Annotated in this window: 893 protein-coding genes, 13 tRNA genes, 2 other RNA genes, 10 pseudogenes, 1 riboswitch and 1 other annotated feature (1 of these 920 running past the window's edge); of the genes and pseudogenes, 391 read left to right on the top strand and 527 right to left on the bottom strand. The window is 63.4% G+C overall.

The features are described 5' to 3' along the window. Positions 1–617 carry the 5' portion of an ion channel gene (locus IC608_RS04575; RefSeq protein WP_191772998.1) on the bottom strand. Its footprint begins 199 nt before the window's first position, so 617 of the gene's 816 nt are visible here — the first part of the coding sequence; the start codon lies at positions 615–617; its stop codon lies beyond the left edge, outside the window. Positions 618–694: 77 nt separating this feature from the next. On the opposite strand from IC608_RS04575, the gene IC608_RS04570 reads away from it, so the two are divergent. Then, entirely contained in the window at positions 695–1,195 is a 501-nt protein-coding gene (locus IC608_RS04570; protein ID WP_191772996.1) for a DUF1993 domain-containing protein, read from the top strand. A gap of 105 nt (positions 1,196–1,300) precedes the next feature. Next, positions 1,301–2,044 carry a glycosyltransferase family 2 protein gene (locus IC608_RS04565; protein ID WP_191772994.1) on the top strand — a complete coding sequence of 248 codons (744 nt, stop codon included), beginning with the start codon at positions 1,301–1,303 and terminating at the stop codon, positions 2,042–2,044. A 305-nt stretch (positions 2,045–2,349) separates the two neighbouring features. Here IC608_RS04565 and IC608_RS04560 read toward each other — a convergent pair whose 3' ends face one another. Next, positions 2,350–2,901: a hypothetical protein gene (locus tag IC608_RS04560; protein WP_191772993.1), complete on the bottom strand. Its 552-nt coding sequence runs from the start codon at positions 2,899–2,901 to the stop codon at positions 2,350–2,352. Between the two features lie 121 nt (positions 2,902–3,022). On the opposite strand from IC608_RS04560, the gene fliK reads away from it, so the two are divergent. Together fliK and IC608_RS04550 are read left to right on the top strand one after the other, a co-directional pair. Further along, positions 3,023–3,898: a flagellar hook-length control protein FliK gene (fliK, locus tag IC608_RS04555; protein WP_191772992.1), complete on the top strand. Its 876-nt coding sequence runs from the start codon at positions 3,023–3,025 to the stop codon at positions 3,896–3,898. Further along, positions 3,895–4,173, top strand: coding sequence for an EscU/YscU/HrcU family type III secretion system export apparatus switch protein (locus IC608_RS04550; RefSeq protein WP_191772991.1), 279 nt, complete (start codon positions 3,895–3,897; stop codon positions 4,171–4,173). The genes fliK and IC608_RS04550 overlap by 4 nt, the downstream gene beginning before the upstream one ends. A 21-nt stretch (positions 4,174–4,194) precedes the next feature. On the opposite strand, the pseudogene IC608_RS04545 reads toward IC608_RS04550, so the two are convergent. Beyond that, positions 4,195–4,548, bottom strand: a pseudogene (locus IC608_RS04545) (cell wall hydrolase); the annotation flags it as partial. Between the two features lie 336 nt (positions 4,549–4,884). Between IC608_RS04545 and IC608_RS18295 the strand changes: the two are divergent. Together IC608_RS18295 and IC608_RS04540 are read left to right on the top strand one after the other, a co-directional pair. After that, a complete protein-coding gene (locus IC608_RS18295) occupies positions 4,885–5,007 on the top strand; it encodes a hypothetical protein (RefSeq protein ID WP_282567925.1) in 123 nt (40 codons plus the stop codon). Between the two features lie 171 nt (positions 5,008–5,178). Beyond that, positions 5,179–5,508, top strand: a complete 330-nt coding sequence (locus IC608_RS04540) for a hypothetical protein (protein ID WP_191772989.1) — start codon at positions 5,179–5,181, stop codon at positions 5,506–5,508. On the opposite strand, the gene IC608_RS04535 is transcribed toward IC608_RS04540, so the two are convergent. Beyond that, positions 5,505–6,089, bottom strand: a complete 585-nt coding sequence (locus IC608_RS04535) for a 5'-methylthioadenosine/S-adenosylhomocysteine nucleosidase (protein ID WP_191772988.1) — start codon at positions 6,087–6,089, stop codon at positions 5,505–5,507. The genes IC608_RS04540 and IC608_RS04535 overlap by 4 nt on opposite strands. A 155-nt stretch (positions 6,090–6,244) precedes the next feature. Between IC608_RS04535 and IC608_RS04530 the strand changes: the two genes are divergently transcribed. Further along, positions 6,245–6,487, top strand: coding sequence for a hypothetical protein (locus IC608_RS04530; RefSeq protein ID WP_191772987.1), 243 nt, complete (start codon positions 6,245–6,247; stop codon positions 6,485–6,487). Positions 6,488–6,493: 6 nt separating this feature from the next. Here the strand turns inward: IC608_RS04530 and IC608_RS04525 are convergent, their stop codons facing one another. The 3 genes from IC608_RS04525 to IC608_RS04515 all read right to left on the bottom strand — a co-directional run bounded on the left by IC608_RS04525 (position 6,494) and on the right by IC608_RS04515 (position 8,526). Then, positions 6,494–6,664, bottom strand: coding sequence for a DUF2934 domain-containing protein (locus tag IC608_RS04525; protein ID WP_191772986.1), 171 nt, complete (start codon positions 6,662–6,664; stop codon positions 6,494–6,496). Positions 6,665–6,761: 97 nt separating this feature from the next. After that, positions 6,762–7,991, bottom strand: a complete 1,230-nt coding sequence (locus IC608_RS04520) for an MFS transporter (RefSeq protein WP_191772984.1) — start codon at positions 7,989–7,991, stop codon at positions 6,762–6,764. A gap of 85 nt (positions 7,992–8,076) precedes the next feature. Continuing rightward, positions 8,077–8,526: a VOC family protein gene (locus IC608_RS04515; RefSeq protein WP_210316193.1), complete on the bottom strand. Its 450-nt coding sequence runs from the start codon at positions 8,524–8,526 to the stop codon at positions 8,077–8,079. A gap of 70 nt (positions 8,527–8,596) precedes the next feature. On the opposite strand from IC608_RS04515, the gene IC608_RS04510 reads away from it, so the two are divergent. Next, positions 8,597–9,190, top strand: coding sequence for an SOS response-associated peptidase (locus tag IC608_RS04510; protein WP_191772982.1), 594 nt, complete (start codon positions 8,597–8,599; stop codon positions 9,188–9,190). Beyond that, entirely contained in the window at positions 9,187–9,669 is a 483-nt protein-coding gene (gene greA / locus IC608_RS04505) for a transcription elongation factor GreA (protein ID WP_191772981.1), read from the top strand. The genes IC608_RS04510 and greA (IC608_RS04505) overlap by 4 nt, the downstream gene beginning before the upstream one ends. Before the next feature lie 804 nt (positions 9,670–10,473). On the opposite strand, the gene IC608_RS04500 is transcribed toward greA (IC608_RS04505), so the two are convergent. From IC608_RS04500 to IC608_RS04480, 5 genes are all read right to left on the bottom strand, one after another. Beyond that, complete coding sequence (locus IC608_RS04500) at positions 10,474–10,761, bottom strand: GIY-YIG nuclease family protein (protein ID WP_191772980.1); 288 nt, start codon at positions 10,759–10,761, stop codon at positions 10,474–10,476. 412 nt (positions 10,762–11,173) lie between these two features. Beyond that, on the bottom strand, positions 11,174–12,004 hold the full coding sequence (locus IC608_RS04495) for a hypothetical protein (RefSeq protein ID WP_210316192.1): 831 nt from the start codon (positions 12,002–12,004) through the stop codon (positions 11,174–11,176). Positions 12,005–12,099: 95 nt separating this feature from the next. Further along, on the bottom strand, positions 12,100–15,798 hold the full coding sequence (locus tag IC608_RS04490; RefSeq protein WP_191772979.1) for a vitamin B12-dependent ribonucleotide reductase: 3,699 nt from the start codon (positions 15,796–15,798) through the stop codon (positions 12,100–12,102). Positions 15,799–16,097: 299 nt separating this feature from the next. Next, positions 16,098–17,285, bottom strand: coding sequence for an MFS transporter (locus IC608_RS04485; RefSeq protein ID WP_191772978.1), 1,188 nt, complete (start codon positions 17,283–17,285; stop codon positions 16,098–16,100). Beyond that, on the bottom strand, positions 17,282–18,220 hold the full coding sequence (locus IC608_RS04480; RefSeq protein WP_191772977.1) for a phosphotransferase family protein: 939 nt from the start codon (positions 18,218–18,220) through the stop codon (positions 17,282–17,284). Before IC608_RS04480 ends, IC608_RS04485 begins: the two co-directional genes overlap by 4 nt. Before the next feature lie 114 nt (positions 18,221–18,334). Between IC608_RS04480 and IC608_RS04475 the strand changes: the two genes are divergently transcribed. The 4 genes from IC608_RS04475 (at position 18,335) to IC608_RS04460 (ending at position 20,413) form a co-directional block, all read left to right on the top strand. Next, positions 18,335–18,910, top strand: a complete 576-nt coding sequence (locus tag IC608_RS04475; RefSeq protein WP_191772975.1) for a TetR/AcrR family transcriptional regulator — start codon at positions 18,335–18,337, stop codon at positions 18,908–18,910. A gap of 100 nt (positions 18,911–19,010) precedes the next feature. Beyond that, the gene (locus tag IC608_RS04470; protein ID WP_191772974.1) at positions 19,011–19,409 is read left to right on the top strand and encodes an NADH:ubiquinone oxidoreductase subunit NDUFA12; all 399 of its coding nucleotides are present in this window, start codon (positions 19,011–19,013) and stop codon (positions 19,407–19,409) included. Then, positions 19,384–19,839, top strand: coding sequence for a DUF2155 domain-containing protein (locus tag IC608_RS04465; protein ID WP_191773784.1), 456 nt, complete (start codon positions 19,384–19,386; stop codon positions 19,837–19,839). The genes IC608_RS04470 and IC608_RS04465 overlap by 26 nt, the downstream gene beginning before the upstream one ends. A 76-nt stretch (positions 19,840–19,915) precedes the next feature. Further along, positions 19,916–20,413: a GyrI-like domain-containing protein gene (locus IC608_RS04460; RefSeq protein WP_191772972.1), complete on the top strand. Its 498-nt coding sequence runs from the start codon at positions 19,916–19,918 to the stop codon at positions 20,411–20,413. Positions 20,414–20,421: 8 nt separating this feature from the next. Here the strand turns inward: IC608_RS04460 and IC608_RS04455 are convergent, their stop codons facing one another. The 6 genes from IC608_RS04455 to IC608_RS04430 all read right to left on the bottom strand — a co-directional run bounded on the left by IC608_RS04455 (position 20,422) and on the right by IC608_RS04430 (position 25,194). Beyond that, positions 20,422–21,198, bottom strand: a complete 777-nt coding sequence (locus tag IC608_RS04455; RefSeq protein WP_191772970.1) for an APH(3') family aminoglycoside O-phosphotransferase — start codon at positions 21,196–21,198, stop codon at positions 20,422–20,424. Continuing rightward, positions 21,195–21,827 carry a leucyl/phenylalanyl-tRNA--protein transferase gene (gene aat / locus IC608_RS04450; RefSeq protein ID WP_191772969.1) on the bottom strand — a complete coding sequence of 211 codons (633 nt, stop codon included), beginning with the start codon at positions 21,825–21,827 and terminating at the stop codon, positions 21,195–21,197. Before aat ends, IC608_RS04455 begins: the two co-directional genes overlap by 4 nt. A 115-nt stretch (positions 21,828–21,942) precedes the next feature. Next, positions 21,943–23,289, bottom strand: a complete 1,347-nt coding sequence (gene accC / locus IC608_RS04445; protein ID WP_345890828.1) for an acetyl-CoA carboxylase biotin carboxylase subunit — start codon at positions 23,287–23,289, stop codon at positions 21,943–21,945. A 10-nt stretch (positions 23,290–23,299) separates the two neighbouring features. Continuing rightward, positions 23,300–23,797: an acetyl-CoA carboxylase biotin carboxyl carrier protein gene (gene accB, locus IC608_RS04440; RefSeq protein ID WP_191772965.1), complete on the bottom strand. Its 498-nt coding sequence runs from the start codon at positions 23,795–23,797 to the stop codon at positions 23,300–23,302. 33 nt (positions 23,798–23,830) lie between these two features. Further along, positions 23,831–24,268, bottom strand: coding sequence for a type II 3-dehydroquinate dehydratase (gene aroQ, locus IC608_RS04435; protein ID WP_191772963.1), 438 nt, complete (start codon positions 24,266–24,268; stop codon positions 23,831–23,833). 68 nt (positions 24,269–24,336) lie between these two features. Next, positions 24,337–25,194, bottom strand: a complete 858-nt coding sequence (locus IC608_RS04430) for a DsbA family protein (RefSeq protein ID WP_191772961.1) — start codon at positions 25,192–25,194, stop codon at positions 24,337–24,339. A 151-nt stretch (positions 25,195–25,345) separates the two neighbouring features. On the opposite strand from IC608_RS04430, the gene IC608_RS04425 reads away from it, so the two are divergent. Both IC608_RS04425 and IC608_RS04420 read left to right on the top strand, forming a co-directional pair. Next, the gene (locus IC608_RS04425) at positions 25,346–26,488 is read left to right on the top strand and encodes a pyridoxal phosphate-dependent aminotransferase (protein ID WP_248306163.1); all 1,143 of its coding nucleotides are present in this window, start codon (positions 25,346–25,348) and stop codon (positions 26,486–26,488) included. An 11-nt stretch (positions 26,489–26,499) separates the two neighbouring features. After that, positions 26,500–27,003, top strand: a complete 504-nt coding sequence (locus IC608_RS04420; protein WP_191772956.1) for a GNAT family N-acetyltransferase — start codon at positions 26,500–26,502, stop codon at positions 27,001–27,003. A 48-nt stretch (positions 27,004–27,051) separates the two neighbouring features. On the opposite strand, the gene IC608_RS04415 is transcribed toward IC608_RS04420, so the two are convergent. Next, entirely contained in the window at positions 27,052–29,730 is a 2,679-nt protein-coding gene (locus IC608_RS04415) for an Rne/Rng family ribonuclease (RefSeq protein WP_191772954.1), read from the bottom strand. 598 nt (positions 29,731–30,328) lie between these two features. Between IC608_RS04415 and IC608_RS04410 the strand changes: the two genes are divergently transcribed. The 3 genes from IC608_RS04410 to IC608_RS04400 all read left to right on the top strand — a co-directional run bounded on the left by IC608_RS04410 (position 30,329) and on the right by IC608_RS04400 (position 34,359). Next, positions 30,329–31,573 carry an N-acetylmuramoyl-L-alanine amidase gene (locus tag IC608_RS04410; protein ID WP_191772952.1) on the top strand — a complete coding sequence of 415 codons (1,245 nt, stop codon included), beginning with the start codon at positions 30,329–30,331 and terminating at the stop codon, positions 31,571–31,573. 107 nt (positions 31,574–31,680) lie between these two features. Further along, the gene (locus IC608_RS04405) at positions 31,681–34,197 is read left to right on the top strand and encodes a penicillin-binding protein 1A (RefSeq protein ID WP_191772951.1); all 2,517 of its coding nucleotides are present in this window, start codon (positions 31,681–31,683) and stop codon (positions 34,195–34,197) included. A gap of 78 nt (positions 34,198–34,275) precedes the next feature. Beyond that, positions 34,276–34,359: transfer RNA gene (locus IC608_RS04400), tRNA-Leu, on the top strand. 22 nt (positions 34,360–34,381) lie between these two features. On the opposite strand, the gene IC608_RS04395 is transcribed toward IC608_RS04400, so the two are convergent. Together IC608_RS04395 and IC608_RS04390 are read right to left on the bottom strand one after the other, a co-directional pair. Then, positions 34,382–34,690, bottom strand: coding sequence for an AzlD domain-containing protein (locus IC608_RS04395; RefSeq protein WP_191772949.1), 309 nt, complete (start codon positions 34,688–34,690; stop codon positions 34,382–34,384). Beyond that, entirely contained in the window at positions 34,674–35,399 is a 726-nt protein-coding gene (locus IC608_RS04390; RefSeq protein WP_191772947.1) for an AzlC family ABC transporter permease, read from the bottom strand. The genes IC608_RS04395 and IC608_RS04390 overlap by 17 nt, the downstream gene beginning before the upstream one ends. 223 nt (positions 35,400–35,622) lie before the next feature. Here IC608_RS04390 and IC608_RS04385 point away from each other — a divergent pair, with 223 nt between their 5' ends. Then, positions 35,623–36,978, top strand: a complete 1,356-nt coding sequence (locus IC608_RS04385) for an MATE family efflux transporter (protein ID WP_191772945.1) — start codon at positions 35,623–35,625, stop codon at positions 36,976–36,978. Positions 36,979–37,013: 35 nt separating this feature from the next. Here IC608_RS04385 and IC608_RS04380 read toward each other — a convergent pair whose 3' ends face one another. Continuing rightward, positions 37,014–37,286, bottom strand: a complete 273-nt coding sequence (locus tag IC608_RS04380) for a hypothetical protein (RefSeq protein ID WP_191772943.1) — start codon at positions 37,284–37,286, stop codon at positions 37,014–37,016. Between the two features lie 81 nt (positions 37,287–37,367). Then, entirely contained in the window at positions 37,368–38,900 is a 1,533-nt protein-coding gene (locus tag IC608_RS04375; RefSeq protein WP_191772941.1) for an SPOR domain-containing protein, read from the bottom strand. Between the two features lie 345 nt (positions 38,901–39,245). On the opposite strand from IC608_RS04375, the gene clpS reads away from it, so the two are divergent. The 4 genes and pseudogenes from clpS to IC608_RS04355 form a co-directional block, all read left to right on the top strand. Next, positions 39,246–39,650, top strand: a complete 405-nt coding sequence (clpS, locus tag IC608_RS04370) for an ATP-dependent Clp protease adapter ClpS (RefSeq protein ID WP_191773783.1) — start codon at positions 39,246–39,248, stop codon at positions 39,648–39,650. Between the two features lie 9 nt (positions 39,651–39,659). Next, entirely contained in the window at positions 39,660–42,002 is a 2,343-nt protein-coding gene (gene clpA / locus IC608_RS04365; protein ID WP_191772939.1) for an ATP-dependent Clp protease ATP-binding subunit ClpA, read from the top strand. 215 nt (positions 42,003–42,217) lie between these two features. Beyond that, positions 42,218–42,583 (top strand): YciI family protein, encoded by a 366-nt coding sequence (locus IC608_RS04360; RefSeq protein WP_191772937.1) that lies wholly within the window; start codon positions 42,218–42,220, stop codon positions 42,581–42,583. Between the two features lie 121 nt (positions 42,584–42,704). After that, positions 42,705–42,760: a sequence feature (sul1 is cis-regulatory element that is thought to sense ions involved in sulfur or methionine metabolism; They are found in Alphaproteobacteria), on the top strand. Positions 42,761–42,818: 58 nt separating this feature from the next. After that, positions 42,819–43,457, top strand: a pseudogene (locus tag IC608_RS04355) (SulP family inorganic anion transporter); the annotation flags it as partial. Between the two features lie 193 nt (positions 43,458–43,650). Here IC608_RS04355 and IC608_RS04350 read toward each other — a convergent pair. From IC608_RS04350 to IC608_RS04325, 6 genes are all read right to left on the bottom strand, one after another. Continuing rightward, positions 43,651–44,295, bottom strand: coding sequence for a YoaK family protein (locus tag IC608_RS04350; protein WP_191772933.1), 645 nt, complete (start codon positions 44,293–44,295; stop codon positions 43,651–43,653). A gap of 13 nt (positions 44,296–44,308) precedes the next feature. Then, positions 44,309–44,725, bottom strand: a complete 417-nt coding sequence (locus IC608_RS04345) for an HIT family protein (protein WP_191772931.1) — start codon at positions 44,723–44,725, stop codon at positions 44,309–44,311. Positions 44,726–44,798: 73 nt separating this feature from the next. Then, positions 44,799–45,974 (bottom strand): GNAT family N-acetyltransferase, encoded by a 1,176-nt coding sequence (locus IC608_RS04340; protein ID WP_191772929.1) that lies wholly within the window; start codon positions 45,972–45,974, stop codon positions 44,799–44,801. Positions 45,975–46,062: 88 nt separating this feature from the next. Further along, entirely contained in the window at positions 46,063–46,521 is a 459-nt protein-coding gene (locus IC608_RS04335; protein WP_191772927.1) for a RidA family protein, read from the bottom strand. Next, on the bottom strand, positions 46,518–47,852 hold the full coding sequence (locus tag IC608_RS04330; protein WP_191772925.1) for a DNA polymerase IV: 1,335 nt from the start codon (positions 47,850–47,852) through the stop codon (positions 46,518–46,520). Before IC608_RS04330 ends, IC608_RS04335 begins: the two co-directional genes overlap by 4 nt. After that, positions 47,853–48,131, bottom strand: coding sequence for a DUF3572 family protein (locus tag IC608_RS04325; protein ID WP_191772924.1), 279 nt, complete (start codon positions 48,129–48,131; stop codon positions 47,853–47,855). A gap of 132 nt (positions 48,132–48,263) precedes the next feature. Between IC608_RS04325 and IC608_RS04320 the strand changes: the two genes are divergently transcribed. Beyond that, complete coding sequence (locus IC608_RS04320) at positions 48,264–48,635, top strand: response regulator (RefSeq protein WP_191772923.1); 372 nt, start codon at positions 48,264–48,266, stop codon at positions 48,633–48,635. A 90-nt stretch (positions 48,636–48,725) separates the two neighbouring features. Further along, on the top strand, positions 48,726–50,096 hold the full coding sequence (locus IC608_RS04315; RefSeq protein WP_191772922.1) for a PleD family two-component system response regulator: 1,371 nt from the start codon (positions 48,726–48,728) through the stop codon (positions 50,094–50,096). 392 nt (positions 50,097–50,488) lie between these two features. Here the strand turns inward: IC608_RS04315 and rpmG are convergent, their stop codons facing one another. Then, a complete protein-coding gene (gene rpmG / locus IC608_RS04310; RefSeq protein ID WP_191772921.1) occupies positions 50,489–50,656 on the bottom strand; it encodes a 50S ribosomal protein L33 in 168 nt (55 codons plus the stop codon). Between the two features lie 115 nt (positions 50,657–50,771). On the opposite strand from rpmG, the gene IC608_RS04305 reads away from it, so the two are divergent. Next, a complete protein-coding gene (locus IC608_RS04305) occupies positions 50,772–51,167 on the top strand; it encodes a hypothetical protein (RefSeq protein ID WP_191772920.1) in 396 nt (131 codons plus the stop codon). A 14-nt stretch (positions 51,168–51,181) separates the two neighbouring features. On the opposite strand, the gene IC608_RS04300 is transcribed toward IC608_RS04305, so the two are convergent. Both IC608_RS04300 and rnr read right to left on the bottom strand, forming a co-directional pair. Further along, positions 51,182–51,577 (bottom strand): DUF983 domain-containing protein, encoded by a 396-nt coding sequence (locus tag IC608_RS04300; protein WP_191772919.1) that lies wholly within the window; start codon positions 51,575–51,577, stop codon positions 51,182–51,184. A 4-nt stretch (positions 51,578–51,581) separates the two neighbouring features. After that, positions 51,582–53,876, bottom strand: a complete 2,295-nt coding sequence (rnr, locus tag IC608_RS04295; RefSeq protein WP_191772918.1) for a ribonuclease R — start codon at positions 53,874–53,876, stop codon at positions 51,582–51,584. A 106-nt stretch (positions 53,877–53,982) separates the two neighbouring features. Between rnr and IC608_RS04290 the strand changes: the two genes are divergently transcribed. Further along, positions 53,983–55,026, top strand: a complete 1,044-nt coding sequence (locus IC608_RS04290) for a dipeptidase (RefSeq protein WP_191772916.1) — start codon at positions 53,983–53,985, stop codon at positions 55,024–55,026. Between the two features lie 60 nt (positions 55,027–55,086). Here the strand turns inward: IC608_RS04290 and topA are convergent, their stop codons facing one another. Beyond that, positions 55,087–57,720, bottom strand: coding sequence for a type I DNA topoisomerase (topA, locus tag IC608_RS04285; protein WP_191772915.1), 2,634 nt, complete (start codon positions 57,718–57,720; stop codon positions 55,087–55,089). Between the two features lie 255 nt (positions 57,721–57,975). On the opposite strand from topA, the gene IC608_RS04280 reads away from it, so the two are divergent. Beyond that, the gene (locus tag IC608_RS04280; RefSeq protein WP_191772913.1) at positions 57,976–59,007 is read left to right on the top strand and encodes an aldo/keto reductase; all 1,032 of its coding nucleotides are present in this window, start codon (positions 57,976–57,978) and stop codon (positions 59,005–59,007) included. 46 nt (positions 59,008–59,053) lie between these two features. Here the strand turns inward: IC608_RS04280 and dprA are convergent, their stop codons facing one another. The 5 genes from dprA to ruvX all read right to left on the bottom strand — a co-directional run bounded on the left by dprA (position 59,054) and on the right by ruvX (position 63,642). Beyond that, positions 59,054–60,178, bottom strand: coding sequence for a DNA-processing protein DprA (gene dprA / locus IC608_RS04275; protein WP_191772911.1), 1,125 nt, complete (start codon positions 60,176–60,178; stop codon positions 59,054–59,056). Then, on the bottom strand, positions 60,178–60,786 hold the full coding sequence (gene plsY / locus IC608_RS04270) for a glycerol-3-phosphate 1-O-acyltransferase PlsY (RefSeq protein ID WP_191772910.1): 609 nt from the start codon (positions 60,784–60,786) through the stop codon (positions 60,178–60,180). Before plsY ends, dprA begins: the two co-directional genes overlap by 1 nt. A gap of 73 nt (positions 60,787–60,859) precedes the next feature. After that, positions 60,860–62,152, bottom strand: a complete 1,293-nt coding sequence (gene pyrC, locus IC608_RS04265; protein WP_191772909.1) for a dihydroorotase — start codon at positions 62,150–62,152, stop codon at positions 60,860–60,862. After that, positions 62,149–63,120: an aspartate carbamoyltransferase catalytic subunit gene (locus tag IC608_RS04260; protein WP_191772908.1), complete on the bottom strand. Its 972-nt coding sequence runs from the start codon at positions 63,118–63,120 to the stop codon at positions 62,149–62,151. The genes pyrC and IC608_RS04260 overlap by 4 nt, the downstream gene beginning before the upstream one ends. Before the next feature lie 66 nt (positions 63,121–63,186). Continuing rightward, positions 63,187–63,642 (bottom strand): Holliday junction resolvase RuvX, encoded by a 456-nt coding sequence (ruvX, locus tag IC608_RS04255; protein WP_191772907.1) that lies wholly within the window; start codon positions 63,640–63,642, stop codon positions 63,187–63,189. A 72-nt stretch (positions 63,643–63,714) separates the two neighbouring features. On the opposite strand from ruvX, the gene IC608_RS04250 reads away from it, so the two are divergent. The 7 genes from IC608_RS04250 (at position 63,715) to IC608_RS04220 (ending at position 68,032) form a co-directional block, all read left to right on the top strand. Further along, positions 63,715–64,236, top strand: coding sequence for a hypothetical protein (locus IC608_RS04250; protein WP_191772906.1), 522 nt, complete (start codon positions 63,715–63,717; stop codon positions 64,234–64,236). An 85-nt stretch (positions 64,237–64,321) separates the two neighbouring features. After that, positions 64,322–64,609, top strand: coding sequence for an Asp-tRNA(Asn)/Glu-tRNA(Gln) amidotransferase subunit GatC (gene gatC, locus IC608_RS04245; protein WP_191772905.1), 288 nt, complete (start codon positions 64,322–64,324; stop codon positions 64,607–64,609). A 1-nt stretch (position 64,610) separates the two neighbouring features. Continuing rightward, positions 64,611–65,093, top strand: a complete 483-nt coding sequence (locus IC608_RS04240) for a GNAT family N-acetyltransferase (RefSeq protein WP_191772904.1) — start codon at positions 64,611–64,613, stop codon at positions 65,091–65,093. Further along, entirely contained in the window at positions 65,090–65,548 is a 459-nt protein-coding gene (locus IC608_RS04235; protein WP_191772902.1) for a hypothetical protein, read from the top strand. Before IC608_RS04240 ends, IC608_RS04235 begins: the two co-directional genes overlap by 4 nt. Beyond that, positions 65,541–67,025 (top strand): Asp-tRNA(Asn)/Glu-tRNA(Gln) amidotransferase subunit GatA, encoded by a 1,485-nt coding sequence (gene gatA, locus IC608_RS04230; protein WP_191772901.1) that lies wholly within the window; start codon positions 65,541–65,543, stop codon positions 67,023–67,025. The genes IC608_RS04235 and gatA overlap by 8 nt, the downstream gene beginning before the upstream one ends. Positions 67,026–67,103: 78 nt before the next feature. Continuing rightward, positions 67,104–67,571 carry a GyrI-like domain-containing protein gene (locus IC608_RS04225; protein WP_191772899.1) on the top strand — a complete coding sequence of 156 codons (468 nt, stop codon included), beginning with the start codon at positions 67,104–67,106 and terminating at the stop codon, positions 67,569–67,571. A gap of 143 nt (positions 67,572–67,714) precedes the next feature. After that, positions 67,715–68,032 carry a hypothetical protein gene (locus IC608_RS04220; protein ID WP_191772897.1) on the top strand — a complete coding sequence of 106 codons (318 nt, stop codon included), beginning with the start codon at positions 67,715–67,717 and terminating at the stop codon, positions 68,030–68,032. Positions 68,033–68,114: 82 nt separating this feature from the next. Here the strand turns inward: IC608_RS04220 and IC608_RS04215 are convergent, their stop codons facing one another. After that, positions 68,115–68,372, bottom strand: a complete 258-nt coding sequence (locus IC608_RS04215) for a YjhX family toxin (protein WP_191772895.1) — start codon at positions 68,370–68,372, stop codon at positions 68,115–68,117. A gap of 217 nt (positions 68,373–68,589) precedes the next feature. On the opposite strand from IC608_RS04215, the gene IC608_RS04210 reads away from it, so the two are divergent. From IC608_RS04210 to IC608_RS04195, 4 genes are all read left to right on the top strand, one after another. After that, positions 68,590–68,943 (top strand): chorismate mutase, encoded by a 354-nt coding sequence (locus IC608_RS04210; protein ID WP_345890827.1) that lies wholly within the window; start codon positions 68,590–68,592, stop codon positions 68,941–68,943. 35 nt (positions 68,944–68,978) lie between these two features. Next, positions 68,979–69,488, top strand: a complete 510-nt coding sequence (locus tag IC608_RS04205; protein WP_191772893.1) for a GNAT family N-acetyltransferase — start codon at positions 68,979–68,981, stop codon at positions 69,486–69,488. A gap of 80 nt (positions 69,489–69,568) precedes the next feature. Further along, entirely contained in the window at positions 69,569–71,068 is a 1,500-nt protein-coding gene (gene gatB, locus IC608_RS04200) for an Asp-tRNA(Asn)/Glu-tRNA(Gln) amidotransferase subunit GatB (protein ID WP_191772892.1), read from the top strand. An 8-nt stretch (positions 71,069–71,076) separates the two neighbouring features. Beyond that, on the top strand, positions 71,077–71,475 hold the full coding sequence (locus IC608_RS04195; protein WP_191772890.1) for an OsmC family protein: 399 nt from the start codon (positions 71,077–71,079) through the stop codon (positions 71,473–71,475). Here the strand turns inward: IC608_RS04195 and IC608_RS04190 are convergent. From IC608_RS04190 to purM, 4 genes are all read right to left on the bottom strand, one after another. Continuing rightward, positions 71,472–71,660, bottom strand: coding sequence for a hypothetical protein (locus IC608_RS04190; RefSeq protein ID WP_191772888.1), 189 nt, complete (start codon positions 71,658–71,660; stop codon positions 71,472–71,474). The genes IC608_RS04195 and IC608_RS04190 overlap by 4 nt on opposite strands. 251 nt (positions 71,661–71,911) lie before the next feature. Then, a complete protein-coding gene (locus IC608_RS04185) occupies positions 71,912–72,805 on the bottom strand; it encodes a DMT family transporter (RefSeq protein WP_191772886.1) in 894 nt (297 codons plus the stop codon). Between the two features lie 160 nt (positions 72,806–72,965). Continuing rightward, entirely contained in the window at positions 72,966–73,553 is a 588-nt protein-coding gene (gene purN / locus IC608_RS04180) for a phosphoribosylglycinamide formyltransferase (protein WP_191772884.1), read from the bottom strand. Continuing rightward, complete coding sequence (gene purM / locus IC608_RS04175; protein ID WP_191772882.1) at positions 73,550–74,626, bottom strand: phosphoribosylformylglycinamidine cyclo-ligase; 1,077 nt, start codon at positions 74,624–74,626, stop codon at positions 73,550–73,552. The genes purN and purM overlap by 4 nt, the downstream gene beginning before the upstream one ends. A gap of 152 nt (positions 74,627–74,778) precedes the next feature. Between purM and IC608_RS04170 the strand changes: the two genes are divergently transcribed. From IC608_RS04170 to IC608_RS04155, 4 genes are read left to right on the top strand one after another with little or no spacing between them, the layout of a single operon-like run. Next, the gene (locus tag IC608_RS04170) at positions 74,779–75,855 is read left to right on the top strand and encodes an AI-2E family transporter (RefSeq protein ID WP_210316189.1); all 1,077 of its coding nucleotides are present in this window, start codon (positions 74,779–74,781) and stop codon (positions 75,853–75,855) included. Continuing rightward, on the top strand, positions 75,839–76,567 hold the full coding sequence (locus IC608_RS04165) for a P-loop NTPase family protein (protein ID WP_191772878.1): 729 nt from the start codon (positions 75,839–75,841) through the stop codon (positions 76,565–76,567). The genes IC608_RS04170 and IC608_RS04165 overlap by 17 nt, the downstream gene beginning before the upstream one ends. Continuing rightward, positions 76,560–78,725 carry an RNA degradosome polyphosphate kinase gene (locus IC608_RS04160; protein WP_191772876.1) on the top strand — a complete coding sequence of 722 codons (2,166 nt, stop codon included), beginning with the start codon at positions 76,560–76,562 and terminating at the stop codon, positions 78,723–78,725. Before IC608_RS04165 ends, IC608_RS04160 begins: the two co-directional genes overlap by 8 nt. A gap of 2 nt (positions 78,726–78,727) precedes the next feature. Beyond that, a complete protein-coding gene (locus tag IC608_RS04155; RefSeq protein WP_191772873.1) occupies positions 78,728–80,263 on the top strand; it encodes a Ppx/GppA phosphatase family protein in 1,536 nt (511 codons plus the stop codon). 1 nt (position 80,264) lies between these two features. On the opposite strand, the gene rnd is transcribed toward IC608_RS04155, so the two are convergent. Then, entirely contained in the window at positions 80,265–81,434 is a 1,170-nt protein-coding gene (rnd, locus tag IC608_RS04150; RefSeq protein ID WP_191772871.1) for a ribonuclease D, read from the bottom strand. Between the two features lie 172 nt (positions 81,435–81,606). On the opposite strand from rnd, the gene aspS reads away from it, so the two are divergent. From aspS to IC608_RS04080, 14 genes are all read left to right on the top strand, one after another. Further along, positions 81,607–83,397 carry an aspartate--tRNA ligase gene (aspS, locus tag IC608_RS04145; protein ID WP_191772870.1) on the top strand — a complete coding sequence of 597 codons (1,791 nt, stop codon included), beginning with the start codon at positions 81,607–81,609 and terminating at the stop codon, positions 83,395–83,397. A 169-nt stretch (positions 83,398–83,566) separates the two neighbouring features. Continuing rightward, the gene (locus IC608_RS04140; protein ID WP_191772868.1) at positions 83,567–85,138 is read left to right on the top strand and encodes an EAL domain-containing protein; all 1,572 of its coding nucleotides are present in this window, start codon (positions 83,567–83,569) and stop codon (positions 85,136–85,138) included. A 90-nt stretch (positions 85,139–85,228) separates the two neighbouring features. After that, a complete protein-coding gene (locus IC608_RS04135) occupies positions 85,229–87,514 on the top strand; it encodes an NADP-dependent malic enzyme (RefSeq protein ID WP_191772866.1) in 2,286 nt (761 codons plus the stop codon). Positions 87,515–87,605: 91 nt separating this feature from the next. Then, the gene (locus IC608_RS04130) at positions 87,606–88,004 is read left to right on the top strand and encodes an FtsB family cell division protein (RefSeq protein ID WP_191772864.1); all 399 of its coding nucleotides are present in this window, start codon (positions 87,606–87,608) and stop codon (positions 88,002–88,004) included. Between the two features lie 109 nt (positions 88,005–88,113). Then, the gene (pdhA, locus tag IC608_RS04125) at positions 88,114–89,133 is read left to right on the top strand and encodes a pyruvate dehydrogenase (acetyl-transferring) E1 component subunit alpha (protein ID WP_191772862.1); all 1,020 of its coding nucleotides are present in this window, start codon (positions 88,114–88,116) and stop codon (positions 89,131–89,133) included. Between the two features lie 5 nt (positions 89,134–89,138). Next, entirely contained in the window at positions 89,139–89,543 is a 405-nt protein-coding gene (locus IC608_RS04120) for a hypothetical protein (RefSeq protein ID WP_191772860.1), read from the top strand. 1 nt (position 89,544) lies between these two features. Continuing rightward, positions 89,545–90,942, top strand: a complete 1,398-nt coding sequence (locus tag IC608_RS04115) for a pyruvate dehydrogenase complex E1 component subunit beta (RefSeq protein WP_191772858.1) — start codon at positions 89,545–89,547, stop codon at positions 90,940–90,942. Positions 90,943–90,953: 11 nt separating this feature from the next. Continuing rightward, a complete protein-coding gene (locus IC608_RS04110; RefSeq protein WP_191772856.1) occupies positions 90,954–92,369 on the top strand; it encodes a pyruvate dehydrogenase complex dihydrolipoamide acetyltransferase in 1,416 nt (471 codons plus the stop codon). Between the two features lie 10 nt (positions 92,370–92,379). Next, positions 92,380–93,021 (top strand): SGNH/GDSL hydrolase family protein, encoded by a 642-nt coding sequence (locus IC608_RS04105; RefSeq protein WP_191772854.1) that lies wholly within the window; start codon positions 92,380–92,382, stop codon positions 93,019–93,021. A 30-nt stretch (positions 93,022–93,051) separates the two neighbouring features. Further along, positions 93,052–94,491, top strand: coding sequence for a dihydrolipoyl dehydrogenase (gene lpdA / locus IC608_RS04100; protein WP_191772852.1), 1,440 nt, complete (start codon positions 93,052–93,054; stop codon positions 94,489–94,491). 112 nt (positions 94,492–94,603) lie between these two features. Beyond that, complete coding sequence (locus IC608_RS04095; protein WP_191772850.1) at positions 94,604–95,644, top strand: Gfo/Idh/MocA family protein; 1,041 nt, start codon at positions 94,604–94,606, stop codon at positions 95,642–95,644. 120 nt (positions 95,645–95,764) lie between these two features. After that, positions 95,765–96,715, top strand: a complete 951-nt coding sequence (gene lipA, locus IC608_RS04090; protein WP_191772848.1) for a lipoyl synthase — start codon at positions 95,765–95,767, stop codon at positions 96,713–96,715. Further along, positions 96,715–97,158 (top strand): type II toxin-antitoxin system RatA family toxin, encoded by a 444-nt coding sequence (locus tag IC608_RS04085; RefSeq protein ID WP_191772846.1) that lies wholly within the window; start codon positions 96,715–96,717, stop codon positions 97,156–97,158. Before lipA ends, IC608_RS04085 begins: the two co-directional genes overlap by 1 nt. Before the next feature lie 2 nt (positions 97,159–97,160). Continuing rightward, entirely contained in the window at positions 97,161–97,451 is a 291-nt protein-coding gene (locus tag IC608_RS04080) for a putative quinol monooxygenase (protein WP_191772844.1), read from the top strand. Here IC608_RS04080 and IC608_RS04075 read toward each other — a convergent pair. Both IC608_RS04075 and IC608_RS04070 read right to left on the bottom strand, forming a co-directional pair. Next, entirely contained in the window at positions 97,429–97,932 is a 504-nt protein-coding gene (locus IC608_RS04075) for a CinA family protein (RefSeq protein WP_191772843.1), read from the bottom strand. The genes IC608_RS04080 and IC608_RS04075 overlap by 23 nt on opposite strands. Position 97,933: 1 nt before the next feature. Then, a complete protein-coding gene (locus IC608_RS04070) occupies positions 97,934–99,127 on the bottom strand; it encodes a bifunctional 2-C-methyl-D-erythritol 4-phosphate cytidylyltransferase/2-C-methyl-D-erythritol 2,4-cyclodiphosphate synthase (RefSeq protein ID WP_191772842.1) in 1,194 nt (397 codons plus the stop codon). A 149-nt stretch (positions 99,128–99,276) separates the two neighbouring features. On the opposite strand from IC608_RS04070, the gene dusB reads away from it, so the two are divergent. The 7 genes from dusB (at position 99,277) to hflX (ending at position 108,574) form a co-directional block, all read left to right on the top strand. Further along, the gene (dusB, locus tag IC608_RS04065; RefSeq protein WP_345890825.1) at positions 99,277–100,305 is read left to right on the top strand and encodes a tRNA dihydrouridine synthase DusB; all 1,029 of its coding nucleotides are present in this window, start codon (positions 99,277–99,279) and stop codon (positions 100,303–100,305) included. Then, a complete protein-coding gene (locus IC608_RS04060) occupies positions 100,302–101,444 on the top strand; it encodes a two-component system sensor histidine kinase NtrB (protein WP_345890824.1) in 1,143 nt (380 codons plus the stop codon). The genes dusB and IC608_RS04060 overlap by 4 nt, the downstream gene beginning before the upstream one ends. Next, positions 101,441–102,889: a nitrogen regulation protein NR(I) gene (gene ntrC, locus IC608_RS04055; protein WP_191773779.1), complete on the top strand. Its 1,449-nt coding sequence runs from the start codon at positions 101,441–101,443 to the stop codon at positions 102,887–102,889. Before IC608_RS04060 ends, ntrC begins: the two co-directional genes overlap by 4 nt. A gap of 172 nt (positions 102,890–103,061) precedes the next feature. After that, entirely contained in the window at positions 103,062–105,386 is a 2,325-nt protein-coding gene (locus IC608_RS04050) for a sensor histidine kinase NtrY-like (RefSeq protein WP_191772840.1), read from the top strand. After that, positions 105,387–106,769 (top strand): nitrogen assimilation response regulator NtrX, encoded by a 1,383-nt coding sequence (gene ntrX / locus IC608_RS04045; protein ID WP_191772839.1) that lies wholly within the window; start codon positions 105,387–105,389, stop codon positions 106,767–106,769. A gap of 180 nt (positions 106,770–106,949) precedes the next feature. Then, a complete protein-coding gene (gene hfq / locus IC608_RS04040) occupies positions 106,950–107,201 on the top strand; it encodes an RNA chaperone Hfq (protein WP_191772838.1) in 252 nt (83 codons plus the stop codon). Positions 107,202–107,209: 8 nt separating this feature from the next. Next, positions 107,210–108,574: a GTPase HflX gene (gene hflX / locus IC608_RS04035; protein ID WP_191772837.1), complete on the top strand. Its 1,365-nt coding sequence runs from the start codon at positions 107,210–107,212 to the stop codon at positions 108,572–108,574. On the opposite strand, the gene mazG is transcribed toward hflX, so the two are convergent. From mazG to IC608_RS18425, 8 genes are all read right to left on the bottom strand, one after another. Then, positions 108,571–109,389, bottom strand: coding sequence for a nucleoside triphosphate pyrophosphohydrolase (gene mazG / locus IC608_RS04030; RefSeq protein ID WP_191772835.1), 819 nt, complete (start codon positions 109,387–109,389; stop codon positions 108,571–108,573). The two genes, hflX and mazG, sit on opposite strands and share 4 nt — an antisense overlap. A gap of 214 nt (positions 109,390–109,603) precedes the next feature. Further along, entirely contained in the window at positions 109,604–110,440 is an 837-nt protein-coding gene (locus IC608_RS04025; RefSeq protein ID WP_191772834.1) for an MBL fold metallo-hydrolase, read from the bottom strand. 2 nt (positions 110,441–110,442) lie between these two features. Beyond that, positions 110,443–111,222 carry a TatD family hydrolase gene (locus tag IC608_RS04020; RefSeq protein ID WP_191772833.1) on the bottom strand — a complete coding sequence of 260 codons (780 nt, stop codon included), beginning with the start codon at positions 111,220–111,222 and terminating at the stop codon, positions 110,443–110,445. Between the two features lie 3 nt (positions 111,223–111,225). Then, positions 111,226–112,776, bottom strand: coding sequence for a methionine--tRNA ligase (metG, locus tag IC608_RS04015; protein ID WP_191772832.1), 1,551 nt, complete (start codon positions 112,774–112,776; stop codon positions 111,226–111,228). Continuing rightward, on the bottom strand, positions 112,773–113,795 hold the full coding sequence (locus tag IC608_RS04010; protein ID WP_191772831.1) for an AAA family ATPase: 1,023 nt from the start codon (positions 113,793–113,795) through the stop codon (positions 112,773–112,775). Before IC608_RS04010 ends, metG begins: the two co-directional genes overlap by 4 nt. Beyond that, complete coding sequence (gene tmk / locus IC608_RS04005) at positions 113,792–114,475, bottom strand: dTMP kinase (RefSeq protein ID WP_191772830.1); 684 nt, start codon at positions 114,473–114,475, stop codon at positions 113,792–113,794. Before tmk ends, IC608_RS04010 begins: the two co-directional genes overlap by 4 nt. A gap of 18 nt (positions 114,476–114,493) precedes the next feature. Next, complete coding sequence (locus IC608_RS04000; protein ID WP_345890823.1) at positions 114,494–115,636, bottom strand: D-alanyl-D-alanine carboxypeptidase family protein; 1,143 nt, start codon at positions 115,634–115,636, stop codon at positions 114,494–114,496. A 62-nt stretch (positions 115,637–115,698) separates the two neighbouring features. Continuing rightward, the gene (locus IC608_RS18425; RefSeq protein WP_345890822.1) at positions 115,699–116,505 is read right to left on the bottom strand and encodes a septal ring lytic transglycosylase RlpA family protein; all 807 of its coding nucleotides are present in this window, start codon (positions 116,503–116,505) and stop codon (positions 115,699–115,701) included. Between the two features lie 497 nt (positions 116,506–117,002). Here IC608_RS18425 and metH point away from each other — a divergent pair, with 497 nt between their 5' ends. The 3 genes from metH to IC608_RS03980 are packed head-to-tail and all read left to right on the top strand — an operon-like array spanning position 117,003 to position 122,088. Next, complete coding sequence (metH, locus tag IC608_RS03990; protein ID WP_191772826.1) at positions 117,003–120,770, top strand: methionine synthase; 3,768 nt, start codon at positions 117,003–117,005, stop codon at positions 120,768–120,770. Further along, positions 120,767–121,126, top strand: coding sequence for a hypothetical protein (locus tag IC608_RS03985; protein ID WP_191772824.1), 360 nt, complete (start codon positions 120,767–120,769; stop codon positions 121,124–121,126). The genes metH and IC608_RS03985 overlap by 4 nt, the downstream gene beginning before the upstream one ends. Positions 121,127–121,167: 41 nt before the next feature. Continuing rightward, positions 121,168–122,088, top strand: coding sequence for a patatin-like phospholipase family protein (locus IC608_RS03980; protein ID WP_191772822.1), 921 nt, complete (start codon positions 121,168–121,170; stop codon positions 122,086–122,088). On the opposite strand, the gene IC608_RS03975 is transcribed toward IC608_RS03980, so the two are convergent. Beyond that, the gene (locus IC608_RS03975; protein WP_191772820.1) at positions 122,085–122,633 is read right to left on the bottom strand and encodes a DUF1643 domain-containing protein; all 549 of its coding nucleotides are present in this window, start codon (positions 122,631–122,633) and stop codon (positions 122,085–122,087) included. The genes IC608_RS03980 and IC608_RS03975 overlap by 4 nt on opposite strands. Continuing rightward, positions 122,630–123,532 carry a bifunctional methylenetetrahydrofolate dehydrogenase/methenyltetrahydrofolate cyclohydrolase FolD gene (folD, locus tag IC608_RS03970; protein WP_191772818.1) on the bottom strand — a complete coding sequence of 301 codons (903 nt, stop codon included), beginning with the start codon at positions 123,530–123,532 and terminating at the stop codon, positions 122,630–122,632. Before folD ends, IC608_RS03975 begins: the two co-directional genes overlap by 4 nt. Before the next feature lie 74 nt (positions 123,533–123,606). Between folD and IC608_RS03965 the strand changes: the two genes are divergently transcribed. Together IC608_RS03965 and IC608_RS03960 are read left to right on the top strand one after the other, a co-directional pair. Beyond that, positions 123,607–124,221 carry a DUF1176 domain-containing protein gene (locus IC608_RS03965; RefSeq protein ID WP_191772817.1) on the top strand — a complete coding sequence of 205 codons (615 nt, stop codon included), beginning with the start codon at positions 123,607–123,609 and terminating at the stop codon, positions 124,219–124,221. A gap of 324 nt (positions 124,222–124,545) precedes the next feature. Continuing rightward, positions 124,546–126,021, top strand: coding sequence for an AMP nucleosidase (locus tag IC608_RS03960; protein ID WP_191772815.1), 1,476 nt, complete (start codon positions 124,546–124,548; stop codon positions 126,019–126,021). A gap of 29 nt (positions 126,022–126,050) precedes the next feature. Here the strand turns inward: IC608_RS03960 and IC608_RS03955 are convergent, their stop codons facing one another. The 3 genes from IC608_RS03955 to IC608_RS03945 form a co-directional block, all read right to left on the bottom strand. Continuing rightward, positions 126,051–127,004 carry an NAD(P)-dependent alcohol dehydrogenase gene (locus IC608_RS03955; RefSeq protein WP_191772813.1) on the bottom strand — a complete coding sequence of 318 codons (954 nt, stop codon included), beginning with the start codon at positions 127,002–127,004 and terminating at the stop codon, positions 126,051–126,053. Between the two features lie 5 nt (positions 127,005–127,009). Then, positions 127,010–128,287, bottom strand: coding sequence for a phosphopyruvate hydratase (eno, locus tag IC608_RS03950; RefSeq protein WP_191772811.1), 1,278 nt, complete (start codon positions 128,285–128,287; stop codon positions 127,010–127,012). Between the two features lie 109 nt (positions 128,288–128,396). Beyond that, the gene (locus tag IC608_RS03945) at positions 128,397–129,353 is read right to left on the bottom strand and encodes an NAD-dependent epimerase/dehydratase family protein (RefSeq protein ID WP_191772809.1); all 957 of its coding nucleotides are present in this window, start codon (positions 129,351–129,353) and stop codon (positions 128,397–128,399) included. A 101-nt stretch (positions 129,354–129,454) separates the two neighbouring features. On the opposite strand from IC608_RS03945, the gene IC608_RS03940 reads away from it, so the two are divergent. After that, entirely contained in the window at positions 129,455–129,883 is a 429-nt protein-coding gene (locus tag IC608_RS03940) for a VOC family protein (protein ID WP_191772807.1), read from the top strand. Positions 129,884–129,943: 60 nt separating this feature from the next. Next, positions 129,944–130,972, top strand: a complete 1,029-nt coding sequence (locus IC608_RS03935; RefSeq protein ID WP_191772805.1) for a serine hydrolase domain-containing protein — start codon at positions 129,944–129,946, stop codon at positions 130,970–130,972. A 9-nt stretch (positions 130,973–130,981) separates the two neighbouring features. On the opposite strand, the gene IC608_RS03930 is transcribed toward IC608_RS03935, so the two are convergent. The 4 genes from IC608_RS03930 to tpiA all read right to left on the bottom strand — a co-directional run bounded on the left by IC608_RS03930 (position 130,982) and on the right by tpiA (position 134,411). Beyond that, entirely contained in the window at positions 130,982–131,158 is a 177-nt protein-coding gene (locus IC608_RS03930) for a DUF4169 family protein (RefSeq protein WP_191772803.1), read from the bottom strand. Between the two features lie 3 nt (positions 131,159–131,161). Beyond that, positions 131,162–132,790, bottom strand: a complete 1,629-nt coding sequence (pyrG, locus tag IC608_RS03925; RefSeq protein WP_191772801.1) for a CTP synthase — start codon at positions 132,788–132,790, stop codon at positions 131,162–131,164. Between the two features lie 110 nt (positions 132,791–132,900). Beyond that, the gene (gene secG, locus IC608_RS03920) at positions 132,901–133,542 is read right to left on the bottom strand and encodes a preprotein translocase subunit SecG (protein ID WP_191772799.1); all 642 of its coding nucleotides are present in this window, start codon (positions 133,540–133,542) and stop codon (positions 132,901–132,903) included. Between the two features lie 113 nt (positions 133,543–133,655). Further along, on the bottom strand, positions 133,656–134,411 hold the full coding sequence (gene tpiA / locus IC608_RS03915) for a triose-phosphate isomerase (protein ID WP_282567924.1): 756 nt from the start codon (positions 134,409–134,411) through the stop codon (positions 133,656–133,658). 121 nt (positions 134,412–134,532) lie between these two features. On the opposite strand from tpiA, the gene IC608_RS03910 reads away from it, so the two are divergent. From IC608_RS03910 to lexA, 8 genes are all read left to right on the top strand, one after another. After that, positions 134,533–136,413, top strand: a complete 1,881-nt coding sequence (locus IC608_RS03910; protein ID WP_191772795.1) for a peptidylprolyl isomerase — start codon at positions 134,533–134,535, stop codon at positions 136,411–136,413. Positions 136,414–136,443: 30 nt separating this feature from the next. Beyond that, the gene (trpE, locus tag IC608_RS03905) at positions 136,444–137,952 is read left to right on the top strand and encodes an anthranilate synthase component I (RefSeq protein WP_191772793.1); all 1,509 of its coding nucleotides are present in this window, start codon (positions 136,444–136,446) and stop codon (positions 137,950–137,952) included. 221 nt (positions 137,953–138,173) lie between these two features. Then, positions 138,174–138,773 carry an anthranilate synthase component II gene (locus IC608_RS03900; protein ID WP_191772791.1) on the top strand — a complete coding sequence of 200 codons (600 nt, stop codon included), beginning with the start codon at positions 138,174–138,176 and terminating at the stop codon, positions 138,771–138,773. Beyond that, positions 138,770–139,789 (top strand): anthranilate phosphoribosyltransferase, encoded by a 1,020-nt coding sequence (gene trpD / locus IC608_RS03895; RefSeq protein WP_191772789.1) that lies wholly within the window; start codon positions 138,770–138,772, stop codon positions 139,787–139,789. The genes IC608_RS03900 and trpD overlap by 4 nt, the downstream gene beginning before the upstream one ends. Further along, the gene (gene trpC, locus IC608_RS03890; protein WP_191772787.1) at positions 139,786–140,601 is read left to right on the top strand and encodes an indole-3-glycerol phosphate synthase TrpC; all 816 of its coding nucleotides are present in this window, start codon (positions 139,786–139,788) and stop codon (positions 140,599–140,601) included. Before trpD ends, trpC begins: the two co-directional genes overlap by 4 nt. Continuing rightward, positions 140,601–141,080, top strand: a complete 480-nt coding sequence (moaC, locus tag IC608_RS03885; protein WP_191772785.1) for a cyclic pyranopterin monophosphate synthase MoaC — start codon at positions 140,601–140,603, stop codon at positions 141,078–141,080. The genes trpC and moaC overlap by 1 nt, the downstream gene beginning before the upstream one ends. Beyond that, complete coding sequence (locus IC608_RS03880; protein WP_191772783.1) at positions 141,077–142,279, top strand: molybdopterin molybdotransferase MoeA; 1,203 nt, start codon at positions 141,077–141,079, stop codon at positions 142,277–142,279. The genes moaC and IC608_RS03880 overlap by 4 nt, the downstream gene beginning before the upstream one ends. 100 nt (positions 142,280–142,379) lie before the next feature. Beyond that, positions 142,380–143,096 (top strand): transcriptional repressor LexA, encoded by a 717-nt coding sequence (gene lexA / locus IC608_RS03875; RefSeq protein WP_191772781.1) that lies wholly within the window; start codon positions 142,380–142,382, stop codon positions 143,094–143,096. 376 nt (positions 143,097–143,472) lie between these two features. Here the strand turns inward: lexA and IC608_RS03870 are convergent, their stop codons facing one another. Further along, positions 143,473–145,281, bottom strand: a complete 1,809-nt coding sequence (locus IC608_RS03870; RefSeq protein WP_191772779.1) for an IlvD/Edd family dehydratase — start codon at positions 145,279–145,281, stop codon at positions 143,473–143,475. Positions 145,282–145,549: 268 nt separating this feature from the next. Here IC608_RS03870 and IC608_RS03865 point away from each other — a divergent pair, with 268 nt between their 5' ends. From IC608_RS03865 to IC608_RS03850, 4 genes are read left to right on the top strand one after another with little or no spacing between them, the layout of a single operon-like run. Continuing rightward, complete coding sequence (locus IC608_RS03865; RefSeq protein WP_191772777.1) at positions 145,550–146,470, top strand: 2-dehydro-3-deoxygalactonokinase; 921 nt, start codon at positions 145,550–145,552, stop codon at positions 146,468–146,470. Positions 146,471–146,481: 11 nt separating this feature from the next. Further along, positions 146,482–147,093 carry a 2-dehydro-3-deoxy-6-phosphogalactonate aldolase gene (locus IC608_RS03860; protein WP_191772776.1) on the top strand — a complete coding sequence of 204 codons (612 nt, stop codon included), beginning with the start codon at positions 146,482–146,484 and terminating at the stop codon, positions 147,091–147,093. Continuing rightward, a complete protein-coding gene (locus IC608_RS03855) occupies positions 147,090–147,965 on the top strand; it encodes an SMP-30/gluconolactonase/LRE family protein (RefSeq protein ID WP_191772774.1) in 876 nt (291 codons plus the stop codon). The genes IC608_RS03860 and IC608_RS03855 overlap by 4 nt, the downstream gene beginning before the upstream one ends. Before the next feature lie 9 nt (positions 147,966–147,974). Next, entirely contained in the window at positions 147,975–149,930 is a 1,956-nt protein-coding gene (locus IC608_RS03850) for a beta-galactosidase (protein WP_191772772.1), read from the top strand. Here the strand turns inward: IC608_RS03850 and IC608_RS03845 are convergent. Continuing rightward, a complete protein-coding gene (locus tag IC608_RS03845) occupies positions 149,899–151,794 on the bottom strand; it encodes a ComEC/Rec2 family competence protein (RefSeq protein WP_345890849.1) in 1,896 nt (631 codons plus the stop codon). The two genes, IC608_RS03850 and IC608_RS03845, sit on opposite strands and share 32 nt — an antisense overlap. 319 nt (positions 151,795–152,113) lie before the next feature. Here IC608_RS03845 and gltX point away from each other — a divergent pair, with 319 nt between their 5' ends. Together gltX and gltA are read left to right on the top strand one after the other, a co-directional pair. Beyond that, a complete protein-coding gene (gltX, locus tag IC608_RS03840) occupies positions 152,114–153,529 on the top strand; it encodes a glutamate--tRNA ligase (protein WP_191772768.1) in 1,416 nt (471 codons plus the stop codon). 136 nt (positions 153,530–153,665) lie between these two features. Next, positions 153,666–154,955 (top strand): citrate synthase, encoded by a 1,290-nt coding sequence (gltA, locus tag IC608_RS03835; RefSeq protein WP_191772766.1) that lies wholly within the window; start codon positions 153,666–153,668, stop codon positions 154,953–154,955. A 39-nt stretch (positions 154,956–154,994) separates the two neighbouring features. Here the strand turns inward: gltA and IC608_RS03830 are convergent, their stop codons facing one another. The 16 genes from IC608_RS03830 to proS form a co-directional block, all read right to left on the bottom strand. Beyond that, the gene (locus IC608_RS03830; RefSeq protein ID WP_191772764.1) at positions 154,995–156,125 is read right to left on the bottom strand and encodes a lipid-A-disaccharide synthase; all 1,131 of its coding nucleotides are present in this window, start codon (positions 156,123–156,125) and stop codon (positions 154,995–154,997) included. A 9-nt stretch (positions 156,126–156,134) separates the two neighbouring features. Continuing rightward, entirely contained in the window at positions 156,135–156,944 is an 810-nt protein-coding gene (gene lpxA / locus IC608_RS03825) for an acyl-ACP--UDP-N-acetylglucosamine O-acyltransferase (protein WP_191772762.1), read from the bottom strand. Then, positions 156,941–157,378: a 3-hydroxyacyl-ACP dehydratase FabZ gene (gene fabZ / locus IC608_RS03820; protein WP_248306159.1), complete on the bottom strand. Its 438-nt coding sequence runs from the start codon at positions 157,376–157,378 to the stop codon at positions 156,941–156,943. The genes lpxA and fabZ overlap by 4 nt, the downstream gene beginning before the upstream one ends. 35 nt (positions 157,379–157,413) lie before the next feature. Beyond that, positions 157,414–158,442 (bottom strand): UDP-3-O-(3-hydroxymyristoyl)glucosamine N-acyltransferase, encoded by a 1,029-nt coding sequence (gene lpxD, locus IC608_RS03815; RefSeq protein ID WP_191772758.1) that lies wholly within the window; start codon positions 158,440–158,442, stop codon positions 157,414–157,416. 72 nt (positions 158,443–158,514) lie between these two features. Beyond that, the gene (gene bamA, locus IC608_RS03810; RefSeq protein ID WP_191772756.1) at positions 158,515–160,641 is read right to left on the bottom strand and encodes an outer membrane protein assembly factor BamA; all 2,127 of its coding nucleotides are present in this window, start codon (positions 160,639–160,641) and stop codon (positions 158,515–158,517) included. A gap of 183 nt (positions 160,642–160,824) precedes the next feature. After that, complete coding sequence (rseP, locus tag IC608_RS03805; RefSeq protein ID WP_191772754.1) at positions 160,825–161,940, bottom strand: RIP metalloprotease RseP; 1,116 nt, start codon at positions 161,938–161,940, stop codon at positions 160,825–160,827. A 33-nt stretch (positions 161,941–161,973) separates the two neighbouring features. Then, positions 161,974–162,759, bottom strand: a complete 786-nt coding sequence (locus tag IC608_RS03800) for a phosphatidate cytidylyltransferase (RefSeq protein WP_345890848.1) — start codon at positions 162,757–162,759, stop codon at positions 161,974–161,976. A gap of 68 nt (positions 162,760–162,827) precedes the next feature. Next, positions 162,828–163,589, bottom strand: coding sequence for an undecaprenyl pyrophosphate synthase (uppS, locus tag IC608_RS03795; protein ID WP_191772749.1), 762 nt, complete (start codon positions 163,587–163,589; stop codon positions 162,828–162,830). Between the two features lie 31 nt (positions 163,590–163,620). Then, positions 163,621–164,181 (bottom strand): ribosome recycling factor, encoded by a 561-nt coding sequence (frr, locus tag IC608_RS03790; RefSeq protein WP_191772747.1) that lies wholly within the window; start codon positions 164,179–164,181, stop codon positions 163,621–163,623. A gap of 80 nt (positions 164,182–164,261) precedes the next feature. Continuing rightward, a complete protein-coding gene (gene pyrH, locus IC608_RS03785) occupies positions 164,262–164,984 on the bottom strand; it encodes a UMP kinase (protein WP_191772745.1) in 723 nt (240 codons plus the stop codon). Positions 164,985–165,161: 177 nt separating this feature from the next. Next, entirely contained in the window at positions 165,162–166,088 is a 927-nt protein-coding gene (tsf, locus tag IC608_RS03780) for a translation elongation factor Ts (RefSeq protein ID WP_191772743.1), read from the bottom strand. Between the two features lie 127 nt (positions 166,089–166,215). Continuing rightward, positions 166,216–166,989 carry a 30S ribosomal protein S2 gene (rpsB, locus tag IC608_RS03775; protein WP_191772741.1) on the bottom strand — a complete coding sequence of 258 codons (774 nt, stop codon included), beginning with the start codon at positions 166,987–166,989 and terminating at the stop codon, positions 166,216–166,218. A 320-nt stretch (positions 166,990–167,309) separates the two neighbouring features. Then, positions 167,310–170,765 (bottom strand): DNA polymerase III subunit alpha, encoded by a 3,456-nt coding sequence (gene dnaE / locus IC608_RS03770; protein WP_191772740.1) that lies wholly within the window; start codon positions 170,763–170,765, stop codon positions 167,310–167,312. A 1,033-nt stretch (positions 170,766–171,798) separates the two neighbouring features. Continuing rightward, positions 171,799–172,485 carry an ABC transporter ATP-binding protein gene (locus IC608_RS03765; protein WP_191772739.1) on the bottom strand — a complete coding sequence of 229 codons (687 nt, stop codon included), beginning with the start codon at positions 172,483–172,485 and terminating at the stop codon, positions 171,799–171,801. Continuing rightward, positions 172,478–173,851 carry an ABC transporter permease gene (locus tag IC608_RS03760; protein WP_428054275.1) on the bottom strand — a complete coding sequence of 458 codons (1,374 nt, stop codon included), beginning with the start codon at positions 173,849–173,851 and terminating at the stop codon, positions 172,478–172,480. The genes IC608_RS03765 and IC608_RS03760 overlap by 8 nt, the downstream gene beginning before the upstream one ends. After that, positions 173,848–175,197: a proline--tRNA ligase gene (gene proS / locus IC608_RS03755; protein ID WP_191772738.1), complete on the bottom strand. Its 1,350-nt coding sequence runs from the start codon at positions 175,195–175,197 to the stop codon at positions 173,848–173,850. The genes IC608_RS03760 and proS overlap by 4 nt, the downstream gene beginning before the upstream one ends. A 295-nt stretch (positions 175,198–175,492) precedes the next feature. Here proS and IC608_RS03750 point away from each other — a divergent pair, with 295 nt between their 5' ends. Beyond that, the gene (locus tag IC608_RS03750; RefSeq protein WP_248306158.1) at positions 175,493–175,813 is read left to right on the top strand and encodes an MmcQ/YjbR family DNA-binding protein; all 321 of its coding nucleotides are present in this window, start codon (positions 175,493–175,495) and stop codon (positions 175,811–175,813) included. Between the two features lie 3 nt (positions 175,814–175,816). Here IC608_RS03750 and IC608_RS03745 read toward each other — a convergent pair whose 3' ends face one another. From IC608_RS03745 to msrA, 21 genes are all read right to left on the bottom strand, one after another. Further along, positions 175,817–176,068, bottom strand: coding sequence for a DUF1467 family protein (locus IC608_RS03745; protein ID WP_191772737.1), 252 nt, complete (start codon positions 176,066–176,068; stop codon positions 175,817–175,819). 65 nt (positions 176,069–176,133) lie between these two features. Next, on the bottom strand, positions 176,134–177,807 hold the full coding sequence (locus IC608_RS03740; RefSeq protein ID WP_191772736.1) for a ribonuclease J: 1,674 nt from the start codon (positions 177,805–177,807) through the stop codon (positions 176,134–176,136). 70 nt (positions 177,808–177,877) lie between these two features. Beyond that, positions 177,878–178,708: a biotin--[acetyl-CoA-carboxylase] ligase gene (locus IC608_RS03735; protein ID WP_191772734.1), complete on the bottom strand. Its 831-nt coding sequence runs from the start codon at positions 178,706–178,708 to the stop codon at positions 177,878–177,880. Further along, on the bottom strand, positions 178,709–180,154 hold the full coding sequence (gene nuoN / locus IC608_RS03730; RefSeq protein ID WP_191772732.1) for an NADH-quinone oxidoreductase subunit NuoN: 1,446 nt from the start codon (positions 180,152–180,154) through the stop codon (positions 178,709–178,711). A gap of 9 nt (positions 180,155–180,163) precedes the next feature. Continuing rightward, positions 180,164–181,747 carry an NADH-quinone oxidoreductase subunit M gene (locus IC608_RS03725; protein WP_191772730.1) on the bottom strand — a complete coding sequence of 528 codons (1,584 nt, stop codon included), beginning with the start codon at positions 181,745–181,747 and terminating at the stop codon, positions 180,164–180,166. Continuing rightward, entirely contained in the window at positions 181,747–183,852 is a 2,106-nt protein-coding gene (nuoL, locus tag IC608_RS03720; protein ID WP_210316186.1) for an NADH-quinone oxidoreductase subunit L, read from the bottom strand. Before nuoL ends, IC608_RS03725 begins: the two co-directional genes overlap by 1 nt. A 10-nt stretch (positions 183,853–183,862) precedes the next feature. Beyond that, positions 183,863–184,171, bottom strand: coding sequence for an NADH-quinone oxidoreductase subunit NuoK (nuoK, locus tag IC608_RS03715; protein WP_191773772.1), 309 nt, complete (start codon positions 184,169–184,171; stop codon positions 183,863–183,865). A 15-nt stretch (positions 184,172–184,186) separates the two neighbouring features. After that, entirely contained in the window at positions 184,187–184,795 is a 609-nt protein-coding gene (locus IC608_RS03710; protein WP_191772728.1) for an NADH-quinone oxidoreductase subunit J, read from the bottom strand. Between the two features lie 11 nt (positions 184,796–184,806). Continuing rightward, a complete protein-coding gene (nuoI, locus tag IC608_RS03705) occupies positions 184,807–185,295 on the bottom strand; it encodes an NADH-quinone oxidoreductase subunit NuoI (RefSeq protein ID WP_191772726.1) in 489 nt (162 codons plus the stop codon). Next, complete coding sequence (nuoH, locus tag IC608_RS03700; protein ID WP_191772724.1) at positions 185,295–186,392, bottom strand: NADH-quinone oxidoreductase subunit NuoH; 1,098 nt, start codon at positions 186,390–186,392, stop codon at positions 185,295–185,297. The genes nuoI and nuoH overlap by 1 nt, the downstream gene beginning before the upstream one ends. 9 nt (positions 186,393–186,401) lie before the next feature. Then, the gene (gene nuoG / locus IC608_RS03695; RefSeq protein WP_191772722.1) at positions 186,402–188,504 is read right to left on the bottom strand and encodes an NADH-quinone oxidoreductase subunit NuoG; all 2,103 of its coding nucleotides are present in this window, start codon (positions 188,502–188,504) and stop codon (positions 186,402–186,404) included. Between the two features lie 4 nt (positions 188,505–188,508). Further along, positions 188,509–189,822 (bottom strand): NADH-quinone oxidoreductase subunit NuoF, encoded by a 1,314-nt coding sequence (gene nuoF, locus IC608_RS03690; RefSeq protein ID WP_191772721.1) that lies wholly within the window; start codon positions 189,820–189,822, stop codon positions 188,509–188,511. Between the two features lie 55 nt (positions 189,823–189,877). Next, positions 189,878–191,200, bottom strand: coding sequence for an NADH-quinone oxidoreductase subunit NuoE (gene nuoE, locus IC608_RS03685; RefSeq protein WP_191772719.1), 1,323 nt, complete (start codon positions 191,198–191,200; stop codon positions 189,878–189,880). After that, positions 191,200–192,390 (bottom strand): NADH-quinone oxidoreductase subunit D, encoded by a 1,191-nt coding sequence (locus tag IC608_RS03680; protein ID WP_191772717.1) that lies wholly within the window; start codon positions 192,388–192,390, stop codon positions 191,200–191,202. Before IC608_RS03680 ends, nuoE begins: the two co-directional genes overlap by 1 nt. Continuing rightward, the gene (locus tag IC608_RS03675; protein WP_191772715.1) at positions 192,390–193,007 is read right to left on the bottom strand and encodes an NADH-quinone oxidoreductase subunit C; all 618 of its coding nucleotides are present in this window, start codon (positions 193,005–193,007) and stop codon (positions 192,390–192,392) included. Before IC608_RS03675 ends, IC608_RS03680 begins: the two co-directional genes overlap by 1 nt. Before the next feature lie 9 nt (positions 193,008–193,016). Next, positions 193,017–193,595 carry a NuoB/complex I 20 kDa subunit family protein gene (locus IC608_RS03670; RefSeq protein WP_191772712.1) on the bottom strand — a complete coding sequence of 193 codons (579 nt, stop codon included), beginning with the start codon at positions 193,593–193,595 and terminating at the stop codon, positions 193,017–193,019. Then, positions 193,586–193,951 carry an NADH-quinone oxidoreductase subunit A gene (locus IC608_RS03665; RefSeq protein WP_191772711.1) on the bottom strand — a complete coding sequence of 122 codons (366 nt, stop codon included), beginning with the start codon at positions 193,949–193,951 and terminating at the stop codon, positions 193,586–193,588. Before IC608_RS03665 ends, IC608_RS03670 begins: the two co-directional genes overlap by 10 nt. Before the next feature lie 369 nt (positions 193,952–194,320). Continuing rightward, a complete protein-coding gene (locus IC608_RS03660) occupies positions 194,321–194,896 on the bottom strand; it encodes an outer membrane protein (protein ID WP_191772709.1) in 576 nt (191 codons plus the stop codon). Between the two features lie 233 nt (positions 194,897–195,129). Next, a complete protein-coding gene (locus IC608_RS03655) occupies positions 195,130–195,705 on the bottom strand; it encodes an outer membrane protein (protein WP_191772707.1) in 576 nt (191 codons plus the stop codon). A gap of 292 nt (positions 195,706–195,997) precedes the next feature. Then, on the bottom strand, positions 195,998–196,543 hold the full coding sequence (locus tag IC608_RS03650; RefSeq protein ID WP_191772705.1) for an outer membrane protein: 546 nt from the start codon (positions 196,541–196,543) through the stop codon (positions 195,998–196,000). A 124-nt stretch (positions 196,544–196,667) separates the two neighbouring features. After that, a complete protein-coding gene (msrA, locus tag IC608_RS03645; protein ID WP_428054742.1) occupies positions 196,668–197,300 on the bottom strand; it encodes a peptide-methionine (S)-S-oxide reductase MsrA in 633 nt (210 codons plus the stop codon). Positions 197,301–197,576: 276 nt separating this feature from the next. On the opposite strand from msrA, the gene IC608_RS03640 reads away from it, so the two are divergent. Continuing rightward, positions 197,577–198,329, top strand: coding sequence for a Crp/Fnr family transcriptional regulator (locus tag IC608_RS03640; protein ID WP_191772700.1), 753 nt, complete (start codon positions 197,577–197,579; stop codon positions 198,327–198,329). Between the two features lie 76 nt (positions 198,330–198,405). On the opposite strand, the gene IC608_RS03635 is transcribed toward IC608_RS03640, so the two are convergent. The 11 genes from IC608_RS03635 to IC608_RS03585 all read right to left on the bottom strand — a co-directional run bounded on the left by IC608_RS03635 (position 198,406) and on the right by IC608_RS03585 (position 209,401). Beyond that, a complete protein-coding gene (locus IC608_RS03635; protein ID WP_210316185.1) occupies positions 198,406–198,612 on the bottom strand; it encodes a hypothetical protein in 207 nt (68 codons plus the stop codon). Between the two features lie 311 nt (positions 198,613–198,923). Next, positions 198,924–199,961: a Gfo/Idh/MocA family protein gene (locus tag IC608_RS03630; protein WP_345890821.1), complete on the bottom strand. Its 1,038-nt coding sequence runs from the start codon at positions 199,959–199,961 to the stop codon at positions 198,924–198,926. 14 nt (positions 199,962–199,975) lie between these two features. Continuing rightward, positions 199,976–201,055: an ABC transporter ATP-binding protein gene (locus IC608_RS03625; protein WP_191772696.1), complete on the bottom strand. Its 1,080-nt coding sequence runs from the start codon at positions 201,053–201,055 to the stop codon at positions 199,976–199,978. Then, on the bottom strand, positions 201,056–202,300 hold the full coding sequence (locus IC608_RS03620; protein WP_191772694.1) for an AGE family epimerase/isomerase: 1,245 nt from the start codon (positions 202,298–202,300) through the stop codon (positions 201,056–201,058). Continuing rightward, positions 202,297–203,163 (bottom strand): carbohydrate ABC transporter permease, encoded by an 867-nt coding sequence (locus IC608_RS03615; RefSeq protein WP_191772692.1) that lies wholly within the window; start codon positions 203,161–203,163, stop codon positions 202,297–202,299. The genes IC608_RS03620 and IC608_RS03615 overlap by 4 nt, the downstream gene beginning before the upstream one ends. Continuing rightward, on the bottom strand, positions 203,160–204,047 hold the full coding sequence (locus IC608_RS03610) for a carbohydrate ABC transporter permease (protein ID WP_191772690.1): 888 nt from the start codon (positions 204,045–204,047) through the stop codon (positions 203,160–203,162). The genes IC608_RS03615 and IC608_RS03610 overlap by 4 nt, the downstream gene beginning before the upstream one ends. 67 nt (positions 204,048–204,114) lie before the next feature. After that, positions 204,115–205,431 carry an ABC transporter substrate-binding protein gene (locus IC608_RS03605; RefSeq protein ID WP_191772689.1) on the bottom strand — a complete coding sequence of 439 codons (1,317 nt, stop codon included), beginning with the start codon at positions 205,429–205,431 and terminating at the stop codon, positions 204,115–204,117. A gap of 71 nt (positions 205,432–205,502) precedes the next feature. Next, complete coding sequence (locus IC608_RS03600; RefSeq protein WP_191772687.1) at positions 205,503–206,753, bottom strand: neutral/alkaline non-lysosomal ceramidase N-terminal domain-containing protein; 1,251 nt, start codon at positions 206,751–206,753, stop codon at positions 205,503–205,505. After that, the gene (locus IC608_RS03595; protein WP_191772685.1) at positions 206,750–207,901 is read right to left on the bottom strand and encodes an N-acetylglucosamine-6-phosphate deacetylase; all 1,152 of its coding nucleotides are present in this window, start codon (positions 207,899–207,901) and stop codon (positions 206,750–206,752) included. Before IC608_RS03595 ends, IC608_RS03600 begins: the two co-directional genes overlap by 4 nt. After that, positions 207,898–208,677, bottom strand: a complete 780-nt coding sequence (locus IC608_RS03590; protein WP_191772683.1) for a sugar isomerase domain-containing protein — start codon at positions 208,675–208,677, stop codon at positions 207,898–207,900. Before IC608_RS03590 ends, IC608_RS03595 begins: the two co-directional genes overlap by 4 nt. Then, the gene (locus IC608_RS03585) at positions 208,667–209,401 is read right to left on the bottom strand and encodes a glucosamine-6-phosphate deaminase (protein ID WP_248306157.1); all 735 of its coding nucleotides are present in this window, start codon (positions 209,399–209,401) and stop codon (positions 208,667–208,669) included. The genes IC608_RS03590 and IC608_RS03585 overlap by 11 nt, the downstream gene beginning before the upstream one ends. A 195-nt stretch (positions 209,402–209,596) precedes the next feature. Between IC608_RS03585 and IC608_RS03580 the strand changes: the two genes are divergently transcribed. Beyond that, positions 209,597–210,643: a LacI family DNA-binding transcriptional regulator gene (locus IC608_RS03580; protein ID WP_191772681.1), complete on the top strand. Its 1,047-nt coding sequence runs from the start codon at positions 209,597–209,599 to the stop codon at positions 210,641–210,643. Between the two features lie 313 nt (positions 210,644–210,956). Here the strand turns inward: IC608_RS03580 and IC608_RS03575 are convergent, their stop codons facing one another. Continuing rightward, entirely contained in the window at positions 210,957–211,748 is a 792-nt protein-coding gene (locus IC608_RS03575) for a glucosamine-6-phosphate deaminase (RefSeq protein WP_191772679.1), read from the bottom strand. 106 nt (positions 211,749–211,854) lie between these two features. On the opposite strand from IC608_RS03575, the gene IC608_RS03570 reads away from it, so the two are divergent. From IC608_RS03570 to IC608_RS03555, 4 genes are all read left to right on the top strand, one after another. Continuing rightward, a complete protein-coding gene (locus IC608_RS03570; RefSeq protein WP_191772678.1) occupies positions 211,855–212,820 on the top strand; it encodes an extracellular solute-binding protein in 966 nt (321 codons plus the stop codon). Between the two features lie 61 nt (positions 212,821–212,881). Beyond that, positions 212,882–213,889 carry a hypothetical protein gene (locus IC608_RS03565; RefSeq protein WP_191772676.1) on the top strand — a complete coding sequence of 336 codons (1,008 nt, stop codon included), beginning with the start codon at positions 212,882–212,884 and terminating at the stop codon, positions 213,887–213,889. After that, positions 213,889–215,025 carry an ABC transporter ATP-binding protein gene (locus tag IC608_RS03560; protein ID WP_191772674.1) on the top strand — a complete coding sequence of 379 codons (1,137 nt, stop codon included), beginning with the start codon at positions 213,889–213,891 and terminating at the stop codon, positions 215,023–215,025. The genes IC608_RS03565 and IC608_RS03560 overlap by 1 nt, the downstream gene beginning before the upstream one ends. After that, positions 215,022–216,725, top strand: a complete 1,704-nt coding sequence (locus IC608_RS03555; protein WP_210316184.1) for an ABC transporter permease — start codon at positions 215,022–215,024, stop codon at positions 216,723–216,725. The genes IC608_RS03560 and IC608_RS03555 overlap by 4 nt, the downstream gene beginning before the upstream one ends. A 458-nt stretch (positions 216,726–217,183) precedes the next feature. On the opposite strand, the gene IC608_RS03550 is transcribed toward IC608_RS03555, so the two are convergent. Beyond that, positions 217,184–217,260, bottom strand: a tRNA-Asp gene (locus tag IC608_RS03550). A 271-nt stretch (positions 217,261–217,531) separates the two neighbouring features. On the opposite strand from IC608_RS03550, the gene IC608_RS03545 reads away from it, so the two are divergent. After that, a complete protein-coding gene (locus tag IC608_RS03545; RefSeq protein ID WP_191772671.1) occupies positions 217,532–217,741 on the top strand; it encodes a DUF2188 domain-containing protein in 210 nt (69 codons plus the stop codon). Positions 217,742–217,835: 94 nt separating this feature from the next. Further along, positions 217,836–218,081 (top strand): DUF6894 family protein, encoded by a 246-nt coding sequence (locus IC608_RS03540; protein WP_191772669.1) that lies wholly within the window; start codon positions 217,836–217,838, stop codon positions 218,079–218,081. Between the two features lie 27 nt (positions 218,082–218,108). Here the strand turns inward: IC608_RS03540 and IC608_RS03535 are convergent. The 3 genes from IC608_RS03535 to IC608_RS03525 form a co-directional block, all read right to left on the bottom strand. After that, a tRNA-Val gene (locus tag IC608_RS03535) sits at positions 218,109–218,184 on the bottom strand. A gap of 124 nt (positions 218,185–218,308) precedes the next feature. Next, positions 218,309–218,581 carry an HU family DNA-binding protein gene (locus IC608_RS03530; RefSeq protein ID WP_191772667.1) on the bottom strand — a complete coding sequence of 91 codons (273 nt, stop codon included), beginning with the start codon at positions 218,579–218,581 and terminating at the stop codon, positions 218,309–218,311. Between the two features lie 242 nt (positions 218,582–218,823). Beyond that, positions 218,824–220,320, bottom strand: a complete 1,497-nt coding sequence (locus tag IC608_RS03525; protein WP_191772665.1) for an NAD(P)H-hydrate dehydratase — start codon at positions 220,318–220,320, stop codon at positions 218,824–218,826. Positions 220,321–220,495: 175 nt separating this feature from the next. On the opposite strand from IC608_RS03525, the gene IC608_RS18420 reads away from it, so the two are divergent. Continuing rightward, positions 220,496–221,143 (top strand): PilZ domain-containing protein, encoded by a 648-nt coding sequence (locus IC608_RS18420; RefSeq protein WP_191772663.1) that lies wholly within the window; start codon positions 220,496–220,498, stop codon positions 221,141–221,143. 112 nt (positions 221,144–221,255) lie between these two features. Next, a complete protein-coding gene (locus IC608_RS03515) occupies positions 221,256–221,942 on the top strand; it encodes a hypothetical protein (protein ID WP_191772661.1) in 687 nt (228 codons plus the stop codon). A gap of 69 nt (positions 221,943–222,011) precedes the next feature. Here the strand turns inward: IC608_RS03515 and glnA are convergent, their stop codons facing one another. Together glnA and IC608_RS03505 are read right to left on the bottom strand one after the other, a co-directional pair. Further along, positions 222,012–223,421, bottom strand: coding sequence for a type I glutamate--ammonia ligase (gene glnA, locus IC608_RS03510; protein ID WP_191772659.1), 1,410 nt, complete (start codon positions 223,419–223,421; stop codon positions 222,012–222,014). Positions 223,422–223,494: 73 nt separating this feature from the next. Further along, positions 223,495–223,833 (bottom strand): P-II family nitrogen regulator, encoded by a 339-nt coding sequence (locus IC608_RS03505; RefSeq protein WP_046105125.1) that lies wholly within the window; start codon positions 223,831–223,833, stop codon positions 223,495–223,497. A 314-nt stretch (positions 223,834–224,147) separates the two neighbouring features. On the opposite strand from IC608_RS03505, the gene IC608_RS03500 reads away from it, so the two are divergent. Beyond that, positions 224,148–224,232, top strand: a tRNA-Leu gene (locus IC608_RS03500). 45 nt (positions 224,233–224,277) lie between these two features. After that, positions 224,278–225,657, top strand: a complete 1,380-nt coding sequence (tig, locus tag IC608_RS03495; RefSeq protein ID WP_191772657.1) for a trigger factor — start codon at positions 224,278–224,280, stop codon at positions 225,655–225,657. A 167-nt stretch (positions 225,658–225,824) separates the two neighbouring features. Here tig and IC608_RS03490 read toward each other — a convergent pair whose 3' ends face one another. Next, entirely contained in the window at positions 225,825–227,339 is a 1,515-nt protein-coding gene (locus tag IC608_RS03490) for an ATP-binding cassette domain-containing protein (protein ID WP_191772655.1), read from the bottom strand. Positions 227,340–227,905: 566 nt separating this feature from the next. Further along, positions 227,906–228,235 carry a hypothetical protein gene (locus IC608_RS03485; protein ID WP_191772653.1) on the bottom strand — a complete coding sequence of 110 codons (330 nt, stop codon included), beginning with the start codon at positions 228,233–228,235 and terminating at the stop codon, positions 227,906–227,908. A gap of 210 nt (positions 228,236–228,445) precedes the next feature. Here IC608_RS03485 and parE point away from each other — a divergent pair, with 210 nt between their 5' ends. The 3 genes from parE (at position 228,446) to IC608_RS18415 (ending at position 233,424) form a co-directional block, all read left to right on the top strand. Continuing rightward, a complete protein-coding gene (gene parE, locus IC608_RS03480; RefSeq protein WP_191772651.1) occupies positions 228,446–230,479 on the top strand; it encodes a DNA topoisomerase IV subunit B in 2,034 nt (677 codons plus the stop codon). Between the two features lie 311 nt (positions 230,480–230,790). Beyond that, the gene (locus IC608_RS03475; RefSeq protein WP_248306156.1) at positions 230,791–232,224 is read left to right on the top strand and encodes a DEAD/DEAH box helicase; all 1,434 of its coding nucleotides are present in this window, start codon (positions 230,791–230,793) and stop codon (positions 232,222–232,224) included. Between the two features lie 135 nt (positions 232,225–232,359). Continuing rightward, positions 232,360–233,424 (top strand): diguanylate cyclase, encoded by a 1,065-nt coding sequence (locus IC608_RS18415; RefSeq protein ID WP_191772647.1) that lies wholly within the window; start codon positions 232,360–232,362, stop codon positions 233,422–233,424. Between the two features lies 1 nt (position 233,425). On the opposite strand, the gene aroA is transcribed toward IC608_RS18415, so the two are convergent. From aroA to IC608_RS03430, 8 genes are all read right to left on the bottom strand, one after another. Then, positions 233,426–234,703 (bottom strand): 3-phosphoshikimate 1-carboxyvinyltransferase, encoded by a 1,278-nt coding sequence (gene aroA / locus IC608_RS03465; protein WP_191772645.1) that lies wholly within the window; start codon positions 234,701–234,703, stop codon positions 233,426–233,428. A 105-nt stretch (positions 234,704–234,808) separates the two neighbouring features. Beyond that, positions 234,809–235,189: a HesB/IscA family protein gene (locus IC608_RS03460; RefSeq protein ID WP_191772643.1), complete on the bottom strand. Its 381-nt coding sequence runs from the start codon at positions 235,187–235,189 to the stop codon at positions 234,809–234,811. A 53-nt stretch (positions 235,190–235,242) separates the two neighbouring features. After that, positions 235,243–235,638, bottom strand: a complete 396-nt coding sequence (locus IC608_RS03455; protein WP_191772641.1) for an SUF system Fe-S cluster assembly protein — start codon at positions 235,636–235,638, stop codon at positions 235,243–235,245. Between the two features lie 12 nt (positions 235,639–235,650). Then, positions 235,651–236,871, bottom strand: coding sequence for a cysteine desulfurase (locus tag IC608_RS03450; protein ID WP_191772639.1), 1,221 nt, complete (start codon positions 236,869–236,871; stop codon positions 235,651–235,653). A gap of 134 nt (positions 236,872–237,005) precedes the next feature. Then, positions 237,006–238,217 (bottom strand): Fe-S cluster assembly protein SufD, encoded by a 1,212-nt coding sequence (gene sufD / locus IC608_RS03445; RefSeq protein WP_191772637.1) that lies wholly within the window; start codon positions 238,215–238,217, stop codon positions 237,006–237,008. A 3-nt stretch (positions 238,218–238,220) separates the two neighbouring features. After that, entirely contained in the window at positions 238,221–238,982 is a 762-nt protein-coding gene (gene sufC, locus IC608_RS03440; protein ID WP_191772635.1) for a Fe-S cluster assembly ATPase SufC, read from the bottom strand. A 184-nt stretch (positions 238,983–239,166) separates the two neighbouring features. After that, complete coding sequence (gene sufB / locus IC608_RS03435; RefSeq protein ID WP_191772634.1) at positions 239,167–240,696, bottom strand: Fe-S cluster assembly protein SufB; 1,530 nt, start codon at positions 240,694–240,696, stop codon at positions 239,167–239,169. Positions 240,697–240,757: 61 nt separating this feature from the next. Next, positions 240,758–241,903, bottom strand: coding sequence for a cysteine desulfurase family protein (locus IC608_RS03430; protein ID WP_191772632.1), 1,146 nt, complete (start codon positions 241,901–241,903; stop codon positions 240,758–240,760). Positions 241,904–242,185: 282 nt separating this feature from the next. On the opposite strand from IC608_RS03430, the gene IC608_RS03425 reads away from it, so the two are divergent. Together IC608_RS03425 and tyrS are read left to right on the top strand one after the other, a co-directional pair. Next, positions 242,186–242,848, top strand: a complete 663-nt coding sequence (locus IC608_RS03425) for an alpha/beta hydrolase (protein ID WP_191772631.1) — start codon at positions 242,186–242,188, stop codon at positions 242,846–242,848. 148 nt (positions 242,849–242,996) lie between these two features. Beyond that, on the top strand, positions 242,997–244,247 hold the full coding sequence (gene tyrS, locus IC608_RS03420) for a tyrosine--tRNA ligase (protein WP_191772629.1): 1,251 nt from the start codon (positions 242,997–242,999) through the stop codon (positions 244,245–244,247). Between the two features lie 74 nt (positions 244,248–244,321). Here the strand turns inward: tyrS and IC608_RS03415 are convergent, their stop codons facing one another. Continuing rightward, the gene (locus IC608_RS03415; RefSeq protein ID WP_191772627.1) at positions 244,322–247,732 is read right to left on the bottom strand and encodes an AsmA-like C-terminal domain-containing protein; all 3,411 of its coding nucleotides are present in this window, start codon (positions 247,730–247,732) and stop codon (positions 244,322–244,324) included. Positions 247,733–247,948: 216 nt separating this feature from the next. On the opposite strand from IC608_RS03415, the gene IC608_RS03410 reads away from it, so the two are divergent. Beyond that, positions 247,949–248,428, top strand: a complete 480-nt coding sequence (locus IC608_RS03410; RefSeq protein ID WP_191772625.1) for a redoxin domain-containing protein — start codon at positions 247,949–247,951, stop codon at positions 248,426–248,428. Between the two features lie 66 nt (positions 248,429–248,494). Continuing rightward, positions 248,495–249,631 carry a M23 family metallopeptidase gene (locus IC608_RS18410; protein ID WP_210316183.1) on the top strand — a complete coding sequence of 379 codons (1,137 nt, stop codon included), beginning with the start codon at positions 248,495–248,497 and terminating at the stop codon, positions 249,629–249,631. A gap of 43 nt (positions 249,632–249,674) precedes the next feature. Here the strand turns inward: IC608_RS18410 and prfB are convergent. After that, positions 249,675–250,800 (bottom strand): peptide chain release factor 2 gene (gene prfB / locus IC608_RS03400; RefSeq protein ID WP_191772623.1). Its coding sequence is split into 2 segments (ribosomal slippage): positions 249,675–250,730 and positions 250,732–250,800, totalling 1,125 coding nucleotides; the frame shifts between segments, so codons are not numbered across the junction. A 121-nt stretch (positions 250,801–250,921) separates the two neighbouring features. Between prfB and IC608_RS03395 the strand changes: the two genes are divergently transcribed. Beyond that, a tRNA-Arg gene (locus IC608_RS03395) sits at positions 250,922–250,998 on the top strand. A 268-nt stretch (positions 250,999–251,266) separates the two neighbouring features. Here IC608_RS03395 and IC608_RS03390 read toward each other — a convergent pair. The 5 genes from IC608_RS03390 to IC608_RS18405 all read right to left on the bottom strand — a co-directional run bounded on the left by IC608_RS03390 (position 251,267) and on the right by IC608_RS18405 (position 257,643). After that, a complete protein-coding gene (locus IC608_RS03390) occupies positions 251,267–252,094 on the bottom strand; it encodes a carbohydrate ABC transporter permease (protein WP_191773764.1) in 828 nt (275 codons plus the stop codon). A gap of 59 nt (positions 252,095–252,153) precedes the next feature. Further along, on the bottom strand, positions 252,154–253,032 hold the full coding sequence (locus IC608_RS03385; protein WP_191772621.1) for a carbohydrate ABC transporter permease: 879 nt from the start codon (positions 253,030–253,032) through the stop codon (positions 252,154–252,156). A 64-nt stretch (positions 253,033–253,096) separates the two neighbouring features. Next, positions 253,097–254,377 (bottom strand): extracellular solute-binding protein, encoded by a 1,281-nt coding sequence (locus IC608_RS03380; protein WP_191772619.1) that lies wholly within the window; start codon positions 254,375–254,377, stop codon positions 253,097–253,099. Positions 254,378–254,534: 157 nt separating this feature from the next. After that, a complete protein-coding gene (locus tag IC608_RS03375; protein WP_191772617.1) occupies positions 254,535–255,614 on the bottom strand; it encodes an ABC transporter ATP-binding protein in 1,080 nt (359 codons plus the stop codon). Positions 255,615–255,792: 178 nt separating this feature from the next. Then, entirely contained in the window at positions 255,793–257,643 is a 1,851-nt protein-coding gene (locus IC608_RS18405) for a sugar-binding domain-containing protein (RefSeq protein WP_191772615.1), read from the bottom strand. A gap of 159 nt (positions 257,644–257,802) precedes the next feature. On the opposite strand from IC608_RS18405, the gene IC608_RS03365 reads away from it, so the two are divergent. Both IC608_RS03365 and IC608_RS03360 read left to right on the top strand, forming a co-directional pair. Beyond that, entirely contained in the window at positions 257,803–258,798 is a 996-nt protein-coding gene (locus IC608_RS03365; protein WP_191772613.1) for a substrate-binding domain-containing protein, read from the top strand. 116 nt (positions 258,799–258,914) lie between these two features. Continuing rightward, positions 258,915–259,394: a GNAT family N-acetyltransferase gene (locus IC608_RS03360; protein ID WP_191772611.1), complete on the top strand. Its 480-nt coding sequence runs from the start codon at positions 258,915–258,917 to the stop codon at positions 259,392–259,394. Between the two features lie 17 nt (positions 259,395–259,411). Here IC608_RS03360 and IC608_RS03355 read toward each other — a convergent pair whose 3' ends face one another. Then, positions 259,412–262,018: a membrane-bound PQQ-dependent dehydrogenase, glucose/quinate/shikimate family gene (locus tag IC608_RS03355; RefSeq protein WP_191772609.1), complete on the bottom strand. Its 2,607-nt coding sequence runs from the start codon at positions 262,016–262,018 to the stop codon at positions 259,412–259,414. 169 nt (positions 262,019–262,187) lie between these two features. Here IC608_RS03355 and IC608_RS03350 point away from each other — a divergent pair, with 169 nt between their 5' ends. Further along, positions 262,188–263,138 carry a cation diffusion facilitator family transporter gene (locus tag IC608_RS03350; protein ID WP_191772606.1) on the top strand — a complete coding sequence of 317 codons (951 nt, stop codon included), beginning with the start codon at positions 262,188–262,190 and terminating at the stop codon, positions 263,136–263,138. A gap of 72 nt (positions 263,139–263,210) precedes the next feature. On the opposite strand, the gene IC608_RS03345 is transcribed toward IC608_RS03350, so the two are convergent. The 3 genes from IC608_RS03345 to IC608_RS18400 are packed head-to-tail and all read right to left on the bottom strand — an operon-like array spanning position 263,211 to position 266,791. Continuing rightward, positions 263,211–264,731 carry an alkaline phosphatase D family protein gene (locus tag IC608_RS03345; RefSeq protein WP_191772604.1) on the bottom strand — a complete coding sequence of 507 codons (1,521 nt, stop codon included), beginning with the start codon at positions 264,729–264,731 and terminating at the stop codon, positions 263,211–263,213. A gap of 51 nt (positions 264,732–264,782) precedes the next feature. Further along, on the bottom strand, positions 264,783–265,214 hold the full coding sequence (locus tag IC608_RS03340) for a DUF1810 domain-containing protein (protein WP_191772602.1): 432 nt from the start codon (positions 265,212–265,214) through the stop codon (positions 264,783–264,785). A gap of 8 nt (positions 265,215–265,222) precedes the next feature. Then, complete coding sequence (locus tag IC608_RS18400) at positions 265,223–266,791, bottom strand: histidine kinase dimerization/phosphoacceptor domain -containing protein (protein WP_191772600.1); 1,569 nt, start codon at positions 266,789–266,791, stop codon at positions 265,223–265,225. A gap of 185 nt (positions 266,792–266,976) precedes the next feature. Between IC608_RS18400 and IC608_RS03330 the strand changes: the two genes are divergently transcribed. Beyond that, the gene (locus IC608_RS03330) at positions 266,977–267,456 is read left to right on the top strand and encodes a CAP domain-containing protein (RefSeq protein ID WP_191772598.1); all 480 of its coding nucleotides are present in this window, start codon (positions 266,977–266,979) and stop codon (positions 267,454–267,456) included. Beyond that, on the top strand, positions 267,446–267,679 hold the full coding sequence (locus tag IC608_RS03325; protein WP_191772596.1) for a sulfurtransferase TusA family protein: 234 nt from the start codon (positions 267,446–267,448) through the stop codon (positions 267,677–267,679). Before IC608_RS03330 ends, IC608_RS03325 begins: the two co-directional genes overlap by 11 nt. Positions 267,680–267,703: 24 nt before the next feature. On the opposite strand, the gene IC608_RS03320 is transcribed toward IC608_RS03325, so the two are convergent. Beyond that, the gene (locus IC608_RS03320) at positions 267,704–268,873 is read right to left on the bottom strand and encodes a D-alanyl-D-alanine carboxypeptidase family protein (protein WP_191772594.1); all 1,170 of its coding nucleotides are present in this window, start codon (positions 268,871–268,873) and stop codon (positions 267,704–267,706) included. Positions 268,874–269,037: 164 nt separating this feature from the next. Here IC608_RS03320 and IC608_RS03315 point away from each other — a divergent pair, with 164 nt between their 5' ends. Together IC608_RS03315 and IC608_RS03310 are read left to right on the top strand one after the other, a co-directional pair. Then, positions 269,038–269,607: a DJ-1/PfpI family protein gene (locus IC608_RS03315; RefSeq protein WP_191772592.1), complete on the top strand. Its 570-nt coding sequence runs from the start codon at positions 269,038–269,040 to the stop codon at positions 269,605–269,607. Positions 269,608–269,688: 81 nt separating this feature from the next. Continuing rightward, positions 269,689–270,105, top strand: a complete 417-nt coding sequence (locus tag IC608_RS03310; protein ID WP_191772591.1) for a winged helix-turn-helix transcriptional regulator — start codon at positions 269,689–269,691, stop codon at positions 270,103–270,105. On the opposite strand, the gene IC608_RS03305 is transcribed toward IC608_RS03310, so the two are convergent. The 4 genes from IC608_RS03305 to mgtE form a co-directional block, all read right to left on the bottom strand. Next, positions 270,102–270,989 (bottom strand): division plane positioning ATPase MipZ, encoded by an 888-nt coding sequence (locus tag IC608_RS03305; RefSeq protein ID WP_191772590.1) that lies wholly within the window; start codon positions 270,987–270,989, stop codon positions 270,102–270,104. The two genes, IC608_RS03310 and IC608_RS03305, sit on opposite strands and share 4 nt — an antisense overlap. 102 nt (positions 270,990–271,091) lie before the next feature. Further along, positions 271,092–271,520 carry a DUF1489 family protein gene (locus tag IC608_RS03300; RefSeq protein ID WP_210316181.1) on the bottom strand — a complete coding sequence of 143 codons (429 nt, stop codon included), beginning with the start codon at positions 271,518–271,520 and terminating at the stop codon, positions 271,092–271,094. Continuing rightward, positions 271,517–272,194 (bottom strand): glutathione S-transferase family protein, encoded by a 678-nt coding sequence (locus tag IC608_RS03295; RefSeq protein WP_191772589.1) that lies wholly within the window; start codon positions 272,192–272,194, stop codon positions 271,517–271,519. Before IC608_RS03295 ends, IC608_RS03300 begins: the two co-directional genes overlap by 4 nt. A gap of 330 nt (positions 272,195–272,524) precedes the next feature. Continuing rightward, positions 272,525–273,940, bottom strand: a complete 1,416-nt coding sequence (mgtE, locus tag IC608_RS03290; RefSeq protein ID WP_191772588.1) for a magnesium transporter — start codon at positions 273,938–273,940, stop codon at positions 272,525–272,527. A 155-nt stretch (positions 273,941–274,095) separates the two neighbouring features. On the opposite strand from mgtE, the gene IC608_RS03285 reads away from it, so the two are divergent. Continuing rightward, positions 274,096–274,443: an MmcQ/YjbR family DNA-binding protein gene (locus tag IC608_RS03285; protein WP_191772587.1), complete on the top strand. Its 348-nt coding sequence runs from the start codon at positions 274,096–274,098 to the stop codon at positions 274,441–274,443. Between the two features lie 340 nt (positions 274,444–274,783). Here the strand turns inward: IC608_RS03285 and IC608_RS03280 are convergent. Both IC608_RS03280 and IC608_RS03275 read right to left on the bottom strand, forming a co-directional pair. After that, positions 274,784–274,868 (bottom strand) — tRNA-Leu (locus tag IC608_RS03280). Between the two features lie 144 nt (positions 274,869–275,012). Next, the gene (locus tag IC608_RS03275; protein WP_191772586.1) at positions 275,013–275,246 is read right to left on the bottom strand and encodes a FliM/FliN family flagellar motor switch protein; all 234 of its coding nucleotides are present in this window, start codon (positions 275,244–275,246) and stop codon (positions 275,013–275,015) included. A gap of 77 nt (positions 275,247–275,323) precedes the next feature. On the opposite strand from IC608_RS03275, the gene lipB reads away from it, so the two are divergent. Together lipB and IC608_RS03265 are read left to right on the top strand one after the other, a co-directional pair. Continuing rightward, on the top strand, positions 275,324–276,037 hold the full coding sequence (gene lipB / locus IC608_RS03270) for a lipoyl(octanoyl) transferase LipB (protein WP_191772585.1): 714 nt from the start codon (positions 275,324–275,326) through the stop codon (positions 276,035–276,037). 63 nt (positions 276,038–276,100) lie between these two features. Beyond that, complete coding sequence (locus IC608_RS03265; protein ID WP_191772584.1) at positions 276,101–276,640, top strand: DUF4282 domain-containing protein; 540 nt, start codon at positions 276,101–276,103, stop codon at positions 276,638–276,640. Between the two features lie 53 nt (positions 276,641–276,693). On the opposite strand, the gene IC608_RS03260 is transcribed toward IC608_RS03265, so the two are convergent. Then, entirely contained in the window at positions 276,694–277,071 is a 378-nt protein-coding gene (locus IC608_RS03260) for a DoxX family protein (RefSeq protein ID WP_191772583.1), read from the bottom strand. Positions 277,072–277,314: 243 nt separating this feature from the next. Here IC608_RS03260 and rimO point away from each other — a divergent pair, with 243 nt between their 5' ends. Continuing rightward, positions 277,315–278,634: a 30S ribosomal protein S12 methylthiotransferase RimO gene (rimO, locus tag IC608_RS03255; protein WP_191772582.1), complete on the top strand. Its 1,320-nt coding sequence runs from the start codon at positions 277,315–277,317 to the stop codon at positions 278,632–278,634. A gap of 88 nt (positions 278,635–278,722) precedes the next feature. Then, positions 278,723–278,965: a DUF6894 family protein gene (locus tag IC608_RS03250; protein ID WP_191772581.1), complete on the top strand. Its 243-nt coding sequence runs from the start codon at positions 278,723–278,725 to the stop codon at positions 278,963–278,965. On the opposite strand, the gene IC608_RS03245 is transcribed toward IC608_RS03250, so the two are convergent. After that, the gene (locus IC608_RS03245; protein ID WP_191772580.1) at positions 278,955–279,881 is read right to left on the bottom strand and encodes a phosphotriesterase family protein; all 927 of its coding nucleotides are present in this window, start codon (positions 279,879–279,881) and stop codon (positions 278,955–278,957) included. The genes IC608_RS03250 and IC608_RS03245 overlap by 11 nt on opposite strands. Positions 279,882–280,010: 129 nt before the next feature. On the opposite strand from IC608_RS03245, the gene IC608_RS03240 reads away from it, so the two are divergent. The 5 genes from IC608_RS03240 to folK all read left to right on the top strand — a co-directional run bounded on the left by IC608_RS03240 (position 280,011) and on the right by folK (position 283,946). Further along, positions 280,011–281,780 (top strand): SLC13 family permease, encoded by a 1,770-nt coding sequence (locus tag IC608_RS03240; protein WP_191772579.1) that lies wholly within the window; start codon positions 280,011–280,013, stop codon positions 281,778–281,780. 84 nt (positions 281,781–281,864) lie between these two features. Further along, positions 281,865–282,116, top strand: a complete 252-nt coding sequence (locus tag IC608_RS03235; RefSeq protein ID WP_191772578.1) for a GlsB/YeaQ/YmgE family stress response membrane protein — start codon at positions 281,865–281,867, stop codon at positions 282,114–282,116. A 109-nt stretch (positions 282,117–282,225) separates the two neighbouring features. Beyond that, complete coding sequence (gene folP, locus IC608_RS03230; protein WP_191772577.1) at positions 282,226–283,077, top strand: dihydropteroate synthase; 852 nt, start codon at positions 282,226–282,228, stop codon at positions 283,075–283,077. A 39-nt stretch (positions 283,078–283,116) separates the two neighbouring features. Next, entirely contained in the window at positions 283,117–283,497 is a 381-nt protein-coding gene (gene folB, locus IC608_RS03225; RefSeq protein ID WP_191772576.1) for a dihydroneopterin aldolase, read from the top strand. Further along, positions 283,497–283,946, top strand: a complete 450-nt coding sequence (gene folK / locus IC608_RS03220; RefSeq protein WP_191772575.1) for a 2-amino-4-hydroxy-6-hydroxymethyldihydropteridine diphosphokinase — start codon at positions 283,497–283,499, stop codon at positions 283,944–283,946. Before folB ends, folK begins: the two co-directional genes overlap by 1 nt. 22 nt (positions 283,947–283,968) lie before the next feature. Here the strand turns inward: folK and IC608_RS03215 are convergent, their stop codons facing one another. The 5 genes from IC608_RS03215 to IC608_RS03195 form a co-directional block, all read right to left on the bottom strand. Beyond that, positions 283,969–284,748, bottom strand: coding sequence for an ATP12 family chaperone protein (locus IC608_RS03215; RefSeq protein WP_191772574.1), 780 nt, complete (start codon positions 284,746–284,748; stop codon positions 283,969–283,971). Positions 284,749–284,750: 2 nt separating this feature from the next. After that, positions 284,751–285,416: an HAD-IA family hydrolase gene (locus IC608_RS03210; RefSeq protein ID WP_191772573.1), complete on the bottom strand. Its 666-nt coding sequence runs from the start codon at positions 285,414–285,416 to the stop codon at positions 284,751–284,753. Next, a complete protein-coding gene (locus tag IC608_RS03205) occupies positions 285,413–286,402 on the bottom strand; it encodes an RluA family pseudouridine synthase (RefSeq protein WP_191772572.1) in 990 nt (329 codons plus the stop codon). The genes IC608_RS03210 and IC608_RS03205 overlap by 4 nt, the downstream gene beginning before the upstream one ends. Positions 286,403–286,467: 65 nt before the next feature. Further along, positions 286,468–287,784 (bottom strand): replication-associated recombination protein A, encoded by a 1,317-nt coding sequence (locus IC608_RS03200; protein WP_191772571.1) that lies wholly within the window; start codon positions 287,782–287,784, stop codon positions 286,468–286,470. A gap of 35 nt (positions 287,785–287,819) precedes the next feature. Continuing rightward, entirely contained in the window at positions 287,820–289,241 is a 1,422-nt protein-coding gene (locus IC608_RS03195; protein ID WP_191772570.1) for a Do family serine endopeptidase, read from the bottom strand. 257 nt (positions 289,242–289,498) lie between these two features. On the opposite strand from IC608_RS03195, the gene IC608_RS03190 reads away from it, so the two are divergent. Both IC608_RS03190 and IC608_RS03185 read left to right on the top strand, forming a co-directional pair. Further along, positions 289,499–290,683, top strand: a complete 1,185-nt coding sequence (locus IC608_RS03190) for a type III PLP-dependent enzyme domain-containing protein (RefSeq protein WP_191772569.1) — start codon at positions 289,499–289,501, stop codon at positions 290,681–290,683. 69 nt (positions 290,684–290,752) lie between these two features. Then, a complete protein-coding gene (locus IC608_RS03185; protein ID WP_191772568.1) occupies positions 290,753–291,295 on the top strand; it encodes a P-loop NTPase family protein in 543 nt (180 codons plus the stop codon). A 360-nt stretch (positions 291,296–291,655) separates the two neighbouring features. Here the strand turns inward: IC608_RS03185 and rplQ are convergent, their stop codons facing one another. From rplQ to rpsL, 31 genes are all read right to left on the bottom strand, one after another. Next, a complete protein-coding gene (gene rplQ / locus IC608_RS03180; protein WP_191772567.1) occupies positions 291,656–292,078 on the bottom strand; it encodes a 50S ribosomal protein L17 in 423 nt (140 codons plus the stop codon). A gap of 31 nt (positions 292,079–292,109) precedes the next feature. Beyond that, positions 292,110–293,129, bottom strand: a complete 1,020-nt coding sequence (locus IC608_RS03175; protein WP_191772566.1) for a DNA-directed RNA polymerase subunit alpha — start codon at positions 293,127–293,129, stop codon at positions 292,110–292,112. Positions 293,130–293,230: 101 nt separating this feature from the next. Continuing rightward, entirely contained in the window at positions 293,231–293,623 is a 393-nt protein-coding gene (gene rpsK / locus IC608_RS03170; protein ID WP_086469598.1) for a 30S ribosomal protein S11, read from the bottom strand. A gap of 154 nt (positions 293,624–293,777) precedes the next feature. Beyond that, entirely contained in the window at positions 293,778–294,146 is a 369-nt protein-coding gene (rpsM, locus tag IC608_RS03165) for a 30S ribosomal protein S13 (protein ID WP_191772565.1), read from the bottom strand. Positions 294,147–294,318: 172 nt separating this feature from the next. Then, a complete protein-coding gene (locus IC608_RS03160; protein WP_191772564.1) occupies positions 294,319–294,888 on the bottom strand; it encodes an adenylate kinase in 570 nt (189 codons plus the stop codon). Continuing rightward, the gene (gene secY, locus IC608_RS03155; RefSeq protein ID WP_191772563.1) at positions 294,885–296,222 is read right to left on the bottom strand and encodes a preprotein translocase subunit SecY; all 1,338 of its coding nucleotides are present in this window, start codon (positions 296,220–296,222) and stop codon (positions 294,885–294,887) included. The genes IC608_RS03160 and secY overlap by 4 nt, the downstream gene beginning before the upstream one ends. Before the next feature lie 228 nt (positions 296,223–296,450). Continuing rightward, on the bottom strand, positions 296,451–296,954 hold the full coding sequence (gene rplO / locus IC608_RS03150) for a 50S ribosomal protein L15 (protein WP_191772562.1): 504 nt from the start codon (positions 296,952–296,954) through the stop codon (positions 296,451–296,453). 12 nt (positions 296,955–296,966) lie between these two features. Beyond that, a complete protein-coding gene (gene rpmD, locus IC608_RS03145; protein WP_191772561.1) occupies positions 296,967–297,155 on the bottom strand; it encodes a 50S ribosomal protein L30 in 189 nt (62 codons plus the stop codon). Between the two features lie 21 nt (positions 297,156–297,176). Then, positions 297,177–297,710 (bottom strand): 30S ribosomal protein S5, encoded by a 534-nt coding sequence (gene rpsE / locus IC608_RS03140; RefSeq protein ID WP_191772560.1) that lies wholly within the window; start codon positions 297,708–297,710, stop codon positions 297,177–297,179. A gap of 21 nt (positions 297,711–297,731) precedes the next feature. Beyond that, positions 297,732–298,094 (bottom strand): 50S ribosomal protein L18, encoded by a 363-nt coding sequence (gene rplR, locus IC608_RS03135; protein ID WP_191772559.1) that lies wholly within the window; start codon positions 298,092–298,094, stop codon positions 297,732–297,734. A gap of 12 nt (positions 298,095–298,106) precedes the next feature. Continuing rightward, positions 298,107–298,640 (bottom strand): 50S ribosomal protein L6, encoded by a 534-nt coding sequence (rplF, locus tag IC608_RS03130; RefSeq protein WP_191772558.1) that lies wholly within the window; start codon positions 298,638–298,640, stop codon positions 298,107–298,109. A 37-nt stretch (positions 298,641–298,677) separates the two neighbouring features. After that, on the bottom strand, positions 298,678–299,076 hold the full coding sequence (gene rpsH, locus IC608_RS03125; RefSeq protein ID WP_191772557.1) for a 30S ribosomal protein S8: 399 nt from the start codon (positions 299,074–299,076) through the stop codon (positions 298,678–298,680). Between the two features lie 13 nt (positions 299,077–299,089). Then, positions 299,090–299,395, bottom strand: coding sequence for a 30S ribosomal protein S14 (gene rpsN / locus IC608_RS03120; protein ID WP_191772556.1), 306 nt, complete (start codon positions 299,393–299,395; stop codon positions 299,090–299,092). 31 nt (positions 299,396–299,426) lie between these two features. Further along, the gene (gene rplE / locus IC608_RS03115) at positions 299,427–299,984 is read right to left on the bottom strand and encodes a 50S ribosomal protein L5 (protein ID WP_191772555.1); all 558 of its coding nucleotides are present in this window, start codon (positions 299,982–299,984) and stop codon (positions 299,427–299,429) included. Next, positions 299,977–300,288 (bottom strand): 50S ribosomal protein L24, encoded by a 312-nt coding sequence (gene rplX / locus IC608_RS03110; RefSeq protein WP_191772554.1) that lies wholly within the window; start codon positions 300,286–300,288, stop codon positions 299,977–299,979. The genes rplE and rplX overlap by 8 nt, the downstream gene beginning before the upstream one ends. Then, the gene (gene rplN, locus IC608_RS03105; protein ID WP_191772553.1) at positions 300,288–300,656 is read right to left on the bottom strand and encodes a 50S ribosomal protein L14; all 369 of its coding nucleotides are present in this window, start codon (positions 300,654–300,656) and stop codon (positions 300,288–300,290) included. The genes rplX and rplN overlap by 1 nt, the downstream gene beginning before the upstream one ends. A 64-nt stretch (positions 300,657–300,720) precedes the next feature. Beyond that, a complete protein-coding gene (gene rpsQ, locus IC608_RS03100; RefSeq protein ID WP_191772552.1) occupies positions 300,721–300,972 on the bottom strand; it encodes a 30S ribosomal protein S17 in 252 nt (83 codons plus the stop codon). 12 nt (positions 300,973–300,984) lie between these two features. After that, positions 300,985–301,179, bottom strand: coding sequence for a 50S ribosomal protein L29 (rpmC, locus tag IC608_RS03095; RefSeq protein WP_191772551.1), 195 nt, complete (start codon positions 301,177–301,179; stop codon positions 300,985–300,987). An 11-nt stretch (positions 301,180–301,190) separates the two neighbouring features. Beyond that, entirely contained in the window at positions 301,191–301,604 is a 414-nt protein-coding gene (rplP, locus tag IC608_RS03090) for a 50S ribosomal protein L16 (RefSeq protein ID WP_191772550.1), read from the bottom strand. 15 nt (positions 301,605–301,619) lie between these two features. After that, the gene (gene rpsC / locus IC608_RS03085) at positions 301,620–302,354 is read right to left on the bottom strand and encodes a 30S ribosomal protein S3 (RefSeq protein WP_191772549.1); all 735 of its coding nucleotides are present in this window, start codon (positions 302,352–302,354) and stop codon (positions 301,620–301,622) included. Next, on the bottom strand, positions 302,354–302,734 hold the full coding sequence (gene rplV, locus IC608_RS03080) for a 50S ribosomal protein L22 (protein WP_191772548.1): 381 nt from the start codon (positions 302,732–302,734) through the stop codon (positions 302,354–302,356). Before rplV ends, rpsC begins: the two co-directional genes overlap by 1 nt. Before the next feature lies 1 nt (position 302,735). Further along, positions 302,736–303,014, bottom strand: a complete 279-nt coding sequence (gene rpsS, locus IC608_RS03075; RefSeq protein WP_067453327.1) for a 30S ribosomal protein S19 — start codon at positions 303,012–303,014, stop codon at positions 302,736–302,738. A 4-nt stretch (positions 303,015–303,018) separates the two neighbouring features. After that, positions 303,019–303,858 (bottom strand): 50S ribosomal protein L2, encoded by an 840-nt coding sequence (rplB, locus tag IC608_RS03070; RefSeq protein ID WP_191772547.1) that lies wholly within the window; start codon positions 303,856–303,858, stop codon positions 303,019–303,021. Positions 303,859–303,876: 18 nt separating this feature from the next. Then, positions 303,877–304,170, bottom strand: coding sequence for a 50S ribosomal protein L23 (locus tag IC608_RS03065; protein ID WP_191772546.1), 294 nt, complete (start codon positions 304,168–304,170; stop codon positions 303,877–303,879). Next, positions 304,167–304,787: a 50S ribosomal protein L4 gene (gene rplD, locus IC608_RS03060; protein ID WP_191772545.1), complete on the bottom strand. Its 621-nt coding sequence runs from the start codon at positions 304,785–304,787 to the stop codon at positions 304,167–304,169. The genes IC608_RS03065 and rplD overlap by 4 nt, the downstream gene beginning before the upstream one ends. Further along, positions 304,788–305,483 carry a 50S ribosomal protein L3 gene (gene rplC, locus IC608_RS03055; protein WP_191772544.1) on the bottom strand — a complete coding sequence of 232 codons (696 nt, stop codon included), beginning with the start codon at positions 305,481–305,483 and terminating at the stop codon, positions 304,788–304,790. A gap of 82 nt (positions 305,484–305,565) precedes the next feature. After that, on the bottom strand, positions 305,566–305,874 hold the full coding sequence (gene rpsJ / locus IC608_RS03050) for a 30S ribosomal protein S10 (protein ID WP_191772543.1): 309 nt from the start codon (positions 305,872–305,874) through the stop codon (positions 305,566–305,568). A gap of 70 nt (positions 305,875–305,944) precedes the next feature. Continuing rightward, a complete protein-coding gene (tuf, locus tag IC608_RS03045) occupies positions 305,945–307,135 on the bottom strand; it encodes an elongation factor Tu (RefSeq protein WP_191772542.1) in 1,191 nt (396 codons plus the stop codon). 66 nt (positions 307,136–307,201) lie between these two features. Beyond that, on the bottom strand, positions 307,202–309,292 hold the full coding sequence (fusA, locus tag IC608_RS03040; RefSeq protein ID WP_191772541.1) for an elongation factor G: 2,091 nt from the start codon (positions 309,290–309,292) through the stop codon (positions 307,202–307,204). A gap of 12 nt (positions 309,293–309,304) precedes the next feature. Further along, positions 309,305–309,775, bottom strand: a complete 471-nt coding sequence (gene rpsG / locus IC608_RS03035) for a 30S ribosomal protein S7 (RefSeq protein ID WP_191772540.1) — start codon at positions 309,773–309,775, stop codon at positions 309,305–309,307. A gap of 14 nt (positions 309,776–309,789) precedes the next feature. Then, entirely contained in the window at positions 309,790–310,161 is a 372-nt protein-coding gene (gene rpsL / locus IC608_RS03030; RefSeq protein ID WP_191772539.1) for a 30S ribosomal protein S12, read from the bottom strand. Between the two features lie 473 nt (positions 310,162–310,634). On the opposite strand from rpsL, the pseudogene IC608_RS03025 reads away from it, so the two are divergent. Then, positions 310,635–311,476 (top strand): annotated as a pseudogene (locus IC608_RS03025) (aldo/keto reductase). 52 nt (positions 311,477–311,528) lie between these two features. Here the strand turns inward: IC608_RS03025 and rpoC are convergent. The 8 genes from rpoC to secE all read right to left on the bottom strand — a co-directional run bounded on the left by rpoC (position 311,529) and on the right by secE (position 323,783). After that, positions 311,529–315,713: a DNA-directed RNA polymerase subunit beta' gene (gene rpoC, locus IC608_RS03020; protein ID WP_191772538.1), complete on the bottom strand. Its 4,185-nt coding sequence runs from the start codon at positions 315,711–315,713 to the stop codon at positions 311,529–311,531. Between the two features lie 79 nt (positions 315,714–315,792). Continuing rightward, a complete protein-coding gene (gene rpoB / locus IC608_RS03015) occupies positions 315,793–319,935 on the bottom strand; it encodes a DNA-directed RNA polymerase subunit beta (RefSeq protein ID WP_191772537.1) in 4,143 nt (1,380 codons plus the stop codon). A gap of 406 nt (positions 319,936–320,341) precedes the next feature. After that, entirely contained in the window at positions 320,342–320,722 is a 381-nt protein-coding gene (gene rplL, locus IC608_RS03010) for a 50S ribosomal protein L7/L12 (protein ID WP_191772536.1), read from the bottom strand. A 57-nt stretch (positions 320,723–320,779) separates the two neighbouring features. Further along, positions 320,780–321,298, bottom strand: coding sequence for a 50S ribosomal protein L10 (gene rplJ / locus IC608_RS03005; protein ID WP_191772535.1), 519 nt, complete (start codon positions 321,296–321,298; stop codon positions 320,780–320,782). Between the two features lie 441 nt (positions 321,299–321,739). Beyond that, positions 321,740–322,432, bottom strand: a complete 693-nt coding sequence (rplA, locus tag IC608_RS03000; RefSeq protein ID WP_191772534.1) for a 50S ribosomal protein L1 — start codon at positions 322,430–322,432, stop codon at positions 321,740–321,742. 5 nt (positions 322,433–322,437) lie between these two features. Then, positions 322,438–322,866 (bottom strand): 50S ribosomal protein L11, encoded by a 429-nt coding sequence (gene rplK, locus IC608_RS02995; protein WP_191772533.1) that lies wholly within the window; start codon positions 322,864–322,866, stop codon positions 322,438–322,440. Positions 322,867–323,020: 154 nt separating this feature from the next. After that, positions 323,021–323,551 (bottom strand): transcription termination/antitermination protein NusG, encoded by a 531-nt coding sequence (gene nusG, locus IC608_RS02990; RefSeq protein WP_191772532.1) that lies wholly within the window; start codon positions 323,549–323,551, stop codon positions 323,021–323,023. A 37-nt stretch (positions 323,552–323,588) separates the two neighbouring features. Continuing rightward, positions 323,589–323,783: a preprotein translocase subunit SecE gene (secE, locus tag IC608_RS02985; protein ID WP_191772531.1), complete on the bottom strand. Its 195-nt coding sequence runs from the start codon at positions 323,781–323,783 to the stop codon at positions 323,589–323,591. Positions 323,784–324,039: 256 nt separating this feature from the next. Here secE and IC608_RS02980 point away from each other — a divergent pair, with 256 nt between their 5' ends. Beyond that, a complete protein-coding gene (locus IC608_RS02980) occupies positions 324,040–324,306 on the top strand; it encodes a hypothetical protein (protein ID WP_191772530.1) in 267 nt (88 codons plus the stop codon). Positions 324,307–324,501: 195 nt separating this feature from the next. Here IC608_RS02980 and IC608_RS02975 read toward each other — a convergent pair whose 3' ends face one another. The 3 genes from IC608_RS02975 to IC608_RS02965 form a co-directional block, all read right to left on the bottom strand. Then, a complete protein-coding gene (locus IC608_RS02975) occupies positions 324,502–324,798 on the bottom strand; it encodes a hypothetical protein (protein WP_191772529.1) in 297 nt (98 codons plus the stop codon). 73 nt (positions 324,799–324,871) lie between these two features. Continuing rightward, a tRNA-Trp gene (locus IC608_RS02970) sits at positions 324,872–324,947 on the bottom strand. An 81-nt stretch (positions 324,948–325,028) separates the two neighbouring features. Further along, positions 325,029–325,958 carry an aldo/keto reductase gene (locus IC608_RS02965; RefSeq protein WP_191772528.1) on the bottom strand — a complete coding sequence of 310 codons (930 nt, stop codon included), beginning with the start codon at positions 325,956–325,958 and terminating at the stop codon, positions 325,029–325,031. Positions 325,959–326,275: 317 nt separating this feature from the next. Between IC608_RS02965 and osmF the strand changes: the two genes are divergently transcribed. From osmF to IC608_RS02940, 5 genes are all read left to right on the top strand, one after another. Continuing rightward, positions 326,276–327,187 (top strand): glycine betaine ABC transporter substrate-binding protein OsmF, encoded by a 912-nt coding sequence (gene osmF, locus IC608_RS02960; protein ID WP_191772527.1) that lies wholly within the window; start codon positions 326,276–326,278, stop codon positions 327,185–327,187. Between the two features lie 84 nt (positions 327,188–327,271). Next, positions 327,272–328,465, top strand: a complete 1,194-nt coding sequence (locus IC608_RS02955; RefSeq protein ID WP_191772526.1) for an ABC transporter permease — start codon at positions 327,272–327,274, stop codon at positions 328,463–328,465. Continuing rightward, positions 328,462–329,397 carry an ABC transporter ATP-binding protein gene (locus IC608_RS02950; RefSeq protein WP_191772525.1) on the top strand — a complete coding sequence of 312 codons (936 nt, stop codon included), beginning with the start codon at positions 328,462–328,464 and terminating at the stop codon, positions 329,395–329,397. The genes IC608_RS02955 and IC608_RS02950 overlap by 4 nt, the downstream gene beginning before the upstream one ends. Next, positions 329,394–330,146: an ABC transporter permease gene (locus tag IC608_RS02945; RefSeq protein ID WP_191772524.1), complete on the top strand. Its 753-nt coding sequence runs from the start codon at positions 329,394–329,396 to the stop codon at positions 330,144–330,146. The genes IC608_RS02950 and IC608_RS02945 overlap by 4 nt, the downstream gene beginning before the upstream one ends. Positions 330,147–330,227: 81 nt before the next feature. After that, positions 330,228–330,761 carry a DUF4142 domain-containing protein gene (locus IC608_RS02940; RefSeq protein ID WP_191772523.1) on the top strand — a complete coding sequence of 178 codons (534 nt, stop codon included), beginning with the start codon at positions 330,228–330,230 and terminating at the stop codon, positions 330,759–330,761. A gap of 58 nt (positions 330,762–330,819) precedes the next feature. Here IC608_RS02940 and IC608_RS02935 read toward each other — a convergent pair. After that, positions 330,820–330,893, bottom strand: a tRNA-Gly gene (locus IC608_RS02935). A 183-nt stretch (positions 330,894–331,076) separates the two neighbouring features. Between IC608_RS02935 and IC608_RS02930 the strand changes: the two genes are divergently transcribed. The 4 genes and pseudogenes from IC608_RS02930 (at position 331,077) to IC608_RS02915 (ending at position 333,696) form a co-directional block, all read left to right on the top strand. Continuing rightward, positions 331,077–331,161 (top strand) — tRNA-Tyr (locus IC608_RS02930). A gap of 206 nt (positions 331,162–331,367) precedes the next feature. Next, a pseudogene (locus tag IC608_RS02925) lies at positions 331,368–332,025 on the top strand (ABC transporter ATP-binding protein). A 6-nt stretch (positions 332,026–332,031) separates the two neighbouring features. Then, complete coding sequence (locus tag IC608_RS02920) at positions 332,032–332,283, top strand: hypothetical protein (RefSeq protein WP_191772522.1); 252 nt, start codon at positions 332,032–332,034, stop codon at positions 332,281–332,283. A gap of 66 nt (positions 332,284–332,349) precedes the next feature. Then, positions 332,350–333,696, top strand: coding sequence for an FtsX-like permease family protein (locus tag IC608_RS02915; protein ID WP_191772521.1), 1,347 nt, complete (start codon positions 332,350–332,352; stop codon positions 333,694–333,696). A gap of 29 nt (positions 333,697–333,725) precedes the next feature. On the opposite strand, the gene IC608_RS02910 is transcribed toward IC608_RS02915, so the two are convergent. After that, the gene (locus IC608_RS02910) at positions 333,726–334,202 is read right to left on the bottom strand and encodes a pyridoxamine 5'-phosphate oxidase family protein (RefSeq protein WP_191772520.1); all 477 of its coding nucleotides are present in this window, start codon (positions 334,200–334,202) and stop codon (positions 333,726–333,728) included. A 224-nt stretch (positions 334,203–334,426) separates the two neighbouring features. On the opposite strand from IC608_RS02910, the gene IC608_RS02905 reads away from it, so the two are divergent. From IC608_RS02905 to IC608_RS02895, 3 genes are all read left to right on the top strand, one after another. Continuing rightward, on the top strand, positions 334,427–335,218 hold the full coding sequence (locus tag IC608_RS02905) for an ATP-dependent metallopeptidase FtsH/Yme1/Tma family protein (RefSeq protein ID WP_191772519.1): 792 nt from the start codon (positions 334,427–334,429) through the stop codon (positions 335,216–335,218). Between the two features lie 242 nt (positions 335,219–335,460). After that, the gene (locus tag IC608_RS02900) at positions 335,461–335,970 is read left to right on the top strand and encodes an SGNH/GDSL hydrolase family protein (protein WP_191772518.1); all 510 of its coding nucleotides are present in this window, start codon (positions 335,461–335,463) and stop codon (positions 335,968–335,970) included. Positions 335,971–336,010: 40 nt separating this feature from the next. Further along, a complete protein-coding gene (locus tag IC608_RS02895; protein ID WP_191772517.1) occupies positions 336,011–338,680 on the top strand; it encodes a bifunctional acetate--CoA ligase family protein/GNAT family N-acetyltransferase in 2,670 nt (889 codons plus the stop codon). 11 nt (positions 338,681–338,691) lie between these two features. Here the strand turns inward: IC608_RS02895 and IC608_RS02890 are convergent, their stop codons facing one another. The 7 genes from IC608_RS02890 to IC608_RS02860 form a co-directional block, all read right to left on the bottom strand. Beyond that, on the bottom strand, positions 338,692–338,949 hold the full coding sequence (locus IC608_RS02890) for a hypothetical protein (protein WP_191772516.1): 258 nt from the start codon (positions 338,947–338,949) through the stop codon (positions 338,692–338,694). Between the two features lie 134 nt (positions 338,950–339,083). Beyond that, positions 339,084–339,731, bottom strand: a complete 648-nt coding sequence (locus tag IC608_RS02885; RefSeq protein ID WP_191773762.1) for a BON domain-containing protein — start codon at positions 339,729–339,731, stop codon at positions 339,084–339,086. A gap of 88 nt (positions 339,732–339,819) precedes the next feature. Further along, a complete protein-coding gene (locus IC608_RS02880) occupies positions 339,820–340,464 on the bottom strand; it encodes a helix-turn-helix domain-containing protein (RefSeq protein ID WP_191772515.1) in 645 nt (214 codons plus the stop codon). Positions 340,465–340,546: 82 nt separating this feature from the next. Then, positions 340,547–341,188 carry a response regulator FixJ gene (gene fixJ / locus IC608_RS02875; RefSeq protein ID WP_191772514.1) on the bottom strand — a complete coding sequence of 214 codons (642 nt, stop codon included), beginning with the start codon at positions 341,186–341,188 and terminating at the stop codon, positions 340,547–340,549. After that, positions 341,178–342,485: a PAS domain-containing sensor histidine kinase gene (locus tag IC608_RS02870; protein WP_345890819.1), complete on the bottom strand. Its 1,308-nt coding sequence runs from the start codon at positions 342,483–342,485 to the stop codon at positions 341,178–341,180. The genes fixJ and IC608_RS02870 overlap by 11 nt, the downstream gene beginning before the upstream one ends. 93 nt (positions 342,486–342,578) lie before the next feature. After that, complete coding sequence (locus IC608_RS02865; RefSeq protein WP_248306203.1) at positions 342,579–343,403, bottom strand: universal stress protein; 825 nt, start codon at positions 343,401–343,403, stop codon at positions 342,579–342,581. Beyond that, the gene (locus IC608_RS02860; RefSeq protein WP_191772511.1) at positions 343,396–343,707 is read right to left on the bottom strand and encodes a DUF4342 domain-containing protein; all 312 of its coding nucleotides are present in this window, start codon (positions 343,705–343,707) and stop codon (positions 343,396–343,398) included. The genes IC608_RS02865 and IC608_RS02860 overlap by 8 nt, the downstream gene beginning before the upstream one ends. 120 nt (positions 343,708–343,827) lie before the next feature. On the opposite strand from IC608_RS02860, the gene IC608_RS02855 reads away from it, so the two are divergent. The 5 genes from IC608_RS02855 to IC608_RS02835 all read left to right on the top strand — a co-directional run bounded on the left by IC608_RS02855 (position 343,828) and on the right by IC608_RS02835 (position 348,824). Next, positions 343,828–344,352 (top strand): hypothetical protein, encoded by a 525-nt coding sequence (locus tag IC608_RS02855; RefSeq protein ID WP_191772510.1) that lies wholly within the window; start codon positions 343,828–343,830, stop codon positions 344,350–344,352. 71 nt (positions 344,353–344,423) lie between these two features. Beyond that, the gene (locus IC608_RS02850) at positions 344,424–344,870 is read left to right on the top strand and encodes an Hsp20/alpha crystallin family protein (RefSeq protein WP_191772509.1); all 447 of its coding nucleotides are present in this window, start codon (positions 344,424–344,426) and stop codon (positions 344,868–344,870) included. 129 nt (positions 344,871–344,999) lie between these two features. Continuing rightward, the gene (locus IC608_RS02845; protein WP_191772508.1) at positions 345,000–346,163 is read left to right on the top strand and encodes a bactofilin family protein; all 1,164 of its coding nucleotides are present in this window, start codon (positions 345,000–345,002) and stop codon (positions 346,161–346,163) included. A 274-nt stretch (positions 346,164–346,437) separates the two neighbouring features. Beyond that, on the top strand, positions 346,438–346,953 hold the full coding sequence (locus IC608_RS02840) for a GAF domain-containing protein (RefSeq protein WP_191772507.1): 516 nt from the start codon (positions 346,438–346,440) through the stop codon (positions 346,951–346,953). 509 nt (positions 346,954–347,462) lie between these two features. After that, complete coding sequence (locus tag IC608_RS02835; RefSeq protein WP_191772506.1) at positions 347,463–348,824, top strand: GNAT family N-acetyltransferase; 1,362 nt, start codon at positions 347,463–347,465, stop codon at positions 348,822–348,824. A 62-nt stretch (positions 348,825–348,886) separates the two neighbouring features. Here IC608_RS02835 and IC608_RS02830 read toward each other — a convergent pair whose 3' ends face one another. Continuing rightward, positions 348,887–349,642, bottom strand: coding sequence for an SDR family NAD(P)-dependent oxidoreductase (locus tag IC608_RS02830; protein ID WP_191772505.1), 756 nt, complete (start codon positions 349,640–349,642; stop codon positions 348,887–348,889). A 106-nt stretch (positions 349,643–349,748) separates the two neighbouring features. Further along, positions 349,749–351,623 (bottom strand): heavy metal translocating P-type ATPase, encoded by a 1,875-nt coding sequence (locus tag IC608_RS02825; RefSeq protein WP_191772504.1) that lies wholly within the window; start codon positions 351,621–351,623, stop codon positions 349,749–349,751. Positions 351,624–351,794: 171 nt separating this feature from the next. Between IC608_RS02825 and IC608_RS02820 the strand changes: the two genes are divergently transcribed. Genes IC608_RS02820 through IC608_RS02805 form a run of 4 tightly spaced genes read left to right on the top strand, consistent with a single transcriptional unit; the run spans position 351,795 to position 354,566 of the window. Further along, positions 351,795–352,580 carry an SDR family NAD(P)-dependent oxidoreductase gene (locus tag IC608_RS02820; protein WP_191772503.1) on the top strand — a complete coding sequence of 262 codons (786 nt, stop codon included), beginning with the start codon at positions 351,795–351,797 and terminating at the stop codon, positions 352,578–352,580. A gap of 22 nt (positions 352,581–352,602) precedes the next feature. After that, positions 352,603–353,376 (top strand): TIM barrel protein, encoded by a 774-nt coding sequence (locus tag IC608_RS02815; protein WP_191773761.1) that lies wholly within the window; start codon positions 352,603–352,605, stop codon positions 353,374–353,376. A gap of 48 nt (positions 353,377–353,424) precedes the next feature. Continuing rightward, positions 353,425–354,180, top strand: coding sequence for a 23S rRNA (guanosine(2251)-2'-O)-methyltransferase RlmB (gene rlmB, locus IC608_RS02810; protein WP_191772502.1), 756 nt, complete (start codon positions 353,425–353,427; stop codon positions 354,178–354,180). After that, the gene (locus IC608_RS02805) at positions 354,177–354,566 is read left to right on the top strand and encodes a hypothetical protein (RefSeq protein ID WP_191772501.1); all 390 of its coding nucleotides are present in this window, start codon (positions 354,177–354,179) and stop codon (positions 354,564–354,566) included. Before rlmB ends, IC608_RS02805 begins: the two co-directional genes overlap by 4 nt. 75 nt (positions 354,567–354,641) lie before the next feature. On the opposite strand, the gene IC608_RS02800 is transcribed toward IC608_RS02805, so the two are convergent. The 7 genes from IC608_RS02800 to xylF form a co-directional block, all read right to left on the bottom strand. Then, positions 354,642–355,562, bottom strand: coding sequence for a polysaccharide deacetylase family protein (locus IC608_RS02800; protein ID WP_248306153.1), 921 nt, complete (start codon positions 355,560–355,562; stop codon positions 354,642–354,644). An 85-nt stretch (positions 355,563–355,647) separates the two neighbouring features. Continuing rightward, the gene (locus tag IC608_RS02795) at positions 355,648–356,109 is read right to left on the bottom strand and encodes a YaiI/YqxD family protein (RefSeq protein WP_191772500.1); all 462 of its coding nucleotides are present in this window, start codon (positions 356,107–356,109) and stop codon (positions 355,648–355,650) included. A gap of 65 nt (positions 356,110–356,174) precedes the next feature. Continuing rightward, a complete protein-coding gene (locus IC608_RS02790; protein WP_191772499.1) occupies positions 356,175–357,302 on the bottom strand; it encodes an S-(hydroxymethyl)glutathione dehydrogenase/class III alcohol dehydrogenase in 1,128 nt (375 codons plus the stop codon). Between the two features lie 56 nt (positions 357,303–357,358). Further along, positions 357,359–358,060: a DUF1345 domain-containing protein gene (locus IC608_RS02785; RefSeq protein ID WP_191772498.1), complete on the bottom strand. Its 702-nt coding sequence runs from the start codon at positions 358,058–358,060 to the stop codon at positions 357,359–357,361. A gap of 47 nt (positions 358,061–358,107) precedes the next feature. Continuing rightward, complete coding sequence (locus tag IC608_RS02780) at positions 358,108–358,890, bottom strand: ATP-binding cassette domain-containing protein (RefSeq protein WP_191772497.1); 783 nt, start codon at positions 358,888–358,890, stop codon at positions 358,108–358,110. A 10-nt stretch (positions 358,891–358,900) separates the two neighbouring features. After that, positions 358,901–360,217: a sugar ABC transporter permease gene (locus tag IC608_RS02775; protein ID WP_191772496.1), complete on the bottom strand. Its 1,317-nt coding sequence runs from the start codon at positions 360,215–360,217 to the stop codon at positions 358,901–358,903. Between the two features lie 111 nt (positions 360,218–360,328). Next, positions 360,329–361,363, bottom strand: coding sequence for a D-xylose ABC transporter substrate-binding protein (gene xylF / locus IC608_RS02770; RefSeq protein WP_191772495.1), 1,035 nt, complete (start codon positions 361,361–361,363; stop codon positions 360,329–360,331). Positions 361,364–361,589: 226 nt separating this feature from the next. Here xylF and IC608_RS02765 point away from each other — a divergent pair, with 226 nt between their 5' ends. Beyond that, the gene (locus tag IC608_RS02765; RefSeq protein ID WP_191772494.1) at positions 361,590–362,828 is read left to right on the top strand and encodes an ROK family protein; all 1,239 of its coding nucleotides are present in this window, start codon (positions 361,590–361,592) and stop codon (positions 362,826–362,828) included. On the opposite strand, the gene cysN is transcribed toward IC608_RS02765, so the two are convergent. Both cysN and cysD read right to left on the bottom strand, forming a co-directional pair. After that, complete coding sequence (cysN, locus tag IC608_RS02760) at positions 362,825–364,711, bottom strand: sulfate adenylyltransferase subunit CysN (protein ID WP_191772493.1); 1,887 nt, start codon at positions 364,709–364,711, stop codon at positions 362,825–362,827. The genes IC608_RS02765 and cysN overlap by 4 nt on opposite strands. Positions 364,712–364,713: 2 nt before the next feature. After that, positions 364,714–365,625, bottom strand: coding sequence for a sulfate adenylyltransferase subunit CysD (gene cysD / locus IC608_RS02755; protein ID WP_191772492.1), 912 nt, complete (start codon positions 365,623–365,625; stop codon positions 364,714–364,716). Between the two features lie 288 nt (positions 365,626–365,913). Between cysD and IC608_RS02750 the strand changes: the two genes are divergently transcribed. Together IC608_RS02750 and IC608_RS02745 are read left to right on the top strand one after the other, a co-directional pair. Next, positions 365,914–365,989 (top strand) — tRNA-Thr (locus IC608_RS02750). Positions 365,990–366,068: 79 nt separating this feature from the next. Then, a complete protein-coding gene (locus tag IC608_RS02745; RefSeq protein WP_191772491.1) occupies positions 366,069–366,830 on the top strand; it encodes an NAD kinase in 762 nt (253 codons plus the stop codon). A gap of 3 nt (positions 366,831–366,833) precedes the next feature. On the opposite strand, the gene IC608_RS02740 is transcribed toward IC608_RS02745, so the two are convergent. The 4 genes from IC608_RS02740 to IC608_RS02725 all read right to left on the bottom strand — a co-directional run bounded on the left by IC608_RS02740 (position 366,834) and on the right by IC608_RS02725 (position 369,836). Continuing rightward, on the bottom strand, positions 366,834–368,036 hold the full coding sequence (locus tag IC608_RS02740; protein WP_191772490.1) for a DUF2336 domain-containing protein: 1,203 nt from the start codon (positions 368,034–368,036) through the stop codon (positions 366,834–366,836). Between the two features lie 104 nt (positions 368,037–368,140). Continuing rightward, positions 368,141–368,284: a hypothetical protein gene (locus tag IC608_RS02735; RefSeq protein ID WP_191772489.1), complete on the bottom strand. Its 144-nt coding sequence runs from the start codon at positions 368,282–368,284 to the stop codon at positions 368,141–368,143. Positions 368,285–368,378: 94 nt separating this feature from the next. After that, positions 368,379–369,182 (bottom strand): transglycosylase SLT domain-containing protein, encoded by an 804-nt coding sequence (locus tag IC608_RS02730; protein ID WP_191772488.1) that lies wholly within the window; start codon positions 369,180–369,182, stop codon positions 368,379–368,381. 63 nt (positions 369,183–369,245) lie between these two features. After that, the gene (locus tag IC608_RS02725; RefSeq protein WP_191772487.1) at positions 369,246–369,836 is read right to left on the bottom strand and encodes a nitroreductase family protein; all 591 of its coding nucleotides are present in this window, start codon (positions 369,834–369,836) and stop codon (positions 369,246–369,248) included. Between the two features lie 171 nt (positions 369,837–370,007). On the opposite strand from IC608_RS02725, the gene IC608_RS02720 reads away from it, so the two are divergent. Both IC608_RS02720 and IC608_RS02715 read left to right on the top strand, forming a co-directional pair. Next, complete coding sequence (locus IC608_RS02720) at positions 370,008–370,964, top strand: hypothetical protein (RefSeq protein ID WP_191772486.1); 957 nt, start codon at positions 370,008–370,010, stop codon at positions 370,962–370,964. A gap of 106 nt (positions 370,965–371,070) precedes the next feature. Next, on the top strand, positions 371,071–372,876 hold the full coding sequence (locus IC608_RS02715) for a hypothetical protein (protein ID WP_191772485.1): 1,806 nt from the start codon (positions 371,071–371,073) through the stop codon (positions 372,874–372,876). Positions 372,877–372,904: 28 nt separating this feature from the next. On the opposite strand, the gene arfB is transcribed toward IC608_RS02715, so the two are convergent. The 5 genes from arfB to IC608_RS02690 form a co-directional block, all read right to left on the bottom strand. Next, positions 372,905–373,336, bottom strand: a complete 432-nt coding sequence (gene arfB, locus IC608_RS02710; protein ID WP_191772484.1) for an alternative ribosome rescue aminoacyl-tRNA hydrolase ArfB — start codon at positions 373,334–373,336, stop codon at positions 372,905–372,907. Between the two features lie 14 nt (positions 373,337–373,350). Next, on the bottom strand, positions 373,351–373,575 hold the full coding sequence (locus IC608_RS02705) for a hypothetical protein (protein WP_191772483.1): 225 nt from the start codon (positions 373,573–373,575) through the stop codon (positions 373,351–373,353). Continuing rightward, positions 373,575–375,575 carry a threonine--tRNA ligase gene (gene thrS, locus IC608_RS02700; protein ID WP_191772482.1) on the bottom strand — a complete coding sequence of 667 codons (2,001 nt, stop codon included), beginning with the start codon at positions 375,573–375,575 and terminating at the stop codon, positions 373,575–373,577. The genes IC608_RS02705 and thrS overlap by 1 nt, the downstream gene beginning before the upstream one ends. A 160-nt stretch (positions 375,576–375,735) precedes the next feature. Next, positions 375,736–376,047: a membrane protein insertion efficiency factor YidD gene (gene yidD, locus IC608_RS02695; RefSeq protein ID WP_191772481.1), complete on the bottom strand. Its 312-nt coding sequence runs from the start codon at positions 376,045–376,047 to the stop codon at positions 375,736–375,738. Continuing rightward, complete coding sequence (locus IC608_RS02690) at positions 376,047–376,499, bottom strand: iron-sulfur cluster assembly scaffold protein (RefSeq protein WP_191772480.1); 453 nt, start codon at positions 376,497–376,499, stop codon at positions 376,047–376,049. The genes yidD and IC608_RS02690 overlap by 1 nt, the downstream gene beginning before the upstream one ends. A gap of 146 nt (positions 376,500–376,645) precedes the next feature. On the opposite strand from IC608_RS02690, the gene folE reads away from it, so the two are divergent. Together folE and hisI are read left to right on the top strand one after the other, a co-directional pair. Further along, positions 376,646–377,263: a GTP cyclohydrolase I FolE gene (gene folE / locus IC608_RS02685; protein ID WP_191772479.1), complete on the top strand. Its 618-nt coding sequence runs from the start codon at positions 376,646–376,648 to the stop codon at positions 377,261–377,263. A gap of 44 nt (positions 377,264–377,307) precedes the next feature. Further along, positions 377,308–377,760 (top strand): phosphoribosyl-AMP cyclohydrolase, encoded by a 453-nt coding sequence (hisI, locus tag IC608_RS02680; RefSeq protein WP_191772478.1) that lies wholly within the window; start codon positions 377,308–377,310, stop codon positions 377,758–377,760. Positions 377,761–377,795: 35 nt separating this feature from the next. Here hisI and IC608_RS02675 read toward each other — a convergent pair whose 3' ends face one another. Continuing rightward, the gene (locus IC608_RS02675) at positions 377,796–378,533 is read right to left on the bottom strand and encodes a rhomboid family intramembrane serine protease (protein ID WP_191772477.1); all 738 of its coding nucleotides are present in this window, start codon (positions 378,531–378,533) and stop codon (positions 377,796–377,798) included. Between the two features lie 183 nt (positions 378,534–378,716). Here IC608_RS02675 and IC608_RS02670 point away from each other — a divergent pair, with 183 nt between their 5' ends. The 3 genes from IC608_RS02670 (at position 378,717) to IC608_RS02660 (ending at position 380,883) form a co-directional block, all read left to right on the top strand. Then, entirely contained in the window at positions 378,717–379,370 is a 654-nt protein-coding gene (locus IC608_RS02670; protein WP_191772476.1) for a PAS domain-containing protein, read from the top strand. 104 nt (positions 379,371–379,474) lie between these two features. Further along, positions 379,475–380,107, top strand: coding sequence for a PilZ domain-containing protein (locus IC608_RS02665; protein WP_191772475.1), 633 nt, complete (start codon positions 379,475–379,477; stop codon positions 380,105–380,107). 155 nt (positions 380,108–380,262) lie between these two features. Further along, complete coding sequence (locus tag IC608_RS02660) at positions 380,263–380,883, top strand: transglutaminase-like cysteine peptidase (RefSeq protein WP_191772474.1); 621 nt, start codon at positions 380,263–380,265, stop codon at positions 380,881–380,883. A gap of 70 nt (positions 380,884–380,953) precedes the next feature. Here the strand turns inward: IC608_RS02660 and IC608_RS02655 are convergent, their stop codons facing one another. After that, positions 380,954–381,274: a DUF6949 family protein gene (locus tag IC608_RS02655; RefSeq protein WP_191772473.1), complete on the bottom strand. Its 321-nt coding sequence runs from the start codon at positions 381,272–381,274 to the stop codon at positions 380,954–380,956. A gap of 99 nt (positions 381,275–381,373) precedes the next feature. Between IC608_RS02655 and IC608_RS02650 the strand changes: the two genes are divergently transcribed. After that, positions 381,374–382,048, top strand: coding sequence for a hypothetical protein (locus tag IC608_RS02650; protein WP_210316179.1), 675 nt, complete (start codon positions 381,374–381,376; stop codon positions 382,046–382,048). 21 nt (positions 382,049–382,069) lie between these two features. On the opposite strand, the gene IC608_RS02645 is transcribed toward IC608_RS02650, so the two are convergent. From IC608_RS02645 to IC608_RS02635, 3 genes are all read right to left on the bottom strand, one after another. Then, entirely contained in the window at positions 382,070–382,288 is a 219-nt protein-coding gene (locus tag IC608_RS02645; protein WP_191772471.1) for a DUF3126 family protein, read from the bottom strand. A 118-nt stretch (positions 382,289–382,406) separates the two neighbouring features. Continuing rightward, positions 382,407–383,273: a serine O-acetyltransferase gene (cysE, locus tag IC608_RS02640; protein ID WP_191772470.1), complete on the bottom strand. Its 867-nt coding sequence runs from the start codon at positions 383,271–383,273 to the stop codon at positions 382,407–382,409. Positions 383,274–383,308: 35 nt separating this feature from the next. Then, complete coding sequence (locus tag IC608_RS02635; protein WP_191772469.1) at positions 383,309–384,079, bottom strand: alpha/beta fold hydrolase; 771 nt, start codon at positions 384,077–384,079, stop codon at positions 383,309–383,311. 141 nt (positions 384,080–384,220) lie between these two features. On the opposite strand from IC608_RS02635, the gene IC608_RS02630 reads away from it, so the two are divergent. The 4 genes from IC608_RS02630 (at position 384,221) to IC608_RS02615 (ending at position 387,544) form a co-directional block, all read left to right on the top strand. Then, positions 384,221–384,469, top strand: coding sequence for a zinc-finger domain-containing protein (locus IC608_RS02630; RefSeq protein WP_191772468.1), 249 nt, complete (start codon positions 384,221–384,223; stop codon positions 384,467–384,469). 8 nt (positions 384,470–384,477) lie between these two features. Further along, positions 384,478–385,653 carry an FAD-dependent oxidoreductase gene (locus IC608_RS02625; protein WP_191772467.1) on the top strand — a complete coding sequence of 392 codons (1,176 nt, stop codon included), beginning with the start codon at positions 384,478–384,480 and terminating at the stop codon, positions 385,651–385,653. Between the two features lie 96 nt (positions 385,654–385,749). Next, entirely contained in the window at positions 385,750–387,084 is a 1,335-nt protein-coding gene (locus tag IC608_RS02620; protein WP_191772466.1) for an MFS transporter, read from the top strand. After that, positions 387,062–387,544, top strand: coding sequence for a GNAT family N-acetyltransferase (locus IC608_RS02615; RefSeq protein ID WP_191772465.1), 483 nt, complete (start codon positions 387,062–387,064; stop codon positions 387,542–387,544). The genes IC608_RS02620 and IC608_RS02615 overlap by 23 nt, the downstream gene beginning before the upstream one ends. On the opposite strand, the gene IC608_RS02610 is transcribed toward IC608_RS02615, so the two are convergent. Further along, a complete protein-coding gene (locus tag IC608_RS02610) occupies positions 387,545–388,849 on the bottom strand; it encodes a chloride channel protein (RefSeq protein ID WP_191772464.1) in 1,305 nt (434 codons plus the stop codon). A gap of 129 nt (positions 388,850–388,978) precedes the next feature. Here IC608_RS02610 and IC608_RS18395 point away from each other — a divergent pair, with 129 nt between their 5' ends. Both IC608_RS18395 and IC608_RS18390 read left to right on the top strand, forming a co-directional pair. Continuing rightward, the gene (locus IC608_RS18395) at positions 388,979–389,371 is read left to right on the top strand and encodes a cryptochrome/photolyase family protein (RefSeq protein WP_345890818.1); all 393 of its coding nucleotides are present in this window, start codon (positions 388,979–388,981) and stop codon (positions 389,369–389,371) included. After that, complete coding sequence (locus tag IC608_RS18390) at positions 389,352–389,708, top strand: hypothetical protein (RefSeq protein ID WP_345890817.1); 357 nt, start codon at positions 389,352–389,354, stop codon at positions 389,706–389,708. The genes IC608_RS18395 and IC608_RS18390 overlap by 20 nt, the downstream gene beginning before the upstream one ends. A gap of 152 nt (positions 389,709–389,860) precedes the next feature. Here IC608_RS18390 and gndA read toward each other — a convergent pair whose 3' ends face one another. Next, positions 389,861–391,279, bottom strand: a complete 1,419-nt coding sequence (gndA, locus tag IC608_RS02600) for an NADP-dependent phosphogluconate dehydrogenase (protein ID WP_191772463.1) — start codon at positions 391,277–391,279, stop codon at positions 389,861–389,863. A gap of 210 nt (positions 391,280–391,489) precedes the next feature. Between gndA and IC608_RS02595 the strand changes: the two genes are divergently transcribed. Continuing rightward, positions 391,490–392,263 (top strand): glucose 1-dehydrogenase, encoded by a 774-nt coding sequence (locus tag IC608_RS02595; protein ID WP_191773759.1) that lies wholly within the window; start codon positions 391,490–391,492, stop codon positions 392,261–392,263. Continuing rightward, entirely contained in the window at positions 392,217–392,795 is a 579-nt protein-coding gene (locus tag IC608_RS02590; protein ID WP_248306152.1) for a gluconokinase, read from the top strand. Before IC608_RS02595 ends, IC608_RS02590 begins: the two co-directional genes overlap by 47 nt. Before the next feature lie 2 nt (positions 392,796–392,797). On the opposite strand, the gene IC608_RS02585 is transcribed toward IC608_RS02590, so the two are convergent. From IC608_RS02585 to IC608_RS02570, 4 genes are all read right to left on the bottom strand, one after another. Further along, entirely contained in the window at positions 392,798–393,268 is a 471-nt protein-coding gene (locus IC608_RS02585; protein ID WP_191772462.1) for a CYTH domain-containing protein, read from the bottom strand. Next, positions 393,258–394,163, bottom strand: coding sequence for a CHAD domain-containing protein (locus tag IC608_RS02580; protein ID WP_191772461.1), 906 nt, complete (start codon positions 394,161–394,163; stop codon positions 393,258–393,260). The genes IC608_RS02585 and IC608_RS02580 overlap by 11 nt, the downstream gene beginning before the upstream one ends. Beyond that, entirely contained in the window at positions 394,163–394,603 is a 441-nt protein-coding gene (locus tag IC608_RS02575) for a methylated-DNA--[protein]-cysteine S-methyltransferase (RefSeq protein WP_345890816.1), read from the bottom strand. Before IC608_RS02575 ends, IC608_RS02580 begins: the two co-directional genes overlap by 1 nt. A 189-nt stretch (positions 394,604–394,792) precedes the next feature. Further along, positions 394,793–394,975, bottom strand: coding sequence for a CsbD family protein (locus tag IC608_RS02570; protein ID WP_191772459.1), 183 nt, complete (start codon positions 394,973–394,975; stop codon positions 394,793–394,795). A 136-nt stretch (positions 394,976–395,111) separates the two neighbouring features. Here IC608_RS02570 and IC608_RS02565 point away from each other — a divergent pair, with 136 nt between their 5' ends. Then, the gene (locus IC608_RS02565; RefSeq protein WP_191772458.1) at positions 395,112–395,780 is read left to right on the top strand and encodes an RluA family pseudouridine synthase; all 669 of its coding nucleotides are present in this window, start codon (positions 395,112–395,114) and stop codon (positions 395,778–395,780) included. Positions 395,781–395,795: 15 nt separating this feature from the next. On the opposite strand, the gene IC608_RS02560 is transcribed toward IC608_RS02565, so the two are convergent. The 5 genes from IC608_RS02560 to IC608_RS02540 form a co-directional block, all read right to left on the bottom strand. Next, positions 395,796–396,086, bottom strand: coding sequence for a hypothetical protein (locus IC608_RS02560; protein WP_191772457.1), 291 nt, complete (start codon positions 396,084–396,086; stop codon positions 395,796–395,798). Further along, entirely contained in the window at positions 396,086–396,466 is a 381-nt protein-coding gene (locus IC608_RS02555) for a RidA family protein (protein WP_191772456.1), read from the bottom strand. The genes IC608_RS02560 and IC608_RS02555 overlap by 1 nt, the downstream gene beginning before the upstream one ends. Before the next feature lie 17 nt (positions 396,467–396,483). Next, positions 396,484–396,568, bottom strand: a tRNA-Leu gene (locus tag IC608_RS02550). A gap of 10 nt (positions 396,569–396,578) precedes the next feature. Continuing rightward, positions 396,579–397,076 carry a xanthine phosphoribosyltransferase gene (gene gpt / locus IC608_RS02545; RefSeq protein ID WP_191772455.1) on the bottom strand — a complete coding sequence of 166 codons (498 nt, stop codon included), beginning with the start codon at positions 397,074–397,076 and terminating at the stop codon, positions 396,579–396,581. A 74-nt stretch (positions 397,077–397,150) separates the two neighbouring features. Continuing rightward, positions 397,151–397,915 carry a competence/damage-inducible protein A gene (locus IC608_RS02540; protein ID WP_191772454.1) on the bottom strand — a complete coding sequence of 255 codons (765 nt, stop codon included), beginning with the start codon at positions 397,913–397,915 and terminating at the stop codon, positions 397,151–397,153. A gap of 118 nt (positions 397,916–398,033) precedes the next feature. On the opposite strand from IC608_RS02540, the gene map reads away from it, so the two are divergent. Together map and radC are read left to right on the top strand one after the other, a co-directional pair. Further along, positions 398,034–398,870 carry a type I methionyl aminopeptidase gene (map, locus tag IC608_RS02535; protein ID WP_191772453.1) on the top strand — a complete coding sequence of 279 codons (837 nt, stop codon included), beginning with the start codon at positions 398,034–398,036 and terminating at the stop codon, positions 398,868–398,870. Continuing rightward, positions 398,867–399,595, top strand: a complete 729-nt coding sequence (gene radC / locus IC608_RS02530; RefSeq protein ID WP_248306151.1) for a RadC family protein — start codon at positions 398,867–398,869, stop codon at positions 399,593–399,595. Before map ends, radC begins: the two co-directional genes overlap by 4 nt. Here the strand turns inward: radC and IC608_RS02525 are convergent. From IC608_RS02525 to rpsU, 3 genes are all read right to left on the bottom strand, one after another. Beyond that, positions 399,581–400,816 (bottom strand): GNAT family N-acetyltransferase, encoded by a 1,236-nt coding sequence (locus IC608_RS02525; protein ID WP_191772452.1) that lies wholly within the window; start codon positions 400,814–400,816, stop codon positions 399,581–399,583. The two genes, radC and IC608_RS02525, sit on opposite strands and share 15 nt — an antisense overlap. A 122-nt stretch (positions 400,817–400,938) precedes the next feature. Continuing rightward, the gene (locus IC608_RS02520; RefSeq protein ID WP_191772451.1) at positions 400,939–401,673 is read right to left on the bottom strand and encodes a cytochrome c biogenesis protein CcdA; all 735 of its coding nucleotides are present in this window, start codon (positions 401,671–401,673) and stop codon (positions 400,939–400,941) included. 146 nt (positions 401,674–401,819) lie between these two features. Beyond that, the gene (rpsU, locus tag IC608_RS02515) at positions 401,820–402,053 is read right to left on the bottom strand and encodes a 30S ribosomal protein S21 (RefSeq protein WP_191772450.1); all 234 of its coding nucleotides are present in this window, start codon (positions 402,051–402,053) and stop codon (positions 401,820–401,822) included. A gap of 250 nt (positions 402,054–402,303) precedes the next feature. Here rpsU and IC608_RS02510 point away from each other — a divergent pair, with 250 nt between their 5' ends. After that, positions 402,304–402,846, top strand: a complete 543-nt coding sequence (locus IC608_RS02510; RefSeq protein WP_191772449.1) for an SRPBCC family protein — start codon at positions 402,304–402,306, stop codon at positions 402,844–402,846. Then, positions 402,846–404,018 (top strand): zinc-dependent alcohol dehydrogenase, encoded by a 1,173-nt coding sequence (locus IC608_RS02505; RefSeq protein ID WP_191772448.1) that lies wholly within the window; start codon positions 402,846–402,848, stop codon positions 404,016–404,018. The genes IC608_RS02510 and IC608_RS02505 overlap by 1 nt, the downstream gene beginning before the upstream one ends. A gap of 38 nt (positions 404,019–404,056) precedes the next feature. On the opposite strand, the gene IC608_RS02500 is transcribed toward IC608_RS02505, so the two are convergent. Continuing rightward, positions 404,057–404,461 (bottom strand): SRPBCC family protein, encoded by a 405-nt coding sequence (locus IC608_RS02500; protein ID WP_191772447.1) that lies wholly within the window; start codon positions 404,459–404,461, stop codon positions 404,057–404,059. Positions 404,462–404,521: 60 nt separating this feature from the next. Between IC608_RS02500 and IC608_RS02495 the strand changes: the two genes are divergently transcribed. From IC608_RS02495 to IC608_RS02480, 4 genes are all read left to right on the top strand, one after another. Next, the gene (locus tag IC608_RS02495; RefSeq protein ID WP_191772446.1) at positions 404,522–405,247 is read left to right on the top strand and encodes an SDR family NAD(P)-dependent oxidoreductase; all 726 of its coding nucleotides are present in this window, start codon (positions 404,522–404,524) and stop codon (positions 405,245–405,247) included. Between the two features lie 80 nt (positions 405,248–405,327). Further along, entirely contained in the window at positions 405,328–406,011 is a 684-nt protein-coding gene (gene rpe / locus IC608_RS02490; protein ID WP_191772445.1) for a ribulose-phosphate 3-epimerase, read from the top strand. A 30-nt stretch (positions 406,012–406,041) separates the two neighbouring features. Further along, entirely contained in the window at positions 406,042–407,373 is a 1,332-nt protein-coding gene (gene purB / locus IC608_RS02485; RefSeq protein ID WP_191772444.1) for an adenylosuccinate lyase, read from the top strand. After that, complete coding sequence (locus tag IC608_RS02480; RefSeq protein ID WP_191772443.1) at positions 407,370–407,921, top strand: RBBP9/YdeN family alpha/beta hydrolase; 552 nt, start codon at positions 407,370–407,372, stop codon at positions 407,919–407,921. Before purB ends, IC608_RS02480 begins: the two co-directional genes overlap by 4 nt. A gap of 72 nt (positions 407,922–407,993) precedes the next feature. On the opposite strand, the gene IC608_RS02475 is transcribed toward IC608_RS02480, so the two are convergent. Beyond that, positions 407,994–408,317, bottom strand: coding sequence for a DUF1476 domain-containing protein (locus tag IC608_RS02475; RefSeq protein ID WP_191772442.1), 324 nt, complete (start codon positions 408,315–408,317; stop codon positions 407,994–407,996). 191 nt (positions 408,318–408,508) lie between these two features. Here IC608_RS02475 and purC point away from each other — a divergent pair, with 191 nt between their 5' ends. From purC to grxD, 9 genes are all read left to right on the top strand, one after another. Further along, complete coding sequence (gene purC, locus IC608_RS02470) at positions 408,509–409,273, top strand: phosphoribosylaminoimidazolesuccinocarboxamide synthase (RefSeq protein WP_191772441.1); 765 nt, start codon at positions 408,509–408,511, stop codon at positions 409,271–409,273. A 9-nt stretch (positions 409,274–409,282) separates the two neighbouring features. Next, entirely contained in the window at positions 409,283–409,525 is a 243-nt protein-coding gene (gene purS, locus IC608_RS02465) for a phosphoribosylformylglycinamidine synthase subunit PurS (protein WP_191772440.1), read from the top strand. A gap of 413 nt (positions 409,526–409,938) precedes the next feature. After that, positions 409,939–411,009 carry an acyltransferase family protein gene (locus IC608_RS02460; RefSeq protein ID WP_191772439.1) on the top strand — a complete coding sequence of 357 codons (1,071 nt, stop codon included), beginning with the start codon at positions 409,939–409,941 and terminating at the stop codon, positions 411,007–411,009. Positions 411,010–411,357: 348 nt separating this feature from the next. Beyond that, positions 411,358–412,026, top strand: coding sequence for a phosphoribosylformylglycinamidine synthase subunit PurQ (purQ, locus tag IC608_RS02455; RefSeq protein ID WP_191772438.1), 669 nt, complete (start codon positions 411,358–411,360; stop codon positions 412,024–412,026). Between the two features lie 70 nt (positions 412,027–412,096). Next, entirely contained in the window at positions 412,097–414,331 is a 2,235-nt protein-coding gene (gene purL, locus IC608_RS02450) for a phosphoribosylformylglycinamidine synthase subunit PurL (protein WP_191772437.1), read from the top strand. A 97-nt stretch (positions 414,332–414,428) separates the two neighbouring features. Continuing rightward, positions 414,429–414,662 carry a BolA family protein gene (locus IC608_RS02445; RefSeq protein ID WP_191772436.1) on the top strand — a complete coding sequence of 78 codons (234 nt, stop codon included), beginning with the start codon at positions 414,429–414,431 and terminating at the stop codon, positions 414,660–414,662. Between the two features lie 3 nt (positions 414,663–414,665). After that, positions 414,666–414,992 (top strand): DUF6665 family protein, encoded by a 327-nt coding sequence (locus IC608_RS02440; protein WP_248306150.1) that lies wholly within the window; start codon positions 414,666–414,668, stop codon positions 414,990–414,992. Next, positions 414,989–415,636, top strand: coding sequence for an HAD family hydrolase (locus tag IC608_RS17990; protein WP_191772435.1), 648 nt, complete (start codon positions 414,989–414,991; stop codon positions 415,634–415,636). Before IC608_RS02440 ends, IC608_RS17990 begins: the two co-directional genes overlap by 4 nt. A gap of 149 nt (positions 415,637–415,785) precedes the next feature. Next, entirely contained in the window at positions 415,786–416,121 is a 336-nt protein-coding gene (gene grxD / locus IC608_RS02430; protein ID WP_191772434.1) for a Grx4 family monothiol glutaredoxin, read from the top strand. Positions 416,122–416,151: 30 nt separating this feature from the next. Here the strand turns inward: grxD and IC608_RS02425 are convergent, their stop codons facing one another. Next, positions 416,152–416,463 carry a Dabb family protein gene (locus IC608_RS02425; protein ID WP_191772433.1) on the bottom strand — a complete coding sequence of 104 codons (312 nt, stop codon included), beginning with the start codon at positions 416,461–416,463 and terminating at the stop codon, positions 416,152–416,154. 146 nt (positions 416,464–416,609) lie between these two features. Here IC608_RS02425 and IC608_RS02420 point away from each other — a divergent pair, with 146 nt between their 5' ends. Beyond that, the gene (locus IC608_RS02420; RefSeq protein ID WP_191772432.1) at positions 416,610–417,827 is read left to right on the top strand and encodes an MFS transporter; all 1,218 of its coding nucleotides are present in this window, start codon (positions 416,610–416,612) and stop codon (positions 417,825–417,827) included. Positions 417,828–417,934: 107 nt separating this feature from the next. Beyond that, positions 417,935–419,188 carry a multidrug effflux MFS transporter gene (locus IC608_RS02415; RefSeq protein WP_191772431.1) on the top strand — a complete coding sequence of 418 codons (1,254 nt, stop codon included), beginning with the start codon at positions 417,935–417,937 and terminating at the stop codon, positions 419,186–419,188. A gap of 11 nt (positions 419,189–419,199) precedes the next feature. On the opposite strand, the gene IC608_RS02410 is transcribed toward IC608_RS02415, so the two are convergent. Genes IC608_RS02410 through IC608_RS02400 form a run of 3 tightly spaced genes read right to left on the bottom strand, consistent with a single transcriptional unit; the run spans position 419,200 to position 420,516 of the window. Beyond that, positions 419,200–419,820, bottom strand: coding sequence for an ATP-dependent Clp protease proteolytic subunit (locus IC608_RS02410; RefSeq protein ID WP_191772430.1), 621 nt, complete (start codon positions 419,818–419,820; stop codon positions 419,200–419,202). Between the two features lie 40 nt (positions 419,821–419,860). Continuing rightward, positions 419,861–420,205, bottom strand: coding sequence for an SRPBCC family protein (locus IC608_RS02405; protein ID WP_191772429.1), 345 nt, complete (start codon positions 420,203–420,205; stop codon positions 419,861–419,863). After that, positions 420,202–420,516: an ArsR/SmtB family transcription factor gene (locus IC608_RS02400; RefSeq protein ID WP_191772428.1), complete on the bottom strand. Its 315-nt coding sequence runs from the start codon at positions 420,514–420,516 to the stop codon at positions 420,202–420,204. Before IC608_RS02400 ends, IC608_RS02405 begins: the two co-directional genes overlap by 4 nt. Before the next feature lie 98 nt (positions 420,517–420,614). Between IC608_RS02400 and IC608_RS02395 the strand changes: the two genes are divergently transcribed. Beyond that, a complete protein-coding gene (locus IC608_RS02395) occupies positions 420,615–421,811 on the top strand; it encodes a pyridoxal-phosphate-dependent aminotransferase family protein (protein ID WP_191772427.1) in 1,197 nt (398 codons plus the stop codon). Here the strand turns inward: IC608_RS02395 and IC608_RS17985 are convergent. The 3 genes and pseudogenes from IC608_RS17985 to ttcA all read right to left on the bottom strand — a co-directional run. After that, a pseudogene (locus IC608_RS17985) lies at positions 421,795–421,971 on the bottom strand (DUF4287 domain-containing protein); the annotation flags it as partial. The gene IC608_RS02395 and the pseudogene IC608_RS17985 sit on opposite strands and share 17 nt — an antisense overlap. Positions 421,972–422,157: 186 nt before the next feature. Then, positions 422,158–422,970 carry an inositol monophosphatase family protein gene (locus tag IC608_RS02385; RefSeq protein WP_191772426.1) on the bottom strand — a complete coding sequence of 271 codons (813 nt, stop codon included), beginning with the start codon at positions 422,968–422,970 and terminating at the stop codon, positions 422,158–422,160. Continuing rightward, positions 422,967–423,839, bottom strand: coding sequence for a tRNA 2-thiocytidine(32) synthetase TtcA (gene ttcA / locus IC608_RS02380; protein ID WP_191772425.1), 873 nt, complete (start codon positions 423,837–423,839; stop codon positions 422,967–422,969). Before ttcA ends, IC608_RS02385 begins: the two co-directional genes overlap by 4 nt. Positions 423,840–424,006: 167 nt before the next feature. Here ttcA and IC608_RS02375 point away from each other — a divergent pair, with 167 nt between their 5' ends. Then, positions 424,007–425,401, top strand: coding sequence for an SbmA/BacA-like family transporter (locus IC608_RS02375; RefSeq protein WP_191772424.1), 1,395 nt, complete (start codon positions 424,007–424,009; stop codon positions 425,399–425,401). A 206-nt stretch (positions 425,402–425,607) separates the two neighbouring features. Here the strand turns inward: IC608_RS02375 and rpsD are convergent, their stop codons facing one another. The 6 genes from rpsD to IC608_RS02345 form a co-directional block, all read right to left on the bottom strand. Further along, entirely contained in the window at positions 425,608–426,225 is a 618-nt protein-coding gene (gene rpsD, locus IC608_RS02370) for a 30S ribosomal protein S4 (RefSeq protein ID WP_191772423.1), read from the bottom strand. 193 nt (positions 426,226–426,418) lie between these two features. Further along, positions 426,419–426,826 carry a c-type cytochrome gene (locus IC608_RS02365; protein ID WP_191772422.1) on the bottom strand — a complete coding sequence of 136 codons (408 nt, stop codon included), beginning with the start codon at positions 426,824–426,826 and terminating at the stop codon, positions 426,419–426,421. Between the two features lie 122 nt (positions 426,827–426,948). Continuing rightward, positions 426,949–428,187 carry an MFS transporter gene (locus tag IC608_RS02360; RefSeq protein ID WP_191772421.1) on the bottom strand — a complete coding sequence of 413 codons (1,239 nt, stop codon included), beginning with the start codon at positions 428,185–428,187 and terminating at the stop codon, positions 426,949–426,951. A gap of 70 nt (positions 428,188–428,257) precedes the next feature. Then, positions 428,258–429,070, bottom strand: a complete 813-nt coding sequence (locus IC608_RS02355) for an RNA methyltransferase (protein WP_191772420.1) — start codon at positions 429,068–429,070, stop codon at positions 428,258–428,260. Positions 429,071–429,126: 56 nt separating this feature from the next. Further along, positions 429,127–429,726, bottom strand: coding sequence for a GNAT family N-acetyltransferase (locus IC608_RS02350; RefSeq protein WP_191772419.1), 600 nt, complete (start codon positions 429,724–429,726; stop codon positions 429,127–429,129). Positions 429,727–429,846: 120 nt separating this feature from the next. Beyond that, positions 429,847–430,428, bottom strand: a complete 582-nt coding sequence (locus IC608_RS02345; protein ID WP_191772418.1) for a GNAT family N-acetyltransferase — start codon at positions 430,426–430,428, stop codon at positions 429,847–429,849. 94 nt (positions 430,429–430,522) lie between these two features. Between IC608_RS02345 and IC608_RS18545 the strand changes: the two genes are divergently transcribed. The 4 genes from IC608_RS18545 to IC608_RS02325 all read left to right on the top strand — a co-directional run bounded on the left by IC608_RS18545 (position 430,523) and on the right by IC608_RS02325 (position 433,675). Further along, positions 430,523–430,966 carry a GFA family protein gene (locus IC608_RS18545; protein WP_428054041.1) on the top strand — a complete coding sequence of 148 codons (444 nt, stop codon included), beginning with the start codon at positions 430,523–430,525 and terminating at the stop codon, positions 430,964–430,966. Further along, a complete protein-coding gene (locus IC608_RS02335) occupies positions 430,963–431,298 on the top strand; it encodes a TfoX/Sxy family protein (protein ID WP_248306149.1) in 336 nt (111 codons plus the stop codon). Before IC608_RS18545 ends, IC608_RS02335 begins: the two co-directional genes overlap by 4 nt. Before the next feature lie 131 nt (positions 431,299–431,429). After that, a complete protein-coding gene (locus tag IC608_RS02330) occupies positions 431,430–432,641 on the top strand; it encodes an NADP-dependent isocitrate dehydrogenase (protein WP_191772416.1) in 1,212 nt (403 codons plus the stop codon). A 149-nt stretch (positions 432,642–432,790) separates the two neighbouring features. Beyond that, positions 432,791–433,675 (top strand): DMT family transporter, encoded by an 885-nt coding sequence (locus IC608_RS02325; RefSeq protein WP_191772415.1) that lies wholly within the window; start codon positions 432,791–432,793, stop codon positions 433,673–433,675. Positions 433,676–433,738: 63 nt separating this feature from the next. Here IC608_RS02325 and alaS read toward each other — a convergent pair whose 3' ends face one another. After that, positions 433,739–436,381: an alanine--tRNA ligase gene (alaS, locus tag IC608_RS02320; protein WP_191772414.1), complete on the bottom strand. Its 2,643-nt coding sequence runs from the start codon at positions 436,379–436,381 to the stop codon at positions 433,739–433,741. Positions 436,382–436,798: 417 nt separating this feature from the next. Next, entirely contained in the window at positions 436,799–437,872 is a 1,074-nt protein-coding gene (gene recA, locus IC608_RS02315; protein ID WP_191772413.1) for a recombinase RecA, read from the bottom strand. 275 nt (positions 437,873–438,147) lie between these two features. Here recA and araD1 point away from each other — a divergent pair, with 275 nt between their 5' ends. Further along, positions 438,148–439,143: an AraD1 family protein gene (gene araD1 / locus IC608_RS02310; RefSeq protein ID WP_191772412.1), complete on the top strand. Its 996-nt coding sequence runs from the start codon at positions 438,148–438,150 to the stop codon at positions 439,141–439,143. A 49-nt stretch (positions 439,144–439,192) separates the two neighbouring features. Here araD1 and IC608_RS02305 read toward each other — a convergent pair whose 3' ends face one another. Continuing rightward, positions 439,193–440,161, bottom strand: a complete 969-nt coding sequence (locus IC608_RS02305) for an aldo/keto reductase (RefSeq protein ID WP_191772411.1) — start codon at positions 440,159–440,161, stop codon at positions 439,193–439,195. 115 nt (positions 440,162–440,276) lie between these two features. Between IC608_RS02305 and IC608_RS02300 the strand changes: the two genes are divergently transcribed. After that, the gene (locus tag IC608_RS02300; RefSeq protein ID WP_191772410.1) at positions 440,277–441,305 is read left to right on the top strand and encodes an aldo/keto reductase; all 1,029 of its coding nucleotides are present in this window, start codon (positions 440,277–440,279) and stop codon (positions 441,303–441,305) included. Here the strand turns inward: IC608_RS02300 and IC608_RS02295 are convergent. From IC608_RS02295 to flgB, 8 genes are all read right to left on the bottom strand, one after another. After that, the gene (locus tag IC608_RS02295) at positions 441,298–441,693 is read right to left on the bottom strand and encodes a DUF2237 family protein (RefSeq protein ID WP_191772409.1); all 396 of its coding nucleotides are present in this window, start codon (positions 441,691–441,693) and stop codon (positions 441,298–441,300) included. The two genes, IC608_RS02300 and IC608_RS02295, sit on opposite strands and share 8 nt — an antisense overlap. Positions 441,694–441,709: 16 nt before the next feature. Beyond that, complete coding sequence (gene cckA / locus IC608_RS02290) at positions 441,710–444,274, bottom strand: cell cycle histidine kinase CckA (RefSeq protein ID WP_191772408.1); 2,565 nt, start codon at positions 444,272–444,274, stop codon at positions 441,710–441,712. Positions 444,275–444,417: 143 nt separating this feature from the next. Next, a complete protein-coding gene (gene flhB / locus IC608_RS02285; RefSeq protein ID WP_191772407.1) occupies positions 444,418–445,509 on the bottom strand; it encodes a flagellar biosynthesis protein FlhB in 1,092 nt (363 codons plus the stop codon). A gap of 3 nt (positions 445,510–445,512) precedes the next feature. Then, positions 445,513–446,280 (bottom strand): flagellar biosynthetic protein FliR, encoded by a 768-nt coding sequence (gene fliR / locus IC608_RS02280; protein ID WP_191772406.1) that lies wholly within the window; start codon positions 446,278–446,280, stop codon positions 445,513–445,515. Between the two features lies 1 nt (position 446,281). Further along, positions 446,282–446,548, bottom strand: a complete 267-nt coding sequence (gene fliQ / locus IC608_RS02275) for a flagellar biosynthesis protein FliQ (protein WP_191772405.1) — start codon at positions 446,546–446,548, stop codon at positions 446,282–446,284. 96 nt (positions 446,549–446,644) lie between these two features. Continuing rightward, positions 446,645–446,974: a flagellar hook-basal body complex protein FliE gene (fliE, locus tag IC608_RS02270; RefSeq protein ID WP_191772404.1), complete on the bottom strand. Its 330-nt coding sequence runs from the start codon at positions 446,972–446,974 to the stop codon at positions 446,645–446,647. Positions 446,975–446,994: 20 nt separating this feature from the next. Then, a complete protein-coding gene (flgC, locus tag IC608_RS02265; RefSeq protein ID WP_191772403.1) occupies positions 446,995–447,405 on the bottom strand; it encodes a flagellar basal body rod protein FlgC in 411 nt (136 codons plus the stop codon). 12 nt (positions 447,406–447,417) lie between these two features. Then, entirely contained in the window at positions 447,418–447,825 is a 408-nt protein-coding gene (flgB, locus tag IC608_RS02260) for a flagellar basal body rod protein FlgB (protein ID WP_191772402.1), read from the bottom strand. A 172-nt stretch (positions 447,826–447,997) separates the two neighbouring features. On the opposite strand from flgB, the gene IC608_RS02255 reads away from it, so the two are divergent. Together IC608_RS02255 and fliP are read left to right on the top strand one after the other, a co-directional pair. Then, the gene (locus tag IC608_RS02255; RefSeq protein WP_191772401.1) at positions 447,998–448,564 is read left to right on the top strand and encodes a flagellar biosynthetic protein FliO; all 567 of its coding nucleotides are present in this window, start codon (positions 447,998–448,000) and stop codon (positions 448,562–448,564) included. 37 nt (positions 448,565–448,601) lie between these two features. Then, the gene (gene fliP, locus IC608_RS02250; protein WP_191773749.1) at positions 448,602–449,321 is read left to right on the top strand and encodes a flagellar type III secretion system pore protein FliP; all 720 of its coding nucleotides are present in this window, start codon (positions 448,602–448,604) and stop codon (positions 449,319–449,321) included. Between the two features lie 9 nt (positions 449,322–449,330). Here the strand turns inward: fliP and IC608_RS02245 are convergent, their stop codons facing one another. The 5 genes from IC608_RS02245 to IC608_RS02225 form a co-directional block, all read right to left on the bottom strand. Next, positions 449,331–452,669, bottom strand: a complete 3,339-nt coding sequence (locus IC608_RS02245; protein ID WP_191772400.1) for a tetratricopeptide repeat protein — start codon at positions 452,667–452,669, stop codon at positions 449,331–449,333. 146 nt (positions 452,670–452,815) lie between these two features. Next, the gene (locus IC608_RS02240) at positions 452,816–453,853 is read right to left on the bottom strand and encodes a hypothetical protein (RefSeq protein ID WP_191772399.1); all 1,038 of its coding nucleotides are present in this window, start codon (positions 453,851–453,853) and stop codon (positions 452,816–452,818) included. Then, positions 453,850–454,281, bottom strand: coding sequence for a DUF6468 domain-containing protein (locus IC608_RS02235; RefSeq protein WP_191772398.1), 432 nt, complete (start codon positions 454,279–454,281; stop codon positions 453,850–453,852). The genes IC608_RS02240 and IC608_RS02235 overlap by 4 nt, the downstream gene beginning before the upstream one ends. Beyond that, a complete protein-coding gene (gene fliM / locus IC608_RS02230) occupies positions 454,281–455,468 on the bottom strand; it encodes a flagellar motor switch protein FliM (protein ID WP_191772397.1) in 1,188 nt (395 codons plus the stop codon). Before fliM ends, IC608_RS02235 begins: the two co-directional genes overlap by 1 nt. Continuing rightward, on the bottom strand, positions 455,468–455,974 hold the full coding sequence (locus IC608_RS02225) for a flagellar basal body-associated FliL family protein (RefSeq protein ID WP_191772396.1): 507 nt from the start codon (positions 455,972–455,974) through the stop codon (positions 455,468–455,470). Before IC608_RS02225 ends, fliM begins: the two co-directional genes overlap by 1 nt. A gap of 280 nt (positions 455,975–456,254) precedes the next feature. On the opposite strand from IC608_RS02225, the gene flgF reads away from it, so the two are divergent. From flgF to IC608_RS02170, 11 genes are all read left to right on the top strand, one after another. Further along, positions 456,255–456,992 carry a flagellar basal-body rod protein FlgF gene (flgF, locus tag IC608_RS02220; protein ID WP_191773748.1) on the top strand — a complete coding sequence of 246 codons (738 nt, stop codon included), beginning with the start codon at positions 456,255–456,257 and terminating at the stop codon, positions 456,990–456,992. Positions 456,993–457,009: 17 nt separating this feature from the next. Next, the gene (flgG, locus tag IC608_RS02215) at positions 457,010–457,795 is read left to right on the top strand and encodes a flagellar basal-body rod protein FlgG (protein WP_191772395.1); all 786 of its coding nucleotides are present in this window, start codon (positions 457,010–457,012) and stop codon (positions 457,793–457,795) included. An 11-nt stretch (positions 457,796–457,806) separates the two neighbouring features. Then, the gene (flgA, locus tag IC608_RS02210) at positions 457,807–458,754 is read left to right on the top strand and encodes a flagellar basal body P-ring formation chaperone FlgA (RefSeq protein ID WP_191772394.1); all 948 of its coding nucleotides are present in this window, start codon (positions 457,807–457,809) and stop codon (positions 458,752–458,754) included. A gap of 13 nt (positions 458,755–458,767) precedes the next feature. Continuing rightward, positions 458,768–459,505, top strand: a complete 738-nt coding sequence (gene flgH / locus IC608_RS02205) for a flagellar basal body L-ring protein FlgH (protein ID WP_191772393.1) — start codon at positions 458,768–458,770, stop codon at positions 459,503–459,505. 219 nt (positions 459,506–459,724) lie between these two features. Further along, positions 459,725–459,874 (top strand): glycine zipper domain-containing protein, encoded by a 150-nt coding sequence (locus IC608_RS02200; RefSeq protein ID WP_191772392.1) that lies wholly within the window; start codon positions 459,725–459,727, stop codon positions 459,872–459,874. 61 nt (positions 459,875–459,935) lie between these two features. After that, a complete protein-coding gene (locus IC608_RS02195) occupies positions 459,936–461,432 on the top strand; it encodes a carboxypeptidase M32 (RefSeq protein ID WP_191772391.1) in 1,497 nt (498 codons plus the stop codon). 4 nt (positions 461,433–461,436) lie between these two features. Then, entirely contained in the window at positions 461,437–461,790 is a 354-nt protein-coding gene (locus tag IC608_RS02190) for a VOC family protein (protein ID WP_191772390.1), read from the top strand. Between the two features lie 99 nt (positions 461,791–461,889). Further along, a complete protein-coding gene (locus IC608_RS02185; RefSeq protein ID WP_191772389.1) occupies positions 461,890–462,324 on the top strand; it encodes a curlin in 435 nt (144 codons plus the stop codon). A gap of 51 nt (positions 462,325–462,375) precedes the next feature. Beyond that, entirely contained in the window at positions 462,376–462,753 is a 378-nt protein-coding gene (csgH, locus tag IC608_RS02180) for a curli-like amyloid fiber formation chaperone CsgH (RefSeq protein ID WP_191772388.1), read from the top strand. 144 nt (positions 462,754–462,897) lie between these two features. Beyond that, entirely contained in the window at positions 462,898–463,305 is a 408-nt protein-coding gene (locus tag IC608_RS02175) for a curlin (protein ID WP_191772387.1), read from the top strand. Positions 463,306–463,415: 110 nt separating this feature from the next. Further along, positions 463,416–463,838 carry a YciI family protein gene (locus tag IC608_RS02170; RefSeq protein ID WP_191772386.1) on the top strand — a complete coding sequence of 141 codons (423 nt, stop codon included), beginning with the start codon at positions 463,416–463,418 and terminating at the stop codon, positions 463,836–463,838. Positions 463,839–463,890: 52 nt separating this feature from the next. Here IC608_RS02170 and dksA read toward each other — a convergent pair whose 3' ends face one another. Further along, positions 463,891–464,307 (bottom strand): RNA polymerase-binding protein DksA, encoded by a 417-nt coding sequence (gene dksA / locus IC608_RS02165; RefSeq protein WP_191772385.1) that lies wholly within the window; start codon positions 464,305–464,307, stop codon positions 463,891–463,893. Positions 464,308–464,468: 161 nt separating this feature from the next. Continuing rightward, on the bottom strand, positions 464,469–464,888 hold the full coding sequence (locus IC608_RS02160; RefSeq protein WP_191772384.1) for a flagellar assembly protein FliX: 420 nt from the start codon (positions 464,886–464,888) through the stop codon (positions 464,469–464,471). A 246-nt stretch (positions 464,889–465,134) separates the two neighbouring features. Between IC608_RS02160 and IC608_RS02155 the strand changes: the two genes are divergently transcribed. From IC608_RS02155 to flaF, 8 genes are all read left to right on the top strand, one after another. After that, a complete protein-coding gene (locus IC608_RS02155) occupies positions 465,135–466,259 on the top strand; it encodes a flagellar basal body P-ring protein FlgI (RefSeq protein WP_191773746.1) in 1,125 nt (374 codons plus the stop codon). Then, on the top strand, positions 466,259–466,585 hold the full coding sequence (locus IC608_RS02150; RefSeq protein ID WP_191772383.1) for a rod-binding protein: 327 nt from the start codon (positions 466,259–466,261) through the stop codon (positions 466,583–466,585). Before IC608_RS02155 ends, IC608_RS02150 begins: the two co-directional genes overlap by 1 nt. Continuing rightward, on the top strand, positions 466,582–467,049 hold the full coding sequence (locus IC608_RS02145; protein ID WP_191772382.1) for a hypothetical protein: 468 nt from the start codon (positions 466,582–466,584) through the stop codon (positions 467,047–467,049). Before IC608_RS02150 ends, IC608_RS02145 begins: the two co-directional genes overlap by 4 nt. A gap of 104 nt (positions 467,050–467,153) precedes the next feature. Further along, on the top strand, positions 467,154–467,498 hold the full coding sequence (locus IC608_RS02140; protein WP_191772381.1) for a hypothetical protein: 345 nt from the start codon (positions 467,154–467,156) through the stop codon (positions 467,496–467,498). A 212-nt stretch (positions 467,499–467,710) separates the two neighbouring features. After that, positions 467,711–469,141: a flagellin N-terminal helical domain-containing protein gene (locus tag IC608_RS02135; protein WP_191772380.1), complete on the top strand. Its 1,431-nt coding sequence runs from the start codon at positions 467,711–467,713 to the stop codon at positions 469,139–469,141. Positions 469,142–469,313: 172 nt separating this feature from the next. Beyond that, complete coding sequence (locus IC608_RS02130) at positions 469,314–470,744, top strand: flagellin N-terminal helical domain-containing protein (RefSeq protein ID WP_191772379.1); 1,431 nt, start codon at positions 469,314–469,316, stop codon at positions 470,742–470,744. A 115-nt stretch (positions 470,745–470,859) separates the two neighbouring features. Further along, the gene (gene flbT / locus IC608_RS02125; RefSeq protein ID WP_191772378.1) at positions 470,860–471,285 is read left to right on the top strand and encodes a flagellar biosynthesis repressor FlbT; all 426 of its coding nucleotides are present in this window, start codon (positions 470,860–470,862) and stop codon (positions 471,283–471,285) included. After that, positions 471,236–471,610: a flagellar biosynthesis regulator FlaF gene (gene flaF / locus IC608_RS02120; RefSeq protein ID WP_191772377.1), complete on the top strand. Its 375-nt coding sequence runs from the start codon at positions 471,236–471,238 to the stop codon at positions 471,608–471,610. Before flbT ends, flaF begins: the two co-directional genes overlap by 50 nt. Before the next feature lie 70 nt (positions 471,611–471,680). On the opposite strand, the gene IC608_RS02115 is transcribed toward flaF, so the two are convergent. The 3 genes from IC608_RS02115 to IC608_RS02105 all read right to left on the bottom strand — a co-directional run bounded on the left by IC608_RS02115 (position 471,681) and on the right by IC608_RS02105 (position 477,340). Then, the gene (locus IC608_RS02115) at positions 471,681–473,654 is read right to left on the bottom strand and encodes a hypothetical protein (RefSeq protein WP_191772376.1); all 1,974 of its coding nucleotides are present in this window, start codon (positions 473,652–473,654) and stop codon (positions 471,681–471,683) included. A 14-nt stretch (positions 473,655–473,668) separates the two neighbouring features. Then, entirely contained in the window at positions 473,669–475,507 is a 1,839-nt protein-coding gene (gene flgK, locus IC608_RS02110; protein WP_191772375.1) for a flagellar hook-associated protein FlgK, read from the bottom strand. Positions 475,508–475,573: 66 nt separating this feature from the next. Beyond that, on the bottom strand, positions 475,574–477,340 hold the full coding sequence (locus IC608_RS02105; protein ID WP_191772374.1) for a flagellar hook protein FlgE: 1,767 nt from the start codon (positions 477,338–477,340) through the stop codon (positions 475,574–475,576). A 230-nt stretch (positions 477,341–477,570) separates the two neighbouring features. Here IC608_RS02105 and IC608_RS02100 point away from each other — a divergent pair, with 230 nt between their 5' ends. From IC608_RS02100 to IC608_RS02085, 4 genes are all read left to right on the top strand, one after another. Next, positions 477,571–478,437, top strand: a complete 867-nt coding sequence (locus IC608_RS02100; RefSeq protein WP_191772373.1) for an ATPase — start codon at positions 477,571–477,573, stop codon at positions 478,435–478,437. 71 nt (positions 478,438–478,508) lie between these two features. After that, complete coding sequence (locus IC608_RS02095) at positions 478,509–479,420, top strand: homoserine O-succinyltransferase (protein WP_191772372.1); 912 nt, start codon at positions 478,509–478,511, stop codon at positions 479,418–479,420. A 214-nt stretch (positions 479,421–479,634) separates the two neighbouring features. Further along, positions 479,635–481,086 (top strand): YcjX family GTP-binding protein, encoded by a 1,452-nt coding sequence (locus tag IC608_RS02090; protein ID WP_191772371.1) that lies wholly within the window; start codon positions 479,635–479,637, stop codon positions 481,084–481,086. Then, positions 481,083–482,090 carry a YcjF family protein gene (locus IC608_RS02085; protein WP_191772370.1) on the top strand — a complete coding sequence of 336 codons (1,008 nt, stop codon included), beginning with the start codon at positions 481,083–481,085 and terminating at the stop codon, positions 482,088–482,090. Before IC608_RS02090 ends, IC608_RS02085 begins: the two co-directional genes overlap by 4 nt. Here the strand turns inward: IC608_RS02085 and IC608_RS02080 are convergent, their stop codons facing one another. The 12 genes from IC608_RS02080 to IC608_RS02025 all read right to left on the bottom strand — a co-directional run bounded on the left by IC608_RS02080 (position 482,091) and on the right by IC608_RS02025 (position 493,731). Further along, on the bottom strand, positions 482,091–482,849 hold the full coding sequence (locus IC608_RS02080; RefSeq protein WP_191772369.1) for an EAL domain-containing protein: 759 nt from the start codon (positions 482,847–482,849) through the stop codon (positions 482,091–482,093). An 85-nt stretch (positions 482,850–482,934) separates the two neighbouring features. Further along, positions 482,935–483,255, bottom strand: coding sequence for a 2Fe-2S iron-sulfur cluster-binding protein (locus IC608_RS02075; RefSeq protein WP_191772368.1), 321 nt, complete (start codon positions 483,253–483,255; stop codon positions 482,935–482,937). 84 nt (positions 483,256–483,339) lie between these two features. After that, on the bottom strand, positions 483,340–484,365 hold the full coding sequence (locus IC608_RS02070; protein ID WP_191772367.1) for an NAD(P)/FAD-dependent oxidoreductase: 1,026 nt from the start codon (positions 484,363–484,365) through the stop codon (positions 483,340–483,342). A gap of 138 nt (positions 484,366–484,503) precedes the next feature. Then, positions 484,504–485,778 (bottom strand): phosphoadenylyl-sulfate reductase, encoded by a 1,275-nt coding sequence (locus IC608_RS02065; protein WP_191772366.1) that lies wholly within the window; start codon positions 485,776–485,778, stop codon positions 484,504–484,506. Further along, positions 485,765–487,423, bottom strand: a complete 1,659-nt coding sequence (locus tag IC608_RS02060) for a nitrite/sulfite reductase (protein ID WP_191772365.1) — start codon at positions 487,421–487,423, stop codon at positions 485,765–485,767. Before IC608_RS02060 ends, IC608_RS02065 begins: the two co-directional genes overlap by 14 nt. After that, positions 487,410–487,733 carry a DUF2849 domain-containing protein gene (locus IC608_RS02055; RefSeq protein ID WP_248306148.1) on the bottom strand — a complete coding sequence of 108 codons (324 nt, stop codon included), beginning with the start codon at positions 487,731–487,733 and terminating at the stop codon, positions 487,410–487,412. The genes IC608_RS02060 and IC608_RS02055 overlap by 14 nt, the downstream gene beginning before the upstream one ends. Positions 487,734–487,735: 2 nt before the next feature. Further along, positions 487,736–489,112 carry a siroheme synthase CysG gene (gene cysG / locus IC608_RS02050; protein WP_191772364.1) on the bottom strand — a complete coding sequence of 459 codons (1,377 nt, stop codon included), beginning with the start codon at positions 489,110–489,112 and terminating at the stop codon, positions 487,736–487,738. 174 nt (positions 489,113–489,286) lie between these two features. Next, positions 489,287–489,607, bottom strand: coding sequence for a 2Fe-2S iron-sulfur cluster-binding protein (locus IC608_RS02045; RefSeq protein ID WP_191772363.1), 321 nt, complete (start codon positions 489,605–489,607; stop codon positions 489,287–489,289). Between the two features lie 15 nt (positions 489,608–489,622). Continuing rightward, positions 489,623–490,789 carry a class I SAM-dependent methyltransferase gene (locus tag IC608_RS02040; RefSeq protein ID WP_191772362.1) on the bottom strand — a complete coding sequence of 389 codons (1,167 nt, stop codon included), beginning with the start codon at positions 490,787–490,789 and terminating at the stop codon, positions 489,623–489,625. After that, positions 490,786–492,387: a peptide chain release factor 3 gene (locus IC608_RS02035; protein WP_191772361.1), complete on the bottom strand. Its 1,602-nt coding sequence runs from the start codon at positions 492,385–492,387 to the stop codon at positions 490,786–490,788. The genes IC608_RS02040 and IC608_RS02035 overlap by 4 nt, the downstream gene beginning before the upstream one ends. Positions 492,388–492,492: 105 nt before the next feature. Then, the gene (locus IC608_RS02030) at positions 492,493–493,332 is read right to left on the bottom strand and encodes an EAL domain-containing protein (RefSeq protein ID WP_191772360.1); all 840 of its coding nucleotides are present in this window, start codon (positions 493,330–493,332) and stop codon (positions 492,493–492,495) included. Positions 493,333–493,335: 3 nt separating this feature from the next. Beyond that, positions 493,336–493,731 (bottom strand): Hpt domain-containing protein, encoded by a 396-nt coding sequence (locus IC608_RS02025; protein ID WP_191772359.1) that lies wholly within the window; start codon positions 493,729–493,731, stop codon positions 493,336–493,338. Between the two features lie 364 nt (positions 493,732–494,095). Here IC608_RS02025 and IC608_RS02020 point away from each other — a divergent pair, with 364 nt between their 5' ends. Continuing rightward, entirely contained in the window at positions 494,096–500,050 is a 5,955-nt protein-coding gene (locus IC608_RS02020) for an apolipoprotein A-IV repeat region-like domain-containing protein (protein WP_191772358.1), read from the top strand. Between the two features lie 265 nt (positions 500,051–500,315). Here the strand turns inward: IC608_RS02020 and IC608_RS02015 are convergent, their stop codons facing one another. The 4 genes from IC608_RS02015 to acs all read right to left on the bottom strand — a co-directional run bounded on the left by IC608_RS02015 (position 500,316) and on the right by acs (position 505,688). Beyond that, positions 500,316–501,506, bottom strand: coding sequence for an MFS transporter (locus tag IC608_RS02015; RefSeq protein ID WP_191772357.1), 1,191 nt, complete (start codon positions 501,504–501,506; stop codon positions 500,316–500,318). 94 nt (positions 501,507–501,600) lie between these two features. Further along, on the bottom strand, positions 501,601–502,404 hold the full coding sequence (locus tag IC608_RS02010) for a UDP-2,3-diacylglucosamine diphosphatase (protein ID WP_191772356.1): 804 nt from the start codon (positions 502,402–502,404) through the stop codon (positions 501,601–501,603). 89 nt (positions 502,405–502,493) lie between these two features. Continuing rightward, positions 502,494–503,576, bottom strand: coding sequence for a glycoside hydrolase family 3 protein (locus tag IC608_RS02005; RefSeq protein WP_191772355.1), 1,083 nt, complete (start codon positions 503,574–503,576; stop codon positions 502,494–502,496). A gap of 159 nt (positions 503,577–503,735) precedes the next feature. Further along, a complete protein-coding gene (gene acs, locus IC608_RS02000; protein WP_191772354.1) occupies positions 503,736–505,688 on the bottom strand; it encodes an acetate--CoA ligase in 1,953 nt (650 codons plus the stop codon). Between the two features lie 176 nt (positions 505,689–505,864). On the opposite strand from acs, the gene IC608_RS01995 reads away from it, so the two are divergent. Further along, on the top strand, positions 505,865–506,431 hold the full coding sequence (locus IC608_RS01995; protein WP_191772353.1) for a GNAT family N-acetyltransferase: 567 nt from the start codon (positions 505,865–505,867) through the stop codon (positions 506,429–506,431). A gap of 4 nt (positions 506,432–506,435) precedes the next feature. On the opposite strand, the gene IC608_RS01990 is transcribed toward IC608_RS01995, so the two are convergent. The 4 genes from IC608_RS01990 to IC608_RS01975 form a co-directional block, all read right to left on the bottom strand. Continuing rightward, positions 506,436–507,761, bottom strand: coding sequence for a lipopolysaccharide biosynthesis protein (locus IC608_RS01990; RefSeq protein ID WP_191772352.1), 1,326 nt, complete (start codon positions 507,759–507,761; stop codon positions 506,436–506,438). Continuing rightward, positions 507,758–508,936, bottom strand: a complete 1,179-nt coding sequence (locus tag IC608_RS01985) for a lipid II:glycine glycyltransferase FemX (RefSeq protein ID WP_191772351.1) — start codon at positions 508,934–508,936, stop codon at positions 507,758–507,760. Before IC608_RS01985 ends, IC608_RS01990 begins: the two co-directional genes overlap by 4 nt. Positions 508,937–509,045: 109 nt before the next feature. Continuing rightward, the gene (locus tag IC608_RS01980; protein WP_191772350.1) at positions 509,046–509,744 is read right to left on the bottom strand and encodes a TerC family protein; all 699 of its coding nucleotides are present in this window, start codon (positions 509,742–509,744) and stop codon (positions 509,046–509,048) included. Between the two features lie 198 nt (positions 509,745–509,942). After that, a tRNA-Lys gene (locus tag IC608_RS01975) sits at positions 509,943–510,018 on the bottom strand. Between the two features lie 147 nt (positions 510,019–510,165). Here IC608_RS01975 and IC608_RS01970 point away from each other — a divergent pair. Continuing rightward, the gene (locus tag IC608_RS01970; RefSeq protein ID WP_191772349.1) at positions 510,166–510,951 is read left to right on the top strand and encodes a mechanosensitive ion channel family protein; all 786 of its coding nucleotides are present in this window, start codon (positions 510,166–510,168) and stop codon (positions 510,949–510,951) included. Between the two features lie 37 nt (positions 510,952–510,988). Here IC608_RS01970 and IC608_RS01965 read toward each other — a convergent pair whose 3' ends face one another. Further along, positions 510,989–511,198, bottom strand: a complete 210-nt coding sequence (locus IC608_RS01965) for a hypothetical protein (RefSeq protein WP_191772348.1) — start codon at positions 511,196–511,198, stop codon at positions 510,989–510,991. Positions 511,199–511,474: 276 nt separating this feature from the next. On the opposite strand from IC608_RS01965, the gene IC608_RS01960 reads away from it, so the two are divergent. After that, a complete protein-coding gene (locus IC608_RS01960) occupies positions 511,475–512,590 on the top strand; it encodes a pyridoxal phosphate-dependent aminotransferase (RefSeq protein WP_191772347.1) in 1,116 nt (371 codons plus the stop codon). Here IC608_RS01960 and IC608_RS01955 read toward each other — a convergent pair. From IC608_RS01955 to IC608_RS01905, 12 genes are all read right to left on the bottom strand, one after another. Then, a complete protein-coding gene (locus tag IC608_RS01955) occupies positions 512,575–513,522 on the bottom strand; it encodes an endonuclease/exonuclease/phosphatase family protein (RefSeq protein WP_191772346.1) in 948 nt (315 codons plus the stop codon). The two genes, IC608_RS01960 and IC608_RS01955, sit on opposite strands and share 16 nt — an antisense overlap. Continuing rightward, positions 513,506–514,003 carry a GNAT family N-acetyltransferase gene (locus IC608_RS01950; protein WP_191772345.1) on the bottom strand — a complete coding sequence of 166 codons (498 nt, stop codon included), beginning with the start codon at positions 514,001–514,003 and terminating at the stop codon, positions 513,506–513,508. Before IC608_RS01950 ends, IC608_RS01955 begins: the two co-directional genes overlap by 17 nt. 49 nt (positions 514,004–514,052) lie before the next feature. Beyond that, positions 514,053–515,612: a 2-isopropylmalate synthase gene (locus IC608_RS01945; protein WP_191772344.1), complete on the bottom strand. Its 1,560-nt coding sequence runs from the start codon at positions 515,610–515,612 to the stop codon at positions 514,053–514,055. Positions 515,613–515,727: 115 nt separating this feature from the next. Further along, the gene (locus IC608_RS18280; protein WP_282567919.1) at positions 515,728–515,850 is read right to left on the bottom strand and encodes a hypothetical protein; all 123 of its coding nucleotides are present in this window, start codon (positions 515,848–515,850) and stop codon (positions 515,728–515,730) included. A 131-nt stretch (positions 515,851–515,981) separates the two neighbouring features. Beyond that, positions 515,982–516,410: a hypothetical protein gene (locus tag IC608_RS01940; RefSeq protein WP_191772343.1), complete on the bottom strand. Its 429-nt coding sequence runs from the start codon at positions 516,408–516,410 to the stop codon at positions 515,982–515,984. 136 nt (positions 516,411–516,546) lie between these two features. Further along, entirely contained in the window at positions 516,547–517,431 is an 885-nt protein-coding gene (locus tag IC608_RS01935) for a PhzF family phenazine biosynthesis isomerase (protein WP_191772342.1), read from the bottom strand. Beyond that, positions 517,428–517,925: a heme-degrading domain-containing protein gene (locus IC608_RS01930; RefSeq protein ID WP_191772341.1), complete on the bottom strand. Its 498-nt coding sequence runs from the start codon at positions 517,923–517,925 to the stop codon at positions 517,428–517,430. Before IC608_RS01930 ends, IC608_RS01935 begins: the two co-directional genes overlap by 4 nt. Continuing rightward, positions 517,922–518,392 (bottom strand): GFA family protein, encoded by a 471-nt coding sequence (locus IC608_RS01925; protein ID WP_191772340.1) that lies wholly within the window; start codon positions 518,390–518,392, stop codon positions 517,922–517,924. The genes IC608_RS01930 and IC608_RS01925 overlap by 4 nt, the downstream gene beginning before the upstream one ends. Before the next feature lie 65 nt (positions 518,393–518,457). Then, positions 518,458–520,224 carry a radical SAM protein gene (locus IC608_RS01920; protein ID WP_191772339.1) on the bottom strand — a complete coding sequence of 589 codons (1,767 nt, stop codon included), beginning with the start codon at positions 520,222–520,224 and terminating at the stop codon, positions 518,458–518,460. Positions 520,225–520,309: 85 nt separating this feature from the next. Then, positions 520,310–521,029: a hypothetical protein gene (locus IC608_RS01915; RefSeq protein ID WP_210316176.1), complete on the bottom strand. Its 720-nt coding sequence runs from the start codon at positions 521,027–521,029 to the stop codon at positions 520,310–520,312. 41 nt (positions 521,030–521,070) lie between these two features. Next, positions 521,071–522,090, bottom strand: coding sequence for a ketol-acid reductoisomerase (ilvC, locus tag IC608_RS01910; protein WP_191772337.1), 1,020 nt, complete (start codon positions 522,088–522,090; stop codon positions 521,071–521,073). 26 nt (positions 522,091–522,116) lie between these two features. Continuing rightward, positions 522,117–522,764 carry a TetR/AcrR family transcriptional regulator C-terminal domain-containing protein gene (locus IC608_RS01905; protein ID WP_191772336.1) on the bottom strand — a complete coding sequence of 216 codons (648 nt, stop codon included), beginning with the start codon at positions 522,762–522,764 and terminating at the stop codon, positions 522,117–522,119. Between the two features lie 265 nt (positions 522,765–523,029). Here IC608_RS01905 and IC608_RS01900 point away from each other — a divergent pair, with 265 nt between their 5' ends. The 5 genes from IC608_RS01900 (at position 523,030) to IC608_RS01880 (ending at position 528,664) form a co-directional block, all read left to right on the top strand. Then, a complete protein-coding gene (locus IC608_RS01900) occupies positions 523,030–523,380 on the top strand; it encodes a hypothetical protein (protein ID WP_191772335.1) in 351 nt (116 codons plus the stop codon). A 437-nt stretch (positions 523,381–523,817) separates the two neighbouring features. After that, positions 523,818–525,674: a pyrroloquinoline quinone-dependent dehydrogenase gene (locus tag IC608_RS01895; protein ID WP_345890815.1), complete on the top strand. Its 1,857-nt coding sequence runs from the start codon at positions 523,818–523,820 to the stop codon at positions 525,672–525,674. Between the two features lie 156 nt (positions 525,675–525,830). Next, positions 525,831–526,955 (top strand): NADH:flavin oxidoreductase/NADH oxidase, encoded by a 1,125-nt coding sequence (locus IC608_RS01890; RefSeq protein WP_191772334.1) that lies wholly within the window; start codon positions 525,831–525,833, stop codon positions 526,953–526,955. 78 nt (positions 526,956–527,033) lie between these two features. Then, a complete protein-coding gene (locus IC608_RS01885) occupies positions 527,034–528,140 on the top strand; it encodes a phosphatase PAP2 family protein (protein ID WP_191772333.1) in 1,107 nt (368 codons plus the stop codon). Positions 528,141–528,232: 92 nt separating this feature from the next. Continuing rightward, a complete protein-coding gene (locus tag IC608_RS01880) occupies positions 528,233–528,664 on the top strand; it encodes a hypothetical protein (RefSeq protein WP_191772332.1) in 432 nt (143 codons plus the stop codon). A 34-nt stretch (positions 528,665–528,698) separates the two neighbouring features. Here the strand turns inward: IC608_RS01880 and IC608_RS01875 are convergent, their stop codons facing one another. From IC608_RS01875 to IC608_RS01850, 6 genes are all read right to left on the bottom strand, one after another. Then, positions 528,699–530,630 carry a potassium transporter Kup gene (locus IC608_RS01875; protein WP_191772331.1) on the bottom strand — a complete coding sequence of 644 codons (1,932 nt, stop codon included), beginning with the start codon at positions 530,628–530,630 and terminating at the stop codon, positions 528,699–528,701. A gap of 160 nt (positions 530,631–530,790) precedes the next feature. After that, positions 530,791–531,402 (bottom strand): NADPH-dependent FMN reductase, encoded by a 612-nt coding sequence (locus IC608_RS01870; protein WP_191772330.1) that lies wholly within the window; start codon positions 531,400–531,402, stop codon positions 530,791–530,793. Positions 531,403–531,628: 226 nt separating this feature from the next. After that, on the bottom strand, positions 531,629–532,372 hold the full coding sequence (locus tag IC608_RS01865) for a pyridoxine 5'-phosphate synthase (protein WP_428053967.1): 744 nt from the start codon (positions 532,370–532,372) through the stop codon (positions 531,629–531,631). Between the two features lie 64 nt (positions 532,373–532,436). Then, positions 532,437–532,991: an acetolactate synthase small subunit gene (gene ilvN, locus IC608_RS01860; protein WP_191772328.1), complete on the bottom strand. Its 555-nt coding sequence runs from the start codon at positions 532,989–532,991 to the stop codon at positions 532,437–532,439. 4 nt (positions 532,992–532,995) lie between these two features. Further along, entirely contained in the window at positions 532,996–533,964 is a 969-nt protein-coding gene (locus IC608_RS01855) for a hypothetical protein (protein WP_191772327.1), read from the bottom strand. Further along, the gene (locus IC608_RS01850; RefSeq protein ID WP_191772326.1) at positions 533,957–535,726 is read right to left on the bottom strand and encodes an acetolactate synthase 3 large subunit; all 1,770 of its coding nucleotides are present in this window, start codon (positions 535,724–535,726) and stop codon (positions 533,957–533,959) included. Before IC608_RS01850 ends, IC608_RS01855 begins: the two co-directional genes overlap by 8 nt. Positions 535,727–536,078: 352 nt before the next feature. Between IC608_RS01850 and IC608_RS01845 the strand changes: the two genes are divergently transcribed. Continuing rightward, positions 536,079–537,578 carry an inorganic phosphate transporter gene (locus IC608_RS01845; protein ID WP_191772325.1) on the top strand — a complete coding sequence of 500 codons (1,500 nt, stop codon included), beginning with the start codon at positions 536,079–536,081 and terminating at the stop codon, positions 537,576–537,578. On the opposite strand, the gene IC608_RS01840 is transcribed toward IC608_RS01845, so the two are convergent. The 3 genes from IC608_RS01840 to IC608_RS01830 all read right to left on the bottom strand — a co-directional run bounded on the left by IC608_RS01840 (position 537,548) and on the right by IC608_RS01830 (position 538,979). Beyond that, positions 537,548–538,036, bottom strand: a complete 489-nt coding sequence (locus IC608_RS01840) for an NUDIX hydrolase (RefSeq protein ID WP_191772324.1) — start codon at positions 538,034–538,036, stop codon at positions 537,548–537,550. The two genes, IC608_RS01845 and IC608_RS01840, sit on opposite strands and share 31 nt — an antisense overlap. Before the next feature lie 228 nt (positions 538,037–538,264). Beyond that, the gene (locus tag IC608_RS01835; RefSeq protein ID WP_191772323.1) at positions 538,265–538,540 is read right to left on the bottom strand and encodes a hypothetical protein; all 276 of its coding nucleotides are present in this window, start codon (positions 538,538–538,540) and stop codon (positions 538,265–538,267) included. Between the two features lie 79 nt (positions 538,541–538,619). Beyond that, positions 538,620–538,979 (bottom strand): DUF423 domain-containing protein, encoded by a 360-nt coding sequence (locus IC608_RS01830; protein WP_248306146.1) that lies wholly within the window; start codon positions 538,977–538,979, stop codon positions 538,620–538,622. 75 nt (positions 538,980–539,054) lie between these two features. Here IC608_RS01830 and IC608_RS01825 point away from each other — a divergent pair, with 75 nt between their 5' ends. Continuing rightward, complete coding sequence (locus tag IC608_RS01825) at positions 539,055–540,470, top strand: MATE family efflux transporter (RefSeq protein WP_191772321.1); 1,416 nt, start codon at positions 539,055–539,057, stop codon at positions 540,468–540,470. On the opposite strand, the gene miaA is transcribed toward IC608_RS01825, so the two are convergent. Beyond that, a complete protein-coding gene (gene miaA / locus IC608_RS01820) occupies positions 540,462–541,343 on the bottom strand; it encodes a tRNA (adenosine(37)-N6)-dimethylallyltransferase MiaA (RefSeq protein ID WP_191772320.1) in 882 nt (293 codons plus the stop codon). The genes IC608_RS01825 and miaA overlap by 9 nt on opposite strands. Before the next feature lie 27 nt (positions 541,344–541,370). On the opposite strand from miaA, the gene serB reads away from it, so the two are divergent. Then, on the top strand, positions 541,371–542,243 hold the full coding sequence (gene serB, locus IC608_RS01815) for a phosphoserine phosphatase SerB (protein WP_191772319.1): 873 nt from the start codon (positions 541,371–541,373) through the stop codon (positions 542,241–542,243). A 331-nt stretch (positions 542,244–542,574) separates the two neighbouring features. On the opposite strand, the pseudogene hflC reads toward serB, so the two are convergent. The 4 genes and pseudogenes from hflC to IC608_RS01795 form a co-directional block, all read right to left on the bottom strand. Further along, a pseudogene (gene hflC / locus IC608_RS01810) lies at positions 542,575–543,513 on the bottom strand (protease modulator HflC); the annotation flags it as partial. Positions 543,514–543,515: 2 nt separating this feature from the next. Next, positions 543,516–544,661: an FtsH protease activity modulator HflK gene (gene hflK / locus IC608_RS01805; protein WP_191772317.1), complete on the bottom strand. Its 1,146-nt coding sequence runs from the start codon at positions 544,659–544,661 to the stop codon at positions 543,516–543,518. A 63-nt stretch (positions 544,662–544,724) separates the two neighbouring features. Continuing rightward, a complete protein-coding gene (locus IC608_RS01800; RefSeq protein WP_191772316.1) occupies positions 544,725–545,255 on the bottom strand; it encodes a dihydrofolate reductase in 531 nt (176 codons plus the stop codon). A 79-nt stretch (positions 545,256–545,334) separates the two neighbouring features. Then, positions 545,335–545,832, bottom strand: a complete 498-nt coding sequence (locus IC608_RS01795) for a GNAT family N-acetyltransferase (RefSeq protein ID WP_191772315.1) — start codon at positions 545,830–545,832, stop codon at positions 545,335–545,337. A gap of 152 nt (positions 545,833–545,984) precedes the next feature. Between IC608_RS01795 and IC608_RS01790 the strand changes: the two genes are divergently transcribed. Continuing rightward, the gene (locus tag IC608_RS01790; RefSeq protein ID WP_191772314.1) at positions 545,985–546,311 is read left to right on the top strand and encodes a hypothetical protein; all 327 of its coding nucleotides are present in this window, start codon (positions 545,985–545,987) and stop codon (positions 546,309–546,311) included. 49 nt (positions 546,312–546,360) lie between these two features. Here IC608_RS01790 and IC608_RS01785 read toward each other — a convergent pair whose 3' ends face one another. The 3 genes from IC608_RS01785 to IC608_RS01775 all read right to left on the bottom strand — a co-directional run bounded on the left by IC608_RS01785 (position 546,361) and on the right by IC608_RS01775 (position 548,869). Further along, positions 546,361–547,365 (bottom strand): DUF4424 domain-containing protein, encoded by a 1,005-nt coding sequence (locus IC608_RS01785; RefSeq protein WP_191772313.1) that lies wholly within the window; start codon positions 547,363–547,365, stop codon positions 546,361–546,363. A gap of 115 nt (positions 547,366–547,480) precedes the next feature. Continuing rightward, complete coding sequence (locus IC608_RS01780; protein ID WP_191772312.1) at positions 547,481–548,275, bottom strand: thymidylate synthase; 795 nt, start codon at positions 548,273–548,275, stop codon at positions 547,481–547,483. 9 nt (positions 548,276–548,284) lie between these two features. After that, on the bottom strand, positions 548,285–548,869 hold the full coding sequence (locus IC608_RS01775) for a DUF1003 domain-containing protein (RefSeq protein WP_191772311.1): 585 nt from the start codon (positions 548,867–548,869) through the stop codon (positions 548,285–548,287). 79 nt (positions 548,870–548,948) lie between these two features. On the opposite strand from IC608_RS01775, the gene IC608_RS01770 reads away from it, so the two are divergent. Beyond that, a complete protein-coding gene (locus IC608_RS01770) occupies positions 548,949–549,221 on the top strand; it encodes a YdeI/OmpD-associated family protein (protein WP_248306145.1) in 273 nt (90 codons plus the stop codon). 6 nt (positions 549,222–549,227) lie between these two features. On the opposite strand, the gene IC608_RS01765 is transcribed toward IC608_RS01770, so the two are convergent. Continuing rightward, positions 549,228–549,794, bottom strand: coding sequence for a thermonuclease family protein (locus IC608_RS01765; RefSeq protein ID WP_191772310.1), 567 nt, complete (start codon positions 549,792–549,794; stop codon positions 549,228–549,230). Positions 549,795–549,861: 67 nt separating this feature from the next. Between IC608_RS01765 and ssrA the strand changes: the two genes are divergently transcribed. The 3 genes from ssrA (at position 549,862) to IC608_RS01750 (ending at position 551,069) form a co-directional block, all read left to right on the top strand. Continuing rightward, positions 549,862–550,221, top strand: a transfer-messenger RNA (tmRNA) gene (gene ssrA / locus IC608_RS01760). 110 nt (positions 550,222–550,331) lie between these two features. Beyond that, positions 550,332–550,811 (top strand): SspB family protein, encoded by a 480-nt coding sequence (locus IC608_RS01755; protein WP_191772309.1) that lies wholly within the window; start codon positions 550,332–550,334, stop codon positions 550,809–550,811. 12 nt (positions 550,812–550,823) lie between these two features. Beyond that, positions 550,824–551,069, top strand: coding sequence for a ribbon-helix-helix domain-containing protein (locus IC608_RS01750; RefSeq protein WP_191772308.1), 246 nt, complete (start codon positions 550,824–550,826; stop codon positions 551,067–551,069). 12 nt (positions 551,070–551,081) lie between these two features. On the opposite strand, the gene IC608_RS01745 is transcribed toward IC608_RS01750, so the two are convergent. Beyond that, positions 551,082–554,744 carry an AsmA family protein gene (locus tag IC608_RS01745; protein WP_191772307.1) on the bottom strand — a complete coding sequence of 1,221 codons (3,663 nt, stop codon included), beginning with the start codon at positions 554,742–554,744 and terminating at the stop codon, positions 551,082–551,084. Between the two features lie 279 nt (positions 554,745–555,023). Here IC608_RS01745 and IC608_RS01740 point away from each other — a divergent pair, with 279 nt between their 5' ends. Both IC608_RS01740 and IC608_RS01735 read left to right on the top strand, forming a co-directional pair. Beyond that, positions 555,024–557,357: an ATP-dependent helicase gene (locus tag IC608_RS01740; RefSeq protein WP_191772306.1), complete on the top strand. Its 2,334-nt coding sequence runs from the start codon at positions 555,024–555,026 to the stop codon at positions 557,355–557,357. Between the two features lie 62 nt (positions 557,358–557,419). Further along, positions 557,420–557,737: a heavy metal-binding domain-containing protein gene (locus IC608_RS01735; protein ID WP_191772305.1), complete on the top strand. Its 318-nt coding sequence runs from the start codon at positions 557,420–557,422 to the stop codon at positions 557,735–557,737. Here IC608_RS01735 and IC608_RS01730 read toward each other — a convergent pair. Beyond that, positions 557,734–558,024, bottom strand: coding sequence for a putative quinol monooxygenase (locus IC608_RS01730; RefSeq protein ID WP_191772304.1), 291 nt, complete (start codon positions 558,022–558,024; stop codon positions 557,734–557,736). The two genes, IC608_RS01735 and IC608_RS01730, sit on opposite strands and share 4 nt — an antisense overlap. 114 nt (positions 558,025–558,138) lie before the next feature. On the opposite strand from IC608_RS01730, the gene IC608_RS01725 reads away from it, so the two are divergent. Beyond that, positions 558,139–559,008: a 50S ribosomal protein L11 methyltransferase gene (locus IC608_RS01725; protein ID WP_191772303.1), complete on the top strand. Its 870-nt coding sequence runs from the start codon at positions 558,139–558,141 to the stop codon at positions 559,006–559,008. A gap of 81 nt (positions 559,009–559,089) precedes the next feature. Here IC608_RS01725 and IC608_RS18275 read toward each other — a convergent pair whose 3' ends face one another. Then, the gene (locus IC608_RS18275) at positions 559,090–559,215 is read right to left on the bottom strand and encodes a hypothetical protein (protein ID WP_282567917.1); all 126 of its coding nucleotides are present in this window, start codon (positions 559,213–559,215) and stop codon (positions 559,090–559,092) included. Between the two features lie 117 nt (positions 559,216–559,332). Beyond that, positions 559,333–559,470, bottom strand: coding sequence for a hypothetical protein (locus IC608_RS01720; protein ID WP_191772302.1), 138 nt, complete (start codon positions 559,468–559,470; stop codon positions 559,333–559,335). Between the two features lie 113 nt (positions 559,471–559,583). On the opposite strand from IC608_RS01720, the gene IC608_RS01715 reads away from it, so the two are divergent. After that, positions 559,584–561,401 (top strand): aminopeptidase P family protein, encoded by a 1,818-nt coding sequence (locus IC608_RS01715; RefSeq protein WP_191772301.1) that lies wholly within the window; start codon positions 559,584–559,586, stop codon positions 561,399–561,401. Positions 561,402–561,445: 44 nt separating this feature from the next. Here IC608_RS01715 and IC608_RS01710 read toward each other — a convergent pair whose 3' ends face one another. The 19 genes from IC608_RS01710 to rsmH form a co-directional block, all read right to left on the bottom strand. Then, complete coding sequence (locus IC608_RS01710; protein WP_191772300.1) at positions 561,446–561,964, bottom strand: DUF3828 domain-containing protein; 519 nt, start codon at positions 561,962–561,964, stop codon at positions 561,446–561,448. Positions 561,965–561,977: 13 nt separating this feature from the next. Next, a complete protein-coding gene (ligA, locus tag IC608_RS01705; RefSeq protein WP_191772299.1) occupies positions 561,978–564,194 on the bottom strand; it encodes an NAD-dependent DNA ligase LigA in 2,217 nt (738 codons plus the stop codon). 169 nt (positions 564,195–564,363) lie between these two features. Next, positions 564,364–566,034 carry a DNA repair protein RecN gene (gene recN / locus IC608_RS01700; protein WP_191772298.1) on the bottom strand — a complete coding sequence of 557 codons (1,671 nt, stop codon included), beginning with the start codon at positions 566,032–566,034 and terminating at the stop codon, positions 564,364–564,366. A gap of 205 nt (positions 566,035–566,239) precedes the next feature. Further along, positions 566,240–567,085 carry an outer membrane protein assembly factor BamD gene (locus tag IC608_RS01695; RefSeq protein WP_191772297.1) on the bottom strand — a complete coding sequence of 282 codons (846 nt, stop codon included), beginning with the start codon at positions 567,083–567,085 and terminating at the stop codon, positions 566,240–566,242. Between the two features lie 90 nt (positions 567,086–567,175). Then, on the bottom strand, positions 567,176–568,132 hold the full coding sequence (gene lpxC / locus IC608_RS01690; RefSeq protein WP_191772296.1) for a UDP-3-O-acyl-N-acetylglucosamine deacetylase: 957 nt from the start codon (positions 568,130–568,132) through the stop codon (positions 567,176–567,178). Between the two features lie 111 nt (positions 568,133–568,243). Beyond that, positions 568,244–569,923 (bottom strand): cell division protein FtsZ, encoded by a 1,680-nt coding sequence (gene ftsZ / locus IC608_RS01685; protein ID WP_191772295.1) that lies wholly within the window; start codon positions 569,921–569,923, stop codon positions 568,244–568,246. A 172-nt stretch (positions 569,924–570,095) separates the two neighbouring features. Continuing rightward, a complete protein-coding gene (locus IC608_RS01680; RefSeq protein ID WP_191772294.1) occupies positions 570,096–570,575 on the bottom strand; it encodes a DUF4126 domain-containing protein in 480 nt (159 codons plus the stop codon). Positions 570,576–570,632: 57 nt separating this feature from the next. Next, positions 570,633–571,931, bottom strand: coding sequence for a cell division protein FtsA (gene ftsA, locus IC608_RS01675; protein ID WP_248306144.1), 1,299 nt, complete (start codon positions 571,929–571,931; stop codon positions 570,633–570,635). A gap of 11 nt (positions 571,932–571,942) precedes the next feature. Then, entirely contained in the window at positions 571,943–572,821 is an 879-nt protein-coding gene (locus tag IC608_RS01670; RefSeq protein ID WP_191772292.1) for a cell division protein FtsQ/DivIB, read from the bottom strand. Further along, positions 572,809–573,729: a D-alanine--D-alanine ligase gene (locus IC608_RS01665; protein ID WP_191772291.1), complete on the bottom strand. Its 921-nt coding sequence runs from the start codon at positions 573,727–573,729 to the stop codon at positions 572,809–572,811. Before IC608_RS01665 ends, IC608_RS01670 begins: the two co-directional genes overlap by 13 nt. Next, positions 573,726–575,144, bottom strand: coding sequence for a UDP-N-acetylmuramate--L-alanine ligase (gene murC, locus IC608_RS01660; RefSeq protein WP_191772290.1), 1,419 nt, complete (start codon positions 575,142–575,144; stop codon positions 573,726–573,728). The genes IC608_RS01665 and murC overlap by 4 nt, the downstream gene beginning before the upstream one ends. Beyond that, entirely contained in the window at positions 575,141–576,256 is a 1,116-nt protein-coding gene (gene murG / locus IC608_RS01655) for an undecaprenyldiphospho-muramoylpentapeptide beta-N-acetylglucosaminyltransferase (protein ID WP_191772289.1), read from the bottom strand. Before murG ends, murC begins: the two co-directional genes overlap by 4 nt. Beyond that, entirely contained in the window at positions 576,253–577,416 is a 1,164-nt protein-coding gene (locus tag IC608_RS01650) for an FtsW/RodA/SpoVE family cell cycle protein (RefSeq protein ID WP_191773740.1), read from the bottom strand. Before IC608_RS01650 ends, murG begins: the two co-directional genes overlap by 4 nt. Positions 577,417–577,509: 93 nt before the next feature. Beyond that, positions 577,510–578,595: a phospho-N-acetylmuramoyl-pentapeptide-transferase gene (gene mraY, locus IC608_RS01645; protein ID WP_191772288.1), complete on the bottom strand. Its 1,086-nt coding sequence runs from the start codon at positions 578,593–578,595 to the stop codon at positions 577,510–577,512. A gap of 25 nt (positions 578,596–578,620) precedes the next feature. Next, positions 578,621–580,015, bottom strand: a complete 1,395-nt coding sequence (locus tag IC608_RS01640; protein ID WP_191772287.1) for a UDP-N-acetylmuramoyl-tripeptide--D-alanyl-D-alanine ligase — start codon at positions 580,013–580,015, stop codon at positions 578,621–578,623. A 120-nt stretch (positions 580,016–580,135) separates the two neighbouring features. Beyond that, positions 580,136–581,572, bottom strand: coding sequence for a UDP-N-acetylmuramoyl-L-alanyl-D-glutamate--2,6-diaminopimelate ligase (locus IC608_RS01635; RefSeq protein ID WP_191773738.1), 1,437 nt, complete (start codon positions 581,570–581,572; stop codon positions 580,136–580,138). A 27-nt stretch (positions 581,573–581,599) separates the two neighbouring features. Beyond that, a complete protein-coding gene (locus tag IC608_RS01630) occupies positions 581,600–583,309 on the bottom strand; it encodes a peptidoglycan D,D-transpeptidase FtsI family protein (protein ID WP_191772286.1) in 1,710 nt (569 codons plus the stop codon). Continuing rightward, the gene (ftsL, locus tag IC608_RS01625; protein ID WP_191772285.1) at positions 583,309–583,692 is read right to left on the bottom strand and encodes a cell division protein FtsL; all 384 of its coding nucleotides are present in this window, start codon (positions 583,690–583,692) and stop codon (positions 583,309–583,311) included. Before ftsL ends, IC608_RS01630 begins: the two co-directional genes overlap by 1 nt. Beyond that, positions 583,689–584,690, bottom strand: coding sequence for a 16S rRNA (cytosine(1402)-N(4))-methyltransferase RsmH (gene rsmH, locus IC608_RS01620; protein ID WP_210316174.1), 1,002 nt, complete (start codon positions 584,688–584,690; stop codon positions 583,689–583,691). The genes ftsL and rsmH overlap by 4 nt, the downstream gene beginning before the upstream one ends. A 199-nt stretch (positions 584,691–584,889) precedes the next feature. Between rsmH and IC608_RS01615 the strand changes: the two genes are divergently transcribed. Genes IC608_RS01615 through IC608_RS01605 form a run of 3 tightly spaced genes read left to right on the top strand, consistent with a single transcriptional unit; the run spans position 584,890 to position 587,862 of the window. Beyond that, entirely contained in the window at positions 584,890–586,386 is a 1,497-nt protein-coding gene (locus tag IC608_RS01615; protein WP_191772284.1) for a sensor histidine kinase, read from the top strand. After that, entirely contained in the window at positions 586,383–586,826 is a 444-nt protein-coding gene (locus IC608_RS01610; RefSeq protein ID WP_248306143.1) for a response regulator, read from the top strand. Before IC608_RS01615 ends, IC608_RS01610 begins: the two co-directional genes overlap by 4 nt. 4 nt (positions 586,827–586,830) lie before the next feature. Next, entirely contained in the window at positions 586,831–587,862 is a 1,032-nt protein-coding gene (locus IC608_RS01605; protein ID WP_191772283.1) for a histidine kinase dimerization/phosphoacceptor domain -containing protein, read from the top strand. A 52-nt stretch (positions 587,863–587,914) separates the two neighbouring features. On the opposite strand, the gene IC608_RS01600 is transcribed toward IC608_RS01605, so the two are convergent. The 9 genes from IC608_RS01600 to IC608_RS01560 form a co-directional block, all read right to left on the bottom strand. Then, complete coding sequence (locus tag IC608_RS01600) at positions 587,915–589,204, bottom strand: saccharopine dehydrogenase family protein (RefSeq protein WP_191772282.1); 1,290 nt, start codon at positions 589,202–589,204, stop codon at positions 587,915–587,917. 45 nt (positions 589,205–589,249) lie between these two features. After that, positions 589,250–590,350, bottom strand: a complete 1,101-nt coding sequence (locus tag IC608_RS01595; protein WP_191772281.1) for a carboxynorspermidine decarboxylase — start codon at positions 590,348–590,350, stop codon at positions 589,250–589,252. A gap of 196 nt (positions 590,351–590,546) precedes the next feature. After that, positions 590,547–590,928: RNase P RNA component class A (rnpB, locus tag IC608_RS01590), an RNA gene on the bottom strand. A 32-nt stretch (positions 590,929–590,960) separates the two neighbouring features. Continuing rightward, positions 590,961–591,707: a J domain-containing protein gene (locus IC608_RS01585; RefSeq protein WP_191772280.1), complete on the bottom strand. Its 747-nt coding sequence runs from the start codon at positions 591,705–591,707 to the stop codon at positions 590,961–590,963. A gap of 94 nt (positions 591,708–591,801) precedes the next feature. Next, positions 591,802–592,629, bottom strand: coding sequence for a hypothetical protein (locus tag IC608_RS01580; protein WP_191772279.1), 828 nt, complete (start codon positions 592,627–592,629; stop codon positions 591,802–591,804). A gap of 138 nt (positions 592,630–592,767) precedes the next feature. Beyond that, positions 592,768–593,670 (bottom strand): methylenetetrahydrofolate reductase [NAD(P)H], encoded by a 903-nt coding sequence (gene metF, locus IC608_RS01575; RefSeq protein WP_191772278.1) that lies wholly within the window; start codon positions 593,668–593,670, stop codon positions 592,768–592,770. Further along, positions 593,663–594,634, bottom strand: a complete 972-nt coding sequence (locus IC608_RS01570; protein ID WP_191772277.1) for an ArsR/SmtB family transcription factor — start codon at positions 594,632–594,634, stop codon at positions 593,663–593,665. Before IC608_RS01570 ends, metF begins: the two co-directional genes overlap by 8 nt. A 66-nt stretch (positions 594,635–594,700) precedes the next feature. Beyond that, positions 594,701–595,555 carry a formate dehydrogenase accessory sulfurtransferase FdhD gene (gene fdhD, locus IC608_RS01565; RefSeq protein ID WP_210316173.1) on the bottom strand — a complete coding sequence of 285 codons (855 nt, stop codon included), beginning with the start codon at positions 595,553–595,555 and terminating at the stop codon, positions 594,701–594,703. Continuing rightward, positions 595,555–597,825 (bottom strand): FdhF/YdeP family oxidoreductase, encoded by a 2,271-nt coding sequence (locus IC608_RS01560; RefSeq protein WP_191772276.1) that lies wholly within the window; start codon positions 597,823–597,825, stop codon positions 595,555–595,557. Before IC608_RS01560 ends, fdhD begins: the two co-directional genes overlap by 1 nt. 206 nt (positions 597,826–598,031) lie before the next feature. On the opposite strand from IC608_RS01560, the gene IC608_RS01555 reads away from it, so the two are divergent. The 4 genes from IC608_RS01555 to IC608_RS01540 are packed head-to-tail and all read left to right on the top strand — an operon-like array spanning position 598,032 to position 602,746. Continuing rightward, positions 598,032–599,636 carry an OpgD/OpgG family glucan biosynthesis protein gene (locus IC608_RS01555; protein WP_191772275.1) on the top strand — a complete coding sequence of 535 codons (1,605 nt, stop codon included), beginning with the start codon at positions 598,032–598,034 and terminating at the stop codon, positions 599,634–599,636. Further along, positions 599,633–599,782 carry a hypothetical protein gene (locus tag IC608_RS01550; protein ID WP_191772274.1) on the top strand — a complete coding sequence of 50 codons (150 nt, stop codon included), beginning with the start codon at positions 599,633–599,635 and terminating at the stop codon, positions 599,780–599,782. The genes IC608_RS01555 and IC608_RS01550 overlap by 4 nt, the downstream gene beginning before the upstream one ends. After that, on the top strand, positions 599,779–601,536 hold the full coding sequence (gene mdoH, locus IC608_RS01545) for a glucans biosynthesis glucosyltransferase MdoH (RefSeq protein ID WP_191772273.1): 1,758 nt from the start codon (positions 599,779–599,781) through the stop codon (positions 601,534–601,536). The genes IC608_RS01550 and mdoH overlap by 4 nt, the downstream gene beginning before the upstream one ends. Beyond that, positions 601,523–602,746 (top strand): OpgC family protein, encoded by a 1,224-nt coding sequence (locus tag IC608_RS01540; protein WP_210316172.1) that lies wholly within the window; start codon positions 601,523–601,525, stop codon positions 602,744–602,746. The genes mdoH and IC608_RS01540 overlap by 14 nt, the downstream gene beginning before the upstream one ends. Here IC608_RS01540 and IC608_RS01535 read toward each other — a convergent pair. The 3 genes from IC608_RS01535 to katG form a co-directional block, all read right to left on the bottom strand. Next, positions 602,730–603,551, bottom strand: a complete 822-nt coding sequence (locus IC608_RS01535; RefSeq protein ID WP_191772272.1) for a glycosyltransferase family 32 protein — start codon at positions 603,549–603,551, stop codon at positions 602,730–602,732. The two genes, IC608_RS01540 and IC608_RS01535, sit on opposite strands and share 17 nt — an antisense overlap. A 61-nt stretch (positions 603,552–603,612) precedes the next feature. Continuing rightward, positions 603,613–604,740 carry a DUF2336 domain-containing protein gene (locus tag IC608_RS01530; RefSeq protein ID WP_191772271.1) on the bottom strand — a complete coding sequence of 376 codons (1,128 nt, stop codon included), beginning with the start codon at positions 604,738–604,740 and terminating at the stop codon, positions 603,613–603,615. 181 nt (positions 604,741–604,921) lie between these two features. Further along, entirely contained in the window at positions 604,922–607,123 is a 2,202-nt protein-coding gene (katG, locus tag IC608_RS01525; protein WP_191772270.1) for a catalase/peroxidase HPI, read from the bottom strand. Between the two features lie 94 nt (positions 607,124–607,217). Between katG and IC608_RS01520 the strand changes: the two genes are divergently transcribed. Further along, positions 607,218–608,117, top strand: coding sequence for a LysR substrate-binding domain-containing protein (locus IC608_RS01520; protein ID WP_191772269.1), 900 nt, complete (start codon positions 607,218–607,220; stop codon positions 608,115–608,117). Between the two features lie 9 nt (positions 608,118–608,126). Here the strand turns inward: IC608_RS01520 and rarD are convergent, their stop codons facing one another. Further along, complete coding sequence (gene rarD / locus IC608_RS01515; RefSeq protein WP_191772268.1) at positions 608,127–609,080, bottom strand: EamA family transporter RarD; 954 nt, start codon at positions 609,078–609,080, stop codon at positions 608,127–608,129. Positions 609,081–609,269: 189 nt separating this feature from the next. Here rarD and IC608_RS01510 point away from each other — a divergent pair, with 189 nt between their 5' ends. Continuing rightward, positions 609,270–609,719, top strand: a complete 450-nt coding sequence (locus IC608_RS01510) for a host attachment protein (RefSeq protein ID WP_191772267.1) — start codon at positions 609,270–609,272, stop codon at positions 609,717–609,719. A gap of 101 nt (positions 609,720–609,820) precedes the next feature. On the opposite strand, the gene IC608_RS01505 is transcribed toward IC608_RS01510, so the two are convergent. The 5 genes and pseudogenes from IC608_RS01505 to IC608_RS01485 all read right to left on the bottom strand — a co-directional run bounded on the left by IC608_RS01505 (position 609,821) and on the right by IC608_RS01485 (position 613,625). After that, entirely contained in the window at positions 609,821–610,666 is an 846-nt protein-coding gene (locus tag IC608_RS01505) for an alpha/beta fold hydrolase (protein WP_191772266.1), read from the bottom strand. After that, the gene (locus IC608_RS01500) at positions 610,663–611,001 is read right to left on the bottom strand and encodes a hypothetical protein (protein WP_191772265.1); all 339 of its coding nucleotides are present in this window, start codon (positions 610,999–611,001) and stop codon (positions 610,663–610,665) included. The genes IC608_RS01505 and IC608_RS01500 overlap by 4 nt, the downstream gene beginning before the upstream one ends. A 123-nt stretch (positions 611,002–611,124) precedes the next feature. Next, a complete protein-coding gene (locus IC608_RS01495; RefSeq protein ID WP_248306142.1) occupies positions 611,125–611,505 on the bottom strand; it encodes a response regulator in 381 nt (126 codons plus the stop codon). Beyond that, positions 611,498–612,940 (bottom strand): HWE histidine kinase domain-containing protein, encoded by a 1,443-nt coding sequence (locus IC608_RS01490; protein ID WP_191772263.1) that lies wholly within the window; start codon positions 612,938–612,940, stop codon positions 611,498–611,500. Before IC608_RS01490 ends, IC608_RS01495 begins: the two co-directional genes overlap by 8 nt. 89 nt (positions 612,941–613,029) lie before the next feature. Next, positions 613,030–613,625: pseudogene (locus tag IC608_RS01485) on the bottom strand (DUF6969 family protein). 75 nt (positions 613,626–613,700) lie between these two features. Here IC608_RS01485 and IC608_RS01480 point away from each other — a divergent pair. After that, positions 613,701–613,979: a hypothetical protein gene (locus IC608_RS01480; RefSeq protein WP_191772262.1), complete on the top strand. Its 279-nt coding sequence runs from the start codon at positions 613,701–613,703 to the stop codon at positions 613,977–613,979. Positions 613,980–614,037: 58 nt separating this feature from the next. Here the strand turns inward: IC608_RS01480 and IC608_RS01475 are convergent, their stop codons facing one another. The 3 genes from IC608_RS01475 to ettA all read right to left on the bottom strand — a co-directional run bounded on the left by IC608_RS01475 (position 614,038) and on the right by ettA (position 618,145). Then, entirely contained in the window at positions 614,038–615,252 is a 1,215-nt protein-coding gene (locus IC608_RS01475) for a YeeE/YedE family protein (RefSeq protein ID WP_191772261.1), read from the bottom strand. A gap of 128 nt (positions 615,253–615,380) precedes the next feature. Continuing rightward, positions 615,381–616,292 (bottom strand): sulfurtransferase, encoded by a 912-nt coding sequence (locus IC608_RS01470; protein WP_191772260.1) that lies wholly within the window; start codon positions 616,290–616,292, stop codon positions 615,381–615,383. 197 nt (positions 616,293–616,489) lie between these two features. After that, a complete protein-coding gene (gene ettA, locus IC608_RS01465; protein WP_191772259.1) occupies positions 616,490–618,145 on the bottom strand; it encodes an energy-dependent translational throttle protein EttA in 1,656 nt (551 codons plus the stop codon). A 167-nt stretch (positions 618,146–618,312) separates the two neighbouring features. On the opposite strand from ettA, the gene IC608_RS01460 reads away from it, so the two are divergent. Continuing rightward, positions 618,313–619,947 carry an alpha-amylase family protein gene (locus tag IC608_RS01460; protein ID WP_191772258.1) on the top strand — a complete coding sequence of 545 codons (1,635 nt, stop codon included), beginning with the start codon at positions 618,313–618,315 and terminating at the stop codon, positions 619,945–619,947. A 241-nt stretch (positions 619,948–620,188) separates the two neighbouring features. Here the strand turns inward: IC608_RS01460 and IC608_RS01455 are convergent, their stop codons facing one another. Beyond that, positions 620,189–620,755 carry a hypothetical protein gene (locus tag IC608_RS01455; RefSeq protein WP_191772257.1) on the bottom strand — a complete coding sequence of 189 codons (567 nt, stop codon included), beginning with the start codon at positions 620,753–620,755 and terminating at the stop codon, positions 620,189–620,191. A gap of 704 nt (positions 620,756–621,459) precedes the next feature. After that, a complete protein-coding gene (locus IC608_RS01450; RefSeq protein ID WP_191772256.1) occupies positions 621,460–621,921 on the bottom strand; it encodes a hypothetical protein in 462 nt (153 codons plus the stop codon). Between the two features lie 453 nt (positions 621,922–622,374). Here IC608_RS01450 and IC608_RS01445 point away from each other — a divergent pair, with 453 nt between their 5' ends. From IC608_RS01445 to IC608_RS01430, 4 genes are all read left to right on the top strand, one after another. Beyond that, positions 622,375–622,776 carry a hypothetical protein gene (locus IC608_RS01445; RefSeq protein WP_191772255.1) on the top strand — a complete coding sequence of 134 codons (402 nt, stop codon included), beginning with the start codon at positions 622,375–622,377 and terminating at the stop codon, positions 622,774–622,776. A 254-nt stretch (positions 622,777–623,030) separates the two neighbouring features. Further along, positions 623,031–623,471, top strand: a complete 441-nt coding sequence (locus IC608_RS01440; RefSeq protein WP_191772254.1) for an MliC family protein — start codon at positions 623,031–623,033, stop codon at positions 623,469–623,471. Positions 623,472–623,573: 102 nt separating this feature from the next. Next, the gene (locus IC608_RS01435) at positions 623,574–624,005 is read left to right on the top strand and encodes a DUF3995 domain-containing protein (protein WP_191772253.1); all 432 of its coding nucleotides are present in this window, start codon (positions 623,574–623,576) and stop codon (positions 624,003–624,005) included. Between the two features lie 73 nt (positions 624,006–624,078). After that, the gene (locus tag IC608_RS01430; RefSeq protein WP_191772252.1) at positions 624,079–624,591 is read left to right on the top strand and encodes a GNAT family N-acetyltransferase; all 513 of its coding nucleotides are present in this window, start codon (positions 624,079–624,081) and stop codon (positions 624,589–624,591) included. A 13-nt stretch (positions 624,592–624,604) separates the two neighbouring features. Here the strand turns inward: IC608_RS01430 and IC608_RS01425 are convergent, their stop codons facing one another. From IC608_RS01425 to IC608_RS01390, 8 genes are all read right to left on the bottom strand, one after another. Next, positions 624,605–624,976, bottom strand: coding sequence for a VOC family protein (locus IC608_RS01425; protein ID WP_191772251.1), 372 nt, complete (start codon positions 624,974–624,976; stop codon positions 624,605–624,607). A 42-nt stretch (positions 624,977–625,018) separates the two neighbouring features. Then, a complete protein-coding gene (gene glgX, locus IC608_RS01420; RefSeq protein ID WP_191772250.1) occupies positions 625,019–627,034 on the bottom strand; it encodes a glycogen debranching protein GlgX in 2,016 nt (671 codons plus the stop codon). Between the two features lie 12 nt (positions 627,035–627,046). Beyond that, positions 627,047–628,678 (bottom strand): alpha-D-glucose phosphate-specific phosphoglucomutase, encoded by a 1,632-nt coding sequence (locus tag IC608_RS01415; protein ID WP_191772249.1) that lies wholly within the window; start codon positions 628,676–628,678, stop codon positions 627,047–627,049. Then, on the bottom strand, positions 628,659–630,119 hold the full coding sequence (gene glgA, locus IC608_RS01410) for a glycogen synthase GlgA (RefSeq protein ID WP_191773733.1): 1,461 nt from the start codon (positions 630,117–630,119) through the stop codon (positions 628,659–628,661). The genes IC608_RS01415 and glgA overlap by 20 nt, the downstream gene beginning before the upstream one ends. Next, complete coding sequence (gene glgC, locus IC608_RS01405; RefSeq protein ID WP_191772248.1) at positions 630,119–631,390, bottom strand: glucose-1-phosphate adenylyltransferase; 1,272 nt, start codon at positions 631,388–631,390, stop codon at positions 630,119–630,121. The genes glgA and glgC overlap by 1 nt, the downstream gene beginning before the upstream one ends. Positions 631,391–631,449: 59 nt before the next feature. Next, positions 631,450–633,639: a 1,4-alpha-glucan branching protein GlgB gene (gene glgB, locus IC608_RS01400; RefSeq protein ID WP_191772247.1), complete on the bottom strand. Its 2,190-nt coding sequence runs from the start codon at positions 633,637–633,639 to the stop codon at positions 631,450–631,452. A gap of 93 nt (positions 633,640–633,732) precedes the next feature. Next, complete coding sequence (locus IC608_RS01395; protein ID WP_191772246.1) at positions 633,733–636,204, bottom strand: glycogen/starch/alpha-glucan phosphorylase; 2,472 nt, start codon at positions 636,202–636,204, stop codon at positions 633,733–633,735. 89 nt (positions 636,205–636,293) lie between these two features. Further along, complete coding sequence (locus IC608_RS01390) at positions 636,294–638,153, bottom strand: monovalent cation:proton antiporter-2 (CPA2) family protein (RefSeq protein ID WP_191772245.1); 1,860 nt, start codon at positions 638,151–638,153, stop codon at positions 636,294–636,296. Positions 638,154–638,380: 227 nt separating this feature from the next. On the opposite strand from IC608_RS01390, the gene IC608_RS01385 reads away from it, so the two are divergent. Beyond that, positions 638,381–639,322, top strand: a complete 942-nt coding sequence (locus IC608_RS01385; protein ID WP_191772244.1) for a nucleoside hydrolase — start codon at positions 638,381–638,383, stop codon at positions 639,320–639,322. A 3-nt stretch (positions 639,323–639,325) separates the two neighbouring features. On the opposite strand, the gene IC608_RS01380 is transcribed toward IC608_RS01385, so the two are convergent. Continuing rightward, positions 639,326–640,912: an ABC-F family ATP-binding cassette domain-containing protein gene (locus IC608_RS01380; RefSeq protein WP_191772243.1), complete on the bottom strand. Its 1,587-nt coding sequence runs from the start codon at positions 640,910–640,912 to the stop codon at positions 639,326–639,328. 177 nt (positions 640,913–641,089) lie between these two features. On the opposite strand from IC608_RS01380, the gene IC608_RS01375 reads away from it, so the two are divergent. The 3 genes from IC608_RS01375 (at position 641,090) to IC608_RS01365 (ending at position 643,959) form a co-directional block, all read left to right on the top strand. Then, entirely contained in the window at positions 641,090–641,701 is a 612-nt protein-coding gene (locus IC608_RS01375; protein ID WP_191772242.1) for a LysE family translocator, read from the top strand. Positions 641,702–641,747: 46 nt separating this feature from the next. Next, positions 641,748–641,957 carry a hypothetical protein gene (locus IC608_RS01370; protein WP_191772241.1) on the top strand — a complete coding sequence of 70 codons (210 nt, stop codon included), beginning with the start codon at positions 641,748–641,750 and terminating at the stop codon, positions 641,955–641,957. A gap of 97 nt (positions 641,958–642,054) precedes the next feature. Further along, positions 642,055–643,959: a diguanylate cyclase domain-containing protein gene (locus IC608_RS01365; protein ID WP_191772240.1), complete on the top strand. Its 1,905-nt coding sequence runs from the start codon at positions 642,055–642,057 to the stop codon at positions 643,957–643,959. Positions 643,960–643,965: 6 nt separating this feature from the next. Here the strand turns inward: IC608_RS01365 and IC608_RS01360 are convergent, their stop codons facing one another. Together IC608_RS01360 and IC608_RS01355 are read right to left on the bottom strand one after the other, a co-directional pair. Next, positions 643,966–645,195, bottom strand: coding sequence for an iron-containing alcohol dehydrogenase (locus IC608_RS01360; protein ID WP_191772239.1), 1,230 nt, complete (start codon positions 645,193–645,195; stop codon positions 643,966–643,968). A 24-nt stretch (positions 645,196–645,219) separates the two neighbouring features. Then, positions 645,220–646,170, bottom strand: a complete 951-nt coding sequence (locus IC608_RS01355; protein ID WP_191772238.1) for a nucleoside hydrolase — start codon at positions 646,168–646,170, stop codon at positions 645,220–645,222. Positions 646,171–646,323: 153 nt separating this feature from the next. Between IC608_RS01355 and IC608_RS01350 the strand changes: the two genes are divergently transcribed. The 5 genes from IC608_RS01350 (at position 646,324) to scpA (ending at position 653,606) form a co-directional block, all read left to right on the top strand. Beyond that, complete coding sequence (locus tag IC608_RS01350; protein WP_191772237.1) at positions 646,324–647,208, top strand: SMP-30/gluconolactonase/LRE family protein; 885 nt, start codon at positions 646,324–646,326, stop codon at positions 647,206–647,208. A 57-nt stretch (positions 647,209–647,265) separates the two neighbouring features. Beyond that, positions 647,266–648,798 (top strand): acyl-CoA carboxylase subunit beta, encoded by a 1,533-nt coding sequence (locus IC608_RS01345; RefSeq protein WP_191772236.1) that lies wholly within the window; start codon positions 647,266–647,268, stop codon positions 648,796–648,798. Positions 648,799–648,861: 63 nt separating this feature from the next. Then, positions 648,862–649,344, top strand: a complete 483-nt coding sequence (locus IC608_RS01340; RefSeq protein ID WP_191772235.1) for an endonuclease domain-containing protein — start codon at positions 648,862–648,864, stop codon at positions 649,342–649,344. Beyond that, positions 649,341–651,329 (top strand): acetyl-CoA carboxylase biotin carboxylase subunit, encoded by a 1,989-nt coding sequence (locus IC608_RS01335; protein ID WP_191772234.1) that lies wholly within the window; start codon positions 649,341–649,343, stop codon positions 651,327–651,329. Before IC608_RS01340 ends, IC608_RS01335 begins: the two co-directional genes overlap by 4 nt. Positions 651,330–651,476: 147 nt before the next feature. Continuing rightward, positions 651,477–653,606 (top strand): methylmalonyl-CoA mutase, encoded by a 2,130-nt coding sequence (gene scpA / locus IC608_RS01330; protein WP_428054736.1) that lies wholly within the window; start codon positions 651,477–651,479, stop codon positions 653,604–653,606. A 471-nt stretch (positions 653,607–654,077) separates the two neighbouring features. On the opposite strand, the gene IC608_RS01325 is transcribed toward scpA, so the two are convergent. The 12 genes from IC608_RS01325 to IC608_RS01270 form a co-directional block, all read right to left on the bottom strand. Then, positions 654,078–654,440 carry a helix-turn-helix domain-containing protein gene (locus IC608_RS01325; RefSeq protein ID WP_210316170.1) on the bottom strand — a complete coding sequence of 121 codons (363 nt, stop codon included), beginning with the start codon at positions 654,438–654,440 and terminating at the stop codon, positions 654,078–654,080. After that, entirely contained in the window at positions 654,440–654,877 is a 438-nt protein-coding gene (locus IC608_RS01320; protein WP_210316169.1) for a type II toxin-antitoxin system RelE/ParE family toxin, read from the bottom strand. The genes IC608_RS01325 and IC608_RS01320 overlap by 1 nt, the downstream gene beginning before the upstream one ends. 41 nt (positions 654,878–654,918) lie before the next feature. After that, positions 654,919–655,440: a hypothetical protein gene (locus IC608_RS01315; protein WP_191772230.1), complete on the bottom strand. Its 522-nt coding sequence runs from the start codon at positions 655,438–655,440 to the stop codon at positions 654,919–654,921. After that, entirely contained in the window at positions 655,437–657,383 is a 1,947-nt protein-coding gene (locus IC608_RS01310; RefSeq protein ID WP_191772229.1) for a hypothetical protein, read from the bottom strand. The genes IC608_RS01315 and IC608_RS01310 overlap by 4 nt, the downstream gene beginning before the upstream one ends. Next, positions 657,383–658,411: an AAA family ATPase gene (locus IC608_RS01305; RefSeq protein ID WP_191772228.1), complete on the bottom strand. Its 1,029-nt coding sequence runs from the start codon at positions 658,409–658,411 to the stop codon at positions 657,383–657,385. Before IC608_RS01305 ends, IC608_RS01310 begins: the two co-directional genes overlap by 1 nt. A gap of 5 nt (positions 658,412–658,416) precedes the next feature. Continuing rightward, positions 658,417–660,726, bottom strand: coding sequence for an integrase catalytic domain-containing protein (locus IC608_RS01300; RefSeq protein ID WP_191772227.1), 2,310 nt, complete (start codon positions 660,724–660,726; stop codon positions 658,417–658,419). Beyond that, positions 660,723–661,640, bottom strand: coding sequence for a hypothetical protein (locus IC608_RS01295; RefSeq protein ID WP_191772226.1), 918 nt, complete (start codon positions 661,638–661,640; stop codon positions 660,723–660,725). Before IC608_RS01295 ends, IC608_RS01300 begins: the two co-directional genes overlap by 4 nt. A gap of 699 nt (positions 661,641–662,339) precedes the next feature. Beyond that, on the bottom strand, positions 662,340–664,295 hold the full coding sequence (locus IC608_RS01290) for an AAA family ATPase (RefSeq protein ID WP_191772225.1): 1,956 nt from the start codon (positions 664,293–664,295) through the stop codon (positions 662,340–662,342). Then, the gene (locus tag IC608_RS01285) at positions 664,288–664,629 is read right to left on the bottom strand and encodes a DUF6634 family protein (protein ID WP_191772224.1); all 342 of its coding nucleotides are present in this window, start codon (positions 664,627–664,629) and stop codon (positions 664,288–664,290) included. Before IC608_RS01285 ends, IC608_RS01290 begins: the two co-directional genes overlap by 8 nt. Next, complete coding sequence (locus IC608_RS01280) at positions 664,626–665,234, bottom strand: hypothetical protein (RefSeq protein ID WP_191772223.1); 609 nt, start codon at positions 665,232–665,234, stop codon at positions 664,626–664,628. The genes IC608_RS01285 and IC608_RS01280 overlap by 4 nt, the downstream gene beginning before the upstream one ends. 57 nt (positions 665,235–665,291) lie before the next feature. Further along, positions 665,292–665,522 carry a hypothetical protein gene (locus IC608_RS01275; protein ID WP_191772222.1) on the bottom strand — a complete coding sequence of 77 codons (231 nt, stop codon included), beginning with the start codon at positions 665,520–665,522 and terminating at the stop codon, positions 665,292–665,294. A gap of 58 nt (positions 665,523–665,580) precedes the next feature. After that, entirely contained in the window at positions 665,581–666,099 is a 519-nt protein-coding gene (locus tag IC608_RS01270; protein WP_191772221.1) for a hypothetical protein, read from the bottom strand. Positions 666,100–666,338: 239 nt separating this feature from the next. Between IC608_RS01270 and IC608_RS01265 the strand changes: the two genes are divergently transcribed. Further along, on the top strand, positions 666,339–666,614 hold the full coding sequence (locus IC608_RS01265) for a helix-turn-helix domain-containing protein (RefSeq protein WP_191772220.1): 276 nt from the start codon (positions 666,339–666,341) through the stop codon (positions 666,612–666,614). A 14-nt stretch (positions 666,615–666,628) separates the two neighbouring features. Here the strand turns inward: IC608_RS01265 and IC608_RS01260 are convergent, their stop codons facing one another. From IC608_RS01260 to IC608_RS01250, 3 genes are read right to left on the bottom strand one after another with little or no spacing between them, the layout of a single operon-like run. Continuing rightward, positions 666,629–667,228, bottom strand: a complete 600-nt coding sequence (locus tag IC608_RS01260; RefSeq protein WP_035083871.1) for an SCO family protein — start codon at positions 667,226–667,228, stop codon at positions 666,629–666,631. Beyond that, positions 667,225–667,701, bottom strand: a complete 477-nt coding sequence (locus IC608_RS01255; RefSeq protein ID WP_191772219.1) for a copper chaperone PCu(A)C — start codon at positions 667,699–667,701, stop codon at positions 667,225–667,227. Before IC608_RS01255 ends, IC608_RS01260 begins: the two co-directional genes overlap by 4 nt. 41 nt (positions 667,702–667,742) lie before the next feature. Then, positions 667,743–669,956, bottom strand: coding sequence for a heavy metal translocating P-type ATPase (locus IC608_RS01250; RefSeq protein WP_191772218.1), 2,214 nt, complete (start codon positions 669,954–669,956; stop codon positions 667,743–667,745). Positions 669,957–670,023: 67 nt separating this feature from the next. On the opposite strand from IC608_RS01250, the gene IC608_RS01245 reads away from it, so the two are divergent. Both IC608_RS01245 and nadE read left to right on the top strand, forming a co-directional pair. After that, positions 670,024–670,455, top strand: a complete 432-nt coding sequence (locus IC608_RS01245; protein WP_191772217.1) for a MerR family transcriptional regulator — start codon at positions 670,024–670,026, stop codon at positions 670,453–670,455. A gap of 80 nt (positions 670,456–670,535) precedes the next feature. Next, positions 670,536–671,360, top strand: a complete 825-nt coding sequence (gene nadE, locus IC608_RS01240) for an ammonia-dependent NAD(+) synthetase (RefSeq protein ID WP_428053867.1) — start codon at positions 670,536–670,538, stop codon at positions 671,358–671,360. A 9-nt stretch (positions 671,361–671,369) separates the two neighbouring features. Here nadE and IC608_RS01235 read toward each other — a convergent pair whose 3' ends face one another. Next, positions 671,370–671,801, bottom strand: coding sequence for a c-type cytochrome (locus IC608_RS01235; RefSeq protein ID WP_191772216.1), 432 nt, complete (start codon positions 671,799–671,801; stop codon positions 671,370–671,372). Further along, on the bottom strand, positions 671,762–672,157 hold the full coding sequence (locus IC608_RS01230; RefSeq protein ID WP_191772215.1) for a MerR family transcriptional regulator: 396 nt from the start codon (positions 672,155–672,157) through the stop codon (positions 671,762–671,764). The genes IC608_RS01235 and IC608_RS01230 overlap by 40 nt, the downstream gene beginning before the upstream one ends. A gap of 71 nt (positions 672,158–672,228) precedes the next feature. Here IC608_RS01230 and IC608_RS01225 point away from each other — a divergent pair, with 71 nt between their 5' ends. After that, positions 672,229–673,107: a cation efflux transmembrane domain-containing protein gene (locus IC608_RS01225; RefSeq protein WP_248306140.1), complete on the top strand. Its 879-nt coding sequence runs from the start codon at positions 672,229–672,231 to the stop codon at positions 673,105–673,107. Continuing rightward, positions 673,104–673,595 (top strand): signal peptidase II, encoded by a 492-nt coding sequence (lspA, locus tag IC608_RS01220; protein ID WP_191772214.1) that lies wholly within the window; start codon positions 673,104–673,106, stop codon positions 673,593–673,595. The genes IC608_RS01225 and lspA overlap by 4 nt, the downstream gene beginning before the upstream one ends. A 4-nt stretch (positions 673,596–673,599) precedes the next feature. Here lspA and IC608_RS01215 read toward each other — a convergent pair whose 3' ends face one another. Together IC608_RS01215 and IC608_RS01210 are read right to left on the bottom strand one after the other, a co-directional pair. Next, the gene (locus IC608_RS01215; protein ID WP_248306139.1) at positions 673,600–674,376 is read right to left on the bottom strand and encodes a L,D-transpeptidase family protein; all 777 of its coding nucleotides are present in this window, start codon (positions 674,374–674,376) and stop codon (positions 673,600–673,602) included. 66 nt (positions 674,377–674,442) lie between these two features. Continuing rightward, positions 674,443–675,360 (bottom strand): cation diffusion facilitator family transporter, encoded by a 918-nt coding sequence (locus IC608_RS01210; RefSeq protein ID WP_191772213.1) that lies wholly within the window; start codon positions 675,358–675,360, stop codon positions 674,443–674,445. 118 nt (positions 675,361–675,478) lie between these two features. Between IC608_RS01210 and IC608_RS01205 the strand changes: the two genes are divergently transcribed. Beyond that, the gene (locus IC608_RS01205; RefSeq protein ID WP_191772212.1) at positions 675,479–675,913 is read left to right on the top strand and encodes a copper chaperone PCu(A)C; all 435 of its coding nucleotides are present in this window, start codon (positions 675,479–675,481) and stop codon (positions 675,911–675,913) included. On the opposite strand, the gene IC608_RS01200 is transcribed toward IC608_RS01205, so the two are convergent. Genes IC608_RS01200 through IC608_RS01190 form a run of 3 tightly spaced genes read right to left on the bottom strand, consistent with a single transcriptional unit; the run spans position 675,904 to position 677,992 of the window. After that, complete coding sequence (locus IC608_RS01200; RefSeq protein WP_191772211.1) at positions 675,904–676,923, bottom strand: flavin-containing monooxygenase; 1,020 nt, start codon at positions 676,921–676,923, stop codon at positions 675,904–675,906. The genes IC608_RS01205 and IC608_RS01200 overlap by 10 nt on opposite strands. Next, complete coding sequence (locus IC608_RS01195) at positions 676,920–677,573, bottom strand: DsbA family protein (protein ID WP_191772210.1); 654 nt, start codon at positions 677,571–677,573, stop codon at positions 676,920–676,922. Before IC608_RS01195 ends, IC608_RS01200 begins: the two co-directional genes overlap by 4 nt. Beyond that, on the bottom strand, positions 677,570–677,992 hold the full coding sequence (locus IC608_RS01190) for a disulfide bond formation protein B (protein WP_191772209.1): 423 nt from the start codon (positions 677,990–677,992) through the stop codon (positions 677,570–677,572). The genes IC608_RS01195 and IC608_RS01190 overlap by 4 nt, the downstream gene beginning before the upstream one ends. A gap of 269 nt (positions 677,993–678,261) precedes the next feature. Between IC608_RS01190 and IC608_RS01185 the strand changes: the two genes are divergently transcribed. From IC608_RS01185 to IC608_RS01175, 3 genes are all read left to right on the top strand, one after another. Next, positions 678,262–678,582 carry a hypothetical protein gene (locus IC608_RS01185; RefSeq protein ID WP_191772208.1) on the top strand — a complete coding sequence of 107 codons (321 nt, stop codon included), beginning with the start codon at positions 678,262–678,264 and terminating at the stop codon, positions 678,580–678,582. A gap of 93 nt (positions 678,583–678,675) precedes the next feature. Then, positions 678,676–679,890, top strand: coding sequence for a L,D-transpeptidase family protein (locus tag IC608_RS01180; protein ID WP_191772207.1), 1,215 nt, complete (start codon positions 678,676–678,678; stop codon positions 679,888–679,890). Continuing rightward, positions 679,883–680,173 (top strand): heavy-metal-associated domain-containing protein, encoded by a 291-nt coding sequence (locus IC608_RS01175; protein WP_191772206.1) that lies wholly within the window; start codon positions 679,883–679,885, stop codon positions 680,171–680,173. The genes IC608_RS01180 and IC608_RS01175 overlap by 8 nt, the downstream gene beginning before the upstream one ends. 61 nt (positions 680,174–680,234) lie before the next feature. On the opposite strand, the gene arsK is transcribed toward IC608_RS01175, so the two are convergent. The 9 genes from arsK to IC608_RS01130 all read right to left on the bottom strand — a co-directional run bounded on the left by arsK (position 680,235) and on the right by IC608_RS01130 (position 686,267). Then, positions 680,235–681,440 (bottom strand): arsenite efflux MFS transporter ArsK, encoded by a 1,206-nt coding sequence (arsK, locus tag IC608_RS01170; RefSeq protein WP_191772205.1) that lies wholly within the window; start codon positions 681,438–681,440, stop codon positions 680,235–680,237. Positions 681,441–681,446: 6 nt separating this feature from the next. Then, complete coding sequence (gene arsH, locus IC608_RS01165) at positions 681,447–682,172, bottom strand: arsenical resistance protein ArsH (protein WP_191772204.1); 726 nt, start codon at positions 682,170–682,172, stop codon at positions 681,447–681,449. Then, the gene (arsC, locus tag IC608_RS01160; RefSeq protein WP_191772203.1) at positions 682,147–682,569 is read right to left on the bottom strand and encodes an arsenate reductase (glutaredoxin); all 423 of its coding nucleotides are present in this window, start codon (positions 682,567–682,569) and stop codon (positions 682,147–682,149) included. The genes arsH and arsC overlap by 26 nt, the downstream gene beginning before the upstream one ends. Beyond that, a complete protein-coding gene (arsB, locus tag IC608_RS01155) occupies positions 682,566–683,627 on the bottom strand; it encodes an ACR3 family arsenite efflux transporter (protein ID WP_191772202.1) in 1,062 nt (353 codons plus the stop codon). Before arsB ends, arsC begins: the two co-directional genes overlap by 4 nt. 7 nt (positions 683,628–683,634) lie before the next feature. Next, positions 683,635–684,060 carry an arsenic resistance N-acetyltransferase ArsN2 gene (arsN2, locus tag IC608_RS01150; protein WP_191772201.1) on the bottom strand — a complete coding sequence of 142 codons (426 nt, stop codon included), beginning with the start codon at positions 684,058–684,060 and terminating at the stop codon, positions 683,635–683,637. Then, positions 684,057–684,584, bottom strand: coding sequence for an arsenate reductase ArsC (locus IC608_RS01145; RefSeq protein WP_191772200.1), 528 nt, complete (start codon positions 684,582–684,584; stop codon positions 684,057–684,059). The genes arsN2 and IC608_RS01145 overlap by 4 nt, the downstream gene beginning before the upstream one ends. Further along, positions 684,577–684,933 carry an ArsR/SmtB family transcription factor gene (locus IC608_RS01140; protein WP_191772199.1) on the bottom strand — a complete coding sequence of 119 codons (357 nt, stop codon included), beginning with the start codon at positions 684,931–684,933 and terminating at the stop codon, positions 684,577–684,579. The genes IC608_RS01145 and IC608_RS01140 overlap by 8 nt, the downstream gene beginning before the upstream one ends. A gap of 143 nt (positions 684,934–685,076) precedes the next feature. Continuing rightward, positions 685,077–685,406 carry a hypothetical protein gene (locus IC608_RS01135; protein ID WP_191772198.1) on the bottom strand — a complete coding sequence of 110 codons (330 nt, stop codon included), beginning with the start codon at positions 685,404–685,406 and terminating at the stop codon, positions 685,077–685,079. A 456-nt stretch (positions 685,407–685,862) separates the two neighbouring features. Beyond that, positions 685,863–686,267, bottom strand: a complete 405-nt coding sequence (locus IC608_RS01130; RefSeq protein WP_191772197.1) for a hypothetical protein — start codon at positions 686,265–686,267, stop codon at positions 685,863–685,865. 192 nt (positions 686,268–686,459) lie between these two features. Here IC608_RS01130 and IC608_RS01125 point away from each other — a divergent pair, with 192 nt between their 5' ends. From IC608_RS01125 to IC608_RS01110, 4 genes are all read left to right on the top strand, one after another. Next, entirely contained in the window at positions 686,460–687,032 is a 573-nt protein-coding gene (locus IC608_RS01125; RefSeq protein WP_191772196.1) for a hypothetical protein, read from the top strand. Then, entirely contained in the window at positions 687,029–687,523 is a 495-nt protein-coding gene (locus IC608_RS01120) for a hypothetical protein (RefSeq protein WP_191772195.1), read from the top strand. The genes IC608_RS01125 and IC608_RS01120 overlap by 4 nt, the downstream gene beginning before the upstream one ends. 188 nt (positions 687,524–687,711) lie before the next feature. Then, complete coding sequence (locus IC608_RS01115; protein ID WP_191772194.1) at positions 687,712–689,679, top strand: AAA family ATPase; 1,968 nt, start codon at positions 687,712–687,714, stop codon at positions 689,677–689,679. 116 nt (positions 689,680–689,795) lie between these two features. Continuing rightward, positions 689,796–691,169, top strand: a complete 1,374-nt coding sequence (locus IC608_RS01110) for a phospholipase effector Tle1 domain-containing protein (protein ID WP_191772193.1) — start codon at positions 689,796–689,798, stop codon at positions 691,167–691,169. Between the two features lie 299 nt (positions 691,170–691,468). Here IC608_RS01110 and IC608_RS01105 read toward each other — a convergent pair. Then, a tRNA-Ile gene (locus IC608_RS01105) sits at positions 691,469–691,544 on the bottom strand. Between the two features lie 124 nt (positions 691,545–691,668). On the opposite strand from IC608_RS01105, the gene IC608_RS01100 reads away from it, so the two are divergent. The 9 genes from IC608_RS01100 to IC608_RS01060 all read left to right on the top strand — a co-directional run bounded on the left by IC608_RS01100 (position 691,669) and on the right by IC608_RS01060 (position 702,086). Then, positions 691,669–692,424, top strand: coding sequence for an IclR family transcriptional regulator domain-containing protein (locus IC608_RS01100; RefSeq protein ID WP_191772192.1), 756 nt, complete (start codon positions 691,669–691,671; stop codon positions 692,422–692,424). Between the two features lie 243 nt (positions 692,425–692,667). Then, complete coding sequence (locus IC608_RS01095) at positions 692,668–693,675, top strand: substrate-binding domain-containing protein (protein WP_191772191.1); 1,008 nt, start codon at positions 692,668–692,670, stop codon at positions 693,673–693,675. Between the two features lie 64 nt (positions 693,676–693,739). Then, positions 693,740–695,116, top strand: coding sequence for a phosphate ABC transporter permease subunit PstC (gene pstC / locus IC608_RS01090; protein ID WP_191772190.1), 1,377 nt, complete (start codon positions 693,740–693,742; stop codon positions 695,114–695,116). Next, the gene (gene pstA / locus IC608_RS01085; protein WP_191772189.1) at positions 695,116–696,471 is read left to right on the top strand and encodes a phosphate ABC transporter permease PstA; all 1,356 of its coding nucleotides are present in this window, start codon (positions 695,116–695,118) and stop codon (positions 696,469–696,471) included. Before pstC ends, pstA begins: the two co-directional genes overlap by 1 nt. 84 nt (positions 696,472–696,555) lie before the next feature. Continuing rightward, entirely contained in the window at positions 696,556–697,338 is a 783-nt protein-coding gene (gene pstB / locus IC608_RS01080; RefSeq protein WP_248306189.1) for a phosphate ABC transporter ATP-binding protein PstB, read from the top strand. A 23-nt stretch (positions 697,339–697,361) separates the two neighbouring features. Continuing rightward, the gene (gene phoU, locus IC608_RS01075) at positions 697,362–698,072 is read left to right on the top strand and encodes a phosphate signaling complex protein PhoU (RefSeq protein WP_191772188.1); all 711 of its coding nucleotides are present in this window, start codon (positions 697,362–697,364) and stop codon (positions 698,070–698,072) included. Positions 698,073–698,225: 153 nt separating this feature from the next. Next, entirely contained in the window at positions 698,226–698,927 is a 702-nt protein-coding gene (phoB, locus tag IC608_RS01070; protein ID WP_191772187.1) for a phosphate regulon transcriptional regulator PhoB, read from the top strand. Between the two features lie 205 nt (positions 698,928–699,132). Next, positions 699,133–700,143 (top strand): LacI family DNA-binding transcriptional regulator, encoded by a 1,011-nt coding sequence (locus IC608_RS01065; protein WP_191772186.1) that lies wholly within the window; start codon positions 699,133–699,135, stop codon positions 700,141–700,143. Between the two features lie 29 nt (positions 700,144–700,172). After that, entirely contained in the window at positions 700,173–702,086 is a 1,914-nt protein-coding gene (locus IC608_RS01060) for a glycoside hydrolase family 127 protein (protein ID WP_191772185.1), read from the top strand. 57 nt (positions 702,087–702,143) lie between these two features. Here IC608_RS01060 and IC608_RS01055 read toward each other — a convergent pair whose 3' ends face one another. Together IC608_RS01055 and IC608_RS01050 are read right to left on the bottom strand one after the other, a co-directional pair. Continuing rightward, positions 702,144–703,583 carry an aldehyde dehydrogenase family protein gene (locus IC608_RS01055; RefSeq protein ID WP_191772184.1) on the bottom strand — a complete coding sequence of 480 codons (1,440 nt, stop codon included), beginning with the start codon at positions 703,581–703,583 and terminating at the stop codon, positions 702,144–702,146. Between the two features lie 54 nt (positions 703,584–703,637). Beyond that, positions 703,638–704,774 carry a fumarylacetoacetate hydrolase family protein gene (locus tag IC608_RS01050; protein WP_191772183.1) on the bottom strand — a complete coding sequence of 379 codons (1,137 nt, stop codon included), beginning with the start codon at positions 704,772–704,774 and terminating at the stop codon, positions 703,638–703,640. Positions 704,775–704,964: 190 nt separating this feature from the next. Here IC608_RS01050 and IC608_RS01045 point away from each other — a divergent pair, with 190 nt between their 5' ends. Next, positions 704,965–705,678, top strand: a complete 714-nt coding sequence (locus IC608_RS01045) for an SIMPL domain-containing protein (RefSeq protein ID WP_191772182.1) — start codon at positions 704,965–704,967, stop codon at positions 705,676–705,678. Positions 705,679–705,866: 188 nt separating this feature from the next. Here IC608_RS01045 and IC608_RS01040 read toward each other — a convergent pair whose 3' ends face one another. After that, positions 705,867–706,697 carry a sulfite exporter TauE/SafE family protein gene (locus tag IC608_RS01040; protein ID WP_191772181.1) on the bottom strand — a complete coding sequence of 277 codons (831 nt, stop codon included), beginning with the start codon at positions 706,695–706,697 and terminating at the stop codon, positions 705,867–705,869. Between the two features lies 1 nt (position 706,698). Next, positions 706,699–707,118 carry a secondary thiamine-phosphate synthase enzyme YjbQ gene (locus tag IC608_RS01035; RefSeq protein WP_191772180.1) on the bottom strand — a complete coding sequence of 140 codons (420 nt, stop codon included), beginning with the start codon at positions 707,116–707,118 and terminating at the stop codon, positions 706,699–706,701. Between the two features lie 256 nt (positions 707,119–707,374). Between IC608_RS01035 and IC608_RS01030 the strand changes: the two genes are divergently transcribed. The 4 genes from IC608_RS01030 to IC608_RS01015 all read left to right on the top strand — a co-directional run bounded on the left by IC608_RS01030 (position 707,375) and on the right by IC608_RS01015 (position 712,504). Next, complete coding sequence (locus tag IC608_RS01030; RefSeq protein ID WP_248306137.1) at positions 707,375–709,849, top strand: OmpA family protein; 2,475 nt, start codon at positions 707,375–707,377, stop codon at positions 709,847–709,849. A 250-nt stretch (positions 709,850–710,099) separates the two neighbouring features. Continuing rightward, on the top strand, positions 710,100–710,543 hold the full coding sequence (locus IC608_RS01025) for a hypothetical protein (RefSeq protein WP_191773844.1): 444 nt from the start codon (positions 710,100–710,102) through the stop codon (positions 710,541–710,543). A gap of 165 nt (positions 710,544–710,708) precedes the next feature. After that, positions 710,709–711,392, top strand: a complete 684-nt coding sequence (locus IC608_RS01020) for a tellurite resistance TerB family protein (RefSeq protein ID WP_191772179.1) — start codon at positions 710,709–710,711, stop codon at positions 711,390–711,392. Positions 711,393–711,466: 74 nt separating this feature from the next. After that, a complete protein-coding gene (locus IC608_RS01015) occupies positions 711,467–712,504 on the top strand; it encodes an LLM class flavin-dependent oxidoreductase (RefSeq protein WP_191772178.1) in 1,038 nt (345 codons plus the stop codon). A 21-nt stretch (positions 712,505–712,525) separates the two neighbouring features. Here the strand turns inward: IC608_RS01015 and queF are convergent, their stop codons facing one another. From queF to dnaG, 6 genes are all read right to left on the bottom strand, one after another. Then, entirely contained in the window at positions 712,526–712,978 is a 453-nt protein-coding gene (queF, locus tag IC608_RS01010; protein ID WP_191772177.1) for a preQ(1) synthase, read from the bottom strand. A gap of 4 nt (positions 712,979–712,982) precedes the next feature. Then, positions 712,983–713,204 carry a hypothetical protein gene (locus IC608_RS01005; protein WP_191772176.1) on the bottom strand — a complete coding sequence of 74 codons (222 nt, stop codon included), beginning with the start codon at positions 713,202–713,204 and terminating at the stop codon, positions 712,983–712,985. Positions 713,205–713,272: 68 nt separating this feature from the next. After that, the gene (locus IC608_RS01000; RefSeq protein WP_191772175.1) at positions 713,273–713,563 is read right to left on the bottom strand and encodes an HlyU family transcriptional regulator; all 291 of its coding nucleotides are present in this window, start codon (positions 713,561–713,563) and stop codon (positions 713,273–713,275) included. Positions 713,564–713,578: 15 nt separating this feature from the next. Further along, on the bottom strand, positions 713,579–713,866 hold the full coding sequence (locus IC608_RS00995; RefSeq protein ID WP_191772174.1) for a DUF2442 domain-containing protein: 288 nt from the start codon (positions 713,864–713,866) through the stop codon (positions 713,579–713,581). 12 nt (positions 713,867–713,878) lie between these two features. Further along, positions 713,879–715,936, bottom strand: coding sequence for an RNA polymerase sigma factor RpoD (gene rpoD / locus IC608_RS00990; RefSeq protein WP_191772173.1), 2,058 nt, complete (start codon positions 715,934–715,936; stop codon positions 713,879–713,881). A gap of 186 nt (positions 715,937–716,122) precedes the next feature. Then, entirely contained in the window at positions 716,123–718,057 is a 1,935-nt protein-coding gene (dnaG, locus tag IC608_RS00985) for a DNA primase (RefSeq protein WP_191772172.1), read from the bottom strand. Between the two features lie 58 nt (positions 718,058–718,115). On the opposite strand from dnaG, the gene IC608_RS00980 reads away from it, so the two are divergent. Then, positions 718,116–718,511: a hypothetical protein gene (locus IC608_RS00980; RefSeq protein WP_191772171.1), complete on the top strand. Its 396-nt coding sequence runs from the start codon at positions 718,116–718,118 to the stop codon at positions 718,509–718,511. Here the strand turns inward: IC608_RS00980 and IC608_RS00975 are convergent. Further along, positions 718,502–719,194: a DJ-1/PfpI family protein gene (locus IC608_RS00975; protein ID WP_191772170.1), complete on the bottom strand. Its 693-nt coding sequence runs from the start codon at positions 719,192–719,194 to the stop codon at positions 718,502–718,504. The two genes, IC608_RS00980 and IC608_RS00975, sit on opposite strands and share 10 nt — an antisense overlap. 17 nt (positions 719,195–719,211) lie before the next feature. Then, positions 719,212–719,291: riboswitch (ZMP/ZTP riboswitch) on the bottom strand. 35 nt (positions 719,292–719,326) lie between these two features. After that, positions 719,327–719,890: a DUF308 domain-containing protein gene (locus IC608_RS00970; RefSeq protein ID WP_191772169.1), complete on the bottom strand. Its 564-nt coding sequence runs from the start codon at positions 719,888–719,890 to the stop codon at positions 719,327–719,329. A gap of 178 nt (positions 719,891–720,068) precedes the next feature. On the opposite strand from IC608_RS00970, the gene IC608_RS00965 reads away from it, so the two are divergent. Continuing rightward, positions 720,069–721,262, top strand: coding sequence for an MFS transporter (locus IC608_RS00965; RefSeq protein ID WP_191772168.1), 1,194 nt, complete (start codon positions 720,069–720,071; stop codon positions 721,260–721,262). Between the two features lie 96 nt (positions 721,263–721,358). Next, positions 721,359–722,507 carry a GGDEF domain-containing protein gene (locus IC608_RS00960; RefSeq protein WP_191772167.1) on the top strand — a complete coding sequence of 383 codons (1,149 nt, stop codon included), beginning with the start codon at positions 721,359–721,361 and terminating at the stop codon, positions 722,505–722,507. A 3-nt stretch (positions 722,508–722,510) separates the two neighbouring features. On the opposite strand, the gene IC608_RS00955 is transcribed toward IC608_RS00960, so the two are convergent. After that, positions 722,511–722,963 carry a GatB/YqeY domain-containing protein gene (locus tag IC608_RS00955; protein ID WP_191772166.1) on the bottom strand — a complete coding sequence of 151 codons (453 nt, stop codon included), beginning with the start codon at positions 722,961–722,963 and terminating at the stop codon, positions 722,511–722,513. 189 nt (positions 722,964–723,152) lie between these two features. On the opposite strand from IC608_RS00955, the gene carA reads away from it, so the two are divergent. Beyond that, positions 723,153–724,367: a glutamine-hydrolyzing carbamoyl-phosphate synthase small subunit gene (gene carA, locus IC608_RS00950; protein ID WP_191772165.1), complete on the top strand. Its 1,215-nt coding sequence runs from the start codon at positions 723,153–723,155 to the stop codon at positions 724,365–724,367. 45 nt (positions 724,368–724,412) lie between these two features. On the opposite strand, the gene IC608_RS00945 is transcribed toward carA, so the two are convergent. The 5 genes from IC608_RS00945 to IC608_RS00925 all read right to left on the bottom strand — a co-directional run bounded on the left by IC608_RS00945 (position 724,413) and on the right by IC608_RS00925 (position 729,278). Then, a complete protein-coding gene (locus IC608_RS00945) occupies positions 724,413–724,595 on the bottom strand; it encodes a hypothetical protein (RefSeq protein ID WP_191772164.1) in 183 nt (60 codons plus the stop codon). Between the two features lie 74 nt (positions 724,596–724,669). Then, positions 724,670–726,187 (bottom strand): glycosyltransferase family 32 protein, encoded by a 1,518-nt coding sequence (locus IC608_RS00940; RefSeq protein ID WP_191772163.1) that lies wholly within the window; start codon positions 726,185–726,187, stop codon positions 724,670–724,672. 54 nt (positions 726,188–726,241) lie between these two features. Continuing rightward, entirely contained in the window at positions 726,242–726,748 is a 507-nt protein-coding gene (locus tag IC608_RS00935) for an AraC family ligand binding domain-containing protein (RefSeq protein ID WP_191772162.1), read from the bottom strand. A gap of 64 nt (positions 726,749–726,812) precedes the next feature. Beyond that, entirely contained in the window at positions 726,813–727,739 is a 927-nt protein-coding gene (gene ypfJ, locus IC608_RS00930; RefSeq protein ID WP_191772161.1) for a KPN_02809 family neutral zinc metallopeptidase, read from the bottom strand. A gap of 72 nt (positions 727,740–727,811) precedes the next feature. Then, a complete protein-coding gene (locus IC608_RS00925) occupies positions 727,812–729,278 on the bottom strand; it encodes a mannitol dehydrogenase family protein (RefSeq protein WP_191772160.1) in 1,467 nt (488 codons plus the stop codon). A 156-nt stretch (positions 729,279–729,434) separates the two neighbouring features. Between IC608_RS00925 and IC608_RS00920 the strand changes: the two genes are divergently transcribed. From IC608_RS00920 to IC608_RS00910, 3 genes are all read left to right on the top strand, one after another. Continuing rightward, on the top strand, positions 729,435–730,346 hold the full coding sequence (locus IC608_RS00920) for a sugar kinase (protein WP_345890813.1): 912 nt from the start codon (positions 729,435–729,437) through the stop codon (positions 730,344–730,346). Positions 730,347–730,545: 199 nt separating this feature from the next. Continuing rightward, positions 730,546–732,525, top strand: a complete 1,980-nt coding sequence (locus IC608_RS00915) for a bifunctional 2',3'-cyclic-nucleotide 2'-phosphodiesterase/3'-nucleotidase (RefSeq protein ID WP_191772158.1) — start codon at positions 730,546–730,548, stop codon at positions 732,523–732,525. A 152-nt stretch (positions 732,526–732,677) separates the two neighbouring features. Continuing rightward, positions 732,678–733,655, top strand: coding sequence for a ribonuclease T2 family protein (locus tag IC608_RS00910; protein ID WP_191772157.1), 978 nt, complete (start codon positions 732,678–732,680; stop codon positions 733,653–733,655). A gap of 6 nt (positions 733,656–733,661) precedes the next feature. On the opposite strand, the gene IC608_RS00905 is transcribed toward IC608_RS00910, so the two are convergent. Further along, a complete protein-coding gene (locus tag IC608_RS00905) occupies positions 733,662–734,108 on the bottom strand; it encodes a MarR family winged helix-turn-helix transcriptional regulator (RefSeq protein WP_191772156.1) in 447 nt (148 codons plus the stop codon). Positions 734,109–734,201: 93 nt separating this feature from the next. Between IC608_RS00905 and IC608_RS00900 the strand changes: the two genes are divergently transcribed. From IC608_RS00900 to IC608_RS00890, 3 genes are all read left to right on the top strand, one after another. Beyond that, positions 734,202–734,633, top strand: a complete 432-nt coding sequence (locus IC608_RS00900; RefSeq protein WP_191772155.1) for an organic hydroperoxide resistance protein — start codon at positions 734,202–734,204, stop codon at positions 734,631–734,633. Between the two features lie 94 nt (positions 734,634–734,727). Further along, the gene (locus tag IC608_RS00895) at positions 734,728–735,471 is read left to right on the top strand and encodes an ATP-binding cassette domain-containing protein (RefSeq protein WP_191772154.1); all 744 of its coding nucleotides are present in this window, start codon (positions 734,728–734,730) and stop codon (positions 735,469–735,471) included. Beyond that, complete coding sequence (locus IC608_RS00890) at positions 735,468–737,003, top strand: permease (RefSeq protein WP_191772153.1); 1,536 nt, start codon at positions 735,468–735,470, stop codon at positions 737,001–737,003. The genes IC608_RS00895 and IC608_RS00890 overlap by 4 nt, the downstream gene beginning before the upstream one ends. A 48-nt stretch (positions 737,004–737,051) precedes the next feature. Here the strand turns inward: IC608_RS00890 and IC608_RS00885 are convergent, their stop codons facing one another. The 3 genes from IC608_RS00885 to motA all read right to left on the bottom strand — a co-directional run bounded on the left by IC608_RS00885 (position 737,052) and on the right by motA (position 739,104). After that, positions 737,052–737,225 (bottom strand): DUF1328 family protein, encoded by a 174-nt coding sequence (locus IC608_RS00885; protein WP_191772152.1) that lies wholly within the window; start codon positions 737,223–737,225, stop codon positions 737,052–737,054. Between the two features lie 65 nt (positions 737,226–737,290). Next, entirely contained in the window at positions 737,291–738,211 is a 921-nt protein-coding gene (locus IC608_RS00880) for a flagellar motor protein MotB (RefSeq protein WP_191772151.1), read from the bottom strand. Between the two features lie 29 nt (positions 738,212–738,240). After that, on the bottom strand, positions 738,241–739,104 hold the full coding sequence (gene motA, locus IC608_RS00875) for a flagellar motor stator protein MotA (RefSeq protein ID WP_191772150.1): 864 nt from the start codon (positions 739,102–739,104) through the stop codon (positions 738,241–738,243). 181 nt (positions 739,105–739,285) lie between these two features. Here motA and IC608_RS00870 point away from each other — a divergent pair, with 181 nt between their 5' ends. Next, complete coding sequence (locus IC608_RS00870; RefSeq protein WP_191772149.1) at positions 739,286–739,720, top strand: hypothetical protein; 435 nt, start codon at positions 739,286–739,288, stop codon at positions 739,718–739,720. A gap of 20 nt (positions 739,721–739,740) precedes the next feature. On the opposite strand, the gene IC608_RS00865 is transcribed toward IC608_RS00870, so the two are convergent. Together IC608_RS00865 and yghU are read right to left on the bottom strand one after the other, a co-directional pair. Further along, entirely contained in the window at positions 739,741–740,133 is a 393-nt protein-coding gene (locus IC608_RS00865; protein WP_191772148.1) for a YciI family protein, read from the bottom strand. A 152-nt stretch (positions 740,134–740,285) separates the two neighbouring features. After that, positions 740,286–741,155 carry a glutathione-dependent disulfide-bond oxidoreductase gene (yghU, locus tag IC608_RS00860; protein WP_191772147.1) on the bottom strand — a complete coding sequence of 290 codons (870 nt, stop codon included), beginning with the start codon at positions 741,153–741,155 and terminating at the stop codon, positions 740,286–740,288. A gap of 118 nt (positions 741,156–741,273) precedes the next feature. Between yghU and IC608_RS00855 the strand changes: the two genes are divergently transcribed. After that, the gene (locus tag IC608_RS00855; protein ID WP_191772146.1) at positions 741,274–742,380 is read left to right on the top strand and encodes a THUMP domain-containing class I SAM-dependent RNA methyltransferase; all 1,107 of its coding nucleotides are present in this window, start codon (positions 741,274–741,276) and stop codon (positions 742,378–742,380) included. Here the strand turns inward: IC608_RS00855 and IC608_RS00850 are convergent. Further along, positions 742,377–743,750: an HD-GYP domain-containing protein gene (locus IC608_RS00850; RefSeq protein WP_191772145.1), complete on the bottom strand. Its 1,374-nt coding sequence runs from the start codon at positions 743,748–743,750 to the stop codon at positions 742,377–742,379. The genes IC608_RS00855 and IC608_RS00850 overlap by 4 nt on opposite strands. A gap of 184 nt (positions 743,751–743,934) precedes the next feature. On the opposite strand from IC608_RS00850, the gene IC608_RS00845 reads away from it, so the two are divergent. Continuing rightward, positions 743,935–744,303, top strand: coding sequence for a response regulator (locus IC608_RS00845; protein WP_191772144.1), 369 nt, complete (start codon positions 743,935–743,937; stop codon positions 744,301–744,303). 47 nt (positions 744,304–744,350) lie between these two features. Here IC608_RS00845 and IC608_RS00840 read toward each other — a convergent pair whose 3' ends face one another. The 3 genes from IC608_RS00840 to IC608_RS00830 all read right to left on the bottom strand — a co-directional run bounded on the left by IC608_RS00840 (position 744,351) and on the right by IC608_RS00830 (position 745,305). Then, a complete protein-coding gene (locus tag IC608_RS00840) occupies positions 744,351–744,602 on the bottom strand; it encodes a hypothetical protein (RefSeq protein WP_191772143.1) in 252 nt (83 codons plus the stop codon). Between the two features lie 188 nt (positions 744,603–744,790). After that, entirely contained in the window at positions 744,791–745,045 is a 255-nt protein-coding gene (locus IC608_RS00835; RefSeq protein ID WP_191772142.1) for a hypothetical protein, read from the bottom strand. Positions 745,046–745,098: 53 nt separating this feature from the next. Then, positions 745,099–745,305 carry a cold-shock protein gene (locus tag IC608_RS00830; protein ID WP_191772141.1) on the bottom strand — a complete coding sequence of 69 codons (207 nt, stop codon included), beginning with the start codon at positions 745,303–745,305 and terminating at the stop codon, positions 745,099–745,101. Between the two features lie 799 nt (positions 745,306–746,104). Here IC608_RS00830 and carB point away from each other — a divergent pair. After that, positions 746,105–749,416 carry a carbamoyl-phosphate synthase large subunit gene (gene carB / locus IC608_RS00825; protein WP_191772140.1) on the top strand — a complete coding sequence of 1,104 codons (3,312 nt, stop codon included), beginning with the start codon at positions 746,105–746,107 and terminating at the stop codon, positions 749,414–749,416. Next, a complete protein-coding gene (locus IC608_RS00820; RefSeq protein ID WP_191772139.1) occupies positions 749,413–750,282 on the top strand; it encodes a phosphotransferase in 870 nt (289 codons plus the stop codon). The genes carB and IC608_RS00820 overlap by 4 nt, the downstream gene beginning before the upstream one ends. A gap of 40 nt (positions 750,283–750,322) precedes the next feature. On the opposite strand, the gene IC608_RS00815 is transcribed toward IC608_RS00820, so the two are convergent. Then, positions 750,323–750,529: a hypothetical protein gene (locus IC608_RS00815; RefSeq protein WP_191772138.1), complete on the bottom strand. Its 207-nt coding sequence runs from the start codon at positions 750,527–750,529 to the stop codon at positions 750,323–750,325. Between the two features lie 274 nt (positions 750,530–750,803). Between IC608_RS00815 and catB the strand changes: the two genes are divergently transcribed. Next, positions 750,804–751,427: a type B chloramphenicol O-acetyltransferase gene (gene catB / locus IC608_RS00810; RefSeq protein WP_191772137.1), complete on the top strand. Its 624-nt coding sequence runs from the start codon at positions 750,804–750,806 to the stop codon at positions 751,425–751,427. A gap of 35 nt (positions 751,428–751,462) precedes the next feature. Here the strand turns inward: catB and ltaE are convergent, their stop codons facing one another. Together ltaE and IC608_RS00800 are read right to left on the bottom strand one after the other, a co-directional pair. Further along, positions 751,463–752,482 carry a low-specificity L-threonine aldolase gene (gene ltaE, locus IC608_RS00805; protein WP_191772136.1) on the bottom strand — a complete coding sequence of 340 codons (1,020 nt, stop codon included), beginning with the start codon at positions 752,480–752,482 and terminating at the stop codon, positions 751,463–751,465. A gap of 54 nt (positions 752,483–752,536) precedes the next feature. Continuing rightward, complete coding sequence (locus IC608_RS00800) at positions 752,537–753,514, bottom strand: class I SAM-dependent DNA methyltransferase (RefSeq protein ID WP_248306136.1); 978 nt, start codon at positions 753,512–753,514, stop codon at positions 752,537–752,539. A gap of 487 nt (positions 753,515–754,001) precedes the next feature. Between IC608_RS00800 and IC608_RS00795 the strand changes: the two genes are divergently transcribed. Continuing rightward, the gene (locus IC608_RS00795) at positions 754,002–754,211 is read left to right on the top strand and encodes a cold-shock protein (RefSeq protein ID WP_191772135.1); all 210 of its coding nucleotides are present in this window, start codon (positions 754,002–754,004) and stop codon (positions 754,209–754,211) included. A 75-nt stretch (positions 754,212–754,286) separates the two neighbouring features. Here the strand turns inward: IC608_RS00795 and IC608_RS00790 are convergent, their stop codons facing one another. Next, positions 754,287–755,432, bottom strand: coding sequence for a PQQ-dependent sugar dehydrogenase (locus IC608_RS00790; protein ID WP_191772134.1), 1,146 nt, complete (start codon positions 755,430–755,432; stop codon positions 754,287–754,289). A gap of 264 nt (positions 755,433–755,696) precedes the next feature. Here IC608_RS00790 and greA (IC608_RS00785) point away from each other — a divergent pair, with 264 nt between their 5' ends. From greA (IC608_RS00785) to IC608_RS00770, 4 genes are all read left to right on the top strand, one after another. Continuing rightward, a complete protein-coding gene (greA, locus tag IC608_RS00785) occupies positions 755,697–756,170 on the top strand; it encodes a transcription elongation factor GreA (RefSeq protein ID WP_191772133.1) in 474 nt (157 codons plus the stop codon). Positions 756,171–756,327: 157 nt separating this feature from the next. Further along, complete coding sequence (trxB, locus tag IC608_RS00780; protein ID WP_191772132.1) at positions 756,328–757,278, top strand: thioredoxin-disulfide reductase; 951 nt, start codon at positions 756,328–756,330, stop codon at positions 757,276–757,278. Positions 757,279–757,393: 115 nt separating this feature from the next. Next, positions 757,394–758,287 carry a LysR family transcriptional regulator gene (locus IC608_RS00775; RefSeq protein WP_191772131.1) on the top strand — a complete coding sequence of 298 codons (894 nt, stop codon included), beginning with the start codon at positions 757,394–757,396 and terminating at the stop codon, positions 758,285–758,287. Positions 758,288–758,369: 82 nt separating this feature from the next. Beyond that, positions 758,370–759,080: an HAD family hydrolase gene (locus tag IC608_RS00770; RefSeq protein ID WP_210316168.1), complete on the top strand. Its 711-nt coding sequence runs from the start codon at positions 758,370–758,372 to the stop codon at positions 759,078–759,080. A 998-nt stretch (positions 759,081–760,078) separates the two neighbouring features. On the opposite strand, the gene IC608_RS00765 is transcribed toward IC608_RS00770, so the two are convergent. Continuing rightward, positions 760,079–761,281 carry a pyridoxal phosphate-dependent aminotransferase gene (locus IC608_RS00765; RefSeq protein WP_191772129.1) on the bottom strand — a complete coding sequence of 401 codons (1,203 nt, stop codon included), beginning with the start codon at positions 761,279–761,281 and terminating at the stop codon, positions 760,079–760,081. 72 nt (positions 761,282–761,353) lie between these two features. After that, complete coding sequence (locus IC608_RS00760; protein ID WP_191772128.1) at positions 761,354–761,770, bottom strand: DUF4864 domain-containing protein; 417 nt, start codon at positions 761,768–761,770, stop codon at positions 761,354–761,356. 177 nt (positions 761,771–761,947) lie between these two features. Here IC608_RS00760 and IC608_RS00755 point away from each other — a divergent pair, with 177 nt between their 5' ends. Next, positions 761,948–762,199 (top strand): hypothetical protein, encoded by a 252-nt coding sequence (locus IC608_RS00755; RefSeq protein ID WP_191772127.1) that lies wholly within the window; start codon positions 761,948–761,950, stop codon positions 762,197–762,199. A gap of 55 nt (positions 762,200–762,254) precedes the next feature. On the opposite strand, the gene IC608_RS00750 is transcribed toward IC608_RS00755, so the two are convergent. Further along, positions 762,255–762,641, bottom strand: a complete 387-nt coding sequence (locus IC608_RS00750) for a GNAT family N-acetyltransferase (RefSeq protein WP_191772126.1) — start codon at positions 762,639–762,641, stop codon at positions 762,255–762,257. Positions 762,642–762,767: 126 nt separating this feature from the next. Between IC608_RS00750 and IC608_RS00745 the strand changes: the two genes are divergently transcribed. The 3 genes from IC608_RS00745 to IC608_RS00735 all read left to right on the top strand — a co-directional run bounded on the left by IC608_RS00745 (position 762,768) and on the right by IC608_RS00735 (position 765,908). Beyond that, positions 762,768–763,541: a Spy/CpxP family protein refolding chaperone gene (locus IC608_RS00745; protein ID WP_191772125.1), complete on the top strand. Its 774-nt coding sequence runs from the start codon at positions 762,768–762,770 to the stop codon at positions 763,539–763,541. A 156-nt stretch (positions 763,542–763,697) separates the two neighbouring features. Next, entirely contained in the window at positions 763,698–764,927 is a 1,230-nt protein-coding gene (locus IC608_RS00740) for an aminotransferase class V-fold PLP-dependent enzyme (RefSeq protein WP_191772124.1), read from the top strand. A gap of 72 nt (positions 764,928–764,999) precedes the next feature. Next, positions 765,000–765,908, top strand: coding sequence for a DMT family transporter (locus IC608_RS00735; RefSeq protein WP_191772123.1), 909 nt, complete (start codon positions 765,000–765,002; stop codon positions 765,906–765,908). Here the strand turns inward: IC608_RS00735 and IC608_RS00730 are convergent, their stop codons facing one another. Next, positions 765,909–766,310, bottom strand: a complete 402-nt coding sequence (locus tag IC608_RS00730) for a DUF2147 domain-containing protein (RefSeq protein WP_191772122.1) — start codon at positions 766,308–766,310, stop codon at positions 765,909–765,911. Positions 766,311–766,312: 2 nt separating this feature from the next. Beyond that, positions 766,313–766,702 (bottom strand): DUF2147 domain-containing protein, encoded by a 390-nt coding sequence (locus tag IC608_RS00725; RefSeq protein ID WP_191772121.1) that lies wholly within the window; start codon positions 766,700–766,702, stop codon positions 766,313–766,315. A gap of 365 nt (positions 766,703–767,067) precedes the next feature. Here IC608_RS00725 and IC608_RS00720 point away from each other — a divergent pair, with 365 nt between their 5' ends. The 5 genes from IC608_RS00720 to IC608_RS00700 all read left to right on the top strand — a co-directional run bounded on the left by IC608_RS00720 (position 767,068) and on the right by IC608_RS00700 (position 770,043). Beyond that, positions 767,068–767,661, top strand: coding sequence for a thymidine kinase (locus tag IC608_RS00720; protein ID WP_191772120.1), 594 nt, complete (start codon positions 767,068–767,070; stop codon positions 767,659–767,661). A gap of 1 nt (position 767,662) precedes the next feature. Continuing rightward, positions 767,663–768,055, top strand: a complete 393-nt coding sequence (locus IC608_RS00715) for an acyl-CoA thioesterase (RefSeq protein WP_191772119.1) — start codon at positions 767,663–767,665, stop codon at positions 768,053–768,055. 187 nt (positions 768,056–768,242) lie between these two features. Next, complete coding sequence (locus tag IC608_RS00710) at positions 768,243–768,884, top strand: SH3 domain-containing protein (protein WP_191772118.1); 642 nt, start codon at positions 768,243–768,245, stop codon at positions 768,882–768,884. 63 nt (positions 768,885–768,947) lie between these two features. Beyond that, positions 768,948–769,523: an SH3 domain-containing protein gene (locus tag IC608_RS00705; protein WP_191772117.1), complete on the top strand. Its 576-nt coding sequence runs from the start codon at positions 768,948–768,950 to the stop codon at positions 769,521–769,523. Between the two features lie 145 nt (positions 769,524–769,668). Further along, positions 769,669–770,043, top strand: a complete 375-nt coding sequence (locus IC608_RS00700; protein ID WP_191772116.1) for a hypothetical protein — start codon at positions 769,669–769,671, stop codon at positions 770,041–770,043. Positions 770,044–770,073: 30 nt separating this feature from the next. Here IC608_RS00700 and IC608_RS00695 read toward each other — a convergent pair whose 3' ends face one another. The 5 genes from IC608_RS00695 to IC608_RS00675 form a co-directional block, all read right to left on the bottom strand. After that, positions 770,074–770,445 carry a DoxX family protein gene (locus IC608_RS00695; protein ID WP_191772115.1) on the bottom strand — a complete coding sequence of 124 codons (372 nt, stop codon included), beginning with the start codon at positions 770,443–770,445 and terminating at the stop codon, positions 770,074–770,076. Positions 770,446–770,519: 74 nt separating this feature from the next. After that, positions 770,520–771,617 carry a YihY/virulence factor BrkB family protein gene (locus IC608_RS00690; RefSeq protein WP_191772114.1) on the bottom strand — a complete coding sequence of 366 codons (1,098 nt, stop codon included), beginning with the start codon at positions 771,615–771,617 and terminating at the stop codon, positions 770,520–770,522. Positions 771,618–771,673: 56 nt separating this feature from the next. Further along, a complete protein-coding gene (locus tag IC608_RS00685) occupies positions 771,674–772,798 on the bottom strand; it encodes a DUF3618 domain-containing protein (RefSeq protein ID WP_191772113.1) in 1,125 nt (374 codons plus the stop codon). Beyond that, complete coding sequence (locus tag IC608_RS00680) at positions 772,798–773,214, bottom strand: phage holin family protein (RefSeq protein WP_191772112.1); 417 nt, start codon at positions 773,212–773,214, stop codon at positions 772,798–772,800. Before IC608_RS00680 ends, IC608_RS00685 begins: the two co-directional genes overlap by 1 nt. Continuing rightward, positions 773,201–773,974, bottom strand: a complete 774-nt coding sequence (locus tag IC608_RS00675) for a hypothetical protein (protein WP_191772111.1) — start codon at positions 773,972–773,974, stop codon at positions 773,201–773,203. The genes IC608_RS00680 and IC608_RS00675 overlap by 14 nt, the downstream gene beginning before the upstream one ends. A gap of 761 nt (positions 773,975–774,735) precedes the next feature. Here IC608_RS00675 and uvrB point away from each other — a divergent pair. After that, positions 774,736–776,841 (top strand): annotated as a pseudogene (gene uvrB, locus IC608_RS00670) (excinuclease ABC subunit UvrB); the annotation flags it as partial. 917 nt (positions 776,842–777,758) lie between these two features. Here uvrB and IC608_RS17980 read toward each other — a convergent pair. Continuing rightward, positions 777,759–778,115: pseudogene (locus tag IC608_RS17980) on the bottom strand (endonuclease domain-containing protein). A gap of 199 nt (positions 778,116–778,314) precedes the next feature. Next, positions 778,315–778,812, bottom strand: coding sequence for a hypothetical protein (locus IC608_RS00655; RefSeq protein WP_191772108.1), 498 nt, complete (start codon positions 778,810–778,812; stop codon positions 778,315–778,317). A gap of 584 nt (positions 778,813–779,396) precedes the next feature. Here IC608_RS00655 and IC608_RS00650 point away from each other — a divergent pair. From IC608_RS00650 to IC608_RS00640, 3 genes are all read left to right on the top strand, one after another. Beyond that, on the top strand, positions 779,397–779,738 hold the full coding sequence (locus tag IC608_RS00650; RefSeq protein WP_191772107.1) for a hypothetical protein: 342 nt from the start codon (positions 779,397–779,399) through the stop codon (positions 779,736–779,738). 116 nt (positions 779,739–779,854) lie between these two features. Next, positions 779,855–780,361, top strand: a complete 507-nt coding sequence (locus IC608_RS00645; RefSeq protein WP_191772106.1) for a pyridoxamine 5'-phosphate oxidase family protein — start codon at positions 779,855–779,857, stop codon at positions 780,359–780,361. A gap of 73 nt (positions 780,362–780,434) precedes the next feature. Next, positions 780,435–780,791 carry an SH3 domain-containing protein gene (locus IC608_RS00640; protein WP_191772105.1) on the top strand — a complete coding sequence of 119 codons (357 nt, stop codon included), beginning with the start codon at positions 780,435–780,437 and terminating at the stop codon, positions 780,789–780,791. Here IC608_RS00640 and hemH read toward each other — a convergent pair whose 3' ends face one another. From hemH to IC608_RS00625, 3 genes are all read right to left on the bottom strand, one after another. Then, complete coding sequence (gene hemH / locus IC608_RS00635; protein WP_191772104.1) at positions 780,792–781,814, bottom strand: ferrochelatase; 1,023 nt, start codon at positions 781,812–781,814, stop codon at positions 780,792–780,794. 78 nt (positions 781,815–781,892) lie between these two features. Continuing rightward, the gene (locus tag IC608_RS00630; RefSeq protein ID WP_191772103.1) at positions 781,893–783,548 is read right to left on the bottom strand and encodes a HoxN/HupN/NixA family nickel/cobalt transporter; all 1,656 of its coding nucleotides are present in this window, start codon (positions 783,546–783,548) and stop codon (positions 781,893–781,895) included. Between the two features lie 9 nt (positions 783,549–783,557). After that, complete coding sequence (locus tag IC608_RS00625) at positions 783,558–784,457, bottom strand: LysR family transcriptional regulator (RefSeq protein ID WP_191772102.1); 900 nt, start codon at positions 784,455–784,457, stop codon at positions 783,558–783,560. 193 nt (positions 784,458–784,650) lie between these two features. On the opposite strand from IC608_RS00625, the gene IC608_RS00620 reads away from it, so the two are divergent. Together IC608_RS00620 and IC608_RS00615 are read left to right on the top strand one after the other, a co-directional pair. Further along, a complete protein-coding gene (locus IC608_RS00620; RefSeq protein WP_191772101.1) occupies positions 784,651–785,073 on the top strand; it encodes a MarR family winged helix-turn-helix transcriptional regulator in 423 nt (140 codons plus the stop codon). A 121-nt stretch (positions 785,074–785,194) separates the two neighbouring features. Next, the gene (locus tag IC608_RS00615) at positions 785,195–785,671 is read left to right on the top strand and encodes an SH3 domain-containing protein (RefSeq protein WP_191772100.1); all 477 of its coding nucleotides are present in this window, start codon (positions 785,195–785,197) and stop codon (positions 785,669–785,671) included. 32 nt (positions 785,672–785,703) lie between these two features. Here IC608_RS00615 and IC608_RS00610 read toward each other — a convergent pair whose 3' ends face one another. Then, positions 785,704–786,144 (bottom strand): hypothetical protein, encoded by a 441-nt coding sequence (locus IC608_RS00610; protein ID WP_191772099.1) that lies wholly within the window; start codon positions 786,142–786,144, stop codon positions 785,704–785,706. A 121-nt stretch (positions 786,145–786,265) separates the two neighbouring features. Between IC608_RS00610 and IC608_RS00605 the strand changes: the two genes are divergently transcribed. Then, positions 786,266–786,661 (top strand): DUF2177 family protein, encoded by a 396-nt coding sequence (locus IC608_RS00605; protein WP_191772098.1) that lies wholly within the window; start codon positions 786,266–786,268, stop codon positions 786,659–786,661. 3 nt (positions 786,662–786,664) lie between these two features. On the opposite strand, the gene IC608_RS00600 is transcribed toward IC608_RS00605, so the two are convergent. After that, entirely contained in the window at positions 786,665–787,588 is a 924-nt protein-coding gene (locus tag IC608_RS00600; protein WP_191772097.1) for a DMT family transporter, read from the bottom strand. 201 nt (positions 787,589–787,789) lie between these two features. Here IC608_RS00600 and IC608_RS00595 point away from each other — a divergent pair, with 201 nt between their 5' ends. The 11 genes from IC608_RS00595 to IC608_RS00545 all read left to right on the top strand — a co-directional run bounded on the left by IC608_RS00595 (position 787,790) and on the right by IC608_RS00545 (position 797,379). Continuing rightward, positions 787,790–788,575, top strand: coding sequence for an SDR family oxidoreductase (locus IC608_RS00595; protein ID WP_191772096.1), 786 nt, complete (start codon positions 787,790–787,792; stop codon positions 788,573–788,575). Continuing rightward, on the top strand, positions 788,572–790,452 hold the full coding sequence (gene uvrC, locus IC608_RS00590) for an excinuclease ABC subunit UvrC (RefSeq protein ID WP_191772095.1): 1,881 nt from the start codon (positions 788,572–788,574) through the stop codon (positions 790,450–790,452). The genes IC608_RS00595 and uvrC overlap by 4 nt, the downstream gene beginning before the upstream one ends. Positions 790,453–790,538: 86 nt before the next feature. Then, entirely contained in the window at positions 790,539–790,892 is a 354-nt protein-coding gene (locus IC608_RS00585) for a YciI family protein (protein ID WP_210316166.1), read from the top strand. A gap of 127 nt (positions 790,893–791,019) precedes the next feature. Further along, complete coding sequence (locus tag IC608_RS00580) at positions 791,020–792,024, top strand: ABC transporter ATP-binding protein (RefSeq protein WP_191772094.1); 1,005 nt, start codon at positions 791,020–791,022, stop codon at positions 792,022–792,024. Next, on the top strand, positions 792,021–792,818 hold the full coding sequence (locus IC608_RS00575; RefSeq protein ID WP_191772093.1) for an ABC transporter permease: 798 nt from the start codon (positions 792,021–792,023) through the stop codon (positions 792,816–792,818). Before IC608_RS00580 ends, IC608_RS00575 begins: the two co-directional genes overlap by 4 nt. A gap of 3 nt (positions 792,819–792,821) precedes the next feature. Further along, positions 792,822–793,622, top strand: coding sequence for an ABC transporter permease (locus tag IC608_RS00570; RefSeq protein WP_191772092.1), 801 nt, complete (start codon positions 792,822–792,824; stop codon positions 793,620–793,622). A 239-nt stretch (positions 793,623–793,861) separates the two neighbouring features. Further along, positions 793,862–794,935, top strand: a complete 1,074-nt coding sequence (locus IC608_RS00565; RefSeq protein ID WP_191772091.1) for a 3-deoxy-7-phosphoheptulonate synthase — start codon at positions 793,862–793,864, stop codon at positions 794,933–794,935. 163 nt (positions 794,936–795,098) lie between these two features. Further along, entirely contained in the window at positions 795,099–795,665 is a 567-nt protein-coding gene (gene pgsA, locus IC608_RS00560) for a CDP-diacylglycerol--glycerol-3-phosphate 3-phosphatidyltransferase (protein ID WP_191772090.1), read from the top strand. Continuing rightward, positions 795,662–795,913 (top strand): MoaD/ThiS family protein, encoded by a 252-nt coding sequence (locus IC608_RS00555; protein WP_191772089.1) that lies wholly within the window; start codon positions 795,662–795,664, stop codon positions 795,911–795,913. Before pgsA ends, IC608_RS00555 begins: the two co-directional genes overlap by 4 nt. 2 nt (positions 795,914–795,915) lie before the next feature. Further along, positions 795,916–796,359: a molybdenum cofactor biosynthesis protein MoaE gene (locus tag IC608_RS00550; RefSeq protein ID WP_191772088.1), complete on the top strand. Its 444-nt coding sequence runs from the start codon at positions 795,916–795,918 to the stop codon at positions 796,357–796,359. 90 nt (positions 796,360–796,449) lie between these two features. Beyond that, on the top strand, positions 796,450–797,379 hold the full coding sequence (locus IC608_RS00545; RefSeq protein WP_191772087.1) for a fatty acid desaturase family protein: 930 nt from the start codon (positions 796,450–796,452) through the stop codon (positions 797,377–797,379). Between the two features lie 61 nt (positions 797,380–797,440). Here the strand turns inward: IC608_RS00545 and IC608_RS00540 are convergent, their stop codons facing one another. Then, positions 797,441–798,334, bottom strand: a complete 894-nt coding sequence (locus IC608_RS00540) for a branched-chain amino acid aminotransferase (protein ID WP_191772086.1) — start codon at positions 798,332–798,334, stop codon at positions 797,441–797,443. 132 nt (positions 798,335–798,466) lie between these two features. Between IC608_RS00540 and IC608_RS00535 the strand changes: the two genes are divergently transcribed. After that, a complete protein-coding gene (locus IC608_RS00535; protein ID WP_428053755.1) occupies positions 798,467–798,985 on the top strand; it encodes a MarR family winged helix-turn-helix transcriptional regulator in 519 nt (172 codons plus the stop codon). 12 nt (positions 798,986–798,997) lie between these two features. Here the strand turns inward: IC608_RS00535 and proC are convergent, their stop codons facing one another. From proC to IC608_RS00520, 3 genes are all read right to left on the bottom strand, one after another. Beyond that, positions 798,998–799,819 carry a pyrroline-5-carboxylate reductase gene (proC, locus tag IC608_RS00530; RefSeq protein ID WP_191772085.1) on the bottom strand — a complete coding sequence of 274 codons (822 nt, stop codon included), beginning with the start codon at positions 799,817–799,819 and terminating at the stop codon, positions 798,998–799,000. Further along, positions 799,819–800,319 carry a type III secretion system chaperone family protein gene (locus IC608_RS00525; RefSeq protein WP_191772084.1) on the bottom strand — a complete coding sequence of 167 codons (501 nt, stop codon included), beginning with the start codon at positions 800,317–800,319 and terminating at the stop codon, positions 799,819–799,821. The genes proC and IC608_RS00525 overlap by 1 nt, the downstream gene beginning before the upstream one ends. A gap of 366 nt (positions 800,320–800,685) precedes the next feature. Beyond that, positions 800,686–800,940 carry an accessory factor UbiK family protein gene (locus tag IC608_RS00520; protein ID WP_191772083.1) on the bottom strand — a complete coding sequence of 85 codons (255 nt, stop codon included), beginning with the start codon at positions 800,938–800,940 and terminating at the stop codon, positions 800,686–800,688. 183 nt (positions 800,941–801,123) lie between these two features. Between IC608_RS00520 and lgt the strand changes: the two genes are divergently transcribed. From lgt to pth, 6 genes are all read left to right on the top strand, one after another. Beyond that, entirely contained in the window at positions 801,124–801,948 is an 825-nt protein-coding gene (gene lgt, locus IC608_RS00515; protein WP_191772082.1) for a prolipoprotein diacylglyceryl transferase, read from the top strand. Positions 801,949–801,963: 15 nt separating this feature from the next. Further along, positions 801,964–803,043 (top strand): class I SAM-dependent methyltransferase, encoded by a 1,080-nt coding sequence (locus IC608_RS00510; protein ID WP_191772081.1) that lies wholly within the window; start codon positions 801,964–801,966, stop codon positions 803,041–803,043. Next, positions 803,040–803,810, top strand: a complete 771-nt coding sequence (gene pgeF / locus IC608_RS00505; protein WP_345890812.1) for a peptidoglycan editing factor PgeF — start codon at positions 803,040–803,042, stop codon at positions 803,808–803,810. Before IC608_RS00510 ends, pgeF begins: the two co-directional genes overlap by 4 nt. Before the next feature lie 108 nt (positions 803,811–803,918). Next, on the top strand, positions 803,919–804,851 hold the full coding sequence (locus IC608_RS00500; RefSeq protein ID WP_191772080.1) for a ribose-phosphate pyrophosphokinase: 933 nt from the start codon (positions 803,919–803,921) through the stop codon (positions 804,849–804,851). Between the two features lie 151 nt (positions 804,852–805,002). Then, on the top strand, positions 805,003–805,638 hold the full coding sequence (locus tag IC608_RS00495) for a 50S ribosomal protein L25/general stress protein Ctc (protein ID WP_191772079.1): 636 nt from the start codon (positions 805,003–805,005) through the stop codon (positions 805,636–805,638). Positions 805,639–805,713: 75 nt separating this feature from the next. Further along, positions 805,714–806,436: an aminoacyl-tRNA hydrolase gene (gene pth, locus IC608_RS00490; protein ID WP_191772078.1), complete on the top strand. Its 723-nt coding sequence runs from the start codon at positions 805,714–805,716 to the stop codon at positions 806,434–806,436. Positions 806,437–806,838: 402 nt separating this feature from the next. On the opposite strand, the gene IC608_RS00485 is transcribed toward pth, so the two are convergent. The 6 genes from IC608_RS00485 to IC608_RS00460 all read right to left on the bottom strand — a co-directional run bounded on the left by IC608_RS00485 (position 806,839) and on the right by IC608_RS00460 (position 815,215). Next, positions 806,839–806,982, bottom strand: a complete 144-nt coding sequence (locus IC608_RS00485) for a lmo0937 family membrane protein (protein WP_191772077.1) — start codon at positions 806,980–806,982, stop codon at positions 806,839–806,841. A 471-nt stretch (positions 806,983–807,453) separates the two neighbouring features. Next, a complete protein-coding gene (melA, locus tag IC608_RS00480; RefSeq protein ID WP_191772076.1) occupies positions 807,454–808,821 on the bottom strand; it encodes an alpha-glucosidase/alpha-galactosidase in 1,368 nt (455 codons plus the stop codon). A 16-nt stretch (positions 808,822–808,837) separates the two neighbouring features. Further along, positions 808,838–810,502: an ABC transporter ATP-binding protein gene (locus IC608_RS00475; RefSeq protein ID WP_191772075.1), complete on the bottom strand. Its 1,665-nt coding sequence runs from the start codon at positions 810,500–810,502 to the stop codon at positions 808,838–808,840. A gap of 141 nt (positions 810,503–810,643) precedes the next feature. Beyond that, positions 810,644–811,831, bottom strand: a complete 1,188-nt coding sequence (locus tag IC608_RS00470; protein WP_191772074.1) for an ABC transporter permease — start codon at positions 811,829–811,831, stop codon at positions 810,644–810,646. Beyond that, a complete protein-coding gene (locus tag IC608_RS00465) occupies positions 811,828–812,838 on the bottom strand; it encodes an ABC transporter permease (protein WP_191772073.1) in 1,011 nt (336 codons plus the stop codon). Before IC608_RS00465 ends, IC608_RS00470 begins: the two co-directional genes overlap by 4 nt. Positions 812,839–813,190: 352 nt before the next feature. Then, on the bottom strand, positions 813,191–815,215 hold the full coding sequence (locus IC608_RS00460) for an ABC transporter substrate-binding protein (protein ID WP_191773714.1): 2,025 nt from the start codon (positions 815,213–815,215) through the stop codon (positions 813,191–813,193). A gap of 216 nt (positions 815,216–815,431) precedes the next feature. Between IC608_RS00460 and IC608_RS00455 the strand changes: the two genes are divergently transcribed. Both IC608_RS00455 and IC608_RS00450 read left to right on the top strand, forming a co-directional pair. Continuing rightward, positions 815,432–816,352, top strand: a complete 921-nt coding sequence (locus IC608_RS00455; protein ID WP_191772072.1) for a helix-turn-helix domain-containing protein — start codon at positions 815,432–815,434, stop codon at positions 816,350–816,352. Positions 816,353–816,423: 71 nt separating this feature from the next. Next, complete coding sequence (locus IC608_RS00450) at positions 816,424–817,233, top strand: phytanoyl-CoA dioxygenase family protein (protein WP_191772071.1); 810 nt, start codon at positions 816,424–816,426, stop codon at positions 817,231–817,233. 124 nt (positions 817,234–817,357) lie between these two features. Here the strand turns inward: IC608_RS00450 and ychF are convergent, their stop codons facing one another. From ychF to melA (IC608_RS00435), 3 genes are all read right to left on the bottom strand, one after another. Continuing rightward, positions 817,358–818,455 carry a redox-regulated ATPase YchF gene (gene ychF / locus IC608_RS00445; protein WP_191772070.1) on the bottom strand — a complete coding sequence of 366 codons (1,098 nt, stop codon included), beginning with the start codon at positions 818,453–818,455 and terminating at the stop codon, positions 817,358–817,360. A 69-nt stretch (positions 818,456–818,524) separates the two neighbouring features. Next, on the bottom strand, positions 818,525–820,066 hold the full coding sequence (locus IC608_RS00440; protein ID WP_191772069.1) for a tryptophan halogenase family protein: 1,542 nt from the start codon (positions 820,064–820,066) through the stop codon (positions 818,525–818,527). Between the two features lie 375 nt (positions 820,067–820,441). Beyond that, entirely contained in the window at positions 820,442–821,896 is a 1,455-nt protein-coding gene (gene melA / locus IC608_RS00435) for an alpha-glucosidase/alpha-galactosidase (RefSeq protein ID WP_191772068.1), read from the bottom strand. 101 nt (positions 821,897–821,997) lie between these two features. On the opposite strand from melA (IC608_RS00435), the gene IC608_RS00430 reads away from it, so the two are divergent. From IC608_RS00430 to IC608_RS00395, 8 genes are all read left to right on the top strand, one after another. Next, a complete protein-coding gene (locus tag IC608_RS00430) occupies positions 821,998–822,864 on the top strand; it encodes a helix-turn-helix domain-containing protein (protein WP_191772067.1) in 867 nt (288 codons plus the stop codon). A 57-nt stretch (positions 822,865–822,921) separates the two neighbouring features. Further along, positions 822,922–823,401 (top strand): MaoC family dehydratase, encoded by a 480-nt coding sequence (locus IC608_RS00425; RefSeq protein ID WP_191772066.1) that lies wholly within the window; start codon positions 822,922–822,924, stop codon positions 823,399–823,401. After that, a complete protein-coding gene (locus IC608_RS00420; protein WP_191772065.1) occupies positions 823,398–823,955 on the top strand; it encodes a MaoC family dehydratase in 558 nt (185 codons plus the stop codon). Before IC608_RS00425 ends, IC608_RS00420 begins: the two co-directional genes overlap by 4 nt. 31 nt (positions 823,956–823,986) lie before the next feature. Further along, positions 823,987–824,331: a hypothetical protein gene (locus IC608_RS00415; RefSeq protein WP_191772064.1), complete on the top strand. Its 345-nt coding sequence runs from the start codon at positions 823,987–823,989 to the stop codon at positions 824,329–824,331. 206 nt (positions 824,332–824,537) lie between these two features. Beyond that, complete coding sequence (locus IC608_RS00410) at positions 824,538–825,557, top strand: TerC family protein (protein WP_191772063.1); 1,020 nt, start codon at positions 824,538–824,540, stop codon at positions 825,555–825,557. 329 nt (positions 825,558–825,886) lie between these two features. Beyond that, entirely contained in the window at positions 825,887–826,066 is a 180-nt protein-coding gene (locus IC608_RS00405) for a hypothetical protein (RefSeq protein WP_191772062.1), read from the top strand. A 108-nt stretch (positions 826,067–826,174) separates the two neighbouring features. Continuing rightward, on the top strand, positions 826,175–826,576 hold the full coding sequence (locus IC608_RS00400; RefSeq protein WP_191772061.1) for a VOC family protein: 402 nt from the start codon (positions 826,175–826,177) through the stop codon (positions 826,574–826,576). A 69-nt stretch (positions 826,577–826,645) separates the two neighbouring features. Beyond that, entirely contained in the window at positions 826,646–827,044 is a 399-nt protein-coding gene (locus IC608_RS00395; protein WP_191772060.1) for a GFA family protein, read from the top strand. Between the two features lie 27 nt (positions 827,045–827,071). Here IC608_RS00395 and IC608_RS00390 read toward each other — a convergent pair whose 3' ends face one another. From IC608_RS00390 to petA, 5 genes are all read right to left on the bottom strand, one after another. After that, positions 827,072–827,605 (bottom strand): adenine phosphoribosyltransferase, encoded by a 534-nt coding sequence (locus IC608_RS00390; protein ID WP_191772059.1) that lies wholly within the window; start codon positions 827,603–827,605, stop codon positions 827,072–827,074. Positions 827,606–827,629: 24 nt separating this feature from the next. Further along, positions 827,630–827,827 (bottom strand): hypothetical protein, encoded by a 198-nt coding sequence (locus IC608_RS00385; protein WP_191772058.1) that lies wholly within the window; start codon positions 827,825–827,827, stop codon positions 827,630–827,632. A 247-nt stretch (positions 827,828–828,074) separates the two neighbouring features. Next, entirely contained in the window at positions 828,075–828,920 is an 846-nt protein-coding gene (locus tag IC608_RS00380) for a cytochrome c1 (RefSeq protein WP_191773712.1), read from the bottom strand. A gap of 17 nt (positions 828,921–828,937) precedes the next feature. Beyond that, positions 828,938–830,191, bottom strand: coding sequence for a cytochrome b (locus IC608_RS00375; RefSeq protein ID WP_191772057.1), 1,254 nt, complete (start codon positions 830,189–830,191; stop codon positions 828,938–828,940). A gap of 14 nt (positions 830,192–830,205) precedes the next feature. Continuing rightward, on the bottom strand, positions 830,206–830,733 hold the full coding sequence (petA, locus tag IC608_RS00370; protein WP_191772056.1) for a ubiquinol-cytochrome c reductase iron-sulfur subunit: 528 nt from the start codon (positions 830,731–830,733) through the stop codon (positions 830,206–830,208). Positions 830,734–830,951: 218 nt separating this feature from the next. Here petA and IC608_RS00365 point away from each other — a divergent pair, with 218 nt between their 5' ends. The 4 genes from IC608_RS00365 (at position 830,952) to IC608_RS00350 (ending at position 833,768) form a co-directional block, all read left to right on the top strand. Continuing rightward, complete coding sequence (locus IC608_RS00365; protein ID WP_191772055.1) at positions 830,952–831,443, top strand: tRNA (cytidine(34)-2'-O)-methyltransferase; 492 nt, start codon at positions 830,952–830,954, stop codon at positions 831,441–831,443. After that, on the top strand, positions 831,440–832,312 hold the full coding sequence (hemF, locus tag IC608_RS00360; protein ID WP_191772054.1) for an oxygen-dependent coproporphyrinogen oxidase: 873 nt from the start codon (positions 831,440–831,442) through the stop codon (positions 832,310–832,312). Before IC608_RS00365 ends, hemF begins: the two co-directional genes overlap by 4 nt. A 17-nt stretch (positions 832,313–832,329) precedes the next feature. Continuing rightward, on the top strand, positions 832,330–833,499 hold the full coding sequence (locus tag IC608_RS00355) for an AAA family ATPase (protein ID WP_191772053.1): 1,170 nt from the start codon (positions 832,330–832,332) through the stop codon (positions 833,497–833,499). Between the two features lie 74 nt (positions 833,500–833,573). Continuing rightward, on the top strand, positions 833,574–833,768 hold the full coding sequence (locus IC608_RS00350; protein ID WP_191772052.1) for a DUF1059 domain-containing protein: 195 nt from the start codon (positions 833,574–833,576) through the stop codon (positions 833,766–833,768). 47 nt (positions 833,769–833,815) lie between these two features. On the opposite strand, the gene IC608_RS00345 is transcribed toward IC608_RS00350, so the two are convergent. Genes IC608_RS00345 through IC608_RS00335 form a run of 3 tightly spaced genes read right to left on the bottom strand, consistent with a single transcriptional unit; the run spans position 833,816 to position 836,212 of the window. Continuing rightward, the gene (locus tag IC608_RS00345; RefSeq protein WP_191772051.1) at positions 833,816–834,994 is read right to left on the bottom strand and encodes a tRNA nucleotidyltransferase/poly(A) polymerase-related protein; all 1,179 of its coding nucleotides are present in this window, start codon (positions 834,992–834,994) and stop codon (positions 833,816–833,818) included. Next, complete coding sequence (locus IC608_RS00340; protein WP_191772050.1) at positions 834,991–835,644, bottom strand: CoA pyrophosphatase; 654 nt, start codon at positions 835,642–835,644, stop codon at positions 834,991–834,993. The genes IC608_RS00345 and IC608_RS00340 overlap by 4 nt, the downstream gene beginning before the upstream one ends. Before the next feature lie 22 nt (positions 835,645–835,666). Next, complete coding sequence (locus tag IC608_RS00335) at positions 835,667–836,212, bottom strand: GNAT family N-acetyltransferase (RefSeq protein WP_191772049.1); 546 nt, start codon at positions 836,210–836,212, stop codon at positions 835,667–835,669. A gap of 360 nt (positions 836,213–836,572) precedes the next feature. On the opposite strand from IC608_RS00335, the gene IC608_RS00330 reads away from it, so the two are divergent. Then, positions 836,573–837,532 carry a glutathione S-transferase family protein gene (locus tag IC608_RS00330; protein WP_191772048.1) on the top strand — a complete coding sequence of 320 codons (960 nt, stop codon included), beginning with the start codon at positions 836,573–836,575 and terminating at the stop codon, positions 837,530–837,532. A 21-nt stretch (positions 837,533–837,553) separates the two neighbouring features. Here IC608_RS00330 and IC608_RS00325 read toward each other — a convergent pair whose 3' ends face one another. Continuing rightward, complete coding sequence (locus IC608_RS00325) at positions 837,554–838,027, bottom strand: NUDIX domain-containing protein (RefSeq protein ID WP_248306134.1); 474 nt, start codon at positions 838,025–838,027, stop codon at positions 837,554–837,556. 116 nt (positions 838,028–838,143) lie between these two features. Here IC608_RS00325 and IC608_RS00320 point away from each other — a divergent pair, with 116 nt between their 5' ends. Beyond that, complete coding sequence (locus IC608_RS00320) at positions 838,144–839,034, top strand: metallophosphoesterase family protein (RefSeq protein WP_191772047.1); 891 nt, start codon at positions 838,144–838,146, stop codon at positions 839,032–839,034. Here IC608_RS00320 and IC608_RS00315 read toward each other — a convergent pair. Further along, a complete protein-coding gene (locus IC608_RS00315; protein WP_191772046.1) occupies positions 839,028–839,687 on the bottom strand; it encodes a glutathione S-transferase family protein in 660 nt (219 codons plus the stop codon). The genes IC608_RS00320 and IC608_RS00315 overlap by 7 nt on opposite strands. Positions 839,688–839,818: 131 nt before the next feature. Between IC608_RS00315 and IC608_RS00310 the strand changes: the two genes are divergently transcribed. After that, complete coding sequence (locus IC608_RS00310) at positions 839,819–841,147, top strand: MurL-like N-terminal domain-containing (protein ID WP_191772045.1); 1,329 nt, start codon at positions 839,819–839,821, stop codon at positions 841,145–841,147. After that, complete coding sequence (murD, locus tag IC608_RS00305; RefSeq protein WP_191772044.1) at positions 841,137–842,453, top strand: UDP-N-acetylmuramoyl-L-alanine--D-glutamate ligase; 1,317 nt, start codon at positions 841,137–841,139, stop codon at positions 842,451–842,453. Before IC608_RS00310 ends, murD begins: the two co-directional genes overlap by 11 nt. On the opposite strand, the gene IC608_RS00300 is transcribed toward murD, so the two are convergent. Next, complete coding sequence (locus tag IC608_RS00300; RefSeq protein ID WP_191772043.1) at positions 842,438–844,168, bottom strand: tetratricopeptide repeat protein; 1,731 nt, start codon at positions 844,166–844,168, stop codon at positions 842,438–842,440. The genes murD and IC608_RS00300 overlap by 16 nt on opposite strands. Positions 844,169–844,426: 258 nt before the next feature. Between IC608_RS00300 and IC608_RS00295 the strand changes: the two genes are divergently transcribed. Next, positions 844,427–844,873, top strand: coding sequence for an ANTAR domain-containing protein (locus IC608_RS00295; RefSeq protein WP_191772042.1), 447 nt, complete (start codon positions 844,427–844,429; stop codon positions 844,871–844,873). Positions 844,874–845,160: 287 nt separating this feature from the next. On the opposite strand, the gene IC608_RS00290 is transcribed toward IC608_RS00295, so the two are convergent. Together IC608_RS00290 and IC608_RS00285 are read right to left on the bottom strand one after the other, a co-directional pair. Beyond that, positions 845,161–845,661, bottom strand: a complete 501-nt coding sequence (locus IC608_RS00290; RefSeq protein ID WP_191772041.1) for an MgtC/SapB family protein — start codon at positions 845,659–845,661, stop codon at positions 845,161–845,163. Between the two features lie 72 nt (positions 845,662–845,733). Next, positions 845,734–846,783, bottom strand: a complete 1,050-nt coding sequence (locus IC608_RS00285) for an NAD(P)-dependent alcohol dehydrogenase (RefSeq protein WP_191772040.1) — start codon at positions 846,781–846,783, stop codon at positions 845,734–845,736. Positions 846,784–846,937: 154 nt separating this feature from the next. On the opposite strand from IC608_RS00285, the gene IC608_RS00280 reads away from it, so the two are divergent. After that, on the top strand, positions 846,938–849,160 hold the full coding sequence (locus tag IC608_RS00280) for a putative bifunctional diguanylate cyclase/phosphodiesterase (protein ID WP_191772039.1): 2,223 nt from the start codon (positions 846,938–846,940) through the stop codon (positions 849,158–849,160). A gap of 12 nt (positions 849,161–849,172) precedes the next feature. Here IC608_RS00280 and IC608_RS00275 read toward each other — a convergent pair whose 3' ends face one another. Beyond that, the gene (locus IC608_RS00275) at positions 849,173–849,334 is read right to left on the bottom strand and encodes a hypothetical protein (protein WP_191772038.1); all 162 of its coding nucleotides are present in this window, start codon (positions 849,332–849,334) and stop codon (positions 849,173–849,175) included. Between the two features lie 110 nt (positions 849,335–849,444). On the opposite strand from IC608_RS00275, the gene ade reads away from it, so the two are divergent. After that, positions 849,445–851,166, top strand: a complete 1,722-nt coding sequence (gene ade / locus IC608_RS00270; RefSeq protein ID WP_191772037.1) for an adenine deaminase — start codon at positions 849,445–849,447, stop codon at positions 851,164–851,166. Between the two features lie 35 nt (positions 851,167–851,201). Here the strand turns inward: ade and IC608_RS00265 are convergent, their stop codons facing one another. The 12 genes from IC608_RS00265 to uraH form a co-directional block, all read right to left on the bottom strand. Further along, positions 851,202–851,690, bottom strand: a complete 489-nt coding sequence (locus IC608_RS00265) for an SH3 domain-containing protein (protein ID WP_191772036.1) — start codon at positions 851,688–851,690, stop codon at positions 851,202–851,204. 140 nt (positions 851,691–851,830) lie between these two features. After that, positions 851,831–853,999, bottom strand: a complete 2,169-nt coding sequence (locus tag IC608_RS00260; RefSeq protein ID WP_191772035.1) for a malate synthase G — start codon at positions 853,997–853,999, stop codon at positions 851,831–851,833. A gap of 54 nt (positions 854,000–854,053) precedes the next feature. Next, entirely contained in the window at positions 854,054–855,355 is a 1,302-nt protein-coding gene (guaD, locus tag IC608_RS00255; RefSeq protein ID WP_191772034.1) for a guanine deaminase, read from the bottom strand. Beyond that, entirely contained in the window at positions 855,352–856,578 is a 1,227-nt protein-coding gene (locus IC608_RS00250) for a urate hydroxylase PuuD (protein WP_191772033.1), read from the bottom strand. The genes guaD and IC608_RS00250 overlap by 4 nt, the downstream gene beginning before the upstream one ends. Before the next feature lie 180 nt (positions 856,579–856,758). Continuing rightward, on the bottom strand, positions 856,759–857,844 hold the full coding sequence (locus IC608_RS00245; protein WP_191772032.1) for a BMP family ABC transporter substrate-binding protein: 1,086 nt from the start codon (positions 857,842–857,844) through the stop codon (positions 856,759–856,761). Between the two features lie 59 nt (positions 857,845–857,903). After that, on the bottom strand, positions 857,904–858,827 hold the full coding sequence (locus IC608_RS00240; RefSeq protein WP_191772031.1) for an ABC transporter permease: 924 nt from the start codon (positions 858,825–858,827) through the stop codon (positions 857,904–857,906). After that, positions 858,827–859,909, bottom strand: coding sequence for an ABC transporter permease (locus IC608_RS00235; RefSeq protein ID WP_191772030.1), 1,083 nt, complete (start codon positions 859,907–859,909; stop codon positions 858,827–858,829). The genes IC608_RS00240 and IC608_RS00235 overlap by 1 nt, the downstream gene beginning before the upstream one ends. After that, complete coding sequence (locus tag IC608_RS00230; RefSeq protein WP_191772029.1) at positions 859,893–861,425, bottom strand: ABC transporter ATP-binding protein; 1,533 nt, start codon at positions 861,423–861,425, stop codon at positions 859,893–859,895. The genes IC608_RS00235 and IC608_RS00230 overlap by 17 nt, the downstream gene beginning before the upstream one ends. 1 nt (position 861,426) lies before the next feature. After that, a complete protein-coding gene (gene xdhC / locus IC608_RS00225; protein ID WP_191772028.1) occupies positions 861,427–862,284 on the bottom strand; it encodes a xanthine dehydrogenase accessory protein XdhC in 858 nt (285 codons plus the stop codon). 136 nt (positions 862,285–862,420) lie between these two features. Further along, positions 862,421–864,748, bottom strand: a complete 2,328-nt coding sequence (gene xdhB, locus IC608_RS00220) for a xanthine dehydrogenase molybdopterin binding subunit (RefSeq protein WP_191772027.1) — start codon at positions 864,746–864,748, stop codon at positions 862,421–862,423. Further along, positions 864,748–866,214 carry a xanthine dehydrogenase small subunit gene (gene xdhA, locus IC608_RS00215; protein WP_191772026.1) on the bottom strand — a complete coding sequence of 489 codons (1,467 nt, stop codon included), beginning with the start codon at positions 866,212–866,214 and terminating at the stop codon, positions 864,748–864,750. Before xdhA ends, xdhB begins: the two co-directional genes overlap by 1 nt. Positions 866,215–866,217: 3 nt before the next feature. Continuing rightward, a complete protein-coding gene (gene uraH / locus IC608_RS00210) occupies positions 866,218–866,571 on the bottom strand; it encodes a hydroxyisourate hydrolase (RefSeq protein WP_191772025.1) in 354 nt (117 codons plus the stop codon). A gap of 195 nt (positions 866,572–866,766) precedes the next feature. On the opposite strand from uraH, the gene puuE reads away from it, so the two are divergent. Beyond that, positions 866,767–868,185, top strand: a complete 1,419-nt coding sequence (gene puuE / locus IC608_RS00205; protein ID WP_191772024.1) for an allantoinase PuuE — start codon at positions 866,767–866,769, stop codon at positions 868,183–868,185. Here puuE and IC608_RS00200 read toward each other — a convergent pair whose 3' ends face one another. Then, positions 868,186–868,668, bottom strand: coding sequence for an SRPBCC family protein (locus IC608_RS00200; protein ID WP_191773708.1), 483 nt, complete (start codon positions 868,666–868,668; stop codon positions 868,186–868,188). It lies immediately after the preceding gene. Positions 868,669–868,750: 82 nt separating this feature from the next. Between IC608_RS00200 and IC608_RS00195 the strand changes: the two genes are divergently transcribed. From IC608_RS00195 to IC608_RS00165, 7 genes are all read left to right on the top strand, one after another. Next, on the top strand, positions 868,751–869,074 hold the full coding sequence (locus IC608_RS00195; RefSeq protein ID WP_191772023.1) for an ArsR/SmtB family transcription factor: 324 nt from the start codon (positions 868,751–868,753) through the stop codon (positions 869,072–869,074). Positions 869,075–869,138: 64 nt separating this feature from the next. After that, complete coding sequence (locus IC608_RS00190; RefSeq protein ID WP_191772022.1) at positions 869,139–869,957, top strand: bifunctional allantoicase/(S)-ureidoglycine aminohydrolase; 819 nt, start codon at positions 869,139–869,141, stop codon at positions 869,955–869,957. Continuing rightward, positions 869,957–870,451 (top strand): ureidoglycolate lyase, encoded by a 495-nt coding sequence (locus IC608_RS00185; RefSeq protein ID WP_191772021.1) that lies wholly within the window; start codon positions 869,957–869,959, stop codon positions 870,449–870,451. Before IC608_RS00190 ends, IC608_RS00185 begins: the two co-directional genes overlap by 1 nt. Before the next feature lie 83 nt (positions 870,452–870,534). After that, on the top strand, positions 870,535–871,308 hold the full coding sequence (locus tag IC608_RS00180; RefSeq protein WP_191772020.1) for an META domain-containing protein: 774 nt from the start codon (positions 870,535–870,537) through the stop codon (positions 871,306–871,308). Then, positions 871,309–871,932 (top strand): cytidine/deoxycytidylate deaminase family protein, encoded by a 624-nt coding sequence (locus IC608_RS00175; protein WP_191772019.1) that lies wholly within the window; start codon positions 871,309–871,311, stop codon positions 871,930–871,932. Positions 871,933–872,027: 95 nt separating this feature from the next. Continuing rightward, the gene (gene otsB, locus IC608_RS00170; RefSeq protein ID WP_191772018.1) at positions 872,028–872,807 is read left to right on the top strand and encodes a trehalose-phosphatase; all 780 of its coding nucleotides are present in this window, start codon (positions 872,028–872,030) and stop codon (positions 872,805–872,807) included. A gap of 46 nt (positions 872,808–872,853) precedes the next feature. Further along, positions 872,854–874,272 (top strand): alpha,alpha-trehalose-phosphate synthase (UDP-forming), encoded by a 1,419-nt coding sequence (locus IC608_RS00165; protein WP_191772017.1) that lies wholly within the window; start codon positions 872,854–872,856, stop codon positions 874,270–874,272. 65 nt (positions 874,273–874,337) lie between these two features. On the opposite strand, the gene IC608_RS00160 is transcribed toward IC608_RS00165, so the two are convergent. Further along, complete coding sequence (locus IC608_RS00160; RefSeq protein WP_191772016.1) at positions 874,338–875,732, bottom strand: DEAD/DEAH box helicase; 1,395 nt, start codon at positions 875,730–875,732, stop codon at positions 874,338–874,340. Positions 875,733–876,073: 341 nt separating this feature from the next. Here IC608_RS00160 and IC608_RS00155 point away from each other — a divergent pair, with 341 nt between their 5' ends. Then, the gene (locus IC608_RS00155) at positions 876,074–876,586 is read left to right on the top strand and encodes a hypothetical protein (protein ID WP_191772015.1); all 513 of its coding nucleotides are present in this window, start codon (positions 876,074–876,076) and stop codon (positions 876,584–876,586) included. 50 nt (positions 876,587–876,636) lie between these two features. Here the strand turns inward: IC608_RS00155 and IC608_RS00150 are convergent, their stop codons facing one another. The 3 genes from IC608_RS00150 to IC608_RS00140 form a co-directional block, all read right to left on the bottom strand. Then, positions 876,637–877,428: a molybdopterin-dependent oxidoreductase gene (locus IC608_RS00150; RefSeq protein ID WP_191772014.1), complete on the bottom strand. Its 792-nt coding sequence runs from the start codon at positions 877,426–877,428 to the stop codon at positions 876,637–876,639. Then, complete coding sequence (locus tag IC608_RS00145) at positions 877,425–878,270, bottom strand: cytochrome b/b6 domain-containing protein (RefSeq protein WP_191772013.1); 846 nt, start codon at positions 878,268–878,270, stop codon at positions 877,425–877,427. Before IC608_RS00145 ends, IC608_RS00150 begins: the two co-directional genes overlap by 4 nt. 83 nt (positions 878,271–878,353) lie before the next feature. Beyond that, the gene (locus IC608_RS00140; protein ID WP_191772012.1) at positions 878,354–878,638 is read right to left on the bottom strand and encodes a hypothetical protein; all 285 of its coding nucleotides are present in this window, start codon (positions 878,636–878,638) and stop codon (positions 878,354–878,356) included. Positions 878,639–878,797: 159 nt separating this feature from the next. On the opposite strand from IC608_RS00140, the gene IC608_RS00135 reads away from it, so the two are divergent. Then, the gene (locus tag IC608_RS00135) at positions 878,798–879,349 is read left to right on the top strand and encodes a sigma-70 family RNA polymerase sigma factor (protein ID WP_282567916.1); all 552 of its coding nucleotides are present in this window, start codon (positions 878,798–878,800) and stop codon (positions 879,347–879,349) included. Then, the gene (locus IC608_RS00130) at positions 879,346–879,984 is read left to right on the top strand and encodes an NrsF family protein (protein WP_191772011.1); all 639 of its coding nucleotides are present in this window, start codon (positions 879,346–879,348) and stop codon (positions 879,982–879,984) included. The genes IC608_RS00135 and IC608_RS00130 overlap by 4 nt, the downstream gene beginning before the upstream one ends. Here IC608_RS00130 and IC608_RS00125 read toward each other — a convergent pair whose 3' ends face one another. Then, positions 879,985–880,635, bottom strand: coding sequence for a ThuA domain-containing protein (locus IC608_RS00125; protein WP_191772010.1), 651 nt, complete (start codon positions 880,633–880,635; stop codon positions 879,985–879,987). It lies immediately after the preceding gene. 236 nt (positions 880,636–880,871) lie between these two features. On the opposite strand from IC608_RS00125, the gene IC608_RS00120 reads away from it, so the two are divergent. Further along, the gene (locus IC608_RS00120; protein ID WP_191772009.1) at positions 880,872–882,482 is read left to right on the top strand and encodes a bifunctional metallophosphatase/5'-nucleotidase; all 1,611 of its coding nucleotides are present in this window, start codon (positions 880,872–880,874) and stop codon (positions 882,480–882,482) included. 65 nt (positions 882,483–882,547) lie between these two features. Here IC608_RS00120 and IC608_RS00115 read toward each other — a convergent pair whose 3' ends face one another. Next, a complete protein-coding gene (locus tag IC608_RS00115; protein WP_191772008.1) occupies positions 882,548–882,805 on the bottom strand; it encodes a GlsB/YeaQ/YmgE family stress response membrane protein in 258 nt (85 codons plus the stop codon). 164 nt (positions 882,806–882,969) lie between these two features. On the opposite strand from IC608_RS00115, the gene IC608_RS00110 reads away from it, so the two are divergent. Together IC608_RS00110 and IC608_RS00105 are read left to right on the top strand one after the other, a co-directional pair. After that, positions 882,970–883,485 carry a hypothetical protein gene (locus tag IC608_RS00110; protein ID WP_191772007.1) on the top strand — a complete coding sequence of 172 codons (516 nt, stop codon included), beginning with the start codon at positions 882,970–882,972 and terminating at the stop codon, positions 883,483–883,485. 187 nt (positions 883,486–883,672) lie between these two features. After that, complete coding sequence (locus tag IC608_RS00105; protein ID WP_191772006.1) at positions 883,673–884,260, top strand: hypothetical protein; 588 nt, start codon at positions 883,673–883,675, stop codon at positions 884,258–884,260. 71 nt (positions 884,261–884,331) lie between these two features. On the opposite strand, the gene IC608_RS00100 is transcribed toward IC608_RS00105, so the two are convergent. From IC608_RS00100 to IC608_RS00075, 6 genes are all read right to left on the bottom strand, one after another. Next, positions 884,332–885,375, bottom strand: a complete 1,044-nt coding sequence (locus IC608_RS00100) for a Gfo/Idh/MocA family protein (RefSeq protein WP_191772005.1) — start codon at positions 885,373–885,375, stop codon at positions 884,332–884,334. 221 nt (positions 885,376–885,596) lie between these two features. After that, complete coding sequence (locus IC608_RS00095) at positions 885,597–886,385, bottom strand: ThuA domain-containing protein (RefSeq protein WP_191772004.1); 789 nt, start codon at positions 886,383–886,385, stop codon at positions 885,597–885,599. A gap of 143 nt (positions 886,386–886,528) precedes the next feature. After that, positions 886,529–887,536 (bottom strand): ABC transporter ATP-binding protein, encoded by a 1,008-nt coding sequence (locus tag IC608_RS00090; RefSeq protein ID WP_191772003.1) that lies wholly within the window; start codon positions 887,534–887,536, stop codon positions 886,529–886,531. A 12-nt stretch (positions 887,537–887,548) separates the two neighbouring features. After that, positions 887,549–888,394, bottom strand: coding sequence for a carbohydrate ABC transporter permease (locus IC608_RS00085; protein WP_191772002.1), 846 nt, complete (start codon positions 888,392–888,394; stop codon positions 887,549–887,551). After that, a complete protein-coding gene (locus IC608_RS00080; protein ID WP_248306132.1) occupies positions 888,394–889,374 on the bottom strand; it encodes a carbohydrate ABC transporter permease in 981 nt (326 codons plus the stop codon). The genes IC608_RS00085 and IC608_RS00080 overlap by 1 nt, the downstream gene beginning before the upstream one ends. Before the next feature lie 94 nt (positions 889,375–889,468). Then, entirely contained in the window at positions 889,469–890,737 is a 1,269-nt protein-coding gene (locus IC608_RS00075) for an ABC transporter substrate-binding protein (protein ID WP_191772001.1), read from the bottom strand. Between the two features lie 461 nt (positions 890,738–891,198). Here IC608_RS00075 and IC608_RS00070 point away from each other — a divergent pair, with 461 nt between their 5' ends. The 5 genes from IC608_RS00070 (at position 891,199) to IC608_RS00050 (ending at position 898,360) form a co-directional block, all read left to right on the top strand. Then, positions 891,199–892,212 carry a substrate-binding domain-containing protein gene (locus tag IC608_RS00070; protein ID WP_191772000.1) on the top strand — a complete coding sequence of 338 codons (1,014 nt, stop codon included), beginning with the start codon at positions 891,199–891,201 and terminating at the stop codon, positions 892,210–892,212. A gap of 152 nt (positions 892,213–892,364) precedes the next feature. After that, a complete protein-coding gene (gene sseA / locus IC608_RS00065) occupies positions 892,365–893,198 on the top strand; it encodes a 3-mercaptopyruvate sulfurtransferase (protein WP_191771999.1) in 834 nt (277 codons plus the stop codon). Positions 893,199–893,290: 92 nt separating this feature from the next. Beyond that, positions 893,291–894,511, top strand: coding sequence for an efflux RND transporter periplasmic adaptor subunit (locus tag IC608_RS00060; RefSeq protein WP_191771998.1), 1,221 nt, complete (start codon positions 893,291–893,293; stop codon positions 894,509–894,511). Positions 894,512–894,523: 12 nt separating this feature from the next. Beyond that, complete coding sequence (locus IC608_RS00055) at positions 894,524–897,649, top strand: efflux RND transporter permease subunit (protein WP_191771997.1); 3,126 nt, start codon at positions 894,524–894,526, stop codon at positions 897,647–897,649. A 123-nt stretch (positions 897,650–897,772) separates the two neighbouring features. Then, a complete protein-coding gene (locus IC608_RS00050) occupies positions 897,773–898,360 on the top strand; it encodes a hypothetical protein (RefSeq protein WP_191771996.1) in 588 nt (195 codons plus the stop codon). Positions 898,361–898,378: 18 nt separating this feature from the next. Here IC608_RS00050 and IC608_RS00045 read toward each other — a convergent pair whose 3' ends face one another. The 5 genes from IC608_RS00045 to chvE form a co-directional block, all read right to left on the bottom strand. Further along, a complete protein-coding gene (locus IC608_RS00045; protein ID WP_191771995.1) occupies positions 898,379–899,056 on the bottom strand; it encodes a class I SAM-dependent methyltransferase in 678 nt (225 codons plus the stop codon). An 83-nt stretch (positions 899,057–899,139) separates the two neighbouring features. Continuing rightward, the gene (locus IC608_RS00040) at positions 899,140–900,183 is read right to left on the bottom strand and encodes a L,D-transpeptidase family protein (RefSeq protein WP_191771994.1); all 1,044 of its coding nucleotides are present in this window, start codon (positions 900,181–900,183) and stop codon (positions 899,140–899,142) included. Between the two features lie 172 nt (positions 900,184–900,355). After that, positions 900,356–901,630: a multiple monosaccharide ABC transporter permease gene (mmsB, locus tag IC608_RS00035; RefSeq protein WP_191771993.1), complete on the bottom strand. Its 1,275-nt coding sequence runs from the start codon at positions 901,628–901,630 to the stop codon at positions 900,356–900,358. Continuing rightward, positions 901,627–903,159: a multiple monosaccharide ABC transporter ATP-binding protein gene (gene mmsA / locus IC608_RS00030; RefSeq protein WP_191771992.1), complete on the bottom strand. Its 1,533-nt coding sequence runs from the start codon at positions 903,157–903,159 to the stop codon at positions 901,627–901,629. Before mmsA ends, mmsB begins: the two co-directional genes overlap by 4 nt. 188 nt (positions 903,160–903,347) lie before the next feature. Beyond that, entirely contained in the window at positions 903,348–904,415 is a 1,068-nt protein-coding gene (gene chvE, locus IC608_RS00025; protein WP_191773704.1) for a multiple monosaccharide ABC transporter substrate-binding protein, read from the bottom strand. Between the two features lie 466 nt (positions 904,416–904,881). On the opposite strand from chvE, the gene IC608_RS00020 reads away from it, so the two are divergent. The 4 genes and pseudogenes from IC608_RS00020 to IC608_RS00005 form a co-directional block, all read left to right on the top strand. After that, positions 904,882–905,661, top strand: a complete 780-nt coding sequence (locus IC608_RS00020; protein WP_191771991.1) for an FCD domain-containing protein — start codon at positions 904,882–904,884, stop codon at positions 905,659–905,661. A gap of 58 nt (positions 905,662–905,719) precedes the next feature. Further along, positions 905,720–906,673: a sugar-binding transcriptional regulator gene (locus IC608_RS00015; protein WP_191771990.1), complete on the top strand. Its 954-nt coding sequence runs from the start codon at positions 905,720–905,722 to the stop codon at positions 906,671–906,673. A 182-nt stretch (positions 906,674–906,855) separates the two neighbouring features. Then, positions 906,856–908,166 carry an ABC transporter substrate-binding protein gene (locus IC608_RS00010; RefSeq protein ID WP_191771989.1) on the top strand — a complete coding sequence of 437 codons (1,311 nt, stop codon included), beginning with the start codon at positions 906,856–906,858 and terminating at the stop codon, positions 908,164–908,166. A 179-nt stretch (positions 908,167–908,345) separates the two neighbouring features. Continuing rightward, positions 908,346–908,654, top strand: a pseudogene (locus tag IC608_RS00005) (sugar ABC transporter permease); the annotation flags it as partial.

Genomic DNA, 908,654 nt, shown 5'->3' with positions numbered 1-908,654 from the left:
CCGGGCAGGGTGATGTCGCCGAAACCCGTTGTCGTCATGGTGGCGACCGTAAAATAGAGGGCATCGACATAGCCTGAGATGTCGTCGCGCCCGACAAAGGCGGTGTAGACGAAGCCGGTAACGACGAAGACAAACACCAGCAGGTTGATCGCGGCCTGGATGGGTTCGCGATAGTGTCCCAGGTCGCGCTTTTCGAGAGGCCGCCAGACCAATGACGACCGCGTCAGCGTCCAAAGCCGCAGGATCCTCAGGAAGCCGAGGTTGAACAGCCAGGTCGGCGCCAGGAGTGTGACCAGAATGAAGATATCAACGATGACTGCCGGCTGCCGTAGCCACCGGCTGACATGAGTTGCAGCCATGCCTCTGGCGACGAGGTCCAGAGCCAGGAGCGCCGCAATGGAGTAGTCGAACCAGAGAAACCTGGGGTCTCCTCGAAGCAACGGCGAAGCGATGAAGAAGGCGATGATGGCGAGGTCAACGACGAGTATGGTGACCTGAAACCGGACCGCCGCGGGTGACTGGCTGTGATAAAGCAGACGGAGACGCGAGCGCAGGCCAGCCCAGCCTCTCGATCTGGTTGCATCGTCATCCGCCGATGATTTAGTACTGGCACCCACGACGCCGTCCTCTGAGATTTCCGCTCTGTCGGCGTCAAAAAAGGGCCAATTCGGCTGAAGTTACAAGGGAGCTCTCGATGAGCCTGTCGATGTACGACGTGACCGTGCCTGTGTTCAAACGCATGTTGACCAATCTGCTGGCCTTCCTCGACAAGGCCGAAGCCGATGCGGCCGCCAGGAAATACGGCACCGAAACCCTGGTGAACGACCGCCTCGCGCCGGACATGATCCCGTTCCGCGGCCAGGTGATGATCGCCACGGACCACGTCAAAGGCTGTGTCAGCCGCCTGGCCGGCGTGCCGGTTCCGAGCTGGCCCGATGAAGAAACCACGTTCGATGAACTCCGGCAGCGCGTGCGCAAGACCCTGGACCTGCTCGATGCTGTGACGCCCGAATCCCTCGCCGGCTCCGAAACCCGGGACGTGACGCTGAAGCTGGGAGGCAACGATGTCGTCATGAACGGGCTCGATTATGCCACGCAGCGCGCCTTGCCCAACTTCTTCTTCCACGTGACGACGGCTTACGCGATCCTCCGGCACAACGGTGTTCCGCTCGGAAAGCGCGACTTCATCGGCTGATCGTCGGATGACTGGCGCGACCCCTCGATCAGTCACGGTTGCTCCGTGCCGGTTGGCGGGCTATGTCGTGCCAGTCATCGCGCCGTGTGCGGCAGAAGGGGAATGATGAACCTCGCCTTTGTAATTCCGGCCTACAACGAAGAAGCGCTGATCGGGAAATGCCTGGAGTCGGTGCTCGCGGAGATCAAGAGGTCCGGCGTCGCGGCCGATGTCATCGTGGTGAACAACGCCTCGACCGACCGGACCGGCGAGATCGCGCGGAGTTTCCCCGGCGTGAAGGTCGTGGATGAGCCCAAGAAGGGCCTTGTGAACGCGCGTGATGCCGGTTTTACGGCCAGCGCCGGCTACGACCTGGTCGCCAATATCGATAGCGACACGATCGTCCCCGAAGGGTGGCTCGATGTCGTGATGCGCGAGTTCGGCAAGGATCCGAAGCTGGTTTGCCTCAGCGGCCCATACATCTACTACGACATGGCGCCGCACAATCGCTTTCTGATCAGCATGTTTTACGGGCTGACCTACCTCATCTATGTCATCAACCGATTTGTTCTGCGCGTCGGGTCGGTTGTGCAGGGCGGGAACTTCGTGTTCAAGCGCGACGCCTGGGCTGCAGTGGGTGGCTATGACCGGTCCATCGAGTTCTTTGGCGAAGATACCGATGTAGCCGTGCGCCTGTCGCGCGTCGGCGGCGTCAAATGGACATACGCGCTCAAGATGAAGACCTCTGGGCGCCGGCTTGAGAAGGAAGGCGTGTTCCGCACCGCCGGGACCTATACCCTCAACTTCTTCTGGGTGACGTTCCGCGGCAAGCCGATGACCAAGGATTACACTGACATTCGTCCTCAATAGCATTCCGAGTCGGCTTCCGTTCTGGTTCAAACGCGCTAAACTCATCGAAAGTCACGTCCGCGGAAGGACCGTGTGCCGATGAGCATGAACCCGCCGCCGTTGCAACCGGGACAGGCGTCTGCACTGCTGGCTGCCATGCAAAAGTCTGGTGGACAGGTGGTGGACGCAAAGGTCGTGGCACTGCTGCCGAGCGGCACCACGCAGGTGCGTATCAGTCAGCAGACGGTCAACCTGTCACTTCCGAGTTTGGCGCCCGAGGTCGGCGCGACGCTTTCCTTGTCCGTCCGGCAGGTGGAGGGCCAGCTTCAGCTCACGCTCTTGTCGGTAACCGCGCCAAAGGGCGGCGCGCCGGCAGCCGCCGGCGGTCCGAAGGTTCCGGCGCCAGCGGCCGGCGTTCCTTCTTCTGCTGCAGCGACGGTGGAGCTGTCTCCACTGGCGCGGACGGCGCAGCAACCGATGCTGGCAGCGGCGCCATCCATGTCTGCTGGGATGGCCTCTGGTTCCGCGCCTGTGACTCCGCAGGCTGGAGCCTCCAATGGCACCTTGCCCGCGGCCTCCGCGGCATCGGTGCTGAGCACCGCGGCGGAGGGCGGGCAGGGCCTTCCGAACCCGACGAGCACGGGAATTTCTCCGACGCAGATGGGGGCGCCGCAGGCCCCGGCGTCCACCATTGCGTCGGCTAGTGTAGGGACACGACCTTCAACTACCGCGCCGACCGCGCCGCCGGCCAACCCAACGACGGCGCTCGTGCCGAGGCCGGCAAGTGCTTCCGGCAGTCCGATCGCGCCCGCCTTGACGCCGACGGCTGCGGGGGGCGTCGCACCTGGTACCGCGCGAGCGCCCACCTCGTTCGCCACTCCCGCGGCCGCCTATACAGTGCGATCTGATGGGGTAGTCGCCACACGCCCCGTTGCGGCGCTGACCCAATCCTTGCCGGCAGCAGGCGCGCCACTGACGCCACAGGCAGCACTAAACCAGATGACGCAGGCGTCCCTGCCGATACAGAACAGCGTCGTGGCGCTTACCGCGGCGCTCAGCGCGGCGGTTGGTCAGGTGGCGCTGCCTGAGCCAGTGCTCAAAGCGGCACAGCAAGTGTTGGGACAGCGGCTCGTGCTGGACGGAGGCAAGCTTGATGGAACTTCCATTCGGGAGGCGGTGCGAACGTCGGGCGTGTTTCAGGAGAGCTTGATCGCCACCGGCCGGGTCTCGCTGGCCGCCGCGGATACCAAGACAGCACTGCTGGGCCTGCGGCAGGCCCTTGTGTCGTGGTTGGGAGCGCGCGCTCCGGTAGAGCCCGTGGCCCACGTTCCGCCACCAGTCCGCGGGCACACGCCAAGGGCACGCAATGGCGTGCGGCCAGGGCCTCTGCCTCTGGACCCAGTGGAAGCCGGCAAGCATCTGCTCGACCGCACGGAGCAGGCGCTGGCCCGCCTGCGCCTGCATCAACAGGCTTCGCTTCCAGAACAGTCGGTCAAGGCAGACGCGCAGTTCAGCCTCGACCTTCCGGTCATGGTGGCAGGACAGCAATCGCTTCTGCACATGCAGATCCATGGCGACCCCCAGCAGACAGAACAGGACAGTCCGGGACGAGGTTGGCAAGTCCGGTTCGCCCTTAACCTGAGCGGCATCGGCGAGGTGGGCGCACAGATTTCGATGCGCGGGCGCGCAGCGGGCCTGATGCTGTGGACGGAAAATGCGGAGGTGGCGAGCCTGCTTCAGGACGATGTGGCGGCACTGCGGGCGGAATTGAATGCAGTTGGCGTCGAGGTGGGCTCTATTGTCGTGCGCGGGGCTCCACCTCCGGCTGAACCCGCCAAGGGCGGCGCCGGAGTCAATTTGGATGCGGTCCGATGAACGACGATACCAAGCAAAGAGCTCTGGCCGTAGCACTTCACTACGAGAACGGATCGAGTGACGCGCCGCGCGTGGTCGCCAAAGGCAGGGGGCACCTTGCCGAGAGGATCGTCGCCATGGCTGCAGAGCACGGCGTGGTGATCGAAGCCAACCCCGTCCTGGCGGAAGCGCTAAGCGGCGTCGAACTGGACGAGACGATACCGCTCGAACTCTATGAGGCCATTGCCGTTGTCATCGGCTATGTGCTGCGGCAGACAGCACATCAACGCGGTTAAAGAAGGTTGGGCTGACTACCACTTCTCGTAGAACTCGTTGCCGCCGGCCTCGAGGACGTAATGCATGTTGTTGTAGGGGAAGCGCAGGCCAGCTGTGTGGAAATGCTGCGCGTCTCGCACTCCAGGATGGCGTGCACCGCTCAGAACAGCGTCGGCCATTTGCGAGGCCAGCACTGCGCCACTGTCGGTCATCTTCCTGTTCATCACGCCATCCGCGAACTGGTTCTTCTGCCCGACGACGCCGCAAACGGTCTTGGGATAGCGCGGATCATGCAGGCGGTTCATGACGACCGTTCCCACGGCCAGCATGCCGTCCGCGCTCGAGCGGTTGGACTCGAAATACATAGCCCGCATCATGCATTCCTTTTCGCTCATCTGGTTGAATCCCAGCGACAAACCAAGGAAGCTGCAGCCCCCAAGGGATGTTGCCAGAACACCGACTGCTGCGAGACGGAGGACGAAGCGGGCAGATGTGAACAAGAGGCATCTCCGGGCTGTGGCCAAACGGCCGCTCTGCCCGAAAATGCTCCTTCACACTTAAGGAACGCCTGACCGGAACGGTAAACGAATGGTTTAGCGGCGGCGGGAGAGGAAGCTCGCCAGGAGCGCCGCAGTTGCCAAGACCGCAAGGGTGGGTACGGGGTCCTGTCGAACAGCGCGGGCGCCACGTTGGGCCTGCCGCGCAAGCTCACCGGCGATCAGGGCTGACTGGTGAGCAGCATCTTGGCCGTACCGCTGGGCCAGATCGCCGAGATGCGATGCGGATCGACCGGCGTGGCCTGCCAGCGATCGCGACAGGTGAGCGATTTCGTGTTCGAGGTCCGCAATCTGTGATTGCAGAAGTTCAAGGCGGGTTTTCCGCCGAGGAAACAGGCCGAAAAGATCATCCAGGGACATGTGACGCTCCATGTTTGGCCACGAAACGATACGTCACCGCCGCCGGTTCCTCATTCGCCACTTGACGGTGCCGCAACCTGTGCCATCTAACGGCAGCAGGAGAATTCCATGAGAAAAAGCGCCAGACGGCTCAATCGCCTGTTCGATCGCCTGGAGCGCCGGATTCCGGGCGCGGCGGCGCAGTTGTTGCACCGCCTGCGCCGGCCGGGCGCCCGGCTGATCCGCATCCCGCTGGGCATCCTGCTGGTGCTGGGCGGCATCTTCAGCTTTCTTCCGGTCTTGGGCATCTGGATGCTGCCGCTTGGCCTGCTTTTGCTGGCTGTCGACCTCGTCTTTCTGCAAGGGCCTGTCAACTACGCCATCCTGCGCGGGGGACGGCGCTACACGAGCTGGCGCCGGGGCCGACGCGATCGAAATAAATCGCCCCCGCAACACTAGCGGTGGTGCTGCTCCACCACATCGACAGCTTGTGCAAGGCGCTCGTCGACCACGTGCAGATACTGCGTCCAATCTTCGAGCCGCCGCAGTTCTTCCTTGCCATCCGAGATGCCCCGAAGCGCCAGGAGCGGGACGCCGAACGACTGGCAGGCCCGTTGCACGGCATAAGTCTCCATGTCCACCATATCCTCGGCGATGCCGTCATAGCCGGCTCCGGACACGATGTTGCCTCCGGTGGATAAGCTGGCTGGCTTGAGCCCGGGAACGAGCGGATGAAGCGGTATGACTGGTGGCTGGTCGAGTAGGGGCGTCTGACCCTTCTCGAAGCCGAGCGGAGAGGCATCCATATCCCGGTAGCTGACGGAGACGGCTTGGTAGACGTCGCCCTGCGGCAGGGTGCGCGATCCAGCCGAGCCCAAGGAGACCACGAGGTCCGGCAGACGCCCGGATCGCTCAGCGAGCGTGCGCGTCACCGAGACGGCCGCTTCGACAGGGCCCACGCCGGTGAGCAACGGCTTGATGCGCTGCCGAAGATGCGCGCCGTATTCGCTGTCGAGCGCCATAATATAGAGGATGTTCATGATCTTGCCTGCACGGACCCCGCCACGGGAATTACCGATTCCGTAACCGATTTGTGACACTTTTACGAACTTGGGGCACAAGAGGTGCCCACAATGATCGTTGGTGTATCGTGCATCTGATGCTGGTTGGAAGCCGGGAGTGGACAGAAACGAGAGTGCAGGAGCGGGTCCCAGACTATCCCGTCACTGCAGCAGACGTTACTGCCGAGGCGCGCCGCCGCAAGATTGCCCTGAAGCTCGACGAGTGGGAAATGCGCGAATACGTGACCGGGCGTCCTGTACCGGAGCGAGTGCGGCACCTTGCGGTGCAGATCGATTTCGCGGCGCAGGCGATCTCCCGCCTTTCCCCGATACCCGCCGATTTCGCCGACGACATCTACTGGCCGCGGCTGTGGTAGCGGCGCTCAGGCCGCCTTCCTGGCGCGTGCTGCCCGCTTGCGCGGCGATTTGATGGACTTGGCTGCTTCCGCGGTAATCTCCGCGACGGCCTTGAACCAGTAGGTCTGATCCTGCCCCTGCGGACGTCCATCGGCCTCCCACAACGCGTAGGCGCGACGTTGAACGATTTCGTGCATCGCTAGTCTCCTTCAGTGGCTGCAGGGCCCAAACTGTGCCTGCAGGGTTAATGAAGGGTGAACCTTCAGAACTGTCGCGCCTCGCCAGCCCGACCGGTCAGGCAGGGATTGCTCCTAGGGGGGCCGCATCGCGTGGCTTGGGCGGCGGAAAGGCAAGGGCCATCACAGCCGCTGCCAGACCCACTGCGGCCGAGGCGATGTAGAGCCAGTGGTAGGTGCCGTAGGTATCGTAGAGCCACCCGCCGCCAACGGGTCCGAAGGCCATGCCGATGCTCGAGGTCATGGTAGCGGCGCCCAGCACAGTACCCATGACGTGCGGCCCAAAATAGTCCCGCGCCAGCACCGAATACAGCGGCATGACCCCGCCATAGGCCAAGCCGAGCACGAGGGCGAGCATGTAGAAGTGATTGAGCTGGGACACGTAGATATAGGTGTAGATGCCGGCGGCCTGCAGGGCGAGCCCGGCGATGATCACCTTCTTGACGCCCAGCCGGTCGGCGGCCACGCCGAAGATCAAGCGGCCGAACAGCCCGGCAACGCCCTCGACGCTGTAGATGCTGGCGGCCGCTAGAGGGGCCGCGCCGCACAGCATGGCGTAGCTCACGGTGTGGAAGATGGGCCCGGAGTGTGCTGCGCAGCAGAGGAAGAACGTCGCCGCCAGAACGATGAACTGGGGTGACCGAAGAGCGGCTATGGCGTCGGAGCGCTGTGAGGGCGCCGCCGGGGCCACGTCCGACGCCTGAAGCGGGGTTGCCGCGGCGGCCAAGGGCGCGCGCCGGACCAGGAGGCCTGCCGGCAGGATCAGCACCGTCGCGATGACTGCCGTGATGGCCATGGCGTTGCGCCAGCCCTGGGCTTCGATGAGCAGCGTGGCCAGCGGAGTGACGACCATCGGCGCCACGCCAGCGCCAAGCGAGACAAGCGACACGGCAAGGCTTCGGTGCTTGTCGAACCAGGCGACAGTGGTAGCCATGAGCGGCGCGAAGAACGCACCGCCCGAAGCACCCACGAGACCGCCATACGCCATCTGGAAGACGAAGAGGTCGGTCGCGCGGCTGGCGACGAAGAGGCCCGCGCCGAGCATGACCGCCGCAATCATGATGACGGGCCGGGCCCCGATCCGGTCGGTCAGCGTGCCCCAGAGGAAGCCCGCCACGCCCATGACGATGAATCCCACCGTCATGGCACCGGAAATGCCCGCACGCGTCCAGCCGGTCTCGTCGGCCATGGGTTGCAGATAGACGGGCAGGGCGAACATGGCGCCCATTGCCACGCAAGTGATCACGGCGCCGGCGGCGACGATGACCCAGCCATAGTGACGTTCCATTGGTGCGGCTCCCTCCGAGCATGCAGTTCACCGCCACGACGGTCGGGACCCGCGCATTTCGACAAGGCTGGTGTCTTTTTCAGTCTTACCCGCGCCGGTCGGAGATGTTGACCATCCACGGCACGCCGAACTTGTCTGTCAGGCTGCCGAACGTGTCGCCCCACGGCGCTCGCTTGAGCGGCATGGTGATCTGTGCGCCTTCGGCCAGGCCGCGCCAGTAGCCGCGCAAGACTGGTTCATCGTCGCCGCTGAGAGACATCGAAATCGCACTGCCTAGTGTGACGGCCATGGTTGAGGGTGAGTCCGATGCCATCAGGATGAGCACCTCACTCTCGAGCTGCCCATGCATGATCTTCTCGGCGTCGGCCGGATTCTGGGTCATCCCGCCCTGCGAGTAGGTCGTGATGTTGAGGTTGCCGCCGAAGATGGAATGGTAGAAGTCGAGCGCAGCGCGTGCGCTGTTGTCGAAGTGCAGATAGGGATTGAGACGCGCAACCATTGCTGTGTCCTCCATGGCAAACGCGGTAGCGATCATAGTACGCTGTCCCTTCGTTGCACAGCGGGACCCGATTGAACCGCCACCAGCGGCCGTGCATTGGTAAGTCATGTGCAACGACTACGAACAGCATGTGCAGGCCGCCGCCTACCGCAGGGCGCTCGAAGCGCTGGACCTGGCCGGATCAGGGGGTGACGAGGAGGCGCTTGGCTGGGCGGACGACGTGCGGATTGGGGACAAGGGACCGGTGTTGCGTGCGGCCGGCAACGGGGTGCAGCTCGTCTCCATGACGTTCGGGTTCCCGCCACCGCGCCCCAAGGCCGCTCCCGTGTTCAACTTCAAGAGTGACGGCCGCGACTTTTCCGAGAGCCGACGCTGCGTCATCGTCCTGTCGGGCTTTTACGAGTTCACCGGCAGCAGATATCCCAAGACCAAGCATCGCTTCGCCCTGACAGACGGGGCGGTGATGGGCATTGCCGGCCTCTGGAGCGAAGCAGACGATGGCGCGCAAAGTTTTACCATGCTCACCTGTCCGCCCGGACCCGACATTGCCCCGGTCCATGATCGACAGGTGTGCGTGTTGCGGCCAGAGGATTGGGCAGCCTGGCTGTTCCTGACAAGGCCCCAGGCGCAATTGCTGCGCCCGCTACCGGCGGGAACGTTGAGCGTGACGGTTGTCCGGCAAGGAAAGGACGAGCAGTGAGCGTTGCCTTCACCAAGGAAGAGAGTGCAGAGACCGCCGCGGAGACTTTGCTGCCGGAACGCCCGGTGCCCGAGGGGCCGAACCTGGTGACGGCGGCAGGGCTGAAGGCGCTCGAAGAGCACCTGGTCGCAGCGCGTGCGGCCTATGACACGGCCATGCGCGAACCCGATGTCAATGAGCGCCGGCGCCTGGCAGCCGCCCCCTTTCGAGACCTGCGCTACTTTGCCGAGCGCGTGCGCACGGCTCAAGTGGTGCCGCCACCGGAAGGGCGAGACGTCGTGGCCTTCGGCAGCACCGTCACCATCGAGCGTGATGATGGCCGGACGCAGACCTTCCGCATCGTCGGTGAGGACGAAGCTGACCCCAAGGCCGGCACGGTGTCGTTCACCTCGCCTGTGGCGCGCGCCCTTCTGGGTCGTGGCCTCGGCGAATTCGCGCAGGTTGGCTCGGGAGAAGTCGAGATCACCGATATTTCCTGAGCCTTCAGGGCCCGAGCGGCATAGGACGATGATGGGCGAGGTACTGTAAGCCGGCAGCCGGGCGTGATCGCGCGCCGCCAGGCCAGCTGGCCGCGCGGGTTCAGGTCCGGACCATGGGCGGCAGGTGCTGCGGCATGGGGCGAAGATCACTTCGGTGCCGGTCGTCCGGCGTTGAAAAAGGGTGAAGCAAGCTTCGCCCCATGCACCGGAGGCTCGTTCAGCACGCTTGGAAACGGCGGATATTACGCCCGGTTCCAATCCACGACGGACTGCTTCGTCTTCGCCCTGCTGGCGACGTGGCAGCTGCCAGTCCGGTGCAGCCGGAAAGGCTCCATCATGGGACCCTGCGGCGGTGCAGGGCTCCGCTCCTTGCGTGCCGACGGAAGAAGGCGACCCTTCTCCATCCGGCTCTCCCCACCGACCGTACGTCGCGACCGCGCAGCATGTGCGGAGACGGCCAAAGGGTAGGGCAGGTTCGAGGGGGCGTGGAGAAGCGGGAAAGAGGGTTGTGCGTAGCAGCCGCCGACCGGGATCCCGCACGCCCACCTGGCCGCTCCCTGGAGGGGGAGGAGGGTTTTGAGAGCGTGGGGAGAGCGCAGCTGCGCCCCCTTCAGGCTCGGGACGGTTCGAGGCTACGCTGCGCTTCGCGCCTCACCCTGCGGCCAGGGGGATTGGCGGGTACAGCGCGCCCGGAAGCCCTCATCCTGAGGTGCCGTGCAACAGCCTTGTGCAGCGTACCTCTACACCCTCGGGAGCCCTCATCCTGAGGCGCCGCGTAGCGGCCTCGAAGGGCGAGGGCGGCCATCATTGTTTTTTCCGGCTCGCCAGGTCCGGCAGGGCCGCGTAGTCATAGCGGATCAGCGCTTGCTTCTTGCGCCGCGTCCAGCCTTTGATCTGGCGTTCGCGCTCGATGGCATCGAGCAGGCGCTCGAACGTTTCGGTGAACACCAGCTCAACAGGACGCCGGCTTTTTGTGTAGCCATCGGTGACACCGGCATTGTGTTCACCCACGCGCGCCTCGACCGGCTTTTTGGTGAGGCCGACATAGTAGGAGCCATCGGCACACCGCAGCATGTAGACGGTGACAGTCATGACGCCTCCATAGCAGAGGGTGTGATGAATTCGGAGGCTTGGCAAGGGCGTCGACACGGCAAGCCGCCTCGTGGTTCGAGGCTGCGCTGCGCTTCGCACCTCACCATGAGGCTCGGGAGAGTTTTGCGCGCGGGGGCCACCCCTCTGCACTCTGGGGAGCCCTCATCCTGAGGCGCCGCGCAGCGGCCTCGAACGGCAAGGGCGGCTTGCTGGGATGGTGGGTTTGTTGGTTTATCTGCTGTGGCGGTATCGAGTGTGCTGCCTCGTGGTTCGAGGCTTCGCTGCGCCAAGCACCTCACCACGAGGCTTTGGGACAGCGCAGGCGGAGCTATCGAGAGCCCTCATCCTGAGGTGCTTCGTCGTGCCCTCAAAGAATCGGAACATTTACGTTGGGCCGCACCCCTGCCTGAAGCTATGAATTTTCAGTTATCTTTCTCAAGACCAGATGTATCGTAGCAAGATAGAAGTAAAACATCCAAGATAACCACAGCGCTGCATCGTATCCAGTCTTTTGACTTGGGTTGTGATGCCTTATTCCAAAATTATTCGCGATGTTGAATAAGTCATCTTCGTCCTTCCTGCCTATCGCAATTTTCAGATTAGGCCGAAGGTACTCAAGGATATCTGCCAACTCTCTTACGGCCACTCGACGTTCATCAACGGAGGAACCATGCCTACGATAGCGAGCAACTGCGCCAGATAATTTTGTTTGAATATCTGGATCGGAGGTAGGCGCGTTCGCCTCAAATAGCGACTGAAACCCTTCTTCCGCTGCACGTAGAACCTCTCCACTATCTGAAAGTTCGAACGGTTCGCAATATAGGCCGATTACTTCGTTGACTCGTTGAACATAAGTATTTTGACCCTTGGCTCGGTCGAAAATTTCCCAATGCATGCCGCAGTCGCTGAAATTGTGGTAACTTCCCGATACGGGCTCCGAAACGCAAGTATACAGATATTCAATTACATCGAAGAAGTCGTCTTCACTGTAACTCTCGTATTTCTCGTCAACTGGCCACAATCCGTCGGTTCGCACCTTGAGAAGAATATCTAGGCTGGGTTTGCGAATTTTTCCCTCTATTTCGCCCTGATCAACGCAGTACCAGCCCAGATACTCATCAAAGTATCCGTCACGCCTCATCTCATTGTACAAGTCGACGAAGAGCTTTTTGACAATGTCAAAGGGGAAGCCGGTGGTGTTCCGGTTTCTACCACTTCGGGTTGAATAGAACTGGCGCTTCATTGCGACCTACGTTCGATAATTAACGTGCATCGGCGAATGGGGCCCGTTGCCGGACCCCATTGTTTATTTTGTGATTATTATTTGTGGCTGTACCCTCAGCTACACCCCGTCGTCGTCCCACACGTGTCGCACTTCAAGCAGGTGCCGTTCCGGACCATGGTGAAGTTGTGACACTCGGTGCACTGGTCGCCGGTGTAGCCTTTCATCTGGGCTTCAGCGCGGAGGAGGCCGGTGTCCTTTGAGGGGGGCGGGGCTGGGATGGGGTTGAGTTCGGCGGTGTTGAGGGCCGTCGGAGTCGGGTCGATCTTGAGGGCCGTGGCGCTCCTGAGGGCGGTGACCGTTTGGCCGGCTGCGGCAAGGGCGGGGGTGTAGGCTTCCGCCTGGGCCCGGGGGACCAGCATGAGGGCGGAATTCTGCACCTTGCCGCGGGTCATGCCGCGGGAGACAAAGCGCTCGGCGGGCACCGGGGCCGGCGCAGGCGCGTTGCCGCGTGCGCCTTGCTCCTCGGCAACGCCCTTGCCGAGCGAAGTCGGGCTATCGGGGTTCACATGGGCCAGGTCGTTCCGATCGAGATAGGAGACGGCCAGTTCGCGGAACACATAGTCAAGGATCGAGGTGGCGTTCTTGATCCGGTCATTGCCCATGACCATGCCTGCGGGCTCGAAGCGGGTGAAGGTGAAGGCCTCCACATATTCGTCCAGCGGCACGCCATATTGCAGGCCCAGCGAGATCGCGATGGCGAAGTTGTTCATCATGGCCCGGAAGGCGGCGCCTTCCTTGTGCATGTCGATGAAGATTTCGCCGAGGCGCCCGTCATCGTATTCACCGGTGCGCACATAGACCTTGTGGCCACCGACCACGGCCTTCTGGGTGTAGCCCTTGCGACGATCCGGCATCTTTTCGCGTTCGCGCAGGCGCTCGACGATCCGCTCGACAATCACTTCCGTCTTGGCGGCGGCGGGCAGGGCGGCAATGGCCTCGACCTGATCCTCGTCATCCTCGTCGTCAGCGGCGGCGAGCACGGAGGAATTCAGCGGTTGGGAGAGCTTGGAGCCGTCGCGATAGAGCGCGTTAGCCTTGAGGGCCAGGCGCCAGCTCAGCATGTAGGCGTTCTTGGCGTCCTCGACAGTGGCGTCGTTGGGCATGTTGATGGTCTTGCTGATCGCGCCCGAGATGAAGGGCTGCGCGGCAGCCATCATCAGGATGTGCGACTCGACCGAAAGATAGCGCTTGCCGATCTTGCCGCACGGGGTGGCGCAATCGAAGACAGGCAGGTGCTCATCCTTGAGGAAGGGCGCACCCTCGAGGGTCATGGCGCCGCACACGTGGATATTGGCGGCCTCGATGTCCTTCTTCGAGAAGCCGAGGAACGGCAGGAGTTCGAAGGAGAAATCGTTGAGCTGTTCGTCGGTGACGCCCAGGGTTTTCAGGAAATCGGCGCCCAGCGTCCACTGGTTGAAGACGAACTTGATGTCGAAGGCCGACTTCATCGCGGCGTTGAGCGCCTCGATCTTGTCGTCAGTGAAGCCTTTGGTGCGGAGCGTGGCCGGATTGATGCCCGGGGCCTGGTTCATGTTGCCATGACCGACGGCATAGGCTTCCATTTCGGCGATCTGGTCCTCGGAGTAGCCGAGAGTGCGCAGGGCCGGGGGCACGGCGCGGTTGATGATCTTGAAGTAGCCGCCACCGGCGAGCTTCTTGAACTTGACCAGCGCGAAATCGGGCTCGATGCCGGTGGTGTCGCAATCCATGACGAGGCCGATCGTGCCGGTGGGCGCGATAACGGAAACCTGTGCGTTACGGAAGCCGTGCTTTTCGCCGAGCGCCAGCGCTTCGTCCCAGGCGGCCTTGGCGCGGGTGGCAAGGTTGTCGTCGCCGATATTGGCGTGGTCGAGCGCGACCGGGTTGATCGAGAGCGCTTCGTAGCCGTTCGCATTGCCATGAGCGGCGTTGCGATGGTTGCGGATGACGCGCAGCATGTGCTTGGCGTTGCGCTTGTAATCCTTGAAGGGGCCCAGCTCCTTGGCCATTTCGGCCGAGGTGGCGTAGGAGACGCCGGTCATCACCGCGGTGATGGCGCCGGCAATGGCGCGGCCTTGAGCCGAGTCGTACGGGATGCCTGAGGTCATCAGCAGGCCGCCGATATTGGCGTAGCCGATGCCCAGCGTGCGGTATTCGAAGGAGCGTTCGGCGATCGAGCGCGAGGGGAACTGCGCCATCATCACCGAGATTTCGAGCACGATGGTCCAGAGGCGCACGGCGTGTTCGAAGGCGGCGGTGTTGAAGCTCGAATCCGCGTTGCGGAAGGGCAGCAGGTTCACCGAGCAGAGATTGCAGGCCGTGTCATCGAGGAACATGTATTCCGAGCACGGATTGGACGCGACGATCGGGCCGGCCTCGGGCGAGGTGTGCCACTCGTTGATGGTGGTGTGGTACTGGATGCCGGGATCGGCAGAAGCCCAGGCGGCGTAACCGATCTGTTCCCAGAGATCTCGGGCCTTGAGGGTCTTGGTGACATTGCCCTTGATGCGGCCGATGAGGTTCCAGTCGCCATCGGTCTCGACGGCGTTGAGGAAGTCATCGGTGACGCGGACGGAATTGTTCGAGTTCTGACCCGAAACGGTCAGGTACGCCTCGCTATCCCAATCGGTGTCGTAGATGGGGAATTCGAGATCGGTGTAGCCCTGCTTGGCGAACTGGATGACGCGGAAGATGTAATTTTCCGGGACCAGGGCCTTCTTGGCGGCGCGGACTTCGCGCTTGAGGGCGGGGTTAAGCGCCACGTCGAAGCAATCGTCGCCATTGCCTTCGCAATTGACGGCCGCCTTCATGATGGCCTTCAAATGCTTGGAGACCACCTTGGAGCCGGTGACGAGGGCAGCAACCTTCTGCTCCTCCTTCACCTTCCAGTTGATGTACTGCTCGATATCGGGGTGGTCGATGTCGATCACCACCATCTTGGCGGCGCGGCGGGTGGTGCCGCCCGACTTGATGGCGCCGGCAGCGCGGTCGCCGATCTTGAGGAAGCTCATCAGGCCCGACGACTTGCCGCCACCCGAGAGCTTTTCTCCTTCGCCGCGGAGCTTGGAGAAGTTGGTGCCGGTGCCCGAGCCGTATTTGAACAGGCGCGCCTCGCGGACCCAGAGGTCCATAATGCCGTTTTCGTTGACAAGGTCATCGTCCACGGACTGGATGAAGCAGGCGTGCGGCTGCGGATGCTCGTAAGCCGACTTGGACTGGACGAGCTTTTGCGTGAACGGGTCCACGTAGAAGTGACCCTGGCCAGGGCCGTCAATGCCATAGGCCCAATGCAGGCCAGTGTTGAACCATTGCGGCGAGTTCGGCGCGACGCGCTGGGTAGCGAGCATGTAGGCCAGTTCGTCGAAGAAGGTGCGCGCGTCTTCCTCGCTGTCGAAATAGCCACCCTTCCAGCCCCAGTAAGTCCAGGTGCCGGCCAGGCGATCGAACACCTGGCGGGAGTCCATTTCCGAGCCGTAGCGCTCGTTCTCGGGCAGCTTGGCCAGCGCCTTCTCGTCGGGCACCGAGCGCCACAGCCAGGACGGAACGTCGTTTTCCTCGACCTTCTTGAGGACCTTGGCGACTCCGGCCTTGCGGAAGTACTTTTGCGCGATGATGTCGGTGGCGACTTGCGACCAGGTTGCGGGGACGGCGATGTCGTCCAGCTTAAAGACCACCGAACCGTCGGGATTGCGGATTTCGCTTGTGGCCGAGCGGAATTCGATAGAGCCGTAGCGGTCGGCGTTGGCGGACGTGAAACGACGTTCAATGCGCATGATGGTCCCGGAAGTCGTGGGTTAAAGTGTTGAGATCAGGACACTCCGATTCCGCGCCAGGCACAAGGGCTTGTGTTTGCACCCCGTGCCTGAGGCTACCTGTAGTAGATAAGCCTTTTGCCTGTGCAATCAAGTCCAAGCGCTTGGACGCAAATGCTTTTTGGCGGAATAACCATGTGGAAACCATAACGCGGGTTTTCGGCGCTGGACGGCACCGCCGGCGTGGAATCACCCACGAATCCTAGTCAACAGGATTTGTTGCGACTTCTTTGTGACGGCTCCGCCCTTATCCACAAGGGCTAGTCGGTTGCACGGACGCCGCGGCGCTGCCGGTAGAACACCCAGAGGCCGAACGGCACCATGCAGAGGCCGGCCCAGCCATAGGCCGGAAGGATGCCGAGGCGATCGGCAAGCACGCCGAAAAGGAGGGTGAGGAGAACACCGACCACATTTTCAGCCATGACGAGGCTGGAGGTGGTCGTCGCCCGGCTCCGCCCCTCCATGATCCGCTGGAACCGTGCCTCTGCCAGCACCGTCACGGGAGCCACGATGACGTAGGCAGCGCTGAGTGCCAGGACATACCACGGCGAACCGCCGATGGAGGCGATCACCAGCAAGGTGCCGCCCAGGAGGGGCAACAACCACGCCAGCCAGGGCCTGCCGGCGAGGCGATGAGCATGAAGGCTCGCCAAGGCGTAGACGCCCTCGATCCCAGCGGCAAGCACGCCCCATGCCCAGACGGGAACGGCAGTGGCTATGTAGTAGAGTTGGTCAAACTCCTCGAGCAGTTCGAAGACAACGAGGCCGCCGGCCATATAGATAGTGACGAAGCGCAGATCGGCGTGCCGCCGGAATTCGGCAACGGCATCGCGGAAATGCGATAGGTAGCCGCCGGCCGGTGGCTCTTCCGCCGCTTCTGCCGACCCCACGCGACGGACGTCTTTGAGCCAGACGGCCAGGACGGCCGCCAGCAGCAGTGGCGGTATGGACAGCCAGATCGCCCAATCGAAACTCAACCAGCCGACAAAACCGCCCAGAAGCGTGCCCGCGCCGATGCCAAGGCCCTCCGCGGCATTGTCGCGACCCAGGACTTTGTCGAAGTCGTCGGCGCGTCCAGCGTGGGCCATCCGCTCGTAAAGCAGCGCCTCGCGCGAGCCCGACTGCCACGCCTGGCCGAGGCTCCAGAAAAAGAAGCCGAGGCCGTAGAGCCAGAAATTGCCGCCAGCCAATCCCCAGCAGACGAAGGTCAAAGCCTTGGCAAGAGGCGCCAGGATCAGAAGGAGCCGGCGATCGAAGTGATCCGAGAGCGCTCCCGAGGGCACCTCGAGGACGATCGCGCTCAAGGACCAAAAGGCGAGCAGGGTCCCAATCTGGGTGGTCGAAAGGCCTTCGAGTTCGAAGAGGGCCGTATAGATGGCGTAAGCGAAGACAAAATCGAAGAGAAAGGCATAGGCATAGTAGATGCCCAGAAAGCGGCGGAGGTTCATGACAACGCTTCCAGAGCGGCCAAGAACTGGCCCTCGATACGGGCCCGTTCGACGGCGTCCGAAACGGGCTGGTTACCATTGAAGGCGGCGCCGTGCTCGGACATGAAATCGAGCAGGAAGAGCGGGGTGTAGAAGGCCGAGACGGTGTCCTCGCAAAGACCGGAGGCGGCGAGCCAAAAATCGGCATAGCGGAAGGGCTGCCCCAAAGAAATCAAAGCGGCCCGCGACAGCCCTATGACGTAGCGAGGATCGCCGTAGCAGAGATCATCGACGTCAACGATGCCGCTGAGGTGCCCCTGGGGCGCGATGATCACGTTCTTGGTCGTCGTATCGTGCAGGAAGGGCAGGGCGGGCAACCGCGCCATGGCCGGTCGCAGGTCGTCGAGCTTCGCCTGAAGCCGATCCGCGTGGTCGGGAGAAAAGACGGCGTGCTGCGCAAGGCGGCGCCGTGACCGGTCGAGGTTGGCGGCCACCACTTCATCCCACCGCGCGAAGGGTGCATCCCCGGGGCGCGCCGCGTATCCAAAGGAGCTGCCGGCACCCAGAGAGCCGACCCGATGCTGCGCCTCGGCCACTGCAGCAGCGATATGCCGCAACTGGCGATCGCCGAGGGTGTGGATGACGGCGCCGAGATCGACGCCCGGCAGCCGCTCGAGCACCGTGAACGGCAAAGGCTGGTCCGTGCCGTCGGCGAAGATCCGCGGCAGAGGGAGGTCGAGCGGCGCCAGACGCTGCCACAACTCCAGACCATCTTTGAGGACTGAGCGCTGCGCATCAATCCCCATGCGGACAACCGCCCGCTGCGTTCCGCAAACAACTTCGAAGACGAAGAACGATGTACCGGTCCCGAACCGACGGACACTGTCGACGCGCGGCCAGCCCAGCGCTTGACGGGCGGCGGTTCGGGCATGGCCTTCGTCCGGTTTGGCGTCCATTCGCTCTCCAGCCTTTCGAAATGGACTGGACACAGAGCCCAAATCATTTCAGAACGATAAGTGCATAACGTCGTGCCCGGCGCCCGTCAATGGTTTCAGAACGATCGGTTAGATATGGCTAGGCCGCGGGGATATGTGCGCGAAGACGTGGTGGATCGGGCCATGGAGCTGTTTTGGCGGCAGGGATACGAAGGGGCGCACCTTGCCGCTCTCGTGGATCACACGGGGCTCAACCGGTTCAGTCTCTACAAGGAGTTCGGCGGCAAGGCGGGACTCTACGAGGCAGCGCTCGAGCGGTTCCTCGGCTTCCTGCTGGCCGAATATCGGGACATCCTGACGCGCCAGCCGCTCGGACTCGACAACATCGAAACCGTGCTCAAGAGCCTGCAATATGGCAGCCAGTACTATGGCTGCTTCATGCTCAATACGTTGACGCAGAAGGACACCGTGCCTGAAGCAGCCTTCGAAAAGGCGGTGGCGGCGGCGGCCGAAATCGAAGCGCTCTACCAGGGCAACCTCGTGAGCGCGGCCGCGCGTGGTGAAATCGGAAAGACGGCAAACCTGGCCGGGCTGGGCAAGATGTTGCAGACGCTCGACCAGGGTCTGCACATTCAGGGGCTGGCGGGCACGAGCGATGCCCAGAAGGACCGCGTGATCTCCGCGGCAATGACGCTGCTGCGCGGTGAGTGAAGCCGCCCCGGCCAGCCTCAAATCGTCGAACAAGGTCTAGGCTCACCCAATAGCCCATGCTAAACCGCACCACGATCGCCAATCTTTGTGGAATCGACACGTGGCACAGTCCGGCTTCAAGCAACTCTTCACTGAAATCTTCTCCTGGTGGAGTGGTAACACCTGGGGCACGCGACTGTGGATCAAGCGCTTTGGCGAGTTCGTCGGCGAGGACGAGTTCGGCAATCGCTATTATCAGGACAAGAAGGCCAATCGCCGCTACGTGACCTATGCCGGCTATGCCGACGCCTCGACCATTCCTCCCGGCTGGCACGGCTGGATGCATCACCGCATCGACGTGCCGCCCAGCAAGGCCACCTATACGGCACGCGAGTGGCAGAAGCCGCATCAGCCGAATCTGACCGGCACTGCTGCAGCGTATCGTCCCGATGGCAGCCTGCTCAACAAGGGGCAGCGCCCGCGCGTGACGGGCGATTACCAGCCATGGTCGCCTGAATAACGGACCAGGCCTGTTGCGTTTCTCCTCCCCAGCGTGGCTGCTGCCACTGACGACGGCGGCTGCCTTCGCAATCGCGACGCCGGTTGCCGCGCAGACGCTGGCCAATCCTATTGCCACGTTTGCCGGTCTCGACAAGATCACCGGCCGTATCACCAAGTTCGACGTCTACATCGACGAGACCGTGCTGTTCGGCGCGCTCGAGATAACGCCCCGCGCCTGCTATAACCGGCCCGCCAGCGACACTTTGCAGCGGACCTCGGCTTTCCTCGAGGTGGACCAGTTGGATATGGACGGGTCGTCCAAGCGTATCTTCACCGGCTGGATGTTTGCTGACAGTCCTGCGCTCAATGCCGTCGATCACGCGATTTATGACGTGTGGCTGATTGAGTGCAAGACCAGCACCAGCGTACCGCCGCCGGACCAACGCTGATATTTCCGCCGTCCGTGTCGAACGGGTGGATGCGTCTTCGTCCTTGAGGCAGATTTGCAGCCAAGGGAGACGCTCCATGATGACATTGCCCAAGATTATCGACCGCCCGGCCATACCCTACGCCTACGTGCCGTTCACGGTCCGCATGGACCAGATGAAGACGCCGGCCGACGAGGGCTTCCCGGCTCTGTTCGCCTATCTCGACAAGCACGGGCTGGAGGCGGCGGGGGCGCCGTTCTACAACTACCGGCGCATCGACATGGCCGACACGCTCGACGTTGAGGCCGGCATTCCCCTGACCGGTGCAGGACCGGAGATGGGTCGTGTTCGGACCGGAACCTTGCCCGGCGGACGCTTCATGTCTCTCTCCTGGACGGGACACTACGATGCGCTCGAACAGGTGACGGGGATGCTGATTGGCTGGTCGCGCCTGACCCAGCAGCCTTTCGACATGGTGGAGAAGCCGGACGGCGATCATTTCGCCTGTCGTCTGGAAATCTACGAAACGGACCCGTCGACTGTGCCTGACCCGGATGACTGGCTGACCACGCTGGCCTTCAAGCTACAAGGCTGACGCTGGCGTCAGAACATTTCGTCGAGAGTGCAGTAGTAGCGGTATTTGGTCTCGTCCCATTCCGCGCCATAGGCAGCCAGGAAGGGCGCGACGTGCTGCTGCCCGACATTGTAGGCGATGCTGCGGCAGGCCAGCGCCAGGTCCTGCCAGGCATCGGCTACACCCAGGCGTCCGCAATCAACGATGCCGGAAAAGCGGCCATCGAGGGCAAGGAGGTTTGGGGCAGAGCTGTCGCCATGCGTAACCGTTGGTGCACCGGTTGGCGGCGGGTTGTCCGCCAGCCAGTCGAGGACCTGGACGCCGCTCCAGCCAATGTGGTCGGTATCGAAGTCGTCCTCGTCGACGAGGTTCGCCGCCAGACGCAGGCGCGCATCCTCGAGCCGCGCCGCGGTACCGTGGTCGAACGGGCAGTGCGTCGGATCGAGCGCGTGGAGGCGCTTGAGGCCCTGGGCGTAGGTCCGGACGACAAGTCCTGGGTCGGCGATGTGGTGGGTGAGATCGCGTCCCGGGACCGCGCTCATGAGCAACCAGGTCCGCTCTGCCGATTGTTCGGCGTCGATCACCCGGGGCGCCTTGAAGCCCATGCGGGTGAGCCAGTTGAGGCGCTCGATCTCGCCGGGAAGCTCGGCCAGCGGGTGGTTCGGCTCGGCCTTGACGAAGACGGAATTGCCGTCTCCCAGCGTGATGCGCCACACCTCGGCCGACGACCGGCCCAGCGTGATCGGCGTCCAGGCGAGATCGCGCAGGGGACTGAAGCTCTCCGGCAGATCGGCTGGAGGCGTCATGGCCGGCGGTCCCACGCCGTCCAGTTGGCCTTGACCTTGAGGGCCGCGGCCAGGCGATCCTCGTACTCGGCCCGGGGGATCTCGATGCCGCCGAGCGAGGCCAGGTGCGGCGTCAGGAACTGCGTGTCGAGCAGCCGGAAACCGCCCGCCACGAGGCGCTCGACGAGGTGCGCCGTGGCGATCTTGGAAGCGTCGGTGCGCCGGTGGAACATGGATTCGCCGAAAAAGGCGCCGTCAATGGCGAGGCCATAGAGCCCGCCTACGAGGTCATCGCCGTGCCAGACCTCCACAGTGTGCGCGACGCCCTGGTCGAACAGCTGACCATAAACGCGGCGGATGGTGCCGTTGATCCAGGTCGTGTCACGGTCTTCGCCGACGCTGGCGCAGGCCTCGATGACGGCAGGGAAGTCGGTGTCGACCCGAACGACCCAGCCGTTCCTGCGCATCGCCTTGCGCAGGCTGCGGCTGAGATGGAAGCCCTCGAGCGGCAGGATGCCCCGCTGTTCGGGGCTGACCCAGAACAGGTTTTCGTCCGCCGCATCCTCCGCCATGGGGAAGATGCCGGCCCGGTAGGCACGGACGATCAGCTCGGGCGTGATCTCGAGATCGAAGGGGTCGGGGCGGGTCATGACTGATACCCGAAGGTGGATTGCCCGGACACGCCGGGCAATGACGGTGTGATGTGGAACATGCACGGCATGATCCGGCCTCCGTGGTCGCCGGCCCCCGAACCGGCGCGTGCCGCTAGCTCTTGTTCTCGGCCAGGAACTTTTCCAGCCAGTGGATGTCGTAGTTGCCGGCCAGAATGTCGGGCTGCTTGATGAGGCGTTGGAAGAGCGGCAGGGTAGTCTTGACGCCATCCACCACGAACTCGTCGATGGCCCGGTTGAGGCGCTTGAGGCACTCCTCGCGCGTGCGGCCATAGACGATCAGCTTGCCGATGAGCGAGTCGTAGTAGGGCGGGATTTTGTAGCCTTGGTAGACGGCCGAATCGACCCGCACGCCCACGCCGCCGGCGGGGTGGTAGAAGGTGATGGTACCCGGCGAAGGCGCGAAGGTCTGCGGGTCCTCGGCGTTGATGCGCACTTCGATGGCATGGCCATAAAAGCTCACCTGATCCTGAGTCATGGAGAGCTTTTCTCCCGATGCGACACGGATCTGCTCGTAGACGATGTCGACGCCGGTGATGCGCTCGGTGACCGGGTGTTCCACCTGCAGGCGCGTGTTCATCTCGATGAAATAGAACTCGCCGTTCTCGTAGAGGAACTCGATGGTGCCGGCGCCCGAGTATTTGAGCTTGCGCATGGCGGCGGCGCAGATTTCGCCGATGCGGTCGCGCTCTTCGGGCTGGATGGTGGGACCGCCGGCTTCTTCCCAGACCTTCTGGTGGCGACGCTGCAAGGAGCAGTCGCGCACGCCCAGATGCACGGCGTTACCCTGGCCGTCGCCCAGCACCTGCACCTCGATGTGGCGCGGCTTGCCGAGGTATTTCTCCATATAGACGGAGTCATTGCCGAAAGCAGCCTTGGCTTCGGTGCGCGCTGTCGACCAGGCTTCGAGCAGGTCTTTTTCGGTCTTCGCCACCTTCATGCCACGGCCACCGCCGCCGGCGGTCGCCTTGATCAGCACCGGATAGCCGATCTCCTTGGCGGTCTTGAGAGCGACGTCATCGCTGTCGACTGCACCAGCCGAGCCGGGGACTACCGGAATGCCCAGTTCCACAGCCGTTTTCTTGGCCGTGATCTTGTCGCCCATGATCTCGATGTGATGCGCCGAAGGACCGATGAAGGTAACCTTGTGCTCTTCGAGAATCTTGGCGAAGCGGGCATTTTCCGACAGGAAGCCATAGCCGGGGTGCACGGCATCGGCGCCGGTGATCTCGCAGGCAGCCAGCAGGGACGGGATATTGAGATAACTGTCCTTGGCTGCGTTCGGGCCGATGCAGACGCTTTCGTCGGCCAACCGCACATGCATGGCGTTGGCGTCGGCGGTGGAGTGCACTGCAACGGTCTGGATGCCCAGTTCCTTGCAGGCGCGCAGGATGCGCAGGGCGATTTCGCCCCGATTGGCGATGAGGACCTTATGGAACACGTTCGCCCCCTTATTCGATGACGACGAGCGGCTCGCCATATTCGACGGGCTGGGAATCTTCGACCAGTATCCGCGTCACGGTGCCCGAGCGATGCGCCGGAATCTGGTTCATCGTCTTCATCGCTTCGATGATGAGAACGGTCTGCCCTTCGGACACTTTCGTACCAACCTCGACGAAGGGCGGTTTGCCAGGCTCGGAAGCGCGGTAGGCGGTGCCGACCATGGGCGAGGTCAGGGTGCCGGGGTTGGCGCTAAGGTCTTCAGCGGACAGGGGGGCAGCAGCGGGGACTGACGAAGCCGGGGCAGCGGGTGCCGCTGGCGCGGCGGCGTGTGGCGGCGCCATGTACTGCATCGGCGGCGCATAGACCGGCGCTTCGACCGGATAGGAGCGCGTTACGCGAACGCGGAAATCTTCCTGCTCGATTTCGATCTCGGCAAGATTTTCCTTGTTGAGCAGTTCTGCGATGGCGCGGATCAGATCCTGATCCACCTGCGATGACTTGGTCATTCTTTTCGGTCTCCCGGCTTCCGGACAGAAGCGTTATTTGAGTTTTTCGGCCAAAGCGTGAAGGGCCAGTCTATACCCCAGCGTGCCGAAGCCGCAAATGACGCCGAACGCCACCGCCGACACGTAGGAATGGTGCCGGTAGGGCTCACGCTGGTGGATATTGCTTATGTGAACCTCTGCCACAGGCAACCCGACCGCCTTCATGGCATCGGGAATGGCGATAGAGGTGTGGGAATAGGCGCCGGGGTTGATAAGGATGCCGTCAGCACTCTCGCGGGCGTCCTGTATCCAGGTCACCAACTCGCCCTCGTGATTGGACTGGCGGCAGTCCACCTGCAGGCCCAGATCGTGGCCGGCGCGGCGGCAAAGCTCCTCGACGTCGGCCAGCGTCTCGGCACCATAGATGCCGGGTTCCCGCGTGCCGAGCAGGTTGAGGTTCGGGCCGTTGAGGACGAGAACGCGTTTCGCCATGATCCTAGCCTTGTGCATTGGCCGCCTGGGCCGCTGCAAGGCCGGTTACACGAATTGCACCGAAAACACTAGCTGCACTGCGTCTCGCCGCATGCCCGCATATTGGCAATGCGGCTCTTGAGCTCATCGACGCCGATGGCGCCGGGAATGATCTCGTTGCCGATGATGTAGGTGGGCGTGCCGGTGATGCCGAGTGCCTGCGCGATAGTGTAGGAGGTCTGGATGGCCTGGGCGACTTTTTCCTCCCCCATCTGCAGCTCCAGTTGCACCGGGCTGAGGCCCAGATCAGAGGCCGCGGCGAGAGCGGCAGATTTGTCGACCTTGCCCCGGCTCGAGAAGAGCGCCTCGTGGAAGTTCCAGTAGTCGACGCCAGCGTCATTGACGAGCACGGCGACGCGGGCGGCATCGATCGATTCGTTCGAGAGGATCGGGAATTCCTTGAGGATCACCTTGAGGTTGGGATCCTCGGCCAGGAGCGTCGCCATGTCGGGGAGGGCGGCGCGGCAATAGCCGCAATTGTAATCGAAGAACTCGACCAGGGTGACGTCGCCATCGGGATTGCCCAGCACGACCTGTCCGGGGTCGTTGTAGATCTGCTCGTGCATGTCGGCGAGAGCGGTCTTGGCCTTCGCCGATTCTTCGGCTTGTAGGGTCGCGTCCAAGGCCACAGACATGCGCTGCAGGAGCTTGGGGTCGCTCATCAGGAATTGTTCGATCATCGGGTTGAGAACGTCCGGATCGATCTGGGCAACATCCTGCGCGGGTTGCTCGATCTCCGCAGCCGCCTTTTGGCTCAGCACGTCCTCGACAATGGCGCGAACGGCAACCTCGTCGGTCTGCGGCTGGGGACGATTGAGCGTCGCGTATCCCAAGGCACCGGCGAGAGCGCCGGCAATGACGGCGAGGACGAGGGCAAGGCGATTCATCGGGAGGCTCCGCTGGTCAAGTCGCGCGCTTTTAGCAGACGATGCGAAAAACTAGCACCTCTGAATGTGCGGACCGTTAGCGCCGGGATCAATTGTGGTTGAGACCGGCGGCGCATGCAGATAGTCCCGGTTGAGACCTATGGAGTGCAGCATGACCGAGACCACCGATGGCCTGATGCCGTTCTATGCGATGGACATTCTCAAACGGGCCAAGGCGCTGGAAGCACAGGGGCGGACTGTTTGTCATCTGGAGGTTGGGGAGCCGGGCCGGCCGCCGGCGCCGCGCGTCATCGAGGCCGTCCGGAAGGCGCTGCCGCAGCCCCAGGGCTACACGAACGCCAAAGGCATGACCGAACTGCGGGAGGGGCTTTCCGCCTATTATCAGGAGCAGCACGGCGTCACGGTAGACCCGGACCTGATCCTGGCGACGATGGGGTCATCCGCAGGCTTCATCCTGGCGTTTCACACGGCGTTCAAACCCGGGGCGCGCATCGCCATCACCCGGCCCGGCTACCCCGCCTACATCAACACGCTGCTCGGACTCGGGTTCGGCATCAGCGAGATCGCTGTTTCTCCAGACCAGGGGTGGCGCTTGACGGGCGCGGAGATAGAGGCCGCCTACAACCGGCAGCCTTTCGAGGGGCTGCTGTTCGCCAGCCCTGCCAACCCGACGGGCGCCGACGTCGATCGCCAAGGGCTGGCGGACATCATTGCCGCGTGCGAGCGACTCGGCGTCACCTTCATTTCGGACGAAATCTATCACGGGCTCGACTATCGCGGACCGTCAGTCAGTGCGCTCGAACTGACGCGCAACGCCATCGTCATCAACAGCTTCTCGAAATACTACTGCATGACCGGCTGGCGCATCGGCTGGATGGTCGTGCCAGAACACCTGGTCCGACGCGCGGAAATCCTGCAACAGAATCTGTTCATTTCGGCGCCGACGCTCAGCCAGATCGCGGCCACAGTGGCCTTGGGCGAGCGCGACTACGCCGAGGAGCAGAAAGCGGGCTACGCCACCAATCGGCAACTCTTGGCAAGTGGGTTGCGGGAACTCGGCTTCACCCTACCCGTTGCGGGGGATGGAGCCTTCTACGCCTATGCCGGAATCAGCAAATTTTCGAACAACGCCATGGGTTTCTGCGAGCAGATGCTGGAAGAAGTCGGTGTGGCCGCGACCCCCGGCATCGACTTCGACAGGACCGACGGCAACGGCTATGTGCGGTTCAGCTATGCCGGGACCGCGGCGACAATCACTGAAGCGCTTGAAAGGCTGCACCGCTTCCTGGCCTAAGGGGACCTCTCGTGGCTGACATTCCGACGCTCCTGACGGAGCGGCTCCTGCTGCGGCCGCCCAATCACAGCGACTTCGACGAATACGCCGCGCTGCTGATCTCCCCGCGGGCGATGTATATGGGCGGGCCGCTGGACCGACGCGTCTCCTGGGGCATGTTCTGCAGCGACATCGCCATGTGGCACCTCTACGGCCATGGCGCGCTGATGATCGAACTGCGCGAGAGCGGCCGCTGTATTGGGCAGGTCGGCATCAACCACGGGCCGTTTTACTCCGAAAAGGAACTGGGCTGGCTGCTCTATGAGGGGCAGGAGGGCAGGGGTTGCGCGACCGAGGCCGCGGCGTGTCTGCGCGATTGGGCCTTTGCGGAACTGGAGCTTGGCACGTTGGTCAGCTACATCGACCCGCTCAACGCCGCTTCGATCCGCGTGGCGGAACGGCTCGGGGGGATACACGACGAGAACGCGGTGCCGCAGGACCCCGGCGATGTTGTCTACCGGTACAACCCCGCCTGACGTCTCGCCGGGAAACAAGAAGGGCGGCCCTGGGGCCGCCCGATTGATCTAGCCAAGGCCAAGGCGGCGCTGCCACCAGCCGACCTTCTTTTTCTTCTCCGGCTCGCCTTCGGGTTCTTCCGCAGTCTCCGCCGTGGGGGCGCTGGAGGTCACAACCACGCCTTCGGGCGGCAGGTCCTTCTTTGCACGGCGCGGTCGTGCAGGGCTTTCCGGGGCAGCGTCCGCCGGCGGCTCGGAGGCGGCAGCACCCGCATCTGGGCCAGTCACGGCGGTTTCCGCAACAGCAGGAACCTCTGCCGAAGCGGCCTCGGTCGCTGCAGCTTCTGGCGCAGCCTTGGGCTTGCGTGTCCGCGGCTTGCGCTTGGGCTTGTCCTCTTCCGCAGGAGCATCCCCGGAAACAGAGGCAACCGGTGTGGTCTCGGCCGGTGCCGATTCCTCGGTTTCGGTAACCTTCTTGCGACGGGTGCGCTTGGGCTTGACCGGGGCCTCCTCGGCTACGGCGGAAGCATCGGCAGCAGGCGCCTCGGCCCCGGCAACCGGCTCGGCAGCGCCATCGGTGACATCAACGTGCTGCACGACGGCGTCCTCGGGAGCAGTGACCGCTGCTTCGACTGCATCCGGCGCGGTTTCGCCTTCCTGGTCGCGACGATTGCGACGACCGCCACGGCGACCACGACGGCGGCGCCGGCGGGGCTCGCCATCCTCTTCCGAACTGGGGCGTTCGGCGTTTTCCTCGCCCGCATCCTCGCCTTCTAAGTCGTCATCAGGCTCGGCCGTTCCGTCCTCGGCCTGCATTAGCTGGGTCGCCCGCTCGTCGCCGCGTTCACCGTTCCCTCCGCGGCGACGACGGCGGCGCCGGCGACGACCACTGCCGCCGCCTTCTCCGCCCGCTTCGCCTTCGCCTTCGGACGGGGCCCGATCCTCCGTGGCCTCGGCTTCCTCGGCTTCGTCTTCCTCGACGTCCTCGATGACGGCGCTGTCGACGCGCACATGCGCCGCGGCGCGCTGATCGGCGTAAGCCGAAACGCGAGGCTCGCCCTTCTCGATGGCGAACTGGTGGCCCGTCATCTTGCCATCGGCGGTAATGGTGATGGACAGGCTGTTGCGCACCTCGAGCTGCGTGAGCGTATCGCGCTTGAAGTTGAGAATGTAGAGCGCCACCTCGACCGGCACCCGCACGTTGATCGACTGGCCCTGCTTGCGCAGGACGTGATCCTCGATGTGGCGCATGATCATCAGCGCCAGCGACTCGGTGGAGCGCACGAGGCCGGTGCCTTCGCAGACCGGGCACTTGTGGGTGGAGCTTTCCACGACCCCAAAGCGGATGCGCTGGCGGCTCATTTCCATCAGGCCGAAATGGCTGATGCGGCCGACCTGGATGCGGGCGCGATCGTCCTTGAGGCAATCCTTGAGCTTGCGCTCGACGGCCCGGTTGGAGCGGTTCTCCATCATGTCGATAAAGTCGATGACGATCAGACCTGCCAGGTCGCGCAGGCGCAACTGGCGGGCCACTTCATCGGCCGCTTCCAGATTAGTCTGAAGCGCCGTGTCCTCGATGTTGTGCTCCTTGGTGGAGCGGCCCGAGTTGACGTCGATGGAGACCAGCGCCTCGGTCGGGTTGATCACCAGGTATCCGCCCGAGGGCAGCGTGACGACCGGCGAGAACATCTGATCGAGCTGGGCTTCGATGTTGTACTTGGAGAACAGGGGCTGCTCTTCGGCGTATGGCTTCACGTTCTTGGCGTGGGACGGCATGATCATCTTCATGAAGTCCTTGGCTTCGCGGTAGGCGTTGTCGCCCGCCACCAGAACTTCGTCGATGTCCTTGTTGTAGAGGTCCCGGATGGTCCGCTTGATCAGCGAGCCTTCCTCGTAGACGAGGCAGGGCGCCGAGCTCTGCAGCGTGAGCGTCCGCACACTCTCCCATAGGCGCATCAAATATTCGAAATCGCGCTTCACCTCGGCCTTGGTTCGCGAGGCACCCGCCGTGCGCAGGATGACGCCCATGCCCTGCGGCACCTCGAGATCGGAAGTGATCTCCTTGAGACGCTTGCGGTCAGCCGCATTGGTGATCTTGCGCGAAATGCCGCCACCACGAGCGGTGTTGGGCATCAGGACGGAATAGCGGCCGGCGAGCGAAAGATAGGTGGTGAGAGCTGCGCCCTTGTTGCCGCGCTCTTCCTTGACCACCTGGACCAGCATCACCTGCCGGCGCTTGATGACTTCCTGGATTTTGTACTGGTGCCGGCGCTGCTGACTGGACCGGCGCCGCTCGGGCACTTCCTCGAGGGCATCGGCGCCGCCGATCGATTCGACAGGTTCGCTGTTGGCGGGGGCCTGCTCGATGTGGCTTTCTTCACCGTCGCCGTGGTCGGCGTCCGCATCGGTGTCGCCCGATGTGTCGGAGAGCTGCTCGTCAACTTCGTCGTGATGATCGTCGTGCTCTTCATCGCGCAGCAAGGCTTCGCGGTCGGCCACGGGGATCTGGTAATAATCGGGATGGATTTCGCTGAACGCCAGGAAACCGTGGCGATTGCCGCCATATTCGACAAATGCGGCCTGCAGGCTCGGTTCGACCCGGGTGACCTTGGCAAGGTAGATGTTGCCCCGCAGCTGGCGGCGGGTCGCCGATTCGAAGTCGAACTCCTCGAGACGGTTACCTGAGGTAACGACAATCCGTGTTTCTTCCGGGTGGATGGCATCCACCAGCATTCTCTTGGTCGCCATATTGAACTCCACGCACCCGCGCGCCAACAGGTGAAGACCGGCGGACCGGCACCTTCTCCAGGGCACATCTCGGGGCGAACGGTTTGAGTGAAATTGGGCGCGAACCTCTCACGTTCAGCGCACCGGCATGATTGGTCCTGGCCAGGAAATGGAGCGAAGAAAGGCGGCAATCGCTAGTGTCGATCGCTTCGCGTTCCAGTCGCTTGCGGGCCATATGACCTCTTCCTATTGGGTAACGCATACGTCCGCGCCACCGTCCGGCTGCAAAGCCGAAATTCGTCGTCAAGGCGCCGAAATCGCCGCTTTCGCACCCGGGTTCGGCACCGCTAGTGCCGATCCGGGACGGTCACCCGGCGCCGCGTTCCTCTCCGAAAGAGCAGGACACGCAAATGGCCGGCCAACACACACGCCTTGGCTTAAGCGTGTAGGGATGTTGCATTAAATTGGCAACAGGAAACTCATTTGGGGCTGCCGCGCGCCAATGTGAAGGGCCGTTCCTTGGCCCCGGCCGCAAATCATCGCATAAGGCCCGAAGCGTCGGCAGAATCGGCTTTGTCCGATACAGTGACGCCGCAGTCCATTCCAAGACCGGCCGAGCATGATCCCACCTACACTCAAAGCCATTGCTGTAGCGGTCATCGCAGTGGCGTTGACATCGCCGGGCCTTCGCGCGCAGGAAGCGGCGGCAGCTCCCGCTCCACAAGTCGTGGCGCTGCCCAATGTGATGGACGTCCGTGTGTCATCGACGCCGGAGCGGGCTCGTCTGGTGGTCGACCTCGCAGGAAAGACGAATTTTGCCTTCGTGTCACTGATCGATCCCACCCGGCTGGCCATCGATGTGCGCGCCGGCACGTTCACCGTCCCCGAGCCGGCCGGCACGCCAGCGGGCGAGGGAATGGTCTCGGAATATATCGTCGAGCAGGCAGCGCCGGACCGGGTGCGGACTACGCTGACCCTGTCACAACCGGCCCAGGTGCAGCAGGCCTATGTGCTGGATGCCTTCGAGGACCAGCCGGCAAGGCTGGTGGTGGACATCATTCCTGCCACGGCCGAAGAGTTCGCTGCCAATGCCGAGAAGGACGCCGCCGCTTCGGCTAGTGTTGCGACCGCCGTAGAATCGACGCCAGCCGGCGGGTCGGAGCTCCCCATCGCAACGCGTCCCCTCGTGGTCATCGACCCAGGGCACGGCGGCATTGACAGCGGCGCCGAAGCGCCCGACGGAGTCAAGGAGAAAGATATTGTCCTCTCCTTTGCCCTCAAGCTGCAACAATTGCTGGTAGCATCGGGGCGTTTCGACGTTGCGCTGACGCGCGAGGACGATACGTATCTGCGGCTCGAGGAGCGGGTCGAGCTGGCGCGCGCCAACAAGGCCAATCTCTTTCTTTCCATTCATGCCGATAGCTTTCAGCAGCCCGAAATTCGGGGCGCCAGCGTCTACACGCGCGACGAGAACGCCACCGATGTGCTCGACAAGGTGCTGGCCGATAACGAGAACAAGTCGGATGTCATCGCGGGTTTTGCCATGCCGCAAATGGCGCCGGAAGTTGTCGATATTCTGGTCGACCTGATGCGCCGCGAGATGCGGGTGCAGTCATTCCTGGCGGCCCAGTCCATCGTGCAGCAGCTTGAGCCAAGCGTGGCCCTGCGGCGCTTCCCCGTGCGGCAGGCGGATTTCTTCGTGCTGCAGGCACCCGATGTTCCCTCGGCCTTGATCGAACTTGGATTCCTGTCCAACGCCAAGGACATGGCCAATCTCAAGGAGAACGATTGGCAGACGCGTACGGCGGAAGCGATCGCCCGGGGTATTTCGTCCTATTTCGATAGCCTGGAGAAAGAGCAGTGACTCTGGCCCGGCGATCATTTGTACAGCCCTTCGTGATCACGGTGTGGGGGCAGGTCTGCTATCTTCCGCGGCACACAGTCTCGTCGGCACTTCGAGGTTTTCACTGAATGTTTCGACTGCTCGGCTGGTTTTTCGGGTTCGGTATGTTCCTGGCGCTTGGTGGCGTCGCCGTTGGCGCCGTGTACCTGGCGACGGTAACGGCGCAATTGCCGGACTATACGGTGCTCAAGGACTATCAGCCGCCAGTCACGACCCGCGTTCATGCCGCGGACGGCACCCTACTGGCCGAATACGCTCGCGAACGCCGGCTATTCCAGCCGATCGAAACAGTGCCACCGCTGGTGATCGAGGCTTTCCTTTCGGCGGAAGACAAGGATTTCTTCCACCACAACGGCATAGCCGTGGACGGTGTTATCCGCGCTGTGCGCGACAATGTGCTGGCCCGGCTGGAGGGCAATTCGGCCATCCAAGGCGGCGGTTCCAGCATCACGCAGCAGGTCGCCAAGAACTTCCTCCTGACCTCCGAGCAAACCTGGGACCGGAAAATCCAGGAAGCGGTGCTGGCGCTGAGGATCGAGTCCACCTTTTCCAAGAACAAGATCCTCGAGCTGTACCTCAACGAGATCTTCCTTGGCCTGAACTCCTATGGAGTCGCGGCCGCGGCACTCAACTACTTCGACAAGGCGCTCTATGAACTCGACGTGGCCGAGGCCGCGTATCTGGCCGCACTACCGAAGGGGCCGAACAACTATCACCCGTTCCGGCGCACCCAGGCCGCTATCGAGCGCAGGAACTGGGTCATCGACCGCATGGTGGAGAACGGCTACGTCACGCCGGAGGACGGAGACAAAGCCAAAGAGGAGCCGCTCAACGTCATTCCTCGCGCCGCGGGCAGCCAGCTTTATTCGGCCGAGTATTTCACCGAGGAAGTGCGTCGCGAGCTCGCCAAGCTCTACGGGGAAGACCAGCTCTATGGCGGCGGTCTTTCTGTGCGCACGACCCTTGAGCCGCGCCTTCAGGAATATGCACGCCGTGCCCTGATGGACGGGTTGATCGAGTTCGATCACGGGCGGGGCTTTCGGGGGCCAGTGGCCAGCGTGGAAACCGCAGAAGATTGGGGCAAAGCCGTTTTCGACATCACGCCGCTTAGCGACGTGCCGGAATGGCAGCTCGCGGTCGTGCTGGAGATGGGGGACAACCAGGCGACCATAGGCCTCCGGCCCGAAGCCGATGTCGACGGAGCGATTTTGCCGAACCGCGTGACCGGAACGCTGGCCGGACCGGACATCAAGTGGGTGTCCAAGCCGTTGCAAAGCATCCTCAAGGTGGGCGACGTTGTCTATGTGTCCCCGGTCGGCGGAAAGCAGGGAGCCTACACCCTCGAACAGGTGCCGCAGATCGAAGGGTCGCTCGTTGCGATGGACCCTCGCACGGGACGAGTGCTCGCAATGGTGGGTGGGTTCTCGTTCGCGGAAAGTGAATTCAACCGCGCGACCCAGGCGCTGCGCCAGCCGGGCTCGGCCTTCAAACCGTTCGTCTATGCGGCGGCGCTCGACAATGGGTATACGCCCGCCTCCGTCATCCTCGATGCGCCGGTGGAAATCCGCAATGGCGACGGGTCAATCTGGCGGCCGGAGAACTACGCGCAGGAGTTCTATGGGCCGCAGACGCTGCGGCGCGGGATCGAGCGGAGCCGCAACGTCATGACCGTGCGCCTGGCCCGTGATATCGGTATGCCGCTAATTTCCGAGTATGCAAAGATGTTCGGCATCTACGACGAGATGCAGCCGGTGCTGGCCATGGCACTGGGGGCAGGAGAAACCACGAACCTGCGCCTGACCTCGGCCTACGCCACACTGGCAAACGGCGGTCGTCGGATCGTGCCGACGCTGATCGACCGTATCCAGGATCGCTACGGAAAGACCGTCTATCGCCACGACCAGCGGACCTGTGAGGGATGCGAGGCGACGGACTGGCACGGTCAGGCCGAGCCTCGGATCATCGACAACAGGCAGCAGGTGCTCGATCCGATGACCGATTACCAGATCACCTCCATGCTCGAAGGCGTGGTGCAGCGTGGGACCGGCACCGCGGCCCGGGCGCTGAATCGGCCAGTGGCGGGCAAGACCGGAACAACCAATGACTACAAGGATGCCTGGTTTGTTGGGTTCACCCCGGAGATGACGGTTGGCGTTTATCTCGGCTACGACAACCCCCGTTCGATGGGCTCAGCGGCAACGGGCGGCGGGCTTGCCGTGCCGATCTTCACGGACTTCATGGCCAAGGCCATGCAGGGTCGGCCAGCGACGCCCTTCAACGTTCCATCTGGAATGACTACGGCCTGGGTCAATCCGAGTACGGGAGCGAAAGCCTTCGAGGGTGAAGCCGCGATCGAAGAATCATTCAAGCCTGGCACGGGCCCCAACCCGATGACCTCCGTCATCGGCATGGACGTCAATGCCTACGATGCCATTCAGCGCGAACAGCAGATGCAGCAGGAATATGGTGGCGGGTTCGATACATTGCCGCCGCGAAGCGTGCAGCCTGTGCAGGACTACGCGCCACCTCCGGACAGAGGCGGCTATTTCCAGGAGGACGATTCCAGTTTGCGCGGCATGATGTAAGACGCCGGCGGTCACGATGGGATTAGCGACAATAGCCCTTGAGCGCCGGCGAGCCGAATGCTAGGCAGCCCATCGGATGCCCCTCTGGCGGAATGGTAGACGCAGAGGACTCAAAATCCTCCGCCGCGAGGCGTGCCGGTTCGAGTCCGGCGGGGGGCACCACTTTCCGCAAATCAATCTGATATCAGGCGCCAACCAGCATCCTGACCAGGAACACCGTGGCGACGCCTGCCGCCATGGCCAGGAAGAGATTGCGGAACAAGAGGAACGTGCCGCCGGTGACGAGCGCAGCGGCGACTTCCGCCAGGTTGCCCGTCGCCAGTGCCGGCGCCACCAGGGCGGCGAGCACGGCGCCCGGAATGTGACGCAGCCAAGCAGCCGCGAACCCCTGCCGCGGCAGGCGATCGGCCAGTAACAATCCACTGACCTTTATGGCGATGGTCGCCACGGCCATGCCCAAGATGGCCAATAGCGCTTCAGGACTGGTGTACACGCGAACGCCTCCACTCCAGGGTAGCGCCTGCCAGGCTGCCGACGATGCCGCCGACGAGGATGTGCCAACTCCCGCCGATCACCTTGGAGGTGAGGATGGCCGCCAAGCCAGCGACCAGCCACGGAACGATGTCCTGCCGCCCTTTCCACATGCCGAGCAGAAGCGCGAGGAAGGTTGCGGTGAAGGCAAAGTCTAGACCCCAGCGAGAGGGGTCGTCGATGGCGGAGCCGAGGCCGTAGCCCACCAGGTTTGTCAGCATCCACGAGCAGAAGGCGAGTGCGCCGCCGCCCATCAGGAAGGCGATGCTGCCCTCGCCGCGCGCCATCGCGGCCACTGTCATGGCCCAGTTCTCGTCGGTGACGAGGTACATGCTGAGGGAACGCCAGCCGAGGCGCCGTTCAGGAAACAGCGGTCTCAGTGTCGCGGTCAGCAGAAGATAGCGCAAGTTGACGATGAAGGCCGCCAGGATCAAAGGGCCGATGGGCAGCAGGGCCGGCACCTGGTTCCACTGGTCAAGCGCCACGAACTGGGCGGAGCCAGCAAAGACGAGGCCGCTCATCAGCACCACCTCAAGCGGGCTAAGCCCGGCGCCACGGGCAAGTACGCCCCAGACAAGCCCATAGGCGGCGACGGAGACGGCGACAGGCACACAGGCACGAGCGCCGGCGAAGAATTGATCCTGGGGGGAGGTGCGGAGCAAGGTGGACATGGCGGTTCCTTACCCGGCCACGGGCGTCGGCGCATCACCTAACGGACGTTGACGATCAAAATCGGCGAGCGTAAACGACCTGCCGCGGCCTTGCCTGCCTCCAGCGCCCGTCCAGCCAGCAGCGGCACCCATTATGCCGATGCGAAAAGGTCCCCGAATCTCATTCGTCCGGGGCGTGCCCAAGACCGCCATAGAAAATGCCATTCGCGCGCGGAGGAATCCCATGCAGCCGACCACCAGACCGCTCTGGCAGCGGTTCAGCCTGTTTCTCATTCCCCTCATGGCCTCGAATATCCTGCAGGCCCTATCGGGGACGTTCAATTCCATCTTTATCGGCCAGATGATCGGCGTGAATGCGCTGGCCTCGCTGGCGACATTCTTCCCCATCCTGTTCTTTCTCATCAGCTTTATCATCGGCCTCAGCGCGGGCTCCACAATCCTGATCGGGCAGGCGTGGGGCGCGCGGAACCTGGAGCGCGTGAAACAGGTGGCGGGCACCTCCATCACCACGGCCTTCGTGCTGGGATGCATCGTGGCGCTTATCGGCGGCATCTGGATCGAACAGATCATGGCGCTGCTCGGGGCGCCCGAAGACATCCGGCAGGCCGCGATCGGCTATGGACGCATCATGTTCATCGGTATGCCCGGCTTCTTCGTCTTCCTCATCGTCACGTCCTTCCTGCGCGGGGTGGGCGACACAATCACGCCGCTTCTGTCGCTGATCCTCTCCCTGGTGGTGGGTGTAATTCTCACGCCGGCGCTCATCCAGGGGTGGTGGGGACTGCCACAACTGGGCGTCAATGCCGCCGCCATTGCGTTCATCGCCGGCTTCGTCGTGGTGCTGATCTTCCTCTTCTTCTATATGCGGGCGCGCAAACTGCCATTGGCGCCCGATGCAACCCTCCTGCGCAAGCTCAAACCCGACTTCGCCCTCCTGGGGCTGATCCTCAAGCTCGGGGTCCCGGCGGGGCTGCAAATGGTGGTGGCTTCGGTTTCGGGCATCGTGGTTGTCGGCGTGGTCAACCGTTTCGGCTCGAACGCCACGGCGGCCTACGGCGCCCTCAACCAGGTGCTGAACTATGTGCAGTTTCCCGCCATGTCGATCGGCATCGCCGCCTCCATCTTCGGGGCGCAAGCCATCGGCGCCCGGCAGATGGACCAGCTTTCGCCCATCACGAAGACGGGACTGACGCTCAACCTCATCATCACCGGGACGCTGGTGGTTCTCGCTTACCTCTTCAGCCAGAACCTGGTGGCCCTTTTTATTACCGACCCAGAGGTCATAGATCTGACCGAGCACCTGTTGTTCGTCGTGCTCTGGAGCATCGTTCCCTTCGGCTGGGGCGTGGTGTTCTCAGGGATGATGCGCGCCAGCGGCATGGTCTACTGGCCCATGGCGATTTCGCTCGCCTGCATCCTGCTGGTGGAACTGCCGGGTGCCCTGTGGCTCAGCCAGACGGCGCTGGGCATCACCGGCATCTGGGTGGCCTATGCAACGAGCTTCACCGTTATGATGCTGTGCCAGGGGGCGCTTTATCTCTTTGTGTGGCGCCGGCGTGAGATCGTAGCGCTGGTATAGAAAAGCAAGCGGGGCCGAAAGGCCCCGTTGGGTTTTCAGCGGTCTCCGAAGGTGATCCGCAGGGCGCGTTTGCCACCAGGAGCAAATACGTCGATTTCGACGTGGACCGGATCCTGCACCATGCGCCGCGTCCGTGCCGAAAGGGTCATGACCACGGCGAGCAGATCCGAGACAGAGCGGCGCTGTCGCGGGAGCATCCGCTCGGTTACCCCACCCAACGCCTTGTTTCGGGCGCCCATATCGGGTGAGGCCAGGGGTGAGCGGCCGATAAACCCCGCCAGCTCGATAAGGGCATTCCGTTCGCTCATTGGGCTACTCCAAACACAGGCACCAATAGGGCTTCCCCAGGGTGGCCGGCGGTTGTTCCGCCGTGCCGATTTCAGATGTCGTCAACCTTCCATGGCCAGACACGCCAGATTGCTGTCCTTGAGCCGGCTGCACATGGCTGCCGCGGTATCGCGATCACCAAAGCCGATGAAGCGGGCACGATAAAAGGTCTGGCCGTTCTTTTCGAAGCGCTCGACATAGGAGCGGAAATCGCCGAGGCCGCCGACCTTGCTGGCCGCACTGGATAGCATGGCGCGCGCACTGTCTTCCGACGGGCCTGCGCCGACCTGCACGACCCAGCCGCCGACAGGGGTCGCTGACGGCGCACCGGAGGTGGTGACGGACTGCGTCGTGGTACCATCGATGGAAAGCGGTGCGGACGGCATGGTCTGCCCAAGCGCTGCCGGAGGGGCGCCGAGTTTGTAGGTGTCGCTCAGCCACGCACCGATGATATCCTGGCTCGGATAAACAGGTTGCGGTGCCTGCGTGGGTGCCGCAAGGGCCCCGGCTGCTTGTGCAGCGGACTGGGGCGCCGGTGCCGGCATTGGTGCGGGGGCAAGGCTGGCCACGGCGATCTCGGGCTGCGGCTGCGGGCGAGCTCCATTGCGGGCCGCCAGTTCCGCAAGGCGGAAACCGGGAAGGGGCATTGGCATGGCGAACACCGGTTGGGCCGGCTGCGCGACCGCGACGCGAACATTGCCCTGGCGGCCAGGCATGGGGACCATGGCAGTCTGCAGATAGTCGCCGCGACGGCCCTTCTCGAAGTAGGTGCGCACGAGCTGGCGGACCTTCTCATCGCGCGAGGCAGCCGAGTTGAACCCAAAGGCCACGACCACAATGTGGCGGTTGTTGCCGCGGGCTGCCGTCAACAGATTGGAGCCGGCGGCATTGATGTAGCCCGTCTTGATGCCGTCGACGATACCCATGTACCCCAGCACCCGGTTGTGGTTGCCGTAGGTGCGCCCGTTGTAGCTGAACGACTTGGTCTGGAAATACTCATAGTACTTCGGGAAGTGCTGGTAGATGGCGATGCCCAGGATGGCCTGGTCCCGGACCGTGGTGATCTGGCCGCCATCAGGCAGGCCCGAGGCGTTGCGATAGGTGGTGTTGCGCATGCCCATGGCCCGGGCCGTCGCGGTCATGCGCTCAGCAAACTTCTCTTCGCTGCCGGAGATATATTCGGCGATCACCCGCGCCATGTCGTTGGCGGAGAGGGTAACCAGCGACTTGATGGCGTTCTCGACTGAGATGGTCGAGCCCGCCTTGAGGCCGAGCTTGGTCGGGACGGCTGCCGCGGCATGTTTGGACACGGGCATCTTGGTGGAGAGGCTGATATTTCCTGCGCTCAGCTCCTGGAACAGGATGTAAAGCGTCATCACTTTCGTGACGGAAGCAGGATATCGGCGGGAGTCGCCGCTTTCCTCGTAAAGCACCTGGCCCGACTTCGCGTCGACCACAATACCCGCATATTTGCGGAGGTTCTCTATGGCGCTGGCGGGTGCAGCGGATTGAAGGCCGAAGGCCAGCACCACGAAAAGGGCGGCAACGGCGCGGAAAAAGGTGACGCGCCACGGGGTCTTCGCCGAGAAAATCACTCGGTACTCCAATTACTAAACATCGGGCCCGCCTCGAGCCCGTACGCAACTTATTGCCGTGGCGTGCTTCTGGTGCCGCAGCAGACTGACTGGGAAAGAGGTTAGCGATCCGCCGTTACGAATCCGTAAAATGCCGTCGATTTGTGGCGAGGCGTCACCCTTGGGCCGCAGATGACAAAAGTTGATGGCCATTGGGGATCGGAACGAATTGCCCGGGAAGAGGCGCTCACACTTTCGAGAACCGATTGCCCTTAACACCGGGCCGTTTTTGCCTACATAATGGGTCCGACCAAGCTGCTTCGTCTCTCCAGCGACAGTGCGACTGCCATGACCCAGACTCCCGAAATGCCCGCCCATAATCCCGCCATCGAGCTGCTATCAAGCGAACTGCTTCCACGCGTCCATGCGGGGCCGAACGATGACGGTGGCGGCCGCAAGGGCGGGGACGACGCCAATTTCGAAACCGGGACGGTGACCAAGACGCGTCCCAAAACAAAGCGGCCGAGCCTTTATCGGGTTCTTCTGCTCAACGACGACTACACGCCGATGGAGTTCGTCGTTCTGGTGCTGCAGGACGTCTTCAACAAGTCACGCGAAGACGCCATGCGCATCATGCTGCACGTGCACCAAAAGGGGGTGGGTGAGTGCGGCGTATATCCATACGAGGTCGCCGAAACGAAGGTGACGCGCGTTATGGATACGGCACGCAAGAACCAGCATCCGCTGCAATGCGTGATGGAAAAGCAATAGGAACATCATATGCCCTCATTTTCCCGCGGACTGGAAAAGGCTCTGCACCAGGCGATGAACCTGGCCCGTGAGCGCAACCACGAGTTCGCTACTCTTGAGCATCTGTTGCTGGCCCTGACCGACGACCGCGAAACGATCGCCGTGCTCACCGGCTGCGATGTCGACATCGACGCGCTCAAGAGCGATCTGGAAGATTTCATCAACGAGGAACTGGATAGCCTGATCGTCAGCGGCGGACAGGATGCCAGGCCGACGGCCGCCTTCCAGCGCGTAATCCAGCGCGCTGTGATTCACGTCCAGTCATCTGGCCGCGAAGAAGTGACCGGAGCCAATGTGCTGGTGGCCATTTTCGCCGAGCGCGAAAGCCATGCGGCATATTTCCTTGAACAGCAGGATATGAGCCGCCTCGACGCCGTGAATTTCATTTCGCACGGCATCACCAAGTCTGGCCCCAGCGAGGAGCGCAAGGTGCGGGGCGCGGAAGACGGCGAAGGCAGCAGCGAGGGGGGCTCGGAGGGCAAGAAGAGTTCGGCCCTGGCCGACTTCTGCGTCAACCTCAACGAGAAAGCCAGGCAGGGCAAGATCGACCCATTGATCGGCCGCGATGCCGAACTGCGCCGCACCATTCAGGTGCTGTGCCGCCGGTCCAAGAACAACCCGATCTACGTGGGTGACGCGGGCGTCGGCAAGACCGCGATCGCCGAGGGCCTTGCTCGCAAGATCGTCGAAAAGGAAGTCCCCGAGGTGCTCGAGGACGCGGTTATCTACGCACTCGATATGGGTTCGCTGCTGGCCGGCACCCGCTATCGCGGCGATTTTGAAGAGCGCCTGAAAGCGGTGATGAAGGAACTCGAGAAGATGCCGAATGCGGTGCTCTTCATCGATGAAATTCATACGATGATCGGTGCCGGCGCGACCTCGGGTGGCGCTCTGGACGCGTCGAACCTGCTCAAGCCGGCCCTGGCCAGCGGAGCGATCCGCTGCATCGGTTCGACGACCTACAAGGAGTACCGCCAGTTCTTCGAGAAGGACCGCGCTTTGGTGCGGCGCTTCCAGAAGATCGATGTCAACGAGCCTACGGTTCCCGATGCGATCGAGATCGTGAAAGGTTTGCGGCCCTATTTCGAAACTTTTCACAAGATCAAGTACACGGACGACGCCCTCAAGGCTGCCGTGGAATTGAGCGCGCGCTACATCAACGACCGCAAGCTGCCCGACAAGGCGATCGACGTGATCGACGAGACAGGCGCGAGCCAGATGTTGCTGCCCGAGGACCAGCGCAAGCAAACCATCGACGTCGAGGACATCGAGGCAACGATTGCCACGATTGCGCGCATCCCGCCGAAGTCTGTGTCGAAGTCGGATGCCGAACTGCTTTCGGGGCTCGAAAAGAGCCTCAAGACGGTGGTGTTCGGTCAGGACGATGCGATTACGGCGCTGTCCTCGGCCATCAAGTTGGCGCGTGCTGGCCTGCGCGAACCGGAGAAGCCGATCGGCTCCTACCTCTTCACCGGCCCAACCGGTGTGGGCAAGACGGAAGTGGCCAAGCAACTCGCCGATACGCTCGGCGTAGAACTGCTGCGGTTCGACATGTCCGAGTACATGGAACGCCACACGATCAGCCGTTTGATCGGCGCGCCTCCGGGCTATGTCGGGTTCGACCAGGGTGGTCTTCTCACCGATGGCGTTGACCAGCATCCCCACTGCGTCGTGCTGCTCGACGAAATCGAGAAGGCCCATCCGGACCTCTACAACATCCTGTTGCAGGTGATGGACCACGGCAAGCTGACCGATCACAATGGCAAGGCGGTCGATTTCCGCAATGTCATCCTGATCATGACGTCGAACGTGGGTGCCGCTGAACTGGCTCGCTCGCCGATCGGCTTTGGCCGCAAGCGCGAGCAGGGGGACGACGAGGATGCGATCAACCGCACCTTCTCGCCCGAGTTCCGCAACCGGCTCGACGCCATCATCTCGTTTGCGCCGCTGCCGCGGGAAGTTGTGCGCCGCGTCGTGGAAAAGTTCGTGCTGCAGCTCGAAGGCCAGTTGGCCGAACGCGGTGTCACGATCAACCTCACTCCGGAAGCTGCCGACTGGCTGGCCGAGCGAGGCTACGATGAGCGCATGGGCGCGCGTCCGCTGGGGCGTGTGATCCAGGAGCACATCAAGAAGCCCCTGGCTGATCAGGTGCTATTTGGTGAGCTGGTCAACGGCGGCTCTGTCACCGTCGCGGTGGTGGGCGAGGGGAGCGATGCCAAGCTCGAACTGGTCGCGGTGCCCCCGCGCCCGGCCAAACCAAAGGCGCTGCCAAAGCCGAAAAAGCCCAAGGCAACAGCGAATAAGGACAACTGATGCGAAAGGCCGGGAGCGATCCCGGCCTTTCTTCTGGACCGTTGGTCCTTGCCCTCGAGGGTGTCAGCGCAGGTTGCCGCCTGTCCCAAAACTCGGGATGGGCCGGGGTGGCGTTGCGGTGAGAAAAAATTGCGCTTCATGTCGATCTGCGCCCGGCTCGTTCGTCAGAAAAGCAGACGGCAGCAGAGGGCGCTGCCCAACCAAGGAGACATCCAATGCGTTACTTCATGTCCATCATTCCGCCGGCCGATCTCAAACCGGAGCAGGTGCCGCAGGGCCTGATGGATGCGATGGGTCCGTGGATGGAGAGGAACCTCAAGTCAGGAAGTCTGGTTTCTACGGGCGGGCTGCAGCCTGCCAAGGAGGGCAAGCGGCTGATGGGGCACAGCGGGGAAATCGTTGTCACCGACGGACCGTTCGCCGAGGCCAAGGAAGTCCTCGGTGGGTACGCCGTCTTCGAAGCGCCGGACCTAACCGCCGCGACCAAACTGGCTGGCGAGTTCATGCAGATGCACATCGACCACGGGCTGCCCAACGTCACTCTCGAACTGCGGCAGATCGGCGGGGGAGCAAATTACTGACGGCCGGACCCACTCGGTCGGCTGTGGACGCGCTCGATAGCGTCATCGGGATAGATCCCGATGACGCTGCCTTGTCGACGGCTTGAGTTCATGGCTGGAAACTGCGTATAAGCCGGTGATCGTCGGACCCGGCTTTCGCCCGGGTGGCTTCTCCGGGCGCCTATCCCCCGGTCACAAGAATTATCGCGCCTGTCTTTGCCGCACGAGAGTGCCGCCGGCGCCCTAGGTCTTGTTCATATTCAACTTTGCAAATTACCGCGCCGAATGGGTGCGGAATGTCCGCGGCGATGTGCTTTCCGGTCTCGTCGTCGCCATGGCTCTCGTACCCGAAGCCATCGCCTTTTCCATCATTGCGGGGGTCGATCCCAAGGTGGGGCTGTACGCCTCTGTGGTGATCGCCATTGTCATATCGATCTTCGGCGGCCGGCCCGCCATGATCTCGGCCGCGACGGCAGCCACGGCCGTGCTGATGGGGTCGCTCGTGCGCGAGCATGGCTTCGACTATCTGATTGCGGCGACTTTGCTCGCCGGCGTGGTGCAGATCGGCGCTGGATATCTCAAGCTCCACACCGTCATGCGCTTCGTCTCCAAATCGGTCATGACAGGTTTCGTCAACGCGCTGGCCATCCTCATCTTCCTTGCGCAACTGCCGGAACTGATCGGCGTGCCGTGGATGACTTATCCGCTGGTGGGGCTCGCACTCGCGATCATCTACCTCTTCCCGCGCCTTACGCGAGCGGTGCCGTCACCGCTGGTCGCCATCGTCGTGCTGGCGCTGATCGTCTATTTCGGCGGATTGGATGTCCATCTGGTGGGGGACATGGGTGAACTGCCCACTGCCTTGCCGAGCCTGTTTCTGCCCAACGTGCCGCTGACGCATTTCGAGCGTCGCCAGCATCGACAAGGCTGTGCTGAAGTTCCGCAAGAGTGGTCGTGAGGTGACGCTGTCTGGCATGAATAAGGCGAGCGCGACTATTGTCGACTCTCTCGGCGTGCACCAGCGCAAAGATGCGGATCTTCTGATCGCACACTGACCGCGACAGGCCCGGCGAAAAAAGCCGGGCCTTTCATTTGGTTTGGCTAGCAATCCAGCCATTGGCGGCAGCAAAGGCTGTGTAAATGATGAGCGGGATGAGCAATGCCCCGATCCCTGCGTGGCGGTAGACAAAGGCCCCGAGGGCGGCGCCGCCCATCAGTGACAGCCATACGCCAAGATGTTGCAGCCAACGAAAGGGAGGCGCCAAGCGGCGGAGGGCCAGTGCAAAATCCTGCCCGGCGGCGTAAAGAGTGCCTGTCACGAAAGTGGCACCGAGCCGTACTGCGCCATGCGCCGGTAGCACCGCATTCTGTGCGCCGGCCGTGAGGGCCAGGATCAACATTGTGCGGGGGATGGAGAGGCCGATGAGGCTCAAGCCAAGCGCAACCGTGACCCCGGCTGCGATGATGGCGCTCACCCGTGCAGCGCCCCACCGGGGGTTGGCGAGCACCACCAGAGTGCCAAGGGCGCTTCCGATGAAGAAAAGCACGACCAGCGAGGCCGAAAGAACCACTACGCCAAGCTCTCCGGCGGGCAGGGCCGCGCCAAGCTGGGTCGTGTTGCCGCTCATAAACGAAATGTAATACCCGCCCAGCGCGACGAACCCGATGGCGTCGAGGAAGCCGGCCGTCGCGGTGAGGATCATGCCAAGAGTGAGTGGCCGGGCCGGAGTCATGACAGCTTCCGCCTCAGAGACGCGCGGCCATTGCCTTGGCCAACGCGGCCAATTCAGCGTCATCGGCCCGGCCGCCGCCATGTGTTCCCAGGGGCACGCCTTCGAAGATCGGGATCACGTGGAAGTGGAGGTGGAACACGGTCTGGCCGGCCGGCGCCTCGTTGAACTGCATGACGCGAACGCCATCCGCCTCGGTGGCCACCATGGCTGCGCGTGCAACGCGTTGTACCAGCGGCATGACGGCCGAAAGCGTCGCCGGATCGGCATCAAGGAGGTTACGCGACGAGGCCTTGGGGATGATGAGCGTGTGGCCGCGTGACTGAGGGAAGATATCCATCATGACGAGCGCCGTCTCGTCCTCGTAGACCTTGTGGCAGGACATTTCGCCCTTGAGGATCTTCGCGAAGATGTTGTTTTGATCGTAGGTCATGAGGGACTCGGCCACAGGAATGGATCTACCTAAGGCATGACAAGCGACAGGCCGCCCGGTCAAGCCCGGGCCGTCAGCGCTCCTGACGCCCACCCTTGCGAAATGGGGTGAAGCTCTCGAGCACCGCCTGTTCGCGTTCTACGGCGGGGCGTTCGTCCTCCAGGTACTGCGCTACGGCCTGGCGGAGGCCGGGATGGGCAATCCAGTGAGCGGAGTGCATAGTGACGGGTGAATAGCCTCGGGCCAGCTTGTGCTCGCCCTGCGCGCCGGCCTCGACGACCTTGAGGCCATGGGCAATGGCATAGTCCATGGCCTGGTAGTAGCAGACCTCGAAATGGAGGAAGGGCACGTCGCGTACTGCCCCCCAGTTGCGGCCGTAGAGCCGGTCCTTGCCGCGGAAGTTGATGGCGCCCGCAATGGGCGTTTCTCCGTCATAGGCGAGCATGAGGACGACCCTGTCGGCCATGGTCTGGCCAAGGAGCGAAAAGAAGGTCCGGTTGAGGTACGGGCGGCCCCATTTGCGGGCACCCGTGTCCTCGTAGAAAGCGAAGAAGGCGTCCCAATGGGTTTCTGTGATGTCGCTGCCGGTCAGCCAGCGGACGCTGATGCCGTCGTCAAGGGCGTCGCGGCGCTCGCGGCGGATGGTCTTGCGCTTACGGGACGCCAGGGTTTCGAGGAAGTCCTCGAAGCTGGAAAAGCCTTCATTGTGCCAGTGGAACTGGGTGTCCGTTCGCCGCAGCCAGTCTGCAGCCCCGGCTATATCGGCCTGCTCCTCGGGAAGGAAGGTCAGGTGGACTGATGACGCCTTTCGCTGCCCGCAAAGTTGCTGGGCGGTCTGCAGCAGGGCGGCCTCGGCTTCGAGGCTGCCCGAGGGAACGAGAAGCTTGGGCGCCGTGGCGGGCGTAAAGGGCACAGAACCCTGTAGCTTGGGGTAGTAATGCCCGCCGGCGCGCTCGAGCGCATTGGCCCATCCATGGTCGAACACATATTCGCCCATGGAATGGTCCTTGAGGAACAGCGGCATCAGGCCGACGGGCTCGTCCTCTTCGTTGCGGAGCAGGATATGCTGCGGCTGCCACCCTGTGCGCGCAGTGGCGCAGCCTGACTCTTCAAGAGCCAGGAAAAAGGCGTGATCGAGGAAGGGGTTGTCAACGACGCCACCGGTCGATGGCGCAAGGGCATTCCACACTTCTGCCGAGATGGAGGAGGTGGAGGGGTGGATGGTGGCCGTGTAGCTGCTGGAGGGCACTGTGCCGGATTGCCTTGAGGAAGGTCGGTTTAATCTAGGCGCCGCGCGTCAGGGCTTCAACCACCTCAAGGCTCACCTTTTCCGGAAGCTAGACCTCGACGATTGCCTCGATCTCCACGGCTGCGCCCAAAGGCAGGGCCGCCACGCCGAAGGCCGCGCGGGCATGCTTGCCCTTGTCGCCGAGGATGCCGACGATCAAGTTGGAGGCGCCGTTGGCCACCAGATGCTGCTCGAAGAAATCCGGCGCGGAAGCGACGAGCACCGTGAGCTTCAAGACGCGCTTGATGTCGTGCAGAGAGACGCCTGCCATGTGGACGACCTGAGACAGAACGTTGATCGCGGCCAGTTCGGCGGCATTGCCGCCCTGGACAACGTTCATATTGTCGCCCAGGCGGCCCTGCACTACGCCTTGCTCGTTGCTCGAAATCTGCCCCGAGACATAGACGATATTGCCGCTGCGGGTCACAGGGACATAGCTGGCGACGGGCGCTTTGGGGGCGGGGAGTTCGTAGCCGTACTCGCGGAGCTTTTCGATCGGATCGGTCATCTGGTCTTGCTTTCGAGGTCTTCTGCTTCTTCTTCGGAAATCGGCGGCGACGGCGAGTCGGGCCGGAGCGTATAGAGCTTACCGCGCACTACGGCGGTGCGGCCAAACCGGGACCGGACACGGTCCATGGCTCGTTCGGCCGCTGCCTTGCGGGCCACCTGCGGTTCGAGCAGATCAACCGGATCTGCACCGCCGGCCGGTTCGAGTCCCGAGACACCGATGCCGATCAGCCGGAACGGCGTCCCATCGGCCTCAGGTCGCAACAGGCTCATGCCGGTCTCGTAGAGTACATTGGCAAGCTGTGTCGGCATCATCAGGTGTCGGGCGCGCGTGCGCAACCGAAATCCGGCGGTCTTGAGCTTCAGAGTCACCGTGTCGCCCACAACGTTCCTGGCCTTGAGCCGTTCAGACAGGCGCTCGCTGACCTTCAGGAGTTCGATGGAGAGCTGGTCCAGGGTTGCCATATCGGTGTTGAAGGTCGTCTCGGATGAGATGGTCTTCATTTCGCCGTCGCGCGCCACACGCCGAGCATCCAGCCCGCGCGAGAGCCGGGCCAACCGCGCTCCCGACTCACCATAGAGCCGCATCAAGCGCGCCGGGTCTTCCTCCTGGAGCTGACCGATGGTGACGTAGCCATCGCGCTTGAGCGCTTTAGAAAACACCTTGCCGACGCCGTAGATGAGGCTGATTGGACGCGGCGCCAGGAAAGCCAGGGTTTCGGCTGCGCCGATCACGGCAAAGCCGCGAGGCTTGTCGAGGTCGGACGCGACCTTGGCGAGGAACTTGTTGTGGCTCAGCCCCACCGAAACGGTAACGCCGATTTCCTTTTCGACCACCTTGGCAAATCGCGCCAGCACCACAGCAGGCGGTGCCTTGTGCAGCGCCTGGGTACCAGTCATGTCAAGGAATGCCTCATCGATTGAAATCGGCTCCACTAGGGGGGTGAGCGCGTCCATGAGCTTGCGGATCTGGCGGCTGACATCGACATACTTGGCCATGTTCGGCTTGATGATCACAGCGTCCGGGCATAGCTGGCGCGCCTTGAACATGGGCATGGCCGAGCGGACGCCAGACTGGCGGGCGATGTAGCAGCAAGTGGAGACCACACCGCGCACACCGCCACCGATGATCAAAGGCCTGTCACGGAGGGCAGGATCGTCCCGCTTCTCGACAGAGGCGTAGAAGGCGTCGCAATCGACGTGGGCGATGGACAGCGACAGAAGTTCATCGTGGCCCCGCACCCGCGGAGAACCGCATCGGGGGCAGCGGCGGGGTTCGCTGTCGGCCTTGCCGGTGGACAGACAATCGCGGCAGAGCCAATCCTGCGCCATTTACTCCACCCGGTTGATCCTGTGCCAGACACGCATGAACGCCTCCGGCGAGACCCCGGCGTTGGCACAAAGGGCTAGGAGAATAGCCTCGTGTGCGGCAAAATAATCCAGCAGGCCATGCTGCAACTTGGAGGAGCCGATGGAGGCCCGCAGCGACTGTGGATCGAATCCCGCCTGCTGCATGAATGCCAGCAATTCATCAGGATTTTCCGCCAGATATCCCAGACAGGCATCGGCCAATGTGGCAACGTCCAGCGTCGTGCGGGGTTGGACAGGCAAGGCGGCCTCATTTGGTGTTTTGTAACGGTTGCATGCTAGCCCAGATAGGCGTGCAAGCGAAGGGCTGCAAAAGGATTCGTCCCGCCCGCAGGACTGGGACCACGGGTCGGCGCGGCGCGCCAGCGAGGTAAGATGCCCAAGACAGTGATGATCGTGGAAGACAACGAGCTCAACATGAAGCTCTTCAACGATCTGCTCGAATCGCGCGGTTATCGGGTCATCCAGACGCGCAATGGCATGGAGGCGCTGGACTTGGCGCGCACGCACATGCCCGACCTGATCCTCATGGATATCCAGCTTCCCGAGGTGTCGGGACTTGTCGTCACCAAGTGGCTCAAGGATGATGAGCAACTCGCCCATATTCCCGTCATTGCCGTAACGGCCTTCGCCATGAAGGGCGACGAAGAGCGCATCCTGCAAGGCGGCTGCGAGGGCTATATTTCCAAGCCCATATCGGTGTCTCACTTTCTGGAAACCATTGCCCACTACATTGGACCTGCCTGACGGCGGCGGTTCTGGAGGACGGCGGCTCAGGCATGGCTCGACGCCGGCGGGGTACACGCCCGGCGGGCCAATGCACTCCGGGGTAAGGGCGTGACTGCGCGCATTCTGATCGTCGACGATATTCCCACTAATGTGCGCCTGCTCGAAGCCCGGCTGACGGCCGAATATTTCGAGGTGCTCACGGCAAATTCCGGCCCGGAAGCGCTCGACATCTGTGCGCGGCACGACATCGACATCGTGCTGCTCGACGTCATGATGCCCGGCATGGACGGGTTCGAAGTCTGCCGCCGCTTGAAGGCGGACATGCGGACCCACCACGTGCCGGTGCTGATGATTACCGCGCTCGATCAGCCCTCGGACCGGGTCAATGGCCTGGAAGCCGGCGCGGATGACTTCCTGACAAAGCCGGTCGATGACACCCAACTCATGGCGCGGGTCAAAAGTCTCGCGCGTCTAAAATCGCTGACGGACGAGTTGCGGGCCCGCGCCCTGACCGGACAGCAGATCGCCATCGAAGATGCGCTGCGGGCGATGGACAGCATCTCGGCGAGCGGCGGGTCGATCCTAATCATCGATACCGATGCGCGGCAGGCCGAGCGCATCAGGGGCTATCTAACACCTGAACATTCGGTCGACGTGCTGACAGAACCGGCCGATGCAGTGTTTCAGGTGACCGGCGCCAAGTACGAACTGGCCTTGGTCAGCATGAGCCTGGGCGATTTTGACCCGCTACGGGTGTGCTCGCAGATCAGGACGGTCGACCACACGCGCAACCTGCCGATCATCCTGGTGGCCGATGATGCCGACAAGCCACGGGTGGTTCGTGCGCTGGACCTCGGCGTCAACGACTTCATCAGCCGGCCCGTCGAGCGAAACGAACTGGCGGCGCGCGTCCGCACCCAGATCCGCCGACACCGCTACGCCATGGAACTGCGGGAGAGCGTCAATTCCACCATGGCCTTGGCCGTGACTGACGAACTGACGGGGCTCTACAATCGCCGCTATTTCGAGCGCCACCTCAACCTGATGCTGGGCAAGGCGCAGGCCCAGGAGCGGGATATGGCTCTGATGATCCTCGACATCGACTTCTTCAAGGCGGTCAACGACACGCATGGGCACGACGCGGGCGATGTGGTGTTGCGCGAGTTCTCTGCGCGGCTCAAGCGCAATATCCGTGGGGTGGACCTCGCGTGCCGTTTCGGCGGCGAAGAGTTCGTCGTCCTGATGCCCGATACAGACCCGGGCCAGGCGGAGGCGGTCGCCGAACGCGTGCGTCAGGCGGTCGCCGAGCGGCCGTTCGATATTTCGCTAGCGCGCCCCCTGACGATTACCATCTCGATCGGCGTTGCGCTGAATGAGACACTCTCGGACACCCCCGAAAGCCTGCTCAAGCGCGCCGACATCGCCTTATATCGGGCCAAGCGTGAAGGACGGAACCGCGTCATTTTCGACGCAGCCTGAGCCATTCCGTACAACTGTTGCTGTTAGGGTTAGCTGTTATAGCTAACAACCGGTTGCCGGCCGACAAAGGCCGGTTTTCCTTGCGCTTTTTGCACTTTGGAATAGTGTCTGTCTTACACGGCGAGCGCAGAAAAGCGTGGCCGTTCAGAGTCCCTACGGCTCATCTCAGGTCCGCCGCAACTCCTGAGTCCCGTAGGGCGGTTGGTCCGGATGCGGACAGAGTGGCCTCTTTGACATGCCGCTCCGGACCAGCCACTCCTTCCTCATTATAGCACTAATCCTCGAGTCGTCATCCCCGGCGCAGCCAAGGCCGTCCGGTGCCGCGGCTTGGAAAACAAAAAACCCCCGCAACAGGTTGCGAGGGTCCTCGATAGTTTAGGATGAAGATCAGATTATTTGATCTTGGCTTCCTTGAATTCAACGTGCTTGCGGACGACCGGATCGTACTTCTTGAACGACAGCTTGTCGGTTTGCGTACGAGCATTCTTCTTGGTCACATAGAAAAAGCCGGTGTCGGCCGTCGAGACGAGCTTGATCTTGATAGTGGCGGCCTTGGCCATGGCTGGTGTCCTTCACAAAGCGATAGGCGCCGCACTTGGTGCAGCGCCGGAATTTGGGCGCAACCTACGGATTTGCGGCCCGTTGTCAAGTCGATAGCAACAGCCGGAGCCTCCTATGACACCGCCCAGGGAACTCATGCGCAAGCTGCAACTCAAGTCCGGGGACCGGGTCTGGCTGATCAACGTGCCCCCCACGGTGGCCGAAGAACTGGCAGCAGGCGCAGAGGTCGAGATCGTTGGTCGGAGCGAGAGATGCAACGCTTTCCTTGGGTACTTCAATACGCCCCAGGAAGTTGCGACTGTGCTGCCGGAAATCTTGGCTGTGATGGAGCCGAGCGGATTATTCTGGACCGGGTTTCGCAAGGGCGCAGCAGGCAAAGAGGCGGGGCTGACCAGGGACAAGGGCTGGGATCCGATCGAAGACGCCGGGTGGACACCGGTGCGGTCGATCGCTCTGGATGACGAGTGGTCGGCGTTGCGGTGGCGTCGTGAGGAAGACGTCGGACGCTAAAGCACCACCCGTAACTAGTCGTGCTGCCCGGTGCCGAAGCCATACATGCGGTTGGCCCACTGCAGCCCCACGATCGCGCCCTTGATTGACGGCAGTATGGCCAAGGGCAGGAGGATCGCCAGCGGCACCATGGTCAGAACATAGGTGATGGGCTGGACGTGGTAGGTCATGTCCATGTGCAGCATCAGGAAGATGATGATGTGCCCAACGATGGTGATGGCGATGTAGGGTGGGAAGTCGTCAGCGCGATGGTGGTCCAGTTCCTCGCCGCAAACGTCACACTGGTCGGCGACCTTGAGATAGCGGCGGAACATCTTGCCCTGGCCGCAGTGCGGGCAGCGGCACAAGGCGCCGCGCCACATGGCTCTGCCCGTGTTGCGATCCTCGGCTACATTGAGTTCTGTCGTCATCGGGCTATCTCTTTCTGCGACCCTTGGGTCCGAAGCTTTTACGTGGTCCCTTGTGTGGACGCCGACCAGATGTCGGAATGCCGCGGCTGCCTTCCGAGAGCAGCTCAAAGCGCAATCCGCCGGCAACAGGAGTTGCCTCAAGCAGACGGACGGTAACGCGGTCACCCAAGGTGAAGGTTTCGCCACTACGCTCGCCGATCATGGCCTGCCGTTCCTCGACATAGCGATAGTAGTCCTGTCCAAGCGTGGACGCGGGGATGAAGCCATCCGCACCTGTTTCGAGGAGCCGCACGAACAGACCCGAACGGGTAACGCCGGAGATGCGGCCCTCGAAGCGGGCACCAATGCGATCGGCGAGGAACTGTGACAGCAGGCGATCGGAGGTCTCGCGCTCGGCCAGCATGGCGCGCCGCTCGGTTGCAGAGATGTGCTGAGCGATGCCGGGCAGTTTGCTCGCCTCCTGATCACTGAGGCCGTCATCACCCAAGTTGAGCGCCCGGATTAGCGCGCGGTGCACGATGAGGTCGGCATAGCGGCGGATGGGCGACGTGAAGTGGGCGTAGCGGTCGAGGTTAAGACCGAAATGGCCGTAGTTTTCGGCTGAGTACTCCGCCTGTGCCTGGCTACGGAGCACCATCTCACTAACCTGCTCGATGTTGCCCGCCTTGCGGGCCTGCCCAAGTATGCCATTGAAATCGGCGGCGCGGACGGCGTCGGTTTTCTTGACCGAGATGTCGAGGCTGCCGAGGAAGTCGCGGAGCGCCTGGAGCTTTTCCGACGACGGCTCGTCATGGACACGATAGAGAAGCTCGGTGCGCTTGTGTTCCAGCGTCTCGGCGGCGGCCACATTGGCCGCGATCATCATTTCCTCGATGAGGCGATGCGCCTCGAGGCGCTCGGGAATGCGGATGTCCACCACCATGCCATTGTCGTCGAGCACGATCTTGCGCTCGGGCAGGTCGAGATCGAGCGGACCACGCTGGTCGCGTGCCTTGGCCATGGCGGCATAGGCGGCCCAGAGCGGCTTGAGGATCGGCTCGAGAAGGGGACCAGTCTGATCGTCTGGATTGCCATCAATCGCGGTCTGGGCCTGTTGGTAACTCAGCTTGGCGGCCGACCGCATAAGGATGCGATGGAAGCTGTGGCTTTTCTTGCGGCCATCCGCGCCAAACACCATGCGCACGGCCAGTGCGGCGCGCGGCACACCTTCCTTGAGCGAACACAACTCGTTGGAGATGCGCTCCGGTAGCATGGGCACGACGCGATCGGGGAAATAGACCGAGTTCCCGCGCAGATACGCCTCGCGGTCGAGCGCGCTACCCGGCAGGACATAGGCCGCCACATCGGCAATCGCGACAGTGACGACGTAGCCGCCTTCATTGGCCGAATCATCGTCGAGCATGGCATGGACGGCGTCGTCGTGATCCTTGGCGTCCGGCGGATCGATGGTGATCAGCGGCAGCTCGCGCCAGTCTTCGCGGCCCTTGAGCGTGGCTTCCTTCGCGTCCTCGGCCTCACGCAGGACGCTCGGCGGGAACTTGTGCGGTATTTCAAGGCTGTGGATGGCGATGAGAGAGACCGCGCCTTCCGAATGCGGATTGCCGACCACATTGGTAACGCGAGCGCGCGGAATCATGAGGCGGCCAGAGAGCTTCACCTCGACCTCGACCAGATCACCGTCCCTGGCCTCTCCCAGATCGCCGAGGGGAATGCGCATTTCCTTCTGCTTGCGATCGACGGGGATCAGGCGAGCGCCCTCTTCGTCGCGACGCACGATGCCGATATGAGCCCGGCGGGGCTTGTCGAGCACCTTCATGGGCTTGGCTGTGTAGACCGGAACGGCGTCGTCGCCGGCGTCGATGCGCGCCAGGATGCGATCGCCCGGTGCGGGGACAACGCGGGACTTACTGTTGACGATCACGCGGACCCTGGGGGCGTCGCCTTCCTCGATATTCCACTGGGCTGGGAAGGCGTGGAGGTCATCCGGGTCGGCATCGCCGGGGATGTCGAGCACCGTTACCGGGGGCAGGGCGGCCGTGCGGCGCAACGCCTTGCGGGTGCGCGTGATGACGCCGTCGCCTTCGAGTTCGGCCAGCAACGCCTTGAATGGCTTGCGCAGGTCACCGCGGATACCGAACACCTTGGCGAGGTCCCGCTTGCCCTTGATGTTGTCTTCCTGGGCCAGCGCTTCGAGCACCTGATCCTTGGTTGGCAGCCGATCAGCTGCGGACAGGCGGGCGCGCTTTGGCCCTGAGGTATTCTTGGGCTTGGCCGGTTTTGTTTTGGTCGAATTGGCCATGAAGGTCCGATCTGAGGGAAAGTCCCGCCTTATGTAGGAGATCGGTCGCAGTTTGCCAAACTGGGGGCAGGGCGGTTGAATGCCGCCTCCCGGTAAAGGCGATTCCATGACGATTCCATTCTTTGACGGTCATAACGATACTCTGCTGCGCCTGTTGCAGGATGCACGCCCGGATAAGGCGCAACTCTTCACGCAGGGCACGAGCGAGGGCCATCTGGATTTGCCCCGAGCGCGCAAGGCGGGAATGGCGGGGGGATTTTTCGCCATGTTCTCGCCGCCCGTGAAAACGGCGCTGGCGCAGGTTGCGCAACCCAACCTGTCCAGCGGCGAACTGCCGCCGGAGTTGGATATCGCCGATGCCCTCACTTCAACCAATGGTATGGCGGCGCTGTTGCTGCGCCTCGAAGCTGAAGGCGCCCTCGCCATCTGCCGGAGCGCCGGCGAGGTGCGGGCGGCAATGGAAGCAGATCGTCTGGCAACGCTGTTTCACATCGAGGGCGCAGAGGCCATCGACACTGACTTCAATTCCTTTGAGGTTCTCTATGCAGCGGGGCTGCGCTCGATCGGGATCACATGGAGCCGGGCCAACGCGTTCGGTACCGGCGTTCCCTTCCGCCACAATGCCGATCCGGATATCGGCCCGGGCCTCAGCGAGGCCGGCAAGGAACTGGTCCGGTTGTGCGACCGACGTGGCGTGCTGATCGACCTCAGCCATCTCAACGCCGCCGGCTTCCGTGACGTCGCGGCACTATCGACCAAGCCGCTGGTGGCGACGCATTCCAATATGCACGCCATCTCGCCCTCGACCCGTAATCTCGTGGACTGGCAGCTGGCGGCAATCCGCGAAAGCGGAGGTCTGGTCGGCCTCAACTTTGCAGTGGTGTTCCTTCGCCCTGACGGCAAACCCGATGCCTCCACGGATATCGAGACGATGGTGCGCCACGTCGATGCGCTGGTGGAGGCGCTAGGCGAGGATGGCGTGGCTCTGGGGTCCGACTTCGACGGCGCGATGATCCCCTCGACCATCGGTGACGTGCAGGGCGTGCAGGTTCTGCTTCAGGCCCTGCTCGACAGGGGCTATGGCGAAACCCTCGTCCGCAAGATCGCACTCGACAACTGGATGAGCGTGATCGAGCGCACGATCGGGTAAGTGGGCCGGACCTCTTTGGTGAGGCGGCTCCGACCACGAGCTCTAAGAGGAGGTGTACTTTTAGAAGGGCACGTCTTCGTCTCTGGTGACGGACGTCTTCTTAGCGGCCGTTTTCTTCGCAGCAGGTTTTTTGGCAGCAGCCGTCTTGGTGCTGGCTTTCTTGGCCGTAGGCTTTTTCGCGGTAGCTTTCTTGGCAGGAGCCTTCTTCTTGCCGGTGGCTTCCGCGCGCGCCGCAAGGAGTTGGAGGGCCTGCTCCAGCGTCACATCCTCGGGCTTGCTGTCCTTGGGGATGGTGGCGTTGACCTTACCCTGGTTGACGTAGGGACCATACCGCCCGGAGCGAACGGTGATCGGGCCGTCGTCGTGCTCGAAGCTCTTGATGGCCGGCTGCGCCGCTGCGCCCCGCCGCCCACCGCCGGCCGCCTTTTGCGCCAGGAGATCGACGGCGCGGTTGAGGCCGACGGTGAAGACTTCCTCGACCTCGGGCAGGTTGGCGTACTTGCCGTTGTGAAGGATGAAGGGGCCATAGCGCCCAATGCCTGCCGTGATTGGCTCGCCATCTTCGGGGTGCTTGCCGACTTCGCGCGGAAGGGAAAGCAGCTTGAGCGCCTGCTCCAGGGTCAATGACGCTGCTTCCCAGCCTTTGGGAAGGGAAGAGCGCTTGGGCTCCTTGCCTTCGCCAAGCTGAACATAGGGTCCGAAACGGCCGGACTTGAGGTGAACTTCTTCACCGCTTTCCAGGTCGGTGCCCAGCACTCCATCACCCGCTGCGGCCTCCGAAGATTGGCCCGTCGCAGCGTCCGACAGCTGCATCGTGTAGCGGCATTCAGGGTAGTTCGAGCAGCCGATAAAGGCGCCGAACTTGCCTAGCTTGAGTGACAGCGTGCCGGTTTCGCAGTGCGGGCACTTGCGGGGGTCGCCGCCCTCGGGTTTTGGCGGGAAGATGTGGTCGGCGAGGAGGTCATTGAGCGCATCGAGAACCTCGGACACCCGCAGGTCCTTGATCTCTTCGACATTGCCAGTGAAGTCGCGCCAGAAATCGCGCAGCACCTGCTTGTAGTCGAGTTCCCCTGCCGAGATATGATCGAGCTGCTCCTCGAGATTGGCGGTGAAGTCGTACTCCACATAGCGCGAGAAGAAGCTTTCCAGGAAGGCGGTGACGATGCGGCCGCGGTCCTCGGGGTGCAGTGCCTTTCCCTCAAGCTTAACGTAGTCGCGGTCCTTGAGCGTGGTCAAAGTGGCAGCATAGGTGGAAGGCCGGCCGATACCGAGCTCTTCCATCTTCTTGATCAGGCTGGCCTCCGTGTAACGCGGCGGCGGCTGGGTGAAATGCTGCTCGATCTCCACCTTTTTCAGGCTCGGCTTGTCGCCCACCTGCAGAGGCGGAAGCTCGCGACCATCTTCGTCGTCCTCATCGCGCTCGCTGCTGGCTTCGACGCCGTAGAGCGTCAGGAAGCCGGGGAAGGTGACAACGGAGCCGACGGCACGCAGGGACACGGCACGACCGGGAACATTGACGGCAATGTCCACCGTGGTCCTGTCGATCTGGGCCGAAGCCATCTGGCTGGCGAGCGTGCGCTTCCAGATCAGGCTGTAGAGCTTCTTCTGGTCGGCATCGAGATTGAGATCGTCGGGCCGTTTAAACATGTCTGTGGGCCGGATGGCCTCGTGGGCCTCCTGGGCGTTCTTGGCCTTGCTTTGATAGAGACGCGGCTTTTCGGGTACGTATTCCTGCCCAAAGTACTTGCCGATGACCGATCGGGCCATCGACACGCCTTCGGGCGCCATCTGCACGGCGTCGGTACGCATGTAGGTGATGAGGCCATCCTCGTAGAGGCGCTGCGCGATCTGCATCGTGCGGTTAGGCGAAAGGCCCAAACGGGAGGACGCATCCTGCTGCATGGAGGACGTGGTGAAGGGCGCGTAGGGGTTGCGCTTGGTAGGCTTCTTTTCAACGTTAGAGACGTTGAACTGCCCGGCCTCGATCATCGTCTTGAGTGCTGCGGCATCGTCGCCGTTCTTTATGTCGAGCTTGTCCGTTTTCTTCCCGTCGACGGAAAAGAGGCGCGCGAGGAAGCTCTTGCCCGCCTGACTGAGCTGCGCCTCGACGGACCAATATTCCTCGGCCCTGAACTTTTCGATCTCGGCCTCGCGGTCCGAGACCAGCCGCAGGGCAACCGATTGCACGCGCCCGGCAGAGCGCGACCCGGGAAGCTTACGCCAGAGGATGGGCGAGAGCGTAAAGCCGACGAGGTAGTCGAGAGCGCGACGAGCGAGATAGGCATCCACCAGTGGCATATCGATTTCGCGCGGATTGGCCATCGCGGTGGTAACGGCGTCCTTGGTGATGGCGTTGAAAACCACGCGCTGGACCGGCGTGTCTTTCTTCAACGCCTTCTTTTGCCGCAACACGTCGAGCACGTGCCAGGAAATGGCCTCGCCTTCGCGATCCGGGTCGGTGGCCAGGATGAGCCCGTCGGCGCCTTTTAGCGCCGAAGCGATGTCAGAAATGCGCTTCCGCGATGCCGTATCCACTTCCCAGGACATGGCAAAATCTTCGTCGGGGCGCACCGAACCATCCTTGGCCGGCAGGTCGCGGACATGGCCGAAGCTGGCCAGGACTTCATAATCCTTGCCCAAATACTTGTTGATTGTCTTGGCCTTAGCCGGACTTTCAACGACGACGACCTTCATCCCAGGATCCGTTCCGCAACAGCACTACGAAGAGCGCGCAACATGGTGAAGGCAATTGCCGGTGTCAACGGGCGGGCTGATCGGGCGTGGAGCGTCGATGATCGGTGATTGCCGATGAGGGTTGCGCACCATCTTCCATACATGCACTGTAGGCGAGCGCGTTCGCGCCCATATCCCCAATCGACCATATCGCTGCGCCGAAACAGAACCGAACCGTTCCGGCTGTCGGTCGAGTGGACGAACAGGAGAACATCCATGCAGTATCGCAAGCTCGGCAACTCTGGTGCCGTCGTCACCAATCTCTGCCTTGGCACCATGACCTTCGGCGCCGAAGCCGACGAAACGACGTCCCACACACTCATCGACGACTACGTGGCGGCCGGCGGAAACTTCCTCGACACGGCGGACGTCTATTCCACTGGCACGTCGGAGGAGATCATCGGCCGCTGGCTCAAGGCCAACCCCGCCAAGCGCGACGGACTTGTGATCGCCACCAAGGGTCGCTTTCCCATGGGGCAGGGGCCTAACGACCTTGGCCTGTCGCGCAAGCATTTGGGGCTCGCGCTCGACAACTCCCTGAAGCGGCTCGGGATCGAGCAGATCGACCTTTATCAAATGCACGCCTGGGATGCGCTGACGCCGCTCGAGGAAACATTGCGCTTCCTCGACGACGCCATTCGCGCCGGCAAGATCGCCTATTACGGCTTTTCAAACTATCTCGGCTGGCAGATTTCAAAGGCCGTGTGGATGGCCAAGGCAGAGGGTTTCGCGGCTCCCGTGACCCTGCAGCCGCAATACAATCTTCTGGTTCGCGACATCGAACACGAAGTCATTCCGGCCTGCCAGGACGCTGGAATCGGATTGCTTCCCTGGTCTCCGCTTGGCGGCGGCTGGCTCTCGGGCAAGTACAAGCGCGACCAACAGCCCGAGGGCGCCACCCGGCTGGGCGAAAACCCGAAGCGCGGTATGGAGGCCTATGACAAGCGCAACGCGCAGGAGCGGACCTGGGACATCATCGGGGCAGTAGAGGACATCGCAAAAAGCCGTGGTGTTTCCATGGCCCAGGTGGCGCTCGCCTGGACGGCTGCGCAACCAGCGGTGACCTCTGTCATCCTCGGGGCGCGGACGCGGGAACAGTTGCAGGACAACCTCGGCGCCGGGTCGCTGGACCTCTCCGATGAAGAGTTGAAGCGGTTGGACAAGATCAGCAAGCCGCAAATGTCCGACTATCCCTATGGGACCGGCGGCATCAACCAGCGCAATCGCAAGATCGAGGGCGGTCGTTAAAAGCCCACTCGATCATCAGATCATCGCCCGCTTGTTCGGGCGGTGGTCAACGCAGTGCGACGAGTTGCCCGCTGGACCATTCGATCTGGCCAGCCAGATCCATTTCCAGGAGCAGCATCTGCATGGTGTGCGGCGCTATTCCGGTCTGTCCGATCAGTTCGTCCACCTCGATGGGCGTGGTGCTGAGCGCCGACAGCAACCGAGCATGATCCGATGGATCAGGTGCCGTGTCGGTCGCGCCGATGCTCAATTCGGGGCGCCATTCGGGGTCGAAGAGCGCGGATTGAGCGGGATCGGCGCTACCGATGGTCTCGATGATGTCTTCGGCCGATGTGACGAGCTTGGCACCCTGCTGGATGAGGTGATTGCCACCTTCGGCTCTCGGATCGAGCGGTGAGCCGGGGACAGCAAAGACATCGCGATTTTGCTCGAGCGCGAGGCGAGCCGTGATCAAAGAGCCGGACCGCTTGGCCGCCTCGACCACCACGATGCCCAAAGACAGCCCCGAAACGATGCGGTTGCGGCGGGGAAAGTCTCTCGCCCGCGGTTCCCAGCCGAGCGGCATTTCGGTCAACAGCGCGCCGCCATTGTCGAGAATGTCGTGCGCCAACGGGATGTTCTCCGAAGGATAGATCTGGTCGAAGCCACCGGCGAGGACGGCAATCGTTCCGGTGGACAGGCTGGCGCGATGGGCTGCCGTGTCGATGCCGCGGGCCAGGCCGGAAACGACGGTGTAGCCGCGCTCGCCAAGATCAGCGGCGAGGATGCGCGTCATCTTTGCGCCGGCGGCGGAGGCGTTGCGTGCGCCGACGATTCCCACCGTTCTCCGCCAGTCGAGACGGTTGCCGCCAGCCATAGTCAGGACAGGCGGCGCCCCCGAGATGTGCATCAGGTGCGGGGGGTAGTCAGAATCGTTTTGGATAATCAGCGTGGCGCCGTACCGCTGCAGCCCCGCCATTTCATCCTCTGCCTGCGTGGCGCTATAGATGCGCAAGGCGCGACCTGTCCTGCGGCTGAGGTCGGGCAGGGCCTCGAGAGCCGCCTCGGCCGAGCCAAAGCGGTTGAGCAACTGCCGGAAGGTGACGGGGCCGACATTGTCGCTGCGCACGAGGCGCAGCCAGGCCAGACGCTCGGCGGGCGAGATGACCGAGGCCACCGCGGAAGTGGCCATCAAGCCGTCTTCTTGCTGCCGCCGATTGGCGGTTCACTTCCGTCGAGCAGGCGGGCGATGTTCGTGCGGTGCTGGTAGAAGAGGATCAGTGCCAGAAGCAGCACTGTCAGCGCAAGCCATTGCGAGGCGAAGATATAGGCGAAGATCGGCGCCGTCGCTGCGGCGGTCAAAGCCGCCAGCGAACTAAGCTTGCGGGTAAAGGCAATCAGCAGCCACACGGCACAGAAAATCAGGCCGACCGGCCAGGCCAGAGCGAGTAGCGAGCCGATCATCACCGCGACGCCCTTGCCGCCCTTGAAGCGGAGCCAGACCGGGAAGCAATGTCCCAGGAAAGCGCCGACGGCGGCCAGCATAGCCGCCTCCTCGCCCCATAGCGCACGCGCCAGCAACACCGGGATTGCGGCTTTGAGCGCGTCGAGCACCAGCGTGAAAAAAGCCACCCAGCGATTGCCGGTGCGCAGGACATTGGTGGCGCCGATATTGCCGGAACCGATCTTCCGGATATCACCGAGGCCGGCAGCGCGGGTGAGGATGAGCCCGAATGGGATCGAGCCGGACAGGTAGCCCAACACCAGCGCAAGAATGAACGGCAGAACGTCGTTTGGCATGATCCCCCCTGGACGCGATCGAGTATGCCCAGCCTGATCCACCGCACAAGAGGGAAGAGGCGTCGGCCCTAGATCAGTCCGAGTGTTGGAAGACGGTTTCACCACCCACGATGGTCCGCATCACCTTGCCCTGCATGCGGGCGCCCTCGAAGCTGGTGTTGCGCGACTTGGAGCGGATGGCGGTTTCGGTGACCTGCCAGGGATAATCGACATCCGCCAGGATCAGATCTGCGGGCGCGCCGCGAGCAATGCGGCCCGTGGGCAGGCCGAGAATTTGAGCAGGCCGCTGCGTCATGGCACGGAGGATGGTCATCAGGTTCACGTCGCCCGAATGGACGAGGCGCAGCGCAGCGGCAAGAAGCGTCTCGAGGCCGATGGCGCCGTAAGACGCCTCGGCGAAGGGCTGACGCTTGACCTCGCTGTCCTGCGGGTCGTGATCGGAATGGATGGTGTCTATTACGCCTGTGCGAAGCCCATCGATCACGGCCTGCCGATCATCCTCGCTGCGCAGGGGCGGGTTGAGCTTGAAGAACGTGCGGTAGCGCCCGATGTCGTTCTCGTTGAGACAGAGGTTGTTGATCGAGACCCCGGCCGTAACGTTACGATTACCGGATTTGGCTGCCTTGACCAAATCGACCGAGCCGGCAGTGGAGATCTGCGCGGCGTGGTACCGGACGCCAGTGAGGGCAGCAAGCTGTAGATCGCGGGCGAGGGGGATGGTCTCGGCTTCGCGAGGAAAACCCTTGAGACCAAGTACAGTGGCAAACAGGCCCTCGTTCATCACGCCTTCGCCCACGAGCCCAGCGTCGGCCGCCTGATGTACGATGGTCATGCCGAAATTGGCTGCATAACTCATGGCGCTGCGGAGCAGAGCACTGGACTGGATGGAGTGACCGCCATCGGTGAGACAGACGGCGCCCGCCTCCTTGAGCAAGCCAAACTCGGTGATCTCCTTGCCCTCAAGACCTCGGGTAATTGCCGCCGCCGGCAGGATGCGTGCTGCGGACTGGGCTTCGGCGCGGCGAATCAGGAAATCGACGAGTGCTCCGTCATCCACGGTCGGTGTGGTATCGGGCATCATGACGAAGCTGGTCACGCCACCAGCGACAGCGGCGGCACCCGCGGACGCCAGCGTTTCACGATATTCTTTGCCCGGTTCGCCCACAAAGACGCGCATGTCGATCAGGCCGGGCGCCAGCATCTGCCCGCCCGCGTCGATGACCTCGGCGCCATCTGGCACCCCGACGGGCCCGCCGGCCGCGATATCACTGACTATACCGTTTTCTACCAGCACGCCGCCACGGTGATCCGTATCGGAGGCCGGATCGACGATGCGCGCGTTTTCAATGAGGACCGGCCGGGTCATGCGTCGTTCCTTGCAGGAAGCAGGGCGTCGAGAACGGCCATTCGGACGGCGACGCCCATTTCCACCTGATCGGTAATTACGGAGCGGTCGCCATCGGCGATCGCCGGATCGATTTCGACACCCCGGTTCATGGGCCCCGGATGCATCACGATGGCGTCCGGCTTGGCGTGTGCGAGCTTGGCTTCGTCTAGGCCATAGAACCGGTAGTATTCACGCACCGAAGGGATCATGCGGCCATTGGCGCGCTCGTGCTGCAGGCGCAGCATCATCACGACGTCCGCGCCCTTCAGGCCTTCCTCCATATCGGTGAATACCTCGGTGGCTAGATTCTCGATGCCGGCGGGGAGCAGGGTGCGTGGCGCGATGACCCGTGTGCGCACGTGGAGCGCCCCCAGCAGCAAAAGGTTGGAGCGCGCTACGCGGGAATTAAGGATGTCGCCGCAGATGGCCACCGTCAGTCCGGCAAGCGTGCCTTTGTGGTTACGGATGGTCAGGGCATCGAGCAGCGCCTGGGTCGGATGCTCGTGGGCGCCGTCCCCGGCATTGACGACAGAGCAGCCGACCTTCTGGCTCAGCAACTCCACCGCACCGGCAGCCGAATGCCGGACAACCAGCACGTCGGGCCGCATCGCATTGAGCGTGGTCGCGGTATCGACGAGCGTTTCGCCCTTGGAGACGGAACTGGTCTTGACCGACATGTTGACCACGAGCGCGCCCAGACGCTTGCCCGCGATCTCAAACGAGGATTGGGTGCGGGTAGAGGGCTCGAAAAACAGGTTGATCTGCGTCTTGCCGGACAGCGTGGGGAGCGACTTCCGCTCCTGCCGGCTGACCGCGATCATCTTCTCAGCGCGGTCCAACAGGTCCACAATCTCGTGCTGCTTGAGATCAGCGATGGAAATGAGGTGACGCTGCCTGAACGGGGGAAAGTCGCCTGACTGAGCGGCGTCAGAATACTGCTGCGGCATGTCGCATCCCTTGCGATTTGCAGCGGTCTAACCGAGGGGGCAAGGACGGACAAGCCCGCAGGCCCATTATCCCCGACGCAACCGGTCGAGCAGCCCCTGAAGAATGTAGCTGGCGGCAAGCTTGTCCACGATTTCCGCCCGGCGGTCGCGCCGCAGATCTGCTTCGATCATCATGCGCGTCACCGCTGAGGTGGAAAGCCGCTCGTCCCAGAAGACGATAGGCAGGTCGAGCTTCTTGGAGAGGTTTCGGGCAAAGGCGCGGGTAGATTGGACGCGCGGACCTTCGGAGCCATCCATGTTGAGGGGCAAGCCCAGCACGGTGGCCACGGCCTGATTCTGTGCCACAAGCTCGATCAGACGCTCGGCATCCTGCGTGAACTTGGTTCGTTTGATGGTTTCAAGCGGCGTCGCGGAATACCGCATGGCATCAGAGACCGCGACGCCGATGGTCTTCGTGCCGAGGTCGAGACCCAGGATTTTTCCGGATGCTGGGATGAGGACTAGAGGATCTTGATCGGTCACGGTGTGCTTTCGGCCAGGGATGAACAGACCTATAGAAAATCATGCCACGCAAGGCGACGGGAAATACGACAGATGAAGCTCACTTGGTTTGGAGGCAGTTGCTTTCGCGTGTATGCGGGGGGGCAGATCGTGGTGGTGGATGCGGAGGCGGCGCCGACCGGTGTGGACCCGATAGAGCTGGCAGGGGGCGCTGATCTCGTTGTTGCGATGGGAGCCGGTTTGCCGGCCGAAGCGGGGACCTGGCGGCCACGGGCGCCGCAGCGTTTGCTCGATGCCGAAGATGGGCCTCGGAGGGCCGAGGTCTGGGAACTGGGACCGGGCTCTGTGGTCATCGACACTGATGGGGACGCCCCCTTGCTGCTGCTCGGCGAGCCCCTTGCGGCCTTCGGGAAGTGGATCGACAAGGCGGTTGTCGTCTGTTTCGGAAGCGCCGCCGCCACATTGGCGGCAGGTCTCATTGCACATAGGTCACCCCGACTCATCGCCTTGGCCGCTCCAAACGAAGCGATCGACGCCGCATTCGCTGAGCTGTCCGATTCTCTCGACGGTACGGGTCTCATCGCCCTAGAGGCGGGGCTCGCAGTAGAGGTCTAGTCAGTGCACGGTGCCATTTTCGTTGTCATGGGGCGGTGCGCATTGGTAAGAACCCGTCACAAGCGATGACTTTCCGGAGATTGCCATGTCCGTCGATGCCACAACCGTCAAACGAATCGGACGCCTTGCGCGGATACGCATCGAAGAAGACGAGGTGACGGGCTACCAACAGGAACTCAACGCCATTCTGGGCTTCGTTGAGCAACTGAACGAGGTCAACGTCGAAGGGGTCGAGCCCATGACGTCGGTGACGCCGATGACGCTGCGCCGCCGGGAAGACATCGTGACCGACGGTGGCTACGCCGAAAAGATCGTGAAGAATGCTCCGCTGAGCGAAGACAACTTTTTTATGGTCCCGAAGGTGGTCGAGTAAAATGACCACAAGCATCGCCATCGAAACACCGTTGCAGGACGATGTTCGCGAGTTGGTGGCCCTGCTGAACGACCACCTGCTGCCACTGTCGCCGCTCGAATATCAGTTCAAGATGACCGTTGAACAGATGGCGGACACCGATACGACCCTCTTTGTGGCACGCGACGAAACCGGCCGCGCTGTCGGAATGGGTGCACTCAAGATGCACGGAGAAGGGCTTGGCGAGGTCAAGCGGATGTTCACTCGCCCAGAGGTCCGCGGGCAGCGCGTGGGCCGGCAACTGCTGGAAAGCATCGTCACCCTTGCGCAAGAGCGAAGGCTGGCCGCTCTGATGCTCGAGACGGGCACGGGAGAGGGTATGGCCGAGGCGCATCGGCTCTATACGCGCTACGGCTTTACGCCGCGCAGGGCCTTTCTCGACTATCCCGAGAGTCCATGGTCGGCCTTTTTCGAACTGCAGCTCGGCGTGGAGCGGGCCGCTTGAAACGCCTTCTGGCCATCGCGTTGCTGGCGACAGGTGCCCCTGCGTTGGCGCAGGAGGACCTGCGCATCGATCGCGACAAGATTTATGTGACTGACGCCGACGCCTGCTCGGCGCTCGAGACAGAAGGGCTGGCTGCCTGGCAGACGCACGATTTTCTCAGTCTCGACTTTAACGATGGCATCCGATCGATGGCGGTCCGGTGTGCCTTCTTCGACGTCAAGGGCCGTGAGGGCAGCAGGCATCTGCTCATCGACACGATCTGCGAGGCTCCTGGGTCCCTGTACCCGGACAGTCTCGCCGTGACCCCGGTGAGCGAAACGCAAATTCAGGTCGTCTCCGCGTTCGAGTTGGCACTCAGCACGCATGAGGCGGCCCAAACAAGCAGCGAGGTTGCGACCCCGGGCGCAACGCTCTACACACGCTGCGATAATCTGAGCGAGATCCCCGTTGACTGACCTGACCAAGCTGAGCCTCGCCGATGCCCGCAAGGGCCTGACGGACAAGAGCTTTACCGCCCTCGAACTGACCGATGCCTACATTGCGGCCATCGACAAGGCCAATGACGCCTTGAACGCGTATGTCGCCACCACGCCGGAGCAGGCCCGCGAGATGGCAAAGGCGAGCGATGCGAAGCTGGCGCAAGGGCAGGGCGGGCCGCTCGAAGGCATCCCGCTCGGGATCAAGGACCTGTTTGCGACGAAGGGCGTGCATACCCAGGCGGCCAGCCACATACTTGATGGCTTCAAGCCCGAGTACGAATCGACCGTTACCGCTAATCTGTGGCGCGATGGTGCCGTCATGTTGGGTAAGCTCAACATGGATGAATTCGCCATGGGGTCATCCAACGAAACCAGCTATTACGGCCCGGTCATAAGCCCGTTCCGCGCTGAAGGCAGCAACGCCAACCTCGTCCCGGGCGGCTCGTCGGGTGGATCCGCTGCAGCCGTGGCCGCCTGGCTTTGCGCGGGTGCGACCGCAACTGATACGGGCGGGTCGATTCGCCAGCCGGCGGCGTTCACCGGCACTGTCGGCATAAAGCCAACGTACGGTCGTTGCTCGCGCTGGGGCACCGTTGCCTTTGCCTCTTCGCTCGACCAGGCGGGGCCGATTGCCCGTACCGTGGAAGATGCGGCCATCCTGATGACGTCGATGTCTGGCTTCGATTCCAAGGATTCCACGAGCGTGGATCTGGCGGTGCCGGATTTCGCAGCGGCGGTGGAGCGGGGGGTCAAGGGACTGACCATTGGCGTGCCGCGCGAATACCGCATGGACGGGATGCCCGCAGAGATCGAAAAGCTCTGGCAGCAGGGCCTCGAATGGCTGAAGGCCGAGGGTGCGACGGTCAAGGACATTTCCCTGCCGCATACCAAGTACGCGCTGCCGGCCTACTATATCGTCGCGCCGGCGGAGGCATCGTCCAACCTCGCCCGATATGACGGCGTCAAGTACGGGTTGCGCGTGTCCGGCAAGGACATCACCGACATGTACGAACTGACGCGCGCCGCCGGTTTTGGCCGCGAGGTGAAGCGCCGCATCATGATCGGTACCTATGTGCTCTCCGCCGGCTATTTCGACGCCTACTATGTCAAGGCGCAGAAAGTTCGGTCACTGATCAAGAAGGACTTCGAGGACGCATTTGGTAGTGGTGTCGACGCCATTCTGACGCCGGCGACTCCCTCTGCAGCGTTCGGGATCGGTGATGAAGCTTTGGCTGCCGATCCGGTCGCCATGTACCTCAACGACATCTTCACCGTCACAGTGAACATGGCGGGTCTGCCGGGCATCGCGGTGCCAGCCGGCAAGGACGGCAAGGGGCTCCCGCTGGGCCTGCAACTGATCGGTAGGCCGTTTGACGAAGAGACGCTTTTTGCCGCTGCTCGTGTCATCGAGAAGAGCGCCGGCGGCGACTTTGCGCCCAAGCAGTGGTGGTAACTGGCGCGTTGACGGCCGTCAAAAAGGCGGCGGTGACGCTCGCTTAGCATCTTCGGACAACTGCCCGGAGTGCTTGCCATGCCAGATTTCAAGGTGATCAGGGTTTCGCAAACCCCATACCTCTACGTCACGAAGACCAGTTCGATGGCGCCTGAGGATATATCCAGCAAAATGGGCGAGGCCTTCCGAGAGGTCTGGTCCTTCATGGAATCACGGCACATCCGGCCTGCGGGCGGTGCGCTTTCGGTCTATTACGACTACAGCCCTTCCGAAATGACTTTCCGGGCCGGCTTCACCGTGAGTGCGGCCGACATGGGCAAGGCGCAAGGCCCGGTGAGCGGAGACATGACACCCGCTGGCGAAGTTCTCTATTTTCTGCACAAGGGATCCTATGCGTCGCTGCGCACGGACTACGACCTGATGATGCCGCATCTAGAGGCGATCGGGCGTAAAATGGGCGCACCGATGTGGGAGGTCTATCTGAACTCGCCCGACCAGGTGCCCGAAGAGCAGCTTCTGACCGACGTTTTCACGATGCTTGAATAGGCTCGGCGCGGGACCCGTGCCGATCAAGGACGTTCGCGGCGCTTGATTGCGCCGCCGTTCCGCACTATTTGCGGCCAATGTACAAGTTCAAATTGGTAGCGACGCGTTCCCCTTCTGCGTCCGGGCCGACAGGGATCTCGCCGATGGCCTCTGATATCTTCACCTCTCTCGACTGGTCCGAGCCGCCCAAGGACATGAGCAAGCCATTGCAGGCCCTGTGGTGGCTCAAGAAGGGCGAGCTGCGTGTCGGCCCCGAATGGGAGCGCGCCCACAACATCGTCCAGGCCATGGAAGGCGTGCAGGCTTTCGACTGGGTGCATGCGCTCATGCACTGGATCGAAGCCGATATGGGCAACGCCGACTACTGGTATCGCCGCGCCGGCAAGCGTCGCGCCACCGCCAGCGTCTCCCAGGAATGGGAGCACATCGCGGCGGCCCTGAGTGAAGTCACTCGTCACTAGGCCGCCGCCCCGGCGTCCCAGACTATCGATATTTCAGGATGTGCTGTTGTCCGGTGCAGATGCCCCGGACATCAGTGGCACGTCACCGATTGTCCAACTGGCTGCGCACCAATTCGAGGCCCCTTCGTGTAATTCGATAGGGTTGTCCACCCTGCGACCGGATGGCTTTTTTCGAGCGCAACTTGCCAAAGATCAGCGGTGTCAATCCGCCCACCAGCCAGCCATCGCGATTGTAGAATTCTAGGGCGGCGATCTTGCCGCGTTCATCCTTGATGGCAGCGATGCAGCCGTCCTGCGCAAGCGCGTGAAGCACCCGCTGTTCGTTCCGAGAGATGTCCATTGTAAGTCTGAAGCCTGAAGGGCGAGCGACCGCTCGCGAACAAGAGCATCCGCGCCGGACCATTAGGCACGGCGGCGATCCCATTCATTCATGCCCCGTCGCTGTTGGACGGGGCTTCAGGCGGATTCAGACTGACTAAACATGACCGTTGTTTAGCGCCAAATACGCTCCAACTCCAGATTTGCAGGGCCTGTCAGTTGAATTCGGTGCCCGGCCGGTGCAAACCAGCAACGTGACTGAAGCCAGGAAGAGCGCCGTGACTGCTGCAAAACTGCCCGCCGAATGTGCCACAAAAGACGATGTCCGCTTGGAGATCGACCGGATCGACCAGGCGTTGCTCGCATTGTTTGCAGAGCGGCATGGCTATGTCACACGGATGGCCGAGATCAAGACGGATCCGCACGAGGCCTACGACCCCAAGCGCATCGAGGCCGTGGTCGCCAAAGTGCGTGCCCGCAGTTTGGACCTTGATCTCGACGAAGATCAGGCCGAACTTATCTGGCGCACCCTGATCGACTGGAACGTCAATTACGAGAAGGGCATCATCGCGGCGCGTCGCCGCAGCAAATAGCGCCGGACCGTCGGCGCCAACCGCAGGGGACAGTCATGCCGGCCATCAAGATCCGCTCTGCTGAAGCCACCGACGCACCGCGCATGGCCGACATCGCCTTCCGGGCATGGAAAGGCAGCATTCTTCCCATCTTGAGTGATCGACCCGGACAGAAGGATGCGGAACGCCGGCGCCTGGCTCATGCGGTGGGTCATGGCTGGCAAAATGCCATCGTGGCCGTACTGGACGATATCGTCGTCGGCTGGTGCTCCCGTAGCCCGCGCCGAAACTACATCCCCTACCTCTTTGTCATGCCCGAGGTGCAGGATAATGGCATCGGCACCCTGTTGCTGCAGCGCATGGAAGCGGTGCTGGAATTGGCGGGTGCAACGCGCGTCTCTCTGGAAACACCGGCCGACCACGTGCGGGCCGTGCGGTTCTATGAGCGACAAGGGTATCGGATCATGGCCCTGGGGCAGGACGGACACGGCGGTTACGACCCGTTCGCCAGCGTTCACCTGGAAAAGCGCCTGCACCCTTACCTGGGCATGATCGACGAGGAATAGCGGCCGGTCTAAAGATTGCATCGGCTCGGTAACATCGCTAAGCACAGAGCCAGATTTGCCAAGCCGCCCAGGACTGCCAAGTGACCATCGTCGATACCCGCACCCCCGATAAGAAGCGCCTGATCTCCGGTTCCACCGGTGACTGGGAAGTCATCATCGGCATGGAAGTGCACGCCCAGGTGACGAGCGAGAGCAAGCTGTTTTCGGGCTCCTCGACGGCATTCGGCAATCCTCCCAATTCCAACGTCAGCTTCGTTGATGCCGCGATGCCCGGCATGCTGCCCACGATCAATGAAGAGTGCGTGCGCCAGGCGGTGCGGACCGGGCTGGGACTCAAGGCGAAGATCAACAAGCGCTCCGTGTTTGACCGGAAAAACTACTTCTATCCGGACCTGCCCCAGGGCTATCAGATATCCCAGTTCAAGGACCCGATCGTCGGGGAGGGCAAGGTCCTGCTCGATGTGGATGGCGAGCAGATCGAGATCGGCATCGAGCGCCTGCATCTCGAGCAGGATGCCGGCAAATCGATCCATGACCAGCACCCCAATATGAGCTTCGTCGATCTCAATCGCTCGGGCGTCGCCCTCATGGAGATCGTCTCCAAGCCGGACCTGCGTTCGGCCGAAGAAGCCAAGGCCTATCTCAGCAAGCTGCGCACCATTCTGCGCTACCTCGGTACCTGCGACGGCAATATGGAGCAGGGCTCCATGCGTGCCGACGTGAATGTTTCGGTGCGCCGTCCAGGCGAGGCTTTCGGCACGCGCTGCGAGATCAAGAACGTCAACTCGATTCGGTTTGCCGGCCAGGCGATCGAGTATGAAGCCCGCCGACAGATCGACATTCTCGAAGACGGTGGAGAGATCGACCAGGAAACGCGGCTGTTCGACCCCAAGAATGGCGAGACCCGCTCCATGCGCTCCAAGGAAGAGGCGCACGACTATCGCTACTTCCCGGATCCCGACCTGCTGCCCCTCGAGTTCGACGACGCGTTCATCACCGAGCTTTCACAGCAGCTCCCCGAACTGCCCGACGAGAAGCAGGCCCGGTTCATCAACGAGTATGGCGTGACGCCCTACGATGCCATGGTGCTGACGCTCGATCGCGAGACAGCCGACTACTACGAAGCGTGCGTAAAGCACAGCGGGACCAAGCGCGACGGCAAGGCAGTGGCCAATATCCTCAACGCCGACGTCGCGGCTTTCGCCAACAGCCAAGGCCTTGCCGTGTGGGAAACGCATCTGCAGCCGAGGCAGATCGCCGGTCTGGTCGACCTGATCGCAGCAGGCACGATCTCTTCGAAGGGCGGCAAGGACGTCCTGCAGATTCTTATCGCTGAGGAGCCGGAAGGAGAGCCGAGCGAGATCGTGGAGCGCCGCGGCCTCAAGCAGGTGACCGACCTTGGTGCGATCGAGAAGATCGTCGACGAGATCATTGCCGCCAATCCAGATCAGGTCGAGAAGGTCAAGGCCAAGCCGACAATGATCGGCTGGTTCGTGGGACAGGCCATGAAGGCCTCAGGTGGCAAGGCCAACCCGCAGGCGCTCAACGACCTGATGAAAAAGAAGCTTGGAATAGAGTAGCGCCCGCCATGACCACCATGAGTGTCTCTTTGCGCAGCATCCCAGACACTCAGGCTGCCATGGGATGGGCGGCGGGACATACAGTGGTGATCGACCGGCCGGAGGGACGGGCCGGAGGCATGGGACTGGGCTTCAACGGCGGCCAGATGATCGCCCTCGCCATCGGAGGGTGTTTCTGCAACGACCTGCGCTATCTCGCAGAAGCCCTTGGCGTAGAGATCGATAGAATCTCGGTAGACGTGGAAATCGACTTGGCCGGAACGCCGTCATTGGTCACAGCTGCCCGTCTTACCCCTCTTGTAACGGGGCGGGGCGATATCGCTGGCCTCATCGCCCGCGCTGCCAGCGAATCGACGGTGGCGAGCTCCGTTCAACGCGGCTTCCCGGTTACCGTGACGACCACCTAGGGGTTGATATCGTGTCCGGGCTCCGGCGGAAGGGCGGGGTCGGGACGCTCGGTGTCCTGATCATGCCGAAGCGGGGAGGTATGCGGATTGTCCGCATCGCCAGTGGGCAGGTGAACCGGCATCGGGGGCGCTGGCTCCGGATGATTGTGGGGTATCTTCGGGTCGTGCTTGTGCGGATCGGCCATCAGACTTTCCTCGGTTGTGGAACATCGCCTGGCGCAATTTCTGGTATCGGGGACGGGGCGGGTTCTTCCAGCGGTTGATCAGGCGTGGGAATCTCAAGCGGGCCCAGAGGCACCGGGTCGACCGGTTGCGGTTGCGGGGGCTCCGGCTGCGGCGTTACTTCCGGTGCGGGCGGATCAATGGGCGGATTCGGCATGGCGTTCTCCTCTGGCGGCGAACGTAACACCCTATGGAGAGTTCCCCTTGATTGCGGTCAAGCCGCAGCGCGCCGCCGCCAGAGGATTCGGATGCGCCCGTCGATGAACAGGAGGCCGGAAAAGATCACCAGCATCCCCACGATCTGCACCGGCGCGACCGCTTCTCCGAGAAGCAGCACCCCTAGCACCAGAGCCGAGATCGGTGCGACGAAGGTGGTGGTGGCGAAGTTCGTGGCGCCCACTCGCGGCAGGATGCGATACATGACCTGGAAGGTGAAGGCCGTGGACAACAGGCCGATAGCCAGCGCCGCGCCCCATGTCTCGCTACGAGCGACGTGCGGCACGCCTTCCACAATGAGCGCCACCGGCACGGAAACCACGGCGGCACCGGTGAGCGCAATCGCCGCAAACGCGGTCGGTTCGATATGCTTGAAGCTGCGGGTGATGTTAAGCGAGAGCGCATAGCACAAAGTGGCGCCAAGGCAGGCAAGCACTGCCCAGAGGTGAGATTCGCCACCGCTGGAAAGAGCGGGAGAGACAAGGATGGCAGCGCCCACAAAGCCGATTGCCACGCCAGTGAACTTGGTGCGGTCCGCACGTTCTCCGCCGATCCAGAAGTGAGAAATGATCGCCGTCGTCATCGGCGTCAACGCGTTGATGATCGCCGCCACGCCGCTCGCGAGGCTGGATTGTGCCAGTGGGAAAAGCGCGAATGGAATGGCATAGGCAACGATGCCGAGCCCGCCGAGCTTCAACCAAAGTCCGGGATCGCGGGGCACAGGCTTCCGGAGGACCACAAGCACGCCCCAGCACCCCAGCGCGCCGATTGAGACGCGTAGTGTAGTGACCCACAGCGGTCCCAGTTCGCGAATGAGAATGGCGTTGAAGATGAACGAGCAGCCCCAGATGGCGCCCAGCAAGATGATCCAGAACCAGTCGCGCAAATTCATGTTGGGCCCCTTCTAAAAAGGGCGCCAAGCTACGCCGTGTGGCACACGACGTCGAACCGATTTTGACGATGGCTGGCATCAACGCCGCTGATGGAGGGAAGGGAGCCTAGCCGGCTTGTGCCTATCAAACGGAACGTGCGCCGTTCATCGCCGCTAAGCCCTACGCCAAAGCCACTTGGCCTGAGGCAAGCAGGCGCAGCGCTTCGGGATAAAGCCGGTGCTCCTGTTCGAGAACGCGCGCCGAAAGGGATTCGGGGGTGTCCCCGGGCAAAACCGGAACACGCGCCTGCAGGATGGAGGGACCTTCGTCGAGACCCGGTGTGACGAAGTGCACTGTGCAGCCGTGTTCCGTCACGCCATCGGCCAAGGCGCGTTCATGGGTATGGAGCCCGCGATAGGCCGGCAACAGCGAGGGATGAATGTTGATCATTCGGCCGCGCCAACGGTTGACGAAGTCTTCGCCCAGGATGCGCATAAAGCCCGCAAGGCAGATGAAATCCACTTCCCAGCTTTCCAGAACCTTAGTCATGGTGTCTTCGAACATTTCCCGGGTTGGGAACCTGCTCTGCGCAAGGGATGCAGTGGCAATTCCGTGGGAGGCTGCAATATCGAGTCCGCCTGCCGCTGCCTTGTTGGACAGCACGCCGACGATTTCGGCCGGGTAATCCGCAGCCTTTGTCGCATCGAGCAAGGCGGCCATGTTGGAGCCACGGCCGGAAATGAGCACTGCGACCTTGGCGCGGCTCACAGGGACAGCGTGCCCCGGAACGTCACCTGTTCGCCTGTCCGCTCGACAAGAGTACCGACAATGCTGGCTTGTTCTCCCGCCTGATTGAGAAGGTCAACCAAGGCGTCCGCATCGTGCGGACCGACAGCGATCAGCATCCCTACGCCACAGTTGAATGTGCGCAGCATTTCGCGCTGATCCATGCCGCCGACTTTCGCGAGCCAGCCAAAGACGCCGGGCGTCTGCACGGCTGCCAGATCGATGTCGGCCGCCAGATGCTTGGGGAGGACACGCGGAATGTTGTCGATGAAACCGCCGCCGGTGATATGGGCCAGCGCCTTCACCGAGAGGCCGGCATCGAGCGCGGTGAGGATCGACTTCACGTAGATGCGGGTCGGCGTGAGCAGGGCCTCTGCGAGGGTCGAACCGAGCGCAAACGGGGCAGGGGCGTCCCACGGGAGGCCGGACAATTCGACGATCTTCCGGACCAGTGAATAGCCATTTGAGTGAATGCCCGAAGAGGCGAGGGCGACCAACATGTCGCCGGCGGCAATGTCCGGACGGGGCAGAAGCGCGTTCCGTTCCGCAGCGCCAACCGCAAACCCGGCGAGATCGTAGTCGCCATCCCGGTACATGCCTGGCATTTCGGCCGTTTCGCCGCCGATCAAGGCACAGCCGGCAAGGCGGCATCCGTGGGCGATGCCTTCGACAATGGCTTGGCCTTGTGCCACGTCAAGTTTGCCCGTGGCGAAGTAATCGAGAAAAAACAACGGCTCCGCGCCCTGGACGACCAGGTCGTTGACGCACATGGCCACCAGATCCTGGCCGATTGTGTCGTGGCGGCCCGTGTCGATCGCGATCTTGAGCTTGGTGCCGACGCCATCGTTTGCCGCGACGAGAACCGGATCGACGAAGCCCGCCGCCTTGAGATCGAAAAGCCCACCAAATCCACCGATTTCACCATCAGCTCCGGGCCGGCGCGTGGACCGAACCGCCGGCTTGATGGCCTCGACAAGCGCATTGCCGGCATCGATATCGACACCGGCCCGCTTGTAGGACAGGGCGTTTGATGGCAGGTTTTCCGCGTCGGACATGAGCCTTCTCGCCATGCTGGGGATTGCGTGCGCTAAGCGCTGATCGCGAACCGGTCTGGTTGAATTTTTCGGTGGCTGCCGTTAGACGGCCTGATAGCTTTTCAAGTACCCGTGCGCAAGGGCTGCCCGACGTCATGACGCTGAGAAACCAAGTGCTCGTCTGGATCGGCCTGCTGGTCGCGTTGATCCTAATTCTCTGGATATTCCGCGGGATCCTGCTGCCGTTCGTCGTCGGCATCGCGCTTGCCTATCTGCTCAATCCGCTCGTCAACCAACTTCAGAAGTGGCACTTCAGCCGCACATGGGCGACTGTCGTGGTTCTGATCTGCGTCCTCACGATCGTGATCAGCGTATTCTTCATGTTTGTTCCGTTGGTCGGGCAGCAGATCGTAGGGCTGATCCAGCGCCTGCCACGCTATGTGGCCGACCTGCAGAAGTTGGTGACCGAATGGTCGCCCGAGGTCAACGATTGGCTGGGGCCTGAGCGGGCGGCGCAGTTGCAGACGACGCTCAACGATCTCGCCCGGCAAGCTCTTGGGTTCATAGCAACATTGCCGGGTGAGCTCGTGAACATCGGGCTAACCGGCGCATCGGTGCTGGGCTTCACCTTGCTCGCCCCCGTGATCGCCTTCTACATGCTGGTCGATTGGGAGGGTATGGTCCGGGGCGTCGATAGCCTGCTGCCCAAGCGGCACAAGGGCGAGATCAAGACTATCCTTCAAGACATCGACAACTCCATGGCTGGCGTCATTCGCGGGCAGGGCAGCGTGCTGCTGCTCGATGCCGCCTTCTACGCCACCGCCCTGAGCCTGGTCGGTCTCAACTTCGGACTGGTCATCGGTCTACTCGCGGGGTTTCTGAGCTTCATCCCCTTTGTGGGAGCTGTATTCGGCTTCGGACTGTCGATGGGTATCGCGATCGTGCAATTCTGGCCCAACGGCTGGATGGTTGCGCTGGTGGCAGGCATCTTTCTCTTCTGGCAATTCATCGAGGGCAATATCCTCTATCCCAAGCTCGTGGGCTCTTCGATCAATATCAATCCGGTCTGGATGATGTTCGCGCTGCTCGCCCTCGGCGCCGTATTCGGATTCGTGGGGCTGTTGCTCGCCGTGCCCATGGCCGCCATCGCCTCGGTGCTCGTGCGCTATGGCGTGCGCAAGTACAAGGAGAGCCCGCTTTACCTTGGGACGGTGCGGAGTGGGCCCGATCGCGATGTGTCCCCCCGATAACCTGCCGCGGCAGTTGCCGCTGGACCTCGTTCACGAACCTTCGCATGCCGAGGATGACTTTTTGGTCGGCACCGGCAACGCCCTGGCCCACGCCCGGATTCTCGCCTGGCCGCACTGGCCGGACGGGGTGACGGTACTGCTTGGGCCGGCCGCTTCCGGCAAATCGCATCTTGCGCGGATTTTTGCTCTTCGTAGCCAAGCCGAAGTGGCAACCTCGCAGACACTTCGGGACATCGGTGGCTCCGAAGGACGTGGAGCTGTCGTGGTCGAAGACGTGGACCGGGCAGGATACGAGGAGCACGAGCTGTTCCATCTGCTCAACCAGGCCTTGCGCGGGCAGCGGACCCTGCTTTTTACGGCGCGCGACGAAGTGGCGAACTGGCCGATCAAGACGGCAGATGTTCGCTCGAGGTTCAGGCGTGCCCCGGTCTTCCGACTGGAGGTGACGGACGACATTGAACTGTCACAGATGTTCGTGAAACTCTTTGGCGATCGACAGGTGCAAGTCGATCCCAAGGTGATAGGCTATGTCGTGCCGCGGATGGAGCGCAGTCCGGAAGAAGTCGCTGCGCTTGTCGAGCTGATGGATCGGCTGGCGTTGGCACGTCGTACGGCCATCACGCGGGCCGTCGCTGCCGAGGCGCTGTCACAGCGCCGGGCGGCGTCGGGCGAGGAACTGCACCAGGATTGGGACATGCCGAGCGATGAATGACATGAGCGAAATTGCCGAAGCCGAGGCAACGGGCCCGGATGCCGAGGCGCTGCGCCAGAGTCCGGCCCGTTTTGTCAATCGGGAAGTCAGCTGGCTGCAGTTCAACATGCGGGTGCTCGAAGAGGCAGGCAATCCGAACCACCCGCTGCTTGAGCGACTACGGTTTGTATCCATTTCGGCCAACAACCTCGATGAGTTCTACATGGTGCGCGTGGCGGGGCTGAAAGGTCAGCTGCGTGCGGGACTGGCCAAGCAAAGCGCAGACGGGCTTTCCCCGACGGAACAGTTGCAGGAAATCGCCACGCTGGCGCAGCATCTGCAACTCGAGCAGCAGGACCACTGGCAGCACCTGCGTGAGGAGCTCTTTGCGCAGAATGTGGTGATACACGAGGCGGACGACCTGACAACGGATCAGGTGGCGTTCCTGCAAAAGCTGTTCCGCGAAGAGATATTTCCGGTTCTGACGCCCATCGCGGTTGATCCGGCGCATCCATTTCCCTTCATCCCCAATCTGGGGCTGGCGCTTGCTTTTGAACTGCGCCGGCCGGACAGCGACCAGCCGCTGACCGCGCTGGTCCGCATCCCCGGCAATCTGGATCGCTTCATCAACCTGCCCACGGGCCTGGTCTCGGAAGGGCGCACTGAAGTTGTGAGCATCGACACGTTGGTCAAGCTCTTCTTCCACAAGATGTTCCCGGGCCACGAAGTGGTCGGGTCAGGTGCTTTCCGCATCATCCGCGACAGCGAAATCGAAATCGACGACGAGGCCGCGGACCTTGTGGTGGAGTTCGAGTCGGCACTCCGCCAGCGGCGCCGCGGGCAGGTCATCCGGCTCGAATTCGAGCGGTCCATGCCGCGCGCCCTCAAGCGCCAGATCGGCGAGCAGCTCGGTATCAAGGAAGCCGACGTCTTTGAGGTACATGGCTTCCTGGGCCTGTCCGACGCGCGCAAGATCTGCGATGTCGATCGCCCGGACCTCAAGTTCCAACCCTACCACGCGCGCTTCCCCGAGCGTATCCGGGACTACAACGGTGATAGCTTCGCAGCCATTCGCGCCAAGGACATCCTGGTCCACCACCCCTTCGAGAGCTTCGACGTGGTTGCCCAGTTCCTCATGCAAGCGGCGCGCGACCCCGACGTGGTGGCCATCAAGCAGACACTGTACCGAACGTCGTCAGACAGCCCGATCGTCAAGGCGCTGATCATGGCGGCCGAGGCGGGCAAGTCCGTGACCTGCCTGGTGGAGCTCAAGGCTCGCTTTGACGAGGAAGCCAATATCCGCTGGGCCCGCGATCTCGAGCGGGCAGGGGCGCAGGTTGTGTTTGGGTTCATTGAACTCAAGACGCACGCCAAGCTGAGCCAGGTCGTTCGGCGGGAGAAGGGGAAGCTGGTGAGCTATTGCCATATCGGCACCGGCAACTACCACCCGATCACCGCCAAAATCTATACCGACCTCAGCTATTTCACCATTGACCCGGCTATCACGCGCGATGTGGCGCGCGTATTCAACTTCATCACCGGCTACGCCCGTCCCACGGAGCTGGAAACCATCGCCGTCTCCCCGGTCAATTTGCGCCAGACCCTCTTGGACAATATTGCCCGCGAAATGGAAATGGCGCGAAGCGGCCAGCCGGCGGCGATCCTTCTCAAGATGAATTCGCTGGTCGATCCCGAGGTCATCGACGCCCTTTATGACGCGAGCCAGGCGGGCGTGAAGGTGGACCTCATTGTGCGCGGAATCTGCTGCTTGCGGCCGGGCATCCCCGGATTCTCAGACAACATCCGCGTCAAATCGGTTGTCGGCCGCTTCCTCGAGCACAGCCGCATTTATTGCTTCGGCAATGGCGAGGCGATGCCATCCCCGCGCGCCAAAGTGTATATTTCCTCAGCCGACATCATGGGTCGAAACCTGGATGGCCGGGTGGAGGTTATGGTCCCGATCCTGAACAATACTGTCCATAAGCAGATCCTCGACCGGATCTTGGTTGCCTATCTCAAGGACAACCAGCAGAGTTGGGAAGTGCTGCCCGATGGCAGCTCACACCGCATCCGTCTTGAAGAAGGGCAGGAACCCTTCAACGCTCACGACTATTTCATGACCAACCCTTCTCTCTCAGGTCGCGGCAGCGCGGGCATGGGCGATAGCGACGAGGCTTGAGCTTGACACAATTCTGGGGCGTTGACGCCGACCCGACTGCACAGGGCCGCATCAAGGGTGCCCAGCCCGTGGCCGTACTCGACATTGGCTCCAATTCGGTGCGCCTCGTGGTGTACGAACGCCACGCGCGGGCCCTGACTCAGCTCTACAACGAGAAATCGGCGTGTGCGCTGGGGCGGGGGATCGCGCAAAGCGGCAAGCTCGCTGAGGCCAACGTCGCCAAGGCGCTCGACGCGATAAAGCGCTTCGCGCTTGTCGCGCGCATGATGCGCGTCGGCAAGGTGTATATCCTGGCCACCTCTGCGGTTCGCGACGCGTCCAATCGCGAGGAGTTCGTGGCGTCCGTCGAAAACCTCATGGAAGTCCCGGTTCACGTTCTCTCTGGAGAAGAGGAAGCCCATTTTGCGTCATTGGGCGTGGTCGCGGGTATTCCGGGTTTTGTCGGACTGGCAGGCGACCTGGGTGGCGGTAGCCTTGAACTCTCCCACGTCGACAGGGGCATCGACACGAGCGGCGTTTCGTTCGAACTCGGCGTGATCCGCCTGCAGGACGATGCCGATGGCGATCCGCGTCAGGCCGCCCAGATCGTCCGTAAGCGTCTGGCGGCCTCGCTTCTTCAGACTGTCGAACCGGGACAGACATTCGCAGCGATCGGTGGGACCTGGCGTTCCCTGGCCAAGTTGCACCAGGGTCTTGTCGACTACCCGCTGCACATGGTTCAGGACTATTCGGTCAAGGCCGGCACCATGATCGAAGTCTGTGACACAATCGTCGCTGCAGGATCGCTTAAGACCTATCCGGGTTCTGCAGGCGTCAGCAGTTCCCGGCGCGACCTGGTGCCGTTCGGCGCGGCTGTGCTGTCAGAAATCTTGAAGGCTGGCCGGTTCGAGGCTGTCATTTTCTCCGCTTTGGGCGTCCGTGAGGGCTACCTCTTCGGCATGCTCGACCCTGCAGAGATGAGCATCGATCCCCTTATCCAAGGGGCCGAAGAGCTTTCCATCCTCCGCTCCCGCTCCCCGGCGCATGGAAATGATCTGGTGGAATTCACCGGCAAGTACCTCTCAGCGGCCGGGATCACCGAGAGCAATGACGAAGCGCGGCTGCGTACCGTAGCCTGCCTCCTCGCCGATATTGGCTGGCGATCGCACCCTGACTATCGTGCGCCCCAAAGCGTTGACGCTGTCGCCTATGGCTCACTGACAGGAGTTGACCATCCGGGGCGAGCGTTTCTGGCCCACACCATCGCCATTCGATACGAGGGCCTAAAAACCAAGTCGGGCCGATCGCTGACACGTCTTTCGTCAAAGGCGCAGTCGGATCGGGCCAAGCTGCTTGGAACGCTTATGCGGGTGGCTTACCCGATAACAGCGGCCATGCCCGGCATACTGCCTCGGATCCATTTCGAGGTGCAGGATTCAACGCTCGTGCTGCATCTTCCCGCTGACTATGCGTTCCTGGACGCAGACCACCTGCGGAACAGGATGAGCCAGTTCGCCGATGTTGCGGGTCACAAGGGCGCAAAGGTCGTCGTCGGGTAATCTACTCAGCGGCCTCTGCCGGGTTCACCGCAAACTCGATGATGCCCTTGCGAGTGGCCACGAGGCCGATCCGCCCATGCTTTATGGCAAGCGCCTTGTCCCCGAAAAGCTTGCGCCGCCAGCCCTTGAGCGCGGGGACGTCGGCCTCGTCATCGAGCACTAGCGCATCGATCTCGTCCGAGGTGGCGATGATGCGTGCCGCAACACCATGTTGCTCCGCCACAGCCTTGAGCAGGACGCGGATCAGATCGCCGACCGCTCCCTTCGGAGACGGGCCTCGGTGACGGTCGGGCAGGGACGGGAGGGCGGCCTTGGGAAGCGCCTCTATGTCCTTCATCAGGGCGATGATTTCGCCTGCGGCAGCGCTTCGCCCAAAGCCTCTCGGCACCGTGCGCAATTTCTCGAAGGCTTCCGCCGACTGCGGACGCTGGACCGCGAGATCGGCAAGCACGTCATCCTTGAGGATGCGGCTGCGCGGCTGGTCGGTTTCCTGCGCCCGACGCTCCCTCCAGGCGGCCAAGACCTTGAGAGCCGCCAAATCTCTGGAACGGTTGAAGCGCATCTTGAGGCGCTGCCACGCCTGCTCCGGCTGAATCACGTAGGTGTCGATGCTGCGCAGCGTGGATAATTCGTCTTCCACCCATGCCGATCGCTTCGTCGCCTTCACCTGCTCGCGCAGTTCCCGATAGATGTCGCGCAGATAGGTGACATCGGCGAGCGCGTAGGTCCTCTGCTTTTCCGACAGAGGACGTGCGGACCAATCAGTGAAGCGAGAGGACTTGTCGAGTTCGACCTTGCAGATAGCACGGACGAGGTTGTCATAAGAGACGCTATCGCCGAAGCCGCAGACGCTCGCCGCGACTTGGGTGTCGAAGATGTTGGTTGGGACCGTGCCGGCAAGCTTGACGAAGATTTCGATGTCCTGCCGGGCCGCATGGAACACCTTCGTCACCTTCTCATCGGCGAGAAGCTCGAAGAAAGGGGTGAGCCGGATGTCTGGCGCCAGCGGATCGATGAGAACCGCCTCGTCGTCCGTCGCCACCTGGATCAGGCATAGACGGGGCCAATAGGTAGTCTCTCGAAGAAACTCGGTATCGACCGTAACGAACTCGTATTGGGCTGCGCGCGCGCAGAATTCGGCGAGCGCATTTGTGGAAACTATGACGTCCATCCGTCTACCGTCTCAATATCGTCGATATTCTTCCTAGCAGGAGACGTCGCCGTGCTCCACCGTCGATTTGCCAGTACCCGGGGCGGGCTTGGCCGACGCTTGACAACAGCGGAACGCCATGCGCTTTTCCCGCCCGAGAATCCGGCCTTTTCATAGCATTTCGAGTATCGACATGACCACACATCGCTACCGCACCCACACCTGTGGCGCCCTGACGGCGGCCGATGCTGGGAATACCGTACGCCTGAGCGGTTGGGTGCACCGTGTCCGCGATCACGGCGGGCTGCTCTTCATCGATCTGCGCGACCACTATGGCATGACCCAGTGCGTCGTGGACCCCGACTCTGCGGCCTTTGCTGCCGTAGAGAAGGTGCGCGCGGAATGGGTCGTGCGGATCGATGGCGAAGTCAAGCGTCGCGATCCGGCAGCAGTGAACCCGAACATCGCAACTGGCGAGATCGAGGTGTTCATTCGCGACATCGAGGTTCTGTCTGCCGCGCGCGAACTACCAATGCCGGTATTTGGTGATCAGGAATATCCGGAAGATGTCCGCCTGCGTTACCGCTTCCTCGACCTGCGCCGCGAGAAATTGCACGCCAACATCGTGAAGCGGACACAAATCATAGCCTCGATGCGCGCCGGCATGACCGAAGCTGGATTTACAGAATTCTCGACACCGATCCTGACGGCGTCGTCGCCGGAAGGCGCGCGGGACTTCCTCGTGCCCAGCCGCATCCACCCAGGCAAGTTTTTCGCCCTGCCGCAGGCGCCGCAACAGTACAAGCAACTCCTGATGGTGGCCGGTTTCGATCGCTACTTCCAGGTCGCCCCCTGCTTCCGCGACGAGGACCCCCGTGCCGACCGGCTTCCGGGCGAGTTCTACCAGCTCGATCTCGAGATGAGCTTCGTAACGCAAGAAGACGTCTGGAACACGGTGGAGCCAGTGATCACGGGCGTCTTTGAGAAGTTCGCCGGCAACAAGCGCGTTACCAAAGGCTGGCCGCGTATCCCCTACGACACGGCGATCCGCAAGTACGGCTCCGACAAGCCGGACCTGCGCAACCCGATCGAGATCGAGGGCGTGACGGATCATTTCCGTGGTTCCGGGTTCAAGGTCTTTGCGAACCAGATCGAAACCGACCCCAAGGTCGAAGTCTGGGCCATTCCAGCCAAGAACAAGGCTGGTGCTGAACCGATCGGTCGAGCGTTCTGCGATCGCATGAACGCTTGGGCCCAAGGCGAAGGGCAGCCCGGCCTCGGCTACATCTTCTTCAAGGAAGGGCAGGGCTCGGGTCCCATTGCCAAGAACATAGGCGAAGAGCGCACCGCCGCTATTCGCTCCCAGCTCGGGCTGGACGATGGCGATGCGGTCTTCTTCGTCGCTGGTCGGCCGGAGAAGTTTTACAAGTTTGCAGGCGAGGCGCGGACCAAGGTTGGCACTGACCTGGGCGTGGTCGATACCGAGCAGTTCGCCCTATGCTGGATCGTCGATTTTCCCTTCTATGAGTGGAGCGAGGAAGAGAAGCGCATCGATTTTGCCCACAATCCCTTCTCGATGCCGCAGGGCGGGCTTGAAGCGCTCAACTCGGACGATCCGCTGTCACTTAAGGCCTACCAGTACGACGCGGTGTGCAATGGCTTCGAGATCGCTTCTGGTTCGATCCGTAACCAGGAACCGGAGACGATGGTCAAAGCGTTCGAACTGACCGGGAAATCGCGTGCGGAAGTCGAAGAGCAGTTCGGCGGCCTCTATCGGGCGTTCCAGTATGGCGCGCCTCCGCATGGCGGCGCCGCCTTCGGGATAGACCGTATAGTGATGCTGCTGTGCGGCGTGCAGAACCTGCGCGAGATCACAGCCTTCCCGATGAATCAGCAGGCGGAAGATCTTCTGATGGGTGCCCCTAGTGCGGCCTCGCCCAAGCAGTTGCGCGAACTCAGCATCCGTCTCAACCCGCAGACCTGACTCTTTTCAACACGCTTCCAGATTTCTGAGGCGGCCTCTCCGGAGGCCGCCTTTTCGTTGGACCGGAAAGTCGGTTAATGCCGCTTTAAAGGCTGGCTTGGTATCCAAGTGGTCTATCCAGACCGCAGGCGAGTCTCCCGGCGTGAAGTCCAGCTTTTCCCATGTCCTCATGCTGATCGGCGCCATTCTGGCGTTCGCTCCGATCGTGGCCGTGGACTACGCGCTTGACGCCTATGTGCGCTACCGCGAAAAGGCGACGGCGCAGGAGTATGTGGACGCCATTGCCTCGACGATCGATGTTGGCGCGACGGGTGGCGTTGCGGCCCTTCGGAAAGTGATCGAAGCCAGCCCATCGCTCTGCACACCCACCTTTGTCACAAATGCGCAAGCGGCCATTGAATCAAGCCTCAGCCTCAAGCAATTCCTGGTTGAGAACAGCGAGGGCGTTCAATACTGCGATGCCTATGGGCGGACGGTCGCGCTCTCTCCGCTGGCGGCCGAACTGCCGGTTCCGGGGCTGACCGAAACGATCACACTCGCCAAGTTTTCTGACATGGCGATGCCTGCTCTCAAGATCACCCAGAAGTTCAGCGAGTCGCGGCGCCTTTCCGTGATCCTGCCTGTCTTGCAGCAGAGCCGAACTGCTATCGCAAAAACCCTGCCGGACGGAGCAGCCCTCAAGGTCGCACTGACCAACGGGTTATCCATTCTCGCCGCAGGGGATGTCGACGCTTTGGAAATTCGCCCGCACGGGGAAGATTTGATCAGCGCGCAAGGCTTCGCGGGGCAATTCCCGATCAAGGTGGAGTACGCAATCCCCTTCGCCGTGACCAGGGCCGGCTATGCCGATCTCGACGCGGTATTTACGGTCATTGCTTGCGTTGCCAGCGCTTCATTTTTGCTGTTCAGCTTGAGTTACGTGCGACGCTCGAGGGTGCCTGCGTTTGACCTCGAGAGGGCGATCGGGCGCAACGAGATAAAGCCGTATTATCAGCCAGTGATCAATCTGCGGACCGGCGAACTCATGGGGTGCGAGGTGCTCTGCCGCTGGGAAAAGCGCAATGGCACCGTTGTTCCACCTGGGGCATTCATCGATTACGCGGAAGCCACTGGCCTAGCCATTCCGATGACCCTCTCGCTAATGCAGCAGGTTCGCAACGATTTGGGCGAGCTCTGTCAATTGATGCCGGCGTTGAAGGTGTCGATCAACCTCTTCGAGGGCCACTTCAGGGACGGTGGTATCGTTGAGGACGTACAGGCCATATTCGGTAACGGACCGGTTGCCTATCGGCAACTTGTGTTCGAGATCACCGAGCGGCGCCCGCTCAACGCCATGGCGACCACCGGTGTTATTGCGGGCCTCCATGCGCTGGGTGCAAAATTGGCGATGGACGACGCCGGCACGGGCCACAGCAACCTGGCCTACATTGCCACCCTTGGCGTCGATATTATCAAGATCGACCGTATCTTCGTGGACATGATCAAACCCGGCGTAACGCAGGTGCCGGTGCTGGATGGGTTGATCGCAATGGCGAAAGACCTGGATTGTGAAATCGTGGCAGAAGGCGTCGAAACCGAGGACCAGGCAATCTACCTGCGGTCGCGCGGGGTCGTGCAGGCACAGGGTTATATCTTTGCCCCGGCGCTTCGTGCCGCTGCCTTCAAGGATCTCGCGCACGCCCTGCGTCTGGCAGCGTCGGGTCCGGCGCCGAGAGGCGAGAGGCTTGCTTCCGCAGCCTGAACGCTCAACTCGGCCTCCTCCTGAAGGCGTCGCCCCTTTTCAAGCGGTGCGATTGATGGCACCAACGCGACCAAGTTTGCTGCCGGGAGCATGAGTGTGTCCAACGATCCCAATGAACAGCGCCAGATCCTTCGCCAGGCGGCGCTGCATTTCCACGAGTTCCCGAAGCCCGGCAAGCTGGAAATTCAGCCGCTCAAGCCACTCGGCAACCAGCGCGACCTGGCGCTCGCCTATTCGCCCGGCGTAGCGGCACCCTGTGAGGAAATCGCAGAAACACCCGAGGCGGTGGCGCGGTACACATCCCGGCAAAACCTCGTGGCGGTGATCTCGAACGGCACCGCCGTCTTAGGGCTGGGCAACATCGGCGCACTAGCCTCCAAGCCTGTCATGGAAGGCAAGGCGGTTCTGTTCAAGAAGTTCGCCGGCATCGACGTCTTCGACCTCGAGATCGACGAGGTCGATCCGCGAAAATTCATCGAGTCGGTCGCGCCACTTTGGCCCACTTTCGGCGGCATCAACCTCGAAGACATTCGCGCCCCCGACTGCTTCGAGATCGAGGAAGCGCTGCGCGAGCGCATGCCGATACCGGTCTTCCATGACGACCAGCATGGCACTGCGATCATCGTTGGCGCCGCCGTGCTGAACGGCCTTGAACTGTCGGGCAAGAAGATCGACGAGGTGAAAATCTGCACGTCCGGGGCAGGGGCAGCGGCCATTGCCTGTCTCAACGTGCTTGTTGCCCTGGGCGCGCGGTACGAAAACATCTGGGTGGCCGATAAGGATGGTCTCGTCACTCACAAGCGGAACGACGTCAACGACAAGTGGCGCGGCCAATTCCGTCGCGAGAGCGAAGCGACAACGCTTGCCGAGGTCATCGATGGCGCCGACATTTTCCTCGGTCTGTCGGCAGCCGGGGCGCTTAAACCGGAGATGCTTGCAAAGATGGCGGCCAAGCCGCTGATCCTGGCGCTCGCCAATCCCAACCCCGAGATCATGCCGGAAGTGGCGAAGGAGGTGCGGCCGGACGCCATGGTTTGCACCGGCCGGTCGGACTACCCCAACCAGGTCAACAACGTCCTCTGCTTCCCCTTTATCTTCCGCGGCGCCCTTGACGTGCATGCCACGACGATCAACGAGGAAATGAAACTTGCCGCCGTGCGGGCTATCGCCAAACTGGCGCATGAACCGGGCCTGGAAGTGTCACCCTCGGGCGCGCCGGCTGTGTATGGCCCGGAACACATCATTCCCAATCCGTTCGACCAGCGGCTGATCCTGCGCATCGCTCCCGCAGTTGCTCGCGCCGCGATCGACTCGGGTGTGGCCAAGCGCCCGATCGAGGATTGGGACGCCTATTACGACACCCTCAACCGGTTCGTCTTCCGCTCCGGCCTCGTGATGAAGCCGATCATCGACAAGGCCCAGGGGCAGGGTAAGCGCATTGCCTTCGCAGATGGTGAGGATGAGCGGGTGCTGCGGGCGGCCCAGGTGCTGCTGGAAGAGCGAATCGCCAGGCCAATCCTGATTGGCCGGCCCGCCGTGATCGAGGCGCGGCTGGAGCGCTTCGGACTTAGCATCCGCCCGCACGTCGACTTCGAGGTCATCAACCCCGAGGACGACCCGCGCTATCGCGACTACGTGGCTCTGTTCCACTCCCTTGTCGGTCGCGACGGCGTGACGCCCGACACCGCACGGACCATCGTGCGCACCAATACGACAACGATCGCAGCACTGGCCGTGAAGCGTGGGGAAGCCGATGGTTTGATCTGTGGTCTCCAGGGCCGATATATCAAGCATGTGCGCGACATCCGGTCGGTCATCGGACTGCAGGACGGGGTTCAGGACGTTTCGGCAATGTCCATGCTGATCATGCCGCGCGGGGCGTTCTTCCTCGCGGATACCTATGTCAACATGAACCCGAGCGCCGACGAAATCGTAGGCATCGCCCTGCAGGCACGCAATCACCTGAAGCGTTTCAACATCGAGGCTCGCGTTGCCCTCTTGAGCTATTCGAACTTTGGTTCGCGCGACGGCGAGAGCGCCTTCAAGATGCGCGAGGCCTACACCAAGCTCAAGGCCATCGCGCCAGACCTGATCGTGGAGGGCGAGATGCAGGGTGACCTGGCGCTCAACGAAGGGTTACGCGAGCGTTACATCCCCGAAACGGTTCTAAAAGGGGAGGCGAATCTGCTGATTTTCCCCGATCTAGATGCCGCCAACCTCTCCATGACCCTGCTTAAGGAAATGAATAACGCTCTGGCCGTTGGCCCCATTCTCATGGGGACACAGGCGCCGGCACACATTCTGGCGCCGTCGGTCACCAGCCGCGGCATCGTGAACATGGCAGCCATTGCCGCCAACGAAGCCGTCGGCGGCTGAAGCGAGGGGGCGATGTCGACACGGCATCGCCCCTTCAACTCCCCATTAAGAGCTTGTCAGGCATAAGCGAGTGTCTACACACGGTTAGCTCATGCCCACTCGCCTCAAACGGCCACCCTTCTGGCGTCCACTGGCTCTCACGGCGTGCCTCCTCGCGTTCCAGGGGTACCTGGGCTACTCCGCCATCTCCGGTCAGTTCGGCATCGACAACCGCAAGGACATCGTTGCCGATATCCAGGTACTGAAGGACAAGTCCGCTGCGTTGCAGGCAGAGATCGATGCGTACCGACACCGGTCATCCCTGATGAACCCAAAGCACCTCGACCCTGACCTTGTAACCGAGCGGGCGCGTGCGATGCTCAACGTTGCGAACGCCGACGACATCCTCATCATGGTCGACCCTGCTTCTGGTGAACCGATTTCTGGTAAATTTCGAGAATTAATCGATGATGAGTTAAGGTCGATTATCATCCAGGATTCAACGCTCTAGACGCTTTTTGGCGTCCCCGCGCCAGCATTTTCCTGCAGCGACGCTTGCGCTATAGTTATCATCGTGGCCTGATCCGGCCATCGATTTCCTCACCCTTACGGAGCGAAGCATGGCGCGCAAGGCGACGGCCCTTAAGGCCACGGCACAGCCCAATGTCCCCCAGTTCACTGCAGAGCAGGAGATGGAAGCGTTCCGCGACATGCTGCTGGTGCGGCGCTTCGAGGAAAAGGCCGGGCAGATGTATGGCATGGGGCTGATCGGCGGCTTCTGCCACCTTTACATCGGGCAGGAAGCTGTCGTCACGGGCATCACGATGGCAAGTGAGAAGGGCAAGGACGCTCAGATCACCGGGTATCGCGACCACGGCCACATGCTGGTGATGGGCCTCGATCCGAAAGGGGTGATGGCGGAACTGACCGGGCGCCAGGGCGGGCTGTCCAAGGGCAAGGGCGGCTCGATGCACATGTTCTCGAACGAACACCGCTTCTATGGCGGCAATGGCATCGTCGGTGCCCAGGCTTCTCTTGGCACCGGTCTGGCTTTCGCGAGCAAGTACAAGGGCGACAATTCAGTCTCCATCACCTATTTCGGTGACGGTGCGGCCAACCAGGGCCAGGTGTACGAGAGCTTCAACATGGCCAAGCTCTGGAACCTGCCCGTCGTCTACATCATCGAAAACAACAAGTACGCCATGGGGACCTCGATCGAGCGCGCCGCGGCCACCACGGACTTCTCCAAGCGTGGTGCTTCGTTCGATATCCCGGGCGAGCAGGTCGATGGCATGGATGTGCGGATGGTGTTCGACGCCGCCAAGCGTGCCATAGAGTGGGCCCGTTCGGGCAAGGGGCCCTATATTCTCGAGATGCTGACCTACCGCTATCGTGGTCACTCCATGTCCGATCCGGCCAAGTATCGCACCAAGGACGAAGTGACGAAATACCGGCAGGAGCGGGACCCGATCGAGCAGGTCCGCAAGCGCCTGCTGGAGGGCGGGTCTGTAACCGAAGACGACCTCAAGAAGATCGAGACCGACATTCGCGCCGTCGTGACGGAGGCGGCCGATTTTGCCACCAACGATGCCGAGCCGGACGCCTCGGAGCTCTGGACCGACATCACGATCGAGGCCTGACACCAATGAGCATCCTGCTCGGGGTGATCGTCGTTTTTGCACTGCTCTCCGCGGCCGTCGCGCTGATGCAGGCCGCGGCCATCAACCGCATGGCACCAGCGGCCAGCCCGTCCTGGCGGGGCTGGCTGTTTGGATGGTGGCGCTTCAACAGCGTCGCGGCACGAGCGGGTCTGTCTGGAGAGACCGCCGCTGCCGTTTACAAGCGCGCCGTCATTGCTTGCGTCACCTTTGTCGTTCTCGGTCTTGTTCTGAGCAGTTGGGCCGTCAACGAGCGCCGGGCAGAGAGCACGACCGAACTTGACCCGGCACTGATCCCCGAATGGCAAATCATTCCCACCGCCAATTTCACTGACAATTCTGCGCCGCGCCCAGAGGCTATAGTGCCCGGCGCTGCCCTGCTGGAGAGCTGACATGCCTCAAATTCTCATGCCCGCCCTGTCTCCCACCATGGAAGAGGGCAAGCTCGCCAAATGGCTGGTGAAAGTCGGTGACAAAGTGTCTCCCGGTGACGTGCTGGCGGAAATCGAGACCGACAAGGCTACGATGGAAGTTGAGTCGGTGGACGAAGGCACCGTCAGCGAAATCATGATCGAGGAAGGCACCGAAGGGGTGAAGGTGAACACGCCGATCGCCATGGTGCTGGGCGAAGGCGAAGAGCCGGGCGAAGGAAACACGCCCGCTGCGCAGGCCTCTTCGTCTGATCCGGAAGGTGAGTCGGCCGTGCCCGAAACCGCTGCCGTTCCCGTCCAACCTAAGAGCGACGCAGGAGCAGAAGCGCCGAAGTTCGTGGCGCAGAATGATCCCGACATGCCGACCGACGTCGAGATGGTCGAGATGACGGTGCGTCAGGCGCTGAACGAGGCGATGGCCGAAGAGATGCGTCGCGACAAGGACGTCTTCATTATCGGCGAGGAGGTTGCCCAGTATCAGGGCGCCTACAAGATTACGCAGAATCTGCTGCAGGAGTTCGGCCCAGAACGCGTCGTCGATACGCCGATTACCGAACACGGGTTTGCGGGCCTTGCTGTCGGCGCGGCCTTTGCCGGCCTAAAGCCGATCGTGGAATTCATGACCTGGAACTTCGCCATGCAGGCGATCGACCAGATCATCAACTCAGCTGCCAAGCAGCTTTACATGTCCGGTGGGCAGGTGACCGCGCCCATGGTGTTTCGTGGCCCCAACGGTGCCGCAGCCCGCGTGGCCGCGCAGCACAGCCAGGATTACTCGGCCTGGTACAGTCACGTGCCCGGCCTGACCGTTATCGCCCCATACAGCGCCGCCGATGCCAAAGGGTTGCTGAAAGCCGCGATCCGCTCGCCCAATCCGGTGGTGTTCCTCGAGAACGAAATCCTTTACGGATCGACTGGACTGGTGCCCAAGGTGGACGACTACGTCCTCCCCATCGGGAAGGCCCGCGTCGCGCGCGAGGGCAAGGACGTGACCATCGCCTCCTTCTCCATGGGCATGCGCTACGCCACGCAGGCAACAGAGAAACTCGTCGCCGCTGGCGTCGATGTGGAACTCATCGACCTGCGGACCCTGCGCCCGATGGACAGCGACACCGTCATTGAATCGGTCAAGAAGACCGGCCGCCTGGTGACTGTCGAGGAAGGCTGGCCGCAGGGCGGCATCGGCGCCGAATTGGCGATGCGGGTGATGGAAGGCGCGTTCGACTATCTGGACGCACCAGTCATGCGTGTCACGGGCAAGGATGTCCCCATGCCTTATGCTGCCAATCTTGAGAAGCTGGCGCTGCCGAATGTGGACGAAGTCATCGCCGCGGTAAACGCCGTGACCTATCGCTCCTAAGGAGATCTGGGATGCCAATTGATATCACCATGCCGGCGCTCTCCCCGACGATGGAGGAGGGCAAGCTTGCCAAATGGCACGTCAAGGAAGGCGACAGTGTTTCCTCCGGTGACGTGATCGCCGAGATCGAGACCGACAAGGCCACCATGGAAGTGGAGGCCGTGGACGAGGGTCACATCGCCAAAATCCTCGTGGCCGAGGGCACGGACAATGTGAAGGTGAACGCCGTCATCGCCGTGCTGCTGCAGGAGGGCGAGGACGCCAGCGCCATGAGCTCTGGCGGCGACAAGCCTGCGGAGGCCCCCACGGCCGAAGCCAAGCCTGAAGCGCCCAAGGACGATGCCGGCAAGGATGCCGGAACCATCGAGCGCGCCGACGCCGCGACCCAGACGGCGCCGACGGCAAAGGCAGATGCAACGACCGCCGAGGCGCCCAAGCCTGCTGGCAACAGCAATACCGGCGCCAGCGCACCAACGAAAGCCGAAAGCGGCCGCGTGTTCGCCTCGCCTCTGGCCCGGCGCATCGCCAAGGATGCCGGGCTCGACGTCAGCACCATCGCCGGCAGCGGGCCAAAGGGCCGCGTGATCAAGGCGGACGTGGAAGCGGCGAAGTCGGGCAAGGGCACCAGCAAGCCTACGTCCGTACCATCCGGAGCACCGACCTCGGCTGCCGCGATGCCGACGGGCCTCAGCAAGAGTCAGGTTCTGGCTCAGTTCGAAGAAGGCACCTACGAGATCGTGCCCAATGACGGTATGCGCAAGGTGGTGGCGGCGCGCCTGACGGAAAGCAAGCAGACCGTTCCGCACTTCTACCTGACGCTCGACTGCCGCATCGACGCCCTCATGGCGGCGCGCGAGCAGATCAACGCATCAGCGCCAAAGAACAAGGAAGGCAAGCCGGCGTTCAAGCTCTCCGTCAACGACTTCGTCATGAAGGCCTGGGCGGTGGCGCTGCAGCGCGTGCCGGCGGCCAATGCGACTTGGGCAGGGGACTCCATCCTCTACCATAAGCGCTCCGACGTTGCCGTGGCCGTGTCGGTGCCTGGCGGGCTCTTCACGCCGGTGGTGAAAAGCTGCGACACCAAGAGCCTGCGCGAGATATCGGAAGAGGTGAAGGATCTGGCCACGCGCGCCAAGTCTAAAAAGCTGGCGCCGCATGAATATCAGGGTGGATCCTCCTCGGTGTCCAACCTGGGCATGTTCGGCATCAAGCACTTCGCGGCCGTCATCAACCCGCCACACGGCACAATCCTGGCGGTCGGCGCCGGCGAAGAGCGGGTCTACCCGGAAAACGGGCAGATCAAGATCGGCCAGTTCATGACTGTCACCCTCTCCTGCGATCACCGCGCCGTCGATGGCGCGCTCGGTGCAGAACTCCTGGGCGTCTTCAAGGACCTGATCGAAAACCCGATCATGATGCTGGCTTAGGGGCAGGGCGATGAAAACCATTCTCGCCTATGGCGATAGCCTGACTTTTGGTTCCAATCCTGAGCCGGGGGGGGCGCGCCACGCTTATGAGGATCGATGGCCTTCGGTCGTCGAAACTTCGCTGGCCGGCAAGGCCAGGGTTATTGCCGAGGGCCTTGGTGGCCGAACCACGGCCTTCGATGACTTTTCAGCACCAGCGGATCGTAATGGCGTCCGCGTGCTGCCAACACTGCTCGATAGCCATAAGCCGCTCGACCTCGTCATCATCATGCTCGGCACAAATGACCTGAAGGTCTATCTCAACGGAACCGCCTTCGGAGCCGCGATGGGGATGAAGCGCCTCGTGCAGATTATCAAGAGCCACCCTTACGACCCCGGCATGGTCGTCCCGCAGGTAATTATGGTGGCGCCGCCGCTGACGGTGGAAACCACCCATGCGGATTTGCACCCGATGTTTGCGCCACGGGCGGACGAAGCGAAGCTCTTCGACTTCTATTACAGCCGTATCGCCCGAGAACTGGACGTCGGCTATTTCAACGCGGCCAGCGTTGCCGTCGCCGATCCGCGCGACGGCGTACATCTCGATCCGGCCAACACACGGGCAATCGGCGAGGGCCTTGCCCCGCTCGTCAAACAAACGCTGGGTCTTTAACGACCCCACAAGACCAGGTGGAGGCCAAATATGGCTGACCAATACGATCTCCTCGTCATCGGCGCAGGCCCGGGCGGCTATGTCGCGGCAATTCGCGGCGCCCAGCTGGGCATGAAGGTGGCCATTGTCGAGCGGGAGCACATGGCAGGGATCTGCTCCAACTGGGGCTGCATTCCCACCAAGGCACTGCTTCGATCGGCAGAAATTTATGGTCACATGGGCCATGCCAAGGACTATGGCCTGACGGCTGAGAAGTTTGGCTTCGATCTTGACGGCATCGTCAAACGTTCGCGCGCCATCGCGGCGCAGATGAACAATGGCGTCCAGTTCCTGATGAAGAAAAACAAGATCGACATTATTTGGGGTGAAGCCACGATCACCAAGCCCGGTGAGGTAAAAGTTTCGCCGAGCAAAAAGCCGGTCGTGCAACCGCAAGGCCCGGTGCCCAAGAACCCGCTCGGCGAAGGCCTCTACAAGGCGAAGAACATCATCATCGCCACCGGTGCACGTCCGCGGGTGCTACCGGGGATTGAGCCCGATGGCGACAAAATCTGGACGTATTTTGAAGCGCTGAAACCGGCGGAAATGCCGAAGTCGCTGGTGGTCATGGGGTCGGGCGCCATCGGCATAGAGTTCGCGTCGTTTTATCGCTCTTTCGGCGCCGAAGTCACCGTCATTGAGCTGCTGCCCAACATCCTTCCGGTGGAGGACACAGAGATTTCGGGCCTGGCTCGCAAGCGCCTCGAGAAGCGGGGCATCAAGATCATGACTGAGGCCAAGGTCAGCAAGGTCGAAAAAACCAGAAGCGGCGTCATTGCCCATGTCGAGACCAAGGACGGCAAGACCCAGCAAATCAGCGGCGACAAGCTGATCTCGGCTGTCGGAGTGCAATGCAACATCGAAGAGCTTGGTCTGGAAACAGTCGGCGTCAAAACCGAGCGTGGCGCCATCGTTATCGACAACTACGGTAAGACCAGTGTCGACGGAATCTGGGCCATCGGCGACGTGGCCGGCCCTCCCATGTTGGCGCACAAGGCCGAGCATGAGGCTGTCATCACCGTCGAAAAGATCGCGGGTCTCAAGGTCCACGGCCTCGACAAGACCAAGGTGCCCGGCTGTACATACTGCGAGCCGCAGGTGGCAAGCGTCGGACTGACCGAGGCCAAAGCGAAGGAGCAAGGCCGCGAGATCAAGGTCGGCCGGTTCCCCTTCGTCGGGAATGGAAAGGCCATAGCCCTGGGAGAGCCGGATGGCTTAGTAAAGACCATTTTCGACGCCAAGACCGGGGAACTTCTCGGGGCCCACATGATAGGCGCGGAAGTGACGGAACTCATCCAGGGTTTCGTGGTCGCAATGAACCTCGAGACGACCGAGGAAGAGCTCATTCACAGCATCTTCCCCCATCCCACGCTCAGCGAAACGATGAAGGAAAGCGTGCTCGACGCTTATGGCCGCGCACTGAACATCTGACGACTGATCGGTTCTGGCCTCAGCTCGTCACCGCGGCCGGTGCTTGGCGTTTCACTAGCGCGGCCTCTGATGGGCAGGGCAACCGAAGCAACGAACAATAGGAGTTATCCACATGGTCAAGGCAATCCAGATCGGTCTGGGGCACTGGGGATTTAACTGGTCGCAAGACGTTATCCCCACAGTTCCCAATGTCGAGATGGTGGGCTATGTGGACACCAACCCCGACGCCACAGGGCGCGCCCAGGAGGCGTTGGGCATAGACGCCAAGCTTTGCTTCGGCAGTCTCGAAGATGCGGCCAAGCATACCGATGCAACCCTCGCTCTCTGCACGCTACGCACCGAGGCACATTATCCCGTGGTCAAGCGCTGTCTTGAGTTGGGGTACAATGTTCTCGTCGAGAAGCCTTTCGCTACCACGATCGCGCAGGCCAAGGAACTGGTGGCCCTGGCCAAGGCGCAAGGCAAGGTCTTGATGGTCAGCCAGAACTATCGGTTTCAGCCAGCCCCCATCGCGGCCGCAGACTTGATTGCAAAAGGTAAGTTCGGTCCGATGAACATGGTGTCGCTCGATTTCCGGCGGCACGGTCCCAGCCAAGGCTACCGCTACTGGGATATGCCGGACCCGCTGCTGGCTGACATGTCGATCCACCACTTCGATCTGATGCGCTACGTGCTCAATGACGAGCCGCTGCGCATTTCGTGTCGTACGTGGAATCCCGTCGGCAGCCCGTTCCAGTATCACCCGAGCGGGGTGGCCACGATCGAGTTCAAGAAAGGTACCATGGTCTCCTACCGGGCCAGTTGGATGAATACCGGGCCGGTCACTCCCTGGGCAGGAGAGTGGGTGATGGATGGGGCGGAAGGACAAATCTGCTGGAGCTCTCGCGATCACTTCCGTGACAAGGCGGGCCCCGACATGCTGACCCTGCGCCCACTCGATGAGAAGGTGCAGCACGTTGACCTCAAGCCGCTCAAGTTCGCGGACCGCAGCGGCACGCTCAACACGATCGCCACGGTCCTGGAAACGGGCGACGTGCCGCGCGGCTTCAGCTCGGGCGAAGACAATCTGGGTTCTCTCGCACTAGTGCAGGCCTCTATCCTGTCCGCCTCGCGCCGCGGCGACTGGGTGGAACTCGAGGAAGTCATGCGATAGCGGCTACCCAGCTGCCCAGGATCGTGCTGCCGGTTGAACCGGTTACGCAAGGGAGCGATATAGCGGGCAAGCCTCCTGCACCCCGGCCTCGCCGGGGTCAAAAGCCCAGTCAGGACTGACATGGTCACGCTCATCGATACAGCGGCACGCCCGCGCCACCCCGAAAAAGCCAGCCGGCCCGACAGCGTCGTGCTGCGAAAGCCCGACTGGATCCGGGTCAAGGCGCCGGGTTCGCCAGTCTACAAGGAGACGCAGCAGATCGTCCGAGAGAATGGTCTCGTCACAGTCTGTGAAGAGGCCGGCTGCCCGAACATTGGCGAGTGCTGGAGCAAGAAGCACGCGACCATGATGATCATGGGCGAAATCTGCACCCGCGCCTGCGCGTTCTGCAATGTGCGCACCGGCTTGCCGACTGCCCTCGATCCCAATGAGCCGGGCAATGTGGCGACTGCCGTCCAGAAACTCGGCCTCGAGCATGTCGTGATAACGTCAGTGGATCGGGACGATCTGCCTGATGGCGGGGCACAGCATTTCGCAGACGTTATCCTGGCCATCCGCGCGATCAATCCGCGCACAACCATCGAGATTCTGACGCCCGACTTTCTCCGCAAGGACGGGGCTCTCGAAATTGTCGTGGCGGCCAAGCCAGACGTCTTCAATCACAACCTAGAAACCGTTCCCTCGAAATATTTGAAGGTACGGCCGGGCGCTCGCTATTTCCATTCCATCCGCCTGCTGCAGCGGGTGAAGGAACTCGACCCCACGATCTTCACCAAGTCCGGCATCATGGTTGGACTGGGCGAAGAGCGCAATGAAGTGCTGCAGTTGATGGATGACCTCCGTTCAGCCGATGTCGATTTCCTCACGATCGGCCAATACCTGCAGCCGACCAAGAAGCATTACCCGCTCCAGCGCTTCGTGACCCCTGAGGAGTTCCGCTCATTCGCCACGGTGGCGACGGCCAAGGGCTTTCTGCTGGTCTCATCCAGCCCGCTGACCCGGTCTTCCCATCACGCAGGAGAGGATTTCGCGAAGCTGCGCGAGGCACGGATGGCAAGGCTGGGGCACTGATGAAGCGGTTCTACGAAAAGCACGTGCAGCATCTGCCGCAACGTATGTTCGACATCGTGTCGGATCTTCAGGATTACCCGAGGTTCATCCCGAACTGTCGTGCGATCGATGTCCGGCCAGATCCGGCAGCGAAAGGGCGCGACGTCCGCCTGGCACGCATGACGCTGTCATTCGGGCCGATCACTCAAGCTTACACAAGCCGGGTCACATTGGATGCCGAAGCGATGTCGATTGCGGCCAAGGCCGTCGATGGTCCGTTCGCGTATCTCGACAGCCTGTGGCGCTTCGAGAGCGAAGGGCAGGGGACCCGCGTGCGGTTCGAGATCGATTTCAAGATTTCCAACCCGCTGATTGCAGCGGTCGCCGAGCCCGCTTTTGCGGCCAAGCAGGAGGAAATCATGCAAGCCTTCTGCGACGAAGCAGACCGTCGGTTCGGGGCGTAGTCATGTCCGGTAAAGTGCGACTGACGGGAACCCTGATCTGCGGGACGGATGCCGAATGTGACGCGGTGCGCCAATATCTTCCCGAACACATCCGGCTGACGCGTCAGGAGCCCGGCTGCCTGTCCTTCGAAGTCGCGCAAAGCAGCGATCCACTAGTCTGGACCGTCAAAGAGCTGTTCCTCGATCGGGCGGCGTTCGATGCGCACCAGGTCCGCACCAAAGGGTCGGAATGGGCAAGCCAGACCGCCACGATCCGGCGTGACTACACGATTATTGCGGCGGATCGCTCGTAAGCACCTGCAAGACCAGGTCGAGCGCTGCCTCGACCGTGGCCTTCCGTATGGCGTCACGTCCAATGTCTCCAAAACGGTGTTCGATGACCACGGTGGCTAGATCGGACGAAACCGCTACATAGACCAGTCCAACGGGTTTTTTCTCCGACCCGCCATCGGGTCCCGCAATTCCTGTTGCGGAGACTGCGAAGTCTGCGTGGGCGGTGTTGCGGGCGCCATCGGCCATGGCACGCGCAACCTGATTGCTTACAGCCCCGTAATCGCGGATCAGTCGCGCCTGGACGTGGATCATCCGCGACTTGGCACTGTTGGCGTAGGTGACATACCCGCCGTAGAGCGCTGCTGACGACCCTGGCACATCGGTCAAGGCCGCTGCGATGAGTCCACCGGTACAGCTCTCCGCCGTCACTAGGCTCTGATTGCGGGATGCGAGGATCTCAATGATCTGCTTTGCTACGGACACCTTGACCTTAGCTGCCATCTCAGTCCGCCCTCGGCATTTCGATACTTGCACTCGCCATGGCCACGATGCCTTCCTCCCGCCCGATGAACCCGAGCTTTTCGTTGGTAGTCGCCTTGACCGCGACCCGGTTGGGCGAGATGCCCAAAGTCTCGCCGATCACCGCGCACATGGCCGGAGCGTGAGAGGCAATCCTCGGTGTTTCCGCCACGATTGTCACGTCCAGATTGACGATGCGCCCCCCCGCGGCCGAAACGAGCTTGCCGGCATGCTTAAGAAAGATGGTGGACGCAGCACCCTCCCATTGAAGATCGCTAGGGGGGAAATGGGTCCCGATGTCTCCCTCACCAATCGCCCCAAGAATCGCGTCGGTCAGTGCGTGAAGCGCAACGTCGGCATCCGAATGCCCCTTGAGCTTGGCAGAGTGCGGAATGCGGACGCCACCCAGCCAGACTGCATCGCCGGGCGCAAAGGGGTGAACATCGTAACCAGTCCCGATCCGGGTCTCCACTGCTTCACTCCCGCCAATGATCCGCTCGGCGACTGCGAAGTCCTCCGGATGCGTTATCTTGATGTTGTTGGTATCGCCGCTGACCATGGCGACCCTGAGTCCAGCCCATTCAGCGATTTCTGCGTCGTCAGTGAACTCGCGCCGCACGGCACTTGCGCGCATATGAGCCGAAAATATCTGCTCGAAGCGGAACCCCTGGGGTGTTTGCGCGGCTGCCAACTGTCGCCGGTCTTCTGTCGCGACAACATCCCGGCCATTCAGTGAACGCTTGATGGTGTCGGTGACCGGCAGGGCCGGAAGGGCGCCATCGTACTCATCAAGTGCTCCGAGCACATCCTCGATCAGTTGAGCGGATGCGAAAGGTCTTGCTGCATCCTGAATGAGAACCAGGTCCGGGCGATGCGGCGCCAACGTCTTGAGCCCCTCCAGCACAGAGGCCTGACGTGTGGCGCCCCCAAGGACCGGCGCCATGAGCCGCACATTTTTGGCGAGATCAAGGGCCGCATACCTGCCCACGTGATCGCCGTGGATGACGGGAAGGACAAGGGTAACGGCGGGATGCGAGAGAAACGCATCTATCGTCCGCGCCAGCACTGTCCGACCGGCCAACGAGCGATACTGCTTGGGATCGGTGTGTCCGCCACGTCCCGCGCGCTCCCCTTTGCCGGCGGCGACAACGATGACGGCTACAGACTTCGACTTCATTTATCTTCGGGTACCTTGTCGGCCGGTGGCGCCTGACGAGGGTCTAGCGGTCCGCCGGCCATGCGGCAAGGGCAGGGCTGCCCTCACGGCAGTGGGGTCGCTCTATCAGTTGCAGCCGACCTGAAATTGACTATTGTGCGGGCAATATCGTGCTTCTGAACAAATCCGGGGCAATTGTGTCGCTATCTGCCTGCGCCTTAAGCATTGGGCCGTACGAATTGCGGAACAACGCTCTGCTCGCTCCCATGGCCGGAATCACCGATCGTCCGTTCCGCGACTTGGCCGCCCGGTTCGGCGCAGGGATGGTGGTGTCGGAAATGGTGGCCAGTGCAGCCCTGAGCACGGGGCACCAGGACATGGTGCGCAAACTCACGTCTTCGGGTCAGCTTCCTCACATGGTCCAGTTGGCAGGGTGCGAGCCGCACTGGATGGCCGAAGGCGCCCGTATAGCGGAGGCTGCCGGGGCGAATATCATCGACATAAACTTTGGCTGTCCCGCCAAACGCGTCACAAGTGGCTATGCTGGCTCAGCCCTGATGCGCGTGCCTGATCAAGCGCTCGCCATTGTCGACGCGGTGGTCAAGGCCACCACCGTGCCGGTGACGGTCAAGATGCGGCTTGGATGGGACGACGACACCCTTAACGCGCCACAGATTGCCAGGCTCGCGGAGGGTGCCGGTGCACAGATGATCACAGTGCACGGGCGCACGCGACAGCAGTTTTACAAGGGTGAGGCCAATTGGGCGTTGGTTCGCCCGGTCGTGGACGCTGTTTCGGTACCAGTGGTGGTCAACGGCGACATCACCACGCCAGCAAGGGCGAAGGCGGCCTTGGAAGCATCGGGGGCTCGGGCTGTGATGATCGGGCGGGGCGCGCAGGGTCGGCCGTGGCGTGTCGGCCAGATCGGCGCGGCTCTTGCCGGCAGGGCGCCGGCCGATGCTCCCACCGGCTCTGAACTCACCGATCTCATCTGCTGGCACTATGAAGCGATGCTGATCGACTATGGACTGGAAGTGGGCCTGCGTGCGGCCCGCAAGCACCTGGCTTGGTACGCCGAAGCACAGGGGTTGGACCTCGATCGCGACACGAAACGGGCCCTGCTCGAGGGCGTCGAGCCCAAGTCGGTTCTAACGGTGATCAGAGAAGTGTTCAGGGGTGACTGGAGGGCTGCAGCGTGAGCCCCACGAGCGCCCATGAATTGGACGCCGTGCCGGCAACAGCAGTATTACAGGCCTTGCCGCAGCCTATACTCGTGCTGGACGATGACCGCCACATCCAGTTTGCCAACTACGCCGCCGAGGCTTTTTTCGGGGCGTCGCTGAGCATGCTGACGCGACAGAAGCTGGACGACTTGATCGCCTTTGGCTCGCCGATCATCTCGCTTGTGGAAACGGTGGTGCAGCGACGGGCACCGATGAACGAATACCGAGTGCGGATTGGCTCATCCCGCTTCGGAGACGAGCGCATCGCCGATGTGTTTGCCAGCCCCATTTCCGACACCGATGGGCGGACCACGCTTCTTATCCAGGAGCGGACCATGTCGGACAAGATTGACCGCCAGATGGTCTCTCGCGGCGCGGCACGCTCTGTCACTGGGCTTGCCGCAATGCTGGCGCATGAGATCAAGAACCCGCTCTCAGGCATTCGCGGCGCGGCGCAACTGCTTGAGCAGTCTGTTCCATCCGACGAAGTCCCCCTTGCGCGGCTTATTCGGGACGAAACCGACCGCATTGTTGGCCTGATCGACCGGGTCGAAGTGTTCGGAGACGAGCGGCCGGTGGAGCGGGAGCCTATCAACATCCATGTCATCCTCGATCGCGTGAAACTTCTGGCACGCAATGGCGTCGCTCGCGGCATCACCTTCTCGGAAGAATATGATCCGTCCCTGCCACCGGTTCTGGGCAACCGCGATCAGTTGATCCAGGTGTTCCTGAACCTGATCAAGAACGCCTCCGAAGCTCTTGAAAGAACGCACAAACCCGAGATCAAGCTTTACACGGCATTCCGCCCAGGCATTCGCATTAGTGTCGCGGGAGTAGCGGAACGCATTTCGCTGCCTCTGGAGATCGTCATCGAGGACAATGGGCCTGGCGTACCGCCCGACACCTTGCCGTTCCTGTTCGATCCGTTCGTCACCACCAAGACGAACGGATCGGGTCTCGGCCTTGCCCTGGTGGCCAAGATCATCGGCGACCACGGTGGCGTAATCGATTGCGAGAGCCGCCCCGGGCGCACGCGGTTCCGCATACTTCTTCCGGTGGCCAGCGAGGCCTTTCACACTCCCGCACAGACCATACGAGAGGGTTCGGCTCGATGAGTCACGTTGTTCTTCTGGCCGACGATGACGCGGCAATCCGCATGGTCCTCAATCAGGCGCTGACGCGGGCCGGCTATGAGGTCCGACCGACCGGCAATATGTCAACCATGTGGAATTGGGTAAGCCGGGGTGAGGGAGACATCCTGATCACGGACGTGACGATGCCGGATGGCAATGCCTTCGAGGTAATGCCCAAGATCAAGAAACTGCGCCCGGACCTGCCGATGGTGGTCATGAGTGCGCAGAATACGTTCATGACCGCCATCCGGGCGTCCGAGGTCGGGGCATACGAGTATCTCCCCAAGCCCTTCGACATAACCGAGGTGCTCTCCGTCGTGGCCCGCGCCTTGGCCGACGCGAAGAAGCCGTCCGCGCCTCAGCGATCTGTGGACGAGGCAGGCGAGACAATGCCGCTGGTGGGTCGCTCGGCGGCCATGCAGGATATCTACCGCGCCCTCGCTCGGCTGATGCAGACGGATCTGACGGTGATGATCACCGGCGAGAGCGGGACCGGCAAGGAACTCGTCGCCCGGGCGCTACACGATTTCGGGAAGCGTAGAAACGGCCCTTTTGTCGCGATCAACATGGCGGCTATTCCCCGCGACCTGATTGAGGCTGAACTATTTGGACATGAGAAAGGCGCCTTTACCGGCGCCAACACGCGATCATCCGGGCGTTTCGAGCAGGCGGAAGGCGGAACGCTCTTCCTCGATGAAATCGGCGATATGCCGATGGATGCGCAGACCCGCTTGCTGCGCGTGCTGCAGGAAGGCGAGTACACAATGGTCGGCGGTCGCAGCGCCATAAAGACCAACGTGCGCATTGTTGCAGCCACCCATCGCGATCTAGGACAGATGATCCGTCAGGGTCTATTCCGGGAAGACCTCTACTACCGCCTGAACGTGGTGCCGATCCGTCTGCCGCCCTTGCGCGAACGTGTCGACGACATTGCGGACCTGGCTCTGCATTTCCTCCGAGCAGCCCAGCGGGATGGAGAGCCGGTCAAGACCATCGCGCCCGAGGCCATCCGCATCATGCAGGACTATTCGTGGCCGGGTAACGTGCGCGAACTCGAAAACCTCGTGCGCCGCCTGTCAGCCCTTTATGCCGACGAGCAGATCTCGCCCGAAATCGTGCAGAACGAGCTGAACCTGACGGAGCGTTCAACCCCCAACGGTCCAACTGGACCCGTCGATGTGTCGACAGCGGTCGAGACGCATGTAAGCCAGGTCCTGCGGGAACATGAACCCAATCTGCCGCCTCCGGGGCTATATCAGCGGGTCATCGACCGCGTGGAGGCGCCACTGATCGCCATGGCCCTGAACGCTTGTGGCGGCAATCAGATCAAGGCTGCAGACCTGCTTGGGCTCAACAGAAATACGCTGCGGAAAAAAATCCGTACGCACAGCATTGAGATCATCAAACACAGCCGCCGAGGCAATTAGTGCTGTGGTCGTCTAGAGGCCCTATGCCCTAGTGTCACATTTCGGCAACATTTATCTTGAAGGGTGGCGCGAAATCGGTCAGGCTTTTTGCTTTACGCCCTGATTTCGAACGACAGAAGGGAGAGCCCCTCTGGCGCGGGGCTGATAGTCGCCTCGAAATGATAAGGACTGCATGACCGATCTGGCCGCCAAACCGACTGCACCACCAGAAAACGCGCCGGTGCCGCAGCGGCGCCGTTCGTGGGGTGTTCACGCCAACCGCTCGTTGCGCATCCTCGGTTTCGTGGTGGTGTTGGCGTCGGTTCTGATGTCGTCGATTTCGTTCCTGATACTAACCGGAACGACAAAGATCGAGCCATCGACGGGCGTTTGGACGATCATCTGGATTGTAACCGGCGTACTGGTGCTGCTGGTTTTTGCCCTTGTCGTCACGGAAGCCGTGCTCCTGATGCAGGCGAGGATGCGACGGCAGCCCGGTTCCGGCCTTCAACTACGAATGGTTGCCATGTTTGCCTTCGTGGCGGCCGTTCCTGCGGCCCTGGTCGCGGTCGTTGCCACAGTGGCGCTGAACCAGGGGCTGGATCAGTGGTTCTCTGAGCGAACCCGGGCCATGGTGGAAAGTTCCCGCCTTGTGGCGCGCTCATATATGCTCGAGCATGCTCAGGTCCTGAGAGATGATATCATCTGGGTAGCCACCGAGCTCGAGCAGGCGCACGATACTTATGTGAATGATCCCGACCGCTTCACCCGCGTGCTGACAGCGCTAGCGGTTACGCGATCGCTTCCCTTTACGTCGCTGATCGATCGTGACGGAAAGACGATCCTCAGAGCTCAGATCAACGTCGCCGGCGCCTATCCCAAACTTCCTGCAGGAATAACACAGGGCGTAGTTGAGGGCGTACCAACTGCAATCGCGCCTGGGAGTACCAACTTGGTCGGTTCCGTCGTTAAGCTGCGAGGCTACGACGACACTTTCCTGTTCGTTGCGCGACCTGTCGATGCTGAAGTACTTCAATACATGCAGCTAACTGACGACAACATCACCGAATATCGGCAATATGCTTCCAACCGGCTCGTGTTTCAGATCACGTTCACCATCATGTATGTTGGCCTCGCTGTGGTCTTATTGCTGGCCGCACTTTGGGTGGGCATCGCTTTGGCGAACCGCTTCGTTGACCCGATCCGCAATCTCATGATCGCCTCGCGACGTGTGAGCGCTGGAGATTTGGATGTACAGGTGCCGGTCCAGGAGGGCAGGGGCGATCTGCGCGATCTGTCCAATGGATTTAATCGGATGACGCAGCAGCTCAAGACCCAGCGGGAAGCTCTGTTGCAGGCCAACGCGATGAACGAGAAACGCCGCCAGTTTACCGAGGCGGTGGTGGAGGGTGTGTCCGCAGGCATCATCGGCCTCGATCCCTTCGAGGCGGTGACGCTTGTTAACGCGCGGGCGTGCGAAATGCTGGGGAAGACGGAAATCGAGCTGATGGGCGAGCGAATGGAGGATATCCTGCCGGAAATCGCCGCCACCATGGAGAAGGCCCGCTCAGCCCGCCGCGGCCAGGTGCGTGACCAGATCCAGCTCGGCAACGAAACCAATCGCCGCATCTACCAGGTGCAGTTGACCCGGGAGGGCACGATCACGGAGTCCAAGGGCTACGTCATCACGTTCGACGACATTACCGACCTTGAATCCGCGCAGCGCACCAGCGCCTGGGCCGACGTAGCGCGCCGTATCGCGCACGAAATCAAAAATCCTCTGACCCCGATCCAGCTCTCGGCTGAGCGGCTTCGTCGTCGCTATGGCAGCAAACTCGAGGATGATCGGGACGTTTTTGACAAGTGCATCAACACGATCGTCCGGCAGGTAGGGGATATCGGACGCATGGTGGACGAGTTCTCGGCGTTCGCCAGGATGCCGGAATCCGCACCCGAAATGGCGGATCTCAGCGACACCATCAGACAGGCGGTTTTTCTCGAGAGCGTTCGCCTGCCGGAAGTTGCTATTCAAACGGAATTGCCTGAAGAGGCGATTTGGGCGTGGTTCGACAGCCGCCTCGTGGCGCAGACGCTCACCAACCTCATCAAGAACGCCGTCGAGGCGTTCGAAGAGCTGGATACGAGCGGCGACTGGCACCCGGCCATCACCGTCCAGGGGCAGATAGAGGGTAACCATGCCCGGGTGGCGGTGTCCGACAATGGCAAGGGTTGGCCCAAGGACAACCGGCAGCGGCTCCTAGAGCCATACATGACGACGCGGGAGAAGGGGACGGGTTTGGGGCTTGCTATCGTTGCGCGCATTATCGAGCAACATGGCGGCATCGTCGAACTCGTGGACGCCGAACCTGATCCACAGGGGCGGGTAGGGGCCTGTGTGACCTTCACACTCCCCCTCTCATCGCCAACAAAGAACAAACCGGACGACTCCGACGGACCAGGGTCCGACGCAGCGTCACAACCGGAGGAGCCGCATCTAAATGCGGTTGTTCAGCACTAGATGGCACTAGACATACTGATCATCGACGACGAGGACGATATCCGGGACCTCGTTGCTGGAATTCTCGAAGACGAAGGGTATGAGACGCGGCAGGCGCATGACGCCGACAGCGGCCTCGCCGAAATTGCCCGCAGGCGGCCGAGCCTGGTGTTCCTTGATATCTGGATGCAGGGGTCACGTCTCGACGGTCTACAGCTGCTTGATGTGTTTCAAAGCCAGCACCCGGACATGCCCGTGGTGATGATCTCTGGCCATGGCAATGTGGAAACCGCGGTTTCGGCTATCCGGCGGGGCGCTTATGACTACATTGAAAAGCCGTTCAAAATCGACCGCCTGTTGCACATCACGCAGCGCGCGATGGAGGCGACGCGTCTGCGAACGGAAGTGGCCGAGCTTAAGGAGCGAACGGCCAGCAAGAGCGCAGAACTTGTCGGCACGTCACCTGCCCTCCACCAAGTTCGAAGTCTGATCGAGAAGTCGGCCCCCACCAATTCTCGCATTTTCATCTCCGGTCCATCGGGCGCCGGCAAGGGATTGGTGGCACGACAAATCCACCAGCGCAGTCCCCGCGCCAATGCCACTTTCGTCGAGATTAACGCGTCGCTTTACGCTCCAGACGAAGTGCCTGTGGTGCTGTTCGGCCGCGAGACGCGCGAGAAAACGGGCATGCTCAACATAGAAGTGGGTGCACTAGAGCGCGCCCATGGCGGCACGCTGTATCTGTCGGAAGTGACGACGTTGCCGGCGCAGGTGCAGGCATCGCTTCTGCGCACACTGGTGGAGAATCGCTTCACTCGAGTTGGCGGTACTCAGGCGGTTCCCATCGACGTGCGGGTGATCTCGTCCAGCTCTCAAAACGTGGCGGGTCAGGTGGATGCCGGCGAGTTCCGCTCTGATTTGTTCCATCGTCTGTCGATCGTGCCGCTACCGATTACTCCGCTACGAGAACGCCGGGAAGACGTGCCGCCGCTGGTCGGCCTGTTCATCGAGCAACTCTGCCGGATGCACAACCTGCAGCGCATGACGGTCGGCGACGATGCCATGGCTGTCCTGCAGGCCCAGGACTGGCCTGGGAACGCCAGGCAGCTTCGCAACTCCATCGAGCGTCTGCTCATCCTGATGAAGGATCAGCAACCAGATAACGGCATAATCACAGCGGCCATGTTGCCCTCCGACATCGGTGAAGTGCTGCCCACCGTCGGGGATACCGATGCCTCGGCTCATCTGATGAGCCTGCCTTTGCGCGAGGCCCGTGAGGTCTTTGAACGGCAGTATCTCCTCGCCCAGATCGAGCGTTTCGGAGGCAACATCTCGAAGACCGCGGAATTTGTCGGGATGGAGCGAAGCGCTCTTCACCGCAAGATCAAGTCCCTCGGGTTGTAATGAGGGCGCGGAATACGGAGCGTGCTCATGCACATGGCGCGGGTAGGCACATCATCGTGGATGTGCCATAGTTGAGCCAATGGTAGCGAGTTGGGTCGGAGACTGGGCGGCAGTCTCCACGCAAACCAATTCGGTGCGACCAGAACAGCGACAATCAATGCCGCGACCAAAGAGGCCTAAATGCCCAGCGAAAAACAACAAAACCTGCAGGATTCCTTTCTCAATCACGTGCGGAAGCAGAAGGTGCCGGTGACCATCTTCCTGGTGAACGGCGTGAAGCTTCAGGGTGTCATCACCTGGTTCGACAATTTCTGTCTGCTGTTGCGCCGTGACGCGCAGTCGCAACTGGTCTATAAGCACGCCATTTCCACCATCATGCCAGGCGCTCCGATCCAGTTGTTCGATCCCGAGCATGGCAACGACCACGACTGACCGCTTGAATGTCATCATCTGACGAGGACGAAGACCAGGGCGCAGGTCCGCAGCCATTTATCGACCGCCGCGAAAAGCCGACGCGCGCTGGTCTGGTGTGCCCGGATGTGCGCGGGGCTTTTTCCGCGCACTCAATCGAGTCGAGGCAGGCCGAATTCGAAGGGCTAGCGGCGGCAATCCGCCTGGACATCGTCTTCTCGGACGTCGTCCGGGTACGCGACGTTAAGCCGGCCACCTTCATCGGGGGCGGGCACGTCGAATCCCTGGCGCAGCGGGTCAAGGCAGAAGACATAGACCTCCTCCTCGTGGACGCTGCGCTGAGCCCCATTCAGCAACGTAACCTCGAGCGCGAGACGGGGACAAAAGTCCTCGACCGCACGGCGCTGATCCTTGAAATTTTCGGCGAACGAGCAGCTACCCGGGAAGGCGTGCTGCAGGTTGAGCTCGCCCATCTCAACTATCAGAAAAGCCGCCTTGTACGATCCTGGACCCACCTGGAGCGCCAACGAGGTAGCGGCGGCATGGGATTCATGGGTGGCCCCGGCGAAACACAGATCGAAAGCGATCGGCGCCAGATCACAGAGCGCATCGTTTTGCTCGAGGATCGTCTCGACAAGGTCAAGCGCACGCGCGCGCAGCAGCGTCGCAACCGTGAGAAGACGCCATTCCAGATTGTTGCTCTCGTCGGTTACACCAATGCTGGCAAATCGAGCCTCTTCAACGTTCTGACGGGGGCAGGGGTGTTTGCCGAAGACCTGCTCTTCGCTACGCTCGACACGACGGTGCGGCGCCTGGAGCTGCCGCATGGCCGGGAGGTCATGCTCAGCGACACCGTGGGATTTGTTGCAGACCTTCCGCACGATCTCGTGGCCGCGTTCCGCGCGACGCTGGAGGAAGTGCTCGAGGCCGACGTCATCCTGCATGCCCGCGATATCTCCAATCCTGATCACGCGGCGCAGGCACAGGACGTGCTCAAGGTTCTGGAAGAACTCGGGGTTTCAGCGGAAACGACGCCTGTCATCGAAGTTTGGAATAAAATTGACCGTCTGCCGGATGTCGACGCGGCGCTGGCCGGCGTCGCCCCCGCAGGGAAGGTTGCCGGCACAGTCGCTGTGTCAGCCAAGACAGGTCGGGGACTGGAGGAGCTCAAAGCGACCATCGAAGCGGCACTGGCTCAGAAAAGCCGTACCTATCATGTGCATGTGCCGCATAGCGCAGGCAGCGATATCGGGTGGCTTCACAGCCACGCCGAAGTCATCTCCCGCGATGAACCGAACGAGAAGGGCTCGAATTTCCTGGTTCGTGTTGATCCACGCCACAAAGACGCATTTCTCGAGCGGTTCAACGGCCGGATAGCCATCTCTGACCTCTAAAGGCCAAGGCCCTTATCTGCGGCGCGAATTTCGTTCCAGTAGCCGTCGAGCCGGTCGAGACCAGCGTCTGCCACGTCGATGTTGTCTGCGCGGCAACGATCCTCCACGTGGTGAAACCGGCGTGTGAACTTGCTGTTCGCGTCGCGCAACGCCGCTTCGGGATCGACGCCAGCCTTGCGAGCCAGATTGGCGACGGCAAAGAGTAGATCACCAATTTCCTCGTGCACCGCAGCGGCGTCCTTGGTGGCGGCCGCCTCAGTCACTTCCTCAAGCTCTTCCTCGACTTTGGCCTTGACGGCCTCCAGGTCAGGCCAGTCGAAGCCGACCTTGGCGGCTCGTTTCGTCAGCTTTTCCGCCCGCGCTAGCGCCGGTAGGACCTGGGGAACGTCATCGAGAAGGGACGGGGTATCGTCTCCCTTGCGCTCAGCCTTGGCCGCGCGTTCCGTGGCCTTGATCGCTTCCCAGCGATTCTGCGCTGCTGCAGCGCCTCGCTCGGTGATATCGCCAAACACGTGCGGGTGCCGGCGGATCAGTTTTTCGGTCACCGTATAGATGACGTCACCAATATCAAACTCACCGATCTCACTGGCCATCTGTGCATGGTAGATCGGTTGCAATAGCAGGTCGCCAAGTTCTTCGCGCAGATCGCTGAAATCCTCGCGCTCGATTGCGTCGGCCACCTCGTAAGCTTCTTCGATGGTGTAGTGACGGATGGAGCGGAAGTCCTGCTCAAGATCCCAGGGACAGCCGCCATTGGGATCTCGCAACCGAGCCATGATCTCGACAAGACGGGAGATGTCGCGGGAAGGCTGCATATGGTCTCAACTCATCTATTGGTAGTGGCGCCACCATATCCAGAATGGCGCCAAAGAACAGGGGGCCAGGTCGTGGAGCGGATACCACTTACTCGACAAGGCACCGCCGCACCCAGCGACATCCATATTTCGCATAATATATATTATGGAACTTTACTGTGTGTGCCAGCTGCGATGCGGCGATTGCGTGTGCCTTACTGTGACGAAGCATATCCTAGATATTCAGGATGCGGCCGGTTAGCACGTCGATCTGCATACCGTCGAATGCAGGCGTGACATTGGCCGGTGTCTCCCGGTCAAGCCGCTCGTAGTCCATGTCGATGTGCAGGTCCGTCAACACCGCCTGACGTGGCTTGAAGCGCTCTATGAGGTCCAGCGACTCCGGCAAGCTGAGATGGCTTGGATGCGGCGTCGGGCGAAGCGCATCCAGTACCCAAAGATCGAGACCCGAAATCGCGGCGTGCGACTGCTCGGGAAACCCTGACAGATCACAGCTGTAGGCGAAGTCCCTGAGGCGGAATCCCAATGAGTCTATATCGCCGTGGTGCTGGAGAAATGGCATCAGGGCGATAACACCGCCCGGTCCCTCAATCTCCAGCACTTGTCCTGGCTCGATGACGTGTGCGTTCAAAATCGGCGGATAGTTGCTGCCGGGCGGAGTCCGGAAACAATAGCCAAAGGCTTCGTGCAAGCGCTCGCTGCACTGCGCGCTCAGATAGACATCGACGCGTTGATGATTGCGCAGCGCCAGCACACGCAAATCATCGATCCCGTGCGTGTGATCGGCATGCTCGTGCGTAAAAAGAACCGCGTCCACCCGGTCTACGCCGGCGTCGAGCAGTTGCTCCCGGAGATCGGCCCCCGTATCGATCAAAGCACGTGTTGGCTGGTCAACACCATTACGCCAAGCCTCGATCAGCAACGAACAGCGACGACGCCGGTTGCGCGGCTCATCGGCGTCACATATGCCCCAGTCGTTGCCGATGCGCGGCACTCCGCCCGAAGATCCGCAACCCAATATGGTCGCAATGATGCGATCCGGCGCGGACATTTTCACACAAGACCGGTCTTGCTGAACAGCCGACCGAAGTTGGCGGTAGTTTCCCGGCCCAGTTGCTCGAGCGAAATACCACGCACCTCGGCCACTTTTTCCGCCGTGTGCCGGACGAAGCTCGGTTCGTTGGGCTGTCCGCGACGCGGTACAGGCGCGAGATAAGGCGCGTCTGTTTCAACCAGGTACCGATCTGCGGGCACCATCCGCGCGACGTCGCGAATTTCCTCAGCGTTCTTGAACGTGATGATGCCCGAAAAAGAGATGTAGCCGCCCAGCGCCAAAGCCCGGCGCGCGAGGTCCATGCCGGCGGTGAAACAGTGAAGCAGGAAAGGGAAGGCCCCCTGCCCGCTTTCCTCCTCTAGAATGGCGGCCATGTCCGAGTCCGCCTGCCGGCTGTGGATAACCAGTGGAAGACCTGTGATCCGCGCAGCTGCAATATGCCGCCTCAGTCCGGTCGCCTGGGCCTCCCGCGGGGCGTTGTCGTAGAAATAATCAAGACCGGCTTCGCCGATGGCAACGCAGCGCGGATGGGCACTGAGCCGCACCAAGTCTGCTGTCGTGACGTGAAGTTCCTTGTCCGCGTTGTGAGGATGCGTACCAACCGAGCACCAGATGTTCTCGTGTTGTTCCGCAAGCTCTGAATATGTGGAAAACTTCTCCACAAGTGTGGAAATCGTCACCATCCCCGCAACGCCCGCCTTGTGCGCCCGGTCGAGCACACCGTCGAGGTCAGCGGACAATTCAGGGAAGTCGAGATGGCAATGGCTGTCGATCAACATCGGTCAGTTGCTCTGGTCGGGCTCGACATACCGCGGAAACACACCCTCGGGAGCCGGCAGTGGACGACCCGCCACCGCACGTGCAGCATTGCCCAGCCGGTCGAACGAGCGATCCGATTCCGCAACGCCAAGAAGATCGAGGAGCCGCGCCGCCGATTCCGGCATGACCGGCTGACAGAGGATAGCGACCTGGCGCAGGGCCTCAACGGTAACATAGAGCACCGTCGCCATCCGCGCCGGGTCAGTTTTCCGCAGTGCCCAGGGCGCCTGTGCCGCAAAGTACCGGTTGGTGTCGGAAACGACCTGCCAAATGGACGAAAGCACGTTGTGCAACGCCTGAACCGACATCGCCTGCCGGGTCGTGGAAAGGAGACCATCTACCGCGTCAAGTACGGCCTGATCGTCCGCGGTGAAGGCGCCTGGGGTGGGCACTGCAGCACCGCAGTGCTTGTTGACCATCGAAAGCGACCGCTGCGCCAGATTGCCGAGATCGTTCGCAAGATCTGCGTTGATCCGGTTGACGATGGCCTCGTGGCTATAGGAGCCATCCTGCCCAAACGGCACCTCGCGCAGGAGGTAGTAGCGCAGAGCGTCACGACCGTATTTTTCGGTCAGCTCGAACGGATCAACGACGTTGCCGACCGATTTCGACATCTTCTCGCCCCTGTTAAACAGGAAGCCGTGCGCGAAGACCCGTTTGGGTAGTTCGAGACCCGCACTCATCAGGAACGCTGGCCAGTACACTGCGTGGAAGCGAATGATGTCCTTGCCGATCATGTGGACATCGGCAGGCCAGAATCGGCGTCGTGGGTTGTTCTCGTCCGGGAAACCCGTCGCGGTGATGTAATTGGTCAGCGCGTCGACCCAGACATACATGACGTGCTTGTCATTGCCCGGCACAGAAATGCCCCAGTCGAACGTAGCTCGTGAGACGGAGAGATCGCGCAGGCCGGACTTCACGAAGCTCATAACCTCGTTTCGACGCTCAGAGGGAGCAATGAAGTCGGGGTTAGCCTCATAGTGGGCCATGAGGCGATCGCCGAAGGCGGAGAGCCGAAAGAAGTAGCTCTCCTCCTCAACCCATTCTACCGGCGACCCCAATGGCTCACGGCGTACTCCATCGTCACCGAGCGTTGTCTCCTTCTCGTCGAAGAAGGCCTCCTGACGTACAGAATACCACCCGGCGTACTTGTCGAGGTAGATGTCGCCGGCGTCTGTCATTCGCTGCCAGATGGCTTCGCTGGCCCGGTGGTGCCGATCTTCCGTGGTCCGGATATAGTCATCATAGGAGATATTGAGCTTGGCCCAGAGCTCGCGGAACACATTGGAGTTGCGCGTGGCGAGTTCAAGCGGCGTCAGGCCCTCCTTGGCGGCGGTCTGCTGCATCTTCTGGCCGTGTTCGTCGGTACCAGTAAGAAACAGCACATCGCGTCCATCCAGCCTCTGGTACCGCGCGATCACGTCTGTCGCGATGGCGGTATAGGCGTGACCGATGTGCGGTACCCCATTGGGATAGAAGATCGGCGTCGTGATGAAGAACGGCTGGGCAGTCATAGGGGCTCGGGGACAGCGGACAGAGCGCAATGCGCGCGGATGGAGTCGAAGATGACGATCAGCGTCTGCTTCATGTCGAGGTTGACGCTGTCGGCCTCTTCGAAGAGGGCGTGCACTTTGTCCCATAGGTCCGTGGCAGAGGCAAGCCGCGCCCGCCCCCCCTGCTCTAGCGCAGCCTGTCGCATTTCGGCGGCGATCCAGTCACTCAGAAGCTCGCGGGCAAAAGACATGTCCGCGCTCTGCGGGTCCTTGCCCAATTGATCGGCCAAGGCGATTTCCGCCGCTATTGGATGCATACCCGGGTGCTTGAGCCATTCGATCAACACCCCAACTGGTGACTCTTCCCCGAGGGCCAGCATTTCAAACGCGCGGCGGGGCCGTCCCTTGGCGAGGTCCCCGGCGCGCTCAAGCAAAGCCGGCGAAACGTTGGGCGTCGTGACGGTGATCACCTCCGCAACCTGCCGAATAGAAATTGGCCTAAGGGCCAGCACGTGGCAACGCGACTTGATCGTCGGTAGAAGGCCACCCGGCCGGTGTGACACCAGAAAGAAGGTAGTGTCGCTCGGCGGTTCTTCGAGCGTCTTCAGCAAGGCGTTGGCCGACGGACCATTGCAGTCGTCGATGCTGTCTATGATGGCAATGCGATGCCCCACCCTGCCCCGCGTGCGGTGCAGGGACTCGCGCAACTCCCGCACGTCTTCGACGCGAATGGCTGAATAGAAGCTCTTGCTGTCCTTTGGCCGGCGGCGCAGCACGGCCAGGTTTGGATGCGACAAGGCAGCCACCTGCTCTTGCACCCGACCGGTGGCCTCGTCGCCCGTGGTCGTGAGGATGAGTGCCGCGAGTTCGAAAGCCAGAGTGGCCTTGCCGATCCCCTGCGGCCCATGAAGCATGATCGCTCCCGGGAGCCGGCCTGCCTGCAGTTGGGCGGCCACAGCGTCTCGAGCCTCTTCGTGGCCCAGACTTTCTTGTCGGACTTCGGGCGCCGGGATGCCCTCAAGCGAATCCGGATCGTTCACGCGGCGCGACCCTGCAACTCAGGAAAACGCGAACTGACAACGTCCCAGATCGCCTCCTCCAGCGCCTCTTCAGATTGCTCAGCCGAAATCACGACGCACCGATAGGCATTGGCGCTGGCGATATCGAGGAAGCCGTGCCGAAGCCGCCGATGCCACTCGATCTCTTCCTTCTCGAACCGGTCTCCGGTCACCTGAAGGCCGTCCTCAACCGCGCGTCGCTGGACCCGTTCGAAGGCAATGACGGGATCCATGTCAAGAACGATGGTTAGATCCGGACTGTGGCCATCCAGGGCCAACACCTCCAGCGCGTCGATAAGACGGTCCTCGACCCCGCCCGTCAGCCCTTGGTAGGCTCGCGTGGAATCGCAGAACCTGTCAGAGACGACCCAAGTGCCTTTTTCGAGGTTTGGCCCAATCAACTGGTTGACATGATCGAGCCGGGCGGCCGCAAAAAGCACGGCTTCGGCCCCCGCGCCCCATGCCTCCGATCGGCCTTGCAGAATGAATGATCGGATAGCCTCGGCCTTCGGTGTCCCGCCAGGTTCGCGGGTGCGGACTCCTTCGATCCCCTTGTTGGCGAGGCGGGTCAGCAACCTTCGAACCTGAGTTGATTTGCCAACCCCCTCGCCACCTTCGAACGTGATGAACCGGGCGGGCCGTCTTTGAGGCGTTTCAAGCATTTCCGAGTCGTCTTCCGCCTAGAGCCAGCCGAGAGCCAACTGCTTTAGCGCGTCGGTGGCACGACGCACCAGATCGCCCTGCCGCACCGTGCTCGCAGCATAGAGTGGCGCGGACTGAACCAGCTGGTCCTTGCAGAAGACGTTCAACTTGCCTACCTCGTCACCCGCCATAACCGGAGGTATCAAAGGAGATTGGTAATCTACCGTGGCGCTAAGGCAGTCTCGCGAGCCGCGCGGCAGATAGAGCGCAATTTCCCCTTTGCCCACCAAGCCGACACTGGAGTTTTCGCCGCCATAAACGTCAGCGTAGGCAACGACTGCACCATCCGCATAGGGCGTAAAGCGTTCAAAAGCGCGGGCTCCCCAGGTAAGCAGCTTGCGACCTTCCTCGGTACGTTCCCGCATCGAGCCCAATCCGTGCACCACCGCAATCAGGCGCCGGTCACCCTGCGCCGTGGACGTAACGGAACCGTATCCTGCTTCCTCGGTGTGACCCGTCTTGAGGCCATCCACGCCGATACCCATTTCGACCAAGGAGTTGCGATTGGCCTGTTTGATGCCGTTCCATTCCATCGAGGATTCGGAGAAATAGTGGTAGTACTCGGGAAATTCCGAGATCAGATATCGCGCCAGATTTGCCAAGTCCCGAGCCGAGGAGTGCATGTCGGGATCTGGAAGGCCCGTCGGGTTGGTGAAATGGGAATTGGTCAGCCCGATCTGCTTGGCCAGCTCGTTCATCATCGCGGCAAAGCTGCCCTCCGACCCCGCAATTCCTTCGGCCAATACAATGGCCGCGTCGTTCCCTGACTGGATGATGACCGAACGGATGAGGTCTTCCACCGGGATCTTGGAGTTTAGTTCCGCGAACATCGTCGAGCCGCCTGAACTGGCCCCACCGGTCCGCCATGCGTGTTCCGAGACGAAGAACTCGTCCTTGAGGCTGACACGCCCTGCCCGAATCTCGTTGAACACCACCGCAAGCGTCATGAGTTTGGCCATGCTCGCGGGCTCAAGCTCAACGTCCGCATCTTTCTGAAAGATGACGGTTCCAGACTCGTAGTCCATGAGGACAGCGAACTTCGCCTGTGTGTCGAAGTCCGCCTGCGCTGTCGCAGGGGCAGCGAACGCGAACAGCGCGGCGATGACGTAGAGCAGTTTCACGGACCAATCCTTGCATGGCGCGGGCATACCCCCGCCTTTACGAGGCGCCCGGACACTTCAAACTAATAAAGAACTATGTCCGAAAGGCCAAGTTGCCGCGCCAGATCCAAGGCGTCCTGCCGATCAACTCCTGGTTTGAGCCGTGTCAGCGTCAGCTGCGTGGCAGGGTGGCCATTGAAGCTGACGGTCTTCTCGTCCACCGCACCCAGGACGGCAAACTTTTCCGCGAGGATGATCGCGTTGTCTCTGTTCGAATAGACTCCCAGACCAAGCTGGATGCTGCGCCGATCCGCATCCACGCTCGCCGCCCACTGCTGAAGGGCATCCGAGCGTGATGCCATGGCGTTGGCCGCGGCATGGGCGGTGCCGATGCCGGCGTCTACCTGCTCGGGAGTTGTTTCGGCGTAGGAAAAGAGGCTGCTGAAGAAGTTGGTGGTCATGCCGACAAGGCTTCGACTGCTCTGGCCGGCACTGGCGACCCGCACGTTACCCGCATCATAGGCCGGACCATTATAGCTGGCGACAAGAGCGCGTGTATCGTCCCCGTTGAGCGGGGCCTTGCCGACATAGTCCACCTTGACGTTGGCCGAGCCTCCGTTGACGTAACCCAACATGGCGGCCGCGCGATAGCTGAGGTCGATTATTCGGCCGGAAACGTACGGTCCGCGGTCATTGACGCGGACAATCATCGACCGGCCGTTATCGGTATTCGTGACCCGCACATAGGACGGTAGCGGCAGGGTAGGATGGGCGGCGGTGATGGCATTGGCCGAGAAAATCTCGCCGTTTGCAGTCCGTCTTCCGTGGAAATCGGCGCCGTACCAAGACGCGCGTCCGATCCCTGAATAGCCGGGATCGTCCTTGGGCACGTAGACTTTTCCTCGCACCGTGTAGGGCTCACCCACTTGATAGCGACCACCGCCGCGCGGCGGGTTGGGATCTCGAGAAACGCGTGGAGAGACCGCAACCCCGTATTCGCTCGAGGTAAATGCACCGCGGCTCACGGTGGGGCCAAGGTTTCCCATGGTACATGCGGCCACGATAGTTGCCAGCACGGATGACAGGGCAATGGATCGGACGGCGGTACGCCAATAAGTCGTCACGGTACGCATTACTCAACTAGCCGGAGGTTCGCGCGACCATGATAGGCAGATCGCATTTTATACAAACCAGTTCGCACTCTTGTGGTTATGAGGGCGTTAAGGTGCGCAGAACCCCGAGGCGCATCGCGGCAATTCGGCACCTTACGGTTACCAAAGGACTACCCGATAATGATGCCCAAGGTTGTGGGTTGACTGATATAAAGATATCTTTATGTCTTGCGCCAAGCGCGTTTGCGCTCGTGAAGCAGAAAGAGAGGACGGCGATGAGCCCCTCCCCCCAGACGATCGACAGTCCCCTGCCCCAGACCGATTGGACCGACGTGCGAGCCGCCCTGGCCAAAGCGACGGCCGAACGCATCCTGATCCTGGATGGCGCCATGGGCACGATGATCCAGCGCCTGGGCCTGAGCGAGGACAACTTTCGCGGCGAGCGCTTCAAGGACTGGACGCTGCCGCTCAAGGGCAACAACGATCTGCTGGTGATCACCGAACCCAAGCGGATCGAAGACATTCACTTCGCATACTTCATGGCCGGCGCCGACATCGCCGAGACCAACACGTTCTCTGCAACCTCCGTGGCGCAGGCAGACTATGGCTGCGAGAGCGCGGTCTATGACATCAACTATCAGGGTGTGGTCGTGGCGCGTCGCGCGGCTCTGCGAGCCGAGGCCGAGGACGGAAGGCGGCGTTTTGTGGCGGGCGCTTTGGGGCCTACGAACAAGACGTCGTCAATGTCGACGGACGTCAACAATCCGGGTCACCGGGCCATTACCTTCGATGCGCTTGTTGAAGCGTATGGCGAGGCAATCCGAGGCCTGATAGACGCGGGCGCCGACCTGCTGCTGTTCGAGACCATCACCGATACGCTCAACACAAAGGCCGGCATCTTTGCGGCGCAGCGGCTGTTCGAAGAGCGCGGTATCGACGTACCGATCATGATTTCCGGGACGATCACCGACCTTTCGGGGCGAACGCTCTCTGGTCAGACGCCGACTGCCTTTTGGTATTCGGTGCGGCATGCCCAGCCCTTCACCATCGGGCTTAACTGCGCGCTGGGCGCCGATTTGATGCGCGACCATATTGCCGAATTGTCGGGAGTGGCCGACACTCTGATCTGCGCCTATCCGAATGCCGGGCTGCCCAACGAGATGGGCGCCTATGACCAGACGCCCGAGCAGATGGCTGGACAACTGCGGGCCTTTGCCAGCGACGGCTTGCTGAACATCGTTGGTGGATGCTGCGGCTCGACGCCAGACCATATAAGGGCGGTGGCGCAGATGGCGGCCCAGTACCAGCCGCGAAAGGTGCCGAAGGCGGACCGGTTGCTGCGGCTGGCGGGGCTCGAGCATTTCACGCTGACCAGCGACATCCCCTTCGTCAATATCGGCGAACGCACCAACGTTACTGGCTCCGCACGTTTCCGCAAACTCATCACAGCCGGCGACTACACTGCCGCGCTCGATGTGGCACGCGATCAGGTGGCGAATGGCGCGCAGGTCATCGACATCAACATGGATGAGGGCCTGATCGACAGCCAGCAAGTGATGGTTGATTTCCTCAACCTGCTTGCGGCCGAGCCAGACATCGCCAAGGTCCCGCTGATGATCGACAGCTCCAAGTGGGATGTCATCGAGGCAGGCCTCAAGTGCGTGCAGGGAAAGGCGCTGGTCAACTCCATCTCGCTCAAGGAAGGCGAAGAGACGTTCATTCGCCACGCCAAGTTGGTGAAGGCCTATGGCGCGGCCGTCGTGGTAATGGCGTTCGATGAAAAGGGACAGGCCGACACAAAGCAGCGCAAGGTCGAGATTTGCGCACGCGCATACAAGATCCTGACCGAAGTGGTGGGGATCTCCCCCGAAGACGTCATCTTCGACCCCAACGTTTTTGCCGTGGCGACGGGGATAGAGGAACACAACAACTACGGCGTCGACTTCATTGAGGCCACCAAGCAGATCACTGAGCGGCTGCCGCATGTGCATATCTCGGGCGGTATCTCGAACCTCAGCTTTTCGTTCCGCGGCAATGAGCCGGTGCGGGAGGCAATGCATTCGGTCTTCCTCTACCATGCCATCCAGAACGGCATGGACATGGGCATCGTCAATGCCGGCCAGTTGGCCGTGTATGAGAGCATCGAACCCGAATTGAGGGACGCCTGCGAGGACGTCATCCTCAACCGGCGCCCAGATTCCACCGATCGCTTGCTCGAGATCGCGGAGCGGTTCAAGGGTCAGGGCGGAGGCGCCGGCAAGGCCAAGGACATGAGCTGGCGCGAGCTGCCGGTCGGCGAAAGAATTTCGCATGCGCTGGTCAATGGCGTAACCGAGTTCATTGAAGCCGACACCGAGGAAGCGCGCCAAACCTATGACCGGCCCCTGCACGTCATAGAGGGACCGCTTATGGCGGGCATGAACGTGGTTGGCGATCTCTTCGGGTCGGGGAAGATGTTCCTGCCCCAGGTGGTGAAATCAGCCCGCGTGATGAAGCAGGCCGTGGCTTATCTCCTGCCCTTCATGGAAGAGGAAAAGGCCGCCAATGGCGACGTCGGCGGCCGCCAGAGCGCCGGCAAGGTGCTGATGGCGACCGTCAAGGGCGATGTGCACGACATCGGCAAGAACATCGTTGGCGTCGTCCTGGCCTGCAACAACTACGAGATCATCGACCTGGGCGTCATGGTTTCGAGTCAGAAAATCCTGGAGACGGCCCGGGCAGAGAATGTCGACATCATCGGCCTGTCGGGGCTCATTACGCCATCGCTCGACGAGATGGCGCACGTCGCTGCAGAGATGGAGCGCGAGGGGTTTGATATTCCGCTGCTGATCGGTGGCGCCACAACGAGCCGCGTTCATACGGCGGTAAAAATTCACCCGCGCTATGCGCGCGGACAGGCCGTGCATGTCAACGACGCCAGCCGTGCTGTGGGGGTGGTTTCGAATCTGTTGTCCGACGACACAAAGGTGACGTTCATCGAACAGGTGCGGGCAGAATACGCCAAGGCGGCAGCCGCGCACGAGCGGGCCGAGGCGGAGAAACGACGCCTGCCGCTGGCGGACGCGCGGAACAACGCCTTCAGGCCGGACTGGAGCGCCTATACACCACCCAAACCGACTTTCCTCGGGACCAGAACCTTTGGCGATTTCGACCTCAAGGAGTTGGCCGACTACATCGACTGGACGCCCTTCTTCCAGACCTGGGAACTCAAGGGCCGCTATCCGGCGATCCTTGAGGATGAGAAGCAGGGTGAGGCGGCGCGGGCGCTATGGGTTGATGCGCAGGCCATGCTGGCGGAAATCATCGAGCAGAGATGGTTTGCACCCAAGGCGGTGATTGGCTTCTGGCCGGCCAGTGCCGTCGGGGACGACGTAAGGCTGTTTACCGACGATCAGCGCGAGGACGAATTGGCGACGTTCTTTACGCTGCGCCAGCAGCTGAGCAAGCGCGACGGCAAACCCAATATGGCCCTGAGCGACTTCATTGCGCCGATCGAGAGCGGAAAGCCGGATTATCTGGGCGGGTTCGTCGTCACTGCGGGGATGGAAGAGGTGGCGATCGCCGAACGCTTCGAGCGCGCTAACGACGATTACTCATCGATTCTGGTGAAGGCCCTGGCGGATCGCTTCGCAGAGGCGCTTGCCGAATATATGCACATGAAGGTGCGCCGTGAGTTCTGGGGCTACGCCGCGGACGAGACGCTCACCAGCAGCGAGTTGATCGCCGAGACCTATCGCGGCATACGCCCGGCGGCCGGTTATCCGGCACAGCCTGACCACACGGAAAAGACGACCCTGTTTCGGCTGCTGGAAGCGGAACGCAATGTTGGAGTGAGGCTGACCGAAAGCTACGCAATGTGGCCCGGATCATCCGTCTCAGGCCTCTACTATGCCCACCCCGATGCGTATTACTTTGGCGTGGCCAAGGTGGAGCGCGATCAGGTAATTGATTATGCCCAGCGCAAGGGGATGGAAGTCCAGGAAGTCGAGCGCTGGCTGGGACCCATCCTCAACTACATTCCGAACAAGGTGGCGGCGGAGTGAGCACTCCCCGTCCGCAGCCAATTCCGGTGATCCTGGTGACCGCTCCGGGGCCGCTGCTGACGGACCTGGATGCCGGCACGGCGCTGCTGCGTCTCCCGGCCAACAGCGGGCACGGCCATGCCGATGGAGAAGTATGCGTTGCGTGCTCCAGTCAAACTGACGTGCGGACTCTACTGTTCAACCTGATCGAGGAACAGCGACGCGGAACGCGGCCGGCGTTCCAGCGCGTCGTAGTAGACGCTAGTGCGGTTCGCGACCGGCAGCGCGTTCTGGATGCCCTGAATGGCAAACTGCCGGCACAGGCACTGCGCGACCACGCGGTGGCTCGCTTGTTCTTTCTTGCTGACGCGCCTTAGTCTGGGTCCTGACATTGTCTGACCACTAGCTGGAGATTGGCATGACCGGGACCCGCGTTGCACTGGCTCTGGGCGGCGGCGCCGCGCGTGGTTGGGCCCATATCGGGGTGATCGAGGCGCTGATCGAAGCGGGTATCAAGCCAGACATTATTTGCGGAACTTCGATAGGGGCACTGGTCGGCGCCGTACATGCCAGTGGTCAATTGGACAAGCTGCGCGACTGGGCCATGGGCGCAGACTGGCGCGCGGTTGCCGCGATGGTCGACATCAACGTTCTTGCCGGCGGCCTGGTCGACGGCGCCCGTATCTTGGATTGGCTAGCCGGCATGGGTCTGCCGGAAAACATCGAGGACCTGGCCATCCCGTTTGGTGCGGTGGCTACCGATATCAGCAATGGGCGTGAGATCTGGCTTCGAGTTGGAGCCCTCGCTCCTGCCATTCGTGCCTCCATAGGCATGCCGGGGCTGTTCAGCCCGACGAGGATCGATGGCCGCTGGCTGTCCGATGGCGGATTGGTCAACCCGATCCCGGTTTCCCTGTGCCGCGCCATGGAGGCGGACTTCATCATTGCCGTCAGTCTCAATGGGGACCTGCTTGGACGGCCGCTGATAGCCGAACCCGAGCCGAACGACGAACCGCGCCCAAAACCGGAAGGCGTTGTGGACGTGATCCGCTCCATCCCTGAATCCGTGCAAAAGATGGCTTCGCTGAAATGGTTTGCCGGCCTCGGCGGACCTGGCTACTTCGATGTGCTCACCAATTCGATCGACATCATGCAGAACCACATCACGCGCTCCCGCCTGGCGGGCGAGCCACCGCACGCAATGATCGCACCGCGCGTCGCGAGTTTCGGTCTGCTGGAGTTTCACCGTGCCCCTGAGGCTATCGCGGAAGGTCGGGCAGCGGCGGAGCAGATGCTCCCCGTCATCGAACAAAAGCTTAGCGGCCGCTACCGTCTCTAGGCGATAAACGGCACAAGAGGAGTGTCGGACCGCAGATAGAGCGGGTGCTTTGGCGAGCCGTCGGCATTCGTGCCGAAGCACCAGAGTTCGACGCCTGCGGCCCGTAGCGCTTCGATCATTTCGCGACCAGCCGGAGCCAAGGCCTTGTTGAGCTTGCCATGACAGAGCACAACACGGGCGGCGCCTGCGGCGGCATCCAGCAGGTCGGGCAGGTTGGCAGGAGACACAGCCGACACCCCCGGCTGCAGCAGCGCCTTCGGGTCAGTTGCGCGGTAGTCGCCCACATTGCACTTGATCATGCCGAAAAAGCCCTCGCGACGAGCGAACGTCCACTCACGAGCACATGTGGGATCATCCACCAGCGCATCCGCTGTGGACGGATTCATGCCGACGAAGACAATGTAGCGATCCGGAAAATATTCACCGATCCAGCGGCGCATCCGCTGCCGGTAGCGGCCATCGGCGCTCATCTTGGCGTCGCCGTGGACGCCGGGGGCAAGGCGCAAGCGCACCTTGCCGCCGGGGTCATGGGAGTCGTCGCTCATGCCGTAAGATCGCTCGGCGGGATGAGGCCATTGATCAGTGAAGCCGTGGTGACGGTATTGGCGAGGAGACAGGCGATCGTCATCGGGCCGACGCCGCCGGGGACAGGCGTGATGGCGCCGGCCACTTCGGACGCTGCTGCTGTGTCGACGTCACCAACCAAGCGGGTCTTGCCCTCGCCCTTTTCCGGCGCGGCGATCCTGTTGATGCCGACATCGATAACCGCGGCCCCCGGCTTTATCCAATCTCCCTTTATCATCTGGGGCCGCCCGACGGCGGCGACGACGATGTCAGCCTGGCGAATGACATCGGGAAGGTTCTGAGTCCGCGAATGGGCCACGGTGACCGTGCAGTTGTCGCGCAGGAGCAATTGCGCCATCGGCTTGCCAACAAGGTTGGAACGGCCGACGATGACCGCGTGCTTCCCCTCCAGCGAGCCCAGTTCCGCGCGCAGGAGCATCAGGCAACCCAGCGGAGTGCAGGACACGGGGCCGGGCAGTCCGATCTGGACCTTGCCGACGTTGGCGGGCGTGAAGCAATCGACATCCTTCGCCGGATAGATGGCTTCGATGATCTTATTGGCGTCGATGTGCTTCGGTAAGGGCATCTGGACGAGGATGCCGTGGACCGCGGGATCGGCATTGAGCCGGTGCACCAGGGTAAGCAGGTCGGCCTCGGACGTATCAGCCGGCAATTCGTGTTTAAACGAAGCCATGCCCACTTCGGCGGTTTGCCTGGCCTTGTTGGCGACGTAGACCTGGCTGGCCGGGTCTTCCCCAACGATCACCACCGCAAGGCCCGGGGTGATGCCGTGCTCCGCCTTTAGGCGTGCCACATGTTCCGCAATGCGACCGCGCAGGTTCTCGGCAAACTGCTTTCCGTCGATGATTTTTGCGGTCATGGGGCCTCGCTGTGATTAATCTGGAGGCGCGGGCGCTGATGGCTCGCGCTTGGCCTCGACATAAGGGATACTCCATGATCCGTCCATCGCTTTGGCTGCCACTCGTGGCCCTTTGCCTGGGAACGCTGCCCAGTACCGCACAAGATGCCAACCTGGCGAAGCAGGCGCGCAAACTGCATTCTCTTGCCAGCGGCCCTATGTGTGAGCGTACCGACGGTGGCTATGTGCCTGAAGACGAGTTGCAAAGCTGGACGTTCAGTTATGTCCCCAGCTACGCCGACGATGCCGAGAAGGAAGAGGTCACCCTAATCCGTATCTTTTGCGGCGCGGGCGCCTACAACCTCCAGCACGCCTACTACTGGTACCGCGAGTATGACGGACTGCAGCCGCTCGCGTTTGCCGAGCCGACGTTCGAAACCAAATATGATGATGACGATCTGCTCGAGGGGAAACTCGAGAGTGTAACGGTCAGCGGAATGACCGCCGCCACCATCCTCGTCAATTCAGAGTTCGATCCAGAAACTTTGACGGTGACTTCCCATAGTCTGTGGCGGGGTATCGGAGACGCCAGTTCATCGGGCACATGGATGTTCCGTGACGGCCAGTTCGCGCTTGTCAGTTATGACGTCGACGCGAGCTATGACGGCGAGGTGAACCCGGAGACCCTCGTCGACTTTCAGGCACGCTAGAACAGCGAAGGCCGCCGCGGCATCGCTGCCGGGCGGCCTTTGGGGCAGGAGTCCACCGCGCTGTTGAGGGCTTGGGGGACAAGCGGCGAACCACCACCCGCTCACCGGATGCATGGGTCGCTTGCCGTGCCGATGAACTGCTTATGAAGATGAGCACTAATTGCGGCGAGAAAAGTGCGGCTCACCGAACTGTGAAGCCTGCTGTGACGGCGCCCGGCGCGTTGAGGAACTGTCATGCGGCCCCTATAGTGCACCATATGTATCAGCGCACGATTCCGATCAGCATGGCGCTCATGTCCGGGGGCGCCACCACAAGGGTCAACAATGACGACAATCAGCCCGCCCCGCCTCGAGAAGACGTCCTTCACCGATCCGCAGGCCGCCTGGGCCCATATCGCCGACATCTACCGCCGCAACTGCGAGTTCATCCGCAGCCACCTCGAGAACCTGAGCCGCGGTGTGCTGCCCGAAGGCCGAGTGCGGGCCTGCTACCCTCAGGTGGAAGTGCGCTCCACGAGCTATTCCAAGCACGAAAGCACACTGCCCTACGGCTACCTGCATAGCCCGGGCCTCTATCGGACCACCGTGACGGCGCCGGATCTGTTCAAGGGGTATCTGCAGGAACAGTTCGCGGTGATTCTCAGCAATCACGGTGGCACGATCGATGTCGGGGAATCGGATACGCCGATCCCGTTGCATTTCGCGCTGGGGCCGCGCGAACACCTCGACGGGAAAGCCCTCAACGCCATCGACGTGCCATTGCGCGATATCTTTGATGCACCGGACCTGACCAATACGGACGATGAAATCGCCAACGGCACCTACGTGCCGCCGCGCGGGGGGCCGTACCCGCTTTCAGCGTTTACGGGACCGCGCGTCGACTATTCGCTGTTCCGGCTCTCGCACTATACGGGCACCGACGCCGAGCATTTCCAGAACTTCGTGATCTTTACCAACTACCAGTTCTACATCGACGAATTCTGCCGCGTCGCTAAGGACTGGATGGCGGGCGGGCATGAGCATTACCAGCGCTTCATCGAGCCGGGGAACGTCTCGACCGACAACATGCTGGCCGGTGGCGGCGTGACCGGCGAGGCCCCGCCGCGCATGCCGCAGATGCCGGCCTATCACTTGGTCGGGGATCGCGGCCGCGGTATCACCATGGTCAATATCGGCGTCGGCCCGTCCAACGCCAAGACCATCACCGACCATATCGCCGTTCTTCGCCCGCATGCCTGGATCATGCTGGGCCACTGCGCCGGCCTCAGGAATTCGCAAGAGCTGGGGGACTTCGTGCTGGCGCACGCCTATCTGCGCGAAGACCATGTGCTGGACGCCGACCTGCCGCTGACGGTTCCCGTACCGGCGCTGGCCGAAGTGCAGGTGGCCCTGCAGCAGGCGGTGGCCGAGGTGACGCAGACCGAGGGCATCGAGACCAAGAAGATCATGCGCACCGGGACCGTCGCCACGTTCGACAACCGGAACTGGGAACTGCGCGACCAGACGGAAATCATCCGGCAGCTCAGCCAGTCGCGCGCCGTGGCGCTCGACATGGAAAGCGCCACGATCGCGGCGAACGGGTTCCGCTTCCGAGTGCCCTACGGCACCCTGCTCTGCGTGTCGGACAAACCTCTTCACGGCGAACTGAAGCTGCCGGGAATGGCCTCGGACTTCTACCGGACCCAGGTCAACCGGCACCTGCAAATCGGGCTGCGGGCCATGGAGATATTGCGGGACCAGCCGGCGGAGCGGCTGCATTCGCGCAAATTGCGCAGCTTTGCCGAGACGGCGTTCCAATGAAATGACGGGCCCGGGAAGGTTTCAGGGTCTCATTCGACCGTAATGACCACCTTGCCGACCGCTCGACCTCCGCCGAGTCGGCGGAGGGCCTTGGCACCGTCCTCGAGAGCGAAGGTGCTATCGACGACGGGGCGGACCGTGGCAGCGAGCGTCAGGTTGTCTGACGGCGAAATCCTGTACGGGAGGATGCTGAGTGTCTTGCCGCGGCTGAAGGGGGACGCGACGAGAATGCGGAGGAGGCTTGAAATGGTGCCGCCGATCACCACCAGACGGCCGCCGCGCCTGAGGCAGCGCCGATAGTGGCTGGCGGGGCGGTTGGCGACCACGTCAATGATGAGGTCGTAGCGCTCCGCGGTGGCGGTGAAATCCTCGGATTGGTAGTCGATGAAGCCATCTGCGCCAAGGGCCAGCAGGGCCTCGCGTTTTTCCGCCCGATCAACGGCAATGATCGTCGCGCCGGTGGCTTTGGCCAACTGGATACCAAAGGTGCCAACGCCGCCCCCGGCCCCGTTGAAGACGACGATATGGCCCGCACCCAATTGAGGGAACTTGCGCAGAGCCTGGAGGACGAGGCTACCGGCCTGGGGAACGGCCGCCGAGTCGACGAACGACAGGCTTGGCGGGATGAGCGCCAGGACGCTGGCGGGGGCGCAGACATAGTCGGCAAAACCGCCCCATTTCCCGCCGGAGAGGTCGCCAAAGACCCGGTCGCCCCGCTTCAGGCTGGTGACGCCCGGCCCCACGGTCTCGACGGTGCCGGCAACATCGGCGCCCAGGATTTTGAACGGCGGCTTGAAGGGGCCCGTAATGCGGCCCATGGGCGTACCGGTGACCGAGTCCCAATCCCAGGAATTGAGCGCGGTAGCGTGGACGCGAACCAGGACTTCGTCCTGCTTTGGCTGCGGCCGGGGCACCTGCTCCAGCCGCAAGACGTCTTCTGGCGGGCCGTATCGTTCGATGACGAGGGCCCGCATGGTGGTCATGGCGCCTAGCGACCCTTCACGACCGAGTAGCCAGCATATTTGGCCGAGGTGCCAAGCTGCTCTTCAATGCGGATCAACTGGTTGTACTTGGCTAGGCGGTCAGAGCGGCTGAGCGAACCGGTCTTGATTTGACCGCAGTTCAGCGCAACCGCCAAGTCTGCAATCGTGGAATCCTCGGTTTCGCCGGAGCGGTGCGACATCACGGAGGTGTAGCCGGCGCGGTGCGCGGTATCGACGGCGTTGAGGGTTTCGGACAACGAGCCGATCTGGTTGACCTTCACCAGAATCGAGTTCGCGACACCCATCTTGATGCCTGACACGAGGCGCTCGGTGTTGGTGACGAACAGGTCATCGCCCACGAGTTGCACCTTCTTGCCGATGGCGTCGGTGAGCGCCTTCCAGCCGTCCCAATCGTCTTCGGCCATGCCATCCTCGATGGAAATGATCGGGAAGCGGTTGGCGAGATCCTCGAGGAAGCGCACGTTCTCGTCGGACGAAAGCGACTTGCCCTCGCCCGCCATCTCGTACTTGCCGTTCTTGTAGTACTCGGTCGCAGCGCAATCGAGGCCGAGGAAAACGTCCTCGCCCGGCTTGTAGCCGGCTTTCTCGATCGAGCGCATGATGAACCCGAGCGCGTCGTCGGCCGACCCAAGGTTGGGGGCAAAGCCCCCCTCGTCACCGACATTGGTGTTGTGGCCCTCTGCCGACAGACCCTTTTTCAGCGTGTGGAAAATTTCCGAACCGATGCGGACGGCATCGGCAAGCGATTCCGCGCCGGCCGGCAGGATCATGAATTCCTGCATGTCGATAGGATTGTCGGCGTGCTGGCCGCCATTGATGATGTTCATCATCGGGACCGGCAGGATATGCGCGTTCGGTCCGCCGATATAGCGGTAGAACGGCAATTCGCTCGACTCGGCAGCAGCCTTGGCGACGGCGAGCGACACACCTAGAATGGCGTTGGCGCCGAGCTTGCCCTTGTTGGCGGAGCCGTCGAGCTCGATCATGACCTGGTCGACGGCCAACTGATCGAGGGCATCCATGCCCTGGATTTCGTCGGCAATGACGGTATTCACGTTGTCGATGGCCTGGGTCACGCCCTTGCCGCTGTAGAGCTTGCCACCGTCGCGCAGTTCCACGGCCTCGTGGGCACCAGTGGATGCACCTGAGGGCACAGCCGCGCGGCCAAAGCTGCCATCGTCCAGCACGACGTCGACCTCGACAGTCGGATTTCCGCGGCTGTCATATATCTGGCGGCCATTGACGTGGATGATAGAAGACATGCGTGCGTGCCCTTCCCGGTGCGTTTTGGGTGTGCCGATTGTCTAGACGCGCCGTGTGACGGAGGAAAGAGGGGCGACGCAAAAAAGCGGAACCCTGGTCCGGTGCGGTTCAGATGTCGAGGCGACCGTTGTCGCGGAGCCAGGCGACCGATTCCTGCACAGCGGCGAGCGATGAGTAGCGGGGTGCGTACCCCAGCAGACGACGCCCCTTTTCGATGGAGCAGTTGGGCGAGCGGGCGATGTGCTCCCAGGTCGCTGCTGCATTTTCGGGCTTCTGGCGCGCTTTCCACTCTGCCCAGGGCAGGAATGCCAGGTTCGGCTCCTGGCCAAACCAGTGCGCCATGGCTTCCGCATAGTGCCGGAGGGTTACCGCCCCGGGCGAGACCGCGTGGAACGCTTCGCCGGTCGCAGCGCGCCAGTGTGCCATGGCCAGCATCGCCAGAACGGCGATGTCGTCGGCGTGGATGTGGTGCACCGTTTCCATGCCCAAATTGGGTAGGGCCAGTTCCTCGCCCCGCGCCAGCGTCTGGAACGCAGTATTGTCGAAATGACCGGCCGGGTTCAGGGGCGACCACCCCTGCCCCACGATGTGTCCCGGGTGCAGGATGGTGACAGGAAATCCCTGCCGTCGCGCCAGATCGAGCAGATAGGCCTCGATGGCGGCTTTGTGCACGCCATAATCGCCGAACGGCCGCTTGGTGACATCTTCCGGCGTCGGCACCACTTCGGAGAAACCGTGCGTCCAGATGGTGCCGATGTGGATCATCTGCTGCACGCGCCCCATGAGGGCTTCGGCCAATTGCGTGGCGCTTTCGAGCGTGAAGCAGATGTTGTCGATGACGATCTCTGCGCGCAAGTCGGCGATGGTTCGGCCGAAATCGCCCTGCTTTTCCAGGGCCGCCCGATCGAGATTAACCGTTTCAGCTTCTGCCCATGCGGGGTGCGCAACATAGGGCTTTGCCGTGCCGCGGGAGACGGCGACGACCCGGTGACCGGCCTGCACCAGGCGCGGGATGAGGTAGGTGCCGATGTGTCCGGTGGCACCGATAACGACAACGCGAGCCATAGTTGTTCCTCCCTCCGCGGGCCGGGGCTGGCCAGAACGGTGCGCCCGTCCTAACATGTCAGGGCGGTCTGTCCATACTGCAGTTTCCGGAGGAATATCTTATGCCATCCCTGATCAAGCAGGTCGCACACACCTGCATTTTTGCCCGTGACCTGGACGCGGTCGAGAGTTTTTACCGCGACGTCTGTGGCGTGCCGCCCAAGTTCGACTTCAAGCGCGGCGATGATCGGATCGGCTTTTATCTTGATTTCGGCAACCGAACGTTTGTGGAGGTTTTCCTCAAGGGCGAGTCCCGGTTCGAGGACACCAACCAGATCAACCACATCTGCCTCGAGACGGAGGACATCGACGCCTTCATGGCCAATGCGAAGGCAAAGGGCGTGGCCGTGACCGACAAGAAGCTGGGTGTCGACCACACATGGCAATGCTGGCTGGCCGACCCGAGTGGCGTGAAGCTGGAAATCTTCCAGTACACCGACAAGTCCATGCAATTCGGAGCTGACGGCGCCATCTGCCAAGTGGACTGGTAACGCCCGAGGGCAAGTGGCGCCTCCTCATGATTTCGCCGCACCCCCTTGCAAGAAAGGGGCATGCTCAAGCTGTCCCTTTTTCTTGCCGCCAGTCTGCTGTTTCCCGCGGCGACCGTTGCCCAAGAGTCGCCAATCGATGCCGTCCTCGAGCGCGCCTCAGGGCTTGATCCGCTTGAAACGGTGATCGTGGCGGTGGACGGCGAGGTGGTCGCCGCAAAGGGCTATGCCGGCCATTCTCCCGATGAGCCCACCAACATCAAATCGGCATCCAAGAGCATCATCTCGGCGCTTGTCGGCATCGCCATCGACAAGGGCCTGCTGAGTGGCGTGGACCAGAAGGTGTCGAAGCTCTTGCCCGATGACCTGCCGGACGATCCGGACCCCCGGCTGGCCGAGGTGACGGTAGGTAACCTGTTGTCCATGCAGGCGGGGCTGGAGCCCACCTCGGGGCCCAACTATGGGCGATGGATCGCCAGCGACAACTGGGTGCGCGCGGCTCTGGGCCGGCCGTTCATCGATGATCCGGGCGGGCGGATGCTCTACTCGACTGGCTCGACGCACCTGCTCTCGGCCATCCTGACGAAGGTGGGCGGAAAATCGACGCTGGCGCTGGCGAAAGACTGGCTGGCGCCGCTGGAGGGCTTTGCCATCGCGGGCTGGGAGCAGGATTCGCAGGGCATCTATCTCGGTGGCAACGAGATGGCGATGAGCCCCATGTCGCTGCTCGCCTTCGGAGAGTTGTACCGCGCTGGCGGCCGGACGCCCGAGGGCATGCAACTGGTGTCGCCGGACTGGATCGAACAGTCATGGACGCGGCGAACGACCTCGCGCTTCAACAACGACGGCTATGGCTATGGCTGGTTCCTGCGCCGCATCGGCGGCGAGGAGGTGCGATACGCCTGGGGCTATGGCGGGCAGATGCTCTATATCGTGCCCAGCCTGGAGCTCTCGGTGGTGATGACGTCCGACGCGACGGCCCCATCGGCAGGCACGGGGCACCGCGATGCCTTGATGGCCCTGATGGGCGCGATCATCGACGTGGTGCGAGATGAGGCTGCGCCGGCACCCGCTGAAGCCGGAGGCGACTGAGCGGGACGATTATTCGTCCCGCTTGTGTCCATCAATGTGCTTTTCGGCGCGCTGCCGTTCGGCGGCCGTCTTGAGCTTTTCGGCCTTCATGCGACCGAACGCCAGCCGATTGGCATCAGCGGTCGCGGCCTTGTCGGCGCGCGCCTTCTGCTTGCGCGCCTGACGAAGATTGACGAGATCGCCCATCGCTTAGACCAGCCGGCTCTGCTCCATTGCTGCGGCAATGAAGCTGGTGAAGAGCGGATGCGGCTCGAAGGGCTTGGACTTGAGCTCGGGGTGGAACTGAACGCCGATGAACCAGGGGTGGTCGGTGCGCTCGACGATCTCGGGCAGCCGACCATCAGGCGAGACGCCGGAGAACAGCAGGCCGTTCTTTTCGAGCATCTTGCGGTAGTCCATGTTCACCTCGTAGCGGTGACGATGGCGCTCGGAAATGCGCGTGGTCCCATAGATATCGGCAACGCGCGAACCGCGCGTAAGCTGGGCAGGATAGGCACCAAGGCGAAGCGTGCCGCCGAGGTCCCCTTCGGACGCCCGCGTTTCCTTCTCGTTGTCCTTCACCCACTCGGTCATCATGCCCACGATCGGCTCCTTGGTGGGGCCGAATTCGGTCGAGGATGCCGACTTGATGCCCGCCGTGTTGCGCGCCGCCTCGATGCACGCCATCTGCATGCCGAAGCAGATGCCGAAATAGGGCACGTCCTTGGTGCGGGCAAAGCGCGCCGCCTCGATCTTGCCGGCAGAGCCGCGTTCCCCAAAACCGCCGGGCACCAGGATGCCGTGAACGTGTTCGAGATAGGGCGCGGGGTCATCGCGCTCAAAAACCTCGGAGTCGATCCAGTTGATGTTGACCTTCACCTTGTTGGCAATGCCGCCATGGGTGAGAGCCTCGGAGAGGGATTTGTAGGCGTCCTTGAGGCCGGTGTACTTGCCCACGATGGCGATGTTGACCTCGCCCTCCGGATTGTGGAGGCGCTGCGACACGTCCTGCCATGCGGTGAGATCGGGCGCGGGGGCATCGGTGATGCCGAATGCCGCGAGAACTTCGCGATCGAGCCCTTCCTTGTGGTAGGCCAGCGGCACATCATAGATCGAGCCCACGTCGAGGCCCTGGATGACGGCGCTTTCGCGGACGTTGCAGAAAAGCGAAAGCTTCTTCTTTTCGCCCTCGGGGATGGGGCGGTCGCAGCGGACCAGCAGCACGTCCGGCGCGATGCCTATAGAGCGCAGTTCCTTGACCGAATGCTGGGTCGGCTTGGTCTTGAGCTCGCCGGCCGAGGGGATGTAGGGCATCAGGGTCAGGTGCAGGTAGCACGCATGGCCCCGCGGCAGGTCGTTGCCGAGCTGGCGGATGGCCTCGAAGAACGGCAGGCCCTCGATATCGCCAACGGTACCGCCGATCTCGACGAGCACGAAATCGAAATCCTCGTTGCCGTCGAGGACGAAGGCCTTGATGGCGTCGGTGACGTGCGGGATGACCTGCACCGTGGCGCCCAGGAACTCGCCTTTTCGCTCCTTGGCCAGCAAATCGGAATAGATGCGGCCGGTGGTGATGTTGTCGCGCTTGTTGGCCGCGCGACCCGTGAAGCGCTCATAGTGACCGAGGTCGAGGTCGGTTTCCGCACCATCGTCAGTGACGAACACTTCGCCGTGCTGCGTCGGCGACATCGTGCCGGGGTCAATGTTGAGATAGGGATCCAGCTTGCGCAGGCGGACCTTGTAGCCGCGCGCCTGCAGCACTGCGCCGAGCGCCGCCGAAGCCAGACCTTTGCCAAGGGAGGAAACCACGCCTCCGGTGATGAATACGTACCGAGCCATGGGCGATCACCATAAGCACAAGAGTAATGATTCGCAGAGACGCCGAAGCGCTCTACACAAAAAGAAGAAGGGGATGTCGCCATCCCCTTTTTCGGTCTGCCTTGCGGCGGTCAGCTGCCGGTCGGAGCCGGCGCTTGTTCGGTGGTGGCAGCCGGGGCTGCGGGCTGTGACGTGGTCGCGCTGCCAGCGGCGGGAGCGGTGGACGTGTTTTCGACCGGGGGCGCCTCGGTGTCCGTCGCCAGCGGCGCATCACCACCTGCGGCGGGTGCGGTCGCTGCGGGTGCCTGGGCGGGAGCCGTGGTGCCCGTCGTTGCAGCCGGAACCGGCAGGTCGCTGGTGCCAGCGGCTGGCGCAGGTGTGGTGGTCGCGGGTGCGTTCGTCGTCGCCGGCGCATCAATTGCCGGGACCGGAAGTCCGTCGTTTGCGGTTTCGTCGCCCTGGAGTGCATTGAGCGCATCGAGCACGCTGCTGTTTTCCTGGCCGCCCTGCGTCGTGCTGGCCCGCTCCAGAATGCCGGACGTGCCGCGATCGAATTCGTTGAGCAGGGTCAGGCCGATGGCGCTGGCAAAAAACAGGGCCGCGAGAATAGCCGTGGTCCGCGTCAGCAGGTTGGCTGAGCCGCGCGCCGTCATGATACCGCCGCCACCGCCGCCGCCGATACCCAGCGCGCCGCCCTCGGAACGCTGGATCAGGATCACCGCTATCAGCGCGAGCACGATCAACAGATAGGCGACTAGCAGAACGTTGGCCATGGAACTCGTCTTTGGGTCGGTCTCTTCAAGGATGCGGGCTCATACACCCGCAATACGGCAAATACCAGTCGACTGCCGCGAAAATTGCCGCAGTCGACCGATGCCGTCAGTTCTTAGACCGCCGAGATAATGGTGTAGAAGTCGTTTGCCAAGAGGCTTGCGCCACCGACCAAGCCGCCGTTGACGTTGTCCACTCCAAGGATTTCGCGGGCATTGTGCGGCTTCATCGATCCGCCATAAAGAATGCGGATGGCTTCGCCCCGGCTGACGCCGAAACGATCCACAAGCCGATCCCGGATGGCCTTATGCATTGTGGCAATCTCTTCCAGCGATGGCGTGCGGCCGCTTCCGATGGCCCAGACCGGTTCATAAGCCACCTCCACCTGATGCGATCCCGCCGCATCGGGCACGGAGCGGGCTAACTGATCCGCAACGACGGCTTCCGCCTCTCCGGCGTCGCGCTGTGCCTCCGTTTCACCGACGCAGATGATGGGACTGAGACCCGCGCCGATCGCGGCCTCGGCCTTGGCGCGCACAACCTCGTCAGTTTCGCCATGATCGGCCCGGCGCTCGGAGTGCCCCACGATTACGAACTGCCCTCCCGCATCGGCGATCATCGCCGCTGCAATGTCACCGGTGTGCGGACCCTGAGCCGCGACATGGCAATCCTGCCCCCCGGCGAGAATGCCGCTCGATGCCCCCTGAGCAGCGACTGCGGCCAGCAAGGTGGCTGGGGGACAAACAACGACGACGGCGCGCGGTGCTTCGCCGGTCGTCAGGAGACGCGCTAACTCAGCCAACTCGCTGAGCGAGTGCGTGAGCCCGTTCATCTTCCAGTTTCCGGCGATCAGCGGTGAAACGGTCGTCAATCTTGCTACTCCTACCTCTTGCGCCGGACTGGGCTTTGCCCTAACCCCGGCTGTCGACTTCTCTTCTAGTCCCCGCCCGTGCCGACGGTAAAGGCTTGGACCCCAAACTGGAACGTTCGAAATGCTCGATGGTTTGCGCGACTTTGCAAAATCCTGGCCAGGCAAGATCCTGGGTGGATTCATGCTCGTGGGTATCGCAGGCTTCGGTATCAACAACGTGATTACCGATTTGGGCAGCAGCACTGTAGCGCGCGTCGGCAGCGAAGAGATCAACTCGCGCGAGTTCATGCGCGCCTACCAGAGCCTCGTGAACCGGGTCGCGCAGCAGACCGGCTCCGTGCCTACGGTTTCGGAAGCGGAGGCAATGGGCCTCCCGACGGCGGTGCTGCTCAACCTGTCGTCCAATGCTTCTCTCGACTTGCTGGCAGACCAGTTCAATCTTGGTGTCTCTGAAGACAAGTTGAGCCAGATGTTGCGCCAGGATCCCTCCTTCCAGGGCACCCTCGGCAACTTCGACCCCTCGATCTTCAGCCAGGTCCTTCAGCAGAGCGGCTGGACCGAGTCGGAGTACTTCCAGGCTCGCAGCAAAGAGGCCAAGCGACAGCAGTTGCAGGAGACGCTCCTGGCGGGGGCAGGATTGCCCAAAGTGGCTGACGAGCTGCTTAATGGCTATGTCGGCACCAAACGCACCATCAACTACATTACCTTGGGACCCCTCAACGTCGACACGCCTGCCGAGCCGACCGAAGAGGAAATGGCGGCCTATCTCCAGCAACATCAGGCCGAATATCGCACGGTAGAAACCCGGCGCGTCCAGATGGTGGAGCTTTCCGTTGCCACGCTGGCAAACACGCTGGTCGATGATTTTACGGATGCGGAGATCGAGGCCGAATACGAACGCACCAAGGCTTCGCTTTCGACGCCCGAACGCCGCACCATCGACCAGGTCGTGCTGAGCACGCCGGAGATTGAGCAGGCGTTCCAGGACGGCCTTGCCGCCGGTACCCCGTTTGACCAGCTCGTCAGCCAGACGAATGTCACCCCGACCGACCTCGGTACGCTGGCAAGATCGGAAGTGACCGACACGGCACTGGCCGACGCCGCCTTTGGTCTGGAGGCCGGAGCCTTCACGATCATCGACGGCGTCGGTGGCCGTCGCGCCGTGCGCGTGAGTGCGGTTCAACCGGCCCACCAGAGCACCCTGGCGGATGCGCGGGACGACATTGCGATGTCGCTGGCGACCGCCAAGGCGCGTAACGAGGTAAACGACGTGCTCGACCAGATCGAGGAACTCCGCGCGGCCTTCCGTCCACTGACGGAGATCGCCGAACGGTTCGGCCTCGATCTCTATGAAGCCGACGTGACCGCTGGCGGCTCGGAACTGAGCGTAGTGCCCTCGCTCACGCCGCAGGACCAGCAAACCATCAGCCAGGCCATCTTCAAGGCCGAAGAAGAGAAGCTGACGCCGGCGGTGCGGATTTCCAACAACGCCAATCTCTGGTTCGATCTTGTGGAAGTCCAGCCCGCGCGCGACCAGACGCTCGAGGAAGTGCGCCCAGCAATTCAGCAGGCCATGACAGACCAGCGCACGAGCCAGGCTCTCGAAGCCCTGAGCAAAGACCTGGTGAGCCGGCTCGACAAGGGTGAAACGATCGAAGAGATTGCGGCGTCCCTGAACGTGTTCCCGCAGATTAGCACGCCGTTCACGCGGTTTGGTTCGGAAGACGGAACGGTGGACCAAGTGGTGGCATCAGCGGTTTTCTCGGGTGGACCTCAGGCCAACGGATCGGTGGTCAATAGCACCGGCGATACCATTGTCTACTCGGTCGCTGAAACGACTCCGCCCAGCGATCCGCTCAACCAGCAGGCCCTCGACAGCATCGACGCCGAGGCCCGCCAGGGTGTCGCATCGGAATTCATCGGGGCGCTGCGCGACGATGCCCAGCTGCGCATCAACCAGCAGGCCCTCAACACCCTGCTCACCACAAACTTCGGCCAATAATCGGGCCCCAGCCGGACGGAACCAGACGACATGGGCGACGACTTCTCCCAGCGCTTCATCCAACAGTACGAAGCTGGCAAGTCGCAGATCGTCTGGCGTCGCGTCGTAGCCGATCTCGACACGCCCGTCGGCACCTATCTCAAGCTAGCGGAGGGTCGCACCCACTCCTTCCTGCTCGAGTCGGTGCAGGACGGCACCACACGCGGCCGCTATTCCATCATCGGGCTGCTGCCGGACCTGATCCTGAAGGTGGACGGCGCCGGGGCGGCCATCAATCGCAACCCGTTGCGAGACCCGGAAAGCTTCGACCTGGTCGACGCCAAGCCGCTCGACGCCCTTCGGTCTCTAGTCGCTGAAAGCCACATCGAGGTGCCGGAGGGGCTGCCGCCCCAATCTGCCGGCATCTATGGCTACCTGGGCTATGAGATGGTGCGCTACATGGAGGTGCTGCCCAACAGCAACCCCGACGACCTCGGGCTGCCAGAAGCCATCCTGATGCGGCCGTCGCTGCTGGCCATCTTCGATACGCTCAAGGATGAATTGTACCTCACCGCACCGGTCTACGTCCGCGAGGGCGTGTCGGGGCGCCAGGCACTGGAGGCGGCCGAAGGCCGTATCGACGAGGCCGTGAGCCGCCTCAATACCACGCTGCCTGCCACCCCTGCCCTGCCCCATCTCGAGGCCGTCGCCGTCACCAGCAACACATCGCGCGAGGAGTACGCAGCGATGGTGGCGCGCGCGAAGGAGTACATCTCGGCCGGCGACATCTTCCAGGTGGTGCTCAGCCAGCGCTTTTCGGCCGACTTCACCCTGCCGCCGACGGCGCTGTACCGCGCGCTGCGCCGGACCAATCCTTCGCCCTATATGTATTTCCTGGACTTCGGCAGCTTTGCCGTCGCTGGCTCGAGCCCGGAAATCCTGGTGCGCGTGCAGGATGGGAAGGTGACGATCCGCCCCATCGCGGGCACCCGCAAGCGCGGCGCAACGCCCACCCGGGACAAGGAACTGGCGGACGAACTGCTCAGCGACCCCAAGGAGCTGGCGGAGCACCTGATGCTGCTCGACCTTGGCCGCAACGACGTCGGACGTGTGGCCAAGACCGGGACCGTCAAGGTGACGGACAAATTCTTCCTCGAATACTATTCGCACGTCATGCACATTGTCTCCAATGTCGTGGGCGAGCTCGATCCGGTGCACGATTTCGTTGACGCGCTCTCTGCCGGCTTCCCGGCAGGCACTGTTTCGGGAGCGCCCAAGGTGCGGGCGATGGAAATCATCGATGAGCTCGAAACGTCGCGACGCGGCATCTATGGTGGCTGCGTGGGCTATTTCGGGGCCGACGGCACCATGGACACCTGCATTGTGCTGCGCACGGCCATCGTCAAGGATGGAAAGCTCTACGCGCAGGCCGGCGCCGGCATCGTCGCAGACAGCCAGCCCGAGCTTGAGCAGCTCGAATGCGAGAACAAGGCGCGGGCCCTTTTCAGCGCGGCCGAGGAAGCGCTACGCTACGCAGGTGAACCGAGGATGGGACAGTGAGCGGACTAGTCGGAGCGCACCGGGCCACCGTGGTCTCGTCATTGCCCGGCTTGTCCGGCCAATCCAACGGCTGCGGCCACGCCCTATGGACCACCGGGACGAGCCGGGTGATGACGATGAACATTGCCCGGCAGGGTCATCACCGATGGCGAGGTTGGTTCTGAAACAGGGGTTCCCGCTGGCACGGGAATGACCCGGATACCAACTTCAAGAGGAACCCCATGACCAAGACCCTCGTCATCGATAATTACGACAGCTTCACCTACAACCTCGTCCATTTCCTGGGCGAACTCGGCGCCGACATCACGGTGCGCCGCAACGACAAGATCACGCCCGACGAGATCGCCGCCATGGCGCTCGAGGCCATCGTGCTGTCCCCTGGCCCCTGTACGCCCAACGAGGCGGGAATCTGCCTTGCAGTGATCGATCGCTTCAAGACTACCATCCCGATGCTCGGCGTATGCCTCGGGCATCAGGCCATGGGACAGGCCTTGGGGGGCGAGGTGGTTCGGGCGCCGAGCCTCTTCCACGGCAAGACCAGCCGCATCAACCACACCGGCAAGGGCATCTTTCGCGGGCTCAATGCCGGCTTCGAGGCAACCCGCTATCACTCGCTGATCGTCAAGGCCGAAACCTTGCCAGACGTGTTGGAGGTGACGGCGACGACCGATGGCGGGCTAATCATGGGCATGCAGCACAAGACGCTGCCGCTGCATGGGGTGCAGTTCCATCCAGAAAGCATCGCCTCAGAAAACGGCCACGCGCTGCTGCAGAATTTCCTGAACCTTGCTCGTGACTTTCAGGGCCGGAGGGCGGCATGATGGACATCAAGCAGGCTTTGGCCAAGATCGCCGAGGGCAAAGACCTGACCGGCGAGGAGATGCGTAGCGTCATGCGCATCATCATGGGCGGCGAAGCGACGCCGGCGCAGACCGGCGCCTTTCTGATGGGCATGCGCATAAAGGGCGAGACGGTGGGCGAAATCGCTGCTGCGGTGTCCATCCTGCGCGAAAAAATGATTTCGGTCGAAGCGCCCGAGAACGCCATCGACATCGTGGGCACGGGTGGCGACGGCGTCGGCACGCTGAACATCTCGACGGCGGCGGCCATCGTCGTTGCGGCCACGGGCGTGCCCGTCGCCAAGCACGGCAACCGGGCGCTCTCGTCAAAGTCCGGCTCCGCCCAGGCGCTGGAGGCGCTTGGCATCAAGCTCGATCTCGATCCCGCGGGGATCGGCCGCTGCGTGCGCGAGGCGAATATCGGCTTCATGTTTGCGCCGTCCCATCACCCAGCCATGCGCCATGTGGGCCCCGCGCGGGCCGAAATGGGAGTGCGGACCATGTTCAATCTTCTGGGACCGCAGTCCAACCCGGCCAGCGTTCGCCGCTATGTCCTGGGAGTTTATGACCAGGAATGGGTGGAGCCGGTGGCCGCCGCGCTGTTGGCCAACCGCGCCATCAAGGCCTGGGTCGTGCATGGCTGCGATGGCCTTGATGAATTGACGGTGACGGGCAAGAGCTTCGTGGGGCAAATCGCCAACGGCGACCTCCGCAGCTTCGAGGTGTGGCCGGAACAGGCCGGACTTCGGCAACACGCGCTTGAGGACATCCTCGGTGGGACGCCGGAGGAGAACGCCGCGGCCATCCGCGCGCTGTTGGATGGTGCCGCTGGCGCCTATCGCGACATCGTGCTGCTCAACGCCGCTGCCGCGCTGATTGTCGCGGACGCCGTTTCCGAGCTCAAGGAAGGCGCCGAGATGGCCGCGTCGGCAATCGACAGCGGCAAGGCCCGAGAAACACTCGCGCGCCTCGTCGCGGTGTCCAACGGACAGATGTGATGACCGACATACTCAAGCAGATCGAAGCCTATAAGCGCGAGGAAATCGCCGCCGCCAAAACCATGCGGCCTTGGTCGGAAGTGGTGGCGCAGGCGCATGACCAGCCAGCCCCCCGAGGCTTTCTGCGTGCGATACGGGAAAAGCGAGCGGCAGGTCATTATGCACTGATCGCCGAGGTGAAGAAAGCAAGCCCGTCCAAGGGGCTGATCAGATCCGATTTTGACCCGGAGCAGATCGCGCGAGACTACGAAACCGCCGGCGCTTCCTGCCTCTCGGTCCTGACCGATCGCCCCAGCTTTCAGGGCGCCCCCGGATACCTGATCGACGCCCGCGCCGCGACGCGCCTGCCCGTGTTGCGCAAGGACTTCCTGTTCGAGACCTACCAGGTGGCCGAAGCTCGGTCCTGGGGCGCGGATTGTATCCTGATCATTCTTGCGGCCGTGGGCGACGATGTGGCGCGATACCTGCTCGACGCAGCGCAGGAATGGGGCATGGATGCGCTGGTGGAGGTGCACGACCAGATCGAGTTGGATCGCGCCCTGGCACTCGATGCCAAGTTCATCGGGATCAACAACCGAAACCTTCGCACCTTCGAGACAACACTTGAGACCACCATCCGTCTCGCGGCAGGCGTGCCTGACGACGTTCTGCTGGTCAGCGAGAGCGGCATCGTTACTTACGATCATGTCCGGATGCTCGACGAGCGGTGCGGCGTAGGCACGTTCCTCGTGGGCGAGAGCCTGATGCGCCAGAGCGACGTTGTGGCCGCCACCCGCGCCCTGCTGATGGGCGCGGCGGAACTGGTCCGCTGATGGGCGGCCATCTTACCCACCTCAACGCCCGTGGCGAAGCGGAGATGGTCGACATCGGTGACAAGGCGATCACCGACCGCCGCGCCGTTGCCCAATCCCGGCTCATTGCGAAGCCCGAGACCATTGCGACAATTCTGGGCGGTGAACTCAAAAAGGGCGACGCCTTGGCTGTGGCTCGGATCGCCGGCATCATGGCCTCCAAGAAAACTTCGGAGCTCATTCCCCTCTGTCACCCGATTGCGCTGAGCAAGGTCAGCGTCGACATAGAAGCCGACGGAGAGACCGCGATCCTGATTACTGCCACGGCGCAGACCTCGGGGCAGACCGGTGTCGAGATGGAAGCGCTCCTGGCCGCGTCGACAGCCGCGTTGACCCTTTACGACATGGCAAAGGCTATTGACCGAGACATGACGGTGACTGATATCGCGCTCGTGGAAAAGTCCGGCGGCAAGTCGGGCGATTATCGCCGTCAGCCATGAGTCTCCTCGCGGTTGAGAAGGCGCTGGAGACCATTCTGGCGCGTGTGCCGGCACCGACAAGCGAGACCGTTGCGCTGAACGAGGCCCTCGGTCGGGTGCTCGTATCTCCAGTAGTGGCGCGTCACGATCAGCCCCCTTTCAACGCAAGCGCGATGGATGGCTATGCCGTGCGCGCCGATGACGTTGCCGAAGGCATCTGGCTCACGATCGTCGGGACAGCGCAGGCAGGCGTAGGGATGGGTGCAGCCATCGGTCCTGGAGAGGCAGCCCGCATCTTCACGGGAGCGCCCCTTCCCGCGGGCGCCGATACGGTGATCATGCAAGAGGAGGCCGTGCGCGAGGCAGATCGGGTGCGCTTCACTGCAGACGCACGGCGTGGTCACAGCGTTCGGCAAAAAGGCAACGATTTCTCGTGTGGCCAGGCTTTGCTTCCGGTGGGAACGCGGCTCAACGCGCTGCACATCTCCGCCGCTGCGGCGGCCAATTGCGGGACGGTCAATGTCGCGCGGCGCCCGCACATCGATTTGGCAGCGACGGGCGACGAACTGGTGCCGCCGGGATCGCCACTCGGACCGGACCAGATCGTAGGCTCCAACAGCCTGGCGATCTCTGCGCTCCTGTCACCGCTGGTAGGAACTTGCGCCGACCACGGCATAATGGCCGATGACTTCACCTCCCTGCGTGCGGGGCTGGCCGGCATTTTCGCGACCGAACCTGACATTGTCATCACCACGGGGGGAGCCAGCGTTGGTGAGCACGACCTTGTCCAAGAGACGTTGAAAGAGCTGGGAGTGAGCCTTGATTTCTGGCGCATTAACATGCGCCCCGGCAAGCCTTTGATGTTTGGATCTCTGGGCAAAACGCTGGTCTTCGGGCTGCCGGGAAACCCGGTGTCCGCATTGGTTACCGCTATCGTTTTCGTCCTGCCCGCTGTCCGTCGCTGGCTAGGTATGGAGCAACCAACGCTTTGGCGCCTCCCCCTTGCGGCTCCCACCCCACCCAACACGGCACGCCGCCACTTCATGCGCGCGCGCCTTCAGGCGACCTCTTCCGGGCTCCAGGTCGAGCCCATTCTGCAGACCGACAGCGGCCACACTTCATCGCTGGCACAGGCTGATGCCCTGATCGTCCAGCCCGAATTCGACCAAGGCCAAGCCCCGGGAACACTCGTGGATGTCCTTCCAATCGGACAGTGCTGAAGTGAACGCTGCACTAGCCGCGTAGACACTGTATTGCAGAACATACATGGAACACATATAGTCGTTCCGTCTATGTTCCGATTCTGGGGTTCTGGGGCCAATGCTGACGCGCAAACAACACGAATTGCTCATGTTCATCCATGAACGGATGAAGGAGAGCGGCATACCCCCGTCCTTCGACGAGATGAAGGACGCTCTGGATCTGGCGTCTAAGTCGGGCATTCATCGGTTGATCACGGCGCTCGAGGAGCGCGGCTTCATCCGCCGGCTACCCAATCGGGCTCGAGCTTTGGAGGTGGTCAAGCTTCCTGACTCGATGAACCCGACCCTCGGCGGGCGCAAGGCGCGTTTCGAACCATCCGTGATTGAGGGGAATCTCGGCAAGGTCGCCTCGCCCCCCGCCCGGGGTGGCGTCACAGACGAAGACTACGTTCGACCGGTATCTGTTCCTGTGATGGGCAGAATCGCGGCCGGTACGCCTATCGAGGCCATACAGTCCCATTCGCACACCATAGCCGTTCCCCCCGAAATGCTTGGGGCCGGTGAACATTACGCCTTGGAAGTCCGAGGCGATTCCATGATTGAGGCCGGCATCTTCGACGGAGACACCGTGCTGATCAAGAAGCAGGACACGGCCTCTACTGGAGAGATTATCGTCGCTCTTGTGGACAACGAGGAAGCAACACTCAAGCGCCTGCGACGTAAGGGAAATACCGTCGCACTCGAGGCCGCAAACCCCGCCTATGAGACTCGCATCTTCCCGCCGGATCGCGTCAAAGTTCAAGGCCGGCTTGTGGGGCTGATGCGCCGATACTGAGATCGTTCCGGCTCAGCGCAGGATCGTGTGGATTGCTGGGCCGAGGTCATCGCTTCGACGATCTGAAGAACTGCGGCGGGGCCGCGGAAACATGACCGTGAAGCGGAAATAGTCAAGAAGGTGCCGGCTGGGCGGGCGTTTCAGACCTCATTGACCCATTGGAAATGCTCATTGATGCGGGGTACAGAAGGCTTGGGGTTTGATGATGCTGGAAGCAAAGTCGAACATCTTGCCTTGATCCGCCTTCGTCCCAGCTTGGTGCGCCACGCATCAGACGTCGCCAAACAATTTGACCTCCTCGCCACACAACAACTAGTGCTGGGTGGCGAGGAGGCCGCATTGGTAGTTCGCGAAGGCGTCTGGTTGCGCGGGTCGCTCAGTGGTTGTCGCGCGGCAGCCCGGCAGTCTGCGCAATGCGCTGGTATTTCACAGCAGGGGTAAGAACTGCGCCGTCCCCAAGCTGGTCTACAAGTCCGCGCTGGATTTCCTGCCAGGGCGTCTGGTGCTTGGGATACTTGTACCCACCTTCAGCGGCCAAGGCCTCGCGCCGCTTCGCAATTTCCTCATCGGAGATCAGAATGTCGGCTTCGCCCTTGTTGAGGTCGATGCGCACGCGATCGCCGGTCCGCAGAATAGCGAGGTTACCGCCTGCCGCCGCTTCCGGTGATGCGTTGAGAATTGAGGGGGAGCCGGAAGTGCCGGACTGGCGCCCGTCGCCAATGCAGGCGAGGGAGTGGATACCCTTCTTGATGAGATAGGCGGGTGGGCGCATGTTGACCACTTCGGCCGCACCCGGATAGCCGATGGGGCCAGCGCCACGCATAAACAGCAGCGTGTGTTCATCGATTTCCAGGGAAGGATCGTCGATCCGGTGATGATAGTCCTCGGGACCATCGAACACCACGGCCTTGCCTTCGAACATTCCCGGATGCTCTGGGTTCGCGAGGTAGCGCTCCGTGAACTCCGGCGAGACGACGCTGGTTTTCATGATGGCGCTGTCAAAGAGATTGCCGCGCAACACCAGGAAGCCGGCCTCTTTCTTGAGCGGGTTGTCGAAGTGCCGAATGACGCGGTCGTCCTCGATGGGCGTGTTGCGGCAGTTTTCTCCGATCGACCTGCCATTGACCGTCGGAGCGTTCTCGTGGATGAGGCCCTGCTTCATCAACTCATGGACCACCGCCGGCACGCCACCGGCATGATAGTAGTCCTCGCCCAAATATTCGCCGGCCGGCTGCAGGTTCACGAGCAGCGGCACCTTGTGCCCGTGCTGCTGCCACTCTTCGATCTTGAGGTCGACGCCGATGTGGCGGGCAATCGCGTTGATATGAATCGGCGCGTTGGTGGAGCCGCCGATCGCGGAGTTAACGACGATCGCGTTGAGGAAGTTTTCCTTGGTGAGGATGTCCGAGGGCTTGAGATCCTCGTGCACCATATCGACGATGCGCTTGCCGGTGCGATAGGCCATCTCCTGCCGATCGCGATACGGGGCGGGGATGGCGGCCGACCCTGGCAGTTGCATGCCCAGCGCCTCGGCCAACGAGTTCATCGTTGTTGCCGTGCCCATGGTGTTGCAATAACCGGTAGATGGCGCGGACGACGCGACCAGTTCGATGAACTTCGGGTAGTCGATCTCTCCCGCGGCGAGCATCTGCCGGGCTTTCCAGACGATGGTGCCTGAGCCGGTGCGCTCGCCCTTGTGCCAGCCGTTGAGCATAGGACCTACTGAAAGCGCGATGGCGGGTATGTTGACCGTGGCCGCGCCCATTAGCATGGCGGGCGTGGTCTTGTCGCATCCGACGGTCAGCACCACCCCATCGATGGGATAGCCGTAGAGCACTTCGACAAGGCCCAGATAGGCCAGATTGCGATCGAGCCCGGCTGTCGGGCGCTTGCCGGTTTCCTGGATAGGATGGACGGGGAATTCGATGGCAATGCCACCCGCCTCACGGATGCCTTCGCGAACCCGCTCGGCCAGCACGATGTGGTGACGATTGCAGGGGCTGAGATCAGAGCCAGTTTGCGCAATGCCGATGATCGGCTTGCCCGACTGCAATTCCTCTCGGGAGACACCATAGTTCATGTAGCGCTCGAGGTAGAGCGCCGTCATGTCTGGGTTCTCTGGATTATCGAACCATGCGCGCGAACGCAACTTGCGAGCGCCAGTGCCGCTGGTATCTGCCGTCATCTTGTAGTTCCTTGCTGATCCGCCGAAGCAGACGGGAGGGCCGTTTCGGTGATGTTCTAGCATGACCGGCGCGCAAGGAAATGGCGGCGGACGAAAAAATCATACAATTGAGCTGCAGAGATGCCGGGACGCTTGGCCAATCTTACTGCAGGAGCAGATTCCGTGCCCTGTGCAGGGCTATCGAAGGGGAGAATAATCGGCTGGCCAGGGGCTGCTACGCCGACTAGGTTCACGCCGCACGTGGATCATCTTGCGTTGGGGGTTACTGGTGTCGGATGCCATCGAATGGGTCGCTGTCGACTGGGGCACCTCAAATCTGCGCGCCTGGGGCATGAGCGTAGCGGGAGCCCCCATATCCAGCGCGACCTCGGACAAGGGAATGGGGAAACTCGAGCGCGGCCAGTACCCGCAGGCATTACAGGACGTGGTGCGAGAGCTTGGCGTCGAGGACGGCCGGCACCTCGATGTGCTTGTATGCGGTATGGCCGGTGCCCGTCAGGGCTGGATTGAGGCTCCCTATCTGGAGGCCCCCACCGACCTTCGGGGGCTGGCGCAGTCCTCCGTACGTCCGGACGTGCCGGGCTCCACCCTTTCCGTCTCCATCCTCCCAGGCGTGTGTCAGAAGCGCGGCGGCGAGAACGTTATGCGTGGCGAGGAAACGCAACTGCTCGGGCTTGCCAGCACCCAGCAAGGTTATGAGGGCTTGGTCTGCATGCCCGGGACCCACTCGAAGTGGGCGTATTTGCGCGACACACACATAGGCCAATTCTCGACGGCGATGACGGGAGAAGTTTTCGAAGTGCTGCGTACGCATTCGGTGCTTCGACATTCGCTCACGGGCGAAAATGATGGCGCCGCGCGCGACGCAGGATTTGGTACTGGGGCAAGTGACGGGCTGGCCCGCCCGCAGGATCTATTGGGGCAACTTTTCCGGGTACGGGCGGCGTCGCTGCTGTCGGGCCGCGATTCGAGCTGGTGCGCCGGTTATCTTTCAGGACTTTTGATAGGAACAGAGGTCGCTGCCCACCTCGACGACATCGGAGAGGCGGCTGTCCCATTGATCGGCTCGACCAGTCTATGCGCCCTTTATGCCACGGTTTTGTCGATGGCCGGCAAGGACGGTCGTCCGGTCGACGCGACCTCGGTCGCTATCGCCGGCCTCTCGGCCGCACGTCAGCAGCTTGCTTGAAAGGGAATGATATGACGCAACGGCACATCATCGCCATTTTGCGAGGCATCACGCCCGCCGAAGCTGGGCCGGTCTGCCATGCATTGGTGGATGCCGGGATCACCCTGATCGAGGTGCCGCTCAATTCCCCCGGCGCCCTGGATAGTATCGGGCAAGCTGCCAGATCGTTTTCAGATCGCGCTGAAATCGGTGCGGGTACAGTGTTGAGCACGGCCGACGTCGGCGCCGTCGCCGCAGCGGGCGGAACCTTCATCGTTTCTCCGGATACCAATGTGGCGGTGATCGAGGAGACGCATCGACTCGGGCTCAAATCATATCCTGGTGTTTTTTCTCCCACCGATGCCTTCACCGCAATCCGGTCCGGCGCCACCGGACTCAAGTTTTTCCCGGCGGAGGTCCTCGGGGCCAAGGGCATCAAGGCGATGAAGGCCGTCCTGCCGCCGATCGTGCCGGTTTATGCAGTCGGTGGGGCCAATCCGGATAACTTTGCGGATTTCTTCGCTGTCGGTTGCACCGGCTTCGGCCTCGGCACCTACCTCTACAAGCCCGGCATGTCAGCTGCCGATGTTGCAGAGCGCGCCTCAACGGCCGTTGCCGCTTATGACAGGGCACAACTTCAGTGAACGACACCGCTCAACTTCTGATCGACAGCCAGTGTGCCTTGGGTGAAGGTCCTTTCTGGCATCCGGACCGACAGCGCCTGTTTTGGTTCGATATCAACAACAAGAAGCTGTTTTCCGCTCACCAGACCGGAGAGAGTGACGGAGAGTGGAGCTTCGAGGAGTTCGTTGCTGCCGCGGCTATCATCGACAAAGATACTCTGGCGCTTGCGACAGAAACGGGCCTGAAGCGCTTCGATCTGCTGTCAGGCACCATAGATGTCATTGTTGATATCGAGAAAGACGTTCCTGCGAACCGTACCAACGACAGTCGGGTCCACCCCTCAGGCGCATTCTGGATCGGTACGATGCAGAAAAGCGAGGGCGAGGCGGCAGGCGCGGTCTATCACTATCGGGCGGGAAAGCTCACCAAGATCATTTCTTCATCCAAGATTGCCAACGCCACCTGCTTTTCGCCCGACGGCCGGATTGCGTATTGGGCCGACACGCCGACGAAGAAAATCCTGAAATGCGAGACAGATCCGGGAACGGGCCTGCGAACCGGTGAATGGGAGCTGTTCGCAGACGTCTCGGACCATCGCGGCTTCCCCGATGGCGCTGTGTGCGACAGCGAGGGTTTTGTCTGGAACGCCCGCTGGGGTGGCAGCTGTGTTGTCCGCCACGCGCCCGACGGATCAATCGACCGCATCGTGGAATTGCCGGTCAGTCAGGTCACCTGCCCGGCCTTCGGCGGCAGCGACCTCAAGCGCCTATTCATCACGACGGCCAACAAGAATCTCCCGGCCGAGCAACTGGCTCAAGAGCAGGCTGCCGGCGGCGTCTTTTTCATTGACGTAGACGTTGCAGGCCAGCCCGAAACCCCCATTGCACTTTAGAGCGGTGACATGAATCCAGTCCTTGGCGTCTGCTATTATCCGGAACACTGGCCTGAAGACCTCTGGGAACGCGATGCCGCCCGGATGAGCGAAGTTGGCATACGCTACGTTCGCATCGGCGAGTTCGCTTGGTCTCGGTTGGAGCCTACCCCAGACAACCTCCAGCTCGATTGGATGATCCGTGCCGTGGACGTTCTGGGCCGCCATGGGCTCAAGGTCATTATCGGAACGCCTACGGCGACGCCTCCGCGCTGGATGATCGACAAGCATCCGGATATGCTTCCCGTCGATGCCAACGGTCATGTAAAAGGCTTTGGTTCACGCCGGCATTACGATTTCTCGCATCTCGGCTATCGGGACGAAGCGGCTCGGATCACCCGGATACTCGCGGACGCCCTCGGAGACCACCCCGCCCTCGGCGGCTGGCAGACGGACAACGAATACGGCTGCCATGGCACAACCTATTCCTATTCCGACGCGGCCCGTCTTGGTTTTCAACACTGGCTGGAAGAAAAATACGGTTCGGTTGAGACCCTCAACAAGGCGTGGGGCAACGCCTTCTGGTCCATGGACTACAACCGGTTCGACCAGATCGGGCTCCCTAATCTGCTGGTTTGCGAGCCCAATCCAATCCATGCTCTCGACTTCCGCCGCTACTCCTCGGATCAGGTCGCTGCGTTCAACAAGGTGCAGTACGACATCCTCAAGGCGCGCATGCCCGATCTGCCGGTCATCCATAACTTCATGAGCCGGTATGCCGAGTTTGATCACTTCGATCTGGCCAAGAGCATCGACGTAGCCAGCTGGGACTCCTACCCGATAGGTCACCTTGCGGTCAGCGACGAGCCCGATGAAATAAAGCGCCTCTACATGCGCCAGGGAGATCCGGACAACGCCGCCTTCCACCACGATCTCTATCGTTCTGTGGGCCATGGCCGCTGGTGGATCATGGAACAGCAACCGGGTCCGGTGAATTGGGCGCAGTTCAACCCCGATCCCCTGCCCGGCATGGCCCGGGCCTGGGCTTGGGAAGCCTTTGCACACGGCGCTGAAGTCGTCTCATATTTCCGTTGGCGGCAGGCGCCCTTCGGCCAGGAGCAGATGCACTCGGGCCTGCTGCGGCCGGACAGCGAGCCAGCCCCGGGTTATCATGCCGCCGCGCAGGTTTCGGCAGAACTCCAGAAAGCAAACTTCGGCGGCGACATGGCCAGGGGGCGCGTCGCTGTCATATATGACTACCAGAGCGAGTGGGCCTGGGAAATCGAGCAGCAAGCCAGAGGTTTCTCTCACGGGGGCCATGTGCGGGCGATCTACAGCGCATTCCGCAAGCACGGTGTGGATATCGACGTGCTACCGTCGACGACCCCCAGCTTTGAAGGCTACGACATCGTGGCGATACCTGCGCTACTCGCCTGGACGGTTGCACTCAGAGATGCCGTCAACACGTTCGAGGGCCATCTTCTGGTCGGTCCGCGCACAGGCTCGAAGACGGAGAACTTCTCAATTCCCAAGGGTCTGGGTCCAGACCTTCCGCAGAACCTTCTCGATGCGAAGGTTACGCGGGTCGATACCATTCCGCCAGGCCTCGCCGTGACCGTGAAGGGCGGCGGCGCGAGCCAACTATGGCGGGAAAAGGTGGAGACACGTGCCAAGGTCGTGATGGAGGACAGCGAGGACGTTCCGGTGCTGATTGCCCAGGGCAAGCTGTTCTACATGACGTCCAGCGGTGACAGGGCCTTGGTCCAGCGGGTCGTGGACTATCTCATCGCTGAAGCCAACCTGCCGACGCTCAATCTCCCTGCTGGCGTGCGCTCCCGGGTGCGCGGCGACTTCCGTGTCTACGTCAACTACGGCTCGAGCCCAGCGACGCTGAATGCGGCCGCCGACGAGGCTGGATACGTTGTGGGTGGACCAGAGATGGAGCCGGCAGGCGTCACCGTGGCAAGACTCGCCACGGCCGATTGAGGTGATCGATGGCCGGGCGGACATCAAATCGCCCGGCATCCTGGTTCCAATGCAGCCACTGAACCCCGCCGCGTTCAAGCTCATCGGGTCCGATGACGAGGCCCTCACTCCGACACCATTGAGGCGGATCGATCCGCGTCACCAGCAGCTCGTGGGCTCCGCAATCTTCGGCGAAGGCGGCGGCATTGCGCACAACTGCCACCGAGAACTCTGGCAAGCTGACGATGCAACCGAGGCTATCGCATCGTTCGCTGCGGTGATCCTGTTCTATCGGCGTCTGATAGTGCTGGCCCCAAACTTCGGTCGCAAAACTGCCCGCGCGTCCGCTAACAAGGGAGAGCCCATCCCCGTCGCGCACCGCGACTGCCTGAGTTGTGTCGGCGATCAGCACGTCGGGGCGCGGCTCGAAGCCAAGCAGAACAATGAAGGGAATTGCCGCCGCAGGACCCAGCACGCGCCAGCGCGTATCCAGCAAGGCGAACCAAGCGAGGGCGAGCAGTCCCGCGAGGAGGGCCCAGGGCGCCAGGAGTGGATTTGACGAAAGGTCTCGGCTCCAACCCGCGACGAGCACCGCAATGTCCATCATGCGGTCGATCCCCCACCCAGTCAGCACGAGTGCCGGCGCATCGAGTGCGAGCGGCATGAGCAGAACGCTCAGAACCCCAAATGGCATGATGACAAGGCTTACGAACGGCAGAGCCAGCAGGTTTCCGAGGACCCCAAGTGGCGCGGTCTGCTGAAAATGATAGGCAGAAAATAGCAGTGTAGCCCCACCGGCAATGAAGCTGGTCCACGCTGTTGCCAGCAGGGTTGAAGTTATGCGCCCAACAGAACCCGTTCCGGCGCGCCGTGGCCAAGGCAGTTCGTACACTCCGATCAGCCCGACCACGGCGGCAAAGGAGAGTTGGAAGCTGGGCCGAAAAATGCTGGCGGGATCAAGGAGGATGATGACAATTGCCGCGATGGCGACGTTGCGCATGGTCAGGGCCTGCCTACCGGCCAGCACCGCTCCAAAAACTAGGGCTAACATCAAGGTAGATCGAAAAGCCGGAACGTTGTTAACCCCGCCCGCCAGCAAAAGATAAGCGAAGGCGACGAAAAGCCCCGCCATGGCCGCGATCTTCTTGATCGGCCAGGTCAATGTGAACGGCATTGATGCAAGCAGCAGACGCACCAGCCAATAGATGCCTCCAGCAACGATCGAGAGGTGAAGGCCGGAGATCGAGTAGATGTGGGCGAGCCCGGCCGCAGCCAGCACGTCGCGCGTCTCGTCTGTGATACCGCTCTGGTCACCGACGATCATGGCTTTGGCGATGGGAGCACTGGAGCCGTCGAGCGTATTTTCGATGCGCCGGGCAATCGTTGTACGCAGATCATGCACGGCGCGGGCAACACCGGAGCCAGCATTTGTCGCGATCACCTCGAGATGGCCGGTTGCGGATCCATAGGCGCCAATACCGGAGAAATAAGAGTGGAACTGCCCGTCATATCCACCCGGCAGTACTGGACCCGGAATGGGCGCAAGGCGCAGGGCCACCTGAATGCGGTCGCCGGGGGAAAGGACGGGTTCGGCAGGAAGGAAAAGCCGGGCCCGCCGGAGACGCAGCTCTCGCGCATCTTCCAGCGGGAGAAGCTGCGACACAACAACGCGTTGCGCCTGAGAATCTGCTGAAATGATCTCGTCGACCCGTGCCTCATATGTGCCGTAAGCGGGAAAAGCCAGCATCGGGGTTCCGAAGAGCGCTCCGTGGATAGGCAAGAGGCAGAAACCCAGCCACAGAGCCGAGAGCTGTACGGCGAGCCTCAGACCGGTAAGAGAGCACACTATAGCCGCAGTGAAACCCAAGACGGCCAGAAGCGCCACTCCTCCCCAAAGAACGACTGACGCGGGCTCCTCGGGCAGTGCTGCGTAACTGACCAGACCGCAGATGAGTGCGAAAGGGAGGAGCACGAACAGCCGACGCCGCTCCAGCGCCTGGGCGACAGCTTGAGCAAGGCCAGCGACCCATGACACAACAAAGCGCGGCCATGGCAGCGAACCAGCCAGGGGCGGTTTCACGACAATACCCAAACCACGCCAACTGCCTGGCGTCGGCCAATCCGGCACGCCTTGCCCCTACCCTTGCGCTCACCCCAGCCTATGGTACACACGACCCGCACTTCCATCAAACGTTCCGGATCGCATGTCTCAGGTCGTAACGCGCTTCGCTCCTTCTCCTACTGGCTACCTCCATATCGGCGGTGCCCGGACTGCCCTCTTCAGCTGGGCCTTCGCCAAGCATGAAGGTGGCAAGATGCTGCTTCGGATCGAGGACACTGACCGCGAACGCTCTACGGAAGCTGCCGTTATTGCCTTGATCGACGGGCTCAAGTGGCTCGGGCTCGACTGGGAGGGCGAGCCGATCAGCCAGTTTGCCCGGGCGGCTCGTCACGCCGAAGTTGCCCACGAACTCGTCCGGATGGGACACGCGTACTATTGCTACTGTACTCCGGCAGAACTCGACCAGATGCGTGAAGAGGCCCGCGCCGCCGGCAGGCCTCCACGCTACAACGGCTATTGGCGCGACCGTAACCCCGCCGAAGCGCCCAAGGACGTGCCGCCGGTCATCCGGATCAAAGCTCCGCTTTCGGGCGAGATCATCGTGCACGATCATGTGCAGGGTGACGTGGTGTTCAAGACGGAGAACCTGGACGACTTCATCATCTTGCGCTCTGACGGGACGCCCACCTATATGCACGCGGTCGTCGTCGACGACCACGATATGGGTGTGACGCACATCATCCGCGGCGACGATCACCTCACCAATGCGGCCCGCCAGATCGTGATTTATAATGCGATGGGTTGGACGGTGCCGGAGATGGCCCACATCCCGCTCATCCACGGACCGGACGGGGCCAAGCTCTCCAAGCGCCACGGCGCGCTCGGTGTGGAGGCATATCGTCAGATGGGCTACCTGCCCGCCGCGGTGCGCAATTACCTCGCCCGCCTCGGTTGGAGCCATGGCGACGACGAAATATTTTCGACTCAGCAGATGGTAGAGTGGTTCTCGCTCGAGGCCTTGAACAAGGGGGCCGCTCGCTTCGACTTCGTCAAGCTCGAGAACATCAACGGCCACTATATACGGGAATCGGAACCTCACTATCTTTACAAGGTGATGGTTGAGACTGCGGAAGAAGTTGGTCGAGCTGACGATGCGGCGGGGCTGAAGGCCAACAGCGACACGATTCTCGCCGCGTTGCCCGAACTCCAGCCGCGCGCCAAGACGGTCCTCGAGCTGATCGACCTCGCCCAGTTCATCTATGCGCAACGGCCGATCAAGCCCGACGGAGCAGCGTTGGCCCTCCTGACTGAGGAAAGCCGGCAGACATTGGCCAGCATTGCCGAAAAGTTAGGGGGGCTTGCCGATTGGTCAGTGCCTCAAATCGACGATGCCATGCGTAAACTGGCCGAAGCCAAGGGGCTCAAACTCGGCAAGCTTGCGCAACCACTTCGTGCGGCGCTTACCGGCCGGACGGTATCGCCGGGGATTTTCGAAGTCATGGTTCTGATCGGTCGAGAAGAGACCATGGCACGCCTGGGTGACCAGATCGGGGCGTGAGCTCCGGCTGCCGGTCATCAATCGGTTGCTTGCTTCTGCAAAAAGCTGATACCTCTGCGCCACCTTAAAAGCGCGCCAGATGCCCCTGCCCGGCACTTATTTCCTGCGGTTACGCGGGCACAGCGAGGAGAGCTTAATGACAGAAAAAGTCGCCAAACTCGTCATCGGAAACCAGACCCACGAATTCCCGATCCTGAGTGGTTCCGTGGGCCCCGATGTGATGGATATCCGCAGCCTCTACGCCAAGACGGGCCTGTTCACCTACGACCCCGGCTTTACCTCCACAGCCGCCTGCGACAGCGCGATCACCTATATCGATGGTGACAAGGGAGAGTTGCTCTATCGCGGCTACCCAATCGAGCAGCTTGCAGACAAGTCCAACTATCTCGAAGTGTGCTACTTGCTGCTCTACGGCGAACTGCCCGGCAAGCAGCAGATGAAAGAGTTCGAGCAACTCGTCACCAAGCACACCATGGTGCATGAGCAAATGCACTACTTCTATCGCGGCTTCCGCCGCGATGCGCACCCGATGGCGATCATGACTGGCGTCGTCGGCGCTATGGCGGCCTTCTATCACGACAGCACGGACATCAACGATCCGCAGCAGCGCGAGATTGCCTCGATCCGCATGATCGCGAAGATGCCGACAATCGCGGCGATGGCGTACAAGTACTCGGTGGGCCAGCCATTCGTGTATCCGCGCAACGACCTCGATTACGCGTCCAACTTCCTCTACATGTGCTTTTCCGTTCCGGCTGAAGAGTACAAGATCGATCCCGAGATCGCCCGGGCGATGGACCTGATTTTCACGCTCCACGCCGATCATGAGCAGAACGCCTCGACCTCGACCGTTCGCCTGTCGGGCTCGTCGGACGCCAATCCCTTCGCTTGTATTGCTGCGGGCGTAGCTTGCCTCTGGGGACCGGCACATGGCGGAGCGAACGAAGCGGCGCTGAACATGCTGCGCCAGATCGGAACTGTCGACCGCATTCCCGAGTTTATCGCTCGGGCGAAGGACAAGAACGATCCGTTCCGCCTTATGGGCTTCGGGCACCGCGTCTACAAGAACTACGACCCTCGCGCCAAGGTCATGCAGCAGACGGCCAATCGCGTTCTCGACATTCTCGGTGTCGAAAACAACCCGACGCTGCAAGTGGCCAAGGAACTGGAAAAGATTGCCCTCGAGGATCCGTACTTCGTCGAGCGCAAGCTTTACCCGAACGTCGACTTCTATTCCGGCGTGATCCTGGACGCGATTGGCTTCCCCACCTCCATGTTCACGGTGCTGTTCGCCGTCGCGCGGACAGTGGGGTGGATCAGCCAGTGGAAGGAAATGATCGGCGACCCGCAAAAGAAGATCGGTCGTCCACGCCAGCTTTACAATGGCGCTACTGAGCGCGATTACACTCCGATCGGCGACCGCTGAAACAACAAACAAGGGCCCCGCAAGAGCGGGGCCTTTTGCTTACCGCCGATTAATACTGGCTAGCACACGACTAGCAGGATCCACGCGCGGATCAGTTGGAGTTCCTGTCTCCATCACGGCCCTGATTTCAGCGAAGCCCTCCAACTGGCGCTCCATGTGCTCTGCTTGGTTCAGCAGAGCCTCCACGGCATCACCCAACGCCATGACATCGGGCGCAAGCTGCAGCACCTCTGGCACCAGAGGGCGATCCAGTATGGCGTTGGGGAGAGCCGCGAACTTGACCTTGTACTGGAACCACCGCTTGGCTTGGCCCCTGTCTGCGACGTATGTCGTCACCATTGGTATGCCAGCCAAGGCTAATTCGAGTGTCACGGTGCCAGTTACCGCTACGGCAGCGAGAGCGGAAGCGAAGGCATCGTTCTTCTCGGCTTGTCCGGAGATGACAGTCACCGGGAGAGGCCAGGAGTTCAGCTCGCTGCGCAGTTTATCCGCGAGATGGCGTGGCGTGGGCAGGACAAATTCGGTGACCCGAGGATGATCTGAAAATCGCGCTGCAATCGCCTTCATCAGCGGCAGGTGTCGTCGCAACTCACCATCTCGGCTACCCGGTAGCAGCAGCAATGGCCCGCGTTGCGGCGGTACCAGTCGCTGGATGAACTGTTCTGTCGCCGGATGGCCGATGTAGTGCGTCATGGGTCCGCCCGCATCGCGCATTACTGCGGGCTCGAAAGGCAAAACAGCAAGCACCTCTCGAAATCGTGGCTTAAGGCCTTGTGCCCGCTCCGGCTTCCACGCCCAAACGGCCGGTGCAACGCACAGAAGCACGGGTATGTCTGCCGCAGCCTTGTGGACCAGTCCGGCGACGACGCTCGAAAAAACCTGGGCATCTACCAAGACGACAACGTCAGGGCGAGTGTGGATGATCGTGCGGGCGACCTGACGCGCTCGCCAGAGCAGCCGGGGCAGTCGCGGCAGGACATCCGCCCACCCCATCACAGCCAGTTCGTGCATCGGAAAGAGCGACACGAGCCCTTCGGCTTCGAGGGCGTCGCCGCCCACACCCGACAGCTCGACAGGAGCATGTAAACGCAATCGCCGCACCAGATCGGCAGCAATGCGGTCCCCCGAAGATTCACCTGCTAGAAGAAAGATGTTAAGTGCCTGTCCCATCGGTGGAGACTACACATCGTCCTCGGCACTGCGCGGAAGGCAAAAGGCGCGGTCCCTGCCGTCACGCATGAAGGAAACAACGTCCTGAACCAGTGGATCATCGGCGAAGGCAGTAGCAGCCGCATCCACACGAGAACGAAGTGTCCCTTCACCGAAGAAGACTTTGCGGTAGGCGCCGCGAAGGACGTGGATAGCGTCCCGCTCGAAGCCGCGACGTTTCAGGCCCACGAGATTAAGACCGGAAAGCTTCGCCCGGTTGCCAACTGCCATTCCGTAAGGGATGACGTCAGCATCAACCATGCTGTGAGCTCCGATGAAGGCATACGAGCCAATCCGTACGAACTGGCGGACACCGCAAAGGCCACCAAAGCCGACATGGTCCCCGATGATGGTGTGTCCGGCCAAGCCCACATAATTGGCCAAGACCACATTGTTTCCAACCTGGCAGTCGTGCGCAACATGAGCGCAGGCCATCAGGAGGCAGTCGTTCCCAATGCGCGTGACCATGCCGCCACCCTCGGTGCCTGGATTAATGGTCACCGATTCGCGTATGGTGCACCGTTCGCCGACTTCAAGGCGCGACAACTCACCCCCATACTTCAGGTCCTGCGGTGGATTGCCTACGGACGCAAAGGGATAAATCTTGGTGTCCCGACCGATGGTCGTGCGGCCGTCCACGACCGCGTGAGATACCAGTTCCACGTTCTCACCGAGAACCACCTCGGGGCCAACGGTGCTGTAGGGGCCGATTTTGACCCCGGGCGACAGCAGGGCTCCCTCTGCCACGATAGCCGTAGGATGGACGAAGACGTCCGTCACGACTGCGCCTCAACGATCATTGCGGTGATTTCGGCTTCCGCAATGATGGTACCTTTCACTTTCGCCTCGGCACGGTAGCGGCCCACCGTCCGCCGCCGATGGACCTTCGAGATGTGATACTCGATCGTGTCGCCGGGCCCTGCCGGCTTACGGAAGCGCGCGTTATCAACACCGAGCAACATGACGATGCTTTTGCGCTCCGCGGTCGAGTCGTGTTTGATGACGATAGCGCCGGCTGTCTGCGCCATGCCCTCGATGATCAGCACGCCCGGGAAAATCGGATTGCCTGGAAAGTGACCCTGGAAGATTGGTTCGTTGAACGTCACGTTCTTGACGCCGATGGCACTCTCGTCCCCGTCGATTTCTATGATCCGGTCGATCATCAGCATCGGGTACCGGTGCGGCAAGGCTTGCAGGATGTCGGCGACGCTCATGGCATCGAGTTCTCTAACCTCGGATGTCGTCTCGTTCATCCCCGCTTGTCCCCCTTGGAGAGTTTCCGCATGGCCGCCATTTCGCGCCAAAAGTCCTTTATATCCTGAGCCGGAGCTCCGGCAAGTTTGGACCCGGGCGGCCAGTCCTTCGTCACAGCCGCACGGCCGAAGATGACCGTCCCGGAACCAATCTCAAGGTGTCCCGAGGTCCCGACCCCACCGCCCATCAGGACGCCGTCGCCGACGATAGTCGAGCCCGAAAGGCCACTCATGGCCGCAATCAAGCAGTTGCGCCCAATACGACAATTGTGCCCGATCTGCACGAGGTTATCGATCTTTGTGCCGTCACCGATCACCGTGTCGCCAAGTGCACCCCGATCGATCGTGCTGTTCGCCCCGATCTCGACGCGATCCTGAATGATGACACGGCCCAACTGCGGGATCTTGCGATTGCCCCGCCCGTGGTCGAGCCAACCGAAGCCCTCCGTGCCCACCCTCACCCCGGAGTGCAGCGTCACATCGTTGCCCAGATGAGCACAATCGATCGTACAGTTGGCGGCGATAGTGCAGTTCCGCCCAATGGTGACCCCGGGGCCTATGACCGTATTGGCGCCGACCACTGTGCCTCGACCGATTTCCACCCCCGCACCAATGACCACATTGGCGCCAAGACTGACGTCCCGCTCGTACACCGGGGCGCCTAGATCATCTCGATCGGCCGAAATGATCGACCGCGTACTTCCTGGATAGAGGATATCAAGGATATCCACGAAGAGTTCGTGCGGTCGGTCGGCAACCACAGCAATCGTTCCCGCAGGCACATCACCGGCGAGCTTTGCAGAGACAATGGCCACGCCGGCCTTTGTGTGCCGCAAATCTTGGGCATAGCTCGCTTGAGCGGCGAGAACCACGTCTCCCCGGACCGCCAGGCTTGGCTCGGCGACACCACTGACCGTGATATCTCTGCCATCCAGCGCTTCAACGAGGTCATCCCGCCCCACGCCATGCAACAACATGGCCAGCGGTAAGTCGCCGGCAAATCGGTGGAAGCGGGTATCGACCATTATTTCACTTGAAAAAACTGAGCCGCGGCGCTTACCGCCCCGCGGCTCATAAAATCTGACACGCTGCTTAGCTCAGAGCAAGGTGGAGATGGTGAACTGGAACACTTGCGTCCGGTCGTCGGTCGACTTGTTGAGCACCTGCGAGACATCGCCACGCAAGGGGCCGAACGGCGAGTCCCAGATGAGCGACGCACCCACAGACGTCCGCCACGGCTGATCATTGCTGCTGGGATCATAAGTGCTCGAACCGGTGTTCGGCAGATTCATATCCGAGACCCAGGCTGCATCAGCCCAGACGGCACCGCTCAGCCCATAGCTCTCTGGCAAACCGGGAATTGGAAACTCAATCTCACCCGAGATGCCAGCATACATTGTTGCGCCGAGTGCTTCCCCATTTGCCATCCGCGGACCGAAGCCACGGCTCTGAAAGCCCCGGATCAGAGACGAGCCAAGGTTGAACGCCTCCACCGCCTGAACATCACTGCCATCCATGCTATTGATGACACCGGCTTGGCCCTTCACACTCGCAACAATCCCACTGTCATCAAGCAGCGGCATGAAATAACGGGCACGGCCCTCGGTACGGAGAAGGTTGAAGTCCCATCCAATGTACTGCTGCGTGAAGGTCGCGTAGAGACCTTCGGTGGGGTTCTTGACATCGTCGACGTTGTTAAGCGTCAGCGTGTAACCGACAAAGGCCTTATTGAATTCCTGCCCATCAGAGACAACTGCTGACTTGTATGTCGGATTGTCTTCCGTGTCCGAGATCACCTTGTGCTCGTAACCACCGAACAGCGTCGCTGACAAAACACTCGTCACCGGAACGCCAAAACGGAGCTGGCCGCCTGTGGTCTGCATGCCATAGAAGCTGCTGGTGGTTTCGTCGTAGATGCGATGGTACGCGTCGACGCCGGCCGACACCTTGAGCCCCATGAACCGTGGCTCGGTGAACGAAAAGTCAAAGGTCCGGCCCGATTGCGACGCGCCAATGGACGCCCGCAGATACTGCCCCCGACCCAGGAAATTGCGCTCAGTCAGCGAGATTTCGCCCAGAATACCATCGGTCGTGGAATATCCCGCCGAAGCGCCGTACTCACCCGTGGAAGTTTCCGTCACATTGATATTGAGCACCACCTTGTCGGCAGAGGACCCAGGCGCCGTACTCACTTCGACTTTCGAGAAGTAGCCGAGGTCTTCGATCGCCTTGCGGCCGCGGACGACCATAGACCGGTTGAACGGGTCGCCTTCAGCAAACTGCAACTCACGCCGGATCACAAAATCGCGGGTCTTGGTGTTGCCGGTGATATTGACCCGCTCAACGTATACACGCGGACCTTCGTCAACGAGGTAGGTGACCTTGAAGGTGTTCGTCGCAACGTCGCGGTCAAGGCGAGCGCGCACATCAGCGAACGAATATCCCTGGCTGGTGGCCTCGTAGGACATATCCTCGATCGTGCGCTGCAGATCCGACACCGAATAGGTGGACCCCTCACCCGTCCGGACGGACGAGCGCAGCACATCAGTGTTCAGCCCATCTATGCTGGTCTCAATCCCGACATTGCCGAAATCGTAACGCTGACCCTCGTTGACGGTGAAATTGATGAAGTACGCGTTCCTGGCAGCATCAAACTCGGTAACCGAATTCACCTGCGCATCGGGATAGCCGTGATTGGCGTAGTAGAGGCGGATGCGCTCACGATCGACCGCAAGCTTCTGCTCATCGTAAGTGTCGTCACGCAGGAGCCAGCTCAGAATGCCGGTCTCCTTGGTCAGCATGGTACCCTTGAGGTTGCCCGCGCTGATCGAATTGTTGCCGGTGAAGTTGATCGCAGCGATGCCGGAGCGATCCCCTTCATTGACCTGAAACACCACTCGCACGCGCCCATCCGGGCCAGCCTCAGTCCGCGCGGTAACATCGACCGAGCGGAAGCCGTCACGAGCATAGGCTTGACGGATGCTCTCGACATCCGCGGCAACACGCTGCTGCGTGTAAACTCCGGATGACGAAACATCCACCATCGCGAGCAGCTGACTATCGGAGAAGCGCTTGTTGCCCTCGAACAGCACGGCGCTCACCAGTTGGTCCTGAGCCTGAACACTGGCAACGCCGATCACAGGCAACGCTGCAACAACAGGGGCAGCCCCCATAATGGCGATCGCCGAGACCGCGCCGCGCATCAGCTTGGTGGGTTGAATCATATTGTTATTGCCTTCTGCGACCGGCCGGGAGAATCGCCATGCACAACGCTCCCCCAAGCCAACTCCATTGAAGTGTTTTACTGTTTTTTTAACCAGGAACAAGGCGCAAGCCCAGACGCGGTTAGTAATTCATTGGCGCCCTTGCATTCCCGCAACACCTCGCAAACCAAGGTTAATCGGGGGTTACCGCAAGATACCAAAATGGGAAAACACGGTATCATTGAATAGGGTAAAGACCATGAGGGCCAAAACCAGTGCGAATCCGAACCGGAATCCGATTTCCTGAATCTTCAGGCTCAGAGGACGGCCGCGGATCGCTTCGATGACATAGTACAGCAGATGGCCGCCGTCGAGCATGGGAATGGGCAAAAGGTTGAATACCCCGATATTCAGCGACAGCAGCGCCATCAGGTTGACCAGGGCAATAAAGCCCAGCGTCGCCACCTCCCCCGAGACCTTGGCGACCTTGACCGGCCCGCCCAACTGCTCGACATCCCCACGCCCGACGAAGAAATCACCCAGGAACGCCGCGGTCCGTTCAACGATGAAACGGATTTCTTCAGCCGTCATCCCCACGGCTTCGACGGGATCGGGGCGGTAGAGCGTGACGTCCTCGGCCTCCACACTCCGGCTCACACCGATCCGGCCGATTCGTTGCGGGTTACCGAAGCGGTCTTCGATCGTTACCGCCTCCGGCACCAGCGTCAGGGCACGCTCGGCACCACCGCGCACAATTTCGACCACAACCTGCCTGGCCGGCGCCGTAGCGATGTACCTCTGAAAATCCTCGAAACCTCGAACCGGATATCCGTCGACGGATTTGATAGTGTCGCCCGGCTCGAAGCCAGCCTGCTGCGCAACCGACCCGCTGACCACCTCACCAATAACCGGAGTGATCGTCGAGCGTCCATATCCGAGCAGCAGGGCGTAGAGGATCAGAAAGGTCAGGAGGACGTTGGCTATCGGACCGGCAATCACCACGGCGATCCGTTGCCAGACCGACTTATTGATGAACAGCTTTGGCGCGAGCGCCGGATCCACAAGCGCGGCAGCGTCGGGATCGGGAACGCTGGCAGGGTTCATGTCGCCGACAAAACGAACGTAGCCGCCGAGCGGTATCGCCGAAAGTCGCCACCGGGTGCCGTGCCGATCGTTCCACCCGAACACTTCCGGACCGAAGCCGATGGAGAATGTGTGTATCGCCACACCATTCCACCGCGCTACCAGATAGTGGCCCATCTCATGCACGAAGACGATGAACGCGATGATCCAGATCGCGTTGAGCCACAAAAAGGACATGCCGTCAGAACTCCCGTTCAGCGAGCGGCCTCGCTACCAGTAGAGGAGGCCCCGCGCCACCGACCCGAAACCCGCATGAAGAGCGCCCACGATGAACACCAAAATGACGCCGAATGTAAGGCTATCCATGCGGTCCATCAGGCCGCCGTGTCCGGGAATAATGTCACCACTGTCCTTGATGCGGAAATGCCGTTTGAGCGCACTCTCGCCAAGATCCCCCGCTTGCCCCGCCAGGCTGATTGACATTGACAGCAAGAGACCGATCCACCACGGAGACTCAGTGACGATCAGCCAAACGACCAAGCCTACGACGGTGCCCATCGCGAGCCCCCCGACCGCACCCGACCAGGTCTTGGAGGGGGAGATAATAGGTGCGAGCTTTTCGCCGCCAATCTGCCGGCCGCTGAAGAACGCAGCGGAATCGGTGGTCCAGACCACCGTCCCGAGATAAATTCCTGCCATGATGCCGTCGGTTCCCGTCCCGCGCAACGTGATGACGGCCCCGATCAGGAGTCCAAAGAGAGCAAGGCCGCCGATCCGCCATGGTGCATACTCAAGGCCCATGAACAGCGACAGCACTATGGCCGGCCCAATTGTTGCGACTATGCCAGCCCAGCCCGCTAGCGGGAACGCCAGCCCTGAAAGCGCCACCAGGCCAATCAACATCATGCCGCCCGGTCCGAGCGCAGTTCGCGTCACCATGGTTTCCCACTCGCGGTATGCGCCGGCGTAAACAACACCGACGACCGCAGCGAAGAAATAGCTGCCCACGTAGAGGGAAATTGCTGTGATCGCGACCAGCACTGCGGCCGATATCACACGAGGGCCCACGTCGGTCCACTTGCGCCGTTGAGACGCCGCATCATGTGGCGATGGTGGACGCCCGCTCAACTTCCAACCGCCTCAATGCCACCAAAACGGCGATCCCGCGCCGAATAAGACTCAAGAACGCGAAGGAAGGAGTTCTCATCGAAGTCGGGCCAACACTCAGGAACGAACACAAACTCCGAATAGGCCGACTGCCACAGCAGGAAATTGGATATCCGCTGTTCGCCGCTGGTGCGAATGATCAGATCCGGGTCAGGTAAACCAGCGGTATAGAGCGCGTTCGCCAGCCGCTCTTCGGTGATGTCGTCGGGAGACAGGCGGCCGGCTGCCACCTCGCGCGCCAGATGCCGCGCCGCCTCGGCGATTTCGGCCTTGCCGCCATAGTTGAATGCGACCACCAACGTCAGGCCGCTGTTTGATTCGGTCTTGGCCTCCACATCCTCAATGAGCCGAACGAGCGAGGGTTCAAGCCCATCTCGTGTGCCGATGATTCGGACCTTCACGTTGTTGCGGATCAGCCTCTGCAAATCCGACGCAACAAATCGACGTAGCAGACTGAAGATGAAGGAAACTTCCTCCTTTGGCCGTGTCCAATTCTCGGAAGAGAAGCTGAACACCGTCAGGACGTCGACACCATAGGTGATGCAGAGCTCTACGAGGTTGCGCAAGGCACGCACTCCCTCCACATGACCCTCAGTGCGAAGCTTGCCACGCGCCTTGGCCCACCGGCCATTGCCATCCATGATTACGCCAATATGGGACGGAATCCGCAATCCCGACCCAGTCGCGAGCTTCGCATGTGCGGCGGGATCACCAGCCATCGACGCCCTCCCGGCGTAGATCAGCGGCCTACTAGACCTGCATGATCTCCTGTTCTTTCACGGCAACGATGCTGTCGATCTCGCTGACCGCGTCGTCTGTCGCCTTCTGCACCAGTTCGGACTGTTTCTTGGCGTCATCCTGGCTCATGTCGCCGTCTTTCTCGGCCTTTTTCAGAGCGTCCATGCCGTCGCGACGAATATGGCGCACCGCGACACGCGCCTGCTCGGCATAATTGTGCGCAACCTTGACCAGTTCCTTGCGGCGTTGCTCATTGAGCTCGGGCAACGGAACACGGATGACTTGACCCTCTCCCATCGGGTTGAGCCCCAAGCCGCTGTCGCGGATGGCCTTTTCCACGGCGTTAGCCATGCCGCGGTCCCAGACCTGGACCGACAGCATCCGCGGCTCGGGCACCGTCACCGTCGCCACCTGATTGAGCGGCATGCGCGAACCATAGGCCTCCACCGTAACGGGTTCGAGCAGGCTGGCGCTGGCGCGGCCGGTGCGCAGGCCGCCCAGTTCGTCCTTCAGCGAGACAATGGATTTCTGCATTCGGGACTTGAGTTCACTGAGATCGTAGCTGCTGGCCATCGCCGGCTCCTTCCAGTCCGCAGCGGGCCTGCTCGCCCGCCAGTTGAGTAGTTCGCCGGTTCGCCCAGCGGAGTGATTGATTAGCGGTGGCCGTCACCCACCCGCGTCGAGAGCCCCCTGCCCTCGAGCACGCCGGCAAGTCCTGCAGCATCGTCCAACGCATAGACGATTATCGGCATGGCATTGTCGCGGGCAAGGGCAAAGGCCGCGGTGTCCATGACCTTGAGGTTCTTGGCGATCACTTCGTCATAGCCGACCGTGGTGTATCGAGTGGCCGCGGGGTTTGTCTTGGGATCCTCAGAATACACGCCGTCCACCTTCGTACCCTTGAGCACGACGTCGCAATCGAGCTCGATGGCTCTCAGCGTCGCTGCGGTGTCGGTGGTAAAGAAGGGATTGCCGGTGCCGCCACCGAGCACCACGACAAACCCTTCCTCAAGCGCAAGTTTTGCGTCACGGGCGGTAAAGGTGTCGGCAACAGAGGGCATGGTGGCAGCGCTGAAGGGCTTCGACTTGACGCCATGACGGGTGATCGCGTTGGACAGCGCCAGGGCATTGATCATCGTGCCGAGCATGCCCATCAGGTCCGCCGTCACTCGGTCGGTACCATCGGCCGCGCCGGCCATGCCGCGGAAGATGTTGCCTCCACCCACCACGATGGCCACTTGAGTACCCATCTGGGCTACGTCGGCGATCTGCTGCGCAACGGCTTGCAGGAAGGGAGGTTCGATGCCGAAAGAATTATCACCTGCCAACGCCTCCCCCGACACCTTGAGCAGAATACGCTTGTAGGGTGACGGCATGGGAAAACCTCGTGATCGCAACTGACTGGCCGGCAACCGGCAAGCCGGGCAGACCCTAAGGCAAAACCGCCTCGGACTGAAGGCGACACATGCAGGAAATTAGAGCAGAAATAAAGCTCGATCCGCCCGGACAAGCGGAGAGCGTCAGGCGGGCCCGTGGGCCCGCCTGCGGAAGACTTACCTGACGCCGGCGGTAGCCGCGACTTCAGCTGCAAAGTCCGACTCGGCCCTCTCGATGCCCTCGCCCAGCGCATAGCGCACGAACTTGGTCAGCTTGATGGGGGCACCGGCATCCTTCTCGGCATTCTGGATCGCGTCGGCGACCTTGGTCTCGCCGTCGATGACGAAGGTCTGCGACAGCAGCGTCACTTCTTCGAAGTACTTGCGCATGCGGCCATCGACCATCTTCTCGGCGATGTCGGCCGGCTTGCCCGATTCCTTGACCTGTTCGAGAATGATGGCGCGCTCACGGGCCACCACATCCTGATCGAGCTCTTCAGGAGCGATGGCTTGCGGCTGTGCGGCAGCGATGTGCATCGCGAGCTGCTTGCCCAGAGTGGACAACACGGCCTTGTCGCCAGTCGATTCCAACGCCACGAGGATACCGATCTTGCCAAGACCAGGCTTAACCGCGTTATGAACATAGCTTTCCACGACGCCGTTCGAAACTTCGACGGTCTGCGTGCGGCGCAGGGTCATGTTCTCGCCGATCTTGGCGATAGCCTCTGTGAGCTCGGCCGAGACCGAATGGCCGGTGCCGGGAAACGGCATTTCACCGAGCCTTACCACGTCACCGTCGGCGTCGAGCGCCAGCTTGGCGACGTTGCCCACGATCCCCTGGAACTGTTCGTTCCGGGCGACGAAGTCGGTTTCGGAGTTCACCTCAACAACGGCTGCCTTGGTGCCGGAGGTCACAACGCCCACCAGACCTTCAGCCGCGACGCGGTCGGCCTTCTTGGCGGCCTTGGCGAGGCCGCGCGTGCGGAGCCAATCGACAGCCGCTTCCATGTCGCCGTTGGTTTCGGCCAGGGCCTTCTTGCAGTCCATCATGCCGACGCCGGTGGAGTCGCGGAGCTGCTTGACCATTGAAGCAGTGATTTCCATGGGTTCACCTCTTGGCGGCCCCTGTCGGGACCGTATTCAACTGTAGGGAAAGTGGCCCGCTGTCCGGACCGGGCGTGCTACGCAGGACGGCACGCCGCCCTGCATCATTTGCACGCTCACGCGAACATCAGTTGGCGGCAGCTGCGCTGTCGGCCGGGAGATCTTCAGCCGGAGCTTCCGCTGCGGCACCCAGATCGGCACCGAGCGAGCTGGACGAGCGGCCGATGCCGTCGATCGCAGCGCGCGACACGAGCGACACGTAGAGCTCGAGAGCGCGCGAAGCGTCGTCATTGCCCGGGATGGCGTAGTCCACGACATCGGGATCACAGTTCGTGTCGACGATTGCCACGACCGGGATGCCAAGGCGACGGGCTTCCTTGATCGCGTTGGCTTCCTTGTTCGTGTCGATGACGAACAGGAGGCTCGGCAGGTTACCCATGTCCTTGATGCCGCCCAGGTCGCGCTCAAGACGCTCCTGCTCGCGGGACATCATCAGGCGCTCCTTCTTGGTGCGCAGGGCGAGATCGGCTTCGCTCATCGATTCGAGCTCGCGCAGGCGGGCAATCGAGTTCGAAATGGTCTGCCAGTTGGTCAGCGTACCGCCGAGCCAGCGGGAGTTGACGTAGTACTGGGCGGACTGCTTGGCAGCATCGGCTACCAGCGGGGCAGCCTGGCGCTTGGTACCAACGAACAGCACGCGGCCGCCATCGGCCACGGTGTCAGAGACCAGTTGCAGCGCACGGCTGAGGGCCGGCACGGTTTGCGACAGGTCGAGGATGTGAATGTCGTTGCGGACGCCGAAAATGTAGCGTTCCATCTTCGGGTTCCAGCGATGCTTCTGGTGACCGAAGTGGACGCCAGCTTCCAGAAGCTGACGCATGGAGAAATCAGGCAGTGCCATGATGGGCTGCTCCTTTTACCGGTTATATCCTCCACGAAGCGTGCGACGGACGAACCGCCACCGGATGGTTTTCCCACGGGAAAGCCTGCCTCGTGTGTGAGATCACGCCGGCCGAACGCCGAACGCGTGCGCGATATAGGCCAATAAAAGGTGTTTCGCAAGCTGCCACGGCATTGGACCATACATCACGGCGGTGTCAGCGAACCAAACCCGGAGCAAGGCATTGACCAATCATAGACCCGCGCCAAGTTCGCGGGGACAAGGGTGAAAGCCCCTGAGCGGGGGAGGAAGGGCTGATGGCTCGCCTCTCCCGCGTTCTGTCAGGCAAAGCGGACGTCCGTCACCCCGTCGACGGCCTTGATGCCGCCTGCAATCTCCGCGGTGAGGTTATACTTGCCGGGCAGTTCGATCTCGTACTCCTTGGCGCCCCCATCCCGGATGACAACGAAACTGACGGTTCCGTTGCCGCCCCGCCTGAGTTGCGAGCCGATGGGCCCCAGGGCGCGAGCATCTTCGGTGAACACGGTGAGACGTCGGTCCACCCGGTCCGCCATTCCCTCGATGGGTTCAGCCGAGATGAGCCGCAGGCTGATGCCTTCCGCCCGCTCGTCGGCCCCGACCTGCAGGATCACGGAGACGCCCGGCTGCAGGATGGTACCGAACTCGTTGATCTGCTCCGAGAAGGCAATGCACTCGAAGGTCCCAGACTGATCCGACAAGGTCAGGATCATCATTGGCGTTCCCTTGCGCGTGCGGCGATCGTTGCGGGACGAGATGGTGCCGGCCAGGCGGCCAGCCGACGCGCCGTCCTTCACGGCACGCTCGAAATCGCTCCAGCGTTGCACCCGCAACTTCTCGAAGAGATCGGCATAGGCATCGAGCGGGTGGGCGGAAAGGTGGAAGCCAATCGCGGCCAGTTCGCGATCGGCCCGTTCCGTGGAATTCCAGGCGGGCACTCCAACCGGCAAGCGGAATGGTTCGGGCTCTCCGGAATCGAACATGTTCCATTGCCCGTCGTTGCGCTCATGGCTGATGGCCTGGGCCGTGCCGATGACCGCCTCCATGGCCGCGAACGCCACCTCGCGCCGCGGCACCAGACCATCGAATGCCCCAGCATTGACCAAGGTTTCCAGCGTCCGCTTGTTGAGGACCCGCGGATCGACACGACGGGCAAAGTCGCCCAGATCCTTGAACGGTTCCCTGCCCCGCACCTCGACGATGTGTTCGGCGACCGCCCGTCCGACGCCCTTCACCGCCGACAGGCCGTAATGGATGCGGTCTTGCTTGACCGAGAACACCACTTCTGAACGGTTGACGCAGGGGGCCACCACCTCGATGCCCTTCTTGCCCGCTTCGCGGCGGAAGTCGCTGAGCTTGTCGGTCTGCGCCATGTCGAGGGTCATGGACGCGGCGTAGAATTCGTGCGGGAAGTGCTGCTTGAGGTAAGCGGTCTGGTAGGACACCCAGGCGTAGGCAGCAGCGTGGCTCTTGTTGAAGCCGTAGTTGGCGAACTTGGCGAGAAGGTCGAAGATCTCGTCGGCCAGCGCTTCGGCGACTCCGTTCGGACCGGCACCCTCGCGGAAACGGATGCGCTGGTTGTCCATCTCCGCCTTGATCTTCTTGCCCATGGCGCGGCGCAGCATGTCGGCTTCGCCGAGCGAATAGCCGGAGAGAAGCTGGGCGATCTGCATCACCTGCTCCTGGTAGACGATGATTCCGTAGGTCTCGTCGAGAACCTCGGACAGCGCGGGATGCGGATAGACGACGTCCTCGGTGCCGTGCTTGCGGTTGATGAAGCTTGGAATGTTGTCCATCGGGCCCGGCCGATAGAGCGCATTCATGGCGATGAGGTCTTCGATACGGTCGGGCTTGAGTTCCATCAGCGCCCGACGCATGCCGGCCGATTCAAACTGGAAGATGCCGTAGGTGTCGCCGCGCGCGTAGAGGTCGTAGGTGTCCTTGTCCTCGATGGGGATGGCGTCGATGTCGATCTCGATGCCGCGGTTCTTCACCATGTCCACGGCATAGCGGATGGTCGTCAGGGTCTTGAGGCCCAGGAAGTCGAACTTGACGAGACCAGCTGGCTCAACCCATTTGAGGTTGTACTGGGTGACCGGCATGTCGGAGCGCGGATCGCGGTAGAGCGGCAGCAGTTCCTGCAGGGGCCGATCGCCGATCACGATGCCCGCGGCGTGAGTCGAGGCATGCCGGAACAAACCCTCGAGGACCTGAGCGATCTCGACCAATTGCCCGACGGTCTCGTCTTCGTCGGCCATGGCCTTGAACTGCGGCACCTCTTTCATGGTCCGCTCGATGGACCATGGGTCGGCGGGGTTTGCCGGGACCAGCTTGCAGATGCGATCGACCTGCCCATAAGGCATCTGCAGCACGCGACCGACGTCGCGCAGCACGGCGCGGGCCTGCAGCGTTCCGAAGGTGATGATCTGCGCCACCTGGCTGGCGCCATACTTGTCCTGAACGTAGTCGATCACCTCCTCGCGCCGGTCCTGGCAGAAGTCGATGTCGAAGTCGGGCATCGAGACGCGTTCGGGATTGAGGAAGCGCTCGAAGAGGAGATTGTAGCGGAGCGGATCGAGATCGGTGATGGTGGTCGCGTAGGCCACGAGCGAGCCGGCGCCGGAGCCACGGCCCGGGCCGACGGGGATGCCGTGGGCCTTCGACCACTGGATGAAGTCGGCCACGATGAGGAAGTAGCCGGGAAACTTCATCTTCTCGATGATGCCCAGCTCGAATTCGAGGCGGTCGCGGTATTCCTGCTCAGTCTTGCCAGGAGCGATGCCCACCACTTCGAGGCGCTTGTCGAGACCCTCGACCGCGATCTGCCGCAGCGCCGCGGCCTCCGCGGCAACCACGGCCTCCTCGGTATCGTGCGAGCCGGCCGCAAACTTGGGCAGGATGGGACCACGGGTGCGTGGACGGTACGCCACGCGCTGGGCGATCTCCACCGTGGAGTCGAGAGCTTCGGGGAGATCGGAGAAAAGCTCCATCATCTCCGCGCGGGTCTTGAAATAGTACTGGTCGTTGAGCTTGCGCCGCTCCGTCTGCGCCAGCACGGTGCCGCCGGCTATGGCCAGCAGGGCATCATGCGCCTCGTATTCCTTGGGCGACTTGAAGAAGGGCTCGTTGGTGGCGACGAGCGGAATGCCCTTGGCATAGGCATAGTCGATGAGGCGCGGCTCCACTGCAGCTTCCTGGGGACGGCCGTGGCGCTGCAACTCGATGTAAAAGCGGTCGCCGAACAGGTCGGCCAGGCGGTCGAGCCGGCGAAGGGCATTGGCGTCCTGGCCCTGGGCAAAGGCCATGTCTACGGCGCCTTCCGGACCACCGGAAAGACAGATCATGCCGGCCAGCGACTCGCGCGTGAGCCAGTCGAGCCGCGCCCGGGTCAGGCCGTTCTCGCCTTCCAGATAGGCGCGAGAGACAAGCCGAGAGAGATTGGCGAAGCCCTCCTCCGACTGAGCCATCAACACGACGCTGGATTTGCCGGACCAGGCGACGTGACCGCGCTCGCTGACACGCTCCTCGGCCGCGGCGAAATCGACCGCGAGTTCCACCCCGATCAAGGGCTGGATGCCCTTCTTCGTGGCCTTTTCCGAGAACTCCAGCGCCCCAAAAAGATTGTTGGTGTCGGCCAGCCCCAGCGCCGGCTGCGCATCATCGGCCGCCATCTTGAGGATCTTCTCGAGCTGCACTGCTCCTTCGAGAAGGGAAAAGGCAGAGTGGACGTGAAGGTGAATGAAACCGGGGCCGCGCATGAGCATCTCCTTGCCGAACTTGTGGCAGTCAGGCCCGCGCAGTCAAACCACGCTTGTGCGACAATCCACAGCCGATCATGCGAGGCGGCTCAGGATATCGAACCAGGTGAGCGAACCGATCGTGAAGGCACCGAGGGTAACGAAGGCGGCGAAATCCTTGATGAACGACAGCATCTGCATCTCCTTTGTTTCTGGTTTGTTCTTTTACGTTCCGCTTATGTTCACGTCCAGATGGGAACATCGGTGAAACCGGGGAGAGCGCGGGTGTGGTTAAGCAAACGTTAGGAAAGACCTCCTGCCGACGCCGGACGTGACGAGGCGTCCGCCGCCCAAAGGGGGCGCGGCCCAGGAGTGGATTGGGCACCGAGACGGCCTCCGCCTTGGATGATTTGAATTAGAAGACGAAAACCATCCCGGTGCGCAGGGATTTCTGGCAGGGGGTTTGTTAGGGCCGGCTCTCACCGGAATTTCCCATCCCCGGACCCAGGCTCCGTAACGATTCTGAACCCTCCCGACGGTTGCCGGGCGGTTGATCGTCGCAACCTCATCGCCGCTCGGCTGATGAAGGGAGTATGGGGCAAGACTTTGGGGGTGGGGATAAGGGGGATAAGTGGTAGAGATTTAGGAGTTCGACCAGCGGGGCTCCAGCCCCCCACCCAGCGGCGCTAGGCTCCTTTGTCGCCAAGCTTTGCTGCCCTCCCCGCAAGCGGGAGGGAGGAGGGCTGGTGGTGACCAAGGAGCATGGCACTGCATAGAGAGGGCTCCCCTTATTCCTCTCCCTCTCCGGGAGAGGTAGCCGGAGCGCAGCGGAGGTCGGTGAGGAGGAATTTGCGACCATGACCCGGCGTCGGCATCCCACCCAGTGTCGCCAGGTTCCTTTGCCCTTTGCTGCACTGGAGCAAACTTGCCCGAGGCACGGCTCGGGGCCCGCAAGGGGGGGAAGGTGAGCTGGTCTTGGGCCACCGCCTGATCGAGCAGGTTGCCCCCCTGTTCCCCTCCCCTCGGAAAGAGAAATAGGGGCCGGGACAAATGGCTAGAGCGTGTGCGGGACGACTAGGCCGCCGCGGATGGTGACGATGCGGTCGGCGCGCCTCGCGAGGTCGTAGTTGTGGGTGGCGATGAGCGCAGCAGCACCTTCGTTGCGGATGAGATCCTTGAGGGCGCCGAACACGATGTCGCTGGTTTCCGGATCGAGATTGCCCGTGGGTTCGTCCGCGAGAATCACCCGCGGGTGGTTGGCCGCCGCCCGCGCGATGGCGACGCGCTGCTGCTCGCCGCCCGAGAGTTCGGCCGGACGATGCGACGCCCGCGGGCCTACCCCCAACAGGGTCAGAAGTTCCATGGCCCTGGCTTCTGCCGCCTTCTGGTCCTTGCCGGCGATCAACTGCGGCATGACGACGTTCTCCAGCGCGGTGAACTCGGGAAGCAGATGGTGGAACTGATAGACGTAGCCCACCTTCGAGCGACGCAGCTGAGTACGTGCCCGGTCATTCATCTTGCTGGTCGGCTGCCCGACGATCTCGATTTCGCCCGATTGCGGGGATTCGAGGAGCCCGCACAGGTGCAGCAGGGTCGATTTGCCGGCGCCCGAGGGGGCCACTAGCGCCACCAGTTCCCCGCTCTCTACCGTCAGGTCGGCGGCCTCGAGCACATGCACCAGGCGCTCACCCTCGCCATAGTGGCGGTGCACGCCCGAAAGACGCAGATGCGGCTTACTCATAGCGCAGGGCCTCCACCGGATCGTACTGAGCCGCGCGCCAGGCGGGGTAGATGGTGGCGAGGAAGCTCAGCCCCAGCGCCATCAGGACAACCACCGTCACCTCCAGCGGATCGGTCCGGCTGGGGAGCGAGGTAAGGAAGAAGATTTCGGGCGGGAAGATGGTGACCCCGAGCAGGTTGGAGATGAAGGCGCGGATGGCCTCCGCGTTGGAGGCGACCAGCAGCCCCAGACCCAGCCCGACGGTGGTGCCGATGACGCCGATGGCGGTCCCGGTGATGGAGAAGATGCGCATGATCGAGCCGCGCGTCGCGCCCATGGTGCGCAGGACGGCGATGTCGGCGCCCTTGTCCTTCACCAGCATGATGAGGCTTGAGATGATATTGAACGCCGCCACCAGGATGATCATCGAGAGGATGGTGAACATCACCACCCGTTCCACCTGGAGGGCGGAGAAGAAGGTCTCGTTGCGTTGCTGCCAGTCGGTCAGGACCATGGGGCGCAGGTCGGGATCGGCCTGCAGGCGCGAGCGCATGAGGCCGACGGCGTCGGGATCATCGATGAAGATTTCCACGGCCGAGGCCTGGGGCACGCGCTGGTAGGCCGCGTCGATCTCCTCATCGGAGGCCATCACGTCGAGCGGTTCCTGTCCGGGCTTCAGCACGTCCTCAAAGAGCTTGAAATAGTCCTGGGCCGGCTCGAGCGGCATGTACATGAAGAAGCTGTCGAACTCGACCATGCCCAGGTTGAAGATTGCGGTGACGGGGTAGGAGCGAATCTGCGGCGTCGTGCCGAAGGGCGTCATCGCGCCATCGGGGTTGATGATCTGCACCTGATCGCCGATGCCGACGCCCAGGGTCTGCGCCAGCCGATAGCCGATGGCGATGCCGTTGCTGTCATCCCACTGGTCGAAGCCGCCCTGCTCCGCCGAGTTGTAGAGCAGGTTCAGCTTCTTGAGGTTCTCCTCGTCCATCCCGCGCACCGTGACGCCGGTGGAGGAGCCGCGGCCCGACGCCAGCACCTGGCCCTCGACGAAGTAGACGGCGAACTTGACGCCATCCACCTGTTCGATGCTCTCGACCGTTTCCTTGTAGTCGGTGAACTTGCTCTCGATGGGGTAGGCCGTGAAGTGGCCGTTGAGCCCGAGGATCTTGTCGAGCAGTTCGCCGCGAAACCCGTTCATGACCGACATGACGACGATGAGCGTCGCAACGCCGATGGCGACGCCGACCATGGTGAGGCTGGCGATGACGGAAATGAAGGCTTCCTTGCGGCGGGCGCGCAGATAGCGTCCAGCAATCATCCACTCGAACCGGGCGAAGGGTCGGGTTCCCCGGGTCGCCGGAGGCTGCTGCACGCTATCGGTCAAATGTCGTCCATCCGCTGTGGTTCGACGAGGGATCGGAGACGATCGACCCCACCGCTGAGAGGCAAGGTCTCGCGTTCACCGCTCTTGCGATGCTTGATCTCGACTTCGCCGGATTTGAGGCCACGCGGCCCGAGGATGATCTGGTAGGGAATTCCCACTAGGTCTGCAGTGGCAAACTTGGACCCCGCCGGCTGGTCACGGTCGTCATATAGCACGTCGATGCCGGCCGCCTGCAGTTCAGCGTAAACCTTCTCGCATGCCGCATCGGTATCTGCATCGCCCGCCTTGAGGTTGATCAGCACCGCTTCGAAGGGCGCGACGGATACCGGCCAGATGATGCCGTTCTCGTCGTGGCTGGCCTCGATGATGGCAGGAACCACGCGAGTCAGGCCGACCCCGTAGGATCCCATGTGAACAGGACTGTCCTTGCCGTCCGGACCGGTGACAGTGGCCTTCATTGGCGCGGAGTACTTGGTGCCGAAGTAAAAGATATGACCGACCTCGATACCGCGAGCGGAGACACGCTTGTCCTCCGGCACGGCAGACTCATAGGCGGCCTTGTCCACCATTTCTTCCGTTGCCGCATAAAGTGAGGTCCAGTCATCAACGATTGGCGAGAGGTCGCCTCTGAAGTCGGTGTCCTTGGGGGGGATGGGCTTCTCGATCAAATCGCGATGGCAGAACACAGCGCTCTCGCCCGTGTCGGCCAGAATAATGAACTCGTGGCTAAGGTCGCCCCCTATCGGGCCCGTGTCGGCCTGCATGGGAATGGCCGTGAGCCCCATTCGTGCATAGGTCCGCAAATAGGCCACGAACATCCGGTGGTAGGCCCTGACAGCGTCGTCCTTCGTGATGTCGAACGAATAGGCGTCCTTCATGAGGAATTCGCGGCTGCGCATGGTGCCGAAGCGCGGCCGGACCTCATCCCTGAACTTCCACTGGATGTGGTAGAGATTGAGTGGCAAGTCCTTGTAGGACTTCACATAGGCCCGGAAGATGTCCGTCACCATCTCCTCATTGGTCGGGCCGTAAAGAAACTCACGCTCGTGCCGGTCTTCGATGCGAAGCATTTCCTTGCCGTACGCTTCGTAGCGGCCAGACTCGCGCCAGAGGTCGGCTGATTGGATCGTGGGCATGAGAAGCTCAATCGCGCCGGAGCGATTCTGCTCCTCCTCGATGATCTTCTGCACCTTCATGAGCACCTTGTACCCAAGAGGCAGCCAGGAATAGAGGCCGGAAGCCTGCTGCCGGATCATTCCCGCGCGCAGCATGAGGCGATGCGAAACGATCTCGGCTTCCTTCGGTACATCGCGCAGCACCGGCAGGAAATAGCGGGAAAGGCGCATGGGAACTCCGACTAAAGGTGCTTCGACTCAAGACTTTCGATGACGTCCACTCAAATCCTAACCGTCCATTCGATGCAAGCATGCAAGCCATGCAGAATCCGCTTGGCAGACCCGAATTCTGTTGTTAGGGTCCGGGCCAATAAAACAAAGGCGGCCCAAACCGCCGGACGTCGACAACGTCAAGGGAGGAGCGTTGGCAGCCGCTTCAGAGCGCGCCTAAGACCAACGTATTGTCGAACAAACTCTATCAGCGGGGCCTCGTGCCCTGCTTTTTTGTTTGTGGAAAGACGCGGAAATGGTTGACCGGGAAACCTTCACAGCCATGGCCATGAGTCTGGCGGGCACGACAGCGGCACCGCATTTCGAACGCTTGGCCTTCAAGGTGAAGCGCACCTACGCTACCCTTGCCGCGGATGGCTTGAGCGCAAATCTCAAACTTGGGCCCGACGAGCAAGATTTCAAGTGCGCGGTTGCCCCTGACATCTTCGAGGCTATTCCCAACCGCTGGGGACGCCAGGGTTGGACCACCATAGATCTGAGCCGCGCCACTGTCGACGATGTGGCCGCTGCTCTCGCCATGGCTCATGCGCACGCCCTGCCCCGGCCGCGCGCCTAAGTATTAGCGGTTCCAGTAGTGCTGCAGGACGTCATTCGATACGCCCCAGAACAACAGCAGGGTGGCGATTGCGGCGACCACCGTTGCTAGGCCCAGCTTGTAGAGCAACCGTGGATTGATGGGAGCGCCCGGATCGTTGCCCGGAATCACCTGCGTGCCGGCCTCATGGTGGCTCTGCGTGCCCATCGGCAACACCGCCACGAAAGACAGCCACCAAACCACAAAATAGATCGCGATGATCGAACCGATTTGCATGAGCGAGCTATGCTCCCATTCGCGGCGGCGCGAAAGCTGTCACCATGTCGCGCCACGTACCGTGACTAGACCCGATGCACGAACACCGTGACGTTCGGCTTGCGTCCCCAGAAGGCGTTGACCTCGTTGCGAATGGCCTTGAAAAGGGCCGAGTTGAGCACCTCGGTGTCGCTGCGCCGCTTGGGCGGCATCGACTTGATGGTGTTTGCAACCGTGCCCTCGATCAGTTCCGCAAGCGACTCGTCTTCGGTTTCGGGGAGCCCCTCGATAACAAGGTCCGGACCCGACACCACCTGTCCGTTGCCGTTGACGCACAGGCTGGCCACGACCATGCCGCCGAACGAGAGGCGGCGCCGGCCGCGGACACCGCTTTCGTCAGGTGTGCAGAGCACAAGACCGTCGAGGTAGAGTTCGCCGGTTCGGACTTCAGCAGGAAAAGCCATCGGCTCGGGAAAGAGCCGAACAAGGTCACCGTTGCGGGCTTCGCACACGTTAGCGATGCCTTCATCGCGACCAAGCTTCGCATGAGCCTCCAGATGCATGGCTTCGCCGTGCACGGGGACCAGCACAGCGGGCTTCACAAGAGAGTAGAGCTTGCGCAACTCACCCCGTCGCGGATGCCCGGTGACATGGACGAGGGCGTCGTTCCGCGTGATCAGTTCCACGCCATTGTCGATGAGCAGGTTCTGGATGTCGTTAACTTCCCGCTCGTTGCCAGGAATGGCCCACGAGGAGAAGATCATTCGGTCGCCGGCGTTCAGGTCGATGACCGGGTGATCGCCTCGAGCAATCCGCGCAATGGCCGCTCGCGCCTCGCCTTGGCTACCGGTGCAGATGAGCACGCACTTGTCTCGAGGGATGGACCTGTAAACGTCCTGATCGTGCAGGGTTGGCAGGCCTTCGAGCATCCCGAGTTCCCTGGCGATGCCCATAATACGGTGCAGCGACCGTCCAGACAGGACGACCTGGCGACCTGCCTTGTGGGCGGCACGCACAATGGAAACCACCCGGCCCACATTGGAGGCAAAGGTGGTCACCGCGACCCGGTGCGGCGCCTCGGCGATAAGTCGCTCCAGGGTTTGGCCGATCTCGGTTTCGCTCGGGCTTTCGCCATCCTTCATGGCGTTGGTCGAGTCGCAGATCAGCGCCAATGGACTGGACGTGTCCTGGCCGATCTGTTCGAGGCGCGCCACATTGGTGGGCGCGTTGACGACCGGCGTCGGATCGAGCTTCCAGTCGCCGGTATGCAGGGCGCGGCCGATGGGGGTGGTGATCAGGAGGCTGTTCGACTCCGGGATCGAGTGCGCCACGTTGATGGCCTCGATGGTGAACGGGCCCACCTCGAAGGGCCTGCCGGGCTGCATGATGCGCACGTCGACGTTTTCGACGATACCGTCGCCGGCCCGCTTGGCGGCCAGCATCGCCGCCGTAAACGGCGTGGCATAGACCGGCTTGTCGAACACAGGCCAGAGATCGAGAACCGCCCCGTAGTGATCTTCATGGCTGTGCGTCAGGATCAGCGCGAGGACGTCGTCCGCTCGCTCTTCCAGAAACTCCGGATTGGCCATGATCAGCTCTATGCCCGGCAGATCCGGACCGCCGAAGCTGACGCCACAGTCGACGACGATCCACTTGCGATGCTTTTCCGGCCCAAAGCCGTAAGCGGCCATGTTCATGCCGATCTCGCCGACGCCGCCGAGCGGCACAAAGACGAGTTCATCCCTTTGGTTCTTCGCCATGGGTCTTCAATCCTTTACTGGCGCCACGCCGGGCGAACTCTGGTCGCCGGTCGCCGCGTCTTATCTATGGTCAGCTTCGGGCGCTGGCCGTTGCCCCAAAATGTACGTCGCCTGCCGTGATAACCGTGCGCGCGCCATCGTCGTCGCGAATGACCAGACGGCCGGAAGCGTCAATGGTTTCAAAGATGCCGCGACGGACCGATCCATCCTGCGACACGGCGACGGGTGCGCCGATCCCGGCCGCCGACTGGCGCCACTCGCGCAGCACCCGGTCCACGCAAGCACCGTCCTGCCAGAGCGCGAAGGTGTCTACCCACGCGTCCGATAACGCCTCGAACACGTCCTGTGCGGTTCGCTGGACGCCGAGTGCCCGAAGCGATGTGGCTGGATAGGGCACCCCCTGCGGCGCAGCCACCACATTGACGCCAATGCCGACGATGATGGCGGAAGCGCCCTCGGGTGTCTTCGCGGACTCGAGCAAGATTCCGGCCAGCTTGGCGCCATCTGCGAGCACGTCATTGGGCCATTTGAGGGCGATGCGCGACCGGCCGTCGGCCCCGTCGGCGCCGTCAATGCCGATCCGGACCATGCCCACCGGCAGGACCAGAGACAGCGCCCGATTGAGGGCCACGCCAGCGACGAAGCCAAGCGTCGCCACAAGTTCCGGCGTCGTTTCAGGGATGATGAGGAGGCTTGCTGCCAGGTTTCCCGGCGGGCTGAGCCACTCCCTGCCCCGCCGGCCGCGGCCGGCGGTCTGTTGCAGCGCGGCGAACCAGATGCCACCCGGATCACCCGTGGCGGCGGCCGCGAGCGCTTCGCTGTTGGTCGAGCCGATAGCATCATAACCCTTGAGCCGGTAGCCGGCCGCACGAGCTTTCGCGCCGAGGCCGAAGCTGGACACCTAGAACAAGCTTCCGGCCGCGGTGTGCGCGAGATTGGCCAGGGGGCTGCCAACGACGAAGTAGTAGGCGACCACCAGGAAGCCGGACACCGCCATGATGACATTGAGCTCCGCGGGTACGGCGGCGAACTCGTGCATCGGCTCGTCGAAGTACATCACCTTGATGATGCGCAAGTAATAGAAGGCGCTCACCGCGGAGGCCAGAACGCCGATCACCGAGAGCAGGTAGAGATGCGCCTCGATGGCGGCAACGAAGACGTGCCACTTGGCGAAGAATCCGGCAAGCGGGGGCAGGCCGATCAGTGAGAACATCACGATCGCCATGATCGCGGCGACGAAGGGCCGACGCTGGGCAGCGCCCGCGAGATCCTCGATGCTCTCGACGTAGCCGTTGGCGGTCCGAAGCGACAACAGGCAGGCGAAGAAGCCGACGGTCATGGTGACGTAGATCGCCATGTAGATCGCCACGCCTTCAACGCCCACCTGCGTGCCGGAAGACAGGCCCACCAGGGCAAAGCCGACATGGCCGATGGAGGAGTAGGCGATGAGGCGCTTGAGCGAGCGCTGGCCGATGGCTGCGAAAGCCGCAAGGACCATCGAAGCGATGGAGAGGAAGATGATGATCTGCTGCCAGTCGCGGGTGATCGGTGCAAAGCTGTCCATGGTCAGGCGGATCATCAGCGTCATCGCCGCCACCTTGGGGGCCATGGCAAAGAACGCCGTAACGGGCGTCGGAGCCCCTTCGTAAACGTCGGGCGTCCACATGTGGAACGGCACGGCCGAGATCTTGAAGGCGACGCCGGCGAGTAGAAAAACGACGCCGAAGATGAGGCCAATGGAGCGCCCCTCATTGCTGATGGCGACGACGATTTCTGCCAGGTTGGTGTGGCCGGTGAAGCCGTAGACCAGCGATGCCCCATAGAGCAGCATGCCCGACGACAGCGCACCAAGCACGAAGTACTTGAGGCCGGCCTCCGAAGCGCGGGAGTCGTCGCGCTTGATCGCCGCCATGACGTAGAGCGCGAGAGATTGCAACTCGAGGCCGACATAGAGGCTCATCAGGTCATGGGCCGAAACCATGATCATCATGCCCAGCGTGGCAAGCAACGCCAGCACCGAGTACTCGAACTTGTGCACGCCGTTCTCGACGGCGTTGGACATGCTGAGGATCAACGCAAGACCGGCACCGCCGATCACCAGCACCTTCATGTAGCGGGCGAAGGCATCGGAAATGAAGAGGCCGTTGAACAGCACGGCATCGGTCGGCTGCAGGATGACCACAAGGCCGACCACGGCCAGCAGCACGATCGCCAGCCACGAGACCAGCGCCGAGCGCTCCTTGTTGATCCCCACGCCGAGCATCAGCAGCACCACGGCGCCGATGGCCAGGATCATTTCCGGATAGGCAGGCGCCAGGCTCGCGAAATCGGTCACGTCTGAGTTCACGTCAGTCTCCTAGTGCGCTGCAGCGGGTTCGGCCGGGGCTTCGCCCGCCGCTTCACCCTCGCCCGAAGGCGCGGCATGGTCGAGTTGCACCTGGGCCTCGGCCCGCGCCACGGCCGGATCGACCCCTGTGGCGGTGGCGTACTGGGTGACCAGGTTGTTCACCGCCGCAGCGGTCGTATCGAGGATCGGCGCGGGGTAGAAGCCGAAGACAACCGTCAGCACGAGCAGCGGGTAGAGCACCAGCTTTTCGCGCAGGTTGAGGTCCAGAATGCCCCGGAGGCTGTCCTTGGTCAGCGCGCCAAAGATCACCCGGCGGTAGAGCCAGAGGGCGTAGCAGGCCGAAAAGATGACGCCGAAGGCCGCGAAGAACGCCACCCAGGTGTTGACCTGGAACACGCCGATCATGGTGAGGAATTCACCCACGAAGCCGGACGTGCCCGGCAGGCCGACATTGGCCATGGTGAAGACCATGAAGGCGAAGGCGTATTGCGGCATGCGCTCGACAAGACCGCCATAGGCAGAAATCTCGCGGGTGTGCATGCGATCGTAGATGACGCCGACGCAGAGGAAGAGCGCACCGGACACGATGCCGTGGCTGATCATCTGGAACATTGCGCCCTGTATGCCGAGCGCGTTGCCGGCAAAGATGCCCATGGTCACAAAGCCCATATGCGCCACCGACGAATAAGCGATCAACTTCTTGATGTCGGTCTGCACCAGCGCCACCATCGAGGTGATGATGATGGCTGCCACCGACAGCACAAACACGAAGTCCGCGAACATATCCGAGGCATCGGGGAACATCGGCAGGCTGAAGCGGAGGAAGCCGTAGCCGCCCAGCTTGAGCAGGATGGCGGCCAGGATCACCGAGCCGGCCGTCGGCGCCTGCACGTGCGCTTCGGGCAGCCAGCGGTGGAAGGGCCACATCGGCATCTTGACCGCGAGCGAAGCGAAGAACGCCAGCCACAGCCAGGTCTGCATGCCCGCCGGGAACTGATGGGTCAGGAGCCGGGTGATGTCGGTGGTGCCGGCATCCCAGTACATGGCCATCATCGCCAGAAGCATCAGCACCGAGCCGATGAAGGTGTAGAAGAAGAACTTGTAGCTCGCCTGTATGCGCGCCGAGCCACCCCAGATGCCGATGATCAGGAACATCGGCAGCAGCGTGCCTTCGAAGAACACGTAGAACATGGCGAGGTCGAGCGTGGTGAAAACGCCGATCATCAGCGTCTCGAGCACGAGGAACACAATCATGTATTCCTTGACGCGCGTCTCGACTTCCCAGCTGGCAATGACCGCGGCCGGCATCAGCAGCGCTGTCAGCACCACGAAGAGCACGGAGATGCCGTCGACGCCGACGCGATAGCCGATGCTGTCGCCGATCCAGGGCATGTTGACGACGAACTGGAAGCCCGGATTGGACGGATCGAAGCTCTGCCAGAGCGCCAGCGAGAGGACGAAGACGACCACCGTCACGATCAGCGCCATCCAGCGGATGGCGTTGACCGAGGTGCGCGGGGTGAACAGCAGGATCGCCGCGCCGACGACCGGCAGCCAGGTTATGATCGTCAGGATGGAGTTTTCGAAAGTCATCAGATGAGCCCCCCGGCCGCGATGGCCCAGGTCAGGAGCGCCGCAATGCCGATCAGCATGGCGAAGGCATAGTGGTAGAGATAGCCGGACTGCAGTTTGACCACCCAGCTGGTGACGTTCTGGACGCGGCGCCCAAGGCCCTCGGTTATCTTACCGTCCACCAGCCAGTCGTCGAAGCCCTTCCACACGGCGGTACCGATGTAGAGCACGGGCCGCACGAAGATCGTGTTGTAGAGCTCGTCGAAGTACCACTTGTTCAGCAGGAACCGGTAAAGCCCCGGATTGGTGGCGGCGAGGCGCGCCGGTGTTTCGGGGCGGCGGATATACATGTACCACGCGGCCACGAAGCCGATCAGCATGGCCACCGTCGCGCTGATCTTGACCCAGAACGGCACGTGGTGCGCGGCTTCGATCAACTCGTGATCGACCACCAGCGAACCGGCGAAGAAGTGTTCTATGTGCTCCACATCGTGGAAGAACATGCTGTAGAACACCACGCCCGAGAGGACCGCACCGGCAGCCAGCACATAGAGTGGCACCAGCATAACGTTGGGCGACTCGTGGGCGTGGTCGTAGGCGGACCCGTGATGGGCATGATCGCCGTGATCGTCGGCATTGCTGTCGTCGATCGGCTCGTCATGGCTCTCGAATGCGGCATGAGCCGGATCGGGATGAGCGGTATGCGCATGCTGCGCATCGCGCGGCGAGCCGTGGAAGGTCAGGTGCACCAGCCGCCACGAGTAGAAGCTAGTGAACAGCGCCGCGATGACCAGCATCCAGAAGGCGAAGATGCCGGCATTGCCGCCATAGGCGTAGGCACTCTCGATGATGGAATCCTTGGAGAAGAACCCGGCAAAGCCGATTTCGGTGAAGGGGATGCCGACGCCGGTCAGGGCCAGCGTGCCGATCATCATCATCCAGTAGGTGACAGGGATTTTCGTGCGCAGGCCGCCCATGTTCCGCATGTCCTGCTCATGGTGCATCGCATGGATCACCGAGCCGGCGCCGAGGAACAGCAAGGCCTTGAAGAAGGCGTGGGTGAAGAGGTGGAAAACACCGGCGGAATAGGCCCCTACCCCGAGCGCCACGAACATGTAGCCCAGTTGCGAGCAGGTGGAGTAGGCGATGACGCGCTTGATGTCGTTCTGAACGAGGCCGACGGTGGCCGCGAAGAAGGCCGTGATGGCACCGATGACGATGACGACCGTCAGCGCGGTCGGCGACGTCTCGAACAGCGGCGAAAGGCGCGCCACCATGAACACGCCGGCCGTCACCATCGTGGCGGCGTGGATCAGTGCCGACACGGGCGTCGGGCCTTCCATGGCGTCCGGGAGCCAAGTGTGCAGCAGGAACTGCGCCGACTTGCCCATGGCGCCCATGAACAGCAGGAGGCAGATCACCGTCATGGCATCGAGGTTCCATGACAGGAAGTGCATGACCGGTAGTCCGGTCTCGGAAAATCCTTCCGCAGCGGCAAAGGCACTGTCGAAATCGATATGACCGAGAACGAAGAAGGCGCCAAAGATACCGAGGGCAAAACCGAAGTCGCCGACGCGGTTGACGACGAACGCCTTCATCGCCGCGGCATTCGCGGCGGGACGCGTGTACCAGAAGCCGATCAGCAGATAGGACGCCAGGCCCACGCCTTCCCAGCCGAAGAACATCTGCAGGAAATTGTCGGCGGTCACCAGCATCAGCATGGCGAAGGTGAAGAGCGACAGGTAGGCGAAGAAGCGCGAGCGATGCGGATCTTCTTCCATGTAGCCGATGGAGTAGACGTGCACGAGCGCCGAGACGGTCGTGACGACGACCAGCATGATGGACGTGAGCGTATCGACCCGCAGGGTCCAGCGCAGGTCCATGCCGCCGACCTGGATCCAGCGCATCACCTCGATCTTGATCGCGGCAGCGTGACCATCGGCAGTGGCACCCACGAGGCCGTCGCCGAATGCAATGGGGATGAACACCACCCAGCTCAGGACGGCGGCAATCAGCAGCAGGCCAGTGGTAATAAACTCGCTGGGCCGATGGCCGATGCTGCGGCCGAGCAGGCCCGCGATCAGCGCCCCGACGAGGGGCAGGAAAACAATCGCCTGAATAATCATAGCGCCGCTCTTAGCCCTTCATCGTGTTGACGTCTTCAACCGCGATGGTGCCGCGATTGCGATAGAAGATGACGAGGATGGCCAGACCGATCGCCGCCTCGGCGGCCGCCACGGTCAGGATCATCAGCGCGAAGACCTGGCCCTGCAGGTCGTTGAGATGCGCGCTGAAGGCCACGAAATTGAGGTTCACCGCAAGCAGGATGAGTTCCACCGACATCAGGATGACGATGATGTTCTTGCGGTTGAGGAAAATGCCGAACACGCCCAGCGTGAACAGGATTGCTGCCACGGTCAGGTAATGACCGAGCCCGATGTCCAGACCCATGATAACCCCCTATAGCCCCTGACCGCTCTTGACCTTGACGACTTTCAGCGTCTCGCTGGCCCGACGCGCCACCTGCCGCACCGGGTCCTGCCGCTTGGCATTGCCCCGGTGGCGCAGCGTGAGGACGATGGCGCCGATCATGGCCACCAGCAGCACTGCGCCAGCGCTTTGGAACAGGAACACGTAGTGGGTGTACAGCACCTGGCCGAGCGCCCGCGTGTTGTCCATCGTGTTGTCGATCGGCAGGGCCGACGTCCCGGCCGCTTCCGGCGCAACTACCACGCTGGTGGCGGCCAGCAGCAACTCCAGCAAGAGGATGGCCCCCACGACCATGCCGATCGGGGCGTACTGCAGCAGACCCTTGCGCATCTGCGCGAGATCGACGTCCAGCATCATGACGACAAACAGGAACAGCACGGCAACCGCGCCGACATAGACCACGATCAGGATCAGCGCCAGGAACTCGGCGCCCGCCAGCATGAAGAGGCCGGCCGCATTCACGAAGGTGAGGATCAGGAACATCACCGAATGCACCGGATTGCGCGAGGCGATGACCATGAAGGCCGAGGCAACGGCAATCACCGAGAACAAATAGAAGAAAAACAGTGGAAGGCTCATGGTCTTCCCTCTCAGCGATACGGCGCGTCGGCAGCCAGATTGGCAGCGATCTCACGCTCCCACCGGTCGCCATTGCTGAGGAGCTTCTCCTTGGAGAAGTAGAGTTCCTCACGCGTTTCAGTTGCGAATTCGAAGTTAGGCCCCTCGACGATGGCGTCGACCGGGCAGGCCTCCTGGCAGAAGCCGCAATAGATGCACTTCACCATGTCGATGTCGTAGCGGACCGTGCGACGGGTGCCGTCGTTCTGACGGGGGCCCGCCTCGATGGTGATGGCCTGCGCCGGGCAGATGGCCTCGCACAGCTTGCAAGCGATGCAGCGCTCTTCCCCGTTGGGATAACGGCGCAGGACGTGTTCACCCCGGAAGCGCGGCGACACCGGGCCCTTTTCGAAGGGGTAGTTGACGGTGGGCTTCGGCGAAAAGAAATAGCGCATCGCCAGCCCGAAGGCGGACACGAATTCCTTGAGCAGAAGCGTGTTGAAGAACTGCGAAGCACGCATCAGGCAACTCCTCCGTGCCAACCCCAGCCGGTGAGCTGCAGGACGAAGGCGACGATGACGACCATCACCAGCGAGAGCGGCAGGAACACTTTCCAGCCGATCCGCATCAGCTGGTCGTAGCGGTAGCGGGGCACGATGGCCTTGGCCATCGCGAACATGAAGAATACCAGCGAAAGCTTGGCGAAGAACCAGATGAAGCCCGGGATCCAGGTGAAGGGCGGCAGGTCGATGGGCGATGTCCAGCCCCCGAGAAATAGGATGGTGGTCATCCCGCACATCAGGAGGATGGAGATGTACTCACCGAGCATGAACAGCATGTAGGGCGTGGCCGAATATTCGGTCATGAAGCCGGCGACCAGCTCGGACTCGCCTTCCGCCAGGTCGAATGGCGGACGGTTGGTTTCTGCCAGGGCCGAGATGTAGAAGACCACGAACATCGGGAACAGTGGCAGCCAGAACCAGTTGAGGAAGGTCAGCCACGGCACGCCAAGGGTCGTCGCCAGGCCCATATCCCTCTGCGCCACCACGATGTCGTTGAGGTTTAGGGACCCCACGCAGAGCAGGACGGTGATGATGACGAGGCCGATGGACACCTCGTAGGACACCATCTGCGCCGCTGCGCGGAGCGAACCGAAGAACGGATACTTCGAGTTTGACGCCCAGCCGCCGATGATGACGCCATAGACGCCTAGCGACGAAATGCCAAGCAGGTAGAGAATGCCAACATTGATGTTGGCCATGGCCCAGCCGTTATCGACCGGAACGACGGCCCAGCCGGCCAGGGCCAGCGTTGCCGTGATCAGCGGCGCCATCAGGAACAGGACCTTGTCGGCGCCGGCCGGGATCAGCGGCTCCTTGAGGGCGAACTTGATCAGGTCGGCAAACGACTGCAGCAGGCCGAACGGGCCGACCACGTTGGGACCGCGACGGATCTGCACCGCCGCCCAGATCTTGCGGTCGGCCAGGAGGATGAACGCCGTGAAGACGAGCAGGCTGACCAGCAACAGCAGCGCCTTGTAGACGAAGCCGATATGGGTTCCCCACCCCAGCACCGGTATGCCCAGAAGGTAATCGAGGGCGGCAAGAAGTGCGTCCATAATGCGTCCCTATTCCGCGGCCTGCTGGAGACCGGCGGCCATGGCCGCACACTCGCCCATGATGGCGGAGGCGCGAGCAATGGGGTTGGTCAAATAGAAGTCGGTGACCGAAGAGCGCAGCGGTGCCGACGTCGTCTTGACGGCGGCCTGCGCGAGCCGGCCCAGATCGGCAGCGTTGGCCGGCGCAATCTCGTCGATCCGCGCCAGGTGCGGGTATTGCGCATAGAGCGCGGCACGTAGCTGCGTCAGCGAGTTGTACGCCAGCGGCTGGCCGATGATCCCGGACAGGGCCCGAATGATGGCCCAGTCCTCCTTGGCGTCGCCGGGCGGGAACACGGCGCGGGTCGTCACCTGCACCCGGCCCTCGGTATTGACGTAGGTGGCGGACTTTTCGGTGTAGGTTGCTGCCGGCAGGATGACGTCGGCGCGATGGGCACCGGCGTCTCCATGCGTGCCGATATAAACGACAAACGCCTTGCCCATGGCGGACATGTCGTACTCGTCGGCGCCGAGCAGGAACAGAACGTCGAGTTCGCCCTTGCCGGCCAGCGCGATCTGGTCGGCCGAGCAGACGCCGCCATCATGCGGCACGAAACCGATGTCGAGGCCACCGACGCGGCTAGCCGCGTTGTGAAGCAGGGCAAAGCCGTTCCAGCCCTCGGCCACGTTGCCGCCCGAGGCGAGCCTTGCGGCAAGGGCAATCACGTCGCGACCGACCTGCTTGCCGAGCGCGGCGTGCGAGACGGCACCCTCCCCCACGATGACGATCGGGCGCTGCGCATTCTTGAGCGTCTGGGCAAAAGCACCATTGCCCGCGGCAAGATCGGCCAGCGTTTCGAGCCCCTCACCGAGATAGGTGTAGTCGTAGGTCAGGTCCGCCGCCTCGCCGATCACGGCAATCGGCAGACCCTTGGCGCGCCAGGTCTTGCGGATGCGGGCATTGAGCACCGACGCCTCGCGGCGCGGGTTCGAGCCGATGATGAGGATCGCGTCGGCCTCTTCAATCCCCGCGATGGTGGGATTGAAAAGATAGGCAGCGCGCGGCATGGACGGGTCGATCCCAGACATTGCCGGCCGAACATCGGTCATGCCGGAGCCCACGGCCGCAAGCAGCCCCTTGAGCGCGAACATTTCTTCCACAGCCGCCAGGTCGCCAGCGATGGCGCCGACCTTGTTGCCGGCCTTCTTCATGCGCGTGGCAACCGCGGCGAAGGCTTCTTCCCAGGTCGCGGCCTGCAGCTTGCCGTTCCTGCGGACGTATGGCCGGTCGAGCCGCTGGGACTTCAACCCGTCCCAGACGAAACGGGTCTTGTCCGAAATCCACTCTTCGTTGATCGCCTCGTTGATGCGCGGCAGGATGCGCATCACTTCGCGGCCGCGGCTATCGACGCGGATGCTCGAACCGACAGCGTCCATGACGTCGATGGTCTCAGTCTTGCTCAACTCCCACGGGCGAGCGTGAAAGGCGTAGGGCTTGGACGTCAGCGCGCCGACGGGGCAGAGATCGATGACATTGCCCTGCAATTCGCTGGTCAGCGCCTTTTCGAGGTAGGACGTGATCTCGGCGTCTTCGCCGCGACCGATCAGGCCCATCTCGGAGATGCCCGCGACCTCGGTGGTGAAGCGGACGCAGCGCGTGCAGTGGATGCAGCGGTTCATCGACGTCTTCACCAGCGGGCCGAGATACTTGTCCTCGACGGCGCGCTTATTCTCGGCAAAGCGGTTCTTGTCCACGCCATAGGCCATGGCCTGGTCCTGCAGATCGCATTCACCACCCTGATCGCAGATCGGGCAATCGAGCGGATGGTTGATCAGCAGGAATTCCATCACGCCTTCGCGGGCCTTCTTGACCATCGGCGTGTTGGTGAACATTTCGGGGGCCTCGCCATTGGGGCCCGGACGCAGATCGCGCACCGACATGGCGCAGGACGCCTGCGGTTTCGGCGGCCCGCCTTTGACTTCGACGAGGCACATGCGGCAGTTGCCGGCCACGGACAGGCGCTCGTGGTAGCAGAAGCGCGGGATTTCGGCGCCTGCGGCCTCGGCGGCCTGCATCAGCGTGTAATGATCGGGAACTTCGATCAGGATCCCGTCGACTTTGATGTTTGCCATCGGCTTACTCCGCGGCGATTGACGGCACGGCGCCGTCACTGGTCGAAGACCAGGTGTATTGGTCGATGCGATCCTCGATCTCCTTGCGGAAATTCCGGATCAGGCCCTGGACCGGCCAGGCGGCCGCATCACCCAGAGCACAGATGGTGTGACCCTCGATCTGCTTGGTCACCTCGAACAGCATGTCGATCTCGCGCTTCTGGGCGCGGCCCACGACCATGCGCTCCAACACGCGCATCATCCAGCCGGTCCCCTCGCGGCAGGGCGTGCACTGGCCGCAGCTTTCGTGCTTGAAGAAGGCCGAGATTCGCCAGATGGCCTTCACCACATCGGTGGACTTATCCATCACGATCATGCCGCCGGTGCCGAACGAGCTCTTCTTCTCGCGCAGCCCGTCAAAGTCCATCGTGGCGTCACGGATATCCTCGGCCTTGACGATGGGGCACGAGGCACCGCCGGGGATCACGGCAAGCAGGTTGTCCCAGCCGCCGCGAATGCCACCGCAATGCTTTTCGATGATGTCCTTGAACGACTCGCCAAGCGCTTCCTCGAACGTGCAGGGATTGTTCACGTGCCCCGAGGCCATGAAGAGCTTGGTGCCGGTGTTGTTGGGTCGACCGATGGAGGCGAACCAGGCCCCAGAGCGGCGAAGGATTTCCGGCACGACCGCGATCGATTCCACGTTGTTCACAGTCGTCGGATTGCCGTAGACGCCCATGGCGGCCGGGAACGGTGGCTTGAGGCGCGGCTGGCCCTTCTTGCCCTCGAGCGACTCCATCAGCGCGGTCTCTTCGCCACAGATATAGGCGCCGGCGCCGTGGTGAACGACGATGTCAAAATCCCAGCCGTGGACATTGTCCTTGCCGATCAGGCGGGCGTCATAAGCCTCCTGCACGGCCTCTTCGAAGCGCTGGCGCTCGCGGATGAACTCGCCACGAATATAGACATAGGCGATGTGCGCACCCATGGCGCGACCGGCGAGGAGACAGCCCTCGACCAGGTGGTGCGGGTCGTGCCTGAGGATTTCGCGGTCCTTGCAGGTTCCGGGTTCCGACTCGTCGGCGTTGACCAGAAGCTGGCAGGGGCGGCCGTCGCCGGCGCCTTCCTTGGGCATGAAGGTCCACTTGAGGGCGGTCGGGAAGCCGGCACCGCCTCGGCCGCGCAGCCCGGAGGTCTTGACTTCGTTCACGATCCAGTCGCGACCGCTGTCGATGAAATCCTTGGTCCCAACATAGGCGCCGCGCTCGCGCGCCCCCGCCAGACGCCAGTCATGGCGGCCATAGAGGTTGGTAAAGATGCGATCCTTGTCAGCGAGCATGTTCAGCCTTCCCGCTTCATCAGGCTAGAGGAGCCTGAAACCGTGCAGCGTATCATCAGCGCGGATCCTTTCCGAAGACCCGGCGGTATTCTTCGACACCGCCAGTGGCAAGAGCCTTGGCCTGGCGAACCCAGTCGTCCCGCTGCACCCGGCCGCGGAAATTGAGTGCCCGGTCCACTCGGCTGATGTCTTCGTCCGTGAAATTGGCGATCTGTTCGTAGCGGGTGATGCCGAGGGCGTTGAGACGGCCTTCCAGCACCGGCCCAACCCCGGTGATCAGCTTCAGATTGTCCTTGGGACCTTCAGGCGCATCAAACAGAGGACCGCCCGTCTCCCGTGTCGGACTGACTTCCCGTGGGTTGGCCGCAGGCGCCTTTGTCGCCGGCACTTCCCTGGCGATACCCGCAGAAGCGCCACCCTCGACGGGCTCGGTCGCCGTGGGCTTGCCCGGTGCCTTGCCGCCATCCACGGCCTCGCCCTTGGACTCGGCGCCAGTCGCGTCTTCCCGCATGGCCTTGTTCGGCTCGCCCGTAGCCTTGGCTTCCGCATCGGCCTGCTTGCGCTCGGCCTCCGCCTTGGCTTCGCTCACCTTGACAGCGTCATTCGGACCCTTGATGGCGGGCGCCGCTTCCTTGCTGACGTCCTTGGGGCGCGCCGCAGTCGTGGGGGCATCCTTGCCTGCCGCAGCAGGAGGGGCGGCAGGAGTAGCGGGCGCTGCGGCTTCAGCTGGCGGTGCCGGGGGCACGAATTTTTCGCGGACTGCAGTCGGTGTTTCTGTCAGTGTTGTGTCGCCGCTTGCCGCGGCGCCGAACTGGCGCGCGATCTGCGGCCCGGGCTGGATCGTGTCACCACGACCGGCGGCGAAGGCATCGATGATTTCCTCCATCCGCTCGGGGGTCAGGTCTTCATATGTGTCCTGGAAGATCGCCACCATGGGCGCATTCACGCACGCCCCGAGGCACTCCACCTCTTCCCAACTCATCGTGCCGTCCGCATTGAGATGATGCGGCTCGGGGTGGATCTTGTTCTGGCACACTTCGCGGATCGCCTCGGCGCCACGCAGCATGCATGGCGTCGTGCCGCAGACCTGGATGTGCGCGCGCGTACCCACCGGCTGCAACTGGAACTGCGTGTAGAACGTTGCCACTTCCAGCACGCGGATATAGGGCATGCCGAGCATCTCGGCGACCGTCTCGATCACCGGACGGCTGACCCAGCCCTCCTGGTCCTGAGCGCGCATGAGCAAAGGAATGACGGCCGACTGTTGCCGTCCCGCCGGATAAAGCGAGATCCGCTTTTCGGCCCAGTTCATATTTTCACTATTGAACGCAAAACTCGCCGGCTGCACCGACTCATCTGCAAGGCGTCGCGTAGTCATCAGCGATCAACCTCTCCGAACACGATATCGATGGAGCCAAGGATTGCCGTGACGTCGGGCAGCATGTGGCCGCGGCACAGATAATCCATCGAGCTCAGATGGGCGAAGCCGGGAGCCCGGATGTGGCAGCGATAGGGCTTGTTGGTCCCATCCGACACCAGATAGACGCCAAACTCGCCCTTCGGCGCCTCGACGCAGGCGTAGACCTCGCCTGCGGGCACCTTGAAGCCTTCGGTGTAGAGCTTGAAGTGGTGGATGAGCGCCTCCATGGACTGCTTCATCTCGCCCCGCTTGGGCGGCACCACCTTGCCGTCGGTGGACGACACCGGCCCCTGGCCGTCAGGCGCGTTCAGCTTTTCGACGCACTGCTTCATGATGCGGTTGGCCTGCCGCATCTCTTCCATGCGGATCAGGTAGCGGTCGTAGCAGTCGCCGTTCTTGCCGACGGGGATGTCGAAATCCATCTCGGCGTAGCATTCGTAGGGCTGCGACTTGCGCAAATCCCAAGCCGCGCCAGACCCGCGCACCATCACGCCAGAGAACCCGCGGCCCCACGCTTCTTCCAGCGGCACCACGCCAATGTCGACATTGCGCTGCTTGAAGATGCGATTCTCGGTGAGGAGAGTATCGATGTCGTCCAGCGCCTTGGGGAACTCCTCGCAGAACACACCGATGTCGTCGATCAGCGACTGCGGCAGGTCCTGGTGGACCCCGCCCGGCCGGAAATAGGCCGCATGCATGCGGGCGCCGGAAGCGCGCTCGTAGAACACCATCAGCTTCTCGCGCTGCTCAAAACCCCACAGCGGAGGGGTGAGCGCGCCGATATCCATGGCCTGCGTGGTTACGTTCATCAGGTGCGCGAGCAGCCGGCCGATCTCGGCATAGAGCACGCGGATCAACTGGCCACGGCGCGGCACCTCGAGCTCGAGCAGACGCTCGACCGCGAGAGCGAACGCATGCTCCTGGTTCATCGGCGCCACATAATCGAGGCGGTCGAAATACGGCAGAGCCTGCAGATACGTCTTGTACTCGATCAGCTTCTCGGTGCCGCGGTGCAGCAGCCCCACATGCGGATCGACGCGTTCCACGAGCTCACCGTCAAGCTCGAGAATCATGCGCAGCACACCGTGTGCGGACGGATGAACGGGACCGAAATTGATCGTGAAGTTACGAACGTCGACTTCAGACATCAGTTCTTCGCCTTCTCATCGCCGGGCAGCACGTAATCCGTACCCTCCCAAGGCGACAGGTAATCGAACGAGCGGAATTCCTGCATCAGCTTGACCGGCTCATAGACGACTCGCTTGCGCTCCTCGTCGTAGCGCACTTCGACAAAGCCGGTGAGCGGAAAGTCTTTCCGCAGCGGATGGCCGTCAAAGCCGTAGTCGGTGAGGATGCGGCGCAGGTCCGGGTGGCCGGAAAAGAGGACGCCGTAGAGGTCGTAGGTCTCACGCTCGAACCAGTCCGCGCCGGGAAAGACGTCGCAGATGGAGGGAACGGGCGTCGCGTCATCGGCTTCGAGCTTGATGCGGATGCGCTGGTTCAGGTGCGGGCTGAGGAAGTGGTAGAGCACGTCGAAGCGGCGCTCCCGCGCCGGATAGTCGGCGCCGCACACATCCACGAAGCTGATGAACCGGCACTTCGGGTCGTCGCGCAGAAAGCGGACGACGTCGACGATCGAGTCGCGTTCGACCGAAACCGAGAGTTCGCCAAACGCCACCTGATACCCAAGGACCGCAGAACCAAGGGAAGCGGCAATGTGTTCGCCCAGGCCCGCCAAGGGCTCCACTACGATGCTTTCGTCCATGGCCCTGCCCTATCGCTCGATGGTGCCGTCGCGGCGAATCTTCTTCTGCAGCAGCAAAATGCCGTACAGCAGTGCTTCCGCCGTGGGCGGGCAGCCGGGAACGTAGATGTCCACCGGAAGCACGCGGTCACAGCCGCGCACCACGGAATACGAGTAATGATAGTAGCCGCCACCATTGGCACAGGAGCCCATGGAAATGACATAGCGTGGCTCCGGCATCTGGTCGTAGACCTTGCGCAGCGCCGGCGCCATCTTGTTGGTCAGCGTGCCCGCCACGATCAGCACGTCGGACTGGCGCGGCGAGGCGCGCGGAGCCGTGCCGAAGCGCTCGACGTCATAGCGCGGCATCGACATCTGCATCATTTCGACGGCGCAGCAGGCGAGGCCCGTCTGCATCCACATGAGAGAACCCGTGCGGGCCCACGTGACCAGCTGCGACAGCGTCGTGGTCAGAAAGCCCTTGTCGGCGAGTTCATTGTTGACCCCGACAAAGAACGGATCGTCCGCCTGGGCTGGCATGCCCGTGGCCGGATCGACCGGGGCGGAACCTTGCGTCGCCTGAGGTGAATTGGCCTGGATCAATCCCATTCGAGGGCTCCCTTACGCCATTCGTAGATAAAGCCGATGGTCAGCACGCCCAGGAAGACCATGACGGACCAAAAGCCAAACCAGCCCACGTCCCGGAATGCCACCGCCCAGGGGAACAGGAAGGCGACTTCCAGATCGAAGATGATGAAGAGAATCGACACTAGGTAGAAGCGGACATCCACCTTCATGCGGGCGTCATCGAAAGCCTCGAAGCCGGCTTCGAACGCCGAGACCTTTTCCGGATCCGGCGCACGGAAGGAGACGATGAACGGCACCACCAGGAGTGCCAGGCCAATCACGGCCGACAGCCCAATGAACAACACAATGGGCAGGTAGTTGCTGAGCAGATCAGTCATGCGGCAGCCTAACATTCTATCCGACCGGCGGCCGGAACGCGCATGGGCTCGCGAGCAATTTGGGCAAGCAAGTCGACGCGCAGTTGATGGGCAACGGCTTAGACCTTCCCCCCTGACGTTTCAAGGGAAAGAAAATTTGACCGAAAACATCAGGATAAGATCGTGGCAGAGACCGCCAGGGTAGTCCTCCAAGGGCCATCGCAGACGGTGTTTCGGGACTGATTCTGGCCATTGGTCGCACAGTCAGCGCCGTTTTTAAGGGAACGATCTGATCGTGTGGCCATAAAGCAAAACGGCGAACCGGAGTACGGTTCGCCGAATTGGGCTTGCAAGTAAAGAACGCTGCCAAGGACCGGCAGCATCCGATTCTTAGAAGTGGTAGAAGACGCCGACGGTGGCCTTGGCCGACTCGAAGAACTCGTCGCCAGCCGTGTCAGAGAAGTCACCCTGGCCAACCACTTCACCGCGAACGGTGATCGCGTCGGTCACGGCGAATTCCACGCCACCACCAAGCTGGTAGACGCCTTCGCTGTCGAAGCCGTCACGGCTCGAAACGCCAACACCGGCGAGAGCGTAGATCAGCGCGCTGTCGGTCACGACAGCACCAGCGCGCAGGTTGGCGAAGAACTCGCCGGAGGAGTAGGTGTCGTTCCACAGCCAGTCGGCGGTCACTTCGGCGCCGAGCAGGATCGGGTCCATCGGGATGAAGTTCACGCCGACGGCAGCACCGATAACACCGTTGGTGGTGTCGGCAGTCTGGTCAGCATAACCGGTGCCGGTGAACTGGCCGCCGAGACGCACGCCAGCATACAGGCCTTCCCAGTCAAAACCAGCCGGAGCATAGATCGGCTCGGGTGTGGTCGGGATGATGAGGTCGGCGGCCTGAGCGCCACCAATGGAGAGAACGGCGACCGAAGCGCCAACAAGAAGAGTACGAATAATCAAGGGAGTTGCCTTCGAACTGAATTGTTCTTGGCGCAACCTGACTGCGCAGGTCCTTCAAATCAAACAAAAATGCCGCGCGCAAACGCTGATGAAGCACGAACACGAGGTTGCTGTCACCAATCGGCCACAGGGAATCGCAGGACTCCAAAAAGCCAAAACGGCGAACCGGGGGCCGGTTCGCCGAATTGGGTACTGCAAGAAAGATACTGCCGGTGACCGGCAGCATCTGATTCTTAGAAGTGGTAGAAGACGCCGACGGTGGCCTTGGCCGACTCGAAGAACTCGTCGCCAGCCGTGTCAGAGAAGTCACCCTGGCCAACCACTTCACCGCGAACGGTGATCGCGTCGGTCACGGCGAATTCCACGCCACCACCAAGCTGGTAGACGCCTTCGCTGTCGAAGCCGTCACGGCTCGAAACGCCAACACCGGCGAGAGCGTAGATCAGCGCGCTGTCGGTCACGACAGCACCAGCGCGCAGGTTGGCGAAGAACTCGCCGGAGGAGTAGGTGTCGTTCCACAGCCAGTCGCCGGTGACTTCAACGCCGAGCAGAACCGGGTCCATCGGAATGAAGTTCACGCCGACAGCGGCACCGATCACGCCATTGGTGGTGTCGGCAGTCTGGTCAGCATAGCCGGTGCCGGTGAACTGGCCGCCGAGACGCACGCCAGCATACAGGCCTTCCCAGTCAAAACCAGCCGGAGCATAGATCGGCTCGGGTGTGGTCGGGATGATGAGGTCGGCGGCCTGAGCGCCACCAGCCATAAGAGCCGCGGCAGCAACGCCGAGGGTCAGCGAACGTACAAACATATCTTGCACTCCCATAGAGTTAACCGTAGTCGACCGATAAATGCCTCACGTCTGTGAGACTCGCAAGCTGTTCAACGCGCGAAATAGCAATGCGGATAAGAATGGATGACCATTTGGGGGTGGGTGTTGCTCAAAATCCCCGCAATTGATCCACTTTGATACAAATGCGGCGCAACGCCCTCGATCGATGGCCGAACTACGACAGAAATGTGGCAGCTTCTACCTGCTGCTGTCAATGCAGCAACAGCTTTCCCTGTTGCGGCGGCTCCTGCGGAAAGGCGCCAGGGGTTTGTCAGAAATGGAAAGTGGCTCCGAGGGAGACCTGGTCTCGCGAGTCGGAGCCTTGGACAGGGAAACTGTGCAAGTACTGGCCACGCACGGAGACACTGTCTGAGATAGCGACCTCCAATCCCCCACCGAGAAGCACGTTCTGCTCCTCTGGGGAAGCGAGATCGATGCCATAGCCGCCTGCGGCGTAAACGAGCACGTCGTCTGTAGCGACGAGCCCGGCCCGACCCAGAATCTTGCCATAGGCGGTGTTGCCGACATCGCCCGTTAGACCTTCCACTGCCACCTCTGCACCGGCAAGATAGAAATCGAAGGTGGCATTGACCCCAGCCTGCACACCGATGCCATATTCCCCATCGCCCGTCAGGGTCCTACCCACAACTCCATAAACGCCGGTATAGAACCCGTCCCAGTTGAAGGCCTGCCCGTCATGAACCGGGAGTTCTCCAGCAGCCGAACTGGGTACAGTGATCAAATCCGCGCCCAGCACTCCCTGCGCACCGCATGTAGCGAGGCCGAGCGACAGTACTGTGAGACGCGCAAGCCGCATCATATTCCTCAGGTGTTGTGCACAAGACAACGTGGCCCCAGCTCGGCGGTTCCGACCGAAACGCCGGGGGCGTACTTGTATGTAGCGGTCCAAACAGGCAGAAATTTGCCCGGACGGTGGTCACTCAGAGCTGCCCTACCAAAACCGGTTCGGCCCGATATTGATCAGGAAACAGCCGCTCAAGCGCTGCTACCTTCGGCAGATCGTTGACCACGATATAGGGCCAATCCGGGTTCAGCGTCAGAAAGTCCTGATGATACTGCTCCGCCGGATAGAAGGCTTCCAATGGCTCCAGGGTGGTCACAATGGGGGCTGGGAATACCTTCGCAGCGTCGAGATCCCTGATGTACTCCTCGGCCGCCCTTTTCTGATCCTTCGAAGCGACGAAGATACTGGACCGGTACTGCGTGCCCCGATCAGGGCCCTGATAATTCAACTGCGTCGGGTTGTGGGCCACAGAGAAATAAATCTGGAGCAGCTTGCCGAAGCTGACGACTGTCGGGTCGTAGGTGATCTGCACCGACTCGGCATGCCCTGTCGTTCCCGTTGACGTCTCCTCGTAGTTCGCGGTTTCCGCGGTGCCGCCAGAGTACCCCGAAATCGCGCTCTCTACACCTTTCACATGCTGGAAGACGCCCTGCACGCCCCAGAAACAGCCGCCGGCCAGAACGAGTGTCGCGTGAGGTCCGGGTTCCGAGAAGTCTTGCGCAGGTGGTGGAATGACGACTGCTTCTTCCTGAGCCGCAGCAATCGGCATGAGAAAAGGTAGGCTAATCACGGCGAGCCCCGCCGCACCGAAAAGGACGCGGCGGCGGGTTGGACCTTTGCGTTCAGAAATCTCATCGAATGCAGACATGGCTGAAACCTCGTTGGATCGATTTACCCCTTCAGATACGTTGACCGTGGGCCGGGAGTTACACCCTGCCATCCAATTCACGGCGAAATGACCTGTCGCAGGCCCAGATATTGTCGGAGCTGCGACTCATTTCATCCCACACCGTTTTCCGGTGAAAGAGAGAGGAGAGTGAAGCCCATGAATTCCCCCATGGATGGCCTGGTCAGACGCATGCAGACGATTGGCGAGCTGTCGGAGTTGGGACGCGAGACACTCATGGCGCTGCCGTTTCAGTACCGCACTCTGCGCAAGGAAGAAGAGCTTGTCGCGGATGGTGATATCTCGGATCGCTGCTGCCTTGTCGTCAGCGGTTATCTCTATCGCTCCAAGACCGCACCGCAGGGTGCTCGTCAGATTTTCTCCCTGCACACACGCGGCGAAATGCCGGACCTGCATAGCCTCCACCTGCCTAGGATGGACCACAACCTGGCGGCCATGAGTCCGGCGGACGTGGCCACAATTCCGCATGTGGAGGTTCGCCGGGCGCTTGAAGCGTCACCCGAACTGAATGCCCTCTTCTGGCGTGCTGCGCTGATTGATGCGGCTGCCTTCCGCGCCTGGCTTCTTATGCTGGGCCAATTCGAGGCCGCCCCCAGAATGGCGCACCTGTTCTGCGAGCAGTTCATCAAGGCGGCGATGGCCGGTCTAACTGAGGGCGGTAGCTTTCGCTTCCCCCTGACGCAGAGCGACCTGGCGGACATGCTGGGAATTTCGCTCGTGCACGCCAACCGAACGCTGCAGGAACTGAGGGAGCGGGGGTTGCTGAGCTTCGAGCAGAACCGGGTTACGATACTGCGTTGGGAGGCACTGCGGACACTCGGGCACTTCGACCCTTCCTATCTGCACATCATCAAGCACGATGCGGACCTACAGAACCCCACCCGCGTGTGACGATGCTCCGCCCGGAAGCCGGGCGGGTCAGGTGCTGTCAGACAATCAAGAGCAAAAGGAAACTTGTGCAAACCCTTCACCACGCGGCGACGCGAGTCGCGCGATCAGGTGCGCGATCCGTAGTCGCCGGGCTAGTCGCTGCACTATCCATACTGAGCTCCGCGAACTGACTTTGGTCAAGGTCGGACATCACCACGATCCGCGGGTCGAGCATCTCGGCGCGTACAGCAGCGTTGAGGAGCCCGCCACGCAGCATCTGGTCGAGAATGCCAGGCTCCATCAAATCGTCTATTCTTTGAAGCCAACACCTAACGGCGTCCCCGGCTCGTGAAACACAGTGAAATCTTTTGTGCCTGCCGCTTCCATAAACTTGACGATCGCGGCGGCAGCAAAGAGGTGGGCGATCCTTTCGACTGGAGAGGGACCACTGTCCTCAGTGGACCCGTCATCGGAGCCCTCCAATTGGCATCGACCTGGCTGATGGTCGAGCAGGGCTCGTCCTAAAAACGATTTCGAGGCCGGTTTCCAACAGACGCTCGCCGACAGGCTGCAGTTGGTGCTGCGCGGGTCAAAGCAGCAAGGGCACTGATCACTTCAGACGCCCCTGCCCTTGCTGGGGCGGACGGGCGTGCCCCCGGACGCAAGGATCGCAGCAATCAGATAATGCACGGCAAGGATGTCGCGGCCCGTCACCGCGGGTGCGCGGCCGTTGGCCACGGCATCGGCAAAATCGGTCATCAGCGCCTGATGCGCCTGGCTCGAAAACCCCATGGGATCGGTGCCCGATCCGGAGCCGGTGTCACCGCCGTCGAACGCAATGACCGTACCATCGTGCAGCCAGGCCGTGAGCTGCGTCCCGTCGAGCAAGGCGCTACCCTTTGTCCCTATGAGTTCGATGACATCAGCTTTTCCGGGAAAGGCGCAGGTTGTTGCGGTAATGCTGCCCAAGGCTCCGTCGGCGAAGCGTAGGCTGGCCGTGGCCAGGTCCTCCCCTTCCATTGAGTGGACGGGGGTGGTGATCGCAAAGCCCGCGACCGTTTCGGGAATGCCGACCAGCCAGGTCATGAGATCGAGGTTATGGATGGCCTGCGTCAACAGGACCCCGCCACCGTCTCGTGCCAGCGTGCCGCGGCCAGGCTCGTCGTAATAGCTCTGGTCCCGCCAGTAACTGGTGCGCGCGCTGACATGCACCAGCCGACCCAGCAGACCTTCGCTCAACAAGCTCTTGAGCTTCTGGGCCGCCGGACGGAAGCGGTTCTGCAGGACGATGCCGAGGGCAATTCCGGCGGCCTCGGCAGCTTCCACCAGCCGCTCGGACCGCTCGATGCTGACGTCGAGCGGCTTTTCCAGCAGCACGTGCTTACCGGCTGCAGCGGCCATCTGCACCAATTCCAGATGCGTGTTCGGCGGCGTCAGAATGAGCACCGCGTCGATGCGCGGATCGTTGAAGATCGCCTCCACCCTCCCGGCAACCGGCAGGCCATGCTTGTCCGAGAAGGCAGCGCGTCGTGCCGCCGATGGGCTGAAGGCGTCGATGACATCGATGCGGTCACCGAGCGCCAGCAGCGCCCGTGCATGGGGCAAGGAGGCCATGCCGAGGCCGATGATGCCAACGCCGAACTTCTTCGTCACCGCCCGGCCTTGCCTCAGGAGCCGGTCAGTCGCTTGGTCGTGGCACTGTCGAAGAGATGCGTGGTGTCGAGCTGGGGCGCCAGCCACAACTCGTCGCCGACGCTGGCCGTCAACCTCTGCCGCAGCAGGGCTGAAATCCGGTCTTCGCCCAGTTGAAGCACCACGAACGTTTCCGACCCGGTGGGCTCGATGGTGACGATGCGCCCCGCCAGACCTTCACCCGCCCGGGAAAGCGAGAGGTGTTCGGGCCGAATGCCGAGCGTCGCCATCAGCCCGTCCGGCGCTGCCGCGGCTGCGTGAAGAGGGAGGCGGAAGCCGCTGCCGGTTTCGAAGACCTGCTGCCCGTTCACCTGACGCACCGCGCCCTTGAGGAAGTTCATGGCGGGCGAGCCGATGAAGCTGCCCACGAACATGTTCGCCGGATAGTCATAGAGGTCGAGTGGCGTGCCGATCTGCTCCACCACGCCATCGCGCATCACCACGATCAGGTCTGCCATGGTCATGGCCTCGATCTGGTCATGGGTCACGTAGATGGTGGTGGTCTTGAAGCGGGCGTGCATGTCCTTGAGTTCGCCGCGCATCTGCACGCGCAGCTTGGCGTCGAGGTTGGACAAGGGCTCATCGAACAGGAACACCTGCGGCTGGCGCACGATGGCCCGGCCCATGGCCACGCGCTGGCGCTGGCCACCGGAGAGTTGCTTGGGGTAGCGATGAAGGTATTCGCTCAGACCCAGGATGCGCGCCGCTTCCTGCACGCGCTCCTCGATTTCCTTCTTGGACTGCCTGGCCAGCCGCAGCGAAAACCCCATGTTCTCGGCGATGGTCATGTGCGGATAGAGCGCATAATTCTGGAACACCATGGCGATGTCCCGGTGCTTGGGCTCGACATCGTTGATCACGCGTCCACCGATCGATATCTCGCCCTTGTCGATGTCCTCGAGCCCGGCGATCATTCGCAGCAGCGTGGATTTCCCGCAGCCGGAGGGACCCACCAGAACGACGAACGCGCCGTCCGGCACCTCCACCGTGACGTTGCGAATGATGTCGGTGGGTCCGAAGGACTTGGCTACATTGCGTATTTCTACGGCCGCCATCTATGCACCTGTAGGTTTGGGGAGGGCAGTCGCGCCCATGCGTGTGGCAGCATCGATGGCCGCCAGCAGGCTGAGGCCCGTGTGGTAGCCCGGATCGAGATCCGGCGTGGCGGGCACGAAATCAACGGGCCCGTCGACTGTCATCGTTTGGTAGGCGATGGCGGGCTCACCCTGCCAGTAACGCGCGAAGAAGGCCTCATGCGCAGTGCGCCAGACGTCGAGGACATCTGTGTTTCCCGTCAGCTCGTAGCAGAGGGCCGCGCTTCGAATGGTTTCGGGAAGCGACCACCACGGGCAATATGGGCTGGTGGGTTCTCCCGTCGCCACAGACACCGCCAGCCGCACGCCCGGAAGATGGAAACCCGCCTTGAACGACGCCACTAGGATGGCCTGCAGCCGGTCGACCAGCGCCGGGTCGGCGTCCTGTGGCAAATAATCGAGCGCAAACCCCACGAACTCGATGCCATGTCCCACATTGCACGTGTCCGCTCCGGGGGTGTTGCGCAGCAGATGGGTGTGGGGGTCGAGATACCTCTCGAGGACATCGGCGATGAAGCGATCGGCAAACCGCGCGGCGTCGGGCTTGCCGATGCGATTGAGCATGCCGGCAGCGCCGAGCAGGATCATGCGGGGACCGAAATCGTCCGGCTGGTTCAGCGCGGCTGCAGGATCGAGCAGTTGCCGCTCGTCCATCTGGAAGCGGCCACCCTCGATGGCGTCGATGAGGGCGGGCAGGTGCGCCAGATAACCGTCGAGGCGCGACCGGTCAAAGCGGGCGGAAGCCGCAACAAGCCCCTTGAGGACGAAAATATCGGAATAGGTGTAGACGTCAGCCGGACGCTGCTGGGGCGAAACCTGTCCATTCGGCGCCGCGACGATCGGCTTCATCTCGGCATCATAGCAGAAATAGGCGTGTCCGTCCCGCGCCCACAGTTCGCTCAAAAGGTCGTACAGGGGCCGCGCCACCGCATCTAGGGATGCCGCAAGCTCGGGCTCGAACGGCGCGAAAAACGCTGCATGCGTCACCAGCGCCTCCAGCCCCCGCCCCTGGATCCACCCATAGGTGTACTGCGGAGCGCGCAAGCCGTCGTCCGCGCCATAATCGGCCAGGGTGATGCTGTTCTGCTTGCTGTTGAGGAAACCTCGCCCCAGCAGCGGCCGCGCCAGCAGCCAGCGCAGACTGGCGGCGTTGGCCTCCGTGTAGGTGGCCTGCGCGTCCTCGATGAACCTCAGAACTGCGTTCATTCCTTGAGCCCCGTGCTGGCCACGCCCTGCACGAAGTTGCGGCGCAGGATGACGAAGAGCGTGATCGACGGGATCAGCACGATCGCAGATGCGGCGCTCAATCGGCCAAGATCGACGGTGAAGCCCGTCTGGAAAAGCGCCAGACCCACCTCGATGGTATAGGCCTCACGATTGGTCGCCACGATCATCGGCCAGGCAAAGGCGGTCCAGGCCTGGAAGAAGGCCAACACGCCCAAGGCACCCAGCGCACCGCGCAGCAGCGGCAGCACGATCCGGAAGAAGATCCAGAGCTCGCCCGCGCCATCGATACGCGCGGCTTCAAGCAGCTCGTCAGGAATCGAGTGGATGACGTTCTGGCGGATAAGGAATATCCCGAAGCTCATGACCAGATAGCCGAGCAGAAGGCCCCAGATACTGTTGAGGATGCCCAGACTCTGCGCCTGGAAGTAGAGCGGGATCATGTAGACTTCGAACGGCACGATGGCCGTCGCCAGCACCAGCGCAAAAATCACGTTGAGCGAGCGATAGCGGAACTTGGCCAGGATGTACCCGGCGATTGAAGAGGTCGCCAAAATCGCCAGGGTGGACAACACCGCGAACACGACGCTGTTGAATATCCAGCGCAGCAGCGGCGTGTCCTGCAGCACCGCGGCGAAATTGTCGGTCGTGGGGTTGGCCGGAATGATGGTCGGCGGCCAGGCGAGCATTTCCTGCGGCGTCTTGAAGCCGTTCGACACCAGGAACACCAGCGGCAGCAGCATCAGCAGGCTGAAGACCATCAGCACGACGTCGATGCCGCGGTCCACCAGCACCCGGCGCATGCGGCGGCGGGTTGCCGCTCGGTTTGCCTCTCGATCGCTCATGCGCGGCCCCTTTCGCGCAGCAGGGAGAACTGGATCAGCGTCAGCACCAGGACGATGACAAGCAGCACCACGGCCTCGGACGCGGCGTAGCCGACGCGGTAGTTGCGGAAGCTGTTTTCCAGCATGTCGAGCACCAGCACCCGCACCTGCCGTCCGGGGGCTCCCTGTGCGTCGGACGCCAGGACGAACGCCTGGGCGTAGACGTTGAAGCCCGACACCAGCGTTACCACCGACACGTAGAGCGTGATGGGCTTGAGCATCGGGATGGACAGGAACCAGAACGACTGCGGTCCGGACGCACCATCAAGCTTGGCCGCTTCGAACAGCGACGCCGGCAGGCTCTTGAACCCCACCAGATAGATCAGCACCGCGTAGCCCAGCGCCTGCCAGGAACACAGGACGATGACGCTGATGACTGAAAGCGTCGGGTCGAACAGCCACGCCTGCGGCTCGAACCCCAGGAAGGTGAGCACGGCATTGAGCGGGCCCAGGCGCGCGTCGAATATCCACTTCCAGGCCATGGCCGCCGGCACCAGAGACACCACGTGCGGCAAGAAGACTGCCGTCTCGTAGAATCCCGACACCCTGGAGCGCGTGCGGTAGTGGATCAGCGCCGCCAGGACCATGGCTGTGGGTATGGTGATCAGCAGCACGCCGAAGGCGATGATGGTGGTGTTGAGGAGCGCCTCGTGAAACAGGCGGTCGCCCATGAGTTCCTGGAAGTTCGCCAGGCCGATGAACGGCTTATTGCGGGAGAGGATATCCCACTTGTGCAGGCTCAGCCGCAGCGTCTCGTAGATGGGAAACATGCGCAGCCAGGCGAAAAGCGCCAATGTCGGCAGGATGGCCAGTATCGCAAAGAGCCATCTCTTGCGCCGCAGCATTGCATTCTCCGCTGAAGACGCCTGGGAGGCCGAAGCTTCCCAGGCTTGTTGGCACCGAAGTGCTGGCCTATTCGGCCAGCAACCCTTCACGCTGAAGCAGGCCGTTGATCTCGTCCTGCATCGCAACGAGCACCGCGTCGATGGCTGCATCATCCGCGGCCAGGGCCGGGTTGGCAAACGCTTCCGTCAGGCGGGCTGCGCTCCGGGTCAGGATTTCTTCCACCGGGCCGATATTGGGCAGGGTGAAGAACTCGTAGGTGTCCGGGTACTCGACGAAGGCCGCCAGGGCCGGCTTGGCTTCGAGAATGGCATCATAGTCGAGGCCCAGGCGGTTCGGCAGCCAACCGACATTGTCGAGCAGCCAGAGCAGGTTTTCAGGCTCATTGGCGGCCTGGGCAAATGCCCACGCGGCATCGGCCTTCTCGCCCTCGCCGGTGATCCAGAGCGAAACCGGAGCCACGATCGACCCGCGCGGAAGTGTTGCCGTGGCGTATTTGAGGTCCGGGGCCTTGGCGGCGATGTCGCCGATCACCCAGGACTCGCGGATGAACATGGCCGTCTGTTCGCGCTCGAACGCTTCGGCGTCGGCCGGCATCTCGACCGTCACGGTCTTGAGCGTATGGACGTTTTCCAGGTACTGCTTGAGCGCCGCCCGGCCATTCTCGTTGGCGAAGTCGGCCTTCCATTTGCCGTCCGCGGTCTGCTCGACAAGGCTTTCGCCGTACTGGAACATGTTGATCCAGAACTTCTCGGCGATGCCCTGCCCGCCACCGGACAGGCGCAGGCTCCAGCCGGACACCGTCGGGGCGCCGTTGGCGTCGCGCTGCGTCAGTGCCTCGGCGTACTTGGTATAGTCTTCCATGGTGGCCGGAGGCTCGGTCAGGCCGGCAGCCTCGAACATCTCGGTATTGTAGTAGAGCGCGCTCTGGCCGCGGAACAGCGGCAGGCCGTAGACCTTGCCCTCGAAGCTGGCGGAATCGCGGAAGAAGTCGTTGAAGTTGGCCGGGTCCTGGACAAACGCGGTCACCTCATCGGGCGCGGCATTGAACAGGCCGTTCTCGAGATAGCGGGTCGCCGTGGAGGTGCCCAGTTCGATGACTTCGGCGGCCTCACCAGAGGTCAGGCCCAGCGCCAGCCGCTTCTCGTGCTCGCGCAGGGCGATGGCTTCAACCTTGACGCTGAGGTTGGGATAGTCCGCCTTCATGCCTTCGGCGACGTGTTCGTAGAATGGCGCCATCTCAGGATATCCGCTCCAGACGCGGATTTCCTGCGCGCTTACGGCCTGCGCCATGGCAATGGCCGCAAGGCCCATGGTCGAGCCGAGCAATGCGACACGCAATGCATTGGCCGGCACGGTGCGGCGCAGCTTCGATACAGAAATCATGGCAGTTCCCCTTGTTTCGCTCGTTCCCTACACAGGCGATAGGGGAGTGTGTTATGCAACCGGTTGCGCTGTCAAGTGGCGTCGCGGAGCAAGGCGCAGGCAGTGTCCGCGAGGGCTTCGGCAGAGCCCGGCGCAAAGGTGCCGGGCATGCCGATGAAGCGGTGCGCCTCTTCCACCTCATAGCCGCCGAACGCAAATTCGCTGCGGGGCGGGATATAGCCCGGCGTGCCTTCGGCGTAGGCCAACACGAACGCCGGACGACCCCCACAGGCATTGCGCACACTCAGGCCGGTCTCGCTGAAGATTTCGCCGGGCATGGCGACGATCGGCACGCCGGCCCAGTCCAGGAGGCTCACGCGGGCGCGCCAGGTTCCCGGCGCCACATGCTCGTTACGTTCCGCCCATTCGATCCAGTGGCCGAGCAACAGCGCCCGTACCGGCTCGGCCGTCTGCTGCTCCGTCCGCCAGCGCGCCGCGAGGTCCGCCAGCGGTGCCTCTTCCAACCGCGTCAAGGCAAGGTCGAGCTCACGGTGCGCCGCCCCCACAGCGCCCTCGACCATCGTGTCACTAGCCGCATTCGCGGCGACGCCGATGCGTTCGCCCAGTCGCTGCGCCGTGGCGAAGGTGCGCTCCGCATTGGCGGCAAGCGTCCACGATGCCTGGGCGGTGTGGCCGGTATTGGCGTCGCCGGCGCAACCGGTCAGAAACAGCGCCACCGCACCGGGGTGCTCTAACTCCAGCGACTTTCGGACAAAATGCGGGTAGTCCGCCGTCATCAGCAGGTTGTCGGCAGCCAGCACCACGGGGTGGCAGGCGTAGGAGGCCATCACGGCGATGAACTGACCGTCCTCGCCGCGAATGCGGATCATCGGTACCGAGCGATCGAGCGGACCATCGGCGTGGCGCCGGTTCCAGACGACGCCCGGATCGTCGCCCATCCCCGCGCTGATGGTGGCGGGCCGCCGGCTTTCCCCGGCGAGCCGCAGGGCCTCGACGGCACCATCTTCCATGCGCTGCAGGAAGGCTGCATCGGCTGCCTGTCCAAGCCGCCCCTGCATCGAGACCGGCGCACCGTGCGTGTGCGTCGCGGCGACGATTACGTTGTCATCCGGCAGCGGGCTGCGCTGACGGATGCGGGCTGCCATGTCCTCGTGCAGGCCGATGACATCGAGTACCACGATCGCGGTGTCCTCCACTGCGATCGCGCGCGCGCTCAACGGGTCATGGGTGCCGGTCGAAGGCAGGGTGCGCGCCGCAAAGCCTGCCAGGTGCAGGCCGGCTGGCGGCGTGATGTCCACAATTGCAGCCCCGGCCCTGATCATGCCGACATCCTCTCGCCACCCAGATAAACATCTTCGATCCTCAGTTCGCGGTCTCCCGAATCCCAGGAAAACAGCGTGATGTCCGCGCGCTTCCCTGGCGCCAGCACACCGCGTCCGCCCATGAACCGGCCCGGATTGCGGCTCGCCAGCGTCAATGCCTCGGCGAGCGAAATGCCCGCAGCCTCGATGGCAAAGGCGATATTCCGGTGCAGGAGATGTCCTGCCCCCGCCAGATAGGGCGTCCCCGCGACGCTGAGGCGTCCTTCGGCAGACACGTCGACTTCGCCGCCAATCGAGCTCCCGTAGCGTCCCGGCGGTTGTCCACCCAAGGCCGCCGCATCGGACACGAGGATAGCGTTGTCGAGCGTCTTGGCCCGCAGCATCGCCTTGAGCGTGGACGCGGGCAGGTGATGCCCGTCCGCGATGAAACTGGCGGTCAGACGATCGTCCGACAGTTGCGTCCAGATGAAGTTGGGGTGGCGGGGCAAGGTGCTGGCAGCGCCATTTCCCAGATGGGTCGAAAGCCTTGCACCAGCATCCACCGCAGCGGTGATCTGCTCGGGAGTGGCACCGGTGTGGCCGATCGACACCACTACGCCCTGGGCTGCCAGCGCCCGGATGTAGGCCGGTGCTCCCTCATAGTGTGGAGACAGGGTCACCAGCCCCACCAGCCCCTCGGCAGCCTCCTGCCACCGGGGGAACTCGTCGAGGCTTGGCGGCCGCACATGCTCCAGCGGGTGCGCCCCGCGCGGTCCGTCGGCCGGATCGAGCGAGGGACCTTCCACATGCACGAAGCCGATCATTTGCGCGAGCAGCGGACTCTGGCGCCGGGCCGCCGCTATGCTGGCCAAGGCTTTGCACAGCGAGCCCTCGCTGGCGGTAATCAGGGTGGGCGCGAAGCTCGTGACGCCCGCCTGCAGCAGGCGCCGGGCAAGATGCTCGATCGTCTCGCGGCTCGGCACGCCCGTATTCAGGTCGTGGCCCGCATAGCCGTTGACCTGAAGGTCCACGAAACCGGCGGAGATGTATGGCGCCGTTTCGTCTAGCGCCACGGGCTCGACCGAGACGATCGACCCATTGGCCCATTCGACGGCGAGCCCCTGCCCGCTTGCCGGATCACGTCCAACAACCTGGGCCGGTCGACTCATAGCCAGCGCACCCGATCGCGGAACCGAGCGAGGAACCGTCCGTTGGCCTCGTCGCCGCCCGGCGCATTGCCGCTGCGCCAGATGGGAGGCTCCACGCCCCGTTCCGTCAGCTTTGCCACCGTCCGGATCACCAGGCAATTGAGCGCAAAGGCGTTGGCAAAGGTGGATACTGCGGCGATGTTCTCGCTCACGCCGTCGACCGTGACCAGCGCATCGCCGATGGGAACCTTGGTGTCGATGGCGATATCCACGATGTCGTGCAGGTTCTGCCGTGTCGGGTGACGCGCCGGGTGGGTGGGCGCACTTTCGTTCGCGTGCGTGTGCGAATTGAAGCCGATGAGGAACGCGCCGCGTTGCCGCGCCGTGATCGCCGCGTCGATCAGGGCCGCGTTGATGCCGTAGGCGTTGGTGAGAATGAGCAGATCACCCTCGCCCAGGCGCTGGTCATCGATGACGATCTTGCCGTAACCCGGCGTCCGCTCCACCGCCATGGATCGCAGCGCGCCGTTCGACAGCAGCGTGCCTTCATCGAGAATGGCGCTGACATGCATCAGCCCGCCTGCACGAAAGAAGATCTCCTGCGCCGCAAGATTGGAATGGCCGCCCGGTCCGTAGACATAGACCAGCCGGTCCTGCGCCACCTGGTCGGCCACGCGCTCGGCGGCACGCTCGAGACTGTCGCGCTCGTCCACGAGGATGGATCGCATCAGTGCAGTGACATCGTCGAGATATCCCTCGCAGAGGGCGTCGGCGTCGATTTCTGATCTATTGGGCATCGGGGTCGGACTCCCTGTCGAGGTAAAGAGTGCAATCTGGGTGCTGGCGCAGGATGCTCGCCGGGCATTCGGTGCTGACCGGACCATGGAGCGTGGCCTGGACGGCATTCCGCTTGAACTGGCCCGGTACCACGCAGAACAGCCGCCCGGCGCGAAGCAGCCTTGGCACTGTCAGCGTGATAGCCTGTCGAGGAACATCTTCGAAGCTTGCGAAACAGTCATCGTCGACCTGCTGTTGCCGGCACTGCGCATCGAGCATCACCACCTTGACGTCCAGCGGGTCGGAGAAGTCTGCCACTGGAGGATCGTTGAACGCGATGTGTCCGTTGACGCCGATCCCGAGGCAGATGAAGTCGATCGGCGCCTCGGCCAGGAGTTGCGCATAGGATGCCGCCGCTGTGTCGGGATCAGCCCCGGGGACGATACGATGGACCTGGCCGAACGGGACGCGCTCGAAGAGGTTCTGGTCGAGCCAGTTGGCAAAGCGCTGCGGCGCCTCCGGCGGCAACCCAATATATTCGTCCATATGAAAGGCGGTGACGCGCCCCCAGTCGATGCCATCTGCAGCGCAAAGCGCTTCGAGCATCTGCGCCTGGCTTGGCGCGGCAGCAAAAACCATGCGGACGTTCGGCTGGCGCGACAAGGCAGCGCGTAACGCGTTGGCGATATCCTGCGCCGCGGCGGCGCCCATCAGTGCCCTCGTGGGAAACGACCGAACGCTCATGAGGTCGGCCTTCCGGATGGTGTCTCGGGGCAACGAAGGTTCAGGCATCACGGAACAGACCTCCCACACGCTCGGCGCGCGATACCAGCCCGCCAATAGCAACCATCAGATGCAACCGGTTGCATGTCAAGGGAGGTTGACTGTACTAACGGTACCGTTAGTACAATGACCTTCTGGACACAACCAGAGACTTCGATGACGCCACGCCAGAACAGACCGACGATCAACCAGGTCGCCGCCGCCGCAGGCGTTACCAAGTCCAGCGTATCTCGTGCCTTTACCCGCCCTGAGATGCTGAGCCCCGAAACGGTGCGCAAAATTTCCGCCGCCGCAGAGCGACTGGGCTATGTGCCCAACCATTCCGCGCGCGCACTCAGCACGGGACGCCACGGCAACATCGCTCTGATCGTGCCCGATGTGGCCAATCCGTTCTTCCCACCCCTGATCAGCGCCGCGCAGTCGGAAGCCGATCGCTTCGACTACTGCGTCTTTCTGGGCAATTCGAACGAAGACCCCGGCCAGGAAGACAAGCTCATCGGCCGCTTCGCCGGCCAGGTGGAAGGCTTCGTCCTGGTTTCGTCGCGACTAAGCGACGACCAAATCGTCGAGCACGCCGCGCGCCGACCCGTGGTGCTGATCAACCGCGACGTGAAGGGCATCCCCCGCATTCTCATCGACAGCGCCGCGGGCGTCGCCGAGGCCGTGTCGCATCTGGCCACGCTCGGGCACAGGAAGCTTGTCTATGTGGGAGGGCCGCACGGCTCCTGGTCGAACAAGCAACGTCGCATCGCGGTTAGACGCGCAGCCAAGGACCATGGCCTGGAGGTTGCCGTCATCTCCAACGAATTCGCGGCGTTCGAATCGGGCCGCAAGATAACTGCTGCCGCCCTGGCCACGGGCGCGACGGCCGCCATCGCCTTCGACGATCTGACCGCCCAGGGCATGCTCGCCGAACTCGCGGACATGGGCGTGGCCGTGCCGGCCGATTTCGCGGTGGTTGGCTGCGATGACGTGCTGGGCGCCGCCACCTACCCCCCGCTCACCACTGTGTCCAACCGCTCCGTCGAGGCCGGCAAGGCAGCCCTCAACTTGCTGATGGAAATCCTCCAGAACAACGCCATACGCGACGTGCGCTACGTTCTAGACACGAACCTCGTCATTCGGAAGACAACCGGGCAGGTGAAGGCAGGCAAGCGCTCAGAGGCGGCCTTGGGATCTGATGCGAACCGGGCAAGGAACTGACGCGCGCGCTTTGCCGCGTTCTCCAGCATGTCCGCAAGGCGGCGCTCGAGGTCCATAGCTCCCTCTTTCGGTTTTTAGGGAACCAGGAAGCCGAACTCGACTGCGCCGCTGCGAAAGCTCCAGGTCTCGCTTGGTGCGCCGTCGTGAGATGCCGGGAAATGGCCAGAGGACTTTCTGAGATTTCCGCAGCAGCCAGGACTGGCGTGACCCCGATGGGTATCCGTCGCACATCAGAAATTTTCGTGATGACCGCTCCGAGCGCACGGCTCGACGCCACCATCGCGGCTCCTGCGCCACCTTCAGTAGTCTGAGCTTATCCGCGGCCGAGGAGTGCCGCCGATGCCTGGTCCAGGTGCAGGGTGGTGTTGCGATGCTGCTGGAGGATCGAGGCCGGCACCTGTGGCGTGATCTCTCCTTCGCACGAGGCCCGCACGGCTTCGGCCTTTCGACTGTCCGGGACTGACAAAATGATGGTGCCACTCTTGAGGATTTGCTGCACGCTCATAGACACGGCGCGTAGCGGCACGTCCTCGAGGCTCGCGAACCAGCCTTCGCCCATCTGTTGGCGACGGCAGGCCTCGTCCAATTCGACGACCAGATAGGGTACGGTGGTTTCGAAGTTAGCCGGCGGGTCGTTGAAGGCGAGGTGGCCGTTCTCGCCAATCCCGGCGAAACAGACGTCGATGTCGATTTGAGCGATCCGTTGGCTGACGCGATCAACTTCCGCGCTCAGTTCGGCTGCGTCGCCGTCGATATAGATGATCTCCCCAAGATGCGGCAGCTTCTGTGCGAACCGCTCCCGCAGGTAGCGGCGGAAGCTTGCGGGATGGTCGCGTGAAATGCCCACATACTCATCGAGATGAAAGGCGGTGACCTTGGAGAAGTCGACGTCCGCCCTGACCAGGTGCTCAAGCATCTCGAACTGGCTGGCGCCGGTCGCTACGATGATGTTTGCGTGACCGCGCGCAGCGATCGCGGCATTGATCGCCTCGGCGCCCTGATGGGCAGCCGCCTGGCCAAGCGCATCCTTGGAGGTGTGGGTGATGATCTGCACGAGCCGGATGTCCTTCGGTCTGGCAGGCGTAAGCCCTGAAAACGTTTGCATACTCGCCACCAAGATTATCAACTTCGACCAGTTACGCAACCGGTTGCAAAAAAGCTTTGAGTGTAGAAGAGTGGACCATCGGCACTGCCGGAAGGAGGAGGAACCAATGAATCTGAAGTCACTTGCTCTCATCGCTACCGTCGGCACCCTGATGAGCCAGACCGCAATCGCCCAGGAGGGTGGGCTAGTCGTCTACAACCCCGCCGGGGACGCCGGTGAACTGATTATCGACGGGTTCCGGGAGAAGTACCCTGGGATCTCCATTTCGGCGATCAATGCTGGCGTGGGCGAATTGTTCACCCGTATGGCGGCCGAAAAGGACAACCCGCAGGGCGACGTCGTCCTGTGTGCGTCGAGCGAAGCCTTCCTGGCCAATCCGGACCTGTTCGAGCCCTATGAAAGCCCCGAGCTGCCCAATTTCGAGTCCGATGTCGTAGCAGCAGACCATTCCTTCTATGGCTGCTCCATGCCGCTGCAGGCGTTCATCGTGAACACCAACCTGATGAGCGAAGACCAGTACCCGCGGACCTGGGCCGACCTGGCTGCCCCGGAACTGGAAGGCAAGCTCGTGCTGGCCAACCCCTCGCTTTCGGGTTCCGCTTACGCGCAGTTGGCCCAGATTCTGCAGCTCTATGGCTGGGACGTGGCCGAGAAGGTCATGAAGAACGCGCGCTTCACCACCTCCTCGCAGAGCGTGTTCCAGGACGTCGGACGCGGCGAAACCGAGGTCGGAGTGACGGGCGAAGTCAACATCAAGACCATGATGGACGAAGGCTACCCGGTGACGGCGATCTATCCGGAAGATGGCACCGGCCTGCGCTTCGATGCCTCGGCGATCATCGCCGGCGGGCCGAACCCGGACAATGCCAAGTTGTTCCTCGATTACGCCAACTCCAAGGAAGCGCACGAACTGATAGTGTCCACCAACCGTCGCTCGGTGCGCAAGGACGTGGCGCCGCCGGAAGGCCTGATGCCGACCAGCGAGGTCCCGACCTTCCCGTATGACGACAACCTCGCGGCCTCGAACCGCGACGAGAACCTGGCCAAGTTCGACGAACTGTTCGCACAGTAACTGAACCAGAACGGTGAAGCGCGGAACTTCCGGGCTTCACCACCAACCGGGGGAGCGCCACTTGTACCATTTCCAAGGGTTCACCCAGGCCAAGAACCCTGACGCGCCTGAAACCAACGAAGACCGCGTCGTGGCCATTCCCAATCGCCTTTATGCGGTGATCGACGGCGCGACGGATATCAGCGGCCTGCGCTATGACGACCGGTTGGGGCGGGGCGCCACCGGCGGGTACCTTGCGGCTCAGGCCGTGGCCGAGGCGCTCGCCACCGCGGCTGCCGGCCCGCTGACCCGCCTCCCCGATCCGGCCGCGCTCGTCATCGATCTCAATACCGCTATCGCCGCCACCTATCAGCGGCTCAGGATCGCTGGGCCGGACATCCGGTCGGGACTGGCGCGCTTCCGCGCTGCCTTCTCGGCCGCTTTCACGGCCGGTGACATGGTTCGCCTCGTGGCGCTCGGCGACTGCACCATCCGCGTCAACGGCAAGGTAGTGCTCGACCATCATTTTCCCGGTGATACTGTGTTGTCCAAGGCGCGTGCAGTGGCCTGGGCCATGTTGCTGAAAAAGGGGCTGCGTGTTGCCGACGTCCGCCCTATTGCCCGGCAGCTCATCGTCCAGGGGCCGGCGTCCGGCACCCCGGCACCCCCGCCCCTCACCGCGGCCGACCTCGCAGCCATTGTTGCTGCGGTCCGGCGCGACGGCCCCGTGCTTGAAGCTTGCGGTAATGACCTCGCCGAGGTCGACGTGATCCTCGCGGCTGGCCTCGAAGGCATTCGTGCCGATCCAGACGCGTTCCATGCTGCCGCACTCGATGGGGTGAGCGACACCAGAAGTTCGGTCCGCGTGCTCGACCTGCCGCGGTCCGAGATCAAGACGCTGGAACTTGCCACCGACGGCTATCCGGCTCTTCCCGACGCTAGCGGTATTGCCGCGTGGGAAGCAGCGCTCGCCGAGGCCGACCGAATCGACCCGGACCGCATCGGTCCCCATGCAAGTACCAAGGGCCGGGTCGGCAAGAATTTCGGGGATGACCGCAGCATCCTTTTTATATCCGCAGGAATCAACTGATGGCCTCTTCTTCGCCGGCACCCGCCCGGCTTTCAGTCCGCGAGCTGACAAAGATCTTCAACACGCCCGAGGGGCCGGCGACGGCGGTCAAGGACGTCAGCTTCGACATTGCGCCGAACACGTTCTTCACCATGCTCGGGCCATCGGGCTGCGGGAAGACCACGACGCTGCGCATGATCGCGGGCCTCGAGACGATCACGAGCGGTCAAATCCTGTTCAATGGCGAGGACTTCCGCCGCAAGAGCGCCTTCGAGCGCAATATCGGCATGGTGTTCCAGTCCTACGCGCTGTTTCCGCACATGACCGTGTTCGAGAACGCAGCCTATGGGCTCAGGTTGCGCGGCGCCGACGAAGCCACGATAACGAAGCGGGTGCACGAAACCCTGGCCATGCTCCGCCTCGATGGACTGGCCCAGCGCTACCCGGCAGATTTGTCGGGCGGCCAGCAGCAGCGCGTCTCGATCGGTCGCGCCCTTGTCTATCATCCGGGCATGCTTCTGCTCGACGAACCGCTGGCCAATCTCGATGCCAAGCTGCGCGTCGAGATGCGTGACGAAATTCGTCGCCTGCAGAAGGCACTGAACGTGATGGCGCTCTATGTGACCCACGACCAGGAAGAAGCCATGGCAATCTCCGATGTGATCGGAGTGTTCTCCAAGGGGCGGCTGATGCAACTGGGCGCGCCCTATGACATCTATTCCGCGCCGATCTCGCTGTTTGTGGCTGACTTCATCGGCAAGGCCAACTTCTTCCCAGTCGATATTGAATCCCGCGACCACGGCCGCGCGGCCGTGGTCGCGCTTGGCGGCAGCCGCTTTGCCGGGGTCAAGACGGTGACGGCGGCAAGCGATGAGGGCGAGTGGTTCGTCAAGCCGCAGGCGGCGTTGATGATGAGCCGGCCTGAGCAGATGTGGCTCTCCTCGGCGGGCCAGCAGCTCGACAAGCCCGCCTTCACCGGACGCGCGCTACGCATTCAGTTCCTGGGCAGTTTTGTGCGTTATCTGGTCGAGACCGGCCAGGCACGCGGCGAGGTCATTGTCGATCTGCCGGCGTTCGCCGAAGGCGTGTCCGAGGGTGACGAGGTCCGGTTCGGATTGGTCGGACCAAGCCTCGTGTTCGAGGAGGGCAGCCGGTGAGCGAGCTTGCAGGAACACCGATGCCGCCAGCCACCCGGCGACGCTTGAACATCGCGCCCTATGTGGCTGGGGGCGTAACCATCTTCGTGCTGGTCGCGTTCCTGCTGTACCCCATCGGCACCACGATGCTGAACAGCTTCGCGCCTGCTGGCGAGGCGTTCAACGTGCTCAATGCGACGCTTGAGAACTTCTCACGCTTCTTCACCTCGTCCATGTACCAGCAGGCCCTGCTGAACACGATCTTCATCGGCGTGATGGTGACCGTGCTCGCAACGGCAGTGGCCGTGCCCGCCGCCTATTTCGTTGCGAGGGTGCAGATACCGTTCAAGCCCCTGATCCTGTCGTTGTCGATCATCCCACTGATCTCGCCGCCCTTCATCGGGGCTTATTCCTGGGTGGTGCTGTTCGGCCGCAGCGGCATCGTTTCGCAATACCTGAACCAGTGGTTCGGCATCCAGATGCCGCCAGTTTATGGGTATTTCGGCGTCATCCTGTCGATGGTGCTGTCGAATTTCACCTATGTTTTCCTGTTCGTGCAGGGGGCGTTGACGGCGGTCGATCCGCATCTGGAAGAGAGCGCTCGCGTCATGGGCGCGTCGCGCTGGCGCGTGCTGCGCACGGTGGTTCTGCCGCTGGCCATCCCGCCAATGCTGGCCGGCGCCATGATCGTTCTCATCGAGGCGCTCGGCGAGTTCGGCGCGCCGGCGGTGCTGGGCGGGGAGATGTATGTGCTCTCTACGCTGATGTATTTCCAGATACATGGCTTCTTCAATCTCAACGCGGCGTCGGCCATTGCACTGGTCAACGTGCTGATCACGCTCGGGGCCATCCTGTTCCTGATCCGGGTCAACAAGAAGCGCCGATTCGTGACCGTCGGCAGCACCACGCGCCGGGCGGCACTGCAGACCGGCCGCGGCATCCGCATAGTCGCCAACTGTTATGTTTGGGGATTGCTGGCACTGGCCCTGCTGCCGCAACTGGTGGTGGTGTTCACCTCGTTCGCCGAGAAGTGGCCGGGCACCCTGTGGCCCACCCAGTATGGCTGGGGCAACTATCAGTATGTGTTCAGCCGCGTCGTCGAACCGCTTCAGAACAGCCTGATCCTTGCGGCGGTGGCGACCGTGGCCTGCGTCATCTTCGGAACGCTCACCGGCTATGTCGCCGAGCGCAAGACGTTCTTCGGCAAGTGGGCGCTGGACCTCACCATCATGTTGCCGTTCATCCTGCCGGGCATCGTCACCGGGGTGGCGCTGCTGGTGACCTACAACAGCGGTCCGATCGCACTGACAGGCACCGCCCTGATCATCGTGATCGGCTATTTCGTGCGCCGGATCGCGTATATCTACCGCTCGGTAGTGGCGGCGGTGACCCAGATCGACCTCAAGATGGAGGAAGCCTCCACCGTCGCCGGTGCGACATGGGGCACTACGATGCGAAAAGTCACCATTCCCCTGATCGCCCCCGGGATCCTTGCCGGCGCAATCATCGTCTTCACCACGCTCATTTCGGAAATGAGCACCACGGTGATGCTCTACTCCGCGCGATGGAAGACCATCTCAATCGCTATCTATGAACGGCTGGAAACTCAGGAGATCTCGGCCGCCGCTGCCATCGGCTCGATCACCATCTTGGTCACGCTGATCCTGGTACTTACCGCTACCCGGGTAATCGGAAAGTCGATGTCTGAGCTTTTCTCTTAGTCGGTGGTCACGAGCAGCAACGCCAGTTGACATTGTCCGCGTGCTGGGTTCGCCCGGCGGGCTCAAGCGGGATGCTGGCGCTCCGGCTACTACTGGTCCATCGAGCCGTTGCAGAGGCCATAATTTTGCTCCAGCGATCGAGGCCATTCGACGCTCGGCGCGGGTGACCATCCGGCGGGGTGCGCGGTGGCCGCAGTTTCGCCCGATGATCATTGTATCCGGTCGGGGCGTCGGCCAGACCCACTTTGTATACCGGCTCGCTGAACTCAGCGGACTACGGCTGGACTGTCTCGGCTACATATTTGCTAGTCAACGCGGCAGAGGTCCGAACAACTGAGGAACCAAGGAGGAAAGGGCGCAAGCTTTTTGGACGAGGAACACCACGAGTTCGAAAAGTCCAAACTCGGCCTAGCCAATTTGACACTGCGTAGAGGTAAATGCGCAAACCCCTAAAAGGGTGGCGCGAGAGACGGGGCTCGAACCCGCGACCTCCGGCGTGACAGGCCGGCGCTCTAACCAACTGAGCTACTCCCGCAGCGCTTGCGAACAAGTCGTTCGCGCAACGTGGCGTCCATGTACTGGCCCCCTCTGGTGAAGTCAAGCGCCCTCCTCCGGGTTTTCTCGCCAAAACTTCTGACCTACGACATGCGCTGTGGATAACTTTGAGTGTTCAATGCAAAAGGCGAGATAGTTGACGCAAAGGGTCAAACAGTCGGACCGCCCAATCCTGTGCTCCGCTAGGCGGCGACCCCCACATCGCGCAACGCTGACCGGTCATCAGCGTTTAGATGGGGCGGGAGGACCCAATGAGCGAACGACACTTTATCGTCCATCAGAGCGACGCGGGCTGGCAGTATACTTTCATGGGTACCATAACCGGGCCGTTCAAATCGCGCCAAGATGCGATCGATGCCGCGATAGAGGCGGCCCGGGGCGAAGACAGCGACTGCGAGGTGGTGGTACAGGATTCGGATATGAGGCGGGAAACGGTGTGGCGGGCCGACCGTAAGGGATAGCGGGGCACACATCTGCCCGGATGTCGCGCGTTACGTTCAGCGACAGGGTGGCGCCTGAATGCATTGTGCCGCAGGTACAGGAAAGCATGCGAAAATGCCTACATTCTATTTCAGCATTCACCAGGCTGACGGCTCCATTTCAGACGACCTCATCGGATCGGATTTTGGCTCCGCCCAGCAGGCGCGCGACCAAGCAACCCAGGCGCTATCCGAAATGGCGATGGACATCCGGCCGGAGAGAGGCGTCACCCGAATAGAAATTCGCGTCAGAGACGCCACAGGCAGGGAGATTGCCCGCCGCTCCGCACAATTCGATGCAGAAGATTTCGAGGTTGAATAGAAGGTGCCCGCGCTGCCGAGCAGGGCTTGGTGGGCGATGACGGACTCGAACCGCCGACATCCTCGGTGTAAACGAGGCGCTCTACCAACTGAGCTAATCGCCCTTCGGCCTCGGGCCGGACGGCGTCTTGTTAGGGGCTGGTGCCCATTCCGTCAACTGGCAATCCGAAAAGCAAACGGCCCCGGCGACAGGCGACGGGGCCGTTGGACGTCTCGAGCCAGACGGTCTTAGTTGATCGCGTCCTTGAGGCCCTTGCCGGGCTTGAACTTGGCCTGGTTCGAAGCGGGAATTTGAATTTCGGCGCCAGTGGCCGGGTTCCGGCCGGTGGATGCCTTGCGCTGGGAAACAGCGAAAGTGCCGAAACCAACCAGACGAACTTCCTCGCCGCCCTTAAGGGAAGCGGTGATAGCTTCGAACACTGCGTCAACCGCTTCGGCGGCCTGTGCCTTGGTGATCGTAGCCTTGTCGGCAACGACGCCAACCAGATCGTTTTTGTTCATAGCGTTTCCTCACAGTGGATGCTCGCCATAGGTGGCGAACCAAACCCCCACTACCTTTTGCGATTCTGCTTCTCACGCAAGGAAATCCGGGAGTTTTCGGCTTCCTGGTGATGCAAAGCTGTTAATGGACCGGAAAACTGTGCCCGACAAGCCTCGATTCCATGGCCAGCCCCAATTTCTCACAGTTCCAGCGCGAAACTGCTCGACAGGCAAAGTCTGCGCGCTCGCGCCACTCTTGCCCGTCAGGTGAGCACTCCATGTTCCGAAAGCTCCAACTGATGCAGAACAGCTGGGAGCAGATCGGGCAAGTCTTCACTCAGCATGCCACTGCCGCCAAACGCCCGAGCAGCGGCCCCATGGATCCAGACACCCGCACAGGCTGCCTCGAAGGCCTCCATCCCTTGGCCCAGAAGCCCAGCCACGACGCCGGCCAGCACATCCCCTGCCCCGGCAGTGGCCAGCCAGTGTGGCGCGTTGCTGTTGATGGCCGCTCTTCCATCTGGAGCCGCGATCACTGTGTCGCTTCCTTTAAGAACAACGACCGCACCGGACAACTGCGCGGCGGCGCGCGCGCGGCTCAACTTATCGCCCTCCAATTGCCCGAACAGCCGCTTGAACTCCCCCTCATGCGGCGTCATGACGACGGGCGCCGATCGATCCCGGATGGCGCTGAACAGGATCGCCCGATGTTCGGCGAAGCTGGTCAGTGCATCGGCGTCCAAGACCGTCGCGGCCGCTGTCCTAAGAATCACCTGAACGCGCTCGGCAGTCTCGGGACCGGAGCCGGCTGCGGGCCCGATGACGACAGCATTCATGCGACTGTCTTGCAGCAGTTCCGCCAAGGCGCTGCTGGTTGCCGCCGGCTTGAGCATGATGGAGGTAACGTGGTTTGCGTGCACGGCCAACGCCTCTGGATGTCCCGTCAGCGAGACAACGCCTGCCCCGCTGCGGAACGCGCCGTAGGCGGCAAGCCGCGCTGCACCGCTTTGAAGCGGACCACCTGAAACGACGACCACGTGGCCACGGTCGAACTTGTGCCCCTCCGCTCCGGCTTGCGGAAGGCACCAAAGAGAAGGCGTGTTGTGCCAAGCGTCGATCTCAAGCTCCGGGAGCACACGGGAATCGATCCCGATGTCGGCCACGACCGTCTGGCCGCAATGCTCCCTGCCTGGGAGCAGGTAGTGGCCCAGCTTGGCGCGAAAGAAAGTCACGGTAAGCGTCGCTCGGATCGCGTGGCCGCGGATCACGCCGCTAGCCCCATCGATGCCACTGGGTACGTCGATGCTTACGATCGGCAACCCACACTCATTGGCACTCCTGATGGCTTTGGCAAAATCTCCTTCCACCGGGCGGTCCAGCCCAGCCCCCAGCAGCGCATCCACTATGAGCGCGGCGTCCCCGAAACCGACATCGGTCTCCCTCAGCACAGGCCCATCCCACATTCTGAAGGCCTCAAGAGCATCTCCCTGCAGCTTGCCGGCATCACCAAGCAGGCGCACGCTCACCCTCCAGCCGCGGGCCCGCAAAAGGGCGGCAGCAACGAACCCGTCGCCCCCATTGTTGCCGCCTCCGCAGAGCACATGAACGGCACCGGGAGCAAATCGCGCGGTAATTTCCCCCATCACCGCGGCACCCGCAGCAAGCATAAGGCGGAAACCGCTGATCCCGCCATCAATGGTCATGCGATCCGCTTGCGCCATCTGCGCGGGGGTCAAGAGTTCTTGGCCGTGATCAGTCATGATGCCTCCCGAAATCGCGGCAGTGTTGCGCGCCACCAACGCCACGGCAATACGATCGATCCCCCCGTTAAGACTGTCTTCATGACTCAGGACGCTTTGTCATGGCGTGGAGGCGCTGAGCGACGCCGCGCCCGCGCGACTGGCAGTGGCAAACATCACACTTGGGAGGGGACCCGTGGCGTTCACGGCAGATCTTGAGGTGCCGGGGCGGCAGTCTCAATACACCTGGCATGATGTCCGCTTCATCGGCGCCATGCCGGGACGCTATACCCTGCCCGAGCGCAGGAGCGGTCCGGACAGCAAGCTCGAAGTGTACGCCTGCCGCCTTTGCTCGATCTCGACGCGGATGTTCGTTGCAATGGCCCCAGTGATCGCCGCAGAAGGAGAGCAGGTGATCGCTCACTTCGACGAATTCGGCATGATCCGCGGCCGGGCCGCGCGCCGACTGCCCTCGGGAATCGTCGTGGCCTTGGACATCTCCCCAGACGAAAGGGACAAGCTGGGCGCCAAGATTTCCTGGCAGAAAAAGCATGTCCATTCGCAGGTGCCGGACAAGCGAGAGCACAGGCGCATCCTGCCCCGTGATCCACGCACGGTAGTCACGCTGGCGGATGGGAGTCGGGTAGATGGCTTCGTTATCGACATATCCCGCTCGGGTGTTGCGGTCTCGGCCCCGATCTGGCCCGACATCGGCACCCCGATGGCTGTTGGCCGGATCGTTGGACGCGTTGTCCGTTACCTCGAAGTAGGCTTCGCCCTTCAGTTCATCGAGCTTCAGCCCTTCGATGAACTTGAGCAGTTGCTACAGCTGCCCGTGGGCTGACGGAGACTGGTCAAGGCGCGGTTACGGTTCTCGATCAACTTGCACTATTGCGGTCAAGTCTCCCTTGAACGTCTGATCATATTCTCGCGTGGCTACAACCAGAAGGTGCAGCATGAGTGATTGCGTCCAGAGCCAGACTTCGCTTTTTGGCATAAGCACTGTCACCGGCCACTACGTCATTGGACGCGTGCCCATGCGGCCAGGCATCAACCTCTACGCCTGTCGACTGCGGTCCATCAGCACCACGCGTTACAATGTCGTGGCTCCGGTAATTCCCACCATCGGCGAGAGCGTCACCGCAAACCTGGGCCCGTTTGGCACGCTGTCCGGTAAGGTCGAGCAGAACACGGAGGATGGCTTCGTTGTGGCGATCTCGGCCGGAGCAACGCGGCAGGAGGCTCTTGCAAGCCAGATCAGCGAGTTCCGCAACCGCAGTTGGAGCGGTCTCCGCGAGCGCCGTGGCGACCGCCGTTTCCTGGCCCACGAGCCGCGTTCGATGATGGCCCGGCCCGACGGCTGGGCACAGCCGTGCCTCATCATCGACTATTCCGCATCGGGCGTCGCCATCTCGGCAGGCTATCAGCCGGAGGTCGGTGAGGTCGTCACCATCGGGAAGATCACGGGCAGCGTCGTGCGCATCTTCGACGCCGGATTTGCCGTCCACTTTTTCGAGCGCCAGGATGCCGCGTCTGTCGAATCGCTTCTGGGCGCTCCCCAAGAATGGCGCGAAGCCGCCCGACTGTCGGCCACGGGTCCCTACGATCCGGTGCAGCCTGTCCTGGTCGGCACGGAAACCTGATCACAGCTATCTCGAGAGAAAGAAAAAGGGGCCGCAACGGCCCCTTTCGCTTGCTTGTAGCTGTGCCTCTTAGGCCGAGTAGTACATCTCGTACTCGACCGGGTGCGGCGTGTGCTCGAACTTGATCACTTCCGTCATTTTGAGGTCGATGTAGGCGTTGATGAAATCGTCGTCCATCACGCCACCTTCCTTGAGGAAGTCGCGGTCCTTGTCGAGGCTTTCCAGCGCCTCGCGCAGCGAACCACAGACGGTCGGGATTTCCTTGAGCTCTTCCTTGGGAAGTTCGTAGAGATCCTTGTCCATTGGGTCGCCCGGGTGGATCTTGTTCCTGATGCCGTCCAGACCGGCCATCAGCAGCGCGGTGAACGCCAGATATGGATTCGCCAGCGGATCAGGGAAACGTACTTCGACGCGCTTGGCCTTGGGCGACTGGCCGAAAGGAATACGGCAGGAGGCCGAGCGGTTACGGGCCGAGTAGGCCAGCAGCACGGGGGCTTCGAAGCCGGGCACGAGGCGCTTGTAGCTGTTGGTGGTCGGGTTGGTAAAGGCATTGATCGCCTTGGCGTGCTTGATCACGCCGCCGATGTAGTAGAGGCACTCCATCGAGAGACCAGCATACTGGTCGCCTGCGAACAGAGGCTTGCCGTCCTTCCAGATCGACTGGTGGCAGTGCATCCCCGAGCCATTGTCGCCATAGACCGGCTTGGGCATGAAGGTTGCCGTCTTGCCGTAGGCGTTCGCGACCTGCTGGATCACGTATTTGTAGATGAGCACGCTGTCGGCCGACTGGATCATCGGCTGGAACTTGATGCCCAGTTCATGCTGTGCGGAGGCCACCTCGTGGTGATGCTTCTCGATAATGACGCCCATCGAGCCCATCGCCTCGAGCATTTCGCCGCGCATGTCCTGCGCGCTGTCCAGCGGCGGCACCGGGAAGTAGCCCTTCTTGATGCCGATGTGATGGCCGTTATTGCCCGACTCGTAGTCCGCGTCGTTGTTCGTGGGCAACTCGGAATGGTCGACGGAGAACCCGACCTTGTAGGTCGTGTTGGAATACTTCACGTCGTCGAACAGGAAGAATTCCGGCTCCGGGCCAAACACCACGGAATCGCCGATGCCGCTCGAGCTGACAAGGGCCTCGGCCTTCTTGGCGATGGAGCGCGGATCGCGGTTGTACGGCTGGTAGGTGGCGGGCTCGAGAATGTCGCAGTTCACGGCCATGGTGGCGGCCGAGAAGAAGGGATCGATATAGGCCGACGCCGGATCGGGCATCAGCACCATGTCGCTTTCGTTGATGGCCTTCCAGCCGGCGATCGAGGATCCGTCGAACATGACGCCCTCTTCGAACATGTCGGCGTCCACCACCGAAACGTCCATGGTGACGTGCTGCAGCTTGCCGCGCATGTCAGTGAAGCGCAGGTCGAGATACTTGATGTTCTCGTCCTTGATCTTCTTGATGATGTCGCTTCCGGTGGTCATTAGGTCTTCCCCTGTCAAAATCGGAATGCTTGTTGCGGTTTGTGGCGAGACGGCCAAGCGGGCAAAATGCCGCCTAGAGCGCGTCGTCGCCGAATTCCCCGGTGCGGATACGGATGGCCTGCTCGATCGAGTAGACGAAGATCTTGCCGTCGCCGATGCGGCCGGTTTGGGCCGCGGTGCGGATGGCTTCGATGGCTTTTTCGGCCAGGTCGTCGGGGCAAACCACTTCGACTTTCACCTTCGGCAGGAAGTCCACCACGTATTCCGCACCGCGATAGAGCTCGGTGTGGCCCTTCTGGCGGCCGAAACCTTTGGCCTCGGTCACGGTGATGCCCTGCAGGCCAACTTCCTGCAGTGCCTCTTTGACTTCGTCGAGCTTGAACGGCTTTACGATAGCCTCGATCTTTTTCAACTGTGCCTCCAATGGCCTTCTTGGGCGGTTGCGCTCTTCGTATGCACGGGCTGTGCCAGCGAAACGAGAACAGAATAATTCAGCAGATGCAGCATGTTAGTTTGGTATCGAAGAAGGCTCCAATCGTACGGTAGTGGTCAGCTGAACAAATTTTGAGCAGCACGCTCAAAGCATCAGCATCCTGTCCTGCCGTCCAGAGCTGCACGTGGCGCGGGAATAGGCGCAGCAGTCCCAACGATCAACCCGCACTAGGGCTTTGACTGGCAGGTGAAGTTAGGCTAGACCCTCGCGCAACCCGGCCGACGGGGACCCTTGCGGGTGTGGCGGAACTGGTAGACGCACTGGATTTAGGTTCCAGCGCCGCAAGGCGTGGAGGTTCGAGTCCTCTCACCCGCACCATCGTGGCCTCGGCCCAATGATCAATCAACTCGGGAATAACCCCCCATGCAGGTAACTGAAACCCTCAACGAAGGTCTGAAGCGCAAGCTCAGCGTCACAATTCCGGCAGCGGATCTCAATTCGCGCCTCGACGCCAAGCTCGAAGAGCTCAAGGGTCAGGCCAACATCAAGGGCTTCCGTCCCGGCAAGGTCCCCACTTCGCATCTCAAGAAGGTCTATGGCCGTTCCGCGATGTCGGAAGTCATGACCGATGCCATCAACTCGACCGTGGCTGAAACGCTGGACGAGCGCAAGGAACGCGCTGCGGCCCAGCCCAAGGTTGACCTGCCGCAGGATCAGACCGTCATCAATGACGTTCTTGATGGCAAGACCGACCTTGCCTTCGAAGTTGAATACGAAGTGCTGCCACCGGTCTCCCTGATGGAGCTCAAGGGCGTCAAGCTAACCAAGCCAGTCGTCGAAGTGACCGAGGAAGAAGTGGACGCCGAGGTCAACCGCGTTTTCGCACAGAACCGCGGCTATACCGACAAGGGTGATGGCGCCGTTGTCGAGAACGGCGATCGCCTCGGCCTCAGCTTCGTCGGCAAGATCGACGGTGAGGAATTCGAGGGCGGCTCGTCCGACCACGCTCATCTGACGGTGGGTTCGGGTGAGTTCATCCCGGGCTTTGAAGAGCAGCTCATCGGCGTCAAGAAGGGCGAGAGCAAGGAAGTCAAGGTCACCTTCCCGGCCGACTATGGCAACACGGAGCTTGCCGGCAAGGAAGCGACCTTCGACGTATCCGTGCTGCACGTTGACGGGCCGAACGCTGGCGAGCTCGACGATGACTTCGCAAAGCGCCTCGGCCTCGAAGACGTGGCCGCGCTGCGTAAGGCTGTTCGGGAGCAGATGGAAGCTGCACTGCAGTCCATGAGCCGCCAGCACATGAAGCGCCAGATCCTCGACGCGCTTGACGAAGGCCACAAGTTCGACGTGCCGGCACAGCTGGTGGACGCTGAATTCGACACCATCTGGCAGCGCGTCAAGCACGAGGTCGAGCATCATGGCCGGTCCTTCGAAGACGAAGGCACAACCGAAGAGGCTGCGCAGGAGCAGTACAAGCGCATTGCCGAGCGCCGCGTGCGCCTGGGCCTCGTGGTTGCCGAGATTGGCAACCAGAACGAAGTGCAGGTGAGCGATGAAGAGCACCAGCAGGCGCTGATCGCCGAAGTGCGTCGTTTCCCCGGCCAGGAGCAGCAGGTCTACGACTATTATCGCAAGAACCCGCAGGCGCTGGCCGGCCTTCGTGCGCCCATCTTCGAGAACAAGGTCGTCGACTTCATCGCCGACCAGGGCGAGATCACCGAGAAAAAGATGTCGCGCGAAGAGCTGGCAAAGCTCATTCAGGCGGATGAGGACGAGGTTCCCGAGGAACATCACCACTAAGCGCTTTGACGCTTTCGTAGATCGAAGGGCAGCCCTAAGGCTGCCCTTTTTTTCACCCGCGGTTGACCCGCATGTTCCGTCAGTCCCGCGACGCGCTGTATCGACCCAAGGCTCGGACAAGCATAGCGCTGCTGCGCGCCCTGCCCTCGTTCTGGTTCACCGTTTGATCAGCCCTTCTCCTGCTCATCGAGAAACGCCTCGGGTCCATCGACCTCGACGAGTCGTCTGCCTTTGATTTCGAAGTAGCGCGTGCCGATCGAGCGCAGGAACGTGCGATCGTGCGACACAAGGACCACGGTTGCGCCTTCTTCGACAATGTCGGCTTCGAGTTGCTCCTGCCCAGGGATGTCGAGATGGTTCGTCGGCTCGTCGAGCAGGTAGAAGTTGGGCCGGGCGAGCCTCAGCGCCAGGAGGGCCAGGCGAGCACGCTGTCCCAGCGAGAGTGTCGCGATCGGCCTTGTCTGCCGCTCCGGCGAAAATCCCGCTCCTGCGAGCAAGGCGATTATCCGGCGGTCGCCATCGCCTGAGCGCGCCGCAAGAAAATCAAATGGCGCCTCATCCAATGGTAGCCAGGCAAGGCCTTGGTCCATATAGCCAGCGGCCACCTGCGGACTGATCCGCAACCCTTCGACTTCGGCTCCGCCAAGTGCGGAAGTGAGAAGCGCCATCAGCCGCGATTTACCCGCGCCGTTCCGGCCCAGGACAACCATGCGCTCGCCCTGGAACAGACGGAGCCTATCGATGACGAACAGCATCCGACCATCCGGGGTCGCGACTTCTACTTTGGCGAACGAGAGCATTATCCGTGCGTCTGCGCCACTGTTGCCAAGCCGCACAACTCCAGTGCGATCCTTGTGCACCGACTGCACCTGGCCCTCGATGCGGTCCGCCCGCTCCCTCAACTGCCTGGATTTAACCGTCAGAAGGTCGCTGCCGGAATTGATGCCAATATTTGTGAGCGTGGCCGCCTGACGACGCAGTTGCGCCGCCTGCTTGAGGTCTCGCTCCCGGTGCGCCTCCGCAGCCTCGTCCAGCCGGTCCAGCTCGGATCGGGCCTTGGAAAACGGCAGCGGGAAAAAGGGCTGCTCGGAAGGACGCAGGAACAGCGTCCGGTTCGTCGTGGCGTCGAGAAAGGCCCTGTCGTGGCTGGCAATGACCACCGGCAGGTCCTTGGCTGCATAGGACAGCCAGCGTTCCACGAACCCGACCCGCCCGAGATCGAGGTGATTTGTCGGCTCGTCGAGCAACAGCGCATTGGGTTCACGGACCCAGCATCGTGCCAGCAGCGCCATCCGCTGCCAGCCGCCACTTAATTCTCCGAGCGGCCGGCTTCGCAGCGCGCTTGGTATCTCGAACTCCTCGAGAACCATCTCCGCCCGCCACGCTTCGGTTTCCCGCTGCTCGGGCCCCAGACCGTCGGCGACGAAGGTGTGCAGGTCGATGCCAAGGGCCGCCGGAGCGACGTCCTGCGGCACGTAGCCGACAAGGAGCCCGCGCGAGCGCGTCAGCTCCCCCTCGGAGAGCTCAAGCTGCCCTGCCATCGCCCGCAACAGAGTGGATTTTCCGCGGCCGTTCGGCGCAACGAGCCCCACATGATCGCCATCGGCGATAACGAGATTGAGGTCGGAAAAGAGAAGGTCGCCGGCGCGGTGCCCGGCATTGCGAAGACTGATCGTGCCCATCGGGAGGGTCTTTCCGAGATGGCGCCAAGACGCGCCTGTGCCTGGACAAGCGCTGATGACAAGACATCAGCGCGAGAAAGGGCAAACCGGAAGGAATGGATGCAAAAGAAGCGTCCGGACCAGCCTCGGTCAGCCCTGCAGCTCAAGCCGCAGGGCGAAGACGGGGCCACGGGTGCGATGCGTCTGAAAAACAGTCATGCAGCCCTCCCGCCTCGAATGGACACTGCGCCCCTCGTAGCGAGGCGCACGATCAAAGGCAATCGGATTCAGCAAAAATAGAAGACGGCCGTGGTCGCCATAACGGCCCCAAGACGGGAAGTGCGGACATTGGCCAGCCGGTACGCAATACTGAAGAACCCGGCAACAGGCCAATGGCCAGAGACACTTGAGGAACCATCCGCAGCTGGATACGCAGTACTGTGCGGCGGCCCTCGCATACGGCAACTCCAAACAAAAACCGTATGTCCACTGTTCTATCAGCGGCCGTTTAAGAAAGTGCTTTCAAGAAGCAAACGAGGTGTAAATGCCGAGCCCTGATCTGGGACGCCCCTTGCTTCACATTGCGATCAGCGGGCGGGCCGCAGGCGGGTGATGTCATCGATCCGATCACGGCAGTAGTCGAAATCGATGAGGTAAACCCAGTTTCCGCGCGTGGCGCGAACCTGGATCTGGCCCTCGTTTGCGACATTGAGGAAGATGTCGCTGAAGCCGCGGTCAGCTATGGCGTCCCTGATCTGCCGGTCCGTCAGGCAAATTGGTAGAGGCGGAAAGAAGTCATCCGGCTCATCGCCGAAATGAATGCCGAAGTTCATGCTCTGCGCGCTGGCGGCTTGCAGCGGAGCGAACGTTCCCAGCCCAATCAGCAGAACGGTAACCATCTTGTATATGGGTGCCATCGGGATTACCTCGTCGCTCGGAGCTTCACTCGGCGATGAAACGCCCCAGGCCCTGAACTGATCCACAAGCGGCTGTTCATATAGCGTTCATCTTGACGGCCCGATGCCGACCACACTTGTGGGAATTGCTCACCAGGCCAGACCCGCGGAAACGCTTGGGATATGCTGGGCGCTGGACCCGATTGATTCGGGCAAGGAATTGGAAAGTGCATGTCGCAACCTGACGACCTCTTCGCCACTGCGCATCCGGTTGACGAAGCGCCGCGGCAACCCGCCAGACCCGCCACCAAGGCCACGGGCAAGAGCGCCTCTGCGCCTCCGCCCGAAGCCTATGGCGCGGCCGACATCGAAATCCTCGAAGGCCTTGAGCCGGTTCGCCGCCGACCGGGCATGTATATCGGCGGGACCGACGCGAACGCCTACCACCATCTCTTCGCCGAGGTGATCGACAACTCGATGGACGAGGCCATTGCTGGCCATGCCACGCGCATCGAGGTTCACCTGGGGGCGGATGGTTACCTCACGGTTACGGATAACGGCCGGGGCATTCCTGTCGAGAAGCACCCCAAGTTTCCCAATCGCTCGACGCTCGAGATCGTTCATACCGTGCTGCACGCCGGCGGCAAGTTCGACTCCAAGGCCTACGAAACCTCCGGCGGGCTGCATGGCGTCGGCGTCTCGGTCGTCAACGCGCTTTCGGACGACATGGTCGTTGAGGTTGCACGTGAGCAGCAGCTGTATCGGATCCAGTTCAGCCGCGGGCATGTCGTCGAGGACGTCAAGCCCGTGGGGCGCGTCCAGAACCGCCGCGGCACCTCAACGCGTTTCCACCCTGACCCGGAAATCTTCGGGGCGACGGCGCATTTCTCACCGGGCCGCCTGTTCCGCATGACCCGAGCCAAGGCGTATCTCTTCGGCGGCGTCGAGCTGCGCTGGAGCTGCGATGAAAGCCTCGCCAGCGATGAGGTACCGGCAAAGGCCGTTTTCCACTACCCGGACGGCCTGAAGGACTTCATGGTCGCGCGGATCGAAGGGGAAACCCGGATCGCCGACGATATTTTCAGCGGCCGCACGGGGCGACCTGGCTCACACGGATCGGTGGAATGGGCGATTGCCTGGACGATCGGTGATGGCGGCGTCCAGTCCTACTGCAACACCGTCCCAACCCCCGATGGCGGTACGCATGAAGCGGGGCTGCGTATGGTTTTGCTGCGCGGCCTCAAGGCCTATGCAGAGCTCACCAAACACAAGGGCGCCAGCAGTTTGACGGCCGAAGACGTGCTGGCCAATTGTTCGGCCATGCTCTCGGTTTTCGTGCGCGAACCGGAATTCGTGGGCCAAACGAAGGACAAGCTGGCATCGGGCGAAGCGACGCGGATCGTCGACACGGCCCTGCGCGACGCCTTCGACCACTGGCTTGCGGCCTCGCCGCAGCAGGCAGGCAAGCTGCTCGATTGGGCCGTCGAGCGGGCCGAAGAACGCCTTCGCCGCCGCAAGGAAAAGGAGATCGACCGCGCCAGCGCCACGCGGAAGCTCCGCCTTCCGGGCAAGCTGGCCGATTGCACCCAGAACGCGGCACAGGGCGCCGAGCTGTTCATCGTCGAGGGCGACTCGGCCGGCGGCTCCGCCAAGCAGGCGCGCAACCGCGCCAACCAGGCGGTGCTGCCCCTGCGCGGCAAGATCCTCAACGTTGCCGGCGCCAGCCGCGACAAGCTGGCGGCCAACCAGCTGATTGCCGATCTGGTACAGGCGCTCGGCTGCGGCACACGGGACCGATATTCGGAAGAGGACCTGCGCTACGACAAGATCATCGTCATGACCGACGCTGACGTGGACGGAGCGCACATCGCCTCGCTGCTCATCACTTTCTTCTTCCAGGAAATGCCGCGCCTGATCGAGAACGGGCATCTCTATCTCGCGCTCCCCCCGCTCTACCGCATCTCGCAAGGGGGGAAGACGCTCTATGCCCGCGACGATGCTCACCGGGCGGAACTGCTGCACACGGAATTTACCGGCAAGGGGAAGATAGAAACCACCCGCTTCAAGGGCCTCGGCGAAATGCCGTTCGCCCACCTGCGCGAGACCACCATGTCTCCAAAAAGCCGGACGCTGCTGCAGGTCAAGGTGCTGGACGATCGGGACGCGACCCGCACCGCTGTCGACCGGTTGATGGGCAGCAAGCCGGAGGCCCGGTTCGAGTTCATCCAGGAGAACGCCGCGTTCGTCACCGACCTCGACATATGAAGGCCCTTAACTGCAAATGAGAGCAATTCCCCAAGGCCGTTGACAGTCAAGGGGTTTGCGCTATGGTCCCGCTCGCCGGGACAACTTGCAGGCGGTGCCGCGTTTATTGCTGCGCTGATCCGCACGGACCCCGGCGGGGCATTGGAGCGCGCAGCACTGTCTGAAGTCCAGCGCCCGAATGCGGACCAATTCATCCGCACGCCCAGCAAGGGCCGCACATGTACAAGAGCGGGCCTTGTCCAAATCAATCACCGCTGCGCTTACCCCCTGGGTCGCTGCTGGCGGCCAACTCCCTGAGTGGAAGCAACGACTTGACCGACAATTTCTCCGGACTTGGCCTTTCCAGCAAAGTCACTGATGCGGTTGCGGATGCCGGCTACACCAAGCCGACCGAAATTCAGGCGCAGGCGATCCCCCACCTGCTGCAGAAGAAGGACCTGATCGGCATTGCGCAGACAGGGACCGGCAAGACGGCGTCTTTCGTGCTGCCCATGCTGACGCTGCTCGAGAAAGGTCGCGCCCGCGCCCGGATGCCGCGCACGCTAATCCTCGAGCCGACGCGCGAACTGGCCGCGCAGGTTGCGGAGAACTTCGAGAAGTATGGCAAGAACCACAAGCTCACCATGGCGCTGATTATCGGCGGCGTGAGCTTCGAAGACCAGAACAAGAAGCTCGATCGTGGCGTCGACGTCCTGATCGCCACACCGGGCCGCCTGCTCGACCAGATCGAGCGCGGCAAGATCATGCTCAACGGCGTGGAAATCCTCGTCATCGACGAAGCCGACCGGATGCTCGACATGGGCTTCATCGATGACATCGAGAAGATCGTCGGCCGCCTGCCCCCGCGTCGGCAGACGATGCTGTTCTCCGCCACCATGGACCAGCAGATCGAGCGGCTGACCAAGAAATTCCTGCAGGACCCGGTACACGTCCAGGTCTCGCGCGCCGCCTCCACCGCGGAAACGATCGATCAGAAGCTGGTCAAGGTGTCCTCAAAGCCGGACCAGAAGCGGGCGGCGCTGCGCCAGCGCATCGACGCGGCCGAGGGACTGACCAACGCCATCATTTTCTGCAACCGCAAGCGCGACGTGGCGACTTTGGCACGGTCGCTGGAGCGCCATGGTTACAGCGCCGGGGCGCTGCACGGCGACATGGATCAGAAAAGCCGCATGGAAACGCTGGACGCATTCAAGACGGACAAGCTGACCTTGCTCGTGGCCAGTGACGTCGCCGCCCGCGGCCTCGATATCCCGGCGGTGAGCCACGTCTTCAACTTCGACGTGCCGGTGCACGCGGAGGACTACGTCCATCGCATCGGCCGCACCGGCCGGGCCGGTCGCTCCGGCGTTGCCTACACCCTGGTTGCCCCCTCCGACGACAAGCATCTGGCCGCCATTTTGCGACTGATCGAAAAGCCTGTCGACTGGCTTGACGCCGACGAGGCCGCGCCCGAAATGGCGACGGACGACGATGCGCCGGTTCGTGAGAAACCGACCCGCGGGCGCCGTGGGCGCTCTGGCGCCTCATCGAAAAAATCCAGTGCGACTGCCGTCGACACGAGTCAGAGCGAGGCGGCACCTGCAGAGACCAAGCCTGCCGAGGCCAAACCGGCTCCGAAACGGTCGCGGCCCTCGCGGACTCGCCCCCCTCAGGAAGAACCGCAGTCGGCGCAGGGCGGGTCGGCGTTCGGCGACGCTGGTCCAGTCCCGGCTTTTCTCCTGCGTCCGACCCGGATCAGCGAATGATCCGCTGAAATAGACCAAACGGTAGGGAAATCCTGCTGTAGTTGTTGTGGGGTAAAGTCCGCTCTCTCCTGGGAGGACTCCCCGACTCGTGGATGGTTTCATACAATCGGGACGCGGCAGCACGCGGGGTGGACGGTGTCGGATCAGGAATTCATGCGGGCGTTGGGATACGCCAATGCTGCATTCGACCTGCTGAAGCGCAGCGGCATACCGCCGTACCCGCAGTTCTATGAACTGCTCTACACCTACGCGACGGGCGTCAATCCGACTCTGAACAATCGCATCAACACGATCTTCCGCAATGGCGCTGCGCCCTCGCAGGATTTGGTGGAGACGCTCTACAACGAGTTTCTCAAGTCCGACGTCAATGACCGGATGAGCAGCGTCTCCGAGCGCATGCACGCCCGCATCGAGGCGGTACACGACGCCATCGACGCGGCCATGACGACGGCCAATGCCTATTCCGGCTCGCTGCAGTCCGCCACGGGTGATCTGGAGCATGAACTGTCGCCGGAGATGATCCGCCAGCTGGCCGGCCGGCTTCTGGCGGAAACGCGCCGGATGCAGGACACCAATAGCGAGCTCGAGCGGCAGCTGGAAAGCTCGCGCGACGATATCGCGGCCCTCCAGCGAGATCTGGACGACGTTCGCCGCGAGTCGATGCTCGACCCCCTGACCAAGATCGCCAACCGCAAGAGCCTCGACGAGGGCCTCGCAGAAGCCATCCGGGAGGCTGCCGAGACCGGCGCGCCGCTGTCGCTGATGCTGGTCGATATCGACCACTTCAAGACCTTCAACGACACCTATGGCCACCAGACAGGCGACCAGGTGTTGCGCCTGGTGGCGATGACTCTCAAGTCCAACATCAAGGGCAAGGACCTCGCGGCGCGCTATGGCGGCGAGGAGTTTGTGGCGGTGCTTCCCTCCACCGACATGGAAGGCGCGGTTATCGTCGCCGAGAACGTGCGCAAGGCCATCCAGGCCAAGGAACTGCTCAAGCGCTCGACCAACGAGAAGCTGGGCCGCATAACGGCGTCATTTGGCGTGGCGCGCTTCCACCCCACTGACAACGCCATGTCCCTGATCGAACGTGCCGACCGCTGCCTTTATGCCGCCAAGCACGCCGGCCGCAATCGGGTGGTGAGCGAAAGCGAGCTGGTGGAACTGGGCGGTGGCGGCTCCAGCGCCTCGGCCGCCTGACCTACTGGCCCGGTATCAGCTCGACGCCCAACCCCTGCAGCATGTCCCAGTAGTCGGGATAGGTCTTGCCTGTGCAGGCAGGGTCGAGAATGGTGATGCCGCCGATGCGCAACCCGGCCAAGGCAAAGCTCATGGCGATGCGGTGGTCGTGGTAGGTCTGGATACGGCTTGTGGCGGTGCGGCTGGCCGCTTTCATCAATTCCGGATCTGAATGAACGAGCAGGTCGTCGCCGTCTTCGACCGCCAGACCCGGCCGGATGCGGTTGAGTTCGTTGGCGACGGCGCGGATGCGGTCGGTTTCCTTGACGCGCAGATTGCCGATCCCGACGAAGCGCACCGGGCGATTGTTGAAGGCGGCCACGACCGCCATCGTCGGTACGGCGTCCTGCATCTGCGATCCGTCGATCACCTCAGGCATGTTCGGAAAGGCCGCGATCACCTGCTGCGCCGCAGCGTCGGGCTGCGTGAACGCCTCTGCGGCAACGCCGAGGTCGATCTTGCCGCCGGTCAGGGCCTCTATGCCCCAAAGGTACGTGGCCGCTGAGGCATCCGGCTCGATGTGGAAGTCGGTGGCCCCATAGCCCGTGGGCTGGACGAGCCAGGCGCCCTCGCCATTGTCCGCTACATCGGCCCCAAAGGCGCGCATGGCGGCCAGGGTGAGATCGACATAGCCACGGGCGCCGATGTCCTTGCCCGCAAGCGCGACCTCGATCGGCCCTTCGCCGAACGGCGCGGCCATCAGCAGGGCTGACACATACTGGCTCGAGAGCGAGGCATCGATCTCCACCCTGCCCTTGCCGAAGCGGCCGGTGCCGCGAACGGTCACCGGCGGGCAACCGGTGGGGCTGCTCGCGTCGATACCGAGCGCGTTGAGAGCATCAACAAGCGGCTTGATGGGGCGGAGGCGCATGTCCTCGTCGCCATCGACGATGACGGTGCCCTCGATCGTGGCGACGGCGGCGGTCAGGAAGCGCGTGGCTGTTCCCGCATTGCCCAGAAACAGGGGGCCTGCGGGGGCTCGCAGCCGGCCCGTGCTGGTCACGAGGAACGTGGTGTCGTCCGACTCTTCGACCGTCACACCCATCTGGCGCAGGGCCTGCGCCATCAGCGTCGTGTCCTTGCTCTTGAGCGCTCCGGTCAGGCGGCTGGTGCCGTTCGCCAGGGCCGCCAGAAGCAGGACACGGTTGGTGATCGACTTGCTGCCCGGGGGCGAGACGCGCCCGGAGAGCGGGCCGTTCGGAGGGACGATGGTGAAGGCGGGGGGAAGGGCGTGCGGCATGATCGGGATATGCCTCAGGCCAAAACTTTGTGCAATTAAGAAAGGCCCCCTCTCCTGCCGATGTCGCCGCCGATCTCTCCCCCCGAAGGAGAGGTGCTAGACCGGTCAGGCGCCGGCTCGGGCTTCGGCGATTGCCTTGAGATCGGCCGGAGCGAGCGTGACGCTCTCGCCACAGCCGCAGGCGCCGGTCTGGTTGGGGTTCTTGAAGGTGAAGCTCGAGCCCATCTTGCCCTGCTCGAAATCCATGACGGTCCCCAGGAGAAACATAGTCGCCTTGGGATCGACCCAGACGTTGACGCCGTGATCCTCGACGTGGTCGTCACCGGCCACCGGGGTCTCGACGTAGTCCATGGTGTAGGAAACACCGGCGCACCCCGCATTCTTGATGCCGACGCGCAGACCGATGACTGATTTTTCGCTGTCTTCGATGATCTCGGTGATGCGCTCGGCGGCGGCATCGGTGAGCGACATGATCTTGAACGGCATTTCAGCGTTCCAATCTTGATCGATTTAGGAAATATGGCACGAAACGTACCAATTTACCACCAGTTCAATGCCACTTGCGCCTCTTCGCTCATGCGCGAGGGATCCCAGGGCGGGTCGAACACCATGTTGACGGTGACGTCCTGGATGCCCTCGACGCCGCGCGCGGCATTCTCCACCCAACCCGGCATTTCCCCAGCCACGGGGCACCCCGGCGCCGTCAGCGTCATGTCGATGGTGAGGTTACGGTCATCATCAAGGTCAACGCGGTAGATGAGGCCGAGTTCGTAGATGTCGACGGGAATTTCCGGGTCATAGACCGTCTTGAGTGCTCCGATCAGGTCGGTGGTGATCCGCTCGACCTCCGCCTCGGGCAGATCGGCGGGCAGGTTGGGCGAAATGCGCGTATCGACTTGCGCTGCGCTCTCTTGGGTCTTGATGTCGTCTGTCATAGCCGCCTCGTTTCAGGCAAAAAACTTCTGCGCCCGCTCGATGCCATCCACCAGCGCATCCACGTCGTCCCGGCCGTTATATAGGGCGAAGGACGCGCGGCAGGTAGAGGTGACACCGAAGCGTGTGAGCAATGGTTGCGCGCAATGCGTGCCGGCGCGGACGGCAATTCCGTAGCGGTCGAGAATGGTCGCCACGTCGTGGGCATGGGCGCCGGCAATCTCGAACGAGAAGATGCCGCCCTTGCCGGGTGCCGTGCCGATGAGACGCAGCGAGTTGATCCGGCGCAGGCGTTCTTCGGCGTATTCGGCCACCGCATGTTCATGCGCCACGATGGCCTCGCGGCCAAGCTGCTGCATGTAGTCGAGCGCCGCTCCCAGCCCGATGGCCTGCACGATGGGTGGCGTGCCCGCCTCGAAGCGGTGCGGCGGCTCGTTGTAGGTAACCTCGTCGAGCGTCACGGTCTCGATCATCTCGCCGCCGCCCTGGTAGGGCTGCATCTGGGCGAGCAGATCGTATTTACCGTAGAGCACCCCGATGCCAGTGGGCCCATAGAGCTTGTGGCCCGTCATGACGTAGAAATCGGCATCGAGCGCCTGGACGTCCACGGCGGTGTGCACCGCGCCCTGGGAGCCATCGATCACCACCGGGATGCCGCGCGCATGGGCCATCTCGATGATCTGGTGCACGGGATTGACGGTGCCCAGCACGTTGGACATATGCGTAACCGAAACGATACGCGTGCGGTCGCTGAGCGCCGCCGCGAAGGACTCCATATCGAGGCTGCCATCATCCCTAACGCTAACCCACCGGATGACAGCGCCCTTGCGCTCGCGCTGGAAGTGCCAGGGAACGATGTTGGAGTGGTGCTCCATGACCGTGGTGACGATCTCGTCGCCCTCGCTGATGCGCGGCCCAACGAAGGACGAGGCAACCAGATTGATCGCTTCTGTCGCAGAGCGGGTGAAGATGATTTCTTCCGCCCGCGCGGCATTGAGGAACCGCTGGACGCTGCGCCGGCCGCCTTCGTAGGCGTCGGTGGCCCGGTTGGCGAGCGTGTGGAGGCCGCGATGCACGTTGGCATATTCGTGGCGGAAGGCGTGATCCATCCGGTCCAGCACCTGCACCGGCTTCTGCGCCGATGCGCCGCTGTCGAGATAGACTAGCCGATGCCCGTGAATCTGTTCGGACAGGATGGGGAAGTCGGCGCGAACTTTTTCGAGGTCGAAGGTCATTTCCATTCCTACCAGCCGCCCTCGTGGTTCGAGGGTCGCTTCGCTCCCACCTCACCATGAGGGCTACCTCGGGAGTTAGGGGGAAATCCTCATGGTGAGGCGCGCGTAGCGCCTCGAACCACGAGGATTTCATGTCACTTGCCGCCCAGCAGCCAGCCGTCGATGATACCTTGCAGGGCGCTGTTGAGGCCCTCATCGTCCACCGGGTCGAGCAGTTCGGCGATGAAGCCGCGGACCAGCATGGTCTCCGCCTCGGCCTTAGGGATACCGCGGCTGAGGAGGTAGAAGAGGCTGTCGTCGTCGAGCTGGCCGCAGGTGGACCCGTGCCCGCATACGACGTCGTCGGCGTAGATCTCGAGTTCCGGCTTGGAGAGGATCTCCGCCTCGTCCGACAGCATCAGGCCCTGGTGCATGAACTTGGCATCGGTCTTCTGGGCATCGCGCGCCACGACCAGCTTGCCCTGCACGATCGCCTTGGAGCGGCCACGAGCAATCGACTTGAAGAGCGGCTGCGACGAGGTGTGCGGCACCGCGTGATGCGTTTCCATGGTGATGTCGGCGTGCTGGCCATCGGATACGAGGTTGAGGCCCGTTACGTCGGCATGGGCATCCGCGCCCCCCATGTGCGGGAAGAGATGGGTGCGCGCCAGCCCTGCCCCCAGGTGGATGACCAGGGTGCGCAGACGGGCGCCATCGGCCAGATGATACTCGTTGGTGGCGAAGTGAGACGTGGCCCTGGCGCTGAGGTCGATGGTGACGTGCGTGACCACGGCGCCCTTGCCCAGCGCCATGTACATGGCATGATTGCCGACATGGGCGGCATCGGAGCCGCTGAAGGTCTCGACGATGGTTGCGGTGGCGCCGTCGGCGACGAAGACTTTGATGGCATCGGCCACGTGGGCTGCCTCGCCCTCGATCCGATGCGCGATCTGCACGATCTGGTCGAGCGTGCTGTCGAGCGACAGCGAAAGGGATTCGCGCACCAGCCCGCTGTTGATGTGCACGATGGCGTCGTCACGCGTGGTGAGGACCCCGCCATGGGCCGTGCCGACGATGACACCCTCGGGCGCCTCCCCCTGCTGCGAAGCGACGCCGTTGACGAGCGTGAGGTTGAACGCTCCCGGCAGAGACAAGGCCGGCACGTCCACCTGATTGGCCGGGGCCCCCAGCGGCGGCACGCTGCGCAGCAGCGTCTTGAGGTCGGTATAGTGATAGCTCTCGAAGCGCCGCGTCGGAAGGCCCGCAACGCTTAGGCGCTCCGCGGCCTGGTCGGCACCGGCCGCCTTGAGCTGATCGATGAGGGTTTGCTCGGCCGGGCCGAGACGAACAGGATAAGCTTGGCGCATGGGTCAGGCCGCCTCTCCGCCGTAGTTGGCATAGCCTTCGGCTTCCAGCTTCAGCGCCAGGTCCTTGTCGCCGCTTTCGACGATCCGGCCGTCGGCGAAGACGTGCACCACGTCCGGCACGATGTGGTTGAGGAGGCGCTGGTAGTGCGTGATCACGAGCATGGAGCGCTTCCCGTCGCGCAGGGCATTGACGCCTTTCGACACCACCTGCAGCGCGTCGATATCGAGGCCGGAATCGGTTTCGTCGAGCACGGCGAGCGAGGGCTTGAGCAGCGCCATCTGCATGATCTCGGCGCGCTTCTTCTCACCGCCCGAAAAGCCGACATTGAGCGGACGCTTGAGCATGTCGCTGTCGACCTTGAGCTGGGCGCCGGCTTCCTTGACCGCACGCATGAAATCGGGCGTCGACAACTCGCTCTCGCCGCGGGCCTTGCGCTGGGCGTTCATCGCCGCCTTGAGGAAGGTCATGGTGGAGACGCCGGGGATCTCGATGGGGTACTGGAAGGCCAGGAACAGCCCGGCCGCGGCGCGCTCATCGGGCTCCATCTCGAGGATGTTCTCGCCATTGAGCAGGATTTCGCCCTCGGTGACCTCGTAGTCTTCGCGGCCGGCCAAAACGTAGCTGAGCGTCGATTTGCCCGAGCCGTTGCGGCCCATGATGGCGTGCACTTCGCCCGGCGGGATGACGAGGTTGACGCCCTTGAGAATTTCGCGCTCCTCGATGCGAGCGTGGAGATTGCGGATTTCGAGAACAGGCGTGGTCATTTTCGGTCTCCATGGCGCCAATCAGTCGCCGATTTGCTGCAAGGCCCCCTCATCCGCCCTGCGGGCGACCTCTCCCCCGAAGGGAGAGGTGGGAGGGAGCCGCGATTTCTGTTCTTCTCCTCTCCCTATGGGGGAGAGGTCGGCGCGGCGCGCCGGGTGAGGGAGCTTCGCTCCCCTGCCCCAACTACCCCACGCTGCCTTCGAGGCTGATCGAGATCAGCTTCTGGGTTTCCACCATGAACTCCATGGGCAAGTGCTGCAGCACGTCGCGCACGAAGCCGTTGACGATCAGGGCGACGGCTTCTTCCTCGTTGAGGCCGCGGGCCTGACAATAGAACAGCTGGTCGTCCGAGATTTTCGAGGTGGTCGCCTCGTGCTCGAACACAGCCGTGCCGTTGCGGCTCTCGATGTAGGGCACCGTATGGGCGCCGCACTTGTCGCCGATCAGCAGCGAGTCGCACTGGGTGAAGTTGCGCGCGTTCTTGGCCCTAGCGTGGGCCGACACCTGGCCGCGATAGGTGTTGTCCGACAACCCGGCAGCAATGCCCTTGGAGATGATGCGGCTGGACGTGTTCTTGCCCAGGTGGATCATCTTGGTGCCGCTATCCACCTGCTGATAGCCGTTGGAAATGGCGATCGAATAGAACTCGCCGCGCGAGCCGTCGCCGCGCAGGATGCAGCTGGGATATTTCCAGGTGATGGCCGAGCCGGTTTCCACCTGCGTCCAGGAAATCTTGGAGTTGGTGCCCCGGCAGTCGCCGCGCTTGGTGACGAAGTTGTAGATGCCGCCCTTGCCGTCCTTGTCGCCCGGATACCAGTTCTGGACGGTGGAGTACTTGATCTCGGCATTGTCGAGCGCGACCAGTTCGACGACCGCAGCGTGCAACTGGTTTTCGTCGCGCGTCGGTGCGGTGCAGCCTTCAAGGTACGAGACGTAGGTATCGTCCTCGGCGATGATCAGCGTGCGCTCGAACTGGCCGGTGTTCTTCTCGTTGATCCGGAAATAGGTCGAGAGCTCCATCGGGCAGCGGACGCCCTTGGGGATGAAGACGAACGACCCGTCGGTGAAGACCGCGGAATTGAGCGTGGCGTAATAATTGTCGGTGACCGGCACGACCGAGCCCAGATACTGCTTCACCAGTTCGGGGTGCTCGCGGATGGCCTCGGAGATGGAGCAGAAGATGATGCCCTGCTTGGCCAGTTCCGCGCGGAACGTCGTCACCACCGAAACGGAGTCGAAGACGGCGTCGACCGCGACATTGCCGGAGAACGGCGTGCCGGTCGGCTCGCCCGCCCCTTCGACGCCGGCCAGGATCGCCTGCTCCTTGAGCGGGATGCCAAGCTTCGCGTAGGTCTTGAGCAACTCAGGATCGACCTCGTCGAGGCTCTTGGGGCCCTTGAACGCCTTGGGCGCCGCATAATAGCTGATCGCCTGGAAATCGATCTTGGGGTAGTGCACCTTGGCCCAGGTCGGCTCGTCCATGGTCTGCCAGCGGCGGAACGCCTCGAGGCGCCACTCCAGCATCCACTCGGGCTCGTCCTTCTTGGCCGAGATCAGGCGGACGATGTCCTCGTTGAGGCCCGGGGGTGCGACGTCGGATTCGATCAGCGTCTCGAAGCCGTACTTGTATTTGTCGACGTCGAGCGCAAGCACCTGATCGACGGTCTCGCGATCGATCTCTTCCTTGAGCGTCGGAATGTCGTAGTCCGCCATAAGGCTTCTCCTTCAATGTTCCTCGGCGGGTCAAGGCCGCCGCGAACAGATAGACCAGCGGCTAGGCCGCCTTTCCTCCCCGCGCGCGGCGGGAAAGCACAGTTTCAAATCCGGCGAGAAACGCCTCGGCATCCTCGATGGTCGAGGACCAGCCAAAGCTCACCCGCAAGGCACATTCGGCAAGCGCGCGGGGCACGCCCATGCCGGAAAGGACATGGCTCGGCCCCACCTTGCCCGACGAACAGGCCGACCCCGACGAGACCGACAGCCCCATCAGATCGAGGGCCATCATGGCGGTCGCGTTGCTGACGCCCGGCACGGCAAAGTTGACGACGTTACCGGTCCGCTCGGCTTCGGCGCCAAAGACAACCACATCAGGCGCCATGGTTTTCAGGCCGGCTTCGACGCGCTGGCTCAAATCCAGCATCGCCCGCCGGTCGTACTGCGTCGCCGCCGCGGCTGCGCCGAAGGCGGCGATCAGCGCCGCCGCTTCCGTGCCGCCGCGCCGCCCCTGCTCCTGGCCACCGCCGGGGATCAGGCGAACCCCATCGGCGTGACTCTTGAGGAGCAGAGCACCAACGCCGGCCGGGGCGCCGATCTTGTGGCCGCTGATAGCCAGCATATCGGGTGCCGAGGCGGCAAAATCCAGATCGAGCTTGCCCAGCGCCTGCACCGCATCGACCACAAGCGTGTGACGCGTGGGTCCGACGAGAGCATTGATCCGCGCCATCGGCTGGATCACACCGGTCTCGTTGTTGACCCAGTGAAGCGCCACCAGGAGGGAAACACCTTCGGCGTCGGCGCGCTGCAAAACCTGCGCAAGCTGATCGAGATCAATGCGCCCCTGCGCATCGAGCCCGACCGTCCAGACCGGCAGGCCGGTGGCCTCGGCGGCCTTGAGGACGGCGGCGTGCTCGCCGGCGCTCACAGCAATGGCCCTAACCGCAAATGCCCTGGCGCCGCCGACAATAGCCTGCGTCAGCGCTTCGGTGGCCGAGCCGGTGAACACGACCTGGCGCGGTTCGGCACCGGCAAGGCGCGCGACCTGCCGGCGGGCGGTATCGAGCAGATCGCGCAGCGCGCGCCCGTGCGCATGCACGGAGGATGGATTGCCGGTGAGGGTCAGGGCGTGCAGCAGCGTTTCCCGCGCCTCAGGACGAAGCGGGGCTGCGGCATTGTGATCGAGATAAACCGCCTGTCTCGTCATTGCGCCTTTCGGGCTGCTGCGTGCCCGTCATACCTGCCATGCCGGGATCGCGGCGCGCCTGCGCCCCGAATCCAAACACTTCTTGAAATTCGTCGCCCAACTTCTTTACAAGGGGCGCTCAACGCCGCCGGAAAAGCGGCAAAAACCTGTTTCGAATAATTCTAAACTGGTTTTCCGACACATGTTTTAGAAAGCGTCCAGGGCTTAGTCAAGCCGCGCTGGGGCGCTTCGGTGGCCGGACAGACCCGAGCGACAGAGCCCAAGAGGCCAGAAAAGAAACCCATGCCTGAAGTGATCTTCAACGGCCCGGAAGGGCGCCTGGAAGGCCGGTACCAACCGGGCAAGGAGCCCAATGCTCCCGTCGCCATCGTGCTGCACCCGCACCCGCAGTTCGGCGGCACGATGAACAACCAGATCGTCTACAATCTCTTCTACATGTTCGCCGAACGCGGCTTTTCCGTGCTGCGGTTCAACTCGCGCGGCGTCGGCCGGTCGCAGGGCCTGTTCGACCACGGCATCGGGGAACTCTCCGACGCCGCCGCGGCGCTCGACTGGCTGCAGATCATCAACCGCGAGTCGCGCGGCTGCTGGATTGCCGGCTTCTCCTTCGGGGCCTGGATCGGCATGCAGTTGCTGATGCGCCGCCCGGAGGTGGAAGGCTTCATCTCGGTATCGCCGCCGGAAAACCTTTACGACTTCTCCTTCCTGGCCCCCTGCCCGTCGTCCGGCCTCATCATCCATGGTGACAAGGATCGCGTGGCGCCGCCCTCTTCGGTGCAGAAGCTGGTGGACAAGCTCAAGACGCAGAAGGGCATCACCATCGAGCAGCAGATCGTGGAGGGGGCCAACCACTTCTACGAAGGCAAGATCGATGAACTGACGACGCGCTGCGCCGACTATCTCGACCGTCGCCGTCAGGAGATCGCGGACGGCGGCGGGCGCTGATTTCAAGGGCGCACACCTGCGATTGAAACCACCACGGTGTCATCCCCGCGAAAGCGGGGACTTCCGTTTCCCTTCCGGTGGTCCTTCAAACAGAGGGTCCCGCTTCGCGGGAATGACCCTGTGACAGGGACAGCCTTTGGATCGCATCATGACCAAGTTCAAATCCGATTTCCTCCGTGTGCTCGACGAGCGCGGCTTCATCCACCAGATTTCCGACCCCGAAGGGCTCGATGCGCTGGCCGCGACCAGCAAGATCACCGGCTATGTCGGTTATGACGCCACGGCGACCTCGATCCATATCGGCAATCTGATCACCGTCACCATGCTCTACTGGCTGCAGGAGACGGGCCACACTGCGATCAGCCTGATGGGCGGTGGCACCTCCATGGTGGGCGACCCGTCCTTCCGTGATGACCAGCGCAAGCTGCTGACGCAGGAGCAGATTGCGGCTAATATCGAAGGTATCAAGAAGGTTTACGGCAATATCCTCAACTATGAAGGCAGCAACCCGGCCATCATGGTGAACAATGCCGACTGGCTGCTTGAACTCAAATATGTCGAGTTCCTGCGCGACGTCGGCCGGCATTTTTCGGTCAACCGCATGCTGAGCTTCGACTCGGTGAAACTCCGGCTCGACCGCGAGCAGTCGCTGAGCTTCCTCGAATTCAACTACATGATCATGCAGGGCTACGACTTCGTCGAACTCAACCGGCGCTACGGCACCGTGTTGCAGATGGGCGGATCGGACCAGTGGGGCAACATCATCAACGGCGTGGACCTCAGCCATCGCATGGGCGGGCCGCAGCTCTACGCGCTGACGACGCCGCTGCTGACCAAGTCGTCCGGGGAAAAGATGGGCAAGTCGGCCTCCGGCGCGGTCTGGCTCAATGGCGATCTCTTCTCGCCCTATGATTTCTGGCAGTACTTCCGGAACACCGAGGACGCCGACGTCGGACGCTTCCTCAAGATCTTCACGCGCCTCCCCATCTCCGAAATCGACCGCCTCGCGGCGCTCGGCGGCAACGAGATCAACGAGGCCAAGAAGGTCCTGGCGACCGAGACCACGGCCATCGTCCATGGCCGCGACGCCGCCATTCAGGCAGCAGCGACCGCGCAGGCGACCTTCGAGGCTGGCGCGATCGATCTTTCCTTGCCGACGGCGGAGGTGACGCACGCCCAGCTCAACGAAGGCATCGGCGTCCTGCACGCGCTGGTGCTCGCGGGGCTTGCCGCGTCCAACGGCGAAGCGCGCCGGCACATCGCGTCCGGCGCCGTGCGCATCAACGATGCCTCCATCGACGACGACAAGCTGGCCCTGGGCGACAACGCCCTCTTGCCCGAGGGTGTCATCAAGCTCTCGGTCGGCAAGAAGCGCCACGCCCTGATCAAGCCGGTCTGAGCGCGTCAAAGACCCGATCCGGTGGAGTGTCCGGCCTGGCCGGGCACTCTTTTTTGTGGCCTGCAGGGACCCGGTCAACGCTGTTGAGGCAGTTCCTGCGACCGGAATTCGAAGAGTTCCCGGAACATGCCCGGCGCCAGGAGAGACAAGGGGTTGATGCGGAAGTCCGGATCCTCCAGGGGGCCACGGATGGCGAACGTCACCCCCACGAGGCCTTCGCCATCGCGCCCCCCCAGCAACGGCCCCAGCAGGGGAATCTTCTGGAAAGCGCTGTTGAGGCCGAACAGAGGGACGTAGGTGCCGGCCAGGTCGTAGACCTTTCTGTCTGTGTAGATCACGCCCCGCATGGTGCCGCCCACGGTGTTTCCGGTCAGCACGGCATTGGAGACTTCGACGCGGTCGCTCCTCCGCGTGAAGTCGACCTGCCCCGCGGTGAAATCGAGCCGGTTCTGTTGTGAGATGGCGGCTCGGGAATCGGAGTGATTACCCAGCACCTGCACAACCTTGTCTTCATCCACGAGGGAGAAGTTCCGCATGATGAGACGCCCGGCCTCGGCATCGAGCTCGCGATCGGTCGTCAGCACGAGACTGCCGCGCCCGCCGGCCAGTTGGGAGTAGATGCCGAGAAAGCGCAGGATCGTGCCGGCATCGTTGAAGGCCACGCTGAGTGTGCGCCCGCGCGGCGCCGGATTGGTGGTGATGGAGACGGCGTTCCCCTCGCTGAACTGCGAGGTGAGCGTCGCCCGTCGCAGAGTGCTGCCCCGCAGCAGCAGGTTGACGTCGAGGTTGAAGGCGGTCGTGGCGTAGTAGCCAAGGGCGCGATCCAGTTCGACATCGAGCGCGATGGATTGGTCGAACTGCGTCGCCTGCACGCCACCGGCGCCCTGGTTCAGGCTGAAGAAGCGGCTGAGCATGGGCTTGAGGTCCAGTTGCGTGCCGCGCACATTGACCGAGTACCCGCCCTCCATCGGCGCGAGGGTAACGCTGGCGCTATCCCCCTCGCCGAGCGCAAATTTCTCAAAGTCACCGCTGACGAGGCCCTTGGTAACGCTGAAGTCGAGTTCTCCTTCCAGCTTTACGGTCCCGAAGGCCAAGTCGATCCCGGTAAGATGGGTGATGTCGCCGTCGATCTCCGCCGTCGCGGCCAGGGTTCCTGGGGTTCCCACCGGCTTGGTGATGCCGATATCGCGGATGCTCACCCCGGCCTGGGTCAGATCGATGGCCACGGCGATGCGGCCATCAGCCATGGGCTGGGCCTGGAAATCCACCGTGCCGGAGAGGAAATCCGAGGCGTCAAAGCCCATCTTCGCAAGATCGGCAACGGGCACCGTGGCCCCCAGCGTCAGGGTAGGCTCGGTGGCCGGCGTCCCCTGCACCGCAATGCGGGCGTCGAGACCGTCGATTTCAGCGGTACCGCCGAGCTGGTAGCTGTTCTGCGAGGCCGAGAAGGTCAGTGCGCCGTCCGCGATGCGGTGGTTCTCGATGGGCTTGGCGCTGGCAAAATCGGCCACGGAGCCGTTGACGACGTAGTCGATGTCGATGGGCCGGCCGGTGGCGGGGTCGGCAAGGGCGATCGTCGTGACCAGGCCCATCTGGACCGATCCCGTCAACGCCTCGGGGTCAATGGGTAGGTCCAGGGCGTCCAATGCCTGCGGCTGCTGCTGACGCGCCAGCGCCAGGAGCGCGGGAATGGGCGCACTGACGTCCCCCGAAACCTCCACGACCCGGTTGCTGACATCGCTATTGTCCATGACGACAGCCGGATTGCTCACATCGATCCGGCCCTGCGGCGTCTCCAGCACGCCGCCCCCGCCCGCGACGGTGACCTTCGCATCATCGATAAGGAGGTGCGTATCGCCGGCGATGGCGACGGCATCCATGGTTGCAATGGGACGGACGGCCACGCCTTCGGCGACCACATCCACTGCCATGCCGCCCTCCGGAATCGGCTTGGACTCGCCTTCCTCTGCGAGGGTCCCAACGGGAAAATTGAACCGTAATTGTGCCGACTTGACCCGGCCTTCGGTGACGTTGCTGACAAACCAGTCCCGGCTTTCAGTGCCCAGGAAGTACGGCCAGAGGCGCTTGACGTCGTCGGCGGTGGCGCCCTGCCCGGCAATGTCGAGCTTCAGTCCCATGCCCTGACGCAGCATGTCGAAGCGTCCCGCAGCCTCCACGAGCGCCTCGCCCTTGCGCAGGACCAGGCGATCTATGCCCACGGCTCCGTACAGCGAGGCCGACCAGCCCGAGAATTCAACGCTCTCGATGGGTTCGGCCGGCGCCGGCAGGTCCGAGGGTTGCAGCCGGAGGTTCGCCGCCGTGAACGAGAGGCCGACGGTCGGTCCATAGGTCGAATCGAGGCCGAGGGCCAGAACGCCCGCGATCGTGGTTGAACTGTTCCCGATCTGCAAAGTGCTCTCGTCGACCCGGAACAACCCGTCCTGCGGCGACCAATGCACGTCGAGGATAGAGCTCACGATGGGGTAGAAGTCGTTCTTGATGCGCAGGTCGGATCCCGTCAGGTCGATCTTGAAGTCTCCGCCGGAGACTTTGCCGGCCTCGGAAAATTCCACATCGAGCGACAGGGCCCCGGCCCCTTGCAGGCCAGCCATGGTCTCGCGATCGTCGAGAAAGGGCAGCAGCGCAGAAAAGTCGAGATTAGTCGCGTCCACCCGGAGCCGTGAGCCGCCGGTTTCGGCCGTGCTCCGTCCGATGGTGCCGACGACGGATCGACCCGCAATGGTAGCCGAAAAATCCCCCGTGACCGCGCGCGCATCACGGGACGCCTTGAGATCGAGGGCAACGTCTTCGAAGCTGCGGTAGAGACCATAGACGGCGTCCGACATCTCGACCGTCCCGCCGCGCACCACCAGCCTCGAAAAGCGGCCCTGCTGCACCTGGGCCAGTAGATCAGCGATGGATTTGTCGAAGGCCTCGAGGTTGAAAATCAGCCAGTCATTGTCCGAGCGCAAGAAGGAGGCGTCACCGGCGCCGATCCCCTCGCTGGAGATGTCGACGGGCGGAAACGCCTGCTCGCCCTCCAACACGCGCAGGGTCGGTTCGCTCTGCCCATCCTCGCCCCGCACAAGCTCCAGGCTGGCCAGCCGCGGACCATGCAGGTCCTGCACCATCTGCAGGTGTGGGCCGACAATGGTGACGCTTGCGCCCGGCTGGCCGAACAGCGCGCGCACGGGGGAAAAACCCACCTCGAAGGCACGCATTTCGATCTTGGCGCCGGAGACGGCGTCGGTCATCTCCACGGGCGAAAACTGCACCACGGGCCAGATGCCGCTCTCGAGCGCCAGGGCCATGTCGCCCATCTCGATGGTCGTGCCCTTGGGCATCAGCGACTGGACGAAGCCCCGCACCGCAAGGCCGGCGAAGGGCAATTGCACGGGCGTGACCAGCAGCACCGCGTAGAGCACCAGCAGCAGGACGCAGGGCACGCCCAGCACCCACACTGCCACCCTGGCAAACCGGCGCATCGGGGCGCGAGCCGGCGGCGACACTGAAGATGAAGGCGGGTCCGCGGTAATGGCTCGTGCGCTCGCTTCAACTGCTCTGAGTGCCGGTGCAGACACTGCGCTAACACCCCAGAATCAACCGCCCTTTGCGGTCCTCTGTCGCATGATACCGGCTGGATTAAGGCGCCGACACCCTCTATTGGATGAACCCTGTTTGAGGCAGTGGAGCCACGACCCGTGACCACACTTTCCGTCGGCGACCCTGCACCACCCGTCACCCTTCATTTCGACGATGGCTCGAAAACCTTGCTGGCGGAGCTCAAGGGACGTCCGGTCGTGCTGTTCTTCTACCCCGAGGACGACTCCGGCGGCTGCACCGACGAGAACCAGGAATTCTCCGCCCTTGCCCCCGACTTTGCTGCCCGTGGCGCCCTTCTGTTCGGCGTCTCGCCCGATCCGGCCGAAAAACACCGCAAGTTCCGCGCCAAGTACGATCTGAAGGTGCCGCTGGTGGCCGACCCGGAGCGACAGGTCATCGAGGCGTTCGGGCTGTGGCAGATGAAAAAGCTCTATGGCCGCGAATTCATGGGGCTTATCCGCACCAGCGTCATCATCGGCGCAGACGGTCGCATCGCGCGGATCGTGCGCGCCACCCGCATCAAGGGGCATGCCGCCAAGATGCTGCAGGCGCTCGATGACGTGCTCGGCAAGGCCTGAGCTTTTTCGGCTTCTTAACCATCCCGGCTCATATTGGCTTTACCATAGTCGAGCGTGGGATGCGTCGTGTCAGTGTCAGCCAGTTTTGCCCCAGCCGATCGCTCGCGCCCCAGGCCTGCCCGCACCGGAATCCATCCGGGACTGTTCTACGGCATGTTTGCACTGCTGCTGGGCGCCAACGCCCTGACCGCGACGGGCATGCTGATGGCGCCCGACATCGCCCGGCTGGTCAACGGCCAGAACGAGCGGGTCATCGAGGCCTATGAGGGGCGCCTGACGCAGATGCGGCTCGAGATCGACCGCCTGCAGTCCCGCAACTATGCCCAGACCGGCGACATGAACCTGCAACTGCAGGAGCTTTCCCAGCAGCAGGAAATGCTGGTCGAGCAGCACCAGCTGGTCAAGGCACTGGTGGACAAGGCCGGACAACTGGGCATCACGCCGGTCGCGTCCCTTGGCACGCCGGCCCTGAGAACCGTGTCCACCCCCTCGGGCAACCCCGACCTCGCCGCCACCGCCGCGCAGATCGGGCAGATGATCAGCGACACGCAGGTGGCCATGAGCGGCATCGCCGATGCCGCGACCGCGCGCACCGACGGCATTGTGTCGGAGATGGCCCGCCTCGGCATAAAGGTGGACTTACCGGAAGGTGATCTCGAAGGCATCGGCGGGCCGCTCCTCGACGCAGTCGACGGTGTCGATGCCTCCCCCATGGTCGAGGACGCCAATGCGGTCATGGAGACCCTTATCCGCTACAAGGCGGCGCGGGAGGTGATGGAAGATGCGCCCGTGCACATGCCGATCGCCGGCACGTACCGCCAGAGCTCCATCTTCGGCAATCGCCGGGACCCCTTTACCGGCCGCCGCGCCTTCCACGCCGGTCTCGACTTCGCGGCATCGACGGGCACGACCGTGTCGAGCGCCGGCGACGGCGTTGTCAGCTACGTCGGCACCCGGTCCGGCTATGGCAAGGTGGTCGAGGTCAGGCACGCGAATGGACTCATGACGCGCTACGGGCATTTGAGCGCCCAGTTGGCGCATGTCGGGCAGGTGGTGCAGACCGGCACGCCGATTGCGCGTGTCGGCTCCACCGGCCGCTCTACCGGTCCGCACCTGCATTTCGAAATTCGCCGCAGCGACAGTGCCATCGACCCCAAGCCCTTCCTCGAAGCGGGAAAACGGCTCGTCGCGCTGCTCCAATAGATAAACCCCGGCCTGGGGCCGGGGCTGTGAGAGTTTTTCGCGCCTATTCTGCTTCGGCGGTGTCCGTTGCCACGCCGACCCGCTGCGCCAGTGCCGCTTCCATGAAGTCATCGAGGTCGCCATCCAGCACCACCGAGGGCTGGCCGCTCTCGACGCCCGTCCGCAGGTCCTTGACCATCTGGTAGGGCTGCAACACGTAGGACCGAATCTGGTGGCCCCAGCCGATGTCGCTCTTGTTGGCCTCCTGGGCCATCGCCGCCTCTTCGCGCTTCTGCAGCTCCTGTTCATAGAGCCGGGCCTTGAGCATGTTCATGGCCGTCGCCCGGTTCTTGTGCTGGCTGCGCTCCTGCTGGCAGGCCACCACGATACCGCTCGGCACGTGGGTGATGCGGATGGCCGAGTCCGTCGTGTTGACGTGCTGGCCGCCGGCGCCGGACGAGCGGTAGGTGTCGATCTTGAGGTCGGATTCGTTGATCTGGATGTCGATCGAATCGTCGACCACCGGATAGACCCAGACGCTCGAAAAGCTGGTGTGCCGCCGGGCCGCCGAGTCGTAGGGGCTGATGCGCACGAGCCGATGCACGCCGCTTTCGGTCTTCATCCAGCCATAGGCATTGTGGCCCTTGACCAAAATGGTCGCGGACTTGATGCCGGCCTCTTCGCCATCGTGCATCTCGATGGTGTCGACCTTCATCTTCCGCCGCTCGGCCCAGCGCGAATACATGCGCAAAAGCATGTTGGCCCAGTCCTGGCTCTCGGTGCCGCCGGCGCCGGAATGGATTTCGACATAGCAGTCGTTGCCGTCCACTTCCCCCGAGAGAAGCGTTTCGATCTGCGTGCGGCGGGCGGTGTTCTTGAGTTCGAGCAGCGCCTCTTCGGCCTCGCGCACGACGTCCGCATCGCCTTCGGCCTCGCCGAGTTCGATCAGCTCGCAGTTATCGCGAATGCCGGCCTCGAGCTCATGCACGGTCTTGACCGCAACATCGAGTTCATCGCGCTCGCGCATGATGACGCGGGCCTTTTCCGGATCGTTCCAGAAGTCAGGGGATTCGGTCTGCGCCGTCAGCGCATCGAGACGTAGTTGTGCCGTATCCCAGTCAAAGATGCCTCCTCAGCAGGCTCAGCACCTGCTCGATTTCGGCGACGGTCTTTTCGATTTCCGCTCGCATGTTGGGTCCTTTCGTTCGGGCTTCATGTAGCGGAGGGGTCGCCCGCGATCAACCGCCCGGGGCGCCGAGGCGCGCTGCAGCTTGATAATTTCCCCGCTCGCTGCTAGGTCCGACGCTGGCTGGTCCCGTAGCTCAGCAGGATAGAGCACAGGATTCCTAATCCTGGGGTCGTGGGTTCGAATCCCGCCGGGATCACCAGCTTTCCTCTTTTTGGACCGTCGTAGCCGCTGTCTCGAACGCCCCGGGCGCCCTGGCCACGGCTCGTCGGCTGGCCCGCTCATGGAAGAAGAGAAGCCGCCGGCGGGGGCGCGCCAGCGGCTCTCTGAAGTGGCTGCGCCGAACGGAGGGAGGGCTGGCGCAGCTGTGCCTTAACTGGCAGGCGACGCGATGGTTCCGAGCGAGTGCCTTGTTTCTCGAAACCGGTCCCGTTCGTGTCGCGCGCGAGCGCGGCACGAGGGGTTGCCGATCAGCCCTTGACGCCTGCCGAGAGCATGATGGCCTGCGTGACGCGCCGCTGGAAGATCAGGTAAAGGACCGCAACCAGAAGCGCGGCCAGGATCGCCGCGGCCAGTTCGCGCGCATATTGCACGCCGAACGCGTCATTGACCTGGGTAATGCCCACGGCGACGTTCATCATCTCCGGACGGGATACGGCCAGGAACGGCCAGAGGAAGTTGTTCCAGGCGCCGATGAACGTCACGATGGCGAGCGCGGTGGTCACGCCCCAGTTCATTGGCAGGTAGATGCGTGAAAAGATGCGCCACTCGCTGGCGGAATCCATCTTGGCCGCCTCGCGGAACTCCTTGGGCACGGAGTCGAAGAAGTTCTTGTAGACGATGATCACCACCGGGTGGATGAGCTGCGGGAAGACCACGCCGAGCCAGGTGTTGATGAGCCCGAACTGGGCCATCAGGATGAAGTGGTTGACGATCAGCGCGGCGATCGGAACCATGAAGCTGGCGAGGATCATGTACCAGATGAGGTTTCGCCCGGGGAAGCGGAGCTGCGACAGCGCATAGGCCGTCGTGGCGCTGATCATCAGCGTCAGGATTGTCACGGCCAGCGATGTGACGAGCGAGTTGAGATACCAGCGGCCGATCATGGTGTTGACCAGCACGTGCCAGTAGGCCTCGATGGTCCAGGTGCGCGGCAGGAATTCCACGGTCTTGGCGATGACCTGCGATTCTGGCTTGAGGGAGGTGATAATCCCCCAATAGAGCGGGAAGGCCCAGAGCAGCGCGAAGACGACGGTGACGAGGGTCAGGATCAGTCCGCCGACGTCCAGCGCCTTCATGGTGCGCTGGCGGGACGTGGCGGCCACGGCGGCTGTCGTCTGCTGGCTCTCAACGGCGCTCATTTTTCACCTCGGGAACGGAGCACTTGGAACTGCAGGACGGAGAAGGCGATGACGATGACGAACAGAGCCACCGCTATCGCGGCGGCATAGCCGCCCTGGTTCTTCTGGAACGCCTGGCTGTAGATGTACTGCACCATGACCATTGACGGGTCGGGACGACCGCCCTGCACGAACAGGTAGACCTGGTCGAAAATCTTGAGCTGAAGAATGAGCTGGATGGTGAGCACCAGCGCCGTTACGGGCCAGATCAGCGGCCAGGTGATGCGCCGGAAAATGGTCCAGCGATTGGCATTGTCGAGGGCCGCAGCTTCGTAGATGTCGGGCGATATCGAGCGCAGACCCGCAAGGAACAGCAGGATGTTGAAGCCACAGGTCCACCAGATGGTGACCAGGGCAACCGCCGGCATGAACATCCATTGCGTGCGGAAGACGTTGATCCGTTCGCCGGCAATGGCGCTGATCGGGTATTGCAGGATGCCGAACTGGACGTTGAACATCCAGTTCCAGATCCGGTAGACCACGGAAACTGGCAGGATATAGGGCAGGAAGAACAGCGCCAGGATGATGCTCTGCTGCCACCCCTTGAGACGCGACACCATCATGGCGATGGCCAGGCCGATCAAGGTGTTCGGCACCACCGTCAGCGCGACGAAATAGGCTGTGTTGCGGACCGCGGTCCAGAACCGCCGGTCGTCGAACATCTCGATGTAGTTTTCCAGACCAATCCACTCCCCGGGCCCGATCAGCGGGGCGTCAGTGAAGCTGATGTAGACCATCTGGATGGTCGGCCACAGGAACAGCACACCGTACGTCAACACGAAGGGCAGAATGAGGAGGTAAGCGACGGTTACCTCACGGCGGTGATTCCTGATCATGGTGCTCCGGCCTCATGGGATGATCCGGCGGCCATGGGCCGCCGGACCTGATTGGGGTCGAGTGTCAGTCAGCCTGGTCCTGCAGGTCGGCCTTCATCTCTTCGATGGCTTCCTGCGGTTCCAGTTCACCGTTGACGGCCGGGCTGATGTAGTTGGCGACGGCGTCATAGACAGGCGACGCCACGCCAGCCAGGGTCGAGCGCGGATCGAACACGGCCGTGTCGGCCAGGATCGAGTAGGTGGCGTTCGGCTCCATGGTCTTGAACTCTTCGCTCTCGCGGACGGGCGTATAGGCCGGGATATGGCCCGCGTCGGCCCAGGCCAGCGAGTTCTTGTTCATCCAGGAGATGACTTCGAGCACGGCGGCCTTCTTTTCGGGCGTCTGTTCCTTGCCGGCGTTGTTCGGGATGGCAAAGGAGTGGGAGTCAGCCCAGGTTGCGGGGTGATCAAAGAAGGTGGGCAGCATCACCGCACCCCACTCAAAACCCAGTTCGCCCTTGGCAGCCAGGTCGGTCATGGTGGGGACTTCCCACACGCCGTTGATGTGGAGAGCAGCCGCGCCCGACGTGAACAGGGCGACGGAGTTTTCGTACTCGGTCTGCGCCGGGGCGTAGCCCTGTTCGACCCAATTGGCCATGGTTTCCACGGCCTTCACGGCCTTCGGAATGCTGTCGTCCGGCAGGAACGTGCCATCGTCGCTCAGGAACACGCCATCCTGCTGGTTGAACAGGGAATAGAACACGCGCCACGGCGTGCCGTCGCCCGAGGTCTGCAGCGATACGGCATATTCGGAACCCGGCTTGAGCTTTTCGAGCGCGGCCGTGAAGTTGTCGACGCCGTCGAGGCCGATTGGCTTGCCGTCTTCGCCCAACAGTCCGGCTTCGGCCAGCTTGTCCTTGTTGTAGTAGAGAATGATGGAGTGGATATCGAACGGCACGGCATATTGCTTGCCATCGACCTGTGCGGCTTCCCAGTTGGACGTGGCAAACTTATCGGCGGTGAGGCCGACGCTGGCCAGGTCGTCGGGGTTGATTTCGGCCAGAGCACCCGATTCCACGCCGAGCGGGATGCGCGACAGGTGATAGGTCATCACGTCCGGGCCTTCGCCGACGGCGGCCGAAGTCTGCACCTTGGAATAGAACGGGGTACCCCATTCCAGCGTGGTGCCCTGGATTTCGATGGTATCGGCGTGTTCCGCATTGAAGCGCTCGATCAGCGCCTTCATGCGCACGCCGTCACCACCACCCAGGAAATCCCACCAGACCACGGTTTCCTTGGCCTGGGCTGCGCCGATGGCCAGCAACGCCACGCTCGACAGCATGGCAACAGATAGAAATTTCTTCACGTTCATCCTCCCTTGGGGGAAACCCCAGCGCCATTCCTCAGGCTTTGCGTCTCGCTGGCGAAGCTGACGCGCCTTGGTTCAGAATTCCGCCCGTGGCGGTCCTGAATTTCTCTCCGAGCTCGCGCCCAAAGCGGAACTCGCCCTGCCCACCACCCCGTCAGGCGGCGTGATAGGCCTTGCCGGCTTCGTCAAAGGCCATGGCAGCATGACCATCGAGCGCGATGCGCACAGTGTCTCCAGCCTGAACGCTGCTGATCCCCTTGTCCTCGGCGACCAGCGACGCGCCATCGGCCAGCCGGGTATAGACCAGCGTCCGCTCGCCAAGCCGCTCGACGACATCGACCGTCGCTTCGATACTGCCATTGGGATCGATGTGCGCGGCCTCGGCGCGGATGCCGAAGGTCAGGCCCGTCGACGGGAGACCGGCAAAGGGGACCGTCGTTGCAACGGGCTGCTGGCCGGCGAAGCTGAAGGCCGCCCGGCCCTCCCTGTCAGTGACCGACTCCACTGGAATGAAGTTCATGGCCGGCGAGCCAACGAAGGCCGCGACAAACCGGGTCGCTGGGCGGGAATAAACCTCCATCGGCGTTCCGATCTGTTCGATCTTCTTGTTGTTCATCACCACGATCCGCGTCGCCAGCGTCATCGCTTCGGTCTGGTCATGGGTCACGAAGATCATCGTGGCCTTGATGCGGTTGTGCAGCTGGGCCAGTTCGAGCCGGGTGCGGACGCGCAGACCAGCGTCGAGATTGGACAGCGGTTCGTCGAGCAGGAAGGCCTTCGGGTTGCGCACGATGGCGCGCCCGATGGCGACGCGCTGACGCTGACCGCCGGACAGCTGCGCCGGCTTGCGATCAAGCAGCTGCGAGATCTCCAGCATGCGCGCCGCATCCTCGACGCGGCGGGTGATCTCATCCTTGGGCGTCCGCACGTTCTGCAGGCCGAAGGACATGTTGTCCCGCACCGTCATATGCGGGTAGAGCGCATAGTTCTGGAACACCATGGCTACACCGCGCTCATTGGGCGGCAACTGATCGACGCGCTCCCCTGCCAGATAAATCTCGCCGGAGGTGACCTGTTCGAGGCCGGCGATCATCCGCAACAGGGTGGACTTCCCGCAGCCCGAGGGCCCGAGAAAGACGATGAATTCGCCTGAGGCGATATGCATCGACACCTTGTCCAGGACGCTCACGGCGCCAAAGGACTTGCTGACCTCCTTGAGGACAATATCGGACATCAATGCTCTCCCAAGGCGCATTTGGCACCGGCTGCCGCGCTGCTCCGAACATCGGATGCGCGATCATTTGTCATATTTTTCAGACGGAAAGCAGCCGCAGTCAATACGCCGAACCACAAAAGATCAGTGTATTTGATAAGCATCACTGTAGCGGAAGCATTCGCAGCGGCACGGCCGCTCACAAGGTGAGCGGCTCGGCGTCGTCAGCAGCCTTACGCGCCTTGCGCCGCGCATCATCGATCTGCTCATGGGGAATGGAAGCGGCCGCCATGGTCGTGATCTCACGCAGCGTCTCGAGAGGCAGCTTAGGCTCGCGCGCGGCTGTCAGCAAGCCGTTCGCCTCCTGCTCGGTATCGGTGACCTGGGTATAGCAGTATCCCGCCACATGCGGCATCGCGGCGATGGCCGAGAAGATGTCGCGCAGACGCTCCTCGAACTCTGCCGCGTTATTGACCGTCGAGTAGCCGTACCATTTCTGGCCCTGCTTTGGCAGGTAGCTGAGGCCACCGAATTCGGTGAGCATGACGGGTTTGTCGCCCAGCGGCAGATCGCCGAGCACGATCCGGCGGCGGGCCGGCCCCATCCCGCGCAGCATGGCCTCGATATCGGCCGGCTCGTGGAACCGGCTCTTGAGGCCGGCGCCGTCGGGGGCGTAGTCGTGGATCGACCAGATGTCGCTCTCCACCAGTTCCCAGCCATCATTGGAAATGGCCGGACGGCTCGGGTCGAGAGCCTTTGTCAGGTGATAGAGCGCACTGGCGTAGTGGGCCTGGTCGGGGCGATCGGCGATCTGGGAGACGCCCCAGCTTTCGTTGAGCGGAACCCAGGCGACAATGCACGGGTGGCTTTTGTCCCGGCGGATCGCAGCCATCCACTCCTTCGAGAGCCGCTCGATGGCCGAATGGGAGAAGGCATAGGCGCTGGGCATTTCTTCCCAGACGATGAGGCCAAGGACGTCGCACCAATAGAGAAAGCGCGGGTCCTCGATCTTCTGGTGGATGCGGACACCGTTGAAGCCCATGTCCTTGATGAGTTCGACCTCGCGCTTGAGCGCATCCGGGCCTGGCGCCGCCAGATGCGACTGCGGCCAGTAGTTCTGGCCCAGGACCATGCGGAGGTAATAAGGCAGGCCATTGAGGAGGAAGCGCTGCCCGCCGACACCGACGCTGCGCAGCCCCAGATAGGACTGCACACGGTCCGGCTTCGGTCCCTCCAGCGTCACCTCCACATCGATGAGGTTCGGCCGCTCCGGCGTCCACAGCAACGCCTCGCGATGCACACCGTTTTCGAGCTGCGGCACGGAGATATCGAAGCGCAGTTCGCTGTCGGCCAATGTCATGGTCTGCTGGGCGAGGAGCTTGCCCTGCGCCGTCAGCTTGACCGTCAGCGCGACGGGCTCGGCGGGAATGGCGTTGAGGCGGAAATCGCAGTGGACGCGATAATTGGCGACGTCCGGCACGAAATGAATGTCGGTGAGGTGCAACTCCGGCACGACGCTGAGCCAGACCGGCTGCCAGATGCCACTGGTGCGGTAGTACCAGATGGAATGGGGCGCCTCGAGCCAATCCTGCTTGCCACGGGGAATGCGGACGTCTTCGGGCTGGTCTTCGGCCCGCACCACCACGGTCTGCTCTCCATCCACCAGCGCGTGGGTGATGTCGAGGGAGAACGGCACATGGCCGCCTTCGTGGCTGCCGACGCAGTGACCGTTGACCCAGACCGTCGCCGCATAATCGACCGCGCCAAAGTTGAGCAGCAGCTTCTCACCCGCGCCGATCTGCGGACGGGCGAAGGTACGGTGGTACCAGATCACCGGGTGGAAGCCCGTCTCGCGCAGGCCCGACAACTCGCTCTCGGGAGGATAGGGCACGACGATCTCGCGATTGAACGCGTCGCGCCTGTTCCACCACCCTTGCTTCACGCCAACATTGGCATCGTCATGGGCGAAGCCCCAGGTGCCGCAGAGATCGACCCAGCCGTCACGGCGGAACTGCGGATTGGGGGCGAGAGCGGAAGCGGATGGGGTCACAATGATCCTCGTTGGCGGTGCGGCGCGCCTGGCGCCCTGACTCGACGGTCACCCCGGATGCTCTTGTGTCCTCGCATCCGGCACGTCTGCTAAACTTGTTTAGCAGATTGTGACAGGGTCCAAAGCTTGTCAAGAACAGACGCATCGGAGGTTGGGGCTGTGAAAAAACGCGTCAAGATGGTCGACATCGCGCGGGAGGCAAACGTCTCCCGCACGGCGGTATCGCTGATCCTCAATCAGGTGCCTGGGGTGCGGATTGCGGAGGCAACGCGGCAGCGCGTGTTGCAGGTCGCGCGCGACCTGGGCTACCGGCCGGGGCCGCTGCTGGATGAACTCGGCGACCGAAAGCGCCTCTATGGCGTGGTCATCAACGAAATTTCCTCGGCCTACCCGATCGATCTTGTCTACGGCCTGCAGAATCAGGCCGATGCGCAAGGGGTGCAGATCATCATCCAGGTCTCCGATGGCGTGCCCGGCAACGAGGTGGCGGCGCTGGAGAACTATGAGCGTTTCGGGGTGGCCGGCGTGGTGTATGCGAGCACCTTTTCGGCCGTGGTCGTGCCTCCGGCGGAGCTTGAACGGCAGCGCCACGTGCTGCTCAATTGCAGGCGCGAGGACAGCACGGGGCTGGCGATCCTGCCGGCCGAGCGGCACGGCGGAGCGCTCGCCGCCCAGCACTTCATCGAGATCGGCCGGCGGCGCATCGCCACCATCACCGGCGACCCTTGGCAGGTGGCCACCAAGGAAAGGCTGGCCGGCTACCATCGCACTCTCAACAGATCAGCACTCAACCCAGGAGCGGCGTATGAACGGAGCTGCGACTGGAGCCATGGGGGCGGCCATGCCGCGGCGTGCGAACTGCTGGCCCTGCCCCAGCCGCCCGACGCCATTTTCTGCCACAACGATATCATCGCCCGTGGCGCCATGCAGGCGGCACAGGAACGGGGCCTGCGGGTGCCCGAGGACCTGGCGATCATCGGCTATGACGACCGCGAATTTGCCAAGGACCTTGGCATCACCAGCATCACCCTGCCCTTCCTCGAAATGGCGGAACGGGCGCTGACGGAACTGATCGGTGACGCGCCGCTCGAGGACCGCACGCTCTCGGTTCGGGGACGGCTCATCCCACGCGCGACTACTGGCTTCATGAATTAGAACCCGACGGCCGGTTCGGGTGCTGCCCTGAAATCAGAAAACAGACCTTGATCGACCTGTCGGCAAGGCGGAGGGTGGCCACCTCGTGTGGGTGGTTCACGAGAAGGTAGAAGCTCATGGCAATTCACCTACGGCAGCTCGGGCTGGAGGACATGGATGACGCCGCTCGCGTTCACCGAAGGTCCTTCGATCACGCCCTGCCAGAGCTTGCTGGCCTACATACCCCCGAGGAAGACAGGGCCTATTTTCGCGGCTCGGTTTTTGAGGGTTGCGAAATATGGGGCGCCTTTGATGAGCGCCTTGTCGGCTTTGTGGCCTTTGGCAACGGATGGATCGAGCAGTTGTACGTTCTCCCGGACTGGCATGGTCAGGGAATCGGCAGAACTTTGCTCGATGTCGCGAAGGCAAAATGGCCTCGACTGACGCTCTGGACCTTTCAGCAGAATGGGCCGGCCAGGCTGTTTTATGAGCGCAATGGGTTCGTGCCTGTCGAGGAGACGGGCGGCCTTGGCAACGAGGCCAAGGCGCCCGATGTTCGCTACGAGTGGCACCGGGATGGACTCACGGAGCCGTCACTGCGCTCTCGCCTCCTCTAAAGGCTGCTAACCTCGCACTACTCCGGCAGTGCATAAGCCACCACCTCGTCGCCGACCGGCGTTTCCATGAAGTGGTGACCGCCCGGATAAATGACCACGAACTGCTTGCCGCCGGCTTCGTAGATCATGGGCGTAGCCTGGCCGCCCGCCGGCAGGTCGGTCGACCATAGCTCCTCGCCTGTCTCGGTGTTGAAGGCGCGGAGCTTGTTGTCCGACGTCGCCGCGACAAAGGTCAGTCCGCCTGCCGTCGTGACAGGGCCGCCGTTGTTGGGCGTGCCGATGGTGAAGGGCAGCATGGACGGGATGCCAAACGGCCCATTTCTTTCGGCCGAGCCAAAGGGGTGATCCCAAAGCGTCTTGCCTGTTGAAAGCTCAATCCCCCGAATCCAGCCATAGGGCGGTTGCTTGCACAACATGCCCGTGCCCGGGACCCGCCAGCCGGCGTTCACGTCAATGGCATACGGCACGCCCTCCATCGCCGACACGTCGCCATTGTCTTCGCCGAAGGCCTTGATGTCCTCTGACTCGGCAGCATCACGCGGGATCAACTGGGAGTAGTTGGGGACATCGTTGTAGTTGGCGATGAGAATGCCGCGTTCGGGATCAATGGCCACGCTCCCCCAGTCCGATCCGCCGTTGTAGCCGGGATATTCGATGAACGGCTTGTCGGCAGACGGCGGCGTGTACTGACCCGTGTAGTGTGCCAGGCGGAACTGGATCCGGCACCAGAGCTGGTCGATGGGGCTCATCCCCCACATCTGTTCTTCGGTGATGTCGGGCTTGGTGAGATTGGCGTAGCCCGAATAGGGCTGCGTGGCAGACATGTACTCGGTCTGAGCCCCGCCGGTCGTCGTGACTTCGCGCTCCTCGACCGGAAACAGGCTTTCTCCCGTCTGGCGGTTGAGGATGTAGATCTGTCCCTGCTTGGAGGAGAGGATCAGCGCTGGCACCGTTCCGTCGCCGGAGGGAAAATCGACCAGCGTGACCTGACTGCCGAGATCATAGTCCCAGACGTCGTGATGCACAGTCTGGAAGTGCCACGCTTCCTCGCCCGTCGTCGCATCGAGCGCCACTAATGACGAGGCGTACTCGTTCTCGGCTTCGCTCCGATCGGGACCCCAGTAGTCGGACGAAGAGTTCCCAAGCGGCAAATAGACGTAGCCAAGCTCCTGGTCGCCGGTGGCCGTCGTCCACATGTTCGGCGTGCCCCGCGTATAGGTTTCCCCTTCGGCGGGCTCGCCGACCGCGCCACCCTTGCCGAGGTCCCAGGCCCACATGAACTCTCCGGTGATCGCATCATAGCCGCGCACCACGCCGGAGGGCGCGTCATTGGCCTGGTTGTCGCTCACCTGTGCACCGGTGATCACGACGCCACGCACAATCACGGGGGCCGAGGTTACCGCGTACCAGCCGGGCACGGTGTGACCGAGACCCTCTTCGAGATTGACCTGCCCTCCACTCCCGAAATCGGGGCACAGTTGACCGGTAGCGGCATCGACGGCGATCAGGCGCGCATCGAGCGTCCCCATGATGAGGCGCGTGGCGCAAAGCTGGCCGGGGTCGAGATCAGGCTGGGCGTGGTAGGCGAGGCCCTTGCAGGTCGCGCCGTAGGGGATGGCGTCTGGCGACACTTTCGGATCGTAGCGCCAGGCCTCGAGGCCCGTGGCCGCGTCGAGCGCGATGATCTGGTTCATCGGCGAGCAGACGTAGAGCGTATCGCCAATCTTCAGCGGCGTGTTCTCGGGTGAGTATTTTCCCTCCGATTCATCGCTGGGAAGATCGCCGGTGTGGAAGGACCACACCTGCTCGAGCGAAGCGACGTTGTCGGTATTGATCTGGTCGAGCGGAGAATAGCGCTGCGCGGACTCAGAGCCTCCATAGGCCGGCCAGTCTTCCCCTACAGGGGGCAAGACGTCGGCCGGACGCTCCTTGTCCTCGGCGATCACAGGACTGACCGCAACGCCGTTGCTGTCGGTCGTGGCAGCATTGGGGGCGCTCCCTGCTTCCTCGTTGCCTGCGGCGGCAGGCGCCGCCGCTGGCGCGGCAATTGGCGGCAGAGTTTCAGTCGGAGCAGTGGAGGGCGTTGCGGGATCGGCCGCTGCACCGGTCGCGCCGGCCGGTTGATCAGTGGTCGGCCCGGCAGGAGCCACGCTGTCCTGCGCCTGCGCAGGCGGAGCGCTGGTCCACCCCGGAACCAGACCCAGGCCAAGCACCAGCAAGGCCGAGCGAGCGACAGCCTGGTGACGCCGCAGCCCAGGGAGCGCGATCAGCACCAGCACCAGGATGACAGTCGGCGCCACGATGCGCGGCACCAGCGCCCACCAATCCGATGCAGGTTGCCAGCCGTCCAGCGTGACTTCCCAGAATGCCCATATCAGGGTGCCCAGCCAGATGAGTCCATAGATCAGGGCCCCCATTCGACGGTTGAGCACCATCAGAACCCCAGCCCAGACGAGCAGCAGCCCAGTAATGGCATAGTACCAGGATCCGCCCAGAATAATGAGATACACGCCACCGGAAGCAAGGATGATGCCCACGAGGCCCACAACTATGCCGAGAATGGCTGCATACCAGCCGAAACCGCCCCGCGCGCGCCTGGAATGATCGAAAGTGGTGCTCGACATCAGTATCCTCCTCAGACTGGCCACAGATGCGAAGTGGTGAACTTCCGCGAAGGTTCCCCATTCTTCAGCATCGGCTGGTATCATTCGCGTGAGCTTTGGATGGCGGCGAGGCTCTGCCGGTCGCCGCACAGGCCCGTTACGTATCGTTCCGGATCGAAAGGCAGTTCTCGTGCCGCACGACCACAACCACACGCACCTGGATCCCGCGTCGGGGGATCGCCGCGTTTCGATAGCGATCTGGGCCAATGCCCTGCTCACCGTCGCCCAGATTGCCGGCGGCATCCTCTCGGGCAGTCTCGCCCTTGTCGCGGACGCCCTCCACAACTTCTCCGACATGGCATCGCTGGTGATCGCGTTCGGCGCCCGCAAGATTGCGCGGCGGCCCGCTGACGAGCGGATGACCTTCGGCTACGGCAGGATCGAGATCGTGGCCGCCCTCATCAACTACACGACGCTGATCGTCATCGGCCTTTACCTCATCTACGAGGGCGGGATGCGGATTTTCCAGCCGACCGCGGTCGAAGGCTGGACCGTCATCATCCTGGGCGGTGTGGCGCTGGCAGTGGATACCCTGACTGCCTTTCTGACCTACTCGATGCAGAAGGGCAGCGTGAATATCCGGGCCTTGTTCCTGCACAACCTGTCGGACGCGCTGGCCTCGCTCGCCGTTGTCGCCGGAGGGATGCTGATCCTTCTCTACGACCTGCGATGGGTGGACCCTGCCATCACCATCGGCATAGCGCTTTACATCCTCTACCTGGCGTTCACCGAAATCGGTAATCCGATCCGGACCCTGATGCTGGGCAGCCCGCCCGACATCGACAACGGCGCGGTGATCGAAGCGATCTGCAGCGTCGAGGGCGTCGATGACATCCACCAGGTGCACCTTTGGCAGATGCACGAGCACGAGGTCGCGCTCGATTGCCATGTTGTGCTGCAGGAAGGGAGCTGGAGCCGGATGGAGACTGTGAAGGCGGAGATCAAGAAGCGCTTGAAGGAAACCTTCAACATCGGTCACACCGCCCTCGAGTTCGAAGAACTCGGTAGCGAGCACAAGGACGCCAGCCTCTACGGCCATGCCAGCAGTTCGCACCACAGTGGCAGCCACGAGGCCCACTAACGTCTTCGGTGCAGCGGACGGAATGGCACTCAGATGCCATTCGGTCACCGCACTTGCCCGCAGGCGGCTGGGTCAGGCGCGCGTCACCCCGGGGACGCCGTCCAAGACCTCGAATTCCTCGAAGATCGAGGCGGTCGCTTCGGGGTCCTTACGATCCACCGCGACCAGTTCGACCCGGGCCTGCTCCGGCGCCAGGTGCAGGAGGGAATAGCCGTGGCGGCTGGCATCGCCGAAGCGAATGTGTGGGTTCTCGGCCATGACGGTGTCGAGGGCCTCGGCCGCAGGCGGGTCGGAGGTGATCGAGCCGGTGACGAACTCACTGGCCACGAGGTCCCCGTCGGCCGTGCGCACATCGGCCGCGTAGAAGGCGTGCAGGTCGCCGCCGATGACCAGCGGGTTGGAACGGTTGGCCGCGCGCACGCTCTCGAGGAGCCGTTCGCGACCGGAGCGATAATGGTCCCAGCCATCGTCGCTGTAGCGGGTGCCCGGCCCCAGCTCGAGGTCGCGCGCCGATAGAAGAGTGGTCTGGCCGATCAGCGACCAATGCGCCTTTTTCTCCCGCATGGTGCGGTCGAACCACGCCTCCTGCACCTTCCCCAGCATGGTGTAGCGGCTCAATTCGGCCGGCTGCGGCGCCTCAGGTGCCGGGTCACGATATTGCCGCGCATCCAGCAGGGTCAGATCCAGCAGCGTGCCGAAGCGATGGTTGCCGTAGATGCGGAAATCGCCGAAGTCGGGCGCCGCCAGCGGCGGAACGGGCATGTGTTCGTACCACGCCTGGTAGGCCGCGGCCCGGCGCTTGAGGAAACTTGCCGGCGTACGATCAGTAGGCGAGCCGTCACCGCCATAATTGTCGACGACCTCATGATCATCCCAGGTGAAGAGCCAGGGGAAACGGGCATGGGCCAGTTGCAAATCCGGATCGGACTTGTAGAGCGCATAGCGCTGGCGATATTCGAACAGCAGCGAGGGCGCGCCGGTGCCATGCTCGCGCACATGCTGGGCGCCATAGCTTTTTTCATAGATGTAGTCGCCCAGATGCACGACCAGGTCGAGGTCGCGCTCCGCCATGTCGCGATAGGCGCTGTACCAGCCCTGCTCGTATTGCTGGCAGGCGGCAAAGGCGAGGCTGAAACGGGCATTACCGGCGTCGTCGGCCGGGGCGGTGCGGGTGCGCCCCACCGGGCTCAGCGCATCGCCACAGCGGAAGCGGTAGAAATACCAGCGATCGGGCAAGAGCCCATCCACCGCGACATGCACCGAATGGGCGAGCGCCTCGCTTGCGGTCTCGATGCCGGACTGCACGATACGCGAGAAGCTCTCGTCCTCCGCGACCTCCCAGGCCACGTCCATGGGGGGATGCTGCGGCGCCGGCGCGAAGCTGAAGGAATCGGCCGGGGCCGGGTCGGCATCGGCAAAAAGCAGCCTTGTCCAGAGAACCACGCCTTGAGTCGTGGGCGAGCCCGAGGCGACACCGAGGGCGAACGGATCTGCGTCGAAGCGCGCGGCCCGTACTGAACCCAGCAGCGGCCACACCGCAGCCGCCGCGAGTCCGGATGAGAGAAATTGTCGACGAGTTTGCCGCTGCGTCATGATGGTCCTTCTGTCATCCGGTATCTCTTCCCGCTGGTCGCCAATCCGGAGCTAAGGCCGGGCCTCAAGAAGGGACAAGGTCTTCGTGTCGGGTTCGCCGCCGTAAAAGCTGGCGAGCGCCGTGCTGAAGAGAGCCTTATCGTCGCCTTGCGCGGCGCGGTTGAACAGCGTGAGGCAGGATCGAAACTTGAGATCGTCGGGCGAGCCGAAGATGGCGTGGGCTGTCCGGTGGGAAAGCTTGAGCACCAGGCCGACATGCTCGCGCAACCGCGGCCCCAATACCGGATGATCCAGGTAGGCCTGCGCCTCGGCCAGGCCGTCGAGTCCGTATAATCGCGCCATCTCCGAGTGCCCAAGGCCACGCAGCTGCGGGAAAATGAACCACATCCAGTGCGTCCGTTTGCGGCCGGCCCGCAGTTCCGCTTCCACATCGCCCAGAACGGGCGCCTGTGCGTCCAGGAAGCGCTGCAAATCAAAGGTCATCACCGCTCCTACTGCGCCGCCACAGGGTCCTGGTGCCCCGCCAGCGACAGAGCCAACTCGCCTTCGAAGATGGTCCCGTTGTCCACCGTGAACGCGTAGTGACCGGCCATTTGCGCGACGACGCCGCGGATCAACCGCATGCCCATGCTCTGCGGCGCGCCGGGAAGCGGTTCCGCCATGCCCACGCCGTTGTCGCTCACCCGCAGGAGACAGCGACCCTCACCTGCCGGTTCGAGGGAAATGGCGATGCGCCCCTCGCGATTATCCGGAAAGGCGTATTTGAGGGCATTGGTGACAAGTTCGGCGAGCAGCAGCGAGAGCGGCGTCAGGTGATCCCGGTCCACAGGGAGCGATGAGAGATCGTAGCTCACCTCGACATGGGAGCCGTAGGACCGCACGACGTCGTCAACGACCACCGGGATCAGTTCGCTGGCGTCGATTTCCTCGTAGCGGTCGTGACGGTAGATGTGCTCGTGCATGGCCACCATGGCAGTCAGACGGCTCTGCAGATCCACCTTCGCACTTGTGGGCATCTCCTGCATGCGCACCAGGGACTGCACGGACTGCAGGTTGTTCTTCACGCGGTGGTGGATTTCGCGGAACAACAGGGTGTTGGTTTCGAGGGCCTTCTGCAGATCTTCTCTCTGGCGCCTGTCCCGGCGCAGCAGTTGCAGGACCCAGAACCAGCCGCCCATAAGGCCAAGAACTATAGGGGCAACGATCAGAATGACCGTCCACACGGCTGTCCGGAACGCCGCCCAGCGCGGTTCGGTGGCTATGGATGCCAGCGCGAGAATACGGGTATCGGGGATCAGCCGGTAGCTGACGACGCGCGCCACGCCGTCGACGGGTGATGCCTTGGAAACGTAGGTGCCGACCGGGGCCTGCGGCAGGTACTGCGCAATCAGGACCGAGTCCGAAAGATCGACCGGTCCGTCCGGCTGCGGGTAACGGGCCATCAACTCTCCATCGATGCGGACCAAGCTGACGGTCGAGCCCGCGCCGAGGTCCAGCGAGGCCCAGAACTCCTGGAGGAGTTTGCTGTTGAACGACACCAGGACCGCGCCCCGGAAAGCGCCATTGCGCTCGATTCTCTTGACGAAGATGAAGATGTTTTCGCCGTGTAGACGGCTGATCATGAGACCCGACGTGTAGAAGGGCATGCCTTGCCGCACCTCGGCAAAATAGCGCCGGTCGGCGACATTGATGGTTCCCATGCCCGGCACCGTGGCAAATTTCGTGTCGCCGCTCTCGTCCACTACGTAGACGTTCACACCCGTTGGCAGGCTGCCGACGGCATTTTTCAACTGCTCGTTCTGCAGGTCCAAAAATGGCCCCAGAGATGCGTCCACCCGCAGAAGCGTCTGCCGGGCCAGTTGCGCCATCCAGCCGCCATTGGTTGCCACCACCTGTGCCGCCGCCTGCGACTCCGCCTCCAACTGCTGCCCGGTCTGCTCAACTCCCCTCAGGATGAAGAACGAGAAGAGGCCGCAAAACCCGAGGAGACAGAGGACAATCGTCACTGTGGCGACAGTTGTCGCACGGGCCTCAGTAAGTCGTCTCAGAGCGGCCTGCACTGCCGTGCTCCCCATTCCCGCCCTTTTTTGTAGGCTTAGGTGCTTTCGCTGTGTGCATTTGCAGCTATTCGCCTCTCTTAAGCAAGGCGCAAAAGGACCCACCCGATCGTGCCCGCCTTAAGTCTAAGGTAGGCACGGATCCGATAATGCTTGGCCAACGAAGCCTTGCCCCGGAAGGAACTGAATTGCTCTCTCGTCCCCTCAAACTGGCCGCTTTCGGTCTTCTCTCGCTCTCTGCAGTCACACTCGCTGCCTGTTCCATGGGTGGCCCTGCCAGCCCGGCCGGTTTGCATCCGGGTCTCAGCGCGCCCATGGACCAGCCGGGTGCGCGGCTCGATTCGGTTCAGGCCGTCGGTCTGATCAACGCCTATCGCGCCACCAACGGCGTAGCGCCCCTGCAGGTCGACGACGGCCTTAACGGCACGGCACAGGCCTTGGCAAACCAGTACGCCCAGACCGGCACCGCGCCCAGCAAGCCACAGGCTCTGAACCAGATGAAGCTCAGCGCCGGCTACCAGACCTTCGCCGAAACCTTCTCGGGCTGGCGCAACAACCCGGCCGACGCTGCCGGGCTCCTGGCGCAAGCCGGAAAGGCCGGCATTGCCGTCGCGTCCAACCCCAGTTCCGCCTATGGCGTCTATTGGGTCCTCGTGATTGGCAACTGATCGGCACATCGACGCCAGGGGGCTCAAATGCCCCCTGCCCGTCCTCAAGCTGGAAAAGGCGCTGACAAGCGCCGGGTCCGGCCAGGTCCTCACGCTTGTCGCCACGGACCCGATGGTAAAGGTCGACATCCCGCTCTACTGCCGCCAGCACGCACACACTTGCGAAGCGACCGAAGCAGACGGCGTTTTCACATTCACCATCGTGGTCGGAAACGGCCGCTAGGCTTACGCGCCCTTGCGCAGTTCCCTAGTTGAGGAAGCTCGGGCGTGGGACGGGAAACGGCACATCGCCTGCCTGGGCGGTCTCGGCAGCGATTCCGCCCCGCAAATCCCCCTCTACCTCGGCGCTCGCAACGGAAGGCCGCACGGGATTGATCGCAACGTGTTGCGGGCGCGGCCGGGGCAGCACGATCCCGTCGCGCAACCGGCCGAGATTGGTGGCCGTGTAGATGCGCTCCTCGATTTCGTCGGTGAGATAGCTTGGCTGCCCCTTGAGCCCCATGGGGAACGCCGCCTCCTGGGCATCGCGATAGGCCGCAGCCTCCTTGCCGCAAATGCTCGGGCGCATGTTCACCGGCTCTCTGTCGGTCAGGTTCGACAGGCCAAGCACTTTCTGCCCCGTAGGCTTGATCGACCCGGACAAGGCCTTGAGGATCAGTTCAGCGGCGCGCTCGTTCCGGTCGCGTCCGGACTGTCCCCCCAGCACCACGGCCATCAGCTTCCGCCCATTGCGGTCCACCGTCACCACGATGTTGAGCCCGGACTCGCAGATGAAACCCGTCTTCATGCCAGTGGTCCCGGCAAAATGGGCGAGCAGCTTGTTCTCCGATTCCAGTCGCGTTTTGCCCAGCTGCACCGCCCTTGTCCCGAAGATCGGCATGAATTGCGGGAAATTCTGCTCGATGTAGAGCGAGAGCACGGCAAGGTCCCGGGCGGTGGTCACCTGGCCCTCGTCGCTGAGCCCGTTCGGATCAACATAGTGAGTGGCCGTCAGTCCCATCCGGCGGGCGGCGTCGTTCATCATGGCGACGAATTTTTCCTCGCTGCCGCCAACGGTCTCGGCAATCGCCATCGCGACGTCATTGGCGGACTTCACCAGCATCACATAGAGCGCGTCCTTGAGCGTCAGCGCGCTGTCGACCTGGAGGCCCGACCGGCTGGGAGGCTCGTTGGCCGCCTTGCGCGAGATGATGACCTTGGTGTCCAGCGTCACCGTACCCGCGGCCAGCTGCTCGAACACGACGTAAGCCGTCATCAGCTTGGTCAGGGAGGCAGGATGCCAAGGCTGTCCTGCTTCCTGCGCATAGAGCACGTCCAGCGTGTCGCGGTCGACAACCAGCATCGGGTTGGCGAGCGCGGGCACAATACCGGCGATCAGCATGAAAAGGGTCAGGACGAGGCTGCGCAGCAAGGTCAAGAGACGACGACTCCGACAATGTCCGGGAGAAAACGCGCTTTCCTTAGCAGCCACTCCCGCCGATCTCAAGCAAGCGGCAGCCCGGGTGACACCCATGTGAACCTGCTGACACGGCCTGTCGGGACAACGGCCGACAGTTGAGCGGCATTACAGGAGAGGCGAAGATGAAAACGCTGGTCACCATTCTTACACCGGGTTTCGCCGATTGGGAGACGGCGCTGCTCAATGCCGCGGCGCGATCCTACTACCGGTTGACCACGCGGTTTGCCACGCCCGGTGGCACTCCGGTCACCTCCGCCGGAGGGCTATCTGTTACCCCGCACCTCGCCATCGAGGAGATCGAGAGCGGCGCTCTCGACGCCTTGATCGTCAATGGAGGGCCGATTTGGTCGACCCCGGACGCGCCCGATATTTCGCAAATGCTGCGGCGGGCGCATGTGGAGGGAAAGGTGGTTGCCGCCATCTGCGACGGCGTCCTGGCCCTTGGCCGCTCGGGTCTTCTCGATGAAACCCGTCACACCGCCAACGGGCCGGAAAGCCTTACCGACACCGGCTATGCCGGCAGCAGCTTCTATGTCGACCAGCCACGGGCGGTCCTCGACAACCGCATCGTCACGGCGCCGGGCACCGCTCCCGTCACTTTCATGGGCGCTGTGTTCGAGGCTCTTGGCCTGCGGACCGGCGACCTCGATTTCTATCTCGGTCTCTATGCTGCCGAGCACATCGACCGATAGGAGTGGCGGCGTAGTCTGGCACTGGTAACTTTAGGTAACTGGCACTATATTAGTGCCTGAGTTCCTTTTCCGGAGGCCATCATGTCCCTCACCGATACGTCCAAATCCACCAACTGCCTTGCCATGTCCGACGTGCTCAATCGCATCGGGGACAAGTGGAGCGTCATGGTCGTGGGGATGCTCGGCCGCAACGGGACGCTGCGGTTCAACGAGCTCAAGCGCATGATCAACGGCGTGTCCCAGCGCATGCTGACGCTGACCCTGCGCAATCTCGAGCGCGATGGACTCGTCAATCGCACCATCTACCCGGAGGTGCCGCCCCGCGTGGAGTATAGCCTGACCGAACTGGGCAAGACCCTGCAAGGGCCGATCAGCGCTCTCTGGGACTGGTCGGCGGAAAACCATCAGAGCATCGTGGAAGCCCGCGCCACCTATGATGCGCGGGAAACTGCCGTGGCAGCGGAAAACCATCAGCGCATCGCCTACGCGCGCGGCTAACCCTTCTCGCTAACGAAGTGCGCGGCCTGGCGGATGCCCTCGCCGCGCCCGGCGCCGACTGCTTCTCGTTCCCGCGTCGGCAGGTTCAGGGCGCTGACCAAGGCCTTGTACTCCTGACGCGCGCCGACGTGTGACGCCGAGGGCAGCCCTCCGAGCAGGTCCTCGTCCAGCGCGTCGAAGACGGTCATTCCCGTTGCGAACAGCGAGCGGAAGATGACGCGTTCGGCGATGCCGTCGGCGACACGGCAGCCCAGTCGTGTCGCGATGCGGTCGAGCATGGTCTGCACCTGCCGCATATTGCGCGAGGACAGCATGGAGATGCGGTTCCGGACCAGCACCCAGTCGATGGTGCGCCCATCGATGGTCAGGCGTTCGGACCGCGCCCGTTGCACCAGCCGCGCATAATGACTGAGTTCGCGCGGCTCACCGGTCACCGGATCCACCTGCGCCATCACGGCCAGATCGATAAGGCTGTCGTTGACCGGCGTCACCAGCGTATCGGCCAGGGAATGGGCCAGCCGCGTCAGATTGGTGTCGAAGCCAGGCGTGTCGATGACGATGAAATCGGCGCTTTGCTCGACCTCTCCGATCGCCTGCCGAAACAGATCGAACTCGAGCTTGTTGTTCTCCCGCATCGAATCGCCGCGGGCCAGAGGCAGGTGGAAATGCGTCGTGTGCGGCAGGCCGAGTCCGCGAGTGCGGGCCCAGTCGCGCCGGTTCCGCACATACTGGGTCAGCGTCTGCTGCCGGCTGTCCACATCGATGGAGGCCACCTTGTGGCCCTGATGCAAAAGAAAAATCGCCAGATGAAAGGCCGTCGTCGACTTTCCCGACCCGCCCTTCTCATTGCCCACGACGATGACATGCGCGCCTTGTCGCACCATCGAACTCCCCAAATCAGTCGTGCGGACTTTCTTGTGTTCGCCCCGGCCGCACAAGTGAAATTGTGGTTAATGGCATGCAAAGATGGCAGTGAGGCGCTGGCGCTACAGCAGGCCCAGACGGGCAAGCTCGGCTGCGATCTCCATCGAATTGCCGGCCGCCCCGGCGTCTCCAAGGTCTGGGGGCGCATCTTCGGGACGCAGATAGCGCCAGCCCTGGAACGGGCGCTTGGGGTAAGGCACGACGCGGGTCAACTCGCGCGACATGATGATGTCGCAGTAGTCCTTGCCCTCGGCATCGGTATAGGGCGCCAGCTGCAGGATCTGCTGGCGGCAGACGATGGAGCCGGCGATGACCCAGTAGATGGAGGATCGCCCCTCCATCTCTTCACGCCGCTTCGGCATCATGCGTGTCCGATGGACGTGTACGTCCTCGCCGTAGTTTGCGCCCCACCAGTGGGCCCGTTCGTCGCGGTAGCTTTCCAGCTCTTCGAAGCTGGAAACGCCGACGCAAAGTTTCACCATGTGAATCATACCAGCGTTCCGGGGGCCACCCGACCCTGGATCACGTCGATTTCGTCGTCGTCCACGATCCATGGCTCCTGCAGCGCCAGCGCCAGCCATTCCTGGAAGGCTGGCAAGGCGTAGATCGCCTCCACATAGGCGCCGGCAGTGTCCGATACGGGCAACTCATAGGTCCGCAACCGCGTCGCGAGCGGCGCAAACATCGCGTCGGCAGCGGTGAACTCGCCGAACAGGTATGGTCCGCCCGAGCGCGCCAGATGCTCGCCCCAGAGCGCTTCCACGCGCGCCAGGTCCCTGCGGACGGCGTCGAGGTCCACCTTGCCGGGGTGCGAGGCGCGCAGGTTCATCGGTGCATGGGTGCGCAGGGCGGAAAACCCGGCGTGCATCTCGGCCGCCGCAGCGCGCGCCAGGGCGCGCTCCCGGCGCCCGCGCGGCCAGATCGCCTTGTCCGGAAAGGAATCCGCCAGATACTCGATGATGGCGATGGTTTCCGGCACCGCCAGGGCCCCGTCCAGCAGCAGCGGGACTTTGCCGGTGGGTGACCGGGCTGCAATCGTTTCCCGCCACCCCGGACCCGAGAGTTGTAGCACCTCGTCCTCGAAGGGGATGTCGAAATGGCGCAGCACCAGCCAGGGTCGCAGCGACCAAGTGGAATAGTTCCTGTTACCGATCAATAGCTTCATGGCACATCTTCCGGATCAACATTAAGGGCGCCCCAGTGGCCGGGACGCCCTTTGCATAATCTTCTGAGTGAATAACTCCAGCGTCTTTTCTAGACGCCAGCTACTACGGAGAAAACCAACCCCATCGAGACCAGGCATACCAACGTCCACGACGCAGCGCGCCAGAAGTTCGTCTTCGGTTGACTTCGCATAGATCGCTCCTTGTCAGCCGTTCACTCCGGCCCCGTGAACAATCCCGGCGCCGGTAATGAATCGTTAGCCGTGCTGGAAATGGGATGCAAGCGACCAATCTGCAACACTCCACAGGCCGCGGTGGGGGATAGAATCGTCTCAGAAAAGCCCGAACCAGAGGCCGGCGATGCCCAAAAAAGCAAAGAATCCAACCACGTCGGTCACGGTCGTGACGAACACTGCCGAAGCGATGGCGGGGTCGGCCTTCAGCTTGTCGAGGGTCAGCGGAATAAGAATTCCCGCAGTGCCCGCGACGATCATGTTGATGATCATGGCGGCGGCAATGACCGCGCCAAGTTGAACGTCGCCATAGCGCAGGGCTGTCACGACCCCGATCAGGATAGCGAAAATGATGCCGTTGACGAAGCCCACCACCACTTCGCGACGGATCAGCCGCCGCAGGCGTCCACCATCCAGTTCCCGCATCGCCAACGCGCGCACCGTCACCGTCATGGTCTGCGCCCCAGCATTGCCGCCCATGGACGCTACGATCGGCATCAGCACCGCTAGCGCGACCATCTGCTCGATGGTGGCGTTGAACAGGCCGATCACCATGGAGGTCATCACCGCGGTGAACAGGTTGATCACGAGCCACGGCACGCGGCTGCGCACGGTATCGACGGTGGTATCGGACACGTCTTCGTCGCCGACACCGGCCAGCAGGCGGAAGTCTTCGTCGGCCTCCTCCTGGATGACGTCCACCATGTCATCCACCGTCAGAACGCCGACCATGCGGCCGTTCTCGTCCACCACCCCCACTTCCACGAGGTCGTAGCGCTCGAACTGGCGGGCCGCCTCCTCCTGGTCCTCGTTGGCATCGATGAGCACCAGCGTGGTGTTCATGATGCTCTCGATGGGGGTGCCGCGCAGCGAGCGCAGGATGCGGTCGAGCGGTACCGTCCCGAGCACCTTGTAGGCTGCGTCGACCACGTAAATCTGATAGAACTCATCGGGCAGGTCGCGCTCGCGGCGCATGTAGTCGATCGTGTGCCCGACGGTCCAGAACGGGGGGATGGCGATGAAATCGGTCTGCATCCGCCGGCCGGCGGAATCCTCGGGAAAGTCGAGGCTGCGCTTGAGGCTGAGGCGCTCGAAGGTGGGCAGCGCCGAGAGAACCTCGTTCCGGTCGTGGGGCTCGAGATCCTCCAGCAGCGAAACGGCGTCGTCGTTGTCGAGACCGGCCACACCGCGCGCAATCGCCGCGTTGGGCAGCTCCTCCATGATTTCGAGGCGGATGCTCTCATCGACTTCGGTCAGGGCCGAAAAATCGAATCGGTCTCCCATGAGACGGACCAGGGCGAGCCGCTCGTTGTGGTCGAGTTGCTCGAGCACATCGCCCGTATCGGAGTGATGCAGAGGCCCCACGACGGTGGTCACGTCGTCTGCGCGGCCCGCCTCCAGGAAGGCCCGCAGGCGCTCCATCCAGAGCGCGTTTATGCGGCCGTCATCGTCGCGGAACCCACCGCTGTCCAGCGCGGCCCCGGCGTCGGGCGCCCAATCGGTCTCTTCGCTCATCGGGAGCCCTTTGCGTTTCGTCCGGTTTCGGGGGCAAGCAAGCTGTAGCCAATCCGCCGCGCCTGCACCAGTCATGGCCGCCAGATTTGCCAAAGCCACGCGGCGCGTGGGAACCGCACCCACGTTCCCCGTCTTATCGCGTTAAGGAGGCCACCATGACCAGCGCATCACCGGAAAAGGGCTTTGATCGCATCTGCCGGCTGGCCGAGGCCCGGGGCCTTGCCGAAGTCGAGCGCGACACCAGCTACGGCACGCCCGCGCTAAAGGTCGCAGGTGCATCCTTCGTGCGGATGAAGGATGCCGACACCCTGGTGCTGCACTGCCCGCATGAGCAGAAGGTGCTGCTGATCGAGATTTCGCCAGAGATTTATTTCGAAACCGAGCACTACCGGGATTATCCGGTCGTCCTGATCAATCTGGGGGCCATCAACGATGAGGAGCTTTCGCTGCGCCTGCACGATGCGTGGATGTTCAAGGCGCCGGAGCGGCTGAAAAAGGCCTGAGCGCTCCGAAAAAAGCCAAGCAATCGCCGCGAAAGCGCCGAAACTTCGCTGCGTTGCCGCTGTTTATCACCTCTGTGTGAACTGAAAAGCGAACGGAGACACTATGTCGAAACTGCTTCTCATGCCTGCTGCCGCCCTGGTTGCCATCGCCCTAGCCGCATGCGGCGGTGATGCGCCCCCGCCCCCGGCTAACGATACCAGCGCCACTCCACCCGCCAACACGGCTCCGGCAACCGAACCCGCAACGCCTGCGGCCCCGGCCAATTGAGCCGACGGCAAAGCAAAAAACGAAAGGGCCGCCCCATCGGGACGGCCCTTTTCGTTTTGTCACCGGAGTGACTGGTGCGGTCGAGAAGACTCGAACTTCCACGCCTCGCGGCACAGCGACCTCAACGCTGCGCGTCTACCAATTCCGCCACGACCGCACATCAGTGGTAGAAGCCTCGACGCCGGGGCGCCGAAGCGAGTGGGGATGTAGCAAAGGTCTGCCTCAACCTCAAGCGCTTAAATCGACATTTCTGGCCAGGCTGTGGAGAGTGCAGTGGACGAGCCGGAATTAGAAGCCGGCCTCAGCCGAGGCGGAACACCTTTTCCGTCACGAAGACCCGCAGATGCCCTTCCTCGACATTGACCTCGCCTTTGGCGATCAGCGTGCTGTTGGCATAAATCTTCAGCGGATCGTGCTCGGTCGCATCCAATTCGATCACCGCGCCGCGCCCCATGCGCAGCAGATGGTGGATCGGCATGGTGGTTGCACCGAGTTCAACCGTGATATCGACTTCAATATTGTCCAGCGTGCTCATAGATATGGTGGGAAAGAGGAAGGGGCCTGCCTGCGGCAGGAGGATTCGAACACCCAGAGACTGGGTCAGGCGTGGTTATGGAACAGTTAACGGCGACGCCTGAGGCGTGCCAGATCAGATCGAAACTGCATCGGGCCGATGCTCGCCACGTCGAATGGCGCGTCGCGGATACGCCTGTGCCGTACGAAGACGCCCTGGTCGCCATGGAAGCGCGGGCCGCCGCCATCGCGGAGGGAGAGGCCAACGAGGCCGTCTGGCTGCTGGAACACCCGCCGCTCTACACCGCCGGAACCTCGGCGCGTCCCGACGACTTGCTCAACCCCCGCTTCCCGGTGCATCCGGCGGGGCGTGGAGGGCAATACACCTACCACGGACCCGGACAGCGGGTCGCCTATGTCATGCTCGACCTGACCCAGCGCGGCCGCGATATCCGCTGTCTTGTCCAGGGGCTGGAACAGTGGGTGATCGATACGCTGGAGGCCCACAACATCACGGGCGAGCGGCGTGAAGGCCGTGTCGGGGTGTGGGTGCGGCGGCCCGAGAAGGGCGTTGGCCGCGAGGACAAGATCGCCGCCATCGGAGTGCGCGTGCGCAAATGGGTGACCTTCCACGGCATCTCGCTCAATGTGGCGCCGGACCTGTCCCACTATGACGGCATCGTGCCGTGCGGCATCCTCGATCAGGGCGTCACAAGTTTCGAAGATCTGGGGCTGCTTGTGTCCATGCCCGAGGTTGATTCGGTATTGCGGGCGCGGTTCGAAGCGATGTTTGGCCCGACATCGAACGCCTGACCCCTTGCCTTGCGGCGCCGGGCCGACCACTTTGGGCGCCAATCCGGAATCGAGGAGCCGAGCATGACCCTGGATGACCTCAAACGCCTGTTCACGCGCCAGACCCTGTTCCGGCTCGACGCGATCCTGTCGCCACGCCTGGTGCCGATCTTCTATTTGCTGGGACTGGCCGCAATCCTGCTCTGGGCCATCGCCCATTTCTTCTTCCGCTTTTCGACCGGTTTCGGAGATGGCCTATGGGGCATCCTCGAGATCGTGGTCTTCGGCCTTCTCGCCTTTGTCGGGCTGCGCATTTTGTGTGAAGCGCTTCTCGTCTATTTCCGCGCCCACGAGATCGATGGCGAACCCGGACCGCGCTCGCGCTACTCCGCTTCGCTGCTCGACGAAGTGCGTGACGCGATCCGCGATCTGGCCGAACAGGGCGATGACGGAACTTATGGCGAGGCGGACGAATACGAAATCACCCCCGCCACCGACCCGGCGCCTTACCGCCCCTCTCCTGCCGAGGAGAGGACGCAGCGCGAGCCGGCCACCAGGCCGGGGGAAACCTTCAAGCCTCGCCGCACGGCCAAACGCACGCCGCCGGGCAGTTCGATCACCTGAAATGCAAAAGACCGCCCCTGTGGGCGGCCTTCGTGCTTGTGCCGTGGGGTGAGTTATTTCTTGTTGACGCTCCAGGCACCTGGGCCAGCGAAAACGATATAGAGAAACACGAAGCAGAACAGGATGGCGGCGTCGCCACCATTGTTCGTCGGGTAAAGACTACCGGGCGCATGCACCATCCAATAGGCGACGGCCATCTGGCCCGAAGCAACGAACGCTGCGGGGCGGGTGAAGAAACCGGCAAGGATCATCAGACCGGCGATAATCTCGATGATGCCCGCCAAACCGAACAGGCTGAACAGCGACGGCGACATCTCCGAGGGCGGGAAGCCGAAAATCTTCTGCGTGCCATGCAGGAGGAACAGCAGGGCGGCAACGATGCGCAGCACGGCGAGGGCCTGCGGCGCGTATGCGGAGAGACGGTCGAACATGGAAGCTCCAAGGGTTGCTGCGCACGTGGCGCGGGGTTGGGGTGATCGCTCCTAGCCGGTTCCATCGGAGCCGGCAAAGGCAACAATCACGGAAACACTGTTCGTGGATTGCGACTATATTCGATCCCGCCCTGCGCTCCCGTCAACCCTGCTCCACCGCCATGGCGTGCCGGTGACATTGCGTCAGCGACCGGATTTCTGTATGACGCGCCATCCATTCAATTTCCGGACGTATGCACGCGCATGACCCAGGCGCCAAAAATCGGCCTTGTCAGCCTCGGCTGCCCAAAGGCTCTCGTGGACAGCGAGCGCATCATGACGACGCTGCGCGCACAGGGCTATTCGTTCAGCCGCGATTACGCCGGTGCCGATGTCGTACTGGTCAACACCTGCGGCTTCCTCGACAGCGCCAAGCAGGAAAGCCTCGAGGCCATCGGCGAGGCGCTCAATGAAAATGGCCGCGTCATCGTCACGGGGTGCCTGGGCGTCGAGGAAAACCTGATCCGCGAGACGCACCCCAGCGTGCTCGCCATTACCGGCCCGCACCAGTACGAGAGTGTGGTCTCGGCAGTGCACGAGCACCTTCCGCCGGTACCCAACCGGTTCGTCGACCTCGTGCCCGAAAGCGGCATGAAGCTGACGCCGCGCCACTACGCCTATCTCAAGATTTCCGAGGGTTGCAACAATCGCTGCTCCTTCTGCATCATCCCGCAAATCCGGGGCGACCTTGCTTCCCGTCCGGCCGCCGGCATCCTCTCGGAGGCGGAAGGGCTGATCCGCTCCGGCGTCAAGGAACTGCTGGTCATCTCGCAGGACACCAGCGCCTATGGCCTGGATATCAAATATGCCACGTCGAAATATCGCGGGCGTGACGTGAAGGCCAAGTTCTATGATCTGGCCAAGGAGCTGGGCCAGCTCGGCGCGTGGGTTCGCCTGCACTATGTGTATCCCTACCCTCACGTCGACGCCGTGATGGAGCTGATGGCCGACGGCCTAGTGCTGCCCTATCTCGATATCCCCTTCCAGCATGCGTCGCCGCAGGTTCTCAAGGCGATGCGCCGCCCGGCGCATCAGGAGAAGACGTTGAATCGGATTCTCGACTGGAAGCGGCAAGTGCCTGATTTGACGGTGCGATCCAACTTCATCGTTGGCTTTCCGGGCGAGACCGACGACGACTTCGAGATGCTGCTCGACTTCATCGAGGAAGCCGAGATCGATCGGGCCGGCTGCTTCAAATATGAGCCCGTGACCGGCGCGCCGGCTAACGACCTTCCCGGCGTCGTGCCTGACGAGGTCAAGGAAGAGCGTTTCGCCCAGCTCATGGAAGTGGCGCAGAACGTTTCATTCCATCAGCTGCAGAAGAAGGTGGGACGCACCATCGACGTTATCGTGGACGATGTCCGCCCCGAGCAGAATCGGGCCATCGCGCGATCCAAATGGGACGCGCCGGAGATCGACGGTCAGGTCATTGTCGACAACGCCGACGGCATCAAGATCGGCGACATCGTAAAGGTGACGGTCACCGACAACGACGAATACGACCTGTTCGCCACACCCGCCTGACAAATCCTAACAAACTGTAAATGTGAACGGCGCCCGCGGAACATCGCGGGCGCCGTTGACGTTGGCGGCTTCATCTATGGAGGCCACAATGGAACGCTACTTCTTCAACCACCGCGATGCTGAAGGCGAACTGCAGATCGACATCGACGGCATCATCCTGCCCTCGCTCAATACGGCGCTCGAAGAAGCGAGTTTTGCAGCTCACGCGGCTGTCTCCATGGGTGAGGAAGCGACGCAAGGGTGCTTCGAGATCGAGGATTCCGGACGCCAATTGCTGGCGCGCATTCCTTACGCCATTCGAGAGGAAGACGACGCTTCCGTCACGAGCTGACCGGACGCGCGAACGCTTCAAACGGGTTGTCATGCGTCAGCCGCGTTATCGTTGGCTCGTCCACGCCAGCTTGCCGCAACGCCGGCAGGAACGAGGCCACCAGATGCGTGTAGGGCTGCGGCCGACCGCCACCGGGCTGTGCCGGGTCATACCAGCCCCGGTCGTGACTGAGGAGCAACCGTTCGCCCTGCCCTGCATCGAGCGCCCGTAGCACCAGCGCGACGACCTCTTCGTCCGGCACTCGGCCGATGTGGTCGAATTCGAGCCAGGCACCGCGCGCAAAGACTTCACGGTGCAACCCGAAGTCCTTCTCCTCCTGCGTATGGATGGAGATGAAGCGGCTCGAAGAACCACCTTCATTCTCGATGATCTCGAGCTGGTCGAGCACCACGCGGCCCTTGATGGTGTGCGACCCAATGATTGCGCCGGTCTGCGCGGCTGCCCGCGCCGCAGCACGCAGGATACGCGCTTCGAGGGGTGTGATGCCATCGTCCCCGGCGCTGATCTTGATCCAGCCGGCCTGTACGCCAGTGCCCTCGATTTCGCCCGTCAGTTCTTCAAGCATCCAGCGCTCCACCTGGCTCTCGCTCGCGTCGCGGACCCAATCAGGAATCCAGGGCTCGCGATAGTTTCCTGTCGGCACCACGATCGGCAGACCAGTGGCCTGGGACACAGCGAGGTCGGCATCGGCGCGCCGGCCAACGCCGCCGGTGGAGCACTCCACGAGCGCCGTGACGCCCTGCGCCTTTATCGCCTCGATCTGGGGCGCCATAAGCCGGACGACGTCATCGATGTCGGCCTCCGCATAGCCCGGCTGGTCCGGCGTCCGAAGGTCCACGAAGATATGCTCGTGAGGCAGGATAAGGCCCAGTTCTTCGCGCTTCAGCGGGCCGAGGGTGGTTATCAGCTGCTTCATTCGATTCTCCCTGTCGAGCGCTTTTCGCTGTCGGTTTTGCGCATCAAGTTGCGTCGCGCTGTTTTCTTCTCGGCGCGTGCGACTATTCTCCCCATCGTCGCGTTACCAAGGGCCACGACGGAGCACTTCATGACAACCCCTCAAATGCTCGCCTTCCTCGTTATCGCGGGCATGATGGTGGCGTTCATCATCGGCAAATGGCGCTACGATCTGATCGCCGCTGGGGCGCTCCTCATTGCGATGCTGGTCGGAATCGTGGCTCCGGAAGCCGCCTTCACCGGGTTTTCCAACGACATCGTCATCATTGTGGGGAGTGCGCTTGTCGTCAGCGCTGCGGTGGCCCGATCCGGGATCATGGAGCTGCTGATCCGGCGCTATGCCCCCAATATCAGCAGCCCGCGCGCCCAGTTGATCCTTCTCGTGGTCATCGTTACGGTGCTCTCGGCCTTCGTCAAGAACATCGGCGCCCTGGCCATCATGATGCCGATCGCGTTCCAGATGGCGCGCCGCTCGGGCGTCTCGCCCTCGATGTTCCTCATGCCCATGTCGTTCGGCTCGCTGCTCGGCGGGCTGATGACGCAGATCGGCACCTCGCCCAACATCATCGTATCCGGCGTCCGGCAGGAACTGACCGGCACCGCCTTCACCATGTTCGACTTCACCCCAGTCGGCGCCATCCTGGCCGTGGCGGGCGTGGCGTTCCTGTCCGTTGGATACCGTCTCCTGCCGGAGCGCCGGCGGGAGGAGCAGGGCATGGACAGGGCCATCGAAATCAAGAACTACACCACCGAAGCACATGTTCTGGCCGACTCCAACGCGGTCGGAAAGAAGATCGCCGACATCCACTCGGCTGCCGATGGCGCGGCCATGGTCACATCCATTGTTAGCGAGACGGGGCGGCGCCGCACCCCCTTCCCCGATGCCACCTTGCGGGCCGGCGACATCCTGCTCATCGAGGGCGAGCCGGAAGCGCTGGACAAGATGGTCAGCCAGACCGGCCTCTCGTTCGGGGAACGTCGCGGCGGCGCCTCGAGAGACACGGCCGAGATCGGCGTCATCGAGGCCATCATCGGGGAAAGCTCCGGCCTCATCGGCGCCAGCGCGCAGGAACTTACCTTGTTTGACCGGACCGGACTCAACCTGCTCGCCATTTCCCGGCGCGACCGTCGCTTCACCGAGCGCCTGGGACAGATCAAGTTCCAGAATGGCGACGTCATCCTGCTTCAGGGGCACCTCAAGCGCATTCCAGAACTGTTGCGCGAGTGGGACTGCCTGCCGCTGGTGGAACGCGGCCTGCGCCTCGGAAGTGTCCGCAATGGCCTCTTGCCACTCTCGATCCTGCTCGCGGCCATGGCAGCCACCGCTTTCGGGATCGTGCCTGTCGCGACGGCTTTTTTTGCCGCAGCCGCGCTCATGGTGCTGACGGGAGCCTTGCCGCTGCGGGACCTCTACAACCAGGTCGATGGACCCATCCTGGTCATGCTGGCCTGCCTCATCCCCGTCAGCGAAAGCCTGCAATCGACCGGCGGCACGGATCTCGTCGCCGGCTGGCTCGCCTCTGTCGCCAGCATTCTGCCCGGCTGGGGCGCGTTGGCGCTGATCATGGTGGCGTCGATGGCGGTGACCCCGTTCCTCAATAACGCGGCGACGGTGCTCGTCATGGCGCCGATCGCCGCCGTATTCGCCACCGGTCTCGGCTACCGCCCGGAGGCCTTTCTCATGGCGACGGCCATCGGCGCCGGCTGCGATTTCTTGACCCCCATCGGACACCAGTGCAACACGCTGGTCATGGTCCCGGGCGGCTATCGCTTCGGCGACTATTGGCGGTTGGGATTGCCACTCTCCGTCATGGTTGTGATCGTGGGCGTTCCAGCGCTGATGTTCTTCTGGCCGTTCTGAGCGGGCATCAGATTTTCTGGGGCACGACTGCAACTTAATCCGTTCCATCACATTGTCTACACAAGTCAGTGAGTGGAGGAAGCCATGGCTTTTGACGGAGTTGGTTGGATCGCAGCGATCATTATCGGCGGCCTCGCCGGGTGGCTGGCGAGCATGTTCATGAAGTCCGGCGGCGGAGTTCTGATGAACATCATTCTCGGCATTGTCGGCGCGATTCTGGCGAGCCTGATCTTCGGCCTCCTGGGAATCTCCTTTGGCGGCTGGCTTGGCTATCTCATTGCCGGCTTTATTGGCGCCTGCATCCTCATCGCCATTGGTCGCGCCGTGTCGCGGTAGCTTGCGATCCGCCAGCAGTAAATGAAGGGCCCGCAACGGGCCCTTTTTTTGTGCAAGCGGCATGACCCCTGCGAGCGGATGGGCTAAGCAGGTGGCAGCCGAGGCCACCATGCACACACGCCACACCATCCCGCTTCGCCACCGCCCGCCGCTCGTCCTGGGCCAGCGCGCCCTGGTGATGGGCATCCTCAACGTCACGCCCGATAGTTTCTCCGATGGGGGCGCGCATGTCAGTGTCGCAGACGCGGTGACTCATGCACGCCAGATGCTTGGCGAGGGCGCAGCGATCATCGACATCGGCGGAGAAAGCACGAGGCCCGGTGCCGAACCGGTGGGCGTCCAGGAAGAGCTCGATCGGGTCATACCGGTCATCGAAGCGCTCCGCGCCGAGGGCATCGACGCGCCTATTTCGATTGATACAATGAAGCCGCTGGTGGCGGACCAGGCGATCGAAGCTGGGGCCGATATCGTCAACGACGTCACCGGCCTACAGGGCGCCCCTCAGATGGCGGAGATCGCGCAATTGCACGGCGCGCCGGTCATCGCCATGCATTGGGACAGGTCGTGGAGCCCAGAGACGGACCCGATCCCCGCCATGATCGAGTGGCTGGCGCGTAGCGAGGCTATTGCCCGGGCGGCCGGCCTCCCGGAGAACCAGCTGATTCTGGACCCCGGCTTGGGGTTCGCCAAGGCGTTGATTCAAAACTACAGCATCCTGCGGCAATTGCCTGACCTGACTCGGGCTTACCCCAATCTTCCCTGGGTGGTCGGCGCCTCCCGCAAGTCCATGATCGGCAAACTACTGGACGTTCCGGCAGCCGAACGTCTCTACGGCACCATCGCCACGACCGTGCAGGCCTATGAGCGCGGTGCACATATCTTCCGTGTGCATGATGTCGGAGCCAACCGGGATGCCCTTCGCGTCGCGGAGGCGACACTGTATGGTCCGGCCGAACCGTGACACCCGGCGCGGCCTGACATCATGCGAACGGACAGCGATATGGCTCCCTTCACCGGCGACCGCATCATCCTCAACGATCTCGGCTTTTACGGCTACCACGGGCTCTTCAGCGAAGAAGAAAAGCTCGGGCAGCGATTTGTCATCGACCTGCAGTGCGGCGTCGATCTCTCGGCAGCGGGCAACACCGACACGATCGGCCACACCGTCTCCTACGCCGATATCTACGATGTGGTGCGCGAAACCTTTGAGGGCCGCCGTACCCGGCTGATCGAGGCACTGGCCCACAACATCGTCGCGGCGCTCTTCGAGGCCTTCAGTGATATCGAGTGGATCATCATCCGTGTCCGCAAGCCCGAGGCGCCGATTGCCATGGTGCGGGGAGAGGCCGCGATCGAGTTGCATCGGGCACGGCCGGCCTAATGGCAACCGCGTGGCTCAGCCTCGGCGCCAATATCGGCGATCCCCCGGCCCAACTGGCAGAAGCCGCCCGCCGTCTCGATGCCCATCCGGATATTCGCGTTTCGGCGCAGTCTTCGGTGATCCGTACCAAAGCCTGGGGCAAGACGGACCAGCCGGATTTCGCCAACATGGCCGCCACGGTGGAAACCACCCTGCCGCCCATCGATCTGCTCCATGCCTGCCTCGACATCGAGCGGGAGATGGGGCGCGTGCGCCATGAGGTCTGGGGGCCGCGCCTGATCGACATCGACATTGTCGCCTACGAGCGCCTCGAAATCGAGAGCGCCAAGCTCACGCTGCCCCACCGCTTCGCGCATGAACGGGATTTTGTGCTGTCCCCCTTGCGCGAAATCGCGCCCGAAACTGCCGACTGGCTGCTCGCGCGGCGCGGGAACCGCCTCCGGCAATAACGGCCGCCCCAAAGGAGACGGGTCAGGCGCGAAGCGCCTCCACGACTGCCACCGCGGTGTCGAACTCGACCCGCCGCTGCGCGCGCCGCTCCATCGCTTCCTCGTCGGCGCCCCAGAGCCTGATCTGGAAATCTTCGTCCAAATGCGCTGCGGTCCACGCCTCGTCGGCTGTGAGCAACTGGTGCAAGAGAGCAATGGCCAAGAGGCCCGAGCCGGTGAGACCGGTGATGGAGACCAGGGCGGTCAGGGCATGCAGCCCCTGCCCCTCCAGCGCCTCATCCAGCTTTGTCAGCGTGCTGGCCGGCTGCTCCTGATGGAGGATGCCGATCGTGGGCTGGAAGGCCACGTCGAACTGCCGCGCCAGCTTGACCAGCACCGCGTCCCACACCGCCTCCTGCTCAGCGACCAGTTCCTGTGGCTTATCGGCGCGATAGAGCAGCAGGTCGCCGGCGACGAACTTGCCGACCTCGGCGCGGAAGGCGGGGGCCGTACTTTCTCCGCTCTCCACTGCCGCATTGATCAGCCGCACCATCGGCATGGTCGCCGGGTTGATGTATTCGCCCTGCGCGGCCCACTCCTCCGCCATGGCCCGGGCGATCGAAAGTGCCTGGACGACGACAGGGATTTTCTGGGCCGGAGTCCGCACCTGCCGACCATCCAGCGTCACGACATAGCCGTCCTCGACCCGGGCAACGTCCACGCTCTTGTAGAAGCGCTTGGGCAGATCGACCTGATTGATGTGTTGCGCCCGGCCGTAGCCGTCCTGTGAATGCCGCAGGGCTTCTTCGAGCTCGTCCCGCATGGCTAATCTCCTAGAAGTTGCGCAATCGCGGCAGGAAGCTGGTCATACCGCTCGACCAACAGGTCGGCGCCGGCAGCCACCAGCTCATCGTTTTCGTGGTAGCCCCACGTCACGCCGATCGCCTTTGTTCCGGCCGCCTTGCCCATTTCGATGTCGAACGTGGTGTCGCCGATGATCACTGTGTCCGCCTTTTCCACCCCGATCTCCTCCATCGCGCGCAACATCATTCCCGGATGCGGCTTGGAGGGATTGTGATCCGGCGTCTGCAGCGTCGAGAACATGTGCTCGATGCGATGCAGGGCCGTCAGTCGGTGGACGCCATGCAGGGCCTTGCCGGTGGCAATACCGAGAACGACATCCGGCTGGGCATGCAGCGCGTCAAGCGCCTCTCGCGCCCCCGGGAACAGGGCCTCGCGCCCTTCCGCCGACACGAGCGAGGCGCGGTAATGCTCGCGATAGGTTTGCGCCAATCGCTCCGCGACCTCCGGGTCGTCCGTGCCCGCCAACCGCGCCATGGCCACCGGAAGGGAGAGCCCGATGACCCTGCGGGACTGGGCGGGGCTCGGCGCCTCCAGCCCTGCCGACAAAAACGTCCTTGCCATATGTTCCGCGATCAACGCCTGCGTGTCGATCAGCGTCCCGTCCATGTCGAACATGACGAGTTTCACGCGGCGTCCTCCGGATCGACAGCCTGGGCATCGTAGCGGTTGGCATCGAAGCCGAGCGCATCAAAGCTCTGTTTCATGTGGTGCGGCAAGGGCGCCGAGATATCGAGCCGCTTGCCGTTGCGCAGCGGCAGGGCCAGGCGGCGGGCGTGCAGATGCAGCCCGGAGCCCAACCCCGGGGCCGGCTGCCAGTTCTCGATGTTGAAATAGCGCGGGTCATCGATGATGGGAGTGCCCAGTTGCGCCATGTGGACGCGCAACTGGTGCGTGCGTCCGGTCACCGGCTTGAGCGTGACCCAGGCAAACCGGCGGCTGGCCGTATCGGTGGTGGAATAGTAGCTCAAGGAATGGACCGCGCCGGGGGCGCCGTTACGCACCACCACCATCTGCTCGCCATCGGTGGTCATCTGCTTGCTCAGGAAGCAGGAGATTTCCCCCTGACGCGGCGTCGGGTTACCGGCCACGACGGCCCAGTAGATCTTGCGGGCAGAGCGGGAGCGGAAGACGGAGCCAAAATGTTTGGCCGCCGCCGCCGTACGGGCGACGATGAGGCACCCGGACGTGTCCCGGTCGAGGCGATGCACGAGGCGCGGCGCTTCGCCCTGCTTGTTGGGCAGGTTCTTGAGTAGGGCGTCCATATGGCGCGTGGTGCCGCTGCCGCCCTGGACCGCCAGGCCATGGGGCTTGTTGAAGACGAAAATGTCGTCGTCTTCATAGAGAATGATGTCGCGCAAGAAGCGCACGTCGTCTTCGTTGACCTTGAAGGGCCGAACGGTGTCGGGATCGTCCACCGGCGGTACGCGGACGGTCTGTCCTTGGGCCAGGCGCGTGCTGGTCTGCGCGCGTGCCTTGTCGACCCGTACATCGCCATTGCGGATCAGCTTCTGAAGACGGCCAAAGCCGAGCTGGGGGAAGTGGCGCGAAAACCAGCGGTCCAGCCGCATGCCGTCTTCGTCTGCAGTGACTTCCCGATGTTGTACGCCGCTCATGCCGAACCTCTGTTAGCCTGCGCCCCAGATATAGGGCGCAGCCTCAAACCACAACAGAGGGGCAGCTATGCTCCGTCGGAACGTGCCTTTTCGGCTCGGAGGCGGGAGAAGTAGTCCATGCGTTTGCGCAGATCGCGTTCGAAGCCGCGCTCGACAGGCCGGTAAAAGCTCTGTCGGCCGATCTTCTCCGGGAAATACTCCTGTCCCGAGAACGCTTCGGGTGTGTCGTGGTCGTAGATGTAGCCCTCGCCATACCCTTCGCCCTTCATGAGCTTTGTGGGCGCGTTGAGGATCACCATCGGCGGCATCGGCGAGCCGGTTGATTTCGCAACGGAAACCGCGGCCTTGTAGGCGGTGTAGACGGCGTTGGATTTGGGCGCGAGCGCCAGGTAGACGACCACCTGGGCCAGCGACAGCTCGCCTTCGGGAGAGCCCAGCATCTGGTAGGCGTCGCGCGCCGCGACGGCCAGTTGCAGGGCTTGCGGATCGGCCAGCCCCACATCTTCGGAAGCCATGCGGATGAGGCGCCGGGCGAGGAACAGAGGGTCTTCGCCGGCGTCCAGCATGCGCGCGAAATAATAGAGGGCGGCGTCGGGATCCGATCCACGGATCGTCTTGTGCAGGGCCGAAATGAGGTTGTAGTGCCCGTCCTGCGCCTTGTCGTAGATCGGGGCGCGCCGCTGGACGACGGTCAGCAGAGCGTTGGCATCGAGCGTTTCACCCGAGGCCGAAGCGAGAATTTCCTCGACTAGTCCAAGCAGCGCCCGCCCATCCCCATCCGCAAGCCCGATGAGGGTTGTGCGTGCCTCTTCGGTGAGGGGGAGCTTCTCGCCCACCAAGGTCTCAGCGCGGCCAAGCAGCTTTTCGAGGTCATCGCGCCCCAGCGACTCGAACCGCAACACCTGGCTGCGCGAGAGAAGGGCGGCGTTAAGCTCGAAGGACGGATTTTCGGTGGTGGCGCCGACGAGCACCACCGTGCCGTCTTCCATCACCGGCAGGAAGCTATCCTGCTGCGCCCGGTTGAAGCGATGAATCTCGTCCACGAACAATAGCGTGCGGTGACCGGAGAGGCGCTCGAACCGCGCCTTCTCGAACACCTTCTTGAGGTCGGCGACACCGGAAAAGATCGCCGAAATCTGCTCGAAGCGGTAGCCGATCTGGTCCGCCAGCAGGCGGGCCACGGTGGTCTTGCCGGTGCCGGGTGGCCCCCAGAGGATCAAGGAGCCGAGGCGGCCGGAGGCCAGCATGCGCCTCAGCGTGCCGCCTTCCCCCAGAAGGTGCTGCTGACCGATGACCTCGTCGAGCGAGCGCGGCCGCAACTGATCGGCAAGCGGTCGCGCCTTGTCGGTTTCACTCGGGTCTGCTGCAAAGAGATCGGACATGCCGGTTCTCTAGCAGAACTGCCTGAGGGACGCACCTAGCCACTAACGATGGCGCGACTGATCCGTCCGTCTCTCTGAAGGATGATCTGCCAGGTGCGCACACGTTGCGCAGCAAGGTCCTTGAAGGTGCGGGCGGTGTCGATGGTGACGTCGTTGAGGGCCAGGATGATGTCGTCTACCTGCAGCCCCATGATTTCCGCGGGAGAGCCGGAGGAAACCTCGGTCACGATCACGCCGGAAGTATCGTAGGGAAGGCCCTTTTCTTCGGCCAGAGCAGGATCGACCTGGCGGACAGTGACGCCCGAGAAGCGGGAATTGCCGTCGATGGTTGCCAATGCGTCCGGTCCCGGCGCCGGCGCTGCGGCGACAGTGAAGTCTGTGGTCTGGGTGGTACCGGCTCGCAACCATTCCAACTTCGTGACCTCGCCCAGCGGGCGTGTCGCCAGCCGGAAGTTGAAGGCACTGGGGTCGTCGGTCTTGAACCCATCGACGGAGAGAATGACGTCGCCGGAGCGGAACCCGGCCTTGTCCGCCGGACCACCCGGCGCCACCTCAGTGATCAGCGCGCCATGCGGAGCGCTCATGCCGAGGCTCGCGGCTATGTCGGCGCTGACCGCCTGCATCTTGGCACCGAACCACGGCCGCACGATCTGACCGCCGGTCACCCCGGCTTCGGCCACGAGCTTGGCCATATTGGCGGGGATGGCGAAGCCGATACCCACCGAGCCGCCGGATTGGGAGTAGATGGCCGTGTTGATGCCCACCAGATGGCCATCCATGTCGACCAGCGCGCCGCCCGAATTTCCCGGGTTGATGGCCGCATCGGTCTGGATGAAGAACTCGTAGTTGGAGCTCTCGACGCCGGTGCGCGCGAGGGCCGAAACGATGCCGCTGGTGACCGTCTGCCCGACGCCAAACGGATTGCCGATGGCAAGGACCAGATCGCCCACCTCGAGCCCGTCGCTATCGGCAAAGGTGATGGCAGGGAACGTGGCGTCACCCGGGTCGCGCACCTTGAGGACTGCCAGATCGGTTTGGGCGTCCTGCACCACGACGTCGACGGCAAATTCTCGGCCGTCGCTGAGCGCAATGCGGACGTCGGTGGCGCCTTCGATGACGTGGCGGTTGGTCAGGATGAGGCCGCCGCCATCAACGATCACGCCGGAGCCCAACGCTTTGGATTCGCGCGGGCGGCTCTGGAAATACTGGTCGCCGAAAAAGCGCGAGAAGAACGGATCGTTGGCGAAGGGGGACGTCGCCTGCGCTTCCACGCGTGTCGCATAAACATTGACCACCGAAGGCGAGACCGCCTTCACCACCGGGGCAAAGCTCAGCTTCACCTGCTGGTCCGATTGCGGCACCACAGCGTCCTGCGCCAAAGCGGGAAAAATTAGTGGGAAAGCGAGTGGCAATGAAAGGGCAACAAGGCAAAAGGCGCGACGCAAACGCACAGTCATGGGAGCCTCCGAAGTGGAGCGTTGACGCTCTACCGCGGCCGGGACGACATCGTGGCAGACCGCTGGCTGGCGGCATCAAAAGACCGTCATTGCCGCTTGGTCAAGAACAGGGGAATAATCGTTTGCACAAGAGCACATCGAGCCCTATATGCAGCGCTCGTTCGGATCGCGTTTTCGCCAAGGCACACGGGGGTTTTCCAGCTCAGGCAAACGCATCGCCCTCCCGCCTCCTCGAGCCTTGAAAGGCCTGTTGTCCAATGACCGACGAGCCGAAGACCGTCTACGCCAATACCTCCGCCCTGATCGCGGCGGAAGCGCCGGACTATCCGTCCTTCCTCTTTTCGGAGCGGGAGTTTCATAAGGCGATCAAGGTTTTCCGGAAGGGCTTTGACGGCCTCTTGACCTATGCGGTCAAGTGCAACCCGTCGCCCCACATCATCAAGCAGCTGCACGATGAGGGCCTGACCGCGTTCGACGTCGCCTCCAACACCGAGATGGAGCTGGTGCGCGACTATGCCCCGGGTGCGGTCATGCACTACAACAACCCGATCAAGAACAAGCGCGAGATCGAACGGGCCTACGACGAATTCGGCGTGCGCAGCTTCACCATCGACCATCCGCAGCAGCTCGACCAGCTGGCGGCGGTGGTGTCGCCCAGCCGCGACGTCGAGGTGACGACGCGCTTTAAGGCCGGCAAGGCGCTTAAGTCATACGACTTTGGCATCAAGTTCGGCGTCATGGAACAGGGCGCGGCCGAGATCGTCACGGCCGTGGAAAAGATGGGCTATACGCCCAGCCTCTGCTTCCATGTCGGTTCGCAGTGCGAAGACGCCTATGCTTACGAGCGGCACATAGCGGCAGCGGCGCGAATCGTCGAAGAATCGGGCATCGAGCTCAAACGGCTCAATATCGGCGGTGGCTATCCGGCCCCCTACCCGACCAGCGAAGCGCCGCCGATGAGCCACTACTTCGAGACCATCTCGCAGGCGGTGGGCGACCATTTCGGCAACAAGAACCGGCCGGACCTCATCATCGAGCCGGGCCGCGCGCTCGTCACCTCCTCGACGTCGCTGCTGCTGCGCGTGAAGCACCAGCGCGGCGGCCAGTCGGTCTACGTGAACGATGGCGCCTATGGGGCCCTGATGGAAGTCAAGTTCATGCACTTCACCCCGCCGGTGCGCGTCTGGCGCGGTCCGCGCCTGCATGACAATGACGGCGAATTCAGCGACTTCACCATCTGGGGCCCGACCTGCGACAGCTACGACGTGTTGCCCCAGGTTTTCACCCTGCCCGCCGATATCGACGAGGACGACTGGATCGAATTCGGTCTCATGGGCGCCTACACGCAGGCTTCGCTGACCCCCTTCAACGGCTTTGACCGGCGCGACCAGTATTGGGTGGAAGAGGTCTATACCGGCAAGGACATGGCACCGGCCGAGTGACGGCACACGCTACCGCTATGGCCGTCCCGGTTCGCGCTGGGGCGGCTTTTTTCGTCTTTGGAGGAGAGCATGGAGAGGATACCGCCGCTCGAAGACCTTGGACGCCGGATCGTCATCTTCGGGGCGTCCAACTCCGGGAAGTCCACCCTGGCGGCAGCTATTGCGGCGCGCATCGGGGTACCGCCCGTTCATCTCGACCAGTTGTACCACCAACCCCGCACCAACTGGGTGCCTCGGCCGCGCGAAGAATTCCACGTGCTCCAGCGAGACGCCATGCGCGGCGATGCGTGGGTGATGGACGGAAACTACAGCGCGCTGGTCGAAGAGCGCCTGTCCCGCGCGACCGGCGCGATTGTGCTGGATGATGGGCACTGGCAGCGCACGGGGCGCTATATCGTCCGCACCCTGCTGCAGCGCCGACGTGTCGGCAATCTTGAAGGCAACAAGGACAGCCTGAAGTGGTCCATGTTCCATTGGGTTTTCGTGGCGTCACGGCACCATGGCGAACGGTACCGCGCGATTGTGGATACCACGACCCTGCCGCGCGTCTATTGCCAGTCCCTGCGGGAGGTCAAAGCGCTCTATACGGCGTGGGGCCTGCAAAGGCCGTGACGAGCCGATCTCACGCTTCACCTCGATGGAGTGGGAATGACGAGTGGGTGGGGACAGAGTGACCCTCACCTCTCGATGAAGCAGGGCACTCGCCAATGCGGCCAGCCGACCCCTCGGCGGCCGTCACCACCGGGCTTGTCCCGGTGGTCCATGGCTCCCCGAGATGGATTGCCGGAACACGTCCGGCAATGACGGGCGGGAGTGGCAGTTGACCCTCACCCCTCGATGAAGCGGGGAACTGCCTGTGCGGCCAACCGGCGCCTCCGGGACCGTCACCACCGGGCTTGTCCCGGTGGTCCATGGCTCCAAAACAAAAAAGGCGACCACTAGGGCCGCCTTTTTCCAGTCTATCGACCGATCTTACGCCGCTTCGGCTTCGTCGTCGGTGTACTGCACCGGACCCGAATCCTGGCCCTTCGCGTCGACGTCGCGATCAACGAATTCGATCACGGCCAGCGGCGCGTTGTCGCCATAGCGGAAGCCGGCCTTGAGAATGCGGATGTAGCCGCCCTGACGTTCGGCGTAGCGCGGGCCAAGCACGGCAAAAAGCTTGGCAACCTGGGCCTCGTCGCGGATCTGCGCGATAGCCTGGCGGCGGGCGTGCAGGTCGCCGCGCTTGCCCAGGGTGATGAGCTTCTCGACGATCGGACGCAGGTCCTTAGCCTTGGGAAGCGTGGTAACGATCTGTTCGTGCTTGATCAGCGCTGCAGACATGTTGGCGAACATGGCCTTGCGGTGGGAAGCGGTTCGGCTGAACTTGCGGCCGCGGGAAGCGTGGCGCATGGGTTATCTCCTAAATTCTGGCAGCGCCGGATCAGTAGTGATCTTCGTAGCGCTTGGCGAGGTCATCGATGTTCTCGGGCGGCCAGTTGTTGACGTCCATTCCGAGATGAAGCCCCATCTGTGCCAGGACTTCCTTGATTTCATTAAGCGACTTGCGGCCAAAGTTCGGCGTCCGCAGCATCTCGGCTTCCGTCTTCTGGATCAGGTCGCCAATGTAGACGATGTTGTCGTTCTTGAGGCAGTTTGCCGAACGCACCGAAAGCTCGAGTTCGTCGACCTTCTTGAGCAGCGCCGGGTTGAACGCCAGTTCCGGAACGGAATCCTGCGCCTTCTCCTTGGTGGGCTCTTCGAAGTTCACGAAGACCGACAGCTGATCCTGCAGGATACGCGCAGCATAGGCCACGGCATCTTCCGGCGAGATCGCGCCATTGGTTTCGACGCTAAGGGTCAGCTTGTCCTTGTCGAGGCTTTCGCCCGCACGGGTGGCATCGACCTTGTAGCTGACGCGACGGACCGGCGAGAACAGCGAGTCGACTGGAATGTAGCCGATCGGTGCGTCCTCGGGACGGTTCTTGTCGGCCGGCACATAGCCCTTGCCCGTGTTGACGGTGAACTCGATGTTGATCTCGGCACCATCGTCGAGATGGCAGATTACGAGATCGGGGTTGAGCACTTCGATGTCGCCGGAGACCTTGATGTCGCCAGCGGTCACCGCGGCCGGCCCTTGCTTGGAGAGTGTCAGACGCTTCGGGCCTTCGCCACCCATCTTGATGGCGATTTCCTTGACATTGAGCACGAGGTCGGTGATGTCTTCCCGCACGCCCGGGAGCGACGAGAATTCGTGCAGAATGCCGTCAATCTGGATTGCGGTCACTGCCGCGCCCTGAAGCGACGACAGCAGCACGCGACGCAGCGCATTGCCAAGGGTGAGGCCGTAGCCACGCTCGAGGGGCTCGGCAACCACCGAAGCCACGCGCGCATCATCGCTGCCCGAAACAATCTCCAGTTTGGTCGGCTTGATCAGTTCCTGCCAGTTCCTCTGGATCGTCACGGTATTGTCCTTTCAAAATCGCGGCCATCCACCAGGCCGCTCCGCCGCAAACACAAATGGACCCCCGGCCCCAAAAGGCCGGAGGGCTTCCAATCGTCCTGTTAGACGCGGCGCCGCTTGCGCGGACGGCAACCGTTGTGCGGGATCGACGTGACGTCACGGATGGAGGTGACGTTGAAGCCGGCGGCCTGCAGGGCGCGCAGCGCGGATTCGCGGCCCGAGCCAGGGCCACGCACTTCGACCTCGAGGGTCTTCATGCCGTGTTCCTGCGCCTTCTTGGCAGCGTCTTCCGCAGCCACCTGCGCAGCATAGGGGGTCGACTTACGCGATCCCTTGAACCCCATCACGCCCGAGGAGGACCACGAAATCGTGTTTCCCTGCATGTCGGCGATGGTGATCATGGTGTTGTTGAACGAGGCGTTCACATGGGCGACGCCCGATGTGATGTTCTTGCGCTCCTTGCGGCGGACGCGCGCTACTTCAGCTTTAGCCATTCAAGTCCTCTAGGGGTATCGGCGCTGCCGTAACACCAGCAGCTCCACCACGGACGAAGCGGTTCAAGTCTTTCCGGCAACTCCTCAGAGCCACCAAAAACTTGCCCCGCCACATCCACTTCACATGACCGGCCGCCCGAACGGCGGCACGGAATTACTTCTTCTTGCCGGCGATCGGCTTTGCCGGACCCTTGCGGGTACGGGCATTGGTGTGGGTGCGCTGACCGCGGACCGGCAGGCCGCGGCGGTGGCGCAGGCCACGGTAGTTGCCAAGATCCATCAGGCGCTTGATGTTCATCGCCACGTTGCGGCGCAGATCGCCTTCCACGACATAGTCGCGGTCGATCGCTTCGCGGATCTGGATGACTTCGGCGTCGGTCAGCTCGTTGACGCGGCGCTCGGCGGGAATTCCCACCTTCTCGGTAATGTCCTTGGCGAACTTCTCGCCGATCCCGTGAATATACTGCAGCGCGATAACCACGCGCTTGTTCGTCGGGATGTTGACGCCAGCAATACGAGCCACGTCTGCTCTCCTTCATTCAGCATGCGCCATCACGGCGGATGCCACTAAACAACAAGGGACCGAATTCGACCCCACTCGAGTGGAGAACCGAATCCAGCCCAATAATCCTGAGACTGGTGCGGTTCTTTAAGGATAAGACCCGGCGGAGTCAACAGTCCCCGCCTGATCCTGATTACTTGCCCAGGGCGCCCTTTATGGCCGTGGTCACTTCGCCAACCGGCGCCATGCCGTCGACCGGCTTGAGCATCCCCTTGCCGGCATAGTAGTCGACCAGCGGAGCGGTCTGCTGGGTGTAGACGTCGAGGCGCTTGCGCAGCACCTCCTCATTGTCATCAGCGCGCGCGCCACCGGATTCCTTGGCCCGGTTGACCACGCGCCTGACCAGTTCATCAGCATCGGCCTTGATCTCGATGACGGCATCAAGGGCCATGCCCTTTTCAGCGAGCATCCGGTCCAGAGCCTCGGCTTGAGCGATGGTGCGCGGAAAGCCATCGAGGATGAACCCCGGCTTGCAGTCCGCCTGGTCCAGGCGCTCGGAGACGATGCCGTTGACGATATCGTCGGAGACGAGATCGCCCCGGTCGACGATGGCCTTGGCTTCAAGGCCAAGCGGCGTCTTGGCGGCAATGGCGGCACGCAGGATGTCGCCGGTCGAGAGCTGGGGGATGCCATAGGCGTCCACCAGAATTTTGGCCTGTGTGCCCTTCCCCGCCCCCGGGGGTCCCAACAGGATCAGTCTCATCGACGCTTGCCTCCACCAAGACGGGATTTCTTGAGCAGCCCCTCATATTGCTGGGCCACGAGGTGGCTCTGAATCTGGCTGACCGTGTCCAGGGTCACGGTGACCATGATCAGGAGCGAGGTGCCGCCGAGGAAGTGGCTGATCGCGAGTTGGCTGAACATCACTTCCGGGATCAAGGCTACGACGGTGAGGTAAATGGCGCCAACCACGGTAATGCGGGTCAGCACGTAGTCGATGTACTGCGCGGTCCGCTCACCCGGGCGGATACCGGGGATGAACCCGCCAGAGCGCTTCAGGTTGTCTGCCGTCTCCTGCGGATTGAACACGATGGCCGTGTAGAAAAAGGAGAAGAAGATGATCAGCGCGGCAAACAGAACGAGGTAGAGCGGCTGCCCGCGGCCGAGCAGAGCCGTAACCGTTGTCAGCCAGCCCGGCGCATCGCCCTGCGCCGCAAACGAGGCGATGGTGGCCGGCAGCAGCAGCAGCGACGAGCCGAAGATCACCGGGATCACGCCCGAGGTATTAAGCTTGAGCGGCAGGTGCGAGCTGTCCCCCTGGAACATCTTGTTGCCGACCTGGCGCTTCGGATACTGAATCAGCAACCGGCGCTGCGCGCGTTCAAAGAACACGATGACCGCGATGGCAATCAACGCCATCAGCAGCATGCTTGCCGCAACAAAGCCCGAGATCGCACCCGTCCGGCTGAGCTCAAGTGTCTGTGCGATGGTGGACGGCAGGTTGGCCACGATGCCGGCAAAGATGATGAGCGAAATACCGTTTCCGACGCCACGCGAGGTGATCTGCTCGCCCAGCCACATCAGGAACATCGTGCCCCCCACAAGGGTGATGACGGTGGAGATGCGGAAGAACCAGCCTGGATTGAGGACAACGCCCTGGCTGCTTTCGAGCCCGACGGCAATGCCATAGGCCTGGATGGCGCAGAACACGACGGCCAGATAGCGCGTGTACTGGTTCATCTTCCGCCGGCCGGATTCGCCCTCCTTCTTGAGGGCCTCGAGGCGCGGAGACGCCGTCGCGATGACCTGCACCACGATGGATGCGGTAATGTAGGGAATAAGATTGAGCGCGAACACGGCCATGCGCGCCACGGCACCACCGGAGAACATGTTGAACATGCCGATGATGCCCTGCTGGCTCTGCTCGAACGTGGCGCGGAACGCGTCAGGATCGATGCCCGGAACAGGGATAAACGTCCCCAGACGATACACAAGCAGCGCTCCGAGGGTGAACCAGATGCGCTGCTGAAGGGCTTTCGCCTTGGAGAATGTCGAGAAACTGAGATTGCGAGCAAGCTGCTCGGCTGCGGACGCCATACTTCGCTCCCTAGAGCCGTGTGCGATTCGACGGGATCAAATCGGTGACCCTAAAACTTTGTTGTCGCAAGGCTCTCGCGGAAAACCGCTGCGCTATTTCCGCGCCCTGCCCTTGTGGCCGTAAGCCAGAGGCGCTCGGAGCGCCCAAGGAGCATATAGGACAGCAACCCCGGCGCAACAAACCAAAAAACGCTCCCGACCAGAAAGACCGGGAGCGCGAAGCCAAACTTACTTGCTGGCGTGAGGGGTCTTCTTCCAGGTCTCTTTGACCGGGATCAGATCAACCTTACCACCGGCGCCTTCGATGGCAGCGGCGGCACCCTTGGTCACATAGTCCACCTTGAAGGTGACCTTCTTGGCCGTGAAGCCTTCAGAACCGATCAGGCGGACGCCATCCTTGGGACGACGGATCACACCGGCAGCGACGAGCGCCGCGGCATCCACGACACCCTTGGCGTCCAGCTTGCCGCTATCGATGTAGGCCTGGATACGGTCGATGCGGACTTCGTTGAAATCCTTCGGATTCCAGGCGTTGAAGCCGCGCTTCGGCATACGCATGTGAAGGGGCATCTGGCCGCCTTCAAAGCCGTTGATGGCGACACCGGCGCGGGCTGTCTGGCCCTTGCCGCCGCGGCCACCGGTCTTGCCGACACCCGAACCGATACCACGGCCCACGCGAACGCGGGTCTTGGAGGAGCCGGGGTTGTCGCGGAGTTCGTTCAAACGGGTCATTGTATAACTCCCTTACTCGCCGACGACGCGGACGAGGTGCGGGACCTTGTTGATCATGCCACGGACTTCGGGCGTATCAACCAGCTCGCGCTGCTTGTTCATCTTGTTGAGCCCGAGCCCGATCAGGGTCGCGCGCTGGCTCTTTTCACGGCGGATCGGGGAGCCGATCTGCTGCACGACGATGGTCTTGTTCTTGGCCATTGTACTTCTCCGTGCCTGCTATCAGGCTTCGACAGCAGCCTCGCCGCGGCGAGCCTGCAGTTCGGAAACCTTGAGGCCGCGACGGGCAGCCACCGAACGGGGGCTGTCGACGCGCTTGAGAGCGTCGAAGGTGGCGCGAACCATGTTGTAGGGGTTTGCAGTGCCCTGCGACTTGGCAACGATGTCGTTGATGCCCAGCGTCTCGAACACGGCACGCATCGGACCACCGGCAATGATGCCGGTACCCGGCACGGCAGCGCGCAGGATTACCTTGCCGGCGCCGTGACGACCGGTCACGTCATGGTGCAGCGTGCGTGCGTCACGCAGCGGCACGCGGATCATCTGGCGCTTGGCCTGTTCGGTTGCCTTGCGGATCGCCTCGGGAACTTCACGGGCCTTGCCGTGACCGAAACCGACGCGGCCCTTCTGGTCGCCGACAACGACGAGCGCAGCAAAACCGAAGCGACGGCCGCCCTTGACCACCTTAGCCACACGGTTGATGTGGACCAGGCGATCGACGAATTCGCTTTCGCGTTCTTGAACGTCTCTGCTCATAATTCTTCTTCCTCGCCGTGGTTAGAACTGCAGGCCGCCCTCGCGGGCAGCGTCTGCAAGGGCCTTTACACGGCCGTGATAGAGATAGCTGCCGCGATCGAACACGACCTCGCCGACACCAGCCTTGGTGCCGCGCTCGGCGATCAGCTTGCCGACGGCCGATGCCGCTTCAGCCGTACCACCGTTCTTGAGCGAACCACGCAGGTCCTTCTCGAGGGTCGACGCTGCAGCCAGGGTGCGCCCGGTGCTGTCATCGATGATCTGGGCGTAGATATTCTTGTCCGAGCGGAAAACGCTGAGACGAGGGCGACCGAAGGCACGAGCCTTGAGCGCCTTGCGGACGCGCGCCTTGCGCCGATCCGCACCTTTTGCCGAAATAGCCATTGCCGGCGCTCCTTACTTCTTCTTGCCTTCTTTGCGATACACGGTCTCGTTCGCGTACCGCACACCCTTGCCCTTGTAGGGCTCGGGCGGACGCCAGCCGCGGATTTCCGCCGCAACCTGACCAACCTGCTGCTTGTCGATGCCAGTCACGACGATCTCCGTCGGAGCCGGAACCGCGAGGGTGATGCCCTCGGGAGCGGGATACACCACTTCGTGGCTGAAACCGAGCGAGAGCTTGACGTCCTTGCCCTGCATGGCGGCGCGGTAACCCACGCCCTGGATCGCCAGACGCTTCTCGAAACCGTTGCTCACCCCGGTGACCATGTTCTGGATCAGCGCGCGGGTGGTGCCCCAGGCTGCACGAGCCTCACGGGTGTCGTTGGCGGGGGTGACGACGATGCCGTCCGAACCCTGCTCGACGTTCACGATATCCATGAGGGGGAGGCTCAGCTCGCCCTTCGGGCCCTTAGCCGACACGGTACGACCATTGATCGCAACCGTGACGCCGTTCACCGGGGCCACCGGTTTCTTGCCAGTACGTGACATAATGTCTTCCTTGAGTAATCGTCTTGCCGTGTCGTCCTTAGAAGACGCGGCAGAGTACCTCGCCACCCACATTGGCGGCCTTGGCTTCGTGGTCGGCCATCACACCCTTGGGGGTGGACAGGATCGACACGCCGAGGCCGTTGGCAACCTGCGGGATATTCTTCACCGACGCATAGACGCGGCGGCCGGGACGGGAAACGCGCTCGATGGTGCGGATCACGCCTTCATTATCCGAGTACTTGAGTTCGATTTCGTACTCGGCAGCACCGTTCTCGAACTTGGTCTCCGAATAGCCGCGGATGAAACCCTCGGACTGGAGAACGTCCAGCACACGGCCGCGAAGGGTCGAGGCCGGGGTCGAGACGGTGTTCTTGCGACGCTGCTGGGCGTTGCGGATGCGGGTCAGCATATCGCCGATGGGATCGGAAAAGCTCATCTGATGTTTCTCCTTACCAGCTCGACTTCACCAGACCCGGGATCTGGCCCAGGTTGCCCAGCTGACGCAGGGCGATGCGGCTCATCTTGAGCTTGCGATAGTAACCACGCGGGCGGCCCGATACTTCGCAACGGTTGCGAATGCGAACCTTGGCCGAGTTGCGCGGCAGTTCAGCCAGCTTGAGGCTGGCCTTGAAACGCTCCTCGATGGGAGTGTCCTGGTTCTTGACAGTTGCCTTGAGCGCGGCGCGCTTGTCGGCATACTGCTTTGCCAGGGCGGTGCGCTTCTTGTTCTTTTCGATGGAGCTGGTCTTTGCCATGTCCTGATCCTTTATCCCTTCCCTGCGCCGCTTACTGGCGGAACGGGAAGTTGAAAGCCTTGAGAAGCGCGCGCGCCTCATCATCGGTCTTGGCCGTCGTGGCGATCACGATGTCCATGCCCCAGACCTGATCGATCTGATCGTAGTTGATCTCGGGGAAGATGATGTGTTCCTTGATGCCCATGGCATAGTTGCCACGGCCGTCAAAGGCGTTCGGGTTGAGGCCGCGGAAGTCGCGGACGCGCGGCAGGGCGATGTTCACGAGGCGATCAAGAAACTCGTACATGCGAGTCTTGCGCAGCGTGACCTTCACACCGAGCGGCATGTGCTCACGCACCTTGAAGCCGGCGATCGACTTGCGGGCGTGAGTGATCACAGGCTTCTGGCCGGCGATCAGCTCGAGCTGATCAGCAGCAGAACGCACCTTCTTGGTGTCATTCACGGCTTCGCCGACGCCCATGTTCAGGACGATCTTGTCGAGCCGCGGCAGCTCCATCACGTTCTTGTAGCCGAACTGCTCGCGCAGAGACGCCTTGATCTTGCTGTCGTATTCGGTGCGCAGGCGCGGGACGTAAGCGGTCTCAGCCATCGATCGCATCTCCGGTGGTCTTGGCGACGCGGGACTTCACGCCGTCCTTGATCTGGTAACCGACGCGGGTCGGCTTGCCGTTGGCGTCAGCGACCGCCAGGTTCGAAAGATGGATCGGCGCTTCCTTGGTGAAGATGCCGGCATCGTTCGAGGCGGTCTGCTTCTGGTGACGACGGACCAGGTTGATGCCCTGGACGATCGCGCGGGTTTCGGACGGAATGACCTGCAGGACCTGACCGGTCTTGCCCTTGTCCTTGCCGGCCAGGACGACGACTTTATCGCCCTTCTTGATCTTGGCGGCCATTACAGCACCTCTGGGGCGAGCGAGATGATCTTCATGTGGTTCCGGGCGCGGAGTTCGCGCGGGACCGGTCCGAAGATACGGGTGCCGACAGGTTCTTTGTTGTTGTTGATCAGAACTGCGGCGTTCTTGTCGAAGCGGATAACGGTGCCATCGGGACGGCGGATGTCGGTTGCGGTGCGAACCACCACGGCCTTCATCACCTGGCCCTTTTTGACGCGGCCACGCGGAATAGCGTCCTTGACCGAAACGACGATGATGTCGCCGACCGAGGCGTACTTGCGATGCGAACCGCCCAGCACCTTGATGCACATGACACGACGAGCGCCGGAATTGTCCGCGACGTCGAGATTGGACTGCATCTGGATCATGACTGGATGCCTTCTAAATTATCGGCAGCACCGTTATCCGGCGCGCCGACCTGAATTGTTTCTCTTACGCGGACGGCGAAGAAGCGGCGTCCTGGACTAGGGTCCAGCGCTTGTTCTTGCTGATCGGCGCGGTTTCCTCGATCCACACGGTCTGACCGACCTTCGCGACGTTGTTCTCGTCGTGAGCGTGATACTTCTTCGAACGACGCACGGTCTTCTTCAGAAGCGGATGGGTGAAACGGCGCTCGACACGGACCACGATGGTCTTGTCGTTGGCGTCGGAGACGACAGTCCCCTGCAAAACGCGCTTTGGCATGGGTGTGAATCCTTACTTAGCTGCGTTCTTCTGGCCGAGGATCGTCTTGATCCGCGCGATATCGCGACGGACTTCCCTGACCCGGGCCGGCTTTTCCAGCTGCTGGGTGGCACGCTGGAAACGCAGGTTGAACTGTTCTTTTTTCAGGTCGACGAGCTGATCTTTCAGTTCGTCTGCGGTTTTGCTCCGCACATCACTGGCTTTCATGCTCGTGTTCCTTAGTCGACAATGCGCGTAACGATGCGCGTGGTGATCGGCAGCTTCATTGCTCCGAGGCGAAGCGCCTCCTTTGCAACGTCTTCAGGCACACCGTCAATCTCAAAAACGATGCGGCCCGGCTTGACGCGAGCGGCCCAGTATTCGACGGAGCCCTTGCCCTTACCCATACGCACTTCGGTAGGCTTCTTGGAGACCGGCACGTCCGGGAAAATCCGGATCCACACGCGGCCCTGGCGCTTCATCTCGCGAGTGATCGCACGACGGGCAGCTTCGATCTGGCGGGCAGTAACGCGCTCCGGCTCGGTGGCCTTGAGGGCGTACTGGCCGAAGGCCAGCGTGGTGCCGCCCTTGGCTTCACCGTGGATGCGGCCCTTGTGGGCCTTGCGGAACTTGGTTCTCTTCGGTTGCAGCATAATGAACTAACCTTCTTATGCGCGATCGCGATCGCCACGGTCACCGCGGTCGCCGCGGGGAGCACGCTGGCCAGCACCGTCACCACCCTCAGTCGCGCGACGCTCATGCGCGGTGGGGTCGTGCTCGAGCACTTCGCCTTTGAAAATCCAGACCTTGATCCCGATGATGCCGTAAGTGGTCTCGGCCTCAGCGGTCCCGTAGTCGATGTCAGCGCGCAGGGTGTGCAGCGGCACGCGGCCCTCGCGGTACCATTCGGTACGCGCGATGTCGGCGCCACCGAGGCGGCCACCCACGTTCACGCGGATACCACCGGCACCCATGCGGATCGCAGTCTGCACGGCGCGCTTCATGGCACGACGGAAGGCCACGCGGCGTTCCAGCTGCTGGGCAATGCCCTGGGCAACCAGCGTCGCATCGGTCTCGGGCTTGCGCACTTCAACGATGTTGATGTGCACTTCGCTGTCGGTGAACTTCTTCACCTTGGCGCGGATCTTGTCGATGTCTGCGCCCTTCTTGCCGATCACGATGCCCGGACGAGCAGTGTGGATCGACACGCGGCACTTGCGGTGCGGACGCTCGATGACGATCTTGGAGACCGCAGCGGCCTTCAGATCCTTCATCAGCATGGTGCGGATCTTCAGGTCTTCCTGCAGCAGCGTACCGTACTCGCCGCCGTCGGCGTACCAACGGCTGTCCCAGGTGCGGTTGATGCCGAGGCGGAAGCCGATCGGATTGATTTTCTGGCCCATTATGCGGCCTCCTCAACTTGCCGGACGACGATCGTCAGATGCGAGAACGGCTTTTCGATCCGCGAGGACCGGCCGCGACCACGAGCGGTGAACCGCTTCATGACGAGCGAATTGCCCACGAAGGCTTCGGCAACGACGAGGGCGTCGGTGTCCAGGCCATGGTTGTTTTCGGCGTTGGCGATGGCACTCTCGAGCACCTTCTTGACCTGGCCGGAGATGCGCTTGTGGCTGAATTCGAGATCGGCGAGAGCCCGCTCGACCTTCTTGCCACGGATCAACTGCGCGACGAGGTTCAGCTTCTGAGGGCTGATGCGCAGCATGCGCAGCACAGCCTTGGCCTCGTTATCCTTGAGAGCGCGCTCAGTCTTTGGCTTGCCCATCTTACTTCCTCTTGGCCTTCTTGTCGGCCGCGTGACCGTAGTAGGTACGGGTCGGAGCGAATTCGCCGAACTTGTGGCCGATCATTTCCTCGGTAACCGAGACCGGGATGTGCTTTTGGCCGTTGTGGACGCCGAACGTGATGCCGACGAACTGCGGCAGGATGGTCGAGCGACGGGACCAGATCTTGACCACATCGTTGCGGCCAGAGGACTGGGCCTTCTCGGCCTTCTTGAGCAGATAGCCGTCGACGAACGGCCCCTTCCAAATCGAACGGGTCATGTTTTTACCTGCCCTTCTTCACGTGACGGCTGCGAACGATGAACTGGTCCGTAGCCTTGTTGCTGCGCGTACGCTTGCCCTTGGTCGGCTTGCCCCACGGCGACACCGGGTGACGGCCACCAGAGGTACGGCCTTCACCACCACCATGCGGGTGGTCGACCGGGTTCATGGTCACGCCGCGGTTGACCGGCTTGCGACCGAGCCAACGATTGCGACCGGCCTTGCCCATCGAGGTGTTGGAGTGGTCCTGGTTGGAAACCGCACCCACCGTGGCCAGACACGTTCCATGCACGCGGCGCTGCTCGCCGGAGTTAAGGCGAAGGATCGCCCAACCCTGGTCACGACCCACATACTGGGCATAGGCACCAGCCGAACGCGCAACCTGCGCGCCCTTGCGGGGCTTGAGCTCGATATTGTGCACGATCGTGCCGACCGGCATGCGCTCGAGCGGCATGGCGTTGCCCGGCTTCACGTCGACGGTGTCCATCGACGAGATCACCTTGTCGCCGGCAGCCAGACGCTGCGGAGCAATGATGTAGGCCTGCTCGCCGTCCTCGTAGTTGATCAGCGCGATCCAGGCGGTGCGGTTCGGATCATACTCGAGACGTTCGACCGTCCCGACCATGTCGAACTTCACGCGCTTGAAGTCGATCATGCGGTAGCTGCGCTTGTGCCCGCCGCCACGGTGGAATGCCGTGATGCGACCGGTGTTGTTGCGGCCACCCTTCTTGGTGAGGCCCTGGGTCAATGCCTTGACCGGAGCGCCCTTCCACAGTTCCGAGCGGTCGGTCGTGACCAGGGTGCGACGGCCTTCGGAGGTGGGATTATAAGTCTTTAGAGCCATTTGTCTGTCTCTCGTCCCTTAGAGGCCGGTCGAAATATCGATCGACTGACCATCAACCAGGGTGACGATCGCCTTCTTGACGTCGTTGCGGGTCCCCAGGCGGCCGCGGAAGCGCTTTTCCTTGCCCTTGCGGACGAGGGTGTTCACTGCCTTGACCTTGACCGAAAACAGCTGCTCGACGGCGGCCTTGATGTCGGTCTTGTTGGCGTCGATGGCGACGTCGAAGACGACTTGGTTGGCTTCCGAAGCCATGGTCGACTTTTCCGTCACGACGGGGTTACGGATGATGTCGTATGCGGCAAGCTTGTTCATGCGAACCTCGCTTCGAGCGCTTCGAGCGCTGCCTTGGTGAGGACGAGCTTGTCGCGCTTCAGGATCGACACAACGTTGATCCCCTGGATCGGCAGCACGTCGATGTTCGGGATGTTGCGGGCGGCCAGAGCGAAGTTCTGGTCCACGTTCGCTCCATCGATGATCAGCGCGTTAGCCCATTCGAGCTTGCCGAAGGTGGTGCGCAGGGCAGCCGTCTTGATTTCCTTCTGGGCGACGCTGTCGATGACGATGAGCGACCCGGCCTTGGCCTTGGAGGAAAGCGCATGCTTGAGCGCCAGGGCGCGGACCTTCTTGGGCAGGTCGATGGCATGGCTGCGCGGCGTCGGACCGAAAGCACGGCCACCGCCGCGGAACTGCGGAGCCTTGCGATCGCCGTGGCGAGCGCCGCCCGAACCCTTCTGCTTCACGAACTTCTTGCCCGTGCGCACGCCTTCCGACCGGTTCTTCACGTCATGCGTGCCGGCCATAGCCTTGAGCTGCTGGTAGCGAACCATGCGGTGCAGGATGTCGGGACGGACTTCGAGACCGAAGAGTTCGTCCTTGAGATCGACCGTACCGGCGGACTTACCGTCGAGTGTGGTTACCTTGAGTTCCATTTACTTCGCTTCTCCCGCAGCTGCGGCCTCGAACGAGCCCGGCAGGGCGACGTTCGCGGGAGCCGGCTTCTTGACGGCGTCCTTGATCATGATCCAGGCGCCCTTGGCACCCGGGACCGAACCCTGGATCATGATCAGGCCACGCTCCACGTCGGTCTTGACGACCTTGACGTTCTGCGTGGTGATGCGACGATCGCCCATATGGCCCGGCATCTTCTTGTTCTTGAAGGTCTTTCCCGGGTCCTGACGGCCACCGGTCGAACCGATCGAACGGTGCGACACGGACACACCGTGCGAGGCGCGCAGGCCACCGAAGTTCCAGCGCTTCATGCCGCCGGCAAAACCCTTACCGATGGAGGTTCCGGTCACGTCGACCAGCTGGCCTTCCACGAAGTGGTCCGCCTTCAGCGTCGCGCCAACCTCGATGAGGTTGTCAGCATCAACGCGGAATTCCACCACGTGACGCTTGGGCTCCACCTTGGCGACAGCATACTGGCCGCGCTCGGCCTTGCTGACGTTCTTCGGCTTCGCCTGGCCGGCGCCGAGCTGCAGGGCGACATAGCCGTCCCGCTCCACGCTACGCTGGCCCACCACCTGGCAGTTCTGCAGACTCAACACCGTCACCGGGACGTGCGAGCCGTCCTCGGCAAAGATGCGGGTCATGCCCAGCTTCTGTGCGATCAATCCAGAACGCATCGGTTCTTACCTTCTCATTTGGCGCTCTGCCGGGTCATGGCTTCAGAGGACCCTGTGTATGGCAGGCGCGGAAACTCTTGTTTTAGAGCTTGATTTCGACGTCGACACCGGCGGCGAGGTCAAGCTTCATCAGTGCATCGACCGTCTGGGGAGTCGGGTCCACAATGTCGAGCATGCGCTTGTGGGTCCGGATCTCGAACTGCTCACGCGCCTTTTTGTCGATATGGGGCGAGCGGTTGACGGTGAACTTGTCGATGCGGGTCGGCAGCGGGATCGGCCCGCGAACCTGGGCACCCGTGCGCTTGGCGGTGTTGACGATCTCGCGGGTCGAATTGTCGAGCACGCGATGGTCAAACGCCTTGAGGCGGATGCGGATATTCTGACCGTTCATCTTCACAAATCCTGACATAAAAGGATCGCGGCGCGCGTTCATCCGCGCGCCGCGAATGTCTTGAGGAGCCTTACTTCAGGATCTTCGCGACGACGCCGGCGCCGACGGTGCGGCCACCTTCACGGATAGCGAAGCGGAGCTTCTCTTCCATGGCGATCGGAACGATGAGCTGAACGTTCATGTTGATGTTGTCGCCCGGCATGACCATCTCGGTGCCTTCCGGCAGCGTCACGATGCCGGTCACGTCGGTGGTGCGGAAGTAGAACTGCGGACGATAGTTGCCGAAGAACGGAGTGTGACGGCCGCCTTCTTCCTTGGTGAGGATATAGGCCTCAGCAACGAAGTCGGTGTGGGGAGTCACGGAACCGGGCTTGCACAGGACCTGGCCGCGCTCGACCTGCGTGCGGTCGATACCACGGATCAGGGCACCAATGTTGTCGCCAGCCTCACCCGAATCGAGCAGCTTGCGGAACATTTCGACGCCGGTAACGGTCGTCTTCTGGGTCGCCTTGATGCCGACGATCTCGACTTCTTCACCGACCTTGATGATGCCGCGTTCGACACGACCGGTCACAACGGTACCACGACCCGAGATCGAGAACACGTCTTCGATCGGCATCAGGAACGGTTGGTCAATCGGGCGCTCGGGCTGCGGAATGTATTCGTCAACATTGCGCATCAGCTCGAGAACGGCGTCGTGGCCGAGCTTCGGATCGCCGTTTTCCAGAGCGACGAGGGCCGAACCCTTGACGATCGGGATATCGTCGCCGGGGAACTCGTACGAGCTCAGCAGCTCACGCACTTCGAGTTCGACGAGCTCGAGCAGTTCCGGATCGTCCACCATGTCGCACTTGTTCAGGAACACCACGAGAGCCGGCACACCGACCTGACGGGCGAGCAGGATGTGCTCGCGGGTCTGCGGCATCGGGCCGTCGGCAGCGGACACGACCAGGATCGCGCCGTCCATCTGGGCAGCGCCGGTGATCATGTTCTTCACATAGTCAGCGTGGCCGGGGCAATCGACGTGAGCGTAGTGACGGTTGGCCGTCTCGTACTCGACGTGCGCGGTGTTGATGGTGATGCCGCGGGCCTTCTCTTCGGGAGCCGCGTCGATCTGGTCGTACGCCTTGAAGGTGGCGCCGCCGGTCTCGGCCAGAACCTTCGTGATCGCAGCGGTCAGCGAGGTTTTGCCATGGTCAACGTGACCGATGGTGCCAATGTTGCAATGCGGCTTGGTGCGGGAAAACTTTTCCTTTGCCATCGCTTTTCTCCAAATTCGTCAGCGCAATCGCCGACTTACAGTTGAGTTTTTTAGCTTGCGCTGTTGTTAGGCGTACTTGGCCTGGACTTCGTCGGCGACTGCCTGCGGAACCTGTTCGTAGTGATCGAACACCATCGAGTACTGGGCGCGGCCCTGGGACATCGAGCGGAGCGAATTCACATAACCGAACATGTTTGCAAGCGGCACGAAGGCATTCACGACCTGGATCACACCACGGCTTTCGGTACCCTGGATCTGACCACGACGCGAATTCAGATCGCCGATGACGTCGCCCATGTACTCATCCGGCGTCGTAACTTCAACCTTCATGATCGGCTCGAGGATCTTCGGGCCGGCTTCACGCAGGGCTTCGCGGAAACCCGCACGACCCGCGATTTCGAAGGCCAGCACGGAAGAGTCCACATCGTGGTAGGCGCCATCGGTCAGCGTGACCTTCACGTCAACCACCGGGAAGCCGATCAGCGGGCCTGCGCCCATGACCGATTCCAGGCCCTTCTGCACGCCCGGGATGTATTCCTTCGGGATCGCGCCGCCAACGATGGAGTTGACGAACTGAAGGCCCTTGCCCACTTCACCCGGCTCGACCGTGAACTTGATGCGAGCGAACTGACCAGAACCACCCGACTGCTTCTTGTGGGTGTAGTCCTTGTCGGTCTTGCGCGTGATCGTCTCGCGGTAAGCCACCTGCGGCTGGCCGATATTGGCTTCCACCTTGAACTCGCGACGCATGCGGTCGACGAGAATATCGAGGTGAAGTTCACCCATGCCGGAAATGATCGTCTGGCCCGATTCTTCGTCCGTCTTGACGCGGAACGAGGGATCCTCGGCAGCCAGGCGGTTGAGCGCGAGGCCCATCTTTTCCTGGTCGGCCTTGGACTTGGGCTCGACGGAGATGTCGATCACCGGATCCGGGAAGATCATGCGCTCGAGGATCACCTGCGAGTTCGTCGGCGCCAGGGTATCACCCGTGGTGGTATCCTTGAGACCCACGATCGCCACGATGTCGCCGGCGAAGGCTTCCGTGATCTGCTCACGGCTGTTGGCGTGCATCTGGAACATGCGGCCAACGCGCTCGCGCTTGCCCTTCACGGTGTTTTCCAACTGCGCACCGGCCTCGAGGTGACCCGAATAGATGCGGCAGAAGGTCAGCGAACCCATGTGCGGGTCGTTGGCGATCTTGAAGGCCAGCATCGAGAGCGGCTCGTTGTCGTCGGCATGACGTTCGATCGGCTCTTCGGTCTTGGCGTCGATGCCCTGGATGGCGGGCACGTCGATCGGGGCGGGCAGGAAGTCCACCACGCCGTCGAGCAGGGGCTGCACGCCCTTGTTCTTGAAGGCCGAGCCAGCGAAGATCAAGAAGAACTTCGTGTCACACACGCCGCGACGCAGCAGGTGACGGATGGTCATGTTGTCCGGAACTTCGCCCTCGAGATACGACTCCATGGCGGCGTCGTCCATCTCGACCGCAGCCTCGATCATCGCTTCGCGATACTTCTCGGCCTGGGCACGCATGTCCTCGGGAATCTCGACGACGTCCCACTGGGCACCGAGCTCTTCGTTGCGCCAGATCAGGGCATTCATCTCGATCAGGTCGATGACGCCCTTGAAGTCGTTCTCGGCACCAATCGGCAGCTGCACGGGAACGGCCTTTGCGCCGAGGCGCGAGCCGATCATTTCGACGCAGCGGTAGAAGTCGGCACCGATCTTGTCCATCTTGTTGACGAAGATCAGACGCGGCACGTGGTACTTGTCGGCCTGGCGCCAGACGGTTTCCGTCTGCGGCTCAACACCGGCGTTGGCATCGAGCAGCGCAATGGCACCGTCGAGCACACGCAGCGAACGCTCGACTTCAATGGTGAAGTCCACGTGGCCGGGAGTGTCGATGATGTTGAAGCGGTGCATCGTGCCGTCGCGACCCTTCCAGAAGGTCGTGGTCGCAGCGGACGTGATCGTGATGCCGCGTTCCTGCTCCTGCTCCATCCAGTCCATGGTGGCGGCGCCGTCGTGGACTTCGCCGATCTTGTGGGACTTGCCGGTGTAGTAGAGGATGCGTTCGGTCGTGGTGGTCTTGCCGGCATCAATGTGGGCCATGATGCCGAAATTGCGGTATTTGCCGATCGGGTACTCGCGTGCCATCGGTATTCCTTCCTACCAGCGGTAGTGCGAGAAGGCACGGTTGGCGTCGGCCATACGGTGCGTGTCTTCGCGTTTCTTCACAGCCTGGCCGCGGCCATTCATGGCGTCCATGAGTTCGCCCGAGAGGCGCTCGCGCATGGTGTTCTCGCCGCGCTTGCGGGCGCTATCGATCAGCCAGCGAATGGCCAGGGCCTGCTGACGGTCCGTACGGACCTCGACCGGCACCTGGTAGGTGGCACCACCAACGCGGCGCGAACGCACTTCGACGGCCGGACGGATGTTGTCCAGAGCACCGTGGAACACGGTGATCGGATCCTGCTTCGTCTTGGCTTCGACGATATCGAACGCACCATAGACGATGGATTCGGCAGCAGACTTCTTGCCGTCCTTCATCAGGGAGTTCATGAACTTGGTAACGACCAGATCGCCGAACTTGGGATCAGGAATGACTTCACGCTTCTCGGCGCGGTGACGACGGGACATCTCTCAATATCTCCTTACTTCGGACGCTTCGCGCCATACTTCGAGCGGCGCTGCTTGCGATCCTTGACGCTCTGCGTGTCGAGCACGCCGCGCAGGATGTGGTAGCGCACGCCCGGCAGGTCGCGAACGCGGCCGCCACGGATGAGCACAACAGAGTGCTCCTGCAGATTGTGACCCTCACCCGGGATGTAGGAGATCACTTCGCGCTGGTTGGTCAGGCGAACCTTGGCCACCTTGCGCAGAGCCGAGTTCGGCTTCTTCGGGGTCGTCGTATACACACGGGAGCAGACGCCGCGCTTTTGCGGGTTGGCTTCCATGGCCGGAACCTTGTTCCGCTTTGGCTTGCTGGCGCGTGGCTTGCGGATCAGCTGATTAATGGTGGGCATTGCGCTCTTTCCATCGTCCAAAATTCTAGTTCGGTCTACACAAGCAAACCAAAGTGGCGCTTTCCCGCACCCACAAGGGAAACGGCAGCGCCTCAATTGCAGCGGACCACCCCCTTCAAAGGAAGGAGCAGTCATGCGCCAAGGATTTGCTTCGTCTAGCTACCCGACAGTGTGTTTGATTGTCCTGGATTCCCGCACAAGGTGGCAGGGACCCGGTGTGACAACCACGACCGACCGCTTAGGTAGGCGCTGTTTAGAACCCCTGACTCGCCCCGTCAAGGATTCTTTCGTGGAAAAAGCCGCGCAGGAGCTATGCAAAGCGGGGCTCTCGATCGTCCGGGCGGCACTCGCGCGGCTGGACGCTTTTTTCGTTTTCCGTTCGGCATCATGGTCCCCTGCCCTTTCGGATGACGATCAACGGAGCCACGCCTTGGTCATTGCGTTAGCTCCGGGAAACACAGCGAGAGGCACGCATGACACAGCCAACCACCATCACCCTCAACGATGGTCACACAATCCCTCAGCTCGGCTTCGGTGTCTGGCGCCTGCCCAATGAGGATACGCCCGCGATCATCAAGGCCGCCGTTGATGCGGGATACCGGCACATCGACACCGCGCAGGGCTATGACAACGAAGAGGGCGTTGGGACCGGCATCGGGCAACTGGACATTCCCCGCGACGAGCTCTTCATCACCTCCAAGGAGCGGACGGGCGACCAAGGGTATGAGAGCACGCTGAAGTCGTTCGATGGAACTATGAAGCGGCTCATGCTGGAGACGCTGGACCTCTTCCTGATCCATTGGCCCGCGCCGCGGCACGACCGGTATGTCGAAACCTGGAAAGCGTTCGTGGACCTGCAGAAGCAGGGCCGCGTCCGGTCGATCGGCGTCTCGAACTTCCTGCCGGAACACATCGAGCGCATCATCAAGGAGACCGGGGTAAGGCCCGCGGTCAACCAGATCGAGCTGCACCCCTATTACCAGCAGCGCGAGACGCGCGAATGGCTCAAGGCACATGACATCGCCGTAGAATGCTACAGTCCCATCGGTGGCGAGGGCGCCGCGCTGCTCAAGAATCCTGTTATCCAGGATATCGCAGGTCTCTCGACCGCACTGCTGCACAGGTGGTGATCCGCTGGCACCTGCAACTGGGGCTCATCCCCCTGCCCAAGACCAGCAAGCCCGAGCGTGCGGTCGAGAACTTCGATGTCTGGGACTTCACTCTTTCGGAGGATCAGATGAAGCGGATCGAGGGTCTCGATCGCCCGGACGGCAAGACGCTGACCCAACCCAACGACATGAACAACCTGTTCTGAAATGCAAAAGGGGCCCCCGCGGGGCCCCTTTCCTTTTCGCACTTCCACAGCCTTACTCGGCGGCAGGCGCCGCGATGGCAGCAGTTTCGGCGATACGGCGGCGTTCCTCGAGGATGAGGTCGTCGCGCTTGGACGCGATCAACTTGGCCTTGGACTGACCGGCACCGGTGCCCGCCGGGATGAGGCGGCCGACGATGACGTTTTCCTTGAGGCCTTCGAGAAGGTCGGCCTTGCCGGAAACAGCCGCTTCGGTGAGGACGCGGGTCGTTTCCTGGAACGAGGCAGCCGAGATGAACGAGCGGGTCTGCAGCGAAGCCTTGGTGATGCCCAGCAGCACCGGATTGGCCGTCGCCGGCTTCTTGCCGTCTGCAACCAGGGCATCATTGAGCTCGTCGAAGTCCAGCTTGTCGAGCTGCTCGTCCTTGAGCAGACCGGAGTCGCCGGGTTCGACGATCTCGACCTTCTGCAGCATCTGGCGAACGATCACCTCGATGTGCTTGTCGTTGATCAGCACGCCCTGCAGGCGATAGACCTCCTGGATCTCGTTGACGAGATAGCGTGCCAGTTCCTCGACGCCCTTGATGGCGAGGATGTCATGAGGAGCCGGGTTGCCGTCCAGAATGTATTCGCCCTTCTCGATGGCATCGCCTTCCTGGAGATGGAACGGCTTGCCCTTCGGAATCAGGTACTCGACCGGATCGGCACCCTCTTCGCTTGGCTCGATGATGACGCGACGCTTGTTCTTGTAGTCGCGACCGAAGCGGATCGTGCCATCGATCTCGGCGATGATGGCGTGGTCCTTCGGACGACGAGCCTCGAACAGTTCGGCCACACGCGGCAGACCGCCGGTGATGTCCTTGGTCTTGGCGCTCTCGAGCGGGATACGCGCAAGCACGTCACCCGGCGACACCTTCTGGCCCTGATCCACGGCAATGACCGCGTCAACGCTGAGCTGGTAACGGGCATCGTTGCCACGATCGGTCTTGGCGACCTGGCCACCGCGCACGATGGTGAGGGCCGGCTTGAGGCCTTCGCCACGCTGGCTGCCGCGCCAATCGATGATGACGCGCTTGGTGAAGCCGGTCGCCTCGTCGGTGGTTTCCGTCACGGAAGCACCGTCGAGAAGATCCTCGAAGTTCACCTCGCCGTCCACATCGGCCAGGATCGGACGAGTGTATGGATCCCATTCGGCCAGACGCTGGCCACGGCGAACGGCATCGCCCTCCTTGACCAGAAGCTTGGAGCCATAGGCGACCTTGTGGCTGACCCGCTCCTTGCCGTCCTTGTCGAGGATGGCGAGGGAGACGTTACGGGCCATGACGACCTGCTTGCCGCCCTCGACCTGCGCCAGGCTCGGATTGCGAACGGCAATCGTGCCCTCGGCACCGGCCTCGAGGAACGAGCTGTCGACCACCTGTGCCGTACCACCGATGTGGAACGTACGCATGGTGAGCTGGGTACCGGGTTCACCGATGGACTGAGCCGCGATGACACCAACGGCTTCACCCATGTTGACCGGCGTGCCACGGGCAAGGTCACGACCATAACAGGCCGCGCAGCACCCCTGGCGCATGTCGCAGGTCAGCGGAGAACGAATGCGGACCGACTGGATGCGGGCCTCTTCGATGACGTCGATATGCTTCTCTTCGAGCAAGGTGCCCTTGGGAGCAACCAACTCGCCGGTCAACGGATGGAACACGTCGTCCGCGGTCGTCCGGCCAAGGATACGCTGCCCCAGAGAGGCCACCACCTGACCGGCGTCGATGATCGACTCCATGGTCAGCCCACGATCGGTACCGCAATCCTCGGACACGATGATCGCATCCTGCGCCACGTCGACGAGACGCCGCGTCAGGTAACCCGAGTTGGCGGTCTTCAGAGCGGTATCGGCCAGACCCTTGCGGGCACCGTGCGAAGAGTTGAAGTACTCCAGCACGTTGAGGCCTTCCTTGAAGTTCGCGGTGATCGGCGTTTCGATGATCGAGCCGTCGGGCTTGGCCATGAGGCCGCGCATGCCGGCGAGCTGCTTCATCTGCGCCGGTGAACCACGAGCACCCGAGTGGCTCATCATGTAGACCGAGTTGATCGGCTTCTGACGCTTGGTTTCCTCGTCGTATTGGACGGAGGCGATACCCTTCATCATTTCCTCGGCGACCTTGTCACCGCACTTGGCCCAGGCGTCGACGACCTTGTTGTACTTTTCGCCCTGAGTGATCAGGCCGTCATTGTACTGCTGCTCGAATTCCTCGACCAGCTTCCGGGTCTCTTCCACGATAGTGTACTTCGAGGCAGGGATGACCATGTCGTCCTTGCCGAAGGAGATGCCGGCGTCACAGGCGTGCTTGAAGCCCAGCTGCATGACGCGGTCACAGAAGATGACCGTCTCCTTCTGGCCGCAGCCACGATAGACCGTGTCGATCATCTTGGAGATCATCTTCTTGGTCATCAGCTGGTTCGCGGTGGCGAACGGCACGGCCGGGTTCTGCGGCAGGATCTGGCCGATCAGCATGCGGCCCGGGGTCGTCTCGACGATCTCCGTGGTCTTGCTGCCGTCCTCGTTCCAGGCCGGGACACGGGCCTTGATCTTGGTGTGGAAGGTCACCACGCCATTGTCGAGCGCATGCTCGAGCTCTGCGTAGGAGCCGAACGCCATGCCCTCACCCGGCTCATTTTCGTTCATGAGCGAGAGGTAATAGAGACCAAGCACGATGTCCTGGCTCGGCACGATGATCGGCTGGCCGTTGGCCGGGTGCAGGATGTTGTTGGTCGACATCATCAGCACACGGGCTTCGAGCTGCGCTTCGAGCGACAGCGGCACGTGAACGGCCATCTGGTCGCCGTCGAAGTCCGCGTTGAACGCGGTACAGACGAGCGGGTGCAGACGGATCGCCTTGCCCTCGATCAATGTCGGCTCGAACGCCTGGATACCCAGGCGGTGGAGCGTCGGCGCACGGTTGAGCAGCACCGGGTGCTCGCGGATGACCTCATCGAGGATATCCCAAACTTCCGGCTTTTCCTTCTCGACCAGCTTCTTGGCCTGCTTCACCGTCGAGCTGAAGCCCTTGGCTTCAAGGCGCGAGTAGATGAACGGCTTGAACAGCTCGAGCGCCATCTTCTTGGGAAGACCGCACTGGTGCAGCTTGAGGTTCGGACCCACGGTGATCACCGAGCGGCCCGAATAGTCCACGCGCTTGCCGAGCAGGTTCTGGCGGAACCGGCCCTGCTTGCCCTTGAGCATGTCGGAGAGCGACTTCAGCGGACGCTTGTTGGCGCCGGTGATCGTGCGGCCACGGCGGCCGTTGTCGAACAGCGCGTCGACGGCCTCCTGCAGCATGCGCTTTTCGTTGCGGATGATGATGTCGGGCGCGCGCAGCTCGATCAGGCGCTTCAACCGGTTGTTGCGGTTGATCACGCGACGATAGAGGTCGTTGAGATCGGACGTGGCGAAACGGCCGCCATCGAGCGGGACGAGCGGACGCAGTTCCGGCGGGATCACCGGAATGACGGTCATGATCATCCATTCGGGCTTGTTGCCCGAGACGATGAACTGCTCGACGATCTTGAGGCGCTTGGCCAGCTTCTTGGGCTTGAGCTCCGTGGTCGCCTCGGCGATCTCCACGCGCAGGTCCGCCGCGATCTTTTCAAGATCGAGCGAGAGCAGGATTTCGCGGATGGCCTCGGCGCCGATCTTGGCAGTGAAGCTGTCGGCACCGTATTCGTCCTGCGCATCGAGGAACTGCTCTTCGGTCAGCAGCTCGTTCTGCGTGAACGGCGTCAGGCCCGGATCGAGAACGACGTAGTTCTCGAAATAGAGGATGCGCTCGATGTCCTTCAGCGTCATGTCGAGCAGCAGCGCGATGCGGCTCGGCAGCGACTTCAGGAACCAGATGTGGGCAACCGGGGCAGCCAGTTCGATGTGGCCCATGCGCTCACGACGCACGCGGCTCAGCGTGACTTCAACGCCGCACTTCTCACAGATGACGCCCTTGAACTTCATGCGCTTGTACTTGCCGCACAGGCACTCGTAGTCCTTCACTGGCCCGAAGATGCGGGCGCAGAACAGGCCGTCGCGCTCGGGCTTGAACGTGCGGTAGTTGATGGTCTCGGGCTTCTTGATCTCGCCGTAGGACCAGGAAAGGATCTTTTCCGGCGACGCGATCGAGATCTTCATCTGATCGAAAGTCTGCACGGGGACGGCCGGGTTGAACGGGTCCATGACGTGGGAATGATGGTTCATTAGGTCTCTCCTCTATCCGTCCAGGCTGCGGCTGCGCCGCGCACCGGGACGGAAGGTGATTGGAATGGGAAGTGCCGGATTATTCCGCCGCTTCCTGAGGAGGTTCGAGCTCGCCCTCGGCGTCGTTGGCCGGTGCCTCCAACTCGCGGTTCTCAAGTTCAACATTGAGACCGAGCGAACGGATTTCCTTGACCAGAACGTTGAAGCTTTCCGGGATACCCGCTTCGAACGTGTCGTCGCCCCGCACGATGGCCTCGTAGACCTTGGTACGGCCCGCCACGTCGTCCGACTTGATGGTGAGCATTTCCTGCAGCGTATAGGCGGCGCCATACGCTTCGAGAGCCCACACCTCCATCTCGCCGAAACGCTGTCCGCCGAACTGCGCCTTGCCGCCCAGCGGCTGCTGGGTGACCAGGGAGTACGGACCGATGGAGCGCGCGTGGATCTTGTTGTCCACCAGGTGGTCGAGCTTGAGCATGTAGATGTAGCCCACGGTCACCTGACGGTCGAACTGCTCGCCAGTACGGCCATCGAACACTGTCGACTGACCGGACGACTTCAGCCCTGCCCGCTCAAGCATCTCGACGATGTTGGCTTCCTTGGCGCCATCGAACACCGGCGTGGCGATCGGCACGCCCTTGGAAAGGTGCTCACCCAGACGCACAAGGCCGTCGTCATCGAGGTCGGACAGGGTGTTGTCGTTGGCAAAGAGCTCCTTCACTTCGGCCCGCAGGGGCTTCAGATCCCCATTGGCGTGGTAAGCCCGCACCATCTGATCGATCTTCTTGCCCATGCCGGCACAGGCCCAACCCAGGTGCGTCTCGAGGATCTGCCCGACGTTCATGCGCGAGGGCACGCCCAGCGGATTGAGCACGATGTCGACCGACGTCCCGTCTTCCAGGTACGGCATGTCTTCCACCGGCACGATGCGCGAAACCACACCCTTGTTGCCGTGGCGACCAGCCATCTTGTCGCCCGGCTGGATCTTGCGCTTGGTGGCGATGAAGACCTTGACCATCTTCATCACGCCCGGCGGCAGTTCGTCACCGCGCTGCAGCTTATCGACCTTGTCGATGAACCGCTGTTCGAGCAGGCGACGGCTTTCCTCGTACTGCGAGTGGAGCGCTTCCATCTCCGTCATGACCTTGTCGTCATCGACGGCGAACTGCCACCACTTGGACCGCGGCTGGCCTTCGAACACGGAGTCGTTGAGCTTGGTGCCCACGATATAGCCCTTCGGACCTGCCGTGGCGGCCTTGCCGAACAGCATTTCCTTGAGACGCGCATAGACGTTGCGGTCGAGGATCGACTGCTCGTCGTCACGGTCCTTGGCGAGACGCTCGATTTCCTCGCGCTCGATGGCCATGGCGCGCTCGTCCTTGTCGATGCCGTGGCGATTGAACACGCGCACTTCAACGACAGTACCAGCATCGCCCGGCGGCACGCGCAGGGAGGTATCGCGAACGTCCGAGGCCTTTTCGCCGAAGATGGCGCGGAGGAGCTTCTCCTCCGGCGTCATCGGCGATTCACCCTTGGGCGTGATCTTGCCGACGAGAATGTCGCCCGGCTGCACTTCTGCACCGATGTGAACGATACCGGCTTCGTCGAGGTTCTTCAGCGCTTCTTCCGAAACGTTCGGAATGTCACGCGTGATTTCCTCGGGGCCAAGCTTGGTGTCGCGGGCCATGACTTCATATTCCTCGATGTGGATCGAGGTGAAGACGTCCTGCATCGCGATCTTTTCGCTCAGCAGGATGGAGTCTTCGAAGTTGTAGCCGTTCCAGGGCATGAACGCGACGAGCACGTTGCGGCCCAGAGCCAGATCGCCCAGTTCGGTCGAGGGACCGTCGGCGATGATGTCGCCCTGGTTGATGTGGTCGCCGACAACGACCAGCGGACGCTGATTGATGCAGGTCGACTGGTTGGAGCGCTGGAACTTCATCAGGTTGTAGATGTCCACGCCCGAACGCGACGCATCGGTCTCTTCGGTAGCGCGGATGACGATACGGGTGGCGTCCACCTGGTCCACGATGCCGGTGCGCTTGGCCACGATGGCGGCGCCCGAGTCACGGGCCACGACGGGCTCCATACCGGTACCCACGAAGGGAGCCTCGGCACGCAGCAGCGGCACGGCCTGCTTCTGCATGTTCGAGCCCATCAGGGCGCGGTTGGCGTCGTCGTTCTCAAGGAACGGGATCAGCGAGGCAGCAACCGACACCATCTGCTTGGGGGAAACGTCCATCAGGTCGACGTTTTCCTTGGGCGTCAGACCGTTGTCGCCGGCGTGGCGGGCCACGACCAGATCATCGACCAGCTCGCCAGTTTCGGTGAACTGCGCATTGGCCTGGGCGACGTAGTGCTTGGCCTCTTCCATGGCGGAGAGATAGACCACGTCGTCGGTGAGCTTGCCGTCCACGATCTTGCGGTACGGGGTCTCGATGAAGCCGTACTTGTTGACGCGGGCATAGGTAGCCAGGTTGTTGATGAGGCCGATGTTCGGGCCTTCCGGCGTCTCGATCGGGCAGATGCGGCCATAGTGGGTCGGGTGCACGTCGCGCACTTCGAAGCCCGCACGCTCACGGGTAAGACCACCTGGTCCAAGCGCCGAAAGACGACGCTTGTGAGTGACTTCCGAGAGCGGGTTCGTCTGATCCATGAACTGGCTGAGCTGCGAAGACCCGAAGAACTCACGCACGGCGGCGGCGGCCGGCTTGGCGTTGATCAGGTCCTGCGGCATGACCGTGTCGATCTCGACCGAGCTCATGCGCTCCTTGATGGCGCGCTCCATGCGGAGCAGACCCAGGCGATAGGCGTTCTCCATGAGCTCGCCCACAGAACGCACGCGGCGATTGCCGAGATTGTCGATGTCGTCGACTTCGCCGCGGCCATCGCGCAGCTGAACCAGCGTGCGAACCACCTCGACGATGTCTTCCTTGCGCAGCACGCGCATCGTATCGGGCGCATCGAGCTCGAGACGCATGTTCATCTTGACGCGACCAACGGCCGACAGGTCGTAGCGCTCGGCGTCGAAGAACAGCGACTGGAACATCGCCTCGGCCGTTTCCACGGTCGGCGGCTCGCCCGGACGCATGACGCGATAGATGTCGAACAGCGCGTCTTCGCGGCTCTCGTTCTTGTCGACGGCCAGCGTGTTGCGCAGGTAAGCGCCCACGGTGACGTGGTCGATATCGAGGATCGGCAGCTCGTCAAAGCCGTTATCGACCAGCTTGGTCAGCAGCTTTTCGTCCAGTTCGTCACCGGCTTCGGCGTAGATCTCACCGGTCTTGAGGTTGACCAGGTCCTCGGCCACGTAAGTGCCGTACAGGTCGCCGTCGACCGCCAGCAGGTGCGTCAAGCCATTTTCGGCCAGTTTCTTGGCCTGTCGAGCGGAAAGTTTCTTGCCGCCTTCATGGACGACGTCGCCGGTCTTTGCGTCGATCAGGTCGTGGGTCGGCTTTGCGCCCTTCCACTTGTCCGGGTTGAACGGAACGCGCCAGCCCTTCTCGGTCTTTTCGTACTCGAGCTTGTCGTAATAGGTGTCGAGGATTTCCTCGGCATCCATCCCGAGCGCCTTGAGCAGCGAGGTGACCGGAATCTTGCGACGGCGGTCGATGCGCGCATAGACGATGTCCTTGGCGTCGAATTCGATATCGAGCCAGGAACCACGATAGGGAATGATGCGGCCGGCAAACAGCAGCTTGCCCGAGGAATGGGTCTTGCCCTTGTCGTGGTCGAAGAACACGCCCGGTGAACGGTGCATCTGCGAGACGATGACGCGCTCGGTGCCGTTGACGATGAAGGTGCCGTTCGACGTCATGAAGGGCATGTCGCCCATGTAGACGTCCTGCTCCTTGATGTCCTTGACCGAGCGGGCGCCGGTTTCCTCGTCCACCTCGAACACGATCAGGCGCAGCGTCACCTTGAGCGGGGCAGCGAAGGTGATATCGCGCGCACGGCACTCTTCGATGTCGTACTTGGGCTGCTCGAATTCGTAGCGGACAAACTCGAGCGAAGCTGTGTTGGAGAAATCCGTGATGGGGAAAACCGACCGGAAAACAGACTGCAGCCCCTCATCGGCACGACCGCCCTTGGGCTCATCGACCATCAGGAACTGGTCGTAGGAAGCCTTCTGGACTTCGATCAGGTTCGGCAACTCCGTGACTTCGCGGATGGTCCCGAAACTCTTGCGCACCTTGCGGCGGCCATTGAACGTGGTAGCCATGAAAGCTCCTGCTGTTGTCGCGCGCCCTCGCAGCAGCCGGAGCTGCCCGCGAAACCGCGGCATTTTTTGCTTGTCTCGGAGGCAGATATCCAAAGACCCGACTATCAGCCGTCGGCGCTCAGGATATATGCCTGGTCGTGTGGATCGCTGGATGCCCTAACCAACCCAGCCCGATCCGCGGCTGGGTCACAGACACGTGACTAAAGCCAAACGCCCCGCATGCGAGCGACTCGCAGCGAGGTCATCAGAGGCTTCAGAGTGCCCGAGACATCCAAAATCGTCATATATTTCCGCAATTGGGGCCCGAACCCATCCAATCGGTCCCGGCCAATCGTTCCTGTAGAAAAAGGAACAGCGGAATGGCACATATAGCGCCATTCCGCTTATTTCAAGGCAAAAGTCGAAATTACTTAAGTTCGACCTTGGCGCCAGCGCCTTCGAGCTTCTTCTGAATGTCTTCAGCTTCAGCCTTCGAAACGCCTTCCTTGACGGCCTTCGGAGCGCCTTCAACCAGGGCCTTGGCTTCGCCGAGACCCAGGCCGGTGATGGCACGGACTTCCTTGATGACGTTGATCTTGTTGTCGCCGAAGGAGGCGAGGATCACGTCGAATTCGGTCTTTTCTTCAGCGGCCGGGGCGGCAGCACCGCCACCAGCGGCAGCAGCGACGGCAACCGGAGCGGCGGCGGAAACGCCCCACTTCTCTTCGAGCATCTTGGACAGCTCGGAAGCTTCCAGGACGGTCAGGGCCGAAAGGTCGTCAACGAGTTTGGCGAGATCAGCAGCCATTTTCTACTCTTTCCAGATTGTGTTTCAGTTCGAACGTTGAGGTAGTTTGGAACGGCCTTAAGCCGCTTCGCTCTTTTCTGCGTGGGCCTTGAGGACGCGAGCAATGCCCGCACCCGGCTGCACGAGAATGGAAGCGATGTTCGTTGCCGGCTGCTTGACGAGACCTGCGAGCTTGGCCCGCAGTTCGTCCAGCGACGGCATGGTCGCCAACGCCTTGACGCCATCGGCGTCGAGAGCGGTCTGACCCATGGCGCCACCGAGAATGACGAACTTCTGGTTCTTCTCGGCGAAGGCTGCTGCGATCTTCGGCGCAGCAACAGGATCTTCCGCATAGGCGATGACGGTCGGGCCTGTGAACAGGTCCGATATGTCCGCGACATCGACTTCCTTCAGAGCGAGCTTGGCAAGGCGGTTCTTGGCGACCTTGACCTTGCCGCCAGCCTTCTTGACCTGCACGCGCAGGTCAGTGAAAGCGGCGACGGTCAGGCCGGTATTGTGCGCGACGACGATCGATCCAGCGCCCGTAAGGGCTTCCTGGAGCGAAGCGACGACTTCACGCTTTTCCGCTCTTTCCAAAGCTAGTCTCCACTAGTTGGCCCCACCCCGCACGAGGCGGCCTGGAGCCGTTGCCAATTGCTGCCCCCTGCCCTTGCGGACCGGGAAACAACGGTTAGTGCCTGCCAACCGAGCGCCCGCGAGGGGCAACTGGCTTAGGTTCGAACCTCAACTCGGGACGCAGGGTCCAGGAATTGGGTCTCACCCCGTCTATTGCTGGCTCCGGAACGGAATTAACGGCATGACGCCGGCCGGCAGTCTCGGACAGGACTTAACGCAGCTCCCTTGGGAGCGGCGAAACCGGGCGAACTTGCCGCCCGGAATTCTTGTGATGGGGCATATAGCCCAATCCAACCACCTCGTCACCACCCGGCTTGCCCGGGTGGTCCATGGAAGGTGCGGCCATCGCTGGATTGCCCGGACGGGCCGGGCAATGACGATGGACGGAGAGACTATGGCCTCTTAGAGCGCCGTGCCCGGCTCGACGCCGATGCCGGGGCCCATGGTGGAGCTCACGGCAACCTTCTTGACGTAGGTGCCCTTGGCGCCAGCCGGCTTGGACTTCACCACGGCGTCGGTGAACGCCTTGATGTTCTGCAGCAGGGCTTCTTCCGAGAACGACACCTTGCCGACGCCAGCGTGAATGATCCCGGCCTTCTCGACCCGGTATTCCACGGCACCGCCCTTGGCAGCGCCGACGGCACCCTTGACGTCCATGGTCACCGTGCCGACCTTGGGGTTCGGCATCAGGTTGCGCGGCCCGAGGATCTTACCCAGGCGACCGACCAGCGGCATCATGTCCGGCGTGGCAATGCAGCGATCGAAGTCGATCTTGCCGCCCTGGATGGTTTCGAGCAGGTCTTCCGCACCAACGATATCCGCACCGGCGGCAGTGGCTTCGTCGGCCTTGGCGCCACGGGCGAACACGGCGACGCGAACGGTCTTGCCGGTGCCATTGGGCAGGTTGACGACGCCACGGACCATTTGGTCTGCATGACGCGGGTCAACGCCGAGGTTCATCGCGATCTCGACGGTTTCGTCAAACTTGGCCGAGGCCTTCGACTTCACCAGCTTCACTGCGTCCTGCAGCGGGTAGAGCTTGTTGGGGTCGATGCCTTCACGGGCAGCGGCGACCTTCTTTGCGATCTTTGCCATATCTATCAGCCCTCGACCTGGATGCCCATGGACCGGGCGGAACCGGCGATCATGGTCATTGCGGTGTCAACGTCGTCCGCGTTGAGATCCTTCATCTTCTTTTCGGCGATGTCGCGCAGCTGAGCCTGCGTGATCGTGCCAGCGCTGTCCTTGCCCGGAGCCTTGGAGCCGGACTTGAGGTTGAGCGCCTTCTTGATGAAGTAGGTCACCGGCGGCTGCTTCATCTCGAAGGTGAAGCTCTTGTCGGCATAGGCGGTGATCACGGTCGGAATGGGCGAACCCTTTTCCAGCTCCTGCGTGGCCGCGTTGAAGGCCTTGCAGAATTCCATGATGTTGAGGCCGCGCTGACCCAGCGCAGGACCGATCGGCGGGGACGGCGTGGCAGAGCCAGCCGGCACCTGGAGCTTGATATAGCCCGTAATCTTCTTGGCCATTTTCTTTCCTTCTCTGTTGCCCTTGCGGGCAGGTGAAGCCGTGGTGCGGTTTCCTGGCGCTGGCTAAGCGCCATCCCCTTCCACGGATTTTGCCGGATCGCTCCGGCCACTCCGGCTCACGCCAGAATTCTGCTAGATCGCCTGAGCGACCCGATCAGACCTTTTCGACCTGACCGTATTCCAGCTCCACAGGCGTCGGACGACCGAAGATCGAAACCTCGACCTTGAGGCGCGAACGCTCCTCGTCCACTTCCTCAACGATGCCATTGAAGCTCGCGAACGGACCGTCGGACACCCGCACATTCTCGCCGACTTCGAAGCTGACGGACGGCTTGGGATGCTCCACGCCTTCCTGCACCTGCTGCAGGATGGACATGGCCTCCGCTTCCGAAATCGGCATCGGCTTGTTGTCCGCACCGAGGAAGCCGGTGACCTTGGGCGTGTTCTTGATGAGATGGAACGCCTCGTCGGTCATGTCCATCTTCACCAGAACATAGCCCGGGAAGAATTTGCGTTCCGCATCGACCTTGCGGCCACGACGGATCTCCACGACCTTCTCGGTCGGCACGATCACGTCTTCAAACAGGTGCTCCAGCTTCTTCTGCGCCACCTTGAGGCGAATATCTTCCGCCACCTTGCGCTCGAAGTTCGAGTAAGCCTGAACGATGTACCAGCGCTTCGCCATACCGCGTTGCCGCTCCCAGTCTAAAGTTGGACCCGCCTCAGCGGATCGACAGCATCAAAGTCACGAGCCAGGAAATCACCATGTCGGCGACCAGGAAGAAGACGCTGGCAAAAGCGACGAGCACGAGCACCATGATCGTGGAAATCACGACCTCGTTGCGGCCCGGCCAGGTCACCTTTCGGACTTCCGAGCGAACCTGCTGGAAGAATGTCACGGGATTGGTACGGGCCATACGACTCTAGCTCTAGCTAACTTGGTGCAAAACCAAAGGCCGCGCAGGAATCCCGCACGGCTGGAGTTTGGCTATCTAGAGAGTTTGGCCGCAGTTTGCAACAGGCGCCCAGAGAAGAATCACCCGCCCGGTACCGCCCACAGGCTGAACGGGCTGTAAAGGATAAATGTGCGATTCTGTGGATTCTGCTTGCCAACGGCGATTTGTTCGGCTTCGATCCAAATGCGGCCAAAACGTGGCACGTTGGGAGAGCGTGATGTCGTTCGAGGTCATATCCTGTCAACTGATGCACTATGGTCCCCACCGGACCATGCCTCAGCGCGTAGACGGTTCGGTTCGAGTTCGCGTGCGCGAAACGTTCATGGGCACCACCACCGAATATGTGCTGGATCTCAAGGTGAAGGCGGATTGCGGTCGTGCGCCGCATGAAGAGGTGCGCACGGCGCTCCTGACCCACGCTGCCCAGCAATTGAATAAGCTCAAGGCGCGCCATTCGGAAAAGCTACCGGTCGCTGCCGAGTAACAGCGGTCATAGGCGGAACGCTCTCCTGCCCCAAGGAATTACTTTGGGATTCTGGAGGAGAAAATGACGCTTATCATGATCATCGGCATGCTTGCTGTGCTCGCGGTCCTAACCACGCCCAGGATTACCTGAACGCTGCCCATCTGCCGGCTTAAACCGGCGGTCAGTCTATCTGACTATTCCGTAACTGCTGGGTTACGGGATTCGGATTGGCACGACCGGCTGGGTGACCATGTCGAGCTTTCGCTGCAGGATCAGATTGTCCAGCATCCGCCGGGTCTCTTCGATCTGCAGCTGCAGCTGGATGTTGCGCGACGCTTCGTAGAGTTCCCGCTGCTGACAGAGCAGGCGCGCGTGATTTTCAGCGGTCATCTGGGCGCTGTCGCCGGCCGCAGGAGCGGGGCACGCCGCCAGCACCGGCGAGGCGATCAGGAAAACCGCAATCGCCGCAACGCCACCAAACGTTTTCGAGACGTACTGAAGCTTGTTCATCGAGCGGAAACGCTCAACGCCGCCACCGGGTTCATCACGAAAAAGAGCGGCACAATGATGTTTTGGGAGGGCCTGGCAGGGGCTGGGGGACTCGAACCCACGACCCTCGGTTTTGGAGACCGATGCTCTACCAACTGAGCTAAACCCCTTCAGGCGAGGCCGTGTCTAATCGCAAAGCGGCGGCGATGCAAGAGTGTCCTGCACCGTCGCTCACGATCAGGCAGACAGCGTCACGGCACCTTGTGACCAGCGGCACGGAACAGCTTGTACCAGTCCTCGCGACCGAGCCGGATTGATGAACCTGCCGCAGCCTCGCGCACCCGCTCCGGCTGTGTGGTCCCCAGCACCACCTGGATATTGGCCGGATGCCGCGTGATCCATGCGACGGCGATGCCGGAGGGCGTCGCCCCATGCTGGCGGGCCAGAGCCTCCAGCAAGTCATTCAACTCGGCGTAGTTCTCGCGGTCCCCGATGAAGACGCCGTCGAAAAACTGCTTCTGGAAGGGGGACCACGCCTGCAGCATCATCCCCTTGAGACGGGAATAATCGAGAAGGCCGTTGTCGCGGTCTATGGACTGGTCGAGACCCGCCATGTTGGCGGCGACCCCCTGCGCGAAGAGGTTGGCGTGGGTGATGGACAACTGAACCTGGTTGAAGAGCAGAGGCTGGCGCACGGCGCTCTTAAGGAGTTCGATCTGTCCTGGGGTGTGGTTCGAAACCCCGAAATGTCGCACCTTTCCTGCGGCATGGAGCTTGTCGAAGGCAGAGGCCACCTCCTCGGGCTCCACCAGGGTATCTGGCCGGTGCAGCAGCAGCACGTCCAGATATTCCGTCCGCAGAGCAGCCAGAGATTCATCGACGGTGCGGAGGATGTGGTCCTCGGAAAAGTCGAACCAGCCACGCCGAATGCCGACCTTGCTCTGGATGAGCACCCTGCTGCGCTGCTCTGCCGACAGGCGCACCGCCTGCCCGAACCGCGCTTCACAGCGATGGCGCTCGCCGCCGTAGATGTCGGCGTGGTCGAACACGGTGACGCCGGCATCCATGGCCTCGCCGACGAGGCGCGCAATCGCTTCGTCCTCCATCTCCGCTATGCGCATCAGGCCCAGCACCACACTGGACACGGTGAGATCGCTGTTGGGAACGGTATAAGTCTTCATAAGAACGTCGCCTTGAGGTGAGCGAATTGAGGAGCGCCAGGGACATGAGCGGGCGGAAAGCAGTTGATTTCGCGGACCGCCCGCGGGCATGCTGACAAGATCGGACAGTATCGTTCCTTACCGATGGAGTTCAATCAAGCAGTCGGGCAGATTTTCTGCCCTGGTGCCCGCGAACCAAGTCGCCCTCTCACTCATTGGAGGTTCGGCAAGCGTCAGGTTCTTGGAGCACTTGTTATCCGATAGCACGAGCTTGGACCGCACCGGCCAGACCCTGGTCGGGAAAAACGGGGATGACCCCGGAGAACAAGGAGAAATACATGCGCCTGACATCCTTGCTGCTGAGCGCAGCCACGGCCCTTACATTCACCGCGGGCGCCGCTCAGGCGCAGGTCGTCGTTTCGTCGAAGATCGATACCGAGGGCGGGGTCCTGGGCAATATCATCATGCAGGTGCTTGAGGCTAATGATATCCCGGTTGAGAGCCGCATCCAGCTAGGGGCGACGCCGATCGTGCGCGAGGCCATCACCGCCGGCGAGATCGACATCTACCCCGAGTATACCGGCAACGCGGCCTTCTTCTTCGACCGGGCGGACGAGCCGATCTGGAACAATGCGGAAGAGGCCTATGCCGAAGCCGCCAAGCTCGACTACGAGGCCAACAAGATCGTCTGGCTGAGCCCGGCCCCGGCCAACAACACCTGGGCCGTCGCTGTTCGCAACGACGTCGCCGAAGCCAACAATCTCTCGACCTTTACCGAGTTCGGGCAATGGGTATCGGGCGGGGGTGAGGTGAAGCTGGCCGCCTCTTCCGAATTCGTCAATTCCCCGGCGGCCCTGCCCAAGTTCCAGGACGTCTATGGCTTCACGCTGACGCCTGATCAACTCGTCGTACTTTCGGGCGGCGACACCGCGGCGACAATCGCGGCCGCGGCCCAGCAGACAAACGGCGTTAACGCCGCCATGGTCTATGGCACCGATGGCGGCATCGCGCCGTCCGGGCTCAAGGTGCTCGAGGACGACAAGGGCGTGCAACCGGTCTACCAGCCCGCGCCGATCATCCGCGAAGAGGTGCTGAAGGAGTACCCGCAGATCGAAGAACTGCTCAAGCCCGTCTTCGCCGGCCTGACGCTGGAAGTGCTGCAGGATCTCAACGGCCGGGTCCAGGTGGGCGGCGAGCCGGCTGCCGCGGTGGCAACTGACTATCTCACCAAGAACGGCTTTCTGAACTGACATTGCCCGGGCGGAGGCTGCACCTCCGCCCGGCTTCCTCTGCGGCCGTCGCTATCTCACCTCGCCCTGGACGCAGGAGGCTCAATGAGCGTCACCTCCGCTTCGCCGTCGCATGATCGCCCCCACTGGCTGGCGCTGGACAGACTGGGGGTGCTCATCACCCTCATTCTCCTCAGTAGCTTCCTGCTGCCATTCGCGCTGTTCAGGGCCAATCGTATCCTCCTTGGCGATGGCTTGCCGCTGCTGGCTTCCATGCAGCCGGTGGCCGCCTCTGTCCTGCTTCTTGCTCTTGCGTTTGGCGTGGGCGCGGCGCTCCTGCGCCTGCCGGCCCTGATCAAGCTGGCCGCAGGTTTCGGCGTTCTGACGATATTGTTCATCGCCATGGGCCTTTCTGCCGAAACGCTCATGCCGGCGGACAACAACTATGCCCGCGTTTCTCCCGCTGCCGGCTTCTGGGTTCTCGTCTTTGGCCTTGCCCTGCTGGTGACCGACGCGCTGACGCGCCTGCGGCTCGGGCCATGGACCCGCATCGGGATCCTCCTCGGCGTCTGCGGGGCCTTCTGGGCGCTACTCTGGAGCGGCCTCTGGAACGAGTTGTCCATTCTCAAGGAATACGCCAACCGCGCCCCTGCCTTCTGGAATGAGGCCAGGACACACCTGCTGCTGGCCTTCGGATCGGTCGCCATAGCGGCCATTGTCGGCATTCCGCTTGGCATACTCTGTTACCGTGTGCGGCCAGTTCGGGCCGCGCTGCTCAACATCCTCAATATCGTCCAGACCATTCCCTCCATTGCCCTGTTCGGCCTCCTTATCGCGCCGCTGGCCTGGGTCGCTGCGAACGTGCCTGGGGCAAAGGCATCGGGCATCTCCGGCATCGGCGTTGCCCCGGCCGTTGTCGCGCTGTTCGCCTATTCGCTGCTGCCAATCGTCTCCAATACGGTCGTTGGCCTCCTTGGGGTCTCGGCACCGGCCGTAGATGCGGCGCGAGGCATGGGCATGACCTGGCTGCAGCGCCTCGTGCAGGTCGAACTGCCGCTGGCCTTCCCGGTCATTCTGACCGGCATCCGCATTGTGCTCGTGCAGAACATAGGCCTGACGACAATCGCGGCCCTGATCGGCGGCGGCGGTTTCGGCGTTTTCGTTTTCCAGGGCATTGGCCAAACGGCAATGGATTTGGTCCTGCTTGGCGCAGTCCCCACCGTGGTCCTCGCCTTCGCGGCGGCGGTGGTGCTCGATGCCTTTGTCGAACTCACCAGCCGCGGAGGACGACGCGCATGATCGAGATCGATTCCATCGTCAAAACGTATGAGGGCGTGCCCGTCGTCGACGCTGTCAGCATGACGATCCAGCCGCACACCATCTGCGCGGTGGTCGGGACATCCGGCTCGGGCAAGACGACGTTGCTGCGCATGATCAACAGGCTGGTCACGCCCACTTCGGGCACCATCCGGATCGATGGCGAGGATATCCGTGGCATTCGACCCTACGAACTGCGCCGCCGCATCGGCTACGCCATCCAGGGGCACGGCCTCTTTCCCCATTGGACCGTGGCGCAGAACATCGGCGCCGTCCCGCGTCTGCTCAAGTGGAGCAAGGCCGACATTTCGGCCCGGATCAACGAGTTGCTGGAGCTCTTTCAGCTCGACCCTTCGCAGTACCGGGACCGCTTTCCGAGCGAATTGTCCGGTGGACAACAGCAGCGGGTCGGCGTGGCGCGGGCGCTGGCGGCCAGACCCAATATCCTTCTCATGGACGAGCCCTTCGGCGCGCTCGACCCGGTGATCCGAGCCAAGGCCCAGGAAGACCTGGTCGCCATCCAGCAGCGGTTCGGCACAACCGTGGTGCTGGTGACGCACGACATGGAAGAGGCCATCTACCTGGGCCACAACATTGCGGTTATGGACGCCGGCAAGCTGCTGCAGTTCGCCCCGCCCAAGCAGGTCATCGGCCGGCCGGCCACCCCCTTCGTGCAGGAACTGATCGGCACGAGCGAGCGGCCATTCCGCCTCCTTTCCCTCTCCAAGATCGCGGATCACCTCGAAGACGGCGATGCGGACGGTGACCCCCTACCCGCAACCGCCACGTTACGGGACGCCTACTCCGAACTGCTCTGGTCGGGCCGATCTGCTGCGCCTGTCGAAAAAGACGGGCGGCTTGTCGGGCGGGTCAGCCTCGATGCTCTGGCCCGCCTGGCGGCGAGACCGCAATGAAGCCAGGCCTTCTCCTGCGTGTTTTCGCCCTTGCCCTGCTGATTGTGCTGCTGGTCGCGCCACAGGCGTTCCGCGACTTTTTTGCGCTCTTCGTGCGACCGACGCAGCCGCCCATCTACACCCAGGGCAACCTGCTCGACATCACACTGAGCCATCTGATGATCGTTGCGATTGCCATCGGGCTCTCCACCATGGTCGCCGTCAGCCTCGCCATCCTCGTCACGCGCCCATTCGGAGCCGAGTTCCTGCCGCTCTCCAGGGCCATCGCCAATGTGGGACAAACCTTTCCGCCCGTCGCCGTTCTCGCCCTGGCGGTCCCCATGCTGGGCTTCGGAACGGCCCCGACCCTAGTTGCCCTCTTCCTTTATGGCCTGCTGCCGATCTTCGAGAACACCTTGACCGGCCTCACCACGCTGCCCGAAGACGTCATGGAAGCCTCGCGCGGGGTCGGCATGACGGGCTGGCAACGGCTCACACAAGTTGAGCTGCCTCTCGCCTTGCCGATCATTCTCGCCGGCATTCGCCTCTCGACCGTCATCGCTCTGGCCACCGCAACGATCGGTTCGACGGTGGCCGCCCGGACGCTGGGCGAGGTGATCATCGCGGGCCTGACGACGGGGAATACGGCCTTCGTTCTTCAAGGTGGTCTTATCGTCGGTGTGCTCGCGGTCCTGATCTACGACTCGCTTTCGGCCCTCGAGAAGTGGCTGGCGCGCCGGACGGGCCGCCTCACCCGCGCCGACGCCTGAGGGACGTCCTCTGCAACTTGCGGCAAGTGCGGATCGAAAGCGGTTTGTTCTGGTTGAGAGACACCAACCAAGAGACCTACCATGAAAATCCGTGCACTCCTTTTAACCACGGCTCTGGCTTTTACCGTTCCAGCCATTGCCCAGGAAGCCGCAGCGCCGTCCAACGCCCAGGTCCAGCCGATGAACGTGACGGACCCGACGGAATTCGCCACCATGGCGGCGCCAAGCAACATGTTCGAAATCGAATCCAGCAAGCTGGCGCTTGAGCGCGCCACCAGCGAGGACGTCAAGACATTTGCCCAGCAGATGATCGACGACCACAGCAAGGCCGGCGAAGCCATGAAGGCTGCTGCCAGCCAGGACGGCGTCACGCCGCCGAGCGAACTCGACCAGAAGCATCAGGAGATGCTCGATCAGGTCAGCCGTGCAGAGGGCGACGCTTTCGACGCCGCCTACGTAGCCGCACAGGTGCAGGCCCATGACGAGGCCGTGGCGCTCTTCGAGGGCTTTGCCAACACTGGCGAAAACAGCGCCCTCAAGCAGTTCGCTGAGACGACCCTGCCCACCTTGCAACAGCATCGCGAGCATATCCGCACGCTTGCCGCAAACTACTGACGCAAGCTGCCGGGAGGGCCATGCACCCTTCCGGCGCCAGAACATGTCATGGGAGTGATGGAGCGGGTAGCGGGAATCGAACCCGCGTATTCAGCTTGGAAGGCTGCTGCTCTACCATTGAGCTATACCCGCACGCCGGACCGGCAGGACGTCGATTAGCGCGATCCTGCCCCGGCTTGCAAGAGTATGTGTGCACGCCCGCCGATTTCTTTCGTGAACAGCGCGCTGGGGTGTTGACACCTTTGCAGCAGCCAACCATAAACCGCCCCGACGACGCGCCATCGTATCGTTGTCCTGCCCGCGAGTGATCTTTGTGGAGGGGTGGGAGAGTGGTTAAATCCATCAGACTGTAAATCTGACGCCTTAGGCTACACTGGTTCGAATCCAGTCCCCTCCACCACCGCCTCTCAGACATAACCAAAACTTCCAGGAACACCGGGGCTGCGCGATCGCGTGTTATCCAGTTGTGGCCGCACCAGCGCCGTTTCGCGGTTTGTTGGAGAGGTTTGACGGCGATCAAAGATCGTCGCGCGAGTTTCGGGAACGACAGAGGTTGGTGCTGCGCCACCGCTGCTGCGAACCAAGGGGCTGACGAAAATCTACAGGATGGGCGAGGTTGAAGTCCTTGCCCTCGACAACGTCGATTTTTCCGCACGAGCAGGTGAGTTCGACGTCATCCTCGGGCCATCGGGCTCGGGCAAGTCGATCTTCCTCAACCTTGTCGACGGCCTCGACATCCCAACGTCGGGGGAAGCGTGGTTCCTTGACCACCGCTTGGCCTCGGTCAGCGAAAGCGCCCTCACCCGCTACCGGCGCGAACATGTCGGGGTTCGTCTTTCAGTTCTATAATCTGGTCCCGAGCCTGACCGCCCTCGAGAACGTCAAGCTGGTGACGGAAATCTCGAACCGGCCGATGCGCCCCGAGGAGGCGCTCGACCTCGTCGGTCTGTCCGGTCGCATGCACCACTTCCCGGCCCAACTCTCCGGCGGCGAGCAGCAACGCGTCGCCATTGCCAGGGCTGTGGCCAAGCGGCCCGACCTGCTGTTGTGCGTGCCCACGGGGGCGCTGGATTCGCGCACCGGCGTGGTCGTGCTCGAGGCCCTGGTGCAGGTCAACCAGGAGTTCGGGACAACCACGCTGGTCATCACGCACAACGTCGCCATCCGGGGCATTGCCCACCGCGTCATCAACTTCGCCAATGGGCGCATCGCGTCGATCGAAACGAACCAGACCCGCCTTCCCGCCTCCGCGATAAGTTGGTGAAGCGGAATGCGCGCCCTCCACCTCAAGCTTCTGCGCGAACTGGGTCGATTGTGGGCGCAGGTGGCGTCTATTGCTCTCGTCATTGCCGCCGGGGTGGCGGCCCTGATCATCGGCGTCGGGACGTACCAATCGCTGGACCGCACGCGCGTCGACTATTACACCAACAGCAACTTTGCCGACCTCTTCGTCGGCCTCGCCCGCGCCCCCAGATCCCTGCTCGGCGATATCGGGGCTACGGATGGTGTCCAAGCCGTCTAGGGACGCATCGTCAAGCTGGCTCCGGCCGACATCGAGGGGCTCGATGAGCCCGCCTCCGTCCTGCTTGTGTCGCTGCCGGACAGGCCGGAGGTCCTCAACCAGCTCTACCTGCGGAGCGGGCGCCTGCCTGAACTCGGTTCCGGCACGGAAGCGGTGGTCAGCGAAGTTTTTGCACAAGCCCGCGGCCTCTCGCCGGGATCACGCCTGGCGGTGGTGATGAACGGCAGGCTGCGCAATGTCACCGTTACCGGCATCGCCCTTTCGCCGGAATACATCTACGCCATGACGCCCGGCGACATCATGCCCAGCGAGGGCCGGTTCGGCATTCTATGGGTGCCAGAGGCGTTGCTCGCGGCCACGTATGACCTGCAGGGCGCATTCAACACGGTGTCGTTGAAGCTGGTGCCCGGGACGTCCGCCTCCAGTGTGATTGCTGCGGTCGACCGTCTCCTTGCGCCCTACGGTGGACAAGGGGCTTATGGTCGCGACCAGCAGACCTCGCACGTCTTTCTGGACGCGGAGCTTACGCAGTTGCGGGGTATGGCCGCGGTGCTACCACCGATATTCCTGCTGGTGGCCGCTTTCCTCGTCAACATGACGCTGACCCGTCTTATTGCTCTCGAGCGTGAACAGATCGGCCTCCTCAAGGCGCTGGGCTACAGTTCCTGGGCCATCGCCTGGCACTACATCGAGTTCGTGCTGCTGATCTCGATCCTCGGGATCGCGATAGGCTACGCCTTCGGCATCTGGGCGGGAAACGCGCTCACTGTGCTTTATGCGCGCTACTACAGTTTTCCGGTTCTGGTCTTCAGCCGGGCCCCGGTGCTCTACGTCATTGCGGCCGCCGTCACCATGGGTGCCTCCGTGATCGGGGCCATCCGGGCAGTCCGGCAAGCGGCGTGGCTGCCCCCCGCGGTCGCGATGGTACCGCCGGCACCCCCTGCCTACCGGCGTGTTTTCAAGGGCCTCAATCCGATCCGGATCCAACTCCCGCAGCGGTGGATCATCGTCACGAGGCATCTGCTGCACTGGCCGTGGCGGAGCGCAGGGAGCGTCATGGGAATGTCCCTGGCGACGGCAATTCTCGTGGGTTCGCTATGGTCGATCGGCGCGATGAACTTCATGGTCGACTACACGTTCAACCGCACCGAGCGGCAGGACGCGACCGTCACTTTCCTGGCTTCGCGGCCGGCCGCCGCGCTCTATGAGGTGTCCCGCCTTCCCGGGGTGATGGCCGCAGAGCCCTTCGCGAAAATCGGTGTCGAGGTCAGCCGCGGTCATCTCGGTCGGCGCATCGGCTTGGCGGCCTATGGGGCGGCGAGCGAACAGACCCGTCGTTCTGGCTTCTCAGTTCAGGGCATCCTGTGTTCTGGATGCCCTTTCTCTACGGCCGAAGTCACCGGTCCTTCGTAGACCAGGCGACGCCTTTAAGAATCTGCTCCTCAGGCAACCTGCCGCTCGGCCTCCCCGACTATGACCATGTCCGTGTGTCCGAAGCCCTGCGTGTAGTCGAGTACGGAAATCACTTCGGGCCGAAGTTCGAACACGGCGACGTCGGCAATGTCCACGTCTGTCATCATCGCCGTGTACTCAGGATATTTCTTGGGAAGCGCGGTAAAAAGCACGTTTCGGATTTGCGCTTCGTCGGTCACGGGAATGGCGCGAGCCGCCATCGATAGGCCCGCAATGGCCATGGGGTTCGCCGTGTCGCTGTCGATGGTGAGCGACACACGGTTGTCGAGCGCCAGGTTCCTGGACTTCTGCGTGTCCTTGCCCGTCATGAAATAGAGGGTCAGCCCCTCGCTGACATAACCAACCGTCGTTGCCTGCGGCCAGCCATCGGAGCGGAGCGTTGCCAGCGTCAAGATACGGTGTTTGTCCAGCAGATCGAGAATTTTGCTTTGCAGGGCGCTGTCCATCTGATGTCTCCTTGTTGAGTGCCCCCGATGGTGGGGGGACAAGAACCAAAGACTTTGACGCAGGGCAAAAAAGCGCTAGCTGGCGCCACCGCAGGTCCACGGTTAAAGTCGGGTCTGCCCCCCAAGCCTTATCGTCCGCGCCATGTCTGCGGATTGACCACCATCAAGTTGCAGGTTTTTTGGAGGTGCGACTGTGTTCCCTGGCGAGACGGCGAGGGAGCAGGATGGACAAGAGCCGGCAATACACCTTGTGGTACTGGGGGGCGGCACTTCTGCTGTTCATTGCGCTCCAGTTCTGGTTCACGGCACGGTCGGTGATGGACATCTCCTACTCCGACATGCTGGCCTATCTGGCGAAGGGCAGCATTGCGGAGGTCTCTATTACCGACACGATGGTCGAGGGCCGGTTCACCGATCCACAGGAGGGGCGCGATTACTTTGTGACCCGCCGGGCCGATCCTGCCCTTGTCGACCTCTTCACCAAGGCCGGCGTCAAGGTCAGCGGGGCCAGTGACCAGAACTGGCTGACGACGCTGATCTCATGGGTGGCGCCGGCAGCGATCTTCGTGGGCCTCTGGTGGTTCGTCATCCGCGGCATGGCCGAGCGCAGCTCCATCGGTGGGCTGACCGCTATCGGTAAATCGGGCGCCCGTGTCTATGTGGAAACGGATACCGGGGTCACCTTCGCGGATGTGGCGGGCATCGACGAGGGCAAAGCGGAACTCATGGAGATCGTGTCCTTTCTCGAGGACAAGGAGAAATATGGCCGGCTGGGTGCCCGAATTCCAAAGGGTGTCCTGCTCGTCGGCCCGCCCGGCACCGGCAAGACGTTGATGGCCCGGGCGGTAGCCGGCGAGGCCGGCGTGCCATTCTTTTCCATCACCGGTTCGGAATTCGTCGAGATGTTCGTGGGCGTGGGGGCGGCGCGTGTGCGCGATCTCTTCGAACAGGCGCGGCGGGCTGCGCCTTGCATCATCTTCATAGACGAACTCGATGCGCTGGGCGGGCCGTCTTGAGAATCTGAGCGGCAGGAGCATCCTCAACCTGGCGGTTCAGCGGGTCGGACCGGTCTATGCGGATGCCGTCTTGCAGGAGTTCCTGCGCCATCGAACTGCAGCGGCGCTGCTTTATGTCGTCGACTCCTTCGCCTTCCGCAGCGCGCAGTGGAACGAGGAGCGCCTGGTGGATACGGACTTGCTCGCGCGCACGCCCTTTACGGGGGGGCTCGGGCACGCTGGTTGCCGGCGGGCTGGGTGGCATGCTCTCGCCCGTCGGATCAGCCGCGTACCTCACCGGATTTCCCAAGGTCAACAACCCCGAACGTTTCATGCCGGACATCTGGGAAGCGGCGGCCAACTTCGACCGTCGGTACAGACCTTCCGCGGTAGCCGAAGCTGAGCGCATCGCCTATCTCTACCCGGCGGGGAGCGGCGGTGAGGAGACCCTGCGGCACTATCTTGAGAGCTTCATGGCGCTTGTCGACCGGGCGAGCGCGGCAGGAATGGCTGTGCACGTGGTGAAACTGCCGGTGCCGCCAAGGTTCTATGCGCAACTCCCGGGAGAGGCGGACTTCGACCGGTCGCTCGGAGACCAGCTCAAGCTGCGCGGCCTGGAGTTGGAGGATTATTCCGCCCTGCTGCCGGAGGCGCGCTATTATTTCGATAGCGATCATCTCGGACGCCAGGGCGTCGAGGCGCTGGCGGAGCAGGTTCTGGTGCCACTGATGAAAGAGCCGGTGGTTGTTCCAGGTCAAGGCACAGCGCGTTGAGGCGGCTACACCGGTCAGCAGACAGCACAGGAGCACGAACATGACCATCCGCAATCTCGACCGCGCGTTCGCTCCCAGATCGGTCGCGGTCATCGGCGCCTCCGATGTGCCCGGAAAGGTTGGGGCGCTGCTTTTCGCCAATGTGAGACGGAGTTTTCGGGGCCCCATCTATGCGGTCAACCCGAAGTATTCGTCCCTCTGGGGACTACCCTGCTACCCCGAGGTCCGGGCGCTTCCGGAGGTCCCCGATCTTTGCGTAATCGTGACGCCACCGGTCAGCGTGCCCGGGCTGATCGAGTCGATCGGCACTGCCGGCAGCCGCGCAGCGGTGGTGATTACAGCCGGCATCGATGCGCAGGGCAAGAAAGCAATGATGGAGGCCGCGGGTCGCCACGGCGTGCGCATAATCGGACCGAACTCGATTGGCTTTCTTGCCCCCAATCTCGGCCTCAACGCCAGTTTCACCCACATCGACGCGCGACCCGGATCGTTGGCACTGGTGTCGCAGTCGGGCGCCATCGTCTCCTCGATCATCGATTGGGCTGAAGCGGAAGGGATCGGCTTTTCGCAGATCGTGTCGGTAGGCGACATGCTCGATGTCGACATTGGTGATTGCCTGAATATGCTCGCTCAGGACAGCGCGACATCGGCAATTTTGCTCTACGTCGAAAGCATCAGCCAGGCGCGCAAGTTCATGTCAGCCGCCCGCGCCGCCTCGCGCATCAAGCCGGTCATCGCTGTCAAGCCGGGGCGGCATGCAGAGGCAGCGCAGGCTGCCCAGACGCACACCGGAGCCTTGGCGGGAGCCGATGGCGTTGTCGAGGCAGCCCTGCAGCGGGCGGGCGTCATTCGCGTCGGTGACCTGCACGATCTGTTCTCCGCAGCGGAAATCACCGCCCGCTTTGGAGCACTGACCAGCGGTCGGGTTGCAATCGTCACCAATGGTGGCGGCGCCGGCGTCCTGGCGGTCGATCATCTGCTCGACCGTGGCGCGGCCCTTGCCTCGCTCTGCCCCGAGACCCTTGCCAGCCTGAACGCCATTCTGCCGCCGACGTGGTCGCACGCGAACCCTATAGACATCATCGGCGATGCGCCTCCCAAGCGTTACGTGGGTGCCATCGAGGCGGCCGTCGCAGATCCGGGAGTGGACCTCGTCTGGGCGATGAATTGCCCCACGGCTCTGGCCGAGCCGGCCGCGGCGGCCAAAGCTGTCGCTGGCAAGTGCGAACAGGGGCGCATCGGCGGAAAGCCGGTCATGGCGACATGGCTGGGCCAGCACGCGGCGGCAGAAGCCAGGCGTACCCTCAACGCCGTCGGCATTGCCAGCCTCGATACGCCATCGGAGGCGGCGCAAGCGATCGGGGTTTTGCTCGACCGGCAGAGGCTGACCGATCAATTGCAGCGCGTCCCCGGCACGTTCGAGACCCTGCATGTCGACCGTGCTTCGGCAGCAGCGGTGATAAAGAAGGTAGCCGCGGCCAACCGCACCATGCTGACCGAGGTCGAAGCAAAGGCGGTGCTGGGCAGCTATGGCATTGCCGTGCCGGCGTCAGTGACCGTCGCATCGGCCGATGACGTGCACCAGGCAGCGGCCGGCCTTCTTCATGAGGGGGGCAAGCTTGTCGTGAAAATGGTGTCTGAGACCCTGACGCACAAATCGGATCTGGGGGGCGTGATCATAGGCGTTCCAACGGCCGATGCCGCCGCCGAAGCGGCACGCACCATCGCTGAACGCCTCCGCGCCAAGGGACTTCAGCATCAGCTCAACGGCTTCGTCGTTCAGCAGATGATCACGCGGCCAAACGCTCATGAGTTGCTGATCGGCGTGGCTGACGATCCGGTCTTCGGTCCCGTGCTGATGTTCGGAGCCGGCGGCACGGCCGTGGAAGTCATTGCCGACACCACGATGGAATTGTTGCCCGTCGATGACGTCCTGGCCCAGGCCATGATCGGCCGCACGCGCATCAGCCGGCTCCTGGCCGGCTATCGGGACCGTCCACGGGCCGACCATGGCAGCATCGTCAACGCACTCAAGGCGGTATCACAGTTGCTCATCGACTGCCCGCAGATCCGGGCCCTGGACATCAACCCGCTGCTTGTGGACGAGGCCGGAGCCATTGTTCTCGACGCACGGATCGAACTCGACCTTTCCCGCCCACCCGCTGGCGTGGCTAATCCGGCTCTCGCCATCCGACCCTATCCCGCCGCCTGGGCAAAGAGCGTGGACCTGGATGGAGAGCGCTACGACATCCGCGCCATTCGGCCCGTGGACGCAGCGCTTTATCCGGATTTCCTCGCGGGCATCAGTGCAGAGGACATGCGGCTGCGGTTCCTCGTGCCGACGAAAGACCTGCCGCGGGAAACACTGATCCGGCTGACCCAGCTCGATTACGATCGTGACATTGCATTCGTCGCGCTCGATCAGGGCGCCCTTGCGGGGATTGTGCGCTATGCAGCAGACCCCGATCGCAGCAAGGCTGAGTTTGGTCTGATGGTGCGCAGCGATCTGCAGGGCAAGGGGCTAGGCAAGAAACTGATGGAGCACCTTATCGCGTACGGCAGGGCAGAAAAGGTCGGCGAACTGTTCGGATCGATCATGCGGGAGAACCGGCGAATGCTCGACCTGGTTCAGGCGCTGGGATTCAGCGCCGAACCGGGCCAGACAAGAGACACCGTCATCGTCCGCCTTGAGCTCGCCGAGCGCTGTTAACCGCCGCGTGTTCAGGATGAGTGGAGCACCGGCAGCGACGGCGGGCGCCTGGGCACGGGGTGGTGCTGGCCGATGACGGCGGGCTGACCGATGCCGAAGCGGTGGGTGCGCCCCGGTGTGACGATCCCCAGCGCGTCGAGTTCGCGCAGGACGGTCTCCGGAATGGGCTGGCAGTCGCAGGCAGCCTCGTGCCTGAGATACCATCCCAGAAAGTGCGCTCGCGGATAGATGGGTTGTGGGTTGAGGCGATGCCACTCAGCATTGGACATTTCAGTCCCTCTCTGCGGCGGTCATCTCGAAAGCAATGACCGGCCCGTGCGGATCTCGAGGTTGATGTGAGGCAAGACTGTCATGCTGCCCCCCTTTGCGAGCGGGCTGGCGTGCCCGCTCGCTGCAACGCCTGTCAGGAAATTCTCAGGCGATCTTCGACCTGCTTGACACCGGGTGCTGCCCAGGCTGCGCGTTCGGCGATGCCACGCTCCGACCAGGTCTTGATCTGGCCCTCCAGGGTGACCTTCCCGTCGCTGACATTCACCTTGATCGCCTCGGACTCGAGCTCGGCATTGCGTTTCAACGCTTGTTCGATGCGCGATTTGACATCGCCTGCGGTAGGACGCGGCTTGATGTCGACGCGATTGTACACCCCCACGATCCCGTCCATGTCTGCAACGGCCCGATAGGCGCGCTCTTTCTGGTACTGCCACTCCACCGTACCCGTCAGCGTGACATAACCCTTCTGGACCTTCACTTTGATGGCGTCTTCCGGAACGAAGGCGTTCCACCGGATGAGATCCGCCGCCCGCTTGGCCAAGACGTCGTCGGCAGTGGAGTGCTGGCCAGGAAAACGAACTTCAATTTCCTCTGCGTAGCCGCGCACCCCTTTGATCTGGCCGATCACTTCCTCGATCTTGTTCTTCTGAGCATAGTTCGGCACGTGCCCCGACAGCGTCACGATGCCATTCTCCACGGCGACACCGATATCAGCAGCATCGATGCTGGGCTCGAACTCAAGCTCCTCATTGATCAGATTTTTCAGTGTTATGTCGTCCATTTCCTGCTCCTCGTGACTTGGCGGAAGCGCCGATGCGAGGGTAGCGTCGGCGGCGGAGCCACCCTTGACTTTGGTCAATTTGCAGTAGTCACGCGCTACAAAGGTTCTGCAGGCGCTGCCAATCGAGGATTTCCACTGAGTGGGTATCGGGCGTGCGTATGATGCCGCGGTCCTTGAACCGGCGCAGGATGCGCGAAACCGTTTCCAGGCTCACCCCCAGATAGTCGCCGATATCGCTGCGGGGCATCGGCAGTTGAACCAGGCTCTCGCCGTCCTGCCGTTCCGACAACTGACACAGAAAGGCAGCGAGGCGCTCGTCTACTCGTGTCCCGCGCAACACGATCAAATGCTGTTCGAAGCGCCGCAGGCTTTTGAGCATGAGGGGGAGGAGCTTGGCTGGCGCGTCGTTGGCACGACCGGGCCTAACCGCGCGGATGCCACTGATTTCGACAGCTTCAGCGAAAAAGTCGTGCACGACGTCACTTTCCCAGCCGAAGACGTCTCCGGCAAAGCAGAAACCGACAACGTAGCGGCGTCCGTCGGAAGTGAAACGGCCGACCCTGACACAGCCGAATTCGACGATGTACAGGGATCCGGCAGGCTCGCCCTGGCCATAAACTTCGGAGTTTGCTTGATATACAGAGAGGGCAACGTGTGTCAGTCCTGCGAGACTGGCCCCGGCGGGGGATGCGATGTTCACACCCATGCGATGGGTATCGACCTGAAACGTCATCTGCTGTCTCCACTGAGAGGTGAAGAACAGATTGCAGTTCGCCAGCCGGACCGAAATTCCGGTCGTTAACCTAGTATTAACCCTAGTGTGCCTCCGATGCCGCGCCGTCCCCGATCTCGACCCCGGCATTCATCGCCATGCGCACCAAACCCGGGAGCGTTCGGCAATGCATTTTCCCCATAACGTTTGCCCTGTACACTTCCACCGTGCGGGGACTGAGCTCACATTCCATGGCGATCGACTTGTTGCTCTTTCCAGCCACGATTCCCTCGAACACCTGGCGCTCACGCGGGCTGAGGCTGGAAAGCCTGTCAAGAACGTCCTGGTGATCGCGATCGCTGGCCGCCGCTGCGCGGGACTTTCCCGTCAACGCTTCGATCGCATCCTTGAGGAGCGTATCCTCGAAAGGCTTTTCGATGAAATCAACCGCACCTTCCTTCATGGCGGCAACGGCCATGCTGACATCTCCATGACCCGTAAGCACGATCGTGGGGAGCGGCGTCTCGTCTTTGCGCAGTTGCCGCAACAACTGCAGGCCGTCCATCTCCGGCATCTGCAGGTCCGTAATCAGACAGTGGCCGAGGGGGTAAGGCCGACCAGCAAGAAAGTCGGCGGCACTGCCATGAATGCGCACGGGGTAGCCAAACGTGGAGATCAGGAAGGCGAGCGACTTGCGGACGCTCTCCTCGTCATCGAGAATATGTACCACAATGTCATTGGACATCGCGCTCCTCCCTATCGACCAGCGCGGGCAATGAGAACCTGAACCGCGTGCCGCCACTGGCGTTGGCGCTCGCGCTGATCGTGCCCCCGTGGGCCTCGACAATCCGCTTCGAAATCGACAGCCCGACGCCCATGCCACCCGCTTTGCCGGACACGAAGGGCTTGAACAGGCTGCCGGCAATCTCGGGGGCGATACCAGTGCCGCTGTCGATGACATCGACGATCAGGTGGTCCGCCTCCTGCGATGTCCGCACGACGAGCGTCTTGCTCTGACTATCCTGCATGGCTTCGAGCGCGTTACGCATCAAATTGACCAGCACCTGTTGCACCTGGACGGGATTGGCCAGCACGGGTGCTGTTTCGGACAGTTCGAAGAAGGTGCGTATGCCCTGCGCCCGAGCACCTTGCAGGGCCAGAACACTGGCCTCCTCCACCAGTGTTTTGACGTCGCAGCGCTGCTTGTCGGCGTCGCCGCGCCGCACGAACTCACGAAGATGGCGGATGATGTTACCCGCGCGCAGGATCTGCTCGCCGGCCTCTCCCAGGGCAGAGTGAAGTTGCAGTAGCTTCGGGTCGCTCGTGCCATTGAGCAACCGGCGTGCGCCGTGGACATAGTTGGCGGCTACCGAAAGCGGCTGGTTGAGTTCATGAGCCAGCGTTGAGGCCATCTCACCCAGTTCCGTGTAGCGCGAGAGCCGGGCAAGCTCGTTCTGGGATTGTTGAAGTTCAGTCGCCGTCTCTTCCATTTCCGTCAGGTCTCGCACAAAACCGATGAAGTGCCGCTCACCGTTAAAGGCGAATTCCCCCACGGCAAGCCTGATGGGAAAGGTGGTTCCGTCCTTGCGAAGTCCGACCACCACACGGTCGTTGCCGATGATGTGTTTCTCACCGGTTCGAAGGTAGTGCTCCATGTAGCCCTTATGGTTGCTGCGGTAGGGCTCAGGCATGAGCATGGAAACATCTCTGCCGACGACCTCTTCGCTGGCGTAGCCAAATTGCCGCTCGGCAGCGGGATTCATGCTTCTGACCGTGCCGCTGACGTCGATGACGATTACGGCGTCGAGCACCGTCAGCAGCAACGCGCGCAGTTCCGCGTTGCGCGAAGCCAAGAACAATGCCGTATTCCGCTCTCGCTCGCGCGCAGCGGAAAGAGTTCGGCTGCTAAACGCTATGCCCAAGCCAATTATGCCCGACAGAACTAGTGCGGCGAGAACAATCCCGGGACCGATCCGAACATCAAAAAGCCTCTCCCCAAGCTTGAGCGCAAAGAAGGAGCCGGCGGCCAGGAACGGCGCCACCAGATAACTCCAGTATCGGCTCGCCCAGGACTGACCCATTGCTGCCTCGGTCACTGTCACTGACTGTACGCCGCTGCGGCATCGGCGACAAGCTTAGCGAGAGAGCAGCACAGGCAACTCGCATCGAGTTAGCAGGGTGCGCGTCACGCCGCCCATCACACGCTCTTGCAGGCGCGAATGCCCAAAGGCACCCGCGACAATGAGGTCCGCCCCCTGGTCTTTCGCTTCGGTGAGGATGGCCTCGTCTGCTGCCTCCCACCCCGCCATTTCGCGGACCTCGAGACTGATGCCGTGCCGGCTCAGGTAGCGGGCCACATCCGCTGCCGAAGAATTGTGTCTTTCCTCATCTGCCCGCTCCGTCGCGAACGCCACGACCACCTGGCGTGCTTGCAGCATGAACGGGATGGCATCTCGAGTTGCCCGAGCGCATTCGCGGGTGCTTTTCCAGGCCACGAGAACGGTCTGGGGTGGCATCGACGCACGATAGCCCGGCGGCAGAAGAAGGCACGGAGTCCCGGACCCGAACAGCACGCCCTCTTCGAGGAATTGCTCCTTGTTCGGATCGCCGTAGGGACGCGTACCCACGAACAGATCTGCAACATGGGCCTCTGCGGCCATTGCACCACCGATGGTGGATCGCCAGCCTTCGACGACGCGTAAATCGTTCGGCACTCCCATCTTATCGAATTGTATGGTGAGTGCCTTCCTCCGCCGCTCCGTTTTCTCGCGCTCCTCCTGGATGAGTTCCGGTCCGACACCGGCATAGGCCGCCTCCGGCATGACGGCGATTTCCGGATCCACATGCATCAGCAGCCCAGTCAAATGGGCGTTGAAAGCTGCCGCCAAGCCTTCGGCAGCTTCGAGACGCACCTCGTCTTCGTCGGAACCCGTGAGATGCACGACAATGTTCTTAATCATGGCTTCCACCGTTCTGAGGGTCGTCGTTCAACTCCGGGCCGTCATAGGTCACATCCAAATTGACCTTGGCCAGGACGCCTGCGAGGGCCGCCAGCAAGGCAAGCCATGGTGCCGTCAGTACAACCACCCCGCCGGCAATGGCGCTGGCCGCGAGCGGCAGTGAAAGGACGATGTCCCCACTCTCCGAGCGAATGGTCAGCGTGCTCACATTACCCTGCCTGAGAAGCTGTCTCACGGTATCGAGCAGCTGGCTGGCCTCGAGCTGGTGTCGAGCTGTGAACCGGAATTGCCTGCTTTCGGACATGACGCTTCTCCTTTGTTGAAGGGATAGCGCGGCTGCCAATGATCGAGTTTTGACGGGGGTCAAAATCCGTTTGACCCGCGGGTCGCATCTAGGACGTCCAACTGCTGAAAGGTTCTCGCCGTGCACACTCAGATGCAGACCAACCCCGTCAACATCGCCCTATCGACCCGGCCTGCTGCTGGCAGCGAGCGAAGAAGTTCTTCGCATTTGGTGCTGTCCGTGACGCGCTATGCGTCTCTGGACTCCGCTTGCCTCGACGCGGCCATCAAGAACGGCCTTGAGGAACTGCTGTCGTCTGCCCAGCCAGACGAGGGCGGAGCGAAAACGCTCTATGTCTACTACCGTCTGAGGCATGGCAGCGCGGTCACCGTGGATATCGGCATACCCATTGGCGACACGCTCGATCGGCAGCCCGTCACTGGCGCCATCAGGCGGCGGCAAAAGACGTCGCGCCTATCCTTGCCGCCGTCGGCAGCACCCGATGGTCTGGCATCGGCAATGGACGAAGCGGTGACCGAGCTGGGCCTTCGCCACAGAACAGAGGTACCTGAGTGCTGGCAGACCTTTGCCCTGCCCTTCACGGGGTATGACGCCACGGCAACGCTGTGCATCGGTCAACTGCGCCATCGTCGGGCAAAATATTGACGACCGTCAAACCGCAATTTTCGCGGCTCTGGTAGCCATCGGCCATAGTGGCCTTGCCCAGGAGATGACAGATGAATGAGATGACCACCCCGACCCTCGCTCCGTTCGCGGCCTTGCGAAGCCGGATGGACCGCTTGTTCGACGAGATGACCCGCGATTTCCCGTCACCCAGCCTACGCGCCACGGAGTTTCTTCCCGAGGCCGAGTTGAGCGAGGCGGATCAGGCATTCAACCTGAAGCTGGAATTGCCGGGCATCGACGAGAAGGACATCAAAATCACCACGGAAGACCGGACGATCACCATTTCGGGGGAGAAGCGAAAATCTCGGGAAGGCGGAAACGGTGGCCGCTTCGAAAGCGAATTCAGCTACGGCGCATTCTCCCGCAGCTTTACGGCCCCGTTCGCCATCGATCCCGAAAAGGTGGAAGCGCGCTTCCTCAACGGCGTTCTCACCATCACCATGACAAAGCCTGCCGACTATGTCGGCAAGCAGCGCCAGATTCAGATCCGGCATTAGCATCCGTGCATGGACCGGCGCCGCCCGCCCTCCTCCCGCCGGGCGGCGCCGACAACTGCACGCGCGCACTCCGTCAGTGGAAGCAACCATTGCCTGATGGGGGTACGGAGTTCACCCGAGGAGCCAGCCATGAAACCCGCTCTATTCGCATTGGCTCTCAGTCTATTACCACTGCTCGCTGCGTCGGCGGATGAAGAGCAGTTGACCTTCGCTGGCGATACCTACGTGGCGGGGCAAAACGTCGCCGTGGGAACACCAGTTGACCGCGATGCTTTCGTCGCCGGGTTCGATACGCGGCTGGGCGGTCCGGTGCAAGGGGACGCCCATATCGCCGGCTTCAACGTCAATGCCGACCAGCCGGTCGGAGGTGATCTTTATGCCGCCGGGTTTTCGGTGATCGTGGGCCAGTCGGTGGGCGGCGACCTGACCGCGGTGGGCAACACGGTTGTTGTCGACCCTGCTGCCGCCGTTTTGGGCAATGCTCGCCTGAGCGGCGCGAGCGTTTCGCTCGCCGCGCCGGTTACCGGCTCGGTGCTGGTAGCAGCCGAGAACGCCACGCTCGGCGGGACGATCGCGGGCGACCTCGAATTCTTCGGCAACAAACTCGAATTCGGACCCAGTGCGAAGATCTCGGGGATTGTCCGCGTGCACGCGCCCGAGCCAATCACGCTGCCAGCCGGGGTCGCCGATCCCGCCCGGGTGCAGTACGAGCAGCTGCGCTCCTCGGACTATACGGGACAAGCGGGAAAGACGGCCCAGAACGTGGTCATCGGCATCTGGCCTGCCATCTTCGCCACCGGAATCTGGTGGTTCTCCCTCGCGGTGCTGGGGGCTCTGGCGATCGCGCTCATGCCGCGGGCGACCGAGAATTTCGAGCGTCGGGCCGCCACCCACCCCTTGGCCACCCTCGGGCTCGGCGTCCTTGGCTTCTCTGCGACCGCTGGACTGTTGCCGGTGGCGGCCCTGTCAATCGTCGGCCTCATCCTTGTGCCATTCATCGGCATAGGCGCCATTGCGGCCTGCATTTTCGCCTACCTGGCTGGGGTGTATCTCATCGCGATGCGGGCGAGCAGGTCGTTCTTCACCATAAACACGGCACTAAAGCGCGTTGGCGTCATGCTGGTTGGCGTCGTGCTAGCCGGCCTCATCGGCACCCTGCCCTTCATCGGCTGGCTGATCTCGCTCGCTTTAATGAGCTTCGGATTTGGCATCTTCGTCAGGAGCCTTTTCGAGCGCTATACTGCAGCACCCACTGAACGGATCCAGCGAGGGATTTCTCCCGAGGTGGCGTAGGAACATCCGCCTCGTAATGTGCGGCCGGCAGCTGCACCACTAGCTTCAACAGACAAGCGATCGGATTGATGTGTTGAACACTCTTTAACGCTGCCGCAAATTCTACGGATTGCACTGCGGCGCAGGCAAGAATACCGTCATTGCGCGGATTTTTTCTGAAAACATCAGCGTGATAACGGTGTGGCGGTTCGTGTTGCGCCAAAACATACGGCGTTTCTTAGCGCTCCTCGAAGAGGACCTTCCTCCCCAGGAGAGGCAGCGCTATCAAACCTTAATGTCTGATTTCCAAGCAGAATTGCGCGAACTCGAGGCTCTTTCGGGCGCGACCATCAGAGAGGCGGACGAGGATTTTCATCGGCTTGCCGATGCAGCAATAGGACAAGCCCTGCACGACTGCGGAGCGCAGTTCGGGATCACGCAACATTACAATATATCTGCAGGCGCCCTTGTCATTGCCAGCCAGAGAAACTTCCGCATCCCCTTTCTCAAGCACTTCAGCACGTCTGTACCGGGAGATGGCACCGTCCACGGCCGCGCATTCGAGAGCCGCAGCCAGGTGGCGGTTGAAGACGTGCGATACGACCCTGACTATGCCCCACACCTGCCAGTCGCCGAAGAGGCCGGGTTTCGCGCCGTCCTATCGACGCCCGTACCCGGAGCTGACAACGCCATCCTGGGCGTTCTGTCTGTCTACTACGCCAAGCCGCATCATTTCACTCCGGAAGAACGTCAGGCCGCGCAGAAGGCGGCCTGCAATCTGGGTCGGCAGTGGACGGGTGTTTCGAGATAATGGGCGCGAGGACGACCGGTTGATCGGACTTGTACTGCTCGTGACCGGCCGCCGGTTTGCGCCCAGCCTCAGTCCTGTCAGCAAACCCTATAGCGTGGCGCCCAATGCACCCGGGCCTGTGGTGCTTGCCTTACTCACCTTCCGTTTCACCGGATGGCCGCTCAGGCTTTCCCACAGGCCCCTGTCACATTTCAACGATGTCCGACCCGGCCTTCCAATCAGTTCTTCGCTTGAAGAAGTTCTCTTCGGTCTAAATCGGCCTCTCCATATGACCCGTTCACTATGCACCAGCGATCCGCGGGGCGATTGACTGCCGTCAAATTTCGGGGCGTTCCCTCTCATCTGCTCCAAGGTTTCTCGTCCGGAAGTGTCAGGTCCAGGTTTCAAAGGGCGCATTGTCCACCTGTTCAACGAACAATCCGCAGGAAGTCACGACTTGATCGAGGTCAAGGCGCCCTGCTGCCACAGCCGCTATGAGTTGCTCACAGATTGAAGGTGAGGAGCCGATCATGAACGAGGTACCGGCGGGACAAGTGGAGCTCACAGCGCGTCATGGGTTCAAGTTTGTTGTTCGTCCGGCGCGCCGCGACGACGAAACCGCGCTCAAGGAGTTCTTTGGCAGGGTCACACCGGAAGATCTGCGTTTCCGGTTCCTCAGTGGTATCAAGCCCGGACCCGCACAACTTGCCGCCATGATCGATGTCGATCGACGGCGCGCGGAAAGCTTTCTGGCCTTCGATATCGGGCAGACGCAGGTCGTTGCTACGGCATTGCTTGCCTGTGACGCTGAGCTGGACGTCGGTGAAGTGGCCATCTCGGTCCGCGACAGTTTCCGGAACCGAGGGATCGGCTGGGCACTGTTGGGCCACGTGACCAAGCATGCCCAGGCCATGGGCGTGAAACGTCTCCAGTCTCTGGAAAGCCGAGCCAACGATGCCGCCATTCAGATCGAACGGGAGTATGGGTTCAAGACTATTCCCTATCCCGATGATCCGGGCGTCGTGTTGCTGCAGAAGACGCTGCGCGAGGCCAACGGTCCTCTCTTGAGCGACGTCTTTGTTCCCCTGTTCACCTATCCGGACGCCACATCGCTGGATTTCGCGCGCCGGCTGCCCGACTTCCTTGCGCGGTTCGCCTCGAATGTCACTTTCGCGCCTGTCGAAGTGGACGTACCCGACCTGGCCAACCGCTGGGGAGCGCAACTGATCTCGCTGCCGCAGATGATCGCCGAGGTGGAAGCCCGGAGCAGAGAGCTGGCCCGGCAGTTGACGGAGGCTACCCAAGGGCGGCCGGATGCGTTGATCTACAGCCACACCACGGTGCGTGCTCCCTATGGTGATGTAGCGGCAGCGTTGCTGCCTCATGCCAGAAGCCGGGACCTCTCCCTGGCGATCGTCTCACCGGGTTCCGACGAAAAATCCAGTATCGCAGAGGCGTTGATCTTCGGGACGGGACGGCCTGTGATGGTCGTTCCCGAGGTGGACCTGTCCGGCTTCGATCTCGGCAAGATCGCCATCGCCTGGGATGGCGGCCGTAGCGCAAGCCGGGCTGCATTCGATGCAATGCCGTTCCTGGTGAAGGCGAAGTCCGTCACGGTGCTGACGGCTTCACAAGACAGACCGGAAGCAGGCAAATCCGTTACGAGCCTGCTTCGCTATCTCGGCCGTCACGGCATCGCGGCCCAACAGAAGGAGCTGCACGACCTGCAGCCCGATCCGGGCAATATCCTGCAGCGAGGCGCCTCGGACGCGGGCGCAGGCCTCCTCGTGATGGGCGGCTATGGACACACAAGGTTCCGCGAATTTATTCTTGGCGGCGCGACGCGGGATGTCTTGCATACGCCTCTGATGCCGGTCCTGCTGGCCCACTAGGGGCCAGCAGAAGTCCCGTATCGGGGCCTCAGCACAGTATCAGGTTGTGACGATTAGCTCCTTCAGGCGGCACTCCAGCCCATATCAACCGGGAGGACTGCACCATTGAGATGGCGAGCCTCGTCCGAGGCCAGGAACAGCACGGCGTTGGCGATGTCCTCAGGCTCGAGCATGCCGGGGTTGCTGGCGTGGTAGGCACCCATTCGGCCAAGGGCTGCCTCGTCGAGCGCCCTGCCCTCCACGCTGTCCATGATGTTGGTGCTGACACCTCCCACGGCAAGCGCATTGCAGCGCAACCCCAGCTTTGCATACTGGTAAGCCGTGCTCCTGGTGAGGCCGATGAGCGCGTGCTTCGATGCAGTGTAGGCGGCTCCCGCTGCACCACCGCCCGTTGCGGCGACCGAAGCGATGTTGACGATTGCGCCGCTCCCCTGGGCCAGCATCAGCGGCACGGCCCGGCGCATGGCATACATGGGACCATCGACGTTGACGGCCATGCACCGGCGCCACGTCGCGTTGTCCACATCGGCCACGGATTGAAACAGGTCCATCACGCCGGCATTGTTGACGAGAATGTCGACGCGGCCGAACTCGGTGCGGGCCCGCTCGATCATGGCCACGCAGTCGACCTCTTTGGATACATCCCCGGTCATGCCGACAATCGAACCACCGATATCGGCGACGGCAGCGGAAATGGCGTTGGCGTGCCAATCCAGAGCAACGACCTTGGCCCCTTCAGCAACAAACCGGCGGGCAATGGCCAGGCCTATCCCAGAACCGGCTCCAGTAACGACCGCGACTTTGTCTTTTATCCGCATGTGCGACCTCCATTGTGCCGAGCATCCTACCCCTGCTCGGGATTTCCACGTTGATCCATATCAACCTCCGCCGGTGCAGCGCGTGGAACGGGCCGGTGACAATCCTTTATCTGGCGATTGAGTCATCGGATTGAGGCAGCGCCTGGGGCCGGATGCGCAGGGCACGGAGGGCGTTGAGGATGACGGCGACATCGATGGCCTCCTGGAGCAGCGCGCCCTGCACGGGCGTGAGATAGCCAAAGGCCGCAGCGAGCATTCCCGCGATCGAGAGGCCAATACCCACGACCACGCTCTGGAGCGCAATCCGTCGCGCGCCCTGCGCGATCTCTATTCCGGGCAGAAGCCGATCCAAATGATCGACCAGAAGAACGACATCGGCAGCTTCGGCGGACGCGGCGGCGCCGCGCGCGCCCATCGCCACCCCCACATCCGCTGCGGCCAAGGCTGGCGCATCGTTAACACCATCGCCCACCATCATTACCGGGGCATGGCTTTCCCTTTCCGTCAACACCAGTTGCACCTTCTGCTCCGGGGTCATCTCGGCGTGTACCGCGTCCAGCTCGAGGCCGGAGACTATGGCGTCGGCCACCGAGCGCCGATCGCCCGTCGCCAGCATGATCCGGCTCAGACCCAGACGCCGCAAGTCCTTGAGCAGGAGGGGCGTACCCGCCCGCAGCGTGTCTGCCATGACGATGTGTGCTGCCAGTTGGCCATCGACGGCGACCGCGACCAGCGCCGCATCTGCCTCAAGGATGGTACGCTCGGGGGTGGTGGCAGCAATGCGGCCGGCGACGAAGCTCGCCCCTCCGATGACCACACGGCGCCCGTCGACTGTTCCTTCGAGACCCTCGCCGGCTATTTCCACTACCTGCGTGGGAATATGCAGCGTCGTACCGCGCTCCCGGGCGGATGTCACAATGGCGCGCGCCATGGGGTGCTTGGAGGCCTGCTCAAGCGAGGCAGCTAGCAACAGCACCTCGTCCTGGCGAAGGCCCGACAGCGGCTCGATGGAGACGATCCGCGGCCGCCCATCGGTCAAGGTTCCCGTCTTGTCGAGGATCAACGTCCTGATCCCCGCCAAGGCTTCCAGCGGTCGCGCTCCCTTGATCAGGACGCCCAACTGTGCCGCCCGTGACAAGCCGGCCACCAGAGCCACCGGAACGGCGAGGATCAGCGGGCATGGCGTCGCCACGACCAGGACGGCAACGGCACGAATTGGGTCGCCGGTGAGCCACCAGGCCGATGATGCGAGGACAACGGTAACGAGCAGGAACATGAGGGAGTAGCGATCGGCCAGCCGCGACATGGGTGCTTTCGACGCCTGCGCGGCCTCTACCAGGCGCACGATACCGGCATAGGTGCTTTCCGCCGCCGGGCGCGTAACCCGAAGATCGAAGGCCTCCCCGGCATTTGTCGAGCCGCTCATAACCTCCTGGCCGCGGGCAAGCCGCACCGGCATGGATTCCCCCGTCAGCGCCGACTGATCAAGGATTGCCCGGTCGCCCTCCACCACCCCATCGGCCGGGGCCACATCCCCCTGGCGGATGAGGAGCAGGTCACCGGGGGCCACCTCGTTCAGCGGAACCTCGTCGAGCTTCCCATTGCGATGCCGCGTCGCTGTACGCGGCACGCGCGCGAGAAGATGGCGCATCTCGCGGCGCGCCCGGCCTTCGGCGAAGCTTTCGAGAAAGGTGCCGCCCGAGTACATGACGGCCACTACCGAAGCGGCCAGCGTCTCGCCAAAGAAAAGCGCGGCCGACATGGAGAGCGCGGCGACAATATCGAGGCCCACTTCTCCCTTGGCCAGACTGCGCACGATTTCGACCACCAGGGCGACGAGCACGGGAACGACGCCAGCAGTCCACGCGACCGCCGCCAATTGGCTCCTGCCGGCCAGCATCAACCCGAGCCCCGAAATCAGCCCGGCGAGCGCGACGATCAGCAGGATCACGTTGAGGCGGCTTTGCAGAGCGGCAGGCATTGGGTGTGCGGTCCTCAGAGTGGGTTCCCTCGCCGAGGGCGAGGTGAACTACCCATTCCACGCAGCGACCGCTTGGGGAAGATATTTCAGTTCACGAACTGCACCAGCCCATCGCGCGGCTCTTGTCCCTGCCGCCTGGCCAGCGGATGATGCCCTTCACAGGAGGGGTAGATGGATCTTGGACTGAGGAACAAGACGGCAATCATCACCGGGGGCACCGTTGGCATCGGCCTGGCTATAGCCGAAGGTCTTGCGGCCGAAGGCGCCAATGTCGTGTTGGCTGGCCGCGACGGAGCTCGCAGCGAAGGGGAGGCGGCGCGAATTGCACGCGAGCACGCCGTATCAGCGCTCGGTGTGCCCTGTGATGTCGCCACGGCCGATGGCTGCGCCCATCTCGTGGCCAGCGCGCTCGATCGTTTTGGAGGCATCGATATTCTCATCAACAATGCCGGCACGGGATCGAACGAGACCATAGCCGAGGCCGATGATGCCAAGTGGCAGTATTATTGGGACCTGCATGTCATGGCCGCGGTTCGACTGGCGCGAGGCGTCCTTCCGTCGATGCGGAGCCGCGGTGGCGGGGTCGTGCTCCACAATGCGTCCATCTGCGCCGTGCAACCGCTATGGTACGAGCCGATCTACAACACCACCAAGGCGGCTCTGGTGATGTTCTCCAAGACCCTGGCGAACGAGGTGGTCAAGGACAATATCCGGGTGAACACGATCAACCCAGGCCTCGTGCTCACGCCGGACTGGATAAAGACCGCCAAGCAGATCGCGGGGGAAGAAGGCTACGAGGCTCACCTGCAAGCAGTGGCCGACGAAGCCGGCGGGATGCGCCGCTTCGCAACGCCGGAAGAAGTTGCGAACTTCTTCGTGTTCCTATGTTCCGCCAAGGCCAGCTATTCGACCGGTTCAGCCTATTTTGTCGATGGCGGCTGGCTGAAGACGATCTAGCCGATCATGGGCCGGGGAGCCGATCATGCGTTTTTCTGCCTGTATTGAATGGCTGTTTGCCGATGAGGCGTCCGACCTGGCGGAGCGCATCGGGCTTGCCAAGAGGGCCGGCCTCGACGCGGTGGAATTCTGGCTGTGGTCCAACAAGAACATCGCTTCGATCGACGCTGCACTGAAAGCAGCAGACATTCCGCTCACCGGTTTCGTGGCGGAACCCATGATCGCCCTGACCGACCCGGCAAACCGGGAGGATTTTCTGGCCGGCCTGGAACAATCCGTTGCGGTCGCGCAGCGGCTGGGTGCCCGTGTGCTGATCGCTCAGGCCGGCAATGACCTTCCGGGCGTGCCAAGGCAGCACCAGCGGGCTACCTTGGTTGAAACGCTTGCGCGTGCGGCTGACCGTCTCAAGGGAACGAATGTGAAGCTCGGGCTTGAGCCGCTCAACACGTTGATCGATCACCCCGGCTATTTTCTCTCGTCCACACAGGACGCGCTCGATATCGTGGACGAGATAAGCCGCGAAGAAATCGGCATCGTCTACGACCTTTACCATTCGGCGGTGATGGGTGAGCGGATCGAGGATGTTCTCAAGAACCGTGTGGACCGGGTGGTGCACGCGCACGTCGCCGACCACCCTGGACGGAACGAACCCGGCGGCGGCACCATCGACCTGCGCTCGCGTCTCGCCTGGCTAGCATCCCACGGGTACGCTGGAGCGGTCGGACTCGAATACAAGCCCTTGGCGCGGACAAGCAGGGGCATTTCCCAGGTGCTCGAACACCTCCGGCCGAACTGAAGCGGGTGCCGCTTGCGACTGTCAGGCAAAACCGCTACCGCTGGCGCCATGAGCCGCAACAAGTTTCCGCCCAAGCCCAAATACGATCCAGACGCCGGCCCAGTGTATCTCTATGGGCTGCACACGGTGCGCGCTGCCCTCGACAACCCAAGGCGCCGCCGTATCGAATTGCTGGCCACGCCCAACGGGCTCAACCGGCTGCGCGAAGGTGGCGAGATCGGCAAGGTGCCGGTGCGCGAGACGACGCCGAAGGAACTCGACCGCCTCCTTGGCGGCGAGGCGGTGCACCAGGGCGTTGCGCTGGAGGTCGATCCTGTCGGCCGTTTCGGGCTCAACGACATCGACCCGCTGCGCCTGGTCGTCGTGCTCGACCAGATCACCGATCCCCACAATGTGGGCGCCATCCTGCGCACCGCATGCGCTTTCGGTGCGGACGCTGTGATCACCACCGCGCGGCACTCCCCCCGGGAAACGGGGGTCATGGCCAAGGCAGCATCGGGCGCGCTCGACATGGTGCCGATGATCGAAGTGCGCAATCTGGGCGACAGCATCCAACTCCTCAAGGACCGCGGCATGCTCGTCCTTGGCTTCGATTCTGAATCTGACGCGCCGCTGAAGCCGCGCACCGACGATCGCCCCATGGCCATTGTTCTCGGCGCCGAAGGCAAGGGCCTGCGGCAGCGGACGCGCGAACTGTGCGACGAGATGGTCCGGCTTGACATGCCAGGGCAGATCAAGTCGCTGAACGTCTCGAACGCGGCGGCCATCGCCTTGTTCGCGGCCACTGCCGGACGGGCGACATGAGCACATTTCAACCCTTCGCCATCGCGCTAAGGCTTTCCGGCGTCAGCGTTCCGCAAAACGATCTTGATGCGGCGCTGCGTCAGCTGACGGTCCGATACGAGCCAGAGGACGCGGACAACAGTTTCTACGCGCAGGTGGACGTTCCCGTCGACAACCCGGTTCGAGCCCTCCTGGAACTGGCCGACCGCTCCGGTCCGGCCATTGCCGCCATGCTGGAGGACCGGCGCATCGGCAAGGCGGTGCTCGACATTGCTTTCGACTACCCTGCCGAAGGTGAAGCGATGTCTGCGCGACTTCCTGCGCACGCAGTCGCGGCTATTGCGGCCCACGGCATCGATATCGAAGTTTCCGTATATCTCACCGACGTGGAAGACGACGAAGAGTAGCTCTGCAGGATGGCTCGAAGCACTGGCTGAGATAGCCGGCTCTTCAAAGCGCCTCACCCCGATCAAGCCGCTGGCTTAGAACGGCGCTGGCTGGCCCGTTTTCACTCCAGCAACACTCGCGGTCACTACGCTCCGGCCAAAGACGCCGGGAGTGCGTGGCTTGAGGGAGACCACCGTATAGCCGCGAGCGGCAATTTCATCGAGGAAGACCGGGAGAAGGTCGACCGTTCGCTGATGGATGTCGTGGAAGAGGATGATGCCACTGCCGCGGGCATCCAGGCGCTTCAGCGTCCGCTGAATGACGTCGTCCGCAGTCTCCGCATAGTAGTCTTTGCTGTCGATATCGACGTCGAGCACCACGACGTCGCCTTGCAGCATGCTGGTGCGCAGGAACCCTGTTTGCGCCAGATAAGGAAACCGGAAGAACGGCGACAGGCCGCCCCCTGCCCCGTCCAAGACGGTAGCGATCGCCGTCGCGCCCCTGGCAATGTCGTCCATGGCATCCTGCCGGCTCATTTTTGCGAGGTCGGCGTGATCGTAGGTGTGGTTGCCTACAGTGTTGCCGCGCAAGGCTACTTCGCGCGCCAATTCCGGATGCGCCTTGGCTTGTGAGCCAAGCATCAGGAACGTCGCCTTTACCCCGTGGGCCTCGAGCGTATCGAGAATGTGCTCCGTCTTGCCCGGACGCGGCCCATCGTCGAACGTCAGGATGACCTCGCCTGGTTTGAGCTGGATATCGGCCGCGCTGCCCACTTCCAGCGTGCGGCCGGCGAGACTGGTCCCGTGGAAGATGCGGCGAGGCATGGACTGTGTGTAGCTGGCGGAAACGCTGGACGCTATGCCGCCGGTCACAATCGTGTCTGGTGCACTGGCCGCGACCGCGTCCTGTGCTTTCACCGGGCCGGTGGCAAGGGCATTCTGACTGACCGGCTTGGCGCAGGCCCCAAGCGCAGTGGCCGTCAACGCCACCGCAAACACCGTACGCAACAACCGCAATTGAGACACCTGCACCCGGAAGAAAAGCAGGTCCTACAATTTGCGATTATGGTTAAAATTCTCCTCGCGAAAGCTTAAGCAATTCTTACCGTGCAGAGGTTTGGGCGCGGCGCCCGAGGGTGTCTAGGGCACTGAGGAAGGCCGATCTGTCCGCGGGTCGAAATCCGGGATTGTACCCCTTGATGTCACCCGTCTCACGCAGGTGCTGCTTGAGATCACGCATGGCCAAGGCCATGCCGATCGAGGCCGGCGTGAAAGGTTTGCCGGTGAAGCCGAGGACGTGACACCCCTTGTCGATGGCGCGGCTGGCCAGCGGGATGTCCGCCGTCAGAACGATGTCGTTGGCTTCGGCATGCTCGACAATCCAGTCGTCTGCAGCGTCTGCGCCGTTCGTCACGACCACCACGCGCACCATCGGGTCGCGCGATGGCCGCACGCCGCCATTGCTCACATAGACGATAACCAGACCCAGCCGCTCGGCGACCCGTCGGGCTTCTTCCTTGACCGGGCAGGCATCGGCATCAACGAAGATCGTGGGATGAGGCATGGTCGATGGCTTCCAACAAAGAGACTGTCCGGAAGGCACAGCCATTGCACGCGCTGGCCGGGGTCCTAGTAAACCACCACGCTGCGAATGCTTTCGCCCGCGTGCATCATCTCGAAGCCCTTGTTGATGTCTTCGAGCCGCAGCGTGTGGGTAATCATCGGATCGATCTCGATCTTGCCGTCGAGATACCAGTCCACGATCTTGGGGACGTCCGTCCGGCCACGGGCGCCGCCAAAGGCCGTTCCCATCCAAGTCCGGCCGGTGACCAGCTGGAACGGACGGGTGGAGATTTCCTGCCCTGCGCCGGCCACGCCGATGACGACGGACTTGCCCCAGCCGCGATGGCTGCACTCGAGCGCCTGCCGCATGACCTTGGTGTTGCCCGTGCAATCGAAGGTATAGTCGGCCCCGCCAATCGTGTCGCCGCGCCGCTTGGTAAGGTTGACGATATAGGGAACGATGTCCTCGCCGATTTCGGTGGGATTGACGAAGTGCGTCATGCCGAAGCGCTCGCCCCACGCCTTCTTGCCGTTGTTGACGTCGACGCCGATGATCATGTCGGCGCCTGCCAAGCGCAGTCCCTGGATGACGTTGAGGCCGATGCCGCCCAGACCGAAGACGACGGCGGTTGCGCCTTCTTCCACCTTGGCCGTATTGATCACGGCGCCCACACCCGTCGTCACGCCACAGCCGACGTAGCAAACCTTGTCGAAGGCCGCGGCCGGGTCGATCTTGGCCACGGCGATTTCGGGCAGCACGGTAAAATTCGAGAACGTCGAGCAGCCCATGTAGTGGAAGATCGGCTTGCCCTCGAACGAGAAGCGCGACGTGCCATCGGGCATCAGCCCCTGCCCCTGGGTGGCGCGAATGGCCGTGCAGAGATTGGTCTTGCGGCTGAGGCAGGAGGGACACTCGCGGCATTCGGGCGTATAGAGCGGGATGACGTGGTCGCCCTTCTTCACCGAGGTGACGCCGGCACCGACATCCACCACCACGCCGGCGCCTTCGTGGCCCAGAATGGAGGGAAACAGCCCTTCGGGATCGGCCCCGCTCAGCGTGAAATCATCGGTGTGGCAGATGCCCGTCGCCTTGATCTCGATAAGGACTTCCCCGGCCTTTGGTCCATCGAGGTCGACCTCGACGATCTCCAGCGGTTTTCCGGCGGCGAAGGCAACGGCGGCACGCGTCTTCATGGGATTCTCCTTGGTCGGCGCGGAAAATGGCACAGGCCGCCAAGTGAGCGCAATGCTTAGCCACCGCCCCCGCCGCCCAGGCTCATCAATACGTTGACCGCAAAGGCCAACAGGAACGTGTTGTAGAGGTGCGAGAACACGAGATGAACCATCACCCGACGACGCATGGTGTTGCTCTGGAGGCGTGTATCGGACGTCGCGACCGACGTGCCGATGGTGAACGAAAAATACATGAAGGCGACGCCGTTTGGCGGCTCATCGCCGGGAAAATCCAGGCCGCCTTCGACTTCGCTGTCTCCCCCACCCTGTTCGTCCGGGGCCTGATAGTACTCGTAGGCGTAGTGCAGCGCCCCTAGCGTCTGAACCGTGAACCAGCCTGTTAGAACCGATGTCACCCCGGATATGACCTGGAAGGGATCGGGCTTGGTTCCCGAAAAAAGCGCCAGCGTCAACGAGATGATCGACGCCGAGACCACGAACGCTACGATGAGGATGATGCCCAGCGCCGGAGTGTCTTCCTTGCGCGCGTTCTTCTTGAGGTAGTCTGCCGTCAGCAGCGGTGTCTTGAGCCAGGAAAGGGCACAGAAGACGATAAAAAACGCGTTGGCGCCGATCCCAATGGCGTATTGCGGCACGACCCAGACGCCACAGAAGAACGCCACCACGCCGACGCCCAAACCGGCATACAACGTCGCATTGCGCGGCATGAGCCGCAAGATCGTCAGAAACCGATGGCGATATTTGTACTTGTCGGACATGGACGCAGGACGCTGACGCCGGTCATCCCGGCATCAGGCTAACGCGGCTACTCGCGAATGGCTCCCGGACCTGGTGTCGCGCCGGGCGGCACCTTGCCCAGAATAATCATCCCCAGCACTTCGTCCTTGGTTACATCCGTCGTTTTGGCTTCACCCACCACCTGGCCGTTCTTCATGACCACCACACGGTCAGCCAGGTCGAACACGTCGTGAATGTCGTGGCTGATGAGGAAGATGCCGATGCCCTCGGACTTCAACTGCTTGATGAGATCGCCTACCTGCGCCGTCTCCTGTGGCCCAAGAGCGGCGGTCGGCTCGTCCATGATGAGGATGCGGGCGTTGAAAAGAATGGCCCGGGCGATAGCCACGGATTGACGCTGCCCACCCGAAAGTGCCTTCACCGGCTCCTTGAAGCGGCGGAAGTTGGGGTTGAGCCGCCCCATCACCTCACGCGCCTTGGACTCCATGGCGGCGTCGTCCAGCGTCCCGAGCGGAGTCACCATCTCGCGTCCAAGGAAGAGATTGGCCGCCGCGTCCACGTTATCCGCCACGGCCAGCTGCTGATAGATGGTCTCGATACCATAGCCTTTGGCATCGCGCGGGTTGTTTATCGTAGCCGGTGCACCATCGATCCGGATGTCGCCGGTATCGCGCTTGTAGGCGCCTGACAGGATCTTGATCAGGGTGGATTTCCCGGCGCCGTTGTGGCCGAGCAGTCCAACGACCTCACCCTTGTGGAGGGTGATGGAAGCCTGGTCCACCGCGCGAATGCCGCCGAACGAGATCGAGATATCGGTCATTTCGACCAGTGGCGTGCTGGTATCCAGCATGACGCAACTCCTAGTACTTGTTCCGGCGGTAAAGCGTGTCGAGCCACACCGCGAACACCAACACGATGCCGACGACGATGGATTGCAGCGGACTGTCGAGTCCCATCAGCACCATGCCCGATTGCAGCGACTGCATGACCACAGCCCCGAGCAGCGCGCCCGCAATCGTTCCGACGCCCCCGGCCAGCGACGTTCCGCCGATCACCGCCGCCGCAATGACATAAAGCTCGTCGAGCGTGCCAAGCGCGTTGGTGGCAGCATTGAGACGCGCGGTGGAAATGGCGGCGGCGATGGCGCAGAGCGCGCCCATCAGCATGAAAATCTTGACCGTCACCCAGCGCGTGTTGATGCCGGCCAACTCAGCCGCTTCGGGGTTGCCACCCATTGCATAAACATATCGGCCGAAGCGTGTGCGGGTGGCAAGGAAGGTCATGACCACGCCCACGCCGATTGCCATCAGCACCGGGATTGCGATGCCATGCGAGATGAAGAGCCCACCCTCTGGCACATCCAGGCCGTTCGCCTCGGCAAAGTTTGCGGCGATGCGCGTGGGCCAAGGGTAGGCATTGGCGATCAGAACGGCACCGATGGTCGCCCCGCAGCCCAAAACGCCCAACACCACCTCCGCCCACACGGGACGCTGCGGAAACTTGAATCGCTGGCGCTGGCGGCGCCCCAGGAGAAGGCCAACGACGATGGCTACGCAGGCGAGAATGCCGACCACCCAGCTCCAGAAAGCGCCTACCGAGCCACCGGGTCCGCCGCCCATGAGCTGGAAGGTGGAGTCCATCGGCGCAACGGTTCGGCCCGCGGTGACCCACCATGCGGCCCCGCGCCACACCAGATAGCCACCAAGGGTGACGATGAACGCCGGCACGCGCAGATAGGCGATGATGACGCCCTGCAACGCCCCGATCCCCGTACCCACCGCCAACCCCACCGCCAGCGACAACACCCAGATCAAGGGATGACCGAGCCCAAGGCCCAGTTGCACAGGGAAGAACGAGGTCTGCATCACGCCCATCACCATGCCGACCAGGCCCAGGATGGAGCCGACGGACAGGTCGATATTGCGCGTGACGATGACCAGCACCATGCCCGTCACCATCACGGCAACAGAGGCGGTCTGCACCGAAAGATTCCACAGATTGCGTGGCGTGAGGAACAGCCCGCCGGAAAAAATGTTGAAGCCGACCCAGATAATGGCCAAGGCGCCGATCATACCCAGCAGGCGCGTATCGACTTCAGTGGCACTCAGAAACCGCTGCAGGGCGTTCCGCGCGTGGCTGCTCGGGTGCACGGGGCTCGAGAGAGCATGCTCGGCCATTGGGGTCTCCCGTAGAATTCGTCCGTCCGGCAGAGCGGAACGAGCATCAATCATCGGCGTGCCGCAGCGCGAACGCCACGGCACGCCGGATCGGTCTAGTACAGATTGGACTTAGTCACACGCGGCAACGGTGCCAGCAGCGACGCCCTGACAAACAACGTCCTTGCTCACCCAACCCGCGTCGATAACGACGTTGAGGTTGTCCCGGGTGATCGGCACGGGAGGCAGCAGCACGGCGTTCATCTCGATCTTGTTCGGGCCGTCAGAGAACTTCACCGCATCCGTGACCTCGCCGAGAGCCTTGCCACCGGCCAGTTCGACCGCGATTTCCGCAGCCTTCTTGCCCAGTTCGCGCGCGTCCTTCCAGACCGACACGGTCTGCGTGCCGAGCGCGATGCGGTTGAGCGCGGCATGGTCGCCGTCCTGGCCCGAAACAGGCACCGAACCAGCAAGGCCCTGCGCTGCGAGCGCTGCAATAGCGCCACCGGCCGTGCCATCGTTCGAGGCAACCACAGCGTCAACCTCGTTGTTGTTGGCGGTCAGGAACTGTTCCATGTTCGCCTGGGCGACTTCGGGGTTCCAATTGTCGGTGTAGGCTTCGCCCACATTCTTGATCGCGCCAGAGTCGATGGCGTCCTGGAGGACTTCCATCTGGCCGGCAAACAGGAAGTCGGCGTTGGGATCGGCCGAGTTGCCCTTGATGAAGACGTAATTGCCTTCCGGCTGCACGTCGAACACGCCCTGGGCCTGCATGCGGCCCACTTCCTTGTTGTCGAAAGTCAGATAGAACGCGTCCGGGTTCTCGATCAGGCGGTCATAGCCGACCACCGGAATGCCTTCGGCCACCGCGGCGGCAACAGCAGGCCCGATCGCGTCGCTATCCTGGGCCAGAACGATCAGTGCGTCCGCACCCTGGCTGATGAGACTCTCGATATCGGTCAGTTGCTTGGATGCGGACGACTGGGCGTCAGCCGAGATGTACTCGGCCCCTGCCGCTTCGAGCGCGGACTTGATGGCTGCCTCGTCCGTTTTCCAGCGTTCTTCCTGGAAGTTGTTCCAACTCACGCCGACGGTGATCTTGTCCTGAGCAACGGCCGCGCCGGTAAGCACAGTCGTAGCCAGCAGAATGGCTGCAAACTTGTTCATAATGTCCTCCCTAATGGGGCCGAGCAACGACCCCCCTTGCAAAGTGGCAAGAAGCCCTGCACGCGGCTCCTCAACCCGTGCCAAAGAGCATTTTTTCAACGCTCGAAAAAAGAAGTGGCACGGCGGCAACAATGCTGTCAACGTCAATCTCGGCTGTCGCGGCGCGATGCGATCGTGGCATACAACAGCCTTGTTGGTGAGTGATGCGGAAACAGGGAGGGCATGGGTGACGCGCACAGTCAGCGACAGCGACAGCGTGCGACGCCAAAATCGCGGTCTGGTGCTGGGGGCGCTGCGTCTGCACGGATCACAATCGCGCACAGCCTTGGCCGCCCTGACAGGCCTCAGTCACGCCAGCATCACGGCCATCAGCCAAGACCTAGTGGCGCAGGGGCTGGTACAGGACCTTCCGGCCGAACGCCCGGACGGGCGCAGCCGGGGCCGTCCTGCAACGCTGGTGGGGTTTACACGCCGCGCCGCCCATGCGGCCCTGATTGAGATGGACGTCAACAGGCTGCGCCTGTCGCTGGTCGACTATGGTGGCGTGCTGGTGGACCGGCTGGAAAGCGAGATGCCGGTCGGGGTATTCGCCACCCTGCCGCCCGACCGATTCTTCGCGCAGCGAATCCAGACATTGCTGGAGCGCAGCCCGGAGGCCGCTCCCACCCTGCGCCGTGTGGCCATCTCCGTCCAGGGCATCCTCGATAGCGCCGGCCGTGGCCTCAAATGGTCGCCCGTTGCCGATCTGGCCGGCAAGCCTTTTGTTGAAGACCTTGCGCAACTGGCAGGCGCTACCGTCACCTTGCACAAGCGCGGCAGGCTTCTTGCCGAGGGCGCACGCTGGCTCGACCCGGACCTGTTCGACAAGAGCGTTGCGACTGTCTTCGTCGGCTCAACCGTGGCGATGGGCGTCAGTTTTCGCGGACAGGCGCTGGGTCGGGAAGACAGCGGCGGCACCGAGTTCGGCCATATGAACCATGCGCCGGAAGGAGCCCTGTGCCGCTGCGGCATGCGGGGCTGCATCGAAGCCTACGCTGCCGACTATGCGGTCTTGCGAACGGCGTACTCGGTTCGCGAAACGACGCCACCAGCGGCCACAGTGCCGCCGGAACAGTATCGCGCTCTGATTCAACGCGCACAGCTGGGCGACCGTAGTGCAATCCATGCCTTCAACACGGCTGGTTGCGCTCTCGGCTATGGGCTGAGCCGCATGCTGGCCATTTACGACCCGTCACACATCCTGATCGTTGGCCCAGGCTCTCACGCGCTCGAACTGATGCGCCCCGAGATCGACCGCGCCCTAGCCGCCTCGCTAGTGTGCCAGGTCAATGGCCTCCCCCAGGTCATCGCCCACCGCGACGAGAAGGAACCCATTTTCCGCGGCCTTCTGATGAAGACGCTTGCCGATATCGATCAGAACGACTTTGCCGGCCTGCCATCGGCGGCGCGGGCGGAAGCGAGCTAGATCTTGAGCCAGGCGTGCAGCCGATCCGCCAGCTCGCTTGGCGTCTCGTCCCCGCCATGCAGCACGATCTCAGGGTCTTCAGGCACTTCGAATGGCGAGTCGATGCCGGTGAAGTTCTTGATCTCCCCTGCCCGCGCGCGCTTGTAGAGACCTTTGGGGTCGCGCTGCTCGACTACCGAGAGCGGCGTATCGACGTAAACTTCGGTGAACCGGACCCCTCCTGCGATCTCGCGCGCCAACCGGCGTTCATTCTCGAAAGGCGAGATGAACGAAACAATGACGATGAGGCCGGCATCGGCCATGAGCCGGGCCACCTCGGCGACACGGCGGATGTTCTCAACCCGCGCCGCCTCGGTGAAGCCCAGATCCTTGTTGAGCCCGTGCCGCACATTGTCGCCGTCGAGAATGTAGCAATGCCGCCCCTCGGCCGTGAGCCGCTTTTCAAGGAGATTGGCGATGGTGGACTTCCCGGAGCCTGAAAGGCCGGTGAACCAGACAATCTGGGCGTCCTGCCCTTTCATCTGCGCGCGCACCTGCCGGTTCACGTCAAACGTCTGATAGGTCAGGTTCTGGGCACGGCGCAGCCCGTAGGAGACGGTGCCTGCGCCGACCGTGGCGTTGGACAACCGGTCGATCAGGATGAAACCGCCGCTCAGGGGATTGTTCGCATAGGGGTCGAAGGCAATCGCGCGGTCGGTGGCGATTGTGACCGTGCCGACCTCGTTAAGGTCGAGCTTGGTGGCCGCACCGTTTTCCAGCGTATTGACGTTGGTGCGGAATTTGAGGTCCGTGATCGTCGCTGGAACCACTTGCGCACCAAGCTTGAGGAGATAGGAGCGCCCTGGATAGGCCGGCTCCTCGTTCATCCAAATGAGGCGCGCCTGGAACTGGTTGGAAAACTCCGGCACCTTCCCCGGCCGCGCCAGCACGTCACCGCGGGAGACGTCGATCTCGCGGTCAAGCACCAGTGTCACCGCCTGCCCGGCGATGGCGGTATCGAGATCGCCATCCAAGGTGACAATGCGCGAAACGACGGCCAGCTTGCGAGAGGCAGCCACCAGCACCTCGTCGCCGACTGCAATCTCACCTGAGAGCACTGTTCCAGAAAATCCACGAAAATCGAGGTTTGGCCGGTTTACCCACTGCACCGAGAAGCGAAAATCGGCCGCAACGCGGTCCTCGGCGACCTCGATGCTTTCGAGATAGGGCACCAGGGCCGCGCCGTTGAACCAGGCGGTTCTCTCGCTCGACCTGAGGATGTTGTCGCCCCTCAATGCCGAGACAGGAACAGCCTGCAGGGTCTTGAACCCTAGAGGTTCGGCGAAGGCGCGATACTCGGCAACGATCCGGTGAAATACGTCCTGGTCGTAATCGACCAGGTCGATCTTGTTGACCACCAGCACCACGTGTTTCACGCCCACGAGGGAGAGGATAAAGCTGTGGCGCCGCGTCTGGGTCAGGATGCCCTTGCGCGCGTCGATCAGCACCAGGGCAAGATCGGCATTGGATGCGCCCGTGGCCATGTTGCGGGTGTACTGCTCGTGCCCCGGCGTGTCGGCAACGATGAACTTGCGCTTGTGGGTGGAGAAGAAGCGGTAGGCCACATCGATGGTGATGCCCTGCTCGCGTTCGGCGGAAAGCCCATCCACAAGCAGGGAGAAGTCGATGCCTTCTTCGCCCACCGATCGGTTGCGCGACTCGTTGCGCAGGCTCGCCAGCTGATCGTCCAGCACCAGTTGGCTGTCGTAGAGCAACCGGCCGATCAGCGTCGACTTGCCGTCGTCAACGCTGCCGCACGTCAGGAAGCGCAGCAGGGACTTTCCGGTCTGTTGCTCAAGCCACAGATCGAGGTCGGTATCGGGCGTCGCCATGGCCAGGGTCATGATTAGAAATACCCTTCCTGCTTTTTCTTTTCCATCGACCCAACCGAGTCGCTGTCGATCAGGCGGCCTTCGCGCTCGGACGTTCGGCTGGCCTGCATTTCCATGATGATCGAGGGAAGATCGGCGGCAGTTGAGCGGATGGCACCGGTCAACGGATAGCAGCCCAGTGTCCGGAACCGCACCGTTTCCATCCGCGGCGTTTCCCCAGGGGCCAGCGGCAGCCGCTCATCGTCCACCATGATCAGCGTGCCGGACCGCTCCACCACCGGCCGCGGCTTGGCGAAGTAGAGCGGCACGATGGGAATGTCCTCGGCGTAGATGTAGGTCCACACATCGAGTTCAGTCCAGTTCGAGATCGGGAAGACACGCATGCTCTCGCCCGGATGGAGCCGCGTGTTGAACACCCGCCACAGTTCGGGACGCTGGTTCTTCGGGTCCCAGGCATGGCTGGCATTGCGGTGTGAAAAGACGCGCTCCTTGGCCCGGCTTTTTTCCTCGTCCCGCCGCGCACCGCCAACGGCGGCATCGTACCGCCCCGCGTTGAGCGCCTGACGCAGCGCCTGGGTCTTCATGATGTCCGTGTAGCGCGAAGACCCGTGGTCGAAAGGGTTGATCCCGTCACGTAGCCCTTCGGGATTGGTATGCGAGATGAGTTCGAAGCCGTACTCCTCCGCTGTCCGATCGCGGAAAGCGATCATCTCCCTGAACTTGAAAGTGGTGTTCACGTGCAGCAGTGGAAACGGGATCTTGCCGGGGTAAAAGGCCTTCCGCGCGAGATGCAGCAGGACGCTCGAATCCTTGCCGATGGAGTACATCATCACCGGCCGCTCGAAGCTGGCGGCGACCTCGCGCAGGATTTCGATGCTCTCGGCCTCGAGGGCCTGAAGATGGCTCAAACGCTGCCCGTCCACCATGCGCCGTTCCTGTGCAAACTGTTCCCACCGATGGGGGTCTAAGTACCGCGCGACATTCCCTCATCACAAGCTTGAAACAGGTGGAAACCCTGACAGAACAAGGCGTTGCAGCAAGTTCATCCACGTCACTGGCAGCTCACGCCAAACCCCTCTCCCGCTGTCCCGACCGGCGCATTCCCAATGCGCAATCCCGAGCCGACGCGCAAAAAAAGTTTCGGCACTCGCCGCCCCGTCCGACGACAACAGCAGTTGTGTTGGGCCCTCACTCAATGATAAACGGCTCCCCATGCCGGTATAGCTCAGTTGGTAGAGCACCTGATTTGTAATCAGGGGGTCGCGGGTTCGAACCCTGCTGCCGGCACCATCCCCTCAAAACGCACCCGCCATCTGGCCTGTCTTATCCTGGCATGCTAGGTGAGCCCGGTTCGGGGGGCTGGTGTCGCATGCTCAAGGTCCATTTCGTCACCAACCAGACCGCCGGCGCCGAGGCCGCGGCCAGACGCCTCCACGAGCGCTATGGGCAAGCCCGGATCGAGGACGCTGATGTCGTCGTTGCGCTCGGCGGCGATGGGCTGATGCTGCAGACGCTGCACGCGGTGATGGAACTGGGCATACCAGTCTACGGCATGAACTTCGGCTCCGTGGGGTTCATGATGAACGGCTTTGCCGAGGACGACCTCCTGCAAAAGCTCGAGGCGGCGCAACGCACGCGCATCTTTCCGCTCTCCATGAGCGTCCGCGATGCATCCGGCGCCACGCGCACAGCCCTTGCCATCAATGAGGTGTCGCTCTTCCGCTCTACCCACCAGGCCGCAAAGATCCGGATTTCGGTGGATGGCGAAGTGCGCCTCGACGAACTGATCTGCGACGGCATCCTACTCTCCACCCCGGCGGGTTCAACGGCGTACAACCTGTCTGCACACGGCCCGATCCTGCCGATCGAAGCGCCGCTTCTGGCCCTGACACCGATCTCACCGTTCCGGCCGCGACGCTGGCGCGGCGCCATCTTGTCCAATCGCGCCGTGGTGACCTTTGCGATGCAGGAGCCGGACAAGCGTCCCGTCAGTGCGGTGGCTGACAACGTGGAATACCAGAACGTGCAGGAGGTGACGGTGCGCGAGGATAGATCGCACGGCGTCACGCTCATGTTCGACCCCGGCACCAGCCTTGAAGAACGGGTCCTGAGCGAGCAGTTCAAGTTTTAAGGGTCAGGCCGCCGGAAGATGCAGGCGCTCGTCTTCTTGACGGGGCAAGCTCAAGACCCCGACCGCCGTTTCGGCGAACGCTGCCATAACGCCGCGCGCTGCCTTGCGGGCCAGCGCAATGTTCTGCTCTCCGAGATAAGCGAAGGCTTCTTCCAGGTCTGTGGGAATATCCCCCTCGTACTCCGCGATGAGGTCTTCCGTCAGCGCCGTGACAACAAAATGCCGTGCCGCCACATCGTCGGCCAGGTCGGCCGAACGCGCGTGCATGATGAGCCGCACGAAAAGGCCACAGAGGGCGGCCGACAAGCCGCATCGGCCAAAGAGGGCTCGCAACGCAGGGCGGCTACCGCTTTCCAGAATGGAGTAGGTCTTCGTCTGCGAAACGCCCGCCAGTTCTGCGACGCACGCCGCAAAGAACATCACGTGTCCGGTTACCATGGCATGCAGCAGAAGCCGCGTGTTGAGTCGCTCCGCGCCAACCAACTGCTCCACGTAGCCTTGCGCCTTGCGACACACCTCGCCTTCGCCGATGGCGGAGATCGCGGTGTCATTGCCGTCGCGCAGGATGCTGTTGAGCCGTTCCGCGGCAAGCGCACCGCTGACCATGCGGCACCCCCTCAAGGCATCTGTCGCGTGCTTCACCAGAAGCAAGCGCGCATGTCCCCCTAGATCCTTTCGGGCCAACAGGGCCCCGCGGAAGGCGGCATCCTGTCCATGCCTGTTGGCGAGCGTATCCAACAGATCCGGGTCGATTTCGACGTCGCTGCGGCGAAGCAGGCCGAGACTGATGCCGTCCTCTGCCCGATCGATCAATGCCCGGGCCAGCCGCCTGCTGATCTTGTCGCGCTGAGCAATCGCAAATAGGGTCTCGACATCGGCCGTGTGCACCATGCCGACCAGGTCGGCATCCACCAGCACGGGTGAATACTGGAGCACTGCACGTGCGATGACGCCACTATCATGCATCAGCGCCAGCAGGATCGGCCGCGGCGCCCGTTCTGCATGCAGCAGCCCATAAGCCAGCGCCGCGCGAACCTTGACCGACGGATCGTCGAGGAACGACACCAGGGCTGCATAGAGTGCCGCGTGCTCATCGGCGGGGCCATCGAAGCCGAGATAGGCCAGAGCTGCCAGATGCGCAGCATGGCCACGCTCGTCGCTGTCGCTCGATTGGCTGAGCCGCGCAAACTCCTGATAGCCGATCATCCTACTCTCCGCACTCCAGCGGAGATCACTCTAGGGACCAGAGTTTAAGGAACGGTTCACCATAATGAAGGGCTTGGGGTCTCGCCCATAGGGCGCCCTTGGCGTTATCGAAGGATAGCGCTGAAGACGAGGTGGGTGACCTGCCAGAGGCTGGCCACGGCGATCCATGACGTGAGCGCCAGTCCGCCGATGATTAGCCCGCGCGGAAGCGCCGTGGCCCCATGTGACCGATAACCGAGATCGCGCATGATCATCCCTCCGGACGAGTACTGACGCCCGATTAGGCGCCCCAAATGTTAACGCACCTCAAAAAATCACGCAGACAATTGCAGTCAGTTCGAATCACTGTCCGTACAGCTGGGTAAAGAATGCCGCACTTCCAGGAGCCTCGTCAGCCGGCTTCTCTGGCTCGGTCTTGAAAAGGCCGGTAAAGGACATGTTTTCTTGCGAAAAGCGCGACGGAAGAGGCGGCTCGGCAGGTTTGGCAGGAGTGCCTCCCTGCCCCGCCATCTGCTGCGCCACGAATGCCGGACCGGTCTCCGATCCGTGCTTGGCCACAAGAACGCGGTACACCTCGCGAATGGTCCGCGCCCCCGTGTCGGAGTAGAAAATGGAAGGGTTCGCCTCGGCCTGCTTGGGGAATAGCGCGGCGGCAATCTGGTCGGGGTTCTGCAGACCGGCATTGAACAGACGCTCCGCGCCCTGCGGCCCCAGAAAGTGCGCGATATAGAGTTCGCCTGCGCTGGGCATCCTGCCGAACCTGGCTTTGAGGTAGTCTCCATTGGCCCTTGTGAAGGCAGCGGCCATGTCCGCGGCTATCTTGGGATCTTCACGCAGCGCCAGGATTTGGGCTCGTTTCGCCGGGTCCTGCACTACATAATCGCCGCTGCGGCTTCGCGTGATCTGACCGGCATAGTCCCCGTAGCCGAGAGCCGGCCCCTGCTCTTTGAGGGTCTGTAGCCAGGTGCCCTCGAGGAACTGGAAGAGGCCAACAGCCGATGACGTGCTGGCTTTGGCCGTGGGATTGAGGCTGCTTTCGCGCATCGCGGTCTGCAACAGGTAGGAAAAGTCCACACCATTCCGGTCGCCTGCCGATGACAGGACGTAGGCCAGGCTTTGCGGAATGGAGATGGGCTGAACACCCATTTGGCGACCACAGCGGCTGAATCAGATGCCTCTGGTTTTCACCCGCCAATGATTAAGACAGCGTTAACCATTTTCCGGCGGCGTCCACGTACTCACGACACTCTCCAGATCCGGACGGGGACGGTCGGGAATAATGGCGGTGGGCGTGCCGATGTGCACGAAGCCGACGAACTGCTCTTCCGGCCGGGCACCAAGCATGGCGGCGGCCTCGGTGTCGAAGGTGAACCAGCGCGTCACCCAATCCGCAGCGAAGCCGAGCGCATTGGCTGCATGAACGATGTTGAAGGCGACGTTACCGGCGGACAGGACCTGCTCGAACTCGGGGATCTTGGGATGCGGTCGTGCGGTGGAGATGACGCCGATGGTCAGGGGCGCCGGAAGAAACCGCTGCCGCTCCTGCTCAAGGCTCTGCTCGTCAATGGCAGGGTTGCGCTTACGCACGATCGCGGCCAGTCGATCCCCCACGTCCTGGCGCGCATCGCCCGCATAGATCACGAGCCGCCAGGGAGACAGTTTGCCGTGGTCCGGCACCCGTGTGGCAATGGTAAGCAGGGTGCGCAACTGCTCGGCATCGGGGCCCGGCTCCTTAAGAAAGGCGAGACCCACCGATCGGCGGGTCAGGAGATAGTCGCGCAAGGCGTCGTTAGCGAGCATTGTATTCTCCACGATGAGTTGCGGGTTTAGCCTGCACTGCCGCAAGGGGGAAGGCGCATGAGGAGAAAATCGAAGGCCAGCGGTTTTCATATTCCACGCAGTGTGACACAGCTTTTCCTAACTCGGCCCCTATCCCGACGGGAATCGAGTGACGTGCGGCGCGGAGTTGGAATGATACGCGGATCGGCAATGGCGCTTCTTGCGCTGATGGTGCTCGTTGTGGGCAATTTGGCACCTTTGCTGCCTTCATACTCGCAGGAAAGCAGCGAAATCCCGCCGCTGCCGCGCCCTCGGCCGGATCGCGACGCCGGCGCGACCTCCGGCGCCGGGACTGCGGCAACAGATGCAATCGATACCGCCACAAGCGCACCGCAACCCGTTACGCTCAAGGCGCGCATTACCCACGAGGGAGACCCGGTTACGGACGGATTGGTGTGGCGCGTTTTCGAGGCGACTCCCGACGCCAGCGGCGAGGTCGCCCTGGTCGCGAAATCCGAGGATGGAACGGGCAAGTTCCAGCTGCCACCCGGGCCCTACATGGTGCATGTCGCCTACGGACGCGCACAGGTCAGTCAGGAACTCAATGTCGTTCCGGGACCGAACGATGTGACGATTGACCTGGAGGCTGGCGCCCTGAGGCTGAATTCCATGGTGACGGGAGACATCCCGATCTCTCCCACCGAATTGCACTTCGACATCATGACCGCGGGGTCGGAATCCTCGCGCCAGATGGTCGCCGAGAACCTCGCACCCAACGAAATCGTAACCCTGACCGCTGGGACCTACCATATCATCTCTCGGTTCGGGGACGTGAACGCCTCGGTCAAGGCCGACCTGCGCGTCGAGCCAGGGGAGATCACGGACGCCACGCTCTATCAGCGCGCCAGCGAACTCTCGTTCAAACTGGTTTCCGAGGAAGGCGGCGAGGCGATCGCCGACGTGGAATGGACGGTCAAGACCGACGATGGCACGACCATCTTTACCGACCGGGGCGCCTTTCCGACGACCGTCCTGGCAGAAGGCGACTACCTCGTGCTGGCCAAGCTCGGAGACCGCGTCTACAACCGCGAAATTCAGGTTCAGCCCGGCAGCCCGCGCGAGGTCGAGGTCCTGACAACCGTCTATTAGCCGCCCCCAAATCCCATACTCACACCATTGTGTGTCGCCCTGCTTGGAGATAGCTTCTGCAGGCTCGGGAGGCCTCGCACTTGGCCCGAGACTGGGAGACCGATGAATGACGACGACGACCACCTTTGGCCGCCGCGGCCTCGCCGCCCTGGCCGCCGCATTTCTTGTCAGTGTGGCCTTGCCGGCCGATCCCGCTCTTGCTGCCAAGGTGAAGGATAAATCCGGCTCCCATGCAACGCAGCAGCAGGCCCCGGACGTGTCGGTGGAGGTGGCCATCCCGACAATCGATGCTGTCGATTCCAGCATGGACGAGGCGGCCCTTGCAGACATCTTGAAGGGCAACATCGCGGGTCACGCCGAGGCTCTGGCGGCCCTCGATGCCACCAGTATCACGGTCCCCAGCATCGTGCTCAGCGTGCGTGCGGTGACGGATGGAGAGGCCGAGGACACAACCGTCACCTTTTCCGATCTGGTCCTCAGCGATGTGGCGAACGGAGTAGCGGGCTCCTTCAGCCTCGGCGGCGTTGCGCTCGACAGCAAGGACGCGACGCTGAGCTACGGCACGCTGGCCGCATCCGATCTCAACATTGGCGGGCTCCTGGGCTTCTACGGCTTGGTGGCCGCCGCCGAACCAGGTGGTGGACTACAGACGATCTACACCGATTTCACTGCCGATGGCGGGACGGTCGAGGCGGAAGACGTCAGCTGCACGATCGGTGGAGTATCGGTAGGCGAATTCAAGGCGCGTCCGCTCAAGAACTCGCTTCTCGATATGATCGTGCTGGCGCAGACCCTGGAGGAAACGCAGGACACGCCGGATCCGGTGCTGGTCGGCAAGCTCCTGCGTATGTACGCGGATCTTTTTACGGCCTTCGAGAGCAGCGAGGCCAATTTCGATGGGTTCTCGTGTGACGGGACAGACGAGGAAGACCGTCCTATCGTCGTCGCCGTCGACAGCATGACCGTTAACGGCATGACGCCCGGCACCTATCCGGGCATCTCTGTGGACGGGGTCGACATCTCGGTGGGGGATGAGGACACGATTGCCCTCGACAATTTCACCTTCAAACCCATGGATCTGACGTCCGTGATCGCCACGCTGGAAGGCGCGCCGGATGCGGTGGATCAGGCCTGGCTGGACGCCAATGCGCGTGGCCTCATCCCCGGTATGGAAGGGCTTTCGCTCTCTGGCCTGAATATTGACGTGCCCGACCCCGAGGCCCCGGGCACGCGCATCAAGGCTAGTGTGGGCGCCTTCGACCTCACCCTTGGTGATTATCGCAACGGCATCCCTACCACGGTCGATACCTCCGCCGCCAACATCGTGGCCGACCTGCCGGCCGATACCGAGGACGAACAGCTCAAGCAGTTGATCGCGCTGGGCGTGACCAGCATTGACGCCGGCTTCCGGATCGCGGCCTCCTGGGACGAAGCCGCCCAGGCCATCGATCTCGAGGAAGTGTCCGTCACCGGCGCCGACCTCGCCACCGTCGTTCTCGCAGGCAAGATCACCAACGCCACCGAAGACCTCTTCGCCACCGATCCCGACACGGCGCTGATGGCCAGCATGGGCCTGGCGGTCAAGTCGCTCAACCTCGACGTCACCGACGAGGGTCTGTCCGACATCATCCTCAAGGCCGTCGCGGCCGAACAGGGCAGCGATCCCGCCGCCATGCGGCCCGTCTTCGCGGGCCTCGCCGAGGGCACCGTCGTCGGAATGATGGCGGGGGCTGCCGATGCCGCCAAGCTCGGCAAGGCCGTCAACAGCTTCGTCAGCGGCGCGGCCAGGACGCTCAACATCTCCATCGAGGCCAAGGAGGACCCCGGTATCGGCGTGGCCGATTTCATGGCGGCCGAAGAGGATCCGACCCTGCTCCTGGGCAAGGTCACCATCGACGCCACCGCCAAATAGGCAAAAGGGGCCGCTTCGGCGGCCCCTCCTAGTCTTCCCCGCCCGGCGTCGAGCGCATGCGCTTGATGCCGCTGCGGCGGACCTTGGCGTCAACCCGTCGCTTCTTGGAGGCGAGCGTTGGGCGCGTTGCCACGCGCGGCTTGGGCGCATAGGCCCCGTCGCGCAGCAGCGCAACCAGCCGCGCCAGCGCCTCGGTCCGGTTCAGCGGCTGGTCACGATGCGAATTGGCGGTGAGCACGATCACCCCATCCTTGGTCATCCGGCTGCCCGCCAGCGCCATCACCCGCCGCTTCATCGGCTCGGGAATATTGGGAGAGTTGAGCAGGTCGAACCGCAGCTGCACCGCGCTCGCTACCTTGTTGACGTTCTGCCCGCCCGGCCCCGAGGCGCGAACGAAGCTCTCCTCGATCTCGCTCGGATCGATTGAGACGGTACGGGTGATCACGATCGGCTCGGCCATGTCACCGCCTCTGCTTAGCGCTTGGAGCGGCCGGCGAACCACACTTCCTCGTCGTGGATCACCCGGCCCTTTTCGGTCGTGCGATATTTGCCCGGCCCGGCTTCTTCGATCCATTTCTTCCTGAGCATGCCGGCGAAGACTTTCTCGCCGACATCCTTGAAGTCATCCGGGCCAAGCTCATTGGCTTCGCCCAGATGATAAAGCGCCTTCATTTCGCGGTTGGACGGACGGAGCGGCATCAGGCGACCTTTTGCTGCGCCTTGTCCTTGAGGTCCGGCGGCGTCGCCTCGGCCATCAGGGACACCAGCGCGTCCATGAACGGCTGCACCTTCTGCCCCTCGGTTCCGAGCCGGCGCACCGACACGGTGCCCTCCTCGGCCTCGCGCTTGCCGACCACGAACATCAGCGGCACCTTCTGCACCGAGTGCTCGCGCACCTTGTAGTTGATCTTCTCGTTGCGTGCGTCAATCTCGGCGCGGATGCCCGCCTGGCGCAGCTGCCGCACCAGCTTCTCGGCATACTCGTCCGCTTCCGAAACGATGGTCGCCACCACCACCTGGGTCGGCGCCAGCCACATCGGCATCTTGCCCGCATAGTTCTCGATCAGGATGCCGATGAACCGCTCCAGCGAGCCGAGGATCGCCCGGTGCAACATCACCGCATATTTGCGGCTGCCATCCTCGGCGACATAGGTGGCATCGAGCCGCTCGGGCAGCACATAGTCGAGCTGCAGCGTTCCCACCTGCCAGGAGCGCCCGATGGCGTCGCGCAGATGGAACTCGAGCTTGGGGGCATAGAACGCGCCCTCGCCTTCGGCGATCTCGAAGTCATAGCCGGTTGCGCGCAAGGCATCGCCCAGCGCCTTCTCGGCCGCATCCCAACGCTCGATGGTGCCACCGAACTTCTCCGGCCGGGTCGCGAGCTTGATGACCACGTTCTCGAAGCCCATGTGCCCATAGACTGAATAGAGCAGATGCACGAAGTGCTCCGTTTCGCTCTGGATCTGGTCCTCGCGGCAGAAGATATGCGCGTCGTCCTGCGTCATCTGCCGCACGCGCATCAGCCCGTGCAGGGCCCCATGCGCTTCATTACGGTGGCAACAACCAAATTCCGCCATCCGAAGAGGCAGATCACGGTAACTCTTGATGCCCTGGTTGAAGATTTGCACGTGCGCAGGGCAGTTCATCGGCTTGAGCGCCAGGAGGTCACCGACCGCATCCACCTCGAAGATCGGCTGATCGTCTTCGGTGTTGGGCACCTGGTCGGGCACCACGAACATGTTCTCGCGATATTTGCCCCAGTGGCCCGACTGCTCCCAGAACTTGGCATGCATCAGTTGCGGGGTCTTCACCTCGACATAGCCCGATGCGTTGAGCCGCCGCCGGATATAGGCCTCCATCTGGTTGTAGATGACAAAGCCGCGCGGATGCCAGAACACCGAGCCCTGCGCCTCTTCCTGGAAATGGAACAGGTCGAGGTCGCGCCCAAGCTTGCGATGGTCGCGCTTTTCCGCCTCTTCGATCATCGTGAGGTAAGCGTCGAGCTGGTCCTTGCTTGGAAAAGCCGTGCCATAGATGCGTGACAACACCTGCCGGTTGCTGTCCCCACGCCAATAGGCGCCCGCCACCTTCGTCAGCTTGAACGCCTGCCCCACATCCTTGACGGTCCGCATGTGGGGACCGCGGCAGAGATCCTTCCACTGACCCTGGGCGTACATCTTGATCGACTGGTCCGCAGGGATGGCATCGACCAGCTCAACCTTGAACGCCTCGCCCTTGGTCTCGAACCAGTTCTTTGCCTGGTCGCGCGACCAGACCTCCTTGCTGAAGGCAGCCCCGCGGTCGATGATCTCGCTCATCTTCTTCTCGATCACCGGCAACTCTTCCTCGGTGAAGGGGCCGGCCGGGCGATAGAAATCGTAGTAGAAGCCGTTCTCGATCACCGGCCCGATGGTCACCTGCGTATCGGGCCACAGCTCCTGCACCGCTTCGGCAAGCACGTGCGCGGCATCATGGCGGATCAGATCGACAACATCCTTCGAGCCGCTGTCGCGCGTCACGAACTCGATCCTGCCGTCCGCATCAAGAGAGTCGGAGAGGTCGGAAAGCACGCCATTCCAGCGCATCGCGACTGTCTTCTTGGCCAGCGACTTGGAGATGCCTTCCACGATGTCGGTGCCGGTGGTGCCGCGCGGAAAATCGCGAGCAGCACCATCGGGGAACGTCACCTTGATCGACATTGGAAGTCTCCAGAAATTGGGTTGTACTTGCGGTGCCTCACCGCAAGGCGGCCTGAATAGCACGGTTTGATCGTCCTGCCAGCCCTTGAAGGCCTCGGCTTTTCAACGACGGACCGCGAAACTCCCAGCGCTTGTGGGTGCCAGCCTCTGACAAGCGAAACTATCGCCAGCGCCCATACCGCCACGGCGCAAACCACCTTCCCGCACCCGGCAAGACCTCAGGCACGGGGTCATATCCATGTGTCCCGCCCGGTCGGCAGCGCCAGAACCGCGCCAACCCCATCCAGCCGCCGGGCCAGAACCCGAACTTCCAGATCGCGCTCGTCGTGAACTCCGAGCAAGTGGGCAGATGTCGGCATGTCCGACCCACAAAGGCAGACAGCGTGTAGCGATAGACGGTGATGAGAAACACCGCCACGAGCTTGAACGGCAGGTCGACAACTTGCCAGATCGACGCGCTGATTCTTCGCATCAGTCCTGCGCCACAACCTTCTGATCAGAGTCAATCTTTTCCAGCGCCGCCGCAATGGCGTCGAACACCAGAAGGGTCGACGTGTGGCGCGCGGGATAATGCCGAACGGGCTCCAGGTATTTCAGGTCCTCCCACTTGCCCGTGGGCGGAGCCCCATCGCCTTTGAGCATGGCGTGCATTGTCTGCCGCACCGCGGCAAATTCTCTGACCGGGGTGCCGACGATCTCGCGGGCCACGACTGCCGCGGATGTCTGGCCAAGTGCACAGGCAGATACGGCGTGTCCGTACTGAGTAATCATGCCTTGTTCGACGACCAGATCGACCTCGATCACCGATCCGCAAATCCGCGACACTTTTCGCGCTGTTGCCGTCGGTGTGGCGAGCCGCGCCGGCTGGCGAGCATTGCCTGCCAGATCGAGGATTTTTTCAGAATAGAGATCGCTAAGCTCCATCGCCCGGGCAACTCTGTTTCTTGTTCCTGCCGTTTCGGCCTTCTATATAGGGCGTTGTCGCTCCATTGTCAGGGACGACGGGCGACCAAGATCCAAATCCCGCAGCGTTACGTTCAAGGGTCGGTCGCCACGCAAGGAGCTTTCCAATGGATGCCCAAGTCAAGTCGCTCGCCCAGATGAAGGCCGCCCGCCTGCCCGTTTCCCGACCAACTCGTGAGGAAGCAGAGGCTGCTGTGCGGACACTGATCGCCTGGGCTGGCGACGATCCAGCGAGAGAGGGGCTACTGGAAACCCCTGCCCGCGTGGCCAAGGCTTATGGCGAACTTTTTGCGGGCTACGATCAGGATGCGGCCGAAGTGCTGTCCAAGACCTTCAAGGAGGTGGGCGGCTATGACGATCTTGTCCTGGTCAAAGGCATTCCCTTTTACGCCCATTGCGAACATCACATGGTGCCCTTCTTTGGCCAGGCGCACATCGCTTACCTTCCGCACGATGGCGTCGTGGGGCTATCCAAGCTCGCCCGCCTCGTGGACGTCTTTGCCCGCCGCTTGCAGACCCAGGAAACGATGACGGCGCAGATCATCGATGCCATCAACGAGAACCTCGGACCGCGCGGCGCCGCGGTGATGCTCGAGGCCGAGCATATGTGCATGACCATGCGCGGCGTGAAGGCGCACGACGTCAAGACCGTCACCCACCGCTTCACCGGCGTCTTCGCCGAAGATCGCGTCGAGCAGGACCGCTTCTTTGCGATGGTTCGCTAGCCTGGACACTGGTGCGCGCTTGTGGAGCGGTATATGAACCGCCCATGAGGATGTCTTTCGCCGATCCCAAAACTCTTTCGCACCAAGAGCGTGACGAAGGCACTGTCTTTGCGCCACGCTTTAACGCCGACGGCCTTATCACCGTCGTTACTGTCGAGGCGGGCAGCAACGATGTGCTGATGGTGGCGCACATGAACATCGAGACGCTACGGCTGACGATGGAGACAGGCGTCGCCCATTACTGGTCGCGATCGCGCCAGGCCATCTGGAAAAAGGGCGAGACCTCTGGCGAACTGCAGGAGGTCGAGGAACTCCGGGTCGACTGCGACCAGGATTGCATCGTCATGAGCGTCCGGCAAACTGGCCGGGGGGCCGCCTGCCACACAGGGCGAAAGAGCTGCTTCTACCGGCGCATTGTCGTCGAAGATGGTCAGCCCGTGCTGCAGGACGTGGGCCTGCCCCGCCTGTTTGACCCAAAGGCCGTGTACGGCCACTAACGCTCTGCGGAAACCACGGCCGAGCAGCCTACCGGTCAGGCAAGACGCCGTTCGAACAAGGGCACGAGCAGGAATCCTGCAATAAAGCCGCCAAGGTGTGCTTGCCATGCCACCCCCAGTTGGGCGCCGATCACTGCCGGCATCAGCGGGACCGCCGCGTTGAGCACAAGCCAGACAATAGTGAAGTAGCGCGAACTCGGATTGGCGAAGACCTCCCTCAGGCTTGCCAGTCGCCGCCCCAGGACCAGCCGCTCGCCAGTTTCCGGATGGTGTGCCACCAACACCGGCTGAAAGATGAAGCGGATAGCTGCACCGGTAAGGCCGGCGATGCCTCCCGACGCTCCGACGAGGTACACCCCCTCCAACAAGGTCGTCGCCGCGAAAAACGCAGCGCCGGCCGCGGCCGACACCAAGAAAAGCGACAGCATGCCCACGGTGCCGTAGCGCCGTGCGACGGGCGTGGCGAAGATCACCAGCCAGGCAACGTTGATCAGCACGTGCTCCCAGCCACCATGGAGGAAGGCATGGGTGAACGGCGTCCAGAGGAGCGGCAATGCCAGGCTCGGATCCGTCAGCGAGGCAACGATGCGCAATGGCTGGAATGCAAACCAGTAGAGCAGCATGTTCTGCCCGTCCGGGTTAAGCACCATGGTTGATGCGAACTGAATCAGCACAAGGATGATCGCCAGCGCGGAAACCGAGCCCGGTAAAAGAAACACCGGCTCACGCGCCCTAGGGGCCGGTTCTCCGGGCGATAGCTCTTCTTCACGCATGCAATGTCCTCGAACGGGCGGTGGCCCGCGCTACTCCGTTAACTTTTCCACATCCGCCCGCGGACGTTAACCTTAACTATTCTTTAAGCGGGCGTTCGGGGCGGCATTTTGCGATGGTCGGGCGTGGTGGACGCGCTCTTGAGGGAGAGTGCCTCCCTTACGTGCAAGGAAACGGGTCGAACAATGCAGATGCCGAGCACAAAGACGCTCTATACCTACTGGAACACGATTCGGGGATCGCGTAGTGCGCCCGATCGCCGCGATATCGATCCCACCAGAATTCGTGAAGCGCTGGCCAACACCTTCATCCTTGAACTGGATGACAGCGACAAGTTTTCTTTCCGTCTCGCCGGCTCGCACCTCTGCACATCCTATTGCCGTGAACTCAAGGGGCGCACCTTCTCCGGTCTCTGGCATGATCGGGACAATGACGCCATGGAAACCCTCGTCCGCGCGGTAACCGAAGATCATGCCGTTGCCCTCGTGACGTTCCAGGGATCGACCGCCCTTCAGACCAAGACCACGTTCGAGACGATTCTGATGCCGCTGCGGCACAACGGCTCCACCCATACGCGCATCCTCGGCGCCATGACGGCCCTCGACGAGCCGTACTGGCTGGGCGTGCAGCCCATCATCGAGCAGCGCATCACCGGGCTCCGGCTGATCTGGCCCGACGAGGTCAGCGCAGAGGAAAGCGTGCGGGAGGTCGCGTCCAACGTCGTCAATGACGTTCGCTTCGGCGCCTCGTCCCCCTCTCTGGCCCTGCCGACTACCGTCCACGGCCGGACCGCTCGCCGCTATGCCCATCTTGCCGTGATTGACGGCGGACGAAACTAATCGGGAGCATTTGCTGCGACCTCCGGGACGCAGCGACACCATGCGTTAACCAAGACGGTCTAGGGTGCTTGTGGAAATTCCCAATCACTGGAACCGGTTGGCGCATGCTGAGCGACGACATCCCATCCGCCCACGTTACAGTCCCGTCCCGCCCCCGCCTGAGGGACGAGCGGTATCAACGTGTTGAGGTGTCGGTCCTTGGGCGCTACATGCTGGCGGACCGCCGCGAATTCCCATGCCAGGTGCTGCAGATGTCTCCGGGTGATGCCGTAGTCATCGCCCCGGTCGCCGGGATCGTGGGGGAACGCGTCATTGCCTATCTCGATCACATGGGGCGCGTGGAAGGCACAATCACCTCCCAAGTGGATGGCGGGTTCATCATTGACATCTCGGCATCGCCGCGAAAGCGGGACAAGATGGCCGCCCAACTTACCTGGCTCGCCAACAAGGACGTCCTCAACCTGCCCGAGGACCGCCGCCACGAACGCGTGGTGCCCGACATTCGCCATTCGAGCGTCGTGCTTGATGACGGCCGCCGCTACAATTGCAAGATCATCGACATCTCGCTTTCCGGTGCCGCCATCGAGCTTGATGTTCGGCCCGCAATGGGCACGCCCATTACGCTGGGCCGGATGCGGGCGCGCGTGGTGCGTCATTTCCAGAACGGCGTCGCGGTGGAATTTGCCTCCGCCCAGGAAATGCTCACCGTGGTGCAGCAGAACCTCCGGATGAACTAGCCGACCAGCCCGGTCATGCTGACGCTTCTGCCCCAGTGATCATGGTCAACGAGCCCCTAAAAGCATCGATAAAACACGCATAAAAACTGCGTGGCACTTTTCGGACCGGGGCAATTTGCCAAGCCTAGTTTGGTCTCCAACACGGAGACCGACCCATGGCAACCACCAGCAAGACCGGGCTTATCGCCGCACTGCTCGTCGCAATCGTCGCCTTTGCGACCCCGGCTGCTGCTCTGGACCTGACTAATGTCGCCTTCATCCAGACCTCCAGTCACACCACTTCCATCCCGGTGGGTGCCCTGCAGTTCTGCCAGTCCCACCAGGGCGAGTGCAGCCCCAACAAGACCATCGTGCCGGCCACGGTATTGACCGAACAGAACTGGCAGCAACTGGTTGAGGTCAATGCCTATTACAACCAGACCGTAGTGCCGGCGACCGACGAGCAGCTCTACCGCGTCGAGGAGTTCTGGACCTATCCCAATGGCTACGGCGACTGCGAAGATTTCGCCCTTGCCAAACGCCGAGACCTCATCGCCGCCGGCTGGGCCCCCAGCACGCTGATGATCGCCGTCGTCCGGCAGCCCAATGGCGATGGTCATGCCGTTCTTATCGCCCGGACAGATCGCGGCGACATGGTTCTCGACAACCAGGCAGGGACCATCAATCTGTGGAGCGACACGCCCTATCACTACATCAAGCGGCAGTCCCAGGCGAACCCGGCTGAATGGGTCGACATGATCGACGACCGCGTCCTGATGGTTGCTGCCAACAACTGAGCCCTACTCCAACAAACGAAGAAGGCCGGCCTGCATCACGCAGCCGGCCTGCTTCGTCTGGATGATTGGGTCAGTAACGCACGGCCACGTAGGCACTCATGAAAAGCAGGCCCGTAACAAAGGCCCAGCCGAAGGCCACGAGCGCGGACACCAGCACAGAGGTCATGGAGATCGCCTCCTTTTCCTCGTGCCGCCAGCCCGTCTGCAGCATGATGTAGGGCCCACAGACGAAACTCATCACCAGATTGCCCATCGAGGCCAGTGTGGTTTTCCCGTCGAAGCGAAGCATTGCGGGCTGCCGGGCAAGCGCCTGGTAGAGGTGCGTTGCCATCCCCGCCATGCAAAGGCCCACCCCCATGATGAATGCCGCCAGCACCAACTCTCGCGTCATCGTCCGTTCCTCGCCAATCGCGAACCTTAACTGTTTATTAAGCATATTAGGGACCCAATGGCCTGTCACGCCCCAGCGGCGAAACTGGTTAATTTGAACATGACCACTCCGCACGCCCGCGCGCAGGACAAGACGGGAGCCTCCGTCGGCTTCAATCTGGCCGGTATTGCAGCTCTGGTTCTGTTGCTGGCGGTCGGCGCGGCATATCTGGTGGATCATGCAGGGCGTGGAGCTAATGGCCCGCTACCGTCTCTGGACGATGGTGATCGCGTCGTCCAAACCCTTGGCGGCAGAGAACTGACCGTCCCTCGCAACTGGATTGTGGCGAACGGCAATCAGCGCTCGGGATTTGTAAGTGAAATCAATCTGACGACACGGCTGGATCTGGGCCTCGCCGAAGGGCCAGTATCGGTGGATGTCACCCTGCTGCCGCGCGGCCGTGTTCGATCCAGCGCGACGCTTCTCGACACGGTCTACCTGCACCAGTTTGCTGGCCCCACGCTGTCCGGCGCCGCTGGACTGGTCGGAAAGCCGCTTCAGGACGCCGACGGCTATTCAGGAGAGACTGTCTGGTATGATCCGCTGGCACCGGGGCCTTTTGTGGCCAAGTGCCAGACTCCGATTGAAAATGGTGCGCAGGATCGGTGCCTGCGGACGGTCCACCTGCCAAGCGGGCTAGCCGCCGTATTCAGCTTCAGCGCGACTGCACTGGCAGGATGGCGGAGCTTTGACACCGAAATGGCCCTTTGGCTGGACCAGATCGGCGCACTCTAGGAGCCGCCGTGGCGGCCCATCTTATTCGATGTCTTCCAGATCGATGTCGAGGATGGACATCGAGAACATGTACGACTTGTCGCCGTCCTCATCGTCGATGTGAATGAGGCCAATCGATTCTTCGCCAATGAAGACTTCCACCGAGTCGTTCAGCTTGGCGCGAGGGCGAACGTCAATATTGCGATTGTTGAATGTGCGCTGCAGGAACTTTTGCAGCTTGATGATCTCGGGATGGTTCACGGGACGCAATCCTGCTGGTTTCGATGAGCCGGCAATCTAGTGACTGACCCGGTGGTGACAACCCCCGCATCCAGCCTTTTTAGGGCAAACAAGTGGCCGCTGAGGGCTTGTCTCGTGCTCAACTTGCTTCGTGAACCAGCACCATCTGGTCCATGACCAAGGCCGGCTGAGCACAGCCTGCTTCGCCTATCACCTTTGCGGGCACGCCAGCCACGGTCACGCGCGGAGGTACTTCCTTGAGCACCACGGACCCTGCGCCAATGCGCGAACAATCGCCGACCTTGATATTGCCGAGCACCTTGGCACCGGCCCCGATTAACACACCGTTGCCGATTTTGGGATGTCGGTCCTGATCGGACTTGCCAGTGCCGCCCAAGGTAACGTTCTGCAACAAGGAGACGTTATCCCCCACGACCGCCGTCTCGCCAATGACCAGACCAGTGCCATGATCGAGCATGATGCCCCGGCCCATTGGCACGGCCGGATTGATGTCCACCTGAAAGACCTGGCTGGAGCGGCTCTGCAGATAGAGGGCAAAATCCCGCCTGCCCGACTTGTGCATCGCGTGCGCAAAGCGATGCGTCTGGATCGCCTGATATCCCTTGAAATACAGCAGTGGCTCGACGGCCCTGCTGCAGGCAGGATCGCGTTCAAGCGTAGCCGCCAAGTCCACGCGGGCCAACTGGCCGATCTCCGGATGGTCGCGCAGCGTCTCCGCAAAAGTCTGGCGTATGATGTCAGCCGATACGTCCTCATGGTCCAGCCGCGCAGCCAGGCGATGCACGAGAGCATCTTCGAAGCTATTGTGGTTGAGAACGTTGACGAGAACCATGTTGCCCAGAGCGGGATCGCTCTCGAGGATGCCCATCGCGCCGTCACGAACGGCATCCCAGACCGGGTCCACGCTCTGGATCTGCGCTGCTTTGCGGATGCTGGTCACGGCCGCGCCCTCTGCTTCATCGATGATCACCGATATAGGCGACATTGTTCTTCGATACAAAGCCCCGGCAGTCAATTGGTTCACGAATCCTGCCCGGCGGGAAATGTGCGTCCAAGAAACTCGAGAGCTGCGCTTTTGAAGGCCTTGTCCCCCGTGGCCCGCATGTGATCCCGGCGCGGTATCACGAAGGGTTGTCCGTGCTGCAGAAGTTCCGCCAATGGCTCCGGCCTTCCCGCCATCTCGTCGGCTTCACCGATGGCAACCAGCACGGGCACCTCGATGCGCCGAACGTCGGCGCGGGCCATGGGTTCGCGCGAGGTTTCCATGCACGCCGCCAGCGCCTCGCGGTCGGACCCGGTATGATCTGCAAAGATGCGAAACTGGCGCGCTGTGGGGTGTTTGAGATCCTCGATAGCGGGAGCGCGGAGCCCGGCAATGATGTCGTTACCGTCCGCCAGGCCGTTGATGAGATTGATCCCCATCCCTCCGAAAATAGCCGCCGCGACGCGGTCAGGGTGCGCGTAAGCAAGAAACGCCGCAATTCGCGCGCCCATGGAATAGCCCAGCACGGCCGCTCTGGGGAAATCCAGGTGCTCGAGCAATCCCACAGCGTCCTCGGCCATCAGCGCGGGATGGTATGCCTCCGGATCATGTGGCTTGGAAGACCGACCGTGCCCGCGGTTGTCAAAGGTAATGGCGGTATAACCGGCACCCACCAGGGTCTCCACCCAACCAGTGTCGACCCAGTTGACCTTGCCACTGGAGGCGAAACCGTGAATGCAGAGCACCGGCGGCCCCCTTCCGGCAATCTCGTAGGCGAAGTCGAGCCCATGCGATCTAAAAAACGACATAACAGTCTCCGAGCGTTGCTCTGGCTTTCAACGCTTGTTCCCAGAAAATCAAGTTGGCCTCGATAGGTCCTAACGCCCTTCCCTTGCCCAGGTGGTTTGGCTATGGTCCGGCCAAATCCCGCATGGCTCCCAAGGTTCACCATGGCTCACAGCTCCACACCGCATTTCCACAACACCGACGGCCTGCGCAGCATCGAAGTCGGCTCCAAGGAATTCCAGTGCGTGGGCGCCTTGCCGCCGTTCGACCATCCGCACATTTACCTGGACATGGGCAAGGACACGGAAATCGTCTGCCCGTATTGCTCAACGCTCTACATTTTCAATGGCGCCTTGGGTGAAGGTCAAGCCAATCCGGCCAGTGCGCTATTGGAAGGCATCGCTGCCGCCTGAGTCGCACCATGCCCGCCCAGGGCCAGAATTACATTATCGCGGGCGCCGGGATCACCGGCCTGACTTTGGCTCTGGCGCTGGCCAAGTTCGGCGCCAGCGTGACTGTTCTCGAGCGGAACGACGCAGTTCAGGAATTCGGCGCTGGGCTGCAGATCAGTCCGAACGCCCGGCATGTGCTGAATGATCTTGGGCTGGACGATGCGCTGAGCGCCGTGAGCTTCGAACCGAAGGCTCTCGACACTTATGCGGCCGGCGCAGGGCGGCCAATCGTCAGCCTGGAGCTCGGCGGCGTCATGCGGGATCGCTTTGATGCACCCTATGCCGTCATGCACCGCGCGGACCTGGCACAGGTTCTCTACAAGGCCACAAGGCGCTTCGCCAACATCGACATCATCTTCGGTGTACGGCGCTTTGGTGTCGTGTCCGACGCCCGAGGCATTGCCTGCACGTTCGAGGACAACACGGGCACGGAGCGGCAAGCGCGGGCGCGCGCATTCATCGGTGCCGACGGGGTTCACTCGCTGACGCGCCGAGAGCTTTTGGAGGGGCCAGAGGCGCAGTTTGGCGCGAGGGTGGCCTGGCGGGCGCTGGTGCCAATCGACGCCGTTCAAGGTGTTATTCCTCACGACCGCGTTTCGGTGTTCTTCGGCCGGGGCTGTCACCTCGTCTGCTACCCGCTGCCGCATCGGAACCAGGTCAACCTTGCTCTCTTCTTGCCTTCTTCAACGTCCGACGTGGAAGCCGGTCCCGCCGTCCCCCGGCCGGGGGGGCTGGCGCAGAGCGTCCTTGCGGTGGCGATGGGGCGCTGGACGGGATGGCCCCTCTTTACGGTCAACACGGATCGGTGGTTCAGGGGCAATGTTGGACTGGCGGGCGATGCGGCCCATGCCATGGTTCCTTTCCAGGCGCAAGGCGCTGCCATGGGCATCGAAGACGCTGGGGTTCTGGCGCCATTGCTGGTTGCAGCAGCGACGGCCGAAGAGGGTTTTGGGCAATACTCGCGGATGCGCCAGGAACGCGTGACCCGGGTCGCGGCGCTCTCGAGCACCAACGGGAAAATCTTCCACCTCTATGGCCCTGCAGCTCACGCCAGAAACGCGGTGATGCGTTTGCAGGGACCTCAAGCGCATCTCAAGCGTTTGGCTTGGATCTATGGGTACAAGGCAGTCGCCGGCGCATCCTAGGCACCGCTCAAAGGCGCCTTCGCGCTTGCCTTGACCCTCCTGCACGTGTCAATTGCGGCCAAGCCCAGCGCCCCAGGAAAAGGTTCGAACGACCGCATGCAAGCCGCTACGCGATCCCGACTGACCCTGGTGTGCATTCTCACCACCATCCTGATCGACATGGTCGGCGTCGGCATCATCGTCCCTGTCCTCCCAGAACTGCTTGAGGACCTGACGGGGGGCAGCGTCGCCAATGCGGCGGTCATCGGCGGCTATCTCGTCTTCGCTTACGCTTTCATGCAGTTCGTGTTTTCGCCGGTCCTGGGCAATTTGTCTGACCGCTACGGGCGCCGGCCGGTGCTTCTCCTGTCGCTGCTGGGGCTGACCTTCGACTACCTCATGATGTCGATCGCGCCATTCGTCTGGTACCTCTTCATCGGACGCGTCGTCGCGGGCATTGCCGGGGCCGCCCTCGCGACAGCGACGGCCTACATGGCCGACATCACGCCTCCTCACAAACGCACCCACCGCTTCGGCCTCATTGGCGCAGCGTTCGGGCTCGGCTTCATCGTGGGCCCCGTGATCGGTGGAGAGCTGGGTGAAATTGGTCCTCGCGTGCCCTTCCTTGCGGCCGCAGCCCTGGCCTTCACCAATTTTCTTTTCGGGCTCCTGGTGTTGCCCGAGAGCCTGCCAAAGAGCGCCCGCCGCAAATTCGACATCCGCCGCGCGAATCCCCTCGGCGCGGTACTGGCGCTCAAGAAATATCCTTCGGTGCTGTGGCTCCTAGGCGTGCTGTTCTTCTTCCAGCTCTCGGCACAATCGCTGCCCACGGTCTTCAGCTACTTTACGGTGGAGATGTTCCACTTCAGCTCATCGACCATCGGCCGCACCCTCGGCGCTTTCGGATTGGGCTTTGCCATCAGCCAGGCCGTGATCGCTGGTCCATTGTCTCGCGGCATAGGCGAGCCCGCCGTGGCGATGATCGGCCTTCTCGCCGCTGTCGCGGCATTTGCCGGCGTCGCGTTCTCGAACGAAGTCTACTACCTCTACCTCTTCATCATGGTGGGCACGATAAGCGGGCTCGCTCCCCCTGCCATTAACGGCGTGCTGTCGCGGCAGGTGCCGGACAACAGCCAGGGCGAACTCCAGGGCGCAGTGAACGCAGCCAGCTCTTTGGCGACCATTATCGGCCCGTTGGCCGCCACCCAGATCTTTTCTTACTACACCACCAGCCCCACCTCTTCCCACTATTTCCCGGGCGCCCCTTTCGTGGCTGCCAGCGCCAGCGTTGCCGCGGCCCTGATGGTGTTCGCCATTGCCGCCTGGCGCTATGAACTGGGACGGCGGCCAAGCGTTGCCGACCATCCGCATGCGCCTGAAATCCCGCCGCCGGGCCAGGTTCGCGTCGCACCAATAGAGGACGATCCCGATGATCATCCGCGCCGCCGCTGACGAAGACTGGCCACATATTTTTGCGATCGTTCAGCCGATTCTGGCGGCTGGCGAAACCTACGCCATTGACCGGGACCTGGAGCCTGAGGCCGTCAAGGCCTACTGGATGATGCCGGCGCACTCGGTCTTCGTTGCCGAAATCGACCACAGGATCGTCGGCACCTACTATCTGATGGCCAATCAGCGAGGAGGGGGAGCCCACGTCGCCAATTGCGGCTACATGGTCTCACCAGAGGCACGAGGCCAGGGAGTAGCTCGCTCCATGTGCCTGCATTCGCTCGACACCGCCCAGGACAGGGGGTTTCGCGCCATGCAGTTCAACCACGTGGTTTCGACCAACACCCGCGCCGTGGCTCTCTGGCACGCCCTAGGGTTCGAGGTTGTCGGAACGCTCCCCAAGGCGTTCAAACACCCTACCCACGGCTACGTAGACAGTTACGTGATGTTCCGGTCGCTCTAGCTACTGCGCTGCCTTGGTGCCCTGCTGCAGCATGCGGTGGGCCAGGGCATGGTAGACACCGTCTTTGCAAACCAGCCTGGACATGAACGTCGCAATCATACTGCCCAGCATGACCGGAAATATCAGCGCATGGTTGCCAGTCATTTCCGTGACGATCACGAAAGCGGTGATCGGCGCTTGAAGGACGGCAGCGAGGTAGGAGGCCATGCAGACGATCGTCAGCGCGGCGATCGGCACGGGCACGAGACTGGAGAAGAGATCCGCGATGCCGGCGCCGACAGCCAGCGACGGAGAAAATATCCCTCCCGGTATACCGCTGATGGAGGACAGCACAGTGGCAACGAACTTGAGCGGGCCGAACCCCGCTGGTGCCCCCTCGCCTGCCATGATGGCCTTTGCCTGGTCCGCGCTCGTGCCGAAGACGCTGCCATGGGCGAGAAACCCGCAGAGAGCGACGCCAAGGCCGCACAGAGCCGCGAACAGCACAGGGTTCTGCCGGATCCAGCCCCCGGCGCGGCCCGGCAACCCGTACGAGAATGCGATCAGCAGCCTGCTGAACAGGCCGCCCGCCAGGCCACAAAGTGCGGCAAGCGGCATGATCCAGAGCCACTGCGTTATGGCCGAGAGGTCAACAGACGAACGCCCGAAATAGGTGTAGTCCCCGACCACGGCGAGAGGAACCAGACCAGCGACGATAACCGTTCCAAGAACAAGACCGCTGGTGCGCAATTCGAAAGAACGGCTCATTTCCTCGATGCCGAACACGATGCCCGCCAACGGTGCGTTGAAAGCTGCGGCGACGCCAGCTGCGCCCCCCGCCAGAAGCAGGCCCGGCTGGCGATGCGGAGAAAAGCGTCCCAGCCAGAACATGATGCTGGCTCCTACCTGCACAGTTGGCCCTTCCCGCCCGGCCGAGGCACCCACGAAGAGGCCACCGGCCAAGAGTACCATCTTGGCAAGGGCCAGTTTCGGGGACACCAGCCTGCCCTTTCGCTCCAGGTTCTCGAGTTGTCGCGCCGCAATCACCTGCGGAATGCCGCTGCCCTGGGCGCCGTCGAAATAGCGCTTTGTCAGCCAGGCCAGACCCGCGAAGCCGGCGGGTGTGACCACCAAGGGCATTAAAGGCCAGCGCTGCTGCGCGTGAATGAACGTGTGCATGGCATAGTCAGCGATTTGGGCTATCGCGAGGGCAGCGAAACCGACAACGAGGCCGCCGACCACAAACAGCGAACGACGGCGCAAACGCGGCAACCAGATCCGATGCCACCTGAGGTGCATGGATTGGCGGAAGCTGCGCTCTGACATGGTGGCCTTCGTTGCTTGCTGATGTCGCCGTGGTCTTAACGGGCATCACTGCCAATGACCACCTTCGGCGTTACTTTCACCCGGTGCGCACAAGCTGAACCAGGGGAAAGTTCGCAGCGTAGGAAAGAAATGTCGACGCTGCGTTACATTCTTGGCGATCACCTTACGCGCAACGTCGCTGCGCTGCGAGATATTGACGTTCACAGGGACGTCGTTCTCATGACTGAGGTGGGCGGCGAATCCTCAGTGGTCGGCTTTCACAAGCAGAAGCTCGTGTTCATCTACGCGGCGATGCGGCACTTCGCTCAGAGCCTGCGGGACGAGGGCATAACTGTCGACTATGTCCGTCTCGACGACGAGGACAACACGCAGACCCTTGAGGGCGAGCTTGCGCGGGCGCTGACTCGTCACAGGGCCGATGGCGTGGTGGTGACCGAGCCGGGCGCCTGGCGCGTGCGCGACATGATGGATGGATGGGAGAGACGCCTAGGCGTTACACGGCATGGTGATGTTCGCCGATGATGGCCTATTGGCGTCCAAGCCCTATGCGGCGTCCGGGGCCTACATCAACCGCATGTCCGACTATTGCGGCGATTGCCGGTATAGCCCCAAGACCAAGGAGGGCGACAAAGCGTGCCCGTTCACCCTGCTCTACTGGAATTTTTTGATAGAGAACCGGCAGAAACTCGAGGGCAACCGGCGCATGGCCATGCCCTACCGCAACCTCGACCGCATGGACGCGGCGCAGCGTAAGGATATTCAGACGCGGGCCCACCGGTTCCTCGATGGGCTGTCGGCGACGGCGGATGTGGAGGTCGAGGAGCCTCAGTTGCGGTTGGAGTTTTTTAGCCGTCCCTGAGACCTCATGGTGAGCCTGTCGAACCACGAGGTCGGGCGCGCAATCCATGCCACGACCTCGTCCTCCGACAGGCCAGGATGAAGTCTGCCTGAGCAGTTACGCAAACAAAAAGGCCGGGACGGTGCCCGGCCTTTTGCGTTCGATTGGGATCTTTACTTGCCCAGCGTCGACGGCCAGGTGCCGTGCAGGTCAGAACCGCGGCCTTCGATTTCGAAGCCGTGGGCGCCGAAGAAGTCGCGCTGGCCCTGAATGAGGTTGGCGGTGCCCTGGGCCTGTCGGTAGCTGTCGAAATAGCTCAACGCTGCCGAAAGGCAGATCATCGGGAATTCGCCGATGGCGGCGGCTGCGACGACCTTCCGCAGGCTCGGATGGCTGTCCTTCATGATCTGGACGAAGTCCGGCACGACGAGAAGGTTGGTGTTGCCGCCCTTTTCGTAGGCCGACGACATCTGGTCGAGGAAGCGGGAGCGGATGATACAGCCTGCCCGCCAGATCTTGGCAATGGTGGCCAGCGGCAGGGCCCAGCCGTTCTCTTCCGAAGCCTTGGCGATGACGGCAAAGCCCTGCGCATAGGAGACGATCTTGCCGGCCAGCAGCGCTTTTTCGAGATCGTCCAGCGTCACATCGGTCTTGGCGCGGGTGGGCTTGCCGTATATGGCTTCCGCGGCAACGCGCTCATCCTTGCGGGCAGAAATGGACCGCGCAGCCACGGCCCCTTCGATGGCGGTAGCCGGCACACCCATCTGCTGGGCGACAATGGCGGACCACACGCCAGTCCCCTTCTGGCCGGCCTTGTCGAGGATCAACTCGACCAGCGGCTTGCCGGTCTGGTCATCGACGGCGTCAAGAACGTGGCCGGTGATTTCGATCAGATAGGAATTGAGCGGCCCTTGGTTCCACTTCTTGAAGACCTCGGCGCACTCCTTGGGGGTCATGCCGAGGCCATCGCGCATGACGCCATAGACTTCGGCGATCATCTGCATATCGCCATATTCGATGCCGTTGTGGATGGTCTTGACGAAGTGGCCGGCGCCGCCTTCGCCGAGATAGGCGCAGCAGCTCTCGCCGTTGAACTTGGCGGCGATAGCGGTAAGAACCGCCTCGGCGTTATGCCACTGCTCCTTGGAGCCGCCCACCATGATGGATGGGCCGTGGCGCGCGCCTTCTTCGCCGCCGGAAACGCCGACCCCGAGATAGCCGATGCCCTTAGGCTTCAAGTAGTCGAAGCGGCGCTGGGTATCGGTGAACAGCGAATTGCCGCACTCGATGATGGCGTCACCTTTTTCAAGGTGCGGCAGCAGCTGCTCGATCATGTCGTCGACGGGTTTGCCGGCCTTGACCATGATGATTATGGAGCGAGGCGCCTTGACCGCTTGCACGAACTCGCCGAGCTCATATTTCGGGATGGTCTTCCCATCCAGCCCTTGCTCCTTGGCTTCGGTAACGAACTCGTCGATCCGGCCGGGGGACCGGTTATGGACGGCGATAGTGTAGCCCTTCTCGGCAATGTTGAGGGCAAGGTTGGAGCCCATCACTGCAAGGCCGATCAGGCCGATATCCGCTGTCGACATACGAACAGTCCCTTCTTAGGTATCTCAGGCACACCCATGCGCTCAGCGCATGATATGCGGCGCGAAATGACCACAAACTGCGGCCCAACGGAAGGGCCGAGAGTGCACTTTCCGGCCATATCGCATAGCTTGTATGGAAGTTCAATCATGGTAGAGATTGGCTGTCGCCGGTGGTTGGCGGCAGGCGCACAGCTGGAGTATCCGCATACTATGGGCGCAGATCTTTCTGCATTCGACCTTACCGGCCGGCGCGCGCTCGTTACCGGCTCAAGCCGCGGACTCGGCCTCGCCATGGCAACAGCGCTTGCCCAAGCAGGTGCCGAGATCGTTCTGAACGGCCGCAACGCCGAGGCAGTTGGTGCGGCGGCCGCCGATTTGGCAGACGCGGGACACCGCGTGTCAGGGCTCGCTTTTGATGTATCGAGCGCCGACGGGATCGCCGAGGCCATAACTCACTGCGAAGAAAAGCTCGGGCCCCTCGATATCCTGGTGAACAACGCCGGGATTCAGATCAGGGGGCCGCTGGAAAGCTACCGGGAGGACGACTTCGACGCGATGATCGGCGTGCACGTCAAGTCGACGTTCCTGGTTTCCAAAGCCGTAACGCCCCGCATGCTGGCTCGCGGCAAGGGCAAGATCATCAACATCTGTTCAATTCTGACCGAAGTGGCACGGCCGACCGCCGCCGTCTACGGAGCCGCCAAGGCCGCAATCGCCAATCTGACACGAGGCATGGCAGCAGACTGGGCGCCGGGCGGGTTGAACGTCAACGCCATCGCGCCGGGCTATTTCAGGACCGATCTCAACACCGCCTTGATCGCGGACGCCAAGTTCAATAGCTGGGTGGAGCAACGCACCCCGATGAGACGTTGGGGTGAAGTTGAGGAACTGGGGCCAGCGGCTGTCTTCCTGGCCTCCGACGCCTCAAGCTTTGTGAATGGACACATTCTTTATGTCGATGGGGGCTTCACCGCAGTTGTCTGACGCTCCCCGCATCATCATCGTGATGGGCGTCAGTTCATCAGGAAAAAGTACGGTCGGCCAGGCCCTAGGCCGCGCGCTTCATGCTCCTTTCCTCGATGGCGATCAGTACCATCCTGCCGCCAATGTCGAAAAAATGCGTTCGGGAACGCCTCTGACTGATGAAGACCGCTGGCCTTGGCTCGAAGCGCTGAGCGTTGCGCTGAAACAGGCGGCGGACAAGAAAGGCGTTTCGGTCGGAGCCTGCTCGGCCCTGAGACGCACTTACCGCGATTTCATCACGCAAAAGGCTGGCGAGCCGGTCCTGTTCGTTTACCTGCAGGGCGATCGAGAGGTCATAGGGGACCGCATGGCAAGGCGCCGCCATGAATACATGCCGACGAGCCTGCTCGACAGCCAGTTCGCCACACTTGAACCGCCTGACCCTGCCTCAGAAAACGTCATGGTCGTTCCGGTAACTGATCGCGTCGACAAGATCGTGCGCACCGTGACAGGTGCCCTCGAACACCTGAAGTCGTTCAAGCGTTGGCAATAGGTTCAGCGGGCAGGCACACCCGGCATACGCGACAGGCTGGCGTTGGCGTAGCGATCGTCGTGGCTGACTTCTTCACCGATCCAATCGGGCAAGACGACAGCCTGATCGGCATGCTCCAGTTCGACTTCGGCGACCACGAGGCCCGCATGCGCACCTTCGAAGACGTCGACCTCCCATAGAAGCCCGGCAAACGGCACCGTATAGCGGCGCTTCTGGACGATGTGCGGCTCGGCAAGGGCCAGCATGTCCTGCGCATCGGCGAAGGGGATGTCGTATTCGAACTCGCGACGGGAAATCCCTTCCGTGGGTCCCTTTATGGTGATGACGGCCCGCTCGTCGTCATAGATGCGAACTCTCACGGTCGCCTTGGCATTGCTCGAAAGATAGCCCTGCACCACGTGCGTCCCTGCATCGGCAGATGACCGCCAGGCATTTGTACGAACCAAGAACTTGCGCTCGATTTCATCGGCCATCCCGCTCTCCCAGCAGCGTCCAGTACTGCCGGTACCGCCGACCCAGCGCTCCCGGCTTCTCGGCAGCCAGTTGGCTCAGGAGCGGCAGTGCCTCCTCAAGCAGGACCTGCTGTCGCATCTCGACCTTGTGGAGCAACGTATCGCGGAGCGTCTCATGGCCGATGGTGGCCGTTTCGAGCCACTCGCGCAGGACAGCAAGATTATGGTGATCGCCCAGTGCGTCACCCACCCGATCGAGCATGCTCGCATGTGCGCTCAGCAGGTCCGGCGCGGCTGGTTGCCAGAGACGCACATGATACCAGTGGTACTTTGCCGACTTCCGCAATTCGTGGAGGGTTTCCGCGCTCGGCTCGGCCCGCGCTCGCTCGAGCCCCCTGCGCAGCTTACGAAAGGACTGTTCCAGACCCGGCAGCAGGATGTGCACGCCCTTTTCGGTGAAGCTCCAGTCATTGATCCGCTGCTTTGCGTCCCTAAGCCGCTCGGCAGCGTTCGCGAGAAGCGTCTGCTGGTCGGTCTGCTCATGAACATGCATGGCACGGGCATCAAGGCGTATCCGCACCTCTTCCAAGGCCGGACGAACATCCTCCGAAGCATAAGGTGCGCCTGGGGGGAACAGGCCAGTGAACGTCTCGACCATGACGCTGCTGTCCCGACTGCTCGACAGCGACGCGGCGATACTTTTGAAAGCCTCATTCTCCTCGCGATACCGCTCGAAACACGGCCGAACCAGCCGCAGCATGCCCCGGGTCTGCTTGCAGGTCTTTCGGATTTGATGGACGGCCGCGGGAAAGCCGTCGCCAGCCTCAATCTGCTCCAGCGCCTTGTCTGCCTGCCCCAAGACAATTGAGCGGACCTGGCTGGCAACATTGTCGCTGTGTTTGAAGGCGAAACTCATCAGAAACCAAACCCAAGTTGACCAATCGGAGCTCCGGGCTGCACGCCTTCCAGCGCCAGCATGCGTAGCTTGGACGATGTTCCGCCGGGAGCCGAAAAGCCTCCGGGCTTACCGCTGCTTGCAAGCACACGATGGCAAGGGATGATCAACGGCACCGGATTGGCGCCCATCGCCTGGCCGATCGCGCGGGCAAGCCTGACATCACCCAGCTCTGCGGCCAGGTCGCCATAGGTTGTGGTCTTGCCCCACCCCAGTTCTCGCAGGCGCGCGTAAACCCGCTGATAAAACGGGGAAACGCCGGTTAGGTCCAGAGCGACATGCTGGAACTCCACCTTCTGTCCCTCGCAATACCTTCGCACCTCTTGGATCAGTTCGGAAACCGCTTCAGGCGGCACGGCAGCCGAGTACCCCAGCCCGACGAATCTTTCGGCGATGGACACGGCCGGTTCACCGGGCAGGTTTAACCGCGCAATCCCCTTGGATGACCATCCAAAGCCGAACTCGCCGAGGTCAGTAGAAGCTATGGCAAACCACATTTATCGAGTATGCAGCGCTTCGCCCGAAGGCTGAAGAGCAAAAGGAAAGGCCGCCCCAAGGGGCGGCCCTTACCTTGCGAGAAAAACGCCAACTCAGTGTTTGAGCGCTTTCCGAGCATCGTCTTTCAGCTCTCCGGCTTTCTGCTGGACCTTGCCTTCTGCCTTGTCCAACTTGCCTTCGGCTTGCATCTTGTCATCGCCAGTCAGCCCACCGACGGCGTCCTTCACAGCGCCCTTGGCCTGCTTGCCGGCACCCTTGGCTTCATCCTTGTGCATGGTCTGCTCCTTTTGCGAACTGTGTCTGACCAACGAAGACACTAGGGCCTAGTTCCGTGCCCCCGGCATCACATGTTAGGCACGTTGCCCGTCGCGCCTCTTGTGTGGAGAGGACTGCTGCTGATAGAGGGCAGCCATGCCAGCCATGCCCACTCTCAAAGACTACCATCCGCCGATGGAGCCCTATCTCGGGGTGCTTCACGTGGACGACGATATCCTTGTGGTGGATAAGCAGAGCGGGTTGCTCAGCGTGCCGGGCAAGGATCCCAGCCTTTGGGATTGCGTCGAATATCGTGCGCGGCAACGCTGGCCAACGGCGGGAATGTGCCACCGGCTGGACAAGGATACCTCGGGTGTCCTCGTGCTGGCCCTGAACAAGCGCGCCCACGGCTTCATCGGCAGTCAGTTCGAGCATCGCGAGACGACCAAGAGCTATATCGCCCGCGTCGCGGGAGTGGTGAGCGAGGATCGGGGCCTGGTGGATTTGCCCCTCGCAACCGATTGGCTGAACAAGCCGCGCCAGCGAGTGGACCATGACCATGGCCGTTCGGCCCAGACAGAGTGGACCGTCATCGAACGCGAGGAGCGGAGCACCCGGCTCCGTCTGGTGCCACTGACAGGACGCACCCACCAGCTCAGGGTTCACATGAAGGCCATCGGCCATGTGATTCTGGGTGATGCGTTTTATGCAGAGGGCGAAGACTTGGCAGCAGCCGACCGGCTCCAGCTTCACGCGGCGGAACTGGGCTTCACGCATCCCACGACAAAGGAGTTTACCACCTTTGTCGCGCCCACCCCCTTCTGAACGGCGACGAAACAGCTACTCCGCCGTCTCTCCGATAAAGCCGACCTCGATCCGCTGAAACAGAGCGCCGTCCTTCATGGTGTCGAGCCAGCGCCTGAAGGCGCTCACGTCGGCAAAGCCTGCGCGCTGCGCGTCTCGCTCCGAAACATCGTCCGGCGACATGTCTGTTACGGACTTGATGGCGAGCAGCCCGACCTTCGTCTTGAGCGTCCCACTCGCTTTCACCGTCGGCCGGTTCCACCGGCGGAAGATCACGTCCACACGCCCGGCCTTGATCTCCTCGAGCAATTCGCGCTTGAGCAGCATCAGTCCAGCACCGCGGTTGCAGTGATTTCAATCCGTAGCCCCTTGGCCAGCAGTTCCTTGACGACCACTGTTGCCCGCACCGGGTAGGGCTGTTGTGTAAAGACCTCCCGATAGACAGCGTTCATGCCCGCCGCGTCGGCGCCATCAATAAGGAATATCTGGACCATGACGAGGTTCAGGAGCGATCCGCCGGCGGCGCGTAGCGCTATCGAAAGGTTATCAAGGCATCGCCGCGTTTGCGCTTCGATGCCGCCCTGCACAATTTCCCCGGTGTCGGGGTCCTCCGCAATGGCGACCAGCCACAAGTGCTTTCCAGCCCGCACCGCATCGTTGATGGGAGCGGAAGATGGCGCAATGCCGGTCTCGATGCGTTCGATCATGAGGCTCTTTCAGCTCTTGGTGCGGGCGACGGGAATCGAACCCGTACGCCATGCGGCGAGGGATTTTAAGTCCCTTGTGTCTACCAGTTCCACCACGCCCGCGTGTTCAAGATCAGTCGGTTCCGCCCGAAATTGGGGCGACATAGGCAACGTCGAGATCCCAAGGGAAAAAGATCCAGGTGTCCTGACTGACCTCGGTGATGAACGTATCGACCATCTCCCGGCCCTTGGGCTTGGCATAGACAGTCGCAAAGTGAGCACCCGGAAGCATCTCGCGCACAACACGCGCGGTGTTGCCCGTGTCGACCAGGTCATCCACGATCAGCACCTTGCCGCCACCCTGCGCCACTTCCAGAACGGGGCGGCTGATTTCCTTGAGTACCTTGATCCCGCCCTGATTCTGATGATCGTAGCTCTTCACGGCCACGGTTTCGACGGTGCGGATATTCAGTTCGCGCGCCACAATAGCAGCCGGGACGAGACCGCCACGGGCAATTGCGACGACGGCATCGAAACTGCCGAGCCCCGCGAGGCGCCATGCGAGGGCTCGACTGTCGCGGTGGAACTGATCCCAGGTGACGGGAAAGGATTTCTGGCCGGGATTGCTCACACTGGTCTCCTTGCGGCAGCGTCCGTTGAACGCGTGAAGGGCACGTCCTTAGCAAAGCTTGGCGGCAACGCCAATCACTCTGCATCCGGCGGTGCAATACCAGCTTTGCGATGCGCCTGGGCGACGATGTCCCGCACGGCGTCAGCAGCCTCCGCTAGACGAGCCTCGTCCGCCGAGCGCAGGACCAACTCAGTTGTCCCTTTGCCCATCTGTGGGTAGGAGCCCATCTTCACGTCCGGAAAACGTGCCTGAAGCTCCGCTAATGGCCCACCGATGGCCCCTTCCCCGACGCCGGCGTCGATGGCCACGGAATGCACTTTGCGTCCGCCCTCGAGGGTCGGCGCTATGGCTTCGAGCATGGCGCGCATGATGACGGGCACGCCTGCCATGACGTGCACATTGCCGATCCGAAAACCGGGCGCAGCGCTGACCGAGTTGACGATAAGATCTGCGCCTTCGGGAATCCGCGCCATTCGCAGGCGTGCCGCATTGACCTCTGTGCCAGTCTGCGCCCACCGCGCTTCAAGAAGGGCGCGTGCTTCCACATTGATCGGCAGGGGCACGCCAAAGGCCTTGGCCACGGCATCGGCGGTGATGTCATCATGTGTCGGCCCAATACCGCCGGTGGTGAAGACGTAGGTATAACGCTCACGCAGCGCATTCAGTGCTTCCACAATGGCGCCCATATCGTCGCTGACTACCCGCACCTCGGTGAGGTCGATGCCGAGATCGGTGCAGAATTCGGCAACCGCGCCGATGTTCACGTCCTTGGTGCGCCCGGACAGGATTTCGTCGCCTATTACCAGAAGGCCGGCAGTGACGCGGGTTTCAGAGGACATGATGGAGTTCCTGGTTGGAGTGGCCAGACATGCCCGCCCCTCCGCAAAGCGTCAAGCGCGGACCTCTTTCAATCCCACCCTCAGTTGACTACCTTGGACCTGATAATCGGAGAGCCGCATGATCACCTATGTCGACGCCGCTGCCAAAGCCCGCCGCACGCCGGGGGTAATCCCCCTGCACGGGGAAGAAGGCTTTGCGGGCATGCGAAAGGCCGGCCAACTGACCGCTCAGGCACTCGACATTCTGACGGAATATGTGGAGCCGGGCGTACCGACGGCGACGCTGGACAAGGTGGCCTATGAGTTCGCGCGCGATCACGGCGCTGTTCCCGCTACGCTTTTCTACAAGGGCTATCGGCACTCGCTCTGCACCTCGCTCAACCATGTCGTCTGCCACGGAATCCCCGATGAGCGCCCGCTGCGTGAAGGGGACATTGTCAATATCGACCTCACACTGATTGTCGACGGGTGGCACGGCGATTCAAGCCGGATGTATCCGGTAGGAGAGCTTTCCCGGAAGGCCGAGCGCCTTATCGAAGTCACCTATGAGTGCCTCGAAGCGGGCATTGCAGCGGCCAGGCCAGGAAACCACACCGGCGATATCGGCGCGGCCATTCAGGCTCTGGCGGAAGGTGAGCGCATGAGCGTGGTGCGGGACTTCGTGGGCCATGGCCTTGGGCGTCTGTTCCACGACGAGCCGAACATTCTCCACTTCGGAACCCCAGGGACCGGTCCGGAGATCAAGCCCGGCATGATCTTCACGATCGAGCCGATGATCAATCTGGGCCGCCCGCACGTGAAGATCCTCTCGGATGGCTGGACTGCCGTTACCCGCGACCGAACGCTTTCGGCACAGTGCGAGCACTCCATCGGTATCACCGAAACCGGGTGCGAGATTTTCACCAGTTCCCCCGCCGGACTTTTCAATCCGCTTGCCGCACGAGCCGCGAATTGACGGACCAAGCCGGCGAAAAGCCGTCGGGCAAAGGTTTGGCCAAGGTGGCTCGCCCCCATTATCACGGGCACCGGGAACGTGCCCGGGAGCGGTTCAACGTGGTCGGCGGTGAAGCGCTGGCCGATTACGAACTCCTGGAACTCGTCCTGCATTTGCTCCTGCCGCAGCGCGATACAAAAGGCCTTGCCAAGGACTTGCTGGCGCGCTTCGGCTCCTTTTCCCAAGTGCTGGGCGCTCCCCCTGCCCGCCTGGTGGAGGTGAAGGGGCTTGGCAGCACTTCGATCACCTACCTCAAGATCATCCAGGCGGTGGCCCAGCGTTATGGCAGGGATCAGATCGACACCGAAAAGCCCATACTGTCTTCCTGGACGCAGTTGATCGACTACTGCCGCACGCAGATGGCGTATGAGACGATCGAGCAGTTTCGCATTCTCTTCCTCGACAAGAAGAATCGGCTGATTGCCGATGAGGTGCAGCAAACGGGGACGGTGGACCACACGCCCGTCTATCCGCGCGAGGTTATCAGGCGATCACTGGAACTATCGGCGACGGCACTGATCCTGGTGCACAATCACCCCTCGGGCGACCCTGCCCCCTCCTCTGCCGACATCCGGATGACCAAGGAGATCGCTGATATCGCCAAGCCGCTCGGTATCACGCTGCATGACCACATTATCGTGGGCAAATCCGGCCACACGTCGTTGCGCGGGCTAAAGCTGATCTGAATCAGTGACAGGCTGAGCAGACTTTCGATCGCGCCAGTGCGCAAAAGAGCGTACCGTCTTCTTCACCTGTGGGTTGGCCTTCGCCCAAGCCCGCACGTTCTGATACCGGCGGTGGGCGGCAGCAGCCGCGCGTCCCTTTAGGCTCAAACCGACATAGTGGTGGTTGAGCGGCAGCTGAACGTTGCACCAGTGCCGCTTCTCATCAGTGATGCCCGCGCCCATGTCGAACATCGTGTACCCGCTCTCGAAAACCGTCTGCATGACACGCAAGAGACACTGCTTGCCTGGCGAGCCGGACTGTATCGTCGGGTCGTCGCTCATCGATGAAATGAGACAGAACATGCGGTCCCCATCCACGATGTTGTAGCGCACGGCGACAATCTCGTTCTCCAGCCGCATCACGTGCAATCGCACATCGACCTGCGAAGCCGGCTCGGCCAGCTTGTGATAGAAATCGATCAGCCGATCCTCGACGAAGACGTCGCGGATGCCCTGCGCTTTGAAGCGAGCCGTGCGCTGCCGGAACATTACATCCAGGGCCAGATGGACGTCGGCCGGGTCGCCGACTTCCTCGAAATGCACGCTACCCAGCGCGGCGAGCTTGTCGCCTTGCTGCCGATCGTGTTTGCGCCGCGACCGGCTGCGCTGCTCGCGATCACATTCTTCCCAGCAGGAGAAGACCGACCGATAAAGAATGTCGGCAGGTTCACGCGTTCCCAGTTCGCCGAACAGTCCGCTCTGGCCGTCGCACTTTTCCGGGATGAAGGGCAGATAGAGCAGGTCTGCATCAAGTTCCGCGGTCATGCCCTTCCACAGTCGGCATCGATCCTGCGTCGGGAGAGATGCGAGGGCAGATTGGTCGACGATAGGCGCGTTGCAGCCCACCTGCGTGCCGGGAAACCAGGTGAACATCGACAGCCCGCGACGCGCCTGCCGATGCAAAGGCAGAAGGGCAATCGGATTCCCCTCGGCAAACCCGACGACGTAGCGCTGATCGTTCACCGGAATGGTTCTGTCGGCGATCCAGTGACGGATGAAACCGAAAGACTGCCCTGGCGACTCGATGCCGGACTGTGTGAGGTTGCTCCAGATGGGGGCGACAGCATCGATATCCGACGTGACGGTGACGGAAAGGGTGCTCTGCGATTTGACGGCCGCGCCCGCAGCCCGAGGGACCTCAGCGCCGATCAGCGGCACGCTCTCAGCATCAGAGATCATCATCTTCTTACCCCCAGACTTCGCGGCCACTTTGGCGGTCGAGGGTAAACCAGCGCTAAAAGCCTCGGCAGAGAAAGACCGCGGGTCTTCAAAAAGTCCGGCAGGGTTAAACGCGGCTTACCGCGTTAGCCAAATTGGGCGAGACCTGGGAACGTCTCGAGGAACCAGTAGGAGATGCGGGTAAAGTTGCCTGTGAGGAACAACACACCGGTGACGACCAGAAGCGCCCCCATGATCCGTTCCACGGTGTGCAGATGCCGCTTGAAGCCATTGAAGAACGCCAGAAAGGGCCCCACCGCGATGCCGGCGAGGAAGAACGGGACACCCAGGCCCAACGAATAGAGAGCCAGCAAGGACGCTCCCTCCCACGCCGTATCACGCCCCGCAGCAATGGACAGCACTGTGGCAAGGATGGGCCCGATGCAGGGTGTCCAACCGATGGCAAACGCCAACCCCAACAGAAATCCGCCCAGTGGCCCGGAAGCCACGCCCGGTCCCTGGTGACGGATTTGCCGATCCAGCAGGCCGATGCGGAAGACTCCAAGAAAGTGGAGCCCCATTGCAATGATCATAACGCCAGCGACAGGGGTCAGAAGTGGCAGGAGTTGGCGGAAGGCCTGACCGAATGCCGTAGCCGTCGCCCCTAGGGCGACGAACACAACGGTAAAGCCGAGAATGAAAAAGATAGACGTCACCGCCACCCGGCGCTGTAGCACGCCGGCCGAGCGCGACTCGGCTCGCAGCTGATCGAAGCTAGCGCCGCTCATATAGGTGAGGTAGGGCGGTACAAGCGGCAGGACACAGGGGCTGAGGAAACTCAGAATGCCTGCTCCGAAGACCACCGGGAGAGAGATTTCCACCGTTAGACGCTCCGTGTTCAGGCTCTGTCTAGCGCGGTGAACGGTGAATGCAATGAGCCTGCGTGACGCATCGCCGGCTTGTGAGACTGTAATCGCCGATGACGTCCCTCCCCGAAGGGAGGGATACGCCAGGACTCGACGCCGACTTAGCGGGCGGCACGCGGCTTGGGGCCAGCGATCAACCCTTCGCGGATAGCCTGCTTGCGTGCAGCCTTGCGCGTGCGACGCACAGCTTCCTGCTTCTCACGGTTCCGCATTTCCGAAGGCTTTTCGTAATATTTGCGCAGCCGCATCTCGCGGAACACGCCTTCTCGTTGCAGGCGCTTTTTCAGAACACGGAGGGCTTGGTCGACATTGTTGTCGCGTACTTGGACTTGCAAAAACTTTCCTAACTTCAGCTACACGCCTCGATGGTGCGAGACGGAAGCGCCCGGCGGGCGCCCGCGGATGGGTTAGCAAATTTTGCCGACAAAACCAAATCAGCAGTCGCCAGCGCAGCAAGCTGAACAATCGGACGCTTCGAGGAGGGAAAATCGCCCCTCGTAACCTGTGTCTAAGTGCGTTGAACGCTGGAACGAAGCCCTTCACTCACGCTTGCTCGACGGAGTCGACCGAAAAAAGGATGCGGCAATGATGCTCGAGCAAAGCGAGGATGACGCCCCGAAACGGGCAAGGCGTGACGACAGAGAGGGCGAGATGGCCGTCGTCGGACGGTCCGTGACCATCAATCGTCCCCGAGTGACGCTCTTTGCCTTCTGGCGGGATTTTCAGAACCTTCCCCGGTTCATGGAGGCGATCGAAAAAATAGAGCCCACGGGGCCGCAGCGATCGCGTTGGACCATACGCGCACCGGCGGGTCAAATGGTGACGTTCGAGGCCGAAGTTACCGATGTAAAGGACAATGAGCGGATCGCCTGGCGGGCCCTTCCGGGGTCGCAGATCATGACCGAAGGCACCGTGAGCTTCAGCGATGCTCCCGCCGGCCGTGGCACCATCGTCACCGCCAACATCAAGTATCAGCCGCCCGGCGGAGACCTCGGCCGGCTGGTCGCCAAGCTGTTCATGGCCGAGCCAAACATCCAGGCGCGGCACGAACTAAAGCGCTTCAAGATGCTCATGGAAGCAGGCGAAATCGCCACTGCAGACAATCGCAAATCGAAGGAAGACCGTTGATGCGCGCCCTCACCTGGCACGGCACGAATGACGTCCGCGTTGACACCCACCCCGACCCCGAGATCATCAATCCCCGCGACGCCATCCTGAAGGTCACCTCCACCGCCATCTGCGGTTCGGATTTGCACCTATACGACGGCGTGATTCCGGGAATGGCCTCGGGCGACATTCTCGGGCACGAGTTCATGGGCGAAGTGGTTGAGGTTGGCTCCAAGAGTAGCCTCAAAAAAGGGCAGCGCGTGGTAGTGCCCTTCACCATATCCTGCGGACAATGCTTTTTCTGTCAGAAGCAGCAGTATTCGGCCTGCGACAACTCCAATCCCGCCGCCAAACAGGACGCATCCGAAAAGCTTTATGGCCATGCCATGAGCGGCATCTTCGGCTACTCCCATCTCACGGGCGGATATCCGGGGGGCCAGGCCGAATACGTGCGGGTGCCGTTCTCCGACGTCGGGCCCATCGTCGTCCCGGAAGGCATGGACGACGATACGGTGCTGTTCCTCTCCGATATTTTGCCTACGGGATGGATGGCGGCCGAAAATGCGCAGATCGAGCGCGGTGACACCGTGGCCGTCTGGGGCGCAGGCCCTGTTGGCCTGTTCGCGGTGCAGTCGGCAATGTTGATGGGGGCTGAACAGGTGATCAGCATCGACCACCACCCCCACCGCCTGGACCTGGCCAAGAAATTCGGCGCCAAAACCATCAACTTCGGCGAGACGCATGTCCTGGAGGCCCTCATGGAAATGACGGGCGGTATAGGCCCCGACGCCGTCATCGACGCGGTCGGCATGGAAGCCCACGGATTTGCGGTTGATAACGTCCTCGACTTGGTGAAGCAGAAAATTTCGCCGGGTGCGGACCGAGGACATGCGCTGAGGCAAGCCTTGCTCGCCGTGCGAAAGGGGGGTCGAGTGTCAGTTCCTGGCGTGTACGGCGGTATGCTCGACAAGTGGCCGTTGGGCGCCATGATGGAGAAGGGCATTACGCTCAAGACCGGACAGACACACGTGCAGAAGTACACGCATGACCTGCTCCGGCGCATCCAGGAGGGTGAAATCGATACCACCTGGCTCATCAGTCACCACCTGCCCCTCGAACAGGCAGCAGAGGGGTACAAGCAATTCCACGACAACCAGAATGAGTGGACGAAGGTGGTCTTGACCGCCAATTGATGCAATAGCACCAGCCACGGCCCGCCGAGTGCGGGCCGTCACTTGTCGTTTTCGAGAATCGCCTTCAGCGTTTCCAGATCCTTCCGAACGGCCGCCGCATCGCGCCGAAATTGCTGATCGTCCATGCCCCGCTCCTGCAGCAGCAGGAACGCCACCTCGGAGCCATCCCCGTTCGGCATCACCCGCAGCGCGACATGCACCACCTCGCCACCCACATGCACATCGTGATCGAGTATGCCGAAGGCATTGGCCGGTGTGAACCGCACGTGGATGGGATTGCCTCCGGGGTCACTTGCGACCCAAAACTCTCCGTCCCGAACAAACGAATTGCCCAACCCGGCCGCCCATCTGGTCATGTTCGCCGGGTCGGCCGCGAACGCGTAGACCTCCTGCCAGGGGCGGAGAATCGTGATGGTGACCATGCGGCTGTTGTAGGTCTTCATGAATTACCCCGTGGCTGAACCGGTCGACCCTTCCCTGCGTAGCAGCAAAGGGAGGCAGAGATGAGCACTTTCCTGATCATCGGCGCGACCGGAGGCATTGGCAGAGCCCTCGCGCGGCGGCTGAGGACGACCGGGCACGACCTCCACCTGCTCGCTCGCGACGCAACACGCCTGGCAGAACTGGCCGAAGAGATCGGTGCAAGCCAGGAAGTCGTTGATGTCACCGACAGCGCCTCACTCACCGCTGCCATAACCGCTGCGCCGACGCCGTTGGCCGGGCTGGCCTACTGCGTGGGGACAATCACCTTGCGGCCGCTGGCCAAACTGACCCTCGAGGATTTTCGCGCCGATTTTCTGATCAATGCTGCCGCTGCAGCGATTTCGGTGCAAGCTGCCCTGCCCGCACTTCGAGCCACCGGCGACGGGGCCTCAGTAGTCCTCTTTTCCAGTGTCGCCGTGAGCCAAGGCTTCACTGGTCACGCTTCCATCGCCATGGCGAAGGGCGCAGTGGAAGGTCTTACGCGGTCACTGGCCGCAGAGCTTGCGCCCGTCATACGGGTCAATGCCGTAGCGCCCTCGCTGACCCGCACGCCCCTGACGCGGGCTATGACAGAGAACGAACCCATGGCGAAAGCGATCGCCGGTTTGCACGCTCTGAACAAGCTGGGCGAAGCCGAAGACATCGCGGCGGCGGCTCAATTTCTGCTTTCCCCGGAAGCTGCCTGGATCACCGGTCAGGTCATCGGCGTGGATGGCGGACGGTCGACGTTGCGAACGAAGGGATAGGAGCAGGAGCCGGTCTCAACCCTTGCCCCGCCTGCGCTGCCGCGCTAGATCAGCCGCAACGCCCACCGGCAGAGGTGCCAATGCCTGCCAACCGCCCACTCCGCATCGCTCCGTCGATCCTGTCCGCAGACTTTGCGCGCCTGGGTGATGAGGTCGCAGCAATCGTGGCGGCCGCGGCTGACTACATTCATGTGGATGTCATGGACGGCCATTTCGTCCCCAACATCAGCTTCGGCGCGCCTGTGATGAAGTCGATCCGGCTGCTCACGGACAAGCCCTTCGACGTTCACCTGATGATATCGCCCGTCGATCCCTATCTCGACACGTTCGCGAGCGCCGGCGCCGACATCATCACCGTTCATGCCGAGGCTGGCCCGCACCTGCATCGTACGCTGCAGGCGATCCGCGCGCTGGGTAAGAAGGCGGGGGTTGCCCTGAACCCGGCGACACCTGTTTCGACCATCCAGCACGTCATCGATGAGGTGGATCTGATCTTGATCATGAGCGTCAATCCCGGCTTTGGCGGTCAGACCTTCATTCCCGACAGTCTTGTGAAACTCCGGCAGGCGCGAGACCTCATCGGGAGCAGGTCCATCGATCTCGAGGTAGACGGCGGGATCGGGCCGGACAATGTTCGTGCCGTGGTAGAGGCCGGAGCCAATGTGATCGTCGCAGGCTCTTCGATCTACGGGGGCAACGATCCGGCCACGTACGCAGGCCGCATCCACGCGATCCGCGATGCGGCAACCACCCGCATCGCCTGATTCAGTTTCTCATCCCGCAAGGATAAGCCTATGATTCCGCGCTACTCCCGTCCAGAAATGGTGGCAAACTGGTCGGCAGAGAACCGCTTTGCCATATGGTTCGAGATCGAAGCGCACGCTACGACCAAGCTGGCCGAACTCGGCGTCGTCCCCAAGGATAGCGCAGACAAGATCTGGGACGTTATGAATGCGCGCAAAGCCGAGCATGGCGGCTATGGCTTCGACGTCGAGCGGATCGACGAGATCGAGCGGACGACCAAGCACGACGTCATCGCATTCCTCACGCACCTCGGTGAAATCGTCGGTCCCGATGCGCGCTTTGTGCACCAGGGCATGACGTCGTCGGACATTCTTGATACGACGCTTTCGGTTCAACTCAGAAATGCCGCCGACATTCTGCTGGCCGAGATCGATGCCCTGCTCTGCGCCCTCAAGAAGCGTGCGCTCGAACACAAGCACACCATCACCATCGGACGCAGTCACGGGATACACGCCGAACCCACCACTTTCGGCGTCAAGCTGGCGGAAGCGTATGCCGAATTTTCCCGTAACCGTGCGCGCCTGGCCGCAGCGCGGAAGGAGATCGCGACGGCGGCGATCTCTGGCGCCATCGGCACCTTTGCCAACATCGATCCACGCGTTGAGGAATATGTGGCGGAGAAGCTCGGTCTTGAGGTCGAGCCGGTCTCGACCCAGGTCATTCCGCGAGACCGTCACGCCATGTTCTTTGCCACCCTCGGGGTCATCGCCTCGTCCATCGAACGCGTTGCCGTCGAAATCCGGCATCTTCAGCGCACTGAAGTGCTTGAAGCGGAGGAGTATTTCTCGCCGGGGCAGAAGGGCTCCTCGGCGATGCCGCACAAGCGGAACCCGGTGCTGACCGAAAATCTGACAGGCCTGGCACGTCTGGTTCGTGGCATGGTCACACCCGCTCTCGAAAACGTCGCCCTGTGGCACGAGCGCGATATTTCCCATTCCTCTGTCGAACGCATGATCGGGCCTGACGCGACCATTACTCTGGACTTCGCGTTGGCGCGCCTGACTGGCGTGATCGAGAAGCTCGTCGTTTATCCTGAGAACATGCGCAAAAACCTTGACCTGCTTGGCGGGCTGCACAATTCGCAGCGCGTGCTCCTGGCGCTGACGCAGGCCGGATACAGTCGCGAAGACAGCTATGCCGCCGTGCAGCGGAATGCCATGAAGGTCTGGGAGCATCGTGGGGATCGAACCGGCCTGTTTGCCCGGTTTCTCAAGGAAGACCCCCAGGTGACGCTCAGCGACGCGCAGATCGAGGCCATGTTCGACGACGCGTACCATCTCAAGCACGTCGACACGATCTTCACCCGGGTGTTCGGCGCATGAGGATAGCCGATTGCGACATTCTAGTCCTGCCGGGGCTGGGCAGTTCAGGTCCGGGCCATTGGCAACAGCGGTGGACGGAGAAGATGCGCACCGCGGCGGTGGTAGAGCAGGCCGACTGGGACGATCCAGACCCGCAGGATTGGATCAACACGATGGTCACCGCAGTCGACCTTGCGACACGGCCGGTCGTCTTCGTTGCCCATTCGCTGGCGGTCATTGCTCTGGTCAAGGCGGCGCCAAGGTTCGCCGGAGGAAAAGTGAAAGGCGCTCTGCTGGTGTCCCCACCGGACATCGAGCTCAATCCAGCTGTTCCGGACGAAGCGCGCTCCTTTGCTCCCATCCCGCGCGAGCCCCTGCCTTTCCCCACTCTATTGGTCATTTCCTCGAATGACCCCTACTGTACCCTTGAGCGTGCAGCCGACCTGGCCGCAGCCTGGGGATCGGACTTCCACGAAGCGGGGGAAGCCGGGCACATCAATACAGCTTCGGGACACGGCCCTTGGCCCGAAGGCCTGCTGATGTTCACGCGGCTCATGCAGCGCCTGTAGCCAAACGCGATACTGGCAACAAAAAGGGGCGTCGGTGACACCGCGCCCCTTGGTGCTGAAGAGAGCGAGCGATCAGCCCTCGGCGGCAATCTGCTCACTGGCGACCGCGATCAGCGTGAGCATCTTCTCACGAATCACGGTGTCGGCAATCGACACGTTCTTCGCCTTGAGGTCCGACGACAACTTCCGGTACACGTCCTCGTCGCCGGCTTCCTCGAAATCTGCAGCGACCACCTCGGCGGCATAGGCCTTGGCTTCGTCTCCCGTCAGCCCCATCAACTCGGCCGCCCAGAGCCCGAGGAGCTTGTTACGGCGCGCTTCCGCCCTGAACCGCTTCTCCGCGTCGAAGGCATATTTGGCTTCCTCGCCCCGCTTGCGATCATCGAACCCACTCATGCTGTCTCCCATGTGGCTTTACCGGCGTCTCTTTGCAGATAAGCATTTGGTGATCGCAAAGCAACGGCGACACTCGCGATGCGACGCTCCGCCGCCACCCCGAACGGCGGTAAAAGCGCTTGCAATATCGCATCGTTCTGGCGCATGAAGCGACCCAATCCACCCCTCCCTTCCACCGCACTGGATCCGCGATGAACCGTCGACGCAAAATCTATGAGGGCAAGGCCAAGATTCTGTTCGAGGGCCCGGAGCCGGGTACGCTGATCCAGTACTTCAAGGACGATGCTACGGCCGGAAACGGCGCCAAGCATGAAGTGATAGACGGCAAGGGCGTCCTCAATAATCGCATCAGCGAGTTCGTGTTCACCAAGCTCAACGAGCTGGGTATTCCGACCCATTTCATCCGCCGTGTGAACATGCGCGAACAGCTGATCAAGGAAGTGGAGATCATTCCGCTCGAGATTATCGTGCGCAATGTCGCCGCTGGATCTCTGGCAAAGCGCCTCGGCCTCGAGCCCGGCACGCGCCTGCCTCGGTCCATCATCGAGTTTTCCTACAAGGATGATGCCCTTGGGGACCCGATGGTCTCCGAAGAGCATATCACTGCCTTCGGTTGGGCCACTCCGGCCGAACTGGACGACATCATGAGCCTGGCCGTGCGGGTGAATGACTTTCTTGCGGGTCTGTTCATGGGCGTCGGCATCCAGCTGGTCGATTTCAAGATCGAAGTGGGCCGCCTCTTTGAAGGCGATCTCATGCGCATCGTGCTCGCTGACGAGATCAGCCCGGACAACTGCCGCCTGTGGGACATCAAGACCCGCAACAAAATGGATAAGGACCGCTTCCGCGAGGATCTGGGCGGTCTTGTCGAGAGCTATCGGGAAGTCGCGCAGCGCTTGGGCATTCTGGTGGAAACCGACAACGCGCTGGCCACTGGTCCGCGGCTCGTTCAATAGAGGCAGATCATGAAGGCACGCGTCATCGTCACGCTCAAGAACGGGGTGCTCGACCCTCAGGGCCAAGCCATCGAGGGTGCGCTGGGAAGTCTAGGCTTCTCGGGTGTTGCAGGAGTGCGACAGGGGAAAGTGTTTGATCTGGAGGTGCCGGGAACCGACGCGGAATCCGCGCGTTCCCAAGTCGAAGCGATGTGCAACAAGCTCCTCGCCAACACCGTGATCGAAAACTACGCGATCGAAATCTACAATTAACGCCTTCTAGGCCATACTTCTTGTCGCGCTCGGGGTTGGGCGCAGGACGGTTATCTATGCGCAAAACTCTCGCTCTCTCCGTGATGTTCGTCGCCTCCCTCGGCTTGCTGTTCGCAGCTTACGCCTCAGTACCCGTCTGAAGGTTCTGAGGCTGGCCCCAACGGGCCGCCTCCCCCGCCGACATCGTCAATCGTCATCTTGACCGCGAGTCCATCGGCAGCGCGAATTGCCCGTTTCATGCGGGTTGTCTGGCAGCCGCAGGAGCGCCACTTGTGGCGACGGCTAGAAGTCGAGGAACCGTGTTAGGCTTCTCGTTACCTCTCCTGAACATTTAGCCGTTCAGCCTGCATCGCGGTGATAAAGCGCCAACCCTCCCATCTTAAGGTGGCTGCAAGTTGCAGTGGGAGGGTGTCATGCAGGTCGAGAAACACCGGCTGGAATGGGTGGACATGGCCAAGGGCCTGTCCATCTTCCTCGTCGTCATGATGTATTGCGCAGCAAGCGTGGGCGAGGACACCGGCCAGGTGGGCTTTCTCCACTGGACCATCGCCTTCGCCATGCCTTTCCGGATGCCGGAGTTCTTTCTGATTTCCGGGCTTTTTCTGAGCCGAGTGATAGACCGGCCTTGGCGCACGTATACCGACCGGCGCGCGGTGCACTACTGGTATTTCTACGCTCTCTGGGCCCTGATCCACATTGGCTTCAAGGTAGCTCTGGTGGCACGCGACCCTGGTGGTGCGCTGAGTTATGTCGCTTGGGCCTTGATTGAACCATACGGCGTGCTCTGGTTCATCTACATGCTTGCGGTCTTCGGCCTGGTGGCTAAGCTTCTGCATGACCTGCGTGCAGCGCGCTGGGCGGTTCTCGCCGTCGGCGCTGTTCTACAAATGGCTTCGATCCATACCGGCAGCTACCTCGTCGACCAGTTCGCCGCCTACTTCGTCTATTTCTACGCTGGTTTCGTCTTCGCGCCGTATATCTTCCGGATGGCCGCGTGGGCTGGCGACAACGTCTTGGCCGCGATCGCCATACTGGCCGCTTGGGCGGTGGTGAATGCAGTCATGGTGTTTTCGCCTGGTTTCCGGATGGATCCTGTTCACATCCAAATGGGCTGGGCTGCCCTGCCTGGTGTGCATTTGGTCATGGCTATGCTCGGCGCGGGCGCCATCTGCCTTGGAGCCTCCTTGCTTATCAAGATCCCATTCATGGACTGGCTCAGGTGGCTGGGCGCGAAATCGCTCGTGATCTACGTCGCCTTCGTGCTGCCGATGGGAATAGTGCGCACTCTTCTGCTCAAGCTGGGGGTGGAGGAACCGAACGTGGTCAGTCTGATCGCCATGGTCGCCGCGATCACTTGCCCGATCCTGCTATGGTGGCTCACTGAGATCACCGGATGGGGCAAATTCCTGTTCGAACGCCCGTCGTGGGCGCACCTGCCCGGCACCAGGCGCCGGCCGGCAGCGCACCCGGCACCGGCGGAATAGAGAAGGCCGGCTTTGCCGGCCCCTTCAGTGATGCTAGCAGATCAATCAGGCGTGCGGAACACGTTCGGCACTATCGGTCTGATCCGAACCCGGGCCGGTCGGCCTGTGGTTTTCTTCATGTCCGATGCCAAGGGGGCGCGGCCGTCTGAGCCGCGCACCGTAATGGGTTTGCTCGTTGAATTCTGGTTCTGCATGCGTGCCTCCCCTGGATGATGAAGTTAAAACGCCCCATTTTGGTCACGGTTCCTGTCAGTTCCTGACGTTAAGGCACCCAGGAACTATCTTGCCTTTTGCTGCAAGACCCACCAAAAGGGCCTCGAGCATCCCACCATTGCAGAGGATTGACCGATGAAGGCCGCTGTCATCGTGTTTCCCGGACTCAATCGCGACCGCGACATGATCGCGGCGCTGACCAAGATCGGTGGAGCGAAACCGGCCATCGTCTGGCATCAGGACACAGCTATCCCTGATGTCGACCTGATCGTCATCCCTGGCGGCTTCTCCTATGGCGACTACCTGCGCTGCGGCGCTATTGCGGCTCGATCCCCCATCATGGATATCGTGCGCCAGCGCGCTGAAGCGGGTGTGAGGGTGCTAGGGGTCTGCAATGGCTTCCAGATCCTGATCGAGGCCGGGCTGCTCCCGGGCGCCTTGATGCGCAACACATCGCTCAAATTCGTGTGCCGCGAGGTCAAGCTTGAGGTGGTCAATGCGGATACAGCGTTTACCCGGGGCTACAGGCATGGGCAGATCATTCGCTGTCCTGTTGCGCACCATGATGGCAACTACTTCGCCGACGCCGAAACGCTTGACCGCATCGAGGGCGAAGGCCAGGTGGCCTTCCGGTACGCACAAGGCACGAACCCAAACGGCTCGATCAACGACATCGCCGGCGTGCTCAATGCCGGAAAGAACGTGGTCGGGCTGATGCCGCACCCGGAAAACCTGATCGAGGCGGCCCACGGCGGCGACGACGGTCGCGCCCTTTTTGCCGCTGCGCTCCAGCAAGTCGCCTGATCATATCGCCAGCTGAGGCAAAGGTCGGCGGTGGCCGACCTGCTCTCCGAAAGCCGAACCCGGATAAAGCATGACCCTTCGCAACGACGTTGCCATCACGCCAGAGTTGGTTGCCAACCACGGCCTGAAGCCCGACGAGTACCAGAAGATCCTGGACCTGATCGGCCGGGAGCCGACCTATACCGAGCTCGGCATCTTCTCGGCGATGTGGAACGAGCACTGCTCCTACAAGAGTTCCAAGAAGTGGCTCCGCACCCTGCCCACGAGCGGTCCCCGCGTCATTCAGGGGCCGGGCGAGAATGCAGGTGTCGTTGATATCGGCGATGGCCAGGCAGTCGTCTTCAAGATGGAGTCGCACAACCACCCGAGCTACATCGAGCCTTACCAAGGGGCGGCCACAGGTGTGGGTGGCATCTTGCGGGACGTCTTCACCATGGGCGCCCGTCCCGTCGCCGCGATGAACGCGCTGCGGTTCGGTTCCCCTGACCACGAAAAGACCCGCCATCTGGTCGCCGGAGTGGTGGCTGGAGTCGGCGGCTATGGCAACAGCTTCGGCGTTCCGACGGTCGGTGGCGAAGTCGAGTTCGACGCACGCTACAACGGCAATATCCTCGTCAATGCATTCGCCGCCGGGCTCGCCGATACCGACAAGATCTTCTACTCCAAGGCCGAGGGCGTTGGTCTTCCAGTTGTCTATCTCGGCGCCAAGACCGGCCGCGATGGCGTGGGTGGCGCCACGATGGCGTCGGCAGAGTTCGGCGACGATATCGAGGAGAAGCGCCCCACAGTACAAGTCGGCGATCCGTTCACCGAAAAACGTCTTCTCGAGGCCTGTCTCGAGCTGATGGCGACCGGTGCCGTGATCGCCATTCAGGACATGGGGGCCGCAGGCCTCACATGCTCGGCTGTAGAGATGGGAGCCAAGGGCGATCTTGGCATCGAGCTTGACCTCGATAAGGTGCCGGTGCGCGAAGAGCGGATGACGGCTTACGAGATGATGCTCTCGGAGTCGCAGGAGCGCATGCTCATGGTCCTCCACCCCGAAAAGGAGCCACAGGCTCGTGCGGTTTTCGAGAAATGGGAGCTGGACTTCGCCACTGTTGGCAAGACGACGGATGATCTGCGTTTCCGTGTTCTTTGGCAGGGCGACGAAGTGGCCAACCTGCCGATCAAGGAACTGGGCGACGAGGCGCCTGAGTACGATCGCCCATGGACCGAACCGAAGCCGCCTGCCCCTGTGACCGACGTTCCGAAGATGGACGTGGCCGACGCCCTCCTCAAGCTGATTGGCGGGCATCAATGCGCCTCACGGCGTTGGGTCTACGAGCAGTACGACACACTCATCCAGGGCAACACCATTCAACGCCCCGGCGGCGATGCGGGTGTCGTCCGTGTTGAGGGCCACGCGAGCAAGGGCCTGGCGTTCAGCTCGGACGTCAACCCGCGCTATTGCGAGGCGAACCCCTTGGAAGGGGGCAAGCAGGCGGTCGCCGAATGCTGGCGCAACCTCACTGCAACAGGCGCCGAACCCCTGGCGGCAACCGACAACCTGAACTTCGGCAACCCGGAACGGCCCGAGATCATGGGGCAATTTGTCAAGGCAATCGAAGGCATTGGCGAGGCCTGCCGCGCGCTCGACTTTCCGATCGTCTCAGGCAACGTCTCTCTCTACAACGAAACCAACGGACGCGGCATCCTGCCCACGCCGACCATTGGTGGGGTGGGGCTACTGCCGGACTGGCAGAAGAGCACACGCATCGGCTTTACAGCACCTGACGAACCAATCCTTCTTATTGGCGGTCCAGCCACATGGGGCTCGCATATGGGCCAGTCAGTCTATCTGCGCGACCTCTTTGAGCGACGCGAAGGGGATGCCCCGCATGTGGACCTGGTTGCCGAACGAAAGACGGGCGACTTTGTGCGCAGGCTCATCCGCTCCGGCATCGTCACCGCCTGCCATGATCTCTCGGATGGCGGCCTCGCAATTGCGCTGGCAGAGATGGCCATCGCCGGTGGGATTGGCGCCACCATAGCTGAGTTGGAAGGACAGGACCCGATCGCTACCTTCTTCGGCGAAGATCAGGGACGCTACCTGATCACTCTCAATCTCGATCCGCAGGGTAACGAGATCGCAGCTCTTTGGGCGGAGGCCGAAAGTTTGGGTATCTTTGCGCCCTGGATCGGCAGCACCGGCGGACACGATCTGGTTCTCGGCTCCGCGCGGCCGGTCTCCGTCAAGGAATTGACGAACGCACATGAACGGTGGTTCCCCGACTACATGAAGGGTGACGGAAGCCTCAACTAGAAAACCAAGGGCATGGCCGTATTGATGCCGCCTACCCTGCATGCCATATCAGGCGGTAGGCAGAATAAGTGCGCTGCCGGCAGGCAAGGAGACAGCGATGGCCATGGACGCCCACGAGATCGAGCGCCGGATAAAGGCCGCTTTACCCGACGCCACAGTTGAAATTCGCGACCTCGCCGGCGACGGCGACCACTACGCAGCCAACGTGGTCTCTGAAGCGTTCCGCGGCAAATCCCGCGTGCAGCAGCACCAGTTGGTTTACGCTGCTCTTCAAGGTGACATGGGCGGCGCGCTTCATGCCCTCGCGCTGCAGACCTCTGTACCCGACTGAGTCATGACCTCTTCGCTCAGGGACTCGCTGGACCTCATCCGCGTGGTGCGTCCCGAAGCGGGCACCACGGCCCTTGAGCACGAGATTGCGGCCGAACGCGCGAGTTCCATCGGCGCTGCCGAACAAAAAGTGGTTCGGGCCCTGTCGGCTCTAAAAGACGCTTCTGGCGACGGCGGTGCCCAGCTTTCCGCCGCACGCGAAGCCGTCTGGGGCTACTTCGTCCAGCGGGAACTGATCGGCTTTCGGCGGCATGCTGACGTGATCCGTGATCTTGCGATCCCAGCCGAAGTTCTGGCGGGCCTTGGCGCAATCCCGAGCCGCAAATCGTGACCCGGACGTTGGTCTTCGACGTCGATGGCGTGCTGGTGCATGGCTATCACGCGCGGCCGGAACGCCAGCAGCGCTGGGACGAGACCCTTCTCGCGGATCTCGGGGTTGATCCAGACCGATTTCGCGATGAGTTCATCTTCGATATCTTCATCAAGAAAGTAGTGACCGGCGAAATGTCGCTGGTCGAAGCGCTCGACAAACGCCTGCCAAGCCTTGGCTACCGAGCTTCGTCCATGGCCTTTGCACACTACTGGCTGAGCCGCGACAGCCGGGTGAACGGCGAACTGCTCGATGCTTTGCGCCGCCTCAAGACCGAACAGGGCGTGCGGCTCTATATCGCCACCAACCAGGAGCATATGCGAGCTCAGTGGCTTTGGACAACGCTCGGGTTCGGCGAGGTTTTCGACGATATCTTCTATTCCGCCAGAATTGGGATGACCAAGTCCCACAAAGGTTTCTTCGATTTTGCGGACCAGAAGATGGGGCGGTTGGAAGAACCGCCCCTGTTTTTCGACGACACAGCCAAGGTCATCGACGCTGCCCGGCACGCGGGTTGGGACAGCGTGCTCTTCGACACCAATGACGACTTCTTCAATCATCCTTGGGTGGCTGCACGTGTCGAGCGCACCGACCTTGCGAAATGACCAGGATATCCACGGCCGTGCACCATGCAGCGCAACGCAGCGTGCCGCGGCTTGGTGATTAGCCGACCCTCGACAGGCGCAGGACGGTATCCTATCTAGAGACGAACTCAGCCGGCTCTTGACCCCGGACGTATCAGAAAGGCACTGCCATGACCGACATCAACGCCTTCATCGATGAGCAGGTGAAGAACAACGACGTGTTCCTTTTCATGAAGGGCACGCCTGATTTCCCGCAGTGCGGATTCTCGGGCCAGGTCGTTCAGATCCTCAATTATCTTGGCGTCGAATATGGCAGCGCCAACGTCCTGGAAAGCGAAGAGCTGCGTGACGGCATCAAGGCCTACACCAACTGGCCGACTATCCCGCAGCTTTACGTGAAGGGCGAATTTGTCGGTGGTGCAGACATCACCCGCGAGATGTTCCAGTCCGGTGAACTGCAGACGCACCTGCAGCAGGCCGGCATTCCGGTCAAGCAAAGCGCCTGATCGCTCCGACGATCCTTCTCAAGGCCCTGCCTATCCGGTGGGGCCTTTTGTGCTTACGGGCACGACAATATCCGCAGCAAAGCGAAGATCGCGGAGCGGGCGAACCCGCCGCGTAGCCTCTGCGTAGTTAGGATGAGCCTTGTACGCATCAAGGGCCGCCTGGTCCTCGAATTCCCCATACACCACCACGTCAATGTCGTTGCCGTAGAGATCAACCCGCGTGTTGCGGCTGACCTCGAAACACTGGCTATGAGGGATTTGCGCCAATAGCGACAGCCCTTCGCAGATGGCGTCGACCTTGTCCGGGGACTTAGCCGTAAAGAGGACGATGTGGCGGATCAAGTGCAGCTCCGTTTGCTGGCGCATCGTGTCCAACCAATTGACGCAAAGGTCAACCCATCAAGGCCTGTGATAGGTCCCATTTCGCTTTATCGTTTTGCGTGATGATGTCGCAGGCGTAGACTGCACTGCCTTCCGAGGATTCTCCCATGCGCGCCACCGCCATCCGCCCTCCTGTCCCTCTTCCACTGGTGATCGTCGCGGGCTGCATCATTGCTGCCATAGGCTTCGGTACGCGCGGCGCATTTGGTCTTTTCACCCTGCCGGTCACGTCGGACCTGGGCTTGTCGCGGGAAGAATGGGGGATGGCGATGGCCATCCAGAACCTCGTCTGGGGCATTGCCCAACCTTTCGCCGGCGGCATGGCTGACCGCTACGGCACCGGCAGGGTTCTGGCCATCGGCGGCCTCGTCTATGCGGCTGGCCTTGTCGGCATGGCATTTTCACCCGATGGGTTGACCATGACGCTGAGCGCTGGCGTCGTGACTGGCGTCGGCATCGCCATCGCCTCGTTCGGGGTAGTGATGGCCGCATTCGGCAGGGCCGTTCCGCCGGAAAAGCGCAGCTTCGTGTTCGGCATCGCCACCGCGGCGTCTTCGGCTGGCCAGTTCATTTTTGCGCCCTTGGGCCAAGGCTTTATTTCCGCCTTTGGATGGCAGACGGCGCTGATCTACATCGCCGCGCTTTTGCTGTTGATCGTCCCGCTCTCTACCGCGCTACGCGGCCGCAGTCAGTCGACGCCGGGCGAGGCCGACCTCCCGTTCATGCACGCGCTTTCGCGCGCCTGGGGCCACGGGTCGTACCGGCTTCTCGTTATCGGTTTCTTCGTGTGCGGTTTCCATCTCGCCTTCATCAACGTCCATATGCCGGCCTATCTGGTACAATGCGGTCTATCCCCCGAGGTCGGCAGTTGGACCATAGCGGTCATCGGCCTCTTCAACATCGTGGGGTCGCTGCTTTCCGGATGGCTCGGCAGCCGCCTGCCGAGGCAACTCCTCCTTGCCTCGATCTACTTCCTGCGCGCAATTGCCATTGCAGCCTTCTTGTTGATCCCGGTCAGCGAGGTGACGGCCTATGCCTTCGCCGCCATGATGGGCGTATTGTGGCTGTCGACCGTGCCGCTCACCGCGGGTTTGGTGTCGCTGTTCTTCGGGCCGCGCTACATGGGCATGCTCTATGGGTTGGCCTTCCTCAGCCACCAGGTTGGATCGTTCGTCGGCGTGTGGTTGGGCGGGTTTGCCTATGACCAGACCGGCTCATATGACCTCGTCTGGTACCTTGGCATCATCCTGGGATTGGCATCCGCCGCCATCCACATTCCGATCAATGACCGCACGGCGCCCAGTTTCATTCCGCGGATGGCATAGCCGCCATCCATCGTTTTTTACCGATAGTCGACTTGCCAAAGCAGGCTGATCAGTTCATGGTCCGCCCGTTTTCCTCGCCGCGTTCGCCGGCCAGACGAGATTTCATCATGTCCAGCCACTATACGCGGGTCCTTTCCCGCCCCGAATTCATTGCCCTTATCGCTGCTCTCATGGCGCTCAACGCGCTGGCGATCGACGTCATGCTGCCCGCCCTGCCCTACATGGGCGAGCATCTTGGCATCTCCGATGAAAACGAGCGGCAGTTCGTCATTTCCGCCTACATGATCGGGATGGGACTGGCACAGCTGGCCTTTGGCCCGCTGACGGACCGGTTTGGTCGCAGGGCCCCCCTTCTGGCCGGCATGGGCGTCTACATCATCGCCGTCATTGCGGCGGCGTTTGCACCGAGCTTCCTCACATTGCTGGTCCTGCGCTTCGTGCAGGGCCTGGGCGCCGCGAGCGTTCGGGTCATCGCCACGGCCGTGGTGCGAGACCGTTACTCCGGGCGGGAAATGGCCGAAGTGATGTCCCTGACCTTTATGGTGTTCATGGCCATTCCCATTATCGCTCCCGGCATCGGGCAGGTGCTGTTGCTGACAGGGCCGTGGCAATCGATCTTTATCTTCATGGGCGTTCTAGCGTCGATCTTCTGGCTCTGGACCTTCATGCGCCTGCCTGAGACGCTGCGGCCAGAGCACCGTCGCCCGCTTTCCTTCGGTGGCGTATTGCGCGGGTTTCAGTTGGTTTTCACCAACCGTGTCGCCATCTCGTATGGTCTTGCGGGCACATTTCTTTTTGGGGCGCTGTTCGGGTTCATCAGTTCCTCGCAGCAAATCTATGTCGACATATATGGTCTGGGCGTCTACTTCCCCGTCGCGTTTGCTGCTGTTGCGGCACTGATGTCGCTGTCTTCCTTCACCAATTCACGTGTGGTGCGTCGGTTCGGTATGCGTCGTCTGTCGCACGGAGCCATGCTCGTCTTCACGGCTACATCCGGCATCTGGCTGGTTTTCGCGCTGACGGGGAACCTGCCGCTTTGGCTGTTCTTTGGCCTCCTCTGCATCATCATGTTCTCGTTTGGGTGGGCCGCCTCGAACATGAATTCGCTGTCCATGGAGCCACTTGGCGCCGTGGCCGGGACCGCAGCTTCGGTGTTTGGCTTTATCCAGACGGTGGGCGGAGCCGTGATCGGCAGCTATACCGGGCAGTTGTTCAACGGCACCACCGTGCCGGTTGCCACCGGCTATTTCACCATGGGCATCCTCGCCCTGATCTGCATCCTCTTTGCGGAAAAGGGGCGGCTTTTCGGGGTCGGTGAGCAGTACGGGCGCGCTGCCGAACCCGTGACGGAAGCGCACTGAACGGCTGATTGTCAGGCGTTTTCTGCGGCCTGGAGCTGGGCGCGGTCGGTGTAGATGTGGTCGACGAGGCCCCAGTTCCTGGCTTCTTCGGGCGGCATGAAGCGGTCCCGCTCCAGCGCCGCCTCCACCTCCTCGTAGCTTCTGCCGCAGTGGCGGGCATAGATCGCGTTGGTCAGGCGCTTGAGACGCATGCTCTCCTCGGCGTGGATCATGATGTCCGTGACCTTGCCCTGATAGCCGCCTGACGGCTGGTGCAACATGATGGAAACATTGGGCAAACTGGCGCGCATGCCCGGCTCGCCGGCCGCCAGGATCAGGGTGGCGGCGGATGCCGCCATGCCCATGCACAAGGTCGCAACCGGGGCCCGGATAAACTGCATGGTGTCATACATCGAGAGCCCCGCGGTCACGACCCCGCCCGGCGAATTGATGTAGAGATATATGGGCTTAGCCGGATTTTCGGACTCAAGAAACAAGAGCTGGGCGGTGACCAGCGAGGCCATGGTGTCCTCGATCTCGCCGTTGAGAAAGATGATCCGCTCGCGCAGCAACCGGGAGTAGATGTCGAAGGATCGCTCCCCGCGGCTCGACTGTTCCACCACCATAGGGACGAGTTGCATCATGTCGCGCATCGGCGATCTCCTCGAATAATCATACAGTTAAGGCTGTTGGCTAGGCCGCGCGCAGCATGGTCGGCGACCTCGGCGCGTTGCCGTTTGCGGCCGCGGGGATAGAGAGCGGCGCATGCGTCAGGCGGAAACGGGTGCCGCCGTTTTCGTCCGGCGCAAGCTCGAATGTGACGAGGCTGACTTCGATCCCATCCCCCTGCCCCGGAGCACGCTCGGACCAGCGGAACGTTAGCAGACTGTTCACCTCGGCTGTCACCAAGTCGAGGGTTACGTCACGGGTTGGTTGTAGCCACCTGTCGCGGTACTCGGGGATGGACAGCGCACGCCAGACTTTCTCGGGCGACGCCTCGAGCGCAGTCTCGAAAACCAGGGTGTCGGTCTCGCTCATTGGTCCATCTCCTTGAGCAGCGTCTTGAGGTTGTCGATGCGGCTGGGCCAGAACTGGCGATAGCGTGCCAGCCAGTCGTGCAGCGGGGCAAAGCCATCCGGCTCCACCCGATAGTGCGCGTATCGACCTTCGCGCCGCTCGCTGACGAGTCCGGCGCCGCGCAGGACCGCCAGGTGTTGCGACATGGCCGGCTGGGTAATGGCGAAGCCTTCGCGCAGATCGGTTGCCGTCATCTCGTGCCCGGCAAGGCGTTCGAGAATGGCGCGGCGGGTGGGGTCGGCCAGGGCCTTGAAGATTTCCGTGTCGCTCATGCCCATCACATAAGCACACACTTATGAGTCGAGCAAGAGGCTTGCCTGAACCGATAGCGCGGATAGGCTGAGCGGCCTCACCTCTGGATTCTCCCGCCATGACCGGCCGTCCCTATCTTGCCATTCCGGGCCCCTCCCCGGTGCCCGACCGCGTGCTCAACGCCATGCATCGAGCCTCGCCCAATATCTATGAGGGGGAGATCGTCGAGATGACGCGGGGCGTGGTGGCCGACCTCAAGCGCGTGGCCTGCACCGACCAGCACGTCGCCATCTACATTGCCAACGGACATGGCGCCTGGGAGGCGGCGGCCGCGAACATGTTTTCGCGCGGAGACAAGGCCCTGGTGGTGGCAACGGGCCGCTTCGGAATCGGCTGGGGCGAAACGCTGCGCGCCCTTGGCGTCGAGGTGGCCCTGCTCGATTTCGGCAAGAGCGCACCCGCCGATCCGCAGAGGATCACGGACGCGTTGCGCAAGGACACGGCACACCAGATCAAGGCGGTGCTGGTCACCCATGTCGACACGGCATCCACCGCACGCAATGATCTCCGGGCCATCCGGGCCGCGATCGATGCGGCGGCGCATCCTGCCCTTTATGCCGTAGACGCCGTGGCCACGCTGGGGTGCGATCCGTTGCAGATGGATGACTGGGGCATCGACGTGGTGGTCGGCGCGAGCCAGAAAGGCCTCATGCTGCCACCGGGCCTCGCCTTCGTCTGGGTTTCGGACAAGGCCCTTGCCGCCTCGCAGTCGGCCGACCTCTCGACGCCCTACTGGAACTGGCGGCCGCGCGTGGTCGGCGCGCAGTTTTACCAATACTTCGGCGGGACGGCGCCGACCCACCACATCTTCGGGCTGCGCGAGGCGCTGACCATGCTGCTCGAAGAGGAAGGGCTGGACGCGGCCTGGCATCGGCATGGCAGGCTGGCCCGGTCGGTCTGGGCCGCCTTCGACGCCTGGGCCGGCGAACCCAGCGGCATCGGGCTCAACATCGTCGAGCCGGCGCATCGCGGTCACTCCGTGACGGCCGCACGGATCCCCCAGGGCGGCGCCACACGACTGCGGCGCTGGCTGGAGGCGGAAGCGGGCGTCACGCTCGGCATCGGCCTTGGCATGGCCCTGCCGGCGGAGCCCGCCTATGACGACTTTTTGCGGGTGGCGCATATGGGGCACGTCAATGCCCACATGACGCTGGGGGCCCTGGCGAGCATGGAAGCGGGCATGCAGGCGCTCGGCATTCCCCATGGCGCAGGCGGCGTCGACGCTGCGGCCCGCGCCTTCAGCGCGGCTTCGTAGCGGCGCCATCGAGCCAGAGGGAAGCGCTCTCGTCACGGTGCACGCCGTCGCTTCCCACATGCTTGCCGTCGATTGTGGCGCCCTTCCTAATGACGTGGACCAGCGCCATGCCGTGCCCGCGCCCAAGGCCATAGTCGGTCTTGAGCCACTCGAGAACCTGGCCGGCCTTGACGTTGGGATCGTCCTATCCCCTGGCCTTGGCCAGGGCGACCAGTTCACGCGGTGTCTTCCCCGCCTTGAGTTCGGCGGCATCGAGATAGGCCTGAAAGGACATCGTGCTCTCCCCGGACCGCTGATCGGCCCCGATACCGAACCGACGAACGAGCCGTGGCCGGATCGACCGGCCTCAGACGGTAAAGACGTTGTCCCGCAGCGCCTGCCAGCTGTCCTTGTTGGATGCGACAAGCAGGCCGCCGCCGCGATCGGTGTGGCGGTAGGGCGAACCGTCGAACCTGGCGACATGCGCCCCGGCCTCCTGCATGATCAGGGCGCCGGCAACGTGATCCCAGGGCATCAGCTTGTTGTACATGAGGAAGTGGACATTGCCGGCCGCAGCGAACCGGTATTCGTGCCCGGCGCAGCGATAATTGGCCCACATCTTCACGCGCGACAGATTGCCCATCACCGTGCCGCGAACGGCATCGGGCAGGTAGGAGCAAGACGCAAGGCCGCCCATTTCTTCCAAAGCCACCGGGTCGGCAAAGCTCTGGCGCACGGTCCGTCCATCGGGGAAGACCTGGAAGGCGCCGCAGCCGCGCTCGGCCATCAGCGTGTCGTCGCCCAGCGGATCATAAATGACCCCGGCGACCGTCTCGCCGTTCTGCACCACCGCCGCCATGACGGCAAAGAGCGGCAGGCCACCGGCAAAATTGGCAGTGCCATCAACAGGATCGACATAGATGACGACTCGATCCTCGAAGTCGGCGTCCAGCAGCTTCGGGTTGGCCGATACCGCTTCCTCGCCGATCACGATGGCATCGGGCGACCATTCGTTGATGGCCGCGGTGATGACCCGCTCGGCATTGGTGTCGGCCTCGGTGACCAGATCAAAGGCGTTGGTCTTGGTGCGGATGTCGCCGTCATCGAGCCGCCGGAAGCGCGGCATGATCTCGTCCTTGGCGGCCTGACGAAGAATGCCGGCCAGGCGATCGATATTCATGCAGTGTGGTCCTTGTGCTGGGTGGAAAGGCCCGCGAAGTCGAACAGGCGCGGGTCGAGCATGTGCGAGGGATTGATGTTGCCCAGGGCGCGGATCATCACGTCCTTGCGTCCGGGCATGCGCTTTTCCATGTCGGTCAGCATGTCCTTCATGACATTGCGCTGGAGGCCGTCCTGCGATCCACAGAGGTCGCAGGGGATGATCGGAAAGGCCATGGCGTCCGAAAAACGCTGCAGGTCTTCCTCGGCGCAGTAGATCAACGGGCGCAACACTTCGAGATCGCCCTCGTCGTTGACGAGCTTGGGCGGCATGGCCGCCAGCTTGCCGCCGTGGAACAGGTTCATGAAGAAGGTTTCGAGGCTGTCGTCGCGGTGGTGGCCGAGCACCAGCGCAGTGCAGCCCTCTTCGCGCGCGATGCGATAGAGATTGCCACGCCGCAGCCGGGAGCAGAGCGAGCAATAGGTGGCCCCCTGCGGCAGCTTGTCGGTGACGATGGAATAGGTGTCCTGGTATTCGATGCGGTGTGGCAGGCCGAGGCCTTCCAAGAACTCGGGCAGGATGTGCTTGGGAAAGTTCGGCTGTCCCTGATCGAGATTGCAGGCAAGCAGTTCCACCGGCAGCAGGCCGCGCCACTTGAGATCGAGCAGCAGGGCGAGAAGCCCATAGCTGTCCTTGCCTCCCGAAAGGGCAATCAGCCACTTCTCGCCGGGACGCACCATGGCGAATTTTTCCAGAGCTTCGCGGGTATTCCGGATGAGCCGCTTGCGCAGCTTGTTGAACTCGACCGAGCGGGGCGCGTGGGCAAAGATGGGGTGCGCACCGCTGTCGGCATCCTCGGGCGGGATCGGGGTTTCCATCACCGCTGTCATGGCGAAACTCTCGTTTGAAGGCGTGCGTAGCTGATACCGCTCATCGGCGCGGAGGGAAAGGGCGAGCGGGGACAAGTGAACCTTACCAAAGCTTAACTTCCCGTCCTTGTTTTCTGCCCAAACGCTCCGTTAGATGACCCATCCTTTCGACACCCTGGAGTCTCCCGGTGTTCCGATCCTTCTTTCCCGCTCCCAAACTCTTCTTTTCCTCGGCGGCGCTGTGGCTGCTGGCCACCGTGCTCATCTGGTTCACCGTCGGCGAACCGATCCGGGCCGCGATCGGCATCGACCGCTTCACCCACACAGCGGCCATTACCGCGGCGCCCGTGGCCGACCAGCCGACGACGGCCGACGACGGCGTGGCGGCAGCGCCGGCCGCGGGAGCGGAGCAGACCAACCCCAATGCCCCGGCCACCACCGAAAGCACCGCGAGCCCCTCGCAGCAGGCCGCCGCAGCGGGTGCGCAGGAGTCGTCGGTGGGCAACTTCCTCAACGCCGACCGCGTCTGGCTCTACCAGTATGTGCTGATGATCTCGGTGCTGTTCTGCGTGTTCTGGTATTTCTACAAGCGCAACGAATGGTACTGGTGGAGCGTCGTTGGCTCAACCGGCATCCTGCTCATCATCTATTTCCAGGTGCAGGTGGAGGCCTTCGTCAACGAGTGGTCGGGCGTGTTCTTCGACATGATCCAACTCGCGCTGACCCAGCCGCGCTCCGTCAGCCCGGAGCGATTCTATGGCGAGGTGTTCACGCTGCTCATCGTGCTGATGCCCACCATCCTGGTCTCGGTGATGCTGGCCTTCTTCACCTCGCACTACGTGTTCCGTTGGCGCAAGGCGATGAACTTCTACTACATGAGCTACTGGCCGGCGATCCGCCAAACCGAGGGTGCGGCGCAGCGTGTTCAAGAAGACACCATGCGCTTCGCCTCCATCGTGGAGGATTTGGGCACCGCCTTCTTCGGATCGCTCATCACGCTGGTCGTATTCCTGCCCCTGCTCTGGCAGTTGTCGAGCACGGTAACGCAGCTGCCGATCATTGGTGACGTCCCCGGCAGCCTCGTTTGGGTGGCACTGATTACCGCTATCGTTGGCACGATCCTCCTGGCCGTCGTCGGCATCAAACTGCCAGGGCTTAACTTTGCCAACCAGCGAGTAGAAGCGGCGTATCGCAAGGAGCTGGTATTCGGCGAGGACTATGCCGACCGGGCCAACCCTCCTACTGTCAGGGAATTGTTCGCCGGCGTGCAGCGCAACTATTTCCGCCTGTATTTTCACTACACCTACTTCAATCTGGCCCGGTATGGCTATCTAAATCTGGTGGGCTATGTTCCTCTCCTCACCATGGCGCCGACAATTCTTGCCGGCGCGTTGACCATGGGTGTCTACCAGCAGGTGCAGCTTGCTTTTGGTCAGGTTTCTTCTTCGTTCCAGTTCTTCGCGCGCGCCTGGACGACCATCGTGGAACTCCAGTCTGTTTACCTGCGCCTGAGGATTTTCGAGAGCTTTATTCCCAAGGACCAGGAACCGATCAATGTCAGCCTGAGCGAGGTGCGCGGCTGAGGCCATCGGCCTGGGCGGCCGCGCCCTACACTCGATCGCTACCCTAGAGGGGGCGCAGGCGACACGCCTTCGCCCCCTCTGTCTTCTGGCGGAGGCGGTGACCGGGATAAGGGTATAGGCTGAGAAATAACGTCACTGCCGGGTTCGCCGGCGCAAACAAAAAGGGCCGCTCCGAGGAGCGGCCCTTTGCACTGCTGTGTCGCGGATCAGCGCGAGTAGAATTCGACGACCAGGTTCGGTTCCATCTGGACCGGGTACGGCACGTCCGACAGGGCCGGAACGCGGACATAGGTCGCGGTCTGCTTGTTGTGGTCTACTTCGATGTAGTCCGGCACATCGCGCTCGGCCAGCTGGTTGGCTTCGAGGACGACGGTGAGCTGCTTGGAGCGCTCACGCACTTCGACCTTGTCGCCGACCTTGACCTGGTAGGACGGAATATTGACGCGCTTGCCGTTGACCATGATGTGGCCATGGGACACGAACTGGCGGGCAGCGAACACGGTCGGGACGAACTTGGCGCGGTAGACGATGGCGTCGAGACGCGACTCGAGCAGGCCGATCAGATTCTCGCCGGTGTCGCCCTTGACGCGGGCGGCTTCGGTGTAGAGGCGCTTGAAGGCCTTCTCGGTAACCGAACCATAGTAGCCCTTGAGCTTCTGCTTGGCGCGCAGCTGGATACCGTAGTCGCTCAGCTTGCCCTTGCGGCGCTGGCCATGCTGGCCGGGGCCGTAGGCGCGGCTGTTGAGCGGGGACTTCGGACGACCCCAGATATTTTCGCCAAGGCGGCGGTCGATCTTGTGCTTGACTGAATGACGCTTCGACATCGCGTATCCTTTTCATGAGTTGAACGGATCGCGCCCTCCTCTGCCCTGACTTTCACCAGGACCGACAGACTCCCAACAGAGAATCCCGGGTGCGCCTATGGGCCCGGAGGCCGGAATAGGTGGGCGCGTCATAGAGGGCACGCGCCGGCGAGTCAAGGACGAAGGGCACGCAAGGGCGCGCGCCCTTCGCGGATCACTGCTGGATCGACTCGATATAGTCCACCAGGGCTGTGGTCCTGGCACGCACAAGGAGTTCCGACCCGAAGGGTCCGGCAAAGTCCCCGACCTCCTGCTTGAACGTATTACCCCAGATCGGCATTGCAGAGGTACCGTGAGCGCGAATGCTCGTACGGCCATCCACGATCTGGAACACATCGAGATAAGGGAAAACGCCGTCGTTCTTGGCCTTCAGCATCGTCAGATCGGGTGGCTTTACCGTCAGGATATCAGCGAATTCGCCGCCACCTTTTCCGTTCGATCCGTGACAGACGGCGCAGGCGGCCGTGTACGCATCGGAACCGATCCCGGTGTCTTGGGCAATGGACGTGCTCGCCATCATTCCCAGCGCAACGCCAGCAATAGCCAGACGTGTTCGTCGCAATTTAGCCTCCTCGTCAACACGCACCGATCCAGGGACCTGCCCGGCCCCTGGTTGGCGATGCCCGACGAGCTTTGATGCGCCCAGGGCGTGCCGTCTTGGCGATAGTCAAGTTGATGACAAGTTCAGGCCATCTTCTTGTCCAGCCCGTCCTGCTGGCGCAGCTGCGGGAAGATGCGGCTCCAGAGGCCGGCGACAATCATCGCACCAGCGCCGCCGATCACCACCGCCCCCACGGGGCCGATGAAGTGGGCCACGGTGCCGGCGCGGAACTCGCCCAGTTCGTTGGACGCGCCGATGAACACCGAATTGACGGCGTTGACGCGGCCGCGCACCTCTTCGGGTGTCCACAGCTGCATGATGGTTTCGCGGATGGTGACACTGACCATGTCCGCCGCACCCACCAGCATCAGCGCGGCAATGGAGAGCCAGACACTGGTCGACACGCCGAAGACGACGGTGAACAGCCCGAACAGCGCAACGAACACGAACAGCGTCTTGCCCGCATGCTTGCGGATGGGAAAGCGCGTCAGGGTGACGGCCATGATGAGGGCACCAATGCCCGGAGCCGCGCGCAGGATGCCGAATTCCATCGGCCCGCCTTTGAGGATTTCCTCGGTGAAGGCGGGCAGCAGCGCCACGGCGCCGCCCATCAGCACGGCGAACATATCGAGCGAAATGGCGCCAAGCACCACCTTGTTGGAGAGGATATAGCGGAAGCCGCCGAAAATGGTCTGGAGGCTTGTCGCATGCGCCGAGCGGGTCTGCTGCGGCTTGGGGATCAGGAGCACGAAGACCGAGGCCAGCAGCAGCAGCACGGCGCCGGTGCCGAAGGCAGCGATAGGACTGATGGCATAGAGGACGCCGCCGGCGGAGGGCCCCATTATGGACGCGAACTGCCAGGCCGACGCATTGACCGTGATGGCATTGGAGAGGGCCTCCGGCGGCACCAAATTTGGAGCGAGCGACTGCGCAGCCGGGCTCCAGAAGGCCCGCGCCGTGCCCAGCACCACGAGGATGGCGAAGATCGGCCAGACCTGGTGCGCCTCGGCTTCGACTAGCGTCAGGAAGCCTAGGCAGCACAGCAACTCGACCACGAGGCAGATGGCCATGATGCCGCGCCGATTGAAACGGTCGGCCGCAAGACCCGTCACCAGCATCAGCAGCAGCGCCGGGGTGAACAGGCAGAGCCCGACGAGGCCGAGGAGGAAATAGTCGCCGGTGACCGCAAAAATCTGCCAGGCGATGGAGACGGACATGATCTGCACCGCAAACCCGACGAGCAGTGTCGTCAGCCAGAAGAAGCGAAAGCCGATATATTTGAAGGCGAGCCGTTGGGGCTCGGCGGAAGAGGCGGGTTGCATGATTAATCAGCGATGCCACGCGCCGCGCAAACCGTCAAAGGCGGATCGGCAGCAAACCGTCCGTTTTTCGCTAGTCTTTGCCGTCTGCCCCGTCGGCCGGCTTTTGCCGATTCGGGTTCGGACGCTCGTGACGACGATCGATCGAGGAGATGACCCCGCGCAACGTGCGGATCTCCTGGGCCGTGAAGCGTCCCCGCGTCAGAGCCGTGCGAAGGTTGTTGACCATACTGGGCCGCTTGTCGGGCGTGGTGAAAAACCCGGTATGATCCAGGACACCTTCAAGATGCTCGAAAAGGCCCACCAACTGCTCACGCGGCGCAGCCTCATCCAGCCCATCGGTAAAGGGGAGCGCCCTGCCCTCCTCGCGTGTTCGCCGCCATTCGTAGGACATCAGCAGAACGGCCTGTGCAATGTTGAGAGAGGCGAAGGCCGGCTCCACCGGCAAGGTGACAATCGCATCCGCGAGGGCCACTTCGTCATTGAGCAGACCCCAGCGTTCGCGTCCGAATAGCAGCCCCACGGACTTCTGGGCCGCAATGTGCGATGCCATGTTGGCCGACGCCTCCTCGGGCCCCAGAACTTCCTTCTGCATATCGCGGGACCGCGCCGTGGTGGCATAAACCAAGGTCAAGTCGGCGATCGCAGCCTCAAGCGACCCGAAAACCTTGACCCGCTCCAGCACATGGTCGGCGCGCGACGCGGCAGCCACGGCCTTCTCGTTGGGCCATCCATCCCGCGGACGCACCAGTCGCATGTCCGCCAGCCCGAAATTCGCCATGGCGCGGGCAGCCGCGCCAATGTTCTCACCAAGTTGTGGCTCGACGAGAATGATGGCCGGAGACGGTGCTAGCGAAAGAGGTTGGGAACTATCGGTGCCGGCCATGTCGCTTTTCCGTGGAATCCGGAGGCGACATAGCCCAATTGGCAGATCGGGGCAAATCAGGCGACGCGGTCGCGTCGCGGCATCTCGAGAACCTTGGTGCTTGGCCGCCATTCCCGGTCAAGCATCGCGAAATGCAGTTCCTCGTCCCATTCGCCCTGAAAGAGAGCATGCTCGCGATAGTGCGCCTCCAGGCGCAAACCGAGCTTCTGCAACAGCTTGATGGAATGGTGGCAGCGCCCATCGCACCGCACGAAGATGCGATGTAGTTGGAAATGGTCAAAGCCCAGGTTCAGCATGGCCGTAATGGCCTGGCTGAGGTAGCCCTTCCCCGAGTAGGCCGGATCAATGACGAAACGGACTTCACCTTGGCTCGCGGTCGCGTCAGCCCAGGTGAGCGTCACATGGCCCACCAATTGCTCATCGCCCTTGCGCACCATGGCCAGCGAAAGCGTGTCGCCAGGACGCTGAAGCGATACATGGCTGCGCATCAGTTCGACGGCCGCAGCGACATCGTCAGGATGGCGGGTGGAACGCTCCACATATCGTTGTACGTTGGGTAAGGTGTGGTAGTGGGAAACCCCATCGAGGTCACGCCTCTCGAAGGGCCTCAAGACGAGGTGGGCGGTATCCAAAGGCAACGCCAACGGTTTAGACATTTCTGGTGCGATCCCTCCGCAAGGTGGCTGGACCCACCTCCGCACCGACAACGTCGCCTGCTTACCGAAGTTCCTCTCGCAAAAGCGAAAATCTTGCCGCACTGCGGAGCATCTGTTCCATTATTGCGGCAGGATGGAATGACGCTGAGCCATCCATTCGCGGCGCAGGATGGCATAGTAGAATTCCTCATCCCAAGCGCCCTTGAACAGGCCATGCTCGCGGAAATGCGCTTCGCGGCGCATGCCCAACCGCTCCATCAGGCGCCAGGACGCTGCGTTCGCCGCATCGCATCGAGCGAATACACGGTGTAGGTCGGCTTGATCGAAAGCAATGTTGAGAAGCGCTGCTGCCGCCTCGGACGCAAAACCCTTACCTTGGAAATCAGGGTGGAAGATCCATCCCATCTCGCCCTGTCGTGCTTCCTCAGATCGCCATATCAGCGACACCTCGCCTGCCAGTTGCCCGGTAGCTCCGACGTCAACCGCCAAGATGAGACGATCCCCCTCAGCCTCAAGCGCCACCTGATTAATGCGCTGCTGAATCGCCATGGCACATTCATTTCGGCTCAGGGGCGGATCAAACAGATATCGTGCGACATCCTCCCGTCCCCGATAGGCGTAGACGGCGTCAACGTCGCCGCGCGTGAATGGCCTGAGCCGCAGCCGCGCGGTCAGCAGCGGATAGTGCGGAAAGACGGCCATTGGGGACCCTCGCGAGGAGCCGCAGTTTCAAGCCTTCCACGCGACTTGGCAAGGCCCGCTTGCCCTCCGTCCGGCGCCGTGCCAGCTTTCCCGGATGGGACCGAAAGACCACCGCTCGATTGATGTTGTGGCGACCTGCGAATGCGGGGCAGTGACGGTCGCGCTCAGGGGCCATGTCACGTCGATGTTTCAGTGCAGTTGTTTACATTGCCAGAAGACGTCCGGAGGCGGCCATAGTTCAGTCATACTGGTGCCCACGGAAGCTCTCCTAAGCACAGGAACCACTAAAAGCTATTCTCGACCAGCAGATTCGGGCGCAACCTTCACGCGCCACTTCTGTCCCGAGTGCAGCACGACGGTCTATGCTAAGTCCTCGAGAGCCCCCAGCTTGTGTATTGTTCCGGTCGGACTGCTGGCGGGACAAAACAACTGGTTTGATCCCAGCCAGTTGATCTTTGCTGTCACGCAACCCGCGTGGGACTTGGTTCACGAAGTATTGCCCCGGCACGACGCCTATCGCGTGGACGAAACGCGATGAACATGACCGTGGATGCCTTGGCGGCGCGCATCCGCTCTCTTCTTCCGCCCGGCGTGCACGGCACGGAAAAACGGATGTTCGGCGGCCTTGCCTTCATGACTGCAGGGAACATGCTCCTGGCACTGGCCAAGGATGGGTCTCTGCTGGTGCGGGTTGGCAAGGCGGGAATGGAAGACGCTCTCGCCGTCCCGGGTGCCTCCATCATGGATATGGGCGGGCGCAGCATGAGCGGCTTCGTCGTGCTGAGCGGTAACGCCATCGAGGACGACGACGATCTGCGGGCGTGGATTGCCCGAGCCTTGGCGTTTGTCGCGACTTTGCCCGCGAAATAGCGGGCGCCGGAACACGGCCAGGACGGGCATGGCCCCTTGCTCGCGCGCGACTTTGCGCTTTCGGGTGGCGATGCTATACGGGCCCCCGAACGGCAAACGGCCGAAATCCGCTCACCCAAGGGAGTTCATCGATGAGCAAAATCAAAGTCGCCAACCCGGTCGTCGACCTCGACGGCGATGAGATGACCCGCATCATCTGGCAGGCCATCAAGGACAAGCTCATCACGCCCTATCTCGACCTGCCGATCGAGTATTACGACCTCTCGGTGGAGAATCGCGACGCCACCAACGACCAGGTAACGGTGGATTCGGCCAACGCCATCAAGAAGTATGGTGTCGGCATCAAGTGCGCTACCATCACGCCTGACGAAGCGCGCGTCGAAGAGTTCGGCCTCAAGAAGATGTGGCGTTCGCCCAACGGCACCATCCGCAACATCCTCGGCGGCGTGATCTTCCGCGAACCCATCATCTGCAAGAACGTGCCCCGCCTGGTGCCCGGCTGGACGCAGCCCATCATCGTTGGCCGCCACGCCTTTGGCGACCAGTATCGCGCCACCGACTTCAAGTTCCCCGGCAAGGGCAAGCTGACCATGAAGTTCGTCGGCGAGGACGGCACCGTGATCGAGCACGACGTGTTCGACGCGCCGGGCGCCGGTGTCGCCATGGGCATGTACAACCTCGATGATTCCATCGCCGATTTTGCCCGCGCATCGCTCAACTATGCGCTCAACCGCGGCGTGCCGTGCTATCTCTCGACCAAGAACACGATCCTCAAGGTCTATGACGGTCGCTTCAAGGACATCTTCCAGGAGATCTACGAAGCCGAGTTCAAGGAAAAGTACGAAGCCAAGAAGATCTGGTACGAGCATCGCCTGATCGACGATATGGTCGCGGCGGCCCTGAAGTGGTCCGGCGGCTATGTCTGGGCGTGCAAGAACTATGACGGCGACGTGCAATCGGACACGGTGGCCCAGGGTTTTGGCTCGCTGGGCCTGATGACCTCGGTGCTGATGACGCCCGATGGGCAGACCGTGGAAGCCGAGGCCGCCCACGGCACCGTGACCCGGCATTACCGCCAGCACCAGCAGGGCAAGGAAACCTCGACCAACTCGACCGCCTCCATCTTCGCCTGGACCCGCGGCCTTGCCCACCGCGCCAAGCTCGATGGCAATGACGCGCTGGCCAAGTTCGCCGCGACGCTGGAAAAGGTCACGGTCGACACCATCGAAGAAGGCAAGATGACCAAGGACCTGGCCTTGCTGGTGGGTCCGGACCAGCCCTGGCTCACCACCATTGGCTTCCTCGACGCCATCGACCAGAACCTGCAGAAGGCCATGGCATAAGCCAGCGGGCCACGGACCCATCAAAGGGCCGGAGCAATGCTCCGGCCCTTTTTCCTGTAGGCGGGGCGAAATACCGATGACGACGCCCGCACGCGCTTGTATGGTAGCCTTCTCCCGGACGTAGTCCTCCCTTCATCGATGGTATTGCGATGCCCGTTGGCGTCATTCTGGCCTTTTTGGGCTATGCCGCCTTCTCGATCGGCGACGCCCTGATCAAGGCGACCGGCTCCTCCATGTCGGTTTTCGAGATCGCGTTCTTCACCACCAGCTTTTCCATCATCCCGACCATGCTCACTAAGCGCGATGAGCGCTGGCGCGACATGTACAAGCTGCAGCACCCCTGGCTGGTGCACCTGCGCTGTGTCACCGCCATCAGCAGTACGGCGCTCGTGATGTATGCCTTTACGCACGTGGCCTTTGCCGACGTCTATGCCATCGGATTTCTGACTCCGGTGATGGTGACCGCGCTCTCCGTCCTCGTGCTCAAGGAGCAGGTGGCGCTGCAGCGCTGGCTGCTGCTGCTGGTCAGCTTCCTCGGCGTGGTGCTGGTGATCCGGCCGGGGCTGCGCGCGGTGGAGCCGGGGCACGTCGCCATCATGATCAGCGTGTTCTTTGCCGCCATCACCACCATCATCCTGCGGCATGTTGCAGCGCGGGAACGGCGCGTGAGCCTCGTGGGGCTGCAGGTGATCTATTCAGCCGTCATCAATGGCGTGCTGATGCTGCCCGGCTTCGTCATGCCGACGCCCATGCAATTGCTGATCTTCCTCGCCATCGGGCTGACGGGCGGCGCGGGCGGATTGCTGATCATCGCCGCGGCCAAGCGCACCCCGGCCAACCTGATCGCGCCGGTGCAGTACAGCCAGCTGATCTGGGCCATCGTCTTCGGCGCCGCCTTTTTCGGCGAGTACCCGGATTGGATCGCCATAGTCGGCATGGCCGTGGTGGTGGGGTCAGGCCTGCTCAACGTGCTCTCGGAGCGCCGGCCCATCCGTTGGAAGCCGCGAGTGTTCTTCTTCCGCATCGGCGAATAGACGAATAAGCAGATCGCCCGGGTTGGACCCGGGCGATCGTTGTTCCTGATGCTGCCTGTGGCCTCAGATCAGCGCGCGGATCGCGGCCAGCGCGTCATCGGCCTTCGCCCCATCGGGGCCGCCGGCCTGCGCCATGTCGGGGCGGCCACCGCCGCCCTGCCCGCCCAGCGCGCTCGAGCCGACGCGCACGAGGTCGACGGCGGAGTACTTGCCCACCAGATCATCCGTCACGCCCACGGCCACGCCCGCCTTGCCGTCGTCGCTGCGGCCGATGATGACGGCGATACCCGAACCGATCTGCTTCTTGGCCTGATCGACGAGGCCGCGCAGGTCCTTGGGCTGCAGCCCATCGACGACGCGGCCGGCGAACGTGACGCCATTGATGGTTTCGGCCGCCGAGCCGCCCGAAGCCGCGCCGCCGCCCATGGCCAGCTTCTGCCGCGCCTCGGCCAGGGCCCGCTCGGACTTCTTGAGCTGGTCTTGCAGCGCCTCGATGCGGTCGAGCACATCGTGCGTGCCGGAACGCAGCAGGCCTGCGGCCGAGGACACGATGGCCGCGTTGGCATTGCCGCGATGGCGGGCCGCAGTGCCGGTCAGCGCCTCAATGCGGCGGACGCCGGCGGCCACGGCACTTTCGCCCACTACGGAGACGAGGCCGATATCGCCAGTGCGGCGCACATGGGTGCCGCCGCAGAGCTCGACCGACCAGCCAAGGCCATTGCCGGTGGGTTCGCCCATGGACACGACACGGACTTCGTCGCCGTATTTCTCGCCGAACAATGCGCGGGCCCCCGACTCCTTGGCTTCCTCGACGCCCATTAGCCGGGTTTCCACGGGGCTGTTCTGGAGCACGATAGTGTTGGCAATGTCTTCCACCTCGGCCAGCTCCTGCGACGTCATCGGCTTGGTATGCACGAAATCGAAGCGCAGGCGATCGGGCGAGACCATTGACCCTTTCTGAGCCACGTGGTCGCCCAGCACGATGCGCAGGGCCTCGTGCAGCAGATGGGTCGCGGAGTGATTGGAGCGGATGGCCGAGCGGCGCGCGTGGTCGACCAGCAGTTCCACCGCCTGCCCGCGCCGCAGCGTCCCCTCGGTCACGCGTATGCGATGGGCGAAGACGCCGTGGTTCTTCTGCGTGTCGAGGACTTCGGCCACAACGCCATCCCCGCGGATGGTGCCGGTATCGCCGACCTGGCCGCCGCTTTCGCCATAGAAGGGCGTCTGGTTGACGACGACGAAGCCTTCGTCGCCCGCCGCGATGGCGTCGGCACGCGCGCCCTCGACGACCAGCGCCTTGACCTCGCCTTCAGCCGATTCCGTTTCGTAGCCAAGGAATTCGGTGGGGCCGAGCTCGTCAGCGAGGCCGAACCACACGGTGTCGGTCGCGGCTTCCCCGGAACCAGCCCAGTTCTTGCGCGCCTCGGCCTTCTGCTGCGCCATGGCGGCATCGAAGCCGCCCTGGTCGACCGTGATGCCGCGTGCGCGCAGGGCGTCCTGGGTGAGATCGAGCGGGAAGCCATAGGTGTCGTAGAGCTTGAATGCGGTCTCGCCAGCGAGGGTGGCGCCCTCGCCCATCTCGGCCGTCTCGGCTTCGAGGATCTGCAGGCCCCGGCCGAGTGTCTTGAGGAAACGACCTTCCTCGAGGCGAACGGTTTCGGCGATCATTGCTTCGCCACGGCTGAGCTCGGGATAAGCCTGGCCCATCTCGCGTACCAGCGTGGGCACCAGCTTGTAGATGACGGGCTCGGACGTCCCCAGAAGGGTGGCGTGCCGCATGGCCCGGCGCATGATGCGGCGCAGCACGTAGCCGCGGCCTTCATTGGAGGGCAGCACGCCCTCGGCAATGAGGAAGCTCATGGAGCGCAGGTGATCGGCGATGACGCGCAGGCTGCGGTTGCCCGAACCGCTGACATCCACATTGGTGACGTTGGCAGCCGCGCCGATCAGCGCCTTGAAGAGGTCGATGTCGTAATTGTCGTGCACGCCCTGCATGACCGCGGCGATGCGCTCGAGCCCCATGCCGGTATCGATCGAGGGGCGCGGCAGACCGTCCCGCGAGCCATCGGCGTGCTGCTCGAACTGCATGAAGACGAGGTTCCAGATCTCGATCCAGCGATCTCCATCTTCCTCGGGCGAACCCGGAGGGCCGCCCCAGATCTTGTCGCCATGATCATAGAAGATTTCCGAGCATGGACCGCAGGGGCCGGTGTCGCCCATCTGCCAGAAGTTCGACTTGGCGCCGAGGCGCACGATGCGATCTTCCGAAAGGCCGGCAATCTTCTTCCAGAGCTCGAGCGCCTCGTCGTCGTCCTGGTAGACGGTGACCATGAGCTTGTCGCGCGGCAGGCCCCAATCCTTGGTGAGCAGGTTCCAGGCAAGCTCGATGGCGCGATCCTTGAAGTAATCGCCGAAGGAGAAATTGCCCAGCATCTCGAAGAAGGTGTGGTGCCGCGCGGTGAACCCGACATTGTCGAGGTCGTTGTGCTTGCCGCCCGCGCGCACGCACTTCTGCGCGGTGGTCGCCGTGGAATAGGGGCGCTTTTCAACGCCCGTGAAGACATTCTTGAACTGCACCATGCCGGCATTGGTGAACATCAGCGTGGGATCGTTGCGCGGCACCAGAGGACTGGACGGCACGGCTTCGTGGCCATTGCGGGCAAAGTAACCGACAAAGCTCGAGCGAAGATCGTTTACGCTGGTCATGCAGAGGCTTTCATGGCGGAGCGGGCGCGGACGCACCCTTGACGGAAAACGCGACTTTCTATCGTGCCAAGCGCCGGAATGTCCAGCATTTGCCGCGTCGTACCGCCGGACAAATCAATGCCGGCGGGCAAGCCCGCGCGCTCACCAATAATCGTCGCTTCCTAGGAGCCGGGGATGGTCGATCTACCAGCGAAGGCGGATCGAGGATCGGGCAGACTGGGCCTGTGATTTGCTGCAGGAAACGCGCCCCAAAGCCGCACGATCTATCGACGTGCCGAAGGCGCTCCGAGGCCCCAGACTAGTCAAGGCAGCGCCTGCCCGTGGCGGCGCCCTCTCCTGCATCCCGGGCGCGAAAACAGCCACAGCCATGAAAAAAACCCCGCCGAAGCGGGGGAAATTGCATGGGATCGGGAGGTCTTACTCGTCGCTGCTGCTGTCGTCGTCGCCGCCAGCGACCAGCAGCACTTCATCCAGCAGGCCGGCACTTTCCCGCACGCCCTGTTCGATGGTGGCGGCAATCTCCGGGTTGTCCTTGAGGAACTGGCGTGAATTTTCGCGCCCCTGCCCCAGCCGCTGGCTGTCCCAGGAGAACCAGGCGCCGGATTTTTCGACGATCCCCGCCTTGACGCCCAGGTCCAGCAACTCGCCGGTCTTAGAGATGCCTTCGCCATACATGATGTCGAATTCGACCTGGCGGAACGGAGGCGCCAGCTTGTTCTTGACGACCTTGACGCGCGTCTGGTTGCCCACGATCTCCTCGCGATCCTTCAACGCGCCGATACGGCGAATGTCGAGGCGTACGGAGGCGTAGAATTTCAGCGCGTTGCCGCCGGTGGTGGTCTCGGGCGAACCGTACATCACGCCGATCTTCATGCGGATCTGGTTGATGAAGATGACAAGACACTTGGACTTGGAAATCGAGGAGGTCAGCTTGCGCATGGCCTGGCTCATGAGGCGCGCCTGCAGACCAGGCAACGCATCGCCCATTTCGCCTTCGAGCTCCGCCCGCGGGGTCAGGGCCGCGACCGAATCGACCACCAGGACATCGATGGCACCGGACCGCACCAGGGTATCGGTGATTTCCAGCGCCTGCTCGCCCGCGTCGGGCTGGGAAATCAGCAGGTCATCGACATTGACGCCGAGCTTGCGGGCATAGACCGGATCAAGGGCGTGTTCGGCGTCGACAAAGGCGCAGATGCCGCCCTTGCGCTGTGCTTCGGCGATGACATGCAGGGCCAGCGTCGTCTTGCCCGAGCTTTCCGGCCCGAAGATTTCAACGATACGGCCCTTGGGCAGTCCGCCGATGCCCAGAGCAATATCCAGCCCCAACGAACCCGTGGAGATCGATTCGACCTCGATCGCGGAATTTTCGCCAAGGCGCATGATCGAGCCCTTGCCGAAATTGCGCTCGATCTGGCTCAGCGCCGCGGCGAGGGCCTTGTCCTTATCCATCGATCCACCCTCAACAACGCGAAGCGGCGTAGCAGCCATGATGGTCTCCTTATTTCACGCTCTCGGAACGGGTGCAACGAGAGGGGACGTGATCCTGATGTGCAATTTCTGTTCCTGTTTGTTCTCATTTTGTTTCCATCACGTCAAGGGACAAAATGAGAACGTCGCCAGTGAAGTCGCTAAGGGAACAACTTCAGATTCGGCACCGCAGGCGCGGCGATCTCAAAAGTATGATTTTTGTCTGGACAGGCTGCGTGCCGTTGCGTTTTATGCGCCAAACGCCCGCTTCAGGGCCACACAGCCAGGACAGCCTCATGAATCTCATCCAGTTCTATGACGACCAGGGCAATCGCGCCGTTGGCGTGACGCGCGATGGCGAGACCCGCATCGTGACCGGCGTGCGCTCGGTTTATGAACTGGCGCAGGAAGCAATGCAGGGGATCGGCGGTCTCTCCGGGGCGGTCGACGCCCATGGCCTTGGCGCCAGCGTCGACAAGCAGAAGCTGGCGGCCGAGGGACGGCTGCTGTCCCCTATCGACCATCCCGACCCGGCGCACCTGCTGGTGACCGGCACCGGCCTCACCCATCTCGGTTCGGCTGCCACGCGCGACGCCATGCACAAGGCCAACGGCGAAAAGAAAGCCGAAGAGCTCACGGACTCCATGAAGATGTTTCGCATGGGCCTCGAGAGCGGCAAGCCGGCGGCAGGGGAAAGGGGCGTGCAGCCGGAGTGGTTCTATAAGGGCAACGGCCACACCGTCGTGCGCCCCGGCCATGCCATCCCTTCCCCGGCCTTTGCGCTGGACGCGGGCGAGGAACCCGAGATCGCCGGCATCTACGTGATCGACAAGCACGGCCAGCCCCGGCGCCTGGGCTTTGCGCTGGCCAACGAGTTCTCCGACCACGTGACGGAGCGGATCAACTACCTCTACCTCGCACACTCCAAGCTGCGCGCCTGCTCCTTCGGGCCGGAGCTGCGGGTCGGCGACATGCCGGGCCATATCGAAGGCATGTCCCGCATCCGCAGGGATGGCGAGGTGCTGTGGGAAAAGCCCTTCCTCTCAGGGGAGGACAATATGAGCCACACCATCGCCAACCTCGAATACCACCACTTCAAATACGACCTGTTCTGCCAGCCGGGCGATGTGCATGTGCACATGTTCGGCACCGCCACGCTGAGCTTTGCCGATGGCATCTCCACGCGTCCGGACGACGTCTTCGAGATCGAGGAAAGCCAGTTCGGCCTGCCGCTGCGCAATCCGGTGCGGGTGGAGGAAGAGCGGCCGGTGATCGTCGGCGGACTGTACTGAGGCACGCACTGGCGGTGGCTGGAAACGCAGCCACCGCAGTTGCCCGGCTCTAGAATCCGGTGATCATGACAGGGACATAAGGCGCTTCGAGCCGGGCGCACTCGTCCTGGGTAAGGCGAAGATCGACGGAGGCGATGGCGTCTTCCAGGTGCTCGGGCTTGGTCATGCCGACGATGGGCGCCGTGACGCCCGGACGCGACAGCACCCAGGCGAGCGCCACCTGGGCCATTGGAACCCCGCGCTCTGCGGCAATGGCCTCGACGACGCCGACAATCTCACGATTGGACTGCCGGTCAAGGTTCGCGCTCTGCACCGCATCGGTTTCGGCGCGCCGGGTCTTCGTGCCCCACGGGCGGGTCAGCCGGCCGCGGGCCTGCGGGCTCCACGGAATGACGCCGACGCCCTTGTCGCGGCAGAGCGGCAGCATTTCGCGCTCCTCCTCGCGATAGAGCAGGCTCAGCTGATCCTGCATCGAGACGAACTGCGTCCAGCCATGCCGCTCGGCCGTGTGCTGCATCTTGGCGAACTGCCAGGCGAACATCGACGAGGCGCCGATGTAGCGCGCCTTGCCGGCCCGCACCACGTCATGCAGCGCCTCCATGGTCTCCTCGACCGGCACGTGGGGATCGAAGCGGTGGATCTGGTAGAGGTCGACATAGTCGGTGCCGAGGCGCTTGAGGCTGTTGTCGATCTCGGCCAGAATCGCCTTGCGCGACAGCCCCTGTCCGTTCGGCCCTGGATGCATGCGGCCGTTGACCTTGGTGGCCAAGACATAGGCGTCGCGCGGCGCCAGTTCGCGCAGCATCTCGCCGGTAATCTCCTCGCTGCTGCCGTGCGAATAGACGTTTGCGGTGTCGAAGAAATTGATCCCCGCCTCCCAGGCCCGGCGAAACAGCGGCCGCGCCGCTTCGGGCCCCAGCACCCAGGGTCGCTCCGCGTTCGGGGCGCCAAAGGACATGCAACCAAAACAGATGCGGCTGACTTCGAGGCCGGTGCGGCCGAGGCGGGTGATTTGCATGCTGGGTTCCCTGTCTGGAGAGCGGCCGACCGGGCGGTTGGCAACCGGCGACGGCAACCGCTTTACTCCATTAGACTAACATGTCAGTTAGTCGTCAACGCTTTGGGAGGGCCGCATGAGCAAGCGCAGCTTCGAGAAACGCCGTGTCGGGACGACCGGGCTCGAGGTCACGACGCTGGGCCTGGGCGGCGCCAGCCTGGCTGGCATCTTCAGCGCCGTGCCGGAAGACCAGGCCCGCGCCACCGTCCGGCACGCGCTCGAAAGCGGCATCACCTATGTCGATACCGCCCCGCAATACGGCCTAGGGCGCTCGGAGCACCTGGTGGGTGAAGTGGTGCGCGGGGCGCATCCGCGTCCGGTGATTTCCACCAAGGTGGGGAGGCTCCTCAGGCCCGTTTCGCCGGAGCGGCAGGACAAGGGCAACTGGATCGACCCCCTGCCCTTCGACCAGCACTACGACTACAGCTATGACGGCGTCATGCGCTCCTTCGAGGACAGCCTGCAGCGGCTCGGGCTGGAGCGGGTGGACATTTTATATGTGCACGACATCGGCGTCGCCACCCACGGGGTGGAGGGCAACCGGCCGCTGTGGAAGCAACTCGAAGGCGGCGGTTATCGCGCGCTTCGTGAACTGCGCGACGGCGGCGTCATCAAGGCGATCGGCCTCGGCGTCAACGAGTGGGAAGTGCTGATGGACGCCTTCGCCCTGGGCGACTGGGACGTGTTCCTGCTGGCCGGACGCTACACCCTGCTCGAGCAGACCGCGCTCGATCCGTTTCTCAGCACGTGCCTTGATCGGCGGGCGTCGGTGGTCATCGGCGGCCCGTTCAACTCCGGCATTCTGGTTGGCGGCGACACGTTCAATTACGCCAAGGCGTCGGAAGACGTGGTGCGCAAGGTCCGGGCCATCGAGGCGGTGTGCCGGGAGTTCGGCGTGGCGCTGCCGGCCGCGGCGCTGCAGTTCCCCCTGACGCACCCGGCGGTCTGCAACGTGCTGCCCGGCCCGCGCTCGCCGGAAGAGCTGGATGGCATCCTCGCCTGGTGGGACGCGCCTATCCCGCACGAGTTGTGGACGACGCTGGCCGAGCGTGGCCTCCTGGCGGAAGGCACGCCGCTGCCCCCAGCGTCCTCGACGATCAGTTGAGGTCGAGCGCGTAAGGCTTGAGCAGCGCCAGCGGAATGAGCTTGAGCACCTTCTGATTGGTGGAGCGAAGATAGACGCGCGGCGCTTTGCCGTCGCGATGTGCCTGCAGCCAGCGCCCGGCCACGAGGCACCATCGGTTGCCGGCCACGAGCCCGGGGAACACCATCTCGGGGCGCGGCGCCGACAGGTCGTTTCCGACGGACTTGGAATAGGCCAGGAAGGCGTCGCTCACCGCGATGCACACCAGATGCACCGCAGCGTCTTCCGGCCCCGCCGCACAATAGCCGCTGCGAAAAAAGCCGGTCAGCGGATCGGTGGAGCATGGCACCAGCGCTTCGCCCAGCACATTGCGCTCGTCCGAACCCGGCACTGGCGGCTGCGCAGTCATCGGCCGGGACACCCCATCAGCTTCGCTTGTCGATCCGGCCGAGCACTTCCTTCACCTTCGAATTGATCTGGTCGAGCGAATAAGGCTTGGGCAGGAAGTCGACGCTCTGGTCGTCCTCGATGTCGCGGCGCACGCTCTCTTCAGCATAGCCCGAAACGAAGATGATCTTGAGGTCGGTCATCTTCTCCCGGATCACCTTGAGCATGGTGGGACCATCCATCTCGGGCATCACCACATCGGAGATGATGAGGTCCACCTGGTAATCCAGCTCCTCCAACACCTCCAGAGCCTCCTCGCCACCATCGGCCTCGTAAACCTCATAGCCGGTCGCCTTGAGAGCGCGGGCGGAGAAGGCGCGAACGCTCTCCTCGTCCTCCACCAGCAGGATGCGCTCATGGCCAGTAAGATCACGCGCCGGTGCCGCGGCAGCGGCCTGCTTGGCCGCAACCTCTTCAGCAGTGGGGACGTAGCGCGGCAGGAAAATCTTGAACGTGGTGCCTACGCCGACCGTTGAGACGGGATAGATATAGCCCTCGGTCTGCTTGACGATGCCGTAGACCGTGGAGAGACCGAGGCCCGTGCCCTTGCCCAATTCCTTAGTGGTGAAGAACGGTTCGAAGATCTTCTCGAGGACCTCCGGGGTCATCCCGGTCCCAGTGTCCTCAACGTCGATCAGCACATAATCCGCCGGTACCATGCCCTCGAACTTCAGGGTCGACGCTTCCGCCTCAGAAAGGTTGCTGGTTCGGATGGTGATCGAGCCGCCGTTCGGCATGGCATCGCGCGCATTGACGACCAGGTTGATGATGACCTGCTCGAGTTGCACCACGTCGGCGCGCACGGGCCAGATGTTCCGGCCGTGCTCGACGGCAAGCTGGTTCTTCTCGCCGATCATGCGCTTGAGAAGCACGGTAAGGTCATCGACGATCAATGGCAGTTCAAGCACCTGCGGGCGCAGGGTTTGCCGGCGCGAGAACGCGAGCAGTTGGCGCGTCAGGCCCGCAGCCCGATTGGCGTTCTGCTTGATCTGCATCAGCTCGTTGAAGGACGGGTCCCCGGGCTTGTGCTTGAGCAGCAGGAGATCCGAAAAACCAATGATGGCCGTCAGCAGGTTGTTGAAATCGTGTGCCACGCCGCCGGCGAGCTGTCCCACGGCCTGCATCTTCTGGCTTTGGGCGAACTGTGCCTCGAGCTTGCGCTGGTCAGTCATGTCCAGCGCATAGACATTGACGTGTTCGGGCGAGCCGGCACTGACTTCAGAGGCCGAAATGTAGAGCCGTACCGCGTGATCGCCTTCGGCGCTGAGCACCGCATCCACTGGCTCCACTTCGGAGCGCTGGGCCGTGGCGTCGGCCAGGGCACGGGCCAGCTTCTCCCGGCTGCCTTCGCCGATCAGGTCGCTCAGCGGCTGCATTTCCAGCGTCTTGCTCTCGTCGGACCACCGGAAGATGCGCCCGAAGGGCGCATTGGTGCGCACGATACGGCCCTTTTGGTCGAGTGTGGCGATCGCGAAGGGCGTGTCGTTGAAAAAGCGCGAAAACCGGACTTCCGCGGCCCGCAGTTCCTCCTCGGTGTCCGGCGCATTGGACTTGTCCAGCACAAGCGTCCGCGTTTCGCCCAGTTCCCCGTCGGCCAGCCGGGCCGCACGGTGCAGCAGGCGCACCGGCAAGGACGTGCCGTTGCGGCGCACGAGGTCGATGTCGATGATTTCGGTGCGGATTTCGCCATCGCCCCGACCGCGCATCAGCAGCGTCGCGCCATCTTTGCGGACGATATCGGAGAGAGCCAACTGGCCCGCATTGAACTCGGCCAAGTCGTAACCGAGCCAGTCGGCAAGGGTCGAGTTAAGATACTGGATACGCCCATGCGCGTCTGCCGAGAGGAAGCCTGACGGAGCGTGGTCGAGATAGTCAATCGCCCGCTGCAGATCGCGGAAGGCGGTCTCATTGTTTTCGCGGTCCCGCGTGATGTCTTCCACGGCCCACGCGACCAGCGGCCGCCGCGCATCGGCGGTGTCCGGCAGGGGTCGAACGCTGACCCGATACCAGAAGGCCCTGTTGGCCTCTGCGTGCGAACCACCCAAGCCTCCCACAATCCGGATATCCTCGATGGCGCTGCGGCCATCCTTTGCTGCACGGGACAAGCGGTAGATGGCTTCGCTGGCATCGGCATGGCCGGCGAACAGCCTCGGCACCCCGACCGGCACCCCATTGTTGGTGGCCCCGGAGAAGCTTCCATACGCCTGGTTCACGTAGGAAATCTTGCCGTCGCGATCGGCCACTACAGTGCCGAAAGGCAGGCTGTCGACGACGGCACTTGATATCGTACGCCGATCTTCGGTAGCGGCGAAACGGAACAGCCCCGCTGCCAACCCGAAAAGAAAGAACACTCCTGCCACAGCGAGAAGGCCGATGAAAGTCATCACCAGCTCGGGCGGGATCTGCTCCCCAAACATGGAGAAGGCTACCGCCGCGGCCACCAATGCCATGGCCAGCACCAGCACACGCCATATGCCGCCCCCCCGCCCGCTCGAGGCGATAGGTTCGGGGTAGCTGTCCTCGCCGAGCGGCGTCGATGCCATGATGGGTTGCTCCAGCGCGAAGGGGTGGTCCCGAATCGGGACACCTCAAGAGGTCTAGCAAATGGTCCGCTCGCATGGGAGTGCGAAGGGGCTTATCAACAATGCATGTCGACCGCGAAGGCTGCCAGAGGTCGCGCCTGCCATCAGGCGCTCGGGCGCCACCCACCACTGGCGCCGGGGCGAAGGCGCAGAACGAAGCCGATAACCTCGGCCACGGCCTTGAAGTGTTCGCCGGGGATGGCCTCGTCCACTTCCACCGAAGCAAACAGAGCCCGTGCCAGAGGCGGGTTTTCCACGATAGGGACGCCGTTCTCATTGGCAACGGCACGAATACGCAACGCAACAGCGTCAGCCCCTTTTGCGACGCATTTCGGAGCAGCCATCGACTTGTCGTATTTTAGCGCGACGGCGAAGTGGGTCGGGTTGGTGATGACCACGGTTGCATCCGGCACCGCCGCCATCATGCGCTTGCGCGCCCTCTCCTGTCGCAGCTGGCGCACCCTGCCCTTCACGTGCGGGTCACCTTCCATCTGCTTATACTCTTCGCGCGTCTCCTGCAGCGTCATCATGTGCTGCTTCCACCATTTGTTGCGCACGTAGAAATAGTCCGCCCCCGCAATGGCCGTGACCACAACCAGCACCGAAATGAAAATCTTGGTGCCGATCTCCTGGAAGTCCATGAGGATCATCAGCGGGTCGGCCGTCATCATTGTGTCCAGACGGTCGCGCTCGGGCCAGGCCACCGCCACCGCGACCGCGCCCACGATCCCGATCTTGGCCAGCCCCTTGCCGAAATTCACCAGCGCTTCGCCTGAAAAAAGACGCTTGGCGCCCGACAGGGGTGACACCTTGGAGAATTTCGGGGTGACTGGGTCGAACGACCAGACCGGACGATGCTGCACGAGATTAGCGAGTATCCCGCAGGCGTAGAGCACCGCCAGCGGCGCAATGACCGTGCCCATGATCGCGAAGGCAAGACCATTGAAAAAACTCGAGAAACCCGCCCCGGTCACGTCGAAGCGGTCGGCATTCATGATGATCCGCTCAAGAGACTGTGAGATTTGGCTGCTGGTCCAGGGCGCCAGCATGGCGAAGACGATGGCGGATCCCAGCAGCATGAACCAGGTGGTGACCTCCTGGCTCTTGGCGACATCGCCCTTCTTGTGGGCGTCCTCGAGCTTTTTCCCGGAGGGGTCTTCTGTTTTGGATTCCTGATCGGGGGCTTCATCGGACACCGATCACCCCCTCCACATGGCAAGGTGATTTTCGAACGCCGTCAGGTACCACCCCATCATCATGGAGACGAGGATGGCGAACAGCAGGAGCCCGACGATGATGTTGGCGGGCATGAGCACGAAATAGACCTGCAACGCTGGCATCAGCCGGGCAAGAATACCGGCGCCAAGGTTGAACACGAGGCCGAAGACGATGAAGGGCGCGGACATCTGAACGCCGATACTGAAGGTATGCGAGACGGTGCGAATGACCAGTTGCGTGGCATCCTCGAACATAATCGGGTCGCTCGGCGCGAACACCATATAGCTGTCATAAATCGCCGCCAGCGCCATGTGGTGCAGGTCCGTCGCAAAGATCAGCGCCACCCCTAGGAACGACAGGAAGCTGCCGAAGATTGCGCCTTGCACACCCGCCTGCGTCGGGTCGGCCGCCAGAGCGCCGCTGAGGCCGGTCTGGAAGGCGACTATCGATCCAGCCACCTGCGTCGCCATGACAGTGAGGCGCACGACGGCGCCAAGGATCAGGCCGATAGCCAGTTCGTGGAACAGCAATCCCACCATCGCGGGCAGATTATCCGAGGTTGCCGGAATAGCGCTGGATAGCAGTGGGTACAGCACAAGCGTGAACAGCAGCGCGAAGCTGAGACGCATGCGGACGGGGATGGTCTGTTCGCCCAAAGCGGGCATCAGCATGAGGATCGCAGCCACGCGCGCGAAGAGGATGATGTAGCTGAAGGCCGTGGCGGGAAGCCAGTCGAGACCGAGGGTCACCTTAGCCCCCGACGATAATCATATCTATCACCCGCCGCATGAATGCAGCCATGGTAGCACCCAGAAACGGCAAGGTGAGCAGCATGGTCACGAAGATGGCAACGATCTTGGGGACGAAAACCAGCGTCATTTCCTGGATCTGCGTCAGCGCCTGAAAGAGCGCGATGACCACACCCACAACCAGACCCACCAGCATCATCGGCATCGAGACGATGATCAGCGTCCAGATCGCGTCCGTCGCTATGTCGAGTACTTCGGCGCCGGTCATGACTGGGCATCCAGGGAATCACTAACGCAACCTTAACACGAAGTCCGTCCGGCCCCATGACGCGCCGGCCGACGCAGGCCTCGGAGGGCTTCGCGATCAGATCGGCATGCGCATGATTTCTTCATAAGCCGAGATGACGCGGTCACGCACCGTCACCATGGTGTTGATGGACATCTCGGTCTGGGAAAGCGCGGTCACCATATCGACGACATTGGCCTTGCCGTTGACCATGTCCATGGCCATCTGATCCGAGACCTTGCCCTGGTCCACGACACCCTGCACCGTCTGGGACAGCATCTGAGCAAAACTGTTGCCGGTCGCAGAGGCCTCCGCCGTGAGGTCGGTCCTTGGCTTGGCAGCCTGCGAAATCAGGCGGCTGGCATTGCCATAGGCAGCTGCGGCGGCATTGAAGGGTGTGGTTGCCATTTAGTGGGCTCCGGGACCGGTCAGCTACGCAGGATGTCGAGCGTCCGCCCGAGCATCTGGCGCGACACCGTCACGACGTTGAGGTTGGCTTCGTAGGATCGCTGGGCCTGGCGCATGTCCATGGCCTCGATTAGCGGATTGACGTTCGGATACTTCACATAGCCGCTGGCGTCGGCGGCCGGATGGCCGGGCTCGTAGCGGGTGGTAAAATCAGTTTGGTCCAGCGCGAGCCTGCCCACCTCGACGATCTGGCCGCCAACTGCCTGGTCAAAATGCGATTCGAACGTAGGGATGCGTCGGCGGTACGGATCGGCACCCGGCGTCTTGCCGGCAGAATCGGCATTGGCGATGTTTTCCGCAATCACTCGCATGCGCGCAGTCTGCGCGTGCATGCCGGTTGCTGCGATGCGAAGCGAGGAGTTGAAGTCCATGCGTCAAACTCCTCAGGCCGATTTGCCAAGCGCGATTTTCAGGATGCCGACCGACTTCTGGTACATTGAGGTGGCGGCCTGGTAGTCCATCATGTTCGTGGTCACCTTCATCATTTCGTCTTCCAGGCTCACTCCGTTGCCTTCTGGCGTGATCTCGAAATTCGCCATACGCTGCGCGTCGAAACCGCTGCCATCGCCCGAAGAGACGGCAATGTGCATCGGTCGAGTCGTGCTCGTGGTGAGGGTGGCCGAGCTCATCGGGCCGGAGCGCGCCGCGAAGTCGTATTGTTTGAGATCACGGCCGCGATATCCTGGCGTCTCGGAATTGGCGACGTTTTCTGCCAGAAGACCCTGCCGAGCCTGATGCCAGCGCATCTTGTCCGTCAGCGCCGCGAACATCGGCATGTTCATCAGATCCATCAGCGTCTCGACTCCCCTGGTAGATAGGCAAATCTTGCCGTGGCATGGTTAATCCAATGTTAATTCAGTAGCCCCATTGCAGAAATGGCCTCGCATTTTGCACAATTGCGCGGCTTAGGTGGGCAGCAATTGCCGCGCGGATTCGGCCGACGATCAAAGGAGCCTTTTTGCAGTGAGTTTCATCTCCAGCCTGTTTGGCGGCGCCGAGGGAGACATCTTGCCCATGCTCTTTGCCTTGGGCGTCGTCATCGTGCTCATCGTGCTTGCGGTGTGGCTGCTCAAGTTCGTCTTTAACGTCTCGACAGGCGTTACGCGCGGCCGCAACAGGCGATTGGCTGTCGTCGACACGCTCGCGCTCGATACAAAGAGGCAACTGGTCATTGTTCGACGGGATAATGTCGAACACCTGATCCTGACCGGCGGCTCACACGACCTTGTCGTGGAGACAAACATTCCCGTGGACGAAGCCCCGAGCCAGACTGGTCGCAGGATTGTGCCCACTGCGCGCCCGCCCCGTCCGCTGCCCGTCAAACCGGCCCCCACCCCCGCCACCGAGAGCGGTCAGAAGTCACTCCGCCAAACCGCCCTCCTTCGCCCCATGCCCAAGGAAGAGCCGGGGCAAAACGCGGACATTTCCCCGGTCCCGGTCTTCGACTCAGCTAAAGAAGGACCTGCGGACGAAGCGAAGCGGGGCGATACGGTTGAGCAGCACCCTACCGGCGAGGTCACTCGAGGCTGACAGAGAGCCCAGCCAGCGCCATCGGCGCTGGTGGCCGCTGTTGCTGACAGCGGGGCTGTTTTTTGGCCTCGCGGGCGCTGCCTATGCGCAGAACCTTTCCATCGATTTCGGCGACGACACCACCCTGACCGAACGAGCGGTGCAGCTCATCGGGCTGATCACGTTGCTATCGCTCGCTCCCTCCATCCTCGTCATGGTCACAAGCTTCACCCGCATCGTGGTGGTGCTCTCGTTGCTGCGGACGGCTATCGGGCTGCAGACCGCGCCACCAAATTCGGTGATGGTGTCACTGGCATTGTTCCTGACGCTGTTCGTCATGCAGCCGACACTGCAGCAGAGCTACGATCAGGGGATCGCGCCATTGCTCGCGGGGCAGATAGAATTTGGGGAAGCGTTCGAACAGGCGGCCGCGCCTCTCCACACGTTCATGCGGGCCAATGTGCGAGAGCAGGACCTCTCCTTGTTCTATGACCTGACCGACGCACAGCCGCCTGACGATCCGGTCGCCATTCCCCTGCAACTGCTGATCCCCGCCTTCATGATCTCCGAATTGCGCAGAGCCTTCGAGATCGGGTTCCTGCTGTTCCTGCCCTTTGTCGTGATCGACATGGTCGTTGCGTCAGTGCTGATGAGCATGGGCATGATGATGCTGCCGCCGGTAGTCATCTCGCTGCCGTTCAAACTGATTTTCTTCGTGCTGGTAGACGGGTGGTACCTGGTGGCCGGATCGCTTGTGCGCAGTTTTACGAGCGGATAGCGAACGCTTTCAATTGGCCGAGGCCAGGCCAGCACTCGGTTGGCTTGGAGTAAGGGGTGTCAGCGCCCCATCGCCGGAATAGGCATGGCGATAGGACGCGAGGAATGCGTCAAGGCCGTCTACGGCAGCGACTTCGGCGGCGACTCTCTTGAACTCCAGGCTACTCGTCTGGATGGGGCCGGTGACATAGTCGAACATCGGCCACTCCGGCGAATTGACCATCTGCTCCCCGAACTTGGCGCGCAGGCGTGAGAGACCGAGCGTGTCGCTGCCCAGCACATACCCTACCCCAGCCTTGACGATCATCATCCGTGATGGCTGGTCGAGCGGCTTCCCGCCGGGTGCTGAGGCGTAGATCTGCTCGATCATCTGGCCGGCTTGGCTATAGCGGCGAGCCTTCCAGTGCGCATCGACGCGCATCAGTTCCACATCCTTGCCGCTCATGTCGCTCAGCATATCAAGAGCCAGCTGGTCCCGCCCGCCATCGATCATCGCCCGGGCTTCCAGAATCCGCCGTTGCCGGTCCAGCGCCGGGGAGATATTGGGCAGGCGCGTGTCATTGAGAACCCGGATCGCGTCCTGCGGCCTGCGGTCTGCGAGGTAGATGATGGCAAGGTCTGCGGCAATCTGTGTCCGCGCCACCCCGCGCAGTCGGCTGTCCAACTGATACTGTAGCAGTTCTGCAGCCTGTGGCAGCAGGTCTACCCGGACAAGGCGTCGCGCAAGGTTGCGGATCATTTCGTCGCCCTTCGTGCCAGGCGGCGTCAGGTGCCGGAAATCGTAATAAATCGCCAGCGCCTCAACCGGTCGGATGGAATCGGCAAGACCGTTGAGGAAGAGGTCGGTGAACATCGCCTGCGCCTGGTCCCGCAAGGCATTGACCTGCGGGCTCTCAGGATAGTTCGAGACGGCTGCCTTTACCGTCTCGAATCCGAGGCGATACTGCTGGTCGCGGAAATAGAGCTGGGCGAGCAGCGTCTGCATGTCCGCTTCCAGCGCGTCCCCGCGCCAGAGCAGCGTTTCCGCGGCCAGCGTCTGCGTAGCTTTGGGAACATCGAGCCGACCCTGCTTGTCGAGCAGTAGGAGCGTTCGGTACACGGCCTCGGCGCGGGTGGGGCGAACCTCGGAGGCGATAACCTGGCCATAGGCGTCGATGGCGTCCTGCTCGCGTCCCTGCTCCTCGTCCACTCGTGCCGAAAGCAGATGATAGAGTGAGGCATCCTCGACGCTAAGACTGGCGAAATCGATGTCCTCCAGCATCTTGTCGGCCATTACCGGATCATTGTCTTCTACCCCTGCCCGTGCGGCCGCGAGACGGAAGGCGTTGCGTGCCCAGATGGGGTAACTGTCCGCAATGGTTCGGGCTTCAATCGCATCGAGACGTGCGCCCTTGTAGTCATGATCCTCCACTCGCGCGATGGTGCGCCAGAAGATGGCATCCACTTCCTGGTTCAGAGCGGCCGCGTTAAGAGTAGCCATGGCATCGCGAGGACGGCCAGCCATGATGCTGGCGATGGCGTCCGTCATCCGCAGCCTGCGTGTCAGGTCTTCCGCCTTGAGGTCCGCCTCCATCACCTTGGTGATGCCGAGGGCCTCGTAAGAGAGCTGATTGGCGACATAATACTGCGCAAGGTCGAGCCGCGACACGTCGCGCTCCCGACCTTCTCTCTCGGCAGCGCGACGTTCCAGTTCGTCCACGTGCTCGGCAAACGCCGCCGGGTCCGGCTGCTGTAGGTTCGCCAGGTCGATATAGGACGCGCGTCCCGCCTCTTGTGCCTCGCTGCCGATGTTGCGCAAGGCGTCCAAGGCCGACACGGTCAATCCGGTGGTGCTGGTGACAACTGCAAGATCGGTGTCAATCGCGACGGATACATCCTGGGATTTCGGCTTAATGACGAGGCCGTGCACGCTGCGCAACGCCGTGAAGTCGACGTAGTCGAGAGTGCGCGTAATGCCGCGCGCAGGAGGATAAGCCGTGACAACCTTGAGGCGGTCTCCAACCTCCGGATCGGTGAAGTCATGGATGCGGCCGGGGCGCCGGATGTCCGCCGTCATCTCGAATGACCCCTCCAGATCACGACGGCGCGAAAGCGCCATCGGCTCCGTTGGGCTCAGCATGACATCGCCAAGCGAAAGGACCCACGCCATGCCCTCCGAACCGATCGTGGCCAGCCGGTTCTGCGCGAGGTCGATCCGGACGATCTGGGCATCGCTGGAAGAGACGACGTCAAAGCTGCGCGCTACGGATTTCAGCGGTTCGCTGTCCTGCGGCTTTTGAATGCCGCTCACCGTGTCGAAGACCATCCAGACCGTATCTCCCCGCCGAAACACCGCCGCCGGAGTGTCCTGTTCGAAGGGAAAGATCATGCGCACGGTGCTGCCCAGCACGTTGACATATGGCGTGATCGCCTCCGCAGCGGCCGGCATCAGTGCCTCGACGCTCGGTGGCTCCGGGGGGGCTTCCTCAGTGCCCTGGCCAATTTCGGCGACTGCGGCCAGTGCAGCGGCGTCCAGCGTGGGCAGCCCCTGCCCCGCAATGTCGACGTCCAGCACATATTGTGTGGGTGAAATCTTGTAGAAGCGAGGCGCCACCCCGTCTGCGAACTCTAAGCTGACGTGCGAACCATCGGCATCGGACTTGCTGCCGACCGAGACGATTTCAGAGGGCAGATCGCTGGCGAGCTCGCGCGTGTCTATCTCGACCGGCCACTCGAAACTGGCCATGCCTATAGTTCCCTCCTGCGCGAATTCTCCGGAGGTCGGCACAGTCCAATCGAACTGGATTCGCATGAACGTCGTATTGCGTCCGATGCGGATGGACGCTTCGGGGCGCAGTTCGGCCGCCATTCTTGCCTTGCGGTCCTGCTCTGCCTTGATTGCAGCGAGCCTGGCCCGCTCGGCAAGCGCATCGATGACGTCCTGCGGCAGGGGTGGCGGCATGCCTTGCCAGCCCGCTGGGAGCAGATCGATGAAGAGCTTTTCGCCGGCCTCGATGCGGTTGAAGTTGAAGCTCGACTTGAGGCCGAGGCGAAGACCGCGTCCATCGGGGTCCACGCGAGCCACCGAGAGATAGCTGGGCATCGTCGTTGCCACGTCGGGCAGGATAACGCTGACCGGATCGGTGAATTCGATGGAGAGCACACCGTTGTCGATGCGCATCGTGTATTTGGGCAGGGCATCTTCGCCTGGGAAGCTCAGGATCAGCCGACCGTAACCTTGCTCCTCAGTGGCGAACAACTGCCCCTCGTCGGCGCCGAACGCGGGCGCGACAAGACCGAGCACGGCCAGTGCGGTTGCGGCGATGACAATTCTTGTCCGCCGCCAGCCTGCCTTGATTGCGGTCTTCACCGGCTTCTGCCCGCCCGACGCACTGGAACGCGTTCACGGGCCAGACCCGATAAGGCCGGACATCCTCAGGAACGCGAGGGTTACACTACTTGTGCCAAGACCCTAGCGATCCGTGCTTAACACGCTCCTAAAGTGACCGTCGGCATTTACTGGCCGACGATCTGGGGCAGGTCCGCGAGATTGGCCGGCGTCATCTGTTCGATGGGTGCATCGGACAGTGCTGCCATGCGCACCGTCAACTCCTGGGCGCGCTGGGTATCCATCTCCGCCAGGATAGGTGCCATCTTGCGCGGACTCATCATCTTGGCGACGCGCAACAGCACCTCGATGTCGAGCGTGTTGAAGATGGCGGCAGCATCCTTGGGCTTCATCGTTTCGTACATCGCCACGATACCGGCGAACTGGCCTTCCTCCATCTGCTTGCGCTGGTCAACGAGAGCGGAGATCTGGCCTTCGATTTGCTGCAAGGTCTGGCTCCGTTCTTCGAGGCGCTTCTCGGCAGCATCGACGAGGGACGACCGGAGATTGAGATCCTGCTCGTAGGTCTCGAGTTCCTTCCGGCGCTCGGCGAGGCGCTGCAGAAGCGCCTGCTCGGTGAGCGTGCTGTCACCCCCACCCAGCAGCTGCGGACCATCTGGGGTCAGCAGTTGCGGCAGGGCGTCGATCAGAGGAGGACAATCGGCGGGAATGACAAGCAGTTGACCGCTGCCGCTGGTGTCGGCCTCGGATTCGGGCGCGGCCTGTCCCTCTGCCGCAACGGGCTGAGGATCACAGGCATTGGCAGCCGCGACGCTGTTGGCCGGGTCTTCGCCAGGATCACTCTCCGCACCGTCGGCGCTATCGGCAGGCTGGGCCTCCGATTCATGACCAGTCGCAGCGACTTCGGCGGGAGTATCATCGCCGCTGCTGGCTTGGTGCCCGCTGGCATCTGGCGTGGCGCCCACAGTGGGGTCCGAGTCGCCGATTGTCGGGGCTGTGTCTTCTATCGTGTGATCACCAGGAAGGGTCGCTTCGCCTGAAGCTCCTTCCGCCGGCGCGCCAGCGCCGCTGCCACCCCCCGCCGCCGAAGCGACCGTAACGCCGCCAAGCACATAGCCGCCATTGGTCACAAGACCGAGGGTCTTGAGCACAAGAAGTGCGGCAACGGCCAAGATGACGACGGGGAGAAGGCGAACCTTGTTCACGCAGCGACCCCGCGGCTGCGCACGCGTTCGGTCAACTGCTGCAGCGCGGACTGCACCTTGTTCGTCTCCGGCGCAGACTCGGTCGGCGCCTGGGCGAGGCGCGCAGCAGCGGTGATCTTGGCAATGCGATCCATCAGCGCCGTCCCGGCATTGATGTGATTTGCCAGCTCAACGCCAAACCGTTCGGCTTCATTGAGACGCGTGCTCATAGTCACGTCGGCATCAATGGCGGTTGCCTTCAGTTCCTTGATCGCTTGGTTGGCCAGATTGGTCGCGCTGACCAGGTCCGCCACCATCTGCTGGAGCGCACCGCGATCCTGATGCAGTCGCTTGAGGCGCTGGTTCAGCACGACGCAGTAACCGATGGTCAGCGCCAACAGAACGGCCACCGCGCTTTCCACGAAAAATCCCAGGGGCAGCCCGAACATCATCGTCCTTCCATCGTCTCGTCGATTGCCTCGAAGGCCGCCATGGTGACCTTGGGCGGGTTGAGCGGGCGCGTGACCCGCACGGAAACATGATTGCCGATATGGCCCATGATGGCCTCGGTGAGTTCGACGTCCCCGCATCGCAGGCGGATCGGATCACGCGGCGAACGCTCGAACATGATTGTATGACCGGGCTTCAGATTGAGCAGCCGCGCCAGTGGCAGTTCCTGCTCGTGCAACACCGCCTCGACCTGCACATCTGCCTGGTAGATCTCGCTGGCGAGATGGCCTTCCCAGATCGGGTCGCGGCCGAACTTTTCACCCATGAACATCTGCAAGAGCTGTTCGCGGATCGGCTCGATGGTCGCATAAGGCAACAGGATTTCGATCTTGCCGCCGCGGTCGTCCATCTCAATGCGCAGCTCGATCAGGATGGCGGCATTGCCCGGTCGCGAGATCGCGGCAAAGCGTGGATTGGTCTCCATGCGCTCGAGCTTGAAATTGATCTGCGTTACAGGCTCGAAGGCCCGGTGCGTGTCTTCAAGGATTACCTCGATCATGCGGCGGGCCAACGCCATCTCGATGGTGGTGTACGGCCGCCCCTCGACTCGAATATTGCCGCCCACGCGGCGCCCGCCCAGGAGCACGTCGATCATCGAGTAGATGAGGTTGGAATCGACGGTCAGGAGGCCGTAGTTCTCCCACTCCTCGGCTTTGATGACCGACAGAATGGCCGGGAGAGGAATGGAATTGAGATAGTCGCCGAAGCGCACGGATGAAATCGAATCCATCGTGACTTCCACGTTGTCGGACGTGAAATTGCGCAGTGACGTCGTGGCCAACCGGACCAGCCGATCAAACACGATCTCGAGCATTGGGAGGCGCTCGTAGCTGACGAGCGCTGAATTGATGAGTGCCTGGACGCCCGTCAGCTCGACGTTACTGGCTGCACTGGAATCAAAGCCCAGAAGGCTGTCGATCTCGTCCTGATTGAGGACTCGGTCGGCTCCACCCTCACCGTCGTTATCGCTGCCCTCAATCATGGCGGCCCATTCGGCCGCCGCAGCGGCAGCGCGCTCTTCCTCGGAAAGCTCTACGCCCAAGCTGTCATCGCCCACCGGAGCTGCATCGATGTCGTCGAGACCCCAGTCTTCCGACAGCTTGTCCTGATCGCTTGGGCCGGCCATCACTGCACCAGGATTTCCTTGAACAACACGCTTTCAACATGTGCGGGATAGATCGCCAGGTTCACCCGCCGCAGCAGTTCCTCCTTCAGCCGATATATGCCGGCAGATCCCTCGAGATCGCTCTTTCGCAGCTCACGCAGGTACACCTGGAAGGCGTCCACGACCTTGGCGAGACGTGGCTGGATCTGGGCCATCATCTCCTCGTCAGCGACTTCGAGCGCGATGGTCAGCTTCATGAACGACTGGTTCGAGCCGTCGCTGTTGAGGTTCACCATCATCGGCGGGAGGTTGAAGATGAACGTGTCGTGTGACGGCGCCCCAGCAGCGGCCGTCTCGCCATGCTCTTCGGCCGCAGCGTCCGGTGCGCCGGATGATGACATGACGAAGAATAGACCGGCGCCGCCCAGCAGCACGACGACGACCGCTGCTCCGATGAAGATGAAGAGCTTGGGAATGCCCTTCTTCTTCGCGGGTACTTCGGTTCCGACTTCCGCTTCCGCAGCCATGGTCTTCCAATCGAGATGCCAGCTTTTCCGGAGGATTCCGGCGTGGCTTCAGCTAAGGCGCGTTTGGTTAATGATTGGTTACAAACACCCCCGCCTCGGCAGATTTTGCCGGGCAGCTTTTGCCCGGCACACCGACCCTGCCGCGCCAACCCTACACCCAGTAAGAGAGCAAATATTTGATATGTAGCCATATTTTAGGTTGGCATGGTTGCTGCATTGCTAATGGCAAGGCGCCAGCTTGGGGAAGCAGGAACCTTGGGGACAGGACGGGAAGTCGATGATCGAGAATGCGCAACTTATCGGCCTGTCGCGGCAGATCGCGCTGCAGCGGCAGATGGACGTAGTGTCCAACAACATCGCGAATCTCAACACCACCGGCTTCAAGGCAGAGAACATCCTGTTCGAGGACTACCTGATGCCTGTGGCGCGGGATAACGACTTTCCCCGCCCCGACCAGCCACTGCATTACGTCCAGGACTGGGCGACAGTCCACGATCTGGGCGCTGGCGCCATGGTCCAGACCGGCAACGACCTCGACGTTGCCATCAATGGCAACGGTTTCTTGGCGGTGCAGACCGCAGCCGGCGAGCGCTACACCAAAGCCGGGTCGTTCCAGCTCGACAACTCGGGTACCCTTGTCGACCTCTCCGGCAATCCCGTGCTCAGCACCGGTGGCCCGATCACCTTCGGTCCAGAAGAAAAGAACATCACTATCGCGCCGGACGGAGCAATTTCGTCCAGCGCAGGCGCCAAGGGACAGCTCAAGCTGGTGGACTTCGCCAACCCGCAAAGCCTCAAGCGCGAAGGCGCGAACCTGTTCTCGGGCGCCAATCCCGTCGCCGCTTCCGGCAGCCGGATCATGCAAGGTTTCGTGGAGCGGTCCAACGTTTCGGGCGTCAGCGAGATGGCGGAAATGATCCGCGTCACCCGCGCCTACGAATCGCTCGCCAACCTCAGCCAGCAGCAGGATGACTTGCGTCGCAACGCCATCCAGCGCCTCGGCGACGCCAACGCCTGACCTCGGGGAGACCGGACATGAAAGCCCTCTACATCGCATCGACCGGCATGAGCGCGCAGGAACGCAACGTCGAAGTCATCTCCAACAATATCGCCAACATGCGCACCACCGGCTTCAAGCGCCAGCGCGCCGAGTTCCAGGATTTGCTGTACCAGCAAATCACTCGCGCCGGTTCGCAGACGTCGAGCCAGGGCACACTGGTGCCGGCGGGACTGGAGATCGGCTCGGGTGTCCGCACAGTGGCAACGCCGCGCATCATGAGCCAGGGCAGCGTGAACATGACGGAAGGCGAACTGGACGTCGCTATCCGCGGTGAAGGCTTCTTCCAAATCCAGCTCCCCGACGGACGCACGGCCTATACCCGCGACGGTTCGTTCGATCGCGACGCGAACGGCACTCTCGTCAATTCCTCCGGCTACTCCGTCGGCCCCGGCATCACCATTCCCGACAATGCCCGCGGCATCTCGATCTCTCCGGACGGAACAGTCGAGGCTTTCCTCGGCACGGATTCGACCGCGACGCAGCTTGGTCAACTTCAATTGGCGCGGTTCGTGAACAAGTCCGGCCTCGAGTCGATGGGCGACAATCTGTTCCTCGAAACCGCTGCGAGCGGGCCGGCTCAGGTAGGCATCCCGAACACCGACGGTACGGGCGATCTGCTGCAGAACTACCTGGAAATGAGCAACGTCAACTCCGTGACCGAGATCGCCGACCTCATCGCCGCCCAGCGGGCCTACGAGATGAATTCCCGTGTCATCTCCGGCGCCGACGAAATGATGCAGGCCACGAGCCAACTGCGCTGAGGAGGATGACGATGAAAGCCGCTTACACCTTCTCTGCAGCCTTGATCATCGCCCTCTCGACAAGCTGCGCGTTCGCCGCGCCCGTGCTGCGCGCCGATATCTCCGTCGTTTCACCCATCGTCACCGTGGGCGATATGTTCGACGACGCGGGTACCCTTGCAGAGCAGCCGATGTTCCGTGCCCCGCGCCCTGGCACCACCGGCACAGTCGACATCGACACCATTCGCGCCGCAGCTGCGCGCGCCGGCTTCAGCGAGTTTGCTTCCAATGGGCTGAGCGCCGTTCGCGTCTCGCGGAGCGCCGCTCTTGTCGATGAGACGCTACTTTCAAGCCTCATCTCCAACGATCTGCGTGCACGGGGGATCCTGAGCCACGGCATGCAGGCGCAGACAATGTTCGCGTCTCCCGTCGGCACCATCGAGGCAGCCGCGACTGATCAGCCCGCACGGCTCGACGGCCTCCGATACCTGCCTGGCAACAGCACGTTCACGGCCCGCTTCATCCTCGCCGGCGTTGATCAGCCGCTGACGGTTTCAGGAACGATCGACCTGATGGTCGACGTCCCGCAACTGGCCACGTCCCTTCCGGCCGGCGCCATCCTCAGCGAGGCCGATATCGTGATGCGGCCCGTTTCTGTTCGGCAGGCCGATGCGCAAGGCATCGCGCATCTCGATCAGCTGGTGGGCATGTCACTCAACCGGCAGAGCCGCGAAGGAATGACGCTGAGGATCGGCGACGTCAGCACTCCGCTGACGATCAACAAGAACGATCCTGTCACCATCTATTTCCGCCAGGGCCCGTTGACGCTCACCGTCAAAGGCCAGGCGATCACTGGGGCTTCAGAAGGCGCGCCGCTCCAGGTTCTCAACCTCATGTCCAAGCGGGTCATCAGTGCGACAGCCGTCGCCCCCGGAGCCGTGGAAGTTTCCACCTCCGGCCTGACCGTTGCAGGCCTCTAAAAGGACCCATCCGATGAAGCTCTTCAAGATCGCAACGCTTCTGACCCTCGCCGCCAGCCTCGGCGCCTGCAACACCATGGATCGCCTCGCGAATGTTGGTAACGCACCGGCGCTGACCGCCATTGAAGACCCCACCACCGTGGCCGGCTACCAGCCTGTACGCATGCCGATGCCGGAGCCTATCGCCGACACCTATCAGCCGAACTCGCTGTATCGGACATCCGCCAAGGGGTTCTTCAAGGACGAACGCGCCCATCGCGTCGGTGATATTCTCACCGTGCTCGTCACGATCAACGACCGCGCCAAGTTGAACAACCAGAGCCAGCGGGGCCGCAGTTCCACCAATTCGGCGGGCATGGGCGGCATTTTTGGTGCGGCCGTGGGGAACCTGGCCCAGGGTTCGTTCGATCCATCAGCCACCATAGACCTCACCTCCGGCCTCAAGGACACCGGCAACGGTTCGGTCAACCGTTCCGAAGCCGTAGAAACCTCGGTTGCGGCGGTGGTGACGCAGGTCTTGCCCAACGGCAACCTGGTCATTGAGGGGCGGCAGGAAGTGCGGGTGAATTTCGAGGTTCGCGACCTGCTCGTGGCCGGCATCGTTCGACCGTCGGACATCCAGAACAACAACACGATTCCCTCCACCAAAATCGCAGAAGCGCGCATCTCATACGGTGGCCGGGGCCAGATCACGGACGTTCAGCAGCCGCGGTATGGCCAACAGGTGATGGACGCCATTCTTCCCTTCTGATCCCCAGGCATCTCCACCGGTCCCCAAAGGCGGGCATGCCACTCGCCAAATCAGAAGATTTGGTTTCCCCTCCGACAGAAGGTCAACACAATTCCCCAAAGGCGCCGCTTCCCCAGCTGCGCCTTTCCCTTTTGCCGTCGGCAAGAATTTCTAGCGCCGCAGGGAACCTTCTGAAAGTTCACGTGGTTCCGCGCCTATCGGGACACTGGGGAGGCCACCATGAGCTCTGGTTTGGCGATCGCAATGGGCATCGCGATTGGTACCGCTTTCGGTGTCATTCTGAGCAATGTCGCAGTCGGTATCGCCCTCGGGGCGGCGCTTGGAGCCGGCGTCGGTGCAGCGCTGGGCCCGACGCGGGTGAACAAATAGCCCGGGCTCTTGCCGCAAGCGGGCCGGTATGAAAAACCTCGGGCACCACACGGAGCCCGACATGTCCTTCGAAAAACTTGATGCGCTCGCACGAAAGCTCGATGCGATTGAGCACGCCCTGTCCATCCTGGGCGCCGACGAGGCAACCCATATGGCCGTCGGTGGCGGCGAGAAACGTGCAGAGGCCATGTCGGAACTGGCCGGCATCTACCATGCCCAGGCAACGGCGCCTGAAATCGGCGATTGGATCGAAACCGCTAAAGCAGAACACCTGGACGAAGACCAGCGCCTGGCAGTTGGAGAGTTCGAACGGAACTACATCAACGCCACGTGCCTGCCGACAGAGTTCGTGCAACGCAAGACATCCGCGACCATGCGCTCCGAGCAATTGTGGCGCGATCTTAAAGCCAAGGGCGACTGGGACAGTTACCTACCGGCGCTCGAAGGTGTGGTGTCGCTGGTCCGTGAGGAAGCGCAGTTGCGCGCAGAGGCCCTCGATCTCGCGCCTTACGACGCACTGATGGATCAGTATGATCCGGGCAACAGGATGGCGGACATCGACCCCGTGTTCGCCGACCTCAAGAGTTTCCTCAAGGATTTTCTGCCCGAAGCGCTCGGGCGCCAGGAGCAGCGCCTGGCCACGCACCCGCGCAAGTCTCTCAATGGTCCCTACCCTATCGAGAAGCAGCGCGAGCTCGGGCTTGCTGCCATGCGGGCGGTAGGCTTCGATTTCACTCACGGCTCGCTGGCTGTTTCCCACCACCCGTTTTGTGGCGGCGTACCGACGGACGTGCGCATGACGACGCGCTATCGCACCGATGAGTTTCTCAGCTCGCTCATGGGCGTGCTGCACGAGACGGGCCACGCGCTTTATGAGCAGGGTCTACCGAAAGACTGGTCGCACTGGCCATTGGGCAAGGCGCGGGGCATGGGCATGCACGAAAGCCAGAGCCTCTTCGTCGAGATGCAGCTGGCCCGGGCTCCCGAGTTCTGGGATTTCATGCTGCCGCTGGTGCATCAGTACTTGGGAGAGGAAGCAATACCCGGCTGGGACGTGGCCGACGTTCTCAACGAGGTCAACTTCGTCGAGCGCGGCTATATCCGCGTGGATGCCGACGAGGTCACCTATCCCCTGCATGTCATCCTGCGCTACGAACTGGAACAGGAACTGGTCGCCGGCACGCTCGAGGCCGCGCAGATTCCCGAGGCCTGGGACGCCAAGATGACGGAATATCTCAACATCTCGACCCTCACCGATCCCAAGGATGGACCTATGCAGGACGTCCATTGGCCGGCCGGTTCGTTCGGATATTTTCCGAGCTACACGCTCGGCGCCATGATTGCCGCGCAGCTTGGCGCCAAAATGCGCGAGGACCTGCCTGACATGAGCGACCAGATTCGCTCGGGAGATTTCTCCGCCATCAATCGCTGGCGCCAGGACCGGGTGTGGTCGCAGGCTTCCCGTTACTCAACGCCGGACCTGATCACAAGGGCGACCGGAGAACCGCTGAACGCTGAGTTCTTCAAGGCGCATCTGCGCTCGCGCTACGGGGCCTGAGAGCATGTCCGGCGTCGTCCATGTTGAAATCACTGGCCAGAACGTCGCCGAAACCGCGAAGTTCTACGAGCAGGTCTTCGGTTTTACCGCCGAACCGTCACCTTTCGTCTCGAACTATACGCTGCTGAGCGGCCCGGACGGCCCGCTCGGCGCAGTAATGAGCCGCGCCTATCAGACACAGCCGGTGATCGTCTGGTTTTCGGTGGACGACATCGAAGGAGCCCTGGACGCTGTCCAGGCTGCAGGGGGAAGCCGGCGGGGAAGCATAAACAGCATTCCTGGCCAGGGCCGCGTCGCCTATGCGGCAGACATCAACGGCACGGTGTTTGGGATCAGAGAGCCGCAATCCTCTGCCTGAATGGCAGATGAACCCGGGCTTCAGCAGCAGTTCCGTTTTGCCAGTCTAGAACAGTCTCCATCAAACGCGGTCGGAGGGACCGCCACAAGGAGACGCCAAATGATCCGCAAGTTTATCCTGACCGCTGTTGCCGCCACTGTCCTCACGGCCTCTGCCGCCCCCAGCTTTGCCGGCGGCATCTCGATCGACCAGTTCGGCTTCGGCAACGAAGTGGGCGGCAAGCAGACCGGCTGGCACCATACGTTCGCCACCAAGCAGTACGGCTGGTGGAACAAGGCGACCAGCCGGCAGAAGGGCGGCCGTAACACCTCGGCCATCGGCCAGCAGGGCAATTACAACGCGACCGACATCTTTCAGGATGGCTGGGACAACCAGGCTGGCGTTGGGCAGTTCGGCGACAACCACAATGCCGTGGTGACCCAGGACGGCAACGGCAATATCGTGGCAGGCGTGCAGGTCGGGAACGGCTGCGATGCCAACGTCGTGCAGCATGGTTCGGGCAATGTCACCGCTTTCGTGCAGGCCTGCAACTGACTGGCAGGACCGGCCCAGCCGGTCCGCGTTCTTCCAGAAAGGAGAGAACCGATGCTTCCCTACAGCTTGCCTATCGCACTCGCCGGGCTTGGACTTGGTCTGGCCGGCTTCGCGGCCACTGCAAATGCCGCTCCGGATGGCCTCAGTTGTGGCGTGATGGCCCACACTGCCAACGGGATGGCCACCCTTGAGGGCGTTATCAAGACCGACAAGGCCGCCGCCGGCAGCTACAGCTTTGCGCTCAAGAGCAGTGGCGGCGGCAGCAACAACTCGGTGCGCCAGGGCGGCCAGTTTAGGGCCGAGCCCGGTATGGTGACGACGCTGGGCCAGGTATCGATCAACAGCGATGCCCGCACCAGTATCGAGTTCACCGTTACCATCGACGGCCGCAGCTATGATTGCTCGGCTCCGTGGACCACGCGCACCTAACTGGTCTGCACAACGAAGAGCCCCGGCATGGCCGGGGCTTTCTTTTGTCCGGTCCCGGCAGCTGAACGGCAACTGAACGTACGCTTCGCCGCAGGTTCAGCCGCCCCCTCCTAGAGTTCAATCATCGAACCGAGGGAGATCATCATGCGCCTAGCCAAATCCATTGCCACTTTTGTCACTGTTGCAGCCATCGGCCTTTCGGCCGTTCCGGCTCAGGCGGGCGGGCAGATCTCGTTCGGGTTCGCACCCTCGAACCCACAACAGGCTGAAGCGCTGAACCTGGGGCTGCAGGTCTTCTCGCTGGTGCAGGGACTCTCAAACGAGGGTGCCACGGTCTCCCAGAACGGGAGCGGCAACGCGGCCGGCATTGACCAGGGCGGGCGCAACAACCGCGGGCTGATCTATCAGGAAGGCAATGGCCATAGCGGCACGATCCGCCAGCGCGGCAACGGCAACAGCTGTGGCCTCTTCCAGTTCGGTTCCGCCACCAACGCCGAATGCATCCAGCGTGGCAGCAACCGTTCGGCCATAACCACCGTCTTCGGGTTCTGATAGGCTAATCGCCTGTCGAGCATCTGCCCTGACAGAAAATGTCGAAGCCGACCCTCCTGGCTCGTCGGCTGAACACAGGGCGATGTCGCCCCAGCCAGAGGAGACCGATCATGCGCGTCGTCGTATTCGTCAAAGCCACGGCCGATAGTGAACAGGGCGCCATGCCCACCACCGAAATGCTCGAAGCCATGGGCCGGTACAATGAGGAACTCATCAACGCCGGCATCATGCTGGGGGGCGATGGCCTCAAGGCCAGCAAATATGGCAAGCGGATCGCCTTCAGCGGCTCGGACCGCTCCGTCATCGATGGCCCATTCAGCGAAACCAAGGAACTGGTGGCCGGCTACTGGATCTGGGAAGTGCGCGACATGGACGAGGCCGTCGCGTGGGTCAAGCGCTGCCCCAACCCCATGCCAGGCCCAAGCGAAATTGAAATTCGCCCCGTCATTGAGATAAGCGAGTTTGCCGAGGTCATGACACCCGAAGTGCAGGATCTGCACGACAGAAACAGGGACCGCGTCGGCGACGCTTGAAAACGAAAAGCCCGCTCATGAGCGGGCTTTTTACATCCGACCAGAGATTAGCCTATTCGTCGCGATAGACCTTCTCGCGCCGCTCGTGCAATTCCTGGGCTTCAAGGCTCAGCGTGGCGGTGGGACGAGCATCGAGACGGGCGACGCCGATAGGATCGCCTGTCTCCTCACAATATCCGTAGGTACCATCATCGATGCGCTTGAGCGCGGCGTCGATCTTCGAAATCAGCTTGCGCTGCCGGTCGCGGGTGCGAAGTTCCAGGGATCGGTCGCTTTCCGAGCTCGCCCGGTCGGCCATGTCTGGATGGTTTTGGTTCTCTTCCTGCAGGTTTTCGAGAGTGACGCGGCTTTCGCGCAGGATCTCGTCCTTCCAGGTGAGGAGTTTGTTGCGGAAATATTCCCGCTGACGCGGGTTCATGAACGGCTCGTCCTCAGAAGGACGATAGTCCGTAACTTCGACCGAAGACATCAGCAGACTCAACTCCAATGCGCCCCATGGCGGCCTATATATTCGCCTGCACTCCAGCGAGCAAGCACGCACGGTGTACGTAATTAACCCGGCCAAGCCCCGGTGAGTGGGGTCTTTAGCCCAATGCTGACAACATTTTGATGAAGCCGGGGCGGAATAGGTCAGCTGGCGGGGAAGCGGCCGAACTTGGCAAGCTCAACCCGCACTCGCAGCTCGATGTCGTCGATGAGCGCATCCAGCCCCGCGTCTCCCCTCTCGCGCAGGCCCCCCAACTGCACGACAAGCGCATCCAAACGCTTCGGATTGACGGAGCCGATCAGGAGATCGGCCTTGATCTCCTCGAGCATGTCCAGAAGCGTTTGCCCCCTTCGCACTGCCCGTCGCCGCCCTTCAGTGGATGTTCCAACGCCTTGAAGGGCAAGGATGGCATCGAGTGCCGCCGCGGGCGCCGCTGGTGCAGCCGCGGCGGGGCGAGTTGGTCCATCCGTCCCGGCCGGCACAAAGGCGGGGCCGCTGCCGGCCTTGCCGACCGCGCCACGGCTGGAGATACCAGAACTGCGATTTGGCCCTTCGATACGCACAGCGCGTGACTCACCTTCCCCAAAGCGGCTTGCGGCAAAATCTGCCCACCACCGTTAACGCGGCGTTAACAGACCCGGCAAGAATTGCGCACCCACCGCCGCAATCGCTCCGACGCCACCAGACACGCACGCAATAATCCTTCCTTATCAGCCACTTGCGGGCGAACTGAAAACTGGCACGGTTCTCGCAACCCCCCTTGCGAAGGTCGCGACATGAGTGAAGCGATCGTCGCACTGGGGAGCACTATGCCCAACCGTATCGTTCGTTACGCCTTCTGCACCTTGCTCGGCTTGATAGTGTCCGCCGCCCCGCTGGCGCCGGCCATCGCCGCTCCGGCACGCATCAAGGACATCGTCGACATGGAGGGCATCCGCGAGAACCAGCTCGTCGGATATGGGCTGGTCGTTGGCCTCAATGGCACGGGCGACAGTCTCAACAATTCCCCCTTCACCAAGCAGTCGCTCCAGTCGATGCTGGAGCGCCTTGGGGTGAACACCGCCGGAGAAAATGTCCGCACGGCAAACGTTGCCGCCGTCATGGTCACCGCCAACCTTCCGCCCTTCGGCACGCAAGGGTCGCGGATCGACGTTTCGGTGGCCGCGCTGGGTGACTCGGACAGCCTACAGGGCGGCACCCTGCTTGTGACCCCGCTGCTCGGTGCTGATGGCGAAGTCTATGCCATCGCGCAAGGTCCGGTCCTCATCAATGGGTTCAAGGCCGAAGGCGATGCGGCCACGGTCATCTCCGGCGTTCCCACCACCGGACGCATCTCATCGGGCGCACTGATCGAGCGGGAGATCGAGTTTTCGCTCGGGGCGCAACACTCGCTGCGCCTTGCGCTGCGTAACCCCGACCTGACGACAGCCCGCCGTATAGCCATGGCAGTCAACGACTTCATCGGTGCTCCCACAGCAGTCCCTGAAGACCCGGCGACAGTGCGCCTGACGCTGCCGGCGAACTTCAACGGCAACATTGTCGATCTTCTCACCGACGTGGAACAGCTTGTCGTGCAGACGGATCAACCCGCCAAGATCGTCATCGACGAAAACTCTGGTATCATCGTCATGGGACAGGACGTGCGGGTGTCGAGCGTCGCCGTGGCGCAGTCGAACCTGACGGTGACCATTGCCGAAAACCCGCAAATCGTGCAGCCAGAGCCGCTTTCGGGGGGCCAGACGGCCGTCCAGCCGAGCACCAACCTCAACGTTAACCAGACCGATAGCGCGCTGCAGGTGCTCAACCAGTCGGTCACCTTGCAGCAGCTGGTGGACGGGCTGAACGCCCTCGGCATCTCGCCGCGTGACCTCATTGCCATTCTCCAGGCCATCAAGGCGACAGGCGCCCTGCAGGCCGAGATCGAGGTGCTGTGATGCAGGTCGCAACGACGAGTTCCATCACCCCGCAGCAGATGGCCCATCTGCGACAGCAGGCGGAGGATATGGAGGGCGTGTTTCTCAATACGCTCACAAAGGAAATGTTCGCCGGCATCAAATCGTCCGAGGACACGAATTTCGGCGGCGGCTTTGGCGAAGAGACATGGCGCTCCATGCAGTCCGAGCAACTGGCCAACACCATGGCGGAACACGGCGGGCTCGGCATTGCCGACCAGTTGATGGGCGAACTGGTCGCCCTCCAGGAAGCCGCAAACACCAGCAAGACACTTTTTATCCCCGGTACCGGAGTTTACGGGAAATGACCGCAGCAGCGCGCCTCGCCGCAATCGACTCTCTCCCCGCAACTGAATTGTGCGGACGCGCCGAGACCGCCCTCGCGGCCCTAGTCGACGTGATGAACCAGGAAACGGTGCTGCTGCGCGCCGGGCATCTGCGACAGGCGGGGCAATTGACCCCCGACAAGACGCGCCTGGCGCAGGACTACGTAACCTTGGCGCGCGCCATTCAGCGCCAGAACCAACGACTGGCACTCGAAGCGCCCGCGGCATTGGAGCACCTGCGCACCGGACACGACCGGCTCGCCACCCAGATGGCGGAGAACCTGCGCGTCCTGGCCACGGCCAAAACCGTGACGGAGGACGTGCTGACCGACGTGGCGAAGACAGTGGGGCAGCAGGACCGGGCCAAGACGTATGGAACGGCGGGCCGCGTAGCACAGGACCCGAACGCGGCCGCGCGAGGAATTGCGATCAATCGGGCGCTCTAGCCTGAACCGAACGGTTTTAATCAAAAGCGTTCGGTTGAAGTCACGAACGGGGAACACCCTCACGCTAGGCTACCAGCGGATTTGGTGTATCTTGGGAGTGCGCCATGGCGAGCTTTGTGGCCCTGGACCCGGTCTCACCCGGCACGACGAACCTCACTGACTATCGCTACCGCCCGCAGGCCGGCGAGCGTAGCCTGTTGTCCGACAGCACCAAGCGTGCGGCCGACACCGCCAACACGGGAAATCGTCAAAGGCAGAGCTCTGAGGATGAGCAAACTGCATCTGCACCGCCACCGCCTTCTCGCCGTGGCTCCTCCGATTTTGCCGCGGCGGTCATTGCCGGGGCTCTGCCCCCTACCCCGCAGTCGATGAACGAGCTCATCCGCCGGATCGGCGCGAGCGAAATTCCCGAAGAATCCCAGGCGCGCCTCAAGGACCTGATCGCCTAGTTAACGCACACTTAGCGCCCATATCCATGTGACGGCAGAGAGCCCCGCAGTTGCGGGGTTTTTTTGTTGGTTCTGATGGCGTGAATGGGTGCGACTTTGCCCAAAGTTTCACCACCCACTTAACCCTTCTTTATAGCCTGCCGGATGAGGATCGGCCTGCCTCAGGAAGAGGCGCTGTAGTTTGCGTAATCCTAGAAAAGGACCAAAGCCAAATGGCTGATATCTCCCTCTCCAAAGCCGTCCGTTCCAACCTGCTGTCCCTCAAAGGCACCGCAGACATGATGGCTTCCACCCAGAATCGTCTAGCCACCGGCAATAAGGTGAACTCGGCTCTGGACAATCCTTCCAGCTGGTTCACTGCCAAGGGCCTTACCAATCGCGCCAGCGACCTCGGTGCCCTGCTGGACTCCATGGCCAACGGCGTCAAGACGCTTGAAGCTGCGGACAATGGCCTCACCGCCATGACGAAGACGCTGGAATCGATGCAGTCGACCCTGCGCCAGGCTCGCCAGGACAAGTCGTTCCAGACCGCCTCGTACGAAATCGACAAATCGATCGCAGCATCGGCCGACATCACCATCTCCGGCGGCGCAGTCGCTGGCGATGTCGTCGTCAATGCCGACAAGACGGAAAAGACCGCGACGCCTGTTGGCCTTGTCGATGGCAAGGTGGTCCTTGCTGACAACGGCAAGCAGTTCACCGTGAGCGACGGCACGACCGCCACGACCGACATCACGCTGACGACCGGCGACACCCTCGAGATGATCGCCGCGAAGATCAATACCGCTACGGCAACCGCGGACAACGGCATCACCGCCGCCGTCAAGGACGGCAAATTGGTGCTGACCAGCCTGAACGCCGATGCGATCACAGTGGCCGGTGGCACGACGACGGGCGGTGACACAGTCATGGGCTTTGGTACCGACGCCCAGGTCGCCAAGACCGCCGACGAGATGGTGTCTTCGATCAACAGCAACGCCGCTCTCGAAGGCAAGGTTCGCGCCTCCAACGACAACGGCAAGCTGCGCCTGGAAAACCAGAGCACGCAGAAGCTGGAAGTCGAAGGCGCCGTGCAGGGCGGAAAGCTGACTGGCGGCTCAACCAATAAGGCCGAAATAGCGGGCAACTCCGTGCGCGCCGGCCTCGCCGATCAGTTCAACGAACTGCGCGATCAGCTCGACAAGCTTGCAGACGACGCCTCGTTCAATGGCATCAACCTGTTGCGCGGCGACAAGTTGGCGATCACCTTCAACGAAACCGGCACCTCCTCGATCGAGATACAGACAAAGGGTGGCGACACCATCAACTCGTCCAACTTGGGCGTTTCCACCACACTGGAAGCTTCCGACCTGGATAGCGACGATGCCATCGACGCCGAACTGACCAAGCTCAAGAGCGCGCTGAACGACGTCCGCTCGCAGGCGTCATCATTCGGTTCGAACCTCTCGATCGTTCAGAACCGTCAGTCTTTTACTGAATCGATGATCAACACCCTCGAAGCCGGCGCCGGCAACCTGACGCTGGCCGACATGAACACGGAAGCTGCGAATCTTTTGGCTCTCCAAACCCGTCAGTCCCTGTCGCAGAATTCGCTGTCGCTCGCTTCGCAGGCCGACCAGTCGATCCTGCAGCTCATCCGTTAAGCCGATCAGCAATTGAGAGTTGAGGGGCGGGTCGAAAGGCCTGCCCCTTTTTACTTGCCCGACAAAGAATGGTTTATGCCGTGTCAGCCCACATGGTTAACGGCCCTTTAAGGAAAGCCGGTTAATTCTTGCGACAAGGGGCCGGAACGGCCTGAGGCAAGGATTGTATTAAATGGCGGACATCTCTCTTTCAAAGGCCGTTCGGTCGAACCTCCTGTCGCTCAAGAGCACTGCCGACATGATGACCACGACGCAGAATCGTCTCGCCACCGGCAATAAGGTGAACTCGGCTCTGGACAATCCCTCCAATTGGTTCACTGCCAAGGGTCTCACCAACCGGTCTAGCGACCTCGCGTCGCTCATTGATTCGATGGCTAACGGCATCCAGACACTTGAAGCTGCGGACAATGGCCTCACCGCCATGACGAAGACGCTGGAATCGATGCAGTCGACCCTGCGCCAGGCTCGCCAGGACAAGTCGTTCCAGACCGCCTCGTACGAAATCGACAAATCGATCGCAGCATCGGCCGACATCACCATCTCCGGCGGCGCAGTCGCTGGCGATGTCGTCGTCAATGCCGACAAGACGGAAAAGACCGCGACGCCTGTTGGCCTTGTCGATGGCAAGGTGGTCCTTGCTGACAACGGCAAGCAGTTCACCGTGAGCGACGGCACGACCGCCACGACCGACATCACGCTGACGACCGGCGACACCCTCGAGATGATCGCCGCGAAGATCAATACCGCTACGGCAACCGCGGACAACGGCATCACCGCCGCCGTCAAGGACGGCAAATTGGTGCTGACCAGCCTGAACGCCGATGCGATCACAGTGGCCGGTGGCACGGCGACGGGCGGTGACACAGTCATGGGCTTTGGTACCGACGCCCAGGTCGCCAAGACCGCCGACGAGATGGTGTCTTCGATCAACAGCAACGCCGCTCTCGAAGGCAAGGTTCGCGCCTCCAACGACAACGGCAAGCTGCGCCTGGAAAACCAGAGCACGCAGAAGCTGGAAGTCGAAGGCGCCGTGCAGGGCGGAAAGCTGACTGGCGGCTCAACCAACAAGGCCGAAATAGCGGGCAACTCCGTGCGCGCCGGCCTCGCCGATCAGTTCAACGAACTGCGCGATCAGCTCGACAAGCTTGCAGACGACGCCTCGTTCAATGGCATCAACCTGTTGCGCGGCGACAAGCTGACCATCACCTTCAACGAAACCGGCACGTCATCTATCGATATACAAACCGAGAACGGCGACACCATCAACGCCTTCAATCTCGGTGTGCCTACCCAACTGGAAGAATCGCAGTTGGATAGCGACGTAACCATCGACGCGCTGCTTGCCGACATGAAAACGGCCCTGGACGACGTGCGCTCGCAGGCCTCGACCTTCGGCTCAAACCTGTCGATCGTCCAGAACCGCAAGTCCTTCACCGAGGCCATGATCAATACATTGGAGACCGGCGCAGGCAACCTGACCCTGGCCGACATGAATACGGAGGCCGCGAACCTCCTCGCGCTCCAGACGCGCCAGCAGCTGTCGCAGAACTCGCTGTCCCTGGCCAGCCAGGCCGATCAGTCGATCCTGCAGCTGCTGCGCTAAGAGGAAATCAACGACCACTTCTGATAAAGGCGGGCGAAGGCCCGCCTTTATTGTTTTCGCCGCAATGTGCGGCTAGAGAAATGCTCTCCATACCCCGCTCTCGGAGGCAGATCGAATGGCGCTCAAGGTGGAACTGAAGCCGGGCGAGAAGCTGCTGGTTGGCAACTGCATCATCACCAACTCCGACCAGCGCACGCGGCTCTTCATCGAAGGCAGCGCGCCGATCTTGCGCGAAAAGGATATCCTGACTTCGGAAACGGCGAACACACCCGCCAAGCGCATCTATCTGGCGGTGCAACTGATGTACATCGATGAGAATGTAGATCAGGCGAAAGACGCCTATATGCAGCTGGCCCAAGACTTTGCCCAGGCCGCACCATCTTCAATCAAACTTATTGACCAAATCAATAACGAGATATTAACCGGCTCTCTATACAAGGCTCTCAAAGCTGCTCAGAAGCTCATCGAGTACGAAGAGGACCTACTCCACAATGTATCGGCAGGGCGCCCAGGCATACCAGCAGACGACGAAGGTCGTTGAATCTCCCCGCGAGCGTGAGTCGGCCCTTCTGATGAAGGCTGCGGCCGGGCTCCAGAAGATCAAGGACGAGTGGGATACCAGCACCAGCCAGGAGCTGAATGCGGCGCTGAATTTCAACCGCAAGCTCTGGACCATCTTCATGTCGGCCGTGACGCAGGAGGACAGCCCTCTGCCCCGCGAGGTTCGCCAGAACATCGCCAATCTCGGCATGTTCGTGATGAACCAGACGCGCGAACTTCTCTATGAAGTCACGCCCGAGCCAAAGCACCTGGACGTCCTCGTGCAGCTCAACCGGCAGATCGCCGCCGGCCTGCGCGGCATGTAGCGACAGCCCGGTTACCAGATCAAAAAGCCCCGCTTCGGCGGGGCTTTTTCGTTGCTACTGGCACGGTGGTCTAGAGGAAGTTAACGAGACTGAGCTGGCTAACCATCGAGGTCACCTGGTAGCTCGCCGTCAGTCGCGTCTGCAGGGCCAGGATCTGCATGGCGACATCTTCCTTGTTCACGCTCTCGACGTCGCTGAGCAGGTTTTCGAGCTGAGCCGAATAGTCGGTGTGGCGTTGGCTTGCCGACTGCAGACCGGCGCGTGCCACGCCCAATTCCATGGTCACCAGCTCCAGCGAGCCCTTTTCGCTATTGTGCGACTCCGACAGCTCGAGCTGCTGCCGCCGCGCCATCGCGTCGAAACGCGCCTTGGCGGGGTTGAGGTCGATCGAGTTGGGATCTGCGGCGCTGCGGACTTCGGGATAGGTTTCAACGCTCATGGCTGCGAGCGAGCGCACAAGCCGCAGATATCCACTCTCGTTGGCCTGCATGCCGTAATTGACACGACCAGCGTCCTCTACGGCGGCGGAAACGGACTGGCGCGGGTTGCCCTCGGCGTCGGCGGCCGCCTCGGTCACGGAGCGAACCATCGCCTCTTGGAAGTTGGCCGCGGTTTGGGCAGCGTCGGCGCCGATCTTGAACTGCCCAGGACCCGCCGTGCCTGTTACCGCCGTGAGCGTCACCGGTCTGGTCTTGCCGCCCGGCTCGCTGAGCGTGAACGTGACGGTGTCATTGGCAGCCAATGCTGCGTTGTTGGCAATTTCGACGGTCATGGCGACCGGCGGGCCAGCGTTGCGCACGGCCGTAACGGCAGCAGTATTGGAGGAAACAGCATCGGCAATCTGGAAGCCATGCGCATTGGAGACCGGCATGTTCTGCGTCAGGGTGACAGTTCCGGCATCCCTCCCCGTCGTCAGCCGCCCCATGCCGATGGCGGACACCGCGGCGGTCTCGCCGCTGTACCACATTACCGTGTCGGTCGCGGTTGCGACACGCAGGCTTGTGGCGCTGTAGGGGTCGGCGGGTGAGCCCGCATCGACGCGCAGAACGGGTTCGCCGGCGGCATTGAAGAAATTCTCCGCGGCCACGAAACTGGAGGCGGCCTTCAGCTCACCCGCGGCGACCTGCTTCAGGCTACGCTCCATAGCCCCTATGAAGGCCTCGCTGGTCTCGGCCGCATTGGCGCCGATCTTGAATTCGTTCACAGCCGGCGGAGTGCTCTCCTCCGCCACGGCCTTCACAGAAACCGTCACCGACTCGCCATCTGGCATCCTGAGACGAACACTGACGGTCGCGCCGGGGCTGACGGTATCGGGCGGCGCGGGAAATGTGAACTCGAGCCGTGGCGGGCCGGCGTCGACATGTTTGTCGGCATTGATATTGCCGGACGCAGTCGCGTCCCCCGTGAGCTTGAAACCAAAACTGTGCATGGCGTCTTCTGACAGCGTGACAGTGACCGGCAGTGTCGGATCGACCGGGTCAACTGCGTCGCTGCTGAACTCGAGCCGCCCGATGCCGTCTGCCCCGAGGTCTGCCATCACCCGTTCCGACAGCACCGTCCTATATCCAACGCGGCTGCCCGACCCTTCCAGCAGCTCTGTGGTGGTGGGAAGCGGCGCGTCGTCGGTCCTTGCGCCGCCGAACAGGTAGCGTCCGCCAATGTCTGAATTGAGCAGCGTCACCATCTCGTCGAGCCTGGCCTTGGAAAGGCTCGAAACGGTGGCCATGTTTATATTGTTGGAACCGTACTGACCCTGCACTGCCGAATTGCGTGCCTCGCCTTCGATCTTGTCCATCCGGCTCAGGGCGTTGTCGTAAAAGCTCAGGCGCAGATCGACCTGCTCGATATTGGCCTTGTACCCCGCGATCGTGCTGAGGCGGGAGCGCGCCGAAAGCGAGACCGGCAGGTCGCGACCCATGTCGGAGAGGGTTTGCGCCTTCAGGCCAGTTCCCAGTTGCACCTGCAGGTTAGCGAACTGGTTCTGCATCTTGGAGATGACGGAAAAGCCCGTCTGCAATGGATACATCGACTTGTTGACGATCATCTAGCGGGTCTCCGTCAGGTCGATTGGAATAAGGTGTCGAGGAGCTCCTTAACCACCGAAACCACGCGGGCGTTGGCGGCATAGGCGCTTTGCAACTGGGTCAGACGAGCCATCTCCTCGTCCATGTTCACCCCGTACTCTTCGTCCATCTGGGTGTTGATGGTGTCGAGGGTGAGTTGGCGGTTGTCGGCGGCGGTGGCGGCCGCACCAATGGTCGTGCCCTGAAAATTGAGAACCTGACCGATGATTTGCTCCATCGTCCCATTGAGCTGGAACCGTCCCGCATTTTCTGCCGGCGACGCACCGGAGACGAAGTTCATCGACGTGAGTTGGGCGAGGATATATTCGGGGCGCGATGCATCGCCGAGCGTCTGACTAACTTCCGTCTGAACAAGCAGCCGGTTGTCCGAGAGCACCGCCGGATTGATGGATATTCGGGCAGCAAAGCCGACGATCTGGGGTGGATCAGTGTCGAGGTTGTCCGTGAATGTCGAGTTGCCCTGGTCCACGAACAGGGCCATCGCCTTGTCACCTGTCAGGGTGCCGGTGGCAGTGGCGCGTGATGTGAGGCCGGTGACGTCGCGGATGCCGCCGGCACCATCGTCCAGGACCCGCAGCAGACCGGGTCCCGGGCTATCGATCGCCAGCCCGGGTAGCTTCGCCTGAAGGGTCGCTGCCGCAGCGGTGGCGTCAGACAGATCGACGGATATGACCCTTTGCCCGGATGCGTCGAAGTAATCTTCGCCATTGGTGCTGTTGATGATGCGGACCTTCTGCGCCACTCCGTTTTGGGCATAAGACAACAGAACATCATTGCCGGGCTTCAATCGCGACAGATCCGCCGTTAGTCCGGTAGCGCCTGTCCCGTTGTCGCTCGGCATGCCGGGAACGGTAATGGTGGAGAACACGGCCGCCAATCCAGCAGCAATCTCATCCAGCTGGCTCTGGGTTTCCACCAAAACGGTGTCGCGCAGTTGAACGAGACCGGCCAGTTCGCCCCCCTGCAGCACGCTTTGCTGCACGAGGTCGATGGTGAGACCCGAAGGCGTGGTCAGCGTCAGCTTGCCAACCTGGCTCTTGTCGGGATTGACATCAGCCAGGGTAGTAGGGGAGAGAGCCCCCGCAGTGGTGAACTTGAAGGTGCTGATCCCGTTGTCGATCAGACCAACGCCCGAGCGCGTCATCAGAGCGACAGTACCATCCGGCCGGTAATTGGCCTGTACGTCGATCATCTCGGCAACTGAACCCACCAATCGGTCGCGCTGGTCGAGCAGCGAAGTGCGGGCGGTGTCCGTCATGCCCAGGTCGAGCATGCGGCTGTTCACCTCGTTGAGCGAAGCGAGCATGGCGTTGAGTTCGGAGACGTTGCTGGAAATGCGTGTCTCGGTCTCCTGCCGCATGTTCTGCACGTCGCCGGAGAGCTGGTTCAGGCGCCGGGCCATGCTCTGAACTTCAGAGACAACATTGGCTCTCGTTGGGTAGTCATCGGGGCTTGTAGCGAGCGCCTGCAGGGAATTCTTCAGGGAGCCAAACATGGTATCGAGCGAGCCGCTGTCTCCCGGCTTGCCCAGAAATCCCTGCAGCTTGTTGAGATAGGTGGCCACCACGTTGGCCGACGACGTATCGGCAACCTGGCGGTTGTAGTAGGCCTGCAGGCTCTGACTGAAGGCGCGCTGAACACCAGCGGAGCGGGCATAGGTCCCGTTCTGCGAGTTGTAGTCGATGACGTTTAGCGTCTGCCGATGGTATCCCGGCGTGCCCGAGTTTGAGACGTTCCGGCTCAGGATCGAGATGGAGTCCTGATTGACCCGGAGACCGGATACCGCGTTCGACAGTGAAGAAACCAGACCCATCAGTTCGGCTCCAGAACAAGGACCAGGCCGGGCTCAATGCCCGACCCAAGGAACAGGTATCGGCGCTTAGCGGATCATATTGAGGGCTTCCTGCAGCATCTCGTCAGCGGTCGAGACGATGCGGGTACCGGCGGAGTACGCCTGCTGCGTTATGATCAGCTTGGTGAACTCGTCCGAAATGTCCGTGTTCGAGGCCTCCAGCGCACCACCAATGATGCCAGACCCGGAGAGGTCAAAGATGGGCTCGCCTGATTCCGAAGTGGCCTCGTAGACACCACCATCGAGCCGCTTGAGTGCGTTGATCCCGTTGAACTGCGCCGTCACCACCTGCGCCATGTCGATGCGTTCGCCATTGGAGTAGGTCGCTACGACACGGCCCGAGTCGGTGATCGCCACCGAAAGGAATTCTCCCGCGCCATAGCCGTTCTGGTTCAGCGTTGACACGGTCGCCGTCCCGTTCACGTCGGCAAACTGCGAGATGCCGTTGGTATCGTGCTTGAGTTCAACGTCGCCGATCACGACGCCGTTGACGGTGAGGTTGCTGATGGTCGTGGTTGGCACACCCGGAGGAGCCAGCGAACCGTTGCTGGCAAAGTCGTAATCCTGGCCAATGTTCGTCCAGGCCGGAGCGTTACCGGCGGCCGTGCTGTCAGAGAGGTAGAAGAGTTGCCAGGTATCCTTGCCCCCAGAGGCGGCACTGTCCACCTTCGCCCATCGCATCTGGACGTTCACCGGCGCGCCGTTGTTGGCATAGACGGTAATGGCGCCGCCCGAGATAGAGCCGGCCACGAAGTCCGCGGACTGGCTAGCCGAGATGGTATTGAGCGTCGGGCGGAAGGGCGTGGAGGACGTGACGGGATAGGTTAGTCCGAGCTTTGCGGCCGTCGTGCCGGTGCCCGTGACTCGGAAGGTTGCGTGGTAATCAGAGCCCAACGTCACAGCGAATTGACCGGCCCCATCGAGAGCCACGGTGGCCGAGGCAGCCGCACCCCCACCGTAGTTGCGGAGGCCGGTCTCCATTGCGGCCAGGGCATCGTCGATGGTCTGGCCGGACTGGATGTCGATCCCGACACCGGTACCGGTGTAGTCGCCCAGGCTCTTGTCGTAGAACTCGAAGGTGACGGGAATGTCCTTCACCGTCACGGTCATCGTCTCGCCGGCATTGAAGACCGTGCTCGCGTCGTTGCCAGTGAGGTCGGCTGTTCCGGTCGTAGCGGCCGAAACAGATCCGGACTTGAAGTCGGCCGGCTCAAGCAGTTCGCTGTTATAAACCGTAGTGTTGTAGGCCGCAGTCTTGGGGAGCTGGGGCAGGTTTGCCTGATAGTTGATGATCTTCGTGGCATTGGCCGGCAGGAACGCGTTCGAGAGCTTGATCACTTCCGGCACGGAGCCGGAAATGTTGCCGGTGGACGGATCGATGGGCAAGCCCTTCAGGTAGTAGCCAGCGCCATTGGCAAGCAGGCCGTCCTTGTCGATTTCGAAGTCACCGCGGCGCGTGTAGAAGTTCGAGCCGGCAAATACCGAATTGCCGTCCGACTGCCCGACCTTCGGCTCCACCACGAAGAAGCCATTCGCATTGAGCGCAATGTAGGTTTCGTTGGCGCTGGTCTGGATGTCGCCCTGGAGGTTGTTGGTGGCGCGCGACTGCGCCAGCACCGCACCCGGCACCTGCGATTTCAACGGCGCATCCGGGATAAGGTCCAGGAAGCTGGTTTCCATCCGCTTGTAGCCGGTGGTCTGCGAATTGGCGATGTTGCCTGAAATGTTCTCCAGCGCATGCGACTGCGCCCGCAGGCCGGTCACCGCACTGGAAAGAGCCCCGTAGATGCCCATCTGTTACTCCATAAACCCCTGCGCCGCACGACGCGTTCGCACCAACCGATGCAAGGGAAGTGCCAGACTGGTATCCCATTGAAATGGTTGGGGGTTTCCCTGAGCAACGGCCGAAGTTTACTGGCAGGACGGCAGAAGAGTCCGAGCCAGCGGCAGAAATTGCCGATCGCTTGTGATCGGCGCACCCATGCTTTAAACGCTTGGCCCGGCTGCAACCGGGAATGCTCAGCATGCTGTTTTCGAGCGTCGATGAATTCGTCAAGGCGCCGCGCCGCGCGCTCACCGTGTTCGGCATGGCCGGCGTCGGCAAGACGCGCCTTTCGAACATGCTACGCGCCAACCACTGGTTTCACTATTCTGCCGATTATCGCATCGGCACGCGCTACATGGGCGAGTTCATCGTCGACAACTTCAAGCGCGAGGCCATGAAGAACCCATTCCTTTCGCAATTGCTGCGGACGGACTCGATCTACATCTCGTCCAACATCACATTCGACAATCTCGACCCGCTCTCGACCTACCTTGGCACCCCGGGCGACCCGAACAAGGGTGGGCTCCCGCTGGCCGAGTACCAGCGCCGGCAGGAACAGCACCGCGTGGCTGAAGTCGCCGCCCTCCAGGACGTGCCCTATTTCATTGAGCGCGCGCACGAGCTGTACGGATATACTGACTTCATCGCAGACACCGGCGGCTCGCTTATCGAAGTCATCGATCCGAACGACGCTGCCGACCCTGTGATCCGGGCCCTGACTGCACACACCGCCCTGCTCTACATTCGAGGCACAGACAAGGACGCCACCGACTTGGTGAAGCGGTTCAGGAAGTCTCCGAAGCCTATGTACTACCAGCCGCAGTTTCTCCTTGAGAAGTGGGCGGAGTATAAGCTGATCCAGGGCATCGAAAGCGACGATGACGTGGACCCCGCCGGGTTCGGCGCCTGGGGTTTCGAGGCCCTGTTGCACGACCGTCTGCCGCGCTATCAGACCTTGGCGGACAACTTTGGCTATGTGGTTGAGGCCTCAGACCTGGCGACGGTGCGGGATGGCGATGAGTTCGTGGACCTCGTCGCATCGGCGATCGGGAAGCGAATGCGTTAGCGCGCCCTGCCCCTGCGGCAAGGCGCGCCGGCTTGAATCACCTTCTCAACGCGCCCAGCTAAGAGGCTGCCATGCCGATACGAATTCCTGACAATCTGCCCGCCCGCAAGACCCTTGAAGAAGAAGGCGTCAACGTGATGGACTCGACGCGCGCCGCGCGTCAGGACATCCGCCCGCTCGAGATCGGTCTTCTCAACCTGATGCCCAATAAGGAACGGACCGAGACGCAGTTCTCCCGTCTCATCGGCGCCACGCCGCTGCAGGTCAACCTGAGCCTAGTGCGCGTCACGGACCACCAGTCCAAGAATACGCCCGAAGAATACCTCAAGACCTTCTATCAAACCTGGGAGGAGGTCCGAAGCCGCCGTTTCGATGGCTTTATCGTCACTGGCGCGCCCATCGCCAACATTCCATTTGAAGAGGTTCGCTACTGGCCTGAGATGCTGGAAATCATGGAATGGACGCGTACCAATGTGCACCACACCATGTTCATCTGCTGGGGCGCCCAGGCGGCATTGCACCATTTCCACGGCGTACGGCGCTATCGCATGGACAAGAAAGCCTTTGGTGTTTTCCGACACAAGATCGTCGGCCAACGGTCGCCGTTCCTTCGCGGCCTGTCCGACAGTCCGATGATCCCGGTATCGCGCTACAACGACATCGCGCGCGACAGCCTTGGCGGGGAGTTGGAGGTTCTGATCGACAACGAGGAGATCGGGCTCTGCATGCTGGGCGATCGGAGCGGTCGCGCCGTTTATTTCCTGAACCATCTCGAATACGACAACCGCTCGCTCGCCGATGAATACGAGCGGGACGTGAAAGCCGGGCTGGAAACGCCGCTACCAGCTAACCTGTTTCCCGATGGAGACACCAGCGCTGAGCCGGAGAACCGGTGGCGCAGCCATGCGCATCTGTTGTTCCAGAACTGGATCAACGAGATCTACCAGACCACTCCATACGATCTCGACAGCATTGGAAAATGAAAAGGGGCCGCGCGGCCCCTTTCCGTCGGTGGTCCTGTGGGGCAGCGAACTTTCCAATAGCGGATGCGCTCTTCAACCGCGGCCCCTGGATCCACGACAAATCCCGCCACGTTCCTGACGTTGCAACGAGAGTGCCCTGACACTGCAGCACTGCAACGCGGGCTTGCAAACCCGCGTCCAGCGCCTACGTTGCAGGGCGCAGAAGGATCCGGATTTGCCCCAGCCGCCCACCACCCTCACCGACGAACTGGGTATCGCCTTATCCAATATTGCCGACAATGCTGGAGGCCTGCTGACGCCTACGCTCAGGCTGGGCGTGACGGGCCTGTCGCGGGCCGGCAAGACGATCTTTATTACCGCGCTGGTTCATAACCTTCTGACGCAGGGTCGTCTCCCCGGCTTCGCCCCCATGGCCGAAGGGCGGTTCATCGCCGCGCGCCTGGCGGAATATCCTGACGCCACTATTCCGCGCTTCGCTTATGAGCAGCATCTGGCGACCCTGAGCGGAAAGCCGGCTGCGTGGCCAGAGGGTACGCGGCGCATATCGCAACTGCGGCTCGTCCTGAAGTTCCAGTCAGCCAAGTGGTGGACCGGTCTGCGCGGCCCCTCAACCCTCAACCTGGATATCGTCGACTACCCCGGCGAATGGCTGCTCGACCTGCCCCTCCTCGGCCTTTCCTTTGCCGAATGGAGCGCCGAGGCCCTGGCGCGGGCCCAACAGCCGGGCCATGCCGAAGAAGCCCAGCGCTTCCTCCACGAACTGGCAGCGACCGATGCTGGTGGTGAGGCCAAAGACGTTGATGCTGAACGGTTGGCGCAAAGTTTCACCGATTATCTTCGGCGGTCGCGCGAAGAAGGTGCTCTCTCGACCCTCCCCCCGGGGCGCTTCCTGCTGCCCGGAGACCTCGAGGGCTCGCCGGCGCTCACCTTCGCGCCCCTCCCCAGGCCGACCTCCACTGCCCGCCGCAACAGCCTCTATGCCATGCTGGAGGGACGCTATGAGGCCTACAAGGCTCAGGTCGTACGTCCGTTCTTCCGCGACCACTTCGCCCGTATTGATCGGCAGGTGGTCTTGGTGGACACCCTGCGAGCGCTCAATGCCGGACCGGCTGCGGTGGCCGACCTCGAAATCGCGCTGACCTCTGTTCTGGCCTGCTTCCGGCAGGGCGAGGCAAACCCACTGCTCAGACCGTTTTCGCGGCGGATTGACAAGATCCTGTTTGCCGCCACCAAGGCCGACCACGTTCATCACACCAGCCACGATCGGCTGGAAGCCATCCTGAACCGCCTCGTGGCTAGTGCATCCCGGCGTGCCCGATTTGCGGGCGCGCAAACGCGCTCGCTCGCCTTGGCAGGTATACGCGCGACCAGCGAAGGTACGATCCGCGAGAATGGCGAAACGCTGCCGACGCTGATCGGGACACCAGTCGCGGGTGAACGACTGGGTGGCGTACACTATGACGGCGAAACGGAAATCGCTCTGTTTCCCGGAGACTTGCCGGAACGGCCTGATGCTTTGTTCGAAAACGGCGAGCCTGTGTCGCTGAACTTCCTCCGATTCGCCCCGCCGCAAAAAATGGACCGCAACGGCTCGGGCGAACTCGTGCTTCCCCACATCCGGCTTGATCGGGCGCTCGACTATCTCATCGGAGACTGGATGGCATGAAGCAGCCCGTTGCACGTCCCACCACTCCGGAGACCTCGGCCACCCAGGTGATGCGTGCACCCAGGGCCTTTGCTGCTGAGCGCGCCGACGTTACCGAGTCCGAGTTTGACGAAGAAGCAAACCTCATCGGCCCGCCGCCACGCCGGATGGGATGGCTCGGCAGGTTGGCATGGAGCGCTGGCGGCGTTCTGCTTTCCGCCGCCATCGGCCTGGCCGCTGACCGGCTGATCCGCGATCTCTTTGCCGCCAATCCCTGGCTCGGCGGGGCGGCGCTGGGTGTTCTTGCGATCTTCATTCTCGCGCTTGCGGCGCTTGTCACACGGGAGATTGTTGCCGTCCGCCGCCTTCGTATGCTTGACGCGCTGCGAAGAGAGGCAACCACCGCCCTGGCGACGAATGATCGCAAGGCGGCCGGGGACGTGGCCGCCCAACTTCTTGGACTATACGCTGCGCGGCCCGACATGGCCTCTGGACGCCAGGCAGTCGAAACCCATCTGCCGGACCTCTTCGACGGCGGTGAGGTGGTGCAGTTGGTGGAGCGCAGCCTTGTCGCGGGCCTTGACGCACGCGCCCGCGCGCTTACGGCCGCTTCCGCACGCCGGGTGGCGCTCGTTACGGCCGTATCACCGCGAGCGCTGATCGATGTGGCCTACGTGATCTACGAGAGCGTACGCCTGGCAGGCGCCATCGCCGCTCTCTATGGAGCGCGGCCTGGCTTTTTGGGCTTCTGGCGCTTGACCGGGGCGGTCCTGAGCCATCTTGCCGTCACCGGCGGACTGGTCCTGACTGACGGCATCGTCGAACAGCTTATTGGGCAAGGACTGGCCGCCAAGGTGTCCGCTCGACTAGGTGAAGGCGTGGTCAACGGCCTCATGACCGTGCGGGTGGGCATAGCTGCGATGCGCGTCGTCCGTCCCCTACCCTTCGAAACGCAGCCACAGCCGGTCGTCCGCGACTTCATTCCAGATCTTGTCAAGGTGACGCGCGATGCAGCAAGGGGATAGTCAGGCCGCCAGCTTCAGCTCAGAGAGCGGCGCGAAAACCTCCAGCTGCGGCTTGGCGAAATAGTAGCCCTGGAAAAGCGTGATGCCGGCCGCGCGAAGCGTGGTCAGTTCCGCTTCCGTTTCAACACCTTCAGCGAGCACCTGGATATCGAGTTGGCGAGCCATGGTGATGATGGCCGCCACAATCGCCTGCCGTGGGGCGGAGGCATCCACACCGCGCAACAATTCCATGTCTATCTTGATCAGGTCGGGCTGGAATTTGGCAAGCAGTCCAAGACCTGCGTAACCAGCGCCAAAATCGTCAAGGGCCGTGATGAATCCCATCCGCCTGTATTCTGCAACGATGTTGGCAATGTGGGCGGCGTCGGTGATGTGCTCATTCTCGGTAAACTCGAACATCAGGCGCTGCGGGTTGAGCTGGGTCCGCGCCGCCGCTGCCAATGTCGCACGGATGCACGCTTTGGGTTCGTAGACCGCGTTGGGCATGAAGTTGATGGAGAGGCGAGCCGTGGATGATGGGGGCAGGTGTTGACCCGCCAGCTCGATCGCCTTCACCCGGCAGGCCTGGTCGAAAACATAGCGGTTAGCTTCTGTGACAGCTCCCAGAACGCCTGCTGCGCCCTGCCCGTCCAGCCCACGTACCAGCGCCTCGTAGCCCCAGACTTCCCGGGCTTTCACATCAACAATGGGATGAAACGCCATCGTGAAAGGTACCGGGAAATCTTCGCCACCACGGCAGCCCTGGCACGTCGCACCCATCATCACGTCCTATTGTATTAGAGGGAGAAGTATTCCTCCCATCTTGTCCTCAGGACATTAAAACTCTCCGAACGTCAGACCGTCCTCAATCCTTCGCCGCACTCGGTGCAAGTGTAACGGCAAGACCGTCCAGCGCTTCGCCACACAGGATTTGGCAGGACAAGCGCGAGTTGGACTTCACGTCGCCCACCGTGTCGAGCATGTCCTCCTCATCATCGTTCGGAGCGCCAACGGCATCGAGCCAGGTGGGGTCGACATAGACGTGGCAGGTTGCGCAGGAACAGGCACCACCACACTCGGCCTTGATATTGAGACCCCAATCCCGGATGACTTCCATCACCCGCCACCCATCGAGCCCCTCGAGCTCGTGCACGTCGCCTGCCTGGTCCGTTACGATAATCTTCATGAGGCGCTCCTCAGCAGCGCGATGGGGATAACGCCCACAGGAGGGGGCCGCAAGCAAACGATTAGGAGTTGAAGGGCTTTCGGCTCATGCCACGCCCAGCTTCTTCTGCAGCTTGGTGCTGGAGGTTGTGTACTGGAACACGACCCGTTCATCGGGCGAAATGATCTTCTTGGCGGCCTGGGCCATCAAGGCCGCCTCGTGAAAGCCCGACAGGATCAGCTTGAGCTTGCCCGGATAGGAGTTGATATCACCGATGGCGAAGATGCCTGGCACTGAGGTCTCGAACTTCTCAGTGTCCACAATGATTGTATTGTCGTTGAGCGCCAGTCCCCACTCAGACACCGGTCCAAGCTTCATCGTCAGGCCAAAGAACGGCAGGAGGCGCGTCGCGGGGATGGACAGGTCCCCCGCCTCCGTGGCCAGGTGCACATGATTGATTTGGCCGTTGTCGCCATCGAGCTTGGCGATCTGCCCAAGCTGGAAATTGATCTTCCCCTCGGCCACCAGCTCTTTCATCTTGTTGACCGAGGCCGGGGCAGCCTTGAAAGCGTCCCGGCGGTGAACGAGCGTTAGCGTGCGCACGATAGGCTCGAGGTTCAGCGTCCAGTCCAGCGCCGAGTCGCCGCCGCCGACGATAACAACGTCCTGGTCACGGAAATCCTCCATGCGCCGGACCGCATAGAAGACGGACTTGTTTTCATACTGCTCGATGCCATCCACCGGCGGCCGCTTGGGCTGGAAGGAGCCGCCACCTGCCGCGATCACGACAACCTTGCAATGAAACACTTCATCCGCATCGGTCTCGAGCCGGAACGAGCCATCTTCCTGCTTTTCGATGGAGTTGACCATGCGCGAAAAGTGGAACTGCGGAGAGAACGGCGCGATCTGCGCCATGAGGTTGTCGGTCAATTGCTGGCCCGTCACCACGGGAAAGCCGGGAATGTCGTAGATGGGCTTCTCAGGATAGAGCTCGGCGCACTGACCACCCGGACGGTCCAGAATGTCGATGAAGTGGCATTTGATATCGAGCAGCCCGAGTTCGAAGGCGGCGAAAAGCCCGCAGGGCCCCGCGCCAATGACGACGACATCGGTTGTGATCTCAGTGCTCATTCATCTTGTCCAAGCTGGACCGGGCGCCCTGACTGCCCGGCGTCATCCCCGCTCAATCGGGAACATCTGTTTAGGTTTGGCGGGCTCCAGGCGTCTGGACACCACAGCCGTCTCTGGCGATAGCCGTGCTCCAGTACCTCAGGAGACGCGGCGAAGGAAGGGTCGCGTCCCCAATGGCACCTCTCTCAGACCAACGGGCTGATAGAAAAGTGCCATCTCCGGAAGGTGGTTCTCGAGAAGCGCCCGGCGCGTTGGTTCGTGTGTGACCACCAGGGCATCGAAGCCACAGCGCTGCATGTGCGGGATCTGGTCCTGCAGCACGTCCCCCACGGCGCGAAGTTCGCCCTTGAAACCAAAGCGCTCCCGCAACAGCCGGGCGGTCGAGTAGCCACGCCCATCGGTGAAGGCGGGGAAAGACACGGCGATCGACGCGAAACGTCCGAGATTCTCTGCGACCGCTTCCACGGCATCGCCCGGAGCGACCAGAAGACCAAGCGGATGCGGGTTGGCCAGGAACGCCTCGCGGTACGCCAGGAAAACTGCAACCGGGACGTGCGTGTAGCGGGCGTCACCCGGGTCGGTTCCCTCGACCCAACCCTTGAAGGGGTCGACGATGAAGGCACCATCCTTCCACAGCGCGTGTTGCTTGGCAGCGCTCATCGGCGAAGCGATGGCTCCACTGAAGTCGTAATGGATGCCGCATTCCTTCTTGTTGAAGCCCCGCCAGCGGCCGGAACGGGGATCTTCCCCTTCGGCCACGATCGAGGTGCATGGGGCACACCCGATCGACTTGTAGCCTTTCCCGTAGAGCGGATGCTCGGGCAAATCGTGCGCCCGCCTGTAGGCCGCGACGTCCTCGTCTGAAAAATAGGCGAGCGGGTTGACCTTAATCCGATCGTCGCTGGTCAGCTCGAAATGCGGCAGAACGCCCCGCTCCCGTGTCTGGTAGCGCTTGCGACCCGTGACCCAGCCGCCATACTGCGCTGTGATCGGCTCAAGCGGATCGGTCTTACGGATGAAGCAGCACGAATCCGGATCGGTCTCCCACAGGTCACCATTGGGGTCGAACCGCGCCAGGTCTTTCGGGTCGGGGTGGACCGCATGGACATGCAGCAGGCCGAGATGGCTCTTGAGCCGCTCGACATAGGCCAGCGTCTCAGGGAAGTGCTTGCCGGTTTCAAGAAAATACACCGCCATCGACGGATCGACCTGCGCAACCATGTGCAACAGCACCGCAGAGTCCGCACCGAATGACGAGACGATGGCCAGATCGCCCGGCAACACATCGCTCACCGCGTAGCGAAGGACACCAAGGGCGTCCATCTCGTCGAACATGCCGTTGAGCGCCAGGATTCCCAATGCCTTGAGCTTCTCATGAGCCTGCTGCGCCGGGAGAGCGTTAGACCGTGCCATAGAGGGCCTCCTTGAAAGGAGCGTCGCCGAGCCTGCGGTAGGCAGCGACAAAAGTTTCTTCGGGCGAGAGGCGCTGTGCGATGTAGACATCCACCAGCTTCTCGATGGCCTGGGGTACGGCGTCAGCCTCAAAGCCGGGACCCAGAATTTTGCCCACAGAAGCGAATTCCGTCGCATCGCCACCCAAGGTGATCTGGTAGAGCTCGCCGCCCTTCTTTTCGACGCCGAGTATGCCGATGTGGCCCACATGGTGATGACCACAGGCGTTGATGCAGCCCGAGATCTTGATCTTGAGCTCTCCGATCTCCTTTTGTCGCTCGGGCGCGGCAAAAGCCTTGCTGATCTCCTGGGCGATGGGGATCGAGCGAGCGTTCGCCAGGGCACAGAAATCCAGCCCGGGGCAGCAGATCATGTCGGTGATGAGGTTGTTGTTCCCCTCCGCAAGACCTGCGGACACCAGTGCATCGTAGACTTCACGTAGTTCAGCCACGGCGACGTGGGGTAGCACGAGGTTCTGCTCGTGGGTCACGCGCAACTCGTCATAGGAGTAGCGTTCAGCAAGGTCTGCGACCGCCTCCATCTGTGCGTCCGTAGCATCCCCCGGTGCGCCACCGATGGGTTTGAGGGAGATCGTCACGGACGCGTAGCCGCGAACGCGGTGCGCATGGAGGTTGTTGTCGAGCCAGCGGCCGTACGCGGGATCGACAATGGACTGATAGGCCACGTCCACAGTGTCACCAGCGCGGTCCGCAAAAGCCGGCGGTGCAAAATACTCTGTGATCCGATGAAGTTCTTCCTGCGGCAGTGTCAGCACGCCGCCGCGCACCTCTGCGAACTCGGCCTCGACCTGCCCCTTGATGCTCTCCAGTCCCTCCTCATGCACGAGGATCTTGATGCGCGCCTTGAACTTGTTGTCCCGCCGCCCATAGCGGTTGTAGACCCGCATGATGCTTTCGAGATAGGCGAGCAAGTGCTCATTGGGCACGAAGCTATTGATCAGCTTGGCGATCATCGGCGTGCGCCCGAGGCCGCCACCAACCCACACTTCCCAGCCGATTTCACCGGCACCATTCACCGCCGCCTGCAGCCCAATGTCATGGAAGCGGATCGCCGCCCGGTCGTTCGGAGACCCCGTCATGCCGATCTTGAACTTGCGCGGAAGGTAAGAAAATTCTGGGTGCAGACTCGACCACTGACGGATGATTTCCGCCACCGGTCGAGGGTCGATGATCTCGTCGGCCGCTGCTCCGGCGAACTGGTCCGTCGTGACGTTCCGTATGCAGTTGCCCGAGGTCTGGATCGAGTGCATCTCGACGCTGCCCAACTCCTCCAGGATCACCGGCACATCCTTGAGCCGGGGCCAGTTGAACTGAATATTCTGCCGGGTCGTGAAGTGGCCGTAGCCACGATCATAGGTCCGCGCAATATGAGCGAGCTTGCGCAACTGGCGCGAGTTCATGGTGCCATAGGGCACCGCGATGCGCAGCATATAGGCGTGCAACTGCAGATAGAGCCCGTTCATCAGCCTGAGCGGTCGGAACTGGTCCTCGCTGAGCTCTCCCGAAAGCCGGCGACGCACCTGATCGGCAAATTGTGCGGTGCGGCCTGCAACGAAGGCCGCGTCGAACTCATCATATCGATACATGACCGTCTTCACCTAAAACCTGGCGTCCGTAGGCCGCGCCGTGGAGAGACAACGGCGCTGTAGGACCGGCCGAGCGGATGCGTTCACGCAGGCGCTTGGGCACGAGGCGCCCCTCGACCTGCTCGACATCTTCAATCTCGATGCTGACGATGCGGCCAGTCGCCTTGCTCGCGGCAATTGCTGCATCACGGGCCACCGCTTCGTCTTTGGAAAACACGCGGGCAGACTGCAACTCGGCCACCCACCGGCCCGTGGCATCGAGGTAGACGGCAGCGCCAGACGTAAGTTCATTGCCAGCTAGAATCTGCATGGTCAGGCCACCTCGGCATGAGAAGGGGTAAGATCGGCAGCAAGTGTCTCGGACCAATCGCCGTGGGACACAGCGCGGCCGACCAGAATAACAGCAGGCCCATCCGGGAACGACACCGACCCACGCGAAAGCCCGCCGAGCGTACCGGAAAAGCACCGCCTGTCCGGCCTGCCCGCATTGACGACGATGCCTAATGGGAGGTCTGGAGCAGCCCCATGCGCGATGAGGCGCGACGCGGTTTCCGCGGCTATGGACTTTGCCATGTAAAGGGCCAGCGTCAGGCCCGAACGGGCCAGTCCTGCCCAATGAGCCAGTTCGCCATCGTCGGCGCCGTGAGCGGTGGCCAGGACGAAGCCGCTGGAGACCTTCCGCAGGGTAACCGGGGTGGCGGTGTCCGCCGCCGCGGCCAGGGCAGCGCTAACGCCGGGGACAATCTCATAAGCCAGCCCCGCCTTGCGGAGTGCCGCGATCTCCTCGCCCGCACGCCCGAAGACCATGGGGTCACCCGCCTTGAGGCGCGCCACCTTCTTCCCCTCGGCCGCCAGCCGCACAATCAGCGTATTGATCTGCGCCTGGCTGAAAGAGTGGTGCCCTTTCGCCTTGCCCACGCAAATTTGCTCAGCGTCACGCCGGCCCATCTCAACGACCGCCACGGGGACCAGTTGATCATGCACGATGACATCGGCCTGCTGCAGCAGCCGCTGCGCCCGCAGGGTCAGGAGATCTTCCGCACCAGGGCCGGCACCGATAAGCCAGACCACGCCCTGCCCAGCCCCGCGCGCCACATGCTCCTCGAGAAGGTGCTCGGCCTCGCTCGTGTCCAGAGATGGACGTGTCACGAGGTCCTCATAGAAGCGCCGGCGGGCGGCGCCATCGTGAATCACGGTCTCAACTTTTTGCCGCAAGCTGCCAGCCAGACCCGCGATCTTTCCGAACGCAGGCGGCAGCATAGCCTCTATTCGAGCACGGACTAGGCGGGCGAGGACGGGCGCAGCCCCTTCGGTGGAAATGGCGACGGTCAGCGGCGCCCGGTCGACGATCGAGGGGGTGTAGAAATCGCACTCGGAAGGCACATCGACGACATTGAGCGGGATGCCGAGCCGCCGCGCCTCCGATTTGGCGAGTTTCGCGTCGGCACCCTCCTCCGCGACGAAGACCAGTGCCGCTCCGGCAATGTCACCGGCGGCCAAGGCGCGCTCATGCACGACCACCGGAAACGGGGAAAAGTCAGCTTCCACACGCCGGCTGATGATCTCGATCGAGGCAGTGGTCTTCGAAACGAGACGAGCCTTGTTCAGGGCTTCATCTGCGCCACCGACGATGATGACGCGCTTGCCTTGAACCTTGTAGCTCAACGGAAATGTGTTGAGGGAGCCCATTGGTCGCCTTTACCGAAGTTGGCGCAAAATAGGCCAATATCGAGCTTGGCAACAAGCTACTGAGATTCAATAGCTTTTTTATTTCCCTCCAGATGAGGGCCTTAGAACAGGCTGGCGCAGAGGGTCAGCGCTCAGCGAAAAGAATCTGCCTCGACAAGCGTACGAAAAACGCTCCTACCCTTGTCGCGTCGGCACATGAACCACGAGGCCATCCAACTCGTCCCGCACCTTGATCTGGCAGGACAGCCGGCTGTTGTCGCGGACCTCGAACGCGAAATCGAGCATGTCTTCCTCCATATTGGAGGGTCCGCCGACCGTCTCGCGCCAGGCATCGTCGACATAGACGTGACAGGTGGCACAGGTGCAGGCCCCGCCGCACTCTGCAACAATGCCCGGCACGCCGTTCATGATCGCCGTCTCCATGACGGTAGAGCCGTTTTCGCCCTCGGTCTCGATGCGTTCGCCATTCGGGGTGACATAGGTGATCTTGGTCATGAGGTTCTCTGGTCGCTAGCTGTCGAGCAGGTCTTCTAGGTAATGCCGGTCGATGCCGAACAGCGCTTTGGCGCTGGCGATGCGGTCGAGCACCTCGTTACGAGGAGCCGCCCGTCCCTTCTGGGCAACGATGAGGTTGTTCTTTGGCGTGTGCGCATCCGAGACGAATTCGAACACCTTTGTCCGATAGCCATTCGCCTCCAGCAAAAGGGCACGCAGGCCGTCCGTCACCATCTCCGCCTGCTTTTCCATGAACGTTCCGTGACGCACCAAAAAGTCGAGGCGTTGGTCGGCGCTGCCCGCCTCCATCTGCCGCCGCACCTGCTTGTGGCAGCATGGCGCCACGGCGATGAGGTCGGCCCCGGCCTTGATGCCAGTGTAAATGGCGTCATCCGTAGCCGTATCGCAGGCGTGAAGGGCAATGACAGCATCGGCTCGGGTGGCGTCATAAGACAGGATTGAGCCGGCGGCGAAAGACAAGCCATCAAAGCCGCTCTGCCTCGCCAGCGCATTGCCATCGGCCACCAGTTGCGGACGCAGTTCGACACCAACGATTTCCACTTCTTGGCCATTTGCCTGCAGGTGGTCGTAAAGCGCGAAGTCGAGATAGCCCTTGCCGGCTCCCATATCCAAGACCCGCGGCACCGGCGCCTTCAGCGCCTGAATCAGGGGCGCAAAGATTTCCACCATCTTGTTGATCTGGCGGAACTTGTCCTGACTGACGGCAAGAACCTTGCCGTCCGCACCAGTGATACCCAACGCCTTTAGCCATGGCGCCGAGGTCTCGTTCAAGGCGCGAGCCTTGGCCCGATCGTGCCCCGTTGTCGGTGCGGCGCGCATCGTCTCCGACCGCTTGAGGCGAACCGTGTCGTTCTGCCTCTCCAACTGCAGATCGAAACTCGTCGTTTCCAGCCGCGCGCTGCGGAAGTTCTGCGCAAGCTCTGTCCGGAACAGCGCGAAAGCCTCGTCCATGGTGATGTTCTTGGTGACATCCCGGGTACGGTATCGCCACACTAGGCTCAGCCGCTCGCCGGCCTTGATCGTGACCTTGCGGCCTTCAACAGACTTGAGCTCCGCCTCCGGGCCTGCATAGGCACCGCATTTGAGCCGCGTCAGAGTGCCGTCGATGAAGGCCGTCTGCACCGCGACCAGGAATTCCTCGATGCGGTCGAGCGCGCTCAATGGCGTTCCTTGGTGGTGAGGAAGCGGATTTTGGGCCAATCCTGCTTGGCCCGATCCGCCCACCAGCTGTTCTGGGCGAGAAAGACGGGCGCACCCGCCCGGTCTTCCGCCATATTGGTTTTCTGGGCGGCGATGAAGCGCTTGAGTTCCTCAGGGTCATCGCTCTCGACCCAGCGCGCCACCTCGAATCCCAAAGGTTCGAAGGCGATGGGGACGCCATATTCCTTGGCGACGCGGCTGGCCAAGACCTCGAGCTGCAATTGGCCGACCACGCCGACGATCCAGTCCGAGCCCATCATGCGCCGGAAGACCTGGGTCACCCCCTCTTCCGAGAGATCCGACAGTGCCTTGGCCATCTGCTTGGTCTTCATATGATCTGTGAGGCGCACGCGACGGATGATTTCCGGCGCGAAATTCGGAATGCCCGTGACGTTGATGTTGGCGCCCTCGGTCAGCGTGTCGCCCACCGACAAGGTCCCATGATTGGGGATGCCCACGATGTCTCCTGCGACGGCCTCTTCGGCCAGTTCGCGGTTGTTGCCGAAGAAGAACATCGGGTTGGAGACGGCCATGTCTTTGCCGGAGCGCACGTTCTTCAAGCGCATGCCGCGCGTGAAGGTTCCCGAGCAAAGCCGCACGAAGGCAATACGGTCGCGGTGGTTGGCGTCCATGTTGGCCTGCACCTTGAACACGAACCCGGAGACCTTCTTCTCGTCGGGCGCAATTGGGCTCGGTAGGGCGGGCTGCGGCCGCGGTTCCGGTCCCCAGTCCCCCAGGGCCCGCAGCAACTCGGCCACGCTGATGCCCTTGAGCGCCGAGCCAAACAGCACCGGGCTCAGATGGCCCTGCTGGAACGTCTCGAGGTCGAACTCCGGCAACATGGCCCGCGCCATTTCGAGCGTTTCCAGGGCCGTCAGAAAAGTGGGATTGTCCACCAGTTCCTGGACATCGAGCAGGTCGTCGAGAGCTTCGAACTCGGCGATTGGCTTGCCCAGCGGGTTGAGCACGCGCTTTTCCACAAGGTCGATGTAGCCGCCAAAATCGACGCCCTGCCCGATCGGCCAAAGCGCCGGTGTCAGGTCCAGCGCCAGCTTGTCCTGGATCTCGTCAATCAGGTCGAGCGGCGCCAGCCCTTCCCGATCGATCTTGTTGATGAAGGTGATGATGGGAATATCGCGCAGGCGACAGACCTCGAAGAGCTTGAGGGTCTGGCTCTCGATACCCTTGGCGGCGTCGATGACCATGATGGCGGCGTCCACCGCCGTCAGGGTTCGATACGTATCCTCGGAAAAGTCCGAGTGACCTGGGGTATCGAGCAGGTTCAGCGTCAGCCCGTCATATTCAAAAGTCATCACCGACGAGGTGATGGAGATGCCGCGCTGCTGCTCCATCTCCATCCAGTCGGAACGGGTCGAACGGGTCCCCGATTTTCCGCGCACCATGCCTGCCTGCTGGATAGCCCCGGCGGCCGCGAGCAGGCGCTCGGTCAGCGTGGTCTTGCCCGCGTCCGGGTGAGAGATGATTGCGAAGGTCCGACGCAGGCGGAACGGTTCGGCGGTCGGCCGAGGTAAACCCTCGGCGGCGGTGGTAAAGGTCATGGAACTGCTGAGCATCTGGGCCTGCGCCCATGGGCGCGTCTGTTGCTCGCTATATAGGGAGTGTGTGGGTGTCGGTCAAACCGGCGAACAAGCAGGCGCCTGCGGCTAGCCTGTACGGCTGGCCGATGCCTGGGAAGTATCCATCGAGACCGCGGCCGGTTTGGTCTCGAACTTGGCGGGAAGGAGCGCGGGCCGCCCAAGTCCATAACCTTGGAAATAATGCGCGCCGACATCCGTAGCGAGCGCCAGATGATCCCTCGTTTCGATGCCTTCCACCAGCACCGGCACACCATCGGCATGGAACGTGTCGACCATACGGCGCAACAGGCGCTGCCGCGCCGCATCGCCAGCCAGCTCCCTGAATAATGCCCCGTCCAGCTTCACCAGATTCGGGCGCAGTGCCCGGTAGCGCACGACGCCGGAATTCCCGGTCCCGTAGTCATCCAGAGCAATCATGCACCCGGCCTCCCGCAGCATGTCGCAGAGGCTCTTCAGCGTAGCTTCTCCCATGGCTCGGGTTTCAAGGACTTCGCAGACCAGGTGCGATGGCGTCAGACCATACTTGTCAAGAATGCTGAACATGAACCGGAATTCACGCTCAACCACCTCAATGGTCTCGTAGATGGCGGGGTTGACGTTGATGAACAGTTTGCGGTTGCGGGGCCTGCCCTGCCGGTAGTTTCGCAGATGCAGGGCCCGGCACATGCACTCGACGAACAGACGATCGCCGCTGTCGACTGCACTGAAGAAGTCCACCGGGGCAAGCGCTACACCCTCGCGAAATGGCCGCACCAGACCTTCGAAGCCGAAGAGGTCGAATTGCCCTGCGCTAAGCTCATAGACCGGCTGGTAGGCGCTTTGAAGGCGGAAGGGGCCATAGCTGCCAACATGAAGTCCGGCCGCGGAAGTCTCGATGGCATCGGAAACATATTGCGGCCGTTGCATGTCCTAGGGCTCGATTGGTTGCCGGGCCAGAAGCGTTGCGATGTAACCCCGCACCTCTTCCACTGCCATCCCCAGATCATCGATCCGCTCGGGCGCTATGGGCCGGTGAGCGAGCAACTCCGTTTCCAGGTCCTTGGCGAGATCGGCCACGGAAAAGGCGCCAACACCGGATGAGGCCCCTTTGATCGAGTGCAGGTTGAGCAGCAGGTCATCCACCGTCAGCGCCAGCCGCAGCCGCTCCAGATAAGTTGCCACGGTAGCGTCGTACATGCGCAGAATTTCGATCTCGAGGTTCTCGTCCCCCAGGCACTGTCCCGCCAGATGCACCAGGTCGATCGGCCGTACGTCCCGCTGCTCGGTCCCGGGGACAAACGCTTCGACGGCTGCGCGCTGCGCCATGATGATCAAACTCCTTAACGCTGCGGTACTCAGACGCTCATTCGGTCCATCCGCATGACCAGCCTAGAACCGCCACGTGAACAGGTGATTAAGCCACATCTTTGCCTTTCTTCCCTCGTTTCTGAGCTCCGGATTCCCGGTTGAAAAATTAACCTTTAGGTAAGAAACCGTTCGGTTTGCATAAAATTGAATGTAAGAGTGGGGTCTGAACCTGCGTTCGGCGGCGCCGGTTCGGGGGGAATGGTACGAGGCATTTGCATCGAATTGTTCCGGTTCAGCCATCGGCCCGGCAACGGGTCGACAGGCATATACTCCCCAGTTCCGCCTTGCCGCCCCTAGTGCCGATGCGAGAGTTGTAAAGAGTATGGCCCAGAACCCGACCCCCCAGAACGATCCGGCCGCCCTGGCCTTTTCTGCCGTCGAGGACGCTCTCAAGGATTCTGTGTTCAATCTCGACAAGCCTGCTCAGGAGACCGAGGCAAAGCCGGAGAAAAAGGCCAGCGATGCGGGCCGCTCCGAGCGCCTCCGCGCTGCGGACAAGATCGCCCAGCAGGCCGGCACTGTTGCTAACGACGACAAGATTTCCGCCTCGCGGCTCCTTTACAGTTTGCAGAGCCGGTCCTCGCGCGCCCCGATCTGGATCGCAGTAGCCCTCTCTGTCGTATGGCTTGCCGCTTCCGGCTCAGTTGCCTGGCTGCGGTTCGGTTCACAGGCCACCGATCTTGGCACCTTCCTGGGGTCGATCGAGTTTATCGCCGTACTCGCCATCATGGTGGTGCCGGTGATCGCATTCTTCGCCGCGGCCACGTTCTTCCGGCGTGCAGCAGAGCTGCGCAACGCCGCCTCCTCCATCACGCAGGCGGCCATCCGCCTTGCCGAACCCGAAGTCACCGCGGCCGACAAGGTCGCCTCGGTGGGCCAGGCCGTTCGGCGCGAGGTCAATGCATTGGGCGACGGGCTGGAACGCGCCCTGTCGCGCGCTGGCGAACTCGAGGTGATGATCCACAACGAGGTCAACGCACTCGAGCGGACCTACTCTGACAACGAATCGCGCATGCGGGCGCTGATTGCTGAGCTGGCCAGTCAGCGCGAAAGCGTCCTCACCAACACCGAGCGCGTGCGCGAGGCGATTACGGAGAGCCATACCGGGCTGATCTTCGATCTCGACATGATCAGCCAGCGCATCGCCGGCACCATCGTCGACAGCGGCGGCAACCTGACGCGCGCGCTGGAAACGGCCGGCAATACGCTCAACACGGGCTTCAACGAACGAGCCGAGAGTTTCGTCAGCCTGGTCGACAACCGGACCACCGACTTCATGTCGGCGTTGGACGAAAGCTCGCGCCGCCTCACACTGGGCTTTGATGACCAAACCGGCGCCATGACGCGCGCCCTGGATGAGCGCGCAGAAGCCCTCAATGCCGGCGTGGAGAACCGCATATCGGCCCTGACCGAGGCGCTTGACGCGCATGCGAGCTCAATCACCGGCGTCATTGATCAGCGTACGCAACAGATTTCCGACCGCACGCAGGCCCTTACCGGCTCGTTCGAAGAGCGCTCGCTCGACATCGCGACGCTCATCGAGTCCCGCACGCGGGAGCTGGCAACGGCGCTCGACGAGCGCACCGCCGGCTTTGCCAACCTTCTTACTGATGGCGGCTCATCTCTGCTCGACCAGTTGCGGCTGCGCGGAGACGAGGTGTCGACAAACCTGGAGGCCATCGGCAACCGTCTGTCGGCCGACTTCTCCGGCCGCGCCGGCGATGCTGAGGCCCTGCTTTCGGCGTTGAGCCGCCAGCTGGACGAAACCGTCTCCATTCAGATCAATTCGCTTGATAGCCGGCTGCAGTCAGCCATCATCGAGATCAACGGCGCCCTCGATGACACCTCCGAGCGCGCGCGCCTGACCTTGACGTCGGCTGGCCAGGAGTCCCTCACCCAGTTCGATTCGCGCATCAGCGAGATCGCCGGCGTTCTCGATGAAAAGCTGCGAGCCCTCGACGGGGTCGTTGGCGATCGGGGCGAGGCCCTCATCGCTCGTCTGGAAAATCAGGGCACCACATTTGCCGCCCGCGCCAACGTGCTCGAAATGGCCCTGAACGAGGAATCGGGCCGTTTCAACGATATCGTTGGAGAACGGACACGCGAAATGAGCGAAGTCCTGGGCGCCAAGACCAAGGCCGTTACAGAAGGTCTTGCCAACCGGACTCGCGAGATGTCGGATGCGCTGGACGGGCACGCGGAGGTCATTGCAGAGGCCCTCGACACCCGCGCCGGCCGCTTCAACGAAATCCTCACCCAGCGCATCAGCGAGCTCGACGAAAATCTCGGGCACCGCGCAGAGAACCTGGAGCAGACGCTGTCCGGGCGCGCGATCGAGATCATTCAGTCGCTGTCGAGCCGCAGCGGCCAGCTGGACCAAGCCCTCGCCAACCGCGTCAGCCAGCTCGATGCAACGATTTCCGGGCGCGGCAGCGAGATCGCAGAAGCCCTCGCCAATGGCACGGCGTCCCTGGAGCAGACCTTTGCCGGCCGCAGCGAAGAAATCGCCCGTTCGATCGCCTCCGGCACGGAAGCGCTCAATGGCGCCCTCTCGGGCCACACCGACGAGATCGCCCAGGCGCTGGCCGTAGGCAATCACGCTCTCGAACAGACCTTGTCTGGCCGCACCGCCGAGATTTCCCAGGCGTTGGCCGCAGGCAACTACGCCCTTGAGCAGACGCTTTCCGGTCGAAGCGAGGAAATCGGGCAAACGCTCGCGGTCAACACGCGTGCCATCGAAGACGCGCTTTCCGGTCGCAGCGAAGAGATCGCGCAGGCTCTGGCAACCGGCAACTTTGCTCTCGAGCAGACGCTTTCCGGTCGCAGCGAGGAAATCGCGCAGGCCCTGGCAACCGGAGCGGAAACGCTCAACCAGACATTGTCCGGCCGCGGCGCTGAACTGGTCGACGCCATTCGCGTCCAGTCCCAGGAACTGAGCGAAACGCTCAGCACCAGCACGCGCACCCTTGACCAGGCGCTCGCGGGCCGCACGCAGCGGCTTGCCGAAACGCTTTCCGAACGAAGCGCTGCCCTGGCAATGGACCTGGATGGTCGCACGGCCACTCTCGGCGAGCAGATCGATGCCCGAAGCTCCGCATTGGCTGAGCAGATCGACGCGCGAACAGCGGCCTTTGCCGACCAGATCGACTCGCGTACGGGCATGCTGGCAGACCGCATAGCGGCCAGTCAGGGCGAATTCACCGACGCGCTGGACGAGCGCACGCAACAATTGGCCGCCGCCGTCGGCTCGCGCACCCTCCAGCTCAACGAAGCGCTATCGGCGCGTACGACTGCGCTCTCCGACACCCTCGCCACGCACACCACGTCAATCGGCGAAACCATCAGCCTGCATACGGCCGAACTGGCCGAGACCATCGACCAGCACGGCCAAACGGCGCGGATTGGTCTCGAGAACTCGCTGCACATGCTCAGCGACACCATGGACAAGCGCCTGGGCGACATCACCCTGGCGGTCGACGGGAAGGTCGCGCAGGTCAACCAGAGCCTTGGCGAAGGTCTCGACATGGCCATGATCCGGTTCGACGACGCCGAGCGCAGCATGACGGCCCGCATCGAGGCCGCCAGCACCAGTGTGGGCGACAGCGCCCGCCAGGCGGCGGATTTGATCGAGAGCGGTGTCAACGCCGCCCGCACCGCCATCACCGACATGGTGGACAACCGCCTGGGGACGCTGCCGGAGGCCATCACCGCCCGCGCCGACATCGCCGCCGAACGCTTGGCTGCCCTCAACGCCACCATCAACACTTCGATCACCCAGTCCATGGCCGATCTGGAGGCCGGCGCGGATCGGATCGAGGAGACCCTTTCGACCCGGATCGCCTCGGCCAGTCACGCCATCGCCGACGACGTCGCCCAGACGGCGAACCACATGGACAGCGCCGTCCGCAGCGCCCTTGAGCAGATCCGTGCGGCCGCCGGCAGCATCGATCAACTCGTGTCGGTACAGGCCGTTGGCGCTGCCGACGCCATCGAGAGCCGCCTGCACGAAATCAATCGCTCGGTGGAGGAGCACACCTCAACCTTTGCCGAACTGGTCAACAGCAAGTCGGACCAGTTGCAGTCGGCCCTGCTCAGCCACGGCAATATCCTGCGTGATGCCTTGGCCGAAAATGCCCGCGAGGCCGAGGAGATCATGTCGGTGTCGACAGGACGTATCCTCACCGACGTCACGTCCGCGCTCAACAAGCTGAACGACTCAAACCTCCTCCTGCAGCGAGTGTTGGATGCGTCGACCTCCAATCTCGCCACCCTCGAGAACAGCGTCGCCGAACAGACGGCCAATTACTCGGCAACCATGCGCGAGGCTATGGGCCAGACCGAGCAGGCGGGCGCCATGGTTACTCAGCATGTGGGGGCGCTGCAGAACACCATCCGCGCCATGGTCCACGAGTTCGGCTCCATCCTCGGCAGCCTCGACGCCGAGGCGGCCGGCCTTCGACAGGTGTCGCAGACGCTGGAAACCAGCAGCGGCACCGCGCTCGAAACGCTCGACGAACGCCGCAATGCCATGGAAGCGTTGGCGCAGACCTTTGCGTCGCGCGCCGATGACATTGAAGGCCGGATGCGGATTTTCGCGCAGTCGATCGCCGATACGGTCAACGACACCGAACGCCGCCTGATCGGCGCCCGCCGGGCCATGGACGAGGCACTAGAAGCCACGTCCAGCTCGGTCACTGACACGCTGGCCCAGACCACGAACACGATCACGCAGGCACTGGAGTCCACAACCGGCGACGTCAACAACGCGCTCTACGCCACCAACGAACGCTTCACGCAGGCTCTGAGCAGCAATGCCGAGCAGATGGACAACGTGGTTCAGCGTGCCGCAGAAGCCGCGGCGGCCGCCCTGAACCGCACGTCGCTCTCCGTGCGGGCTGCGTTGCATGAGCAATCCGAACAGGTCAGCGGCGCTCTCGAGGACAATGCCGCCAAGGTCAGCGAAACACTCGCCTCCACCGCCGGCAGCGTCACAGATGTCCTGACCTCCACAACGAGCACCCTGTCCGACACAATCAGCGATTCAACGACGTCGGTTCGGAATGCCATCGCATCCAACTCGAGCTATCTGCGTCGTGCCCTCGACGACAGCACCGGGCAGGTCCGCCAGGCGCTGGAAGAGACGACAGGCGATGTCACGGGCCGTCTCGGTGAGTTCCACGAAGCTGCCGGCACGGAAGGACGCCGCGCCAGCCATGCGCTCCAGGAGGTTCAGCAGCGCATGGTCATCGAGATGCAGCGGGCGATCGAAGAGGCCACGCACCGCTTCGCAGAGACGGCTCGCGCCATGCGCGAAACCGCCCGCGAGGTCGGCACGGAGCTCGAAGCAACGCGGGCCGAACTGGCGCGCGGGGTCAACGAACTACCCGAGGAAACGCGCGCCAGCGCCGCCGCGATGCGTCGCGTGGTCGCCGAGCAGATCGAGGCACTTTCAGAGCTCAACGCGATTCTCCGCTCACAGCCCGCCAGCCACGACCTGACCGACCGCCGGGCTCTTCAGCGCCCGGCGCGGCAGGCGGAAGCTCCATCGTATCAGCCGGCACAACGGCAGCCGGAAGCACCGGCATACCAACCGCCGCGGCAAGCCGAGCAACGCCAGCCCGAGCAGGCCCGTCAGCCGGAGCCGGCACGTCAGCCCGAGCCGATGCGGCAGACCTATCGTGAGCCGCCGGCGCAGGGTCTTGTCGACCCGTTCCGGGCCCGCCCGGCAGCGCCAGTGGAACAGGCCGCGCAGCAGATCGTGGACATCCCCGCTCAGGCCACAGCGCCGGTCACCGCACCGGCCCCCACCCCCGCTCCTGCCGCCACCCCTGCCGCTGAAGCACCAGCCACCAAACCGGCTGAGGCACCGGTGGCAAACACAGGTGGCTGGCTGCGGGACGTTCTGCGCAACGCATCAGCCAAGCAGGCTGGCGCGCAGGCAACCGGACTTTCTGGTCTCACCGAGGAAATTGCGCGCGCCATCGACGATGCCGCGCTCGCGGAGGCCTGGAACAGGTATCAGGCTGGCGAGTCCAACGTGTTTTCGCGCCGGATTTACTCGCTGACCGGTCAGGGCACCTATGACGAAGTCCGCAAGCGTCTGCAACGCGATCCAGACTTCGCGCGCACGGCACAGGCCTACATGAGCGAGTTCGAGCAATTGCTCAAGCGCGCTGCGGCAGGGGCGCGACCGGCAGCGGAGACGCGAGAGCATCTCCTGTCCGACAGGGGAAAGGTGTATACAACCCTCGCCCACGCCAGCGGCCGCCTCGGCTGACCAGCATCGAAGAAGACAAGGCCCCGGTTGTTCCGGGGCCTTTTTCTTGCGCCTTTGGCGTTAGTTGACTTCTGCTTGACGGACGAGGGCCGACACCTCACCAACCGGCCTATTGTCCGACCGAGACCCAGGTGCAGCAGTGCGGAGCCAGTCCACATTGCGACATGTCCGCCACAGGCACCAGATACCTCGCTGAACATCTGCGGGTCGAGCAGAGGACACTCACCTCTGCACACAGCGGCAGAGTGCTCTCAACCAGCGCCTGTTAGCGCAGCGTATCCTTGGGTGGCCGCAACTTGAGCGACAGCAGCACACACCCAATCGCCAGGATCGAGGTGAGCGTCGAGTAGAAGAAGGCATAGGGTCCGAAGAATTCGACGAGCACGCCGAACACGATGAGAGCCAGCATGGCTGCGCCCTGATTGAGCATGTTGGCGAAGCCCTGGGCCTCAGCCGCATTGGCCTCGTTCGTCCAATTGGCGATGAAGTGGACGACGCCGAAATAGCCCATGCCGAAGCTGAAGGCGTGCAGCGTCTGGATCACGAACAGTACCTGGACAGGCGGATTGAAGGCCATCGCGGTGAAGCGGACAAGACCCGCAAGGGTCGCAACGAGAATCATGTTTCGCGCAGTTACCCTCCTGCCAAAGCGCCGCCAGACAAACATGAGTATCGCCTCGCCCACGGCGGCGATGCCGAGCAGTGGCCCAAGAAAGTATCCGGGTATCCCGTTCTCGTGCCACAGGAGGGCGCCGAAGCCGCCGATGAGGGCGTTGCTCGAATTGACCAACGCGAAGGCCAGGAGCGGCAGCACGAACCACAGCTGCAGCGAGTCCTTCAGCCTGCTTCGTTCGGCCGGCATGACTTCGGCGAGTGTCACCTTCGGGGCCGGCGCCCTGAAGCGCGGCAGCAGATAGCTCAAGGCCGCCCTCAGCACGGTCATCAGCAGGTAGAGCGTGACAAATGCCGCTGATCCCCAGACGGCCAGCAAGGCGCCGATGCCGGCCGCGCCAAACACGTAGCCCACCGTCGCCCAGGCCCGCACGGCGCCGAAGTCAGTACCATTACGTCGCGTCATCCGCACCGTCGCCGCATCGATGACCGGCGCGACGAGCCCATTGCTGGTGGCGCACAGTGCCCACACCAGCAGCACGCCCCAGAATTCGGACACGAAGTAGAGGCCCAGCGGCGCAACCGCCGATGCCATCGAGATAAAGATCAGGGCGGTCCGCCAATCATCGGCGCGGTCAGCAACGCGCCCGACGATGATGTTGAGAAGCAGCAGGCCCAGCGTCGGCAAGGCATTGATAATGCCGATCTGGTCCGCCGGCACGCCGTGCTCGCTGAGCCAAATTCCCAGAAATACGGAAGCCACCGCGCCGGGGAGATAAACAGTGAACTGAAAAATGGAAGCGCGCAGCTCGGGCGAATCCCGGCGCGAAAGTGGCGGTGCCATGGAAACTAGACTCCGGGCACGAAACGGCGGCCCGGGCCTCTTGGTGCATCCGATGCGCCAGCAAAGCAAGTCTCAATTGCAGGGCGAATTCGGGCTATTGCGACGTTGCAGCTTTCTTCGGCCGCAGCCGTCTCACCTCCCCCGTCACCATTTCGGTCCACTTGATCAGCTCGAAGCTGCCGTCGAAATTCTCGACAATGGCGGTGCAGCTTTCGACCCAATCGCCGGTATTGATATAGTGGATACCCGTCCGGTCGTGCATGTCGGCAAAGTGGATGTGCCCGCAGATGACGCCATCGACGCCCGACTGCTTGGCCTCGTACACCAGCGCCTCTTCGAACCGGCCGATAACGGAAACTGCGTTCTTGACCTTCTGTTTCGCCCAGGCGCTGAGCGACCAGTACTGCAGGCCAAGCCGGCGCCGAACCCAATTGATGGCGATATTGACGCGCAGCGCGAAATTGTAGGCCCAATCTCCCACATGGGCGAGCCATTTTGCGTTCATCACCACCACGTCGAACTGGTCCCCGTGGATGACCAGGTATGTCTTCCCGGTGGCTGTGACGTGGACCGTGCGGTCGACCAGCTCTATCTCGCCGAAATACGTGCCGAGGTACTCCCGCAGGAACTCGTCGTGGTTCCCCGGCAAATAGATCATCCTCGCGCCGGCTGTTGCCTTGTCCAACAGCAACTGCAGGATCACATTGTACTCGCTGGGCCAATACCAGTTCTTGGCCAGCCGCCAGCCATCCACAATGTCACCGATGAGGTAAATGGTCTCGGCATCGTGGGTGCGCAGAAATTCGATCAACTGCGCTGCGCGCATCGGCTTCATGCCCAGGTGCACGTCGGACAGGAACATGGCCCGGACCCGCCGGGCCTCCCGCTCATCCGCCATTCAACGCCGTCCTCCGTCTGAGCCTGCGCTTATCTTACCGCGTTGTGAGGACCGAGGAAACAAAACCTGTTGCAAAGGCGGGGAAAAGCTCAGCGGAGGCGCTTCTTGAGAGCGACGATCCGCTCGTAGCTCTGCTCGATCCGGGCAGCAAAGGCGGGATCTGCTTCGGCCGTCTTGACGAGAATATCACGCACCTCGTCCGCCAGGCCGGGGCGTTGGTAGGCGGTGTTGGAAAAAAGCAGCACGTCCGTCCCGGCACGCACACCGTCTTTCACTGTCTCTTCCAGGGTGTAGTGGTCGCGGATGGCACCCATTTCCAGATCGTCGCTGATCACCACGCCATCAAAGCCGAGTTCGCCCCGCAAGACACCCTCGATCCAGCGGGCAGACAATGACGACGGCGTCTGTTCATCGCCGTCCGTGTAGTCGGCATGAAAGAGATGCCCAACCATCACCATGTCGACCTCGCCGTCTGCGATCAGTTTCTTGTAGGGCTCGAGTTCGGTCGGCGACCAGGTCTTGGTAATATCGACAAAACCTTCGTGGCTGTCGGCGGTGGACGAACCGTGCCCGGGGAAATGCTTGAGGGCCGTAACCAGGCCAGCGTCGCGATGCGCTTCGACAAAAGCCTCGTCATAGGCCGCGACGACCTCCGGATCGGCAGAAAAAGACCGGCCGAACTTGGCGATTACTTGGTTCTTCGGGTTGACGTTGAGATCGGCAACAGGCCCGAAGTTCACGGTAAACCCGACATCGGCGATACCCCGCGCCATTCTGGCGTAAATTGCTTCCGCCTGATCCGGTGTGTTGTTGGCCGCAATAGAGGCTGCGTTGGGAATTTCTTCAAAACCCACTTCCTTGGTCAGCCGCTCCACCGCACCGCCCTCCTGGTCAAGCGTGAGGAAGGGAAGAAGATCCGGCGACGCGGCTCGGAAGATGGCGTTCATTTTCCGCACCGCGTCCAGCGACTTGACGTTGGTCTTGAGGTACATGACGCCGCCCAGCCGGCCCGCCTCGATTTCCCCAGCGAGAGCCTGGACACTTTTATCGTCGACGTCATCGCCCTGAAACCCGACCACTATCATTTGCCCGGCCATCTGCTCGAGAGTGGCTGCGTAAGCGGGTGCCGAGGAGAGAAGGGCGAGTGTGGCAACAAGGAGGGTGCGGCGCAAAAGGCGATTCCTGTCGTTGGTGTGGATGCCGCACCTTGACCGCCCATTCACGGCAAGACGATGGTGACGGCGGCGCTCAAGGGCTGAATCTTGGCAGATTGCCCTGGCTCGCCGCCATCGGATGGCGATGGCGGGAACTGTGCGCTCCCGCCATTCAAGTTACGCCGGCTTGTTCTGCCGGTTGGCGATCAGGTCATCCACCACGCCCGGATCGGCCAAGGTGGACGTGTCGCCCAGCGAACCGAAGTCGTTTTCGGCGACCTTGCGCAGGATGCGGCGCATGATCTTGCCCGAGCGGGTCTTGGGCAGGCCGGGCGCCCACTGGATATGGTCGGGCGATGCGATCGGGCCGATCTCCTTGCGGACCCAGCTCCGCAACTCGGCCCGCAACTCGTCGCTGCTCTGTTCGCCGGCCATCAGGGTGACGTAGCAGTAGATGCCCTGCCCCTTCAGATCGTGCGGGTACCCGACGACGGCTGCCTCGGACACTTTCGGATGGGCAACCAGCGCGCTTTCGATCTCGGCGGTACCCAGCCGGTGGCCGGACACATTCAGCACATCGTCGACGCGGCCGGTGATCCAGTAGTAGCCGTCCTCATCGCGCCGGCAGCCGTCGCCGGTGAAGTAGTAGCCCTTGTAGGTCTCGAAATAGGTCGAAACGAACCGCCCGTGGTCACCCCAGATGGTGCGGGCCTGGCCGGGCCAGCTATCGGCAATGGCGAGAACACCTTCGGCCTTGGTCTGCTCCTGCAGCTTGCCCTCGGGCGAGAGGACCACCGGTTGCACGCCGTAGAAGGGCTTGGTGGCCGAGCCCGGCTTGGTGGGAATGGCGCCCGGGAACGGCGCGATCATGTGGCCGCCGGTCTCGGTCTGCCACCAGGCGTCGACGATGCCGCAGCGGCCCTTGCCGACCTTGTTGTAGTACCACATCCACGCTTCGGGATTGATCGGCTCGCCCACCGTGCCGAGGAGGCGCAGCGAGGGCATGTCGTACTTCTCGGCGTATTCGGCCCCGGCCCCCATCAGCGCGCGGATTGCCGTGGGCGCGGTGTGGAAGATGTTGACCTTGTGCCGCTCGACCACCTGCCAGAAGCGGCTCGCATCCGGCCAAGACGGTATGCCTTCGAACATCAGCGTCGTGGCGCCGTTGGCCAGCGGGCCATAGACGATATAGCTGTGACCGGTGACCCAGCCGACGTCGGCCGTGCACCAAAACACTTCGCCCTTCCTGTAGTCGAAGCTCAATTCGTGGGTAGCGGCAACATAAGTAAGATATCCGCCCTGGGTGTGCAGCACACCCTTGGGCTTGCCGGTCGAGCCGGAGGTGTAGAGGATGAAGAGCGGATCCTCGGCATTCATCGGCTCGGGATCATGGAACGGCTCAACCCCGGCCGCGGCCTCATGCCACCAGATGTCGCGCGAGCCCTTCATCGGCACGTCGGCGCCGGTGTTGTGCACCACCAGCACCTTCTGCACGCCCGGACAATCGTCGAGCGCCTTGTCGACATTGGCCTTGAGGGGAATGGTCTTGCCACCACGGCGCCCTTCGTCGGCGGTGATGACAACGGCGGAGTCGCAGTCGTTGATGCGGCCGGCCAGGGCATCGGGAGAAAAGCCGCCGAAGACAACGGAGTGGACGGCACCGACCCGCGCGCAGGCGAGCATCGCGTAGGCGGCCTGCGGGATCATCGGCATGTAGATGGTGACGCGGTCACCCTTGCGAACGCCGAGCGACTTGAGGACGTTGGCGCAGCGGCATACCTTTTCGTGCAGCGTGCGGTAGGTGATGTACTCGGCCTCGTCGGCCGGATTGTCCGGCTCCCAGATGATGGCGACGTCGTCGCCGCGCTCGGCCAGGTGCCGGTCGATGCAATTGGCGGCGACGTTGAGCACCCCGTCCTCGAACCATTTGATCGAGACATCCGGGTAGGCAAAGCTGGTGTTCTTGATGCGAGATGGAAAGGTCATCCAGTCCAGGCGCTTCGCCTGCTCCGCCCAGAACCCGTCCGGATCCTTGATCGAACGCTCATACTGGGCGGCATATTGCTCTGCCGTAGTGTGAGTCTGCGCAACAGCGGCCGCGCTTGGCTGGAAAATGAGCTGGTCGCTCATCGGCTTCCTCCCTTATCTCTCCCGAGACCTGTTCTAATGTTGGGGCACCGGGGCGGCAAGGCCTACTAGGCCGCACCCCGACCCTATTTGAGCAACCTCCTATGCCACGCCGGCAATGCATGCGCCGTTAACCCGCCCATGCGACAGTGATTGCCTCAGCGCAGCTGGAGCAGCCCATGGCCGAAATGACGATTCGCGCCGCGACGCCCGCGGACTTTGCTCTGATCCACAAGGAGCTGCAGGACGTCATCCTGACCTCGCCCTTCTACAATGACCGCTTCAAGCAGCACGAGGCAGGCCGGCTCACCATGGGCTTCCTCAGAAACCTCCATGCGATCGACCCTTGGCACATCATGATCATGTGCGCCGACGGCATCCCCGGCGGGGCCATCATTTCCGACCCGGAACTCGGGTCTGTGTTTCGGCTCTGGAGCTGGGTGTTTCCGTCGCACCGGCAGACCAAGCTGGGCATGTTCGGAATGCGCGCCTTCGACGACCATTTCGACAACGGCCGGTTCCACAAGGCGTTCACCTTTGTGCGGCCGGAAAACGAAGTCGCGCGCATGCTGTTGCGCCGCTATGGCTACGCGGAGACGGCGCTGCTCAAGCAACACATCTTCGGCCAGGATTACCTGCTGATCGAGAAATTCTACAACCGCCAGGACGATCTGCCCTACGACACCGGCTATGTCGGCCGCTTCGGCCGCCTCAAGCGTCAGATCTCCGGACTCATCAGCCGCTAGCGATTCATTCCGCGGCAACGGCCGTGGCACGTCGGGTCCGGAACCATTGCAGGATGGAGACATCGAGTTCTGCAGTGCGGAGGGCAATGAGCCACAGTCCAAACGACCACAGGCTAATCGCGGCAAGTGCTGCCAGCGCTGCCCCTATCAGCCCCATCGATGGCACCAGTACCGCATTGCCGACACAAAGTGCCCCCAGTCCAAGGGCAACCGCGGGCAGGCTCGCCCAGGGCCGGTCGTGGATGGAGAGCACCATGGATGCCGGACCCATCATTGAGCGCACGACGAGGGCAAGGCACAGAATGGCGAGCGGCAGTGCACCCGCGGTGAAACCGGGACCGAACAGCATCAAGGCGAACGGCCCGGCAACCGCAACGGCGGCAAACAGGGCCAGAGCGATCACCGTCGCCACGACATTGGCCTCGCCTATCTTGCGATGAAATGCAGGCCGGTCGGCATTCGCCTCGCTTTCGAATATGTCGGGCAGCGTTACGGCATAGACGGCGGCAACGCCGAACGACACCAGCGAGAACACGCGGGTGCACACGCCGAAGATTGCCAACTCTTCGCGGCTGAGGCTGTGGCTGAGCAGCAGAAGATCGATATCGAAGAAGAAGTCCGAGGCGAGGGATATAAGGACCCAGGGGGCCGCGAAACGCCACCAGCGAGAGTGCTCGGCCGGACGCACCGCGACCCGATCATCGATCCGGGAAAGCGAGGTGACGACGAACACGAATTGGACCAGCGAGACGGCTACATAGCCGATCGCCACGGCCCAGAGCATCAGGCTGAACCCGGCCGTCGGGCCGACGAGCCCGAGCCCGGCGAAGAAGGCCGCGATCAGCACAAGCGGACGAAACAGCGTGTCGGCAAAGAAACCGGCAAACGGCCGCTTGAGACCGACCAACAAGGCGCTGTTGACGTAAACGATGGCCGTCGCGAAGGCGAGAAGCACTACAGGAACAAGATGCTCGGCCAGCACCGAATTGCCCTGCCCGATCAGCCCCAGAAGGAACGGCGCCCCGATCAGGAGGATGACCAGCGCCGCAAGGACATGGCCATAGCAGCGCATGAGGAACGCTGTGAACTGCCGTCGGTCGCCACGCGCGCGATATTCGGCGGCGAAATAGGTGCCCACCGTTTGGAACCCCAGGGGCATCACAACGGCAACGAGATTAACTGTGGCGTTGACGATAAGGTATTCGCCAAGAAGGTCGGCGCCCCAGAAGCGCGCGATCAGCGCCTGGACAAGGAATACCAGCCCTGCGCCGCCCAGCCGCGCCCCGAAAATGAGACTGGACTGAGACGCGAGGCGCCGCGCCAGGCTCATTTCAGGTAGTCTTCGGTGACGTGCGGCTCCTGGTCGAAACGAGCCTTCGGGTTGCGCCAGCCATCGAGCTTCCTTCGGGCGGCATGCAGCGCATCCCGGGCTGCGAAGGCACCGGCGCCAAATAGGTACGCGAGCGGCCGCGTGGCGTAGTTGGCGACCGGAGGCACCGGGCGGATGACTCCTGCATCGCCCACCATGCCCTTCTTGAACTGGTGCAGCCCCTGAAAGCCGTCGGTACCGCCCAGGTCATACCAATGGGCGCGGGTGTTGTCGCGCAGCCAGCGGATGATGTGCCAGTGCATGAAGTAACCCGCGCGGAGCGGCAGCGCCTTGTCGTTGGTGGCGCCATAGAGATAGACCGCGCGGTCGCCCGCCTTGAAGATCAAGGCACCGGCCACGAGTTCCCCCTGGTGCCGCACGAAGAACAGTTCGGGCCGCAGTGGTTCATCGAGCGCCATCAAGCCATCGATGGTGTCGTAGGCCGAGTGATCGGGAAACTGCTTCCTGTCGGTCATGGCCGTGTAGAGAACCTTGAAGTCCTCGATGCGTTCGGCCCCGCCATGCTCGAAGGTGAGGTCCGATTTTTCTGCCTTGTTGAGCTGGCGCCGCCAGGTCTGCTGGAAACTCTTGCGCTGCGCCTCGTCGTCGAGCCGCAGATTGACGATGTACCGGTTGGGAAACAGCAGAGATGAGCCGCGCTGGAAGCCGCGCTCGCGCAACGCCACATACTCAGCGTTGATCGGATCGGTTGATGCTCGCGGGAGGATGGACAGCATCATGCCGCGCCGCTGGCAGTATTCGGCGACCAGCGCGTCAACCATGCCGCGGTGTATCGTGGCCGCCGCGGGATCGGCTACGTTGGCCAACATGGGGGCCCATTTGGACACAGCTATCCGGGCAAGGCCAAGGGGCAGCGACTGGATCATCATCAGCGCGCCGCCGACGATTCGCCCGCCATGTTCGAAGATCACCGGCTCCTGCGCCACGCCGGGCCAGCGGCGGACCGCAAACGCATAAAGCTGTTCCTGGCACACGGCGTCGAAGCCGGAGACGATGCTGTCCCACTCGGCGCCCGAAACCTTGCGCGCCACAAGGGCCAGTGCGGCGTCAGAAAGCCGGGGGCCGGCAGCAGGGAGATCGACGGAGCTCAGCCCAAGATCGGCGGTGATGGACATCGTTGGCTTCCCGCAATTGACTGTGACGGGAAGCTAGCGGCGCGATGTATGCAAATCCCTAGCGGAGCTGAGCAAATGCCACAAAAGCTGGCACGGTGGTTACCAAAGCCTAATGGGCCGGAGCCGCGTGGCCGCCCGAATAAACGAACGGGATGTGCGGCAGCGTGTAGCCCAGGAGCTGGTCGGCTCCCTCGTAGACCATACGCACGGCGACGAACAGGATGATGATGAGACCGATCCAGGCAATCCAGCGGAAGCGGTGCAGCAGCCGGGCGATGAACGTGGCGGCCACGCCCATGAGCACGACGGAGAGAGCCAGACCGAAGATCAGCGCTTCGAAATGGTGCTGCGCGGCGCCGGCAACCGCCAGGACGTTGTCGAGCGACATCGACACATCAGCGATGATGATCTGCGTGACGGCCTGGCGCAGCGTCTTCTTGCGGCCTTTTCCGGCGATCGATCCATCGGCATTGAGATCGGCATCGGCCAGCGCTTCTTCGGCGTCGTGCTGATCACTTTCGGGTACCGTAAGCTCACGGTACATCTTCCAGCACACCCAGAGGAGCAACAGTCCGCCCGCGACGAGCAGGCCGCCGCCAAGTGAGAGAAGCTGCGTGGTGACAAGGGCAAAGCAGATGCGGAGAATGGTCGCCGCAAGAATGCCGATCAGGATGGCGCGCTTGCGCACATCGGGCGCGAGCCCGGCAGCTGCAAGGCCTATGACGACCGCGTTGTCCCCCGCCAGTACCAGATCTATGAAGATGACCTGAACAAGCGAACCGAAGAAGGAAGGGTCGAAGCCGAACATATGACGTCCCGATCAGTAAAAAAGTCACGCTTGCGCTAACGTGCACGAGCGGCATCTGCAAGCCCACAATGCACGACCTCAACGAAAGTGGCAGTTCGGGGCCGGCGCAGCGGCGAGCCATGACAGATCGGCGACAGACTAGCCGCGCCGAAATATCCCCGTGGGGGAAGCCTTCCTGGCCAAATGAAGGGAAAACTTTGGTGGGTGCACAAGGACTCGAACCTTGGACCCGCTGATTAAGAGTCAGCTGCTCTACCATCTGAGCTATGCACCCGGCTTTTGCGCCCGGCACCAAAGTTGGCGCCTCTCTAGCAAAGCGATCTGGGGCTGTCCAGCGGCTCGCCACAGTTTCTCGAAAATTCCACATCCAGGTACACGTTCATGCGTTAACGCATCTCGATCACTCTCTTGCGACGGATAAATGGCTACTACAGCGACACTTTTCGGCGTCTCCGCCACCTGGCTCCTGGCGGGGGCCTGGTCGGTGCTCAGTGCACTGCTCGTTCTGGCCGCCGGCTGGTTCATCGCCAACTTCTTCTCGCGCCAGGTCATCAGGCTGCTGCCCGGGCGCCTCAATCGCGCCCAGACCATCGCTCCGCTCCTCTCGCAGGTCGTGCGGTACGGCATCATCCTCGTCACCGTTGTCGTGGTGTTGGGACAGTTCGGGGTGCAGACGGCCTCGATCCTCGCAGTACTTGGTGCAGCAGGCCTGGCCATAGCCCTAGCCTTGCAGGGTACACTTTCGAACATCGCCGCGGGCATCCTGCTCGTGCTACTGCGACCGTTCAACGTGGGCGACAGGATCGACGCGGAGGGCACGATCGCCGGAACGGTGGTAGAGATCGGGCTGTTTGGGACCCAACTGCGCACGGAAGACAATGTCTACATGTTCGTGCCCAACTCGCGACTGTCCAATGCTCGCATCATCAACTGGAGCCGCGAACCGAGCCGCCTCATTTCGATGAGTTTTAGCGTGCCGCGTCAGGCCGATCTGGGACGGGTGCGATCAGTGCTGGGCAATGCGCTGCAGTTGGGCGACGAGCAGCAGGCGGGAGCGGTAGAAGTGGTGGTGGAGGGTTTCACCGACACGGCGATGACCCTGACGGTCCGGGTGCCGGTGCGCAGCCGCCAGTGGGACAATGCCCGCTTTACGCTCCAGGAGCGGCTGTCCCAGACTCTGGCCCGGGAAAACAACTTCACTGGGTAGAAAAGGTCGCCGGCGCCTTCTGGCACCGGCGCGACCGTCAGCGCGCCCAGGCGATGCGTGCGGCTGGATAGGCAGTGAAATCGACTACATTGTCGGTTCGTGTGGGGGCCGCCGGCTCGAATTCTTCGATCAGGCTGATGGTGCGCTCGATAATGTTGCGCAGTTGCAAAGAGCGGTCGTCGCCGCCCTGCAGAATAACGGCCGCTCGCTCCAGATGGTCACGCGCGAGCACATAGGTTGGGGGCATGGGCAAGTCTCCTCAAAGCGTGATTCGCCCTCTTTGGGCGCCTGCTCAGGGTGGACGTGCATAGTTCTTCAATACTTGACCCAATCGGTTGCATTCGACCTAAATCGGCGCCCATTGCCTGCCGGGGTCAAGACCCTTGGCGCATGGGCGTGTGCGGGCGATGACCAGGTGTGGGAGTCTGTGAACAACTGCCGGGACAGAATGATCGCGACCACCATCGCCCGCCTATGAAGACCGAATCGTGGTGAGCTGGCTATGCTCCCACCGGAGATGAAGATGACCGATCACCCGCCCTTCACAGCCCTCGTTGCAGACCTGCCGGCGACAGTGCCATTTGTCGGTCCAGAAGCGCTCGAGCGGCAATGGGGCCGCCCGGTACAAGCAAGGCTGGGGGCGAACGAATCACGGTTCGGCCCGAGCCCGCGCGTCATCGACGCTCTCTGCTCCGCAGCGCCGGATGTCTGGCGATACCCCGATCCTGAAAACTTTGATTTGCGGCGGGCACTGGCCAACAGGCTTGGCGTTGATATGGGCAACATAGCCGTCGGCGAGGGAATTGACGGGCTGATGGCACTGGCGGTGCGGCTGTTCATTGCTGCCGGGGACCGTGTCGTCACATCGCTCGGCGCTTACCCGACGCTGAACTATCATGTGGCGGGTTTTGGCGGCAGCATCGTCGCCGTGCCCTATAGCGGCGTGCGCGAAGACTTGGAGGGGCTGGTGGCGGCTGCGCACCGCTCCGGGGCGCGGATGGTCTATCTGGCCAATCCCGACAATCCCATGGGCTCATGTTGGCCGGCAACGGAAGTTGCCGCCTTCGCCGCCGCATTGCCTTCCGACTGCCTGCTTCTGCTTGACGAAGCCTATGGCGAGCTGGCACCACCCGATGCGCTGCCACCGCTCGATCCGGACCAGCAGAACGTGCTGCGCCTACGCACGTTTTCCAAGGCCTTTGGCCTGGCAGGCCTTCGGTGTGGCTATGCGATCGGCCACCCCAGCGTGGTTGGAGCCTTCGACCGCATCCGCAATCATTTCGGCGTCAACCGTCAGGCGCAGGTCGCCGCCCTCGCCGCTCTCGACGATGCCGAGCACCTCGACTGGGTAGTCAGAAGTATTCGCGCGGCGTGCGACAGGATCAGCAGCATCGCCTCCGCAGCCGGTCTTGAGGCGTTGCCTACGGCGACCAATTTTGTCGCGATCGACTGCCAACGCGACGCCGCCTTTGCGCAGCGTATTCTGGCGGAAATGGCACGCGACGGGATCTTCATCCGCAAGCCCATGGCTCCGGGCCTTGACCGATACATCCGCATCAGTGCGGCGCCCGACGATGAACTCGATATTCTCGCGGCAGCGCTGCCGCTGGCGGTCCAACGCGCTCAGGATGCGCCGTAAAGCGCGACGCGGGCCAGCAGATATCGATGGTTCGAGCCGAAACTGTCCCCACCGGCTTCTATCTCTTCGATTTGCGCCGCCCCCCGCGTGAACATGTTGTCGATGGGGACACCCAACGATCCGGCAACGACCGGCCAGGTGGCGGGATGTGAGGGCGGAGGCACGAGCCGACTCTGGCGCGTGAGGTAAGTCAACGTGTCCGACCATGGAGCCGCATTGAAATCGCCCGACAACAGGATGGGCCCCTCAAGTTCATTGAGGGTGTTTTTGAGGTATTCTGCCTCGAACCACGAGGCTTCGTCGAAATAGGGCTTGGACCAGTGCGAGCCGACAATGGTCATCGGCGTGCCGCCCACGTCGATCTTGATCACCGCCAGACGTTCGCGGTTGAAGGGCGGCAGGAGCAGCATCCGGCTTTCAAGGATGGGATAACGCGACCAGACGGACAGGTCGCAGGTCGCCGAGGCGTCGCAACCGAGGTGATAAGGCAGCGCCGTCTCCATTTCCGACAGGTGCTGCTCGATGCCGGGTGTCTCCATGATGATGGCGACATCAGGCTGCATGGCGGCGATCTGGCGGACCACCTCGGCGCCACGTGGATTGCCGGTGAGGGTGTTGAAGCTGAGGACGTTCAGCTCCGCAACCGGCACCGCCGCCGCACTTGTACGCCGGGCGTGCAACTCGTTCACGAGGAATATCGTCTGCGCCGCGGCCAGGGCGACGACAGCCAGAAAGAGCAATCCCCGCCAGCGGGCACCGGCTACCAGCAGGGCCGCACCCACGCCCAGGCTGACAACAATGATATGCATCCGCAGACTCTGCAGAAGCATTTCCCCGGGGACACCGGGAGTCCACGCTATCAGGACCAGAATGAGGGTGAGGATCGCCGCCAGCGCCAGCAGCATCCCGCGCAGTTCAGCCCAGCTCGTCATCGCACCGCTCCTGCCCTGGCAGACTGCGATAATGCCTAGACAGCTTCCGCATCTGGACGCAAGCGACCGAGAGACCAACCAGCTCTGCTCGATCCCACTCATACCGCGACCAACCGGTCTTTTCGTAGTAGCCGACGGCATCCGCCGCGGCATTGACGTAAAGCGTCGCGGCACCGAGCTCGCGAGCCTTTTCCTCCACCATGGCGCCCAGAACGCGACCGTGGCCCCGCCCTTGCTCTGCGGCAGTGATGGCGACGAGCCGGAAGATCGCGACGTCACCATGCAGATCGAGGCGGGTGGTGCCGATCGGCCGCCCCTCGAAAACAAGAAGAAATGGGTGCGCAAAGGCCGCGACATCGTCGGGATGGTTGTCGTCGTAGATCCCGAACCGGCCCTTGGCTTCGAACAGTTCCTGCCGCCGGATGTCGTGGAACGGGCGCCAATGTTCGGGACGTGAAACGGCAATCAGATCGTATGTCATGGGTTCCCCCTGCCCCGGCCACCGCTGGCGGGGCAAGGGAACAATGAAATCAGCCAGCCATGGCGCCCTGCGCGGCGGCGCCGCGTTCGATCATGACGCGATTGAACGCGTTGAGATAGGCCCGGGCGGAGGCCACCAAAGTGTCCGGCTCGGCGGCATTGCCAGAGGCGATGCGACCGTTGAGCTCGAGGCGGACATGGGCCGAGGCCTGCGCGTCGGTGCCGCCGGTCACGCCGTCCACCGCATAGAGCACAAGATGCGGCTGTTGGCCGACCGCCTGCTTGATGGCGCTGAAGATGGCGTCCACCGACCCTGTCCCATCATAGGTGACGGTGCTTTCTTCGCCATCCACCGACAGCGTCATGGTGCAGCTGTGCACGCCGCCGGTCTTGGAGACGACCTCCATGTCGACCAGCTTGATGCGGTCGCCGGCCGAGCCAACCTCGTCATCCACCAGCGCGATGATGTCCGCGTCGTAGACATGCTTCTTGCGGTCCGCCAGATCCTTGAAGCGCTGGAACGCTTCCTGGAAGGCGTTGTCGCCCAACTCGTAGCCCAGCTCGCGCAGCTTGTCCTTGAAGGCGGCACGGCCCGAATGCTTGCCCATGACCAGCGTCGTTTCCTTGATGCCGACGCTGGCAGGGGTCATGATCTCGTACGTTTCGGCGTTCTTGAGCATGCCGTCCTGATGGATGCCGCTCTCATGCGCGAAGGCGTTCTTGCCCACGATCGCCTTGTTGTACTGCACCGGGAAATTCGACGCTGCGGCCACGATGCGGCTGGCCCGGGACAGGTGTGTCGTCTCGATCTCGGTGTAGTAGGGCATGGCATCAGCGCGGGTCCGCAGCGCCATCACCACCTCCTCCAGCGCAGCATTGCCGGCGCGTTCGCCCAGACCGTTGATCGTGCATTCGATCTGTCGGGCGCCACCGGCCACGCCGGCGAGCGAATTGGCAACGGCCATGCCCAGGTCGTTGTGGCAATGCACCGAGAAGATCGCCTTGTCGGCGTTCGGCACGCTGCCGATGATCTCCTTGAACATGCGGAAGTGTTCGTCAGGAACCGCGTACCCCACGGTGTCGGGCAGGTTGATCGTCGTGGCACCGGCCTTGATGGCGGTGTCGACGCAGCGCTTCAGGAACTCGATGGGCGTGCGGGTGGCGTCCATGGCGCTCCACTCGACATCGTCCACCAGATTGCGGGCCTGCGCCACCGTGCGGGCGATGATCTCGATCACCTCGTCCTCGGTCTTTTTCATCTGGTGCGCCAGATGAATGGGCGAGGTGGACACGAAGGTGTGGATGCGGCCGCGACGAGCGTGGCGCACGGCTTCGCCGGCCCGGTCGATGTCAGCGGTGATGGCGCGGGCAAGACCGGCGACGGTGGCGCGCTTGACGTGCTTGGCCACGGCCACGACCGCCTCGAAATCACCGTTCGACGCAATGGGGAAGCCGGCCTCAATGATGTCGACGCCCATGTCGTCGAGCGTTTCGGCGACCTGCAGCTTTTCCTCGAGCGTCATGGTGGCGCCGGGCGATTGCTCGCCATCGCGCAGCGTGGTGTCGAAGATGAAGACGCGGTCTTTGTTACTCTGAGTAGTGGCGGACATGATCGGCACTTTTCCTATCGGGCGGCCCAGAATGCGATTCTGCAGGCCGGACATCGTGGTGTTCGGCTGTGGCGTAATCCCCTGACGACCCGCTCGCTTGCCGAGCTGCCGGTGATCAGGGGCTGATAAGAAGGAGGAAAAGCGCGGGCAGAAGCAGCAGGCCAGCAGCCAGCACAAGCCTGGTCATCAGGACCTGCTGCTGGGCGATTGCAATGGCTTTGGCGCGACGGCGCTGCATGAGTACGCTCTGGTACGCTTGTCGATGGCTCAACAATGCGCGAAACGATCCCGCGGTGCAAGACCGGCCGAGCGCAAAACGAAACTTTTCTTGGCACGCGCCAACGCCGCCCCCCCTTGCCCTGTGAGCGATCAGCCGAAGGCGAAGACGGCCGCAAGCAGGACGCCAAGAAAGGCGAGCCCCGTGACCCTGTGGGCCGCTTCGGCCCGATGACCGGCCGCGGCATCGCCAGCCTGCGACTTCTTGAACTGGATGCCGCCATAAATGATGGCAGCGAGCATCAGCGCAACCAGCGCCATCTTAATCCAGAACCAGATCGACGCGCCGCCTAGCCCGCCATATTTGAGGAAAAGGACCAGCGGGCCGGTCACCAGCAGCGTCACCATGGCCACCTTGCCCACCTGGCTGAGGGCATTCATGACGCCGAAATAGCCGGCGCGCTGGTCCGGCGACGCTGAGGCCAACCGTGCCCCGATCACCGGCCCCACCACCGAATTCGAACCACCGGCCACAAACGCAACGATGTGGACCCAGATCAGTAGATTGATGACGATGTCCATCGTCCTTCCCCCAAACGTCCCGCACCAAGATTAATCGGCGTGCCGGGAAAGGGAAAGAGGATGTGTTCTGCAAACGCCTGCCCTGGCGGTGTTTGCGCGCCACGGGACGAAGGCTACCCGCCTGCGCCGCGCGGCTTCAACCGAGGTCCAGCATGCCTTCGCCCACCACCACGGCCCGGCCGCCGATCGCTCCGTGTACAAGCTGGTCATCCTGCTTGCGCAGTTGCAGCGTGATGCGGCAGGGGCGGCCCATCTCCACCCCTTGGCGGAGCTGAAACTCGGCCTGGCCCGTTGCGAACGGAACCTGTTCGGCCAGGAGCCCGATCAGCGCCGCAGCGGCAGAGCCGGTGCCCGGATCCTCCCCCAGACCCATGCCGAACATCCGTGCTGCCAGCTCCGTGTCAGGCTCGTCGGGCGTGGTGGTGAAGACATAGGCGGAGTTGTGATCATGGTGGAACACCGTGCTCCACAACGCCTGATTGACCGCGATGCGGCGCAACACCGACGCGTTCCGCACTGGGACCAGATGGAAGGTGACGCCTGCCGAAAACACGGCGGGCGCATAGCCTTCGCAACCGATGTCCTCCACCTCGATGCCCAGCGCCTGGGCCAGTCCCAGCCGGTCCGGAAGGGCGGCGAGCCGCGCCGGCAGGCGCGGCAAGGTAAACCGCGCCTCGCCCGTGCGGCGGTCGATCTTCTCGTAGAGCGCCGTCACGAGCCCCACTTTCTCCTCGATCCGCACCGCGCTCGCCTTGGTCTGCATGCCGAGCACCACCGCGGCGCCGACCGTGGGGTGGCCGGCGAAGGGCAGTTCTTCATGCGGCGTGAAGATACGGACGCAGGCCGTGTTGCGCTCCATGCGGGGCTTGCAGAGGAAGATTGTCTCGCTGAGGTTGAACTCCCGGGCGATGGCCTGCATCTCCCCGTCGAGCAGGCCGTCCGCCCTCAGCACCACGGCAAGGCCGTTGCCGGTCAGCGGCTTGTCGGTGAAGACGTCAAGGAGGAGGTAGTCGAGCTTCACTCTGTGGGCTCCGGCAGGGCGTAGGTGGCGCGGTCACGGCCGAGATGGTCGCAAAGGGCATCGACGACGACGCCGTGATCCTTGCGCCCGGGCAGCCCCGACACCGTGACCGCTCCGATGATGCCCGCGCCCTCGACGCGAATGGGAAACCCACCACCGGCAATGACGAAGTCGGCCGGATCGGCACCCGATTGCGCACTGAATGGAGCTTCGCCCCGCTCCAGCACCATGCGGTAGCTGGCGCGCTGGAAGCGGCGGACGGTATTGACCTTGCGACGCACCCACTCGGAATTGTCCGCGGCCGTACCGGGCGTGGCGGCAAAGAACAACTGCCGGTCCCAGGTGCGCACGTCCACCACCAGCGAGAGGTTCTCCGCCAGGGCGCGGGCGCGAATGGCCGAGCCGAGATCAAAAGCGACTGCTTCGTCGAAGGCGCGAAGGACCAGTTCTGCCTCCTGACGCTTGACCAGCGCAATGTCGTCCGCGGTGCTCATGCGGTTGCCTCGTGGGCTCGCGTCCAAGCCGCGAACAACGGCGTCCGATCGGCGATGCCCTTGCTGAAATTGGTCAGTTGAGGATCGATTTTCACCCACGCAGCCTTGCTGTCGGTCCAGATGTTGCCGACCGGCTCGGCCCAATCCATGTCATCCAGCGACCCGGCGCGCAACACCGTGATGCCGGGCTGAGGTGGCGCGTTCCAGAGCCAGGTGTGGCATTCGGCGCAGAAGTGCATGGCGATAACATTGCCGCTGTCGGCCTTGCGGTCGTAGACGTCCGTGCGGCCGGACTCTACCACGAAAGCCTCGTCGCGCACGATCATCGACATGGACCAGGCGGCGCCCGAATAGCGCTGGCAATCCTTGCAGTGGCAATTGTAGACCGAGAGCGGGCTGGCCTTGAGGCTGTAGCGCACCGCGCCGCAGCAACATCCTCCCGCGACCGGAAATTCTGGCAAGCGCATCAGGCCCTCCGTTCCCCCACCGGTTCTAGGGCAGTTGCATGCGGATTTGAAGCACCCGCTTCCTGCTATTCCGCAGCCGACTGCTTGATGCCTTGCTGCGCCTGGCTGATGCGCTTCTGCTGGTCCAGCCAAGCCTGCGCATCGGTGGTCTGGAAGAGTTCCAGCGCGCCCTCGTCGCCCTCGCTGACCGGCGTTGTCGCGAGGTCGGAATAGCTGCGCATGGCCGGATCGCGCTCGACCTTGAGCTGCTTGAGGCCGAAGCGGAGGTAAAGGCCACCCCACCGCAGGAGCTTCCAGCCCAGTTCGAGGTAGTATTTGGGATAGAACAGGATAGCCGGTTCGATGGGCATGCCGTGTCGCCGGTTGAGGCGCGACTTGCGACGGATCCAGCCCACCTCGAGCGGGTGCACGCCCTCGATCTTGAGCGCGCCCATGAACCAGGTGCAGAGCAGCAGGATCTGCGAGGTCGAGATGTGCGAGGCCGCCGCGCGGCGCATGATGGTCTCGACATGGTCGAGCGAATAGTAGCGGCTCCAGGCGTCGGCGTAGACTTTTTCGAACTCCGCCTTGCTCATGGTGGGATGGGCGGTGGTGTAGTGGTTGAGGTCGTACTTATTGAGGTCGGGGTCCATCGCTACACCCGCGCGATGCAGCTTCTGGTGATCTTCGGAGCCGGGCAGCGGGGTGAGGAAGAAGAACTCGAGAATGTCGACCGGCAGCTCACGCTTGACCACGTCGATGTCGTGCATGATGCGTTCGGGCGTGTCGGTGGGAAAGCCGAGGATGTAGCCGGCATAGGTGATGACGCGCCACTTCTTCCAAGCCTGCAGCATGGCGCGATATTCGGTGATCTTGTTCTGCCGCTTCTTGGCGTCCTTGAGATTGGCCGGATTGACGTTCTCGAGGCCGATGAAGACGCGGGTTACCCCGGCGCGCGAGCACTTCTCGATGAAGTTCGGAATGCGGTGGCAGAGCGTATCGACCTGGATGATGAAGTTGAAGTTGAGCCCTTCCCCCTCGCGCATGGCGATGAGGCGGTCGAGAATCGGCTCCCAATCCTTGTTGCGGGCGAAATTGTCATCCGTAATGAAGAAGCGATGCACCCCCTGCCCGAGGTTGAGCCGGATAATCTTCTCGATGTCGTCGGGTGAGCGCCGGCGCGACTTGCGACCCTGTACGTTGATGATGGTGCAGAACGAGCATTGGTAGGGGCATCCCCGGCCGGCATCGAAGCTGGTGAGGTTGTAGGCGGTGCGTGACACATGCTCGGCAGGCATGAACGGCACCGGCGTTTCCTCGATGCCCGGCAGGTCGTTCATGAAGTTGTAGAGCGGCTTCATCGTCCCCTTGATGGCGTCGGCCAGGACCTCCTCGGCCCGCCCTTCCATCTCGCCGGCAAACAGCGAGATGCCCATGGCCTGGGCCGTCTTGAAATCCGCATCCTCGCCGCCGAGCATGGAGATGACGCCCGACACGTGAAAGCCGCCAATGGCCACCTGCACTCCCGCCCCGCGCAGGGGCCGGGCGATGTCGAGGGCGCGGGGAAACTGGTTGGACTGCACGCCGATCAGCATCACCAGCGCGGCATCGGCCGCCTGGCAATCGGCGATGAGCTTGCTGGTGCTCAGCTCGGTGTTGGTCTCGTCCATGGTCTCGACATCGACCTGCCAATCACCCAGCGCGTCCCGGGCGATGACGTCGCGCACGAGCCCATGCACCGAGGCCAGGGAATTGGAAGGAATGGGAGAAAGCTTCCACTGGATGACGTAGCCATCGTCATCGTAATGCGAGGGCTTGATCAAGTAGAGCCGGAACCGCTTGGTCGTAGTCACTAAAGTCCTCCCTTTCGTGGAAGGCTAAAGACTGTGAACGCAAGCAGCAGCGTAGCAGAACGGGCGGGTTTGGGAAGTCTATGAGCTAGAGGACGAGACGACCTGAAGACAACGCGTCGAGAAGTAGACGGACATAGGGAGGCACTTCACCAGCAGCTTCCGCGTCTGCCACCGTCCTGACGGGCACGACGTCATCCAGTTCCCGATGCTCCTGCGCATCGAGTGTCCGCCGGATGCGGGCCACCAGGGTATGGCGGTCCTCGGCGAAGTGCAGCGCCTGGCCGACCGAAATGCGCGGCCCATCAAAGATTGCCACGCGCTGCCCCAACCGGGCCTCATCGATCGTGAGGCCGGTCTCTTCCGTGATCTCGAGCGCAATACTGCCGAACACATCGACCGCGCCATTGGATTGCACGTCGCGCGGCTCAAGCGAGCCGCCAGGCGGATAGACGCGGCCAGCATTAGCCGTGTGGCCGCCCATCTTGCCCAGCAGCAGGAAGCCGTCTGACGTCAGGATCAGCGCGGAGCCGAAGAGGTTGCGCAGGCCGATGTCCGGAAAGCCGGCTTCGCGCCAGGTGAGGAAGGCGGAGTAGGCATCCTCCAGCGCCGTGCCGCGCAGGACAGCCTGCTCGTCAACTTCGACGCCGGCGACGCTGAGGATGCGGCCTTCCCACAGATGCGGATTGGCGGCACGCATGGCGGCCCACCGCTCCGGCACACTTGCGCGCAGCGCCTGCGGCATTGGCCACGGGCCCGGTGCCAGGCGGATATCGACATCGGTTATCGAGACGACGCAATCGCGCATGGAAAGGAAACGGGGGGCCGCAGCCCCCGCCCTCTGATCGCTTAGTTCTTGGCCTTGTCGACCAGTGCACCGGCCTTGATCCAGGGCATCATGTCGCGCAGCTTGCCGCCGACTTCCTCGATCTGGTGCTCGTCGGCGAGGCGGCGGGTGGCCTTGAAGCGGGCGCCGCCCGACTTGATCTCCTGCATCCACTCGCTGGTGAAGCGGCCCGACTGGATGTCGTGCAACACGCGCTTCATTTCGGCCTTGGTTTCCGAGGTGATGATGCGCGGGCCGGTGACGTATTCGCCCCATTCAGCCGTATTGGAGATGGAGTAGTTCATGTTGGCGATGCCGCCCTGGTAGATCAGGTCGACGATCAGCTTCACTTCGTGCAGGCACTCGAAATAGGCCATTTCGGGGGCGTAGCCGGCTTCCACTAGCGTCTCGAAGCCAGCCCGGATCAGTTCCACGAGGCCGCCGCAGAGCACGGCCTGCTCGCCGAAAAGATCGGTTTCGCATTCCTCGCGGAAATTGGTCTCGATGACGCCCGAGCGGCCGCCGCCGACGCCCGAGGCATAGGCCAGCGCAATGTCATGGGCATTGCCGGACGCATCGTGGTGCACGGCGATCAGGCACGGCACGCCGCCACCCTTCTGGTACTCGCCGCGCACGGTGTGGCCCGGGCCCTTGGGCGCGATCATGATCACGTCAACGGTGGACTTGGGCTCGATCAGGTTGAAGTGCACGTTGAGGCCGTGCGCGAAGGCCAGCGCGGCGCCGTCGCGGATGTTGGGCTCGATGTGCTCCTTGTAGATGTCGGCCTGCAGCTCGTCGGGCGTGAGCAGCATGATGACGTCGGCCCAGGCAGCGGCTTCAGCCACGCTCATCACCTTGAGGCCTTCGCCCTCGGCCTTCTTGGCCGAGGCGGAGCCGGGACGCAGGCCCACGGCCACATTGGTGACGCCGCTGTCGCGCAGGTTCAGCACATGGGCATGGCCCTGCGAGCCGTAGCCGATGATGGCGACCTTCTTGGATTTGATGATGTTGAGATCGGCATCACGATCGTAGTAGACGCGCATGGGGCACTCCCTGAATTCTGCGAATGTTATGGATTGGCCTTGGCCCCATAGAGGGCCAGGAACTGGTCGGTCGCGGTCTTGACGTCGGCTTCGACGTTCGCCTCCACGTTGGACTGGGTCAGAGCCTTGTCGCCGAGCAGCAGGCGGATCTGCACGTCGCGCACGACAAGGCCGAAAAAGGTGCGATAGGCGTCTTCGCTGGAGCTGAAGCGCAGCAGGCGCGCGTCGCGAGCGGCCTCGAGGATGGGCTTGAGGCGGCGCCGGATCGCGAGCGGACCGTTTTCGAGGACGATGTTGCCGAGGTCGTCCTTTTCCTGGGCCGCGTGGGTAATGGCTGTGCGGTTGAGGGTAATCGACACCTCGCCGATCAGCGTCATCAGCAGGTCGCGCGCAAACTGCTCGAGGCTCGTGCGCAGGGCCTTGATGTTCAGGTGGGTGCGGTCGACATAGGGCATCCGCACCTTGGCGGCCTGCCACTGTACCGTCGCCGTCAGGAGTCCGTCCCGGTCCCCGAACCATTTGTAGAGGGTTTCCTTCGAACAGGAAGCGCGCCGCGCCACGGCCGTCATGGTCAACCCATCGCCGTTCTCGACGAGAAGGTCCAGCGCCGCGGTCAGCACAGCCTGCTGACGCGGGGTGAACGTCTCCTCGTTGACTTTGATGGCCAGCGCCACAGCCTCTGCTCCCTCTCCGCGGCCGAACGTATCGGCGTCTTTTCGTTCGGATGGCGTACCGTACGGTACGGTTGCAGGCAAGCGAATTGTTGCGCGTCCTGCAGCAGCGTTTGCACCCGGCGCTGGAAAGGATGCTCACCAGATTGGGAAGAGGCGGGCGGAACTGGGCTTTGCGATGGTGCATTCCGACCACACAAGCCCACCATTGTCCAGCTCGACGGCACACCGGCTTGGATGCGCCGCCACAAGAAATCGAGGAGGCATCTTGTCCACGTTTGCTCGTCCCCAACCTGCCGGTCCGGCGATCGTAGCGATCGCCGCAGCAATCGGCCTGGCGGTTGCCCTTTACTACTACTTCATGCCGCTCACCGGCATCACCGGCGCGCCCGGAACGCTGCTGGTCATCGTTTCGAGCCTCCTGCTGCTCATCGACGGCGTGATCCTCTGGTTTGCGCCCCGGGGGTTCCTCTTTGGCCTGCTCTGGGTCCTTGGCCTGCTGGGTGCGATCGGCACGCTTGTCGCCGGCTGGTTCCTCCATGCCTGGTGGCTGATGCTCGCCATCGCCATCGTCGTTATCGGGCTCGTCGTCAGCCTCGTCCTTACCCGCAAGTCCTGAACTGGAGGCTCACCATGATTTTGCGCAGCCGCAGCGCCCTATCTGCACTCGCCCTTGCAAGCGCGCTGGGAATAACGCCGGTGCTGGCCCAGACGTCAACGACACCCGGGACGATCTCTCCCGCACAGGCGCCATCGACGCAGCCAGCCCCCGAAACGGATGCAGCGCCGGCAACGGCGGGTGAAACACAGCCAACCCCTTCGGCAGAGACACCTGCACCGGAAGCCGGGGCAGAATCAGCCGCACCTCTTGCACCGGAGGCCCGCAGCGAGCAGCCGCCCGCGACAGAGCAACCGGCGGCCCCCGCTTCCGCACAAGAGGATCAACAGCCCGCCACCGCCGGAGCCGCACAGGGTGCGGACACCGACACAAGCCCGAATGCCGGAGCCGAGGGGGGTGAGACAAGCGCGCTGCCCGAACCGAAGGACATCCCTTTGGTGCCACCCGAGCCGACCTGGAACACGTTCCACGGCCAGCTCAACGCGCAAAAATACTCACCCCTCGACCAGATCAACGCCGACAATGTGGATGAGCTGACGAAGGCCTGGGAAGTCCATACGGGCGATGTGTCGGACGGCTCTGGCGACCTGCCAACATCGGTCTGGTCCGCCACGCCGGTGTTCGCGAACGACACGCTCTATCTCGGCACGCCCTTTTACCGGGTCATCGCCATGGACCCGGGGACCGGGGAGATCAAATGGACGTTCGACTCGAACTCGACGCTCGAAGCCATGACCCAGCCGGCCCTCAAGAACCGGGGCGTTGCCTATTGGCAAGCCGAGAACCCGGTTGCTGGAGAGCCCTGCCAGAAGATCATCTATCTCGGCACAATGGATGCCCAGTTGTTCGCGATGGACGCCGATACCGGTGAGCTGTGCAAGGATTTTGCCGACAACGGGGTGCTGAACGTCAACCAGTGGAACGACGTCAACAGCAAGTATCCGCTTTCGTTGCTGCAGCCGCCGACGGTAGTGGGCAACCATGTCATCATGGGCTGGGCCGGCAAGGACTGGGCCTATGCCGAAGCGCCTCCGGGTACCGTCTTCTCCGTCGATCCGCAGACTGGGGAGCGTCAGTGGCAGTTCAACGCGCTGCCGCCCGAGATCGCGCCGCGGACAGGCACCGCCAATGTCTGGACGGGAATGTCGGCCGACGAGGGGCTGGGCCTGGTGTACCTTCCCGTCTCCAGCCCCTCCCCAAACTACTGGGGCGGGAACCGGACAGAATCCATTCCGCTGGCCACTTCCACCACCGCGCTCAACGTGGAAACCGGCGAAGTGGTGTGGTCGCGGCAGTGGGTGCACCACGACATCTGGGACTATGACACCAACTCGGCGCCGACCCTGATGGACATCGAGGTGGACGGAAAGACGATCCCGGCGCTGATGCAGGCGACCAAGATGGGGTTCCTGTTCGTTGTGAACCGCAAGACAGGGGAAGACGTCTGGCCGATCGAAGAGCGGCCTGTCCCACAAGGCGACGGGACAATCGAGGGCGAGGTCTATGCCAAGACCCAGCCCTTCCCGACAAAGCCCCTGCCCCTGCTGGACCAGGACGAAAAGCCGAAGATCTGGGGCGTCGCCGACGCGGTGAGCTTCGGCGAATGCTCCCGGCTGTGGGACAATCTTTCTTACGACGGCATGTACAGCCCACCCACAACCAAGGGTGAAGGCGTCCTTGCCTATCCGGACTCTGCCGGAGGCGTGCAGTGGGGTGGCGTGGCTTATGATCCGGTGAGCCAGACCGCCATCGTCAACGTCTCGCACGTGGTCCAGTACATCAAGCTCTATCCGCGCGACGAGTATGAGCAGGTGGCGAGTGGCTCGGGCAACGAGCAGGGTTTTGCTCCGCAGGAGGGCGCTCCCTATGGCATGCGGCTGCTGAATGCCACGAACTGGCTGGGCATGCCCTGCTGGGAACCGCCCTTTGGCGAACTGGTGGCCGTCGACATGAAGACCGGCAACTTCAAGTGGCGGCGGCCGATCGGGGCCTCGCAGAAGTGGGGCTTCTACATGCCCGAGGACATGGGCTCGGTGACACTGGGCGGCCCCGCGGTCACCGCCGGTGGCGTCATCTTCATTGGCGCCTCGATGGACTCCAAGGTCCGTGCCTATTCCATGGCCGATGGGAAGGAGCTCTGGTCGGACATCGTGGCTGCACCGGCCGTCGCCAACCCTGCAGTCTATGAATACAAGGGGCGCGAATACGTGGTCTTCGTTGCCGGCGGCAACACCATCCTCAAGGATCAGGTATCCGACCAGGTGGTGGCCTACGCCTTGCCCGAAAAGGACTAGTCTCTCACGGGACGACAGAACGGCCGGAGTCTCCGGCCGTTCTTTTTACGCCGGCCCTTGTCTTGACATCAGGCGATGGAGCGTCGATCTAGACATCGCTCCATCGGTAAGTGCCGATGAGTGCTGACCGACGCCCCTCGCACGGATTCCCAATTGATGACCAAGCTCTTTTCTCCCATCACGCTGCGCGACCTCACGCTGCGCAACCGCACCGTGGTGGCGCCCATGTGCCAATATTCTGCGATCGACGGCTTCGTGAACGACTGGCACTTCGTGCATCTGGGGCGCTTTGCGATGGGCGGCTTCGGGCTTGTCATACTTGAAGCCACCGGCGTGGTGCCGGAGGGGCGGATTTCCTATGGCGATTTGGGCCTGTGGAAGGACGAGCACATCGCGCCGCTCGCCCGCATCGTCGACTTCATCCACAGCCAGGGTGCCGCTGCCGGCATCCAACTGGCCCATGCCGGCCGCAAGGCTTCGACGCCCGTGAGCTGGAACACGCCGGACAAGCTCGCCACCGAGGAGCAGCGCAACGCCGTAGGGTACGAGCATTGGAAGCCGGTCGCGCCGAGTGCAGTGGCGCATTCCTCGAACCCGGATTTCCAGACGCCGGAGGCCCTCGACGAGGCGGGTATCCGGCGCGTGATCGATGGGTTCGTCGCGGCGGCCCAGCGGGCAGAAAAGGCGGGTTTTGACACCGTCGAAATTCACGCGGCACATGGCTACCTGCTCAACCAATTCCTCTCGCCGCTGGCCAACAAGCGGACCGATCAATATGGCGGCAGCCGGGAGAACCGGATGCGGCTCGTGCTCGAGGTCGCCGAGGCGGTGCGAGCCGTGTGGCCGGCGCACAAGCCGCTGCTGGCGCGTCTTTCGGTGAGCGACAATGCGCCAGGCGGATGGCAGGTCGAGGACAGCGTGGCGCTGGCCCGGGAGCTCAAGGCGCGCGGCGTCGATGCCATCGACTGCTCCAGCGGCGGGTTCGACGAGGGCCGCATCACCTCCACGGCCGCCTATCAGGTGCCGTTTGCCAGTGCAGTCAAGAAGGGCGCGGATATCCCCACGATGGCCGTTGGCCTGTTGGGCGACGCAGCTGCGGCCGAAGCGGTGCTGGAGAACGGCGAAGCGGACTTCATCGCCTTGGCACGCGGCGCGCTCGATGATCCGAACTGGCCGCTTCATGCGATGCGCGAACTGGGGAGCTCAGACTATTCGACCTGGCCTGTCCAGGCGCGGCGCGTCAAGGAACGCGATCGGGTGCTGGGCCGCCTGCCGGCCTGAATGGACCGCTGGCTCGCTCTGCAGATAACCTCGCCTTAAAGCCTCACACTACACTATCGGACCCTCCAGGAGGGCCCGATGGACGCTTCACCGCTCGTCAAAGAAGGGTATGCGACGGCGACGCTGAGGGCGATCCGCGCGGACTGGCCCATCTATGCCTTCGCTTTGGCCTATGTGGCGTGGGGCTTCCTCTATCTTTCGGGCCTCGGTCTCTCCGCCTTCGGCACGCTCAAGGCCTATTTCTGGCAGTGGAGCATCAACTTCGGACTGCTGGGCCCCTATGCGGCGCTGGTGATTTCGATCGTCGGCGTGACGCTGCGCCTGAAGCGTCGGCGCCGCCTTGGTTACCTAAGGGTCGCCTCACCACGGCGCATCGGCCGGCTTGCTGCGGGTGTGGTGCTGTTGCTCACCGCCATGCTGCTGTTCACCAGCATGTTTTCCTCGGTCAAGGCGAGCTTTCCGCTGGCGCACGGCTTCCTGTTCGACGCGGTCCAGGCCGACATCGACGAGGCGCTTCATTTCGGTGTGGCGCCCTGGCGGTTGCTCTACTCAGTGGCCGAACACAGGCTGGTGCTGCAGGCCATCGAATTCAACTACAACGTCCTGTGGTTCGTCGTCTGCTATTTCACCCTTTTCTGGGTCGCGACGTCGCCCCGGGCCGATCGTATCCGCAACCGCTACCTGCTGACGTGGATGTCGATCTGGACCCTGATCGGAACGATCATGGCCGGCGCCTGGCTGTCGGCGGGGCCGGCCTTCTACGGCCAGGTGACGGGTGATACGGCGCGGTTTGCCGGGCAAGTGGATTTTCTCTCGAGCACGGCGGGCACGCTGTACTCGGTGCGCGGCTTCCAGGACTACCTCTGGAGCCTCTACTCATCCGGCCAGCCGGGGATCGGGTCGGGCATCTCCGCCTTCCCCTCCGTCCACGTTGCCCTCATTACGCTCAACGCGCTTTTTGCAGGGGAAGCCTCACGCCGGGTCGGGCTCATCATGTGGGTTTATGTCGCCTTCGTCGCCATGAGCTCGGTGTATCTGGGCTGGCACTATGCCATCGACGGCTATGTCTCGATCGTGGTGACGACCGCCCTCTACTGGCTGTATCGGGCGGCACCGCTGCTGATCCGCTGGGCTCGCTCGGCCATGGCGCCCGCCGAACAGGCACACAGCGCATCCAGCCTTTAAGTCATGTCTCGAACCAAATTTCGCCCTGATGCTGGCGCTCCACTTGTGCGGCTGGGATTCTAGGCCCATGTCTGCAGGACGAGGAGAAAATAATGGACACCAAGGCCGCGGTCTTTGCCCTTCTGACTATGTGGGGCGTGGGCACCTGCACCACCCTGCCCGCCTCTGCCGAGGACCAGGACGTCGCCGCTGACGAGGAAGCAGCGAGCGATGATCTTCTAGTCAACAAGGTGTGGGTGCGCACCGACGACAGCTCCGGCATGCCGGGCAGCATGCAGATCTTCCTGCCCGACGGGACGCTGGTGACCGATAGCTGCTGGGAAACCTATCGCCTCTCGCGCTGGGAACAGGTGAGCGACACCGCCATCTCCTGGGACGAAGACGGCATCACCATCAATGCCGACATCGCTTCGCTGACCGACAGCGAACTGGTCCTCTCGCTCAAGCTCGGCAGTGAGGTGCAGGAGCAGCACTTCGCTCCGGCGACGGTTCCGTATCTCTGCCCCGATATTCCCAAGGACTAAGTAGCATCAGGGAAATTGGCCGTTTCTCGGTCCACTAAAGGACCACTTGCGTACCAATCTCGACCACCCGGCCGGTTGGAATGTGGAAGTACTCCGTGGCGTCGCTCGCATTGCGGGCGAGCCGCATGAACAACCTGTCCTGCCAGAAGCGGAAGAGGTTCGCCTTCGCCGAGGGCTTGAGGGAGCGGCGGGAGAGGAAGAACGACGTCGACATGATGTCGAACTTCCAGCCCAGCTTGCGCGCCAGGGCCAGGGCCTTCGGAATATTGGGCGCTTCCATGTAGCCGAAGGTCACGATGACCCGGAAGAACAGCTCGTTATAGGCGTCGATCGTCACCTTCTCGTCGTCGGGCACGCGCGGTGAGGCGGAGGTGCGCACCGTCAGGATGACGTTCTGTTCGTGCAGCACCTTGTAGTGCTTGAGGCTGTGCAGCAGCGCGGTTGGCGCGCCTTCGACATCGCTGGTGAGGAAGATCGCGGTGCCGGGAACGACGGTCGGCTTCTTCCTGGAGAGGTTCTCGACAAGAAACTCGAGCGGCACCTCGTCCCGGCGGGTTTTCTCGGCAAGCCGCGCGCGCCCCGCCAGCCAGCTCGTCATGATGAGGATCAGCATGGACGCGACCACTGTCGGGACCCAGCCGCCCTGCACGAACTTGGCGAGGTTGGCGATGAAGAAGCCGAGGTCGATAAGCCCGAGGGGAATGACCACCGCCAGCGCAGCGGCCGCTGTCCAGCGCCAGATGCGGCGCATGACGATGAAAAGGAGGATAGCCGTCACCAGCATCTCGCCCGTCACGGCAATGCCGTAGGCGGCGGAGAGGCCACTCGAGGAGCGGAAGCCGATGACCAGGAGAATCACCGCAAAGAACAGCAGCGTGTTGACCTGCGGCATGTAGATCTGCCCGTGCTGCGTCTCGGAGGTGTGCAGAACATTGAGACGCGGAAGCAGGTTGAGGTGCATCGCCTGCCGCGCCAGCGAGTAGGCGCCCGAGATCACCGCCTGGCTGGCGATCACGGTAGCCATGGTGGCGAGGATGACGATGGGAATGCGCGCCCATTCCGGCTGCATCAGGAAGAAGGGGTTATCCGCCGAAAGCGGATGGGAGAGGATGTAGGCGCCCTGTCCGAAATAGTTGAGCAGCAGGCAGGGGAAGACGACGAGCAGCCAGCCCATGATGATCGGTCGGCGGCCGAAGTGCCCGAGGTCGACATAAAGCGCTTCCGCCCCCGTTACCGCCAGGAACACGGCGCCAAGCACCACCAGAGAGATATCAAGGTGGTTGATGACGAAGGCGAGCCCGTAGAGCGGATTGAGGGCCAGGAACACCTGCGGCGCCTCAAAAATGTGCTGAAAGCCCGACACGCCCAAGGTCAGGAACCACACAAGCGTGACCGGGCCGAAGACCGTTGCCACCCGCCCGGTGCCGAAACGCTGGACGAAGAACAGGGCGATGATGATGAGGACCGTGATCGGCACGATCCAGGGCGTCAGGCTCGGCTGGACCACCTGAAGACCCTCGACGGCGGACAGTACCGAGATGGCCGGGGTGATGATTGCATCGCCGAAAAAGAGCGCGGAGCCAACCAGACCCAGCGCCAGAACCACATTGCGGGCCCTGCCGGCCACAGCATTGCGCGCCAGCGACATCAGCGACAGCGTGCCGCCCTCGCCATTGTTGTCTGTCCGCAGCACGAAGCTGACATATTTGACGGTAACGATCAGCGTCAGGGCCCAGACGATCAGGGACAGCAGACCCAGCACTTCGTCATGCGACGGGATGACGTTGCCGCCATGGCTGGCCGCGTGCATCGCTTCGCGGAAGGCATAGAGCGGGCTGGTGCCGATATCGCCGAAAACCACGCCCAGGGCACCGAGAACGAGTACGGGGAGATTGTGCCCGGAATGCTCGGCCTGTTCAGTCGCGACGGTTCCGGCGGTGGAGCCGGACGTGCTCGTTTGCGTCATGAGCGGAAGCGATCTCGCTGTTACAAGGCGGGCGCCGCTATACACCCGCCACCCAGCACACACAACACTCCGCCCCTCCTAATGGTTCAAGAAACCAAAGAGAGCCGCCCCTTTCGGAGCGGCCCCTTGTAGTGAACGAGACTTGGAGGTCTGGTCGTTCTTATTCCGCAGCTTCCGCCACAACGTCCTCTTCGCGGGCTGCCTTGGTGGCTTCGCCCCACCAGATCAGCTGGTCCAGCATGTCCTTGGCCGACGATCCGATCGAACCTTCGATGGCGCTGAACGGCTTGTTCTGCTGGCCGAGCGGGTGGACGGCGAAGAAGTCGCTGCCGCCGATGTGAACGGCCGAGCGGGTGGAGACCATCTGCAGTTCCACGCCGATGCCCCGCAGGTGTTCCGCAGCGCGGGCAGCGCCTACGGTGCCGTAGCCCACGATGCCGAAGGGCTTGCGGTTCCACTCGAGGTAGGCCTGATCCAGCGCGTTCTTGAGGGCACCGGTAATGGACCGGTTGTATTCGGCAACGACGAAGATGAAGCCGTCGAACTCGCCGACCTTCTTCTGCCAGGCAACAGCGCGCTCGTCGCTCGAGGGCATCCACAGGTTGGAGGCAGCCTCGTTGAAGAAGGGCAGGTCGAAGTCGCGCAGGTCGAGAATTTCCGCGTCGATCTCGGGGCGCTCATTGGCCTTGTCGAGAATCCACTGGGCGGGCTTTTCCCCGAAACGGGTCTCGCGGGTGGACGAAATGACGACGCCGATCTTGAGCTTGGACATTGAAGCCTCCTTGGTAACAAATCGTAACTGAGGCGATATATGTGCCTATGCCGCTCGATCTCAAGAAGGCACGACCATGTCTCCCGGGCACACGCGAATGACCCAGTATCACCGATGTAAGTATCGGTGGCTCCAATGTTTCTGGCTTTGGATGGTTCCGGCAGAGACCCAGCACGATGCTTTGACTACAGCCTGGTCAACGCAGTGTTCGCTTAGCCGAAACGATCTAGCTCTCGAGAACGGCGCGGTAGCGGCGGGTGGCTTCGGCAAAGCCGAGCAACAGGGCGTCTGACGTGAGGCCATGTCCGATGGACACTTCCGCAATGCCGGGAACGGCGCGCTGGAATGCGGGCAGGTTGGCAAGGGTGAGATCGTGCCCGGCGTTCACCCCCACGCCCGCGCCCCGTGCCGCGCGGGTGGTGTCCGCCAGCTTCTCCAACTCGCGCCTGGCGGCCGCTTCGTCGTCAAAGCAGGCGCCATAGGGACCGGTGAACAATTCGATCCGGTCGGTGCCGGTGTCTCGCGCTGCCGCAACGCCCGCCTCGCCAGCGTCAGGGTCACAGAACAGCGAGATACGCCGGCCGGGTGTCTTGAGCCGGCCGATGACCTGGCGCAGCAACGCTCCCTGCCCCACAAAATCCCAGCCGTGATCGGAGGTGGCTTGCGCCGGATCGTCGGGGACCAGCGTCACCTGCTGCGGTTGGACGGCTTCAATGAGCGCCAGGAAGTCGTCGCTGGGATAGCCCTCAATGTTGAATTCCCGGTCGGGGTAGTCGCGGCGCAACAGCTCGGCCAGCTCGAACACGTCCGTGCGCCGGATGTGCCGCTCGTCGGGGCGTGGATGGACGGTAATGCCGCTCGCCCCGGCGTCGAGAACGACCCTGGCGATGCCCATGACGCTCGGCCAGGGCAGGTTCCGACGATTGCGCAACTGGGCGACGGCATTGAGGTTCACGGACAGGAGGGTCACAGGCGGGACTCGCATTCTTGAGCGGTCCCTGACCTATACACCATCGCTGTCCGTGCCCAAGCGGTCAGAGGCTTTCCTTGCCCCGCGAAATGGCAGCCAGACCCGTGCGGACCACTTCGACCAGCCCCAGCGGCTGCATGAGCGCGATGAAGCTGTCGATCTTGTCGGGCTTGCCGGTGACCTCGAAGACGAAGCTTTCGACCGTCGCGTCCACGATGTGGGCGCGGAAGGCGTCGGCGAGGCGCAGCGTTTCGCCGCGATGCTCGCCGGTGCCGGCCACCTTGATCAGCGCCAGTTCGCGCTCGATGGCAGAGCCTTCCGCCGTCAGGTCATGCACGCGGTGGACCGGCACGAGGCGCTCGAGCTGCAGCTTGATCTGCACCAGCACGCGCGGCGTGGCGGTGACGACGACGGTGATGCGGCTAAGTCGCCGGCCGTGTTCGGTCTCGCTGACTGTCAGGCTTTCGATGTTGTAGCCGCGCGCCGAGAACAGACCTACGACGCGGGCGAGGATGCCCGGTTCGTTGTCGACCAGCACGGACAGCGTGTGGCGCTCGATCTGCTGGGTTTCCTGGGTCAGGAAGTAGGCGGAGCCGGTGGGCTGCAAATGGGCGTTCATGGGATCACTCTTTCCAGGTGACGGTCTTGGCGATGGCCGCGGCCGTGTCGGACAGGTCGTCGAAGATTGCCTTGTCGGCATAGGCGGCCATGCGGACGTAACCGCTGCCCACCGGGGCGAACCATTCGGCAAAGCTGACGGGGCCATCCCGCTCGTCGGTGCCGGTGCCGGTCACCATCCAGCCATCGGCGCCCGCAAAGCTCGTTGCTTGACTGCTGGCGATGGTGACGTCGCTGAAGAGGCCGCTAACCAGATCTTCTGCCGCCTGCTGCAGGGGCGGCATGTCCGAGACGTTCGGGTGGCCATCGACCAGAATTGTGGGGACGGCGCCGCTCTCGCTGGTCCGACCGGGGGCCAGCATGATGAGGGTGCCATCGTTGACGCCGAAGGTGACGAACGGGTCGCTCGCCTCGGCGGCGAAGGGCAGCGCGCCGAGCTGGTCGGCCAGGCTGGGCGCTGCGGTGAATGCGACGGTGTCGAGCACCGCCTGCACCCCGGCCGCGTCGAACTCGCCTTCGGACGTGGTCATTTCGAGGAAGGCGCCATCGCCCGTTTCCGGGATTTTGAGCAGGGCAATCCACTTTTCGGCTGTGGTTCCGTCGCCGATGTCCTGCGTGCCATGCAGAAGCAGCACCGGACCGGCCTTGCTCTCGACGCTCGAAATGCTGTCGGCCGTGATGTTCTGGCTGGCGAAGAGCTCGTTGGCGCTCTCCACCGAGCCCATGCCCTCGGCCACGGCCTCGTAGGTTGCCGGATCGAACTGGCCGACGGTGATGATGCCCTGGGTGTCTTCGTTGATGAAGCCCGAAACAGCGGCGCCACCGATGCCCTGGGCAAACGCGTAGCCCTCCGGCGCCGGCAGGGCGACGCTGGTGTTGGGGATTTGCTGGGCCTCCTGCGCCAGGACGGGCGAGAGCATGGCCGCGCCCAGCAAGAGTGCGGCAGCGGTCTTTCTGATCCAGTGGCTAGACAAGCATCTTCCCCTTCTCGTCGATGATGTCGCCGATACCGGCAGTATCGGGCAGAATGATTTCGTTGTGCGGCTTGCCCGACGGGATCATGGGCAGGCAGTTCTCGTCCCGTTCCACCAGCACGTCGAACAGCACCGGGCCATCATAGGCGAGCATGTCGGCAATGGCCGCGTCGAGCTCGGCCGGCGTGTCGCACTTGATGCCCTTGGCCCCATAGGCCTCGGCCAGCTTGACGAAGTCGGGCAGCGATTCCGAGTAGGAATGGGCGTAGCGCGAGCCGTGCAGCAGGTCCTGCCACTGGCGGACCATGCCCATGCGCTCGTTGTTGAGGATGAACACCTTGATGGGCAGCCGATACTGCACTGCCGTCGAGAGCTCCTGCATGGTCATCTGCACCGAGGCTTCGCCGGCGATGTCGATGACGAGGGCGTCGGGGTGCGCAACCTGCACGCCCACGGCGGCCGGCAGGCCATAGCCCATCGTGCCCAGGCCGCCCGACGTCATCCAGTGATTGGGCTTGTCGAAGTGGAAGTGCTGGGCCGCCCACATCTGGTGCTGGCCCACTTCGGTGGTGATGTAGACGTCCTTGGACTGCTTGCGCGTGGCCTCGTAGAGCCGCTGGATGGCCCATTGCGGCTTGATCACGGTATCCGAGTTCTTGAAGCCCAGCGAATTGACGCTGCGCCACTTCTGGATTTCCGCCCACCACGGCGCGATCGCCTCGGTGCGCGGCTGGTTGGTGCGGCTGCGCCAGACGCGGATCATCTCCTCGAGCACGCGGTTGCAGTCGCCGACGATCGGCAGGTCGACGCGCACGATCTTGTTGATCGAGGACGGATCGATGTCGATGTGGATTTTTGTGCTGTTGGGCGAGAACGCATCGACACGGCCGGTGATGCGGTCGTCGAACCGCGCGCCGATGTTGATCATGACGTCACAGTCATGCATCGCCATGTTGGCTTCGTAGGTGCCGTGCATGCCCAGCATGCCCATCCACTGCGGATTGGACGCGGGGAAGGCGCCAAGGCCCATGAGGGTGGAGGTGACCGGAAAGCCGGTGAGCTCGGCCAGCTCGCGCAGGTTTTCCGAGGCCTCGGGGCCGGCATTGATGACGCCGCCACCGGTATAGAAGATCGGCCGCTCGGCCTTGAGCATGAGATCGACCGCCGCCTCGATGGCCTTGGCGTCGCCATCGACCTGCGGGCGATAGGATTGGTGACGCAGGCTGGCATCGTCGGGGCGGTAGTAGTCGCCCACCGCGAACTGAACGTCCTTGGGAATGTCCACGACCACCGGGCCGGGCCGGCCGGTGGTGGCGATGCGGAACGCCTCGTGCATGATGCGCGGCAGTTCGGCGATGTCCTTGACCAGGTAATTGTGCTTGGTGCAGCTGCGGGTGATGCCGACGGTGTCGCACTCCTGGAAGGCGTCGGTGCCGATCAGCGTCGTGGGGACCTGCGCCGTGATGCAGACGAGCGGGATGGAATCGAGCAGCGCGTCGGTAAGGCCGGTGACGGCATTGGTAGCGCCGGGACCGGACGTCACGAGCACCACGCCCGCCTTGCCGGTGGAGCGGGCATAGCCTTCGGCCATGTGCGTGGCGCCCTGCTCGTGCCGCACCAGGATGTGCTTGACGAAATCCTGCTGGAACATTGCGTCGTAGATCGGCAGTGCCGCGCCACCGGGGTAGCCGAAGATATGCTCGATCCCCTGGTCGGTGAGCGCCTGGATCACCATTTCCGCGCCGGTCATCTTCTCGGCCATTGTCAGCCCTTCCCTAAGTCTCGTGCCCGCATTGCGGACTTGTCGTCACCCGCCGATTTTCCGCAACAGGAAAAAAGGCAATAAAAAAGGCCCCGTTTGGGACCTGTGTTCGGCGCACCAGCTATCGCGCGGGGTATTACCCCACGGTGCCGATGCGCCTGCCTACTACGAGAATTCGTGCCCGCACTGGACCACTCCAAGACAATTCGGAACCTAGATAGAAACATTGCGGCGAGGGTGTCAAGCCTTGCCCAAGCCGTCGTGGATCGCCGCGCGGCACAGGTTTGGGGGTGGCAGCATGGCCAGCAAATGCTAAAGCCGCCTGCGACTGCCCATTCGACAGCATGGTGACATGAGCAAAACCGCGCTCGACAAGGATCTCAAACGCGTCTCCGGCCTCAACGCCGCTGGTTCGGACCTGTCCCGCAAGCTGGCCGCGCCCGGCCTCGCCCTGGTCTTCGTGCTGGGCGTCGCGGTGTGGGCTAGCCTCTCAGTGGCCCAGGGCCCTTCGACCACCATCATCGTCATCGGCGCGGTCATCTCTGCCTATATGGCCCTCAATGTCGGCGCCAACGACGTGGCCAACAACATGGGCCCGGCCGTCGGATCGCGGGCGCTCACCATGGTTGGCGCGCTGGTGATCGCCGCAATCTTCGAGGCCTCGGGCGCGTTGCTGGCGGGCGGCGACGTCGTCAATACCGTGGCGCGCGACCTCCTTACCACCACCGACATGACTGGAACGACCTTTGTCATGGTGATGATGGCGGCCTTGTTGGCTTCGGCCTTGTGGGTGAACCTGGCGACCTATATCGGCGCCCCCGTTTCGACGACGCACGCCGTGGTCGGTGGTGTGGTCGGCGCGGGGGTGGCGGCTGCGGGCTTCGGGATCGCCAACTGGTCGGTGCTGCTGACCATCTCGCTGAGCTGGGTGCTCTCGCCCGTGCTGGGCGGCATCTTTGCGGCAGCCCTCCTGGCGGTTATCCGCCGCACAATCACCACGCGCCTCGACAAAATCTCGGCGGCCCGCGTCTGGGTGCCGATTTTCGTCGCCGTCATGACGGGCATCTTCGCCATGTACCTCGCCACCAAGGGCCTCAGCCGGATCTGGAAACCAGGGCCGGTGGTGACGCTGGCGCTGGGCCTGGGCTTTGGTGCCCTGGGGTGGATCGTGGCCATGCCCATTGTCCGGCGGCAGTCGCTGCGCATGGAAAACCGCAAGAAGCACGTCGCGGCGCTGTTCCGGCTACCGCTGATCGTGTCGGCGGCGCTGCTCTCGTTCGCTCATGGCGCCAACGATGTCGCTAATGCGGTCGGTCCCTTCGCCGCGGTCGTGACCACGCTGGGGAGCGGCCATAGCCAGGCGGCCGACATCGCCCTGCCCTTCTGGGTGATGGCGATCGGTGCGCTGGGAATTTCGCTCGGGCTCGCGCTGTTCGGCCCGCGCCTCATTCGCACCGTGGGCGAGCAGATCACCAAGCTCAACGAAATCCGCGCCTATTGCGCTGCGCTTTCGGCCGCCGTGACGGTGCTGGTCGCGTCGGCCCTGGGCATGCCGGTGTCATCGACGCACATTGCCGTGGGCGCGGTGTTTGGCGTTGGCTTTCTGCGCGAATTCATCTCGCGGCGCGATATGGAGTTCAGTTCGGTGCCGGTCAATGCGCGGTTCGTCGACGCCGGCCAGCTCAATGCCACGCCCGAAGAGGCGCTGTCACGAGCCCGCAAGACAGAGCGGCGCCTCCTGGTGCGGCGCCAGCAGGTTTTCGGAATCGCGGCCGCCTGGGTGGTGACCGTACCGGCTTCGGCGGCGCTCTCGGCGCTGCTTTATTTCGCGCTGGACCTTTTCGTGGCGTGAGACGCCACGTGGCGGGCGTGAAGCTGCGCCGCCAGCCGCGCCAGCGACCGGTCGGCCAGAAGGCGCCGTGCGTCCGAAAGCGTCACCCAGTGGCGCAGGCGCAAATTCTCTTCCTGCCAGTGCTCGAACTGCTGCTCGACCAGCAGCGGAAAGAGATCGACATCGATTACCGGGGAGCCCGGCGCGCTGCTGCTGGTTCGGTAGCTGCCGAGGGGCGTGGTCTCGATGCGGCCGGCAACGCCAGCCTCCTCCAGAGCCTCCTTGGCCGCGCTGTCCCAGGGCGTCAGACCCGCCGGGACGCCCCCCTTGGGAAAGATCCAGCGTCCGGATTTGCGGGAACTGACCAGGAGAAACGCTATGCGGCCATCGATGATGGCATAGGGTATGGCGCCGCTTTGTCGAAGTCCTCCAAGGACTTCCACCCGCGGGCTCCAGTGTTTCAGGACGTTTTGCAGCATAGGTCCTTCCCCCGTTCCGGCTGCGCGACGCACGCGCGTGACGCCTCAAGGCGAGCAGCGCTCTGCCATCACGACCGCCCCTCAGCTCCTATGTCACCTGACCAGCCCGGGAAAGCCCCCATGGGCAGGCTCGCGTGGACCGGCACGAAAAAACACCCGATCGGAAAACCGATCGGGTGTCCTGCGCCCGAAGGCGCGGAGCCGCAGGGGGCGCTGCGGCTGGGGACCTTAGCCGCGCGGGCAGGTGTCCACGTAGCGAGTGCCGTTCGGGCGCTCGTAGACGCAACGGTCGTCGCTGCCCTGGACACGGCCCAGAACATCGCCGGCTGCAGCGCCGGCAACAGCGCCGATACCAGCACCAACGGCCGTGCCGACAACGTTACCGCCGGTTGCGGCGGCACCGATGACGCCACCACCGATGGCACCCACGGTCGCACCCTGCTGGGTGGTGGTGCAGGCGGCCATGGACAGGGCGGTTGCGGCGATGATCAGAATCTTGTGCATGAGGTCCTCCAAGAGATGTTCGGAGTCCAGAATGCACGCTCCAGAACAAAGTTCCGCGAGCGGTTAGGGATAGTTTAATTTATTTTGAACCGACCGGCCGCGAGAGCAGGCCCGCCGCGGCGATGGCGAGCCAGCCGAGCATCATGGCGCCACCGCCAAACGGCGCAGCGCCCGGAAAAAGCGCCTGCCCCCCGAACTCGCGCATGGCAAGATCGGCGCAGAACAGCACGGTGCCCAATCCGAGCAAAGCCCCGGCCAGCGCCAGCGGCCGCGAGCGCCCAGCCAGCCCAATCGCCAGAAGTGCCGGCCCGTGGGCGAGTGCGATCGCCGCGATGGCAGCAAGGTTGCGGCTCTCAGCGGCATGGGACGCCGCGGCCGCAGCGGCCACGCCACATGCACCGATCAGCCCGGCCAAACCCACGAGGAGGCGCATCAGCATGAGAAGCTCCATTGCCCGGCTTCCGCGCCGTCCGCCTTTGCACTAGAGGATGGAGCCCAGGCAGGAAAGACGAGAATGAGTGATCAGACGGCGCAAAATGCCAGCGCGCGACCCCGCATTGCCGAGAGCAGCTGGCGCACTGAACTGAGGGCGATGTTCGTGCTGGCCTGGCCGCTCGTCATCGCGCAACTGGCCCAGACCGCCCTGACCACGACCGACGTGATCATGATGGGCTGGCTTGGGCCCGAAGCGCTCGCGGCCGGCACACTGGCAACCAGCTTCCTGATGCCGCAGCTGCTCCTGGGCATCGGCATCGTGGGAGCGGTGGCTCCGCTAACGGCGCAGGCTCGGGGCGCGCGCGACATCAAGGCCGTGCGACGCATCGTCCGCCAGGGCTTCTGGGTCGCAATCGTCGCGGCGGCTGTCCTCGTGCCGATCATCCTGCAGATCCGCACCGTGTTCGGCTGGCTCGGCCAGGACCCGATCCTCACCGAGCGGGCGAACGAATATATCCAGATCGGTGCCTGGATGATGTTCCCGGCCCTCGCCGTCATCGTCGTTCGCTCATTTCTTTCGGCCTTCGACACGACCCGCATCATCCTGCTGGTCACGGTGGGGGGTGTTCTCGTCAATGCCGCGGCCAATTACCTCCTGATGTTCGGCGTCTTGGGCTTCCCGCGGCTTGAGCTGCGAGGAGCGGCGATTGCCACCGTGCTGACCAATATCGTGATGCTCGCCGCGCTTCTGGCCTTCGTGCTCACACATCGCCGGTTCCGCAGGTTCCATATCCTGATCCGCTTCTGGAAGCCGGACTGGCCGCGATTCATGGGCATCGTGCGGATGGGCGTGCCGATCGGTCTGACCGTGTTGGCAGAGGTGGGCCTCTTTACCGCTGCGGCCTTGCTGATGGGCCGCATCGGCACGGCCGAAGTCGCGGCCCATGCCGTGGCGCTGCAATGTGCGTCGATGGCCTTCATGGTGCCGCTCGGGCTGGGCACCGCCGCCACGGTGCGGGTCGGCGTCGCCCATGGCCGGGGCGACCGGGCGGGGATCGGCAGGGCGGGCTGGACGGCCTTTGCCCTGGGCACCGGCTTCATGGCCCTCACCTGCCTCGCCTTCGTGACGCTGGCGCCGCTGATCGTGACGCTGTTTCTGGACCCGGCCCGACCGGAAAATGCACGCGCCCTGGCGCTGGCGGCAAGTTTTCTCGGTATTGCGGGCATCTTCCAGATCGTCGACGGGGCGCAGGTGGTGGCGGCCCATGCCCTGCGCGGGCTGAGCGACACCAAGATTCCGATGCTGATCGCCATTGTCGGGTACTGGCTGGTCGGCCTGCCGGTATCCTGGTTCCTTGGCTTCCAGCTCGGCTGGGGTGGCACGGGCATCTGGACCGGCCTTGCCGCCGGGCTCGCCTTTGCCGCCGTCGCGCTCAGCACGCGATTTGCGCTGCGCGAACGGCTGGGACTGATGGCGCCCGGCCGGTCAGGCTGAGCGCACCGGCCAGTCGCCGAAGCGGTTGCGAAACCAGGTGCGCTGCCGCTTGGCATATTGCTGCGTCGCGATCACGGCGCGGTCCACCGCCTCCTCGCGCGACAGCTGGCCGTCGAGCCAGGCCGAAATTTCCGGCACGCCGATGGCCTTCATTGCGGGCAGGCCCGGATCGAGACCAAGCGCGCGCAGGGCCTCGACCTCCACGACGGCCCCCTGCTCCATCATCGTCGCGAAACGCCGCGCGATGCGCTCGCGCAGGACATGGCGCTCGGGCATCAGCACCATCCGCTCCACGTGCCAGCCTTCGAGCAAAGGCGGCGGCACCGGCTCGTCCTGAAAGCCGGAGAGCGGCCGTCCGGTGGCGCGTTTGACGGCCAGGGCGCGGATGACTCGCTGCGGGTCCGCAACGCCGATCCGCTCCGCCGTCGCGGCGTCCTCACGTTGCAGCAAAGCCATGCGGCCGGCCTGATCGAGCCCCGCAATCTCGTGGCTGACCGCCTCGACGATCTCCGGGGCGATCGGCGGCACCTCGGCGAATCCCTGTGTCAGCGCATCGAAGTAAAGTCCCGTGCCACCGACGAAAATCACCTCCTGGTCGGGTGCAACGGCCGCCAGTTCCCGCTCCACGGCGCGCAACCACGCGCCGGTCGAGAACCGCAGCGACGCGGGGACGAACCCGTAGAGGCGATGCTCGGCGGCCGTGAGATCGTCTGCGCCGGGGCGGGCGGTCAAAAGGGCAAGCGTGTCATAGACTTGCATGGCATCAGCATTGAAGATGACGCCCTGCGTGCGGCGCGCGCGCTCCAGGGCCAGCGCCGACTTGCCGCTTGCCGTCGGACCCGCTATCAGAACCGCGCGCCTCTGGGTGCTCACCCGTTTCCCCCGAGAGTTCTCATCGCCATGCCCGTCCTCGTGCTCGTCGCCAATCCCGCCGACCCTGAACTCGACGCGGCCCTGGCCGCCAGTGTGGTGCAGCAAACCGGCGGCGAACTCAACTGGCTGAGCCACGGCATCGCGTGCGAAATCCTCGAACCGAAGGACGAGCATGCGCTCGAAACGGCCCGCGAGATCGTGGGCGAGCGGCGTGTGGATGCCAACCTTGTGCCCAGCGAAGGCCGCCGCAAGCGGCTGCTGATTGCCGACATGGATTCCACCATGATCGAGCAGGAATGCGTCGATGAACTGGCTGCCGCGCTCGACCTCAAGGACAAGGTTGCCGACATCACCGACCGGGCCATGCGGGGCGAGCTCGATTTCGCCGAGGCGCTGGACACGCGGGTCGCCTTGCTCAAGGGGCTGGAGCGCTCCGTCATCGAGGAAATCCGCCGCGAGGCCATCACGTTGGCGCCGGGCGGCCGGGCCCTGGTGCAGACCATGAAGGCCTATGGCGCCTATACCTCGCTGGTCTCGGGCGGGTTCACCTTCTTTGCCGACTATTTCGCCAAGCGGATCGGCTTCGACGAGGCGGTCGCCAATGTGCTGGAATTCGAGGGCGAGCGGCTGACCGGGACGGTCCAGAAGCCGATCGTCGACAAGAACACCAAGAAGGCCCGGCTCGAGCAACTGGTCGATGAAAAGGGGCTGGACCTCAACGACGCCATCGCGGTGGGTGATGGGGCCAACGACCTCGACATGATCGGCATTGCCGGGTTCGGGGTGGCGCTGCACGCCAAGCCGACGGTGGCTGCAGCGGCCGATATCCGGATCGACCACGGCGACCTGACGGCGTTGCTCTATCTGCAAGGCTATGCCGAGGACGATTTCGTCCGCTAGAGAACGCCGCACCCTCCATCAGGAAAAACAAAGGCCGATGCGGAGAACCGCACCGGCCTTTTCGTTCATGCCCTGTGGCTGGTTACTGAGCCGGTGCCGGGGCTGCCTGAGGCTCCGCATTTGCTGCAGGGGCCGTCGTTGCCGGGGCCGACGTCAGATCGGCTGGGTCCGTTTCCTCTGCTGGCGCCGTTTCCTCTGCTGGCAGCGTTTCGGACGCGGGCTCGGGAATGGTGGTGCCGGTCGTCGGCTCGAGCTGCGATCCGTCGTCGAGCGTGATCGACGGTGGCACCGTTTCCTCGATGCCCATGCCGTCCAGCGCAGGCTCGTCGTCCCCGGTGCTGGGCACCTCGATGGCCTGCGGCTGGCGCGGCGGCGCCGGGTTGGGATTGGCCGGTGGCAATTCGCCATTGGAGCCGAAGTACCGGAAGAACGCGCTGTCGGGCGAGAGCACCATGGTGGTGTTCGAGCTCTTGAGGGCCTGGCGGTAGGATTCCATCGAGCGGTAGAACTCGAAGAATTCCGGATCCTGAGTATAGGCCGCCGCGAAGATGCGGCTGCGTTCGGCATCGCCCTGGCCGCGGATGATTTCCGCGTCGCGGGTCGCCGCCGCCACGATCTCGACGGCCTGACGGTCGGCGATGGCGCGCAGGCTCTGGGCCTGCTCCTGGCCACGGGCCCGCAGCAGCGCCGCCTCGGCCAGACGCTCGGCCCGCATGCGTTCGTAAGTACGCTCGCGTACTTCCTCGGCAAGGTCGGTCCGCAGGATGCGCACGTCGACGATGGTGATGCCCAGTTGCGCCATTTCCGGACGCATCAGGTCACGCGCCTCGAGCATCATCTGCGAGCGCTGTTCGGACAGGGCCGCATTGAACTCGCGCAGGCCGTAGACGTCGCGCAGGGCGTTGGCGAAGCGCGTGGCGATACGATCCTGGGCGACCGAGAGCTGGCCCAGGGCCCGTTCGCGGAAGAGGGCCGGATCGGTGATGCGGTAGGTGAGAAACGCGTCGACTTCATAGAACGCGCCGCCCGAAACCTGCACGGTCATGTCGGAGATGTCCTGACGCAGCAGGCGGTCTTCGATGATCTGCACGGTGTCGATGAAGTCGGTCGGGATCTTGAAGTAGAGGCCGGGTTCCTCGTGCACGTCGATGATCTGGCCGAAGCGCAGCACGATGGCCTGCTGGCGTTCGTTGACCACATACATGGTGGAGAACAGGACGTAGAGCGCAGCCAGAACAACGGCGCCGATAATGTAGATGCGGTTGCTCATGCTCAGTTCCCCGTAGACGTGGTGGAGGACGGGGCGTTGTTGCCGCTGCTGTTACTGCTCGAGCCGCCGCTGCTGTTGGCCCGCAATTCGGGCAACGGCAGGTACGGAACCACGCCGGAGCCGCCCGCGGTGCCATCTTCCATGAGAACCTTGCTGGAGCCGCCCAGCACCTGCTCCATGGTCTCGAGATAGAGACGCTTGCGCGTCACTTCGGGCGCGTTGACATACTCGGCATAGATCGAGTTGAAGCGCTCGGCCTCACCGGTTGCTTCCTGGACCACGCGGTTGGCGTAAGCGGCCGCTTCTTCGCGGATCGCCGCGGCCTGACCGCGCGAGTCGCCCAACAAGGTATTGGCGTAGGAACGGGCTTCTTCCTGCAGGCGATCCTCGTCCTGCTCGGCGCGCTGCACCTCGTTGAAGGCGTCGGCCACTTCGGCCGGCGGAGCGCCGTTTTCGATGGAAATCTGGCTGACGTTGACGCCCATATTGTAGCTGTCGAGAATGCTCTGCGTGATCTGCTGCACCTCTGCGGCGATGCCCGCACGATCATCGCGGAAGATGTCCTGCGCCGGGCGGCGGCCCACGACCTCGCGCATGGCGCTTTCGGCCGCATTGGTGACCATGTCTTCCGGATCACGTACGTTGAACAGGTAGTCGATCGGGTTCGACACGGACCACAGCACCGCAAAGCGCACGTCCACGATGTTCTGGTCGCCCGAAAGCATCAGCCCATCATCGGTGCCGCCGCGTCCGCCGGTATTGGTGGAGCCGATCGTCGACTGGTTTTCCGAGATGTTGACCTTCTCGACCGTCTCGATCGGCCAGAGGTGGAAGTGCAGGCCCGGCATGGACAGTTCCTGCTTGGGCTGCCCAAGCCGCAGTTCCACGCCGACCTCACTCGACCCGACGGTATAGACCGAGTTGAGCGCCCAGAACGCGACCGCGACGACAATGCCGCCGACGATCAGCCAGCGGCCACCGGGGACGCCACCGCGGAACTGGTCGCGGCCGCGGTTCAGGATGTCCTCGAGATTGGGAGTATTGCCGCCCCCCGGGCGACGAGGGCCGCCGCCACCTCCGCCGGGCGCCTGCCCCCAGGGGCCGCCAGTGTTGCGGCCGCCCCCGCCTCCATTATTCTCCCAAGGCATCGCTTTCCTTCCGGATCGTTCGATAAATCTTTGGAACCATATATAAGCAAGCCTTGCGGCCGATCAATGTGCGCCCGGCTCCGCGCGCTCGTAGACGCGGATGATGTAGCTGGCCGCATCCGATGCCGCGGGCGGGTTGTCGATGATGTCGGAAGGCCGCCATTCCTCGGGGTTTATGGGGGGAAAGCGCACATCGCCCTCGGGTTCGAGGTCGACATGAGTGATGTAGAGCCGGTCAGCCACCGGCATTGCCTGCGCGTAAATGTCGCCGCCGCCGATGACCATGACTTCATCGAGGTGGCTGGCTTCGGCCAGCCGCCGCCCCGCCGCCAACGCCTCCTGCAGGTTATGCCGCACCAGAACCTCCGGGTCCTCGACCTGATATTGGGGCTGACGCGTCACCACGATGTGGGGCCGGCCGGGCAAGGGCTTGGGAAAAGTCTCGAACTGCTTGCGCCCCATCACCATGGGCTTGCCCATGGTGGCGCGCTTGAACCAGGCGAAGTCCGACGGGATGCGCCAGGGCATGTCGCCGTCCCGGCCGATCACGCCGTTGCGGGCCACGGCAGCAATGAGTGCGATCTTGGGCGGCATCCGGAACTCCTCTTGACTGTAGGCCTGACGTAAACGGTGCAGTCCCGCGCCTCAAGGGGATGAATGGTTCAAGAAGGACTTAGAGCGAGGCAAGCCTCTCCAGTGCCGCGCCATCGATCCGCACCTTTGTCCACTCGTCCTGCAGGACGCCGCCCTGGCTCTTGTAGAAGCGGATGGAGGGTTCGTTCCAATCGAGTACCCACCATTCGAACCGGCCCAGCTGCTCGCGGGCGCAGCGCTGCGCCAGGTGGACCAGCAAGGCCTTGCCGATGCCCTGCCCGCGCAGCGCCGGATCCACGTACAGATCTTCGAGCCAGATGCCGTGCCGGCCCTGGAAGGTGGAATAGGTGTAGAACCAGAGCGCGAACCCGGCCGGCCTGCCCTGCCACTCGGCGATCTCGCAAAAGACTTTGGGGGCGGGCCCGAAAAGGTCGCGAGCGATGTCCGCCTCGCTCGCCTGCACCTCGTGCGCCAGCTTCTCGTACTCGGCCAACTGCCTGATGAACTGGAGAACCAACGCCGCATCGGCGGGTTCGGCTCGGCGGATGGTGGGTGCGGGCTGTTCGGAGATTGTCATAGGCACCCGATACTTCCGACGCAGCCGCGCGACAAGACCCTCGCCCGAGGCGCGTTTACTTGTTTGGCATGTATCCATGCGGCGAACACTTGCGCAGATCGTACCGTCCAAATTAAATTCGGGTGCGGCAAATACTGCCGTTGAGGGATCAAATGAAAACCACTGTTGCACTTCTGGCCCTGGCCGCCCTGGCCGCGGGCACGGCGGGCGCTGCGGCACTCGACCGCCACGTCCGCATCAACAATACGTCGTCCTACGACATCATCGAGTTCTACGCCTCGAACACGGGTTCGAAGTCCTGGGAGGAAGACATCCTGGGCAAGAACATCCTGCCGGCCGGCGAGAGCGTGATGATCAACATCGACGACGGCAGCGGTTACTGCAAATACGACTTCATGGCCGTGTTCGAGGACGGCGACCAGGTCACCTCCGCCAACAACAATGTCTGCGAGCTGGCCGAATTCAGCTTCACCGACTAGGTGCGTGCTTCGGCAGGGCTTCGGCGGGGTCGCCGGCGAAGTCCTGCCCTCAAGGCTCGTAGCGGTCCAGAATGAGGATTTCGAGCTCCTGCTCCGGCCAGTAGTTCTCCGCCGTCATCTCGAAAGTCGTGGGCCCGATCTTGCGCACGTTCTCGCCGCAGAAGGACACCAGATTGTCCGGGCTGCCCTTGTCGACCACGAGCCGGAACTTGCCGATGCCGCCGCCGGCCCAGTTGCCGCCCGTGGTGAGGATGTAGGAAAGCCAGCTCTCGGTGAAGGGCGCGGACCAGGGCTCGTCCGGATTGGCCAGGGTTTTTCTGACGGCGGCGACAAAACTGTCATCGGTGCAATACTTGCGGCGATAGTCGCTGGCCGGGTCGTAGCCGTCCGAGGGCTCTGACAGGAAAGACACGCCGGTGGTACCGCCGACGCTGGGGACATAGCGGTGTTCGACCGTCACCGTCTTGCCCGCGGGGAAAGTGGCCTCCCAGGTATAGGCCGCCCGGTAGGTCCAGTTGGGCCAGTGATGGACTTCCCAGCCTTCGCCCGCATCGTATTCGTCCGGCACAGCGAGGCCCAGATGCAGGAATTCGGCTGTGTCGGCCTCATCCAGCCCGTCGACGGCGTCGATCGCCGCCTGCCCCATGGGGTAGAGCGGCACGTGCATCTTCTCGAGCAGCTTGGTTCGATCCACGCCAGCGGCGAAGGCATATTCGTGCAGCGTCGCCTCGACCGGCTGGCCATCGAACGTGGTGCGGAACTGGAAGATGTTGTCGTCCGGCCCGGTGGGATAGGCCACGGGAGAGAAGTGATCGGGCACGATATCGGGCATGGGGAAGGCCACGAGTACGTGCTGGTCGGCGTCGCTGTCGTTGCGGAAGCGGTAGACGACGCGGATCTCTTGCGTGGAGATGAAGAGGTCTTCGCTCTCCATGGCGATCTCGCCATGCGTCACGAATTCGAGCCCGCCCGTGGTGAGCACGGCGGCCGTATCGTTGGCGAGGGCCGGCGGCACAAGGGCCAGTGCGGCGGCCACGAGACACACGCGCTTCATCATCATCCTCCCAGGGATTTCAACGCCGTAGCGGCCGCGCCGGACTCTCGAGCGGAGCATGAGCCAAAGGAGTTCTAGCGGGTTTTTCTGGCGGCGAGAATTGGCTGCGCGCGGTTCACACAGCGATCGGCGCGGCGATGCGCGGATGGGGGTCGTAGCCTTCGAAGGCGAAGTCCTCGTAGACGAAATCCTCGATGCGCCGGCGATCGGGGTTCATGATCAGCCTGGGCAGCGGCCTCGGCTCCCGCGTGAGCTGCAGGCGGGCCTGCTCGAAATGGTTCGAATAGATGTGCGCATCGCCCAGCGTGTGGACGAAGTCGCCGACCTCGAGATCGCAGACCTGCGCCACCATGTGGGTGAGCAGCGCGTAGGAGGCGATGTTGAAGGGGACGCCGAGAAAGGTGTCGGCCGAGCGCTGGTAGAGCTGGCAGCTGAGCTTGCCCTTGGCCACGTAGAACTGGAACAGCGCGTGACAGGGCGGCAGCGCCATATTGTCCACCTCCGCCGGATTCCACGCCGAGACGATGTGGCGGCGGCTGTCGGGCTTGGCCTTGATCTGATCAATGACGTTCTGCAGCTGATCGATATTCCGCCCATCGGGCGCCGGCCAGCTCCGCCACTGCGATCCATAGACGGGGCCGAGATCGCCGTTTTCGTCAGCCCATTCGTCCCAGATGGTGACGCCGCGCTCCTGCAGCCAGCGCACATTGGTTTCGCCGCGAATGAACCAGAGCAGTTCGTAGATGATGGACTTCAGGTGCAGCTTCTTGGTGGTGACGAGCGGAAAGCCCTTCGAGAGATCGAAGCGCATCTGGTAGCCGAAGAGCGAGCGCGTGCCGGTGCCGGTGCGGTCGGCCTTGTCGGTGCCGTTTTCGAGGATGTCGGAGAGAAGCTGGAGATAGGGCTGCATGGGCCAATGCTACTTCGATTCGGTCGCCGCGGCGCCGGCCCCCAGATGCTTCTCCACCAGTCTGGTCAGCGTCTCGATCTGGGCCTGCTGCTGCAGCACGAGCCCGCGGATCTCCTCGTCGCGCAGCCGATCGATCTTTTCATGCAAGGCCATGATCTCGATCTCGGCCTTGAGGTTGACCTCATAGTCATGGGCCGAGACGTCGCGGTCTTTCGCCGCTTGCCGGTTCTGGCTCATCATGATGACCGGGGCCTGAATGGCGGCGAGCATGGAGAGCATCAGGTTGAGGAAGATGAACGGGTATGGGTCGAACGCCCTCCCCGCGAGCGCGAGGTTGCCAACCGCCCAGAACACGAGGAACACGCCGAACGCGATGATGAAGCCCCACGAGCCGCCGAGCTTTGCAACCTGATCGGCGAGGCGCTGGCCGAGAGTGAGCCTTTCCTCGAACTCGACGCCAGGGTCGCGCGACACTGCCTGCTTGTTGACGGCGCGTTCGAGAATTTGCCGCTCCTGTGCCGTCAGGGCCGCTTCACCCTTGCCCAGGAAGTGGTCGGCGGCGCGAATGAGCCGGGTGGTCGCATCGGTTGTCACGGCACTGCTCCTGACAGATTATGCCCGCGCGCATTCTACTCTAGAACGAGACCCGACCGCAGCAATTCGGAGGCTGGAATTGGCAAAGTCACACAAGGAAAGCCTGCTGGGCACACCGCCGCCCGATCGCCTGATCCGGCCGCTGCAGCCGATGCCGGAGGAGGTGCGCGTAGCGCTTGCGGCGCGCGGGCTGACGGACCTTTACGCCGCGCGGCCCGCCTACCAGCGCAACGACTATCTGATGTGGATCAACTCGGCCAAGCGGGCCGAGACCAAGGCCAAGCGCCTGGCACAGATGCTGGACGAACTCGAGCGCGGCGGAGTTTACATGAACATGAAGTGGACCGGCTGACCGCCCTCAGCACCACTCGCGCTCCGGCCCGCCCCAGACATGGGCCAGCCCTTCGCCGACCAGCACCTGCCCCAGCGACCGGCCGTCGCGCATGACGATCCGCAGCTTGCGGCCATAGCGATCCTGGTCGCGGTCGGCAGGCGCCAGTTCGAACGGGCCTGCAGATATCAATTCCCGCATTCGCGCCGTTGCCTGCCGGCCCCGTGCCAGTTCCGCCGCGCAGCCGGGGCTGCCGATCTCGGGCGTATCGATGTCCGCCACCCGCACCTTGATGCCGTGGAGCCAGAAGGTGTCGCCATCGACGACGCAGGTGAACCGCTGGGTGCCAGCGCAGAGGGGGAAATTGGTCTGCCCGTAGGAATGGGCAGTCTGGCCGGGCAACTCCAGTTCGAGGAGGCGCGAGGCGAGATCCGAATTCTGCAGGATCACGCTGCCCGCTGCCCCGACGGCCAGCGCCGCGACCACAAGGAGGGCCTGACCGAGCAATGGGCCGACGCGAGGTCGATATCTGGCCTCGGAAGTGCGGCGACCCTGCAGGTGCGCCCGTGCGACGAACCGTGGTGCTTGGGCCATGCGTTCCCCTTCTCGTCGAGGAGAAGGATGGCGGAGCGCCGTTAAGACCGATTAAATTGGAAGCGACGGGTTTGCATGTAGAACGGGGGTCACCTATATAGGGGGTGCCCGCAAGGGCTATGGCGATAAACTGTCATTGTAATAAACCCATCGGACCCGGGGGCAGTACCCGGCGCCTCCACCAATCACCCGTGTCATGGCGCGGCAAATGGGGGCGAAATAGGATCGACGGGGGCGTAAAGAATGTGCTTTTGCTCGGTGAGGTACCACCGTTATCGGTCCAAAAACTTATAGTTGCCAATGACAACCATAAGGCTCCGGTTGCTCTCGCTGCGTAATGCGGTGCTAGCACTGGGAATTTAAGTCCTCCGCCCCTAGCCGGGCGACAGGCGGGGTCCGCAGGCACCTGGCAACAGAAGCCTGCATTTTCATTCTCCCTTAAGCGCTGCGCCTTTCTCCTTGAATTCCGGGGGAACGTAGGGCTGATATGGGCCGTTCGGATTCGATCCGAACTGGACGTGAAGCTGGAACATCCCTATGGCCGAAGATCACCTGCGTTACGACATTCTTGCCCAGGAAGCGCTGCGCGGCGTCGTGCGCAAGGTGCTGGCGGAAGTCTCCCGCACCGGCCTGCCGGGCGAACACCACTTCTTCATTTCCTTCGCCACCCGTGCACCGGGCGTGCGCATCAGCGAGAAACTGCTCGGGCAGTACGACAAGGAAATGACCATCGTCATCCAGAACCAGTTCTGGGACCTCAAGGTCAACGAGACCGCCTTCGAGGTCGGCCTCAGCTTCGATGGCATTGCCGAGACCCTGGTCATCCCCTTCGCGGCCATCAAGGGCTTCTTCGATCCGTCCGTGCAATTCGGCCTGCAGTTCGACCCGGCAACCGCCGGCACCGAAGACGAGGAAGCCAAGGCGGACACCGCGGTGGAAGCTGCCGATGGCGAAGCCCCGCCCGAAGCGACGGGCGAAAAGGTCGTCAGCCTCGACGCCTTCCGCAAGAAGCCCTGAACGCTGGGGCGGGTGGAAAAGCGCTCCTTCTCCATTGCCGGCCACAGGACCTCGATTGCCCTCGAGCCGGAGTTCTGGCGCGGTTTCGAGGCCATGGCCTCTGCCCGTGGGCTCAGCCTTGCGGCCCTGGTGCGCGAAATCGACGAGCAACGCGACAGCCCGAACCTTTCGTCGGCCATCCGGCTCGCCGTGTTGCGGTGGTACAGGGACGGCGAGACAGCGCAAGACGATAGGCGCGTTTCCTCGCCTGAAACCTGAGCTGAGCGCAAGCTAGCGTGTCGCGCCCGGGAGTGTCGGGAGGGGCTGGTTGACGCCGGGCCCGGTGGGCTGGTTGATCGGTGGAAGGCTGAAATCGAATGTCTGGCCCGGGGGCGCAGGCTCGGTCACCGGATCGGTATTGGCCGGGGGTGGCGCCGGCGGCTGCGCCTGTTGCCGGGCCTCTTCCTCCGCCCGCCGCTGCGCCTCTTCCTCGGCGGCCCGTTGGGCAGCGGCTTCGGCGGCCTGCCGCTTCTGCTCCTCGATCAGCTTGTTGCGGGCCTCGGCGGCCTCCCGCTGGCGCGCCTCGTCGGCCAGCCGCAACTGCTCGAGCCGGTCGAGTTCGATCTCGTTGGCCCGCACCTGAACGGCGGCCACGATTTCCGCGAGGTCGAGCGTGGTCTGCGGCTCGGTCAACGTGCCCGAGATGCGGTTGATGATGCGGGCCGTCTCCGGTTGCACGAGGCCGCCCTCGTCGACGAAATCGAGGGGCGTCAGGACGAACTCGCCATCCAGCCCCAGCGTTTCGAGCGTCAGGTTGAGACTGCCGGACAGAAGCGCACCCTCACCCTCCACGATGAGATTGGCCAGCCGCGCCGCGCCCGCAGCGATGGAAAAGGCGCCGCGTGCCTCGGGGGCCACAAAGTCCCCCTGCCCCAGCGCTACGCCGATAAAGCTCTCGAGTGTCGCTGCATCGGTGTTGAGAACGTCATTGAGGCCCGCCACGGCGGGATAGACATCGCCATCGAGACCCCCCACGTGGAAGTCGGACACGACGAAATTCCCCTCGCCGGTCATGGCCCGCGCGATATCGGCAAGGCTGTTGCCCGTCGCCTCGAACCGGAGCCCCGCATCAACGGCGCCATCAAGGCCCTGCCGTGCCGCCGGCGGCAGAATTGCATCGACGTCGACGTCGGTTAGAGTGACGCGCCCCGAGACGGTGCGATCTTCAAGAGCACCAGCACAGCATTGTTCGACCGAGCCGCTGATGGTGCCGCCGCCGACCGCTGTCTGGAAACGGCCAAGCCCGATGGAGCGAGGCGTCCAGTCCAGATCGAACTCCGTCGCCTGGCCCACTTCCCGCCCGCCGATGGCCAGGGCCTTGCCGCTGATGCTGACCGTGCCGCGCGTCATGCGCGGCTCTTCGCTCGCGGCCAGCGGCCCCTCGGGCCAGACCCCGGAACCACTGCCCACCAGCGCCGCAGAGCCGAAAAGCATCCGAGCGATCTCGCTGACGTCGAGCGCATCGAACGCGAGTGCTCCAGCGATAGCAGGGACGTCACCGCGCGGGTCGAGGGCGAGCTTGCCGGTGAAGGCGAGATCTCCCGCCTGGCCAGTAATCGGTTCCAGGGTCGCCGCTCCCTTGTCGTCGAAGATGACGCTGGCCGTCGCATCGAAGCCTCCGAGGCCTGCTCCGCCCAACCCGGCAAGAGCGGCAAGGCCGTCACCTTTCTGCAAATGTGCTTCGAGGGACCCCTCGCCGCTGAGCGCACCGCTTTCCGCCAGCTTGAGGCTGCCCTGATAACCCAGCATTTCCTCCCCGGCGCTCAGCGTGGCCTGGCCGGTAAAACCATCGGCGGGATTGCCGTCGAAGCGCGCCGTCGCAAGGAGCCCGGTCTCATCGACAAAGAGCGGCACATCGCCCAGCGAGAGTTGCGTCAGCAGGTTGCTGCCGCTTTCCGCTTCAAGAGAAGCGACAAGCTGAAGCTGGCCGGTCGCCAGGGTCTCGAGGCCGCCCGCCAACTCGGCGCGCAGGTCGAGCGCCGACCCGGCGGTGGTTCCGTTGATCGTCAGGATCTGCGCACCCGCGTCGCCGTCATTGTCCAGCACCACCTGCACCTCGGCCGGCCAGGAGCGGGCCAGCGCCTGCTGCCAGTCAAAGGGCACCGCGGCCATTTCATAAAGCGCATCCAGCCCCGGCGCGTCGGCTCCGGTGACGCCAAACTTGCCCGACCCGGTGATATGCGGAGTGGCCAGAGTACCACCGACACGAACGGTGGAGTTCAGCGACAGCCCGCCCCAGTCGCTGGTGGCGAGGCGCGAGAGGCGCACAGCCGATGGCGTCCACTGGCCTTCGGCAATGAAGTTGTGCGCGTCGAGCCCCAACAGGTCTGTTTTCGTGGACGTGAGCGAGAAACTGCCCTCGGGGAAGGAGATGCCAAAGCTCGGTTCCTGCGGCACGTTGGGAACAAGCGCCAGAAGGGCCTGCGCATGGAGCGCGTCGAGGTCCCCGAAGTGGCCGACAACATCCAGCCGAGGTTCGAGGCCATAGCCCAACCGCACCTCGATGCCATGCGTGGTCTGGTCGAGCACCAGGACGCCGTCGTTGAACCCGAAGGCGTCCCCAGCCAGCGTGACGCGGCCAGTCAGGGTCGCCGGCATGTTGAAGAGCGGATTGTCTTCCTGGGGCTTGCGCCAGAGTTGCGCCAGCGCGTCCAGACGCTCGCTCGAGAGCTTCGCCTCGCCCCTGAACGAGGGGCGTTCCCCGTCGCTCTCCAGCTGCCCGCTGACCTGCAGCCGGGTTTCCCCGGGCAGCGCGGCGAGCGCCTGCTGGATTGTCCAGGCCGAGCCGTCCGTGGTCGCTTCCAGCCGCACATTGCGCAGCGCGAAGCCGCGCAGGTTCACCTCGGCCAGATCGATGCCCAGCTTGCCCTTGATGGGCGGGAGCGGCGGCGGCGGCAGTTCGGCAAGAAGGCGCACCGCTTCATAGGGCAGTTGCGCGGGAATTTCGGTGGCCGGGCGCGGCGGCAGCGAGAAGACACCGCCCGAGACCACCGCGTCGAATTCCGGGTTGGCGCCGACCCGAATATTGGCCGAGCCGGTGAGGCGCAGGCTGGCCCGGTTTTCGTCGGGCTGCAGCGTATAGCCCGAGAGCACGACGCGATCGGTGGAGGCTTCGACCTTGGTCTCGAAGACCAGGTCACCGCGAATGTCGTCCGCGTTGTCGCTGGCCGGTGGGGATTGGCGGTAGACGAGCGTTCCATCGAACTTGGGCGCCTGCCCCGTGGTCAGCATGCCGTCGGTGGTGAAGGAAAAGCCATTGTTGGCCTCGCGCAGATAGCTCGTGACGCGGGTGCTGCCCTGGCTGTCCACCGAGCCGGAATTGAACCGGACCTCGAGGCGCTGGCCGTCGGCATCGGCATAGCCCTGGAACGCGAATGGCCCGACAAAGCTCGAAAGCCGCAGTTCCCCATCGATATTGGTTGCGGCGAGGCGTTGGCCGCTCCGCTGGTCCGCGAGGCGGATCGTGCCCCTCTCGATCCGGGCGTTTTCGAGCGCAACGCCACTGGTGGCCGCAGCCATGGTTACGTCGCTGCCGAACAGGCCATTGTCATCGATGGAAAGGTCGATGACCGGATCGCGCAGGACGAGGGAGGTCACGGTGTAGGTATCGCGCAGGAAGTCGATCAGCGCGAACTCGGCCTCCACGTCCCCCACGGTGGCGGCGGGACGCTCGGGGTCGCCCACCACGACATCGGAAAAGGTCAGGCGCGGTTGCGGCAGCAGGGAGAACTCGATGTCGCCCCCGATGGTGACGTCGGCGCCCAGGACGTTGCTCGCCAGCAGCTCCATGCGGTCACGATAATCGCTCCACTGGATGAAGCGCGGCACGATGAACGCAGCCGCCAGCACGACGATGGCGAGCATGCCGACGACGATATAAATGCGATTGAGCACTGTGCGCGATCTGCCCCGCTGAAACTGGCGCGAGTGTAAGGACTTGCGACCCTTGCGCAAGGGTTGTGCAGGCAATTTCACGCACAGATGCGGGATCGGCGGACAAACGGGCTTCGGGCCTGCTGCCTGCCGATGACAGCGGGGTGACATCGCTGTGACAGGCCCCGCTTCTATACAGCGGCCTTTGCGCTCCCTATATTGACGGCAAGAACAAACCGAGATTCGTCAAGGCTTGGCCGCTCAGTCTTTCACGGCTGCGGGGCCTCGAAAATTTCCCGCATGGCCGAACCCGCACCTCTGTCCCGCCCCACCGCCGGGCCCATCACCAGCCAGCTCAACCGGCGCGAGCCGGATTATCTGGCCGGGCTCAACCCGGAACAGCGCGAGGCCGTGCTGACCACCGAAGGGCCGCTGCTGGTGCTGGCGGGCGCGGGAACCGGCAAGACGCGCGTGCTGACGACGCGCATCGCGCATATCCTCAACCAGCGCATGGCCTGGGGCAGCCAGATTTTGGCGGTGACCTTCACTAACAAGGCCGCTGCGGAAATGAAGAAGCGCATCCACGCCTTCGTTCCCAATTTCGACGGCCTGCCCTGGATGGGCACCTTCCACTCGGTGTCGGCCCGCATCCTGCGCACGCATGCGGAACTGGTCGACCTCAAGCCGCAGTTCACAATTCTCGATACCGACGACCAGATCCGGCTGATCAAGCAGTTGCTGCAGGCCGAGAACATCGACGAGAAACGCTGGCCGGCGCGGCAGTTCGCCGGCATGCTGGACGCCTGGAAGAACCGGGGCTGGCTGCCCAGGGACGTGCCGGCGTCGGAGACGGGCTACTTTGCCAATGGCAAGGGCGGCAAGCTCTACTTCGACTATCAAGCGCGCCTGAAGACGCTAAACGCGGCCGATTTCGGCGATTTGCTGCTCGAGTGCATTCGCCTGTTCCGGGAAAACCCCGAGGTGCTGGCCGAGTACCACCGCAAGTTCAAATACATGCTGGTGGACGAGTACCAGGACAGCAATACCGCGCAATATCTGTGGCTGCGCCTCCTGGCGCAGGGCAAGCCGGCCAGCGAGGCCAATATCTGCGTGGTGGGGGACGACGATCAGTCGATCTATGGCTGGCGCGGCGCCGAGGTGGACAACATCCTGCGCTTCGAGAGCGATTTCCCGGGCGCCAAGGTGATCAAGCTCGAGCGCAATTACCGCTCCACTGCCAATATCCTCAAGGCCGCCTCCACCCTGATCGCCTTCAATGAAGGCCGGCTGGGCAAGACGCTGCACACCGACATCGCCGAAGGCGGCGAACTGATCTCGTTCACGCAGGTGTACGATTCGGAGGAAGAGGCGCGCCAGATCGGGGAAGAGATCGAGCAGTACCAGCGCCAGGGCGAGCCGCTCAATTCCATGGCGATCCTGGTGCGCGCCTCGTTCCAGATGCGCGAGTTCGAAGAGCGGTTCATCACGCTGGGGCTGAACTATCGCGTCATCGGCGGTCCGCGCTTCTACGAGCGCAAGGAAATCCGCGACGCCCTCGCCTATCTGCGGCTGGTGGCGCAGCCGGCCGACGACCTGGCGTTCGAGCGCATCATCAACGTGCCCAAGCGCGGGCTGGGCGACACCACCGTCAACATGCTGACCGCCATCGCGCGGCACCAGCAGGTGCCGCTGCTGCAGGCCGTGCGCATGATGATCGAGACCGAGGACCTCAAGCCCAAGCAGCGCTCGACGCTGCGGGCGCTGGTGGCGCAGTTCGACGGCTGGACATATCGCGCCGATACCCTGCCGCCCTATCAGCTGGTCGAGCACATCCTCGAGGAAAGCGGCTACATGGACATGCTGGCCGCCGACAAATCCGCCGAGTCCGAAGGGCGCAAGGAAAACCTCAAGGAACTGAGCCGCTCCATGGAAGAGTTCGAGACCCTGGGGGGCTTTCTCGAGCACATCTCCCTCGTGATGGAGCGCGACAATGTCGAGGCCACCGATGCGGTGACCATCATGACGCTGCATTCGGCCAAGGGGCTGGAGTTCGACACGGTGTTCCTGCCCGGGTGGGAGGATGGCACCTTCCCCAGCCAGCGCTCGATGGACGAAAATGGCCGGGCCGGGCTCGAGGAAGAGCGGCGGCTGGGCTATGTCGGCATCACGCGCGGCCGCAAGCGCGTGCGGATTTCGGCGGCCCAGAACCGCCGCATTCACGGGCTCTGGCAATCGGCCATCCCCTCGCGCTTCATCGACGAATTGCCGCCCGATGCAGTGGAGGTGACCGACCGCGGCTCGGCCTATGGCGGCTATGGCTATGGCGGGGGCGCCTCGAGCCGCTTCAACAAGTCCGACCCGTTCGAAAGCGTCTACGAGACACCCGGCTGGCAGCGCGCCCGCGCCAATCAGGCCAGCCGCAAGGGATCGGGCCCGCTCACCATCGAGGGGGACCTCGTGGCGCGCTCGGTAGACCTCGGCGGCCAGTCGAGCGGCTACGCGCTGGGCGACCGGGTGTTTCACCTCAAGTTCGGCTATGGCGAGGTGATCAGCATCGAGGGCAACAAGCTCACCATCGACTTCGAGAAGGCGGGCACCAAGAAGGTGCTGGAGAGCTTCGTCAAGAAGGGGTGAGGCCAAACCGCCATCTCGTGCATTAGGGTCTGCAATTCGTGCCGAGCAGACAGGAGCACCCGATGATCATCTCGACAACACCTAGCCTCGAAGGCCATCCGATACGGGAATATCTTGGCATCGCCACCGGCGAAGTGATCGTGGGCGCCAATATCTTCCGCGACCTCTTTGCCGGCATCCGGGACATCGTCGGCGGGCGGGCCGGCGCCTATGAGAGCGCCCTGCGCAGTGCCCGCGAACAGGCCTATCTCGAACTCGAGGAAGATGCGCGGCGGATGGGGGCCGATGCCGTGGTGGGCGTCGATCTCGATTACGAGGTCGTCGGCCAGGGCGGATCGATGCTGATGGTCTCGGCGTCGGGAACGGCCGTTCGGCTCTAGAGGCCGATGCCGCCGAGCGGTTCGGTGTGGAAGCGCTCGGCAAAGCCGGCGATCAGCGGCCGCGCCTTGGCAATCGTTTCCTGCACATGGGGCAGCTGCAGCGAGGCCTGATGCTGCTCGCGGCTGTCCCACACCTCGGTAATCCACAGCGCGTCATCGCTCTGCGGGTCGCGGGCGATGACGTAGGAGCGGCAGCCGGGCATCGGCGCGTTGCTCTCGAGCATGATGCTCAGAAGCTCTTCCCGCTTGCCGGCCACCGCCAGCATCCTGCCGATCAATCCATACATGGCCGCCCTCCTTGCAGGAACGAAAGATGAACAAAATCGCCGCGCGCGTCAAGCCGTGCATTGACGGCCTTCCGCCCGTGCAGCATGAGAGGGGCCTGCCAAAAGAGGTTCACGATGCCGGTCGACCAGCTTTCCGTTTCGCTCACCAAGGATCAGGCTTATGCGCTGGTCGATGCCGTATCCGAACGGGACGATTTGGCCCTGACCGCGTCGGCCCATGAGGACGAGGCGACGGGCGAATGGGTATTCGAGGCCACGTGCGACAGCCCTCCAGACATCGACGGCTTTAATGCGCTGGCCCAGGAGGTGCTGGGCGGCACCATCGACTTCGCCGTCGAAACCATCGACCCCGAAGTGAACTGGGTGCAGAAATCGCTCGAGGGCCTGCCGCCGGTGGTCGCGGGCGGCTTTTATGTCTATGGCAGCCATTCGACCGAGCCGGTGCCGGCGGGGATGACCGCGATGCGCATCGACGCGGCGCAGGCCTTTGGCACCGGCCACCACGAGACCACCACAGGGTGCCTCGAAGCCATCGACCGGCTGCTCAAGCGCTCTCGCCCGGTGCGCATGCTGGACGTCGGGACGGGAACGGGGGTCCTTGCCATTGCGCTGGCCAAGCGGACGCGCCGCCTGGTCATCGCCAGCGACATCGACCCGGTTTCGGTGAGCACCACCCGGCAGAACGCCGCCGACAATGGCGTGGGGCAATTGGTGGTTGCGGTGGAGGCCGAAGGGCTCAACAACGCCACCATCCAGCAGAACGGCCCCTATGACCTCATCGTCGCCAATATCCTGGCCGGACCGCTGCAGGCCTTGGCGCCTGCCGTCGGACGTGCCGCCAGCCGCGGGGCGACTATCATTCTCTCAGGCATCCTGGAGCACCAGGCGCGTGGCGTCATCAACGCCTATGCCCGGCAGGGCATGGTGCTGACGCAGAAGCTGCAGCGCAAGGAATGGACGACACTGATGCTGGAAATGCGCTGAGGCGCGCGGGCCCGGAAAAGCAAAATCCCCGAAGCGGACTTCGGGGATTTCAGGTGTGTCAGTGATACGCTTGGAGCGGCCTCAGGGGCGCTTGGTAACGGCGCCAATCAACTGATGCTGCATCCGGTAGGTGACCTGACGGGTGGCTTCACGGCCACGCGCGTCGATCAGACCGCCCAGCGCCTTGTGAAACTTGCTCTCGTTCATCTGTCTACTCCATGCAGCGGACCAACCTGTTGTCCGCATGAGTCTATTTAGGGCACCTCGACCGGTTCGGTTAGGCCCCAATCGGAAGGCCTGCCATGCCGCTTTTGCAGGGCAGCGTTAACGCGGATTCACCCTGTTGCGGCGCAGGCCGGGATGGTCCTGCTCGAACTGTGCGATATAGCGCTCGGCCTGCCGCGTGCGGGTATCCACGATTGCGTTGACGGCGCGCTGAAAGAAATTGGCGGGCTTGCTCATTTTCATCTCCTGCGTTCTGCCCCTAAGATAGGTGCACCTCATCCGCGCACCAGCGCAGCCCCCGCACCCCAGCCATGACCGGAGCGCACTCCGGCGCAGAAAGCCTTTTTTCCATGACCCCTTCCGCCTTCCCCCCTGCCCGTTTCCAGAGCTTTGAAGAAAAGGCGGACCCGAGTCAGGTGGCACCACGGTTGGCGGCGTTGCGGCAGGCGATGGCAAAAGCCGGCGTCGATGCGTTCCTCGTGCCGCGCGCCGATGCCCATCGCGGCGAATCGGTGCCGCCCGGCGAAGCGCGGCTGGCCTATCTCACCGGCTTTACCGGCTCGGCGGGCCTCGCCGTGATCGGCAAGGACAAGGCCGGCCTTTTCGTCGACAGCCGCTACACCCTCCAGGCGCCGGCGCAGACCGATACGAGCCTCGTCACCGTGCACGAGGCGGTGGGCATCAGCCCCGACATCGCGCAATACGTGCTCAAGGGCGGCACGCTGGCCTATGATCCGTGGCTGCATACGCCGGGCGAGGTGCGCGACCTGACGGACAAGCTCAAGGGCCACGCGACACTGGTGCCGCACGCCAACCTGGTCGATACCATATGGGACGATCGGCCCGGCGCGCCGGTCAGCCCGATCGAGTTCCTCGGGCACAACCGCGCCGGCAAGGAGACAGCCGACAAGGTGGCGGATCTCCGGGCGGTGCTGGCCGCAGAGCCAGCCGACGCGGTGGTGCTGACCCTGCCCGAATCGATCTGCTGGCTGTTCAACATGCGCGGGCGCGACGTTCCGAATACGCCCTTCGTGCTCGGATTTGCCATCGTGCCCCGCGAGGGCCTGCCGACCCTCTACCTCGACAGCGCCAAGATCACGCCGGAGCTGACGGTGGCCCTGGCCGACATCGCCACGGTGGTGGAGGCGAAGACGCTGGCCGCGGCGCTCGAAACGCTGGGGTCCGACGGCAAGACCGTGCTGATCGATCCGCAAAGCGCACCCGCCGCCGTGGCCGACACGCTGCGGCAGGCCGGCGCCACGCTGGTGGAAAAGCGCGACCCCATCCTCGGGCCGAAGTCGCGCAAGAACGAGGTGGAACTGGCGGGCATGCGGGAGGCGCATACGCTCGATGGCATAGCCTTGGCCAAGTTTCTCGCCTGGTTCGACCGCGAGGCGCCCAAGGGCGAGTTGACGGAAACCGGCATCGTGACCGCGCTGGAGGCCTTTCGGCGCGAAGACGACACCTGTGTCGACGCCAGTTTCGACACCATTTCCGGCGCAGGACCGAATGGCGCCATCGTTCATTATCGCGTCACCAGCAAGACCGATCGCCGCCTGGCGCCCGGCGAAATCATGCTCGTGGATTCGGGTGCGCAATACCTCTCCGGCACCACGGACATCACGCGCACCTTGTCCACGGGCGCGGCGACCGCCGAGCAGCAGGATCGGTATACGCGCGTGCTCAAAGGCATGATCGCCATTTCCATGGCCCGCTTTCCCAAAGGCACGACCGGCGCCCAGATCGATGTGCTGGCGCGGCAGTCTCTCTGGCAGGCGGGCGTCACTTACAACCACGGCACGGGCCACGGCGTCGGCGCCTTCCTCGGTGTGCACGAAGGGCCGGTGGGCATTGGCCCGCGCTATACGGCCCCACTCGAGGCGGGCAACGTCATCTCCAACGAGCCGGGCTACTACAAGGCGGGCGAATACGGCATCCGCATCGAGAACCTTCTCGTGGTGCGGGAGAGCGCCAGTCATCCCGGCTATCTCGAGTTCGAGACGCTGACGCTGGCGCCCATCGACACGCGCCTCATCGACCGGCAATTGATGCGGCCCGAAGAGATCGACTGGCTCAACGCCTACCACAAACGTGTCCGCGAGGAGATCAGCCCGCGGCTGGAGGGCGAGGCCAAGGAGTGGCTCGCCGCGGCCACTGATGCCATCTAGCCGATCTCTTTATCCCGGAGCATCACCGGCAGCGAGGAGGCCACTCAGTCGCCGAGGTCTTCTTCCAGATCGGTGATCGCGCTGTCGTCCGTCGCTCCCTGGTCGGCGCGGGCGCCCGCAAAAATCTCGCTCAGCCGATAAGGAAATTCGGGATTTTCCGAAGCAACGTCGTCGATCTTCCAGCCGCCATTCTCCAACACCAGATCATAGGTCAGGGAGGTCGGCTGGTCAAAATTGTCAAAGCGCACCTCCACCGTCGCCGTTTCGCCCGATATGGAGGGGCTGCCGATCTCGAGGTTGGAAATCTCGTAATCTTGTCCATCGATATAGGGGTCGAAATCGAGGGCGCCGAGTTCTCCCGGCGGGGTGGCCTCGGCGTCCGCAGCGTAGAGAGCATTGAGCGCTGCAGACCGGAAGCTGGCATCGTCGTCGGGAAAGTCGCCGCTGAGATAAGGGGCGTAGAACGCCTCCAGAAGCGCATCGGGGCTGTCGTAGGGCTGCGCCAGCGCAGCGCTCATCAGGCCCACAATTCCGGCAAGAAGTGCCGCCAGAAAAACTCGCATTGTCGTCTCCCCGTCATTTGCCGACGCGTTCGAACCATTCGTCTTCGCTGATCACTTCGACCCCGTGCTCCTGGGCCGTCTTGAGCTTCGAGCCCGCTCCGGGACCCGCGACAAGAATATCGGTCTTGGCCGACACGGAGCCCGCGACCTTGGCCCCGAGACGCTCGGCCATAGCCTTGGCTTCCGAGCGCGTCATCTTTTCAAGCGAGCCGGTGAACACCACCGTCTTGCCCGCAATCTGGCTGTCGGCGGAGATGGTGACGACATAAGGTTTTGGGTGCACCTGCTGCAGCAGGGCATCGAGGACCGCGTCGTTCTTCTCGTTGCCGAAGAAATCCACCAGCGCCTCGATGACCGTGCCGCCAATGCCGTCGATGGAGGGGAAGACAGCGGTCGGATCATCGGCCGCAGCCGTTTCCTTGCCGACCCGGATTAGCTCTTCGATCGTGCCGAAGGCGCGGGCCAGGACCGCGCCTGTGGTTTCGCCGATATGCCGGATGCCCAGGGCAAAGATGAAGCGGTCGAGTTCGGGCTCCCGGCGGGCATCGATGGCGGCAAAGAGCTTGTCGAGCCCCTCAAAATTCCGGTCCTCGACGCTTCGCACGGCCTTGCGCGTCTTGCCGCTCGCGGCCTCGCGGGCCCGAGCCTGCTCCTCGCGCCGCTCCGCCAGCGCCTGTTGCACGGCCGTCCGGCGGTCCTTTAGGGTGAAGATGTCGGCGGGCGTCTCGAGCAGACCCTTGCCGAAGAAGAGCTCGATGTTTTCCGAGCCCAGGCCCTCGATATCCATGGCGCCGCGGGAGACGAAATGCTTGAGGCTCTCCACCGCCTGTGCCGGGCAGACCAGTTCGCCGGTGCAGCGGCGGCGCGAATCTTCCTTGCCGGTCTTCTCGTTGATCTCCCGCGTGGCGGGCGAACCGCAGACCGGGCAGGTATGGGGCATCTGATAGGGCACGGCGTCATCGGGGCGCTTGTCGATCAGCACGTCCACGATCTGCGGAATGACGTCCCCTGCCCGCTGGATGACCACGCTGTCGCCGATGCGGATATCCTTGCCCTCGCGGATCGGCTGGCCGTTGCTGTCCCGGCCGGCGATGTAGTCCTCGTTATGGAGGGTCACGTTGACGACCGTGACGCCGCCGACGCTGACCGGATCGAGCCGGGCGACGGGCGCCAGCGTGCCGGTGCGCCCGACCTGGATATCGATGCCGCGCACCACCGTGGTCGCGCGCTCGGCCGGAAATTTGTGGGCAATGGCCCAGCGCGGCTCGCCGGTGACGAACCCCCAGCGACGCTGCAATTCGAGCTGGTCGACCTTGTAGACGACGCCATCGATGTCGTAGCCCAGCGACGAGCGCTGCGCTTCGATCTCGCGATACTGCGCAATCAGTTCATCGGCGGAGGTGGCGCGAACCATGAGGGGACTGACCTTGAAGCCCCAGGCGGCGAACCGCTGCACCGCCTCGAACTGGGTCGCTGCCGGTTCCTCGGTGGCGTAGCCCCAGGCATAGGCGAAGAATTTAAGGTTCCGGCTGGCGGTGATCGAAGGGTCCTTCTGGCGCAGTGAGCCGGCGGCCGTATTGCGCGGGTTGACGTAGTTCTGACCACCGACCGCGGCGGAGCGCTCCTTGAGCGCCTGGAACTCGGCATAGGTCATGTAAACCTCGCCACGGATTTCGATCACCTCCGGCCAGCCGGAGCCTTCGAGCGCGTGGGGAATGTCCGCGATGGTGCGCAGGTTCGCCGTGATGTCCTCGCCCACCGTGCCGTCGCCACGCGTCGCCCCCTGCACGAAGACACCGTTCTCGTAGCGCAGCGAGGCCGAGAGGCCGTCGATCTTGGGTTCTGCGGTGAAGGCGATGTCGAGGTCCTTGTCGCGCTCGAAGAAGCGCCGGCCGCGATTGATGAAATCGAGCACGTCCTCGTCGGTATAGGCCTTGGCGAGGCTGAGCATCGGCACGCCGTGCCGCACCTTGGCAAAGCCCTCTGCCGGGGCCGCGCCGACCCGGCCCGAGGGGGTGTCCGGGCGCACCAGTTCGGGGAAGGCCTCCTCGATGGCGTCGTTACGCCGCTTGAGCGCGTCGTACTCGGCGTCGGTGATCTCGGGCGCGTCCTGCTGGTGATAGGCGATGTCGGCCGCGGCAATGGCCTTGGCGAGCCGCTCCAGTTCGGCACGGGCCTCGTCCTCGGAGAGATCGGCGATGTCTTTGGGCGCACTATCGGTCTGGGGCATCGGCAATTCGAACTCGCAAACACCTCTGGTGCGCCTGTCGCACCGGGAGGCAAGAAAACATCATTGGTCGCGACCTCATCCTGCCCCACAGGTCCGGGACAAGATCAATACTGCCGCCAGTCTCTGAAACAGTACCGAAAACGCGGCGCCTCGGGAATGACCGGCGAGGCTATGCCACAGCGCCGAGCAGTTTCTTGGCAGCAGCCCGCGCTTCGTCGGTGATTTCCGCACCCGCGAGCATGCGCGCCACCTCCTCCTGCCGCGCCGGCTTGTCGAGCGGGCGCACATGCGTACGCATGAAGGCGCCCTCCTCCACCATCTGCTTTTCGATCAGCAGGTGACGATTTGCCCGCGCCGCCACCTGCGGGGCGTGGGTCACTGTCAGCACCTGAACCCCGCTTGCCAGCCGCGCCAGCCGCCGGCCAATGGCATCGGCGACCGCGCCGCCGACGCCGGTGTCGATTTCGTCGAAGATGAGGACGGGCGCCGACCCGCGATCGGCCAGCACCACCTTGAGCGCCAGGAGGAAGCGGCTGAGCTCGCCGCCCGACGCGACCTTGAGCAAGGGTCCCGCGGCGGTGCCTGGGTTGGTCTGGACGTGGAAGGCGATCTGGTCGAACCCGGTCGCCGCAACGCGCTCCGGGTCGCTCTGATGGTCGACAATGAAGCGCGCAGCGCCGAGCTTGAGATCGGGCAGTTCCGCCTCGACCGCCTTGCTGAGGGCCTTTGCCGCTTTTTTGCGACCGGCACTCAGGATATCCGCAGCCTCGCGATAGCGGGCGCGCGCGGCGTTCTCCTCCGCCTCTAGGGATTTGAGGCGGCTCTCCCCGCTCTGGAGCGTTTCGAGATCGCCCTGGTACTTCTCCAGCACCTCGACGAGGCCATCGACGCTGGTCTGGTGCTTGCGTGCCGCGGCGCGGAGCGCGAAGAGCCGCTCTTCGACGGCTTCGAGTTCACCCGGATCGAAGGCCATTTCGCGCTTGAGGTCCTCGAGCGCATCGGTGGTGCGGTCGAGTGTTTCGAGCGAGGCATCCAATGCGTCGACGAGCGGCTGGAACAGGGTCGATCCGGTGTCGATCTTGCGCATCAGCCGGCGCATCAGCCCCGCCAGCGCCGGCGTGGGCGCAGTGGGGCCATTGAGGATCTCGTCGATCTCGGCGACATCGGATGACGCTTTTTCGGCCTGCTGCAATTGCTGCCGGCGCTCGGCCAGCTCGTCTTCCTCGCCGAGGACCGGCTTGAGCTTGCCCAGTTCCTCCACGGTGTGACGGGCATAATCCTCGGCGGCGAGCGCCGCCTCGACTTGGGCCCGCTGCTCGGCCACGGCCTGCTGCGCCTCGACAAGGCCTGCCCAGGCATCGCGTACCGCACTGGCTTCGCGCGCAAGCTCGCCAAAGGCGTCGAGCGCGGCCCGGTGCGTGGCGACATCGACGAGGGCACGATCGTCGTGCTGGCCATGGATTTCCACGATCTGGCTGCCGACCTTTTGCAGCAGCGAGGCAGACACCGGCTGGTCGTTGATGAAGGCGCGCGTCCGGCCATCTGCGAACTGAACACGGCGCAGGATGACGTCCTGGTCGTCGGCGATGGCATTGTCGCGCAGGAGCGTGCGCGCCGGATGATCGGCGGCCAGTTCGAGCACGGCGACCACCTGCCCGCTCTCCTGCCCCTGCCGCACGAGCGAGGCGTCGCCCCGGCCGCCGAGGGCCAGGGTCAGGGCGTCGAGCAGGATCGACTTGCCAGCGCCGGTCTCGCCGGTGAGCACGGTCATGCCGGCGTCGAGCGCCAGGTCGAGCTGATCGATGAGGACGATGTTGCGAACCGAAAGCGCGTTGAGCATGCGCGGGCTTCCCAAGGCTGAAACGCCATCGGCACCGTTGATATCATTCCCCGGCCGCAAGGCGGGTCACGATCGCGCACCGTCCACAGCTAAGGCGCCTGACGGAGCCGCAGCGGATGATAGCGCAACGGAACAAAATAGCAACAAGAGACCGGAGGCAAGAAAAAGGGCCCCGCGGGGCCCTTCGTTCATGAGCGGGTTGCCGTCAGCTGCGGTGCGCGGCGAGCCAGCTGCCCGAATTGAGCTCGGGCGCCAGACCCTGCTGCCCCAGAAGGGCAAAGGCGCGCTTGTACCACTCGCTGGACGGATAGTTGTGACCGAGCACCGCGGCGGCGGAACGCGCCTCGGAGGTCAGGCCCAGCAGGAGGTAGGTTTCGGTCAGGCGGTACAGCGCTTCCTCGATATGGGTCGAGGTCTGCCAGGTTTCGACCACTTCGCGGAAGCGGTTGATGGCGGCAGCATACTGCCCGTTGCCCTGGTAGTAGCGCCCGACCGACATTTCCTTGCCCGCCAGCTGGTCATAGGCCACCAGCAGCTTTTCCTTGGCGTCAGCGGCGTATTCCGATTTCGGATGGTTGGAAATCAGCAGATTGTAGGTGTCGATGGCATCGCGCGACAGCTGCTGGTCCCGCGTGATGTCCTTGATCTGGGCATAGTAGGCGGTTGCCTTGAGCCAGAGGACGTAGTCGACGTCCTTGCCGTTGGGGTAGAGCGCCAGATAGCGGTCGGCTGCAAGAATGGCCTCGTCCAGCTTGCCGCCGCGATAGTTGGCGAACACCTGCATGAGCTTGGACTTTTCGACCAGCGGATCGCGCGGGTGCTGGCGGTCGAGTTGCTCGAGCTTCTTGATCGCCGTCTGGAAGTAGAGGCGATCCATGTCATCGAGCGCGCCCTGGTAGAGCGAGGCGGCCGGGACGATCGGCTCTTCCTTGATCTTGGGCGGTCCGAACAGATTCATGCCCGAACACGCGGCCAATGCCGCCGTCAGCAGGGCAATGGCGAGCACCCGGAAAACCCGGCTGGAGAACTGGCTCACGACGTCAAGTTTCACGTATTGCCCCGTTGTTCGAACGTCCACATTGGCTGCGGCGTAGTTATCAATTGGATCAAAACTGTGGCGTGCCTGGCGTGCCCCAGCCGATCAGCGGACCGACCGCAGATAGGGCCGGACCTCGAAGTCTTCCGGCTGGTCGTCGAACGCTTCGAACTCCAGCGGCAGGTCTTCGGCGCCGACTATTTCATAGTTGGCCTCGCTCGCAAAGAGACCAGCCAGCACATGAGCGTTAAGGGCATGCCCGCCCTTGTAGGACCGGAAGCGGCCCCAGATCGGCAGGCCGCCCAGCGAGAGATCGCCGATGGCGTCGAGCAGCTTGTGACGGACGAACTCGTCCTCGAAGCGGAGGCCGCCGGGATTGAGCACGCGGTCGTCATGCAGGGTGATGGAGTTGTCGAGGCTGGAGCCCAGGGCGTAGCCGGCCTGGCGCAGGATCTTGGCGTCGCGGACGAAGCCGAAGGTGCGGGCGCGCGAGACATCCTCGAAATAGCGCCGGGGCGTCCAGTCGAAGATCATGCGCTGGCGGCCGATTACCTTGGTGTCGAAGTCGATCTCGAGGTCGAGGGCGCGGCCGTTATAGGGCTCCAGCGCCGCAAAGGCGTCGTTGTTGCGCACGGTAACCGCGCGGATGACCTTGAGGAACTTGCGCTGCGCTGGTTGGATTTCGAGGCCCTGCTGGACGATCGCCTGCGCGAAAGGAAAGGCGCTGCCGTCCATGATGGGGCACTCGGGCCCGTCGAGCGTGATGAGGGCATTGTCGACGCCCAGCCCACTCAGGGCCGACGTCACGTGCTCGATGGTGGCGACGCTGACGCTGTTGCCCAGATCGAGCGTGGTGCAGAGCGTGGTGCGGGTGACCCGGCTGAAATGAACCGGGACGGTCTCGCTCATCTTCCCACCACCCAGATCGCGACGGATCAGGAAGCCACTGTCTGCAGGCGCAGGTCCAAGGGTCAGCGTAACAGGTTGCGCGCTATGGACGCCGTAGCCAGCAAAGCTGAGGCTGCCGGACAGGGTGCGTTGGCGGGTGGACAATCTATTCATACTGGGGGGGACACTCCACCCGAAGTCGTGGTTTCGGGCACTGTTAGCCAAAAAAAACTCGGTGCGGAAGCCGCACCGAGTATCGTTTCACCGGTCTTTTGCCGGGCGTCCTTAGCCGTGCTTGCGCAGGAAGGACGGGATTTCGAGGTGGTCCTTCTGGACGTTCACCGTGGCGCTGCGGCCCTGGTTGTCGAGCGTGCCGCGCGCGCCTTCGGAGGCGGCGGGAACCCGCGAACCCCTAGCGCCACCGGCTTCTATGGCACTGCGGGCAGCCGCATCATCGGCCATGGAAGGACGCGGCTCTTCGCGCTGTTCAGCCGGCTGCTGGCCGATGTTGAGGCCGACATTGGAGGCCAGGCGCTTGAACAGCGCACGGGCATTGCGCGGCTCGCCATCCTGACGATCCTGCTCCTGCTGTGTCCGACGCGCAACAGCGGGAAGCTCCTCCGTGCGCGGCATCCGGCGCTGCCCTTCCGGGCGAGCGGCATGCGAGGGCACGTAGACGCTCGGGATCGGCTGCTCTTCGACCATGGGAGCCTCGTCCGGCTCGTGCATCGATTCGGCAGCAGGCGTGTAGGGCTCGACGAGGATGCCGTCGTCCTCATGCACCGGGGCATGAGCCGGACGGCCATAGGCGAAGGCCTCGGCAACGGCGGCCTCGACCTGATGACCGATTTCCTCGACTTCGAAGGAAACGGCTTCAGCCTCGGCCTGCGACACGGGCTGCGCCTGCGGAACGACCGAGCGTTCGGACGGAACGTGGCGCTTGACCGACAAGGGCGTGCGCGACGCATTCGGCTTTGCCGGCTCGAGAGCCTGCACCATTGCGGCGTCGGTGCCGGTGGCGACCACGGAGACGCGGATAGTGCCGTTGAGGTTCGGGTCGTAGGTGGCGCCTAGGATGATGTTGGCGTCGGTGTCGACTTCCTCGCGGATGCGGCTTGCGGCCTCGTCCACTTCGTAAAGGGTGAGGTCCGGGCCGCCGGTGATGGAGATGAGAAGCCCGCGGGCGCCCTGCATCGACACGTCGTCGAGCAGCGGGTTGGCAATGGCGGCTTCCGCGGCGTGGCGGGCACGATCTTCGCCCGAAGCCTCGCCGGTACCCATCATCGCCTTGCCCATGCCGCGCATGACGGCGCGAACGTCGGCGAAGTCGAGGTTGATCAGGCCTTCCTTGACCATGAGGTCGGTGATGCAGGCGACGCCGGAGAACAGCACCTGGTCAGCCATCGCGAAGGCGTCGGCGAAGGTGGTTTTCTCGTTGGCGACACGGAAGAGATTTTGGTTCGGGATGACGATCAGCGTATCGACATGGCGATGCAGTTCGTCGATGCCGTCTTCGGCCAGGCGGGCACGACGGTTGCCTTCGAAGTTGAACGGCTTGGTCACCACGCCAACCGTCAGGATGCCCTGCTCACGAGCCGCGCGCGCCACCACGGGAGCCGCGCCGGTGCCGGTACCGCCACCCATGCCGGCGGTGATGAACACCATGTGCGAGCCGGACAGGTGATCGTTGATCTCGTCCCAGCTCTCTTCGGCTGCGGCACGACCGACTTCGGGGTGGGAGCCCGCACCCAGACCTTCGGTGACGCCGACGCCGAGCTGGATGATCCGCTGCGCCTTGGAGAGGGCAAGAGCCTGCGCGTCGGTGTTGGCAACGACGAAGTCGACCCCGTCGAGCCCGGATTCGATCATGTTGTTAACGGCGTTGCCGCCGGCGCCGCCGCATCCGAACACGGTGATGCGGGGCTTGAGTTCCTGGATATCCGGGATCGTGAGATTGATGGTCATGAGTGGCCCCATAGTGGCGTGGTTGGTTAAGGTTTACCGTCCAAATCGTTAACTCCACCCTAACAATTGACCACTTGCGGTTAACGAATGCGCATTTTGCGAGACACGTCGGTTACGCGTTTTCCAACCGTTAAGCATTGAGTGCAGCCACTTATTGCCGCCACACCCTGCCCTATTGCCGGTGCGTCAGCGCAGGAACATGCGTGAGGCCCGGGTTGGTCGCGGCCATTGCCGTGCCGAACACCACGGCGTCTTCGACCAGGCCTGATGCCGTCTGCCCGTATCGCTCCATGGCGGCGCATCGCAGGCGCCACCCCACATAGGAAGAGAGCAAGGCCGTGCCGACGGCGATGGTTGCGCCCAGAGCGCGCTGGTTCCTGGGCGCCAGGGCGGCGCCGGCATAGGCGGCGGTGGCGGCGCGGACGGCAAGGCCGATGGGGACGATGCGGTCGGGCGCGGTTTCCATCTTGTCGCCCGCCATCTCGGCGACCGCCAGGGCGGTGGCACCAACGGTAACCGCCGGATGACGCATCAGGCCCTGCAGCGGCAGGTCGGCGGGCACCTCGCGCCGAAAGGTGGCGATGGCAAGAGCCGCGAGAGGCGTGATGCCGCGCTGCCCGGCAGCGAGCCCGATCAGAAACGAACGAAGCATAAGAAGTCTCCTGGTGGCGGTGTTACCGGAGTAACGGCGCCCCGCGGAGAAACGATCCTAGAAGCTGCTGCGCAGCCAGTTGCCCACACGGGCGATGTAGCCGTCGGTGCCGGTGAGTTTGCGGATGCCGCGCGGCTCGGCATATTCCTGGGCGCAGACCTGCGGGTAGACCAGCATGCCGGCGACGGTCGCGAACGCGGCGCCCTTGGCAATGTCCGGCAGGCCCGCAATGCCCATCGGCCGGCCCATGCGCACGTTGCGCGCGAGGAGGCGGCGGGCAACTTCGGAGAGCCCGGTCATTTCGCTGGCCCCGCCGGTCAGGACGAAACGGCGGCCGCAGACATCCATCATGCCGGTTGCCTGCATGCGGTCGCGGATGGCGGTGAGAATTTCCTCGATGCGCGGGCGCATGATGCGGGTGAGCACGGCGCGCGGGATCTGGCCCGGAGCCTCGTCATGGCTGGCGCCGACGGGTTGGATCGGGATCATGTCGCGCTCGTCGGATTGTCCGGGCAGCACCGAGCCATAAAAGGTCTTGAGGCGCTCCGCATCGGCCACGCTGACCGAAAGCTGGCGGGCGACGTCGAGCGTCAGGTGATGGCCGCCGATAGCGATGGCGTCGGCATAGACCATGTGCCCGTCGTTGAAGACGGAAACGGTCGTGGTCGCGCCGCCGAAGTCGATGCAGGCGACGCCAAGCTGGGCTTCGTCGTCCACCAGCGTCGCGAGACCCGAGGCGTAGGGGGTAGCCACCACGGCCTCGATCTGCAGGTGGCAGCGGTGCAGGACCAGTTCGAGATTGCGCATGGCCAGGGTTTCGGCGCTGACCACGGCGACATCGACGCCGAGCTTTTCGCCGACCATGCCCCTGGGGTCGTTGATGCCCTTCTGGCCATCGAGCGCATAGCCGATGGGCAGGGCATGAATGATGGAGCGCTCTGGGCGGACGGAGCGCGAGTTGACGGCCTTGAGCACCTTGACGATGTCAGCCTTCTCCACTTCCTGGCCATCGAGCGACACGGCGGCCGAAAAGGTCTCCGAACCAAGCCGGCCGGCGGTGACATTGACCAGCACGCTCTCCAGCGTCAGCCCGGCCGCGCGCTCGGCCATGCCGACGACCGTGCGGATGGCCTGCTCGGCCTTCTCGATGTCGGTGACGACGCCGCTCTTGACCCCCGAGGCCGGACCGTAGCCGAAGCCGATGACCTCCGCCTGATGGGTGCGGCCGCGTAGGGACCTGCCTTCAGGTCGCGGCGCCAGACGGGCGATGATGCAGCACATCTTGGTCGAGCCGATATCGAGCACGGCCACGAGGGTGGTCTTGCCGGGCTGGACGGGACGGAGACGGGAGGTCATCGCATCGATCATCATGATTTGTCGGCGTCTTCGGTTTTGTTGAGACGAACGGCAACGAGCGTGTCGACGCGGAGGTCGATGACGCTGAGGTCGCGGTCCAACAGCTGGTATTCGGACTGATAGTTGACGAGCTTGTGCAGCGCCTGGGCGACGCCCTGCTCCGGCAGTTGCACACGAAGGCCGGTATCGTAGATGAGATCCCAGCGGCGGTCCGCGATGCGCGAGATGGCCACGAGCCCATCCTTGAGGCGGGCATTGGCGTCGAGCGCGTGGATCATGACCTGCGCGTCGTTGGCCGCGCCGTCCCCGATCACGAGCGGCAGGTTGGCGTAGGCGCCACCGTCTTCGCCGATCTGAATGCCGGCGCCGTCGATGAGGAAGGTGATGCCGTCCACACGCCAGCGGGCGATGGGGCTCTTCTCGGTGACGACCACGGAGACGTCGCCGGGCAGCGTCTTGCGAACACTGACGGACGAGATGGCCGGCAATTCGGCGATCCGCTGGCGGGCCGCTTCGACGTCGAAAGCCAGGGTCGAGGTGTGCGGCTCCACCCCCAACGCGTCGAAGATGGCCTGGTCGGAGGTCAACGACTGACCGGAAATCGAGATTTCGCCGATGGCGAGGCCAGCTTGTGCGATCTGTCCCTGCGCTACCTGGCCCAGTGTGCCCAGGGCAAAGCCCAGCGGTTCGCGGGTTTCAAAAATGATGGTGCTGCCGACCACGAGGGCGGCCGCGAGCATGCTGCGCCGGATGACCCGCCCGTGCAGCACCCAGGCGCGCACGAAGCGGTTGCGGAGGCGATTGCGAGAGATGCGGATGGGAGCGGGCAGCGCGCGGGGGTCGACAAGACGCGCCCCGGCAAGAAATGCCTCGCTCTTTACCTGTTGCAACTCGCGTCCTCCACCATCCAGGAGACCAGTTCTTCGAACGAGTGGCCGGCATAGGCCGCCTGCTCGGGCGCCAGCGACATCTCGGTCATCCCCGGCTGGGTGTTGAGCTCGAGCAGCACCAGTTCGCCATCCTCGCCCGCCGCGTCGTTGTAGCGGAAGTCGCACCGCGTCACGCCCCGGCAGCCGAGAGCCGCGTGTGCGGCCAAGCTAAACTGTTGCACTTTGTCGTAAATTTTCGGTTTCAACTGGGCGGGAAGCACGTGGGTCGCGCCACCGGCGGAGTACTTGGCCTCGTAGTTGAAGAAATTGCCGTTGATGACGATTTCGGTCACGCCGAGGGCAACGTCCCCCATCACCGCGCAGGTCAGCTCGCGGCCGGGGATATAGCGTTCTACCATCACCTCTTCGCCGCCGTTCCAGTCCTCGCGCAAGATTTCCTGCGGCGGATGGGAGGTATCGCCCTTGACGATGAAGACGCCGAAGCTCGAGCCATCGGCGATGGGCTTGATGACATAGGGCGGCGGCATGACGTGGCTGCGCGCCGCTTCACCCCGCGTCACGATCATGTGGTCGGTGACCGGGATGCCCGCCGCCTTGAAGAGGATCTTGGCCTGGTGCTTGTTCATGGCGAGCGAGGAGGCCATGACGCCAGAATGGGTGTAGGGGATTTCGAGCAGTTCCAGGACGCCCTGGATCATGCCGCTTTCCCCGAAGGGGCCATGCAGCGCGTTGAACGCCACATCGGGCTTGAGCTCCGCCAGCACCTGGGCGACGTCGCGACCGACATCGACCTCCGTCACCTGATAGCCGGCGCGGGTCAGAGCGGCGGCACAGGCCTTGCCCGACATCAGGGATACCGGGCGCTCGTTGGACCAGCCGCCCATCAGGACTGCAACGTGCTTTGTCATTTGGCGCCGTCTCCAAAAAGGGTTTCGAGTTCTCCAGGCAGAGCGGCGGCCCATTGGGTGATGTTGCCGGCGCCCAGGCACACAACGTAATCGCCCTCCTCCACCCGGCTCGCCAGCAGTGGCGCCAGCGCTTCGGGCCGATCGATGACGCGGGCATCACGATGGCCGCGGGCCCGGATGCGGTTGACCAGCTCTTCATGCGTCACGCCCGGCAGCGGCTGCTCCCCGGCGGCATAGATGGGCGCGACGATCACCGTGTCGGCATCGTTGAAGCAGGCCGCAAAGTCATCGAACAGATCGTTGACGCGGCTATAGCGATGCGGCTGCACCACGGCGACGACGTCGCGGCGGGCGGATTGGCGGGCGGCGCGCAGGACAGCGGCGATCTCCACCGGGTGGTGCCCATAGTCGTCGATGACCGTGACGCCGTTTACCTCGCCGGTCTTGGTGAAGCGCCGCTTGACGCCGGTAAAGCCGCGCAGGCCCTTGCGGATCGCCTCGGCCGGCACATGCAGCTGGTCGGCCACGGCAATGGCGGCGGTGGCGTTGAGCGCGTTGTGAACTCCGGGCATCGGCAGCTCCAGCCCGTCGATGCGCAACTGGGTCTGGCGGATGCGGTCGCGGATTTCCACGGAAAAGTGCTGCACGCCGTCCCTGTTCTCCAGATCGACGAGGCGCACGTCAGCCTGCGGATTGCGGCCATAGGTGATGACGCGGCGGTCGCGGATTTCCCCCACCAGCGCCTGCACCACCGGATGGTCGAGGCACATCACGGCAAAGCCATAGAAGGGGACGTTCTCGACGAACTGATGGAAGGCGCGCTTGACGCCCTCGAAGTCGTGGTAGTGGTCGAGATGTTCCGCATCGATATTGGTGACGACGGCGACGTCGGCTGGCAGCTTGACGAAGGTGCCGTCGCTTTCGTCGGCCTCGACCACCATCCATTCGCCGCCGCCGAGCCGCGCATTGGTGCCATAGGCATTGATGATGCCGCCATTGATGACGGTCGGATCGAGGTTGCCGGCGTCGAGGAGGGTTGCGACGAGGGTAGTGGTGGTCGTCTTGCCGTGCGTGCCGCCGATGGCGATGGCGGTCTTGAAGCGCATGATCTCGGCCAGCATCTCGGCGCGGCGCACGATCGGTAGCGCCTTCGCCCGGGCCGCCAGAAGCTCGGGATTGTCACGCTTGATGGCAGAAGACACGACGACCACTTCGGCCTGGCCGAGATTGTCGCCGCTCTGGCCGATTGCGACCTTGATCCCCATGTCCATCAGGCGCTGCACATTGGGATTGAGGGAAGCGTCCGAGCCCTGAACCACGTAGCCTTGGTTGTGCAGGATTTCGGCGATGCCGCTCATGCCGATGCCGCCGATGCCGATGAAGTGGACGGGGCCGATATTGCGGGGCATTTTCATGTGGGATTATCCCCTTCGATCTGGACGTTTCTGCCCGCCAGCATCTCGGCCATGTCGGCAAGACGTTCGACGGCGTTGGGCTGGCCGATGCGCTTGGCCGCTTCCGCAGCGCGACGCAGGCCAGCAGGATCGGCCAACAGGGCCTCAAGCCGGGTCGCAAGCGATTGCGGTGAAAGCGTGGCCTGTACGGCGACCCAGGCGCCGCCCGCCTGCTCCATGACCAGGGCGTTGTTCTTCTGGTCGGCATCGAGCGCACCGGGAAGCGGCACCAGGATTGCGGGCCGGCCGATCACGGTCAGTTCGGCGATGGTGGAGGCGCCGGAGCGGGCGATGACCAGGTGTGAGCGCGCGATGCGCTCGGGAAGATCGGGGATGAAGGGGGCAATCTCGACGCTGGTGCGGGACTGCCGATAGGCTTCGGTGACGCGGTCGATATCTTCGGCCCGCGCCTGCTGCACGATGCGCAGGCGGTGGCGCAGCGCTTCGGGCAAAAGCCCGATGGCGGCCGGCACGATGTCGGAGATGGCTTTGGCGCCCTGGCTCCCGCCGAAGACCACGAGATCGATGGTCCCGCCCTCGCTCAGTTCGGGATAGGGCATGTGGGCGACAGCGCGAACGCGATCGCGCACCGGATTGCCCGTGACGATCTTCTGCTGCCCCAGATGCTCGGCAAACCGCGTCGTGCCGAAGCTGAGGGCTACCAGATCGGCAAACCGGACGAGGGCCCGGTTGGCCCGGCCCATCACCGCGTTCTGCTCGTGCAGGATGCCGGGGATGCCGAGGAGACTGGCCGCAAGGAAGGGGGGAAAGATCGGGTAGCCGCCGAAGCCGACCACCGCATCCGGCCGCGTCTTGCGCAGTTGCCGCCGGGCCACTGCGATGCCGCGCAGGATGGTGACCCCGCCGCCGACGAACTTGAAGGGGTTGCGCAGCGAGGGCGTCGCCGCCGGAACGACGTGGATATTGCGGGCCGGAAAGTCGCCATAGCTACCGACGCGATGATCGGTCATCAGCTCGACGACGTGCCCGCGGCGGAGCAGTTCCTGGGCCAGCGCCATGGCCGGGAAGAGGTGTCCTCCCGTGCCGCCTGCCATAAGTACAAAGGTTTTCATTCCGCAGGGGCTACCACGGCGCTGCGATAGGAGGGAAGGCCGGTGACCATCCGCTCTTCGGGCTTGGTGCGCGTCAGCGCCAGCATCAGGCCCATGCCGAAGGCGATGGCGATCATCGAGGTGCCACCATAGCTCACGAAGGGCAGCGTCATGCCCTTGGGGGGAATGAGGTTGAGGTTCACCGCGAGATTGATGCCGGACTGCATGGCGAACTGGATGGCCAGCGTCGAGGCCGCCAGGCGGGCGAAGAGACTGGTCTGGCGCTGCGCCCCCATCAGCGCCCGCAGCACGATGAAGCCGATGAGAATGACGAGGCCAATGCAGAACAGGATGCCGAATTCCCCCGCTGCCGCCGAAAACACATAGTCGGCATGCGCGTCGGGGATGAGCTTTTTAGCAATGGATTCACCCGGGCCGCGGCCGAACCAGCCCCCTTCGAGAAGGGACTGGATGGCGCGGTCGATCTGGTAGGTGTTGCCGCCACCGTCGGGGTTGAGGAAGGTATCGATACGGCGCGAGACGTGGGGAAAGAAGAGGTAAGCGCCGAACAGGAGGCCGGCCGCCCCGGCCCCCATGCCGAAGATGATGAACCAGGAGATGCCCGAGAGGAACAGCAGCACGGCCCAGGTGGCGGTGACCAGCGCCGTCTGCCCGATATCGGGCTGCAGCAGCAGGGCAGCCACGACGCTGCCCATCATCAGGGTCGCCAGGATGCGGCCGGGCACGTTGCGGTGGATCATGGATTCGGAAAAAAACCAGGCCGCCAGCACCGCAAAGGCGGGCTTGATGAACTCCGAGGGCTGGATGGACTGGCCGGCCAGGGTCACCCAGCGCCGCGCCCCCTTGACCTCGGTGCCGAATTTCAGCGTCGCCCAGAGCAGCAGCAACGAGACGACGAAGGTGACGAGCGCGGCAAGACGCGCCTGCCGGTGGCTCATCAGCGATGCCACGAGCATCACCGGGAGGGCGACGACGCAGAACATGGCGTGGCGGATGACGAAGAACCACTCGTTGAGGCCGATGCGCTCGGCCACCGGGGGGCTTGCGGCAAAGCTGAGCACCATGCCCGCCGTCATCAGCAGGATCAGCGCGCCCAGCAATTCGCGGTCAATGGACCACCACCACTCCGCGATGGGAGTTTTCTTGTCGCGCGAGAACATCATCGGGGAATACGCCGGCTACTCGATACAAACTGCATCGAAGTGTAACCGTCGATGGTTACCGATTTCCCAAGAGGCTTTGCGTTTTGCGAGTCAGCGCAGCTTGAGCGAGCTGAGGCCGATCAGCGCCAGCACGAAGGAGATGATCCAGAAGCGGATCACCACCTGGCTTTCCGTCCAGCCCAGCGCCTCGAAATGGTGGTGGATCGGGGCCATCCGGAACACCCGCTTGCCGGTCAGGCGGAACGAGGTCACCTGCACGATCACCGAGACGGTTTCGAGCACGAAGAGGCCGCCGATGATGGCGAGCACGATTTCGTGTTTGGCGGCCACCGCAATGGTGCCCAGCGCGCCGCCGAGGGCGAGCGAGCCGGTGTCGCCCATGAAGATCTGCGCCGGCGGGGCGTTGAACCACAAGAATCCGAGCCCCGCCCCGATCAGCGCACCGCAGACCACGGTGAGTTCGGCCGTGCCGGGAACGGAGTTGAGCAGCAGGTAATCGGCGTAGTTCTGCGATCCGACGAGATAGGCGATCAAGCCGAAGCAGGCCGCGGCGATCATGACCGGGACGATGGCGAGACCATCAAGGCCGTCGGTCAGATTGACCGAATTGCCGGCGGCCACCACGACGAAGCCGCCGAAGAGGATGTAGAAATAGCCCAGATTGATCGCCAGGTCCTTGACGAACGGGAACAGCAGGGACGTGCCGTAGGACCCGGAGGCGAGCCGCGAAATGCAGAAGGCCGCAATGGCGCCGATGAGGGCCTCCAGGATCAGGCGCTGGCGCGACCCGAAACCCTTGTGGCTCATGCGCTTGACCTTGAGGTAGTCGTCGTAAAAGCCGATGGCGCCGAAGCCCACGGTGACGAACAACACCACCCAGACATAGCCATTGGTCAGGTTCGACCAGAGCAGGGTCGAGATGACGGTGCCCGAAAGGATCATCAGCCCGCCCATGGTGGGCGTGCCCTTCTTGGTGAGGAGGTGCCCCTGCGGCCCGTCCTCGCGGATCGGCTGGCCCTTGCCCTGCTTGAGGCGCAGCAAGGCGATCATGCCCGGCCCGAACAGGAAGATGAAGAACAGCGCCGTAACCACCGCGCCCGCCGTGCGAAACGTGATGTAGCGAAACACGTTGAACGCGGCGAGGGTGTCCCCAAACTGGCCAAGGAAATAGAGCATCGCTGTCCGCTGTCCTGACTGGCTATCAGTTCTGGTCGAACCGGCTACGGATGGCATCCACGACACGCGCCAGTCCCACGCCGTTGGACCCTTTGATCATAACTGCGTCGCCATAAGCAAGCGCGTCCACGAGCGGCTGCACGACATCTTCGGCATGGGCAAAATGCGATACCGGCATGGCTCCGGTCAGTGCCTCGGCGAGCGCTGTCATGTCCGGGCCGACCAGGAACACGGCATCCGCGCCGGTGGCCTGCACGGCCTCGGCAAGGCTGGCGTGCATGTGCTTCGAGGCTTCGCCCAGTTCCAGCATGTCGCCCAGCACCAGCACCTTGCGGCCCGCCGGCGTGATTTCCGAGAAAACCGAAAGTGCCGCCGCCATGGAGGCCGTGTTGGCGTTGTAGCTCTCGTCGATCACCAGCAGCGGGGTCTCCGCCGGCCCGAGCGAGAGGCGCTGCCCCCTGCCCGGCTGCGCGCCGAAGGAGGCCAGCGCGCGCAAGGCGGTCGCCGCCTCGACGCCCGCCAACTGCGCCACGATGAAGGCGGCGGCGGCATTGGCGACCATGTGGCGGCCAGCCACGCCCAGGGCCAACGCGTGACGGTCCTCGCCATGGACCAGCGTGGCGAAGCTGCGATCGGCCGCGTTCTGGAAATCGGTGATCTGCCAGTCCACGCCGCGTGCATAGCCATAGGTGATGACGGTGCGCACGCCGGCCGCGGCAGCCGCTTCACGCAGGATATCGATCTGCGGATGGTCGGCATTGAGGACGGCGATGCCGCCCGGCTCGAGCCCCTCGAAAATCTCCGCCTTCGCGTAGGCGATGGCTTCAAGGCTGCCGAGGCGTTCCAGATGCGCCGGCGCGATGGCGGTGATGAGCGCCACGTGCGGCCGGACCAGCTTGCTCAGCGGCCGGATTTCGTCGGGTGCGTTCATGCCCATCTCGAACACTCCGAACTGCGTATCCTCGGGCATGCGGGCCAGCATCAGCGGCACGCCCCAGTGATTATTGAAGCTCTTGATGGAGGCATGCGTCTTGCCGGCGGCCTCGAAGACCAGCCGCAGCGCTTCCTTGGTGGTCGTCTTGCCCACGCTGCCGGTGACGCCGACGATAAAGCCCCGGCTGCGTTTTCGCGCGAAACGCGCCAGATCGCAAAGGCCTTCCAGGGCATCCGGGACGACGATGCGGCCGGGGCCGCTGCTGCGCCCCTCGCTCACCAGCGCCGCGACGGCACCATTGGCGAGCGCCGTGTCGACGAAGTCGTGTCCGTCGAACCGGTCACCCTTGATGGCGACAAAGAGCGCGTCCTGCCCCAGCTCGCGCGAGTCGATGGAGATCGAACCGATTGCCTTAGCATCGATGGTCTCGGCGTGGCCTTGCGTGGCCGCAAGAACAGCGTCGAGGGTGTAGAGGGGTTGGGTCATCGGGGCCGCCGCAAGCTCGCTCTGCCGCCTCCTAGGGGAGGACAGGGTGGGGTTCGTCTACACGCATTCGCGTAGAGGTTCCACCACCCTCGTGGCGCCAAGAAGAATGCGCTTCTCCGGTCAGCCCTTGATGGCTGCGAGCACTTCCTCATGGTCGGAGAAGTGGTGCTTGGTGGTGCCGATGATCTGGTAGGTTTCGTGGCCCTTGCCCGCGACCAGCAGCACATCGCCGGGCTTGAGGGCTTCGACCGCTTCGATGATGGCCGCGCGCCGATCGGCAATCTCTCGGGCGCTTTTGGCACCGGCCAGAACCTCGGCGCGAATGGTGGCCGCGTCTTCGGTGCGGGGATTGTCGTCGGTCACGATCACGTCATCGGCCAGCTCGCTGGCGATTTCACCCATCTGCGGGCGCTTGCCCTTGTCGCGGTCGCCACCACAGCCGAAGACCACGGTGAGTTTGTTCGTCACGTAGGGGCGTAGCGTGGCGAGCGCCGTGCGCAGCGCTTCGGGCTTGTGCGAATAGTCCACGAAGATCGCCGCGCCATTGTGTTCGGCCACCAGTTCCAGCCGCCCGCGCGCGCCCACCAGTTCGGGCAGCGCACCAAAAGCGTCGGCCTTGTCGACACCAGAGGACATGGCGAGGGCAGCGGCGACCAGCGCATTGGAAACCTGGAACTCGCCGGGGATTTTGAGATGAAAGCTCACCTTCTCCCCGATATGCCGCACCTCGACGCGCTGGCCATAGCCTTCGGGCCTGATCGAGAGGATTTCGATATAGGCCCCTTCCCGCCCGACGGTCAGCAGCGTGGCGCTGGCCGACAGTGCGGCAAACATGAACTGCTCGTGCTCGGGATCGTCGACATTGACGATGGCCGCGCCGCCATCGACGAGAAGATCGGTGAACAGCCGCAGCTTGGCGTTGCGATAGTCATCCATGTCGGCATGGTAGTCGAGGTGGTCGCGGCTGAGATTGGTGAATGCCACGGCTTCGAAATGCATGCCGTCGAGCCGCCGCTGGTCCAGTCCGTGGCTGGAGGCTTCGAGGGCGACATGGTCCACCCCCTGCGCCTTGAGAGCCCGCATGGCCTGATGCAGCGTGCGCGAATCCGGTGTCGTCAGCGCGCCTTCGATGCGGCGCCTGGAGGTTTCGATACCCAGCGTGCCGATGCTGGCGCCGGGGATGCCGGCATGATCCCAGATCTGCCGCACGAAGGAGGCCACTGACGTCTTGCCGTTGGTGCCGGTAACGGCGACGCAGATTTCCGGCTGCGGCTCGAAAACGCGGGAGGCTGCGCGGGCATAGGCGGCGCGCACATCCTTGACCACGATGACCGGCACGCCCGGGTCCCCCGGCGGGGCAATATCGGTCACGACGGCCAGAGCACCCCGTTCGACGGCGTCGCCGACGAACTGGTTGCCGTGCACCTTGTTGCCCGGCAGGGCAAAGAACACGTCGCCGGGCTCGATGCGGCGGCTGTCGGAATTGAGCCCGAAGACCGCCCCGAGCCCCTTTTTGGGGCGGGCGCCGGAACCTTCGAGCAATTGTGTTACGCTGATAGACACGACAAACCCTTCTGGATCGATCTAGCGGATGGCTTGTGGCACGATTTGCTCGTCGAGCGCCTCGCTGAAGTCAGGCGCGATGCCGAGCATGGGCGCGACACGCTGCACGATGCGGCCGGTCACCATGCCGGCGTTCCAACCGGCCGTTTCGCCCGATTGTGCGTTTTCCGGCTGCGGCTCGTCCACCACGATGACCATGGCATAGCGCGGATTATCGAGCGGAAACGCGGAGGCGAAGAAGTTGGTGTTCTTGTTGTTCGAGTAGCGGCCATTGATCACCTTTTCGGCGGTGCCCGTCTTGCCGCCGACGCGATAACCCAGTGCTTCCTTGTCCATCTGCGAGCCCGACCCTTCGAGCGCATTAAGGCGCATGAGGGAACGGATGGCCATGCTGGTCTGGGGCTGAATGACACGCTCGTAGAGCTTTTCTGCGTCCGCAACGTCGCGCTTGTAGAGCGTCGGCTCGATATAGTTGCCGCCATTGGTGAACGCGGCATAGGCCGCGAGCAGGTGCAGCGGCGAGACCGAAAGACCATGGCCGAATGAGGCGGTGGCCGCTGAGACTTCCGAGAACTCTTTGGGCACGGTCGGCACCCGCATTTCGGGCAGCTCGAATTCCATGCGCTTGTCGAAGTGCATGCGGGTGAGGAAGGCGCGGAAGGCCTCCTTGCCCATGGTCTGCATGATGCGGATCGTGCCGATGTTCGAGGAGTACTTGTAGACCTCGGGCAGGCTCAGGATGCGGTGTTTGCCGTGGAAGTCGTCGATGGTGTAGCGGCCGAAGCGGACCCCGTAGCGCGCATCGAACGTATCGCTCATCGAGGCCGTACCGGCGTCGAGCGCGCCGGCGATGGTCACGGTCTTGAAGGTCGACCCGGGCTCGAAAATGCCGGAGGTGATGCGGTTGAAGGTATCCTTGACCAGGGCGCTGGCCGGCTCGTTCGGGTTGAAATCGGGGATGGAGACGAGCCCGATGATCTCGCCGGTGTAGATGTCCATCATGGCGCCCGCGGCAGCGATGGCCTGGTACCGCGTCATCGCATCGACCAGCTGCTCGTGCATGATATGTTGCACGCGCATGTCCACGCTCAGTTCCACCGGAGTGAGCGCATTGCCACGCGCCAGACCAAGGTTCTGCAGCAGCGCGACGGACTCACGGTCCATATGGCGCTCGATGCCGGCAATGCCCTGGTTGTCGACATTGGTCGAACCGAGGATATGAGAAGCCTCGGACATGCCGGGATAGAAGCGCTTGGACTCGGTGATGAAGTCGATGCCGGGAATGCCCAGCCGCATGACGGCGTCCTGGATGGCCGGCGTCAGCTCGCGCTGCACCCAGACAAAACCCTGGTCGCCCGTCAGCCTGTCCTTGAGCCACTTTTCATCGAGCTCAGGCAGCACGGTGCGCAGCTTGCGGACCGCCTCGTTGACATCGATGATCCGGCGCGGCTCGGCATAGAGCGAGGGGACGCGGATATCGACGGCCATTTCGAGACCGTTGCGATCGAGGATGGGCGGCCGCGAGGCGGTAATCGCATCGCGCGTCTGCCCTTCGATGGTGTCGTCCTGCACCACCATGCCCAATTGCACGAGACGGCCGCCAACGACGGCGAAGCCGAGAACGACGGCCAGCACCATCCAGCGGATGCGCGCCCGGGTCAGGTTGCCACGCTGCTTGCGCGTGCCGTCGAGCGCAATGGGTTGGGCAAGTGGCTCAGCGGTCACTGCCATCATTCAATTCCTTCGAGTTCGAGGATTGCGTCGATGGGATCGACACCTTCGTCGATGGCCTGGAACAGGGCATCCATGGCGGCCGTGTCCGGCTTGGCCGGGCGCATCGGCAGGTCCGCAAACGAGCCGAACTGCTCCTGCTTGACCGGGACAACGCCGAGCTCTTCCTGGTGCCGCTTGATGATGGGGTCGATATAGCCGGGCTGGTTCAGCACGGCCCAGTCGGCCTTCAGCAGCGACAGCTGGGCCTCCTGGTCGCTGATCTGCTCGGTCAGCGCCGTGCGCTCGCTCGCCGTGCCCTCGATGGAGAACTTTATGGCGTAGACGCCTGCCAGCATGGCGACGCTGGTGAAGATCAGGAGGATGTTGAGGCTGCGAATCATGCGGCGCTCCCGATGCGCGGCACGCCCAGGCCTTCATAGGTCAGCGGGCGCGCAGGTGCGTCGCTGCGTGTGCCGCAGCGCAGCACCGCGGAGCGCGACCGTGGATTGCGCGCCAGTTCCTCAGGCCCGGCTTTGACGGCCTTGGCGACGGAGGTCCAAGGCAGCGGCCGGATTTCCGCCTGCGGCAGGTGCCGCGACTGGGCCGGGCCGCCCTTGGCCGGATCGAAGAAGCGCTTGACGATGCGGTCTTCGAGGGAATGAAAGCTGACGACGGCGAGCCGGCCACCCTCGTCGAGCAACCGTTCGGCGGCAAAGAGCCCCTCGACCAGCTGGTCGAACTCTGCGTTGACGGCAATCCGCAGAGCCTGGAAGGAGCGCGTCGCCGGGTGGGCATCACCGGGCTTTCGGCCAATGGCCTTCTCGATGATGCGCGCCAGCTGCACCGTGGTCTCGATCGGCGCATCCGCGCGGGCGGCCACGATGAACTGGGCGATGCGCCGCGACTTGCGCTCTTCGCCATAGGCGTACAGCAGGTTCGCGAGCGGTTCGGCGTCGAGCTGGTTGACGAGGTCCGCGGCGCTTGGCCCTTCCCGGCTCATGCGCATGTCCAGCGGACCTTCGCGCATGAACGAAAAGCCGCGATCGGCCTCATCGAGCTGCATCGACGACACCCCGATATCGAGCACGACAGCGTCGATGGGAGCATGAGGCTGGGCCAGGACATCGAGAGCCGAGAACGTGCCCGGCACGAAGATGAAGCGATCCGGGAAATCCCCGACCAGGGCCTCGACATGCGGCAGCACGGAAGGATCGCGATCGAGAGCGATAACGTGAGCGCCGGCTTCGAGGAAAGCGCGCGAATAGCCCCCCGCACCAAAGGTCCCGTCCAGAATGCGGACGTGCGGACCGGGCGAGACGGCAGCGAGCACCTCTGCCAGCAGGACCGGTACATGCGGGCCCTGCGGCTGCTCGGCTTCGGGCATGGAACGCTTGCCCATCTCGACTACTACTCCACCCCGGCGCGCCGGCTACATCGACTCGCGCCGATCTTGCACGGCGACGCTTAACATTTTGTTTCCCATGCCAAAGTGGCGGTCGATCCCCGACGTGGGCATAAACGCCCTTCGACTAACATATACGTATTGCCGAACCAGGTCGTTCGGGCCATGAAGAGTCGGGGCTTAACCGGGGATATTCATGCCGATCACCAGCAGGACATTCGTCAGGGCGACCGCCCTGTTGCTGCTCGTGGGTCTGCTTGCGCTCCTCGGGATCGTCGGCACCAACATCTGGCTCGTGGAGCGTTCGCAGGTTTATTTCGACGAGGTCGTGCAGGCGCGCATCGCACGCCGCGTCGCCGTCGATCTGCGCAACCAGTTGCAGGATCTGGAGTCGAGCCAGCGCGGCTACATCATCACGCACGACCAGAAATACCTCGATCCCTACAACGCCACGCTGCCGCAGATCGATGACACACTGTCGCAGTTGAAGGCAGTTCTGGCCCCCTACCCCCAGGCTGCCAAGCCGGTTGCTGATCTCGAAACCAATATCGGGCTCAAGCTTTCCGAGCTGTCCGAGACAATCCAGATGATGCAGCAGGGCGACGTCGCGGGCGCGGTCGAACAGGTTCGCACCGACCGTGGCCGCGAAGCGATGGTGGCCGTCCGCACCTTCATCGACGGCTTGCTCAATGCCGTCGACGAACGGATGACCAGCGGCGTCGCCAACCAGCGCAGCACCGTAGGCGCCCTGCGGTGGATTTCCATCGGCGGGGGCCTGGTCATCCTCGCAGTGGTGTCGGGCGCGATCTGGGCGGTCCTGAGCTACATGCAGGAACTGGGGCGGGCGCGCCGGGCCGTGGAAGAAGCCAATACCGGCCTCGAGGAGCGCGTGCGCGAGCGCACGTCCGAATTGGGCAAGGCCAACGAGGAAATCCAGCGCTTCGCCTATATCGTGACGCATGACCTGCGCGCGCCGCTGGTCAACATCATGGGTTTTACCAGCGAGCTCGAGACCAGCGTGGGCACTTTGCGCACCTATATGGAAGCGCAGCCCGAACAGACCCAGGATCCTGCCTTCGAGGACGCCCGCTTGGCCGCGACCGAAGACCTGCCTGAAGCCATAACCTTCATCCGCGCCGCAACCCGCAAGATGGACGGGCTCATCAACGCTATCCTCAAGATTTCGCGCGAGGGTCGGCGGCAACTCAAGCCTGAGACCATCAACCTCGCCGAAATCGTCGAGGCTTCCGCCAATGCGGTGCACCATCAGGTGGCGGACAACGAGGGCTCGATCGAGACCGACATTCGCGCCAACAAGATCGTCTCGGACAAGCTGTCCATCGAGCAGGTTCTGGGCAACATGCTCGACAATGCCATCAAGTACCAGCAGCCTGGCCGCCCTCTGCGGGTAAACATCCGCGCCCGTCACGTGCCCGGCAACCGCGTGGTGATCGAGGTCGAGGACAATGGTCGCGGCATTGCCGGCACCGACCACGAGCGCGTGTTCGAACTCTTCCGCCGCTCCGGCGCGCAGAGCGCTCCAGGCGAAGGGATCGGCCTTGCCCATGTTCGCACCATGGTGCGTAGCTTGGGCGGCGATGTGGCCCTGACCTCGACACTGGGCGAGGGTACTACTTTCATCATCAACCTGCCGCGCGACCTGCGCGGCTATCTCGGGAGCACTGGCTCATGAACGACGCACGTCCCGTAACGATCATCATGGTCGAGGACGACGAAGGCCACGCCCGGCTGATCGAAAAGAACATCCGCCGTGCAGGCGTTGCCAACGAAATCCTCGCGTTCACCAACGGCACCAGCGCGCTCAATTTCCTGCTGGGCGACGATGGCACCGGGCTCGTCAACAAGGGCCGGCAGCTGCTGGTCCTCCTGGACCTCAACCTGCCCGACATGACGGGCATCGATATCCTCGAAAAGGTCAAGGGCAACGAGCACACCCGCCGCTCGCCGGTGGTGGTGCTGACGACCACGGACGACCAGCGCGAAATCCAGCGTTGCTACGACCTCGGCGCCAACGTCTACATCACCAAGCCCGTCGACTACGATGGCTTTGCCAACGCCATTCGCCAGCTCGGCCTGTTCTTCTCGGTCATGCAGGTTCCGGAGGCCGATTGACCTGATGCCCACGCGCACCCCGCATGTGCTTTACATCGATGACGACCAGGGCCTCATTCGCCTTGTGGAAAAGGCCATGCAGCGGCGCGGCTTCTCCTTCAGCCACGTCAACAGTGGCGAAGAAGGGCTGGCCCTTGTGCATGCCGGCGGCATCGATGTGGTCGCGCTCGACCACTACCTGCCCACGGGCACGGGGCTCGACGTGCTCAAAGGGATGCAGGACCTGGAAGACCGGCCGGCCGTCGTCTATGTGACCGGCTCTGCCGATCTCGCCATTGCCGTGGACGCGCTGAAGTCCGGCGCCACCGATTTTGTGCCCAAATCCGGCGCGGAAGAGTTCATGGAGCTCCTCTTGACCGCCATCGACCATGCCGTCGAGCACGTACGGCTGACGCGCGCCAAGGTGCGGGCCGAGCGCGAGATGCAGGAAGCGCGCGAGCGGGCGGAAATGCTGCTCGGCGAGGTCAATCACCGCGTCGCCAATTCGCTGGCCATGGTCGCCTCCCTGGTGGGCCTGCAGTCGCATGCAATCGATGATATCGAGTGCAAGCGCGCCCTGAGCGAGACTCAGGCGCGCATCCACGCCATCGCGGGGGTGCACCGGCACCTCTACACCACCGATGACGTGCGCTTCGTGCAGATCGCGGACTACCTCAACAGCCTGATCGGCGAGCTGGAAACCAGCATGCAGGCCGAGGGCAGCACAGCCGTCATCCGGGTGGACGTGGAGCCGTTCCCCCTGCCCACCGAGAAGGTGGCGTCCCTCGGCGTGATCGTCACCGAACTCGTGACCAACGCCCTCAAATATGCCTATGAAGGCCAGGAGCCTGGAGAAGTGCGCATCCGCATGCGCCGCGATGGCCCCTCGGTCGTTCTGCTTGTCGAAGACGACGGGATCGGCTGGTCCGGCGAGGGCGTCCCCAAGGGCACGGGCCTCGGCAGCCGCATCGTGCGCGCCATGGCGCATAGTCTGGACGCCGCGGTCACCTACGGCCAGGGTCCGGGTACCAGCGTCTCGGTCACCTTTCCCGCCTGACGAACTCCAGTTCTCAAAAGAAGAAGGCGGCCGTTGGCCGCCTTCTTTGTTTTCAGGACACCTTGCCGGTGCGCACCGCAACCAGCTCGGGTTCGGGCAGGTCCAGCTCTTCGAAAGCCCAATCCCCGCGGGCGTCGCGCACCCGCGTCGGCAGGCCCATCCGACCCAGCAGGTCCAGGAACGGCAGGGGCGGCAGTTCCTCGACATTGGCCATGCGGTGGCATTCCCATTGTCCTGTCGCAATGAGCATGGCCGCAGCGGTGGCAGGAACGCCAGCGGTGTAGGAGATGGCCTGGCTGTCGGTTTCGGCGAAGGCCTCCTCGTGGTCGCTGATGTTGTAGATCAGCACTTCGGTCTCGACGCCGTCGCGCACACCCCTGATGAGGTCCCCGATGAAGGTCTTGCCCACATAGTCGGGCGCCAGGGACACCGGATCGGGCAGCACGGCCTTGACGACCTTGAGCGGAACGACTTCCAGCCCTTCGGCCGTGGTGACCGGCTGCTCGGACAGCAGGCCGAGGTTCTTGAGCACCGTGAAGACGTTGATGTAGTGCTCGCCAAAGCCCATCCAGAAGCGGACATCCGGCACCCCCAGATTGGCCGAGAGCGAATGGATTTCGTCATGGCCGGTCAGGTATGTCTTGTGCGTGCCCACCACCGGTAGATCGTCGGTGCGGCTGACTTCGAACATGCTGTTCGAGGTCCACTGGCTGTCCTGCCAGCTCCACACCGTGCCGGTGAACTCCCGGAAATTGATCTCGGGGTCGAAATTGGTGGCGAAGTAGCGGCCATGACTGCCGGCATTGACGTCGATGATGTCGATGCTGTCGATCCGGTCGAACAGACGTTGCGCGGCCAGGGCCGCATAGGCGTTGACCACGCCCGGGTCGAACCCAGCGCCCAGGATGGCGGTAACGCCCTTGCGCTCGCACTCGTCGCGATGCGTCCACTCGTAATTGCCGTACCAGGGAGGCGTCTCGCAGATGCGCGAAGGGTCCTCATGGATGGCCGTGTCGATATAGGCCGCGCCGACATCCATGCAGGCGCGCAACACGCTCATGTTGAGGAAGGCGGAGCCGGCGTTGATGACGATCTGGCTCTTGGTGCGCCGGATCAGCGCTTTGGTGGCCTCGACATCCATCGCGTCGAGCTGGTGGGCTGCCAGGATGCCCGGGCGCTTGAGCGCCTTTTTCTCGAGAATGCCGGCGACGATGCCTTCGCATTTCGACAGGGTGCGGGAGGCAATGTGGATGTCTCCGAGCACATCGTTGTGCATGGCCGCCTTATAGGCAGCGACTTGCGCGACACCTCCGGCGCCGATGATCAGCAGGTTCTTTTTCAATTGGCACGAAACACCTTTTTAGAGGGGTAACGGGATCAGCCTGCCTTACGACAGACTGGCGACATAGTCGGCATAATCGAAACTTCTGATAAGATCGAGAGTGCCGTCTCTTCTGCGGATGGCTATAGCGGGCATTGCCACGCCATTGAACCAGTTCTTTTTCACCATGGTGTATCCGCCCGCGTTGAGCAGCGAGATACGATCGCCAATGGCCAGGGGCTCGGGGAACGAGAATTCGCCGAACACGTCTCCCGCAAGGCAGGACTTGCCCGCCACCATATAGCGGTGTGGCCCAGCATCGGGCGCAATGTTGGCCGTTTCGCGATAGACCAGCAGGTCGAGCATGTGCGCCTCGACGGCGCTATCGACAATGGCGATGGCCTTGCCGTTCTCCACGATGTCGAGGACGCTGACTTCGAGGGTAGTGGTATTGGTCACGATCGCATCACCGGGCTCGAGGTAGAGCTGGATGGCATATTTTTGAGCGAAGGCCTTGAGGCGCTCGGCCAGTTTTTCGAGGGGGTAATTCTCGCCGGTGAAGTGTATGCCACCGCCCAGGCTCACCCACTCGACCCGCTCCAGCAGGTCGCCAATGCGCTGCTCGATCTGGTCCAGCAGGGCCGAGAGGGCGTCAAAGGAGTCGTTCTCGCAATTGCAGTGGAGCATGAGGCCGGAAACCCGGACCATTGCCGCCTCGATGCGGGCGCGATTGGACTCGCCCAGCCGGCTGAAGGGCCGTGCCGGATCGGCCAGATCGAAGTGCGAATGGCTGACGCCGGGGTTGACCCGCAGCCCAACCGGCAGGTGCGCGGCCTTGCCGCCGAAGCGCTCGAGCTGGCTGACGGAGTTGAAGATGATCTTGTCGGCGTTGGCGATGGCCTCGTCGATTTCGCCGTCTGACCAGGCAACCGAATAGGCGTGTGTCTCGCCGCCGAACTTCTCCCGCCCCAGCTTGAGCTCGTTCAGGGAGGAAGAGGTGGAGCCGTCCATGTGCGGCGCGATCTGCGCGAAGGTCGACCACGTGGCAAAGCATTTGAGCGCCATGAGGCACTTGGCGCCGGAGGCCCCGCGCAGGGCGTCGACCTTTTTCAGATTTCGCTCGAGGGCCTGCTCGTCGATGAGGTAATGCGGGGTGGGCAGGGACATGGCGCTGAACTCCGAACAGCGCCACCACTCCCGTCGAGGCGCAAGCAAAAAGGGAGAGCGCGGCCCACCGGAAGCGGCCAGCGTCTCCATACCAGTTCGCCGCATCAGCGGCGGATGCCGTGTGCTCTACAAAGCGATGCCGCCCCACGCAAGGGCGATGCGGCGCAACCCCCAGTTGCGCCTCCGGCGAGGCAGAAGTGCCAGTTGACCTATAAGCCGGGTTCTGTAGGGCCGTGTTTCCACGACGTGGTGACCATTCATCTGTGGCGGCCGTTGCCGGCGCGCTCGTGCAACCAACCCGGACGACATAGCCTCGAAACAGGCCGGGTTGCCCCGCGTCGTCCCTATTTGGTCTTGCTCCCGGTGGGGTTTACCGTGCGGCCCCTGTTGCCAGCGGCCCGGTGCGCTCTTACCGCACCCTTTCACCCTTGCCGGCCCGAGGGCCGGCGGTTTGCTTTCTGTGGCACTTTCCCTGGGGTCGCCCCCGGCGGCCGTTAGCCGTCACCGTGTTTCGAAGGAGCCCGGACTTTCCTCCGGCACGCGGTTACCCCCGTGCCAGCGGCCACCCGGTCAACTGGCCGGGCTTATGTGAGGGAGGCGGGGCGCGTCGTCAAGTCAGCAGAGGCTGAGCCTTGGGACGAGTGATCGCTTGGTAGGCGAGATTGATCGCCGCCATGCGCGCCGTTGCCACGTCGATCAGGTCCTCGGGCACACCCTTTGCGATCAGGCGATCGGGATGGTGCTCGGCGACGAGTTGCCGATAGACGCGGCGCACCTCCTCGGGAGGTGCATCATGGCTGAGACCGAGGACGGTATAGGGATCGACGCCGTCTTCCAGCACCACATGCTGGCTCGCCATCTGCTCGAATCGCGCCTCGTCGAAACCGAAGATTTCACTGACCCGGCGCAGATAATCGAGTTCGGCCTCGTGCACGAGGCCATCGGCCGTCGCGATGAAGAACAAGCCGTCCAGCACGTGTTCCAGCGTCTGGGGAGACTCGCGGAAGAAGCGCGCCACCTTGCCCGCATAGGCCTCGAAACCGCCGATATCCTGCTTGGCAAGATCGAACAGTCGCTCGACCTGCGGCTCGCTGCCCTTGGCTATTTCCACCGTCGCGTTGAAGGCGCGCACTTCCGAGGCCGTCACGGCCCCATCGGCCACGGCCATCTTCGCCGAAAGCGCAATCAGCGCCAGCGTGAAGGCGGCTTCCCTGCCACCGGGCAGCCAGGTGTCGGGATCAAGAATATCGGCGATATGGCCAGCAACGCCGGTGCGGCGCGAAAACGAGCCGAAGAAACGCGCCAGCTTCTGACGCAGATCCTGATTTTGCTCGGCATCCCGAACACAGCAGAGCATGGCACCCTCACAAAGCGGCATAATGTTCAGCCGTGCCGGACACTATCGCCCGAGCACGGCGCGGTCCATGCCTGGTGAAGAATGGCTGCCGTGCTCAGCGCGCGAGATAGATGACGTCGTTGTCGCGATAGCCGGGCGGGAACCGCTGGAAGCGCGCCGAGCTATTGGGGCCTTCATCGAGGAAGAAACCGTTCGCATCGTAGTTGTTATCCGGTGCGGCCTGCGCCTGGCGGCCACCGTCGCGCCGCGCGAGGAAATCGGATAGCGGGCCGCTCTCCCAGTCATCCAGATCATCCGCCGTGATGACGGGTTCGGGCTGGTCGATGATGAGCGGAGCGTCCTGCCCGTAGGACGGCTGCGGCTGCGCTACGGCGACCGGAATCGCGGACACCGATTTGGGACGCATGGAGAGCGGCATCGGCACGGGCGCGATGTGCTGCGGCGTGACCGAGGCCACCTCGACCGGAGCGCTCTCGACGGCCGGCCTGGTCGTTTCGACGGCTGGGGCTGCGGGGACGCTGGCCGTCTGCACGGGAGCCGCAGGGTTTGCCGCGGGCTTGGTCGGCTGCGTGGCGGCACCACCGTCGCTGATATAGCTCGGGAGGGGCTTGCCGGATTGCAGATAGGCATCAACGGCGTCGCCGGCTTGCGTGGCCGGGGGCGTGGTGGCAGCGGCTTCAACCACTTCGGGCTTGGCGACGACCGCCGGCTCTGCCGCCGGCGCCTGTGGGGCAGGCTTGGCGGCGACCAGGTCGACCGGCCTTGTGGCCGGAACAGGTGCTTTTTCTTCCTGCACCAAGGCAAGCTGAGGCGCACCGGGCCCCATCAGAGTGCCGGAGACGTAGTCGGCGACCGGGATAGCGACGACGAGGGCCGCGCCGGCCCAGGCCAATCCATTGGTGATACGACGATCGATCTGCATGGGTCCAACAATCCGATAAGGCATCAGGTCGAAGCGGCAGGTCTAAAGACCCTTAACGTGGCCAGATTATGAACCGGGCCTGATTCGCCATGATCTACGCCCAATGCTGAACGGTAAATGAACCATTGCCAAACGTGATTACTCCGCGCCGGCGCGGCGCCCCAGGAGGCGGCCGAGCGCCAGCACGAGATTGGAGCGGTTGAGCGTGTAGAAGTGAAACTCGGTGACGCCTTCGTCGAGCAGTTCGGTCACCTGCTCGGCGGCGACGGCCGCGGCGACCAGAGCGTGCGTCTCCGGATCATCCTCCAGCCCCTCGAAGCGCTCGGCCATCCAGTCCGGTATCGAGGCGCCACAGCGCGCGGCGAAGCCCGATATCTGCTTGAAAGAATGGATTGGCTGGATCCCGGGCACGATGGGTGCCGTGATGCCGGCCGCGCGGGCCCGCTCGAGGTAGCGCAGATAGTCGGCATTGCGGAAGAACATCTGCGTGATGGCGCGGTTGGCGCCGGCATCGAGCTTGCGCTTGAGGTTGTCGATGTCCGCCTGCCAGTCGGGGCTTTGCGGATGCTTTTCGGGATAGGCGGCGACAGAAATGTCGAAATCCCCGATGCGCCTGATACCGGCGACGAGGTCGGCGGCGTTGCGATACCCGTCCGGATGCGGAGTGAAGGGCTGGCCTACGCCCTCTGGCGGGTCGCCGCGCAGCGCCACGATGCGCTTGACACCAGCGTCCTGGTAGCCGCGCACCACTTCGTCCACTTCGTCCCGGCTGGCTCCCACGCAGGTGAGGTGCGCGGCTGCCGGCACGCCGGTATCGGCCGTGATGCGCCGGACCATGCGCAGCGTCCGCTCCCGCGTCGACCCACCGGCCCCGTAGGTGACCGAAACGAAGCGCGGCTTGAGCGGCGCGAGCTTGGCGATGCTGTCCCAGAAGCGCTCCTCCATCGCGTCCGTCTTGGGCGGAAAGAACTCGAAGGAAAGCTGCAAGTCGGGGCGCCGGTCGGCAGTCTGTCGGCTGGCGCGGACATTGTCGTCAAGCATCGGGAGCATCCATGGTCTCGCGGTCGCCCAGGTACCAGAGGCACACGGTCAGCCCGCCGTCTTCGATATCGCTGGGAAAATCGCGCACGGACCGGACATGGAGTCCGGCCGCAGCGGCCCAGCCGCTCATCTGCTCCCGCGACAGGCCGAGCCGCCTGTGGGCGTGCTCGGTGCGCAGGAATTCAAGGGAATGGGGCGCAAAGTCGACGATGATGATCTCGCCGCCGGGCTTGAGCAGCCGGCGCGCCTGCGCCAGCATGCGGCCCGGATCGTCGAAGTAATGGAGGACCTGGTGCAGCACGACGATATCGGCCGGCCCCACGCCGGCGTCGAGCGCACCGATGTCCCCCAGGCGCACTTCGGCCTTGTTGAGCCCCGCTTCGACCAGGCGAGCGCGGGCAACCGCCAGCATTTCCCGGCTCGAATCGATGCCGATGCCGCGCCGAAAGGCGGGCGCCAGGACTTCGAGCATGCGGCCCGTGCCGGTGCCGAGATCGATCAGGAGGTCGACGGTGCGCCCTGCCAGAGTCCCGAGCACGGCGGCCTCGACCGCCGCTTCAGGCACGTGCAGGGTCTTGAGCAGATCCCAGCTCTGCGCCACCTGCGCGAAATAGGCCGCAGCTTCCGCCTGCTGCTGGGTGCGCACGGCGGCCTGTCGCGCCCGATCCGCTCGCCGTTCGGGAGCCGCAGGATCGACCCGGGCGATGAGCCAGCGCGCAAGGTCCGCCCCCTGCCCCGCCGGACTCAGGCGATAATAGGCCCAGGCGCCTTCGGCGTAGCGCTGCACGAGGCCGGCGTCGGCCAGCAGCTTGAGGTGACGCGACACCCGGGGCTGGCTCTGGTCGAGGATTTCGGTGAGGTCCTTGACCGAGTGGTCGCCATCGGCCAGAAGCGCGAGCAGGCGCAGCCGCGTGCTTTCGCCCGCCGCCTTGAGTACCCCCACGATCTCGCCCAGCCCTGCCATGCGACCCCCATCATATAAAGATTTCTTTATATGATGGATTCGCGTGGGTCTAGCGCTTTGTGCTCGCTAGGATTTTGTGGCGGCCAGCATCCGTGCGGGATCGTTGATGAGCAGTGCGGCATCGGGCCGGGCCAACGCGACGAGCGTCAAACCGGCGGCCGCAGCCCGCTCTGCCGCAAGGCTGGTGGGCGCCGAAATGGTCACCAGAACCGGGCAGCCGGCGCGCACGGTTTTCTCCACCAGCTCGTAACTGCACCGCGCCGTCAGCAGGATGAAGCCCTCCCGCGCTGAACGCCCGGCGCGGGCGAGGCTGCCGAGAAGCTTGTCGAGGGCGTTGTGGCGCCCCACGTCTTCGCGCACGAGGAGGATCGTGCCATCGGGCGCGCAGAATGCGGCGGCATGCGCCCCGCCCGTTTCCTGACTGAGCGGCTGCAAGGGCGGCAGGGCCTCGAGCGCGGCAGAAATCGCCTCCCGCCGCATGGCAAATGCCTGCTCGACCCTCGGGAGGGGCCGCAGGACCTGCGCGATATTGTCCATGCCGCAGAGCCCGCAACTGCTCTCCGTCACCCGCACGCGAGCACGGGCCATCGCCTTCTCGGCGCCCGCCGGCGGCAGGTTGAGCCGCACGACCCAGCCGCCGGACTCCAGCTCGTGCACCGTCAGATCGAGCACCTCTTCAATGTTCTCGATCAGCCCTTCGCTGAGGGCAAAGCCCAGCGCGTAGTCATCGAGATCGCTCGGGGTCGCCATCATCACGGCATAGCTGAGGCCGCACACTTCGATGGCCACCGGAACTTCCAGGGCCAGCGCGCGCACGACAGGCTCATCGCCCGGGTGCCCGAGCCCCAGCCGCAGGGCCGGATGGTTCTGCACCATCCTGCCCGAGGCAGGGGTATTGGTGTGCGGCGCGGGCCTCGACACTAGGAAGATGCCACGACGCGAACCGGAATAGATTTCGCGGCCGGGGTGCCGCTGATCCGATCATGGAAATCGAGCGGCAGGAGAGGGTTAAGCTCCGGATAATAGCCTGCAACGGAACCAGGCGGCATGGCATAATCGAGCACCGTCAGCCCCTCCACGCGCCGTTCGAGGCCGTCGTGGAAGATGGTCTCGAGCGCGATCTTCTGGCCCGCCTCAAGGCCGCGCGCCTTGCGATCGGCCTCGTTCATGAACAGCACCATGCGGTCATTGTAGACCCCGCGATAGCGATCGCTGTTGCTGTAGATCGTGGTGTTGAACTGGTCGTGCGAGCGCACCGTGGCGAGCCGCAGCATGTCCGGATCGTCCACCGGCGTATCGACAAGGAGGCCCTCGAACACCAGCATGTTGGCCTTGCCGGTCTCGGTCTTCCACACGCGGCGGCGCGACGGCACATCGAGGTGGAAGCCGTGCGGCGCCTTGATCCGCTCGGAGAAGTTGGCGAAGAGCTCGGGGTAGACCTCGGCGATCTTGTCGCGGATGGCATCGTAGTCGTCGATATAGCGCGCCCAATCCACCTTGCTGTTCGGCAGCGTCGCCATGGCCATGCGGCAGACGATCTCGACCTCCGGCATCAGGTTTTCAGCGGCCGGCTCCAGCACGCCGCGAGAGGCCGTCACGTTGGACATGGCGTCCTCGATGGTGACGAATTGCTCGCCCAGCGCCGTGCGCACGCGCTCCGAGCGCGCCACCACCGGCAGGATCAGAGCGTCCTGCCCGTGGATGAGGTGGCCCCGATTGAGCTTGGTCGCGATGCCGACGGTGAGCCTGAGCCGCGACATGGCCGCGTAGGCTTCGGCGGTGTCGGGCACCGCCCGCACGAAATTGCCGCCCAGGCCGATGAACACCTTGGCCGTGCCCGCGCGCATGGCTTCCACGGACTCCACCGTGTGGTGGCCGTTCTCGCGCGGGGGCTCGAAGCCGAACACCTCACGCACCTTGTCGAGGTAGGCCGGCTTCGGCTTTTCATCGATGCCCACGGTGCGGTCGCCCTGCACGTTGGAGTGGCCGCGGATGGGCGCGATGCCGGCGCCGGGCTTGCCGATATTGCCGCGCAAGAGCAGGAGGTTGGCCAGCTGCTGGATAAGGCGGGACCCTTGCTGATGCTGCGTCAGCCCCATGCCGTAGCAGATAATCGTCGCCCTGGAGCGGATGTAGATATCGGCGCAGCGGCGGATCTGCTCCTCGGAAATGCCAGAAATGGCGACGATCTCGTCCCAGTTTTGCGAAAGGACGTCTGCCCGCAGCGCCTCGAACCCGGTGGTGTGCTCGGCGATGAAGTCCTTGTCGAGCACAGGCTCGCCTGAAGCATCGCGCTCGAACATGACCTTCATCATGCCCTTGAGCAGGGCCAGGTCCCCGCCGATGCGAATGTGCACGAATTCGCTCGAGATGGGCGTCGAGCCGAAGGTCGCCATCTGCACCACGTCCTGCGGCTCGGTGAAGCGCATCAGCGCCTTTTCTGGCATCGGGTTGACGGCAACGATCGGCACGCCGCGCTTCCGCGCCTCCACCAGATTGGTCATCATGCGCGGCGAATTGGTGCCCGTGTTCTGCCCCATGACAAAGATCGCCTCGGCCTGGGCGAAGTCGTCGAGGATCACGCTGCCCTTGCCAATGCCGAGCACCGGCGGCAGGCCGCGGCTGGTCGGCTCGTGGCACATGTTGGAGCAGTCGGGAAAGTTGTTGGTGCCGAATTCCCGCACGAAGATGGAATAGAGGAACGCCGCCTCGTTGGGCGTCCGGCCGGAGGTGTAGAACTCCGCCTCGTTCGGATCATCGAGCGCCTGCAGGTGCTGCCCGATCAGCGCGAAAGCCTCGTCCCAGCTGCAGGGGACGTATTTGTCGGTTCCGGCATCGTATCGCATCGGCTCGGTCAGGCGGCCCTGCATTTCGAGCCAGTAATCCGACTGCTCCATGAGCTCGGAAACCGTGTGCGCTTCGAAGAACGAGCGCTCCACACGGGCCCGCGTGGCTTCATGCGCCAGCGCCTTGGCGCCATTCTCGCAGAACTCCAGCGTCTTGCGCTGGTCGGCGTCGGGAAAGGCGCAACTGGGGCACTTGAAGCCACCCGGCTGGTTCATCGACAGGAGCGCCTTGGATCCTTTCGCGACGACGCTCTGCTCCAGCATCACCTTGGCCGTTGCCGCCGCCGCGCCCCAGCCTCCGGCCGGGCTCTTGTAGGGTTGGTAGCGCGGGGTCTTGGGAGCCATCGTCGTGTCCTCGTCAGTCGCAGGCACAGCTAGAGCATGGCCTTCATTTCATCGCCAGCCGCATTGTCGCCTCAACCGGGCTTTACTTCGGCGCGAACACAGAACCGTGAACCATTCCGCGGGCGCATGGCAGCCATGTCACAACTTTATACCCTCGACGGCGTTGCCAAAACTTGATCGGTGAGGGCGAACCCAAAGCGTTGCAGATGCTCCAGATCCCATCCGTTTACCTGTCCCGGCGGACCTTTCTTCGAGGCGCCGGCGCCGCCGCCATACTCCTTTCCACAACGACTTTATCCAACGTTGCCTGGGCGGCCCCGGATCAGTCCGGACCATTCGATTTCGAGAGCTTCACCACCCGTATGCGAGAGCTCGCCGCGGCCCCTTACCAGGCCCCGGAGTTGATCCAGTCCGCCTTCTACAGCGGTCTCGACTATGACGGGTATCGCCGCGTGCAGTTCAACACGAGCAAGGCGCGCTGGCTCGATGACCAGCACGACTACCAGATCCACGCCTTTCCGCCCGGCTGGCTGTTCAAGGAGACAGTGAGCCTGGCTGAGGTCGTCGACGGCGTGGCCAAGCCGATCGAGTTCACCGCCAAGGACTTTTCGTTCTACTTCGACCCGGAAGACCAGGCCGAGGCCGAAGCTGCGGAATTTCCGGGGATCGCCGGCTTCCGCATCAACTATCCCCTCAATCGTCCCGGCGCCATGGACGAACTCGTCTCCTTCCTCGGCGCCAGCTATTTCCGTGCGCTCGGGCGGGACAATATCTACGGCGCCAGCGCCCGGGGCCTGGTGCTGAATTCCTGGCGCGATGGGGCGGAGGAATTCCCCCGCTTCAGCGAATTCTATATCGAGAAGCCGACCGACAAGGGTCCTCTCACCCTCTACGCCGCGCTGGAAAGCCCCAGCGTCACCGGCGCCTATCGCTTCGTGCTGACACCAGCATCCGACGCAAAACAGGAAACCGTCATCGACGTCACCGCCCGGCTCTTCTTCCGCGCCGACGTGGCGGAACTGGGCATTGCGCCGCTGACTTCGATGTTCCTCTTTGCCGAGACGAACCGCAGCCAGTTCGACGATTACCGGCCGCAGGTACACGACAGCAATGGCCTGCGGGTCGAGCCGTCCGTCGGGCTGCCCATGTGGCGGCCGCTCAACAATGGCTCGACGCTCGGCAACACCTATCTCGCCGATACCAGCCTGCGCGCCTTCGGACTCTATCAGCGCGATCGCGGCTTCGAAACCTACCAGGACGCCGGCGCCCACTATGAAAGACGGCCCTCGGTGCGCGTCGAACCGACCACCGATTGGGGCGCGGGAAGCGTCCGGCTGATCGAGATCCCGTCAAAACTCGAGGCAGACGACAACATCGTCGCCTTCTGGATTCCCGCCGAGCCCATCAAGGCCGGCTCGGAGCACGACTACAGCTACCGCCTGATCTGGGGCGACCTGTTGCCCGATCCCGAGGCTCCTCTCGCCTATGTGGCGGAAACCCGCGTTGGCCAGGGCGGCGTTTCGGGTGTGGAAGCGGCATCCAACCTGCGCAAGTTCGTCGTCGACTATGCCGGCGGCCCCCTGCGGGACGTGCCGCAGGGCACCGAATTCGATATCGCAGCCGAGGTCTCGGGCGGCAGCGTCGTCTCCAAGGCGTTTTCCCGCATCGATGCCAACGGATTGTGGCGGCTCGTGCTCGATGTCGACACGAACGGCAGCACCCTCATGGAACTCAAGGCCGATATCAGCGCCGGCGGGCAGCCGCTGGCCGAGACCTGGCTCTACCAATGGCGTGGAGGAACCACAGCATGAAGCGTGAAACCTTCGAACATTTCCAGGGCCTGCCCGACGCGCCCCTCGCCATGCCCAAGCAGTCGCTGGAGCGCCAGTCGGTGCTGTTCGACTTCTTCCGCTCGGTCTTTCTTCCCTGGCCCCGGGAAAAGCGGCTGCGCGGATGACGCCATCCGGAACGACAGGCGTGGTGTGGCTGCGTATCGTGCTGCTGACCCTGGCGGGTGCCGCCAGTCTTGCGGCGGGCCTCGTGTTTCTCGACCTTATTGGCGGCAACCGGCCAAGCGGGCTCGACATCGTGCGGGCCCTGCTGCTGACCCTGACGGGGTTCTGGCTCGTCTGGGGGGGCTTGGCGGGACTGATCGGCGCATTCATCCCTGGCGGGCGCTTCAGGCGGACGCTCCAGCGCCCGCAAGGAAAAACCGTTGTCCTGATACCGGTTTACAACGAAAACCCCATCGAAACCTTCTCGCGCATCGCCGCCATGAACCGACAGGTCGTGGACAAGGGCCTGGCGGATTTGTTCCACTTCGCGATTCTGTCGGACACCACCTCGCTGGAGGTGGCCACCCAGGAAGCCGTCGCGTTCGAGCGGCTGGCCCAAGAGCGTGAGGCCGCCGGACGGATTTTCTACCGCCGGCGCGAAATCAACACCGGCAAGAAGGCCGGGAACATCGAGGATTTCGTGGCCCGCTCCGGCGGCGCTTATGACTACGCCGTCATCCTCGATGCCGACAGCCTGATGGAAGCCGACACACTCGCCGCGATGGCCCTGCGCATGGATGCCGACCCGGAACTGGGGCTGCTGCAGACCGTGCCGGTGGTCATCGGCGCTGGCAGCGTCTTCGGGCGCATGATGGCGTTTTCCTCGGCCTATCTGTCGCCCTATTTTGCGCGCGGCGGGGCCCTGCTGCAGGGCAATGAAGGGCCCTACTGGGGGCACAACGCGATTATCCGGCTCCGCGCCTTTGCCGCCTGTTGCGGCCTGCCGGTGCTGTCCGGGCGACCGCCCTATGGCGGGCACATCCTCAGCCATGACTATGTCGAAGCGGCGCTGCTGGCGCGCGGTGGCTGGAAGGTGGGGGTGGCTCCCGATCTGGGTGGATCCTACGAAGAAGGTCCGGAAAACCTCATCGAATACGCCAAGCGGGACCGCCGCTGGTGCCAGGGGAACCTGCAGCACCGCCGTCTGCTCAACGCGCCGGGGCTGAAGGCCTGGAGCCGCTTCACCCTGTTGCAGGGCATCATGGCCTATCTCGCCTCCCCGCTCTGGCTGCTGCTGGTGATCACCAGCGTCTTTGCCGGCATCTTCCCCGATCGCGGCGGCGACCGCTGGGGCGCAACTCCCTGGCTGATCGGCGCCGGCGTGATTGCGACGCTGCTGATCCCAAAACTCGCCATTCTGCTGCGCGGCATCTTCGACGGGCACAACCGCCGGTTCGGCAGCTCCGGACAGGTGGTGCTTTCGGTGATCGCGGAGGTGGTGCTCTCGACCATCCTGGCGCCCGTCCTTCTCGCCATGCAGACCCGCGCCGTGGTCCAGATTCTCCTCGGGCTCGACGGCGGCTGGCCGGCCACGGCCCGGGACGCCGCAGCCGTGTCGGTGCGGACGGCCTTCGCCGCAAGCTGGTGGATCGTCCTCCTCGCGTTCGGGACCATCGGTTTCCTCTCCCTGGCAGCGCCCGCTTATCTGCCCTGGCTTCTTCCCGTGGCCATCCCGGCGACCCTCGCCCCGTTCACCATTGCCCTGACCTCGCTGGGGGATGGCCGCATCGCCCGCAACTGGGTGTTCACGATGCCGAGCGAAATCGCGCCCTCGCCCGTCATCTTGGAGTCGCGCCGCATCCTCGATTCCTGGAGGACCACGGGGCAGATCGCGGTGACCGAACCCCTTCTTGGTGTGACGCATGCTCGAGCGTAGGGAAACCGCCTGGAGCCGGATACCGCTGATGGGTCACGTGATGGCCGGTGCGGCGCCGCTGCCGCCCGGCGCGCGCGACGACCGCCTCGACATGTTCCGGGGCCTGGCGCTGGTGATGATCTTCATCAACCACGTTCCCGGCACCGTCTACGAGAACTTCACCAACCGCAATTTCGGCTTTTCCGACGCCGCGGAGGCTTTCGTCTTCATGTCCGGCCTCGCGGCGGGCCTCGCCTATTCCGGCGCCTTCCGCAATGGCGGCCCGCTCTGGCTGGCGATTGCGCGGCCATGGGCGCGCGCGCGGCAACTCTATTTCGTGCACATCGCGATCACCGCGATTTCGCTGGCCATCTTCGCCGGCGCTGCGCACTACTTCGGGCTCTACGAAGTGCTGCTCAAGAACAATATAGCGGCGCTGGTGAAGGACCCTCTCGCAACGCTGGTCGGCATTCCGCTGCTGACGCACCAGTTCGGCTACCTCAATATCCTGCCGCTCTACCTGGTGCTGCTGCTCGCCAGCCCGCTCGTCTTTATCGCGGGCCTGCGCTGGCCCTGGCCAACCTTCCTCTGCTCGATTGCGCTCTGGGTTCTGGCCGGGCAGTTCCGGATCAACCTGCCGAACTACCCCACATCCGGCGGCTGGTTCTTCAATCCGATCTCGTGGCAGTTGCTGTTCGTGACCGGGCTGCTTTCGGGCATGGCCATGAAGCAGGGACGGCGGTTCATTCCGGTCAATCCCTGGCTCTTTCTCCTGTCTTTGGGGTTCGTGCTCTTTGTGATCGTCTGGGTAAAGGTTCCCCCGATTGCGGAAGCGGGGCGGGCTGGCCTGGGGCAATTGAGCGCCTGGGGGCTGCCCTTTTATCTGACCAACTTCGACAAGTCGTTCGTTGCGGCGCCCCGCCTTCTGCACGCACTGGCGCTGTTTTACGTTCTCGCGTCCATCCCTGCGTTGCAGTTGGTCGCCGCCAGCCGCTGGACCGCACCGCTGCGCAGCCTTGGTCGGCAGGGCCTGGCGGTCTTTGCGACCGGGACGGTGCTGAGCCTGTTCCTTCAGGCGATCAAGACGGTGGTCGAGCCAGACCCGGTGACCGACGGCTTGATGCTCGGGAGCGGGCTTGTTCTGCTGCTGGTGTTGTCCTGGGCGCTCAACACGACGACGAGGCTGCGCCGCGCCCAGCCGCGTCCGGCGGCCGCTACGACCCCGCCCTGACGGGTTCGTCAGCCGCCGGCACGATACCGAACCGCCGACAGAGCGTGGCGAGAGCGCTCCTCGCTTCAGGCGCCGGCATCCCCGCGCGCCCCCGCCGGGTGATCTGGCTGCGCCAGAGATGCACCGCCAGAGTCTCGGGCCGCACAAAGGCCTCGATGCTCGACCCCGCCTTCAGCAGTTCCGGAATGGCTTCATAGGGCACGGGGTAGAAGACCCCCTGCGGCAGGATGGGTCCCACTCCCAGCGCCCTGGTGTAGTAGGTGAGGGCAAAAGGACCGGTGGCGCCATACTGCATGTCTTCGGGGCGGATCGTGTGCCCGATCAGTCGCCTCGCCGCCACCTCCAGGCGCCGGAACGTCGGCAGGTGAGGCTCCAGCAGCGGGCGCTTTTCCTGGGTGAAGATCGAGAGCATCGCCGCCAAGAGGGGGCTGTCGCTAGGGATGCGGAGGACCGCTCCATTCACCGAGCCGGGCCGCTCATAGCTCACCACGAGGGGCGGAAGCTCCGCCAGCGGCCGGAGGCACACAACATCGAGATCGGCCCATATCCCCTTTTCCGCCGCCATGAGGCTGGCGCGAAAATAGTCCGAGAACACGCCGGGCGTGCCCCTGCCCTTGTAGAACACGAGCTTGTCGCGCGGCAGGATTTCGGCAGCATCCTTGAGTACGACCTCGGAGGGCAGCCCTTCCACGGAATCGTAGGAATAGACTTCAACCCGGTGTCCGGCCTCGAGGAAGCTGCGGGCCGAAAGGCGTTCGAGCCAGCTTGCCGGGCCGTGCCAGAAACTCACGATGGTCGGCAGCACGTCCGCCCCCTGTTGCCATGGAAGTGCGCCTCCCATAGCAGCGGCCGGAGCAATGGACCAGTCAGGCCGTTTGGCGATCTTCGCTCATGGCTCGCTTGCGGAAGGCATGCTCGCGCCAAAGCTCGAAGATATGTCCCGCCTCTTCCTCGTCCAGCGCCTCGAAACGGCTGGCGATCATCGCCTTGTCCGCATCGGTGGGCAGGTCGCGCCAGGGCAGCGTGGCGACGATGGCTTCGAAGAGATCGGGCGAGAGGCCACCGGCGCGCAGGGCCACGGTGATGGCGACATAGTCCTGGCTTGCCAGCCATTTGACGACGATCTCGGGCGGCACGCGGAGCATCACGCCCATCGCCGCGGCGGCATGGTGGCCGTAGCCGAAGCGGGCGAAGCGCGCCAGCGCCCGGTCATCGAGCTGCTTGCGGTCGGCGAGGCCCTTGACCTGGTTGTAGGCCACCTTCCACTCCTGCGCGTTGAAGCCGGCGCGGTTGCGGATGCGGTTGTAGACCACGGTGTTGACGCGGTCGGCCGCCACCGGATCGATGTGCCGCTCCACATGGCTCAGCGATTGCAGCACCTTGCCGGCGGCAGAGGTTATCTCGCCGCGCAGCGACTGCCAGTCGATATCGGACCGGCCGCGCAGATCCGATGCGATTTCGGCATCGCGACGGGCACGCTCCACCAGCTTCTCAAGCGTCGAGCGGTCAAATTCGGCATTCTCATTGCGGACCAGGCGGACCACCGACGCGGTCTCGCCATGTTGCACGATCGCCTCGCCGACCCGTTCACCAACTTCTGCACGACCAGCGATGGCCACGCGATGCTCTTCGGACCGGTTGGAGATGATGTCGATCAGGTCGTCGTCGGAAAGGACGTTGGAGAACTCGAGGAGCGGGCGGGCCACCTCGATGTCGTCGTCATTGGCGAGGCGCATGACTACGGTGCCGGGCGCGCGGTCCAGCGGCGCCAGAAGCTTGGCGACATGGGCGCGCGCCTCCACTTCCACGAGCTCGGCCAATTGGCACAGCACCTCGTCGTACTGGGCTACCTGTTCGTCGTCGCAGCGGTCAGAAACATAGCTGAACAACTGCGCCATGTTACGGAACAGCTGCTCGCGCTCGGTGTGGTTGTCCTCGCCGTTGAGAACGCGAAAACTAGCGAATGCGCGATTGCCTTCTTCAAGTTCGCTCATGCTGTGCCTCTCCCGGCTTCTGCCGTTGATCTGGATGAGAGCTTGGACGGTCGCGATTGTGCCTGCTTGAAGGGGCGCGGCGGCATTTGAATAAAATTGTACGGGTCCTGGCCCGGCCCAAAACTGGAAAGGGCCCCGCAACGGCCGTCGCGGAGCCCTTCAATCGTGAGGCAGCAGAGGTTTAGTGCAGGTCGAACCGGTCTGCGTTCATCACCTTGACCCAGGCCGACACGAAATCGCGGGCGAATTTTTCCCGGCTGTCGGACTGGGCGTAAACTTCTGCCAGGGCACGCAGCTGCGAGTGCGAGCCGAAGATGAGGTCGACACGGGTGGCCGTCCACTTCTTCTCGCCGCTCCGGCGGTCGCGCCCTTCATAAAGCCCATCCTCACCCTCGATGGGCGACCAGACGGTGTCCATGGTGAGGAGGTTGAGGAAGAAGTCATTGGTGAGTGTCTGCGGCCGGTGCGTCAGCACGCCGTGCTGGTTCACCCCTGCCCCGAGCACCCTCAGGCCACCCACCAGCACCGTCATTTCCGGCCCGGTGAGGCGCAGCAGGTGCGCCCGATCAACCAGCGCCTCCTCCTGCTGCATGACCATGCGGCCGCTGGTGTAGTTGCGGAACCCGTCGGCCCGCGGCTCCAGCGGCGCGAAGGAGACCACGTCGGTCTGTTCCTGCGAGGCATCCATGCGGCCCGGCGTGAACGGCACGGTGATCTCCAGCCCTGCGTCGCGCGCAGCCTTTTCGATGCCGACGCCGCCGGCAAGGACGATGAGGTCGGCCAGCGACACGCGCTTGCCGCCCGATTGGGCACCGTTGAAGGCGGACTGCACCGCCTCGAGTTGCGAAAGGACACGCGCCAGCTGTTCCGGCTGGTTGGCCGGCCAATCCTTCTGCGGAGCAAGACGGATGCGCGCCCCGTTGGCGCCACCGCGCTTGTCCGAGCCGCGGAAGGTGGAGGCAGAAGCCCAGGCCGTCGTGACCAGTTCCGACACCGAAAGCCCGGTCGCCAGAATCCGGTTCTTGAGGTCCGCGACGTCGGCGTCGTTGACCAGTTCGTGGTCGACCTCCGGGATGGGGTCCTGCCAGATCAGCACCTCGGAAGGCACCTCCGGCCCGAGGTAACGCACGCGCGGTCCCATGTCGCGGTGGGTCAGCTTGAACCAGGCTCGGGCGAAGGCATCGGCGAACTGGTCGGGGTTCTGGTGGAAGCGCCGCGAAATCTTCTCGTATTCCGGATCGAAGCGGAGCGAGAGGTCCGTCGTCAGCATGGTGGGCTTGCGGAATCGGTTCGGGTTATGGGCGTAGGGGATGTTCTCCGGCGCATCCTTGGCCACCCACTGATAGGCCCCGGCGGGGCTTTTGGTCAGCTCCCACTCGAAACCGAAGAGGTTGTCGAAGAAGTAGTTGCTCCAGCGCGTCGGAGTCTGCGACCAGGTGACTTCCGGGCCACCGGTGATGGCGTCATCGCCAAAGCCGGTGCCGTAGCCGCTCTTCCAGCCCAGGCCCTGATCCTCGATGGCCCCGCCTTCCGGAGCAGCCCCGATCAGCGACGGGTCGCCCGCGCCGTGCGTCTTACCGAAGGTGTGGCCGCCAGCGATCAGCGCCACGGTCTCTTCGTCGTTCATGGCCATGCGGAAGAAGGTTTCGCGGATGTCGTGCGCGGCGGCAACCGGATCGGGCTTGCCGTTCGGGCCTTCCGGGTTGACATAGATGAGGCCCATCTGCACCGCGGCCAGCGGCTCCTCGAGCTGCCGTTCGCCGCTATAGCGACTGTCGCCGAGCCACGTGCCTTCGGGCCCCCAATAGAGTTCCTCGGGCTCCCACACGTCGGCGCGGCCACCAGCAAAACCGAACGTCTTGAAGCCCATCGATTCGAGCGCGACGTTACCGGTGAGGATCATGAGGTCCGCCCAGGAAATGGCGTTGCCGTACTTCTGCTTGATGGGCCAGAGCAGGCGGCGGGCCTTGTCCAGGTTGGCGTTGTCGGGCCAGGAATTGAGCGGGGCAAAGCGCTGCTGCCCCATGCCGGCGCCACCACGGCCGTCGGTGATGCGGTATGTGCCGGCCGAATGCCACGCCATGCGGACGAAGAGGCCACCGTAATGGCCGAAATCCGCCGGCCACCAATCCTGCGAATCGGTCATCAGCGCGGTGAGGTCTGCCTTGACTGCGTCCAGGTCCAGCGCCTGGAACGCCTCGGCGTAGTCGAAATCCTTGTCCATCGGGGAGGACAGGGGCGAATTGGCATGCAGCTTCTGGACGTCCAGTTGCTCGGGCCACCAGTCGCTGTTGCGATGTCCGCGCGAGCGGCCGCCATGCGCGACTGGACACTGGCCCGCTGGTTGCTCGCCGTGCGGATTGGGAGAGAGTTTGTCGTCCATGAGGGCCTCCTATGCGAATTTACACTGGTTATAAGCCCGCGGCCCTGATAGGGCCAATCGATAAATCTTCATGCCACGATAAGATGGAGTTATCGTGACCGTTACGCTCAAACAGATGCGGTACGTGGTGGCGGTCGCGCGAACCGGTCACTTCGGCCGGGCAGCACGGGAGTGCGCCATCTCGCAGCCGGCATTGTCACAGCAAGTCCTGGCGCTCGAGACGATGTTCGGGACGACGCTGTTCGATCGCCTCAAGAGCGGCATCCGCCCGACCCCGTTCGGCCAGCGGTTCATCGATCTTTCCGAGGAGGCGTTAAAGGCGGCCGACGCCGTCAACGCCTTCGCTTTCGGCCATAGCGGCAAGCCCGACCGGCCCTTGCGCTTCGGCCTCATCCCGACGGTGGCGCCCTATCTCCTGCCCGATCTGTTCCCGCGTCTGACCGTACAATTGCCGGACCTCCGCTTTGCCATCAGCGAAAGCCGCACCGAGGCACTCCTGGCGGGCCTCTGGGATGGGACGATCGATCTGGCGCTGATTGCGACGGACCCGTCCGCGGACGGCCCGCGGCTCGAAAGCGTGCCTCTGTTCGACGATCCTTTTGTGCTGGCGATGTCGAGGCACGAGGATGCCCCACAACCGATCTCGCTGGAGGGTCTTCCGGCCGACCGCATCTTGCTGCTCGACGAAGGCCATTGCTTCCGCGACCAGACGATCGCCGCGTGCCGTCTAGAGGGCCACCGGAGTTCGCGGACATTTGCCGCGACGTCGTTGTCCACCATCGTGGAGTTCGTCGCCAACGGACAGGGCATTACCCTGTTGCCCAGCATCGCCCTGCGCCGGGAGGCCGGCGATCCGCGCATAGCGGTTCATGAACTGGCCGATCCGCACGCGGCGCGGCGCCTGCGCCTGGTCTGGCGCGAGGCCACGCCCTATGGGGCGATCTTCCGGCAGGTCGCGGACATCATCCGCCAGCAGGGCGACTCACACGCCTGAGCGGGGTTATCAGGCGAGGGCTGCCCTCGCCCGGCGCCGCTGGTGCAGGCTGTCCCACGAGAAGATCGCCAGCGACAGCCAGATCAGCGCAAAGCTGAGCAGGCGCAGGCCGTTGAGATGCTCGCCAAAGATGAAGATGGCCAACAGGAACTGGATGGAAGGCGCCAGGTACTGGAGCATGCCGATGGTGGTGAGGCGCAGGCGGCGCACGCCATATGAAAAGAGCAGCAGCGGCACCGCCGTTGCGGGCCCGGTGAACACGAGCAGCGTCATCAGCAGCGGATCGGCGTGCGGACCGGCGCCCTCGGTCACCAGCGTATAGAGCACGAAGCCCAAGGCGAAAGGTGCTGCCACCAGCGTTTCGGCGAACATGCCGACCGTGGGGCCCGTCTTGGCCGTCTTGCGGAAGAAGCCGTAAAACCCGAAGGTGAACGCCAGCCCCAGCGCGATGAAGGGCATGCTTCCCAGGCCGACCGCTTGCAGGGCAATCGCGACGCTCGCAACGGCGATCGCCACCCCCTGCAGTCGGTTCTGCCGTTCCCCGAGAAACACCATCCCGATGGCCACGTTGACCAGGGGGTTGATGAAGTAGCCGAAGCTCGCTTCCAGCACATTGCCGCTCTCGACCGCCCAGACGTAGAGCAGCCAATTGCCCAGCAGCAGCGTCGTCGAGATGGCGATGACCTTCATGCGGCGCCGGTCTCGCAAGAGCGCAGCGGCCTCGCGAAACCCTCCGGTAACGGCAAGGATGATGGCCACGAGCACCAGCGACCAGAGCGACCGCTCCGCCACGATCAACACCGGCCCCGCCGATTCCAGCAGGTGAAACAGGATCGGCAGAAAACCCCAGAGAAGATAGGCGGCCAGCGCGGCGGCAACGCCCTTGCCGGTTTCGGCGGGGTCCGCCGGCAAGGGTTGAGTGGCCGGACGAACGGCCACGGGCGGTTGTTCGGGAAGGTTCATGGGGATGCTCCGCGCCGCCAAAGGACGCCATTTTTGCCTTTACCAGCGGAAGGGGGTGAGCGCCAATGAGAGTTTGTGATTGCCCCCGTGAATGCGGCGAATGATGCGCGGCCAACTTTTTGCGACATTCGCACGTTGATGATGGAATGGGGCGCGGCATTGGGGCAGCGTCAACAGCAGGAGCAGCAGATGAAGAAGACAGTCACCTGGATCTTGATCGCCGATGGGACGCAGGCCCGCGTGCTGGAAAACACCGGGCCGGGCAAGGGGCTGAACGCCGTCAGGGACCTCGACTGGTCCATCGTCCCGCTGCAGTCGCAGGACATCGACTCGGACCGCCCGGGTCGCAGCTTCTCTTCCGTTGGCCCCGGGCGCAGTGCCGTGGGTCCGAAGACCGATCCGGCGCAGCTTCGCGAAGCCGAGTTCGTCAAGGGCGTCGCCGCCGAACTCGACAAGAAGGCCAGGGCTGGCGCCTTCGACCGGCTGGTCATCGCTGCCGCGCCGATCGCGCTGGGCAATTTGCGCAAGGCGCTGTCGGATCACGTCAAGAAGACTGTCGTCGCCGAACTGGACAAGGACCTGACCAACCTGCCCACCCCGCAGCTCGACAAGCATTTCGACGGCATCATCGCGGTCTAGCCAAAGCTCGTCCAGATGAGTAGGAGGCGGCTCCGGCCGCCTCTTTTCACGTTTTGGGATCAGTGGCTTGAACGCCAACGCGGATTCAGGAAGTCTACGCCTTAATCCTCTTCCGTATCCGGCTCACCCGCGAGGGCGTCGAGGAACTCCACGACAAGGCGGCTGACCAGCTCCGGCTTTTCGATGCTGGGCAGATGCGCCGTCCCCTCTAGCACCATGGCGAAGGCGTTGGGCATGGTTTCCGAGAGCGTCTCGTGGCGGTCGACGATGGCCGTGAAATCCTCGTCACCGACCAGCAGCAGTGTCGGCGCGCCGACCTGCTCCATGCGCGCCCACGCCTCGTCCGGCTCTTCGCCCTTGGTCAGCGGCGACTTGGCCAGCGCCTTGCCGTTCATGTCGAAAAACAGCTTGCGCGTTTCCCCGCCCACGCGCCCGCTCTGCGCGCGCGGTCCGTCGAGCCATTCATGCGCCTGAACCTTGTTGAGCGTCTCGGTATCGCCCCGCTCCCAGGCATCCTCCTCGGCCATCTCGACGAAGCGTTCTTCCTGCGTGGCCGACCAGGGCGCGCCGGCCACCGACGTGCCGATGAGCACGAGCCCGATCACGCGACCGGGATGGCGCAGGGCAAAGTCGATCGCGAGGCCGCCCCCCATGGAGCACCCCACCAGAACCGCGGCGTGAATATCGGCGGCGTCGAGCAGGGCCTCGAGGTCTTCGAGATGGCTGAACGGGACATCGTCCGCCGCGCTCTCGCCATAGCCGCGACGATCATAGGCCAGCGCGTGCCAGCCGCGCTGGGCCACGGCATCCATCTGCGCGAGCCACATGCGGTGGTCGCACACGCCCGCATGGAGAAAGACCACCGGCAGGCCTTCGCCAACCTCGGCGCCCACCAGCGTGGCGCCATCGAGTTCGAGGTCGAACGTTTCGAGGGGCCCTTGGCTCACTGTTCTACCGCCGCGCAGAACCGAATTTCGTCGCGGTCCGCCTGCCAGCAGCCGTCTTCACCGGTCACCGGGCGGAAGGTCCCCAACACCTTGGGCGCCTGCCCCGGCTGTGCGTCGGCGGCGACGCGATAGCCGACACCCTCGTCCACCGCGACAAGCACAAAAGCGAAGACATTGCCATCGGGCAAGGGGAAGGTCAGCCCGCCACCATCGGCCGATACGTCACAGGGAAACGCGCCATAGCCGGTGAGGAAACACTGTCCCGGCGCGGCGGCCGCCGGAACGGCGAGGGCAAGGCCGCCCAGCAGCACCGCCCCCGTCAGCATCGTCTTCATTCAATCCCCCAAATGCACCAAGTCGTGGGCCATCGCCCTCTGGCGCACAATAGAGCACAAAGGCCAGCAAACCCAATGGGTTTTCCCTACCATCGGAGAAGATCGTAAAGGGAGGGCAGCGGTTCAGCCGGCGGCACACGCCTGCTGGGAATAGGGCTGCAGGACACGTTCCACGTCGGCCTGCGTATAGGGCTTCACGATCACTTCCCGGTCCTGCCATTCCGGTGGCAGGCCATCGCGCCCATATCCGGTCGCGAACACCACAGGCACGCCACGTTGCACGAGAATTTCGGCGGCCGGGAATACCAGGCCGCCACCGATATTGACGTCCAGGATGGCCACGTCGGGCCGGACGGCCGTCTCGGCCAGACGCCGTGCTTCCTCGAGCCGCATGGCGACGCCGACGATTTCCCACCCCAGATCGGACAGGATGTCCTCGAGGTTGAACAGGACCAGCGTCTCGTCCTCGACAACCAGTATCCGGCGGCTTCCGGGCTCAGACAAGGCTGTTCTCCTGCGCAATATAGGCTCCGGATGGCAAGACGATGTGGGCGGCAAACCCCTCATCCTCGAAGCGGGTCTGCAATTTGCCGCCGAGTTCCCCCGTGACGACGGTGTGCAGGAGGCGCGAGCCGAAGCCGTGCTTTTGCGGTTCCCGGGCCGGCGGGCCGCCCCGTTCGATCCAGTCGATGACGAGATTGCCCTGCGCGTCCTCGCCCCACTCCACCGCAAGAGAGCCTTCGGGATTGGACAATGACCCGTGCCTGGCGGCATTGGTCGCCAGTTCATGGATGAGGAGGGCCAGCGCCACGGTGGCCTTGGCATTCACCCGCAGGCTCGGCCCGGAAGAGCGGACTTGCCGCGGATCGAAGATGCTGAGTTCCTGGCACACCAGGCGGTCCATTTCGGTGTCGTGCCACTGCCGGTCACTGAGCATGTTGTGGGCCTGTGACAAAGCCACCAGCCGGGCCTCGAAGGCGCGCTTGGCGGCGGCGACATCACTGGTGGATCGGAAGCTCTGGCTGGCGATGGACTGCACCGTGGCCAGGGTATTCTTCACGCGGTGGTTGAGCTCATCGATCAGAAGGCGTTGACGCTGCGCGAACCGCACCGACTCGGTGCGGTCCATGCCCTGGACAAAGACGCCGGTGATTTCGCCCGACGGGTCGCGGATGGGGTGATAGGAGAAATCGAGGAAGGTTTCCTCGGGCGGCCTGCCCGCCGTACGCGCCAGCATGACACGGGCGCTTTCCTGGGAATGGGCGTACCCCTCATGGAACACTCGATCGAGAAGCTCGATAAAGCCCTGGTCGATGACCTCGGGCAGCGCTTCCGCGACTGTCTGCCCCACCACCTCGCGGTTCCCGACCAGCCGAAGATAGCTGTCCGAAGCGAAGGTGAAAATATGCGTGGGCCCCGAGAGGACAGCAAAGAACGCCGGCGCCTGCTGGAAGAGACGCCGGAAATTGGCGCTGGCCTCTGCGGCCTCCCGTGTGCGCTCGATCAGGGAGGTTTCGGCAGACAAGGACGTGAAGGGCAAGGTGGCCGCTTCGCGCAGACGCGCATATTCGGTCACATCCACCGTATTCTGCATCACGAATTCGACCGTCCCGTCCGCGCCAAAGAGCGGGACGTGAACCGCGGTCCAATAGCGATTGGTCATCCGGCCATCGGCATCGGGGATGGGGTAGGCCAGATAAGCCAGCGTATCGGGTTCGCCTGTCGCCAGCACGCGCTCGAATGATTCCTGCAAGCGCCGGCCACTCTCCCCGCGGTTGGGAAACTTACCGAAAATGTTCTCGCCGCGCAGCTCGTCCATCGTCCGGCCGGTGGTGGCCAAATAGGCTGGATTGGCCGCAACGTACCGAAATTCGCGATCGAGGATCATGAATGGGCTGGGGAGCGCCTGAAAGACCTGCGCGAAATCCACCTCAGCCATTATGCACTAGACCCCCAATACGGCGGGTCCCTAACACACCCCGCCAGCCAGCAACGTCAGCCGCGCGTGAAAGTTCCACGTGCGCGCGACTATGCTTCGCCGACAGACTTAATGTACAATTCGGAAAGAACTTCAAGGTTCCGGTCTTCACGCACCGCAGGTGCAGCGCTGCCCCCCGTTCGGCAAGCGCCTCGTCCCGGGCCCGGATCAAACCCGCGATCTCTGCATCATAAGCCCCAAAGACGCCCGTGAGCCAGCGATTGACGAGGTAAGACGGCACCGGCATCTGCATGTCGAACCGCGCCAGCAGAGGAATCGTCGCCTCCGCGTCGATCCAGTCGTCGCCCACCACCCAGTGGTTGACGGTGAACAGGCGCAACAGCTTGCCCTGCGCATCCACCCCGATCGCCAGGAGGTGGTGGATCGGGCCATCGGGACCATCGGGACGGACGAAGCAGTGGAAATGGCCGTGTTCCGCGGACCCCTCCTCTGCAGGGTGGCAATGGTAGTACCACTGGCCACCGCTGACCGGATCATAGACATCGGCCGCGGGGTAGTGTTCCCACGCCCCGATCTGGTCAACGCCGGCCAGTGTGGCCGTGACCACGCTGAGCCCGCCCTTGGCGAGGACATCTTCGCAAAAGGCCATCTCCGCCAGGGCCTGGGCGCGGGCGGTGCCACTCATCCCTGCGTCTCGGGAACCAGATCTGGAGCCTCTTGCCCTTGTGGCTTGGCCAAGGGAGGCGCCGGAGGAGCCTTCTTGGGGGCCTGCTGGGCCGGTGGCGCTGCCGGTGGAGGGGGCGGCGCTTTCTTTGCCGTATCGGCGGGAGGAGCCGCCGGCGGGGGCGGCGCGGCCTTGAGGGCAGGAGCACCGGCCGCGCAAGGCGCAGTGGGCGTCACCGGTGCACCGGCAGCGCATGGCGCGACTGCACCGGCCGCACAGGGCGCAGCGCCGGCCGCACAAGGCGCCGCCCCAGAAGTGCCCGAACTGGCCATCGCCACGGGGCGCGGCGGCACCGGGTGGCTGATGGTGTCGTAGACAATGGCGGCCGTGGAGACCGCCAGCGCGGCGCCGAACAGAATCGTGTTGCGACCGCTCATTTGCGCACCAGCCCGTCGAGACCGAACACGGGCCGCAGCCAGACGCCGGCATAGGATCCGACAAAGGCGGCCGCGAACCACAGCCAGCCATGCACGCTCCCGGTGGCGATTCCGGAGAACAGGGCGCCGATATTGCAGCCGAAGGAGAGCCGCGCGCCATAGCCCATCAGCAGGCCACCGAAGATGGCCGCCAGCAGCGAGCCGAGCGGCAGCTTGGCCTTGGGTGCGAACTTGCCGGCGATTGCGGCTGCCAGGGCGGCGCCGAGCACGAGGCCGAAATCCATGACCGACACGGTATCGAGCAGCACGCTCGACTGGAGCGCCTGCGCCTGTGCCGGCCAGGTCCAGAATTCCCAGCCAGCTACCGGCACGCCGATGGCCGACGCGATTTTGGCGCCCCAGAGACCGAACCCGTAGGTGATCGACCAGGGGTGCCCGGCGACCAACAGGGTCGCGACATTGAGAAGCGCAAGCAGTAGCCCCGCGCCCACCAAGGGCCACGGACCGAGCCAGAGCCAGCTCCAGCCGGGCCGCGCGGGGACGGGTTCAGATTCGAGGTTGCCGTGCACCTTGCGCTCGATAAGCGCCGTCACCAGCGCCACCAGCGCCAGCCCGGTGATGGTCACGGCGATCGCCCCGGCAATGCCGAACTCGGCCCCCAGGCTGATCGCCGGCAGCGACGGCTGCGCCAGCCAGAACGGCAGGTGCGCCGTGCCGACCAGGGCGCCGATGATGAAGAACACCAGCGTCACCAGCATGCGGGCCGACCCACCGCCAACGGTGAAAAGGGTGCCGGACCCACAACCGCCGCCCATCTGCATGCCCAAGCCGAAGAGGGCCGCGCCGAAGAGAACGGACACACCGACCGGCGCGGCGGCGCCCACGATCCCCTGGCCACCAACGGAGCCGGCCGCAACGAGCGGGATCATGGCCAAGGCCGCAACGCCGATCATCAACATCTGCGCGCGCATGGCACGACCACGCTTCTCGACCACCATGCGGCGCCAGCCGCCGGTAAAGCCGAACGAGCCGTGATAGAGCGTCGCGCCCAAGGCGCCGCCGATGAGAAACAGCGCGCCCTGCCGGAGGTCGACCAGCATGGTGATGGCCAGGAATCCCAGAACAAGAACGACTGCGGCCACGGCAAACGGGCCCTTATCGCGCGTGACGGGCGGCAGGTATTTGGGTGCGGCTAGGGAAATATCGCTCATGATTCCGAAAACTGTGGTGCTTGGAACGACACTGGATGCTGCGCCGATAAAGCGCAACATCCAGTGTCAGGACCAGAAGCCTCGATCAACTCGACGGCGGCAGATGACCTGCCGCCTGGATGATAGCGTCAGGGTGTCTGGACAGGGCGGGACGGATCAGCCGTCCATTCGGCCATGGAGCCGTCATACATGGCGGCGTTCTTGTTGCCGGCGACCTCATGAAGGCCGAACCAGACCACGGAAGCCCAGTGCCCGGTGTTGCAGAAGATGATGTTCTTCTGGTCATCCTCGAGCCCGGCGCCCTTGGCCAGCGACGCGATGGTCTCGGGCGTGGCGAAGCTGGCGTAGTCGGCGCTGTAGAACTTGGAATTGGGAAGGTTCACGGCGCCGGGAATGGTGCCGAGGGACGCAACCACCGGGCTCTTGGACTGGCCGAGGAACTGTTCTTCCGGCCGGCCGTCGATCAGCTTGGTGCCGTCCTTGAGCGCAGCTTCCACGTCGGCAGTCGTCGCGCGCAGCTCGGGGCGGACACTGACAGGGAACTCGGCCGCCACAGGCTGGACCGGCTCGGCAACGCGCTCGCCACCAACTGCGTCGTACTGGCGCCAGCCGCCATCGAGGATGGAGACGTCGTCGTGGCCGAGATACTTGAAGGTCCAGTAGACGCGCGTCGCGCCACCGAATTCGGACGAATCCGTGCCCCAGGGCACGATGACGACATGATCGTCGCCGTCGATGCCGAGATCGCCGATCAGCTTGCCGATCTGCTCGGGCGGCGGAATCTGGCCCGGGACACCCTGCACTTCGGTGCGCCAGCCATAGGAGCCATAGGGCGCCACAACGGCATTGGCGACATAGGGCTTGTCGCCCAGATCGGTGCCGTCGATGTCGTCGCGAATGTCGATGATCTTGACGTTCTCGTCGCCCGCATGGGCTTTCAGCCACTCAGCAGTGACGAGCGGCGTGACGTCGGCGGCATGGGCCACCACGGGCGCCGCAATGGCAAAGCCGGCGGCGGCAACGAATGATGCGAAACGCATGGCAAACTCCGGAAAATAATCTGGCGTGAAGCTACAGCGGTTGGCGTGTTGCCGCGAGGACTGGGCTGCCATAAGCGGGACCGGACGGGAAAATGCTTGCCGCATCAGGATTTGCTGCGAGAACATCTTTCCAAGCAACGTGGTGAGGTGATCGGGACAAAAAAAAGGGGCACGAACCTGTCGCGCCCCTTTGTCTCCTACCGCGTCAGCGGCTTGTAGGTCGCCCGCTTGGGGTTGACCGCGTCGGCGCCGAGACGGCGCACCTTGTCGGCCTCGTAGTCCTGGAAGTTGCCTTCGAACCACTCGACATGGCTGTCGCCCTCGAAGGCCAGCATGTGCGTGGCCAGGCGATCGAGGAACATGCGATCGTGGCTGATGATCACGGCGCAGCCGGCGAATTCCTCCAGCGCCTCTTCCAGCGCGGCGAGGGTCTCGGTGTCGAGGTCGTTGGTCGGTTCGTCAAGGAGGAGGACGTTGGCGCCGGATTTGAGCATCTTGGCCAGGTGCACGCGGTTGCGCTGGCCGCCCGAGAGGTTGCCCACCTTCTGCTGCTGGTCGCCGCCCTTGAAGTTGAAGGCGGAGGTGTAGGCCCGGGAGTTCATCTCGCGCTTGCCTAGCATCAGGATTTCGTCGCCTTCCGAGATTTCCTCCCAGACGGTCTTGTTGGGGTCGAGTGCATCACGGCTCTGGTCGACATAGCCGAGATGCACGTTCTCCGCGATCTCCACGCTGCCGCTGTCCGGCTTTTCCTGGCCAGTGAGCATCTTGAACAGCGTCGTCTTGCCGGCGCCGTTGGGGCCGATGATGCCCACGATGCCGCCCGGGGGCAGCTTGAAGCTGAGGTTGTCGATCAGCACGCGATCGCCGAAGGACTTGGTGAGTCCCTCGACGGTAATGACGTTCTGTCCCAGGCGTTCGCCGGGCGGAATGATGATCTGCGCGGTCTGCGACTGGGTGCGGGCCTCGTTGAGCTTGACGAGTTCGTCGTAGGCGCGAATACGCGCCTTGGACTTGGCCTGGCGCGCCTGCGGCGACTGCCCCATCCATTCCTTTTCACGCTCCAAGACCTTGGCGCGTGCCGCGTCCTCGCTCTTTTCCTGCGCGAAGCGCTTGGCCTTGGCCTCGAGATAGGCCGAGTAATTGCCCTCGTAGGGCACGCCACGGCCCCGGTCGAGTTCAAGGATCCAGCCCGTGACATTGTCGAGGAAGTAGCGGTCGTGGGTGATGATCAGCACCGCGCCCGGGAACTCACGCAGGTGCCGCTCGAGCCAGGCCGTGGTCTCGGCATCGAGATGATTGGTCGGTTCGTCGAGCAGCAGGAGGTCCGGCTTGGAGAGCAGCAGGGCACAGAGAGCCACGCGGCGCTTCTCGCCACCGGAGAGGTTGGTGACGTCGGCGTCGCCGGGCGGGCAGCCGAGGGCCTCCATGGCCACTTCGACCTGGGATTCGAGATCCCACAAATTCTGGCTGTCGATGACGTCCTGCAGCTTGGCCGCCTCGTCGGCGGTCTCGTCCGAATAGTTCATCATCAATTCGTTGTAACGGTCGACGACGTCCTTCTTTTCCTTGACCCCGGTCATGACGTTGCCGAGCACGTTGAGCGCCGGATCGAGCTGCGGTTCCTGCGCCAGGTAACCCACCTTGGCGCCCTCGGCCACCCAGGCCTCGCCGGTGAATTCGGTCTGGATGCCGGCCATGATCTTGAGCAGCGTCGACTTGCCGGCGCCGTTGGGGCCGAGCACGCCGATCTTGGCGTCGGGGTAGAAGGAGAGATTGACGTTATCCAGCACCTTCTTGCCGCCGGCATAGGTCTTGGACAGACCGTGCATGTGATAGATGAACTGGCGCGCCATATGCGAGTGACCTCTTCGGGGTGTTCGGAGAATTGGCGCTTATGTAGGGCATGCGCCCGACCGGGGCAACGCCCTGCCCCGACGGTGCAATGCCGCACCGGTGACGCGCGGCCGGGAACGACGTCGCGCGCCCTGCCGTTGCGGACTGGTCATCAAGAGGAGCGAGAATGGCCAATCTCTGGTACCGCAACGCCGTCGTCTACTGCGTCGACGTGAAAAGCTTCATGGATGCCAATGGGGACGGCGTGGGCGATTTTGCCGGGCTGGCGGACCGGCTCGACCATCTGGAGCGGCTGGGCGTCACCTGCATCTGGCTCAACCCGTTCTATCCCTCCCCGCGCAAGGACAATGGCTACGACATCGCGGACTACTACGCGGTCGATCCGCAGCTTGGAAATCTGGGCGACTTCGTCGAGTTCATGCAGGCGGCAAAGGACCGCGGCATGCGCGTCATTGTCGATCTGGTGGTCAACCACACATCGGACCAGCACCCCTGGTTCCAGTCGGCGCGATCCGATCCGAATTCGCCCTACCGGGACTGGTACGTCTGGCGCAAGGACAAGCCGGACAACATCACGGACGGGATCGTTTTCCCGGGCGTCCAGAAGGGAATCTGGACATACGACAATGCCGCTAAAGCCTGGTACATGCACCGCTTTTACCAGTTCCAGCCCGACCTCAACGTGACCAACCCCGAGGTGCGGGCCGAAATCCTCAAGATCATGGGGTTCTGGCTCGAGCTGGGCGTGTCCGGTTTTCGCGTCGATGCCGTCCCCTTCCTCATCGAGCCGCGGGGCGTCTTGACCGACAAGCCTGTGACCGACCCCTATTCCTTCCTGACCGACATTCACAACTTCCTCTCCTGGCGCAAGGCGGAGGCGGTGCTGCTGGCGGAAGCCAACATCGACTACGACGTGGCGCAGAGCTATTTCGACGCCGGCGACCGCATGACCATGGTGTTCGACTTCATCGGCAACCAGCACCTCTTCCTGTCCTTGGCGCAGAAGACGGCCGCCCCTCTGCGGCAAGCCCTCGCCGCCCGCCCTGCCCCCAATGGCATGGGCCAGTGGGCAAACTTTCTGCGCAACCACGACGAACTGGACCTGGGCCGTCTTACCGAGCAGGAAAAGTCCGAGTGCTTTGCCGCCTTCGGACCGAAGCCGGAGATGCAGATCTACGACCGCGGCATTCGCCGCCGGCTCGCCAGCATGCTGGACGGCGACGAGCGGCGCCTCAAGCTGGCCTTCTCGCTGCTCATGTCCCTGCCGGGCACGCCGGTGCTGTGGTATGGTGACGAGATCGGCATGGGGGACGATCAGTCGCTCAAGGAGCGTGAGGCGGTGCGCACGCCCATGCAGTGGTCGCAGGAACCCAATGCCGGTTTTTCGTCAGCGGACCCGAACAAGCTGATCCGCCCCGTCATCGACAAGGGCAAGTTCAGCTACAAGACCGTCAACGCCGCGGCAGAGGTGCACCGCCGGGATTCACTGTTTCACGCCGTCTCGGACATGATCTCGACCCGCCGCTCCTCGCCGGAAATCGGCTGGGATGGCGTCAACATCGTGGATGTGGGCGACGACGAGCTCCTAGTGCTGGAGAGCACCTGGCGGGGCAACCGCGTCTTTACCGCCCACAACTTCTCGGATCGCAACAAGTCCTTCCATCTGGACGACACTTCGATCCGCACCCTGACGCCCATGCTGACGGACGACACGCCGCTCGACCCGCTCGGGCCGGATGAACCCATCACCCTCTCGCCCTTCGGCTATTGCTGGCTGCGTTGCAACGGCGAACGCCGGTAAGAGACGCCGCTCCGGACCATCCCCGTTCCCTGATTTGGATGGCCCGGAGCAGACTGCCGAGCGCCCTTACACCCGGAATTGCGAGGACTGCGCACCGTCTCGCCGAATGGATGGCGCAGCCCGAGCACGGAATGAAAAAGCAAGTTGAAGCGGCGTGCAAGAAGTTTTTGCGCACGGAACATGCAAAAGCGCAGGTTGCACAATTCATGTGCAGCCTGCGCAAGTTATGGTCTGGAAGGGTTCAGTAAACGTAGACCGTGAGGGTGTTTCCATCCTGCTCGACGGCGAAAACACGCGATGCGCTGTAGCTTGAGCGCGCAAGGGACGCACTCAGCAGTGGATCGCTCAGAATGGCCGATTGCAACTGGTCGCCCAGCCCACTGCTGCTGAGCGTAGCGGACAGTTGGATGCGCAGTGCGGGGCACACATCCACCCTCTCGATACTGACGTTACTGGCCCGCTGCCAGGGGCCATCGATCTGGGTCGACGACAGGAGCGCCTGCACCTGTTGTCCAGATACCCCGTCACAATCGGGCAGCGCACCGGTCGCAGATCGTGCATTGGTGACCGCCGCAACGCCGCCGCCTGCCCCGTATCCATTACCAGCCGGGCTTGCACCAGATCCACCGCTACCACCGCTTCCCACACCGACCGTAACGCCCGCCAAACCGCCGCCACCGACGATCACGTCCGCATTGGCCCCGCCGCCGAGGAGGTCGATATCGGCATCGGCGGCACTGCCGCCACCCGAGCCTACGGTTGCGTTCGCGATGCTGCTGTCAGTCCCGCCGATGTTAGCATCGAGCACCTGGTTGTCCCCGCCCACACCGACATTGGCGAGGCCGCTATTGCCTGCGTCGCCCGAGCCGAGCGTGGCGGCGGCATCGCTGCCTTTGGGACCCCCACGCCCAGAACGGACTGCGCCTGCGCGGGGAAGGACACGCCCGCAAGCAGGATTGCCGCAGAGGCCGAAATAACAAGGGACTTCATGATCTTTCTCCTGTTCGATCGACGAATAGTCGCAATCGGACTACGGGAGAGCAGCGAGCATGTTCCGTTGAGGGCGGACCGGAACCTGCGCTAGAGTCTGTTTTACTGACGGCACCTCTCGATTTTTAGCAAAAGTCTTGAGGGCCGCGCGGGAAGGCCCGAGGATGCTGCTTGGCGCAAAAAAACAGGGCGCGAAACCGAAGTTTCGCGCCCCACCGGGGAAGCCGCAGAGGAGCGTCAACCTTTGCGGCCATCCTCCGATCCGAGACGGAGGCTCTGTTGGCGTTCCGTCGTGACTATGCCGACCGCCGATGGTGCATTCTGCGGCCGGGCTTGCCTCGTCAACGAAGCAAAAAGCCCCCGGTTCCAGTCGTCACAGCAGGCCTGTAAAATTGTGAACGGGCCGCGCAAAAGTGTCGAAATGAGTCAGCTTCCTGCGAAGCGTTGATGGCCCTCACCTGGCAGCTTAACAGCAAAACGCCCGGTCGATGACCGGGCGCCTTTGAAAAATGGAGATTGCTCTTATTTGGTGACCAGACCAGCATCGGTGCAGGCCTGCAGGGTGATCGTTTCGAGATCGATCTTGGTCGTGGCGTCGACGGCTTCGTTGACGTCCGGAGCGGTCTCGACAACAGCGTCATCTGCCGAGGAGTCGTTGTTGTTATCGGCGGAGGAGGCGCTGTTATCGTCGGCCGTGGTCGAGCTATCGGCCGTAAGAGACTCGGTATTGTCAGCGGTGACAAGTTCGTCGCAACGCTGCTGAACAGCGGCCATTTCATCTTCCGGGATTTCAACACCATTGATCATGGCAGCAAAAGCAGGGCCCGAGAAAGAAAGGCCGGCAACGAGTGCAATAGAAGTCAGGGCGGATTTAACACGCATTTTGTAACCTCGAATTTTTTCGCTGGTAGAGCGCTTGCTCGACATCAAAACGGGGGGCACGGCAAAACGTTGCAATCGAAGTGGCGATGGAAAGAATTGCAATTACTTCCGCCGCACCCGTTATGCGGCGTGCCCACGGACACCGACCCTTCAGTCCGTGACGATGCTGGGCCCGGACAGAGCTGGGTACGCTCTATTCGGGAGGGGTGCCGCACAATCCGCCTCCCCACACCCACCGCAGGGCCATTGGGCCGCGCCAATCGACAGTGCTGGCGACCTGACGGGCGTAATAGGTTAACCTGTGAGGCAGAGGCCGCGCCAGAAGGTCACCCGGTGCAGACCACGCGGAAAATGTGGATCGATATCGCCGCTGGCATGGCCGTTGTCTCGAGCCGAGGCAGACCGGGCTGGTGCAGGTCGGCGGCGAGCGAATGACACGCGGATTTCGCCAGGAGGTGATGGGCCGTCTTCACCGCGGGAGCCTACGGGCGATGGTCTGCGGCGGCGAATAATGGTTTAAGGCCGCACATGTCCCCTGATTTCTCTGGAGCCACCATGAGCCAGCCCACAAAAGAAGCCGAGTTCAAGCAGCGGTTCGCAGCCGTGATCCGCGACCTGCACGAAGCCGGCGGCGAAGATGGAGAGGCCATGGCCATTCTCGGCAGCATGGCCGGCGAACTGGCACTGGCCAACAAGAAGCCCAGCTGGTCCGCCTTCAAGCAGGGCCTTACCAACGACACCTACCGGCAACTGATCGCGGCCTTTACCGAGAAGGGCAATGAACATCACCAGGCGGGGCGGCACAAGCAGGCCTATGCCATCCAGGCGCTAGCCATGTCTGTCGTCGCCATGACACAGCGGGCCGATGCCGACGTCGCCGCTGGCGAAAAATTGCTCGATCAGGCGATCGACCACACCGCCAAAACGTATATCGCGCTGCGCGCAAAACAGAACTAGCCGCGAGGCCCCTCCTCCCGGTCATTGTCCCCATATCCGAGCAGGCACGTGGTGCTTTGTGCTCGGAATCGCGCTCTTTGCGGTCAAGCCGATGCTGCGGATCGCCCGCGAACTGCACCTGGCCTCTGAGAGCGACGTACAGGATCTGGCGCAGCGATACGAAGAGTCCTGAATGGAGCCTTCACGTTGCGTCACCTCGCAAACGCCATCATTGTGCCTGTCGATAGAGGGATCGAGAACGCAAGGACCGCCGCATGAGAATGACCCGCACACTGCTCGCCTGCGCTGCCATGGGCCTGACCCTTTCCGGCGTCATGGCACAGGAGCCTCCAACGCCTGCCGAAGATGCCCCTGCCGTGCCGGTGGCTCCGGCGCCCGCGACGGCCAGCGCAGCGCTGACACTGTCCCTGGAAAGCACAGGCGATATCGAGCGGACCGTCGTCACTTACCAGTGCAAGGATGAGACAAGCCTGACCGTACAGTACATCAATGCCGCCCCCAATTTCCTCGCCATCCTGCCGGTTGATGGCGAGAACCATGTGTTCGTCACCACCATCTCCGCCTCGGGCGCGCGCTACGTGGCCGGTCCCTATGAATGGTGGAACAAGGGCGGCGACGGCACGCTGCGCGACCTGATGCAGGATGAAGGCGCGGCACCTATGGCCGAATGCACCGAGACCAGCAACACCCCCTGACCATCAGCTTGGAGCGTCGCTCGACGACATCGGCTCTGTTGCGTGTTGCGCCGATATCGCGCAAATGAAGCACGAGACGCTGCCTACGAGGATCTTCCGGTCATGAGCATGTTCATCTCCTCGCTGATGTTCATCGCCCTTTTCGCCGTCGCGCTGGCCCACCTGCTCTGGTCCTTCGGCAAGACCTGGCCCATCCGCGATGAAAAACTGCTGGCCCAGACGGTCGTGGGTACCAGCGGCATCGATCACATGCCGCCTCGCTACGCCTCGTTCGGTGTCGCGATCCTTGCTCTAGCCGCCGGCGTTCTCGCCCTGTCGCTGGCGGACCATGACAGCGGCGGCGCCGGGCTGAACGCGCTGGGTATCGTGGCGGGCCTGATCTTCGTCGTGCGCGGCTCTATCGGCTACTCTGGTTGGTGGAAGCAGCGCACGCCGGAGCCGAACTTCCGCTTCAACGACACCCGTGTCTATTCGCCCCTCTGCCTCCTGCTTGGGCTGGGTTTCTTCGTCCTTTCCCTGCTGCGCCTGAGCTGAAGGGAATGGGCATGGGCAAAAATGTCGATGGTCCGAGAGCGGCGACAATGTTCCGGCAACCATTTCGCCTGATGTGGCGGACCTCGCCGTCTTCGTCATCGTGATAGAGAGCGATGCGAAAAAGGTGCCGGATTTCATGCGGCTGAGGCGCGACCTGACGAGGCCTTTCGATACGCCCCGGCTGCCTCCGGGGCTGGAACCGCGCGCGCTCTGGCAGGTCGAGCCAGTGAAGCTCCATCGGCTGCTGGAGGACGCCTACCGCACCGGCGGCGGCAGCGTCGCGCCGTTCGAGCAGTGGTTCTTCCCGCTGGTCGAGGATGAAGAGTTTGACCCCGCGCTGGTTCTGACGCTGGTCGACAAAGATAGCCTGCCCGCTGGCCTCGTGCAGTGCTGGACCAGCGGCTTCATCAAGGATCTTGTGGTCCGGCACGATCTGCGCGGCCGCGGCGCCGGATCATGGCTGCTGCTGTCCGCGTTCCAGCTTTTGCGCGACCGTGGATTATCTTGCCTCGACCTCAAGGTCTGGCAAAGCAACACCGCAGCACGTCTTCTATACGCGCGTCACGGTATGGTCGAAGTGCTCTAGACCGGCAAAGCCGTCAGCCCTGTGGGCGCGAGAACACATTGATCACGTTGCCGTCCGGATCGTGGATCAGCAGCGAACGATTGCCCCAGGGCATGGTGGTGGGCTGCATCACCACCTTGGTCCGTTCCGGCAGGCGCATGAGCACGGCTTCGACATCGTCGACCTCGAACTCGATAAGCGCGCACCGGTTCGCCCCCGCCACCACGGCGCCAGCATTGAACTGCTTGATGACGGACTCATCGGAGATCGCCAGCGCCACGGCTCCAAACCGGAACTCTGCGAAGACCGGGGCCGGCTGGTTCGGCGTCACGCCGGTGAGCACAGTATAGAAGACGACCAGACGATCGATCTGGTTGGTCACGAGGCGGATTGAGGCAAGATGCATGGCGGGCTCCTTTTGGGAGCCCGCTTGTGCAGCATCGCCGTGTCAGACGCTGTCAGTGGCTGGCGGGCGGATCAACGCCACCACGGATCGAGGCGGCAACGTTGCGGTCCCTTCCGTGAACGGCACCTCCACCGAAGCATCGGACTGCATGCCCACGACCCACTCGCCCTCCGGCAGGTGCGCCACGACCGGTTCGATGCGGCGGTTGAACCACACCAGCACCTCGTCACCCTTGTCACGCAGATGCATGCCGAGCACTGACGCGCCGGGATCGCCCCAGTCGCCCTCGTTCATTTCGCGCCCGTCCGGGTGCAACCACTCGATGTCGCGAACCCCATGGCGTTCCTGGCCGGTGAAGAACCGGTCATGCGTCAGCGCAAGGTGCTGTTGCCGGAAACTCTTGAGCGCCGCCACATAGTCCACCAGCGCGCCGTCGGCGCCTTCCCAGTCGACCCAGGTGATTTCGTTATCCTGCGCATAGGCGTTGTTGTTACCCTGCTGGGTGCGATACATCTCGTCGCCCTGCTGGATCAGCGGGGTGCCGCGGGAGAAGAATAGCGTCGCCAGGAGCGCCCGGACATCGCGCTTGCGCGCGACGACGACGCCCTCGTCATCGGTCTCGCCTTCGAAACCGCAGTTCCAGGATTGGTTGTTGTTGTGCCCGTCCCGGTTTTCCTCGCCATTGGCCTCGTTGTGCTTGTCGCCATAGCTGACGAGGTCGCGCAGCGTGAAGCCATCATGGACGGCCAGCATGTTGACGCCATTGCTGGGCTTGCGGCCCTCGACATCGAAGATTTCGGCCGATCCGGCGACCTTGCCGGCCAGCGCGCCAATCTTGCTTGGCTCGCCACGCCAGAAAGCCCGCACTTCGTCGCGGAACGTGTCGTTGTGCTCCTGGAACTCCTTGCCGAACTGCCCGAGGCCATAGCCGCCCGGACCCGGATCCCAGGGCTCGGCGACCAGGATCGACTGTTTCAGCACCGGATCGGCCTTGATCTTCTTGAGCATCTCGGCTTCCGGGTTGAAACCCGGATCGCGTCCCAGCACGGTACCAAGATCGAAACGGAAACCGGAGACACCCATCTCCTCGATCCAGTAGCGCAGGCTGTCGATCACCAGCCGCTGCACGGCCGGGTGGTCGCAGCGCAGCGTGTTGCCAGTGCCGGTGTCGTTGACGAGGTACTTCTTCCCGTCCACGTCCACCCAACGATAATAGGTCTGCGGATCGAGCCCCATCATCGAGAGGATCGGGCCCTGCTGATCGCCTTCGCCGGTGTGGTTGTAGACGACGTCGAGGATCACCGAGATGCCGGCCTTGCGATAGGCGTCGGTCATCACCCGCATTTCCTGCGGGCCGCGCGGGGCGAGGCGGGGATCGACGGCGAAATAGGCCAGCGGATTGTAGCCCCAGGCATTGGTCAATCCGAGCGCCGGCAGGTGCCCTTCGTCGATCCAGGCCGCCGTCGGCATCAACTGGATGGTATCCACGCCGAGATGCTTGAAGTGGTCGATGACGCGCCGCGTCGTCAGGGCGGCGATGGTGCCGCGAAGCGGCCCCTGCACGCCGGGGTGGCGCATGGTGAACCCACGCACATTGAGCTCGTAGAAGAGGCTCGGCGCCTTGCGGCGCGGCTTGGCCAGCTTGTTGCGCTCGCCCATGACGATGGCCTTGGGCACCAGGGGTGCCGTGTCCACCGCCTCTTCGCGTCCGAGACGCAGCCGCGGCGAGCGCACGAACACCCGGTCCAGCCACTTGGCGTAAGGGTCCACCAGCAGCTTGTTCGGATCGAAGAAATACCCCTGGTCGGGATCATAGGGTCCGTCGGCGCGCAGTCCGTAACGCGCACCAGTCGTGACGTTGGCGATTAGGCCAGCGTGGATGTTGTCCTGGTGAACGTCCAGTTCGAAGCGCCCGATCTCCTCGTCCTGCTCATCGAAGATGCAGACCCAGATGACCGAAGCGCTTTCGGAGTAGACAGCGAAATTGACCCCCTCGGGCGTCACGGTCGCGCCAAGCTGATCGGTGCGTCCCCCCTGGGGGACCAATTCGGGATTCATGGATAGACCGTTCTAGGTAATGACGCTGGGCCCCGATCGGCCCGTTCGAGACTGGATTTTCGCGAGCTCTTCAGCGATCTCGATAAGCGGCTTGAGGGCCTCCTGGGTATCGAGGTCGTGGCGTCCATCGGCAGGCTCGTAGCGTTCAAGATAGACCCGCAACGTGGCGCCGACGGTGCCGGTTCCAGAGAGACGCAAGACAATGCGGGAGCCGTCTTCGAAGCCGATCCGGACGCCCTGTTTGGCACTGATCGAACCGTCCACCGGATCGTGGTAGGTGAAGTCGTCGGCGTAGGCGACGCGTTTGCCGCCGATCGCCGTGCCGGCCATCTCGGGGAGTTTGACGCGAAGGTCATCCATCAGCTGATTGGCCGTCGCCGCGTCGACCTCTTCGTAGTCGTGCCGCGTGTAGTAGTTGCGCCCATAGCTGCGCCAGTGCTCCTGCACGATCTCATCGACGCCCTGCTTGCGCACGGCCAGGATGTTGAGCCAGAGCAGCACCGCCCAGAGGCCGTCCTTTTCCCGCACGTGGTCCGACCCCGTGCCGGCACTTTCCTCGCCGCAGATGGTGACGCGGCCGGCGTCGAGCAGGTTGCCGAAGAACTTCCAGCCCGTGGGCGTCTCGTGCATCTCGATGCCGAGCTTTTCCGCCACGCGGTCGGCGGCGGCGCTGGTCGGCATCGAGCGGGCGATGCCGGCGATGCCCTTGCTGTAGCCCGGTGCCAGATGCGCATTGGCCGCCAGGAGCGCCAGCGAATCGGAGGGCGTGACGAACCGGTTCTTGCCGATGATGAGGTTGCGGTCCCCATCGCCATCCGAGGCCGCACCGAAATCCGGGCCGTCGGCGGTCATCAGCAGGTCGAACATGTCCTTGCAGTAGACGAGGTTGGGATCGGGGTGGCCGTCGCCGAACGAGGGGGATGGCGTGCCGTTGACCACGGTGCCCGCGGGCGCACCCAGCATGTCTTCGAGAATGGCCGTGGCGTAGGGGCCCGTCACCGCATGCATGGCATCGTAGGTCATGCGGAAACCGGAGGCGAAGAGACCACGAATGGCATCGAAGTCGAACAGCGACTGCATCAGGGCCGCATAGTCCTTCACCGGATCGATCACCTCGACCGTCATCCCTTCGACGCTCTGGGTCCCGATGGTCCCGAGATCGATGTCGGGCGTATCGACGGTCTTGTAGCTGTCGATGACCTTGGTGCGGGCGAACACCGCGTCGGTGATTTTTTCCGGCGCGGGTCCACCATTGGAGACGTTGTACTTGATGCCGAAATCGCCCTGCGGACCGCCCGGGTTGTGGCTGGCCGAAAGCACCAGACCGCCGAACGCCTCGTAGTGTCGGATGATGTTGGAGGCCGCGGGCGTCGAAAGCAGCCCACCCTGCCCGACCAGCACCTTGCCAAAACCGTTGGCGGCCGCGATGCGGATGGCCTTCTGGATGGCCACGTCATTGTAGTAGCGGCCGTCCCCGCCGATCACCAGCGTCTTACCCTCAAAGCCCTCGAGGCTGTCGAAGATCGCCTGGATATAGTTCTCGACGTAATTGGGCTGCTGGTAGACGGCCACGCGCTTGCGCAGGCCCGACGTCCCCGGCTTCTGGTCAGGATAGGGGGTGGTCTTAATCGTCTTCACTGTCATCTGTCTCGAGCCCGATCAGGGAGGCATAAAGTCCGGCGTAGCGACGCGCACTGAGCTGCCAGCTGAGGTCGGACTTCATGCCCCTTCGTTGCATTTTCTTCCAGGATTTCTCGTCGGCGTAGAGGGCTTTTGTGCGGCGGATGGCGTCCGCCAGCGCCGCTTCGGTGGGCGGCGCAAACTGCACGCCCGTCGCTACCTCGGCCTGCACCGCCGCCACATTGGCGTCGATCACGGTGTCATTGAGCCCGCCTACCCGGCTGACCAGCGGAATGCAGCCATAGCGAAGCGCGTACATCTGCGTCAGCCCACAGGGCTCGAACCGGGATGGCACAACCATGACGTCCGCGCCGCCCTGGATGAGGTGACTGAGCCCCTCATTGTAGCCCGTCACCAACCCCACCTTGCCGGGATGGCGTTGAGCCCCGTTGCGGATCGCGTTCTCCAGCTCCGCCTCGCCCGATCCGAGCACCGCCAGTTGGCCGCCATCGGCCACCAGCATGTCGATATTGGCGGCGAGGAGGTCGATGCCCTTTTGCCATGTCAGCCGGCTCACGACGGCGAAGAGCGGACCGCGGCTGTCGTCGAGCCCGAACGCCTCGCGCAGCGCCTGCTTGTTCACCCGACGGTTCTGGATGGTGCTGGTGCTGAACGTCTGGACCAGCGCGGTGTCCGTGGCCGGATTCCAGGCCTCGGTGTCGATGCCGTTGAGCACGCCGAATACGGTGTCCGAGCGGTTGTTGAGGAGACCATCGAGCCCCATCCCGAAGGCGGGCGTGCGGATTTCGGCGGCATAGCTGGGGCTCACCGTCGTGACGAAGTCGGCGCACTCGACCCCCGCCTTCAGGTACCCCACCCCGCCATAATATTCGACGCCATGCACCGAGAACGCATGCGAGGGCAGCCGCAATTCCCCGAAGATATCCGCCCCGAATGTGCCCTGGAAGGCCATGTTGTGGACGGTCATCACCGTCTTGAGCGTCTGCGAAGGGCCGAACTTGACATAGGCCGGCACGAGCCCTGCCTGCCAGTCGTGCGCATGGATCACCTGCGGACGATAGCCCTCGACCAGCCCGAGCCCGAGTTCGGAGGCAACCCAGGACAGCGCCGCAAAGCGCCGCCAGTTATCGGGCCAGTCCCACCCTTCCGGCCCGGTATAGGGATTGCCGGGGCGGTCGTAGAGCGCTGGCACGTCGAGCACGATGAGGTCGAGGCCCGACACCCGGCCGGCCACGAGGCGCCCTTTCGCGCCGAAAAGATCCCGGAAATGCGCCACGTCCCTGCCGCCGCTCATCTGGGCGGTGATGGCCGGATAGCCCGGCACCAGGGTGCGCATCTTGACACCACACTCACCCAAGGCCGCCGGAAGGGCCCCCGCGACGTCCGCGAGGCCCCCCGTCTTGATCAGCGGGTAGATTTCGGAGGCGACCGAAAGAACTTCGATCATCGATCGGCCAGGTACCGGTTGATCATCGGCTGGGTGACGAGCGTCACCCCTTCTTCCGTGCGCCGGAACCATTTGGCGTCGAATTCGGGGTCCTCCCCGACCACCAGCCCCTCGGGCACGCTGACGCCGCGGTCGATGACGACCTTCTTGAGCCGCGCGTTGCGCCCGATGTCGCAATAGGGCAGCACCACCGCCTCCTCCAGCACCGAGTAGGAATGGACGCGGCTGCCGGTCGAGAGCAGCGTGCGCTGCAGGTGACCGCCGGAGATGATGCAGTCGCCCGAGACCAGAGAGTTGACGGCCGAACCTCGGCGCCCGTCGAAATCGTGCACGAACTTGGCCGGCGGCGTGATCTCGGCATAGGTCCAGATCGGCCAGTCGCGATCGTAGAGGTCAAGCTGCGGGGTGATGTCGGTGAGGTCAATATTGGCCTTCCAATAGGCATCCACCGTGCCCACGTCGCGCCAGTAGGAGACGGTTTCATTGCTCGAGCGCACGCAGGAGCGGGTGAAGCGATGGGCCCAGGCCGTCCCGTTCTTGACGATATAGGGGATGATGTCCTTGCCGAAATCGCGGTTCGAGCCTTCGGTCGCGGCATCGCGACGTAGTTGTTCCATGAGGAAGCGCGTCTCGAACACATAGATGCCCATGGAGGCCAGCGCCATGTCCGGCTTGTCCGGCATGCCGGGCGGGTCCTTGGGCTTTTCCACGAAGTCCACGATCCGGTCGCGGCCATCGACATGCATCACCCCGAACGCGCTCGCTTCCGCACGCGGCACTTCGAGGCACCCCACGGTCACGTCGGCCCCCGTGTCCACGTGCTGGCGCAGCATGATCTCGTAGTCCATCTTGTAGATGTGGTCGCCAGCCAGGATCACGATGTAGCGCGGGCCGTAATCCTCGATGATGTCCATGTTCTGGAACACTGCGTCGGCCGTGCCTTCGTACCACTGCGTTTCCGAAACCCGCTGGCTGGCCGGCAGGACGTCGAAGCTCTCGTTGCGTTCCTGGCGCAGGAAGTTCCAGCCGCGCGACAGGTGCCGGATCAGGCTGTGGGCCTGATACTGCGTGGCCACCGAAATGCGGCGGATGCCGGAGTTGATGGCGTTGGACAGCGCAAAGTCGATGATGCGCGCCTTGCCGCCGAAATAGACGGCCGGCTTGGCGCGGCGATCCGTCAGTTCCATCAGGCGCGTGCCGCGCCCTCCCGCCAGCACATAGGCCATGGCCTCGCGCGCCAGGGGCGAAGGTACCCGGTAGTCTGCCATTCTGTTTCCCTCCAAGCGCCCGGCTTTTTACCCCCCGGGACGTGTTCCTTGATAAGCCGTCACGCCGCCTCGAACTTGAGAAACAGCGTTGCCAGCGGCGGCAGGTAGATTTCTGCCTCCGCTGGCCAGTGCTGCCCTTCGACAGCATAGGCGATGACCGCACCCTGATTGCCGGTGTTCCCACCCGCATACCAGCCCGCGTCGGTATTCAAACGCTCCACCCAGCGCCCGGTCTGCGGCATCGGCACTTTATAGCCGCTGCGTGGCACTGGCGTGAAATTGGATATGACCAGCACGGGATCGGCCCCGGGCGCCTTGCGCACCCAGGCCAAAACCGAGTTCGCCTGGTCATTGCCGATCAGCCATTCAAAGCCGTCGGGCTCGCAGTCGCACTCATGTAGCGCCGGCAGGCTGCGATAGGCGGCATTGAGATCGGCCACGAGACGGCGCATGCCCTCGTGAGCCGGCGCATCCAGCAGCCACCAGTCGAGCGCCCCATCCTCCGACCATTCCTCGCGCTGGGCGAATTCCTGGCCCATGAACAGAAGCTTCTTGCCCGGATGGCCCCACATGAAGGCGAGATAGGCGCGCATATTGGCGAACTTCTGCCAGTCGTCCCCCGGCATCTTGGTCAGCAGCGAGCCCTTGCCGTGCACCACCTCGTCGTGGCTGATGGGCAAAACGAAGTTCTCGCTGAACGCGTAGACGAGGCCGAACGTCATGTCGCCGTGGTGATAGCGACGGTGGATCGCCTCCCGGCTCATGAAGCGCAGCGTGTCGTTCATGAAACCCATGTTCCACTTGAAGCCGAAGCCGAGGCCACCGGTATAGACGGGTGCGCTGACACCGGGCCAGGACGTGGACTCCTCGGCGATCATGAAGGCGCCAGGGAACTGGCGATAGACCTCTTCATTGACGCGCTGGAGAAAGGCCACGGCCTCGAGGTTCTGGTTGCCGCCATGCTTGTTCGGCACCCACTCACCCGGCTGGCGGGAATAGTCGAGGTAGAGCATGGACGCCACCGCATCGACACGCAGGCCGTCGATATGGAAGGCATCGAACCAGTAGAGCGCGTTGTTGGTGAGGAAGCTCGAGACTTCCTGGCGCCCGAAATTGTAGATCGCCGTGTTCCAGTCCGGGTGGAAACCCTGGCGCGGGTCGGCGTGTTCATAGAGCGCGGTGCCATCGAAATGGCTGAGGCCGTGCTCATCGGTGGGAAAGTGCGCAGGGACCCAATCGAGGATCACCCCGAGACCGGCCTCGTGCGCAGCGTCGACAAACCGGGCGAACCCGGCTGGGTCGCCGAACCGCGCGGTCGGTGCGTAAAGGCCGGTGGGCTGGTAGCCCCAGCTCGGGTCGTAGGGATGCTCGGAAATGGGCAGGAGCTCGATATGGGTGTAGCCCATGTCCGCAGCGTAGGGCACCAGCTGTTCGGCCAGTTGATCATAGCTGAGGAAACCGCCATCCGGCTGCCGCCGCCAGGAGCCAAGATGGACTTCGTAGATGGACATCGGCGTGCGCCGCCAGTCGCGCGCGGCCCGCTCTTCCATGTATTTCTGGTCGGTCCAGGTGAAGGGCGTCGGGTCGGGCACCACCGACGCCGTGCGTGGCCGCAACTCCGCCTGCCGGGCGAACGGGTCCGCCTTGAGCGGCATGACCTGGCCATTGGGGCCGATGATTTCGTATTTGTAGAGCGTGCCGGTCCCCAGCACGGGGATGAACACTTCCCAGATGCCATTGCGGTTGCGCATCGGGTGGCGCCGCCCGTCCCACTCGTTCCAGGGGCCGACCACCGAAACACGCTGGGCATTGGGCGCCCATACGGCAAAATGGGTGCCGTGAATGCCCTCGAACTCCATCTCGTGCGCGCCGAGCTTATCGAAGAGGCGCAGATGGCTGCCTTCCCCGATGTAGTAATCATCCATCGGACCCAGCACCGGGCCGAAGGAATAGGGGTCGAAAACCGTCCACTCGCCCCCGGCATTGCGCGCCAGGTAGCGGATCGGCTGGCGCCGGTCGAGCGGCACCTTGCCCTCGAAGAAGCCCGCCGGATGACGCGGAGTCAGCCGCCCCAGTTCGGCGCCATCGAGCTTGAAGGCCGTGACGCTCTCGGCATGAGGAATGAATGCCCGGAGGACCCATGTCCCCGCTATGTCGTGCAGCCCGAGGACCGAAAAGGCGTTGCTGTGGCGCCCCGAAACAATCGCTTCGACGTCGCGCCCGTCGGCTTGCCAGTCCTCTTTGCTCACCCCGTCACTCCTGCCTGTGCCGAATCTGTTCGACGTGTAATTTCAAGACCGTCTGATCGTTTGCGGAACCACCGCTCCAGCATACAGAACACTTCAAGCGGTGGGTACGTTCCAGATATCGTGTGCATATTGCCGGATCGTCCGGTCGGACGAGAAGAAACCGACGGCGGCGGTGTTGCGGATCGCCATGCCCAGCCATTTTGGCTTGTTGTTCCACAGCGCATTGACGCGCATCTGCGCATCCCAATAGCTGTCGAAGTCGCGCGCCACCATGAACCAGTCATGGTCGTAGAGCCCGCCGATAAGATCCCGGTACCGGTGCGGATCGTCCGGCGAGAACACGCCCGACGCAATCGACTCGAGCGCCTCGCTCAGCCGCGGAGAGCTGTCGATGGCGGTGCGCGGCACTTCGTTGCGGCTGCGCTTGTCCTCGACTTCCTCGGTTGAGAGCCCGAAGATGACGATATTGTCCGCCCCCACCTCCTTGTGCATCTCCACATTGGCGCCATCCATTGTGCCGATGGTGATGGCGCCATTGGCCATGAACTTCATGTTGCCGGTGCCCGATGCTTCCATGCCGGCCGTCGATATCTGCTCGCTGAGATCGGCCGCCGGCACGATCACTTCGGCCAGGCTCACATTGTAGTTGGGCAGGAACACCACCTTGAGCAGACCGCGCACCGCTGGGTCGTTGTTGATGACACGGGCGACGTCGTTGATGAGCTTGATGATGAGCTTGGCGTTCCAGTAGCTCGGGGCGGCCTTGCCCGCGAAGATCTTGACGCGCGGCATCCAGTCCCGCTCCGGATGGGCGCGGATTTCATCATAGAGGGCAACGGCCTGGATGATGTTGAGCAACTGCCGCTTGTATTCGTGGATTCGCTTGATCTGCACGTCGAACAGCGCCTCGGGCGAGACGGTGATGTTCATCCGGTCCTTTATCAGCCGCGCGAGGCGCTCCTTGTTGGCGCGCTTGACGGCGGCGAACTGGCTCTGGAACCCGGGGTCGTCGGCATGGGCTTCCAGCCCGCGCAGTTTCTCGATGTCATCGAGAAAGGCTGGCCCGATCCGGTCCGAAATGAGCCTGGTGAGACCGGGGTTGCACTGCATCAGCCAGCGCCGCGGCGTGATACCGTTGGTCTTGTTGTTGATGCGCTCGGGGTAGAGCTTGTGCAGGTCGGCAAAGACCGTCTGCTTCATCAGTTCGGTGTGCAGGGCCGAAACGCCGTTGATCGAGTGCGAGCCGACAAAAGCCAGTTGTCCCATGCGCACGCGCCGCCCGCCATGCTCGTCGATCAGCGACACATTGGCGATCTGCTGGTCGGTGAACTTGGCCCGGTTGCGGGCTTCGCCCAGAATGTCCGCGTTGATCTGGTAGATGATCTGCATGTGCCGAGGCAGCAGGCGCTCGAGCAGCGCCACCGGCCAGCTTTCGAGCGCCTCGGGCAGCAGCGTGTGATTGGTGTAGCCGAACGTGCCCTTGGTGACCTTCCACGCATCGGCCCATTTCATACCGTTGTCATCGACCAGGATGCGCATGAGCTCGGCGACGGAAATGGCGGGGTGTGTATCGTTGAGCTGGATCGCCACCTTGTCTGGCAGGGACGTCAGGTCACCGTACTGCTGGATGTGCCGGCGCACGATGTCCTGCAGCGAAGCCGAGGAGAAGAAGAACTCCTGGCGCAGCCGCAGTTCCTGCCCTGCCGGCGTCGAATCGGCGGGGTAGAGGACGCGGGTGATGGCTTCGGCGCGGGCGCTCTCTTCGAGCGCGCCGATGTGGTCGCCGGAGTTGAACTTGTCGAGCAGGATCGGGTCGATCGGCTGCGCGCTCCAGAGCCGCAGCGTGTTGACGCGGGCGCCACGCCAACCGACGATCGGCGTATCATAGGCCACGGCCAACAGGTGATCATTGGGCCGCCACTCCTGGCGGATCAAGCCATCCGGGTCGGTGACCGGCTCGACGTGACCGCCAAACCCGACCTCATAGGCGCTCTCGCGCCGCTCGAACTCCCACGGATTGCCATGCGCCAGCCATTCTTCGGGCAGCTCGACCTGCCAGCCTTCGCTCATCTCCTGCCGGAACAGCCCGTGCACATAGCGGATGCCATAGCCATAGGCCGGAATCTTCAGCGTCGACATGGATTCAAGGAAACACGCGGCCAGACGGCCGAGACCGCCATTGCCGAGCGCCGCATCGGGCTCCATGTTGATTAGGTCGCCCAGGTCGACATTGAGGTTCTTCAGCGCCTGCTGCACGGGCTCCATGAGTTGCACATTGCTCATGGCGTCGCGCATCAGGCGGCCGATCAGGAACTCGAGGCTGAGGTAGTAGACGCGTTTGTTGGAGGTCCGCCACGTCTCGCGCGAACTCTCCATCCAACGGTCCATGATGCGATCGCGGACGGCATAGATCGTGGCTGCCAGCCAGTCGTGCGGCCGCGCGACGATCGGATCCTTGCCGATGGAATAAGTCAGCTTCTCAAGGATTTGCGCCTGGAGCGCCTCAACCGTGGTGGCCCGGGGTTCGGGCGTCGGAGCATCGTAGACGATCGGCTTCTGCGGCATATCGCGATCCAAAGTGCATGTCGATGTTCCCCTCTAAGTGCGACACTCTGGCACTTAATTAAGGCAGGGGAAACCCCCTTCGGGTACAGTCACGCCGCTCCGGGTTCTTGTCTGCTCGACTCCCCGATCGCCTCTTCGGCACTTTCATCCGACACGGCAACGCCGCCTTCCCGCGCCTGTTCGCGGGCATTGGACAACAGCAATTGCCCCAGCTCCCGCCAGTCATTTCCGTTCAGTTGCAGCTCGAAGCGCTGGCTGTCGCGGTTCCGAACGCCCTCGAGCACGTCCTCCACCTGCTGCGTCTCCGCCCCGAGCATGCGGATGGCTTCACCCCCGAAGGTGAGGGCCGAATCGAAGAGCTCGCGACGCTGATATTCCACGCCGATGCGCACCAGCTGGATGGCGTGCTGACGATCGAACGCGCGTGCCATGACGCGGGCCAGCGGAAACTCGTTCCGCAACAGTTCAGCGATACGCGTGGTTTGGTCGGGCTTGTCCGTGCAAACCAAAATAAGGTCCGCCGTCCCTGCCCCAGCCGCGCGCAGGATGTCGAGGCGCGTCCCGTCGCCATAATGGACCTTGAAGCCGATCTGTGCGGCGGCCCTGATCATATCGGTGTCGTTGTCTATGATGGACACCGAGTGCCGCATGGCCAGCAACGGCTGGCTGGCAATCTGCCCGAAGCGCCCAAAGCCGATGATGAGGATGCGCGCCGACAACCCATCCGCCTTCTCGACGCCATCGAAGGACTGTGTCGGTTTCGGCATGAACCAGCGCATGGGGATCATCGCGAAGGGCGTCACTACCATGGAGATGATGACCACGGCGGTGAAGATGGCGTTGGTGGGGCCATCGATGAGCCCGGCCGCCGCCGACGTGGTGTAGAGCACGAAGGCGAACTCGCCGCCCTGCCCCATCAGCACCGCCCGCTCCAGCGCCTCCCCATGGTCAGACTTCAGCAGACGCGCCAGCCCGTAGATGGCGCCGGCCTTGAGCGCCATGTAGACGACGACGCTAAGGGCAATAATGCCCCAGTTGGCAGCCACAACCGAGAGATCGAGCGACATCCCCACAGCAAGGAAGAACAGGCCCAGCAGCAGGCCGCGAAACGGTTCCACGTCCGCTTCGAGCTGATGCTTGAAGGTGGACGTGGAGAGCAGCACGCCAGCGAGGAACGCGCCCATCGCCATGGAGAGGCCACTGGCCTGGAACAGCAGCGCAGCCCCCAGCACCACCAGCAGCGCCGCGGCCGTCATCACCTCCTGCACCCTGGCCTGTGCCATCAGGGAAAAGAACGGGTTCATGATGCGGCGGCCAAGGAAGATCAGCAGCAAGACCGCCCCGATGGCGATCCCGAAACCGACCGTCCGCGCCCACAGGCTCTCGTCTCCGGTCGAGGGGGAGAGGAAGGCCACGATGGCGAGGAGCGGCACGATGGCGAGGTCCTCGAGCAGCAGGATGGACACCATCTTCTGCCCGCTCTCCGTCGCCAGTTCGCCGCGCTCGCCCAGGATCTGCATCACGATGGCCGTCGAGGTCAGGACGAAACCCATTCCGGCAACAAAGGCCACGACCGGATCGAAGCCGAGCAAAACGCCGGCGCCCGTCAACAGCGCACCGCACCCCACGACCTGAATGGCCCCCAGCCCGAAGATCTGCTTGCGCAGCGACCACAGGCGTTGCGGCTCCATCTCGAGCCCGATGATGAACAGGAACATCACGACGCCCAGTTCGGCGGCGGCGAGCACCGAGGCGGGATCGTTGATCAGCCCGATACCCGAAGGTCCCAGCAGGAGGCCCGCTGCCAGATAACCGAGCACCGAGCCGAGGCCCAGCCGCCGGAACAGCGGCACCGCGATAACCCCGGCGCCCAGCAGGGCCACGATCGGCACAAGATCGACGCCATGCGCCGCGGCGTCCGCCGCATGTCCTATAACTTGGCCGGCCATGGCTGCTCCCGTTTCTCAGGCCGCAGACAGTGGTTGGTGCTTCGGGCGCCGTCAAGCGGGCCAGACGCATGGCTGCGTGTCGAGCCATCGGGCGGTGAGCCATCCCAGGATTCGGTGCGGCAATGCCTTTTTTCCAGTGGTTGTCTCGGCCAGGACCAGTCGACCGCTGTCTGCGCCTTGGCTAATGTCCCGCGCCGAACACATCCGATACCAAGGGAAAGAAGCCCATGCCCCGCAAGATCATCATCGACACCGATCCCGGTCAGGACGATGCCGTCGCCATTCTTCTGGCCCTGGCGTCGCGCGAGGAGTTGGAGGTGCTGGGCATCGTGGCGGTCGCGGGGAATGTCGGCCTGCACCACAACGCGACCAACGCCCGCAAAGTCGTTGAACTCTCCGGCCGCACCGACATCCCCGTCTATGCCGGCTACGCACGCCCCATGCGCCGCACGCTGGTGACGGCGGAACACGTCCACGGCGACACCGGTCTCAACGGCCCGGACCTCCCCACGCCGCAGATCCCGCTCCAGAAGCAACACGGCGTCGACTACATCATCGAAACGCTGCTCGCCGCCGAGCCGAAGTCGATCACGCTCTGCACGCTCGGGCCGCTGACCAATATCGGCATGGCGCTCGTCAAGGCGCCCGAGATCGCCGGGAGAATCGCCGAAATCGTCATGATGGGCGGGGCCTATTTCGAGGTGGGAAACATCACCCCGGCCGCCGAATTCAATATCTATGTCGACCCTGAGGCAGCCGACGTCGTCATGCGCTGCGGCGCACCGATCACCATCTTGCCGCTCGATGTAACGCACATGATACAGTCCACCCCGGCCCGGCTCGACGCAATCCGCGCGATCGGCAACCGGGCTGGCCAGGCCGTCTACGACATGCTGACCTTCTCGGAAAGCTTCGACCTCAAGAAATACGGCTGGGAAGGCGCGCCGCTGCATGACCCGACCGTCATCGCCTATTTGCTCAAGCCCGACCTGTTCGAGGGGCGGCACTGCAACGTGACCATCGAGACAGCCAGCGAACTGACGGTGGGCATGACGGTCGCCGATTACTGGCACGTCTCCGGCCGCCCGGCCAATGCCACCTTCATGCGCTCGGGCGACGCGGAAGGCTTTTTCACGCTCCTGACCGAGCGGCTGGCCCGCCTGCCCTGAGGCTCACCCCTCACCAAGCCTGATCTCGCGCTCGACCCCGACCGCCTCGAGGAAGGTCCGATCATGGCTGACGACGAGGAGCGCGCCGTCATAGGCGCGCAATCCGGCCTCCACCACCTCGATGGCCTCGATGTCGAGGTGGTTGGTCGGCTCATCGAGCACCAGAAGCAGCGGCGGCGTCTTGCCGCCCAGCACACAGGCGAGCCCAGCGCGCAGCATCTCTCCGCCACTCAGCGTCCCGACCTGCTGCAGCGCCGCATCGTTGCGGAAGTTGAACGCGGCGAGGACGGCCCGGCAGTCGTTTTCGCTGCTGTCCGGGTTGAGCCGCCGGAAATTGGCGAGGATGGTTTCAGCGCGATCCAATAGCGCCACCTGCTGATCGAGCACGGCCACCGACCCGCCCCGCGTAACGGTTCCCGATGCGGCAGGAAGATCACCCGTCACCAGCCTCAGAAGTGTCGTCTTGCCCGATCCATTGGGGCCGGTGATCGCCACGCGCTCGGGGCCGATGATGTCGAAGGTGACGTCACGCACGACCGGCGCGTCGGAAACATAGCCGCCGCTGAGCCCGTCCACGCGCAGCACCACCTTGCCCGCATGGAGCCCGGTCGGCGCCAGCGCAACGGCGAAGGGCGTCAGGACGTCCACCCGCGCCCGGGCAACCTGTGCCTGGTCTGCGGTCGCCTCCGACTGCCGCTCGGCCAGTCGGTCTAGCGCACCCGCGGTCTGTTCGGCCCGCCGCTTGAGGCCACCGATCAGAATGCGCGGCATGCCCCCCTTGGCAGCCTCTTTCCGACCGGCGGACTGACGCCGGTCCTGCCGTTCCCGCGCGTCCTGCGCCTTGCGGGCACTCTCCCGGATCTGTCGCTCCGCCACATCGAGGTCGTGCTGCGCGGCCGCCAGTTCCTGCGCCTTTCGCTCCCGATAATGGCTCCAGTTGCCGCCATAGGTGGTGGCGCCGAGACTGGTCAGTTCCACGATCGCATCCACTTGCTCGAGAAGTTGGCGATCGTGGCTGACAAGGATCGCCGTGCCCCGCCAGCGCGCCAGGAGACCGGCAACCGCCTCGCGCCCCTCGGCATCGAGGTTATTGGTGGGCTCGTCGAGGAGGATGAGGTCGGGCTCCCCGAACACCAGCGCAGCCAGCGCCGCCCGGGTCCGCTGCCCGCCGGAAAGGCTCGCCAGCAGCGTTTGCGCATCATGAGCCAGCCCCATCTGCGCCAACGCCGCCTCGATACGGATTTCGAGCGTCCAGTCGGCTTCCGCCATCTCCTCGGCACTGGCTTCACCGGCCAGCGCGCGGTCGAGCAGGTGCAGGCCCGCCGTGGCACCGAAGAGGTCGGCAATGGTTTCCCCTTGCCCCGGCTGCAGCGTCTGGCGCAGCGTTCCGATGCGGCCAGAGACGCTGATTGTGCCCGAACCCGGCTGCACCTCGCCCAGGATCAGACGCAGCAGCGTGGACTTGCCGACGCCATTGCGCCCCACGAGGCCGGTGCGTCCGGGCCCGAAGCTGAGGTCTAGGCTGGAGAAGAGGGAGCGGCCGTCAGGGCCGGAATAGGAGAGCTGTGAAATCGTAACGGAGGCAGGCATGGATATCCCCTAGGGCAAAGCAGGTGTGCAGTGCGTTTGGGGTGCGATCCATCAGGTACCGTCCGGTCGGGTTACGATGAGCCGAAACATAAGCCGTTGGCTCCCCGCGTCAACCGGCCTCTGGCAAAAGCCAGGGGCGCGGCGTAGTGTCCGCCGGCTCGCTGCTATGAGACTGCCATGGATCCCGTCACGCTCCTCATCTTCACCGGTGCCTATGCTGTCGCCGTGCTTGTGCCCGGTCCGGGCGTTGCTGCGGTTGTGGCACGGGCCCTGGGCGGCGGCTTCCGCGGCGCGGTACCGATGGTGCTCGGCATTCTGGCGGGCGATCTCGTCTATTTCGCCTTTGCCGTTTTCGGGCTGGCCGCCGTCGCGAACTGGTTCGGGCCGGTGTTCGTCGTCATCCGCTGGGCCGGCGCCGCCTATCTGCTCTACATCGCCTGGAAATTCTGGACCGCCCGTCCCGGCGCCGAACACATCCGGCCGCGCAGTGAGCGGCCCTGGAAGACTTTCCTCGCCGGCTTTTCGCTCACCATGGGCAATCCCAAGACCATCGTGTTCTATCTCGGCATCCTGCCCACCGTCGTTCCGCTGGGCGAGATGACCGCGCTGGCCTTCACCGAACTGACGGCCATCGTGGTAGTGGTGCTTTTGGTGATCGGCTTTGGCTATGCCTGGCTGGCGTCGCGCGCGCGCGATCTCTTCCAGAGTCCGCGGGCCCTCGGACGCCTCAACAAGACAGCCGGCGTCATGATGGCCACCGCAGCGGGCCTGGTTGTCTGGCAACATTGATGGCCGGATTAACCGCTCCTTAACGCCGCCGGAGCAGGCTTGCACCATGGCAAGCATTAACCGCTTCAACCAGTTCAACTACTCGTCCTACGACCGGCTGCAATGGCAGAAGAGCCGGCGTGCAGACGCGGCCGCACAGCAGGCCCGCACCAGCGCCCTTGCCAACAACTTCGCCAGCATCCAGACCAATTTGACCATGGGGCAAGGCAATCTGTTTTCGCGAATTGCCATGAGCCGCATGAGCAAGACGGCCTGAGCTGTTCACCACCCGCGGGTCCCGCACACTCTTCCCGGCCAAGTTAAGGGTTTGTTGTCGCGCTTGACCGACGATTGCGCTCCAATAGGAGCGCTGCATGTGGCTTGACCTGCTCGCCAATTTCTCGGCCGTAGGACTGACCGTCTCGATCTGGGCCAATGCTCAGACGTGGGTGCGGCGCGTGCCCCGCCCGCTGCGCCCCGTGGCCAGCGGCATACTGATGGGGATCGGCACGATCTGCACCATGTTGCTGAGCGTGGAACTCCAGCCGGGCTCCTATTTCGATCTGCGCACCACCCTGGTGGGCCTGTCGACATTCTTCGGAGGCCCTTTCTCCGGGCTTGTCACTGCGCTGATCGCGGCGGTCTATCGGACGACCTTGGGTGGCGTCGGCCTCGTGGCCGGGTTCGTCGGTATCATTGCCTCTCTCCTCCTCGGCAGCGCATTTTGGGCTCTTCGCCGCAAAACCGGCACCACCGCCTTCTCCCTCACGCTCTTCACCATCGGCAATGCCCTCGCCTCCATCTCCGGCGTTCCCTTCCTGCCGGAGGCGGCGCGGGCCATCGTCGTCCAGACGGCGGTCGGACCATCGCTGGCGGTCACCTTTCTGGCTTCACTCGCCTTCGGCACCGGCATGGCCATATCGCGCCGGCGCGGCTGGCTCACGCACTTGCTCCAGTCGGCCGTCGAGCAGGCACCGGACTACTTCTACGTCAAGGACCGCAGCGGCAGGATCATCGCCGCCAACTGGAACACCGCGCGCTTCAACAACCGGTCCTCGCCGCGCAAGATGATCGGCCTCACCGATCTCGATCTGGCCGGCCCTGACCGGGCGGCAGCCCTCTTTGAAGCCGAGCAGCACCTGCTGCGAACCGGCACGCCCATCGTCAACCGGTCCGAACGCCTGCCCACGGCCTTCGGGGAGCCGCACACCTACCTCACCAGCAAATATCCCATCCTCAACAGCGACGGCGAAGTCTCCGGCCTCGTCGGAGTCACCAAGGACTTCACCACACACGAAACCCTGCTCGCCAATCTCGAGAGCGCCCACAAGCGCCTCGACATGGTCCTCAATCACACCTCGGACGGCATTGCCTATTTCGATGCACAGGGCAAACTGGTGCTGGCGAACCCGCGCTATCGCGAGCTGTTCCCGATCACAGGATACCTCCGTGAGCCGGGGCGGCACCTTGGCGCCATCCTTCGCGCCGTGTATCGGACGGGAGAGCAGGCCAACCTGCCCGAGAGCGAACAGGGCTGGATCGAGAACGTCCTCGATAGCCTGGTGCGCGGTGGCGAGCAGGACATCCAGCTCAGCAATGGCACCTGGCTGCTGATCCGCACCTCGCCGCTGCCCGAAGGTGGAGCGGTCGTGGTCGTGTCCGACATTACGCACCTCAAGCGCGCCGAGACAGAGCTGGCCGCTGTGGCCGAACAGTTCCGCATCCTCGCCAGCGTCGACGCGCTCACCGGTCTCAAGAACCGGCGTTCCATGGTCACGGCCCTTGAAAGCGAATATGCGCGCTCGCTGCGGAGCCACGCCCCGCTCAGCTTCGTGCTGATCGACGTGGACTGGTTCAAGCGCTTCAATGACCTCTACGGACACCCGGCGGGCGACGCGTGCCTGCGCATGGTCGCGGACCGCATCCGCCACTGCGTGCAGCGGCCGTCCGATCTTGCCGCCCGCTATGGTGGAGAGGAATTCGTGCTGGTCCTGCCGCAAACCGATGCCGAAGGCGCGCGCGCCGTCGTCGCCGCCATTCAGGATGAAATCCGCACCCTGCAGATTGCCCACGAAGGCAGCACCAAGGGCCATGTCACCTGCAGCGCAGGCATTGCAACCTTCACCGCAACGGCAACACCCGGCGTGCCGATGGACCTCCTCGACCAGGCCGACAAGGCGCTCTACGCGGCCAAGGACCAGGGGCGGGACACCGCCCTCCACTGGCAGGACGTCGCCGGCACGACGCCGCTTCCGGCCATTGTGCGCGAAGCCGGGTAGCCGGGCCTAGGCCTCTGCTGCTGCCGCAAGATCCCCCGCGTGCGCCGCCCGCACCAGTCTGCGCATGGTCGCGAGGTCCAGCGGACGTGGGTTGTTCTTGATAAGGCGCCCGATGCCCAGCGCCTGCTCCGCGGTCCAGTCGAGCTGGTCCGTCGGCAGGCCCAGTTCGCCAAGCGAGCGCGGAATGCCGATGGCCGCGAAGAGCCGCACCACCGCATCGATGGCCGCCTGAGCGGCGTGCCCACGGTCGTCCGCCGCTTCGGCCGCTCCCAGCGCCACCGCCACCTGCGCCAGTTCCGTCTCGCAGGCCGGACGATTATACGCCATGACATAGGGCAGCAGCGCCGCCACACCCAGCCCATGCGGGGTGTGGGTCAAGGCGCCCACCGGGTACTGGATGGCATGCGCCGCGGCCGTACCGGCCGTGCCGAACGCCGCCCCGGCGGCCATGGCGGCCATCATCACCGCACTGCGCGCTTCGAGGTCCTCGCCCACGCTGACGGCGCGCTCGAGATTGTGCCCCAACAGGCCGATCGCATGGAGCGCCTGCTGGTCGGTCAGCGCATTCTTGCCGATAAAGACATGCTCTTGCGTCAGCGCGGCATCGGGCGTTCGCTTGATGGCAGTGAACGCCTCGATGGCATGGGTCAGCGCATCGGCGCCAGCAATGGCACTCAGCATGGGCGGGCAGGACAGCGTCAGCTCCGGATCGCAGATCGCGACTCGCGAGATGAGGTAGGGGCTGGATATGCCGACCTTCAGGGTACGCTCCGCATCGGAAATGACCGCAACGGGCGTCACCTCGGACCCCGTTCCAGCCGTGGTTGGCACGGCAATCAGCGGCAGCACCGGTCCGGGCACCTTGAACTCGCCATAGTAGTCCTGCAGCGCCCCGCCATGGCTCAACAGCAGCGCGGCGCACTTGGCGAAGTCGAGGCAACTGCCGCCACCGATCCCCACCACCAGGTCCGGCTCGAACCCGCGCACCGCTGCAACACCTTCGGCGACGCTGGCGACGGGCACGTCAGGCAGCACCGCGTCATGCACCTGCACCACCAGACCCGCCTGTTCCAGATCCGCCACCATTCCGGCAAAGGCAGGCGTAGCGGTAAAGCGGGCATCGGTCACCACCAGAGCTCGCTGGCCGAGGCGTTGCGCCACGCGGCCCAGCGCATGGCGCTGCCCTGCCCCGAAAAGGATTTCCGCGGGCAGTCGCAACGCGCCGAACAAGGTCATGGTCTGGTCTCCGAAAACAGATGGTCAGGCGGCAACAGTCTGCCGGTAATGCTCGAGCACCCTTGTGCCGTCCACAGCGGTGCAGATGAGGTGGGACGGCCGGTCGCTCCAGGCCGGATCACCGCCCTTGCGCGTATCGGGCTTCTGGATGGTCTGGCCCACGGCCAGCCCTTCCGTCACCACGCGGATGGGCCCCGAGCGCGTCTCGAACCACTCCGGATGAAGCGCATAGGTCACCGCCAGCAGGTCGTGCCCGACCACGCCATCGAAGCCCATGATGGCGTTGTAGAACCTGGCGTAATGCCCGCACATCTGGCGCAGCAACTCGCCATTGTCGCCGGCTTCGTCGGCCAGCATTGCGAGATAGGCGCTGGTGAGGACGATCTCGTGCGTCACGTCGAGTCCGACCACCACGACCGGCCAGGCGGCGCCGAAAATCTCGTCCGCAGCCACCGGATCACCGTGGATGTTGGCTTCCGCCACCGGCGTGACATTGCCGCTCCGACCCTTGTAGCCAAAGGCACCGCCCATGATGATCACTTGCTTGGCGAGCGCGGCGACCGACGGGTCCTTGCGCAGGGCCAGGGCCAAATTGGTCATGCGCCCGACCGCGATGATGGTGACTTCGCCCGGATGCGCGTGGAGCGTATCGATGATGAAATCGGCTGCCGTGCCGTGCTGCAGGCCCTCGTCGCCAACCTCCGGGATGTCGATATCGCCCAGCCCGTTGTGACCGTGCACGATGGTGGGTTCGTCCTTGACCACGCCATCGAGGGTTTCGGCCGCGCCCCGCACCACGGGTGCCGATATGCCGAACTGGCGGCGCAGGAACTGCGCATTGCGTGTCGTGATGTCGAGGTTGGAATTGCCAACCACGGTGGTGATGCCCAAAAGCTCGATCTGCGGCAGCTTGCTGAGGTAGAGCAGCGCCATGGCGTCGTCGATGCCGGGGTCGGTGTCGAAAATGACCTTCATTGTTTTGTCCTTTTTTGACGCGCGACCAATCACAAGCCGGCCGCGACGTCAAAGCCAAAGCGCGTGGCAGCGCGAGCACTGGCGCAACTTGATCATCCGGTTTTGCCTTGTCATGCAGGGGACACCGCCCCGACTTGCTCCGGACATCACCTCATGACGAACACCGCCACCCCAGTCCAATTCCTTCTCCAGGAGCGCTTCGGCGTTGGGGAAAGTCCTGTCTGGGATGCCGGGACGCAAACGCTTTACTGGTGCGATATTCCCGCCGGCCTCATCCACGCCATTCACCTCGCCACCCGTCAGCGCCGCCATTGGAGCTTCGGTGAGTCGGTCGCTTCGTTCGGCCTGGCACTGAACGGCCAGCTGGTGGTGGCATTGCAGCGAACCGTCATCCTCTTCGATCCACTCTCTGAAGGCCGGCGGCTCGTCGCCACGATCGCGCTGCCAAAACCCGGCATGCGCCTCAACGACGGCAAGGTCGGCCCTGACGGCGCCTTCTACGTCGGCAGCATGGATCCCGATGGTGCGCCGGCAGAGGGCGCCCTCTATCGCGTCGGAGCGGATGGTGCAGCAACCGAACTTGCCGGCGGTTTCGAGACCTCGAACGGCCTGGCCTGGACCGCTGACGGCACCACCCTCTTCCACAGCGACTCGCGTGGCGACATGTTCATCGATCGCTGGACGTTCGATCGGCGGAACGGGACCATTGGCAATCGGCGCCGCCTGCGCGAGCATGACGAGGCCAATGGCCGCGCCGACGGCGGCGCCTTCGACATCGCCGGCACCTATTGGTCCGCCGCCCCGTCGCGCCGCAGGCTGAACCAAATCCATCTCGACGGCACGCTCACCGGCTGGGTCGACCTGCCCCTCCTCCGTCCCACCATGCCCTGCTTCGGCGGCCCGGACATGCGCACCATTTTCGTGACCAGCCTGGACTCCGGTTTGGCCGAAGACGGGCGCGACGGCATCGTCATGCTCCGCAGCCCCGTCCCCGGCGTGCCCGTGGCAATCTTCGGCTCGGCAACTGCCGCCGATTGATCGCTTGGGTCCTGCGCTTTCCCGCGCTAGTCTCGCCGCGACGAGCGGAGTTTTTGCATGCAGACCACCATCGACCAACTCGAACAAAAGCGCGACCAGGCGCGGCTCGGCGGCGGACAGAAGCGGATCGATACCCAGCACGGCAAGGGCAAGCTGACAGCGCGCGAACGGCTCGACGTGCTGCTCGATCCGGGAAGTTTTGAAGAATACGACATGTTCGTCACCCACCGGGCCACCGATTTCGGCATGGCCGGGCAGATCTATCCGGGCGATGGCGTCGTCACCGGCTGGGGGACCATCGAAGGGCGGCTGGTCTACGTCTTCTCGCAGGACTTTACGGTCTTCGGCGGCTCGCTGAGTGAAACGCATGCGAAAAAAATCTGCAAGATCATGGACCTCGCCATGCAGAATGGCGCCCCGATGATCGGTCTCAACGATTCTGGCGGGGCCCGCATCCAGGAAGGCGTGGCGTCCCTGGGCGGCTATGCCGACGTGTTCTGGCGCAATGTGCAGGCCTCGGGCGCCATCCCGCAGATTTCGGTGATCATGGGCCCCTGCGCTGGGGGCGCGGTCTACTCGCCCGCCATGACCGACTTCATCTATATGGTCGAGGACACGAGCTACATGTTCGTTACGGGCCCGGATGTGGTCAAGACCGTTACCAACGAGACCGTGACGCAGGAGGAGCTTGGCGGGGCTTCGACGCACACCAAGATTTCCTCGGTCGCAGACGCCGCCTTTGCCAACGACATCGAGACGCTGCTCGAGGTGCGGCGCCTCTTCGCCTATCTGCCGCTCGCGGCCGGCCAGAAGCCGCCACGCCTCATCACCCACGACCCTCTCGACCGGCGCAACGACAAGCTCGACACCATCATCCCGGCCAGCGCCAACACGCCCTATGACATGCGCGAGGTCATTGAGACGGTGGCCGACGAGGGTGAATTCCTCGAACTACAGAAAAACCACGCCGGAAACATTCTCATCGGCTTCATCCGACTCGATGGTCACACCGTCGGCGTGGTCGCCAACCAGCCGCTGGTCCTGGCCGGGTGCCTCGATATCAATGCCTCAAAGAAAGCCGCGCGCTTCATTCGCTTCTGCGACAGTTTCGAAATCCCCATCCTGACCTTTGTCGACGTTCCGGGGTTCCTCCCCGGCGTCGCGCAGGAATATGGCGGCATCATCAAGCACGGCGCCAAGCTGCTCTTTGCCTATTCCGAGGCCACCGTGCCGCTGGTCACCGTCATCACGCGAAAAGCCTATGGCGGCGCCTATGACGTGATGGCATCAAAGCACATCAAGGCCGACGTCAATTACGCCTGGCCTTCGGCCGAAATCGCCGTCATGGGCGCCAAGGGGGCGACGGAAATCCTCTATCGCTCCGAACTGGGCGACAGGGAGAAGATCGCCCAACGCACCGCCGACTACGAAGCCCGCTTCGCCAACCCGTTCGTCGCCGCCGAACGCGGCTTCATCGACGACGTGATCATGCCCCACGGCACCCGCCGCCGCGTCATCCGCGCCTTCTCGACCCTCAGGCACAAGAGCGTGCAGGGTCCGAAGAAGAAGCACGACAATATTCCGCTATAGGGGCCGACATGCACGGAACAGACTCCCTCCCCCTTCCGGGGAGGGCTGGGGTGGGGGGGATGAATGGCCAAGGAACTAGCTAGAAAACTCCGCCGCCAGGCTAGCTATGCGGAGCAAGACTTCTGGCGCTTGACCTGGACGTTCCGGCAATCCGGTTGGCCGTTTCGCCGGCAACAGTTGATCGGTTCCTACTATGTCGACTTCGCTTGCATCAAGGCCAAGCTGGTGGTCGAGATTGACGGTGACACCCACGGCACTGATCTTGCCCAATCCAATGATGCTGTGCGTGACGACTACCTTCGGGCCCGCGGTTTCACCGTGCTGCGGTTCTCCAATCACGACGTAACGACCAATCTTGAGGGTATATTCGACGTGCTGAGGGCTCACCTTGATATCCGGGCTCCCAGCCCCCCACCCCAGCCCTCCCCGCAAGGGGGAGGGAGTCGCGCCGGTGAGTTTGACGAGACCGTGCTGCAAGCTGGGTCGGACCCCCTCCCCCTTGTGGGGAGACCACCACGCGCAAACACCGATGAGGACCACAAATGACCATTACCAAACTCCTCATCGCCAATCGCGGCGAGATCGCCTGCCGGGTGATCAAAACCGCGAAGAAAATGGGCATCGCCACGGTCGCGGTCTATTCCGATGCCGATCGGGAGGCGCTGCATGTGAGACAAGCCGACGAGGCGGTGCACATCGGTGCCTCGCCGGCCCGAGAGAGCTACCTGCAGATCGACCGGATCATCGCGGCTTGCAAAGAGACCGGCGCGCAGGCGGTGCATCCGGGCTATGGGTTCCTGTCGGAAAACGCCGCCTTTTCGGCCGCGCTGGAAGCGGCAGGCATCGTCTTCGTCGGCCCGCCGCCTGGCGCCATCGAAGCGATGGGCGACAAGATCACATCGAAGAAACTGGCCGCGGAAGCCGGGGTTTCCACCGTCCCCGGCCATATGGGGCTGATCGACGACGCCGAGCACGCGGTAGAGATCGCCCGCTCCATCGGCTATCCGGTGATGATCAAGGCGTCCGCCGGCGGCGGCGGCAAGGGCATGCGCATCGCCTGGAACGATGCCGAGGCGCGCGAGGGCTTCGAGCGGTCCAAGTCCGAAGCGGCCAGTTCCTTTGGCGATGATCGCATCTTCATCGAAAAATTCGTCACCGAGCCGCGCCATATCGAGATCCAGCTCATCGCCGACGCGCATGGCAACGCCCTCTATCTCAACGAGCGCGAATGCTCGATCCAGCGGCGCAACCAGAAGGTCATCGAGGAAGCCCCCTCGCCTTTCCTCGACGAGGCGACGCGCAGGGCGATGGGCGAGCAGTCGGTGGCGCTGGCCAGGGCCGTGGGTTACCGCAGCGCCGGCACGGTCGAATTCATCGTCGACAAGGACCGGAACTTCTATTACCTCGAAATGAACACCCGCCTGCAGGTGGAGCATCCGGTGACCGAGCTGATTACCGGCCTCGATCTGGTCGAACTGATGCTGCGCGTGGCCAATGGCGAGCGACTGCCGCTGACCCAGGACCAGGTGCAGCGCAAGGGTTGGGCCATCGAGTCGCGGCTCTATGCCGAAGACCCCTATCGCAATTTCCTGCCCTCGACCGGCAGGCTGACGCGCTACCGGCCACCCGCCGAAAGCACGAGCGAAACCCGTGTCGTGCGCAACGACACCGGCGTCTTCGAGGGGGGCGAGATTTCCACCTTCTATGACCCGATGATCGCCAAGCTCTGCACCTGGGCGCCCAGCCGCATCGAGGCCATCGACGCCATGGCCGAGGCGCTGGACCGCTTCGAGGTCGAAGGCGTGGGCAACAACCTGCCCTTTCTCTCCACGGTCATGGAGCAGAGCCGCTTCCGCGAGGGGCGCCTCACCACCGGCTACATCGCCGAGGAGTTCCCCGCAGGGTTTTCGGGCGCCACCCTCAGCGACGAACACCATTTCGACGTGGTGGCCGCGGCCGCGGTGCTGATGGCTCGCCGCGAGCAACGCCGCACCGGCGCCGAGGCGGAAAGCCGCTGGCATGTCGAGATTGACGGCCGCGCCGAACAGGTGGTGCTGCACCAGAGCGGGCTCGACATTCTGGTCGATCTCGAATGGCGCTCCGAGGCCGTGCGCGTCACCTGGCAACCCGGCGACAGCCTCGCCCATCTCGACTGGTCGGGCGGGCGTCATGCCGTGCTCAAGGTGACGCCCACCACCTCCGGTTTCCGCATCCGCTATCGCGGCGCCGACCTCAAGGTGCTGGTGTTGCGCCCGCACATCGCCAAATTCCTCAAGCACATGCCGGTCAAGGTGCCGCCCGACATGAGCCGCTTTCTCCTCTGCCCCATGCCGGGCCAGGTCGTGCGCATCGACGTTGCCGAAGGCGACGTGGTGGAGGACGGCCAGACGCTGGCTATCGTGGAGGCCATGAAGATGGAAAATGTGCTGAGGGCCGAAAAGCGCGCCCGGGTCAGCAAGGTCCACGTCGCTCCGGGCGCCGTGCTGGCGGTCGATGCCGTGATGCTGGAATTCGAGGCGGTTTCACCATGACTGCGTGGCTCTCATCCCCCCCACCCAGCCTCCCCCGCCAGGGGGGAGGAGCCGCATCTGATGTTGGGCAAGCGCTGCGGATAGCCGCAGGTCCGGCTCCCTCCCCCTCGCGGGGAGGGCCGGGGTGGGGGGTGCCAGGCGCTCGAACTGCGGGAGCAACCCATGTCTGACCACGACGAAAAATGGACTACCCTCGCCCAGAAGGAACTGCGTGACACGCCGCTCGCATCCCTCGACCGCGACTATGGCGACATTCCGATCAAGCCCGTCTACTTCGGCGAAGGCTCGGAAATTCCGGGCGTCGAGCCGTTCACCCGCGGCGTCCGCGCCACCATGTATGCCAACCGCCCCTGGACGATCCGCCAATATGCCGGCTTCTCCACCGCCCGGGAGTCGAACGCCTTCTACCGCCAGGCCCTGGAAAAGGGCCAGAAGGGCCTCTCGGTCGCCTTCGACCTCGCCACCCATCGCGGCTATGACAGCGACCATCCGCGCGTCGTCGGCGATGTCGGCAAGGCCGGTGTCGCCATCGACAGCGTCGAGGACATGAAAATCCTCTTCGACGGCATTCCGCTCGACCGCATGAGCGTCTCGATGACCATGAACGGCGCCGTCATCCCGGTGCTCGCCATGTTCATCGTCGCCGCCGAGGAGCAGGGGGTCAAGCAGGCCCAGCTCGAGGGGACCATCCAGAACGACATCCTCAAGGAGTTCATGGTCCGCAACACCTATATCTACCCGCCCGAGCCCTCCATGCGCATCGTGGGCGACATCATCGCCCACACCGCCCGGCACATGCCGCGCTTCAACTCCATCTCCATCTCGGGCTACCATATGCACGAGGCCGGGGCGACGGCCGTGCAGGAGCTGGCCTATACGCTGGCCGATGGCATGGACTATGTCCGCGCCGCCCAGGCCCGGGGCCTCGACATCGACGCCTTTGCCGGGCGCCTGAGCTTCTTTTTCGGCATCGGCATGAACTTCTTCCTCGAAGTCGCCAAGCTGCGGGCGGCGCGCCAGCTCTGGAGCCGGATCATGACCGATCTGGGGGCCAGGGACCCGCGCAGCAAAATGCTTCGCACCCATTGCCAGACGTCGGGCGTGTCCCTCACCGAGCAGGACCCGCACAACAATATCGTGCGCACCACCATCGAGGCGCTGGCCGCAACCCTGGGCGGCACGCAGTCGCTGCACACCAACAGTTTCGACGAGGCGATCGCGCTGCCCACCGAGTTTTCGAGCCGCATCGCCCGCAACACCCAGCTCATCCTGCAGCACGAATCCCGCATTACCGACGTGGTCGATCCCCTGGGCGGCTCCTACTACGTCGAAGCCCTCACCAGCCAACTCGTCGCCGGCGCCGAGGCGCTGATTGCCGAAGCCGAAGCCAAGGGCGGCATGACCGCCTTCGTGCAGTCCGGCGCGCCGAAACTCGCCATCGAGGAAGCCGCCGCCCGCCGCCAGGCCCGCGTCGATCGCGGCGAGGATGTCATCGTCGGCGTCAACCGCTACCGGGTCGAGATCGAGGAAGAGATCGAGGTTCGACAGATCGACAATGCCCGCGTGCGCGCCGAGCAGATTGCCCAGCTCGAGCGCATTCGCGCCACGCGCAACGAGGCGCAGTGCCAATCCATGCTGGCGGCCTTGCGCGAATATGCGGCGATGGACGAAGGCAATCTGCTCGAGGCGGCCATCGAAGCCGCCCGCGCCCGCGCCACGCTGGGCGAAATCTCGCAGGCCATGGAAGACGTGTTCGGCCGCTATCGCGCCGTCACCCAGGTCATTTCCGGGGTCTACGCGCAAAGCTATGGCGACGATCCGCAGCTCAAGGCCGTGGCCGAGCGCGTCGCCGCCTTCACCGCGACCCGCAGCCGACCACCCTCCATCTTCATCGCCAAGATGGGCCAGGATGGCCACGACCGCGGCGCCAAGGTCATCGCCTCCGCCTTCGCCGATCTCGGCTTTTCGGTGCACATGGGCGACCTCTTCGAAACCGCCCCGGAAGTGGCCGCGCATGCGGACGAACTCCGGGTGGATGCCGTGGGCGTCTCTTCGCTCGCGGCGGGCCACCTGACCCTGGTCCCGGAACTGGTCGCCGCGCTACGCGACCGCGGCCTCGACAGCGTCAGCGTCATCGTCGGCGGCGTCATCCCCGAGCCCGATTACGACGCCCTCTACGCCGCCGGCGTCGCCGCCATCTTCGGCCCCGGCACCAACGTCCTCGACGCCGCCTTCTCTGTACTCAACGAAATCGAGGGGAGGCTCTCCAATCGCTGAGCAACGCTTCTCTGCCGTCGCCCACAGAACGAGAAAGGCGCCCCCGATCCTTCGGAGACGCCTAATGCGACCAAAAGATGTTGAGTCGATACACCCCTGCAATCCGGGGCTCGGCAAAAAGCCTAGAGTCGGCCTGACCACGTTTCAAGAGTCGAATGTTGACCTCCGACCGCCAATCGTGAGTCGATTTCCACCATTTGGCCGCGTTTCTTGAGTCGATCCGCTGCCGTGGCGGAGGCGAGCTCCCGATGAGCCACAAAAGAAAAGGCCCGTCCCATTGAAGGGACGAGCCGGGGGACGCAGGCGCAAGCCTGGTTACCGAAGATGTGGATGTGCGCGTCCTTCAAGGGACGACATCGCTAAGGCAATCGCCTCCGCCGTCTGAGCCTCAAGCGGAGGCATCGGCGATCAAGCATTCATGTAACCCGGTCGAAGAGCACGACCGGCAAGCTGCGACATCCCGACGACTCGCTAAAAGGCCAAGGCTGGCGCAGACTCGTCGGAGTTCTCCTCACCATCTGCGACCAAGGTACGACCGGGACTCCAATCGGGCTCCTCTTCGAACTTCAGGATGACGCTGACACCGAGTCGATTGAGGACACGATAAAGTCGGTCCGAGCTGAACTCCTCGAAATGCCCGCGGACCATGCTGGAGATCTTGGGTTGAGCTATCCCGGTGATCGATGCTGCCTGCGCCTGAGTCAAGTTGCGCTCTCGAATGACACTGGCGATCTTCGCAACGATACGTGCCTTCGCCAGCTCCTCTTCAGGATTTTCCAAGCCGAGGTCCGCGAACACATTCCCGGTTCTGTAAGCGACAAGCTTCTCGTCCATCATTTTCTCCTGTATTTCGATCCGGGCATTTCGGTCGTCTCTTGCAATCGCACCGCTTCAGCGTATTCGGCCTTCATCTCCTGGATGACTTTCTGGCCTTCGGGTGAAGCACGGAAGTCCTTCAATCTCTTCAGCCGCCTGACGATCCTTTCGATATCCTTCTGCGGTGTGCTGATCCCAGAGCTGGATTTCTTGACGAAAACGTCGATCACCCAGATGCCCTCTTCGAATTCAACGGTCGCTGCCAACCTATAGGTGTTACCATCGGCTCCGTTGACGACGACCTTCGTGAGATGCGCGATCCTGTCGTCCTCGCCGAATCTCTTGATGTCTGGGCTCTCCTGCTCATCACCGTGCTGCAGAAGACTCAGCTTGTACCCGAACTCCCTTCGGACAGCCCTGGGTAGGTCAACGAGCTCACTGATCGACGGGGTCAACCAGCTCAGGGGCTTCTGTACTCCCGGCATATTTATACCTTTTACGGGATAAGGTCAAGTTCCTCGAAGGTTAAGGCTGGATCTGGCGAGACACCACGGCTGTCGTGCACCAAATCGGAACGTGCCAGCGGGATCAGCCCACCCCTCCTTGCGCACGGGCGATGCATCTGTTGCTTCCGGAGAGCCGGACCGCCAGAACACCACGCCCAAGTCGAACGGCTGGTCATTGGACCACACGTACGAGCCTGCATCATGACGATCGCCCTTGAACGGCATGCCTTCGGAGCTACGGGTGTTTCGTTGGTGACATCCGTGGCGATCGCGTACTCGAACTCGAGCTGCTGGTGGCCACCATCCTCAACGATCACGTGCTTGCTCGTCCGAGGGCGACGGATCTTCTTGCGGCGGAGCAACGAGGAGATGTGTTCCGCCGAGCCGGCAGCATCGAGGTCGGCCTCGAGGAACATGTCGGCCTGGGGAGCCTCGTGTGCCATGACCTTGGCCTCGGCTCGCCGGCGTTCGAGTTCATCCATTGGAGTTTCGCGTCCAGCCATGCTGGTCATGCCGCGCCCTTCCGCGAGGTGGCGAGCCAGCGCGTGACCTGTTCTCGGTCATAGAGGATACCGCGGTGCTCGCTGAGTTCGGCCACAGGCTCGATTCCGCCCTCCGCCAGCTTGCCTCGAACCCAGCGATAACCCACGCCGAGAAGGCGAGAGGCCTCGGCGGTGGAGAGATAGGTCCGGGCGGCCCGCACGACGTCGGCGCGGCGCAGGTTGCAGACACCGGACCCGTGCTTGGGCAACAGGTCGGCATCGATCATGCCGATCACCGTAGCCACCGTGATCCCCAGGATGTCGGCTGCCTCGGCACGGGTGACCATAGGCTCGACGGCGTCGCTGGTGCCAGCCTCACCGGCGACGGCTGCCACCACCTCCTCAAAGGAAGATGCCGCAAGCTTGACCAGGGTGGCGCTCAGGCGACCTGACACCTCGAACACGGCCAAACGGCCCGCCAGCACGGCATGGACGAGCGCAACCCACGGCTTTTCGCCAGCCGGCATCCGGTACATGGCCTTGCTGAGCCGGATATGGAAGCTGCCGGTGGGCCCGCTGCCGATCTTGGCTTCGATGTCGCGGATCAGGGCATCCACGGTGGAGCGGCGATATTGGTTCTTGCCGACCACCGTCAGCAGCACCGGCCCGGTCACCTTCTCGATCAGGCCTGCCTGCGCGAGCTGCGCAACGGCCCCCTTCGGGATGCCGAGGCGGAGGCCCACCGAGGAGGCGCTCTCGAGATCCGCCCGCAATGCCGCGAGGGCCGCGATCTCCTCCGCCACGAACAGCACCGGCCCCTTCTTCGTCCCAGGGGCACGATGATGCGTCAGCTCCGGTGTCTTGGCCAGGCGTTGGAAGAGCTTCAGGCGAATGCAGAAGCGTTCGGCAGCCTGCTGGGACGTGATCAGGTCGGTGCGACCGCGGTGCTCGGTCCGCCGCACGGTTACGCCGGCGGAGCTCGTCGCCATGTTGCGAAGGACCGCCTCCCGAACCACCTTGCGCACATTTTCGGTTAACGTCCGGTCCACAGTGAGCGCATAGACCTGTCCGAGTTCGGCCTTGATGCCGTAGAAGCCCGGGCGATCATGAGATGTGGCACGAGCCCGTTCGCACAAGCTATCGAAACCGGTACGCCAGTCCAGGATGGTCCGTCCGGCTTCCGCCAGGCGTTCGGGGGTGAACAGACGTTCGTAGTCGCTACGCGTGGTGGGCTTGGCCGGAGAGGTGACGGCCCTTTTCGGGTCCTGATCGAGGACCCCGACGATGGCCATGCACAGGTCGAAGATCTCGCCGCGGTCGAGGCCGGTCAGATCATCGTCCAATGCCGGAGCGAACCGTTCCCTAACCGCCCGGTCGGGGTCGACCAAGCCGGTGACGAAATCCAGTGCCGCCATGTCCTCGATCTCGACGAGCGGCTGCGGGAAGTCGCGGAGGTCGACCGCGGGCTGCACGAAACCTAGCTCGTCATTTCCCGCACAACGGTCGCAGAAGCACACGCCGTAGGTACGGGAGAACCCCAAGGAGGCGCCGCATACCGGGCATTCCGAGAGCAGCAGCTCCTTGGTGCGGGGATCGAATCCGATCGGCCTGAGTTGCCACATGGCGCGGATATAGGGCGCTTCGGCAAGCCCGCGGGGCGAGACGCGGCGGACCGGGCCCTCGCGATGCTTGGTGCGGATGGACGTGCCGAAGAAAAGGCAACGGCCATCGTCCGCGATGGGGTGGGTGGCACGCCGCAGCGACGCCACCTCCGTTCCAAGCAGTTCGGCGAGACCGGTGGCATCCACCTCATCGAGGCTGGCTGCGATGCTCGCCGGGTGCAACGTCTCGATATCGACGAGGGCCAGAACCTCCGAAGGGAAGCGGCGACCGTTCGCCGACGTCGCCCGGCAAAGGGCGCCGGCCAGGTGCTCGTCCTCCGCGATGCTTACGGGGATGGGCAGCCTGGGCATCAGACCAGCTCCAGGCTTTTGGAGGCCGAATGGAACGGGTTCTCGGCCAGCTCGCCGCGTCCCACGATGATGATGTCCACGGCTTCCTCGAGGTCCTTGCGGGTGAGCACCTTGTTGCCGCGGGTGAGTGCGAGGATGGTCGCCTTCTCGACGATGCGGCAGAGCAGACCGAGGCGACCCCGCGATGCGACATAGAGCCGGCTGGGGATGTCGTCGTGGACGAGCGGGGGCGGCTCCTCGAACAGGCCGGTCTCCTTGAGCTTGAGCGCCAGGCGCCCGCAGAAGGACATGAAGTCGAGGCGTTCCTTCTCCACCGCCCAGCGGGGAGTCTCGAAGTCGATCTCGTCGAGGACTCGACCCTTGAACTGTGTGCTCGCCATCACGAGATCGCGGGCCTGCAGGATGCCCATGAAGACCAAGGGGACTGACCCGCGGATCATCATGACCTTCAGGGTGTCGGCCACGTTCTGGTCGCGCGAATGGTCGAAGACGATGGGGTCGCCGGTTTCGGTGATCTTAATGCGCTTGTTCGCAAGGTGCTGCACTTCATCGATAATCAGCAGCTCGACCTCCAGCTTGGCGATCAACTTGTAGACCCTTCCCCAAAGCGTGGGCTTGGTGCCCTTGTCCGGATCCGGGTCCCCGAGGGCGATCAGGATATCCGTCGCCAAGCTCTTCGGGGTCGCCTGGGCGGACAGGGTCACGTGCACGACCTTCTTCTGCTTGCGGGCCAATTCGTCCGCATCCATGGCCGCCAGCGACGGGTCTTCCGTCACGAGGCGCGGCAGCACGGTATTGTGGATGTAGCTGCTCACCGTGTGGCTCTTGCCCGAATGGGACGGGGCGAAGATGCAGAGGCAACGGCGAGGCTTGCCGTTGTTCTTGGTCTTGGCGTGCGCCAGGCGGACGGCATCGAACTGCTCATGGGCCTTGGCGAGAGCATCGTGGGTGATGTGCAGGGATTCGAAGGTGGTCCAGACAGCACTGGTGATCATGGCGATGTTGGAGGGGGAGACGATCTTGTTCATGGTGTTTACTCCTGATCTGCAGCTGCGAGTTGGCGCAGGAAGTCCATAGGGTCGGACAAGGCGAAGTCTTCGGTGTGGGACGGGGCTCGGGACGCGAGGGCGACGACCGGAAGCTCCGGCGATCGGGCCTTGCCGGGGCTGTCGCGGGGCTTTTTCTCCCGCTTGGGCTTCCCGCGATCGCGCCCGATGGAGGGGATACGGTCGTCGGTCCGGTGGATCGCCGCCGTGTCGTGGCGAACGTCGGCACTCCCGTCAGGCGTCGCCTGCACCGCTTGCTCGATGACACGGTCGCCCGGGACGAGACTTGGGGCCTTGTCGATTTCGGCGGCACGCTTGCGGGCCTTGCCGAAACCTTCGATCGGCAGCTGTGAGCGGATCATACGGTTGTAGGCGGCCCTCGCCGCGATCATCGCGTCCTCGTCATGGAAGGCGATGCTCTGGGCGGTGGCGAAGGCTTCGACCGCCTCGACCACCTTCCAGCTGGTGCCCTGCGTGTAGCGGGATTTCACATTGGGCATCCTGACCGACTTGCGGCGGTCGAAGTCCCAGATCATCACGTAGCTGGCGTCGACGCGGTCGCACGTGACGTAAACGTCGACGTTGCCCGTCTTGTGGAAGGACCCCTTGACGTGCTTCTTGCGCCCGTACTTGAGCAGGCGGTTGAGCAGCTCGGAGGTGATCTCGGGATCGTGGAAGCGCTGGCCATCGACGGCCACACCCTGCGGGGTGAGGACGCACCGCTTGCCCTGGCCGAGAAGACCGTCGAACAAGGCAGGATCGTCGACGGTGGCCCGTGACTTGTTCTGAATCCCCTGGGCCCACTTCTGCGCCGGGGCACAGCCGATTTCCGCGTTGGGCTCGAGGTGGCGAACGTGCACCAGGTGGTGCCACATCAGGTATTCCAACTGGCGGATCGTATGGGCCGAGTTGACGCGGTTGTCGATGCCCAGCTTGGCCCGGAGTTGCGGGGTGAGCGGGATGCCTCCCGGGAGGCGGTGCCAGACATGCTCGTTGAGGTCGTCGAACGCCTGCTCGACCACGGCCTTGAACTGGGGCGTGCGGATGGGTGCCCAAATCACCGAGATGCCGGCAGCTTCGCAGGTGGCCTGGAAGGACATGCCGACGAATTCCCAGCCGTTGTCGACGATGATGCACTTGGGCTTGCCCCAACCGTCGCAGGCACCCTTCACCTCGCCGAATTCGTCGACCAGAAAGTCCTTGAAGCGGATCACCTGCTTGAGGCAGAGGTTGACCGTGTAAATGGAGGGCGGCTCGTAGGTGAGCACCGCGCCCACGCGCATGCGGGTGAAAACGTCCACCGCGAGCGTGAGGGTGGGCTTCTCGACCAGGAGGATGTTGCCGTCCTCGTCCTCCACCAAGGCCCAGCAGTCCACGATCGTGTGATCGAACGTCACGTATTCGAGCGGACGCGTCGCCTCGATGTGCTTGCCGCGACCGCGGAAGCGGGCGTCGGCGGCAAGCTGCCCATAACGCTCCTTCCAGCGGTACCAGTCTTCGGCGAGGTTGATCCAGAGACGAACACATTCCTTGGACGGCTTGCGCAAGGAAGGGGGCACCGGCAGCCGCTTGGCCTTCAGGCCGTTGATCTCGGAGTTGATGGCGTCCCAGAAGTCATTGCGGACCTCGTGCAGCGGCTTCTTGTCCGGGTGCCAGTAGGCCTGCACCATCTTGTCGGCCTCGCGGATGACCGCGGGGTGCCAGCGGCGGAGCTTGTCGTGCTTGCCGTAGTCGTAGAAGAACGCGGAGAGCGGGCGGGACTGGAAGACCCCGCACTGGTCGATGGCCCGCAGCAGGGTCGGTGCAGAAGGGATGAAGGTGACGCCGTTGCGGCGCGCCTCCGCTTCCTTGGACTGGATGAAGTCCCGGATGCCGGCATGGCCGCGGGTGAGCAGCGGCTTCTCGTCAGCCTCCACCACGAACCAGCGGACGTCCTTCGCATGGTTGAAGATCTCGACCTTCTTCAGGCGGCGCGACTGCTCCGTCACGGTGATGCCGGTTTCCTCGGGATCGAGCAGGTTGGTCGGGTCGACATCCCCGAGCTCGAGCGGGCTCTTCCGGGTCCGTAGCTTCACCGGAACCCGTACGGCCCTGCCGTCCGAACGCATGCGCTTGAAGAGCGGGACAGCGACCGTGAAATCGGGGCAGTCGGCACGCTCGAAGACAAGCAGACCGCGCATGTCCATGCGGACGAACCGGGCAGCCCAAGTCTTGTCGGGGCCTTCCTTGATCCAGTAGACGTCGTCCTTCTCGAGGTCGAAGTCGATCCTGGGCAGGTTCATGCCATTGAAGCTCATCGACGCATGACTCCATAAAGGTCCTTGCCGTCGCCGACGAGGCGGACACGGGTGTCGGGACGCAGGTCGTTGTCGAGACCGATGTGAACGACGCGGCGCACATGCAGGGCCGCGGCCTTGGCCATGCCGACGGGGCGACCGCCCAGCGCACGAACCAGGCCGGCAAGATCGGCGTAAGGTGCGGCCACGTATTCGGCGGCGACCCGCACATCCTCGGCATCGACCGAGGTGTCGTGGTCGAGACCGATCTCACGGACGGAATAGGCGATGTCGTGCATGGCGATGTCGGACTGGCGGACGGTGACGAAGCCCCAGCCGAGCCGGTGGTAGACTTCCCGCGTCAGAGTCAGCTTGGCCTTGTAGTCACTCTCGTCGGCACGACGGTCCCTGTCGGTCTTCACCTCGACCAACATCGCCATGTTCACGCCGTCCGCCATGTGCGGGCGCCATTCCGCGACGGCCTGGTCGAACGGAACACCGTTCAGCAGCACCTCGCCGAACGCGCGATCGACCTCGATCCGGGCATCGGGAAAGTACACCCAGCGCTTGGCGCTGCCCACGACCTGCATCTCGAGCCGGTGGGGCTGCGCCAGGAAACGATGCACCGCGGTCGCCACCTCGCAGAGCTGCATGAAGGGATACTCGCCCTCCATGCTTTCCCATGGCGAACTGCGGAAACCGCCCTTGACCATGTAATGGCGACCGGTCGGCTTGCGGTGCCGCCCGTTGATGATGGTGCGGACGGGACCGCCGTCGTCGGCAACGAAGATGTGGGCCACGACCAGTTCGCGGTCCATGCGGAGTTGACGACTCACGTCGAGCCGTTCCTTCTTACGGGGCCGACGCGACAGGGCATCGGGCACGGGGGCATCGAAGGCGATGTTGTTTTCCGGATCGCCGGGGGATTCAGGCATGAGTTCTCCTACTCACGCCCGGAGAAGCTTGACGCGGGGCTGCGTCCAGCAGATACTCCTGAGCGTGGTTCGGGCCGTAAGGCCGGTTCCATGGCAATGGGCCGGAGGGTCCATTGTGTTAGCGGATCGGCCGTGAGGCCGGTTTGTAGCGGGTCGGCCGTGAAGCCGGTTCGTGGCGACGGACCGAGAGTTCTGTCGTGGTGTGCACGGTCGGCTGTGAGGCCGGTTTCGCAACGGGCCGTAGGTCCATTGCAGTGCTTGGACGAACCCCTTTTGCTTGCAGGCTGGGTGGGGTCGTCGGTATTTTCAACGCCCTGGAGAAATCCGGGGCGTTTTCATTTTCTGGTATTCTCTTCGGACTAGGCTCCGTTCGAATCCGCCATCATCATCTGCGGAAGAACCTAGGGTTGAAAAGGCCCTCCACGATTTTTTCTGGTGAGGGCGCACCCGGAATGGTGGAGTCTGGACTCTACCTTATGTCAATTTTTTAATGTGTTACTTTAAGAGCGAGGCCTGGATCCGGCGGTCGGTGTCGGATTGAGACTCGACCGTGCCAGTCGGGTCTGGTGATGCCTTGAGGGGCGCTTCCGACAGCCGGTTCCCTGATTCGCCGATCCAATGTTGACACCGGAAAAAACGAAGATTTCGAGTGTCCACAGAATTCACATTTTGTTGCTGAAAAGTCACACCGGGATGCGCTCAGTAACGCTTGCGAGGCATGGAGGCAGAGCTTTCAGACCCTGTTTTGGTGTCGACGATCGCCAGGATGTCATCGCGGTTGACGGTTCTTCGCGCCAGCAATGCGTCAGATAGCCTGCAGAGCGCATCCCGATTCGCGGTGAGCGTCTTCAGGGACCTGTCGGCCAGAATGCCGAGTCGGGTCTCGACTGCATGGCAGGCGATGGGGTCGCGCATGAGGTGCAGCATCACCTCATCGGGTTCGCAGCGCCAACGTGGCGTGCCGTCGATCAGGCCGAGAGTGAGGTAAGCGACCGCCAACGTCTGAACCGCCAGCGCCAGGTCGCTCGAGCCGGAACCGCCCGCACCCGAGCTGGGGGAGCCATAGATGAGAATCTCGGCTGCCCGTCCGGCCAGAAGCATCTCCACCCTGTTCTCGAGTTCGACAATGGTCTCGATTCGCGTTCCTGGTACCGCCAGTTGGGTGTGACCGCCGCTGTTGGCGCCGGCACCACCGGGTTCGATTGTGACCAGGTTCAGGCTCTCGGGCATGTGCAGTGCGGCAAGGAGGGCATGGCCGGACTCGTGGACGGCGATACGCCTCGCCACTTCGGGCGATGTTTCCCCGCCGGGCATCAGGACCGACTTGAGGTCGTCGAGCGTGATCTCTTGGTCGGCGCGGCGGGCCCGGCGGCGGGCGCTGCGGACGACATCCATGATGTCCGCACCCGTCATCGCGCGACTGGCGCAGATCGCGGCGACGTCGCCGAGGTCGGCACCAGGGAGTGCCGAGCCGAGGTGATGCCGGAGGATGCGCACTGCTCCATCCGGACCTGGCGGACCCAGGAAAACGGCTCGTTCGAGGCGCCCGTTTCGTAAGATGGCGGGCGAAATCGCATGCAGCCGATTTGTCGCTCCGACCACGATGACGCCGGCCCTCTCGGCCACCGCACCGTCCAATGCAATCAAGAAATCGGCGACGACCGGAGCCCAATAATCCCTATTCTTGCTGTCAGTGGCATCAAGATTAGGCACCTGGTCCAGCTCATCCAGGAACAATAGGCATGGCGCGGCGGATCTCGCCCGCTCGAATAGATCGCGCTGTGCGCGAATGACAGTATCAAGATAGCCGGTTGTACTGGCGAACAGGTCGGCAATGCTGCCGATGACAACCGGAATGCCGAGATATTGCCCCAACGACCGGGCGTATGTGGTCTTGCCCGTGCCCGGCGGGCCATGGAGGACAATACCGCGGTCGACGTCGGCCCACCCGATCCGGTGTGCGGCGACGTCTGCCAGGTCGATCTTGAGGTCCTGCGCCCAGAGACGAGCGTCACCGAATTCGACAGCCTCCTCCATCGAGGGCAGGACCTCGTCGCCGCGGGTCATCCCGGTCTTGTTGGCGATGGCCCGGCCAAGCTTCTCCACCACGCCGGCGGCATCCGCCTGGAAGGAAACGAGGGAGCAGATCTCGTCGAAGTCGAGGGCGCCGACGTTGAGTGCATCGAGGCCGCGGGGAACCGGACCGGTGCAGACGCTCCGAAGGAAACTCCGCAACAAGGCAGGGTCCGGAGCGGGCACGGTCACCGTCACGGATGCCACGGTGCGCAGCAACGGTGGAAGGGTAGACGGCGTGACCGCCACCCCGACCACCACGTGACCGGCTTCCAGATGGAACTTGACCGCCTTGCGGTCGTCCTTAGCCGCCTTCGGACCGCCGGGGTAAACCGAATGGACCGTGTCGTGCAGCTCCGCAATGGCCTCGCCGATCGGCTCCTGCCATTCCGTTGAGGGCACTACGACCACCAGGTGCCCGCTCGTGCCCTTGGCCAACGCGTTGCGCACCGACTTGGGGAGAGTGCGCTCGACCACGAGATCGGCCAGCCGCTCCTGGATCGTGCGCTCGTCCTTGGTGTTCTTAATCGTCCTCATCTCATGCTGCTCCTCGGGGAAAACCAAATCGTCGAGCTCACCCATGCTGTTTCTCCCCGGTGCGGCGCGGCTCGAGCAGGTAGTACCGGCTCATCGTCCTCGCCCAGCGTTCGTCCCCGTCGATGGCGAAAAGCTCGGAAGTGATCGCAGGGCGATGGTCCGCGATCCTCGGGTGTCCTTTGACCGTGCCGACCAGGGCGATGCCGGAGCGCGACAGCACGCCCCATTCCCCGAGCGTGGGCGCCTCCGCCAGTTGCGCGGCAGACGGAGCGTGACCGGATGCAAGCCGGCGAAGGTCCGCCGCCAAGGCTTCGAGTCGATCCGCGGTGGCGAGGGGATCGGCGCCTAAAAAGTTCACGGCCTGGTGGCGCCGGCTCATAGCGGCTGCACCAGGTGCACTTCGGTGGCGGGAAGGATCGGCTTGTCGAGGTCGACATAGAGGCCGCCTTCGACGACCAGGGCCATTATGGCCGAGATCGGCTCCTCCCCGCGTACCATCACCGCCAGGTCCAGCAAAGGTGCGCTGCCGCCGTTGTCGATCAGGTGGGCCAACAGCTTCATGCGGTCGGTCAAGCCGATCTCGGCACCTTCGGCACCCGCGATCATCATGGCGTTGGTCAGGCGGGGCTCGCGGCGGATGAACGATTCCGGCACCAGCACGATCGTGTGGCCCATGGTTGCGGCCAGTGCCTTCAGTTCCAAGAAGGCATGCCTGCCATGGCCGCGCCAGGCCGCGTTGCAAACGCAGACCAGGTAGACCTCGCGCCGGCCAAGGGCGACCTTGATGGCGGTGAAGTCCTCCGCGGCGATCATGAGATCATCGGCCAGGTCGTCAGGCACCCGATCGTCGGTGAGGCGCCTGACCGAAGGGTGGACCAGGACCAGGGCCTCCGCGGACTGGCGCAGGGAACGACGGCGTCGTCCGGAGGTAGCGCCGGCATGGGCAGGGCCGGACGGTAGGCGTGCAGCATCGGCATCGAGCATGCGAGGTCTCCATGTTGAACGAAAACGGTGAGTTCGAGAGCGAAGACGAGCTGGCGTCTAGGTCGCCGGGTCGGTCATGATCTCGTAGGGCAGTCCGTAGGACTTGAGCATGTGCCCGAGGTCCCGGACTTTGAAGGTCATGGGGTCCGTTCCGGCAGGAAAGCGGATGAACCCGCCGTCTTCGGCTTCGACGATCTCCAGCTCATGGCGGTCGAAGCCGGCGCGATAGATCAGTTGCGACAGCAAGGCCTGTGCTTCCGACGAAGCATTCGTCGCGTTTGCGGGCATGAGGTTTCCTCCGGCTCGAAAGCTCGAGACCATCAAGAAGGTCGATGACGCGGACGGATCAGAAGACGCAGTCGTGACCGGTGAGCAGCTGCATCGCCCGGCATCCAACGGGATCCCCGACGTGCTTGTCGTAGCAGGCCAGGTCGACGCCCATCCGCACCGGATCGCGGATCAACTCGATCAAGATGCGGGCCTTCTCGCTGGTGGCGTCCCGGACGGGAAGCATGGCTATGGCGCGTTGTGGAAGGAGCACGCAGGGCCTACCGCACTTCTCCATGGACCCCTTCAGCGCCAGAAGGAGCTTCATGGCTTCAGGACGGAACCAGTGACGTGAGGGAACGCCGACCAAGGTCACCGGTCGCTCGTCGAGCATGGCCTGGCAGGTCGCCAACGAGGCAGCCTCCAGCCCCAAGGACACAGCGAAATGGGTGACGAGGGGATCCGAGCCGATCACGGCCACTTCGTCCAGCCGGGAGAGCGAGTCGAACAGGATGGACGAAAGCTTCCGCCGGGTATCCCGGTGGCGCAGCGTACGGGATTTCGATTTAAGGTCTTGGGGACGCACGAACAAAGACACAGGTTCACTCCCTGCATGCTACGAACAGGCCGAACACGATGAATATTCAGGACGTCGTGCGGGCTATGCACGCGGGGGAAGGTCTTGTTGTGGTGCCTGATCGATGGGCACCTGCGGCTTCCAATGCTCTAGTCACTATAGGTATTTACGGCGGGAGTCAAGCCGCAATGTACATTTTGTGCAACGAACGCCGATTGCGTTAAGTTTCGGTTATCATCAGAACGATTCGGAACGGCGTCTTGAGCCAACAGCAGCACCATCCAACTCCCGCCCAGATCCGGGCAGGACGAGCCCTCGTCGACTGGAGTCAGCAGGAGCTTGCGGGGCATAGCGGCATCGGTCGCCGGACCGTGGCGGCCTACGAGAACGGTGGCAACAGGGTGATGCCCACCAGCGTCGTGGCCATGAAAGAGGCTTTGGAGCGTGCCGGCATCAGGTTCAGTGGCGAAGACGAACCCGAAGGCGTGCATCGGGTCCCTGCTAGCCGTGAGATTCCCGATCGTGACGTGAGGTGACGCTGGGATGGGCGTTATCCCTCGGCAATGAGGCGACGAACTTTGGCCAGCCTGACCTCGAAGCCTTCCTCGGCAGCAAGGGTGCCGAAGAAGCGACCGTCCGCCGTCACCAGCTGGATCGATGCCTGGTGCTCCATCTGGTAGTCGCCGTCTTCGGTGGGCACCTTCTCAAAGAAGATATAGCGGTCGCGGGTCATCTTGGTGACTTCGTCGAGTTCGCCGGTCAGGCCGGCGATGCGAGGGTCGAAGTACTCCACATAGTCCTTCATGATCTCCGGCGTGTCCCGCTCCGGATCGACGGAGACGAAGACGACCTGCAGCTTGTCCGCATCCGGTCCGAGCGCCTCGAGGATGGCCGACATCTCGGCCAGGGCAGTGGGGCAGACGTCGGGGCAATGGCTGAAGCCATAGAAAAACGCCGAAGGCCTGCCGAGGAAGTCGGCCTGCGTGAACGGAGCGCCGTCCTGGTTCACCAACGAAAAGGGCTTGGCATAGATGGCTTCCCCAGCGTTCGCTGGCGCGAACCGGGGGCCAAAAGCCAGGAAGGCAGCGCCGGCAGCTGCGATCGCCACCAGCAGCCAAAGGATACCTCGAAGCCTGCGCAAGCCGGTCATTGGCCGTGACCTTCATGAGCAGCGCCGGATCCGGTGGACCGCTCCTCCACCTTGAACGTAACGTCGATGCGACCAGCCTTCTCGAACACCAGCGTCGCCGGCACCTCGTCGCCGGCGCGGTACCGCTCGACAGGTTGGACGAACATGGCATGCATGCCGTTGTCCAACCAAACGGTCTCACCGGCGGGGATGACGAGGCCTTCCTTCATGGGCTGCATGCGCGCGATGCCATCGGTCACGGTCGACCGATGAATCTCCACCTTCTCGGCAGCGCTGCTCTCGATGGCGACGAGGCGGTCATCGGTGTCGCCCATGTTCTGGATGGAGAGGTATCCGCCGAGTACCGGCGCGTTCGGCGGGGCCTCCTCGATCATGGGATGGTCGAGATAGATCGAACCTTGCGTGAAGTCATGGGCGAATCCGCTCCCTGCCGTAAGGATGCCGATCAAGGCGATGGTGACAAATAGCTTCATGTGGTCCGATCCCTTTTCCTGGAGAATACCGCCTCGACAGGTCAGACGGAATGCGACCGGCTGCCCCGCCAGGCCAGGAGGCGCATGGCGTTCGCAGTTACCAGCACGGTTGCACCCGTGTCCGCAAGGATGGCAGGCCAAAGGCCGGTCACGCCGATGACAGTCGTCACGAGGAACACGGCCTTGAGCCCGAGCGCCAGGGTGATGTTCTGCCCGATGTTCGCCATCGTCGCTTTCGACAAGTTGATCATGTCGGCGATGTCAGTTACGCGGCCATGCAGCACTGCGGCATCGGCAGTCTCGAGCGCCACGTCGGTGCCGCCGCCCATAGCGATGCCGACATCGGCGGCAGCCAGTGCCGGTGCGTCGTTGATGCCATCGCCCACCTTGGCCACGACCTTGCCTTGCGATTGAAGCTCTCGAACGATCCGCTGCTTGTCCTCCGGTAGGAGGCCGGCGCGCACGTCCATGCCGAGCGAGGCACCGATGGCACTGGCGGTGCGCTGGTTGTCGCCGGTGAGCATCACCGTTCCCACTCCGGCGTCCCTCAGCGCCTGCAAGCCGGGTTTGGCATCGGCACGCGGCTCATCCCGAATTGCGAAGATGCCCGCGAGGGAGTCGTTTGCGAGGAGCACGGAGACGGTCTTGCCCTCGTCGTTGAGGGCGGTGATGCGGGTGCGCACGTCTTCCGGAATGGTGGTGCGCTCCGCGGCTGCCTCAACCGAACCGAGGAAGGCCTTGTCGGTGCCGATGCTGCCGGTGACGCCCTTACCGGGAACCGCGGCAAGATCGAAACCCGGAGGCACGGGTGCCTTGTCCGCCTTGGCCCTGGCGAGAATGGCGAGGGCGAGCGGATGGCTCGAACCCGTCTCGAGCGCCGCAGCCATCGAAAGCACCTGGGTCTCGCTGCGGCCGATGGCCAAGATATCGGTGACCTTCGGCTTCCCTTCGGTCAGCGTACCGGTCTTGTCCATGGCGACCATGGTGATGGTGCGGAGCTGCTCGAGTACCGCCCCGCCCTTGAGCAGCAACCCGCGACGGGCACCGGCAGACAGGGCCGCAGCGATGGCGGCAGGGGTGGAGATCACCAGCGCGCAGGGGCAGCCAATCAGAAGGATGGCGAGGCCCTTGTAGACCCACTCGCTCCAGGATGCGCCCATCAGCAGCGGCGGCACAGTGGCGACCAAGGCGCCGACCAGCAGAACGCCGGGCGTGTAGATCTTGGAGAACCGATCGATGAAGCGCTCGGTCGGTGCCTTGGATTCCTGTGCCTCCTCCACCAGGGCGATGACCCTGGAAATGGTGTTGTCGGCAGCGGCAGCGGCGACGCGCACCCTGATGGCGGTGTCGGTGTTGATGGTGCCGGCGAAAACAGTGTCGCCGACGCCCTTGCTCTTGGGGACGCTTTCACCGGTGACCGGTGCCTCGTCGATGGCACCGCGGCCCTCGACGATCGCGCCATCCGCCGGGATGCGGTCGCCGGGGCGCACCAGCACCACCTGCTTCAGGGCAAGACTTGATGCCTGGACTTCACGAACCCCGTCGCCATCGACCAGCAGCGCCGTCTTGGGCACCAGATCGGCCAGACCCTTGATGCTGGCACGGGCCCGGCCAGCTGCGAAGCCTTCCAGCATTTCCCCGACGAGGAAAAGCAGGACAACCGTAGCCGCTTCTTCCGTGGCGCCGATGACCACAGCTCCCATGGCGGCGATCGACATCAGCGTTTCGATGGAGAACGGGCTGCCGGCCATGGCGCCGGCGACGGCACGGCGACCGATCGGGACCAAGCCCACCAGTAGCGCGACCAGGAACGCCCAGTGCCCGACATCCGGGACGACCCGGCCCACGAGGTAGGCCAGCAGCAGTGCGATGCCGCAGGACGCCGTCAAGATCGCCTTTCGTGTGCGCCACCACGGTATGCCCTCGTCGGCATCCTCGTCGCCATGCAGATGAAGATGACTGTCGCCTGCCTGATCGTCATGATCGCCATGGCCGTCGCGATGCTGGTCCACGGGTCGCGCAGTGGATGTGCTCTGCAGCTGGCGAGTCGGATAGCCAAGGTTGGAGACACGTCGGGCAAGATCGGCAAGATCGGCGGCGTCCGAGTGCTTCACCGACATGGTGCCCGACACGACGGACACGGATACGTCCTCAACTCCTTCAACGCGACGTGCCGCCGTATCCACCTTTGAAGCACAGCTGGCGCAATCCATGCCTTCCACCTTGAAGCGGGTGGTTTCGATCCTTGCGTCCATCGGCAGCGACTCCTTGAATTCTCCATCATTGCCGTACATCCTCCAGCGACTATAGGAGCAAGCGGAAATGAATCACGGCATCGCGATTGGAAAAGTCTCGCAAGCGAGCGGAGTCAAGGTCACCACTGTTCGCTTCTATGAGCAGATCGGGCTGCTGGCCGCGCCGCCGCGCACGGATGGCGGGCGCCGCACATATGATCTCAAGGACATCGAGCGGCTAACCTTTATCCGGCACTCGCGAGAGCTCGGCTTCGAAATCGACCAGATTCGAACGCTGCTCGAACTCCAAGACCGTCCCGGCCAGTCTTGCGCAGATGCCGACACGATCGCCAAGGCTCGCCTGGTGGAGGTGAAAGCGAAGATCGCGAGCTTGACGGCGTTGCAGGCCGAACTCGAGCGGATGGTCGATGGCTGCAGCCATGGTCGGGTCGAGAGCTGTCGGGTGATCGAGATCCTCGCCGATCACGGCAAGTGCAAGCACCATCTGCACGACGCTTGATCCGAAGCCAGATGGATCGACCACTACCTTCGATGTGGATCACGTTCGGAAACCGGTCAGTCAGTCAGATTGGAACACCATTGACCTCTCAAGTCCAAATCATCGCCGAGCTCGGTGTCGCGCCATCGTTCGAAGTCTCCGTCGAGGTGGACCGGCGGGTCTCGTTCCTCAGGGACTACTTGGTGCGCTCCGGCCTGACGACCTATGTCTTGGGCATCAGCGGCGGCGTCGATTCGACCACAGCGGCCATGCTGGCACAGCGAGCCGTGAGGGACCTGCGGGCCGAGGGCCGCGAAGCGCGTTTCATCGCGGTACGGCTGCCCTATGGAGTTCAGGCCGACGAGAAGGACGCCCAGGCGGCATTGTCGGCGATCGAACCGGATCAGACCTTCACCGTAAACATCAAGCCTGCCGCTGACGCCATGTGGCGGCAGATCCGGGCAGCCGGCTTCGGGCCCGAGAATGAGGGACAGGAGGACTTCCTGCTCGGCAACGTCAAGGCGAGGCAGCGGATGATCGCCCAGTTCGCCCTGGCGGGAGGTCTAAAGGGCCTCGTCATCGGGACCGACCATGCCGCCGAGGCGGTCATGGGCTTCTTCACCAAGTTCGGCGACGGCGCCGCCGACATCCTGCCGCTCGCCGGCCTGACCAAGCGGAGGGTCCGCGCCATAGCAGCCCACCTCGGTGTACCGTCGGAGCTGGTGTTCAAGGTGCCTACGGCGGATCTCGAGGACGATGCCCCTTTGCGGCCAGACGAGGACGCCTATGGGGTGACCTACGACCAGATCGACGATTTCCTCGAAGGCAGGGCGGTTCCCGATTTCGCCCGCGATCGGATCGTGAACGCCTATCGCGCGACCGCCCACAAGCGAGCCCTTCCGGTCGCCGCCAACGCCGCGGCCTGACGGCTTCGTCTATGGTTGGAGCGGGTCCGAAGCGGACTTGGCGGCCTGCACGTCGCGCTGACGTTCGGGCCAGGTGCTCTTGATGTAGTCGAGCGCGGCGGCGATCTCGCCGTCGTCGAGCACCGCACCGAAGCCTGGCATGTCGGTCTCGTAGCCGGGCATCATGGCCGCCGGCCCTTCCTTGACGATCCGGAACAGTTGCCGGTCGGAGTGGTGCCAGGTATGACCGGTCGCGTCGTGGGGCGGTGCCGGCAGGCGCCCGGTCGGCAGCCGCTGCTTCCAGTTCGGCTGACCTTCGAGGTTCGCGCCATGGCAGCTTGCGCAATAGTCGACATAGACCTGCCTGCCGGAAACGTCCTCGGCAAGGGCCGCCCCCGCCGCTCCCGCCAAGGCGACCGCGATCAGAACGGCGAGGTGTTGAGCGCTTCGATGACACGACATTCAGCGACGACCCCCTTCCGGCATTCGGCGACCATCCGCGACAATTCTGCTCGCAGGCTCTGCAACTGCGCCAGGCGGCGTTCGACCTCGTCCAGTTGAGCCTGGGCGATTCGGCTGGCATCGGTGCAGGAGGCCTCGGGCTGTTCCTGCAAAGCCAACAAGGTGCGGACGGACTGCAGGTCGAAGCCGAGATCGCGGGCGTGGCGGATGAATCCGAGACGGCGGACGTCCGCCTCGCCATAGATGCGGCGCCCGTTGCCCTGTCTGGCCGGTACGGGCAGCACGCCCGCTCGTTCATAGTAGCGGATGGTCTCGACATTGACCCCCGCGTTGCGGGAGAGATCCCCTATCTGCATTTCCTGCTTGCTCCTGTAGTGACTACAGGTTGTAGCCTCTGCACCAAATCGTCTCAAGAAGGAGCAAGGGCATGAGCGCTGCTGCCGAAACCGTACGCTACCAAGTCACCGGCATGGACTGCTCGTCCTGCGCCGCCAAGATCGAAGGGGCCGCCCGCAAGGTGGACGGCATCCAGGACGTCAAGGTCTCCATCGCCTCCCAGATCATGACGCTCGAGGTGGACGATCCTGGTCGGCGCTTGCCAATCCTCGAGACCGCGGTGACGGACCTCGGTTACCAGCTCGACCGGATCGGCGGGCAGAAGGGGGCGAACTCCGAGCACGACCACGACGAGGAGGGCGACGACGACCACATTCCGGACCTCTCGCACGTCACGCCGGCCTACAAGCGGGCTCTCTGGATCGTCGTGCTGCTCAACGTCGGCTACGGCATCGTCGAGATCGCCGGCAGCTTCATCGCCGGCTCCCAGGCGCTGCAGGCCGATTCGCTCGACTTCCTCGGCGACGGGCTCATTTCGTTCCTGGGCCTGATCGCCGTTGGCTGGGGACTTGCCGCCCGGGCGAAGGCGGCCCTGCTGCAAGGCATCTTCCTGGGCCTTCTGGGACTGGGCGTGGTCGCGTCCACCGTCTACCGAGTCTTCATCGAGCACCAGCCCGAGAGCCTGGTGATGGGCGTCTTCGCGCTGATTGCGTTCGTGGTCAACGTGCTGGCCGCAGTGGTGCTTATCCCGCACCGCAAGGGCGACGCCAACATGCGAGCGGTTTGGCTGTTCTCCCGCAACGACGCCATCGGCAACCTCGCCGTGGTTGCCGCCGCGGGTGCGGTCTGGTGGACCGGGTCGCAGTGGCCTGACCTGATCGTCGCCTTCGCGGTGGCCGGCCTGTTCCTGCAGTCCGCTTGGTCGATCATCCGTGATGCGAGGTCTGACCTACGGCAGGCTGGCCGATGAGCAATCGCGACTCCTCGCTCTTCCTCGTTCTGGGCGTCATCGGCGTGGACGCCTCCACCAAGGAGGCCGCCCTGATGTACCTCGACGGGGCTGGCGTGCCGGTGCTGCCGGTGTTGAACCTTACCCTGGGATTCAATACCGGCGTGAGCTTTGGCATGTTCGCCGCGGACGGGCCCGGGGGCTGGTGGGCCATCGTCCTCGTGACCCTCGTGGTGTCCGCGGTGGTCGCCTGGCTGTGGCACAGGAGCCGTGGACGACTCGAGCGCTTTGGCTACGCCGCCATCCTGGGCGGGGCACTGGGCAATCTCGTCGACCGCATTCCCGATGGCGCGGTCACCGACTTCATCGACCTGCACGCGGGCGGCTGGCACTTTCCCACCTTCAACCTGGCCGACGTCGGCATCAACGCCGGCGTCGTCATGCTGCTGATGGCGACCATCACCGGCGCCTTCGCGGGCCGTACCGCCCCCGGTGCCGGGCGCCCCTAACCCATCAAAGGGCGGCCATGGTCGAGAGCGGCGCGACGGGGCAGGTTCCGTTGGGATCGAGCAGAGCGGCGCCCGTGCGGTTGAACACGTAACGCTTCTCGCACACGTCAACCGCCGGCAACTGCAGCGTGCGGTCGAAGATGTCCGTGCCCTCCTTGAGGTTGCGCCAGAAGGGGGCATGGGGGCTGGCGGCGTGCCGTGCGAGGTTTGCCTCCGTCATGCGGAACGGCAGCAGCTGCAGCTGCACGGATCGGTTGCCGCCCCTGAACGACTCCCGGACCATGGCGTAGAGTTCCTTGATGCCGTCGTCGGTCATGGCGTAGCAACCCACCGACTTGCAGTCGCCGTGGATCATCAGGTAGCTGCCGGTGCGTCCCCAAGCCTGGTCGAACTTGTTGGGGAAGCCCACGTTGAACGACAGGAAGTAGTTCGACTTCGGGTTCATCAGGGCTGGGGTCACGTCGTAGAAGCCTTCCGGCGATTGGTAGTCGCCTTCCTGGATCTTGGGTCCGAGCGCGCCCGACCATTTGCAGATCGGGTAGGTCTTGAGCAGGGCGTACCGGCCGGTGTGGGTGCGCTTCCACACCTCGAGCTCGGAACTCTCCTTGAACACCCGGATCATCATCGGTTCGGTAGGCGAGGACCCGATCGCCGCCATCTGGTCCACCAGCCCCTTCGGCAATGGGACGTTGTGACGATTGTCGCCGACGAACTGGCTGCAGCCGGCCAGAGCGACAGCTGCGATCAGGAGGGCGACGGTGTGAAGGAGGCGAGAGAGCATGAAGAGGTCCAGTTCAGTTCCTGGCAACCATATCCCCGGAGGGTTACCCCTTCGTGAGCCTTACCCTTAGGTCATGGGAACGATGTCGCGATCGTGTTCGACCATGCCGGCCAACTCCATCTCGATGGTGGCGTGCTCCACGTCGAACTGGTCGTGCATGCTCTTCTTGAGTCCCTCCTTGAGGTCCGTGGCAGCGGCGAGGTCATTGCGATCGGTGACCAGATGCACCTCGACCGCTGTTCGACCCTCGCTGATCTGCCAGACATGAAGATGATGAACGTCCACGACGCCGTCCGCGGCCTCGAGATGCCGCACCAGGCCGGCGTGATCGAAGCTCTTGGGAGCACTGTCCATCAGGACCGCTATCGATTCCCGGATCTCCGTGGAACCGTGGACCAGGACGTAGATGGCGATCAGGGCGGTTACGGCAGGGTCGACCCAGGAAGCCGATGGTCCCCAGATCATGATGGCGATGCCGCTGGCGATCACCGCGACGGTGCCCAGCGCATCGGCGATCATGTGGAGGAAGGTGCTGCGAACGTTGAGGCTGCCGAGATCCTTGCGCAGCACCCACGCTGCGAGCAGGTCCTCGACCAAGGCGATGACGCCTACGATCAGGACCGTCGTGGGGACGACTTCCACCGGTTCCAGGAAACGGGTGCCGGCTTCCCACAGCAGATAGAGGCCGATCATGATCAACGTGGTGAGATTGATGAGGGCGCCAACGGTTTCTGCCCGGGCATAGCCGAAGGTTCGTCTTTCGTTTGCGGCCCGCTGGGCAATGCGCCAGGCAATATAGGACACCAGAACCGAGCCGGCGTCCGATAGGTTGTGCGCTGCGTCCGCGATCAGGGCGAGTGAGCCGGAGATGGCCCCGCCCACCACCTCGGCGACAGCAATGCCGAGGTTGAGCGCCAAGGCGATGAGCAGCCGGCGGCCTTGTCCTGGGCTACGATTGGCTGCGGATCCGTGCGAATGGGACATGCAAACCTCCTTGCGTCGAGGTCAACCTAACTCCTCCAGTGGCTAGAGGAGCAAGCGCATTGTCGCAGCCTGTCCTAGCCCAGTTGCTGTGGAGGCACCGGAATGTCAGGCTAGGACGATGAAGAATCTAATCCTTGCAGCCCTCGTTGGCGGATGGGCCACTACAGTATTCGGTGCGGAACTGCCGATGATGCTGGTTGACGACCTCATGGTCGAGGAGGCTTGGGCAAGAGTGAAGCCGGACGGCGTGGAAGTCTACCTCGTTATCAACAACCGCAACCTTACCGGCGTAGGCCCGCTTGGCATCGAAGTTCCAGGCGCAACCATGACGCAGGTGGTAAGATCGGATGGGGGGACCTTCGAGCCCACGTTGCCACCGCATGCCGAACTCTACATGCAGCCCGGGGGAGTACGTGTCGAAGCCACAGGTATATCTGTAGGGGGCAAAGTGCCGGTCAGCGTGTCATTGGGAGAGGCGCGGGTGACGTTCAATGCCCGTATCCTTGGTGCAGGAGAGCCTCCTCCCGACCACCACGACTATGATCACAGCTGATAGAGCTGTTGCTGGACAGAGTTCACCACCACTTCGGAATCTCTACTGGCACCCAGGATCAGCGCCGATGCCCGGTTCCGCTGCCACGGTCGTCCCAGGTAATGCAGACCTGGCGTTCCTGCGGGCACTGCGTTCCAGTCGGCGACGTTCCGGTATCCAACCGCCCAGATGACTGAAGCGACCTCAGCGTGGCCGCCATCCGAGAACTTTGCAGTGCGGTCGGACGCATCAACGAGGCGTGGCCGGATGCTAATGCCTCGGCCACGAAGCGCGGCAAGGCTTCTGCCGCGGTCCGGGAAAGGATCCGCCTTCTGCATCATCCTGCCGACTGGCGATCCGGCAGACGCGGACAAGAGCCCCAGCCGGTCCATCACCGTCCAGGTGCTGACGCCGAACAGGCGCTGCGGGAACAGGCGGCGGGGCTTGCCAGTGGCGAGCAGGACCTCGTGCGTGGCAGCGAATTCGATCGCCATGTCCCGGCCCGAAGCGCCATCGCCGACTACCAGCACCGGACCCTTCCCCACGCTCAGCGGCGACCGGTACGTGGACATGGTGAGCTGGGCGATGCCGGGTCCGAACCGCGACGCCACCTCCGGTACGATCGGCTGCTGGAAACCGCCCGTGCAGACCAGCACGGCTTGGCTGCGCACGGTGGCGTCGTTGCCCAACTCGGCGACGAACGTGCCGGCAGTGTCACACTCCAATCGAACCACCCGGGTTCCGCTCATCAGCGGGAGGCGGTTCGTTTCGGCGTAGGACCGAAGGTAGTCGGCGAATTCGAGTCGTCCGGCATAGCCTTCGGCGTTGCCATCGAGCGGCACGCCTGGGAGCGAGCTCAGGCACCGCGGCGTGAACAGGGTCAGGCTATGATAGCGGTGTCGCCAGCTATCACCGACTTGGGCAGATGCATCGACCACCAGGTGCGACACGCCAGCCTGGTCGAGACGGTAGGAAGCCGCCAAACCAGCTTGGCCGCCCCCGACGACCAGGACGTCGACCTGCTCCGTCATTGCGCAGCTGCGACCTCGCTCGCGACCAAATCGGCAAGGGCTTGCGGATCAGTGTTGGCTGGCGCCTTGCCGTTGACGAAGAAGGTGGGCGTCTGCCGAACGCCGAGGCGCTCGACGTCGGCCATGTCGGCGTTGAGAACGCCCACCATGCCTGGCCTGAGAACGTCCTGCCGGGCCTGTTCCACATCGAGACCAGCCTCGCCTGCAATCTGCCATGCCAGATCGAGGTCAGGTGCACCATGCACCGCCCATTCCGGCTGGCGGGCAAGGAGCGCTTCGAGCACCGGGATGAAGAGGTCCTGGAGACGAGAAGCCTCGATGATCTTCACCGCGGTGTCTGAACCTTCGTGAAAAGCTGCATAGCGCAGCACCAGCTTCACCTGGTTGGGATGACGATCCATAATCTGCTTCACGATCGGGTAGAATGCGCGGCAGGCTTCGCAGCTGGGGTCGAAGAATTCGGTGATGGTGACTGGAGCGTCTGCAGGGCCGATCACCGGTGAGTGGGGCCGTGCGAATCCTGCTTCCTCTACGGTGGCGACGACGGGCGATGCGCTTGGCGTCGGGGCGGGCCGGTAGAACCAGGCTGCGAGGCCGAATGCGGCGACGGCGATGACTGCGACCGCCACGACGGCAAGGCGCTTGTTCATGATTGTTTCCTCGCGAGGGGCAAGAGCAAGAGGGTGATGCCGGCAAAGGCAGCGGTGGAGAGATAAGGAATGGGAATGCCCATGATCAGCATGCCGGCTCCGGAACAGGAGGGCCCTGATGCCGAGCACGGGACAATCGGTGCTGGCAGCAGTCCGGCATACTGGAGGGAATGGTAGGCAGCGATGACCAGGCCGACCGACGAAAGCGGCAGGGCATATCGCCAAGTGTCCATATCGCCGCGGAAGGCGCCGACACCTAGGATCACGACCAGCGGGAACATGGCGATGCGCTGATACCAGCACAGGGTGCATGGCATCTGTCCCATGACCTCGCCGATGAACAGGGCGCCAAGCGTGGCGACCATCGCGATGAACCAGCCGGCCATGAGCAGGGTCCACTGATGCGTTTCGCGCGGCATGCAAACTCCTTGGTTCGAAGGATTCTTAAGATCTATAGCCGCTAGAGGAGCAAGGGCAATTTCGCCGCACCCCGATTGCTCGTATGCGGGCTTGCACGGAGCTGCCTTTTAAATCGAATTATTATTAACGATATTATGCTGTGCGGCTTCGCTTCCCGGTCTGGTGCAGGTCTAGCCCGAGTGTCCCTGCCATCGATGACGCAGTCTCGCCAGATTTAACCTTAGGCTAAGGATGATGGGCTGGAATGATCCGGACCGTGTGGTGAGGAATGACCATCTCAATCCATCGTTGGCTGTTGCCCGTTATGTTCGCGCTGCTCGCACTGATGCTGTCCATGCATCAGGCAGGTGCTGCCGTTCATGTGGCCGAGCACGGGATCGGTGCGGTCGCGGTGGGTTCCGACAGGCACGATACGCCCGATCCTCTCCACGCCACGACATGCTGCACGATTGCCTTCGGGGTTGCGGCACCCGATGCCGTCTCGGCCTTTTCGCCGGCAAGCACCATTCGTTTCGCCGTCGATCCAGGGCGCACCAACGGCTATTCCTATCCGAGATCCAAACATTTCCGTCCGCCTCGTCTCGTCTGATCCAGCAGTCCGGCACTGCCAACGCAGCGCCGATCCATGGAACACCGACCGGACCGAATGATGAAAAGACGCGATTTACTTCGGCTGCTTCCCATGAGCGCAGTCGCAATCTTGCCTATGATGCAGCCTGCACGGGCGCAGTCCCTATGGGACATGATGAACCAGACCCGCACCCTGACCGATGCAGAGCGGGAAGCGAACAGTGCCGCCGCGATCCAGGCCATCGATACGGTTGAGCCGATCCTCAGCTACGACACGGCCAACAACCTTCAGATGGCGATTGCCCAATACGAGCCCTTCGTCGCCCGCGGCGGCTGGGAGCAGGTGCCGCAGGAAACTTACGGCGTTACCATGGGCGTCAACCGTGATGGCGTGGTGCAGCTCAAGCGGCGGCTGCTCGCCTCTGCGGACATGCCCATGGTGGACAGGGTCGACGATGCAATGGACGCTCCGACCGACGCCGCCTTGCGACGCTTCCAGGCTCGCCATGGCCTGCAGGTAAGCGGACAGGTCGACGAAGCCACCTGGTATGCCCTCAATGTTCCGGCCGAGACCCGACTGCACCAGCTTCGCCTCAACCTGCTACGGGTGCAGAACATGGCGTCGGCGTTGGCGGACCGCTACGTCGTGGTGAACATTCCCGCGGCCTTCATCGAGGTTGTCGAGGGCGGGATGGTGCAGCGCCGGCACACCGCTGTGGTTGGACGCATCGACCGGCAGACGCCAATCCTCAAGAGCCGCATCCACCAGATCAACTTCAATCCGTACTGGAACGTGCCCGTCTCGATCATCCGTCGCGATCTCATCAAGTACATGAACGAGAACCCGAACTACCTGACCGAACAGAAGATCAGGATCTTCGACGGCAGCGGCAACGAGCTGCAACCGAGCCAGATCAACTGGCAGACCGAGGAAGCGGTGAACTACCGGTTCCGCCAGGATCCGGGTCCGCAGAACTCGATGGGGAACGTCAAGATCAACTTCCACAACCCCCATGCGGTCTATCTGCACGACACGCCGACCAAGGGCCTGTTCGGGGAGAACGCCCGGTTCTATTCGTCAGGATGCGTCCGCGTCGACCAGGTCCAGGACTTCGTCGGCTGGGTGCTGCGCGACAACGGCGACTGGGGGCCCGGAGAGGTCGCCAATGTGTTCGCCACCGGCGAGCGGAAGGACGTCGAGGTAACCAACCCTCCGGAGATCCACACGACCTACATCTCGGCGTGGGCGAACCGGAACGGGGTCGTCAGTTTCCGGGACGATGTCTACGAGTTCGACATGGCTGGCAAGGTCAGCTTCGATGCATGACGTCCTGGGGGTCGGGGAGAAGCTGACGATCGGGATCGCCGGGATGGCCTGCGACGGCTGCGTCCATGTCCTGGAGAACGCGGTCAATCGGCTCCCAGGCATCGCCTATGTCGGAGTTTCGCTGAGCGGCGCAAGCATGACCGTCCGCAGTGGCGAGGGGTTCGACCTCGCCAACTTGTTTGGTTGCGTGAAGGCTCTCGGCTACGAAGTGTCGGAGGCCGGGAAGGCGTTTCCCGGCACCTCGATGGACTGCCCCTGTCGAGCACGCGCCAGAGCGAGGTGACGTGACCAGATCTATAGAGCGGTTGCGAGATAGGTAAATCGCGGAACGTGAACTTCGTGCACTAACGAGCTGGCATCACTGATCTTGACGGACAGCAGCGACGCCACACTTCGGCGAATACCGCGACGCAGCAGGTGCCGGCGCCAGCTAAGACCCAGAGCGATGGCTCCGGTCCGATAGTGCCGAGGGAGATCGACAAGGCGAATGGCGCCAATGCGGACAGCCCCAGCCTTCCCATGCCGATCCAGCCCAGCCGTTTCCCGAAACCTGCCTTGCCGAAGATCGCCAATGGCAGCGTCCCGGAGACGATGCTGAAGAGCCCGCTGCCGATACCGAAAACCACCGCGAAGGCAATGGCGCCAGTAGTTGAGGGGGCGGATAGCGCTAACGCACCCAACGCCAGCGGCATTGTGACTGCCGAGACCACTGCCAAGACCGTAGCAGGAAGGTTCTGGCCGAAGGCCATGTTGATCAATCGACTTGCCACCTGGGCAGGACCGAGCAGCGAGGCGACCCACACGCCGGCTGTGCCCAGCCCCAGCAGGCCAAGCATGGGCACCATATGGAACAATGTCGCCGCCGAAACCAAGCCGGCCAGCGAGAACCCAAGGACGATGAGGACGAACACGAGGTTTCCGTTCTCGACCGATATCGGCATCGGGGCAGCGACCGTTTCGGGCGGACGACCCGCTGCGATCCGTGCGAAGCGGGATAGCAACAGGTGCAGCGGGAGACAGACCGCGAGGTTCAGGCCGGCGAAGAGGAAGTAGACCTCTTGCCAGTTCGCGGCTTCCAGCAACCAGGTGGTAAGCGGCCAGAAGATCGTCGAGGCAAAGCCGGCGATGAGGGTCAGGTAGGTTATGCTGCGTTGGGCGCGGGAGCCCGTCGTCTGGGCGAGGAAGGCGAACGCCGTGGAATAGAGCACGAAGGCAGATGCCAGTTCGACAAGGATCACGCCAGTTAAGAAGGCCATGGCGTTCCCCGCCAGCCCGCAAGTCGCCAGCGCCGCAGCGGCACCAACCGAGCCGGCCGACATTACCCTGCCAGCACCGACCCGATCTGCCAGCCCGCCCGCCCATGGCGAGACGAGCCCACCGGCGAGCAGTGCGAGGGAGATGCAGCCGTAGATCCACTCCACTGGCACCTGCAGGTCGCCGGCGACGTTCGGGGCAAGAATGCTGAAGCTGTAATAGAGGGTGCCATACCCGATGATCTGGGTGATGCCGAGAGCCCAGATGGCGCCGGCGTTGGATTGGGTATCGGCCATCGTATCCTAGATCGACTTGAGGCCGACCCGCTCCTCGAGCTTGGCTGCCGCTTCCTTGCGCTCGCTATAGCGGGAGGTCAGGTAGCCGGATACGCCGCGGTTGATCAGCGTGAATTTCACCAGCTCCTCCATAACGTCGATGACCCTATCGTAGTAGGATGACGGTTTCATGCGACCGTCCTCATCGAATTCTTGGAAGGCCTTTGCCACCGAGGACTGGTTGGGGATGGTCACCATCCGCATCCAGCGTCCGAGAATGCGCATTTGGTTGACGGCGTTGAAGGACTGGGAGCCACCCGACACCTGCATGACCGCCAGAGTCCGACCCTGCGTGGGCCGAATGGCGCCGCCAGGAAGCGGTATCCAGTCGATCTGCGACTTCAACACCGCGCTCATCGCGCCATGCCGTTCCGGCGATGTCCAAACCTGGCCTTCAGACCATAGCATGGCCTCGCGCAGTTCCTGCACCTTGGGGTGCGTTTCTGGAGCATCGTTGGGCAGCGGTAGGCCATTTGCGTGGAAGATCCGGACTTCGGCACCGAATGCCTCAAGGAGGCGTGCGGCTTCCAGGGTCAGGAATCGGCTGTAGGAGCGTTCCCGCAGCGACCCGTAGAGCATCAGAATGCGTGGTTTGTGGTCGAGGGCAGGAGCGACGAGCTGGCCGAAGTCGGGAACCTGGAAGGCTGCAGGCAGGACGTTGGGCAAGTTAGACAAGCCGCTTCCCTTCGGCATCGATGATGACCTCGCCGTCCTCCTTGGTGAACGGCCCGATATCGGGGTTCTCGAGGATATCGAGCACGACTTCGGATGGCCGGCAGAGGCGGGTGCCCACCGGGGTCTCCACGAACGGACGGTTGAGCAGGATCGGCTGCGCTTCTATGGCTTCGAGCAGGTCCTCGTCGGTCTTGGCCGGGTCACCCAAGCCCAGTTCCTCGTACGGGGTATCCTTCTTGCGGAGGGCATCACGCAGGCTGATGCCGGCGGCGGAGACCAGTTCCAAGATGCGATCGCGGCTTGGCGGCGTCTTGAGGTATTCGATCACCGTCGCTTCGACGCCGCTTTGACGGATCATGGCCAAGGTGTTGCGGGACGTGCCGCAATCGGGGTTGTGGTAGATGGTGACGCTCATTCGGCGGCCCTCGTTTCTGTGTTGTGTCGAACGGCTGCGCCGCGCTCGTACCAGCCCTTGCTACGGTTCACGATCCAGACCACCGACAGCATGACCGGCACTTCGACCAGCACGCCGACCACGGTGGCCAAAGCGGCCCCGGAGTTGAAGCCGAAGAGGGCAATGGCAGCCGCAACCGCGAGTTCGAAGAAGTTGGAAGCGCCAATCAGTGCCGAGGGCCCGGCGACGCAGTGCTGCTCCCCGGAGACCCTGTTCAGGAAGTAAGCCAAGCCCGAGTTGAGGTAGACCTGGATCAGGATGGGCACGGCCAGCAGCAGGATAACCGTGGGCTGGGCGATGATCTGCTCGCCCTGGAAGCCGAAGAGCATGACGAGGGTCAGCAGCAGCGCGGCGATCGAGATCGGCTGCAGGACGGCCAGCACCTTGTTCATGGCGTCGATGCCGCCATTGGCAAGCAGCCACCTGCGATAGAGCTGCGCAGCAATCACCGGCACGACGATGTAGAGCCCGACTGAGAGCAGCAGCGTGTCCCAGGGAACGGTGATGGCAGAAAGGCCGAGCAGCAGGCCGACGATCGGCGCAAAGGCGACGACCATGATGGCGTCGTTGAGGGCGACTTGGCTCAGGGTGAAGTGGGGTTCGCCCCGGACCAGGTTTGACCAGACGAACACCATGGCGGTGCACGGCGCTGCGGCCAGGATGATGAGGCCCGCGACATAGCTGTCGATCTGCGTCTCCGGCAGCAGTGGTCGGAACAGCCCGCCGATGAAGAGCCAGCCTAGAAGGGCCATTGAGAACGGCTTGATTGCCCAGTTGATGAAGACGGTGACGCCGATGCCGCGCCAGTAGTAACCGACCTGCCGCAGGCTCATGAAGTCGATGCGGACCAGCATGGGCACGACCATCAGCCAGATGAGCACTGCCATAGGGATGTTGACCTGAGCGTACTCAAAGGATCCCAGACCCTGGAAGACGGCAGGGAAGAAGTGGCCGGCGGCGATGCCGACGACGATGCAGATGGCGACCCACAAGGTCAGGTAGCGTTCGAAGATGGACATGGGAAACCTAGATGGCGCGGAACAGCATCGGTGCGGATGAGCAGATGGAAGAGGCCTGACGTGTCCTGAGGATCGCGGAAGGTGCGTCCTCACGGTCGATGACCTCGAAGCCAAGATGCTTGAAGAAGTCGGCTGCCGTGGTGGTCAGCAGGTACGCTCGCGTGCCGCCGGCATTGGAGATCTCACGAAGCATGCCCTCGGCCACCGTACGCCCGGCGCCAGTGCCCCGGCTTTCCTGCGGCACGACAACGGATCGAAGAAGGGCGTCCTCGCGGTAGAGCTCGAAGCCGCCGAAACCGAGGAGTCGACCGTCCTGCTCGAATCTGAAGAACGACCGGTCAGGTTCACCAACATCGTCGGTAGGAAGCTTTGCTTCGGTGAGAGCGGCGAGGAACTTCGGATCGTTCCCCGGTATGGGAGTCGGGCTGATCATGCGACCTTGGACGACTTGGTGGTCGTTCCGTCCATGGCGCCAATGCCTTCAAGCTTCGAGTTCAATGCCATACGATCGATGCTGGCGATCGGCAGGTTGATGAACGCGCCGATCCGGTTGCGCAAATAGCGCATGGCATCATCGAAGGCGGCACGTTGCTTGAACTCCGGTCCGTCAACTGCAGCAGGGTCTTCGATGCCCCAGTGGGCGGTCATCGGCTGACCGGGCCAAATCGGACAGACTTCGCCGGCAGCGTTGTCGCAGACCGTGAAGATGAAATCCATCTTGGGTGCATCCGGGGCGGCGAACTCATCCCAAGCCTTCGAGCGAAGGCCATCCGTCGGAATGCCAACCTTGGCCAGCGTCTCCAGCGTCATCGGATGAACCGATTCTTTGGGCGTCGAGCCCGCGGAGTATGCCTGAAAACGGCCTTGGCCCACATGATTGAGGATCGCCTCGCCCAAGATCGAGCGGGCAGAATTGCCGGTGCAGAGGAACAGGACATTGTAGACGCGGTCAGGCATGGCTCGACTCCTTTGGTGGGCAACAAGGGGTGAACTCGGCGACGAGAGGCTCGCACAGCTCCGGTCGACCACCGCAGCAGTCTTGCACTAGAAAGCTCGCAATCTCTCGAACACGATCAACGACGGCACGATAAACGATCGAACGACTGTGACGCTCGGACTCGATCAGGCCGGCACGGGTTAGTACGCCCAGGTGCGACGACATCGTGTTCTGTGGCACCTCTAGGCGGCGCGCGATTTCCCCTGCCGGTAGACCTTCAGGCTCGTGTTCCATGAGCAAGCGGAAGGTATCCAGACGGGTCGACTGCGATAGTGCAGCGAAGACTTCGATTGCATGTGTTGATTCCATATATCGAAGATTATGGATTTAAAACTCGCTGTCAAGATGAGGTTTTTGCCGCGTCTTATGCAGGGCGTGGAAGCGGGCCCTGTCCAATCCTCACCTCTTTCGAAGTGTGACCAGTTCTCTGCCCAAGGCTTCTAGGGCAACTTTCAGGAGCTTCTCACATCGCTCGCCGTGATTGAAATGGGGTCGGTTACCTGCTCCTGCTGCTCGACGTGCGGCCCAATGCCGGGACGACATTCGGCTACGGATGTTACGCCCTCGTCATCGCCGCGGCGGCGGTGCTTTGCGTGAGCCTGACGGGTTATCTGGTCGGTTTGACCGCGAGGTTGTTTACCAACGACCCGGACGAGCAGATCGCCTTCTTTCACCGTTAGCAAGAAGGAACTCAACATTGCGGCAGCACTCGTTGTCGCCTCGAGACTGCCGAGCGGGCTGGCTGTGCCGGCGGTTTTTTTTGCGGTGATACAGACGATCACGTCTCCCGTTGCGGCAAAGCTATTGGCTCAGGGTGCCAACCAGGCATTGGTACGGCCCGGCGAATCCTCGGCTTAGGGTGCCCAGGTAAGTTCCCAGCCCTTCCAAGGCTTGATGCACTTGCCGGAAGTGCTTTGAGGCCTGTCGGATCTGGCCAAAGCACAGGTGCTGCAGGCCGGCGATACTTGCCGTGACACCACAACCGGGTGCGGGGTTGCCGCCATCATCGGCCAGTCACTGCTGGCAAAAAGTCACTCCCAATGGCTCGATGATGGCATGTCGACGTCAATATAACACGTCACTGCAGTCACAGGTGTTTGGACTAACTAAACTTTCAGTCGCCGCCAAATTGGTGACAAAGATGGTGCTCTGAGGATATCCGGACGGCAAAAACGGCAAGTCGACGTCATTTCATGGCGACTCGCCATCTCTTACGGTCGAGTGTTGGTGGCCTGAGGCTAACAGTTTCGCAATATGGGCAAGGCTAAAGTGCGTTTCAGCCTTGGAGTTCTGCCATGCCCCGTCGACCAGCGTTCGAGCCCGATGTCACCTTGGGAGATCTTCTGGTGCTGGCGCGCCTCGGGGCACTGGCCCACGGCGACGAGAGGATCTTCGCGACGGCTGAGCTCAAGCAGCAGACCGGAGCCAGTAACACCCGGATCAGAAACGCCATGCTTCGCATCGCCGAAGCGCTCGGTCCGGTTGAGGTCGAAGGCAAGAAGCGCCGGACCCAACGCCCCAACGCCAGGGGGCGGAACATCGGCGGTGCAGCCGTTCTTGCGAACCTTTTGATTGAGATCGCCCGTGATGATGCCACTGATCAGGATCGCCTTCATCATGAGATCCGGCAGCTCCTCGACCACGTCGATTACCAGTACAAGCACGGCACATTCAGGAAGTCCTCGTCCCCACCGCGATTTTGAGGAGGATTCCCGCTGTCCGCCCAGGAGGTCGTTTCGTCTTGGGGATACAGTTCGTCAGTGTTTGCGTGCAGCGGGGTCGACGCGTAGCCTCGATCCATGAGCCAGAGTCGACATGAGCCGCTGGGACGAAGAATGGACCGCGTACTGTTTACAAGGCCGCTGTTCGAAACGCTGCTGTTCGAGAACGATTATGGCCGTGAGGACCGCAGGGTAGTTATCGCCTTAACCTTCAAGGCGGTCGTGCGGTACCGTTGGAGGCAACTGTCCTCCGCTCTTGGAGAGGCGTGCGACATACTTCTATTCCGCATCGCGGCGAGAGGTCGCGTACCTCGCAGCGGTATGACTCCGGTCCTGCCAGTCGGCGATCTCCTCTGGCACCAGGTTACCGATTGGGGAGTGGCCCAGCGCGTGCGCCGGACGTTCGGTCGCGTCGGGAGACGGAGCGACTGCACCACACTGTACTGCGGGTGGCGCAACGAATTGACGCCGGGTGAGCCGCTGCCCGTTTTCGTTCTCCTGGATGGGTCCTCCAGGGTGAAGGAGGTGGTTTATGCCGATATGGGCGAGGACGATATTGTTGAGGCGTTGACGCTCGGCACCGGCTCCCACCTGCGTCCCTGCGAATCGGATGTCATACCGGCGATCGGGGCGCTGGCCCTTCACCTAGAGGTAGAGAATGTAGACGTCGACCGGGATTGGTCGTGACCGAACAGTTTACCGCCACCACACCCATCGGTTTCTTGAACAAGGCGGAAGCCTACCGTGCAGGGGCACAGCTTCTTGCTCGAGAACTGAAGGGCGTAGGCGGGTGGTCGGGTGATCCCACGCGCTACCTGTACTACCACGGCATCGAGCTCTACATGAAGGCTGCGCTGATATCGGCAGGCAAAACCGAGGACCAGCTACGGCGCCTAGGCCACGGCTTCATCAAACTGGCCTGTGCGTGCAACCTTGTAGGGTTCGGCCTCAACGAGCCCCAAGACCTGAACGTCCTCGAGATGATCGACACCGACAGCAACTACATCAAGGCTCGGTATCATCAGGTCGGCCCCTTTCGGGTGCCCACCGTGCAGGCCCTTGATGGGACGGCGCACGAGATCGCCTTCCTTGCGGTTGCGATGGTGCGCAGGTCTGGTCAACCGGTGCATGCGCCGAGGCCCGCCTTGCCCATGGAATACCGATTCCAGGCAAGCTGAAGCCACCTCCGTATCGTCATGTACCGACCCAGGATATCGAGACCTGGAGGTTTAAGGTAGCAACGGCGGTTGTGGATTGGGGCTCCCTGCGATTGCGTGGATAGCTGTGTGTGCTTAAGTCTGATGTATTCGGCTGGATCGATGAAGATGAAGCCGTTCCGAGCTGTCTGCTTTGGAGGACGACTACTATGCTTCTGGTCGGTGCCCATGTGACCAACTTTCGGTCCGTCGACGATAGCGAAGAGTTCGACTTGGCTCCGGTGACGTGCCTGGTCGGCAAGAATGAGGCGGGGAAGAGCGCTGTCCTCTTGGCTTTGGCCGCCTTGAACCCCCATGCATCCACCCCGGCGCGCCTGGACAAGGAGCGCGATTACCCCCGCCGTCTCCTCACACAGTATGCAGAACGCCACACCGACGAGGACGCGGTCGCTATTTCGACCACATGGCAGTTGAGCGCTGGGGAACTCGCCCGTGTCGCAGCTCAAGTCGGCAAGGGGGTGGTCACCGACGAGAAGGTCCGCATCTTCCGGCGTTACGGATCCAAGCAGCCCGAAGTCGAAGCCGATATCGACTACAGCACCGCAATCAAATGGCTGTACGGCAGCTTTCAGCTCGACGAAGCCGAAGTCTCGGTCATCGGCCCGGTGGGCACCACCTCGCAGCTCATCGAGAAGTTGAATGCATTGACGTCGCTGTCGGAACGCCAGCAGCTTCTGAAAGCGCATCTGGCCAAGCACGGTTCCGTCAAGACGCAGGTCGACAACCTGATCAGGAGCATGTTGCCGAAGTTCATGTACTTCTCCTCATATGACCGGATGGACGGGGCGATCCAGCTGGAACAGACCCGGAAGTTGATCGCCAACGAGACCATCGACCAGGAGCAGCACAAGGGAAAAAAGCTCTTCGCCGAGTTCTTGAGTTATGCCGGCGTGTCGATCGAGGACATCACCAACGAGACCACCTACGAGACCTTCAACGCCCGTCTCCAGGCCGCTTCCAACAATATCACCGACCAGATCCTGGAGTACTGGACGCAGAATCCGGATCTCAGCGTCAACGTGCGCGTGGAGCAGGCCCGGTCCGGCGACCCCGAACCGCTCAATGCCGGCACCATCGCGTGGGCCCGCATAAACAACGCGCTGCATCGCGTCGATACGCCGTTCTCGGAGCGCAGTGCCGGCTTCGTCTGGTTCTTCTCTTTCCTGGTCAAGTTCGCGCAGGTCAAGGACGAGGATACGCCTGTCGTCCTTCTTCTCGACGAACCCGGCCTGACCCTACACGGCAAGGCGCAAGCGGACCTGCTTCGCTTCTTCGACGAGAAGCTGGCGCCGCACCACCAGATCGTCTTCTCCACCCACTCGCCCTTCATGGTCCCCGCTGACGATCTTGCGTCGGTGCGCATCGTCGAGGACCAGATCGAGATGAAGGGTCCGCGGCGCTTACCCTTGGGAACGAAGGTCCGCAGCGACGTGCTGTCCCGCGATCCGGACACCATCTTCCCACTCCAGGGAGCTCTAGGGTATGAGATCTCCCAGTCGCTCTTCGTCGGTAAGCACACGCTGCTGGTGGAGGGGCCCGGGGACATTCTCTATATCCAAGCGCTTTCGGACGCGCTGAAGCGACGGGGTCGCGTCGGTCTCGACCAGAAGTGGACCATGTGCCCGGCTGGCGGTATCGACAAGATCCGCCCGTTCATCTCGTTGTTCTCGGGCAACGAGCTGCAGGTCGCGGTGCTCTCGGACGAGGCGAACGGCGACAAGCGCAAGATCGATGACATGAAGCGCTCCGCCGTGCTTAGGGCCGGACATCTCTATACCATGGCCGATTTTCTCGAACGTCCTGAAGCCGATATCGAAGATATGTTCGAGCCGGAGGTCTTCGCCTCGATCCTGAACGGTGCCTACGGCCTGGAAGATGCTAATAAGATCACCAAGGACCGCCTCGCTTCCACGACCCCGCCGACCGCGCGCCTCGTGAAGCAGGCTGATGCGCTGTTCGCGTTGATGCCGGCGACGGTGGCGGAGTTCGACCACTACACCCCGGCATCCTGGTTGATCCGCAACCCGAAGCTTCTCGACGGCAAGGGGCAGCCCGTGACGGCCACCCTAGATCGCGCCCAGAAGGTCTTCGACGTCTACAACAACCTGCTGACCTAGACTGGTGAACTATCTCGGCTGAGGCTTAGGGGACGAGATCATCAGGATGGCCGACAGGGCGGGACGTAAACAGTGCGGTGAGCGGTACTTAGAGAATTTACAGGGAGGAACTGAACTTGAAACGACTGGTATTTTGCTTCGACGGGAGCTGGAATCGTCTGGATGCTCCGAATCCGACGAACGTCCTTTTCACTGCGGAGAGCGTTCTGCCTTATGCCGGAGACACTGCTCAGGTCATCTTCTATGACGAGGGTGTCGGCACCGAAGAGGGCGAGACGTTCCAGGGCGGCATGTTCGGGCAGGGTCTGGTGAAGAACCTGAGCGACGGGTATCGCTTCCTGATCTTCAACCACACGCCCGGCGACGAGATTTACGTCTTCGGCTTCTCGCGTGGAGCCTATACGGCTCGTTCTTTCGTCGGCCTGCTCGGAACGTGCGGCATCCTCAGCCGGCATAGTGCCGGCAGGGCGAACGACGCGGTCGAACTCTACAAGCGACGTTCCGACGATCCTGCATTCAAGCAGGAGGTGATGGCGTTCAGGCGGGACTGCTCGCCGGACATCTGTGTCTCGGACGACGAGGACGAATGGCGTGCAGCCAACGTGCCGGGCTACAGCGCCGGCACGCTTCCCAAGCTGAAGGTGAAGTACCTCGGCGTCTGGGATACCGTAGGTGCCCTCGGTATTCCGGGCTATATCCTGGGAGCTGGTCGCTTCAATCGCGAGCATGAGTTCCACGACGTCAGCCTATCGTCGCTGGTGGAAAGCGCCCGACACGCCGTTGCGATCGACGAGCGCAAGAAGGATTTCGCTCCTACCCTGTGGGACAACATCGATCAACTCAACCAGTCGGTCGGTGCCGATCCGACATCCGCGGACGCCCCTTACCAGCAGGTTTGGTTCCCCGGCGTTCACGGGTCGGTCGGGGGCGGAGGGTCGCGTAGGGGCCTGTCCGATCAGGCGCTGGACTGGATCTGGGACGGTGCACGGAGGGCCGGCCTCGATCTGGACAGTTCCCCGTCTTCCAGGATCTATGAGTTGATGCCGAACCACCTCGAGCACCTTGCGAATACCGAGGACAAGCCTGGATTCAACCCGATCGGCATCATCCTCGATCGGTTGCCCGAAGCCGATCGCATGCCGGGACCCGCCGCGTTGCACGAGGTTAGCGTCACGGCTCAGCGTCGTTGGAAGGAACAGGCGGAACGGCTGCCAGAAAAGGAAGCATATCGCCCCGCTACCCTGAAGCAGGTGGCCGCACAACTGGATGCGCTTGACCCTGACGTCCTCGGTGTCGGCGAAGAAAAGGACATCGGACCCTTCGATCTCTACCAAGTGCAGAAGGGTGATGGCCTCAGAAAGATCGCGCAACAGGTCTATGGCAAGGCGGATATGTCCGATCTCATCCTTCAGGCCAACCGCAGCAAGATCGTCGATCCCAACCGTATCTACGCAGGCCAGATGCTTCGCGTACCAAAAGTAACCGGATAGCGCTGGTGCCGGAACGGAGGGAGACGAACAGCAAGACCGGAGTCGCGAAAATAGCGCGACTCAGGTCTGGGCGGTGCGGCGACCCAGAAATTTTCGACCCTCGTTGTTTTTGCAAAAATCGACTCAGGTTTCTGGTCACGTCACGACAACAAGCTGCTCGCGCAAAAAATTTGAGAGCCGCCCCATTGAAGGAGCGACTCTCAAATCAGTGGCGCATCGACTCACGACTTTTGGTCGATGCCCGGTTTTCCGGGGTCAAATCGACTCAACATTTTTTGGTCGCATTAACGCCTTCAACATGGTGGGCCCACCAGGACTCGAACCTGGAACCAGACCGTTATGAGCGGTCGGCTCTAACCATTGAGCTATAGGCCCTTGTCCGCCTCATAGCAGGCGACGGGACGGTGGCAAAGGGGTGTCGGGCAGGTTCGCGCACCGTTTTGCCTTCCCCGGCAAATCGTCTCCCGCTAAGCATCGATCAAGAGGACAAAGGCGGCGCATGCGCGAAGGCGACATCATCCAGGGGTTGATCCGCGGCCTTGCCGTCATCGAGTGCTTCGATGAGGAACACGCCCGGCTCTCCATCACCGAGGTGTCCCAGCGCACCGGGCTCGAGCGCGCCACCGCGCGGCGCTGCCTGCTGACGCTCGCCCATCTCGGCTACGCGACCTATGACGGCAAGTTCTTCCAGCTGACGCCGCGGGTGCTCAAGCTCGGGCATTCCTATCTGGCCACCACGCCGCTCCCCAAGCTGATCCAGCCCTTTCTCGAGGAACTCTCCCACGCCACCAGCGAAAGCACCTCGGCGGCCGTGCTGGAAGGCACCGACATTCTCTATGTGGCCCGCGCCTCCACCCGGCGGGTGATGTCGATCAACCTGGGGCCGGGTGCGCGTCTTCCCGCCTATTGCACCTCGATGGGGCGCACCCTCCTCGCCGCCCTCCCCGCGGACGAGGCCCGCGCCATTCTCGACCGCTCAGAGCTTGTGGCCTACACCGACCGCACCAAGGCCGATCTGGCCACCATCACCACCGAACTCGCCGTGGTCGCGGCGCAGGGCTTTGCCGTCATCGACCAGGAGCTGGAGCTGGGCCTCTGTTCAATCGCCGTGCCGCTTTTCAGCAGCTCGGGTAAGGTGGTAGCGGCGCTCAATATCGGGGCGCAGACAGCCCGCGCACCCACCTCTCGGATGATCGCGCACTTCCTCCCCTTGATGCGCAAGGTACAGGCAGAACTGCGGCCCCTGCTGCGCTAGTCAGCGCGTCTCTCATGCACACGTGCGCAACGGCAGATGACATTCAACGGGAGTCACACTGCGCTGTCATGAAAACAGCAGGGCATGGCAAAAGGCGTTGTTTTGGAGTACCTTGGCCCGTCACAAACCGGTCATCGAACTGAAATAAAACCGTCGTTGCGCGAACCTATGGTCTGCCGCGTCACAGGGCAGCCCAAAAGAGGGGTGGCCGATGTTGAAGATGAATTCCGGAAGGGACATTCCATGAAGACCGCACTCTACGCCAGTGCCGCCGTCCTCGCGCTCGCCGCGTTCGGCACCACCGCTGCCTCCGCCCAGTCGCGCGACACCATCCAGATCGCCGGGTCCTCCACGGTCCTGCCGTTCGCCTCGATCGTCGCCGAAGAATTCAGCGCCGTCTTCCCCGAGTTCAACACGCCGGTCGTCGGTTCGGGCGGCACGGGTGGCGGCCTCAAGCAGTTCTGCGAAGGCGTTGGGGAGAACACCACCGACATCGCCAACGCCTCCCGCCCCATCAAGGACTCCGAGCGCGAGGCCTGCACCGCGGCCGGCGTGACCGATATCCGCGAAATCCAGTTCGGCTTTGACGGCATCGTCTTCGCCTCCTCCGCCAACGGCCCCGATTTCGCGCTGGCCCCGGTCGACGTCTACAAGGCCATCGCCGCCCAGGTTCCCGTCGACGGCAAGCTCGTCGACAACCCCTACAAGACCTGGAAGGAGGTCAACCCTGACCTTCCCGATCAGCCGATCGCGCTAGCCGTTCCGGCTGCAAATCACGGCACGCGCGAAGTCTTCCAGGAAAAGATGGTCAGCGCTGGGTGCGAGGAAGCGGGTCTGCCTGCCGATGCCCCGGAAGACGCCTGCACCACCTACCGCCAGGACGTCGTGACCGAGATTTCCGGTGACTATACCGAAACCCTGGCGCGCCTTGCTTCCGACCCCAACACCGTCGGCGTGTTCGGGCTCTCCTTCTACGAGCAGAACACGGACACCCTCAAGGTGGCCACGGTCGGTGGCGTGACCCCGTCCAAGGAAACCGTTGCCGCCGGTGAATACCCGGTCAGCCGCCCGCTGTTCTTCTACGTCAAGGGCCAGCACATCGGCACCATCCCGGGCATCGAGGAATACGTGCAGTACTTCCTGTCCGAAGGCGTCTCGGGCGAAGGCGGCATTCTCGAAGCCGCTGGCCTGATCCCGCAGCCGGCCGACAAGACCGCTGAAGAACTCGCCGACTTCGAAGCCGGCAAGTAAAAAACCCTGGCGTGGGCGCACCAGCTGGTGCGCCCCTTCGCACATTCTTCTGGCGGGGCCTGCGATGAATACGCTCATCATTGCCGCGGTGTTGCTGATCATGCTCGGCGTGGCCTACCAGTCCGGCTGGTCCCGGGGCCGGGGCCTGGCCACGGTCGGCGGCACGCGCGTTCACTCCCGGCCGCAATATCACGGGTCCTTCGTTGCCGTCTGGACGATGATCCCGGCGCTCCTCATTCTGGCGCTCTGGGCCTATTTCGGCCCTGGCCTCACCCGCTCCTACACCGTCGCCCAGATCCCGCAGGACATTCTCCTGTCGCTCGACCAGGCCGGCCTCAATTCCGAAATTGCGCGCATCCAGTCGATGGCCTCAGGCTTCGGCGCCACGGGCGAAATCGCCGATTGGGAAGCCGCTGCCGGCGCCGCGCTCCGCTCGTTCCAGTTCCTGACCTTTGCCGGCGTCCTCGTCCTGGCCATCCTTGCCGGCGGCTCGGCGCTCGTCTACGCCCGCAGCCGCATTACGGCTCGCCTGCGCGCCCGCACCGCAGTAGAGCAGTTCATCTCCTGGATGCTTCTGGCCTGCTCTGCGGTGGCCATTCTGACCACACTGGGTATCGTCGCCTCGCTGGTGACGGAAGCCTTCAAGTTCTTCACCTTCATCAGCCCGATCGACTTCTTCCTCGGCACCGTCTGGGCGCCCAACAATGCCGCCAATGGCGGCAACTACGGCTCCTATGGACTTTTGCCGCTGCTGACGGGCACGCTGATGATCACGGCCATTGCCATGCTCGTCGCGGTTCCCGTGGGCCTGATGGCCGCAATCTACCTCAGCCAATATGCCCATCCCCGGCTGCGCGCGGTCGCCAAGCCGCTCATCGAAATCCTGGCCGGCATCCCCACCATCGTGTTCGGCTTTTTCGCCCTCGTAACTGTCGGCCCCTTCCTGCGCGACCTGGGCAATTTCATCGGGCTCGACATCAACGCGACGAGCGCCCTGACCGCGGGCATCGTCATGGGCATCATGATCATCCCCTTCGTGTCCTCGCTCAGCGACGACATTCTCAACCAGGTGCCGAGTTCTCTGCGTGATGGCGCCTATGGGCTTGGCGCCACCCAATCGGAGACGATCCGGAACGTGCTGCTGCCAGCCGCCCTCCCCGGCATCGTCGGCGCTTTCCTCCTCGCCGTCAGCCGCGCCGTCGGGGAAACCATGATCGTGGTGCTGGCCGCAGGCAATGCGCCCATCCTGCGCTTCAACCCGCTCGAGCCCGTGGGCACCATCACCGTATCCATCGTCAATCAGCTGACCGGCGATACCGACTTCACCGGGCCGCAGTCGCTGGTGGGCTTTGCGCTGGGCCTGACGCTCTTCGTCATGACGCTCGGCCTCAACATCTTCGCGCTCTACATCGTGCGCCGCTTCCGGGAGCAGTACGAATAATGGCTGATCTCACCGCTTCCGATTCCGCCGCCCGCAGGCAGCGCGTCCGCGCCGGCCTCAAGCGCCGCCACCTGGGCGAGCAGCTGTTCCGCGGCTTCGGCCTCCTGGCCATTGCCGTCGCGCTCGGTTTTGTCGCGCTCCTGTTCATCGACATCGGCCGCAAGGGTATTCCGGCCTTCGTGCAGACCAACCTTCACCTGGCCGTCACCTTTGATCCCGCCGTCATCAAGCTTGATCCCAAGCCGGAGCCATCGCAGTTCGCCTCGGAAGCCGAGTACCGGGCAGCCAGCCTTGCCTGGCAGCGCGACGCGGCGCTGCTCAACTGGAACAAGATCGTCGAGGCCGCCCTGCGCCAGGCGGCCCCCGCAGGCTTCGACATCGATGCCCGTGCCCTGCTGCGCATCCCCGAAACCAACGCGCGTCACCAACTGCGCGAAATGTTCGTCGCAAACCCCGACCTGCTCGGCCAGACCGTGGAGGTCGACCTGCTTGGCTCCGCCGACACTGACAACTGGGTCAAGGGCAATATCGATCGCTCCCTGGGCGACGCACAGCAGCAACTGGCCCCCGAGGCGCGCGCGCTGATCGACCAGTTCCAGCAAGAGGGCATTATCTCCACCGGTTTTGCGTGGTCGATCTTCACCAATGTCGACAGCCGCTCCGCTCCCGCCTCGGCCGGCCTTCTGGGCGCCTTCATGGGCACGCTCTGGATGATGCTGATCGTCATCGTGCTGGCTGTGCCCATCGGCGTGGCGGCAGCGATCTACCTCGAAGAATTCGCGCCGAAATCCCGGCTGACCGACCTCATCGAGGTCAACATCAACAATCTCGCGGCCGTTCCGTCGATTGTCTTCGGTCTCCTCGGCGCTGCCGTCTTCGTCAACTGGGCGCACCTGCCGCTTTCGGCGCCGCTGGTTGGCGGGCTCGTCCTCACGCTGATGACGCTGCCCACCATCATCATCGCCACCCGCGGGGCGCTGCTGGGCGTCTCCCCCGCCCTCCGCCAGGCGGCTCTGGGCATGGGGGCCAGCAAGACGCAGATGGTGTTCCACCACGTGCTGCCGGTGACCTTCCCCTCCATCCTCACGGCCACCATCCTGGGCGTTGCCCACGCCTTGGGAGAGACCGCGCCGCTGCTGCTGATCGGCATGAAGGCTTTTGTGGCCTCCGTGCCGGCAACCCCGCTGGACCAGGCGACGGCCCTGCCCGTGCAGATCTACCTCTGGCAGGGCAACGAAAACCGCAACTTCTTTGAACCCCGCACCGCTGCCGCTATCATCGTGCTGCTCGCGGTCATGATCATCCTCAATGGCGCTGCCATCTATCTGCGCTCCAGATTGGAAAAGCGCGCCTGATCGGCGCCTCGGGCAGAAGGAAACACTTCAATGGACTTGATGTCCGGCAAGGTTAAGATGACCCAGCAAACCGTGACGACGTCGATGAATCCGAGCGAAGGTCTCGACCGGCCCATCCGCCTCACTGCCCGGGACGTTACCGTTCACTACGGCGCCAAGCAGGCCCTGTTCGGCATCTCCATCGACATCCCCGACCGGGCCGTGACCGCCTTCATTGGGCCCTCGGGCTGCGGCAAGTCGACCTTCCTGCGCTGCATCAACCGCATGAACGACACCATCGAAGGCGCCCGCGTCGGCGGCACGATCAGGCTCGATGGCCAGGACATCTACGCCCCTGATCTCGACGTGGTCGAGCTGCGCGCCCGGGTCGGCATGGTGTTCCAGAAGCCCAATCCTTTCCCCAAGTCCATCTACGACAACGTCGCCTACGGCCCTCGCATCCATGGTCTGGCCCGCAACAAGGCCGATCTCGATGAGATCGTGATCTCCTCGCTGCGCAAGGCTGGCCTTTTCGAGGAGGTCAAGGATCGACTGAACGAGCCCGGCACGGGTCTGTCCGGTGGGCAGCAGCAGCGCCTCTGCATTGCCCGCGCCATCGCCGTCGGCCCGGAAGTCATCCTGATGGACGAGCCCTGCTCCGCCCTTGACCCGATCGCCACCGCCATCATCGAAGAGCTGATCGACGAGCTGCGCGAGAACTACACGATCGTCATCGTCACCCACTCCATGCAGCAAGCCGCCCGCGTCAGCCAGCGCACCGCCTTCTTCCACCTGGGCAACCTCATCGAGCAGGGCAAGACCGAAGACATCTTCACCAACCCGGTGAACAAGCAGACCCAGGACTACATCATGGGCCGCATCGGCTGATCGCCGATCGAGAGGAGACAATCATGCCCGCATCCAGTCCCGAACACATCGTAACCTCCTACACCGACGAGCTGCTCGCCCTGGCGCGGGCCATCGCCGAGATGGGGGGGCAGGTGGAAGTTGCCATCGAAAACGGCACCAAGGCCCTCCTCAAGCTCGACCGCGAACTGGCGGAGCTCACTATCATCGCCGACCAGCGCATCGACGACATGCAGCGCCGCATCGATGACATGGCCGTTTCCATGATTGCGCGCCGCCAGCCCATGGCCAGCGACCTGCGCGCCATCATCACCTCCATCCACGTCGCCAACGATCTTGAACGCATTGGCGACATGGCCAAGCAGCTGGCACGCCGCTCCCTCAAGCTCGAAGGCATCAACCTCCAGCCCACCTTCTACAACGGCGTCAAGAACATGACGGCCCTGGTGCTCCGTCAGGTCAAGGATGCCCTGGACGCCTACGCCAACCGGGACGCGGCCGCTTCGGTCGAAGTGTGCAATCGCGACGACGAAGTGGACGCCATGCACACCTCGCTGTTCCGCGAACTCCTGACCTACATGCTCGAGGACCCGCGCAACATCACCACCTGCACGCACCTCCTGTTCTGCGCCAAGAACCTCGAACGCATCGGCGATCACGCGACCAACATCGCCGAACGCGCCTACTACCTCGAGACCGGCAAGCAGCTGACCAGCGACGTCCAGGAACTCCAGCGCCAGCAGATCAAGACCTGACCGGCGCCGCACACGGCACAGTAGACCTCATCCTGAGCCTGTCGAAGGACGAGGTCGTGCCACCAAAGTCTCCACTTGCCCGACCCCATGGTTCGACAGGCTCACCATGAGGTCTTCGAAGCCGCGGCGCTCGCACGCCAATGGATTGAACCCATGCCCGCGACCATTCTTGTTGTCGAAGACGAAGGCGATATCGCCCTTCTCCTGCGATACAACCTCGAAGCCGAAGGCTTCCGCGTCGTCACCGCCGAAACCGGCGACGAGGCGTTGCAGGCCATTCAGGAAAAGCTGCCCGACCTGATCCTGCTCGATTGGATGCTGCCCGAAATTTCGGGCATCGAACTCTGCCGGCGTCTGCGCACGCGGGACGAGACCTCCCGCACCCCCATCATCATGCTGACGGCGCGCGGTGAGGAAGAGGAGCGCGTCCGGGGCCTCTCCACCGGGGCCGACGACTACATGGTAAAGCCGTTCTCCGTGCCCGAGCTTCTCGCCCGCATCAACGCGCTGTTGCGCCGCGCCAACCCCAATCTCGTCACCTCGGCCCTCAAGGTGGGCGACCTGGAGCTCGACCGCACTACTCACCGCGTGCGCCGCGCCTCCCGAGACGTCCATCTGGGGCCCACGGAATACCGGCTGCTCGAATACCTGATGCGCCACCCCGGCCGGGTCTACTCCCGCGAGCAGCTGCTCGACGGCGTTTGGGGCAACGACGTCTATGTCGATGAGCGGACGGTGGACGTCCATATCGGCCGCCTGCGCCGCGCGATCAATCGCGGCCGCGAAGCCGACCCTATCCGCACCGTGCGCGGCGCCGGCTACGCCTTCGACGAGCGTTTCGCCCAGACCGCCTGACGCCATCCGGCTGCCGCCCAGAAGCGCACTGCCGCAGTCGCGCGGCTGCCGGCGCACAGCCGCTCTTCATCGCCGGCACCCTCTTGCCGCCCTGCGGGGGTTCATGCAATATCGGGCAACGGAAAAGCTTTTCCGGACCCCTTAACGCACGCGCTTGCTCGCTTTGACTCCTCTGTCGACCAATTAGGAAAAGCTTTTCCGCCCGATGTCCCCGCGCCCCACCCTCCGCGATGTTGCCACCCACGCCGGCGTCAGCCTGGGCACGGCATCGAAGGCGCTCAACAAGTCGGGCACCCTACGCTCCGAGACGCGCAACAAGGTGCTGGCCTCCGCACGCGCCCTGGGCTTTCGCCCCAACGACCTGGCGCAGGCCCTCCATCGCGGCCAGAGCTACACCGTCGGCCTGATTTCCAACGACAGCTTCGGGCGCTTCACCATGCCCATCATGGAGGGGCTCGAAGACGTGCTGCACGAAGCGGGCATCGCGCTCTTCATGTGCAACGCCACCGACGATCCGGAGCGCGAGAAGCGCCATATCGATCAGTTGCTGGGCAAGCGGGTCGATGGCCTCGTTTTTACGGGTCGCCGCGCCGACCGTCGTCCCGCACCCGGTCTCAATCTTGGGGGCTTGCCCACGATCTACGTCTTTTCCCAGAGCGACGAACCCGGCTCGGTCTGTCTTCTGCCCGACGACGCCGGGGGCGCGCGTCTCGCCACCGAACACCTGCTGGCGCTCGGGCGCGGCCGCATTGCCCACGTCACGGGGCCGCAGGATTTCGAGGCGGTCCGCCTGCGCCACGAGGGATACCGGCAGGCTCTCACCGGGGCCGACCGCGCGGTTGACCCCGATCTTGTCCTTTACGGAGACTGGTCGGAACACTGGGGACGCGAGGCGCTGCACCGGCTTTGCGCGCTTGCGCAGCCCCCGGATGCCATCGTGGCCGGCAACGACCAGATCGGCCGCGGCCTTCTCGAGGCCATGCGCGAGCGTGGCCTCGTGGCGCCGGACGACATCGCCGTGATCGGCTTCGACAACTGGAGCGTGATGGCCGAGGCCGCGCGCCCGCCGCTCTCCAGCATCGACATGAACCTGCGCGCGCTTGGCGAGGAAGCCGGGCGCCGTCTGAGGCGGATGATGGCTGGCGAAGAGATCGCCAGCACCGCCCGCCTGCCCTGTTCGCTGGTCGTTCGCGCCAGCACTGATCCCACCGCGTGAATTGGCCGAACCGGCCGGAGGAGAAAAGAATGCGCCGCTACCACCCCGTCGATTTCACCCGCGTGAGCCTCACCGGACCGTTCTGGTCCGAGCGGCTCGAAACGGTGCTGACCCGCACCGTCCCCAGCCAATACAGGAAGCTCGACGAGAGCGGCATCCTGGAGTCGCTGGACCTCAAGGATCCGCCACCACCCCTGCGCATCCCCCGCAATGCCAGCGGGTTCACCACCCAGTACTTCTGGGATTCAGACCTCGGCAAGTGGATAGAGGCGGCCGGCTATGCCCTGCGCCACCGCCGCGACCCGGCGGTCGAAGCGCAGGTCGACGCCATCGTCGACAAGCTCGAAGCGGCGCAGATGGACGATGGCTACCTCAACCTCTGGTACCAGGGCCACGAAATCGAGAACCGCTGGACCAATTTGCGCGACCGCCACGAGCTCTACAACGCAGGCCACCTGCTCGAAGGCGCCATCGCCTATTTCCAGGCCACCGGACGCCGCAAGTTCCTCGACGTCATGGAGCGCTACATCGAGCACATCCGCACCACCTTCGGCCCGAACGAGGGCCAGAAGCGCGGCTACCCCGGGCACCAGGAAATCGAGCTGGCGCTGGTCAAGCTCTATCACCTGACCGGTGAGCGCAAGCACCTCGACCTCGCCACCTATTTCATCAACGAGCGCGGCCGCCAGCCGCACTATTTCGACCAGGAAGCGGTCGCCCGCGGCGACGATCCGACAAAGTACCACTTCTATAATTCGGGCAACTACGAATACAGCCAGTCCCACAGGCCGGTGCGCGAGCAGGACAAGGTGGTCGGCCACGCCGTGCGCGCCTTCTACATGTATGCCGCCATGGCCGACCTCGCCGCCGACCTCGACGACGACAGCCTGCGCCACGCCTGCGAAGTGTTGTGGAAGGACGTCACGACGACCCGCATGTACGTCACCGGCGGCTTCGGCCCCTCGGCCTCCAACGAGGGCTTCACCACCGACTACGACCTGCCCAACGACACCGCCTATTGCGAAACCTGCGCCTCGGTGGCGATGGTCTTCTGGGCCCAGCGCATGCTCAACATCGAGCTCGACGGGCAGTACGCGGAAATCCTCGAACAGGCTCTCTACAACGGCACGCTTTCGGGCCTCAGCCGCGATGGCGAGCTCTACTTCTACGAGAACAAGCTCGAGAGCGACGGCAGCCACCGCCGCTGGCCATGGCACCCCTGCCCCTGCTGCACCATGAACGTCTCGCGGCTTGTGGCGTCGGTCGGCGGCTACTTCTATTCGGTTGGTGGCGACTCCATTGCCGTCAACCTCTATGGGGGCAACAGCGCCGAACTCGACATGGGCGGCCGCAAGATCCGCATCGACGAGCAGTCCACCTACCCCTGGTCGGGCAGCATTCGCATCACGGTGCACCCCGATGGGCACGGCCCCTTCGCGCTCAAGCTGCGCATCCCCGATTGGGCGGCCAGGGACGCCGTCGCGGTGCTCAATGGCAATCCGGTGGACGTTCCGGGCCAGACGGAAAGCGGCTATCTCGTCATCCACCGCGACTGGCTCGACGGCGACACCATCCAGCTCGAGCTGCCCATGAAGGCGCGGCGCATCTACGCCAACCCCAAGGTCAGGATGGACCGCCACCGCGTCGCTCTCGCCCGCGGACCGCTGGTCTACTGCGCCGAGCAGGCGGACAACCCGACACCGGTCCCCGACCTGATCCTGCCGCGCGATGCCGTCGTGGCCGACAAGCCACGCGACGACCTCTTCGACGGCATCGTCACCTTGACCGCACCGGCCCAGACCATTGCGGCCAGGGACTGGGGCAACGACCTCTACCGCACCACGCCGCCGGAGGTGTCCCAGACAACGCTTACGGCCATCCCCTACTTCCTCTGGGCCAACAGGGAGCCTGGGACCATGCAGGTCTGGATCCGCGAAAGCTGACGCCAACAAAAACGGGGCCCGAGGGCCCCGTTTTCTTGTCCTGTCGCTGCCGACGCCTTAGCCAGCGGCCGTATAGGCCGTCTTGACGATGGTGAAGAACTCGGCCGCGTACTTGCCCTGCTCGCGCGGGCCGTAGCTGGAGCCCTTGCGCCCACCGAACGGCACGTGGAAATCGACGCCGGCGGTCGGCACGTTGACCATCACCATGCCCGCTTCGGAGTTGCGCTTGAAGTCCGTGGCGTATTTGAGCGAGGTCGTGACGATGCCGGCGCTGAGGCCGAACTCGGTGTCGTTGGCTGTCGCCAGCGCCTCGTCGTAATCCTTCACCTTGATCACCGAGGCGACCGGGCCAAAGATTTCCTCGCGGGCAATCCGCATCTGGTTGGTGACCCCCGTGAACAGGGCCGGCTGCAGGAAGTAGCCTTCCGTCTCCTTGTTGACGCGGTTGCCACCGGTGCGCAGTTCGGCGCCTTCCTTTTGGCCGATGTCGATGTAGTCCATATCCTGCTTGAGCTGGCTGGGATCGACCACGGGACCAATTTCGGTGTCCTTGGCAAGGGCATCGCCCACGCGCAACTTCTTGGTCCGCTCGCACAGCGCATCGACGAATTTGTCGTGGATGCCTTCGGTCACGATGATGCGGCTGGCCGCCGTGCAGCGCTGTCCGGTCGAGAAGAACGCCGACTGCGCCACCGTTTCCACCGCGACCTTGAGGTCGGCATCGTCGAGCACGACCGTGGGGTTCTTGCCGCCCATTTCGAGCTGGAACTTGCGCCCGACCTTGATCGAGGCTTCCGCCACGCGCTTGCCCGTCCCCACCGAACCGGTGAAGGTCAGCGCATTGACGTCGGGGCTGTCGAGCAGGGTCTGTCCGACCACCGAGCCCTTGCCCATGACGAGGTTCAGCACGCCCTTGGGCAGGCCGGCGCGGTGCAGAATGTCGACGATCGCCCAGGTCGACCCCGGCACGAGGTCCGCCGGCTTGATGACGACGGTGTTGCCATAGGCCAGCGCCGGCGCGATCTTCCAGGTCGGAATGGCGATCGGAAAATTCCACGGCGTGATGATGCCGACAACGCCCACCGGCTCGCGGGTAATTTCAACGGTCAGACCGGGACGGGCGCTGGGCAGGATTTCCCCCGCCAGGCGCAGCGTCTCGCCAGCGAAGAAGTCGAAGATTTGCGCCGCGCGCGTCACTTCGCCGATGCCCTCGGGCAGCGTCTTGCCTTCCTCGCGGCTCAGCAGTTCACCCAGTTCCTGCTTGCGCGCCAGGATTTCCTGGCTGGCCTTGGAGAGGATGGCGTGCCGTTCAAGAATGCCCGAGCGCGACCATTTGGGGAAAGCCGCCTTGGCGGCAGCAATGGCCTGCTTGGTGTCCTCGGCCGTGGCGCGCGCATAGACGCCCACCACTTCCTTGAGGTTGGACGGGTTGATGTTCTCGACACCGTCTGTCCCGACCCATTCGCCGTCGATCAGGTTCTTGTGCAATTCGGTCATGGAAAGCCTTTCGATTGTCGTGCGCCGCGGCGGGAGAGATGCCGTCGGCGTCGGTCAGAGCAGGTCCGCGCGAGCGAGGTCCCGCATGAGATGGCTGGCGCCGTAGGTCCAGGGCGGGCATTTGGTAGATAGGTTCACGCGGTTGGAAAGTGTACCCAGCGCAGGCGTCGAAATAGAGACAATGTCGCCGATCTTGTGGGTGAACCCCTTGCCCGCCCCATCGCGGTCCTTCACCGGCGCAAACATCGTGCCGAGGTAAAGCACCAGACCATCGGGATATTGGTGATGCTCCCCCAGGGTCGCCGCCACCAGCGATTCCGGCGTCCGCGAGATTTCTGCCATGTTGGAGCGGCCTTCGAGGACAAAACCGTCCTCGCCTTCGACCCGCAGCCCCACCTCGGCGCCCTTCACCGTCTCCAGCGTGAACTCGCCGTCGAACAGGCGCACAAAGGGGCCGAGCGAGGCCGAGGCGTTGTTGTCCTTGGCCTTCCCGAGCAGCAGCGCCGACCGGCCCTCGACGTCCCGGAGGTTGACGTCATTGCCCAGCGTGGCGCCGATGATCTGGCCGCTGCTGGTCACCAGCAGGGCGATCTCGGGCTCGGGATTGTTCCAGCTTGAAATCGGGTGCAGGCCCACATCCGCTCCCGGACCCACCGCGCTCATCGGCTGCGCCTTGGTGAAGATTTCCGCGTCCGGCCCGATCCCTACTTCCAGGTACTGGCTCCAGACGCCCTTCTCGATGAGCGCCGCCTTGACGTTCATCGCCGCATCCGAGCCGGGAACCAACTCGCTCAGATCGGTGCCAATGAGCCCGAGGATTTCGACCCGCAGCGCATCGGCGCGCCCCTTGTCACCGCGCGCCTGCTCCTCGATCACGCGCTCGAGCAGCGACACCACGAAGGTGACGCCCGAGGCCTTGATCGCTTGAAGGTCAACCGGAGCGAGCAGGCGTGGCAGGGAAGCTTCGGCCTGCGCGAGGATCGCGGCGGCATCACCCAGCGGCTTGCCCTCAGCGGTGCGCACATGCTCGGCCGCGCGTCCGCTCTCGGCAATGTCGCGCACCGTCGCCATGCCCTTGGCGGTGATGTCGATGAGCTGTCCATCCCGCAGCGTGACGACACTGGGATAGGCTTGTCCGGGAACGGCGGCACGCCCAAGCAGGATACCGTCCGGAAGGCTGGTCGCGTTCATGGGCACTCCGCGCGTCTGGTTCGCCGTTGACTAGCCCATGCACCGCAGGCGAGGCAAGCCGCGTAGCAAATAAATCATACTTATGTTGCGGCATCCGGGGTAGTTCATCTCGTTCAATCGCGGTTCATCTGCGCCGCAATACTGACGCATTGGACGGGTCAAGCTCGACCCGCATCAGAGGAGTCTTTTCATGCGTCGACTGACCGCTCTCGTTCCCGCCCTGCTGCTTGCGGGCCTCTCCGTGCCGGCCCTGGCCGCCAGCATCACCGTCCAGGGCGAAGGCGAGGTCACCGCCACTCCGGACACGGCCATCATCAACTCGGGCGTCACCACCCAGGCGGATACGGCGCGCGACGCGCTCGACGCCAACTCCAAGGCCATGGATGAGCTGCTGGCGGCGCTCAAGGAGGCCGGCATCGAGAAGCGCGACATCCAGACCTCGAACTTCTCGGTCAACCCCAACTACGTCTATTCCGACAATCGTGACGAGAACGGCTATTCGCTGCCGCCCCGCATCAATGGCTACCAGGTGTCCAATACCGTCACCGTGCGGGTGCGCAACCTCGATGACCTTGGCGCCATTCTCGACAAATCGGTCACCGTCGGCGCCAACACGATCAACGGCATCAGCTTCTCGGTGGCTGATCCTTCCGAACTGCTGAACGATGCCCGCCGCGAGGCGGTCAAGGACGCGCGCGAAAAGGCCGAGCTCTATGCCGAAGCCGCCGGCGTGACCCTGGGTGATCTCGAGTCTATTTCCGAAAGCCAGAATTCGTCCGGTGCCCCGCCCTACCCCATGTACGCACGCGCCGAGGCCGCCGCCGAAGTGCCTGTGGCCGCAGGCGAAATGAGCTTTTCGGTGACGGTCAACGTCGAGTGGGATTTGACCAACAAGGCCGATTGAGTGGGGATAAACCTGGCGGGTGCCACTTTTTGGCCAAACCAGATCGTCACTCGGGCGTTGCGTTATCGGTCACTGACACAGTGGCTGATGCCACGGCCTACCCGATTCCCCTCATCGAGGGGGCTTGGGCGGTGGGGGCGGATATCAACCGTAGTCACCCGTCCCCACCAACCCTCCTTGCGTCCCGCTCAGCCGGCGAGCACTTTCCACAGCATGTTGAGCCCGACGAGAACGAGGAAGACGGCGAAGACGTATTTGAGCGTCTTCTGGTCCATCCTGTGCGCCAGCGCGGCTCCGGCCGGGGCGAATACGGCCGCCAGGGCGCCGACGAGCACCAGCGCCACTAGGTTGACGTAACCCAGGCTCAGTGGCGGCAGGCCCTCGACACCCCAACCCGAGATGATCAGGCCTAGGCTGCCGGAGATGGCTATGGCGACGCCGATGCCGGCTGATGTCCCCACCGCCTTGTGCATGGTCTCCCCGAACGCCACCAGGGTCGGCACCGTCAGTGAGCCGCCGCCGATCCCCATGAGGGACGAGATATAGCCCACGACAAACCCTGATGCGCGATGGGTCGCCTTGGAGCCCTTGAGGTGCCCCATCAGGCGCGTCTGGAAGGCGAAGACGATATTGGCCGCAATGACGAAGGCCATGACGGCAAAGACGATGCGCAGCACGTCGCCGGAAAACCATCCCGCCATCAATCCACCGATGAAGGTGCCGGCCACGATGGACGGCGCCCAGAGCTTGAGCACCTCCCAGTCCATGGAGTTGCGCTTGAAATGCGAGCGGGCGCTCATCACGCCGGTGGGGATGATGATGGCGAGCGAGGAGCCCACCGCCACGTGCTGCACCACGTCGGCGTCATAGCCCAGGAGCAGCAGCGCATTGGAGAGCGCCGGCACGATGATGGCGCCGCCGCCGATTCCCAACAACCCGGCTGCGATCCCGGACACCACGCCGGTGGCCATCAATCCCAGGACGAATGGCCAATACCCGGCCACGGCGCTCCAATCCATGCTATTCCCCGATGATGTGGAGCACGATCTGCCGCCGATGCGGGCGCCGCCTGTGCTCGAAAAGATAAAGTCCCTGCCACGTTCCGAAGACAGGCTGCCCGTCCACGACGGGTATGCCTATGGACGTCTGGGTCAGCGACGCCTTGACATGGGCCGGCATGTCGTCCGGCCCTTCGGTCGTGTGCACCAGCCAGTCCATCCCCTCCGGCACCAGCCGGCGGAAGAAGCCCATGAGGTCCGTTTGGACGTCCGGATCGGCGTTTTCCTGGATCAGCAGCGAACATGACGTATGGCGGACATAGGCGGTCAAAAGCCCCCGACTGACCCCTGAGCGGGAGACGAATCCCGTCACCGCATCGGTCACTTCGTAAAGGCCCTGCCCGCCAGTCCCGATGTCGATCGTGTCCAAGAGCTGCTGCATCCATCCGGCCTAGCATGGCACGACGCCTGCGAGGAGCCATGATGGCGCCAGATCGTCCACCCCGCCGCAATCGTGCCAGATTGCCAAACTCTTCTATTCTCTTCACAACCTCGGGAACCGGGGCGGGAGGGCGGCGTTCTGCCGGTTACGGGGCCTGCCGCGCGCCCTCCCTGCTTAAGCTGCACGTTCAGTTTGTATTCAGGATCCGCCTACGATGCTCGGCAGGACGTGTGAACAACACAAAAGGACAAAACCCATGCGCCTCAAGAACTGGCTCCTGACTGGGACCAGCATCACCATCCTGGCTTTCGCCCCTCTGTCGGCCCACGCCCAGGATGCTGAACTGCAGTCTGCCTACCAGGCCTACGTCGACGCCCAGGCGTCTGGCGATGCGGCCGCTCTCGAAGCCGCCCAAGGCTCCCTGACGCAGCTCTGCATTGTCGCGGGCTATGCCAACCTCGACGAATGCATCGCGGCCCTCAGCGGCGGCGCACCTGCGGCGGCCCCTGAAGAAGCGCCGGCACCCGAAGCCGCTCCTGAAGAGCCCGCGCCCGTAGAAGAGCCCGCTGCCCAGGCTCCAGCCGAGGAACCTGCGCCGGTCGCCGAAGAGCCAGCCCCTGCCGCCGAAGAACCGGCACCGGCCGTTGAAGAACCTGCTCCGGTTGCAGAAGAACCTGCACCCGTTGCCGAAGAGCCGGCTCCGGTCGAAGAGCCCGCGCCTGCTGCCGAAGAACCGGCCCCTGTTCCCGAAGAGGCGGCTCCCGTCGCAGAAGAACCTGCTCCCGTGCCCGAAGAGCCCGTCGCACCGGCAGCCGAAGAACCTGCTCCCGTTGCCGAAGAGCCTGTCGCACCGGCAGCCGAAGAACCCGCTCCGGCTCCGCAGGATCAGCCTGCCGAAATGACCACGCAGGTCGAACCCGAACCCGCTCCGGCCGAACCCGAAGCAGCCCCCGAGGCCGCTCCGCCGACCGAGGCAGCTCCGGACGAGCAGCCTGCTGCTGGCGCCCAGATCGACATCAGCGCCGAACTTGCGGCGCAGGTCGATGCCTATAACGCTGCCCTTGCCGACATGATGTCGGGTGGCGATACGGCCGATGCCCAGGCGCGGCTGGCCGCCGCACGCGCCGAGATCGCCGATCTCTGCGCTCAGGCCGGCATCCCCGATATCGACGCCTGCTTGGCCCAGTATGGCCTGTCCTTGCCGCCTGTGCCGGCGCTCGACGGCGCTGCACCGGCCGCAGAACCGGCGCAGCCGTCTGACGAAACGGCCCCGGCCGGCGAAGCCGCCCCAACTGAAGGCGCTCAGCCCGGCGAAGCCGCCCCGGCTGAAGGCGCTCAGCCCGGCGACAACCAGCCTGCGCCGGTTGAAACCACCACTCCGGATGGCCAGCCTGCCGAGCTCGTCGAAGATCTGCCGGAAGGCGTGAGCGCAGAGCAGATCGCTCCGGTGCTCGATAGCGCCAAGGACGTCGAAGGCGGTGCTGCACCAGCCGCTGACGCCAACGTGGAAGCCACCACCGACGCCAATGCCGACGTGCAGGCGGCTCCGGCCGAACCGGCAGCCCCTCCACCGCAGGACGACGCCGCTGCGCAGTCCAGCCTTGAAGTACCGGTAGAGACAGCAGCTTTCTCGGCCGTCGCCGAAGACGGTGAGCAAGTTGATGCTGCTGCCGTGGAGCCCACGGTGCCGCAGAACGTCACCATCATCAACCAGACCAACATCACCAACAACCAGACCAACATCACCAACAATGTCTCGACCGGCGACAACTCGAACGTTGCCATCGGCCAGCAGACCAACCAGGGCAGCGAGACCGTCCAGGGTGCTGTGACCGAGCAGAGCGCTGCTGGCAGCGAGCAGCAGGGTGATCGTCTTGTTGGCCGCGCCGAGCCCATCACGCAGTTCATCCTGCAGGTCGGCACGCAACTGGTGATCAACTCTGTCGGCCAGGACACGTCGCGCTTCTATGATCCGCAGGAAGACGAGATCTATTACGAGCGCCTCGGCAATGGCCGTGTCCGCGAAACCATCACTCGCCCCGACGGTAGCCAGGTGGTGACGGTGCGCAATTCCCAGGGCGACATCCTGCGTCGCTCGCGCATCACGCCGGACGGTCGTGAAATCGTCCTCAACTGGGTGGATGACCGCTACTACGACAATGTGGCTGATTGGGTCGACCCGGCCGCCAACCTGCCTCCGCTGCGTCTCAACATTCCGGTTCGCGAGTACGTGCTCGACGCCGAATATGCAGACGTGAATGAGGTCGCGCGCTTCTTTGCCCAGCCGCCGGTGGAAAACGTCAATCGTCTCTACTCGATCGACGAAGTGAAGCGGTCCGCCCGCGTTCGCGACACCGTCCGCCGCCTCGAGGTGGGTAACCTCACCTTCGATACCGGTTCGGCCAATATCAGCCGGGATCAGGTAGCCAACCTATCCACCGTGGCGAACGCGATGCTGAACCTGCTCAAGCAGAACCCGGCCGAAACCTTCCTCATCGAAGGCCACACCGACGCCGTAGGCTCGGACATCTCCAACCTGAAGCTGTCCGATCTCCGGGCTGCCACGGTCGCCCGCATCCTGACGGACTTCTACAATGTGCCGCCGGAAAACCTGGCGACCCAGGGCTATGGCGAGCGGTACCTCAAGATCCGCACCGAAGATGCGGAGCGCGAGAACCGCCGCGTCACCATCCGCCGCATCACCCCGCTGGTGACCGTCGCCAACCGCTAACGGCGTTGGTCGCAGCAAAAAAGGCCGGGCCATGCCCGGCCTTTTTTGCATCCGGCGCCCCCCAGTGAAGATTCCACGAAAAAGCCACATTCAAAAGCCGGTGAACGCGACCAAGCGCCCGACTTAAACCTCTGATGTCGCTTACTAATTACCGTGCAAAAGATGTGATCGCACGCTGTTCACAATCTGCGGAACATTCAATCGAGAGGGCGCGTTCTTTAGCCAGCGTTGAAACAATGGAGCAAACACGATGGCTACCCCTGAACGCGATACTGTTTACACCCGCGACGGTGACCGCACCGTCTACACCCGCGAGAGCAACGGCACCGGCTGGTTCGTCGGTATCATCGTCGCGCTCGCCCTGTTGGCAATCGGCTACCTTGTGTTCTCGGCCAATTCCGGCCCGTCCACTACGGTTGACGTCAACGGCGCTCCCGCCGTTGAATCGACAACCACTGAGCCCGTGACGGCTCCGGCCCCGATGACCGAGGCTCCGGCCGCTGGCACCGAGACCGCTCCGATGACTGAGGCTCCGGCCGCTGGCGCCGACGCGGCTCCGATGACCGAGGCTCCGGCTACTGATGCGGCTCCCGCTACCGACGCGGCTCCCGCAGCGACTGACGCGGCTCCTGCCGATGCCGGTTCGGACACCACGACTACGGCTCCGGCCGCTGCTCCGGCCACCAACGGCTAACAGCGACCGCACTGACGGCCTTGACTCCTCCCTCCAAGGCCTTTGAGACCCCGGCGCCCCCCGGGGTCTTTTTTTTCGCCGCACCTGCCGCGGCATCCTGTCCGTTGCGCTTGAATAGAATGGTCTCCGGCCCCACCTGCAAGAAACCATCAGGAGGAGCCCGGCATGTTCAACATCGACCAGATTCTGAAATCCCTGCAGACCGACAAGGGCACGCAGAGCAATGCCCTCAGTGGAGCCGCAGGCCTGGCCGCCGGAATGTTGCTTTCCGGTGGCAAGCCGGGCAAGCTGCTGGGCAACGCGGCACAACTGGGTGCCATGGCCGCCGTGGGCGGCCTCGCCTACAAGGCTTGGCAGAGCTACCAGCAGAACCAGTCCGCCACAGGACCGGCTCCGCGCGAAGACGCCTTCATTCCTCAGCCGGACACTCCCGCCCATGAAGAGCTGGGCAAGTCGCTGGTCCGCGCGATGATCACGGCGGCCAAGGCCGATGGTCGCATCGATGCTGAGGAAAAAGAGGCCATCTTCGAAAAGCTCAAGACCATGCCGCTCTCGGCCGAGGAAAAGGCCTGGGTCTTCGATGAGCTTTCGAGCCCGCTGGACATCAATGCGGTGGTGGCGCGCGCCCACACCCCCGAACAGGCCGCCGAAATCTACGCAGCCTCGCTGGTGGCCATCAGCGCCGACACGGCCGCGGAGCAGGCCTATCTGGACGCTCTGGCCAGCAAGTTGCGCCTCGAGCCCGGCCTGGTTGCGGAGATCCATCGCGTGGCCGGAGAGCGCGCACCGCAGCCCGCCGCCGCCCCTGCGCAGCCCTGGGCCTATACCCCCAACCAAAGCAACGTTTGATCCGCAGTATCAGCGGTGTGCGTTCTTGAACCGGCAGGCGGCTCCGGCCATGTCTGCGGTTCAAGGAGAGCGCCATGGAACTGGGACTGTATTCGTTCGCCGAGAACACGCCGGACCTCTTGGCCGGCGGCCACCTGCAATCGCCCGCCGAACGCCTTCGTGACCTCATCGAGGAGATCGAGCTGGCCGACCAGCTCGGCCTGGCGTTCTACGGTCTCGGTGAACATCATCGGCCCGATTACGTGGCCTCCGCGCCGACGACCATCCTCGCCGCTGCGGCCGCGCGCACCAAGTCCATTCGCCTCTCCACCGCCGTCACGGTTCTCAGCTCCGAAGATCCCGTGCGCGTCTGGCAGCAGTTCGCCACGCTCGATCTCCTCAGCAACGGACGCGCCGAGATCATGGCCGGCCGCGGCTCCTTCATCGAGAGCTTTCCCCTCTTCGGCTACGACCTCAATGACTACGACGACCTGTTCGAAGAAAAGCTCGAGATGCTGCTCAAGATCCGGGAGGGCGGTAAGGTCGCTTGGCCCGGCAGCAAGCATACCCAACCCATCCCGGGCATAGAAATCTTCCCCAAGCCCCTGCAGGAGCCGCTGCCGCTGTGGATCGCCGTTGGCGGCACGCCCAATTCCGTAGCGCGCGCCGCCTATTACGGTCTGCCGCTCATGCTGGCGATCATCGGCGGGCGCCCGCGCCAGTTCGGGCCGCTGGTCGACCTCTACCGTCAGACAGGCGCCAAGGTGGGCCATGACGCGGCTCGTCTGAAATTAGGGGTCTCCGGGCACGGCTTCATCGCCGATGACAGCCAGGATGCGCGAGACATTGCCTTCCCGGCCCACAACGCGGCCATGAGCAAGATCGGCGCCGAGCGCGGCTGGCCACCCGGCACCCGCGCCCAGTTCGACGCCAGCACTACCCCTGAGGGCGCCTACTACATGGGGTCGCCGCAGGAGATCATCGACAAGATCCTGCTGCAGCACGAGTGGTTCGGGCACGACCGCTTCGGCCTGCAATTGAGTGTCGGCACACTGCCGCACAACAAGGTCATGCGCGCCATCGAGCTCTACGGCACGGTGGTCAAGCCGGCGATCGACAAGGCGCTCGGCTGAGACGGCGCAGACCGCCCGCCCCTAGCCGCGCCCGCGATAGGGCGGCACGCCCTGGTCGGGTAGCCACACGCCGTCCGGCACTGGCCCGGTCTGCCAGAACACGTCGATCGGGATGCCGCCGCGCGGATACCAATAGCCCCCGATGCGCAACCAGTGCGGCTTGATGGCCTCGACGATGCGGCGCGCCACGTCAATGGTGCATCCCTCGTGGAAGGCACCATGATTGCGAAACGAGGTCAGGAACAGCTTGAGCGACTTGCTCTCGACCAGGAACTGATCGGGCACGTAGTCGATGACGAGATGCGCGAAATCGGGTTGGCCCGTCACGGGACAGAGCGAAGTGAACTCGGGCGCGGCATAGCGGGCGACATACTTGACGTCCGTATGCGGGTTGGGGACGGGATCGAGCACCGCGTCCTCCGGACGGGCGGGGACCGCGACGTCCTTGCCCAGATGCAGCGTCTCGAGCTCCATGGCCCTACTTCCCCGAACGCTTGATCGACTTGATCGCCAGGGGCGGCATGCCGGACTTCTCGGAGATGGCGCGATCCTGCTCCATGATGGCGGTACGCGCCGGCTCGTCGCCGTCCAGGCCACCGAGCAGGCTCGCGTCCACCTTGCGGTTGGATCGCTGCGAGCCGTCCTCATAAATCACGTCGAACATCACGAATTCCGTGCGGGCCGTTGGTTTTTTGGCCATGTCTTGTCTCCTTAAACGACAAACCGCGAGCCGGCCGGCCCGCGGTGGTCAGAAAAATAGCGCGTGGCTCAGCTGAACAGGCTGTTGCCCTGCTCGTCGATGATCTGCCGGCCCTTGCTGAAGGCCAGCGCCACGACATCGTCGACCGAGCTCATCCGGTCAGCGCGAATGTAGCGGTAGGTCTTGCGCTCTCCCGCGATATCCTTCTCGATGATGCCGGCCAGCTGGTATTCGCTGCCCGCCCGCATCTCGATCGCCTTGATCAGGAAGTCCTTGTAGCTTTCCTCGCCGAGCACCTTGTCTCCGGCTGGCGCCTTGGCGTCAGATCCGCCACCGAACAACTTTTTCAGAAACGACATGGGGCGTCCTCACGCTCAGGGCCGGCGGGCCGGCCGGGGCCGGACCAGTTCGCCGCGCTTATCCATTTCTTCCTGTAACCACAGGGGCGAAATATCAAAATAGTTGGGCCAGGTCGGCACGCCGTTGGCCAGGGAGACCTTGGAGAAATAGGCGCGGTCCCGCAAGGGCTCCACCCCCTCTCCCCGCTCCGACAGCATGTCCGACGCGCTGAACGCGCCGTGCGTGCCATCAGAAAACGTCACCACCAGCTTGAACGGCACGGTGGTGCGGACCGAGGTCACCTTGAGGCGGGAAGCGGCCACGCGGCTGCCTCCCTAATTGTCCAGGAAGCTCCGCAGCTTGCGCGACCGGCTGGGGTGCTTGAGCTTGCGCAGCGCCTTGGCTTCGATCTGGCGGATGCGTTCGCGCGTCACCGAAAACTGCTGGCCCACTTCCTCAAGGGTATGGTCGGTATTCATGCCGATGCCGAAGCGCATGCGCAGCACGCGCTCTTCGCGCGGGGTCAGCGAGGCCAGCACCCGCGTGGTGGTTTCACGCAGGTTGGACTGGATCGCCGCGTCGATCGGCTGGATCGCGTTCACGTCCTGGATGAAGTCGCCGAGGTTGGAATCCTCCTCGTCGCCGATCGGCGTCTCGAGGCTGATCGGCTCCTTGGCGATCTTGAGAACCTTGCGCACCTTGTCGAGCGGCATCTGCAGCTTTTCGCTGAGCTCTTCGGGCGTCGGCTCACGGCCGATTTCGTGCAGCATCTGCCGGCTGGTGCGGACGATCTTGTTGATCGTCTCGATCATGTGCACCGGAATACGGATCGTGCGCGCCTGGTCGGCGATCGAGCGGGTGATCGCCTGCCGAATCCACCAAGTTGCATAGGTCGAGAACTTGTAACCGCGACGGTACTCGAATTTGTCCACGGCCTTCATCAGGCCGATATTGCCTTCCTGAATGAGATCAAGGAATTGCAGGCCGCGGTTCGTGTACTTCTTTGCGATGGAAATCACGAGGCGCAGGTTCGCTTCGACCATCTCCTTCTTGGCGATGGCGGCCTCGCGTTCGCCCTTCTGCACCTTGTGCACGATGCGCCGGTATTCACCGATGTCGAGACCCGCCTCGGTCGCCAGCGTCGCGATCTCGGTGCGGATGTCGGCGATGGTGTCGGTCTCGCGGCGGGCGAACTCGCCCCAGCCCTTGCCATCGAAATTCTCGAGGTCCCATTCCCAGCTCGGATCGAGCTCGCGGCCGTAATAGTTCTGCAGGAACTGCTCGCGCTTGACGCCATAGCTCTCCGCCAGGCGCAGCAACCGGCCCTCGAGACGCACGAGGCGCTTGTTGATGTCGTAGAGCTGTTCGACCAGGCTTTCGATACGGCCGTTGTTGAGCGAGAGCGACTTGACGTCCGTGATCACCTCGCTGCGCAGCGCAGCGAGCTTTTCCGTATCGGCAGTCGAAATCGTCGCGGTGCGATCCTCGGCGTGCCGATCCTGCATCTCGCGCATCTGCCCATAGGCGTCTGCGATGCGGTCGAACGTCTCAACCACCTGCGGCTTGAGTTCGGCTTCCATCGCCGACAGCGACAGGGCGTTGTCGAACTCGTCGTCGTCGTCATCCTGCGGGTCCTGCGGCGCCTCGGGCTCCTCAGGAACGTAGTCGTCGTCACTGTCGCCCGATGCGCGCCTGGGCGCCGGCTTGGTCTTGTCCTTGGGGGCCTCGACAGCTTCTGGCTTGGGCGGTGCCTCGACCGCGGGAGCTGCCTGCTTGGCGTCCGGGCCGGCATAGGTGGCTTCCAGGTCGATGATGTCGCGCAAGAGGATCTCGCCCTGCGCCAGCTGGTCGCGCCAGATGATGATGGCCTGGAAGGTCAGGGGCGATTCGCAGAGGCCCTCGATCATGGTCTCGCGACCGGCCTCGATGCGCTTGGCGATGGCGATCTCGCCCTCGCGGCTGAGCAGTTCCACCGAACCCATCTCGCGCAGATACATGCGCACGGGGTCGTCGGTGCGATCCGAGCCGGATTTGGCGTTGGAGGTGTTGGCGACGGCGGTGCTGCCGCTGGAGGTCGCGACTTCCGAGCCGGTGTCCTCCTCGTCCTTTTCGACCTCGGTCTCTTCGACCTCGTCTTCGTCGACGACGTTGATGCCCATTTCGGAGAACATCGACATGAAGTCTTCGATCTGCTCCGAGCTTACCTCGTCGGAGGGCAGGACGGCGTTGAGCTCTTCATAGGTCACATAGCCGCGCTTTTTGGCGACCTTGATCAGCTTCTTGACCGCGGCATCGTTCTGGTCGATCAGAGGACTGTCGTTGGAGGTCTCCGGAGCGCCGGATTCGGGCTTCTCGGTGTCCTTGCTGGCTTTGTTCGCTGCCTTGGTGGCCATCTGCTACTCCTCGGGACCTGTGGGCAACAGTCCCGGCTGTGTCTTAGGTGGTGACAACTCAAGACAAGGTAAAGGTCTGGTAACCGGGGCGTTAACGCGCCGGAAAACCAAGGGTTCGCTATCGCGCGCCGGACTGATTCGCCACAACGCAAAATCGCGCATCATCGCAGGTTTTGAGGGACACCCCTAAAAACTGCGAGTTGCGCGCCCGGATAACGAACCAAAGCCTTCGATCAATGCCTCAGTGCCATCGACAGTGGTAATCTGGTTCTTGATGTCCCGCAGCCTTTCAAAGGTTTCTTCGCTCGGGTCTTCGCCCAGCGCCGCTTCGGCTGCCTTGAGTTCCCTATTTAGCTGAACTTTCTTGTTATGCAAGGCCAGCGCATGATTCAAACCGGTCTCGGCGTCGGCCAGGGCCGTGTCCGCGCCCACCTGCCACACCCCCTGCCGCACCAGCACCTCGCCCATGCGGCGCAGCGCCTCGCCATGCCCGCGCGCGCCCAGCGCGGCCCGCAGATCGTCCGACGAAATGTCATGGTGGCGCACCGCCAGGGCCAGGATATCGCCCAGCACCTTGTGCGCCACCGGCGTCTCGCAGTCGAGCGCCGCAAGGCTCTCGAACTTGTCCTCCACCAGCGCGGGATGGTTGACCAGCGTCAGGATGATGGTGGCCTCCCGCGGCGAGGCATCTGCGGTCGCCCCGGCCCTTAGCAGGCGCGAGTTGCGCAGCGTGTCCGAGACGACAAGGCGCGGCGTGCCCCGCGCGGGGTAGCCATAGGCCCCGCTTTGCCCATAGGTCGGCTTTCCGCGCCAGCCATCGCGGCCGCTCTGCCGGATCGGCGCGAAGAACGCCTTGAGCTTCTCGTCAAACGCCTGCGCATAGTGGAACCGGACCGTAGAATCCTGGATGGCGTTCGCCCGCTCGCGCAGGCGCGCCTGCAGGGCCGCGCGCTCCTCGGGCGCTTCGGGCACGAGCCCGCCGGTCTCGAAGCTCCAGACCATGTCCGAGAGGCTCCGCGCCTTCTCGATCACTTCGGCAAAGGCCGCCCGCCCCTGCGCCTTGATGAGATCGTCCGGGTCCTGCCCCTCCGGCAGTGTCGCGATCTTGACCGTCTTGCCCGGCTTGAGGTGCGGCATGATGAGATCGGCGGCCCGTTCGGCGGCCTTGAGGCCGGCCTTGTCGCCGTCGAAACACAGGATCGGCACATCACTCATGCGCCAGAGCAGGTGCACATGCTCCTCGGTCAGCGCGGTTCCGAGCGGCGCCACCGTGCCCTCGAACCCCGCCGATACGGCGGCGATCACGTCGAGATAGCCCTCGACCACAATCACCGTCGCCCCATCGCGCGCCGCCTGCCGGGCCGTATGCCCGTTATAGAGCGTCTGCCGCTTGGAAAAGAGCTGCGTTTCGGGCGAGTTGAGATATTTTGCTGGCACATCGGCGCTCAGCGCCCGGCCACCAAAGGCGATGACCCGCCCGCGAAAATCGGTGATGGGGAACATCACGCGATTGCGGAACCGGTCATAGGTCAGCGGATCGCCCTCGCGGCTCGTCACGAGGCCGGTGTCGATCATGGCCTGTGCGGAGACGCCATTGGCCGCCAGGTGCTCCTTGAGACCATTGCGGCTGTCGGGGGCAAAACCGATGCGGAAGCGCGCCTGGCTGGCGGCGGAGACACCGCGCTCGAAGAGATACCCCCGGGCCCGGGCGCCGATATTGTGCGCCAGTGCCGCCTCGAAATACTTGGTCGCCAGTTCCATGACGTCGACCAGCGTCCGCTGCGCCGCCTCGCGCTTTTCCGTGCGCTCGTCCCGCGCCGGCATCGGCACGCCGGCCATGCCCGCCAGGCGCTCCACCGCCTCGGGAAAGCCCATCCCCGCCTTTTCGGTGAGAAACCGGAAATGATCGCCGGTAGCCCCGCAGCCGAAGCAGTGATAGATGCCTCTGCGGTCGTCGGCATGGAAACTGGGGCTTTTTTCGGCGTGAAAGGGGCAGCAGGCCCACATGTCGCCCTTGCCGGGTTGCGATTTTCGCTTGTCCCAGAGAACATGTTCGCCCACCACCTGCGTTATGGGCAGGCGCTGGCGGATCTCGTCCAGGAACTGATCGGAAAAGCGCATGCCTGTTATCTAGGCGCTCGCCCGGCCGAAGTCATCAGCAAGGAGCTTATCCACAGCCATGCCCAGTACGCGGAAAATGCCACTGCCGGTCCTGCTTGCGCTCACCCTGGGCCCCGCCGTGGCGATCGGCATGACGCTCTGGATCGTCGCGGACCTGGTGCCGGCTTGCACGATCACCGAGCACGCCCGGGCTTCGGCGCCTGACGGGCGATTCGATCTCGTCACCTATTCGCGCAGCTGCGGCGAAAGGACGGAGCCCAACAGCCAGGCTGCCCTGCTGCCCAAGGGTGACCCCATCCCAGCCGACGCGGTGGCCTTCGCGCAAGTGAACGGGGATGTCGACCTCGCCCCGGCCTGGACGCGCGACGGCGAGATCGAGATTACCCTGCCCGAAGGGGACAACGTCGTCCGCCGCGACCCCAGCGTCGCCGGCGTGGATGTGGTCTACCGCTGAACCGCGGCCAGCCGAGCGTCCAGCTCTGCCATTTTCTCGAGATAGCCGGACATGCCGGCGCGCGCGGCCGCCACGATCTTTTCGTCAGCGGTGGAGGGATGCCCGGCAAAGGGCGGGTCCGGCTGGTACTCCATCTGCAGTTGCACGCGCTTGGCCACATCCGCGCCGCCCAGCGCCACCAGCATGTGCAATCCGAAATCGATGCCCGCCGTCACCCCACCGCCCGTGATCCGGTTCCGGTCGATGACCACGCGCCGGTCGTCGGCCGCAACGCCATAAGCCGCCAGGCGCGGCATCGAGGCCCAGTGCGTCGTGGCGCGGTACCCGCTGAGCAGGCCTGCCGCCGCGAGAATCATCGTCCCGGTGCAGACCGCCGAGACAATGCGACACCCCTTTGCCTGCCGCCGGAGACAGGCGATCAGGGCAGCGTCCTGCATCGCCTCGATATGCCCAGGCCCACCCGGCACCACCAGGACATCCAGTTGCTGCGCTTCGGCAAAGATCAGTGTCGGCAAGATGCTGAGTCCGCTGGCACTTCTCACCGGCTCCAGCCGATGCGACATCAGATGACACTGCGCACCGGGCAGCCGCGTCAGGACTTCCCAGGGACCGGTCAGGTCCAGCTGCGTAAGGTTCGGGTAAAGCACGAATCCGATGCTGATCGGGCGCTGCGGCGTGGCCATGGTCTTCCTCCGGTGGTGACACATGCCCAGGCGAGCGGCCCAAAAAGCGATGCTCCCTCGTGGTCACCCACCGATCTCGCCAGTCACATCGCAGGCACGACCCTAGCAAAGCTGCCGCAAAAGGGAAGGCCGTCATCCGGCCTTGCTGGCCTGGTAGAGCCGCCAGGCCCAGCCGAACAGCCCCACCGCGAAGAAGATCAGCATGACGCCGCCGAAGATGATCCCGACCGAGGCGCTGAGCAGCGGGAAGAACAGGAACAGCAGGCCCAGCAGGACATAGGACAGGCCGGAGAGCACCACGGGCCAGATGCGCGCGTAGCTGTCCCGCTCGCGCACCACGACCACCACCTGCATGACGCCCACCACAAGGGCCACCAGCCCAACCAGGCTGCCCATGAGGCTGACCGTGAAGATGGTCGCCAGGAGCGGGCTGATCAGGATGACGATACCCAGGATGAGGGATGCCGCGTTGGCGATGACGTCGAACCAGTAATTGCCGCTGCGCCCGCCCCCAAAGGTCAGGCTCCACAAGCCCAGGGCCCCGTCGATGAGCAGCAGGATGCCGCCGAACAGCACCAGCACCGCCAGCGCATCGAGCGGCGCGAGGATGGCGTAGAGGCCCGCAATGAGCATCAGCACCCCGCGCAAGGCGGTGGCAGCGGCGAAGCGGCGTTTGACTTCAGACGAGACGGTCATTCTTACCCCCTGGACTGGCCGCCCCCGCGACCCCCGAGGATAGTGGTACCGCGTCTCCTGCCCCGCCGTCATCCCCCTCCCGCTTTAGTTTCCCTGCATCACGGCGCGGCAAATTATCGATTGCCTCCGCCGGGCGCCCGTGAAACGACCACCTCTCTCAACCGACTCCGGATTGCCCATGAGCCTGCCGCTGTTTGCCCTGTTCCTGGCCGCCTTCGCGTTTGGCACGGCCGAGTTTGTCATCGCCGGTATCTTGCCCGACGTCGCCCAGGGCCTGGGCGTGGACATCCCGACCGCCGGCACCCTCATTACCGCCTATGCTATCGGCATCGCCCTGGGCGGGCCGCTCCTGGCTATCCTGACCAAACAGCTGCCACGCAAGACGCTGATCATCGGGCTGGGTATCGTGTTCACGGCCGGGCAGGCGCTCTGCGCCGTGTCGCCCGATCTCTCGCTCCTGCTCGCCGCGCGGGTGCTTGTGGCGACGGTTCACGGCACCTATTTCGGCATCGCCATGGTGGTCGCCGTCGGCCTCGTGCCACCCGAACGCAGGGGCCTGGCCGTCGCCCTGATCCTGGCGGGTCTGACAATCTCAAACGTCATCGGCGTGCCGCTCGGCACCGCACTGGGCACCGTCTGGGGCTGGCGCGCCACCTTCTGGGGCGTCGGGGCCATCGGCCTTTTCGCCACCCTGCTTGTGGCATTGGCGCTGCCGCGAGCCGCTGGCGGGGCAGCGAGCGCCGGCAGCTTCATGGGCGAAATGCGCGTGCTCGGCCGCCAGCAGGTGGTCACTTCGCTGATCATCGCCATCCTCGCCATGATCGGGCAGTACAGCCTCTTCACCTACATCTCCCCGCTCCTGCGGGAGGTGACGGGCCTCTCGCCCCAAATGGTGCCCTGGCTGCTGCTGCTCTACGGCGCCGGCTCCACGGCCGGTGTGTTTGTCGGCGGCAAGCTCGCCGACTGGAAACTGATGCCCGCGCTGATCGGCATTCTCTTCGGTATGTCGCTCATCTATCTGCTGATCGTCGCGGTCGCGCCCTACCCGCTCGTCATGTCGTTCGCCATCGTCCTCTGGGGCGGGCTGGCCTTCTCGTTCGGCTCGCCCGTCCAGTCGCGCATCCTGACCTGGACAGCCGATGCCCCGAACTTCGCCTCGACCCTTATTCCCTCGGCCTTCAATATCGGCATCGCCATTGCCGCGAGCCTGGGCGGCGCACTCATCGATGCCGGGGTCGGCTACCGCAACCTAGGCTATGTCGGCACCGTGGCGATGCTCCTCGCGGCCGCCGTCGCCCTGCTGTCCCTGATCCTGGAAAAGCGGGGCACGACTCTTCCGCCCTCAGCCCGGCTGGCCGCTGCCTCGCAATAGGCGATTAAGACTGTCGCACAATTTCCTTTTGTTTGTGCTCGCGCGGTAACGCTGCATTCGCTTTGGCGCGCTATCCGCCAGAGGGGAGGGACGCTCATGGTTGTGGACCAGGCCTCACTACTGATCGCCATCGCGTTCTCGAGCGCCTCGCTCATGCTCGCTCTGCTCATCGGCTGGCTCAGCGACCGCCAGGAGACCTATCTCGTCCAGGGCGCGTGCGGTATCGGCCTTGTCGTCGTGGCACTGCTGGTCATGGGGCTTCGCCATGGCGCCTACGATCTGCTCTACCAGGTGATCCCGTTTAGTGTGCTGCTGGGCGGTTTCACCCTCATCTTCTCCGCATCGCGCCTCTTTCGCCGCCGCGACAGCGGCATCGGCCTACCGCTGGCTATCGGCGTTGCATGCGTCGTTCTCACCGACGTGCCCTTGCTCATGGGTTATTCCGGCGTCGGCACGCTCGTCCTCAACGCCACCAGCGCGCTCATCATGTCGCTCTGCGCCCGGGAATTCGCGCTCGGCCGCCAAGAATCAAGGCTCGCCATGCTGGTCAATGCCGGGCTCTATGGCCTTACCGCCGTGTCCTTTGCCGCCTGCGCCGCGGTGCTTCTGGTGGACCAGCGCTGGGTGCTGACCGCGCCGCCCGACAACTGGGCGGAGGACATCAACTCCATCATGTCGCTTGTCGGCCTCACCGGCATCGGCGCCATCACGCTGACCCTCCACCATGCGCGCTCCGCGCTCCGTCATCGCGAAGAAGCCAATACGGATCCCCTGACCGGCGCCCTGAACCGCCGCGCCCTCTTCGAGCGCTATCCCGAAGGCCAATCGGTCAGCAGCCTGGCGGTCCTGATGTTCGACCTGGACCACTTCAAGCAGATCAACGACCGGCTCGGCCACGCCAAGGGCGACGAGGTACTGCAGCGCTTCACCGATCTCCTGCGGCAGCAGCTTCGGCCTGAGGACATGATCGCGCGCCTCGGCGGCGAGGAATTCGGCGTCATCCTGCCCGGCCTCGACCGCGACGAAGCCCGCGCGGTCGCCGAGCGTATCCGAACAGCCTTCGCGGACCTCGCCATCACCATCAACAACGCGGGTGGTGTCGCAACGGTCAGTGCGGGGCTCGCCACAGGCGGTCCGGGCGAATCCTTTTCTTCCGTCCTCAGCCGTGCCGATGCTGCCCTCTACAAGGCCAAGCGCCGCGGCAGGAACAAGGTTCACCTCGCTCCCCTCAAGCGCGTCGCCTGATCGTCAGGCGCTCAGCTTCGCCCGCACCTGACCGCTCACCTTGCCGAAGTCGATCCGCCCGGGATAATCCGCCTTGAGCTGGGCGATGACCTTGCCCATGTCCTTGGGCCCCTCGGCACCCGTCGTCGAAATGGCCGAGGCGATGGCTGCCTCCACTTCTGCCTCCGTCAGCGGCTTGGGCAGGAACTCGTTGAGAATGTCGATTTCTTCCTTCTCGACGGTCGCCAGGTCGGCGCGTCCCGCCTGCGCGTAGATGGCAAAGCTTTCCTCGCGCTGCTTCACCATCTTTTGCACCAGCGCCAGGATCTCTTCATTGGTCACCGGACCCTTGCCGTCGCCACGGTTGGCGATGTCCCGGTCCTTGATGGCCGCGTTGATCGAGCGCAACGTCGCGGTGCGCCGCTGATCGCGTGCCTTGAGTGCCTGCTTGAGCCCTTCGCTGATTTGTTCGCGCATCCGTTGCGGTCCTTGCCATGCGTTTTGTCGCCCCCATATAGGCATGAAACGAGGGCCGCGCCACTTGCGCAGTCCGGCTTGGCCTTCTAAGAGGAGGCCTCAACCGACATGCGCGCAACATCCCGAGGTGGCTTTCGCCCCCGTCCATGCCGCGCGACCTGAACCGAAATCGAGCTTTGGAGGCTTACCGTGACCGGCTGGCAGCACCCCCCCGCGACCGCCCTGTTGATCCTGGCCGACGGGACCCGCCTCGAAGGACACGGCATCGGCGCCGTGGGCCACGCGGCCGGCGAAGTGTGCTTCAACACGGCGATGACGGGTTACCAGGAAATCCTGACCGACCCCTCCTATGCCGGGCAGATCATCACCTTTACCTTCCCCCATATCGGCAACGTGGGTGCCAACGACGAAGACATCGAGACGGTGAACATGGCGGCGCTCTCCGGCGTCCGCGGCGTGGTCCTCAAGGCCGACATCACCAATCCCTCGAACTATCGCGCCGCCGAAAAGCTCGATGCCTGGCTCAAGAAGCGCAACATCGTGGGTATCGCCGGCGTCGACACGCGCGCCCTCACGGCCCGCATCCGCGAAAACGGCATGCCCAATGGCGTCATCGCCCATGAACCCACCGGCCAGTTCGACGAAGGCTCGATCATGGCCGAGCTCAAGGCGTTTCCGGGCCTTGAAGGCCTGGACCTTGCCAAGGAAGTCACCACCGCCCAGACCTATCACTGGGACCAGACAAGCTGGAAATGGGGCGAGGGTTTCGCCACGCTCACCGATCCGCAGTTCCACGTCGTCGCCATCGACTACGGCGCCAAGCGCAACATCCTGCGCTGCCTGTCCGACCAGGGCGCCAAGGTGACTGTGTTGCCGGCCACCGCCACGGCTGCCGATGTCATGGCCCACCAGCCCGACGCCATTTTCCTCTCCAACGGCCCTGGTGATCCGGCCGCGACGGGCAAATACGCCGTCCCCACCATCCAGAAGCTGATGGAGACCGGCAAGCCGATGTTCGGCATCTGCCTGGGGCACCAGCTGATGGGCCTGGCCCTGGGCGGCAAGACCTCCAAGATGCACCAGGGCCACCACGGCGCCAACCACCCGGTCAAGGACCTGACGACGGGCAAGGTCGAGATCACCTCGATGAATCATGGCTTTGCCGTCGATGCCGATAGCCTCCCCGCCGGCGTCAAGCAGACCCACGTCTCGCTCTTCGACGGCTCCAACGCCGGCCTGGCGGTCGAGGGCAAGCCGATTTTTTCCGTGCAGTACCATCCCGAAGCCAGCCCCGGCCCGCAGGACAGCCACTACCTCTTCACGCGCTTCCTCAATCTGGTGCGCGAGCAGAAGGGCCTCGAAAAGCGCCCCGAGCATCCGGCGGCTGCCAACGCCGACGCCTGACTAAAAAAAGCGGCGGCTCTGGAGCCGCCGATTTCGTTTCACGGATCAATCGTAGGTGTCGTCCGTCGCCTTGGCCTGGCTCGGCCCATCGGCGCCGGGCATATCCTGGTCCCTGTCCGGCTTCCCATGTTCGCGCTCCTTGTCTTTCTCCCGCGCCTCGCGCGCACCCGGTTCGGGTCGCTCGACATGATCGGGCTGCGCGGGTCCGGTGCTACTGGCCATGTTCATCAGAACCTCCTTGCGGCTGTTCCCCAATCAACGCCCAGCACCCCCAAGCGCTGCCCTGACCGTCCGGGGATAGCTCAGCGCTCCACGATCACCCGCAGATTAGTGAGTCCGCACGCCTCAAAGCCCTTGTCCCGGGCCATGATGGCAAAAGCCTCCGCGCCCACGTGCAGCTTGTATGGCGTATCGGAAAACCGCACCCCCGCCTCGGCCACCTGGCGCGCCACCAGGACAAAGCTTTCCCCCACGCCATCGACCGGCAGCACCCGAAACGCCTTCTGCGCCTCGAGCGTCGTGCGGAACTGCGGGTCGCGCCGCACGCGCCCGTCCAGTGCCCCATCCTTGTAGAGCACCTTGAACGGCGCGCCCTTGTCGTACCGGAACAGCTCGTCATCGGCCGGTTCGCCTTTGGCATCCAGCGCATTGGCCGCCACGACCGGCCGCCCCGCGCCCAGCATGGTCTGCAAGGCATCCCTTGGGATGGCCCGCACCGACCCATCCACCAGCAGCAGGTGCTCCGACCCGCCATTCATCGAAGCCAGCGCCAGATTCGCCATCTCGTTCCAGGAAGAAGGTGCGTCTCGAAACTCGACCGAAGCGTAGCCAGCACCATCCGCCGCTGCCCTGCCCTCTGGGGCACCATAACAAACCAGCCGCAGCTTCTCGCGCGGATAGTCCAGTCCCGCCAGAGCCTCTTCGAGCTCGGGACGCAGCGCCCGGTCCCCAAGCAGCACCGCCACCTCGATAGTCGGGCGCAATCGCGACGCCTTGAAGTTCTGGTCGGTATAGAGCTGCCTCGGATCGGGAATGGTGGTCTGCGCCAGCCTACGGTGCCGCGCCTGCCGCAGCGCCCACTTGGCCTGCGTCGGCAATTGCAGCACGCCGGCAAACCGGTTGGCGCGCTTGTGCCAGGGCACCCAGGTCGTCATCCACTTATGCGACACCAATGTCGCCCGCTCCTCGGCGATCGTGCCGACCGGCTCCAATAGGGCAATGGCTTCATCGTTGCGGTGCGTCCGCAGCCCGTTCGAGCGCAGCGGCGACCACGTCTCGGGGGCCAGCAGCGTTGGGCGATCCTCGCGGTCCATGCGCAACACCGCCGCCGTGACCATGGATGGCCCCGTCGAATAGAACGTCTCCTGCCGCACCAGTTCGGGCAGCAGCGCGACGATATCCCGCCACAGCCGATGCTCCGGGACCGATCCCATGAAGGCGTTGGTGAGGAGAAACGGCACACCCTGATGATGCCGGTCGGGGAAGATATGCTCGAGCGGCTCGATCCCCAGAAACGCCTCGTAGTTCAGCAGCCCATCCACCGGCTGACGCGGCTCGACATCGAGGTCGGCATAGATTCCCCCGAGCCTGCCGAGCACCAGATAGCGGAATGCGTCCGCCCGCTGGATCATCTTGGGATAGCCGTCGTAGACGGGCAGAAAATCCGGATACGCTTCCGCGACGAACGTCCGCATGCTGTCGTCGGTCCAGAGCCGCACATCCCAACCCGGATGCAGGCGGCGCCAGGCGTCATAATAGGCCTGCATCGGGCGAGGCAGCGCAGTGGTCTTCCAGGTGAAATGCAGGCGTTTGGGGATCATGGGCCTAACGGGGAGCGGAATGCCGCCCTGCTTAGGCCGTCGCGCCCTCCGACGCTACCCCCACTTCTCGAGCACGGGGCCACCCTGCCCGCCCACCGGGTCCGTCTTGGGCAGCGGCACCTTGGCGATGCGCTCGTCTGCGCCGGGCCGCTCCCCCGCCTTGCCATACAGCATGTCGGCGCTTGTTCCGGGCGGGTAGGCCCCAACCACCAGGAAGTCCGGGCTCGACCCCATATTCTTGTGCCCGGTGCCTGCCGGCAGGAGGATCACGTCGCCGGCCCTCACGTCGTAGATCCGGCCCTCCGGCCCGCCCAGATGCAGGCTGGCCGAACCCCGCGCCACGCCCAGCACCTCGTGCGCCGTGGAATGGAAATGATGGTAGTCATAAACGCCATAGCGCCAGGCGCTCGGCCAGTCATTGGCATCGAATAGAGCCTCCATCGCCTCCGGCGACGGCTCGGCCACCGCCTGGCCATAGATCACGACGGGCAGGGTGCTGTTCGGAAAATGCCCGTCGTCGGCGAAAAACTCGTAGCTGATCCTGGCCAGATTGGCTTGCATTGCGCCCTCCCTCTTGGTGCAGCAACGCCCGCAACTTCACATCGTTGCGGGCGTTCCCATCGTGCTAGACGGTGCCGGAGAAGGTGTCGCAACTGCCCGGATCGCCCGAGCGATAGCCCGTCTCGAACCAGGTCTTCCGCTGTTCCGACGTGCCGTGGTTGAAGGTCTTGGGCACGGCATAGCCCTGCATGCGCTTTTGCAGCGTGTCGTCGCCGATCTGGTCTGCCGCGTTGATGGCTTCTTCGATATCGCCATTTTCGAGCAGGTCTTCCTGACCGGCAAAGTTCGCCCACACCCCGGCATAGCAGTCGGCCTGCAGTTCCACCCGCACCGAATAGGCGTTGGCCTGTTCCTGGCTCATGCTCTGCCGGGCGCGATTGAACTCGGGCAGCACGCCCAGCACGTTCTGCACATGGTGGCCGATTTCATGGGCCAGCACATAGGCCTGCGCGAAATCCCCTGGCGCACCGAACTGCGTCCGCAACTGGTCGTAAAAGCCCAGGTCGATATAGACCTGCTGGTCCTCGGGGCAATAGAACGGACCCGTCCGCGCATCCGCCACGCCGCATCCCGATTGCGTCTGCCCGGTGAACAGCACCACCTGAGGCTCGGCGTAAGTCTCCCCGATCGCCGAGAACTGCTGGTTCCAGAGATCCTCGGTCTCCTTGACCACCACGCCCACGAAATTGCGCAGCTCGTCCTCGCTGCCATCGGCAGGAAGATAGCTCGACTGCGTGCTCGGGGCGCTGGAGCCGGAATTGCCCGCCAGCATGTCGAGCGGGTTCTGCCCCGTGATGAACCAGATGATCCCCAGCACCACGATGATGCCGATGACGCTACCCATGCCGCCCCGGGCCGTCCGGCCGCCGGTGGGAATGCGGAACCCGCCGCGGCCCAAGCCACCGCCCCCGGTGCCGAAACCGCCCATGCCGCCACGGGCTCCACGCCGATCCTCGATATTGCTGCTGCCTGCGCGCCCGCGCCACTTCATCGTCTTTGCCTCACAACCCGGTTACCCACCGCCGACAGCAACAAGTCTTGAGCCCGAGCGCCGGTTCCGTCTTCAGCGCGTCAGCGATGCAACCGTCTCCCGCGCGCCACGGTCGAACAGGCTTTCGAGATGCCCGACAACGGCCGTGCGGAAGGCGGCATTGTCCGGCAGATCTGTCCCGAACACGCCGCTGAGGCCGACCAGACCCTCGAACAGCGCTTCCGCGTCATCACCCGCATCGGCCGCGATGGCGTGCATCCGCAGCGCCAGCGGATCGCGCACGTCGATGTCCTCGCCCTTTTCGTCGACGCCGGTAACGTAGCGCATCCACGCCGCCACCCCGAGCGCCAGCCGCTCGATTCCCTGCCCCCTGGCCAGCCGGTCGCGGATGGTGCCGAGCAGTCGCTGGGGCAGCTTTTGCGTCCCGTCCATGGCGATCTGCCAGGTCCGGTGCTTGAGCGCCGGATTACGGAACCGCTCCAGCAGTTCGTCGCGATAGGCGCCAAGGTCGGTGCCCGGCATGTCGAGCGTCGGCATCACCTCCTCGGTCATCAGCCCGTGGATCAGCCGAACATAGGCCTCGTCCCCCATGACGTCGGAAATATACTGATAGCCCCCCAGATACCCGGCATAGGCCATGGTCGAGTGCGAGCCATTGAGCATGCGCAGCTTCATCAGCTCGAACGGCTCGACGTCCTCCACCAGCTGCGCCCCCGCCCGCTCGAACGCCGGTCGGCCGGCCGGGAAATGATCCTCGATCACCCACTGCGTGAACGGCTCGGTCATGATCGGCCAGGCATCCTCCGCCCCGATCAGCCGGGCCACCTCGTCCCGGTCGGCGTCGGTGGTCGAGGGCACGATGCGATCCACCATGGTCGAGGGAAACGCCACGTCCTCCACCCAGGCGCCGAGGCCTGCATCGCGCAGCGCTGCGAAGCGCGACACGATCCGCTTGGCCGTCTCGCCGTTGCTCGGCAGGTTGTCGCAGCTCATCACGGTGAACGGCGCGATGCCTGCCGCCCGCCGCCGGGCCAGCGCTTCCACCAGTATCCCGGGCGCCGATCGGGGCGCGTTCGGGTTGGCAAGGTCATGCGCGATATCGGGATGCTTCTCGTCCAGTTCGCCCGTTGCCGGATCGTGGCAGTACCCTTTCTCGGTCACCGTCAGCGACACGATGCGGATCGCCGGGTCGGCCATCAGCGCCAGCAGCGCGTCGCGCTCGGTATTGGCGTCCATCACCTTGAGGATCGACCCGATGACGCGCGGATGCGTGCCCGCCGCATCGCGCACCGCAATGGTGTAGAGCCCATCCTGCGGCTCCAGCGCTTCCTTCGTATCGGGGCGGCGCAGGCTCGCGCCCACGATTCCCCAATGAGGATCCTGGCTCAGCAGGTCATCCACATAGACCGCCATATGCGCACGATGAAACGCCCCGATGCCGAGATGGACGATGCCGGGTGTCACCTGCCCGCGGTCGTATCCCGGCACGGTGACCGCATCGGTGAGGGTGGCGAGTGTGCTCGTGCTGAGGCGCGTCATGAAAAACTCCGGCGATCGATTTGCGCGCACCATAGGGCCTTCCGAACTTGTATGGAAGTTGCATGGCTGCTAGCGGCTCCGCTATATCCACCATCACGGCTTGGCGAAAGAGCCCGCCGTCAGCATAGTGGCCGCAAGCGACACAGGGAGAGCAGCGTGGCAGGACGGATCGTCTCCATCGGAGAATGCATGGTCGAGATGAGCGGCGGCGAAGACCGCACCTATCGCCTCGGCTACGCCGGCGACACGCTCAACACTGCCTGGTATTTGCGCGCCCTTCTCGGCGCCGACTGGTCGGTCGACTACGCCACGGCCCTTGGCGAGGATCGCTACTCGGGCGATATCCGCACCTTCCTTGCGCAGCACCAGATCGGCACCGGTCACATCCAGACCATTCCCAACCGCCGCCCCGGCCTCTACCTCATTCACCAGGAACACGGCGACCGGCACTTCACCTACTGGCGCGACACCTCTGCCGCCAAGCTCCTGGCCGACGACAAGGCCGCGCTGGCAACAGCCGTCGAGGGCGCCGAACTCGTCTATTTTTCCGGCATCACCCTCGCCATCCTGGCCCCCCGCGCCCGTGGCCGCCTGCTCGGCGCCATCGTCAAGGCGCGCGACAACGGCGCCAGGATCGCCTTCGACACCAATCTGCGGCCAGCCCTCTGGTCGAGCCCCCGCGTCATGGCCGGCGTCCTGACCGCCGCTGCCAGCCTCTGCGACATTGTCCTGCCCACCCACACCGACGAGGCCCCGCTGTTCGGCGACACCTCCATCGATGACACGGCCGATCGCTACCTCGAACTGGGCGTCGAGGAGGTGGTGGTCAAGGACGGCAGCAAGGAGGCGCTGGCCGCCACGGCGTCCGAACGGATCCGCATGGCGCCCCCGCCCGGTGCCAAGGTGGTCGACGCCACCGGCGCCGGCGACAGCTTCAACGGCGCCTATTTGGCCGCACGGCTGCAGGGCAAGTCCCTGCGCGAGGCCCTCGAAGCCGCCCATCGGACCGCCGGCATCGTCATCGGCCACAAAGGGGCGCTGGTCGATCCGCAGCTGGTCCAGGGCTGACGGCTCTGGCCCAACTGTCTTAAATTGACCATCTGGTCAAAACTGCATAGCGTCTCCGTCGCGCCGTCATGCCAGCGTCATCGCAACAGGGCATGAGCGAGCCCGCTTGCGCCGCCGCGCGAGCGCCACGAACCGGCGGCAAAGCCGGCAACGCCGGGAGCGCGGCCCCCGGTGGCAGGGCAATCAACGGAGACCATCGATGAATTTCCTTCCCCGGATTTCGCGGCGCACCTTCCTGGCAGGTTCCGCCAGCGTGGGCGCCATGGCCGTGCTGCACCCCTTCGCGGTCAGCGCCCAATCCAACCAGGCGCATCTGCGCCTCCTCCAGACCACGGACCTGCACGTCGCGGTCTTCCCCTACGACTACTTCGCCGATGCCCCCAACGACACCATGGGTCTGGCGCGCACGGCCTCGATCATCGAGGCGATTCGCGCGGAAGCGGGCAATTCCATGCTGGTCGACAATGGCGACATCATCCAGGGCAATCCGATGGGCGACTACATCGCCTACGAGAAGGGCCTCGACGACAACGTCCACCCCATCATCGCCGCCATGAACACCCTGGGCTACGAGGCGAGCACCTTCGGCAACCATGAATTCAACTACGGCCTCGAGTTTCTCGACAAGGCCCGCGCCGGCGCCACCTTCCCGTTCGTCTCCGCCAATCTGGTGCGCGGTGAACTGGCCGCCGATCCGCTCAGCGACGACACCTATATCGACCCCTACATGATCGTCGAAAAAGAGCTGACCGATGGCAATGGCGGCTCGCGCACGATCAAGGTCGGCATCATCGGCTTCCTGCCGCCGCAGATCATGACCTGGGATGCGAGCAACCTCGAAGGCAAGGTCAATACGCGTGACATCGTCGAGACAGCCCAGGCCTACATCCCCCGGATGAAGGAGGAAGGCGCGGACATTGTCGTTGCCCTCTGCCATTCCGGCATCGCCGCCGATCAGGGTCCGGGTGCCGAAAACGCCGCCCTGCAACTGGCCGCCGTGGATGGCCTCGATGTGGTGCTCACGGGTCACCAGCATCTGGTCTTCCCCAACTCGGAAGATTTCGCCGGCATCGAGGGCGTCGACCTCGAAAAGGGCACGCTGGCCGGCAAGCCCGCCGTCATGCCCGGCTTCTGGGGCAGCCATATGGGCCTTGTCGACCTCCTGCTCGAGCAGGACGCGGACGGCAAATGGTCCATCGTGTCCCACACCTCCGAAGCGCGCCCGATCTACGAGCGGGTCGAGGGCAAGGTGCAGCCGCTGGTTGAAGACGAGGCGGAGGTCATCGACGCCGCCGAGGAAGACCACCAGCAAACCATCGACTATGTGCGCCGCCCGGTCGGTGAAACCGCGGCCCCGCTGCACTCCTATTTCGCGCTCGTTGCCGACGATCCGTCCGTCCAGATCGTGAGCCAGGCCCAGACCTGGTACATCGCGCAGATGATGAAGGGCACCGAGTGGGAAAGCCTGCCGATCCTTTCGGCAGCAGCCCCGTTCAAGGCCGGCGGCCGCGGGGGGCCGGACTACTACACCGACGTCCCCGTCGGCCCCGTCGCCATCAAGAACGTGGCGGACCTTTACCTCTACCCCAACACCATCCAGGCCGTCGTCATCACCGGCGCGGACGTGAAGAACTGGCTCGAACGCTCGGCCGGCATCTTCAACCAGGTCGAGAAGGGCGCCACCGACGCCGAACTCATCGACATGACGTTCCCGTCCTACAATTTCGACGTGATCGACGGCGTTACCTACAAGATCGACGTCACCCAGCCCTCGAGATATTCGGCCGACGGCAAGGAAACGCTCAACCCGGACGCCAACCGCATCGTCGACCTGATGTATGACGGCAAGGCGATCGATCCGGAACAGAAGTTCGTCGTCGCCTCCAACAACTACCGCGCCGGCGGCGGTGGCAACTTCCCGGGCATCGGTCCCGACGTCATCGTCTTCAAGGGTCCCGATACCAACCGCGACATCATCATCCGCTACATCGTCGACCAGGGCACGATCGATCCCAAGGCTGACAGCAACTGGTCCCTCGCCCCGATCGGCGACACCACCGTGCTCTTCGCCACCGGCCCCAAGGCGGCCGAACATGTCGCGGACGTCACGGCCATCGATATCGAGCCCACCGGCGACACCAACGAAGACGGCTTCGGCATCTACCGCATCGCCCTGTAGCCGCCTGGCACCAAACCACCCCTCCCCCTTTCAGGGGGAGGCCGGGAGGGGGTACGAGAGCCCCCAGCCTCCGACCCTTGCCCCCCTCCCGCCATCGAGGGGGTGTTGCATCACCGCTCAACGGGCGTCATGGTTCTGAGAAAAGAGATGCCATGCGCCGCCTGTTGATCCTGCTCGCCCTCGCCCTGCTCTGCCTCCCGGCCCAGGGCGAAGTTCCCCTCACCGGCACCTTCACGGCAACGAAAGCCTGCCCCGCCCTCCAGTCCATGCGCCGCGGCACCAATCCCGGCGACGTCCGCACCGAGCCGGGCACCGGATACGAGCTTCTGGCCGGCAACACCGCCCGCCCGACCCATTTCTGGATCGTCATTCCCGGAGTCGATCCGGAGCGGCGCTGGGTGGAAATCGGGTGCGGCACCCGCTCGGAAACCTTCGGCCGCTGGCCCACGCCCATCGCCCGGCAGCCGCGGCCCGCACCAAGGCAATACGTCCTCGCCGTCAACTGGCAGCCGGCCTTCTGCGAGACCGCGCCGCGCAAGAGCGAATGCCGCAACCAACGCGCGGGCGATGTTTCCGCCAGGGCCTTCTCCCTCCACGGCCTCTGGCCGCAGCCGATCGGCAACACCTATTGCGAGGTCTCCGACGCTGATCGCTGGGCCGCCGAAGACGGGCGCTGGCGCGACCTGCCGCGGCTCGATCTGGCACGCGACACGGCACGCGACCTCGAGCGGGTCATGCCCGGCACTCGTTCGGGCCTCGACCGCTACGAATGGATCAAGCACGGCACCTGCTACGGCACCGATGCCGACGCCTACTACCGGGATGCGCTGGCGCTGATGGAGGACCTCAATGCCTCCGGCGTCGCTGCCCTCTTCGCCAACAGCGCCGGCGGCGAGTTGAGCGCCCACCAGATCCGCTCCGCCTTCGATCGCAGCTTCGGCCCCGGTGCCGGTGAGCGCGTCGAAATCGGCTGCGAAGCCGATGGCCGCCGCACCATCATCACCGAACTCACCATCGCGCTTGCTGGTGACATGGCGCAGCCGGCTGACCTGACGTCCTGGCTCAAGGCCGCCCAGCCCGGCCAGCGCGGCTGTCGCGGCGGGATCGTCGACCCCGTCGGGCTGCAATAGACGGCCTCACTCCGGCAGCGCGGCGTCCAGCCGATCGCGCAACATCCGCAATTGCGCCCTCAGCGCATGCTCCTCGTTGAGACCCAATCCGGTGCCTTCGATCACCGCCAGAGGGATCGCCATCGCCTGCTTCTCCAGCGCCCGTCCGGCATCGGTCAGGCGAAGGCGAACCTGCCGCTCATCCTCATCGTCCCGGTGTCGCGTCACGAGACCACGCCCCTCGAGCCGCTTGATGAGGGGCGTGATGGTCCCCGAATCGAGGAACAGTTTCTCCCCCAGCGCCTTGACCGTCAGGTTGTCCTTCTCCCACAGCACGAGAAAGGCCAGATATTGCGGATAGGTGAGGTCCAGCGCATCCAGCCGCGGCTTGTAGAAGCGCGTGAAGGCGTGGCTCGCGGAATAGACCGCAAAGCACAGCATCTTGTCGATCGTCGGCATCCAGTCCTGCGCCATTCATCACCTCTAGCCGACATTCTACCATGGAAAATTGCATTGCGTACAATTAAATCGTGCGCTATATAAACCGAACCAACGACGGAGAACACCATGAGCATCAAGTCTGCAGTCTACACCGCCCACGCCCACACCACCGGCGGCCGCACCGGCACCAGCAAGACCGACGATGGCCGTCTCGAAGTCACCCTCGACACGCCGAAGGCCATGGGCGGCAATGACGGTCCGGGCACCAATCCCGAGCAGCTCTTCGCGGCCGGCTACTCCGCCTGCTTCCTGGGCGCGCTGAAGGCCGTTGCCCGTGGCGAAAAGGTGAAGGTGCCGGACGACACCACCATCGATGCCGCCGTCTCCTTCGGCGAAAACGCCAATGGCGCCGGTTTCGCCATCGCAGTCGAACTCAAGGTCACTATCCCGGGGCTGGACCGGGCGCAGGCCGAAGACCTGGTGCAGAAAGCCCATCAGATTTGCCCCTACTCCAACGCCACCCGCAACAATGTCGACGTCAAGCTGACCGTCGCCTGAGGTTGGCGGCATAGTAACCCTCTCTTAACCCCACCCCTAAACGTCACGGCAATGCCGGGAGCCTAGGCTTCCGGCATTTCTGCAGGAGCCTGCCGTGTCCAGTCCCGCCCTAGCCCTGCGCGGGCTCACCAAGGCCTTTGATCGTCCCGTCGTCGAAAACATCGACCTGACCATCGCGCGCGGCGAGTTCTACGCCCTGCTCGGCCCCAACGGCGCCGGCAAGACGACGATCCTGCGCATGGTGGCGGGCCTGCTGAAACCCGACGCTGGCGCGATCTCCATCTTCGGCATCGACGCCCTCGCCGATCCCGTCGCCGCCAAGCAGGTCACGGCATGGGTGTCGGACGAACCCATGGTCTACGACCGCCTCACGCCGCTCGAGTACCTCGATTTCGTCGCCGGGCTCTGGCAGGTCGAGCCGCGCCGCGCTGCCGCGGTGGCCAATGAACTCATCGACTGGCTGGGCCTGCGCCCGCATGCCAACGAACTGTGCGGCGGCTTCTCCAAGGGCATGCTGCAAAAGGTGGCCTTGGCCGGCGCCCTCGTCCATGACCCGCAGCTCATCATCCTCGACGAGCCACTGACCGGCCTCGACGCCGGCTCCGCCCGCCAGGTCAAGGACGTGCTGCTCGACAAGGTGCGCTCCGGCGTCACCGTCATCATGACCACCCACATTCTCGAAGTCGCCGAACGCATGGCCCAGCGCATCGGCGTCATCGCCGGCGGCCGCCTCGTGGCCGAGGGAACGCTGGCCGAACTGCGTCAGCGCATCGGCCGTGAAACCACGCTCGAGGAAATCTTTCTCGATCTCGTCTCCCAGCAGGGCGCAGCGCCGTGACCCTTGCCGCCGGCACCCTGCCCTGGTTCGCCCGCCACGAACTGCTCCTCGCCTGGCGCGACTTCGCAGCCATGCTCACCCGCGGACGCAAGGGGCGCCTCTGGGGCTTCGCAATCGGCGGACTGCTCGTCTATGCGCTGCTCCATCTCATCGCCTGGTACACCATCCGCCCCTGGCAACTGGGGGGCATGGTCGCCGACAAACAGACCCTCGTGCTCGTCTCCGGCATGGGCCTCCTGTTCTGGGCGGTGACGCTTTCGCAGGCCCTTGAATCGGTGACGCGGGTCTACTACGCCCGCGCCGATCTTGATCTCATCCTCTCCTCCCCGACCTCGCCGCAGCGCATCTTCGCGGTACGGGCCGCCGCCGTCGCCATCACCACCTGGGTGCTCGGAGCCCTGCTCATCAGCCCGCTCGTCACGGTGCTCGCCATCATCGCCGGTCCCGCCTGGCTCGGGGCCTATCTTGTCCTGGCCGGCCTCGCGGCGCTGTCCGTCGCCATCGCGCTGGCGGTCACCCTGCTGCTCTTCCGCCTCGTCGGGCCCCGGCAAACCCGCTTCATCGCCCAGATCATCGCCGCCATCATCGGCGCCGGGTTCATCATCGGCATCCAGGCCGTCGCCATCCTCTCGCACGAAGGGTTTTCGCGGCTTTCCGTCTTCCAGTCCGAAGACGTCATCGCTGCCGCGCCCGAGCCGTCGAGCCTTGTCTGGCTCCCCGCCCATGCCGCAATGGGCGACTTTCCAGCCGCGACCCTGGTCGCAGCAACTGGTCTTGCCATCCTCGCCGGTGTCATCGCGCTGACAGCCCCCAGCTATGGGCGCCTCGCCACCGCGGCCACCGGGCTCAGCCACATCCGCGGCCAGCGCCGTCGCTCCCGCGCCGCGTTCCGGCCCACAACCCAGCACCAGGCCCTGCGCCGCAAGGAATGGCGCCTTCTCCAGCGCGATCCCTGGCTCCTGTCACAGACGTTGATGCAGATCCTCTATCTCGTGCCGCCAGCCCTGCTGATCTGGGTCAACTACGGCGCGGGCAGCGGCGCCTTCATCGTGGTGGTTCCGGTGCTGGTCATGGCCTGCGGGCAACTGGCTGGCGGCCTCGCCTGGCTCGCCATTTCCGGCGAGGATGCCCACGATCTGGTGGCCACCGCCCCTCTGCCCCGCGGAACGGTGCTGCGCGCCAAGGTCGAGGCGGTGCTGGTCATCATCGCCATCGTCCTCGCCCCCATCCTTGTCTTCATCGGCCTCGCCGATCTGCGCATGGCGCTGGTCACCGGGCTCTGTGCCGGGTTGTCCGCCGCCGCGGCGACCGCCATCCAGCTCTGGTTTCGCGTCACCGCCCGCCGGTCAATGTTCCGGCGGCGTCAGGTCGCCTCCCGTGCCGCGACGCTGTCCGAAGCGTTCTCATCCATCATGTGGGCCGGGACCGGCGCGCTCCTCGCCGCCGGTTCGTCCGTCGCCCTTCTCCCTGCCCTCATTGCACTCGCCGTGCTCGGCGTTGCACGCCTTGTCGCCCCCAAGAGCCCGATATGACCGATCAGCCATTCGGAAACGCGACGCAGGCTTCAAGCTGCTGCTCGACTAGAAGATGATGGCAAGTCCCATCATCGCCAGCACCAGCAGGATGACGATGCCGATCAGCATGATGAAGAAGATGATCTTGGCGGCCGTCGCGGCGCCTGCCGAGATGCCGGTAAAGCCCATGGCCCCGGCAACCACGGCCACGATGATAAGAATGATGAGCAGCTGTAACATGACGCTTTCCAGTTGAACCTTCCGGAAAGGGCAACGCGACCTCGGGCGCCGCGTTCCGTGGCTGGCTAGGGCTTGAGATTATCCGGCACCGGCGGCGGCGCGTGCAGCACGGTTATTCGGACCCGCTCATTGGCCGCCATGTACGGGTCGTTGGGGAAGAACGGGTCATCGGTCGCCCGCCCTTGCACCGATTGGATGCGGTCCTCGCCCAGCCCGAACTCGCCCAGGATCGAGCGCACCACATTGGCGCGATCGGCGGAAAGCTCCCACGGTCCGTAGCGCGGATTGTCGTAGCGCCCGCCCGCCGCCGTGTGCCCCGAAATGGTGATCTGGGCATTGAGCTGCTGCAGGATCGGCGCGATGGCCGCAATGGCCGCGCGCGTCTGTTCCATCGGATATTTCGAGCCTTCGGGGAACATCGGCCGACCCTGCTGGTCGGTGATCTCGATGTCGAGCCCCTCCTCGGTTTCCTCGATCAGCAGATTGTCCTGGTAAGGCGTGACTTCCGGCAGGGACTGCCAGGCCTGCTTGATGCTCGCGGCCGCGCTGTGGAATTTCTCGGTGTCGATCGACTTGAGGTTGTATTCGCTGTCGCTGCTGGCCACGCGCTCGCTGCCCTGCTCCCGCGCCGGCCCGCCGATCTGCTGGTCGACCGTTCCCGTCTCCGCGCTCTGCGGCGAGGCCGGAGCGGGCTCGACGATATCGGCGGACGAACCCGACATCTGGTTGCCCGAATTGTCCATGGCATTGCCGCCCATGACGCCACCGGCGCCACTGGTTGCGAGGCTGACCGCGGCGGGCGCGAAATAGTCGGCCAGCCCTTCCTTCTGCTCCGGCGTCGTCATGCTGATGAGCCAGAGCAGCAGGAAGAACGCCATCATGGCGGTCACGAAGTCCGCATAGGCGATCTTCCAGGCGCCACCATGGTGCGCATGGCGGGCCTTCTTGACCTTCTTGATGATGATGGGCTGGTCGTAGTTCGCCATTCTGGCTCACTCGCGTCTTGGGAATAGGGTCAGGCCGTGGCCGGCAGGGCGGCGGTGGCCGCTTCCACCTCGTTGAAGGTCGGCCGCACTTCGCTCATCAGCGCCTTGCGCGCGAACTCGATGGCCATGACCGGGGGCTGCCCGCCGATATGGGCGAGCAGGCCCACCTTGAGCGACAGGAAGTATTTCGATTCCGCCTCGTAGATGTTCTTGAGCGACTGGGCGAAGGGCGAAAAGAACCCATAGGCCACGAACACGCCGAAGAACGTCCCCACCAGCGCGCCGCCGATCATGTGCCCCAGCACTTCGGGCGGTTCGGCGATGGCGCCCATGGTGTGGATCACGCCGAGCACGGCGGCCACGATGCCCAGCGCCGGCGTGCCATCGGCCAATGCCTGCACTGCACTCACCACCCGCTCCTGCTCCTGGTGGTGCGTTTCCAGTTCCTCGTCCATCAACGCTTCCATCTCGTGGACGTTGTTGGACCCCATGGTCACCATGCGCATGTAGTCGCACACGAACTCCACCGCATGGTGGTTCTTGGCAAACGTGGGAAAGGCATTGAAAAGGCTGGAGTTTTGCGGGTCCTCGATATGCGGCTCGATACCGAGAATCCCCTTCTGCTGCACCAGCTTGAACATCGAGTACTGCAGGCCCAGCAATTCCACATAGGCAGCCTTGTTGTATTTGGGCCCCTTGAACAGCGTGCCGAACATGCTCGGAATGGATTTCAGCACCGGGCCGGTATTGCCGATGACGAAAGCGCCGAGGGCAGCGCCCAGGATGATCAGGAACTCGAACGGCTGCCAAAGCACGTAAAGATGCCCGCCCACGCCGAGATATCCGCCGATGACACAGCCGACAACAATGACGATACCGACAATGAGACGCATGGGGGGCACACTCGTACACAAACGCAAACTTGCAGCGAGGGACCATGCCCATCGATGCGTCGGCATAGTGCGGCGCGCAGGCTTAACAGCGCGTCAATTCGGTCGATAAGCCTTACGCATGCGCCGAATTGACCGATCACGAAGCCGCGCGCTACCCTCCGCCACCACCGGAGTTCATTCCATGCGCCTCGCGCCCGTCCTGCTCGCCTTCGCCTGCTCGGCCCTGCCCGCCTTCGCCCAGTCGGAAGAGGACGTGATGAACCGGATCGAGACCATCCACGGCAATGCAGAGGGCTTCTTTGACGTGTTCGGCGCAATGCAGGACGCGGTGATGCTGGGCGACCCGACGGAAATCGCGCACTATGGGCTCTACCCGCTGGTGGTGAACGCCAATGGCGAAACCTATGATGTGCTGGAGGAGCAGGACCTCAGCGACAATTTCGACGCGCTGGTCTCGCCTGAAACACTCGACGCACTGCGCACCCAGGACGTCGCCGACCTCATCGTGACCGATGAGGGCGTCGGCATCGGCGACGGCGCCATCTGGATCACCAATATCTGCCTCGACGACGCTTGCGACCAGACGCAGTGGGGCATCTTCTCGATCAACAACTGATCGCCGGGCGCTCCCCTCGCTCAGGCGAACTTCGGCTCCGGGCGCTTCTGCCCCGTTTCGCTGTGCTGGTGCACCACCACCGGCCGAATATCCATGCGCCCGTACTGGAGAATAGGGTCGTCCGCAAATAGCGGCGTCAGCTCATCAAGGCTTTCCCCTTCGAGCAGCAGGAACCCGGCAACCACTTCCTTGCTTTCCGCAAAGGGTCCGTCGGTGGAGACGACCACGCCATCCTCCGTCCGCAGCGTGCGGCCGCTCGACGGCTCGGCCAGCGGCGAGGCGAACAGCAGGTGCCCGCTAGCGCGCAGTTTGTGGTCATGGGCAATGGTGGCGTCGTCCAACTTTCGGAAGTCGTCCGCGCTCATCCCGTCCATCGCCCCCGGGGTGATATAAACCAGCGCCACATACCGCATCGCGTCCTCCTCGTTTCCTTGACGACGAACGAGCCGCCGCCATTTCGACAGCCCCTTCTGGTGGAGGCTAAACGCAATGCCCGCCCCATCGCCTCCCTCCCCTCGACGGGGAGGGACCGAGGGTGGGGTGCCTGGAGCCCGGACCCTAGGCCCTACACCGTGCCGCGCGCCTTGCGCACCGCCAGCACCTTGTCGATATCGGCCGCCGAATGCCGCTCGGCCAGGTGCTCATCCTCCGGCCCATTGGCCGCGTTGACGCAGCGCCCGCGCTTGACCGGCTCGCGCGCATCCACCTGCTGTGCCCAGCGCAGCAGGTTCTTGTAGCTCGTCACATCGAGGAACTCGGCCGCATTATAGGCCCGACCCAGCGCCATCCCGCCATACCAGGGGAAGATGGCCATGTCGGCGATGGTATAGTCGTCGCCCGCGATATACTCGCGCTCGGCCAGTTGCCGGTCCAGCACGTCCATCTGCCGCTTGGCCTCCATCGCATAGCGGTTGATGGCGTATTCGATCTTGATCGGCGCATAGGCATAAAAATGCCCGAAGCCGCCGCCGAGGAACGGCGCGCTGCCCATCTGCCAGAACAGCCAGTTCATCGCCTCGGCCCGCTTGGCCACGTCCTTGGGCAGGAAGGCATCGAATTTGTCGGCAAGATAGACGAGGATCGAGCCGCTTTCGAACAGGCGGATCGGCTCCGCCGGACCATAGTCCATCATGGCGGGAATCTTGGAGTTCGGATTGATCGAGACGAAGTCGGAGCCGAACTGGTCGCCCTTGCCGATATTGATGAGATACGCGTCGTATTCCGCGTCGTGCCCGGCCGCCAGCAGCTCCTCGAGCATGATCGTCACCTTCTGCCCGTTGGGCGTCGCCAGCGAATAAAGCTGGAACGGGTGCGTGCCGCGCGGTAGCGTGTGCTCATGCGTCGCGCCGGCGACGGGCCGGTTCGTGCTCGCAAACGCGCCCCCGTTTTCCTTGTCCCAGGTCCAGACTGTGGGCGGCACGTATTCTTCCGACATTGCGAACACCTTGTTGCACGGGTTGGAGATGCGGGCCCTTATATCGTCACTTACCGATGATTGCAAAGCCGCAACCGGTGCCATTGCCACCGGCTCTGGGCCCCGCTACTGCTCGGCCATGACCGACACCGCGCTCGACATCTTCCTTGTGGCCACGCCCGGCCTCGAGGCGCCCCTCGCCGAGGAAGCCCGGCAGGCTGGCTTCGCCGAGGCAAAGATCGTCGATGGCGGCGTCAGCCTCGCCGGAGGCTGGCCGGACGTCTGGCGCGCCAATCTGGTCCTGCGCGGCGCCACGCGCGTGCTTGTCCGCTTTGCCAGCTTCCGCGCCATGCACCTGGCGCAACTCGACAAGCGCGCCCGCAAGGTCGATTGGAGCCATGTGCTCCGGCGCAATGTGCCGGTGCATGTCGAGGCCAGTTGCCGCCGCTCCCGCATCTACCACGCCGGCGCCGCCGCCCAGCGCGTGGCCACCGCCATCACCCAGGAATTCGGCGCCCCGATCGACGAAGCGGCCCCTCTGCGGATCATGGTCCGCATCGAAGATGATCTGGTGACGCTGAGCCTCGATAGCACCGGCGAGTCGCTGCACAAGCGCGGCTTCAAGGAGGCCGTCAGCAAGGCTCCCATGCGCGAGACCATGGCCGCCATGTTCCTGCGCCAATGCGGCTATACCGGCACGGAGCCGGTGCTCGACCCGATGTGCGGATCCGGCACCTTCGTCATCGAAGCCGCCGAGATCGCCGCCGGCCTCCATCCGGGCCGCGAGCGCAGCTTTGCCTTCGAACACTTGCCGTCCTTCAAGGCTCGGGACTGGCTGGCCCTGCGCGCGCAGCCTCCTCAGCCACTTTCCTCCGCGCTGTTCCACGGCTCAGACCGCGATGCAGGCGCCATCCGCATGGCCAGCGAAAACGCCGCTCGCGCAGGCGTCGCACCCTCCACCCGCTTCAGCGTCCAGGCCATCGAGGACCTGCAGCCCCCCGAGGGTCAGGCGGGCCTGGTGATCGTCAATCCACCCTATGGCACCCGCATCGGCAACAAGGCGCCGCTGATGGCACTGCACCGCATGCTCGGCACGGTCCTCAAGACCCGCTTCCCCGGCTGGCGTGTGGGCATCGTCACGGCCGACAAGGCGTTGGCCCAGGCGACCGGCCTGCGCTTCGACCCACCGCTCCCCCCGGTGCTGCATGGCGGCATTCGTGTCGCCCTCTACCGGGCGCAGCTTTAGGCAGCTTGGTCCGCCCCCTCCGCCGCGACGCCATGCAGCCGGGCAAAGCCGCACTCCAGCGCCGCCAGCACCACCGGATCGAGCGCCGTCCCCACATCGGCCCGCATGATGGCGAAGGCTTCCGGGACGCTCATCGCCTTGCGGTAGGGGCGGTCGGCCGTCAGGGCGTCGAAGATGTCGGCAGCCGTGACAATGCGCGTATCGAGGTCGATATCGCTCCCGCCAATGGCGCAGGGATAGCCCTTGCCATCCAGCCGCTCATGGTGATCCCCCGCAATCCGCGCCATGTCGTGGAACACCGAGATTTTGGAAAGGATCGTGCGGCCCAGCTCGGGATGGCGGCGGATTTGTCGCCACTCGTCCTCGTCTAGCCGCCCGTTCTTGTCGAGCACGCTGTTGGAAACGCCCAGCTTGCCGATGTCATGCAGCAGCGCCGCGCGCTTGAGCCACCGCCGCCGCTCCGGCGCATGGCCAAGCTCTTCGGCAATGAGGTCGGCGAACAGGGAGACGCGATCGCTGTGGCCGGCCGTGAACGGGCTCTTGGCATCCACCACCTGCGCAAATCCGGCGGCGATGTCGTCCAGATAATCCTCGTCGACCTGCCGCATCAGCGCCGGCGGCTCCAGCGCAGCCACACGCTCGGGCAGGTCGTTGGCCAGCAGCGTCGCCCAGAAGGCCGCGTCGTCCGCAAGCTGGCTCACGATCGCAACCAGACGGGGATCGAACCAGCGCCCGGCCCGGTCCTGCGCCTCGGCCACGGCCACAGCCGCGCCCCCGCGCATGAAGAACACGTCGATCACCTGCGCCATGAGGGCAATGCGGGCAAAGAGCGAAATGTCCTCGCCCGCCCGCCGCAGCGGCTGGCCCGAACCATCCCAATGCTCGTCGAGGTCGAGAATGCCCCGCGCCACCGCCTCGGAAAAGCGCATGCTGCGGGCGATGTCGGCCCCACGATGGCAGCGCGTGTCGATCAGCTCGCGGGCAATCTCTCCGCCATTGCGCGCGACATGGATCATGGTGCGCAGCCGCTCCACCAGCCCCGATTGGCGCGCTGTGTTGGCGATCAGAAAGCGGAGAATTTCGGGCAGCTTGGTGTCGACGCTCTTGTAGTTGCCTTTGAAATCGAGGTCATCGGCAAGATAGAGACTGCAGATGCGCGCCGCATTCGAGCTGCAGCCGATATCCTTGAGCAGGACCGTGTAGTAGAGATCGGAGAGCTCGCTTTCGCTGAGCCCCAGCCGCTGCCCCACATGCATCCCGATCCAGCAGCAGCGCAGGCTGTGCCCCACGGGCTGCCCCTCGGTAATGTCCAGAGCATAGCTCAGCGCCCCCACAACCTCCGATAGATAAACGCCCGACTGCCTGTTCATGCCGTTCCTCCCGCAGGAGGTACGCTAACGGACATTCCTTAAGCCCATACAACCTGTGTTTCGGGGCGTTCCTCTACAATTTGAACCAAATGGTAACCATGATGGCAGCTATGCAGGAATGGCTGGCAACGGATGGCTTGCCATTGCGCTTTCCCATTCGAACGGACGGATGGGGAAACCGAAAATGTCCAGTGTATCGCGTATTCTCGTTGCCGAAGATCATGCCATCCTGCTGCTCGATCTTGTCGACCAGCTTGGCGAACACGGCTACGCCGTCGTTCCCGCCACCACGGCGCGCAGCGCGGCAGCGCTCTTGGATCGGTCGATCGATGCCATAGTCACCGACATTGAAATGCCGGGCGACCTGACCGGTCTCGACCTCGCCCGCTACGCCGCCCGCCTCCGGCCCGACATGCCCATCGTGGTAGTGTCAGGGGGCGTAAGGCCTAAGCCCGAAGACCTTCCGCCCAATGCCGTTTTTCTTCCCAAGCCCTATCGGCTCGACGACATCCTTGCCGCCATGCACCGCCCCGCCCGAGCCCACGCGGCCTGAGCAGGGGTCTCGCGTTTTCTAGCGAAAGTGTGCCGGTAGAGGGCCCTTCAGTGGCCGGATCGACGCGACTGCCCGAGCTGGTGCATCTGGCGATGCAGGGCGCGGATCTGGTCCGGTCCCAGCGACAGGTCGCCGATCCGGAGCAGCGCGCCGCGAAGGCTGACGGGAGCGGCGTGCTCCATTGCGAAACGCACCGCCTTGGCGGCGCTGCGAAACTGGCGGGCGCCCATCGCTTGGGCGGTACGGGCGTCACTACCGAGAAGCAGCTCTGCCGGATGATTGAGTATGGAAATGGTCATGAGAAAACTTTCTGCCGACGGTGTCGGCCGGCGGCCGTGCCGCCAATGAGGAGCCGCAGCGTGACATCGCGCGGCTCGCCTCATCCTGTAGGAATTTGATGTCGCCCCGGTGACAGGGCGTGTTTGAAGGCGCGTCGCCCCTTGGGCAGCGCTCGACGCCTCACCGGACTTTGGGAAAGCTGAAAGCGCTAGCGCTTGCTGACGGCGATGGAAAACAAGGCTTCCGCCGCGCCTTTCGGCGTCTTGGTGACAGAACTCGGCCTTACGTCGATCTCGTCGACGACCCGCTCATAGCTCTCGTCGAGGGCCTTCACCCGGTAGAGCACCGGCCCCTTCTCGTGCGGCAGGCAGGCCACGACTTCGCAGGGACCCGCCGGGCGGTTGCTGTGGCGGGGCGCGGCGCGCAACTCCAGCATCTGACCCACTTTATAGCGATACGTCATTGACACGCTCCAAAAAGGCGGCGGAAACGCCGAGCGTCTCCGCCTGTCCAGACTTAGGCGAGCTGCAGGTTGATGGCCGACTCCCGCCCATCGCGGCCGTGCTCGAGGTCGTAGGTCACCTTCTGCCCATCGGGCAGCATGGACAAACCAGCCCGCTCGAGGGCCGAAATATGCACGAAGACGTCCTTCCCGCCGGTCTCCGGCGTGATGAAGCCGAAGCCTTTGGTCGAATTGAAGAATTTTACGGTGCCATTGATCATGGGGGCAACTTTCGATTGGCTCGGTGCATCGCAAACGAGCAGTTCCCGCAGTGCAGTGTGCGACAGCGGGTCTAACAACGTTCGCGGTTCGGAAGGAAAGCCAAGCAACCGGCAGGCCGGTGGGATCAGGTCGCCAACATGGGCAGAAAACGTATGGCTTAAAGATCGGCCCTATTGACTTCATTGTCAAGGCCAGCCCGCGGATTGGAGGTTTCGGGCACGAATCCCTTGCCCTTGGCGGTCTGCGCCCATCGGCCGATCAGGCTCTTGCAGCAGGAACAATGCAACTCGCTGCCCGGCGGAAGGTCGGCGGCAGCGATGACATTGGTCTGGCCACATCGCGGGCAGGTCAAAGCCGAACGAAAAGAGGAAGTCATTGGTCGCCACCCTTGGGTGATGTGGCGACAGAAAGCCCGTCTGCGCAGGCCGCACTGCCGGAACCGGTGCCACGGAAAGGGCCGGCCCTGTGATCCACGTTAGGACGCCGGGAACACGGTGTCGCTAACCTGAGTTATAGCGTCCGCCGATACCTCCTCGGCGGCGCTCTGTGATCGGGCACCCTCGCCTCCGCAAGCCCGCTGTTGTTTCCATCGAAGGCGGGCTCGGCCGCAGCGGACCAAAGAGCTGCCCTCCGCCCCCTTCCCTTCGCGCGACTCTTCGGCTAAACCGCCCGCCTAACCACCACGTCCGGTTTTCTCCCCTGCGCTGCTGTGCTCAACGGCCACGCGGGTTTCGCGCGGACAGGTGCGTCCGGGCGATTCCCTCGCCCATCTGACCAGGTCCAGATAGAGCGAGCGCCATGCCAAAACGTACCGATATCAAGTCGATCCTCATCATCGGTGCAGGCCCCATCATTATCGGACAGGCCTGCGAGTTCGACTATTCCGGCACCCAGGCGTGCAAGGCCCTGCGCGAAGAGGGCTACCGCATCATCCTGGTCAACTCCAATCCGGCCACCATCATGACCGATCCGGATCTGGCCGACGCCACCTATATGGAGCCGATCACCCCCGAAGTGGTCGCCAAGATCATCGAAAAGGAGCGACCCGACGCGCTTCTGCCCACCATGGGCGGCCAGACCGCGCTCAACTGCGCCCTCAGCCTCAAGAAGATGGGTGTGCTCGACAAGTTCAACGTCGAGATGATCGGCGCCGACTCCGAAGCCATCGACAAGGCCGAGGATCGCGAGCTCTTCCGCGATGCCATGAAGAAGATCGGCCTCGAGACCCCGCGCTCCATGCTGGCGCACAACACCATCGAGGCGTTGCAGGCGCTCGAGGTCATCGGCCTGCCCTGCATCATCCGCCCCAGCTTCACCCTGGGCGGCACTGGCGGCGGCATCGCCTACAACCGCGAGGAGTATCTCGCCATCTGCGAGAGCGGCATCGACGCCTCGCCGACCAACGAAGTCCTCGTCGAGGAATCCGTCCTCGGCTGGAAGGAGTTCGAGATGGAAGTTGTCCGCGACAAGAAGGACAACTGCATCATCGTCTGCGCCATCGAGAACATCGATCCCATGGGCGTGCACACCGGCGACAGCATCACCGTCGCCCCGGCCCTGACCCTGACCGACAAGGAATACCAGATCATGCGCGACGCCTCGCTGGCGGTGCTGCGCGAGATCGGCGTCGAAACCGGCGGCTCCAACGTCCAGTTCGGCATCAACCCCAAGGACGGCCGCATGGTCGTCATCGAGATGAACCCGCGCGTCTCGCGCTCCTCGGCCCTGGCGTCCAAGGCCACCGGCTTCCCCATCGCCAAGGTCGCGGCGCGCCTGGCCGTCGGCTACACGCTCGACGAGCTCGAAAACGACATCACCGGCGGCGCCACGCCCGCCAGCTTCGAGCCCGCCATCGACTACGTCGTCACCAAGATCCCGCGTTTCGCCTTCGAGAAATTCCCGGGCGCCGACAATCGCCTCACCACCTCGATGAAGTCGGTGGGCGAAGCCATGGCCATCGGCCGCACCTTCCAGGAATCGCTGCAAAAGGCCCTGCGCAGCCTCGAAACCGGCCTCACCGGCCTCAACGAAGTCGGCATTCCCGGCCTCGGCGAAGGCGAGGACAAGAACGCCATCAAGGCTGCCCTTGGCACCCCGACCCCCAATCGCCTCCTCCACGTGGCCGAAGCCATGCGGCTGGGCGTCTCCAACGAGGAAATCTACGAGGCCTGCAAGATCGACCCGTGGTTCCTCGAGCAGATGCGCGGCATCGTCGACATGGAGGCCAAGGTCCGTGAATTCGGCCTGCCGCAGGAAGCCGCGACCCTGCGCATGCTCAAATCCATGGGCTTTTCCGACGCCCGCCTTGCGCAATTGGCTGGCCTCAAAGCCTCCGACGTGCGCAAGCTCCGGCACAGCCTGTCGGTGCGCCCCGCCTACAAGCGCATCGATACCTCCGCGGCGGAGTTCGCCTCGCCCACCGCCTACATGTACTCGACCTACGAGATGCCCTTTGCCGGGCAGGTGGACGACGAAGCCCGCCCCTCCGACCGCAAGAAGGTCGTGATCCTCGGCGGCGGGCCGAACCGCATCGGCCAGGGCATCGAGTTCGACTATTGCTGCTGTCATGCCGCCTTCGCGCTGGCCGATGCCGGCTACGAGACCATCATGGTCAACTGCAATCCCGAAACCGTCTCGACCGACTACGACACCTCCGATCGTCTCTATTTCGAGCCGCTCACGGAAGAGGACGTCATCGAGATCCTGCTCACCGAAAAGCAGAACGGCACCCTGCATGGCGTCATCGTGCAGTTCGGTGGCCAGACCCCGCTCAACCTCGCCGAAGCGGTGCAGAAGGCCGGCGTGCCGATCCTCGGCACCCAGCCCGACTCCATCGACCTGGCCGAAGACCGCGACCAGTTCATGAAGCTCCTGAACCGGCTCGAGCTCACCCAGCCCAAGAACGGCATCGCCTATAGCCTCGAGCAGGCGCGCCTCGTCGCCGAACGCTTGGGCTATCCGCTGGTCATCCGCCCCTCCTACGTGCTGGGCGGCCGCGCCATGGCCATCGTCCATTCGGCCAGCGAGTTCGAGCGCTACGTGCAGGACACGCTGACCGGCCTCGTGCCGCCCGATATCCTGCAGCGCTACCCCAACGACAGGACGGGCCAGATCAACTCCGTCCTCTCCGACAACCCGCTCCTTTTCGACGCCTATCTCTCCGGCGCCACCGAAGTCGACGTCGACTGTCTTTGCGACGGCAAGGACGTCTTCGTGGCCGGTATCATGGAGCACATCGAGGAAGCCGGCATCCATTCCGGCGACAGCGCTTGCTCCTTGCCCCCGCGCACCCTCTCGCCCGAGATCATCGCCGAGCTCAAGCGCCAGACGGCGGAACTGGCCTTCGCGCTCAAGGTCGGCGGCCTGATGAACGTCCAGTTCGCCATCAAGGACGACGTCATCTACCTGCTCGAAGTGAACCCGCGCGCCTCGCGCACCGTGCCGTTCGTCGCCAAGGTTATTGGCGAACCCATCGCCAAGATCGCCTCGCGCATCATGGCGGGCGAAAGCCTCGCGAGCTTCAACCTCACGGAAAAGAAGCTCAAGCACATCGCCGTCAAGGAAGCCGTGTTCCCGTTCAACCGCTTCCCCGGCGTCGACACGGTGCTCGGCCCGGAGATGAAGTCGACGGGCGAAGTCATCGGCCTCGACACCGATTTCGCCATGGCCTTCGCCAAGTCGCAGATGGGGGCCGGCTCCAAGGTTCCCTCGTCGGGCACCGCCTTCATTTCCGTGCGCGATCAGGACAAGGAATATATCGTCGATCTCGCCCGCCATCTGGTCGAGGCCGGCTTCACCATCCTGGCCACCGACGGCACTCAGCGTTACCTCGTCGACAACAACGTCCCCGCCACCAAGATCAACAAGGTGCTCGAAGGCCGTCCGCACATCGTGGACAGCATGAAGAATGGCGGCGTGCAACTGGTGATCAACACCACCGATGGCCTCAAGTCGATTAGCGACAGCCGCGACATTCGCCGCACCGCACTCCTGTCGAAAATCCCCTACTACACCACCATCGATGGCGCCCTCGCCGCCGTCGAAGGCATCGTCGCCTACCGCCACGGCAATCTGCAGGTCCGTGCCCTGCAGGAATATTTTGCCGCATGATCCCGGGCGCGCCTGATCCCGAAGTTCAGGCGCGCGCCACCCGCCTTCTCGGCTGGACCCCCACCGAATGGTTTCCAGTCGCCGGCGGATACACGCCGGCGGCTCGCTACCGTGTGACCGACGGACCCCGGTCTGCTTTCGTCAAACACGCCACCACGCCGTTGACGGCTGGGATGGTCAACCGCGAGATCGACGCCTATCGGAGGATCGACGCGCCCTTCCTGCCGCGCCTTTACGGGGCCGAGGCCCACCCGCACACGCCACTGCTCGCGATCGAAGCCCTGAGCGATGCCACCTGGCCCCCACCCTGGACCCCGGCGGTGCTCGATCCCGTGCTGGACACCATCCGCCACATGCATGGCCTCACCGCCGATCTGCCGCCGCGCGGTCTGGGCGACATGACGGATTCAGGCTGGACGGTGGTCGCTGAGGACCCGTCCGCCTTCCTCTCCCTCGGCCTCGTGACCAGCCAGTGGCTCGATCACGCTTTGCCGCTGCTTCTTGCGGCCGAAGCAAGCTGCGATACCTCCGGCACCGCTCTCACGCATTTCGACCTGCGCAGCGACAACATCTGCATGACCACCAGCGGGGTAAAAATCGTCGACTGGGCCGAGGCAGGTGTCTCGAGCCCCGAGGTGGACCTGGGTTTCTTCCTTCCCAGTCTCGCCTACGAGGGCGGCCCCCTGCCGGAGACCATCCTGCCGGACGCCCCGGCCACTGCCGCGGCGGTGGCCGGCTTTTTCGCCGCCCGCGCCGGCCTCCCCGACATTCCTGACGCCCCCTTTGTCCGCCGCGTGCAGCGCCAACAGCTCTCGACGGCCCTGCCCTGGGCCATCCGGGCCCTGAACCTCCCGCAGGGGCGCTGAGCAACGGGTGTCCCCGTCCGGCAATGACCTCTCTGCAACCTCAGTGCTCGGGCCAGCCATGCGGTTGGCCCCTTAGCCACCGCGCTCCGCAAGCATAGAGTTCATCCAGCAGCGGCCCGTCCGGCCCCGGCATGTCGCGCTTGACCGCGTAGCCCACGCGGGTCTGCAGATAGGCCAGGTAGCGGTAGCCCTCTGGAAAGCGCGACAGGAGGTCACGGTCGAGCTGTGCCAGACTTTCCCGAAGCACTCCACTGCCGCACGACCCAATCCTCGATCAAGTGCCGAATCGCCAGCTCGTCACGCATTTCTGGGGTCATTGGAATGCCTCCTTCCGGCCGCCTGCGGCCAGGCTCGACAACAGGCGCCGTCCCACCTAAAACCGGGGCACCATGAAGCAGGCCCACTGTACCACCGCCATCGCGTTCCCCCGCGCCTGACACGCGCAAGGAACGCTGACTAACGGCACCGCGCCGGCCTTTCGTGCTGCGCGCTTTTTAGTACGCTCACCTCATGGAACACTCATGTCCAACTATTTCGAAAGCCCGTTCCTCGGCATCCCGCTCGACCGTCAGGTCACCAACCCCAACATAGTGGTCGGCCGCTACAGCTATTATTCCGGCTACTATCATGGCCACAGCTTTGACGACTGCGCCCGCTACCTGTCGACCGAGCCCGGCGTCGACCGCCTCCTCGTCGGCGCCTTCTGCTCCATCGGCTCAGGCGCCGCCTTCATCATGGCCGGCAATCAGGGCCACCGGAGCGACTGGATCAGCACCTTCCCCTTCGCCTTCGTCCCCGAAGCACCGGAATTTGCTGACGCCAGAAATGCCTTCCAGCTCGCCGGGGACACGGTGATCGGCAACGATGTCTGGATCGGCTCGGAAGCCATCATCATGCCCGGCGTCACTGTGGGCCATGGCGCCGTCATCGGCACCCGCGCCCTCGTCACCAAGGACGTGGAGCCTTACACCATCGTCGGGGGCAATCCCGCAAAACCCATCCGCAAGCGCTTTACCGATGAGGACATCGCCCTGCTGCTCGGAATGGCTTGGTGGGATTGGCCGGTCGAAAAGATCTCGGCCGCCATGCCGCTCCTTACCTCCCCCGACATAAGAGGCCTCCACGCCTTCTGGAAGCAGAGCTGAGGACCGAAGTGCCCGGGCCGCCCGGGCGCTTCATCTCAATTCGCGAAGAACCTGTCGACCAGCGCCAGCGCGCCATCGACATCTTCGTCGGTGACATCAAGGTGGGTCACCCAGCGCTGCTGGCCGTAGCGGCCGCTGATCCCCACACCGTGCTCGCCAAGATAATGGCCGAGCCGATCCCCAAGCTCCGCCTCGGCCTCGATCCAGAGGATGTTGGTATCGGGCATCACGACCTTCAGCGCCTTGTGCTGAGCCAGCCCCTCCGCCAGCCGCCTGGCCCGCTGATGATCCTCGGCCAGCCGCGCCACATGATTCTCGACCGCATAAAGCCCGGCTGCCGCCAGGATCCCCGCCTGCCGCATACCGCCACCCAGCATCTTGCGATTGCGCCGCGCTATCTCGATCAGGTCCGCGCGCCCAACCAGCACTGATCCAATAGGCGCGCCCAGGCCCTTGGAGAGGCATATGGAAACCGTGTCGAACGGCGACGTGAAGTCGCTGATCTCCATCCCCAGCGCCACGCAGGCGTTGAACGCCCGCGCGCCGTCGAGATGCAGTCCGAGCCCGTGCCGCCGGGCAATGCCGGCGATCTCATGCATGTACTCGACCGGCAGCACCCGCCCGCCAAAGGTGTTCTCCAGCGCGATCACGCGCGTCGTGGCAAAGTGGATGTCGCCGGCCTTGATCGCGCCTTCGACCTCGCGCGGGTCCATCGTGCCGTCGGGCCGGTGCGCGATCGGCTGCGGCTGGATCGAGCCCAGCACCGCCGCCCCGCCGGCCTCGTATTTGTAGCAATGCGCGTTCTGCCCCGCGATGAATTCGTCGCCCCGGCCGCAGTGGCTCATCAGCGCCAAAAGGTTCGACATAGTGCCGGAGGGCACGAACATCGCCGCCGCCTTGCCCAGCAGGCCCGCCATGCGCTGCTCGAGCCGGTTGACGGACGGGTCATCGCCGAAGACGTCGTCGCCCACCTCCGCCTCGGCCATTGCGGCCCGCATGGCGGATGTCGGGCGCGTGACAGTGTCCGAACGGAAATCGTGGCGAATGGCGTTCATGGGCGGCTCCGGGGCAATCGTCCCTGCCCTTGTGCCAAGAGGACGGCGCCTTGGCTAGGCCGCGCGATCGTCGCCGTCCGCCACCTCGTTGGCCGCCGACACATCGATCGCCGGCCGCCGGGCGAGAACGAGGATGCCCGTGATGGGCGCGCCGCGGTCGAAGCGGAGGATCGCCGTCTCGAAGCGCAGCACCTCCAGCCCCGCCACCACCAGCGCCTCGCGCGTCGGCCCGATGCCATGCGCGTAACGCAGGCTCGGCCGCAGGAACAGCGCCTCCTCCCCGTCATGCGCTTCGAGCGAGAAGGCGACAAGACCCCCCGGCTTCAGCGCCCGCACCAGCGCCGCCAGCACCGGCTGCAGCGCGCCGCAATAGATGAAGACATCCGCCGCGGTCATGAGGTCGATGTCGGAGCGCCGCGCATTGAGGGTGGCGACCAGTTCCGCCTTCTGCAGGCTGTCATAGATGCCCTTGCGCGCCGTTTCGGCGATCATCGCCGCCGAAATATCGACCCCTTCGAGATGGGTGACCGCATCGCGCAGCCGCTCGCCCATCAGGCCCGTGCCGCAGCCCAGGTCGAGCGCCTTGCCCACCGAGGTCAGGCCCAGTTTCGCCATCTCCTCGCGCACCATCTGCTCGAGCATCTCCGGCACGCGGTAGCCCAGCTTGCCCACCAGCGACGCCTCGAACTGCGGCGCATACTGGTCGAACAGCGCCTCGACATAACCGACCGCCGTTCCCTCTCCGGCGGCACCCGCGTCGTAGGCGGCCAGCTTCAGCCGCGCCCCGAACGTGCCCTCGTCGTCCAGCGCCTCGAGCCGCCGCCACGCGGCGATGGCGTGCGAGACATTGCCCGCCTTCTCGTGAAACGACCCGAGCAGGTCCCAGCCCGCGGCCCAGTCCGGTGCAATCTCGAGCGCCTGGTTCATGAGGTCGGCCGCAGCGGCATGGTCACCACTTTCGGCCAGCATGCGGGCATAGTCCGCGCGCCGGTCGGCGATCACGTCGCCGGAGGAAAAGAACGCCTTGGTCAAGACGGGAGCTTTCGAAAGGAAACCGGCCCGAGCGGCGCGGCGCGCGGGATGTGCCGCAAACCGGGACCCTACGCAAGTAAATTGCACAAGAGGTCACCCTTCTGGCGCCCCGCCCCTTTTTCTTTGCGGCAAACCGGCCTAGTATGGGGTTCTCGACAGCGCGTTTCGCCACGCTGCCTCTCGAAAGTCGGCCTCCCGCCTGGCCTTTCGGGATCTCATCCTTCGGCCCGTCGGACCGAAGATAGTCTGAAGATCGTCTTTCCCCCTGACAGAGCCTCTGGTTCTGCCGGGCGTTTCGTCGTGCCTACACAGGATATTGATGCCGCCTCGGTTTCAGGATACGCTCTGGCAATCGAATATTGCGGCCGACTGATCTGTAGACGCGAATGCCATTCGCTGACGTCATCTTCCGATATTTCGATATCAACTGAGGTCTCGGCGTTAGCCGGGGCCGCCACAGCAGCGATTGCACGAGGGAACGCGCATCATGGCAACAGGCACGGTAAAGTGGTTCAATGGCCAGAAGGGCTACGGCTTCATTCAACCCGACGAGGGTGGCGCGGACGTGTTCGTCCACATCTCCGCCGTCCAGCGCTCGGGGATGAATGGCCTGGATGAGGGCCAGAAGATCAACTACGAAATCGTCAAGGACAAGCGGACCGGCAAATCGGCAGCCGACAACCTGACGGCTGTCTGACCCAACCCGAAACGACGATGCGAGGGCGCGCTTCCGGGAGGGATCGCGCCCTTTCTGTTGGCTCCACCAACGCCGCTACTGGCCCTCCGGCGCCACCCGGATCAGCCGTCCATTATCGGCATCGGTGATGAGGTAGATCGCCCCATCCACGCCGACCTTCACGTCGCGTACCCGCCCTAACTGCCCCGCGAACAGCGGCTCCGTTCCCGCCACCGTGTCGCCCTCCATGTCGATGCGCATCAGCACCTGCCCGCTGAGGCCGCCGCTCAGCAGGTCTCCGTCCCACTCGGGGATCAGCGGCCCCTCGTAGAAGTCGAGCCCCGAAGGCGAGATCGAGGGGTCCCAGTAATGCAGCGGCTGTTCATACCCCTGCTTTTCCGTCCCGTCGCCAATTGGCAGGCCGGAATAGTCCTTGCCATAGGTGATCACCGGCCAGCCATAGTTCCGGCCTGGCTGCGGCATGTTGAGTTCGTCGCCGCCCATCGCCCCATGCTCCACCGTAAAGAGCTGCCCGTCGCTTTCCCGCAGCGTCGCCCCTTGCGGATTGCGGTGTCCGATGCTCCAGAACTCGGGCGCCCATCCCTCGGGCTGTGGATTGTTCTGCGGGATGCCGCCATCGGGCGTGATATGGACCACCCCGCCCGCCAGGTCCTGCGGGTCCTGCGCCCGCTCCATGCTGCCCCGCTCGCCCAGCGTCACGAACAGATTGCCGTCCAGATCCTCCACCACCCGCGAGCCGAAGTGCCGGTTGGAGTTGTCGAACCGGTTCATGCGGAAGATGGTTTCCTGGTTGCCCAGCTGCCCCGAATTGCCCTTCAGCGTCAGCTTGGCCACCATCACCGCCGTTCCCGTGCCGCGCTGTTCGCCGGCATCTTCGGGCGTTTCGGAAAAGGTCAGGAAGATCCGGCCGCTGGTTTCAAAATCCCGCGCCAGCGCCACGTCGAGCAGGCCGCCCTGCCCCTTGGCCACCACCGCCGGCACCCCCGCGATCGGCTCGCCGGCAACACCGTTTTCGATCACGCGCAGCTGGCCCGACCGCTCCGTCACCAGAAACCGGCCATCGGGAAGCAGGGCCAGTCCCCAGGGGTGGTTGAGACCTTCCGCCAGCACGGTGGCCGTCAACGGCCCCGCGCTGGACTCGACCGTCTGCGCCAGTGCCACCTCGATCGGGAGGGCACAAAGGGTCGCCGCCGCGGCCAGTGTGGTGAACGTTGTCTTCATCATCGCTGTCCTGGTTCCGTTGTGTACTGGTCGATCTTGAAACGACATGCGCTTGACCGCAACGCGGCGGAGAGGCAAGCTATCGCTCATTCTCCTCAAAACTTGTCGTGAAGCAGTCGCCGAACGAAGTTTGGCTGAGGGGAAGTGCATTTGGGCGGCTCTGGGCCGCCGGTGCAGCACGAGTTTGATGGCGCGACGCGGCCTGTGAGGGAAACCTGCCGCGCGCGCTTCTTTGTTTGCCGAGCCGAATGGAGGCGAGACAGTATGGACAAGATCCCGATGACCGTGCAGGGCCACAAGGCCCTGTCCGCCGAATATGAACATCGCACGGCCACCGAGCGCCGCCGCATCATTGAGGCGATTTCCGAGGCGCGGGCGCATGGCGATCTGTCGGAAAACGCAGAATACGCCGCCGCCAAGGAACAGCAGAGCCTCAACGAAGGCCGCATTCAGGAACTCGAATCGACGCTGGCGCTCGCCGACATCATCGATGTGAGCAAGCTCTCGGGCACGACCGTCAAGTTCGGCGCCACCGTGACGTATCTCGATGAGGACACCGAGGAAGAAAAAACGTACCAGATCGTGGGCGACCCGGAAGCGGACGCCTCGGCTGGCCGCATCTCCATTTCTTCCCCGATCGCCCGCGCCATGATCGGCAAGGAGGAAGGCGATTCGTTCGAGGTCGCCGCCCCGGGCGGCTCCAAGAGCTACGAGATCGTCAAGATCCGCTACATCTGACGCTTAAACGGTGGGCATTTGCTCACCGTCGTGTCTGTTTTCAGTGCACTCGCGCGCCCAGTCCCCTCTGGCGCGCGGGTTTGCCTTGAAACCTCCCCGCTTCGCCTCTTAACTAAGGCTAAGAGAGAGCGATCCCATTTCTTCGGAGAGCGTCGCGATGCACGCCAAAGTCATCATCATCGGCTCCGGCCCGGCCGGCTACACCGCCGCCATCTATGCCGCCCGCGCGATGCTTGAACCGGTCATGATCCACGGGCTGCAGCCCGGTGGCCAATTGACCATCACCACCGACGTCGAAAACTACCCCGGCTTTGCCGATGTCATCCAGGGCCCCTGGCTGATGGAGCAGATGAAGGCGCAGGCCGAGCACGTCGGCACGCGCATGGTCTCCGACATCATCACCCACGTCGATTTCGACCGCCGCCCCTTCATACTCACGGGCGACAGTGGCGACACCTATACCGCCGACAGCATCATCATCGCGACAGGCGCCCAGGCGAAGTGGCTGGGCCTGCCCTCGGAGCAGAAGTTCCAGGGGTTCGGGGTTTCCGCCTGCGCCACGTGCGACGGCTTCTTCTACCGCGGCAAGCAGGTGCTGGTGGTCGGCGGCGGCAATACGGCCGTCGAGGAGGCGCTCTTTCTCACTAACTTCGCCGAGAAGGTCATCGTGGTGCACCGCCGCGACGAGTTCCGCGCCGAGCGCATCCTGCAGGAGCGCCTGTTCAAGAATCCCAAGATCGAAGTACGCTGGAACCACGAGGTCGTCGAAGTCAACGGCTCGCCCATGCCGCCTTCGGTCAATGCCGTGACGCTCAAGGACAACGTCACGGGCCGCGTCTATGAGCAGCCCATCGACGGCGTCTTCGTCGCCATCGGCCACGCCCCCGCGACATCCATCTTCGCCGGCAAGCTCGACATGAAGCCCGGCGGCTATCTGCAGGTGAAGCCCGGCTCCACCGAAACCAACATCCCCGGCGTCTTTGCGGCCGGGGACGTCACCGACGATGTCTATCGCCAGGCGGTAACGGCGGCGGGCATGGGCTGCATGGCGGCGCTCGACGCAGAGCGCTACCTTGCCGAACACGAACTGGCAGAAGCAGCGGAGTAAAACAATGACAGCGCCGGCCGGAGGAGAGGCTATCGCTGTCATAATTCCTGCGCGGGTCTCAACTATGGCCTGCACAGTCGCCCCACCCGGCTGAACAACAAAGAAAGCGTCACCAATGCTCGACTGGGACAAGCTCCGGATTTTCCACACCGCCGCCGAGTCGGGCAGTTTCACCCACGCGGCCGAAAAGCTGGGCATGAGCCAGTCCGCCGTCAGCCGGCAGATTTCTGCGCTCGAAGATGATCTGGGGCTCAAGCTCTTCATCCGCCACGCGCGCGGGCTTGTCCTCACCGAGGTCGGCGAGCAGTTGTTCCGCACGGCCCACCGCATGCACTGGGAGCTCCAGCAGGTCGAGACCCAGATGTCCGAAAGCCAGGACGTCCCGACCGGTCCCCTGATCGTCACCACCACGGTGGGCATCGGTTCGGCCTGGCTTAGCTCGCGCCTCGAGGAGTTCATCAAGCTCTATCCGCTGATCCAGCTCGAAGTGCGCCTCAACGACGCCGAACTCGACCTGGCCATGCGCGAGGCCGACGTCGCCATCCGGCTGCACCGCCCGAACCAGTCCGAGATGATCCAGCGCAAGCTGTTCACCGTCCACAACCATTTCTACGCCAGCAACAGCTATATCGAGGAGCACGGCATGCCCAAGAGCGCCGATGACCTCGACGAGCACCGCATCGTCAGCTTCGGCGAGCCGGTTCCGTCTTATCTCGGCGACATCAACTATCTCGAGCGCGTCGGCCGCACCGAATCCTCGCCGCGCCGCGCTGTCCTCAAGGTCAACGCCATCTACGGCATGCTGCAGGCCTGCCAGGCGGGCATCGGCATCGCCATGCTCCCCGATTACGTGACCGAGCGGCAGGAAGATCTGATCCGCGTGCTCCCCGAGATCGAAACGCCCGCCTACGAAGCCTATTTCGTCTATCCGCCAGCGCTCAAGAACTCCAAGCGCGTCGGCGTCTTCCGCGACTTCCTGGTCGCCAAGGCCCGTGAGTGGAGCTTCTAGCCGACTAGGAAAGTCGCCGGGGGCGATCCGGGGCGGGCCAACCGCCCCAGGACGGTCTTGGCGTCAGCATATCCGGGAGCCATTGGTCTTGCCGCGCATCACCACCATTGCCTTCGATGCCGATGACACGCTCTGGCAGAACGAGCATTTCTTCCGCCTCACCGAGCAGCGCTTCGCCGATCTTTTGGCGGACTACACCGACATTCCCGATCTCAAGGACCGCCTGATCGCGAGCGTCACGCGCAACCTGTCCTTCTATGGCTTCGGCATGAAGGGGTTTGCCCTCTCCATGGTCGAAACCGCCCTTGAGGTCACCGAGCATCGGGTTCCCGGGCGGGTGATCGCGGAAATCCTGGCCGCCGGGCGCGAGCTCCTGTCCTACCCCATCGAGACGCTGCCCTATGTCGATCAGGCTCTCGGAGACCTGCAGGACCGCTACCGGCTGATTCTCGTCACCAAGGGCGACGTGTTCGACCAGGAGCGCAAGGTCGCCGCATCAGGCCTCGCCGAATATTTCGCGGCCATCGAAATCGTCTCGGACAAGACGCGCGCGGCCTATGAGCGGATTTTCAGCCAGCACACCGAAGGGGCAGGTCACACGGTCATGGTGGGCAACTCGCTCCGCTCCGACATCATCCCGGCCCTCGAGGCCGGCGCCTTCGCCGTCTACGTGCCGCACGATCTCACCTGGTCCTACGAGCATGCCGAGGAACCGGCCGATCACCCGCGTTACGCCCGTCTGGAGCATCTGGGTCAGTTGCCGCCCCACCTCCTCGACCTGCAACATCGCTGAACTCCCCCAGGCCTCGGCCCGGCATGCACATGACGCATGGCTGGCATACTCGATGTCTGGTTGGCGACCCGCCCGACGCAGCCTATATGCCCCTCAGCACAGCGGATGTTTCTCCTCCCTCCCTTGCTTCCGCTGCGTTCCCTCCTGGCGGGCTCCGTGCCCGCTCCCTTTAACGGCTTCGCCCTCCCCTCGGGCGAAGCCGTTTTTTTTCGGCTGCCGGCTACTAGGCTGCGACAATATTGCATGGCTGGCATGTGCCGTTTTTTATTGCCGACCAAGTCAGTAGAGTTCATAAGGGCGCCGTCGCTGAGGCGCGCTCCGATCTCCTCCTCCCTTCGGACCCCGCATCGCGACACCGAGCCCAAGGTCTTCTCCTCCTCCCTCGACCGGCGGCTCACCCGGCAGAGCGCAATTCCTCCTCCCTGCTCTCTGCCAGACTTCGATTTGGCTTCGGCCCTATCAATAAGGCTCCAACTTCGGTTGGAGCCTCTTTTTTTGGCCCTTCGCCGGAACCTGTCGCGAGCCTGTCGGATTGCCCATTTGGTGGACAGTTTGCCGCTGTGCCTATTGCATAGCTGTCATGTCGTTCCACCCATTGCTGACCAAACGGTCAAATTCTATATGTGTACCTGTCGATGCGACGCCGCTCCGTTTCCTCCTCCCTCGGACCCGCGTTGCCCGGCATCGGACTGTGGCCGTATCCTCCTCCCTCGGCCAGGGTCCACGGCCTGGAGCAAATCCTCCTCCCTTGCTCCCAGGCCCTTACTTCGATTTGGCTTCGGCCCTATCATTAAGGCTCCAACTTCGGTTGGAGCCTCTTTTTTTGCCCATGCCCCTGCATTCGTGCATGGCAGCCCTGTCAAAGTGGCGTTTGTGGCGCCCGCTGCGGCGCGCAATAGTGCTCACGAAGGCGGCCCCGTGGAGCCCCCTCCTCCAAGGTCAGCGGCTTTGCCGTAGACCCCTGGCCCCGCCCATCCCCTCGGGCGGGGCCTTTTTTTTCAGCGAATGGCTGCGCAGAAGTCCTGGATGCGGCGCACCGCCTCTTCCAGCTCCGCATTGCTCGCCGCGTAGCTGAGCCGAAAATGGCCCGGCAGCCCGAACGCCGCGCCATGCACCAGCGCCACGCCGGTTTCCTCGAGCAGCGCCATCACGAAGGCTTCGTCCGTCTCGAGCCGGGCGCCGCCCGCGCTGGTCTTGCCCAGCAGCTGCTGGCAGGAGGGAAACACATAGAACGCACCCGCCGGCGTCTGGCAGTCGAGCCCGGTATTGGCATTGAGCCCGGCCACCACCATGTCGCGCCGCGCCTGGAACACGGAGCGCCAGTCCTTGAGAAAATCCTGCGGCCCGTTGAGCGCCGCCACGGCGGCCCACTGCGAAATCGACGTCGGGTTCGAGATCGATTGTCCCTGCAGCTTGGTCATTGCCGCCAGCAGCGGCCGCGGTCCGGTGCAATAGCCGATGCGCCATCCCGTCATGGCGTGCGACTTGGAGACGCCGTTCATCGTCAGCGTGCGCTCGCGCAGCGCCGGCTCGACCTCGGCGATGGTGGCAAACCGGCCCCCGTCGTAAACCAGCACCTCATAGATATCGTCGGTGAGGATATGAACGTGCGGATGGCGCAGCAGCACCGCCGCCAGCGCCTTGAGTTCCGCGGCCGAATAGGCCGCGCCCGACGGGTTGGACGGCGTGTTGAGGATCAGCCATTTGGTGCGCGGCGTGATCGCCGCCTCCAGCGCCTCGGGCGAGAGCTTGAACCCGGTCGAGGCATCGGCCATGGCGAACACCGGCTCGGCGCCACACAGCCGCACGATCTCGGGGTAGCTCACCCAATAGGGCACTGGCACCACCACCTCGTCCCCGGGGTTCAGCGTCGCCATCATGGCGTTGAAGATGATGAGCTTGCCGCCCGCGGATACGAAGCAGTCCGCCGCCGTCACGTCCAGCCCGTTGTCGCGCCGGAACTTGGCGGCTACCGCTTCCTTGAGCTCGGCAATGCCGTCCACATTGGTGTAGCGCGTCTTGCCCTCGTCCATCGCCGTCTTGGCGGCGTCGCGCACATGTTCAGGCGTATCGAAATCGGGTTCCCCGGCTGAAAGGGCGATGATGTCCCGTCCCTCGGCCGCCAGCATGCGCGCTTTCTGGCTGATCGCCACGGTCGCCGAGGGGGCCACGCGCCCCAGTGCTTCGGACAGAAAGGCCATCGTCGTCTCCCGCTGGAAAAAGGCGCAGCAGCAATACGCATTCCCTTCCGCCGGAGCAATCTCTATTGCCGCTCAGGCTCCTATGGTCGCCGCCCTGCGCAGCACCACCCCGTGCACGGTCCAGCCGCGCCCGGGCTCCTCGACCATGTCGTACACCGCCTCGAACAACACATCGTCCGCGCCGAAGAACCGCACTTCCTGCGCCACATGGTCTGGCCCGATCTGCCGGAACACCCCGAAACTGTGCGACACCGACTGAACGATCGGCGCATAGCCGGCCGCCACGATGTCGCTGAAGAACTTGCCCGGGTCACTATAGGTGTCCTGGAAGGGCTTGCCGGCCAGGGCCAGCGCTGCCGCCCCGTCGCCGAGGCGCAGGGCCTCGATCTGCGCCGTCACGACGTCCTGCCACGGCGTCTCGCTTTGCTGCTGGCCTAGGGTGGGCGCCGCCAGCATCAGGCCCAGGACCAGTCCGGTGATTGCACGCATGCCATTGCTCCCCTCGCTGCCACAGTTCTGCCCTCAAATGGACCCCGTTTTTCCTCTGTGACTTCACGCTCGGACCCCATTGGGGGTGCCAGATCGCTAGCGTTGATGCGAGAAAAGGACGTCGATCCCATGCACAAATCTACGTCCCCCAGAAAGAAAAGTTTCAGGCTCCTGGCCATGGCCGGGACTGCACTCCTCGGCCTTGGTTCGGGTGTCGTTTTCATTGCCGGCGCCATGCCGGCAACGGCGGCGACACTTGCCAGGCAGCCTGATACGCAGGTGGCGGTCTTTATGCTGCCGCTGATCCTGCTGGTTTCTGTCTTGCTCTTCGAAGTCGCGCGCATTGTCTGGCGCGGCAAGGTACCAGCCACGACTCCATCGCCGCGGCAACAGCGTCTGAAATGGACGCCTGGCCGAGGCGAAGGCTGACATACCTTTGTTTCTCCCTGACCTCGACTTGGGCCGGCCCTGCGCCGGCCCTTTTTCATGACCGGAGCCGGATGAGGCCGGCCGCGGATGGACGGAATCCGCATGCGCGATAGAACGGCTCCAGCTGCGGCTCGAAATCCACATGCAGCCACGCGGCCCCTCGCGCAGCGGCCGTCTGGCGCGCCGCCTCGACCAGTTGCCGCGCCACGCCCTGTCGCCGGAACTCGGGCACCACGCAGGTGTCGAGCAGAAACGCGTGCAGCCCGCCATCCCATGCGACGTTGACGAAACCGATCAGCTCATCGCCGGCCACGGCCCCGACATGGACCAGGCTCCGCGACAGGACCGGCCCGAAATCCCGCTCCTCCTCCGCACCCCAAGCCGCGCGCCAAAGCCGGTTCATCACCCCGTTGGAGGGGAACGGATCGATCACAATTTCCATTTCCGCCCCCCCTATCGCGGCAATCTTGCCGACAATTCATCCGCTCGCAAGGTCGTGACCACCCCGGCGCACCTATATTAGGTCCATGCCGGTTCACCGGCTGATCCCATGCAAAGGATGACTCCGATGAAGACGATTTCCAAAACTGCCGTCGTGGCTGTGATGGCGGCCACCCTCGGCCTTGGCGCCGTCGCTCCCGTTCTGGCCCAGGAAGCCTCCCCTGCCCAGACCACGCCGTCCGCCCCACCCTCCTCCGATCAGTACCTCGGCCATGGCTTCCATATGGGCTTCGGCATGCGCCACGGTGGCGGGCTCGACGCCATCGTCAATGTCGAGCGCGGCGCCGAAGGCATCGAGGTTGCCATCGTGCGTCTGGGCTACCGGCTCGACCTGACCGATGAGCAGAAGGGCCTGCTCGACGAGCTCAAGACCGTCGCCCTCAAGGCCGCCAACGATTTCGACGCGGCGACCCAGGGCCTGCGCCCCACCCGGCCAACCGCTGACGCATCGGGCACGGTCACATCCCCGGCTGCGCCGGATTTCGCCACGCGGCTTGACAACCGCATTGCCATGGCAAAAGCGCACGTCGCGGCTCTCGAAGCAGTCCAGCCCGCCGCGAAGGCCTTTTACGACAGCCTCACCGATGAGCAGAAGACGCAGCTGGCGACGCGCAATCGCGGTCCCGAAGGCATGCCGGGCGACCCTGGCAGGGAGCGCGGCTTCGGCCCCCGCGGCGACCATCATGGCATGATGGGTGGCAACGGCTGGGGGATGCAAGGCCATTGGGGGCAAAACTGGATGAACCGCGACCAGCGTCCGCGCGGCATGATGCAGCCGGACCCGCAGGCGCCGGCGGCCGCACAGTCCGAAGCGGACAAGGCCCGTGCCATCAGCGACTGACGGCCCTCACCCTAAGGCCCGCCGTGCCTCCTTCGGTGGCGGGCCTGCCAGCGGTGCCTGGACAACCAGCGCCGCCAGACCCCGGCCCTCAAAGGCCGGGGTTTGCTTTTGCGCCCACCTCGCATACCAATCGGTCACGCTCTTCACGGAAACGCCATGACTGATCTGCCTCTCGACCCCGCCCGCATCCGCGCCCTTTTCCCGGCCTTTTCCGAGCCGAGCCTTGCCGGACAGGCGTTCTTTGAAAACGCGGGCGGCTCCTACACCGCCCAGGCGGTGCTCGACCGGCTCGATCACTACTATCGCGCCACCAAGGTCCAGCCCTATGGCGTTTACGCCGCCTCCGCCGAAGCCGGCGAGGCCATGAACCTGGCCTATGAGCGCATCGCCGCCGCGCTCAACGTCTCCGCCGACTGGATCCACTTCGGCCCCTCGACCTCGGCCAACACCTATGTCCTCGGGCACGCCTTCGCCGGCTGGCTCAAGCCCGGCGACGCCATCGTCGTCACCAATCAGGATCATGAAGCCAATACGGGCGCCTGGCGGCGTCTGGCCAGCTACGGCATTGAGGTGCGCGAATGGGCGGTTGATCCGCGCACCGGGCGGCTGTCGCTCGCTACGCTCGATCCGCTGCTCGACGAAAAAGTCCGGCTCGTGGCCGTGCCGCACTGCTCCAACATCGTCGGGGAGATCAATCCGGTGGCGGAAATTGCCAGCCGCGTTCACGCCATCGGCGCCATTCTGGCCGTCGATGGGGTCAGCTACGCGCCGCACGGCCTGCCCGACCTCACGACCCTCGGCGCCGACATCTATCTCTTTTCGGCCTACAAGACCTACGGTCCCCACCAGGGCATCATGGCCATCCGGCCCGATCTGGCGGCGCAACTGCCCAACCAGGGCCATTTCTTCAACGACAGCAAGCCGCGCTATCGCCTGACGCCGGTCGGCCCGGACCACGCCCAGATCGCCGCGTCTGCCGGCATCGCCGACTATCTCGAACAGGTGGCGACCATCGCCGGTCCCGCCGCGGCGGGCGACAATCCCTTCCGTCGCGCCCATGCCGCCATGCGCGCGCAGGAAATCGCCATGGCAAAACCGCTGCTCGACTACCTGCGCAACCGCAATGACGTGCGCCTCGTCGGGCCGGACGATCCGGAGCAGCGCGCCCCCACCATCGCCGTCCATCACCGCGAGCCGGGCGTGGAGGTCGCGCGGCGCCTCGCCAGGCACGGCATCATGGCCTCCGGCGGCAATTTCTACGCCTGGCGCCTGATGGAGGCCCTCGGGATCGACCCGCAGCACGGCGTCCTGCGCCTCTCCTTCGTCCACTACACCACGCCCCGGGAAATCCAGCAGCTCATCGCCGCCCTCGACGCCGAGCTCTAGCCCCTGAGATCTCATGGTGAGCCCCGTCGAACCATGAGGTCGGGCACTCCCCAAACCCATCCGAGCCCCCAGATGTCCCGCCCCGTCGCCACCGGCCTTCTTCTGCTCTGCACCATGTTCTGGGGCTTTGCCTTCATCGCCCAGAAATCGGCCATGGACAGCATGGGCCCCCTGACCTTCGCCGGCGTCCGCTACCTCATCGGCGGCCTGCTGGTGCTGCCGCTCGCCTTCGCCGAGCGCCGCCGTAAGCCCGCGCCCCTGCCCCGTCAGCACTGGCTCTTTATCGGCGCCGTCACCCTGGTCTTCTTCATCGGCTCCTGGCTGCAACAGGCTGGCCTCGCTGGCACCACGGCCACCAATGCAGGCTTTCTCACTGGCCTCTACGTGTTCTTCGTCCCCTTGCTCGGCTTCGTGCTGTTCCGCACCCGACCCCATCCGATCATCCTCGTGGGGGTGCCCCTGGCCTTGATCGGTATTTTCTTTCTCAACGGCGGGGGCGGCCTGCACCATTTCACTACGGGCGATTACCTGGTGGCGACCTGCGCCGTCTTCTGGGCGCTGCACGTTCTGCTGCTCGGCCACATCGCGCGCCTCACCGGGCTGCCCGTCTTCGTCTCGGCCATCAGCTTTCTCGGCGCCGGCCTCATGGCCATTCTCATCGCGCTGCCGACGGAACAACCAAGCCTCGCCGCCATCACGGCAGGGTGGGTCGAAATCGGCTATGCGGCGCTGTTCTCGACCGCCATCGCCTTCACCTTCCAGGCCATCGGACAGCAATTCGTGCCCGCTGCCAATGCCGCGATCATCCTCTCGGCCGAGAGCCTGTTTGCCGCTTTGGGCGGCGCGTGGCTGTTGGGGGAACGGCTGACGCCGGTGGGCTATGCGGGCGCGGCGCTCATTTTTTTCGCCATTGTCATGGTCGAAGCCGTGCCACCGCTCTGGGCCCGCCGCCGGACCCACATCCCGCGCCCGACGAACTGATCAGGGCGCGTAGCGATAGAGTTGGTAGGTGCGGCAGAAGATGCCCAGATAACACCCTTCCAGCGTAATCTGGTCGTCGCTGACCTGGGTAATGGTGCCGCTGGCGCTTTGTCCGAAGACGTGCAGATCCCCCTTCCACACATTCTCCCCGATCGGAGCGGCGTGGTCGATCAGCATGGAATCGAGATAGGGCGTGTTCTCCGCATTGTCCGCGCCATTGCCCAGCCAGATCAGCGTGCCACAAAGCTGCGCCCCGTCACCGCACATCTCGACCCGGTAGCGGGAGTCGCGCATCTCGATCTCCCAGATCCCCTGCGGCGACGCATAGGCCGCGGCCTGCGCCTGCCCCAGTGCCGATACGCCCAGAAGCATGGCAAGTAGTGCTGTCTTGACCTTCTGCATCTTCAGTCCTTGTGCCGGTACATTTCGTAGGTCTTGCAGACCACCAGAAAGGCGCAACCATTCAGCGTCAGGTGATCTGCGCTACGCTCGGTGATCGTGCCCGACATGGAATAGCCAAATAGCGACATCTGCCCCTTCCACACCCTGGGTTTGACCTGCCGCAACCCGTTCGCCATCAGCTTGCCGAGATACGGCTTGTACTGCTCGTTGTAGTCGACGTCCGAAAGCCACACGAGCTTGCCGCAGAGCTGCGAACCGTCGCCACAGAGCGCCAGTTCGAAACGCGTATCCTTGCTTTCCAGATCCCACACGCCTGCCGGAGACGCGAAAGCCGGCGCCACGCCGAGGGTCAGCGCCACCATCCCTGCGATGAACGGACCGATCTTGGGCATGCGAAATCTCCCTGACTTATCAACGGGGACCTGTATCGGGGCCAGCGCATGAACCCTGCCTGAACACCTCTGTCACGTCGCTGTCACAGGACCTGCCTAGGCTTGCCGCGTCCGGCTCCCCCCATGCAGCCGGATTTGCCGGTCGCCTGTCCCCAACACGCAACCGGCCGGGAGGGCAAACCGCCAACGCGCCCTCCGCCGGTTCAGAACCGGCTTAGGCCGCCTCTGGGCGGTCTTTTTTTGCCCGCTCATCTTTCCCACGCCTGCGGCAACGCACTCATCTGTTGAAGCGCACCCGCCAACTCTTTCGCCGCGCGGCGCCCGGGTCTATCGCTACCCCATACGGCAGCTACCCCGGACGCCTGATGGCCAAGCTCTATTTTTCCTATGCGGCGATGAATGCCGGCAAGTCCACCTTGCTGCTGCAGGCTGCATACAACTACCGCGAGCGCGGCATGCGTCCCCTGCTCTTCACCTCCGCGCTCTATGTCGAGGACGGCGTCGGCCTCATCACCTCGCGCATCGGCATCGCCGAACCCGCCGAGCTCTACGCGGCCGGCGACGACCTCTACCAGGCGATCCGGGACACGCACGAAGAGTCCAAGGTCGATTGCGTCTTCATCGACGAAGCCCAGTTCCTCACCCGCGACCAGGTCTGGCAGCTCGCCCGCGTGGCCGATCGGCTCAACATCCCCATCATGTGCTATGGCCTGCGCACCGATTTCCAGGGCAAGCTCTTTCCCGGCGCCATGGAACTCCTCGCCATCGCCGACGCCCTGCGCGAGATCCGCACCATCTGCACCTGCGGCGCCAAGGCCACCATGGTGGTCCGGCAGGACATGAGCGGTCGCGTCCTCACCGAGGGCGACCAGGTCGCGATCGAGAAATCCGTCTATCTCTCCCTCTGCCGCAAGCACTGGGAAGAGGCCGTCGGCCGCTGGCCGGTGAAAGGACCCTGACATGATCTCCGACGCCCCAGAGCCGCACGGCACGCTCACCATCCGCACCCTCGCCATGCCGGCCGATACCAATCCGGCCGGTGACATCTTCGGCGGCTGGGTGATGAGCCAGATGGACATCGCCGGCGCCATCGCCGCGGTCGAGCGGGTCAACGGCCGCGTCGTCACCGTGGCGGTCGAAGGCATGACCTTCATTGCCCCCGTCAAGGTGGGCGACGTGCTGTGCGTCTACACCACCATCGAGCGCATCGGCACCACCTCCATCACCATCGGCCTCGAGGCCTGGGTGCGCCGCAACCGGCTGGACGACCGCCAGAAGGTCACCGAAGCGCGCTTCGTCTACGTCTCGCTCGACGAGGCCGGCAACAAGCGGCCCATCGCCGCCACCGCCTGATCCATTCAGCCACCGTTCAGCCACAATCCATCAGCCTGGGCCGGCGTTAAACATCTCACCAAGCCGTGCGGGGTTTCCGGAACTCTTTTCCGGCCTCGCCGTTCTTTGAACAATATTATCCGGCGCCGAACCGTCAGCGTCGTCCCGACAGATCGGGACCGGTTCTTCGCCAAGGGAGCGTAAGAAAATGAACCGTCGTACCCGCAAACAACTCCTCAATCTGGTGACCGGCGTCGCCGTCACTGCAGCAGCCGTCGTGGTGTTCCTGCCCGCCGCACAGGCCGCTCCCGGCACGGCGACAAACAATGTCAACGTGCGCTCCGGTCCGGGTACCGGTTACGCCGTGGTCGATGCGCTCCGCCGCGGTGATCGCGTCGATGTCCAGCGCTGCCAGGGCTCCTGGTGCTACGTCGTCAAGCCCGGCCCCGATGGCTGGGTCTCGGCCAACTACCTCAGCGCTGGCGGCCGTCCAGTGGACGCCGATCGCCCCGGCATCTCGTTCGGCTTCAGCGTCCCTGGCGGCCCGAGCATCAGCATCGGCGTCGGCAACGATGGTCGCCCGACCGTGATCCGTCCCCGGCCGCCGCAGCGCGACGCGGAAGTCTGCTTCTACGAGGATCGCGGCATGCGCGGCTCAAGCTTCTGCCTTGAGGAAGGCGAGCGCACCACCCTGCGCCGGGGCGAATACATCGGCTCCATCGACAACCCCGATGGCCTTTCGGTCCAGCTCTGCACCGACCGCAGCTACCGCGAATGCCGGACCTACACCACCAGCGCCAATTCGCTGGGCCGGTTCGGTGACCTCGTCACCTCCGTCCGCGTCCGCTGACATTTTCAACCGGCCCCCAGGGGCCGGTTCTTTTTTGCCTGTCGATCAAGAATGGAGTGATCCATGAAGCGTCTCTTGCTCGCCCTCGGCCTCTCGCTTGCCAGCCTCGCCGGCGGCCTTTCCCCAGCTGCCGCCGACTCGCCCAGTGGCAGCCACGGCTGGGCCCTCAACGCCCTTACCCTCAGCAACGGTCCGGGGTCCGAATACGACGTCACCGGCCAGATCCCGGCCGATGTGGCGATCAAGGTCCTCCGCTGCCACGACAACTGGTGCCTCGTCGATGGCCCCGGCGGCCGCGGCTGGACCTACAAGGGCAGTGTCGGCTTCGGCCAGGCGCCCATCGGTCCCCTGGAAGGTCCCAAGTTGAACTACGCGTCGGGCGGCCCGGGCGCCGTCTGCTTCTATACCGGCACCAACTACACCGGCGCCTCCCTATGCGCCGGTCCCGGACAGGTCTTCACCGACCTTGCCCTCTATCACCTCGACGATGTCTTTTCCTCGGTGCAGGTGACCGGCAGCGTCTCCGTCGCCGCCTGCCGCGATCGTGAGTTCCAGTCCTACTGCACGCGCATCGTCGAGAGCGAGCCGGTGCTTCACCAATATCTGCGGCGCAACCTCTCCTCCGTCCGCGTCTACTGAAGAGCCTGAAGGCGCCGGCAGCCCCGGCGCCTTTGCGCGCAGGTCAGCGCATGATCCCCATTCTCCTCGACCCCGGGGAGGATTATCCTGCGTCGCCGCCCGCGAGTCTGCCCAAGCAGACGCCGGCGGATGGAGGGGGATTATCATGCCTGCAATGTCGCATCTGTACTTCCGTACAGCCATCGTCCTGCTGATCGTCGGGATCAGCCTGGGCATTCACATGTCGATCAGTGGCAACCATGCCTTTGTCGGCGCGCACGCCCATATCAACCTGCTCGGCTGGGTCACCAGCGCGCTCTTCGGCACCTATCTCGCACTCAATCCCGCGAAAGCCCAGGGCCTGCTGCCCCGCGTGCAGTACGGCATCTACATCGTTGGCGTCATCGTCATGGGCGCGTCGCTCTACCTGCTGCTGGGCGGCAACACGAGCGTTGAGCCCATCGTCGCGGTCAGCTCGCTCGTCACCTTTGCCGGCGTGCTGCTGTTTGCCGTCATGATGTTCATGCCATCGCGCCGCTAGGCCTCGGAGGCGGGGAATCCCCGCCTCTTCTTACCGCCGCAGCGGAAACAGCTGGCGCAGCGTCGGGTCGCGCAGCCACAGCGCCAGCCAGAGCGCCGCGCCCAGGTAGAGGCTGAAAAGGGTATGGCTGAACAGCGGGTTCCCCACGCGCAGATTGGCCGCCAGCGCGCCACCCAACAGCCCGGTGGTGAGCACCGCGCCGAGCAGAGCCGTCCGCGGGATCAGGAAAAGCGCCGCGCACGCAAGCTCGATGCAGCCAATCAGGATGAGGTACCTGGCGTCCCACCCGACCACATGCATCGGCTCAATCGCCGCCTCCATGCCCATCAATTTGGGGACCGCCGACGCCCCCACTAAAAATAGCGCAATCAAGACGCTCACCACCCAACCCGCTCGTTCCATCGCAAAGGCTCCAGCGGCAGCACCATGCTGCCTACGCCTTCATGACGGACCGATAGGGGCGCTTTCGACAGCGCCTACTTGTTGGCCGGCTTTTTTCGCTCGAGCAGCAAGAGCGCCGCGGCGGCCGGCGCCGCAAAGGCCAGCGTCCCCCAGGAGACGCGCTTGCGATGACGGTCGGGACGCACCTCGTCGGCGTTGGCGTCTGACTTGTTGTCCCTGCCCCCGACCGTGTCAGCCACATAGGCGCCCCGGCTCCCGAGGGGTACGCGCTCGCCCGTCGTGGTGTCGCGCATCGTTTGATGCTCGATCTGGGCATTGAGCAGCGCCCCGATCAGAACCAGCGTCACCGAGATCCAGAGCCAGGTCATGAGGCCGATGACCGCGCCGAGCGAGCCATAGGTGGCGTTGTTGTCCGAAAAATTGGCGGCGTACCAGGAAAAGCCGACGGACCCCACCGCCAGCGCCACCGTCGAGAGCACGGTGCCGGGGGTGATCCAGCGCCACTTCGCCTGCTCCCGCGCCGGGCCCCAACGATAAAGCGCGGCGATCATCAGCGAGATGACGACGAGCATGGCGACATAGCTGCCGATCCGCACCAGCCACTCCGCCCCCTCGCCCAGGGCGAAGATGGAAAGGATGATCGGCATCACGACGACAGCCGCGATCACCAGCACACCGGCAACGGCACCGCAGAAGGTGAAGATGAGGGCTGTGGCGTTGAGCACGAAGAAGTTGCGGTCCTCACGCTCATGATAGGCGATGTTCATGCCCTCGAAGAGCGCCTTAACGCCGGAGCTGGAGCTCCACAGCGCAATGCCGAGCGAGATGACCAGCGTCCACCCCAGCGTCGATCCACCCTCGGACGTCAGCCGGGTCAGTTGGTCCGTCAGAACGCTGAGCACGTCCGACGGCACGATGCCCTGAAGGAACGCGATCTGGTCGAGGACGCTCGCGGGATCGTTGAACAGCCCATAGAGGGAGACGAAGGCCGTCAGCGTCGGCACCAGCGAAAGCAGCAGGTAGAAGGTCACCCCCGCCGCTGTCAGCATGATCCGGTTCTGGTTGATGTCGCCATAAACCCGCCAGAGGATATCCTTCCAGCCGCGTGCCGGAATGTCTGTCGGCTGGTCGGCGCGCCGGCCGCGGCCCTCGTGGTGGTTAGACTGTGTCATGGCATCCCCAGGCGCAAGAAAGGGCGCGGGAAAAGCTCCCGCGCCCTGTGTTCAGGTCAGCTGTTGTAGGTCGTCGAGGACGACGTTCCGCCGCTCGTGCCGAACGAGCTCGACGAGCTGCCGGAACCGGAAGAACTGCCCGACGTTGACGATCCGCTCGTGGAGCCACCGGCCTCGGCCACACCGTCGCGCGCCTTGTTGTAGAGGTCGCCGGCGCGTTCAGTTGCAGTCTCGTAGAGCTCGGACGCCTTTTCGCGGCCCTGGTCGTAGAGATGCTCGGCCTCTTCGCCCAGCTTGGACTTCGCCGAATCGGCGGCATCGCCCATCAGCGCGTCTTCCTGCTCGGTATGCGGCAAGGCAGCGCCGAACGCGGCACCCACGGCAAAGGCAAGGGCACCGGCCACCAGCGGCTGGTCCTTGAACTGTTGCATGATGGTCTGGTTGAGCGAATTGACCTGGGCGCTCATGGCCTCGCCAGCATGGGCGGCATGATGCGCACCACCCTTCATGCCCTGGCTGAGGCCGTGCCGCGCGCCATGCAGCATGTCCTTGGCCTTGCGCCAGTTATGCGAGGCCCAGCCGCTGGCTTCGTCCAGCATGTTGCCCGCTTCGTCACGGAACTGCTCGACACGCGTTCCCGCCGCGTCGGTAAAGCCACGGAAGCTCTTGCCGGTCTCGTCGACGAAGTGGCCCGCACGTCGGCCGGCCGCATCGGAGGCCGCCTTGTACTTCTTGCCAGCGTCATCGAGGAACTCGCTGACGTGATTGCCGCTCTCGTCGCGCCGGTGCGACACGCGACGCAGGCTCGTGCCGGTGATGACGGCGACCGGATAGTCGTCTTCCAGCGTCTCGCCGCCGTCATAGCCACGACGGCCATTGATGCTGTCGTCCCAGGCCCGGTCGGCGTCGGTGCTGGTCCCGGCCGCCGGGGCCGGCTTGGCCATCAGCCAGGCAAGGCTCACGCCCAAGAGCGCGACCGGCAACGGGTTGGCCGTCACATTGCGCTGCAGGCTGGATACGAACGCGCCGCCGCCGCCCTTGGTATAGGTAAGCAGTTCATCGACGAGCTGGCCCGGAGACAACTTCTCCGAAATGCTGTCTATCCGGTCTTCGAGGCGGGCGCGCTGCTGCTCCACCTCGCGCTGCAGTTCCGCAGAACTTTTATGGTCATCGTAAGCCATTAGAGCCGCTCCTTCACGATGTCCGCATCCCGTCCGAGGGAGGTCGTGGTGCGATTGAGGTTGAGATTGGAGGCCTTCACGGTGTTGAGGCCCTTGGAGATGAACACCCCGCCGATGATGCCGACCACCACTGTGACGATCACCGCCGCGATCGCCGTGGCCAGCGTGTCACCCATGCCCTGTGCGACCAGGAACGAGGCGATGAGCGTGACAATGGCACTCAGGAGGACGCCGAGCGCCCCCAGCACCAGCACGCCGCCGATGGCGAGCGAGGTCACGCCGCCCAGCATCTCGCCGAATTTCTCCGAGGCTTCCGTCTTGGCGAGCTGGATTTCCTTGCGAAAGAGGCCGGAAATATCGCCGACCAGGCCGCTGAGGAGATCCGCCAGCGAACGCTGTTCATTAACCTGTGACATTGCCGTTCCCTCCAAAAGTGCTGCTCGACGTGCGCGTGCTGCTGCCCGACTGGCCACTGGTGTTCACGCTGGACGAGGGGCTCGATGCCGGTGAGTAGCTGCCGGCAGGACGGCTGGCGGACGATCCGTAGCTGCTACCGCCCGAAGCGCTGGCCCCGCTGCCGTAGCTCGAACCGGTCGACCCACTCGCGCCCGAATAGCCGGAGCCGCTCGAATAGCCCGTGCCGCTGGAAGATCCAGTCCCGCTGGACGCCTGCGCCCGCTGATGACGATGCGCGGAGGCACCGGCAAAACGGCTCGCGACGAAGCCTGCAAGCGCCGCCGCGCCAAGGAAAGCCAGCGGCTGCGAGCGACCGAACTGCTGCGCCGTGTGCATCAGCTCATCGACGCCCTTGTTCTCGACGTCCTTGCCGAAACGGTCGAGCCCTTTGGCAAGGTCCCGGGCGTAGCGCGCCGTTGTCGCCTGCTCGCCTTCGAGCTCATCGGCGACCTTGGAAATCGCACCGGCAATGCCGGTTATCTGATGGGCCGCCAGGTCCTTCTGGTCGGTGGCGAAGGACTTGGCGTGCTCGGTCGCCGCGCCGATCTGCGACTTGGCTTCGCGCTTGATCGCGTCCATGTCGCGCGACGCCTGCTGCGAAGCAGCGCTGAGATCGCTGCTCAGCTTCTCGCTGGCCTGATGCAGGTCGGTCTTGGCCTTCTGCTGTGCATCCGTTGGCAGGGAGCCCGTTCCGGATGCTCCGGGATTATCCACGGTCATCGTAAATCTCCTCGATTCAGTGCCGCCATCGGGGCACACTCACCGAGAAAATGGTCGCAACGGGCATCCCGTTCCGCCGCTTGGCCCTATTAAAATCGTGGAACCTTTGGGCTGCTTCCGCCTTGCCGCGGCAGGCGGAGCCTCTCTCCGTTGCCGGAACCCCAACCGGTTCCGCGCGCGTTTCCGCTGTGCTACAAACCGTGAACCGATCCCCTGCTGACATTGCGTGACAGGCACCCCATCTATGGGTTCCTCCTGTCCCTTTCCCTGCTGACCCACGAGCGCGCGCCATGGCTTCCAGATCCTCACGCCCCGGCAAGGCTGAATTCTCCATCGACGAATTCTTCGCCGAAATCGAAAAGGCCGAGGATATCGCCGCCAGCAAGCCGCTCTATGCCGAGCGCATGAAGAACAAGCGCGCGCTCGATCGCGCCGATGCCGCCGAGAAGGCCGCCGCCGAACCCAAGACCGCACTCGAAAAGCGTCGCACCACCAAGTCGAGCCACGACACGGCCACCGGCATGGCCAAAAAAACCAGCAAGACCAAGATCAACTCGGTGGACCGCGTCGATTTCGATGGCATGGGCGAGGCTCCGCAGGCCGGCTTCGGCCACGTGCCCTCCCAACGCGTCACCGCCCGCGAGATTTCCCGCGTGGCCGCCGCCGACCCGGAAACCCAGGCGAAGCTGCGCGAAGCCCTCGACGCCTCGGTGAAGAAGAACAAGGCCCGCAAGAACGAAGACATCTCGGGCGCCGGCGTCGGCGTCACCGCCACGGTGAAAGCGCTCGAGCAGATCATCCTGCACGGCCGCAAGGAAGTGGAAGGCTCCGCCCCCTGGGTGCCGCACCGTCCCGAGCGCCCGGCCAAGCGCGGTGCCTCGAAGCCCTTCCGCCTCGCCACCGACTACGTCCCCGCCGGCGACCAGCCCACGGCCATCGCCGAGCTGGTGGAAGGCGTCAACAATGGCGAGACCGACCAGGTCCTGCTCGGCGTCACCGGCAGCGGAAAAACCTTCACCGCCGCGCAGGTCATCGCCCAGACCCAGCGCCCGGCGCTGATCCTCGCGCCCAACAAGACCCTGGCCGCCCAGCTCTATTCCGAGTTCAAGGGCTTCTTCCCCGACAACGCGGTGGAATACTTCGTCTCCTACTACGACTACTACCAGCCCGAGGCCTACGTCCCGCGCACCGACACCTATATCGAGAAGGAATCCACCATCAACGAGCAGATCGACCGCATGCGCCACTCGGCCACGCGCGCGATCCTCGAACGCGACGACGTCATCATCGTCGCCTCGGTCTCCTGCATCTACGGCATCGGCTCGGTGGAAGACTACACCGCCATGACCATCGACGTGCAGAAGGGCGAAAAGATCGACCAGCGCCAGTTGCTCGCCAAGCTCGTCGCCCTGCAATACAAGCGCGGCGATACTGGCTTCGTGCGCGGCACCTTTCGCGTGCGCGGCGATACCGTCGAAATCTTCCCCGCCCACTACGAAGCCGCCGCCTGGCGCGTCTCCCTCTTCGGCAACGAAGTCGAATCCATCACGGAGTTCGATCCTCTAACGGGTAAAAAAAGCGCCGACCTCACCTTCATCCGCGTCTACGCCAACTCGCACCACGTGACGCCGCGCACCACCATGAACCAGGCGATCAAGCTCATCAAATCCGAGCTTGCCGCGCGCCTCCAGGAACTCAACGGCGCCGGCCGCTTCCTCGAAGCCCAGCGCCTCGAACAGCGCACGCTGTTCGACCTCGAAATGATGGAAGCCACCGGCTCCTGCGCCGGCATCGAGAACTATTCGCGCTACTTCTCCGGCCGCAAGCCCGGCGAGCCGCCGCCGACGCTGTTCGAATACCTGCCCGACGACGCCCTCGTCTTCGTCGACGAAAGCCACGTCACCATCGGCCAGCTCGGCGCAATGTATCGCGGCGACCTGCGCCGCAAGGCGACCCTGGCCGAATACGGCTTCCGCCTCCCCTCCTGCATGGACAACCGCCCCCTGCGCTTCGAGGAGTGGAACGCCATGCGCCCGCAATCGGTCTACGTCTCGGCCACCCCCGGCTCCTGGGAAATGGAACAGACCGGCGGCGTCTTCGCCGAACAGGTCATTCGCCCCACCGGCCTCATCGATCCCCCGGTTGAGATCCGCCCGGCCACCCATCAGGTCGACGACGTCATCGACGAGATCCGCCAGACCATCAAGGCCGGCTACCGGACCCTGTGCACCGTCCTCACCAAGAAGATGGCCGAGGACCTCACCGAATATATGCACGAACAGGGCATCCGCGTGCGCTACATGCACTCCGATGTCGACACCATCGAGCGCATCGAGATTATTCGCGACCTTCGTTTGGGGGCATTTGATGTGCTGGTGGGGATCAACCTCCTCCGCGAAGGCCTCGACATCCCCGAATGCGGCCTCGTCGCCATTCTCGACGCCGACAAGGAAGGCTTCCTCCGCTCCGAAACCTCCCTCATCCAGACCATCGGCCGCGCCGCGCGCAACGTCGACGGCAAGGTGATCCTCTATGCCGACAACATGACCGGCTCGATGGAACGCGCTTTGGCCGAAACCAACCGCCGCCGCGAAAAGCAGATCGCCTATAACGAAGCCAACGGCATCACGCCCCAGTCCGTGAAAGCCCGCATCAACGACATCATCGACAGCACCGCCGAACGCGACCACGTCACGATCAGCATCGGCAAGGGCAAGGACGGCAAGGAAAAGACCGTCACCGGCGACAATCTCGCGACGGTCATCAAGGACCTCGAACGCGAGATGCGCGAGGCGGCGACGAACCTGGAGTTCGAAAAGGCCGCGAGGTTGCGGGATGAGGTCAAGCGGCTCAGGGAGATGGAGCTGGATACACTGGAGGGCGAGGTCAGCTAGGACGCGCCTTCAACCAACTGAAAGAATGCTTGCACGGCTGTACCCGCAAATTCAGGATGCACGGGTGCGGTTCATCAGTGGAAGCGCGAGAACAATAGTTCTTCAAATATCTGGAATCGAGCTACACTAGCGACAATCATGCTTTTCAGGTCGCTATGCCGCAATTTACCGATGAGAACATTGAACGGATTTTTGGTGCTGACGACGCCGAAAATGAGAACCCGGTCCGCTTCAAAGAGTACTTCTACAAAAATCGCGCCTATGAGGCGCTAACTTCAGCTCTGCCAGTCAGAGTTTTGGTAGGGCATAAGGGTGTCGGAAAAAGCGCGCTTTTGAAGCATGCATTTTTGTCGGATGAAGAAGCTCGAAAGCCTGCAGTTTGGATGAAGCCAAACGCACTGGTCGCTGCGAGATCAGCTGCTGCAAAAGAACATGACTTCATTCTTCGGATTGAAGAATGGAAGTTAGGCATACTCCGCAACGTACTGGATCACCATTGGCGCTTGGTATACGGGGAAGGCGCCTCTGAAGTAATAAATAGCCTAGAGAGCTACGATCCAAGCCAGCTTTCACATCTACTAACGCGTTCACTTAAAGAGAATGCACGTGGCAATCCGATCAACATCTACATCGATGATATTGACCGAGGATGGTCTGCCACACCAAACGATGTGCGAAACATCTCAGCTTTACTAAACGCAATTCGGGATATTGGAGGAGAACATCCTTCGATTCGATTCCGAATTGGACTTCGAAGTGACGTATATTTCCTCGTTAGGACTTCTGATGAGTCCACCGTCTATACAACTCAAGTTGAGGCTCCCCCTCTGCATGGGGAGGAGAATAGGGTCAGCGCCGCCTCCCCTGGAAGGCGGGGAGGAGAAGTGGGCTTAGCCCTTCTCGTCAATGTCTCCCAAAATCCCGCGCAGTACCTCGAACACGCCCTGTGCATTGTGCAGCACATCGGCATTGCCGAACCGCACCACGCGAAATCCCCGCGCTGCGAGAAACGCCGTGCGCGCCGCTTCGCGGGCGATGCCCTCGTCGCCATAGTGACTGTCGCCACCGATCTCGACGACCAACTTCTCCCGCTTTCACACGAAATCCACCACATAGGGCCCCATCGGTGCCTGCCGCCGCCAATGCATCCCGGCCTCACGCCAGGAAAAGAGTATGCTCCAGAATGCGCGCTCGGCCGGGGTCGGGTTGTGGCGCAAGCTGCGGGCGAAGGTGATCCTGTCCGTCATGGGGTGCTCTGGTGGAAGGATGGCAGGGGCGGGTCGGGAGAAACCCCCACCCGGCCTCCCCCTGCTAGGGGAGGAGTCGGCTCTACTCGAGGGATAGTTTGGAAGCGCCATGCGGGGTGAAGCGAAATCGCTCCCCAGCCCCGATGCGACTCCTCCCCTTTCTCCAGGGGGAGGCCGGGTGGGGGTGCAGCGCGGTCGATCACGACGCCTCTGTATCCACCCCCTCCCCGTCCACCGGACACGCCTCGAACAGCCGCCCGAACTTGTCCGCCGCGCCCTTGGTCGAGTAGCGGCCGATGTCGACGCCGTCGACCTGCACGGTGAACTGCCCGGACAGCAGCTCGATCAGCTCCGGCGTGAAGGTGGCCGAGCCGCCGGTCGAGTAGACGTCGTTGACCGTGCCGCTGATCGGCTCCATGGCGTAGCGGACGTCGCCATCGACCAGCGCCAGTTCCTTCGGATCGGCGGCGGGCGCGTCGATGAAGGCGACGATGCTGACCTCGGGCCAGCCTTCGGTGCAGGAGAGTTGCAGCCGCGGCACCGTCTCGGCAGGATCGTACCAGACGAGATAGATCTCGGTGATGCCGCTGTCGAACTCCTCGATGTGCCACCCCTTGGCGATTTTCTCCTGCGCGCCGGCGCCGCCGAACAGCGCCAGCGCCAGTCCCAAGGCGCCCCAAAAAACCCCGCGTTTCATGGCTCTCTCCTCCTTGCCGCCCCCGATCCTATCGCCCCTGCGGCAGAAAGATATCCCCGCCCCAAACCCGCGTGGCATTCTCCTGCCATCCCCGCCACGTTACGCGGCCCCTACGCAGGGCCGGGTGGGGAGGATCGGATGGGGGAGGCGTCCCCCTGCGTGGGTAGAAAATCGGCAGCCGGACTTGCAATAAAGCTCCGCCTGAGACCGGACCCCCTAAGCAAGCCGATGCCGTGACGGGCGGCCCTTGGACCGTTCACCCTGTTCGGAAGGCCCAAAGGCCGCCCGTTACCGTGTCCTCCCCAAGGACACACCCGCAAAAGCGTAAGCCGAATGGCCGGGCGCTTCGTAGTCGTGCCTGGAAGGCAAATTCGCTCCAGTGGAGCGAAGTTAGCGAAGAAGGCCATGAGAGCTATGCTCGAATGGCTTCGCACGTCCGCCCGTCCCCAATGTCATTCCCGCGAAAGCGGGAACCCCTGTTTCCTCCCCGTTTCCTCCCCCCGTTTCCCTCCCCGCCCGCCCCCCCAAAAATATCCCCGCTCCCGCCGCGCCCACTACACTTGGGACCGCAAAGGAGCCCGCCCATGATCGACCCCGACCTGCCCCAGCTTCCGCCGCTCGGCCCCAAAGCCAGCAACGCCTACCAGCGCTTCGCCCGCGATTTGCGCGCCTTCACCCAGGCGCTGGGCCAGGCGCGGCCGGCCGGTCCCGTGCATGGGGAGACGCTCTTGGCGCTCAATGGCCTCATCCTCATGGCCAACCGGCTGTTTCGCCGGCACCCGGAAATTCCGCGCTTCTTCCCCGTCGGCATCGGCCAGCCCATGGCGCTGGTGGATCTGGGCATTGTCATCGCCCGCCTCAACGCCGCCGCCGCCCGCTTCGAGGAGATTCATCCACATTTGAGGCCCGGCGCCCGCCGCTTCTAGGCCGCGGCGCTCAACCGCCGCGGCGCCGTTCCCCCTTCGGACCTGTGATCGCCCGCCTCGCAACCACCCCGCCCTCCCGCTCGTTGCCCGGCCAAGACGCAACAGGAGCCTCGAGCATGGCCAAGGAACACCACGACAACGACAAGACGCCTGCCGAAGTGCAGGACCGCATCTGGGAACTGGCCAAGAAGATCGACATCGCCATGTTCACCACCTGGGATGGCGAGCGCCAGCGGTCCCGCCCCCTCTCCGCCCGCCCCGACCGTGACGAGCACGCCATCTATTTCCTGGTCGACGCCGAGGGCGAAAAGAACTGGCAGGTCGATAAGTACCCGTGGGTGTCCTGCGCCTGGGTCGACAATTCCGGCTTCAAATATGCCGTGATTTCGGGCAACGCCGCGATCACCAATGACCGCGCCAAGATCAAGGACCTCTGGACCGACTTCGACAAGGCCTGGTGGGACGACGAGAACGACCCCAATATCCGCCTGCTCACCGTCACCCCCGATGATGGCGAGCTCTGGGACAGCCCCAACAAGGCCGTCGCCATGGCGAAGATGGCCATGGCGGCCGTCACCGGGAAAAGCCCCGACATGGGCGACAACGAGAAGGTCAATCTCTAGCCGGCTTACTCGCGCCGCAATGGAGCGGTAAGTGCACAGGAGTGGCCACTTGGCCACTCCTGCGGAGATAAGAATGCGCACCCTGGCCCTGATTGCCCTCTCGCTCTGCGCCCTGACCCTCCCGGCGCACGCCCTGACCGTCACCGCCCGCGTCTCCGGCGGCGCCACCATCCACGATCGCCCCAGCGGCCACGGCCGCGTCATCGGGACGCTCGCTGACGGCACCGAAATCCCCATCGACCAGTGCACCCAGAACGACAGCGACTCCCGCTTTGGCTCCTGGGTGGGTGACGCCGGCCACCCCTTGCGCGGGGCCAATGCCAGGCAATGGTGCCACATTCCCCATACCGGCTGGGTCGACCGCAGCCAGATTGTCGGCCGCGGCCTCGTCAACGTCACGCCGCCCGATTTTGTCGGCCCCGGCTGGTAGTCAGACCCAGCCCGAAAGCTCGCGCCTCACCATGGCTTCCACGAAATCCATGCCACCCGGGCTGTCGTTGAGGCAGGGGATATAGGCGTAATTCTCCCCGCCCGCTTCCATGAAGGTTTCCTTGCCCTGCATCGCAATCTCCTCGAGCGTCTCGATGCAGTCCGCCGAGAAGGCCGGCGCCAGGATCGCCACCTTCTTGATCCCCTTTTCCGGCAGCGCTTCGAGCGTCTTGTCGGTATAGGGCTGCAGCCATTCGGTCGGCCCGAAACGGCTCTGGAACGTCACCATGAGCTTCTCTTTGGGCCAGCCCAGATACTCGCGCACCAGCCGCGTCGTCTTGAAGCACTGGCAGTGGTACGGGTCGCCCTTCTTGAGGTAATCCACGGGCATGCCGTGATATGAGGTAATCACCACGTCCGGCTCGAAATTGAGCTTCGCCACGCCCTCCCTGATGGAGTCGCCCAGCGCCTTCACATAGTTCGGATCGTCGAAATAGGCCGGCGCCGTGCGCACCGCCGGCTGCCAGCGCATCGCCTTGAGCGCGTCGAAGGCCTTGTCGTTCGCCGTCGCCGTGGTCGTTGCCGAATATTGCGGATAGAGCGGCACGAGCAGGATCCGCTGGCACCCGGCCTGCTGCATCTTCTCCAGCACGCTCCGGGTCGAGGGGTTGCCGTAGCGCATGGCGTAGTCCACCACCACGCCGTCGCCGCTCATGCGCCGCGCCAGGTCCGCCGTCTGCGCCTCGCTGATGATGCGCAACGGGCTGTCATTGCGCTCCTTGTCCCAGATCTGGGCATAGGCGTGGCCGCTCTTCTGAGGCCGGAAACTGAGAATCACGAGGTTGAGGATCGGCCACCACAGCCACTTCGGCGTCTCGATGACGCGCGGATCGCTCAGGAACTCCTTGAGATAGCGCCGCACGCTCCAGTAGTCGGTCGCGTCGGGCGTCCCGAGATTGAGCAGCAACACGCCCACCTTCTGCTGCGGAACGGGCGGATGATTTGGAGGCAGGTGTTCGGACATGGTGCCAGGCGGGGATGAATTCAGGTGGCGCGCACCATAGACTGTTGTGCTTCGCCCGCAAGGCGGCACCAGGTCGCGCTAGAGGCTCGCCAGGACCAGCACCACGCCGAAACAGAACACGGCCACCGCCCCCACCAGCTCGGCCCACCAGGTCAGCGCCCGTGCCACTGCGCTGTCGCGGCCGCCGATGCGCCGCACCATATTTTTCGCCGTCACGGCCAAGGTCGCCAGCACGCCCACCGTGATGGCCGTGCCCAGCCCCATCAGCAGCACGGAGACGATACCGGCGGCGAGGATGCCCTGCGAGAGGGCAAAAACCAGGACCACCAGCGCCCCCGAGCACGGGCGCAGCCCCACCGCCACGATGACGGTCAGTTGCTCTCGCCAGTCGCCTCGCAGATCGCGCGGCCCCACGGCATGGTGCATATGCTCATGCTCGTGCTCATGGTGATCGACCTTATGCTGGTGCGCCTGCGCCCCAGCTGGAGTTGCGTCGTCACCGTAGAGCAGCGCCCGCGCCTTGTGCCGCTTGTGAGCAGGTTCTGGACCTGGTGCGTGATGATGGCCGTGCCCCCAACCGAACAGCTTGCGCAGCACCAGCCAGGCGCCCATCAGCACAACCAGACCGTAGGACAGCAGCGTCACCCAATAGGCCGCGTCGCCCATAGCGGTGCTGGTGACACGCAACAGTCCGGCGAGGAGGAGGACAAAGCCGATCGCTACGAGCGACTGCATGAAGGCCGAAAGGCCACTGAGGATGATGCCCCGCCGCAATTGCCGCTCATTGGCCAGCATGTAGGAGGAAATGACCACCTTGCCGTGTCCGGGGCCTGCGGCATGAAACACCCCATAGGCAAAACTCAGCCCACCGAGCACCCAGAAGGCCGTCCAGTCAGTCCGCAAGGCGTCGAGGGAACGCGTCAGCGCCGCGTAGAACTCCCGCTGTTGCTGCTGCACCCATCCCATCAAGCCCGTCCGCCACACCGGCAGCCCCACCTCCGGCGGCGGGCCGCCGAAGGGCAGGCTTCGTGGCGGCGCCGCCGCCTGGTTTACCGCTTCGAGCGCATTGGTTGCCGGCGGCGCTTGCCCGCAGGAGATCGCGATCAGGCCTTGCGTACCACGCATCGCGGCGGCGAGGTCCGGCGGCAGCTCCAGCACTTCCGGTCCCAGCGCATAGAGCCGCTCTTCCACCTCGGGAGCCATCGGCTTGGGCGGTTCAAGCGTCGCGGAGCAGCCCGGAGGGGCATCCAGCAGATGAACGTCCTCGCTACCCCCGAAGCTGATCGCCACATAGTATTCGGGGTCGTAGACGCCCAGTTCAAACCGATGACCCGGCGGTTCGGGCGTCACCGCGTTGACCGTAAAACCCAGCGTCACGCGCTCGCCCGCATAGGTCATCCGCTGATCACCGGCGCTGGTGAACTCAAGTCCCTCGCCGGCATAGGTGTAAAACCCATACTCAGCGAGGGAGCCGACATTCTCGTCCGCCAGCTCCTGCATCTCCGCCGAACTGACATTGCCATCGCCGTCGGCGTCGAGGCCCTGCACCATCCAGACGGAGAAGGCTGTATCGAACGTCCAGCGATGGTGGAGGGCGCTGACCCGGCCCTGCGCATCGAAGGTCACATCCACCGCCGCATCGATGAAGATGTGCGGATGCGCCTCTGCGACACCCGAGGCCCCAACGGTCAGCGCTGCTCCCAGGGCCGCCCCCAGCCACCACAGCCTGGCCAAGTCTCGCCCTCAGGTAATGGGGTGGACGGCGAACCAGTCCACCAGGTGGTCGATCAGCGCCCGCACCTTGCCTGCAAGGTGCCGCCGATGCGGGTAGACGGCCTGCAATTTCTGCCCTGTGGGCAGATAGCTTGCCAGCACCGGCACCAGTTCTCCGGCGGCCACCGCCGGGTCGGCCAGATACGACGGGAGGACGACGAACCCCAGCCCCAGAATGGCTGCCGTCCGGGCCGCGAGAGGGGAATTGACGCGCAAGGGTCCTGTCACCGGCACCGAGATCGTTTTGCCCTCTTCGATGAAACGCCAGTTGGACTGACCCTGCAGGTTGACGTCCACGATGCAGGGCAGATGCCGCAGATCTTCGGGATGCTTTGGCGCTCCCACGCTCTTGAGCAAGGTTGGCGACGCCCCCGCAACGACGTGCATATCGGCAATCTTGCGCGCGATCAGCGACGAGTCCGAAAGCGTCGAGATGCGCAGGGCGACATCGATTCCCTCGTCCACAAGATCGACGTAGCGGTCCTCGAGGCGCAGGTCGAGCGACACTTTCGGGTACTTCTTGAGGTACTCGAAGATGGCCGGCGAAAGGGTAGTTTCGCCAAAATTGCGCGGCGCCGAGACACGCAGCAGGCCGCGGGGCTCGGTGGTCTGGTCGGCAATGGTGGCGTCGAGGTCATCCAGCTGCTGCAGCAGCCCCGAGGCTTCCCGGTAATAGGCTTCACCCGCTTCGGTCAGGCTCAGCTTGCGCGTCGTGCGGTTCATCAGGCGCACGCCGAGATAATCCTCGAGGTCCGTCACGTATTTGCTCAGAAGCGCCTTCGATCGGCCATGCTGGCGCGCCGCGGCAGAGAACCCGCCTGCATCGAAGACCTGTACGAAGGCTCGGATGCGGGCGAGGTCCTGGGTCATCTGTGTCCGTTCTGGCGTCTGCGACGGCGGCTGGCGACGGTCGCTCCGATGATCTGCCGGTTTGGCCCGGCTTGATCAGACGCATAACTCATCTGCACAGGGTGAACAATAACGGGCCTTGGTCGTTGGGCGATTAACGATAGGATGCAAGCCGGATCGACGGAACAGAGGAGTTCGGACTATTTTCCCGCCCATGGCCAAGCCCTCCTCCAATTCTGCGCTCTACCGTCTCATCGAGGCCGGCCAATTGGCGCACAGGGCCCTGCTGGTCCCTCTCAGAGATAAGGGACTTGAACCGGGGGACGATGCCATCCTCTTCGTCTTGGGCCGGTCCGGCACCACCGAGCAGGAGCTGGCCGACGAGCTGGGCCTGCCATGGGACGCCATCGAGGGCCGGCTCAACCGTCTCATCGAGCGAGAACTGGTGGGACGGCAGGCTGTCGGTCCCGAGTTGACGCCGGGCGTGGCCTTGACCGAGCGTGGCATGCGCATCCGCAACAGCCTCGCCGAGCACTGGAGCCAACTCGAAGAGGCGCTGATGGGTGAACTCAAGCCCAAGCAGCGCAAGAAGTTCTCCGGCGCACTGCGCCGGTTTGTCGACCTCTTGCGTCTTTAGCAGACACTGCGGATGCGGCAACCGGGACGCTAAACACGGCGTTCAGCCTGGGTTCATGCGCAATGCGGTTAGGTGGCGTTACAGGCGTTGCGACGCCCGACCCACAAGAAGGAGACTTCCCATGGCGATTTCCCGGAAGCTCATAGCCACCGGCCTGGCTGGCTTGGCCATGATCGCAACCACGGCGGCTGCTTCTGCGGCTCCCGCCTATGCAACCAGCAATGTCAACGTGCGCACCGGCCCCGGCACGGGCTATGCGGTCATCGATGCCCTGCGTCGGGGCGAGCAGGTCGACGTCCAGTACTGCCGCGGCAGCTGGTGCTTCGTGCAGAAGCGCGGGCCCGACGGCTGGGTCTCGGCCAGCTACCTCGATCGTGGTGGCCGTCCCGGCTGGAATGACCATGATGGCTGGAACCGTCCTCCGCACTGGGACCCGCGGCCTCCTCGTTGGGACCACCACCCACCTCGTCCGCCCCATTGGGATCCGCGCCCGCCGCGTCCGCCACATCACGGTTATCCGCGGCCGCCCTACCCGACCCAGCCCGGAGCCAGCTTCTGTTACAATGGCCCGAACGGCTACTTCTGCATCGGCGATTGACGTGACCAGGCGCCGCCTCCGGGCGGCGCTTTCTATTCCACCCGCAGACGATCGATGTCGACGCCGCGCCGCTCCAGCGGCGCCCGCATCCGGCGGGTGAGGTATTCATTGACCCCGTAGCCGGCGATGACGCCAATCACGGCCGTGATGGCGCAAGCCATCCAGCCCTGCTGATTGACCATCACCACCGCAGCGAGCAGTGTCACCCCGGCCACGCCGGCCAGCGTCCAGGTCTTCTTCTGCTCGGCCATCCTGAGATTGTGCGCTCCAGAGTGGAGAAGGTCGCGCAACTCGGTATCGCTCATCGCGGCAAGGTCGGGATTGCGGCGCTCTCGGCGGATGGTTTCGATGTAGGCGTCGACCCGGCGCATCGTCAGCGCATCGCGCCCACCCGTCTTGCCGCCCCTGTTGAGCAGCGACCAGCCGCCACCGATCAACAGCAGTACCAGCGCAAGTTCGATCAGCCAGGCCATTTGGTCCTCCCATCCATAGACCTCACATGCCTCCGCGTTCGCCCAAGTTCAAGACGCACGGGCGAATGATCCAGCGGCGAGTTTGCTCCGTTTCCGCTTCGATACCGCATCGGAGCCCGCCGTGACCAAGCATCTCATCATCTACGCAGCCTGCGCCGTGGTGTTTTTCCCGCTCGACTTCATCTGGCTCAGCACGATGGGCAAGAACTTCTACTTCAAGGAGCTCAACGGGCTTCTGCTCGACCAGCCCAACCTGGTCATCGCGGGCCTGTTCTACCTTGCCTACCTGGTGGGTGTCGTCATTCTCGTGGTTGCTCCCGCCGAAGGCGACATCATGAAAGCGGCCGTGCTCGGCGCGGTTCTTGGCTTCGTCGCCTACGGGACGTACGACCTGACCAATCTCTCCACGGTCAAGGGCTTCACCCCCGCAGTCGCGATGGTCGATATGGCCTGGGGAACGGCACTGACGGCCGTGACCGCAGCCGCAGCCACTTGGGCCGGCCGGTTCTTGGCCTGATCTTTACTCACGCCCGGGAACGGGGCCGGCGGTGACCACGGCCACCTTTCGCTTGCGTTCCCGGGCCATCACCACGAGCCCCGCCGCAACGATGATGCCGGCGCCGACCAGCGAGATCGGGTCGATGAAATGTCCGAAGATGGTGGCGCTGAGAAAGATCGCCCAGGGCAGCGAGAAGTAGTTGAACGGCTGCAGCGTGCTCGCGGGTGCCATGGACAAGGCATAGACCATGACACCATGACCGGCACACGTGGTTGCCATCGTCACGATCACCAGGAGCACGTCCGTCCAGGCCATCGGCTCCCAGGCAAAGATGCCCACAGCGCCCGAAAGGATCAGGCCGACCAGGGCCGTATAGAGCAGGCTCGTCGCGGCGCTGTCGATGCGGCTGACCTTGCGGGTGATGACGATGTAGAGGGCGTAAAGCGCAGAAGAGGCGAGGCCGGCGCCCACGCCCCAGCTCAAGGGCACCCCTCCGGGCCGAACCACCACGAGCGCCCCGAGGAAACCAACCGCCACCGCCACGAACCGAAACACACCCACTTTCTCGCCCAGCAGAGGAATGGCGAACAACGTCACCAGCAGGGGGTAGACGATCACGATCGCCTGCAACTCGCCCAGCGGCACGGTGCGCAGCGCGATGGCAAAGAGCCAGATATCGGCCATGAGGAGGACGCCACGCAGCACCTGCCAGCCGACCGCCTTCGAACTCAGCGCCTGGCTCAGAGGCGCCTGGCGCATCACCATGAAAAGCGCGAACAGGGTAAATCCCCAGTACCGCATCATGGTCACCTGGAACGGCGAGTACGTCTGAACAAGAATCTTGCCCACGGCGTCCTGAATCCCGAACACCCCAATCGTGAGAAGGGTCAAGACTATGGCGCGACCCACGGCATCGGGACGCTGCGAATCGGGTGCGGCGGTCATGAGGAGGAAGGATCCTGGCTGGTGCAGTTCCACGCCGTCCACGGCGCAAAACACCTTCCCTTAACCCAGCCTCGGCCCGACCGCCAAGCGCTTCCGCCTGCGCACTTCCTGCCGGGCCGTGTCAGCAATCACCGCTGAGCGCGCTCCACCCCATTCTCTCCGATTGATGCCAGCTGCCCTTCCGGCCTAAGGTCCACGCCGATGTCCAGTCCTGCTCCAGCAACCACCGCTCATCCCCCGGTCGCCCTCGTTACGGGGGCCGGAAGCCGCATCGGCGCAACGATCGCGCAAGCGCTCGCCGACATAGGCTACGCTGTTGTCGTCCACTACCGGTCCAACGTTGAGGGGGCCGCAGAGGTCCGCCATGCCATCCGGGCGGCTGGAGGAAACGCCGAGATCCTCGGCGCCGATATTGCGGACCGGCATGAACGCCAGACGCTGGTGCGGCGGGCAACCGAACCCTTCGGACCGCTGACCCTGCTGGTCAACAACGCCTCCGTGTTCGATCCCGACTGTGCCCACGATGTGAACGAGCAATTGTGGGATCAGCACTTTTCGATTCACGCTGAAGCGCCCATATTTCTCTCGCGCGACTTCGCCAACCAGCTTCCCGAAGGCGCACAAGGGAACATCGTCAATATGATCGACGAGCGCGTGCTGCACCCCAGCCCGGCCTATTTCAGTTATACTCTGTCTAAATCCGTGCTTTGGACGGCAACGCAGACGCTTGCCCAATCGCTGGCGCCGGCCATTCGCGTCAATGCGATCGGTCCCGGGCCCGTCCTGCCCCATTCGCGCCAGAGCCAGCAGGAATTTGATCAGGGTGTCGAGGCGCTCCCGCTCAGGCGCCATGCCGACCCTGATGCGATTGCCCAGGGCATCCTCACCATCCTCTCCCTGCCGTCGATGACCGGTCAGATGCTGGCCCTTGATGGCGGCAAACATCTCGACTATCCCGCCAGGCGCGGGCCTACGCCGCGACAATGACCGATACCTCCGCCCCCCTACAATCCGGTCCGGATGTCATCCGCGCCTTCGTCCGGACGCTGCCTTCTGCACCGGGCGTCTATCGCATGCTCGATGCCGATGGCGCCGTGATCTATGTCGGCAAGGCCCGCAGCCTCAAGGCCCGCGTCACGAACTACACCCGCCCCGAGGCCCTGCCCGTGCGCATCCAGCGCATGATCGCGGCCACCGTCAGCATGGAATTCGTGCGCACCGAGACGGAGTCCGAGGCGCTCCTGCTCGAAGCCAACATGATCAAGCGCCTGAAGCCGCGCTTCAACGTGCTGCTGCGCGACGACAAGAGCTTCCCCTATATCCTCATCGCCACGGACCATGAGGCCCCCGAGCTGACCAAGCACCGCGGCTCCCGCCGCCGGCAGGGCCACTATTTCGGCCCCTTCGCCTCCGCCGTCGCCGTCAGCCGAACCATCGCCAGCCTGCAGAAAGCCTTCCTGCTGCGCAATTGCTCGGACAGTTTTTACGCCGCGCGCACGCGCCCCTGCCTGCAGTACCAGATCAAGCGCTGCTCGGGCCCCTGCACGCGCGAGATCAGCCTCGAGGACTACGCCGGGCTCGTCGAGGACGCACGCCTCTTCCTCTCCGGCAAGTCGCAGACGGTGCGCGATCACCTGCAGACGGAGATGAACCAGGCGGCAGAGAACCTCGATTTCGAGCGCGCTGCCCTGATCCGCGATCGTCTCTCTGCGCTTGCGCTGATCCAGTCGCAAGGCGATGCCACGGCGCGGTCAGTGGAAGAAGCCGACGTCTTCGCCATCCATCACGAAGGTGGCCAGTTCTGCGTGCAGGTGTTCTTTTTCCGCGCCTTTCAGAACTGGGGCAATCACGCCTTCCGGCCAAAGGCCGACGACAGCCTCAGCGATGCCGAAGTGCTCGAAGCCTTCATCGCTCAGTTCTACGAAGACCGCACGCCCCCGCGCCTCGTGCTGCTCAGCCATGACCTCGCCGAGCCCGCCCTGCTCGAAGAAGCCTTCTCCTCTCGCGCCGGCCGGAAGGTGCGCATCGAAGTGCCGCAGCGCGGTGAAAAACGCGACCTGGTCAATCACGCGCTGCAAAACGCCCGCGAGGCGCTCGGCCGCCAGCTGGCGGAGGGCGCCTCGAACCGAACCCTGCTCGAAGGTGTCGCCAACTGCTTCGGCCTCGACAACATCCCGCGCCGCATCGAGGTCTACGACAACTCCCACATCTCGGGCACCAACATGGTCGGCGCCATGGTGGTGGCGGGCGAGGAAGGCTTCTCCAAGAAGCACTACCGGACCTTCAACATCAAATCCGACATCTCCGCCGGCGACGACTTCGGCATGATGCGCGAAGTCCTCACCCGCCGCTTCGCCCGGCTCGCCTCGGAAAGCGATGCCGACGCCGAGGACGAGCAGACCGGCATGCCCGATTGGCCCGACGTCGTGTTCATCGATGGCGGCGCGGGCCAGCTCAATGCGGTGCGCGAGGTCATCGCCGAGCTCAACCTCCCCCGCGAGGTCACCTTCATCGGCATCGCCAAGGGCGAAGAACGCGATGCCGGGCGCGAAAAATTCTTCATGGAAGGCAAGGACGCCTTCATGCTGCCGCACCGCGATCCGGTGCTCTACTACGTCCAGCGGCTGCGCGACGAAGCGCACCGCTTCGCCATCGGCACCCACCGCGCCAAGCGCAAGAAGGACGTGGTGAAGAACCCGCTCGATGAAATCGAGGGCATCGGCCCCACGCGCAAGCGCTCGCTGCTCAATCACTTCGGCTCGGCCAAGGCCGTGTCCCGCGCCAGCCTGCTCGATCTCGAAGCCGTTCCCGGCATCTCCAAGGCCATGGCGCAACTGGTCTACGACCACTTCAACCGGACCTGACCCAGCAACCGTCTCTCTGGCCCCTCGACCCTGTGTCGAAATCTACACGGCTGGATCGTCGCAGGGGCATCCACAGGGAGATACCGATGAAATTCCTCACCATGGTCAAGACGCTCAATCCCGAGACCGCCACCAATCCCCCGCCCGCCCTGATGCAGGCCATCGTCAAGCTCGGCATGGAAGCCGGCGCGAAGATGACCGAAACCGGCGGCGTGGCCCTGGCGGGGACGGTCAGCACGCGCAAGGGCGAACTCGTCACCGACGGCCCCTACGCCGAAGCCAAGGAGATGGTGGGCGGTTACGCCATCTATGAACTGCCCACCGAGGCGGAGATCGTCGATTGGACGCAGCGCTTCGTCGACCTGCACCGCCAGCACTGGCCGCAATGGGATGGCGAGGTGACGATCCTTCACCTCCAGCAGTTCAACATGGCCGGCTGACCGCGCAAGTGCCGGCTGCAAAGCTGCGAGGGCTGGGGCAGGCCTTAACCCCTGCAGCACCGCACTTCTTCCTCCCCTCGGTCGCAGAATCGACCTAACCTCCCCTTCCCTCGGGGGAGTGACTGCAATGCCGTCCATCATCGCCGCGCGCGGCGTGGAGAAGATCTTCCGCCAGCCCAGGCGCCTTCCCGGCTTCATCGGCGGCCTCAGGACCTTGTTCACCCGGGAGTTCACCGAAGTCCGCGCCGTCGATGGCATCAGCTTCGACATCGCTGCGGGCGAAGCCACGGGCTATCTCGGACCCAATGGCGCCGGCAAATCGACCATGATCAAGATGATGACCGGCATTCTCGTCCCGACGGCCGGCACCCTCTCCGTCCTCGGACGTGAACCGCACAGCAACCGCATCCTCAACGCCGCCGAAATCGGCGTCGTCTTCGGCCAGCGCAGCCAGCTGTGGTGGGATCTGCCGGTACGCGACAGTTTCGATCTCAACCGTCACATCTACGATATCCCCGCAGGCCGCTTCACCGAAAACCTCCGCTATCTGACCGCCATGCTGGACATGGGCGGGTATATCGACCGCCCCGTGCGCCAGCTCAGCCTCGGCCAGCGCATGCGCGCCGAAATCGCCATGGCGCTGTTGCACGATCCCAAAATCCTGTTCCTCGACGAGCCCACCATCGGCCTCGATGTCGTCGCCAAGGATGCGGTCCGCAAGTTCCTGGCCGAGGTCAATCGCGAGCGCGGCACCACCATCATCCTCACCACCCACGATCTCGTGGACATCGAGGAAATCTGCCCTCGCCTCATCATGGTGGACGATGGCAAGCTGCTGTTCGACGGCGAACTCAAACGCCTGCGCGCCACCCTCGGCTCGCGCCGCCGGCTGACCCTCGAATTTGCCGGCGACCCCGGTCCCATCATTCTGACCTCGGCCACGCTGACGGCCGATGACGGCGCGGCCAAGCACTTCCTGCTCGAAGACGAAAGCGTGTCCTTGCTCGACGTGCTGGAAGAGCTGGGCCGCGGCCACGGGCTGAAGGACGTCAAGCTCGAGGAGCCGGACATCGAAGAGGTCATCCGCACCTTCTACAAGACCAAGCCGCAGCTGGCCGGCGCTGCGCCATGAAGGTCAGCGCCTATCCCGCCTTCACCGTCACGGCGTTCCTCTCGCGCCTTGTCTACCGCAACCAGGTGTGGTCCGGCGTCTTTGGCGAACTTGTCGCCACCTTCGCCTTCATCGCCGTGTGGACGGCAGCCTTCTCCGGCTCGCGCAATGTCGATGGCGTCACCTTGCCCGACATGGTCACTTACGTGCTGATCGCCGGGCCGCTGCTCAACTGGAACACGACGCGCTATATCCGCGAGGTCGGCGACAGCATTCGCAATGGCGATGTCACGGTGTTCCTGCTCAAGCCGCTGCACTATCCGGCGCTGCTGTTCTTCAACCAGCTGGGCAACAACGCCTTCGAGCAACTGACAATCACCCTGCCGGTTGCCGTGATCGTGGCCCTCACCGTCGGCCTGCTGCCGCCGGCAAGCCCGGCCCACGGCCTGCTCTTCCTGGCGTTCTGGGCAGTCTCCTGGTGCATGCTGTTCCTGATCGCCACGCTGACTGGCCTCCTCGCCTTCTGGCTGCTGACGGCGTTTTCGCTGGAATGGTTCCTGCGCGGCATCATGGCGCTCGCCTCCGGTGCCGTCGTTCCACTGTGGTTCATGCCGGGCGCACTTGCGGCACTCCTTGGCCACCTCCCCTTCGCCTGGGTCAGCTATTATCCGAGCGCCGTCTATCTCGGCAAACTCGATGCGCCGACCTCCGGGGTGTACCTGCTCATCGGCCTCTCCTGGCTCGCCGCGCTCGCAGCCCTTGCCGGCTGGCTCTGGTCGCGCGCCCGCCACCGGCTGGTCGTGCAGGGGGGCTGAGCCATGCTGCGCACACTTCGCCTCCTGCCCCATCTCATCGGCATTCACGTGCGCACGCACATGGAATACCGCAGCGCCCTGGTCATTGGGTGGATCGCTCAAGCGGTCGGGTATGGCGGCATGTATGCCTCCATTGCGCTGATCATCAACCGCTTCGAAAACCTCGGCGGCTGGACCTGGCCACAGATGGCGCTGCTGCTCGCCTTCCATCTGCTCGCCTACGCGGTCGGCGCCTGCATCAGCTTCGTCCAATTCCGCGATATGGAAGAAAAGATCCGCTTCGGCACCTTCGACGCCATCCTCGTCAAGCCGATCGGCCCGTGGACGTTCCTCGCCTTCTCCGGGCTCAATATCGAATATGGGGGGCACATCGCGCTGGCCATCGGGTTGATGATCTGGGCGTTGCTCAGCCTCGACCTGCCCTGGACACCAGGCCTGGCCCTCTATTTCGCCGCCGCGGTCGCCAGCGCGGCGATGCTTGTGGCCGCCCTGATGACCATGATCGGTGCCACCGCTCTGATCTGGGTGCGGTCGCGCCACCTGTTTGCGATCTTCTTCGGCTTCTGGGAACTGGCTCGCTACCCGCTCAACATCTTCCCCGCACCGCTCCAGATCCTGATGATCACCTTTGCGCCTCTGGGCTTCCTGGCGTTCATCCCCTGCGCCGTTGTGCTCGGCAAACCCGTGCCGATCCTTGGGGACCTCGCGCCAGCGGCCTCCCTTCTCATCGGCCCCCTCTTCGTCATCCTCGCGGCCGCCCATTGGCGCTGGTGCCTGCGCAATTACCAAGGCGCGGGAGGCTAAGGCTCAAACACTCCTGCCCCTACCAAAGTCGGGGCTCGACAACCTCCGCCTGCCCCGCTACCTTTCGCCTCATGATCAACGCCGCCACCTTTTATTGGTATTTTAGCTATCCGCTCCCGGCGGAGGCTAACGCGCGCGTGTCCTGATCCAGACAAGACCAGACCAAACCGCAAGCCAGCCGCCCGACTTCCGAGGCGGCTTTTTTCTTGGCCCCTCGCAGCACCACCCCGAGGGACCAAATGCTCAAATCGACCGACGACCTCCGCATCACCGAAATCAAGCCGCTGACGCCGCCCATCGAGGTGATGCGCCAGCATCCACGCACCGACGCCGCGACGCGCACGGTGATTTCGGCTCGGCACGATCTCCATAACATTCTCACGGGCCAGGACGACCGGCTGGCCGTCATCGTCGGTCCCTGTTCCATTCACGATCCGGCCGCCGCCATCGAGTACGCCACGCGCCTGGCGCCCCTGCGCGAAAAGCTCGGCGACCGGCTCGAAATCATCATGCGCGTCTACTTCGAAAAGCCCCGCACGACGGTGGGCTGGAAGGGTCTCATCAACGATCCCGATCTCGACGGCAGCTTCAATATTCGCCAGGGGCTGCACACCGCACGCGCCCTGTTGCTCGACATCACCAATCTCGGCCTTCCGACCGCCTGCGAATTCCTCGACATGACAACGCCGCAATATCTGGCCGATCTCGTCGCCTGGGCCGCGATTGGCGCGCGCACCACCGAATCGCAGATCCACCGCGAACTGGCCTCAGGCCTTTCCTGCCCGGTGGGCTTCAAGAACGGCACCGATGGCAACGTCAAGATCGCGCTTGACGCGGTCCTTTCCGCCAGCCAGCCGCATCACTTCATGGCGGTGACCAAGGACGGCCAGTCAGCCATCGCGGCCACCACCGGCAATCCCGATTGCCACATCATCCTGCGTGGCGGCAAGACCACGAACTACGATGCCGAAAGCGTCGATGCCGCTGCCAAGGCAGCACAAAAGGCGGGCCTCGCGCCGGCGATCATGATCGACGCCAGCCACGCCAACTCCTCCAAGAATCCCGAAAACCAGCCCCGCGTTCTGGCCGAGATCGGAGACCAGATGGCCTCCGGTGACAACCGCATCATCGGCGTGATGATCGAATCCAACCTCGTCGCCGGCCGGCAGGACCTCGTACCGGGTCAGCCCCTCACCTACGGTCAGTCCATCACCGACGGCTGCATCGGTTGGGACACGACAGTTAAGACCCTTGAGGCTCTCGCCGCCGCCGTCGAAAAACGCCGCGCCGCAACCACCCAGGCGGTGGCATAGTCCATCCCACGCACCGACCCGCCTCTCCCCCTCCGGGGGAGGCCGGGAGGGGGTGAGAGAGCCCGGAAGGCAAGTCACTAACCGGAAGCGCCGTACGCTCAGGACGGTCGGCTCCGCGTCGAAGCGGCTTGACCGGCACCCCGCGTTCCTGTTCTCTCCCGCCATGGCCCGCAACCCCCTGCTTCTCGTCCCCAACATCCTCACCATCATCCGCATCGCGGCGATCGTGCCGATCGCGTGGCTGGTGATGGAAGGCGACATTGGCCTTCGCATCGTCGCTCTGGTTCTCTATGTGCTGGCCGCCGCCAGTGACTGGGTAGACGGCTATCTCGCCCGCGCCTGGAACCAGTATTCCGACCTCGGCCGCATGCTCGACCCCATCGCCGACAAGCTGCTCGTCGGCATCATGGTGGCGGTCCTCGCTTGGGATGGCAGCTTGTCCGGCTGGGACATGATCCCGGTCATCGCCATCCTCTTTCGCGAGTTCTTCATCTCCGGGCTGCGTGAATTTCTCGGCAATACCGCCGTGGTGCTGCCGGTCAGCAAGCTGGCCAAGTGGAAGACTACGGTGCAGTTGATCGCCCTTGCGATCGTGCTGCTCGAAGGCATCATCCCGGGCTTGCGGCTCCTGTCCGACATTGTTCTTTGGCTGGCCGGGGCGCTGACACTGTGGACGGGCTGGAACTATCTTCGCGCCTCCTGGCCACACCTTCTTGGCACCGGCAAATGAAGGTTCTCTATTTCGCCTGGCTGCGCGAGCGCCTCAATCGCGCCAGCGACGAGATCGACCCGCCTGCAGAGGTGAAAACGCTTGCCGATCTCGTGCACTGGCTGCGGGCGCGGGACGAAGCGCTGGATATCGCCATGGCCAATCCCGCCCTCTTCAAGCTCTCGCGCGATGCCCGCATCGTTTCGCCTGACACGCCCATCGCCGGCGCGCGCGAGATCGCCATCCTGCCCCCCATGACGGGTGGTTGACGATGATCCGCGTGACCGCCGACCCGTTTGACCCCGGCCTCAACGCCAATCGGTTTCAGGCGGAGAGCGAGGGCGCCGGGGCGATGGTCACCTTCACCGGCATCGTTCGCTCCACGCCGGATCGCCCGATCACCGCGCTGGTCCTGGAGTGCTATCCGGCGCTGGCCGAACACGAGTTGGCCGAGATGCGGGACCGGGCGATCGTCCGCTTTGGGCTCATCGACGCTGCCATCACGCACCGCCATGGCCGCCTTCTGCCCGGGGACACCATCATGCAGGTCATAACTTTGGCGCCGCACCGCCGAGCCGCTTTCGAGGGCGCCGCGTTCCTCATGGACTACCTCAAGACAGATGCTCCATTCTGGAAACAGGAAGAGACCGAGAACGGCCTGGAGTGGGTAGCGGCCAAATCCGAGGACGACGCGGCCCGCGGCCGCTGGTCCTGACGGCCTGTTAACCGTCCGGTAACCATAACTGCCGCTCCCATGCGATCCGTGATAACAGTGCGTCAGTCAAACGCCGGCTGGGGCCACACCATGTCGCAACCCTATCTCGACGCCGCTACGGTCAAGCGGCTCTCCGTGCTCACGCCGTGGCGCACCGCCTTTGCGCTTGCCTTCGACTGGGGCGTCATCGTTGCCGCCATCGCCCTTTCCCAATGGGCGCAGCACTGGGCGATCTACCTGCTGGCCGTAGTGATTGTCGGTGGCCGCATGCACGGTTTTGGCGTCCTCCTGCACGATTTCGCGCACTATCGGTTCCTGTCCGGGCGAAAGGGCTTGAGCGACTGGATATGCGACAACTTTGTCGCCTGGCCGATCCTTTCAACCGTCGCCAGCTACCGCCAGAACCACCTCGCGCACCATCGCTACACCAATACCGACAAGGACCCGGACTGGGTCATCAAGCTGGGCAAGCGCAAGTTCACGTTCCCCCAGGCCTGGCAGCACGCGGCGCTCGATCTGGTCAGCTATCTCGTCGTCGTCGGGTCCATCATCGACATCTTCAGCATCACCGCTCGCCTCAAGGCCGCGCCAAAGCCGCCGCTCGCCTACCGCCTCGCGCGCCTCGGCTACTATCTTGTCCTCGCGGCACTCTTCACAGTCCTCGGTATCTGGCGCGAGGTTCTTCTCTATTGGTTTGTCCCTTATTTCACGGCCTTTTTCCTGCTCATGCATGTCCGCAGTGTGGCCGAGCATTTCGGGTCGATGGACTATTCGCATGAACTGGGCGGCACCCGTTCCGTCGTGCCCTATCAGTGGGAGCGAGCACTCTTTGCGCCGCACCACGTCAATTACCACCTCGAGCATCACCTCTACCCCAGCGTCCCCTTCTACAACCTGCCCCAATTGCACGCGGCGCTGATGTCCAATCCGGCTTACGCCGCCAGAGCGCACAACACCCGCGGCTACACGACGGGGCTTGTGCAAGAAACGCTGTTCGGCACCGCCTCCGTCCCTGCCTGACGCGCAAAGAAAAATGCCCGCCGGACCGGCGGGCACTTCATCTTCTGGTGAAACACGAGCCCTATTCGGCCGCTTGTGCCCGCTTGGGCTGAACCGCCCGAGTGTAGGCATCGATCAGTGTGCGGCACCCTTCGCCCGGTGTGAACGTGTAGTCCCCGATCAGCGACACCGGCGTCACTTCGGCGGCAGTACCGGTGAGGAAGCACTCGTCGAAGTCGCTCAGTTCCTCGGGCTTGATGTGCCGTTCGGTGACGGTGAAACCGTTCTCCTTGGCCAGCGCAATGACAGTCTGCCGCGTGATGCCGTTGAGGAAGCAATCGGGCGTCGGCGTCGTGATGTCCTTGCCCTTGATGAAGAACACATTGGCGCCAGTGGCTTCGGCCACATAACCGCGATAGTCCAGCATCAGCGCATCGGCATAGCCGTTGGCCATGGCATGGTCTTTCGACAGTGTGCAGATCATGTAAAGACCCGCGGCCTTGGCAGAGGACGGGATCGTCTCCGGCGACGGACGCTTCCATTTGCTCCATTCGAGCCGAATGCCCTTGAGCTTTTCCTCGACCGAGAAATAACTCGGCCACACCCAGGCCGCGATCGCCACGTGCACCGTGTTGTTGCGAGCCGGCACCGACAATTCTTCCGATCCGCGCCAGGCGACAGGACGAACATAGGCGTCGACAAGACCGTTCTTTTCCAGCACCAGCCGCTTGGCCGCTTCGAGTTCCTCGACCGTATACGGGAAAGGCATGTCCAGCGTCGCGGCAGAGCGGATCAGACGCTCGGAATGCTCGCGCGACTTGAAGATTTCGCCGCCATAGGCGCGTTCGCCTTCGAATACCGAACTGGCATAATGCAGCCCGTGCGTGAGCACGTGGATCTTCGCATCCTTCCAGGGTTTGAGTTCCCCATCGAACCAGATCCAGCCATCGCGCTGGTCCATCGGCAGGCCTGCCATGATCCTCTCCCGAGAATAAAGTGTCGTTCGCCCTGTTCAGGCACGGTTCCGCTCATCATGCCCAGCGTACCCGAGCTTGGCAAATACCAAGCTCTTTGGGATAAGACAGCATGCGGCGGCTTGGGAGACACAATGGCAGAGCACCCTAAAAATGTCAACAAGGCTGACATAATTTCGCCGGTATCCGATCAGCCACACCTCCCGCTCGACATCATGGGACTCTTCTTCTTTGCCTATCGGGATTTTACCGGTGACGCCGATGCCCTGCTGGAGCGGCAAGGCTTCGGGCGCGCGCACCACCGGGTGCTCTATTTTGTCAACTTGCGACCGGGCATGCCGGTCGCGGACCTGCTCGACATCCTCAAGATCACCAAGCAGTCGCTCGCTCGCGTGCTGCGGCAACTGATCGACCATGGCTACGTCGAACAAAAGACCGGGCACGCCGATCGACGGCAGCGGCTCTTGTTCGCAACGGACAAGGGTCGCGCCTTTTTCGCTGACCTCTCGGTGAGCCAGGCCACCCGTATCGACGCCTCCATTGCCGCGTTGCCGCCCGAGGCGGCGACCACGGTCAGGCGTTTCCTGGTCGGCATGGTCGATCCCGCCGATCACCCGACGCTCGACCGGCTGAACCTGACCGCAAATATCTGAGCGATCGAAGCGTCAGCCCCGCCCCAGTTCCTCACTGCGCCGGCGTGCAGCTGCGACGGCGCGACCGACGAGGGGGCCAAGTCCATCATCCGCCATCAGCACTGCCAGCGCCTCCGCCGTCGTCCCCTTGGGTGACGTCACATTCTGCCGTAACACCCCGGCAGGACTCTGATCGGCTTCCATCAGCGCCGCGGCACCGATGACGGTTTGGCGGGCCAGCTGCATGGCGATGTGCTCCGGAAGCCCCTGCGCCACACCGGCGGCAGCCAAGGCTTCCACCAGGTTGAAAACATAAGCCGGGCCAGAACCTGAGACCGCGGTCACCGCATCAAGATCGCTCTCGGCATCGAACCAGACCAACTGCCCCGACGCCCTCAGAAGGGCATCCACGGCAGCTTTTCCCTCGGCGCTGACGCCGGGACCAGCAACCGCTCCTGTCATGCCCTTGCCGACCTGCGCCGGCGTATTGGGCATGGCGCGTACGATATTATCCGTCTCAAGCCCGCGAGCGAGTTGGGCAATGGATATCCCCGCCGCAATCGAAAGAACCGTGGTATGCCGACCGATGACAGGGCTGAGCGTTTTCATGACGTCGGCGATGATTTGCGGCTTCACCGCCAATACCAGCACATTGGGCTGCAACCCGACGGGGTCGGGACCGATATCGATCTCATAGTCTTGCGCGAAGCCCTTCGCCGCCTCGCTGGGCAGCGGATCGGCCAGGATGAGATTGTTTGGCGCCAGGCCGGCATCGAGCCAGCCCTGTGCCATCGCCAATCCCATCTTTCCGGCCCCGATCAACATGACCGGGCCAACATCTCGCACTGTCGTCATCAGGCCTCGCCCACTGTTTCGAACATCACATGGCTCAGAGCATCTGCGGCCGACTTGCCGGCCCACACCACGAACTGGAAGGCCTGGTAGTAAAGATCGCAGCTGTCGCTGGCTGAACGCAGCAGGGCTTCACATTGTTGCGGGGAAACATCCGCCCCGCCGGTCAGCAGGTGCGAATTGCGGAACAGCACCACCCCTTCCTTGTGCCAAATGTCGAAGTGACCGATCCAGAGCTGTTCGTTTATCAGGGTGATCAATTGCTTGATCTCGCTGCGACGGCCATCGGGTACCTTCAGATCGAACGCACAGGCGATGTGAAGCGACTCGAGATCTTCCATCCAGTTGAAGGAGACGTGGTAGTCGCTCCAGCCGCCCCGTACCGAGATAGAAATTTCGTCGGCGTCCTGGCGCTCGAAGGTCCAGTCGTTGATCGACGCGATATGCTCGACCAAGTCCACCGGGTGGGAGACGCGATCTGGCTCAAACTCAATCAGAGACATGGACGGGTTCCGTCTGGAAGGCGTTGTCGTCTATCCGGTTCGGGCGAACAAACCGGCATGGCATCGGGTACGCTGGAACACGCAACGGACGGGCACTCCTCCCATCCGCAAGACGCGACCGAACACTGTAGAGAACTGGTCGCTGCCTCAAGGGCTTACGAATCGTCCACATGAGAGGACCCTACATTGCCCCGGCGATTCAGGGGACGGCAGGGAACGCCACGAGGACCATTTCCTTGTGGATGATGATTGGTCCGACAAGGTTAACGCAACCTTAACACGCCAGCCGCAGCCGGGGAAAACCGTCCCGAAAGAGGTCAGTTTTCCACAACGCAGGGCTGAAGCGGTCAGAAGGCGAATGGGCCGTCAGGCGGACGGCGTGCCCTTGCCCTTCAGCTCCGCAAGTTCCTTGCGAAGAGCATCGATCTCTTCGCCCTGCACCTGCACGAGCTCGCGCAGCGCGTCGAAATCTTCGCGCTTGACCAGTTCCATGTCCGAAATGATCCGTTGCGCCTGCGACTTGACGATGGTCTCGACTTCGCGCCGCACGCCATCCGCCATGCCGGCGGCCTCGTTCATCATCCGGCCGAGATTGTCGAAGATCCGGTTGCTCTGGTTCATGGCACTTCCGTTCACTGCTGGGCGCCCGGGTGTCGGGCTCTTTGCCGATATGTAGGGCACATACCGGCACTTGGCCAGTCTGCCCCCGCCGCACTGCTTGAACCGCAGCGCCCAAAAGGCTAGGCCACTGGGCGATTGGCCGCATTGGCCAAGCGAGCGCCATCGGCCGCTGGAGACGCGAACGTGCCTTTCCCCAATATCGATCCCATTGCCTTCGCGATCGGCCCGATTGCCATCCGCTGGTATGCTCTCGCTTACTTGTTCGGGGTTCTGCTGGGCGCGGCCTATGGATGGCTCCTGCTGCGCAACCCACGGCTCTGGTATCGCGGCGCGCCGCCCTTCCCTGCCAAGGACATCTGGGATTTCGCCTTCTGGGCCATGCTCGCCATCGTGATCGGCGGCCGCACCGGTTACGTGCTGTTCTACAACCTCCCCTATTATCTGCAGAACCCCACGCAGATCATCAACACCCTCGATGGCGGCATGTCCTACCACGGTGGCATGCTCGGGTTGATGCTCGCAGCCGTGCTGTTTGCGCGGTCCAAGGGCGGCCACTGGCTGTCCGCGCTCGATCTTCTCGGGGCCGTCGCCACCATCGGCATTATGCTCGGACGCATTGCCAATTTCATCAACGGCGAACTCTATGGCGCCCCCACCACCCTGCCCTGGGGCGTCATCTTCCCGACCGATCCGCTGCAGGTTCCGCGCCATCCGAGCCAGCTGTACGAATCTCTGCTCGAAGGCCTGCTGCTCTTACTGCTCATCCGCGTCGTCACGCACCTCTTCCATGGCCTGCGCAAGCCGGGTCTGGTTGCAGGCATCTTTGCCATAGGCTACTCGCTGGCGCGCATCCTCGTGGAGTTCGTCCGCCTACCCGACGTCCAGATCGGATACCTCTATGGCGGCTGGCTGACACTGGGACAGGTGCTGAGTCTGCCCATGCTGATCATCGGCATCGGCCTCGTCGCTTATGCGTTGACCCGGCGAGAAAACCCGATCCGTCCCTAGAAGGCCGCCCGCACCATGACAGATGCTCTCTCTCTGGACGAGCAGATCGACCTGCAGATCCGCACCAACGGCCCCATGTCGGTCGCGACCTATATGGGCCTCTGCCTGACGCATCCGACACGTGGCTACTACAAGGGTGCCGACCCGTTCGGCCAGGGCGGCGACTTCATTACCGCGCCCGAAATCTCGCAGATGTTCGGCGAGCTGATCGGCTTTAACCTCGTCAACCTCTGGCAACAAATGGGCGAGCCGAAAGCCTTCACGCTCCTGGAGCTGGGCCCCGGCCGCGGCACGCTGATGGCCGACATCCTGCGCGTCGCCTGCCGGGCACCGGGGTTCCGGGACGGCCTGCAGCTGCGCCTGTTCGAAACGAGCCCCAACCTGCTGGCGGCGCAAAAGGACCGGCTCGAGAGTTATGATCCGCAATGGATCCAGAACTTCGACGACTTTCCGCAAGGGCCGCTGCTGGTGGTGGCCAACGAATTCTTCGATGCCATGCCCATCCGCCAGTTCGTGCGGCGCCCCGATGGCTGGCACGAGCGGGTGATCGGCCTGGTTGAGGACAAGCGCGCTTTCGGGTTGTCCCCTACCCCCATCCCGGCCGCGAGCATGCCCGATGCGGTGGCCGATGCCGAGATCGATGCCGTGTTCGAGGTCTGCTTTGCGGCGGCCGAAGTGCTGTCGCACCTTGCAAAGGCAGTGGCGCGGCTCGGTGGCAGTATCCTTGCGATCGATTACGGGTACGCAGCCAGCCAGACGGGAGAGACGCTGCAAGGGGTCCGCCGCCATGCTTATGCCGATGTCCTCGACACGCCGGGAGAGACGGATCTGTCCGCCCACGTGGATTTTGGCGCGCTTGCCAATGTCGCGCGGCAGAGCGGCCTCGCGGTGGAGCCGCTGGCCACGCAAGGGCAGTTCCTGACCCGGATGGGCATTGGCGAGCGCAAGAATGCCCTGCAGAAAGCCAATCCCGGCGCCGCTGCCGATATCCAGTCAGGCCACGACCGGCTGATCGGCAAGGACCAGATGGGCGAACTCTTCAAGGTGTTCTGCGCACACAGTCCGGGACTGCAGCCGGCGGGTTTCGCGCCGTGAGCATCTATGAGACGTCCGAAGCACTGAGCGGGATCGCCGGGGTGACGCACGGCTTTTTCGGGCGCGCCGGTGGCCAGTCGACCGGCGAGTTCGCCGACAACAACGTCTCCCTGGCGGTTGGCGATGACCCGGTCGCGGTGCTGGCCAATCGCGCCGGCGTCGCGCGCATGATGGGCTTTGATCCGGCCCAGCTCTGCATCCTCAAGCAGGTGCACTCCAACCACGCCGAAACCGTCACCACTCCCGTGGGCGACCGGATGGTCGAAGCCGACGCCATGGTCACGGCCACGCCGGGGCTGCTGCTCGGCATTCTGACCGCCGACTGCACGCCGATCCTCTTCGCCGACCCCGAGGCCGGGGTGATCGGCGCGGCGCATGCGGGGTGGCGGGGAGCCGTCGATGGTATTGTCGAGCACACTGTAGAGGCGATGACGGCCGTCGGGGCTCGGCGCGAAAACATCATCTGCGCCTATGGACCGACGATTTATGGCGAGAATTACGAGGTGGGCGAGCAGTTCATGGCCGACGTGCTCGCGCTCCACGCCGATGCCGCCCCGCACTTCCACACCCCTCCGGGCGGGGCGCCCCACTTCGACCTGCCCGGCTTTGTCGAGGAGCAGGTGCGCAGGGCCGGGATTGAACGGGTGGAGCGGGTTGGCGCCTGTACCTATGCCAACCCCGGCAGGTACTTCTCGCACCGGCGCGCAACCCATCACGGCACACGCACGGGGCGGCAGATCGCCGTCATCGGATTGACGCAGGTTTAATTTACCGATCCGCCCAAAGTGCCGTTGCGCCTGCCCGGCGTAGCCGTTAAAGCTGCCCGCGAAACTGCATGGTCCGCCTCCCGGACCGGTTGAGACAGGATCGCGCCCATGAAGCTGGTGACCGGCAACTCCAACCGCGCCCTCGCCCAGGCCGTCGCCAGCTACCTCGAACTTCCCCTCACCGACTGCACCGTCAAGCGCTTCGCGGACAAAGAAGTCTATGTCGAGGTGCACGAGAATGTACGGGGCGAAGACGCCTTCATCATCCAGTCGACGAGCTTCCCGGCCAATGACAATTTGATGGAGCTGCTGATCCTGACGGACGCGCTGCGGCGCTCCTCGGCCCGGCGCATCACCGCCGTGATCCCCTATTTCGGCTATGCCCGGCAGGACCGCCGCGCCGCCGGCCGCACGCCGATTTCCGCCAAGCTGGTGTCGAACCTCATTACCGAGGCCGGCGTCAACCGCGTCATCACGCTCGACCTCCACGCCGCCCAGATCCAGGGCTTCTTCGACATTCCGACCGACAATCTCTATGCCGCCCCGATCATCACGCGCGACATTTTGGATAACTACCAGCTCGACCACACCATGATCATCTCCCCCGATGTCGGCGGGGTGGCGCGGGCGCGCGCCGTGGCGCAGCGCCTGGGGCGGGATCTGGCCATCGTCGACAAGCGCCGCCCGCGGGCTGGTGTGTCGGAGGTGATGAACATCATCGGCGACGTCGAGGGTCAGAGCTGCATCCTGATCGACGATATCGTCGACAGTGGCGGTACGCTGATCAACGCCGCCGAGGCGCTGCTCAAGGCAGGCGCCAAGTCGGTCTCGGCCTATATCACCCACGGCGTGCTGTCCGAGGGGGCCTCCGAGCGCATCGCGGCCAGCAAGCTCAAGGAGCTGGTGGTGACCGATTCGATCCAGGAGACCGACGCCACGCGGGCCGCTCCCAATATAAGGCGCATCACCATCGCGCCGCTGATCGGCGAGGCGGTTGCTCGCACCGCCAGCGAGCAGAGCGTCTCGAGCCTGTTCGACTAGTCAGAAAGCCCTGCCGAACAACGTCCGCACCGGCTTGCCGTGCCGGATGCTTTCCTCTATATCCCGCGGCCATGAAGCGCTCGTCACCCCTGGAGGACGGGCGCGTATGCCGTTGTGATGACGCCATACACCAACCCAATGGATGATTTCCATGGCTGAGACCAAAGTGCTCAAGGCACAGGCGCGTGACGGAGTGGGCAAGGGGGCCGCTCGCGAACTGCGCCGTCAGGGACGTGTTCCCGCTGTTATCTACGGTGACAAGAAGCCCCCCGTCACCATTTCGCTGTCATTCAACGAGACGCTGAAGGCCATCTATGATGGCGGCTTCAAGTCGCACGTGCTCGAACTGGACGTCGATGGCGAAAAGCACCGCGTCATTCCGCGCGACTACCAGCTCGACGTCGTCAAGGACATGCCCGTCCATGTCGACTTCCTGCGCGTTTCAGGCAATTCGTCGCTCCACGTCGAGGTGCACGTGGTCTTCGTAAACGAAGAAAAGAGCCCCGGCCTCAAGCGCGGCGGCACGCTCAACGTCGTGCGCCACACTGTCGAGCTGATCGCCCCGGCCAATGCCATCCCCGAAGAGATCACCGTTGATCTTTCCGGCTACGAGATCGGCGACTCGGTGCACATCTCAGCCGTGACCCTGCCCAAGGGCGTCAAGCCGGCCATCACCGACCGCGACTTCACCATCGCGACCGTCGTCGCTCCGTCGAGCCTGCGCTCGGCTGGCGATGCCGAGAGCGAAGAGACCGAAGAAGCGGCTGAAGGCGGCGAAGAGGCGTAATCCTCCTTGCGCTTTCCCAGCGTTTGAACGAGGCGGCCCCGCGGCCGCCTCTGTCATTTGAAAGGCGCCACAACGATGAAACTGCTGGTCGGCCTCGGCAATCCCGGCGCGCAATATGCCGGCAACCGCCACAATGTGGGCTTCATGGCCATCGACGCCATTGCCGATGCGCATGGCATCGGGCCGTGGAAATCCAAGCACGCCGGGCTGCTCGCCGAGGGGACGATCGGCGGCGAGAAGGTGCTGCTCCTGAAGCCGCAGACCTTCATGAACAAGTCCGGCGACAGCATGCAGCAGGCCACGCGCTTCTTCAAGATCGCCAACAGCGACGTCATCGTCTTTTACGACGAGCTCGACCTGGCGCCGGGCAAGGTGCGGGTCAAGGTCGGCGGCGGCAATGGCGGGCACAATGGCCTGAGGTCCATCGATCCGCAGATCGGGCTCGACTACAAGCGCGTCCGCATCGGCATCGGGCACCCGGGCAAGGAATTCGTGACGCCCCATGTGCTGGGCGACTTCGCCAAGGCCGACCAGAGCTGGCTTAAACCCCTGCTCGAGGAGATGGGGCGCCAGGCGCCGCTGCTGCTCAAGGGCGACGACAGCGGCTTCATGAACAAGCTGGCACTGGCCGTCCAGGCCGACGACCCCGCCAAGGCGGAAAAGTCCGCGCCCAAGGGCACTCCTAAGGCGCAGAGCCACATCCGACAGGCGCGTCCGCCCAAGCCACAGGCCGAACTGCCCAAGTCCGGACCGATGGCCGACATGCTGAGCAAGCTGTTCGGCAAGTCGGGCGACTGAGGACGTGCGAAATTAGCGCCCGGCCTGCTGGCGTCGCGCTTTCGCTGGTGTGTCCTGCTGGAGGGCACGGTAACGGGCGGCCTTTGGGCCTTCCGAATAGGTAGAACGGTCCAAGGGCCGCCCGTCACGGCATCGGCTTGCTTAGGGGGTCCGGTCTCAGGCGGAACTGTGTTGCAAGCCCGGCTGCCGATTTTCTACCCACGCAGGGGGACGCCTCCCCCATCCGATCCTCCCCACCCGGCCCTGCGTAGGGGCCGCGTAACCTGGCGGGGATGGGAGAAGAATGGCACGCGGTTTTGGGGGCGAGGAGAACGCGAGCGAGGTGGAGAGATTTTCACCCGCTGTCTCGCGTTTGGCCGGGGTGCGATGAATGGCGAAAGCACGCCCGACGCGTTTGCGGCTTCAGGCCTTGCGGCCCATGAACAGTTTGACCAGCACCACGATCACCGCGATCACGAGCAGCAGGTGGATCAGCGCACCCGCCACCTTGAATGCCAGGCCGGCAGCCCACAGAATAAGCAGTATGACCGCGATCGTCCAAAGCATGGGTGGTCTCCGTTCCGTGATAAGCAGGTGAAAGGCTAATGGGGACAGGCGGAAAATGTTCCGCATGGCTCCGGCCGCTGGTGGGGGCCACCTGCTGGCTTGATCCGGCACTCTGCGCCTCGCGGGAAGAGTGTGTCGCGAGCAGACTATGGGCCACCAGTATGTGGCGCACCCCCACCCGGCCTCCCCCGTCGAGGGGGAGGAGCTGCATCGCGGTTGCCCAGATGTCATGGGCAACCGATGGGGCGGGGGAGACCGGCGAGGTGGAGGGATTGCGCGATCCGGCTCCCTCCCCCTCGCGGGGAGGGATGGGGTGGGGAGATCGCGTGCAGGAGGCTGGATACGGGTCCCCAGGGCGTGGCGCACCCCCACCCAGCCTCCCCCGTCAAGGGGGAGGAGCTGCATCGTGGGCGGCCAGACATCATCGGCAACCGACAGGGCGGGAGAGACCGCCCAGGGAGGACGTTGCGCTTAGGCCACCTGGGCCTTGCGGGGGCCGCGGGCCCATTCGGGGAGCCAGGTGCCGTGGGCTTCGATGAGGTCGTCCACCACGGCCCAGATCTGGTCGAGATCGAGTTCGGCGGCGGTGTGGGGGTCCATCATGGCGGCGTGGTAGATGTGCTCACGGTTTTCCTCCATCAGCGCGCGGACCGTCAGCTCCTGCACGTTGATGTTGGTGCGGATGAGTGCCGTCAGCTGCGGCGGCAACTCGCCGATATAGGTGGGCTGCAGTCCATTGTTGTCGACAAGGCACGGCACTTCCACGGCGGCATTGTTGGGCAGCGAGGTGATGACGCCGTTGTTCCTGAGATTGCCGTAAATCACCGAAGGCTCGCCCGTCCACACCGAATTGACGATGGAAGAGGCGTATTCCTTGGAGGGCTTCACCTCGATCTTGTCGGCCTGTTTGTAGTCTTCGCTGGTCTTTTTCCAGCGCGCGATCTGCTCGACGCAGCGCTTGGGGTATTCGTCGAGCGGAATGCCGAACTTCTCGATCAGGTCTTCGCGGCCTTCCTTGATGAAGTAGGGCGTGTACTCGGCAAAGTGCTCGGAGCTCTCGGTGACGAAATACCCCAGCCGCGTCATCATCTCGTAGCGCACCTTGTTGGGACAGCGCGGATTCCAGCCGGCCTTGGGGGCGCGGCCTTCGCGATAGGCGCGGTGCAGCTCGGGGTAGAGATCCTTGTAGGAGCCATCGGGCAGGCGCTGCTCGAAATTGAGGTAGAACGCCATGTGGTTGATGCCGGCCGAGCGGTAGCGGATGTCCTCGTAGGGGATGTCGAGGTCGTGGGCCAGTTCCATGGCCGTGCCCTGCACCGAGTGGCAGAGGCCGACCTGCTTGATGGTGGGGTATTTCTCCGAAATCGCCCAGGTGTTGATGGCCATCGGGTTGACGTATTGCAGCATGACCGCGTTGGGTGCGACCGCGAGCATGTCCTCGCAGATGCTCCAGAGGTGCGGCACGGTCCTGAGGCCGCGCATGATGCCGCCGACGCCCAGCGTGTCGGCAATGGTCTGGCGGAGGTTGTATTTCTTGGGCACGTCGAAATCGACGACGGTGGAGGGCTCGTAGCCGCCGATCTGGAAGCAGACGACGACGAAATTGGTGCCATCGAGGGCCTTCTTCTGGTCGGAGAAGGTTTCGACGGTGGCCGGGACGCCGAGCGTCGAGACCAGCTTTTTGGCGATGATCTCGCTTTCCTCGAGGCGCGTGGGGTTGATGTCCATCAGCCGGATCTGGGCGCCGCTGAGCGCCGGGCGCTGCAGGATGTCGCCGACGATGTTCTTCATGAACACCGACGAGCCGGCTCCGATGAAGGTGATTTTTGGGTTTGCCATGGAATGCTCCGTAAGGTCAGGCGGCAATTTCGAACGCGGCGCGGACGAGCCGGGCCGTGTAATCGGTCTTGGGGTGGATGAGGACTTCGTTGACCGGGCCTTCCTCGACGATCCGGCCGTTCTGCATGACCATGACGCGGTGGCACAGGGCCCGCACGACCTTGAGATCATGGCTGATGAAGAGGTAGGAAAGCCCCTTTTCGTCCTGCAGCTTGCGCAACAGGTCGATGATCTGGGACTGCACCGACAAATCGAGCGCCGAGGTGGGTTCGTCGAGCAGGATGAACTCGGGCTCGAGCGCGATGGCCCGGGCAATGGCGATGCGCTGGCGCTGGCCGCCGGAAAATTCGTGCGGGAAGCGTTGCAGGATGGTGTCGGGCATGCCCGCGTCGCGCAGCGCCTGGCGGACGCGGTCGATGCGCTCGCGACCATTGGCGCCGATGCCGTTGACGATCAGCCCTTCCTCGATGATCTGGCGAATCGACATGCGCGGATTGAGCGAGGCGAACGGGTCCTGGAAGACGATCTGCATGCGGCTGCGCAAGGGCCGCATGGCCGCCCGATCCTTGTCCTCGATGGGTTCGCCATCGAACCAGATCTTGCCACCCTGATTGCCGATGAGGCGGATGAGCGCCTGACCGAACGTCGTCTTGCCCGAGCCGCTTTCGCCCACGATGCCGAGGGTTTCGTGGCGCATCAGCTTGATGTCGAGATTGTCGACGGCTTTCAATTCGAAGAAATCGGGCTTGAAGAAGCCGCCGCGCTTGAGCGTGAAGCTGACCTTGACGTTCTGGCCTTCGAGCACCGTCTCATGCGCCCCCTCCTCGAGCGGCAAAGCGGTGCCCTTGGGCTCGGAGGCCAGCAGGTGCTTGGTGTAGGCATGTTGCGGATTGGCGAACAGCGCCTCGGTCTCGTTGTGCTCCTGCACGGCGCCATTCTGCATGACGTAGACATATTCGGAGAACTGCCGCACGATGGTCAGGTCATGGGTGATCAGGATCACCGCCATGCCGTATTTGTCCTTGAGGTCCTTGATGAGGTTGAGGATCTGCGCCTGCACGGTGACGTCGAGCGCCGTGGTGGGCTCGTCGGCGATGAGCACGTCCGGCCGGTTGGCCAGCGCCATGGCGATCATCACGCGCTGGCGCTGCCCGCCCGAGAGCTGGTGCGGATAATTGTTGAGGCGGGCGCGCGGCTCGGGAATCTGCACTTCCTCGAGCAGCTTTTCGGCCCGGTTCATGGCCTCGGCGCGCGACACCTTGTTGTGGAGGTGGATGATCTCGCAGATTTGCTGGCCGATGGTGTAGACGGGGTTGAGCGAGCTCATCGGCTCCTGGAAGATCATGGCGAGATCGTTGCCGCGCAGCTTGCGCATCTCGCCGTCGCTCATCGTCACGATGTTCTTGCCCTTGAGCGTGATCTGGGTGTTCTTGCCGATGGTGGCGCGCTTGGTGAGGAGCTTCATCACCGTGCGGGCGGTGACCGATTTGCCCGAGCCGCTTTCGCCGACCAGCGCGATGGTTTCGCCCTTGTGGAGCTGGAAGGAGACGTCGCGCACGGCGTTGACCACGCCGCCCTCGACCTTGAAATCGACCGCGATGTTGCGCACATCGAGGATCAGCTCGCGGCCATGCTGGCCAAGGTCGAAGCGCTCGGAGGGGGCGAGATTCTCCGGAGTCACGGGAGGCTCCTTGGATCGTTCAGATGGCGGCACACGGTGCCATTCCCGCGCAAGCGGGAGCCCTCGTTAGGGGAACAGGGGTTCCCGCTTGCGCGGGAATGACCTGGTGGGGAGGCGGAGATGCGCATGCTGAACGCCCTCTCAATAGGGGTCGATGGCGTCGCGCAGGCCATCGCCGAGCGCGTTGAACGCAAAGACGGTGATCAGCACGAAGATGACGGGCGAGAGGATCCAGGGGTAGGAACCAATCACCGAGAAGGTGCCGGTGTCCTGCAGCATCAGGCCCCACGAGACGAGCGGAGGCTTCACCGCAAAGCCGAGGAAGCCGAGGAAGCTTTCGAGCAGCACGACGCTGGGGATGGCCAGTGTCACCGCCACGATGATGTGGCTGAGCACATTGGGCAGGATATGGCGGGTGATGATGCGCGCATCGGACGAGCCCACGGCGATGGCGGCGCGGACATAGTCGATGCGGGCCAGCGCCAGGGTCTTGGAGCGCACCTCACGGCTCAGCTGCGCCCAGCCCAGCACCGCCATGACGAAGATCACGAAGGTGAGGAACACGTTGGACGGCGCCGTCACCGGGATGAGCGAGGTGAGCGCGAGGTAGAGCGGCAGTTGCGGGAAGGCGAGGACGAACTCGACGAAGCGCTGCACCCAGGCGTCAAGCGCCCCGCCGATATAGCCCGAGGTGATGCCCACCAGAGTGCCGACGACGGTGGTCATGGTGACCACGGCCAGCGCGATCATCAGCGAGATGCGTGAACCGACGATGCCGCGCGAAAGGATGTCGCGGCCGAACTTGTCGGTGCCCAGGAGCTGGATCGGGCGCCCGTCGGTCGAGCCGAAGAAGTGGATGTTGGTCGGAATGAACCAGAGGAGATGATAGCTGTAGCCCTCGACGAAGAACCCGGTAGGGGTGGGGTTGGACTTGTCGGCACCGGTCAGCGGCTGGAAGGTGACGGGGTCGAACTCGCCCGTGTCGCCGATGGGATAGACGTAAGGGATGAGGCTGAAATTGCCCTGCGGGTCCTCGAAGGCGATGGTGTCGGGCGGCGCGAACGGCAGGTTGGCGGCCTTGGGGTCCATGGGCGCGAAGGTATCGGCGAAGATCGAGACGAACAGCAGGAGCGCGACGAGCACGAGGCCGATCATGCCCATGGTGGAGCGACGGAAGCGGCGCCAGACGAGGGCCGCATAGGTTTCGTTGCCAGAGCCGTAGCGGGAGACCGCAGGGGGGACATCGGCCTCCTCGGCGAAGGTGGGCTCAGGGCCACCGGCAAGATCGGTCGGCAGCGGGATGGAGGAGCGGGTATCGACCTTGCTCATTCGGCGTTTCCTCCCATGCGCACGCGCGGGTCGAGGGCGACCAGCAGCAGGTCGGCGATGATGTTGCCGATGATCAGCGTGGCGGCCAGCACCAGCATGAAGGTGGCGGTGACATAGACGTCCCCTGCCCCCATGGACCCGACGATGGCCGGACCGACGGTGGCCAGGCCGAAGACGATGGCGACCTCGATCTCGCCGGTCAGCATGTAGGGCAGCACCACGCCCTGATAGGCGATCAGCGGATGAAGCGCATTGGGCACCGCGTGCTTCATGATGACGGCACTTTCGGGCAGGCCCTTGGCCCGCGCCGTCTCGACATACTGCGAATTGAGCACGTCGAGCAGATTGGCGCGCATGACGCGCATATTGTAGGCGAGCCCGCCAAAGGTGGCGATGAAGATCACCGGCCAGACATGCTGGATGAGGTTGACGAACTTGTCCCAACTCCAGGGCGCGCCGCCATAGCGGGCGGAAAAGAACATGCCCACCTCCGAGACGTTGAGCCGGAAGACGAGGAGATAGAGGATGATGATGGCAAGGAGGAAGCGCGGGATCGTCATGCCAAGGAAGCTGACAATGCCCAGAAGCGTATCGACCCAGGAATACTGGCGGGTGGCGGCGACGATGCCAAGGCCGATGCCGAGCAGCGAGGCCAGGATGTGACACACAAGCGCCAGCGCGATGGTCGCCGGCAGGCGCTCGGCCACGACGTTGGCCACGGGCTTGTTGTAGAAGTAGGACTGGCCGAAATCGAAGCGGGTGACGATGCCGGTGATCCAGCGGAAATACTGCACGATGATCGGATCGTTGAGGCCGTTCCTCTCGCGATAGATCTCCGCTTGGGCTTCAGCGACGTCGGGGGCCGCACCGCCCTGGTTGATCAGCATGGAGCGGATGGTGTCGCCATAGTCGCCCGGCGGGGCCTGGATGATGGCGAAGGTCACGACGCTGAGCAGGAACAGCAGCGGGATCGCGCCGAGCACGCGTATGGTCAGGAAGCGGAGCATCTTGGCCTCTCGAGGTCTTCAGCGGGATATTGATCCCCGGCGTCTTAGTCGTCTCCCGCCCCCTCGTGGGGAGGGATCAAGGGTGGGGGGATTTCCGCGCAATGCGTTTGCGGAGAGATCCCCCCAACCCTGCTCGATTGACGGACTTGGCGAAGGGCCAAGTCCGATCTCGCTCTCCCTCCCCACCAGGGGGGAGGGACGGCCGGAGCCAAAGCGTCGGCGCCGGGTAAGGCTAGCGAGAGCCGGAAAATCCGGGCTCAGCCCCCCCACCCTTGATCCCTCCCCGCAAGGGGGAGGGAGTCGGCTTGGAGGCCGGTGCCTTTGCCGGCCAGGCTAAACGGCGCTGCGCCGATCAGGCTGGGCCTTCGCCGCCCGGTTCGCCCGGCAGGGTTTCGGGGAACAGCTCGTAATTGCCCTGCTTGTCTTCCGGCACGTAGAGCCGCTCGCGCATCACGCTGTCTTCTGCCCAGTTGAACATGAAGATCGGCGTGCCGGCGGGGACGTTGGCGAAGCGCTTGTTGATGATCAGGGCACCCGGATACTGGGTGAGGCCCACCGAATAGACGTTCTCGGTATAGATCTTCTGATACTGCTTCATCAGCTCCACGCGTTCGGCGTTGTCGCTGGTGGCGATGAACTTGTTCACCACATCCACCAGTTCCTGCTCGAAGGGCAGCAGATCGACCGTGCCATCGGTCCCCGCGCGGTGGAAGTAGCTGGTGCGCGGACCGGTCGGGGCGAGCGTGGCCGTGTTCTGCACGACCGAGACCATTTCCGAACCCTGCCGCTCGACGCTCCAGTCGAACTGACCGGCCTGGGACATGTCGTCACGCGCCGTTCCCGACTGGAAATTGGCGATGACGCGAATGCCCAGCGGCTCCATCATGGCGATGACGCCTTCGGCCAGGTTGGTGTCGGTGCCGTAGTCGGTATTGGCGAGCAGCGTGATTTCGACGTCGGCGCCGCCAGCCGTTCCTTCGGGGAAGTTGCGGATGCCGTTGCCGTCGGTGTCCTTGAGATCAAGGCCATCGAGCAGGCTCTTGGCCGCGTCGAGGTTGAACGGATAGTAGACCGTGGACGCCTTGTCGTAGAAGGCGGTGCCGGCATAGAGGCCGCCGGGATAGATGGCCGTGAACGGCCCACGGACCAGCGACTCGCCCAAGCGCTGCCGATCGACCGCAATAGTGACGGCCTTGCGGAAGTCGAGGTTGCGATTGAGCTCGCGCACGGCCTGCTCGCGTTCGTCGGGGTCGCCCCAGCCATTGCCGGACAGATTCATGCGCAGGGCATAGCCGATGGTGCGGGCGCCGAACTGCAGACGGGCCGGAGCACTGTCTTCAGCCGAGCGGCGCAGCGATTCGACGTAGCTTTCAGCCTGTTCGAGGTTGGAGAAGTCGCCCGAGCCGGCCACGGCCTGCACGTCGCGATCCGCCCAGGTCGAGAGGCGATAATGCATCTCGTTGAGATAGGGGAGCTGGTTGCCCTCCTCGTCGACCTTCCAGTAGTACGGGTTGCGGCGCATGACGATGATGTCGTCCGGCCGGTATTCCACCGGCACCCAGGCGCCCATCACCGGCATGTTCATGTATTCGGGCGGGAAGGCGTTCTTGTACTGCTCATAGGTGTTGTCCGAGTATTTCGGATGCTCGGGCTTGAGAATGTGGCTCGGCCCCGGGCAGAACGTGCCATAGGCCATGGCGTAGAGGTACTGCTTGGGGAAGGCTTCCTTGAACGTCCACTTGATGGTGTAGGGATCGACCTGCTCGAGCGTGGTGCCTTCGCCAAAGGTTTCGGGCGTGGCGCCATTGAGCGGGGAGACGTTGGAATCGAGGACGTTGTCGTTCCAGTAGAACATCACGTCTTCCGCATCGAATGGATCGCCGTCGGACCACTTGGCGCCTTCGATCAGGTGCATGGTCAATTCGTGCCCGTCTTCGGACCACTCCCAGCTCTTGGCCAGGTTCGGCAGCGGTTCGAGTTCGTCGGCCTTGACCTGGAACAGCGGGCCGGTGCGCGTCAGGCATTCGGACAGGCCGATGTCGATGCCGCCCCAGCCCTGGCTCTGGCCGCCGATATAGTTCCAGCCCTCGGGCCGGCCGCCGATGACGTGGCGCATGGTGTCGCCATAGACGCCGACGCCGTCGGGCATGTTGGCCGTCTTGTAGACCAGCGGTTCCTTGGGCAGGCGCTCTGCGACCGGCGGCAGCTTGCCTTCGTCGACATATTTCGAGGTGACCCAGTCGGGTTCGTGATATTCGGGCAGCGCCTTGAATTCGAGGATGTCGCCGACGGAAACGAAGTTCGGCTCGCTCTGTGCCGCGAACTCGGGCGGATCGGGCAGCTCGCCCGTCAGTTCCTGGGCCGGGATGGCCAGCATGGAGACGGACAGCAAAAGGCCTGCCCCGCCAAGGGCATAGGTGTGCTTTCTCAATAGAACCTCCCATTTGCGGACGGTGTTTTGCGTCTATCGCACGAGCCGGTCTCTCCCACCGGACGGAACACCGCGCATACTGAAGCCTACGCCTTGCCAGCGCCGATACAATCCGGAATAGTAGTGACTAATTCCGGTTTTCTAAGATATCCGCGGATAAGTATGATAATCGAGGACCGCCCCTCACCCGCTTCGCGCACCCGCGAAAAGGCGCCGCGCCCGACACCGCGCCCCGACCGGAGCTTCTACGCTTCGGGCAAGGCCTTCGGCCGTTTCGGCATTCGGGCCTTCCCGCCGCAGATCATGCCGCAGCCCCATAGCCACGGCCATATCGAGTTCAACTGGCTGACGCGCGGCGAAATGGACTATGTCTTCGACGGCGGCGACATCACCGTCGGGCCCAATCGTCTCGTGGCCTTCTGGGCCGGGATACCCCACCAAACGGTGGCGCTGCGCGACGTGGACGATGGGCGCCAGCTCAACATCTACCTGCCCATGGACGCCTTTCTCGAAATGCCGCAACTGGGGCGGCTGACCGAGACCCTGATGGGCGGCGGGGTCATCCAGCTTACCCCCGACTGCATCGGCCTCGAGACGCTGGAGCGCTGGCATGGCGACTATCGCAGCGGCAACTCACTGCGCTCAGACCTCGTGCGCGCCGAAATCGGGACCATGTTCCGACGCGCCGCCATCACCGGCTGGGAAACGCTTCTGCCACCCTGGCTGGAAAAGTCGGCGAGCCGCACCCGCAGCGCCTCCCCGGTGCGCTATGTGGTGCGCATGGTGCGCCACATCGTGGAGAACATTACCGATCGCCTGAGTGCCGAAGACATCGCGGCGGTGGTGGGGCTGCATCCCAACTACGCCACCAACCTCTTCACCAAGGTGATGCACATTTCCGTGCAGAAATTCGTCATCCGCATGCGGCTGATCCGGGCGCGCAGCCTGCTGTTCGACGGGAGCCTGTCGATTGCCAACGTGGCGTTCCACTCGGGCTTCGTCAGCCAGACCCAGTTCTATGAACACTTCCGCCGCGCCTATGGGATGACGCCGAACCAGATGCGCCAGAACACGATTCGCTAGCATCAGCGCAGGAAGCGGCTTGGCGCCTGCGGCCTGGGCGGCCTAGTGTGAGCGCCGACCAGGAGCAGTGCATGAGCCTCACACCAGACCAGTATGCCGCCTTCCAGCGCGACGGTTTCGTCGCCGCGCGCGGACTGTTCAGCCCGGCCGAGATCGCGGAAATCCGCGACACCTTCATGCAGCAGGCCGCGGACGGCCCGGTGCCGGGGCTGTCGGATTTGCCGCGCGGCAATCCTTCACCCGATGACCCGCTGGCGCGCTATCCGCGCATGATGCACCCGCACAAGCATGCCGACAAAGCGGCGGGGCAGCTGGCCATGCGCCACATGCTCGATCCGCGGCTGGAGCCGATCCTCGCCCAGCTCTTCGGCGAGCAGCCCTATGCCTGCCAGTCCATGTTCTACTTCAAGCCGCCCGGGGCGCGCGGACAGGACCTGCACCAGGACAATTTCTACCTGCGGGTGAAGCCGGGCACCTGCATGGCCGCCTGGATCGCGGTGGATGATGCCGACGCGGGCAATGGCGGCATGATGTGCGTGCCCCAGACGGCAACGCTCGACATCGCCTGTCCCGAACCCTCGGACCCGGCCGTGTCGTTCACCACCGAACATGTCGAGCCGCCCGACGGGCTGGAACCGCAGATGATGGATCTCAAGGCCGGCGACGTGCTGTTCTTCAACGGCAGCGTCATCCACGGCTCGACGCCCAACACCAGCACCGACCGGTTTCGCCGCTCGCTGATCTTCCACTACGTGCCGGCCAGCACGGTGGAGATGAGCCACTGGTACGAAGCGATGAGCTTTGCCGGCGCGCGGCAGGAGATCGGGGTGAACGAGGACGGGGGACCGTGCGGGACGCTGGCGGAGGTTGGGCCGCACTGAGGGGATTGGCCCAGCATACGGTCCAGCTCACAGAACGTCATCCCGGCGCAGGCCGGGAACAATCTCGACATCTCGGGATAGACCCCGGCCTGCGCCGGGGTGACATCGGTGTGAGGGGCTGGCGCTAGGTGTTGAACTTGAACAGCATGACGTCGCCGTCCTTGACGACGTATTCCTTGCCTTCGTCACGTGCCTTGCCCGCTTCCTTGGCGGGGACTTCGCCGCCCAGGGTGACGAAGTCGTCATAGGCGATGGTCTGGGCGCGGATGAAGCCGCGCTCGAAATCGGTGTGGATGACGCCGGCCGCCTGCGGGGCCTTGTCGCCCTTGTGGATGGTCCAGGCGCGCGTCTCCTTGGGACCGACGGTGAAGTAAGTTTGCAGGTGCAGCAGGTCGTAGGCCTCGCGGATCAGCCGGTTGAGGCCCGGCTGCTCGAGCCCGAGGGAGGCGAGATATTCGGCCTGTTCCTCGTCGGGCAGTTGCGCAAGCTGGCTCTCGATCTCGGCCGAGATGATGACGACGCCGGCATCGTTGGCCTTGGCGTATTCCTCGACCTTGGCGGAGAGCGCATTGCCGGTGGCGGCCGAGCCTTCGTCGACGTTGCAGACGTATAGAACCGGCTTGCTGGTCAGGAGCTGCAGCTCGCGAAAAGCCTTTTCTTCCTCGGCGTCGCGCTTGACGAAACGAGCCGACTTGCCTTCGCGCAGCACGACGAGCGAGCGGTCGATGAGCTCGAGCGTCAGCTTGGCGTCCTTGTCGTTGCCCTTGGCCTTCTTCTCGACGCCCGGACGGCGCTTTTCGAGGCTTTCGAGGTCGGCCAGCATCAACTCGGTCTCGACCACTTCGGCGTCGGCCAGCGGATCGACCTTGTTGGCGACGTGGATGACGTTGCTGTCTTCAAAGCAGCGCAGGACATAGGCGATGGCGTCGGTCTCGCGGATATTGGCGAGGAACTGGTTGCCCAGCCCCTCCCCCTGCGAGGCGCCTTTGACGAGGCCCGCGATGTCGACGAAGCTCATCCGCGCGGGCAGGATCTGCGCCGACTTGCCGATGGCAGCCAGCTTTTCGAGGCGCGGATCGGGCACCGAGACCTCGCCCACATTCGGCTCGATGGTGCAGAACGGGAAATTGGCCGCCTGCGCCGCCGCGGTGCGCGTCAATGCGTTGAAAAGCGTCGACTTGCCGACATTCGGCAGGCCGACAATGCCCATCTTGAAGCCCATGGGGATCTCCGGAAACTGTTGGGCTCCACTTGGGTCGGATCGGCGCTGATGTCAATGCGCGCCGGCCATTCACCCCATCTCCTGCACGATGCGCAGGAATTCGGCGTGGTCGAGCGCCTGCGCGGCGGCGGCGCGGTATTCGGCGACGAGGCTGTCGAAGGTCTGCTGCGCAAAGCGCCGCAACGCCGGATCGGCCTCCATCTCGCGCCGCGCCACGTCGCGATCGAGCAGCCCCAGCCCGTCGAGCACCGGATAATAGAGCTGCGTTTCGATGTGCGGCAGGCCGCCGAGGTATGACGGAAACTGCTCGCGCCGTGGCATGTGACGCTGCCAATAGGCGAGGCGCTCGCGCGTCTCGGGATGAATGCGGCGGGCGCGGACCTCGCGCCAGAACGGCGTGTCGTCGCGCTCGGTGACATAGTGCGTGTTGACGAAGGTGCGGAAGTCATCGACCTGCCGGCCGACCCGGGCATTGTAGTCTGCCCTGCTCTTGTCGGTCATGCGGCCGGGCAGATCGAGGAAATGCTGGGCGAACAGCATCATCTGCACGATGGTGCCGTGGATGGAGGTGGATTCAAGCGGCTCGAGAAAACTCGAGCTGAGGCCAACGGCGAGGCAATTGCCGATCCAGGCGTTCTCGAGCCGCCCGATCTGGAAGCGGATATCGCCGCGCACCTCGATCTCGTGGCCGAGGACCGTCTCGATTTCGGCCTTGGCGGCTTCGGGGGTGGTGAACTCATCGGAAAACACATAGCCGCAACCGAAGCGCGTCCGCGTCGGGATCTGCCACATCCAGCCCGACCCTTGCGCCCAGGCGCGGGTGTAGTTGGGGAGCGGTTCGCCTTTCTTGACGTCGATCCAGAACGGCAGCGCCCGGTTGACCGGCAATTCGTGCGCATAGGATTTCCAGGGCGCTTCCAGCGCCTTGACGATCAGCTGCTTGCGAAAGCCGGTCGCGTCGATGAAGAAATCGGCTTCGAGGCGAGAGTTGTCATCCAGCACCAGCGCGGCAATGTCGCCGGTTTCGCCGTTGCGCTCGACCCCGGCCACCATGGCGTCGACCTTTTCGACGCCTTTGGCCTTGCTGGCGAAAAACTTGCCGACCAGCGCCTGATCGAAGTGGAAGGCGTGGTGGAACGGCCCGAGCGGGACCAGCGAACCATCGGCCTTGCGCGCGTAGGGCGCCTTCTTCTGCTCGAGGAGCGGCTGGAAAAGGTGCATCTCCTGCACCGCGCGGCCGGCCGCCACGGCATAGACATTGAGATAGTCCGAGGGGGCGCCAGCGGGCGGCTGGATCACCTGGTGCGGATCGTCAATAGGGCCATAATAGGTAAAACCGTTGCGCCGCCAGTCCTCGTGGCGAATTCCGAGCTTGAAGCTGGCATCGGTCTTGCGCAGGAACTCGAACTCATCGATGCCGAAGGACTTGAGCAGCACGCGGAACGCCGCTGTGGTCGCCTCGCCGACGCCGACGGTCGGGATCTTGGAGCTTTCGACCACGGAAAGGCGAATATCGAAGCCCTTGCGGCGCGCGGCATCCTGCACGATGAACGCCGCGATCCACCCGGCGGTGCCGCCACCCACAATGACGAAATGCGCCGGCTGTGCCATGCGAAGCATCCTCCCCCGCACGACGCTATGGTGCAGCTGTCAGCCGGACAAGCGCTTCTGTGAAAACCGGAAATTTTCTCCTTTTTGCCGCAGACACACCGGGGTGTGAGAGGGCTTCCCAGAGTCTCATTCCCGCGAAAGCGGGAACCCCTGTTTTCTCGCCCAAAGGAAACGGAGGTCCCCGCTTTCGCGGGGATGACTTGGTGGTTGGTTACGTATCGTCGTCACCGGCTAATTCCCGTTATCCTGGTGCGTGGCGAGATGGATTGCCCGGACGAGCCGGGCAATGACGGCGGGAGGGGGAGGTCGCGCAGTCGGCGCAATAGAAAAGCCCCCGGCGTACCGGGGGCCTCACGTCAGGGAGGACGTGGATGATCAATGATGCGCGCCGCTCATTTCGCGCAGTTCTTCGACGGAGCGGACGCGCTTGCGGGCGGCGCCTTCCCAGTCGCGGGTCTTGACGGTGGATTTGGCGATCCGCTCCCGGGCGGCCGGGACGGCGTCGGCATATTGGGGCAGCCACTGGGCCTGGGCGACGACCATTTCGTCGACCATGGCCCAGACTTCGTCGGGGGTGCAGATGGCGCCCACCAAGGGATCGTGCAGCACGGCGAGCTTGAGCGTATCGATGTCACCGCTCATCGCCGCTTCCACCGACAGGCGCTGCACGGAAACCGAGACCGAACAGGTGGCGGCGCAGGCGGTGGGCAGCGTGATGCCCTCGATCATGTTGATGCCGAAGCGGTCGACATAGCCGGGGCTTTCGATGATGGCGTCGTCGGGCAGGTTGGTGATGATGCCATTGTTGCGGCGGTTGAAGTGGCCGCGATAGACGCGGCCGGTCTCCATCGCCTCGATGATGTAGCTGGCGTGCTCGCTGGTGCGCTTGACCTCGGAGAGGGGCTTGCTGGCCTGTTCCTTGAACATCGGGAAGTCGGTTTCGAACCAGTTCCGGCGCTCGGTGGAGTAACGCAGGTAGCCGCCCGTCTCGCCGTGGATCCAGTCGCTCATGTCGATCCAGCGGCCGATCTCCTCGGGTCGCTTGCGGTACCAGGGCAGGTATTCGGAGAGGTGCCCGTTGCTCTCGGTGGAATAGACGCCGAAGCGCTTGAGCACGTCGATGCGCACCTTCTCCTGCCGCGAATAGACCGGATGCGCCTCGAACGCCGCGATCAGCTCGTCCTTCCCGACCTTGCGGCCCTTGGCGCGGATGTCGATGTACCAGGTCTGGTGGTTGATGCCCGAGCACACATAGTCGAGCTCGCTGTCATCGACGCCCAGCACCTGCGCGATCTGGTGCGCGCCATGCTGCACGCCGTGGCAGAGGCCGACGACGTTGACCCCGCCATACATCTCGGCCGCCCAGGTGTTCATGGCCATGGGGTTGGCATAGTTGAGGAACAGTGCGCCCGGCTCGGCGACCTCGCGGATGTCCTTGCAGAAATCGAGGATGACCGGGATGTTGCGCTGGCCGTAGAGGATGCCGCCGGCGCAGATGGTGTCGCCCACGCACTGGTCGACGCCGTATTTGAGCGGAATGGAAATGTCGCTCGAAAAGGCCTCGAGCCCGCCCACGCGCACGCAGCTCATGATGTAGCGGGCGCCGGTGATGGCGGCGCGCCGATCGGTCGTAGCCGTGACCTTGGCGGGCAGCTTGTTGACCGAAACGATGGTCTCGATGATCTGCCTGACCATGTCGAGATTGTGCGGGTTGATGTCGGTCAAGGCGAATTCGCATTCGGCAAATTCGGGGACCTTGAGCAGGTCCGAGATCAGCGTTTTGGTGAAGCCCACCGATCCGGCACCGATCACCGTTACCTTGAATGCCATGGTTTTCCTCCGCAGGGCACGAGCAATTTCCAATCCGTCACAGTGCTAGCGCCAGACGCCCCGGCGGTGTAGAGAAAGCTTGTGCGAACGCGGGTAATTTTGTGCTCTTTCAGCTTCTCGACCATGGCCATGACATTCGCCGGCTTGAGCTGCCCCGCAGCGCCGCGCCGCTCCACTGCATGGCGGTGAGCGCCGGCTACGAGCAGCGCATGAACGAGGTCTACTCCTGGGATGGCCGCAAGCGGGGGACGGCGCCGTTCCTCGTCATCCAGCACACCACCTATGGCGAGGGACGGCTCGACTATGCCGGTGCCAGCCACCGGCTCGGCCCGGGCCAGACCATGCTGGTGACGATGCCGCATGCCCACCGCTACTGGCTCGAGCGCGGCGGGCACTGGGAATATTTCTGGATGGTGCTGAACGGGCGAGAGGCGCTGCGGTTGGCGCGCGAGATTCTCGACAGCACCGGCCCCGTCTTGCGCCCGACGAAAGGCCAGGTAGACCGGCTGGCCGCCGCGTGCCTCGGCCTCATGCGCCAGCCCGAATTCTCGGCGGGAGAGGCCTCGACCCTCGCCTACCAGGCCATATCGAGCCTGCACGACGCCGCTTTCGGCGCCCGGCCGACGGCCGACCGGGCCCTACCGGCCGCGGTCAGCCGGGTGATCGCCCATATCGAGGCCAATCTGGGCGCCCCCCTGCAGGTGGAGCGCCTGGCCAGCATAGCGGAGATGAGCCGCGCCCATTTCGTGCGCACCTTTGCGGCGGCCACGGGCACGCCACCTTCCGACTATGTGCTCGACCGGCGCATCGAGCGGGTGGAACGGCTGCTGCTGGCCACCGAGATGACGGTGGCCGAAATCGCAAAACTGACGGGTTTTGCCGATGGCAACTACCTCGCCAAGACGTTCCGCCGGCGGCGTCAATGTTCGCCGCTGGCCTTCAGGGCCACACGCCTCGAAGCCAATTGACCGACTTGCCGGGGGCGTCGCGACGTGCAAAAACCCGTTGACGTATGGGGCAAGCCAATGACCAATCCCGTCACCAAGGACAGGCGCCATTTCGAGGACCTCGCTGTGGGCGAAGTGATCGACCTGGGGCACGAGACCATCACCAAGGACATGATCTTCGCCTTTGCCCGTGAGTTCGACCCCCTGCCCTTTCACCTCGACGAGGAGGCCGCGCGCAACAGCCTGCTCGGCGGACTGGCTTCGAGCGGCTGGCAGACCGGGGGCCTGGGCCTGCGCATGCTGGTGGACCGGTTTCTCTCCACCGTCGCCTCCTGCGGGGGGCTGGGCTTTCGCAACCTGAAATGGAAGAACCCGGTGATGGCGGGCGACACCATCGGCGGCACCGTGACGATTGCCGAGTTGCGCCGCTCCAACAGCCATCCGCAATGGGGGATCGTCACGCTCGATTTCGACGTGCGCAACCAGAAGGACAAGCCGGTGCTGACCATGCGGCTGGCCAATCTGGTCGAGTGTCGCGACGCCGGAGCGCCGGCATGACGCGCTGGTTCGAGAACATCACGCCGGGCGAGCCGTTTCCGCTCGGCAGCCACACCTTTACCGAGGAAGAGATCATCCGCTTCGGCAGGGCGTATGACCCGCAGTATTTTCACATTGACCCGGAGCTCGCGCGGGAGAGCCATTTCGGCGGACTCATCGCTTCGGGGTGGCATACGGTCAGCATCGGCCACCGCAAAATGGTGGACGCGCTGTTCGCCGAGGAAGAGCGGCTGCGCGGACTGGGAGAGGAACCGGGTGTGTCGGGGCCCTCGCCCGGCGTCAACGCCATGGACTTCAAGGTGCCGGTGCGGCCGGGGGACACGGTGACCTATGAACTGGTCGTGAACGACAAGCGCGCGTCCAATTCGATTCCCGGCTGGGGCCTGCTGTTCAACCGGATCACCGCCGTCAACCAGCGCAACGAACTGGTCTACACCGCTGATCTGGTAAGCTTTTCCAAGCTCAGGGATTACAAGATGCCGCTGCGGCTCAGGCTGTTGCAGGCGCTCACCAGAGTGCCCGTGATCGGACGGCGCCTGCGTCGAGGCGCTTGAAAGAGGCGGGCGCGCTCGGCACTGTGCCTGCATGCGCCGATTCGCCCTCATCACAGCTCTCGTCCTCGCCGCCACGCTGCCCGCGGCGGCCCAATCCTATCAGGGCAACTGGAGCTGTCGCGACGCCACGACCAATCGCGCCGGCATTCTCACCATCTATGGCCAATCCTACGGCTACGCCTCCCGCGTCGCCGGCGACCCCAACTCCGGGACGGGCACGCTCACGCTCTACCAGGACGGCGTGGGCTTCAACGACGGCAATCTGCGGGCCAAGGCCGGCATCCAGGCCGGACGCATCATCAGCGACCCCGCCAATGGCGTTGCTGTGCAGCTCGAAACCAAGGACGCCATCGTGATGATGTGCACGCCGCGCTGAGCGCGGCGACCGCGCCTTTCATTCCGCCGGGACGTGCCAGAAGCTCCGCGCCTGCGGCCTGCTCGCCATGCCCTCGAGGGCGGGGGGCTTGAACTTTTCTCTTTTTTGCGCATTTTAGCGGGGCAGCGCCGGGCCCCTCTGGTCATGGCTACCCGCTATGGCGATGTCGGAGCTGCTCCACTTGACTACATGGAGAAGGTCCGGCGATGGAATCGCTTATTGCCGCCCTATCGGGCGAGTTTCTCGGCACACCAATTTACTTCTGGGTCGCGTTCATCGCGATCGTCATCGGCTTGCTCGTCTTCGACCTCGGCATCCTGCACAAGGATGAACACGAGATCGAAGCCAGGGAAAGCCTGCTGCTCTACGGCTTTTACGTCGTGGTGGCGCTGCTGTTCGGCGTCTGGGTTTGGTTCCAGCGCGGCGCACAGGCGGGGCTGGAGTTCTACACCGGCTACCTGATCGAACAATCGCTGGCGATGGACAATATGTTCGTCATCGCCACGATCTTCGGCTTCCTCGGCATTCCCCGCCTCTACCAGCACCGCGTGCTGTTCTGGGGCATCCTCGGCGTCATCGCGTTCCGCGCCATCCTCATTGGCGTGGGTGCGGCGCTCGTCTACCAGTTCAGCTGGATCCTGTTCCTGTTCGGCGCCTTCCTGGTGTTCACCGGCATAAGGATGTTCAGCCACAAGGACGAAGAGCCCCATATCGAGGAAAACCCGGTCTTCAAGTTCTTGAGCAAGCGCTTCCGCATCACCAAGGAACTGCGGGGCCGCGCCTTTACCGTCAAGGAGCCTGATCCAAAGACCGGCAAGATCGTCACCTGGCTGACGCCATTGGCCGTGGCGCTGATCATGGTGGAATTCGTCGACCTGATCTTTGCCGTCGACTCCGTGCCGGCCGTGTTCGCGGTGACGCAGGATACGTTCATCGTCTACACCTCGAACATCTTCGCCATCCTCGGGTTGCGGGCGCTCTACTTCGCGCTGGCAGCGGCGATGAACCGCTTCCGCTACCTGCAGATTTCGCTGGCGATCATCCTCGTGCTCATCGGTATCAAGATCTTCCTCGTACCCCTGGGCATCAAGATCGACACCCTGCTCTCGCTGGGTGCCACGCTCGCGATCCTGGCCGGTGGCATCGTCTTCTCGCTCTGGAAGACGCGCAACGAGCCCGACATCTCGGCCGAGAAGCGGCCGGAGACGGGCCAGCTCGAGCCGTAACCGGTATCATGGGGGGCCGGCGCTTGACGCCGGCCCCTGGCTTTTCTACCCTTGCGCTTCCAACGCGAGGTTTTTGCACGAAAATGATCTGAGAAGTCGCAACCGACGCTCCAGGTACGGACGGCTCCCCTGCTTCACAGGGACCGCTGACCCACGCTGGCGTTTTGCGATGATCCGGATTCATGTGCTCCAGCCCTGTTTCGGCTGACCGCGCCGCTTCATTTCCCCAGCACGAGCGTTCTCCCAATCCCCGTTGGCGGTCGCCTTTCGCACCGCTGCTCCGAAACCTTTGGCCAATTCGCGAAGACGCGGATGGGAAAGGAAAACGCATGCCCAAAAACACCTTCCAGCGCCCCCAACCCGTGAACCACGACCACAAGGTCCCGCGCCACGGCAAGCAGGCCGGCGTGCCAGCCCCTGCCAAGCGCGGTGAACGGGGGCCGGCCGAACCGGCCGCCGCCTTGCCGCCACTAGATCAGTTGCTGTCCCGCCAGCCGCCGAGACGGTGACCCTCCTGGGGTCCGGTTTCCCCTGGGCTCCAGCCCCATCTCCTTTGCACCTTTCTTGCCGCAATCTTTCGTTAACTGATGTGGCGGAATGCAAAGGAGATGGGCAGAATGGCTGTCATCCATGAAATTGTCTTTGACTGCGACAACCCCGGCGAACTCGCCGCCTTCTGGGCAGAACTGCTCGACGGCTACAGCGTGCGGCACCGCGACGAAGACGACATCGCCCAGATGATCGCCCTCGATCTCAACGCCCAGACGGAGACCACGGTGATGGTCGACGGGCCGGGTCCCTCGATCTGCTTCCAGAACGTCGATGGCCAGCGGTGCGACAACAACCGCGTGCATTTCGACGTCGAAGTCTCCGACCGCGCCAGCGAGACGCAGCGGCTGACCGAAGCGGGCGCATCGGTCGAGCGCGTGCTGCCGACCTATACGGTCATGCGCGATCCGGAAGGCAACCAGTTCTGCCTCGTGGATGCGCACGACGTGGCGAACCGCGTCGCGGCCTGAATGAGCAGGTGCTGACAGGAACCGTCAGCGGGCTGCCTTACACGTGGATCGTTCCGAAGGGAGAGATCCATGACGCTGTCCGTGACGTGCCATTGTGGCGCCACCCGTATCACCCTGCCCCGCCAACCGGCGGAGGCGAAGGCGTGCAACTGCAGCTTCTGCCAGCGCGCCGGCGCGGTCTGGGCCTATTTCGAGGAAGGGGAACTGGAGTTCGCCTCGCTCGAGAACGACAGGACCTATTCGGCCAGCGGCGGGCTCAACCAGCATCACTTCTGTGGCCAGTGCGGCATGCAGACCTGGGGCAGTTCACCCGACTGGGCGTCGGCCTACAATGCCGACGGCACGCCCAAGGGTGACCCCGGCGTGGTGCCGAGCCGGCGCACCTATGCGGTGAATCTCAACATGATCGACGGCCTCGACTGGTCGAAGATCGAGGTGGAGCAGATGGACGGCCGCAACAACTGGTAGGTCTGCCACGACCCGGCAGTCTGAGGGCTAGTGGCCCTCGAAGGCGATGAGGGAATGCACCGCGACGTTCTCGGCCGCGAGCTTGGCGGCTCCGCCAAGCTCGGGGAGGTCGATGGCGAAGGCCGCGTTGTCGCAGATGGCCCCGGTGCGGCGCATCAGGTTGACGGCCGCGATGGCCGTGCCGCCGGTTGCGATGAGATCATCCACGAGCAGCACCTTGTGCACATTGCTCAGGACGTCGGCATGAATCTCGATGGTGTCGACGCCGTATTCGAGCACGTAATTCTGCCCGATGGTCTGGCCCGGCAGCTTGCCGCGCTTGCGCACGGGGACGAACCCGACGCCGAGGGCAATCGCCACGCCGGCCCCGAAGATGAAGCCGCGCGCCTCGATACCGGCGACGTGGGTAAAGTCCATGCCCCGATGCGCGTCGGCGATGCGCTCAACGCTCTCGCGGAACCCCTCCGGGTGCTCGATCAGCGTGGTGATGTCCCGGAACAGGATTCCCTTCTTGGGATAGTCGGGGATCGTGCGGACGAGCGACTTTAAGTCCAGCGACATGAAAAGCCTGGAAATACGGGAAAATCAGGAGGAGCGGTTGCGGCCCAAGAGATGCCGCGCGACGACGCCCGCATTGTAAGCGGCGGTGCGCGTAGCCTGGATCGCGACTTCGCGCGTCTTGGGATTGTTGAGCGCCGCCTGCACGCCGGCGCGAACGACCGGATGGCGGCTGACGGCAAGAGCGGTGCTGACCACGGCGACGGCCACACGAACGGCAGGCATGTTCCTCGTCCTCCAGAACCGGCGATACGACCCCGCGAAGCAGGATCATGCGGGCATCATTGCGGCATTGTCGGCCAATGACAAGGCCCTGACGGACTTGTCACACGTGTCGAAGGGGCCCGCGGGCCCCTTCGGTATCAGATTTCCAGCGCTTCAGGCGAAACGCGGGCCGCCCTGCGAGCGTAGCTCTCCGGGCCTGACATCCTCAAATCGCTCCACTGGAGCGATTTGCCCTGCGGGACAGTTGTCAGTGTTCGATACCGGCCCAGATCTTGCGCTTGGTGGCCAGCATCAGGCCGGCGAACAGCACGAGGAAGACCAGCACGGCAAAACCCGTCTGCTTGCGCGAGGCCAGGTGCGGATCGGCGAGCCACATCATGAAGGCGGAGACATCGTAGGAATACTGCTCGACCGTCTGCGGCAGGGTCACCCCATTCTCGTCCGCTTCATAGGCGATGACGCCTTCCGACAGCGGCGGGGGCATGCCGATCGCGTGGCCGGGGAAGTAGTCGTTATAGTACTTGCCTTCGGGCAGCACGAAGCCTTCCGGCGGTTCTTCATGATAGCCGTTCAGGAGGGCATGGATATAATCCGGTCCGCCTTCCTGGTAGGCGGTGAAGTAGTTGAAGATCCAGTACGGGAAGGCATCGTGAACGCCACGCGCCTTGGCCAGCACCGAGAAATCGGGAGGCAGGGCGCCGCCATTGGCGTCACGCGCGTCCTGCTCGCTCGCAAAGGGTTCGGGCCACCGATCGGCGGCAACGGCCGGGCGGCGACCGCCTTCGGCGCTGGGATCGTCCACTTCGTATTCGGCCGCCAGAGCCTTCACCTGGGCTTCGGAGAAGCCTGGGCCACCCTCTTCGGAGAGGTTGCGGAACGCCAGGAGGCGCGCGCCGTGGCAGCTGGAGCAGACCTCGCGGAACACCTGGAAGCCGCGCTGCAGCTGGTTCTGGTCGTAGGTGCCGAAGATGCCGCCGAAGCTCCAACTTTGCTTCTCGATATGCGGCGCTTCGCCTTCGGCGGCCTGCGTGGAAACCACGCCGAGCCCCGCAACAACAGCGAGGGCGGCGATGATGAACTTGGTCTTGAACATGAACTGTGCCACCCCGATCACGCGTGCGCCTTGCCGAGAACGCTCTCGGAAATGCTGGTCGGCAGCGGTTTGGGCGTTTCGATCCGCGACAGCACCGGCAGGATGACCAGGAAGTAGATGAAGTAGTAGGCCACGAACACCTTGCCCAGGATGTTGTTCAGCGGCACGGACGGATCCTGCGCACCCATATAGGTGAGGCCGATGAAGTTGAGCACGAAGAGGGCATAGAACCACTTGAACAGCGGGCGGAAGCTGCCCGAGCGAACGCGGGCGGTGTCGAGCCACGGCACGACCAGCAGGCACAGCATCGAGCCGCCCATGGCGATGACGCCACCAAGCTTGGAGTCGATGAACAGCACGTTGAAGTCGATGGCGCGCAGGATGGTGTAGAACGGCAGGAGATACCATTCGGGCACGATGTGCGTGGGCGTCACCTGGCTGTTGGCCTGGATGTAGTTGTCCGGGTGGCCCAGGATGTCTGGCGCGAAGAACACGAACCAGGCGAAGGGGATGAGGAACACCACCATGCCCAGCGCGTCCTTCATCGTATAGTACGGATGGAACGGCAGGGTATCGCGACTGTCCTTCACCTCGACGCCGATCGGGTTGTTGTTGCCCGGAACATGGAGCGCCCAGATGTGGAGCGCGACCACCGCAGCAACGATGAACGGCAGGAGGTAGTGCAGCGAGAAGAAGCGATTGAGCGTCGGATTGCCCACGGCAAAGCCGCCGCGAAGCAGTTCCATGATGGAATTGCCCACCAGCGGAATCGCCGAGAAGATGTTGGTGATCACGGTGGCGCCCCAGAAGCTCATCTGGCCCCACGGCAGCACGTAGCCCATGAAGGCGGTGGCCATCACGAGGATGAAGATCACGACGCCCAGGATCCACAGGATCTCGCGCGGCGCCTTGTAGGAGCCAAAGAACAGGCCGCGGAAGATGTGGATATAGAGCGCGGCGAAGAACGCCGAGGCGCCCACGGCATGGACGGCCTGGATGACGCGGCCGCCATTGACGTCGCGGCGGATATGCTCGACCGAGTCGAACGCCATGGCGATATTGGGCGTATAGTGCATCGCCAGGATGATGCCGGTGACGATCTGGATGCCCAGGCACATCACCAGGATGGCGCCGAAGGTCCACCAGTAGTTGAGGTTCTTGGGCGTGGGGAAGTCCATCAAATGTTCTTTGGAGAACCGGATGATGGGCAGGCGGTCGTCGAGCCACTTCTCGACGGCACTTCCCGGAACGTAAGTCGAATGTTCAGACATCGGAAAAGCCCCCACTAACCGATACGGACCAGCGTGTCGCTGACGAATTCATAAGGCGGCACCACGAGGTTCTTGGGTGCGGGACCTTTGCGGATACGGCCGGCAGTATCGTATTCCGAACCGTGGCACGGGCAGAACCAGCCATCGAACTCGCCCGCCTCGCCCGTGGGCACGCAACCCAGATGGGTGCAGTTGGCGATCATGATCAGCCAGGGCTCATGCCCTTCCTTGGTGCGCTGCTCGTCCGTCTCGGGATCCTTGAGTTCGCTAAGCGGAACCGCCTTGGCCTCTTCGACTTCGGCCGCCGTGCGGTGCCGCACGAAGACCGGCAGGCCGCGCCAGGTGATGGTCACCGTCTGGCCCTCGGGAATGGCCGAAATGTCGTATTCGATCGTGGCCAGGGCCAGGGTCGACGCGTCCGGATTGAGCTGGTTGATCAGCGGCCAGACCACGGCCGCGGCACCGACCCCCGCGACGGCGCCAGTGGCGACGTAGAGAAAGTCCCGCCGGTTGGTGGATGAATGTTCTGCTTGCGTGGCCAAGGTCCGTATCCCCGTACGATGCACTATTGACTGGGCCGGCCCCGGCGCAAGTGTCGACCTTCAAGCAGAATCGACCGCCGTCCGCCCTCAAGCGGCCCGTCAGGTAGCGTCCTTTTTGCACTGTCACATGAACTTGTCCAGTGCGCGCGGCCGTGACAGGGAACAAGTGCGACACTATACCCGAGTTCTCTTCCCTCCCCGCCTTTGTGCCCCTTCCGATGCCGATCGACCTCGCCCTCTACCAGCCCGACATCGCCGCCAATACCGGAACGCTGCTGCGACTCGGCGCCTGCCTCGGCGTCCGGGTGCACCTGATTCATCCGGCCGGCTTTGCGATCACGGACCGCAATCTGGCGCGGGCGGGCATGGACTACCTGGACAAGGCCAGTCTCGTCGAACACCGCAGCTTCGAGGCCTTCGAGGCGTGGCGGGCGGCGGAAAACCGGCGGCTGGTGCTGCTGACCACCAAGGCGAGCCAATCGGCCTACGAGGCGGGGTTCCTTGCCGGAGACATGCTGATGCTGGGGCGCGAAAGCGCTGGCGTGCCGAACGACGTCGCGGCGCGTGCCGACCTTCGCCTGCGCATCCCCATGCGCGAGGGCCTGCGCTCGCTCAACGTCGCCGTGGCCGGGGCCATGGTGCTGGGCGAAGCGCTGCGGCAGACTGGCGGCTTTACACGGCTTGCCGATGGGTTCATGTCCACGCCATGACCCTGCCAGCCGACATTGAGACCAAGAAAGCCACCGCCAGCGCATGGTTCCGCAGCCTGCGCGATCGTATCTGCGCCCAGTTCGAGCGCCTCGAAGCAGACGTCTCGGGCCCCAATAGCGATATGGCGCCGGGTGCCTTCGAGCGTACGCCATGGGACCGCGCCGCCGGAGGCGGCGGGGAAATGTCCATGCTGCACGGCCGTGTCTTCGAGAAGGCCGGGGTGCATATTTCCACCGTCCACGGAAACTTCTCGGAGGACTTCGCGCGCCAGATGCCCGGCACGGAAGCCGGCACTGGCTTCTGGAGCTCGGGAATATCCCTGATCGTCCACCCCTGGAACCCGCACGTTCCCGCCGTGCACATGAACACGCGCATGATCGTGACCGGCAAGCAATGGTGGGGCGGTGGCGCCGACCTGACGCCGGTGCTCGACCGCCGCCGGACGCAGGACGATCCCGACAGCGTCGACTTCCACGCCGCCATGCGCCGGGCCTGCGAAGGCCGGCCAGGAGTGGACTATGAGCGGTTCAAGGCCTGGTGCGACGAATACTTCTTCCTGCCGCACCGCAACGAACACCGCGGCATAGGCGGCATCTTCTACGATCACTTCAATTCGGGCGACTGGGACGCCGACTTCGCCTTCACCCAGGCGGTGGGCGAGGCGTTTCTCGAGGTCTACCCCCAGCTGGTGCGGCGCAATTTCGAGCAAGCCTGGACTGAGGCGGAGCGCGACGAGCAACTGGTGCGCCGCGGGCGCTACGTGGAATTCAACCTGCTCTACGACCGGGGCACGACCTTCGGCCTCAAGACCGGCGGCAACGTCAATTCGATTCTCTCGTCCATGCCGCCAGCGGTGAAGTGGCCCTAGGGCTGGGGTGAACGCACATGAGTGTGACCGATCTCACGATCCAAGGCTATCGGTCGGTTCGCCGCATCACCATGCCGTTGCGCCAACTTACGGTGCTGGTCGGTGGCAATGGCGTGGGCAAGACAAACCTCTACCGCGGCCTTGAACTGCTTCAGGCGGCGGCACGGGGAACGCTGGCCGAAGATCTGGCGCGCGAGGGCGGCCTTGGCTCGGTGTTCTGGGCCGGCGGGCGCAATTTGAGTGCCGATGGCGGGTTCGACCCGATGTACCGCACCGATGGGTACCGCAAGGGCGAGGCCAACCGGCTGGCGCTGGAGATTTCGCTTGAAGAAGGGGAAACGGGCCTGCCGCTGCGCTACCGGCTGGAGGTCGGCTTTCCGCCCAAGGAGGCGGCCGCGGCCTTTCCCAACGAGGCGCAGGTGAAGCTCGAGAGCCTGCTGCTGGCCCGCCGCAAGCCGGTGGCGCTGATGGAGCGCAAGGATGCCGCCATCTGGGTGCGCGACGCGGAGGGGGTGCGCGAGGCGGCCGATGTGGACGTGCTGCCCAGCGAAACGGCGCTGTCGCGTCTGGCCGGAGTGCCCGAGGTCGCGATGCTGCGCGAGACCCTCCTCGGCTGGCGCTTCTACCATGGTTTTCGCACCGATGCCGATTCGCCGCTGCGCCAGCCGGCGCGCGCGGTGACCGCGCCCGCCCTCGGCGCCTCGGGGGACAATCTGGGGGCGGTGCTGGCGACGCTGCGCTTCATCCGCGAAGACACGACCGATCTCGATGGCCTGATCGCCGACGCCTTCGGCGGGGCCAGGCTCGATGTGGAACTGGGCGAGTTCATCCGCTTCGGCCTGCGCTACCCGGAGATGCCGAAGCGGACGTTTCTGGCCCATGAACTGTCCGACGGGACACTGCAATTTTTGGCGCTGGCGGGCGCGCTAATGGCCTACCGCCTGCCGCCCTTCATAGCCCTCAATGAACCCGAGACCAGCCTCCACCCTTCCCTGCTGCCGCTCCTGGCCCGCATGATCGTCGGCGCTGCGGGGCGCAGCCAGGTCTGGGTGGTGACCCATTCGCAGGAGCTGGCGGCCGCGATCGCGGACCTCTCGGGCGTGGTGCCGCGCACGGTGATCCGCACCGATGAGGGGACGTGGCTGGAGGGCCTCTCGCAGGTCGGGCACTTTCCGGACGAGCTGTGATCGGCCGATCAGGAACCCCGGCAGCGGACCGGCGTTGTTCGGGGACACAAGAAGGCCGAGTGAAGGAGATAGCGATGAAACGCTTCGATTCCGGAACGCTCATTCCCGGTTCGACCTGGCGTGCGGAAGCCGACAACGAGGCTGAGGTGGTGCGCCAGGCCGTCGAAAAGCTCAAGACCCTCAATGGCGAGACGGAAGTGCGCCCCGACATGGTGGAACGCATCAAGGAACGCATCGTCGACACCGGCGACACCCAGACCCGGCACTGACCCTCCAGTACGGGATGTTCGAGCCCCCGACCCAGTCGGGGGCTTTTTTATGGGCCGGACGACGCCAGCAGCAGCAGGTCCTTGCGCTCGAGCGTGAAGGCGCTGTCGACCCATGCCGTCTCCAGGCGCTTGAGGGTGGCGCCCAGAGCCGGTCCCTGCTGCATGCCCAGCTCGATCAGGTCCTGCCCCTTGACCGGCAGCGGGGCAACCGGCAGGCGCCCCAGTTCGCGCGCTATTTCGGCCAATTGTTCGCGCCGCCAGCCCCCCCGGGCCGCCGCCAGTGCCAGGCCCTCCACGGCCGCTTCGCCGAACCTATAGGCCGCCCAGGCCAGCTTGCCGGCGGAAAGCAGGTCGGCGGCGGCGAGCCGGCTGTCCATCGCCTCCCGCTCGGCATTGGAGAGCCGCCACGCAGCGACAAGCCGACCAACGTCGCCGTTTGAAAGCATGGCGAGGCGCGTTTCGGACGACGCCCCACCCAGCGCCTCATAGGCGAAGAGGCGGCCCAGCACCTGCTCGCCGGCGTCGAGCAGGCCGATCTCGGCCATGACGGCCAGAGTGCGGGCGATCTGCGGCAGGGCCAGCATGCGGCGCATCTCCGACCCGATCCGCTCGGCTGAGATGTGATCGAGGTGGCCGACGGCATGGCGACAGGCCGCAAGGCCTTCGGGGTCGAACCGCTGTTGGGCGTGGCTGGCCGAAAAGCGGAAAAACCGCCAGACGCGCAGGCCATCCTCGGCAATGCGCTTTGCAGCGTCGCCGATGAAGCGCACCCGGCCGGCCTCGAGATCGGGCAGGCCGCCCAGCGGGTCGAACAGCGTGCCGTCCGCCTCGCAATAGAGCGCGTTGATGGTGAAGTCGCGCCGCTCGGCGTCGCGCACCCAGTCGGTGCCGAACCGGACCTCGGCGTGCCTGCCGTCGGTCGCAACATCCTCGCGCAGCGTGGTGACCTCGGCGATGGTATTGTCCAGCACCAGCGTCACCGTGCCGTGGTCGATGCCGGTGGGGTGGGCGGCGATGCCTGCCGCCTTGGCGCGCTGCATGACGACGACCGGCAGGAGCTCGGTCGCCATGTCGATGTCGGGATTGGTGCGCTCGCGCCCGAAAAGCGTGTCGCGAACCACCCCGCCGACCACGCGGGTGCGCCCGCTCGCGCCCTCGAGCGCCGCTAGAATGGCCTGCGTGGCCGGACGCCGCAGCCACTCGGCCTCGATACGCGCGCCGCTCACGCCGCCGCCTCGCCCATGACGATGTCGTGGAAGCGCCGCGTGAGATTGGCAGTGATGCCCCAGATGGTGTGGCCTTCGTGGTCGATCTGCCAGGTCGAGTGCTCCTCCCCACCGCGCTTGATGCGGAAGCGGCCATAGCTGCCGGGATCGAGGATGCGGCTCAGGGGTACCTCGAACACCGAGTGCACTTCCCCCGGATTGGGCACGAAGGGCCGCGCGGGCGCGACTTCGGCCACGACAGGGGTGATGAGATAGTTGGTGCCGGTGTAGTAGGGCAGCATGTAGCCCAGGATACGCGCATCCTCCTGCCGCATCCCCACCTCTTCCCACGCCTCGCGCAGGGCGGCAGCGGCGGCGTCCGCATCCGAAGCATCGACCTTGCCGCCGGGAAACGCGACCTGGCCCGAATGGGCGCGCAGGTCGGGCGAGCGTTCGGTGTAGAGCACGGTATGGCCCTCGGGCCGGCGCACGAGAGCGATCAGGACGGCGGCAGCCACGGGTGGCCGGGTGATCGGCTGCGGCGGCGCCCAATCCGGCACCAGCGTCTCGCGCGCCGGCAGGTCCGGCGGCGCGCTCAGCAGCATCTGCGGCAGTCTGTCGATGATGGAGGGCGCGGAGAGCATGAGGCAAAGATGAGGAGCGGCCGACACAAGTCAAGCCGCTCCGTCGCGTCTACTGGCCCTGGTCGAAACTGGCAATCGGGCCTTTGAGCGACTGGGCCAAGCTCTTGTCGTCGGCCAGCAAGAGGACGCGCGTCGGGTCCACCGGGCCGGGGAACTGGATGTTGCCCGGCACGGTCGGGACCCAGCCGAGGGGGCAGTAATAATCCTGATCGCCCACCAGCAGGACGAAATGCCCCTCGCCGCGGGACAGCGCCAGCTTACTGACCTCGCGGGCGAGGAGCTTGCCCGCGCCGCGCTTGCGGAAATTGGGGTGGGTGGCGAGTGGCCCCAGCAGATAGCCCTTGAGACCGCCCACGCTGATCGGCGTCATCCAGACCGAACCACAGGTCGTGCCGTCGATTTCGGCGACCAAGCTCAGCGTCGGGTCGATGGGGAAGCGTTCGCGCACACGGAATGCCGTGCGAGCGAACCGGCCCGGACCGAAAGCGATGGCTTGCAGATCATCGATATAGGCGTCATCGGCCGGGGTGGCGAGACGGACGATAGGCTGGCCGGAAGGAGAAGCAGCGGCTTCGGCCGCAACGAGCGTGGTCATGGGGCAAGGTCCGGTAAAAGCAATGCGAGACAGCATGAGCGGCACGCCATCGGGCGCCGCGTGGCACGACCAACTAGGGTCGTCGTTCCGTCTGCAAAACCTTCACCATCCTGGACGCCTCCACGTCTGGATTCGCATTAACACCCACATGGGGGGCCGTAAATGGGAATGTGCGGCACATGGCAAAATTCCTCACTCCTTCCCGTCGTTGTGGCACGGTTGCACAACGCACCGTTGTCGCATGGCGGGCTTATCGATCGGCCAGCCCGCCGTTAAGTCTTAACCAACGCCGCAACCCGCATCCCCGTTCAGGACTTGATCGGACAATGCCGACGGCTTGATGACCGCAAAGGAGCAACAATGGGACAGTTGATCGATGGCAAGTGGTCCACCCAGTGGTACGACACCTCCAAGACGGGCGGAAAGTTCGTGCGCAGCCAGGCCGGCTTCCGCAACTGGTTGACGGCGGACGGCAGACCCGGCCCATCGGGCGAAGGCAACTTCGCGGCCGAACCGGGCCGCTATCATCTCTACGTTTCGCTGGCCTGCCCCTGGGCGCACCGCACGCTGATCTTCCGCAGGCTCAAGGAGTTGGAGGACCTGATCTCGGTGTCCGTGGTGTCCCCCAAGATGCCCGACGACACCGGCTGGAGCTTCAAGACCGAGGAAGGCTCGAGCGGCGACCAGATCCTGGGCAAGCAGTTCCTCTGGCAGGTCTATACCGAGGTCGACCCCACCTATACCGGCCGCGTCACCGTGCCCGTGCTGTGGGACAAGAAGCGCAACACCATCGTGTCGAACGAGAGCGCGGAAATCATCCGCATGTTCAACACCGCCTTCAACGACATCACCGGCAACACGGACGACTATTTTCCCGAGGCGCTGCGCCCGCGCATCGAGGAGATCAATGCGCGCGTCTACGACGACATCAACAATGGCGTCTACAAGGCCGGCTTTGCCACCACCCAGTCGGCCTACGAGGAGGCGGCCACCACGCTCTTCGACGCGCTCGATTGGGTGGAGGAACTGCTGGGCGAACACGCTTATCTCGCCGGGGACGACGTCACCGAGGCCGACTGGCGGCTGTTCACCACGCTGGTGCGGTTCGACGCGGTCTATTTCGGGCACTTCAAGTGCAACCGGCGCCGCATCGCCGACTATCCGAACATCTCGCACTATCTCAAGGCGCTCTACGAGGTGCCCGGCGTCAAGGAGACGGTCAACATGGACCACATCAAGACGCACTATTACTGGAGCCACACCACCATCAATCCGCACCGTATCGTGCCGATCGGGCCGGACCTGCCGTTCATGGACTGATGGGCAATTGGGCGGGGTGGGTCAGTAGCCCCACACCGCCCGCTTTTCGACATGGTCGAAATATTCGTCGATGCGCTGGCTGGTGGCGGGGGTCACCCCTTCGGGGAGGGCGCGGCGGTCGAACCAGCGGACCTCGGAAATCTCGTGGTCCTTCTTGCGCTCGAACTCGTGGACGAATTTCCGGGCCACGTAGAAGGCAACGTGGTCGCGGTTCGTGACGGGGCTGGTGTTGTGATAAAGGCCGAAAAGCTCGAGCGGCCCGTCGACGCGATAGCCGGTTTCCTCGAGCGTTTCGCGCCGTCCCGCCTCCTCGAAGGTTTCGCCCGGACCGACGCCACCGCCCGGGAACTGCCAGCCCGGGACATAGGTATGGCGGATGAGGAGCACCTTGTCGCCATCCACCACCATGACCCGCGTGCCCATCGTCATGCGGTGCCAGAGGCCCTTGGCGGTCAGGAATACCTTGGCGCGGACGCGCTGGAAGCGATTCATCATTTGGGCAGTGCTCCGTCTCGTCCCTCACGCCTAGCAGAGCTTGGCGCGAGACAAAATCGTGCGTTGGAACGATTGAACGTTTTCTCGCCGCTCGCGTTCTGGCAAAACCGCACGCAATGATTACCCTGGCCCACATCTCCGACGTTCATCTCTCGCCCCTGCCCGAGATCGGTCTCTCCGATCTGCTAGGCAAGCGGTTCACCGGCTACCTCAACTGGAAGCTGAAGCGGCACGACGAATTGAACAGCGAAACGCTGGCGCGGCTCGTGGCGCATATGCAGGAGCAGCGCGCCGATTTCACAGCGGTGACCGGCGACCTCGTCAACCTGGCGCTCAAGGACGAGATGGTGCGCGCCAACAAGTGGCTCGAAGCCCTGGGCGACAGCGAGCGGATCGCCGTCTGCCCTGGCAATCACGACGCCTATGTGCATGGCGCGCTTTCCCAGGCGCAGGAAAGCTGGGGCTCCTACCTCAAGGGCGAAACGCTGGAGGGCCAACCATTTCCCTTCGTGCGGCGAATCGAGGACGTCGCCATCGTCTCCTGCTCCAGCGCCGTGCCCATGCCTCCCTTCGTGGCTGCAGGGCGGTTCGAGGAAAGCCAGGCGGCGCGCCTGGCACGCATGCTGAAGCTGCTCGGGGACGCGGGCTATTTCCGCGTCGTCATGATCCACCACCCGCCCAATGCGGAACTGCAGCATCCTTCCTTCGGCCTGCGCGGCCACCGCATCTTCCGCCAGGTGATCGCCGAGCATGGCGCGGAAATGATTCTGCACGGCCATACGCACCGCTCCTCGATCCACCACATCCCGGGCAAGGACAGGGAAGTGCCGGTGATCGGCGTCGCCGCCGCCAGCGCGGCCCAGGGCGGCACGCTGGACGATCCGGCGCGCTACAATCTCTTCCGCATCGAGCGCAATGGCGAGGGCTGGAACTGCATGATGCGCGAGTTCGGCTTCCAACGGCTGGGCAACGAGATCGTCATGCGCATGCAGATGCGCATCTACTGAAAGCTGTCGGTCGGCGCGCCCGAATACAGCGCGTGCTGCGCCGCATAGGCCCGCTGATAGGCCGGCCGGGCCTCGGCGCGTGCCACATAGGCCCTGAGCCTTGGAAATTCGTCGAGCAGCCAGTCATCGGCGCGGCGCAGGACCATGACCATCATCAGGTCCCCGGCGCTGAAGGCACCCTCGAGCCACTCCGCATCGCCCAGCCGGTCCGACAGGGCCCTCAGCCGCACCCGGATGCGGTCATCGAGCAAGGCGAGGCGCGCAGGGCTGTACCAGGGTTGGCCCGGGTCGGTGAAACCGGCCTGCTCGCGCTCCACGATCGGCGGCTCCACCGTGCCCACCGCGGCGAACATCCACGTCACGGCGCGGGCCCTGGCATTGGCGTCACCGGGCAAGAGGCCAGCACGCGTCTGGGCCAGATGCAGCACGATGGCCCCTGATTCGAAGAGGGTCAGAGCCCCCTCCTCATAGACCGGAATCTGGCCGAAGGGCTGCCGCGCAAGGTGCTCGGGCTGCTTCATCTGCTTGAAGGAGACGAGGCGCACCTCGTAGGGCTGCCCGACCTCTTCGAGCGCCCAGCGGACGCGCATGTCCCGGGCAAGACCCTTGCCGCCATCGGGCGACCATTTGAAGACGGTGAGGATGGGGGTCATGTCGCTTGGGTCCCTAGCAGCCAATCTTGCCCAGACGACGCACCATGACCAGCAGTTTCGACAGAGGGGTACGCCCCACTCCCGCCATGCGCGCAAATCACCTATATGGGGAGAAAGCCAGCGAGTTGCCCGTGACCGAATTTTTCCGCATCGAGTGTCCCCAGTTCGACCCTGACACCAGCGAGGCGCGCTTCAGCTATCGGCTGAACGATCTCGCCTTCACCGAAGTGCTGCGCTTTCCGCACGTGTCCGACATCGCCGTGCTCGATACGCCCTCGTTCCAGAAGCTGCTGGGGCTGTGCGCGATCGTGCTGGGGGTGAGCTATTTCAAGCTGCGCGCGCCGCTGCGCATCGAGACCGACATCGCCCTGACGCCGGACGAGCGGGCCTTTGTCCTCGACGTCTACGAAAATGGGCTCGGAGAGTTCTACGCCCGCAACGGGCTGCAGCGCTTCGGCCGGCTGAGCCTTGACGCACCCGAGGATGACAAGGCGCAGCTTCCCGCGCCCGTCCTCAAGGAGCGCACGCTGCTGCCCATCGGCGGGGGCAAGGATTCGCTGGTGAGCGTCGATCTTCTGACCCATGTCGGGGCTGAGTTCACCCCGTTCGCCGTCAACCCCAAGGGACCGATCCTCTCGTCAGTGGAGGCGATCGGCATCGAACCCGTCTATGTCACCCGTACGCTCGACCCCGAGATGATCCGGCTGGGCAAGGAGCCCGGCTACTACAATGGCCACGTCCCCTCGACAGCCATCAACTCGATGATCGCGGCGCTCTGCGCGCTGCTGTTCGGCTACGACCAGATCGTGCTGTCCAACGAGCGCTCGGCCAGCGAGGGCAATGTGGTGTTCGACGGGCGCGAGACCAATCACCAATATTCCAAATCGCTGGGCTTCGAGGTCCGCATCGCCGATATCCTCTTGCATGCGACGGGCGGGGCGCTGCGCTATTTTTCCCTGCTCCGGCCCTATTCGGAAGCGCGCATCGCCTCGCTCTTCACGCATGGGCACCGCTTCGACAGCGTGTTTTCGAGCTGCAACCGCAATTTCCGCCTGACCGGCAACGACGGCCCGCTCTGGTGCGGCGAGTGCCCGAAATGCCACTTCGTGTTCCTGATCTTCGCGCCCTTCATGCCCAAGGATCGCCTGTTGCGCATTTTCGGCAAGAACCTGCTCGACGAGCCGGCCAATGAGCATTCCTTCCGCGAACTGGCGGGGCTGACGGGGCAAAAACCTTGGGAATGCGTGGGAGAAATCCTCGAAGCGGCGGCGTGCTTTTATACGCTGTCCCGCCATGCCGACTGGCATGAGGATGCGGTGGTCAAGGCGCTGAAACCCGATCTTCTGGCCCAGTATGGCGAGGAAAAACTGCAGCTTGCCATGGCCGAATGCCTGACCGACAGCCACGACCACCACATTCCGCCGGCACTGGCCGCGCAGGTGGCCGCCTATGCGGTTTGAGGAACCGGTCCTGCTCTATGGCGCGGGGCGCGAGGCGTTCTCGACGCGGCAGTTCCTCAAGAGCCGGCAGCCGGAGCTGAAGGTGTTCGTGACGGTCGATAGTGGCGCCGCCGACATACCGGAGGCCGAGCCCATCGCCGCCGGCGACCTGCCCAAGGCCATCGCCGACCATCGCTTCGGGCTGATCGTCAAGAGCCCCGGCGTGTCGCGCTACAAGCCGATTTTCGATTTGGCCCGCAATGCCGGCATTCCCATCACGTCCAATCTCAATCTGTGGGGGAGCGCCTATCGCCACGGCCGCACGGTGATCGCCATCAGCGGCACCAAGGGCAAGTCGACGACGGCCACGCTGACGCATCTGATGCTGACCCATTCGGGCGTCGATGCGGGCCTGGCCGGCAATGTCGGACTGGCACCCCTCGAGATTGCGGACAAGCATCCCGTGGTCGTCTTCGAGCTCTCGAGCTACCAGACGGCGGACATGAACTTCCTGCCCGACATCGGCGCCATCACCAATCTCTACCCCGAGCATGTCGACTGGCACGGGTCGGTGGAGCGCTACTACGCCGACAAGCTGCACCTGATCGACCGGGACGGCGGCTTCGCAGTCGCGCTTGGCCGCGCGGCGCGGGCAAACGCCATCGTGGCACGGGCGGTGCGCGATCATCGCCGGCTCCTGCGGGAGCTGACGGAGGCGGAAGAAACAGCGATCAAGGCGGCCACGGCGTCGTCCCGCCTGCGTGGGGCGCACAATCTCGACAACGCGCTTCTGGCCGCGCAGATCGCGCTGGCGGCCGGGGGTGCGCTTGCCGGGGTCGTGGCTGGCATCGGCGCATTCCGGCCCCTGCCCCACCGGCTGGAGGAACATGCGGTCGGGGCGCTGACGATCGTCAATGATTCGATCTCGACCACCCCCGAGGCCACCAAAGCGGCCCTGGCTGCCTATCCCGGGCGGCGCATTGCGCTGATCGCGGGTGGCCACGAGCGCGAGCAGGATTACACCGAACTTGCCGGGCTTCTCGAACAGCGGGGCGTGACGACGCTGGTGACGCTGCCGGTGACGGGCCCGCGCCTGGCGGAGGCCGCACGGAACCTGTCGCCGCGCATGAGCGTGGTGGAAGTTGCGGACCTTGAGGCCGGCATTCGCGCGCTGGCGGACATGCGCGAGCGGTTCGACACGATCATCCTCTCGCCCGGCGCCCCGTCCTACAATCAGTTCAAGAATTTCGAGGAGCGCGGCAGGCGTTTCGTGGCATTGAGCCGGGAGATGTTTGGCGCCGGCGCGCTTGATCAGAACGCTGAATAAAGGGCCTGCATGGGCACCCCCGCATCGAGCAGGCTCTGGCGCATGGCGCTCAAACGCGTCGGGTCTGCCAGCCGGCGGCGCAACTGCGCCACGACGCCCAGCCGCCGGAAGCTGTCGGTGTCCATGACCTGCGCCAGATACCGGCTGACCGTTTCCCGCCGCCCCAAGCGCTGCGCCGCCATCACGGCCAGCACCGGCCCCACCTCCGCGTCGGCACGGGCATAGAGTTCGGCACTGGCCAGGGCCGCATCAAACTCGCCGGCGTCGAACCGCTCGAGCACCAGCGCCGCATGGTACCAGGGTGGCGCGGGAGGAGCCCCTTCTATGGCCACCCGGGCGAGGGCCGCCCCCTGGCTGACGCGACCCAGGAACGCCAGATGCCGCGCGCGGGCGGCGATGGCGTCGAGATTGGAGGGGTTGAGCTGCAGGGCCGAGTTATAGGCCGCCTCGGCCGCATCATGCCTTCCCCGCCGCTCTTCAAGGCGCGCCCGCTGCTCCCAGACGAAGGAGTTGGTGGGCGAGACTTGCTGCGCCTCGTCCAAGAGGCGGGATGCCTCGTTGGCGGCCGCATCAGCCATCGTGCCGCCGGACAGCTCAACCAGCAGGCTCGCCTCGGCGGCCAGAGCCACGCCCCGTTGACGCGTCTCCTCATCGAGCGCGGCAAAACAGCTCTGCGCCTTCTCGCCAGCCGCCGTCGAGCTGGTCTCGCGATAGGCATCGAAGGCCATGCGGCACCGGTAGAGCGTTTCCATTCCCGCCAGGCTCCGCCGGCCCTGCACCAGTGCGCGGGCGTTGGCATGCAGTGGTCCGCGGAAACTGCCCAGTTCGCGGCTCAATATTCCCGAGACGCTGTCGAGGACATCGGGGCGATCGGCTTCGGCCGCGCTGAGGGAGATGATTCTCGTCCACACCACGTCGTTCTGCGTCGGGTCGCTGAGGATGACGCTGTATTGCGGTTTACCCTCGTCCATCCGCACGATGCCGTTGAGCACGAAATCCGGCGTCGCATCCACGGCCCCGACTGGGGTGCCGCTGCCGCTATAGGAGACCGTCAGCGTTTCGAATTGCTCAAGGTCCGTCACAAGTTCAAGCGCCAGCCCCGCAGAGAGCGAGACCGCAGAGGGATCGCCGGTGAGGTTCTCGAACTCCTTGATGGCGAGCGAGGGCCGGGTCGCGGTCTCCGACAAGGGGTCGGGGGTTCCCAGATGCGGCACCAGGAAGGCAAGGACAGCGACGATTGCCAGAATGCCCGCCGCAGTCAGGGCAGCAATAGCCACGGATCGTCGGCGGCGGTGGCGCGGGCGGGCTGGAGCGGCCGGACCCGCCTCGTCAACGGTGTCGTCCGCCCGTGCAAGCAGAAGCGGCACGCTCTGCCCGACCACGACGAATTCCGGCACATAGCGCCCCACCGGCAGTTCGATCCGCACGCGCTCATCCTGCCCGTCGGCGGAATAGTAGTGGTCGAGCAGAGAGCGCAGGCGCCGCGCCTGGACCCGCACGATCGGGTCGGATTGCGGGTCGAAACCCGACGGCCGACCCAGAACGTCCACCGCGATGGCATAAGCCTTGATCGCTGTCGCCTCGTTTCTCAGTGTCCGCCGGACGATGTAGTCCAGGAAGGCGGCGAGTTGAGGGGAGCGGGCGATTTCGGGCCAAGCGAGCAACCGGCCCAGGGCTGCTTCAACCTCTTCCGACTGCGGCCCTTGATTTGCCACCCAGGCTCTCCATCGGTCTGAGCCGAGTGTGAGAATTTACATGTAAAATGCAAGGCCAGTTACCCGTGTTTTACATGTCGTTTCTTTGCGCGGCAGGAAGAAGGGAGCATATGGCAGGAATGGGTAGCGTTGCGGCCGCCCATCTCTGGCGGTTAGGCCCCGCCGCACTTTTAGTCATTTTCAAGGTACCCGGATCCGTTCGCCATTCGGGCGTGCGACCACAAATCAGCGTTCCGTGGCGGCGGAGCGGAGGGTGTGTTGAGTACTTTCGCCGTTGTGGCGCCCCTGGTTGCTCTCATCGATGACGATGAGCATTCCGCGCGGCTTCTGCACAAGACACTGACGGCGCAGGGCGATCTTGCGGTGCAGCATCTGGGCGGCGGTACGATCGGCGGCGAGCGATTGCACGCGCTGCTGCAGGCGCCTGCGTCCAGCTGGCCGGATCTGGTGGTGGTCGACCTCAAAGCCAACAGCCGGGCGAACACCGAGTTCGCCGAACAGCACCACGCGATGCTGGACGCCAAGGGCATCCCGCTCGTCGTGATGTGCCGCCCGATCCCCCGCAAGGACCGTGAGGTGCTGCACCGGGCCGGCGCGTCGGGCGTATTCTTTCGGCAGCCGGAGCGCGACGCCTATCGTCGCGAGGCTGCCGGACTTCTCAATTTCCTGGCGCGCCAGCCGCGCCCGGACATGGTTGGCATGTAGAGCCTGCGTCCACAGGGTTTCATGCCGTGGTGGGGAGCGATGCTGCAAAACGGCTTTCGGGCCGGGCTGCATTCCCAAGCGTCCTCCCCGCCAGTAAATCCGGCCCGAGGTTTGCACCACCACGGGTCGATGCGCCGGTTGCACTCCAGGCACGCCGGCGTGGGGACACGGTCGCGGCACCTCCCGGTCGCGCACCGTACGAGGGGAGAAGCAGGAGCATTGGGCGCGCTTGTCCCTCGGCGCGCCGGGCACCGAACGCTTCTCCCCACGTCCCCGTTCTGGGCGCTTCAGCGTTCTTCCCGGGATCGCCGGCCCTTGCTGCCGATGATGCGGTGCGAAAGCGCCCGCAAGGCCGCCATGACGATGACCGCCAGCACGGCCACCCCCGCAGCCACGACATAATATCCCAGCGCAGCGGCCAACCCGACAGCGCCGGCGAGCCACATGCCGGCGCCGGTGGTGAGGCCCTGCACCCCGCCCCCGCTGCGAAAGATGGCGCCAGCGCCCAGAAACGCAATGCCCGCCGTGACCGCCTCGACCGCGCGGATCGGGTCGGGGTTGGTGTTGTTGGCCGTCTGGATGGTGTGAAAGATCTCGAAGGCCAGGATGGTGAAGAGCGCGGCTGCAACCGCCACGAGGATGTGCGTGCGCAGCCCCGCCTCGGCCGTGTGAACCTCGCGCTCGAACCCTATGGCGGCCCCCAGAACGGCGGCTATGGTCAGCCGAATGGCGATGATGTGGAGGGGAAGGTACGTTTCTACCAGCCCAAAACTGTTGCCAAAATCCATGACCAATGACCACCGGTGACGCTGTGGGCACAACAGCGGCCAACCGTTTGCGGTTCCCGGCAGCGCCTGCGGCTATTCGGCAGCGACCCTGATCTGCAACTTGACGTCGCTGGGCCGCGCCTCGACAGCCCGATCGAACGCCGCGACCGCGTCCTCGAAGGCAAACGTCTCGGAAATCAGCGGCTTGAGGTCGACCTTGCCCGAGCCGATGAGCGCAATGGCCCGATCATATTGGTGGGCATAACGGAAGACGTTCTCAATCCGCACTTCCTTGACGGAGGCGGCCGCGACGTCAATCCGCACCGGCTCCACCGGCAGCCCCACGACGACGATAGCGCCACCCGGACGCGGCAGATCCATGATGGTTTCCCAGGCCTTGGGCGAGCCGGAGCACTCGAACACCACATCGGCGCCCCACCCTTCGGTCAGCTCGCTCACGACCTCGGCGAGGTTGCGCTTGCCGATATTGACCGGAATGACGCCCTGATATTGCGCCGCGATGTCGAGCTTGGGTTGGGCAAAGTCAGCGACGATCACCCTGGCACAACCGCCGGCCAGCGCCGCAAGGGCGACCATGGTGCCGATCGGTCCGGCTCCAAGCACGATGGCCGTGTCACCGGGCGTGATTCGCGCCTTGGTCGCGGCCTGCATACCCACTGCGAAGGGCTCCACCATGGCACCTTCGGCAAAGCTGACGTGGTCCGGCAGCTTGAAGGTATAGTTGGCCGGATGCACCACCTCTGCCGTCAGCACGCCGTGCACGGGCGGGGTCGCCCAGAACCGGACGGCCGGATCGACATTATACATGCCCAGCCGGCTGGCGCGCGATTGCGGGTCGGGGATGCCGGGCTCCATGCAGACGCGGTCGCCGACCTTGAGATGGCTGACGCCCTCACCCACTTCCACCACCGTGCCGGCTGCCTCGTGCCCCAGCACCATCGGCTCGTTGACCACGAACGGCCCGATACGGCCATGGGTGTAGTAGTGCACGTCCGAACCGCAGACGCCCACGGTATGGATGGCGATTTTGACCATGCCCGGCCCCACCTCGAGCGGCAGATCAATCTCGCGCAGGGCAAGTTCATGCTGGCGCTCGAGCACCAGGGCGCGGACTTTGGTCATGGGCGGCGATCTCCGTTTTGCGCTGGTGTAGCCGATGCAAAGGCGGAAGGCGAGATGACAAGGTTATCGAGTGCGGTAACCAGTCACTAAGGCCGTTGTCTTACCATGGATTGCATCACACTGGCCGCCTCCAGGCCCGAACCGGGATATTCCCTTGGATCGCTGGCGCTTTTCCGCCACCGTCTTGCTACCGTCCATGCTTGCGCTGATCATCACCGGCGCGGCCGTGATGGCGTTCGTGCTGTGGTCCACGGCCAATCTGGACCAGCGGGCGCAGGAACGGCAGGCGCGCATCGCCGCCCGCATCCTCGAAAACAACCGGGTCGAGCTGGCGCACGAGCAGGAAAGCATCGCGCTCTCCGACGATGCCTTCCGCCACATCCGGCAGGCCTACGATCCGGGCTGGGTATCGGACCATGTCGGGCGCTGGATGAACGAATTCTTCGACCACGCCAACACGGTTATCCTCAACGAGCGCGACCAGCCGCTCTTTGTCGCCACGGGCGGCGTGACGGACACAAACGAGAGCTTTGAGGAACACCTGCTGCCCGGCCTGGCGCCCATGCTGGCCCAATTGCGCCAGCGCATCGCCGGCGGGGCGATCGAGCGCTATCGGCTCGATGACAGCTCTCCGGCGCCTTGGGTGAGCGAATACGCCCTCGTGGACGGCAAGCCGGCGATCGTCGCCATTTCCCCGATCATGGGCGAGGGCGCGGTCCTCGCCGGGGCGCCTGACTCGATCTACCTTATCGTCAGCCTCGATTATCTTGATGACCAGCTGGCGGAGCGGATTACCAGCAAATACCTGATCGACGATGCCAGCTTCGTCATGCGTCCGTCGACCAGCGAAACCAGGCTGGGGCGGCCCATCGTCGACAGTCGCGGCCGCTTCATCGCGTTTTTCGAATGGACGCGCAACCGGCCGGGCCAGATGATGCTGCGCAGCACCGGTCCGGTCCTCGCGGCTGGCTTTATCGTTTCGGCCATCCTGGTCATCCTGCTGATGACTCAATTACGCCGCTCTTCGGCGGCCGTCGAAGCGGCGCGCCGTGCGGCCGAGCATCAGGCGGCGCACGATCGCCTGACTGGCCTGCCGAATCGCTCTGGCTTTGACGCCCACTTGGCACGCCTGCTCGAGGCGGGAAACAGCAGCGGCTCGGCCATTCACCTTCTCATGCTCGACCTCGACCGCTTCAAGCAGGTCAACGACACGCTGGGCCACCAGGCGGGCGACGACCTGATCGAGGATGCGGCGCAGCGCATCCGGCAGGTGGTGCCAGGCGATGTGTTCGTGGCGCGGATCGGGGGCGACGAATTTGCCCTGGTCGCGGCGACGGCGCATGGGCATCTCGACCCGCTGCACCTGGCACAGGATCTGGTCAAGGCCATTGGCCAGCCCTTCGCCATCGGCCAGTACCACGCCCATGTCGGCGCCAGCATTGGTATCGCCTCGACCCGCGCCGGGGAACTCGACGCCAAGGAACTGGTGCGCAAGGCCGATATCGCGCTCTATGAGGCCAAGGCGGCGGGGCGCAATCGGGCAACGGTGTTCGAAGAGCACATGAACGAGTTGCTGCAGCTCCAGCACACGATCGAAGCGGAACTGCGCGAGGCGCTCGAAACACGCGAGCACCTCTCGATAGGCTACCAGCCGCTGGTCGACCAGAAATCGCGCCGCGTGGTGGGCGCCGAGGCCCTGGCGCGCTGGAACCACCCCAAATACGGCCAGATCTCGCCGGCGCGCTTCATTCCCATCGCTGAAACCAGCGGGCTGATCGGGCGGCTGGGCGAGCACGTGCTGCGGCGCGCCTGCGAACTGGGCGCGACGGCCCCGGGCTACACCATGGCGGTCAACATCTCGCCCATGCAGCTCCGTAGTCCGGACTTCGCCACGCGGGTGTTCGACATCCTGCACGAAACGGGCATGCGCACCGAGGACCTCGAACTCGAGATCACCGAGTCCATCCTGCTCGACGACGAGCACATTTCCTCGCAGAACCTGCTGACCTTCCGGGCGGCCGGTATCCACATCGCGCTCGACGATTTCGGCACCGGCTATTCGTCGCTGAGCTATCTCAAGCGCTATCCGGTTGATCGCATCAAGATCGACCGCTCCTTCGTCAGCCAACTGGCCACGGGCCATGTCAGCGTGGCGATCACCCAGGCGCTGGTAACGCTGGCCCATGCCATGAACATTCACGTCACGGCTGAAGGCGTCGAAACGGCCGAGCAGGCGCGCATCCTGGGCGAGCTGGGGTGCAACACGCTCCAGGGCTTCCTGTTCTCGGGGGCAGTGGATGAGGCCACGATCCGGGCTGTGTTCGATCAGCCGGACAACCTGCCGCAGCGTCGCCGCCGGCCGGGTCGCGTCGCCTGAGTTGCGCGCGGATCAGCCGTTCGGATTGGGCTGGGTGCCCGTATAGACCGCGTAGATGATGCCGAAGGCGATCACGAGACCGATGACCGAGAAGATCAGCACCCGCAGGTTCATCTTGCGCGGACTGGCCTGGGTGACCTCGGTGTCGTTCTTCTTGGGATCATAGGTTTCCATCGGCGCCTCCGAGCGTGTTCGGAAGACGAACGTGCCGCCGATGACCAGAGTTCCCTGGCGCAATGGTCACAGGGGCTTGACGGAGCGGCGGGGCAAGGCAAACCTCCGGCATGACACGCAACACCCCCTCCCCCGAACGTCTCACCCGCATGATCATGGCCGGCCAGGGCAAGGTTAACGCGGACCTCGTCCTGCGCGACGTGCGAATGCTCGACGTCATCACCGGGACCATCACCCAGACCGACATCGCGATCGTCGATGACCGCATCGTGGGCACCCATGCCCGCTATGAGGGTGCAGAGATCATCGAGGGTAACGGACGCTTCGCCGTTCCCGGCTTCATCGACACGCACCTGCACATCGAATCTTCGCTGGTCACGCCGCTGGAGTTCGACCGTTGCGTGCTGCCGCATGGCGTTACGACGGCTCTCTGCGATCCGCACGAGATCGCCAATGTGCTGGGCGCAGAAGGCATCCGCTACTTCCTCGACAGCGCCGAGCGCAGCGTCATGGACATACGGATCAACCTCTCCTCCTGCGTTCCCGCCACCCCGTTCGAGACGGCCGGGGCGCGCCTCGAGATCGACGATCTTCTGCCGTTTCGCGATCACTCCAAGGTGGTGGGGCTGGCCGAAATGATGAACTTCCCGGGCGTGCTCAATGCCGATCCGGGCATAATTGCCAAGCTGGTCGCCTTCCAGGACGGGCACATCGATGGCCACGCGCCGCTGCTGCTGGGGCAGGCCCTCAACGGCTACCTCGCCGCCGGTATCCGCACCGACCATGAGGCGACAAGCGCCGCCGAAGCGCGCGAAAAGCTGGCCAAGGGCATGGCGATCCTGATCCGCGAAGGGTCGGTATCCAAGGATCTCGAGGCGCTGGCGGAAATCCTCGACGAAGACACCTCGAGCTTCGTGGCGCTGTGCACCGATGATCGCAACCCGCTCGACATTGCCGAAGAGGGCCACCTCGACAACTCGATCCGGCGACTGATCGCGCGAGGTTGTCCGCTACACCATGTCTATCGCGCCGCCAGCCATTCGGCCGCGCGCATCTTCGGCCTGCGTGACCGTGGCCTCGTGGCCCCCGGCTGGCGAGCTGACATCGCGCTGCTCGACAATCTGGAGGCGTGTCGCGTTTCCGACGTTGTCGCGGGAGGGCGGTTGGTCACCCCGGCCCTGTTTGCCGCGCGCGAGGCGGTGGCGCCGGTGGGACTGAAGTCAGTCAAGGCCCAGCCTGTGACGGCAGATGTCTTCGTCACCGCCCCCAAACCCGGGCAGAATCGGGTGCCGGTCATCGGCGTCAAGCCGGGGCTTATCCTGACGTTTCGCGAAGAGGCGAGCCTGGCCACGACGCAGACGGGCCTGCAGCCCGACCTCGACGCCGACGTGATCAAGGTGGCCGTAATCGAGCGCCATGGGATCAACGGGAATATCGGGCGCAGCTTCGTCACCGGCTTCGGCCTCACGCGCGGCGCCATTGCCTCGTCCGTCGGTCACGACAGCCACAACATTACCGTGGTGGGCGCCAACGACGCCGACATGGCCGCAGCGGTCAATCGGCTGATCGAGATGGGGGGTGGCTTCGCGGTGGCGGATGCCGGGCAGGTCACGGCCGAACTCGCCCTGCCCATCGCAGGGTTGATGAGCTTGAACAGCTTCGAGGAGGTCGCCGCCGATCTCCACCACCTGCGCGATGCGGCCAAGGCGCTGGGATGTACCCTGCCCGAGCCCTTCCTCCAGGTGGCGTTCCTCGCCCTGCCGGTGATCCCGCACCTCAAGATGACGGATCGCGGGCTCTTCGACGTCGACAGGTTCGACTTCGTCAGCTGATGAACGAAAGGCCCGCCGAAGCGGGCCTTTGAGACTCAGTTACCGAACTGGAAGGTGTAACTGCCGCTGGTGCTGCGATCGGAGTAGCGCCGCCCGTCGCGGTCGCGATGCCAGTCGTTGCGGTCATCCCGGCGCCAATCGTGATCGCGGCGATGGTTACGATCCCAGTCTCGGTCATGACGGGGGCGCGGCGAATGAACGGCGGGCGGATTGCCGAAGTTGAAGGAAAAGCTGATGGCCGGCTTGGACGAATGCCGCTGCCCGCGGATGGCCTGCAGGTAATTGCCCGAAACCCAGCCATCGGCGCCGCGATGCTCGACGTAGCACCAGCCGCTGCGGCAGCCGACGACGTCCACCCGTTCATGGCGCTGCAAGGTGTCGACGCGCTGGTATTGCGTCGAGGGGCCGGTGCGCACGTTGACGCTGCCGGTTGCAATCGCGGGAGCGGCCATCGCCGCGCCAGCCATGCCGAGCACGAGGGCGCCGCCCAGAACGGACGACATGATCTTGTGATGAATTCGCATAGCGCGTCTCCTGTTGGTTTGGGTCCTCTGACCCTTGACCAACAGAATGCACGGTGCGGCATGAACTCAGCCTGAACCGCGCGTTCACCCCCGCTCCCGGCGCTCCGGGAGCAGACGCGAGGGCCAGGGCTGCGCCTGACCTACGCCCGCGCCCTCTCTCGCGCCTTCACCTTGCGCCGTGCGGCATGCAGCAGCGGCTCGGTGTAGCCACTGGGCTGGTCGACGCCGTGCAGAGCCAGGTCGAGCGCCGCCTGGAACGCGACGGACTGGTAGTTATCGGCCATGGGCCGGTAGAGCGGGTCGCCCGCATTCTGCGCATCGACGACGGCCGCCATGCGCTCGAATACCGCCGTCACCTCATCGCGGCTAACGAGGCCGTGGCGCAGCCAGTTGGCGACGGCCTGGGAGGAAATACGGCAGGTGGCGCGGTCTTCCATGAGGCCGACATTGTTGATGTCGGGCACCTTGGAGCAGCCGACGCCCTGCTGCACCCAGCGCACCACATAGCCCAGAACGCCCTGTGCGTTGTTCTCGAGTTCGCGCGTGATCTCTTCGCGGGTGAGCGCATAGGGCGCCAGCACCGGCATGGAGAACAGCGCGTCGAGCCCCGGCAGTTCCTGGTTGTGCCGGCGCTTTTGCGCTTCGAACACGTCGACCTGGTGGTAATGCAGCGCGTGCAACGTCGCGGCGGTAGGGGACGGCACCCAAGCCGTGTTGGCGCCGGCATTGGGGTGGCCGATCTTGGCCGCCATCATCGCCGCCATGTTGTCGGGCTGCGCCCACATGCCCTTGCCGATCTGCGCCCGGCCGGAGAAGCCACAGGCGAGACCGATCAGCACATTGCGATCTTCGTAGGAAGCGATCCAGCGCTCGGACTTGATCTGGTCCTTGCGCAGCACGGCGCCGGCCTCCATGGAGGTGTGGATTTCGTCGCCCGTGCGGTCGAGGAAGCCGGTATTGATGAAAAAAACCCGGGCGCGCGCCTCGTAGATCGCCGCCTTGAGGTTGGCCGAGGTGCGGCGTTCCTCGTCCATGATGCCGATCTTGATGGTGTTGGGCGAAAGGCCAAGCATCTTCTCGACCGAAGAGAAGATGGCGCAGGCGAAGGCGACCTCCTCCGGGCCGTGCATCTTTGGCTTGACCACATAGATCGAGCCGGTGCGCGAGTTGCCGCCCTTGTCGTGCATGGCGCAAAGCGCGGTGACGGCCGCATCCATCAGCCCCTCGCCGATCGGCTTGCCGTCGAGCAGCACGGCGTCGGTGGTCATCAGGTGCCCGACATTGCGCACCAGCAGCAGCGAGCGGCCCTTGAGGCTTGCCTCCTGTCCCTCGAGGTCCTTGTAGACGCGGTCCGGGTTGAGCCGGCGGGTGACGGTCTTGCCGCCCTTCTCGAACGTGTCCTCGAGCCTGCCCTGCATCAAGCCGAGCCAGTTTTCGTAGACGCCGACCTTGTCCTCGGCATCGACGGCGGCGACAGAGTCTTCGCAGTCCTGGATGGTCGTCAGCGCCGCTTCGACCACCACGTCGCTGAGGCCAGCCTTGTGGCTCGCGCCGATGGGGCTTTTGGGATCGATGACGAGGATGACGTGGAGGCCGTGGTGGACGAGGACGATCTCGCCCGTCTCCTCGGTGCCGCCGTAACCGGCGAAGGCTGCAGGGTCACGCAGGCCTGTGCGGCCCGAGGGCAGATCGACCGCGAGGTGTCGCGTGCCGCCGTCCTTGACCACGTGGTAGCCGGTTGCGTCGGCATGACTGCCCCCGGCGAGCGGAAAGGCCTCGTCGAGGAACTGGGCCGCACGGGCCACCACCGCGGCACCGCGCGCCGCGTTGTAGCCCTGTGCCGGGGCCAGCTCACCCTCGCGGGCGATGGCGTCGGTACCATAAAGGGCGTCGTAGAGGCTGCCCCACCGGGCGTTCGCCGCGTTGAGCGCGTAGCGGGCGTTGGAAACCGGCACCACCAGCTGCGGGCCGCAGATGCTGGAGATTTCCGGGTCGAGATTCTGCGTTTCGATGGTGAAGTCGGCCGGCTCCGGCACAAGATAGCCGATTTCGGCGAGGAACCGCCGGTAGCCTTCGGCGTCGGCATCGACCGGCCCGTGCTGGCGGTGCCAGTCGTCGATCTGCCCCTGCAAGTCGTCGCGCCGCTCGAGCAGCCGCGCATTGGTCGGCGCATGGGTGCGCACCAAGTCGGCGAACCCGCTCCAGAACTGGTCCGCGCTGACCGGCAGCCCCGGCAGGGCGCGCTGTTCTATGAACGCGACCAGCAACGGATGCACGGAAAGGCCGGACTTGGTCTGGTAGTCACTCATGCCGCACTCCTTGGACAAACGGGCAGCGACACGATTAGGCCATTGTTGGATGCGTCACAACCCGCCCAAAGTGGACTTCGCCCTTGCACCAGCCACATAGACTTCAGCAATGGCGCGGTCATCGCCTATTGTCTGGAGCAGAAACAATTCTTCGGCGAGACTGTTGATCGTCCCGAGCCGCATGCGCATGGTCGGCGTCGCGCCGGCGTCGAGCACCACGAGGTCCGCCGTGCGGCCGGGCGCGACCGAGCCGATGGTTTCCCCCAGTCCCAGCGCCTCCGCATTGCCCAAGGTCGCAATGTGGAACGACGCGAAGGGATTGAGCCGCTGCCCGCGCAGTTGCAGCACCTTGTAGCCCTCGTCGAGCGTGCGCAGCATCGAGACGCTGGTGCCACCGCCAATGTCGGTGGCGATGCCGACGCGCACGCCATGCGTCATCAACCTCTCGCGATCGAACAGGCCCGAGCCCAGGAACAGGTTCGACGTGGGGCAGAAGACGGCGACCGCACCGGTTTCCGCCAGCACGCCGGTTTCGCGATGGTTGAGATGGATGCAGTGCCCCAAGAGCGTCCTGCGGCCAAGAAGGCCGTAGTGTTCGTAGATGCCGGTATAGTCTGGGGCGTCCGGGTAGAGCTCCATCGAATAGGTGATCTCGGCGTCGTTTTCGCTCAGATGCGTCTGCACGTAGCACTCGGGATGCTCGGCCACGAGCGCCTGCGCCGCTGCCATCTGTGCGGGGGTCGAGGTGATGGCGAAACGCGGCGAGATGGCGTAGAGCCCCCTGCCCCGCCCATGCCAGCGCGCGATCAGCGCCTTGGTGTCGTCATAGCCCGATTGCGCGGTGTCGCAGAGCCCGTCGGGGGCATTGCGATCCATCATCACCTTACCGCCGATCATCAGCATGTTGCGCCGCCGCGCCTCGGCAAAGAACGCATCCACCGAGCGCGGATGGCTCGAGCAATAGGCCACCGCCGTGGTGGTGCCGTGCCGGATCAGCGCATCGTAGAAATCGACGGCGACGGCATCGGCGTGGCCCTGTCGGGCAAACTTCTGCTCTTCGATGAAGGTGTAGGTGTTGAGCCATTCGAGCAGCGAACCGGCATAGGCCGCCATTATCTGCGACTGCACGTAGTGCAGATGCAGGTCGATGAAGCCGGCCATGATGAGGTGCGGCCGGTGGTCGATGACCAGTGCGTCCGTCGTGTCGGCTGTGGCAAAGTCCGCCACGGAAACGATGACGCCATCGGCAATGACGACGGCCGCGTCCTCGAGATAGTCGTAGGCCCCGGCGTCATCGATGGCCTGCGGCGCACGATGGAAGCTCAGGACGCGGCCGCGCAGGATGGTGCGGCTCATGAGCCGGAGCCTTCACGGAACCACTGGACCAGCGTTGCGCGCTCCGCATCCGTCATCTCGGTGACGTTGCCCGGGGGCATGGCGTGGCTGTACCCGGCCTGGATGGCGACCTCGTGCGCGCGGTTGGCGATGGCGACGTCGCGGTCGAGGATGACGTTCTTAGGCGCTTCATAAATGCTCTCCCACACCGGCTCGGGCGTATGGCACATGGCGCAGCGGGACTGCACGATCTGGCTGGCGGCCGCAAAATGCTCAGTTTGCATGAAGCGTTCGGCCGAGGCACTGGGCAGAATCTCCGTATCCGCGTTGGGCAGCTTCGGTCCGCTCGAGAGCCAGGCGATGACGATGAACAGCACGATGGCCACCGCCCAGGTCCAGTGCGGATTGCCCTTCCGGGCGTGGCGCGTGTTGAAATAGTGCCGGATGACGACGCCGATGAGGAAGACCAGCGAGGCGATGATCCAGTTCCACTGCGTGGCGAAGGCCAGCGGGTAATGGCTCGAGAGCATGAAGAAGATGACGGGAAGCGTGAGGTAGTTGTTGTGCAGCGAGCGCTGCTTGGCGATCTTGCCGTACTTGGCGTCCGGCACCCGCCCGGCCTTGAGATCGGCCACCACGATCTTCTGGTTGGGGATGATGATCATGGCCACGTTCGCTGCCATGATCGTCGCGGTGAAGGCGCCCATGTGCAGCAGGGCCGCGCGGCCGGTGAAAAGGTGCACATAGCCCCAGCTCATGGCGACGAGGATGACGAACAGCACCAGCATCAGGCCGATGGTGGACTGCCCGATGGGCGATTTGCAGAGGCTGTCGTAGAGCACCCAGCCCAGCACGATGGAGCCGGCCGAGAGCCCAATGGCGGCCCAGGAGGGGATGTCGAGCACGCTGCGGTCGACCAGGAACAGGTCCGCGCCGACATAGTAGAGCAGCACCAGCAGCATGGCGCCAGAGAACCAGGTCCAGTAGCTCTCCCACTTGAACCAGGTCAGGTGCTCGGGGAGGAATTCGGGCGCCACCAGATATTTCTGGATGTGGTAGAAGCCGCCCCCATGCACCTGCCACTCCTCGCCATACGCCAAGGGCGGCAGGCTCGGCGTCTTGCGCAGGCCCAGGTCGAGCGCGATGAAATAGAACGACGAGCCGATCCACGCGATGGCCGTGATCACGTGCAGCCAGCGCACGGCGAACATCAGCCATTCGTAGAAGATTATGGTGTCGGGCATCTTCGTCCTCGTTTTGAAGACCCCTCACCCTAACCCTCTCCCCAGAGGGGCGAGGGGATCGGCGCGGCGGGTGGGGCAGGAAAGTGCCTCAAACGCGGTGCGGCTCCCTCGCCCCTCTGGGGAGAGGGCTGGGGTGAGGGGTATGGTGGGAGGGCGGCCAGTGACCGCCCTCCCATTCGATCAAGCCGGTTGTTCGACGCCTTCGACGTACCAGTCCATGCTCAGCAGTTCGGCATCGGTCATGGTCTGGCCGGCGGGAACGCGTTCGGTGCCGGTGTTGTCCTTGATCGGGCCGGTAAAGATGTGGAACGAGCCGTCGATCTGGCCAGTGCGCACCGCTTCCGCCGCGGCCTTGACCTCTTCGGTGACCTTGGGGCCATAGGGGCCGATCTGCACCACGTCTTCCTTGAGGCCTTCCCAGGTATCGCCGGGGACCCAGGTGCCGTCGATCACGGCCTTGGCCGAATTGACGTAGTGCGGGCCCCAGTGATCGATGATCGAGGTCAATTGGGCATCGGGAGCGAAGGCGCTCATGTCGGCGCCTTGGCCGAAGCCACCCACCGCGCCACGCTCCTCGACAACCTGCAAGGCAGCCGGTCCGTCGGTGTGCTGGGCGATGATGTCGATGCCCTGGTCGATCATGGCCCGCGCGGCATCGGCTTCCTTCGGGGGATCGTTCCAGGTCGAGATGTAGACCGGCTTGATGGTGAAGTCAGGGTTCACCTTGCGCGCGGCGAGCACGAAGGAATTGATGCCCATGACCACTTCGGGGATCGGGAAGGAGCCGATATAGCCCGCCTTGCCGGTCTTGGAGAGGTGGCCGGCGATGGTGCCGCACACGGCGCGACCTTCATAGAAGCGCGCATTGTAAAGGCCCACATTATCGGCCTTCATGTAGCCCGTGGCGTGCTCGAACTTCACGTCGGGGAACTGCTGGGCGACCTTGATGACCGAGTCGCCGAAGCCGAAGCTGGTGGCAAAGATCAGCTTGTTGCCCTGCTGGGCCAGCTCGCGCAGCACGCGTTCGCAGTCCGGGCCTTCCGGCACGTTCTCGACATAGGTGGTTTCCACCGCGTCGCCGAGCTGCTCCTCGAGGTAGAGCCGGCCCTGATTGTGCGCGTAGTTGTAGCCATTGTCGTTGATGGTGCCGACATAGATGAAGCCGACCTTGAGCGGCTCGCCCTGCGCGAAGGCACGGGAGCCAAGAAGCGGCAGGGCAGACGCGGCTGCGCCGATCTTGAGCAGGTTACGCCTTGTAAGAGTCATCGTGTTTCTCCTGAATGACGATTTTTCGTTGTTGCCTGAAGCGATCATTTGGCGCCGCCTCAATTGCTGGGCATGAACGGCTTGCCGAGGCAGGCCGGTGCATTGGTCGAGCCGTCGCGGCGCAAGGAAATCAGCACCAAGACGGCGATGGTGGCAAGATAGGGCAAAGCGGCCCAGAGCTCGGACGGAATGGCCGAAAGCGGCCCGCTGCCGGCCTTGGCGTAGAGCTCCATGGTCATCACGAGGCCGAAGAGATAGGCACCCGCCAGGAGGCGGAACGGCCGCCAGGACGCAAAAACCACCAGCGCCACGGCGATCCAGCCGCGGCCGGCCGTCATGCGCTCGGCCCATTGCGGCGTCAGCAGCAGCGGAAAGCAGGCTCCGGCAATGCCCGCCATGGCCCCACCGAAGGCCACCGCCGCATAGCGGACGCCGACCACGGAATAGCCGATGGAATGGGCGGAAAGGTCGTTCTCTCCGACCGCCCGCAGGATCAATCCGCTGCGGGTCTTCTTGAGGAAGTACCAGAGCACGAACACCATGATCAGCGAAAAATAGACCGGCGCGGCATAGCCGAAGATGACGCGCCAGATCGGGTGCGTCGCCAGTTCCGGCGGAAAGAGCGGCGCCATCAGCTGCACGGGGCGGGCCGAGAACGGCGCGCCCGCCAGGGCCGAGAGGCCGGTGCCGAAAATGGTGAGCGCCAGGCCGGTGGCGGTCTGGTTGGTGGAAAGGCTCAGCGTCAAAACGCCGAAGATCAGGGAGACGGCAACACCGGCAGCGGCGCCGCACACCAGCGCGAAATAGGGATTGCCCGTGTAGAACTGGGCCGCAAAGCCGGCGATGGCACCGACCAGCATCATGCCCTCGACGCCCAAATTGAGGACGCCGGCCTTTTCAACCACCAGTTCGCCGAGGGCGGCGATGAGGATCGGCGAGGCCGCCCCGACCAGCGTCACGAAGATGGGGATGAGGAGGTCCATCAGGCGGCACTCCGGCTCGGCTGCACCGCCGTGCGGCGGATGCGATAGCGGACCAGCAGATCGCCCGCGAGCAGGAAGAACAGCATCATCGACTGGAAGATGCCGGTCGCCGCATTGGGCAGGCCGATGGTCGTTTGCGCCACCTCGCCGCCCACGAAGGTGATGGCCAGGACGATACCGGCAAAGATGACGCCCAGCGGATTGAGCCGGCCGAGGAAGGCCACGATGATGGCGGTGAAGCCGTAATTGGCGGGAAAGCCCGGCACCATGCGCTGGAAGGGGCCGGCCACTTCCAGCACACCGGCAAGGCCCGCAAGACCGCCCGAGACCAGCAACGCCAGCCAGATGGTCTTGTTTTCGGAGAACCCGCCATAGCGCGCGGCGTGCGGCGCCGTGCCCACAACCCGCATCTGATAGCCGAAGACCGAGCGCGACATGATGAACCAGGCGACCAGCGCGACGATGATGGCAATCGGCACGCCCAGATGCACGATGGTGCCCGGAATTATGGTGGGCAGGCGCGCGCTTTCGGCAAACAGCCGCGTCTGCGGAAAGCCCATGCCCATCGGATCCTTCCAGGGGGCGCGGATGAGATAGTAGATCAGCTGCACCGACGCATAGGTCAGCATCAGCGAGGTCAGGATTTCGTTGACGTTGAGCCGCGTCTTGAGAAAGGCCGGAATGGCCGCATAGAGCATGCCGCCGACCACCCCAGCCAGGATCATCAGGGGCAGGATCCACGGGCCGCTCATCGAATAGGTGGCCAGCGCCACCCAGGTGCCGGCGAGGCCCCCAACGATGTATTGCCCCTCGGCGCCGATGTTCCACACATTGGCCCGGTAGGCGATGGAGAGCCCAACGCCGATGATGATGAGCGGGGCAGCCTTCACGCCCAAATCCTGCCATTTGTAGGAGTTGGTGAGGGGCGTGAAGAAGATTTCCCGCACCGCGCCCAGGCCATTGTAGCCGATGGCGGAAAAGATGATGGCGCCCACGATCATGGTCAGCAGAACCGCGGCCGCCGGCGTGAGGTAAAGCATGGTGCGGCTGGGTTCGGGACGTTTCTCAAGCCGGAACGGCATGCTGGGCCTCCTTCTCGCCATGCACCCCGCCCATCAGCAAGCCAATTTCGTCCACGCTGAAAGCCTTGACCGGCCGCGCTGCACTGAGCTGGCCCATGTTGATGACGGCCAGCGTGTCGCTGAGCGCAAGAAGCTCGTCGAGGTCCTGGCTGATCACGACGATGGCCGAACCCGCCGCGGCGAGGTCTACCAGAGCCTGGTGGATGGCCGCCGCTGCTCCCGCGTCGACGCCCCAGGTGGGCTGGCTGACCACCAGCACGCTCGGCTTTTGCAGGATCTCGCGGCCCATGATGTATTTCTGCAGGTTTCCGCCCGACAGCGACCCGGCGGTCGAGGCCGGCCCCAGCGCCTTGACCGCGAAGTCGGCAATCACCTTGCCGGTATAGGTCCTTGCGGCGCCCGAATTGATCAGGCCCATCATCACCATGCCCAGCCGGTCGCGCGCCGTGAGTACGGAATTGTCGGAGAGGCTGAAGTCGCCCACGGCGGCGTGGCCGTTGCGCTCTTCAGGCACGGCACAGAGCCCGTGCCGGCGCCGCTCGGTGGTGTCCATCGAGCCGATGCCGACCCCGTCTATGGTGATCGCCTCGCGATCATGCCCCTTGATCTCGCCCGAAAGCGCGTCGAGCAGGGCGTTTTGCCCATTGCCCGCGACCCCCGCGATGCCCAGGATTTCGCCGGCGCGCACGGTGAAGGTGACGTTGTGCACGGGAACATCGAAGTGGCCGGTCCGGGAGGTCGAAAGGCGGTTGACCACCAGCCGCGGATCGCCGAACGCGCGCCCATCGGGCTTGACGATGTCCTTAAGGCCAGTGCCGATCATTTTTTCTGCCATGGACCGGCTGGTTTCCTGCCGCGGATCGCAGGTGTCGACCAGCTTGCCGCCGCGCAGGATCGTCGCCGTATCGCACAGGGCTTTGATTTCGTGCAGCTTGTGCGAGATGTAGAGGATGGAGCAGCCTTCTGCCGCGAGCTGCCGCAGGACCGTGAACAACTGCTCCACTTCCTGCGGGGTCAGGACCGAAGTCGGCTCGTCCATGATCAGCAGCTTGGGGTTGAGCAGCAGGGCGCGAACGATTTCGATGCGTTGCCGCTCGCCGACGGAGAGCGTCGCGACGGTGCGATGCGGATCGAGCAGCAGCCCATAGGTCTGCATCACTTCGCGGATCCGCGCCTCGAGCTCCCGCGAGGGGATTTTTGCGTCCATGCCCAGCGCGATATTTTCGAATACGGTCAGCGCTTCGAACAGCGAAAAGTGCTGGAAAACCATGCCGATACCGAGGCGGCGCGCGGCCTTGGGGTTGGCGATCGTTGCCGGCTGGCCGTTCCAGCGGATTTCGCCGGCATCGGGCTGCATGATGCCGTAGATCATCTTGACCAGGGTAGACTTGCCGGCGCCGTTTTCGCCCAGAAGCGCGTGGATTTCGCCCGGCTTTACCGCAAAGGAGACGTTATCGTTGGCGAGAACGCCCGGAAACTGCTTGGTAATGCCGCTCAACTCGAGCCGATTGGGCATATTATTGTCCACTCACCACCCCATTCTTCGCGGGGGCGGCCATAGGCCCGACAGATGCTTCCCGTTTCCCAATGTGGACCATAATTTCCGCCGCCGCCAGTGCTGCAATGACTGCGGGGCGTTTATCCCCAATCCCCTGCGCCCCGATGGGCAGGACAAGCCGGTCGAGCAGGCGCGCCTCGCCGCCCTGCTCGCGGTACCAGCTCGAGAATTTCGCGCGCTTGGTCTTCGAGCCGACCATGCCGACATAGGCCGCGTCGGGACGCGCCAGGGCTTCGGCGGCGATCAGGAAATCGAGCGCATGGTCGTGGGTGAGGATGACAAAGGCGCTGCCCGGCGGCGCCGCACGCACCACGGCCTCCGGCATGGCGACGCGGCGGGCGGTGATGTCCGCCGGCAGCAGGTCGAGCTCATCCTGCCTTGTGTCGATCACCTCGAGCCGGACCGGCAGCAGGTGCAGGATCTGCGCCAGAACCCGGCCGACGTGACCCGCGCCGAAGACAAAGACGCTGGGACGGGATTCGTCGTCGGCGGCGGCCCTCTCGAGGAGGGACTTGCGCACGCTCGCGTCGGCAAAGCGGAGGTCGACCCTGACCCGCCCGCCGCAGCACTGGCCGATTTCGGGGCCCAGCGGCACGTCCATCGCCTCCTCGGCCCGACCCTCGGCGATCAGCCGGCGCGCATGTTCGATCACCATGTATTCGAGCGCGCCGCCGCCAATGGTGCCGAAAAGGGCGTCGGGGGCGACCAGCATGAAGGTTCCCTGTTCGCGGGGAGAAGAGCCGCGGACCGAGGTCAACTCGCACGCAATGGCGTCGGGGTTGGCTTCGAGGAAAGCGGTGAGGTCGGCGGCGCTCAAGCGAAGCTCCCCCACCCTTGGTCCCTCCCCACAAGGGGGAGGGAGACGATGGAACCGAGGTGCCAGAGCTTTGCGCCTCCCTCCCCCTTGTGGGGAGGGACCGAGGGTGGGGGTAGGGGAGCCACGATGCCCAGTCTCACCCCCGCGCCTCCTTCATCCGCTCGACGCCCATCAGCACGCGTTCCGGTGTCACGGGCGTGTCGAGCTGGGGGGCCACGCGGTACTCGGCGACGCTTGCGACCGCCATGCCCAGCGCTTCGACCACGCTGATGGCCAGCATGAAGGGCGGCTCACCGACGGCCTTGGAGCGGCCGATGGTCGGCTCCGGATTGACCGACCACTCGGCAATTTGCACGTTGAAGACCGGCGGGACGTCGCTGGCGAGCGGGATCTTGTAGGTCGAGGGCGCATGCGTGCGCAGCTGCCCCTTGGCGTCCCACACCAGCTCCTCGGTGGTCAGCCAGCCCATGCCCTGGACGAAGCCGCCCTCGATCTGGCCTTGGTCGATGGCGGGATTGAGCGACTTGCCGACGTCGTGGAGGATGTCGACGCGATCGACGGTGTATTCGCCGGTCAGGGTGTCGATGGTGACTTCGCTGACGGATGCGCCATAGGCGAAGTAGTAGAACGGGTGGCCCTTGCCGGTTGCCCGATCCCAGTGGATTTTCGGCGTCTTGTAGAAGCCGGCGGCGGACAGCTGGATCCGGTTGAGGTAGGCGGAGGCGACCAGTTCGGCAAAGGCGACGAACTCGCGGCCCACCTGCAGCCCGCCCTGCACCCAATGGCAATCGGCCTCGTCGGACTGGTAGAGCTGCGCCGCATGCGCGATGAGGCGGGACTTGATCTGTTCGCAGGCGTCCCAGGCGGCCATGCCGTTGAGATCGGAGCCCGACGACGCCGCCGTGGCCGAGGTGTTGGGCACCTTGCCTGTCGAGGTGGGCATGATCTTGACCGTGTCGAGGTTGACCCCGAACGCGTCCGCCACCACCTGCGCCACCTTGATATTGAGGCCCTGCCCCATCTCGGTGCCACCGTGATTGAGATGGATCGAGCCGTCCTTGTAGACATGCACCAGGGCTCCGGCCTGGTTGTACCAGGTGGCGGTGAAGGAGATGCCGAACTTGACCGGCGTCAGCGAGATGCCCTTCTTGAGCACCCGGCTCGTGCGGTTGAAGGCGATGATCGCGTCCCGACGAGCCTGATAGTCGGAGGAGGCTTCAAGCTCATCGACGATCCGGTGGACGATGTTGTCGCCCACGGTCTGGTGATAGGGCGTGACGTTGTTCTCGTGCACGCCGTAGAAATTGGCCTTGCGGATATCGAGCGGGTCCTTGCCCAGCGCATAGGCGATGTCTTCGATCCAGCGCTCGCAGGCCATGATTCCCTGCGGCCCGCCAAAGCCGCGGAAGGCGGTGTTGGAGACGGTGTTGGTGTAGAGCGGCTCGGACCGCGCCCGCACGGCCGGGTACCAATAGGCGTTGTCGCAATGGAACAGCGCCCGGTCCGTCACCGGGCCGGTGAGATCGGACGAGAAGCCGCCGCGGGCGCCATAGACGGCGTCGACGGCGAGGATTTTTCCGGTTTCGTCGTAGCCGACATCGTAATCCACCACGAAATCGTGGCGCTTGCCGGTAGCCTGCATGTCGTCGTCGCGATCAGGGCGGATCTTGCAGGCGCGGTTCCACTTCTTGGCGGCAATGGCCGCCACGGCCGCGAAGAGGTTGCCCTGCGTTTCCTTGCCGCCGAAGCCGCCGCCCATGCGCCGCAGCGTGATGGTCACGGCGTTGTGCCGGATGCCCAGCACCTGGGCCACCATCAGCTGCACTTCGCTCGGGTGCTGGGTGGACGCATAGACGGTGACGTCCTCGTCCTCCCCAGGCACCGCATAGGCGATCTGCCCTTCGAGATAGAAGTGGTCCTGTCCGCCAATGGTGATGGCGCCTTTGGCGCGCCTTGGGGCGGAGGCGAGACCGGCTGCCACATCACCGCGCTCAAGCTTGAGCGGCTCGGTGACGAGCTTGCCGCCAGCCTGCTGGGCGGCGCGAACGTCCGGCAGCCAGTCGAGATCGCGATACTCGATCTTTGCCAGCTGCGCTGCCCGGCGCGCCGCGTCGCGCGTTTCGGCGACCACAGCAAAGATCGGCTGGCCCCAGAACTGCACCCGGCCCTCGGCAAAGATCGGTTCGTCGTGCTTGTGGCTGGGCGAGACGTCGTTTTCGCCCGGAATGTCGTCGGCGGTCAGCACGCCGATGACGCCGGGGGCGCCGCGGACGGCCGAGAAATCCATCGCCAGGATTTCGGCGTGAGCGCGCGTGGAGAGACCGAGATAGGCGTGCATCGTCCCGGCCGGTTCGGCCATGTCGTCGATATATTCGGCCGTGCCCGTGACGTGCTTGGGGCCGCTATCGTGCCGGGTCCTGGTGTGGAGGACGGCGAGGTTGATCGGGTCTACGCGCTTGTTCATCACGCCACCTCCCGCTTGACCTGGACCTGCTCGCCCTGGCTTTCGAGGAAGAATCGCTTGAGCAGGTTCTGCGCGGCAAGCAGGCGATAGTCGGCCGAGGCGCGCATGTCGGTGATGGGCTGATAATCCTCGGCAAAGGCCGGCAACGCCGCCTCAACGGTGTCCATGGTCCAGGGCTTGCCGACCAGCGCCGCCTCGACGGCCTTGGCGCGCTTTGGCGTGGCCGCCATGCCGCCGAAGGCGATGCGCGCCATGCCCACCGTGCCGGCGTCGTTGACGAACAGCCGGAACGCGCCGCAGAGCGCCGAAATGTCCTCCTCGCGGCGTTTGGAGATTTTGTAGGTGGCAAAAAGTTCGCCTTGCGGCAGCAGCGGCACGGTGACGCTTTCAACGAACTCGCCCGGCTGCCGGTCCTGCTTGCCATAGGCGAGGAAATAGTCCTCGAGCTTGATCTCTCGGCGATGCTCGCCGCGCCGCAGGCTCAGCTTTGCGCCGAGCGCAATGAAGGGTGGGGGCGTGTCGCCGATGGGCGAGCCATTGGCGATATTGCCGCCCAGTGTGCCCATATTGCGGATCTGCTCGCCGGCGAAGCGGTTCCAGAGCGGCGCCAGCTCGGGGAAGCTGTTCTCGATGATTGGCAGCGCCTCGGAATAGGAGACGCCGGCATAGAACCGCACCTCGCTGGCGTTCTCGGCAATGCGGCGCAATTCCTGCAGATGGCCGATGAAGATGACCGGCCCGATGCGCCGCATGAACTTGGTGACCCAGAGCCCGACATCGGTGGAACCGGCGACGATGCGCGCCTCGGGATACTGCTCATAAAGCGCCGCGAAATCGTCGAGGCTTGCGGGGATGAAGATCTTGCGCTCACCCTCACCGATCTCGACGCGCTTGCCGTCGTTGAGGCGCAGCAGCGTTTCGCGCACGGCGATGCGCTCGGCCCAGAGCGGGTCGCCCTGCGGCTGGCCATAGGTGGAGATGGCCTGCCCGGCGCGGATGATGGGGGCGTAGCCGGTGCAGCGGCAGAGATTGCCCTGCAGGGCCTTCTCGATCGCCCGCCGGCTTGGCTGCGGGTCGCGCATCCACAGCCCATAAAGGCTCATCACGAAGCCGGGCGTGCAAAAGCCGCACTGCGAGCCGTGATGGTCGACCATGGCCTGCTGCACCGGATGCAGATTGCCATTCTCGCCGCGCAGATGCTCGATGGTGACGACGTGCGTGCCATGCAGGCTCCCCACGAAGCGGATGCAGGCGGTGACGGCATCGTAGATGATTTCGTCGCTCATCACTCGGCCCACGAGGACGGTGCAGGCCCCGCAATCGCCCTCGGCGCAGCCTTCCTTGGAGCCGCGCAAGCGCCGGTCGAGCCGGAGCCAGTCGAGCAGCGTCAGGTCGGGCGCGACGTCAGTGAGGGTGATCTCTTCGCCGTTGAGGAGAAAGCGGATGGCGTTTGCGACCTCGACCATGCCTCAGCTCCCCCGATAGGTCGAATAGCTGAAGGGGCTGACGAGCAGCGGCACGTGGTAATGCGTGTCCTCGGAAATGGTGAACCGGATCGGCACGACATCGAGAAACGGCGTTTCGATCTCGACGCCGATGCGCTCGAAATATTGCCCGACATGAAAGCGGATTTCGAACTCGCCCTGCTGGAACTGCTCGCCTTCAAGCAGAGGCTGGTCAACCCGGCCATCGGCATTGGTGTAGCTGTCGGCAATGTGGTGGGTGTGATCGCCATGCACGTAGTGCAGTTCGAGGCGCATGCCGCGCGCCGGCTTGCCCTGCGTGGTATCGAGGACGTGGGTGGTAAGGCGTCCGCCCGCCATGGCTGCTCCTGGTCGCGTCTCGCGGCTCGCAATGGGCCGCTGCACAAGCACGTTCGTGTTTCACTTGAACTGCGAGACTAGCGCAACGCCCGTGCGGCGCAATGCCCATTTTTTACCATCTGGTCCACTTTTGTGCGACTTGTGCGCAGCGCCGGGGCAGCTAAGCTCTGCCCGAACTTTGACCGAGACAGACCGATGAACCGCTACCCCCGCGACATGCACGGCTATGGTGCCAACCCGCCTCACGCCAACTGGCCTGGCGGAGCCAAGGTCGCGGTGCAGTTCGTGCTCAACTACGAAGAGGGCGGTGAGAACTCCATCCTGCATGGCGACGCCGCTTCCGAGGCGTTCCTGGTCGACGTGCTGGGGGCCGCGCCCTGGCCCGGTCAGCGGCACGCCAATGTAGAGTCCATGTATGAATATGGCGCCCGTGCCGGCTTCTGGCGCCTCCACCGGCTGTTTACCGAGGCCGGGCTGCCGGTGACCATTTACGGCGTCGCCACCGCGTTGATGCGCGCCCCGGCGCAGCTCGCGGCCATGCAGGACGCAGGCTGGGAAATCGCCAGCCATGGCCTCAAATGGGTGCAGCACAAGGACATGCCGCCCGAGGAGGAGCGCGCGCAGATCGCCGAGGCGGTACGCCTCCACACCATCGCCACCGGCAGCCGTCCCCTCGGCTGGTACACCGGCCGCTCCAGCCTCAACACGGTGGAACTGGTCGCCCAACACGGCGGCTTTGCCTATATTTCGGACACCTACGACGACGACCTGCCCTATTGGAAGGTGATCGCCGGCACGCCGCAGCTCATCATCCCCTATACGCTCAGCGCCAACGACATGCGTTTCGTCACGGCCCCGGGCTTCGACAATGGGGAGGAATATTTCACCTTCCTGCGCGACAGTTTTGACTGTCTCTACGCCGAAGGCGAAGCGGGCAGCCCCAAGATGATGTCGATCGGCCTCCACTGTCGCCTGGTGGGGCAGCCGGGACGGTTTCAGGGGCTCAAGAAGTTCATCGACTACATCAAGCGCTTCGAGCAGGTCTGGGTGCCGACTCGCCTCGATATCGCCCGGCACTGGGCCGAGCACCATCCTTATGTGGCGCCTGAAGTTGTTCCCAGCCAGCTTGAGAAAGCCGCGTTTATCGAGCGCTACGGCTCGATCTTCGAGCACTCGCCCTGGATCGCCGGGCGCGCGTGGGAGAGCGAGCTGGGGCCGGCCAACGACACCGCTATCGGCCTCCATTTCGCGCTGCGCAGTCAGTTCCGCATGGCCAGTGACGAGGAGCGCCTGGGCGTGCTGCGCGCCCACCCGGACCTTGCCGGGAAGCTGGCGGCGGCGCGGCGCCTGACCGCCGAATCCACCGCCGAACAGGCTTCGGCCGGTCTCGACGCGCTGACCGATGCCGAGCGCGACGACTTCACCCGCCTCAACACCGCCTATGTCGACAAATTCGGCTTCCCTTTCATCATCGCCGTCAGGGACCACACCAAGGCGACGATCCTGGAAGCCTTCCGGCGGCGGCTCGACAATTCCCCTGCCGAGGAATTCGCCACCGCATGCGCCCAGGTGGAGCGCATCGCGCTCCTGCGGCTCAAGGCGGTGCTGCCCTAGCTATTTGTAGAAGCCCTCGCGCAGATTGATGCCGTGCTCGAGATAGACCTTCATGGCGCACAGCATGCCGGTCCAGCCCTCGCAATTGCCGTAGGATGACTTGAGCCCGCCCGGCGTCCTGCGCCAGCCGCTTTCGGAGATCGTCACCAGCGTTCGGCCATCTTCCGTGGGGGCAAATTCCATCGTGACAGTCGTCTTGTAGCCCACGGGCTGTGGCGTTTCGCCGGTCGTGCTGGGCTCGGTCGCCTCGCTGGCGTCCCAGCGCAGGACGATCCGCCGATCCTGTTCCACCTCGACGACTTCGACGGGAAAGGCACCAGGAAAATCGTGGAAATCCCACGTCACGGTTGCGCCGGTCTCGAGCCGGCCCTTGGCGCCGCCGGTGGTGAAGTAACCCGAGAGCTTCTCCGGATTGGCCACGGCCTCGAACACCTCGTGGACGGGCTTGTTGATGCGCCCGGACACCCGGAACGCCAGTTGCAAGTCAGAGTCCTTGGAAACCACTGCACGCATCGGTGCCTCCTCTCGTCTTGACGCTCCCATCGATATGTTATAAATCTATAACATGTCAACCGACGACGCAGACGATCTCATTTTCAAGGCGCTGAGCCACCGGTTTCGCCGGCAGGTTCTCGATTGCCTGAAGGCGGGGCCCTTGACCACCGGCATGATCTGCAGCCGGTTTCCTGAGCTTGACCGCTGCACCGTGATGCAACACCTGGGCGTTCTGGAAGAGGCGGGGCTGGTGGTTGCCGAGCGTCGCGGCCGGGAGCGTTGGAACCATCTCGACGCGCTGCCCATCCACGCCATCCACGAGCGTTGGATCGGCCCCTACGCGGTCTATGCCGCGGCCATGCTGAGCCGTCTCAAGCAGGAGGTGGACGCGTAAGCGTCTTGCTCCGGCGCGTGGCTTGGGCATAGTGCTCCGAGCCCTGTTTCGAGAACGCCCGCCCATGGTTTCCAGCTACGCCTCGCCTGCCGCCGGCCTGCCGTCCCAGATGGCGCTCCACACCGGCCGCGCCACCTTCAACGAGGCCTATGCCTTTCTGCCGCGCGGCGTCATGCGCGACATCGTAACCTCCTCCCTGCCCCATTGGCGGCAGACGCGCCTCTGGGTCATTGCCCGGCCGATGTCCGGCTTTTCGGAGACGTTCTCGCAATACATCGTGGAAGTGGAACCGGGGGGCGGCAGTGAACGGCCCGAAACCAACCCCGAAGCGGAAGGCGTGCTGTTCGTCGTGGCGGGCGAGATGACGCTGACGCTGGAGGGCAACACCCACCATCTGAGCGAGGGCGGCTATGCCTTTCTGCCGCCCGGCTCTCGCTGGAGCCTCGTCAACAAATCCACCGCCCCGGTCCGCTTCCACTGGATACGCAAGCGCTACGAAACGGTCGAAGGCATCGCGACGCCGGAGGCCTTCGTCACCAACGAGCGCGAGGTGCCCATCCGCTGGATGCCGGACACAAGAGAGACCTGGGGCACCACCCGCTTCGTCGAACCGGACGATGTGCGGCACGACATGCACGTCAATATCGTGACGCTCCAGCCGGGCGCGGTCATTCCCTTCGAGGAAACCCACGTCATGGAGCATGGCCTCTACGTGCTCGAAGGCAAGGCCGTCTACCGGCTCAATCGCGACTGGGTCGAGGTCGAGCCGGGCGATTTCATGTGGCTGCGCGCCTTCTGCCCGCAGGCCTGCTATGCCGGGCCGGAGCGGTTCCGCTACCTGCTCTACAAGGACGTCAACCGCCACATGAAGCTGCCCTTCTGATGCTCCCGCCGCGCATCCTCATCGAGCCCCTGACGCGCGAGGCCTTCGCGCCCTTCGGCCAGGTCATCGAGACGGAAGGGGCCCATCATTATCCCATCAACGCGGGAATGACGGAGCGCTTCCATGACCTGGCAAAGATAGAGGTGGAGGGCGAAACGGCCCGGCCGCTGATCTCGATCTTCCGCGGACAGCCCTATGCCCTGCCCTATTCGCTTGCGCTCGTGGAGCGCCATCCGCTGGGGAGCCAGGCCTTCTTTCCGCTGGGCGAGCCCGAGTGGCTGGTGATTGTCGCCGAGGAGGACGCCGGCCAGCCGGTGCGGTTTCGCGCCTTCGCGCCCAGCGCCGGCCAGGGCGTCAACATTGCCCGCAATACCTGGCACGGGGTGCTCACGGTTCTGGGCACAGCAGCCGACTTTCTCGTCGTCGATCGCGGCGGCGAGGGGAACAATCTCGAGGAGTTTCACCTCGATCCTCCAATCCGGGTGGACCGCTGAGCGCCGCGTAACCACAATAAGAGGCGGGTCTCGCAACTGTTCTGCTGCTGCACTATTTTGAAAGGAGCGGAACGGAGACGCCCATGGTCATCGCCAGACTTGTAGCTGCCCTTGCCGCCCTGTGGCTAATGACGGTGCCGGCCCTCGCCGACCCCCAGACCATCACCGGCAACGTGATCTATCGCGAACGCATGGCGCTGCCGGCCGGCGCCACCTTGCATGTCGGGCTGGTGACCCTGCCCGGCAATACGCCCGTCGTCGGCGCGGGTGCCGTGCTGGAGACGCGGTCCACCCCACCGCTGGGGTTCGTGCTCAACGTTCGCGGTAGCCTTGATCAATCGCTGCAGTACGGCCTCATTGCGGAGATCACCTCCGGCGGGGTTCCACTGTTCCGCAATGTCACGGCTGTTCCGGTCGACCTCGAAACCAGTGAGCCGGCAGCGATCCTCGTTCAGCGCGTCGGTGCACCGGCTCCCTCGGTTCCGCCGGCTCCCAAAGGCGAACCGCTCGCCGACCCCACTATCCTCGATACGCAATGGCAGGTGACCAGCATAGGGGGGCGCCCTGTGATTGAAGGCAAGGCGCCAACGCTGCAGATCGCACCGGATCTGCGCGCCGGCGGGACCGGCGGCTGCAACAGCTATTTCGCCCAGGCCAGTGTGGAAGACGACAAACTCACCTTCGGCCCGGCCGCAGCCACGCGCATGGCCTGCGACGAGGCGACGATGGCACAGGAAACGGCGTTCTTCGACGCTCTTGCCGCGGTGACGAGTTTCGAGACGGGCGATCACGTCCTGCGCCTGCTCGACCCAGCGGGGGTGCCGCTGATCGGCTTTGTCGACTCCGGGAACAACTGAGTGGAGACGGCGGACCTCATCACGCGCCTCCTGGACGTCATCGAACAGGAGATTGCGCCGCTGACCCGGCTCGGGGTCAAGCGGGGCAACAAGCTGTTCGGCGCCGCCATCTTGCGCAAGAGCGACCTGTCGGTGGTCATCGCCGAGACGAACAACGAGGTGGAAAGCCCGCTCTGGCACGGCGAGATGCATGCCATTAAGCGGTTCTTCGAGTTGCCCGCACGGACGCGACCCGCCCCGGCCGAGTGCCTCTTTCTTGCAACCCACGAGCCGTGCTCGCTTTGCCTCTCCGGGATCACCTGGTCCGGTTTCGACAATTTCTACTATCTCTTCAGCCACGAAGAGAGCCGCGACAGCTTCGCCATTCCCTATGACATCCAGATCCTGCGGGCGGTTTATGCCGTGCCCGATCCGGACCGCGATACGCCACTGCCGGGCCGGCCGCTCTACAATCGGAACAACGCCTTTTTCACCGCCCACGGCATTCAGCAGATGATTGCCGGGCTCGATCGCAGCCACCGCGAAGAGCTTCTCGCGCGCATCGACGACATTTCCGCCCTCTACGGCGATCTGTCGGATGCCTACCAGCGCGGCAAGGGTGGCAAGGGCATTCCGCTCGCCTGAGTTTCGCGTTTTGCACAGCTACATGCCTGCCATGCAGAACTTTTTGGGCTGCCTCGCGTTGCGACAATAACCATTCCTGTCGCTGAGGAAGCGTCATGTCCAACCCCCTTGCCCCGTCAACCGGCACTCCACCCCGGATTGCCGTCTTCACCGATTTCGACGGCACGCTGGTCGAGATCGCGGAAACGCCCGATGGTGTCGACGTCCCGGCCGAACTGACCGAACAACTCGACCGGGCCATCCACGAGTTCGAGCACGCCTTCGCCGTGATCACCGGGCGCGAAATCGCCGATATCGACAGCTTCCTCTCCCCGCTGCGCCTGCCCGTGGCAGGCGCCCACGGTGCCCAGCGCCGGCGCGCCGACGGCTCCATGGAGCCGCTGGACGAGGCGCTGATCAGACAGGCCCGCGACATTGCCCAGGAGATGGCGCCGCTGCTCGAGACCCACCCCGACCTGATCCTCGAGGAGAAGGAGGGGGCCGTGGCGCTGCATTTCCGCCAGGCACCCGATCTGGAGGACACCTGCCGCACGTCCATGGAAGTGGCCGTTGCCGCGCGATCCGACTTCACCCTGGTTCCGGGCAAGATGGTGTTCGAGGCCCGCCCCAAGAGCTTCGACAAGGGGGCCGCCCTTCGCGCCTTCATGCAGGAAGAGCCGTTCGTTGGCCGCACGCCCATTTTCATCGGCGATGACACCACCGACGAAGACGGGTTCCTGGCCGCGCAGGAATTGGGCGGCATCGGCATCAAGCTCGGGGCCGGCGACACCATCGCCCGCATGCGGATCGCCGATGTGCGTTCGGTCTATGCGCTGCTGCGCGGCCTGGGGCAGATCGCCCAACGCGAAGACGAGACCGCCGCCGGCACCCACTGACGCCATTGCCGCCACCGATATCAACAAGGTCAAGGAGACAAACCCCATGAGCCGCATCGTCATCGTATCCAACCGCACGCCGGGCAAGGGACCCGCCGCAGGCGGACTGGCCGTGGCGTTGCGAAAAGTCCTGGCAGATCAGGAAGGCTTCTGGTTCGGCTGGTCGGGAAAGCTCACCGACGACCCATCGCCGGAAGCACGCATCGAGGACATTGACGGACTCAGCGTGGCGCAGATCGACCTCACGCGCGACGATCACCACGCCTATTATGCGGGGTTTTCCAACTCCATCCTCTGGCCCAGCTTTCACCTGCGTCTCGATCTCGCGACGATCGAGAGCCACTGGTACGAAGGCTATCGGCGCGTCAACGCGCAGTTCGCGCGGGCCCTGAAGCCGCTTCTGAAGCCGGATGACATCGTCTGGGTCCATGACTATCACCTCATCCCGCTGGCGACGGAACTGCGCAGCCTGGGCGCCCGCAACCGCATGGGGTTCTATCTCCACATCCCCTTCCCCACGGCCGATGCGCTCTACGCCATTCCGCACCATGCCGAATTGATGCGCGATCTGTCGCGCTACGATCTCGTCGGGATGCAGGCCAATCGCGACGTCGCCGCGTTCACCGAGTTCGCCGACCATCAGGCGCCATCCACCTTCGGGGCGACACAGGCGGCGGTGGACATCGACTTTTCCGGGACCGAAATCGCGGCCTTCCCCATCGGCTCCGATCCCGATGCGTTCGCCCGCCTCGCCGCCAGCCCCGCCGCGACCAAGATGATCCACCGCATGCGCCGGGTGCTGGCCGACCAGCGGCTGGTGCTTGGCGTGGACCGGCTTGATTATTCCAAGGGCCTGCCGCAGCGCGTGGAGGCCTACGAAAAGCTCCTGGCCAACAATCCCCGCCTGAGGCGCACCGTGCACATGCTGCAGGTGGCGCCGCCCTCGCGCGACAGCATCAAGGAATACCAGGAAATCGGAGACACGCTCGACGCCATGTGCGGGCGCGTCATGGGCCGCTTTGCCGAGCCGGACTGGCAACCACTGACCTATGTGAAGCGCGCCTATGGCCAGCCGAGCCTGGCCGGGCTGTATCGGCTGGCGAGGGTTGGGCTCGTGACCCCGCTGCGCGATGGCATGAACCTGGTGGCACATGAATTTGTGGGGTCCCAGGACCCGCAGGATCCGGGCGTACTCGTGCTGTCGCGTTTTGCCGGGGCCGCCGAGATTTTCCCCGAGGCGCTGCAGGTCAACCCGTTCGACACCGACGAAACGGCCGAGGCCCTGCGGATGGCGCTCGATATGCCGCTCGACGAGCGACGCGAGCGGTGGGGGGCCCTCATGGCGGCGGCGCGCAGGCACAATGTGGACGACTGGGCGTCCAGCTTCCTCCAGCGCCTCTCCCCTGGAATGGCCAGCCCCAAGACATCCAAACGGGATATCCTCTACCTCGCTTCGGTCGCCTGACCGGGCAAGAAAAAGGGCGGCTCACTGGCCGCCCTTTCTATTTGCAAGAGAACTGAGCGCCAGGCCTATGCCCGAGCGGCGACGCGCCCGGACTTTGCCGCATCACGGCGCGAGCGGTTCCAGCGGGGCTTCTTGGCGCCGTCCAGAGACGGCTTGGCTCCATGCGGGCGCTGAGCGGGACGACCTTCACCCGGCTTGCCGGCGTCCGCCGACCGGGGCGCACCCTGGGCCTTGGGGTTGCGTGCCGTCCGCGGGCCGGGCCGGCCCTTGTTCTGATGCGTCGGCGCCGGCCGCGAGGCCGTTGCCTCGGCGAGCAGTGACGCATCGCCCGAGAGCGGCAGCGTGCGGCGGATCAGCTTTTCCACTTCGCGCAGCTTGGGCCGCTCGGTGCCATCGCAAAGCGTGATGGCGATGCCGGTGGCGCCGTTCCGACCCGTGCGGCCGATGCGGTGGACGTAGTTCTCGGCGTCGTCGGGCAGATCGTAGTTCACCACATGGGTAATGCCCTGCACGTCGATGCCGCGCGCGGCGATATCGGTGGCGACGAGAATGCGCACCGAGCCGCTGGCAAAACCCTTGAGCGCAGCCTGGCGCGCGTTCTGGCTCTTGTTCCCGTGGATAGCGGCAGCGTCATGCCCGTCGATCGCCAGGTTCTTGGCCACGCGATCGGCGCCATGCTTGGTGCGGGCAAAGACGATGACCCGATCCATGCCCTCGGCCGTATCGGCCAAAAGATCGTTGAGCACACCGCGCTTGGCCTTGGACCCCGACAGGATCACCCGCTGGTCGATCTTGACCACGGTCGACCCCTGCGGGGCCGCCTCGACCTTGACCGGGTCCTTGAGGAGACCCTTGGCGAGGTCTTCGATTTCCGCCGCCATGGTGGCGGAGAACAGCATGGTCTGGCGACGCGGCCCGATCAGCTTGGCGATGGCCTTGACCGGGGCGATGAAGCCCATGTCGAGCATGCGGTCGGCTTCGTCCAGCACCAACCAGCGCGTCTCGTTGAGCCGCAGCTTGCCGTCGTCGACGAGGTCCTTGAGGCGCCCCGGCGTGGCCACGACGATGTCGACGCCGCGCGACAGCTTCTGCACCTGCGCATTGCGCGACACGCCGCCCAAGACGAGGACGGTGCTGATCTTGGCCCCGCCCCACTTGCGCAGGTTCTCGTCGATCTGGACCGCCAGTTCGCGCGTCGGCGCCAGGATCAGCGCGCGCGTCGTCAACGGCCGGGCCCGGCCGGTCAACTCGCCGATCCCGGCGAGAATGGGGAGGCCGAAGGCTGCGGTCTTGCCCGAGCCCGTCTGGGCAATGCCCATGACATCGCGGCCCTCGAGCAGCTTGGGGATGGCCTGTTCCTGGATTTTGGTCGGCGTCTCGAAGCCGGCGCGGCTGAGACCATCGAGCAGGTTCTGGGGGAGGCCGAGTGAAGAAAAATCAGTCAAATGCTTGTCTTTCATGGCGCGCAAAGCACGCGAGGGCCCTGCCGGACAGGCAGCGCCAGGGGAAAATGCAATCGGGCGATAGGAAATATCGCGCGGGTGCTGGCTCAAACCCGATCACCGTATCTTCGGTTCGGGTCGACTTCGCCGCTCACCGCTTGAGTAAGAAGAGAAGTCCATCGGCGGCAGTTCAGCCGCGACGTGCACCCGATATGGGTCAAAAGCCGGCCGAAAGCAAGCGCCGTCGGCGCATATGGCCCATGCCGATGGCCGCAGGCCCCTCTTAACCCCGGAGAGTCCGGGCAACATGCGGCGGCCTGCTGCATTGGCCGAACGACCCATCGAGAGGAGACATCGACATGAAACGTTTCGCGACTGCCGCCATTCTCAGCCCGCTCGCCGGCCTTTTCCTCGCCGGAGCGGCCTACGCCCAGGACGCCAAGGCCGAGGATCTGACGATCGGGGACCAGATCATCCCGGCCGAGCAGATTCCCGCCGTGAAGGACTGGTGTCGAGAACTTCAGGCGCAGCAGGGCCTGACGGGCACGCAAGAGCCTGAAAGCACGATGACCGAAGAGCAGACCGAAAGCGCCACGGCGACAACGGATGTGACCAACGAGAAAAATGCACCGACCGGCGCGACCACCAGCACAGACGCCGGCGCATCGGGCAATGCAGGAGCCGCAACGAGCACTGCGGCGAACTCCGCCACCATGGATGACCAGGCGGATAGCGATGCTGCGGCCAGCGCAGAAGACGACGACGATGCGTCGAGCGAGCGGACCGAAAGCGTCAATCGCAGCTTCGACGTCACCACGATCACGCTCGAGATGTGTCAGGAGGCCGGCTTCACCGGCGACGCTCTCGACTGACAACGAAGGCCCGGCCAAGCCGGGCCTTTCTTTTCCCGGCCATACGGCAGCTAGATGCCGCCATACCAGTCATAGCCATTGTCGGGCCAATAGCCGCCCTTGCCGAGGCCAAAGGGCGTGAGGTCGTCGACGAGTTGGATCGTGTGCAGGTATTTGGGCTGCTTGTAGCCCAGCGCCCGCTCGATCCGCAGCCGAACCGGCGCGCCGTTGGCGACGGGAAGGACCTGATCGTTCAACCCATAAGCCAGGATGGTCTGCGGGTGGTAAGCGTCGATGAGGTCCGAGCTCTCATAGTAGAAGATGTCGCCGCTCAGCGTGCGCTGGATGTTGTCGAAGCAATGGTAGACGCAGAAGCGGGCTCCGGGCTTGACGCCCGCCTGGTCGAGTACGGGCCCCAGGGGCGTGCCGGTCCACTTGGCAATGCAGCTCCAGCCCTCGACGCAATCGTGCCGGGTGATCTGCGAGCGGGCCGGCATGTTGCGCAACTCGCCGAGCGAGAACTCGATCTCCCGATCGACCATGCCGGTGACCTTGAGCTTGTAGGGCGCAAAGTTCTGCTGGCGCAGGAACATGTATTCGGGGGTGGATGGTTCGGTTGACCCGTTTGGCTTCTGCCCCTGGCGGATTTCGCTGGCGCTGTACTCGCGCGCCAGCGTCTGGTCGCCGATCAGGGCGCGCTGCGCCTTGTAGGTGAGCACGTTCGCCTGCTCGATGACATTGCGCACCCCATTGTCCCGCTGCCCCAGGAAATCGAACTGGTCGCAGCCCGAGAGCAGGAGCCCCGAACCGGCGGCCGCCGAACCCATGAGGAAGCGCCGGCGGTTGATGATCAGATTGCTCATAGCTTGTCTCCCGCCTCGCGCGCCGTACCCGGGCTGGCGCGATACCAGCCGGTGATCATGGAGCGCAGCTCGTTGATCGGCCCGGCCAGCACCACCATGATGACATGGACGACAAAGAACAGCACCAGCAGGCTCATGGTGATGAAATGAATCGTCCGCGCCGTCTGCCGTCCCCCGAAGAGGTCAAGCAGCCAGGGCCAGGCGGCGTCCATGCCCGGGCTCATGGTGAGGCCCGTGAGGATGATCAGCGGAAAGAGGACGACGAACACCACGAGATAGCTCAGCTTCTGGAGCGGCGCATAGGAGCGCCCGTGACGGAAGCGGAAGCGGACGTGATCCAATACGTCGCGCGGCAGACCCGTCACGTCACGCCCTTTGGGCACCAGATCGCGACGGATGTGGCCATTGATCAGGCTGGCGAGGAACCATACGAACAGGGTGCCGACCAACAGCCAGGCGAAGAAGAAGTGCACGACGCGCCCCGTCGCCAGGTCCCGGTACGAGGGAATGGTCACGGCGCCGGGAAAGCCGGTGAAGGTAGGGTTGTCGGCCGATCCGCTCATCTCGAGCATCCCGGTCGTATCGTAGGTCTGGCCGAACAATGTCGTTTGTCCGCGCGGACCATCGGGCGTGTTGACGGCGCCGATCCTGAGGATGGCGTTGTCGTACTCAAAGCCCGACTCCTGCCCGATATAGAGGGCGGGATGAGCGTTGAAGATCTGCAGGCCCGATAGCAGCAGGAAAAAGAGACACAAGACCCACACCCAATGGGTGAGGCGCGTCCAGATCGATTGCCGATAGATCAGTGGCCCTCTGCTGGCTGGCAGACTCTGGTCGTCCATATGCTTCCCCGCCCTAAAGAATGGTCTGCCCGAAGCAACGATAACCGTTCGGGCAGCTGTTCATCATCACGCCGATGTTATGCCTACATCGGGTTCGATGACGACATGGCTCCGCCCCCCATGGCGTCGCCGCCCATCACTTCCTCGCCATTCTGCAGGCTGTGGCAAGCCTGTTCTGCGGCCATGGCGACCTCGGGGAAGGTAATGGCCCTGGCCTGTTCGAGGCACTTTGCCAGATCGTCGTCGCTCATCATGGGCGCCATGGCGCTCGACCCGATGGTGTCGGTGGACATTGCGTCCTGCGCTGCGGCGGCTCCGGCACTTGCCAGGACAAGGGCAGCGGCGATGCTCATGAACTTTGCGGACATTGAAAATCTCCCGGTCTGATGCCGCAACCCTCCGTTGCGGCTCGGGAGGCCATTCGCCATGGCGATCGCCGCGGTTACCTCAGGAGGAGCATTTTTACGCCGCTCGCTTTTCCTGGCGCTGGGTGTAACCTCTCATCGGGAACAGCGAATGGAGTCCTGATGCAGGCGGACACCACGGAGATGCGGCTGCGCGCGCTCATGGTGGCGGCGCTGGATGGCGATGCCGGGGCATATCGCCGGCTGCTGTCCGAATTGACGCGCTATCTACGTCCCTGGTTTGCCCGGCGACTGACGCCGGCGCAGGCGTCCCACGCGGAGGACCTTGTGCAGGAAACGCTTCTCGCCGTGCACCGGCGCCGCATGACCTATGATCGCAGCCGCCCCTTCACCGCCTGGCTGCACGCCATCGCGCACCACAAATTCGTGGATCATGTTCGCCATCATGCCATCCGACCCATCGTCCATCTCGATGACGACGCCCCGATCTTCGCGGCGGACGACAGCGCCAATGCGGCGGACCGGCGGGACGTGGAGACCATTCTGGCGGATGTGCCCGAGCGGACGGGGGCGCTGATCCGCGAGACGCGGCTGGAAGGGGCGAGCGTCGCGGAAGCGGCCGCCCGTCACGGCATGAGCGAGACGGCGGCCAAGGTCGCCATTCATCGCGGCCTCAAATCTCTCATGGCCCGCTTTGCGGGAGGCGCAAAATGACCGACGAACTGATCAACCGCCTCGCCGCGGACCTGCATCCGGTGCGTCCCCGTACGCTGGAGCGGCGGATTCTGGCCGCCATGGCGCTTGGCTGCGCGATCACCGTGGTGGGTGCCTATCTGTTTCTCGACCTGACGATGGGGCGCCCGTTCGGGGGCGCCTATGGCAGCCCCATGTTCTGGACCAAGGCCGGATATACCCTTGCCTTCGGCCTTCTGGGCCTCGCCGCCGCTCCGGCCCTGGCGCGCCCCCATGGGCGCATCGTCTGGCCCTTTGCGGCTGCCGGCCTTCTGGTCGTGCTGGCCCTCGGACTTGGGACCATGGGGTGGATGCACCAGGGCTGGGCGCGCGAGGAGCTGATGGGGAGGACGGCCATGGTCTGCCCCTGGCTCATTACGCTCACCGGATTGCCGGTGTTGCTGTCGCTGCTCCTTGCCCTGCGCTCCACGGCCCCACGCTCGCCAACGCAGGCAGGCACGGCCGCCGGGCTCGTCGCCGCCGGCTTCGGCGCCCTCGTCTATGCCTTTTACTGTGGGGAAACGGGCATGATGTTCATGGCCGTCTGGTACACGCTGGGCATGGCCATGACCGTGGCGCTGGGCACGGTCATCGGCCGTTTCGCCTTGCGCTGGTAGCTAAGCCTCCTCGCGCGCCGCCCAATTGATGCCGCGGCGCATGATCGTGGCCATGTTGGAGTTCTCGAACTCCTTGGCGCGGTGACCGAGCGTGTTGTGGAACACGCGGCCCTGGCCGTAGCGATGCTTCCACACCACCGGCATCACGACGCCCTCGATCCACGGAGCATGTTCGCCCGTGAAGGTGGTGGTCGCCAGCACCTCGATCGCCGGATCGACATGCATGTAGTACTGCTCGGAGGTGTAGGGGAACGACTTGATGCCGGCCATGATCGGATCATCCGGCTTGGCGACGTCGACGGTATAGTCGATGATGTTGCCCGGATGGGCCACCCACTGCCCGCCCACCATGAACTGGTAGTCCACCGCCTCGCGGAAAGCGTCGCTCATGCCGCCGTGGTGGCCGGCAAGACCGACGCCGCCGCGCACCGCCGCGGTCAGGTTTTCCACCTCTTCCTTGGCGATCTTGCTCATCGTGAAGATCGGCACGATCAGGGAGAGTTCGTGAATGGAGGGATCGGCAAAGGCGCTGGTCTCTGTCGCCATGCGGACCGAGAAGCCGTCTTCGTGAAGCCAGCGGCGATAGATGGCCGCACACTCCTCCGGATCATGGCCTTCCCAGCCACCGTAGACGATCAAAGCACTGCGCATTGGAATTACCCCGCAAATCAAACGCGGCGGAGAATACTCTACTGATCCGCTATGAAAACCCCGCCTGTGGGAAACCGAGCGGCAAAGGCGGCAGGACGAGTCCTCGGCCGTTCATCCCCGGGTCCACTTTCGCCTGTCACAAATACCTGATTAAGTCGGGGTTCGTCACCGGCCGCTGCCTCTGGGCGGTTGCGTCGGGCCGGGGCGCTGGTCAAATAGCAGAAGGGACACCAGGGATGAAGACGGTTTTGATGGGCGCTACCGCGCTCGCACTGTGCGCGGGGTTCACCGGCGCCGCGCAGGCCGAGTACACGCTCAACATCTTGCACATCAACGACTTCCACTCGCGTTTCGACCCCATCACCGGCACCGATTCCAACTGCGACGCCGAGACCGACGCGGCCGGCGAATGCTTTGGCGGCATCGCCCGGCTCAAGACCATCATCGACGACACCCGCGGCAAGCTGAAGGACGAAGGCGCCAACGTGCTGCTGCTGTCGGCCGGCGACAATTTCCAGGGCTCGCTCTACTACACCACCTACAAGTCCAAGGTGGTCTCGGACTTCTTCAACCAGATGGGCTTCGACGTGGTAGCCACGGGCAACCACGAATTCGACGATGGTCCCGAAGAGTTCATGCGCTTCATCGAGGCGGCGGAGTTCCCCATCATCGGCGGCAACTTCGATGTCACCAAGGAAGACAGCCTGCGCGGCAAGATCAAGGGCTCCATCGTCCTCGACGTGGGCGGCGAGAAGATCGGCATTATCGGCGCCACCACGGAAGACACGCCGGAAATCGCCTCGCCGGGCAATGTGGAGTTCACCGACGTCGTCGAGTATGTGCGCGGCGCATCTGAAGCGCTCGATGCCGCTGGCGTCGACAAGATCATCCTGCTCAGCCACATCGGCTACAACGAGGATCAGCAGGTCGCAGCGTCCCTGCCGCTGGTCGACGTGATCGTCGGCGGGCATACCCACACGCTGCTGTCCAACACGGCGGAAGGCGCCGCCGGGCCCTATCCCACCATGGTGGAAAATCCCGAAGGCGTGGAAGTTCCCGTGGTGCAGGCCAACCAGTACGGCAAGTATCTGGGTGACATTGCCATTACCTGGGATGACGAGGGCAACGTGATCAAGGCGGAAGGCGAGCCCTTCCTGATCGACGCCTCCGTCAAGGGCAACGAGGAGTTCGCCACCCAGCTCGCCGAGCTCTCCGGGCCGATCGAAGAAGAGATGGGCCAGGTCATCGGCAGCACCACCGACGCCATCGAAGGCTCGCGCGAAGTCTGCCGCGCCATGGAGTGCTCGATGGGCAATCTGCTGGCCGACGCCATCCTCGACCGGACGGCTGACCAGGGCGCAACCATCGCGTTCCAGAACGGTGGCGGTATTCGCGCCTCCATCGACAAGGGCGACATCACCAAGGGCGACGTTCTGACCGTGCTGCCCTTCTCGAACACGCTGGCCACCGTGCAGATCAACGGCGCCGATGTGATCGATGCGCTGGAGAACGGGGTGAGTGACGTGGAGAACGGCGCAGGCCGCTTCGCCCAGGTCGCCGGCCTCAAATACAGCTTCGACCTCTCCAAGCCAGCCGGCAGCAGGGTCAGCGACGTGCTGGTCAAGGGCGAGGGCGACCAGTGGGTGCCGATCGATGAGGAAGCAACCTACACCATCGTCACCAACAACTATGTCCGCGGTGGCGGCGACGGCTACGGCACCTTTGCCGAGGGTGACAACCCCTACGACTTCGGCCCGCCGCTCGAGGAAGTGGTTGCCGACTACATCGCCGAGCAGGGCGGCACCTATACCCCCTACACCGATGGCCGCATTACCGAGATCAAGTAGGGCTTGATCATCCGACACACGAAAGGGCGCCCCAGGGCGCCCTTTTTTGTTGCCCGTTTCAGCGATCAGGCGCGGCGGCGGCCTGCGATCGCGCCCCAGATCAGCAGCACGATGATCGCCCCCAGGATCGAGGCGATAAAGCCCGCCCCATCATCCGGACCATACCAGCCGACGGCCTGGCCAAGAAACGTTGCGAGCACCGAACCGATGATGCCGAGCACCGTGGTCAGGATGAAGCCGCGCGGCTCGTTGCGGCCCGGCACGATGAACTTGGCGATGAGCCCGGCGAAAAAGCCGATGATGATGGCCCAGATGATACCCATGATGAGGCTCCGGTTGGTGTTGCCTCCCCTAAAGGCGGCTGCCCCTCGCGCGGTTGCACGGGAGCGCAAGAAGATGCTCCGGGAATTGTGACTTTCGCACCCGAAACATGCGACCGGGACGATCGTTGGCCTTGCGAGGAGCGTCGCAACCACTGAGGAAAAACATGATCAAGACCAAGCTCATGACGGCCATTTCCCTTGCAACCCTGCTGGGTACATCCCCGGTGACGTTCGCCCAGGACGTCGATGCCGACGTTACGCGGGACGCAGGCGTGACCGCCGAGGTCCCCGCCAAGGGCGCTGGTGCCGAGGCCGATGCCAGCACCGCTGCCGACACGCAGGCAAAAGACATGGCCGCTTGGGACAACAGCTACGAGGGCGTCTCTCAGTCCTTCGAGGAAGCGGCCAAACTTGATCTCTCCGCCATCGACAGCGACACCGAGATCACCATCACCACGATCAGTTCGCTCGAGGGTGACGCAGCAGCGGGCCAGGACATGCTGGACGCCTACCTCTCCGGCCACGCCGACGAGCAGAAGGGTCTCTACGAGCGGATTTCGAAGAATGACGCCCTGACCAGCAAGCTCGAAGACGAGGGCTACAAGGTCGAGGACGTCATCAGCCTCAAGCAGAATGAAGACGGTTCCGTGCTTGTCTATGTCGACGACCGGCCGGAGTAATCGGCACCCCTGTCCACCGCCAGACCTGACCGGCGGCATGGGCTGATTTTCGGCCCCTGCCGCCTGATTGCGGCCTCCCTTATCGGCAACCTGCCAATTTTTTTGTGATCGACACTTCGGCAACCACGTCCGGGCTCCGCCGTTTGTGCCGTGTCCAAGTGGGGGGCAACCACTGAGGAGACTACACATGAACAAGATCATTGCTTCGAGCGCCATCGCCCTGCTTCTGGCTTCCGCCGCCGCTCCCGCCATTGCACAGGACGCCTCTGCCGGCGTCGGTGCCGGCGTGGACGCCGGCGTCTCCGTCGATACACCGGCTGCAGGCGTCGATGCGGGCGTCAACGCCGGTGCGTCGAGTAACGTCGACGCCAGCAAGGATGGTGCAACGGGCAACGCCGCCGCTAATGCCAGCGGCAACGCCAACGCCAACGCCCAGGCGAATGCCGGCGGGATGTCGGACAACACCTATGGCTCGGTGATTTCGTCCATCAAGGGCTCGGCCGACGTTGACCTGAGCGGCATCACCAGCGAAGACAACGTCCAGATCGTTCTGCTCTCTTCGCTGCAGGGCGATGCCGCAACTGAATCCGAGGCGCTGGACGCCGCGCTTTCGGCAGACGCCGAGGCCCACACAATGCTTGAGACCAACATCGACGGCAATGAAGTCATCAAGGCCAAGCTGGAAGCTGAAGGCTATTCGGCCGCTGACGTCGTTGCCGTGAAGTCCGAAGCGGATGGTACGGTCATCGTCTACGTGGACGACCGCGCCGAATAACGGCTCCAGGTCTTCCACAAAAACAAGGCCCCGGTGTATGCCGGGGCCTTTTTGCATGCCTCTATCGAATGTCAGACGGCGTGCTCGTGCCGGTCCCGCTCGGTGACGGTGGCCAGGTCCAGAACCTTCTGGATGTTGGTGGCGTGCCGGAAGCTGGGCTCCTTGTTGACGCCCGCGCGGCACGCCTCCACGAACCGCTCGTAATTCGTCTTGACCGGGGGCACCTCGACCTCGGTCCAGGTGCCGGTTTCAACGTCGTCTCCGAGGCAGGTGAGCAGCTTGGACCAGTCGTGCCGATGCTGCACTTCCAGCGACCCCTTCTCGCCGTAGATGCGCAGCCGCAATTCGTTGAAGTGGCCGGTGGCCCAGCGGCTGGCGTGGATCACGCCCAGCGCGCCGTTCTCCAATTGCGCGGTCATTGCAAAGCTGTCGTTGGCGTCCAGATCATATTCGCCGATTCTGTTGCCCTCGGCCTTGTCGAAGGTCTCGAGACGGCAGAACACTTTGGAGAAATCGCTGCCGGCGCCATAGGTCGCGAAGTCGAGGATATGGACGCCAATGTCGCCCAGGACGCCGTTCGACCCGTGCTTCTTGGACAGGCGCCAGAGCCACTGCGATTCCGTGCGCCAGTCGCCCCAGGCCTTGGAGACAAGCCAGCTCTGGAGGTAGCTCGCCTCGAAGTGCTTGACGGTGCCGACCGCACCGGACTGCACGATTTCGCGGGCCTTCTGCAACTGCGCCACGTTGCGATAGGTGAGGTTGACCATGTTGACGAGGCCGAGCCGCTCGGCCGTTTCGGTCATTTCGGTGGCGCGGGCATGGTCGGTGGCGAGCGGCTTTTCGCAGAAGACGTGCTTGCCAGCCGCCAGGGCAGCCATTGTCGTGGGATAGTGCACGCTGTCGGGCGTGACGTTGGCGACGGCGTCGAATTCGCCCCAGGCCAGCGCTGCGTCAAGCGAGCCGAAGCCGCGCTCGATATTGTGGGTGGCGCAGAAGGCCTCAACCCGCGCCGGATCGACGTCGACGCCGCCCGCCAGGGTCACCCCTTCGATGCCCGCGAAGTTCTTGGCATGCGTATTGGCCATGCCGCCGGTACCCAGGATGAGGATACGCATATGATTATTCCTTAGGGACGTTTGCCCGCTGCTTTACCACCGGGCATTTCCCGCGCAAGCGCACGATTGGTGCCCTTCTCACAATCATTCACCCGGCGCGCCAGATGATGTCTTCACCGAACCCCCGAAGGTCCGTCACCACCCGGCCCGTCCGGTGGTCCATCTCAAGCAAGATGGATTGCCCGGACAAGCCGGGCAATGACCGCCGATGGACCGAACGCCTAAACCTTGACGTCACCGGCGTGGTCGGACGCCGAGAGCTTGGGGCCGCGCTCTTCGATCTTTTCGATCGCCTCGCGCACCGGCGTGTTCGGCGCCTTCATCAGGTGCGCATGGCGCTCGCCGCTATAGGCCCAGTTGACGGCGTTGCGCAGCACCTTGCCGACATTCTCGTCGTAATAGGTGGGGTAGGTCTCGTGGCCGGGGCGGAAGTAGAAGATGTTGCCCGCGCCGCGCCGGTAGGTGAGGCCGGACCGGAAGACCTCGCCGCCCTGGAACCAGGAGACGAACACGGTTTCGAGCGGCTCCGGCACGGTGAAGGGTTCGCCGTACATCTCTTCGTATTCGAGCTCGAAATAGGGCGGCAGGCCCTTGGCGATCGGGTGCCCGGGGTTGACGACCCACAGACGTTCGCGCTCGCCGGCCTCGCGCCAATGCAGGTTCGCGGGGGACCCCATCAGGCCCTTGAAGACCTTGGAATGGTGGCCCGAGTGCAGGACGATCAGCCCCATGCCCTGCCAGACCTGCTCCATGACGCGCTTGACTACGACGTCGTCCACCTTGTCGTGCGCCGCGTGGCCCCACCAGATCAGGACGTCGGTGTTGTTGAGCACGTCGAGCGTCAGGCCGTGCTCGGGCTCCTGCAGCGTCGTGGTCTTCACCTCGAGGTTCGCGTCTTGCCTGAGCAGGCTGGCGATCTGGTTGTGCATGCCGTTGGGATAGTTCTCGGCAACGGTCTTGTTCTTCTGCTCGTGGACGTTTTCGCCCCAGACAAGGGTACGGATCGGCATCTGGAAGTCTCCTAAAACTGGGCAGGCCGCGGAGGGAGACCCGGGCGTGCGCCGTCATCGTGACGATCGTGCGGCAATGGCCGCACGTCATGGTTTTGTGAAAGGGTTGGTCCTGCCCGCGGGAAGCGCCGTTGCCGTCGCGATCAGCGGATGGGCTTGCCGGCCTTGTCGAAGCGGTGGATCTTGTCGTCCATGGGGGACAGGTTCACGCTGTCGCCCGATTTGTAGGTGTTGGCGCCTTCCAGGCGAACCACCACCGGCTCCTCGGATCCGATGTCGACATAGATATAGGAATCCGCACCCAGGTTCTCGTTGTGGATCACCTTTCCGGTCCAGCGGCCGGGGCCCTCGTTGATGATCATGTGTTCGCCGCGGACACCCACGGTCTCGCAGCCAAACGGTTCGGCAAACTTGCCCGAGATGAAGTTCATCTTGGGCGAACCGATGAAACCGGCGACGAACATGCTGTCGGGCCGCTCGTAGAGCTCCATCGGCGTTCCGACCTGCTCCACCAGACCATCGCGCAGCACGCAGATGCGGTCGGCCAGCGTCATGGCCTCCACCTGGTCGTGCGTCACGTAGATCATGGTGACCTCGTGCATGTCCGCGTGCAGCTTGGCGATCTCGATGCGGGTCGCGACGCGCAGGGCAGCATCGAGGTTGGACAGTGGCTCGTCGAACAGGAACACCTTGGGGTCGCGGGTGATGGCGCGGCCAATGGCGACGCGCTGGCGCTGGCCGCCCGAGAGCTGCTTGGGCAGGCGGTCGAGATATTGCCGGATCTGCAGCATGTCGGCGGCCTTTTCCACCCGCTGGCGGATCTCGTCCTTGCTGTGGCCCTTCTCGAGCTTCAGGCCGAACGCCATGTTCTGGTAGACCGTCATGTGCGGATAAAGCGCGTAGCTCTGGAACACCATGGCGATGCCGCGCTTGGACGGGGTCAGCGAATTGACCACCTTGCCGTCAAACAGCATCTCGCCCGAGGTGATGTCTTCCAGCCCCGAGATCAGGCGCAGCAGCGTGGACTTGCCGCACCCAGAGGGGCCGACGAAGACCATGAACTCCCCCTTGCGCACCTCGAGGTCGACGCCCTTGATGACTTCGACGGCGCCGAAGGATTTGCGCAGATTGCGCAGTTCGATACTTGCCATTTGTTCTGCTCCTTAGCCCTTCACGCCGCCGGCGGTCAGCCCGCTCACGATCTTGCGCTGGAAAATCAGCACCAGCACCACGAGCGGCACGGTGACGACCACCGAGGCAGCCATGATGGTGCCCCACGGAATTTCATATTGCGATCCGCCCGAGAGCAGCGCGATGGCAACCGGCACGGTACGGGTCTGGTTCGAGACGGTGAATGTGAGGGCGAACAGGAACTCGTTCCACGCCGCGATGAAGGCGAGGAGCCCCGTGGTCACCAGCGCCGGCCACATCAGCGGCATGAACACCTGGGTGATGATGACCCAGGGCGAGGCCCCGTCCACGATCGCGGCTTCCTCGATTTCGATCGGCAGGTCGCGCATGAAAGTGGTCAGCACCCAGACGGTGAAGGGAAGGGTGAAGATGGTGTAGGCGAAGATCAGCGCCCAGGGCGTGTTGTAGATGCCCAGGCCACGGATGACCTCGAAGAGACCGGCCAACACCGCGATCTGCGGGAACATCGAGACCGCCAGGATCACCATCAGCAGCAGCCCCCTGCCCCGGAACCGCACGCGGCTGAGGGCGAACGATGCGGTGACGGCCAGGAACAGCGCCAGAATCACCGTCAGCGAAGCGACGAAGAGAGAATTGAGCAGGTTGCGCGGGAACGAGCCCTGCGTGAACACCTGCCGATAGTTCTCGAGACTGAGCGAGGTCGGCCAGTAGGTGACGCGGAACAGGTCGGTACCCGATTTGAAGCTGGTGAGGATGGCGTAGTAGAACGGGAACACCGAAACCACCACGATCACCACCACCAGGGCGTAGAACAGCACCTGCTTGGTGAGCTTCCAGATGTCGAACGTGGCGCCCATCAGCGGTCTCCCCCTTCGAAATTCACCTTGCCCAGCCAGATATAGAGGACGGTGAAGATCGCGATGATCAGGAACAGCAGCGTCGACTGCGTGGATCCTTCCGCGAAATTATTGAACTGGAAGAGGTTTTCCTGCGCCAGGATCGACATGGTCTTGGTGGCGCTGGAGTTCGGCGTCAGCACGTAGATCAGGTCGAAGATGCGCAGGGCGTCGAGGATGCGGAAGATGATCGCCACCATCAGGGCCGGCCGCACCAGCGGCAGGGTGATGCGGAAGAACTGCTTGACCGGATGGACGCCATCGATGTCGGCCGCCTCATAGATGTCCTTGGGGATCATCTGCAGGCCGGCCAGGATCAGGAGCGCCATGAACGGCGTCGTCTTCCAGATGTCCACGATCAGGACGGCGGTCATCGCCGTGTCGGGGGAAGCGGTCCAGGCGATCGGGGCACTGATAACGCCCAGTCGGAGGAAGAGGTCGTTGAGGATGCCGAACTGGTCGTTGAGCATCCAGCCCCACATGCGCGCGGAGACGATGGTGGGAATGGCCCAGGGGATGAGGATCGCGGCGCGCACGATGCCGCGGCCGCGAAATTCGGCGTTGAGAACCAGCGCCACGATCATGCCCAGCACGGTTTCGAAGGTGATCGACACCAGGGCGAAGCGGACAGTGTTCCAGACCGCGTTCCACCACTGCGGATCGGCCAGCACGCCGCGATAGATCACGCGCCCGCTGTCCAGCGTCCGGATCGAGAGATAATTGGCAAAGCCGACCCACTCCGCTCCGTAGAGGTCGTTGAGCGTGACATCGGTAAAGGAGAAGTAGATCGAGCGGGCCAGCGGCCAGCCGGCCACCACGGCCAGCGCGATCAACATCGGCACGAGGAACCAGCGCGCGGCGCGAACCCGCTGCTGCATGAGTTCCGATCGGTGCTTGCGTGCTTGTGCGACACGCGTCGCAGACATGACGTCAGTGGCCATGGTCGTTCTTGCCTCCCCGCGGCTCTTCGATTGCGCAAGGCGGGCGGCCCGGTTGTGCCGAGCCGTCCGCCTCGCAAGTCAAGTCCGGGAGGACTTACCAGGCGTCGCCCTTGAGTTCCTGCAGGTCGGCCTCGAGCACTTCCAGGTTCTCGGCAGCAGAGCCGTTGCCGGAAAGCGTCTCATGCACGGCGCTCCAGAACATGGACGACACTTCGTTGTAGTCCGTCTTGGTCGGGGCGGACGGCCGCGGCACGGCCTGCTGGAAGATTTCCAGCCAGTTGGCCATGAACGGCGAGGCTGCGAGAACGTCCTTGTCCTCGTAGAGGGCCGGGATCGTGGGCAGGTTGGACTGCTTGATGGCGCGTTCCTTCTGGACTTCTTCCGAAGCCAGGAACTTGGCCAGCGCAATGGCTTCGTCCGGATGCTGCGAGTACTTGGAAACGGCTACGTTCCAGCCGCCCAGAGTTGCCGCCGAACCCGCGCCTTCACCTTCGCCCGCCGGCAGCGGAGCGACGTCGAACTTGCCCTTGACGGCGGAGTCGTCGCCATTGCTCAGCGCGTAGGCATAGGGCCAGTTGCGCATGAACACGGCATTGCCCAGCTGCCAGACGCCGCGGCTTTCTTCTTCCATGTAGCCAAGCACGCCTTCGGGCGCGATAGTGCCAACCCAGCTCGCCGCTTCGTCGATGGCCGCCGCCGCCTGCTCGTTGTTGATCGAGATGGTGCCGTCGGCTTCCACGATCTGGCCGCCGCCATAGGACTTGACCCATTCCAGCGCGTTGCAGGTCAGACCTTCATAGGCGTTGCCCTGGAACACGAAGCCCCACAGCTCGCTATTGCCGTCAGCCCGCTCGCCATCCATGATTTCCTTGGCGGTGGCGGCCATTTCGGACCAGGTCTTGGGGACTTCCTTGCCGTATTTTTCCAGGAGGTCCGTGCGGTAGTAGAGCGCGGGAGCGTCGGTGAAGGCCGGCAGGGCGACGAGCTTGCCGTCCACGGTCTGCGACTCGATGATCGAAGGGAAGTGCTGGTCGACGATGTCCTTGGCGGCATCGGTGAGGTCGAGGAACTGGTCCGCCAGCTGCGGCGCCCAGATGACGTCGGTCTGGTAGACGTCGATGTCGGTGTTGCCGGCGGCGAGCCACAGGCGATACTGGCCGAACTGGTCGGTGGTCGAGGACGGCATCGGCACGATAGTGACCGTGTTGCCGGTTTCTTCCTCGAAGCGATCCAGCTGGCTGCGCAGGAATTCAAGGCCCGTCCCCGTGTCGCCCGACACCATCGCCAGTTCTGCGGCATGGATGGGTCCGGCAATAAGGGTCACGCTGGCCAGCATTCCGGCGAGCAGCTTGTTGAGTTTCATTGGGTATCCTCCCGATTGAACCACTAGGCAGGGAGGCGCATGGCAGGGGTCTGCGACGGTAACCCGCCAGACCCCGTGAAACCCTCCCTAAAAACGCCCGGCGCGGAGGACGTTCCTCGCCCCCTTTTCCAAAGCGCTTTAAATGAAAGGGAAACAGTTTGGACAAAACCTGTCAAGCACGGCTCGCGGCGAAATTCAGACATTTCGAAGGTCGAAAAAAATTGCTTGGGAATTTCAAATGCTTATGGGTGCCGCGAATTCGGCAATGGTAAAGGGGCCAGTTTTTGGCTGATGTACGCACCTCACCTTCCGCAATCGTTTCCGACTACTTGCTATAAAAATTGAAATCGCTTTGAATGACGCCGGAGGAGGAAGGCGGAGAACTCCGGCCAAGGAGACCGCCAGCCCGATTTGCGCCCGCTGGTGATCTCGCCAGCGCGGGTGCCGGGCCACGAACTGCCATGCGACTGAAAGATCTCGCGCACCATCTCGGTCTTTCACAGACGACGGTGAGCCGCGCGCTCAACGGGTATCCCGAAGTCAAGGAAGCGACCCGCCGGCGCGTCGCCGAGGCCGCGGCCGAACTCGGCTATCGCCCCAACGCCAGCGCATTGCGCCTCGCCACTGGCCGGGCCGGCGCGGTGGGCATGGTCCTGCGTGGCTCGGATGAGTTCGGCCCCCATACCAGCGAATTCCTGGGTGGCCTGGGCGGACGCATGGCGCTGGAAGAGATCGATCTTCTGGTCACCACCGTCGCCTCGCAGCAGGACGAAATGGCCGCCTATCGCCGCCTTGCTGCCAGCCAGAAGGTGGACGCGGTCATTCTGCACTCCCCCTCCTTGAGGGACGAGCGGGCCGAACTCCTGATGGAGCTGGGCATTCCCTTCGTCCTGCACGGGCGCACGGATGTGGGGGCGCCGGTCGCCTGGCTCGACATCGACAATCGGGGAGCCTTGGAGCGGGCGACTACCCACCTGGTCGATCTCGGCCACCGGCGCATCGCGCTGCTCAATGGCGTGAAGGGTCGCACCTTTGCCGAGCATCGCGAGGAGGGTTATCTGACGGCCCTGGCGGCGCGCGACCTGCAACCGGACAAGGCCCTGATGGGCAACTCCATCTTCACCGACGAGGTCGCGTTCCGGCTCGCCCAGGCCATGCTGGAACTGCGCCCGCGTCCCACCGCGTTCCTCGCGGGCTCCATGATGACGGCGCTCGGAGTCTTCCGCGCTATCCGCCAGGCGGGGCTGACGCTGGGCAAGGACGTCTCGATGATCGCCCATGACGACGTCTTTCCCTATCTCAACGCCGACAACATGTACCCGACCATGTCGACGACGCGCTCCTCCATTCGCCAGGCCGGACAGCGCATCGCCGAACTCACGATGCAGATCGTCGGTGGCAAGCCGGCCGCGGACGTGCACGAGCTCTGGCCGGTCGAGCTCGTCTTGCGCGAAAGCTCCGGACCGCCGCCCTGAGCGCTGTCGCGCGGTTCTCCGCGAAGAGCTGGGTTCGCTCGATGCTGGTGGCAATTTTGCTTTGGCTCGAATGAACCACTGCGCGCCTGGATTGTTCTTGCCGCAGCCCCTTTTGCAGCGTTAGCAATAGGATCACAGCGCGGGAGCTTGCCATGGATACGCCGTTCGTCACCACCGACTGGCTGGCGCAACACCTCAACGATCCCGACCTGATCGTGGTCGACGCGAGCTGGCACATGCCGAACGCGGCGCGCAATGCGCAGGCCGAGTACCTGGCTGGACACATTCCCGGCGCCGTCTTCTTCGATATCGACGGTATCGCCGACACCGACAGCACCCTGCCCCACATGCTGCCCGAGCCGTCCGATTTTGCGCGCATGGTGGGGGCCCTGGGCATTGCCGAGAGCATGACCATCGTCGTCTACGACGAGGTGGGGCTGTTCAGCGCTCCCCGCGTCTGGTGGACGCTGCGCACCTTCGGCGCCCGCAATGTCGCGATGCTCGAGGGCGGCGGCCCCAAATGGCGGGCCGAGCGCCGCCCCGTGGAAGCGGGCCTGTCGTCCCGGCCCCGCGCCCGGTTCGTCCCCGATATCGACCCCGATCGCATCGCCAGCTTCGATCGCGTGCAGGCGCGCAGCAGGGACAACGCGGCCCAGATCATCGACGCGCGCCCTGCCCCCCGGTTCCACGGCGAAGCGCCAGAACCTCGCGCCGGCCTGCGCTCGGGCCACATTCCGGGCAGCCTCAACGTGCCGGTGAGCCTCCTCACCGAGAACGGCCGCATGAAGCCGGCCGAAGAACTTCAGGGCCTGTTCGAGGCCCGCGGCGTCGACCTGGAAAAACCCATCATCACCTCTTGCGGCTCCGGCATCACCGCCGTCACCCTGGCGCTGGCCCTGGAACGGGCCGGGGCCCGCGATGTCGCTGTCTATGACGGGTCGTGGGCAGAATGGGGGGCCCGGCCCGACGCCGAGGTGGAAGCCTGAGATTTCGCCAAAATTACGCGATTGTAATCCCGCGCCTGTTCCGCCGCTGCTAGTGTCTGCTTCGTTTTAGTCACGTGCAGATTTGGACCTTGATGCTGAGTGCACTCCGGCAGCTTCTCGCCTCCCTTGCTGTTCTCCTGGTTGCCGGCCTCATCTGGTTGTACCTCGTGCCCAGCGCACCCCGCACACTCGAGAGCTGGGACATAAGCCTTCCCTTCGGCCCAAAACCCACCGAACAGGTGGGTCCGACCGGCGGCGGCCGAGGCGGCGCGGGGCCGGACGGTGGCGGCCGCCGGGGTGGGTTTGCCGGGCGGCAAACCAATGTCATCACCGCTGCCGTCAGGATGGCCACCATCAATAGCGCCCTTTCGGCCGTCGGCGAGGCGAGCGCGGCGCGCAGCGTCTCCGTGGCTGCGCCGGCAGGGGGCGAACTGGCGGAAGTGCTGGTGCGCCCGGGCCAGACGGTAGAGGCCGGCGACGTCATCGCCCGCTTCAAGAGCGAGGCCGAGCAGATCGAGTTCGACGGCGCGCAACTGGCGCTGGAAGACGCCGAAGCCGCCCTCGCCCGCACGCAGGGCCTGGCCAGTTCCAACATTGTTGCCAACACCGCGCTGACCGCAGCCGAACTGGCCAAGGCCAATGCGGAACTGGAGCTGCGCAACGCGCGCCTGGCCCTCGACCGCAAGACGATCACGAGCCCCATCGGCGGCACCGTGGGGCTGATCCGCGTGAACCCCGGCAATTACGTTGCGGCGCAGACGGCCATAACCACCATCGACGACACATCTTCCATCCTGATCGACTTCTGGGTGCCCGAGCGCTACGCCGGCCAGATCGACGTCGACCAGCCGGTGACCGTCTCGGCCACCGCCCTGCCCGGCCAGGAATTCACCGGCACCGTTTCGGCCATCGACAGCCGCATAGACCCGGCCAGCCGAACCTTGCAGGTGCAGGCCGAAATTCCCAATCCCGATGGCCGGCTGCGGGCAGGCATGAGCTTTGCCGTCCGTCTCGATTTTCCCGGCGAGACCTATCCGGCGGTCAATCCGCTGGCGATCCTGTGGTCGGCCCAAGGCTCCTATGTGTGGAAATATGAAGCCGGCAAAGCCACCAAGGTCATGGCCGAGATCATCCAGCGCAACAGCGACGGCGTACTGGTGCGCGCCGATCTGGCGGCTGGCGACCCGGTCATCACCGAGGGCATCCTGCAGCTCAGCGAAGGGGCCGATGTCAACCTCATCGAAGGTCCTGACGGCCGGGGCGACGAGGCCGAGACGGCATCGGCGGCCAGCGCCGCGCCGGCCGGAAACTGAGGGGGACGGGCCATGTCGATCGAAAGCAAGAACGAACGTGGCGGGCTCCTGGCCACCCTCTTCGTGCGCCGTCCGGTCATGGCCATCGTCATCAATTCGCTGATCGTCGTCGCGGGTCTGGCGGCCCTGATCGGCATCGAAGTGCGCGAACTGCCGAGCGTCGAGCGGCCTGTGCTGTCGATCTCGACCAGTTTCGAGGGCGCCGCAGCCGAAACCGTCGATCGTGAGATCACGGCGAGAGTGGAGGGTGCTGTTGCCCGCGTGCAGGGCGTTACCGGCATTTCCTCCCGCTCATCGGTCGGCTCGAGCCGCGTAACGCTCGAGTTCTCGGAGAACACCAATCTCGATGTCGCGACTTCGGACGTGCGGGACGCGCTGAGCCGCATCGGCCGGAGCCTGCCCGATGGCGTGGACGATCCCACCATCTTCAAGGCCGACAGCGACGCGCAGGCCATCATCCAGCTCGCCGTCACCTCGGACACCATGAGCGTCGCCGACCTCAGCGACCTGGCCGAGAACATCATCGCCGAGAAGCTGGGCTCGATCGACGGAGTTGCCGAGGTTCAGGTGTACGGCGCGCGCGAGACGGCCTTCGAGGTTGACGTCGACCCGGTCAAGCTCGCCAGCCGCGGCCTCACGGTCGCCGACATCCGGAGCGCGCTTTCGACCATCGCCTTCGATGCACCCGCAGGCTCGCTCAACGGCCCCAACCAGAACATTGCCGTCCGCGCCATTTCCGAGCTGACGACGCCGGCCGATTTCGAGAACCTGGTCATCAAGGACAGGACGCTGCTCGGGGACGTCGCCAGCGTCGTGTTCGATGCCGGCGCGAGCACCTCTGCCATTCGCGCCGATGGGCGCCCGGCCATTGGTCTTGGCATCGTGCGGCAGGCGCAATCGAACACCATCGCCATCTCCGAGGCCGTTCACGCGGCCGTTGACGAGCTCAACACTACCCTGCCGGCCGGGGTGAACGTCAAGGTTTCCAGCGACGACGCCATCTTCATCCAGGGAGCCCTGCACGAGGTGGAAATTGCGCTGGTCGTGGCGCTGGTGGTGGTGATCGCCATCATCTTCCTCTTCCTGCTCGACTGGCGCGCCACCATCGTCCCCGCCATTTCCATGCCCATCGCCTTGCTGGGCGCTGTAGCGGGCATGTACGTCGCGGGCTTTTCGCTCAACATCATCACCCTCCTGGCCTTGGTTCTCGCCACGGGGCTCGTGGTGGATGATTCCATTGTCGTGCTCGAAAACATCGTGCGCCGGAAGCATCTGGGTGCCGGGCCGCGAGCCGCCGCCGTGCTGGGTACGCAGGAAGTGTTCTTCGCGGTCATTGCCACCACGCTGACGCTGGCCGCCGTCTTCATTCCGCTCTCGTTCCTCGGCGGGCAGACCGGGCAGCTCTTCCGCGAGTTCGGCTATACCCTCGCCATCGCCGTGCTCCTCTCGTCCATCGTCGCCCTCTCCATGGGGCCGATGATCGCCTCGCGCCTGCTCAAGCAAAGTGCCGGGGAAACACATGACGGCGTGTTCGGCGCGCTCGGCCGTGCATTGGCCGGCTTCTATCGGGTGACGCTGGGCCTGGCCCTGCGCAATCCCCTGGTGGTCCTTGTCATTGCCGCTCTATTCGCTGGCTCGGCCTTCTTCGCCTATGGCAATCTGCGCCAGGAAATCACGCCGTCCGAGGACCGCTCCGTCGTCAGCATTCGCGTCTCGGCGCCCGATACGGTCAGCCTCGACTTCGTCAAGACCCGGCTCGGGCAGGTTGAAACAATGCTCAAGCCCTATCTCGAGAGCGGCGAAGCCACCTCGCTCTTCGTGCTCTCGGGCTGGGGCAATGGCGGTTTCCTCACCCTGAGCCTGGCCCCATGGGAAGAGCGCGCGCGCAGCCAGCAGCAGATCGCGGGCGAAATCACCGGGCTCATGGCGCAGGTGCCCGGTGTCCGCGCCTTTGTGATGCAGGGCAATAGCCTGGGCATTCGCGGCGGCGGTTCAGGCCTGCAATTTGCCGTCGCCGGCTCGGACTATGCCGTGCTGGCGCAAACGGCCCAGTCCATTGCCGACAAGCTGGAAGACGATGGCCGCTTCGGTCGCGTCAGCGTCGATTTCGACACCACCCAGCCGCAGCTGACGTTGACCGTCGACCGCACCAAGGCGGACGCCCTCGGCATCGACATCAACGGCCTCGCCACCACCATGCAGGCCATGATCGACGGCGCCCAGGTGGGCAACGTCTTCATCAACGACAGGAGCTATTCGGTCCGCATGGTCTCGACCACCAACCCGGTCAACGATCCGCGCGATCTCGAAACCCTCTTCGTGCGTACCGGCGACGGGCGCTACGTGCCCATGTCGACCATCGCCAGCATCGAGGAATCCGCCGTGCCGCCCTCCTTGCGGCGCGAGGAACAGCGCCGCGCCGTGACGGTGTCGGCCAGCCTTGAAGAGGGCCTGGCGCTGGGCGATGCCTATGCGCAACTGCAGGAGATCGCGGCGCCTCTGCTGCCCGAGGGCACCTCCATCCTGCCGCTGGCGGAAGCCAAGACGCTGGGCGAAGCCAATAACGGCCTCTTCATCACCTTCGGCTTTGCCCTGGTGATCATCCTGCTCGTGCTCGCCGCCCAGTTCGAAAGCTTCTGGAGCGCGATCATCGTGATGGCGACGGTGCCCTTTGGTGTAGCCGCCGGCATCTACGCGATCCTCCTCACCGGCGGCAGTCTCAACATCTTCAGCCAGATCGGGCTGGTGCTGCTCGTCGGCATCATGGCCAAGAACGGCATCCTGATCGTCGAATTCGCCAACCAGCTGCGCGACCGGGGCCTTTCCGTCCGCGAGGCAGTGGAGCAGGCCTCCAACATCCGGCTGCGGCCGGTGATGATGACGATGATCGCGACGATTTTGGGCGGGGTGCCGCTGGTCCTCGCCTCGGGCGCCGGGGCCGAGGCCCGCACAGCCCTGGGATGGGTCATCGTGGGGGGCCTGAGCTTTGCGGCGATCTCGACCCTCTACCTCACCCCCGTGGCCTATCTGATTCTGGCTCGCTTCTCGCGGCCCAAGGTGGAAGAAGAAGCGCGGCTCAATCGGGAACTGGATGACGCGGCGACGCGTTCGGAGCCCGCGGATCCACTTCAGGCGTAATCCGCTACGCAGTTTCACTCCCTGTTGCACGCAGGCCGCACCTGAAAAACGTTACCAGCTAATGGCTTGCCAGCGGAACGGTCGCTGCTAAGGTTGTCGATGGGGGGTGGGGAGCTTTTCTGAATGCACCTTGCCAGGGCAACGTCACTTCTTCTGTTCGCGCTCGCTTCGGCCGCGCCGGCCAATGCCGATCCGATCGTCGATGGCTCGAACGTGTTCTTTTTCGCGGGACGGTTCCAGAGCGAATGGGTCTGGGAAACCGCCGCGTTCTGGCGCGACCACTACGAGCCGAACTCCTTCATCGGAGCCGGTTACCAGACTTTCTTTGCCGACCTGCCGGCCAATTTTCACGCCGGCGTGGAATTGGGTGCCGGGCTCCGCCTGGGGTCCGACGTGTCCACCGAGGTTTGGGGCGGCTTCGTGCTCAAGAATGACGGCGTCACCCTGGGCGACTTCACACTCTCCCCTTCCATTACCGCCGGGCTGTCCCTCGTCTCCGATACGATCGGCGTCGAGACGCAGCGCGCGGCGGCGGTCGGGCAAAACGTGTCGGCGCTGTTCTATCTCGGGCCCGAGATTGCCGTGTCCCACGCCGCGCTACCCGGCCTAGAGGCTTTCGCGCGCATCCAGCACCGCTCGGGCGGATATGGGACTTTGGCGGACATCGATGGATCGAACGCGGCGACCGTGGGGGTAAGGTTCAAGCTCTGACGCTGGCACGGCGCCGCCTCAATGGCCCGCGATGGCTGACCAGCCCCGCAAGCTGAGCCCGGCGTAGAACAGTTCGACCTCGGCGAAGCCGGCGTCCCGCAGCATTCGCTCCTCCTCGGCGGGATCGAGGATGGTCAGCCGCGTCCGGATCGCCTCCTCGGCCACCGCAAACTGGGCAGCACCGGCGTCTGCGGCCGCGCCCCAGAGCACGTGCCGCGCGATCCAGCGCGAGCGCTCCGGTTCGCGCTGCGGAAAGCTCAGATGCGCAAGCACGAGGGGTGCCCCCGGGACAAGTCGCTGGCGCAGGGCGGCCAGCGTTGTCGCCCGGTCCTTCTCTACGATAAAGTGGAAGGTCAGGAGACACAGCGCGCCATCGAACAGGTCGGATGGCGCGGCCTCCACAGTGCCCTGCACGAAGGCAATCCGGTCCAGGTGGTCTTTCGCGGTGTCCTTTGCCAGGTCCAGCATGGCGGCCGAGGGATCGACGCCGACAAAGCGCCAGTCGGGATGGGTATCGGCCAACGCCTTCAGTTCCAGCCCGCCGCCCGCACCCAGAACGAGAATGCGCGCCCGCTCCGGCACCCGCTCCTGCAGGAGCATCGAGACCATGCGGTGCAGGTCGCCAAACCCCGGCACCTGACGGCGCGGGCCATCAAGATACGCAGCAGAAGCATTGGTGAATGGGGTCTTGGCCATCGGACACTCCAAAATGTAACTTACATAGTTACATTGGAAAGTCGCGGTCAAGAGCGGGATCGGCGATCTGTAGTCGCCGGAGGCTACTGCACGAAATCCACCGTCACGCCGTTTTCCACCATCGCAGCGAGTTCTTCAGCATCCCAGTTCGTCAGGCGCACGCAGCCATGCGAGGCGGTCTTGCCGATATGTTCCGGCTCCGGCGTGCCATGAATGCCGAATGTGGGCTCGGAAAGATCGATCCAGACACTTCCTACCGGGTTGTTGGGTCCCGGCGCCAGCACCAGCGGCTCGTCATTGTCGCCCTGTTTGAAGTTCTCGTCGGGTCGATAGGTGTAGTTGGGCTCCGGCGCAATCGCCTCGACGGTGTGCGTGCCTTGGGGCGAAGGATTGTCTCGGCTGCCGACCGTCGCCGGGTAGGCAACGATCAGCCTGTCGCTTTCGTCATAGGCGCGGACCTGACCGGCCTTCTTGTCGGCCTCGATGCGGGCAACCTTGCCCTCACGCGCATCGCCAGGGTTGGCCACCACGATCTCCTCCCCAACCGCGAAACGCGTATCGGGGTTCAGCGCCTTGAGCAGGTCGATATCCATGTGGAAGCGTTCAGCCAGTTCTTCGGCGACGCTGGTGAAGCCAAGAAAGTCCCGTTTGGCGAGTTCGGCATAGTCGTCCGGCAGAGGGTCGACGATCCGGTCGGCATCATCCTGCGTGACGGTATAACCCATGAGAACGGGATTGTCGGTCTCGAGCAGACCGACCACCTCGTCATCGAGTTCCCCGCCTGCATTCAGACCGTTCAGCGTCTCGAGGCCTGCGATGGCCTTGCGGACGTTTTCACCGTCATAGCCGTCGATGACGCCAGGGGACGCTCCGGCCCGATCGAGCAGGACCTGCAGGCGCACGATGACGGGGCGCGGCCCTTCTGCTTCTGCCCTCTCGTCTGCGGCGCCGTCGTCTTGGGCAAGGAGGGTGCCGAGCCTGGCGGTGTTGACGGTGTCGAGACTCAGCGAGGTGTCGTCCTGCGCAACAGCAGCGGAAACGGAAAGCAGCAGACCGGCGAGGGCGATGGGCAGGGTCTTGTTCAAGAGTGTGTCTTCCTTCTTGGGGCACACGCCAAACCTGGACATGCGACAACCGCAGGACCCCGGGGCGCACCCTTCCCGGGGGAAAACGTGTTCCAACCGGTCGCGTTGCGTTGCCCGGTGCCCGGCCGGAGCCGGCCGCCTTTGCGGACGCAGAGACAACAAAAAGGCCGCCGGGGTGACCGGCGGCCTTCAAGACCAGAAACAGGGCTTGCGATCAGGCCGACTTGTTCTTGTTGTAGAGGTCGAAGAACACGGCCGCGAGCAGCACGACGCCCTTGATCATCTGCTGCCAATCGATGTTGACGCCCATGATGGACATGCCGTTGTTCATCACACCCATGATGAAGGCGCCGATCACCGCTCCGGCCACGGCACCCACGCCACCCAGCGCGGACGCGCCGCCGATGAACACGGCCGCAATCACGTCGAGCTCGAGCCCCTGCCCCGCCTTCGGGGTCGCCGAGTTGAGGCGCGCCGCATAGATCATGCCGGCCAGAGCCGCCAGCGCGCCCATGATGGCAAAGACGTAGAAGGTCAACCGTTCGGTCTTGATGCCCGAAAGCGCCGCCGCCTTGACGTTGCCGCCCAGCGCATAGATGCGGCGGCCGAAGGTCATGCGCTTGGTCATGAAGACGAAGAGGGCAATCAGGATACCCATCACCACCAGCACGTTGGGCAGGCCGCGATAGGACGCCAGCATGTAGCTGAAGAACAGGATCAGCGCCGCGATCACGACGTTCTTAAGCACGAAGAGGCTGAACGGCTCCACCTCATGGCCGCGGCTGCTGCGGCGGGCGCGGGTGCGGATGGCGAAAAACATCATGGCCACGATCCCGATGATCGCCAGCACCAGCGTCGTGGTGTGCAAAGACAGCCCCTGCACCCCCTCCCCGTCCGGCACCACAACCGTGGGTCCGATGATGTCGGGAATGAAGCCTGCCGAGAGCAACTGGAATTCGGCCGGGAACGGACCGACGGACTTGCCGGCCAGGATGGCGAGCGACAGGCCCTTGAAGATCAGCATGCCTGCGAGCGTGACGATGAAGCTTGGGATGCGATGGTAGGCGATGAGGTAGCCTTGGGCGGCACCGATGATGGCCCCGACCACAAGGCAGATGATGCCGGCGACGATTGGATTGGCCAGAAATGCCAGTTCCGGCGGGAATTTCCAGCCGATCATCAGCATCGCCGCCAGCGCTCCGATGAAGCCCGAAACCGAGCCCACGGACAGGTCGATGTGCCCAGCCACGATGACCAGCAGCATGCCCAGCGCCATCACGATGATGTAGCTGTTTTGCAGGATGATATTGGTCAGGTTCACCGGCTTGAACAGCACGCCGTTGGTGAAATACTGGAAGAACAGCATGATCAGGATCAGCGCGAGCAAGAGGCCATAATCGCGCATATTGGCCTGCAAGGCACCCCACAGGCTCAGTTCTTGCGGCTTTGCAGGGGCCCCCGCCCCGGTCGGTGCAGTTTCGGTGGTCATGATGCCTTTCCTTCGGCGCGCACGATGGAGCGCATGATCTGTTCCTGGCTGGCCTCGCTGGTGGCCATTTCGCCCACGATGCGCCCTTCGTTCATCACGTAGAGCCTGTCGGTGATCCCCAGCAGTTCGGGCATCTCGGACGAGATGACGAGGATCGCCTTACCCTGGGCGGCCAGCTGATTGATGATGGTGTAGATTTCGTATTTCGCGCCCACGTCGATACCGCGTGTCGGCTCGTCGAGGATCAGCACCTCGGGATTGGCGAAGAGCCATTTGCTCAGCACCACCTTCTGCTGATTGCCACCCGAAAGATTGCCAACCGTCTGATAGACGCTCGATGAGCGAATGTTCGTCTTCTTGCGGTATTCGTTGGCGACGTCGGTCTCCGCCAGGTCATCGATCACGCCGAAGCGCGAAATCCCCGTCAAATTGGCAATGGTGGTGTTGTGCTTGACGTGGTCGATGAGGTTGAGCCCGTAGGTCTTGCGGTCTTCGGTGGCGTAGGCGATGCCCCGGCCGACCGCACGCTCGACGGTGGACACGTCCACCTTCTGGCCGTGCATATAGACCTCGCCGGTGATCTTCTGACCATAGGACTTGCCGAAGAGGCTCATGGCGAACTCGGTGCGCCCTGCGCCCATGAGGCCGGCAATGCCCACCACCTCACCCCTGCGCAGGGTGATGTCGATGTTCTTGATGATCTGCCGCTCGCGATGCTGCGGGTGGTAGACCGACCAGTTCTTCACCTCCAGCACGACCTCGCCCACATGGGGGGTCCGCGGCGGGTAGCGATCGTCGAGCGAACGTCCCACCATCGAGGTGATGATGCGATCCTCGCTGATATCGGTCGTGTCCATCGTCTCGATGGTCTTGCCATCGCGGATCACGGTCACACGGTCGGCGATGCGCGAGATCTCGTTGAGCTTGTGGCTGATGATGATCGAGGTGATGCCCTGCGACTTGAACTCGAGGAGCAGCGCCAGGAGGGCAGCACTGTCCTTCTCAGACAGCGAGGCCGTCGGTTCATCGAGGATCAGCAGTTGCACCTGCTTGGATAGTGCCTTGGCAATTTCCACCAGCTGCTGCTTGCCCACCCCGATATTGGTGACGAGCGTATCCGGATCTTCGCTAAGGCCAACCATGGAGAGAAGCTTGCGGGCGCCGTCACGGGTCTCATCCCAGTCGATGACGCCGGCGGTCGCCTGCTCGTTGCCCAGGAAGATGTTTTCGGCAATCGAGAGCAGCGGCACCAGGGCGAGTTCCTGGTGGATGATCACGATACCCTTGTGTTCGCTGTCGCGAATGGAGCGGAAATGCTGCTCCTCGCCCTTGTAGATGATCTGGCCCTCATAGGAGCCATGTGGATAGACGCCGCTCAGCACCTTCATCAGGGTCGACTTGCCGGCCCCGTTCTCGCCGCAAATGGCGTGAATTTCCCCTTCCCGAACGTCCAGATTGACGTCCGACAGCGCTTTCACGCCCGGAAAGGTCTTGGTGATGTTGCGCATCTCCAGGATAGTCTTGGTCATGCTGGACCCTGTCCTTGCGGAGCACGCACCAGCCCTACGAGCCGGTACATCCTCGATTGTCACCCCGGCGGAAGCTTCGCTCGCACTCGCGGCACCCCACGCACCGGGAAGGGGTTGGCATCACCCCTAAAATCTTGAAAGGGCCCCGCGGCAAGACCGCGGAGCCCCGATCAGCAAACCGGCAGTGATTACTGCAGGTCTTCTTCCTTGATGTAACCCGAGTCGACGACCAGTTCCTTGTAGTTGGACGCATCGACTTCGTACGGGGTCAGCAGGATGGACGGGACGACCTTGACGCCATTGTCATAGGTGGTGGTGTCCAGGCCTTCCGGCGTGCCGCCCGACAGAACGGTGTCCACGAGGTCAGCCGTGGTCTTGGCCAGTTCGCGAGTGTCCTTGTAGATGGTCGAGTACTGCTCGCCGGCGATGATCGCCTTCACCGACGGAGCTTCCGCGTCCTGACCGGTGATGATCGGCCAGGGCAGATCGCCCGAGCCGTAACCAACGCCACGGAGCGAGGAAATGATGCCGCGCGAGAGGCCATCATAGGGAGCCAGGACGCCCTGGACGGTGGAGCCATCCGAGTAGTTTGCGGAAAGGATGTTGTCCATGCGAGCCTGGGCAACGGCGCCGTCCCAACGCAGCGTACCGACCTGGTCCATGCCCATCTGGCCGGACTTGATGACGATGTCGCCCGAGTCGATCATCGGCTGCAGGACCGACATGGCGCCGTCATAGAAGAAGAAGGCGTTGTTGTCGTCCGGCGAGCCGCCGAAGAGTTCGACATTCCACGGCTTGGTGTCGGGGAAGCGTTCCTTGAGTCCCTTTACCAGGCTGTTGGCCTGGAGCACACCAACCTGGAAGTTGTCGAAGGTGGTGTAGTAGTCGACATTCTCGCTGTCTCGGATCAGGCGGTCATAAGCAATGACCTTGATGCCCTGATCGGCAGCCTGCTGCAGCACGGCCGAGAGCGTCGTGCCGTCGATCGAGGCGACCACGAGGGCCTTGACGCCCTTGGTGACCATGTTTTCGATCTGGGCGAGTTGGTTCGGGATATCGTCTTCTGCATACTGCAGGTCGACGGTGTAGCCCTTCGATTCCAGCGCCGACTTCAGCTCGTTGCCGTCCGAGATCCAGCGCAGCGAGGACTGCGTCGGCATCGCGATGCCGATCTGGCCCTTGTCCTGGGCGTAGGCGGCGGTCGCGGCGGTGGCCATCAGGGCACCGGCAGCGAACAGCGTCGCGATTGATTTCAGAACCTTCACGTCTCGACTCCCTTATGTCATTCGAGATTGTTACTTGCGCCTTGCGGGCGGGACCAGGACCAGGCAGCCGGAACGACCGGCGTCGAACGCCGCTGCCCCGAAAGGGCACCGGGCGGCCGTCGCACCGGACTGCGCCGATGCCGCCAGCGGCATCGTCACGTCGAACTGCATGAAAATCCTCCACGACAGACGGCATTGCCGTCACGGACCCTCCCTGGCCCACAGGCGTGGACGCTAGGATAATCAGATACCGCTGTAAAGCGCTCAGCGCCCTCCCCCACCACTTTTTTCGAGTCTCGAAGATTAACCGGTTCTTGAGGTTAACCGCCGCGCTGCGCCCATTGCGAAATGTACCCTGCGTGGATATGGTGCCGCCCAGCTCGCAGGAAGCGCATCCCAAAACAGCAAAAAGCGCGGACCGAAGAGCAGAAGGTATCAGATACCTCAAGGGAGCACGGTGGCCATCCGGAACGAAACGCGCCTGGAGCAAGCCAGCGCCGCCAGCGCGGTCGCCGACCATCTGGCGCAGGAAATCCTGGGCCAGATGGCCCCCGGCACCAGCCTGCCGAGCGAGGCGGAACTGGCCGAACGCTATGCCGTCAGCCGCCTCACCATTCGCGAGTCGGTCAAGCTGCTGGCCGGACGAGGCCTGCTCGAGCTGGCGCGCGGCCGCCGCGCCGTGGTGCGCGAGCCGGACGGCTCCGCCTTCGCGGACTTCCTCACCTCGGTCATCCGATACGATGCCAAGGGCCTGTTCGACCTGGTGGAGGTGCGCCTGACGCTCGAGGTGCAGTCGGCAACGCTTGCGGCCAAGCGCTCGAGCCGTGCCGGCATCACGGCCATCGAAACCGCCATCGAGGGCATGCGCGGTCTGGTCGAACCGGACGGGACGGTCGCCTCCGCAGAAGCCGAGTCCCGCTTTCACGATTTTGACGTCGGCTTCCACGAAGCCGTCGCCATGGCCAGCGGCAACCGCGTTCTGAGCTTTCTTTTCGAGGCGATGGCAGGCCCACTAAAGGAAGGCTTCTTCATCAGCCGGCGCGGCAACGAATATCGCGGGCATACGGCCCTCGACACCATCGAAGCCCATCAGCGCATCCTCGACTGCATCCGCGACGGCAATGCCCGCGCCGCCGCCGAAGCCATGCGGTTCCACCTCAAGGACACCGAGCGCGACATCCGCACCGCCCTCTCCCGCATGGCCAAGCAACCCAACCGAACCCCGGCAGCGCCTTAGGGCTTGCAGCCTGCCGCAAGGGTGGAATAATCGCGGGCGAGGCAAACGGACGAGGCCCATGGCAGCCCGACAGGACGCAAACGCGAACCGCTTGGACGATGCGGCACGCGCCGGCTGGCTCTACTACGTCGCCGGCAACACGCAGGAAGAGATCGCCACCAAGATGGGTATTTCGCGCCAGTCGGCGCAGCGCCTGGTGTCGCTCTCGGTCAGCGAGGGGCTCATCAAGGTGCGCCTCGACCACCCCATCGGCAATTGCCTCGATCTTGCCGCGCGCCTCAAGGCGCGCTTTGCCCTCGACCACTGCGAAGTCGTGCCCTCGGACCCGGGCAGCAGTTCCTCGACCATTGGCGTGGCCGAGGCCGGCGCCGCCGAGATCGAGCGCTTCCTGCGCCGCGACGACCCGATCATCATGGCCATCGGCACCGGGCGAACGCTCAAGGCCGCGATCGAGCAACTCCAGCCCATGGACGCGACGCACCACAAGGTTGTTTCCCTCACCGGCAACATCGCCCCCGATGGATCGGCGGCGTTCTACAACGTCATCTTCAACGTGGCCGACACGGTCAAGGCGCGGTCCTTCCCCATGCCGCTGCCCGTCATTGCCTCCTCGGCCCGCGAGCGCGAATTGCTGCACGGCCAGACCATGATTCGCGAAACCCTCGCCCTTGCCGCCAAGGCCGACATCACCTTCGTGGGGATCGGCCACCTCGGCGCCGATGCCCCCCTGCTGCTCGACGGGTTCATCACCGAGACCGAACACAAGAGCCTGCAAAAGGCTGGCGCGGTGGGTGAAATCTGCGGCTGGGCGTTCGCCGCCGACGGCCGCCTCATCGAGGGCCTCACCAATGACCGCGTGGCCTCTGCCCCCATTCCCAGCCGCGAAAAAGGGCTGGTGATCGGCATGGCCATGGGCACGGCCAAGGCCGCAGCCATCAAGGCGGCGCTGAACCGGCGGCTGGTGAACGGTCTTATTACGGACGAGCGTACGGCCCAGCTTCTGTTGGCTTGAGCCCGTCGGTCCAGACGCCCATCCAAGCTGAAGATTTGCCCAAACCGGCGGAGGCTGCCCGGTTTCGTTGAGGTACGTACGGCAGTCGCTGACGCGGAACGCCCCTTGACTCCGCTGCGTGGTTAATGAACATTTGCCCATAACCGGGGCATATGTTCGCCTCAATCCTTGGGAGGATATCAATGAAACTCACACCCATTTTTGTGGGCGCGCTAACTCTTGCTCTCGTAGGTTCGGCTTCGGCCGAAACGCTGACCATCGCCACCGTGAACAATGGCGACATGATCCGCATGCAGGGCCTGTCGAGCGCTTTCACCGAAGAAACCGGCATCGACCTCAACTGGGTCGTGCTCGAGGAAAACACGCTCCGTCAGAACGTCACCACCGACATCGCCACCAATGGCGGCCAGTATGACGTGATGACCATCGGCACCTACGAGGCGCCGATCTGGGCCAAGCAGGGGTGGCTCGCCCCGCTCGACGGCCTGACCTCGGATCCAGAGTATGACGTCGACGACCTGCTCCCGCCCATCCGCGAGGGCCTTTCCTACGAAGGCAAGCTCTACGCAGCCCCGTTCTACGGCGAGTCAAGCTTCATCATGTACCGCAAGGACCTGATGGAAAAAGCCGGCCTCGAGATGCCGGATGCACCGACCTGGGAATTCATCGGCGAGGCGGCCCGCGCCATGACCGACCGCGCCAACGACATCAACGGCATATGCCTGCGCGGCAAGGCCGGCTGGGGCGAGAACATGGCCTTCCTGACGGCCATGTCCAACTCCTTCGGCGCCCGCTGGTTCGACGAGAACTGGAAGCCCCAGTTCGACACGCCGGAGTGGAAAAACACCCTGGACACCTATCTCTCGCTGATGGCGGATGCGGGCCCCTCGGGCGCCTCGTCCAACGGCTTCAACGAGAACCTGACCCTGTTCCAGCAGGGCAAGTGCGGCATGTGGATCGACGCCACCGTGGCGGCCTCCTTCGTCACCAACCCCGAGGATTCCACCGTCGCCGACCAGGTCGGCTTTGCCCTGGCGCCCGACAATGGCCTTGGCAAGCGCGGCAACTGGCTCTGGGCCTGGTCGCTCGCCATTCCGAACTCCTCCCAGCAGAAGGACGCTGCCGAAAAGTTCATCAAGTGGGCGACGGACAAGGACTATCTGGCCCTGGTCGCCGAGAAGGAAGGCTGGGCCAATGTGCCTCCGGGCACCCGCACCTCGCTCTACGAAAACCCCGAGTATCAGGCCGCAGCGCCGTTCGCCAAGATGACGCTCGACGCCATCAACTCGGCCAACCCGAGCGAACCGACCGTCAAGCCGGTGCCGTATACGGGCGTCCAGTTCGTGGCCATCCCGGAGTTCGCCGGCATCGGCACCAATGTGGGCCAGCTCTTCTCGGCGGCCCTCGCCGGTCAGATGTCCGCCGACGATGCCCTGGCTCAGGCCCAGGACGCCACCACGCGCGACATGACCCGCGCCGGTTACATCAAGTAGTGGGCCTGCCCTGATCACCTCTCCCCTGAAGGGAGAGGTCGATGCAATACGTCGGATGAGAGGTTCAGTGCCGCATGAGGTCATCGGAGTCAGACAGACTCTGAACCCCTCACCCTAACCCTCTCCTCTCAGGGGAGAGGGGACGTCGGCCCAAACGTGCGGTTAGTGACGGATCACCAATGGCCACGAGACAAACCCGAACTCTTGCGCGCGTGATGATGGCTCCGGCGGTGCTTGTGCTGCTGGTGTGGATGGCGGTGCCGCTGGCGATGACGCTGTGGTTCAGCTTCCAGAACTACAATCTGCTCAATCCGATGATGACCGGGTTTGCCGGCTGGGCCAACTACAGCTACGTCATCGGCGACCCCAGCTTCACCCAGGCGCTGGTCAACACCCTGCTGCTGGTGGGGGGTGTGCTTGTCATCACCATCATCGGGGGCACGCTCCTGGCGCTGCTGCTCGACCAGCCCGTCTGGGGCCAGGGGATC

The sequence above is a fragment of the Devosia oryzisoli genome (genome assembly GCF_014837245.1).
GTDB lineage: Bacteria > Pseudomonadota > Alphaproteobacteria > Rhizobiales > Devosiaceae > Devosia > Devosia oryzisoli.
The sequence above is the reverse complement of the archived record's forward strand: the minus strand, read 5'-3'. Positions and strand labels throughout refer to the sequence as shown.

Bases quoted from the DNA above. Each gene is read 5' to 3' on its own strand.
- ade (WP_191772037.1), top strand. From the start codon at position 849,445: ATGACACGCAACACCCCCTCCCCCGAACGTCTCACCCGCATGATCATG.
- IC608_RS02185 (WP_191772389.1), top strand. From the start codon at position 461,890: ATGATCCGCAAGTTTATCCTGACCGCTGTTGCCGCCACTGTCCTCACG.
- IC608_RS03340 (WP_191772602.1), bottom strand. From the start codon at position 265,214: ATGACCTTTGATTTGCAGCGCTTCCTGGACGCACAGGCGCCCGTTCTG.
- IC608_RS00540 (WP_191772086.1), bottom strand. From the start codon at position 798,334: ATGGCAGGCCTGCCGATGGACCAGCGCGATGGCTGGATCTGGTTCGAT.
- IC608_RS03390 (WP_191773764.1), bottom strand. From the start codon at position 252,094: ATGAAGGCGCTGGACGTCGGCGGACTGATCCTGACCCTCGTCACCGTC.
- IC608_RS01610 (WP_248306143.1), top strand. From the start codon at position 586,383: ATGAACGACGCACGTCCCGTAACGATCATCATGGTCGAGGACGACGAA.
- IC608_RS04500 (WP_191772980.1), bottom strand. From the start codon at position 10,761: ATGACTGTCACCGTCTACATGCTGCGGTGTGCCGATGGCTCCTACTAT.
- IC608_RS01115 (WP_191772194.1), top strand. From the start codon at position 687,712: ATGCTTCTGGTCGGTGCCCATGTGACCAACTTTCGGTCCGTCGACGAT.
- yidD (WP_191772481.1), bottom strand. From the start codon at position 376,047: ATGCGAAGAATCAGCGCGTCGATCTGGCAAGTTGTCGACCTGCCGTTC.
- fusA (WP_191772541.1), bottom strand. From the start codon at position 309,292: ATGGCACGCGAGTACCCGATCGGCAAATACCGCAATTTCGGCATCATG.
- IC608_RS01605 (WP_191772283.1), top strand. From the start codon at position 586,831: ATGCCCACGCGCACCCCGCATGTGCTTTACATCGATGACGACCAGGGC.
- IC608_RS03560 (WP_191772674.1), top strand. From the start codon at position 213,889: ATGGCCTCTTCTTCGCCGGCACCCGCCCGGCTTTCAGTCCGCGAGCTG.
- carB (WP_191772140.1), top strand. From the start codon at position 746,105: ATGCCAAAACGTACCGATATCAAGTCGATCCTCATCATCGGTGCAGGC.
- IC608_RS00525 (WP_191772084.1), bottom strand. From the start codon at position 800,319: ATGTCTCTGATTGAGTTTGAGCCAGATCGCGTCTCCCACCCGGTGGAC.
- IC608_RS03590 (WP_191772683.1), bottom strand. From the start codon at position 208,677: ATGCCCAATAGATCAGAAATCGACGCCGACGCCCTCTGCGAGGGATAT.
- IC608_RS04380 (WP_191772943.1), bottom strand. From the start codon at position 37,286: ATGAGCGAACGGAATGCCCTTATCGAGCTGGCGGGGTTTATCGGCCGC.
- IC608_RS00595 (WP_191772096.1), top strand. From the start codon at position 787,790: ATGTCCAGTCCTGCTCCAGCAACCACCGCTCATCCCCCGGTCGCCCTC.
- IC608_RS01885 (WP_191772333.1), top strand. From the start codon at position 527,034: ATGGACGCTTCACCGCTCGTCAAAGAAGGGTATGCGACGGCGACGCTG.
- IC608_RS03195 (WP_191772570.1), bottom strand. From the start codon at position 289,241: ATGACTGTGCGTTTGCGTCGCGCCTTTTGCCTTGTTGCCCTTTCATTG.
- IC608_RS00085 (WP_191772002.1), bottom strand. From the start codon at position 888,394: ATGGGCGCCACGTTCGACATCTGGAAGCTCACCAAGCAGGTGCTGTTC.
- IC608_RS00690 (WP_191772114.1), bottom strand. From the start codon at position 771,617: ATGACACAGTCTAACCACCACGAGGGCCGCGGCCGGCGCGCCGACCAG.
- IC608_RS03275 (WP_191772586.1), bottom strand. From the start codon at position 275,246: ATGAGCACGCTGGACAATATTGAAGTCGATATCACGGTTGAACTCGGT.
- gltA (WP_191772766.1), top strand. From the start codon at position 153,666: ATGACAGAAAAAGTCGCCAAACTCGTCATCGGAAACCAGACCCACGAA.
- flgK (WP_191772375.1), bottom strand. From the start codon at position 475,507: ATGGGTCTGGTTTCTTCACTGTCGAACGCGGTATCCGGTCTCCGGGTC.
- IC608_RS01215 (WP_248306139.1), bottom strand. From the start codon at position 674,376: ATGCTCTCTCGCCTCCTTCACACCGTCGCCCTCCTGATCGCAGCTGTC.
- IC608_RS04160 (WP_191772876.1), top strand. From the start codon at position 76,560: ATGAATGACATGAGCGAAATTGCCGAAGCCGAGGCAACGGGCCCGGAT.
- IC608_RS01585 (WP_191772280.1), bottom strand. From the start codon at position 591,707: ATGCTCTGCTGTGTTCGGGATGCCGAGCAAAATCAGGATCTGCGTCAG.
- sufC (WP_191772635.1), bottom strand. From the start codon at position 238,982: ATGACCACGCCTGTTCTCGAAATCCGCAATCTCCACGCTCGCATCGAG.
- fliQ (WP_191772405.1), bottom strand. From the start codon at position 446,548: ATGACCGGCGCCGAAGTACTCGACATAGCGACGGACGCGATCTGGACG.
- IC608_RS03680 (WP_191772717.1), bottom strand. From the start codon at position 192,390: ATGTCTGAAGTCGACGTTCGTAACTTCACGATCAATTTCGGTCCCGTT.
- trxB (WP_191772132.1), top strand. From the start codon at position 756,328: ATGCACGCCAAAGTCATCATCATCGGCTCCGGCCCGGCCGGCTACACC.
- IC608_RS00735 (WP_191772123.1), top strand. From the start codon at position 765,000: ATGTCCCGCCCCGTCGCCACCGGCCTTCTTCTGCTCTGCACCATGTTC.
- glnA (WP_191772659.1), bottom strand. From the start codon at position 223,421: ATGACCACCGGAAGCGACATCATCAAGAAGATCAAGGACGAGAACATC.
- folP (WP_191772577.1), top strand. From the start codon at position 282,226: ATGCACACACGCCACACCATCCCGCTTCGCCACCGCCCGCCGCTCGTC.
- IC608_RS00580 (WP_191772094.1), top strand. From the start codon at position 791,020: ATGCCGTCCATCATCGCCGCGCGCGGCGTGGAGAAGATCTTCCGCCAG.
- IC608_RS03545 (WP_191772671.1), top strand. From the start codon at position 217,532: ATGAGCGAACGACACTTTATCGTCCATCAGAGCGACGCGGGCTGGCAG.
- IC608_RS00195 (WP_191772023.1), top strand. From the start codon at position 868,751: ATGTCAACCGACGACGCAGACGATCTCATTTTCAAGGCGCTGAGCCAC.
- IC608_RS02420 (WP_191772432.1), top strand. From the start codon at position 416,610: ATGCGCGCCACCGCCATCCGCCCTCCTGTCCCTCTTCCACTGGTGATC.
- IC608_RS02445 (WP_191772436.1), top strand. From the start codon at position 414,429: ATGGCCATGGACGCCCACGAGATCGAGCGCCGGATAAAGGCCGCTTTA.
- ilvC (WP_191772337.1), bottom strand. From the start codon at position 522,090: ATGCGCGTCTACTACGATCGTGATGCCGATCTCAACATCATCAAATCC.
- IC608_RS00680 (WP_191772112.1), bottom strand. From the start codon at position 773,214: ATGTCACAGGTTAATGAACAGCGTTCGCTGGCGGATCTCCTCAGCGGC.
- IC608_RS00900 (WP_191772155.1), top strand. From the start codon at position 734,202: ATGAGCATCAAGTCTGCAGTCTACACCGCCCACGCCCACACCACCGGC.
- motA (WP_191772150.1), bottom strand. From the start codon at position 739,104: ATGCGTCTCATTGTCGGTATCGTCATTGTTGTCGGCTGTGTCATCGGC.
- topA (WP_191772915.1), bottom strand. From the start codon at position 57,720: ATGAAGGTCGTCGTCGTTGAAAGTCCGGCTAAGGCCAAGACAATCAAC.
- IC608_RS04345 (WP_191772931.1), bottom strand. From the start codon at position 44,725: ATGACCTACGATCAAAACAACATCTTCGCGAAGATCCTCAAGGGCGAA.
- IC608_RS04080 (WP_191772844.1), top strand. From the start codon at position 97,161: ATGTCCGGTAAAGTGCGACTGACGGGAACCCTGATCTGCGGGACGGAT.
- IC608_RS03215 (WP_191772574.1), bottom strand. From the start codon at position 284,748: ATGCGGGACGAGCTCGAAGAAGCCCTGCGGCATTCACAGGACGGCTAC.
- IC608_RS00240 (WP_191772031.1), bottom strand. From the start codon at position 858,827: ATGGACCTCCTCATCCCCATCTTCGTGACGCTGGTCGGGGCGGCCTCG.
- IC608_RS03655 (WP_191772707.1), bottom strand. From the start codon at position 195,705: ATGTTTGTACGTTCGCTGACCCTCGGCGTTGCTGCCGCGGCTCTTATG.
- IC608_RS02460 (WP_191772439.1), top strand. From the start codon at position 409,939: ATGCAGGTCGAGAAACACCGGCTGGAATGGGTGGACATGGCCAAGGGC.
- IC608_RS02015 (WP_191772357.1), bottom strand. From the start codon at position 501,506: ATGGCACCGCCACTTTCGCGCCGGGATTCGCCCGAGCTGCGCGCTTCC.
- IC608_RS03430 (WP_191772632.1), bottom strand. From the start codon at position 241,903: ATGACGAGACAGGCGGTTTATCTCGATCACAATGCCGCAGCCCCGCTT.
- IC608_RS00905 (WP_191772156.1), bottom strand. From the start codon at position 734,108: ATGGCGCAGGACTGGATGCCGACGATCGACAAGATGCTGTGCTTTGCG.
- IC608_RS00880 (WP_191772151.1), bottom strand. From the start codon at position 738,211: ATGGCGAACTACGACCAGCCCATCATCATCAAGAAGGTCAAGAAGGCC.
- clpA (WP_191772939.1), top strand. From the start codon at position 39,660: ATGCCCTCATTTTCCCGCGGACTGGAAAAGGCTCTGCACCAGGCGATG.
- pyrC (WP_191772909.1), bottom strand. From the start codon at position 62,152: ATGACCCGGCCGGTCCTCATTGAAAACGCGCGCATCGTCGATCCGGCC.
- purC (WP_191772441.1), top strand. From the start codon at position 408,509: ATGAACCGTCGACGCAAAATCTATGAGGGCAAGGCCAAGATTCTGTTC.
- flgH (WP_191772393.1), top strand. From the start codon at position 458,768: ATGAAGCTCTTCAAGATCGCAACGCTTCTGACCCTCGCCGCCAGCCTC.
- IC608_RS02085 (WP_191772370.1), top strand. From the start codon at position 481,083: ATGAAGCAGCCCGTTGCACGTCCCACCACTCCGGAGACCTCGGCCACC.
- IC608_RS01580 (WP_191772279.1), bottom strand. From the start codon at position 592,629: ATGCAGATCGATCGTCGTATCACCAATGGATTGGCCTGGGCCGGCGCG.
- arsH (WP_191772204.1), bottom strand. From the start codon at position 682,172: ATGCCGAAGGGAAGCGGCTTGTCTAACTTGCCCAACGTCCTGCCTGCA.
- IC608_RS02525 (WP_191772452.1), bottom strand. From the start codon at position 400,816: ATGATGATCTCTGATGCTGAGAGCGTGCCGCTGATCGGCGCTGAGGTC.
- IC608_RS03415 (WP_191772627.1), bottom strand. From the start codon at position 247,732: ATGCGCCGGTTTGCCAGGGTGGCAGTGTGGGTGCTGGGCGTGCCCTGC.
- uppS (WP_191772749.1), bottom strand. From the start codon at position 163,589: ATGGCTGGTGATCCCGCCGCACATGCGAAGCTCGCGACTGGGTCGGGA.
- IC608_RS04240 (WP_191772904.1), top strand. From the start codon at position 64,611: ATGACCACAAGCATCGCCATCGAAACACCGTTGCAGGACGATGTTCGC.
- IC608_RS00910 (WP_191772157.1), top strand. From the start codon at position 732,678: ATGCGCCGCCTGTTGATCCTGCTCGCCCTCGCCCTGCTCTGCCTCCCG.
- IC608_RS03665 (WP_191772711.1), bottom strand. From the start codon at position 193,951: ATGACTGATCTGCTCAGCAACTACCTGCCCATTGTGTTGTTCATTGGG.
- IC608_RS00070 (WP_191772000.1), top strand. From the start codon at position 891,199: ATGCGACTGAAAGATCTCGCGCACCATCTCGGTCTTTCACAGACGACG.
- sufD (WP_191772637.1), bottom strand. From the start codon at position 238,217: ATGCGCCAAGCTTATCCTGTTCGTCTCGGCCCGGCCGAGCAAACCCTC.
- mgtE (WP_191772588.1), bottom strand. From the start codon at position 273,940: ATGAGCGAAGAGACCGATTGGGCGCCCGACGCCGGGGCCGCGCTGGAC.
- IC608_RS03530 (WP_191772667.1), bottom strand. From the start codon at position 218,581: ATGAACAAAAACGATCTGGTTGGCGTCGTTGCCGACAAGGCTACGATC.
- IC608_RS04485 (WP_191772978.1), bottom strand. From the start codon at position 17,285: ATGAACCTCCGCCGCTTTCTGGGCATCTACTATGCCTATGCCTTTCTC.
- IC608_RS03850 (WP_191772772.1), top strand. From the start codon at position 147,975: ATGAATCCAGTCCTTGGCGTCTGCTATTATCCGGAACACTGGCCTGAA.
- IC608_RS00260 (WP_191772035.1), bottom strand. From the start codon at position 853,999: ATGAGTGACTACCAGACCAAGTCCGGCCTTTCCGTGCATCCGTTGCTG.
- IC608_RS00455 (WP_191772072.1), top strand. From the start codon at position 815,432: ATGATAATCGAGGACCGCCCCTCACCCGCTTCGCGCACCCGCGAAAAG.
- IC608_RS00715 (WP_191772119.1), top strand. From the start codon at position 767,663: ATGATCTCCGACGCCCCAGAGCCGCACGGCACGCTCACCATCCGCACC.
- IC608_RS00585 (WP_210316166.1), top strand. From the start codon at position 790,539: ATGAAATTCCTCACCATGGTCAAGACGCTCAATCCCGAGACCGCCACC.
- IC608_RS01710 (WP_191772300.1), bottom strand. From the start codon at position 561,964: ATGCGAGTTTTTCTGGCGGCACTTCTTGCCGGAATTGTGGGCCTGATG.
- IC608_RS02555 (WP_191772456.1), bottom strand. From the start codon at position 396,466: ATGATCGAACGCATCGAGACCGGCATTGCGCCATCTTCCGCTCCCATC.
- IC608_RS03640 (WP_191772700.1), top strand. From the start codon at position 197,577: ATGAATTCCCCCATGGATGGCCTGGTCAGACGCATGCAGACGATTGGC.
- IC608_RS03595 (WP_191772685.1), bottom strand. From the start codon at position 207,901: ATGAGTCGACCGGCCCAGGTTGTTGGACGTGATCCGGCAAGCGGGCAG.
- IC608_RS01055 (WP_191772184.1), bottom strand. From the start codon at position 703,583: ATGACCGAATTGCACAAGAACCTGATCGACGGCGAATGGGTCGGGACA.
- IC608_RS00130 (WP_191772011.1), top strand. From the start codon at position 879,346: ATGACCGACGAACTGATCAACCGCCTCGCCGCGGACCTGCATCCGGTG.
- IC608_RS02945 (WP_191772524.1), top strand. From the start codon at position 329,394: ATGAAGCCAGGCCTTCTCCTGCGTGTTTTCGCCCTTGCCCTGCTGATT.
- lipA (WP_191772848.1), top strand. From the start codon at position 95,765: ATGGTCACGCTCATCGATACAGCGGCACGCCCGCGCCACCCCGAAAAA.
- IC608_RS00115 (WP_191772008.1), bottom strand. From the start codon at position 882,805: ATGGGTATCATCTGGGCCATCATCATCGGCTTTTTCGCCGGGCTCATC.
- IC608_RS02010 (WP_191772356.1), bottom strand. From the start codon at position 502,404: ATGGCGGATGAGCGGGAGGCCCGGCGGGTCCGGGCCATGTTCCTGTCC.
- IC608_RS04075 (WP_191772843.1), bottom strand. From the start codon at position 97,932: ATGGCAGCTAAGGTCAAGGTGTCCGTAGCAAAGCAGATCATTGAGATC.
- IC608_RS02850 (WP_191772509.1), top strand. From the start codon at position 344,424: ATGAATGAGATGACCACCCCGACCCTCGCTCCGTTCGCGGCCTTGCGA.
- IC608_RS00275 (WP_191772038.1), bottom strand. From the start codon at position 849,334: ATGGAAACCTATGATCCCAAGAAGAACGACACCGAGGTCACCCAGGCC.
- IC608_RS00045 (WP_191771995.1), bottom strand. From the start codon at position 899,056: ATGGCCAAGACCCCATTCACCAATGCTTCTGCTGCGTATCTTGATGGC.
- IC608_RS03830 (WP_191772764.1), bottom strand. From the start codon at position 156,125: ATGGGACAGGCACTTAACATCTTTCTTCTAGCAGGTGAATCTTCGGGG.
- IC608_RS02730 (WP_191772488.1), bottom strand. From the start codon at position 369,182: ATGGGTGTTCAGCCCATCTCCATTCCGCAAAGCCTGGCCTACGTCCTG.
- IC608_RS02335 (WP_248306149.1), top strand. From the start codon at position 430,963: ATGAACATGACCGTGGATGCCTTGGCGGCGCGCATCCGCTCTCTTCTT.
- rplP (WP_191772550.1), bottom strand. From the start codon at position 301,604: ATGCTGCAACCGAAGAGAACCAAGTTCCGCAAGGCCCACAAGGGCCGC.
- IC608_RS03285 (WP_191772587.1), top strand. From the start codon at position 274,096: ATGACCAGCGCATCACCGGAAAAGGGCTTTGATCGCATCTGCCGGCTG.
- IC608_RS00535 (WP_428053755.1), top strand. From the start codon at position 798,467: ATGGCAGAGCACCCTAAAAATGTCAACAAGGCTGACATAATTTCGCCG.
- hemF (WP_191772054.1), top strand. From the start codon at position 831,440: ATGACCCTGCCAGCCGACATTGAGACCAAGAAAGCCACCGCCAGCGCA.
- IC608_RS01035 (WP_191772180.1), bottom strand. From the start codon at position 707,118: ATGCAGCAGCTCTTGGACACGATCGACATCGGGACTGGCGGGCAGGGC.
- IC608_RS02080 (WP_191772369.1), bottom strand. From the start codon at position 482,849: ATGGGTGCGACGTGCCAGGGCTGCCGTGGTGGCGAAGATTTCCCGGTA.
- IC608_RS04190 (WP_191772888.1), bottom strand. From the start codon at position 71,660: ATGGCCGATCCGCACAAGCACGACCCGAAGATACCCCACAATCATCCG.
- flgC (WP_191772403.1), bottom strand. From the start codon at position 447,405: ATGGACTTCAACTCCTCGCTTCGCATCGCAGCAACCGGCATGCACGCG.
- IC608_RS00245 (WP_191772032.1), bottom strand. From the start codon at position 857,844: ATGACTCTTACAAGGCGTAACCTGCTCAAGATCGGCGCAGCCGCGTCT.
- IC608_RS04525 (WP_191772986.1), bottom strand. From the start codon at position 6,664: ATGCACGAAATCGTTCAACGTCGCGCCTACGCGTTGTGGGAGGCCGAT.
- IC608_RS01175 (WP_191772206.1), top strand. From the start codon at position 679,883: ATGCATGACGTCCTGGGGGTCGGGGAGAAGCTGACGATCGGGATCGCC.
- IC608_RS02200 (WP_191772392.1), top strand. From the start codon at position 459,725: ATGAGCTCTGGTTTGGCGATCGCAATGGGCATCGCGATTGGTACCGCT.
- rpsS (WP_067453327.1), bottom strand. From the start codon at position 303,014: ATGACCCGTTCGATTTGGAAGGGGCCGTTCGTCGACGGCTATCTGCTC.
- IC608_RS04120 (WP_191772860.1), top strand. From the start codon at position 89,139: ATGAGCATCCTGCTCGGGGTGATCGTCGTTTTTGCACTGCTCTCCGCG.
- IC608_RS03160 (WP_191772564.1), bottom strand. From the start codon at position 294,888: ATGAGACTGATCCTGTTGGGACCCCCGGGGGCGGGGAAGGGCACACAG.
- IC608_RS00705 (WP_191772117.1), top strand. From the start codon at position 768,948: ATGAAGCGTCTCTTGCTCGCCCTCGGCCTCTCGCTTGCCAGCCTCGCC.
- IC608_RS02620 (WP_191772466.1), top strand. From the start codon at position 385,750: ATGCAAGCCGCTACGCGATCCCGACTGACCCTGGTGTGCATTCTCACC.
- IC608_RS00055 (WP_191771997.1), top strand. From the start codon at position 894,524: ATGTCGATCGAAAGCAAGAACGAACGTGGCGGGCTCCTGGCCACCCTC.
- IC608_RS01960 (WP_191772347.1), top strand. From the start codon at position 511,475: ATGACCGATCACCCGCCCTTCACAGCCCTCGTTGCAGACCTGCCGGCG.
- IC608_RS02670 (WP_191772476.1), top strand. From the start codon at position 378,717: ATGCAGATGCCGAGCACAAAGACGCTCTATACCTACTGGAACACGATT.
- IC608_RS01650 (WP_191773740.1), bottom strand. From the start codon at position 577,416: ATGTTCTCGCGCGACAAGAAAACTCCCATCGCGGAGTGGTGGTGGTCC.
- IC608_RS02690 (WP_191772480.1), bottom strand. From the start codon at position 376,499: ATGGAGCTTAGCGATCTCTATTCTGAAAAAATCCTCGATCTGGCAGGC.
- IC608_RS02505 (WP_191772448.1), top strand. From the start codon at position 402,846: ATGCGCGCCCTCACCTGGCACGGCACGAATGACGTCCGCGTTGACACC.
- IC608_RS00460 (WP_191773714.1), bottom strand. From the start codon at position 815,215: ATGCTGGCCATCCCGGCCCAGGAACTGACGGGCGAGCTGCCCGATCCG.
- purL (WP_191772437.1), top strand. From the start codon at position 412,097: ATGACCCTTCGCAACGACGTTGCCATCACGCCAGAGTTGGTTGCCAAC.
- IC608_RS02170 (WP_191772386.1), top strand. From the start codon at position 463,416: ATGCGCGTCGTCGTATTCGTCAAAGCCACGGCCGATAGTGAACAGGGC.
- IC608_RS03460 (WP_191772643.1), bottom strand. From the start codon at position 235,189: ATGCCGTTCAAGATCATGTCGCTCACCGATGCCGCCGCCGAGCGCATC.
- IC608_RS00625 (WP_191772102.1), bottom strand. From the start codon at position 784,457: ATGACCCAGGACCTCGCCCGCATCCGAGCCTTCGTACAGGTCTTCGAT.
- IC608_RS00820 (WP_191772139.1), top strand. From the start codon at position 749,413: ATGATCCCGGGCGCGCCTGATCCCGAAGTTCAGGCGCGCGCCACCCGC.
- ttcA (WP_191772425.1), bottom strand. From the start codon at position 423,839: ATGACAGCGGTGATGGAAACCCCGATCCCGCCCGAGGATGCCGACAGC.
- IC608_RS01360 (WP_191772239.1), bottom strand. From the start codon at position 645,195: ATGACCTTGTTCGGCGCGTTGCGACTGCCCGCGGAAATCCTTTTCGGG.
- IC608_RS04305 (WP_191772920.1), top strand. From the start codon at position 50,772: ATGACACCGCCCAGGGAACTCATGCGCAAGCTGCAACTCAAGTCCGGG.
- IC608_RS03900 (WP_191772791.1), top strand. From the start codon at position 138,174: ATGACCAAGACCCTCGTCATCGATAATTACGACAGCTTCACCTACAAC.
- fabZ (WP_248306159.1), bottom strand. From the start codon at position 157,378: ATGAGCGTCGCCGACATCCTGCAAGCCTTGCCGCACCGGTACCCGATG.
- IC608_RS04300 (WP_191772919.1), bottom strand. From the start codon at position 51,577: ATGACGACAGAACTCAATGTAGCCGAGGATCGCAACACGGGCAGAGCC.
- IC608_RS02400 (WP_191772428.1), bottom strand. From the start codon at position 420,516: ATGAGCGACACGGAAATCTTCAAGGCCCTGGCCGACCCCACCCGCCGC.
- IC608_RS00395 (WP_191772060.1), top strand. From the start codon at position 826,646: ATGACGCTGTCCGTGACGTGCCATTGTGGCGCCACCCGTATCACCCTG.
- IC608_RS01415 (WP_191772249.1), bottom strand. From the start codon at position 628,678: ATGACAGTGAAGACGATTAAGACCACCCCCTATCCTGACCAGAAGCCG.
- ntrX (WP_191772839.1), top strand. From the start codon at position 105,387: ATGGCACTAGACATACTGATCATCGACGACGAGGACGATATCCGGGAC.
- IC608_RS01290 (WP_191772225.1), bottom strand. From the start codon at position 664,295: ATGGGTGAGCTCGACGATTTGGTTTTCCCCGAGGAGCAGCATGAGATG.
- IC608_RS00835 (WP_191772142.1), bottom strand. From the start codon at position 745,045: ATGACGTATCGCTATAAAGTGGGTCAGATGCTGGAGTTGCGCGCCGCG.
- IC608_RS00120 (WP_191772009.1), top strand. From the start codon at position 880,872: ATGAAGACGGTTTTGATGGGCGCTACCGCGCTCGCACTGTGCGCGGGG.
- IC608_RS01325 (WP_210316170.1), bottom strand. From the start codon at position 654,440: ATGGACGAGAAGCTTGTCGCTTACAGAACCGGGAATGTGTTCGCGGAC.
- arsN2 (WP_191772201.1), bottom strand. From the start codon at position 684,060: ATGATCAGCCCGACTCCCATACCGGGGAACGATCCGAAGTTCCTCGCC.
- IC608_RS00925 (WP_191772160.1), bottom strand. From the start codon at position 729,278: ATGACGCGCCTCAGCACGAGCACACTCGCCACCCTCACCGATGCGGTC.
- IC608_RS04205 (WP_191772893.1), top strand. From the start codon at position 68,979: ATGCCGGCCATCAAGATCCGCTCTGCTGAAGCCACCGACGCACCGCGC.
- rimO (WP_191772582.1), top strand. From the start codon at position 277,315: ATGACCCAGGCGCCAAAAATCGGCCTTGTCAGCCTCGGCTGCCCAAAG.
- IC608_RS00420 (WP_191772065.1), top strand. From the start codon at position 823,398: ATGACGCGCTGGTTCGAGAACATCACGCCGGGCGAGCCGTTTCCGCTC.
- rpsE (WP_191772560.1), bottom strand. From the start codon at position 297,710: ATGAGCAGAGACGTTCAAGAACGCGAAAGCGAATTCGTCGATCGCCTG.
- IC608_RS02610 (WP_191772464.1), bottom strand. From the start codon at position 388,849: ATGTCAGAGCGCAGCTTCCGCCAATCCATGCACCTCAGGTGGCATCGG.
- IC608_RS00135 (WP_282567916.1), top strand. From the start codon at position 878,798: ATGCAGGCGGACACCACGGAGATGCGGCTGCGCGCGCTCATGGTGGCG.
- IC608_RS00425 (WP_191772066.1), top strand. From the start codon at position 822,922: ATGACCAATCCCGTCACCAAGGACAGGCGCCATTTCGAGGACCTCGCT.
- IC608_RS03745 (WP_191772737.1), bottom strand. From the start codon at position 176,068: ATGCAAATCGGTTCGATCATCGCGATCTATTTTGTGGTTTGGTGGCTG.
- IC608_RS00600 (WP_191772097.1), bottom strand. From the start codon at position 787,588: ATGACCGCCGCACCCGATTCGCAGCGTCCCGATGCCGTGGGTCGCGCC.
- IC608_RS00840 (WP_191772143.1), bottom strand. From the start codon at position 744,602: ATGACCATTTCCATACTCAATCATCCGGCAGAGCTGCTTCTCGGTAGT.
- IC608_RS00725 (WP_191772121.1), bottom strand. From the start codon at position 766,702: ATGCCCAAGATCGGTCCGTTCATCGCAGGGATGGTGGCGCTGACCCTC.
- IC608_RS03205 (WP_191772572.1), bottom strand. From the start codon at position 286,402: ATGAGCGGCGTACAACATCGGGAAGTCACTGCAGACGAAGACGGCATG.
- cysG (WP_191772364.1), bottom strand. From the start codon at position 489,112: ATGGGCTCCCTCAACACATTTCCGTTGAGCTACAAGGTTCAAGGCAAG.
- IC608_RS01735 (WP_191772305.1), top strand. From the start codon at position 557,420: ATGATCATCTCGACAACACCTAGCCTCGAAGGCCATCCGATACGGGAA.
- IC608_RS01925 (WP_191772340.1), bottom strand. From the start codon at position 518,392: ATGCGCTTGCCAGAATTTCCGGTCGCGGGAGGATGTTGCTGCGGCGCG.
- IC608_RS00235 (WP_191772030.1), bottom strand. From the start codon at position 859,909: ATGCCGTTCCGGCTTGAGAAACGTCCCGAACCCAGCCGCACCATGCTT.
- IC608_RS00870 (WP_191772149.1), top strand. From the start codon at position 739,286: ATGCGCCTCGCGCCCGTCCTGCTCGCCTTCGCCTGCTCGGCCCTGCCC.
- IC608_RS04455 (WP_191772970.1), bottom strand. From the start codon at position 21,198: ATGACGCCTCCAGCCGATCTGCCGGAGAGCTTCAGTCCCCTGCGCGAT.
- IC608_RS01445 (WP_191772255.1), top strand. From the start codon at position 622,375: ATGAGCCAGCCCACAAAAGAAGCCGAGTTCAAGCAGCGGTTCGCAGCC.
- gatC (WP_191772905.1), top strand. From the start codon at position 64,322: ATGTCCGTCGATGCCACAACCGTCAAACGAATCGGACGCCTTGCGCGG.
- IC608_RS03740 (WP_191772736.1), bottom strand. From the start codon at position 177,807: ATGGCGAAGAACCAAAGGGATGAACTCGTCTTTGTGCCGCTCGGCGGC.
- IC608_RS00510 (WP_191772081.1), top strand. From the start codon at position 801,964: ATGACAGATGCTCTCTCTCTGGACGAGCAGATCGACCTGCAGATCCGC.
- IC608_RS01830 (WP_248306146.1), bottom strand. From the start codon at position 538,979: ATGCTGATGCGCCTCCTCGTGGGTTTGGCCGGGCTGATCGGTGCATGT.
- IC608_RS01060 (WP_191772185.1), top strand. From the start codon at position 700,173: ATGCGCCGCTACCACCCCGTCGATTTCACCCGCGTGAGCCTCACCGGA.
- IC608_RS02560 (WP_191772457.1), bottom strand. From the start codon at position 396,086: ATGCTGCTCAAGCGCGAATTGCTCGAGGAGATCAAGGCCGGGCGTGTG.
- IC608_RS00285 (WP_191772040.1), bottom strand. From the start codon at position 846,783: ATGACCAAAGTCCGCGCCCTGGTGCTCGAGCGCCAGCATGAACTTGCC.
- IC608_RS03605 (WP_191772689.1), bottom strand. From the start codon at position 205,431: ATGATTTCTGTATCGAAGCTGCGCCGCACCGTGCCGGCCAATGCATTG.
- rpsD (WP_191772423.1), bottom strand. From the start codon at position 426,225: ATGTCGAAGCGTCATTCAGTCAAGCACAAGATCGACCGCCGCCTTGGC.
- IC608_RS04425 (WP_248306163.1), top strand. From the start codon at position 25,346: ATGACCGAGACCACCGATGGCCTGATGCCGTTCTATGCGATGGACATT.
- IC608_RS04390 (WP_191772947.1), bottom strand. From the start codon at position 35,399: ATGTCCACCTTGCTCCGCACCTCCCCCCAGGATCAATTCTTCGCCGGC.
- IC608_RS02295 (WP_191772409.1), bottom strand. From the start codon at position 441,693: ATGACTGCGCAGCCGCCAGTGCCGGGTTCGGACGAGCGCAATGTGCTG.
- arsK (WP_191772205.1), bottom strand. From the start codon at position 681,440: ATGGCCGATACCCAATCCAACGCCGGCGCCATCTGGGCTCTCGGCATC.
- IC608_RS03385 (WP_191772621.1), bottom strand. From the start codon at position 253,032: ATGATCAGGAATCACCGCCGTGAGGTAACCGTCGCTTACCTCCTCATT.
- nuoF (WP_191772721.1), bottom strand. From the start codon at position 189,822: ATGCTCGCTGACAAGGATCGCATCTTTACCAACCTCTATGGCCGCCAT.
- IC608_RS01350 (WP_191772237.1), top strand. From the start codon at position 646,324: ATGACGAACACCGCCACCCCAGTCCAATTCCTTCTCCAGGAGCGCTTC.
- IC608_RS02495 (WP_191772446.1), top strand. From the start codon at position 404,522: ATGAGCACTTTCCTGATCATCGGCGCGACCGGAGGCATTGGCAGAGCC.
- IC608_RS00010 (WP_191771989.1), top strand. From the start codon at position 906,856: ATGAAACTCACACCCATTTTTGTGGGCGCGCTAACTCTTGCTCTCGTA.
- IC608_RS00400 (WP_191772061.1), top strand. From the start codon at position 826,175: ATGGCTGTCATCCATGAAATTGTCTTTGACTGCGACAACCCCGGCGAA.
- IC608_RS02025 (WP_191772359.1), bottom strand. From the start codon at position 493,731: ATGGCGCAGCGCGCAGCCGTCGAAGCGTTTGTCCCCGGGACCGAGCAG.
- IC608_RS01015 (WP_191772178.1), top strand. From the start codon at position 711,467: ATGGAACTGGGACTGTATTCGTTCGCCGAGAACACGCCGGACCTCTTG.
- hfq (WP_191772838.1), top strand. From the start codon at position 106,950: ATGCCCAGCGAAAAACAACAAAACCTGCAGGATTCCTTTCTCAATCAC.
- IC608_RS02735 (WP_191772489.1), bottom strand. From the start codon at position 368,284: ATGCGCGATCTCGGTTATCGGTCACATGGGGCCACGGCGCTTCCGCGC.
- glgC (WP_191772248.1), bottom strand. From the start codon at position 631,390: ATGGCAGACTACCGGGTACCTTCGCCCCTGGCGCGCGAGGCCATGGCC.
- puuE (WP_191772024.1), top strand. From the start codon at position 866,767: ATGAACCGCTACCCCCGCGACATGCACGGCTATGGTGCCAACCCGCCT.
- IC608_RS04025 (WP_191772834.1), bottom strand. From the start codon at position 110,440: ATGTCCGCGCCGGATCGCATCATTGCGACCATATTGGGTTGCGGATCT.
- IC608_RS04130 (WP_191772864.1), top strand. From the start codon at position 87,606: ATGCCCACTCGCCTCAAACGGCCACCCTTCTGGCGTCCACTGGCTCTC.
- IC608_RS00755 (WP_191772127.1), top strand. From the start codon at position 761,948: ATGGCCGGGACTGCACTCCTCGGCCTTGGTTCGGGTGTCGTTTTCATT.
- IC608_RS00185 (WP_191772021.1), top strand. From the start codon at position 869,957: ATGCTCCCGCCGCGCATCCTCATCGAGCCCCTGACGCGCGAGGCCTTC.
- IC608_RS01950 (WP_191772345.1), bottom strand. From the start codon at position 514,003: ATGACATACGATCTGATTGCCGTTTCACGTCCCGAACATTGGCGCCCG.
- flgA (WP_191772394.1), top strand. From the start codon at position 457,807: ATGAAAGCCGCTTACACCTTCTCTGCAGCCTTGATCATCGCCCTCTCG.
- IC608_RS00685 (WP_191772113.1), bottom strand. From the start codon at position 772,798: ATGGCTTACGATGACCATAAAAGTTCTGCGGAACTGCAGCGCGAGGTG.
- IC608_RS03860 (WP_191772776.1), top strand. From the start codon at position 146,482: ATGACGCAACGGCACATCATCGCCATTTTGCGAGGCATCACGCCCGCC.
- ntrC (WP_191773779.1), top strand. From the start codon at position 101,441: ATGAGTCACGTTGTTCTTCTGGCCGACGATGACGCGGCAATCCGCATG.
- msrA (WP_428054742.1), bottom strand. From the start codon at position 197,300: ATGCCGATTGCTGCGGCTCAGGAAGAAGCAGTCGTCATTCCACCACCT.
- IC608_RS04215 (WP_191772895.1), bottom strand. From the start codon at position 68,372: ATGGACATCTCTCGGAACGAACAGCGGGTGCTTCACGCGCTTGCGCAG.
- IC608_RS01555 (WP_191772275.1), top strand. From the start codon at position 598,032: ATGCTCCAGATCCCATCCGTTTACCTGTCCCGGCGGACCTTTCTTCGA.
- tsf (WP_191772743.1), bottom strand. From the start codon at position 166,088: ATGGAAATCACTGCTTCAATGGTCAAGCAGCTCCGCGACTCCACCGGC.
- IC608_RS03960 (WP_191772815.1), top strand. From the start codon at position 124,546: ATGACGACAATCAGCCCGCCCCGCCTCGAGAAGACGTCCTTCACCGAT.
- IC608_RS01845 (WP_191772325.1), top strand. From the start codon at position 536,079: ATGAGCAAAACCGCGCTCGACAAGGATCTCAAACGCGTCTCCGGCCTC.
- IC608_RS00940 (WP_191772163.1), bottom strand. From the start codon at position 726,187: ATGATCCCCAAACGCCTGCATTTCACCTGGAAGACCACTGCGCTGCCT.
- rplB (WP_191772547.1), bottom strand. From the start codon at position 303,858: ATGGCTCTAAAGACTTATAATCCCACCTCCGAAGGCCGTCGCACCCTG.
- flaF (WP_191772377.1), top strand. From the start codon at position 471,236: ATGTATCGGCAGGGCGCCCAGGCATACCAGCAGACGACGAAGGTCGTT.
- IC608_RS00740 (WP_191772124.1), top strand. From the start codon at position 763,698: ATGACTGATCTGCCTCTCGACCCCGCCCGCATCCGCGCCCTTTTCCCG.
- IC608_RS02910 (WP_191772520.1), bottom strand. From the start codon at position 334,202: ATGGACAGCGCCCTGCAAAGCAAAATTCTCGATCTGCTGGACAAACAC.
- flbT (WP_191772378.1), top strand. From the start codon at position 470,860: ATGGCGCTCAAGGTGGAACTGAAGCCGGGCGAGAAGCTGCTGGTTGGC.
- IC608_RS02580 (WP_191772461.1), bottom strand. From the start codon at position 394,163: ATGAGTTTCGCCTTCAAACACAGCGACAATGTTGCCAGCCAGGTCCGC.
- IC608_RS01665 (WP_191772291.1), bottom strand. From the start codon at position 573,729: ATGACAAAGCACGTTGCAGTCCTGATGGGCGGCTGGTCCAACGAGCGC.
- IC608_RS18280 (WP_282567919.1), bottom strand. From the start codon at position 515,850: ATGCAGCGCCGTCGCGCCAAAGCCATTGCAATCGCCCAGCAGCAGGTC.
- IC608_RS00325 (WP_248306134.1), bottom strand. From the start codon at position 838,027: ATGATGAATCGCTTCCAGCGCGTCCGCGCCAAGGTATTCCTGACCGCC.
- IC608_RS01390 (WP_191772245.1), bottom strand. From the start codon at position 638,153: ATGGCCGGCCAAGTTATAGGACATGCGGCGGACGCCGCGGCGCATGGC.
- recN (WP_191772298.1), bottom strand. From the start codon at position 566,034: ATGCTCAACGCGCTTTCGGTTCGCAACATCGTCCTCATCGATCAGCTC.
- IC608_RS00570 (WP_191772092.1), top strand. From the start codon at position 792,822: ATGCTGCGCACACTTCGCCTCCTGCCCCATCTCATCGGCATTCACGTG.
- IC608_RS04050 (WP_191772840.1), top strand. From the start codon at position 103,062: ATGACCGATCTGGCCGCCAAACCGACTGCACCACCAGAAAACGCGCCG.
- IC608_RS03485 (WP_191772653.1), bottom strand. From the start codon at position 228,235: ATGGCACCCATATACAAGATGGTTACCGTTCTGCTGATTGGGCTGGGA.
- IC608_RS03305 (WP_191772590.1), bottom strand. From the start codon at position 270,989: ATGGTGCGACAAGGCGCGCATGTCATCGTCGTGGGCAATGAGAAGGGC.
- ltaE (WP_191772136.1), bottom strand. From the start codon at position 752,482: ATGAACGCCATTCGCCACGATTTCCGTTCGGACACTGTCACGCGCCCG.
- arfB (WP_191772484.1), bottom strand. From the start codon at position 373,336: ATGGCCGAGCCGATCGTGATCACCCGTACCGTCTCAATCGATCCGAGC.
- pyrH (WP_191772745.1), bottom strand. From the start codon at position 164,984: ATGCCGTCACCCTACAAGCGTATTCTGCTCAAGGTGTCGGGGGAGGCG.
- IC608_RS00405 (WP_191772062.1), top strand. From the start codon at position 825,887: ATGCCCAAAAACACCTTCCAGCGCCCCCAACCCGTGAACCACGACCAC.
- IC608_RS00485 (WP_191772077.1), bottom strand. From the start codon at position 806,982: ATGCTTTGGACGATCGCGGTCATACTGCTTATTCTGTGGGCTGCCGGC.
- nusG (WP_191772532.1), bottom strand. From the start codon at position 323,551: ATGGCGAAGCGCTGGTACATCGTTCAGGCTTACTCGAACTTCGAGCGC.
- IC608_RS01755 (WP_191772309.1), top strand. From the start codon at position 550,332: ATGGCCGAAGATCACCTGCGTTACGACATTCTTGCCCAGGAAGCGCTG.
- IC608_RS01310 (WP_191772229.1), bottom strand. From the start codon at position 657,383: ATGCCCAGGCTGCCCATCCCCGTAAGCATCGCGGAGGACGAGCACCTG.
- IC608_RS00140 (WP_191772012.1), bottom strand. From the start codon at position 878,638: ATGTCCGCAAAGTTCATGAGCATCGCCGCTGCCCTTGTCCTGGCAAGT.
- rpmD (WP_191772561.1), bottom strand. From the start codon at position 297,155: ATGGCCAAGAACAAGACCATCGTCGTGCAGCAGATCGGCTCCCCGATC.
- IC608_RS02330 (WP_191772416.1), top strand. From the start codon at position 431,430: ATGAGCAAAATCAAAGTCGCCAACCCGGTCGTCGACCTCGACGGCGAT.
- IC608_RS03880 (WP_191772783.1), top strand. From the start codon at position 141,077: ATGAGTCTCCTCGCGGTTGAGAAGGCGCTGGAGACCATTCTGGCGCGT.
- IC608_RS03670 (WP_191772712.1), bottom strand. From the start codon at position 193,595: ATGGGATTGATCCAGGCCAATTCACCTCAGGCGACGCAAGGTTCCGCC.
- murC (WP_191772290.1), bottom strand. From the start codon at position 575,144: ATGAAAATGCCCCGCAATATCGGCCCCGTCCACTTCATCGGCATCGGC.
- IC608_RS01835 (WP_191772323.1), bottom strand. From the start codon at position 538,540: ATGCACAAGATTCTGATCATCGCCGCAACCGCCCTGTCCATGGCCGCC.
- IC608_RS02235 (WP_191772398.1), bottom strand. From the start codon at position 454,281: ATGTTCGGGCTGCCCCTGGGATTTTTCGTGGAAAGCGCGGTGGCCGTT.
- IC608_RS03295 (WP_191772589.1), bottom strand. From the start codon at position 272,194: ATGAAGCTATTGATCGGTAACAGGAACTATTCCACTTGGTCGCTGCGA.
- IC608_RS01730 (WP_191772304.1), bottom strand. From the start codon at position 558,024: ATGTATGGATTGATCGGCAGGATGCTGGCGGTGGCCGGCAAGCGGGAA.
- fixJ (WP_191772514.1), bottom strand. From the start codon at position 341,188: ATGTCCAATGACATTGTGGTACATATTCTCGATGACGAGGAGAGCGTC.
- frr (WP_191772747.1), bottom strand. From the start codon at position 164,181: ATGGCCAGCAGCTACGATCTCAGTGAACTCAAGTCCCGAATGCAGAAA.
- IC608_RS04405 (WP_191772951.1), top strand. From the start codon at position 31,681: ATGTTTCGACTGCTCGGCTGGTTTTTCGGGTTCGGTATGTTCCTGGCG.
- IC608_RS04070 (WP_191772842.1), bottom strand. From the start codon at position 99,127: ATGAAGTCGAAGTCTGTAGCCGTCATCGTTGTCGCCGCCGGCAAAGGG.
- IC608_RS02830 (WP_191772505.1), bottom strand. From the start codon at position 349,642: ATGCGGATAAAAGACAAAGTCGCGGTCGTTACTGGAGCCGGTTCTGGG.
- IC608_RS01560 (WP_191772276.1), bottom strand. From the start codon at position 597,825: ATGGCTCCCAAGACCCCGCGCTACCAACCCTACAAGAGCCCGGCCGGA.
- secG (WP_191772799.1), bottom strand. From the start codon at position 133,542: ATGGCCAACGTTCTGCTAGTCGCCTATCTGTTGATCGTGCTCGCGCTG.
- grxD (WP_191772434.1), top strand. From the start codon at position 415,786: ATGACCGACATCAACGCCTTCATCGATGAGCAGGTGAAGAACAACGAC.
- IC608_RS01490 (WP_191772263.1), bottom strand. From the start codon at position 612,940: ATGGCTGAGGTGGATTTCGCGCAGGTCTTTCAGGCGCTCCCCAGCCCA.
- metH (WP_191772826.1), top strand. From the start codon at position 117,003: ATGAGCCCCTCCCCCCAGACGATCGACAGTCCCCTGCCCCAGACCGAT.
- flgB (WP_191772402.1), bottom strand. From the start codon at position 447,825: ATGGATCTGATGAACATGCCGATGTTCGCGGCGCTGACGGACAAGATG.
- rplQ (WP_191772567.1), bottom strand. From the start codon at position 292,078: ATGCGCCACGCTTCCCGCGGCCGCAAGTTCAGCCGAACCGCTTCCCAC.
- IC608_RS02325 (WP_191772415.1), top strand. From the start codon at position 432,791: ATGCCCGTTGGCGTCATTCTGGCCTTTTTGGGCTATGCCGCCTTCTCG.
- rpoD (WP_191772173.1), bottom strand. From the start codon at position 715,936: ATGGCCACCAAGGCAGCGAACAAAGCCAGCAAGGACACCGAGAAGCCC.
- IC608_RS01100 (WP_191772192.1), top strand. From the start codon at position 691,669: ATGCGCGAAGGCGACATCATCCAGGGGTTGATCCGCGGCCTTGCCGTC.
- sseA (WP_191771999.1), top strand. From the start codon at position 892,365: ATGGATACGCCGTTCGTCACCACCGACTGGCTGGCGCAACACCTCAAC.
- IC608_RS03945 (WP_191772809.1), bottom strand. From the start codon at position 129,353: ATGGCTCGCGTTGTCGTTATCGGTGCCACCGGACACATCGGCACCTAC.
- IC608_RS03065 (WP_191772546.1), bottom strand. From the start codon at position 304,170: ATGAACAAGCTTGCCGCATACGACATCATCCGTAACCCCGTCGTGACG.
- mmsA (WP_191771992.1), bottom strand. From the start codon at position 903,159: ATGACCAAGACTATCCTGGAGATGCGCAACATCACCAAGACCTTTCCG.
- rplC (WP_191772544.1), bottom strand. From the start codon at position 305,483: ATGCGTTCTGGATTGATCGCACAGAAGCTGGGCATGACCCGCATCTTT.
- IC608_RS01530 (WP_191772271.1), bottom strand. From the start codon at position 604,740: ATGAGCGAACTTGAAGAAGGCAATCGCGCATTCGCTAGTTTTCGCGTT.
- IC608_RS00845 (WP_191772144.1), top strand. From the start codon at position 743,935: ATGTCCAGTGTATCGCGTATTCTCGTTGCCGAAGATCATGCCATCCTG.
- rplL (WP_191772536.1), bottom strand. From the start codon at position 320,722: ATGGCTGCTGATCTCGCCAAACTCGTTGACGACCTTTCGGCCCTGACC.
- IC608_RS02145 (WP_191772382.1), top strand. From the start codon at position 466,582: ATGACCGCAGCAGCGCGCCTCGCCGCAATCGACTCTCTCCCCGCAACT.
- rplO (WP_191772562.1), bottom strand. From the start codon at position 296,954: ATGACCCGTTTGAACGAACTCCGCGACAACCCCGGCTCCTCCAAGACC.
- trpD (WP_191772789.1), top strand. From the start codon at position 138,770: ATGATGGACATCAAGCAGGCTTTGGCCAAGATCGCCGAGGGCAAAGAC.
- IC608_RS01940 (WP_191772343.1), bottom strand. From the start codon at position 516,410: ATGGACATCGTCATCAATCTACTGATCTGGGTCCACATCGTTGCGTTT.
- IC608_RS00555 (WP_191772089.1), top strand. From the start codon at position 795,662: ATGAAGGTTCTCTATTTCGCCTGGCTGCGCGAGCGCCTCAATCGCGCC.
- IC608_RS02060 (WP_191772365.1), bottom strand. From the start codon at position 487,423: ATGTATCGATATGATGAGTTCGACGCGGCCTTCGTTGCAGGCCGCACC.
- IC608_RS03355 (WP_191772609.1), bottom strand. From the start codon at position 262,018: ATGTCGAGCACCACTTTCGATCATTCCAGGCGCGCGCGGGGCGGTTTC.
- rplE (WP_191772555.1), bottom strand. From the start codon at position 299,984: ATGGCTGAGACCGCTTACGTCCCGCGCCTGCGCACCGAATACGACAGC.
- IC608_RS00330 (WP_191772048.1), top strand. From the start codon at position 836,573: ATGGGACAGTTGATCGATGGCAAGTGGTCCACCCAGTGGTACGACACC.
- IC608_RS02585 (WP_191772462.1), bottom strand. From the start codon at position 393,268: ATGGCCGATGAAATCGAGCGCAAGTTCTTGGTTCGTACAAATGCCTGG.
- IC608_RS04350 (WP_191772933.1), bottom strand. From the start codon at position 44,295: ATGACTCCGGCCCGGCCACTCACTCTTGGCATGATCCTCACCGCGACG.
- IC608_RS02650 (WP_210316179.1), top strand. From the start codon at position 381,374: ATGACCACTCCGCACGCCCGCGCGCAGGACAAGACGGGAGCCTCCGTC.
- IC608_RS02590 (WP_248306152.1), top strand. From the start codon at position 392,217: ATGGACACATTCTTTATGTCGATGGGGGCTTCACCGCAGTTGTCTGAC.
- IC608_RS01030 (WP_248306137.1), top strand. From the start codon at position 707,375: ATGCGCCTCAAGAACTGGCTCCTGACTGGGACCAGCATCACCATCCTG.
- IC608_RS02030 (WP_191772360.1), bottom strand. From the start codon at position 493,332: ATGCAACGGCCGCAATATGTTTCCGATGCCATCGAGACTTCCGCGGCC.
- secY (WP_191772563.1), bottom strand. From the start codon at position 296,222: ATGGCGTCCGCAGCCGAGCAGCTTGCTCGCAATCTCAGTTTCTCGACA.
- IC608_RS02780 (WP_191772497.1), bottom strand. From the start codon at position 358,890: ATGCTGGATACCAGCACGCCACTGGTCGAAATGACCGATATCTCGATC.
- pstA (WP_191772189.1), top strand. From the start codon at position 695,116: ATGGCTGATCTCACCGCTTCCGATTCCGCCGCCCGCAGGCAGCGCGTC.
- IC608_RS02900 (WP_191772518.1), top strand. From the start codon at position 335,461: ATGCTCTCGCCCGTCGGATCAGCCGCGTACCTCACCGGATTTCCCAAG.
- IC608_RS03540 (WP_191772669.1), top strand. From the start codon at position 217,836: ATGCCTACATTCTATTTCAGCATTCACCAGGCTGACGGCTCCATTTCA.
- uraH (WP_191772025.1), bottom strand. From the start codon at position 866,571: ATGGCGGGCGGACGCCTTACCACCCACGTCCTCGATACCACGCAGGGC.
- rplV (WP_191772548.1), bottom strand. From the start codon at position 302,734: ATGGGCAAGCCAAAGACTGAGCGCGCTCTCAAGGATAACGAGGCCAAG.
- ettA (WP_191772259.1), bottom strand. From the start codon at position 618,145: ATGGCGCGCCAGTTCATCTATCACATGCACGGTCTGTCCAAGACCTAT.
- IC608_RS01355 (WP_191772238.1), bottom strand. From the start codon at position 646,170: ATGAAGGTCATTTTCGACACCGACCCCGGCATCGACGACGCCATGGCG.
- rpmG (WP_191772921.1), bottom strand. From the start codon at position 50,656: ATGGCCAAGGCCGCCACTATCAAGATCAAGCTCGTCTCGACGGCCGAC.
- IC608_RS03625 (WP_191772696.1), bottom strand. From the start codon at position 201,055: ATGGCGGCCGTAGAAATACGCAATGTAGCCAAGTCCTTCGGACCCACC.
- IC608_RS00125 (WP_191772010.1), bottom strand. From the start codon at position 880,635: ATGCGCAGTGCTTTGATCGTCTACGGTGGCTGGGAAGGCCATGATCCG.
- IC608_RS01385 (WP_191772244.1), top strand. From the start codon at position 638,381: ATGCCCCGCAAGATCATCATCGACACCGATCCCGGTCAGGACGATGCC.
- IC608_RS02740 (WP_191772490.1), bottom strand. From the start codon at position 368,036: ATGATCGGCTATCAGGAGTTTGCGCGGCTCAGCCAATCGAGCGACAGC.
- folD (WP_191772818.1), bottom strand. From the start codon at position 123,532: ATGACCGCAAAAATCATCGACGGAAAGCAGTTTGCCGAGAACCTGCGC.
- IC608_RS00700 (WP_191772116.1), top strand. From the start codon at position 769,669: ATGCCTGCAATGTCGCATCTGTACTTCCGTACAGCCATCGTCCTGCTG.
- IC608_RS00765 (WP_191772129.1), bottom strand. From the start codon at position 761,281: ATGGCCTTTCTGTCCGAAGCACTGGGGCGCGTGGCCCCCTCGGCGACC.
- lpxD (WP_191772758.1), bottom strand. From the start codon at position 158,442: ATGGTCGATACCCGCTTCCACCGATTTGCCGGCGACTTACCGCTGGCC.
- IC608_RS02035 (WP_191772361.1), bottom strand. From the start codon at position 492,387: ATGACCTTTACCACCGCCGCCGAGGGTTTACCTCGGCCGACCGCCGAA.
- IC608_RS04220 (WP_191772897.1), top strand. From the start codon at position 67,715: ATGGCCTCTGATATCTTCACCTCTCTCGACTGGTCCGAGCCGCCCAAG.
- IC608_RS00100 (WP_191772005.1), bottom strand. From the start codon at position 885,375: ATGCGTATCCTCATCCTGGGTACCGGCGGCATGGCCAATACGCATGCC.
- mdoH (WP_191772273.1), top strand. From the start codon at position 599,779: ATGACGCCATCCGGAACGACAGGCGTGGTGTGGCTGCGTATCGTGCTG.
- IC608_RS02825 (WP_191772504.1), bottom strand. From the start codon at position 351,623: ATGCCTGCCGCTCTGCAAAGCCGCCTCAACGTGATCCTGCTGATCGTC.
- IC608_RS04085 (WP_191772846.1), top strand. From the start codon at position 96,715: ATGAAGCGGTTCTACGAAAAGCACGTGCAGCATCTGCCGCAACGTATG.
- rplK (WP_191772533.1), bottom strand. From the start codon at position 322,866: ATGGCCAAGAAGATTACGGGCTATATCAAGCTCCAGGTGCCGGCTGGC.
- IC608_RS02155 (WP_191773746.1), top strand. From the start codon at position 465,135: ATGCCCAACCGTATCGTTCGTTACGCCTTCTGCACCTTGCTCGGCTTG.
- IC608_RS01930 (WP_191772341.1), bottom strand. From the start codon at position 517,925: ATGAGCACCGCGGACGACATTGCGCTGGTCAAGCGTCAGGAGGCAGAA.
- IC608_RS00150 (WP_191772014.1), bottom strand. From the start codon at position 877,428: ATGAGCAATCTGATCATCAACCGCCGGCGCTTCCTCATGGGTTCGGCG.
- IC608_RS03345 (WP_191772604.1), bottom strand. From the start codon at position 264,731: ATGACGCAGCGGCAAACTCGTCGACAATTTCTCTCATCCGGACTCGCG.
- melA (WP_191772068.1), bottom strand. From the start codon at position 821,896: ATGGCATTCAAGGTAACGGTGATCGGTGCCGGATCGGTGGGCTTCACC.
- xylF (WP_191772495.1), bottom strand. From the start codon at position 361,363: ATGAACAAGTTTGCAGCCATTCTGCTGGCTACGACTGTGCTTACCGGC.
- IC608_RS01140 (WP_191772199.1), bottom strand. From the start codon at position 684,933: ATGGAATCAACACATGCAATCGAAGTCTTCGCTGCACTATCGCAGTCG.
- IC608_RS00695 (WP_191772115.1), bottom strand. From the start codon at position 770,445: ATGGAACGAGCGGGTTGGGTGGTGAGCGTCTTGATTGCGCTATTTTTA.
- IC608_RS01370 (WP_191772241.1), top strand. From the start codon at position 641,748: ATGGCAAGCATTAACCGCTTCAACCAGTTCAACTACTCGTCCTACGAC.
- IC608_RS01180 (WP_191772207.1), top strand. From the start codon at position 678,676: ATGAGCGCAGTCGCAATCTTGCCTATGATGCAGCCTGCACGGGCGCAG.
- nuoE (WP_191772719.1), bottom strand. From the start codon at position 191,200: ATGACTACGCGACGCCTTGCAGATGAGTCGGTGCAGCCGGCGAGTTTT.
- IC608_RS00830 (WP_191772141.1), bottom strand. From the start codon at position 745,305: ATGATCAATGGCACCGTAAAATTCTTCAATTCGACCAAAGGCTTCGGC.
- IC608_RS02150 (WP_191772383.1), top strand. From the start codon at position 466,259: ATGCAGGTCGCAACGACGAGTTCCATCACCCCGCAGCAGATGGCCCAT.
- IC608_RS00155 (WP_191772015.1), top strand. From the start codon at position 876,074: ATGAAACGTTTCGCGACTGCCGCCATTCTCAGCCCGCTCGCCGGCCTT.
- IC608_RS00390 (WP_191772059.1), bottom strand. From the start codon at position 827,605: ATGTCGCTGGACTTAAAGTCGCTCGTCCGCACGATCCCCGACTATCCC.
- IC608_RS02405 (WP_191772429.1), bottom strand. From the start codon at position 420,205: ATGAGCGAGACCGACACCCTGGTTTTCGAGACTGCGCTCGAGGCGTCG.
- nuoL (WP_210316186.1), bottom strand. From the start codon at position 183,852: ATGATTATTCAGGCGATTGTTTTCCTGCCCCTCGTCGGGGCGCTGATC.
- rplR (WP_191772559.1), bottom strand. From the start codon at position 298,094: ATGGCTATTTCGGCAAAAGGTGCGGATCGGCGCAAGGCGCGCGTCCGC.
- IC608_RS02055 (WP_248306148.1), bottom strand. From the start codon at position 487,733: ATGCAGATTCTAGCTGGCAATGAACTTACGTCTGGCGCTGCCGTCTAC.
- dnaE (WP_191772740.1), bottom strand. From the start codon at position 170,765: ATGCGCGGCCCCGGTTTCATTCACCTTCACGTCCACTCTGCCTTTTCC.
- IC608_RS00335 (WP_191772049.1), bottom strand. From the start codon at position 836,212: ATGACCACGCTCGTTGCGGCCGAAGCCGCTGCTTCTCCTTCCGGCCAG.
- IC608_RS00495 (WP_191772079.1), top strand. From the start codon at position 805,003: ATGGCTGAGACCAAAGTGCTCAAGGCACAGGCGCGTGACGGAGTGGGC.
- IC608_RS01615 (WP_191772284.1), top strand. From the start codon at position 584,890: ATGCCGATCACCAGCAGGACATTCGTCAGGGCGACCGCCCTGTTGCTG.
- IC608_RS18545 (WP_428054041.1), top strand. From the start codon at position 430,523: ATGGGACCGAAAGACCACCGCTCGATTGATGTTGTGGCGACCTGCGAA.
- IC608_RS03235 (WP_191772578.1), top strand. From the start codon at position 281,865: ATGGCTTTTGACGGAGTTGGTTGGATCGCAGCGATCATTATCGGCGGC.
- rpe (WP_191772445.1), top strand. From the start codon at position 405,328: ATGCCTGCCAACCGCCCACTCCGCATCGCTCCGTCGATCCTGTCCGCA.
- IC608_RS03710 (WP_191772728.1), bottom strand. From the start codon at position 184,795: ATGAGCCTTCCACTGTTTTTCTTCTATTTGTTCTCGGTGATTGCCGTT.
- ftsL (WP_191772285.1), bottom strand. From the start codon at position 583,692: ATGATTCGCAGCCTCAACATCCTCCTGATCTTCACCAGCGTCGCCATG.
- IC608_RS01680 (WP_191772294.1), bottom strand. From the start codon at position 570,575: ATGCTTCGTTCGTTTCTGATCGGGCTCGCTGCCGGGCAGCGCGGCATC.
- IC608_RS00960 (WP_191772167.1), top strand. From the start codon at position 721,359: ATGGTTGTGGACCAGGCCTCACTACTGATCGCCATCGCGTTCTCGAGC.
- parE (WP_191772651.1), top strand. From the start codon at position 228,446: ATGTCGCAACCTGACGACCTCTTCGCCACTGCGCATCCGGTTGACGAA.
- IC608_RS03315 (WP_191772592.1), top strand. From the start codon at position 269,038: ATGAAAACGCTGGTCACCATTCTTACACCGGGTTTCGCCGATTGGGAG.
- IC608_RS01440 (WP_191772254.1), top strand. From the start codon at position 623,031: ATGAGAATGACCCGCACACTGCTCGCCTGCGCTGCCATGGGCCTGACC.
- IC608_RS00565 (WP_191772091.1), top strand. From the start codon at position 793,862: ATGCTCAAATCGACCGACGACCTCCGCATCACCGAAATCAAGCCGCTG.
- IC608_RS01280 (WP_191772223.1), bottom strand. From the start codon at position 665,234: ATGCTCGATGCCGATGCTGCACGCCTACCGTCCGGCCCTGCCCATGCC.
- IC608_RS01915 (WP_210316176.1), bottom strand. From the start codon at position 521,029: ATGCGCGATTGCGTCGTCTCGATAACCGATGTCGATATCCGCCTGGCA.
- hisI (WP_191772478.1), top strand. From the start codon at position 377,308: ATGAGGATGTCTTTCGCCGATCCCAAAACTCTTTCGCACCAAGAGCGT.
- glgX (WP_191772250.1), bottom strand. From the start codon at position 627,034: ATGAATCCCGAATTGGTCCCCCAGGGGGGACGCACCGATCAGCTTGGC.
- IC608_RS03580 (WP_191772681.1), top strand. From the start codon at position 209,597: ATGACGCCACGCCAGAACAGACCGACGATCAACCAGGTCGCCGCCGCC.
- IC608_RS01020 (WP_191772179.1), top strand. From the start codon at position 710,709: ATGTTCAACATCGACCAGATTCTGAAATCCCTGCAGACCGACAAGGGC.
- IC608_RS03190 (WP_191772569.1), top strand. From the start codon at position 289,499: ATGACCGACGAGCCGAAGACCGTCTACGCCAATACCTCCGCCCTGATC.
- IC608_RS00050 (WP_191771996.1), top strand. From the start codon at position 897,773: ATGCACCTTGCCAGGGCAACGTCACTTCTTCTGTTCGCGCTCGCTTCG.
- IC608_RS01570 (WP_191772277.1), bottom strand. From the start codon at position 594,634: ATGGCAGGGCTGGGCGAGATCGTGGGGGTACTCAAGGCGGCGGGCGAA.
- IC608_RS02095 (WP_191772372.1), top strand. From the start codon at position 478,509: ATGCCGATACGAATTCCTGACAATCTGCCCGCCCGCAAGACCCTTGAA.
- IC608_RS01640 (WP_191772287.1), bottom strand. From the start codon at position 580,015: ATGACCCAACCCCTCTACACCCTCGACGCTGTTCTTGCGGCCACGCAA.
- IC608_RS00720 (WP_191772120.1), top strand. From the start codon at position 767,068: ATGGCCAAGCTCTATTTTTCCTATGCGGCGATGAATGCCGGCAAGTCC.
- IC608_RS04250 (WP_191772906.1), top strand. From the start codon at position 63,715: ATGAAGCTCACTTGGTTTGGAGGCAGTTGCTTTCGCGTGTATGCGGGG.
- nuoG (WP_191772722.1), bottom strand. From the start codon at position 188,504: ATGGCAAACATCAAAGTCGACGGGATCCTGATCGAAGTTCCCGATCAT.
- IC608_RS00710 (WP_191772118.1), top strand. From the start codon at position 768,243: ATGAACCGTCGTACCCGCAAACAACTCCTCAATCTGGTGACCGGCGTC.
- hflX (WP_191772837.1), top strand. From the start codon at position 107,210: ATGTCATCATCTGACGAGGACGAAGACCAGGGCGCAGGTCCGCAGCCA.
- IC608_RS04135 (WP_191772866.1), top strand. From the start codon at position 85,229: ATGAGTGTGTCCAACGATCCCAATGAACAGCGCCAGATCCTTCGCCAG.
- IC608_RS02510 (WP_191772449.1), top strand. From the start codon at position 402,304: ATGATGCTCGAGCAAAGCGAGGATGACGCCCCGAAACGGGCAAGGCGT.
- IC608_RS04185 (WP_191772886.1), bottom strand. From the start codon at position 72,805: ATGAATTTGCGCGACTGGTTCTGGATCATCTTGCTGGGCGCCATCTGG.
- IC608_RS02795 (WP_191772500.1), bottom strand. From the start codon at position 356,109: ATGCCTCATCCCACGATCTTCGTTGATGCCGATGCCTGCCCGGTCAAG.
- IC608_RS04460 (WP_191772972.1), top strand. From the start codon at position 19,916: ATGATGACATTGCCCAAGATTATCGACCGCCCGGCCATACCCTACGCC.
- lexA (WP_191772781.1), top strand. From the start codon at position 142,380: ATGCTGACGCGCAAACAACACGAATTGCTCATGTTCATCCATGAACGG.
- serB (WP_191772319.1), top strand. From the start codon at position 541,371: ATGCCCGTCCTCGTGCTCGTCGCCAATCCCGCCGACCCTGAACTCGAC.
- arsC (WP_191772203.1), bottom strand. From the start codon at position 682,569: ATGAGCGTCACCATCTACCACAACCCCGATTGCGGCACGTCCCGCAAC.
- IC608_RS01315 (WP_191772230.1), bottom strand. From the start codon at position 655,440: ATGACCAGCATGGCTGGACGCGAAACTCCAATGGATGAACTCGAACGC.
- osmF (WP_191772527.1), top strand. From the start codon at position 326,276: ATGCGCCTGACATCCTTGCTGCTGAGCGCAGCCACGGCCCTTACATTC.
- IC608_RS03260 (WP_191772583.1), bottom strand. From the start codon at position 277,071: ATGTTCGACCGTCTCTCCGCATACGCGCCGCAGGCCCTCGCCGTGCTG.
- IC608_RS01965 (WP_191772348.1), bottom strand. From the start codon at position 511,198: ATGCCCCCAACCTATGTGCTCGCGCGTGACCATCTGGAGCGAGCGGCC.
- clpS (WP_191773783.1), top strand. From the start codon at position 39,246: ATGCCCGCCCATAATCCCGCCATCGAGCTGCTATCAAGCGAACTGCTT.
- IC608_RS04475 (WP_191772975.1), top strand. From the start codon at position 18,335: ATGGCTAGGCCGCGGGGATATGTGCGCGAAGACGTGGTGGATCGGGCC.
- IC608_RS00380 (WP_191773712.1), bottom strand. From the start codon at position 828,920: ATGTTCAAGACCAAGTTCATCATCGCCGCCCTCGCTGTTGTTGCGGGG.
- IC608_RS00885 (WP_191772152.1), bottom strand. From the start codon at position 737,225: ATGTTACAGCTGCTCATCATTCTTATCATCGTGGCCGTGGTTGCCGGG.
- rsmH (WP_210316174.1), bottom strand. From the start codon at position 584,690: ATGGGCAAGCGTTCCATGCCCGAAGCCGAGCAGCCGCAGGGCCCGCAT.
- IC608_RS02300 (WP_191772410.1), top strand. From the start codon at position 440,277: ATGAGCAAGCGCAGCTTCGAGAAACGCCGTGTCGGGACGACCGGGCTC.
- IC608_RS02635 (WP_191772469.1), bottom strand. From the start codon at position 384,079: ATGTCGTTTTTTAGATCGCATGGGCTCGACTTCGCCTACGAGATTGCC.
- IC608_RS01825 (WP_191772321.1), top strand. From the start codon at position 539,055: ATGAGTGATCAGACGGCGCAAAATGCCAGCGCGCGACCCCGCATTGCC.
- IC608_RS00350 (WP_191772052.1), top strand. From the start codon at position 833,574: ATGAAACGCTTCGATTCCGGAACGCTCATTCCCGGTTCGACCTGGCGT.
- IC608_RS01510 (WP_191772267.1), top strand. From the start codon at position 609,270: ATGAAGAAGACAGTCACCTGGATCTTGATCGCCGATGGGACGCAGGCC.
- IC608_RS01065 (WP_191772186.1), top strand. From the start codon at position 699,133: ATGTCCCCGCGCCCCACCCTCCGCGATGTTGCCACCCACGCCGGCGTC.
- IC608_RS03910 (WP_191772795.1), top strand. From the start codon at position 134,533: ATGCTCGATGGTTTGCGCGACTTTGCAAAATCCTGGCCAGGCAAGATC.
- IC608_RS03525 (WP_191772665.1), bottom strand. From the start codon at position 220,320: ATGACTGATCACGGCCAAGAACTCTTGACCCCCGCGCAGATGGCGCAA.
- IC608_RS01990 (WP_191772352.1), bottom strand. From the start codon at position 507,761: ATGAGCCTGGCGCGGCGCCTCGCGTCTCAGTCCAGTCTCATTTTCGGG.
- IC608_RS02785 (WP_191772498.1), bottom strand. From the start codon at position 358,060: ATGTCCGACAAGTACAAATATCGCCATCGGTTTCTGACGATCTTGCGG.
- IC608_RS03360 (WP_191772611.1), top strand. From the start codon at position 258,915: ATGGCAATTCACCTACGGCAGCTCGGGCTGGAGGACATGGATGACGCC.
- IC608_RS02190 (WP_191772390.1), top strand. From the start codon at position 461,437: ATGTCCGGCGTCGTCCATGTTGAAATCACTGGCCAGAACGTCGCCGAA.
- IC608_RS00470 (WP_191772074.1), bottom strand. From the start codon at position 811,831: ATGAGCAAGGTCGATACCCGCTCCTCCATCCCGCTGCCGACCGATCTT.
- IC608_RS03570 (WP_191772678.1), top strand. From the start codon at position 211,855: ATGAATCTGAAGTCACTTGCTCTCATCGCTACCGTCGGCACCCTGATG.
- mazG (WP_191772835.1), bottom strand. From the start codon at position 109,389: ATGCAGCCTTCCCGCGACATCTCCCGTCTTGTCGAGATCATGGCTCGG.
- IC608_RS02880 (WP_191772515.1), bottom strand. From the start codon at position 340,464: ATGACGTTTCAGGTCGATACCCATCGCATGGGTGTGAACATCGCATCC.
- IC608_RS02775 (WP_191772496.1), bottom strand. From the start codon at position 360,217: ATGGCCGAGCATGCTCTCTCGAGCCCCGTGCACCCGAGCAGCCACGCG.
- rpsJ (WP_191772543.1), bottom strand. From the start codon at position 305,874: ATGAACGGTCAGAATATCCGCATCCGCCTCAAGGCGTTTGACCATCGC.
- lpxC (WP_191772296.1), bottom strand. From the start codon at position 568,132: ATGAATAGATTGTCCACCCGCCAACGCACCCTGTCCGGCAGCCTCAGC.
- proS (WP_191772738.1), bottom strand. From the start codon at position 175,197: ATGCGCCTTTCCCGCTATTTCCTGCCGGTGCTGCGCGATGTACCGAAG.
- rpsQ (WP_191772552.1), bottom strand. From the start codon at position 300,972: ATGCCAAAGCGCGTTTTGCAGGGGACTGTCGTCTCCGACGCCAACGAC.
- IC608_RS00315 (WP_191772046.1), bottom strand. From the start codon at position 839,687: ATGACCCCCATCCTCACCGTCTTCAAATGGTCGCCCGATGGCGGCAAG.
- melA (WP_191772076.1), bottom strand. From the start codon at position 808,821: ATGGCAAACCCAAAAATCACCTTCATCGGAGCCGGCTCGTCGGTGTTC.
- IC608_RS00520 (WP_191772083.1), bottom strand. From the start codon at position 800,940: ATGAACCAGAGCAACCGGATCTTCGACAATCTCGGCCGGATGATGAAC.
- IC608_RS01210 (WP_191772213.1), bottom strand. From the start codon at position 675,360: ATGTCCCATTCGCACGGATCCGCAGCCAATCGTAGCCCAGGACAAGGC.
- IC608_RS02565 (WP_191772458.1), top strand. From the start codon at position 395,112: ATGCCAGCCATGCCCACTCTCAAAGACTACCATCCGCCGATGGAGCCC.
- IC608_RS01045 (WP_191772182.1), top strand. From the start codon at position 704,965: ATGCGTCGACTGACCGCTCTCGTTCCCGCCCTGCTGCTTGCGGGCCTC.
- IC608_RS02595 (WP_191773759.1), top strand. From the start codon at position 391,490: ATGGGCGCAGATCTTTCTGCATTCGACCTTACCGGCCGGCGCGCGCTC.
- IC608_RS01840 (WP_191772324.1), bottom strand. From the start codon at position 538,036: ATGCTGCAAAACGTCCTGAAACACTGGAGCCCGCGGGTGGAAGTCCTT.
- IC608_RS01205 (WP_191772212.1), top strand. From the start codon at position 675,479: ATGAAGAATCTAATCCTTGCAGCCCTCGTTGGCGGATGGGCCACTACA.
- IC608_RS01435 (WP_191772253.1), top strand. From the start codon at position 623,574: ATGAGCATGTTCATCTCCTCGCTGATGTTCATCGCCCTTTTCGCCGTC.
- IC608_RS02950 (WP_191772525.1), top strand. From the start codon at position 328,462: ATGATCGAGATCGATTCCATCGTCAAAACGTATGAGGGCGTGCCCGTC.
- IC608_RS03450 (WP_191772639.1), bottom strand. From the start codon at position 236,871: ATGACCTTCGACCTCGAAAAAGTTCGCGCCGACTTCCCCATCCTGTCC.
- IC608_RS01095 (WP_191772191.1), top strand. From the start codon at position 692,668: ATGAAGACCGCACTCTACGCCAGTGCCGCCGTCCTCGCGCTCGCCGCG.
- IC608_RS02845 (WP_191772508.1), top strand. From the start codon at position 345,000: ATGAAACCCGCTCTATTCGCATTGGCTCTCAGTCTATTACCACTGCTC.
- purS (WP_191772440.1), top strand. From the start codon at position 409,283: ATGAAGGCACGCGTCATCGTCACGCTCAAGAACGGGGTGCTCGACCCT.
- pth (WP_191772078.1), top strand. From the start codon at position 805,714: ATGAAACTGCTGGTCGGCCTCGGCAATCCCGGCGCGCAATATGCCGGC.
- IC608_RS03620 (WP_191772694.1), bottom strand. From the start codon at position 202,300: ATGAACGCAGTTCTGAGGTTCATCGAGGACGCGCAGGCCACCTACACG.
- IC608_RS00795 (WP_191772135.1), top strand. From the start codon at position 754,002: ATGGCAACAGGCACGGTAAAGTGGTTCAATGGCCAGAAGGGCTACGGC.
- cysN (WP_191772493.1), bottom strand. From the start codon at position 364,711: ATGACCCTGGCCATGGCGACGCCCGATACCGACCTCGATCTGTGGCTT.
- rnr (WP_191772918.1), bottom strand. From the start codon at position 53,876: ATGGCCAATTCGACCAAAACAAAACCGGCCAAGCCCAAGAATACCTCA.
- IC608_RS01025 (WP_191773844.1), top strand. From the start codon at position 710,100: ATGGCTACCCCTGAACGCGATACTGTTTACACCCGCGACGGTGACCGC.
- IC608_RS18395 (WP_345890818.1), top strand. From the start codon at position 388,979: ATGTCGACGCTGCGTTACATTCTTGGCGATCACCTTACGCGCAACGTC.
- hflK (WP_191772317.1), bottom strand. From the start codon at position 544,661: ATGCCTTGGGAGAATAATGGAGGCGGGGGCGGCCGCAACACTGGCGGC.
- greA (WP_191772133.1), top strand. From the start codon at position 755,697: ATGGACAAGATCCCGATGACCGTGCAGGGCCACAAGGCCCTGTCCGCC.
- xdhB (WP_191772027.1), bottom strand. From the start codon at position 864,748: ATGAACAAGCGCGTAGACCCGATCAACCTCGCCGTCCTCCACACCAGG.
- IC608_RS01190 (WP_191772209.1), bottom strand. From the start codon at position 677,992: ATGCCGCGCGAAACGCATCAGTGGACCCTGCTCATGGCCGGCTGGTTC.
- IC608_RS00500 (WP_191772080.1), top strand. From the start codon at position 803,919: ATGAAGCTGGTGACCGGCAACTCCAACCGCGCCCTCGCCCAGGCCGTC.
- IC608_RS01380 (WP_191772243.1), bottom strand. From the start codon at position 640,912: ATGCCTGCCTCCGTTACGATTTCACAGCTCTCCTATTCCGGCCCTGAC.
- tyrS (WP_191772629.1), top strand. From the start codon at position 242,997: ATGACCAAGTTCAAATCCGATTTCCTCCGTGTGCTCGACGAGCGCGGC.
- IC608_RS02705 (WP_191772483.1), bottom strand. From the start codon at position 373,575: ATGCCGCTCCGTCCGTCCAACCGCGAAATGAAGGCGCTTTATCATCTG.
- rpoB (WP_191772537.1), bottom strand. From the start codon at position 319,935: ATGGCTACCACGTTCAATGGCCGCCGCAAGGTGCGCAAGAGTTTCGGG.
- purM (WP_191772882.1), bottom strand. From the start codon at position 74,626: ATGTCCGACGCGGAAAACCTGCCATCAAACGCCCTGTCCTACAAGCGG.
- IC608_RS00970 (WP_191772169.1), bottom strand. From the start codon at position 719,890: ATGACCGTCTCGTCTGAAGTCAAACGCCGCTTCGCCGCTGCCACCGCC.
- IC608_RS01185 (WP_191772208.1), top strand. From the start codon at position 678,262: ATGACCATCTCAATCCATCGTTGGCTGTTGCCCGTTATGTTCGCGCTG.
- IC608_RS04540 (WP_191772989.1), top strand. From the start codon at position 5,179: ATGAGAAAAAGCGCCAGACGGCTCAATCGCCTGTTCGATCGCCTGGAG.
- IC608_RS02920 (WP_191772522.1), top strand. From the start codon at position 332,032: ATGCGCGCCCTCCACCTCAAGCTTCTGCGCGAACTGGGTCGATTGTGG.
- accB (WP_191772965.1), bottom strand. From the start codon at position 23,797: ATGACCAAGTCATCGCAGGTGGATCAGGATCTGATCCGCGCCATCGCA.
- folE (WP_191772479.1), top strand. From the start codon at position 376,646: ATGGATGCCCAAGTCAAGTCGCTCGCCCAGATGAAGGCCGCCCGCCTG.
- IC608_RS01780 (WP_191772312.1), bottom strand. From the start codon at position 548,275: ATGCAGCCCTATCTCCAGCTTCTCTCCGACATCCTCGAAAACGGCACC.
- IC608_RS01345 (WP_191772236.1), top strand. From the start codon at position 647,266: ATGCAGACCACCATCGACCAACTCGAACAAAAGCGCGACCAGGCGCGG.
- katG (WP_191772270.1), bottom strand. From the start codon at position 607,123: ATGGACGACAAACTCTCTCCCAATCCGCACGGCGAGCAACCAGCGGGC.
- phoB (WP_191772187.1), top strand. From the start codon at position 698,226: ATGCCCGCGACCATTCTTGTTGTCGAAGACGAAGGCGATATCGCCCTT.
- rplN (WP_191772553.1), bottom strand. From the start codon at position 300,656: ATGATCCAGATGCAGTCCAATCTCGACGTCGCGGACAATTCCGGCGCT.
- IC608_RS03455 (WP_191772641.1), bottom strand. From the start codon at position 235,638: ATGACAGACGACATCAAGACCCAAGAGAGCGCAGCGCAAGTCGATACG.
- IC608_RS02745 (WP_191772491.1), top strand. From the start codon at position 366,069: ATGCTCAAGGTCCATTTCGTCACCAACCAGACCGCCGGCGCCGAGGCC.
- IC608_RS00640 (WP_191772105.1), top strand. From the start codon at position 780,435: ATGCGCACCCTGGCCCTGATTGCCCTCTCGCTCTGCGCCCTGACCCTC.
- IC608_RS04520 (WP_191772984.1), bottom strand. From the start codon at position 7,991: ATGGAACGTCACTATGGCTGGGTCATCGTCGCCGCCGGCGCCGTGATC.
- IC608_RS00610 (WP_191772099.1), bottom strand. From the start codon at position 786,144: ATGGCCTGGCTGATCGAACTTGCGCTGGTACTGCTGTTGATCGGTGGC.
- flgG (WP_191772395.1), top strand. From the start codon at position 457,010: ATGAAAGCCCTCTACATCGCATCGACCGGCATGAGCGCGCAGGAACGC.
- IC608_RS00760 (WP_191772128.1), bottom strand. From the start codon at position 761,770: ATGCGTGCAATCACCGGACTGGTCCTGGGCCTGATGCTGGCGGCGCCC.
- otsB (WP_191772018.1), top strand. From the start codon at position 872,028: ATGTCCAACCCCCTTGCCCCGTCAACCGGCACTCCACCCCGGATTGCC.
- cckA (WP_191772408.1), bottom strand. From the start codon at position 444,274: ATGGCATCGACGCCGCTCGGCGAGGACAGCTACCCCGAACCTATCGCC.
- IC608_RS00750 (WP_191772126.1), bottom strand. From the start codon at position 762,641: ATGGAAATTGTGATCGATCCGTTCCCCTCCAACGGGGTGATGAACCGG.
- rplD (WP_191772545.1), bottom strand. From the start codon at position 304,787: ATGGAACTCAAGGTAACCACACTCGACGGTAAGTCCGCCGGTACGGTC.
- IC608_RS02625 (WP_191772467.1), top strand. From the start codon at position 384,478: ATGCCCGCCCAGGGCCAGAATTACATTATCGCGGGCGCCGGGATCACC.
- IC608_RS02630 (WP_191772468.1), top strand. From the start codon at position 384,221: ATGGCTCACAGCTCCACACCGCATTTCCACAACACCGACGGCCTGCGC.
- IC608_RS01720 (WP_191772302.1), bottom strand. From the start codon at position 559,470: ATGAGCAAGCCCGCCAATTTCTTTCAGCGCGCCGTCAACGCAATCGTG.
- IC608_RS01870 (WP_191772330.1), bottom strand. From the start codon at position 531,402: ATGTCCAAGCTCAAGATCGGCGTCGTCATTTCGTCCACCCGCGAGACC.
- IC608_RS01375 (WP_191772242.1), top strand. From the start codon at position 641,090: ATGGATCCCGTCACGCTCCTCATCTTCACCGGTGCCTATGCTGTCGCC.
- IC608_RS02655 (WP_191772473.1), bottom strand. From the start codon at position 381,274: ATGACGCGAGAGTTGGTGCTGGCGGCATTCATCATGGGGGTGGGCCTT.
- IC608_RS01475 (WP_191772261.1), bottom strand. From the start codon at position 615,252: ATGAGCGATATTTCCCTAGCCGCACCCAAATACCTGCCGCCCGTCACG.
- bamA (WP_191772756.1), bottom strand. From the start codon at position 160,641: ATGATTCAACCCACCAAGCTGATGCGCGGCGCGGTCTCGGCGATCGCC.
- IC608_RS04020 (WP_191772833.1), bottom strand. From the start codon at position 111,222: ATGTTGATCGACAGCCATTGCCATCTCGACTTCCCTGAATTGTCCGCT.
- ftsZ (WP_191772295.1), bottom strand. From the start codon at position 569,923: ATGACCATCAATCTCACGATCCCGGATATCCAGGAACTCAAGCCCCGC.
- IC608_RS02665 (WP_191772475.1), top strand. From the start codon at position 379,475: ATGCTGAGCGACGACATCCCATCCGCCCACGTTACAGTCCCGTCCCGC.
- IC608_RS00935 (WP_191772162.1), bottom strand. From the start codon at position 726,748: ATGCAAGCCAATCTGGCCAGGATCAGCTACGAGTTTTTCGCCGACGAC.
- IC608_RS00645 (WP_191772106.1), top strand. From the start codon at position 779,855: ATGGCCAAGGAACACCACGACAACGACAAGACGCCTGCCGAAGTGCAG.
- IC608_RS00250 (WP_191772033.1), bottom strand. From the start codon at position 856,578: ATGCCCGACACCATAATCTTCTACGAATGGCTGATGTTCGCCGTGCGC.
- IC608_RS02305 (WP_191772411.1), bottom strand. From the start codon at position 440,161: ATGCAAATCACCCGCCTCGGCCGCACCGGCCTCGAAGTCAGCCGCATC.
- IC608_RS03310 (WP_191772591.1), top strand. From the start codon at position 269,689: ATGTCCCTCACCGATACGTCCAAATCCACCAACTGCCTTGCCATGTCC.
- IC608_RS00385 (WP_191772058.1), bottom strand. From the start codon at position 827,827: ATGCCTGCCGTTCGTGTGGCCGTCGCCGTGGTCAGCACCGCTCTTGCC.
- IC608_RS04195 (WP_191772890.1), top strand. From the start codon at position 71,077: ATGACCACCATGAGTGTCTCTTTGCGCAGCATCCCAGACACTCAGGCT.
- IC608_RS02540 (WP_191772454.1), bottom strand. From the start codon at position 397,915: ATGTCCTCTGAAACCCGCGTCACTGCCGGCCTTCTGGTAATAGGCGAC.
- IC608_RS03490 (WP_191772655.1), bottom strand. From the start codon at position 227,339: ATGGGCACGATCAGTCTTCGCAATGCCGGGCACCGCGCCGGCGACCTT.
- aspS (WP_191772870.1), top strand. From the start codon at position 81,607: ATGACCACACATCGCTACCGCACCCACACCTGTGGCGCCCTGACGGCG.
- rpmC (WP_191772551.1), bottom strand. From the start codon at position 301,179: ATGAAAGCCAGTGATGTGCGGAGCAAAACCGCAGACGAACTGAAAGAT.
- phoU (WP_191772188.1), top strand. From the start codon at position 697,362: ATGCCCGCATCCAGTCCCGAACACATCGTAACCTCCTACACCGACGAG.
- IC608_RS00145 (WP_191772013.1), bottom strand. From the start codon at position 878,270: ATGGACGACCAGAGTCTGCCAGCCAGCAGAGGGCCACTGATCTATCGG.
- IC608_RS02135 (WP_191772380.1), top strand. From the start codon at position 467,711: ATGGCTGATATCTCCCTCTCCAAAGCCGTCCGTTCCAACCTGCTGTCC.
- IC608_RS00160 (WP_191772016.1), bottom strand. From the start codon at position 875,732: ATGAAAGACAAGCATTTGACTGATTTTTCTTCACTCGGCCTCCCCCAG.
- IC608_RS00615 (WP_191772100.1), top strand. From the start codon at position 785,195: ATGGCGATTTCCCGGAAGCTCATAGCCACCGGCCTGGCTGGCTTGGCC.
- catB (WP_191772137.1), top strand. From the start codon at position 750,804: ATGTCCAACTATTTCGAAAGCCCGTTCCTCGGCATCCCGCTCGACCGT.
- IC608_RS02070 (WP_191772367.1), bottom strand. From the start codon at position 484,365: ATGAGCACTGAGATCACAACCGATGTCGTCGTCATTGGCGCGGGGCCC.
- IC608_RS02725 (WP_191772487.1), bottom strand. From the start codon at position 369,836: ATGCTCGCTAACGACGCCTTGCGCGACTATCTCCTGACCCGCCGATCG.
- nuoH (WP_191772724.1), bottom strand. From the start codon at position 186,392: ATGGACGCACTTCTTGCCGCCCTCGATTACCTTCTGGGCATACCGGTG.
- ychF (WP_191772070.1), bottom strand. From the start codon at position 818,455: ATGGGCTTCAAGATGGGCATTGTCGGCCTGCCGAATGTCGGCAAGTCG.
- IC608_RS01285 (WP_191772224.1), bottom strand. From the start codon at position 664,629: ATGAGCCGGCGCCACCAGGCCGTGAACTTTTTAGGCGCCGATCCCCTC.
- IC608_RS02395 (WP_191772427.1), top strand. From the start codon at position 420,615: ATGACCGGCCGTCCCTATCTTGCCATTCCGGGCCCCTCCCCGGTGCCC.
- IC608_RS02805 (WP_191772501.1), top strand. From the start codon at position 354,177: ATGAGCACATTTCAACCCTTCGCCATCGCGCTAAGGCTTTCCGGCGTC.
- IC608_RS03725 (WP_191772730.1), bottom strand. From the start codon at position 181,747: ATGACTTTCGAAAACTCCATCCTGACGATCATAACCTGGCTGCCGGTC.
- IC608_RS01470 (WP_191772260.1), bottom strand. From the start codon at position 616,292: ATGCGTTTCGCATCATTCGTTGCCGCCGCCGGCTTTGCCATTGCGGCG.
- plsY (WP_191772910.1), bottom strand. From the start codon at position 60,786: ATGCCAAACGACGTTCTGCCGTTCATTCTTGCGCTGGTGTTGGGCTAC.
- uvrC (WP_191772095.1), top strand. From the start codon at position 788,572: ATGACCGATACCTCCGCCCCCCTACAATCCGGTCCGGATGTCATCCGC.
- IC608_RS04165 (WP_191772878.1), top strand. From the start codon at position 75,839: ATGTGTCCCCCCGATAACCTGCCGCGGCAGTTGCCGCTGGACCTCGTT.
- alaS (WP_191772414.1), bottom strand. From the start codon at position 436,381: ATGACCAGCGTAAACGATCTTCGCTCGAGCTTTGTCGGTTACTTTGCC.
- IC608_RS02865 (WP_248306203.1), bottom strand. From the start codon at position 343,403: ATGATTAAGAACATTGTCGTGCATCTCACGGGTTCCGACGAAGACGAG.
- IC608_RS04320 (WP_191772923.1), top strand. From the start codon at position 48,264: ATGCCCAAGACAGTGATGATCGTGGAAGACAACGAGCTCAACATGAAG.
- IC608_RS02895 (WP_191772517.1), top strand. From the start codon at position 336,011: ATGACCATCCGCAATCTCGACCGCGCGTTCGCTCCCAGATCGGTCGCG.
- IC608_RS00775 (WP_191772131.1), top strand. From the start codon at position 757,394: ATGCTCGACTGGGACAAGCTCCGGATTTTCCACACCGCCGCCGAGTCG.
- rpsC (WP_191772549.1), bottom strand. From the start codon at position 302,354: ATGGGCCAGAAAATCAATCCGATCGGCTTCCGCCTCGGCATCAACCGC.
- IC608_RS02720 (WP_191772486.1), top strand. From the start codon at position 370,008: ATGATACGCGGATCGGCAATGGCGCTTCTTGCGCTGATGGTGCTCGTT.
- IC608_RS03425 (WP_191772631.1), top strand. From the start codon at position 242,186: ATGCCTGAAGTGATCTTCAACGGCCCGGAAGGGCGCCTGGAAGGCCGG.
- pgsA (WP_191772090.1), top strand. From the start codon at position 795,099: ATGGCCCGCAACCCCCTGCTTCTCGTCCCCAACATCCTCACCATCATC.
- IC608_RS01980 (WP_191772350.1), bottom strand. From the start codon at position 509,744: ATGTTCGGCTTCGACCCTTCCTTCTTCGGTTCGCTTGTTCAGGTCATC.
- eno (WP_191772811.1), bottom strand. From the start codon at position 128,287: ATGTCTTCTATCATCCACGTCAATGGCCGCCAGATATATGACAGCCGC.
- IC608_RS03615 (WP_191772692.1), bottom strand. From the start codon at position 203,163: ATGAGCGATCGAGAGGCAAACCGAGCGGCAACCCGCCGCCGCATGCGC.
- nuoI (WP_191772726.1), bottom strand. From the start codon at position 185,295: ATGCGTGCTTCGCAGTTCTTCAACACGCTTCTGCTCAAGGAATTCGTG.
- ilvN (WP_191772328.1), bottom strand. From the start codon at position 532,991: ATGAACGCCCATTTGCAGCCCACCGGCTCCGCCTACTTCCTGACCCAG.
- IC608_RS01630 (WP_191772286.1), bottom strand. From the start codon at position 583,309: ATGGCAGTGACCGCTGAGCCACTTGCCCAACCCATTGCGCTCGACGGC.
- IC608_RS03245 (WP_191772580.1), bottom strand. From the start codon at position 279,881: ATGAAGCAGCTGATAACCACCCTCGGCCCGCTGAAGCGCGAAGAACTG.
- IC608_RS01880 (WP_191772332.1), top strand. From the start codon at position 528,233: ATGGACACCAAGGCCGCGGTCTTTGCCCTTCTGACTATGTGGGGCGTG.
- rpsK (WP_086469598.1), bottom strand. From the start codon at position 293,623: ATGGCTAAAGCTGAAGTAGCGCGCGTCCGCCGCAAGGAGCGCAAGAAC.
- purB (WP_191772444.1), top strand. From the start codon at position 406,042: ATGATTCCGCGCTACTCCCGTCCAGAAATGGTGGCAAACTGGTCGGCA.
- rplX (WP_191772554.1), bottom strand. From the start codon at position 300,288: ATGGCCGCCAAGATCAAGAAGGGCGATAAAGTCGTCGTCCTGGCCGGC.
- IC608_RS02345 (WP_191772418.1), bottom strand. From the start codon at position 430,428: ATGGCCGTCTTTCCGCACTATCCGCTGCTGACCGCGCGGCTGCGGCTC.
- IC608_RS04105 (WP_191772854.1), top strand. From the start codon at position 92,380: ATGAAAACCATTCTCGCCTATGGCGATAGCCTGACTTTTGGTTCCAAT.
- IC608_RS00790 (WP_191772134.1), bottom strand. From the start codon at position 755,432: ATGAAGACAACGTTCACCACACTGGCCGCGGCGGCGACCCTTTGTGCC.
- IC608_RS04115 (WP_191772858.1), top strand. From the start codon at position 89,545: ATGCCTCAAATTCTCATGCCCGCCCTGTCTCCCACCATGGAAGAGGGC.
- IC608_RS01255 (WP_191772219.1), bottom strand. From the start codon at position 667,701: ATGAAGCTATTTGTCACCATCGCCTTGATCGGCATCCTTACGGCAGGG.
- IC608_RS03610 (WP_191772690.1), bottom strand. From the start codon at position 204,047: ATGCTGCGGCGCAAGAGATGGCTCTTTGCGATACTGGCCATCCTGCCG.
- IC608_RS00290 (WP_191772041.1), bottom strand. From the start codon at position 845,661: ATGGATTTTGGCAACAGTTTTGGGCTGGTAGAAACGTACCTTCCCCTC.
- IC608_RS02715 (WP_191772485.1), top strand. From the start codon at position 371,071: ATGACGACGACGACCACCTTTGGCCGCCGCGGCCTCGCCGCCCTGGCC.
- IC608_RS00730 (WP_191772122.1), bottom strand. From the start codon at position 766,310: ATGCAGAAGGTCAAGACAGCACTACTTGCCATGCTTCTGGGCGTATCG.
- IC608_RS00375 (WP_191772057.1), bottom strand. From the start codon at position 830,191: ATGTCTGAACATTCGACTTACGTTCCGGGAAGTGCCGTCGAGAAGTGG.
- IC608_RS18275 (WP_282567917.1), bottom strand. From the start codon at position 559,215: ATGAACGAGAGCAAGTTTCACAAGGCGCTGGGCGGTCTGATCGACGCG.
- ypfJ (WP_191772161.1), bottom strand. From the start codon at position 727,739: ATGAAGTGGCGCGGGCGCGCAGGCAGCAGCAATATCGAGGATCGGCGT.
- IC608_RS04385 (WP_191772945.1), top strand. From the start codon at position 35,623: ATGCAGCCGACCACCAGACCGCTCTGGCAGCGGTTCAGCCTGTTTCTC.
- IC608_RS03600 (WP_191772687.1), bottom strand. From the start codon at position 206,753: ATGATCAGGGCCGGGGCTGCAATTGTGGACATCACGCCGCCAGCCGGC.
- IC608_RS01235 (WP_191772216.1), bottom strand. From the start codon at position 671,801: ATGTCGTGTCATCGAAGCGCTCAACACCTCGCCGTTCTGATCGCGGTC.
- IC608_RS02965 (WP_191772528.1), bottom strand. From the start codon at position 325,958: ATGAAGACTTATACCGTTCCCAACAGCGATCTCACCGTGTCCAGTGTG.
- pstC (WP_191772190.1), top strand. From the start codon at position 693,740: ATGAATACGCTCATCATTGCCGCGGTGTTGCTGATCATGCTCGGCGTG.
- IC608_RS00190 (WP_191772022.1), top strand. From the start codon at position 869,139: ATGGTTTCCAGCTACGCCTCGCCTGCCGCCGGCCTGCCGTCCCAGATG.
- IC608_RS01740 (WP_191772306.1), top strand. From the start codon at position 555,024: ATGGCCGAACCCGCACCTCTGTCCCGCCCCACCGCCGGGCCCATCACC.
- mmsB (WP_191771993.1), bottom strand. From the start codon at position 901,630: ATGACCACCGAAACTGCACCGACCGGGGCGGGGGCCCCTGCAAAGCCG.
- IC608_RS01250 (WP_191772218.1), bottom strand. From the start codon at position 669,956: ATGGACGCAAGGATCGAAACCACCCGCTTCAAGGTGGAAGGCATGGAT.
- IC608_RS18390 (WP_345890817.1), top strand. From the start codon at position 389,352: ATGGTGATGTTCGCCGATGATGGCCTATTGGCGTCCAAGCCCTATGCG.
- IC608_RS04415 (WP_191772954.1), bottom strand. From the start codon at position 29,730: ATGGCGACCAAGAGAATGCTGGTGGATGCCATCCACCCGGAAGAAACA.
- IC608_RS04570 (WP_191772996.1), top strand. From the start codon at position 695: ATGAGCCTGTCGATGTACGACGTGACCGTGCCTGTGTTCAAACGCATG.
- IC608_RS02905 (WP_191772519.1), top strand. From the start codon at position 334,427: ATGGACAAGAGCCGGCAATACACCTTGTGGTACTGGGGGGCGGCACTT.
- pyrG (WP_191772801.1), bottom strand. From the start codon at position 132,790: ATGGCTCGGTACGTATTCATCACCGGAGGCGTGGTTTCCTCCCTTGGC.
- ftsA (WP_248306144.1), bottom strand. From the start codon at position 571,931: ATGACCTCCCGTCTCCGTCCCGTCCAGCCCGGCAAGACCACCCTCGTG.
- IC608_RS02440 (WP_248306150.1), top strand. From the start codon at position 414,666: ATGACCTCTTCGCTCAGGGACTCGCTGGACCTCATCCGCGTGGTGCGT.
- IC608_RS04330 (WP_191772925.1), bottom strand. From the start codon at position 47,852: ATGGCGCAGGATTGGCTCTGCCGCGATTGTCTGTCCACCGGCAAGGCC.
- IC608_RS03585 (WP_248306157.1), bottom strand. From the start codon at position 209,401: ATGAGCGTTCGGTCGTTTCCCACGAGGGCACTGATGGGCGCCGCCGCG.
- IC608_RS01195 (WP_191772210.1), bottom strand. From the start codon at position 677,573: ATGAACAAGCGCCTTGCCGTCGTGGCGGTCGCAGTCATCGCCGTCGCC.
- IC608_RS01890 (WP_191772334.1), top strand. From the start codon at position 525,831: ATGACCAAGCTCTTTTCTCCCATCACGCTGCGCGACCTCACGCTGCGC.
- IC608_RS03955 (WP_191772813.1), bottom strand. From the start codon at position 127,004: ATGACCACCATGCGGGCCCTCGTCATCGAACGATACGGCCCGCCAGAA.
- IC608_RS02385 (WP_191772426.1), bottom strand. From the start codon at position 422,970: ATGAATATCGATCGCCTGGCCGGCATTCTTCGTCAGGCCGCCAAGGAC.
- rseP (WP_191772754.1), bottom strand. From the start codon at position 161,940: ATGTCCTTTTTGTGGCTCAACGCGATCTGGATCATCGCGTTCATCGTC.
- IC608_RS03930 (WP_191772803.1), bottom strand. From the start codon at position 131,158: ATGGGCGATCTCGTCAATCTTCGTCAGGCGCGCAAGCAGAAGGCGCGC.
- IC608_RS00650 (WP_191772107.1), top strand. From the start codon at position 779,397: ATGATCGACCCCGACCTGCCCCAGCTTCCGCCGCTCGGCCCCAAAGCC.
- IC608_RS01050 (WP_191772183.1), bottom strand. From the start codon at position 704,774: ATGAACGCGACCAGCCTTCCGGACGGTATCCTGCTTGGGCGTGCCGCC.
- moaC (WP_191772785.1), top strand. From the start codon at position 140,601: ATGGGCGGCCATCTTACCCACCTCAACGCCCGTGGCGAAGCGGAGATG.
- IC608_RS04510 (WP_191772982.1), top strand. From the start codon at position 8,597: ATGTGCAACGACTACGAACAGCATGTGCAGGCCGCCGCCTACCGCAGG.
- IC608_RS00945 (WP_191772164.1), bottom strand. From the start codon at position 724,595: ATGAACATGGCCAGTAGCACCGGACCCGCGCAGCCCGATCATGTCGAG.
- queF (WP_191772177.1), bottom strand. From the start codon at position 712,978: ATGGAGCTCGAGACGCTGCATCTGGGCAAGGACGTCGCGGTCCCCGCC.
- IC608_RS02175 (WP_191772387.1), top strand. From the start codon at position 462,898: ATGCGCCTAGCCAAATCCATTGCCACTTTTGTCACTGTTGCAGCCATC.
- IC608_RS00620 (WP_191772101.1), top strand. From the start codon at position 784,651: ATGGCCAAGCCCTCCTCCAATTCTGCGCTCTACCGTCTCATCGAGGCC.
- IC608_RS03575 (WP_191772679.1), bottom strand. From the start codon at position 211,748: ATGCAAACGTTTTCAGGGCTTACGCCTGCCAGACCGAAGGACATCCGG.
- lipB (WP_191772585.1), top strand. From the start codon at position 275,324: ATGGAACAGTTAACGGCGACGCCTGAGGCGTGCCAGATCAGATCGAAA.
- IC608_RS02790 (WP_191772499.1), bottom strand. From the start codon at position 357,302: ATGAAGACGCGTGCCGCCGTTGCCTTCGCCGCCGGAAAACCGCTGGAG.
- IC608_RS00415 (WP_191772064.1), top strand. From the start codon at position 823,987: ATGCGCCGATTCGCCCTCATCACAGCTCTCGTCCTCGCCGCCACGCTG.
- IC608_RS01850 (WP_191772326.1), bottom strand. From the start codon at position 535,726: ATGGCCGAGAAGATGACCGGCGCGGAAATGGTGATCCAGGCGCTCACC.
- IC608_RS04140 (WP_191772868.1), top strand. From the start codon at position 83,567: ATGCTGATCGGCGCCATTCTGGCGTTCGCTCCGATCGTGGCCGTGGAC.
- IC608_RS01340 (WP_191772235.1), top strand. From the start codon at position 648,862: ATGGCCAAGGAACTAGCTAGAAAACTCCGCCGCCAGGCTAGCTATGCG.
- IC608_RS01725 (WP_191772303.1), top strand. From the start codon at position 558,139: ATGCCGGTCGACCAGCTTTCCGTTTCGCTCACCAAGGATCAGGCTTAT.
- IC608_RS02940 (WP_191772523.1), top strand. From the start codon at position 330,228: ATGAAAATCCGTGCACTCCTTTTAACCACGGCTCTGGCTTTTACCGTT.
- gltX (WP_191772768.1), top strand. From the start codon at position 152,114: ATGTCTCAGGTCGTAACGCGCTTCGCTCCTTCTCCTACTGGCTACCTC.
- IC608_RS03200 (WP_191772571.1), bottom strand. From the start codon at position 287,784: ATGTCCGATCTCTTTGCAGCAGACCCGAGTGAAACCGACAAGGCGCGA.
- secE (WP_191772531.1), bottom strand. From the start codon at position 323,783: ATGGCCCGTACCAATCCCGTGACATTCTTCCAGCAGGTTCGCTCGGAA.
- IC608_RS01715 (WP_191772301.1), top strand. From the start codon at position 559,584: ATGACCCCTTCCGCCTTCCCCCCTGCCCGTTTCCAGAGCTTTGAAGAA.
- IC608_RS02860 (WP_191772511.1), bottom strand. From the start codon at position 343,707: ATGTCCGAAAGCAGGCAATTCCGGTTCACAGCTCGACACCAGCTCGAG.
- IC608_RS01395 (WP_191772246.1), bottom strand. From the start codon at position 636,204: ATGCCGCAGAAGCCGATCGTCTACGATGCTCCGACGCCCGAACCCCGG.
- IC608_RS04430 (WP_191772961.1), bottom strand. From the start codon at position 25,194: ATGAATCGCCTTGCCCTCGTCCTCGCCGTCATTGCCGGCGCTCTCGCC.
- IC608_RS02355 (WP_191772420.1), bottom strand. From the start codon at position 429,070: ATGGCCGGCACCGATAGTTCCCAACCTCTTTCGCTAGCACCGTCTCCG.
- IC608_RS04490 (WP_191772979.1), bottom strand. From the start codon at position 15,798: ATGCGCATTGAACGTCGTTTCACGTCCGCCAACGCCGACCGCTACGGC.
- rpsN (WP_191772556.1), bottom strand. From the start codon at position 299,395: ATGGCAAAGACCAGCTCCATCGAAAAGAACAAGAAGCGCACCGCCCTG.
- IC608_RS00320 (WP_191772047.1), top strand. From the start codon at position 838,144: ATGATTACCCTGGCCCACATCTCCGACGTTCATCTCTCGCCCCTGCCC.
- IC608_RS00040 (WP_191771994.1), bottom strand. From the start codon at position 900,183: ATGTCCAGGTTTGGCGTGTGCCCCAAGAAGGAAGACACACTCTTGAAC.
- thrS (WP_191772482.1), bottom strand. From the start codon at position 375,575: ATGTCGATCAAGGTGACGTTCCCCGATGGTGCTGCTCGCGATTTTCCG.
- IC608_RS00545 (WP_191772087.1), top strand. From the start codon at position 796,450: ATGTCGCAACCCTATCTCGACGCCGCTACGGTCAAGCGGCTCTCCGTG.
- IC608_RS00980 (WP_191772171.1), top strand. From the start codon at position 718,116: ATGCCCAGTACGCGGAAAATGCCACTGCCGGTCCTGCTTGCGCTCACC.
- IC608_RS01300 (WP_191772227.1), bottom strand. From the start codon at position 660,726: ATGAGCTTCAATGGCATGAACCTGCCCAGGATCGACTTCGACCTCGAG.
- tuf (WP_191772542.1), bottom strand. From the start codon at position 307,135: ATGGCAAAGGAAAAGTTTTCCCGCACCAAGCCGCATTGCAACATTGGC.
- pstB (WP_248306189.1), top strand. From the start codon at position 696,556: ATGAATCCGAGCGAAGGTCTCGACCGGCCCATCCGCCTCACTGCCCGG.
- IC608_RS00915 (WP_191772158.1), top strand. From the start codon at position 730,546: ATGAATTTCCTTCCCCGGATTTCGCGGCGCACCTTCCTGGCAGGTTCC.
- IC608_RS04335 (WP_191772927.1), bottom strand. From the start codon at position 46,521: ATGACCGATCCGATCGAAAAGCTCCGCGAGTACGGCTACGAACTCCCC.
- IC608_RS01460 (WP_191772258.1), top strand. From the start codon at position 618,313: ATGGCCAATCTCTGGTACCGCAACGCCGTCGTCTACTGCGTCGACGTG.
- tmk (WP_191772830.1), bottom strand. From the start codon at position 114,475: ATGCTTGAAACGCCTCAAAGACGGCCCGCCCGGTTCATCACGTTCGAA.
- purQ (WP_191772438.1), top strand. From the start codon at position 411,358: ATGAAGGCCGCTGTCATCGTGTTTCCCGGACTCAATCGCGACCGCGAC.
- IC608_RS02975 (WP_191772529.1), bottom strand. From the start codon at position 324,798: ATGAACAAGCTTCAGTACGTCTCGAAAACGTTTGGTGGCGTTGCGGCG.
- IC608_RS04110 (WP_191772856.1), top strand. From the start codon at position 90,954: ATGCCAATTGATATCACCATGCCGGCGCTCTCCCCGACGATGGAGGAG.
- IC608_RS03675 (WP_191772715.1), bottom strand. From the start codon at position 193,007: ATGGACGAAAGCATCGTAGTGGAGCCCTTGGCGGGCCTGGGCGAACAC.
- yghU (WP_191772147.1), bottom strand. From the start codon at position 741,155: ATGTCGGAAGAATACGTGCCGCCCACAGTCTGGACCTGGGACAAGGAA.
- IC608_RS00745 (WP_191772125.1), top strand. From the start codon at position 762,768: ATGAAGACGATTTCCAAAACTGCCGTCGTGGCTGTGATGGCGGCCACC.
- IC608_RS00015 (WP_191771990.1), top strand. From the start codon at position 905,720: ATGGCAGCCCGACAGGACGCAAACGCGAACCGCTTGGACGATGCGGCA.
- guaD (WP_191772034.1), bottom strand. From the start codon at position 855,355: ATGAGCCGCACCATCCTGCGCGGCCGCGTCCTGAGCTTCCATCGTGCG.
- tig (WP_191772657.1), top strand. From the start codon at position 224,278: ATGCAGGTAACTGAAACCCTCAACGAAGGTCTGAAGCGCAAGCTCAGC.
- IC608_RS02475 (WP_191772442.1), bottom strand. From the start codon at position 408,317: ATGAGTGGGTTCGATGATCGCAAGCGGGGCGAGGAAGCCAAATATGCC.
- IC608_RS02820 (WP_191772503.1), top strand. From the start codon at position 351,795: ATGGATCTTGGACTGAGGAACAAGACGGCAATCATCACCGGGGGCACC.
- IC608_RS03650 (WP_191772705.1), bottom strand. From the start codon at position 196,543: ATGCGGCTTGCGCGTCTCACAGTACTGTCGCTCGGCCTCGCTACATGC.
- IC608_RS04290 (WP_191772916.1), top strand. From the start codon at position 53,983: ATGACGATTCCATTCTTTGACGGTCATAACGATACTCTGCTGCGCCTG.
- IC608_RS01145 (WP_191772200.1), bottom strand. From the start codon at position 684,584: ATGCCTGACCGCGTCTACAATGTCCTGTTCCTCTGCACCGGCAATTCT.
- IC608_RS00230 (WP_191772029.1), bottom strand. From the start codon at position 861,425: ATGCCCAATCGGCTCGAGTTGAGCGGCATTACCAAGCAGTTTCCGGGC.
- IC608_RS03870 (WP_191772779.1), bottom strand. From the start codon at position 145,281: ATGACGGCAGATACCAGCGGCACTGGCGCTCGCAAGTTGCGTTCGCGC.
- IC608_RS02885 (WP_191773762.1), bottom strand. From the start codon at position 339,731: ATGGACGACATAACACTGAAAAATCTGATCAATGAGGAGCTTGAGTTC.
- IC608_RS03965 (WP_191772817.1), top strand. From the start codon at position 123,607: ATGATCCGTCCATCGCTTTGGCTGCCACTCGTGGCCCTTTGCCTGGGA.
- IC608_RS02955 (WP_191772526.1), top strand. From the start codon at position 327,272: ATGAGCGTCACCTCCGCTTCGCCGTCGCATGATCGCCCCCACTGGCTG.
- IC608_RS01005 (WP_191772176.1), bottom strand. From the start codon at position 713,204: ATGGCCAAAAAACCAACGGCCCGCACGGAATTCGTGATGTTCGACGTG.
- IC608_RS00365 (WP_191772055.1), top strand. From the start codon at position 830,952: ATGCCGATCGACCTCGCCCTCTACCAGCCCGACATCGCCGCCAATACC.
- IC608_RS01275 (WP_191772222.1), bottom strand. From the start codon at position 665,522: ATGCCCGCAAACGCGACGAATGCTTCGTCGGAAGCACAGGCCTTGCTG.
- IC608_RS02075 (WP_191772368.1), bottom strand. From the start codon at position 483,255: ATGAAGATTATCGTAACGGACCAGGCAGGCGACGTGCACGAGCTCGAG.
- csgH (WP_191772388.1), top strand. From the start codon at position 462,376: ATGCTTCCCTACAGCTTGCCTATCGCACTCGCCGGGCTTGGACTTGGT.
- IC608_RS02570 (WP_191772459.1), bottom strand. From the start codon at position 394,975: ATGCACAAGGATGAAGCCAAGGGTGCCGGCAAGCAGGCCAAGGGCGCT.
- IC608_RS00060 (WP_191771998.1), top strand. From the start codon at position 893,291: ATGCTGAGTGCACTCCGGCAGCTTCTCGCCTCCCTTGCTGTTCTCCTG.
- IC608_RS03980 (WP_191772822.1), top strand. From the start codon at position 121,168: ATGACCGGGACCCGCGTTGCACTGGCTCTGGGCGGCGGCGCCGCGCGT.
- IC608_RS00675 (WP_191772111.1), bottom strand. From the start codon at position 773,974: ATGACCGTGGATAATCCCGGAGCATCCGGAACGGGCTCCCTGCCAACG.
- pdhA (WP_191772862.1), top strand. From the start codon at position 88,114: ATGGCGCGCAAGGCGACGGCCCTTAAGGCCACGGCACAGCCCAATGTC.
- hemH (WP_191772104.1), bottom strand. From the start codon at position 781,814: ATGTCCGAACACCTGCCTCCAAATCATCCGCCCGTTCCGCAGCAGAAG.
- IC608_RS02130 (WP_191772379.1), top strand. From the start codon at position 469,314: ATGGCGGACATCTCTCTTTCAAAGGCCGTTCGGTCGAACCTCCTGTCG.
- acs (WP_191772354.1), bottom strand. From the start codon at position 505,688: ATGAGCGACCAGCTCATTTTCCAGCCAAGCGCGGCCGCTGTTGCGCAG.
- IC608_RS02615 (WP_191772465.1), top strand. From the start codon at position 387,062: ATGATCATCCGCGCCGCCGCTGACGAAGACTGGCCACATATTTTTGCG.
- sufB (WP_191772634.1), bottom strand. From the start codon at position 240,696: ATGGCGGACTACGACATTCCGACGCTCAAGGAAGAGATCGATCGCGAG.
- IC608_RS01595 (WP_191772281.1), bottom strand. From the start codon at position 590,350: ATGTCCCTGCCCACCCCGCATTACCTCATCGACGAGCAGGCCCTCGAG.
- IC608_RS04550 (WP_191772991.1), top strand. From the start codon at position 3,895: ATGAACGACGATACCAAGCAAAGAGCTCTGGCCGTAGCACTTCACTAC.
- metG (WP_191772832.1), bottom strand. From the start codon at position 112,776: ATGACTGCCCAGCCGTTCTTCATCACGACGCCGATCTTCTATCCCAAT.
- IC608_RS03250 (WP_191772581.1), top strand. From the start codon at position 278,723: ATGGAACGCTACTTCTTCAACCACCGCGATGCTGAAGGCGAACTGCAG.
- IC608_RS00265 (WP_191772036.1), bottom strand. From the start codon at position 851,690: ATGCGAATTCATCACAAGATCATGTCGTCCGTTCTGGGCGGCGCCCTC.
- cysD (WP_191772492.1), bottom strand. From the start codon at position 365,625: ATGGTGGACGGGCAGCGTTTGAGCCATCTTCAGGCCCTCGAGGCCGAG.
- IC608_RS01000 (WP_191772175.1), bottom strand. From the start codon at position 713,563: ATGTCGTTTCTGAAAAAGTTGTTCGGTGGCGGATCTGACGCCAAGGCG.
- araD1 (WP_191772412.1), top strand. From the start codon at position 438,148: ATGAATCTCATCCAGTTCTATGACGACCAGGGCAATCGCGCCGTTGGC.
- IC608_RS01970 (WP_191772349.1), top strand. From the start codon at position 510,166: ATGGCTACTACAGCGACACTTTTCGGCGTCTCCGCCACCTGGCTCCTG.
- IC608_RS03515 (WP_191772661.1), top strand. From the start codon at position 221,256: ATGAGTGATTGCGTCCAGAGCCAGACTTCGCTTTTTGGCATAAGCACT.
- mraY (WP_191772288.1), bottom strand. From the start codon at position 578,595: ATGCTCTATTTCCTTGGCCAGTTTGGGGACACCCTCGCCGCGTTCAAC.
- recA (WP_191772413.1), bottom strand. From the start codon at position 437,872: ATGGCTGCTACGCCGCTTCGCGTTGTTGAGGGTGGATCGATGGATAAG.
- map (WP_191772453.1), top strand. From the start codon at position 398,034: ATGATCACCTATGTCGACGCCGCTGCCAAAGCCCGCCGCACGCCGGGG.
- IC608_RS01260 (WP_035083871.1), bottom strand. From the start codon at position 667,228: ATGACCGGCTTGCGCAGGCTTCGAGGTATCCTTTGGCTGCTGGTGGCG.
- IC608_RS01800 (WP_191772316.1), bottom strand. From the start codon at position 545,255: ATGCCGCCCAAGATCGCACTCATTGCTGCCGTGGCCCGCAACGGCGTG.
- IC608_RS02350 (WP_191772419.1), bottom strand. From the start codon at position 429,726: ATGTCTAAACCGTTGGCGTTGCCTTTGGATACCGCCCACCTCGTCTTG.
- IC608_RS01785 (WP_191772313.1), bottom strand. From the start codon at position 547,365: ATGAAGCGCGTGTGTCTCGTGGCCGCCGCACTGGCCCTTGTGCCGCCG.
- IC608_RS01795 (WP_191772315.1), bottom strand. From the start codon at position 545,832: ATGACAATCTCCGAACAGCCCGCACCCACCATCCGCCGAGCCGAACCC.
- IC608_RS04260 (WP_191772908.1), bottom strand. From the start codon at position 63,120: ATGCCGCAGCAGTATTCTGACGCCGCTCAGTCAGGCGACTTTCCCCCG.
- IC608_RS04515 (WP_210316193.1), bottom strand. From the start codon at position 8,526: ATGATCGCTACCGCGTTTGCCATGGAGGACACAGCAATGGTTGCGCGT.
- IC608_RS03240 (WP_191772579.1), top strand. From the start codon at position 280,011: ATGACAACCCCTCAAATGCTCGCCTTCCTCGTTATCGCGGGCATGATG.
- IC608_RS03265 (WP_191772584.1), top strand. From the start codon at position 276,101: ATGACCCTGGATGACCTCAAACGCCTGTTCACGCGCCAGACCCTGTTC.
- IC608_RS01945 (WP_191772344.1), bottom strand. From the start codon at position 515,612: ATGTCCGCCACTACTCAGAGTAACAAAGACCGCGTCTTCATCTTCGAC.
- IC608_RS00075 (WP_191772001.1), bottom strand. From the start codon at position 890,737: ATGAAACTCAACAAGCTGCTCGCCGGAATGCTGGCCAGCGTGACCCTT.
- IC608_RS02045 (WP_191772363.1), bottom strand. From the start codon at position 489,607: ATGACCAAGATCACCTATGTCACCCCGAATGGCGAACGCATCGAGACC.
- IC608_RS01985 (WP_191772351.1), bottom strand. From the start codon at position 508,936: ATGTCCATCACCGCCGATCTTGGGCTGAGCTCCGTCGATCTCCCTGCT.
- IC608_RS02410 (WP_191772430.1), bottom strand. From the start codon at position 419,820: ATGCGCGACATGATGCAACTCGTCCCTATGGTGGTGGAACAGTCGAGC.
- IC608_RS00095 (WP_191772004.1), bottom strand. From the start codon at position 886,385: ATGCCGATCCGTACCCTTGTCTGGGGCGAAAACGTCCACGAGCAGAAG.
- IC608_RS04225 (WP_191772899.1), top strand. From the start codon at position 67,104: ATGCCAGATTTCAAGGTGATCAGGGTTTCGCAAACCCCATACCTCTAC.
- IC608_RS02225 (WP_191772396.1), bottom strand. From the start codon at position 455,974: ATGGCTGCGGAAGCGGAAGTCGGAACCGAAGTACCCGCGAAGAAGAAG.
- gndA (WP_191772463.1), bottom strand. From the start codon at position 391,279: ATGTCGACAGCGGATATCGGCCTGATCGGCCTTGCAGTGATGGGCTCC.
- IC608_RS04480 (WP_191772977.1), bottom strand. From the start codon at position 18,220: ATGGACGCCAAACCGGACGAAGGCCATGCCCGAACCGCCGCCCGTCAA.
- aat (WP_191772969.1), bottom strand. From the start codon at position 21,827: ATGACCCGCCCCGACCCCTTCGATCTCGAGATCACGCCCGAGCTGATC.
- IC608_RS00850 (WP_191772145.1), bottom strand. From the start codon at position 743,750: ATGAACAGGCAGTCGGGCGTTTATCTATCGGAGGTTGTGGGGGCGCTG.
- IC608_RS02020 (WP_191772358.1), top strand. From the start codon at position 494,096: ATGGCCCAGAACCCGACCCCCCAGAACGATCCGGCCGCCCTGGCCTTT.
- rplA (WP_191772534.1), bottom strand. From the start codon at position 322,432: ATGGCAAAGATCGCAAAGAAGGTCGCCGCTGCCCGTGAAGGCATCGAC.
- IC608_RS04280 (WP_191772913.1), top strand. From the start codon at position 57,976: ATGCAGTATCGCAAGCTCGGCAACTCTGGTGCCGTCGTCACCAATCTC.
- IC608_RS01365 (WP_191772240.1), top strand. From the start codon at position 642,055: ATGTGGCTTGACCTGCTCGCCAATTTCTCGGCCGTAGGACTGACCGTC.
- rnd (WP_191772871.1), bottom strand. From the start codon at position 81,434: ATGGACGTCATAGTTTCCACAAATGCGCTCGCCGAATTCTGCGCGCGC.
- IC608_RS03300 (WP_210316181.1), bottom strand. From the start codon at position 271,520: ATGATTCACATGGTGAAACTTTGCGTCGGCGTTTCCAGCTTCGAAGAG.
- IC608_RS01550 (WP_191772274.1), top strand. From the start codon at position 599,633: ATGAAGCGTGAAACCTTCGAACATTTCCAGGGCCTGCCCGACGCGCCC.
- IC608_RS00450 (WP_191772071.1), top strand. From the start codon at position 816,424: ATGAGCCTCACACCAGACCAGTATGCCGCCTTCCAGCGCGACGGTTTC.
- IC608_RS00965 (WP_191772168.1), top strand. From the start codon at position 720,069: ATGAGCCTGCCGCTGTTTGCCCTGTTCCTGGCCGCCTTCGCGTTTGGC.
- IC608_RS00855 (WP_191772146.1), top strand. From the start codon at position 741,274: ATGACCGACACCGCGCTCGACATCTTCCTTGTGGCCACGCCCGGCCTC.
- IC608_RS02500 (WP_191772447.1), bottom strand. From the start codon at position 404,461: ATGAAGACCTACAACAGCCGCATGGTCACCATCACGATTCTCCGCCCC.
- fliE (WP_191772404.1), bottom strand. From the start codon at position 446,974: ATGGCAACCACACCCTTCAATGCCGCCGCAGCTGCCTATGGCAATGCC.
- IC608_RS01540 (WP_210316172.1), top strand. From the start codon at position 601,523: ATGCTCGAGCGTAGGGAAACCGCCTGGAGCCGGATACCGCTGATGGGT.
- IC608_RS00440 (WP_191772069.1), bottom strand. From the start codon at position 820,066: ATGGCACAGCCGGCGCATTTCGTCATTGTGGGTGGCGGCACCGCCGGG.
- IC608_RS02890 (WP_191772516.1), bottom strand. From the start codon at position 338,949: ATGTCCAATGCTGAGTGGCATCGCCTCAACCCACAACCCATCTATCCG.
- lspA (WP_191772214.1), top strand. From the start codon at position 673,104: ATGAGCAATCGCGACTCCTCGCTCTTCCTCGTTCTGGGCGTCATCGGC.
- IC608_RS04095 (WP_191772850.1), top strand. From the start codon at position 94,604: ATGGTCAAGGCAATCCAGATCGGTCTGGGGCACTGGGGATTTAACTGG.
- IC608_RS00575 (WP_191772093.1), top strand. From the start codon at position 792,021: ATGAAGGTCAGCGCCTATCCCGCCTTCACCGTCACGGCGTTCCTCTCG.
- ligA (WP_191772299.1), bottom strand. From the start codon at position 564,194: ATGCCCCAGACCGATAGTGCGCCCAAAGACATCGCCGATCTCTCCGAG.
- IC608_RS01125 (WP_191772196.1), top strand. From the start codon at position 686,460: ATGGACCGCGTACTGTTTACAAGGCCGCTGTTCGAAACGCTGCTGTTC.
- IC608_RS00550 (WP_191772088.1), top strand. From the start codon at position 795,916: ATGATCCGCGTGACCGCCGACCCGTTTGACCCCGGCCTCAACGCCAAT.
- IC608_RS02115 (WP_191772376.1), bottom strand. From the start codon at position 473,654: ATGATCGTCAACAAGTCGATGTATCCATTGCAGACGGGCTTTTCCGTC.
- rpsL (WP_191772539.1), bottom strand. From the start codon at position 310,161: ATGCCCACCATTAATCAGCTGATCCGCAAGCCACGCGCCAGCAAGCCA.
- proC (WP_191772085.1), bottom strand. From the start codon at position 799,819: ATGACGACAGTGCGAGATGTTGGCCCGGTCATGTTGATCGGGGCCGGA.
- rpsH (WP_191772557.1), bottom strand. From the start codon at position 299,076: ATGAGCTTTTCCGATCCCATCGGCGATATGCTGACCCGCATCCGCAAC.
- IC608_RS01765 (WP_191772310.1), bottom strand. From the start codon at position 549,794: ATGGCCCAAGCACCACGGTTCGTCGCACGGGCGCACCTGCAGGGTCGC.
- IC608_RS00655 (WP_191772108.1), bottom strand. From the start codon at position 778,812: ATGAAACGCGGGGTTTTTTGGGGCGCCTTGGGACTGGCGCTGGCGCTG.
- IC608_RS04535 (WP_191772988.1), bottom strand. From the start codon at position 6,089: ATGAACATCCTCTATATTATGGCGCTCGACAGCGAATACGGCGCGCAT.
- IC608_RS00355 (WP_191772053.1), top strand. From the start codon at position 832,330: ATGAGTGTGACCGATCTCACGATCCAAGGCTATCGGTCGGTTCGCCGC.
- rplF (WP_191772558.1), bottom strand. From the start codon at position 298,640: ATGTCACGTACTGGCAAGAAACCGGTGGCCCCGGTGAACGGCGTCACG.
- trpE (WP_191772793.1), top strand. From the start codon at position 136,444: ATGGGCGACGACTTCTCCCAGCGCTTCATCCAACAGTACGAAGCTGGC.
- dksA (WP_191772385.1), bottom strand. From the start codon at position 464,307: ATGTCTTCGGTCGAAGTTACGGACTATCGTCCTTCTGAGGACGAGCCG.
- IC608_RS02415 (WP_191772431.1), top strand. From the start codon at position 417,935: ATGTCCAGCCACTATACGCGGGTCCTTTCCCGCCCCGAATTCATTGCC.
- IC608_RS04360 (WP_191772937.1), top strand. From the start codon at position 42,218: ATGCGTTACTTCATGTCCATCATTCCGCCGGCCGATCTCAAACCGGAG.
- IC608_RS04495 (WP_210316192.1), bottom strand. From the start codon at position 12,004: ATGAAGCGCCAGTTCTATTCAACCCGAAGTGGTAGAAACCGGAACACC.
- IC608_RS00975 (WP_191772170.1), bottom strand. From the start codon at position 719,194: ATGGCCACGCCGCAGCGCCCGATCAGCATCGGATTCGTGCTTTACCCG.
- IC608_RS04565 (WP_191772994.1), top strand. From the start codon at position 1,301: ATGAACCTCGCCTTTGTAATTCCGGCCTACAACGAAGAAGCGCTGATC.
- IC608_RS02675 (WP_191772477.1), bottom strand. From the start codon at position 378,533: ATGCGTGAAGAAGAGCTATCGCCCGGAGAACCGGCCCCTAGGGCGCGT.
- IC608_RS01790 (WP_191772314.1), top strand. From the start codon at position 545,985: ATGAAAACCACTGTTGCACTTCTGGCCCTGGCCGCCCTGGCCGCGGGC.
- aroA (WP_191772645.1), bottom strand. From the start codon at position 234,703: ATGCCGCACGCCCTTCCCCCCGCCTTCACCATCGTCCCTCCGAACGGC.
- IC608_RS02195 (WP_191772391.1), top strand. From the start codon at position 459,936: ATGTCCTTCGAAAAACTTGATGCGCTCGCACGAAAGCTCGATGCGATT.
- IC608_RS00165 (WP_191772017.1), top strand. From the start codon at position 872,854: ATGAGCCGCATCGTCATCGTATCCAACCGCACGCCGGGCAAGGGACCC.
- IC608_RS01995 (WP_191772353.1), top strand. From the start codon at position 505,865: ATGGCCGAAATGACGATTCGCGCCGCGACGCCCGCGGACTTTGCTCTG.
- dprA (WP_191772911.1), bottom strand. From the start codon at position 60,178: ATGGCCACTTCCGCGGTGGCCTCGGTCATCTCGCCCGCCGAGCGTCTG.
- IC608_RS03765 (WP_191772739.1), bottom strand. From the start codon at position 172,485: ATGAGTAAGCCGCATCTGCGTCTTTCGGGCGTGCACCGCCACTATGGC.
- dnaG (WP_191772172.1), bottom strand. From the start codon at position 718,057: ATGCGCTTTTCCGATCAGTTCCTGGACGAGATCCGCCAGCGCCTGCCC.
- metF (WP_191772278.1), bottom strand. From the start codon at position 593,670: ATGCTTGACGACAATGTCCGCGCCAGCCGACAGACTGCCGACCGGCGC.
- IC608_RS01500 (WP_191772265.1), bottom strand. From the start codon at position 611,001: ATGAAGACGATGCTGACGGGGGCGGTGCTGCTGGGCGGCCTTGCCCTC.
- IC608_RS01230 (WP_191772215.1), bottom strand. From the start codon at position 672,157: ATGCAGATAGGGGATCTCTCCCGCAACGCGGGGGTCAATGTCGAGACC.
- IC608_RS00105 (WP_191772006.1), top strand. From the start codon at position 883,673: ATGAACAAGATCATTGCTTCGAGCGCCATCGCCCTGCTTCTGGCTTCC.
- murD (WP_191772044.1), top strand. From the start codon at position 841,137: ATGCGGTTTGAGGAACCGGTCCTGCTCTATGGCGCGGGGCGCGAGGCG.
- IC608_RS01295 (WP_191772226.1), bottom strand. From the start codon at position 661,640: ATGCCTGAATCCCCCGGCGATCCGGAAAACAACATCGCCTTCGATGCC.
- IC608_RS01200 (WP_191772211.1), bottom strand. From the start codon at position 676,923: ATGACGGAGCAGGTCGACGTCCTGGTCGTCGGGGGCGGCCAAGCTGGT.
- rlmB (WP_191772502.1), top strand. From the start codon at position 353,425: ATGAGCCGCAACAAGTTTCCGCCCAAGCCCAAATACGATCCAGACGCC.
- IC608_RS01305 (WP_191772228.1), bottom strand. From the start codon at position 658,411: ATGAACAAGATCGTCTCCCCCTCCAACATCGCCATGATCACCAGTGCT.
- IC608_RS02065 (WP_191772366.1), bottom strand. From the start codon at position 485,778: ATGGCACGGTCTAACGCTCTCCCGGCGCAGCAGGCTCATGAGAAGCTC.
- IC608_RS00110 (WP_191772007.1), top strand. From the start codon at position 882,970: ATGATCAAGACCAAGCTCATGACGGCCATTTCCCTTGCAACCCTGCTG.
- IC608_RS03940 (WP_191772807.1), top strand. From the start codon at position 129,455: ATGCCATCCCTGATCAAGCAGGTCGCACACACCTGCATTTTTGCCCGT.
- cysE (WP_191772470.1), bottom strand. From the start codon at position 383,273: ATGTCGCCTATATCGGTGATCATCGATGAAGCAGAGGGCGCGGCCGTG.
- IC608_RS02660 (WP_191772474.1), top strand. From the start codon at position 380,263: ATGGCAACCACCAGCAAGACCGGGCTTATCGCCGCACTGCTCGTCGCA.
- IC608_RS01225 (WP_248306140.1), top strand. From the start codon at position 672,229: ATGAGCGCTGCTGCCGAAACCGTACGCTACCAAGTCACCGGCATGGAC.
- IC608_RS00180 (WP_191772020.1), top strand. From the start codon at position 870,535: ATGGTCATCGCCAGACTTGTAGCTGCCCTTGCCGCCCTGTGGCTAATG.
- IC608_RS00865 (WP_191772148.1), bottom strand. From the start codon at position 740,133: ATGCGGTATGTGGCGCTGGTTTATATCACCCCGGGGGCGATGGACGGG.
- IC608_RS00090 (WP_191772003.1), bottom strand. From the start codon at position 887,536: ATGGCAAGTATCGAACTGCGCAATCTGCGCAAATCCTTCGGCGCCGTC.
- IC608_RS00955 (WP_191772166.1), bottom strand. From the start codon at position 722,963: ATGCGCGAACAAATCAGCGAAGGGCTCAAGCAGGCACTCAAGGCACGC.
- rpsG (WP_191772540.1), bottom strand. From the start codon at position 309,775: ATGTCCCGTCGTCACCGCGCCGAGAAGCGTGAAGTCATTCCTGATCCC.
- rarD (WP_191772268.1), bottom strand. From the start codon at position 609,080: ATGAACCTTCCCGAACAACCGCCCGTGGCCGTTCGTCCGGCCACTCAA.
- IC608_RS00465 (WP_191772073.1), bottom strand. From the start codon at position 812,838: ATGCTCCGCTTCCTGACCATACGCGTGCTCGGCGCGATCCCGCTGCTG.
- folK (WP_191772575.1), top strand. From the start codon at position 283,497: ATGGCAACCGCGTGGCTCAGCCTCGGCGCCAATATCGGCGATCCCCCG.
- IC608_RS03750 (WP_248306158.1), top strand. From the start codon at position 175,493: ATGGTTGACCGGGAAACCTTCACAGCCATGGCCATGAGTCTGGCGGGC.
- fliK (WP_191772992.1), top strand. From the start codon at position 3,023: ATGACGCAGGCGTCCCTGCCGATACAGAACAGCGTCGTGGCGCTTACC.
- murG (WP_191772289.1), bottom strand. From the start codon at position 576,256: ATGAAAACCTTTGTACTTATGGCAGGCGGCACGGGAGGACACCTCTTC.
- rpsB (WP_191772741.1), bottom strand. From the start codon at position 166,989: ATGGCACTGCCTGATTTCTCCATGCGTCAGCTTCTGGAAGCTGGCGTC.
- IC608_RS01875 (WP_191772331.1), bottom strand. From the start codon at position 530,630: ATGACGCAAACGAGCACGTCCGGCTCCACCGCCGGAACCGTCGCGACT.
- IC608_RS02105 (WP_191772374.1), bottom strand. From the start codon at position 477,340: ATGGGCATCTACGGGGCTCTTTCCAGTGCGGTGACCGGCCTGCGGGCG.
- IC608_RS01955 (WP_191772346.1), bottom strand. From the start codon at position 513,522: ATGACGAGCTGGGCTGAACTGCGCGGGATGCTGCTGGCGCTGGCGGCG.
- IC608_RS01040 (WP_191772181.1), bottom strand. From the start codon at position 706,697: ATGGATTGGAGCGCCGTGGCCGGGTATTGGCCATTCGTCCTGGGATTG.
- IC608_RS00080 (WP_248306132.1), bottom strand. From the start codon at position 889,374: ATGGCCACTGACGTCATGTCTGCGACGCGTGTCGCACAAGCACGCAAG.
- IC608_RS02140 (WP_191772381.1), top strand. From the start codon at position 467,154: ATGGCGAGCTTTGTGGCCCTGGACCCGGTCTCACCCGGCACGACGAAC.
- aroQ (WP_191772963.1), bottom strand. From the start codon at position 24,268: ATGGCGAAACGCGTTCTCGTCCTCAACGGCCCGAACCTCAACCTGCTC.
- IC608_RS02100 (WP_191772373.1), top strand. From the start codon at position 477,571: ATGCTGTTTTCGAGCGTCGATGAATTCGTCAAGGCGCCGCGCCGCGCG.
- IC608_RS03375 (WP_191772617.1), bottom strand. From the start codon at position 255,614: ATGTCCGATATTGTCCTCAAGGAGGTCAGCAAGTCCTTTGGCGCCGTG.
- folB (WP_191772576.1), top strand. From the start codon at position 283,117: ATGGCTCCCTTCACCGGCGACCGCATCATCCTCAACGATCTCGGCTTT.
- IC608_RS02840 (WP_191772507.1), top strand. From the start codon at position 346,438: ATGTCTGATTTCCAAGCAGAATTGCGCGAACTCGAGGCTCTTTCGGGC.
- IC608_RS04410 (WP_191772952.1), top strand. From the start codon at position 30,329: ATGATCCCACCTACACTCAAAGCCATTGCTGTAGCGGTCATCGCAGTG.
- rpoC (WP_191772538.1), bottom strand. From the start codon at position 315,713: ATGAACCATCATTCCCACGTCATGGACCCGTTCAACCCGGCCGTCCCC.
- lpdA (WP_191772852.1), top strand. From the start codon at position 93,052: ATGGCTGACCAATACGATCTCCTCGTCATCGGCGCAGGCCCGGGCGGC.
- IC608_RS02360 (WP_191772421.1), bottom strand. From the start codon at position 428,187: ATGCAACCCGCCTCTTCCGCCGAGCCCCAACGGCTCGCCTTCAAATAT.
- IC608_RS01245 (WP_191772217.1), top strand. From the start codon at position 670,024: ATGAATCACGGCATCGCGATTGGAAAAGTCTCGCAAGCGAGCGGAGTC.
- IC608_RS02980 (WP_191772530.1), top strand. From the start codon at position 324,040: ATGTCGTTCGAGGTCATATCCTGTCAACTGATGCACTATGGTCCCCAC.
- IC608_RS00410 (WP_191772063.1), top strand. From the start codon at position 824,538: ATGGAATCGCTTATTGCCGCCCTATCGGGCGAGTTTCTCGGCACACCA.
- arsB (WP_191772202.1), bottom strand. From the start codon at position 683,627: ATGTCCATCTTCGAACGCTACCTGACCTTGTGGGTCGCCATCTGCATC.
- IC608_RS03185 (WP_191772568.1), top strand. From the start codon at position 290,753: ATGGAGAGGATACCGCCGCTCGAAGACCTTGGACGCCGGATCGTCATC.
- xdhA (WP_191772026.1), bottom strand. From the start codon at position 866,214: ATGGTCGAGGTCGCAAACGCCATCCGCTTTCTCCTCAACGGCGAAGAG.
- IC608_RS02835 (WP_191772506.1), top strand. From the start codon at position 347,463: ATGAACGAGGTACCGGCGGGACAAGTGGAGCTCACAGCGCGTCATGGG.
- IC608_RS01425 (WP_191772251.1), bottom strand. From the start codon at position 624,976: ATGCATCTTGCCTCAATCCGCCTCGTGACCAACCAGATCGATCGTCTG.
- IC608_RS02480 (WP_191772443.1), top strand. From the start codon at position 407,370: ATGAGGATAGCCGATTGCGACATTCTAGTCCTGCCGGGGCTGGGCAGT.
- IC608_RS03935 (WP_191772805.1), top strand. From the start codon at position 129,944: ATGCTCAAGCTGTCCCTTTTTCTTGCCGCCAGTCTGCTGTTTCCCGCG.
- IC608_RS03975 (WP_191772820.1), bottom strand. From the start codon at position 122,633: ATGAGCGACGACTCCCATGACCCCGGCGGCAAGGTGCGCTTGCGCCTT.
- fliM (WP_191772397.1), bottom strand. From the start codon at position 455,468: ATGGCCGGCCCAAGCGATCAGGACAAGCTGTCGGAAGACTGGGGTCTC.
- IC608_RS01335 (WP_191772234.1), top strand. From the start codon at position 649,341: ATGACCATTACCAAACTCCTCATCGCCAATCGCGGCGAGATCGCCTGC.